Origin of the sequence: Ruminococcus sp. HUN007 (assembly GCF_000712055.1) — a bacterium.
Lineage (GTDB): Bacteria > Bacillota > Clostridia > Oscillospirales > Ruminococcaceae > HUN007.
The window spans coordinates 980,418-1,903,163 of the sequence record NZ_JOOA01000002.1; the positions used below are offsets into that span (position 1 = coordinate 980,418).

Genomic DNA, 922,746 nt, shown 5'->3' on the forward strand with positions numbered 1-922,746 from the left:
CTGCTCAATATCGCTCTCATACACATGGGTATCTGGTTTTATCTGCAAAAACTCCATGATATACGGGTCTTTTATCGCTTTTTCATATTCGGGCTTAGGTGTACTGGTCTGTATCTCTGCTGCCACCGAAGACTTGTCCTTGCTTGCAAGCAGCCGCTGATAGTACATCGTATTGATCTGCCGTTCAAGCTGACGGACGCTCCAGGCTGATTTTGCACATTCTTCTGTATAGAAGTCACGGACGATCTTATCAGTTATCTTCATAAGAATGCGGTAATGAGACCAGCTCAATTCGTGGCACAGTGTGTCACGAATCGGATAGGTCAAGTAAAACTGGCGCATTCTCCGCAAATTGCTCTCATCAAAACCCTTGCCAAACTCAGCAGTAAGTCTTTCAGAAAGGTACTTCAAAAGATTTTTACCATACTCCGCCCTGTCATTCTCACCACAAGCCTTGTATATCTGCTCGCCGATCCCCAATATGCTATAACCATTGCCGAATTGACTGCGGCATACACCTTGTTCTGCGCTGTTATTACAAAAGAACGTATGGAAGTATAGATTTCTTCCGAACTGTTCTCGGTTCTCATAATTTCATTATCCATAGGTATCGACCTCATTTCCGGTGATATACATATTATACCATACTGGAACTATTCTTTCAAGAAAATAATCCATTATTTCTGTAACGGCGTGCTGTCTAAAAAAGACATGAAGATCGCTCTTCATGTCCAAAAATATATATAGAAATTATTATTTATATGTTTATCAGTATAAATACTTTTAAATAACATAATCATATCAAAAAAAGTTGATAGATAACATGTGCTTAGCAATATCATTTATAGGTCAATTTAAAATTGCCATACTATACTTGACTATTTCACTACAAAACGCTAATCACATGACCTTGGTTAAAATTTCTAAAATTTCTTCAAATCCCTCAACTTCTGTCTCTTCGTATTCACCAAATATAACAATCTGACCTGTTTCTCTAGAAAACCCATACCATTCTTCTATATCTATGAACGACCCAATAATAATATATTCATCTGGAACATTATATGGCTTTTGATCATTATCAATCACAATATCATTTAAAGAATAAAATTTCAGTGATGAATCACACAAAATCGAACCATTTGAAAACAATAGCCAATCTATATATGATGAAGGAATATGAATATTATTATTTTTTTTCCCATTCATTGATATCTTCAATTGTCGCAGCTTGATTAAAAATAAATGAATTATCATCATCATCATAATCTTTCACTGCCAGAGTTTTACAGTTTTCAATGAATTTCTCAATATATTTTGTTGATTTGTTATTAGGAATTTCAGGTATAAAAATCATAGCATTTCTCCTTATTTACAAGCATTGTGGAATTACTCGACAAATAATAATTGCTATTTGTCTATAAAACCAACTAACAATAATTTATACAAATAAATTTCTTATCTAAAATTAAAATTCAACATAATGATTGTATCATTTTGAAGTATATTTTGTCAACGATGTTTCATTAAAAAACGAATGCAGCCGCTTCAAAAGTCACTGCACTGTCTGATTTCAAATGTGTTTTTTACTGAGAAACCGAATTAACGAGCATCTGGTCAATGAGACTTGTATTATCATTTGTATCAGCAAATGATGTGTTATTATATACATTGTTATCTCCGCCGAAACCGTTAAGATGGTGAGCTGCCGGAGGCAGCTATTTTATAGTATCAGGCATTGCGATGCCTGATACCTTTTATATGCTGAAAAGACGGTAATCTCTCATTGTGGGGTGATTACGCCTTTGGAATTATTATATCATTTTACTCGAACATTAACCAGCGGTTTTTTAGATTTAATTATATGGAGTCCACTTCACATCACATTAGTGGTGGTTTTTTGAAATCATCTAAATCGTATTTAACGGCAAAAATTAATTTGTCGCTATATCAATCATATAATTTAATAAATCTTCGAGTTTAGAATAAGAACAACATTCATCCTCTATCTCATCAAACTCTTCATATTCATATAAGATGTATGAATCCGACCTTTTGTCATAGCAAATATGACTAGAATTATAAAAGCCGATTATTAGTAACTGATTAGGTACTCTTCCTTCTGAAAAATCATAGTTTATATTAAACTCTATACTTTCATCAGGTTTATTACTTCCGACACCATAAAAAAATACATCTCCGCCAAATAACTTGGCTCCATTAGTAATTTTTAGGAACTCTTTATATGAGCTTGGAATATTTAGCTTATTCTTGTTCTCAAAATCAGAAATTAAGTCATCATGTGCTGGTGGAAAAAATGTAGATTTCATCCACGGACCATCAATACTTTTTATGATTTCTATTTCATTTTCCATACATATTATCCTTTCCATAGATTTAAAGCAAAATCTTATTCATTAGAAAATTCAGTAAGAATGTCCTCACAAAAGAATTTGTATGCTGTACCTGTCTTACAATGTTTCTTAATAACTTCTTTATGCCTACTGTCGTAAAGCACAGGACATGAAGTGTTTCCGAATTCAGATGCGCTCTGTGCATCTGAATTTTCAATTGTGCCGCAGGCACCACCTTTTAATCGGTACGCCTTCGGCGTGCTATTTTTAAAACAAAACATGAAGATCGCTCTTCATGTCTTGTTTTTCATAATATAATCGCAAATTGCACTCTGTTTAATTTTCATCAAGTTTTTGAAACTCGTCGATTCTCAACTCTCGTTTCAATTCTTCTGTATTTTCATATTCGGGCTTAGGTGTACTGGTCTGTATTTCTGCTGCCACCGAAGACTTGTCCTTGCTTGCAAGCAGCCGCTGATAGTACATCGTATTGATCTGCCGTTCAAGCTGACGGACGCTCCAGGCTGATTTTGCACATTCTTCTGTATAGAAGTCACGAACGATCTTATCAGTTATCTTCATAAGAATGCGGTAATGAGACCAGCTCAATTCGGCACACAGTGTGTGCCGATTCGGGAAACAGCTATAAAATTGACGCATTGCTCGCAGATTTCGTTCTGTATAGCCTTTGCCGAACTCAGCAGTAAGTCTGTCAGATAGGTACTTCAAAAGATTTTTACCATACTCCGCCCTGTCATTCTCACCACAAGCCTTGTATATCTGCTCGCCGATCTCCCAATATGCTAACCATTGCCGAATTGACTGCGGCGTACTATTTAAAAAAACAAAACATGAAGATCACTCTTCATGTCTTGTTTTTCATATATTGCAAATCATTTTATGATCTTTTCTATCCGGCATTCATGCTTCTTGTTTTCCTTATCATAATTGATTCCAACAAGCAAAAGCTCTCCGCTGAATGCTTTCAGTTTTTCCGTATAGTTCCTATTCTTTATCTGACTTGCGAATGGAGTTCATTACCTCTTCCCAGCCGCCGTCTTCAATACAATTTATAAATTCCTGTCTGACTTCCTTGTTTGGTATCCATGCTTCACTTGTATTCCTGTCGTAGGTAAGATAACCAAGATGAATAAGCAATGTCAGAACATCATCTGCTGAACTGAACGTTGTCATATCGTTCTGAAACTTTTCTGTGTTTATTCGAACTCTTTCCCCGGATATCATCCTTATAACCGACTGTCTCAGTCCGTCCATATCGAGTTCTATAAACACCTTCAGTGCTTCAAATGTCTCTGTTTTCGTCCAGTAGTTACTGAAGATCTTTCTGCTGCATGCAAGCACTACTGACTGCGGATTGTATATCGGCGTTTCATCTACCAGATATCCGTTGTACCAGTCTTTCATTTCATCGTATGAAAGTTCATATTTCTCACACAGTACCTGTGTTTCTTTTTCTGTAAAGCCCATAAACTCTGAATACGGTGCTGCATCATTTATCGAAAATTCGTGGTACATATTAAGCGCACTGTGTTCCCCGTATTTCTTTACGGGAAAAATTCCGGTCGCATAGTCAAGAGCAACGTATTCTTTGTCTTTAAGAAGATCACGAAGGAAATCCAGGTAATATTTCTGCCCTTCTGTATCATTTTTAAAAACTCTGAATGCGCAGTCCCATTCATCTATGATAAATACAAACGGTACTCTGTGTTCGTCATATATCTCTCCGAGCATTTCTTCAAGCGAATAGTCTTCCGGAAAATCCATATTTCCATACACTTTGAGAAGATCGCGTTTTAATGACTTTATCAGTTTTTCTGTCATTTCTTTTCCACCGGACGCTTTTGAAGCAAATCCTCTTACATCAAATTTCAGTACATTGTATTTATTCAGATGTTTTTCGAAGTTCTCAGTTTCTGTGATCTTAAGATCTTTAAAAAGATCTCTTGAATCGCATCCACGGCTGTAATAAGCTGAAAGCATATTTGCCGCCATTGATTTTCCGAATCGTCGCGGGCGGCTTATGCATATATGTTTATCAGAAGTATCAAATACAGCATTGGTAACATCAATCATCATTGATTTATCAACATATATTTGTGATTTTACAGCTTGTCTGAACAAATCGTTCCCAGGATTAAGATAGATCCCCATTACTTCACCGCCTTTTCGATCAATTGTAGTTACATTGATTATACCATAATTTATATCGAAATTCAATTTTATATTTTCGTCTGATATTCCGGCATAAGCCTTGATTTCAGAATGCTTCACTGCCTGGTACTAAAGGCATGAAGTATTTCAGAATTCAGATGCGCTCTGTGCATCTGAATTTTCAATTGTGCCGCAGGCACCACATTTTTATGCGGTGATCAACTCATTTAGCCGTGCGGATAACAAAGCATATTCCGTTTTCGGTACGCTCTGCGGTAATATTCCATCCGTGCAGATGAATGTAGTCACGGGCAATGGAAAGGCCAAGGCCGGTATTTCCGTCTGGTCCGGTGTAGAACCGCTCAAACATATGCTTTATAACATCATCTGTCAGCACTTCGCAGTCATTCCCGATACGTATCTCACCTTTTCCGCAGGATATGTGAATACCATTCTTTGCATATTTCAGTGAATTGGTGATCAGATTGGAAAGTGCGTGTTCGAGCTTGTCAGGATCAGCAGATACTGTCATCGGTTCAAGATCAAGAGTCACATTCAGTCCCTTGTTTATGACGGTTCCTTCGAAAGGCATAAGGCAGTCCTGAATGAATTCCTGCATTTCGACGGGTTCCTTTTCAAGTTTAACCGAGCCGCTTTCCAGCTTTGACATGCAGAGTATCTCTTCGATAAGCCTGCTCATTTTCTCTGTCTGTCCGGCTATTACACGACCTGTTTTTTGGTAGTCCGTGATAACGCCCTGGCTTATACCGTCCGCATAACCGCGCAGTGCTGTCAGAGGAGTCTTAAGTTCATGCGATGTGTTTTCAAAAAACTGCTTCTGTGCGATCTGATTCTGTTCAAGTTTTTTTCCGAGTATGAATCCGGTCCCCGTTCCGAATGTGCCGATAACAGCTGCTGTCAGAATGAAGATAATGATCATATGATTTATCATATCCATTTCGCCGGTAACATCAACATACGCGATCATTTCACGCACGCTGCACATTCTGGCATCACCGTCGATCTGCATACCAGCCGGATCTGAACCGTCCACAGTGATATATGAATAGATCTGAACCTTATCATCATCTGATGGGAACGGCACTTCTGCTGATATTTCCGTATCGCTTTCATTAAAATAAATAAACTGACCTGTAGTATCAGTACTTCGTATATAATAAATGCTTCCGTCTATCTCTGTTTTTATTGTCTCATCTTTCTGTTTCCCGCTGCACCAGCGAATGACCGCCTCTTCCTTTGGTGTGAAATGATTCTCATCTTCCTCATCCAGTATATAAATAAGCTCCGGCGAGTAAAGTGAATATCCGGTATCGGCGTCGTTTCCCGTGATCTGAACATCTGTATATACAAACGGATCAGAACCGGCGTTCTTAAGAGCTATATCTGCCTGTTCTGCCATTCTGTGCGTGATACTGTAATAAAACACGGTCATGATGATAAGGATCATAACCAGTACAGTTCCGCCGGTCAGAAGTGCAATGCGGTAACGTATTTTAAGATGCTTACGCATGCTGTACCTCCAGTTTGTAGCCGTAACCCCAGACTGCCGAGATCTTTACACTGCTCGAAGATGATTTCAGTTTCTGCCGGATACGTCTGACCGTTTCATCCGTTACGCGCGTTTCGACCTCATCGCTGTCAATGCCCCAGACACGATTTAACAGTGTGTCGCGGGATACCGCATTTCCGGCATTCTCCATAAGGCAGCCGAGCAGTGCGAATTCAGTTACCGTAAGTTCAAGCGGAACTTCTCCGCATAAAACTGTGTGTTTGGACTCATCAAAGGCAAGATCTCCGAAATTTCGTTTTACACTTACCGGCTGCATCATTTCCACACGCCGGAGCAGTGCCTTTATTCGTACCACAAGAAGCGAAGGCGAAAACGGCTTGATAAGATAATCGTCACCGCCGAGCATGAATCCGCGCATATGATCTGTTTCACTTTCCTTTGCCGTCAGTATTACGATGGGCACGGATGATATCTCACGGAGTTTTTTACAGATGGTAAGTCCGTCGGTCCCCGGCATCATTATATCCAGTACCGCAAGATCGCACGGTTCCTTTAGGAATGCATCATAAAGTGCATCGCCCGTTGAAAATGTACGTACTGAAAAACCTCCGTTCTGAAGGAACTCCCTCATAACGTCAAGTATATCCTGCTCATCATCTGCTGCATAGATCAGTTTTTTACCTTCTGCCATTTTTGCCTCCGCATAACTGCACCAGTTCAGTTTCCTGAACTGGTGGTTTGTCTGTATTATATTTATAACGCCTTGCAAATCAGCAAACTACGTTTGCCCGTAAGCGTAATGTATTTTTCATTCACTGCATTTTTCAGCCGCAAAAATATTTACGTTAAAGCTTCATACTTATCTTCAGTTTTCATCTGAAACGGTGATGCTGCCGTCGAAATCCTGACTGCTTTCATCCGCATTTACTGTATAGCAGCAGCCATGCCACTTTGCATCTGAGTCCGTAAACTTTATCATAAGTTCTGTCATTTCATTTATCAGATCATCAGATATCTCTCCACCGCCTGATGCTTCGATCTGACTGCTTAGTTCCTGCCATCTTGCATATTCTTCTTCAGTCAGCTTTTCCTTTGCAAGAGCATCTACGTCTTCTGACGCCAGCGTCTGACAGTTGTCGATATCCATATCATCATCAAATCCGATCACGAATGACAAACCGGTATTAACAGTGTCATCCTCGCTGTCATCGTTCGTCACATAACACTTTTCCACGTCCACGGATGTCTCGTCATCACCCGTTCCGCTCACGGCAGTTTCTGTACCGCCCTCATTTTCTGTCACAGATACGATGTCTTCTGTAACGCCCGTCGTTTCCGTAGTCTGTGCATTCACTGAAAATGCAAGCGACGTCGGGATAAGTGCTCCTAATGCGGCTATAAGTGCCACCTTTAAAATAACTGTTTTCATTTTGAAAACCTCCTTAAAATATGTTCTGACCAATGTATCAGCATATGCTGGTTTATCGGTCTGTTAGTATAATAACATATTTCAAAGAGCAAGTCCCCGCAATTGTGTAATGATAATGTCACAAAAGTGTAATTCTCATCAGTCAAGATCAAAGAGTTTCCATCCGTCTGCAGTATTCTTTAAAAACGCACAATTATGTTCCGAATGACTTTCAAGGCCAATCTGAATGAAGCTGTCATCAGCACTGATAACTGAAAAACTTGTATCAAACAGGCGGTATTTCCAATTGGATACGTCTTTATTACAGTAAAGAGAACCTCCGGACATCTTATAGACCGGATATTTACCGTTCACTCCTCTTATGTAGTCAATGCCTCTGAGCCTCAGATCAGCAACTGAAAGACTGCATATAAAGTTTTCAACCTCTGAGATATTTGAAAAGCGTTCATCGGTAACACGCTGATATACAACTGTCGTGCCGTCATATTCTTCAGTAAGCGTATCATTTTCATCTGTAGTGACTTCGCTGCAAAAAACAACTTCTTCAAGCGCCTTCAGTTCTTCAGCAGCTTTTTTTCCGATATCTTTATACTTATCATAAAGATCCTTAAAGTAAGTCGGGCCGTCCGGTATATTTGATATATGTTCATATCCGTCGATCTTCCATTTTCCGTCTTCAAGTAAAAGGCTTACATGAACCAAACTGGCTCGAGCGTCAGGGGCATTATCGTCCATCATTACATCACATCTTTTGCCGTCATAGTTATATACATTGCCAGCGGCTAATGCCATCATCCTGATATCACTCGGAGAAGTCACATAAAGTTCACCGTCAATTATTTTGAAGAGAGTATATCTCCCCGGAACCTCATCATAGTTTGAGATATAGTGCATATCAATAAATGACTCTGTAAAATAATCTTCAAGAGCAGTACGGACATCCTCTTCTGTATTATACTTATAATAAGAATCTAATTCACTGACTTTGTAATATCTCATCATATGCATAGTACCGCCATATGGTTTATAAGAATCAGCTCCTATCGATTGTATTGCATTGAAGGAATATGTAACATCCGCACCGACTACTATATCCCTGTACTCATGTTCGATATCCATAGCATAAACATGGGGGAAGAATTCAAAATTAAAACTTTCGAGTTTAGGAAGAACTGCCAGTATATCAGAATAAACAGCAATGTTTTTTGGGTTTCTGAGCGGTGAATATTTATCCGCATTTTCTGTAGTAACTGAAACTGCCGTTTCAGGAGATGTAACCGAAGTCACGGCAGTCGAGAATGCAGCCGCCTTTTCAGTTTCCTGCACAGTCGTCTCTGCCGGTGTCTCTTCTTCAGTTGTTTCTGCTGTCGTTGTGACCGTAGTTACTTCTTCTGTTGTTTCTTCCGTTTCATAAACCGGATCAGGATCCGACGTTACCGTTGTGACACTGCTATCAACTTCGGCAGTCTTTTCAGAGTTTTCTCCGTGCCTGATCTTATAAACTCCACCGCCTGTCAGAAATCCTGCTATCAAAACAACCGCCAGAACAGCAGCAGTCGTTTTCCGGCCAGCGTCTGCATTTTTATCTTTGCCTTCCGGCTGATTTATCTGTTTGTTTTCGCTATTATTCTTTTCGTTTTCCATATCATACCTCACTTAAAGCCCAATTGATGATTTCCCATTGCCGCTTTTCATTCGGTTTTTACAACCAAACCGACTGCCTTCCCGCATCAATAATTATACAGCATCATCGCAAATAAGTCAATTATATGTCAACATAAGGAAAAGAATTTTTACATTAGAAAAAAGAGGCGCTCTGTGCATCTGAATTAAAAATTGTGCCGCAGGCACCACCTTTCAATCGGTACGCCTGTGGCGTGCTATTTAAAAAAAACAAAACATGAAGATCGCTCCTCATGTCTTGTTTTTCATATATTGCAAATCATTTTATGATCTTTTCTATCAGGCATTCATGCATCTTGTTTTCCTTATCGTAATTGATACCGACAAGTAATAATTCTCCGCTGAATGCTTTCAGTTTTTCCGTATAGTTCTTGTTCTTTATCTGACTTATCGCACCTTCGGCTGTTTTGTCATACTTAAGTTCGATAACCATTGCAGGTACATTCATCCCTTTTCGCGGTATGAATGCAAGGTCGGCAAATCCGTCTCCGGAAGGGAATTCTCTGATTATCTCGTACTGCTTTCTTGCTGAATAATATGCAAGAGACAGTGTTACTGAAAGTGAGAGTTCGTTGTTATACGCTATTACCGATGAGTTCTGGCGATGGATCTCTTCTACTATGTCTGCGACCTTTCTCTCATCAAGGCTAAGTGTTGCTTTAAGCAGATCGTCGGACTTACGAATGGAGTACATTACTTCCTCCCAGCCGCCGTCTTCGATACAATTGATAAATTCCTGTCTGACTTCCTTGTTTGGTATCCATGCTTCACTTGTATTCCTGTCGTAGGTAAGATACCCAAGATGGATAAGCAGAGTAAGAACATCATCAGCAGACTTAAATGATGTCATGTCATTCTGAAACTTTTCTGTGTTTACATGTATTCGTTCTCCGGATATCATTTTTATAACAGAATCACGTAATCCATCCATATCAAGCTGTATATAATCTTTAAGAGCTTCAAATGTCTCCGTTTTAGTCCAGTAATTATCGAATGATTTTTCAGTAATTGCCTGAACAACTGAATTAGGATTATATATTTCGTTATTATCGACCTTATATCCGTCATACCATCGTTTCAGCTCTTCAAGCATGTCAGTATCTTCGCCGCAGAGCATTTGAACTTCCTTGTCAGTAAATCCTGTATATTCTGCAAAACGTTTCTGACTTGTCATGGTATACTCATGATACATATTAAGCGCACTGTGCTCCCCGTATTTCTTCACCGGGAATATACCAGTTGCATAGTCAAGGGCTACGTATTCTTTGTCTTTAAGCAGATCACGAAGGAAATCCAGGTAATATTTCTGCCCTTCTGTATCATTTTTAAAAACTCTGAATGCGCAGTCCCATTCATCTATGATAAATACAAACGGTACTCTGTGTTCGTCATATATCTCTCCGAGCATTTCTTCAAGCGAATAGTCTTCCGGAAAATCCATATTTCCATACACTTTGAGAAGATCGCGTTTTAATGACTTTATCAGTTTTTCTGTCATTTCTTTTCCGCCGGACGCTTTTGACGCAAATCCTCTTACATCAAATTTCAGTACATTGTATTTATTTAAGTATTTTTCGAAGTTCTCAGTTTCTGTGATCTTAAGATCTTTAAAAAGATCTCTTGAATCGCATCCACGGCTGTAATAAGCCGCAAGCATATTTGCCGCCATTGATTTTCCGAATCGTCTCGGTCGGCTTATGCATATGTGTTTGTTCGTCTTCCGCAGACATTTGTTTGTCAAATCTATAAGCATCGATTTATCTACATATATATCCGAATTTACTGCCTCACTGAACAATCCATTTCCTGGATTAAGATAGATTCCCATTACTTCACCGCCTTTTCGATCAATTGTAGTTACATTGATTATACCATAATTTATATCGAAATTCAATTTTATATTTTCGTCTGATATTCCGGCATAAGCCTTGATTTCAGAAAGCTTCACTGCCTGGTACTAAAGCGCAGGGCATGAAGTATTACCGAATTCAGATGCACTCTGGTAAAAAGTTCCTGTGCATTGATTTTTTTCACTTGTGTTATTGTATGTGAAAGAAGCGAAAGTCAGATGATTTTGCTTTATATCATTAAACTTCCTGATATTCATATAAGATCGTTCTGGAATCTCGACAAATGCTCAAACGGAAGGATCTGACGGCCTCGGAAAAGTCCGCATCCGTCGTTGATAAGCTGATTATTTATAGCCTTGAACATATTGACATTGATGGTTGAAAGATCAAGCTCCTGCAGTTTTATCAGACGTTCATAGGCTTCATCGAAATATCTGCACTCCCCGACAGGAATAATGTCACGTTTGCTCCGGCTTGCTTCCTGCCGCTTTTCATAGCTGAAATGATTGGCCTCTCCTATTTCCGCGATATCATCCATATCCTTAGTCCGGAGCTGTAATTCAGTAAAGCATCTTGCAAGGTTGTCATAAAACGTGATATGCAGTGAGCGATATCCCGAAGAACGCGGAGCTTTTACATAGTCCCTGTAATAGGACAGATTTTCTCTGCTTAAAGGCCCCGGATCTTCAGACGGCTTTACCCCTGAGGGTTCCGCAGTAAAGCCTCTTTCTTCAAGAAATTCAGGAAGAGTATTTGCTATCTCGTACAGATACTGTAATTCCAGTTCTTCTTTGCTTGCATCTAACGGAATATGGCACTGCGGAAGAGATATCACAATACGGTAGGCAATAAGATCCCGGAAACAGGAAAGACTGCTTTTTATTTCAGCTTCACCCGGATATCGGCCGTTCGATCTGAAATATTCGTAAATGTATTCCAGTATATATCCGTTAAACTTCTCCTCTGCTCTTATCAGAGATTTTATCCTTCCTTTAAATGTAAAAGCAAGGAACGGATATTTCTGCGTCATGTACTTATAGAATTCCTTTATTCTCTGCGATTGCGAGGTAAGGAAGTCATTATGCTCCAGCAGCTCTGTTATCTGTATAAGAAAATTGCTGTGAGCAAGATCGATTGAGTTGTGTTCTTTTATTGCTGATCTTTTTAAGTCCGATGAATACTGATGCAGTATTTTAAGCACAGTGTCACCGGAATACATATAATCGTTTAATGAAACCATAACTTTTCTCCATAAATCGAAGCTGTCGCTAAAGCATCAGCTCCGGGTATCAGACAATTTACAGGAAGTTCGTCGCTTTTGCCCTGCCGTTCCTGTCACTCCGTCCGAATTTGTTTTTCAGGTAAAAGAAGGCGCTTCTCCATCATAAGAGAAGCGCCCTTGCTTGTTTTGTTACCACTATTCTATCACATAAGCTGCTCATTGTCAACGCTTATCTTTTTTTACGTCTGATACCTTTTATATGCTGAAAAGGCGGTAATCTCTCATTGTGGGGTGATTACGCCTTTGGAATTATTATTATATCATTTTATGCTGACGGTATCATTCAGAAACCCATAAAAAAGCAGACGCCAGCTCAAAAACGAACTGACATCCGCTAAGTTTTCAACTAATTTCCGAAAAACAGTTTATGCTGTCTTATACTTGTTATAGGTCTCTTCATCAAGTTTTGCGAGCTTTAATGCTTTTTCTAAAGTACAACCATCATTAATAAGATCATTAACAAATTCAACTTTAGTCATAGTCGTTTCTTTCTCCGCATATTCTTTTGCATATTCTTTTGCATATTCTTCTACTGCACTGCACATGTCGGTTACCTCCCTGTTAAAATTTTTCTGCTTTTTTACTGCATCAGATAATGGTCCGAATCTGTTGTCTTCCGGGTCTGCTGTTTTGAAATACTGGAGCATTTCCGAAAGCTTGGAACCATCTTTTACTTCTGCGTTTAAATAGATCTCGTGAACTTTGTTATTTAGATACATTACCTTCTGTATAAGGGATTCTCGAAAGTTTGCCCCAGAAGTTCATGCTATTCCTATCCATCTCCGCAAAATACGTATCAAACGCTTCTTTCATGCTCATGGCAATCGTCTCCTATGTTGTTATTGTTCGGAATTAAAATTTGTATACATTAAATCAAACACACAACTTAATGTTTCCAGAATTCATATGCGCTCTGTGCATCTGAATTTTCAATTGTGCCGCAGGCACCACCTTCATTATCTGACTATCTCTTGCCTTTTTTCTGTTTTCAGGAAGAATTCCGCTGCTGAAATTCAGCCAGTTGATCTGTAAGCTGCTTTGCAGTTCGCCGTTCAAGCGTCCATTCGATCACATGGACGGCTGCAAACACGATAACGATACTGACTGATACACCAATGGCTGCAGTTACTGTTTCACTGTTAATTTCGCTTTCTGCAAATATCACGGCGATCACAATGACAATATCCAGTAATAGTTGTATCGCCTTGCGGAATAACAGCTGTCTGATCGTCAGCTCTTTTGATGAATATGTTATCAACGTCGGGATCAAGGTGAGAAAGCCTAATATCAGTGGCGATAAATACGCATCATAGCCGAATGTCTGCTCCGGTCGGAATATCATTCCTGTTGCAAATATCGCAGCATTTATAAGTGTAACGGATATAAAATAACTGTTCGCTATTTCCTTGATACGGTCTTTCATTTGTTTCACCCTTTCAGCCTTTCTTTGATATCAGGTACATATTTACGGGAAATGATGACTTCCTCGCCGTTTGTCAGCTTGCAGAGAAAACGTCCGTTCAGCGCAGGGCTGATCGACACGATCTTCATCAGATTGATGATGACCGCTTTTGATATCCTCACAAACCGTCTTGACGCAAGTACCTGTTCAAATTCGTAAAGCTTTTTGCGTGATTCATAACAGTCCTTCTCCAGATAAATGAACGTCCTGTCGTCAACCGACTCAATATAGAAAATGTCCACAACAGGAAGCTGATACTGCCTGTCATTTTTTGTTCCTTCAACTGCACCCTGACGGGATTTTATAAATGAAACAATTTCATTGATATTCTCATCGGTTTTGTGACAGCCGATCTCAATATAATCCTGACTGTTTTCTCCGATTTTGACAATTCTAATATCCATAATCTCCTCAATAGTGTTCCTGTACGCTGAACTCTCCCTGTCCTTTCAGATAGCAGTTGTAAAAGTCGAGTATCAGCTTGTTAAGTGTATCCGTGCATTGTTCGGGTTCGATCTCTCCTGTGCCGAGCTTTTCAGCTAAGAAGGGCGATATAAGGGGGAGATCGGTGAAATTCATGTGACCTGCTCCGGCAAAATATGTCTGATACGCATTCACTGCATTTTTCTGCACTACATTATTGGCATAAATATATCCGATTTTTTCTGCCTCGATCGCATCAAAATGGGCTTTCTCATTTTCAATTTCAAGCAGCGGAGTGGTATATGCTTCTTCGTTGATGACATACTTGCCGTCTGCAAAGTCTATTTGCTCACCGACCATTGTACCGTCAATGTCGATGACAGCAGAAATATCGTCACGCCGCCCGACTGTTACCGCAGTTGCACCGCCCAGCGAATGTCCCATCAGACCTATTTTATCAGTATTGATAAGCCGCACCACCGTTTCAAACTGTTCCGTATCGCCCTCGGTGAATGTCCAGTCTGAAAAATCATTTGCCGATACCGCCGATTTCAGTGTATCTAAGGCGAAATTCATGTCGGCAATGCGAAGTTCTATCCATTCACATTCCGTTTTGAATACTTCTTCACGTTCAGTTTCTTCCGCATCACTGCTGCCGAGAGTCAGAGCATTCTGCATAAACTGACCGTCAACCATAATAAGTTTGCCGGACGTATCATGTGTAAACAGGGAATGATAGGGGTGCTCGATGCTTGCGACCACATAGCCGTTGCTTGCAAGCTCCTGATATGCAGAAATATTACTCTGATACCAGCCGAATGCACCGTGGCTGAATATCACAAGCGGAAGCGAATGATCTGTGATACTTTCCGATTCGGCAGGATAAAAAAGATGTACGGGAACTTCACGAGCTGAACCGTCCTGCCCAAACTGTTCGGTTCTGCTGGTATCTGTCATGATAGCTGCGCAGGTCATGGGTGTATACTGTCCTGTCAGCGGTCTGCCTTTGTAGTTTTTGATAATAAAAGCAGGCATCAAAGCAAACACAAACATCATAGCACTGAGAATGAGACTTACGATTTTACCAGCTTTCGACTTTTTCTTTTCGTTCTTTCTGCTTGCGAGATACCTGATCCCTGCAAAAGCAAGTCTGAGCAGGAGAACAAAGAACAGTCCGATAAACCTGAACGTCAGGTCAATATCGGGAAACAACAGCATCACAGCAAAAGCAATAAGCTCGATCAAATCTGCAAGCAGACGTTTTTTGTTCCATTCTCTTTTTTTGGACAGCCTTGTGATTTCTGCAATCAAAAATACGATCTCCAAAATGATCAGCACCGTTAAAAGAAGTAATGTCATATCAGCACGACCTTTCATGTGTTTTACTGACATTATCTTACTACAAAAAGGAACGCTTTTCAAGCAAAAAGCGATAAGATGCAGAAATCGGGGGTAAGATGCATAATGTAACGCTAAATATGATGCTGAGAATTATCTTTGTGATTTTATCCATGCGAGACGTTTCATTCTGGTATATTTGGCGCCTCTGAAGGCTGTGTATATCACATAGAGTTCAAGTACAATAAGCGGAAAAGCATAAATAATCAGTTCAGTATAATGCCCAAGGGAACACAAGATATAACACAGGCCTAATATAATCAGATTCACCGGAACAAATGTGCAAAAGTAAAACGCTGGTCCTTTTCTGCCGGCATTCTTTTCTTCCATATCAAGAAATTCTTCGAATGAGATCTCCGGTTTTCCTTCCCGTACATTTTTTTCGTTAATATTTTTAAATTTCTTCTGTTCCAGATCATCGAAATTTTTATATGATCTGCTTCCAGGTTTACACTGCTCTTCAATAAGTGCTTCAAGCCTTTCCCTGTTTATTTTTCTCTTTTCACAGGCAAGCATAAAATACACAACAGAAGCAGCCCCACTGCAGATAAAATATATCAGTACCGTCAGGACACTGCACGTACCGTTTTCATATTCTCTGAAAAACTGACTGTATACTACCATCCACGGCAAAATACACGCTGCAATAGCGTAATATCTGAACATTCTGTATTTTTCACGGCTGACATTTATATACTTGCTTACAATAATTTTTCCGACAGCTATTATCGCCAGATATGCTCCAATCCAGCAGATGAAATACCACGGTGTTGCATTTATCTTATAAGTAAACAGATTTATTTTTTCGCCTTCCATGATTTTCATCAGAACATTAAAAAGATCCTTTGCACATCTTCCAAAGCATATAATAAGTACAGCAATGGTGTATTCAAGCACGCTGATTATCCTGCTTTTTATGCTTACTTCCGAACAGAGATCAGAACAGAACTTCATTATATCTTTTCCGATGACATTCTCGACTGTTCTTCCGTCTTTCTGAGCTGAAAGAAAAATATCTATAACATCGTTCAGTATTTCCTCCTGTCTCAGCGAATCGATAATATTCGAATTTACATAATCCTCGACCTTACCGAAAGCTTCACTGTACTCCGGTACAAGATTCTTTTTATATTTCGTATATGAGTTATACATATCCGTACCTCCTTCAAATCGTTACACATTATCTGCCGGAACATCGTCATAGAGCAGAGTCTCCGCACTCCGGCTTATTTTTCTGTATCTTTCTTTAAAATCTGACAAGGCGTCTGAACCTTCATCTGTTATGCTGTAGTACTTGCGTACAGGTCCGAGCGGTGATTTCGCCCTGCGGCATTTTTATCAGCTTATTCTTGTCAAGCCTTGTAAGCACCGGATAGAGTGTCCCCTCTCCGATATCATCAAAACCAGCTTTTTCAAGTTCACCGATTATCTCGTAGCCGTAGGTCTCACCTTTAGCGATTACCGCAAGTACGCAGCCCTCAAGGACGCCCTTCAGAAGCTGTGCATTATCCATGGTAAACATCCTTTCCGGTGTTCACTACTTTGCATTGTTTAGTAGTTTGATTATATTGTAGCATAACTACTTTGCTTTGTCAAGTAGTAACCCTGTGAAAATCCGTGGATAAGAAGAAGCGCAGGCATGTTGTTTTCGACTTCGCCTCAGAATATAGAAAACAGCCGCAGATGTTACCGTTCATAACATCTGCGGCTGTTTTATCTTTAGTAAAAAACTGAAAAATCCAGTTAATGTTCAAATTGTTCTAATACTTCAGGCGGACCATATAACGTCCCCACCGGCTGATTCCAACGTGTTGTTTCCGGAAGTGTGGTTTCCGCTTCAGTTGTAACTTCTTCAGGAGAAGTGCTTACAAAGTAACCATCAGGCACTTCTGCACTTTGCGGACCGGATGAAAGGCCGTGCAGATACTGTTCCATCATTGCGATATCTGTCTTGTCCAGCTTGCCGTCCTGGTTGAGATCCGCGATATTCTTTTTGATCAGAGATAAATATTCACCATTCTGCTCCTTGACCGCAAGATCTTTCATTTCGATAAGATCAGCAATATCTACGCTGTTATCCATATTGACATTACCAAAGCCATGAAGAGCACTCGGCGGGCCGTATAAAGGCATAGCAGATGACACAACCGGTTCGTAGGTCGTCGTTTCTTCAGGCATTGTCTCTACAGGTGTAGTTGTTACTGCAGGCGTTGTACCTGTTTCCTCTTCTGCTTCCGATTCGGCTGAAGTAAAGTAACCCGGAGGCGGACCGTACACCGCCGCCATAGCCGACACATCATCAGCATAAGAATCCGGCTGAATACGCGTTGCCACTGCACATGCAGCTGAAAGGACTGCTGCTGTGAGCATTGTTTTATTAGTCTTTTTCAATGTTTGTAACCCCCTCTTGATAATCAGTACAAACTACTTATCAAATAACATTTTATCACTTTTGAGTGGAACAATCAACACTATCCGCGAAAAACCGCAAATAATGGAAAGACACAAAAAAGCCTCGTGCCAGTAAAGGCATGAGGCTCTGCAATCTAATCGGTGAGCTGCCTGCGGCAGCTTATTATTGTATCAAAGCTTATCTATTTTCTTTGAAAGATACTGTCTGATCCTTGCAAGGTCGGCAAGTGTAACCTCGCCGTCTTTGTCGATATCTGCGTTTTTATTCGCCTGTCCTTTGAGTTCTTCCCTGTCAACGAGAGCGATAGCAAGTGCAGAAAGATCTGTTACATCGATCTTTCCGTCGCAGTTTATATCACCGCGGGTGTCTTCTGATATGATCACAGGCTCTGCTGTCTGATCAGGTGAAGCCGTTGGTACCGGTGATGTTGTTGTTTCCGGCGGAACTGTCGGTGCAGGTGATTCTATCAGTTTCGGCGAAGCTGTAGGTGCTGGTGATTCTGTTGGTTCCGGAGAAACTGTCGGTTCCGGTTCAGATCCGGATGTAAGCGCATTTTTAGCGGCACCCTGCATGAAGGATGTCATCCATGCAAGTGAAGCGTTGCCGGTCAGTGTCGTGTCATTGGTTGACCAGGACTCAGCTGAATCAACAAAGCACTGCTGTGCAGGCATATTTTTTCCGGTAACGAATCCAAGAGATTTGATAAACGGATCATTTACCCATGCATTCGGTCCACTTGAAAGAACACCGTCAGGCGCAGTCGGATAACTGTGATCTATTGATCCTGCCCAGAAAGAGTGAAGCGGATTTTTAACAGCGTAATCACCGTATCCGGTTATGTAGGAAACTGACTTCGGATTGGTACCGAGAAGGTAGTCCATAGCACCTGCCGCACCGTCAGCATATTTCTTGTCTCCGTCGATCAGATATGCATACGCCATGATGATACCATTGTTAAGAACCATGCTGTTACTGTTCTTAGTGTAACCTTCAAGAACAAACCCTGGTTTCACACTGTAGACTGTGGTACCGAAAGCCATTTGTCTGCCGCGAAGAGGTACGCCGTAACCTTCTGATTCTTCTGTATAAATATACTCATCAGCCGCAGCTGTCAGTGACTCACATATTTTATTATAAGCTTCATCACTCAGAAGATCTTTGTGAAGTGCAAGAGACATTGTTCCGACTGCTGTCATAGAACCACATTTATACGATGCTAATGCACCGTCTTCACTGTTCTCTGCAAAATTAGCCTCTTCCGGGACAGTATACGCCTCCTCAAAGCTTTCAAGTTCCTTTAAGAACTTTTCCGCATTCTCCTTATCTCCGCGCTCACTTGCTGAAATGAACAGTTCGCACGCTGCCCAATATGCTTCGTCACTTACATCTCTGTCACCGTAGGAATTCCTTTCGGAAGTCACTACGCTTCCCTTAGCATACAGTGAATCTTCACGCATCTGTTCTGCAGGTACGGTCATATCGCAATATTCTTCACCAAATATGTTTTCTACACTTACCGGAGTCATATCTGGTTCATAGTAAGCCTTCTCATAAGCCTCGAATGCTTCCAGAGCACTCTTATAATACTCATCGGCCTTATCCTCATCATACTGTTCCCACAGTCTTGCACCCTGGGCTGCACATGCAGCATAGCTCAGCGTTGCCGCAAACGTCGGAGGTTTTGCTATTCTGTTATACCAGTCATCAAGATCCAGCTCATAAGCCGGCACACTGTCAGCAATACCGTCCCACTTGTAATCACGCATTTCATGCAGATACATTCCGGCTGCTTTTTCTCCCCATGCAGGATCATTCTCCGGGACTTTCATCTGCTTCATCCAGTCGAGCTCATATGCAGCTTCGTCAAGGATATCCGGCATGCCGTTGCCGTTTTCAGGTATCACAACTGCACCTGAACCGTCAGAAAGATCAGCATTTCCGGAAAGAGCATTCACTTCAAACAGATTCTGAAGAGTCCAGACAGCCATACCGCCTGAGATCATGCTCTTATAGTGATCGCCGGATTCAAACCAGCCGCCCTTTGTTGTTATTGTCGATGATCTGTATTTATCTTTCACTTCTTTTTCTGAAGTATAGTCATCCTTCCAGAGCGTCTGTACATAAGCCTTTTCCTGGTGATATGGTGTTTTGTGTGCAAGTTCAGATTTTTCCCCTGAAGTGATATACTTCTCTTCGACATTCATATCTGAACGGCTCTGATAGAAGAAATTCAATGAATTCGTAAAAAGATCACCGGTTTCTAATGAATAAATATCATCACCTATTTCAAATTCCTGAGATCTGTAATCGCCGGATCTGATAAAATATCTGCCCGGTTCCGTAAATTCAGAAAAATCAAGTTTGCATACATTATCGCCGGAATCCTTATCCTTTACAGGGGTCGTCGATTTTCCTTTGAAAACAGCTTTTCCGCTTTCTGCATTCACCACTTCAAACTCCGCTGCTCCCGCAAGCTTTATCGCAGAAGCATCATGCAGAATATCACCGCTGTTGTCACCAAGAACTGCGACCTTTCTTCCGCCGGTATAATATCCGATCTGGTTTACTGAGATATAGTTGTTTTTAAGTCCGCTGTAGTCACGGCTTACATAACCGTAACTATTGTTTACCGGTTCAACCAGTACATCATCAGTTACATCACAAAGCGACATTTCATCGAACCAGATCTCGTCGCCGTCTACAGCATTGCCGCCGTACATACTTCCCTTTGCATAGGAGAAACTCCATTCCACAGCTTCAAGATCCTTTGTAACTGTAAACTCACCCTTGTAGGTCTTCCATTCCGTACTCAGTTCAGTCGGCTTCGTAGCCCATTCGCCGCCCATATGAGGACCGTAATGGAATTCATCACCATCAAGTACCACGTACTCTTCGTCGCCCTTTATATTGCTTATCTTAGAACAGAGCTCCATGCCATCGCGTTTTACCCTTGCCATGAAACTTACTTCATAAGTATGTCCTGCACGGAAATTAATATTTCTGTGACGAAGCTGAAGATCCCATTTCTCTCTGTCAGCCCCTGATGCAGAAAGGATCCTTATATGAAGTTCCCCGTCTCTTGTCAGCTCAAAATCCTGTTTAGCAGGAGATGCCTCGACAGTCCTCCACGGAACCATCTTGTAGTCAAAACTTGTTTCCCCGAGTAACTGTCTTTCGGAAAAAGCGTCCACCTGCATTCCGCCTGAAACCAATGCCGTCTGTGCCAGCATTGTAACTGCACAAACTGATGCTAAAACTTTTTTCATTTTATTCATTATTATCCCGCCCCTTTTTTCTATATACATTTCTGGTTTGTATTACGCAAATTTGTATTGTTAATATTGTATCACACCGTCTTCACAAAGTAAATAGTTTTTGTAAAAAAGGCATCAGGTGTAATAAAACACCCGATGCCTCGGTGAGCTGCCTACGGCAGCTTATTAAAGCTTATCTGTCTTCTTTGAAAGATACTGTCTGATCCTTGCAAGGTCGGCTAGGGTTACTTCTCCGTCGTGGTCTACGTCGGCATTCTTTTCCGGCATGTATACAAGCGGTTCGTGTTCAACAAGTGCCACAGCAAGTGTTGAAAGATCAGTAACATCGATTATTCCGTCGCATGTTACGTCACCCGGAATGTATTCTGCATTCTTAAGCGGATCATCGGACGGAGTTGCTGTCGGTTCCGGCGATTCAGTCGGCTCCGGAGATTCAGTCGGTTCCGGTGTGTTTTTCGGATCTTCAGAGTTGTAAGGATGTTTTAACTGAAGGAACGATGTCACCCATGCAAGTGATGCGTTGAGTTCAAGTGATGTCTCATTTACCGACCACGCTTCGACTGAATCAGCATAGCAGCGCTGAGGGAAATTCCCCTTCCTGCCCGGAACAAATCCTAACAGTCTTACATAAGTGTCTTCAAGTCCGGAATTCGGACCGCTGGAGATCACGCCGTCCGGAACAGAAGGCAGTGACTTGTCAAGCTCATTAGCCCAGAACTTGTGATACGGGTTATGAACTCTGTACTCGCCATAGCCGGTAATGTATGAGTACGCAAGCGGGTTTGTACCGAGAAGGTAGTCCATCGCTGAAGATACGCCGTCAATGTACCTGCTGTCGCCGGTCTTTTCATAGGCATACGCCAGTACTGCCGCATTGTTAAGTACATTCAGATTTGATTCAAATTTATAACCGAATATACGGATCGTCGGATCACCAAAGCTGTCGTAATAAGGACTTACCTCATATGCATATGGAAGACCGTAACCCTGTTTCTCCTCTGTTTCCAGAAGTTTATCAGCCGCTTCTTTTAACGACTTGTTTAATTTCTCTCTTTTTACATCTCTGAGGAGTTCGTCATGCAGTGCAAGTGACAGCGTTCCTGCAGAACCTGTATGTTCATGGTCAAACACTGTGAGGTCGGACATATTATGATCATTGTCATAAACCTTAGTTGTTATCTCATAAGCATTATCATATTTTTCAAGTTCCTTAAGTGCCTCGTCAGCATACTCATTTTTCATTTCCTTAGCCGAGATGAAAAGCTCACATGCTGCAAGATATGCGTCGTCAGCCACGTAGAAATCACCGTATGCTCCGCCTCCCTTACTCTGCCACAGCGGAGCGTAGAGAGACACTTCGTTGATCTCTTCCTTAGGACAATCGCACTTATAATCAGGATGGGTCACTCTTGTCGCGTCAGCTTCGTAATACCACTTCTGATATGCCCTGTATGCTTCAATTGCTGACGCAAGATATTTCTCAGCTTTAGCACTGTCATACGGTTTCCAGAGACGTGCCGCCTGTGCTGCACATGCTGCGTAGTTCAGAGTTGCAGCAAATGTCGGAGGCTTTACAATACGCGTTGTTCCCCATTCTGTTTCGTAATCCCAAGGTTTTACAGCAAGACCTGTCCACTTGTGATCCTGAAGTTTGTGGTAATAGAGTCCTGCAGCGGTTTCACCCCATGTCGGTTCGTCTTCAGCCACCTTCATTTCAGCCATCCAGTCAAGTTCGTATGCTGCTTCATCAAGAATGTCAGGTATTTTGTTGCCTGTTTCAGGAACGACTACAGCACCTGAAGCGTCCTCAAACTTTTTGCTTTCATCAGAGGTAACGGCCATGTCGTACATGTTCTGAAGTGTCCAGACTGCCATGCCGCCGTTTATCATACACTTTGTATGGTCACCTGAATCGTACCATCCGCCGCTTGCGGTGATCTTTGATGAAGCGTATGTTGTCGCTGGTTCGTCCTTTGATGCGTATTCATTCTTCCAGATCTTCTGAACCGAAGCTGTATCTGTCTTATGACTGCCCGGATGGGCAAGATACAACTTGTCAGCTGAGGAAATATATTTTTCTTCTATATCGGCGCCTGAACGATTCTGATAGAAGTAGTTCACAGCATTTGTAAGAAGGTCATGATCTTTTTCAGAATAGATGTCATTGCCGATCTTAAACTCCGCCGATCTGTAATCGCCGGACCTGATGTAGTAAGTACCCGGTTCTTTAACTTCCGAGAAATCAAGCCTGCATACTGTGTCGCCTGAATCAGCATCTTTCTCCGGAACAGTTGATTTACCTGTGTACACCGTTTTTTCGTTCTTTGCATCTATTACTTCAAAGGCTGCTGCTTCCGAAAGGCTGATCGTTTCTGCGCCGTGCATGAAATCACCCTTGTTATCACTTAGAACCGCGATTTTTCTTCGGTCAGGAAAATAACCGACCTGATTAACGGAAATATAATTGTTTTTTAAGTCACTGTACGAACGGCTTACAGCTCCGTAACGCTCTACAGGCCAGAAGTCATCCGCACTTTCGTCAACAAGTGACATGTCATCGAACCAGATCTCATCGCCGCTTTCTGCGTTACCTTCATATTGAGTACCCCTTGCATACTGAAAAGACCATTCACAAGCTTCGAGGTCCTTCGTAGGTGTGAAAGTACCGGTTACTTCCTGCCAGTCGGTTGTGAGCCTGAGAGCCTTGCCCCACTGTCCGCCCATGTGCGGGCCGTTGCCCATTTCCTTCTTGTCGCCGAATAATACGCAGTATTCTTCATCGCCCCTGATGTTTGAGATATTTGAGCAGAGTTCCATTCCGGCTCTCTTGCCCTTAGCCTTGAATGATACTGTGTATGTGTGGCCAGCCTTGAAGTTAAGGTTCCTGTGTCTTACCTGAAGGTCCCACTTTTCCCTCTCAGCACCCTGTGATATAAGTACCATTACGTGAAATTCACCCTCAGGTGTGATCTCAAAATTCTGTTTTGCCGGAGACGCCTCTACAGTGTGCCACGGTAAGATCTTGTAGTCAAATGATGTTTCGCCAAGCATCTGACCGGCATTTACTTCCTGCACGTCCGTCATTGCAAACGCCGGAACGATGAGTGACACAGCGCTGACCGACGCAATCATTCTTTTTAATAAACTGTTCATTTTGTTCCTCACTTTCTGCTGTGCTGCCTGCTTGCACCGGACCTCGTGTTCTGAACGAAACCCAAAAGACACGGAGTATATGCAGACTGTTGTTTAGGGAAACGCTGATTTATTCATAAATCAGCGCGGGGTCCGTGGCGAAGCCCCGCAAATCCCACCTCCGGAAATCCGGCGAAGCCGGATTTCCGGTTTAATCAGTGTTTTCTTAGTTTTTACGTATACTTATCTCACCACTTGAAATAACGCCTTCCGTTCCGTCAGGATATTCCACCACAAGTCCGCACTCATGGTCGATTCCTTTGAGAACAGCTGCCGAAGTTCCCTTCGGTGAAATTATGTTTATTTTTTCGCCCTTCCACATAAGTCTTTTTTCATAGGCGTCAAGATAGGTACTGTCGCCTATGTTTCTGTAAAGCTCTGTAAACCGGTTTACTATACCGGCGATCATCCTGTTTCTGAGATCGGGTACTCTTTCCGGAAGCAGTGCACCGGCCACGGACTTCAGTTCATCAGGAAATCCGCCTTCCGGCTCGTACACGTTTATTCCGATACCAAGCACCGCATAGTCAAAACCGCCGAATTCGACATTGAATGAAGCCTCGGTAAGTATGCCGCATACTTTTCTTCCTTCACAGTAGATGTCATTAACCCATTTTATACCGGTCTTTCTGCCTGTGAGCTGCTCGGCGACCTCAGCCACAGCAACTGCAGCAGCTGTCGTGATCCTTATTGCATCGGACGCACCCATTTCCGGCCGCAGGAGAAGACTCATGTACACACCGCTGTCCGGCGGTGACGCAAAAGTTCTTCCGAGTCTTCCGCGTCCGGCTGTCTGCTCGCCGGCAACGACAAGTGTGCCCTCCGTGGCACCTTCTGCCGCGATCTCCTTTAAACGGAGATTGGTCGAATCAGTCTGCTTTAACACCACGATTTTGTTTTTGTCACCGGAAGAAAGATATTTTTTTATTCCTTCTTCGCTTATTATATCATTTTCGGAAAGCATGCAGTAGCCCTTGTTGGTCACTGCATCGATCCTGTAACCTTCGTCTTCAAGTGAACGTACTGCTTTCCAGACTGCGCCTCTTGTGCAGCCAAGATCTGCTGCAATTTCCTCGCCGGAAAGGTACCTGCCTCTGTTTTTCTCAAAAAGTCCTTTTAGTTTTTCCTTTACTGTCATAAAAGCCTCTTAACATTTGTTTTCCTCTGAAATCAGGTGTAATATGCGTCATAATAAATGCATTCTGCTGATCGCAGTATAATAAAATTAAAAACCGCTCTCCGTCTTTGACAGACGAAGAGCGGAATTTATTAACTATTCAGTTTTAGTTCCGTCTTAAGAAAATCAGAACTTTGTGATCTTCTTTGAGAGGTACTGTCTGAGTGTTGCAAGGTCAGTAAGATCTACCTTACCATCCTTTGTAACGTCAGCGTTCTTGAATGAGTCACCCTTGAGTTCCTTCTTATCAACAAGGCTGAGTGAAAGTGTTGAAAGGTCAGTTACGTCGATTGTACCGCTGAGGTCAACGTCACCAAGGAGAAGTCCATCTGTTGTTGTTGGAGCTGATGTTGGTGTTGTTGGATCAGTTGTCTTTGTAGGTTCAACTGTTGGATCAGCTGTCTTTGTAGGCTCAGTTGTAGTTGTTGTAGGCTTTGTAGTTGGATCAGTTACATCCTTACCCTTTGCATTACCGTTATCTTCAAGGAATGAAGCAACCCATGCAAGTGGTGAGTTCCAGTTGATTGTAACTTCGTTTGTTGACCATGCTTCGATTGAGTCAACGTAGCATCTCTGTGATGGGTTGCCTTCCTTACCAGGAACGAAGCCGAGAGCTCTTACGTATGGATCCTGGAGACCAGCGTTAGGACCGCCTGAGAGAACACCGTCAGGAGCTGATGGAAGAGTCTTGTCGAGTTCCTTTGACCAGTATCTGTGGTGTGGGTTGTGGAGACGGTATGTACCGTAACCTGAAACGAATGAGAATGAGAGCGGGTTAGTACCAAGGAGGTAGTCCATTGCAGATGTTACACCGTCAACGTACTTGCCGTCGCCTGTCTGGTCATAAGCATATGCCATAACGATAGCATTGTTGATAACCATTGAGTTTGAACCCCATTCGTAACCCTTGATCATGATTGAAGGATCGAGGTTGTTAGGATCGTTGTATGCATCACCTGTGTATGCATATGGAAGTCCGTAGCCCTGAGCTCCTTCTTCCTTGATGTATGCATCAGCAGCTTCAACGATAGAATCTTCTACCTTCTTCTTGCCAGCATCTGAAAGGAGATCCTTGTGGAGAGCAAGTGAAAGTGAACCAGCTGAAGCTGTGTTGCCCCAGTTGAATGATGTAAGTGAACCACCCTTGTTTTCACCGCCTGTTACCTTTGTAGTAACTTGGTATGCACGATCGTAGCTTTCGAGTTCCTTGAGAGCTTCGTCAGCGTAAGCGTCACCCATCTGCTTTGCAGAAACGAAGAGTTCGCATGCTGCCCAGTAAGCATCGTCGAGAACGTAGTTATCACCGTAAGGACCGCCGCCCTTTGCCTGCCACATTGGTGCATAGAGTGATTCTTCGTTGATTTCTTCCTTAGGGCAGTCGCACTTAAGGTCAGGATGTGTTGTTGTTGAGAGATCTGCTTCATAGTAAGCAGCCTTGTATGCCTTATAAGCATCGATAGCGCTTGAGAGATACTTAGCAGCCTTTGTGCTGTCATATGGTTCCCAGAGACGTGCAGCCTGAGCAGCACAAGCAGCGTAGTTAAGTGTAGCTGCAAACGTTGGAGGCTTAACTATACGTACTGTCTTCCATTCCTTTTCATAGTCCCAAGGCTTTGTAGCAAGACCTGTCCACTTGTGGTCATGGAGCTTGTGGTAGTAAAGACCAGCAGCCTTCTTGCCCCATGTTGGTTCAGAAGCGTCAACCTTCATTTCAGCGATCCAGTCGAGTTCTACTGCTGCTTCGTCGAGTACGTCAGGAACCTTGTTGCCTGTTTCAGGAACTACTACTGTGCCTGAACCGTCATCGAACTTCTTGCTTTCGTCAACAAGAACAGCTCTTTCGTACATGTTCTGGAGTGTCCATACTGAGATACCGCCGTTAACAACGTACTTACCGTGGTCACCGGCATCGTACCAGCCGCCGTTAGCTGTGATCTTTGATGATGCGTATGTTGATGTAGCTTCTGATTCTGAAGCGTATTCGTTCTTCCAGATCTTCTGAACTGAAGCTGTATCTTCCTTATGACCGCCCTTGTGAGCGAGTGTTGACTTATCACCTGATGTGATGTACTTTTCTTCGATATCGATACCTGAACGGTTCTGATAGAAGTAGTTCATCGCATTTGTGAGGAGATTGTGATCTGACTCTGAGTAGATGTCATCACCGATCTTGAAATCGAATGATTTGTATTCGCCGGCCTCGATGTGGTATGTACCCGGTTCTGTTACTTCTGAGAAGTCGAGTTTGCAGATTGTATCGCCTGAGTCAGCGTCCTTTGTAGGAGCAGAAGATGTGCCCTTGAATACTGATTTGCCGCTCTTGTCAACTACTTCGAAGTCAACTGCACCTGAAAGGCTGATGCTTGAAGCACCGTGATTGATATCACCGCCGTTATCGCCGAGAACTGCGATTTTCTTACGGTTAGGGAAGTAACCAACCTGGTTTACTGAGATGTAGTTGTTCTTGAGTCCGCTGAAGTCACGGCTGATAGCACCGTAGTGGTTGTTTGGATCTGCGTCTGTATCTGAACCTGTCTCATCAATGATTGACATGTCGTCGAACCAGATTTCATCGCCGTCTTCTGCGTTACCTTCGTACTGAGTACCCTTTGCATAGTGGAATGCCCATTCACATGCTTCGAGATCCTTTGTTGGTGTGAAAGTACCGCTTACTTCCTGCCAGTCAGTTGTGAGCTTGAGAGCCTTGCCCCACTGACCGCCATTGTGAGGGCCGTTGCCCATTTCCTTCTTGTCGCCGAATAATACGCAGTATTCTTCATCGCCCTTGATGTTTGAGATCTTTGAGCAGAGTTCCATGCCGGCTCTCTTGCCCTTAGCTCTGAATGATACTGTGTATGTATGACCAGACTTGAAGTTAAGGTTTCTGTGTCTTACCTGAAGGTCCCACTTTTCCTTGTCAGCACCCTGTGCAACAAGTACCATTACGTGGAGATTACCGTCTTCAGTAAGTTCGAAGTTCTGCTTAGCAGGGCTTGATTCACATGTATGCCATGGAAGAGCCTTGTAATCGAATGTTGTTTCGCCGAGTACCTGACCAGCAGATACAACGTCAATGTCACTTACCGGGAATGCAGCAACGCCAGCAAGCATAGCAACTGCAGCAACAGCAGCTAAAGATCTCTTAAGATTTTTACTTGACATTTGATTTTCCTCCTAATTTCTTGCCTGTTTTTTCAAAAACGAGGCTTCAAAAAAATACCTGACACCGTTTCATATGCAGAACCAGGTCTGTCAGACAGACTACAACAGATGAAACGGTCTAAATAAAACAGCTCTGCACACAATATAATAAAGTATACAGCACTGTCCTATCGCTGTTAATATTATAATATTTTTTTCTCCCAAAGTAAAGTATATTTGAAAACTTTGTTAATGGTCATAGTAATTACTTTTGTTTTTTGTGCACTTCACATTAAATTGTAGCTTCTTTTTCTATATTTTCAATAAGACATAAGATTTTTTAATGCATTTGTACTTGTTTATTGTTATTTTTCAACTAAAAAAGCACATATCACCGTATTGCGATATGTGCTTTTTTTATGGAAACGCTGATTTATTCAGCGTGGGTCTCCGGGGCGAAGCCCCGCAAATCCCACCTCCGGAAATCCGGCGAAGCCGGATTTCCGGGTTAATCAGTGTTTCCTTATAAAATCTGAATTACTTTGCGATGAGTGACTTGCCTGTCATTTCTGCCGGCTGTTCAACTCCGAGGAGTTCGAGCATTGTAGGCGCGATGTCAGCGAGAACGCCGCCTTCGCGGAGCTTGCAGTCCTTACCCACTACAACGAACGGAACAGGATTTGTTGTATGAGCTGTGAACGGGCTGCCGTCAGCTTCGAACATCTTGTCAGCATTGCCGTGGTCAGCTGTAAGAAGTGCGATACCGCCCTTTGCAAGTATTGCTTCAACCATTCTGCCAACGCATGTGTCAACAGCTTCAACTGCTGCCTTCGCTGCGTCAAATACGCCTGTGTGACCTACCATGTCGCAGTTAGCGTAGTTGAGGATAATAACGTCGTACTTGTCAGAATTGATCGCATCAACAACTGCATCTGTTACTTCGTAAGCGCTCATTTCAGGCTTCATATCGAATGTCTCAACGTCAGGTGACTTGATGAGTATTCTGTCTTCGCCTTCGAACTGCTTTTCCTCACCGCCGTTGAAGAAGAATGTTACGTGAGCATACTTCTGAGTTTCAGCGATACGGAGCTGTGTCTTACCGAGCTTTGCAAGGTATTCACCGAAAGTCATCTTCAGTTCTTCCGGAGGGAATGCTACAGAAACGTTCGGCATTGCTGCGTCGTACTGTGCCATGCATACGAAGTGTACCGGGAAGTACTTTCTTTCGAAGCCCTTGAATTCAGGATCAACGAATGCTCTTGTGATCTGTCTTGCACGGTCAGGACGGAAGTTGAAGAAGATAACGCTGTCGTTTTCCTTTACCATTCCGTTTTCATCTGTTACAACAGGTACTACGAACTCGTCTGTTACGCCTGCTGCGTATGAATCCTTAACAGCCTGAACAGGATCGGAAGCCTTGTTTCCTTCGCCCTTAACCATTGCATTGTATGCCTTTTCAACTCTGTCCCATGCATTGTCACGGTCCATTGCGTAGAAACGGCCTGCAACAGTTGCCACAGAGCCAACGCCGATCTTCTTTATTTCAGCTACAGCTTCTTCCATGAATTCCGCAGCTGATGAAGGAGGAACGTCACGTCCGTCGAGGAATGTGTGAACGTATACCTTTTCAAGGCCGTTTCTCTTTGCGAGTTCGAGGAGTCCGTAGAGGTGCTCTGAATGGCTGTGTACGCCGCCAGGTGAAAGAAGGCCCATGAGGTGGAGTGCTGTGCCGTTCTTTTTGCAGTTTTCAACTGCAGCCATAAGTGCCTTGTTTTCGAAGAAGTCGCCGTCCTTTATTGACTTTGAGATCTTAACGAGCATCTGGTAAACGATACGGCCTGCGCCGATGTTTGTGTGGCCAACTTCAGAGTTACCCATCTGGCCGTCCGGAAGGCCTACGTCAAGTCCGCTTGCGCCGATTATTGTGTTCGGTCCCTTGAAGTACTTGTCGAGATTCGGTTTATTAGCTGCTGCTATAGCGTTGCCGTATGTATCCGGATTGTAGCCATAGCCGTCCATTATAATAAGTGCGACTGGTTTCTTTGCCACGCCTATCAGTTCCTTTCAGTATTTAAATTTTAAAATAGCAGTTTAACCCCACCCCCTGCTCCCTCCCGGAGGGAGGGGGTGACAGAAGAACTGGTTCTTCTGTCTTAAGGATGGGAAAACCTCAGAAAGCTGATCTGAGTGTTAAACTGCTGAATAATTACTTATATATAGATTAGCCTTCTACTGCAGCCTGAACGATTGTGTTGAAGTCGTTAGCCTTGAGTGAAGCACCGCCGATGAGACCGCCGTCGATGTCTGGCTTAGCGAGGAGTTCCTTGCAGTTGCCTGCGTTCATTGAACCGCCGTACTGGATTGTTACTGCATCAGCTGTAGCCTTGTCGAACATCTTAGCGAGTTCGCCGCGGATGAATGCGCATACTTCTTCAGCCTGTTCCGGTGTAGCTGTCTTGCCTGTACCGATAGCCCATACTGGTTCGTAAGCGATAACTACGTTCTTGATGCACTTTTCGCATGTGCCCTTGAGGCCTACCTTGATCTGTGTAGCGATAACTTCTTCAGTGATGTTAAGTTCTCTCTGTTCGAGTGTTTCACCAACGCAAACGATCGGCTTGAGGCCAGCTTCGAGAGCAGCGAGTGTTCTCTTGTTTACTGTTTCGTCTGTTTCACCGAAGTACTGTCTTCTTTCTGAGTGACCGATTACAACGTATTCAACACCGAGTTCTGTGAGCATGTCTGCTGAGATCTCGCCTGTGAAAGCGCCGCTCTTTTCGAAGTGTACGTTTTCAGCACCGATCTTAACGTTTGAACCGGCTGTTGTGTTGATAGCTGTTTCGAGGTTTGTGAACGGTACGCATGCGATTACTTCTACTTTGCCTTCAGCGTTTGCTACGAGTGGCTTGATAGCTTCAAGTAATTCCTTTGCTTCCGGTCTTGTTTTGTTCATTTTCCAGTTACCAGCAATGATTGCTTTTCTTAATGACTTGTTCATTATAATAACTCCTTTTGTGATAGTATTTTTATTCAGGCTGCTTCAGATTTTTTAGTTGAAGCAGTTTTACTTTGCAGGGCTTTGCGGTCGCCCTGCACCTTCGCTCGCCTTTGCGTCGGTTTCTATACCTTTGCGACATTCAAAAAGGCGGAGAAGAGACCCCGCCTTTAGGTTCTGAATATGGCAGCAGAATTACTTTTCTGCGATTACGTCAACGCCTGGAAGAACCTTGCCTTCGAGGTATTCGAGTGATGCACCGCCGCCTGTTGAGATGTGGCTCATCTTGTCGCCGAAGCCGAGCTGCATAACTGCTGCTGCTGAGTCGCCGCCGCCGATGATTGTTGTTGCATCTGTTTCAGCAAGTGCCTTTGCTACTGCGATTGTACCAGCTGCGAGTGTTGGGTTTTCGAAAACGCCCATAGGTCCGTTCCATACAACTGTCTTAGCTGTCTTAACTGCTTCAGCGTAGAGCTTCTGTGTTTCAGGTCCGATGTCGAGGCCTTCTCTGTCTGCAGGGATCTCACTTGACTTAACTACTGAAACTTCGATAGGAGCATCGATTGGATCAGGGAAACCTGCTGCTGTTGTTGTATCTACAGGGAGGAGGAGCTTCTTGCCGAGCTTTTCAGCCTTAGCGATCATTTCCTTGCAGTAGTCGATCTTTTCGTCGTCAACGAGTGAGAGACCTACTGAACCGCCCTGAGCCTTAATGAATGTGTATGCCATACCGCCGCCGATGATAAGTGTGTCGCACTTTTCGAGGAGGTTTGAGATAACGTTGAGCTTGTCAGCAACCTTGGCACCGCCGAGGATAGCAACAAAAGGTCTTACAGGATCTTCAACTGCATTGCCGAGGTACTGGATTTCCTTCTGCATGAGGTAACCAACTGCTGTTTCCTTAACGAACTTTGTAACACCTGCTGTTGAAGCGTGTGCACGGTGAGCTGAACCGAAAGCATCCATTACGAATACCTGGTTGTCTACGAGGTCAGCGAGTTCCTTTGAAAGGTTTTCGCCGTTCTTTGTTTCGTCATTGCCTCTGAAACGAGTGTTTTCGAGAACTACGATCTCGCCTTCCTTCATTTCAGCAACTGCCTTCTTTGCGTTTTCGCCTACTACTGTGTCGTCCTTAGCAAAAACTACCTTTGTGTCAACGAGTTCTGCGAGTCTGTCTGCAGCCGGCTTGAGTGAGAACTTGTCTTCAGGACCGTTCTTCGGCTTGCCGAGGTGTGAACAGAGTACTACCTTACCGCCGTCAGCGATAAGCTTCTTTATTGTAGGAAGAGCAGCCTGGATTCTGTTGTCGTTTGTGATAACGCCGTCCTTGAGAGGTACGTTGAAGTCAACTCTTACAAGAACCTTCTTGCCCTTAACACTGATATCATCTACTGTAACCTTGTTTAAACCTGCCATTATTAAACTTCCTTTCAAATATATAATTTTGAGAAACACTGAATCAGGTCATATATCCGGCAAGCCGGATATATGACGGGAGAGCACGGAGCTTCGCCCCGTCCCCCACGCTGATTTACATGCAAATCAGCGTTTCCTTAGTTTAGTGGCATGGGTGGCGAAAGCACACCCATATATCTATTCTATAATATTTCGGCGGTTTTTACAAGTGAAAATTCAAAAAAATTTAGGTTTTTAATATTTCACCGTTTTTTTCATATTTTTGTATAAAAATCAGTTGTAATCAAAGCATTTTCATGTTAAAATCATCTTATTAAGAATAAACGGAGGCTTTGATTTGAAAATAAGGAAAATCGCAGCGGGGCTGTTTGCTTTCGCTGCTGTTGCTGCTTTTTATACAGGTGCGGAGAGGATAAATGCTGAGACGGCCGGCGGCAACGACAATATGCTGATCACTGATGCGATCACTACACTGGCACCGGCTTTAAGTTCAGCCGAGATAAACGCTCTGCCGGAGCGGTATGACCTGCGTGAGCACGGGCTCGTGTCGGAAGTGAAAAATCAGGGTGACTTCGGTACCTGCTGGACTTTTGCCGCATCCGCCGCCCTTGAAACATCACTTATAAAGAACGAACCCTTTGTCGATCTTTCGGAATTTCATCTTGCATATTTCACATTCTTCGGAGACAATACACCGGATACTGTTGACACAACAGATATCATCGGAGGCGGTCATACATCATTTGCCGCAGCATCATATGCAAGATGGTTCGGTCCTGTAAAGGAAGAAGTACTGCCCTATGATACTGCCGGACAGATAACTCCTGATCCTGCACTTCAGAACAGACACGACTATCTCGTGACTGAAATGGACATTATCAATCCTTTCAGCTACGAGTTCGGCAAGCCTGATGAAATAATACGTTTCAGCGATGATGAGATAAAACATATGATCGCCGGAGGAAACGCGGTCAATATAAGTATGTGCTACAGTGAGGAATACTACAACCCGGGCACATACTCGTATTACGACAGAACATCCGACCAGACCAACCACGGAGTACTGATAGTCGGATATGACGATAACTTTGACCGCGAAAACTTCAACGACGCCCCTCCGGGAAACGGAGCCTGGATAGTAAAGAACAGCTGGGGTACAAACTGGGGCGACTCAGGATTCTTCTATCTTTCATACTATGATAAAAGCATATTCAACACATGCTGCCTTAAGGCTGAAAAAAGCGGACGTTTCCAGACCAATTACCAGCACGACGAGCTTTTCTATTCGGCAGGAGTATCTCCGGACAGGACAGATCCGAAAAAAGGATATATGGCGAATGTGTTTACAGCCGAAAATGATGAATACATAACCGGCGCCGGATTTTACACCACCGACAACAACGCTTCATACGAGATCTCGGTATGTACCGGTCTGCTTTATGATACGGATCCGTCCTCCGGCATACAGAGTGACATTACTGCAGGCACTGAAAAATACGCCGGCTACCACACCGTTACTCTGAACGACCCGGTAAAAGTAAAAAAAGGCGAAAAATTTGCGGTAATATGCAGACTTGAAAATCCTCAGAATTACTATCCGGTACCGCTGGAAGCCTCCGTGACCTATAAGGGCATAGAGTGCGGCAGCAGCGACATACAGATAGACAGAACCACCGTTTCCGGTGAAAGCTTCATAAGTTACAACGGCACGAACTGGCGGGATACCTTCGGACTCACCCTTACTGAACCATTTAACAGCGATCAGGTTCTTGAATATTATCTCGGCAATGTATGCTTAAAAGCCTTCGGATCTTCCGAAGCGGAATGGCAGGAGGAGCCGGTGAACAGAAAACATTCCGTACTTAGTTCACTGACTGTTGATAACGAAGCGCTGACCGTCGGAAACGACAGCGAAGATGAGCCCCTCACAGATCTCACATACAGCCTGCCGTGCTCAAAGGATCATGTCGTTCTCCGTCCTTCAGGCAGCGGAACGATCACGGTAAACGGGAAAGAATTGATCTCCGGTCATGAGAGCGAAAAAATAAGCGTCGGTTACGGCACTACCACTGTTATGATCACATCTTCCGAAGACGGGCTTAAAGACACGGAATACACACTGAAAATAAAACGCGACAGTGTTCTGCCGGACTACATTAACGAGACTATCTCGATACGTGACGACAGAAACGATACCGAAGGCCCGTCTGCAGATGGCGGGATCAGCAGTGATATCAGCGGCATCACAGAAGACGGTACAGTGATCACAGTCACGGCTCCGGACGGTCATATTTTAAAGAACGGCGAAAGCATAACCGATTATCTCGGTGAAGATCTTACTGTAACGGAAGGCGAAAATACTGTTACTCTGCATCTTGAACCGAGAAAGTCACTGTTTTACAACAAGGAGCTAAATCCTGACAATGCCTTTTCGGCGGCAAGCGAAACTATCGACGGAATGTATTCAAGCAAAAGAACGATTTTTTACAGCACCTCCCCTGACATGAGCGATGCAAAGGACGTTCATGACCGTATTGTCGGCCTTTACGGTACAAGCGAATTCAGGGTGTATCCGGGATACGACAGTGATCTTTATTTTCAGGCACAGGCAGATGAACGTTCTCCGAAAAGTGATGTAGTCTGCATACATATTCCCGAACGTCCCGTAATAACTGATGATGACATAAAAACAGAATTTACAGACGATACATCTTTTTCATTCAGTCTGCCGGAGACTGAACCTCATACAGACATCAGTTACGAAGTATGTCTGAAATCAGATGAAAAACCGGCAAGATCAGGCAGTGACTGGCTCTCAAACAGGGCAGCCAGGGAGACCATAACTGTAAAAGATCTTCTTCCGGGGCATACCTACTGCCTGTACATCAAAATACATTCCTTTATGGATAAACCGGCAAGCACTATACATGAATTCACCTTTACCATGCCGGGCGAAGCACCGGATTTTGTAATAGATTATGAACAGGAAAGACTTATATTCGATGAAACCAGATTCACTGTAAAATACGGTGAAAAAGAATTCCACTGCTATGACAGCCTGTCAGACTACACATCTGAAGACCTTATCATCTGTCCGCGTGACGGTGATCCGGAAACTGACACGAAATTAATTCACGTTCCGGAAAGAAGACCGGCACCGGAAATATATATCGACTATAAAACCGGATGTTTAAATAATATATTCGAGGATGATCTGATGTATGTGCGTGGCACCGCGAATACCGCAGACAGAAATGCAAACTCTGCTGACCGGCTGGCACCCTGCAGTGAAACAGCAGAGCTTGACAATCTTTCATCCTCATATTACAGGCCGGGAGAAACGCTGAATTTCTTTTACGCTTCATCGGAAGGTAATTTTGCGTCAGCTGTATGTCCGGTAGTCATGCCGGAACTCGAAGATATATCAGAAGATCTGATAAAGATAACCGGTATCACCAGTGATGAAATACGCCTCGAAGAACATGAAGGGCTTGAATACGCATGCTATTCAGAAAGTAAACATATATTCATCTGGCAGGACAGTCCTGTATTCTCCGGTCTTGATCCTGATACCTCATACCTGTTCGCTGTACGTTACAGGATCACGGATGACAAACTGTTCAGCAGGAACGCATGTGCCACTGCGGAAACACTGAAGGAGGACTATAAGCCCGGTGACTTAAACGGTGACGGAAAATGCAGTGTCATCGACCTGCTGATAATGAGAAGAATACTTTTCGGAACCCTTAAACCCGATCAGTCCCAGCTTCGCAGCAGTGACTATAACTCTGACGGATATATAAATATTCTTGATCAGCAGCGGCTGCTTTCAGACATACTGATACTATAACGAAAGACAACACACGGCAAACGCCGGATAAATATAAATTACGGAGGCAGATATGAACAGAAAGAAAAGATTTACAGCAGGATTAGCTGCTGCCGCATTTACAGTGACAACATTATCGTTTGCATTGCCGGGAGGCATGAACGGGACAGCATCGGCTGCCGAAGATACGGACGTCCCCGCAGCTTCATATTCGGCTGAAGATATTACCCCTGCTGTAACAGGCAGCGAAGCAGCATCACTTCCCGGTTACTTCGACTTAAGGGAACAGGGACTCGTTTCCCCGGTAAAGAATCAGGGAGCGTACGGCACCTGCTGGACATTTTCAGCTTCAGGTGCACTTGAGACCTCACTTATAAAAAATGAACCTTTTATAGACCTTTCTGAACTGCATCTTGCATACTTCAGTTTCTACGGTGACAACACTCCGGAAAGTCCGGAACACGATCCGGAAAAATTCATTTCAGGCGGTCACATTTCCTACGCGGCGGCTTCATACGCAAGATGGTTCGGTCCGGTAAAGGAATCGCTTCTCCCCTACAGCACGGCTATGGAGGATATCGATCCTCACCTGCAGGATCATCAGGACTACTTCGTAACTGATATGAGCATTCTTAATCCGTACACTCTGAAGGATACCGACGCAGATGACATGCTGCGCTTTTCGGACGACGAGATAAAGCAGATGATATACGAAGGAAATTCCGTTGCGGTAAACATCTGCTACGAAAACACCTATAACGAAGAAACATTTGCCCAGTACGACCCGTCAGGCAAAAAGACAAACCACGGTGTGCTCATAGTCGGATGGGATGACAGCTATTCCCGTGAGAATTTTCTGACCGAACCGCCCGGAGACGGAGCATGGATAGTAAAGAACAGCTGGGGAAGCAGCTGGGGCGACAACGGATATTTCTACATGTCCTACTATGACAGATCAATTTCCGACGCGTGCTGCCTGAAAGCTGAAAAAGCCGGACGTTACCAGACGAACTACCAGCACGATGAGCTTTTTCTGCACAGCTGCCGTTTCGCCGGACAAGACGAGCAGAAATTCCGGATTCATGGCAAATATTTTTACTGCCCGGAAGGATGAATTCATTTCCGGAACAGGATTTTACACCACTGACAACAATGCAGAATATGAAATAACCGTCTACACAGACCTTAAGGATATGAGCGATCCGGCATCCGGCATTCCGAACACACCGCAGAAAGGAACGGAAAAATACGCAGGATATCACACCATTTCCTTAAACGATCCGGTAAAAGTGACTGAGGGAGAAATATTTTCAGTAGTCGTATCGCTGAAGAATCCGGGAACGAACTGCCCTATACCGGTCGAAGCAGCAGTAGTACTCATGGAAAACCGCTTTGCCGTAAACGTAAGCGAAATATCTGAAGAAGAGATTGAAAACGGCTCTGAAGAATGCGAAAGTTTCATCAGCGTAAACGGTACACGCTGGACCGACACAAAGGGACTTGAAATAGAGGACGTCTACAACAACCCGAAAATGCCGGACTCCAATATAAAATACTATGTCGGAAACGTCTGCCTGAAAGCCTTCGGTTCAGACGGGATCTCCGAACCGGACACATCCGGAAAAGAATCATCGGTATTAAGCTCACTTACAGTAAACAAAAAGGAAATAGCAGTCTGCAATGAATACGAAGAACCTGTGACCGAACTTTATACCGAGCTTTCCGACGGAAGTGACACCATGGCGCTTGCTGCTTCCGGAACAGGAAAGATCTCAGTCAACGGCCGTCCTGTTGTATCGGGTCATACAAGCGAACCCTTTGAGCTTTCATACGGAAAAAACATTTTCACGATCACTTCTGAGGAAGATGGTCTGACGCCTGTGAAATACACACTTACCGTAGTAAAGAACAGGGCATACCCGGATTACCGGACTGAAACGATAATATTTGACGAGGAAAACACTAAAGTCACATCTGCCCGCGGTCATGAATTCTTTTCCGGTGAAAGCATAAGCGATTATCTCGGCACGACACTTACAGTAACGGAACCGGAACGTGAATACACCATTGATCTTGAACCGAGGCGCGATCTCGCTGCACTTATGAACGAAAGTTCTCTCTACATGGAGGGTGAAGTCATAACCGGACTTTTCGACCTTAAGGGAACCGTAAACTACAGTTACTATCCTGATATGTCAGGTGCCATGGATATTCACACACGCATGACTTCGCTGCTCGGCGAAAATGCCTTCAGAGTATATCCGGGTGAAGATACCGATCTGTATTTTCAGACAGCAGCAGATGACAACGGTCCGGCAAGCACGATATGGCATATACATATACCTTCAAGACCGACTATCACAACAAATGATATAAGGGTCTCCATTCCGTGGAATAATACCATACAGTTCACTCCCGACTACGCTGAAGATGCAGCGATACAGTACAGGCTCGTGATGAAATACAAAAACGAAACGCCTGCGGCAAGCGACCTTTTTCCGTACGAAACAGCAAAAAACGGTGATGTTGTATGGCTCGAGGACCTCATGCCCGGTCAGACCTACTCTCTGTACTTCAGACTCATTTCCAATGGCAGGAGATTCGCTTCCGATGTCAGCGAACGTGTGATCCAGCTTCCGGGCGGACAGCCTGTCTGCTCATTCCACACGGAAAAGGAATGTGTTATCTTCAACGAAAAAAAATACACTGCGACCGCGCCAGACGGAAGAGAACTGAAATGCTACGACCGTATTTCCGACTACTGCGGAAAGGATATCATTCTTACTGAAGCAGACGGAACGGAGAGTGCCGTTCTTGTACCGTTAAGGCCGGAAGCTCCCCGAATGGAGCTTGAATACAGCACCGGAAAACTGCTCGGGACCTACTACTCAGATTCAGAGAACCTCTGTTTCCTTGTAAACAGCGACAGAGTTTATGACTCGACGCCGATAAATGCAGACACACTCATGGACAAAGCGGGGTATATAACCCTCGACAAAATATTCAGCTCATCCTACCGTCCCGGAGACACGCTGTACTTTTTTTACAGGGCGAACGAGAATTATCTTGCTTCAGAAGTTTTCGCCTACACGATCCCGTCACAGCGTATTACTCCTGAAAGCATGCTGAGGATACTTAACTACACTGACCACGAGATCGAACTTGCCGCCGGTGAAGGTCTTGAATACGGTATAAGAGAAAATTTCCGCGACGAGTACAAATGGTCTGATGATCCGCACTTCACCGATCTGCTTGCAGGGCATGAGTACATTACCGCCGTAAGAACAGCTGCTACGGAAACTGAGCCGTTCGGCACAACAGTCGCAGATGTGGTTACCACGCTCCCTTATACAAACAATCCCGGAGATCTTAACGGCGACGAAAACATAAACGCCATAGATGTTATAATTTTAAAACGCATCCTCCTTATGAGTATCATCCCTGATCCGGTGCAGAAGTTCAACGCGGACATGAATTCTGACGGATCGGTCAACATATTTGATCTGCAGAGAATCAGCGAAACTGTTATCAGTGCGACAGAATGGTTCACAGATGAACAGGGTAATTACTACCGGTAATTCCGGCGATGATAGGAAATAGTCCAATTTTTTAAAAAAGCATAATATGACCTTGATATTACCTGTTTACAGATGATATAATAGTATTCAGGGAACACTGATCCGTCTCTGCCTGATTTCCAAAGGCGGGATTTGCGGACCGGGCACGTTTCCTCATAAATAAGGAGCTGATAAAATGCGGATACTGATTATTGAAGACGAAGAAGCGATAGCGGCAGCTCTTCAGAATATAATGCAGAAGAACAAATATCTTACCGACGTCTGTTACGACGGCGTGTCGGGACTTGACTCTGCAATGACCGCTATTTATGACGTGATAATACTTGATATAAATCTTCCGAAAATGAACGGATTTGACGTGCTTCGCACCATGAGGATCAACAGGATCGCCACACCGGTGCTTCTTCTCACTGCCAAGGATGAGATTGCAGACAAAGTCACCGGCCTTGACATCGGCGCTGACGACTACATGACAAAGCCGTTCAGCACAGAAGAGCTCCTGGCCCGTATACGTTCACTCGGCCGCCGGAGCACAAACACCGTCTGTGAAAATGCGCTCAGCTTTCATGACATCTCACTCAATCTTTCCACCTACGAGCTTACATGCAGAACAGAGTCAATGAAACTGGGACTCAAGGAATTCTGTATAATGGAACTGTTCATCAAAAATGGTTCGGCTGTTATAAGCAAGGAACAGCTGATCGAAAAAATATGGGGTTACGACTCCAACGCTGAATACAACAACGTGGAAGTTTACATTTCATTCATACGAAAAAAACTTCTGCACATTGGTTCCGAAGTTACAATAAAAACAGTCAGGGGCGTCGGCTACTGCCTGAGTGCGGGAAAGTGATAAAAAATGATTAAAAAACTCAAGGCCAGATTTGTTCTTGTAAACATGCTCATTCTCACCTTCGTGCTGTTTGCCACACTAAGCGCCATCTACATCATGATGGCAAATTCCGAGATCCGGCTTTCAAACGAGACCATGGACATGATCATTGAAAACCATCAGAAAGTGCTGCTCGAAAAGGAACAGAACGCTAAGGAAAGAACACACCGCAGACAGGAAATGATACCTGCCGGAATGAAAATGCAGCAGGGGGACGAAATACGGACAGACTTCCCCCTCCTTCCTGAAGTGCTTACATGGCAGCCGAGCGAGGGCATACAGCTTGTAAAGCTTGATAACATCATCATTCCTGAAGTGACTGAATCTGCTCCGCCTGCGTACAACTTCCCGTCACCATACGAATTCGGAAGGGTGTACGAGGGAGAAGATCCGTGGGCTGCCTGGTGGGGTGCAAATCCATGGGCAGCGCCGCAGGGAGACGGAAATCAGTGGTGGGGCGGAGACCAGCAGCAAAGCGGCGAAAACCAGAACGGCGGCCAGCAGTCAGGAGGTCAGCAGTCAGGAGGCCAGCAGTCAGGAGGCCAGCAGTCAGGAGGCCAGCAGTCAGGAGGCCAGCAGTCAGGAGGCCAGCAGGGTGACAGTGGCCAGCAGAGCGGCGATGCTCAGAATCCATGGGACGGCGGCTGGTGGGGATTCAACCCATGGGGCGGTGATCCGTGGGGCGGCCAGAATCCGTGGCAGAACGGTGATCCGTGGAACGGTCAGGAATCGTGGCCGAGCGGCGATCCGTGGAACGGTCAGAACCCGTGGCCGAGCGGTGACCCGTGGAACGGTCAGAACCCTTGGCCGAGCGGCGATCCGTGGAACGGTCAGAATCCGTGGCCGAGTGGTGATCCGTGGAACGGTCAGAATCCATGGGAAGGATGGCAGCCTCCGGCGGAAGTACCATCCGCGTCACCTGAAAACTCCCCTGCTCCCCCTTCCGAAGAAGCAAGGCAGCCTGAAGAACAGGCTCATCCCGATGAACATCCTTCGCCGGAGCCTTCCCGTCAGGAAGAACAGACTGAACCGGCCGTTACAGAACCTGCTGTTACCGAGGCTGACACTTCCGGAAATGCAGTGACCGACAGTGGAAAGACAATGCTTCCTCCAGCCGCACATGAACCTCCGCAGAAACCGGTGGAAGACGAGCCGCCTTATCTGTCTCCGAAATACAACGGAAACCTTGTAAGGTCACATATACTTGCTGACATAAACCGCGGCGGCGAAATAAAAGACCTTTCGCTGCAGTACTTCCTCCGCTACGAGGACGATACAATCGACGATGAAAAAGCGTTCACCGAACAGGTACGCGATCAGATACTCAAGATCGTAAACGACGAAAGCACCAGCGGAACATGCACGATCGGCACCATCTACTGCAGATACAAAATGAGCGACAACGGTCCCGGAAATGACAGAACGCTTGTACTTCTCGACCGTTCCATCGAGCTTTCGACCCTTCACCGTCTGATGATCTCATTTATAATCATCGGATGTGCAGGACTTATCATTGTATTTATATTCAGTCTTTTCCTTGCCAGCTGGGCGATCAAGCCTATCGAGGTGGCATGGAACAGACAGAAGCAGTTCATCGCCGATGCATCTCACGAGCTCAAGACTCCTCTGACTGTCATAGCAACAAATGCTGACGTTGTTCTTTCAAATCCGAACGACACGATCCGTGATCAGGAACGCTGGCTGAAATACATACGTTCCGAGACCGCAAGAATGTCGAAGCTGGTAACTGAACTGCTCTACATCGCAAAATCAGACTCAAACGAGATCCGCATGGAACGCAGTGAATTTGACATATCGAACACCGTATCAGGTGTGTGCCTTAATTTCGAAGCGCTCGCCTTTGAATCGGACCGTGAGCTCATTGCCGATATCTCACCGAAGCTTAAATATTTCGGTGATGAGGACCGCATCAAGCAGCTCATTACGATACTCGTGGACAATGCTATCAAATACTCGATAATCGGTTCACAGATCTCCGTTTCCATGTTCCGCAACAACCAGAACCGCATAAAAATATGCGTTTCAAACCGCTGCGAAGACATGACGGAAGAAAACATCTCAAAGCTTTTCGACCGTTTCTACCGTGTTGACCCGTCCCGAAACAGCGGCACCGGAGGCAACGGCCTCGGCCTCAACATAGCCCAGTCCATAGCCGAAGCACACGGCGGATCGATAAACGTAAACTATAACCACGGCATTATTTCATTTGTTGTGGTGCTGTAAGCGGCTGAGTCCGCATCATATCAGTAAAGGAAACGCTGATTTATTCATAAATCAGCGTGGGGGTTCGGGGCGAAGCCCCGTAAAATCCCACCTCCGGAAATCCGGCTTCGCCGGATTTCCGATTTAATCAGTGTTTCCTAAATACTTTCAAAGTGAACGTCAGAGTTTTACGGCGTTCACTTTTTTGTTTCCTGCCCTGGTTTTCGCAATGCTTTTCCGCAATGTTGAAAACTGCGTGAAATCCATTGCATTGATTTCCTGTACATGGTATAATAAATAACGGTCAAGAAACAGCATACTGAACTTTAAACAACGGAAAGAGGCTCGCTCTTTCTGCAGATCTTATATAAAAAAATACCGGTCAGACCGGTAAGTGAGGTTTTTTTAATGAATTACAACAAGAAAACAGCTGCATTTGCAATGGGTCTTCTTATTGCCGTGTCAGCTTTCACTCCTTCATTTACTGCTTTTGCAGAAACTGAAAATCCGGATGAAGACTTTGTCGTGGTCGATGACGACGGAAACGTTATCGGAAAGGAAACCGTCGATGAAAATGCGATCATCGAAAGCGGCGACTATAAATACTCGGTAAATACCGACGGAACCGTTACTCTTATGAGCTGCGGACAAGGCGGTGATGTTTTCACCGTTCCTGTGGAGATCGACGGAAAAAAAAGTTTCAGCTGTACACCGCGGTGCCTTCCTCGAACTAAATGCTAAAAAAATCGTTATACCTGCAGGCGCAGACTACGATCTTTCGGAAAATCCGTTTGCTTCCTGCGTCCTCGCTGAGGAATACGAAGTAGAAGAAGGAAACAAGGCTTACTGTGCAGTCGGCAAGGTTCTTTTCTCGGCAGACAGGAAAACGCTTATTGCTTATCCGGCTGCTTTAAAGAATACCGAATATACAGTTCCTGCTGAAACAGAAACCATAGGTGTTGCAGCTTTCTACGAAAGCAAACTTGAAAGCATAAAAGTTCCGGCACATGTAAAAACACTTGAACGTCACTGCTTCAGTTCAATGCAGGCGCTTAAATCCGCAGACTTAAGCGAAACAAAGATCACAGAGCTTCCGCCGATGATATTTGCCTCATCATCAGCGCTCACTGATGTAAAGCTTCCTGAAACTCTTGAAAAAATAGAACTGGGTGCTTTTATTGACTGTTCTTCACTTGAAAAAATCACACTTCCAGAATCTCTCACAAATGTCGGCCAGTCAGCTTTTCAGGGTACAGCGATGAAACAGGTCATAATCCCTGCAAAAGTTTCAAAGATCGGTTACAACGCATTCGGTTATGTGGATGAGGAAACTCCGGTAGAGGGATTTACAGTCATCGGCACACCGAATACTGAAGCACAGGTCTACTGTACAGACGGCGACTCTGAATACGATTATCAGAATAATTTCACATTCAAGTCCTACGATGATTACAAAAATCAGCTTGATTTCCAGAAACTCGATATGAAATCATACGGCGACTATATGTACGCCGTTGACGGTGATGAAACTTATCTTATTCTCTGCGACTCAGCCGAGGACACACTGGTCGTACCTGATGAGCTCGAAGGACACAAAATAACTTCGGTCTACAAAAACGCTTTTCAGGGATGTATTTCAAAAGACATCACACTTCCTGAAGGTGTAAAAAGCATCGGCGAAGATGTTTTCAGCGAACATCTTGTAAACCTTACACTTCCGGCAAGCTTTGAAGAATTCACCACTGACGAACCGTTCGTAAACTGCTCAAAACTCAAAAGCCTGACAGTTGCTGAAGGCAATGAAAAATACTCTTCGGAAAACGGCATACTCTACAACAAGGACAAATCCGTTCTTCTCATATACCCTCAGGCAAAGGAAGACGAAAAAGCTGTACTTCCTTCCTCAGTAAAAGCAATTGCGGTATCTGCATTCTGCTACAATGAGCACCTTAAGACAATTGATCTTTCATCCGCAGAAGCTGTGGGTGACTATGCATTTGACGGCTGTACAGCACTTCGTACAGTAAAGTTTTCAAAAGATCTCAAAGACGTCGGCTACTGCGCTTTTCTCGGATGCCGCTCACTTAAGAACGTCCGCGTTTACGATAACCTCGTTTCCATCGGAGAATACGCATTCGGCTACGACTATGACGATGCACTCGCCATGAAGATGAACGATGATCCTGACAAATACAAGGACGAAAACGGCAATCTCCCGAAAGCCTACTCACTTGTTCACAGCTTCAGAATGTACGTTGATGACGGATCCGTTGCAGCAAAATATGCAGAAGACTGCGGAATAGAAACAGTAACCGATTCATTTACAGTCGGCTACACAAACGTTGACAAAAGAATAATCTACCTCGGTTCCGGCATACTCGGCCTCGGTATTCTCGGTGTCATCATAAAACTCATCTCCTCTGCAGTAAAGAAGAATAAGAAAGCAAAGAAATAATAAGAAGAATATACAGCAAAACAGCACTGATCTGTGACGGATCAGTGCTGTTGATTTTTATAGTATTACGGAATCTATCATTCCTCTGCTTTCCATTCTGAAAGAATACGCTTTTCAGAATCAAATGAAACTCCGATTTTTATCAGTTTACGTCTATCTGCTGCAAAAGGAAGTGTATATCCCTTATCGTTTATCTGCTTAAGTGCATTATCCGCACTGTCATCTCTCTTGAATTCAAAAAGATAGATGTAATCTCTTGTAAGAACTCTGCAGTCGATACGGCCGTTGAATGTGTGTACTTCGCAGTCAGTAAACTGCCCCAGAAGTGTAAATAGAATATAGATAATACTCTGAAAATAATGTTCAAAAACTGCATCGGCGGAAGTATAGGAAATGCCGGCAAACAGCGCAGTCAGAACATCCATTATTTTTTCTGTTTCACCGTTTTCAATGTATTCGTCAACAGTGAAAATATCCAGGCGGTTACCTGCTGTTGCAGAAGGAACATATTCAGGCATCAGACTTTCAAGAAATGCATAACGTACTTCATTGTTAGGAAAACCAAGAGTATAGCGTTTTCTTGCTGCATCATATTCCGTTATTGTCAGATAGCCGCTCTGATAAAGAAGAGGAACGAGATCAGGCGATTCCCCTGTATAATCCCGCAGTATACGTTCATTGGCATAAATTGTTCTGTCCGAAAAACGACGAACATCAAAGTTATTGTTCCTTACCTGTTTCAGGAGGAAAGAAGGTGTACCGGACTCAAACCAGTAAGCTCCGAACTCCTTGTCGTAGAATGCATTCAGGATACTGTAAGGATTATAAATATCTGCACCATCCTGATGGAAACGGTATCCGTCATACTGTTTTTTAAGCTCCCGCATACATTCTTCTTCATCTATATGCTGATTTTCAGAGAGCATCTTTACTTCCGGAGCAAAATACTGTCTTATTTCATCTTCCGTCATACCGCAGATACTGCTGAATTTCTCATTCAGAGAAATATCCTTTAAATGATTCAGATCACTGAATATACTGACTTTATGGAACTTTGTTACTCCTGTTATAAATACAAAACGCACATAGTCATCACAGTTTTTCAGATTGCTGAAAAATCCTTTGAATACTGACTTGCTGCGTTTCTGCATTTCAGGGTTATCTGCAAGATCAAGAAGCGGCTTGTCATATTCATCAACAAGAACAACACATTTCCTGCCCGTTTTTCTGGCTGCTTCAGTAAGCAGATTTTTAAAACGCCCACCGAGTGTCATACTGTCACTTGTTATATCATACTGCTTTTCCCACTGTTTCAGATGTGCATCAAGAACGGTTTCAACAGATGTTGTATCATAATCCTCACCGTTAAAGTCAAAATAAAATACCGGATGCGGCTGCCATGCTTCTTCATTATTTTCTTCCAGTTTCTCAATGGCAAGCCCGGAAAAAAGATCTTTCCGGCCTTCCCAGTACGCACGCAGCGAAGAAAGAAACAGACTTTTGCCAAATCTTCTCGGACGGCTGAGGAAGAACTGAACATAGTCTCTTCCAAGCCGGTATATGTATTCTGTTTTATCAACGTAAACAAAATTATTTTTCCTGATCTTCTCAAAACTCTGTATGCCGACCGGCAGTCTTCTGTAAACTTCCGTCACTGATTTTGCACCTCTTTCCGGGAAACGAAATATTCATTTATTATTTTACCATAATAACGCGGAAAATTCAATGGTAAGCTGCCTCCGGCAGCCAATTATAACCGCCGACATCCTTTCAGGATGCTGACTTTACTCTTAGGTGCTGTTGGATTTTTGCCATCCCAAGGAGAATTCAGACAGGTAACAGAGTCTCATATGATGCCTATTACTCAACAAGTTCAAATCTGTATTTCTGCTTTACATCCGGATATTTCTCATGATCCACTTCTGACTGAAACATTTCATACGGTCTTATATATGTTTTATAATCACCGTAAAGTGCCTTATATACAACAAACTTTTCACCTGTTTCGGTGTGTTCAGCAATGTCGATGACATAATACAGCTTGCCTTTGAAATGTCTGTACATTTTCTGTGCTTGGATTATTCGCATTTTTTATTCTCCTTACGTGTTTTCAGATAATTGCTCAAAAATGTCTTCAACCAAATAATTTTAGACTAGTCCATGATGAGCCTACGAGAGGCGTGACCATATGCTGTTACCCATACACCACACTGATATGCATTTCTACTCACACGCCTACAAGAGGCGTGACTCGGCTTGTCTGCAAACTTTTCGAGTTCGTCCATATTTCAACTCACACGCCTACGAGAGGCGTGACAATACTTTCAATACTTGAAACAATTGAGAATGATATTTCAACTCACACGCCTACGAGAGGCGTGACTTGATCGCATATGCCATTTCGTCAACTACAAAACCATTTCAACTCACACGCCTACGAGAGGCGTGACTGAATAGTTTACTTTGCTTATGTAGTCAGGATTATTTCAACTCACACGCCTACGAGAGGCGTGACGATAACTGCCTTATAGTACGACCCCATTGCATGATTTCAACTCACACGCCTACGAGAGGCGTGACGCTGAAACTTCAGACGGCGCACCTACTCTTGTGTCATTTCAACTCACACGCCTACGAGAGGCGTGACTGTTTCTGCATTGCAACACTATTGCCTGAAGGAGATTTCAACTCACACGCCTACGAGAGGCGTGACCGGCTGTTGATCTGCGCACAATTCAGACTTACAATTTCAACTCACACGCCTACGAGAGGCGTGACGAAAGTGTTTGTGGTCCAAGGCATTCCACTATGCATTTCAACTCACACGCCTACGAGAGGCGTGACTTTCAGAACATCTCCATAATTCAATGATAAGTTCATTTCAACTCACACGCCTACGAGAGGCGTGACCCCGTGCTTGATGATGATGGACATATTATAGCTATTTCAACTCACACGCCTACGAGAGGCGTGACCTGAAACGCCAACCGTTCTTCATGCCGTATACAACATTTCAACTCACACGCCTACGAGAGGCGTGACGATAATCGGAATAATTGCAACGATGCCACTTGTATTTCAACTCACACGCCTACGAGAGGCGTGACATGATTCGCGGTGCATAATTCCCCTGGTACGTCAATTTCAACTCACACGCCTACGAGAGGCGTGACTTATTTGGACTTTATACTTATTACATCTCTACAATTTCAACTCACACGCCTACGAGAGGCGTGACATAATTCTTTGAGCGTTATAGCGTGTTCTGACGATTTCAACTCACACGCCTACGAGAGGCGTGACCAGAAGCTACTGCACTAGTTGTAACTGCATTATAATTTCAACTCACACGCCTACGAGAGGCGTGACCGGTAACAACAAAACACAGGAGTTTATGGACTTTATTTCAACTCACACGCCTACGAGAGGCGTGACGGGTACATGCCTTTGGTGCTTATGGTGCATCTATATTTCAACTCACACGCCTACGAGAGGCGTGACCCGAAACCCATGCCGCCCCCGTTGTTATACGGGTATTTCAACTCACACGCCTACGAGAGGCGTGACTTACACCCTCGTTCTCGGTCATTCTCGTAGGGCTATTTCAACTCACACGCCTACGAGAGGCGTGACTCGCCGGCTTTGTTTCCTTCTGTTCAGGAATTAATTTCAACTCACACGCCTACGAGAGGCGTGACCTGCTCGGACCGTGCGGAACGGGTAAATCATTCGATTAATTTCAACTCACACGCCTACGAGAGGCGTGACCATTCCCAACATTTAAACGTTTCCTTGCATTTCTTATTTCAACTCACACGCCTACGAGAGGCGTGACTTTAATACGAGGGCGATAAACGCGAACAACAGTATTTCAACTCACACGCCTACGAGAGGCGTGACCGTGTCGTGTGCTTCCTTCGTGAACATATCGGCCATTTCAACTCACACGCCTACGAGAGGCGTGACCATGTTTTCGCTTCCCATGTAGACGTTGCCTTATCATTTCAACTCACACGCCTACGAGAGGCGTGACTCAGTGTTGTGTTCATGGCATCGACGGTATTTGAATTTCAACTCACACGCCTACGAGAGGCGTGACCCCATATGTTGTGTATAACGGAGCCACACCATACTATAGACGGACTTTATTGTAACAAAAGCTGCGTCTTTGTTCACAACTTATTAACAAATATCAGATTTTTTCAGTCGAACCTACCGGCTTTTTTATATTGTTTTAGGTTCGCCATCAAATAATCAGAACACCTTCAGGATCATATGATTCCTTATTTCCGTAATGTTCAACTCTTCTGTGCCAGTTATTCCCCAGATAATAAAATCTAAGGCTATCCTGTGATTCATCTATAAGCTTAAGCAGCTTATCTTTCACTTTAAGAAAAGTGCCATAATCAACATCTATTTCAAAAACAGAATTCTGAACACGTTGCCCGTAGTTCTGACATTCTTTTGCTACTTTCCTTAACCTTGTTTTTCCTTTATTATCTGTTGTAGATACATCATAACTCACAAGTACCATCATTATAGATCACCTACTTCATAAGAAAACATGGATATTCCTCTATTTCACCTCTTATATATTTAGCGAGCAAAGAACTCTGAATAAAAGGTAAAATGCCAAGCTGAATTTTCTCGTTAAGATACGGATGAACTATTGTTGTCATCTTCTTTTCCTGCCAGGCAGTGAGTACTTTCTTTTTACCTTCTTTTGATAGATAAACCGCTCCACTTTCCTGCTTTTCAAAATCAGTGATATTCAGTTTTTTCAAGTTTATTAGTGTCAGTATCAATCGGTCAGCTATGCATCTTACTTCTTCTACAAGATCACATGCAAGACTGCTTCTTCCTGATCTTAGAGCATGATAAAAACCATAACAACTATCCAGTCCTACGCTTTCCAAAGCGGATGTATAAGATGAAATCATAACAGTATATAAAAATGATAATGCAGCATTTACAGGATCAAGTGGTGGTCGTTTGGTTCGTCCGTAAACAATAAAATCTTCTTTTTGAGCAAGAATCAATTTATCAAAAATATTAAAGTATGACTTAGCACAGCTTCCCTCAATACCCATTATCACTTCAGGATCTGTCATTTCATAAACTCTTTCTATCCCACTTTCAAGATATTTTATGCAGTTGCTAAGTTCTCCATCATTATCGAGTTCAGGATGATCCTTCATTGAACGCTTAATGAGATATCTTGCATTGGATAGTTTTGATGCAACTGTATTTTGCGGAAGAAGTATGTCGGGTGACGCAAACTTTTCAAACTGTGCTTTACGAAGAAAAATATTTCCTTTCGTCTTTCCCTGAATTCTTGCCTGAAAACGTCCTTGTGGTGAAATAAAGCTTATATTGATGCCAAGATCAGCACATTTGCCCATAAGAGCAGGAGAACATCCAAGATAACTGAAACAATAAATATCTTCTAAATTCGAAAATGGCAACCTAAACTTCTCTTTATCATCGCACTTACATACTATATTTTCACCGTCAAGAGAAAGTCTTGCATTCTCATCAAGAACATACAAGGAATTCAGCAGTTTTTTCACTTTGCTTCCGCTCCTTTCTGTGACATAATAATATCTCTTACGCAATACTTTTTCTCTTTTGGAAAACAAATATCAGCCATTGAGCATCCTGAACATTTTTGATTTTTCCTGCGTTGAGGAATTCTTTTTTCTTCAAGTATTTCTCTCATTTCAGAAAGAAATCTTTTAAGCATGTCATCATACTTCTGATATTCACTGTCAAACGGCAATTTCACTCGTTTTCTAATATCTGCATAATAGATATATGCTTCACTTTTACAATTCCAAACTGAATCAACACATATTTTCTGTGCAAAAACCTGTATAGCATCTGTTTCATTGAAATCATAACCTTTAGGAGCTTTGGGTTTGTATTCAATTATGCTTACTTCAAACAACCCTTCATGCCCATTGATACTGATACCACTTTCACTGCGAACAAACTCTATACAATCCGTGACACCAAATATATCATAATCCTCATCATCATTATAAACTGATATATCACTGCGCACTATTTTCTTACTGTCAGAATAACAGTGACTTCCGTCATGAACATGCTGATGCTGAAGATTTGCTTTAACAACAAATGCATTCTCCTGCCAGTCATTATTCACTTCAAGCAAAGCAAACCTTCTCGGACAGTACATATAATGCTGGATACTGCGGATATTTATAGTTCGATCATTCATATCTTTTCAATCAGTTCTACACCTGAAGGAATGCTACCAGAGTCAACCACTATTTCATAATCTTCAAATTTTCTTGGGGGGTCAATTCCTTCTTTGCGTGTAACTTTGATCTTATCAAACAGAACATGTGCTGGTGCATTTCCAAGAGCTGAATCATGCTTGAAAACGAACAGCTTTCTAAGACACATTTTACCCCTTGCGGCACTTCTGTCATTCTCAAACATATTAATTATAGAAGTCCACAACAGTTCAAGGTCTTCCTCGGAAAAACCAGTTACTTTTTGTGCAAGCATAGCTGAAACATATCCTTCTGCACGATAAAGACCATATGAAATGAAGCTCTTTTTTCCCATCTCGCTCTGCTTTTTCTCATTAAAATCCTTATCTGTAGTAACAGCCTGACGAGTTACCGTTATATCCTGAACATATACAGGATCAATACTTTTAGCAAAATTAATCTGGACAGGTCCTCTTACTATTCCACACGGATCGTCACCGGTGCTCATAACAGCTCCAAATGTTCTAACATCAAAGTAATTTGCACATATATATTCCTGTGCTTTTTTCACATCATCAGTATTTTTTCCCTTCTGTTTCTTTTCCAGATCAAGTTTATCATAAGCTTCTGTAAACTTTGAATTAAGCGAACGGTCGGCCTTTACGAGAATATTATAGCCACTTTCCCCTTCCTTGTATAATTCAACAAAATTTCTTATCTTGCGTTTCAGGCATACATCAGTAACTATACCGAAGGATGTTTCCGGATCCGTTCTCGGCATATTACCTGCATCCGGATCACCATTCGGATTACCGTTTTCAACATCAAAAAGCATTACAAATTCATATCTGTTCTTTATAGCATTGTTTTCCATAATAAATCATCCTCTCATTTCTTTTCATTCGGCGTATAGAGTTTCTTGTTCATCTGATAATATCCGACAATAAAGCGTCCCTGATCGTCCAGATTAAGCGTTGCAGGAAAGCTGCCATCAAGCTCACTCATAATGTCTCCCAGCATTTTATTATAATATATTTCAGAGCCTTCACTAAGCTTTCTCATATGATTCTGTGCCAGCTTTGCAAGCTTAGGGAATACACTTGAAGGTCTTGAACATGCAGATGAAAAATATGAATCCTTGATTGTCCGATTAAGATTTCCTCCCGATGAATCCTGCTGTATCTTTTCATATACCGCAAATAATCCTCCGCAGAGATATGCAGGACTCTTATTTTCTTCATTCCAAGCCATAGTTATTTCCTCCTTCTTGTTTTTCCTGTTGAGACAGGCTTTTATTATGCCCACTCTTGTATCATTAAGCTTAATATACGGCTTGTTTTCCTCATCACTGTCTGTTTTTACACGTCTTATCACAGTAGAAAGCAATGCGTCTGGATATTTCGTATTGTTCAGTGCTGCAAGCATTATTGCAGACATAAGTGGTGATGGAACCTTTTCATTGTTTGATTTTGGAGAGATAAGCTCTTTGGCAATACCACTGAAGAATATCGGACGGGTATTGTTTTCATTTATCAGCATATCATTCTGATGTTTTATAAGATTGCTCATCATATCTCCGAAATTTCCTTTGTACATAAATTTCTGACAGATTCTTGATGAATTAGGAGTCAGTCCTGCAATGTAAAAAACCGCTTTTTTATCAGCAATAATATCGTCTATTGACTTTTCATCAACTGTAAAACCACTTCTTGCATACTTCATTATCGCAGCAATTTTATCATTGGCTTTCTTATCGGAATCATTGCCGAAAAAACATGAAAAAAAACTGCTTTCCGCTGAATCATCACTCTTCAAAGCAAACCACACCAAAACCATATCGCCTAAAATACAATAATGCTTTTTATCCGACAGAAGTTTATTGAAAACAGTTGTATATTTCTTCATTGCCTCCTCAGAAACATTACTGTTGTATGACTGAGTTTTTCCGTAGGATTCAAATGCAGTATCATTCATGCATACAAGCTGACAGCCTGATGCCTGACCTCCGGGAAATTTGATTTTGTCGTGAAGTCTGGCAGTAACCGATTTTTCTCCAAGAATTCCGCAAACTGTTTTTACTTCATCATCTTTTTTTTCATTTTTTTTAGAAAAAACACTTCTGATATTTTCTTATAAAATCCTCATCTTCTTCAAGAAAGTTACTTTCTTCACCAATTGAAAATCCGAAATAAGCCCCTTTATATTCCTTACCCAATTCCATAAGCGCAGGATTTTCAGATTCATTTTCGGGATCCCAATTTTCAACAAATTTTCTGTATGCCTCACAAGCAACTGATTCAAGTCCATCAAAAAAATTAAGTTCATGTTCTACAAATGCAGCATGAGATTTTTTTGCTTTATTTGTTTTATCATCAGGCGAAAAAGAATCCTTATCAAAATTCAACCCGAAAATATACAACGGACGATGCTCTATGAAATTAGAATCTATTCCAGGTTTCTGAGTCCTGATTGGTAAAATTGCTTTACGTGGAATTTCTATACTTTTTTCTTTTCCTTTTTTATCTTTGATAATTTGTGTCTGCTTAAATGGTATGATACGTTTTAAGTCACCATTCTCAGAAAGAACAATGCGATAATGTATATCTTGTTCTGCAAAACCTTCGGAAATTATCTTTGAATCAGGTTCTGCTGACTGTTTATCCGCATAATCACACAAAGCCTTTATCAGCATATTATCCCCTCCCTGTACTTTGCAACATCAATAACACCATCAATCATATGCGGACGATAATACATTGGATCGGCTTTATCGGAAAATTTCGGTTCATCCCAGTTGTCGTTAACAGGCTTGCCGCCATCCACAAATTTCATGCCATAAAGCATATACCCAAGGTCTGTATCTCCCTCAAGTGAAGAATCAACTTGTGTAAGATCAAATTCATCAACAAGCTCTATTCTGCTTACTGAGAATTCTCTGCATCCAAGACACGGCTGACGGAAACACTGACCATTGCGAAGTCTTCTCAGCATGATATTGTAGTGCTTTTCTTCGCTTTCATCAGCATGCTCAGACTTGTTTCCTGTTAGTTCAAAATGAAATTCCACTCCATATTTCACATCTTTCAGCAGCATTCCTGCACGCTGACTTCTTACTTCAGAAGCATAAATATCAGAACAGCCTTTACCGTTCATTTGTGAACTCACATTTCTCTGCGGAATTTTTGTTTTGATTTCATTTCTACGGATATTGATAAACCTAATAGGATTGAACACTACTATCTTATCAATAACTATTCGAATCGCGGGTTTCCAATATACAGATTTCACTAGCCCTTCCATTGCAGAAACCGTAGGAACATCATAACTTACACGTTCCACCTTCATTTCTGGTCTCGTATAGAGTGCATACTCGCCTTCAACTATGATCTTGAAACCATAACTCATTCCCGACCACCTCCTGAATTTATTTTCTTTTTAACAAATATAACTCGGTTGATAATGGATATCCAGACCTGTTTCATTTCTATAATAATCATTATTTGCAAGAACAAAAACTCCGCATTTTTTCTCATCAATAATTCCTGTTTTCATAGCTTCATCTAATTCATGCTTTTTAAGTGAAACAGAATATCTCTGCAATTTTCGTCTGATATTTTTATCACCGTATTCAAGCTGTTGAACAAGCTTTTCGGTTTCTGAATTATTATTTATCACAACGCTTATAGTTTCATCCTTTATGAACTCAAATCCTTCTGCATATGTTCTGAAAGGTATATTATCAAATCCATTGCAATCTTTTGCAATAGTATTCTGATCTATAATATCATCCGAATATCTGAACAATCTCATATAATATTCCCTGATAGATTTCTCTGACGTAATATCAATATCTCGTTCGAGCATATCCTTTACAATACCTGCACGAATTTTCATATCTCCTCGAATACTTTCATCTATTTCAAATATAAAAACATCGCCGTATTCCATTTTTCCCTCACGATTACATCTTCCGCCTGACTGCAATATACTGTCAAGCCCCGCAAGCTGTCTGAATACAGCCTGAAAGTCAAGATCAACTCCTGCCTCCACAAGTGAAGTAGATACAGCTGTTATCTTTTCACCATTAGCTAGATCTTCACGTATCTGCTTTATTATTTTGGAACGGTCATATGGTGTCATATATGTAGACAAGTGATACTTCTTACCTGATAAAAGACGATACACTTCTCTTGCTGTTTTTCGACTGTTGACTATTATCAGACTCGAATTGTAATCATCAGCCTTTAGAACGATATTTTCAATATCAGTTTTCCCGAGATTTATGTATCTGCATTTCTGAAAATATCTGAAAACACTCTTATCCTTTATCAATTCATTGTAAGTTGCATTTCCGGTGTACCTTTCAAACAATTCTGAAAAATCGGGCATAGTTGCTGAGAGGAACAGCACTTCACTGTTTAGATATTCCGTAATAAATCCTATCGCTCTCAGGCACGGTTGCAGATACTCCTCTGGCAGCATATGGACTTCATCAAATACAATAACTGAATCAGCCAGGTTATGCAGCTTGCGCAGTCCCGAACCTTTATAATGATATAATGACTGAAAGAATTGTACGCTTGTTGTTATTATAACAGGTGCATCCCAGTTTTCAGTCGAACGTTTTAATTTTTCGGCTGTACTGTTTTCATTTTCATCATCAAAACAATGGTTTGAATGATGCTGAACTATATCAGCATAATCTCCAAACAAATTATCGAATGTTTCAGCGGTCTGCTCAATTATGCTAGTATATGGAATTACATAAATGATGCGCTTCTTTTCATTTTTTATAAGTTTTTTCAACGCTATTTTCATACTGCATAAAGTTTTTCCGCTTCCAGTTGGCATATCAAGTATATTTATCCGGGAATCACTCAGACAATTTCTAAACGCTTGTTCCTGCAGTTCTTTTCTCGCTTTTTTCAACGGAGTATCTGAATCAATTGATCTGTTTTCCAGTTCTTCATTGATTATATCAAGCATTTTCTCAAAATCTGCATTAAGTTCCCGATCTGTATCAGGTGAATAAAAAATTTCAGTATCAATATAATCTGCATCTGTTAAACACGAAAACAAGTACCTTGTAAAAAATGCGTATTTTTCAATCAACTCTGTCTTATTTTTTGACGTTTTTAAGATTTTATAAACATCTGTATAATCTGGGAGTTTAAGCTCTATCTCATCTTTATATGAACTATAATCACTTTCTCCTGTATAGTTACCTTCACGTTTAAGCTTAGAATGTAAGGTACTATCACTATCAGCACTATCTACTTCTGTTCCACCATCAGGTAAACCAGAATGATGTCCAGCAATGCAATACTGTAGCATATATGTCATAGCTTTTTCATCATTATTTTTCACCAGCTTCCCTAATTCTATTGCTCCGCATGATGAATGTTCATACTTTTTAGGATTTCCGTAAAGCCTTTTCTGAAATGAAACAGAATATTTTCCAATATCATGTGATAAACCAGTAGAATAACATTCTTGCTTTAATAATGCTATAGAATTATCAGCGGCTCTTTTCGCAACATTCTTAAGGTGTTCTTCAAGAGTTTGATTTCTACCATCAATCATATGAGCATTTTTAACATCAAAATCCAATTCTATTTCTACCTCCTCCTGTTTCCGAATCAGACCAATACTTGCAATAAGCATCTTTTACAGCATCTGCAAGTTCCTGTCTTAAACTTTCAGGAGAAACTATCTCAGCACTGTCAAGGTACTGCAGTCCCCAGTGAAACATTGCAGTTTTGCTTGCCTTTAACCGAACTAAAAGCATATCATCGTCAGTTTCTTCTATATTGATTTCTGCTCCGAACTGCTCTTTGAGAATATTATTCAAAAATGTTTTGCATCTGAGTACTATCGGAAAAGCTTCTCCTCCCCACATGTTCGGATGTTCCCTTACATAGTCAGACAGCTGCAGCCCGGATTCAAAACCTTTAAGATCCCTTATCTGTTTTGCCGGTACATCCTTTATTTCGCATTTTTTTAGCCTGTCAATGCGAAAATGAGATATAGGATCTTTATGCTCAGGATAATGACAGACCAGATACTGATGACCACTATGAAAAACAAACTGATAAGGGCTTACTACATATGGTTTATTATTATCAGTCTTAATAAAAGAAATCTGTTTTTTCTTGGCTATCGCCTCGCTGATGATCTCTAGATTAAGAAAAATTTCTGAGTTTCTAACATTTTCGTAAACATTTAAATCCACTTTGGAAACATATGAATGAAAATACTTGTCAGTTAGTGCTTCTATTCTTTTGATAAGATCTTTACGATGCTTTTTGGATAGTCCATCAGTGAAAAGAACACTATTGATCAGCAAACATAATTCACCATCAGTGAAATCATGATCATAATACAGCCCTGTTATAGACGGTTCTTCTTTCAAAGCTTCAACCGGTAATTGTGAATCAAGTAATTTCCTTAGATTTCTTTTTATAGTTTCTCTGTCAAGATTCTCACCGGTTTCAGCTTTTATATAATTTCCAATTTGTTTCTGCGTAAGCGTATGTTCTGAATCACTGTATTTTCTTAACACTTCAAGGATACTCAGGATTGGTTCATTGATGTGTGCTGCATTCATAATCAGACCTCATCTCATCTTTCTTCATTCTCATTATAGCATAAACAAATGTGGCATAAATACCGCATCGCATTTTTAGGCCGATTTTTATTTTTTTATTATATCACAGTAGATTGTTCTTGTCAATATTGATGCTTTATATTAACATATATTAAAATCAAATATGCATTGTTCACAGTTTTCGTTACGTAACGTTATCTGTAATCTTCCGATTCTTTATAATACCGCACCATTCCAATTTTCAACCTGAAAATTGGAATTTCAATCGAACCGAGGCGAAGCTTCGGTTCAACCTTTTTCGTGGGCGTGCATTCCATCTGATGTATATTTAATTGGAAGTATTTTTACTGGAATATAGTTGACATCCATAAATTTCTATAGTATAATATGTTTGTTAGAATATTCTTTAAAGTTAATTAATTGTATTATTTTCAATTATACAGTATTGAAAAAGCCGGCACTATACTGTATAATTAAAGGAGAAAAACACATGGAGCCAGAAATTAAAAAAATCACAACAAACTACGACGGCATCGCAAAATCGCTTCTCGATTCAATGAAAGATGAATCTCTTGTTGCTTTTATCAACAGTTCCTTTTCAAAAGATTTTAAAAAAGACGCGAAAGTTGTCAGACTCGCTACTGAAACTTACGACGAGGAACTTAAACAGAAACGCTGTGATTATTTCATTCGTATTGAAAATGACCTGTTCCTGATCGAGATACAGTCAAACGGCGACAGCGAAATGGCGATGCGTATTTTCGATTACGGCATCAGAGGTGCAAAAATCCACGGTTCAGTAAAGAACGATGAAATTATCGACCTTAAACTTCCTGAACCGGTCGTATTCTTTCTTAGAAAAAGAAACAATCCAAAGGAAAAGCTCTCTGTACGTATATCCGGTCCGCACGAAAATGATTCATTCACTTATGAGGCAAGAGTGATCTATCTTGACGACTACAGTTTTAAGGATATGATCGACAGATCAATGTTTCCGATGATCCCGTTCTACATGATGAGGTATGAAAAGAAACTTTTTGATCAGCACACGGTTAAAGATGAAACCGCAATCCTTACTGACCTCAGAAAATGCAGTGAACAACTGAAGGAAGCTTACAGAAATAACCGTATCGGACGCGAAATATACAAATATATCCGTGACTGGCTGGTAAGTGTATTCCGCACCATAGTCAGAAAAGCCGAAGAAAAACGAACCTTTATTGATCTGGAGGAGGCTGAGGAAATTATGCAGATGATCATGGACGAACCTATTGAAGGTTATGACATTTTCCAGACTATAAGAGAAAGTAAAATGGAAGGCAGGATGGAAGGTAGGATTGAAGGTAAGATTGAAGCCCAGACTGAAGTCGCCTTGAACATGCTCAAAAATAATATTCCAGACGATCTTATTCTTAACTGCTCCGGTATTTCAACTGAAACGCTTGAAAAGCTTAAGAAACAAATAACTGAAAAATAGAACAACAGCACTGATCACTTTCACGGATTGATCAGTGCTGTTGTTATTTTTATAGTATTAGCGTCAGTTCACTGTCTTAAAAAGGGCATGTAAACTGACGCTTTAAGATTTATTAACTTCCGTTACGCAGAACAGACTTTTCCTTTCGGGCGACCTGTTCTGTGCATTTCCTTTTTACTCTGATACATCTTTTCATCAGCGCGGTTCATTATCTGCTCGTATGACGAATCTTCATTGTGGTAGGATGAATATCCCGCCGCAATACTTAGGACAAAATCATCACGGTCTGCAAAATCACCGAAACCGGTTCGTTCCGTATTGTATTTGCTGATCTTATCCTGAAGTTTCTGCTGCAGCGCTTCAAGCAAAGCCCGGTCTGTCTCAGGCACCAGAGCGATGAATTCGTCGCCGCCGACGCGGTAAACCTTGTCGTAGACTGATGCAATGCATTCGGCAGCGCATTTTAAGAGAACATCTCCTCCGGCATGACCGAATGTATCATTGGTATATTTCAGATAATTAAGATCAAGTGACACGATGCTGATAGAATCCAGCGGGAATTTTCCTGTATCACGTTCAAGTGCATAGCGGTTTCCGAGTTCAGTGAGATTGTCGGTGTATGCTATTTTGTGAAGGAGCTCATTCTCACGTTCCCTGAAATATCCGGTAACGAGTTTCTGTATACTGTCCACCACTGCAATTGCGATATGGAAAATCAGGCCTATTTTTGTCAGGACGGACTGGTTTCCGAGTGTGGAGACAAATATAAAGAACACAACATTCAGAATAATAAAAACAAGCAGAGTGAGGAGCGAGATCTTATTAAGTGCAGACATTCCGCTGAATTTACGTGATATCATGACTGCTGCTGTCAGTGCAAATACGCCAAGGGCGCCGATAAACACCTTTATGGTCCTTGTGAACGATGATATGCCGGTGAAATGAAGCAGCAGCATTACAGCTGCAAGCATTACGAAAGCATAAAACAGAGGCTTCATTTTCATTCCCGGAACTATGTCTTCAAAATACAGTATGGTGAAAAGCGGAAGCAGATACAGTGAAAAATAATTCAGATAGTACTGTACGACTGCATTCTGGAAGATGAACTGGTTTGCATACAGCGGACAGTTTGCATACACTGTAAATGCCACGGTAAGTGCACCAAGTGAGAGTACTTCCGGAATAGGCGTGCGTTTGAAAGCACTTACTATATAAATAACGATAAGAAGCAGTCCGAATGTGAGAAGTATGATGTTAAGAGTTACTGACAGTACTTCTTTCTTAAGATATCCGAATATCAGTTCGTTCTTTGCACCGATGGCTACATCGTATTCTGTAAGGAATTTATTCCGGTATACCGTTTCGATCCTTATTTCTATTTCTCCGGTCCCTGAATCAGGAAGTGAAATAAAATGCGTATATGTTCCCGGAGAATCACCGACACGAAGTTTTTCACCGAAATGATAAATGAGTGATCTTTCACCCTTTTCGTTTGTCAGATAAGCATCAAGAAAAGAATCGTTCGTACGGAATGAAATAGTCCTGCCATGCATATCTTCAGAAAACGAATGATGCATAAACAGTACATATGACTGCCTGTCCGGCGGGTAATATGAATCTCCGGTCTTTTCACCGGGGATCTGAACTTCCCATCCGGTCAGGTATTCAAGTTTTTCAGGTGTGTTCGCAAGTCCCTCGGTAAGAATTCCCGAAACAACAAGTATGACCAGAAAAACGGTCATCATAGCTGCGAGAACAGATTTACGGAGATTAATCATAAAAAGGTTCACCCCCCATTCCCTAAATCGTCAACCTTTTATCTGATAATGCAGCGGTCAGAGCATGATAAACAGATCGTATGATACCGCCGGAACAGTCAGATTCCCCTTTACTGACAGTGCCGCTCTGCCCCCTGCCTTCGTACATTTTAGTTAACTATATTTTAACATAAAAGCGCCTGAAAGTCAATTTAAAAAGAGCACACTGCACAAAATGGTCAAAGCGCAATTTTCGGCATTTTTGCAACTGAAGCTGCTATCTCTTCATCTGTAGGAATGTAGTCAGTCATTCGGCCGTCATTGTATGCTGCATAAGCGTACATGTCGAAAAAGCCTGTACCTGTAAGGCCGAAGAGGATCGTCTTTTCCTCGCCTGTTTCCTTGCACTTAAGGGCTTCGTCGATGGCTGCACGGATCGCATGGCTGCTTTCCGGAGCAGGAAGAATACCTTCAACTCTTGCGAATGTCTGAGCTGCCTCGAATACGGAAGTCTGTTCAACTGAACGTGCTTCCATGAGACCCTGGTCGTAAAGTTCTGAAAGAATCGAGCTCATACCGTGATATCTCAGACCGCCTGCGTGGTTCGGTGATGGCATGAAGCCTGAACCGAGTGTGTACATTTTCTGGAGAGGGCATATCTTGCCGGTGTCACAGTAGTCGTAGCCGTAGGTACCTCTTGTAAGGCTCGGGCAGGATGCCGGTTCAACTGCGATAAAGCGGTAATCAGCTTCACCGCGGAGCTTTTCGCCCATGAACGGTGAAATAAGACCGCCGAGGTTTGAACCACCGCCTGCGCAGCCGATGATAATATCAGGCTTTACACCTAACTTATCCATTGCAGTCTTTGCTTCAAGACCGATGACTGTCTGGTGAAGAAGCACCTGTGAAAGCACGCTTCCGAGAACATAGCGGTACCCTTCCCTTGATGTTGCCGCTTCAACAGCTTCTGAAATGGCACAGCCGAGGCTTCCGCCGGTTTCAGGGAATTCTGCGAGTATCTTTCTTCCGACTTCGGTTGTATTTGAAGGAGAAGGTGTAACGTTTGCACCGTATGTACGCATTACCTCACGGCGGAAAGGCTTCTGCTCATAGCTTACCTTTACCATGTAGACATTGCATTCAAGTCCGAAATATGAGCACGCCATTGAAAGTGCTGTTCCCCACTGGCCTGCGCCTGTTTCTGTGGTAACACCCTTAAGGCCCTGCTTCTTTGCATAGTAGGCCTGCGCGATAGCTGAATTGAGCTTGTGGCTTCCGCTGGTATTGTTGCCTTCGAACTTGTAGTAGATCTTCGCCGGTGTTCCGAGCTTCTTTTCAAGGAAGTAAGCTCTTATAAGCGGTGAAGGACGGAACATTTTATAAAAGTCCTGTATTTCCTGAGGAATATCAATGTACGGTGTTGTTTCATCAAGTTCCTGAGCAACGAGTTCATCACAGAAAACGTGACTGAGTGCTTCCGCAGTGCACGGCTTTCCTGTAACAGGATCAACGAGCGGTGCAGGTTTCTTCTTCATATCAGCGCGTACATTGTACCACTGTGAAGGAAGATCTTTTTCCTCAAGATAGAATTTATAAGGTATATTATCCTTTGGCATAGTTTTTTCCCCTTTCCTTTATTTACGCTCAGCCCTTAAGAGCGATTCCCTTGTCCTTAAGGATAGCAATGATCTTATCAGCTATTTCCATTACCTCTTCCTTGGTAAGAGTTCTTTCAGGATGAACGAAGCTGAGTCGTACTGTGATAGCCTTGCCCTGTTCGTCGCTGTATGTACCCATGAGAGCAACGTTCTTAATAAGATCAGAATTTACTGTTTCGATAGCTTCCTTTATCGGAGCATACTTTTCTGAAACAAATGTAAGGTCGATGTCGATTGGCGGGAACTTTGAAGTTTCCTCGTAGTGGATGCCTGCGTTTTCAGCGTTTACAACTGCGTCGATTTCGAGTTCAGCAAATACAACGTTCGCCTTCTTGTCGATCTTCTTAAGAACTGTCGGATAAACAAGACCTATCTTACCGAGTTCCTTACCGTCACAGAGTATCGCATTGTAGTTTTTCGGATGGATGTATGCATGATCTGCTTCGACAGCCTTGAATGAAAGCGGCTTGTGTCTGATGTCATCGATCATTACTGAAAGAATGTTTACGAGTTTGAAGTAAAGTGCCTCGGTGTCGAGTGTCTTTGAGAAGAGTGTGATGCCGAGCATCTTCTTTTCACGGCAGAGGCCCTTTTCATCGAGTCCGTCAACTACACGGCCGATCTCGAAGATGCCGAAGTCGGTGTCGAATGAAGTGTTGCTTCTTACCTGGCAGAGCTGTGTCGGGATCATTGAACGTCTGATAGTTTCAATGTTCGGGTTTACAGCACCTGAAAGCCTGATGTTCTCCTCAACTTCAATGCCGAGCTTCTTGTATTCATCAGCGTAAGCCCAGATGTATGAGTGAACTTCGTGCATTGAGTAACGCTTAACGAGGATATCCTTGATCTGTTCCTCAACGTTCTTTTCCTCGAATACACGTACAGGATAGAGCGGAGCTGAAGCAGTGTTCACGTCGAAGTTGTCGTATCCGTAGATTCGTGTGATCTCCTCGATGATATCAGCCTTCATTGTGATATCCTTTGTTGCTCTCCATGCAGGAACGTCAACTGTGAAGTGGTCACCTTCAAGCTTTACGCCGAATCCGAGAGATGTGAGAGTCTTTACGATAGTGTCGTTTGAGATCTCAATACCTGTATATCTGTCAACAAAGCTCTTGTCGAAGTCGAGTGTAACCTTGTCGAATTTCTTGATGTATTCATCAGTAAGAGCTGAAGTTACCTTTACACCATTGTCGTACTCGGAAAGGAGCTTTACAAAACGCGCTGCAGCAACTGTTGTCATTTCAGGGTCAAGGCTCTTTTCGTAACGCATTGAAGCGTCTGTTCTGTGTGAAAGTCTTGAAGATGATTTTCTTACTGAAACTGCGTCGAAGTTTGCAGATTCGAGTGTGAGAGATGTTGTGTCATCAACGATCTCTGAATCGAGGCCGCCCATGATACCTGCGATAGCTACCGGTGTGTTACCGTTGCAGATCATGAGAGTATTTTCATCGATGTGTCTTTCAACACCGTCAAGTGTCTTGAACTCGAAAGGCTTGTCGAAGCGCTTTACGCGGATCTTTTCGACCTTGCGTGAGTCGAATGCGTGCATCGGCTGTCCCATTTCAAGCATGAGGTAGTTTGTAAGGTCAGCAAGATAGTTGATAGCTCTCATACCGCAGTAGAAAAGTCTGATACGCATATTTACCGGGCTGACTTTTCTTGTGATGTTCTCAAAGCGGATACCTGAGTAACGGCGGCAGAGTTCATCTTCTATTTTGATATCAACCTTAGGAAGGTCGTTATATACTGAAAGATCAGCTGTTTCAAGAGCCTTAAGCGGTCTGCCCGCGAGAGTTGCTATCTCACGTGCGATACCGTAGTGGCCCCAGAGGTCAGGACGGTTTGTAAGTGACTTGTTGTCCACTTCGAAAATGATATCGTCTATAGCATAGAGTTTCTTGATGTCAGTACCGTTCGGAACGTCTTCGATGATATCCATGATACCGCCGTGTTCCTCGCTTATGCCGATCTCCTTTTCAGAGCAGCACATACCGTATGATGTGTATCCTGCAAGGTCACGCGGTGTGATGTCGATCTCACCAAGCTTAGCGCCTACCTTTGCAAATGCAGTCTTCATGCCGACTCTTACGTTCGGAGCTCCGCATACTACATCTGTAAGCTTGCCGTCACCTGCGTCCACCTTTAAAAGATGAAGCTTCTTTGATTCAGGATGTTCTTCAACTGACTTTATTTCAGCTACAACAACACCGCTTAAGTCGCTGCCCTTGTAGAAGATCTCGTTTTCAACTTCGGCAGTTGAAAGAGAAAACTTGTGAATGAGTTCATCTATATTGATACCGTCAAGGTCCACGAAATCCCTGACCCAGTTAATTGAAATAAGCATTTCCTAAGACCTCCTTATTTATCGTCTGTAAACTGTGAAAGATTTGTAAGTCCGGCTGCATTGAGATCACGGATATCCTTGATACCGTACTTCATCATTGCAAGTCTTGTAAGACCAAGACCAAAAGCGAAACCTGTGTATTCATCAGGATCGATGCCGCCTTCCCTGAGAACGTTCGGATGGATCATACCGCAAGGGCAGAGTTCGAGCCAGCCGCTGTGCTTGCATGAAGGACAGCCTTCGCCGCCGCAGATAAGGCAGTTGATGTCGAGTTCAAATCCAGGTTCCACGAACGGGAAGAAACCAGGACGGAGTCTTACCTTGATGTCACGTTCGAAAACTTCTGAAAGCATTGTCTTCATAAAGAAGATGAGGTTTGAAATGGAGATGTTCTTGTCGACCATTACGCCTTCCATCTGGAAGAATGTATTTTCGTGGCACGCGTCTGTGGACTCATTTCTGAAACATCTTCCCGGGAAGATAGCTCTGATCGGCTTGCCTTCATTTATAAGCTGATCACGGTACTTTCTGTAGATGGCGTTCTGTGCTGCTGAAGTCTGTGACTTGAGAAGCTGGCCGTTTTCAAGATAGTATGTGTCCTGCATGTCTCGTGCCGGATGAAACTTAGGAATGTTCAGTGACTCGAAGCATTCGTAGTCAGTTACAACTTCGCTGTAATCCTCAACGGTAAATCCCATTGAACGGAAGATCTTTTCGCACTTTCTCTGTACAAGTGTGATCGGATGATATGAACCGCGTGCAAGTACCGGTGGAACAGCAACGTCGAATTCAGGCATTGAGTTTATCTCGCGTTCCATTTCTGCCTTTGCAAGCTCTGCCTGCTTTGCGTTTATCTTTTCTGTGCATGCATTTTTAAGTGTATTCACCTGCTGGCCGAAAGCCTTCTTTTCCTCCGGTGAAAGCTTGCCCATCTGCTTTGTAAGCGCTGTAACAGAACCGTTTTTACCTAAAAATGCAATTCGGATCTCTTCAAGATCAGCCGCCGCTGTAACTGCAGCAAGCTTTTCTTCAAATTCCTGCTGTAACTGAACTATCTGTTCGTTCATTTTTTGACCTCCTTAAATGATAAAAAAATCCGCCTCAATGAAAACTCATGAGGCGGATAAAATTTCCGTGGTACCACTCAGATTGCAGCCGTTAAACGACTGCCGCTCAGTGCTGTAACAAATGCATTCAACGATCTGTCGCTTCTCTGACAGACATGAAGTGCATACAGCTGCATCTTAATGCGATGCTCACATCCTGCTTTTCACAGGAGACTCCCGGGGCGAAATTCGGAAACAGTACTGAACGCGGACTCACACCATCTGCCCGCTCTCTGAGGTTCTTAGGTACTGATCTTACTGTACGTTATCAAACGTGACCCGATCAACGTCTTTCGACTATTTTCCCCGGCCGAGCCGGAGTGTTACACTTAATTATAGCACCGGGAGAACGTATTTGTCAATAGTATAATATTTTTTTACTTTACTGTCAGCCGGTATGCCTGCGGAAAACGCAGTTTGCGTATCTGCATTGCAATACAGTTTTATCAGTGTCCGGACGCAAGATCAAACATTATATCTTTGGCTGGTACCCATTTATAGTGATCACCGTCTTCTGAATCATAGCAGTCGTAGAACAATCCGTCTTCATTCTGAACTGCTCTCTTAACAGTTACATTCCAGCCTTTTTCCAGAGGCCAGTACTCATTGCCTTTTTTTGACGCACCGTTAAGAACATAATCGTCGTCATATGCAATATAATTTATTGCTTCACCTGCACGCTGTTCGTTAGTCTGATAGTTATAAGGACGTTCAATATGTGCCTTAAGATCTGCAGTGTCAGGGATATACATGATTTTTTCCATCCTGCCGGACTGATCAGATAAGCTCTCTGTATTCTGCAGCGCTCTGGCCATATCCCCGCTTACGTTATCAAGACTCATATACTCTGATTTTGCCTCTTCATTATCAGTATCATATCTCGCATCAGTTACTCTGAAAGTCTCCAGATATCTGCCGCCTGATACTCCGCAAAGTGCTGCGAATTTGTTACTGGTAAATGCAAATGATCCATACAGTTCTTCCACATCTGAAAAATCTCTGATATTATATGAAAACAGTTCTCCGCCGTTGCCTGAAGATTCATTAAATGATTTCTTGGCACAGAACGCATTGTCAGTTACAATAAAATGCCCTTCCCAGTAAGACGGAAGTGTAATTGCAAATCTGCCGTAGTCAAGAGTTACACGCAGCGTTCCGTCACTGTTCTTTGTTACCTTTGCATGATCTGCCTTGATATCTTCCGGATACGGATATGCCGACGGATCAGTATTCTCATTCTTCTCACTAACCGCTTCAGTTACAGATGCTGAAACATCTTCTGATACCTTTTTATCTTCCGCAGAAGTTTCCGATACGTTTGCTTTTTCTGAAGCACCCGGCATCTCAGATATCACAGTTTCAATAACTGTAACGACAGGAGCCTTTGATTTGTCTGATGAAACATCTGTAACGGAGCCGTTCGCTTCAGAAACTGCCGGTTCTGTAACTGAAATATCTGTAAGAGCCGGTGCAAACGGATCACTGCTTTTTTCAGGAATATTTTTAACTACCATCACACCCACGAAAACCGCAGCAGTTGCAGCAAATACTCCGACCCAGGAAATTCTTCTTCCACCTGTTGTTACTGCAATATCTGTATCTGCTGCTTTTTCAATGAAACTTTCATCAACTTCCCCGAAGTCACGGAGAAGCTGTGCAGCTGTTTCCATATCTGTATTTTTTCTTTCCATGTTCTCTTTATCTTTATTCATATTCTTTCCTCCGTTCACTGATCAGTACAGATCTCTTTCTTCGATGAATTTTCTGAGGTCAGCTCTTGTTCTGCAGAGAAGAGTTTTGAGCGAACCTGCGGAAATACCGTTTTCCTCTGCGATATCTTTGATCGGTTTCATGTAGAAATATCTCTGCATGAAGAGACGGCATTTCTTATCATCAAGTGTTCCGAGGAATTCATTAAGCTATAATTCCGCATGAATTTTAGACTTACACCTCAATAGTAGTAAGTGGTATTTTATAAGGCACTTTAAACTTAAAAATATCGTATATAGCATTTGCCTCTTTACGAGATTCCTGTGGTATAGCATAATCTTTATAAACCTTGCACTTTTGGTTACGAAGATAGATCATAATGCTTTCAGCATTCAGAGCCTTCGCTTTCTTAGAGCGACGCTTTAGCAGATCCTGCTGCAGTTTCTGCATAATGACTGTACCCATAAAACTTATCAGCAAATGACCAGCAAAAGCCTCTTCACTCTGCACTCGGATTGGCATAAGATCAGCGTAGTTCTTGGTTATGTCAAAAACCTGTTCTACCTGTTGCCTTGTGTAGTACATAGGCAGAAGTTTGTCTTCTGATATCTCTTCTGATGTAAGAATAGCAAAGGTGCCAAGCCTTTTAATTGCAACATCAGTTTCGTTAAAATCTTTCTTATCATCCAGTGCATTAAGAATAGTTTTTTTGTGTTGCATGAGATACATATCTTCATCAATGCAAAGATAAACATATGCATTATATCCGCAAACATCGACCTTTACTTTTTTAATGAACACCAGTCTTTCTCCATAACGATATGCGTACTTCTGGGACATCAGATCATCAAGGTTTCCGGTTGCAGCATCCTTGAAAACAGTTTTATTGGGTGCCACTCTTGTCATAAATGGAATGCCACATTCGAATAGTTCTGCTGTATTCTTTTCAGAATAATAACCGGCATCAAGTATTGCATGATTGACAGAGACGCCATACTGCTCAAGCTCGCTTACTGTAGTGATAAGTGTACTGACATCTATGATGTTTCCTGCAACATATCGAAAATAAATTGGCATTCCGTTGTTGCGATCAATCACATAAATCAGTCTGACTTCGCGATTTATGTCACCGTTATGGTTACTTATCTGAGTGATATCCATTTTTGTTGCGTTAGGCACACCAGTGCTGTCAACAAGTATTCCAGTGGCTCCGCTATCTTTATAGATACTGGACAGGTATTCCTCAAAGAAATGTCTTTGAATTTTTTCGTTGCCGAGTGCTTTCAGCACTTTGCTGATGTTCTGACTGGTCAGATTTGCTTTTGGATAGGAAAGATACGTATAGTTTCCTTCGTACCATATCTTTGCATGACAGCTGGCTCCTTTGTTCGTCAGAAGACGATAAAATATCAAAGCCAGTACGGTATCGCTTTCTTCAGGAAGAACGTTTCGGATGCTTTCGTAGAAAGGTTGTCTGGTGATGTATTCCTGAAGGAACCAAGCATCTCCAAAATCAAGAATAAGCTTTTCTGAATCAGGAATAATTGATTCTTTAGGTAATGCTGTATCAGGAACATCCCTGCGACCTTCACCCAAAACGTATTGATATGTTACACCTTTCTGGCGAAAAATGTTGTTTTCTTTGTCGATGACTCGACCAAGGTTTTCGCCGCGTCTGGTTTTTACTCTGCCTTTATCGCGGTACGACTCGTATACGCATGCATAGATTGCACCATTTGGTTTCTCATCGTAGTGAATGTAGGACATAGTAGAACACCTCTATTTGTAAGTCTAATATATTATACTTACATTATACAGCATTCTACTTACTAAATCAAGAGGAAAAACGCCGAAATATCTATTGTTTACGGACTTTGAATGTACTTATGGAACAATGTAAGTCTAAAAAATCGGCGGAACTATAGTTAAGTGCTGCGATGACTTCCTTGTGTTCTACATGTGCCTGAGTATTTTCACCGGAAGCAATACATTCCGCAAGTTCCTCGATCGTCTGACTCACCTGACCGTGATCTCTTTTCAGAGTTTTCTTTTTTTCATACATTTTCAGTGCGAGGTTTCTTGTTATCTTTGCCGCGAATGCTCTGAAAATACGCGGCACTACAGGAGGTATCGAATTCCAGAGGCTCATGAACATATCGTTCATGCACTCCTCAACTTCTCCCTTGTCACCGAGTATTCCGTCTGCTATCTTACGGCAGTAGCTGCCATATTTAAGTTCAGTTTCCGCAATAGCGGCTTCCGAACGTTCCTGATATAATCTGATTATAGCTTCATCTTCCATACTCTTTCCCCTTCTTTCGTTTTTTAGATTCTTCATCCGGATGATTTTCTCTTCATCTATACAGACCCGAAGCATTCAAAAAGGTTACATGGATTTTTTTTAAAATATTTTTACACACCTGAATTCTAAGGAAACGCTGATTTATTCATAAATCAGCGTAGGGGACCGGGGCGAAGCCCCGCAAATTCCCCTTCCGGAAATCCGTCGAAGCCGGATTTCCGGTTTAATCAGTGTATCCCTAATTATAACGTCGTTTTCCGCAGTATGTCAACTGTATTTATCTGAATAAAAACTTATACTTTCGTATTCAGACATACAAAAAACACATATTTTTATATAGAAATTTTTTAAAGTATCTGATATAATTATAAGTGAATATCCTGATCAAAGGATTTATACTTAAAATTCAAGGGGGATAAATAATGAAAAAATTTTTAAGCAGAACAGCAGCAGGTCTTGCGGCACTTACGATCTGTGCTTCATTTTCCGCTGTGCCGGCAGGAGCTGCCGAAGAAGTACTGAAGGGAGACGTTGACGGAAACGAAGTAGTTTCCACTGCAGATCTGGTTGCACTCAGTGCTCATATTCTGGGAAGCAAAACTATAGACGAAAAACTCAAAGCGAATGCTGACATGAATGATAACAATGAGATAAACGTTATCGACTTCATTCTTTTAAAGAACGTATTCATGGGTACTCCGGCAGCTGAATCGCTCAAAATATCACTTGAAGGTGACTCGGTAAAAGCTGACGAAGGCGTTACTGTTGAAGGAACAAAAGCCACTATCACAAAGAGCGGCACATATCTTATTTCCGGTAAAATGACTTCCGAGGCACAGATCATTGTAAACACAGCTGAAACGGATACTGAAAGCGTAAACATCACACTTTCTGATGTTACAATGACAAATTCTTCAGATACACCTTGTATCATGGTCGAAAATGCTGACAAGACAAAGATCACATTTAACGGAACCAACGTTCTTACCGGTACTGCAGATACAGCAGAAGCAGCAACAGCTGTTATCTACGCCAAGGATGATCTTACATTCACAAAGAATTCAGCCGGTACTCTCGAGATAAATTCAGGCGCACAGATGGGTATCTACTGCAACAACGACGTCAAGTTCAACGGCGGCACAATAAAGATCAAAACCGACGCTGCCGGAACAGGAACAGCTAAGGCCGATGCCGTAAAGGCAAAGGGCAACGTTGAAATCGGCGGTGGAGACATCGATGTAAATGCTGCCGGCGACGGAATCAAGTCTTCAAAGAACGCTGTAGTTATAAGCGACGGTAAGGCTGAGATCAAATCCGGCAAGGATGCTGTTCAGGGCGAAACCGCAGTTACCATAACAGGCGGCGAGATCGTAGCTTCCGGTGACAGAGGTATCACAGTCTCTGCCGGAAACCTTACTATCGGAGGAGGCACACTTCTTGCAACATCAACAGAAGCAGTTGATTACTCAAATGTTGTAATAGGCGAAAACTTCTCAAACAGCAATATAATTGCATTAGCTCTTAACGAACAGCACAACAAATCTGAAGTATTAACAATAGCAGGCAAAGAATTCACTGCTGCAAAGAAATATCAGTATATCTTCGCTACATATCCTGATTTAGCTGCTTCTTCTGCGAATGTTTTACTTATCGACGGCAAGAAAGCCGAATTCACTGTCGTTCCTGTCGGAAAATAAACTGTTAAAATACTGGAAATATACTAATTCAATACTTTCACAGAAACACAAATGTTTTTAATTCCAATATTCAAAGCAAAATCAGCCGTTTGCCTCATTAAATCAAGCAAGCGGCTGATTTTTGTTTATTATAACTAATATCGACGAATTATTTTCCACTTTTCTAACGAATACGTATTGCGTTTTTTTTGAAAATGTGCTATACTTAGACTATACATTTAAGAAAACAATGGTCATTCCGGGATGTGACCTGAAGGTTCTCCCCAACTGATTTATATCAGCGTTTTCTTAATCATTCACTAAAAACCGCCCTCGTCACGGGCATGAAAGGAACGCTATGAATATTGCAGTAATTTCACTCACTGAAAACGGACGCCTTTTATCAGCGGAAATTTCAGAAAAACTCAGCACTGATCTCACTGTAAAAAGGTACTGTTTCTACAAGCACAAGGATGATGACGCTGAATCATTCAGCAACATTTCCGAACTGACTTCTCAGATATTTGAAAACTATGACGCACTTGTTTTTGTTTCTGCCTGCGGTATTGCAATACGTGCTGTAGCACCTAAGATCCGTTCAAAAGCAACTGATCCGGCAGTTATTGTAATCGACGAATCCGGCAGATTTGTTGTACCGCTGCTTTCCGGACATCTCGGAAATGTAAACTCAACAGCCGAACTTCTTGCTGAACGCATTTCAGCTGTTCCGGTCATCACAACGGCAACCGATACAGGAAAGAGATTTTCTCCTGATTCATTTGCACAGGCAAACAACCTTCTTATTACAGACATGAACGCAGCACGCGAAGTAGCTGCTGCTATCCTGGAGGACGAAGAAGTTGGTTTCTTCAGCGATTATGCGTACAAGAACCTTCCGGCAGAACTTGCTGAAGGCAAAGTATGCAGAACAGGTATCGTAATAAGCAACGACTTAACCTATAAACCATTTGAAGTAACTCTTACTCTTGTTCCGAAAAACATTGTTATCGGTGCAAGCTGTCACAGCGGAACTGAATATGAAATGTTCCACGACCTTGTAAATGATGTTTTCAAGGCAGCAGGTCTTATGTCAGAGAGAATATGCGCTCTTTCAACAATTGACCAGAAATCCGAGGAACCGGCACTTACAAAGTTCTGTGTTGACCACAACATCCCGATGTACACCTACAGCGCACTCGAGCTCATGCGTGTTGAAGGACGGTTCTCATCTTCAGAATTTGTCAGAAAGATCACCGGTACTGACAACATTTGCGAACGAAGCGCAGTAAAATGCAGCGAAGGTCCGCTGATACTTCCGAAGACGGCATATGAAGGCGTAACAGTAGCCGCCTGTGAAACAGCATTTGAGATCGATTTTAACAGGAAAGCTGACTGATCAGTATTTCTTAAAACTTCAAAAGTAAACAGAATCATAATTGCCCTGCATATCAGTATACAGCGTAAGCGGATATGCAGGGCGTACTGTATTAAAAAACCGTATATCCCTCATGCAGTAATGATAAGGATATACGGTTTTTTTTATGTTGATCAGGCTGAATACTGAGCTTCGTTATTCTCCCACACAATACAGTTCTTTCCGTTTGCCTTCCCCTTGTAGAGGTAAGTGTCAGCCGTTTTTACAAGTTCATCAAAATCGGAAACTTTTCCGTGAGCGAGTCCGGCGGTTACTGTGACACCGTTGTTATCCGGCAGAACTGCATTTACTGAAATGTTCCTGCAGAGAGAAGTGATTCTTTCATATGCTTTGTCTTTTTCAAAACTTTTGTAGTAAAGAATGAATTCCTCGCCGCCCCAGCGTACAGCATAAATATCTGCACCCTTCGCCTCTTCTTTAAGACATTCTGAAACCCGGACGAGGATATCGTCACCTTCGTCGTGACCGAACCTGTCGTTGATCTTCTTGAAATTGTCTATATCGAGAAGCACTACTGAAATATAATTGTCTGCTGATTTCTTTATTTCATCGTACAGGAAACGTCTGTTGTAAAGTCCTGTAAGCGGATCGTGAGTACACTGATAATCAAGTTCTGACCGCATCATATCCGCTTCGAGCTTGTAGAAAAAACGTTACGTAGAGGATCGTAAAAAGCGTAATAAGAAGATTGATGAATCTGAAATGCTGCTCATGAAGGCTCAGTGCGCTGAATGTCTGTTTAAAGTAGCTTTCAGGAATAAAGAGCTGCATCTTGTCGATCAGTACAGCCGTTACAATACCGACTCCCTGAAATGCAAACCTTTTGTTGCCGTATGAAGGTGCGAGAAAAAATATAACCGGAATCATGCCCAGTACAAAAAAGATAAAACCGTATGTATTCCTTGATATCGTTTCTGAAAGCAGCGCAAAAATCAGTATTTCAAAATACGCTGCGACAGTTGACATTTCTGAACTTCTTTTATCTTTTGAAAATATAAGAAATGCAACGTAGAACGCTGTACTTAACAGATTGATAAACGCAAACGGATATATCTTCATTATAAAGAATACAAACATATAAAGGAAATGCACTGCAAGACACATTACAAGGAATATTACGTTCTTATACTGTGCGCACAGGCTAAGTATAAATGATACACACTTTTTCTTATCCATATAATCAACCCCTGGGTTCTCCAGAAAATCCTTAATTTCATAATTTGCAGTTATTATCGAGTAACTGATATACTTTATAATTATTATACAGTATTTTTTAGAAAATAACAATACTTAATCAATAAAAAAATCCTGACCACCATTATGATGATCAGGATCTGTATTTGTGCCGGCGTCTATCTATCTTCCCGGGTCGTCGCCAACCGAGTATTTTCGACGTAAAAGAGCTTAACTTCTGTGTTCGGAATGGGAACAGGTGGGACCTCTTTGCCATTAACACCGACTATCTTTAAACTGAATATTTCCGATTTTCTTTCTACGATTTCTCTCTACAGACTTTCCTGATACTCTAGGAAAAGCCCTCGACCGATTAGTACTCACTCGCTTAACACCTCACGATGCTTACACGTTAAGCCTATCAACCTCTTAGTCTTTGAGGGGTCTTACTCTTTCGATGGGATATCTTATCTTAAGGCCGGCTTCACGCTTAGATGCCTTCAGCGTTTATCCGATCCGCACTTAGCTGCCCAGCTGTGCCACTGGCGTGACAACTGGTGCACCAGAGGTGCGTCCATCCCGGTCCTCTCGTACTAGGGACAGCTCCTTTCAAATATCCTTCGCCCACGACAGATAGGGACCGAACTGTCTCACGACGTTCTGAACCCAGCTCGCGTACCGCTTTAATTGGCGAACAGCCAAACCCTTGGGACCGAATTCAGCCCCAGGATGCGATGAGCCGACATCGAGGTGCCAAACCTCCCCGTCGATGTGGACTCTTGGGGGAGATCAGCCTGTTATCCCCAGGGTAGCTTTTATCCGTTGAGCGACGGCATTTCCACTCACATACCGCCGGATCACTAACTCCAACTTTCGTTCCTGCTCGACCCGTCAGTCTCGCAGTCAGGCTGGCTTTTGCGTTTACACTCTCTGGTATGGTTTCCATCCATACTGAGCCAACCTTTGAGCGCCTCCGTTACCTTTTAGGAGGCGACCGCCCCAGTCAAACTGCCCACCTAACATTGTCCCCTGACCAGATTCATGGTCACAGGTTAGAATTCCAGCACTTCAAGAGTGGTATCCCAACAGCGACTCCACACAAACTGACGTCCGTGTTTCCCAGTCTCCCACCTATCCTGTACATGAAATACCGAAATCCAATATTAAGCTACAGTGAAGCTCCATGGGGTCTTTCCGTCTAGTCGCAGGTAACCGGCATCTTCACCGGTACTACAATTTCGCCGGGTAGGTTGTTGAGACAGTGCCCAAATCGTTACACCATTCGTGCGGGTCAGAACTTACCTGACAAGGAATTTCGCTACCTTAGGACCGTTATAGTTACGGCCGCCGTTTACCGGGGCTTCAATTCAGAGCTCTCACTCCTCCTCTTAACCTTCCGGCACCGGGCAGGTGTCACCCCATATACGTCATCTTTCGATTTAGCATAGAGCTGTGTTTTTGCTAAACAGTCGCTTGGGCCTATTCTCTGCGACTCATTTCTGAGTACCCCTTCTCCCGAAGTTACGGGGTCAACTTGCCGAGTTCCTTAACAACCTTTCTCCCGTTGGCCTTAGAATTCTCTTCCTGTCTACCTGTGTCGGTTTGCGGTACGGGCTCCTTGTATATTCACATGACTTTTCTCGCCTCTTTCCACTAATACTTCCCGCTATTGCAGTCCCTTACGACCGGGGCAACCAGCGCCCGGCTATTCGCTTCAAAAGTGTCCTCATGCTTAAATACTTCGGAGGCTACGGAATTTCCACCGTATGTGCATCGGCTACGCGTTTCCGCCTCACCTTAGCTCCCGGCCTTACTAGGAGCGGACGAACCTTCCTCCTAAAAACCTTAGACTTTCGGCCATTATGATTCTCACATAATTCTCGCTACTCATTCCGGCATTCTCACTCGTATCTCGTCCACCATCGCTTCCGCTATGACTTCACCCTCGATACGACGCTCCTCTACCACTGATACTTGCGTATCAATCCCAAGCTTCGGTACAGATTTTAGCCCCGTTGAATTTTCGGCGCAGGGTCACTCGACCAGTGAGCTATTACGCACTCTTTTAATGAGTGGCTGCTTCTAAGCCAACATCCTGGTTGTCTGGGCAACCCCACATCCTTTTCCACTTAAACCTGTTTGGGGACCTTAGCTGTGGGTCTGGGCTCTTTCCCTTTTGACCGTGAGACTTATCTCACACGGTCTGACTGCTGTGATCTTATTATCCGGCATTCTTAGTTTGATAGGGTTCAGTAATCTCTCGACCCCTAGCCCATTCAGTGCTTTACCTCCGGTAATCATTCACAACGCTAGCCCTAAAGCTATTTCGAGGAGAACCAGCTATATCCGAGTTCGATTGGAATTTCTCCGCTAGCCACACCTCATCCGCCACCTTTTCAACGGGGGTCGGTTCGGCCCTCCATGGAGCTTTACCTCCACTTCAGCCTGGACATGGCTAGGTCACTCGGTTTCGGGTCTATCTCACTCAACTTAACGCCCTGTTAAGACTCGCTCTCGCTTCGGCTCCGTACCTTAAGTACTTAACCTTGCTGAGTAAGATAACTCGCCGGACCATTCTACAATAGGTACCATATCACACCTTGACGTGCTCTATGTGCTTGTAAGCATATGGTTTCAGGTTCTTTTTCACTCCCCTCCCGGGGTTCTTTTCACCTTTCCTTCACAGTACTCTTCGCTATCGGTCATTGGGTAGTATTCAGGCTTGGAGGGTGGTCCCCCCGGCTTCCCACCGGATTTCACGTGTCCGGCGGTACTCTGGATCCTGCTCGCTTTCTCGTCTTTTCGCTTACATGACTGTCACATTCTCTGGTGTGCCTTCCCATGCACTTCAGCTAAAACTTAAAATGCTAAATGCAGTCCTCAACCCCGGGAGCATTGCTGTTCCCGGTTTGGCCTCTTTCGCTTTCGCTCGCCACTACTCACAAAATCTCGTTTGATTTCTCTTCCTCCCCCTACTTAGATGTTTCAGTTCAGGGGGTTCCCCTCATACAGCTATTGATTCACTGTATGATGCATGACTGTTAATCATGCGGATTGCTCCATTCGGAAATCTGCGCATCAATGCTTGCTTACAGCTCCGCGCAGCTTATCGCAGCTGACCACGTCCTTCATCGGCTCCCAATGCCAAGGCATTCTCCATACGCTCTTATTAGCTTTACCTTTTGTATCAGTTCGAAATTATGTCTGTAGAATTTTGTTACCTGACTATTAAAAAAACTTGTTTTTTAAATTGTCGTTCTTCTTCTCGTAGTTTTAATATCTTAATATTCAGTTTTCAAGATGCTATGTTAAGAATACTTTTTAAGTATCCTCAAAATTGAACAATGTCTTACCCATGAACTAACCTTAGGAATTTTGTTCTTCTTAGAAGAACGGTTCTCCTTAGAAAGGAGGTGATCCAGCCGCACCTTCCGATACGGCTACCTTGTTACGACTTCACCCCAGTCATCAATCCCACCTTCGACAGCGTCCTCCTTGCGGTTGGACTACTGGCTTCGGGTGTTACCGACTCCCATGGTGTGACGGGCGGTGTGTACAAGGCCCGGGAACGTATTCACCGCAGCATGCTGATCTGCGATTACTAGCAATTCCGACTTCATGCAGGCGGGTTGCAGCCTGCAATCCGAACTGAGACAATTTTTCGGGTTTTGCTTTACATCGCTGTATTGCTTCCCTCTGTTCGATTGCCATTGTAGTACGTGTGTAGCCCAGGTCATAAGGGGCATGATGATTTGACGTCATCCCCACCTTCCTCCGTTTTGTCAACGGCAGTCCCATTAGAGTGCTCTTGCGTAGCAACTAATGGTAAGGGTTGCGCTCGTTGCGGGACTTAACCCAACATCTCACGACACGAGCTGACGACAACCATGCACCACCTGTCTTTGTGTCCGAAGACATATCAATCTCTTGATATTTCACTCGATGTCAAGACCTGGTAAGGTTCTTCGCGTTGCTTCGAATTAAACCACATACTCCACTGCTTGTGCGGGCCCCCGTCAATTCCTTTGAGTTTCAGCCTTGCGGCCGTACTCCCCAGGTGGATTACTTATTGTGTTAACTGCGGCACGGAAGGGGTCAGTCCCCCCACACCTAGTAATCATCGTTTACAGCGTGGACTACCAGGGTATCTAATCCTGTTTGCTCCCCACGCTTTCGAGCCTCAGCGTCAGTTAAAGCCCAGTAAGCCGCCTTCGCCACTGATGTTCCTCCTAATATCTACGCATTTCACCGCTACACTAGGAATTCCGCTTACCTCTACTTCACTCAAGAACCACAGTTTCAAATGCAGTCTGCCAGTTGAGCCGGCATATTTCACATCTGACTTGCAGTCCCGCCTACACTCCCTTTACACCCAGTAATTCCGGATAACGCTTGCTCCCTACGTATTACCGCGGCTGCTGGCACGTAGTTAGCCGGAGCTTCCTTCTCGGGTACCGTCATTTTCGTCCCCGATGACAGAGGTTTACAATCCGAAAACCTTCTTCCCTCACGCGGCATCGCTGCATCAGGCTTGCGCCCATTGTGCAATATTCCCCACTGCTGCCTCCCGTAGGAGTCTGGGCCGTGTCTCAGTCCCAATGTGGCCGTTCAACCTCTCAGTCCGGCTACTGATCGTTGCCTTGGTGGGCCGTTACCTCACCAACCAGCTAATCAGACGCGAGCCCATCTTTCAGCGATAAATCTTTGATATCAATACGATGCCGTATCAATATGTTATGAGGTATTACCATCCGTTTCCAGAAGCTATCCCTCTCTGAAAGGCAGGTTGCTCACGTGTTACTCACCCGTCCGCCACTAAGTTTAAAAGAGCAAGCTCTCTTAAACTCCGTTCGACTTGCATGTGTTAGGCGTGCCGCCAGCGTTCATCCTGAGCCAGGATCAAACTCTTTATAAAAGTTCTATAATAACCTTTTCAGGTTTATTATCTTTCCTGTACTCTGTTCAGAATACTTAGCTGCAGATTTTTTTGTCTTCTGCTTGACTTCTTAAATAATTCAAGAGAATTTAATCTCAAAGAATCTTCAAGGGTATTGTTTAGTGCATTGTTCAATTTTCAAGATACTTAATGTACTGTCTGATTTCCTTTTGTTTCGTACTCTCGTCCGACAGCTTTATTATTATATCATGCTGTAAAGCCCTTGTCAACACTTTTTTCAGATTTTTTCTTTAATTTTTCGGGTTTGTTAATGTTCTACAGTTTATTTGTTCCTCGTGATTTTTTTATATTAACAAATCCGGTCATTAACTATTTATATATATTTTCTCCTGAGAAAACACTGATTCAATCGCCGATCCGGCTTCGCCGGATTGCCAGGACGAGGGAAAACAGGACTTAAGCCCCGCGCCCTGCGATGATTTTAGATTTAATCAGCGCTTCCCTAAAAAATTCATTTTAGCTATTTATTTTTTCTATACTATATGGTATAATTAATTTTAAATGAGTTTATTCGCTAAAAACCAAATAAAACCAGGAGAAGTGAAAACTAATATGGAAAAAAAGAAAAAAAGTTCTTATTATCGGATCCGGTCCTATTGTAATCGGTCAGGCATGTGAATTTGACTACTCAGGTACACAGGCCTGTAAGGCTCTCAGAAAACTCGGATATGAGATAGTTCTTGTAAACTCAAATCCGGCTACTATTATGACAGACCCGGGAATCGCTGATGTAACATATCTTGAACCGCTCAACGAAGCAAGACTTGAGGAGATCATCGCTAAAGAACGTCCTGACTGCCTCCTCCCTAACCTCGGCGGACAGTCCGGTCTTAACCTTTGTTCAGAACTTGACAAGGCTGGTATTCTTAAAAAGTACAATGTCGAAGTTATCGGTGTTCAGGTAGACGCTATCGAACGCGGCGAAGACCGTATCGAATTCAAGAAGACTATGGACAGCCTCGGTATCGGCATGGCAAAATCACAGGTTGCCTACTCAGTAGATGAAGCTCTTAAGATTGCTGAAGAGCTCGGCTACCCTGTATGTTTAAGACCAGCCTACACAATGGGCGGTACAGGCGGTGGTCTTGTATACAACACAGAAGAACTTAAGACAGTCTGCGCAAGAGGTCTTCAGGCGTCACTCGTTGGACAGGTACTCGTTGAAGAATCAGTTCTCGGCTGGGAAGAACTCGAACTTGAAGTAGTAAGAGACCGCAAGGGCAACATGATAACAGTATGTTTCATCGAAAACATCGACCCTATCGGCGTTCACACCGGTGACAGCTTCTGTTCTGCACCTATGCTCACAATTCCTGAAGATGTTCAGAAGGAACTCCAGCGTCAGGCTTACAGGATCGTTGACGCTATCCAGGTAATCGGCGGTACAAACGTTCAGTTTGCAAGGAACCCTAAGGACGGAAGAATCATCGTAATCGAGATCAACCCTCGTACTTCACGTTCATCAGCACTTGCTTCAAAGGCAACAGGCTTCCCTATCGCGCTTGTTTCAGCTATGCTCGCAACAGGTCTTACACTCGAAGACATTCCATGCGGAAAGTACGGTTCACTCGACAAGTACTATCCGGACGGTGACTATATAGTAATCAAGTTCGCACGCTGGGCATTCGAAAAGTTCAAGAATTCTGAAGACAAGCTCGGAACACAGATGAGAGCTGTCGGCGAAGTAATGAGCATCGGTAAAACATACAAGGAAGCATTCCAGAAGGCAATCAGAAGCCTTGAAAACGGTCGTTACGGTCTTGGATTTGCAAAGAATTTCAATGAAAAGACAAAGGAAGAACTCCTTGACATGCTTCACATTCCGACAAGTGAACGTCAGTTCATCATGTACGAAGCTCTCCGCAAGGGCGCAACTGTAGATGAACTCCACGATCTTACAAAGATCAAGAAGTACTTTATCGAACAGATGAAGGAACTCGTTGATGAAGAAAACGCACTTATCAGTGCAAAGGGCAGCGTTCCTTCAAAGGAAACTCTCCTTAAGGCAAAGAAAGACGGTTTCTCAGACAGATATCTTGCTAAAATACTTGAAGTTTCCGAAGACGAAGTACGTGAAAAGAGACTCGGCTACGGCATAACAGAAGCATGGGAAGGCATCCATGTAAGCGGCACACAGAATGCTGCATACTACTATTCTTCATACAACATTGAAGACAAAAGCACTGCTACAGATACAAAGAAAAAGATCATGATCTTAGGTTCCGGTCCTAACAGAATCGGTCAGGGTATCGAATTCGACTACTGCTGCGTTCACGCTGCAAAGGCTCTCAAGGAACTCGGATTTGAAACTATCATGGTAAACTGCAACCCTGAAACAGTTTCTACTGACTACGATACATCTGACAAGCTCTACTTCGATCCGCTCACACTTGAAGATGTTCTTTCAATTCACGAAAAGGAAAAGCCGATCGGTGTTATCGCTCAGTTCGGCGGCCAGACTCCGCTCAACCTCGCTGCTTCACTTAAGAAGGCAGGCGTAAACATTCTCGGTACAACACCTGAAACCATCGATTTTGCTGAAGACCGTGATCTCTTCAGAGAAATGATGGACAAGCTCGGAATCCCGATGTCTGAATCAGGCATGGCTGTTACAGTTGATGATGCTCTTCAGATCGCTGAAAAGATCGGTTACCCTGTAATGGTTCGTCCTTCATACGTTCTCGGCGGACGCGGAATGGAAGTCGTTCACGACGCTGAACAGATGAAGATCTACATGGCTGCAGCCGTAGGTGTAACTCCTGACAGACCGATCCTCATCGACAGATTCCTCAACAACGCACTCGAATGTGAAGCTGACGCAATAAGCGACGGTGAAAATGTATTCGTTCCGGCTGTTATGGAACACATCGAACTCGCAGGTATCCACTCAGGTGACTCAGCTTGTATTCTTCCTTCACTCAACATTTCTCCTGAAAACGTTGCTACTATCAAGGAATACACAAGAAAGATCGCAAAGGAAATGAACGTTAAGGGTCTCATGAACATGCAGTATGCCATCGAAAAAGGCAAGGTATATGTTCTCGAAGCTAATCCTCGTGCATCAAGAACCGTTCCGCTCGTATCAAAGGTATGCAACATTCAGATGGTTAAGCTTGCAACACAGATAATCACTTCTCCTATTACAGGAAACCCTTCACCGGTACCGGAACTCAAGGACAAGAAGTTCAACCACTACGGTGTCAAGGAAGCTGTGTTCCCGTTCAACATGTTCCCTGAAGTTGACCCGCTCCTCGGACCGGAAATGCGTTCAACAGGTGAAGTTCTCGGTATTTCAGACAACTTCGGTGAAGCTTACTACAAGGCTCAGGAAGCTACACAGACAAAGATTGCACTTTCAGGCACAGTTCTTATCAGTATCAACGACGGCGACAAGCCTGAGATCATCCAGATCGCAAAGGACTTCGAAGAACTTGGATTCAAGATCAAGGCTACAGCAGGTACATACTCACTTCTCACTGAAAACGGCATAAAGGCTGAAAAGATATTCAAACTCCAGCAGGGACGCCCGAATATCCTCGACGCTATCACAAACGGCGAGATAGACATTGTCATCAACACACCTGACAACAAGAAGGGTATGGAAGATGACTCATACATCAGAAAGAGCGCTATCCGCAAGAGAGTATTCTACGTTACAACAATTGCAGCTGCCAAGGCTACAGTTGAAGGTATCAGAGCTGTAAAGAGCAGAGGTGCTGACTCAGTCAAGTCACTCCAGCAGTTCCACAGCGAGATCCAGTAAGTAATTTCTTATATAAAACCTCAGGGCAGGCCGCACGGCCTGCCCTTTTTGCATATAATGTCCAAACCGGAAATACTGTTCCATGAAAACACTGATTAAATCAGAAATCCGGCTTCGCCGGATTCCCAAAGGTGGAACCGGCGGGGCCTAGCCACGGAACCCCACGCTGATTTATGTTCCCTTGCAGTAAAAAACACAGGAACTCCGGCGGGCAGAGTCCTGTGTTTTTTTTTCGTTTAAAGTCTGTAATTTATTTACCGATCTTTGTAATTTTCTTTGAAATGTACTGTCTGAGCTTTGCAAGGTCTGAAATATCGACTGTTCCGTCGTACTCAGTGTCAGCAGCTAAGAGCGCCTTGTCATCAAGCTTTGTGTCGCCAAGCAGATAGAGTGAAAGCTTCGAAAGATCTGTTATGTCGATTATACCGCTGCCGTCGAGATCACCGTAAAGTACAGCATCATTCTGTGCTGACGGTTCTGTCGGCTTTACTGTTTCGGTTGGCTTAACTGTCGGTGTTTCAGTTGGTTTTACGGTTTCGGTCGGCTTAACTGTAGGTGTTTCACTTGGCTTTGATGTTTCAGTAGGCTTTACTGTAGGTGCTGCAGTCGGCTTTGATGTTTCAGTAGGCTTTACTGTTGGTGTCGCAGTCGGCTTTACTGTCGGAGCTGGTTTTGCAGTCGGTGCTGCCGGCTTTGTTCCGTCAGGTTCTGTTCCCCATACAAGAGTGTCTCCGTCGTAAAGAGTGATGTTTTCAGTTATCTTCTGGTCGAGGCTGTCCTTTGTAAGGCCTTCTCTTGAATAGTCATTTGAAGAATCCCATACCTTGTTCGAGTCAGGAATTGAGATACGTACCTGGATCTCCGCCTTTTCCTGTTCCTTGCCTATAGGGGCAAGAACTGAGCCGTCCTCATACTTCACCTTGATATAGTAGATGTTTCCGTCGTACTGTGTCGGTCCCTCCACTTTTGCCTGTGCCCATTCATCATAGCCTATCTTTGCTGTGATATCATCTGCTGTCAGTCCGGCATCGAGTATTTCCGAAATATCAAAATAGTAATTGTATGAAAGATCCTTTATATATCTTGCCGGCCATGCAGAGTGATTTACTGCATTTATCTTGAGCTCGGTAAATGTGTCTGATTCCTGGTTGATATTTGCCTGTACCCAGAATTCCGGTCCGTCCGGCTCTTCAACCGGAGGGAAATCTGCAAGTGTCTTGCAGTCATAGTCGGAAACCATTTTGCACAGAAGTGCTGTAAAACCAGCGTTATAGTCATCAGCAACTTCGTTGTTTACGTAGTTGTCTACTGCATCTTCATATTTTCCGTCCTTGCCCGGTCCGCCTACAAGAGCTCCGTAGAGAACGTGTCTGTGATGCTTCAGGGCTTCTGCTTTCATATCATCCCAGGCACCGTGAGATGTTCTGTGGTGCGGATGCTCAGGAGCATTTTCACCGAAACCGATAACGTAGCTTCTCTTGTCTGCGTTGCCGCCGAGACAGTAGTTGATCTGTGTTTCGTAGAATTCCTTATACTGGCTGCTCTTTTCTGCATTGTCCTTAAAGATCGTATCGCTGGCTACAGCTGCAAGGAATCCGGCGTTGCACGCATAGCGGAGACATCCCCATGAGTCAAGCCATGCAAGGCCGTCCTTGAGGTGAAGGATGCTCTTTCCTCCGTATCCTTCAGGCAGTGACCAGTAGTCAAGATGCTTCTGCACCTGCTTTATATATTCCTCGTCGCCGGTGTTCTGTGCATAAAGAAGGAATCCGCCCTGTGTTACATCGTCCCAGCAGAATCCCCATGTATACTTGAGTTCTTCAGACTGGTTTTCCCTGCCAAGATTCGGTATGCATTCCTTTGCCTTGTCGAGATAGCCCTTGTCGCCGGTAGCGATGTAGAGCCAGTTTGCTGCAAAGAAGAGCTCATCCCAGAAACCGCTCCATGAGTCATAGAAGGTGCTTGCCGCAGTATATCCCTTGTCGCTCTTTACTTTCCACGCAAGGTCAAAATAGTGCTCTGCGCATTTAAGATATCCGTCAGTTTTGTCTGATTTTCCTTTAAGCGCTGCTGCGCCGGCTGCAAGGGCCGCTGACATTTCACCGACTACACATGAACCGTCGCCGGTATAGGATGGACGCTTGCCCATTTCAAGCTCAACAAGCTCAGCTGCACCCCACCACTTGTGGTCTGCGTTGCCTTCACCGATCTGGTAAACGACCTTGTCTTCCCTGTCGCAGGCAACAAGATAGTCAAGAACGAATTCAAGATTGTTCTGGTAATTCTGCCATTCACCGATCTTTTCAACGCCGTCTCCGTACTGGTAAAGGCCCCATGCCATAACTGCTGCTGAATAGGCCATCGGCAGATTGAACTTTACATGGTCTCCGGCATCGTACCAGCCGCCCGGAACATCATCTGACATAGTGGAATCCGCTCTCCATGTTACCCTGTTCCATTCAGGCAGCGGACCTGCCTGCTGCACTTCATAGAAGAAAAGTGATTTCTGAAGTGCTTCAGCGTAATTGAATGGAGCTTCCGCTGCGCTTACAGTATTTCCGGATGTTACTGCAGAAAACGGAAAAACACTTAATGAGCCGAACGTAAGTACTGCAGCTGTCACACCAGCCAGGGCTTTTCTGAAATTCTTCATTTGATTTACCTCCGTTATTTTTATAAGAACCATTAAACTGCACGAAAACACTGATCAGACCTGGAATCCGGATCTTCCTGATTTACGGAACGCGGAAATTACGGGGATTCGGCCCTAAACTCCGCGCTGATCTGCAAATCAGTCAGGTTTTCCTCAGTTATTCACGTTTCTGGTCAGAACCAGTATTCCTGATGAACCGGTCTCGGAATCATAAACCGTACAAACTACGCGGTCATCACCGTCAACAAATGCAGATGATATATCCTGTTCTACATTTTCAAGATTCATGATCTCATTTTCCGAACTGTCTTCGGCCCTGTATCCGTAAATCCTGTTATTTTTCATGTAGTAAAGATCATAGCTGCCCTTACCGTCAATTATTACCGCTTCATCATCAGGCTCTTTGGTAAACTGCTCTTCCATAAGTGACTTTTCGCAGTTCAGTCTGACTATTACATTTTTATTTTCCGCATTGATGCATACAGCACGCTCTCCGCTGTCATTTACCAGCAAAGCAGAAGCAACAAGCTGTTCCTTTGCTCCGTCAAACACAGCCTTAATATTTCCCTCAGTATCGAAAACATAGATATACGGAACCGGATAATCACCCTTGAATGACAGAATATATGCATAGATATTGCCGTCACTTCCGAAACGCATTCTGGAAATGCTTCCTTCGTTCATTTCCTTAAGCTTTTCCACAGAAAATGTGCTTTGTTCCTTTCCGTTTTCATCGAGTACATGGAAAAGGTATTCCGTATTCTTTCCTGTTCTGGTATCTGCGCCTGTTCCCGGATCATATGCCTCGGCATATACTATCCTGCCGTCAGGTGCGGTACAGTAACCGCACGCATATCCTCTGGCAGCTGTAAGATCAGAACTGAAAAGTATCTTTCCTTCACTGTCGGCAGCCGTTACAACACGTCCGGCTTCAACCGTCGTCATATTGTACATGAACACACGGTCACCATATGATGAACCGATATATGCTGTCTTCATGACAGGATCGAGCGTATCGCCGAACGGCAGCACGACTTCAGATTTTTTGGTTTCAAAAGAATAACCTGTGACACCGGCTGAAGTTATATATGCAATATCAAATCCAGGCAGCCGGAGTCCGCCGATAAAACCTGAGTTTTTAGGAATATCCACTGTGTGATCAGCTTTGATCTCTCCGGTCGCGGCATCTGTTACATAGGCATAGATATCAGAATAATCCTCAGTTGTGCAGAAACAGAGATCCCCTGAACCGGAAACATACATGCCGATATAGCCGCCTTTCCATTTTTCCGAATTCTTCTGCGTGAATTTCAGGTTTCCTTCTGCATCAAGGCCGCAGAGATACTGATCAGGAGTATAGCTCGTACCGTAATCAGTTGCAAAAATATATGCCGAGCCGTCACTGCCTCCTGTAACCTGATAAATATCTGCCGTTTCAGGAAGGCCCAGCTTTTCATTCAGGTTTTCACTGCGCTTAAGCTCAAGCTTTTCATTATCGTAGCTTTCAAAATAGAATTCCTTGCCGTTTTCTCCGTAAACAGTTCTGAGAAGTGTAAACTCCTTTGCACCATTATTCCCGAGAGATGAAAGTGAACTGCTTTCCTCGACGGCAGTATCTGTGATCACTTCACCTGAATCCAGCGCCATGGTACAGAAATGCTGGACGTCTTCGTTATCACTGTAGATGAGCGCGAGAGTATTTTCACTGACGGATGCAAACTGTATATAATTGTAGCCGACATTTGACAGGCTGAAATCCGCGGAGCTCTTTTCTGAAACAGATGACAGAACTGACACCTCTTTCTCGACTCCCTCGCTCATCTGCTCATAGATATAATATCTGTCATTGCAGTATTCAACCTGATCTATATTTTCATACTCATGCTCAGGGGCTATTTCAAGCACTGTGAAATCTCCGGTATCTTCTTCAGAACCTGAAGTTTCCGGATCTGAAGGTTCACTTGCTTCCGAAGCGGATCCGTTCACTGAAGACTGTCCGCTGCCGTTCTGTTTTTCACATCCGCAGAACGAAAGTGTTAAAACAGAAAAGGCAAATATCCCTGCTATGAGTTTTACTAAGTTTCTTTTCATAGATTTTTCCTTTCGACACAGGTGACGTTCTCACCTTCGGGGATTGTTCATAATAATCCTGACAGCCCTTACCTGCTGCGGCAGACCGGCCGGTCCAGAATAATCATTACATAAAATAGCATATCATATCATAACCAAAAAATCAATATGTAAAAGCCGTTCTGTTTTTGTACAGAACGGCTTCTGTTATCATATAAGCGTTAAACGCAAACGGCGTTTACTGTCTGTTTCTGCTTTTCAGATGTGCGCTGAAACCGGAATGCGATCACTTGATCTCGTTGAGGTATGTTGACACCTTGCTCTGGATCTCATCAGCTGCTTCCTGTGAAGACTTCTGGTCATTGAACACCTGATCAAGAGCCTCGTCAATGATGGTTTCGATACGTTCGTCACTGAATACACAACGGTCTGCACTTTCAACTGCTTTTCTGAACTTTTCAGATGTAGAATCATCGATCGGATTCATTTCTGCATATGTTCCGTCCGGCTTTGTAACGGAATAGTAACAGTATTCATCAGGATTCTTTGCCTTTTTAAGAAGTGCATCAAATGAATCCTTTCTTATCGGGAAGGAATTGGTATACCCCTTGTTCATTTCATCCTGATACTCTTTAGTGATGAATGACTTGATAAATTCCCATGCCGCATCCTTGTTCTTTGACTTTTCACAGATAGCAAAAGTCATTTCAGGTGAAATTATTATACCGCTGCCATTATCAGAAGGCATACCCTTGAATACAGCTTCCTCACCCAGTGCACCCTGCTGAAGATCAAGGAAATTGAAGAAATTATATGAATCCATCAGTTCAAGCTGACACATCTTATCCTTATATCTTGATACATAGGAAAGGTCATCGGAATCTTCCTTGTACGGTTTGAATGCATCAACTGGTTCATCTTTGTTCTGTGTGCTGCCTTCTTCTGCTATAAGGTCGATGATCTGCGCAAAACCGTCTTTGTCAAAACTGCAGGACTTGTTTTCAAAATCAACGTATTCGGAAAGGTTATCCTTTATGAGATAATTTATGAGTTCAGTTCTGGATGTATCCTTGAAGAAGATGCGTCCGTTTTTCTTAAGTGAAGCAAGCTGTTCATAAGTAAAAGCATGTTCCTTGCCAAGATTTGATGCAGGGCCGGCAATTGTTTTAATACTGAATCCGGCAAAGATCTGATTCAGCTTTCCTTTATAGGAACACATGTCAAGAAGGTTTTCAAAGTAATCTTCCCGTTTTATATCTGCGTCATTGTCAAAGTAGGTCGTAAGATCCGCAAGAATATTCTTTGCAGCAAATGAAGTCATGTTTACTTCATCCGTTCCGATAAGAATGTCCGGAACGTTTCCTGAAGCCATGTCATTGTTAAGCTGGAATGCGCCGGAATTATATGTATCATCCTCGTACTTGCTGAACTTGCAGTAGTCATTTACCTGAACTCTGAATTCATCACTGTTTCTGTTGAAATCAACAACTTTTTCCTTGAACAAATTGTTATACTCAAGGCCGACACAGGCAATAGTCATGATTTTCTTGTTCTGGATCTTCTTAAGTGTTTCATCGTCAGCTCTCTTAAGAATAAAGAGCTGATCTTCACCGGTTGAGTAATCATAACCCTGGCATATAATAGAATCCTCGCCGAGGAACGCAGCATTCCATACCTGAAAGATTATGTCGCTGTCGATCCAGTTTATGATTTCCGTTATCTTTTTATCAGCAAAACTATATCCGTATATACCTGAGGTATTCTGATAACAGAGATCATAGTTTCCGTCTGTTTCTATCTTTCTGAAATCTCCCGGAATATCAGTCTCGATCTCTTCCCCGACAGTATATGACGAAGTATCGACCTTACGGAAAACAGTTTTTCCTTCTTTGTTTTCAACTGAAACATAGTCTCCGCCCGGAGCAGAAATATAGAATCCGAACGCAGTATCCTTTTCTTCGATCTTTGCCTTATGATTACCTGAAGCGTCAAAGATCTCAATAAAGCTGTTGCCGTCCGGACCGTTAATATTTACTGTGGCAGCATAGTCTCCTGAACTTGTTTTTACTATACTATCCATGTAGTAATTGCCTTCTGTCTCTGTTTTAAGTTCAACAGAATTTGATAAAACGCCGTCTTCACCTGCTTCGGAAATCACACATATCTGTTTTTCCATATCATCTTCACCGTGTTCATAGTGTTCAGATATAACAGTAAACTTTCCGTCTGCATCTGCCTGCACAGAGTTTATATAGCCGTTTTTATCATCCTGAGGCAGAGAAACAGTAGAAACTATATTCCCGTCCTTATCAAGCTTATAGATAAGCGACTGGTTATCGCCGAAATTCTCACCGTAGCAGAACAGCTTATCGCCGGCAAATGTCATACGGTAAATATTTTTGTACTTTTCCGGAAGATCTGTTCCGAACATCAGCAGGGGTTCAGGCTTCGGATTTTCAACATTCACCTTCCAGATGCCCTTTTCATTGCTGTAAAGGAAATCAGCACCGTTGCCTCCTTCAGTGCATATTCCGCTGAGTTCGCCTTCTGTTGTTATGTTATATCTTTTCAGAACTTCACCTGTTTTGTTATCAAGTTCATCCATGAAGAAATTGTGTGCTTCAACGCCGTTCATGACATCATCTGTAGTAGACATAACACAGATATTTCCGTTTGCTCTTTTCAGAAGTACTGCGCCATACTCCATATCTGTAAATTCATCAGTAACATACAGTTTCTCACCGCCGGCAGTGCATTTGACAACCCTGCTGACTGAAGAAGCTGCACCGTCCATGGTATCCTGCTTTACGCTTGTCTCTGCGATGGTATAAAGATCACCGTCATTGTCAAATACACAGCCGCCGACATAGGTGTCACTGTCAAGAGACAGTACTTCGCTTAAATCAACACTGCCTTTTTCAGAAAGATCTGAAATATTATAGGTCTTGAGCGTAATTTTCTGTCCGGCAGGACCGTATTCCTGAATTACAACTGCTAATTCACTGTCACTTTTTCTGGACATTCCTGTAACATAACAGTTATTCTTGATCTCGGCACTGCATTTTACCTCAGAAGAAGAAGGGTCAACTACAGCAAGATGGGCCATGTATTCCTCATTGTCCATATATGAAACTACGATATTACTGTCGGCAAAATCCACATAATTAATAGTTGCAGCGTTCAGTACTGAAAGATCAAGATCTGTAACCTCTTTCTTCTCAAAATCGTATAAACCTGAGATCAGATCACCCGCATTGCCTGATTTGCTTCCGTAAACATAAATATTTTCGCCGCTTGTGAATACATTATTGGCATAGCCGAAATCTTCAGGCATTTTTACAGTTTCTGCAGTATAGTAATTCATGATCTGCTTAGGCTGATTTACTGCTGCGTCACCCGCATTTCTGCTGCCCGGAAGTTTGGCATTACATGAAGCAAGCGTTGCAAGCATCGCTGCTGCCAGGAATGTACTTACTGTACGCTGAATAAATCTGGTTCTTTTCATCGTTCTTTTCCTTTCTTAATTAACAAACTTTAACACTGTATCCGCGGTCCGGCACATCCGAATCCTGCGGCGGTTAGTACGCAGCAGTTCAAAGCTGCCCGTAATGATGATCTGTGAAAGGTATTTTTCTCACTGATCATACTTTCCTTCTCCGTTCTCTGACGGTGTACTGATGTAGTCTGATACTCGTTTTTTGTATGTGTACTTATACATCATATCTTCAAGGAAGTCTTTAAGATGCCATTTTCTGTGTGCGTAAAGCAGGCATATCTCTGAGATGACTGTAACAAGAAAAACTGCAGCTGCAAGGAGTGAAAATGCAAAAAGTATCTCCATTTTCACCGAAGTCATTCTTGCTGCATTCTCCCAGTACGGATATGCTATGCTCCTGTCCTGAATTGCTGTATTTCTGAACTCACGAAGCCCTTTCCACAGCTTAAGCGGAGAATATCTTCCTGTGTTCTGTACAATGACAGCAGCAAGCTTTTTTTCCGGATCTTCACTGTCTTCCTCTTCACTCATAGTGTTGATGCCGTAGTTCTCCAGAATGATGTTGCGTGCAAAATTGGTGACCGGATCAGGAATGACCGCTTCGTAGCACTGAAGAGTCGTGTCAAGTTCAGCCTTTTCAAGCGCACTGTAGTGAACATATATCATCGGTGAAGCCGGATAGGCTGTTTTTACATCCCTGTTTTCTCCCGGATCAACAACACCGGCAACTTCGAATTCGGTACCGTTGATAACGAACTTCATGCCCGTTATGTCAAAGGAACTGAAAATATCCCAGGCTGCCTGCCTGTCGAGAACTGCGCGGTCATCGTCGAGCTCGCCTTCATAGATGTAGTTTCCGCTTATAAGCCTCATAGGATGAAAATCAAAGAAATTTCCGCCTACGCCGGTAACGCTGTAATCCGAACCGGCTGTCTGAAGACTGCCCGTCTGTTCGTCATACACTGAGGCCTGTGAAACTGTTGTCACTGAACTGCGGGCGTCGATCCATATTTCTGCGCCTTCATTTTCAGGTCTGAAAGATGCTTCCTTCAGTTTGGTTTCGATAGTCGATCTTAATTTTTCCGTTTCCTGTTCCTTAAAGGAGCTGCGGCCCTGCGGAAAGAAAACTGAGATCTGAGCATATTCGGTCTCACCGCTCTTCCATCGTTCTGCCATATTCTGATCTTCAAGACTTTTCGGGACCGATGACATGGCAGCGGCCAGAACACCGAACAGCACAGCCGAAACGGCTGCGGCTGCGATTTTCTTCTTCTTCATCATATTACTCCTGCGCAAGTCTTACCTGATCTCCAGGTGAAAAAGGTTTTGATGAAGCCGTTATTATATAATCTGCAGAATCACCGAAATCTCCTGACACTGCACACTGTGTGTCATCCTCGGCAATTACTGTGACCGGTATTTTCTCTGCAAGATATCTGTTTCCGAGCGGACTGCTCTTGGATCTTACTGCATAGACATATTTTCCTGATGAATCCTGCTTTACCGCATTCTTCGGAACGACCTTGTCAAACTGTGAGGCTGCTTCTCCGAGTTCAGCCTTTATCTGCTGGTCAGCGACCACGTCGCCTTCAATAGTGAATGTAAGATCAAATTTTGAAGAATCGTTCTTGTTCTTCACAATATTCTTTACTGTAACAGTTACATCGTCATTATACGGTGTCTTTGCTTCGGTTCCTTTCTTCACAGCCTTTGCCTGATCAGAAGATACTGTAGACGATGCTGTAAAACCGTCAGAGGAAAGACTTATGACCATAAGTTCCTCACCGGCTGTAAAAGGCTGACCTGAAGTGAAATTAATGCTTTGAACAACACCTTCAACAGAAGACTTTATTTCATCTTCGGAATGTTTTTCATTGAGCTTTGCAAGCTGTTCCTCAAGCTTGTCGATTTTTTTCTTCTGTGCATCCAGATCGACCTGTGCCTGTGCGTCAGTAACCGAATCAGTTTTTCTCTTCTGTTCAAGAGCATTTATTGCAGCTTCAAGTTCGTACTGTGCTGCTCTGATATTTGCATCGTAATCTGTCGTCGATGACGAAAGCGAATCACTGCCGATGTATGATGCCGCACCTTCATCGTAAGAAGCATCACCGCCGAGTGATGCGATCTTAGCGTTGATTTCAGCTGATACCTGAGCGACCTTCTTATCCAGAGCCGTCTGAGCATTCAGGACAGCAGCTTCCTTCTTTGCAACGGCTGACTCCTTTTCTGCCTTTAAGGTCTTTGTCTTTTCAAGATTAGTGATGGCTTCTGTAACAGTCTTAAGGTCTTCCTCAGCATACTTTAAATTAAGTTCAAGGGTCGCGATCTCTTTTGCAAGATCATTTTTCACAGTTTCCTCAGAAGCAGCAGCGAGATCAGCCTTTTTCTGTGAAAGCTGGAGCTTCTGTGTTTCTACGCTGCGTTCCATGGCCTTTGTTCCGTTTTCAGCACCTGCTGCCTGAATAACAGCAAGATAACCTGCACATTTATCCTCGGCATCCCTGACTTCAGCTTTCGCAGATTCCAGTTCAGAATTTGCCTTTTCAAATGCAGCAAATTCATTTGAAAGTTTTGAAGCTGTATCGTTACTCAGCAGTTCGTATTTCTGTTCCGTAATATTGTTAAGATCGGACTGAAGAACAGCCTTTTCCGCAAGAGCGTTCTTCTTCTGTTCCGGATCTTCCGAAGGTTCTGAAGGTGCATTGTTCTTCGCATCTATTGCCTGATTCAGCTTGTCCCTTGCCACTTCAATGGCCTGGGCAAGTGCAAAGTTGTCAGGTGAAGCTGTTATAAGTGCTTTTTCATATGCAGTCTTTTCAAGATCAATTGAATCTTCCAGCTGCTTTGCCTCACTGCTTTCGCCCGGTCCTTCGAGATAGAACAGTGTCTGACCCTCCTTTACAGTCTGGCCTCTTCGGACGGCTACACGCTTTATCTCTCTGTTTTCGTCTGCAGTAACGATATAGTTTTTGTTTGCCTCAACTACAAGATCCAGTGTATAGGCTTTCGAGACCTTGCTTCTTGAAATACGTGAAACTGATACTTCAGGGAGTGAATAGTTCATGATCGTATTTGAGAAAAAGGTAAGTACAAGCAGGATAAGAAGAAAAACAATTATTATATTCTTTACCCATTCTCTTCTGTTTCCGTGCTTTTCTGCTGTTCCGGAATTTATGTTGTTATCTTTGGTTTCCATTTGTTATTGTCCTTTCAGTCTGCAGTTATCCTTTTATTCCACCCGAATAAGCGATGCCTTCAACGAGATAATCCTCACCGTAGAAAAACATCAGCAGAGTCGGTATCATGTATATAACAGCCACGGCAAAAGCCAGCCCGACGTCACCTGAATTGATCTTTGAAAGAAAAACTGACAAAGGATGATAGTCGGTATCCGAGAGCATGATAAGCGGCTGTTCCACCATATTCCAGTAATCAATAAAATTCAGAAGAACGACGGAAAAAATCGCACTTCTTGAAAGCGGAAGGCAGATCTGTGTGAAGATCTGGACTTCTCCTGCACCGTCAAGCTTGGCAGCTTCAATGTAGGATACAGGGATCCTTCTCATGACCTTGGCGAGAATGAACACGGAAAACGGAGCGAAAATACCGGGAAGTATGATCGACAATCTTGTGTCCACGATCCCGAGCATATCTGCTACAAGATAGTTAGGAACCAAAGTTACCTGATAAGGCATGAGCATGAGAACAACGTACAGGAAGAACAGTATCTCCTTGAACCTGCCCTGGTAACGTGCAAAGCTGTAAGCTGCAAGCAAAGCAACGATGGTCTGAAAGATAACTATCGGAACCACGAGAATGACCGAGTTCCAGAATTTCATAAGATAATCGGAGTTTTTAAACAGTACTGTGATGTACTGCTGAAATGAGACTCTGTCGGGTATAAGCTTCAGATTAAGCTTTTCTGATATGAAAGTCTTTCTGGAATCATTCTTGTCAAAGTTGCTTATCATCGCACCGTAATTGGCGTTTATTTCTTTCTGCGTCATAAAGGAATTGGCGATGGTGACTGCAGTAGGAAACAGGAAAAGAAGTGCGCATAAAGCAGTAAAAACCGTAAAGAATACTGAAAAGAATTTTCGCTTCAGCCTGATCTTAAGAGGCGGTTTTCTCATCATTCCACATCCTTTCCGAACCAGTACTCGACAACGAAGAGAAGCGCTATTATCACGGACATCACAAGTCCCATAACTATTGCCGATGACGAGAGCTTCTGATATTCAAGGAGCGAGAACGTGTTATTCATGAAGTGCTGAAGCATGTAGAGGGAATCCGGATAGTCTCCTGTCAGAAGATAGACCTCACGGAATATCTTGAATGAATTGATAAGTGAAAGTATTGTCACAAACAGTATTGTAGGCGACAGATAACGGAGTTTGAGATGAAAGAACCTGTAAACCGGTCCGGCACCCTCGAGCTCGGCAACTTCCATAAGATCTCCAGGAATATTGGAAAGTCCCGCAAGGAAAAGGATCATATTGTATCCGATATTCTTCCACAGGAACATGATCACGACGACGATCATTCCCGAAGGGGTCTTGAGCCAGTCCGTCGGCTGTCCGCCCATCATTTCCAGAAGCTGATTTACAGTTCCCTGCTTATGGAACATTACCTGCCATACCAGTACAACAGAAGCTGTCGGAACCATAAGCGGACACAGGAAAGATGCTCGGAGCTGGCTCCGGAAACTGATTTTTGATTCCAGTATCACCGCAAATGCAAGCGAGATCACTACCGCAAGCGGCACTGCTGATACTGAGAAAAGCAGCGTGTTCCTTGAAGCCATCCTGAACGCATCATTTGTAAGAACTTCCTTAAAATTGTCAAACAAAACAAAATTCCTGTTTATCGGATTGTCTATGAGAGAATAGTAAACAACCACGAAAAACGGCAACACAAAAAACAGAAGCACTCCGGAAAGACTTGGCGCAAGGAACCCGATTTCCGTTATGAGTTCACTTTTTCCGGAACGCCTGTATTTATGACTGTTTTTTTTCTTTATCAACTTTTGTTCCTCCGTATTTTTCTTTTGTTCTCTGAAAAAACCTGATACATAAATCATACTATAATGTCATTATGCTTGTCAAGCATTTCTTGCTATTATATTTTACCACTTAAAGAGAACGGAGGCAATAATGCAGCGGTTTATTTAAGATAATCTTAAGGAAACACTGATTAAACCGGAAATACGGCTTTGCCGTATTTCCGGATGTGGGGATTGCGGGGCTTCGCCACGTGCCCTACGCTGATTTATGAATAAATCAGCGTTTCCTTAAGGAAACGGAAACGGCCTCCGGGGTTCTGACCCCGGAGGCACGTTAAAAAGTTTTCTCTTTCTGATTCGCACAGTACTGCGGAAACAGTCAAATCACTGTACTCATTATTACGGTATGTTTCCTGCAGACCGGTCGGCAATGACCGACGATCCCTCGAGCACCTGCTTAAGCATGATATAAAGCATTTCCTTTTCAAAAGGTTTTGAAATGTACGCATTCATACCGTTCTGCATGGTAAGCTTTTCGTCATCGCCGGCTGCATTGGCTGTCAGTGCGATGATTGGTATCGAATGTGCATCTGCTTTATCGGAATTGCGTATGCATCCGGCTGCTTCGTATCCGTTCATGAGCGGCATACGGACATCCATGAGAATGACGTCGTAGGTATGACTCGGATTTGTTATGAAAGAATAGACCGCCTGCTTTCCGTTAAGGGCGAGTCTTACGTCGAATCCGACGTTTTCAAGAAGAGCCTTAGTGAATTCCGCATTGAAATCATTGTCTTCGGCAAGCAGAAGCGTTTTGCCTGAAAAATCGAAATTCTGCTGTTTAATGAAAAGATTCTCCCTGATGGAATCGGTTATTGACTTGCACTTCTTGAGTTCAAGGATAAAGTAGAATGTGGAACCGCAGTTTTCCTCACTGATAACTTCAATTGTTCCGCCCATGAGTTCAACCAGATTCCTGCATATTGAAAGACCGAGGCCTGTACCGCCGTAGGTCTTGGTAACGGCGCTGTCAGCCTGCTCAAATGATTCGAATATCTTCTTAAGGTTTTCCTTCTTGATGCCTATGCCGTTGTCCTCAACGCTGAACTTAAGCACCGATGAATCGTCCTTGTCTTCGAGCTCGTCTACCGTAATGGTTATACGTCCGCTGAAAGGAGTAAACTTCAAGGCATTTGCAGCAAGATTTACAAGTACCTGGTGTATTCTGAACTGATCACCCACAAACAGCTTGTTGGTGAAATTCTTTATGATAGTAAACTCTATCATTCTCTGTTCAGCCTGAGGCTTGATCATCATTTCCAGATCTTCAAGAAGATTCGTAATGTCAAATACTTCGTGGTTTACTACCAGTTTTCCGCTCTCTATCTTTGACATGTCGAGAATGTCATTCACCAGCGAAGTAAGATATTTCGTGGAAATAGATATTTTTTCAAGGCAGTCGTAAACCACGTAGGTGTCGATATGATCGTCATTGTCCATTACACAGATAGCCTTGTCCGCCATACCTTTAATAGCGTTGATAGGAGTACGTATCTCATGTGACATACGTGAAAGGAAGTCGGACTTTGCCTTGCTTGCAAGGTCTGCGTTTACTATTGTTATATGAGTTGCTATTACACGCGAAAGCTCCTTGAGCGTATTGATTTCCCCGGCTGTAAGCTTTTTGCTCTTGTCACGGGTCTCAAATACGAGGCATCCCTTGAATACACCTTCATTGTAGATCGCAGAAAAATAGTACTGGCTTCCGGAATTCCTTTCGAGCATTTTACGAAGCGATTTTAAAAGTTTCTGCATGATCTTGGATGTTATTCTTACGATACTGTCACGTTCGAAGTATTCAGACAGAACATTAAGATCCTTACGGTTGAAGTCATAAATTTCATTGAAGTCGATAGGTCTTCCCTTTTCACACCAGTGATAAGTGAATTTATAGTACATATTATCTTCATTGACTTCAAATATTACTATTCGTGAAAAATCGAACTGACGCGATATCTTCGGAAGAAGAAGATTTATCGCAGTCTTCAGATCCCGGCTCTTTTCGAGAAGAGAATAGGCAAAGGCCGTAATGTCACCGTTCTGATGAGGATTCGCATCAGCAATATCGGTAACACCCTTGTCAAGGATCGTCTCGTCAAGAACTTTTGAATCAACAAGATTGTATACGTCAGAGTAAAGAAGGCTGGTACCCTTGTTGGTTTTCTTGGCAAACATCAGGGTCTTGTATGCATAGTCAAAGAGATCATCGTATTTGTCTGAATAATAGGTGTTGACTATTCCGACAGTGCATGAAATGCTAATGTTCCTGTCGGTACCTGCATAAATGCTGTTTACTCGTTTGCTTATTGAGTTTCCGAATGATTTGATATATGCCTTGTTGGTATTCTTCGAGAACACCATGAATTCGTCGCCGCCCAGACGTATTACGATGTCTGTCGGGCGCATTACTGCCGTCAGTTTCTCGGCAACCTCTTCGAGCACTGAATTTCCAAATTCCCTGCCGTAGTGATTGTTTATTTCACAGAAGTTGTCTACATCGATTATACAGAGTGCGCACAGTTCACTGTCCGGCTTGAGTTTCAGATACTGTTTTATCATCTTTTCGCCGGCTTCTCGTGAATAAAGCCCTGTCAGCTTGTCTATGCCCTCACTTTCACTCTGCTCATCTTCTGTTTCTTTTTCACCTATAGTAGCTACCATACGCACTTTGCGCGTATTTACGGATTCATAGCATTCTATTTCACCGTAGCAGTTGAGATAAATGATGCTCCTGTCGTTCAGGATGATCGGAAAAACAAAGCAGAAAGGTTCATTATTGTTGATCTTTTTCCGGACTGTCACAATAAAATCCTGATAGGTCTCGCTCGGTACGATTCGACTCATGTACAGACCCCTGTCCAGATCTTCCTTAGTGAGTCCGGTAACTTCAGTAAAACCATCGTCCGCATTTACGACCCTGAAGTTGTCATCGATATCGATTTTGAACCTCATAAAGGACTTTGGTCTTAATTTATATTTATCGGTCATAATAAAGAAAACACTCCCGCGATCATTTGCACGGAATACTCCGGTCATTCCGTGTCATTTATTACGTCCTCTATATTATACCACACCGGAATCTGCATTTCAATCGTTTTATACTGTTTTGCACAATTAATCCTATAAGCAAGCTTCCCATTTGTGAAAAACAGCTATACAGTCTTATCGTATTAATAGTACATTTCAGGTTACGGAATATTCATGTTTAAAAATCTGCAAAACAGCAGAAAGTGGTCATGTTTTTTTATAAATTGTGTATTGCAAAAAATCCGTATCTGAGTTATAATTATAATCGTATGGTTTAATTTTATCTACAGATAGGAGAGTAATAATATGGTAATTCCATGGACAAAAGTCTGGGCCGTAGTTATCACCGGACTGGTAGTCGTATTCCTTGCTCTTGTTCTTCTTATCGTTTTTGTTCAGATATTCGGAAAGATATTCTCAGGTATCGCAAACAAGGAAAAGAAGGGCAGCAAGCCGGACGTTATCCCTGTACCTCAGGTGACAGTTCCTGAAAATGTTACACGTTCTGTGCCGGAACCGGCTGTTTCCGGAGATGACGACGAAGTAATAGCTGTTATTTCTGCCGCAGTCGCAATGATGGCTGCAAGGGACGGAAAGAAATACGCTGTCCGTTCGATAAACAGAACAGAAAACAGAAGACGCTCCGCAGCCTCAGTATGGGGTGCTGCCGGTCAGCGCGAGAACACTCTTCCGTTCTGATTTAAATAATATGGTAAACGGCTGGTGCTAAAGACGTTTGCCCCGACCGCCGGGCAGCAAACAAATACAGTTTTCTGCAGGGCGAAATAACAATTAAATACGAAAGGATATTATTCTATCATGAGTGAAGTAATACGAATCTTCCTTGAGACTCTTGCTGATCTCGGAAGAACGAGCGGTTTTGCCAACCTCGACTGGACGAACATCGTCATGATCCTTATCTCGTTCATTTTCATGTATCTGGCGATCGCAAAGAAATTCGAACCGCTGCTTCTGCTTCCGATCTCATTCGGTATGCTCCTTACAAACCTTCCGCTTACCGCTATGTATACTCCGGAGCTGTTCGCAGATCCGACCAACATAGACTACGACAAGATCCTTCACGAAGGCGGACTTCTCGACCTTCTTTACATGGGTGTAAAGCTTCAGCTCTTCCCGCCGCTTATCTTCCTGGGTATCGGTACAATGACTGACTTCGCACCGCTTATTTCAAATCCGAAGAGCTTCCTTCTCGGAGCTGCAGCTCAGGCAGGTATCTTCCTTACATTTATCGGTGCTGCATGTCTCGGATTCTCTGAATCAGAAGCTGCTTCGATCGCGATCATCGGCGGGGCCGACGGTCCGACAGCGATCTTCGTTTCAAGCCGTCTTTTAGGAGGCGGAGCAACCATTTCAACAGGTACCATCGCCCTTGCGGCGTACACATACATGGCTCTCGTTCCTATCATCCAGCCTCCGATCATGAAGGCACTCACAACAAAGAAGGAACGTGCCGTAGTAATGGAAACACTTCGTCCGGTAGGCAAGACAGAAAAGATCATCTTCCCTATCGCAGTTACAGTTATCATCGCACTTCTCGTTCCTTCAGCTGCTCCGCTGGTCGGCATGCTTATGCTCGGCAACCTTCTCAAGGAAAGCGGCGTCTGCGACAGACTTGTAAAGACAGCTCAGAACGAACTCATGAACATCGTTACTATATTCCTCGGTGTTTCAGTCGGCGCCACAACAACAGCTGACAAGATCATCACTGCTGAGTTTGCAAAGGTAATCATCCTCGGTGTTATCGCATTCGCGATCGGTACTGCATCAGGTGTTTTATTCGGAAAGATCATGTACAAGGTTACAGGCGGAAAGGTAAATCCGCTCATCGGTTCAGCAGGCGTTTCAGCCGTTCCGATGGCAGCCCGTGTATCACAGAAAGTCGGCGCTTCCGAAAATCCGACAAACTTCCTTCTCATGCACGCAATGGGACCAAACGTTGCAGGTGTTATCGGTTCAGCAGTTGCTGCCGGTGTACTTTTAAGCATCGTAAAATAATTCATAACTATCACGCCTCCGCGGTATAAACTGCGGAGGCATTTTAAGTTATAATACAGTGACCGGAAAATATATTTTTCGTTTACTGTAAGAATTCACATGACTGATGTTTCCGGGGCTCGGATAATTATCACACAATTTTCAGATTACTGCACTTGACAATGTTACCGATTTGTAATATAATAATATTAGTCGCAGAGATAAAATATACCGGATATCAGATTATCAGGAGTTTTTGTTTATCAGGAAAACATTTTATGAGCATATTTTCTGCGTATCAGGTTTCTGCTGTAACAACTTTGTCATCATTCTGTTACACGCCGGTTACAGCATTTTTCCCTTACACCGGACAGCCATCCGGCAGCCGGTGAACCTGCACATACAATGCAGGTTCTTCATTCACCAGAAATTAATTCAGTCTTTATATTATAAAAATTCATTTCTAAAGCAGAAACCGCCTTCTTTCACGAAGGCGGTTTCTGTTTATGACAGACATTTATCACCTGTTACTGCCTTTAAAAACCAGTAGATATTTCAAAGTATGTATGTTATAATATAAAGAACGTAAAACGAAAAAGGACGAGGAGGAAAAACATGAACACTAAAATACTTCAGAAAATAAGCTACGGACTGTTTGTTGTAACTACCAGTTTCGAAGGAAAAGATACCGGATGCATCATCAACACAGCCTGTCAGGTAGCAACTGAAATGAATGCCGTTTCAATATCTGTAAACAAAGCCAATTACACCTGCGAAATGATACAGAAGGCAAAGCGCTTCAATATTTCTGTTATTGACCAGAGCGCGACCTTTGACCTGTTTAAACATTTCGGTTTTCAGAGCGGACGCGACACTGACAAATTTGCAGGGTATAACGACTGCAAACGTACAGCCAACGGATGTATGGCTGTCACAAAAGGTACAAACGCATTTTTCTCGGTCTCAGTTATCAAAGAGATCGACCTCGGAAGCCACATTCTGTTTGTAGGTATTCCGTCTGACGGCGAATTCTTCAGTGAACTTCCGTCAGCAACATACGAATACTACTTTGAAAATATAAAACCGAAGCCTGAAGCAGTCGGAAAAACTGCTGACGGACAGACGATCTGGAGATGCGTTATCTGCGGATATGAATATGTCGGAGAGGAACTTCCGGAGGATTTTATCTGTCCGGTATGCAAGCATCCGGCAAGTGACTTTGAAAAGGTCACGAAATAGATACGGGGCTTTGGGGAAAAATGCAGAAAGGATTTTTAATTTGAATAATAAGAATTTTATGAAGATCACTGCCGCATTTTCACTGACGGCAGTAATGACACTCTCATCATTCTGTTATACTCCGGTCACAGCCTTTTCACCGGCTGAGGCTGAAAAATCAATAAGCGAACTCGAAGAACTCAAAACAGAAAACAGGGAACACATAGCAGAACTTCAGAAGGAAATTGAAGAATATCAGTCAAAATACGAAGATGTTGAGGCTGATGAAAGCGCAAAGCTTGAATACAGAAATGCGCTGACCGAGAAAATGGAACTTCAAAGTCAGAACATCGACTACGTTTCCGGTCAGATAGACAAACTCGATGACGAGATCAGCGAGAATGTCCGGAAGATAAATTTAACTGAGACAAGCATTAAAGATGCAGATCTTCAGATCGATGAAAATGTTGATGTTCTCAAGAAAAGAATACGTGCCTCATACATGGCATCAGGTGATAATATTTCATCGATACTTTCAGGCTCATCTTCATTCTACGATATGCTCGCTAAATTTGAACTTATCGCCAAGGTCGCAGATCACGACAACAAACTCATTGAAACAATACAGGAACAGATCGACAAGCTCAAAGAGCTGAAATCATCCCTTGAAGCTGAACAGGAAATGCTTGAGGGCAACCTTGAATCAGAAAAGGAAAAGAAAAGTGAATTCACTGACGCTTTGGAAGAACTCGGAAAAGACTACACTGCCACCCAGGAAGAACTGGACAAGCTTGACGGTGTAAAATCAGAGATCCACGAAAGCATAGAAGAACGTCAGAAAGCAATGGCGGAAGAAGAGGAAGAAATCAAGAAACTCGCTTCACAGGTAGAAGAATTTGAACGTATGATCGCTGAGCATCTGGTAAGCGTATCAGTATCGGTTTCAGAGTCTGAATCCATTGCTGCGTCTGAAGCGGAAAGCAGGGCCGAGGAATCAAGACGTGCGGAAGAATCAAGACGCGCCGAAGAGTCACGCCGTGCTGAAAGAGCTGCTGAAGAATCAAGACGTGCTGCTGAAGAATCAAAACGCGCAGCCGAAAACAATGAAAAACCTACAACTGAAGCCCCTGAAGCAGAGACTCCGCCTTCAACTGAACCGGCAACGGAAGCTCCGAAGCAGGAAGAGCCGGTAGCACCTTCAACTGAGGCTCAGGCTCCCGCTCCGTCATCACAGCCTACCTATTCAAGCGGATTCGGCTGGCCTGTGGCAAACGGTTACGGAAAAATCACCAGTCCTTTCGGAACAAGATGGGGAACACTTCACAAGGGTGTTGACATAACAGCTTCGGACGGTGACACCATCATGGGCAAGGCTGTTGTAGCCGCCTGCGACGGTATCGTATTCTCAGTTGAAAACAAATGTACCCACAACTACGGAAAGAGCTCAAGCTGCGGATGCGGCGGCGGATACGGAAGGTATCTTGTAATAAGACACAACGACGGAAAGTACTGTACACTGTACGCTCACTTAAGCTCAGTTTCTGTCAGCGTTGGTCAGAGTGTTTCACAGGGCGAAGTTATCGGATATGCCGGATCCACCGGATATTCAACAGGCGCTCACCTTCACTTTGAAGTACGTCACTGGCCTTTCGCATGGACTTCCGACAACGCTATCGATCCGGAACAGTTCATTTCAAATCCTTAAGTGTGATGCATTAAGCACAGTTAAGGAACAACCAACGCTTAAAAGTATTTTTACTTTAAGATACAAAACACTGACAGGTTACCTGTCACTGTTTTCATAAACCATTTTACTATAAGGAGAGTTTTAATCATGGACGGAATGTCAAAAACAAACGAAGAGATCTGCCACTGCAAGAAGGTAACAGTCAACGATATTGACCGTGCTCTTCACACAGAAAAGAAGTTCACAGACGTAACAGAGGCTTTCAAGACTGTTCAGGAAGTTACTTCATGTTCAACAGGCTGCGGCGGATGCTACGAAAAGATACTCGATACTATTTCAGATCTTATGCACTGATCACCTGTTGAAACAGGAACGGAGGTATCAATATGTTCAATGCAGGAAATGCTCAGAGTATTGCTGCAGAGATCAGCAAGCTCTACACGGCTATGGAAGACATCGGAAGCTATACACCTGAAGAATGTGCGGCGTGTGATACACTGTACAGAAAAATGGTTGAAGTATCCGTTGAACTTGCAGCCAAGAAATGCACAGACGAAGCCACTGTGATCAACGACATCGTTAAAAGAGGCTTCGGCTCAGAGGAAAGCCAGTTCAATGACTTTGAAAAGGCTTCATTCAGACTCGTGGGAAACACTGAAAAATTCAGAAACTACTGTTACTACCGCATCATCAAGCTCGAGCTTGACATGATCGCAGACGCCTTCGAGATCGAATAATTTAAAACAAAACCGCTTCCGGAGAGAATACTTTCCGGAAGCGGTTTTGTTATATCAGAATTTCTCAATTATTTTCGCAACAAACTGCTTTATCGCAGCAAGATCATCAAGACCCACATCACCGTTTTTATTTACATCCGCAGCATTTCTCTGTTCTGACGTCATGTCCTGTTTGTCAGCAAGTATAACTGCGAGGAGCGAAACATCAGTAATATCCACCTTTCCGTCTCCGCTTACATCGCCCGTGACCGCTTTTGATGCGGTACTTTCAGGTTTTATATACTCAATCTTAAGCGGAAGCTCTTTTTTCCATTTTTCTTCAAATTCTTTTATCGCCTTCGCCTCTTCAGCGTATACCGTAAGATTCGGACAGTTTTCAAAATTCTTTTCCATTATCCAGACGGAAGACGGTACCGTTACTGACTCAAGAGAATCAGAATCGGAAAATGCATTTTCCTTAAGCTGTTCCGTACCTGATGAGATTTTTACTCTTTTAAGATTTCTGCAGCCATTAAATGCAGCTTCACTCACAGACTTTATTCCTGAAGGAACAGTGTATTCCTCTCCTTCTCTGTTGTCAGGGTACTTAACAAGATCTTTTGAAACTGCTCCGCCAGCCCAGTTCGTCTGTCTGAAAAGAACACCGTCTTCGTCATAGTAATTCTTATTGTCCTCTGACACCTTTATGCGCTCAAGATCGGAACAGCTTAAAAAAGCATGATTTCCAATGGATTTTACAGAAGAAGGTATCTCAAAGGTTTTAAACGATCTGCAGTTAAAGAAAGCGAGATCTCCTATTGATGTTATCTTATCGCTCAGATCTATCTTTTCCAGATTCACACAATCAGCAAATGTTTCCTTTTCAATTTTCGTTAATCCTCCAGGCAGTGTTATATCAACAAGCCAGATGCACGATTCAAAAGCACCGAATCCTATTTCAGTTATTCCTGACGGAAGTATAACCTCATCCAGTGCAGTACCAGCAAAGGCCTGACTGCCTATCTTTCTGACCGTATCAGGAATAGTGATCTCTCCAAAATAAGTGCATCCTGTAAAACCTCCAAGTCCTGCACCAATAGCTGTAACAGGCTTTCCGTCGATGCTGGCAGGGATATTCGCTTTGTGAAGACGTTTGTCTGCTGACACAAGTGTCATTTCCCCGTTATATTCAGAATACCTGATAAGTGAAGAGGCATTTTCATATTTAATGCCAAGCGATGAAGCATATTCCGAAGCCTTCTTTTCATCATATCCGTAAAGTCTGAACTCTTCAATAGGTGATATTTCATCTGTACTTTCATCGTACATAAATCCGAACGCACAGTCGCCGATGGATTCGACAGAATCAGGAACGACAAATTCCTTAAGATTCGGGCAGTTAAGAAACGCGCCCTTGCCTATGGATTCAACCGTATCAGGAATGATGACATATCCTGTTTCCGATCCGTAAAATGCGCCTTCGCCGATCGAAGTTACAATATATACTTCGTCTTCAGCAGTAAGTACAGCCGGAACCGTGACATCGGATCTTTCATGCAGAAGATATGACATGATCTCTGCCGTTCCGTCATCATTTATCTTCACCAGAAAAGCATCATCACTTGTCTGGAAATAATCATCATCTGAATCTGATGTTTCAAAGAGAGTAGTGCCGGCATTTTCAGCATAAACTGCCGGTGCTGAAAATGCAAAAGAAAATGTTAATAATAAAGCTGCTATAAAAGATACTGATTTTTTCAAATTAATTTCTCCCCCTGTTTCGCTTCGGATCTTTTCGTAAATCACCGGATCATCCGAATGACCCTGATCTGCTTTTTTACGACCTTTTAACTTCCTGGTCAAGGAACGAAATGTCTTCTCTGTCAAGGTCGCCGGAAGCAGTCATTTTTTCGATATCTTCCCTGGAATACTTTGACCCCGGATAGAGAACGACCACGGAATGGTCACCGTAGGTAAGGAAGTTTGTTTCGCCGAATTCAGTGTATCGAGTGGCACCGACGGAAACAAGTATTCTTTCAGGACAGCCTGCTGCGTTTAAGTATGCGTTTATGTTTTCAGCCGGGCCTTCATCCTGCTGATTATTGAACTTGTCAAGCATCCATGCCATGAGCTTACCGTAGATGTAGCTGTAGTCCTTTACCGCACTGTCCTCGCCATACTGATGTATCTTTCCGTCACGGACAAGAAAGCTTGCGATACGGTAGTCGTTTAACACGCTGTTTTCGTCAAAGGAACCAAGCGGGACAGCATGAGCGGAAAATCCCTTGCTGCAGCTTCCCCAGTTCTTTTTAAGACTGATCTTCCGGGCACCTTCACGTCTTATCGAGCAGTCATTTGAAGCACCGAAGGCAACAGGCTCAAGTGAGACAAGCCTTGTTCCTTCCCATTTCGCATTAAAGATGACCGCGCATTCAGGTTCTATCTGGAGTTTTTTCTGGTCTTCAGGATAGAGTATCGTATCAGGATCAAACGGAAATACTGAAAGAAATTCAGGTACTCCATCTGCCTTTCCAGGGATGTATGTCGGGAAGATTGCCTTCGGAGCAGCCGCATCTTCAACTTTCACATTTACAAAGTCAGACGCCTCCCCCGCCTGTTCAAGATGTCCTGTAAAGTTACCTGCAACGCCGAACGCCGCTGTATTTTTAAGATCTGTATTCAATATATTTTCCTCCGTTTCCGCCACACGGTATTCGTATTCTGAAAGTGACGGGATAAATTTTTCTGTTATAAGTTCAGGCGAAGCGATAAGTTTTTCCTTGCCGGAACGACTCAGTTTCTTCAGCGCATACTCCATTTTTCTTGCGGCAGTGCTGTCATCAGTCTGCCAGAGTGCCTCAAGTTTTTTTACTCCGCGGCTGCGGGTGTATTTTGCACCGCCGGCTGTTTCGCCGCGGTGCTGTTTAAGCCGCTTTTCAATATCGACGGCGATGCCCGTATAAAGTGAGTCATCGCCGCATCTTAATATATAAATAAACATTATCTGTAAAGGAACGTCTGCAGTATTTCTGCAAGGCTCTTTCTGTCGTTCTTTCTCGCCAGGATCTTTCTTGCGAGGACCGGGTTGTCCGTTATGATGCTGTCAACGTCAAGTCCCTTCATTCTGTTGATAAGCGGCTTGGTGTTTACGGTCCAGACGTGAACCTCCTTGCCGGCATTGTGAGCAGCCTTTACAAAGTTTTCATTTACAACTGCAAATTTCACGCTGAAGAAATCGGCATATTTAAGCGAAGTAGGATCGCCGTAGAGCATATTGGAAATATATCCGGTACGGATCTCCGGACGCAGTTCCTTCACAAGCTTCAGATAAGGGTATTCCGTCGAAGTGATAACGCACTGTTCTCTCATCTCGTGGCGGTCGATAAGTTCAAGTACCTTCGTTACAAGTTCATCTCCCCTTTTCGAGCTTTTTATCTCGATATTGAGATTGATCTTACTCTTGCACGCTGTCAGTACTTCATCGAGCGTCGGAATATATGCATCGGAAAAAGAACTGTTGAAAAAGCTTCCGGCATCAAGTCTTGAAAGCTCCTCATAGGTAAGTGTATATGCAGGTTTGTTGGCACCGGTGGTTCTTTTAAGGCTGGTGTCATGGAGAAGGAAAACCTCTCCGTCTGCTGAAAGCTGAACGTCTATTTCGATATAGTCGGAACCGGATTCGATGGCATATTCAACACCGTACATCGTATTTTCCGGAACAAATTTTGCACCTCCGCGGTGCGCTGTTACAGTGGTACTAATAAAGATTTCCTCCAGTACATGTGAACCGTTTACCACATAACCCGCAGCCGAACCGATATCGGCCACGAAAACTATTATGATAAGAACGGTCACTATTTTTCTTCTTAATCCCTTAGGCTGTCTTACAAGCGGTTTTCCGCTTGTTCTGTGTTTGCTCTGGAACATGAACAGAAGCGCAATGTTGGAAATATATCCGAATGCACCTGCAAGGAAAGCAAGCACGTAGTACATGATATTTTCAGTTCTTATCAGATAGACAAGAGCAGAATTCTTTTTTCCGAAGAACCGGATCACGAGGGCCGCAATGACCACGATCGTAAGATAGATCAGAAACAGTGCAAGTCCGGTAATAAGGTTGACGGCTATCAGATGTACCGTCCTGCGGAAAAAATGCTTCATTTCTTCCCTTCGTCCGGAAATCGATCTTCCGAATTTCTGAGTGGAGAATGAAAACAGAAAAATAACCGCTACCGCCGATATCGCACCAATGTACTTTACCGGAATGCCCCTGAAAATAAACTTTACACAGCTTGCAAGTATATCAAGTCTGTCGAACAGTATGACGGTCATATGAAAACAAAGCAAAGGGAAAATTGCCGCCATCTGCAGATAGATCTTTATGCCGTATCTCCGGCTCGTCTTACTCAGATGAACAAGTCCGTCCGCAAACATGTCACTCACCGATGGCCGTATTCCCCGCGCGTATTTACGGTAACACATCCAGATACAGCAGACCTCATAGTAAGATATACATATGAGTATGAGTATCATGGACAGAGTCATTACGATCATAAGAGGGTTTTTCATAAGTCTCGCGACGTTTTTTGTCGTGATGAACATTATTCCTGCATTGTTCGTGGCTATATTCATAAGCCGGGCTATAAGCGGAACAAACAGGATGAAGGCGGATGCTTTGAATATAAATTCAAATGCCGCAAGCGAAATAAAATTGTCCTTAATAAGCCGGAAGAAATAACCGCATGTTTTCTTCACTCTTATCCACCTCTTGCAGTTTATACTATATTTTGCATCCCTAAAACATACAAATTTATTATATCACACAAAAGTCTCAAATGCAATGTATTTTCATAAGTGCCTGATCGTTTTCCTGTGAAATCCGTCCGTCAGTTATAGGAACAATATATAGAAATAATTCTTTCAAGATTGTGCGATAATGCAATTGTATTATTTTTTATAATATGCTACAATAGAAGAACAGATATTTTTACATTATCGGTACAATAACAATACAGGTATTTTTATAAGCACTGTTTTCCTGAACGCATCACTGATCAGAACGATATCCGGGTTCCGCCGGATATTCTGAAAACAGATCAGCGTTCATCGGTAATCAGTACTTACATCATAGATATTGAAAGGAATCATATATATGAAAAAAATTCTATTTGCTGCTTCAGAATGTGTTCCGTTCATAAAAACAGGCGGACTTGCCGACGTTGTCGGAACACTTCCGCAGACTCTTGACAGAACAAAATACGAAGCTGCAGTTATAATGCCGTACTATACTTTCATTCCGCAGGAGTACCGAAACAACTTCCAGTACATCCATCATTTCTACATGGACTACGGCAAAAGAAAAGGCAACTTCCATGTCGGAATCATGAAATACGAAATGAACGGAATAACATATTATTTTGTTGACAACGAATATTATTTCGGCGGTGACAGACCTTATTCCGATCCGAAGTTCGACATCGAGCGCTTTACCTTCTTCTGCAAGGCAGTTCTTGCGATAATGCCCGTAATCAACTTCAAGCCGGACATCATCCACTGCCACGACTGGCAGGCTGCTCTCATACCTGTATTTCTTCATTCGATGTATGCTGAAAATCCGTTCTACTTCGGAACAAAGACGATAATGACTATCCACAACCTGAAATTTCAGGGTATATGGGACATCAAGACTTTCGAATACAACACTGACCTTCCGGGCTACATGTTCACACCGGACAAGCTGGAATTCAAGAAGGATGCGAACATGCTCAAGGGCGGTATGGTATACGCTGACTACATTTCAACTGTCAGCGAGACATACGCAAATGAGATTCAGAACGAATACTACGGCGAGGGACTTGACGGCCTTCTCCGCGCAAGGAACAATTCTCTCTGCGGTATCATAAACGGCATCGACTACAGCATCTACAATCCGGAAACAGATGACGAGATCTACAAGAAGTACAACATCGACAATTTCCGTGAAGGAAAAGATGCAAACAAGATGGAACTTCAGCGTGAACTCGGGCTTCCTGTTGACAAGAACAAGTTCATGATCGCCATCATCTCACGTCTGACAGACCAGAAGGGCCTCGACCTTGTAAACTGGGTACTCGACAGGATCGTGGATGAAAACACTCAGCTCGTTGTTCTCGGAACCGGCGAACAGCGCTACGAAAACACATTCAGACACTACCAGGGCATCAAACCGGAAAGAATGTCAGCAAACATCTTCTTCTCGGAAAACCGCGCCCACAAGATATACGCAGCTGCCGACGCAATGCTCGTCCCTTCACGTTTCGAACCGTGCGGACTTACACAGCTCATCTCGCTCAAGTACGGTACAGTTCCGATAGTACGTGAAACAGGCGGCCTCAAGGACAGCGTCGAAGCCTACAACGAATACTACAACACCGGCACAGGCTTCTCGTTCACAAACTACAACGCCGACGAAATGCTCGGCATAATCAACTACGCAAAGCACGTTTACTACGACATGCCGAAGGGATGGGACGACATAGTAAAACGCGGAATGCAGCAGAATTTCTCGTGGGATCATTCTGCGAGAAAATACGAAGAACTTTACGACAAAGTTCTTGGATGGTAATGAAATTTTTATTGATATGTCAAAAGCCACTCATGAAAAACACATGAGTGGCTTTTTTGCGATGTATTTATTATTTCACAACTTTTTCTATCTGACAGCTATGCATCTTAGATTTCTCATCGTAACTGATGCCGACAAGCAGGATCTCACCGTTAAAAGCTTCAAGATTTTCGGTGTAATGTTTGTCTTTTATCTGACTTATAGCTCCGCCTGCTTCTTTGTTATATTTAAGTTCCGCAACTATCGCAGGTGCATCGACACCCTTGCGCGGAATAAATGCAAGGTCTGCAAATCCGTTTCCTGACGGAAATTCACGAATTATTTTATACTGTTTCCTTGCTGAATAATAAGCGAGCGCTAATGTGACCGACAGCGAAAGCTCATTGTTATATGCTATTATTGATGTATTCATGCGGTGTGTCTCTTCAATTACCGCAGCGACTTTTTTCTCATCGCAGCTAAGCGTTGCATCAAGGAGTTCATCCGACTTACGGATAGAATTCATTACTTCTTCCCATCCGCCGTCTTCAATACAGTTTATGAATTCCTGCCCCACTTCTTTGTTAGGTATCCACGCTTCACCGCTCTTATTGCTGTAAGTCAGATATCCGAGATGGATAAGAAGCGTAATAACGTCATCTGCTGACTTGAATGAAGTCATATCATTCTCAAATTTTTCTGTATTTACTTTTACTCTCTCTCCGGCAATCATTTTTATAACCGACTGACGAAGGCCATCCATATCAAGCTGAATAAATACTTTAAGTGCTTCAAACGTCTCCGTTTTAGTCCAGTAGTTGCTGAACACTTTTCTTGTACACGCAAGAACCACTGACTGAGGATTGTATATAGAGATACCGTCCACCTGATATCCGTTATACCACTCTCTCATTTTTTCAAATGAAAGATCATATTTTTCGCACAGCTCTTCTGTTTCCGCTTCTGTAAATCCCATATATTCCGAATACGGTTCTGCATCGTTAATAGAAAATTCACGATACATATTAAGTGCACTGTTTTCCCCATACTTCTTTACCGGAAAAATACCGGTTGCATAATCAAGCGCAACATAATTTTTTTCCTTCAGTAAATCACGCAGAAAATCCAGATAATACTTCTGTCCTTCCGTATCATTCTTAAAAACTCTGAAAACACAGTCCCATTCATCAAAAATAAAAACAAATGCTATTCTCTCTTCACTGTATATTTCCTTAAGCATTTCAGGAAGAGTATATTCTTCATCAAATTCAATGTTTTTATACGCTTTTAACAGATCACGTCTCATTGCCTTCACAAGCTTATCAGTCATTTCTTTTCCACCTGATGAGCCGGAAGCAAACTCCCTCACATCTATCTGAAAAACATTATACTTATTAAGATGCTTTTCAAAATTCGGAGTCTGGGAAATTGCAAGATCCTTAAATAATTCCCGTGAATCACAGCTTCTGTCATAATATGCAGCCAGCATGTTTGCCGCCATTGATTTTCCAAATCTTCGCGGTCTGCTTATACATATATGACGTCCATCCGTCCTTAAAACTGAATTGGTTAAATTAATAAGCATCGACTTATCTACATATATTTCAGAATCCACTGACATCTTAAATAAATCATTTCCCGGATTAAGATATATTCCCACTGATCTCACCGCCTTTGTTTTTTCTTAGTTATAATAATTATAACATATAATCCGTACCGATTCAATTACTACAATACTGCTACACGAACACATACCTATTTTATTCTTATCATAAACAACTAATGCTGTTCAGGATTAATTACTACGAGACAATTAAAAAATCCGTTTTCTTCATAAAAATCACATCTTCCATTATACCTGGAAGCTATATTTTTTATGATACCGATCCCCATTCCATGATTATGCATATCCTTTTTGGTGGTTTTCAGATCGGGGTTATCTGATAAAATAGAAGCATCAATTTTATTCTTTAAAATGAAGATATTTTTCTTTCCTTCATCTTTCACGATAAGTTCTATTTTAGGTGCTTTAACTGATTTAGATGCTGTTATAGCATTTTCAAGCATATTTGATAATAATCTTACCAGATCATAATCATCGATTTTCTTGATATCAGATGACGATATACAAGTGCATTCTATATTCATAGATTTAGCGACTGTAAACTTTGAATTAACTACAGCATCAAAGGTTTGGTTATTAGTTTTGATAAACACTTCTTTGCCGGATAATTCTCCGTATATATCTTCTATGTATTTCAAAGCATCATCCGAATTTCCAGTTTTAATGTAATTGTAAATTATATCATAATTTTCTTTTGTATCATGCCTTAACTCTTTCAGAATCCGGTATTCTCTTTCAGCGCTTTCGATGAAGTTTCTGTTATGTTCCTCTTTGAGTTTAAGAATTATATTTTCACTGGCGGTTTTATTCTTTTTTCCAAGTCCTATCAGACAATAAAAAGTGACGATGTTGATAAGTAAAATTCCTATAAATATCAATGCTATATTGATTTTTTCAGATTGTGACAAACCTCTTACTGCCATAGTATTTAAACGTTCAGAAATAAAAATACTGATAGCAAAAATCATTGCCATCATAAGCCATTCCATAGAAGTTAAAGCAAATACTTCTTTATTAAGTATTTTTAAAGAAAGAGAAAATATAAAGAATATCGAGATCTGAATTATTAAAACCACAAGCAGCCTGTCTGCTGATCTGCTTTGAAGCAGCTCCGTCTGAGTACTGTCCATTAAAGCGATCATCAAACTTGAAACAATAACAGTCGTGCCTAATACTACGACCATAGCATAAACTGAAGCCGCTAATTTTTTCAGAACTGCTCCTTTCAGGCAGATGACGGAATAGATAAATAAAATTGCGATATATATAAATCCATACATTCCCTCAAACAACATATAACTATTCAGTATCGTGACAGCTGTCGCAAATAACGCCGCAAAGAATACTCCTGATACTTTTATCAGCAATCCGTTCTTCGATGTTCCTAAGTATGATTTTACAAACCATACAGTTATACATCCCTGAAAAACATTGACCAGCAGCTCGAAAACATTCCATAATTTCGTTATCATATTATTGTCCTCAAATAAAGCGTGTACTTTTCATCTACAGCTTCCTTGTATTTTCTGCCTAAATGAATTGGTCTGTCGCAGTCATTCAGAAATATTTCCCTGTTATACAAATCAAGGACATCCAGATGCCTTAAGTTTATTATATAGCTTCTGTGCACTCTTATAAAGTTATAGGCTCTGTAAAACTCTTCACATTCCTGTATTGTACAGCGTTGTTTCAGAAAAGATGTTTCACCCTTTACAAAGAATTTACAGTAATGTCCCGTGCTTTCTATATAAAGAATATCCCGTATATAGACTGAATGCTTATTACCGGATTTTCCATCATTTTCAATTATGACTCTTTTATTTTGTCTGGTATGCAGAAGAAGTTTCTGTAAAATTTCGCTTATTTTATCTTCAATCGGAATAATATCGTTTTTCCTGATAAAATTAAAAGGCTGGAAATCAAGACTGTTATATACCAGCTCAGAATGAACTGTAATAAAAATAAGATAGCTTGAAGAAAACGAATCACGAAGCTTTTTGGCTATATCAAACCCATTTATAGACGGCATTTCAATATCTAAAAATAGTATATCAAAAAATGTTGATTCATGTGCTTTTAGCAGTATTTCTCCGTTGGTGAAAATTTGTATCTTAGCAGTTTCATTGTGCTTTTCCAGTTCGGATTTTACTATATTCTGAATTTTCGATAACATATAGGAATTATCATCACATATCGCAATATTTAGCATAGTTGCACTTCCTCTCTGCTGAAAGTCTAATTATAATCATCCTTGAATGATGATGTTTTTTATATGCTTACATAAATAAAACACTCAAAGAATAATATTAATTATAACTTATTCTTTGAGTGCTTTCAATATTTACTTAAAATTTATTTTTGATAACTATCAACAAATGATTCCTCTGCGTTAATCACTCTTCTTTGAGTTTTGTAATTCTTCAGAAGGTTCTTTAACTTGATAGTATCCCCAGCAAGACGCTGAACCATTAGCTAAATCAATTACAATATCGATAATATCTTTAACTACAACCGCTGGCTTGGTTACCTTTTTATCCATGTTCACCACACCTTTCTTTAAGTTTCGCTGCTATTACAGCAATAGTTACACTTGAAAGTGTATAAAGAATAAGAATCCCTATTCTGTATTTGAATACATTGAAAACAACGGCTGCAGTTCCGTATATTGTTCCAAGTATTACTGACTTCTTTTTCAACTTTATTTTTTGCTCAGGTGTTATTTTTTTATTCTCATTTTCCACTGGACAAAACAATAATATTATTGCTACACATGTAATAGACACAAAAATAAAATGCATGACATTACAGTTTGATGGCGTTAAATTATAACATACAAGTACCAGAATGTAGTTAATGCATAAAAGCAAATTACATTTTAAATAAGTATTTGCATGATAACCACCTGTATAAATTCTTAAAAGTACTAAGAGAAGCATAAACAGTACACTTTCTTTAATACTGAAAGTTAATATTCCTATCGCAACAATAGCTACAATGTTTACCAAAGACGAAATAAATATTTCTGTACCGTACTTGTATATTTTCAAATTTCTATCCGTAGCTTCTATTACTGAAGAAGATATCAAATACCTCAGTAAATACTTGCTTAACACTCTAATCATCATTTACTCACCAATAATTCTTGTTTCATCATGAGCATATTATAACGCGGTTATTTTATCAAAGCAATATTTAGGGCATATAAAGCAGTATTCTGGCACGAATGTAAATTTTCTTATTAGAAACAACAAAAATACGAATGCCCAATCTAAAACCTAGATAGTTATATATCTACATTTGTACAGTTGAATATCGTTTATCAATAATCGCAATCTAATTATTGTGAATTTCAAGACAGCCACTATCAAAAATAGTATAATCATTATTATTGAGGTGATGAAGATGAAAAGCGATGAATACAACCTAAAAAACATAATAGGTAGTGCCATTGCCGACATGAGAAAATGTGCTGGGTTTACGCAAGAAGAATTTGCTAGGATGTTTAATATTAGTTCAAGTTCAATGTCTCATTATGAACAAGGCGCAAATCAAGTACCTCTTGATTTAATAGTAGCCATATGTGATTATTTTCATGTTTCAGTAGATTATATAGTAGGTAGATCAAACAATAAAGATGAATATAAGGAAAGAAAAGAGAAAATATGCGCTGATTTAACAAGTGACGATATAAAAAATTTGTGTTCGCGCATTCCGTTGAAAAGTCAATATGTAATAAAAGATGTTATTTATGCTTTGAGCGGAAAATGAATTGTCATCAACAGATTTATTATCTAAAAAATATACGTCCATATAACAAGTAATTTGTGCCAAAATGCTCATTACTTATTATATGGGCTTTTCTTATATTACAGATTATAGACAGTGTCAATTAGCCAAAGTCATTTGTGCCTATATAAAGTTGTATGTGCCAAATGTATTGACTTATTCTTTTCATATGATAGAATAAAATCAAGGTTAATCTTAATCGAAATTAATAATGTTAGAGTACTTTAACGTGGTGTTTTGTCAAAAGAAATGAAAATAAATGTATTATCGCAATTCTATTAACATAATTTTGTTAATAGTCAGCGATAAATAGGAGGGAAAACATGAATAAATGTATTAAAAGATGTTTAACTGCACTTGTTTCCGCTTTTATATGCGCTTCAAGTATTGTAAGTGTTTCAGCGGCGGTACCGGATTTTATTCAGGGTAAGTGGAATTATAACAGTGGAAGATATGTAAGAACTAATACTTCTACAACAGGATATTTTGAGGCTGTGTACATAAATGACGGATATGTATACGGATATTTTTCTTACGACTGGTATTTACCTGATTCGGAGCATATCGATCCTAATAGTTATAACAATAATCACTATTCATATATTGTTACAATGACTACCGGGACTTATAGCGGCTATAATTTTCCACTTGAAACATATCCGTATCAGGGATATTTAAAGGTTAATTCACAAAACTATTATCTTCAGTAAATAAGTTTGAATTGTCTTATGGGAATTGTTCTCATAAGACAATTCTTGCTTAAAGAAATCAACGCTTGTTATTAATTTTTAATATGCTATAATAATGACAGAAGTCTTAAAACACAGTGTCCAAAGGAGTTCTTATGAAAAAAACAATACAGTTATTTATCGCAGTTGTTCTGTGTCTCTTACTGCCGTCGTGCGGTGGCGAAAATATAAATGTTCCGGAATCTGATTCCGAAACCAAAGAAGAATTCCTGATCAAAGACGGAAAATATTATTCTGCTGACCATGAATCGTATGTTGAAATAACAGAAGGAAAGTATTTTCAGCTTGTAAACTGGGATGAAGATGTACTTGAAAACTTAAGAAAGTTTTACGCTGAACAGGGATACAGCACTTTTGCTTCGCAGAAGGCAGATGGTCTTTTAGCTGATCAGCTTAAGGAGTTCAAAGAACGCTGTAAAAACAGTGATCAGATAAAAAAAGAACTTGTAGATAACAGAGCTGAATTTAAAGTGAACCGTGTTGATGAGGAAATTGCTCAGATGGCAATAGAAGATACCGGTACTGATACGGAGATCACGTATAAACTGACAGATTATGAATTGTGGTTTCCGTTTAACTACTGCTATATCAACAATGATTATAAACTTGTGAACAAACAGTTCGGAATGGAGTTTAACCTTGAAGAAGAATAAAATATATGCCATGCCTCTTCTTCTGGCATTGCTTATCTTTTCCGGCGGATGCACCAGAAAAGATAATACTGAAAAACCGGTAGTGGCAGAACCAGAAGATTTTTATGTTATAAAAAATGAAGTCACACTGCCTTATGAGATCTCGTGGTCAAACGATTTACGCTGTACGGAAGATATGATATATGTCGGCGGATATTCTGGTATGGCAGAAATCGATTATGTTTTTTCGGTTTACGATACCGGAACTGATACCCTTAAACATTTCGACAGCCCCGGAAACAGCAAAGGCGATGTGATGGTTGTGTACCAGGGCAAAGATGAAATTTACGCCGCATATTCAAAAGGAAACAAATCCTGGTTTGTGATCTGCGATTTGGAAACCGGAAAAGAGATAATGAAAGTTGATACGGAGCCAGGTAAAAGGATAAGTTCTTTCTTTGAAGATGAGAATGGCAGACTCATCGTGGAATTTACCGGAGATACCGGAAGGCCTGAGGTCGTTTCATACAGTGATGATTACAGTACTACGGAACCGGTACCGGTTTTTGAAAATATACCTGACGGGAATGTGATAATTTCAGATCTGCTCTTTGATTACGGATATTATTATGTGCTGACTTCTGAAAATTCAGCAGATGATCAAAAGATAAGCGTGTTTGTTGTTTCGGAGGACGGAAAACCTGTACGCTCATTTGACGATGTCATGGCTGATACTAACGGACGCTATGAAGCAGCTTACCTTAATTCACGGGGAAATCTTTGTATCTCGGTACGTGATGATACGAATATGCTGCACCGGTGCATAGATGAGATACAGCTTACTGACGGCAGCATTGTAAACCGGTATGACGATGAGTTCGGCGATGAAAATATTATAGCTCCGGACAGAGCATGTGAAACTACTGATTTTTTCTTTAATGACGGTGATATCCTTTACAGATACTCTGCAGATGAAAGCCAAAAGACAGTTTTTTCGCTGGATGAAAAAAACGGAAGGCTTGCTTATGTTTCCGGAAATGATAACAAACTCCTTCTCTGTTCTGCAGTATACAGCAGCTCTGAAACACCTGTTATATATAAGTACGACCGTGACGGAAACCAGACCGGTATCATAAATGCACCGGAGTCAGGTGACCAGATGACAGTACAGCAGGCAGATGTGCTTTCAGACGGAACGGCTGTTTTTCTTTCGGAAAATGAAAACGGCGGCTATGCTGTTGCGTGGACTGATAAAGACGGGAAGATCATAAATCAGACCGATGTTTTTGAAAACACGGAAAAAGCTGATATATGGGCAGGAAACAACTCGGAACTTTACGTTCTCGGCTGTACTGATGATGACTATTCATACATGGTCTTTGACCGTAATGCCGTAAAGATTCGTGAGGGTTCAGGCAAATGTCCTGACGGACGTATAAAAGAAATGTTCTTCATGAACGGCTCCGATTTTATACTTTACGAAAATTCCGACTGGGAGAAACGTATTATCTGTACCGATGAAAAGATCGCTTTTGATGATTTCGTTTATCCTGAGTACGGCATTGAAAAAGTATTTTCGCTGTCTGACGGAAGTGTGTGTTATTTCGATGCAGACAGCGTTTACAGAACTGATGCGAATGGATTTTCAGGGCGTAAATTTATTAACTGGAATGACTGCGGCATTATCCACCTTGTAGGTGCAATGGGTGTTATGAATGATAACTGTATCGTTTGTCTGACTTCAGGAAACGGATTTTCTTTTACGGTACTTGAACGCGCAGATGATGAACTGGCCGGAAAATTAAGAAATCAGAAGGTACTTACCGTAGGCGGTATTGGTATAGGCAGAGGAGATCTTACGGAACTTTTTGAAGAATTCAGAAATGAAAACAAGGAATACAGATTATATGTTAATGATTATCAGAAATATTCCGCCTCCGATCCGCAGGAATGCACAGACAAACTTAACCTTGACATAGCATCCGGAAAAGTACCGGATGTACTTATCGGGGATTATGAACTTGACCTTGAGTTCTATGCTGAACGCGGACTGTTCTGCGATCTTAATGAATTTATGAAGTCAGATACGGAGGTAAACCGTTCTGATTTTCTTGAAAACATTTTTGACTGCTTTGTGACTGACGGCAGTCAGATGCACGTTCCGGTAAATTTCGATATTTACGCCTTTTACGGAAAAGAGTCTGATCTTGGTTCCGGAAACGGCTGGACGATAAATGAATTCCTTGATCTTGCAGAAAAAAAGAATATGTTCTTTAACACATCCAGAAGCGTTATGCTCCGTTCACTGGTTTATGCTGATTTGAGCGGTTTTGTGGACCGTGAAAATAAAAAATGCAGCTTTAATGACGGAAGATTTGAAAAGATACTGGAATATATATATGAAAACGGCATTCCGGATGAAAACTATAAAGGATATGATTCCTATCCGCAGGGCAGTACGGAGTATAAAGATTACTACAGAAGATTTTCCGATGGTCTCTGTCTTACTGAATATGCCGGAATATCGACTTTAAGCACTCTTGCGGGATTTAAAAACGGTGATCTTAACGGCGAAAATATCGTCCTTAAGGGTGTTCCGTCCGATGATAAAAGCGGTCCGCTTGTTTATTCAAGAATAACTGCCGGAATAAGTTCATCATCAGAGAATAAGGAAGCCGCATGGAAACTTGTTAAAAAGCTGCTTTCAGAGGACTATCAGACAAAAGTGACGTCAACTGCTTCCTTACCTGTCAGAACATCAGTTTTTGAAAATGCTATGAAAAACTCACGCCGCAAAGGTTTCGGCTACAGAACAGACGGTACTTTCTACGAAACAAATCCGTTAAGTGATGAAGATGTAAATGAGTTCGTAAATATCGTAAAATCCGTAAACGAAGCATATTCATCCGACAGCAGGATTAAGTCAATAATCGATGAATCAGTCGGCGAATATTTTAACGCTTCGATGACTTCAAAGGAAGCAGCAGAACAGATACAGAATAAAGTGACGCTTTATCTGAATGAAATAAAGTGATAAATAAAATCAGCGGGAGTACCGGTAAATTGAGATCCGGTGCTCCCGTTTGCACTGTACAAAGGTAGTCTTCTCCCCTTCGTGACGAAGACTGCTATAATGAAAAGCGATGAATACAACCTAAAAAACATAATAGGTAGTACCACTGCCGACATGAGAAAATGTGCCGGGTTTACGCAAGAAGAATTTGCTAGGATGATTTCTCCATCTGATACTATCCATGAATTGATTACATTAATGTCGTTTGTGCCTAAATAGAGTTGTATACGCCGACTACATTTCAACTGTCAGCGAGACATACGCAAATGAGATCCAGAACGAATACTACGGCGAGGGACTTGACGGTCTTCTCCGTGCAAGGAACAATTCTCTCTGCGGTATCATAAACGGCATCGACTACAGCATCTACAATCCGGAAACAGATGACGAGATCTACAAGAAGTACAACATTGACAATTTCCGTGAAGGAAAAGATGCAAACAAGATGGAACTTCAGCGTGAACTCGGGCTTCCTGTTGACAAGAACAAGTTCATGATCGCCATCATCTCACGTCTGACAGACCAGAAGGGCCTCGACCTTGTAAACTGGGTACTCGACAGGATCGTGGATGAAAACACTCAGCTCGTTGTTCTCGGAACCCGCGAACAGCGCTACGAAAACACATTCAGACACTACCAGGGCATCAAGCCGGAAAGAATGTCAGCAAACATCTTCTTCTCGGAAAACCGTGCCCACAAGATATATGCAGCTGCAGACGCAATGCTCGTCCCTTCACGTTTCGAACCGTGCGGACTTACACAGCTCATCTCGCTTAAGTACGGCACCGTTCCAATCGTCCGTGAAACAGGCGGCCTCAAGGACAGCGTCGAAGCCTACAACGAATACTACAACACCGGTACAGGCTTCTCATTCACAAACTACAACGCCGACGAAATGCTCGGCATAATCAACTACGCAAAGCACGTTTACTACGACATGCCTAAGGGCTGGGACGACATAGTAAAACGCGGAATGCAGCAGAATTTCTCGTGGGATCATTCTGCGAGAAAATACGAAGAACTTTACGGCAAGGTTCTCGGATGGTAATGAAATTTTTATTGATATGTCAAAAGCCACTCATGAAAAACACATGAGTGGCTTTTTTGCGATGTATTTATAATTTTTATTTACCCTCCGGTTTCTTCACGGGAAGGAATACAGAAAACCTTGTTCCTGCGTCCGGGTAGCTTTTTATGTCGAAGTGGCCTCCGTGGCGGTCTACTATCCATTTGGCGATGGAAAGGCCGAGGCCGGTACCGCCGGTTTTGCGGTTGCGGGCATCGTCGGCGCGGTAGAAGCGTTCGAAGACTTTCGGGAGGTCTTCAGGTGCTATGCCGATTCCGGTGTCCTGAACTTCGAATACAGGAACACCCTTTTCATCGGTGTAGGCTGAAAAATAGATCTCATTGCCTTCAGGAGTGTATTTCACAGCGTTGTCGGTAAGTATACGCGCTGTCTGCTTTATCATTGCATAGTCGCCGTATGCCATTACCGGTCCGCCTTCATTTTTCATAATGAATTCGTGAGCCGGATCTACCATGAGGTATTCGTCGTAGAGTTCCTGCATCATTGCACTCAGGTCAATATCCTCCATGGTAAGCTGATTCTTTCCGTTGTCTCCCCTTGCAAGGAAGAGAAGCTGTTCAACGAGTTTGCTCATGCTTTCGGACTCGGTCTTGATAGCCGAAATGGACTCTTCAAGAACCTTTTCGTCCTCCTTGCCCCAGCGGTCAAGCATGTTGGCGTAACCCTGGATGACCGAAATCGGAGTGCGAAGCTCGTGCGAAGCGTCGGACACGAAACGTGCCTGCTGCACGTAGGACTGCTTCATGCGGTCGATGAGATTGTTGATCGCCGACTCAATACCCTGAAGTTCAGTGTTTCCGGTGGAAAGATGGCAGTCGGTCTGGCTTGCGTCTATTTTTTCAAGTGCATCCTCGAGTGCGTGGAAACTGTCACCTTCAAAATCTGCTGAACTGATGAGCTGTGCAGTTGCTGCAAGACGATTGAGAGGTGCGAGTTTTTTACGCACCCTGCTGCCACCGCGGAAAAAGCCTGTTATCACCCAGAACATTTCCAGAAAAAGCATAAGACCTGCTATACTGATGCTTTCGACTGCAATATTTGCAGCCGGCACTGTTTTCTTTATCTGCGGTACGTAATAACGGATCTTATTAAGAAATTCGACCGGATCTGACTCATGCGGAAAGACAAAGTGTCCGGCCGGTATTTTTATATCAAGGCTGGTTTTTGCAGCGTCGATAATACTCATTCCCAGAGCGTCAAGCTCAGTAAGTACCATCCAGCTGCCCACGTTCAGAAAAACAACTACAGCGTCAAGCACAAGAAAAATGATCAGCAGTCTGAAATTGAAATCAGCTGATATCTTTCTGGCTATTGAACGCATTTTTACATTCTGTTTTTTTTCTGCATCCATACGATCATTCCCTTATAACATAGCCAACGCCTCTGACTGTCTGTATCATTTTAATGCCGTAAACGTCATCTATCTTGCTTCGTATGTATCTGATGTAGACATCAACAATATTGGTCTCGCCCATGTAGTCAAACCCCCACACGTCTTCAAGAAGGGTTTCACGCGAAAGGACAATGGACTTGTTTTCAAGGAGTTTTTTGAGAAGTCCGAATTCCTTGTTGGTAAGTTCTATGTCATTTCCGTCATACGTTACCGTGTGGGCGGCAGGGTCAAGCTCCAGGGCACCGAATGAAAGTGCCGCTGATGCACCTTCCGGCTTGGCTGACCTTTTACGGAGTGCCGCCCTTATACGCGCAAGCAGTTCCTCAATGTCAAAAGGCTTTGTTATGTAGTCATCAGCCCCTGTGTCCAGTCCGGAGACCTTGTCCATTACAGAGTCCCTTGCTGTGAGAAGTATTACCGGTACATCAGAGGTTTTTCTTATTCTTCTTAAAACTTCAATGCCGTTAAGTCCCGGCAGCATTATGTCGAGCAGAATGAGGTCGAATCCGCCGCTTTCCGCCATTTCCAGTCCTGTACGGCCGTCGAAGGCCTTTTCTGTCTCGTATCCCTCGTGTTTCAGTTCAAGCTCGGTAAAGCGGGCAAGTTTTTCTTCGTCTTCTACTATTAAAATCTTCATCTGCTGTCTCCCCCGAAAAAAAGTGTTTCCCTATAATATTAACAGATTATCAGCTTTTTTTCAAGGGGCTCCGCTGCCTGCACAAACGGGGTGAAGTCACTTAAGACCCACCCCGTAAATCTGATACGTCATGAAAAGCTGATCACTTTCTGTCATTGAGATCATCAGGTGAACCGGTGCTGCCGCGGCCGAATCTGATCTTTTCCATGAAATCATTGACCTTGTCAGTACCGAGATCAGGTCCCTCGATCATGAATGAGCATCCGCAGAAGAATTCGATGGCAAGGAGGACGACCACAAGCCAGAAGGCCGGTATCATAAACAGTACGAGCAGTGTAAGAGGTATCGAAAAGTATTTCTGTTTCTTTACGTCAACGATACAGAGGCTGTTGTTCATGCCTTTTACTATTACATCTTTGATCCAGTTGAGTATGCTTTTTACGACACCGCCGAATGTTTCGAGGTTTTTGTTCTTTCTTATTGTTTCGGCTTCCTCGTTTATGTTCTGCTTTGTGGTGTAGCTTGCCGGTTCCGGGGTTTTTATTTTGCCTTCCTTTTCGAGTGCAATGAGTGCATCGAGGAGGTTCCATTTAACGCTTTCGAGTACGCCTTTGGCTTCTTCGTATGTTACGTTGGCTTTTTCCATGAGTTTTTCTATCATTTCAAGGTTATCCATAGTGATTCTCCTTTCGGGGGATTATGTTGTCTTTTTTCTTTTGTTCTTATTTATTTTCTCTTTTATCTCTGCTTTTTAAGTCAGGGGATTTTCGCCCTACCCCCCTGCCCCCCTCCCCAACGGGGAGGGGGGGGGAATCTTTCAGTGTTATCTCTGAATAATTTCACTCCCAGCGGGGAGGGGAGATATATTAATTTCTGTTCTCACAGTCGAATCTGATCTTTGATACTTCTTCGCTGAACTTTGTTCCGCTGAGGTCCGGGCCTTCGAAGGTGAAGCGGCAGCCCATGAAGAAACCGATGATGAAGAGGATCGGTACGAATTCGATAAGGAGGATCGAAAGGATCACCATTATTGTTACAGGCATTGTGAATCTCTTGCCACCCTTTGTCTCAACACAGAAGTCGTTTCTGAGGCCTCTTGTGATCTTGTCCTTTGACCAGTCTGCAAACTTTTTCAGTGCGCTCTTGAATGATTCCTTTGTGTATCTGTTTGTGTTTGTCTTTGTGTAGTCGTTGTTGTTTGTTGTTGTCATAGCTAATGTCTCCTCTCTGTAAATGCCTTCCTTTTTAAGTGCTGTCTTTGCCTCATCCAGATTCCATCCTGTACCTTCGAGTACTTCTGAAGCTGTCTTGTAGCTGATGTCTGCGTTCTTTCTGAGTTCTTCGATCATTTCAACGTTTTCCATAATGATGTTCCTTTCTTTAGGGAAACGCTGATTTATTCATAAATCAGCATGGGGCTCCGGGGCGAAGCCCCGCAAATCCCATCCCCGGAAATCCGGCGAAGCCGGATTTCCGATTTAATCAGTGTTTCCTTAGTTCTTTAAGATTTTGTTTTCTGTGGGTTTATATCGTTTTGTTTTTGTGGTTCTCTCTTTCCACTGTCTATATTGTACCTTCCCTGTTTTAAAATAAAATATAAGAAAAATTAAAAAACGATTAAAAAAGAATATGGAACTCTTAAGAAAAGCTGTGCCTTGTTCCCGAATTGTCATCAAAAATTCAGTTTATGTGCATTGACATTTAGAATCTGTTCTGATATAATAGTGAAAATTAAAAATATAAGGGGGAGGGAGATCAGTTGGATCTGCAGTCTGTAATAGTTGCAAATGCGATTGGTGTGCTTGTACTCGGGGTACTGCTTGTAAGCAGCCGGCTTGTGCGTATGCGGCGCGAGCTCGGTGATATGCTGTTCACGCTCACATGTGTGCTGACAGTATTCTCATGCGCAGCTGATTCGCTTGGTTTCGGCCTTGAAGGAATACAGGGAAAAGCAATGCATGTCATCCTGTACTTTTTCGACACGGTCACTTATCTTAATAATATTATAGTATCGGCTCTGTGGTGCCTTTACGTTGACGTCAGACTTAACGGCAGTAAAAAACATATGTTAAGAACTCTGAAGCAGATCTCGCTTCCGGGCGCAGCCGGCATTGCCGGACTTGTAATTAATCTGTTTTATCCGTTCATCTTTACAGTCGATGACAGCAATGTTTACAGCCGTCTGCCGTTTGCCAATTACTACTTCGCACTCACGTTCTTCTATCTGTTTACCGGATACATCATTTACAGGAACAGCAAAAAAGATGTGGCTAAAATGACATTCATACCTATAAAAATGTTCCTATGCCCTATCATAATATGCACAGCGGCACAGTTTCTGTTTTACGGCGTGTCACTGGCGTGGTGTTCAGTAGCGGTCGGACTTGTGTGCATGCACATCAGTCTTCAGAATGAACTTACCTATCTGGATCCGCTTACTCAGCTTTACAACAGAAATTACCTGAACAACATCATGAAGCAGTTTTCATCCACACATTCAAGTGTCCAGGGAATCATGATGGACATGGATGATTTCAAGATGATAAACGACACATTCGGTCACAGCACCGGAGACGAGGCGCTTACCGAAGCAGCACAGCTTATCAGAAATGCCGCTCCTGACGGTTCAGTGCCGATACGTTTCGCCGGCGACGAGTTCATGCTCCTTATTCCGGGAGATGACAAAGAAAAGGCGGAAAACGCCGTCAGAAACATAAGGAACAATGAAAGCCGGTTCAATTCAAGCGGTATAAAACCGTACAGGCTTTCCTTCTCACTGGGACTCAGCAGTTTTTCCGGTTATTCGGAACCTGACAGTTTCTTTAAGGAAATGGACCGGAGAATGTACGAAGAAAAACGCATCAAACACAGTGTACGTTAAAGATCAGCCAAAACAAAAAGGCCATCATATCTTACAGGAAATCCGCGTAAGATATGATGGTCTTTTCAGTTACTGCATATTCTGTCCGTTACCCGGATAGACCGGTCCCGGAAGGCATTCAAGATAAACATCGTCGTTGGTATCGATCTTTTTTACAAAACTCTTTCTGACGATGTGCCCGATAGCGAAAAAGGCAGCAGAGAGAAGTGCAGCCACCGGCCAGGCAATCTCTTTTTCATGCAGGGATTCCAGTACGACCGCCACAGGTATTGTCGTAACAGAAACTCCTGCAAAATACCCCAGTGCATCAGCAAACTTTACCTTTGAACTGTGAGTTACAAGATAAAGTCCGAAAATGAAGAGTCCCAGAAACATCTGAATGACCATGAGATCTTCCGCATCGAAACCGTCATCGAACGAAATAAGCGTACCTGCCGCAGTGACAAGTCCGCCTATGGCCATTGAAATTATACCTGCAGCCATGGCAAGTTTTCCTGTGACTTCTTTTTTCACCTCTGTCTTTATTGAATCCCATCCGTCTATTTTCAGACGCTTTTTCTTTCCGAAATGTGTCTGAGTGAACTGAACAACTCCGGTAATAAAATCTGAAAGAAATTTTGCTGCATCACCGAAGGACCCCAGATCAAGCTTATACTGTGCAGAAGGATCGGTAAAAGGATCACTTATCATAAGCACCGCCTTGTCATAATTCGAATAGGCAGTTACCTGATAATTTCCTGCAGAAACCGAAACACTGTCCCTGGTGTTGTCGTAAGCAGGCTGTAATTCCGGAAATCTTGTACACAGATCCATGTAGACATCATACATTGTATTGTATTCCATATTCAACTCCCCCCAAAAGTTTTCATTTCTTTCATAAGTGTATCATATCACCATATGAAAGTCAAATTTCATTATGCATTCGGACCTGCAAAAACACGTTTGGTCAGTCGGTTGTTTCCTGTTTATAGATCACATCCTGCTCATTCTCCCATTTATGATAGTTGTAAGTTACAGTCTCTTCATCGTGTGACAGCACAGTTTTATAGTAAAGTATTTTTTCCTTATAATCCGGAAGATACAGATATCCTTTTTCCGAGATAGAATTCCATTTTCTGTACATTTCTGTGCTCTTATCAAACACATAATAAGAATAAAACGTTTTCCAGCCTTTATTATCCGGTCGTTCCACAGAAGCACGAATGCAAAGATCATCTGTTCCGTCAAAATCAATGTCCCATTCTGCATAATCAACATGGCGTCCCGATATTTTATCTCCCGGAATAACATTTTCAAATTCATGCTCAGGTTCCATACCGAAAATATCGCTGTAACTCATCAACTGTATAATACTGCTTCCCTTCATAAGCTGAAGTGCGCTGTCAGTGAACCGCAGATATTTTTCATTACTGCCTTCTTCATAATCTTTTTTTCTGTAAACCAGAGTAATCCTTTCGGTTCCTCTGCATACTTCATATACAGTCTCTTCTGTTCCGGTAAGTATCATGTCATGATTACTGTCGTATTTATAATGACACTTCTTAGCTATAATATGGCCTTCCACTCTGCTGTACTGAATAAATACAGCGGATACCGGAACAAGTTTACCGTCTTCCCATCTTAATGTAATTGATTCTTTATCATAATCATCTCCTGGAAAATATGCTTTCAGCGTCCTGCTTTCATAATCCGGTTCCAGAAAATATCTTTCGGTACTCCCCGGTTCTCCGTAGAACTCCAGTTCTTTGCTGCGTTCAAACAAACCTGTTTCAGGATTCCGTAAATAATAATATCCATCGGTACGGTACTTATCACAGATATAAAAATCAGCATAACCATCAAAATTAAAATCGGCATAAACCAGTCTGTCCTGATCTCCGAACTTTTCATCAGTTATCGTCTGAGATGACTGCGGTGTTTTAACAATCAGTTTTCCGTCTGATATCTCATGACTGTATCCGGAAGGGATATATGTCATTTCAGCAATTGCTCCTCCGGCAGAAAAACTCTTATTATCAGATACGGACATTGTTTTCCCGTTATCTGCTGGCTTAGCCGAAAACAAACCGACTGGTTCATTATAAATCACTAAATCACCGCCGTCACCGGTAGCCATCGTAGGGCTGCTTTTGGGTCCCGGGCTGGTTCCGTCCGCAGGTGCGTTGAACATGAAATATGAATTTGCAATACTTAACGGGTTGGCTGAAACATCTGTATTATCCGGTTCAAGTTTACCGTTATTCCATACATACCAGCTTGTCTCAAGAAATTCACCGCTTCCGGTTGGAGCATAGTTATCACACGACAATTTTGAATATTCTTCTCTTGGCTTATAATTATAGTACTTATCAGCCGGCTTAAATCTGTGGGATTCTTCGGAACAGATCCATTTTCCCTCGAACACATTATTAAGTTCATCCCACTCATCAAACATGCCTGTGTTAGGATCATAATGATAGTAGATGAATTTATCAGCCATACCGTATTCATTTACACCTGAAGTAACGCAAAGATCTTTATAGCCGTCATAGTCATAATCCACGGAAAAGACAAGATCATTAAAATAAAGCGGATAATCAGAGCTTCTGAATTTTCTCATTCTGTACTGTGCGATCAGTTCCGGTGCATTTTTCAGGGGAATGTTCTGAACCACAGAATCGCCGTTCATACACTGAACAGAATCAGATGTGATACGGAAATAACGCAGATCAGCCTCATTTTCCTCCTCATTTCCACGGCCACCGCGTTTCTCAGCGTGCGTCCTGCTTTTTAATACCGGCCGGTTCTTCTGATCAAACTCATAGACCTCGTCTATTTCAAATTCGCTGTACCGTACGCCCTTTTCTGTTTTTCTGTCAGTCTGCTCGGTACAGTCAGCTGTTTTTTCGAGAGAAACAGGTATGATATTATCTTTCTCCCATTTAAATTCCGCTTTGCAGACATATGATGAAGCGTAATTATAATGCTCGGTGTAAGTCAGTTTTATTTTTTTATCAGAAAACTCAGTATCGATACCAAATCCAAACAGTCCGTCAAGTTTGTCCGTCTTTACAAACTCTCCTTTATTCCCGTCCCACAGCCAGCATTCGCCGCCGTAGTGTCTGAATTCTGACGGAGTATCGTACAGAAACAGATCTTCGTGACCGTCAAAATTAAAATCTTCATATCTTCCTTCCGGTTCACTTTCAACTTCATGTTCAGAAGTCACTTCCGCCATTTTCTGACCGTTTTTGTACACCAGAAACTTCTTTCCTTCGCCTTTAAATTCGATCGGTTTCTCTGGTTCCTTGGGGTTGGTGAAAATCACCTTGTTTTTATCTTCAGTCACTGTCGTAACCGGTGTTTCGGTTGTCACAGAAGTTACTGCAGCAGTTGTTTCGACAGGTGTCGTCTCAACAAAAGATGTCACCTCTGTTTCACTGTTATCTGTTTCTGCAGTTTTATTTGCTGCACAGCCTGCCATAACAAGACCGCAGAGAAGTACAGATATTATTTTTGATGTATTATTCATTTTTGATCACTTCCTTAGTATTAAAAGCCCACATTCATTTCTGATCCCAGTTGATGCTTTGCATCAACCGCTCCGCTAAATGGTACGCCTTCGGCGTTCTATTGAAAACGTCCGCCGTTCGGCGAACGTTGAAATTCATAATTTAAGACAGTTCAATCAATTTATCACTTTAATAAATCACTAACTATAAGATGTTTAAACTCAGCGGATTATTCATATTACAATAACACTTATAACCAGTCTTAAACATTATATTTTCACACTCATAAGTATAATATGTTCTTTCATATGTGTCAACACATATTTTGTTGCCAATATAGCTATCCCATTTCGGCGGTGCGACCTCACCGTATCTCTCAGCAATACATAATGCTTTTTATTTTCACAAACAAAACAAACATTATCGTTCAATCCGTTGACACCTTACGTTCATTATGATAAAATTATAGTAAACTCTTAAAGTTTATTGGGGATAAACCCGGAAAGGAGTTATCATGGATTTTCAGCAATTTGTTGATACCTTTTATTCTCCGACCTGCATAGTATCAGTTGAAAAGAAAGATGATGGCGGATACGGGGAGATCCGCATCGTATCGGTCAATAAAAAGTACAATGAAATGATCGATGCGAGGATAAGAAATGAATCCGGATGTTACGGACCGGTGAAGCATTCTTCCTTTATACCGGATACACTTTACAGCGACTATTTTCCGCTCAGCCGCGGTTTTGAAGATGCATGCTTCCGTTCTGCAGTACTGAAGGAGGAAATTCAGACTTACGTTCATCTCAGTGTTATGGACCTCTGGTTTGACGTACATGTTCTGCCGCTTGATATTGAAAACGGAAATATATTTTACTGTACATATACTTCGACACTTATAAAGAGAGCTGAATCAGTCTTAAGCCGCAACAGTAACATACAGGCGTCAGGAGACGTCCTTGCGGCCTGCATAAAACTCCATAAGGCTGACAACCTCAGAGATGCGATGGAAAGTGTCATCTCGGAAATACGCCAGATATGCAAAGCTGAAGGCTGTACTGTTCTGCGTATAAACGAAGCAGAAGAAAAATATTCGATCGTCGCCACTGATTTCGCTCCCGGAAGTAAGCTGAGACGTGTAACAAGCTTCCCTGATTACTACCAGATCGCGTCCTCATGGAAAGGCATGATTGGTGAAGAAGGCGACTGTATCATCATTCAGAACCAGTCCGACATGGAATATATCCGTCAGGTAAACAACCCGTGGTACCAGACGCTTGTCGAAGCAGGCGTAAAAAGCCTTGTTCTCTTCCCTCTCATTCAGGGTACTGATCTGCTCGGCTTTATCTGGGCGACCAACTTTGATACGGAAAACACGCTCAGGATCAAGGAAACTCTTGAGCTTACAACATTCTTTATTTCATCCCACATCGCACGCTACAACGTTATAGAAAACCTTGAACGTATGAGTTATACGGACATGATGACAGGACTTCCTAACAATATGGCGTGCAGGGACAATATTTCCCGTCTTATCAGAAACCAGAGAAAATTTGCCGTGGTTTCTATAGACCTTAATCATTTCAAAAGCATAAACCACACGCTTGGCGTTGAAGCCGGAAATCAGGCGATCACCGGAATAGCCGACCGCTGGAAGACGGTACGTGAAAAGCAGAGTTCCGATGTTTCTGAATTCGTAGCCCGTGTAAGCGGTGACGAGTTCATGCTCGTTATATGCGGATACCAGACCACGGAAGAACTCACAAAGATCATCACGAAATATTCCGACGCCTTAAGCGAACCGTTCATCATCGAAGGCTGTGAAATATACATAAGTGCAAGCTTCGGGTTTACCGAATATCCGGCACACGGCGGTACAGTTGACATGCTCGTTTCACGTGCAAACACGGCAATGAGCGAAATAAAGAAGGCCGCCAGCAGCGATAACATTCTCCGGTACAGCCCGGAAATTTCGCAGAATGAACGGATACTCGAAATCGAAAACAAGATAAGAACTGCACTTGAAAACGACTCGGTATTCTTCTGCCTTCAGCCGCAGTACAATATGGAACATAAACTGCGCGGATTTGAAGCCCTTGCCCGTATGAAAGACAGCGACGGCAATCTCATAAGACCTGATGAATTCATACCGGTCGCAGAAAAAGTCGGTCTTATCGACAAGGTAGACGGAATGGTTTTCAGAAAGGCGACTGCCTTTTTCAGTGACCTTGTTAAGGATACCGGTAAAAAACTCACTTTAAGTCTTAACGCATCGGTAAGACATATTATGAAAAGCGGGTTCATCGATGAAATAAACGAACTGATCGAAAAGAGCGGTCTCTCGCCGGAACAGCTGGAGATCGAGATCACGGAATCAATACTCATGGATTCAGTCAACAAGGCAATTCAGTGTATCAATGATCTCAAATCCATGGGTATAAAACTTGCTATCGACGACTTCGGAACCGGCTATTCTTCACTCAGCTATCTGAACAAGATACCGGCTGACCTTCTGAAGATCGATAAATCATTTATAGACAGAATAAACGCAAGCGAATCCTCCAGACAGTACGTTGCCGCAATGATATCAATGGGACATATCATGGGACTTGACGTAATTTCGGAGGGTGTAGAAGAAGAAGAACAGGTGGAAGCTCTGAGAAGTATCGGATGTGATCTCATTCAGGGGTTCTGCTGGGGAAAACCTCTGCCGCCGGAAGACGCAGAAAAACTTGTAAGGGAGGAAACAACAAATGATGCTAAACTGTAAAAAATGCGGTGCACCGTACACCGGAGGAGTTATCTGCGAAAAATGCGGAAACAGATTCGACGATGCTGATATAAGAAATTTCGAAAATGAAGTAAGACAGCAGCGTGAATACGAACAGTTCCGTGCCGAAAGGAACAAGGAATCTGAAAACAAGGCAATAAAGGTCATTTTAATAGTCTTTGGTATTTTCATAGGACTTGCCGTGCTGGGCGTTCTCGTCGCAATCTTTGTACCGGCATTTATCGGATACAATGCAAAGAAAAAGGCTCACGAGGAGCAGCAGCGCGCCCGCGAAGAACAGGCAAACAGTGCCTACTACGAGGATTACGACTACAGTTACGAAGACGATGCCTACAGTTACGATGAATAATCACAAATCGGGTATTCCGGAGCGATCCGGAATACCTTTTATACTTAAGGAAAACGGGGAAAATCAATGAAACCAAAACACTTACTTGTTTTTATCTGTGCCGCCGTATCACTTCTGAGTGCGACGACATATGTAAATCAGAAATTATATGCTGAGGAAGAAACCAATACAATATCCGCACTAGTGGAATCTGACGGCAGCACGATCACCACTGCTGACGGTCAGAAATGGTACCGGGTAAAAAGCTTCGATGACAATAAAAGCTATGTTATCAGCGTAAAGAAAACCGACGGTACTGAGGTATTGTTCACCGGAGGCGGTGAGGAAAATGAATATATCTGGCACTATTACAGAAGAACAATGGTTCCGAGTACCTATTCAAAGTTCTCATACCTTTCAACAACGTCGCATAATCTCTCCTGTATCGACGGTAAGATTTCATTCAGTTACAGGGAAAGCGTTGTAAGTGATCTTTTCTGGTCGACGGATGGAAATGTGCTCACCTACACGGAAAACGGAGATGCATATTACCTGAAATACGATGAAACTGCGGAATCACCGTTTTCGATGACTGCAGACCGGAATGAAGCTGCTGAAGTCAGTGTCTACACAAACGGAGATACTCTGGAACGATGCATAAAAACTGAGCCCTGCTCTGAAAATTATGTCACTGAAGGAAGCGGATATGCCGCCCCTGAGTTTTCAGTAACTCTTTCCGATGACGGGATAATCACCGACAACATAACATGGAACGTTGACGGTTCAAACTACGATACAGATACACTGACTTTCAGAGCGGATGAGCTTGCAGGAAAAGAGGCTGGTGTACACAGGGTATGCTGCTTTATCGAAGGTCATGATGAAGACGGGATAATCTACCGTGAAAAATCATCTGATGCACTTTTCGTAATTGCCAAAGGCGTTATTCCGGATTCGTTCATATCTTTCTCTGACGTACACGAGGAATATATTCTTATCGGAAATGCGATAGAGACTACGATGAATCGTACCGGCGGATATATTCCGGGCCTTATAGTATGTACCGGCGACCTTGTAAACGGACCGACACCGGACAGCGACTATATGCTGGAGAAATACTATCCGCTTATAAAACCGCAGCTCGGCGGCATCGACACAGTATTTGTTTCGGGAAACCACGATCCTGGAAAGGCGGCTTCAGAAATGTCAGTAAAGGCTGATCTGGGTGCTGCGAAGGATCTTTCAGCATCAGGCGGGCTTATTTTTGACGGCAGATCAGATGCGGTGAAAGCAAACGGAACGAGTAGTCTTGCGGACGGAAACATAAAGGTATTCAGGTGATTCGTCATTTGTAGTGGGTAAGGCCTATCTTCAGGTACGCATTTATTCCACGATCCACTTGACAATGAGCCTCTGTCAGCATGATATTCTGTCCGCCGAGGCAGGCGCCGCCTAAAGGCTGTGCTGCCTGGCAAACAGCCTATCACACTGCCTTCTCATTATCAAGTGGCTTTCGCGGCATAAAAGCTCAGTTATACCAAAGCGAATGTTTTAATAGCATTATTAACAGCAGTGTCAATATCAAGCTTTCCGCAGTTCAGATATATCATTGTTTTGAAATACTCCATATTTCTAAAACCACGTGCTCTGCACTTAACATTTTGTATTATGCAGTTTACGCCTTCAAGAATAGCATTTGTATATCTGTAATCAAAGTAGTTAAGTATTTCAGTCCAGTGACTTTTAACGAGTTTGCAGAACCCTTTAATGTCATCAAGGCGTGAATGCATCATCCAGGAACATAGCTTTTTTAGTCTTGGTTCTGCACTTTGTCTATCTATGCACTGCTCATAAATATCCTGTAGTTCCACTCTGATAGCATATGCTCTTGCAGTCTTTAAATGCTTTGCAGACTTAAGGATTTTCTGTTTCCATTCGAGTTGTTTGTCTGTCAGATTGCCTTCGTTTTTCAGCCAAAGATATTTGCTTCCTTTAAGCTCTGACTCATACTTACTCTCTTTTTTCCGTACTTTATCAACTGCTTCATTAGCGTGTTTAATTACATGAAATTTGTCAGCTACTGTTTTGCTGTTTTTAAAGTTTTCAGTTATTCCTTTCTTGAATCCAAGGGACATATCACATGTAACAATATCTATATTGTCAGGAACTCCTTTGTGTTCCTTGAAGTCAGTTACAAACTTATCTACTGTTGTATGATCTTTTCCTTCTGTTGTATAGATTACTTTGCGTTCGTCCAGATCAACCATGACACTTATGTAGTTATGTCCTTTACGGCTTGTTTCATCAATTCCTAAGTTTCTGACTGATGAATAGTCTTCAAGCTTACGTGCGTCATCAACGTAATGCTTGATTACTCGCCAAAGTCTTTTATCGTTCACTTCCAGAAGCTTAGCAATTGATGATACGGACATATGTTTTGCATATTCCATCACCATAGCTTCAAACAGCAGCGTGAATCCTGAATTCTTTCTTGCCCACGGTACACGAGCTGTTGGACAATGGCCTTCTCCGTCACTTACTTTAGGCACTCTGGCGTGTATATATGTTTTGTACTGAAAGAAATTCAGATGTTGCCATGTTCTTTTTACGGTGTCGTGGGCGCTCTTCTCAATTGGTTTTCCATCTGCATCTACCCACTGCTTTCCATCATCAAAATAGAATATGAACCTTGCTCCTCGTTCAAAGTCTACGTCTATATGAAGTTCCATTTTCGATGAACCTTCTTTTTCTGGTTTAAGTTCTACCTTGGTGACTTTCCATGGATATTCGAGCTGAAGTGCTGCTGTGAATAAAGCTGTATTATCAAACAATTGTATGTACCTTCCTTTATTTACTGGTACTTTAAATGATACTCCATTATATGAATTTTAGCAAGTGGCTTTCATGGTCTACCCACTATAAACGACGAAAGGCCGGTATTCAGCATCAACTACGAGGCTGCGATACACAGAAACACCCACGATTACCGGTACTATTCCTACGACGGTGTGATCGAAAGCACGGAAAAATTTCTTGAAAACGCATCAAAAGATTATAACGGAGAACTGATCCTTATTTCCGCTCATTCCGGACTGCACGTACTCGGTATGGAGCCTGCGTCAGTAAATCCGTCCGGCGGTCGGATCTCACAGTGGATCGGTGAAAACGCCTACAACATTGACCGTTCCTATGATCTTGCTTCGCTTATAAACAGCTATGCCGAAAAATACGACATGAATATTATATACCTTTTCGGTCACGACCATTCAAGACAGGAAACGGAACTTATTCTGACCGAAGGGAACGATATTACCAGTGCGAAAAGCTACACTGAACAGACTTACGGAACACTTCCGCTTAAGTTTACATACGCCCATTCGGGATATCTTTCAACCGTAATAGGCTCTGCTGATTCAAACTTCAGTTTTGTTTATAAAGACGACGACGGATACAGTTTTGATCTTATAAGAACCTATGACAACACCGTACGCCACACAAGTTTTGCAGACAGATACACTGCTTCCGTAAAGTCCACAGAAACAACCGCTCCCGCAGAAACTGCGCCACTGATAACTGAACAGGCGGCGACGACAGAAACCTCTGCCGCCGATACAGTAACGGAGCCCGCAGTGACCGCTCCGGCAGTTTCAGAAAACGAGACAACAGCCGCATCTTCTGATGTGCAAACTTCAGAAAGCAAAAAAGAAACCGAAGCAGTATCTTCCCAAAACAGAAGTCCTCTTCCGGAAACAGGCCGAAACTCTCCCGCAGTCCCGGCACTTACAGGCAGCGCACTTATACTTCTTTTCCTCGGCGCATCAGCCGTGAAGAAAAGCGGGAAGAAATGATTTGGTCTTCTGAACAAAATATGTACTTTGCTTCATACTAATCTGTCCGAACCAAATGGCTGCATATGGAAATATGCAGCCATTTTTCTATAGCATCATCCGGCTCGCAAGAGACGGATGATACCGAGGGCGAGGCGACCGCCCAGCATTGTGCAGCCAAGCCATTACAGTAAATAATTTTCATTGTATAACTACGCCGGATATGTTATACTAAAAAAGAAGAATGAGCGAAGTCTTCCAGTCTGTTATCAACGATTGCAGCAAGTTCGTTCTGACGTCGATCAACAAAGCTTTCGGCAAAAGATACATCATACAGAAAGGGTGAGAATTATACTAAAAACAAAACCTTACTATGCTCCTCAGAATGGTTGGAGCAGTGACGATTATTACAGTCTGCACAGGTATCTGCACAGGCTTGTTACTCACGCTGACCGCAAAAAGGACGAGATTGAACAGCTCGATGTACAACAAATGTCCGATAAGACCAGGGTTCTGCTGTACTGTATCATCAGCTATTATCACCTTGAAAAGCTGTTTGAGCTTTCTAACTTGCAGAAACTTACAGAATGCCAGCCGCTTTCAGAACCTCTTGTTCTGAGCAATCACGGGCTGAAAGAAGAAAATGTTTACTATAAAATGAATGTGATGTTCTGAGGTGGCAATGATTGGAATTGAATGTACGCTTGATGATTTCAAGGACGCACTTGAAGCACTAAATGAAAAGTTGAAAGCTCATCATATCACCATTGAGATCAGGGCTATCGGTGGTTTTGCGATGCTTTATAACAAGCTCCGAACCGGCGGCTATACAATGGATGTAGATACAGCAACAAAGGATATGACAGAAGGAGTCCAGGCACTTATCCGTGAGATTGCAGAGGAAAAGGGACTTGACGAAGACTGGATCAACAACGATTCATACGGTCTGCCTGAGGTAATGGATATTATCGGCAAGTTGGAATGGATAATAGATGACAGCTATTCAAATATCATGCTGTATATCGCAAAAATAGAAAGTCTGCTTCTGCTTAAAGTCCGCGCTGTTCACTTTGCAGGCTTAGTGTTAGCGCCCACCTATCCTGTCATCCAAAAGTGAATGTATTTTGTCAGGGCAGGGACAGTATTTTGTCAACTGAATTGGAAAAACAAACTGACACCCCCAGCACGGAGGTGTCAATTTCAATCTAGAGAGCTATGCTCTCGGCAAAATCCCACATGGCGCTCAGGTCGCTCCCCAGCGTTGCCCTATCCTCCATTGTGGGCAAAAGCCCGTTAATCAAGTTGAACCGCAACATCAGATAATCAGTGACCGGCTCCGGTTACTTCGTTTTCAAGTACAATATCTACAGATTTGCTGTCGATACAGGTCTGTTTCATCTGTGCACCATAGATAAGTGACTGACTGCAGGCACGGTTTACGAGTCGTGGATTTCCGCCTGAAAAAGTAAAAATAGATTTCATTGCATCTTCAGTGAAGACAGGATTTTCCTGTCCGGCATAATGAAGCTGTGATTCAATGTACTGCTTGGTTTCTGAAAAATCCATAGGAGTAAGAAAGCATTCAACATCTACTCTTTCAAGAATGGCTCTGTATGCGGAAAGACGGAGTTTGTCCCAGAGTTCAGTCTGACCCGAAAGTATTAGTGCCATTGGATTTTCGGAATCCATTTTGTAATTCAGAAGAAAGCGGGCCTCTTCAAGCATTTCTTTTGGCAACAGATGTGCTTCGTCAAGAATCACGACCACTTTACGTTTCTGCATATTCCTCATTATTTCAATCTGCTTATGCAAAGCGTTTCTCGCTGCATTGCGATGAAATTCGGATTTGCATCCGAGCTGGTTCAGGAGATAGTTGTAGAAGCTTCGCGGAGTCAGTTTTGAATCAGAAACGTACAGAACCATGTACTCTGATTCAGGAAGTTCATCCTTTAAACGACGAAGTGTACTTGTCTTGCCGGTACCTGGTTCACCAATCAGCAGTGCGAATGACTGTTTCTGTGCAGTGATGATCAGACGACTGAAAACTTCAGTATTCTGATGTGTTCTGTGCAGCTGATCAGATGGAATACCGCGCGTAAACGGTGTATGCTGCATACCATAAAACATTTCAAACATTTTCAGCACCCTCCAATACCTGTGAATACGAAATAATAGCTCGACGTTCCTTTTCCCCGGCGCTCTTTGTAACAGCATCAAGAAGTCTTGAAGAATCCGCTGGGATACTTTCAATTTCAGCACGTTTCGGTTTTTTAGCAACGTGTGTACCTACCTTAGCCGGTTCAGCGTAAAACGGTTCATGATTCTTTGCTTCAATCCTTACACGTGCAATATTCTGAGGATCATAAACAACATCCACCTGCTGTCCGGCATAAAGAACGCCAACATCATAATCTTTACCCATGAAGCTGATACATCCTGACTTGTTAACTTTACGGGTTTCACAGTGCAGGAAAGCAGTTGAGAGTATTGCATCATCCGGATAGCGTAATGGCATGGAATCGCATTTGAATGCCTGTTCCGGGGTTATTCCGAGTGCACTGTGTATTTTACTGTGGTAACATTCAGAGAGCCAGGCGTTAAACAGTCTGTTCAGTTCTTCTATGCTGTCAGGACGGTTCAGGTTTACCTCTTCAATGAACGAGTCAACGGTATGGTTGAAGCGTTCCTGTTTTCCTTTACCCTGAGGATTACGCGGTTTAGCATACAGCAGTTTAATACTCAGAAGACTGCATGCACGCTTCATCCATTGGGTACGATACTGTGAACCGTTGTCGAAGTAGATACGACGGGGAAGTCCAAATTTCTGAATGCCTTTCTTCAGTGTATCCTCAACAATGCTCTGCTCCATATCTCCATAAAACTCAGCATGAACAATGTAACGTGTTGCATCGTCAATCAGACACGACATGTACGTTGGCTGCGGCTTTCCGTCGATAGTCAGCGTTGGTCCGTATTTCAGGTCTCCCTGCCACAAGTCACAGCGATGAACTCTGGCAAAACGCTGTGAACCGTATCCATGATCCTGATAGGTCTTCATCATCTGAGATGAATAACCCGCCCTTGATAGTGCACGCTGAAGCGTCGTTCGTTTCAGCATGCCAACTTCGACCTTGTTTTCAAGTTCAAGTATCTGGATGATGGTAGGGACGCTTCGTGACGGAACTTCACGGCGCAGACGGATTGCCTCTTCCAGGATCTCCTTAGTGATCACGGTATTCTGTTCCGGTACTTTCCCTTTGGGTTTTAATCCGTCGATTCCATTTCCGTTATACGCATCCACATAGCGCTGGAGTGTTCTTGTTGATACTTCAAACGTATCAGCTAATTCCCAGCGCTTGCCGTAATACTCATCCTGAGACAGAGTGGTATCAAGCAGTGGCGCTATCATGATCACACGCTGTTCAGCTATCTCTTTTGCCAGTTTCTGATTTTTCATGTCCATAGAGGTACCTCCTTGTAGTTGATATCTCTATCATAGTACAGGTCAGACTGAAATGACAGGCGAACTAATGAACTTCCATTCATTGGAATTTACGACTATTCTGACAAAATAGGTGAGCGTGTCAAATGTTGATTCAAAACTGCTTCTGACGACCAGTGCAGGATGCTCAATTTTAAGTCTTCTGACAGTCGCAGAACCAAAATTCAGGAACTTTCTTACCCAGTTTCGGATGCGTATTATCGTGCTGTCATCAACATCATAGTTGTCAAGACCATCATATATTTCAGCTATTATTTCAGTACTGAGATGTTTGTAAGGAGCAACGTAATCCGGAAGCTCGCGGTGATAACGGTCCGCATTCCGGGCAGTAGAAAACTCTGAGAGACAGAGTGATTCGCTCTTCGCCGGATACGCGCAGATACCGTCTGCACCTTCCGTGTGACTTCATTGGTTTGCCGCAAATTGGACAAACAGGTGAATTTGTTCCTGTAATTTCGACGATTCCGTCCTTGACTTTTTCACGAAAAAATGATATACTTTTCATTGTTGAGGGACGATAGCTGTGTCATAATTGCGAGTTATGACGATCAAAACAGCTATCGTTTATTCCTTTCTAAAGGTTAATACAATTATTATATCATTTTTATAGATAAAAACACAGACGGCATCATCCCGAAATTCGAATCGGAACGATGCCGTTTTCTATTATTTGTTACCGCGTGCCCGAAGGATGGGTTTATCGCGTTGGTTTTCCCGTGAGCATTCCGTGTCTGGGCCGCAGTTGCAGGACTGACTTTCCAGAATCTTGTACATTTCCCTTGACAGAACTGTTGCCTGCGTGACAAGATACAGTGCCTATTGGACGACATTATGGGTGGTCGGTAACACTTAGTTCCGAGAATCACAGACCAGACCGATGTTCTTGATATTCTCGCTTTCCTTGGTATCCATACCATAGAAGAAGTCAAACAGAATCCACTGACGAAAGGCTTTGAGAAGAAGTATCCAAGGTGCTTTGCGTTTTTAAAGGAAACAGGTAAATGGTAATATAAACTATGAAAAAAGGATATGCTTTCGTTTTACAAAAAGCATATCCTTTTCTTTTGTTTAAGCAACTATACCTTACGTGTTCCTTGCATAGCTGATTCACGAGAGATCAGAGTCTATTGAATTCATCAGTAAACTCACGGTGCTTTCCGACGAAGCGGTACGCAGGACGGATTATTTTTCCGTTGTTTATCAGTTCCTCGAGGCGGTGAGCACTCCATCCTGAAATTCTTGAAACCGCAAAGATAGGAGTGAAGAGTTCACGCGGAATGCCCAGCATTGAATATACAAGTCCGCTGTAGAAATCGACGTTTGCACAGACAGGCTTGAAAAGCTTTCTTTTCTGAGCGATGCAGTCTTTGCCGATCTTTTCAACGCGGTCATAAAGCTCAAATTCCTTCTCAAGTCCCTTTTCTGCAGCCAGCTGCCCTGCAAGATTCTTAAGAATTATCTCACGCGGGTCGGAAACAGTATAGACTGCATGTCCAAGACCGTAGATAAGTCCTTTTCCGTCAAAGCTTTCACCGTCAAGTATGCTGTTGAGATAATCTCTGATCTGTTCATCGTTTTCGGTATCTGCAACGTTTTTCTTTATGTCATCGAACATTTCAAGTACCTTGAGATTGGCTCCGCCGTGACGCGGTCCCTTGAGTGATGAGATTGATGCTGCGGTCGCGGAATAAGTGTCAGTACCTGATGATGTAACAACATGATTTGTAAATGTTGAATTGTTTCCGCCGCCGTGTTCTGCGTGAAGCACAAGGGCAGTATCGAGTACCCTTGCTTCAAGGTCTGTAAAGTATCCGTCATCACGAAGCATGTACAGAATATTTTCCGCTATCGAATATCTTTTTTTCGGAGTGCGGATAAGCAGGCTTCTGCCCAGTTCCATGTGCTGATAAGCGTAGTATGCGTAAACAGCCATAAGCGGCATCTTGCAGATGAGCTGAAGTGACTGTCTTAATACATCCGCGATCTCAACTGAATCCGGATTGGTGTCGTAGGAATAAAGTGTGATGACACTTTTCTGAAGAGCGTTCATAATATTTGCCGGAGGTGCCTTGAGTATCGTGTCACGCACGAACTGGCCTGTAAGCTCTTCGAGACTGCTCATTATTGCAAGAAAGCTTTCGAACTGCTTCGGATCCGGCAGTTCACCGAAAAGCAGAAGATAAGTAATTTCCTCGAAAAGAAATCTTTTGCTTTCAGTATTTTTCAGAAGATCGCACACATTGTATCCCTGATAGTAGAGTTTTCCTTCAGCAGGGTATTTTTCTCCGTTCACAGTTTCGTACGCGCAGACATCGCTTATCTCCGTAAGTCCCGTAAGCACACCCTTCCCGTCAGAATCACGAAGTCCGCGCTTGACATCGTATATTCTGTAGTATTCAGGGTCAAATTCACGTGAAACGGCACAGCACTTTACAAGTTCATCGAATTCAGCATTCAGCTTTTCTGTCATTTCCATCATTGAGTAGTTCATAGTTTCAGGCCCTCATAATTTCCGGTTCAACATAATGAAATATATATAAAATTATTATATCATACTCACGAGTGGTTTTCAAGTATATTCTTAACGGTGCTGTTTACCGCTGAAGGATCTGCCCTGCCTTTCAGTTCTTTCATTACCCTGCCGACGAAAAAGCCGAAGACCTTTGTTTCACCGTTTCTGTACTGCTCAAAAGGCTTTGGATTATCCGCTATTATTTTCTTCACGGTCTCTGCTATCAGCTCTTCGTCGTCAAGAGTTCCAAGGCCGTTTTCCTCAGTAAACCTGCGGATGTCAAAACTGCCGTCGCTTTTAAGCATCGCACGGAAAACCTTTTTTCCGGCTTCACGCTTAAGCTCACCGGACACTACAAGTCCGGCAAATTCCGCAAACTTTTCAGGAGACAGATTTATATCTTCCGGATCAGTACCGGTCTCGTTGATAAACGAAAGCAGTCCGCCTGTAAACCAGAATCGCACTTCTCCCGGTGCTCCGCAAAGACTGACAGTGTTTTCAAAAAGATCGGCAAGATTCTTTGAAGCGGTGATAAGTGCCGCATCTTCCTCAGACAGAGACATCTCACGGACAAGACGTTCCGCCCTTTCATCTGCAAATTCGGGAATAAGATCCCTGCAGCGTCTGATCTCCTCATCGCTTATATGAAAAGCGGGCAGATCTGGTTCAGGGAAGTAGCGGTAGTCCTTGGCCTCCTCCTTGGAACGCATTGCGAAGGAACGCCCTGATGCGTTATCCCAGCGGCGTGTTTCCTGAATGATCGTTCCGCCGTTTTCCACGACCTTTATCTGTCTTGCCGATTCGTATGCTATCGCTCTTTCTATCGCACGGAAGGAATTGATGTTTTTCATCTCGGTACGGGTGCCGAATTCTTCGCTTCCTTCAGGACGAACGGAAAGATTGACATCAGCACGCATCGACCCTTCCTCCATTTTGCAGTCGGATATTCCGAGATACTTAAAAACTGACCTTAAGCGGTACAGAAAGGCATTCACTTCTTCAGCGTTCCTGAAATCAGGTTCAGTTACTATCTCAACGAGCGGAACACCGCATCTGTTGTAATCGAGGAAAGCTGTTTTACCGTCCGGGCTGTGAACGATCTTGCCTGCATCCTCTTCCATGTGCATCTCGTGAATGCGTATGACTTTTTTGTTCCCGTCAGCTGTTTTTATCTCAGTATGTCCGTTCACGGCAACGGGCGCATAAAGCTGCGAAATCTGGTATGCCTTCGGCAGATCCGGATAGAAATAATTCTTGCGGTCAAAGCGAAAATCGCGCGTGATCCCGCATCCGAGGGCAAGGCCTGCCTTTACGGCAAATTCAAGGACCTTCCTGTTGAACACAGGCAGAGTTCCCGGCATTCCGGTGCACACCGGACAGCAGTGCGTGTTCGGCTCACCGCCGAACTCAGTTGTGCACGAGCAGAAAAGCTTGCTCTTCGATGCAAGTTCAACATGGACTTCAAGTCCTATCACTGTTTCGTATTTCATAGCTTTCCTCACCTCACTTTCCTAATGTACGCTTTTCATCCGGAAGTTTCCCGCCGGCCGGAACATGACTTTGTACTGTGACGCTGTCCCGGTACGCAGACAGGCTGCTTCCGCGCATGTGCCAGTCCGTGCGGATCTGAAATGCATGCGCTGCATTCAGCACGAGTCCGTCATCTGCCGCACGTCCGGTAAACTGAGCGCCTACCGGCATGCCGTTTTCGTCAGTTCCGCACGGAAACGACACCGAAGGCAGTCCCGCAAGATTTGCAAAAACGGTAAAAACATCGGAACAGTACACCGAAACCGGATCTGCCGCTCCGCTTCCGATAAGAGGAGCTGTTCCCGGTGCGGTCGGCGTCAGCAGAAGGTCTGTACCGGTAAATATTCTGTCGAGTTCACTTCTGACTGCATTTCTGATCTTCATCGCTTTCAGATAGTATTCATCATAGTATCCGCCTGAAAGAATGGTGGTTCCGAGGAGTATCCTTTTCTTTACCTCGGTACCGAATCCTTCACTTCGCGAACGGCAGTAAAGGTCGTTAAGGTCTTCGGGGTTTTCTGCACGGTATCCGTATTTTATACCGTCAAATCTTGCGAGGTTCGAACTTGCTTCAGCCATGGCGATGGTGTAGTATGCGGAAAAAGCCTGCTTTAAATACGGGAAGCTCACTTCTTTCACCCGAGCTCCCGCCTTATCCAGTTCCTCTGCTGCATCCAGAACTTTCTGCGCCGTTCCGGCATCTGCCATCCCCGCTTCAAAGATTTCCTTCAGCACACCGATCCTCAGTCCCTTTACATCGCCTGTAAGGCCGGAAAGAAGCGAAGACGAAAACATACTTCGTGATGTGCTGTCACGTTCATCGGCACCGCAGATGACGTCGGTTACAGCTGCACAGTCCTCTGCAGTGCGGCAGACCGGACCGATCTGATCAAAGGATGAGGCGTAGGCGATAAGTCCGTACCGCGACACAGCTCCGTAAGTCGGTTTGAACCCCGTAACTCCGCAGTACGCTGAGGGCTGTCTTACTGAACCTCCGGTATCTGATCCGAGTGCCGCAGGTATGATGTCTGCTGCAACGGCAGCAGCGCATCCGCCGGATGAACCGCCTGCGGATCTTTCCGTGCCATGCGGATTCCGTACAGGTCCGAAATATGATGTTTCCGACAGGCTTCCCATTGCAAACTCATCCATGTTGAGCTTGCCGATGATGACTGCCCCTGCATTTTCAAGCTTTTCCACAGCCGCTGCACTGTAAAACGGAACAAAGTTTTCAAGCATTTTTGAAGCACATGTAGTGCGTATTCCTTCCGTACAGATATTGTCCTTTACCGCCACAGGCACACCTGCAAGCGGAGAAGTCAGCGTTCCGTCATCAATACGCTTCTGTACATCCGCCGCCCTCATCAGAGCTTTTTCCCGGCAGATGGTTATGAAAGCATTTATTCTGCCGTTTTCCCTTTCGGCTGCATCAAGTGCCGTTGAAACCGCCTCCGTAACTGAGAGCTTTCCGGAACGGATGAGCCTTCCCGTTTCAAGAGCTGTCATTACTCGTCCCCTCCCTTGTCAAATGTATCGGGAGCACAGAAATATTCCTCAGTGTGTTCCGGTGCGTTTTGTAATATTTTATCCCGTTCAGCCGACGGCTTAACTTCATCTTCACGCGGTTCAGACACCGGCTGTGCCGCTTCTGAACCGGTTTCAGGAATATCACCGATATCCAGATTTCCGATGATCTCCGCCAGTTTTCCAAGTTCAGTCACCATTTTCTCAGTCTCATCTTCAGTAAGAATCAGCTTGCTCAGTTCCGCTGCACGCAGAACTGTATTGCGGTCTGTTTTCATATATTTCAAAGCTTTCTGTATTTTCAGCCTATCTGTAAATACAGAAACTTATCCTCCGTTTCCATGTTTGTGCGGCCACTGAAACTTCCGGTCATCTTCCCGCTCCGTAAAACACACCGGTATCTCCGTTCTGATCAGTGTTCCAGTAACTATTATACACTGTGGCTCCCCTCTCTGTAAACAGGAAACTGCAGACGACTCCGTACTCTACAAGGCGGCCGATGTAGGAAACTCATATGACTGCACCTTCCAATCATCAATGAAGCTCAACAATTTTGAAGTAAAATTCGGAAAGGATGACGAGCTCAGACACATTGCCGATCTGAAGGATGCTATCAACAAGGTGACTTCAACCAACTACAAATTCATCGAAGATTTAATAGATGTTCCGAGCTGGCTCATAGCCGATTTCATGATAAAGAGAAATGAGTACATCCATTCAAAGCTCGGATTCTGATACATAAACGACAAATCAGCATAACCCGCAGGCGTTTTGATATAATCCCCTTAGAGTAAACACTCGAAATAACGAAAATCGTGTATACACTAAGGGGGTTATTTTTTACGCAGGCTGGTTATGCTGATCTTTTTAAATCCGAAATCAGATTTCACCGTATATCCGTGTTTTCTTAATCTATGACTTTAACACTGAAACTGCAGCGTGTATGCGCCTGATCATCAAATGTTACGCTTACACTGCCGCTGCCTTTTTCAATTATCCTTCTGAGTGCAGTTGACTTCAGCGTAAATCCGTTTCCGCTCAGTGACATGTATAGTTTGGATGTGAAATCCTGGTTTCCGAATTTTACTGAAGAAATGTTCTTTGCTGCCTTCGGTCCTATACCATAGCTGAACGGTATTTTGATCTCCTGTGTGTCTGCCGTGATCTCAAAATGTGTTTCTTCAAGATAAGGTGTCGAACCGTCGTCAAGAGTGATCTGTGCAGATGTTTTGTCCGGATCATCGAACACGAAGCTTAATACGCCTCCGCCGAGGTCTCTTGCATATTCCGAAAATTCCTTGCTCAGAACGATCTCGTTATCCGTAAAGTCCATGTACGAACCTGCTCCGAGGATCTGGAACTTTTCACCTGAAGGTGTGGTAAGCTCAGCAGATGTAAATCCCGTCGCTGCTGCATCGTATAATCCGAGACTGTATGGCACACGTATTTCAGCATTACGTGCTACAGTATAGTTTCCTTCATTTACATACGGTTTCGCCGATACGGCAAATCCAACATTCCAGACTATCGATGTTGAAGGAAAATCGTACTTTGCATCCGGATCCCACTCGCAGTCGCCGTTGCATTCACCTGTCAGACGAAGAGAAAATGTCTTGAAATTCACATCGGCATTTTTCATTTCCTCATCGGTCATCATTCTGTAGCTGTACTTTTTCTCGCCGTTCACATCTTCACACACGTATTTGTATGCTTCCGGACATCCGCCGACCGATGCCGTTATAACTTTTTCACGCTGTGAAAGTACGGTCTCTGAACCGTCATCGCTTCTGATCACTGAAAGGCAGACAGCCGGCTTTCCGTCTGCGCTCCAGTCACGGCTTCCGGCAAGCATAACAGGATTTTTCGCATCCTGCTCATAGTAAGCCGACACTCTTGCAACCACTGTTACAGAAGCCGAACTCTTGTTGATAACCGTAAGCGGATCACTCGTTCCTGAATAACTTTTCTTTCCGCTGTCAGAAGCGGTACCGTTGCAGAAATACACATTGGCATTATCGGCATAAACGCTGTCCGGATGCTTTTCTGCATTCGTTTTGCGTATAAGTCCCTGCGGATCAGCGACATAATCAAGAGTATCGTTCTGCACCGGCAGTGTCACCTGAAATACCTTTGTGCTGACAAGCCCCTCAATATCACCTTTCCCCGTGTTAACTGATGATGCCTGATCCTGCGGGATCTCCTCAATTGTAAGATTTACATCATCCTTATTGTTCTCACCGGCACCGCTTCGTGCTGCTTCAATGAAAGTATCTGCAGTACCGTCCTCATTTTCGTCTGTACCCTGTTCGTTCTCTTCCCTGATATCAGCATTTTCATCTTCCCGGACTTCACCTTCAGACTCACCGTCCTGATCCTCCGCCGCATTCTCTGCAGTTTCCGGTTCCTCCGTGTCCTCTGATACCTGATCTTCAGCCACCGCCGAAGCTGGTTCTCCGGCAGAAGCAATCTCATCCGCCGAAACAAGTGCGCACGTCATATTTGCCGCAAGCATTGACGATGCGATCAGAAATGCTGATAAACGCTTAATGTCATCCATGACTATACCTCCGTTTAGCTTTCCAATGAATTTATATTTACTTCCCTGAAACGCCAGGGAGCATCGCTCCGTTTCCCGCCTGAACAAGCGGAATTTTCAGCGTTTCCTTTTATATGTAAACTGTTTCTTTACGTGTACATCCGTATGCACGCAGCGAATCAGTTTCCACCGACAATTATCTTCACTGCCATCTGCAGTGTGCCAACACTCTCCTTTTCATCCTTTGAAAGAAGCGTATAGGTAAGAACAGCCTTGTATGTACCGGCCTTAAGTTCCCTGTCAAGCGTTATATTTTCAAGGTGACTTCCAGGCGGCAGAACCGGTGAGGTGTATACCGGTTCGCTGTATCCGTTTATTTTCACATCGAAATACACGCTGTTGATATTGGAAAGAGGATTTTCAACAAAAGCATCCTCAGAATAAGCTTTTCCGTTCCGGAAAGTCCACTCCGAATTCATTTTAACGTCGTAGCTGGATGCAGCATTCACCTCAGCCTCAGAAGCCGACGGCACCACCGCAGGATCAGCAAGTACAACATAGTTTCGTTTCACATTCTTTTCCGGCACATCAGACTCTGTCCCGCCTGCAAACAGCCGGAACCCGGCATAGCACCCGAACCCCAGAGTCAGAACAATTAAGATCACAAACAAGACCTTCACTGCAGCCGAACCTGTTTTTCCCATAACCTGATTACCCCTTTACAAAAACAAAAAATGCATCACATGGAGAAACACCTGTCCCATATGACACACCTGTAAAATCTGTATTCCCCCATATTTTTCATCCCTATGCATCAATTATACCATAAACAGCGAGGTAAATCAAGGGTTTTTATACGGTTTGACCGCTGCTTTTATGAATCGTGATACTAATCTTGAATCGATTTATAAAAAATGATATAATATCAATCGATACACATATGTTAAATCATATCGGGCAAATACGCTGAATAATAAAATTGGAGGAAACCTGTTTGAGTAATAAAAAAGATCATATCAATATTCGCTCCAGTGCAGCTGAATATCTGACTTACGCTGCATCTGCCGGTAATCAGCAGGACAGCATTGAAATGCGATATGAAGATGAAAATATATGGCTTACACAAAAAATGATGGCTGCATTGTATGATGTAAGTGTGGCTGCGATCAACCAACATATAAAAAGAATTTATGAGGATTCAGAACTTGAAGCGGAATCAACTATTAAGAAATACTTAATAGTTCAAAATGAAGGTTCACGTCAGGTAAACAGAGAAGTGGCTCATTACAACCTTCAGATGATCATTGCAGTCGGCTTTAAAGTAAATAACGAGCGGGCTGTACAGTTTCGTAAATGGGCAAACAGCATTGTGAAGGATTATACAATCAAAGGCTGGGTTATCGACGATGAACGCCTGAAAAACGGCGGATCCGTACTCACAAAAGAATATTTCGACCGGCTGCTGGAGCAGATTCGGGAAATCAGGTTGTCCGAACGCAGATTCTATCAAAAGATAACAGATATATATGCTACAGCACTTGATTACGACCGTACATCGAAAACGACGAAGCAGTTCTTTGCAAAGGTACAGAATAAGATGCATTATGCTGTGCACGGACATACTGCAGCAGAACTGATATATGAAAGAGCTGATGCTGCTAAGCCGAATATGGGACTGACTACATGGGAAGCAGCGCCAAATGGTAAAATTGTAAAAAGTGATGTCAGTGTTGCAAAAAATTATCTTACTGAAAAAGAAATGCGTTCACTGGAACGTATAGTTTCTGCGTACCTGGATCTGGCGGAAGACCGCGCGGAACGTCATATTCCGATGACAATGGAAGACTGGTCTAAAAGGCTTGATTTATTCCTTATGGCAGATGACAGAGAGATCCTTAAAGATGCAGGAAAAATCACAGCAGAGATAGCTAAAGCAAAGGCTGAGACAGAATTTGAAAAATACCGCGTAATTCAGGACCGATTGTTCGTGTCTGACTTTGACCGATATCTGCAGGAACTGGAGGAAAATGCAAAGGAATAACTGGTAAGTCGCGAAAGATGCTGGCGTGACTGTCGGTGAGTTTAAAGAGAAAGCGGGAATAGAATAAATTATACCACGATTTAAATTACTAAAGCACAGTGCTTTTTAAACAGCGGCCGGAATTGGTAATACGCCTTTTCCGGTCGCTGTTTTTATTTTTTCATAATAATTTAGATTTGTTTACAGTTTTATCCCTGCCCGAACAGCAAACTCCTGAACAGTCATTTGTGCTCTCTGAGCAGCAACATCTAAAGGTAAGAAGCCGTCCCTTACTAAATCAGCAAGAGTACTGACCCTTTCATCAAGCCTTTCTGAATTAACAACTGTTTTCCAGTCTATCTGCGCATCCTGTCGCATACGGATCATTTCACGTTCTGTTGGATTTGACATAATTAACTGCATAGTCTTAGCCGCCTCCTTCACTCCGGAATTATCAATATCGTTTACTTCTTCCCAGGAACTTGCACGAAACGCTTTTGCCTACTCAACAGGTACCTGTTTTTTTCAGATTACTTGATACATGAATTTACAACCGTCATCATAGCGTTCCGTCATACAATCAGGCCCTGCTTTCTCAGGTTTTCTGCTGCTTTTTGCTTTGCTGCATCAGCATCGAATTTAGTTGGAGGAGTTGTGACTATCTGTACATATGCACGAAAGCCTTCCTTCCCCTGAAAAATAGGTACTATCGGCTTACTGTAATCTCTTACAGCCAGGTTTAAATTAGCTTCGCCCATATTCACACCGTCCTTCCCCATTATTAACAATATTCGGATACTATATACACTTGTTAATTTAAGAATACCACAATTCACCGATTATTTCAAGTGTTCGGTTTCATTTCTATTGTCTAACTCCTCAAAAAATGATATAATAACTATAGAAGCAGACTTCTAAGGAAAGGGTGATTTTATGAGTACAAAGGAAATGGCTTGTTCAATGATCAATACTTGCAACCTTGACGATGAAGCTATGAGAAGTGTTATGAGATATATTCAGTTTCTTGTCAATGAATCAGAAAAGCAGACAGCGGCAGTTCAGCTCCTTAACGAGTTGGCCGAAGGCGAAAAGTCTGCTGCTGAACAGGGCTGGCTTTCACCAGAAGATGTTGAACGGGAGTTAGGGCTATTATGAAGCTTGTTATCGCACCTTCTGCAAAAGACGATTTAAAAGAGATAAAAGAATACATTTCAGTAGAACTTTCTAATCCAATTGCAGCAACGAATGTTGTAAAACGAATTATAAACAGTTATAAAGCTTTAAAAGATATACCTGAAATCGGTATCCCGCTCGACCGTAAGATAAACGTTGAAACATCTTTCCGATTTATTATCAGCGGCAATTATCTTGTCTTCTATAAGATCAGCAATGATGCGGTTGAGATTCATCGTATTCTGTATAAAGGCAGAAATTATATCCGTGTTCTTTTTCCGGAAGAGTATAATGATATTCGCGAAAATTTCGAATGACTACTTGAGTGATTTCTCACTGAATTGAAACGATAACCAATGATATCATCACTACTCTTGATTTGCACAAAAAGTATAAAAGAGTAACGAGTGAAGAATACAGACTCATACTGGAAATAACCCGTAAAATCAAAGAGCATATTTACAACAATATAGATGATTAGAGCGTCAAAACAGCGATTTTGACTTTTCAAAATTCCAATAGAATCTTGAAAATTTAATATTATTACAAATTATGGATATATCGAAACGTAAATCTCAATATTTAGTAGCTTTCCTTACTCATTTTTCAGGCTATTACCGCATTTTGGGCGCGGCATGCCGAGCCTTGCATGAATTTGCAAAACTTCTGGATGTTCATAGCAGTTACTTTTGCTCCAAAGAATAATTTCTTTCGAATCATACCTCTTGCCGGTATTTTGTCAACATGATATTTTCTTCGAAGAATGGATGGAAGTGATTCAACACCATTTCGGAATTTAGTTAAGTCACTAAATTCTTTTGTAGAACGTTTTCTCTGTTGCTGAGCTCTGTTTTTACTTTTTAATGAGACTGTTTTCTTACAAACCTTTACTCTCAAGTTAGGTTTACATTCATTAAAGTGTGGACAGTTTTCGCACTTTTCTTTATCGAAGGATGCTACGCACTGCCCTGTCTTTTTATTGTAGCTGCAGCTTATTGGTTCATGTCCTCCGGGACACTTTAAGATCTGTGTTCCGTCTTCACTGAATTCAAAATCAGCATTGATATCTGGTGTTTCTTTACCAGTAAGATTAGTGTTTACAATTTCAATGTTTTTTGATTTTGCTAATGCTTCATCAGCTGTATATGCACCGTCAGCTACTATTACTGTGCGGTCGTCTTCCGGCTGAGAATTCATTCTTTCCATTGCATCATTGATGAATTTCTTATCGCTGTAATTGTTTGTTTCAAACTGAAAATCAGTTACAAGCGTATCACCGTTTTCATTTGATGATTCTACTAAATTGGCAACGTATCCTATATGATTTTTACCTGCTTTATGGCGAAATGTTGCTTCCGGATCCGCAGGATTCTGAAGTATTGAAGAATCCATACTTGAATCGTCTGCATCTTTAAGCTGACGGATTCCGTTAGGATATATGTTAGTCTGCTCATTGAGAAAGCGTACCAGCAATTTATATGCACTGCTGTCTTCAATATCTTCATCACACAGGTTCATCAGAATTTTTGCATCTTCAAGAATAGTTACAATCTTGCTATCAACAGATTCACTACGATTATGATATACTACTTTATTTCTGTCATCTACATCAGCATAATGCATGTATTCCGAAGGCACTTCTGCATTACTGCGTTTCATCTCTTTTACAAGGTTTGAAACACATGTATAAAGCAGTTCGAGACGCGACATTTTCTTCACATTTGCAGATATCATCATGCTATCCATACGTTTAAGATGATGATCTATTCCCATAACAAGCGCCATAACATCTGTTATTTCTTTTTCCGTATTTTGTATGAGATCTATTCCTGTTTCAATTTCATACATTGCTAATCTTTCACGAAATCTTCCAAGACTTCTGTCACTAAGGGGCTGTTCATCAAATGATGTTGTGTGAAGTGCATACTGATATCTTATGTCAAACAGCAATGATTCAAGAAATTCATCATCGGACTGTCCTGTTAGCTGCTGAATGAATATTGCGCCTACGAGAACGTTTACCGGAGTATTTGGACGCGATAATTTTTCGCTGTAAAGAACCGCATACGGTGTTTCATCTATTGCAGGAAATACTTTTTCAGCAAATACTTTTGCCCATGATTTTTCTAAAAATCTGCGTTCTCTTTCTGTTAAATTCAGCGTGGAATCGAACATTGACATTTGTTCATTCCTTAAATCGTTTGCTACGAATGACATTTCTTTTTCCTCCGAAATTTGATACTTCTATTGTACCATATTTCGCGTTTTCATTTGTTGTAATAATATTAAATTTTCAAGATGCTTTTGTTGGCTCAGATTGGTCTTACCCTTTTGACGCCCGAATCATATAGATGATATTAATCAAAAGGCGTTAATCGTATGTTAAATGAAAGAATTATACTTTATACTGAGGAGGCAGAAGCTAAGGGCATAGAAGAAGGACAGGCACTTGCTTTTGCAATTCTCCAGACAATCATCTCACTCAAAGACGAAAGTGAATCTGATATTATTGCGGCTCTTACTGAACAGTATGATCTGAAAGAAAATGAAGCGAAAAAATATATTGATAAGTTCAACATGATAAGTACTTGCAGGATCAAATAAAAATATTTTCTCAGCCGGATGGCACGGGTTAAAGCTTGTGTCATCCGGCTTCCCGATTTAAATCGATAAAGTGTTTTGACTTCTAAACAGCAACTGGTTAAATGCCTTTTCCAGTCGCTGTTTTTTTATTATAATAATTTAGATTCGTTTACAGTTTTATCCCCGCACGAACAGCAAACTCCTGAGCAGTCATTTTCGCCCTCTCGGCTGCAACATCAATCGTTAAAAGGCCGTCTCTTACTAAATCAGCAAGAGTACTGATCCTTTCATCAAGCCTTTCTGAATTAACAACTGTTTTCCAGTCTATCTGCGCATCCTGTCGCATACGGATCATTTCACGTTCTGTTGGATTTGACATAATTAACTGCATAGTCTTAGCCGCCTCCTTAACACCAGAATTATCAATATCGTTTACTTCTTCCCAGGAACTTGCACGAAATGCTTTTGCCCACTCAACAAGCCACTGCTTTTTCAGATTTTTTAATCTTTACATATCACCATATCATTGGTAAATTGAAAGCTGATACTATATTTTTTCCAAATAATTCAGCGACACCAATTGCACGTGGATATTCCGCTTAGCGAGTGCACCTGTACCGGAAATTCAGAGCAGGTGATGGCGATGAATTAGAGCACCCTTTTCCGGAGCACTGAGCAAGTGAATCCGGTCAAGAGTGCAGTAGGTAAATCAACTCAGTTAAATTTCAGGATAGTCAATACCATTTTCTTTGAGAAGATTAGTAAGAACTTCAATGTAGTCATAGAGTTTATGAATTTCGATCCAGTTACCATGGCAAAGCTCATCTGCTTCTTCAAGTTCATGACGAGTAATCTGATAGTCTATCCATTTGAGGCATTTATGATTCTTGCTGAACGCACAGTAATCATTCATGTTCTGAATCCTCCTTTGCAGAAGATTTTAAACCATGACGTTCTCTCATGGATACATCTCCTTCTATCATAATTTCATATGAATTATGAACAATACGGTCAATGATAGCTTCGCAAAGGGTTGCATCACATTCATCACCGATACGGGAGTACCAGCCAGAAGGTTCAAACTGTGTACAGAAAATTACGGAACCTTTAATACTGCGGGCTTCGATGATCTCCAGCAATTCTCTTGCCTGACTTGTTGTCAAAGGGGTAAGAAGAAATTCATCAAGTATGAGCAGATCTATCTTCTGATAGTTCTTAATCACCTTAGAGTATGTTCCTTCTCCACGAGCAACTGCAAGTTCATTAAGCAAATCAGGAAGCCTGATGTATCTGACTTTAATAAAATTTCTGCAAGCAGCAATTCCTAAAGCACAGGCAATATATGTTTTTCCATTACCAGAAGCACCTTTTATGATTATGTGGTGACTGTCTGTTATGTACCTGCAAGTTGAAAGTGCAATTATCTCACCTTTGTTGAGGTTTCGGTCAGCGTGGTATTCGATATCTTCAATGCATGCATTGGGATATCTGAATTCAGCGTGGCGGACGAGTTTATCAAGCCTGGTATTTCTTCTTTTTTCCCATTCTTTATCAACTAACATTCCCAATCTGTCTTCAAACGAAAGTCCTTCAAAATGTTCCGGATTTGCGCACTGATTCTCGAAAGCCTCAGCCATTGCAGAAAGGCGAATCTCACGCAGTTTACTGATAGTAGCCTGTTTAACCATTACTTTGCACCTCCATTGTAGTAAGCGGCGCCTCTTGTAATGCCATATGAACTGCTTTCTTTTCTGGATTTAGGCTGTTCAGTTTTTACTGTATCCTGACCATTTTTAAGAATGGTTGTAATATTTTTAAGACTTGGTTTAGGCGTATATGACAAAGCTTTTGCGCATGAGCTTTCCAGTCTGTGCGTCGAATATTTGTCTGCAAGCTTCATAAGCGAAGCACATGCTTTGTAACCTTGTTTTTCTTCTTTATGCATTGTTAAGAATGTCTTAACCACAAGAAGAGTACAGGTACCGATATTTTCGGCCCACTTAATAAAGCTTTCTGAATTGTATTCAAGAAATTTACGATGATTTTCCGGCATATGTTCAGGGATATATACAGGATCTTTTTCATATCGTCTTCGAACGTGTGAAGCTATTCTGTTTCCCTGATAGAACACTTCAACACAGTTTTCAGTTGATCTGATATCGACCTTTTTCCAGATGTACTCATATGGTACTGAATACTTGCAGTTTCCTACAGTGATCAGGTAATCCGGCTGTATCTTTGCTGATGACCATACTGCTGTTTCATATGGTTCATTTGGAAGAGGGATAAGATATTCTTTTTCTTCTTCAAGAAATGCCGATAAACGACTTCCTTTTTTCTTTTGAAAATTTCTTGAATTGAATTCAGCAAGTTTTTCTCTGATAGCATAATTAAGTTCATCAAATGAAAAAAAACTTTCTGTTTCTGAGTGCTGCCAGAATCCAGGTTTCAACGACCTTTACTGAGCCTTCTGCGCTTGGTTTGTCCTTGGGCTTAACAGGACGTGCAGGGATTACAGCTGTTCCGTAATGCTCAGCCATCTCATGATATGAGCGATTCAGTATCAATTCGCTTCTTGTATTCTTGATAACTCCGGTTTTAAGGTTATCCGGAACAAGAATTCTTGTAGAACCACCGAAGAAATTGTAGGCGTGGACGTGCGCTTCTATCCAGTTATGAGATTTCATATCCGGAAATGCTTCAACATAGCTGTACATACTACAGCTCAGAGTAGCTACAAAAACATATGCGGGTACTTCAACTCCAAGTGCTGCATCCATTACAGGAATGGTGTCGCCAACCCAGTCAACCTCAAGGACTTCTCCAGGTTTATGCTTAATACGAAGAGTTGCCTTAGTTGTGACCGCGAAAGAGCGATACTTATCGCAGAACTGTGTTCTCTGGTACGGAATGCTGTGTTCTTGTTCGCATTTTTCACAGTATTCAGCCCAAAGAAGAGTAAGTGTAACTCCAGGCTTTGCAAGTTCATTGTGAATGTGTTCAAAGTCAGGGAGCTTATACCCTTCATTATGTCCACGTTCCGGATAGAACATTCTTTCAATTTTGTGATTTGAAAGATCTTCAGGAAGCGGCCAGGACAGTTCATGCGTTTCAGCAAGCTTAATGACAGCAGCTACTGTATTTCTTGAACTTCCCACGTTAACAGCTATTGCTGCGTTACTGAAATTTTCACTTTTCAGTTTGATGATTTCACGATAATTTACCATGATTATCGTCCTCCATAAAGTATTTATTTACACATTGCAATGTGTATAAATATATTATGGGGACTGCACTGGATTTCCGTCAATACATGCTCTGAATTTTCGTCATTGGCTGCTCTATTTCATCGTCACGGGGTGCTCTAAATTTCCGTCACGAGTGCACTGGGCGACCGGAATATCCAGCACGGATATTTTGAGAACTTCTGCTGGTGATATATGCATCACTATGATTGATAAGCGATTCTATTGTTACAGAGCTCTCCGTAACAATATCAATACAGCAGTCAAAATCCTCATATTTATTTAGTTCATGCATAACTGATTTTACAGATAGTTCTTTATTTGGTAAAGCATCTGGAAAAAACAATACAAGCTGCGAATCCATATTGTGAAACATATTACAGAACTGATTAATAACATAAGCATATGACGAAACAGTTGCGTCATCATCCACTATATATACATATACCTTTCCGTCATCTATAAATTTATCGAAATATGGATTTACTTCTGAACTTTTAATTAGTTCTTCCTTAGCTTCAGGATAGAATCGTTTTATAAATTCTCTTACATCACCATCAAGGTATTCCCTGTTTTTAATCAATTGGTTACTGTCCCAATTCCACCATCTTATTATCTCTAAAGCTTTAATCGTTTCATCATCAAATCTCTTTTTAATTATTTTAGCTGGATTTCCTCCTACTATTGCGTAAGGCGGAACAGTTTTGGTTACAACTGATTTTGACGCAACAACAGCTCCGTCGTGAATTGTAACACCATTCATTATCGTTGCGCCGTTTCCTATCCAGCAATCGTTTCCGATAAGAATTTCTCCTTTACGTAACTTATTATGATTTAATTTATTTTGTGAAAATTCTCTAATCACCCCTTGATAAACAGATTCGTAATCATGATCCATATCAATCAAAAATAATAATTCCTCAGCAATAGATGAATATTTTCCAATTTGTAAATTATAAAGTTTATCATTATATTCAAAATTCAACGCTGTTTCTACCGTTGCATCTACAATATATGAATCTAAACCTATATAAAGTGCAGGAAATAAATCATCATTAACATTTGTAAAAATATAAGTTGACTCTTTTATTTCACAAGGTTCAAAATGAAATTTTATATACATAACTACCTCATTCTTATTTGACTATAAGCTCATAATTACTATTGCATCAAAATATTATTTTAGTATTATATTTAGGTTTATATTTTCTCAATTTTAACAGTAAATTTATCCGCAGTAAGTCGTGCAGCCGTTTCATTCCATTCTTTCTGAACAAATGCAACTGTTCTGTTATTTACTTCATTAATGTATTCTTCCGGTACATTTGTATGATGAACAACTCCCACAACTTCTGACTTGATATCCATACCGGCAAGCTGTTCAAGGAACTGTTCAATAGTTAGATTCAAAGAATATTTTGATGATCGAACCTGTCTGTGTCCTATAACATTCAAGAAAGTATAAATATCATAATTGTTTTTAAGATATACAAACATCTGACCGCCTTTTTTCAGAAGCGAATACACATGTCGGATAATTTTGAACGGCTCAGGATATTCGTTTATATTTTCTCCGATTATGATATAATCAAATACTTCCTGCTTAAAATGGTCTGATGCGTCTGCCGGAGAACATGTGAATACGTTATCTGTACCACAGAACGTCTGAAGATCGATGAAATATTTTCCTTCAGAAGTAATTGCACAGCATGTAGCGTCAAAAATATCATACTGACGAAGATGATTCTTTATTTCAAGTATCGGAGTACCGCACCGTATATCAATACCAAGAATATTACAATTATCTTTATCAACCGGCGGTTTAATCAGCGGAAGAATTTCTGGAATGAAATTATTTACATCATCCCATGCATCTATACCGAAGTATTTTTCACGAAAGTTCTGCCGACCTATTGCAAGATCATTATTTATTTTCTGAGCCTGTTCAATTGTACAATTTCTTTTTTCGTGATCATGGTGAATCCAAGTGTCCCCTGCCAGAATAGCTTTGTAACCAGCACGACGTACTCGAAATGTAATATCATCATCGCCAAAATTATGTATAAATCCAACATCATGAAGAGGAATACCAATAGCATAAAGACATTCCTTGGTGAATAGCGTTCCAAGAGTTACGATTCTAAGTCTTTCCTGCCATTTTTGAGGATTTGAAATATTAAAACGTTTTATTATTTTATGCATTTCATCTTCATCATTGAATTCAAAATCAATTTGCTGAAAATTACTTACATTTGAACTAACCGGATTTATCATTCCTATCTTATTATCAGATTTTGCAATGGTTATCATATTTGATAACCAATTTTCAGTAAACACCAAATCACCTGCAACTATTACAACATACTTTGAAAGCATTTGAGCGCTAAAAATGTCCCATGGTAAAGTGGAGCCTCTATTTTCATTAATACGAATAATATGTTTTTTTTTCGTATTCTACATTTTTAAAATACTCTAACGTTCCATCAGTTGAACCATTATCAATCAACCACAAATCGCAATCAATTCCAGATATTGTTTTCAATATACTTTCAACACATTTTTTTGTTTTGTTTAATCCGTTATAGGTTTGAACAAGAATGGTAACTTCGCTTTCGTAGTCTTTAAGATTATAATTAGCGATTTGTTCTCTAACCTGATAAATTGAACCATCGATTTCGTTACCTATTGCTTTACTAGTATTTACTTCGATTAATTCATACATTTGAATTCTCCTCAATTTTTCTCAACAAATCTTCTCTAAACAAATCAATATTATCTGGTTGTCCTTGCTTTAACTGACCACAGTTACTGCACACTTTAATGTTTTTCCTTTGTCCCATAAGAAACTCTTTTCTATACTTTTGTATAATTTCATTGTTCCATAACTCTTTCAAAGAATGATCTTTTACATTTCCAATCAGCATATTGCGTTGCCAATCTAAAAAGCAAAGACTAGCGGTTCCATTTGAATTAATAGCAAAAGAATAGAATACATACGGACAAACCAAAACTTCGCTTATTGCCTGACCATAAATTCCTCTTTGTGAATTAACGCTAACTTTTGTTTGTTCGAATTCTGGCCAACAATCCATTATGCTTTCTATAAAGATTCCATCAGCAATATTTCCAAATATCTCTATAAACTTTGCTTTTTCTTCTTCTGAAAGTATATCTCCATTTATTTTAACGATCATTTCAAGATTTTTTTTATTTTCATAAAGATACCTAATATTTTCAACGATTTTATCAAATTCCACATTACATCCTGAAAACTCTTTATATTTTTCGTTTGTCACGCCTTCAATAGAAATATTTATTCTATCTAATCCTGCTTCGATTATACCATCGGATATATTCTTTGTAAGTAGTGACGCATTTGTAGTTGTATCTACTCTCAAACATTTTTTTGAATCTTTTGCGTATTTAACCATATCTACAAATCTAGGATTCAGCAAAGGTTCACCATCTTTATATAATCTTATTACTTTAACGGCTGATTCAAATTCATCAAGATCATTTATTATTTTTTTATAAAGTTCCCATTCCATCACTCCAAAATTTCTTCCTGGAGTGTTCCTCATTAATTCTCTATTTCCAGTCGGACAGAATTTACATTGAAAATTGCATTTATCGCAAGGATCTATAAAAATAATAAATGGTGTTTCCAAAGGAATAACTGTTTCGAGTTTTGTTCTGTTTTTTAAATCAATTCTAGGTTTCCATTCCGCATTCATCTTTATCGCTCTCCAAAATAGTTTTGATTTAGAATTCTATTTTTTATTTCACATCTATCTGCATCTATATTATCATAACAACCATACTTTATTACTTCACATGATTTGCATAGTTCATTTTTCTCTCTGATTCCATCAAGATGTGACAACTGTATTTCTTTTAGTTGTTCACCTAACCAAATATTTTTTAATGAATTCGTATTTACATCACCAATAATTTGATTATGTTTCCAATCGCCCACACAAGTATCACAAGTTCCATCTGAGTTTATAACCATAACATAAAAAATATATGGACATACTGTCCTGTTTTCCAATGGCTGGCCATAGTTTCCTATATCTTCGTAATTATAACCGCTTAATTTGATATCAAAATCTGGCCAAGCTGGTGACAGACGTTCTAAAAATATTCTATCAGCCCACTCTCCAAATAAATCCATGAAATATTTTTGTTCTTCCTCTGTTAATACATCTTTAATACTTTTTACATATACAATGCAATTTTCACTGTTTTTGCACAAATCTGTTATATTATCGCAATATTTTTTGAAATCAATTTTTCTGCAAGTATTTTTATAGATTTGTTCCTCTGAAACACCATTAACAGAAATATTAATCTGATCTATTCCTGCATCAATAAGTTTTCTATTTAACTCTTTGTTCAGGAGAATTCCATTAGTAGTTGTTTCAATTTTTTTATACGCACCTGACCTTTTAGCGATTCGCACCATATCAACGAATTTAGGATTAACAAGAGGTTCACCTTCTTTATATAACCTAAGCACATTTATTGGGGTAGCAAATTCCAATGAATCCGATACAATTTTTTCAAAAAGGCTATACTCCATAACCCCATTGTTTCTACCATATTCAGCCATAAGATTATCATAACCACTTGGACACCATTTACATCTAAGATTACACAAACTTGATGGATCTACAAGCAAAACATATGGTTTCTTTAAAGGAAGCACCTCCGATAAATTATTTCGATTATTATTGTTTAAACGTGTTTGAATATTCAAATTATCACCTCTTTTTTTAGTTTTACAATCCGTATTCGCAATAAAGCTTATCTAACATATCACTGTATCTAGATACAATTCGCTTTCTGACCGGATTTCCATCAAGCCAATCCAAAGTCATTTTTATACCATCTTCAAAATGAATTGTCGTACTTTTAGTTTTCATTAATGTTTTTATTTTTGCATTCGCCCTTATACTATGCCACATTCTGTCATACATCATATCTAAAGGCTGAAAATCTGTTAATTTTAATGCACGATCATAAGGAACATGAAAAACATTACCTTTACTTAAACCAAGTGAAGATAACAATATTTCAGATACATCATTCCATGTAAGTATCTCATCTGTTGAAATATCAAACACCTCACCTATAGCTTCAGTACAACCAATTAGACAAACGAACATTTCAGCAAATTCTTTAGAATGAGTATAATTCCAAAGATAGCTTCCTTCTCCGGCAATCAATAATGGCTTCCCTTTTAGAATTTTATCAATTGCTGTCCAACAATTATGGCCAATCGAAACCGGAATAATTGTATCATATGTATATCCAGGTCTAACAATTGTAACTGGGAACTTATTCTCATAAAATTCATTCATAAACACTTGTTCTGCAAATAATTTTCCACTTATATATTCTGAAGAATTGTATGGATCTTTTTTTTCTGAAAGCTCATTAAAAGGTATGTTTTGGATATTTCTTTTATATACCACATCAGAACTAATAACGATATACTGTTTTGTTTTACCTTCAAAAAGCTTAATAGCTGTTTGAGCCTGCTCTGCGTTATAACAAATAAAATCGCAAACAACATCAAAGCTACAGTCTTCCAATACCTTTTGAGCTTCCTGATAATTACGTATATCACACTTTATTATCTTAGCTTCAGGATGAACTTCACGTCTGGTTGCATATGTAACACCTCTGTGAAGCTCGTACACCTCATGTCCAAGTTCTATAGCTTTCTTTGTACAATGCCAGCTAATATTTCCGTTTCCACCAATAAACAATATTTTCATTTGAAAACCTCATTAAGCACTTCAAATATCTTAAATGTCATTAATCCTCTGTCACGTTCCGAACAAATGACATTATCCAAATCATCAATTCTCCAGTCTATTCCTACATCTGGATCATCAAATCTTATTCCTGTATCGCTTTCTTTATCATATCGGCCATCACACTGATACAAAACAGTTGAACCATCTTCAAGAGATAGAAATCCATGAGCAAATCCTCGTGGAACATACAGTGATAAATGATTACGGTAACTTAATTCTACTCCAGCCCATTTTCCGTAATTACTGCTTTCTTTTCTCAGATCAACAATAACGTCATAAACACTGCCATTTATAACACTGACAAGTTTAGCCTGAGGGTTGTTAAGCTGAAAATGCATTCCTCTTATCACATTTTTCGCTGATAATGAAACAAAAGTTTCATTCACATTAAAATCAATACCAATCGACTGATAAATATCTTTCTCAAAGTTCTTAAAAAAACTGCCTCGGTTATCTTCAGAACAGAATCCGCTTATAACAACTGCATCACCAAGTAATTTTTCTTGTATTTCAAACACTTGTTTCACATCTCCTTTCTGATCCATTCAGCCGTTCTTTTTATGCCTTCACTGAATGTTATCTGATTTCTGAAACCGGTATCTCTTAAAACAGCTTCTTTGTCAAATTGTTCATAATCAATTGAAACACCGTTAAAAGGTATTTCACCGATTCCGATAATTGCATCATATGCAACAATATCTTTTAATTTTATCAGAAACTCTTTCAGTTTTCGAGGTCTTTCACTTCCGATATAATATGTCCGGCCTGTTGTTCCTTTTTCACCTATCGCAGCAAAGGCTTTTACTGCATCATCAATGTAAATGAAATCATACATCTGTTCCCCAGGTGAGAATGCACAGTGTTCATTTTTCAGAAGCTTTCGTATAGTAGTGTTGACAAGCCTCGGACTGTTTTCGCCTGGACCATAAACATTAGAAATTATTCCTCTTATGTACTCTGTTTTATTTGACACCGCTAAAGCTTTCATCATGTAGTCAGAAGTCATCTTAGCAGCAGAGTAAACTGACGAAACCGGCGGATCAGTTTCTGTTTCCATTAATGCAGATATCTCATACTCCATTATGCTTGATGCATACACTATACGTCTGCATTCAAGAAGCTTACACTGTTCCGTAAGAATACATGAAGCTTTTATATTATCAATCTGCAAACTGTAATCTCCACGTGCAGACCCTGAAGTTCCTGCCCATGCAAAATGATACAGCACATCAAAACCGCGATCCGTAATAATCTCGTTAAGCTGATGATAATTATTCAAATCGCAGCAGATTATCTTATCCGCATCAACACAAACATTTTTATTTCTGACAATTGCTGTTACATCATGACCTTTGGATTTAAGTTCAGAACACAATACTTTGCCAAGGAATCCGGATGCTCCTGTTACGATCACTTTCATTTGCCATCCTCCGAACCAATGAATTTTTTCGGATGCAGTAATCTGCACAGCTTTTCAAATTTATCATTTCTGAAATAATCAATGTAATGCATCGGGGAACTCTTACTGAAACTATAATAGATTTCAGGTAAATGTACATCTGCTTCGGCAAATAATCGTAATATTTTCTCTTTGTCCTCACCAGTGAAATACAGGAAATTTCCAAAAATATCCGAACCGATTAATTTTTCAAAATCATGTCCACGTTTATCTGAAGATAATGAATTTTCAACTGCAGTTATAAATGAATCTGCATTCACATCTGCGTCATACTTATCAATAACGGATCTGCGTGCTGACATTCCGAGCGTTTTCCGCTTATCAGCATCATTGCAAAGAATAATGCACTTTTCTATAAAATCATTCACATCAGATGCAACAAATCCCGTCATATCATTTTCCACTATCTCTCGTTCAGGCGGATTATCAAGAACTATTACAGGAAGTCCTGCGGCCATTGCTTCAAGCAAAGCGTTTTCTGTTGTTGCATAATTATTTTCTGAAAGCGGATAACAGAAAGTATCAAATGACAGAAGATACTTTTCAGGATTATTTATATATCCGGTAAATTCAATACATCCCTTTAAATCAGGATATTCCGAAAAGAAATTATTTATGAAATCTTCTGAATATTTCCCGCATAAAACGAATTGCACTTTCGGAACTCTTCGTTTTATTTCAGAACAAATTCGAGGAAAATGTGAATTCAGTTTTGCAAAATCCAAAGTGCCTATATAGCCTATACGAATTTCTTTTCTTGTTTCATAGTCTGTTTTGAAAGAATAATTAAGAGGCCTGAAATCACCTGTTCCGTATACAAAAGCACTTTTCTTTAAAATCAGGTTTTTATCTGAATCTGAAAAGCAACTGTTTTTAGCTGAACACGGTGAGGTGAACAAAAGTCCTTCAAACTGCAAAAGAAATTCCGGAGTCAGAACAGGATACTGCAGTCCGTTTATATGAGACCACAAAACAAGTCTTGTTTTGGCTTTTCCAAGTTTCCTTATCAAATCCACAGTCAAAGGATGTGCCCACCAGTTAAATATGACCGCGTCAGCATCTTCTGCAAGTTTGATTATTTCTTCGCAAGAAGGTTCAGTAATTAAATCTGCACCACATGTCTGGCATACCTGACTATATTTTTCTTCAACTGGCTTTTCCAAAAGGACAATAGTATTTTTGCATTTATCTGAAGTGTTTTTAATTATTCCGCTTATAGCCTTTCCGGCGCCACCACCCATATGAGCAGTTATATACAGAAGATCAATCATATCAGTTTCCCTATAATATTCTTTAACTCATCAGACATTCTTACAAGCATCTCTTCAGTCATTCCCGGATAAACACCTACCCAAAATGTTCTGTTCATTATGATATCCGTATTAATCAAATCACCGACAACTCTATAGCCCTCACCAGATTCTCTCATACTGTTAAAACACGGATGCTTGATTATATTTCCTGAAAACAGAAGTCTTGTCTGTATATTATGATCTTCAAGATACTGAAGAACTTTTTTTCTTTCAATATTTTCAGGTAATGTCATAGCAAATCCAAACCAGCTTGGATCAGAATTAACCTCCGCTTCCGGAAGAATGATCTTGTCTTTAAGGCAGTTCAGGCTCTCTCTCAGAAACTTAAAATTCTTCTTTCGTGCTTCAGTAAATCTGTCAAGCTTTTCAAGCTGTGCCACTCCCACTGCCGCCTGCATATCGGTAACTTTCAAATTATAACCTAAATGAGAATAAACATATTTATGATCGTATCCCTGTGGCAGGTCTCCAAACTGACCATCATATCTGTGACCACAGAAATTATCTGTTCCGGAAGGACAGATACATTCACGTCCCCAGTCACGCATTGAATGGATTATCTTTGCAAGAAGCGGATCATTTGTATAGACCGCACCACCTTCACCCATAGTAATGTGATGAGGAGGGTAGAAACTTGACGTTCCTATATCACCAACTGTACCTGTAAAATATTTTTTACCATCCAGTGTATATTTTGATCCAAGCGCATCACAGTTGTCTTCAACAAGCCAAAGATTATGCTTTTCACAAAAATCTTTAACTGCTTTCAGATTGAACGGATTTCCAAGTGTATGTGCTATCATGACTGCTTTTGTTTTATCAGATAATGCATTTTCGAGCTGCGTGCAGTCAATATTGTAAGAAGGAATGGTGACATCCACAAACACCGGTACAGCACCATACTGTATGATCGGTGCAACAGTTGTCGGAAATCCGGCTGCAACTGTAATTACTTCATCACCACGTCTGATTTTTCTCTCTCCGAGAAGATCAGAAGTAAGTGTCATAAACGCAAGCAGATTTGCCGATGAACCGGAATTTACAAGAAAGCATTTCTTCACTCCGAGTTTATCAGCAAATCTCTTTTCAAATTTCTCCGAATACTTTCCGGTTGTAAGCCAGAAATCCAGAGCGCTGTCAACAAGATTCACCATCTCATCGGAATCGTAAACACGTCCGGAGTAATTTATTCTGTCGCCAGCTTTATATTCTTTTTTGTGATATGTGTTACAGTAATCCTTAACCATATCAAGGATCTGTTTTCTCATTATTTCTTCACTCATTAGTCCAGATACTCCTTTATCTGATCAATAGTTTTCTCATTCATATTTTCCTTGTTATAAAACGCTTGGTACCATTCAACAGTTTTGCTCACTGACTGTTCAATATCCCACTTAGGGTTCCAGCTGAATGTCTGCAATATTTTTGAACAGTCAAGTTTAAGAAAATTCGCTTCATGCGGAGCGTTTTCTTCTGACACATTCTTCCATGAAGCATTCCCCCATGATTTGCAGAACAAATCTGTAATCTCACCGGTAGTAATACAGCTTTTCATTTCCGGTCCGATATTGTAGCAACCGGAATATTCTTTATTACTGTACTGCTTTTCAGCGATCATCATATATGCAAAAAGCGGTTCAAGAACATGCTGATACGGTCTTATGGAATAAGGATTCCTTACTGTTATTTCTTTTCCCTGCGAAGCTGCTCTTGCGCAGTCAGGAATGATTCTGTTAGGTGCAAAATCTCCGCCGCCTATGACATTACCCGCTCTTGCTGTTGAAACAGCTGTATTGCTTTCTCCGAAGAATGAACGCACATAACTTGCCGTTACCAGTTCAGAACATGATTTACTGTTTGAATATGGATCATATCCGTCAAGTCTGTCGTTTTCTCTGTATCCCCAGCACCATTCATTGTTTTCATATACCTTATCAGTTGTCACATTTACTACAGACTTCACTGAATCAGTTTTTCTTACAGCTTCCAGAATATTTACTGTCCCCATAACATTGGTTTCATATGTATAGCGTGGTTCTGCATATGAAATTTTAACAATTGGCTGTGCAGCCAGATGAAAAACTATTTCGGGTTTATTATCCTGAATCGTCTGATACAGTTTTTCAAAATCACGTATATCACCAATAACTGAATTTATCCTTGCATCAGTTTTTAATATACTGAAAACCGATGGATCAGTAGGGGAATCAAGTGCATAGCCTGTGACTTCAGCACCGAAATAATACAGTATTTCACAAAGCCATGTTCCCTTAAAACCAGTATGTCCTGTTACAAGTACTTTTTTTTCATTCCAGAAATCTGCATCTATTAATTTCTTCATTCCCATATTTTCCACGGAGCCTTACCGCTTGCCCATATCTGTTCAAGAAATTCCTTATCTCTCATAGTATCCATGCACTGCCAGTACCCATGATGCTTATAAGCATTAAGCTTACCGTCTTTCGCAAGTTTTTCAAGTGGTTTGCGTTCAAAAACAAGCTGATCATCATCGTTCAGATAATTGAATATTTCAGGTTCAAGCACCATGAATCCGCCATTTATCCAGCCTCCATCTTCCTTGGCTTTTTCCGCGAATTTTGAGATTAAACCATTATTCTCTATCTCTAACACACCAAAACGACCACCTGGCTGAATAGCAGTCATTGTTGCAGTAGCACCAGATTTCCTGTGACTATCTAACAATGCGTTCAAATCAACATTTGATACGCCATCACCATATGTCATCATGAATGTTTCATTGCCAATATATTTTTGTATCTTCTTTATTCTTCCACCAGTCTGTGTCATAACACCGGTTTCAGCAAGTGTCACTTTCCATGGTTCAACTTCTGAATTATGAAGAGTCATAGAATTCTCATTAGTAAAATCAAATGTGACGTCTGAGTTGTACATGTAATATGCAGAAAAATATTCTTTGATAACAAAACTCTTGTATCCACAGCATATTACAAAATCATTAAACCCAAACTCAGAATAATACTTCATAATATGCCAAATTATTGGATGTTCGCCAATACCGATCATTGGCTTCGGTTTCAGATGGCTTTCTTCACTGATTCGCGTACCAAGCCCGCCAGCAAGAATTACTACTTTCATATGCTTTTCCTCATATTTCTTATATATCAAATACAGTGTAATCTAAATTAACAGAATTTACGTCAACCTCATTTTTATCTTAAACTGTTCGAGCATAAACTCGACTAAATCTTTCATTGCTTCACAAGAATTAAGCGCTTTTCTCATTTCTTTTATATAAGCTACAGCATTGCTGTTTTCAAGTTCCTGATTAGCTCTGTACATATAGTAACCGAAACGATGAAGATTAGGCAATACTTCAACATCATTTTCATCTAATAGTAATTCAGAATTATAAATATTAAGAACATAATCGCTTAAAAGCGAAATAAAGCGAATATATAATTCTTCTTTTTTATTATCATTCAAATCAAAGGTTTTTATAGCAAGCCAGTTCATACATATCAGTAATAAACCGAAATCCTTTAATTGAACTGGTAAAGCTTTCAGGAATCCCATAATCAAGAACTATCTGTGCATAATCATCATGGCAATTCAAGACAATCTGTAGATTATTTCTCAAATCAGATAAATCTATTTTATTGACAACGACGCTAATATCTACTTTGTGTTTTATGGCTAGATAGAATACTTCACTGTAATGTCCATTCCAAGATTCTATTTGTTCAATAAATTCAATTAGTTTTGAACTGAAGTCGTTATAATTTTGTATACTTACCATATACATTAATTTTGAAAAATTATCATCTAATCCACTCTCGGCTATATCGCTTGCAAACTTTTCTTTTTCTTCATCCTGTAACCAGTTATAAAATGCTTCTAAAGCATATAACATTACTGAATATTTCTCGTCATCATTTAATTCAATTATCTTTTCGTGATAATATACAATTCGACTATATTCCTTGCTTTCTGTACACAGTAATTTTATCGCTGATATAAACATCTGTGAATTTCGAACCTTCAATTGTAGAAAAATCAAGCTGATCTAATATATCAAAAGCATCGCTATATTTGCTTAGCTTTTTATAAATCATTATTAAATTGTAAGTACAAGTCTCAAAATCTGATTTTGTTAGACCAGCAATCGGATGTGTACACATTTCAAATTCATTAAGCTCGCCGTTTTTGTACTTTTCATAAAACTTAAAATAACGCTGAAATGCACTACATGCATCTTCGTACATATCAAGAGTACCCAGAATATTAGCTCTCAGGAATTCGATTGCTACAGAAACGATATTACTATTCGCATCAATAAATACATTATAATACTCTTCGCACAAATCCAATGCATGTTTCCTGTCAACAGTCTGATAATACGAAATTGCCTGCATATAAATAACTTTTGAATAAAACAACTCACTATCAAGACGTACAATATCCAATGCTTCACATATATATTTCTCTCTTTCATCAGAAACTGAAGCATCTATTAAATGGCTAAGTAGCCTTAGATTTTTGGGATTTTTTCTCATATTCCATCCTCATAAGATTCAGATTTCTTATTCTTTTTTTCTCTTTTTGGTGATTGGATTCAAAACAATAACCTGTATGATGAAAAATGGTTGAAATATTGTAAAACGGATTTCTTATGGGTATAGTTTCGTGAATTGCTCCTTCAAAGAAACATGTCTCATCTAATTTTTGCAGCCTTGCTAAGCTAGAGTCAGCATAATTATCCAGCTTTAGATTTTGATAATTACGAACAATGATGTTCACAGATCTATATTTTTGATTATCTTTATTTTTTAAGAAATTTAATAATTCTGAGCAATCATTATCCAAGTATTCATCAGCATCAATATACATATACCACTGACCTGAAGCTTTTTTTATAGTTGAATTTCTCGCTTCAGCAAAATCATTTATCCATTCAAAATGATACACATTATCAGTATATTTTCTAGCGATTTCAACTGTAGAATCTGTTGAGCCAGTATCGGCAACAATCAACTCACATGGTATTGCATTCATTAACGGCTGAAGTGATTTCAGACATCTTTCCAGCACTTTTTTCTTCATTTTTTACTATCATTCCTATGGAAAGAATAATCTGTTTTTCTTTAGGTTCAGTATGTACTTTCATTTCTCATATCTCCTATCGAAAAAATTTACAGGGCTACAGTGACGAAGCACCATAGCCCTGTATCCCTTTACCCTATATCATTTATTTAATCGTAGTTTATATTCCTTTTACTTGTCAGCTATAATCATAATGATGAATTACTGAAGAAGTGAAAGTACGTTCTGAGGCTGTGAATTAGCCTGTGCGAGCATAGACTGAGCAGCCTGAGCAATAACGTTCTTACTTGTATATTCCATCATTTCCTTAGCCATGTCTGTATCTAAGATACGTGACTTAGAAGCTGTTGTGTTTTCAGAAGCTGTAGTAAGGTTATTTACAGTGTGTTCAAGACGATTCTGCTGAGCACCGAGTTTTTCCTCTCTGGTCAGATACATAATTTGATACCTGACGGATAGCATCAGCGGCTGCAGAAGCCTTGTTCTGATCTGAAATATCAACTGTGATACCATTATCATATGTAGCAGAAGCGTTAGCCTTTGTAGCGGCAACAGCATTCGTATCTGTTTCACCAGTAGCACCTGCAGTTTTATTCTGGAAACCGTTGATACCTGCAAGAAGTGTATCTGTATGGAAACTGCCAATCTGAACATTCATCTTATCAGCTGCTGTTGAAGATTCACCAATCTGCAATTTAATTCCTTCATTTTTAGCTAAATTGCCAGATGTTGAGTAAGTAAGATTAATGTTGATTTCACTGTATCCATTAATATTATTGCTAGAAGCATATTTATCGGCGTTTACTGCACTAGACACTAAATCATCGCCTGTAATACTTCCGGTTGCACTGTAAGAGTTGACAATAATATCGCCATTCTTATTAACCGCAAGAGTTACTGAAGTCATATTTGTTGAGCCGGAAGCAGCGGCTGCTGCTTCTGCTGCTGCTTTAATCTTAGCAGTTAATTCATCCTTAGCGCTTCCACTAAGCTGATCTAATGCTGTTGAGCCACTAATTGCTGCTGATGACGCATTATATCTCGGTGCGCCATTAGGTGCTTCATCACTAACAGAATAATGGTTACCAGTAGAATCACTAGAAATAAGAACTTTTCCGTTTGATCCTAGATCTCCATTAAGAAGCTTCTTGCCATTAAAGTTTGCTGTAGTCGCCATTCTATCGATTTCACTACAGAGCTCATCCATTTCATTCTGAAGAGCCTTTCTATCTTCGCCCTCAAGAAGTCCGTTAGCAGACTTTTCAGCAAGTTCAGTCATTCTTGTAAGAATGTCATGAGTTTCCTTCATGTAACCTTCAGCTGTCTGAATCATGTTAGCACCGTCTTCGCAGTTATCCTTAGCTGTATCAAGAGCCTTGATCTGATTCTTCATCTTCTCTGTAATAGCGAGACCTGAAGCATCATCCTTAGCTGCGTTGATTCTAAAGCCGGACGCGAGTTTCTGCATGCCGCTCTGCTGAGCCTTTGAAGCGTTTGCTAATGAATTGTTGGCATTTATAGCTGCCATATTAGTTCTAACTACCATTCCCATAATAATACCTCCATGTATTTAGGTCGTGCTCCTTGCAAAAATCTCGTTCTCTGAATTCATTTTCTATCCCTGATATCGCTTTCAATCCCTGATGTTTTTAGCTGATTTACTTAAAACCCCGAAACCAGATAAATTTGAATTTGATTGGTTTCCTTTTATTGAAAACCAACACTCAAGAGCTTTCGATTTTTGAGGAACGATTTGATTTTGAAGAAACATCCATGTTCCTTCGCGTATGTTTTGGTTTGTTTGACATCCGGTTCATCGTCATCCCGTGGGCCCTACGTTCAGCCTCTGAACTGTTTGTCAGTGTGTTTTTTGCTTACATCTTATATATCGACCGTTAAAGAGAAAGTTAAAGGGTTAACATTTCATAATTAAAAATGTGTTTTTCTGTGCATGATGCACAATTAAAGACTGTTTGAACGGCTGAAAACTATAAATCCCGGAATTTCGTGAGTGATTTCTCAAAAATCCGGGATTAAGAATGTTTAAATCAAAGCATAAGTGCTTTTCCAAGTGACTGGGCCATGGATTTTAGTACGGATACATCGATTCCGGTGTATCTGATGATCTTTTCTGCGCATTCGCCGTCTTCGATCATGAGTTCTGCGATTTTCTGTTTTTCTTCTGCTTCAGCTTCCGCTCTGGCTCTTTCGTCTGAAAATAAGAATTCTTCATTAAGCATGGAATCAGCTCCTTTATTAGCTATATCATCTATTGAACTGTATATATGTTTCTCCAGATCCCGAATTATCGTGATCATCGTACTGTGTTCATCATTTGTTATTTTACCTGTTTCTTTTAGGCTGCGCAAAGTCGTGATTATATCCCTGCACATAGATGTAAACTTTTCGAGAAATTCGTTTTTCTGTTCTTCAGAAAAGCTGCTGTACTTTTTTACACTGCCGTACAGTCTCAGGATCTGGAACGGCAGGAGGATCTCCATGTCGTTTGCGATCAGTTCCTGCGGGGTGTAGCCGAGTGAACGTACTGCGTGTACTGAGTATTCGATTTCCTGCTCATCCGGCAGGATCAGTTTTATGTACAGTTTATCCTTGCTTTTATCTGTATCTTTCAGAAATACTACAGCCTGCTGCGGCATTTTGAATACTGCGTGGGAATCGTCGATTCGCTTGTATCCTTCTTCGTCACTGACAGCGTAGTTGAAAAGCCTGATGAGCATGTCATCGTAATACGCCTGGGCTTCAAGGTGGAAGCCAATTATCATGAAATTAAATCCCGAAATTACGTGAATAAGTTTCTCACAATTCCGGGATTAAGAATGTTTAAATCAGAGCATAAGTGCTTTTCCAAGTGACTGAGCCATGGATTTTAAAACCGAAAGATGAAGTCCAGTGTATTCCTCTATTTTTTCAGCTGACTCACCGTTCATGATCATCTTTTCAGCGAAATAACGATTTTTTTCATCTTCTTTTTCTTTAAGAATTCTAGCTGTTTGATCATCTTTTTCTTTAAGTAGTTTAGCTGTTTCAGCATCTTTTTCTTTAAGTAATTTGGTTGTTTCAGCGTCTTTTTCAGCTTTCATTCTTTCGCTCCAGAATAAGAATTCATCATTGATCATAGAATCAGCTCCTTTTGCTTTTATATCATTGTCAACCATACCATATATGTATTCTTCAAGATCGTGTATGATTTCTACCATTGCATAGTATTCGTCAGTTGTTACGTTCTTATCTTTCTTTAGTTTATGAAGTGTTTCAGCTATATCTTTGCACATCTGGGCAAACTTTTCGAGAAATTCGTTTTTCTGTTCTTCAGAAAAGCTGCTGTACTTTTTTACACTGCCGTACAGTCTCAGGATCTGGAACGGCAGCAGGATCTCCATGTCGTTTGCGATCAGTTCCTGCGGTGTGTAGCCGAGTGAACGCACTGCGTGTACTGAGTATTCGATTTCCTGCTCATCCGGAAGAATCAGTTTTATGTACAGTTTATCCTTGCTTTTGTCTGTATCTTTCAGAAATACTACAGCCTGCTGCGGCATTTTGAATACTGCGTGGGAATCGTCGATTCGCTTGTATCCTTCTTCGTCACTGACAGCGTAGTTGAAGAGCCTGATGAGCATGTCATCATAATATGCCTGGGCTTCAAGGTGGAAGCCAATAATCATGAAATTAAATCCCGAAATTACGTGAATAAGTTTCTCACAATTCCGGGATTCAGATGGTTTAAATCAAAGCATAAGTGCTTTTCCGAGTGACTGGGCCATGGATTTTAGTACGGATACATCGATTCCGGTGTATCTGATGATCTTTTCTGCACATTCGCCGTCTTCGATCATGAGTTCTGCGATTTTCTGTTTCTCTTCATTTTCTACTTTAGCTATCTCAGCTTGCGCCTGTGCTTTAATCTCTGCTTTTTCAGCTTCCGCTTTTGCTTCAATTTCCGCTTTTTCGGCTTTAGCTTTTGCTTCAATTTCTGCTTTTTCGGCTTTAGCTTTTGCTTCAATTTCTGCTTTTTCGGCTTCCGCTTTTGCTCTTTCTTCCGCTCTGGCTCTTTCGTCTGAAAATAAAAATTCTTCATTAAGCATAGAATCAGCTCCTTTATTAGCTATATCATCTATTGAACTGTATATATGTCTCTCCAGATCCCGAATTATCGTGATCATCGTACTGTGTTCATCATTTGTTATCTTTCCTGTTTCTTTTAAGCTGCGCAAAGTCGTGATTATATCCCTGCACATAGATGTAAACTTTTCGAGAAATTCGTTTTTCTGTTCTTCAGAAAAGCTGCTGTATTTTTTTACACTGCCGTACAGTCTCAGGATCTGGAACGGCAGCAGGATCTCCATGTCGTTTGCGATCAGTTCCTGCGGGGTGTAGCCGAGTGAACGCACTGCGTGTACTGAGTATTCGATTTCCTGCTCATCCGGCAGGATCAGTTTTATGTACAGTTTATCCTTGCTTTTGTCTGTATCTTTCAGAAATACTACAGCCTGCTGCGGCATTTTGAATACTGCGTGGGAATCGTCGATTCTCCTGTATCCTTCTTCGTCACTGACAGCGTAATTGAAGAGCCTGATGAGCATGTCATCGTAATACGCCTGGGCTTCAAGGTGGAAGCCAATAATCATGAAATTAAATCCCGAAATTACGTGAATAAGTTTCTCACAATTCCGGGATTCAGATGGTTTAAATCAAAGCATAAGTGCTTTTCCGAGTGACTGAGCCATGGATTTTAGTACGGATACATCGATTCCGGTGTATCTGATGATCTTTTCTGCGCATTCGCCGTCTTCAATCATGAGTTCTGCGATTTTCTGTTTTTCTTCTGCTTCAGCTTCCGCTCTGGCTCTTTCGTCTGAAAATAAGAATTCTTCATTAAGCATGGAATCAGCTCCTTTATTAGCTATATCATCTATTGAACTGTATATATGTTTCTCCAGATCCCGAATTATCGTGATCATCGTACTGTGTTCATCATTTGTTATCTTTCCTGTTTCTTTTAAGCTGCGCAAAGTCGTGATTATATCCCTGCACATAGATGTAAACTTTTCGAGAAATTCGTTTTTCTGTTCTTCAGAAAAAACTGCTGTACTTTTTTACACTCCCGTACAGTCTCAGGATCTGGAACGGCAGGAGGATCTCCATGTCGTTGGCGATCAGTTCCTGCGGGGTGTAGCCGAGTGAACGCACTGCATGTACTGAGTATTCGATTTCCTGCTCGTCCGGCAGGATCAGTTTTATGTACAGTTTATCCTTGCTTTTGTCTGTATCTTTCAGAAATACTACAGCCTGCTGCGGCATTTTGAATACTGCGTGGGAATCGTCGATTCGCCTGTATCCTTCTTCGTCACTGACAGCGTAATTGAAGAGCCTGATGAGCATGTCATCGTAATACGCCTGGGCTTCAAGGTGGAAGCGTTCACCGCATATTATAAAGTAGAGGTCTTTTTCATATACCTTCAGGTCTTTATTTACCGTGTTTGTATCCAGAAATGTTATTTCCGAATCCAGCGGAAAGCGCTTGCCGAATACCTTGTTTACGAATTTTACAAGCATTTTACCGGATAACCGGATCATTCTTTTGAATGACAGATCGTAGATCTTATTTGGACTATTCATAGTCATATCTCCTCAATTATGATATATCTGTAATATATTACATCTGAATTATATCATATCAAGGATACAATGTCAATAGAATCCATGTAATTTATTTCTATTATTTTTATATACAGCCATCATGTCCGGCCTTTTCTGCTTATATTATATCATCTGGAAAGGTGATTGGCAATAGGTTGTTATTGGCTAGTCCGGTTCTTCGGAGCCGTAATCTTGCTTTCAGAGCTTTATCTGTTGCCGGAAGCGAATTATTATAAAATTAAATCCCGAAATTACGTGAATAAGTTTCTCACAATTCCGGGATTAAGATGGTTTAAATCAGAGCATAAGTGCTTTTCCGAGTGACTGGGCCATGGATTTTAGTACGGATACATCGATTCCGGTGTATCTGATGATCTTTTCTGCACATTCGCCGTCTTCGATCATGAGTTCTGCGATTTTCTGTTTCTCTTCATTTTCCACTTTAGCTATCTCAGCTTGCGCCTGTGCTTTAATCTCTGCTTTTTCAGCTTCCGCTTTTGCTTCAATTTCCGCTTTTTCGGCTTTAGCTTTTGCTTCAATTTCTGCTTTTTCGGCTTCCGCTTTTGCTCTTTCTTCCGCTCTGGCTCTTTCGTCTGAAAATAAAAATTCTTCATTAAGCATGGAATCAGCTCCTTTATTAGCTATATCATCTATTGAACTGTATATATGTTTCTCCAGATCCCGAATTATCGTGATCATCGTACTGTGTTCATCATTTGTTATCTTTCCTGTTTCTTTTAAGCTGCGCAAAGTCGTGATTATATCCCTGCACATAACTGAAAACTTTTCTAGAAACTCGTTTTTCTGTTCTTCAGAAAAGCTGCTGTACTTTTTTACACTGCCGTACAGTCTCAGGATCTGGAACGGCAGGAGTATCTCCATGTCGTTTGCGATCAGTTCCTGCGGTGTGTAGCCGAGTGAACGCACTGCATGTACTGAGTATTCGATTTTCTGCTCATCCGGCAGGATCAGTTTTATGTAAAGTTAATCCTTGCTTTTGTCTGTATCTTTCAGAAATACTACAGCCTGCTGCGGCATTTTGAATACTGCGTGGGAATCATCGATTCGCCTGTATCCTTCTTCGTCGCTGACAGCGTAGTTGAAAAGCCTGATGAGCATGTCATCGTAATACGCCTGAGATTCAAGGTGGAAGCCAATTATCATGAAATTAAATCCCGAAATTACGTGAATAAGTTTCTCACAATTCTGGGATTCAGATGGTTTAAATCAAAGCATAAGTGCTTTTCCAAGTGATTGAGCCATGGATTTTAAAACCGAAAGATGAAGTCCAGTGTATTCCTCTATTTTTTCAGCAGACTCACCGTTCATGATCATCTTTTCAGCGAAATAACGATTTTTCTCATCTTCTTTTTCTTTAAGTAGCTTAGCAGTTTCGGCGTCTTTTTCAGCCTTCATTCTTTCGCTCCAGAATAAGAATTCATCATTGATCATAGAATCAGCTCCTTTTGCTTTTATATCATTGTCAACCATACCATATATGTATTCTTCAAGATCGTGTATGATTTCTACCATTGCATAGTATTCGTCAGTTGTTACGTTCTTATCTTTCTTTAGTTTATGAAGTGTTTCAGCTATATCTTTGCACATTTGGGCAAACTTTTCGAGAAATTTGTTTTTCTGTTCTTCAGAAAAGCTGCTGTATTTTTTTACACTGCCGTACAGTCTCAGAATCTGGAACGGCAGGAGGATCTCCATGTCGTTGGCGATCAGTTCCTGCGGGGTGTAGCCGAGTGAACGTACTGCGTGTACTGAGTATTCGATTTCCTGCTCGTCCGGCAGGATCAGTTTTATGTACAGTTTATCCTTGCTTTTATCTGTATCTTTCAGAAATACTACAGCCTGCTGCGGCATTTTGAATACTGCGTGGGAATCGTCGATTCGCTTGTATCCTTCTTCGTCACTGACAGCGTAATTGAAGAGCCTGATGAGCATGTCATCATAATATACCTGGGCTTCAAGGTGGAAGCCAATTATCATGAAATTAAATCCCGAAATTACGTGAATAAGTTTCTCACAATTCCGGGATTAAGAATGTTCAAATCAGAGCATAAGTGCTTTTCCAAGTGACTGAGCCATGGATTTTAAAACCGAAAGATGAAGTCCAGTGTATTCCTCTATTTTTTCAGCTGACTCACCGTTCATGATCATCTTTTCAGCGAAATAACGATTTTTTTCATCTTCTTTTTCTTTAAGAATTCTAGCTGTTTGATCATCTTTTTCTTTAAGTAACTTAGCAGTTTCGGCGTCTTTTTCAGCTTTCATTCTTTCGCTCCAGAATAAGAATTCATCATTGATCATAGAATCAGCTCCTTTTGCTTTTATATCATTGTCAACCATACCATATATGTATTCTTCAAGATCGTGTATGATTTCTACCATTGCATAGTATTCGTCAGTTGTTACGTTCTTATCTTTCTTTAGTTTATGAAGTGTTTCAGCTATATCTTTGCACATCTGGGCAAACTTTTCGAGAAATTCGTTTTTCTGTTCTTCAGAAAAACTGCTGTACTTTTTTACACTGCCGTACAGTCTCAGGATCTGGAACGGCAGGAGGATCTCCATGTCGTTTGCGATCAGTTCCTGCGGTGTATAGCCGAGTGAACGCACTGCATGTACTGAGTATTCGATTTCCTGTTCGTCCGGCAGGATCAGTTTTATGTACAGTTTATCCTTGCTTTTGTCTGTATCTTTCAGAAATACTACAGCCTGCTGCGGCATTTTGAATACTGCGTGGGAATCGTCGATTCGCTTGTATCCTTCTTCGTCACTGACAGCGTAGTTGAAGAGCCTGATGAGCATGTCATCATAATACGCCTGGGCTTCAAGGTGGAAGCGTTCACCGCATATTATAAAGTAGAGGTCTTTTTCATATACCTTCAGGTCTTTATTTACCGTGTTTGTATCCAGAAATGTTATTTCCGAATCCAGCGGAAAGCGCTTGCCGAATACCTTGTTTACGAATTTTACAAGCATTTTACCGGATAACCGGATCATTCTTTTGAATGACAGATCGTAGATCTTATTTGGACTATTCATAGTCATATCTCCTCAATTATGATATATCTGTAATATATTACATCTGAATTATATCATATCAAGGATACAATGTCAATAGAATCCATGTAATTTATTTCTATTATTTTTATATACAGCCATCAGGACTGGCCTTTTCTGCTTATATTATATCATCTGGAAAGGTGATTGGCAATAGGTTGTTATTGGCTATTCCGGTGCTTCTGAGCCGTAATCTTACTTTCAGAGTTTTGTCTGTTGCCGGAAGCGAATTATTATAAAATTAAATCCCGGAATTATGAGAGCGTTTCATCACAATTCCGGGATTCAGATGGTTTAAATCAAAGCATAAGTGCTTTTCCGAGTGACTGAGCCATGGATTTTTAGTACGGATACATCGATTCCGGTGTATCTGATGATCTTTTCTGCGCATTCGCCGTCTTCAATCATGAGTTCTGCGATTTTCTGTTTTTCTTCAGCTTCCGCTTTTGCTCTTTCTTCCGCTCTGGCTCTTTCGTCTGAAAATAAAAATTCTTCATTAAGCATAGAATCAGCTCCTTTATTAGCTATATCATCTATTGAACTGTATATATGTTTCTCCAGATCCCGAATTATCGTGATCATCGTACTGTGTTCATCATTTGTTATTTTTCCTGTTCCTTTTAAGCTGCGCAAAGTCGTGATTATATCCCTGCACATAGATGTAAACTTTTCGAGAAATTCGTTTTTCTGTTCTTCAGAAAAGCTGCTGTACTTTTTTACACTGCTGTACAGTCTCAGGATCTGGAACGGCAGGAGGATCTCCATGTCGTTTGCGATCAGTTCCTGCGGGGTGTAGCCGAGTGAACGTACTGCGTGTACTGAGTATTCGATTTCCTGCTCGTCCGGCAGGATCAGTTTTATGTACAGTTTATCCTTGCTTTTATCTGTATCTTTCAGAAATACTACAGCCTGCTGCGGCATTTTGAATACTGCGTGGGAATCGTCGATTCGCTTGTATCCTTCTTCGTCACTGACAGCGTAATTGAAGAGCCTGATGAGCATGTCATCATAATATACCTGGGCTTCAAGATGGAAGCGTTCACCGCATATTATAAAGTAGAGGTCTTTTTCGTATACTTTCAGGTCTTTATTTACCGTGTTTGTATCCAGAAATGTTATTTCCGAATCCAGCGGAAAGCGCTTGCCGAATACCTTGTTTACAAATTTTACAAGCATTTTACCAGATAACCGGATCATTCTTTTGAATGACAGATCGTAAATCTTGTTTGGACTATTCATAGTCATATCTCCTTGATTATGATATATCTGTAATATATTACACCTGAATTATATCATATCAAGGATACAATGTCAATAGAATCCATGTAATTTATTTCTATTATTTTTATATACAGCCATCATGTCCGGCCTTTTCTGCTTATATTATATCATCTGGAAAGGTGATTGGCAATAGGTTGTTCCGGATGTCGTAACAAATAGTGTAATTCAGCTTAATTCATTTTATCCAGCAGCATTGCTGTTTTTCTTTTATGTTTTCTGGTTGAATGGGCATAGATATTCATTGTGGTGCTGATGTCTGAATGACCGAGCAGTTCCTGGACATCTTTCGGTGCTGCGCCGGCAGAGAGGAGGTTGCAGGTGTAGGTGTGGCGCAGAATATGAAAATGAAAACCGCAGAGTTTATCGTCAAGTTTTCTTATTGAACGGCACATTATTGAAACTGTATCCGGACTTTCGAATTTTCCGTTGTTCCTTATACAGACAAATGACAGTTTCTGATGATCTTCCGGTACCGTTTCGCCTTTTTCAAGAGCATATATCTCATAGTGCTCACGACCGTTTTCAAAAACTCTTCTGCAGTAGTTGGCGTATTTAAGCTCACTTTCTTCAAGAGCCTTCTGTCTTGATTTTTCACGTTTAAGGATCTCAGCCAGCCTGTTTCCGAAATCAACTATACGCACTTTGTTTCTTTTAGCCGGTCCTATCTCTATCTTATGGCGCACAGTATTATAACGCATACTCCGTCTGACTGTGATACACTGTTCATCCAGATCTATATCCCGCCAGAGCAGTGCGCATACTTCACCGAGTCTTAGTCCGGTATAATAGGCGATCTGTATCGGCAGCAAAGCGGCATTTTTCTTTTCTTCAAGATACTTTATAATAGTACAGAACTGTCTGTGTGATATGATCATGTTCTCATTTCTGCGGATATTAACGGGATCCAGTACCAGTGACTGTTCCCTCGGATGACTGATGCGGACATACTGCATCGGATCTGATTCGATATATTTTTTAGGAAACACCGCAAAACGAAAAGAGCTGTGCAGAACCGCTGCAAAAATCCGCATATATCCCGTGCTAACATGAGCACATCCGTTTTTGCCGCCGTTGCAGAGTTTATCGAAATAATTCTGCAGCAGATCAGGTGCGATCTCACTTATCTTTAAATCAGCGATCTCATCCTGATTTATACGACGAATAACCGAACTGTAAGCTGTTACCGTACCGTTACTGTAATTACCCGGAAGCAGATCTTCATCCACCCACTGTTCAAGAAGCCTGCGAAGCGTGATCTCTGTTAAATCGCCGCAGCCGGATGTAATTTCTGATGTTTCATTTGCCATAATAATAGTACTCCTGTAAAGAAAAATTTAGTGAACATCAAAAGCGGATTGATGTTCACTGTGGTGAGTACTATTAATCTATTATTTCAGAAAATATATTTTGCAGTAAAGATGCATCTCCCTGAAATGCCTTGATTGTCGCTAACGTAAGTAAGTCACCATCGCATTTTTGAAAATCTATATTGTAACCAGCATTATTGGTCAGCAAAGCTAAAAACAATCTAAGTGTCCGGCCATTCCCTTCTCGAAAAGGATGCAAATAATTCATGTCGTTATAAAAATCCGTAAGTTCCTCGATGAACCGCTCTTTACTTAAACTACAAAAATAATTATTATCTTTAAGATATTTGAATTTTAGTATTCCTGCATTTTCAATATTTTTTACATTACAAAATACAGATCCCTTTTTTGAAAGATTGATTGTTCGTATTTCTCCAGCCCAGCTATAAAGATCACTGAAAATTCTTTTATGAAGTAATTTGTAAAAACTAAAATCCACATCTTTAAATTCAGTGTTTTTTTTCAGCATCCATTATTCTTGCTGTTACAATAGTCGCCTCTGCTTTATCAAGTAATTTCTGATTTCTTATATCAAACTTGTTAATAAGGACGGTAGTATGTTCATAACAATCCTGACTACATCCGTCTAACGAATAGACCGCCACAGTTTTACTCCTTGCAAATTACAGTGATCATTTTTATCAATTCATTAAAATCAATCTTTTTTTCAGCATAATCAGTAATGATTTTTAGTGTTTCATCCGTAAAATCATATCCTTCCATTCGAGTGGAAGCTATAGCATTATTTAAAGCATTTAATGTTAATGTGTCCAGTTTAAGCACCTCCAGATTCTACTGAAGCAATTCTTCTTCGCACGATTGATTGCTTCTTTCTGAAATGTTGTATATACATATTTAGTATACCATTTTTTCAATCAACAAGCAATAGAATAAAGGAAACCAATCAAATTCAAATTTATCTGGTTTCGGGGTTATAAGTAAATCAGCTAAAAACATCAGGGATTGAAAGCGATATCAGGGATAGAAAATGAATTCAGAGAACGAAATTTTTGCAAGGAGCACAACCTAAATACATGGAGGTATTATTATGGGAATGGTAGTTAGAACTAATATGGCAGCTATAAATGCCAACAATTCATTAGCAAACGCTTCAAAGGCTCAGCAGAACGGAATGCAGAAACTTGCTTCTGGTCTTAAGATCAACAAGGCTTCAGATGACGCTTCAGGTCTCGCTATTACAGAGAAGATGAAGAATCAGATCAAGGCTCTTGATACAGCTAAGGATAACTGCGAAGATGGTGCTAACCTCATTCAGACGGCTGAAGGCTACATGAAGGAAACTCATGACATCCTTACAAGAATGACTGAACTTGCTGAAAAGTCAGCTAACGGCGTTCTTAAGCAGGAAGACAGAGATGCTCTTCAGGATGAAATGAACCAGCTTTGTGCTGAAATAGACAGAGTTGCAACTACAGCGAACTTTAACGGTCATAAACTTCTTGATGGCTCACAGGGTTCAACTGCAGCTTTAACACTTTCATCTACAGCAACTGGCGGCAATTCTTATACTGCACCTACTGCCAATGCTGCATCTGGAATCAGACTTCAGATTGGTGAGACATCTACACAGGCTGATAAATTACACGTACAGATCAATAGCTTCCATACAGATACGCTGTTTTCTGGTGTTTCAGGCTTTATTAATAAGTCGAACGATAGTGATAACACAGGTATAGTTGCTACTGGTGCTACAACAGGCAATACAGGAGTTTCAACATATACTTCAGCTATTACTGTTGACATCAGCAGTCAGGATTCAGCTTCAGCAGCAGCAGATGCTATCCGTCTTGTAAGTAATTACGTTTCTGACGAAAGAGGAAAACTTGGTGCTCAGCAAAATAGACTTGAACACACGGTTAATACTCTCACAACAGCTTCTGAAAACACAACAGCAGCTAAGTCACGTATCTTAGATACAGACATGGCTAAGGAAATGATGGAATACACATCTAAGAATGTTATCGCTCAGGCTGCTCAGTCTATGCTTGCACAGGCTAATTCACAGCCACAGAACGTTCTGTCACTCCTTCAGTAATTAATAGCTGAAATAATTTGAACTTATAGTTGTTATAACTACGTAAATAGTTGATATAGGATTATGGGGACAAAGGGCTATGGTGGCTTCCACCGTAGCCCTTTACTGTTTAAGGAGAAGGAAATATGAAAGTACGTACTACAGAAAAAAAGGAAATACTTCTTTCAATAGGTATGATAGTCAAGAATGAGGAAAAGGTTCTTGAACGATGCCTTAAATCACTCCAGCCTCTTATGAATGCTATACCGAGTGAACTAATTATTGCAGATACCGGTTCGACAGATTCGACCGTTGAAATAGCAAAGAAATATACAGATAATGTATTTTACTTTGAATGGATAAATGATTTTGCAGCAGCAAGAAATTCAACACTTAAAAAGGCAAAAGGAAAATGGTATTTCTTCCTTGATGCTGATGAATATCTGGATGAAGATGTCAGTGAAATAATTAATTTTTTTAGCATACCAGAATTATATCTCAAATACAAGACACTCGAAATAATGATAAGAAATTATATGGATGTTAATAAAACTAATTATAGAGATGCTTGTTTGGCGAGATTTCAAAGAATAAATGATCCGAAAGACCCGGTGGAGTTTATAGGGAAAATACACGAAAGTATTTGGATTCGTCAGCCACTTGGTTATTTTTCAACCATCTTACATCATACTGGATACTGTTATTCTTCTGCACAGCAAAGCATGAATAAGAAAAACAGAAATATGCAGCTGATGCGTGAAGAGTATGAAAAAAATCCAAATGATCTCAGGCTGCTTTCCCATCTGATAGATGGCGCAGGTAATGATAATAATGAGAAAGAAAAATATATTTCGGAGGCATTGGTGATAGCCAAAGCAGAAAGACGACATTTGTATTCAAATGTCGTTTATATGCAGGCAGTACAGAATTTACAGAATTCTAGGCCTGAGTATTGTCTTGAGCTTTGCCGGGAATATTATGATACTCTAGATGGAGTTGAGAATTGCGTTGCAACTGTAGCGGTTGCTATGACAGAAGCTAAGATATTATCAGCATTAGCAAGATATAATGAATCATATCTTGCGTTTTGCAGATATTTTGATTTGTACGAAAGATACAAAAAAGATGAATTGATTCTTACTGATTCTTCAGCTCATCCTGTAGATGGCGTAACAGAATCAGAGTATATAAGATGCATTTGCATGGCAGCGCTTGACTTAAAAAAATCTAAGAGATATGATGAAGCATTTCAGTTGCTTAGCAAATTTGATATTGTCAGTCTTGATGGAGAAGATTTTAAAAATGTGCTTGGGTCTATAAGAGAGATTTGTCAGGATAAAAAGCAATATTCTACATTAGCGGAGTATTACGGTAAAATTATAAACTGCGATGATGACAATAAGTGTGAACTCTCTTTGTACATGATGGAAAGTACTTACTACTCGATTGTAGGTGAAGATAACAGAATGGCATTTGCGAAAGATGTTGTTAACACTGGTGTAAAAGGTAAGTACAGTGATCTTATGAAGCTTGTGCTCACTCAGAATGAAAAATCATTTGCTGATGATTTACTGACATTCATAAAAAATGTAGATGACTGGAAAGAAGGCTATTCAGAAGCAATTTATCTGGCGGTAAAACATGGTATTGATATAAGTGGCGTTGTAGATAATATGATAGCATCAGAATTTAGATCAAAGCTTGAAATGATTGCGGTTAATCACGATGATTTTGCCGGATATGTGCTTTGTTATGGCGTACCGGAAAGCTTCACGTCAAACATAAAGCGATTTCTATGGATAACTTCAATGTATGAAAAAGCTGCTTACAGAAGCTTCATGTTAGATGATAACAGAAAACATGAGATGTATTTAATGTTTACTAACTTGTTAGGTGAATATGTCTCTAATATATATAATCCGGAACTTCTTCAGGATGAGGCTGATATTCAGGTGCTTCCTTCTCTTCACAAGTTTGGATATTACATGCTTCAAGCAAATTCTGCACTTTTGAATGGTGACAGTGTCGGATATGTAAGAGGAATGAAAAAGGCTCTTCAGAATTGTGAATCAATGAAGGAAATAGTTGAATTTATGCTCGAGCGCTTTAAGCAAAAGATGGGAATAAAATAAAAAATAGCAGAGTACAAAAAATTTTTATACTCTGCATTAGTGTTTTAATTTTATGGCTGTATTAAATCAACCACCTGCGCTGTTTGGAAAAAATGTACATTATACGGAATAATCGCTATTTCTTATTGTTGCTACATCACTTTGAATACATGTATTTATTTAGGAAAGGAGCCAAATATGAGATTTTCACAGTATAAAGAAATATTGGAAATACTTGATTCTGTTATAGAAGCGACAGAATATATGAAGGAAAAAAATACAGACGAATTATGTGAGATATGCGTTCAGTCACTTAGTTCAGTATTGAACGTAGTGGATAATAACGGAACAGCAATTGGCGGGTTAGTAAATTCTATAAATAATGCGATTTTGAACTTTAATAATAGATTATATGAATCTGGTGAACTAACAGCTCTTTTAATTGAAATCAAAAAGCGTATTAATGATAGCTTACTTGAAGAGTTAGCAATATTGAAAGCGCAGATTGACTTAAAGCCTTGTTTTGAAATAGAACATTTTTATAATGAAATTATGGAGTATGAAGAAATTAAAGGAGAAGACGCTTTTGAAGATTATTGTAAAGAAAGAAATATAGATATAATCAAAGAATTAAGAAATGTATTGCCGAAATTGGACACAAAAACTAATGATTATGAATTGCTTTATGAAATCGCAGTTTTACTTGAAAAGGGTGGGGATTTAGCTTTAGCAAGTGTTTATTATGCTAAAGCAGCGTTAGAGATGAAAAAACAAAATCAAATATCAGATTATAATGATATTGTTAATTCATTTAATTCTGCACCTAAAACTTGTAAAGAGATATTTGAAACAGTTTTAAAAAACTATGAGTGTACAATTGTATTTTTATCCATATGCGGATTCGGTAAAGAAAGGCAAAGATATCAAAATCTCGCAATCTCATATGCGCAGATAGGAATTAAAGTAATTTATATTACACCAGAAGCTTATGTTGATGTTGTGAAAAGGGTAAGTGAGGATGAACTTGCGGAATATTGTGTTTCTCATTCTAATAATATTGAAGGCATAGAGGTAATAACACCTTTTTGCGCTTCTAATTATGGTGTACATTCTTATAATGCTATTGTTTCAAAAATAGCTGGCTCAGAAAACAATGCTGTTTTTATAATTTCAAATGTAAATGCATGGAAATCATTAATCCCATTAAAAGGAAAAAATAAAATAATATTTGATTGTGCCGATGATAATTCCGATTATAAAAATGCGTTTTGGTCAAATGCACAGTTATATGAAAATGAAAAATTACTTGTTGATTTTTCAGATGCTATACTTTGCACGGCTTATTCATTGTTTTTAAATAAAGCTATATTCCAAAATAAATCAAATGTTTATTTATCACATAACGCTGTGTCAGCGTTAGAAATGAAAAATTTCACTGACAATAATGAACCAGATGATTTGAAAGATATCCCTCATCCGAGAATCGGCTATGTAGGATGTATCTATCAGAGATTTGATCGTGATTTGTTCTATGAATTAGTTCGAAATAATCCGGATAAGTCATTTGTAATAGTCGGAAGTATATTGAATAACTATGTAGAGATGCTCTATCCTAATATGTATTATTTGGGATCTAAAGCTCATTCAGAATTATATAAGTATTATAGTAATATGGATATTTGCATAATACCATATTTTGATGATGCTAAAATGTCCATGTCTTGTGACCCTGTAAAAATTCATGAACATATTAGTTGCGGTACACCAACGATTACTACTTATATGCCTGATACAGGAACAGGAAGACTAATAACCTACCACGCCAATACTGTTTCTGATTTTCAGAATTGTATAGATAGAATATTAGCAGAGAAACCGAAAGTATGTAAAGAGCAATTAAACAACTATTTAGCTGATAATTCATGGATTTCAAGGGCATGTCAAGTATTACGAATATCCAACGATGATACTTATGATTATGAAAAAACTAAAAATTGTATTAATCAAATTAAAAATGAGTTTGAGTCTATAAAAGATATTCATTCAAATTTCAGTGTTATTTATGGAATAGCCTCAATTCCATATGATCGTTTTGAAGCTGAAAAATATATAAAACGAGCTTGTAAAGAATACAAAACTGAATTTAATGATGAAATACTTGAAAAGTTTGAGCGGTATGTTTCTGAACAGTCAATGTAGTTTATTAGCGCTTAAAACTACAATTATAAGACTTGAATTATATGGCACCAAGCGAGCAAATTGTTTTGGATAAAGAAAACTAAAATACTGTGAGAGGTACAATTTATGGCTTATTTATCATGTGATTTGATTTCAAATATGTATTTGAATATAAATGGTAGAATAGATAAAGGCGATAGGGTGATAACGCTTTGCTGCGAGAATATTTCATCTGCTCCGGGAGTAACTCTTACAGATAATGTTGATGAAACTCTTGAAAGATTTGTTGGGCTCAGAACAATGTTATTGGCTCAGGGATTACGAACTCCGGAAAAAAATGATTACGGATGTGCAGGATGTTCTAAATACCGAAAAGGAGACTGGAGTATTAATCCGTTTATAGGTTATGTTAATCTTTCTATGTATCCTGCTCCATGTCAATGCAAATGCTGTTACTGCAGTGTAGATAAAAAATGGATTAATAATCCAGATGTTAAATCTGCTTATGAAAAAATATTTGAACTTCTTGAAAGAGCTGAAAGCACTGGATTAATCGATCCTGATGCTTGCTGGCAGATTTCTTCAGGTGAAATTACAATTCATCCTTATAAAGATAGAATTTATAAATTGGTTAAGAATAAAACAGCATGCTTTTATACGAATGCATTTATTTACGATGAAGAAATAGCAACCAATCTTCAGAACAATTCGAAATCAGCTATTAATTTGTCGATTGATGCAGGAACACCTGCAACATGGGCTAAAGTAAAGGGCGTAGATAATTTTGATGTGGTTACAGATAATCTGGTAAAGTATTATTCACATCTTTCAAGGCCAGGACAAATTACGATGAAATACATTGTTCTTCCGGGCATTAATGATAATTTAGCTGATTATGAATCAGTTGTTGAAATAATGAAAATCCTCGGAACAAATCATTTAACAATATCCAGAGATGTGAGTAAGAAGTATTGTTCAAATGATACTGATTATAAACAACTTATATTATCTGCAGCATATCTACTGGCACTTCTCTCAAAAAACGGGATGAGTAGTGATATGTTTACTTACACAGAAGAAGAACGACACGATGTGGTTGAAGTAGCTGAAGAATTACTGAAGAACAATAAAGTATGATTACACCATAACGCTTCGCCTTGTTTTTACGCCTGATTCATGGTATACTTATTTAAGATGAAAACGAAAAGAATTCAGAAAGGAGAGCGCGGAAATGGGAAACTATATCAATCCGGGAAATCAGGCATTTAATGAGATAAACGATGAAGATTATGTTGATAAGACAATGCTTATTTCACTGGTCAATGAAAGAATACGAAAAAAGAATAAGCTTATCTGTATAAGCAGACCTCGTCGGTTCGGAAAGTCTTTTGCTGCCAAAATGCTCAGCGCCTACTACGACTGTACCTGTGATTCTCATAGTTTGTTTGATGAAATGAAAATAACTGAAACGGGGAATTATGAGAAACATCTGAATCAGTACAATGTGATCAGTCTTGATATAACCAGCTTTATTTCAGATGCTAAAAGCAATAGTTTACCTTTGAGTGAAGTACCTAAGATGATCATAGAAACGCTTAAATCTGAACTGAAATATCTTGATCCTGGTCTTTCAGCAGAACTGTCATTAAATGCTGAATTAAGCAGATACATCAATGAATTAAACGGTAAACAGTTTATCTTTATCATTGATGAATGGGACGCTTTGATCCGTGAAGCGAAGGATGAACCAAAAACACAGGAAGCGTATCTTAATTTGCTGCGCGGCTGGTTCAAAAACAGCAATTTTACTCCGAAAGTTGTAGCTGCAGCGTATATGACCGGAATCCTGCCGATAAAAAAGGACGGTTCACAGTCCGCAATTTCGGATTTCGATGAATATCCGATCCTTGAACCGGATGATTTTGCTGAATTTACAGGGTTTACTGAAGAAGAAGTACAGAAGAAATGTAAAGAGAGCGGTCTCGATTTTCATGAAGTAAAGGAATGGTATGACGGATACGATTTTCCGGATATCGGAGCGATCTATAATCCGTATTCAGTGATGAAGGCTGCTGAAAAGAAAAAATGCAAATCTTACTGGAAAAAGACCACGGCAGCCGAGTCTCTGAAAACATATATAAATATGAATTTTGACGGACTGCAGGAGAAAATCGCCTGCCTGATTGCAGGAGAAAAGATCCACGTGGAAGCCGATGAGTTTCAGAATGATTTCGAGACATTCAGTACGGCTGACGATGTGCTGACACTTCTTATACATCTTGGCTATCTGACTTATAACGAAGAAGACGGGACGGTCCGCATTCCAAATAATGAAGTACGCGGCGAGTTCAGACTGCTTCTTTCATCCGTTAATGAAGGTGAAGCATGGATGAAGCTTATCATGCGATCAAAGAAACTTCTTGATGCCACTCTGAAAGAAGACGCAGATACCGTAGCTGAAATCATGGAAGAAATACGCAATGAGCATTACGCACCGCAGTTTTATAACAACGAGCAGGCATTGAGAGCTGTCATAAAATATGCGTATATCTGTACGGAAGGAAGTTACATAAAAACAGAGGAGCTGCCGTCCGGTAAAGGTATAGCTGATGTGGTTTATATTCCGAAACCAATGTCTGATCATCCTGCACTGCTTATAGAGTTAAAATGGAATAAATCATCCGGAGGTGCAGTTGAGCAGATTAGAAAAAAGAAGTACGACACCGTGCTGAAACCTCTTAAAGATAATCTGCTCCTCGTCGGGATAAACTATGATTCGAAAACAGGAAAGCACAGCTGTACGATTGAGAGATCTTGAAAAGGGAATGTTAAGAAACTTTCTTTGAAAGCAAATCAGCATGCCCGGAATTATGAGCCGCAGAGTTTACGGTCAGTTAACCGTAAGCCCTGCGGCTAAAAATATTATTACGACAATTTTTTCATAAGTACAAGCTCTTTGTCTATATGTTTGTAAATATGATCCCTGGCTCCGCTCATCCCTGCCCGATAAGCACTTTCTTTCCCTCAAAGGCAAAACCGTACTTTATGATATTGTCATCAGTTGCCCCAAGATCAAGGAGTTCCTGCTCATATTTCTTTTCTTCAATCTGAGCAAGTGCATTTGTCAAGGCGGTTTCAAGTGTTTCTTTTTTATTTTTGTTTACTACTTTGAATTCGATGATAAATGCCCTGTCTTTCTTGTCATGTGGAACGAGCATAATGTCATATCTTCCGAATCCGCTTTCACGGTTCGATTTTACAGCATAGCGTTCTCTTAACTCAACCAGCATGCCGAGAACAAGTCCGTGATAGAATTTTTCCGGCGCAAGAAAATCATCTTCATTATATGCAGAATCAAATGTACTGATTGATGAAAATACTATTCTGTTCATATATTCGTTCATTGAATCTGTATCGCAGTTCAAGAATGACTTTATAAAATCGCTGTAATAACCGACAACTGTTTCATCAAACCATCCTTCGATCAGATTTCTTAGCAGCAGCATAGTCTCATGATTAACGATCCGAATTTCATAAAGTTTATCTCTGATCAGATTACTTTTAAGGTAACCGCTCATTACAAGCAAACTCCAGATTGCACTCTGTGATGTGCTAAGTTTATTAAACACCAGCTGCTCATCAAGTTTTTTGGTAACCGATCCGCCGTTTAGAAGATTTTCAAAATCAGATTTAATATCTTTGCTGCCTTGACGTATCAGTTTGCTTACCAGATCGTTTGAGCTGGAGTTTGCCCAGTACGAATCTATCTTTCCGGAATTTAAGAAGAACGTTACAGACATAGGATTGTAGATATCTGTAAGTCTTCCTATATTGAATCCATCGTACCAGAATTTGATCTCATCTTTGTTCGTGTATCCGTATTCATCCATTGCATCGAATACTTCCTGTTCAGTAAATCCGAAATAATCCTGATAAATTTCATTCGAAAGCGAACATATAAGAAGATTGTTCATACCTGAAAACAATGATTCCTTGCTCACTCTGGTAATACCGGTCATTACTGCCCGGTCCATGAATTTATTATCTTTGAATGTGGAAGTAAAAAGCAGGCGCATAAATGACAGTATTTCATTCCAGGAACCTTGTGTCCAGGCTTCCTGCAGCGGAGTATCATATTCATCCAGAAGAATAATTACCTTTTTACCGTATTCGATTGACAGTACTTCAGATAAGAATAAAACCGATTTGGCAACAAGATTTTCATCAAAGTCTTTCGGCTCTTTTACAGTAAAACCATTTTTTATACGGTCGTATTCTTTTTTATAGTCTTCGCTGATCTTATCGCTGCCATGGACGATCTCATTATTTCTAATATAATGAATTTTGATGATCGAAGCTATATTATTTTTCATTTCAAAAACTTTGTCGTTTTTTACCGTTGAGAAACTTAATGCGATAACCGGAATCGTTCCCTGAAATTTCATTATTTCAGGATATTCTGATATTTTTAAGCCTTCAAAAAGATCTGAACGGTTTTTATAATCAGTGCTGAAAAAACATTCGAGCATACTCATGTTCAGCGTCTTGCCAAAGCGGCGTGGACGTGTGATGAGTGTTACTTCATCTGCTTTGTTCCACCACTCTTTGATAAACAATGTCTTATCAACAAGAAAATTGTTTCGTTCTCTTATTTTGCAAAAATCAGAGGTGCCGGTTGCTATTTCCTTTAACATGTTCGGGTTCCCCCTTCAAGATCTCTCAATCGTACAGCTGCGCTTCCCTGTTTTCGAATCATAGTATAAATCGCTCCGATATCCGGAAAATCGTATCCGTCATACCATTTCTTTACTTCATGATAGCCGAGACCGCTCTCATTGCTGTTTTTGAACCAGCCACGCAGCAGATTAAGATACGCTTTCTGCGTTTGGGGTTCAGATTTAAGCATTGTCTTATCAACATAATCTTCATCGTTTATCTCATTAAATGCCTGATTTCCCGGATTGATATAGTTTCCCATTTTCGCACTCTCCTTTCTGAATTCTTTTCGTTTTCATCTTAAATTAGTATACCATGAATCAGGTGTAAAAACAAGGCGAAGCGATCTGAACTCATAAAACCCGATCAAATGTGGCTGAAAGGAACAAATGATGAATTTGAAGTTACAGATAAAAATAAAAGCACCATGACTCTGTAAAGAATCATGGTGCCTGATTTGGTTGCGGGAGCTGGATTTGAACCAACGACCTTCGGGTTATGAGCCCGACGAGCTACCGAGCTGCTCCATCCCGCGTTCTCGACCGTTATCTATTATACCACTTTCGCAGTCCTGTGTCAACAGTTTTTTCGCATACACATCTGACAGATTTCACTGTGCAAAAAAGAGGATTTTTGTATTCATTTTTCTGAAGCGGTGATCAGATGGTTTTTTACCGATTGACCGGAAGGTGTTTTTCGGGTTATAATATTGATAACGATAATTTTAATACCGTATCCGGAACAGCCTGACCGGCTGTACGGACCGGCAGTGACAGCAGTGATAAGAGGGATCAAAATGGGAATAATAAAGAATTACGCAGACGCGGATCATATAAGGATCTCGTGGTACACAAAAAAAACGGACCTGTTAGGTCCGTTTTTAAGATCTGTATTATGGGTACAGGGATGCAGCCGGAACTGTCCGGGGTGTATTGCAGCTCACACTCATTCGCCTGACGGAGGTAAAACAGTCAGAATAGCTGAGATCGCGAAGGAGTTTGCGGGGGCAGCTGAAACGGAAGGCATGACCGTTTCGGGCGGTGAGCCATTTCACCAGGCGGACAGGATCTGCCGGCTCACAGGAGAGATAAGAAAGAGCCGTCCTGATTACGGGCTGATCGTCTATACCGGATATACTTATGAGGAGCTGAGTTTCTCGGATGAGAAGCCTGTAAAGGAGCTTCTGAAACTCACCGACATACTCATCGACGGAGCTTACGTGCAGGAGCTTGATGATGACAAAGGACTGCGCGGCTCGTCAAATCAGCGTGTCATCCAGCTGACTGACAGGTATTCTGAGCATATGGAGATGTATATAAATCCTGCAGCCAGAAAGAGCAGCTATGAGATAAACGGTGAATATTTCAGGATGACAGGCATTCCGTCACAGAACTCAAAGGAGCTTATGAGGAAACTCGGGATTATTTGATCTCAAGTCTTCTCTTTTCCTGTGACTGAGTCAATTTCGGCATTGTTACCTTCAGAACGCCGTCATTGTATTCTGCGGAAATGTTATCGGAATCGATACCTGCAATGCCGAAGCTTCTGCTGTACATGCCGGAATATCTTTCTTTCCTGATGAACTTTCCGTCCTCATTCTTTTCTTCCTTTTTCTCTTCATGTTTAGCGGAGATAGTCAGAAGATCCTTTGAAATATCTATGCTTATATCTTCCTTTTTAAATCCCGGAAGATCTGCTTCAAGAACATAATCAGTATCTGACTCCTGAATATCTGTTCTGAATTCCTGTTCAGGTCTGTGCATAGGCATCATTCTGTTGCCGAAGAATTCTTTTTCGAAATCATCAAACGGATTAAAGATATCGTAACCTTTTCTTTCAAACGGTGTAAGTCCAAACATAAATTATTCCTCCTTGTAATTGTACACACTGTTCTGTCAGCAGTTTACGGAGGATATGCGTCCTCGTTAGTATCTGAAACCGCCGGCAGATTTTTCTGCTTCTTTTTCTGATATGATCTTTTTTAATGATTCCATTGGAACCGCCTCTTTCATGTTCTTTATTTCCTTTCGGTGATTATTATATTACACCCCGATTATGACAGAATTGTGAACAACAGATGAAAAATTAGCACTCTCCGTGCGAGAGCGCTAATCACAAAGAAATACTGTAATACCGTAAAAAGCAGCGTCATTCCCGAATGACGCTGCTTTCGCATTTATAAGTAAGGGAAACGCTGATTTATTCATAAATCAGCGTGGGGCTTCGGGGCGAAGCCCCGCAAATCCCATCTCCGGAAATCCGGCGAAGCCGGATTTCCGATTAAATCAGTGTTTCCTAAGTATATGATCAGCTGCTCTTTCTGAAGTTTTTATCGGTAAGAATTCTGGCAGCTATAAGTCCGAGAGGAAGTGCGGCTATTAGCATTATTGCCTTTGAAAGCCACATGATGCCTGTATTTACATCGTTGAGTCCCAGGTAGTAGATACCCTTGTAGAGGAACATTCCCGGAACCATGATAACTATCGACGGAACTGTAAGTGTGATTCGCGGATATCCGATTTTCGCCTTGATAAGTGAAGCCATTATTCCGGCTGAAAAAGCGCCGATGAAAGCCGCCGCACTTACCGGAACGGATGTGAAATCAACAAGTTCAAGACGAAGAGTGTTGGCGATCATGCCTATCATTCCGGCTGTGAGAGCCATCTTTCTTTTGCTGTTGAAAAGGAAAGAGAATCCGTACACACCCACAAAGCTTGCAGCCATCCTGAAAACGAGTTTCAGCACAGGATCAATCGAAAGCTCAGGAAAATCTGCAGGTGTAAACCTGAAAGTAAAGGCCGCCAGCCATCCGGTCAGTGTTGCCGTGATTATAATAAGGAAGGCATAGGTGAGACGTTCAAGACCCGAACGAAGATCAAGCTTTGCAAGGTCGATGCCGCCGGTGATAAGAGGAAATCCCGGTATCACAAAAAGCATCGAGCAGATGTATCCGGACTGATGTGCCTCGGAAATGCCGAAAAACATCTCGGCAAGTTTTATAAGAATAACGTAGGTACAGCACGAAGATGCCACTGCGCAGGCAACATTGGCCAGCAGGGTTATATGATGTTCAATGAGTTTCTTGCGCACGAACTGCCCTACTCCCGCTCCGAAAAACGCAAACAGCATTTCAGCAGGACCGCCGCCGAGAAGGAACGTAAACGCACAGCACGCAAACGCAGCAGCAAGTGAAAGATTCCATGCCTTATAGTTGGCCGGCATACTTTCGATCTTGTCGAGGATCCTGTGGAACTGTTTTTACCGAATACTTTCCTGCCCGCTCCGTAAAGCTGTCGGCAAAAAACTCGATGGCATTCAGCCGGTCAGTATTTACACCGGTTGTGTTTATCGATATAGCATTGGTGTAGGTTTCACCGTTTTCCACGCAGGTGTATGAAATGGAAAGCAGACCTATGTCGGCGTTGCAGACGATGCCGAGAGCACGGGATATCTTGTTCATCGACGCGCGCACTCTCCACGCTCCGGTACCGGATGCAAGCATCATAAGTCCGACACGGCCGACCAGAGTAGCCTTTTCCTTAAGCGACGCATTTTCGGCTGCCAGTTCCTCATTTTCCTCATCGAGGAGCTCGTGCCACTGGATCTTCATGTGCTGTTTTCTGAACTTACTCAATTACAGATCATCCTTTATATATATTATTATGTACGTCACGTCCAAAAGCGGACTATATAGATTTTACCACTTAACAGCGTCCCTGTCAACGTATTTTATATACTAAAACAACAAAATAATCATTGATTAATTGTATATTATATGATAAAATATTTTTAACACTTATTAAAAAGGAGTTCTGAATAAATGTATTGTGTTAAATGCGGTAAATTTCTTGATAATGACGACCGTTTCTGTCCGGCCTGCGGAAAAAGCAATCCGGATTATTTATTCTGTATGAAATGCGGCAAGCCGCTTGACAGCAAGACCCGTTTCTGCTCAGGATGCGGTTCCCAGAACCCGAATTTTGATTATGATCCGTATACTCCCGGTATAAACCCTCCTCCATCCGGTTATAACGGTGGCCAGAATTACGATCCGAATCCTATGAATAACCAGAGCTTTGCCCAGAACAAAGCACAGGGCGTGACACCTCAGAGTTACGGTCAGACTATATCACCATATGCTGATGATCCTGTCCCGAACGCACAGGCAAATGCCGCACAGAACAGTGTTCCTCCGGTATATACAGCTGAAAACGCCAATGCTGTAGGCTTTGTAAATTCAGGAACACCTGCACCGGATATGAACAGCAGCATAAATAACACTAACATTAACGGCATGAAAAATAATAAAAAGACGGGGCATATCGTAGCTGCCGGAATAGCCGTAATGATCGCAGCAATAGCCGGTATCACCATAGCTGGCGCTAAAATCGGTCAGCAAATTGGACGCGGAGCTTCTCCGCGAAACCACAGCTACAGTGATAACTATACGCCTAAGGAATACACTTTCAACCCATTGAACAACATAAAGGAACCTGAGGTCATCTGGGAAACGGACACTGTGAAGGTCTCCACTCTGAACATCATCCACGACAGCAGTTTCTCCTCCAGCGCAAAACTTCAGCTTCAGATTGAAAACAAATCCGATAACGATATTCTTGTAAGAACTGATAAAGTTCTCATAAACGGTTATGATGTTAACGCATCCGTTTATGAGTCCGTTTCCAAAAAAAGTACAGTCACTGACTCTGTTTACATTGACCTTGATATACTTGAAAAACTGAATATTGAAAACATAAACAATATTGACCTGTGGTTTAAAACAGAGAACAAACAGGACTACAACGTGGTCGAAACATCGGACAAGATCACAGTTGAAACGAAAAACACTGCTGACAACGAGCCTTTTGTACCGGATACAATATTATTCGATCATGACGGTGTAAGGATCGGCTACTACGGAACAGAATATTCAAGCCGCTACGATAACTCCATGAATGTTGAAGTTTATTTTGAAAACAATACAGATAAAATAATCGACTTTGATCTGGATTCATTTCAGATCAACGGCAAGGATATTAAACCGTACCAGCATACAGTATTATATCCGGAATCAAAAGGTATCTTTGACTTCTGGTTATCTGAAGAAAAACTGAAAACGATCAGAATTGACTCTGTCGAAGATATTGATGACATAGTATTTTCAGTGGAAGGAACACATCAGACAGAAGATGCAGAAACACACCGTGCAAAAACTGAGAAGGTTTTCAGCACAGGTGATCTGAAAGTCTCAACTCATTAACTTTCCTGTATTCAGCACATACTTCACACTGATCTGAAATAATTCATTCACAGCATAAAAAAGCTTCGCACCTTTTACGGTACGAAGCTTTTCTTTTTCAGGAAATACTGATTTATCCGGAACAAACCAGTGTTCCGGGGCGAAACCACGCAATTCCCGCCTCAGCAAATACGGCGGAGCCTGATTTCCTGTTTGATCAGTACTTACGCTTTGCTCTTATTTGCATTGCGGAGCATCTTTATTACGTCCTTTATCTTAACCGGTTCTCCGCGGTAAAGGACGAGGAGCTTGTATACTTTCGCTGCAAGGAAAACCACTGCAGCAGTGGCGATCACCATAAGCACGATGCTGATCAGTGCTGTCGGCATCGTTATATTTCCGACTATAATATCGGCAGGAACGGTAAACGGCGCTGTGAACGGAACGTAACGGAGGATCTTCAGCATATGGTCGTTACCGTTTAACTGATTGAAATACGGGAACATCCAGCAGGCAACAACTGCCATAGTATATATTCCGAAATAATTGCTTATCTCTTCAGTTTTTGACGCAAATGAACCTGTGAAGGCCGCAAGAGCGATATAGAGCAGGAAGCCTATGGCTATCGCAATAATGCCGGCCAATACAGCAGGAACTGTAAATCCTCCCTGAGCCGAGAACTTATCAAGCAGTTTGCCTATCGCCTTTCCTGCCGAAGCTGAACCGGATACTCCGGCAGCCACACCTGCAACAGCTGCTGCGATCCAGACGAAAAACTGAAGAATGGCTGCAAAATACATGCCGAGTATCTTTCCGAAGATCAGGTCATACGGCTTTGTAAATACCAGCAGTGACTCCATCATCTTCGAGTCTTTTTCAACTACGATGCATCTTGCAACACCCTGACCGTAGATACAGAGCATCATGTAGAGAATGATACCGGAAAGCAGCGGAATAACGTTCTTTATCATATGATCGGCAAACGAACTTTCATCCTCACCGACAACACTTGTTTCGATTTTTGTATCTGTAAAGTATTCTGTATTCTGCGCTTCCGTAAGACCGGCCGCATTACTCAGTACATATCCGATGTTATTATCAACAAAAGTGGCAAAGCGCTTTGCCTGCTTGTCTGAATCATCAAAGTTTTCAGGCTTTATAATTCTGGCACGGAAATCTTCTCCGTTTTCGTCATCCTTAACTTCGAGCACAAGAGTATGATCTCCGTCGGCCGCAGCTTTTTCCACTGCCTCTTCTGCCGTACAGTCAAGATTTTCAAAAACAACGTCCTTGTAAAACTCATTGTCCGACTGACAGAGTCTGTCATAGGAAGCACCCTTAAGCGCACTTGAATCGCAGACATAAACCTTTTTGACTGTAGTCGGCATATCGCTGCTCTCGTCCAGTTTATCAGCAAACATGAATCCGCAGACTCCGAGAGCAAAGAGAATAACAGCTACGATAAGAGTTGAAAGTCTGTAGGAAGCAGTCTCGGTATGACGGAGAAATGTAAATTTCATGATCTTTCCCATAATATCACACCGTTCCTTTCTGAGACTTTGATATCTCCAGAAGATTCCTGAGTTTCAGTCGTTCTCCGTTATGATAAACAAGAACATGATATATCTTTGCCGCAAAGCGGAACAGGAATACTGTAAGAAGTATAAGTTCTCCCCACAGGATCAGCACATCGCTGAAGCCTGCCTTTCCGAACATGAAATGTACCGGAACCGTGTATATTCCCGAAAACGGGAACAGATAGGACACCTCAGTAAGCACAGGATTGTTTGCCATTGCAGCGCCCATTGCAAGATAAACGCCTGCAACTGATGAAAGTGCGATAAATGAACTTGCGTTTGAAAGGTCATCCATGCTGCTGCATGACGCGCCTGTAATACCGGAAATGATCGAATAGAACACAAATGCAAGTACTGTAGTGATTATTATAATTCCGATACCGGCAATTATTCTGACAGGATCAAAGTTTAAGCTGCTGACAGCTTCTGCGTCTATCTCCACTCCGTCTCCGGAATTCTGAATGTTCATTAATCCTTCAGTTAAAACACTTGAAAACTTCTTTGCTGTTATTGCAGTGGTAATGATACCTGAGATCATACCGCAGAAAAGCATTATTGCCGCATTCAGGATAAGCACTACCATTGTTCCGACGATCTTGCCTGTAATTATCGCAAGCGGGCGGACTGTAAGAAGAAGTGTCTCAATTACCTTTGAGGATTTTTCCGTAACAAGACTTACAGCGATCTTCTGGCTGGAAACAAGAACGATCATCATTACGATCATGGAGTAGAATATTACAGCTGACATCGTAAATGCGTCAAAGTCGTCGTCCTTGTCTTCCGATATATCTTTCGCATCGATAGTCTGCGTATAAATGTCAGAATCCATCATGCTTATCTGATCTTCAGTCATTCCGCTTTTTTCAAGGCGGCTTTCAAAGAAAAAGTCTCTTACAGAGTCCGAAAGCGACTCCATTTCCATGGAACTTATCTCGCTGTCCTTTGATCTGAAAAGTGCTATTCTGTACTTTTCCTCATCTTCCCCTTCGGCCTTCTGCTTTTCGTGAATGTGCATGAAAACGTCTTTTGTAGCTTCGTTTTCCATTTTGCTGATGACCGATTCTTCATCTGTTTCAGAAGTGATGAAATTTACCTTTTCATACTGCGCATGTTCCTCTGTGAATTTCTTCTCATCAAAAGGAATGTCCGTGTCGTTGAGAACATAGAAATTCTCTATTTTACAGCTGCCCAGATCGTGGGCGACTTCTTCGATCTTGCTTCCTCCGGCAAGTGAAAGAAGCGGACCTGCCAGCAATATGAACGTGCAGACAATCACAAGTCCTATGACCGTTCCTTTGCTTTTGTAATTCTGGGCTATGGTGAAGGCACAGACCTTCTGCCATCCCGTAAGATCACTTTTCTTCATTGACGGCACCAACCTTTTCAATAAAGATCTCGTGAAGCGAAGGTTCGCGGAGTTCAAATTTCACCACAACGATCCTGTTAGCTATAATTTTCGAGAGAAGCTCATTCGCCTGATCGTCGCCTGTGACCTTAAACTGGTATTCGGTTTCCTTCTGACTTACGAGTTTTACTCCGCACTCTTCGGCAAGCGGAATAATGTCGCCCTCACACTTTACAAAAAGATTTACTCGTCCGTAGCTTTTCTTGATATCATTGAGATTGCCCTGAAGAACTGTTTTACTCCTGTTCAGGATGGTTATGTCAGTGCAGAATTCCTCAATTGTAGGCATCTGGTGACTCGACATGATAAGATATTTTTCCTTTGCGATCTGTTCGTGGATAACTGACTTGAAGAGGTCGGTATTCACAGGGTCAAGACCGCTTAAAGGTTCGTCAAGTATGAGAAGCTCAGGATCGGAAATAAGAGCTGAGATAAGCTGTATTTTCTGCTGGTTGCCCTTTGAGAGCTGTTCAGGCTTCTTCGGTGGTATCTTCTTTCCCTTGGCCGACTTTCCCGGATAGATGTATTCTTCAACTTCAAAACGTTCAGCCCAGTATTTTATTCTTTTCTGTGCTTCGCCCTTCGGCACGTTACGTAAAGAAGCAAAGTAAAGAAGCTGATCCATAAGTGAATACTTAGGATACAGTCCTCGTTCCTCGGCCAGATAGCCGACGTTGCAGGTAACTGAATCAAGCGGTTTGCCTTTCCAGAGCACCTCGCCTGTGTCGTGTGCGAGCATGCCGAGCATCATTCTGATAGATGTTGTTTTTCCGGCACCGTTTGTTCCGAGAAGCGCATATACACCCGGATCTTTCATTACAAATGACAGATTGTCAACCACTGTCTTTTCTCCGTATTTTTTAGACAGATTTTTCACTTCCAGCGACATTATTGTCTCCTCCTCTTTTCGGAAAACACCGACAGGTTTCTGTGTCCGGACAGCTTTTTAACAAGCCGCTGTGCAGTTCTTCTTCAGGAATGACATACAGATAACCCGGTGTTTCCATATTAATTGAATGAAAACCATACATACAAATTATATCATAAGCATTCATAGATTTCAACATAAAAATAATACCGTGACCAGTACCCATCTGATCACGGTATAATGACTATTTCTTCTTACACTTTAAGCGGCAGTCCTGACTGCCTTATGATTTGTCACCGAAAATTAAGGTCGGTGTTTCTGATGATGGAACTGAGCCGTCTGTTCTGATCCACCATTCTGTCGATTCTCTTCTGCATCTGCGAATAACGGAACTGTTCGTCATTCCTGATGTCGATCATATCGTCCTGCTCCTCAAGAAAATCAAGAGTAACATCTGATAAAAAATCCTTTTCCATAATTAAGTTCCCCTCCTTGATCACAAAAAACCCTTTTTACTCCTGTGCTGCCTCCGGTGCAGCTGCTTCCGGCTGCGGTTCAGGCTCCGGCTCAGGTTCCTGCTGCTGCGGCGGATCCGGTTCCTGCGGTTCAGGAACCTGAGGCTGCGGTGCAGGCTCTTCGACTGACGGCGGAACAGACGGCGGATCAGGCTCTGCCTGAGGCGACGGTGCTTCTGTTACCGGATTTACCGACGGAGCTTCTGTTACCGGTACGGCAGCCGCTTCTGTTACCTTTGCTGTTGCTGACGGTTTTGATGAAGCTTTTGCTGCTGCCGTTGTTGTTTTTGGCGCAGTCCATATCTTTTTGGTTGTAACCGCTTCAGTTTCTTCCGCTTCATCCTTTTTCCATTCCCATGACGGTGCTGCTGTCAGCCCGACTGAAGTAACAATACCTTCAGTTACGTCAGGTGATTCTGTATTTTTAGGAATGCGTGATTCCTTAACGGTTATCTGGACATTATAAGCATAGAACGTATCACCGTTCGGCTTAGGTATTGAGGCAACTATCATGACATTGCCTATACCAGGCTGTTCAAGTGTGCGCATCGTGCGTCCGTCATCGAAAACGACACTTAAATCATCAAAATTGTGAGCTTCGATCATCACTGACGCATTGTCCGGAAGTCCGGAAGACTTCGCCAGTGCTCTGCGAAGCGTATCTTTTGCTGCAAAAGGCTCTTCAGCGTATATTTCTGTATCTGTGCTGTAGGAACCCATGTAAACTGCTTCACCGATTATATCCGATACTTTCATCATCGGCTGTGAAGAATTATTACCTGTATTCTGATTATCTTTCTTGTTGTTATGCGGAAGAATAAACCATATTGCCACTGTAAAAACTGCAATGACCATAAGAACAAGAAGAGCTATTGCTATATTTCTTCTGAACATTTCTCATGTCTCCCGATCTGTTGTTTTTCTGTTTTACGAACCCTGACAGAACCTGATTCTGTCAGAGGCCCCCTCTATAAAAAATTATATCACGTATAAAATCCTTTGTCAACGTCATTTACCAAGTCTCATTGTAAGACTTATGCGTTTCTTTTTGACATCTACGCCAAGAACTCTTACCTTGACGACTTCACCTACTTTTACGGCTTCCAGCGGGTGCTTTATGTAGCGGTCACAGATCTGGGAGATGTGTACAAGACCGTCTTCGTGAACACCGATATCCACGAAAACACCGAAGTCGATAACATTTCTTACTGTACCCATGAACTCCATGCCTTCCTTAAGGTCGGTGATCTCCATTATGTCACCGCTTCTCATAAGCGGTGGCGGAAGTTCATCACGAAGGTCACGTCCCGGTTTCTGAAGTTCTGATACGATATCCTTCAGTGTAGGAACACCGATGTCAAGCTTTTTGCTTATTGCAGGAATACCTATTTTATCAGCACGTGACTTTATATCCCCTGCTTTTCCGTCCTTTATATCAGCAAGACTGAAGCCGCATTCCTCAATAAGTTTCATAGCTGCGTCGTAGCTTTCCGGATGAACAGCCGTGTTGTCAAGCGGATTTTTTCCGTTACGTACTCTTAAAAATCCGGCGCACTGCTCAAAGGCCTTCTGGCCGAGTTTCGGAACTTTAAGAAGCTGCTTTCTGTCGGTGAACTCACCGTTTTCCTCACGGTATGATACTATGTTCTTTGCGATGGATGCATTGATACCGGCAACGTATGAAAGAAGCGAGTGTGAAGATGTGTTGAGATCAACGCCGACTGAGTTTACACATGATTCAACCACGCCGCCGAGCGCTTCGTTAAGTCTTGCCTTCGGCATGTCATGCTGATACTGACCTACCCCGATAGCCTTCGGTTCGATCTTTACAAGTTCAGCAAGCGGATCCTGAAGTCTTCTTGCGATAGATACCGCACTTCTGAGTGAAACGTCGTAGTCAGGAAATTCTTCGGCTGCAAGCTTTGAAGCTGAGTAAACCGAAGCTCCTGCCTCACTTACGACCATATAGCTTACCTTCTGGTCAAGGTCCTTGATTATATCGGCAACTGCAGCTTCCGATTCTCTTGAAGCAGTACCGTTACCTATGGCAATGGTATTTACCTTCTGGTTTATGATTATTCTCTTAAGCTTCTGCTTTTCCTTTTCGATCCTGTCTGCAGAACCCATTGAGATGTGAACTACGTCTGTGTAGAGCACCTTTCCGGTATGGTCAACAACTGCCACCTTGCATCCCGTTCTGAAACCAGGGTCAAGTCCGAGTGTGACTGTGTTCTTGATCGGCGGCTGGAGAAGGAGCTGTCTTAAGTTTTCGGCAAATACCTTGATAGCCTGCTCCTGCGCATTTTCCGAAAGGACTGATCTTATTTCACGTTCGATTGACGGGAAAATAAGTCTCTTGTAACTGTCATCGGCAGCTGCTTCAACTATTGAAGCGGAAGCACTCTGGTTCTTTACATACCTGTTTGCGCACATTGCAGCAGGTGTGTCATCCGGTGCTGTTATGCTCACCTTAAGGAAATCTTCCTTTTCACCGCGGTCAAGTGCAAGTATTCTGTGGTTTGCAGTCTTTGCAACAGGTTCTGAGAAATCGTAGTAGTTTTCGTATACGCTTTCAGCATTTTCGTCAGCTGCCTTTGAAACTATGATACCGTTCTTAAGAAAATATGCACGGAGCGTCTTTCTGAGTTCAGCATCGTCTGAAATGTTTTCAGCAATGATATCTGAAGCACCTGCAAGTGCATCTTCGGCAGTTTCAACGCCCTTTTCGGCGTCAACGTATTTTGCAGCCTCGGCATTCGGGTCGGCGCCCTTGTTCTGAGCCATGATAAACTCAGCCAGAGGTTCCAGTCCCTTTTCCTTCGCAATGCCGGCTCTTGTTTTTCTCTTCGGCTTGTACGGACGGTAAAGGTCCTCGGCTTCAACGAGAGTACGCGCATTGCTGATGGTCTGACGGAGTTCGTCAGTAAGCTTGCCCTGCTCGTCGATAAGTCCGATTATCTCTTCCTTTCTCTTTTCAAGATTGCGCAGATAAGTCATGCGGTCGAAGATCTCACGAAGTATCTGGTCATCAAGTGAACCGGTAGCTTCCTTTCTGTATCGTGCAACGAACGGGATAGTTTTTCCGTCATCGAAAAGTGCAATAGTGTTGTCGATCTGTTCCCGGCGGAGCTTGAATTCCTCCGCAAGCACCTGGTTTATATCCATTGTATTTCCTCCTGTATTTCCTTGTTTATTTTAAGCCTCTCCGGAAATGTCATTTATCCCGGTCGTTTACTGCAGTGTTTCCGAAAGTTCAGCCCACTCATCAAACAGCTCATTCGAGAGTTCCTTGATCTCATTTATCCTCATGCATTTTTCATTCATCAGGTTATAATCGGCAAGAACTTTTTCATCTGTGAGTTCGGATTCAAGAGTTTCCTGCTCTTTCTGAAGTTCTTCCATCTGTTTTTCAATGTCACGTATGCGCTGTCTGTTCTTCGCGTCGATGTTACGCTGTTCCTTGGTTTTGAATGCCTTTTCCTTTTTCTCGGCATACTCTTTTCTCAGCTGCTCCTGTTTTGCAGCAGTGACAGCTTCGGCAGCAGCCTGTTCACGTGCATTCTTTGCTTTCATGTAGTCGTCGAAACCGCCGGCATAACTTTCAGTGCCGTTTGCGGTGATCTCGAGAATACGTGTGGATATCCTGTTTAAAAGATAACGGTCGTGGGAGACATATATAATGGTTCCCTCAAATCTTTCAAGAGCATCTTCAAGGACTTCCTTGGTCTGAAGGTCGAGATGGTTGGTCGGTTCGTCGAGGATAAGCACATTTCCGTGTTCCATCATCATGATGGCAAAGCAGAGCTTGCACCTCTCGCCGCCGCTTACAACGCCTGCCTGCTTGAAGACATTTTCGCCGACAAGTCTTACCCTGCCGAGAAGATTACGCACTTCAAGGTCGGAAAGAAGCGGATAGCGGCTGTGTATCTCCTCGAAGACAGTGTTCATTCTGTTTATGTTAGCTGCTTCCTGATCGAAGTAGGATATCTTTACATTTGCCGCCCATATCACCTTGCCTTTGTGGGGAAGCTTTTCCTGAATGACTTTCAGAAGCGAGGACTTTCCTATTCCGTTGTCACCTATGACGGCGAGTTTTTCACCGCGTCTTACTTCAAATGAAAGACCGTCGACCAGAGTCCTGCGGTCATCGCCGAAGCCTACTGAAACGTCGATATCCTTTACCTTTAGGACCTCCTGCGGCGGATCCATCGCAAAAGTAAATTCGAGCTTTGCTGCCTTGTGATAAGTGTTCGGCTTTTCTATTCGTTCCATCTTGTCAAGGGCTTTGACTCTGCTCTTGGCACTCTTCGAAGTTGAAGCACGTGCCATATTTCTGGCAACATAGTCCTCCATCTTCGCTATTTCCTTCTGCTGGAGCTCGTACTCCTTCTGCTGACGGGTAACAGCCTCAGCCTTGAGTTTTGTGAAATTCGTGTAATTGCCCTTGTATCTTGTAAGCACGGTGTTTTCAATCTCACAGATGGATGTTACGGTCTTGTCAAGGAAGTAACGGTCATGGGATACGATAAGCAGTGCACCCTTATAGTCCTTCAGGTAATCTTCAAGCCACATTACCGTTCTGAAATCAAGATGGTTCGTCGGCTCGTCGAGGATGAGAATATTCGGATTTTCCAGAAGGAGCTTTGCAATCGCCAGTCTTGTCTTTTCACCGCCTGAGAAGCTGGAGATCACTCTGTCAAAAAGGTCCTCGGTAAATCCCATACCGTTGAGGATGGTTTTTATTTTTACCTTTATATTGTATCCGTCATTTGCCTCATAGTAGGATGACTTCTGTGCGTACTCCCCTGAAAGCTTTTCATAGTCCACCGGATTTTCAGCCATGAGCTTTTCAAGTTCCTTCATGCGGTCGGAAACTGCGTAAAGTTCAGAAAATACACCTTTCATTTCTTCAATGACAGTGTTTTCATTGTCGAGAGCACCCATCTGTTCGAGGTAGCCTATGTTCGTCTTCGAAGCAAAAGAAATGATCCCGTCTTCTTCGGTAAATCTGTCCGGATCTTCCTTTCCGGTTATAAGGCGCAGAAGAGTAGTCTTGCCGCATCCGTTTACGCCGATAAGTCCTATGCGGTCATTTTCATCTATTGTAAGGTTTATGTCCTTAAGTATCTGATTTCCGTTGTAAAACTTATTTACATTTGTCATGCTTAAAAGCATCTGTTTACCACCATTTCTGTTCATTTAAACGAGTCTGATCAAGTATTAATTATACCACAGAAATGCTTAAATGTCCACAGATTTTTACAATGGTACAGGAGCCGCTGTCTGCACAGCAGATGATGAAAGCAAAAGTACCGGCTCACTGAAAGCCACGTTCAGGCCTTCGGTGAGCCGGTACAAAACCGCTGTTTTAGTATATTTTATGTGAGATCCGACTGATCACCGGACTTCATCTGCTTTTTTCTTTCGTACATTCTTTTATCGGCAAGCTGTTCGGCTGATTCCGGATCACTGTCATCAGGATCATATTCCGCCATACCGTATGCTATACGCAGCGGAACAGGTGCATTGCCGGACGTATTGAATTTCTGCTGTTTCCTGATCAGCCGGATCAAACCGGCATTTTCTTTCTTATGTCGTTCAGACGTTCAAGTGCATTTATCAGTGTCTCGTTTTTCTTTGCGTAGTGGAGTCTGATGTATCTGTTTTCGGGTTCCTTAAAGAAACTTGAACCCGGTACCGCTCCTACACCTACATACTCGGCGAGCTTTTCGCAGAAATCAAGGTCACTTTCGTAGCCGAATTCTGAAATGTCAAGGAGAATGTAGTAAGCACCTTCCGGAACGGTATGGCTGATACCGATGTCATCGAGCCCCTTAAGGAAAAGGTTACGTTTTTCAGTGTACTTGTCTTCGAGCCATTTATAGTAGTCATCACCGAATCGAAGTCCTGTTACCGCAGCTTCCTGAAGCGGTGCGGCTGCTCCTACTGTAAGGAAGTCGTGAACTTTCTTTACTCTGTCGATGATATGCGCAGGAGCTATTACATAGCCGAGTCTCCAGCCGGTTATCGAATATGTCTTCGAAAGTGACGAGCATGATATGGTTCTTTCCCACATACCCGGAAGGCTGGCAAAATATACGTGCTTATGCGGTGCGTAAACGATGTGTTCGTACACTTCATCTGTAATTACGAATGTATCATATTTCTCTGCAAGATCAGCTATGATCTTCAGCTCGTCGTAAGTAAACACCTTGCCGCACGGATTTGACGGATTGCAGAGTATGAGAGCTTTCGGGTGCTGTCTGAATGCATCTTCAAGCACCTCAGGATCGAAACTGAAAGCCGGCGGAACGAGCGGAACATAGATAGGTTCAGCTCCGGAAAGAATGGTGTCAGCGCCGTAGTTTTCGTAGAAAGGAGAGAAAACTATTACCCTGTCGCCAGGATCGGTAACACTCATCATTGCGGCCATCATGGCTTCTGTGCTTCCGCAGGTGACAACTATCTCACCGTTCGGGTCTATTGTTCTGCCCATGAAACGTGTCTGTTTTTCAGCGAGCGCCTCACGGAAATTCTGAGCTCCCCATGTGATCGAGTACTGGTGAAAGTCTTCCTTTGTGACCTCTGCAAGGCGGTCAAGTATAGCCTTCGGCGGTTCAAAATCCGGGAAACCCTGTGAAAGATTCACCGCACCGTATTTATTCGAGACTCTTGTCATACGTCTGATGACAGAATCGGTAAAACCAACTGTTCTTTTTGAAAGTTCTGGCATAAAAACCTCCGTCTATAAATATGGTGTATCGGAATGATCCGGTACACCAGTTATCTTTTTTACGTAATGCTTATCTGTATGCAGGGAGCAGACGTAACCTGTCTGATCCGCAGTGCATTATGAAATCAGTGCGGGGACCGGAACAAAGTCCGCATCCCCCGTCAATCACTGATATTTATTATACTGAAATCAGATATTGTAGTCAAGGTTTCTTTCGTCGATAATTCTCTTTGACTTGTGTTCTGAACGAGTGTTGAGTCCGCCGTCCGGATGAACGACTACCTTTGCAGGCTTAACACCGATACGTGCCTTGAGTGCTGCACTTACCTGTTCTGCAACTTCTTCATCGCTCTTTGCGTTGTCAGCATTCTTTTCGATTTCAACAGCATACTTGTTTGTGAAGTCCTTCTCGAAGATACGAATGAGATATTCACCTGTGATGCCGCTCTGTTCACGGATAACAGCCTCAATATCGCTCGGGAACACATTAACGGCTGAAACTATGAACATGTCGTCCTTTCTGCCGAGGATGCTGATTCTTCCGTGAGTACGTCCGCAGCGGCACTTTGTTGTATCTATGCGGCCGATGTCGCCTGTCTTGAAACGGATAAGAGGACGTGCATGCTTGCGGAGTGTTGTGAATACAAGCTCACCTGTCTGACCAGGTTCAAGTACTTCACCTGTGTGAATGTCAACTGTTTCAACGAGAATGTGGTTTTCTGCAATGTGAAGACCGTCGTGGTATTCGCACTGTGCTGCGCAGGCACCGAAAATATCTGAAAGTCCGTAGAAGTCGAATACTTCAGCTCCCCAGATCTCCTCGATAGCCTTTCTTGTTGCGTCGATCGATCCGCCGAGCTCACCTGCAACGATGATCTTCTTTATGTTAAAGTCCTTCTTCGGATCATATCCTGCCTTGAGTGCCTTTTCACCGAGCTGCCATGCATATGATGGAGATGTCCAGATTATTGTAGGCTTGTATGTCTTGAGTATGAAGAGGAGTCTTTCACTTGGAAGTGTACCACCCCAGATACATAAAGCACCGAGATTCTGTGCGCCGATTACGTCAGGACCGCCAACGTAGAGTGAGAAGTTGAGGGCGTGAACATAACGGTCATTTGGTCTCATACCGATCTGCCAGAACCAGCGGCTTTCTGTGTCCTGGAATTCATCGAAGTCCTTCTTTGTAAACGGGCTCATTGTCGGTACGCCTGTTGAACCTGATGAAGTTGAAATGAATACTACATCATCTTCCGGAACAGCAGCAAGTTCACCGAGGAATGAACCAACGCCCTGTGTGTCACGCTGTGTTTTCTTGTTGATGAACGGGAACTTCTGAATGTCCTTAAGTGTCTTTATATCTTCAGGCTTAACCCCGGCTTCATCGAATGAACGCTTGTAGTAAGGCGCATTGTCGTAAGCGAATTTTACGATCTCCTTAAGGTCTTCAAGCTGTCTTTTTTCAAGTTCTTCACGAGGGAGTGTTTCAAGTTCCTCATTCCAGAATTTATTGTTTATATCTCTGCTCATTTTTTATTCCTCCGTTTTTTTATTTATCTGAGTAATTATATCTGTTTGGTATGTTTTTATTATACACCCGTCTGCCCTGCTTGTCCAATACGCCATTCTTATTGTCAGTTATAAATTATGGCTATAGCGTTTATAAAAGAATAAGCCAGCTTTGTGTTTCTGATTTCACGACATAAAAATGTGCGACTGCGCCCATTTATGCCTTGGCTCACTTACCTAAAACAATAAATGAAATGAACTGATCCTTTTCATTTAAAAAGAATAATTCAAAACTTCAATGGTATCAACTGTATAAAAAACACAGGTGCTTTTTATCGTACGAAAACACCATCATGTTAAAGAAACGCCTTACGGCGTACTATCATAAAGCAAGCCGTATGTACGATTTTATTCATACATACGGCTTGCTAATATTTTAAATCTTAAAATCTATTATCAGTTATAGCCAGCGCCTCAACGATTCACTGCATTTATTATTTAATTCAACACTTTATCTTTAATAAGTATTAAATCAAGAATATTTATAATATTATCATCATTTAAATCTGCCAGTTTAATGTTCTTTATTTCAGAACCACTTTTTCCGTTCATATACTGTATAAGTTTTAATACGTCTAAACTGTCAATTGTACCATTCTCAATAATATCTCCTTTGATACCATCTACACCACCTGTAGAATTCAAAACCACAACATTACAGAAAATGTCAACGCCTTCAATACTAGCTCTTATAATTGCACGTCCTGACTTTACAGTAGTTACATTTCCATTATTATCAACTGATGCTATTTTATCATCTGAAGAACTCCATTTAATCCTAGTATTCTCTATCAAAGAATCATCTTCGGATGAATATACTTTTAGTTCTGCCTTTCTTTTCTCCCTTAATTCCAATTCAGTTTTGCTAAAATAAAAATTGTAAACAACTGAAATAACGCATGATTCTGTTTTTCCGTCACAATCTACTGTAATAATTGCACTTCCAGCACCTTCCGCTCTAACTTTACCACTTTCATTAACAGTAGCAACAGATTCATCACTTGATCTCCAAATGGGCTCTTTTGAACAACTAGTTGTCAGTAAAAGCGTTTGTGACTCACCATATTTTTTAAAATCAATTTTAGTTTTATTCAATAACATAAAAAAATCATTTTCACCATTTTCAAACTGAAGTTTTGGAAAATCATCTTCAACATAGTAAAATCCATCACCTAAACTTTCGGCAAAAGGCTCTTTCTTCATATTACTTATATTTTTGGCAATTCCATCATAATTAGAATCTCCCATTACTCCTCTTATATTATTTCCACTTAAATAGTATAGCTTATCAAGTATATTGTTTTTTCTTGAATCTTGTTCACCTATCAGTGCAGCTAAACTTGTCTTACCTACATTATAAGCGGAAATAAGACTTCCTGAATTATACCCCAACAGTCCTCCAGGATTTCCACTTTTCGATTGAATGGTTGCGACATTATATACATTCTTTATATTTCCAACATTACTGCCACATATACCACCCATTTGGATTGAGTAAAGTACACCTGAATTTATAACTTCATTTTCATTTTTACAATTAACAATACTTCCGCTCGATGAACTTGTTATTCCTCCAAAACATGCTGTTAAATAATTAAGATAATTATAATTCTTTTGCACGCCGCTACCATTTCTTTCCATTACCATTGACCTGCCAGTGTTTGACTGATATGACGATAAAACACCTGAATTGATACAATTTGCAATTGATGATCTAAAATCGAGTTGACCGCAGATACCTCCAAAAAACAACAATGAACTATCTTCCTTCTCATATGTCATCATCGTTCCACCTGGAACCGTCTGAACATTTGTACACTTCGCTGAAGCTTGAATAATTGACCAATCAGGAATCTGAATTTCACCACGATTAGTTATATTCGCTTTGTTCTGACAATTACATATCTTCGTTGCATTTGCTACCCCTATAACCCCAGCTAAAGTAAAATTAGATGAGATTTTCCCAGTAACTATTATACTACCTTCTACAATACAATTATTAATTTCTGAATTATTACCTACTCCAACTATTCCGCCTAAACAAGATGAATTTTCACAATTCACAAATAAATCTTGAAATTTCAAATTCATTATTTTCGCTTCAGAAACAGATTTTATAAAAGAATCAGTTGTATACATACCTATGATACAATGATTATCGCCTTCGATAGTTCCTTCGAATAATTTCATACTACTCCAGCAATGTGCAGGAGGTTTTTGGTTCCATTCTTCAAACAGTGAAACATCATTGAAAACAATATCATCTTCTAACACTATCGTCCTGCCTTTCATTGTATTGCCTGAATTAACGATTTCAGCCAATCCGAGAAGTTCACTTGCGTCAGAAATATGGAACGTGGTTTCTTCACTATCATACCAGCTTGTATCAAAGTTTCCATCCCACTCATTTATCTCTACTGCTTCTGCATTCACATGCAAAATCTTATTTTCACTCACACCTATAGAATTTCCTGTATAAACGAATCCAAGTAACAACGCTGTAAATCCGCCTATAAATCTCCTCAATGACATAAACATAACAAATCCCCCTATACATTAGCTTAATTCATCAAATATTATTATCCAATTTTAGCAAACAAAAAATCGATGTTATCACACTATTTTTCATAGTTGTTCATCACAGTTTTGTTTAATATATTATAATCATAACACATTTATCTAGCTTTTTCAATAGAAACATCATGTATTTTTTGAGTATTTTCGCCTTAATGCGCATAATAGACAATAGAGGTGATTGATAATGACTGAAGAGTATGTTCAAAACAGAATTACACAATTTCGACTTCAGAAAGGTGAATCAGAATATCAAATGAGCGCCTTCGGCGCACTATTAATAATTATGGCACCTCGAACGAGGTGCCATAACCTTTTTTATCAAAGCATTTTCGTTAAATCACGTCGATTATAGATAAACCGTCTTACTTCCATTATATCATCGATTACAACATAAAAAACTGAATAGTTTCGGATATTGATTCTATAGTAATCCAGTTCTCTGTTTCTGGATGAAGGATAGGCTTTAAATGCAAGCGGACATTCAAGGCGCTCAAGAATCACAGCTTCAACATCATTTATCAGTTTTTCAGCTGCTGCAGGATTCTGAAGATTATTTGAAATGTAACGCACACACTCCATCAAATCTTCCTGAAAGCCCGGCAGGTAACGTAAAGTGTATCTTCTATTTTCCAATTGCTTTACGTACCTCCGAAAAGACTTCATCATGAGTTAATCTTCTTTCAGTAGTCCTTGCTTCATAATCAGATTCATCAAGTTTTGATTCAATATTATCAATTAAGTCAGAGTAAGTTTCAATGCTCATGACAACCATGGTTCCATATCCGTTTTTAGTCAGATACACAGGTTTTCCCTCGTTCACAACGGCTTCAATTTCTGTATATTTATTACGTAAATCAGATACCGGACGAATATCGATCATAAATAATCACCTCTAAATTTTATCAGTTTAAGGCTTATCCTTTTATCATAATTTTATCATAATTTTATCGTCACGTCAATAAAAATATTAGCATGGTCACTATTGGAAGATGAAGCAGCTCTACTTTCAAAATTTCGCAATCTTACAGAACGAAACAAGGGTAAAACTGAACTGTTTATTGGCCAGCTTACAGAAACTCAAAATAACAAATAGCAACCAAAAGTCAACTTGTTACAACGGGCACCAAGCGGTGCTCGTTTTCAATAGTATGCCGGAGGCATACCATTTTGTATTGTGACGTATTATGGTAGAAAAGCACTTGATTTATATGGTAAAATCGGTTATAATATAACAAAGAATAATCGTTACTATTTTAGCAAAGGAGGAAAAACATATGGCTACTTCAAGCATCACAGAAACTCTCAGAGTTAATAATCCTAAATTACTTGAAGCATACGCTGAAGCGCTTGAAAAATCGGAATCTGAACCCGTTATTTTTGCTTCATCACCAATACACAAAGAAGATTCAGATCCGGATGCTATTCGTGATATTTTACTTCGAAATATTGAAAACTGGGGTAAAATAAACAAATGATAATATACAACATAAAAGAAATGATAGCAACTGGAAACGAGGAAATAGTCAGAAAAGTTATATCTTCATTTTCCTGTGCAAAAACAAACGAAGATGGAACAGCCGAAATTCTAAATTCTGACATAGAAAGCTTTCTTTATACCAATGCAATACAGTTTGCAAAAATGAGCGCCTGCGGCGCACTATTAATAATTATGGCACCTCGAACGAGGTGCCATTACCTTTTTATTTTTCTATTGCTTTACGTACCTCCGAAAAAACTTCATTATGAGTTAATCTTCTTTCAGTAGTCCTTGCTTCATAATCAGATTCATCAAGTTTTGATTCAATATTATCAATTAAGTCAGAGTAAGTTTCCATAACAAATCATCTCACTCGTAAAGTCCGGTGCTGAAATATCTGTCGCCGCGGTCGGGGAAGACTGTTACTATGTTTCCCTTTGCTCCGCTTTTTATGAGTTTCAGAACTGCTGCCATGGCGGCCCCGGATGATGAGCCGGCGAAGATGCCTTCTGTGCGGGCGAGGCGTCTTGATGTTTCGAATGCTTCGTTATCGGTTACCTTTATTACGTCGTCCACAAGGGACATGTCCATTGTGTCTGCAATAAAGTCGTTTCCTATGCCTTCAATATTGTAGTCGGCGTGCTCTCCGCCGCCCATTGTGGAACCTACCGGATCGGCAAGTATACCTTTTGCGGAAGGAACGTGTTCCTTAATATACCGCAGTATGCCGGAATATGTTCCGCCGCTGCCTGCGCCGGCAACTACATAATCTATCTTACCGTCAAGGGACTCAAAGATCTCACGGCCTGTTGTTTCGTAGTGGGCAAGAGGATTGCTCTGGTTTTTGAACTGTTCGAGTGAAATAGATCCCGGTATCTGTGCCTTGATCTCCTCCGCTTTTGCTACTGCGCCAAGCATTCCGAGTTCACGCGGAGTGTTTACAACTTCCGCACCGAGAGCACGGAGAAGAGCCTGTTTTTCTGCTGAAAACTTCGTAGGCACTACAAAAATAATGCGGTAACCGCGGTTAAGTGCGGAAAATGCAATTCCGAGTCCGGTGTTGCCGGCAGTGGCTTCAACTATCGTGCCGCCTTTTTTCAGAACTCCCCTGCGTTCAGCATCGTTTATCATGTAAAGTCCGGTACGGTCCTTGACACTTCCGGACGGGTTCCAGAGTTCAAGCTTCGCAAACACATTTACACCGTTTTCGTTTACTATATTACCAAGTCTTACAAGAGGAGTGTTACCTATCAGCGCCTGCATGGAATCATAGTAATTCATGACTCATACCTCCGCCTTTTCGATTGCCTGTGCAAGATCTGCAAGAATGTCATCTATCTTTTCAATACCGGTTGAAAGGCGGATGAGACCGTCGGTTATACCGACCTTCTTGCGTATATCTGCAGGGATGGATGCGTGTGTCATAGTTGACGGATGGCATACCAGTGACTCAACACCGCCGAGGCTTTCAGCCAGTGAGATGAGTTCAAGACTTTCGAAGAATTTGTTTATGTCATAGTTTTCGTGAAGTTCGAATGAGATCATTACACCGCCGTTCTTTGCCTGTCTGCGGTTGATGTCATAGCCCTGCGCGTTTTCAAGACCCGGATAGTAAACTTTCTTTACCGCCTTGTGTTCGAGAAGGAACTTTGCTGCCTTTTCAGCATTTTCAACGTGTCTGTCCATACGTACTGCAAGAGTTTTGATTCCGCGGATAAGAAGGAATGAGTCAAAAGGTCCGAGCACACCGCCTGTTGAGTTCTGGATAAAGGCGATCTTTTCAGCCAGCTCCTTTGAGTTTACCACTGCAAGTCCAGAAACAACGTCACTGTGTCCGCCGAGGTACTTTGTTGCACTGTGAACAACGATATCTGCTCCGAGTTCAAGCGGCTTCTGAAGGTATGGTGTCATGAATGTATTGTCCACGATAACGAGAAGATCATGCTTATGTGATACTTCTGCAACTGCCTTTATATCAGTGACTGTCATAAGCGGATTTGCCGGGCTTTCAATGATGACAGCCTTTGTGTTTTCGCTGATCTGGCTTTCATAAACTGAAAGATCTGTTGTGTCGGCAATGGTATAGCTTATGTCGAAATGATCGAACACTTTGCTTAAAAGACGGAATGTACCGCCGTATACATTACTTGAAATAAGTACGTTGTCACCGCTGTGAAGAAGGCTTAAAACTGCTGTAAGAGCAGCCATTCCTGAAGCGAACGCGAATCCCGCATAACCGCCTTCAAGATCTGCGATAAGTTTTTCAAGTGCCTCACGTGTCGGATTTCCTGTACGTGAATATTCGTAGCCTCTCATTTTTCCGAGACCGTCCTGCTTGTATGTTGATGTCTGATAGATCGGTATGTTTACCGCACCTGTTGTTTCGTCGATTGAAATTCCGCCGTGGATAACTGCTGTTTCTGCGTTTGTATATTTACTGCTCATTGTAATTTCTCCTTAAATTAAATAATTTTCTTATCGGAACTCCGGCACTGATTTACTCATAATCGTATCCGGCTGTGTATCTTGCTGAAATAAGGCTTACGTTTTCAAAAGCCTTTAACCCGTCTTCACGTCCGTCGAAATATTCGCTCTGGACCTTTTCAGGCGGCATGTATCTGTCTATCTGGAAACCCAGCGAATAGAGTGCACGGGACACTTCATTGTAGTCAAAACCTCCGCGCATTACCTCGCCGAGATCCCTTGTTATTTTTTCAAGCTTTGCCACCCTGTCAGGAAATGTTCCCGTCTTCACAGGATAGTCAAAGGCGAGTTCACTGCCTAAAGCTGAAAGCTCAGCCATCTGTTTCAGTGTATCAGTGAAAACATCCAACGTAAGATAATATGATACCCCCAGTATGCTGAAAAAAGTTTTTCTGGAAGGATCAAAACCGGAATCCAAAAGCCTGTCGCTCATCTTTTCCTTTTCGAAATCCACCGGAACGTAGTGAACGTTCTTTCTTAATATCCATCCGAGTTTCTTTATCTTCTCAAGTTTGTAACGCTGCGTGTCCGGATGATCGATTTCGAAGACCTCAATGTTGTCATTGTCGTTTCTGAAACCGAATGTATCAAGGCCGGAACCGCATATGACGTACTGGATCTTTCCGTTTTCCTCTGCAAACTCTGCAAGTCTTTTCTCCGTAAAATGTATTCTTGTAAGCGGTATCGGTGAAAAGTATTCATCAATGAATCCGCTTTTTTCTTCCCCCGTCGTCCCTTCAGGAAGACCTGCTATTTTATTTATCAGCTCTCCTGTTTTGTCATATTCATCTTTACCGAGCATGTCGTAGGCGAGATAATCATCGTAGATCTTCTCACGTGATCTGTTCGAATGCCATGCTCTGACAAAAGCGCATATCTTAGCCGTTACGCTTTCTCTTTTATCGACCATAAATACCTCCGGTTAATCTTTCTGAAGCCATAAAAATAGCGTGAAATGCATATCACATTCCACGCTTGTAAGGTCATTCGACCATATTTATTCTGTCGGCAACACGAAAGTGCAGCATCGCTTCATAAGAACACGGGGAATATGATGATCTGATTTATTCATGATACAACAACATATTCTTCTACAGCTTTTCATGTTTAGCACTCCTTGTTTTAATTTTTTATTTCCGCACCTCAGATCCGGCAAGCCGGACCTGAGGAAGAGGAATCTGCGGAGCTTCGCCCCGGTCCCCGCGCTGATTTTTAGTAAATCAGCTCTTTCTTATTAATCCTATCAGATTACTATGTTATTATAACATTACTTATATGATTTGTCAATAGGTTTTTTCTATATTTTCAATTATCTCTTCCAGCGGAGAAGATAATTCTGAAGTTTGTTGAACAGGAATGTTACTGCGATAACAACAAAACCTATAACAAGCAGTCCGGTAATGGTCCTTGTGTAGTCACCGAAGTCGGAATAGTATTTAACGTAATAGCCCATTCCGTCACGGGCGCCGATCATTTCCGCTGATGTAAGAAGGATGAATGAAACGCTGAGTCCCTGGTTGCATCCTAAGAAGATCTGTGAAAGAGCCGCCGGGAGAATAACACGGAAAAGTGTTTCGGCCTTTCCTACGTTAAGAACCTTCGCTGAATCGATTATCCTCTTGTCAACACCAAGCACACCGCTCATTGTTCCTGCAAACACAGGCCAGAACGTTGCAAGGAAAATTACAAAAACTGATACTGACCTGAAAGTCGGCAGGAGTGCAATACCGTAAGGTATGTACACTATAGGAGGTATAGAACTGAAGAACTTTGTAATGTATGTGGCTGCTCCGCCTACACGGGCACTCCATCCGATAAACAGTCCCAGAGGTACTGCGACCACAACTGCGATCAGAAATCCCTGTATAGTCGTTCCGAGTGAACTGAGAACATTTATGCCTATCTTGCTTCTGTCTTCCACGAACTGATGGATAACAGTTCCCGGAGCAGGAAAAAGAAGGTCATTAAGAATATTGAACTTCGCTGTGGCAAGTGACCAGACCGACAGAACGGCATAAACAAATCCCACAATGTCAAGGAGAAGTGCAAGTGACTTTTCCTTTTTTATTAAAGCAGATGCTGCAAGTGTAATAACTTCTATACCGACAGCGGCTGCAATAAGTGATCCAGTGTGTACTTCCTTTACTGATTTGTCAGGAAGAAGCTGTATAAGAAGAAGCACTGCAAAAAGCAGATGTGTGACGCGGAGATATCTTTTTGCGAAATTCACAGTACCACTTCCTCTCCGCCGATACGCTCAGCAATATCGTTATAGAGAAGCGCCAGAAGTCTGCTTCTGAACTTTCCATATTCATCTGTCTTAACAAGTTCCTCACGGCGGCGTGGACGTTCAAACGGAACATTTACGATCTCGTTTACCGTACCCGGATGAGCTGTCAGTACTACTATTTTGTCTGAAAGAAGTATAGCTTCATCAATGTCATGAGTTACAAAAACAACTGTCTTTCTTTTTTCAGTACCGTCGCCTTCCCAGAGCTCAAGAAGAAGCTCCTGAAGGATAACACGGTTCTTTGCATCGATAGCACTGAACGGTTCATCCATGAGAAGGATCTGTGTATCCATTGCAAGCGCTCTGGCAATAGCTGCACGCTGCTGCATACCGCCGGAAAGCTGTGAAGGATATTTTCTTCCGAATTCGCCGAGGCCTACCTTGCTTAAGAACTCGTCAGCAATTTTGCTGCGTTCGCTTCTTTTGATGTCGTGACGGGCCTGCTTGATACCGAATTCAATATTCTTCTTGGTAGTCATCCACGGGAACAGCGAGTAGTGCTGGAACACTACCCCGCGTTCGCTTCCTGTTCCGTGAAGTTCTTCGCCGTCTATTTTTACTGAACCGCCTGCAGGAGCATAAAGTCCTTCAAGCACGCTTAAAAGTGTGGATTTACCGCATCCGCTGGCACCAATAACGCTTACGAATTCACCGTCTGCCACGTTGAATGAAACGTTTGTAAGTGCGTTGAAACTGCGTTTGTTTTCTGTATAATTAACTGTAAGGTCTTTTATCTCAATCTTATTCGTAGTCATTGAAATGCTCCTCCAACGATTTGTAAATTTCATCGGAGTCTTCGGCTAAAATACTGTCAAGTGCCTTCTTGTAGATAGCAGTGTTGTATAATGGTTCGATATCGTAATCTTCTGTATATCCGAGTTCAACAATAGTATCCTTAAGTGTAAGTGTTCCCTTCTTGTCAGGGTCAGGACTTGAAACGCTGTATCCGCCGTAGACTTCTGTTTCTATGAAATCCTTGTCAATGTCGATGTATTTCTGAACATCAGCGATCGTCTTATCCTTGTCTGTCTGTGTGAAATGGTATGCCTTGATGAAAGCACGTTCAACAGCAGTGTAGGTGTTAGGATTATCATTAAGTGCTGAAGTCTTGGCAACCTGACGGCAGCATGGCTGGTTTTCAAGTGCCTTTTCATGTGCGCAGTAGTAAACTACTTTGTAGCCCTGTGACTTTGCGAGTGACGCATAAGGTGAGTAAACTGAAGCTGCGTCGATGTTATTGTTGAGGAGTGCAGCATAGGCATCCTTCTGGCTGTCGAAGTAAACAATGTTTACCTTATCTTCGCCTTCACCGATCTCAATGCCTGCATCCTTAAGAAGGATCTGTAACTCGGCATCCTGAACGCTGTTCTTAACTGAAGCTACGTTTCTGCCTTTGAGGATCTGAACACCGAGTTCATCCTTGTCAGCGAATTCTGACTTGATAACGTAACCGTGACCGTTTGACATTGCACCGCCGAAGATTGTAACATCGTGGCCCTGGCTCTGGAATGTGAGAGACGGAACTGAACCGATGAAAGCAATGTCGAGCTTGTCTGATTCAAGACCGTTCACAAGTTCAGACGCACTGGAGAACTGTGTAAGTGTTACGTTAAGACCTTCGTCCTTGAAATAACCTTCCTCAGAAGCAACGAATGCAAGAAGATGAGCTGTTGAGTTGAGGTATCCGATATTTATGTTTGTCTTTTCAGGAACTGCTGCAGCTGGTGCTTCAGCGTTGTCATCTGCCACACTTTCCTCGCTGTTTTCAGCTGTCTTGTCGTCTGCACTTTCAGTTGCAGCCGGTGACTGCTGACCTGAAGCAGGCTGTGCGTCGTTCTGGCTGTTATTTAAAGCTCCGCAGCCTGTGAATGTAAACATTGAAGCTGCTGCAAGGAATGCGATTGCTTTTACTTTACTGTCTGAAAATTTCATATAGATCACCTTTCATTTAACTGATTAATGTTTGTTATTTCTTATTGCATACTTATCATATCATCTTTATAGGTATTTGTCCAATACGTAATGACTATTGTTACCTATAGATTAAAACTATTAGAAATACTGTTATCAGACGGCAGGTGCCATTACCTTTTTGCGGCGAAGGAGGCTGGTAACGAGTCGGTTACAAACTGTAACCAACTGAAATTAAAGTCACCTAAAGACGGAAAGAGATATGCTACCGATGTCGCAAATACAGAGCAGCTTCTCCGCATAATACAGTCCGTTCCTTCAAAGAAAGCTGAACCTTTTAAAATGCCATCTCATTTCATTCTGAGATGGCATTCGTCTTTCAGCGACCAGACAGAAACGGTCCCGGACACATGTGTTTATGAGTCCGGGACTGTTTCTTTGATCTATATGATTTGCATTTATGGAAATTGCCTTGATCAGATTACGTAGTTGTCCTTGATATTATCCATCAGTCCGTATTCAAAGAGAATCTCCTCCAGGCGTTCGGCTGAAAGCGGTTTCGGAATGACAAAGCTTGTGTTTTCCTCTATTCTGCGTGCAAGTTCACGGTACTCGTCAGCCTGCTTTGCCTTCGGATTATGATCAATAACGGTCTTTCTGTGGATCTCGGCGCGCTGTACTTCGTTGTCACGCGGTACGAAGTGGATGAGCTGCGTTCCGAGTTCCTTTGCGAATGCTTCAACAAGCTCACGTTCACGGTCAACGTTACGGCTGTTGCATATGATACCGCCAAGACGTACTCCGCCCTGTGTCGCATAGCGTGCAATACCCTTTGAGATATTGTTCGCTGCATAAAGCGCCATCATCTCACCGCTGGCTACTATGTAGATCTCCTTGGCCTTGCCCTCACGGATCGGCATTGCGAAGCCTCCACAGACAACGTCACCGAGAACGTCATAGAAAACATAGTCAAGATCATCAGTGTAAGCTCCGAGGCTTTCGAGAAGTCCTATTGATGTAATGATGCCTCGTCCTGCACATCCTACACCCGGTTCCGGTCCGCCTGATTCAACGCAGAGCGTTCCGCCGTAGCCTTCCTTGATGATATCTTCAAGTTCTATGTCATCACCGTTTTCACGGAGTGTATCGAGAACCGTCTTCTGCGCAAGTCCGCCGAGAAGAAGTCGTGTGGAGTCGGCCTTCGGGTCACATCCCACCACCATTACCTTGTTGCCTCTTTCGACGAGTCCTGCTGTAAGGTTCTGTGTAGTTGTTGATTTGCCGATACCGCCTTTACCGTAGATAGCGATCTGTCTTATTTCTTTAGCCATTGTATTATTTCACCTTTCATTATTTATCGTTTCGTAAAACTGATTTTTCACGTTATCAGTGCAGGGAATTCACCGCTGACACTGTTTCCTGTCTGCTCATTAAAAAGATACTGTACCGCCGCGAGCAGAGTATGCGGCGGCACAGCTGCAGGGATCTGTCCCTGCTTAACGGAGATGACTTTATCCGTGTGAGAACGTATCCTTATGGGCTATACGTTTGAGATATATCTGGTCACCGAAATCCTTTTCGCCGGGAACGCCTATTGCATCCGCGCGGCAGCGCTGGCAGTGACGGAATACATCAATATATTTCTGTGCCTTCGTTCTTGCAGCATCTATCTGAACACAGGACGGTTCAGGATAATCCTTAAGTTCATACTGAGGAATGAGCGGGATTATATTGTAAATGGATGCTCCCGCTTCTTTCACTGTGCGGGCGATGTCTTCAATGTGTTCATCGTTTATCCCGATGACAAGCACCGTGTTTACCTTGACCGTTATGCCCGCAACACTGATTTTCCTTATGCCTTCAAGCTGATTTTTTATGAGGATCTCAGCTGCTTCCGTTCCCGTGTAGTGCCTGCCGTGCCAGAGTATTCCCCTGTTGAGTTTTGCACTGATCTCAGGATCGACCGCATTTACTGTGACTGTAAGTGAATCCACACCGGCACTTATTACGTCATCCGCTCTTTCAGAAAGCAGAAGGCCGTTTGTGCTCATGCACTTTACAAGTCCGGGAAATCTGTTTCCTATAAGTCTGAAGGTTTCAAGTGCGTAGTCTGAAGCCAGAGTATCACCCGGTCCGGCAATGCCTGCGACCTTTATTTCCGGACAGAGTTCCAGTGATTTACTTACTGCCTCCACCGCCTCATCCGGTGTGATCACCGCCGAAGCAACTCCGGGACGCTGTTCGTAGTCATTTATACGTCTGTCACAGAAACGGCATTCTATATTACATGTAGGACAGACCGGAAGATGTATTCTTCCTGTGGATCCTTTCTTTCCCCTTGCGTAGCAGGGGTGTTTTGTTGTCAGCTCTTCGTAGGGGATCGCCATCTGTCCACCTCCCACAGTCTGTCACTTAATATCTTTTCCAGAAGCGGCTCAATGAGAAACGGAGATTCATATACTGTAAATCCGCGGCTTTCCATCTGAGCTGATGCTCCCTCGCCTATCTTTGCAACAAGTATTGCCTGAACATCCTTAAGTACATCTGCCACCCTGTCAAATGAAGATTCGCGGTGGAACTGTCCTTCACATACGCGTTCTGAATTTCGCGTATCAACATAATTACAGGTGTTGTTTTCCGTATCAAGGTCAACTATGTAAAACCTGTCAGCATGACCAAAATGCTGGTTTACGACCTTGCCGTCCGATGAGGCAATTGCTAACCTGTATGTCATTATATCGCTCCTTTTTGATTGGTATGGTTTGATTATACACTAAGCCTATAGGTTTTGTCCAATACAGGTTTCCGAGATAGTGTTCTAGGAAAAGCCGATAGCTGTCTGTCTTTCTTATTTCTATACTATATTACTGCCCTCGCTGCAGACCTGTGACAGTTTGATCAGAATACCGGATCTGCCCGAAGATCATGAAGCTGTATCTGAACAGATCAGCATTTCGGGGCAAAACAGTGCTGCATCTCGGAAAAATCTATAATGCTTAATATCAATTTGGTATTGGACAAACAAAATACAAGCAGTTAAAATAGAAACATGATCCGGATCAAAAATATAAAAAGGAACTGATAAAATTGAAAATTACAGAAAAAATACTCTCCGGTGCCCTTGCACTGACAGTCGCTCTGACAGCCTTCACCGGATGTTCTTCATCTTCAGAAAATGCAGCAGAGCAGAACACGGAGAAGAAAAAGTTCAATCTGGGACATCTTAACTCCACAGCACATCTTCTCGGATTCGTCGCAAAGGAGGAAGGCTTCTTCGACGAAGAGGGACTCGACGTAACACTTACACAGCTGACAAGTTCGACAGAACTGGTAAACAGCCTTGAATCAGACAAGCTCGATGCAATACTGCTCGGTGCATTCGGCGGAATGGCCTTTCAGAGCAGCGGGCACGACATAACATACTTCGGCGGTGCCATGACAAACGGCCACGGCTACATCATCAAACCGGAAAAGGCAAAGGGATTTGAACGCGGAGACGTAAATATGCTGAAGGGCAAAAACGTTGCCGTAACAAAGAACTCCACGGACGATCTTGAACTCCAGATTCTTCTGAAGGACAAAGGAATTGAGATCGGTGAAGGTCCTGACAAGGTGAACATAATCTACTTTGATTCACAGAAAGACTCATACGCCGCACTTCTCAACGACAATATTGACGCAACACACGTTTACTCACCGTATGCATCTCTCGGACAGCGCCAGGGATATTCGCTGGTCTACTACGATGTGGACTTTGACATTTTCGAAAACATTCCGTGCTGCCGTCAGACTGCAAAAACGGAAGATCTTAAAAACGACAAGGACACTTATGTTGCGTTTGAAAGAGCTATGATAAAAGCGTATAAGTTCTATCAGGAAAACGAAGCTGAAACAATTGAAGACGTAAAGAAGTACATCAACATTGAAGAAGACGACATTAAAGTTGAAGTTTACGGCGGATTCAGTTCATCCAATCCTGACCCGGACCGCCTTGCAACGATAAACGTAAAGGACCGCGCAGTTGACGTCGGCATTTACAAGGATTTTGACATAGAATCACACATAAATACTGAAATATATGACGAAGCACTAAGCAGCATTCTGAAGGAAAATCCTGATGATGCCATTTACAAATCACTTAAGGAACATTTTGATAAATACCAGTAATGAAAAAGCAATAAAGAAAACAGGCATGCCGTTTTATTTACGAAACAGCGTGCCTGTTTTTTGTTCTGCTAAGGGAACATTGATTTAATCGCAAATCCGGCTTCGCCCCGTACCCCTGCGCTGATTTAAGAATAAATCAGCGCTTCACTAAGTACTTAGTTTTCCCTATACCCTTTACTAATAATTCAATATTGGACAAACATCAGGTAATACTATAAAATATATAAGTGTTATAGGTTAAACTAATATGAAAGGAAAATCATTATGGCTACCAAAAGAATCAACCTTGATCTCCCTTCGGTGGAAAAACCGCGAACTGAGACTTGGTACTATCATTTCATGGAACGGTACAACAGGCGACCTTCTCAAAGAATCAGACTACGAAGGAAGAAGTGAAAAGAACTCCGGAAAAGGCGGCTGCTGCGGAAAAAAGGGTGAAGGATGTAAGCTCTGCGAACTGAATCTTCCTTTTACACAGCAGACAATGTGCTGCCACGCAATAATAGAGACACAGGTTTCAAACATTACGGACTGCGTACTTGTTGAACACTCCCCTATCGGATGTTCAGCACGTCTTCCGAGAATAAACATCACCTACAACCAGACTCTTGCAAGACGAGGCAAGGAACCTCAGACAATAAGAGTTTTAAGCACAAATCTTCAGGAAAACGACATGGTTTTCGGTGCAACAGCAAAACTTAAGAAAACCATCCGTGAGGCATATGAACGCTACTCGCCGAAAGCAATCTTCGTCGCACTTGCCTGTACAACGGCGATCATCGGTGAGGACATTGTAAGTACTTCTTCCGAACTTCAGGAAGAACTCGGAATACCGGTGATCCCGCTCGAATGTGAAGGCTTCCGCAGCAAGCACTGGAGCACTGGCTTCGACATTGCACAGCATGCAGTACTCAGAAGCATTGTAAAGAAAAAGCCGGAAAAGAAGCAGAAGGATCTTATCAATATTTTCGCTCTCTACGGCTCCGATTATTTCACTCCTCTGTTAAAGCCTCTGGGACTCAGAGTCAACTACATAATCGACGGTGCAGACTATGACGGAATAGCACAGAGTTCAGAAGCAGCAGCTACAACGACATTCTGCCACACACTCGGCTCATATTTTGCAACAGTACTTGAAGAAAAATTCGGTGTTCCGCAGATCCACGCACCAATGCCGTACGGATTCAAGGGTACGGACGAATGGCTCAGGGCAGTTGCCAGAGTTACAGGCAGGGAAGACATCATCGAAGACTACATAAAATCGGAACACGAAAGAGTTCTACCGAAAATAAACGAACTCCGTGAAAAACTGAAAGGCCTCAAGGGATATGTTGCAACAGGTTCAGCTTACGCTCATGCTGTTATCTCGGTTCTGAGAGAACTCGGAATACAAATCGACGGTTCGCTTGTTTTCCATCATGACCCTGTTTACGACAGCGGTGACCCGAATGAAAACTCACTCAAACATATAAACGACACATACGGTGAAATACCGGACTACACTGTCAGCAAAACTCAGCAGTTCCAGCTTTTCGGACTTTTAAAGCGTGTGCAGCCTGACTTTATAGTTATAAGACACAACGCGATCGCACCGGTGGCTATAAGAATGGGAATTCCGTCACTTCCTGTCGGCGACGAACACATGACAGTCGGCTACGACGGAATGATAAGACTCGGTGAAGCGATCCTTGAAATTCTTTCAAGAAAGAAATTCGGTAAAGCTCTTAAGGAACACGTAAAACTTCCTTACACTGACTGGTGGCTTTCACAGGAGGATCCTTTCATAATTGCAAAGCATCCTGAAATAATCGACGAAGCACCGGACAGATTCACGGCAAAAAAGAAAAAACGGAGTGGAAAGAAAAATGGCTGAAAATAAAAAGAAGAAATCATCAAGTATAACTCATGCAAGATACGGCTGTGCCATTGGTGCAGTAAATACAGTAAACGCGATCAGGCGTGCGATACCGATCGCAAACTGCGGACCGGGATGTGCTGACAAGCAGTTTATCACACTTTCCTTCAGCAACGGATTCCAGGGCGCTGACTACGCCGGCGGCGGTGCAGTGCCGAGTGTAAACACCGGTGAAAATGAAATAGTTTTCGGCGGAAGCAAAAAACTTGAATCGACACTGAAATCCGCATTCAAAATAATGGACGGTGATCTTTTCGTAGTACTCACCGGATGTGCACCTTCACTTATCGGTGATGACGTAGGAGCAATAGTAAGAAAATACAAAAAGGAAGGCTATCCGGTCGTATTCGCCGACGCTGCCGGATTCCGCGGCAACAATCTTATAGGTCACGAATCAGTTGTAAAAGCTATCATCGAGCAGTATGTCGGGGATGTAAAAACCGAAAAAACAAAAGGACTTGTAAACCTGTGGGCCGACATTCCGTACTTCGATACGAACTGGAAAGGCAATTACAGCGAGCTTAAAAGAATACTCGAAGGTGCCGGATTAAAGGTCAACGTTCTTTTCGGAACAGATTCCGAAGGTGTAAAGAGCTGGAAGAAGATCCCGAAAGCACAGTTCAACCTGGTAGTCTCACCATGGGTAGGTTTAAGTACTGCCGAACTCCTTGAAGAAAAATACGGCCAGCCGTACCTCCACATTCCTGTAGTACCGGTCGGTGAAAAGGAAACGACTGCTTTCATAAGAAAGGTAGTTGAATTTGCGGGAATCGACAATAAAAAGGCTGAAAAATTCATTGCAAAGGAAACTGCTGATTATTACTACTACTACGAACATATTTCCGAATTCATTTCAGAATACTGGTTCGGCCTGCCGGCTCGTTTTCTCATTGCTGCAGATGCCCAGACCACACTCGGCATCTCAAAGTTCCTGACAGATCAGATAGGTCTTATTCCTGCAAAGGTGATCATTTCGGACAATACCCCTCAGAAATACCGCGAAGCGATCGCTGAGGAGTTTAGAAACATTTCCAATGACACGAGCATTGACGTTGATTTCATCGAGGACGGATACACAATAGAAAAGGAATTCGACGAAGCCGACTACGGTTTCGGCAAGCCGCTCTTCCTTGCAACAAGCTGGGACCTTGACGTGGTAAGAAAACATAACGGTCTTTTCGTTCCGGTCGGAACACCGAACAACTTTGAAGTTGTTCTCAACCGTACTTACTACGGATATCGCGGTGCTCTTACACTGCTTGAAAAAATATACTCTGAAGTTGTCAGAGGTTAATATAAATATATGCAGCTCTGCTCATTTGCAGAGCTGTTTTTTTACATCTGCTATATGATCTTTTACATAGTCTCAGGAATCAGCAGATCATGTCTGCATCCTGCATACCGGCTGATATTTATGTATAGATATCAAAGGACCGTCACCGTTTACGTTACGGTGACGGTTTATTTTTATTGATCATCTGCTGCCCATTGCCGCAGTATAGACTTTTTCGATAAGTGTCAGTGCACCACGGTAGCCGACATAGCTTCTGTTCAGTACAACTTCATTTGCTGAAGGAGCTGAGGTTTCGATAAGAGTGAGTCCCTTATCTTTAGCAAGCTGCTTCTCCCAGGAGCTTCCGAAGATCACACCTATCTCTGTTCCGAAATCAGTTTCCTTCAGCTGTTTTTCGATCCAGTAGCCGTCCGTTTCAAAATCCGGCTCGACCGACAAACCGTCTTCCGTAAGATTATGATATACATCGCGTATGCTTTCACGGTACTTTTCCGGAGGGTTATCAGTAATTATGTTCTTTAGCGGCACAAGTCCGAGCTGGTCAGAAAGGAACTTTGTAAGTGCCGTATTGTATGTACTGTCACCTACAACCGCAAACTTCGACGGAAGTCCGAACCAGTACTGCGAGAAGAAAGCTGAAAAATGTTCAATGAAATCATAATACTGCTTTGCTTCCTCTTTAATGAAGTTCTCCGACTTTGATTTTTCGATGCCGGCGAATTCCACCACCTTGCGCAGAAATTCAGTTGTTGCTTCCTCACCAATCGGGATGACCGGAATGTGCAGATATTTCTGACCGTATTTCTTTTCGAGATGTTTAACTGTTTTAAGTCCGACCCACGGAGAAATCAGCAGATTGAAAGCCGCCTTCGGGATGTTCTTCCAGCTTTCACTTCCCTTGCTGAGCGATCCGAAAAGAATATTGACTTCAAATCCTGCACCTTCAAGAACACGCTTTATCTCAGAATAATCACCTCTCCAGAACGGATCGAAATACGGTGTCTCGAACCAGAGATTAATAAGCTTTTTACGTTTCCTGCCCTTAAAGTCTCCCACAAACTGATCTATGATCGCTATCGAGATCTGTTCATGTCCGTAAAGATTATTACCCTTGAACCCTGCTGTCGAAGCATTTACGATGTTATAGCCCTTATTCCTGTATTTACGCACTACGGAATCAACATCATCGCCGACAAGTTCACCTGAACATCCGGTCAGTATTACAAACAGATCACCTTTCATGATCTTCAGCGTGGATTTTACAAGTGTGTCAAGCTTTTTAGCTCCTCCGAACACCACCTCATTTTCTCCGAGGTTCACACTTGGAATATTCCCTGCTGCGGGATACACTGATCCCTGTGAAGCGGTCGTAATGATACCGGCCTGTTTTCCGACACAGCCCGGACCGCAGTTTGCTATCGGAACTGCTCCCGGTATAGCAGCAACGGAAAATACCGCTCCTATCGCACAGCCGTAACGCGGATGTGTTATTGTGTTTGTTCTTTTGATATTGTCAGCCAACTTCTTTTTCTCCTTCTGCTTTATTTTCTGTATGGATCACTGATTTGTTTTCTTTTTCCGTATGGATCACCGCTTTATCTTCTTCATCAAGTAATTCAGGATGCCTTGCAAGGATAAAAGGATCTTCCTGACTTAACCACCAGTCTGTATATCCCAGTTCCGTATGCCGTGCAAGTATTCTGTCAAAACGTTTTCTTGCGATAATATTAAGAATGATCTTTCCGGTTCTGATGATTCCGTCATAACCGATCGGAATGCTTTCATCGCCCATAGCAAGCGACGGTATGCCGAGCTTTGCTGCTATTGTGGCCAGACCGCCGTGACGGATGATAACAAAGTCTGCCTTCGAACGCTTCAGTATGGCCGGGAGCTGGAAAGGCTGTGTCTTGCTGACGGTGAAGTAAGGAATGTCGCCGTAATTGTCGACTAAGAATTTCAGTGTGTTCTGATGTTCATTTCCGCTGTCATAAACAGGATCGTGGTGAAATACTATGGAACCGTCAACACCCACTCCGAGTTCCTTGAGAACTGAAGTAAGACCGTGTGCATAGGCTGAACCGGTCATAACGAAACCGTACAGGCCTTTCAGTTTTTCACGCAGTGCATCGAGTTCCGGCTGTATTCTCCGGTGCTCGCTTTCTATATATTCCTCAACGATGTCCTCTTTGCCGGCCACCTTTGCTATCGCACGCAGCCATTCGTCCGTTGCTGCTATCCCGTATGGCTGAGGTGCGTTTATCTGAGGAACACCGAAATGTTCTTCAAGTGCAGTCGCCATATAGGAACCAAGTGTATGGCAGAAAGTCGTTGTCGCCAGGGCTTCACTTGCCTGTTTAAGTTCATCGTAGCTTGCCATGTCAACGAGATAATTCACACGAAGTCCGAGCGGTTTTAAAATGTCGCTGAAGTAATCCGTTCCCCAGAGCTGAACTATGTTTATAAGGTCCTTCTGTTTTTTCTTCGGATTTTTCTCAACTATGCTTCGCAGGATTCCGTGCTGTGAAATATCAAATCCCGTGCTCCAGTGCTTTGAACGGAAGCCCTCACAGTGAAGAGGAATAACTTCAATTCCGAGTTCATTCTGCAGTTCATCAGCTATACTGTCGATATCTTCACCGATGATCGCAGTTGAGCACGCCATCGAAATAAATATCGCTTTCGGCGAGTATCTGTAGTAAGCGTCGCGGATAGTCTGTCTGAGTTTATTGCTTGCACCGAACACCATGTCATTTTCAAGAAGATTGGTGCTGAGAATGCTAATTGTCTGCGGCTGTTTATGTCGTCGGGCAAGTCCTATATTCATTGAAACATTGAGTCCATGCTGCTGGGCTGAACATCCTATCGGAGAATGTTCAACAAGAATACAGTCAGTGAGATTTCCTATCTGACATGCTACCATGGCATGTGCACAGGTAGTTTCCTGGCTGAAAGGCATGTTCAGTTCACACAGCTGACAGGCTCTTCCGCGCTTTCCGCAGCATTTATCTGTTTTCTTTGCGCTTCTGTCTTCATAGTCAGAAGCCTTCAGAAGTTCAGAAGCAGAACCGTCCCATGATGTTATTGTACCGAGTCTCATTTCACGGTTGCTGCATTCGGACATTGACAAATTTATTTTTCGGGTTGACATAAAACTTTAACCACCTTTTATATTTCATAATGAATTTCAGACGGGAAGACTGTGCGGTTTCAGCACAGTGCCCCTGCTGATTTATGAGCAGATCAGCCTTTTACCAGTGTCAGGTATTTCTCCACCTGAGGAAATATTTCTGCAGTCCGGCTGAAAGCACTGATATAAGGCATATGATGATGCCGAGAATTATAATTCCGAGGATAACTCTCGGGTAGTCAGCAAATTTCGCATAATACTGAACGTAGTAGCCTATTCCTGACTGACCGCCTATCATTTCAGCAGAAGTCAGCATCAGGAAAGATACGCCCAGTCCCTGTGCAGCACCTGCAAAAATGTTCGGAAGTGCAGAAGGAATAATTACATTCAGAAGCAGCGAGCCCGTTCTGACACTCAGCGACCTTGCAGTATCCAGTATTCCCTTTTCCACACTGGATACTCCTGCAATTGTACCTTTCATTATCGGCCAGTACGCCGAAAGAAAAATAATGAATTTTGATACAACATCAAATGAAGGAAGAAGCGCAATTGAATAGGGAACAAATACTATAGGAGGTATCGCTCCTGCAAAATTCACTACGTATGTGGCTGATGACCTGATATTTTTAAATGATCCGAGTATAACACCCATTGGTATTCCGAGAACAAGTGCGTAAATGTATCCCGAGAAAACTGTTTTTAAAGAGCTTGCAGCACCCTGCGAAAGTTTGTCTATGTCGGCGGTGAACTGCCACAGCACTTCACCCGGTGCCGGAAAGATCAGCGGATCGAGTATGAGTGTCTTCGGTGCGAGTATAGTCCATGCAGTAAAAACAAAAAATATGACTGAAAGAATGTTTCCGAAGTCACGGAGGAAATCCTTTTTTGAAGAAAATGCCGAGAGAACAAGAAATACAAGTTCGGCAGCCGACGCTGCAGCTATCAGATAAAACTTATGCTCATTATCTTCCGCCCGCGACGGCAGAAACTGTACCAGAATTAAAACTGCGAACAACAGGTGAGTTACCCGCAGAAATCTTTTTCTCAGTGTCATGGTACGCCACCTCCTTTTCTGCTTCATAGAATGCATTTATGATCTCGTTTCTGAAGATCTTATATTCTTCAGTATCTGTAATGTTTTCGCGGATACGCGGTCTTGAAAACGGAACACTTACCTCCTTGTAGATACGTCCCGGATTCGGCTGCATGATCACTATCCTGTCTGAAAGGAAGATGGCCTCATCAACGTCATGTGTTACAAAAATGACTGTCTTTTTCTTTTCTTCACTTCTCCAGAGAGAAAGCAGAAGATCCTGAAGCGATGCTCTTGTTTTGGTATCAAGTGCACCGAAAGGTTCATCCATAAGCAGGATAGGCGTATTCACTGCAAGCGCTCTCGCGATCGCCACACGCTGCTGCTGACCTCCTGAAAGTTTTAGCGGATATTTGTTTTTGAATTCTGAAAGTCCCACTTTTTCTACGAATTCCAGAGCAATATCATTTCTTTCCTTTTTCGATAGTTCCGGACGAAGCTGTCTCAGACCGAATTCAACATTTTTCTTTACAGTCATCCACGGGAACAGCGAGTAATTCTGAAAAACTATACTTCTGTCCTTTCCTGTTCCTGATATCGGTTCACCGTCTATGAAAATAGTTCCTCCGGACGGTCTGCGCAGACCGTCTATTGTCGAAATGAGTGTACTTTTACCGCATCCGCTCGCACCGAGAAGGCTGACAAACTCGCCTTCTTTAATGTCAAGATTTACGCGGTCAACGGCTTTGAAGCTTTTGTTTTTCGTTCCGTATTCAACGGAAAGATCTCTTATGTTTATTCTGCTCATGATTTTGCACCTCCGGTAAATTTCCAGTTATCATCATATATATCGAAATAGTCTTCACGTGTGTAATTAACATTGAATTCATCAAAATGTTTGAGAAGGTCTTTCCAGAACTGCTCGTCCGGTTCAGCTTCCGAGATCTCCTTCAGAGCCTGAAGGTAAAGATCAGTGTTTACTGATGCAGCAAGGTCAAATTCCTCAATGTATCCGCCGTTAAGCAGTGCGTCATACCAAATCCAGATCGCCTTGAGTTCAGGGTCTGGAGTGGAGCTGATGTATTTTCCGTATGTTTCGCTGCGTATCAGATCAATGTCAGTATCGCAGTATTTCGCAATGTCCTCACACGTTTCATCTTCGTTTTCCTGATAGAATTTATACGCCTTTATAAGTGCTTTCAGGTAGGCAACATACCGCTCAGGATGCTGTTCAATAAGTTCTGTCGAAGCAAGATTGCGGCAGCACGGATGATCGCCGAACGGTTCATTCTGACCTGAATAGTTTATGATCACGTAGCCCTTCTTTTCTGCCAGTGCACGGAACGGCGTGTAAACTGAAACTGCATCGATACTGTTGTTGAGAAGTGATTCAAGGCCGGCACTTTCAAGGTTTTCAAAGTAAACGTCCTTTCCTATTTCCCAGCCCATATTCTCGAAAACATTTCTGTAAACAATATCAGTAATACCGAGATTTACGTTGGCAATGGTTTTGCCTCTGAGAAGTTCAAGACTGTAGTCCTTCGGATCAACGCCTTCGACAAGTTCCGGCTTGACCACCAGTGCATGTCCTTCCTTCATGATCCCGCCTATTATCTGAAGCTTTGCACCCTGTGCAATGTAATTTATACATGAGGTACTGCCTATCGCAGCTGCATCAAGTTTTCCTGATTCCACCGACATGACGATTTCAGTGTTTCCGTCAAAATTGGAAAGTGAAACATCAAGTCCTTCCTCCTCGAAAAATCCTTCTTCCTTTGCAACAAAGTAAAGCAGATGACCTGTTGACGGAAGATAGCCGAGTTTGAAAGGTACAAGCTCACTCTTTGCTGTTTTCGCAGTTTCTTTACTGCCCGAATTAAATTTCTGTGTTTCAGTGTTTATCTCTGTTTCCCCGGAACATCCAGCCAGAAACAGAGAGCTTACAACTGCAGCAGCTAATAAAGCTGTGCTTTTTCTGAATAAATTTCTGAATTTCATTGTTTGACCTCCGGTGTGTTGTAATGTGTTTGTTTTTTTGGTATGAGCCTATTATAACCCGTGAAACGCAGACTGTCCAATACAGGTTTTCAAGAAAGTGTTATCATCATTTCCAATAATTATCAGGTTTTATTATAACCACTTATAGGTACAAAAACCGCCGGCAGTATAATACCGCCGGCGCACTGTCAGCAAAACAGCCGCTCCGGTCATGCCGGAGCGGCTGTTTATTATATAACTATGATATTCTCCTCTGAACGGTATCGCCGTGAAGCTCCCTGCTTTCACCAAGCACAGCTTCGATCTCGTCAAGAAACTGTCTTCCCATGCTGCTGAGTTCCCAGTTCTTCTTGGTTATATAACCGATAGTCATGGTACTCAGTGCGTCTTCATCTGACTTAAACGGGATGACAAGAAACTGGTCACCGCTTAGTTTTTCCGAATAAATACTGGAACAGAGCGTATAACCGTTAAGTCCCTCCATAAGGTTCATCATCGTTGCACGGTCGGTCGCCTTGACCGTCTTCTGATATGCGTGCTCGATCATGATCTCCTCGGCAAAATAGATATCGGTCTCACCGCCCTGCTCGAATGAAAGACAGGGATAAGGATCCAGCTGATCAAAGCTCAGCTCCTTTTCACCCGCAAGCGGATGTGATCTTGCAAGATAAACACTTGCAGGACATTCGATGATAGGAGTAAAATCAAGTTCATGCTCCTTTAAAAGCTTCGTTATTACTCTCTGGTTCGTCTCGCAGATGTATATTATACCTATCTCGCTTTTGAGTGTGCTTACGTCATTTATTACGTCAATGGTCTTTGTCTCGCGAAGTGCCAGATCAAACTGATTCGAGTCGTAGTGCTTTGCCATACGTATAAAAGCGTTTACAGCAAAAGAATAATGCTGCATGGAAACCGCAAATTTTCTCCGGCATTTTACTTCGTCGCCGTAGCTTTCCATGACCTCTTCGTACTGCTGGTATACTCTTCTTATACGAAGAAGAAATTCCTCCCCTTCCACAGTAGGAGTTACTCCCCTGTGGGTTCTGTGAAATACAGATATCCCTATCTCCTTTTCCACTTCCCTTACCGCACCTGTCAGAGTCGGCTGCGCGATAAAAAGCTTTTCCGCCGCCTTATTCATTGAACTGCACTCTGCAATGGTAAGCAGGTAGTTTATCTGCTGTAAAGTCATACATGCTCCTTCTCATACAAAACAACAGCTTCTCCGTTACCGTAAGAAGCTGTCATGATCTCTGGTGTATTTTTAATGGAGGTAATACACTGGTTTTTGAATGTTATTTTCTTCTATGATTCTATTATAAGCTTACTGTTAAGTGTTGTCCAATTCATAAAAACCATAGCCAGTTATTAATATTCCTTATATCCTATGTGACCTATAGGTTTATCGGTTAAATCTATAGTCTGTAATAGCTTTTATGAATTAGACAGCCTTTCAAAGTTATGATACAATAATGACTGTAATAAGAAAGCGCTGGTTTATCAGTGTTTTCAAAAAGGAAGGAGTTGTTTCACGATGAAAATATGTTGTCACTGTTGTCGCTTAATTTCAGAAAGATTTACGGATTATCGGGGAAACACTGCTTTCGCAGAATGATCGCGCCGTATACGGCTTAAACTTTAAAGATCACGGGGATGCAGAAAAATATCTGCGTCCCTTTTTAATTTTATCTGAAAGAGGTAACTTACAATGAGCAGATACATTTTCACATCAGAATCAGTAACAGAAGGACATCCGGACAAGGTAGCAGACAGGATCTCCGATTCCATCCTTGACGCTTATCTTGCAAAGGATCCGGCAGCAAGAGTTGCAGCCGAAACAGTTATCAAGAACAACACAGTAATACTCGCAGGCGAGATAAGCTCATCTGCTGAGATCGACACGGAAAAGGTAGTACGTGACGCCATTAACGACATAGGATACAACAGCGAAGAACTCGGTTTCGACGGCCATTCCGCAGAGATAATCAACCTCCTCGACCGTCAGTCACCTGACATTGCACAGGGCGTTGACTCCGCACTTGAAGTAAGAGAAGAAAACGGTGACGAGATCGGTGCCGGAGACCAGGGCATCATTTTCGGCTATGCCGTAAACGAAACACCGGAGCTTCTTCCTCTTCCGATCTCACTGGCTCACAGACTTTCATACCGTCTTGCAGAGGTAAGAAAAAACGGAACACTTCCTTATCTCCGCCCGGACGGAAAAACTCAGGTGTCAGTTATTTACGAAGACGGAAATGCGGTTGGAATAGACACTATCCTCGTTTCAACACAGCACGATGAGGACGTTTCACAGGACAAACTCCGTGCTGATCTTATAAAGAACGTTATTGTACCGGTCATCCCGAAGAAGTGGCTGACCGCTGATATTCGCATTCTTGTAAACCCAACAGGTCGTTTCGTAATAGGCGGACCTGTCGGCGACAGCGGTCTTACCGGACGCAAAATCATCGTTGACACATACGGCGGTGCCGCTCACCACGGCGGCGGTGCATTCAGCGGCAAGGATTCCACAAAGGTGGACAGAAGTGCTGCCTACGCAGCAAGATGGGCAGCAAAGAACATCGTAGCTGCCGGACTTGCAAAACGCGCCGAGATCCAGCTCGCATACGCCATCGGCGTTGCCGCTCCGGTATCAGTTTACGTAAACACATTCGGAACAGGTGTGATAACCGACGAAGAGATCCAGGCATCAGTTACTGAAATATTCGACTTTACCCCTGGCGGCATAATTCGTGCCCTTGATCTTAGAAAACCGGTATTCGCCGCAACATCAGCATACGGCCACTTCGGAAGACCGGACGCAGATTTCACCTGGGAACGCACCGACAAAGCAGAAGCACTGAAAAAAGCAGTACGCAAAGTCACAAAATACGCCGGCTGATCCCCGCTCTCCTCTACAGCATTCCCGATAGCCCGGTGAATGCTGCTCCACATATAACTAAAACCAGCAAGTCCGTTCAGTTTTCATGTTCTGAACGGACTTGCTGGTTTATTGTAAAAACAAGAAATACTGCTTATTCTCATATCCCTATAAATCAAATTAAAAAGCAATAGCGTTATTCATTAATTATCAAAATAGTTTTTCAGCTTTCTGAATTGTGACAACACTGTTGTCACAATCTCAATGCTCGTAATTAAATCTATTCATAAGCATTGAATTTCATAATCATGTTTGGACAAATCACTGTATATCTCGGATAGCAAATTACATCTTTATCAGCAGTTCGATCATCTTGTTCAGGAGCATGGAAACCTGACCGTTATTAATTCTTCTGATCAATGTTCCGCAACATTTACAGTCTTCTCTGAGTATTGCCGTGAGCAGTGCAGCACATAATTCTTACTCCTTTCGATTCTGAGTGTTTTCTCGATATTTCTTAATATCTGCTCTGAGATACTGCTGACTGCATCCCCCAGAACAGTCATTGCCTTTATGCTGTTGAATTCATACAGTCCTCTTAAGCTTTCGAGGTCAGTCAAGGCGTCTGCTTCATATCCGCATCTTGCAAGAACGGCATAGGGAACACTTGTTTTCAGCAGATTTTCAAATCTGTACTGTATGTTCATGTCGTCAAGTCCGGCAAGAAAAGTATTATCCTTTTCTTCAAGTAATCCGGGGAGATATTACTCTGAATGAATCTTAATCAGTTCTTCTGCCTTGTCCCTGACTGCTTCTCCAAGATAACCAGCATCAGGGAAGAGCCTCTTTATAACTGCATTTTCGTTCTCATGCGTTACCTTCCAGAAGAATGGCGTCCTCGAACGTTCATCCATAAGCTCCTGTACGTTTTGAAGTTTTGCAGGGATTTTCTTCTCCTTTCACATAGTATCACATTAGAGTGTTAAAGCCAATAGTTTTTTCGTTTGGGCATGAAAAAAGCAGCCTCCGGAGAGACTGCTTAAGAGCATTATATAAAGCTAAGAATTCCTGTTTTAAACAATGTATCATCCAATATTTTTTTATCCGTTACTGTGATTTTATCAGGATTTTTAATTATCTCCTGAAATGCAGCGTAATTATCTTGTATCTTGCAATATATTTCACCTATATTTTTAAAATCACTCTTTTCTGTACACGATACTATCTCTGAAACAAAGGTTGACAAGTAATCAAACAAATGTTCAGTGTATATTGTCAGATTGTTTTTGTCAATAGTTGCTGAATGAGCGATTTCATTTCTAATCCTATATAAACGTTGAATCTGCCAGGTAATATGCTGATGATAATTCGTAATTTTTTGGATTGCATATTTATAATCGGTAAATATTTTCTTTATATCTTTTACTCTGTATAACAGTAAATCAGAATAATTACATTTATCCTCAAGTTGAGAATAAAGATCATCATCTTTAAAAATGAAAATCAGATTTTCAACAACTTTAGCTTTTGATGTGTCTTTTACATCATAACTTATTCCATCTTTGAAAACCAAGTCAACATTACATCTGATCAGATCTTCAGCAAAATTTCGAATAATTCTGAAAAGATATCTTATTGATAAAGCTGCCGGAACAGTAGTTTTCACATTTGAAATTATATCATCATACATTTCTGTTCTTGAAAGTGATTCTAATGCAATCCATAATGTCATATACTTTTCCTGCTGGAAAAGAGAAGCTCTGCTTATATTAGCATAACTGAATGAAGGAAGCAGTTTATCAATGATTTCCTTTAAATTGGGGCTTTCCATTATTTTTACAGTATTCTCGAATATGAACCCCGAAGTATCAATATAATCATAGGTTTTAAATAAATCCAAACTTCTCAATGATTTTCCGTAAAAACTGCTATTGTCTACAGAAATCATTTTAATGTTTCCTATATCCCATGTATCTATAATATTGTAAAAGCTTAGCATATTTATTCGAGAAGATAATACTTGAACCGCTTTATAAGCGGCAGAATAAATATCTTTCGCTTTAATATCTATACAGATATACTCTTTGGTACTATCAAAAAAAGTAATTAATTCATTATTTTTGCCTTTATACTTTGGAAGTATATCTGATGTATTTTTTTATTATAAAATTAAGCTTTTTTAATTCATCTTTTGGATTTGAAGATGATTTGCGAGTGAAATCTGAAACACTTATATAAACACAAAAATCTTTATCATCTGATGACAAATATTCTGAAAAATTAAGCATAGAATCATAGTCAGAACTTTTTCCGTAAAAGAAACGATCGGATTGATATAAGCTTTGCGTTGACCAACCATTATGTAAATTTTGACTAATCAAAGCCTTAGTACATTTTATTATGCTTTCTTTTTCATCAGTTGATATAGCATTATTCAATTCATTATAAATCCACTCAGAATAATGATTTTTCATTTCTGATACGGCATATTCAATTTGAAACTTTAGAGCAAGTTGACGGCTTTTTCCGTTTATCGGTTTGTTCAAATTTGAAATAAGTACATTCCATAGCATCAAATTGTTCTTTTTTAATATTTCATCATTTTTTATGATTAGTGCACACTCAGCTACGCAATCCAATATATTATGCGGGCTCGTAAAAATCCCGGAAATTGTTTTATCTATAACCGTAATTAATTCACAAAGCGCAGTATATGAATTTAAAAGTTTATATTGGTATGTATCCAATGTTCGATTGTTCAAAAGTTCATGCCAAAGCTGTACAAAGAAAACATATCTGGGCTCAACTTCTTTATACAATAAATCAGCATTTAAATCCTTTTTTATCATTTTCCAGATCTCCTATTGACAAAGCAATTTATTCATAGTATAATATAAGAAAAAGGATAATACTATGAATATTAAGAGGTGTAACTTTAGTGGTGAGGCGTAGCCCCTACGAAAAGATTTAACCTCTTTTTTTAATGCCTATATTATAACACATAACGTATATAAACGCAATATGTACCGCCATGAAACAGGGCGTGAGGATCACTCCTCAAAAGTTTCATCAAAACTAATCTCGTTATATGAACATCGTAGCTACCGGACTTGCAAAACGCGCAGAGATCCAGCTTGCATACGCCATCGGCGTTGCCGCTCCGGTATCAGTTTACGTAAACACATTCGGTACAGGTGTGGTAACCGACGAAGAGATCCAGGCTGCAGTTACTGAAATATTCGACTTTACCCCTGGCGGCATAATCCGTGCCCTTGATCTCAGAAAGCCGGTATTCGCAGCAACATCAGCATACGGCCACTTCGGAAGACCAGACGCAGATTTCACCTGGGAACGCACCGACAAAGCAGAAGCACTGAAAAAAGCAGTACGCAAGGTCACAAAATACGCCGGCTGATCCCCGCTCTCCTCTACAGCATTCCCGGCAGCTCCGGGAATACAGTTTCATTAATACAAACAGCAAGTCCGTTCAGTTTTCATGTTCTGAACGGACTTGCTGGTTTTTTTCCGGTATTAAAAGATAGTATCCTTATTGCATTTGTCTTTGCTACAAATTCTTTAACACTGATTTTAAAACTGTTTAATCCTGATTGACTTTTAATTATGGCGAATTCGCCATAATTATAGTGAACGCAAAAAAGATTTTTACGTTCACTATAATTAATTTAGGTGATTCGACCAGCTGATTTGTGACAACAGTGTTGTCACAATCTTATTTAAGCATTTACATTTAATATAATTATAAATGAATATTGTAAAGCCCGAATTCAAGACATTTGGGCGATAACTCTAATCTGTAATCTGCAAAAATGCAGAAGGATATAATTGGCATGAATTGTGACAACACTGTTGTCACAATCTCAATGCTCGTAATTAAATCTATTCATAAGCATTGAATTTTTCATCAGTTACCTTCCAGAAGAAAGGCGTCCTCGAACGTTCGTCCTTTGCCGCTGTATCGGCAAAATCAAATACATATCTGAGCTTTGCTCTGCCGTTTCCCTCTTTGATAAGAGCGATTCCCTTGCTACCTCGCTTAACATATCTGTTCGTAATATCTTCACGACCCCAGGTATCATACTCCGCACAGGCAACGGCATCCGGACGCTGTGCATGAATAAGGATCTGATCTTTGAAACTGTACTTGTACAGACGAGAAGCCGTTTCAAGGAAGGAAACATAATCCTCCGGATTCTTCCAGAGCGCAGAAATACGTTCTTCCATAAGCTCCTGTACGTTTTGAAGTTTTCCAGGCATTTTTCTTCTCCTTTCACATAGTATCACATTAAAGCATTAAAGTCAATAGTTTTTTCGTTTGGGCATGAAAAAAGCAGCCTCCGGAGAGACTGCTGTGTAAACTTTTCAGTGCTTAAAAATCACAGTAAACTGTACTCAAAATCATACGGAAGTATTAATGACAAATCTTCTTTGCTCGGAGATTCTATTCGTATAACTCTACGTGCATGATTCATCACTAAATTATCAAAAACATTTCTCACTAATCTTCCATTAGCGAAATTTTCATCTTTTTTACAATTGCAATAATCTTTCAATGCATCTTTTATCTCCCGACATACTTCAGGACTTAATATATAATCATTTTTTTTGCACATCATCGTTAGTATTTCAAATAATTCATAATAATTATAGTCATCAAATTCAATAAAAGTATTGAATCGTGATTTTAATCCCGGATTGGAATTAAAGAAAGTTTTCATTGGTTCGGTATATCCCGCAACGATTACGACTAAATCTTCACGATAATCTTCAAGGGCTTTTGTTAATTCAGTTAGACATTCCCGTCCATAGGAATCGCTATTTTCATTTTCAGTAATACTATAAGCTTCATCAATAAAGAGCACACCACCTTTAGCTCTTTCAATAACTTTTTTCACTTTCAGTGCTGTCTGACCTTGGTACCCAGCAATCAAATCAGTTCTTGAGACTTCAATAAAATGCCCTTTTGATAGCAGTCCTATCTGCTTATATATTCTTCCGACTATTCTTGCTACGGTCGTTTTACCAGTGCCAGGATTACCTGTAAAAGCAAGATGCAGTGTACTTTTGCTTGTATGTAAATTTTGAGATTTTCTTAGTTGCTGAACTTGCTGATATGTAATCAGATCATTTACTTTTTTCTTAACGTTTTTTAATCCTACAAGTCCATTTAACTCTTCCAATAATTCATCTAATGTTCTTGAATCTTCATCATAATTATTAGAAGAGCATATTTCACTAATTGTTTTATATCCATAATATTCATACAAACTTTTTTTTAATGTTTCTGCCCCTAACCTGATTTCCTTTGAATAATTTGAATTCTCTGTTACGCTTTTTATCTTGTTTAAAATTTTTAATGTAGCATCTCTACTGTTATCATCTATTATTGATTGTGCATATTTTGAAATAGTACCTTTGCCATCAAGTACAGCGTCAAATTTTACTGCTGTCTTTAGCAAGGTATCGGACTGTATACTCAAACGATCACCTCATTATTATCCATAATAGTTCACCTATTACTCCTGCTAAAGCTATAGATGCAATTGAAATCGAAATCACAAGTTTTCTCGAAAAAACATTTTTATATTCGCTCAATTCTTTCTGAAGATTCTCTATTCGCTGTTCATATTCAGTCATTCTTAAGTTTTGTGAGGAAATATCGTTTTGTAATTGTGATATTACTCCGCTATTTCTTTCGATAATTTCCCATGATTCGTCAATATCATTTAAATGCTTCTGATTTGATAGTTCAGCTATAAACGCTGTTGCTTCACTGATTTCCTCGCTATGTTCATCAAGCTGCTTGTTTATGCCATTGATTGATTCTGAATTTTGATGAACGGCTTTTTTTACTTCAGTGATTTCTTTCTCGTTATTTAAAGCTTTTTCCCATGATTCATCGATATCATTTAAATGCTTCTGATTTGATAGTTCAGCTATAAATGCAGTTGCTTCACTGATTTCCTTGCTGTGTTCATCAAGCTGCTTGTTTATGCCATTGATTGATTCTGAATTTTGATGAACGGCTTTTTTTACTTCAGTGATTTCTTTCTCGTTATTTAAAGCTTTTTCCCATGATTCATCGATATCATTTAAATGCTTCTGATTTGATAGTTCAGCTATAAATGCAGTTGCTTCACTGATTTCCTTGCTGTGTTCATCAAGCTGCTTGTTTATGCCATTGATTGATTCTGAATTTTGATGAACAGCTTTTTTTACTTCAGTGGTTTCTTTCTCGTTATTTAAAGCTTTTTTCCAGGTTCCATCGATATCATTTAAATGCTTCTGATTTAATAGTTCAGCTATAAACGCTGTTGATTTACTGATTTCCTCGCTGTGTTCATCAAGCTGCTTGTTTATGCCATTGATTGATTCTGAATTTTGATGAACGGCTTTTTTTACTTCAGTGATTTCTTTCTCGTTATTTAAAGCTTTTTCCCATGATTCATCGATATCATTTAAATGCTTCTGATTTGATAGTTCAGCTATAAATGCAGTTGCTTCACTGATTTCCTCGCTGTGTTCATCAAGCTGCTTGTTTATGCCATTGATTGATTCTGAATTTTGATGAACGGCTTTTTTTACTTCAGTGATTTCTTTCTCGTTATTTAAAGCTTTTTCCCATGATTCATCGATATCATTTAAATGCTTCTGATTTGATAGTTCAGCTATAAATGCAGTTGCTTCACTGATTTCCTCGCTGTGTTCATCAAGCTGCTTGTTTATGCCATTGATTGATTCTGAATTTTGATGAACAGCTTTTTTTACTTCAGTGGTTTCTTTCTCGTTATTTAAAGCTTTTTTCCAGGTTCCATCGATATCATTTAAATGCTTCTGATTAGATAGCTCAGCTATAAACGCAGTTACTTCACTGATTTCCTTGCTGTTTTTATCAAGAGACTTAATTATCAAATCAGTATTATTACGCAATTCTTTTTTGAGCAAATCGATGTTTTTAAGATTATTATTTACCTGATTCCAGGTTTTATCAATATCATATAAATGTATCTGTTTTTTTTAGGTTATCGATAAAGCTAAAAATTTTTAATATAGACTCATTATTTTTTTTAACATCATAAACTAATGAATTTACCAGGACTGTATGTTCTTTTGCTTCTACGTCGATCAACCGAATATTTTCATTTATTATTTCTATGTCTTGAACTAATTCTTTTATATTTAACTCTAATTTCAATATATCTTCTTGAATGTTTGTCAGTTTTATTCCAAAACCGGATATTTTACCCCATGTCTCATCGATATCTTCAAGATGTACTATGTTTTCAAGTTTTTCTTTGTGTTTTTTCAAAACAGCTATTATTTTCTTTTGTTCTTCTACAGTTTTTTTCAAGCCATTTTGTGTACATTTAATCTCTTCAGCATTTTTCTCTGCAGCCTTAATTCCAAGAATAATCCCCGAAAGATATTCTTGATCTAAGTATTCAAAAGTTTGATATACATTATTAAATTCTTTTATTATAGATATATCATTACTATTGAGAAACGTTAAATATTTCTGAACTGCTTCGGTTACTTTATTCAATTCATATCCGGTTACTCGATGATTACCTAAATTTAAAAAGCCACCTTCGGTATCAACCTTTGGAAAATCAATTTTTAAATCTGTCTTTTGAGAAAAAGCCTTGAGCTGATTTTTAGCATTATCAAAATTATGTTTTGATAAATTGATATTGAAATCATATGGTGCAGGACTATTCATATTGCATATCCTCCAATAACCCAAAAAGAACAAGTGATTAATTTAACAAATTTTCAAGATCTTGATCCATACTATCAAAATCCTTTTGAATATCATTATTAGTTTCATCATTAAATATTTTATTACTTGCATCTTTTATAATTTCTGACGCATAAGCATGGTTCTGTTTAATATTATTTAAACTACGCTCTTTATTATTTACCATTTTGTATTTGTTTATCGCTATTATTTCAGTTTGATTGTTTAAAATATTATTACCTTTATTGATAATCTGTGAGTCAAGTTCATTTATTTTCTTTTTGTTAATAAGTTTTTGGATTTTCTTTATAACGATAGCGCCTATTATGCCGGCAACAACAGCACCTAAGAAAATTCCAAGAATATTAGCCAAGCTACCAAGTAAAGGAATTTCAAATGCAAAAAATGCACCCACCCCAGGTATAGCAATTAAAGCTTTTTCAATTACTTCTCCTAAAACTATAGCACCAGCTGCAGTGATTCCTGCGATAATAATTTTTCCAACTTCAAGTAATAATAGTCCTACAGACTTATTCTTATTAGCCGGATCTTTAATATAAGCAATCGCTTCCTTTAAAGATCTCCAGCCTTGTTTGATTAATGTGATAGCCTTACGAATTGTTGTGACAATTGGACCAAATATAGCTGATGCAACAGTAGTTACAGTCGCATCCAACGCTCCAATCAAACTGTTTTTTAAATTCTTCACAAAAGAAGTAATGGCTTCTTTTATGCTTGAAATTAGTGTTTTTAGTTTTTTATTGGTCGATTTAAACCATGAAACAAGTTTAGATATTATCTCTTTAACAAGATCAGCAAGCAACCGCATTAAAACAGTTCTTACAGCTTTCCCTCCTATTCTTTTAGCTTCTGCTCGCTGAGACTTTTTTCCGGCTTCTACTGATCGCTTTTCTGCCTCTTTCTTTAACCTTTCATATTCTTCACGTGCTTCGGCATCTCTTTTTCGTAATTCTTCCTCATCAATATTAAATCTTTCTGCCGGTTTTTTCCCATCTCTTTCCGAATCGAGCCAATCAGACATTTTACTATCGCCTTTAGATTGATTGGCTGCAGCATCTAATTTGCCTAAATTTTTTTCACTATTTGCAAATGCTATTTGTTCTTCAGTTGTCATATGAGCTGCTGCTTCAGGATCTCTAATTATTTCTCCAACTGGAAGAGTATGATCATTATGAACAGTAGCACTTCCGTTTTCACGATTTTTATCATATGCCTCACGAGCGTTAGGTTTAAGTACTGCTTTTTCTTCTCCTGTTATACGATCTTTTTTTGTTTTTATAGAGCCATCTTCGTTTTTTTGAAATTTATCTTGCCATTCATCATATCTTTCCTGATAATTAATCTCTGTGTTATGCGTTGCTATTTTTCCGTTGGCAAAATTTTCGGTTGTCTGAATATGGGCTTCATTTCGTAAATCTAAAGTTAGACCATTATTTTCTTTAATAAAATCAGCACCAGCAGTCGCTGCCATTTGGTTAATGAACTGTTCCCATACAACCTCTTTTACAATCTGTCCTAAACTATTTGGATCAGTAATTTTTTCTTTTTCTTTTTCAAGAAAAGAAAGTTCAGATAAATCTTCTTCTATCTGATTATTTAGTTGTTCTTCAAGGTCATCTAAATCTATTGATTCATCATCAATTTCTTCGTATTCATCATTTAATAATGCATTTTCGTTAGCCATATTCAGCACCCTTTCGAATTATGCGTTAGTGATAAAAAAACAAGAATTATTTGATATAATTATATCATAATTACTATAGAATTGCAATATGTATCCGCCCTTTTTTCAGGGCGTGAGGATTACTCCTCAAAAGTTTCATCAAAACTGATCTCGTTATAGGCCTCCTCGGTCATGCGTTCAAGCTTGCTGAGGAGGCTTTCTCCTATCTTGATCATGTCGTAGTTACCGATAAACGGGATGATCTTGCGAACATTTCTTATGCTGTCCTCCCGGCAGTCGCCTTTGAAGATACAGAGAAAGTTCATTTCTTCTACAGTAAAATCCATCATATTTCCATTTCTTTCTGCTTCTTAGCTTCCTTGTTTTCAGGTTTTTTCATATCTATGGCCTTATGGAGAAAACTGCGGATCGAACGTTTTTCGTCGGTTGCTTTTTCTGATTTCTTTTCAATCTTTGCGCTTCTGACTTCCTTTTCGGCAATATTATCTGGCGGAAGGTTGTTGATCAGACCATCGAATGAATTATCGTTCTGTTCGACCGCATCTTCGATAGCTTTCAGCGGATTGTCACGTACTATCTGACCGAACTGAGGCAGTTCCTTAAATCCGATACTGTCAACGAAATGTGCTGATATCTGTCCGTCCTTCTTTACTGCAACAACGTCACTGACACTGAGAGAATGTCCTTCAAAATCCTTCGGACAATGCATGTTGAACTTTTCAAAAACAGATTCAAGGAATGCCGGCATACTTCTGATTCCGACGAGATTTACTTTGCAGCTGTAAACAAGATCATAGTTGTTTCTGTCCACGGTTTTACCCATCTTTTCAAGATGAGAATCTCCCTGAAAGCAGCATCAACATTTGCATGCTGCCTCAGGGAGAGAAAGAACCGTTATCGGTTTTATTCATAAATTGAAATATATTTCTGATTTCTGCTATTCGGCTTATCTGGTATTGTTCTCACTATTTTTCCTTGTTCGCAAAGAGGTTTTAAATACTTACGAACTGTTTTCTTATCTTTATAGCCAAGCATATCCGCAATTTCAAGAACTGAATGCGGCTCTTTACAAAACGCTATAATTCTGCTTTCTATACTGCCACTTTCATCTTGGGGATTAACTAGGGGAATAACTGGGGGAATGGCTGAAGAAATTCCCCCAGTCGAATTCCATAAGTTAAGTCGTTCAAACGGAATCGTCACCGATATTGCGTTGTCTTTAAACTGAAACACTTCTTCGCCGTATACCGCAGTAATTCTCGGAACTCCTCGTCCGCTTTTCTCACTTATATGAAGCTGAAGCAGTATTTCCGAAAGCTTCTGATTAACCGGGATTGACACACCACTGAAGAAACCTTCTTTTGTCTGATTCGGAGGCAGTGTTCCAAGAGATACAATCTCTATGCGATCTTCGTATGCCGTAAACATAGGAGCATCACCATTCGCCCACATATTATGAACAAATGCATTGATAACCGCTTCATGGAATGCGTCTTTGTCACGTTCAAGTGTATCGTAAATAACCTTCCACTGATCAAATGTTAATATAAAATTGTGGGGGCTGGTGAAGGAAAGAGAGTGCAGAGAGAAAACCTTAGGCGGGGGAGAAACGCCGTGCTTTTGCGGGCTTTTATCGTTCTCCCCCGGCCTATGGTTGTCTCTTTGCTTAAACCTATGGAAATTCACATTATTTCGTAATGCTACCGGCTGCGATGCAGCCGGTATTTAATAGCACATCCTCTTCAGAGGATGTACCTTTTATACGCAGAAAGGCTCCCGGAATACTTTCACTCCGGGAGCTTTCTTACATGTACTGAATTACTCTTCTATACCAAGATACTTCTTCAGTTCTTCAATATAGATCTCAGCCATTTCGCTAAGGATTACGTTTTTGAGAGTTATATACCCTATCTCCATTGCCTCTTCAGTAGTTTCATCTTCAAACGGAACGGCGATATAGTCAGAGCCGTTCAGTTCCTCGCAGATGATGCCGGAGCAGAGAGTGTAGCCGTTAAGGCCGATCATCAGGTTGAGCATCGTCGCACGGTCGTTTGCCTTGATCACACGCTGATAGTCATTGGTACTTAAGATTTCCTCGGCAAAGTAGAAGGAACTGTTGTCACCCTGTTCAAATGACAGACACGGATAATCTGCAAGTTCATCAAAGGTGATCTTTTCCTGACCTGCAAGCGGATGTCCCTTCCACAGATAAACGTATGCAGCGCACTTTGTAAGCGGATGGAACACTATTCCGTTTGAATGCAGAAGTTTGGTAAGCGATTTTCTGTTGAAATCGTTGAGATAGATGATGCCTATCTCGCTGCGGAAGCCTGCAACGTCGCTTATTATCTCGGCTGTCTTGGTCTCACGTACTGCAAATTCATATTCTGCCGTATCGAACTTCTTGACCATTTCAACGAAGGCCTTTACAGCAAACGAATAGTGCTGTGTTGACACGCCGAATTTCTTCTTTACCGCACCTTTCGTGCTGTACTTTTCGGAAAGAATCTCGAACTGACCTACTACCTGGCGTGCGTACTGGATAAACTCCGAACCGTCATTGGTAAGAGTGACACCGCGGCCGGTCCTGTTGAAGATCTTGATGCCTATTTCCTTTTCGAGTTCCTGTACTGATGAAGTAAGTGAAGGCTGTGAAACATAGAGCTGTTCCGAAGCCTTGTTCATTGATCCGGTAGCCGAGATCACAAGAATATATCTAAGCTGCTGTAAAGTCATAGCGTTACCTCTTTATCATGGTGTTTTAAGGGGTGTTCCTATAGCCTAAAATTCCTATAGAAACACTATGATTATACCATCTGACGGCAATATTGTCAATAGCGGGTTTAAAGGAAACAACAGTATACCGCAGTCATTCCATGCAGGCGGAAATGCACCTTTTTCATCACTGATCTATTATAAGTTCTTCCTTATAAGCAGTGTCACCTTCTATGTGAAAGGAGTTAAGCACCGGCTCATCGTCCATAAGTGAAAGAATAAGATAACTTGCACTGCTGTCGAAGGCAAGTCTTTTGTCTTCATCGGAAGGACGTGAAGGAGAAACCGGATGTGAATGCCAGTTTCCCAGCGGAACAAGTCCTTCGGCTCTCATATCCTTTACAGCAGCAAGCTGTTCTTTCGGATCAAGAGTAAAGTGCTCTTCAGCATGATCTGTATTCGTAAGAATATAAACTTTTTTTATTATCCTGTCCTCGCCGGAGATCTCACCTGCTATAAGTCCGCAGGCTTCGACCGGAGCTTCCTTTTTAGCATGTTCAACTATTCTGTCGTAATCACTCTTTTTAAGTTTTATCATAGTCCTGTACCGTCACATTCTGCCTGTTCGTAATCGATGAGCTCAGTAATAGTCGGATGGTCTCCGCACACTGCACAGTCATGAGTGTCAGACGGCAGCTTTACCTTGCGGAACTGCATCTTAAGTGCATCATAGGTAAGGAGATAACCTGTAAGAAGATCGCCGACACCGATAATGTACTTAACTGCTTCCATCGCCTGCAGGCTTCCTATAACACCGGCCATTGCGCCGATGACACCAGCCTGTTTGCATGTAGGAACAGCGTCCTTCGGCGGTGGTTCCTTAAATACGCAGCGGTAGCACGGTCCCTTACCCGGAACATAGGTCATGAGCTGACCCTGGAAACGGATGATACCAGCATGTGAGAACGGCTTCTTCGCCATAACGCATGCGTCGTTTATAAGGAACTTTGCAGGAAAGTTATCCGTTGCATCAATAACAAAATCGTAATCCTTTATAATATCGAGAATATTTTCACTTGTAATGAACTCGTGATATGTGTTTACCTTCACGTCAGGGTTCATAGCTTCCATTGTCTCTCTTGCAGAATCTACCTTCGGTACACCTAAATCCTTTGTCTGGTGTATGATCTGTCTCTGAAGATTGGAAAGATCAACTTCATCAGCATCTGCAATACCGATAGTACCAACACCGGCTGCCGCAAGATACATTGCCACCGGAGCACCAAGACCGCCGGCACCGATTATCATGACCTTTGCGTTAAGAAGTTTCTTCTGTCCCTTTGCTCCGACTTCCTTAAGGATTATGTGTCTTGAGTAGCGTTCGATCTGCTCATTCGTAAAGCCCATTATCTGCCGCCTCCCATGAAATACAGGAATTCGACATTGTCTCCGTCCTTGAGAACAGTTTCCTCAAACTGACCGCTCTTAACAAAATCATCGTTTACAGTAACAGTAACATACTGCGGTGTTTCCACTTTTTCATCGGTTACAAGCTGTGAAACGGTAAGACCGTCGTTTACTTCCTTTTTTACTCCTGCAACAGTTATTGTCATTTATATCTGCTCCTTTTTACTTTATTTTATCTGTAAGAGATACTATCTCATCTTTGCTTACCGCACCTTTGAGACGTGATACTTCATCGCCTTTGTTCAGAAGGAGCAGTGTCGGTGTTGCTTCAATGTTATACTTTACGGCCAGTTCCTCATCAAAGTTTACGTTGACCTTTACTATTTTCAGCCTGTCAGCATATTCACTTTCAAGTTTGCTTAGTACAAGTGCGATCTTTTTGCACGGAACGCAGCTGTCAGAGAAAAAATCCACAAGTACCGGTATTTCTGATGAAAGCACTTCTGCATCAAAATTTTCTTTATTTACTCTTGCCGGCATTATCAGTCACCGACTTTCTGAATTATCAGTTCAAATGTACCGTCACCGTTGTCTGTCAGGCTAAGTACCTTATGACCTTCCTCCCTGACACTTCTCGGCACATTCTGCACCGGTTCACCGTCATTGAGTTTTACTGACAGTATATCACCGTCATCAAGTTCCTCAAGAGCGACCTTCGTCTTTACAAAGGTTATCGGGCATGTTACATCTGTAATATCAATAGAATCTGTTATATTAAAATCAGCCATTGTTAATTCCTTTCATGTTATATCCGGTCTGTTAATTTTCTGCAGCCTGTCTGAAATCTTCTATAAGGTCATCGATGTCTTCAATGCCCACGCTGATACGTATGGTGTCGTCATATACTCCTGCACTTACGCACTGTTCCTCAGTATTATGAGTATAGATAGTGCTCGCCGGATGTATCACAAGTGTGCGTACATCTCCTATGTTGGTGGCAATGGATGCAAATTTAATACTGTCCATCAGCTTAAAGGCCTTTTCCTTGCTTCCGGCTCTTATAGTCACTATAGCTCCGCCTTTACCGGAAAGCTCTTTCTGTACCAGATCATAGTAAGGAGATGAAGGAAGTCCGGGATAGTTCACTTCTATATTATACAGTGAATCGAAAAATTCGGCAAGCTTAAGTGCATTTTCACAGCTGCGTTCCATTCTTAAGCCCAGTGTATCGAGTCCCACAATATTCATAAACGCATTCATCGGTGCAAGGCAGCTTCCTGTATTACGCCATATTCCGTTTCTGAGTTTTGAAAGAAACGCAAAAGGTCCGAATTTAAGATATGACTCAAACCCCGGATATCTTTCCTTTGTCCATTTAAAGTTACCGCTGTCGACTATAATGCCGCTTATGGCATTTCCGCCGCCGTTTATGTACTTGGAAGATGAGTGAACAACTATGTCCGCACCGTGTTTTATCGGATTTACAAGATAAGGTGTTGCTGTTGTACTGTCAACTATAAGGGGGATACCGTTTTCCCTGCAGGCTTCCGAAACACGGTCAAGATCGACGATATCCAGTTTCGGATTCCCAATGAGTTCTGTAAAAACCGCTCTGGTATTTTCCGTTACCGCTTCGCTCACTGTTTCATAAGTGATAGACTCAAGAAAGCGTGCTGTTATGCCGAATGCCTTCAGATCATCAAACAGATCGATCGTTCCTCCGAAAAGTCCCGTGCTTACTATGACTTCGTCTCCTGACTTCAGAATATTAAGGAGGACCGCTGTAATAGCTGCCATTCCCGATGAACACGCTACTGCACCAAGACCGCCTTCCAGTCTGGCTATTCTGTTTTCAAAAGCACTTACAGTCGGATTTCCCACTCTTGAATAGGAAAAACCTGCAGCCCTGTTATTGAACACCTTTTCAAGCTGCTCTGCTGAATCATATGCAAAGGCACTTACCTGATAAACCGGAGGGAGAGTTGAACCCTGATCGCTGCCGTTCTGTGACGTGCCATGAAGCAGAGATGTATTAAATTTCATTTTTCCACCACGCTTTTCTGAAAGAATAATTAAAACAATGTACAGGACGGCATAGAAAAAGCCATCCTGTACAGTACATGAAATCTACTGTGAAATGATTTAGGTGCGCTTTCACCTGAAATTCCATTTACGCAAGGGTTCTTATACCCTGCACAAGTCTGTCAATGTCACCGAATGAATTGTAAAGTGCAAGTGTAGGACGTACCGTTCCTTCAAGTCCGAAATGACGCAATATAGGCTGTGCACAGTGATGACCTGTACGTACTGCTATTCCGAGTTCGTTAAGTCTCTGACCTACTGCTTCATTATCAACTCCGTCGAGTACAAATGAAAGTACACTTGCCTTGTTTGTGGCCGTACCGATAAGGTGAAGACCGTTTATCTTCTGCATTTCCTTCATTGCGTAAACAAGAAGTTCGTGCTCGTGGCGGTTTACCTCCGCCATGCCTATTGAATTGAGATATTCAAGGGCGGCACCAAGACCTACAGCATCAGCTATGCTTCCTGTTCCTGCTTCAAACTTGTTCGGAGCCGGATTGTAGATGGTGCGTTCAAAAGTAACGTCCTTTATCATGTTGCCGCCGCCGTGATACGGTCTTGCAGCTTCAAGAACGTCTGACTTTCCGTAAACCGCACCGATACCTGTCGGTGCAAAGATCTTGTGTCCCGAGAATACGAAGAAGTCTGTATCGAGTGCTGTAACGTTTACCGGAATGTGTGCCACGGACTGTGCACCGTCAATGAGTGTGCGTACTCCGTGTGCATGTGCGATCGCAACAATCTCCTCGATAGGTGTTACAGTACCGAGTGCGTTTGAAACGTGTGTTGCTGAAACGAATTTCGTTCTGTTTGTAAAGAGCTTTTCGTACTCGGAAATAATAAGCTGACCGGTCCTGTCAACAGGGACAACCTTTATAACAGCTCCTGTTTCCTCGCAGACAAGCTGCCACGGAACGATGTTTGCATGATGTTCGAGCATTGTGAGAATGATCTCATCGCCCGGCTTGAGCAGAGGCTTTACATATGCGTTAGCCACAAGGTTTATCGCCTCGGTAGTGCCTCTTACAAAAACGATATTGTCCTTTGAAGGAGCACCGAGGAAATCTGCAGTTATCTGTCTTGCATTTTCGTATGCATCAGTTGAACGTGCAGCAAGCTCGTGGGCACCTCTGTGAACATTTGAGTTTTCGTGTTCATAGTAGTAAGTAAGTCTGTCGATGACCTGCTTCGGACGCTGTGTTGTTGCGCCGTTGTCAAGCCACACAAGATCATTGCCGTTTATTTTTTCACTTAGTATAGGGAAATCATTTCTTATCTGAGCGAGTGTCTTGGTTCCGACTATGATACTGCTGTTTTCCCTTGACTGCGGCACTTCCTTTGCCACCGCACCGGAAGCCTGCTTCGGAACATAAGTATCTGCCTGGCCCTGTGAAAGAACAACAGGAGCGTATCCGCCGCCCCCACCATTATACTCGTTTGCGATCTGTTCGAATTCTGAAATACTTCCGTAACTGGAAAAAGCGTTTTCTGCATATGAGGCGTAGTTTACACCGCCACCGTATGAAGCTGCCTTTGATGCCGCATAGTTTAATATGGAAGTATCTCCTGCAGCGAGACCTTCAAGACCTGAAGCACAGACTTCAGGCTCAAAGTCAGGGAAAAGGGAACCTGCGAGATTCTCAAGCTCAGTCTCGGAAGGGATTCCGTAATTAGTCGTAGTCATAGTATTCACCTACCTCGACATCTTCAAGAACAGCGATAGCGTCGTCTGCAAGAATAGCTGCCGAGCAGTAGAGTGAAAGCAGATAGGAAGCAACACCCTTATCATCTATGCCTCTGAAACGAACTGAAAGACCTCTTGACTGTTCGTTCTTAAGATTACGCTGGAAAAGACCGATAACGCCTCTCTTTGCTTCACCTGTACGAACGAGAAGAATGTTTGTCTTGCCGCTCTTGCTCTTTGGATTCTTAAGTCCGTCAACAAGGAGCTTGTCTGTAGGAATGATCGGAATACCGCGCCATGCAATGAATGTACCGCCTGCAATGTTTACAGTAACCGGAGGAACGCCTCTCTTTGTGCATTCTCTTTCAAAAGCTGCGATAGCTCTCGGGTGAGCAAGGAAGAATGAAGGATCCTTCCATACCTTTGTGATGAGTTCGTCGAGATCATCAGGTGTAGGTGCACCGTTTCTTGTCTGGATTCTCTGTGAATCAGCAACGTTCTTTAAAAGACCGTAGTCATCGTTGTTGATGAGCTGGCTTTCCTGACGCTCACGAAGGCTTTCGATGGCAAGGTCAAGCTGTTCCTTTACCTGATCGTATGGTGAGCTGTAAACGTCAGCAATCGCTGTATTTACATTGATTATTGTTGAAATGGAAGCGAGCTGGTGTTCTCTCGGGTTTTCTTCGTATTCGATGTAACCCTGAGGGATGATGTCTGACTTCTTTTCAACGCTGCAGAGAACGTCAAGCGGAGTCTCGCCTTCCTTTACCCTGTTTATTCTGTAAATACCGGAATCAAGGCCTTTGAATTCGAGAACCTTGGTAACCCACTTAGGAGTAAGAGCACCATACTGTGGTCTTGTCTTGTTTACGTCAGCAAGATTATATGCTGCCTTTTTGCCAAGAGCAACTATTGAGTCATTTTTTACTTCTTTAGACATAACGTCTACCTCCTGATAAATAATAATTATTTATGGAAACACTGATCAGCGTTTCCTTATAATAAAGAGTTTTACCCCGTTCTCTTTACCATATCAGTAAACCGGAAAGTCCTTATCAACTTCCCTTGCCCATGCATTGGTGCCGCCTTTGAGATTATAAAGCGGACCTGTGTAGCCTGCTTCACGCAGAGTATTCACAGCAAGAATGCTGCGCTTTCCTTCCTTGCAGACAAAAACAGTATCGACCGAAGTGTCAAGTTCGTTCTGTCTTCTTTCAAGCTGACCGATCGGGATCACCTTTGCATCCGGAAACTTCGCTATGGCTCTTTCATGAGGCTCGCGCACATCGATGATAGTTATCTTTTCTCCTTCATCGATACGGCGCTTCAGTTCCTTCGGCTCAATGCCTTCAACTTCCGCTTCTTCCTCACGCTGTTTGGTGATACCGCAGAAGTCTTCGTAGTCAAATTCCTCTATTTCAGTAATGGTCTTCTTTTTGCCGCATACCGGACAGCTGTCATTTTTATGTATTTTCAGCTCACGCCATTTAAGGTTCCAGGCATCGAAGCTTACTACCCTGCCGATGAGGTTCTTTCCTCCGCCTACTATGAGCTTTATTACTTCATTTGCCTGAAGAGTGCCTATAACGCCGGGAAGCACTCCGACTACACCGCCCATAGCACATGAGGGAACAAGTCCTGCCGGAGGCGGTGCCGGATACATACATCTGAAGCAGGGACCCTCTTTTGCATAATAGACCGAGACCTGCCCTTCAAACTGATACATGGCACCGAACACATCAGGTTTTCCCAGAAGTGCACATGCATCGCTTACAAGATAACGCGTGGGATAGTTGTCCGAAGCATCTGCCACAACGTCATATTCTGAAATGATCTCCTCTGCATTTTCGGCAGTCAGACGCTTGTTGTAGATCTCAACCTTTACAAAGGGATTTATCTGCTTTATGCTGTCCTTTGCCGATGCAACCTTCGGTCTGCCTATGTCTCTTGTTCCGTGGATGACCTGACGCTGAAGATTTGATTCCTCAACTTCATCGTCATCAATTATTCCGATAGTTCCGACACCTGCTGCCGCCAGATACTGAGCAAGCGGCGTGCCGAGTCCTCCGGCTCCGACTATAAGCACCTTTGCAGCCTTAAGTCTTTTCTGGCCTTTTACTCCAATCTCCTGCAGAAGAAGATGGCGGCTGTAACGGTTTATCTCATCGTTTGTCAGCTTTTCGCCATTCCGGTCACCGAGAACACTTTCGTTTCCGGAACCGCCGGCGATCGCCGGAATGAGGATGATCTCGTCATGGTCTTTAACTTCTGTATCAAATCCGTCAAGATCTCTTATACTTTCATCATTCACAAAAATATTGACAAATGAACGGAGTTTTCCTTCTTCATCGAAAAGTGCTTTTTTTGTATCCGGATATTCTTCTGACAAAAGAGTAAGCACTTCGCCTACTGTTTTTCCTTCAAGTTCTATTTCAGACCTGTGCTCTGTAAAAAGCCTCAGAGTCGTTGGTATCACAACTGTTACAGCCATAAAATAATTCCTGCCTTTTTTAAAACCTGTCATTCAGATCTTTTTTATATATATTATATGTATAAAATTCGATGAATCCATTATAGCATATATCACAAATAGAATCAATATCAATTTAATCTCAAATTATTATTACAAGATATAGATATTCCCTATAACCGTGTCATCAATTCATTCCTGTTATAGGTTTTTCATATAATATAAAACCACGCAGCTTCATTTTCAACGTCAACACGTTCGACCGGCTTTGAAGCATCATAGTTATACCTTAGCTCCTGGTTCTTGACACTTACCTTGGCTCCTTCCGGAATTGAACGCGTTATGAAAGCGTTGCCGCCTATGACAACATCTTTTCCGATCACGGTGTCGCCTCCGAGAATAGACGCGCCGGAATATATAGTAACATTGTCTTCGATAGTCGGATGTCTTCTTTTGTTTTTCAGTGCCTGTCCGCCTCGTGTTGAGAGAGCACCGAGTGTAACACCCTGGTAGATCTTCACGTTATTTCCGATAACGGTCGTTTCACCTATGACTATACCTGTACCGTGATCAATGAAAAAGTATTTTCCGATCGTAGCACCGGGATGAATGTCGATACCGGTCACGCTGTGTGCATATTCAGTCATCATGCGCGGAATTACCGGAACACCCAGAAGGAACAGCTCGTGTGCTATCCTGTTTACAAGAACAGCGTACAGTCCCGGATAGGAATAAATGATCTCATCTTCGCTGAACGCAGCCGGGTCACCGTCATAGGCTGCCTGAACATCGGTTTCAATGTATTCTTTTATTTTCGGAAGCTTTTTAATGAACTCCAGTGCGATGTTTTCAGCTTTTTCCGTAATATCCTCATCCGTGCTTTCATCGCCGTCGAAAACTATGGTCATCTGCTTGGTAAGCTTGTAGATGACATCTTCAATAAGCATGGAAAGATTGTTCCGGAGCGTGTAGACCTTGATCGATCTGTTCCTGAAATATCCCGGAAATATGATCTTGCGAAGGCTTGTAAGAATATCAACTATGGCTTCCCTGTCCGGATGATTGAATATTTTGACTTCCTCAGACGTCCTTTTCTTTTCATAATCATCAAGCAGCAGGCCGACAATGTCATTTACACTTTCTTCAATATAGTTCAAATTTAATTCTCCTTCCGCTTAAATTATACGATGAAATTCTTTTCAATAAACTTCCACTTTTCATCCCTTGAATCAGTTATCACCTTAATATCATCTTCGGTAAGATGTCTGAAACGTCCCTGTCTCTTCAGATAAGCTTCAGCAGATGTGAATTCCTTCGGTCTGTGTGTCAGTCTGTATTCACCGTTTTCATATTCGGCAAGATACCAGAGACCGCTGTCCACAACTTCCTTTGCGATCTCAACTGTTTCATCAACAGAAATGCCCCAGCCGGTAGGACACGGAGCTATTACATGAATGTACTTTGTCCCCTGGATCTGCGATGCCTTCTGAACCTTGGCTATGAAATCACCTATATATCCCACACTTGCTGTGGCAGCGTAAGGGATGCCGTGAGCCGCAACTATCTCGAACATATTTTTCTTCGGTCTTATGTTTCCGTGAACATTTGCTCCTGCCGGAGTCGTAGTCGTCCTTGCGCCGAACGGTGTCAGACCGCTTTTCTGGATGCCGGTGTTCATGTAGGCTTCGTTGTCGTAGCAGATGTAGATAATATTGTCGTTACGGTCTATTGCTCCGGAAAGCGCCTGAATACCGATGTCGGCAGTACCGCCGTCACCTGCAAATCCTACTGCTGTAAAGTCTTTATAGCCCTTTGCACGGAGTCCCGCCTCGATACCTGTAAGCATGGAAGCAGTTCCTGCGAAGGTTGATATTATGGAATTGTTTGAGAAGCAGAGCTGCGGAAAATTGAAGCCTACTGCGGACATACAGCCTGCCGGAAGAACTGAAACTGCATTTTTGCCGAGTACCTTAAGGGCAGCCCTTACCGCAAGACTTCCCCCGCATCCGGCACATGCCTTGTGTCCGTAAAAATATTCTTCCCTTGAAATGCTGTCTGCGACCTTATTAGCCATTGTTTCCGTCTCCTATCCCGATAAAGTTTACTCTGTCCGTGCCTTTTATTATGCTTTTAAATATGGTTTCAATATCAGACGCTGAAATGTTTCTTCCGCCGAGTCCGCCGATGAAGTTATATCCTTCTGCCTTTCCGTTTTCCTTTTTAACAGCGGAATTTACGTTTGTGAAAACCGTGCCCTCGTTTCCGAAGCTGATATCCTTTTCGAGAACTGCATATGCCTTTACCCTGCTGAGAGCTTCTGCTATCTCTTCATTCGGGAAAGGTCTCATGTAGCGTATGCGCACAACACCTGCACGTATTCCCTGCTCACGGAGCCTGTCAGCTGTTTTGCGGCACAGTCCGGCTATACTTCCGAGAGTAACGATAATATAGTCTGCATCATCAGTCAGATAGTTTTCGGTAAGCCCGGTGTATCTGCGTCCGAATATTTTCTCAAATTCATCTTCAGTCTCCTTAATAACATCCGAAGCTGCAAGCATTCCCTCATGCGCCCTGTACTTGAAGATGTAGTTCGTTTCCGGACCTGCTGAAAAGGCCATATTCTTAGGGCTGTCAAAATCGATGCGGTTGTCAGTCTCGTAAGCAGGAAGGAAACGGTCAGCCTGTTCTTCCGTCGGGATATCAACCTTTTCATAGGTGTGAGTGAGAACGAATCCGTCCAGATTAGCCATGTACGGAGTAGAAACACGCTTGTCCTCAGCTATTCTGTAGCTCATAAGTGCAAGGTCAAGTGCCTCCTGTGCGTTTTCAGCGTATGACTGTATCCAGCCGCTGTCGAGCTGTGAAAGGCTGTCACGCTGGTCACCGTAGATATTCCACGGAAGCGCTGTGGAACGGTCAGCGTTCATCATAACTATCGGGAAACGTCCGCCCGAAGCGTAGTAGAGACATTCCGCCATATAGAGCAGTCCCTGTGAGGATGTAGCTGTAAATGCTCTTGCACCTGCGGCACTTGCTCCCATGGCGCATGACAGAGCTGAATGCTCCGATTCAACATGAACGTACTCTGACTTCAGGCTTCCGTTTTCCACCATCTCGGAAAGACGTTCAACAACTATGGTCTGCGGTGTTATAGGATAGGCCGAGATCACCTCCGGACGCGCAAGTCTTATGCCCTCGGCAAATGCCTCATTTCCTGAAAGAAATTTTTTCATTTACGCTCCGCCTCCGTTTCTATCGCGCCCGGTCTGCATATCTTCACACAGATACCGCAGCCCTTGCAGAAATCATAGTCGATCACTGCTTTACCATTCTGTATTGAAATAACCCCGTCCGGACAGTAAAGATAGCACTGCTCGCAGCCGACACATTTTTCAGTGTGAACAACAGGTCTTATGCTCCTCCATCCGCTGTTTACCGTAACAAGATATCCCGCTTCAAAACATGTGTTTTCCGGAACGTCGTCAAATCCGAACACCTTTTTCTCTCTGATATACGGTTTCATTCAGATACCTCCTGCAAGGCCTTCAGAAGTGCACCGGCATTGCGCTCCGCGATCTTCGCCGGCATGTATCCCCTTACTGCCTTCTCCGCTTCATCAGGTGTGACAACGCCTGAAATACCGGCAAGCAGACCGAGCATGACTGTATTTACCACAGGCAGTTTAAACTCTGCCGCAATGCTTTCAGCGTCAAATGCGTGAGCACCTTCTATGTCATTCTTTGAATTTACAATTATTTTTCCGCCCTCTTTAAGTTCATTCCTAAGTAAAGGACTGTATAATGTTTCGTCAAGCACAACTATATAATCCGCCTTTTCGGTCTGACTTCTGTCTGCCACCGGTTCACTGTCGAGCTTTGTGAACGCCCTTACGGGTGCACCTCTTCTTTCCGGACCGAAAGACGGAAAAGCGAGAGCGTATTTGTCATCATCTGATATTGTGTAAGCCGCACCGAGCAGTCTTGCTGCAGTAAATGCTCCCTCACCGCCGCGTCCGAGCCAGAGTATCTCTTTCATAAGCATATCTCTCCTATCGTATTAGTGTGTTTTAATTATACACTTATTCTCAGATGGTGTCTAATATCAATAGCCTATCATCAGTTATAGCAAATATTTATAAGCATACACGGATGTATAGACGTACGGAACCGGAGCACTGCCCTGAGCTGATGTATGATCCGCATCCGGAGAGTTACGGTATATTTCACATAATTCAGTAGACAAATAGCTGATTATGTGGTATAATTTAAATAACATGGTCGTAATAAAACAACGGAGGAATACATTTATGTTCAAGAAAAATTTCACTGAAGATGATATTAAAGAGCTTATCAACGAAAGCCTTGAAGAGACGATCAAAAAGCAGGCTGACGAGATCGCAGAGCTCAGAAGAATGGTAAAGCACCAGTCCGGAGAGATCTATGAACTCAGAAAAAAGGTATACGAAGAAGGCGCAGATATTAACCTTGATCTTACAGAAGAAAAGTTAAGCGACCTTTCAAAGAAGATCGCTCAGGAGATCCTTGCTGAGCCTGAAGAGGAAACATTCAAGCGTGCAAAGCCGTTCGTTGACGAAAACGGTGAAATGAACACACCGCTTTCAAGAATGGGTTACGTGATGAGCGAATGTACAACATTCACACAGAAATACGTTTCAAAAATGCTCCGTTTATTATTCGGAAAGAACGAAACAAACGAATGATCATTTCTGCCGGAGCAGTCTCTCCGTAAAAAAAGGAACACATTTCAGTTACGCTGAAGCTGAAATGTGTTCCTTTTTGTTTTATTATCAGTTTTTGCCTTTTACTATTATGACCGCATTGCGTTCTAGCTGCTCATAGCGCGTGCAGACAGCTCCCATGTCAAGTGTAAGAACGCCGTTCATCGGATCGTGTGTACGTACAGTACCTTCATCAGCATCGTAGCCGGTAGGACTACACAGTGTTCGTTTGACGGCCAGATCACCACTTTGCCTTCAGGTGTTCTCCATCTTGATTTGTATTCCGGCTCAACAAGTTCCATTGTTGACCAGATGATAACAGGAACGTCGTGTTCAACGTAATCAAGAAGGTCATCGAATTCAGCACCGGAAAGATTGACCGGTGAAAATGCGCCGCCGCAGTCGTCTATAAACCTCTGAGCGGTCCTGACAATACACGGAGCCATGCATCCGTAGGAAGAATCGCCTTCCGGATCACCTGCAAAAGTATTTCGGAAATCAGGTCCGAAATAGTGCTCATCCTCATCGCATCTTACATCTTCCTTGATAAGATAATTTCTTGCGACATCCACCTTGTCGGCATCCAGACCAAGGTGATTAAGCACCATGGTAAGGGAAGTTACCTCACAGCCTGTAGGAAGCTCCGGCATCTGCCAGAGAAGTTCAAAGCCGTCAATATAATGGCTTCCTGTCTTTTTAATCTTCTCTCTGTTAAGCTTGAAAAGAGTTTCACCTGTTTTGCCTTTTGCCTCAAATTCATCATCTTCAACCGCATTTGCATAGTGAGTAGGTCTGATTCCGTCGTCGGACTGTCTGCTCGAATAGATAAGAAAATATCCGGCTGCAACCGCTGCTGCTCCGCCTATGAGAATGACCGTTAAAAGTATTTTTAAGAATGTTCGCATCAAATGTTCCCCTAACAGATTATAGTTTTTTTTCGCCCATCCAGTACCACAGATTTTCTGCAAATCCAAGCTTTGCGTACCACTCATCAAGAGATGTATAGTTTACGTAAACTTCAGTACATCCCGCTGATTTCATGTATCCTGCTGCAAAGGCTACCATGCCGAGTCCTATGCCTCTGTTTCTTTCCTCAGGCACAACACCGACATATCCTAAAAGTCCGGTTCTGCTGTCTTTCCCCGTAATAATTGTTCCCGCATCAGTATCGGCCATTGCAAAGCCCACAGTCCTGCCTGACAGAACGGCTTTTATAACGGCTGACTTACTGTTGTTTTCATAAAACCTGAGCCACTTCGGCTCAACACGCATTACCGCTTCATACACATCGGAAAGGTCTCCGCCGTTTACAACTGTATAGCTTAACCCCTCCGGAAGAGGTCTGCTCCATGACGAGCTGTCAGAAGGAATGTCCGCGGCATCCAGGACCATGCTGAGCGTTCCGTTAAAGGCTGTATAACCGCGGTTTTCAAAAAAAGCGGTGTGACATGGTATCAATAACAGCGCCCCAGAAAATATCGCGCTCACTTCTCCCGAGAACCGCCCTGTCATATCCGCGGGATCTTATGATCTCCTCTGCTTCCTCAAGAAGTGAGGAACCGATACCTTTTCCCTGATGTTCCGGATGAACGCAGACAAGAAGCACTGTATTTCCGTCAACAGCTGCAAACCCTGTGATCTCACTGCCGCTTTTTCTGACAAGCAGATCAGTCCCTTCAAGTTTTTCCTCCATTACACGGCCGGCTGTTCCGAGCATCGGAAAACATTCGGAAAAAAGTGAAAAGAACTGACTGTCAAATTTCATGAAGTCGTTTTCTCCTTTAAACTTTTTTCATTTCTGTGTCTTAAAGGAGGACGGTTCATTGTTTTTTTCATTTCTGACTTAGCCTGCTTCATGGCAAGAGATTTCTCTATTTTTTCTTCCATGTAACTGAGATCTATATCAGTAGATACATCAAAAGTTTCCATTTTACTCAAACTCCGTTCCCGATAATTCGATAGTTTCAAACCGGTTATAAACTGATGAGCTACCAGATAATGCCGGTCGTTTAACTATGAGGCTACAGACATTCTACCATTTTAATTGAGTTATGTCAACACTAAGCCTGTTTTAAGACAGTGAAAAACGGTGACAGCCGAAGCATATCACCGTTTTACCTGTTATGAGAGAAACGCTGATCAGCGTTTCCTGAGGATACGAATAGCTTTACTGATTATTTTTCAAGAAGCTTTTCTGCTGAAGCAAGTTTTATGCAGATGCAGAAGAGTTCCATTGCCTTTGTGAGTTCCTCAACTGTAGGATATGAAGGAGCGATTCTGATGTTGCTGTCATCAGGATCGTTGCCGTAAGGATAAGTAGCACCGGCACCTGTGAGTACAACGCCTGCTTCCTTACAGAGAGAAACGATTCTCTTTGCACAGCCCTTCATTGCATTGAATGAGATGAAGTAACCGCCTTCAGCATTGTGCCATGAAGCGATACCGAGCGGAGCAATGTTCTTTTCGAGCTGGTCGATAACAACTGCAAACTTAGGAGCAATGATGTTCTTGTGAAGCTTCATGTGGTTCTTAAGTCCTTCAGCGTTCTTAAAGAATCTGATGTGACGGAGCTGGTTGATCTTGTCGAAACCGATAGTGGAAACTCCGAGACCCTTCTTGATGTATTCTACGTTTTCAACGCTTGCTGCTAAAACTGCAACGCCGGCACCAGGGAATGAAACCTTTGATGTTGACATGAATTCGTAAACCATGTTTTCAGTGCCGTTCTTCTTACATTCGTCGAAAATATTGAGTATGCACTTAGGTGAATCTGTGAGATGGTGGATGCAGTAAGCATTGTCCCAGAAAATTCTGAAGTCTTCTGCCTTAGGCTTTAATGCTGCAAATCTCTTTACTACTTCATCTGAGTAGCTTACACCTGTAGGATTTGAGTACTGCGGAACGCACCAGATACCCTTAATTGAAGCATCTTCTGAAACGAGCTTTTCAACCATGTCCATGTCAGGGCCGTTTTCATCTGTAGGGATGTTGATCATTTCGATACCGTAGTACTGTGTGATCCCGAAGTGTCTGTCGTAGCCAGGTACAGGACAGAGGAACTTTACCTTGTCAAGCTTTGACCAAGGTGTGCTTCCGAGAAGTCCGTGTGTCCATGCTCTTGTGATTGTATCGAACATAATTGCGAGGCTTGAGTTGCCGTAAACGATGATGTTTTCAGGCTTTACACCGAGAACATCAGCAAACATCTGCTTTGCTTCCGGAATACCGTCGAGTACGCCGTAGTTTCTGCAGTCAAGTCCCTTTTCTGTTGAAAGTGTATCGTCAGCTGAAAGGACGTTTAACATAGGCATTGTGAGATCAAGCTGTGCCGGAGCCGGCTTGCCTCTTGACATGTCAAGATGAAGATCAAGGCTCTTGAAATCAAGATACTGCTTTTCAGTCTCATTCTTAAATGCTAAAAGCTCTTCATGTGTCATTTCGCTTAATTTTTTCATTAAAGAGTCCTCCCAGACAATTATTATGTATTTTCTTCCTTTTCCTCCGGTGCAGTCCGGAGTCCTAATATATATAATATTACAAACCGGCGAAAAATGCAAGTGATTTCTTATATTCCTGCAAAAATTCTTTATGTTTCAATAATAAGGGATGCTTTTAAAGCATCTGAATTATAGATAATATATAAACGCCTCTTTAATTATCCTCTTTTCTGCAGGTTTTTGGCTTTTGAAATTTAAAAACGCATCATATTGCATAGAGATTGGTTTCCCATGCAGGAATATACGGCTGGTGTCTTATGTAGAGCTTATAGTCAGGGTGAAGGCTCAGGACTTTCAGCGGAAGATAAAAAATGTCCCTGTTTCTGTGGTAAAGCGAGATCATGAGTTTCGGTCTGAAGGTCTTTATGGTGTTCACTGCTCCGTTTATCGCTTCGTCCTCGGCTCCCTCAACGTCCATTTTGATTATATCCGCCCTGCCTCCTGCAAGAATGCTGTCAACTGAACGTGCTTCCTTCGGCTTTCCCGTCTGACTTACTGCTGACTGCCTTCCTGATTTGTCAGCAAACATAAGCACGGTGTCTCTGTCCCAGACCGCACAGTTGAAGATCTCCACATTTTCCATTCCTTCTGTTGAAAGTGAGAGTTTTTTAAAATTCCTTCTGTCCGGTTCGAGGGCATAGATCTTTTCATATTTTCCGTCCGTAAACTCAAGAAGCTCGGAAACAGTGTCACCGGTATAGGCTCCGAGATCAACGTACACTTCATTTCCGGACGGGCGGATTATACCGGTATACACTTCACTTTTCGGAGTTGTAATGCCCTTAAGGTACTCTGTCTTTCCGCTTATTCTGAAATTTATCACGTCGGCAAACACTTTGCGTGAAAGGTCATCCGCAAGGGCCTCATATACCCTTTCAAGCTCATCAGCATGTTCAAGACAGTATTCGTAAGTAAACAGTCCGCCGCCTTCTATCGGCACGTCAGGAGCATAGAGCGTGTGCTCCTCAGCCATGCCTTCTATTTTTTCAATAAGCGAATCATATCCGGCTGCGAAGGCAAGCACTATGACGAAGTCATCTTCTTCCGCACACACCTCAGAATATTTTTTTACCTTATAGCCCATAAAGGAATGGCCTCTTACAAATTCATCGCTTGCAAAGAATCCCTTTACCTCTATCCCGTATTCCGCAAACACTGCCATTATCTTTTCCGCACCGTTTCCCATGCCGTAGATATACAGCGGTCTTGTTTCCTCTTTCAGTGCCTGCCAGCAGGATCTCTTTTCTGTAATAAATGAAAGCATATATTATCCTCTTTCCATTGCTGCTTTTCCGTTCCGGAAACTATTCCTCTCCGGAATGTTCCTGAACGGATCTGCTCTTTTTCAACGCGAAAAAAAAGGGCGATAATTCTATCACCCTCTGGTTACATAAATCAGTTACTCTTTTCGTCTCAGTCGTTCAGACCGTCGTGATCCAAATCACCGTCGCCGTGGTCACAGTAGTGGCCCGGGATCATATCTCTGCCGCGGATACCGTACTTGTCACGTTCCTCGTCGATCTCCTTATCAATCATCTCAGATACTTCATACGGCTTTTTGATGTGCTTTATCTCCATTTTCGGAGTATCGGTATCACGTGAGAAAACAGTGATTGTACCGCAGCCGAATAACCTTTCGCCTAAAGAAAGCGTAAGCTTTTTATCAGTTATCTTGTAGATGTTGATTTCATCTTCAGCTATATTGAAAAAACCTGTACGGCATATTATCTTCTTGTCTGTAAGAAAATATCTTGTAAATGATATCGGAAGTCCGAGAAATGTTCTTTTCTTGTCTGTCCAGATAAAATCAATGTGTTTTTTACTCATTTTTGCTCCCCCTGTTTTACTGTTGATTCTATTTATAATTATAGAGTTTAAGAGTCCCATTGTCAACAAGAAATATTTACAAGGCTATTTTTGCAAGGGATTTTATGAAATTATTTTTCAGAAAATGGTTGACAAAATTTGTTTTATGTGTTATTATGGATTTACTGGATTTGCAAACCCATATCAATCAGTAATTTACAAGGAGATTTTAGAATGAACTGTAACATATTTACAAGTACTCTTGAGGAAAACCTGAGAGAATCAAAGGAGATCAGAGAAACACACGCTGTGCTCACCATGCACCGCAAAGGTGAAAAGGCGGCACCGGATGACACAAAAACCCGTCAGTTTATCAGGGAAACCAACATGAAATACTTCCGTATCGAATACGAAACACTGCTCGGAGACTTTGCAGTATTCGACCTGGGAAGTGAAGACCGGAACGGAACCGGTGCGATCATTCTGAAGGTGGCATCCCTCAGAAAAGTATACGAGGAAAAAGGCTGGGACGCGGTCATCAGCATCGCCGCCGAGAACATACGATACGCACAGTACATAAAAAGTTCTGCCGGCAGTATTACCGACTCGCTCTTTTCCTACGAAAAGATAAAGGACAGACTTATAATACGTCCTCTGAACCTTAAAAGCAACAGAACGAAACTTGAAGGCTGCGTCTACAGGACATTCGAGGACATTGCCCTTGTCCTGTATGCGATCGTTCTTGACGACAGTGAAAACGGTATTCTCAACACCATAAAAGTTCCGTATATCGTTTTCGAGGAGTGGGGTATCGACTTCGATGAGCTTCTGAAGATCACAATGAAAAACACAAGCAGCTATGCTTTGCCGAGACTGTACACAAACATTTTCGACATTGAACGCACTCCGGAACCGGAAAGCGCTTTCATGTCAAAGGACTTTAAAACCCGCAGGCTAAAGCCGGACAATACGGCACTTGTCACCACAAGCAGAAAGACCAACGGAGCAATTGCAATGTTCTATCCGGGTGTGAAGGAAAAACTGGCGGAAATGTTTGATGACAGCTTCTATGTTGCATTTACCAGCATACATGAAGCGATGATCCACAAAAAGGGCTCAATAGATCCTGCAAGCATAAAACGCAATGTAACTGAGACAAACAGGATCTTCGGTCCGGAGGATACTCTTTCTGACAGTGTATTTTTCTTTGACAGAAAATCCGGATCATTTGCAGCGGTCGTCTGATAAGCCTGCGGGATCATGACCTGATCAGTGTTCCCCTTATTTTACGTGAATTTTGACTTTTAGTTTGTTCGACAATATTTTTTTCACTGTGACAAGAAAAAGCCTGCGCAGCATATACTGTACGCAGGCTTGTTTTTTATTCCGGAAGTTCATAAAGAACTGTTTTTCCCGATGAAAGCGAAGCTTTTACATCGATTATTCTCTGGTTTTCCGAACCGCGGAACCGCAGTCTCAGGTTTTTCTGTTCCTCGATGAACTCACCGTCCACAAGGACGTCGATGTACGAAAGCAGCTCTGCGGTAACTTCGCATACTGCCCTGCCCTCACCTGTGAGTTCCGTGTCAAAGGTATAGCCTGAGTAAAACCAGATGTCCTTTTCAGGATAAGTCTCTCTGACCTTTTTTATAAAAGGGAGAAGCGCTCTCTGATTGACTTTTTCCATAGGCTCACCGCCGAGGACTGTAAGCCCTCTTATGTAATCAGGGGCAAGTGCTTCGGTTATCTCTCTTTCGACGGCTTCATCAAAAGGTGAACCGAAGTTAAAGTCCCAGGTCTCTTCATTGAAGCAGCCTTTACAGTGATGGGTACATCCGCTCACGAAAAGTGATACGCGGACGCCGATGCCGTCGGCAACGTCCCTTTTCTTCAGCATCGCGTAATTCATTACAGATGCAGCACTCTTTCCTTGATCTCTTTTGTCTTGCCCTGGTTCCAGAAGTTTTCACCAAGATATCCGCAGGTTCTTCTTGTAACTGTCATCAGTGCGTGATCCTTGTTGTGACACTGAGGACATTCCCACTGGTTCTCATCGTTTACGATGATCTCACCGTCATATCCGCAAACGTGGCAGAAATCTGACTTGGTATTGAACTCAGCGTACTGGATGTTGTCGTAGATAAACTTAACAAGATCCCTGAGAGCATCAAGGTTTCCTGTTATGTTCGGTATTTCAACATATGAGATACATCCGCCTGTGGATATGTTCTGGAACTGACTCTCAAATGTGAATTTGTCAAAGGCATCTATCTTTTCACGAACATCAACGTGATATGAGTTTGTGTAGTAGCCCTTGTCGGTAACGTCCTTTATTACACCGAAACGCTGTCTGTCGATCTTGGCAAAACGGTAGCACAGGCTTTCAGCCGGTGTGCCGTAGAGAGCAAAGCCGATGCCGGTCTTTTCCTTCCAGCGGTCTGTTGTTTCCTTCATGTGGTGCATTACACGGAGAGCGAATTCCGTGCCGGCAGGATCAGTGTGGCTTACACCCTTCATTAACTTAGTAAGCTCATAAAGTCCGATGTATCCGAGTGACATCGTTGAGTAGCCGCCGTGAAGAAGCTTGTCGATCTTTTCGCCCTTCTTCAGTCTTGCGATAGCGCCGTACTGCCAGTGGATAGGGCTTACGTCTGAAAGTGTACCTTCAAGTGCCTTGTGTCTGCACATGAGTGCTTCATAGCAGAGTTCAAGTCTTTCGTCGAAGATCTTCCAGAATTCTTCTTCGTTACCGCCTGAAACGATACCGATCTGCGGAAGGTTGATACTTACAACACCCTGGTTGAAGCGTCCCTCGAACTTGTAGTTTCCGTTTTCATCCTTCCACGGTGAAAGGAAGCTGCGGCATCCCATGCAGCTGAATACGTTGCCCTGATAGTTTTCACGCATCTTCTTTGCTGAAATGTAGTCAGGGTACATTCTCTTTGCTGAACATTTTACAGCGAGTTCAGTGAGATAATCATACTTTCCGCCCTTGAAGCAGTTGTTCTCGTCGAGAACGTAGATAAGTTTCGGGAATGCAGGTGTAGCATTTACGCCCGCTTCATTCTTGATGCCCTCGTATCTCTGGCGGAGGATCTCCTCGATGATCATTGCATTTTCATCTGCGTATTCATCGTTCTCGTCAACGTGAAGGAAAAGTGTTACAAACGGAGCCTGTCCGTTTGTAGTCATGAGAGTGTTGATCTGGTACTGGATAGTCTGAACACCGGACTTGAGTTCGTCGCGGAGTCTTAAGTCAACGACTTTCTTTATGGTTTCCTCATCGAGAGTGTCCTTAAATTCATTCAGCATGTCACGGAGATATTTGTCTCTGCTCTTTCTGAGGTATTTTCCGAGATGGATCATGTCAACGGACTGACCGCCGTACTGGTTACTTGCAACAGCGGAAATGATCTGTGTCATTACTGTACAGGCAACCTGAAAGCTCTTCGGTGATTCGATCATCTTTCCGTTCATGACTGTGCCGTTGTCGAGCATGTCGCCGATGTTAATAAGACAGCAGTTGAAAATCGGCTGAATGAAGTAGTCGGCATCATGGAAATGGAGGATGCCCTGGTCATGTGCCATGGAAACGCTTTCCGGAAGAAGCATTCTTCTGGTGAGATCGCGTGAAACTTCACCGGCGATATAGTCACGCTGTGTGGAAGCAAGAATAGTATTCTTGTTGGAGTTTTCCTCTGCAAGCTCCTTGTTTTCGTTCTTGATAAGCTTGAGGATAGACTCATCAGTTGTATTGGCTTTTCTCAGAAGAGCTCTCTGGTAACGGTATATGATATATTTTTTTGCAAGAGTGTACTTTCCCTGACGTACAAGTTCGCACTCGATCATATCCTGAATGTTCTCAACGTTCAGAATAGTTTTTTCTGCAAACTTTTCAATGTACTTTACAATGTCTTCGATGGAATTGCTGCCGATCTTTTCACGCTCAGGAACTTCAGCATTTGCTTTTTTAATCGCCCTTACGATCTTGCCCTGGTCGTAGTCAGTAACTCTTCCGTCTCTTTTCTGAACCTTCATAAACTGCACTGCTCCTCAATATATAGTGTCGTAATTGGTCAGTGGGTACAAGATATAGTGTACGCCTTGACCATGCGATTACTATCATACAATATCTTAAGAGTTTTGTCAAGGCCATTATGTTCCATTTGAATGCAGTATATGTCACTTTTGGTCGGAAGAAAATAGAAGGCAGAACCCTATACACATAAAAATCATAGCCTGTCATTCTGACAGGCTATGATTTTTTGGAAATATAAAATTTTAATGTCTTTTTTAGTGATTATGACGTGGAATTATATTGAACACTTATAAGAAAATTGCATTCATTACAATCCCTTAAAAGATGATCAGATTCCTTCTACTTCGGCAGCCTTTGCAAGTGCTGCAAGATCGCTCTTCCACTTTTCAGCATTGCTTCCGAGTGAAGATCCGTTTCCTGATTCATTCTTCTGGCCGTTGTTTTCCTTCTTGCCGCTGTTGGCTGACTCTACCTGTTTTGTAAGAGCCTCAAGGTCATCCATAGCCCAGTTGTTGCCGCCGGTTGCCGGCTTTTCCTGAGACTTGCCGTTACCGCTCTGTTCCCTTACTATGATCTTCGGAGCAGGATTGCTCTTGATATACTCGTCAAGTGACTTCTTGTCAAACATTGTCTTGCTGTAATCAGTGATTTTTTTGTCAGCCTCGCCGACTGTCTTGCTGAGGTTCTCTTCAGCCTTGCTGATAGCATCTGTAATGTTTTTAAGGTTTTCCTTGAGCTTGTCAAGATCATTCTTGAATGAAGATCTGATCTCTTCAGAGATCTTGTCAAGTCCTGAAGCCTTACTGCTTGCATTTACGCCGATCTCTTCAGCATCCTTTTCAGCTTTCTCAACGAGTTCCTTAGCTTTTTTGTCTGCGTCAGCGATCATTTTTTCGCTCTTTTCCTTAGCTTCCTTTTCAGCAGCTTCAGCCTTTTCCTTGGCTTCCTTTATTGTCTTGTCAGCTGTTTCTCTTGCTTCTTCAGCGAGCTTGTCAGCAGCTGTCTGAGCTTCTACTGTGATCTTCTTTGCAGTGTTCTGAGCTTCAATGAATACATTTCCGATATCAAATGAGCTCTTGAACTCAGGTTCTGCTGCAGGAGCTGATTTTGCATTCTTGAGCTTGTCATCAAGATCTGCGATCTCCTTTTCTTTCTTTGCAAGGCTTTCCTTGAGTTCTTCGATCTCTTTATCCTTTTCTGAAAGCTTTGTATTGAGTTCAGCAACTTCAGCGCTGTTGTCAGAAACAGCTGCCTTAACTGCATCGGCACTGATCGCAGGACGTCCTTCGGAACCTCTTTCAGCATCGTAAAGCATCTTTTCACTCTGACGTGCTTTCTTTTCTGACTGAAGAGCTTCTTCGAGTTTTCTAAGTGTGATTGTTGTTGAATTGAGCTTGTTGGTAAGTGTTTTTACTTCAGCTTCAAGTTCGGCTTCACGGCCGCTTCCTGATGATGAACCGCCGCTGCTCTTGGCTGCGGAAAGTGCTTCTTCAGCATCTCTTAATTTATCGTTAGCCTCTTCAAGCTGTGACTCAAGAGTCTTTACCTTTTCGTTAAGTCCTTTTATTTCTGCTGTAAGCTGGTTTGTATATTTATCAACGTCGTCTTTTACATAACCCTTCTGAAGACCGCTCGTTTCTCTTAAAATCCCTAATTCGTTCTTTTCGTCCATAATTCTTTTCCTCCTGAAATAAGACATACCAGATAGTTATCTGAACACACAATTCTTAATTTACTGATAAGTTTTTATGATACATCCGGGACATATCAATTTACTGTCAGTGTCTGTTTTAAAATCTGATTCTGGTATTTATATTATACCATATAATACGGTGATTTTACAACTACTAATTATTCCCAAGCTTTATTAATCATTATAGTTTATTTTACACAAAAAACACTTTCCAAATAATGCAAAACGCACGATTATACAATCGTGCGTCGGAGTAATGATATCAGTAATGATTATTTTTTATTGTCAAGTATCTTAAAGATAGCATCAAGGTCATCTTCATCTGAAGAAGCCTTCGGAGCCGGCTTGACTGGCTGCGGAATAACAGGAGGAACTTCCTCAGCGACCGGTGCTGCCTGTACCGGCTTGTCAGCTCTTGCGTTTATAACGCTCTTTGGTTCACCGAATCCTGCAGCAATTACTGTGATGGTCATTTCGTCCTGCATGTCTTCCTTGAATGCTGTACCAAAAATGAATTCAACATCATCAGCTGCAGTATCTGTGATCATCTTTGTAGCTGTATCAACGTCTTCTGCAAGAACATCTTCTGACATTACGATGTTGATGAGAAGTCTGTTAGCGCCTGAAATTGATGTTTCAAGAAGCGGGCTTGAGATAACTGCCTTTGCAGCATCTGTTGCCTTGTCCTTGCCTTCACCGTGGCCGATAGCCATGTGAGCATAGCCTGCACCCTTCATGATCGTTGAAACGTCAGCAAAGTCAAGGTTGATGAATCCGTCATCTGTGATGAGGTCTGAAATACTTCTTACACCTGTCTTTAATATGTCATCTGCAAGTGAGAATGATTCCTTCATTGTAAGCGGTTTGTCGAGGCCGCAGAGAAGCTTTTCGTTAGGGATAACAATAAGAGAATCAACATATTTTCTGAGCTCGGCAATGCCTCTTTCTGCCTGGAGCATTTTCTGTTCTCTTTCAAAAAGGAAAGGCTTTGTTACAACAGCAACAGTGAGTATGTCCATTTCCTTAGCGATCTGTGCAACTACCGGAGCAGCACCTGTACCTGTACCGCCGCCCATTCCGGCTGTTATGAATATCATGTCAGCATCTTTAAGTGCTGATGCGATCTCTTCCTTGTTTTCCTCAGCCGATCTTTCACCGACTTCAGGCTTGTTACCTGCACCTCTGCCGCGTGTAAGCTTTGAACCGATCTGGATCTTTGAAGTTGCCTTTGAGTTTCTGAGCGCTGCTGCATCTGTATTGACTGCAATGTACTCAATGTCTGAAATACCTGAATCAGCCATACAGTTGAGTGCGTTTCCGCCGCCGCCGCCAACGCCTATAACCTTTATGTTCACTTCCGGATCGTAAGCATCGCTTTCAAAAACAAAACCTGCCATTATAATACTCCTCTCGAATGATATCACAGTAAACACCAGAGTGTGCTTTAACTGTAATAATGATTTTTATCGCTTTACGCATCTGTAAAATACATGCGTCAAATGCGTACCGGGTTTAAGCACCCAATTAAAATTCAGTTTAAATTTCCAAGTTATAATAACCCCTGATAAACATGTACTATTAGTTTATCATATTTTCATTATGATTTCAAGTAATATTTAAAAAAAACATAGATCACCATCCGGCCTGCGGTTCCGCATCGACAGGAGGAACATCTTCAGGAACTGAAGTTACTTCTTCATCTTCCTCCTCAGAAGCTTCGTCCGCTTCCGCCTCATCCGGGATCACACCGTTACCGTCAGGATCTCCGGCTGCTTCCGTACCCGGAAGTTCCGGCCTTTTCGGGATCATGGAATTTATGCTTCCGTTCACTCTCCTGTACTCTTCGTCGGAAACATATGAATATCCGAGAGAGTTTCTGTATATCAGATAACCGCTCTTGTTTTCCCTGATTTCTTCTGTGACGATCTTGTAGGCGTACTGAAGCTTGTACTCAACGTCAACAGGTTTTTTCGATTTTTATTTTTATCCTGTTGTCGTAATTAAGAACAATATCATACTTGTCACTCAGATCGATACCGACAATATTCTTTATTCCCTGCGAACTGATTTCATCAAGAATGGTCTTTAAAGCTTCGTCCTTATCCTTGTCCTTTGACTTCATGAAGGTCTTTTCGGTGTTTTTTTTCCGGATCAAAACCTTTCACGACTATAAGATTTTCATCTTCAGTTTCTTCAGAATGACCGATTATTCTCCAGTTTTCACTGACTGTCATGTAGCCGCCCCTGCATTCAACGTATGCTGCAGGCACACTCGGAACAACTTCTATTTCAACTGTATTCGGAAAATTCTTCTTTATTTTCACATCGTCGATGCACAGGAGATCGCCGAGCATTTTTTCTCTGATCTTTTCCGTGTCCATGCGGACCAGGTTTTCACCGCCGGTAAGTCCGGAGCTTTTCATTATATCTTCTTCAGAATATATCATTGTTCCGGAGCCGCTTACATTTATAGTGATGTTATGAACGTTAAAGGCAAATGTAACTGACAGTACCGCAGCTATCATCAGTGAAAGCACTATGACCAGAATATAGTATCCGGTCATATTGTTTCTTCTTCGTCTGTCACGTTTAAAATGATTATTGGTTTCCAGATTTACTTTTTTTACGTCCTGCATTTTTCAGACCTTTCAGTCAGGGAAAAGCTGAACAGCATTCCCCGGATCATGATTTCTTTACAACACTGTCTATAGTCTGCCAGATCTTTTCTGATGTATCGTCGATCCAGAGTCCGCGTGAGCATTCTGACATTTCTCTTACACGCGCCGGATCGTTGTAAAGATCTTCAATTATTTTTATAACTTCATCGCATCTGACATTTTTCTGCTCAATAACGACTGCAGCACCGGCTTTGCCGAGAACATTGGCATTATGGAACTGATGGTTTCCGGCAACTATAGGCGATGGTATAAGAATAGCCGGCTTTCCCATGGCTTCCAGTTCTGCGAGTGTCGTTGCACCCGAACGGCAGACAACAAGATCTGCAGCTGCCATACAGGTATCCATATCGTTTATGTATTCAGTGATCCTCGTCCTGTCAGACTTCATCGGAACACCGTATTTTTTCATTGCTGCAGGAAATGTATCCTTTCCCATTCCGCCGTAACCGTGAATGTGGTTTATCTTAAGATCATTTGCCCTTGTGTACTTTATGACCTCAGCCATAGTTTCGTTGATACATCCGGCACCGAGACTGCCTCCGAAGGAAAGAACTGTAAAACTGTCGTCAAAACCGAGTTCCTTTCTTGCCTCTTCCTTCGTCTTGTCGAACAGTTCAGCACGGACCGGAAGTCCGGTAACCGTATAGTCAATATCTGTTCCCAGATAATCCAGAGCTTCCTTTACAGTAAGCATGACTTTGTCAACTTTTTTGGTAAGTATCCTTGTGGTCACTCCCGGGTATGCATTCTGCTCATGGATAACTGTCGGTATTCCGAGCTTTGCCGCCTGATGGACTACAGGACCGCTTACATATCCGCCCGTTCCTATGACAACATCCGGACGGAATTCCTTTATTATCTGTTTAGCCCTCGGCATTGCTGTAACAAGATATGCAGCTGCCTCGGCATTTCTTCTGATATTTTCAAGCGAGATCTTTCTCTGGAATCCCCTTACTTTGATAGGAGCAAAATCATAACCAGCTTCAGGTATGAGTCTTGCCTCCATTCCAAACGGAGTTCCGGCGAAAAGAAACTGTGAGTCAGGTTCATGTTCCTTTATTATTGAAGCGATGGCAAGAGCCGGGTTGATGTGCCCGCCGGTGCCGCCGCCTGTGATAAGCGCTCTCATTTACTGTACACCTTTCGTTGATTTATTTTGATGATACTCTTCCGGTGCGTTTTTTCGGCGCTTTAGGAACGCCGGCTCTCTTCACGGAAGTTTCCTCATCCGGAGAATCGGAAATATGCCGCGATATATTCAGCACGATCCCGACTTCGCCGAGAAGCATCATGAGCGAAGTTCCGCCGTAGCTGAAAAACGGAAGACTGATACCGGTATTAGGTATGAGGTTACTTACAACGGCAATATTAAGAAATGCCTGGAAACCTACCTGAAGTGTAATACCGATGCATACGAGCATTCCGAACTTGTCAGGAGACTTTGAAGCAATGTAGAAGCCTCTGAAAACAAAGAATGCAAAAAGGAGAATAACTGTAACAGCACCGACAAATCCAAGTTCCTCACATACTATTGAGAAAACGAAGTCGTTTTTTGACTCAGGCAGGTACTGAAATTTCTGTCTTGAATTACCGAGTCCCATGCCGAAAAATCCGCCTGATCCGATGGCAACAAGAGACTGATATGTCTGCCATGTAACACCGGTAATATCGGAAAACGGATCGAGCCATGCCTGAAAACGGTTGTAGAAGTAAGTGAAACCTTCAACATACATTTTCCATAAAACAGCGCCCGTGATAACAGCAGCACTGCCCGCACCGATAAGCGCGAGATGAATGTGCCTTATACCGCCTACATAAATCAGTGAAAAACAGATCAGGCATATAAGGATCGAACATGAAAGATGCGGCTGAACCATGAGAAGGATAATTACCGGCGCAAGAAGAAACAGATAAGGCAGAAGTCCTTTCAGTTTTTTCAGCCTTTTAGGATTGTTTACAATAAGCGTTGAAAAAAGAATGACCATGGCGAACTTCATGATCTCAGAAGGCTGGAACTCAAAACCGCCGATACCCAGCCATCTTCTTGCTTCATTGTGTGAACGTCCGAGAGAGGTGAATCTTACAAGAAGAAGAAGCAGAAATCCGACTCCGTATATGCCGAAGGAAAGTGCACGTTTTTTCCAGAAATGATAGTCGGTCTTGGAAAGAAAGAACATTGCCACAAGACCCATCAAAGCAAATTTCATCTGTTTTTCAGCGTAGAAAATACCTTTTTCGCCTTCGCTGATGGCCCATGCGTAGCTTGCGGAGAACATCATTATAAGTCCCATTACAAGCAGAATGGTTACAATAAAGAAAAACGGAAGATCCACAGTCCCGAGCTTTCTGTCACGGACACGCCACTGGTTTATTCTCGTGATCAGCCCTCTGAAGGAAAATGGTTCACGCTTTTTCTGAGTTGTCTTCCTGCGTCTGTCTTCATTCTCTTCAATCCTGATATTAATAGAATCATTTTCCATTCAGGTCAAACTCCTTATAAAATAACCGGATGCACCGATATGTATCCGGTTGTGAGTATTAAACAAAATTATAGCAGATAACTACGGAAAGAATACCTGCAGCAAGTGCGGCTGCCGAGAAAAGAACAACTATTTTGTATTCTGAATAGCCGCACATCTCGAAATGATGATGTATAGGTGACATTTTAAATATTCTTTTGCCCTTGCCCTTTTCACCTGTCTTTTTATAGTGCTGATGTGCTGTTATCTTGAAATAGCTCACCTGGATAACAACTGAGAGTGCTTCAAGAATATAAACAATTCCGACAAGTATCATGAGAAGGTGATTGTGTGTGATCATGCTGACAGCTACAAATGCACCTCCGAGGTACATTGAACCTGTATCGCCCATGAAGCATTTTGCGGGATGGAAGTTCCATACGAGGAAACCGAGACATCCGCCTGCTACCGCAATAGCGAAAAGAGATACCTCATACTGTGAAAGTATCATGCATATGGTGGTGAGGGCGAGCATGGTAATGACTGTTACCGATCCGCACAGTCCGTCAACACCGTCGGTAAGATTGACTGCGTTTGAAACATAGATCATGACAAGTATCATGAGAGGATAGTAGAACCATCCTGCATCGAACCTGAGAAACATGAGGTTTATTTCAGTGGATGTATCGCCGAGGAAATGCATGGCAGCCAGAAACGCTGAACACACGATGAACTGGAATATCATTTTCTGCTTTGCATTCAGTCCGAGATTCTGCTTCTTTATGGCTTTTATGTAGTCATCTGCAAAACCAATGGCTGAAAACAGCACTGAAAACAACATGCATGAAACAAGCCTGAGCATACCGTTAAGTGCTATGCTGCTGTCCACATCAAAATAGAAGTGTCTGTAGCAGGTGTAACCAACTGCCGAAGTCACAAGGCTTGCAATAATGAACATGAATCCGCCCATGATCGGAGTTCCCTGTTTATCCTTGTGCCAGGCCGGTCCGATTTCCAGAATAGTCTGTCCGAAATGAATTTTTTTTAGATATGGGATAAGGGCAAGTCCGGTAACTGCAGCAATTACAGCCGACGCAACCGAAACTCCTATCCTTAAAGATAATGGCATTTTATTATTTTCCTCCTGCTGATTAATGAACGGTTCAGCGGCTGCTCAGAAGCTTAAGCCCCTCGGCTACTACTTCCCGTTCGTCAAAATGAATATGAACATTGTTCTTGAGTATCTGATAATCCTCATGTCCCTTGCCTGCAAGAACGATTATATCTCCGCTCCGTGCAAGTTCAAGAGCTCTGCAGATCGCCTCGCGTCTGTCTTCGACAACAACGTATTCGGTATCTGTTCCTTCAAGCCCGGCAAGAATATCCCTGATAATATCACCTGGTTCTTCACTGCGCGGATTGTCTGATGTCACTATGAGCAGATCTGCATATGCCGCTGCAGCCTTTGCCATAAGAGGTCTTTTGGTACTGTCGCGGTCGCCGCCGCATCCGAACAGACAGATCAGCCTGCCCTTACAGTATTCCCTTACACTGCTTAAAATATTTTCAACAGCGTCAGGCGTATGTGCGTAATCACACAGAACTGTAAAATCACGTCCTGTAGGAATGATCTCGCATCTTCCCTTTACGCCCGGATGTCCGGCAATAACAGGCAGTATCTTTTCAGAAGGAATGCCGAAATTAATGCAGGCAGCATAGGCTTCAAGAACATTCTCAACATTGAATTTGCCTGTCATTTTCATTTTAACTTCAAAGCTTTTCCCGTTATTTTCAAGGGTAAAAGCTGTACCGTCAGCTCCGAGTGAGATCCCGTGAGCCATGAAGTCCGCTGCTCCGTTAAGGCTGCAGCTGAATTTACGGCAGTTTATTTCTGAAAAAAGTCTTTTTCCGTATTCATCATCAGTGTTTATCACAGCAGTATCGGATACATCAAAAAGCATTTTTTTTGCCTTGTAGTATTCCTCCATTGTTCCGTGATAGTCGAGATGATCCTGAGTGAGATTTGTAAAAACCGAAACATCAAAATGCGTAGGTCCTATACGGTGCTGTACCAGACCGAATGATGAGACTTCCATAACGACCGCATCACATTTTTCCTCAGCCATCTGATGAAGAAGAGACATGTAATCGTAAGTCATAGGTGTTGTGTTATCGGTATGGATCACCCTGTCACCTATCTCATTCTGTATTGTACCGATAAGTCCCGTTTTATATCCGCATTCGGTAAGGATCTTTTTTATAACATTTGTCATGGTCGTTTTTCCGTTTGTACCGGTAACACCGATGACCTTCATTTTTCTTTCCGGATGGCCAAACCATGCAGCACAGAGCTCACCGTAACACTTTCTTGAACTGTCGGCTATGATCTGCCTTTCAAGTCCGAGATCGCGCTCTGTAACTACAGCAGCAGCACCGAGTTCCAGCGCTTCCGCCGCCTTTGTATGTCCGTCAAAGGAACCTCCCTTTACGCATACAAAAACACAGCCTTTTTCTATTTTTTTCGAATTGTCAGTTACGCCTGAAACTTCACAGTCCGGAAAAGTGACTGCACCGCTGTATGACGTACTTCCGAATAATTCTGATAATTTCAACTGAAACGCTCCTTTGTTCCCGTCAGCCGTTCTGATTGTTTACACCGAAAAGTACCTGAACGATCGAACCTTCAGTTACTGATGTTCTCGCTTCAACGCTCTGGCTGAGGACAATTGCCTCATCATTCTGGGAACCGTTTGCTTTAAGATTAAGTCCGAGTGTATCAAAAAGTTCCTTGACCTCGGCAATTTTCATGTTTGAAAGATCAGGCATAACTATGATCTTCGGCTCTGCAACGTGGTCTGTATACAGGAACACCTTGCATCCCGCAGGCATACTGCTTGTAAAGGACGGTGACTGTGAAACAACATTGTCGCCTTCGCCCCTGAGCACCGGTGTGAATCCTGCATCCTTGATAAGACCGGCTGCTTCCTCGGCTGACATTTCGTCAACGTCAGGAACACGCTTGTCCATTGTAAGAACTTCTTCGTCTGTGTACTCCGGATAGTATCCGAGGTACGGCAGAGTCTTTTCCATGATCTCACGCACGCACGGGGCAGCAATAACACCGCCGTATACTGATCCCTGCTGCGGTTCGTCAACCGCTACATAAACGACTATTTCAGGATCGTCAGCAGGCGCAAACGCACAGTATGATGCAACGTGCTGAAGAGAAGGTGCCGGATAGATCTTTACTGCTTCAGGAGATTTGTCAAGAAGTTTTTCGTATTTGTAGTTTTCCGAAACCTTCTTTGATTCCTTTTCCGCAGTACCGCTCTTACCGCCTATCTTGTAGCCGTTTATCTTGGCGTTTCCTGTTTCAGTGGCATCAACGTTGTTCTGAAGTGCCTCACGTACCAGCGCTGAAGTCTGTTCTGATATTACCTGACGTCTTATCTCAGGTTCGACCCTTAGAACTTCGTTCATGTCCGAATCGACAATACTTCCAACTATGTGCGGTCTTAAAAGATAGCCGCCGTTTATTGCTGCAGTATATCCTGTAATTATCTGGATAGGAGTAAGGCAGTTTGCCTGACCGAACGCAGATTCGGCAAGGTCAAAGTCATTGTTTCTTAAAACAGTTCCGCTGAGGAAAGCACTGTCAGCTTCCCCCGGAAGGTCAATTCCGGTAGGTTCACGGAGACCGAAGGCATCAGCATAGTAGCTGAATTTTTCTCCTCCTAGTTTAAGTCCTATCTGCATGAATGCCGGGTTGCATGAATTGAGCAGGGCTTTTTTAAAGTCCTGTTCACCGTGACCGTATTCCTTGTGGCAGTTGATCCTGGAATTATTGATCATTTCAAAGCCGTTGCAGACGTATTTGTCCTCAAATGAGGCTACCTTTTCCTCGAACGCAGCAGCACTTGTAAATACTTTGAAAACAGATCCCGGTTCATTGATAACTGAAATCGCCTTGTTTTTCCATACTCTTTCAAGAAGATCCGCTTCCTTGATCTTTTCAATTTCTCCCTTTTCGTTGATCTCAGGGAGTTCGGTAGAAGTGATCATTGTACTGTCCGAATTCAGAAGAGCCTGATCAGCTTCGGAAAGAACACCCTTGTTATTTATGTCGAATCCCGGTGCTGAATACATTCCGAGAACTGCGCCGGTCTTGGCGTTCATGACAATAGCACAGCCTTTTTCTGCCGCCTGCGAACTTTCGATGTATTTGTCGAGTGAAGTTTCACAGTAATACTGGATCATGGAATCGACTGTAAGATTGACTGAATTGCCGTCCTTTGCTTCGTAAAGCTTGGAGTAACGGTAAGGCATCTGCTCATCAAAAGCATCCTGTGCAGTGATTATAACTCCGTCCACTCCGGAGAGATACTCGTCGTACTGTTTTTCGATACCGTACTGACCTTTTCCCTCATAGTCAAGAAATCCTACTACAGACGATGCGAGATTATCCTGCGGATAGTAACGTTTCGGATTAGGCGTAAGCTTCATACACGTGATCCCGTTTTCGTACATGTAATCCTGTATCTTGTCCTTGACAGGCTTTTCCGCCTTCTGTGCAAGATAAATACATCTTGAATCCTGTTCCATTGCATCACGGATCACACTTTTGTCTATATTCATAGCACCTGCCAGAAACTCGGAAAAAAGAACCTTGTTTATCTCAGGAATTTTTTTACCGTTGAATTTACTTCTGACTTCACTGAGATTATATGTTTCCGGAAGGGCATCAAGAAATTCCATGACTTTGTTTTTTCTTACTGCTTCCGCCGCATCTGCTTTCTTTACACCAAGTTTTGAACTGACGTAATATGCAATTATATTTGAATTTTCAAGATCATTTTTTCTGAAAGTTTCCGGATCGATCATGATCTGATATGCAGTAGCACTCTGAGCAAGTATTTTTCCGTCCGAGCTGTATATGGAACCGCGGCTCGCCGGAATTGACTGTGCACCAAACTGATTCTCATCAGCTATTTTCTGAAAAGTCTTTGCGTCAGCGACCATGAGTTTGAAAAGATTAAGGGTTATTATCGTCGCAAAAGCAAATGTACCAGTGAGAATAGCTATGTTTGCTCTTCTTTTCATCCGGATAGAAGGTTGATCAGACAAAACTTAATCCTCCTGTTTTCCTTAAATACCTTCATTCAAACTAAATAGTCAACCCGTTAAACGTGATTGACCATTCAGTAAGTGTATTCTGTTTCGTTAAACGCTGATTTGCCTGTATAGTGTCCTATTCAAACCTGTAGGCAAACTTCACAAGCGCCTTTTTGACTTTTACAAAAAAGTTATCATCTTTTTCCGGTATCTTTACGACGTCATCCTGCTGGATGTCAACATACCATATCTGAGCCTTGTCAAGTTTTTTCAGACCTATTTCCTCAGCATATTCTTCAATGTTTCTGAGTGATGTATAAGACTCAAGTTCCGCCTTAAGTCTTGCGTTTTCGCTTTCAGCAACTGAAAGCTCGGTTTTCTTTGCGTTTATCTGGGTGTATATATCGCTTACCTGAACTTTTCCGTAAACAACACTGAAAAGAAGTGCAAGTGCAGCAAAAGCCAGAACTATGATCTTGAGAGTGTTGCTTCTCTCGATTTTTTTCTGCTGTATGATTATCTGTTCCTGAGTTTTTATTTCAGCTGCAGCATCATCGTTGCTGAGATTACGGTATTTATTCAGGTCGTAGTTATTTTCGTTGTCATATGCAAGATTTATCCCTGACATATCGACCACCTATATCCTTTCAAGCACCCTCAGCTTTGCGCTTCGGCTGCGGTTATTCTCTTCAAGCTCTTCAGCACTGGCTTCGATAGGCTTGCGGTTTACAAGCTTTGCCTGCGGAGTCCTTCCACAGATGCACTGAGGAAGCCGCGGATCACAGATACATCCTTTGCAGAGTGCGGCAAATTTCTGTTTTACCATTCTGTCCTCGAGCGAATGAAAAGTGATAACTGCGATCCTTCCGCCCGGCTTAAGAAGTTCAAAAGCTTCATCAAGTCCTTTCGAAAGATGATCGAGCTCACCGTTCACAGCGATCCTTACAGCCTGAAAAGTTTTTTTGCATGGATTTTTTTTCACGTCTTACCTTTGCAGGAACAGACTGCTTAACGATTTCGGCAAGTTCACCGGTCGTTAAAACAGGCTTTTCCGCACGCGCACTGACAATTTTTTCAGCTATGCGCCATGCAAATTTTTCTTCTCCGTATTCAAAGAGGATCTTTGCAAGTTCGTCTTTTGAATACGTATTTACTATGTCGGCAGCACTTAGGCCTTCTTTGCTCATACGCATGTCAAGCGGTGCATCTGCGTGATATGAAAAACCGCGTTCACCGATGTCAAGCTGGTGTGATGAAACACCAAGGTCAAGAAGAATACCGTCGACTTTTTCTATATTCATTTCGTTAAGTACTTCTCTCATTCTTGAGAAATTGCTTTTTACAACAGTTGCATTGTAAGGTGCAAGTCTCTCCGTGGCTGCCTTTATCGCATCGGGATCCCTGTCAAAAGCTATAAGTCTGCCGTTTTCGCCGAGCCTTTTTGCTATCTCAGTCGAATGACCGGCACCTCCTACAGTTCCGTCAACGTAAATTCCGTCACTTTTTACAGCAAGATTTTCAATGCATTCACTAAGCATTACGGACTTATGAACAAAATCCATTATTCCCAAAGCCTCATTTCATTTCTCTTTTTTTACAGATTTTTTCAGCATGAGAATATACTCCTTGCTATAATAATTATTATACTATATATTGCAATATAAAGTCAATGCAACTTCAATCCAAATGGTTAAATCAATTTGTATACTTTTATAGTGACAATGCACTAATCAGATTAATGAAATTTTAAGCTCAATAGATTTTTGTAATAAAAAATTTCATAATTGTAACAGTCAGGTAACAGAAAAGCTCCACGTCGTAACCTTCGCGAAGCTTTTCTGTAATTATTTCGTAATTTTCAGCAAACCGCTTTTTAAACCTGTACTCATTTTATGCGGTTGTATGTACGGTTGCAAATCAGTTTAAGACCTTCAAGCAGAAGAAACTCATCGTAGTCATACTTTCCGTTACAGTACGGAAGTATTACAGGAGCAAGACCGCCGGTAACGACTATGGCTGCATCCTCTCCGACCTCTTTCCTGTATCTTTCGGCCATACCGTCTATGAAGCAGGCTGCACCGACTATCACTCCTGACTTTACCGATGAGACTGTATTCTTTCCTATCAGTTCAAAATCTTCAAATCTGTCACTGATTTCCGGAAGCTGTTCTGCTGCGCGGTGAAGAGCGTCGAAGGATGTCTTCACTCCCGGATATATTGCATGTCCGAGATAGTTTCCGTTTCTGTCTGCAGCACAAACTGTTGTGGCAGTACCAAGATCAAATACTATTACTGGTTTTTTATACCTGTCAAAAGCAGCTGCTGCACCGCATATAAGATCAGCACCTGTCTTTTCCGGAGCATCAGTACATATCTTCAGTCCTGTATCGCATTCACTGTCAAGGAATTTTACATTACACTCATACAGATATTCAAGATATTTCTTCAGACGTTCATTTACAGAAGGAACAACAGAAGATATGAACGCCATGTTTACAGGATAATATTTTTCTGTAAGTTCCTTTACCTTGTGGTCACCCGTCTTTGTTCTGACAGTGTCAATGAGGCTGTCACCGTCGTAAACCCCGAAAACTGTACTTGTATTTCCAACATCAGCAACTAAAAGCATAGTAACTCCTATCTGTCAAAAGCTCAGGGAAGCCTGACATTATTTTTTCTGAAAGCAGTGACAGTACGCACATCGCCGCGGCCCGGTATGAAGAGTCACTGCCTTCGTACTGGTTCCGTCGCGCCGGTACCTGAATGATATCTGCTGTTTTACTTATAAAAGTATACCATAAAAAAGATGAAAAAGCAAAAGAACACCGGACCTGCCAGTACGACAGATCCGGTGTTCACATTATTCAATTAATCTTCAGGAAACACTGATTAAATCGTAAATCCGGCTTCGCCGGATTTACGGTTGGGGAGATTGCGGGGCTTCGCCCCGTGCCCCACGCTGATTTATGAATAAATCAGCGTTTCCTTAGGTAAATATCAGCCGAGCTTAACGCCTGGAACTTTTGATACATACTGTCTGAGAGTAGCAAGGTCTGTAAGACGAATATCGCCGTCAGCGTTTACGTCAGCTGCTTTAAGTGATTCATTACTGAGTTTTGTATCACCGAGGAGGTAAAGGCTTAATGTTGTGATATCTGTTACATCAATAACACCACTGCCGTCTATGTCACCGATTTTATATTCCCCGGCAGGTTTATTTGTTGGTTCCTGCGAAGGTTTATTTGTTGGTTCCTGTGAAGGTTCCTTAGTCGGTTCCTTTGTAGGTTCCTTAGTCGGTTCCTTTGTAGGTTCCTTAGTTGGTTCCTTTGTAGGATCTGCCGGCTTAGTCGGATCAGCAGATACTCCTGAATCAGCCTTTACAAGCTTGATTCCCTTAAGAGTAACTTCGCTGTTTTCTACCTGATCACCTGCGCCGTTGTTTACATACCATGTCTGGAATGTGAAGTTCTTCTGATCCTTAAGAAGTTCAGCAACACCCTTGATTATATCCTCGTCCTCTGTATCCTTTTCAGTTTTAAGATCGAGCACAGCAGGATCTGTAAGGTCTATTTCAACGGTACCTGACTTCTTGATATCCCAGTTGAAATGTACCCAGTAGTCAACGCCCTTGTACTTGACACTTGTGTCTACGCAGCCGTTCGCGAAAGTATTGTTTTTAATATCGATATCAGCAATAAGCTTTCCGCCTTCAGTTTTTTCAGGAAAGGAGATATCGTAGTTGCCTGCCTTTTCCTTGTCAGCAGTTACTTTGCCTTCGACCTCTTTTGTCTTCTGTGCAGGAACTGCAGCTTCTGAAGCTTTCTTGATCTGAGCGCCCTTGAGTGTTACGAGGCTGTGATCTGTATCTTCCCATGCAGCATCAGCAACATACCATGTCTGGAAGTTTGTTGATTTTGCATTTGACTTCTTAACTGCTTCAGCTACCTTGGCGATAACTGCTTCGTCCTTGATCTCAACACCTTCTGTACCGGAAACATCCATTACGCCTGTTGGTTCATCGAGTGAAAGTTCTACCTTGCCTGATGTTTTTGCGTTCCAGTCATAGTGTACCCAGTATGGTGTGCCGTCAACCTGAACATTGAAGTCGATGCATCCCATTGCTGACTGTGTATCCTTGAGATCAATGTCAAGAACTACAGGATTGCCGGCAATAGCTTCGTCAAATGAGATACCGAAGTATCCCGGTTCTGTACCCTTTGATACTGTACCGTCAACGTATTCGAAAACAGGTTCTGTCTTCTGTGTTACCGGCTTATAGTCCTTTTCATCGTCGGAAACGATAACTTCTGCAATTGAAAGCGGAGGAACTTCAACAGTAAGCTTGTTGTCCTTGATATCGTTAAGGCTTACCTTGTGGATGATCTCCTTTGAATCGCCTGAAAGAATATAAACTGCGGCATTCTTGTATGATGTCTTTGATCCCTTGAGATCGATCTTTGCATTTTCTGTCTTTTCCTGATCCTTGTTTGTAAGGATAACGCTTACTGTACCCTGGTCATTGTCCTTGATAGAAGCATAGCAGGTTGACTTGATGTAATCCTCTGTCTCTGATTCAACAAGAGTATTACCGAATGATGATCCTTCACCGTCATAGTTTGTGAAAAGGTTGATAGCGCTGTACTGGTACGGTACGTCATCAGCCCAGAGAGTAGCAAGGTAAACGTCGTTCTTTGCAAATGTTCCGAGTGCGTCTACTTCTGCGATAGCACCGGCAATGGCATCGCCGCCGCCGAAGTCATATTCTGTAACTGCGAGTTTTGTGCCAGGATAGTACTTGGCTATGGATTCCTTCATCTTTGTAAGGATCGGAATGTTCTGCTGACAGTAATCACCTATCCAGCTGTTTTCCTTGTAATCCTTCTCGATGAGTGTTCTGTAAGACTGAGTCATTTCATCGATACCCTTCTTGTGTTCAGGGTTGCCGCACATACGTGTATCACACTCAGGACACTTTGCTTCAGTATAGTAATGAACATCGAGTACGTCGAGAAGTCTCTTGCCTGATTCTTCTTCAGCCTTCTTCATCTGTTCAAGGTAGTATGAAATGAACCAGTCGTACTTTCCGTCAGCGTTTACTGTCTTCCAGTCTGTTGAACCGTCCTTGGCGCTGAGCTGTACAAAAGCTGTATAACCGAAGAGTGCAGGTCCGAAGATCTCAGCCTTAGGGTCAACTGACTTAACTGCCTTAGCTGTGTCAACTGACTTTTTAACAAGTTCTTCCGCAGTAACTTCGTCCTTATGCATTCTTGAATGTGTGTGGTGCCATAAGCCAGGTTCGTTGTCAAGGCTCCAGCCCTGGATACCTGTTTCTGACTGTGAGTCACCGAAGTTCTTTACAACGTAGTTTACATATTCGTCCATGTAAACCTTGCCGTCTGTAAGATCAGGTGTAAGAGAAAGATCCTTGCCCTTTGCTGCGATTACTTCATTCCATCTTGCGCTCGGAGCAGCTTCGCTTTCTTCTACTGTTCCTTTTGTATCTGCTGATACATATCCGCACATCTGAACAGTAGCAAGCTTATAGTCGATGTTCCCCTTCTTCGCTTCCTTTGAAAGTGTACGTACACCGTCAGCAGGATCTGAGCTTGCTGAAATGTGTGTATCGGAAGAATGCTTCCAGTCTGAACCCGCGTTGGAAGCGTTTGTTTCCCAGTTGTAGCCTGAGAAACGGTTACCGCCCTGTCTTACAGAGTTTACCTGAAGATTCTTGTCGAGTCCGTGTTCGTTGATTCCGTAGATGTAAGGGCTGATTGCCTTGCCCTTGTCAGCGAGATTAACTGTAACACCCATATCATATGATGATGCTGAATCAGCAGCATATGTTACAGGATTAACTGCAAGCATTGTCATTAACAGTGCAGTAGTAACTGCACCAGCCTTTTTGATTGTATTCATCGGTATTCATCCTTTCAATAATTTAAGCTTGTTTAAGTTAATTATTGCTTAATTTATTTTCCTGTTTAATATTATACATCAAGAATTTTGGTTTGTAAATATCTTTTTAGAAAAAATCGTAGGATTTATGCGGTTTAAACAAATTTGATTAAACGTTTACACTCCTTTATATTTTATTGTAAAAAAAGAAACAGCAGATGCACGAATGCATCTGCTGTTATATAGTCAATGTATATTAACTATGGTAAGATTCAATTATTCGTTGATAGCTGTAACAACGCCTGAACCAACTGTACGTCCACCTTCACGGATAGCGAAACGGAGACCAGCTTCGATAGCGATTGGTGTGATGAGTTCAACGTCCATTTCAACGTTATCACCAGGCATGCACATTTCCTTGTCAGCAGGAAGTGAAACTATACCAGTAACGTCTGTTGTTCTGAAGTAGAACTGTGGTCTGTAGTTGTTGAAGAATGGAGTATGACGGCCGCCTTCTTCCTTCTTAAGAACGTAAACCTGACCGTGGAACTTCTTGTGTGGGTGGATTGAGCCTGGCTTACAAAGAACCTGACCTCTTTCGATATCTGTTCTCTGAACACCACGGAGAAGAGCACCGATGTTGTCACCAGCTTCAGCGTAGTCAAGAAGCTTTCTGAACATTTCGATACCTGTTACAACAGTCTTCATCTTTTCTTCCTTGAGACCAACGATTTCAACTTCGTCAGACATGTTGAGCTGACCTCTTTCAACTCTACCTGTAGCAACTGTACCACGACCTGTGATTGTGAATACGTCTTCTACTGGCATAAGGAATGGGAGATCTGCCTTTCTTTCAGGTGTTGGGATGTATGAGTCAACAGCATCCATGAGTTCAATGATCGGAGCGTAAGCTGGGTCATTGATATCATCCGGAGCTTCGAGAGCCTTAAGAGCTGAACCCTTGATGATCGGTGTGTCATCGCCAGGGAATTCATACTTGTCGAGTGTTTCACGAATGTCCATTTCAACGAGTTCGAGAAGTTCTTCGTCGTCAACCTGATCAGCCTTGTTCATGAATACAACGATTGCCGGAACGCCAACCTGACGAGCAAGAAGGAGATGTTCCTTTGTCTGAGCCATAGGGCCGTCTGAAGCAGCAACAACGAGGATAGCACCGTCCATCTGAGCAGCACCAGTGATCATGTTCTTAACATAGTCAGCGTGGCCTGGGCAGTCAACGTGAGCGTAGTGACGATTCTTTGTCTCGTACTCAACGTGAGCTGTGTTGATTGTGATACCTCTTTCTCTTTCTTCCGGAGCAGAGTCGATGTTAGCGTAGTCCTTCTTTTCTGCAAGGCCCTGAAGAGCGAGTGTCTTTGTGATAGCTGCTGTAAGAGTTGTCTTACCGTGGTCAACGTGACCGATAGTACCGATATTTACATGTGGTTTGTTACGTTCAAATTTTTCCTTTGCCATTGGATTTTTCCTCCTCAATAAAAATTATAGAATAGCTTTATACTATGATATCAATTTTAACAGATATCAGATATAAATTCAAGTGTTTTCGGAATATTTTTAAAATATTCCTTTAAGAAAAGCAGAATTATTCAGCCTTGCTTCTCTTGCTGATGATCTTTTCAGCGATTGACTTCGGAACTTCAATGTAGCTGTGTGGTTCCATTGAGTACTGTCCACGACCCTGTGTCTTTGAACGGAGGTCGTTTGAGTAACCGAACATTTCTGAAAGCGGAACAAGACAGTCAACCTGTACAGTACCTGGTCTTGTTTCCTGACCGAGGATCTGGCCTCTTCTTGAGTTGAGGTCGCCGATAACTGTTCCGAGGTAATCATCAGGAACAATTACTGAAACCTTCATGATAGGTTCAAGAATTACAGGGTTAGCCTTTCTCATAGCTTCCTTGAAAGCCATAGAACCAGCGATCTTGAATGCCATTTCAGATGAGTCAACTTCGTGGTATGAACCGTCGTAGAGGTCAACCTTAACGTCAACTACCTGGTAGCCTGCAAGAACACCGGACTGCATAGCGCCCTGGATACCAGCGTCAACAGCAGGAATGTATTCCTTAGGAATAGAACCGCCGACAACTGAGTTCTTGAATTCGTAGCCCTTACCTGACTCGTTAGGTTCAACCTTGATCTTAACGTGTCCGTACTGACCCTTACCACCTGACTGACGTGCATACTTCATGTCAACATCAGCAGAGTTCTTGATTGTTTCCTTATATGAAACCTGTGGAGCACCTACGTTAGCTTCAACCTTGAATTCACGGAGAAGTCTGTCAACGATGATGTCGAGGTGAAGTTCACCCATACCAGCGATGATAGTCTGGCCTGTTTCTTCATCTGTCCATGTCTTGAATGTAGGGTCTTCTTCAGCAAGCTTTGAAAGAGCGATACCCATCTTTTCCTGGCCTGCCTTAGTCTTAGGTTCGATAGCGAGGTTGATAACCGGTTCAGGGAATTCCATTGATTCGAGAATAACCGGGTGCTTTTCATCACAGAGTGTATCACCTGTTGTTGTGTTCTTGAGACCAACAGCAGCTGCGATATCACCAGCATAAACTGTTTCGATATCTTTTCTGTGGTTTGAGTGCATCTGAAGGATACGACCAATTCTTTCCTTGTTGTCCTTAGTAGCGTTGAGTACTGAAGAACCAGTTGTGATTGTACCTGAATAAACTCTGAAGAAGCAGAGCTTACCAACGAACGGGTCAGTAGCGATCTTGAATGCAAGTGCTGAGAATGGTGCGTCATCTGATGAAGGACGTTCACATTCTTCGTCTGTGTCAGGGTTGATACCCTTGATTGCAGGTACGTCAAGAGGTGAAGGCATGTAGTCAACTACTGCGTCGAGGAGTTTCTGTACACCCTTGTTCTTGTATGAAGTACCGCATACAACAGGAACCATCTGGTTAGCTATTGTAGACTTTCTGATGCACTTCTTGATTTCTTCGATAGTGAGTGTTTCACCAGCAAAGTATTTTTCCATGAGTTCTTCGTCCTGTTCAGCAACGTGCTCGAGGAGAGCTTCATGGTATTCCTGTGCCTTGTCAGCCATGTCAGCAGGAATTTCTTCTACTCTGATGTCCTTTCCGAGGTCATCATAGTAAACGTAAGCCTTCATCTCAACTAAGTCGATGATGCCCTTGAATGTTTCTTCTGCACCGATTGGAAGCTGGATCGGAACAGCATTACAGTGTAATCTGTCCTTCATCATGTCAACAACGCGGTAGAAGTCAGCACCCATAATGTCCATCTTATTTACATAAGCCATTCTAGGTACCTGATATTTATCAGCCTGACGCCATACAGTTTCAGACTGTGGTTCAACGCCGCCCTTAGCACAGAAAACTGTTACAGAACCGTCGAGAACTCGTAATGAACGCTCAACTTCAACTGTAAAGTCAACGTGACCAGGTGTGTCGATGATATTGATTCTGTGACCTGACCAGTAAGCTGTTGTAGCAGCAGAAGTAATTGTGATACCTCTTTCCTGCTCCTGCTCCATCCAGTCCATTGTTGCTGAACCTTCATGAGTTTCACCGATCTTGTGGTTTATACCAGTGTAGAAAAGGATACGCTCAGTTGTGGTTGTCTTACCAGCATCAATGTGGGCCATGATACCAATGTTTCTTGTATTCTCAAGTGAACAATCTCTTGACATTCTAAAACCTCCGTAATCTTATTTACAGAATTACCAGCGGTAATGTGCAAATGCCTTGTTTGCTTCAGCCATCTTGTGTGTGTCTTCACGCTTCTTGCAAGAACCGCCAGTACCGTTAAGAGCATCAAGGATCTCGCCTGCAAGCTTTTCCTTCATTGTCTTTTCGTTTCTGAGTCTTGAATACTTTGTGATCCATCTTAAACCTAATGTCTGACGTCTTTCAGGACGAACTTCCATTGGTACCTGGTAAGTAGCACCACCCATTCTGCGTGCCTTAACTTCGAGAACCGGCATAATGTTTTCCATTGCCTTCTCGAAAACCTCCAGAGCATTTTCACCTGTCTTTTCAGCGACGATTTCAAATGCTTCGTAAACGATCTTCTGAGCAACACCCTTTTTACCATCAAGCATTATGTTGTTGATTAAGCGTGTTACCAGCTTAGAATTGTAAAGCGGATCCTGTAATACATCACGCTTTGCGATATTACCTCTTCTTGGCATTTTCGCTTCCCTCCTTCATATAATTGTGAATGAAATCATAGGTACTCGTTTGATCTTAATTGATCACCCGTCAAGACCATGCAGAGAGGTATATATTATCTATATAATCTCCACATTAAATCTTTGTGGTAGTTGAATCCTATTTTAGTGAATGAATAACTGCGTTTTAAGTAATAAATTACTTAGCTGCGCCAGCCTTAGGTCTCTTAGCACCGTACTTTGAACGAGCCTGCATTCTCTTTGCAACGCCCTGTGCATCAAGAGTACCTCTGATGATGTGGTAACGTACACCAGGAAGGTCCTTTACACGTCCGCCTCTGATGAGAACAACGCTGTGTTCCTGAAGGTTGTGACCGATACCCGGAATGTAAGCTGTTACTTCGTATCCGTTTGTAAGTCTTACTCTGGCGATCTTTCTCATAGCTGAGTTAGGCTTCTTAGGTGTAGCTGTTCTTACTGCAGTACAAACACCGCGCTTCTGTGGTGAGCTAACGTCTGTTGTGATCTTCTTCTTAGCGTTGTAGCCCTTCTGAAGAGCAGGAGCAGTAGACTTAACCTCCAGAACATCTCTTCCCTTACGTACTAACTGGTTAAACGTAGGCATTATTTTTCCTCCTTCTTAAAATATTTAATATGTGATAGAGCATCACACTTATCCATTATACCACAAATACGCCGTTTGTCAATAGATTTTTTACCGCCTGAAATAAAATTTATCCGAAATTACAAAAGCATCCGCCGCTGAATCTGAATGCCGGTATAATATATACATTTTTTAAGGTAAAAACTGAGCATGACGGAAAACTTATCAGGATCAGAAGACAGAAATGCCGCAGCAGTTTTGTATTCTGCTGCGGCGTGTTTGTTTTTTATTTTGTGACTCAGCTGTACGCTTCGAGTTCCTCTTCGGTCATCTTTTCGGAGAAGCAGAAAGTGAATGTCGTTCCTTCACCTACTTTGCTTTCGGCGGTTATCTCTGCACCGTGGCGTGATGCTATCTCTCTGGCAATGGCGAGTCCGAGACCGGTGCCGTTACGATTCTGGCCGGTCACGGTACGGTGAAATTTTACGAAAATAAGAGGAAGTTCATCTTCCGCAATACCGCATCCGGTGTCACTTACAGTAAGGTACAGTTTTTCGTTTTCCATATGCTGTGACACAGTTACTCTGCCGCCTTTGTCTGTGAATTTTACTGCGTTGTCAAGGATGACAATGAGCATCTGCCGGAGCCTTGCGTAGTCTCCGTTCACTATGAACACCGGTGATTCATCACCCGTTTCAAGTGAAACGCCTTTTTCCTCAGCGATCTTTTTCAGACTGCGGCACACATCAGACACTACATCCGCGATGTTTACAGGCTCACGTATAATGCTGAATGACGCGCTCTGAAGTCTTGAAAATTCAAGAAGATCAGTTACAAGGCGCTGCAGGTAGATGCTTTCATTCAGCATCTGACGGTGATATTCCTTCACCTGTTCACGCTCACAGATGATGCCGTCGCAGAGCGCTTCAAGCGAACCGCGTATTACGGCAACAGGTGTCCTGAGTTCATGGGCAACAGATGAAACAAAGTTCCTGCTTGCTTCCTTTTCCGCCGCGGCCTTTGCTTCAGCCTCCGCAAGACGGCTTTCAAGAAGAGATTCTTCTTCAGCTTTCATTGTTTTCTGCCACCTCAAATTTGTACCCCATTCCCCATACTGTTTTTATATTCCACTTGTCATGAGGATATTCGTCAAGCTTTGCACGAAGGCGCTTGATATGTGAATCGACCGTGCGGCAGTCGCCATAGTAATCATATCCCCACAGGCTGTTCAAAAGATTTTCCCTTGTAAACACCTTGTCCCTGTTGTCTGCCAGTGTCCAGAGTATCTCGAGTTCCTTCTTGGTCAGCGGCACCTGTTTTTCATCTATGCAGACACGGAAATTGTCCATATCAATAATAAGATTATCGTATCTGAACTGAGTCTTGTTATCATTTCCGCTGTGTTCAAAATAGATCCTGCGGAGAAGCGCTCTCATTCTTGCAACGACTTCATTCGGTGAACACGGTTTTACAATGTAGTCATCAGCCCCGATGCCCAGACCCATTATTTTTTCGTAATCGTCACCGTGACTTGTGATCATTATTACAGGCACGTTCGAAGTCTTTCTTATTTCCCTGCACACATCGTATCCGTTCAGTACAGGCATTGTAACGTCAAGGAAGACCATGTCCAGTTCGTTTTTAGAAAAAATATCAAGCGCTTCCCTGCCGTCAGCCGCTACAAGAACATTATAGCCTTCCTTTTTTATGTATTCGGATAAGATCGAACTCATCTCGACACTGTCATCGGCGATAAGTACATTTGCCATATTGATTCTTCCCTTCAGTATTTTCGCTGAAGCCGGAAAAACTCTGACTTCCGCTTTATTTACTTTTATTATACTGCGGAAACCTTAAAATAATTTTAAAAAAAATGGACTTTCCCGCAAAAACACCTGCAGGAAGCAGCTGATTCTGTGATCTGTATGTTATCTGCTTTGTTTCCGGAAGACAAGTACGTAATAAAGCGTACAAATCTGTTCCCGCTCCAAGAAAATTTTACGCATTAGCCACATATAAAACATATGAATTCACAAACCACGTAAAACCGTGACTGTATAACTCTTATTTTTAAAATTGACAGCATAATGACAGCATAATATTAAACGGGTGTCAGTAATGGCATATCATTTATAAATAGTATCAATATAAGGAGCGAATTAACATGAACAGCAAGACAAAAGCAAACGTTAAAAGATTAGCACAAACACTTGACAGATACAGCGATGATAAACGTGTAATAGAGATCCTTGCACATTATCTCAATTATGATCCTGAACAGCTCAAACAGGATATAGCAGATTTACAGGCAGTAATCAAGGAACTTGACAAAGATTAAATGCACTTTTACAGCCGATTGATATATTTTTAAGTGCTAATATAAAGCTAATCAGTATGTATTTTTCAAATATCCGTGTAAGGAATAGCAACCAGTCCGCAACCCCTAAGACATCTTACTATTGGAGCGAGGCATATTTAAAGATACTATCGGAGCGGCAAAGTGTCGAAATAATAGCACGGCAACGCCTAAGTTATCTTAGGGCTATCGCATATACCTAAAGATAGTATCAAAACTATAGTATCAAAACCGAGGTCTGATGAAAAAGTATCAAAAGTTATTGACATTTACTTGATTTGTCGATATAATTAGAGTATAGAAATGTATAGAAATTAATGTTCATTCGTATTGATACTTATAACTTAAAAAGGGGTTGTTACTATGACATACGGATATTGCAGAATTAGCACCAAACTACAGAACATTGAAAGACAGAAGCGAAACATTAAAGCGGTTTACCCTGATGCACTCATAATTGAAGAAGCTTTCACAGGTACTAAGATCACCGGCAGAAAAGAGTTTACAAAGCTTATTAAGGCAGTAAAGAAAGGCGATACTATAGTTTTTGACAGTGTAAGCCGAATGAGCAGAAACGCAGAGGACGGAATTAAACTGTATATGCAGCTCTTTGATAATGGCATAGAATTAGTATTTCTCAAAGAACATTACATTGATACATCAGTTTACGCAGAAATGTTAAACGACAGAATACAGCTTACAGGAACGATTGAGGACGAGATCTTCAAAGGAATAAATAATTACTTCAGAAAGCTTGCTGAAAAACAAATTAGAATAGCATTTGAGCAGTCAGAAAAAGAAGTAAAAGACCTTCAGCAGCGTACTAAAGAAGGAATTGAAACAGCTCGATTAAAAGGAAAACAAATAGGCGGAGTCAGCGGAAAGAAGCTTACAACGAAGAAGTCTGTTAAAGCAAAGGAACTTATACAAAAATACTCAAATACTTTTAATGGAAAAAAGAACGATGAAGAAACAATTGCCAAGCTTGAAAAAGAAAAGTGCAAAATTGCAAGAAATACTTATTACAAATACAAAAAAGAACTTATTGCAGAACTTCAGGCAGAGCAAGACCAATAATAAATGATTACAGCCGATTGTAAATTAATACAGTCGGCTTTTTTACGTCTACACAGCACGACAGCAACCAGTATAAGCATATACACACAAGTATCATGATCAGATTAACAGGCTTGTTTATGCCTTGTGTAGTTGGTTACACAGCGGTACAGGACTGTATTTACATTTCCGGCAGCGGTTAGATTTGAAAAGGCGGTTATATGTTACCTCTATCAATCATCAGTTTAAAATCAATATCAAAGTTCTAAGCAAATTATAGAACTATGTTTACTTATTGAATGATATTACAGAAAAATATGTGTTGACATTTGAAAATGTATGTGATATAATACAGATGTTGAAATAAATAATAGAAGGCACAGGCTATAAAAGGAGTTTACCATAATAATACGGAAATCAAAGCGTTTATTTTCGCTTTTATTGGTATGCTCTTTTTTATAAGCTTGTGTTTTTTTTATTTATTTCACGCCTTCTATTTTATTTCATTAATATATTTAAGAAACGGGGGTATTTTATGGGACAAAGGAACAAAAGGCATTTTGTACCTGAAACATATAAAGTCGAAGAAAGACTTAAAGCAGAAACGGGTTTTAATTGGATTTGGTATAAAAATTCATACTATTTTAGCGATCAAGGCGGAGTATATAACCAAGACAATGACAAGTTTTTAAAACCACAATTAAATTTTGATAAAAACGGAAAGCCGGACTATTCAACTATACAATTATGCTATAACGGTAAGAGCCAAAAGAAAGATATACATTCAATCATTGCAGAGCTATTCTGCAAAAAATATCTTTATGCAGATAAGCCAAAGCTATTAGTACATCACATTAATCATAATAAAGCTGATAACAGAGCTGTAAACTTAATATGGTTGACTCACAAACAACATAGATTAGTTCATAACGCACCACCTGAAGAAGTAGACACAAAAGACAAGATAAAAACATACCTTGATATATGCGGTTTTCCGCTCAGTTTGAAAGGCGGAACAACGAGATATATTGCACAAATAGTAATTGTTGATAAGGAGTAAAACCCATGTATTACTCTGATAAGATAGAAGATGCAGACAACGAGAGATGGATTAAAAACAATGATTTTGTGTATTTAAACGGTGATACCGGCACAGGAAAAAGCACATATATATTTGAAAAGCTGATACCTCATATTTTGTGGAATACCCACAAACATATATTTATACTTAGCAATAGAAAATTATTAACCAAACAACACAGGAAAGCAGCTAAAACACTTGATATAAACTATGAATTTTACGAAATGAACGGCTATTTTGTAAGTGAACGATATAGCATAATGACTTATCAGGCGTTTCATGATATATATATCAAAAAAAGAAATATTGAAATTGACTTAGATTGTGAAGTATTTAGCGGTGATGATTTTGTATTTATCTTAGACGAATGTCATTACTTTTTAAGTGATTTTTGGAACAAAACAACGGAGCAAACACTAAACACAATTCTTAAATTCAAGGCAACAACCTTTTTTATGTCAGCTACCGGGGACAATGTAATTGATTTTGTCAATCTTATTTCTGATAAGAAGATAACGGAGCAAAACACAGTAAGTATATTTCAGGATTACAGTAATATCACGCTTAAATCAATTAAAGACAACACCAAAAAACCACAAGGAAATTGTTAAATTGATTTGTGATAAGCTCGACAATACCAGTGATAAAGTAATGTATTATCTTAATGACTCTTTAAAATTAGATGCTATAGCAAAAGAGCTGAAAGAGAGATACAAGCCCGATGATATAAGACTATGTTACAGCCCGAACAACCGTAAAAAGCCTTCTTTACCTTCAGAAGATAACCAAGCATTTACGGACGATAAACAAATGAATTGCAGATGCATTTTAACAACTAAGATAATTGATAACGGTATCGATATATTTGACGATGCATTGAAACACGTTATTATTGATTTAACCGAACCGGAAACGATAATACAGGCTATAGGCAGAAAGAGAACAAAAACACCGCTAACCGTATATATTAATGAGCCTAACCAAATAAACGTGAAAAAAATGGATCAAGGAAAAACAATATCAAGCAGCTGAAAGCAAAAGCCAATTAAATAAATATCAATATCAGACGATTGTTAAAGACCTTCAATTATTTCTTGACAAAGGAGCGACACAAACAATATACGAGCGATTAAAGCACACAAGTATTAATCTTGATGCAGACAACAAGATAAATACGCTACAGACCTATTTACAGCACTATTCAGGAAGCAATAAGTATATTGATAAGGATTATGTCAAATCCCTATTAGCTGATATAGGCAGACCAGCACGACAACTAACTAACATAAACCAAAGGCTAAAACAATTACAGATCCCGTTTATTATTTCTGAAAAACGCCAAAGAATAAACGGGAATAAAAATGCAGTTAATCTTTGGTATGTGTCAGAAGTGTAGTACAGTCCCCTTTACCAAGGAGATAAGATACATTTTTTCTTTTGTTATTTCCTTCTGAATTAATGTGTGTGTTATTTTTAGATTTATGCTTAATAGACTTTTTAAAGTTGACACACACTTAAACTAAGGAATTACACTTACTTATAATTTTGAGGAAGAAGAAAAAGAACAAGAATTATTTTTGAGCAAATTTCTCTACGAAAATTTGCGAATGATTGACGAAACACAACACAAAGGAGATTAAGAAAATATGAACTTACTTGATTATCTCACAAGGGATATAACTGACGATCAACTTATACAGGCAGTAAGCGAGTATCTTGATTTGTCGATGCCAGCACAGGATATTAAAGCTGATAAGAGATTACTAAACGCTATATTCGTTATACCGCTTATTGAGGACTGCTACACAAGCCCAAGAGCGCATACAAAGCACAGAAAGGATTGTATTATTAGCTTAGTATGTAACAGCTTATACAGGCATACAGAGCAGTACAGAAGCGTTTAAGAGTATCGGAGAGGGGGACTATCGACAGCAAACACACAGGCGATACACAACACGCACACAGACAAGCTGCAATGTAATATACGCCCCTTTGATGATTTATGAAGAAAGGATTATTTTTTAATGGAAATTTACACGATTAAGGAAATAGCCAAAGCATGGCATTGTGATGTACACATTGTTTATGATCTTATCAAGCAAGGCAGATTAAAAGCCTTTACAATTGATACAGGTACAAAGAAAACAAGCCTAAGAGTCCGAGCAAATGACTTAGACGATTTTTTAAAAAATCTACCGACAACAATTGACTGCAAAGAATGATTGTGATATACTCAGAGGCAAGAGTTATACAGTCATTCTAAAAAAAGGAGTGACTAATTAATGCCGAAAAAGCCAACAGGAGTAAGAAAGAGAGGTAACACGTGGCAATATTACTTTGACAAAGCCAGCATTGACGGCAAACGTCAAACAGTATACAGGTCAGGATTTAAAACGCAAAAAGAAGCCGAGGCAGCAAGAGCAGAAGCAATAGCAAAATATAATAATGGCGGTTTTGTACCCTTAAACAATGATATTAGTTTTGCTGATTTTTCAAAAATTTTCGTTAAGGAGCTTTCTGAAAACAGGTATACACTTGCAACAATAACAAGCTACAAAGCTGCACTTAACGCTTGTTTAATCCCTGAGTTAGGCGGATACAAACTAATTAATATCAACAGATCCATTGTTAACCAGTTTGTTAATAAACTTCACAACAGAGGCTTGTCAAAAAGCACTATCAGATTGTATATTTGTGTAGGTTCAAAGTGCTTTGAGGTAGCAAAACAACATAAGATAGCTGTTGACAATCCCTTTAAAGGCGTAACTGCACCTGATAACAGCTTAGTTAATAAAGGCAGACCACACCAAGCATACAGTGATGATTACATTAATCAATTGTTTAAAGCTTACAAAGGTGATAAATTAGAAGCAGTTCTTATGATTGGATATTATGCCGGACTTAGAATTTCAGAAACTTGTGCTCTTACATGGGACGATATTGATTTTGAAAACAAGATCATGACAGTTAATAAACAGATGGAGCACAACGAACAATTAAAAACCTTCTACTTTGCACCGCCAAAGTATAACAGTGTAAGACAGATTGAGATACCAACAATATTATGTGACTTCCTTTTTGAATTAAAGCAAGCACAAACGAAGGCACAGAAATATAAATTAAATCCTGATAGAAGTATTTCAGAGGGAAATGATTTTAGTTTTTGTTGTTACCAATTGGCACGGTAAGATTATCTGTAAGAGATATGTAATCAAAAGAGTGGAACTGCTGAAGAAAAAAGGCTATCCAGCGTTTAAACCTCATGATCTTAGACATACACATTGTACTAAGCTTATTGATAGCGGTATTAATATGCAGTATGTGCAGCAAAGGTTAGGGCATAAAAGCCTGAAAGTTACTTTGGATATATATACGCATTTGACAGCAGCACGACGTAAGACAGAGGCGTCAAAGCTTGATTCTGCGTTCTCTGCAATGACATCATTTTGACATCATAAATTTTTTCACACACTTACATCACCGCACACAAGTAAACAAAGTTCTACAATTGAGAGTCAGAATATTTTACATCAAAGCATATTTCAAAAATAAAAGTGACGTAAATATGCGGATTTTTATACCCCGAAAATTTTACGCAATAGCCACATATAAAACATAATTACATATTATAATCGTAAACAACAGAGAAAACGTTACCCGTATAAACCATAAGCGAAAGGGGGCTGTAGAAAAACACGATCCTTCATTTTTCCAGATACAAAAAAATAAATAAATAAAAATTCTATTTTCATAAAAAAATGACCGGACAGTTTACGGGGCTGTCCGGTTATTTTTTGTTTATAAGACGGATTCTGCAGAACCTCTCCGGGGCCGGATGTGTTTTCCGGGTCAGGGGAAATCTGCAGGTTCATCCGCAATGTATTTCTTACATCAGCTGTGTTTCGTTGATCATGAGCTTGAAGTCAAGGCCAAGGGTCTTCGCTGTCTTTTTACAGAGCTGCATTCTGTCGAGGAAGATCTCGAAGTAGTCCATAACAGAGCCGAACTTGGTGTCAACGGAGAGCTTGAGCTTGATGATGGTGTGTGCTTCGTTGATCTTGAGTTCCGCTTTCTTTACCGAGTAGTTTACACGGTCGTGGATATCGAATGTTGAGCTGTCAGTGTTGCGCACTCTTCCGCGGCGCACATCAGACTTGTCGGCGATTATGAGGGCTGCGGCAACGTCATTTACCGGCTGACCGGTCTTTTCGTCATGGTTGCCGATGGCAGTTGTGATGGTCGCGATCTCCTCAGGCGGGAAGCCGAGTTCGGTGAGAATGCGGAAAGCCATTATCGCGCCGCTCTGGCTGTGATCATCGCGGTTTACAAGGTTTCCTATATCATGAAGGTAGCCTGCAATTTTTACAAGCTCAACTGTTCTTTCATCATAGCCGAGTGTTTCGAGAATATATCCTGCCTTTTCTGCAACAAGCGTAACATGTTCGAAACAGTGTTCGGTATACCCCATAGCCTTGAGTGATTCATCGGCTTTCTTTATGTAGGTGTTTATAGCTTCGTTTTTTTTTGATCTCTTTATATGTAAGTTCCTTGTTATTCATTCTGATCCTCCGTTTTCCTTATTTTCATAATAACTATTATATCACACGGCCGTGATTTGTCAACGATATTCGTCCTGCTTAAAACAGCACATGTAAAATGCCGGCGTTCCGGGATACTGGGCATCTGCTTGCCGTCCGTTCCGGCATTATACATTTTCTATTCTGACACTGAATGAAATCCTGCCTATTTTCAGTACCGAACCGCTGAACAGTTCCGTCTCCTCGGTTATCTGCTCGCCGTCAACAAATGTGTGGTTGAGCGAATCAAGATCCTCGACGTATACCTTTGAATTTCTGCAGAAAATACGGCAGTGTTTCTGTGAAACGCTTCTTTCGTTGTATATGACTGCATCAGCAAGCGACTGGTTTCGACCAATGACAGACGGCTTCAGCGAAGATATTTCGATAACATGATCCTTGTCGGCGGTGTTTGTAAGAATGATCTTCTTTTCAGCACTTTCTCTGAAAAGTATCCTTGTTGACATTGAATTAAGGACCGTTCCGGCATTTCCTTCCCTTTTCCTTGCAAGAGGTACCGTATAGTTCCTTTCCGGTTCGCCCTCATCCCCTGCTGATGACGGTGCTTTTTTCCTCCGGCGTGAATTTATGAAAAAGAATGCTCCGCCGAGCAGCATCATGACAATTACTGCTACAAGAATGATTCTCGTTCTCGCAAGCGAACGTTCCGCAGCAGCATAGCGCTGGTCTCCGGTATCCACCTCGGATTCGTACGTAACCTCGTTTTCGCCGTTTCCGAAAGTCATTGCTATTTTTTTGACTCCGCCTTCGCCGACTGCCTTTCCGTCAAGCTTTGCTTTTACAAGACACATGACCTCGCTTCCGGAATCCTGCTCGTCCTCCGGAAGCATCATTTTCATGTCCTCTGCGGAAACGACTGCGGTTATTTTAAGCTTCCTTCCGTCAGCTGTTACGGATCTTATCTCCATACTTTCGTCCGGCAGTTTTACCACGGCAGAATAAATACCGTCCTCATAGCTGCCGTCCACTATCCCCTCACCGGCTGCCTTCACCGGAACAGCACAGAACAAAAGTAAAAGTGCTGACGCAAAAGCCGCAAGTTTTCTTTTCATCTTAATTCTCCTGACTGTTTCTGAAAACAAGTGCTTCAAGTGCATCACTGTGCTTAACGCTCTTTCCGCACAGAAGTGCAGACGAAACTGCTTTCTTTGACTTTTCAACAACAACGCGCCCGCTCTGTTCAAAAACTGTTTTCTTCACGAGTGCACTTATTTTTTCCTCGGCACATTCAATGTTATCAGTCATGGCTGAAAGCACTGATGCCGCATTTTCAGCTGCTTCGGCTTCGGCAGAGAAGAGCCTGCCGATCCTGTTTCCTGCCTCCTCCGGAAGATCACCTGCAAGGCAGGCAGTGCGTACAAATTCCGCGTCGTCACGAAGATTTCCGGCAAATCTGTTAAAAGCCGAAATACAGTCTTCCATGTCCGGAAGACTTACAATTATCTTTTTCATAGTATCCTTTCGAATATATCAGCATTTCCTAAAATGAAAAATCCGACAGTGCGCTTTTCTTTTCTTCCGTCTTCATTGCCGGATCGTCACGGAATTTTTCTGTCATTTTTCTTATGTAGTGAACCGAATCATCGAGCGATGAACAGAATACGGCCGAAGCATCGGAATCCCAGTTCTTTCTGAGTTCACTTCCGGTGATCTCAAGTTCACGTATCAGTCTGTCAAATTTTTCGTACTTCGTCATATATGTCTCCTGCACCTGAAACGAACTTACCGCCGGCATCTTCATACTCTTCTCCCGCTTTTTCAAGCAGCTCTGCGTATCCGGCTATTATCTTCCCGCACTCCTCAAGGAATTTTCTGCACTCACCGTTTTCCATAGTTTCGGTTTCGGCAAGCCATTCCCGGCTGTTTTTCGCAAGAACGGATGCGGCATTTTTCAGAGCTTCAGGAGATACCTTTATTCTATCCATTTATGCTTCTCCGTTCCCTGATTTTATTTCTTCACTGAGTTCCGAAAGCTTCGAATACATTCTGTCCGCACTTTTCAAAAGCAGGTCGTAGCCTTCTGCTTCACCGAAGTCAGCCAGTATCTCTCTTATATTCCGAAGCTCAGCGAGTCTGTCGTCTATCCTTTCCGACAGTTCATTAATTCTGCGTGTCATTTTTCTGCTCCTGTATCAGCATAAGTATGCTGCCGTTTGTTACTCCGTATTTTTCAAGCCTTTCCTCAGGATCAAGAGGAAGCCTTGATCCCGACGCATAGAGAAGAAGCCCTTCATCATTAAGTATGACATCCGTCTTCAGCGCTTTCCGCACTTCGCCGGCTATCTTCAGTGCTGCTTCTCCTGCGGTAAGACCGGTATCGACAACAAAATCGAACCGTCCCGAAACCACCGGGCAGACCACTTCGGTATTCACCCTTCTTTCACTCATGGCAAGGCTCCTTTAAGAATCCGGCAAGCTCATCATATACGTCTTTTCCGCCTCTTATGACCTTAAGATCATAAGCCTTAAGCTCTGTGCCGAGTTCTGTCCTTTCCTCGTCAGATGCTGCCGCGCAGAGGCTGTACTCCATCCCGAAGGCCGTATTCAGTTTAAGCATCACGATCAGATCAGCCGAACAGTAGACCCATACTCCGGAGCCAGTATCAGCAAGAGCCAGCGGTGCTGCGTAGATGTGTTTCATCATAAGTGCCATTCCGTTTTCAGGCGATACAGTATCAGTTCCTGCGTTTACAAATCCCTTTTTATGCAGTGTTTCCGCAGTCTCGTCATATTCCTCACGACTTATGAAAATGTCGCCGAATTTCTGTTCAAGACTTCCGGCATCGCCGAAAAGATCAAGCAGAAGAACAAGTTCCTTCTTTTTCAGTCTGTATGATATACTCATGAAGATTCTCCCCCGTAAAGGTTACTTACATAACACTTTTTCAAGTCCGAACTGTAGTTACGCGAGAAAAAGACCTCGCTTCCGTCGTTCATCAAAATTACTCTCTCGTGATAGTCTATCGATTTTATGAAGCGGACGTTGATAACATAGCTGCGGTGAACACGGACAAAATACTCCGGCGCCTCTTTCATTATCGCATCCAGCGAATCATAAAACTCATATGACTGTGATACAGTGTGGAAAGTTATCCTCTTGCTCTGGACCTCGATCATGTATATGTTGTCAAAGCTTTCGGTAAAGTCTTCGAACCTTATCCTGAACCGGTAGCTCGGAACAGGAGTCTGAACGGGAGTGCTGCTTACGGAAATGGAACTGATATATCTTGTATAATCCTCGTAAATGTCACGCAGCAGTGAACCGATATGTTCTTCATCTGCATTTTCAAGAAGTATGCCCGACGGTCTGAATGAAGGCCGGACTATACCGTACATATCCTCGAAGGAATCAAGTACCAGTACAGTGTAACTGTTCCCTTCGGCGTCATCGATCCGTTTTCTGATATTCTCAAATCTGTCGTCATTCTTTATCACGAAAAGAGATGATCCGTCGGCTCCGGAAATGATAACTGAAAACTGTTCCTCATCGGAACAGCAGCCGCCGTCAAATATGCTGAGACGCTTCTCTTTTATCTGACTTAAGCACCGTTTATGCAGCCGCCTTCCGTTCAGCTCATTACTGTTGTATCCGTAAAGATTCAGCATACCGCACCTCCTTTTTCAAACGCTTTTATAAATACGCTGTTCGCATATTCCGAACCGGACACATTTCCTGTGATGAAGGTCACACCGAAGCCGCTTCCGCCTTTAAGGAACTTTTCAGTGATAAGTGCCATGTCTTCGTTTCCTTCTGCATAAATGCATTTACAGAAACTGTCCGGATCTTCTGTTATGACATAAACATCTTCGCCGTCAAAGCTTCCTGATATCCTTCGCGCAGTCGCACGCTCCGAAAAAATATCCTTTAGTTTCAGAAGCAGGTCATAGGCTCCGTCACGGCCTTTGAAACATTCAGCGCCCTCTGCCCCGGAACTGTCTTCTGACCAGAAAAGCACTCTTCCTTCTGCAGAATACCTGTTTACCAGTCCGGTATATCCTGCGTGGTCAGAAACATTTTCCTTTATGCAGAAAGTGTCCTTTACAATGACCGCGCCGGCGTATGAAGCGTTGACCCTGTCGCAGAAAGCAAGCAGTGATGAATATTTCTCCCTGCCCTTTCCCGTACAGCAGACCGTTCCCTGGAATGAAAGCACCCTCCGGTCGGAAAGATAAAGTCCGCGTCCCGGACAGAAAGGAAGATTTCCTTCAGGGCGTACTCCGAGAAGATCAGTGTAATCAGATCTGTCATTCTGTTCAAAGGTTATGACCGTCTTATAATTCTGACGGGTCTTAAGTCTTATGTCCGCAGCCTGCTTAACGGTAATGACAAATATGATCCCATACCGGACGCATTCACCTGCAAGCCTTGCCGCCTGTTCCTCCGCAGCCGGATAAAGATCCTTAAGGACCCCGTAGCCGTCGATCACCACAAGTTCAAGGCACAGATCATCACTTATCTCCATGTATTCACTGTAATCGGAAACATGGAACGCGGAAAATTTTCTTTTTCTTCTCTCGACTTCCCCGCGTATCTCATCAAGAAGGCCGGTAAGTTCCCTTTCATCAGGCGATGAAATAGCTGCCGCCGAATGTCTGAGCCTGCCGAAAACTGATATTACTCCTGCAGTAAAGTCGACAGTCTTTATCACTATTCTTTCCGGCGGATAATTCTCCGCAAGGAAGCTTAATGCGGAAGCGAGGAACATGGTCTTTCCGCTTCCTGCCACGCCGGAAACCAGAATATTTCCAGTCGTGTAAAGATCGAACACTGTCGGGAAGACTGCCTGATTTTCCGGATCATCGGTAACGCCGGCTGCAAAAACGAGGCCGTCATCAAGCGGTATATTTCCGTATTTGCCGATATCTTCTGACGGAATGAGCGTTCCCGGAGCCTCGCGCCACACCTGACGTGCCGGAGCAATACCGTTTTCCGCGCAGTATCTTTCTGTTATTTCAGTAAGAACATCGAGTTCCGTAATTCCGTCTTCTTCACATTTTTCTTCACGGTCATTTACAGGAGTACCGTCATGACGGATCATAAAAGCAGTAAGCTTCTCTCCTTCCGGAGAATACCGCGCACCTGAGTAGCCTGTCTGAACAAGGGTCATGCCCTCTGAATTTCCGCACCGAACAAGAGCGCGTCCGGCGTTTTCAATGAAAGCCGCATCCGGCTTTTCGATAAGACTTATACTGTCTTCCCTGTCCCTGACCTTCAGACAGATCCTGAAACCGGAGTTACTTCGGATCTCGTCATCGACAACGCCGGAAGGACGCTGTGTTGCAAGCAGAAGGTGTATTCCGAGGCTTCGGCCCACACGTGAGATACTCACAAGCTCGCTTATAAAATCAGGCTGTTCCTTTTTTAGTTCCGCAAACTCATCGCAGATTATCACAAGATGAGGCAGAGCCTCCTCCGCCTTTCCGTTTTCATACAGCTTAAGATAGGCGTCGATATGGCTCACATCATACTTTTTAAAAATTACCTGACGTTTTCTTATTTCGCCTGAAAGCGACACGAGGATTCTTCCGGTCTCATTTCTTTTGTCAGAAAGATTTGTAAGGATACCGGCCACATGGGGAAGTCCTTCAAACACACGTGACATACCGCCGCCTTTATAATCGATAAGGACGAAAGCCACCTGGTCAGGACTGTATCCCAGAGCCAGCGAAAGAATGAGGGTCTGGATAAGCTCCGATTTTCCCGAACCGGTAGTACCGGCAATAAGGCCGTGAGGACCGTGGCCTGTTTCGTGAAGATCAAGGAAATACGGCTTTCCGGAACTGTCGGTGCCTATGAGTGCCCTGATGCTTTCGTACGATCTGTTTCTTCTGTAGTTTCCCCTGATATCATGTATATCCGCATCCGAATTTTCATACATTCCGGTAAAGGAAAGGGTGTCGGGCAGACGTTCTCCGCCTTCGTCACCGGTACCGGAACCTGCCATCAGCCTTGCATATGAAAGGGCACTTTCAGGGCTGATGCTTTCACGCCTGTCCGTTACGACTGTTTTTTCAGGTCCTGAAAAAACGGGACTCTCATCATCTGAATATCTGCAGATAATGAAAACTACCTTTCCTTCCCTGTCGGAATTAAGATATTTTTTCACTTCAGGAGATGAAAGAAGAGATTCATCCTCAGAGAAAACGATCAGATAATGACTGATGGTCTCACGCTTCAAATACGATGAGATGATCTCTTCCATGTGTCTGGCTGAAAGGTCATCAAATCCGGTGAAACGCACCTTTCTGTCAGCTGAAAAAGTGTGCGGCAGCCACTTTACAAAAGACACGCCGTCAGTGTCATCGCCCGGTAAAACGAACATCATCTTTACGTTCTCAGGATCGAATGACGCGGATATCTTCACCGCCATGCCGCGTATAAATTCCGTCAGCGCTTCACGTTTTCCGGTGACATGAAAGACCTTTCCCGTTTTAAGGTCAGCTTCTGCCGGAACACCGTCGGCATAACGGTATTTTCTTGCAAGCTCCGCGATATGCTTGTCCGGATTTCCGCCGGTCTTTATAAACCTTTCAAAAGAGGCTTTTCCCGTACCGACACGCACCTTAAGGAAATCCTCGTCAGACGGCGGAACGATCCTCCTTCTTCCTTCAGCAAACATATGAGCCGCTTCTCTTGCATCAGGAAAGTGTTCGTTCATCATCAGACGGTAGTTTTCCTGCTTTTCTGCAAGCAGCTGCTCATATTTTTTCAGTTCGTCCTGACGGTCTGAACTGTCGCGCTTAGCCGTTATCATCCCGGAAACACGTTCGGCGCCAAGCCAGATGCCTGTAACTGCTGCCGTACCGGCCGCAAAAGCCGCAAGGGTCTGCAGTACAGTCAGAGCACCCCTGAAGGCCGCCGCAGCAGAAAGGACCGCTGATGCCGGGACTGCTGTCTTCATTATTTCAGAAACGCCGTGTTTCTTTTGTCCGGTCGCCAATGCTGCAGGAAGTTCGAGTTCAGCTTCACAGTCCTTTTCAGAAAGTGAAAAACTGCGCAGACTTTCCTTCTTAACTGCAGTGCTCTTTCTTCCGGCCGAAGTTTCGTAACCGGTACCGGCCTTTACGAGTCTGTGCCCTGCGAAATAACTGTTTTTCTGTACTGCTATGGAATCTCCGGCGAAAACGATCTTTGCACCGAATATCCAGATCATATCGAAGGGATCAAGCTGGCGTTTTCCCCCGGTCTTTTTTCCGTTTACAAACACGCCGTTCTCACTGAGGTCCTTAATGCTGAACACACCGCCGTCGCAGCTTATCTCAGCATGTCTGCGGCTGATGTAATCGCCTTTTACGACAATATCGCAGTCGTCCCCGCTTCCGACTGTCAGAGATCTTTCAGGACAGAAACTTTCAAAGCAGACGGATTTTTCGTCAAGCGAAGACACAAACAGGGCACCGGTGAGTACAGTGCCTTTTATCTCTATTTCATTGCAGTGTCCGTCACGTATCACGTCATCACCTGTAACCAGGATGCTGCCGTCATTTTTTATGCGCCACTTTCCTCCGGACTTTTCAAAGGAAATCACGCAGTCTTTCTTTTTCGTCAGATCAGAAATATCTATGAAATTTTCATTCCCGTCATCAAGTGACAGAATACGCTCACAGACTCTGTCTCTGAAAATCAGCTGTATTGAATAGTACATTTTTTTCCTTAGGTTTTTACTGTTATTCCGAAAGAAACCGGTACAGCAAAATGACTGCACCGGTCCGATAGTTTATCTTTTCAAAAAGAGTTCACCGGTCTGTCCGCAGATCAGTGTTCCCCCCCGTCTGATCATAAATATGCTTTTACAGCCTTAGCGAGCTGGTCAGGACATGATGTGCCCTTGCCGTTACAGTCGATGCCTTCGAGTCTTGCGACAACATCTTCGATCTTCATGCCTTCGACGAGGCTTGCAATACCCTTGAGATTACCGTTGCATCCTCCTGTTACTTTAAGGTTTCTTATAATTCCGTCTTCAATGTCGAAGTTCATATTTCTTGAGCACACGCCCTTAGGTGTGAAATTTACGTTCATGATAATTACTCTCCTTTTGCAGGTGCAGCTGTTTTTTCTTCGGCTTTCGGTGCAGCCGGCGTCTTGTCCTCAGATGCTCTCTTGTTTGAAAGTCTTATGATCCTGTCGAAATTCTCCTTTGTCGTCAGGTTGCTTCCGAGGTATGTAGGCTGTGCGTTGTAAAGGCCGTGGAAGTCGGAACCGCCTGTTACGATCAGATCGTATTTATCGGCGATCTCCTGCATTCTGCTTCTTGCAGCTTCATCTGCTGTGTAGTGCCCTATCTCAACACCGTCGATCTTGCCGTCGGCAGCAAGCTCTTCGAGAAGTTCAATATTGTTGTACTGTACCGGATGTGCCATTACTGAAACACCGCGGGCTGCACGGATAAGTTCAAGAACGAACTTAACGTCCGGATATTCACGTTCAACAAGGCAGGTGCCGTTTTTGAGATTAAAGAGTTCATCGTTGAGTGCACCGTAGAATTCGAGTGCATAGCCGTATTCGATAAGCGCACGCATGATGTGCTGCTTGAAAATACTCTTGCTGCCTGTGGCATGCTTGAGAACACTTTCCTCGCTTATAGGATAAAGCTCTCTGACTTTTTCGATCATTTCCTTTGAACATGATTTTCTTATCTCACAGCACTTGAGGCAGAGACCTTCAAGTCTGTCCGGCTTCTTCGGCGCATAGCAGAGAATATGAACCTTCTGGTTTCTCTGTTTGTCCCATGCTGACATTTCAACGCCCTGAATTATCTTTACGCCGTATCTTTCAGCAAGTACTGCTGCTCTTGAATATGATGAAAGGGTGTCGTGGTCAGTTATTGAAAGCACGTCTATCCCTGTTTTCTTTGCCTGTGCGATTACTTCTTCGATTCCAAGCGATCCGTCAGATAAAGTCGTATGACAGTGCAGATCGATTTTCATTGGTTTACTCATTCCTTCCCGAAAAAGATGCTGTGATGGGGCATCTTTTAGTCTGTAAAAAATTGTCTTTAAAATTATACCATAAAACCGATCAGAAATCAATACTTTTTTGTGTATTTTTTTAATTGTGTAATTCCGGCAATAGAAAAACGGCACAGGATGTATGATCATGTGCCGTTTTTAATGTTATCTGAAAATATATTCTTCGTGAGTACACTTATTACCTGCTTCGGAATTGTAGAAACTTGTCAGAGCTTCATATTCGCTGTGCGGATAGGACGGATCGTTTGCTATAAATTCGTTATAGTAATCTTCCCAGACATAGTTGTCATTTGTCATGTAACCTTTGTCGAGGACTCCGTCGCCGTCAGTGTCGGCTGCACATTTTTCCCAGAACTTTGTTGCGTTGTACACGCCTACGAATCTCCAGTGCCAGCCTTCGTAGATTGTACCGGTACGCTGTCCGGTTGCGGAAGTTGTGTCTCCGTCGATCTTGTAGCGCCAGATAAATCCGTACTTGTGGGCATTATCGGCAAGCCAGGTAAATTCTTTGTTTGCCGGTGCTGTTCCCTCTCGGTTTACTGCACCTGTCGATTCAATAAACTCACTGCTGTTGTATGAGATGTTGAAGTCAACTGCCAGACCTGCACAGTGTTCGGAATAGGCACCGAGTGTACGTGCCCAGTATCCGTTCTCCTGATTTACCTGCAGACCGCCTGTTGCAACATCGTATGATGCCTGATAGAATGTTCTGTAACCCATTCCGGCACCGCCGTCGTGATCGCCGTACTCAAGACCGATAGCACCCTTCATGTCTGCTGAAAGTGCGTTAAGGAACGACTCAGGTACTTCGGATAATCTTCCGTGAGCAAGCGATGCTTCTGCCACAGGACCGCCGGCTGTTATAACATCGGCACCGTATGCCGTTGTCGGAGCCGGTGCAGGTGCATTCAGTGATGCAAGAGCCACACTGCCTATGACACTGTCAGTGCTGAGCACCTTAAGTATCGCCTCTCCCTTTTCGGCTGTATCGTAAGCCGGAAGTGCAGGACTTACAAGAAATGCTGCCCATTTGTTATCAGCGAATTCCCCGTTCTCCGAAGCAGCCCCTGCTCCGGACGGGATCTCGCGGATGTCGTTTAATGTCTCAAACCCCTCTGATGTATCTCCTTCACCGGGAGATGCAATGCTTTCCCCGTTCTGAACTATCCCGCTTCCTGTGCTGTCGTCTGATCCGTCAGACTGGCACGCTGTACCTGCAAAAGCAAGTGCAGCCGTCATCAGTACAGGAAGAAGTTTTATTCTGATCTTCATTTTTATTTGTTATTCTTTGCCTCAATATCTGCAAGAGCATCCTTTCTTGAAAGGTTGATTCTGCCCTGGCTGTCAATTTCCATTACCTTTACAACAACTTCGTCACCGATGGAAACAACGTCTTCCACCTTTTCAACTCTCTGCTTGTCGAGCTTTGAGATGTGAACGAGTCCGTCCTTGCCCGGAGCGATCTCAACGAAAGCACCGAACTGCATTATTCTTACTACCTTGCCCTTGTAGATAGCACCTACTTCAGGGTCCATAGCGATTGTTCTTACGATCTGGAGAGCCTTGTCTACCTTGTTCTTGTCGATACCTGAGATGAATACTGAACCGTCATCTGAAATGTCGATCTTAACTTCGCATTCAGCTGAGATCTTCTGGATTACCTTACCGCCCTGTCCGATTACTTCACGGATCTTGTCTACAGGGATCTTTGTCTGTACCATCTTAGGTGCGTATTCATTTACAGTCTCTCTTGGTGCAGGAATAGCCTTGAGCATGATCTCGTCGAGGATGTAGATACGTGCCTTTCTTGTCTTTTCAAATGCTTCCCTGATGATCGGCATTGTAAGACCGTCAACCTTGATATCTACCTGGATAGCTGTGATACCCTTGTGAGTACCGCCAACCTTGAAGTCCATGTCGCCGAAGAAGTCTTCGAGACCCTGGATATCAACCATTGTCATGAAGTCGTCTGAATCAGGCTTTGTGATAAGGCCGCATGAGATACCAGCTACAGGAGCCTTGATCGGAACACCTGCATCCATGAGTGCGAGTGTTGAACCACAGATAGAACCCTGTGATGTTGAACCGTTTGAAGAAAGGACTTCAGAAACGAGTCTGAATGCGTAAGGGAATTCTTCAACCGGCGGGATAACTGGTTCAAGAGCTCTTTCAGCAAGAGCGCCGTGACCGATCTCACGTCTTCCCGGACCTCTGCTTGGCTTTGTCTCACCAACTGAGTATGAAGGGAAGTTATACTGGTGCATATATCTCTTTGTATCTTCTTCGTCAAGACCGTCGATCTTCTGTGAGTCACTTACAGGACCGAGTGTTGCAACTGTGAGTACCTGTGTCTGACCTCTTGTGAAGAGACCTGAACCGTGAACTCTTGGAAGAAGTCCTACTTCAGCTGCAAGAGGTCTGATTTCATCGATGCCTCTGCCGTCAACACGCTTGCCTTCGTAGAGCCAGTTTCTTACGATCTTCTTCTGGAGTTTGTAGATACATTCGTCGATCATTGCGATCTGCTCAGGATACTGTTCATCGAACTTTTCGTGTATTTCATCCTTGATAGGCTGGAGTCTTTCTTCTCTGATGTTCTTGTCATCAGTGTCGAGAGCAACCTTAACTCTTTCTTCTGCGAGTTCAGCGATAGCGTCGAAGAGGTCATGGTCAACTTCCATTGATTCGAATTCGAACTTCTTCTTGCCGATCTGCTTCTGGATGTCGCTGATGAAAGCTACCATCTTCTTGATCTCTGCGTGACCGAATTCGATAGCTTCGAGCATCTTGTCTTCTGGTACTTCGTTTGCACCAGCTTCGATCATTACGATCTTTTCCATAGAACCTGCAACTGTAAGGTTGAGGTCGTTGTGCGCTCTCTGTTCAAGTGTAGGGTTGAGAACGAGTTCGCCGTCAACAAGACCAACGCTTACGCCGGCAACAGGTCCGTTCCACGGGATGTCTGAGATAGAGATGGCAACTGATGTTGCGATCATGCCGACGATTTCAGGGAGGTTGTCAGGTTCCACTGCGAGAACTGTCATAACAACTGAAACGTCATTTCTCATATCCTTAGGGAAAAGTGGTCTGATCGGACGGTCTACAACTCGTGAAGTAAGGATAGCCTTTTCTGAAGGCTTGCCTTCTCTCTTTGTAAATGAGCCTGGTATTCTGCCCACTGAATAAAGTCTTTCTTCGTAGTCAACTGAGAGAGGGAAGAAATCAACGCCTTCTCTTGGCTTAACGCTTGCTGTTACGTTAGCCATTACTACTGTTTCGCCGTATCTTACCCAGCATGAACCGTTGGATAAACCACATGTCTTTCCTGTTTCTACAACCAGCGGTCTGCCCGCAAATGTTGTTTCAAACTTTCTGTAATTCTCAAACATTTTTTTCGCCTCCGAAAATTATTTTTCTTAAGGCAGTAAATTCAGCAATAAACAGAAAAACCGAACCCGCGTGATTTCATCCTGCGGACGAGGGGTAAACTGCAGTACAGAGTCTGGAGAGCGCCGTACTTTATTCAATACATTCAGTTTCACTGTTTAATGCTAAATGATTACTGCCTTATTGGTGCCAGATGACAACTGTCTTAGAAAATAGTGCTAAAACGTTGAAAAGGCAGACGGATTGCTCCAGACTGCCTTTAAATTATTACTTACGTAATCCGAGCTTGCTGATAACAGCACGGTATCTTTCAACGTCCTTCTTCTGAAGGTAGTTGAGAAGGTTACGTCTGTGACCTACCATCTTGAGAAGACCTCTTCTTGAGTGGTGGTCCTTCTTGTGAACCTTAAGGTGTTCGTTAAGATCATTGATTCTCTTTGTAAGGATTGCGATCTGAACTTCCGGTGAACCGGTATCCTTTTCGTGAGTTCTGTTAGCTTCGATAACAGCTGTCTTTTCTTCTTTAAGTAACATTGTTTTTTCACCTCTTTGAAAATATTTAAGGCCGCAACATAGAACAAGGAAGGTAAAAACTCCCGTTTCGGGCAAAATCCATGTTCCAAGTACACGGTACTTGTTTATTATATCACAAGTACGTCTTCTTGTAAAGGGGTTTGCGAAAAATAATACAGCACTGCCCTGCATGCGTTTCGTTTACCGCATGCAGGGCAGCATAAAATTTATTTCGTATTCTGAAGGCGTTCGTTCTCCCACTTTTCGTAGGCTATGTTGAACTCGTCCATGCTCATTGATTTTTCGTGGATGACCATTCCCTTATAGCGTGATCTTGCAACGCCGTAAGGAGCGAACTGGCCGTCGAACTGGCTTAAACGGTCAGCGAAATATCCGTCACCGTTGCTTACACGGCTCGGACAAACGATGGCGTGATCGATCAGAAGCGCTTCTGCCTGTGCAAAAAGCTCGTATCTTTTTTCGTCATCATTAAAGGTTTTTATTGCCTTGTCGACAAGTTCCGAATACTGCTTGTAGAGAGCACGGATATTTTCATCCTCACACTGGTCCCAGAAACTGTATGTGTTTCCTTCAGTGAACGGTTCCGCATATGTTGCAGGATCGGCAAAATCGGCACCGTAATTACATAACAGGAGAGCGTAGTTTCCGCTTCTTCTTACAGCAGACAGGAATCCTGTATCCGGACCGCGTTCGATTATTACTTCAACGTAGTCACTGCCGAGAGTCTCCTCAAGCTGCTGTTTGACAAGTCCGCATTCATCGACCCAGTTGATGAGCGACGGATTATACGGCAGAAGCACCTTTACCGGGAATTTTACTCCCTCGGCTTCAAGTGCGGTACGCGCATTGTTTCTGCAGATCACAGCCTGGTTCCTGTCATAAGGATCGCGCGTCATTATATTGCTGAAAGGTTCGAAGTCGGTATAGTCCTTTCCGTTTGCCGAAACAAATGTCGCCGGTGTGATGGTCTTCTGAAGAAGAATATCAGGATTGTACGGCTCGTACACCTCAGCAAGCGACCTTCGGTCAAGCGAATACATTATCGACTTTCTGAAATCTTCATTTACTACGGCCTTTGCCCAGTTTTCCGGCTCATACTTGGATGCAAACTCCGGTTTGAAATTAAATCCGTAGAAATAACTGTAAGCTATGTCAGGACGCATACTGTGTACCTGCGATGCAGCTTCCGGATTGCTCTGCCACTTGTCCATGGCAGCCACGCTTACCGGTACCATATCAACCTCACCGGAAAGGAATTCGTCAAAGCCCACTTCGTTCACGTCTTTTTTGAACGTGGCATTTATTACATCAATATGTACGTTGTCCTTGTCCCAGTAAGTTTCATTTTTTACAAGAACACGTTTTTCCTGCGGAATAAATTCAGAAAGACGGAAAGCACCGTTGTAAAGTATGTTTTCCTTGCTTCGTCCGAACAGATCGCCGCATTTGTTAAGGAACTCCCTGTTTACCGGCATGTACGCGGAATAGGACAGGCAGCTCAGGAAGAACGGACAAGGCTGGTCAAGTTTGTATACCAGTGTGTAGTCATCGACAGCTTCAACGCCGATATCTTCAGGTTTGACCTCAGAAACCGGTTCTATCTTTTCACCGTTTTCATCGACCTTGCGCTTTCCGCCGTCAGAAACGATCATGTACTCAGTATAGTCATAGTATTTCTGTGCATTATGGACCACGCCGCCGGTATCATAAATATACTGATTTCCGGCTTCCCTGGCAGCGTCGTTTACATACTGCGCTGCAGCCACCCAGTCATCCGCCTTGACTTCAGCAACTTCCCTGCCGTCACAGTCCACCCACTTAACGCCTTTACGGATCTTAAAGGTCCATTCTGTCATGTCCTCGTTCGAAGACCAGTCTTCAGCAAGTCCCTTTACAGGCTTTCCGTATTTGTCGTAATCGACAAGGCTGTCAACCAGATTTGAACAGAGCGCATAGTCAACTTCAGTATCAGTTTCCAGATAATTAAGTGTGGAGACCTCGCCGAAATAGATCATGTCATACACATTCAGATCAGTCTGATCATTATTGTCATCATCATTCGGAGGCGGAAGTGATTTTGAGCATCCGCTCATTATAACCGCAGAAGCGAGAACTGCTGCAATCATGCGTAAAGATCTTTTCTTCATGTAATATTCCCCCTTCAAATCCTAAACCCTCATGTCTTTGCCTATCTGCTTGTAGTAGACACGCTTTGCTTCATACATCTTTGTTTCAGCATTTCTTATAAGCTGATCCATGTTCTGTCCTTCTTCACATTTTCCTATGCCCAGAGCTGCATGATAGTCATTTCTGGCAAGGGCATCGTTGAATCCTTCAAGGCTTCTTTCCAGTTCATCATCTGTCTTTCCGGACTGGAAAACAACAAATTCGTCGCCGCCTATGCGGAATATATTTTCACCGCCGAACTGCACCTTAAGCGTATCGGCTATAAATCTGAGCATCTGATCACCGGCAAAATGTCCCTTGCTGTTGTTGAGCTCGTGAAGTCCGTTTGCATCGATATAGATACAGGTAAGCTTTTCCTTTAAAGCATCAGTTTTGCCGATGTAGTTTTCGTAGCTGTTACGGTTGTGAAGTCCGGTAAGCACATCGGTATTCGCCTTTTCTTCCGCAAACGAAATGGATGCCCTGAATTCGTGAACCAGCCACGCTGTATATAAAAGAAGTATAACAAGAATAGCCGCGATCAGCATATAAAGTCTGGTTCGTACCGGTGCAACCGCCGAAAACGCAGCGCTTTCCGGAACGACAACGACCATTTCCCAGTCCTCGATGCCGATCGGATCGTATCGCATGTAAAGTGTTTCACTTACCGCTCTTGATGAAAAAACAGAATATCCCGACTTGCCGGCAAGGATCCTTTCAAGTGTTGCGTCCCTTGTATAAGCTGAGTCAACCTGCCTGAACGCAATGTCATTTATATTGTCGATCGGAGAAGGCGAAGTATCAATGATAACCTCCCCTGTCTTCCTGTCTACAACGTAAAGGTATCCTTTATCGTCATAAACGGACGGAAGCCATGCCTGTGCCACACCTGATGAACTTCCCTCACTGAAGAGAAAACCAATGCAGTATCCGTCCGGGCGTATCTGAACAAAATTACGTATTTTCGAGTTTCCGGAAGTACTCTGCTCAGGTTTTACCGCGCTTATATGGTCCTTTAGATTTACCTGCTTTTCAAAGTCAAGTTCCTTGTCAATGTTGTTTCGCCGGCCTTTTGATGATATAAGCTCATCGCCCGGAAGGAGCATGTAGATCTGAGTTACCTGACTGTTTATATCATAATTGGAGAGATATCCGTTAAGATCAAGTGATTCCATGTCTTCCGAATCTTTTATCAGGCCTGCGATAACACGCAGCATTCTGCGGTCATTCCTGAGATTTGATTCAAGAGCTGAAACAGCATCCCTGGTTTCAAGCTTAAGATCATCGTAGCAGGAACGCTGTGTTACACTGTACATCCAGTAAGCAAACCAGAGCGAAAGAACAAGCAGACTCGCCAGTACTGTCGCGGTTCCAATAAGATAGCTGAACTGTCTTGGCAGAAGAATGCTTTTCAGGCTTCTTTTTTCTTTATGTTTTTTGTCTTTATCTTTATTCTTTTTTTCTGCCATAAGCCTCACCCCCGTTTTCCAGTTGTCCCCTTATCATAATCCGTTCCTTTACAGATCAGCGCTGAATAAAGCAGTTTCTGCTTCATAAGAACCCTGCGCTGAGTATAAAGCAAGAAATAAAGTATAATTTATTTTATTTTATCATATTTTTTTAATTTTATCAAGCAGAAAATTTTCTCTTGACTTAGTAGCAATTTTATACTATACTTAGTATATAAAAGCTACTAAGAATACTGATCAGACCGGATATCCGCCGGAGAAACTGCCGGGCACCGCCCCGGAACCTCCTCGTATCTGTAAACAGATCAGCATTCTTAAGGTCATATTAAAAAAGGAGGAAATCAGAATGAACGAAAACACAAATGCAACTGCCGCAGCAAAATTTACGGAGTTTATCAGAAACGAACTTAAAGGCTGGAAAGCAGGAGAGATCTTCTGGCTGATATTCGCAAACGCTGCTCTGCTTGCCATATCGCTGTATCTCCATGACACGCCCGTCAGCATACTTGCATCACTCACCGGCGTAACATGCGTCATACTTGTCGGAAAAGGAAAAATGTCCAACTACATCTTCGGTACCGTCAACGTTCTTCTTTATGCCTGCGTCGCATGGAAAGCAAAGTACTACGGTGATGTAATGCTGAATCTTGCCTACTACTTCCCTACCAACATTCTCGGATGGTTCATGTGGAAAAAGAACATCGACACTGAAACCCAGGTAGTACAGAAAAAGCGAATGACCGTCAGACAGGACATTGCGGTCGCAGTCCTGAGCGCTGCCGGAATATTCGGATACAGCTGGGTCCTTAAGCTTTTAGGCGGCAATCTTCCGCTTGTGGACAGCATGAGCACAGTTCTTTCCGTTGTCGCACAGATACTCATGATAAAAAGATTTACCGAACAGTGGATCGTCTGGATACTCGTCGATGCTGTATCGGTCATCATGTGGGTGGTGGCCTTCATGAACGAAGGCGACAGCGTTGCCGTTCTGCTTATGTGGATAATCTTCCTGCTCAATGCCGTTATCATGTTTATCAAGTGGTACAGGGAATCGGCAGAGGAAAAGACAGAAAATCCTGTAAAGAAGACCGTACAGGAGTAACGGCAGATGAAGGAACAGATCATACATCAGAAGATTTCCGTCGCGGTTGATGTCCTGATATTTACTATAGAAGACGAAAAGCTGAAAATCGTGCTTGCAAAACGTGAAGCGCCTCCTTTTGAAGGTGTATTCGCGCTGCCGGGTGTATCGCTCCGTGAATCCGAGACACCTGAAGAGGCCGCCGAACGTTCGGTACTTGAAAGAACCGGCATAAGAAATATTTTTCTCGAGCAGCTTCACACCTTCGGAAGGGTTGACCGCGATCCGCGGAGCAGAACCATTTCGATCGCCTACTGTGCGGTCACCAGTTACCGCAGGCTGAAAGATTCCGGCATTTCCGGAAGTGCCGGGCTTTATCCTGTAAGCGGAATACTCTCGGGAGAACTGCCTCTCGCTTTTGACCACCGGGAAATGACCGCACACGGCAGGGAAATGCTGAGGGAAAAAGTGAATTCAGGAGGAATAGCATTTGAATTTGTTCCGGAAGAATTCACCCTTCCGCAGCTTCAGAAAGTCTACGAGATACTTCTCGGTGAAAAACTCTACAAGGCTAATTTCAGGAAAATGATCGCGCCGATGGTGGAGGAGACCGGGAACATGCTTACCGGTCAGGCACACAGGCCGAGCAGACTGTACAGGAAGAAGAAAGGAGAAACAAATGAGTAACGAAATAAAGGCCGGCATGAAATATCATGTCGGAATGTACGGAGGATCATTCAATCCGATGCACAACGGACACATGGAATGCATACTGAAAGCAGCCTCAATGTGCGAGCAGCTGTACGTTGTGATCTCATACAGAAACGATGATTCAGACGTGGACGTAAAGGTGAAATACCGCTGGGTATACACGCTCACCTGTCACATCGGCAACGTAAAAATAATCACGCTCGAAGACAGGACAAAAAAGAAATCTGACTACACCAGCGAATACTGGGACGAAGACTGCAGAAAAGTAAAAGCCGCCGTCGGAAAAAAGATCGATGTGGTCTTCTGCGGCAGTGACTACGATGAAAACAGTTTCTGGAACGTATGCTATCCGGAAAGTGAACTTGTGATCTTCCCGCGTGACAAATACAATTCAACAGCTGTACGCGGAAATGTTTACAGACACTGGGACTGGCTGCCTCTGTTTGTGAGACCGTACTATGTAAAGAAAGTACTTATCATCGGTTCGGAAAGCTGCGGAAAAAGTGTACTCACGATAAATCTTGCACATCACTACCATACAAACTATCTCGAAGAGGTGGGACGTGATCTTTCAGAGCTTTCAGGCACCGATCTGATGATGCTCGAAAGTGACTACACACGGATTCTTCTCGAACACAAGGCGAAGGAAATGCGTCTGGCCGAGCACAGCAACAAAGTGCTTTTTGAAGACACTGACTGCCTGATAACACGTTTTTTCATGGACTTTCTCGAAAACGGCAGTCCGGACAACTGTGTGCTCGCTGAAAGTATAGCAAAACTCAATCACTACGATCTGATACTGCATGCCGAACCGGATGTTGCATGGGTGCAGGACGGCGACCGGAGCGAGGAGATCGCGGCAAACAGACAGATGTACAGTGACAGAATAGAAGAACTGTACAGACGTTTCGGGTTCAGCTGCGTACGCATCTCAGGAAGCTATGCCGAAAGATATGAAAAAGCCATTGCACTTGTTGACAGTATACTGAACGAAGGGGAAGAAAAATGACATTCGTAAAAAACACAGAAACCGTTCCGGGAAAGTATCCTGATCATTACCGGGACGAGAAACGCATAAGGGAAAAATACACACTGCTTACAAAACTGCTTATAGAAAAAGGATTTACGGTAACAACTATGGAAAGTGCGACGGGAGGGCAGATAGCATCGCTGATAACCGACACGGAAGGATCATCGTCGGTACTTAAAGGAGCATTTGTCACCTACTGCAACGAAGCCAAGATCATGCAGGGTGTACCGGCGGAAACGATAGAAAAACACACGGTATATTCAAAGGAAACCGCAGCGGCAATGGCAAAGGCCTGTGCGAAGACATACGGCGCCGACATAGGAATAGGCGTGACCGGGACCATGGGAAACACCGATCCTGTAAATCCGGAAAATTCCGTTCCGGGGAAGGTCTTTTTCGCTGTATTCTTCAGAGGAAAAACTGAAGCCTTCTGTACGGAGATCCCACCGCAGCCGGACAGACTGATGTACAAGCTGACTGCAGCGGAGAGAATATATGACAGGCTGACCGCTATAATCGGTAAATAGAAACAAAAAAACGACTGCATTCATGGTGCAGTCGTTTTTTTATGTTATTTGATCCGGTTACGTCTGTCTTTTTCAGGATGCAGACGGTAGTATTCTTCCTTGTCTTTATACATTCTTTCGTCCGCTGTCTGCATTGCTTTGCATATATCGTACTCACCCGTAACAAAAACGGTTCCGACCGCAAAACGCACATCAGCAGTAGTATCAGTGAGAGTACGGAGCTGAGCTGCAAGGTCTGCAAGTTTTTCCTCTGTAATGTCCGGACAGAAAACAACGAATTCATCGCCGCCGGCACGGTAGACTTCATAATCACCGAAAGCGACCTTTAAAAGCGATGCTGCTCTCGAAAGAAGCCTGTCGCCTGCTTCATGCCCTTCTTTATCATTGACTGTCTTGAGTCCGTTAAGGTCCGCAAAGGCAATGCCCAGCTTTTCCGGAGCCTTCACTTCGCCGGAAACAATTTTTTCAACACGGTCGTTCATCGCATTGCGGTTGTACACCTGTGTGAGCCCGTCAACTGTGCTCTTAATCTCCAGGTTCGAAATAAGATAGTGGTTCTGAATAACAGCAGCAAGTACAAACGACGAAAGTTCAAGCACACTTTTGATCTTCATGGTTTTTGACACATCAAAGTTTGCGGCCCAGATGAAACCTACAAGCGTATGTTTGCATCGTATCTCATAAAGAACTATATTTTTGACGTCATGACTGCAGAGCGAACGGTACCAGTCGGGATCACGTTCCTCAATAACGCTGAGATCCTCAAGGATCAGACAGTCACTCATTTCAAGGATCTTTTCCCAACGTTCAACTGCTTCAAACGGAGTGCATCCCAGATCTCCGGCGATCTCTTCCAGTATTTCGTTATGAACTCCCGAATCGGTAACACATACGCACTTCCGGCTGCTTATATCTACCGGATAAACAGAACACTTATCAGCACCGCAGAACTGTTTGATCTCGGAGGTAACTGAAGTAAGCGCCTGCCAGAAATCCTGCACTTCGTGAAGCCTGATGCTTATATTAGTTACGGCTGCGGAAACATCGGCCGGATGCTGTGACATTGATTCTGTTTCCAGATCATTTTCATATTCGAGTATGTAGAGACAGTAAACCGTTTTCGTACCGTCATCAGGCTCTTTGTCAAAATTTGTTACCGGAATGTAGAATCCCTTGAGCCAGAATCCGCGGGCATTAACATACGAATAAAGCGATTTATTCGTACTGCCGCTCCTGTAAATATACCTTTCAAAGTTCAGATCCATCCAGTATTTTCTGTAAGGAATACCCGGATAGAACTCCGGCGCATCCGGACTGAAATGAAGCATACCTTCATTCTGTCTGTTTACGCCCATAAGGCGTATTTCGCTGTAGCTTCCGTCAGGAAGAATATCAAAGGAATAAAGGCTAGCCAGTCCGCTGATTCCTTCAAGCCACGACTGATAATCCATGCAGCATCCCCCTTTATCATAAATTAATAATTATCAGTAACAGTCGTAATTATATACAACTCTTGAAAAATCAAGATTTTTCAGGTTCTCACGCGGAATGAAAAATGTTCCGGTGCCTGAATCGCCCCACATAATGTCTATGCTGCTGTCGTTTCCTAATGCACTGTCAAGTTCAAATAAAAGCACACTGCAATCACCAAGACTGCTGCTTCGCGGATCTTCCTGGGTAAATGCCGGATATCCGCCGGTCAGTGTCGAGTATGTGATATTTTCATGCAGTTCTTCGAATACATCGTCATCAAGATCGTACAGGTTTTCTATTTTTTCATCTGAAACTTCATTGAAGCATTTTACAAATGCATCTTCAAAACGAAAATCCTGATACGTAACTGTCACATTCTCAGGTTTACCCGGTACAAGTCTGTACTCTCCTGAAAACGGCAGATATATCTTTTCCTCACCGCTGTAAACCGGTATTTCATCGGCTGAAAGAAGTTCTGTTTCATCAGAAATAATGTTTTCATGATATATAACACGGAAATTATTCTGAACAGCAAGAGCTTCACCAAAACACTCGGATGCCATTCCGTAAAGGTCATCTCCGGCGATAAAAAACTGAAGTATTCCCTTTTCAGGAAAATCAGGTATGTGAGGTATCTGCTCAAAATTAAGCTGTGCAAGCAGTATAAGGGGCTGATCTTTAAAAGAACCGCTTTTTCCGCACGGATATTCCATATTCTTCGGAAAATACGGTGTTCCTCCTACCTTGCTGTCAAACAGTCCTGTCTTTTCCTTAACGAAAGAAAACCTGACTGCCGGTTCCGGCGGGAGAATCTCATTTACTTTTTCAAGAATTCTGTTAATTTCCATATAAAAACTCCTTTACATAGTTTTCACCAGCAAGTTAAGGAAACACTGATCAAACCGGAATCCGGCTTTGCCGGATTTCCGAAGGTGGGATTTGCGGAGCTTCGCCCCGGAGCCCAGCGCTGATTTATGAATAAATCAGCCTTTCCTTAAAAGATCATGAGATCACTTTACCCTTTCCGCTGCCGGCTTTCGGAACAACCGCCTGTTCCTTTCCGCCCATATCTTCGAAAAGTATTTCTTCATCATCTTCAGATTCATTATATGATTTTTCCGGATTCTTTTCACCGCGTTCACTGTAGAAAGGATCGATGACATATTTCTGGATCACCGGATAGCAGCAGAAGCAGATGATGAACATAACAAGTGACGGAATGAGCAGATAGAGTGTCAGAAATATTGTATTTCCCGATATTGCCATCAGTGCGACCGGGATAAGAGGAAGAACCAGATTGAAAACAAAAGCTGTCATATTCTGTTTGAGTGCTGCAAATGCAAGCAAAACTGAATTTCTGACGATCTGTTTCATGGAAAGTTTTGTCGAAACGATCATGAGATAAATATAATAATTCATTACCGTAAACGTAACTGAAAAGCTTAGCGTCAGTCCAAGCAGTATTACGGGTATTACACTTCCGCCGGATTCCGCGCTTCTGATCATGGCCGTATAAAGAATGAAGCCGCAAATCATACCTGTATACGCAATGATATCTATTATTCCGACAGCAAAAGCCTTCAGGAAATTCTCTTTGAATGCATTTTTGAAATCAAGCCATACAAAAGCATTCCTGTCAATGGAATACTTCTGCAGGACCCTGAATACTCCGGCTGTCGCCGGCCCGATCGTAATGACCGGGATACAGGCAATTATATATATTATATTCAGAACGATAAGCTTCCAGAACCTTACTCCGAGTATTTCGAAGAAAAGCTTGAGTCCTCCTTTTGACGGCTCATCTTTTGAAATGCCCTTTCCCGCTTTTGTATAATCGCCTATTCCGAAGAATCCTGCCAAAAAAGACACCTCCCTGTTATTCAGAAAGCTCATAGGCTCTCTTTGTACAGCTGTCACATGCATTTTTTACGACCTGTACCAGATTGCCTTCGTAAAGTCTGTCAAGGCCGGCAAGAGTTGTGCCGCCCGGTGATGAAACCATCTTAATGAGTTCGTCGATAGTGTTTCCTGAATCGGTTATCATCTTTGCAGAACCAACCAGAGTCTTTGCAAAGAGCTTCTGTGCAGCTTCAGCTGAAATTCCCTGTTCAGATGCATATTCGATAAACGCCTTGGCAAACAGATAGATAAATGCCGGGCTGCTTCCGTTGATAGCAATGATCTCTTTCATCTTGTCAGCCGGAAGAACTGCATATTCACCGCAGGCACCGAAAATGCTGCATACAAGAGCAAATTCCTCATCGGATGTCGGTTCAACCTTTGAAAGTGCTGTTGCACCTTCGCCGAGAAGAAGCGGTGTGTTAGGCATTACCAGAACTGCCTTCAGATCAGGAATCGTACGTGTCTTAAGATACTCTCCTGAAATACCGGCTGCGATCGATACAACTACCTTTTCAGATGTGAGAACAGGCTTTATTGTTTCGAGAACTCCTGAAAGCACCTGTGGCTTTACTGCTAAAAAGATGTAGTCACACTTTTCAACAAGATCGCATTCATTTGTGCAGACATTAACACCGATCGATTCTGCACGCTTTCTGAGATCTTCACTTATGTCAAAGGCATAAAGTGATATATCTTTAAGAGAACTGCCTGTTATACCCTTCATGATGGCAAAGCCCATATTTCCCGCACCTAAAAATCCAACTTTTTTCATAGTTAAAAAGATCCTTTCTGATTTTCCGCACCTGCGGAACTATTATTCGCTATATTACATTATACACAAATTTTCATGTTAAATCAATAGCAGATTATAGTGAACGACAAAAAACATTTATCAATTATAGTTAAAGTGAACGAGTCCGGCATTCATGAATTTTCATTTCTCAAAATAAAAATACACCGGATCAGAGACCAGGTGTATTTTTATTGTTGCATTATTTTAATTATGAATGAAGATTTCGTACCCGGAGTCTGCAAAACTCACTGCAGGACAGCGCCTGCAGATCATTTTACAGAAAGGTGGTTTCCTTAAATTAACCACTGTGTGTTCAGGAATACAATATACCGGATTCGTTACGTTTTTATGTCCGGTAATCGTTTTCAACCCTCTGTTCAGTATTATATCACAGTATGTAATCGTTGTCAATAGAGTTTTTAATTTTTTTATGCGAAATTAATCTGTTTTAAGAGGCTGTTTAATCAGTTTCTCTCCTGAGAAGTGTCCCCTTAAATTATATCAAAACTGACTATTTTAACATGCACAGTTTTTTTGTATAATAGAGTAAACGGGAAAATTACCCGTAAGCTACAGAAGAAACCCTGACTCATTAACAGATCCGTATTTACGGGGCCGTCATCGTTTCATGTCAACAAAGAAGGTGATCATTTAGTGGCAACTGCTGCTGTTATAAACGATATTTCTGGTTTCGGACGATGTTCACTCGGCGTGGCTGTTCCGATACTATCAGTATGCGGCATTCAGGCATGTGCTGTACCTACCGCAGTACTTACAAACCAGACCGGTTTTCCGGATTACTCATGTATCGATCTTACTGAACATCTCGATAATTATATTAAAATGTGGAAATTATGCGGTGCACGGTTCGACGGTATCTACAGCGGATATATCGCTCATCCGAAGCAGGCTGATTTCATAAGCTCATTTATCGATGAATTCCGCAGTGAAAACACTCTCGTTCTTGTTGACCCGGTCATGGGTGACAACGGAGAGATATACAAGGGATACAGTGAAATAATGTGCGAAAAGATCCGTAACCTTACTCTGAAAGCAGACATTATAACTCCGAATCTCACTGAGCTGTGCATACTTTCCGGCGGAAACTTTTCCGAGATCTGTTCGCTCTCAATGGAAAAAAAAGAAAGAGAAAATAAAGGAGCTTGCTCTGAAACTCATCGGAAAGAACAGCAGACTTAAGGTTATTGTAACCGGCATCAATGCTGATAACATGATATACAATATGGTTTTTTTTAAACGACAGCGAATATTTTGCTGTTACTGAACGCCTTGGAAAAAGCTTTTCCGGCACCGGAGATATTTTTGCCTCCGTTACTTTCAGCATGCTGATAAACGGAAAGGATATTCAGACAGCTATCGACACAGCTTCCGGATTTATCGAAAAATCAATAAAGGACACTCTTGCACTGTCACCTGATCCGGATCACAACTACGGTGTCGAATTTGAAAGAAATCTCGGATCACTTGCCGATATTAAGAAAACGCTGATTTATTAATAAATCAGCTGGTCCCTTTATAAATATGAGGTGAATTAAAATGGATAATAAAAATGAAATTCTTTATACCTACAAAAACAATGTTTACTTAAATATTACAAACGCCTGTCCGTGTAAATGTGAATTCTGCATCAGAAGCACTACTGATACCGTCGGCGAATCAGGCAGCCTCTGGCTCAACCACAGTCCTGACTTTAATGAAGTGAGATCAGCCATTGACGGCTTTGATTTCACCGGATATGACGAAGCCATCTTCTGCGGATACGGCGAACCGACATGTGCTTTTGACGTACTTATCAAAACTGCGGAATATCTTCGTGAAAAAGGTATCAGAACCCGTCTTAACACAAACGGGCTCAGCGACCTTATCAACAAAAGAAGCACGGCAGAGGAGATCTGTAAAAACATCGGCTCCGTTTCCATCAGTCTCAATGCTTCCGACAAAGTAAAGTATAATGACATTGTACACCCTTCCTTCGGCATAATCTCGTTTGACGCAATGCTTAGCTTTGCAAAGGAATGCAGAAAGCACACTGAAAACGTTGCATTTACAGTCGTAGACGTTATCGGTGAGGAAGAAATTGAAAAATGCCGTAAAATCGCAGAGGAATGCGGTGTTAATTTCCGCGTGAGAGTGTATTCAGCTGATTAAATAATCTGGTTACTGTAAAAGGCTGAAACCGGTACAGCTTTTTTGCTCTCCTGCATACATCCGGTAAGATCAGTTCTCTGATCTGATTTGATATTCCTATAAATGCCAGAAGGACGGAATGCTTCCTGCATACCGTCCTTTTTTTATGCTTTTATTAATCCGGAAGTGAATACTTTTCAACATACTGAAAACGCATTTCCTGAAAATCCTTGTCGTTTTCCTTAATATTGGTTATGTATTCATGAGTGTCAAACTTATCATCCTTCAGCTGAATAAGGCACACTGCAATATTTGAACAGTGATCTGAAATTCGTTCAAGATTTGTCAGAAGATCAGAGAAAATAAATCCAAGTTCCGTTGTACATTTATCCTGCTGGAGTCTGCGGAGATGACGGTTCTTGAGTTCCATGCGAAGACCGTTTATAACTTCTTCAAGCGGTTCAACCCTGCGTGCAAGATCTGCATCATTGTTGATAAACGCATTTACAGACATTTCAAGAATATCTGCTACCGCAGTCTGAAGTATCTCGGTTTCAATTCGTGCCGCATGCGAGAAGCGGATCTTTCTCTCGTTCATTTCCCTGTATATCTTTACAAGACCTGCAGCGTGGTCGGATATCCTTTCGAAATCACCGATGCAGTGAAGCAGTCTGGATACCAGCGCAGCGTCCTCCTTGGTAAGTGAACAGCCCGAAAGTTTGATAAGATATGTTCCGAGTTTGTCCTCATAATCGTCGATAAGATCTTCAGTCTGAAGAACTTTTTCCGCTGTCTTTGCATCAAATTTTGCTGCTGCTGAAAAAGCGTCGCGGTAACTTTCAAGTGAAAGCGCCGCCATTTTTTCCGCAAAGCTTCTGCACTCTGTAAGTGCAAACGAAGGTGTTTCAAGAAGTCTTTCGTCAATAAAAAGTTTCTTTTCATCATCTGATTTTTCGTTTTCGCCCTTAATAACAAGGATAGCCAGCTTTTCGAGTTTTGACGAGAACGGTATCAGAACCAGTGACGTGATCACGTTGAAACCTGTATGGACCGCAGCTATCATCAGAGGACCTGCAGTTACCGGATCCGTGCGTTCATCAACACTGTGAGTATAAACCCAGATCCATACAGCCGCTGTTGTCAGAAGTCCGCCCGTTAAGTTGAAAAACAAATGAATAAATGAAACACGGCGGGCATTTTTATCTGCACTGTGGCTTGAAATAAATGAAGACACGCTTGTACCGATATTCTGACCTACAATAAAGAATACAGCAGACTCAAGAGGCAGAACCCCTGTAATAGAAAATGCCTGAAGCGCTGCCACTGAAACCGATGAACTCTGAAGTATCATTGTAATAAGCATACCTGCAAAAACACAAAAAACAGGATTACGCAAAAACTGCTGCAGTATCAGATATTGCTCCTGTCTTGAACTGTCCAGCGAAATCGGGGTCGGCACATACGCTACGAGAGCCATGGTCATCAGAAATATCCCGACGAACAGTATAGATGCTGAAAAAACGATAGTTCCCGTATCATTTATCTTATCTTTCGAGGAAAAGCGCTTCATTATTATACCGGCTACAGCTGCGGTACCTATAATATAGAAACCAGCCGGTTCCGTGATCGGTACAAGACCAGTTATCCAGAGAGTAAAAGTCGTACCGATATTTGAACCCATGATAAGACCCACAGTCTGACTCAGTTCCATAACTCCGGAATTTACGAGTCCTGTAAGTACACTTGCAAGCGCAGATGACGACTGCATAAGAACTGTTATACCGGTACCCAGAGCAATACTTTTTAACGGATTACGTGTTATTTTTTTCAGGATCTTTTCAATCCTGCTTCCGGTCAGTTTTTCAAGATGCTGTGACATCTCGTTCATTCCGTATATCGTAAAGGCAAGTCCGGCAATAATAATAAACAGGCCGTATACGTATAAGTCTGTATCCATTAATTATCTCCTTAAAAAAATAGTATTAATCTAATTATATCATATTTTTTCACTATTTCAATACCATATTTACCGGAAAAACAAAGCACGTTTAAGTTTCGAATTCCCTTACGACTTACGACAAAAAAGATCCCGAACCGATTCGGCTCAGGATCCTTAAAAACTATCAGGGAGTCCGCGGTAAAACGCAGACTCCCTGAAACTGTACCGGGAAACCGGTATTTAATTATTAAACGAGCTTGATGATAGCCATTTCAGCTGCGTCGCCGCGGCGTGGACCGATCTTGATGATCTGTGTGTAACCACCGTTTCTTTCAGCATACTGAGGTGCAATGTCATTGAAAAGCTTCTTAACAACTGATTCCTTAGTTACGTAAGCTAATACCTGACGCTTTGAGTGCAGGTCATTTGTCTTACCAAGAGTTATCATCTTTTCAGCAACAGCACGAACTTCCTTTGCTCTTGTAACTGTTGTTTCGATCTGGCCGTTTTCAAGAAGGTATGTAACCATAGCTCTGAGCATAGCTTTTCTATGATCAGAAGTTCTACCCAGCTTTCTTGTACCTGGCATTGAAATTCACTCCTTTTCTATAGTGACGCTGTCTTAACCAGCATGAAAATGTTTTACGATTATTCTTCTTCAGAAGAAAGGTCGAATCCAAGTGACTGGAGTTTTTCCTTAACTTCATCGAAGGATTTCTTACCGAGATTACGAACCTTCATCATTTCCTCTTCGGACTTGTTGATGAGGTCATCCACGGTATTGATACCCGCACGTTTTAAACAATTAAACGAACGTACCGACAAGTCAAGTTCCTCAATGGTCATCTCAAGGATCTTTTCTTTACCCTTTTCGTCTTTTTCGACTAATACTTCAGTTATTGTAGCCTCATCAGAGAGGTCGATGAATAACTTAAGGTGCTCGTTGAGGAGATTGGCTGCCTGAGATATAGCCTCCTTGGCGGAAATTGTACCGTCAGTCCAAACTTCTAATGTAAGCTTGTCAAAGTCAGTTACCTGACCGAGTCGAGTATCTTCTACATGATAGTTTACCTTTAAAACAGGAGTATATATACTATCAACAGCAATTACGTCGATAGGCATGTTGATGATCTGCTTATTACGTTCAGCTGAAACATAACCTCTGCCTCTGTCCAGAGTGATCTCCATGTATAACTTGGCATCTTTGCCTAATGTAGCAATATGCATGCCAGGATCAAGAATATCAACATCTGAATCAGTCTTTATGTCACCGGCAGTAACTTCGCACTCGCCTTCTGCTTCAATAAATACTGTCTTAGGACCGTCGCTGTGCAGTTTGGCTGTTAAACCCTTAATGCTGAGGATTATCTCAGTAACATCTTCTTTAACACCCGGAATTGTAGAGAGTTCATGGTGAACTCCGTCAATCTTAACTGATGTAACAGCAACACCAGGAAGTGAGGAGAGTAATACTCGTCTTAAGCTGTTACCAAGTGTAATACCATAGCCTCTTTCAAGAGGTGAAAGTACAAACTTGCCGTACTTGCCGTCACTTTTGAGATCAACTGTTTCAATTTCCGGTTTTTCTATTCTTTCAAGCATAAAAACCCTCCTATTTCGTAACTACATCAATAGTAATTAGTCGTCTGACTGTCATTATTTCTAGAAACCTTAAGAGATTACTTAGAATAAAGTTCGACGATCAGATGTTCTTCTACTTCATAGTCAAGGTCTTCCTTAACAGGCATACGAACAACCTTAGCTGAGAAATCCTCTTTGTTAGCTTCGAGCCAGAGAGGTACTACTCTGCCGTTTGTAAGTTCAACGATTTCCTTGAACTTTGTGCTCTTTCTGCTGTTTTCTCTGAGTGAGATAACATCGCCCGGCTTGATTCTGTATGATGGAATGTCGATTCTCTTGCCGTTTACGCTGAAGTGGCCGTGAGTAACAAGCTGTCTTGATTCACGTCTTGTTGTAGCGAGACCCATTCTGAATACAACGTTATCAAGTCTTGATTCAAGAATTGTGATAAGGTTTGTACCAGCCTGGCCCTGCTGCTTTTCAGCAATCTCAAAGTAGTGGTAGAACTGCTTTTCAAGAACACCGTAGATGAACTTGAGCTTCTGCTTTTCCTTGAGCTGCATTCCGTATTCAGAAAGCTTCTTTCTGTTACCCTGATCAGCTTTACGCTTTGTATCCTTTGAAACACCCATAACCATTGGGCTGATACCTAAATACTTACATTTCTTAAGAAGTGGTTCCTTATTAATAGCCATTGCTATTACCTCCGTTTTTTAAAAAATATCGAATTTGTTTATGTATTCGACGCCAAGCAAACTATAGCTCAGTTTCTATTCCTGTTACTATACACGTCTTCTCTTTGGAGGACGGCATCCGTTATGCGGGATAGGAGTAACATCCTTGATCATTTTAACTTCAAGACCTACTGTCTGGAGTGCTCTGATTGCAGCTTCACGTCCTGAACCAGGTCCCTTTACGTAAACTTCAACTGACTTGAGGCCATGTTCCATAGCAGCCTTTGCAGCAACTTCAGCAGCATTCTGTGCAGCGAATGGAGTTGACTTTCTTGAACCTCTGAAGCCTAAGCCGCCTGAGCTTGCCCATGAAAGTGCATTACCCTGTGTATCAGTGATTGTAACGATTGTGTTGTTGAAAGTGGACTGGATATGAACAGCGCCGTTTTCAACGTTCTTACGTTCTCTACGTCTCTTAACAGTAACCTTCTTCTTCTGCTGTGCCATTGTTCATTTCCCTCCTTACTTCTTCTTGTTAGCGATAGTCTTTACAGGGCCCTTACGAGTTCTTGCGTTTGTCTTTGTACGCTGACCTCTAACCGGGAGACCTCTGCGGTGACGGATACCACGGTAGCAGTTGATTTCAACAAGTCTTTTGATGTTAAGAGCGATCTCTCTTCTGAGGTCACCTTCAACATTGATGTTCTTGTCGATGTATTCACGAAGCTTGTTTTCATCATCGTCTGTAAGATCCTTAACTCTTGTGTCAGGATTTACGCCTGTTTCAGCTAAGATCTTCTTTGCAGTTGTGTTGCCGATACCGAAAATGTAAGTAAGAGCAATCTCTATTCTTTTATTCTTCGGTAAGTCAATACCAGCTATTCTTGCCATTAACTAATTGCACCTCCGTTAGCGGACTGAGTATCAGCCCTGTCTCTGTTTATGCTTTGGGTTTTCGCAAATAACCATTATTTTGCCCTTGCGCTTAATGATCTTGCATTTTTCGCACATTGGCTTTACTGAAGGTCTAACTTTCATTGAAATTACCTCCTATTTGATAGTTAGAAAAACGGGATCATTACCTGTTTATTTGCATCTCCAGGTAATCCTGCCTCTTGTCAGGTCATAAGGTGACATCTCAATGGTTACCTTATCACCAGGCACTATACGAATATAATTCATTCTTAACTTGCCTGAAATATTGGCCAGTATCTTGTGACCATTTGCTAATTCCACACGGAACATTGTATTCGGTAAAGCCTCAACGACTGTACCTTCAACTTCGATTGCGTCTTCCTTAGCCATACTCTAAACCTCACTTTCTCTTTCGGTGACCGTTAAGTCACGCAGATTCATTTTAAGCCTTTTGTCAGTAATTCCGTCAAGTTCAATCACAGTTTTTGTGACTGCAAGATGTTTTACGTTTTTTTTCTTCGGTGAAGCCAGCTTTCTGGTGTCACCGTCCGATATATAAACATAACCGCTGTCCGTAATGCCGGTAACAGCAAACAGTCTGTTTTCATCACGTCCTGCTTTTGCTCTGACTACTGTACCTTCAACTATTTTCACAATATCCTCCGTCACGGCAGTGTTAAGATAACTGCTCCCTCTGAAGTAACTGCAACTGTGTGCTCAAAATGAGCTGAAAGAGAACCGCTGGTCGTAACAACAGTCCATCCGTTATCGAGTACCTTTACTCCCGCGCCCTTTACATTGATCATAGGCTCGATCGCAATGGTCATTCCGGAAACAAGTCTTGTACCATGTCCAGCCACACCGTAATTAGGAACCTCAGGATCTTCATGAAGCTGTCTTCCTACTCCGTGACCGCAGTACTGTCTGACTACTCCGTATCCTCTTGATTCACAGTATTCCTGAACTGTATGAGAAATGTCGCCGATCCTTATACCGGCTTTTACGATATCTATCGCAGCAAAAAGACTGTTCTGAGTAACCTCAAGAAGTTTCTTTGCTTCGTCTGATATCTCCCCGACCGGGAAAGTCATGCATGTATCACTGTGGAAACCGTCTTTAATAGCTCCGACGTCAACACTGACGATGTCGCCTTCCTTCAGAACCCTTTTAGCTGTCGGTATTCCGTGAATAACTTCTTCATTGACGGAAATGCAGGCACTTGCCGGAAATCCGCCGTAATTAAGAAATGAAGGCTTTGCACCGTGTGATACTATATAGTCATGAACGATTTTATTAACCTGTAATGTAGTCATTCCAGGTCTTATTTTTTCGCCAACAAGCTTCAACGCACCGCCGGCAATTTTACCGGAAGCACGCATTTTAGCTAAATCAGCAGTGGATTTTACACTGATCATAAACTTAAGCTCCAACCGCCTTAAGTGTCAGCTTTGAAGTTTCTGAAACTTCTTCCTGGCCTATAACTGTTTCGAGCTTGCCCTGCTTGCTGTAGTAATCCTTGAGCGGAGCAGTCTGCTTATGATATACATCGAGTCTTTCAAGAACTGTTTCCGGCTGGTCATCCTTACGGATAATTGTTTCGCCGCCACACTTGTCGCACTTTCCTTCAACCTTTGAAGGCTTGAATTCTACGTGGTATGTAGCGCCGCATCCGCTGCAAACTCTTCTTCCTGAAACTCTCTGCTTGATTGTCTCATCAGGAACTGAAATTTCGATTACCTTATCGATCGTTACACCCATAGCATCAAGTGCTTCAGCCTGCGGAACTGTTCTCGGGAAACCGTCAAGGATAAATCCCTTCTTACAGTCATCAGCAGCAATTCTGTCCTTTAAGATACCGATTACGATATCGTCTGAAACAAGAGCACCGCTGTCCATAGCTTCCTTAGCCTTGAGGCCGTATTCTGTACCGTTCTTAACAGCTTCACGAAGAATGTTGCCTGTTGAGATCTGTGGTATGTTAAGTGCTTCTGAAATAACTTCAGCCTGTGTACCTTTTCCGGCACCAGGAGCACCGAGTAATATTAAATTCATAAGTATTATCCCCCTGTTTATTCAAGAAATCCTTTATGATGACGCATCATGATCTGTGATTCAAGAGTACGTACTGTTTCAAGTGCAACGCTTACTACGATAAGAATCGAAGTACCGCCAAGAGCAAGATTGCCGAGATCCGGGAAGATCCATGCAAAGATCGACGGAATAATAGCGATGATACCGAGGAAGACCGCACCTACGAGAGTGATCTTTGAAAGAACTCTCTGAATGTAGTCAGAAGTTGGCTTACCAGGTCTGATACCCGGGATACCGCCGTTTGACTGACGAAGGTTGTTTGCGATCTCAACCGGATTATACTGCATTGAAACATAGAAGTAGTTAAATCCGATTATGAGGAAAAATAATACTGCTGCATATAACGGGCTTCTGTAAGAGAATACTCTCTGGAATCCCATATAGAACTTATCCCACCAGGATGTTCCGTTATCCTTCGGAGGGAAGAAAATTGCTAATGTCATCGGAAGTGAAACAAAAGCGTTGGCGAAGATGATCGGCATTACACCGCTCATGATTACCTTGACAGGAATATGTGTGTTCTGTCCGCCGTACTGCTTTCTTCCTACGACTCTCTTTGCATACTGGATCGGAATCCTTCTTTCAGCTTCATTCATGAATACGATAAAGCCTACAACGAATACAAAGAATAAAATGATGAACAGGTCAACGAAAACGTACGGATTCGGCTTTGTCTTAGCTACTTCGATGAGGTTAAGAATACCGGACGGACCGTTTGCGATGATACCTGTAAAGATCAGTATCGAAACACCGTTTCCTATACCTTTTTCATTGATTCGGTTACCAAGCCATACAACAGCCATGGCACCTGTAATGAAAACTGTAACAATGACGATCGCAGCAAATACACCTTCGAATCCGGATCTGTATGTAACAGCGCCGTTCTTCTTCATTGTGAGATAGTATGCAAAAGCCATGAATACAGCTAATATAAGTGAAACGAAATTTGAGATCTTGTCGATCTTCTTACGTCCTTCCTCACCCTCTTTTGAGAGTCTCTCAAGAGGAGGAAGTGCATAAGTAAGTAACTGAACTATGATCGATGCGTTGATGAAAGGCTGAATTGAAAGTGCGAACACTGTAGCCTTTGACATCGATCCGCCTGAGAACATGTTGAGATATCCCAGTGCGTTGTTATCCGAGTTGGCATTCATCCATTCTGCAAGAACATTGGTATCAATGAACGGTGCAGGAACGAGTACCGAACCGATTCTGAAAATGACTATGATGAGTAATGTGTATAAAAGCTTCTTTCGGGTCTCTTCAACCTTCCAGGCGTTTCTTATTGTTTCGAGCACATTACATCACCTCAGGCTTCCTTTGGCTTAACTACCGTTCCACCGGCCTTTGTGATTTTTTCCTCAGCTGTTTTTGAGAACTTAGCAGCGTTTACTGTAACCTTAACTGTGATGTCACCGTTACCTAAAACCTTAACGCCGTCAAATTCCTTCTTGATTAAACCTGCTGCCTTTAATTCTGTTACGCCAACTACATCGCCATCGTTGAATCTGTTAAGATCAGAAACATTGATTGTTGCAAACTTAGTAGCAAAGATGTTGTTGAAGCCTCTCTTTGGAATACGTCTCATTAAAGGCATCTGTCCGCCTTCGAAACCGATACGTACGCCGCCACCTGAACGAGCCTTCTGACCCTTGTGGCCTTTACCTGCAGTCTTACCATTACCTGAACCGTGACCTCTGCCGATACGCTTACGGTCTACAGCCGGCTGAGCTGGAGATAATTCATGTAACTTCATATTCTGTGCACCTCCTTGCTTTATACTTCCTTAACCTCAACGAGGTGAGAAATTGTCTTGATTTTACCCATTGTCTGACTGTTGTCCGGCTGATTAGTAATATCGCCGATCTTTCTAAGTCCAAGTGAATGAGCTGTTTCAATCTGGTTCTTCTTACAACTAATAAGGCTCTTAACGAGCTTGATCTGCTTTGCCATTGAACTCACTCCTTAACCTAAAATTTCTTTTACTGTCTTGCCTCTCTTTTCAGCAACATCCTTTGCAGATGTGCATTCGCTTAATCCCTGGATTGTAGCTCTTACTACGTTGCATGGATTGTTTGAACGAAGAGACTTTGTTCTGATATCCTTGATACCAGCAATTTCAACAACGGCACGAACCGGGCCACCAGCGATAACACCAGTACCAGGAGCAGCCGGCTTCATGAGAACGCAGCCTGCGCCGAACTTACCGATGATTTCGTGAGGAATTGTTGTACCCTTAAGTGAGATCTTAACGAGGTTCTTCTTAGCATCTTCGATACCCTTACGGATAGCATCAGGAACTTCACCTGACTTGCCAAGACCAAAACCTACTGTACCGTTACCGTCACCTACAACTACGAGTGCAGAGAACTTCATGATACGGCCGCCCTTAACAGTCTTTGAAACTCTGTTAATAGCAACTACCTTTTCTGAAAGCTCCAGTTTTGAAGCATCTATTTTAGCCAAAGCGCTTTACCTCCTTATTAGAACTGTAATCCGTTTTCGCGAGCAGATTCAGCAAGCTCTTTGATACGGCCATGATAAACGTTACCGCCTCTGTCAAATACAACAGCTGTGATACCCTTTTCAATAGCACTCTTAGCTATCATCTGACCTACCTTGCGAGCGCCGTCCTTATTTCCGCCGTTTCCGTCAAAGTCCTTTGAAAGACTTGATGCAGAAGCAAGTGTAACACCATTTACGTCATCAATAAGCTGAGCGTAGATGTGCTTTGTGGAGCGAAAAACATTAAGACGTGGACGCTCCGGTGTGCCGGAAATCTTTTCACGAACTCTGCGATGTCTTGCTTCTCTAGCAAGTTTCTTATCAGCCTTTTTAACCATTGCGATTCACTCCTTTTATTACTTCTTGCCCTTACCGGCTTTACCCTCTTTACGGATAATTCTTTCGCCTTCGTATCTGATACCCTTGCCCTTATATGGCTCCGGTGGACGCTTTTCGCGTACTTCAGCGGCGAACTGACCTACAACCTGCTTGTCGATACCGTTGATCACTACCTTGTTAGCGTTTGGAACGTCAATAGTGATTCCGTCGATTTCAGGAATGATTACCTGATGTGAGAAACCAAGGTTCATTACGAGGTTCTTACCCTGCTTAGCAGCACGGAAACCTACGCCTTCGATCTCGAGAGTCTTTGAATAACCGTTAGTAACACCGTTTACCATGTTGGAAATGAGTGTTCTTGTGAGACCGTGGAGTGACTTGTGGTTCTTGCTTTCTGATGGACGTGTTACAGTAATAACACCGTCATTTAATTCAATGCCCAGCTCCTTAGAGAACTGCTTAGAGATTGTGCCCTTAGAGCCCTTTACAGTAACTAAATTGTTGTCGATCTTAACATCTACGCCGGCTGGGACACTGATTGGCATTCTACCTATTCTTGACATTGTGTGTCCTCCTTACCATACAAATGCGAGAACTTCGCCGCCTACGTTAAGTTCACGAGCCTTCTTGTCAGTCATGATTCCCTTTGAAGTAGAAACAACTGCAATTCCAAGACCCTTTCTTACCTTAGGCATGTCCTCACAACTTGAATATATACGCAAACCAGGCTTTGAAACCCTACGTAAGCCAGTAATAACAGGTGACTTGCTTGCACCGTACTTAAGAGTGATTCTTATGATACCCTGCTTACCATCTTCAACGATCTGAAAGCTCTTGATATAGCCTTCATCGAGAAGGATCTGTGTGATAGCCTTCTTAACGTTTGAAGCGGGAACATCAACCGTAGCGTGCTTAGCTGAATTCGCATTACGAATTCTTGTTAATAAATCTGCTATAGTATCAGTAATCTGCATGCTAATTTACCTCCTTTGTTTTATTACCAGCTAGCCTTCTTGACTCCTGGTATCTGACCGTCATGAGCTAACTCTCTGAAGCAGATACGGCAGATGCCGAACTTTCTGAGGTAAGCGTGTGGTCTGCCACAGATCTTACATCTGTTGTAAGAACGTGTTGAGAACTTAGGAGTTTTCTGCTGCTTTAAAACCATTGCCTTCTTAGCCATTTAAAAAACCTCCCGCATTACTTAGCGAACGGAGCGCCCATGAGTGTAAGGAGCTCTTTTGCTTCTTCATCAGTATTAGCTGTAGTGATAAAGTTGATATCCATACCTCTAACCTTGTCGATCTTGTCATATTCGATTTCAGGGAAGATGAGCTGTTCCTTGATACCTGTTGAGTAGTTGCCTCTTCCGTCGAATGAGTTAGGGTTGATACCTCTGAAGTCACGAACTCGAGGTAATGATACATTGAAGAACTTGTCGAGGAATTCGTACATGTTCTCGTTTCTTAATGTAACTTTAACACCGATCGGCATTCCTTCACGAAGCTTGAAGTTAGCAACTGACTTCTTAGCGCGGCAGACTACAGGCTTCTGACCTGTGATAGCAGCGAGGTCGTTCATGATAGCGTCGATAACCTTGGCATTTTCTCTTGCTTCACCGGCACCAACGTTGATTACGATCTTGTCGAGCTTTGGAATCTGCATAACGCTCTTGTAGCCAAACTTCTTCATCAAAGCAGGAGCTACAGTGCTATTATAGTAATCTTTCATTCTAGCCATGTCGTTTCTCCTTTACTCAAATGATGCTCCGCATTTTTTGCAAACGCGTAACTTCTTGTCATTGTCAAAAGTATGACCTACTCTTGTAGCCTTGCCGCACTTAGGGCAAACGAGCTGAACCTTGCAAGCGTAAATAGGAGCTTCAGCCTTAACTATTCCGCCAACCTGGCCCATTCTTGTAGGCTTAACGTGCTTGGTAACGAAGTTGATTCCTTCTACGATTACCTTGCCTTCCTTAGGGCTTACTTCGAGAACCTTACCGGTCTTTCTCTTGTTAGCGCCTTCGAACTTATCGTTATACTTACCTGTAAGTAATACAACAGTGTCACCTTTTCTTACGTGTACTTTACTCATAATAATGACACCTCCATTATAATACTTCCGGAGCAAGGCTTAAGATCTTTGTATAATCCTTGTCACGGAGTTCTCTTGCTACAGGTCCGAAAATACGAGTTCCCTTTGGATTCTTGTCTTCCTTTATAATTACAGCAGCGTTCTCATCGAAGCGGATGTAAGTACCATCCTCTCTTCTTAAGCCCTTTGCTGAACGAACGATAACTGCTTTTACAACGTCACCCTTCTTAACAACGCCACCGGGTGTTGCCTTCTTAACAGAAGCTACAACTACGTCACCGATATTTGCATATCTTCTACGTGTACCGCCTAAAACTCTGATGCACATGAGCTCCTTAGCGCCAGTGTTGTCTGCTACCTTAAGGTATGTCTGCATCTGTATCACAGTCGTTCTCCTCCTTTCAGAATTAAAGCTGATTTACAGCATAAATATCATTAGATTGTTATTAATTACTTAGCCTTTTCAATTATGTTTGTTACTCTCCATCTCTTATCCTTTGAGAGTGGGCGAGTTTCCATAATTTCTACTCTGTCGCCGATTCTGCACTCATTCTTTTCATCGTGAGCCTTCATCTTAACAGTTCTCTTGATGATCTTCTTGTAAAGTGGATGTTTAACATTGTCAACGATAGCAACAACTACAGTCTTGTCCATCTTGTCGCTAACTACTTTACCGACTCTTGTTTTTCTGAGACTTCTTTCAGACATCGCTAAATCCTCCCTTTCTTACTGCTGTACTGACTTGAGTTCCTGTTCACGGAGAACAGTCTTAATACGAGCAATATCCTTCTTTACAGCCTTTAAACGAGCTGTATTTTCGAGCTGATTTACAGCTAACTGAAAGCGGAGATTGAAGAGCTCCTGCTTAAGATCTTCCAGCTTATTGTTCATCTCATCAACAGACATTTCTTTGATATCAGTTGCCTTCATTACTGCTCGCCTCCCTCTGTTTCTTTAGCTACGAACTTGCACTTGATAGGGAGCTTGTGCATAGCGAGACGCATAGCTTCTCTTGCCTGCTCTTCTGTTACGCCGGCGATTTCGAACATTACTCTGCCTGGCTTAACTACTGCTACCCAGTATTCAGGTGCACCCTTACCAGAACCCATTCGAGTTCCAAGTGCCTTCTTTGTAACCGGCTTGTCTGGGAATAACTTGATCCAAACCTTACCGTTACGCTTTATATAACGTGTCATTGCGATACGGGCTGCTTCGATCTGGTTGGATGTGATCCAAGCTGGCTGAAGAGCCTGTAAACCGTATTCACCGTTTGATACTTTGTTTCCGCGATATGCCTTACCTGTCATACGTCCTCTGTGGACACGACGGTATTTAACTCTCTTTGGAAGTAGCATTACTGGTTACCTCCTTCATCTTTTTTGTTTCTTGGCTTACGGAATGACTTGTTGTCATCACGTCTCTTTCTTGCTGGAGCCTTGTCCTCGTTCTTGTCAGGTGATTCACCCTTGAGGATCTCGCCCTTGTAGATCCATACCTTAACGCCTAAACGTCCGTATGTTGTATGAGCTTCTGCTGTACCGTAGTCAATGTCAGCTCTGATTGTCTGAAGCGGGATTGTACCTTCGTTATAGCTTTCAGCTCTTGCGATTTCAGCACCGCCTAAACGACCTGAAACTCTTGTCTTGATACCCTTTGCACCGAGACGGATCGCACGGCCGATTGACTGCTTCATAGCACGTCTGAATGAAATTCTGTTTTCGAGGTCAAGAGCGATCTTTTCAGCAACGAGCTGAGCATTAAGATCAGGCTGCTTAACTTCAACGATATTTATTAAAACCTGTGAACCGGCTGACATCATCTTTTCAACCTGTAAACGAAGCTTTTCAATTTCAGCGCCGCCCTTACCAATTACGATACCAGGCTTTGCACAGTGGATGTGGATTCTAGTCTTGTCAGCGAAACGCTCGATCTCAACTCTTGCTACGCCTGCTGCATAAAGTCTCTTCTTGATGAAGTTACGTACGTTGTAATCTTCAACGAGAATGTCACCGAAAGCAGCCTTGTTGGCATACCAGCGAGAATCCCAATCCTTAATAACGCCAACACGGAAACCGTGTGGATTTACCTTCTGGCCCATAGTCTACCTCCTATTTGGGATTATTCCTTTTCCTTTAATACCATAGTGATGTGTGATGTTCTCTTAAGAATTCTATAAGCTCTGCCCTGTGCTCTTGGCATGATGCGCTTCATAGTTGATCCAGGAGTAACAAAGCACTCTGCAACATAGAGTTTTTCCTTATCCATGTCATGGTTGTTTTCCGCATTTGAAACTGCTGACTTTAAAAGCTTTTCAAGATCTTCACAAGCAGCCTTTGGTGTGTGCTTGATAACAGCCATAGCGTAGTCAACCGGCTTGTTTCTGATAAGGTCAAGTACGATCTTAACTTTTCTTGGAGAAATGCGAACATTTCTTAAATAAGCTCTTGCTTCCATAGTGTAGTCCTCCTTTCCTTATTTCTTACCGTTATTTGATGTTTTTGAACCAACGTGACCCTTATAAGTTCTTGTAGGAGCAAACTCACCAAGCTTGTGACCTACCATGTCCTCTGTAACATATACAGGTACATGCTTGCGTCCATCATGAACAGCAAATGTATGACCTACAAACTCCGGGAAAATTGTTGATGAACGGCTCCAGGTCTTTAAAACCTTCTTTTCGCCAGCCTTGTTCATCTCTTCTACTCTCTTAAAAAGTACTTCCTGAACGAAAGGTCCCTTCTTAATACTTCTGCTCATCTGTATTTCCTCCTTTCAAGAATTATTTACCGTTTCTGCGTCTTACGATAAACTTGTCAGAACGGTTATGCTTCTTACGAGTCTTATAGCCAAGTGTTGGCTTGCCCCAAGGAGTTACAGGACCCGGACGTCCGATTGGTGACTTACCTTCACCACCACCGTGCGGGTGATCGCAAGGGTTCATTACAGAACCACGTACTGTAGGTCTCCAGCCCATGTGACGCTTTCTGCCTGCTTTACCGTAATTAACGTTTTCGTGATCGATGTTACCTACCTGACCGATTGTAGCCTTGCACTGGTTAGGTACGTTTCTTAATTCTCCTGAAGGAAGTCTGAGGAGAGCATAGATGCCTTCCTTAGCCATGAGCTGAGCCATGTTACCAGCTGAACGAACGAGCTGAGCTCCCTTGCCAGGATAAAGTTCGATGTTGTGAATGAATGTACCTACCGGGATGTCTGCGAGTGGAAGTGCGTTACCTGGCTTGATATCAGCGTCAGATCCGCTTCTTACTGTGTCGCCTACGCTGAGGCCGTTAGGTGCGAGGATGTATCTCTTTTCGCCGTCTTCATACTGAAGAAGAGCAATGTGAGCTGAACGGTTCGGATCGTATTCGATTGTAAGAACCTTAGCGTCCATCATATCCTTATCACGCTTGAAGTCGATGATACGGTACTTTCTCTTGTTAGCGCCGCCTCTGTGGCGAACTGTGATTCTTCCGTAGCTGTTTCTACCTGATTTATTCTTTAATGGCTCAAGTAAACTCTTCTCCGGAGCAACCTTTGACAACTGTGAGTAATCAGTAACTGTCATCTGACGACGTGAAGGAGTTGTCGGTTTATATGTTTTGATTGCCATTGTATTCACTCCTTAATTAATGCATTTTCGCGGGAGCATTACTCCCATACCATACTCAGATAATTTATTCCTGAGTTCTTTCAAAGTCTGACTTATCAGATCATACCGTCGAAGAATTCAATTGTCTTTGAATCTTCCTTAAGTGTAACGATAGCCTTCTTCCAGTCAGCTGTCTTGCCTACAAATCTGCCTACGCGCTTTGTACGGCCATTGCAGTTTAATGTGTTTACCTTAGCAACCTTAACGTCGAAAAGCTTTTCAACAGCATCTGCAATTTCAATCTTGTTAGCGTTCTTATCAACCTTGAATGTGTACTTTCCTGACTGGAGAGCATCCATACTTCTCTCGGTGATGATAGGCTTGATGATGATATCCTGTGGTGCCTTCATTATGCGTACACCTCCTCGATCTTCTTCACTGCGTCTGTAACAACAATGAACTTGTCGTAGTTTAATATATCGTAAACATTCAGTGTATTAACGAGTGTTGTCTTTACGCCAGGAATGTTTGAAGCACTCTTGATGACCTTCTTGTCAACTTCAGGCATAACTATGAGAGCCTTGCCTTCTACGTTGAGAGCCTTTAACATCTGAACGATTGTCTTTGTCTTGAATTCTTCCATCTTGATTGAATCAAGAACGAGAAGATTTGAATCCTGAAGCTTAACTGATAAAGCTGACTTCATTGCGAGTCTCTTTACCTTCTTGTTAAGAGAATATCTGTAATCTCTTGGCTTAGGACCGATAGCAACACCACCATGAACCCACTGAGGAGCACGGATAGAACCCTGTCTTGCATGACCTGTTCCCTTCTGTCTCCATGGCTTTCTGCCGCCTCCGCGTACTTCTGTACGAGTAAGTGTTGACTGTGTACCCTGACGCTGGTTTGCGAGGTAGTTTACTACCATTGCGTGCATAACAGCTTCGTTTGGCTCAATTCCGAAAATAGCATCGGAAAGCTCAGTTTCTGCAACCTGCTTACCATTCATATCAAATACTGAAACTTTAGACATTATGCTTCCTCCTTTCATTAAGCCTTAACACTATCAACGATGCAAACTATTCCGCCCTTAGGACCCGGAACAGCACCCTTGAGTGCGATAAGATTATTTTCAACGTCGATCTTTACTACTTCAAGATTCTGAACTGTTACCTTTTCAGCACCCATGTGTCCCGGAAGAGCCTTGCCCTTGTAGATACGTGATGGTGATGAACAAGCACCCATAGAACCTGCTTCTCTGTGAACAGGACCTGTACCGTGTGTCATCTTGAGTCTGTGCTGATTGTGACGCTTGATAGCGCCCTGGAAGCCCTTACCTTTGCTTGTACCGCTTACGTCAACTGCGTCGCCTACTGCAAAAACGTCAGCCTTGAGTACATCGCCTACGTTGAGTGCGCTGCAGTCATCGAGTCTGAATTCCTTAAGTGTCTTCTTGCATGCAACGTCAGCCTTCTTGAAGTGACCCTGTAATGGCTTTGTTACGTTCTTGATCTTTACGTCGCCAAATCCGAGCTGAACTGATTCATAACCGTCGTTTTCAACAGTCTTCTTCTGAACAACTACGCATGGACCGGCTTCGATTACTGTTACAGGAACAACTTTTCCTGTTTCGTCGAAAATCTGTGTCATGCCGATTTTCTTACCGATCATTGATTTCTGCATTTCTAATTCCTCCTAAAGTTATTGGTTGACTTTCGTCAACATGACTTCGGCGTTTCTTCACGAAATTACTTTTCGCTCATTTCGATGAGTACGCCAGCCGGGATCTCGAGGTTACCGAGAGTCTCCATTGTTTTGTTTGTCGGTCTGATGATGTCGATAAGTCTCTTGTGAGTTCTCATTTCGAACTGCTCACGGCTATCCTTGTACTTGTGTACAGCACGAAGAATAGTAACTATCTCCTTATCAGTCGGCAGCGGGATAGGTCCTGAAACTCTTGCTCCGCTTCTCTTAGCAGCGTCAACTATCTTTGCGGCTGCTGCGTCAACTACAGCATGTTCATAACCCTTGATCTTGATTCTGATCTTTTCCTTTTCAGCCATGGTTTTCGCCTCCTTATAGAATTTACGATGGGGGCATTGCTTTCATTCGTAACACTTAGCCGTGTGTATCGTCCTTGGATTATATAAAAAAGTCTGCGAACAGTATTAGTTCCCAGACTTTGTAACACAACACACGAACAGACAGTCCTCACGCATACGCAACCCGCAGTAACACGGAGGAAAATCTTATCACACACAGTGTTCGTTATTACAATCGCCCGGTTTAAAATCGGACATACTCCACGAAAATTCCCTGTCATACCGACAGCAACCTTTCGCTTCATCGCATATCATCTGCAGTCGTTCAGACTGCTCTTCTATTATATCATAGTAACAAATTTTAATCAAGTTTTTTTACACTTTCAATTGTAAATTTTTTGTGAACAAATTTATTTTTCGATCATTTTCCAATCGTAACACCATAAATTTCCAATAGTGCCAGGCATGCTGCTTATCATGTCTGGTGTTTTCACTATTAATATAGTATCATGTAAAGATCTCTGTTTCGATATCGTAACTTATCTCATCTTTCATAAAATCGAGCATTTCTTCAGGAGATTCGTAAAAGCCATCAGCATACGCTTCGACATCCGAGTCAACCGCATTGTATATTACAGCATCATATGGCGTGATAATACCATCAACATATATTGCCGATGATACCTTATCAAAAACCTCGTACTGTTCCTGTCCTCCCAGAACCTCAGCACCTTTATGTTTTCCTGAAACGATAATGTTCTGCATTGCCTTTTTGTTTGACATAAACTCATCATTTTCAAGCGAATAGGTTTCAATGGCTTTTATATCCGCAGTAAAGAAATCAATAAACTCCTTTGCTTTTGCACGGTTATCGCATCTTCCAGCTACCGCAAGCCATGTGCCTCCCCAGTAGTAGTCAGAAGGACCAGCGACGCACTTCCACTTACCATTGGTTCCGTAATCTGAAAGAATCATGTCGATACCCCATGACGATAAAAAGAAGCCCATAACTTCATCTGTATCGGCCAGTCCGAACCAGGTATCTGTCCACTGATGATCGTGCGTTATATATTCATTGTCATAAAGCTTTTTGGCAAAGCCGGCATATTCAAGAATGAAATCATCCCCGGTAAATTCTTCGCCAAGCATCCACGGTAAGGTTCTTCCAGCTGAATAAGCATGCCATACTCCCTGAAGTGTTGCTGAAAGTGCCGGACCACCTGAAGCTTTCAGTTCTTCTGCCGTTTTTAAAAAGCTGTCCCAGTTTTTCACCTTTTCACCCATCTCAGAAGGTGATCTGACACCAAGATATTTTTTCGCAAGATCTTCCCTGTAGCAGAAAGTACCCGGACATGCCTGCCATGAAACAGCCTTAAGTTCTCCGGTTGCAGTTGAGCGTCCTGTGTCAACAGTATAACTGTAAAGATCAGAGAAATCAGAGTCGTCGTATCCCAGTTCCCTAAGAGGAACTGTCACCGAGTCATCATTTAAAAATTCGTACCCCCAGTCCGGTTCCAGAAAAATAATGTCTGCTTCGTTAGCCGGATCATTATTCAGATAATCTCTGTAGTATTCCGCTGCCTGATATCCTCCGGTGTTAAAGCTCTTAATAACTATCTGCGATGGATCAGTTCCGGTTTCCCTGCAGAAAAAGTCGGCCATCGGCCGGCTGTTATCTTCATTCCAGCACAGGATCGTTACCGGTTTACCCGTATCGGATGCAGTATTTTTTTTGTCAAGCAGTCCCATTGCACCGTATCCCGCTGCTATTCCAGCAGCAAAAACGGCAGAGATCATAAGAAATTTTTTTCCTTTATTATTCATCATATTCTCCTCCGGTCATAAGCAGTATCCTTTCGGCTGCATTTTACCCGATTATTTTATCATATTTCAGATTTAAATGCAATCTCATATTACATACAATTCACGGCATACATTAAATTCCGATGATAAAACAGACGAGGAAACCTCATAAAACAGTTCCGGCCGGATCTTCTGCAAAGCCGGATTTCCGGTCTGCAGAGCACCTTTAAAAATAATCAGTTTCAAGTCATTTTAGGTTTTCATTTTCGTTTATAATGTATAGTGCAAATTGCATTATTTCTTTTTTTCAGTTACAATATAATAGTATTACGTGAAACTTCCGGCTGCACTGCACCGGTTACTTTATCTTATTAAGCATTTAAATTCAATCCAGGATCAGCAGCGGCTCTCTGCAGTGATCCTGACCTGATGGAGCAGATCTGGTCATGCGAGAGGAAGCACCAAACTAACTACCAGTATTCACTAATCGAAGCAGATGATGTGTATATAAAAGATGAAAGTGCTGTAATAAAAAATTGCACTCTTTCAATATACAATAAAAACAACAGACTCATCGCCAGCTACGATATTGTTTCTGACGCCGTGATACCTGATGGATATGTTCATTTTCAGAGTGAAAAATCTGATAAGCATTACGATGACGCACTTACCGTAAACTGCATTGCTGCCGACTGCATCGGAACGCACAAAGGTTCATACTGTGACAGTCTCATACCGGAATTAAAAAAGAGTTTTCTGAATGGTGATATCCATATGTTTTACTGTAAAAAAGGCAATCCTTTTTCATGGTCACTTGCCTATAACGGCTTAGCTCACTCAGACACCCGCTGGAAGATCTACACCGTTTCGTATTGCAATCCGGTAAACCTGTACTTTGATGAGATCCTCACCGGCGGCGGTGTGCTGACCGTACTTGCAGTTTTATTTTCATATCTCATCGCACGTATAAGATATATGCGCTACAGAAAAGAATATGAAATGAACGAATACAGAAACGGTCTCACCGCAGCTCTGGCTCACGATCTGAAAACACCGCTGGCCGCTATTTCAGGATATGCTGAAAATCTCATTGCAAATGTTCATACAGAAAAGCGTGAGACCTACGCTGAGTCCATCCTTAAGAATACTCAGTATATCGACAGGATGATAGCCGATACCCTTGATCTTGCAAAGATAGAAAAGGCTGCGGAAGTAAGCAGCGAACAGTGTAATATCGAAAAGATCATCAAAGATTCCCTTGTTCATTTTTCTGAAGAAATACAAGCTAAGGAACTGGTCGTTAAACTCGACGGAACCGGCACGGTGAAAGCGAATCCGCAGATGATGTCACAGATGATCACAAATCTTATCGGAAACGCTGTGCGCTATACTCCTGAAAAAGGAAATATAGAGATAAATGCCGACAGCAATTCTCTACGCATTTCCAATGATGTAACGGAAAATGTCATAAATGCAAAGGAACTTGTACAAGCATTCCGAAAGGGTGATGCCACAAGGAGTTCATGTTCAGGCAGCGGTCTTGGTCTTGCGATTGCTAAACAGATAGCAGACCTTCACGGATTCAGATTTGATGTAAATTCGGAAAACAATAAATTCACGGCATACATTAAATTCCGATGATAGAACAGACGTGAACCTCGCATAAAACTGCTTCGGCCGGATCTTCTGCGAAGGCGGTTTTCCGGTTTGCATAACGCCTCTAAAAATAATCAGTTTCAAGTCATTTTACGTTTCCATTTTCGTTTATAATGTATAGTGCAAAAAATATTATTTTAAGCTATAATTATAAGTAACAAATTATTTCTCTATGCAAATAGGAATACGTAAAAAGGAGTTAGTATTATGGCAAACGAAAACAAAGTCGTGGAAGCAATCAAGTCAAAAAAGGGGATCATTGATGAATTCAAGGAATTTATCGCCAAGGGTAACGTTATGGATCTCGCAGTCGGCGTTATCATCGGTGCTGCATTCCAGAACATTGTAACTGCTCTTACAGGAAGCTTCATCAATCCTCTCATCTCACTCATCACAGGCGGATGCAAGACAGACGAAAACGGCAACCTTATCCCTGTCGGCGGTCAGTTCAAGATCAACGGCGTAGCATTCGACTACGGCGCATTCATCTCAGCAGTTATCAACTTCTTCATTATGGCTGTCATCCTTTTCGTAATCGTTAAGGCTGTAAACAAGGCTATGGAACTCGGCAAGAAGAAGAAAGAAGAAGAAGAAAAGGCTGCTCCTCCGGAACCAACAAAGGAAGAGATCCTTCTTACAGAGATCAGAGATCTTCTCAAGGAAAAATAATATTGACCGATTTGTATTGAATCTCCCGTAATAATGTGTTATAATAAACAATATTGATAATGGGGTGGGATTCAATATGAAACTAAAAGAATATTCTTATGCTGACAACAGAAAGATCATCTGTACATGCTTAAAGGCGGCGCACGCCACATCCATGTACAGACAAGCCTGACGGTGTATCTTTCTGCCCTGTCAGCTTTTTTATTTTCACTCCACCGGATATCTTTTGATCTGAGGGTAATCAGAGAAAGGAAACACTATGAGAAAAAGCGGTATACTACTACATATTTCGAGTCTGCCGTCTGAATACGGCATAGGAAAAATGGGAAAGGAAGCCTACAGATTTGCCGACTTTCTTGCTGAAACAAAAACGGGGCTGTGGCAGATACTGCCGCTCTCCCCTACAAGCTACGGTGACTCACCGTACCAAAGCTTTTCTGCTTTTGCAGGGAATCCGTATTTCATCGACTTCGAGCTTCTTGAAAAGGAAGGTCTGCTTAAGAAGGATGAATATACGAGCATAAAATGGGAGCAGGACAAGGAGAAAATAGATTATGAATTTCTCTACGAAAATGTCTACAAGGTGCTCCGGAAAGCCTATTCGCGTTTCGAAGTAACGCCTGAGTACAGGCTCTTTGAAATGATAAACCGTAAATGGCTCGGTGACTACGCACTCTTCATGAGTCTTAAATTCAGGTATGACGGAAAGCCGTGGTACAAGTGGCCTGAAGAACTCGCGATGTGTGAGAAAAATGCAGTTAAAAAGGCAAAGGAAGAACTGAAGGACGAGATCGGTTTCCACAAGTTCATCCAGTTCTGCTTCAGCAGGCAGTGGAAGGCACTCAAGGAATATGCAAACAGCAAAGGAATAAAGATCATCGGTGACATTCCGATCTACGTTTCACTTGACAGCACCGAAGTATGGATGACGCCTGAACTGTTTGAACTCGACGAAGACAAGAAACCGGTCGCAGTTGCCGGCTGTCCGCCTGACTGTTTCTCACCGACCGGTCAGCTATGGGGCAATCCGCTCTACGACTGGGACTACCACAGAAAAACGGATTTCAGCTGGTGGATAAGCAGGATACAGAATGCAGCCGAGACATACGACATCATCCGTATCGACCATTTCAGAGGATTTGCAGGCTACTACTGCATACCGTACGGAAACAAAACTGCCGAAGTCGGCATCTGGAAGAAAGGCCCGGGAGCAAAGCTCTTCAAAAAGGCCGAGGAGGAACTCGGCAAGCTTGATATCATCGCTGAAAACCTCGGATTCCTCACACCGGACGTACAGGACATGCTCGATGAAGTCGGCTATCCGGGTATGAAGGTAATTGAATTCGGATTTTCCGACAGCAAAAACGATTATCTGCCGCATAATTTCACTGATACTAATTCATATTCATATACAGGCACCCACGACAATGACACTCTTGTGGGATGGTACAAGTCGCTCGACAAGGATTCAAAGAATTTCTGTCTCGATTATCTGAATGTAAAACTCGATATACAGATACCGGAAGCAATGCTCCGTCTTGTATGGTCGGGCGTTTCAGATGCCGCGGTAGCACAGTTCCAGGATTTCATCGATGCAGATACAGACTGCAGAATGAACATTCCTTCCACCCTGTCCGGCAACTGGACATACAGAGCAAAGAAAAAGGATTTCACTGACAAACTAAAAGCAAAGATCCTTAAGCTCAACACTCTTTACAACAGATGCTCGGAACTTCCTGAGGACACGGAAGAGACGGTCACAAAAGAGTGCAAAGCAGAAGAATCACCGGACAGCTCATGCGATGAAAAGCTCAAGGCAGCAAAGAAACCGCAGAAAAAAGCTGATACAGACAAACCTGAGCCAAAGCCGCATTCATAATGCGTTTAATATACTGATACAAGAAGGCGTTCAAAACCTTAATGCAGTATCCACTAAGGAAATTTACCCATGAGAAAGGACGAAAAAAATGAACAAGCAGACATTTCTTGCAGAACTGAAAAGTAATCTTGAAGAACTTAGGAAAGAAGGCGTAACTTCTCCGCACGTACTTCACAACGTACTGAGTGAAACTGCAATGAAGAATCTTTCCGGACTCTGGAAGGACAGTAAAAAAGCTCATCTCGGCAAAAGACGTGCATGCTATTTTTCAATGGAATTCCTTATCGGACGTTCCATTTTCAATAACCTTCTCTGCCTCGGCATTTACAGCGATGTTGAAAAAGCATTCGCAGAGGCCGGTTTCTCGTTAAACGACCTCGAAGCTGCAGAAGATGCTGCCCTCGGAAACGGCGGCCTCGGAAGACTTGCTGCCTGCTTCCTTGACAGTGCAGCAACTCTGAACCTTCCGCTCGACGGATACGGTATCCGCTACAAGTACGGTCTCTTTAAGCAGAAGATTGAAAACGGATTCCAGACTGAAGAAGCTGACAACTGGACAAAGTACGGCGACGCATGGTCGGTAAGACACGATGAAGATGCAGTCGAAATCAACTACAGCGACCAGAAGGTGCTTGCTGTTCCGTACGACATCCCGATAATCGGCTACGGTGCAAAGAATATCGGCACTTTAAGGCTCTGGCAGTCAGAGGCTTTTGAGGACTTTGACTTTAAGCTCTTCAATGACCAGAAGTATCTTGAAGCAAGCCGCGAAAAGGTACTCGCTGAAGATATTTCAAGAGTTCTTTATCCGAACGACGACACACGCGAAGGCAAGAAGCTGAGACTGAAGCAGCAGTATTTCTTCTGCAGTGCCTCACTTAACGATATCATCAAGAAGCACAAGAAGAATCACGGCGACATAAAGACTCTCGCTGATTTTGTTACCATCCAGCTCAATGACACACATCCGGTCATCTCGATCCCTGAGATCATCAGACTTCTCACACAGAACGAAGGCCTTACTTTTGACGAAGCCTTTGCAATGGCAAAGAAGATATTCAACTACACGAACCACACCATCATGCCGGAAGCTCTTGAAAAGTGGGATGAAAGCCTTATCAAGGAACTCCTTCCTGAAATCTACGACATCATCTTCATGATAAATGAAGAATACCTCGCTGAGATGTACAGAAAGGATATCAAGAAAGAAAGCATCGAAGTCATGAAGATCATAAAGGGCGGTCAGGTTCATATGGCAAATATGGCTACCTACTGTTCATCATATGTAAACGGTGTTGCACAGATCCATACTGAGATCCTGAAAGCAAATACGCTCCACGACTGGTATACTGTTTATCCGGAACGTTTCCAGAACAAGACAAACGGTATCACACAGAGAAGATGGCTCGCCCTCTGCAACCGTGAACTTTCGGCACTTATCACTGAACTTCTCGGAAATGAAGACTGGGTAACTAATCTTGACGAGCTTAAGAAGCTTACAGGATATGCCGACAATGCAGATATCATAAACAGATTCCTCGCAATAAAGAAGACAAAGAAGGAACAGCTTGCAAAGTTCATCCTTGACCGCGAAGGTATAAAGATCGATCCGGACAGCATTTTCGACATCCAGATCAAGCGACTCCACGAATACAAGAGACAGCTTCTCAACGCATTCTCCATCCTCTGGCTCTACTTCGGCATAAAGGACGGAAGCATAAAGGATCTTGCTCCGGTAACATTCATCTTCGGTGCAAAGTCGGCTCCGGGATACAGACGTGCAAAGGCGATAATCAAGTTCATCAATGAGATAGCAGCAATGATCGAAAAGGACGACGAAGTAAATAAGATCATAAAGGTCGTATTCGTTTCAAACTACAACGTTTCCTATGCTGAAAAGCTCATCGCTGCAGCTGAAGTCTCCGAACAGATCTCAACAGCTGGCACGGAAGCTTCCGGTACAGGCAACATGAAGCTCATGGCAAACGGTGCTGTTACTCTCGGTACACTCGACGGTGCAAACATCGAGATCGTGGAGGAAGCCGGAAAGGAAAACAACTACATCTTCGGTGCTACAGTTAAGGAACTCGAAAAGATCATGCCGGAATACTGCTCAAGAAAGCTTGCGGCAGACAACGAAAAGATAAGAAGAGTTATAGAAACTCTCGTTGACGGCACATTCGACGACGGCGGAAGCGGTGATTTCAGAGAACTCTACACTTCCCTCCTCGACGGTGCAAGCTGGCACGAACCGGACAACTACTACCTGCTCGGCGACCTTGAAAGCTACGTTGAAGCAAAGCTTAAGTGCAACAGCGACTACAAAGACAAGGCAGCCTTCGGCAGAAAGATGTGGCTTAACATGTGTAACTGCGGCAAGTTCAGTTCCGACAGAACTATTGCAGACTACGCGGAGAACATCTGGAAGATAAAATGATTTTACTTAGCGTTTCCTTAACTCTATAATATTAAGAAACACTGATTTGCGTGAAAGCGGAGGCGAATTCACTCGTTTACCCTCAAGCAGATCAGTGTTTCCATTAGATATAGTGAAAGTCCGAATTAGAAGATTTTCACTATATTTTTGTTATTTTTAGCATGAGTCTATAATATTTCAACAATTATTTGCTTTTATAATCAGATTTCATTGACACAGATTAATAGACAGTTGTATAATAGAGATTGTAGTGAAATTTAATACATTACACTACATATTTTACGATAAGGGAGATTATAAAAAATGAAAAAAACAGGAACAGCAAAAGTATTATCAGGCATCTCAGCACTGGCTCTCGCATTTGCAGCCGCTGCAGGAACATACGCATTTAACGGTATCAGCACCGTATTTGCGGAAGACACTGCGGCAACAACTGAAACAGAAGCTGAAGTTCAAAACCTGACAGACGAACAGATCAAAGGCACATGGGAAGGATTTTACACCGGTTACTCTAACAGTACAAATATCGAAAGAACAATAAAACTCGATATTTATGACTGCACAGACGGAAAAATCAAAGGTTTTGCAACCATTACTTCCACTGAACACGAAAAGTATTATTTTACAGGATCCTATAATTCCAAAACAGGTAAAATGACTTTTAAGGGTCAGTCATGGGAAGAAAACGCAGACAACTGGGGATTTGGTTCCTTTTCAGGTACAGTTGATCCGACAGACAAATCTTACAGCGGAGTCACAGATTCATCATCAGCCAAGCCTTTCAAACTCACAAAAAAATCTGATGATTTCACTGACATGAAAATCAAAAAAGAAAACATTCACAGACAGTGGGTCGGCGAATATGACGGTAATAGCGGAGACATAGTTGTAAGAAGAAACTACAAGTTTACTATCGATGATATTTCCGATGATAATAAAATAACCGGTACAGCTTACTTTTCACCTTCTGAAAAGGCAGACCAGCAGTATGCAGAAACAGGAAGTTACAAATTCTCAGGTACAATCAGCGAAGAAAGTGGAAACATAAACATGCAGGGTTTTGAATGGATCGAACATCCGGAATCTTCTAATTTTTCTTTTGTAAAACTTAACGGCTTCTTCCACGACAATAAAATCGTAGGCGTTTCCGAAAAAGGCATCTGGTCAATGGAAGCAACTGATATCACAACCGGTGACGTCAACTATGATAACAAATTAGGTGCTGAGGATCTTATCGTAATGAAAAGATACATACTGGGTGACCTCGATTTCAGCCAGGCAATGGTAAGCCTCACCGACATGAACGGTGACGGAGTCGTAAACGTTATGGACTTCAACATCACCATCAACCGCATACTCAATTCATAATTTCTGACGAACAGGAATATATAATAATCCCCCGGAGATCATACGTTTTCCGTATGTCTCCGGGGGTTGTTTGATTTATAACAAACGGGTGCCAGTCGGCGCCCGTTTTCAATAGCATGCCGAAGGCATTCCATAGTCAGGCAGCAAAAGCCATCCCACAAGTAAATACACTTACTAATCCATAAGCTGTATTTATAATATAATAATGTATGACACGTTGTCTTAGCGGTGGTTTTCTATATAGTATTAAGCATCTTATGCGAGATCCGCTTCATAGTTGCGGAATCTTCCGGCATCTCGTCAACTGCCATTTCCACTGCAGCTTCCAGATCTGTTTCTTCTTTCTGATATCTGCTTATTTGCTATTATAGCATTTTGAAGGTTACTTTACAATACTTAAGCCCTCCCATTTTTCCAGCCACACGAAAAGGTACGCCTTCGGCGTGCTATTGAACACGGCCACCGCACGGTGGCCGTAATAATAAATTTTTTTTGGCCTTTCGTCGTTTATAGTGGGTAGACCATGAAAGCCACTTGCTAAAATTCATATAATGGAGTATCATTTAAAGTACCAGTAAATAAAGGAAGGTACATACAATTGTTTGATAATACAGCTTTATTCACAGCAGCACTTCAGCTCGAATATCCATGGAAAGTCACCAAGGTAGAACTTAAACCAGAAAAAGAAGGTTCATCGAAAATGGAACTTCATATAGACGTAGACTTTGAACGAGGAGCAAGGTTCATATTCTATTTTGATGATGGAAAGCAGTGGGTAGATGCAGATGGAAAACCAATTGAGAAGAGCGCCCACGACACCGTAAAAAGAACATGGCAACATCTGAATTTCTTTCAGTACAAAACATATATACACGCCAGAGTGCCTAAAGTAAGTGACGGAGAAGGCCATTGTCCAACAGCTCGTGTACCGTGGGCAAGAAAGAATTCAGGATTCACGCTGCTGTTTGAAGCTATGGTGATGGAATATGCAAAACATATGTCCGTATCATCAATTGCTAAGCTTCTGGAAGTGAACGATAAAAGACTTTGGCGAGTAATCAAGCATTACGTTGATGACGCACGTAAGCTTGAAGACTATTCATCAGTCAGAAACTTAGGAATTGATGAAACAAGCCGTAAAGGACATAACTACATAAGTGTCATGGTTGATCTGGACGAACGCAAAGTAATCTATACAACAGAAGGAAAAGATCATACAACAGTAGATAAGTTTGTAACTGACTTCAAGGAACACAAAGGAGTTCCTGACAATATAGATATTGTTACATGTGATATGTCCCTTGGATTCAAGAAAGGAATAACTGAAAACTTTAAAAACAGCAAAACAGTAGCTGACAAATTTCATGTAATTAAACACGCTAATGAAGCAGTTGATAAAGTACGGAAAAAAGAGAGTAAGTATGAGTCAGAGCTTAAAGGAAGCAAATATCTTTGGCTGAAAAACGAAGGCAATCTGACAGACAAACAACTCGAATGGAAACAGAAAATCCTTAAGTCTGCAAAGCATTTAAAGACTGCAAGAGCATATGCTATCAGAGTGGAACTACAGGATATTTATGAGCAGTGCATAGATAGACAAAGTGCAGAACCAAGACTAAAAAAGCTATGTTCCTGGATGATGCATTCACGCCTTGATGACATTAAAGGGTTCTGCAAACTCGTTAAAAGTCACTGGACTGAAATACTTAACTACTTTGATTACAGATATACAAATGCTATTCTTGAAGGCGTAAACTGCATAATACAAAATGTTAAGTGCAGAGCACGTGGTTTTAGAAATATGGAGTATTTCAAAACAATGATATATCTGAACTGCGGAAAGCTTGATATTGACACTGCTGTTAATAATGCTATTAAAACATTCGCTTTGGTATAACTGAGCTTTTATGCCGCGAAAGCCACTTGATAATGAGAAGGCAGTGTGATAGGCTGTTTGCCAGGCAGCACAGCCTTTAGGCGGCGCCTGCCTCGGCGGACAGAATATCATGCTGACAGAGGCTCATTGTCAAGTGGATCGTGGAATAAATGCGTACCTGAAGATAGGCCTTACCCACTACAAATGACGAATCACCTTTTTTTTAATCATGCTATAATAACTTTTGAAATCAATCAACTATAATTTAATCAAACAGTAGGAATCATATGCAGCTTGATCAGGAAATGCGCAAAACACTCTCAGAAAAAACAGATTCTTCTTCACCGTCCCAAACCATATTTTTATCTGATGACGAAGCCAAACTACTACTAAGATTTCGCCTTCTTAACAAACAAAATAAAAGTAAAGCGGAATCATTCATTGACAATCTCAACGAAACTCAGAATAAAAAATAGCAGTAAAAGATTTGCTTTTTCCAACGGGTGCCAAACGGCACCCGTATTCAATAGCATGCCGAAGGCATTCATTTTCAGTTGCGAAGGTGGTCCAAATATAGTATAATTGAATAGTAAAGCTAAACTTAAAAGCAGGGAGGAAAACAGCATGGGAATATACTTTAATCCCGGAAATGAAGGATTCAGAAAAGCCGCCGAAAGCAAAATATATATCGACAAGTCAGGACTTTTAAACTTTACGAATGAACTGTTCCGTGAAGAAAAAAACTGTGTTTCCGTTAGTCACGCACGTCGTTTCGGAAAATCACAGGCTGCTGAAATGCTCGAATCCTATTACAGCCGCGGATGTAATTCAAAAGAACTCTTTTCTCCTCTTGAAATATCAAAGTCACCTGATTTTGAGAAGCATCTCAACAAATATAACGTAATACATGTCGATGTTTCTTCGTTTGCCGATGACTACAAAAATGATATTGTCAAGGCAATAAAAGCAACGCTGTTCAAGGAAATAAAAACAGTATATCCTGATGTTGATTATAATTCTTCTACTGCATCCATCCTTGCTGGAGTATACGAAAAAACGATCACACCGGATAATCCGAACGGCATCAAATTCGTTATAATACTCGATGAATGGGACTGTGTTATAAGAAACTTTTCCGATTCTCCGGAACTGGTTCATGAATATATGCAGTTTCTCCACGCTATGTTTAAAAGCAAGGAAGCAAAAACATTTCTCGGTCTTGGATATATAACAGGTATACTCCCAATCAAGAAAATCAAAGATGAATCTGCGCTTAACAACTTTAAAGAATATACGATGATCCAGTCAGATGAACTGACACCATATTTCGGATTTACGGAAGAAGAAGTAAGAACGCTTTGCACACAGTATGACATGCCGTTTGATTCAGTTAAGGAATGGTACAACGGATATCTTATAAACGGAAAACACATGTACAATCCGAACTCTGTATCAGAAGCGATGCAAAAGAAAAAAATTGCGCCGTACTGGAAAAACACTTCTGCTTTTGAAACGATAAACACATTCATAACAATGAATTTCGACGGACTTAAAGAAGACATTATCGCTATGCTTTCCGGAGAAAAAATATATGTAAATGTCAGAAATTTCGAAAATGATTTTTCAACCATCGCTAACAAGGATGATGCACTGACAGCACTTATTCATCTGGGATATCTCGCTTTTGACGAAGAAGAACGTTCAGCATATATACCTAACTACGAAGTATCTGATGCTTATCAGTCAGCAATCAGTAAAGGAAACTGGACCGAAGTAGCAAAAACCATTTCCCGCTGTGAAGAACTTCTTCTGATGACAATTAAGAAAAAAGCTGAAAAAGTTGCCGAGCTCATCGCACTTTCACATGAAACATATACATCCATTCTTAAATACAACGATGAAAATGCCCTGAGCTGTGCGATTACAATGGCCTACTTTACCGCTCCGGCTTACTACACAGTCGTCAGAGAGTTTCCATCCGGGAAAGGATTTGCCGATATTGTAATGATACCGCGTGCAGATTCCGGTAACAAACCGGCAATGATCATCGAACTGAAATATGATAAAACCGCAGATGCCGCTATCCGTCAGATAAAGGAAAACAGATATTCCGGATTACTAAGCGGTTACGGAAGCGAAGTCCTTCTTGTAGGAATAAACTACGACAAAGATACGAAAACACATGAATGTGTGATTGAAAGTGCTTTGATTAAATAAGAAATGAAAAACGGAATGCTCTCATATCGTAGAGAAAACATTCCGTTTTTTATTATCTGCAATACTTAACCCCTTTAAGATAAAGTCTGCAGCTTAGAAAATATGAACCCCAATATGCCAGCAGTGATACCATAATTACTGATATCTTCAATACTAAAGGCGCTTCATATTCTTTGATCTTGCCAAACATTTCAGTCGGTGTGATATTACTGTTACTGATCAAAACCGCAGTAAATCCTATGATCAATAACATCTGAAAGAAAACCATAACCGTAATTGCTTTTCTTACTCCCATACGAATGGTAAGCGGCAGAACAACCGCGCAGTATAACAACTGTAAACATGAATAACCTATAAACAGCCATGGCATAACCGTAAATCCTGTATATCCTCTCGACGCTTCAATATTTCTGAACAGAGAATCAAATATCAGTGCAGTAATGAGATGCAGTATTGTCACAAGAAATATTATTGCATATTTTACGAGGAGATATCCCTTGTAACCCGATGATGTTGATGTTACAAAGTATCCCCATATTTTTTTCTCATTCATTTTCAGTAATGATGAATCCATGAATACTATACTAAATAATACGTATACTGGTGCAAAAGTACGAAATGAATCCATACCCTCAACGTTTCTAAATACATATTCCAGACTAAAGATATTCAATAAAGGATACATTCCCAGAAAAACTACAGTTAAAACAAAAACCCAGTTCTGCCGCAGTTCCTTGTAGATCCAGCCTTTCATTACACAACTCTCCTTCACCTGCTATATCTCCTATTCCCCGTAATGTTCCACGCCTTTGAGGTAAAGGCAGCATGTTATCTTGTAAGAAAGATAATAGATAAGTATCGAACACGCAATAAATACCGGCCAGGAACTCAGAGATCCAAATATTTTTAAAACCAAACGCGCTGTATCCATTATTTTTTCTGTATCATCTGTTAATATCAGCATAATAAGCGATACGAACGCCAGCAGTATCAGAGATATAACTTTAACTGTATTTCCTCTCTGTGTCCCAAACCGGTAAACAAACGGTATATCTATCGCACGTACAATTAACTGTATACATAAAATCGGTATTAAAGCTTTTCTTACACGGTTTTCAATACTCCAGCCAACAAAATAAGGATCATAAACTAAACCAGCTATAACGGTACCTATAAAAAACAAGGCCATCATAATCAGTATAAAGCGGTATTTATTAAAGAGAAAAGCCCGGAAACCATCTGGCGTTGAAACGGTAAAATACCCAAAACTTTTCGAGCTGTGCGGTTGAATTTTTTTTGATTCATCAGTAGCATCTACCAAGTGTCACGGAAATATGGTATGATATAAATATCATAATTTCAAAAGATAAGGTAGGAATCAACCATGAGTGAATCATCTTCAAATAAAAGTAAAGTAGAATTTATCGCACGTATAGTTAATCCTGACGGTCAGGTTATCGAAAAAACAGTTACATCATACAACGAGCTGCCGTCACTTGAGGATTTTGACCTTGAAACCAAAGCCGGATTTCTCAAGGATTTTGATAAACTTGAAAAAGCGCTCCTTTCAGCGCGAAATGAAATCGGCGAAGCTATAGCAGAAGAATATCTTGATAAAGCCTATAAAAAAAAATCGCCAAAAATAAGTTAACTAAGGTTGATACTGAATTAGGTCAAGTTTCAGCACAAATAATAAATTCCGTTTTGTTTCCGTTGCAGCCAAAGGAACGAATACAATCCATTGGCTGGACGATAATAGAAACTAAAATGTGCACTCAGCTCAGTTATCGCAGAGCAGCAGAAATGCTAAATCTCGTATATCATAAAAGTGAAAATGAAACTGTAAAACTTCGTACATTATCAGATAACGCAATTCGTATTGGCAAAGAAATCACAAACGAAGTAATGCGAAAATCAGAATCAGTTCTGAAAATGTATGGTTTTAATGCCGAAACGGGGTTAGTCGAAAAAGGTGTTACCCTTTCTGAAAGCGTTACTCAGGTATACAACTCAAATGAAGATGCAGAAAATCGACTTGGCGAAATACAAAATACTATAAATGCAATCAATGATATCAGGGATGAAAAAATACCGTTCAAAAGTGAAGAGATTTACCTGGAATCAAAAGATAACTGTGTCTATATATCTGTTGATGATGTAGGAGTGAAACATCAGAAAGATGTACGCAAGTCGGATGTAAACTATGAAAAAGACGGCAAATACGTCGAAAATACAGTAGCTCATATCCAAACCGGTGATGAAACATATATACTCACAGCCGTAGGAATGCGTAATCTTTTCAAGATCCTTTTAGCGTTTCTGCTAACACATGATTTTCTTAGCAAAGAAATCATATTTTTCACAGACGGTGCTAAAAACATAAAAAGCAACATAAATGAAATGTTTGCGTTTCATAGTTATAGCATCGTTCTCGATTGGTTCCATTTGAAGAAACGGTGTCAGGAATACCTTAGCATGTCGATAAAAGGAAAGGATAAAAGAAATTCCTGCCTTGAAAAAACGCTTCGCTATTTATGGGTTGGAGATGTTACATCTGCAATTTCATATCTCTCAAATATTCCTGAGGGCGATGTTAAAAAACAAAAATGGCTGGATGAACTCATTGCTTATCTTGAAAGAAAAAGAGAATGTATTGTATGCTATGCAGTGAGAGATAAACTTGATTTCAGAAAATTCAAGCAATCCAGTAGAAAAAGCAAATGATATTATTGTCGCCAAGCGTCAGAAGCATAACGGAATGGCTTGGACTCCAAAAGGTAGTTCTTCGCTTGCTGCGATAGAATTTTTATATCATAACGATCAGGCATATGAATGGTTTTTTAATCATTCTATTCCTATGTTAACTCCAAATTTAATAGCGTGCGCTTGACAGAATAGCTATGTCTTTTGACACTGGAATATTATACCTCAGCCAATTCAACCGCACAGCTCGAAACTTTTTCTTTCATCTCCATTGAACGTCATCATCTGAATGAAGCCTGTTCCGGCTATAATTGCAAAAGTCTCTGCTAAATAAAAAACACTTATACACCTGAGAATCATCAAAAGTCCATTCAAAGATCATAAGATTTATAAACGGCATAATACTCAGAAATATAATCGTTACCAAATGAAGCCATCTCTGTCTGAGTTCCTTGTAGATCCAGCCTTTCATCATCATGCCTCTCTCCTTTCATACGCCTTGCGCATGATCAGATAATAGCCAATGCATACAACAACAAAGAATGAAATCGAGAAAATCAAAGTACTGCTCCGTTCAGCCAGATCAAATACGCTGTATTCTGCTCCGGTAGATACATTTGTAATTTTTCCTGTAAATAGATTTATACCGAATACCGGGAAAATCGCAGTGAGCAGAATTATAGTGATAAGAACTGATTTTACTACGGAAGAGTTTAAACCGATCACTACAGCACCGCTTTCAATTGCATCAATGAGCCAGATTTCTGCAGACATTATCAGATACATATTCAGCATAAAACACATCACATCGTATCCTGATCCGTAACTGATTCCCAGTACAAAAACTGAAGACAGTACTCCAAACAAAAGGAAAACTACGATTTTCAGTAAAAAATCTGACATCGCTTTCTCACCTGCAGTAAGAGGTAAAGTATATGAATAGCGCTTCCATCCTGAATTAATGTCCATTTTCTGAACGTTGTTGGTTGATCCGGATGTAACAGCACCTAAAAGAGCCAGAAGTACTGCAAACATCTGAATAATACTTTTTCCGGTTTCATAAGATAACCCGCTTTTTTTATCGAAGCTTCCTTCGCCTGACAGAACTAACGGAAGCATAAATAAAAGACCCATGAGACTATACAGTACAAGATAGAGAAAATAATGCTTCCATGTAAGTTTCAGTTCGCGGTAAACAAGTGATCTGTACAGTGCCATCATGACCACTCCTTTTCATCACGGTGAACGTAGTAGACCATGATATCGTCAAGACCGGCTGCATCGATTACTGCATTTCTGTATTTTGCTGCTGCGCTCTCGCGGTCTTTCACCATGATCTCTGCACCGAAATCATTCATTCTGATACTTACAATATCCTCCGGATCAATATTCTTCACTTCGTCCTTATCACATTTAAGGATGCCATGACTTCCGAGAATATCATCCTTGTAACCGGAAAGCAGTATCTTTCCTCTGTCGATAAATGTAACCATGTCAGCGATCTTTTCAAGATCAGAAGTGATGTGAGATGACATGAGTACCGAACGTTCACCGTTCTGCATGTACTCCATGAAAATATGAAGTATCTCGTCACGTACAACCGGATCAAGACCGGCTGTTGCCTCATCCATTACAAGCAGTTCCGCATTGTGCGAAAGAGCGCAGGCTATCTGCAGTTTCATTTTCATACCCTTGGAGAACTGCCCGATTTTCTGCTTTGGCGGAAGTCCGAAACGTTCTGCATATTTCATAAACTGAGCGTCATCCCATTCCGGATAAAGTCCCTCAAATATCTTCGAAATATCTCTGATATTGAAAACATCATGGAAAGGCATTTCATCGAACACCACAGCGATGCGTTTCTTTATCTCTTTTTCGTCTTTCGCGTGGTCAAGTCCGAAAATCTTTATCTGCCCTTCGCCGGTCTTTTTTATATTCAGCATGGTGTGGATAGTTGTGGTCTTTCCTGCACCGTTCTGTCCGATAAATCCCATTATGCAGCCTTTCGGAACAGTAAAACTTATATCATCCAGCTCAAAAGTCTTATATCTCTTGCTGACATTTCTGATCTCTATCGCGTTTTCGTATGTACTCATTTTAATCTCCTCCGTTTACCAGATCAAGCAGATCATGCAGTTCTTCCATGGTAAGTCCTGCTTTGCGTGCCGCATCTCCTGCTTCCATAAGAAGCGCCTCGATACGTCTTATCTGCTCTTCGCGGTATATCTCTAAATTCTGTGCCTTTACAAACGATCCTTTACCGGTATAACTCTCTATAAATCCGTCCCGTTCAAGTTCTTCGTACGCTCGTTTTGTTGTCATAAAACTGATACGCAGTTCCGTCGCCAGAACGCGCATGGAAGGCAGCGCTTCACCTTCACTTAGTTTTCCCTCAAGTATCAGCGTTTTGATCTGATTCACTATCTGCAGATAGATCGGTTCCCCGCTTGAATTGCTGATGTTGATATTCATTCTGTCTGTCCCCCTTCTAAAGGTCCGGCTCTTTTTAACATTTGCAACTGCTAAAAGAGTCTAAATTGTATAACCTCTATGTATACAATTATAGCAGCGTTTTATACACTTGTCAAGTGAAATTTATATTGAAAGTAAAATATTTTTTCGTTTACCATTCAAAAAAGTAACCGGAAACCCCTGACAGCGTTGATCTGTCCGGAATTTCCGGTTTACGATTTTTATAAAAACAGTTCCATATCGATGCATTCCCACACACCGATCGGCATTTCACATTTTCTGCGGTTAAACTCCTTAAACCCAAGAGAGCCATAGCATCGTCGGGCATTCTCATTGTTCTCGAACACCCCGAGATCTATTCTTTTAGCAGCGGTATTTTCCTTTACATATTCCACTGCAAGACGAAGCAGCTCTTTTCCGTATCCCCTGCCTCTGAATTCCGGATCTACAACAACGAAACCAAAGCGGACATTCTCATCATCGTTTTCTTTCGGATATCGGATTATCAGATGTCCGACTGCTTTACCATTATCATCGACAGCAGTAAGCGGAATAAATCTCCCCGTTTCTATCTGCGGAGCATAATTATCATCTATATCATTGTCTCCAAGCGGATACTTATTGAATCTGTCAGCAGACCATTTATACAGTTCCGCTTCCGACCGCAGCCATTTACATATAACTGCAGAGTCTTCTTTTTTATACGCACGTAAAAGCATCGTTTATAAATTCCTTTCTTTTTATAATACAATAGTAGTATATATAAAACCGACGGATTTGTCAAATTACTCACCCCGGCTGTTTTTTTGAAAATTTACTCTTGCATGTTGCATTTAAAATTGATATAATATATACGGGTGTTTTTGCGCGGAAGAACGTGCAGAACAATCAGTGAAACCAAAAATTTTGAAATGAGGAATCAGAACATGCCAAGTAGTATAGTAATCGGAAGTCAGTGGGGCGACGAAGGAAAGGGTAAAGTAATCGACATCCTTGCGTCACAGGCTGAAGTAGTTGTACGTTCACAGGGTGGTAACAACGCTGGTCATACAGTAGTAAACAACGGTGTTACTTACAAACTCCACGTAGTTCCTTCCGGTATCCTTTATCCGGACACACTCTGCCTTATCGGTGCGGGCGTTGTTATAGATCCTAAGAACTTCCTTGAAGAGCTCCAGATGCTCAAAGACAAGAACATTTCAACAAAGAATCTTAAGATAGATCCTCGTACACACGTTGTAATGCCATGGCACATCCTCCTCGACGGACTTTCAGAACAGTTCAGAGGAAACAGTGACATCGGTACAACAAAGCGCGGTATCGGTCCTGCTTACATGGACAAGTACGAACGCTGCGGTATCAGAATGTACGACCTTGTTCATCCTGAAATATTCAGACAGAAGGCGCTTTCAACAGGCGCCCTCAAGAACAAGATAATCACAGAAGTTTACGGCGGTGAAGCATTCGACCTCGAAGCAGTTATCGCTGAATACACAGAATACGGCAAGCAGCTTGCTTCATACGTTGACGACGTTTCAGTACTCACATACGAAGCAAACAAGGCAGGCAAGACAATTCTTTTCGAAGGTGCTCAGGCTACACTTCTTGACATCGACTTCGGTACATATCCATACGTAACATCTTCACACCCTGTATCAGGCGGTGTATGCACAGGTACAGGTGTAGGTCCTAAGATGATCGACAGAATAATCGGTGTTGCCAAGGCTTACACAACAAGAGTCGGCAAGGGACCTTTCCCGTCAGAACTCAATGACGAGATCGGTGACAAGATCAGAAACATCGGCGGCGAATTCGGTACAACAACAGGTCGTCCGAGAAGAACAGGCTGGTTTGACGCAGTTATCGTTCGTCACTCAGTAAGAGTAAACGGTCTTGACGGACTCGCACTCAACAAGCTCGATACACTCTGCGGTCTCGGCGACCTCAAGGTATGCGTAGCTTATAAAAAGCCTGACGGAACAATTCTCAAAAACTTCCCTGCAGCACTCGAAGAACTCGACGGTGTTGAACCGGTTTACGAAACACTTCCTGGATTTACAGAAGACATTTCAGGATGCAGATCATTCGATGAACTTCCTGAAACATGCAAGGCATACATCAAACGTGTTGAAGAACTCATCGAATGCCCTGTATGCATGATCGGTGTTGGTCCGGACAGAACACAGACAATCGAAAGAAACTGATAAAAACAAAACCGTCAGCTTATGTAACGTATTCTCTCAGAGCCGGAACCGTTTTCCACGCTCTGAGAGACTTTAAGCTCACGGATCATAATATTAGCGAGGTGATCAGGAATGGCTGAAAACAACCACAATCTTGACGGTATCAGTGCGCCTGTTCTTGAAGAAACTACTTACGATCCTTCAAAGGCCGTAAAACGTAGTCTTGACGGAATTCAGGCTCCTGCACTTGAAGAAACATCCTATACCCCTGAAAAGAAAACAGCAGGACTCGACGATGTTGCAGCTCCTGTTCTTGCAGATACTTTCACACCAGGCGCAGCACCGCAGTATGGTGCTCCTCAGAACGCACAGGCCGCTGCCCCGAACTTCCAGCAGTACGGTGCCCAGAATCCTCAGGCTGCAGCTCCGCAGTTTCAGCAGTATGGTGCACAGGCTCCTCAGGCCTCAGCTCCGCAGTTCCAGCAGTACGGCACTCAGAATCCTCAGGCCACAGCTCCGCAGTTCCAGCAGTATGGTACTCCTGCTCCACAGGCTGCAGCTCCGGCTTTCCAGCAGTATGGTGCTCAGAATCCTCAGAACGCAGCTCCGCAGTTCCAGCAGTACGGTGCTCAGAATCCTCAGGCAACAAGTCAGCCTTTCCAGCAGTATGGTGCTCAGAATCCTCAGAACGCAGCTCCGCAGTTCCAGCAGTACGGTGCTCAGAATCCTCAGGCTACAAGTCAGCCTTTCCAGCAGTACGGCTCTCAGAACCCTCAGGCTGCGAGCCAGCCGTTCGGACAGTACGGTGCTCAGAATCCTCAGGCTGCAAGTCAGCCGTTCCAGCAGTACGGCGCTCCGAATGCGCAGGCTGCAAGTCAGCCTTTCCAGCAGTACGGCGGTGCTGGTCAGACAAGCAGAAATCTGGATGATGTTCAGAAACCTGTACTTGCAGATGAACCTCAGACCGAACAGCGTTACGTTCCTAAATTCGTTGACCCTGATCTTGAAAACGCTAAGAAAACTGCAGTTGACAGAGCAATAAAGAGTTCACTCAACTCAGTTCCTGAAAGCTTTGACAAGGAAAAGAGCCGTGAAGTCTACCGTGAATTCATGCGTGAAAAGGAAGCTGATCTTGCAAGAAAAGGCGGCATGCTGGTTATTGTTATCATGGTCATCGGCATGATCTCCGGTCTTCTCACACTTCTTTACTCATTCATGGCGCTTAAGGATGAAACACCTGCATTCCTTGAAACATGCAATATGTGCACAACGATCCTCGGCGTCATCTTCCTCGGCGGCGCAGGCGCAATGCTCGTAAAGTCAAACACAACCAGAAAGATAGCTTCAAATATATTCACATTCGGTACAGTTCTTCACGTAATTCCGGGACTGTTCGTAATGTTCTCAAAGGTACAGGGTATGGCAAAAATAATGTACCTCGCAGTACTTGTGATCAACATAATAATCTGCTTCTCATACGGTTCAAGCGAAGCGATCAAGAAGCACTACAACGGCCACGACGACGAAGCTTATTATTAATGAAACTCTGCAGTTTCATTGAAACGAAGTTATTAACCCACGATAAAAAAGTTCAGCATATCCTCACGAAAAGGATATGCTGATTTTTTATTGTACTAATTTGATACAGCTTATGATTTCTAGGGATACACTGATTAAACCGGAAATCCGGCTTCGCCGGATTTCCGGAGGTGGGATTTGCGGGGCTTCGCCCCGGACCCCGCGCTGATTTATGAATAAATCAGCGTTTTCCTAGCTTAAACACAGTCCGAGAACCGTAAAAGCGGTATGTACCGATCCGTCGGCGATCTCGATCTCGATATAATGGGTCTGATTGAGCTCAGACGCCATTATTTCCTTATACGCTGCATAGTCGCCCCATCCTCCGGAAAAGTCACCGTCAAGATCACAGCACGGCTTTCCGTCGAGTCTCACGGAATAGATGCCGCTTCTTGAATCAGCAGTCCGAAGATATACAATGCCGATGTTACGGGCTATGACTTCAAAACAGATCCTTCCCTCCTGGGTCGTTGTCCAGCTGTGAGGAAACTGCGGACTGACATCTGAAGGCCAGAAGCCGGTGCACAGTACAGGATTTATATCACGGTTGTCGAAAAACTTTGCATTATCATATTTCTCATATGATTCAATGATCTCATAATACTCCGGCTCATCGGAAAATGTTTCGGAAAACACCTTGTCCATGTATGAGTTTATGAGTTCTGCGACAAGCGCATGGCCTGCTGAGGAAGGATGTATCTCATCCGGTGAAATGTTTTCCCACTTAAGCTTCCCCGCCTGAATTTCGGGCCAGATAGCATCAGCATAGCTGATCATAGGCAGATCATAAAGCCAGCCCGTTTCGGAATGATATTTCTGAAAACTATCTCCTTTTGAATCCACCATGAAAAGAAGGATAACAGCAGGCTCTGAATCATGACAGAGTATCTTTTTCACAAGGCTTCTGTACGAATCAATATTTATGCTTTCATCGGTATCATTCACTGAAAATTCCACAATGACGATATCAGGATCATGAGTGAGAAGATCACGTCCGGCGCGATGGACCCCTATGTAGGAATCAGTCGCCCCGATACCGCAGTTTACATAGTTTACAACTGTCCACGGAAACTTATCCCTCCACCAGTCGTAGGTAAGCTCCGCATAGGACTCTCTCCGCGAATCTGCATGACAGCCATGAGTGACAGAGCCGCCTATGACTGAGAATGTAATGGTCTCTCCACGGGCGGCTCTCTTTATTGCAGAGTAAAGACGGCTTTTATTGCCTTCGCAAAGAACTGACCTTTGTTTCATGGGCTCAGTTGCAATAATTCCGTTACTCTCCATCATCTGTCTTTAACTCAATATTCTTTTCAAGCCATGACTTACGGTACTTGTAAGGAGTGGTTGACTCGATCGCCTTGAACTGCTTGTTGAAATAGCAGGTGTCATAGAATCCACAGGCAGCAGAGATCTCCTCAAGTGTCTTGTCAGAATACTTAAGCAGCCATTTCGCATTTCCGATACGCTTCTGCATTATGTACTTGGCGATCGTTATGCCGTAGGCTTTCTTGAATTCCTTGGTAAGATGGAACTTGCTGATATTGAATTTTTCACATATTGTTTCAAGATAAATATCTGTAGTGTAATTCCTGTTTATATATCTTCTTATCTCGGCCAGTTTTCTTACTATCTGTGAATTGTATATCGTATCATTCTTCTTGAATGTCATCATCAGAGTAAGAAGATCTACTATAAGCTTTGATGAACGTACTTCAGTGGATGAATCATGTCTGGTATTTATCTCGATCAGCTGACGCATAAGATCCTCGAAAGGATCAATAATATCGGGATGGATAACATTAATATACGCATTGGCAAAATATTCGTAGTATCCTCGTGCTGTCGGCCCGTTGAAATGCAGCCAGAGCAGTTTCCACGGTTCACTCAGACTGCTTTTATACGAATGCGGCTTAAGGCAGTCGATAAGGAAACAGCAGCCCTTGGTAAGTGTATACGACCTGTTGTTATACACCAGTTCGCCCTTGCCGTCAAGAACGATCACGAAGAGAAAGGAATCGAGATTATCACGGATCGTGTTATACGGTTTGATAACATCAAGATAACCGATCTCCTGCACATAGAAAAAAGTTTCCTTTACCGAAGCACTTACAGTGCTCATTATGCGGTACGAATCCTTGGTGTAGTTGCTTTTGAAACTGTCAAACAAACTATCCATTTTACGCTCACTTCCTTTTTTATCAATCATTTTCCCTGAAAGCACTGATCCGTCCGTAAACCAGTGCGAAGCCACGTGACAAATCTCCGTAAAACCGCAGACCTGATCAGCGGACTCATTATTTCTTTGTTTTTATCTTCATTGAAATATCAAAACACTTAACTGAATGAGTAAGCGCTCCGAGTGAGATAATATTCACACCCGTAAGAGCTACATCACGTATATTCTCTGCAGTAACATTTCCGGATGCTTCAAGAAGTGCTCTGCCGGCTGTTATCTCAACAGCTTTTTTCATATCATCACAGTTCATGTTATCAAGCATGATAACTTCGCATCCGCAGTCAAGAGCTTCCTTAAGTTCGTCAAGATTTCTTACTTCAACCTCGATCTTGACCATGTGACCTATCTTTTCACGGAGAGCCTTTACTGCAGGTGTGATACCGCCGTAAGCATCAAGGTGATTGTCCTTGAGCATAGCCCCGTCAGAAAGATTGTAGCGGTGGTTCTTTCCGCCGCCCACGGTAACTGCGTATTTCTGAAGCGCACGGAGTCCCGGAAGAGTCTTTCTTGTATCAGTTACCATCGCATTTGTGCCCTTAACAAGCTCTGCACATCTGTTTGTTGCAGTTGCAATGCCTGACATATGCTGAAGAATGTTGAGTGCTGTTCTTTCGCCCTTCAGCAGAGTTCTTGTCGAACCTGTCATTTCAGCTATGATATCGCCCTTTTTAACATGTTCGCCGTCTTTTATTTTTATGATGAAATCAACGTCGCCTCCGGAAAAATCAAATACGCGCTTTGCTATTTCTATACCGCAGAGAACACCGTCATCCTTGGCAACATAGTAAGCCTCACTTCTGTGAGAATCATCGAGAAGGTTGTCAGTTGTGACATCCATGTAGTTTATATCTTCAAGAAGCGCAGTCTTTATTATATCGTCAATGTACAGCTGAGAAAGCTTCATAGATAAGTTCCTTTCTTTTATCAGATTATTTCCCTGAGAATGAGATAAGCAATTGTGATCAGAGAGTTTGCCTCAACATAGTCTCTGTTTACACAGTAGTCCTCGGAATGGATGAGTTTTCTGAGTTCCTTGACTCTTTCAAATCCGCGGACTGCAGCTTCCTTGTCAGGAATAACAAAGGCACTTTCCTGCATGATCTTTCTTACCTCTGTTCTGATGCCCTTAGGGATCACCGGCTTGTCCTCGTGTGAATCAAACTTATGCTCTGCAAAATCCTTAGGAACGCTTTCGGCACATGCTGCTATATGTGCTGCCGCATGTCTTGAGAATACAAGAGCTTCAAGCAGTGAGTTGCTGGCAAGTCTGTTGTTGCCGTGTACGCCTGTGTGTGAGCACTCACCTGCTGCGTAGAGACCTCTTATCTTGGTCTGTGCATTCTTGTCAACGTTGATACCGCCCATAAGGTAGTGCTGACACGGGAATATCGGGATCCAGTCCTTTGTGAGATCGAATCCCTGGTCAAGAAGATTCTTGTAGATCATCGGGAATCGGTTTTTAAGGAATTCAGGATCCTTGTGTGTTATATCGAGATAAAACTCAGTGGAGTTCTGTTTTCTGCTTTCATGAATAATGGAGTGTGAAACGACATCACGCGGAGCAAGTTCAAGTCTGTCATCGTAATTATGCATGAATCTCTCGCCGTGATAGTTGCGGAGGTAAGCGCCCTCGCCTCGTACAGCCTCGGAAATGAGGAAACATTCACGTGTCTGTCTGTTGTTGAATGCTGTAGGATGGAACTGAACATAGCTTAAGTTCTTTATGTCAGCACCCATGTCATAGGCCATTGAAATACCGTCACCTGTTGCGATGGCTGAGTTTGTGGTAAATTCATAGACACGTCCTATACCGCCTGTAGCCATTATAAGGAAATGGCTGTTTACTGCAGTGTATCCTTCTTCGTTAAGAAGGTTTACTGAAAAACCGGTATCGGTCTTGACTGCTTCACACATCAGTGTGTTTTCGAGTATTGTAACATTAGGAAGTGACTTGGCCTTGATGATGAGCTTGTCAACGATCTCGGCACCTGTCGCATCTTTATGGTGGAATATTCTGTGTCTGCAGTGACCGCCTTCAAGAGTGCGGTGATAGGTTCCGTCAGGATTCTTGTCAAAGTCAACGCCGAACTTAATGATATTTTCTATGTCGTATGCTGCTTCGCTTACAAGAATGTGCAGTGTTTCACTGTTGTTTTTAAAGCCTCCGGCAATAAGTGTATCGTTCTGATGCAATTGGATATTGTCATTAGGAGAATTGTAAACGCCTGCGATACCGCCCTGCGCAAGTGCGGAGTTGCAAAGCTTCAGCTCCCTTTTTGCAATTACAAGTACTTTAAGATTTTCAGGGAGATTGATAGCCGCATAAAGACCGGCTGCTCCGCTTCCTGCAATAATTACATCATAATTATTCATAATTTTGTCTCCAGAACACGGCACACGAAAGATGCACTGATCTTTCCGCAGACATCCTTAAAAAGCAGGATAACGTGATTTGTCAGCGATCGTCCCGGATGTGCCGGATGATATTTTCAAAAAATTGTACATTTTTATTATACCACAGGCTATGCTTAAATTCAATAAAAAAATTCAATTTAAGCATAAATTAAATACTACATTATATAATCTAAATCACAAAAACGGACCCGTTTTTATATAAAATAATATCCATTTGAATGAAAATAAATTTTTAACCTTGAATTAATTTGACAATATCTGTGTTATGAGATAGAATTATTCTGTAGAGATTTAACCCAAAAACAAAAATACAATTATGCTTTTGAGAAACACTGAACCGTGTACATACCGCACATTGCGGACACACATCAGAATTACTGCAGAATATCGCCAAATCATCTGCAGCACCACGGCCGGTGTATTCTCCGACACAGTAAAATTATAAAGGATGAGTGTAAATTGACTGGAACTAAAAAAATAACAGCAGCCCTTCTTTCACTCTGCCTTATCTGCGCATCATTCTCTCTGAACGGCTGCAGCCAGACAGATGAGAATACATCCGTCACGGACACACGTTCTTCCGGCAGCTCTGCTGACAATGACGACAGTGAAGAGGAAGATACCTCCGATGGCGAATCATCACAGGATTCTGATGAAGAAAGCAGTTCCGATGATGATGACAGCGATAAGGAGAAAGAAACAAACAAGAACAAAGACGGTAAAGGCTCCGGCGAGGATGCTGATACCAAAAAGATCGCCTTTACTTTAAAGAACGGTAACAGCTGGCCGGAAGGAAACATTAACATTTACCAGCTCGACGGCACTGTTACAAACAACCAGTCCGCAGCGATAAGCGACTGGAAAGTAACGGTTCCTGTAAACAAGGACATCGACGTCAAGAATTCATGGGGACTTACCTGGGAGCTTGACGGAAGCACACTTATTATCAAGCCGGACAACAACACCGGCAATATTCTTCCTAACGGAAGCATAAACTTCGGCATACAGATCGCATCGCCTGAAGATATAAGTGCAAAGGAAGCCGTATTTACCGCAAAGAATACATCGGCTTCAAACAACGTACAGAACGGACAGAACAACAACAACAATAACAATAATAATAATAATAACGAAAACCAGAACCAGAACAATAATCAGAACAGCGGACAGACATCCTCACCGAATGCCAAGGATGTTCCTGCTCCTTCAACAGATGACTGGCTCAGTGTTGAAAAGAATAAGATCGTTGATTCAAACGGTAAGGAAGTATGGCTTACCGGATGCAACTGGTTCGGCTACAACACCGGTACAAACATTTTCGACGGACTCTGGAACGCTGATCTGAACACATCTGTAAACGCCATTGCAGACCACGGTTTCAATCTTATCAGAATTCCTATCTCAACCGAACTCGTAAATCAGTGGGAGGACGGTACCTATCCGCAGGCAAACTTCAACCAGGCTACAAACTCCTATCTCGTGGGAATGAACAGCCTTGAGATATTCAACTACGTTATCGGTCAGTGCCGTGCCAACGGTATGAAGATCATGATCGATTTCCACTGTGCAACAACAAACGCCGCAGGTCATAACTATCCGTTATGGTGCGACGACAAGATATCAGAAAAGGACTACATCAGAGCCCTTGAATGGATCGCTTCAACATACAAAAATGACGATACTATCATCGCCATCGACCTCGAAAATGAACCTCACGGGAAGCCTGATGAGAAGCCTCGCGCAAAGTGGGATGATTCAAAGGATTCCGACAACTGGAAGTACATTGCTGAAAAGGCCGGTCTTGCAGTTCTGAACAAGAACCCTAACCTGCTCGTCATGGTCGAAGGTATTGAGTGCTATCCTGTTGACACTAAGAAAAACGGTAATTACAAGTCCACAGACAAGTCTGACTACTACTTCAACTGGTGGGGCGGAAACCTCCGCGGCGTAGCAGACCATCCTGTAGACCTCGGCAAGTATAACAACAAGCTCGTTTATTCACCTCACGACTACGGCCCGACAGTTTACGAACAGCCGTGGTTCGAAGGCAGCTACACATTCGATTCCCTCATGGATGACTGCTGGCGCGACAACTGGTTCTACATCTACGAACAGAAAAAAGCTCCGCTCCTCATCGGTGAATGGGGCGGCTTCATGAAGGAACCAAACCTCACATGGATGACCTACTGCAGAAAACTCATCAAGGAAAACAAGCTCCACCACACATTCTGGTGCTTCAACGCAAATTCCGGAGATACAGGCGGACTTGTACTTGATGACTTCACAACATGGGACAACGACAAGTACGAATTCGTAAAGGAAGTTCTCTGGCAGACAGACGACGGCAAATTCATCGGCCTCGACCACCAGATCCCACTCGGAGAAAACGGAATTTCACTTTCAGATTATCGCTGATAATTCAAAACAAACATAAAAATGCTTCGCATCACAGAGATGCGAAGCATTTCTTTTTGTCATTACTTCAACTTGTGCAAATTTTGCACAAGTTGAAATTTGTGATAAATTATAGTCATTATTCACAGATTGAGTTAGTGTCAAAATGGCACATACTTATTTCTGTACGAAGGTTCCCGCCGTATTATTCACCGTCATTTGAAAGACTTACTATAACTTCCGGAACAAGGTTTGCAGGAAGCTGTTCGTATCTTACAAACTCGAATGTGAAGTCGCCGAGACCTCTTGTTGTCTGTCTGAGGTATGTAGCGAAGTCATGCATTTCCCTTACAGGTACATCAGCGAGGATCTCTGTCATGCCTTCCTCTTCAGCCGGGTTCATGCCAAGCATACGTCCGCGGCGCTTGTTGAGTTCACCCATAACGTCACCTGTCTTGTCGTCTGAAACACGTACTGAAAGACTTCCGATTGGTTCAAGAAGAACCGGGTCAGCCTGCTTGAGTCCTTCCTTGTATGCGATTGAAGCAGCAGTCTTGAATGCCATTTCAGATGAGTCAACCGGATGGTATGAACCGTCAACGAGAATAGCCTTGAGTCCTACCACAGGGCAGCCTGCAAGAACACCCTTCTTCATGCTTTCCTGAATACCCTTTTCAACTGCCGGGAAGTAGTTCTTAGGAACCGCACCGCCGAATACTCTTTCTTCGAACACGAGTTCGTCACCTACTGTAGGCTCGAATTCCATCCATACATGTCCGTACTGGCCGTGACCGCCGCTCTGCTTCTTGTGCTTGCCTTCAACCTTTACCTTCTTTCTGATCGTTTCCTTGTAAGGTATCTTAGGAACTGTAAGTACAACGTCGGCACCGAACTTTTCCTTGAGCTTTGAAGCTGCTATTTCAAGATGCTGGTCGCCGAGGCCGCTTAATATCTGTTCAGTTGTTGAAGGATCCTGTTCATATTTAAGTGTAGGATCTTCTTCAAGAAGCTTTGCGATACCAGCAGATATCTTGCTTTCATCGCCCTGTGCCTTAGCCTTTACAGCCATTGAGTAGCACGGAGCCGGATACTGTACAGCATCGAACTTAACTGTTCTTGAAGGATCGCAGAGAGTATCTGATGTGCTTATATCTGTCTTGACTGCTACAACAATGTCACCTGCATTAGCACTATCAACTTCTTCCTGCTTCTTGCCAACCATGTTGTAAAGCTTGCCTATCTTGACATTCTGGCCGCTTGTGGAATCAAATACTGTATCACCTGACTTAAGCACACCGGCGTAAACCTTGATGTATGACATCTTTCCTACGAAAGGATCGACTGTTGTTCTGAATACGAATGCTGCAAGCGGATCAGAAACCGTACAGTTTATTTCAACCGGATCACCGTTTTTATCTTCAGCCACCGGCTTTGCTACTTCAAGCGGAGAAGGAAGAAGAAGTGAGATCTCCTTTAAAAGCATGTCTATTCCGGCAAGTGATTCAGCAGATGTTGCGATTACCGGAGTGATCTTGCCCGCATTTACACCCTTGTGGATACCGTCTATAAGCTCCTTCTGAGTAAATGCTGTTCCTTCAAAGAACTTTTCCATAAGTTCATCATCAGTTTCAGCAACGGCCTCACTGATAGCCTGGATAAGACCGTCAAGTCTGTAGTCCATTTTGTCGGCTATATCGCCTTCAGGCATATCTGTTTCAACAGCTTCACCCTTGTCGTTGTATTTATAAGCCTTCATCTCGATAAGATTGATGTAGCTTGAAATGCTTCCGTCCCTGATGACCGGAACAACTACCGGACACACTGTAGGACCGAAAGCGGTCTTGAGCTCTGTAAGAGTATTATAGAAATTTGCATTAGGATCGTCAAGCTTTGTTACGATGAATACTCTTGACTTTCCGAGCTTTTCTGCAAATTTATAAGCTTTTTTTGTACCTACCTTAACCCCTGACTTGCCTGATACTGTTATCATGACAGAGCCGGCTGCAGTAATACCTTCACGCATTCCGCCTTCAAAATCAAAAAGGCCCGGAGTGTCGATGAGATTTACCTTTATTCCTTCTGTAACGAAGTTGGCTATTGATGTATTTATTGAAACTTTTCTCTTGATTTCTTCCGGATCAAAGTCACAAACAGTGTTTCCTTCTTCTGTCTTTCCAAGACGTTCTGTAACCCCTGCCCTGAAAAGTAATGCTTCAGCAAGCGAAGTCTTGCCTGAACCGTTATGTCCTGCAAGAGCGATGTTTTTAATAGTTTCTGCATTGTTAGTCATAATCACATTTCCCCTTTATGTAGATTTGTACAAAATATTATGTTAGTTATTATATCACTTTTGTTTTTTTAACACAATACATAATTAAAAATTTCATTCCAATAGATAAAATAATTATAATGTGTTTGTACACAACGCACAAAAAGCGGACCCGTCACGAGTCCGCTTTTGTAATTATAGTTTGTATAGTTATCAGTCTTCGTTAAGTCCGCAGCACTTCTTGTACTTCTTGCCGCTTCCGCAAGGACAAAGCTCATTGTCCTTTATTTTATTTGACTTCGCAGCTCCTGAGAAGCTGCCGTCGCCTGCGCCTGCATTAGGAGCATCAGGCTTGTTTACCTGTACACGTTCAGGAGCCTGATTGTTTGCAAGTCTTACAGTGAGAAGCATACGTACTGTATCTTCACGGATGCTTTCTACCATTGCATCGAACATTTCAAAACCTTCGTATCTGTATTCAACAACAGGGTTCTTCTGGCCGTAGGCTCTGAGTGAGATACCCTTCTTGAGTTCGTCCATGTCGTCGATGTGAGCTGTCCACTTTGAGTCAACAACTCTGAGAAGGATAACTCTTTCGAGTTCTCTGATAGCTTCCTCGCCGTACTGAGCTTCCTTGTCGGCATAGAGCTTCAGTGCTCTCTCAGTGAGCATATTGACGATATCCTTCTTTTCTGTTTCCTCAAACTTGTTTTCATCTTCTTCAAGATCCTTAAAGTCATCTTCCTTTGTTATCCAGTCGAGGAAGTATTCCCTGAGAGCAACAAGGTTCCAGTTTTCCTTGTCTTCACCGTCTTCAAGAAGATATCTGTCAACAGTAGTCTCGATGAGATCCTTTATCATCTTGATGATGCTGTCGTGGAGATCATCACCGTTAAGAACCTTTGAACGCTGATCGTAGATGATCTCACGCTGCTTGTTCATAACATCGTCGTAGTTGAGGACATTCTTTCTTATGCTGAAGTTACGTCCTTCAACCTTCTTCTGTGATGACTCGATCATCTTTGTGAGGAACTTGCTTTCGATAGGCATTGTTTCCTCAACGTTGAGAGTCTTCATGAGGTTTTCTATTCTGTCAGCTGCAAAGATTCTCATGAGGTCGTCTTCGAGTGAAAGGAAGAAACGGCTTTCGCCCTCGTCGCCCTGACGTCCTGAACGTCCGCGAAGCTGATTGTCAATACGTCTTGATTCATGACGTTCGGTACCGATAATGAAAAGACCGCCTGCCTTACGTACTTCAACTGCCTTTTCCTTAACCTCGGCACTGAACTTGTCGTAAAGTTCCCTGTAGACTTTTCTTGCCTCGATTATAGTTTCATCATCAGTTTCAGCATAGCCAACTGCTTCGTTGATGATATCTTCCTCGTAGCCCTTCTTGCGCAATTCTGCCTTAGCCTGGAATTCAGCGTTACCGCCGAGGATGATGTCAGTACCACGTCCGGCCATGTTGGTAGCGATAGTAACTGCTCCGAGCTTACCTGCCTGAGCAACGATCTCAGCTTCCTTTTCATGCTGTTTTGCGTTGAGGACGCTGTGCTTGATGCCCTTCTTCTTGAGGAGAGCAGAGAGCTTTTCTGACTTGTCGATGGATACTGTACCTACGAGTACCGGCTGTCCTTTTTCATGACACTCAACGATCTGGTTGATAACAGCTTCGAATTTTCCGCGTTCTGTTCTGTACACCTGATCTGAATGGTCTATTCTCTGTACCGGTCTGTTTGTCGGTACCTGAATAACGTCGAGTTTGTAGATCTCCTTGAATTCATCTTCTTCAGTCATAGCTGTACCGGTCATACCGGAAAGCTTTGCGTAAAGTCTGAAGTAATTCTGGAATGTGATAGTAGCAAGTGTCTTTGATTCATGAGCTACCTTAACGCCTTCCTTGGCTTCAATAGCCTGGTGGAGACCGTCGTTGAAACGACGTCCCATCATGAGACGGCCTGTGAATTCATCAACGATGATAACTTCGCCGTCCTTTACAACGTAGTCGATATCTCTCTTCATTACACCGTTAGCCTTGAGGGCCTGGTTGATATGGTGAAGAAGAGTCATGTTGTCAGGGTCCATGAGGTTTTCAACGTTAAAGTGCTTTTCAGCTTTCTTTACACCTGTTCTTGTTATAGTAGCGGATTTCGACTTTTCATCGATGATGTAGTCATATTCCTTGTTGAGTTCATCCTGGTCTTCCTTGTCGTCCATTTCAACGACTGTTACAGGAACAAGAGTCTTGGCAAACTTGTCAACTATACCATAGAGCTCTGTTGACTTTTCGCCGCGTCCTGAAATGATAAGAGGAGTTCTTGCTTCATCGATGAGGATGGAGTCAACTTCGTCGACGATAGCAAAGTTAGGTTCTCTCTGAACCATGTCCTTCTTGTAGATTACCATGTTGTCACGAAGGTAGTCAAATCCGAGTTCATTGTTTGTGGCATAAGTGATGTCACAGTTGTATGCAGCTCTTCTCTGACCGTTGTTGAGGTCATGAAGGATAACACCTATTGTAAGACCAAGATAGCGGTATACCTTACCCATTTCCTCAGACTGGAACTTGGCAAGATAGTCGTTTACTGTTACTACGTGAACGCCCTTTCCTGAAAGTGCGTTGAGATAAGCTGCAAGGCAGGCTACGAGAGTTTTACCTTCACCGGTCTTCATTTCTGCGATACGTCCCTGATGAAGAACGATAGCACCGATGATCTGTACAGGGAAAGGTTTTTTGCCGAGTACACGGAATGCAGCTTCACGGCATGTTGCAAGAGCCTCCGGAAGAATGTCATCAAGAGTTTCACCTGCAGCAAGTCTGTCCCTGAAAGCTTTTGTCTTGCCCTTGAGTTCAGCTTCGGAAAGCTTTGAATATTCTTCATCAAGGTCAAGGACAGCCTGTTTTATCGGTTCAATACGTGCAAGTTCCTTTTTGCTGTATGAACCAAAAATTTTATCTATTAAACTCATTTTACTTTAGTCCACCTTTAAAAATTTAATATTATGAATTAATGTATTACGAATACAGTTTAGTACCAGGTAATAATAAATACACATATTATATTTTATCGTAAATTTAAAAATTTGTCAATAGCGCACATTTTCCATTTTGGCTTTTTTTTCACAACACAGACTGTACCGTCAGCAGTTTTTTCAGTTATATATTGATATAAATCATAATTTATGGTATAATAAAGGAAAACAGCAGCGTTTCCATTATTATCGCCTGAAAAGGAGGACGGACGATTTGTACGCTATAGGATCAAAAAAGAATCTTCTTAACAATGAACACAGCAACGGCTACTATGAAACTGTAAAGGATCTGCTTGAAAATGACCTTGTACAGAAAATGAAGGAATTTACTCAGCACGGCAACACATCAACATTTCAGCACTGCATCAATGTTTCATACTATAACTACAAACTCTGCCGGCTTTTCCGTCTTGATGCAAGAGCCGGTGCGCGTGCCGGGCTTCTGCATGACTTTTTCCTTTATGACTGGCATACTCACACCAGGGAAACCGGAGACCATTTTCACGGTATGACCCATCCGAAGGCGGCACTGCGTAATGCATGCGAGCATTTTACGCTTACTGACAAGGAAAAGGACATCATTTTAAAGCATATGTTCCCGCTGACTATTACTCCGCCGAGTTACAAAGAAACTGTTGTTATAGTTCTGGTGGACAAATACTGCGGGCTGATAGAAACAGCAGCACACATATTTTCAAAAATAACAGGCCGGTACAGGCAGAGCGAGATCAGTACCAGGCAGTAAAAAAAGCAGCATATCACCGCTCCGTTCAGAGCCAGCATGATATGCTGCTTTTGCTTTGCCGGGAAAACACTGATCAAACCGGAAATCCGTTAATCTGATTCCTCTTCAGAGATCTCATCCGTCTCTGAATAAACGCGGGCATCTTCTGCAGTTTCCTCGATGATCTTCCGCACCTCTTCGACTCCTTCAAAAGTCTGTGATGAGAACGGTATGATGTGTATGTCCTCGTAGCACGGTATCGTTTCAGCAAACACCTTCATGGCCTTTGCACGTTCGGTCTTGTTGAGCTTGTCTGCCTTTGTAAGTATGATCACAAACGGCAGTTCATTGTCGATCAGAAAATTGATCATGTGAAGATCGTCTGCAGTAGGTGCATGACGCATGTCTATAAGAAGAAATACCAGTTCAATGTTTCTGTCAGCATTCAGGTATCCTTCTATAAGACCAGCCCAGCGCTGCTTTTCTGTCTTTGCCACCTTAGCGTAGCCATAGCCCGGAAGGTCAACAAAAAAGACATCATCAAGGCTGTAGAAATTGATAGTAGCAGTCTTGCCCGGCACGGAACTTACTCTGGCGAGAGATTTCCTGTTGAATATTTTATTTATAAGAGTCGACTTTCCTACATTTGAACGTCCGGCAAAAACTATTTCAGTACGGTCTGACTCCGGTATCTGGCTGAAAAGACCGTAGCAGGAGTGGAATTCAGCTTTATTGTAATTCATTTACATCTTCCTTTCATGGATACATCCGGTGCTGCGCTCAGGACACGGACATGTATGTTTACGGATACACCGGAGAAATCGGGACACAAAATGACTGACCCTGCCTGTTCAGAACACGGTCAGTCATTATCATTTACTGTACAAGTGCATGTTCAAGAACTGTTTCAAGATTTTCTGCGAAAACAAATTCCACATTTTCCTTTACAACGTCCTCGACATCTTCCATGTCAGGCTTGTTTCCTGCAGGAATGATGACTTTTTTTATGCCTTCCTTATAGGCGGCCATTGTTTTTTCCCTGAGTCCGCCTATCGGGAGCACCTTTCCGTGAAGAGTTATCTCGCCTGTCATGGCAACATCACATCTTACCTTTTTACCCGACAGAGCTGAAACGATAGCGGTGGTCATCGTAACACCGGCTGACGGGCCGTCCTTCGGAACAGCGCCCTCCGGAGCATGGATGTGAAGATCCCTGTTCTTTACGAACTTAGGATCTATGCCGTACTTTTTCGCAACACTTCTTGTATAGCTTACTGCGATTCCGGCACTTTCCTTCATAACGTCACCGAGTGATCCGGTAAGGGTAACTCCGCCCTTGCCTTCGAGCACGAGAACTTCAAGCGGCATAAGAACACCGCCGGCAGCTGTCCATGCAAGACCGTTTACCACGCCTACCTCGTCCTTTTCGCTCTTTACGTCCTTGATGTACTTTTCATGTCCCAGATATCTGCTTATATTATCAGCTGTAAACCTGAGCTTCTTTGCATTTTCGCTTACTATTTCCTTTGCAGTCTTGCGGCACAGTGAACCGATGTTTCTTTCAAGGGTTCGTACGCCGGCCTCTCTGGTATATGAATCGATAAGCCTGTAAATGCCGTCGTCTTCTATCTTCATCTGGGAAGCCTTAAGGCCGTGCTTTTTAAGCTGCTTAGGAATAAGATGTTCCTTTGCTATATGGAACTTTTCCTCACGTGTGTAGCTGGTTATCTCGATGATCTCCATTCGGTCGAGAAGAGGAGCAGGTATTGTCTGTGTGGTATTTGCAGTTGTAATGAACATTACCTTGCTCAGATCGAACGGAACTTCTGTATAGTGATCACGGAATTCCTTGTTCTGTTCACTGTCGAGAACCTCAAGCATAGCCGCCGACGGATCGCCTCTGAAATCGTTGCTCATCTTATCGATTTCGTCAAAAAGAATAAGAGGATTCTTCGTTCCCGCCTGAATCATTGCGTTTATGATACGGCCCGGCATTGCTCCGACATAGGTCTTGCGGTGACCTCTTATATCTGATTCGTCCCTTACGCCGCCGAGCGATACGCGGACATATTCCCTGCCGAGAGCACGTGCTATGGATTTGCCGATCGATGTTTTTCCGACACCCGGAGGGCCCACCAGACAGATTATCTGACCGGTAACATCCGGCTTTATTGCATTGACAGCAATGCTTTCAAGAACTCTTTCCTTTACCTTCTTAAGTCCGAAATGATCCTTTTCAAGCACGGCTTCTGCTTTTTTTATGTTTACCTTTATCCTGCTTTCCTTATTCCAAGGCAGTTCAAGTACAGTATCAAGATAATTCTTTATAACAAAGGTCTCCTGTGAAGATTCAGGAAGTGATCTGAGTCTGTCAACTTCACGGAGAAGCTTGTCCGTGATCTTTTCATCAAGTTTCAGATTAAGGATGCGTGTTCTGTAATCCTCATCCTCATCTTCTTCCCCGAGCTGTTCACTGATGACTCTCATCTGTTCACGAAGAATGTTTTCACGCTGGTTCTTTCCGAAGTTTTCTTTTACCTGACTGTTGATATCATTCTCGATAGCAAGCACTTCGGTTTCCTTTACCAGAACGGCAAGAAGGAATGTGAGCCTGTCCATAATATCATATTTTTCAAGGAGTTCCTGCTTGTCAGCACTCTGGAAATTCGCATTGAAAACTATATTTTCAAACAGTTCCTCAGGATCATCCTGACAGAGTATCGATTTTACGAGTTCACCTGTCATGCGCGGAAGAAGAGCTGCGTATTTTTCAAATTCTTTCTTGATGGACCGGCACATTGCCTCGACTTCGGCCTTTGAAGCCTTTGTGTAGGACGGCTGGCTGATCACTTCGACATATGCCTCATAGTAAGGATCATCTGTTTCCGACTCTGTAAAAGTCAGAAGTTCAGCCTTGTCTATTCCCTCCACAAGGACTCTCAGTTCATCGTCCGGTGTTCTGAGTACCTGTCGTATCTCGGCTACAACGCCCACACGATACAGATCATCGCGCTTCAGATCCTCTGCAAATACATCCCGCTGGGATATAACAAAGATCTTTCTGTTGGTCTTGAGGGCCTGCTTTACAGCATTGACCGACTTCGGCCGGAGCACATCAAAGTGAACGACCATTTTAGGGAACGCAACGATTCCTCTGACCGGTACTGCCGGTAAAATATCATAATCTTCTAAAATATCATAATCGGATTTTCCTGATCCGCTGCTGTCATTTTCAGTATTGTCTGTTACAGGGTTGTTTTTTTCTTCGAGTTCAGCTTTTTCGAGTTCCGGTTTTTCTTTTTTTATGATGTCCACCTTCTTAAAGATATTTACATATTATTATACTATATTTTAAGCTTTTTTTCAAGTATTAACGAACCTGACCGGAAATTCAAAGGGACACCTGCTTCAACGACAGATGTCCCGTGATAAATTATTTCTTTATTGATTTCTTAAGCTTTGCAGCATCTGTTCTGACAACAGGTTTTGCGCCTTCAGTAACACATTCCTTTGTAACTGTTACCTTCTTTATATCCTTTGAAGGTGCTTCGTACATGGTCTCCATGAGAATTCCCTCAACGATCGCTCTGAGTCCTCGTGCACCTGTCTTCTGTGCGATCGCCTTCTTTGCGATCTCCTCGAGAGCTTCAGGTTCAACTTCAAACTCTATGTTATCGTAGTCGAAAAGTTTTTCGTACTGCTTGATAAGAGCATTCTTCGGTTCAGTAAGGATCTGGATAAGAGCCTTTTCATCGAGTTCGTCAAGAACAGTGATAAGCGGAAGACGTCCTACAAGTTCAGGAACAATACCGTACTTGACAAGATCCTGCGGTATTACCTTCTTGAAAATGTTGTTCATTTCTTCCTTGTCTGAAAGAACGTCCGAGCCAAATCCGATGGACTTGTGCTTTGTTCTCTTGATGATAGCCTGTTCAAGCCCGTCGAATGCACCGCCGCAGATGAAGAGGATATTCTTTGTATCGATGTGGATGAATTCCTGGTTAGGGTGCTTTCTTCCGCCCTGAGGAGGAACGTTTGAAACCGTACCTTCGATGATTTTGAGAAGTGCCTGCTGAACACCTTCACCGCTTACGTCACGTGTGATGGAAGTGTTCTCGGACTTTCTTGCGATCTTGTCTATTTCATCGATATAGATGATGCCGCGTTCCGCAGCCTTGATATCAAAGTTTGCAGCCTGGATAAGACGGAGAAGAACATTTTCAACGTCATCACCTACGTAACCGGCTTCTGTGATAGTTGTAGCATCTGCAATAGCAAAAGGTACATCGAGAGTTCTTGCAAGTGTCTGTGCAAGAAGTGTCTTGCCGACACCAGTAGGGCCGAGAAGAAGAACATTGCTCTTCTGGATCTCGACATCATCACCTGCATCGTTGCTGAGAAGTCTCTTGTAATGGTTGTAAACTGAAACTGAAAGTGCGATCTTGGCAGAATCCTGACCGATTACGTACTGGTCGAGGACCTTCTTGATCTCCATAGGCTTCTTGAGCTTGACTGAAAAGTCATTGTTCTTCTTTGAAGTCTTGGTCTTCGGCTTTTCCTTTTCCTTGTCTCCCGGTCCTGCGATTATGTTATAGCAGTACACAACACATTCGTCACAGATGTTTGTATCTCCTGACGAGAACATGCTCTGAACACGGTTTTCTCCTTTGCCGCAGAAATTACAGGTTTTGAATCCGCTGTCTACCATAGTTCACCAACCTTATCTTTTTTCAACTACCTTGTCAATCAGGCCGTAGGCACAAGCCTCTTCAGCTGACATAAAGTTGTCACGCTCTGTGTCATTCTGGATCGTTTCAAGCGGCTGTCCTGTATTTTCAGCAAGCATACTGTTTAACTTGTCTTTCATTTTGAGGATTCGTTCAGTATGTATCTTCATGTCTGTAGCCTGAGTATGACCACCGATTCCGCCGAGTGGCTGATGGATCATTACTTCGCTGTTCGGAAGAGCATATCTTTTGCCCTTTTCACCGCATGAGAGAATAAACGCACCCATAGATGCTGCCATACCGATGCAGATAGTGGAAACATCACACTTGATGTATCTCATAGTATCAACTATTGCCATACCTGCAGTTACTGATCCGCCGGGGCTGTTGATATAGAGACTTATATCCTTTTCCGGATCCTGGCTTTCGAGATAAAGAAGCTGTGCTACAACAAGGCTGGCTGTTGTATCGTTTATCTCTTCTGAAAGCATTATGATACGGTCGTTAAGGAGACGGGAAAAGATATCGTATGAACGTTCTCCTCTGCTTGTCTGTTCTACAACGTAAGGTACAAAACTCATAATTCTATTTTCCTTTCGTCTGCTGCGGATAAATTTACCGCAGATTTCATTTGCCTTATAATGCAAACATTCTCCTGCCGCTGACTCTGCGACAGCAACAGGAGTTTGTTCAGGCTTTATTCAGTTCACTGAGGAAACTCCGATAAGGCAGTGTTCCGTAACACCGGCAGTCTCTGAGTTTCGTGAAGCATATTATTCAGCTGATTCTTCCTTCTTTTCAGCAAGTGAATTATCAACAACAGCTGATTCCTTAACAAGATCAGCAGCCTTTGATACGAGAAGATCCATCTTGTAGTCTTCAGGATTGATGAAACGCTTAACGTCTTCAACACTGATGTGGTTGTTTTCAGCAAGCTTTGCAAGACCTTCTTCAACTTCTGAATCTTCAACTGTAAGGCCTTCCTTAGCTACGATGCTTTCAAGAGCAAGTCTGAGCTTAACTTCGTTTTCAGCTCTGTCCTTGTATGTAGCCTTAAGGTCATCACGGTCCATACCTGTGTACTGGAAGTAAAGGTCAAGACTCATCTGGTTCTGAGCGAGACGAGCTTCGAATTCTGAAATTTCTCTTTCAACTCTCTGGTCGAACATGCACTGAGGGATCTCACCTTCAAGGTTCTTGATGATCTGCTCGAAGAGATAGTTTTCAAACTGTGCATCAGCCTTCTGTTCTGCATTTTCTTCAAGCTTCTTCTTAAGATCTGCCTTGTATTCGTCAACTGTATCGAATTCTGAAACATCCTTTACGAATTCATCGTCAAATTCAGGAAGTTCCTGTGCCTTGATTTCCTTGAGGTTGATCTTGAACACTGCCTTCTGGCCAGCAAGTTCCTTCATCTGGTAATCTTCAGGGAATGTTACTTCGATCTCGAATTCTTCACCTGTCTTGTGACCTGCAACCTGTTCTTCAAAACCAGGGATAAACTGACCGCTGCCAAGTGTAAGAGGATAATCTGTACCCTTGCCGCCGTCAAATGCCTTACCGTCTCTGAATCCTTCAAAATCGATAACAACTTCATCATCCATCTGAGCTGCTCTGTCTTCAACAGTTACGATTCTTGCCTGTCTCTTTCTTGCAGCTTCGATCTGTTCGTTGATAACTTCATCAGTTACAGCGTCGATAACCTTAGGAGCCTTGAGTCCCTTGTATTCTGAAACTGATACTTCAGGCTTTGTTGTGCATGTAGCCTTGAGTACAGCACCTTCAGCCTTTGATGCAGAAACGATTTCAACCTGCGGTCTGTCAACGAGCTCGAGCTTTGTTTCTTCAAGAGCAGCTGTCATTTCATCCGGAAGAATGTCGTTGAGAGCTGTATCGAAGAATACTTCTTCACCGTAATATCTTTCGATAACGGCCATAGGAGCCTTGCCCTTTCTGAAGCCCTTGATCTGGATCTGGTTCTTTTCCTTCTTGTAGGCATTTAAAAGTGCCTTGTTGAAGTCTTCTGCGCTTATTTCAATTACTAACTCAGTAGTATTTACTGCAACATTATTTGATGATTTTAAACTCATTTATATCGTCCTCCATATTTTAATAAACAACATCTAATCCATTATATCACATCAGCTGTATTAATGCTATAGAACTTTATCGTGTTCTACGTTTTTAACAAACTCACATAACGCGATATGGTGCAAAACTGAGATAATCACTGGATATCATGATATATTCGACTCCGTCACGTATTCCGGTAATGGCATTTTTCTGGCTGTATCCGTGTATGTGACCGTAAAAGCACTGCTTAATGCCGTACCTGTACAGCACATCAAGAATATCATAATTGCTGCTTGAACCATATACAGGAGGATAATGAAGAAAGACCACTGGTTCAAGGCCCTGATCAACGGCAGCCTTTATCGATACTTCGAGGCGCTGAACTTCGCGGAACTGAACTTTTTCATCTTCAGTCCTGTCGCCCATGCTTACCCAGCCGCGCGTACCGCAGATGCCGTATTTTCCATAGGTGTAACAGTTGTTGAACAGAAATGATATCGTGTCGAAGTGGTTTTCCAGGACGAATCTCTCCATTTTGGCCATTGTTGACCACCAGTAATCATGGTTTCCCTTCAGTATTATCTTTTTTCCCGGAAGAGAGTCGATAAACTTAAAGTCATTATAAACATTCGGAAGCTTCATTGCCCACGAAGTATCACCTGCAAGAACAACGGTGTCCGCTGCGGCAACAGTGTTTTTCCAGTTCTGCTCAAGTTTTTCAACATAACCGTCCCAGCCGTTGAAGATATCCATTGGCTTGAACTGGTCTCCGAGAGACAGATGAAGGTCCCCGATCGTAAACAGTGCCACTTCCGTTTTCCTCCGTCTGACTGATTCTTACCTGATTCCGAGAGTTTTCATTACGAAGTCAGACATTTCAGCACGGTCGATAGATCCTGTGAATCTTACCGGCTTGTTCTTAAGATCAGCAAGAGCATCAGGGATACTGATGTCTGAAAGTTCATTTATCTTGTCAACGAGAGCATATTCATCGTCAGCCTTGTAGTCAGGGCAGATAGCTTCAAGCACGCTTGCGCTGAACTTGTAAGGACTTGCTGTTGAAGCGATGATCGTTCTTGTCTCATCCTTTGTTTCCCTGCGGTAATCTTCGTATACCTTGACTGCAACTGCTGTGTGTGTATCACAAACATATGAGTACTTGTCATAAATGCTCTTTATTGTTTCCTTTGTGCCGTTGTCATCGCAGAATCCGGCATAGAAGTCTTCCTTTATCTTAGCCTTCACGTCAGCGCTTACTTCATACTTTCCGTCCTTTGCAAGAGCACCGAACCATTCCTTTATCTGAGCGTCGTTGTCGCCTGTAAGAATGTAGAGGAGTCTTTCAAGGTTGCTTGAGATAAGGATGTCCATTGAAGGAGAGCATGTAGCGTAGAACTTTCTGTTCCTGTCATAAACACCTGTGTTGATGAAGTCTGTGAGTACATTGTTGATGTTTGATGCGCAGATGAGCTTTGCTATCGGAAGTCCCATTCTCTTTGCGTAGTAAGCAGCAAGAATGTTACCGAAGTTTCCTGTAGGAACAACTACGTTGATCTTGTCGCCGAGCTTTATCTGTTCGTCAGAAACGAGAGTTGCGTATGCTGAAATATAGTAAACCACCTGAGGAACAAGACGGCCCCAGTTGATAGAGTTTGCACTTGAGAACATGAGCTTGTTGTCAGCAAGCGCCTTCTTTACTGTTTCATCTGTGAAGATCTTCTTGACACCGCTCTGGCAGTCGTCAAAGTTACCCTTTACTGCGCATACGCCTACATTCTGACCTTCCTGAGTTGTCATCTGACGCTTCTGCATTGAGCTTACACCGTTTTCAGGGTAGAATACCATGATCTGTGTTCCTTCAACGTCCTTAAAGCCTTCAAGTGCAGCCTTGCCTGTGTCACCTGATGTTGCAACGAGGATAACGATTTTCTTGTCTATGTTTAACTTCTTTGCTGATGTCGTCAGGAAGTACGGGAGTATCTGAAGAGCCATGTCCTTAAAAGCACATGTCGGACCGTGCCAGAGTTCAAGCATATAGGTGCCGTCGAAAAGATGTGCTATTTCAGCAATGTTTTCAGTTTCAAAGTTCTTTGTGCTGTAGGCATTGTCTGTGCAGTATCTGATCTCAGCTTCAGTAAAGTCTGTGAGGAACTTTGTGAAAACATATGCTGCTCTTTCAGAGTAGCTCATTTTACCGATCTTTTCAACTTCTTCAAGCGTAAGTGAAGGTATGCTTTCAGGTACGAAAAGACCGCCGTCTTCGGAAATACCCTGTGAAATAGCCTGCGCACTTGTAACCTTTAAATTACTGTTTCTTGTACTTTTATAAAACATTGTAACGCTCCGTTTCTCCGCAGATAAGCATAAATATTACAGTGAAAAATACTCTGCAGAAATATATTTTCACTTTTATCTGAATGAAAGCATGATCCCGGAATCAGTCATATCAAACGCACCCTTGTAGTATCTGATGGCTGCAGGGATATCATTTTTCAGTATGACTTCCGCTATATCAAATCTGGGCTGCTTTTCAAGAGGATACCTGTAGGTGTACCACGCAGCCGTTTTCAGTATTCTTCTTTTCTTGGTGTAGCCGACAGCATCAATACCCGACACAACACAGTCTTCTTTTCTGGATTTCACTTCAATGAATGCGACAGTATCAGAATTCTCAGCTACAATATCTATCTCGCCGCGCGGACAGATGTAGTTCCGGGCTATGATCTTATAGCCGTACTTTTCAACATAGGCACAGACTGCATCCTCACCCCTGTTTCCGAGGTCTCTTCTTGAAGTTTCCTCTCCGCGGGAAAGAAATGATTCTGTATTGCCGTATTCAGTTTTCTGTCTGCTGTTTGTCCTTCTTATCATAATACTTTTTCAGGAAGCTCATGCGGTGTATCTCAGAAGCACCGTGTTTGTCAAGCATTTCGTAATGAAGTTTCGTTCCGTATCCCTTATGCTTTTCAAATGCATAAGCCGGATATTTTTCAGCCATTTCGAGCATGTACCGGTCCCTCGCCACTTTGGCAAGTACTGACGCAGCCGCAATACTGGCTGAAAGAGCATCGCCCTTTATGACTGAACGTACTTCAGTACCCGGAATTTCCGGACATTTGTTTCCGTCCGCGATCACAAGTGAAGGCTTTACTCCGAGTCCTTCGACTGCCCTTCTCATCGCCAGCATTGCAGCTTTAAGAATATTGATCTTCTCGATCTCCTCAACACTCGCTGACGCTATACACCAGGCTTCCGCCTTGTCCTTTATTTCATCAAAAAGCTTTTCACGTTTCTTTTCCGTGAGCTTTTTGCTGTCGTTAATGCCGTCTATTACTACTCCCGGCTTAAGTATGACCGCCGCCGCAAAAACATCTCCGGCCAGAGGTCCCCTGCCGGCTTCATCGGTCCCGCAGAGAAATCCGCCCCCAAGTTCGGTGCGTACTGCTTCGTCAAACTCGTATAATTCAGTCTTGTTTTTATTATCAGCCATTCTGTTCATCCTCTGGTATTTCAAGGGAAATACAGCCGATCTTTCCTGCTCTGAACTCGTCAAGGAGCATTATAGCAGCACGTTCAGTATCCACTTCGCCGCCTGAAATGAGCATACCGCGCTTTCTTCCGAGAAGTTCAAGAAGCTCAGGGCCTTTCATTTCAGCGCTGGTATCCATTTTATAACGTGATTTCAGCATTTCAGGATAGTTTTCTGCCAGATATTCAAGAAGAAGCATTGCAAGCGTCTCCGTATCAAGAATATCATCCTTTATGGCTCCTGTAAATGCAAGGCGTCTGGCAACTCCCTGGTCATCGAACTTCGGCCAGAGCACGCCCGGCATATCCAGCATTTCGATCCTGTCGCCGAGTTTTACCCACTGCTTGGTACGGGTAACGCCCGGTCTGTCCTCAACCCTGGCTTTTTTGCTTCCGGACATCCTGTTGATGAAAGATGACTTTCCGACGTTCGGAATGCCGACTATCATTATTCTTGTCGGTGTGCCGGACATACCCTTTGCACGCCTGGTTTCCAGAAGATCCTTAAGGACCTGGTTTTCCAGTACTGAGGTAAAGCTTTTCATTCCCTTTCCTGTCTTGCAGTCCATGGAAACCGCAGCTATACCCTTGCTTCTGAACCAGGATATCCACCTGTCGGTAACGGTGCTGTCTGCCATATCACGCTTGTTGAGTACAAACAGTCTCGGCTTTCCGGCAGTCATTTTACCCATTTCAGGATTCTGGCTGCTTAATGGTATGCGGGCATCGATTATCTCGACTACGGCATCGACCAGTGAAAGGTTTTCCTTTATCGCTCTTCTGGTTTTCGCCATGTGACCCGGAAACCACTGTATTGATTTGATCTCAGTTTCTGACATATATTACTTCCGTTTCTTAAAGAAGCACTGATCAACTCACGGGCAGGTACCATGCAGATTTAAAGCATCTGATTAAGGCAGCGTGCCGTCCGGAAACCCCGGACTTCTGATCTGATCAGTGACTGAAATTCAATAATTAAAAATTTTGAACTCCTTAAAAGGAGAATATCTTAATACAACTTTTCCGATGACTTTTTCATCAGGTACAAAGCCTACACGGGCTCCTCTGCTGTCCTCGGAAATACCGCGGTTATCACCCATTACAAAAACATATCCTTCAGGAACTGTAACAGGATACTGGTGAACATCACGCGGCGGTGTGAGAGTGTTTACGTAGTGGCTGGCAGTAAGTGTGCTGCCTTCCTCGTATACCTGTTCATCGAGCTGTTCACCGTCAACATATACAACGCCGTCTCTTATATCAACGACCTGTCCGCCAGTGGCAACAACTCTCTTTACGATAAGGCCGAGGTTCTCGCCATGTTCATCTGATGTATCGACAATGACGATGTCATTGTCCTCCGGTGTGTATATCTTGCTGTAAATAAGTTTCTGTCCGTCTTCAAGAGTCGGCACCATGGAAGTGCCGTCAACAATAGCCTGATCAAAAATGAATGCCTTGGCAAGATAAAAGACAAGCAGGAAAATGAAGAGCGTTTCAGCAATATCGCATACATCGTTTATAAATGTTTTTGTTGTATACGGCTTTTTCTCTTCGGTGTTTCCGTCTTTCTTTTCTTCGTTTGCTGACTGAACTGCTGTTTCAGTTCCGGTAGCTTCAGTCTCTGTGCTTATTTCTTCTGTAACTTCAGCAGTTTCCTTTATTTCTTCTGTTTCATTCATTGTTTTTCACCATCTTTTCTCTGTAACCCAGGGTCAGAAAATTTTTGTGTCTGAGCTGATATGCATCCGCATTATCCGTTTTTAATCAACGGTTCCGAATTTGTTCAGAGGTGATATCCTGAAAACAACTTTTCCCGCTATCTCCTCTTCCGGAACGAAACCGAGTTCAGAATGCTTGCTGTCTTTTGAACGGTTTCTGTTGTCACCAAGGACAAAAACACATCCCTGAGGTACTGTTACCGGGTATGTATCAAAAGCACCCATGTTATAGGTAGTAAGCGTATTCACAAAATGATCCGCTTTCAGTTCAGGCTCTTCTCCGTTTTCTCCTGTTATATAAAGCTGCTCGTCAAGAGGAGTGCCGTCAACCGATACAATTCCTTTTTCAAAGTCTATATCGACCGACTGGCCTTCGAGAGCAACAACTCTTTTTACAATAAGCTTGTCAAGCTTGCTGCTGTTTACGATTATAATATCGTTCTGTTTCGGTTTATAAAACAGCGATGAAATAACCACCCTGTCCTTTTCAGTCAGTGTCGGTTCCATTGAAGGACCGGATACATCTGAAAGTCTGAAAAGATATGTAAACACAAGAAGAACAATAAAAAACCGACAGCAGGATCGATTCGACAATTTCAGCTGCATCATTCAGGAAAGAACGGCTGTCCGTTTTCCCGGCAGTTTCCGCATTTTTAACGTCCTCTTTTTCTGCGGTTTTTTTCATCTTTCATATTCATCATCTCCGTTGGATGAATTTACGCATTTAAAAGCTATTAATAGCAAAAAAGGGACTTGAACCGTCCCTTTTAACTATCAATAGATAAACCGAAGCGGCAGATTGATTATCTGATTGCTTCCTTAACCTTAGCTGCCTTACCAACTCTGTCGCGGAGGTAGTAGAGCTTAGCTCTGCGTACTTTACCCTTTCTGACAATTTCAACCTTGTCAACAACAGGTGCGTGAAGCGGGAATACTCTTTCGATTCCGCAGCCGTGAGCTACACGTCTTACAGTGAATGTTTCACTGATACCACCGTTCTTCTTAGCAATTACTGTGCCTTCGAAGATCTGGATACGGTACTTGTCGCCTTCTTTGATTCTTACGTGAACCTTAACAGTATCACCTACTGAGAATTCAGGAGCGTCTGCCTTAAGGCTGTCCTTGCTGATTAATTCGAGTGCGTTCATTTAAAATTCCTCCTAAAATTTCTGAACATTCTTACGCAGCAGGCTTGTCTTCTGCGCAGCGGACTGTTCGTTTTAATGTCATAAAATGGCATTAACTCTCGTCGGCGAGGCCGACGGACTTTAAATGCTTTATAATCATACCATATTTACGCTCTCAAATCAAGTGTTTCGGAGAAAAAACTTTACACAAATAACACCGCCGGATGTATTCTCTTATTGTTAAGAGTTACATCCGGCGTGCATATAATCATTCAATAACTGCCTTTTCTATATGACAGTAATGTTTTCTATGACCAGGCTTTTCATCCTTGTCATAGGTTATTCCGACGAGGATAATGTCACGGCCGAAACCTTTTATCTGTTCAGGATAATGGCGTTCCTTTATCTGATCAATAGCTGTATGAACATCCTTGTTCCATTTAAGTTCGATAAGAAGAATCGGATAACCGGAATCATACTTTGGCAGATAAACTATATCGGCATATCCGTCACCGGATGGAAGTTCCTCAAACTGAACATAATTGTCACGGTATGTGTAGTAAGCAAGCTTGATTACACTACGGAGACTCGCTTCACTGTTATAGTGAAGCGGAGCTGTTTCTTCCGAATGGATCTTTTCTATCTGCGCTGCAACTGATTCTTCGTTTTCTTCTACCGTATCAATGAAAAGCCTTTCACTTTCACTAAGTCTTTTAAGCGTTTCTGAATGATCAGTTACTTTTATCGTTCTTGAAAATTCGAGTTTTATTTCCTCATTAGGAATATGAACTGTCTTCTTTTCGTGATCGTATGCCAGATATCCGAGATGAACAAGGAGTGTCAGGACATCGTCTTTTCCTTTGAATGAAGTCAGATCGTTGGAAAACCCTTTTGTTTCAACAGGTACATCAATTCCCGCAATAAGCTCAGCTATCGTTCTGGCCAGCCCATTGTAATCCTTGCTTATATACTCCATCAGGCTGTCCGCTGCCGACGTTTCAGTCCAGTACGAATCAAAATCATTGTTCCTGATAGCTTTCATAACTGAATTCGGATTATAGATCGATCCTGTATTTTTTAGCGAATATCCGTCATACCAGCTTTTCATCGACTGAAAATCAATGTTTTTAATCGCACAGAGATCACGCACTTCAGTTTCTGTAAAACCTGCATATTCTCCGAACATTCCCGGTTTTATCATTGTAAACTCTTCAAAATCCGATATTGCCGACTGTGATCCGTCTTTTTTTATCGGAAGAATGCCTGTCATATACGCAGCTGCAACAACGCGGTTTGTAACTACTGAATTCTTAAAAACAGACCTCAGTAATTTCAGATAATTATCCGCTGTTTCGGCGTCTGCTTCTCTTACAGGAGCATCCCATTCGTCTATTATAAAAATGAATTTACGACCGGAAACTGATACCGCATCGACCAGAACAGAAGCAAAATCTTTTCCGCATTTAATGTCAGGATACATACTTTTGAGTTCTTCACTCAGCACCTCTGTCAGAAACGAATCGATTTTCCTGTATTTATCGGTATAAGGTCTGATACCGGTTATATCAATATAAATAACATCATACTTGTTTATATGTCCCTCATAAGTCGGATTTGAACATATAGTTTTACCATCAAAAAGCTCATGCGAATCACAGCTTCGGTCATAATACGCTGCAAGCATCTGCGCTGCATAAGATTTTCCGAATCGTCTCGGACGGCTGATACACACAAGATTACCGCCTGTTTCAATTCTCTGGTTCATAAGACCAATAAGTCCGGTTTTATCGACATAGTCGCATCGTGAAATCGCCCTGAACATTTCGTTTCCCGGATTAAGATAGGTTCCCAAAGTTTCTCACTTCCTTTAATGAGGTTCATACGTTAGATTATTATCAGTTATAATTGTATCATTTTCTGAGTAAGAATTCAAGGGGAACACGAACTGCATCGCCTTCAAAATGGTGCGCCTGCGGCGCGCTATTATAGTACTGCCGCCTCAGCGAGACGGCAGTACCTTTTTCGCCGAAAAAAGCCACATACACCAGTGAAACATTTCACTTCCGGTGTATATGGCTTTTTTCCTTACATTCCTAATAAATCTGCATGTGATCCCGTAGCGGTTGCTGTCAGAACAAGTACATCATCATGATACTGATACTCAATTTTATACAAGATAATTAATCCTCCAGCATAGACGCTGCTGCTTTTTACAGTTTAAAGATCTTATGAAATGATCCCGTATTCAATCTTGATTTTAAGTATACGCATAACGCTGTCGTTTAAGCGGTCTTCGGTAAGTCTTCCGTTTTTTACTGCTTCGGAAATACCGTTTGCTGCTTTTTCGAGGTCGTCCGGCATGAGGATGATATCGCAGCCGGCTTCGAGAGCCATTACTGCGGCTTCGTCAGGTGAATAGCGGTCTGTGATGGCTTCCATCTGGAGCGAGTCGGTTATGACAAGACCGTTAAAGCCCAGTTTTTCACGAAGAAGTCCTGTTATCAAATCCTTTGACAGTGATGCAGGAACATCGTTGTTCGTAACTGCAGGAACTGCAATGTGACCGGCCATTACCACAGGTGCTCCGGCGCTGATCCCTGCTCTGAACGGAGCGAGTTCACAGCTTTCAAGTTCATCAAGATTCTTTTTTGTTTCGGCAAATTCCTTGTGGCTGTCGGTATCAGTATCGCCGTGACCTGGGAAATGCTTTATCGTGCAGATAACGCCGCTTTCACGGAATCCGGCAACCGAGCGTTCAACCATCTGTGAAACAACTGCAGGATCGCTGCTGAAAGCACGTGTACCGATGACAGGATTCTTTTTATTGGAATTAACATCAGCCACAGGAGCAAAATCGAGATTGAATCCGAGTTTTTTCAGATCGTTACCGATCGTAAGTCCTTCTCTGTAGGCTTCTTCAGGATTTCCCGATTTACCTATTTCAGCGGTGTCCGGAAATTCCGTGGTTTCCATGTCAGGATTGTTTCCGATACGCGCGATCTCGCCGCCTTCTTCGTCAATGGAAATGAACAGACCCGTTTTAGTACGTTTCTTAACATTTTTTATCATTTCCTCGCACTGTTCCTTTGAGGAAAGATTTCTTTCAAAATAAATAAGACCGCCGACAGGATATTTCTTCAGTTCCTCTTTTGTGTTCGGATACTCGGAAAGGAATTCCTCATCCGGAGAAAGCTGCTCAGGTTTAACTATAAAAAGCTGATATACTTTTTCTTCAAGAGACATTTCAGCAAGCATATCCGCTGCTTTTTTATCATTTTCAGAAAGAGGTTCTTCAGCGGCTGTCGTCTGCTCAGTAACAGGAGCTGTTTCTTCAGGAAGAGTTTCTGCCGGAACTTCTGTTTCCGCAGGTGCTTCGGTAACTTCTCCCTCTGATATGGTGTCGGTCATAATTAAATTCTCTTCCGCCACCACAGGATTTACCGCCGGATTTACTTTGATCTGTTCGTCGCTTCTTTCAGGCATGTTGTTTTTTACAAACACAGTTCCGACGGCAGTAACCAATGCTATAGTCAGAAAAGAGGAGATATTGTCTTTCATTTTTTTCGTCATTTATCGTCTTGTCCTTTCAGAAAAATACTGATCACACTCTTTTAAGTATAACCTATTTACTTTCATTTGACAACAGCATTTTTGCGGGATTTATCTTCCCCTGATAGCATCGATCGGCTTCTTGCTTGCTGTTTTCTTTACAGGGAAGAAACTTGCAAGCGCAGCTACAACGCAGCTTATCAGAAGAATAAGGATCACCTGTCTCGGTCCGAAGTGGAGAAGAGTGATCAGAATGCCGGTACTCTTTCTTATATACCAGTTCATTATGCAGACTGCCGCAAAACAAAGCAGTGCTGTAATAACAAACTCTATCATTGCGATTATAAAACTTTCCGAGAAGAATATTCTGAAAACATCGTTCGATCTTGATCCGATGGCGCGGAGAATACCGATCTCCTGCTTTTTATAGCTTATGCTCGTTGAAATAAAGTTTGCCATAAGTATCGATGCAAACACAGCAAAGAAAAGTCCTACCCAGATAAACACACGGGCTGCCCCGTTTATAATTGAATGGAACGAATCGAGCTCATAGACGGCAGCATTATTCATCGAATAGCGTTCATTAATGCTGTCTTCGTCTCCGCCGTAGCAGTAACTTACGATTTTCTCCTTATCAGCTCTTGTTTCCGGCATACATCCGACAGCACAGCTGTATACGCCTTCATTTACTTCAGCAATTCTGTCAAGGAACTCATCTGAGATACACATTACTTCTGCTGATGAATACGAACTGTCCGGGGTAAAGCATCCGACGATCTTTATATCACTGACCTCATTCTCACCATCGAAGTCGAAATTGCTGTACTCATATATATATCCGGTCGGCTTTCCTGTGGAGGATATGAAATCATTTATATCTTCAAGAGCTTTCTTCGCTGATTCCGCGTCTTCCGCAGTGAATTCCTTTTCCATACCACCGTAATCTGCATGTAGCGAATCCAGTGAAATGATGATCTCATTATTCTTAAGGTTTTCAAGAGGTTTATCAGCCCATACAATATTCTCCTGCGGAATAAGAGAAAGCTTTGAGTAATATCGTGAATAAACACTCAGACCGCCCTGTTTGTCGAAGCTGCTGACTGAAAAATTACCCTTGCTGCTTTCATAGGCGACCGGTTCATCAGCAACGAGTTTTGCGACTGCACCCTCGCCGACCATAGCTGCACCTGTAAGACTTTTGTTTACGGCGCATTCATATTCGCTTGAAAGCACAAACTGCAGGATCTGTTCAGCATTTGTAAGCTTTTTCATATCTTTATTGAGCAGTTCATAGCGTGATGAATCAAACTTTGTATCAACGACTGCTGTTACAGTATAAAGTTCATTGTCAAGAAGAAGGCTTTTTCCGACCATGTACATAGGATCAGAAAATTTTTCAGCTTTTTTCTTCTTTTCCAGAAGAGAGTCAACTGAACTTCCGGAATTCATATCCTTTGCCTTGTCGAGCATTTCCGGATCAACATCAATGTTTAACTGTGATATCTGATCCATCAGGGCGTCTGAAGAACCCTGACCGCCTGTATAATCTTTGACCGGCTGCGCTGAAACATAACCGTATTTTATAAATGATTCTGCTGCAAGGCAGCTTATTGCGATCTCATTTTTAGAAGGATCAGGAAGTCTGCCTGCATAAACGGAGTAACCCATATTTTTAAGAGTGTCTTCAGTTACTTCAGCAAAGCCACAGAAATCCGTGAGATAGCTGCTTGTAAGTGAAAAGCCGGAATCTTCATCTTCATCAGAATTGTCCCCGAGATTCATGCCGAAGGAAAGCCCTTTCATTTTAGGTTTAAAAATTCCGGTAACTGCAATACCGGTATCCTGCTCTATGCTTTTCAGATCTTCTTCATTGATACCGTTCTGAAGCGAACTCCACCATGCTGAGGCGCCGGTCCCCTGCTTTACGTTTTTTGTGAGTGAAACATATCCTATTTCGGAATCACGCAGCGAATCCACACATGAACGAATATGATCGTAGGAACTGAAAGTATCTACAAAAGCGAAAAGCGAGAATGCAACAACTGAAAGAAGAATGGTCATTACCAGTCTGAATTTCTTATGCTTAAGGCTGCTTTTTCCGATTGTAAATGCTGATTTCATCGGAAGGACGGACTTTATCAGTGCAAAATTCTTTCCGTCCTGGACCGGTATCTTCGACTCATCTGTTTCCGTAAACCGGGCACCCTTGTCTGAAACTGAAAGTCTGATCCCGCTTTCGAGCTTATCGATATATTCATTTATACGGGTCCTGTCTTCATCAGTAAGATGATATCCTGCCGGTACTGTTATTTCCTGACCGTCAAATTCCAGATGTTTTTCATCTTCATTAACACCTCCTGCGACCTCGACATCACGGATCACCTTCCCGTCAGCAAGCTCGATTATACGGTCGGCATACTGCTCTGCATACTCACGGTCGTGTGAAACTATGACAACGAGTTTGTCTTCTGAAAGTTTTTTAAGCGTATCGAGTATCTGACGACCCGTTACTGAATCGAGAGCACCCGTAGGCTCATCTGCCATAATGATCTCAGGATTCTTTACAAGAGCACGGGCAATGGCAACTCTCTGCTTCTGGCCGCCGGAAAGCTCATTCGGATTTCTGTCACCGAAGCCTTCAAGATCGACCTCCTTCAGGATCCTGTTTATCTCCTCATCGGAAGCTTTTTTTCCCTGCAGTTCAATCGCCAGAGCAATATTTGCCCCGACGTTGAAATCCTCAAGGACGTTGTACTCCTGAAAGATAAATCCTACGTAAGTATTACGGTAACTGTCAAAGCGCTGCTGATTGAAATCCTTTGATGAGATACCTTTGATGATTATTTCGCCGTCGTCATAGCTGTCGAGTCCTCCGAGAAGATTGAGCATTGTGGATTTACCGCTTCCGGATTTACCGAGCAGAAACACCATTCCCTTCTCCGGAAAACGGAGCGAGATATGGTCGACTGCGACGACTTCCGCGCCTTTCTTAGGCTTGTACTTTTTGTACAGTTCTTTTGTTTCAAGCATGTTTTGTGTCTTCCTTCCTTTTTATTATAAGTTTTCCCCGTTCTCCTCCATAACTTTCTTATACCACAGTGCGGAATCCTTTGCCGTTCTCTCCTGTGTCACGTAATCAACATAGACAAGACCAAACCTTTTGTCATAGCCTTCAGCCCACTCGAAATTATCCATAACAGACCAGTGCATATATCCGAGAATATCAACACCCTCATCAGCTGCCTTTTTCAGATACTTCAGATAGCGGTGTGTATAGTCCGTACGCTGAGTGTCATGGACCTTTCCGTCAAGAGCGATCCAGTCATTGTTTGCCATACCGTTTTCAGTTATCATTACCGGTACTCCGTAGCGTTCGTTCAGGAATTTCGGTGTCCAGTACATGGTCTGAGGTGTGACCGGCCATCCGAAAGATGTTCTTCCTATTCCCTGAAACGAATCGGAAGGATAACCGTACTCCGGAATAATGCCGCGGCTCTCGTATACATTGACTCCGTAAAAGTCCACCGGCTGTGAAATGATCTCCATGTCGCCTTCGTTTATCTGCGGCATGTCATCACCGAAAAGCTCATACGCACGTTCGCTGTACTTTCCGAAAAAGACCGGATCTGCCCACCATCCGGCTGTAAAAATATAATTGAATGCATCAAAGTCAAAAGTATTTTTCCTTGCTTCTTCTATCGCTGCGGCATCACTGCCTGCAGGAGTGCATGCCGGTGTTGAAAAGGCAAATCCCACTACAGGTTTTGTTTTTGCATTTTCACGTATCACCTTTACTGCTTTTCCGTGAGCAAGAAGAACGTTATGTGTCATCTGCGCAATATCGCAGGAATGATATTTCATAAAAGGAGCATGAACCCCGAGATAACAGCCAAGGCCGATGAACACCTGCGGCTCGTTTACGGTTATCCAGTACTTTACTCTGTCTGAAAGAGCATCCACGACGATTTTTGTATACGCTGCAAACCAGTCCGGTGAATCCGGATTAAGCCATCCGCCACGCTGATAAAGCCTGTGCGGATAATCCCAGTGGAAAAGCGTCACAAGCGGAGTTATGCCGTTTTTCAGAAGCTCATCAACAAGATCTGAATAGAACTTAAGTCCCTTTTCGTTTACGCGTCCCGTACCCTCCGGAAGTATCCTTGTCCAGTTTATTGAAAAACGGTAATTCCTGATACCGAGTTCCTTCATAAGTGCTATGTCTTCTTTCCAGCGATGATAGTGATCGCAGGCCACGTTTCCGTTCTCGCAGTATTTTACGTATTTTTCCGTTTTCGCTGAAAGACAGTTTGTGTACACGTCCCAGATATTCATACCCTTTCCGTCATCCTTGTACCCGCCTTCAAGCTGATATGCAGCTGATGCTGCGCCCCATAAAAAATCTTTTCTGAATGCCATTATCCTCAAAACCTCCATAAGTCAGAATTACAGCAAACAAAAACTATTTTTTCGTTTGCTGGATATTCAAATTATATCATAATAATAATTATTTTTCAATATTGATCTTGTTTTCGTATAAAAACAAAAAACTCCGGAAAACTTTTGCTTTCCGGAGTTTTATTATGTGTGAATTATATTATCAGATATTCATCGGAGAAACCTGAACGTGTTCTCCTGTGAAAGATTCAGCCTTTTCAGTCTTTACGACTTCGACCTTGTTGTAAGCCTCCATACCTGTACCGGCAGGAATAAGCTTACCGATAATAACGTTCTCCTTAAGTCCCTGGAGATAGTCACTCTTGCCCTTGATAGCAGCATCAGTAAGAGCCTTTGTTGTTTCCTGGAAGGAAGCAGCTGAAAGGAAGCTTTCTGAACTTGAAGAAGCCTTTGTGATACCCTGAAGGACAGGAACTGTTGTAACAGGTACAACACCGAGTTCGCCGTTGTCGATCCTCTGCTGGAGTTCTGCGTTGATAGTATCGATCTCCTTCTTGTCAACGAGAGAACCAGGAAGCAGATAGCTTGAACCGCTGTCTTCAACCTTGATCTTTCTGAGCATCTGTCTTACGATAACTTCGATGTGCTTGTCGTTGATATCAACACCCTGGAGGCGGTAAACCTTCTGAACTTCATTGATAATGTAGTTCTGAACAGCTTCTATACCCTGAACTGCAAGGATGTCTGCCGGATAGCAGTTACCTTCAGTGATCTTTGTACCCTTTTCAATATCTTCACCGTCACGAACTCTGAGCTTGAGGTTCCACGGGATCATGTACTGTTCCTGTTCGCCTGTCTCTTCGTTTGTGAGGATAACGTTCTTTGTGGTCTTTACTTCTTCGATGCTTACATGACCGCTGATTCTTGCAATGATAGCAGCGTTCTTCGGACGACGTCCTTCGAAGAGTTCCTCAACTCGCGGAAGACCCTGTGTGATATCTTCTGCTGACGCGATACCACCGGTATGGAATGTTCTCATTGTGAGCTGTGTACCAGGTTCACCGATCGACTGAGCAGCGATAACGCCGACAGCTTCACCGACTGAAACAACATTTCCGTTTGCAAGGTTAGCACCGTAGCACTTTGCACATACGCCGTGCTTTGCCTTACAGTGGAGTACTGAACGGATCTTGATTCGTTCAACGCCCATGCTGACGATTTTGTTGGCATCAGCTTCTGTCATGAGTCTTGTCTTAGGAACAATGACTTCACCTGTAGCAGGATCGCAGAAGTTTTCAACAAGGTAACGGCCTACGAGACGTTCTGAAAGCGGCTCGATCATTTCGCTGCCGTTTCTGATCTCGAAGATCTCAAGACCGTCATCAGTATTACAGTCATCTTCACGGATGATAACGTCCTGTGAAACGTCAACGAGACGTCTTGTGAGGTAACCTGAGTCGGCAGTTCTGAGGGCTGTATCGGCAAGACCTTTACGGGCGCCTCGTGATGAAATGAAGTATTCGAGGATGTTAAGACCTTCTCGGTAGTTAGCCTTGATAGGAAGTTCGATAGTTTCACCTGATGTGTTGGCGATAAGTCCACGCATACCTGCCAGCTGTCTGATCTGGTTGATAGAACCACGGGCACCTGAGTCAGCCATCATGAAGATCGGATTGTACTTACCGAGGTTAGCCTTAAGTGCTTCTGTTACCTCGTCAGTAGCCTTGTTCCAGATGTCGATGAACTTCTTTGACTTTTCAGCTGCTGAAATATAACCGTAGTCATACTGTTCAGTGATAACGTCGATCTTGCTCTGTGCGTTAGCAAGAATGTCCTTCTTCTGCGGCGGGATAGTTGCATCACAAACGGCAACTGTGATAGCTGCTCTTGTTGAGAACTTGAAGCCGAGAGCCTTGACCTTGTCAAGAACTTCAGAAGTTGTTGTTGTACCGTGTATTCTGATGCAGCGTTCGATGATGTCTGAAAGCTGCTTTTTCTTTACGAGGAATGAAATTTCGAGATCAAACTGCTTGTCTGAGTCTGTTCTGTCTACATATCCTAAGTTCTGAGGAATGTTCTCGTTGAAGATAAGTCTTCCGACTGTACAGTCGATTATCTTGGAAACCTTTCTTCCGCCGATATCCTTTGTAACCTTTACCTTGATAGGAGCGTGGAGTGAAACTGCATGTTCATTGTATGCCATGAGAGCTTCGTTTACGTCTCTGAACACCTTGCCTTCACCGAGGTCGCCTTCCTTGAGCATTGTCAGGTAGTATGAACCGAGGACCATATCCTGTGTAGGAACTGCAACAGGACGTCCGTCTGACGGCTTGAGGAGGTTGTTGGCAGCGAGCATGAGGAATCTTGCTTCTGCCTGTGCTTCTGCTGAAAGCGGAAGATGTACGGCCATCTGGTCACCGTCGAAGTCAGCGTTGTACGCTGTACAAACGAGCGGATGAAGCTTGAGGGCACGTCCTTCTACGAGTACAGGTTCGAAAGCCTGGATACCGAGTCTGTGAAGTGTAGGAGCACGGTTGAGGAGAACAGGGTGATCCTTGATTACATTTTCAAGGGCATCCCATACTGCTGTGCCTGCTCTGTCGACGAGCTTTCTTGCGCTCTTGATATTTGCGATAACCTTTGTGTCAACGAGTCTCTTAAGTACGAACGGCTTGAAGAGTTCGAGTGCCATTTCCTTAGGGAGACCGCACTGGTACATCTTGAGTTCCGGACCTACGACGATAACTGAACGTCCTGAGTAGTCAACACGCTTACCGAGGAGGTTCTGTCTGAATCGTCCCTGCTTACCCTTGAGCATGTCGGAAAGTGACTTGAGTGCTCTGTTGTTAGGGCCTGTTACAGGTCTTCCGTGTCTGCCGTTGTCTATAAGTGCGTCTACAGCTTCCTGAAGCATACGCTTTTCGTTTCTGATGATGATATCAGGAGCTTCAAGTGTAAGCATTCTTCTGAGACGGTTGTTTCTGTTTATAACTCTTCTGTAAAGATCGTTAAGGTCTGAAGTAGCGTATCTGCCGCCGTCGAGCATAACCATAGGTCTGATGTCCGGAGGGATAACAGGTACTACGTCGAGCACCATCCACTGTGGCTTGTTGCCTGAGAGTCTGAATGCTTCGATGATCTCAAGTCTCTTTAAGAGCTTGATCTTCTTCTGACCTGAAGGGAGATCCTTGAGTTCTTCCTTGAGTTCATCAGCGAGCCATACGAGTGAGTTTACCCAGTTGTCCTTGTTTGCAAGCTCATCGTATTCGCCGTTTACGTTTGCTGCTTCAATGTTTTCATTGAAGAGTTCCTCGATGTATGCTGAACCAGTCTTTACAGTGATGCGTCTGTCGCTTTTGATTTCTTCCTGTTCTCTGTTCCAGCGCATGATCTTCTGTAAGAACACTGACTTCTTGACTACCTGTCCGATCTCGTAGTCAGGGTTTTCAGCATTGTCTGTGATAACATATATTCTCTTTGCAAGATAGTCGATGATCTCGCTTTCGCTCTTGCCTGTGATCTTTGAGAATTCATTTATATGTTCCGTGATGTACTTATCATATCTTTCAGGATCGTATTCTTCAAGGAGTTCCTTGATAGCTTCCGCACCCATGTCTGCATAGAAGTCATCGCCGTACTTTTCAAGAGCATCATGATATTCCTTTTCTGAAAGGAGCTGCTTCTTTACGAGTTCTGTGGAATTACCCGGATCAACAACGATGTACTTTGTGAAGTAAAGGATCTCTTCAAGACGCTTCTGTGAGATCTCAAGCACCTGTCCGATTCTTGAAGGTGTGCCCTTGAAGTACCAGATGTGAGAAACCGGAGCTGCAAGCTCGATGTGACCCATACGTTCACGTCTTACCTTTGCTCTTGTTACTTCAACGCCGCAGCGGTCGCAGACCTTGCCCTTGAATCTGATCTTCTTGAACTTACCGCAGTGACATTCCCAGTCCTTTGTAGGTCCAAAGATCTTTTCGCAGAAAAGACCGTCGCGTTCAGGCTTCTGTGTTCTGTAGTTGATGGTTTCAGGACGTTCTACTGCACCGTAAGACCATGCACGGATCTGTTCAGGTGAGGCAAGTCCTATTTTAATTGATTTGAATTCGTTAAATTCCAAAACACTATCCTCCTGTGTCAGATGCAGCTGGTTCTGCAGGAACGGTCCTGCAGTTCCTCTGCTTCTTGGCTCTGATTTATATTACTTATTAGGAAAACACTGATCATACAGGAAATCTGCATCTGCCGGGATCCGGCTGATCTTTGCACATTTCCTCTGCTGATTTGTGATCAAACCAGCTTTTCCTTAGAAATCATCATTATCGTCTTCTGCTGAAAGATCATCGAAACTGAAATCAGCATCTCCGTCATCAGCAAAATCATCAGGATTATCTTCTTCACCTTCAACGCTCAGTCCTGATTCGTCCGCTTCATCTGAATCGTAGTGATAATCTGCCGCCGGCATTGATGTATCATCACTATCATGAACAGCTGTGCCTGCCGGAACGATATCATCGTCGTCAAATGTCTGCTTGAGGTCGATCTCCTTCTGGTCTGCGTCAAGAACCTTAACGTCAAGGCCAAGTGACTGAAGTTCCTTGATAAGTACCTTGAATGCTTCAGGGAAGCTTGGCTTAGGAACGTTCTGTCCCTTAACGATAGCTTCGTAAGTATTAACTCGTCCTACAGTATCGTCAGACTTAACTGTAAGGATCTCCTGAAGTGTATATGCAGCACCGTAAGCTTCGAGTGCCCAAACTTCCATTTCACCGAAACGCTGACCACCGAACTGTGCCTTACCGCCGAGAGGCTGCTGTGTAACCAGTGAGTAAGGACCAACTGAACGTGCATGGATCTTATCATCAACGAGGTGGTGGAGCTTGAGGTAGTACATGTAACCAACTGTTACACGGTTGTCGAACGGTTCACCGGTACGTCCGTCGTAAAGCTGGAACTTACCGTCTTCGTTGAAGTCAACGCCGTTGAAGAGCATGTCAGGATTGTCGACCATCTTAAGATGCTTGTCTGCTTCCCTGAAGCACTCACGGATGTCTTCTTCGTGTGCGCCGTCGAATACAGGAGTCATGATCTTCCAGCCGAGAGCCTTACATGCGATACCGAGGTGTACTTCAAGTACCTGTCCGATGTTCATTCGTGAAGGAACGCCGAGAGGGTTAAGTACGATATCGAGCGGTGTACCGTCCGGGAGGAACGGCATATCTTCCTGCGGGAGGATACGTGAAACGACACCCTTGTTACCGTGACGGCCGGCCATCTTGTCTCCGACTGAGATCTTTCTCTTCTGGGCGATGTAGCAGCGAACGAGCATGTTTACTCCAGGACTGAGTTCATCGCAGTTATCTCTTGTGAATATCTTGACGTCAACAATTACACCGGCTTCACCGTGAGGTACTTTAAGTGAATTGTCACGTACTTCTCTTGCCTTTTCACCGAAAATAGCTCTTAAGAGACGTTCTTCAGCTGTGAGTTCAGTTTCACCCTTAGGAGTAACCTTACCTACAAGGATGTCACCTGCGTGAACTTCAGCACCGATTCGGATGATACCGTTTTCGTCAAGATCCTTGAGAGCGTCATCACCAACGTTAGGGATATCTCTTGTGATCTCTTCAGGTCCGAGCTTGGTGTCTCTTGCTTCTATTTCGTATTCTTCTATATGGATGGATGTGTACATATCTTCACGAACGAGTCTTTCGTTAAGAAGTACGGCATCCTCGTAGTTGTAACCTTCCCAGGTCATGAAGCCGATGAGGGCATTCTTACCGAGTGAGATCTCACCGTTGCATGTAGCAGGGCCGTCTGCGAGTACCTGGCCCTTTGTGATCTTTTCACCCTTTGAAACGATAGGTCTCTGGTTGATACATGTACCCTGGTTTGAACGCTTGAACTTTGTGAGCTTGTATCTGTGCTCGATGAGGTTTTCGTCCTGAACAACGATCTCGTCAGCAGATACTGCAAGAACTTCACCGCTGCAGTCAGCAACTATGCAGACACCTGAGTCAACGGCTGCCTTGTATTCCATACCTGTACCAACGATAGGATTCTCAGTCTTGAGAAGCGGAACGGCCTGTCTCTGCATGTTTGAACCCATGAGGGCACGGTTCGCGTCGTCGTTTTCAAGGAACGGGATCATTGCTGTAGCTACGGAAACGACCATCTTAGGTGATACATCCATGTAGTCTACAACTTCTCTGTCGAATTCACGGATCTTGTCACGGCATCTTGCATTTACCTTTGCTCTTGCAAACTTTCCGTCCTCTGTAAGAGGTTCGTTCGCCTGAGCAACTACGTAGTTGTCTTCAACGTCAGCTGTCATGTAAACAACTTCGTTCGTTACAACGCCTGTAGCCTTGTCGACCTTTCTGTAAGGTGCTTCGATAAATCCGTACTCATTGATCCTTGCGAAAGTTGCGAGGTATGAGATAAGACCGATGTTAGGACCTTCAGGAGTTTCGATAGGACACATTCTGCCGTAGTGGCTGTAGTGTACGTCTCGTACTTCGAATCCGGCTCTGTCTCGTGAAAGACCGCCAGGACCGAGGGCTGAAAGACGTCTCTTGTGTGTAAGTTCTGCGAGAGGGTTTGTCTGGTCCATGAACTGTGAAAGCGGTGATGAACCAAAGAATTCCTTGATTGCAGCAGTTATCGGACGAATGTTTACAAGTGACTGAGGTGTAATGGTATCCATTTCCTGTGACTGTGTGTTCATTCTTTCACGGATAACTCTTTCCATTCTTGCAAAACCGATTCTGAACTGGTTCTGGAGAAGCTCACCTACAGAACGGATTCTACGGTTTCCGAGATGGTCTATATCGTCAACTGTACCGATGCCTGAGCAAAGGTTGAGGAAGTAGCTGATAGTAGCGTAAATATCATCAAGAATGATGTGCTTAGGAACGAGTTCTTCAACTCTGTTCTTAACGTTTTCTTCAAGTTCCTCGTCATCAGCGGAATTCTCGAGGATCTCCTTCAGAACCTTGAAGTATACCTTTTCGTCGATACCGTATTTTGCAACATCAAATTTTACGTAGCCTGTGATGTCAACCATGCCGTTACCGATGATCTTTACCTCACGTTCAACAAGCTTTGACTTCTTTTCGCCTGTCGGTGTTGTGTAGTCTTCCTTTACTTCAACAGTAACGTAGGCTTCCATTACGCCGGCCTGTTCGATCTCAAGAGCCTTTTCGTATGAGATGGTTTCACCGTCAGACGCCATAAGTTCGCCTGTCATAGGATTTACAACAGGTCTTGAAAGAAGGTGGCCTGAAAGTCTTGAAGCAATACCGAGCTTCTTGTTGTACTTGTAACGGCCGAACTTGCAGAGATCATATCTCTTTGCGTCGAAGAAAAGATTGTTAAGGTGTGAAAGTGCGCTTTCAACCGTAGGAGGTTCGCCCGGACGGAGCTTTCTGTAAACGTCGAGAAGAGCGTCAGAATTGTTCTTTGTGCTGTCCTTCTGAAGAATTGTCTGGTTGAGTCTTTCGTCAGCGCCGAACATTTCTTCGATTTCTTCGTCTGTACCTACGCCGAGAGCTCTGATAAATGTTGTTATCGGAATTTTTCTGTTCTTGTCTATACGAACATAAACAACGTCGTTTGAGTCCATTTCGTATTCGAGCCACGCACCGCGGTTCGGAATAACTGTGGACTTGTAAAGGTTCTTACCTGTCTTGTCCTTCTCGAAGGCATAGTAAACACCAGGAGATCTGACAAGCTGTGATACGATAACTCGTTCCGCACCGTTGATAACGAAGGTACCGCTGTCTGTCATGAGCGGGAAGTCGCCCATAAAGATCTCGCTTTCCTTTACGTCACCGGTTTCCTTGTTCCAGAGGGTTGCAGTAACTCTGAGCGGAGCAGCATATGTAACGTCACGTTCCTTACATTCTGCGATGGAGTATTTCGGAGTGTCGTCGATCTTATACCCTGTAAAGTTTAAGACTAAATTTCCGTTGTAGTCAGTGATTGCTGCTACATCATGGAAAACCTCTTTAAGACCCTCCTCCTTGAACCACTTGTAGGAATTTTTCTGTACCTCGATAAGGTTTGGCATTTCAAGAGCTTCATTGATCTTGCCAAAGCTCATTCTGGTATTTTTTCCGAGCTGTTTAGGCTTGACATTCACCATTGGTGTCTGGTCCTCCTTCTTATTGATAGTCTGCATCAGTGGCCTGCCGGAGATCACTGAAGTCAGAAACAGAAAAAAAATGTGAAAACTATTGATTTCTTGATATATCTGTGATATACTAACCATAGTGTAACAGGGTATAAAACTCCCCATTTTGATACATTATACAATTATACTCCAAATACATGCGGTTGTCAACCGCATCATCAAAGATTGTGAATTTATCCGTATTTTCAATTTGAAGATACGGATTTTTTGTTTATTTTCATACGCTCGTTTCTCCCGTTCATCCATATATATGGCACTATGACAATTCAGAGTAAGATAGTCCATAAAAAATATTTATTTCCGCCTATTGATTTTTCTTCCATAATATGATATTATAATTTTCAGGGAATATGTATATTTAATGGGAGGTAAAGAAAAATATGTTTTCCAAGATCAATTCAATGGGACTTTTCGGTCTCAACGCGTTCTCAGTGGATGTCGAAACTGACATCCGTATGGGCCAGCCTGCTTTTGAAATAGTCGGTCTGCCTGATACTGTCGTAAAGGAAAGCCGCGAAAGGATAAAATCCGCCATACTTGCGGGAGGGTTAAAATTTCCGAACGCCCGTGTGATGATGAACCTTGCACCGGCTGACACGAAAAAAAGCGGCTCCGTCCACGACCTTGCCATCTTCATGGGAATACTTACTGCAATGGGTGTGATCGGCGTCGATACGGACGACTGCTGTTTCATCGGCGAGGTGTCGCTGAACGGCAACGTCCGGCATGTAAACGGTGTTCTGCCGATGACACTCACGGCAATGAAAAGCGGCATAAGAAAAATTTTTGTTCCCGCCGACAATGCTTTTGAGGCTTCAGTGGTTGACGGAATAGAGGTTTATGGTGTAAAATCTATTATAGAAATAATTGCTCACTTCACCGGCGGAAAGAAGCTCAGTGTCTGTGACAGATACTCACCTGCTCCTCTGCCGGATATGAACATACCCGATTTTTCCGACATCAAGGGACAGCATTCCGCCAAGCTCGCTCTGGAGATCGCAGCTTCAGGCGGTCACAACGTACTCCTTATAGGAAGTCCGGGAAGCGGCAAGAGCATGCTCGCCAAAAGACTTCCGGGCATTCTTCCGCTCATGACCTTTGAGGAATCCATCGAAACGACCAACATTCACTCCATTTCCGGTCTTATCGAAAAGGACACTCCCCTTGTAACGGTCCGGCCTTTCCGTGCGCCTCATCACACCATATCGGCTGCAGGACTTGCAGGCGGAGGCACAATACCTCATCCGGGCGAGATCTCACTTGCACATAACGGAACACTGTTTCTCGATGAGCTTGCCGAGTTTGACAGAAAAACTCTCGAGATCCTCAGACAGCCTCTTGAAGAGCAGAAAGTGACTATATCAAGAGCAAGCGGCACCATAACCTATCCTTCGTCGATAATGCTGGTCGCCGCTATGAACCCGTGCCCGTGCGGATTTTTCGGACATCCGAAGAAAAGATGCATATGCTCGCACAAACAGGTGGCGAACTACCTTTCAAAGATAAGCGGTCCCCTTCTCGACAGACTCGATCTGCACGTTGAAGTCGCACCGGTGGAATTTTCGCATCTCTCTTCTACAAAAAAAGAGGAAAGCTCGGCTTCAATACGAAAGCGCATTCAGGCCGCAAGAGAAATACAGAACGAACGCTTCAGAGGTACCGGTATCTCGTGCAACGCACGTATCACCTCCTCGAAGCTCCACGAGTTCTGCCCTCTCGACAACGAAGCGAATTCATTCCTGTGCGGAGTTTTCGACGTAATGGGACTTTCCGCCCGCGCCTACGACAGAATACTTAAAGTATCACGCACGATCGCCGATCTCGACGGCAGCGAAGTAATAAAAAAACGCCACATCTCCCAGGCAGTCCAGTACCGCTCACTCGACCGGAAGTACTGGAACCAGGAGGGGTAACCCACCCCTAAAAAACTTTATAAAAGGAAAATGTACATGATAAAACTTATAGCAAGCGATATGGACGGCACACTCCTCGATGACGACAAAAAACTGCCGCCTGACTTTTTCGAAATACTCGACCGGCTCGGACGGAACAACATCCAGTTTGTCGTGGCAAGCGGCCGCTCCTATCCGGCACTTACACCTATTTTCGGAAGTTACAGTGAGAACATGAGTTTTATCTGTGACAACGGGGCCTGCATAATGGAAAAAGGCAGAAATTCCTTCACCGGCGGCATCGATCCTGATACATTAAAGGAGATCATCACATTCTGCCACGAAAAACTGCCGGAGGCATACCTTGTCCTCTGCGGAAAAAAAGGACTTTACTGTACCGACAGATACAAACCGCGTTCGGAAAAGGAACTTGGTTTCTACTATAACTCACGTACTGTACTCGACGATCTCACCACAGTGGATGACGTTATCTTCAAAATAGCCATCTACGACGAGAACGACCCTCAGAAATATTCCTATCCCGTTCTGAAAAAGATCTACGGCGACAGCCTTTCACTGGTAGTGTCAGGTCATCTGTGGATGGATATTATGCGGAAAGGCATAAGCAAGGGCTCGGCAATGAAAAGCATACAGCACTCCTCAGGAGTTTCGCACGACGAGACCATGGCATTCGGCGACTTTTACAACGACGTTGATCTGCTGAATTCCGCCGGCTTCAGCTTCGTAATGAAAAACGCAAACGAGGACATGAAAAAATACGGAAAATACATCGCGGACGACAACAACAGCGGCGGTGTGACAAAAGCCATCAGAAAATATCTCGATGAAAACGGACTGGTTTAGGAAAGGGATCATAAATGAATAACGTAAAAAAAATAGCAGCCCTTGTAAAAAAATATTTTGACAACCTCGACAAGCTGCTTCTGTTTGCAGTCTGCCTGTGTACCGTACTGGGAATAGTCCTTATCTACTCCCTTGCCGACAGCGGAACGGTCGTACACTCAGTTTACAAAACACAGGTCGGGTCCATGATAATCGGGCTTATTATCTGCATTTTCATTTCATGTTTCGACTACAAGGACTTCGCAAAGCTCTGGTTCCTGTACGTACCGGTAGCACTCGTCCCCGTTCTTCTGACTTTCACGAAGCTCGGTGTCGGTGTTGAAGGTACCGACGACGTAGCCTGGCTGAAACTCGGACCGCTGACCTTCCAGCCTGCGGAACTTCTGAAAATAGCGTTTCTTCTCTCATTTTCCTATCATCTCTACAAGGTGAAGGATGACCTCAACAACCTTATAAGCATCATTCTTCTGTGTCTGCACGCGGGGATTCCTATTGCGCTTATCATGAAACAGGGTGACCACGGAACCGCACTCGTCTTCATCATGATGTTCGTTATCATGATGTATTCCGCAGGACTTTCACTCATCTATATAATTCCTGCGATACTCGCAGTTCCGGTAGTCGGGTATTTCGCATGGCAGTACGCACTCGGTGATGTTCAGAAGGAACGAATAATGATCCTCTTCAATCCGGGAACTGACCCTGAGGGCCTTGAATGGCAGCAGGATCTCGGACTTTCATCCCTTACAGCCGGAAACATCTTCGGAAACGGTCTTTTCGGAAACGGAAAAAGCAATGTTCCTGAGATCTACAACGACTTCATTTTCGCCTATGTCGGATACGTATTCGGATTTGTCGGATGCCTCGCTCTCATCGTGGTGTTCGCTTTCATCTGCATCAAACTCATAGCAGACAGTCTCGTAGCCCGCGACGAACTCGGCAGGAACATCTGCATAGGTGCTTTCTCGATAATATTCACGCACTGCGTTCTCAACATCGGCATGGTACTCAAGGTAATGCCGGTTATCGGTATCCCGCTTCCGTTCGTAAGTGCCGGAGGTACCGCGCTTGTAAGTATGTACATCGTTATCGGCATCGTCCTCAGTGCAAGGCAGCACAACCAGAAGGTCTACAGAATGTTCGCATAATAAAAGCGGCACACTCTCTATAAAATATATTTCGCACAAACACCGGTGTTCTTCACCGGTGTTTTTAGTTACTTACAATCATTGAATTATCGGCAGAAAAATGATATAATTTTTATATTACCCTGATCAGACAGGGCAAACATAATCATTCTTTTTGAACGGATACTATATTACAGTATCAGAAAGGATCTTAAATTATGGCAAATCAGCTATGTATCGTTCTTGACTTCGGCGGCCAGTATAATCAGCTGATCGCACGACGTGTACGTGAATGCGGTGTTTACTGCGAGATCAAAAGATATGACACACCGATCGAAGAGATAAAGGCTCTTGATCCGGTAGCCATCATCTTCACCGGCGGTCCTAACAGCGTTTACGACATGAGTTCACCGCATATTTCAAAAGATATATTCGATATCGGCGTTCCGGTTCTCGGCATCTGCTACGGATGTCAGCTCGTTGCCTGGACACTCGGCGGCGAAGTAAAGAGCTGCGAAAAGAGCGAATACGGTAAAATAGAAATTTCACATAACAAAGGCAGTCTCATCTTCAAAGACGTTCCGGAAAAAAGCGTTGTATGGATGAGCCATACCGACTACGTAAGCAGAGTTCCGGAAGGATTCACAGTTACTGCAGCATCTGCAGACTGTCCTGCTGCTGCATTTGAAAACGCAGAAAAGAAGTTCTACGCAGTTCAGTTCCACCCGGAAGTTACACACAGCGAATTCGGTAAAAAAATGCTCCACAACTTCCTCTACGAAGTATGCGGATGCAAGGGCGACTGGGTAATGGATGACTTCATCGAAAAGACAGTTGCAAAGCTCCGTGAACAGATCGGTGACAAGAAGGTAGTTCTCGGTCTTTCAGGCGGTGTTGACTCATCAGTTGCCGCAGGTCTTTTAAGCCGTGCTGTCGGCAAGCAGCTCACCTGCGTATTCGTTGACCAGGGTCTCATGAGAAAGGACGAAGGCGACTTCGTTGAAGAAACATTCACAAAGCTCTTCGACATGAAGTTTGTACGTGTAAACTGCCAGAAGCAGTTCCTCGAAAAATTAAAGGGCGTTTCTGATCCTGAACAGAAGAGAAAGATCATCGGCACAGAATTCTACAAGGTATTCTGGGACAAGATCCGTGAGGAAGCTGACGGCGGATTCTTCGCACAGGGCACAATCTATCCGGACAGAATAGAATCCGGCAAGGGTAATGCCGCCGGCAAGGGCAGCACTGCTACTATCAAGACACACCACAACATGGTTGAAAAGCCTGCAGATATAAAATTCGACGGAACGATCGAACCGCTCGCAGACCTCTTCAAGGATGAAGTTCGTGCAGTCGGCGAAAAGCTCGGCATCCCGCACGACCTCGTATGGAGACAGCCGTTCCCGGGTCCGGGTCTCGGTGTAAGAATCATCGGCGAGATCACCGAAGAAAAGATCAAAGTCCTCCAGGAAGCTGACGCAGTATTCCGCGACGAGATCAAGAAGAGCGGCATCGAAAGCGAACTCAAACAGTTCTTCGCAGTTCTCCCTGACGTAAAGACAGTAGGCGTAATGGGCGACCACCGCACATACGACCACCTCATCGCCATCAGAGCCATCACAACAGATGACTTCATGACAGCCGACTGGGCAAGAATCCCGTACGACGTCCTCGCAAGAGTTTCAAACAGACTCACAAATGAAGTTGAACACGTAAACAGAGTAGTCTACGACATAACTTCAAAGCCTCCGGGAACTGTTGAGTGGGAATAATACAAATCCGTCCACAAACAGCGTAAATACGTTGATTACGCCATCGCATCAATAACAGTGGCAACGTTTTGGCAACAATTCTCGATTATCGGCAACAGTAATAAATTTTCTGTCTTAAAAGATAAGAGCTATCTGATTCATTTACGAATCGGATAGCTCTTTTTGTTTTATTCAGATTAGTTATTTTTCTTTCACTGCTCTGCGTGCAGCTTCATTCCGCTCCGCCTCCGACCTCGGATATCTGTATCGCCACTGGTCGTACTCCTCGCGGGTGATTTCCCCATTGCGGTACTTCTGAGCCATCTCTTCCCACGGTTCGAGCAGACCTGTCATTTTCGCAAAGGTCGAGCCATTCTGCCTGTTGATTCGAATACATATTTCATCATCCAGGCGGTCAATCTTGAAACCGTATAAATCTTCAAGTGCAAAAAGTGTATGCATCAAACCCGTATAGCTGTCTATGTTCGGAACGTTCAGAGCCTCGGTCGATACATCAAGTGCGTCGGCAAGTTGTTCTATAAGATCAGTCTTTGGCGTTCTTGAACCTGATTCGTACTGTGCCATACGAATATCAGCTGTACGTTCCGTAAAGCCGACCTGTAAGCCTAAGAACTTCTGCGTCATACCTCTGAGGTTGCGAATAAACCTTATTCTCTCTCCTATTGCCATATTGTTGCCCTCCGTTTTCATCAAGCAGCATACAGAAATGTACTATGCTGCCATATTTCACAAATCAATTATAGCATATCTGTTTAGTATATGTCAAGTTAGTAGAAATAAAAATGTTTAGTAATTTAGATATTGACATAACGGATTTTGTTTAGTATAATAAGAATACAGCCTAACGTTTTAGAGTTAAGTCAAAGAAAGGAGCTACTCATGATGACAGACAGAAATTTTATGAGAGTTGAAGACGTTGCCAGAGAGCTTGATGTTTCCAAGTCCTATGCATATAAAATAGTACAAAAGCTCAATCAGGAGCTTGAAGCTAAGGGCTACATCACGATCTCGGGCAGAGTAAACAAGCAGTACTTCCTTGAAAGAACTTGCTACGGTGGTTCTTCCGAGGACAACGAAAGGAAGTGATACGATGTCAGTCTACAAAGACGGTAACAAATGGCGTGTGATCTATCGTTACACCGACAGCCGTGGAGAACGCAAACAGACACAGAAGCGTGGTTTCTCCACAAAGAAAGAAGCTCAGGCATGGGAACGTGAACAGATGAACCAAACGGAATCGCGCCTCGATATGACTTTTGAAAGCTTTTCTGAAATATACTTCGAGGATATGAAGAAGCGTCTGAAAGAGAACACATGGCACACAAAGAATCATATTCTCCGCACAAAGCTGATACCTTTCTTCAGGAAAAGAAAGATGTGCGATATTCTTCCAAAAGACGTGATTGCCTGGCAGAATGAAATGCTCGAAGGTTCTACAAAAACAGGTAAACCGTATTCACCTGTGTATCTGAAAACACTTCATAATCAGCTCAGTGCCATCTTCAATTATGCAGTAAAGTTCTATGGACTTCCGGACAATCCCGCAGCCAAAGCAGGAAATATGGGTAAAGCGAAAAACCGGGAGATGCTGTTCTGGACGCAAGAGGAATACAAGAAGTTCGCTGAAATCATGATGGACAAACCTGTTTCATTCTATGCGTTTGAAATGCTGTACTGGTGCGGTATCCGTGAGGGTGAACTTCTCGCCCTCACCCCAGCCGATTTCGATTTTGAAAAGCAGACAGTATCTATAACAAAGTCTTTTCAGCATATCAATGGACAGGATATAATCACCGACCCGAAAACGCCAAAGAGCAACCGTGTTGTGAAGATGCCTGATTTTCTTTCTCAGGAGATACAGGATTATATCAGTCAGCTTTACGGTATCGGTGAACATGACCGTATGTTCATGATAACCAAGAGTTATCTGCATCATGAGATGGACAGAGGGTCAAAAGAATCAGGTGTGAAGCGTATCCGCATTCATGATCTCAGACATTCGCATATCTCTCTGCTTATTGAAATGGGTTTTTCAGCTGTTGCCATCGCAGACAGAGTTGGTCACGAGAGCATTGATATTACCTATCGTTATGCACACCTGTTTCCAAGTACGCAGAATGAAATGGCAGACAGGCTCAGTGATCTCAGAACCGAAGATGAGGAAGGTGGTGAGAAAGATGTCAGCTAAGAACCTTGATAATAAAGGCAGATTCCGCAGCCGAACAATTGGCTTCCGTGTATCACCCGAAGAAGACAAGCTGATAAACTCGGCTGTTGCCCTATCAGGACTGACCAAGCAGGACTACATTATAAAACGGCTTCTCTGCCGTGATGTGATCGTGCAGGGAAACCCAAGAGTGTACAAAGCTTTGAAGAATCAGCTTGCAGAAGTCCTCGAAGAACTCAGGAGAATAGAAAACGGCTCGGCTGCGGACGATGAGCTGCTGTCAACAATACAGCTCATAACAAAAACTTTAAATGGTCTGAAAGGAGAAAGAGAATGACCGAAGAAAGAAAAATGACTGCTCTTGATGCACCTGTTGGCGCAGGTGCTGAGCAGCCATGTGAATTATCATCATTAATTATACCAGAATATGGGGAGAATTTCAACCCTTCTGACGAAGAAATGTTTGAAGCACAGATGCAGTACGAACAGGAAATGCAGGCACAGGCAAAAGCAGAACGTGAAGCTGCTCCTGATTTTATGCAGACAGTATCAATGCCGGAGCTTTACGAAATGGTCTATCCGGGCAAGCCTCCCGTAATAGATAACTTTCTCTACCCGGGCACTTATCTGTTCGTAGGTGCTCCGAAAGTGGGAAAGAGTTTCATGATGGGACAGATCGCCTATCACGTCAGCTCGGGTACACCGATGTGGAACTATGCTGTCCGCAAGGGAACCGTGCTTTATCTTGCACTGGAAGACGATTACCGCAGATTACAGGAACGACTTTACCGAATGTTCGGAACGGAAGCAACACCTGATCTTTTCTTTTCAGTTGCTTCCAGATCACTGAACGACGGACTGCTCGATCAGCTCAATGCCTTTATGAACGAACACCCCGAAACCTCGCTTGTCATCATCGACACTTTACAGAAAGTACGTGAAGCCGAGGGCGAAACTTACAGCTATGCCCGTGATTATGAAATAATAGCTGAACTGAAAGCATTTGCTGACAGAACAGGTATCTGTCTGATACTTGTTCATCACACCCGTAAACAGAAGTCCGATGACAGCTTCGACCGTATCTCGGGAACAAACGGTCTGCTCGGTGCAGCAGACGGAGCGTTCGTAATGTATAAAAACAGTCGTATCGAAGATGATGCTACTATTGAAGTATCAGGACGCGATCAGCCTGATAAAAAATACAAGCTCACCCGAAACAAAGAAACGCTGTGCTGGGACTTCAAAGGTGAAGACTCTTCCGATTTTTCCGAACCGCCTGAACCTGTTATTGAAGCAATCGGAAAATTCATCAGCGAAGACAATCCGTCATGGGAAGGAACAGCGACAGAGCTTATTGAAAAACTTGCGCTTGACATCAAGCCTAATGCGCTTTCTCTGAAGCTGAACGTCAACGCCGGAAAGCTGTATAATCTTTACTTTGTACAGTACAGCAGCAAGCGTACACACAAGGCTAAAATTATTGAGGCATCGTTAATATGTGTGGTAACTTTTCCGCCTCTGTTCTTTATCCTTTTGCTGCTATTAGAGAAACCAGCGTGTGTGGATATCAGTGTCAAGGGTTTCCGCGTAGCGGTGCTTGCACCCTTGATACTGATATTCACATATGCTACAATTTCTAATTGCAGAAGAAGGATGAACGCTAATTCCAAGGCAGTCTAACATCAATGCCTGAGCATCTCAGCATTATCATAGCTAACATGTTATCGATATTTCTGAAGCCATAGGCCATACGTATAGATAGTTTTATCTTGTTGTTAATTGCTTCAACTCTTGCGTTCGAAAGATGATATTTTATCGTGTTCAGAATCGATTTTCTATGACGATTGATTTTCTTTTGTAGCTCAACAAACTTTGGCAAACGACAATGTCTTGCCCACTTAATCCATGCATCAAGTTTTTCTTCAGCCTCCTCAGCTGTATCACTATGAAAGACGTATCTAAGCGCTTCTTTAAGTTTGTAAGCTCTGAATAGTTTAGGATCTGTTTTCGATATCCAGTCAATCTTGTCAGCTTGCCTGGACGTGAGTTTTTCCATCGACTTTCCTAATATGAGCTTGGATGTCTTTATTTCTTTAGCAACGTCAATCGTCTTCGGAGTATCCTTGGGCTTACGACCACGTTTGGCTGGTCTTTTACATAGTGCTACTTCCTTTTTGATTGAACGCCATGTATCTACGCGCATATCGTCAAGTGCTTCCATTGCCCAGCTGATTACGTGAAAAGGATCTACACAGCGCTCAGCGTTTGGACAGTATTCTTTTATACATTCATCAATCCATTTAGCTCCGTCTCCGGATACGAGTTGTATGTTTGCTCTCTGTTCTTCTGTTAGCTGATCAAAGAATGAAGAAAACACACTTTTACCATGACCTTCAGATGCCCATATCACCTTTCCGGTATCATGGTTTATCACCGTCGTTATGTATTTATGACCTTTCTTGTAGCTTGTTTCATCTACACCGATTCTAAAGAGATTATTAAATCTTTTTTCAGGGTCAGTATCAAGTGCATCGTTTACTCTTTTAACGATTGCTCCAACGGTACCCCATGAAATTCTCATGAATTCTGAAACTGCAACTTTAGAACAATTAACAGCCAGCCAGGCTGTTATCTGCTCAAAATCATAGGTGAAACCTGAGTTATGCCTTGCCCACGGAAACTGACATGTAACCACTCCGTGTTCAGGACACCTGACTCTGCATGATGGGGCTACAAGTATCACTTTGTATGTTGACCAGTCACATGCTCGCCACGTTCTTGCTCCATAGTTTCCTGCATCATATACTTTACATTTCCTGCCGCAGATTCCGCATCTGCACTGATGTCCTTTGGTTGCATGGACCTGAATGATAAACGTGTCGTCTTCAAATACAGTTTTATCTATCGCTGTATACTTGACATTTAAGATTTTTTTGATATAATTATTACAAAGCATATGGTATCTCCTGTTTTAATTTTTTCTCGTCAAAAAAATCATAACAGATATCATATGCTTTTTCAATTTTTTACGGCTTTTTCTGCGATTTTATTTCCACACATGTTAATGAAGAGCCAAATTATTCAGCTCCGTTACGATGCAGATCACCCTGTCATTGTTGCCCCTGAAGTGATGCCCGAAGCAATAAATGATGATACTCCTGCTGAGAAAAACAACTCTGATGGCGTCGCAGCTGTAAATCGTGAAATCGTCATTAACTCCAATACGGTAAGTGATATTGCGGACGAAGATTATGATACGCCTTATCAGCTCATGATTGAAAACGCTTTAGCGTGACGATGTGCGTCGATGCGTCGATGGTTTCGGAGCGGTGTAAAACATCGTCACCACCGACGCACATCGACGCAGAAGCAAAGCATTTTTTCAAAAAAGAAATACAGTTTTCCAATGTATTGCGGGTTACGATTTACAATCGGATACCCGGAAATCCGGAAGGCGAAGCCGACGGAAAAAGCCCCGCAGGGCGACATAGTTCTTCTGATAGACTTTCAAGGCTGTCGGAAGTACTATGGAGTTACAAGCGGCGCACACGCCCTTTGTAAGCGGTGCTCCGCACCGTTCAGAAGCACGCCTGTGCAAGCTATAAAAAAGAATAAAGGAAAGGAAAGGAATTTCAAAATGAAAGAGAAAAGACTGACTTTTAGCCAGGGCAAAGGATCAATCACGCATAATAATCGTGAGTTCGTTGCGAACAATGTTGATCCTGCACGTACCCCTGATAATATCACTTTTATCGCTCAGCCGATAGCCGAAGCATATGATCAGCTTTTCAGAGAATCAACCGAGCGTTACAACGCAAAGCAGACCAGGAACGATCGTAAGATCAGCGACTATTATGAACATCTTTTCGGATGTAAGCCGTGCAATACTATAAAAGTAAATGCACTCGATCAGAAAAGCTTCTATGAAGTACTGGTTCAGGTCGGCAAAAAAGAAGATACGGGTATCGGAACCGAGGATGCACAGGTCGCTGCTGATATACTGAAAGAATACATGGAAAGCTTTCAGGAACGCAACCCGAACTTCTATGTTTTTAACGCAGTTCTTCACATGGATGAAGCTACTCCCCATCTGCATTTCGACTACATTCCTGTTGGTCATTACAAGCGCGGTCAGGATACGCAGAACGGTATAGCTCAGGCACTCAAAGAAATGGGATACGGCGGTGGTAAAATGGCTATTGCCAAGTGGAGAGCCGCTCAGATAGATGTACTGAATGAAATCTGCCGTAAGCACGGTATCGAACCCCTTCCTCCCGAAGAATCCAGAGGAACACTCGAAGTTGAAGAATACAAGGAACAGCGTCGTAAAGCTGATGCTCTGGCAGTAGAAAATGCTCAGGCTGAAACAGAACTTTCAGAAACGAAAGCGGAACTTGAAAAAGCTGCAAAAGCGAAAGCCAAGCTCATGGAGATTGACAGCGTGGAAACAGGTAAAACCGTATTTGGTGGAAAAATCACTGTGTCAAAAGAAGACTGGGACAATGTTACTGCCCTCGCCAAAAAGGAAGTAGCATCGCAAAAGCAGACAAAGAAGCTACGCAAGGAACGTGATGATGCAGTACAGGAACTTGATGCACTCAAATCCAAGTTCGAGGTGATTTCCTCAGAGCTTTCAGCCTACAAAAAGAAAGAAGCTAATAAACATTACTTCTCACGTGAGAATATGGCAGCTGAAAGTAAGCGTATCAAGCGAGAAGAGCAGCTTTCCCGTGATCTGCAAAAGGCTATGACCGTCATTGATGCTCACGGTCTGCGTGATGAATACAACCACACAAAAGTAAACACAGCACACAGAAAGAATGTGCTGGAATAAATTTCTTATTTTAAAAATTATGATAAATAAGGTGTGATAATTCGGACTTTCGTGTGTATAATAAGTAAAGAAAGTTAATGAAGTGAAAGGAGGAAGTTGTACAGCAGAATAATATCGAGAAAATTACTCAATTATAATGCACATAGCATGCAAAATCACAGATTAATTCCAAAAGAAGTTCATAAATATATTGACTTTCTCAAATGATAGTGCTATTATAAGTTTAGGAAATAGTTTTCCTAATAAACAATTTTGAATAGGGGGAATTTATCATGAAGATTTTAAAAGGGATGTTATCGATGTTTACAGCATTGACAATGTTTGTTTGTGCAATGCCAAGTGTAAAAGTAAGTGCAACAACAATTTACGGAGATGTAAACAATAGCAGCACGGTGGATTTGACTGACGTTAGTTGTTGAATCTGTATTTGGAAGGCTCAGTTTCTGCTTCGAGTATCAATAAAAAATATGCTGATGTTGATCAGAATACAGTTTTAGATGTATGTGATTTAAAAACTATAAAAGCATACATTACGCACTCACTTTCATACCTGCCGTACAGTGAGAGCGGAAACACTTATAGTAATTGTAACAATTATGTATTTCCGAGTGATTCATCAAGAAACTATACAAAGTATAATTGCTCTACAGGAACAACATCAACATACACTTTAAATTCGTTATCTAATTATATGCCACGTACTGGAAACTTTGACGGAAGACAAATAGATTCTTCTGCTAACGCCAAAAGTATTGTGATGTTAGAATATAAAAAGAATGACGGGCAATGGTGGCAAGGCTCAGGCTTCATTGTAGATAAGCACACAATTGCGACATGTGCACATTGCATCTATAATGGTACATCATTTAATACAAATTATACAATTAAAATCTATGATTCTGATGGCTCAACGCTTTTAAACACACTTTACGCCAAAGAACTCCATGTTCCAAGTAATTACATTTCAAGTTCTTCTTCAAATTACGATTACGGGTTGATATATGTTGACTCCAGTTTATCAAGCTATGGTAATATTGCATTAGGAACCGCAACAGATTACTTCATGTCAACCTCTTCGGATTTATCAATAAGTGGATTTCCTCTTGAAGTTTCAGGATCACCAGTTGTAGATGTTAGATATTATGAAACCGGTGAAGTTTTGCCATCGACAAATTCTGATCTGATTCGTTGCTCGGCTTATGCCAGTAATGGTGACAGCGGTGGTCCAATGTATATACAATACTCTTTAAATGGCTCGACATTTCGCTCAGCTATTGGAATATGTGGTTATTATAACTATAATCTTGGCGTAAGATATAGTGGAGGCGTTAGAATTACGACTCCTATACTTAGATTTTATATGGATAATGACAACATCGGATAACAGGAGGAAAAAATTATGAATAAAAAAATTGTTTCTCTTCTTTCGTGTTTTATAATGTTCTTGTCTTCTAGTGCTTCAACAGTATATGCTGAAACAGAACTGATACACGAAACGCAAAAAATATATCAGTTAATGGAGAATTATATAGCTGAAAATTATCCAGGTGATGCCAAAACCGTCATATCCGATGACAACACAATCGAAATAATATTTCGTGAAGTCTCTAAAGAAGAGCATGAGTTTAATGGAGCTGCTATTTCAAAAAGTATTTCTGAGTACTTAGAGAATAACAATATTGATTCTTCAAAAGTTAATGTAGCGTTTAGAATTGAGTCTCCTGCAGCAGCATCACCTGTAATTGCAGGTGACATAGACCATAATGACTCAATTGATGTTACAGATCTTACAGAACTCTCACTTGCACTTTTAGGCGATAAGGAACTTACAGCAGATCAGCAAAAAGCAGCAGACATTGACGGTGACGGAGCAGTCACTCTTGCCGACCTTGCAAGACTTCAGCAGTATCTTTCCAAAAAGATCAATTCTCTTTAATGCTTATTAATTAAACATACTGTAAAGGTGTCAGCGTACTTCGCAGGCACCTTTATAGTTTATATAATGAACAATTTCTTGTATAATAATTTCGCTTTTAGGAATTGACAATCAAATACATATGCGCTATAATAAAAACATCTCCGGCAACACTTTGGCAACAAAAAATCAGATACTCCAAATTTGACAGACAACACAGATAATAGAGATACCACAAGCTAAATCACCTAACTGAAATTGTTTAAGATTACGGTTTAAGGAGCGAGTGGGAATGATATCATTTTTCAAACAAACCGCGCAAATACGTCGTTCGAGACGTCTCTAAAACGTCAGTGATACTATTATGATACTAAAAATTTAATACTAAAAATTTAACTTTTATGCGGTACTGGCGTTTTTGGCGGTGGTTTTTACACTAAAAATTTAATACTAAAAATTTAACCCTGACTGATTTTACATGATGAATAATTTCAGTCAGGGTTTTATTTATTTTCTTAGTCCGTCAAGAGTATCATTTATCTGTGATATCAGTTCAATAAGTTCACTTTCCATGTCCTCTCCTCTGTCAATTCGTCTAAGCTCACAGAGCACCTCTGCAAGTGCGTTTCTTAATGCTTTATAGGTCCTTGGATTTCCGGTAACACTGATTTCACGTTGAAGTGCACGCTGTATCAGATAATCCTGTTTGGTATGGCCTGACAACCTAACAAATCTGTCAAGCTGTTTGTTTTCTTCTTCTGACATTCTGAATGATACTATTTTTCCGCGAAAACGACCTTTACTGTCAAGATTTTTAGCAGACATCATCTTCATCCCTTTCAACATTTAATTTTTCGGCAATTTCCTTCTGTTTAGTCGGAAACAAATGAGCATATCTATATGTGATATCTATACTCTCATGTCCCAGACGATCAGCTATAGCCACTGCTGAAAAACCCATTTCTATAAGAAGAGACACATGGGAATGTCTCAGATCATGGATTCTGATTCGTTTCAATCCCTTTTCCTTACATCCACGATCCATTTCATGATGAAGATATGACTTGGTGAATTCAAAAATTTTGTCCGAATCTTTAACCCCATAGAGTGAACTTATGTATTCTTCCATTTCTTCGCACAGAAAATCAGGCATCGAAATAATTCTTATGCTTTTTGGCGTTTTAGGATCTGTAATAACTTCTCTGCCATTTATCTGCTGAAAAGACTTCGTAATCGAAACTGTATTTTTGCAAAAATCAAAATCTTTTTTTGTAAGTGCAAGTAACTATCATTTCTTACCGGTGTGATCCCGAAAGAATCAAGTGTTCTGTAGAGGAATTCAACACCTTTCTGTGTCCATCTGGTATGAACATATTCTCTGTAAGATCCGGTTCTGTAATCATATGATCTTCGTATATCAGTGCTTACATAACCTTTGCCCTCATACTGTTCAGTAAGGAACCAGGTGTTATGTGATCTGTACTGAATACCAAGTCTGAAAAGCAGAAGGTTGAAACCGGCAGCTGTTGTTCCGTATTCATATGCTATATCAGAAACTTTGATAAGCTTTCTGCTTTTCATTATGAAATCATAATATTCAGCTTTCGGTTCAAGTGAGGAGATCCTTTCTTCAAGCAGAGCGTTGTTTGTTCTGAGTTTCTCCTCTGTGGAATATGAACCCGTCTTTCTGATTGAAGGGAGAACTTCTGACGTCACCCAGCGCTTGAACTTCTTTGCAGAAGGAAGCTTACTTGAAAGAACAAGGCTGTAAAAACCCGATTCATTGATGATCGTCATTTCCTGTACTCCTGAAGGTGTTGCCATTTTAGCAACACCTCTGTCTTCCTTATCGACCTTTTTGGAAACAGCACTTCGCGGATCAGCGTATCCGAGTTTCTCGGCAACATCTTTGCCAACAAGCCACGGTTCACCGCCAATGGTCACTGTTCTTACAGAACCGAATTCTTCGTTTTCAAATATTTTTACTTCATTACTCATTTGTATTTCCTCCGTTCAGATCGAAACTTATTCCAACAGCTTTGTTCACCTGTTCCATTACATCATCACCGAGTGTGCAGAGCTTTTTTCTCAGTCTCGACTTATCCATTACCTGTATCTGTTCACAGAGGATAACCGAATCCTTATAAAGTCTGTCGCTCTCCACCGGAACGTGAACCGGAAGATTCCTTTTCTTCTTTGAAGAAGTGATCGGAGCTACCAGTGTAGTCGGACTGTAGTGATTGCCGACATTGTTCTGAATGATAAGCACTGGTCTTTTTCCTCGCTGTTCGCATCCTGTTCCCGTGAGTATTGCCAGATAAACCTGACCTCTCATTATGTGTTTCATTTGCATTTTCCTTTCGATAATGTATTCATAGAATGATCTATGTAAAGACAGACCGTTTTGTTCCGGTCTGTCGCTCGTATCATAGTTGTCATATTTGTTCTCAACATCCCTGACAGGGGAGACATATAAGCCGGTCATCCGCTAAGATGACCTCATAGGATTCTAACCTCTATCCATTCCTGTGGAATAGCCGTCGCCGGAAGTATCATTATACCCATTGCCTGTCGTCGCGTAACAGGAGCTGCCTGTTATGGACAGAACATTTCCCGCTCCTTCAGATATTTATCAGGTGCAGTGCCTGGCTTCTCTTTGGTCACTAAATAGTTTTGTGCCGCCTGCGGCAGCTTCTCGATCATGAGCTTGCGAAGTATCTTTTCTTCAACCGGTTCAGAAGTATCTTCCACAATACTTGTTCCGTCAAACTCATCTGTATCCAGTGCGTTTAATGAAACAAGTCCTGCACGCTGAGCTTCCTCATTTACATATCTTTCACGGCGGTATTCCTTGTAGAAGCTTCTGTATCCGGCTTCATCCGTTTCCATAAGTGCGTATCCGAGATTGATGAAATAAGCACGTTCCCCTTCCGGAAAGCTAGCTATGTAGTTTCTTAATTCTTCCTCAGATACTTCTCTGTATCCTTCGCCTGTGTTTTCACGGTTGTTCATTACAAAATAGATTTTAGACATTATAGTATCCTCCTGAAATTTCTGAATTGACTCTGTGTGTTCAAATCAGAAATTCAGGGATACCTTGCGACTGCTTCGCTGTACTTACTCTGCATCTTTCTGCTCCTTTTCAGGGCAACAAAAAAAGACCTGCAGATAAAAATCTGCAAGTCTCGATTGCTGCGGCATATTCGCCGGCAGAAAAAAAGTATAAAAAAAGCCCTGCCGCTTTAAAAGCAGCAAGGCCGATTTCTAAGGAAACGCTGATTTAATCGACGTTAGTATTGACAAATTGTCGTATATATGATATAATGTAGTTAATAAAATATATTATGCGAGGTATTTTGATATGAACGGACAGTTAAGTTTCAGCGATATGGAATATTCCCTTAGAAAGCGTCAGGGAAAAAAAGAAGCGTTTCTTAATAGAATGGAAGAGATAATTCCATGGGATTCATGGATTCAGATAATCGCTCCTTACTATCCGTCAGGTAATCATGGCAGACCTGTAAAAGGTATCGAGACCATGCTTAGAATGTATCTTCTTCAGGATTGGTTCAATCTATCAGATGAAGGTGTCGAAGATGCTATTTATGATAGCTATGCAATGAGAAAATTCATGAAAATAAATTTTATGCATGAACAAGTTCCGGATGCAACAACATTACTGAAGTTTCGACATCTTCTTGAAGAACATAATATCGGCGACGCTATTTTCAAGGACGTTAATGATCGACTTGAAAAGGCAGGACTTATCATGCATGGTGGTACAATTGTTGACGCAACAATAATTGCAGCACCAAGTTCAACAAAGAATGCCAAGGGAGAACGTGATCCTGAAATGCATCAGACTAAGAAAGGCAATCAGTGGTATCATGGAATGAAGGTACATGCTGGAGTAGATGCTGGAACAGGATATGTGCATACAATAACCGGAACAGCGGCAAATGTGCATGATTCCACTGAAGCATCTAAGCTTATTCGCAATGATGATGAAATAATGTACGGCGATTCTGGTTATCTTGGTGTTCCGGCACAGAATGCCATAAAACAGGATGAGCATCATAAAAACATGAAGTTTGAAATCAATAAAAGACCGTCAAGTTTAAAAACCTCAGATGACTATAACGGTATTAACTGGGATAAAAAGATGGAGCATGATAAGTCATCAGTAAGATGCAAAGTGGAACATGCTTTCCTCATTGTAAAGAATACATTTGGATACTCAAAAGTAGCATACAAAGGAATAAAAAAGAACATGAATAGATTCAATTTTCTATTCGCATCAGCAAATTTGCTGATGTGTTCTCGTGCAGGAAGAACTGCAGAATTTTGCAAGGGGTAAGTGTACCCTAATGCGGATTAATTCCGCAAAAAATAATAAAAAAATGAGGTAAATGCTCGAATAGCGATTCGCATTTCAATATTATTCCAATATTACAAGGATATTTTATTATATCACGACTTATTCAGCGTTTCCCTAATATTAAATTGTATCAGTGCATGAGGCTGTATTTCTGCCAGCATACACATTATAACACGCGGAAACTCCCGCGTCAGTCCCAGAAGAGTCTCAATTAAGTCTCATTATAGTCCCACTTTAGTCTCATATGATTTCCCAAACACTGTTTGGGAAATTCAAAGTTTCTCACTTCATCGTCTCCAGCACTTCATTCAGATGAACCATGTACTTTGTTTTCAGCTCCTCCGGTTCAATGATCTTTGCTTTACTGCCAAACTGGAACAGCCATGCGAAGAACGGTGCTTCTGCTTTTACTTTCACGTGAACAGTAAAGTGCTCGTTACCGTCAGGAATAAGAGATACATCTTTTCCGAAGCGGTCAATGACGGTATTGATAAGCTTGTTATCAAAACGGAGCTTAACATCTCTTGATTCTCCGCTGAACATTGAGAATGATGAGTTCATATACTCAGCTATGCTGAAATCCGAAGGCTTGGGTACGATATCTTCTTCAAGAATCTTTACACTTTCCATTCTGTCCACACGGAAATTTGATATTGAAGTATACTTCTCATAGTGTGCAATAAGGTAATAGCGTTCATCTGTCCAGCTGAGAGCATACGGTGAACAGACGCGAAGACCGTCACGGTATTTTTTCTTCTTCTGAATATCGTAGTCGAAATATTTGAAGGAGATTTTCTTTCCTTCAGATATTGCACGATGAATAGTATCAACATTTATATAGATACGTTCATTCATTGCTTTGACTCTGTTGGATACGAACACCTGACGATGAATCTGCTTTGCTTCATGTACACTTGCAAGGCCTTCGATCTTCTTAAGCAACTCATTCGATTTCCGCTCGGTAAGGAAACGTGATGATGTAACTGCATCAGCAAGAAGTTTCAGTTCCGGAAGTTCAAACTCACGGCTTGCTACATAGTAACCGGAAGTGTTTCCTTTGAGCTGCTTTATATCCAGTCCGAAAGTACATAACGCTTCAATATCCTGATAAAGAGCTTTTCTTTCAGCAGATATTCCGCAGAGTTTAAGCTGATTTATTATCTCGCTCATAGTAATCGGATGCAGTTCGTCAGTCTGTTCGAGCATTATCTTATATAGGTAGAGAATCTTTAATCTCTGTATTGAATTCTTTTCATTGTTAGCCATAATAATGCTCCTTTTCAAATTCAGCAATAATTAAAAACATCCTTCATTAATGATAACTTTTTTGATATCAGAAATGGAATTCAGAGCAAGAAGTATACCGTGAATGATTTTGTTTTCATTCTGTGGTTCAGTATTACCGAGATCAAGATAAACTGAAACTCTGTTTTTATCAGCCGTAACATTTAAATAGCCGATATAATCATCGCCTTCAAGTTGAAAATCATATGCGTTTATTGCATTTCTGACGGCTTTGGCTTTTTCTTCGTCAGCTGCATCATCGTTAAAGTAAACACTGTAATTAAAGCATTCGCCTTCAAATCCTTCGGCATGAACTGAATAGTTAAGAGAAAGTTCTTTTAAGCCCAAAGCCTGATCCCAATCTGATTCTCCATATTCATCATCTTCTTCGTTCTCATTTTTTGTGTCTTTGGAAACAGGGCTGCCATCATTGATGATTACTTTCTGAATTTCTGTGACATTATTATTTAATGCTGCGATGAGGCATTCAATAACTTCTTCATGATACTTCTTCGAAAGCTCCTCAAGACCAACACCAATTTCAATCTCATCCACACTTAGTATTAAATTTGTAAATGCTTCCTCAAATTGCTTATGAAGTTCCAGGATAGCTTTTTTTGCTTCTTCATACTGTTTTTCCTCAAACAACGTCTCAGGAAATATATAAAAAACTACTCCTTTTTTGGCTTTGCCTCTGTAATCAACGGGAAAATAAGTTTTGATTTTATCCAGTTCCATAATAGTCCTCCTGATAATGATTTAATTAGTTAATTGTGATTATATGCTATACTGTCTGTTATGCCAGAAAATCTGATTTCGGAATAAACGGAATGTTCAGTGAACATCCTCTTACGTTCATATCATTAAGCTTGATAAGCAGCATTTCATGCGGTACGCACATTGCCATTGCTGCCTGTTCTGTTGTGTATCCGTACCCCACGTTTTCCATTACATCCTCATCGCGGATGATGAAGTTTGCCGCAAAGATGTTGGCTTCTATTTCAAGTTTCGAGCTCATATCATAAAGTCCGTTTTCCTTGAAAGCAGAAACAGCATGATGCCTGTGCAGGAAGTGATGGCCGAGCTCATGAAAGAGAACTATCTTCTCCATGTGTTCGTCAAGAGATTTGTTCAGAAATATATACGGGCATCGCTGGATGACAGTGTACATGCCCTTAAGATCGGTAAAGTCTTTGTATTTTATAACAATATTACACGCTTCTGCAATTTCAAACGGATCGTCCGTTCGGAATTTCTTTTTCAGCTTCTGCACGAAACTGTTGATTTCATATGCGTACATAATTCACCAGCCTTTCCGGGTGACCCTATTATTATGTATATTATACTGCAAACCGGTGTGTCAAAATCAGTACAACGGGATTATTCACCGGAATTTTCTTCACTGTTCTGATCCTTGCGGTATTTCTTCGGAGTATATTTTTTGTTCGTGATCTTAGCTTCCCAGTATGCTTCCTGAAGAGCTTCCATAACGTTCGCCTTGTCCTCTTCTGAAATATCTCCGCCGGCAAAAAGTGCAGAAGCATTTTCGATAAGTTTCTTTGCGGCAGCTTTTCCTTTTGATCCGTATTTCTCATTTGCTTCGATTACGAAATATTCATCATCAGATGCAAGAGCTTTTTCATCAACTCCAAGGATATCTGCGATTTTAGCGAGTATATCTTTCTTCGGAGTGCGTGTTCCGCCTTCATAATTCTGAATGGCACGTGCAGATACGCCGGCCTTTTCTGCAAGATCTGCCTGTGTAAGTCCGCGCATTCTTCTGATTTTTGCGATTCGGTCTTTAAGTTCCATAAGTCCTCCTGACTGTTCGTGTTCACGAACATTTTTAAGAAAAAAGTCTTGACAACCGTTCGTCTGCCGGTTATAATATGCTTGTACCGTTCGTTCGTGTTTATTATATCACATCACGCACAACATATCAAGTATTTACTGAGAATTTTTTTCTGCAGGAGGGGATATTATTTTGAGCAGCACCAAATCAGCGTTCGGGAAAAACAAACTGAAAAACGTAAAAGCTTTGCTGAAACTTTACCGGAAGGTTCTTTATTCAGTGAACAATAATCTTTACTATCTGGATGAAGAAGTGTACGTAAACAGCCGCCGGCATCTTTCTGATCTTGTGGATTCTCTGGTCGAGTTCGAGACCAGGGAAGAGAAACGCCGTTTCGATGACAGAGTGAACAGCTGTCATAAAAGCCTGTCGCTTCTTGAACTTCTCGACAAGACTATCGTCATGGTCAGGGACTATCCGGACAAGGGACGAATCTACTACGATATTCTCTTTCGCTATTACTTCGATAATTTCAGCTACACTCATGAGGAACTTATATCTGTTCTTGAAATGTCACGTTCAAACTATTACAGATATTTTGATCAGGCGGTTGAATGCTTCTACACGGTTCTTATTCCTGTTCTGAAATCGGAAAAACTATGATACTGACGATGATCTTGTTCCGGTTGATTACGTCTGATATGTTTGTTTTTAAAGATAGATTTTCCGGGAAAACTGAAAAAGTCTGATTACGCACTGCGGTGCGGGGAGCTGAGAGCAAGCAGAAAATATATGCCCGACAGCATAGCCTGCCCGCCGTATGACGGAGCAAAGAATATGCTTCCTGTAACGATAATCGATGACAGAGAACTGCTTCAGAAAATGGTATCGGAAATGTTCGACGAGCTGCCTGAACGGAAGCCGAAAATCAAGAAATCTGCAAAAAACTAAAGGAGCCTATAATGAAAATAGAATATAAAAGACTGACTGACAGTGAACCGCTTTGTCGGTCAGACAGAGGTACTGATCAGCGGAGACACGCTCCAGCTAAAAGATTACAGCAAGACCGATTGGCCGTGGTCGATGTTTGATCCGGAAGCCAAGCAGAAACGCCACGATACTGTGTTCCCGGAGGCATGCCAGAAAGCATTTGAAATGGGCAAGACTTTAGTGAGCAGATGAAACAGCTCATCAGCCGTATTACGCTCAGATAAAAGCGTATTATGCCCGATGCATATTAATTTCATTTAATGTTAGTTCTATTGACTTTCTCACTGTATTATGATAAAATAATAAACAATGATTGTGGGATTTGTGGACTAAATTTTCATGATCACTCTATTTAAAGGGGTTGACAGGGGTGTATGTTGGTGTTACGATTCAAGCTGGCAGCATAACTGTGCCCTTTTCACAATTTTATACTGAATTAAAAGCGTACTCTACGGGATAATTATATCCTGTGGAGTGCGCTTTTGTTCGCAAAGGAGGATTTTAATGAAAAAAAGATTTGGAAGGAAAAGTCTTGCGTTGGTGCTGGCTCTGTCGATTGAGTCTGGTAGTATACCAATCAAACCCGTTGATGACCTGTTCGGGGTTATGCCTGTTAAGGCAAGGCTAATATTCGATCCTGATTATGATCCATCTATAGTCAAAGGCACATGCGGAGAGAACGCAACATGGGTACATGACCTCATTACCCACAAGCTGACTATCTCCGGCACAGGGAATATGTATGATTATGTCTATAATGAGGATTTACGGTGGCGTAAACTTTTTTCATTTAGCGATATAGAATCTGTTGAAATTGAGAATGGTATCACTTCTATCGGCGATTATGCGTTTGAATCCTGCAACTACCTTACATCAATAACGATTCCTGACAGCGTTTCAAGCATTGGCGATTATGCGTTCTATGACTGCACAGGCCTTACATCAATATCGATTCCTGACAGCGTTACAAGCATTGGCAATAATACATTCTCTTTATGCGAAAACCTTACATCAATAACGATTCCTGACAGCGTTTCAAGCATTGGCGATTATGCGTTCTTTGACTGCACTAGCCTTACATCAATATCGATTCCTGACAGTGTTACAAGTATTGGCATAAATGCGTTCCGTGGTTGTAAGAGTATCACAGATGTTTACTGCTATGCTGATCCTGCGAAGCTGACATGGAATGATGGCAACTGTGACGATTTCATAACTTCGCAGGAACATACCACCGTCTGCCATGTTCCTGCGAAGTATCTTGCCGGTTATAAGACAAAGTTTGGCGACAGTGTAAACGTCACATTTAAGGGGATGTCTGCCGTTACTGCCCCGACAGCGAATACTCTTTCCTACAACAGTAATGAGCATGAGCTTGTGTCTGCAGGTTCTACGGACTTTGGTACACTGCTTTATAGCCTTGACGGTGAAAATTACAGTACAGATATTCCGAAGAAAACAGATGCAGGAACTTATACCGTATATTATAAGATAGATGAAGATGATTATTACTTTCCACCGCAGACGGTTGAAGTAACGATTGCTGACTCTTACACGATCACCTGGAAAAACGGTGATGAAATACTTGAAACCGACAATTATGTTCCCGGTGGTGCAGCTCCTGAATACAATGGCGAAACACCTGCAAAGGATGCTACAGCACAATACACTTACTCATTCATCGGCTGGAGCGACGGCACGAACACTTATGCTCCCGATGAGCTGCCTTCTGTTTCTAGTGATGTGATCTACACGGCACAGTTTGACAGTACAGCAAGGATAATCACGGGCACATGCGGAGAGAACGCAACATGGGAACTTGACCCAAGCACCGGCAAACTGACTATCTCCGGTACAGGGGCGATGGATGATTACGATTCTTTTAGTGATAACCCGTGGATAAAATATCAGAGTTATATAACTTCTGTTGAGATCGATAAAGGCATCACCTATATCGGCAAAAAAGCGTTCCTAGTCTGCTTAGGACTTACATCAATATCGATTCCTGACAGCGTTTCAAGCATTGGCGATTATGCGTTCGATAACTGCAAAAGCCTTTCATCAGTAACAATTCCTGACAGCGTTTCAAGCATTGGCGATTATGCGTTCGAGATATGCACAAGCCTTACATCAGTAACGTTACCTGACAGCATTACAAGCATTGGCAATAATACGTTCGCTTACTGCGAAAACCTTACATCAATAACTATACCTGACAACGTTACAAGCATTGGCAATAATGCGTTCTATAACTGCAAAAGCCTTTCATCAATAACTATACCTGACAGTGTTAAAAGTATTGGAGTTCAGACGTTCGCTTTATGCGAAAGCCTTTCATCAATAACTATACCTGACAGCATTACAAACATTGACGGAGGTGCGTTTGCTGTATGCACAAGCCTTTCATCAATAACGATACCTGGCAGCGTTACAAGCATTGGCAGTAATGCGTTCGCTTACTGTACAGGTCTTACATCAATAACGATTCCTGACAGTGTTACAAGCATTGGCGATAGTGCTTTCGCTGCATGTACAGGTCTTACATCAATATCGATTTCTGACAGCATTACAAGCATTGATGATTATGCGTTCCGTGACTGCAAAGGCCTTACATCAATAACTATACCTGACAGTGTTACAAGTATTGGCATAGATGCGTTCCATGGTTGCAAGAGTATCACAGATGTTTACTGCTATGCTGATCCTGCGAAGCTGACATGGAATGATTGCAACTGTGACGATTTCATAATGACGCCGAAACATACCACCGTCTGCCATGTTCCTGCGAAGTATCTTGCCGGTTATAATACAAAGTTTGGCGACAATGTAAACGTCAACTTTAAGGGAATACCTGCACCTGCCGTTACTGCCCCGACAGCGAATACTCTTTCATACAACAGTAATGAGCAGGAGCTTGTAACAGCAGGTTCTACGGACTTTGGCACGTTGCTTTACAGCATTGACGGTACAAACTATTCCAAGGATATTCCAAAGGGAACGGATGCAGGAACTTACATCGTATATTATAAGGTAGATGAAGATGATTATTACTTTGCACCGCAGACGGTTGAAGTAACGATTGCTGACTCTTACACGATCACCTGGAAAAACGGTGATGAAATACTTGAAACTGACAATTTTGTTCCCGGCGGTGCAGCTCCTGAATACAACAGCACAACGCCTGCGAAGGATGCGACAGCAGAATACACTTACTCATTCATCGGATGGAGCGACGGCACAAACACTTATGCTCCCGATGAGCTTCCTTCTGTTTCAGGTGATGTGACCTACACAGCACAGTTCAACAGTACAGCAAGGGTAATCACTGGTAAATGCGGAGAGAACGCAACATGGGAACTTGACCCAAGCACCGGCAAACTGACTATCTCCGGTACAGGGGCGATGGATGATTACGCTTCTATTACTGATAACCCGTGGACAAAATATCAGAGGTATATAACTTCTGTTGAGATCGATAAAGGCATCACCTATATCGGCAAAAATGCGTTCCTAGTCTGCTTAGGACTTACATCAATCTCGATTCCTGACAGCGTTACAAGCATAGGAAATTCGGCATTCAGTAACTGCACAAGCCTTACATCAATATCGATTCCTGACAGTGTTACAAGCATAGGAAATTCGGCATTCAGTAACTGCACAAGTCTTACATCAATCTCGATTCCTGACAGCGTTTCAAGCATAGGAAATTCGGCATTCAGTAACTGCATAAGTCTTACATCAATATCGATTCCTGACAGTGTTACAAGCATAGGAAATTCGACATTCAGGAAATGCACAAGTCTTACATCAATCTCGATTCCTGACAGCGTTACAAGCATAGGAAATTCGGCATTCAGTAACTGCACAAGCCTTACATCAATATCGATTCCTGACAGCGTTTCAAGCATTGGCGATTATGCGTTCGATAGCTGTACAGGCCTTACATCAATCTCGATTCCTGACAGCGTTACAAGCACTGGCATTTATGTGTTCCGTGAATGCACAGGCCTTACATCGATATCGATTCCTGGCAGCTTTACAAGGATTGAAAAAGGTGCGTTCCATACCTGCACAAGTCTTACATCAATATCGATTCCTGACAACGTTTCAAGCATTGGCAGATTTGCTTTCGCTTACTGCGAAAGCCTTACATCAATAACCATACCTGACAACGTTAAAAGAATTGAATATGATGCGTTCGATAGCTGTACAGGCCTTACATCAATATCAATTCCTGACAGCGTTACAAGCATTGAAAAAGGTGCGTTCCGTAACTGCACAAGCCTTACATCAATAACCATACCTGACAGCGTTGAAAGAATTAGCAATGATGTATTCTATAATTGCAATGGTATCACAGATGTTTACTGCTATGCTGATCCTGCGAAGCTGACATGGAATGAAATAAACTGTGACGATTTCATAATGGTGCCGAAACACACCACCGTCTGCCATGTTCCTGCGAAGTATCTTGACGATTACAAGACAAAGTTCGGCGACAGTGTAAACGTCACATTTAAGGGGATGTCTGCCGTTACTGCCCCGACAGCGAATACTCTTTCATACAACAGTAATGAGCAGGAGCTTGTAACAGCAGGTTCTACGGACTTTGGCACGTTGCTTTACAGCATTGACGGTACAAACTATTCCAAGGATATTCCAAAGGGAACGGATGCAGGAACTTACATCGTATATTATAAGGTAGATGAAGATGATTATTACTTTGCACCGCAGACGGTTGAAGTAACAATTGCTGACTCTTACACGATCACCTGGAAAAACGGTGATGAAATACTTGAAACTGACAATTTTGTTCCCGGCGGTGCAGCTCCTGAATACAACGGCACAACACCTGCCAAGGATGCTACAGCAGAATATACTTACTCATTCATCGGCTGGAGCGACGGCACAAACACTTATGCTCCCGATGAGCTGCCTTCTGTTTCAGGTGATGTGACCTACACAGCACAGTTTGACAGTACAGCACGGGATTACATAATCACATACATGGTAGACGGCGAGGTTTATGATACAAAGACCGAAAGCTACGGTAATGCGATTTCTCTGCCTGATGAGCCGAGCCGTGAGGGCTATACGTTCAGCGGCTGGCAGACTTCCTACACAACTATGCCTGCACAAAACATCGAGATCACCGGCACATTTACGAAAAATCAGGATGATGATCCATATGTGGATGTCGTGCAGTACGGCGATGATGGTGATAATCATTTTAAAAGTGGTTCAGGCAGAGATCAGCTTTACGGCGGCGGCGGAAACGACGTTCTTGACGGCGGTAAAGGTGATGACTATCTTCAGGGTGATCACGGCGATGATACATACATCTTCAGAAGCGGATACGGCAATGACGTTATAAGTGAATCTTCCGGAAACAATACAGTTAAGATCTATGATTATTCAGCAGATCAGATGGTAACTACACGAAATGCTCAAAACGATCTTATTATTAAATTCAAAAATTCTGAAGATACACTTACTGTAACAAGATTCTTTGACTTCAACAGCAACAGAGACTTTAATTTTGAATTCGAAAACGGTACAGTTATCGGTCAGCATGATATGCCGGTACATAACAGCCTTATTACCGGAACCGATGAAAACAATTATCTTAACGGTACTGAGATAAATGATATCATCGACGGTGGTCTCGGCAACGACAGTCTCAACGGCTTCGGCGGAGAAGATACATACATCTTCGGCAGAGGCTACGGTGAAGATATGATAAATGAATGGGGCAGCGACCACAGCTTTGTTGATCTTAAGGACATTAATTCAGATGCGGTCACTGTATCAGATCAGTGGGGTTCAAATCTTCTTATCTCAGTAAATGATTCTGAAGATGTTCTCACAGTAAGCAACTTCAAGTGGGGTCAGGCTTCATATACATTCAGATTTGCTGATGGTGCAGAAGGCTATGTGGACAGGAACACATGGGAACTTGTACTTACAAAACAACCTGAGAACAATGTAATAGTGATCATCGAATAATTTGCTTACCTAAAAACCGCAAGGGTTAGATATTTCTAAAGGTCCCTGCACGTAATGAACGTGCAGAGACCTTTTTTAATTGTGCCGGAGGCACCACCTGTTCATCGGTACGCCTGCGGCCAATATAAGAAAAGGAACTCACATTAGAAAGGTGTGGGTTTCTTTTCTTAGCTTAATGATATTGGCCTTGAACCGTCCTTTTTACGTTATTTCTGAATTTCAGTAACAAAATTCCCCTCATGTCTCTTAACTACCTTTTCAATCCTCACAATCTCACCATCAGCAATACCTTTCTCCTTGCTCCCAGCCATCATCCTGTCCAGCAAATGTTCAATATACGCTGATTTCGTAAGCGCTTCGGTAAACCTCGGATCAACAATATCATCAGGAGAAGCAGGAGCATAATCACGTTTCCATTCCTGAAGGAGACGAAAATACGAACTGAGAACATTATAAACATGGTTTTCTTTCTCCTTCTCCTGTGAAGCTTTAATTCTACGCAGAATACTGTCCTTCCTGTATTTCGACGTATCTGTATGTTCATCACTGTCATAACATATACCAAAGTCCTGAGTCAGACGTTCAGCCGCTTCCTTTGGTGATAATGAAAACAGTTTACCGGTAAAGTCAATGACATCACCGTGTTCACCGCAGCCGAAGCAGTAAAAGTGATCATCATAGAGCTTCATGGACGGGGAATCGTCATTGTGAAACGGACAGCAGATCATATCGCTCCTGCTGATATCAAATCCGTAGTTTTCTGCCGCCTGTCTGAGCGTAACATTTTCTTTTACAGTTTCAAATAAATTCATACTTCACCTCATACAAAAATAAGCTCCTCCTGTCAGTAACGACAAGAGGAGCATTTCTTAACTTATCTCATTGGTTTTGCTTTTTACTGTGCTGAGTTCAGACTTCTTTGCCTGACATTCCTTGATATCCTTTATCCTGTCCAGTATCGAAGGCTTACGGTCACTGGCTTTATCATTGACCACCGCCTTTTTCTCCGCAGCTATATCAGCATTTTCGACACCGTTTCCGTCAATATCGAGGATAGCGTTAAGCTCCGCCAGCCTTGCAAGCTTCTCCTGAAGTTCATCCTCCTGAGGAAAAGGTTTGCCGAGTTCTGACTTTGCTGTTTCAAGCTGCTCATTCAGCGTAGCAAGCTGTTCCCTGCTGTTTTCAAGACGCTTTTCAATGCTGTCAAGAGCATTGTCGATACGAAGGATATTGCCGGTTTCGGAAGTGCCGAGGGTGACGGTATAGGTCATTTCACGCTGGAGATCAAGGTGGAATTCCTGCGTAAAGCTGTCGTATCTGAGCGACATATCGAATCCTTTATATGAACCGATATCAATGCTTTCCTTTGCCTTGACACTTTTGCAGGCGAGCAGAAGAGCTTTGCCGGCATCTTCCTTGTCGGTATACGTCATGTTCATGACTGTCATCGGGGATATGCCTTCTGATACCACAGGCTGTGCTTTCATATGGGCAAGATCGTGTTCAAGGCCTGTGATACGCTGTTCTGTCTTTGCTATCCTTTCCGGGAAATGCTTTCGCACACTGTCTTCAAGGTTGTACTGCTGTGATGTGTGGTTCGCCTTGGATACTTTCAGTTTTGTCACCGCCACATCAAGATCCATCTTTTCCTTTATAAGCGGATTACCGGCACAGAGAGCCTTTACTTCCGCATAGGAAAGAGTTGCTTCATCAACGTCCTCACATGAACGGACAGGCGATTTGCTTGACATTATCTGCGAAATGAAACGCTGCTTGTTTTCGATTGTCTGATACAGGTAAGCATCAAATGTTGATTCAGTCATATATCTGAACACCTCAACCTTGCTGTTTTCATTGCCCTGACGTATGATTCTTCCTTCGCGCTGGGCAAGATCACTTGGTCTCCAGGGGCAATCCAGATGATGCAATGCGATAAGCTTGTCCTGAATGTTTGTACCGGCACCGCATTTCGCAGTTGAGCCGATAAGCACTCTGACCTGTCCCTTGCGTATTTTCGAGAAAAGTTCCTTCTTCTTTGTTTCACTGTCGGCTTCGTGAATGAAAACGACCTCTTCCTTCGGAACGCCGTTTGCCACAAGCTTGCTTCTGATGTCATCGTAAAGATTGAAGGAACCGTATGCTCATATCATCAAGTCCGGCAAGAAAAGTATTATCCTTCTCTTCAAGCAGGCCGGAGAGATATTCCTCCGAATGAAGCCTTACCAGTTCATCAGTCTTCACTCTGACAGCTTCACCAATATAATCCGCAGCTGGTGAAAGCCTCTTTATAACTGCATCTTCATTCTCATGCGTTACCTTCCAGAAAAAAGGCGTCCTCGAACGTTCATCCTTCGCCGCGGTATCAGCAAAATCAAATACATATCTGAGCTTTGCTCTGCCGTTTTCCTCTTTGATAAGAGCGATACCCTTACTGCCACGCTTGATATACCTGTTCGTAATATCTTCACGTCCCCAGGTATCATACTCCGCACATGCTATGGCATCAGGACGCTGTGCATGAATAAGGATCTGGTCTTTGAAACTGTACTTGTACAGTCTTGAAGCTGTTTCAAGGAAAGAAACATAATCCTCCGGGTTCTTCCAGAGTAAAGAAATACGTTCTTCCATAAGCTCCTGTACGTTTTGAAGTTTTCCAGGCATTTTTCTTCTCCTTTCACATAGTATCACATTAAAGCGCTAAAGTCAATAGCTTTCTGATATTTTTATTTCATTTAATATGAACTCCTCGTGCAATGGCAATAAGAAGTTTTAATGAAATATTGCAATGACATATGGCAAGCTTCATTTATAAAAATAAGGGAGTATCTCTTGAAAAAGAAGCTCCTGTATGGTATAATATGTATATTATTCAAACGGAGCTATATCATAAACATGAGTGACATTATTAATTATTAGTCGTATCATCATAAATGCCGAAATCACTTCATTTCTGGAATATTAGGAGTAAATTTGGATGAGTAAAAAAATAACAGTACATGAAAATCTCGAAGAAAATTATGCTAATAAGCTATATATTGATATTTCAAATGTACTTAATGAAAAGCGAAAACAAGCATATATAGCTGTTAGCCAGTCAATGCTGCAGGCCTACTGGCAAATCGGTAAGATCATAATAGAAGAAGAACAGAACGGTGAATTACGCTCAGAATACGGAAAAAATGTGCTTCAAAAACTTTCTGACAAGCTAACTGCAGAGTTTGGAAAAGGTTTTTCAGTAAGAACATTACAGCAGATGAAGAAGTTTTACACGTTATTTCCAATTGCGAACGCACTGCGTTCGCAATTGACATGGACACACTATCGTTCTTTATTAAAAGTCAATAATGAAAGCGCCAGAAACTGGTATATTGAAGAGGCGATTAAAGGACAATGGTCAAGCAGACAGCTTGAAAGACAGATAAACACTCTTTATTATGAACGGCTTCTTGGTAGTCAGAGCAAAGACGGCGTTATCGCAGAAGCAAATGCAAATATGTCAAAGCTTGCACCAGAGCAGTTTATAAAAGACCCGTATGTTCTTGAATTTTTGAATTTAAAAAATTATCCCGAATTGAGGGAAACAGAGCTTGAACAGGCCCTTATTGACAATTTGCAGAATTTTCTGCTTGAACTCGGTAGAGGATTCTGCTTTGTTGCAAGGCAAAAACTGATGCGCTTCGACGATGATGATTTCTACCTTGATCTCGTCTTTTATCATAGTATACTCAAATGTTATGTACTTATTGATTTGAAAATCGGGAAACTAACGCATCAGGATGTCGGGCAAATGGACAGCTATATCCGAATGTTCGATGCTTTGCAGAAAAATGAAGATGATAATCCTACTCTTGGTATTATACTATGTTCTGAGCCTAATGAAACGATAGCGAAATATTCTGTATTAAGTGACAACAAGCAGATATTCACATCAAAATATCTTTATAATCTGCCTACTGTCGAGGAATTACAGGATTATATTCAGTCTCAAAGACGTTTAATTGAAGAAAGAGACTGCGAATAATAACTTCACATATGTATCCGCCCTGAAACAGGGCGTGAGGATTATTCCTCAAAGGTTGGATCAAAACTGATCTCGTTATAAGCCTCTTCGGTCATGCTTTCGAGCTTGCTGAGGAGGCTTTCTCCTATCTTGATCATGTCGTAGTTACCGATATACGGGATGATCCTGCGAACATTTCTTATGCTGTCCTCCCGGCAGTCGCCTTTGAAGATGCAGAGAAAGTTCATTTCTTGTCAATGCTGAGATCTTAGTTGACGGCAAGCCGCTCAAAACTTATATATGCATGTCTGAAAACTTCAGAAACAAAAACGAATCAAAGATAGCGCTGGATGCATTCTACGATATGGAAAAAGCTAAAAACGAAAGTCCGCTTGAATTCTGCATACGAAACGGATGGGAGAAATACATTTACGAAATGCTTGTCTTTGACTTTCTTATACTCAATCGTGACAGACACGGAGCGAATATTGAAGTTTTGCGTGATACGAAAAGAAAAACAATACGGCTTGCTCCTTTGTTCGATCACGGACTTTCACTGCTTTCGCTTTGCCGTGATGAAAAAATGTACTCTGAATATGATGTTATGGCCGACAGACCGGTTCAGTGTTTTGTGGGTTCTCATTCGGCACTTGAAAATCTTAAACTTATCCCGAAAAACGCTTTCCCCGCCCTGACACCTCTAAAAGAATCTGACAAAGATAAAATCATGGACGGACTGGATGAAATAATACCGAAACAATTATCAGAAAAAATATGGGAAATGATATGGAACAGGTGGTGCTATTATGAAAATATACGCAATAAGAAATGATAACTACTCCGAAGTGGCATCATATCTTATCTATTCAAAAGCAGAAAAACAATTTGCTATCGAGATAACCCAGGATGCTGATGAATGGAAAACACCTCTTCTTATCGCTTCTTTTCTAAAAAGAAATATAACTACGATCGATCCGTTTCACAGCAAAGAGTGGGTAAAGCAGCGTATTGTCCCGACTGACAGACAGAATTTAGGTCAGATACTTCGCGACAACGGTTTAAAAACATATGATGAATATGAACTTTTAATACTTGGAAACGGCCGCTGTGCTCAGGATGATCACTATATTGACGAAATAGACTTCGGCGAACTTCCGGCTGATATACAGGAGCGAATGAATAAACGCATCAAAGGTGCGGTACCCCTCGGCAACGGCCAGTACCTTGTATGTTTTCTCGACGGATGCATTAAAAAATGCAATATATCCGAATTTTCCAGAGATAACGAACGTCTTGAAGGTGTGTTTCGGCTGTACCCTTCCGAAATGGATAACGCCAGACCTCTTACAGACGGATACGGCTTCGGCTGGGGTGATGATATGTGCATTCTGTATCCGTCACTTTACAGTAAAGGGACAGATCTGCCAATAAATTATTCCGAGCTGACATCAGCTATTAAGAACAGCCTCGTAAGTTCTGCCGAGGCCGGATATATACTCGATTGTTCAAGGCAGTATATAAACGAACTGGTCAGAAAAGGCAGACTGAAACCGATAAAGTTTTCAGGCAAAAATCCTCTTTTCCTGAAGAGTGATGTTATAAATATACGATACACTCAAAAATCATAAGTACTCACTAAATCTGCACGCAACGTGCAGATTTTTCTATTGTGCCGCAGGCACCACATTTTCATCGGTACGCCTTCGGCGTGCTATTATAATAAACATTCCTGTTCATTACTAATTCCTCAAAAAAAGAAAAAGATATCCGATTCATTCACTAATCGGATATCTCTTTTTATTTTTAGAAGCAGACTTCAGCAGTCATTCAACTAATTAATCAGCAACAAGCCATTCTTCAACGGTTCTGCTCTCACTTGAAATATTAACACCTATCTTATGAAGTTTACGGGTGTCATCAAGATAAGGAAGATCATATTGCTTTTCTTCTATCTGCTTAAGTGCCTCTTCAGCGCTTCCATCAAGCTTGAATTCAAAGATAAAAACATCATTGTCCGTTTCAATTATTACATCCGCTCTTCCTTTACTGTTCTGCTTTTCTATAAGAGTAGTGTAACAGCTTAACAGTTTGAAGATTATATAGAACGTATATGAAAAATGCGTTTCAAAATCCTTCGCTCTCTCATCCTTGTTAGCCTCATAAGGTATCGATGAAAGGAAAGACGTAAATGCATCACGCACTCCGTCAAGATTGCTTTCTCTTAACATATCATCTACTTTAAAGATCCAGTTGTCATTTTCAGCCGACTGCTTATTAAAATAACTATTTGCTATAAGACTTAAAAATCCTTTTCTGACTTCAGAATTAGGAAAATCAAGTTTATACACTCTGCGGCGCCTGTCATATTCTTTTATCGTCAGATATCCGCTCTGATAAAGCATTGCCAGCGGATCCTCGGCATCAGCTCTGTAATCTACAAAATACCGGGATTCATATGCCTGTCCGGTCAGTTTCTGCATATTGATATTACGACCTTCAAGAAGCTCTGCAAGATATGTCGGTGTTCCTGTTTTATACCAGTAATCATCGATAAACATTTTTTTAAATGCATTTATTATACTGAAGGGATTATAGACTTCAGTACTAAGGTTGCTGCTGAAATGATATCCGTCATACTGTTTTTTCAGTTCCTTTTTCATTTCATCTTCAGTATATTCGTTTTTAGTCGCAAGTTCTTTTATAGGTTCAGAAAAATATGAATACAATTCCTCTTCCGTAATACCGCATATTGCATCATAGCGTGTGTCCATACTGATGTCATCCGGCTGGTTAAATCCTGAAAAAACCGACACCTGACTGAACTTTGTAACTCCAGTAAGAAAAACAAAACGAAGATAAGCATCTGCATCTTTGAATGTGCCGTAAAAGCCTTTTAAAGTATCTCTGTTTTCCTGTTCAAGATCTTTTCCGAGAACATCAAGCATAGGTTTGTCATATTCATCGATCAGGACTACTACTTTGCGTCCTGTCTTTTCCTCTGCCGTTTTTATCAAATTAAGGAATCGTCCGCTGAGTGTTTTATAGTTTTCATCTCTGCCGTACAGTTTTTCATAATCATAAAGCTGTTCCTCAATTATCTGATTCAGTTCTCCGGCTTTTTTATAATTGCCTCTGGCAAAATCGAATCTGAGTACAGGATACTCTGTCCAGTCATTTTCAAGTTTATCTATCTTAAGACCTTTGAACAGATCTTTCTTTCCTGAAAAATATGCTTCCAGAGTACTTATAAGAAGTGATTTACCAAATCGACGTGGTCTTGACAAAAAACAAACATTCTGCTGTGCCAGTCTGTATACAAGGTCTGTCTTATCCACGTACACATATTGCTCTGTTATTAACTTTTCAAAGTTCTGAACACCTACAGGGTACTTCATTCTGATTTTCCTCCGTTTCGCATCTGTTTGTTACTTTAGTATATCATAATTTCTGCGTTTATTCAACCTGAGTCAGCAATGATGAGAATGGAGATTATTTTGATTGTGCCGCAGGCACCACATTTACACTTTACATACGCTAAACATTTTCGAGCTGTGCGGTTGAATTTTTTTTGATTCATCAGTAGCATCTACCAAGTGTCACGGAAATATGGTATGATATAAATATCATAATTTCAAAAGATAAGGTAGGAATCAACCATGAGTGAATCATCTTCAAATAAAAGTAAAGTAGAATTTATCGCACGTATAGTTAATCCTGACGGTCAGGTTATCGAAAAAACAGTTACATCATACAACGAGCTGCCGTCACTTGAGGATTTTGACCTTGAAACCAAAGCCGGATTTCTCAAGGATTTTGATAAACTTGAAAAAGCGCTCCTTTCAGCGCGAAATGAAATCGGCGAAGCTATAGCAGAAGAATATCTTGATAAAGCCTATAAAAAAAATCGCCAAAAATAAGTTAACTAAGGTTGATACTGAATTAGGTCAAGTTTCAGCACAAATAATAAATTCCGTTTTGTTTCCGTTGCAGCCAAAGGAACGAATACAATCCATTGGCTGGACGATAATAGAAACTAAAATGTGCACTCAGCTCAGTTATCGCAGAGCAGCAGAAATGCTAAATCTCGTATATCATAAAAGTGAAAATGAAACTGTAAAACTTCGTACATTATCAGATAACGCAATTCGTATTGGCAAAGAAATCACAAACGAAGTAATGCGAAAATCAGAATCAGTTCTGAAAATGTATGGTTTTAATGCCGAAACGGGGTTAGTCGAAAAAGGTGTTACCCTTTCTGAAAGCGTTACTCAGGTATACAACTCAAATGAAGATGCAGAAAATCGACTTGGCGAAATACAAAATACTATAAATGCAATCAATGATATCAGGGATGAAAAAATACCGTTCAAAAGTGAAGAGATTTACCTGGAATCAAAAGATAACTGTGTCTATATATCTGTTGATGATGTAGGAGTGAAACATCAGAAAGATGTACGCAAGTCGGATGTAAACTATGAAAAAGACGGCAAATACGTCGAAAATACAGTAGCTCATATCCAAACCGGTGATGAAACATATATACTCACAGCCGTAGGAATGCGTAATCTTTTCAAGATCCTTTTAGCGTTTCTGCTAACACATGATTTTCTTAGCAAAGAAATCATATTTTTCACAGACGGTGCTAAAAACATAAAAAGCAACATAAATGAAATGTTTGCGTTTCATAGTTATAGCATCGTTCTCGATTGGTTCCATTTGAAGAAACGGTGTCAGGAATACCTTAGCATGTCGATAAAAGGAAAGGATAAAAGAAATTCCTGCCTTGAAAAAACGCTTCGCTATTTATGGGTTGGAGATGTTACATCTGCAATTTCATATCTCTCAAATATTCCTGAGGGCGATGTTAAAAAACAAAAATGGCTGGATGAACTCATTGCTTATCTTGAAAGAAAAAGAGAATGTATTGTATGCTATGCAGTGAGAGATAAACTTGATTTCAGAAATTCAAGCAATCCAGTAGAAAAAGCAAATGATATTATTGTCGCCAAGCGTCAGAAGCATAACGGAATGGCTTGGACTCCAAAAGGTAGTTCTTCGCTTGCTGCGATAGAATTTTTATATCATAACGATCAGGCATATGAATGGTTTTTTAATCATTCTATTCCTATGTTAACTCCAAATTTAATAGCGTGCGCTTGACAGAATAGCTATGTCTTTTGACACTGGAATATTATACCTCAGCCAATTCAACCGCACAGCTCGAACATTTTTCGAACCTTAACTATCAAAGATCTGCATACTCTCCAACCTTATTTCTGATTCGTCTTATAATCTTATTTAAGCAATCAGAAAAAGTATTGAAATGCTTTTCTCTGCCCTCAAACAATGAGACATATTCCCGATTTTTCTTTGTATAGCATAACATCTCACCGTCTCCGATAATTTCTCCAAGAATAATATAATCTTCAGTGAAAAGCTTTTCTTTTTCCTCCTCAAAAATATGCCTTCGGCGTGCTGTTACTCATCTTCCTCATCAACAACATCGATGACAAAATCTAATACTTCACAAAAATCATCAAAGATTACGCATTCTTCTTTTATGCATTCATATTTTTCATCTCTGTAAAGAACATAGATATCATCATGGTGATCATAACATATATGCGTATCGTTGTAATCCCCCAGTATCAATAATTCTTCCGGAACCGAGCCATCTGTAAAATCATAATTCAAATAATGATTTATATCTCCACTAACTCCGTATAAACACATATCAGAACCAAATATCCTTGCACCATTTGTCAGCATCAAAAATTCTTTATATGATTTCGGAATGATAATGTTATTGCTTTTCTCATATTCAGATATCTCACTCTCACTGGCTGGCGGAAAGAAATATGACTCCATCCATGAACCAGATAAACTCTTGATTTTTTCAATTCTACTTTTCATAACAACAATGTTTTTCCTTTCTCTTCTTTTATCATGTTTCATTAATAATTTGTGATAATATCTTACCATGAAAACAAGAAAATATCAAGTTGAAACTAACATAATTCAAAACGAAATTATCAGTTAATGTTCACTATGAAATCAGAGCAAATGTTAACTGTTACGTTGCATATTATCTGATTATATGCTATACTATTTAAAGCAACAGCCTGGAGATATATGCAGATGCTCAGTGAAACTGGCATGATAGAAAACAACGGAAACACCAATAATGTCATATATAAGAAAAAGCAATTATAAATCGAAATACAAAATAATGTCTGCACTGGTTATTGAAATAGAAATCATTATTTGTTTGCTGATATGTCTGACAGATAATATTCACAAATATGATTACTGGTCTGAAGATCAGGCAACGATTTCAGATATATCAATAGATAACTCGCCTAAGCCGCCTAAGAGCAGTCGAGGTACAGACTGCTTTATTATTGTTGATTACAATGGCGATAAAATTCTTATGCATTTTTCAGGTTATTCTCCTGAGCTTAATAAGGACGATATTATCACAATAAAATGCAATCCTGATAATAAATCTGAAATCGTATATCTTCCTTACGAGAAACACCGTATATTATTTAAGAGAATAAAAGCTTCTGTACTGTTTTTAGTTTTAATCATTGTATCTTTGTTTATTATACTCAATATAAAAGAAAAAGATCCGAATTATACTTGATGTATGGAATGTTTCAAATCAGTCGCACGCTATGTGCGGCTGATTTTTCTATTGTGCCGCAGGCACCACCATGATTACATCAGCGGAGCGATCACCTTGATTATACTTCCGAGCAGTTTGTAAAACAGTTTTTCATGTTTTATAGATTCCGCATCTACCTTCCGGCATTTCGAAAGTGTGTTCTGAAAATCTGTTTCAATATCTGAAATGCACTTTGTTTTATAAAGATAGGTTGCACATTCAAAATGTTGATACAGGCTTCTGTAATCAAGATTGATAGTTCCGACAACAGCCTTTTCATCATCGCTTACAAAGACCATTACGCGATTAAATATACGTAAATACGCTGGATCAGTGAAGCATTAGACTAGTATATTATTGACATTTCTTGTTCAGCATGGTATAATACTTATAAAGATTATTCATCTTTTTAAATTCTTATAACAAACTAAAGACAAGGAGGAGGAAATATTATGGCAACTTCAAGTATTACTCATAACTTTGTCATCACTGGCCAGGAAAAGATAGAAGCTTTTGCAGATGCGATTGAAAAATCAGCCACAAATCCTTCTTCTGAAACTTCAGAAATAAAATATACGGAAATCAAAACCATTGATGAACTTAAAGATTTACTGAGCAAAAGGAAAAAAGCATGAACAAAGATAACATCATTATATTAAATCTCAGCGAATTTGATGTTGAAAATATCGGAGATGATATAGCAGATATCATCTCCGATTTTACTTGCACATTAAATAAAGATGTCGAATCATTTCTTCATAACAACGCTATAGAATTCACAAGGAAAAAGCAGTCGGTAACTTATCTGGTATTATCAGGTGAAAGTGCACAGCTGCTCGGTTATTTTTCACTTACTATTAAACCGATAACAATTACTATCGATGTAAACACAAGCATAAGCAATACCATGCGTAAGAAAATAGAAAGAGTTAGTAAATTCGATGAAGAATCTCATTCTTACACACTTGCTGCTTACCTTATTGCACAGTTAGGAAAAAACTTCTCTGAAAATGTCGATATTCTTATTGATGGCAGTGATTTATTGAATCTTGCGGTTGAAAAAATTAAAGAAGCTCAGAATATTGTCGGTGGTCTTGCCGTTTTTCTGGAAGCAGAGGATAATGAAAAACTTCTTGAATTTTATAAATCTAAAAATGGATTTGTTGAATTTGGTTCACGTATGTCTGAATCCAGCAGCGAACCACACAAACTAATTCAAATGATCAAACTTCTCAAATAAACAAATATTAAGAGCTATCTGATTTAATTACGAATCAGATAGCTCTTATTGCTCTGTTCAGAAAGGTATCAGGCATCGCTGATGCCTGATACTATCAATAAGTTGCCTTAAGGCAGGTCTCGTTTTGTTTGAATTCCAATTTGCCCGCAATTAAACGCGCAAGCTTAATGTTTTCAGAATTCAGATGCGCTCTGTGCATCTGAATTTTCTATTGTGCCGCAGGCACCACCTTTTCATCGGTACGCCTTCGGCGTGCTATCTCAGCATATCTCTTACTTCCATAAGTGCAAATCCAAGAAGATTTTCGCCTTTCCATTTGCCCGGATCAGTTATTCCGGCTGCACTGGCTTCCATACCGATGCCCCATATTTTATCATACGGACTTGCTTCGACAAGTATCTTGTCTCCGGTAGAAATAAGAAACTCCTTAAGCTTCGGATTCTGACTGAATTTAAGCATATTCCCCTTTATCACGATACCGGATTTTACATCGTTCCACACTGCCTCATCAAAATTACGTATCTTTCGTCCGAACCCCTTGATCTCCTTCTGATCGCGTGATCCAAGTATCTTCTTTGCATATTCTTCGTCAGAAAATGCAAGTGCCTTGTGATACATCATGTACTGTTCCGCACAGCAGAAATCTATTCCGTCATCATTAAAATCACAAAGCCACCACTGGCTGAAGCACGCTTTTGTTATCTTCCCGTCTGCAGCAGGAGTGTGTCCCCAGAAGAATACAAAATCTTCTGCATTGTAGCTTCCAGTGTACATAGATCTGTTATATTTCATTTTTTGTCATTCCTTTCCCAGGTTCAAATGATCTGTAATCTCATATTCTTATTGTATTTTGCTGCCGGAAGATTGTCAAGGGATAATCACTAAAACCATGTGCCTGGCGTTTTTTATGTCTAAAAAATAAAGCTATGCATATTAACTGAAATATATTGTAAATATTTAATTTATTTCTGCGCATAAAAGCGAACAATATAAGTGGAAGACGGTGTTCTTGTAGATGCAAGTCAATGCGAAGGCGATATTGTTATTCCTGATTACGTTACCGCTATAGATCATGAGGCGTTTAAAGATAACGAAAAACTTACATCAGTGATCATACCTGATTCAGTAACCAGAATAGATTCATCTGCATTCTATGGGTGTTCAAATCTGAAATCAGTCGTAATTTTCGGTCCGATAACAAGTATAGATTACCAGACATTTCGTGAGTGTTCAGCTCTTGAATCTGTAACCCTCCCCGATTCAGTAATCAAAATTGATGAAAAAGTATTTTGGGGCTGTCCGAATCTCAAATCAATAAATCTTCCTGATTCACTGATTAGTATTGGAGCGCAGGCATTTTGGTACTGTGAAAGTCTTGAATCCTTAACAATTCCTGAATCTTTAACCAGTATAGGTACATCTGCATTTTCGGGTACGCCATGGCTGGATAAACAAATGACTGAAAAAAATCCGTTCGCAATAGTAAATGGTATACTTATAGCCGCAAACTGCAATCTGTGCAGTGAAGAGGTTATTATTCCGAATTCTGTAGAGAGTATAGCAAAGGACGCATTAATTGGTTATGGTTCTGATAAGATAAAATCAATAACAGTTCCTTCTTCAGTTACCAGCATAGGCATGTGGGCTTTTGATAGCCCAAGTTCACTGACCATTCTTAATCCTGACTGTAAAATCAGAAGAAAATTTCTCTGGACTGAAGACGTGACAGTCATCTCAGGATTTGCCGGTTCGACAGCTCAGAAATATGCCGAAAAATACAGACTTAAATTCGAAACGCTTCCTGATGATTACGGTACCGAACCTGAGCCTGATCTTACCCGTGATGTAAACGAAGACGGTGTAGTTAATATGGCAGACGTAATATGTCTCACAAAGAATCTTCTCGCATTTTCAGGATCATCCGATTTTACTGCTTATGACGTAAACGGAGACGGACAGTTTAATATAATGGATCTTTTAGCTGTAAAGAGAGCGTTTTTATAATTCGCGGGCTCAAAGCATACACCGCATCACTAGCCGAAATACCCGGCTGATGATGCGGTGTTTTGGTTTCAATATTTTTAAAAATTCTCTGTTGAAATTCCGGCGTTTAATTGCTATAATAAGAAATAACGACAGGGACTCTGTTACATTTTTTCTAAGCATACATAGAAACCCAAAAGGAGTTTATATAAATGGAAAACATCACAACTGATAAGGCATTTGAAAACCAGCTTGCCTCCATCAAAATGGAAGGTTACAAATTTTCAGCAGCCGAAATAGAAAACGTAAAGAAATGTCTGAACGGTGAGATCTCATTCATACAGTTCAAAGACACTATTCTCAAAGAGATTCGTAACGCTTAATGGCTGTATATTCAATGGATAGCTGCTCAGACAACTGCTATCCGGGAACAACTGTTCTCGTAAACAAACTGGACATTCATGAGCAGAAAGAACTTGATATCGCCGAAAAACAGATTACACTGCTCCGTGCAATTCAGGCTGAACAAAGTATGTCATTCGACAACCCGGATTTGAATTTCTACCTGTCAATACACCGGTTTCTATTTGAGGATATTTACGAATGGGCTGGAATGTTCAGAAACGTTAATATTTCAAAAAAAGGTACTGTGTTCTGCAAGGCTGACCAGATAAAAGGAAACGGCAGAACGCTTCGCCTTTTCATCACCCTTCTCGTGAGAAATACCAAAAGAAATATCAGTTTTGCAGATATAGATCCGGATATACTTATGATTGCAACAATACAAGCAGCACATGGTGATATTTCAATGCTGAAAAATGTGTTTGAAGATATCATACACTAATATATGCGTAATTTAAACAGCACCGAATTCTCGCCTTTTTTTCTTAGGTTTGAGAATGTAGTGCTTTTATTGTTTTATATACAATTAACTGATTTGCTACTCTAACCGCTTGGTACAGTCAAAGGAATCCGAGTTTTACACAGCTTTCAAGAATGTTGTCGATAAGATCGCGTTCCATTCTTTCATACCTGCCTTGACAAAATCATAAATCTCGGCTAAAATAAGATTGAATCGAATTTTAGCCGAGAGGAATGATTTTATGATTTATATAGACAGAGATCTTTCAGATAAAATTTCTTCGCTTTCAGAAGAATATTCATGTATTATTGTCACCGGACCGAGGCAGGTAGGCAAGACGACAGCTCTTAAAAAAATCATGCCGGAAAATATGTCTTATGTGACTTTAGATGATCTTGAAGAACGAAGGCTCGCCAAGAATGATCCTGCTATGTTTCTTCAGCTGCATCCTCTTCCGGTTCTGATAGATGAAGTACAGTATGCTCCGGAATTATTTTCTTATATCAAAATTGCAGTCGATAACGGTGCCGAACCGGGATCTTTCTGGCTTTCAGGATCACAGGCATTTGGTCTTATGAAACTTGCCAGAGAATCACTCGCAGGAAGAGCAGCTATACTGCATATGTCATCCATATCTCAGCATGAAGCGTATGGATCAGGAAAGACAGAACCGTTTGCTGTAGATCTTCAGAAACTTAATCTCCGAAAGAAAACAAATACCCCTGCTGATATTAATGAGATCTACCGACGAATCTGGAACGGATCGATGCCGGGACTGCTGAGCGGCAGATATAAAGATCGTGATGTTTTTTACAGCAGTTATATTCAGACCTATATCGAACGCGATGTCAGCGCTCTTGTTGATGTAAAAGATCCGCTGGTGTTTTCAGATTTTATCAGGGCGGCTGCATGCAGAGTCGGTCAGCTTCTCAATGTTCATGATATTGCATCCGATGCCGGAATATCTGATGAGACAGCAAAAAGATGGCTTTCAGTGCTTGAAAAATCGGATATCATTTTTTATCTGCATCCGTATTCAAATAATCTTCTTAAACGCAGCGTAAAAACGCCGAAGATGTATTTCTTTGATACCGGACTTGTGGCGTATCTAACACGTTACAGCTCGCCTGAAATACTGGCAAACGGTGCGATCAACGGAGCGATACTTGAAAACTATGTCGTAGCTGAAATACGTAAAACATATATCAACTGCGCCAAAGCCTGTCTTCTCTGGTATTACCGCGACCGCGATGCCCGTGAGATCGATATGGTAATAGAATCCGACGGCAAACTTCATCCGCTTGAATTAAAGCGTTCAGCAAATCCTTCTTCTGATATTGTAAAGGCATTTGAGATACTTGACAAAGGAAACGTTCCCCGCGGAACCGGCGCCGTAATTTGTATGAGAACTGAACTTTCTGCAGTTAATTCACAGAATCTTATTGTTCCGGTCTGGATGATATAACATCTAAAAATATAATCAAACACCGCATCACAAACCGTAATAACCGGCTGATGATGCGGTGGTTTTTATCTTCTGTCGCTTTACATCAGAGGCGCTATCACCTTAATAATACTGCCGAGCAGTTTGTAAAACAGTTTTTCGTGCTTTATAGATTCGCCATCCACCTTCCGGCATTTTGAAAGAGTGTTCTGAAAATCTGTTTCAATGTCCGAAATGCATTTCGTTTTATAAAGATAGGTCGCACATTCAAAATGATGATAAAGACTTCTGTAATCAAGATTGATAGTTCCGACAACTGCCTTTTCATCATCGCTTACAAATACTTTTGCATGGACAAATCCGGGAGCGTATTCATATATTCCGACTCCCGCTCCGGTAAGCGACTGGTAATGCGTTTTGGCAAGTGCATACGCTGACTTTTTATCCGGAATACCCGGTAAAATGATCTTTACATCCACTCCGCGCTGTGCAGCATATTTCAGGGCTGTTTCGAGTTCATTGTCAAGTATGAGATAAGGCGTCATAATATGCACATACGTTTTTGCACGGTAAAGAATATCAATGTACACGCTTTCTCCGACTTTTTCACCGTCAAGAGGGCAGTCACAGTAAGGCATGACAAAACCGTCATTCTTCGCCTGAACGCTGGTGTGTGCCGGTTCCCACACGGGCTCGTGTTCGGTCATATTCCACATCTGCAGGAACATAAGTGTAAAACTCTGCACCGCTTCGCCTTCAAGCATGACCGCTGTATCTTTCCAGTGTCCGAAACGGGAGCCGATGTTTATGTATTCATCGGAAAGATTGACCCCGCCGTTGAATGCGACCCGGCCGTCGATCACAAGTATCTTCCGGTGATCACGGTAATTGTAATGCGTTGAGATGAACGGAGTTATCGGAGCAACGGGTTTGCAGCTGATACCCGCCTTTTTCAGTTTTTCAGGATAGTTGTGAGGCAAGAGACTTACCTCGCACATTCCGTCATACATCAGCCTTACGTCCACACCTTCGGCTGCCTTGTCTGCCAGTATCTTAAGAATGCTTCCCCACATATGTCCTTCATTGACTATAAAATATTCAAGGAAGATGAATTTTTCCGCTTTTTTCAGTTCTTCAAGCAGTGTCACGAACATATCATCCCCGAGAGGAAAATAACGGACTTCCGTGTTCTCGTACAATGGAAAGCACCCGCTCCTGTTGAGATAGCGGCAGAGATCATCCATGGCGGAATCAACGATCTCCGGCTTTGTTATCGTCTGCTCATTCTGCTTTAAGTACTGCTTTGTTTCCGTTATCATTTCCCGGCTTCGTTCCTTTACAAGCCTGTGACCGATATTTTTCTTCGTATACCACAGAAATATTGTAGACGGAAACGGAAATATCATAATAAGAAACAGCCAGGTCAGCTTTGCTGAATAATCCATTGTATCGTTGAACAGATAGAACACCATCCCGATGGAAAACACAAGCTGAAAAGCGGAAAACCACTTGAAATAATCAGTAAACCAGTTGTAAAGCGAATAGAAGATCGCTATCTGGACAGCAACAAACAGCAGAACTATACCTGTTCTGCTGAATATAAAATGAAGGATCCCCTTTTTTCTTCGCGGGATCAGATACAGTTCTTCGTTCATAATTACCTCATCGAAAATCTGCAATCGTTATCTCAGCATATCTCTTACTTCCATGTGTCCCCAGAAGAACACAAAATCGTCCGGACTGTAGCTTCCGGTGTACATAGATCTGTTATATTTCATTCTTCATCATTCCTTTCAATCATTTATATACTCACTAAGATATCTGGTTATCAGTTCACGGCGATTTAAATAGAAATCCTTCAGAACAGCTATATTATCGTCATAGTTAAACTGCACACTATCCATGTCATCTGCGCCGCCCCAGAACCTGTATATGGTCTCTGTCGCAAAATCGTGATACTCATTTTCAAGTCTTTCTATCTCAGCTAATACACGTTCATCAGAAAAATCATTTTCCGCAACATCTGTAAATGTACTCGTAAACTCTTTCTTAAAGTTTTCATTTTTTAGAGCTGCGTTGAAAAGAACCCCGGCAAATCCTTTGCTTTTTAAAAGATATGCAAAGCTGTCCCTGTAGGCCTGAGTGTCAACATAAACAGCGGAACTGTATTCCGTATCGAACATGATAAAACGCCATCTACCGTCAGCATAAGGATTGCTCTCATCAGTTTTCTCCGCCTTCCACATCGATACGTTACTTGCTCCCCAGCTTACATTGTCAATATAGATCTCGGCACTTACATATTCCATAAAGCCCTGCATGTCAACACGTTCGCACAGCTTTTCATAGTTACTCTGATCTGAAAAATCTGTCACACTGATCCACTGTTTCAGCTCTTCCCACTCTGCAAATGTTTCTTCAGATCCTTTATCGAGTGACTCATTTTTGATTATGCAGATATACTTTTTCGGCACACCGTAATGAGCACTTACAAAATCCCTGTCAAGCTTTTCGGTTATTTCATAGTGTCCCCAGAATTCGCCGTTGAGATACACTATGCACGGCTCCATCCTTTGAGTAAGAAAACTGCGGTGACTGACAAGCGACTGAACAAGTCTGTCACGGAACCGGACAGAATCTGCGTCATTACCGCCGTTACGGAGCATGAATGTGTCAAACTTCGTGATTGCACTGCCGTCTGACTGACTTTTCACATTTCCTGAAAACAGATCATAGTCCAGTTTGGATGAACCGTATTGTTTTCGGAAATAGATATTAAAACTTTTCTGCGGATATGATCTGGTAGCACTGCCGTGTATCCTTATTCCCGCATCTTCAGCGACCGCCGGCTTTCCGTCCTCAAATATCTGTACAGAAACAGGTTTTTCCCACTCCCTGCCTTTCTGTTTGTAGTTTGCAGGAATATCCCACTCCTCTGTCATGGAATCATGATCCGGACCGTTTTTCCATTCATCATATGTCTTTCCCAGAACATATATACCATTATCATGATCGAAAAAATCATTTTCCGAAGTCACAAGTGAAATTATCTTAATTCCTTTATATTTCTCTGCACTCAGAGCATCGCCGATAAAATATGTGTCAGTGACAACATTACTCTTGTTTCCGTCTTTATCTACTGCAATTGCTCTGATAACTGTCGCTTTTTCGTTCTTAATTTCCGGAAGCACATATTTACCGTTTATATCTTCAGGAACTATTTCGGTGTGAGCACTTAATACTGCAGGTTCATCAGATCTGTCAGTGATCAGTATCGGTTCGTTATATCTGTTGCTTCCGGTATCAGGTATGCTTCCGTCAAGTGTGTAATACACGGTATTTCCTTCACCGGCGGATATTTCAAGATAAAACGGTGAGCTGTAAAATCCGCTTTTTACTGAAAAATTCATCCCTTCCGCTTCATACGGATCTCTGATATAGACGACTTCTGCCTTAACATCTTCCTCTCCGTTCTGCTTTGTATCAGAAAAAGAACTGTTTCCGGAATTCTGTCCGTTACATGAAGAAAATATACATGCCGTTCCGGATAAAAGCACTGCGAGAGCAAGTTTAACTGCAATTTGTCTGTAATATTTTTTCATATTTATATTCCTTTTCCATGTCAAAATCATTTATTCCGTCTTAACCGGATCCTCGTTCTCCATCATATTCCTGTAAGCAGCCTTTGTAAACCGGTGATATTCCAGTCCGAATACATTCTGCTCTATATGATAAATATACGGATCAACGTTATCATCGCCGAAAGAAAGCGCCCATTCATCCGGACTGTTTTTGCTGATCACTGGTGATTTCCTTTCTGTCTGAATTCTTACTAAGTGTATTCTTTTACTTACGATAACACAAGCGAAAGAAAAAGTCAAATTTATCTGTAGTTTTTTTCACAAAATTCATGCCGTTTACTTCTGAATATTTTACCGATGAAGAAATTACGGAAGCAATTTATTATTCAAAATTGTACTGCCCAAATTGCTATTGTTTTTTTAGATTTAATTATAGTGAACGCAAAAAAGATTTTTACGTTCACTATAATTAATTTATTTATATTGCCTTGCAGATCCGCAAACTACGTTTGCTCCCTGCATATCGGCTAATAGTAAACGAAAAATGAATTTTTCGTTTACTATATATGGGGTCCACTTCAATAAGTGTCCGCAAAAATATTTTAATAGAATAGTGTTGATTTTTTCTTCCGCATGTATTATAATATTGTGTAGAATAAAAAGCATACGGCATATTTCATGTCCTTTAAAAGACACATGTATCATGTAGAGTAAACGACAGAGTATTCAGCAGATATGCCCGGAGCTAACGAAGCATGCGGATGTTGGGGGAAATATTAATACTTAGGAAAGGATAATTCAAATGGTAAATCCGCGCGACAGACGTGTCAGAAAGACTGAAGAGCAGCTTGTAAAGGGACTTACAAAGCTCATGAAAAACAAGAGCATCAAAAACATCACAGTAAGGGAACTCGCTGACGAAGTCGACATCAACCGTTCGACATTCTATCTTCACTACAAGGACATTTTCGACATGGTTGAAAAAATCGAAAACGAACTCGCGGCAAATCTTATCAGCACACTCGATGAACTCAACAACAACCACATAACACAGAATATACTTCTCGATTTTCTGAACGACACATTCGAAACCATTTATCTGAATTCAGAACTCTGCGCTGTTCTGTTAAGCAGCAACGGCGACATAAGCTTCCAGAAAAAACTGCGTGACATTATTGACACCAAGACACTGGAAATCGTAAACACCTACCTTGCCGGAAAAGCTACCAAAGATGAAACACTTCTCATCACAAGCTTCATCATAAACGGTATTCTCGGTATCATCTCCACCTGGCTGCAGAATATTTCGCTCGGAACTCCTGAAAAGATGGCAGCTACTGCATGCAGTCTTATCGAAAGCGGCATCAACGACTTCTATACCAAAAATCCGTCAGTTCCAAACTGATACCATTACCTGATTGAAATGCTTCGCAGACCGGTCTCGTTTTATACCGAAATCCCGTCTGAACACAAAAACTACGCGTCACAGGCGCTGTAAGAATCAAAAAGCGTATGTATCAAAGATTTTTTTCTTTGTACATACGCTTTTGTTTTTATCAGAACGAAACGTTCGGAGTAATTCCTATATAGCACTTGCCGCGGTTTACCGTGAGCTCTTCGCCTGTCTCGCTGTCGGTGAATCTGAAGTTGCTGTTGTCGTCCGCTTTGCTCCAGTTTATAGACTTTACTTTTCCGCCTGAGAAGTAGTAGCCTTCACCGCCGTTAAGCTCAACATCCATTCTGTAGCCGTCATCACGAAGTGAAACATCCGTCTTGAGAGCAAATACATTGGTAAATGCAAGCTGTTTATCGTTTGACGCATCCATGTGAGGTGATCCTGAATGCTGCTTGAGATATGTTTTTGACTCGCCGTCATAGGTAAATGTACTGAAGTAGGAACCGGAGAAGGTTATTACCATGCTCTCGCATTCCTCATCTGAAATATCCACAGGCTCAGTACCATCCGCAAATTTCATGTAATCGGCTCCGCCGTTCTTTACCTCAGTACGGAATCCGGCGTTTTCAATATTCTCAGGAAGTTTGCTTCCGTCAAGACATCCGGTATGTTCCTTTGCATAGTACTCGAGTCTGTTTTCATCATTATAGAAAAGACCGCTGTTTGAATTGTCACCGTCAAATCTGTCAATGCCGAGACGTTCAAGTGTCTCCTTTGCTATTGTCATATCCATGCCCCAGTGACAGTAAATTGCATCAAGTCCGTTTGCAATGAGCGGGTAATAGTAGCGGCAGCTTCTTATGGAGCAGAGTGTCGGAACGTTTGTGTAGTCACCGAACACTGCCATAAGTCTTGTTATGCCGCCTTCAACAACTATCTCATAAATGTAGTCCGCTGAACTTATACCGTACTGCGGCAGTGACTGATCGATATTGTTTATCATAACAGCAACCGGTCTTTTTCCCACTGCATCAGGATTATATCCGTACTCACCTGTAAGAGGATTGTGGACAAGCGATGCCGGTTCCTCGCTGTCCGTTACTTCTGTGACAGCTGTTTCCGTTACTGCTGCCGCTTCTGTTTCGGCAGCCTTTTCAGTAGTTACTTTTGTACCGGTCTGCTCCGGTATTACCGGTGCTTTTTCCCCTGCACAAGACCCAAGCATTGCGGCAAGTATCAGAGCTGATGCCGCAGTCATGACTTTTCTCATCTTCATCTTGAATTATATTTTTCCTTTCCAATCGCTAATCATAAATTTATTCTTCAGGCGATGCCGGCTCTTCAGCCGGATCGTCAGGAACATTCTCATGCTCTGTTACCACAGGTTCTTCTGTAACTACGGCAGGTTCAGTGTGAACAGGTTCCGGAGAAGTTACCGGCACCACCGGTGACGGTGATGGTGACGGAGACGGTGAAGGACTGTGCGCTGAAGGTGACGGTGAATGGTGCTGTGAAGGTGAAGGAGACGGTGTTGTTACCGCAGCTGTTGTTTCAGCCGGGTTAAGTGAACCGATCTTTTCAAGAGCTTCCTTCATGCTGTCCTTTACCGTGTCATATTTATCAGCTGCAAAGTCTACCTTGTATTCGCCTATAACTGCATTTTCACCGGTGAATATGTTCATCAGTTCAATTCTTACTGTCTTCTTTTCAGAACCCGTAACATCGATACTGTATTCATCGAAGCCTTCGATGTTGATATCCTCGATCGCATCAGTCTGTTCATTGTCAACAAATATTCTGAACGTACATACACCGTATGCGCCTTCAGGGAATTTAAGACTGATCGTAACATCACTCTCAGGCAGTTTTCCTGTACTTACGTAAATAACGATTTTTTCATTCGGATTTACCAGCGTGTCAGGCGGGAAGTTCTGGCTGATGACTTCACCCTCAGGCGCCTTGTCATCCTTTTCCTCGATCTCAACACTGAATCCGGCGTCCTTCAGGATCTTTTCAGCTTCATCTTTCTTCTTTCCGACAACATTCGGAACTATCTGGGAATCATCCTGTGCTCCCTTGCTTACATAAAGCGTTACATCCTTGGTTACTTCCATGTTAGTGCCTGATTCAGGCGAAATACGTATTACCTTGTCATAGTCGACCTTGTCATTGAAAATAGGTTTCAGTATTACCTTGAATCCGGCATTGTTGATCTTTTCGCACGCTTCAGTTGCGTCAAGGCCGTTTACTTCGGGAACGATATTTCTGCCGTTTGCTATACCGACATAGACCTTCGCGCCTTTATCGACCTGTGCTCCCTGCTCGATGCTCTGTTCGATAATGGTATCCGCTTCGTACTGCGAAAGCTGAGGTTCTCCCTTGATCGTTATTTCAAGATCTCCGGAATACCTTTTCACCATCTCGCTGTAGTTCTTCTGTACCAGTTCCGGCATGATGAACTTGTCATCTTCCTTTTTGCCGAGAATGCCGGAAATAAAGCCGGCTATACAAGCTACTCCGAGTACCATTCCGAGAACAGTTGCAATTGTTGCAAGTTTCATGCCGATACCGCTTCCCGGAGTTTCATACTCAGGCGGCTCCTCGTTTACTGGTTCAGCCCTGCGTCTGGCAATACGTTTTCTTCTTGATTCGCTTTCATATTTCCTGTCAATGTAATAGTTCGGCGTTGCCTCTTCAGGATCATAGTCCATCGGATCCGTTTCCTCTTCCGCTTTTTCCCCGGAAGTATTCTGCACATCTTCAGTGTCCTTTTTCTCTTCTTCGGATTCCTCAAAATGTTTTTCCGGTGCGCCCTTGTATACATAGCCGAAAACATGATCAGGATCACTTCGCAGAAGTTCAATGTCCCTTATCATCTCGCGGGCATTGTGGTATCTCTCAGCAGGATCCTTTTCCATCGCTTTCAGTATTACTTCCTGCTGTCCTATGCTTATGTCCGGATTGATGCTGCGCGGCATCTTCGGATCATCATTCATCTGCATGAGTGCAACTGTCAGCGGATTATCCGTATCGAACGGCTTGATACCGGTAAGCATTTCATAAAGTATTATACCTGCCGAGTAAATATCACTTGCTCCGTCGGTCTGCTTGCCGCCTGCCTGTTCCGGACTAATATAGTGGACTGAACCGATAGTCTGTGCTGTTGCAGTTATGCCTATTTCATAAGTGAACTTGGCAATGCCGAAGTCCATGACTTTTATCGTTCCGTCCTCAAACATCATAATATTCTGAGGCTTGATGTCCCTGTGTATTATTCCCCTGTCATGAGCATGTCCGAGGGCACGGAGTATCTGGATAATAAAGTGTGATGCTTCCTTCCAGTCCAGTTTCTGCTGGGACTCCATATATTCCTTCAGAGTTATGCCGTCAATATATTCCATAACGATGAAACGCATCTCGTCATTGAATCCAACATCAAGCACCTTTACGATGTTCGGATGAGAAAGCATTGAAACAGCCTTGGATTCATTCTTGAAACGCTGCAGGAACTCATCGTTTTTTGTATATTCATTTTTAAGGATCTTTACAGCAACATCCCGGTTTTCCAGCCGGTCAAACGCTCTGTACACATCAGCCATTCCGCCGACACCGATACGTTTTTTAACTTCGTATCTGCCGTCGAGAATAACCCCGATATTCTTATCCATAAAGCTTATTTTCTCCTTCTTCTATGAAAGCTAAAGTTCCCAATCCTTAATAGCCTTAGCCTCTTCATACATCTGACAATAACTCTCATGCCTGCTTTCAGGTATCAGACCGTCTTTCACTGCCTGTATAACAGCGCACCCCTTTTCACAGGTGTGTGAGCAGTCACTGAAGCGACAGTTCCCTGAAAAGTCGGAAAACTCAGTAAAACATGAACTGAGCTCCTCCTTTTTTATTATTTCATACTTGTTTGTCTCAAAAGTCGAAAATCCCGGAGTGTCAGCAATGTAACCACCGCTCTCCAGCCTGTACAGCTGCGAATCTCTGGTGGTGTGTCTGCCTCGTCCGAGTTTTTTGCTTATCTCACCGGTCTTTATTTCAAGTGTACTGTCTATGGCATTCAGGAGAGTTGATTTTCCAACTCCGCTGTTACCTGTAAACGCACTTATTTTTCCGGCAAGCATCGATTTCAGTCTCTGTACTGTATCCGGATCGGAATAGTCTATGACAACGACATCAATTCCGACTCTGGTATAGACAGAAAAGATATTGTCAGATCTATCAAGATCTACTTTGGTTATTACCACAACAGGCTTTATATTCTTATACTCCGCAATGGCAATAAATTTATCAAGAAGTAAAAGATTCGGTGCCGGCTCACATACGCTCACTACAAAAATGAGCTGATCCATATTGGCCAGCGGCGGTCTTATAATGTGATTTCTGCGCGGCAGTATATCAGTAATGACTTTTTCATCTGAAAAAGTTACCCTGTCGCCCACACACGGGCTGCGGCCTTCTTTCCTGAATATTCCGCGCGGAACACATTCATAAATGCCATCAGGAGACTCTACGGTATAGAGTCCCCCGATGGACCTGATTATCAGTCCTGTTTTATCTGATGACATTTACTGTTCTCCGTCATTGCCGGCATCTTCTTCGCTGCCGTCAGATGGTTCCTGATTTTCCGGTTCTGAATCCTCCGGAGCAGCTGACGGTGATGGTGAAGGAGAAGGTGACGGTGATGGTGACGGTGATGGTGAAGGAGAAGGTGATGGTGATTCCTTCTGCTGATTTGCCTTGATACCGTCTACTTCCTTGAATGCCTTGTTGATATCTTCCGAAATAGTCTGTCTTGTTCTTGACTCGTCAAATGAGAACTGGTATCTTCCTATTTCAAATTCCTTGTTGTTGCCCTGGTTTACAAGATAAATTGTGATCTCCTTCTTTGCGCCTGAAGCACTGATCGCAATGTTCTTGCTTGAAGTGTACTTGGCATCAACGTCCCTGTGTTCGCTGTTGAGTGTACCGTCAACGAATACCTTGAATGCGAATGTACCGTATGCATCCTGAGGGAAGTTGATCGTGATCTCCTGAGTTGAAACTGCAGGAAGACCTGTACTTACGAAAACTGTTATCTGAGTGCCTGTTTCAACTACAGTATTTGGTGAGAAGTCCATACCTACTACTGTACCTTCAGGCATTTCTGAGTTTCTTGTTGCTGTCTTAACTACAAGGTCAAGGTCCTCGAGCATCTTCTTTGCTTCAGCTTCCTTTTTACCGTTGATATCAGGAAGCTTTACCTGTGTGGTCATCTTTCCTCGGCTGATGTAGATAAGAACTGTTGATCCTTCCTTGCATGCTGTGTTTGCTGCAGGTTCGGTCTTGATAACATAGCCTTCCTGAACTGTATCACTGTATACGAGTTTTACCTGTGATGAGAATTTCTTTTCTTCAAGAATTGCCTTCGCCTGTGATTCTGTAAATCCGTTGTCGAGAGCAGGTACATCGATCATCTTAGGTCCCTTGCTGAGAACTACGTGAATCTTGTGACCCGGCTTTACAACTGAATTCGGCTCAAGATCCTGTTCAAGGATCGTATTGACAGGCATCTGTGAGTAAACTGTATCCTTTACTTCAAAAACAAGATATTTGCTGTAAAGCTTCTTGGCATTTTCGTATTCCTGACCAACGAAGTTGTTTACTGTAAATTCCTTGAAATCTGATTCGCCGCCGAAGTAATTGAGCAGGAGACCAGCAAGGAAGATCGTCGCAATTATTATTACAACTATGACAATACCTGAAAGCATCGGTATGAAAAGTGATCTCTTTTCAACATATTCCTCCTCCACTACAGGTGTATCGGAATAGCTGTAAGGCATTTCAGCCGGTGCGTCACTGTAGAGACTGTCAGAACTTTTGTCAGATTCAAGAGACTTGAACGACCTTGTTGAATTAATATCGTTTGTCTGCTTATCTTTTTCCATAATATTACCTTTCTCCTCTTTACTGTATCCTGAACCTCGGCCCGGATTCAGTTTAAACTTTTCAATATCTGCGATCATTTCCTCGGCACTGGCGTAACGCCTGTCCGGATCCTTTTCGATCGCTTTCATTATAATATTCTCAAGCCCTTCAGGAACTTTCGGATTAACATCCGAAGGGCGCTTTGCCTTGGCCTGCATATGCATGAGCGCAACAGATATCGGGTTTTCATTGTCAAACGGCTTGATGCCGGTCAGCATTTCATAGAATACCACACCAGCCGAGTAAATGTCACTCCGCTCGTCTGTCTCGCCTCCGCGCGCCTGTTCAGGGCTTATGTAATGCACGGAACCGATAGCCTGCGCTGTAGTTGTGAGTCCTTCATCCTTTGCAAATTTTGCAATTCCGAAGTCCATGACTTTTATGTTGGCGTCTTCAAGCACCATTATATTCTGGGGCTTTATGTCCCTGTGGAAAATCCCCTTTGAATGTGCATGTCCGATCGCTCTGAGGATCTGCAGCATGAAATATGAAGCAGTCTGCCAGTCGAGCACCTTTTCGATCTCCATGTATTTTTTCAGAGTTATTCCCTCTATGTATTCCATGGCGATGTACTGGGTATCCGAATTGTTTCTGAATCCGACATCTATTATTTTCACTATGTTCGGATGAAACAGCTGGGCAATTGCAAGCGATTCATTCCTGAAACGTCTGAGGAACTCCTCATTTTCAGCATACTCTCTTTTCAGGATCTTTACTGCAACAATGGTCCCGTTATCGTCGAGTCTGTCCCTGGCTCTGTAAACGTTGGCCATGCCGCCGGATCCTATAAGTTTCTGAATCTCAAAACGTCCGTCGAGCTTTTTTCCAATATATTTATCCATGTATCAAACACTCCTGATCATATTTCTGGAAAACACTGACTGATTCCGTGATCCTGCACGGACCGGATTTTTATGTGAAGGCATTAGGAGTTTTCAGGATGCCGCCCGCACATTAACATAATCAGCGTTTACGCAGGATTTCCGTCTAATCATATTCGCTTCAGCTGTTTTCAGCCACGGCAAGCGTTATGTTATCCGGACCTCCTTTTTCAAGAGCCATATCCACAAGCTTCTTTGCTGCTTCTTCTATGTCACAGCCGGAAAGCACATTTTTTATCTCCTCGTCAGTACAGCAGCCGTGCAGGCCGTCAGTACATATGAGCAGCTTTGCTCCCTGAAGCTCTGTTTCAAAATAATCAACTTCGATCTCCCTGTCTACCCCGACTGCCCTTATGAGCATATTCTTCTTGGGGTGGTTGACCGTTTCCTCCTCAGTGATCTTTCCCTGATCCTTAAGGAGCTGTACAAATGAGTGATCCCTGGTTATCTGCTCCAGAGTATCGCCTCTGCAGAGATACGCTCTGCTGTCGCCGACATTTACAATGTGTACCGTGTCGGATTTTGCATCTATAAATGCAGCAACGCATGTTGACCCCATTCCTGATTTTTCAGGCTCTGCGTGGGATGTATTGAATATTACTGAATTAGCCACTGTAACTGTTGAGACCAGCAGATTTTTCAGGGTTTTGGACGCAAATGACCGGTCATATCCGGCAATAAACTTGCTTCTTACCACCTCTGACGCAATGGTACTGGCGTATTTTCCGTGGTTTTCCCCGCCCATACCGTCGCAGACTATTATCAGGGCCGCATCGTCGAATATTTCACAGACGACCATATCCTGATTTTTCATTTCTGCATAAGCCAATATCCGATTCACTGGCTATTTTCAATCATCTCACCCCTTGACCTTTCATATTCACGTCTGAGCTGACCGCATGCCGCCTCGATATCTGTGCCGAGCTTACGGCGCACAGTTGCGTTGACTCCGAGCTTTACCAGCTCGTTCCTGAACTTTTCAACATGTGATAAGGAAGAGGAATAGTCCCTTTCCTTAACATTGTTTACTCCGATAAGATTTATATGACTTATCATTCCGCTGAAAAGTGAAGCAAGCTTCTTTGCATCAGCGGATGAAGAGTTGACATTTTCAATGACAGCATATTCGAAGGTTATCCTTCGTCCTGTCTTTTCCGTATAGTATCTGCACGCTGACATGAGCGAAGCCAGATCATACTTTCTGTTCACAGGCATTATTCTGCTTCGTGAAACATCGTCAGGACTGTGAAGCGACACAGCAAGATTTATTGAAAGATCCTCACCGGCAAGGTCACGTATCCGCGGAACTATTCCGCAGGTCGACAGGGTAACATGTCTCATGCTGATCCCGTCGGACTCCGGTGCTGTAACAAGTCTGATGAACCGCAGAACATTGTCATAATTATCAAGCGGTTCTCCTATTCCCATAAGCACAACACGTGATATCTTTTTTCCGAGATCACGTTCGGCTTCGTACTTCTGGAGAAGTATTTCGGAAGCCGTAAGGTTTCTTACAAACCCGGCTATGGCTGAAGCACAGAAATCGCAGCCCATTTTACAGCCTATCTGCGTGGATACACATAGGGATAGTCCGAAGCTGTACTCCATCACTACAGACTCGACAATATTGCCGTCGTTAAGTCCATAAAGATATTTTACAGTATTATCTATAGCTGATTCAAGCTTTCGGACGATATTTAGGCGTTTTATACAAAACGTATCATTTAGTTTTAGTCTTAAACTGGCTGATAAGTTAGTCATTTCATCAAAACTGACCGCTTTTTTTATGTGCAGCCATTCATAGATCTGTCCGGCCCTGAATTTTTTCTCACCCAGTTCACCGGTGACTGTCTCTGTCAGCTCTGCAAGGCTCATGGAAAGTATGTCTTTTTTCTCTGCCATGATCATTTCCTTCTTATCTTTGAAATAAAGAAACCATCGCTGTCAGGACCTGAAGCACCAAGAACAGCCTTGTACCCGCCGAACGGTTCGCCGGCATCTTCAAGGAAGCTCACGCCCTCGTAGTCTTCATGCTCGCGAAGGAAACGGTCAATTATACCGTCATTTTCATTCCGGTTGAGCGTACATGTGGAATACACGAGCTCACCGCCTTTTCTGAGATAAGCTGCACCGTTGCAGAGGATCCTGTACTGAATATCATAAAGTTCCTCAAGATCACAGGTAAGCTTGTATCTTATTTCAGGCTTTTTTCCCATAACTCCGAATCCGGAGCACGGTACATCACACAGCACCTTGTCCGCCCCCTCAAGTGAAGGATCATATTCCAGTGCGTCATGAGTGAAAGCTGATATATTTCCGAGGTGAAGCCTTTCGGCACCGTCTTCAATGAGACGTACGCGGTGGCTGTACAGATCAAATGCGATCACCTTTCCCCCACCGTGCATCATTTCAGCCATGGTAAAAGACTTGCCTCCCGGTGCGGAACAGAGATCAAGGACCTTGTCTCCGGGTTCAGGTGCGAGCGCCGCACAGGCAAGCTGTGATGAAATATCCTGAACATGAAAATAGCCTTTTCTGAATGCGGGTGTATGCGTGAGCACGCCCGCTCCGACACTGTAGCAGTCAGGCAGAATATCTGACTTTACAGGATCTGTTTTCGACATCGCTTCCCTCAGCATCTTTTCATCCGCGACCGTACTGTTAAGACGTATGTAAACAGGAGGTTTTCCGGTAAGACGTTCAAGAAACGATTCGGTAAACTCTCTTCCGTAACCTGAGATCACCGCCGAGATTATATCCGGCGATACAGAGTAACGTACTGAAAGCGCCTCAAGTTCATCCCCGGGTTCCTTCACAGCAGACGGATCCCTGAGGTAGTTTCTCAGCACCGCATTGACAAATCCGGATGCGCTGGAAATACGGAAACCTCTTGTAAGTTTCACCGATTCATTAACAGCTGCATTGTCCGGCACACTGTCCATATATCTGATCTGGTATATCCCCGTCCTGAGTATATTCAGAACAGTAGGATCAAGCCTTTCCGGCCTTCTGGTGCTGAAGCACGATATTATGTGATCAAGAGTAATTTTTCTTTCAAGGACACCGTAATAAAGTGTAGTTATGAATTTTCTCTCCTGAAGCGTCATCTCGCCGGACGAGAGCACACTGTCAAGCAGAATGTTTGAGTAACTGTCTTCACTGAAAGTCTTTGAAAGAAGTTTTACCGTTTCTTTTCTGCAGTTTACCATACTATTCTCCGGTAGTGAATTTTATTCCTGCCTGAAGCTTGCTGCCTCTGAGATAATCAGCAGCCTTCATTCTTTTGCTTCCTTCAGGCTGTACTTCTGTAAATTCTATTACCCCGCCGTCTCCGCAGACCACAAGGAATTCAGAAGAAGTCCCGGTAACAGTACCCGGTTCACAGTCTGATTTTTTTCCGGTAAGCACTGAACGGAAGAACTTTATTCTCTTTCCTTCAAGAAAAGCATATCCGGTTATCGCCCTTACCGTATTGTGTATTTTACATGCCGGCTCTTTAAAATCAATAAGCGACATGTTTTTGGTTATCATAGGTGAGTATGTCGAAAGACTGTCGTCCTGAGGCGTACGTTCAAGAGTGCCGTTTTTAAGTGACGTGATGGTTTCTATAAGTGTTTCAGCACCGCATACGGCAAGTCTGTCGTGAAGTTCAGCGAATGTCTCGTTTTCGCCTACCGGTATTTCAGACTTTATGAGCATGTCTCCGGTGTCAAGTCCCCTGTCCATCATCATCGTGGTAACACCTGTCTTCTTTTCGCCGTTCAGGAGACACCACTGCATCGGAGCAGCACCTCTGTATTCCGGCAGCAGAGAACCGTGAACATTGATACATCCGTGTTTCGGAAGTGTAAGTATCGCCTCCGGAAGTATCTGGCCGTACGCTACTACAACTATAAGGTCAGGAGCGTTTTCCTTCAGTATGTTCAGCGCAGTTTCTGCATCTTCACCCTTTCTGAGTGAAAGCGGCTGATAAACAGGAATGTTCATTTCAAGAGCTGCTTCCTTGACCGGCGTAGGGATCATTTTATAGCCGCGGCCCTTCGGTTTGTCAGGCTGTGTGAAAACAGCTGTAACATTTTCACCTGCATTTACAAGAGCCTTCAGCGAAGGAACTGCAAAATCAGGCGTACCCATAAAAACTATATTCAAACTTATTCCTCCGGTTCAACAAACTCGTCAACAAGGTCAATGAATAATTTTCCGTCAAGATGATCTGTCTCGTGGCATGCACATCTGCAGAAAATGCCTTCAAGTCTCTTTTCGTAGTAGTTGCCGTTTCTGTCCTGTGCCCTGAGTGTGCAGCTGTACGGCCTTTTTACATATCCCCATACATCCGGGCAGGAAAGGCAGCCTTCAACGTCGCGCTGTTCTCCCTCAGGATCAAGTATTTCAGGATTGATAAGTTCTATGAGACCTTCGCCGACATCGATAACAGCGATTCTTCTGAGAATTCCCACCTGAGGAGCTGCAAGACCGTAGCCCTGTGCTTTGTAAAGGGTTTCTTTCATATCGTCAAGCAGTGTCCAGAGGCGTTCATCGAACTTTTCAACTGTTCTGCATTTTTTATAAAGTATATCATTTTCCTTTGTAACAATGTTTCTTAATGCCATGTTCTACCACCTTTTAAACTATGTCGCCGTTCATGTCAGCATAAATATTAACGTTCGAATATTCGCGGTATTCTGCAGTTTTCAGAAGTATCCTGCGAATAAAGCTTCTTGTTTCCTTGTTGTTTTTGCATTTAATGATCAGACGGTACCGGAACTTTCCGTTCAGTTTTGCAATGCCTGACTGAACAGGTCCCAGGACCCTGAGAGGAAATTTTATTTTTTCCTCAGCGATTATATCCTTTATTATCTTAAGTGTGACTGCTGCGGCCGCGGCTGCAGCTGCATCTGACACAGACGAAATACCGATAACGCAGATGTCACACACCGGAGGAAAGATAAGTGTTTTTCTTAATGCTATCTCTTCCTCGTAGAAACCAGTGTAATTCTGTGCGGCAGCAAGACCAAGAACATAATGATCAGGCATAAAGGTCTGAAGATAGGCCCTTCCTTTTTTTCCGCCGCGTCCGCTGCGTCCTGCCACCTGCGTGATCAGCGAAAATGTTCTTTCGTAGCTTCTGAAGTCACCTGAAAAAAGTGACTTGTCCGCAGAGACAACTCCGACAAGGGTAACGTCAGGGAAGTCGAGTCCCTTGCCTATCATTTGGGTACCTACCATTATGTCATACTTTTTCTCAGCAAAATCCTTAAAGTTTTTTTCGTATGCATAGCGTGAAAATGTGGTGTCTGCATCCATACGCAGGATACGTGCCCCAGGAAAAAGAGCTTCAAGCTGTTCTTCCATCTTCTGAGTGCCGAATCCTATCTGTCTGAACACCGTACCGCCGCATTCCGGACATTTTTCCGGAAGCTCTGCAATACTGCCGCAGTAATGACATACCAGCGAATCATTCGCTTTATGGTAAGTATACGGTATGCTGCAGTTCGGACAGTAAAGCGGTCTGCTGCATCCGGCGCATGATATTACAGTATGATAGCCCCTGCGGTTGAGTAAAAGTATCGTCTGTTCTCCTGCCTCAAGGTTATGCTTTATTTCGTGCACGAGAACTTCTGAAAACTCTCCGGTATTCCCGTTTGCCCTTTCCGCATTCATGTCGACTATTTCAACGTGCGGAAGTTCACTCTTGTTATAGCGCTCTTTGAGTTCGAGCAGTTCATACACGCCTTTGCGTGCATAGTAATAGCTCTCGACCGACGGTGTTGCCGATCCGAGCAGAAGAACTGCCCCGTGTGTTCTGCAGCGTTCCTTTGCAACGGCCGAAGTAGTGTAACGCGGAGCACTGTCTGATTTATAGGATCTTTCCCCTTCTTCGTCCATGATGATGAGTCCGATCCTTTCAAGAGGTGCAAACACTGCACTTCTTGTGCCTATAACTATTCTGGAAAGGCCTGCTTCAATACGTCTGTACTCCTCGAGACGCTGCCCGAGTGAAAGATTGCTGTGTATGACCGAAACGGTGCCGCCGAACAGCCTGCAGAAATTTTCAACTATCTGCGGTGTCAGCGAGATCTCCGGTATGAGAAGCATCGCGGTTTTACCGTCAGCAAGTGTTTTTTCTATGAGCTTTATGAACACGGATGTCTTTCCGCTGCCGGTAACACCGTGAAGCAGAAAGCAGTGCGGCTTTCCTTCATCAATAACTTCCGATACTCTTGCAAATACCCTGTTCTGTTCTTCGGAAAGGATGATCTTTCCCAGAGCATCCGGTTCGTATTTTTCTTCGCCCGGAAGACGGTAGTCAGGAACATCAAATTCCTCACACACACCGTTTTTAACAAGATTCTTTACAACCGCATCTGTAATTCCGCATATGTAGCAGACTTCCTTAACAGATGCCGAACCGTTTTCAGAAAGAAGCTTTATGACCTGTTTCTGTTTTGCAGTGGAACGAAACGCTGCCGGCTCATTTACGTAATTCTCCGTGAGTTTTATCATGCGCATGGTCCTGTCCTTTATGCGCTGACTCGCCTCACTTACACGTCTTATTACGCCCTTTGCAGCAAGAGATTCCACGACCTGCCTTTTGCCTGTATCTGAGGACACGTCAAGCAGTTCGTCAAACTCACGTTCCGATGAAGCGTTCTCCAGAAAACCTGCAAGATTACGTTCTTCATCAGTAAGATCATCAGGATCCCAGCCGCTGCACAGCTCATACTTTTCATTTACACTGACATTCATTCCTGAAGGCAGAATGGTTCTTACCGCTTCATAAAATGTACAGAAAGTATTTTCCTTAAGCCAGAGGATCATCCGCATCATTTCAGGCTTTATGACCGGTTCACGGTCAACGACTGACACAACGGACTTCAGCTTCATTGAAGGGACTTCATCAGTCACACTGAGTATAAGTCCGATACGCTTTCTGCCGCCTCTGCCGAAAGGAACAATTACCCTTACTCCGCAGACAGCCGCCCCATACATATCCTCAGGGATAAGATATGAGAACGGCCTGTCAGCTGTATATGCAATATTGTAAACAGCAATTCTTGCCGTTCGCACCGCAGAAACGGTCTGCATCAGTTTTTATCAGAGTCCGGTTCATGATATTCAACTATCCTGTACTTGCCGCTTGCAAATTCTTCAACGGCAGTCTTAACAGGCTTTTCCTTGAGGATCTCGCCCTTTTCGTAGAGCTCGTCAGCGATCTGTCTTGCTCTCTTTGCAACTCCGATAACCAGAGAATAGTAGCTTTCGTTCTTTGTAATGATCTGTGAAATTGCTGGTCTAAGCATTTTTAAGCACCTCGTCTATAATATTTTTCTGGTTTACTGATTTAAGTTCTTCAGCACGGACTACCGTTCTGAAATCTTCTATTGCATCTTCAAGTCTGTCATTTACGATAACATAATCGTACCTGTCAGCAAAGCTGATCTCATGAGCAGCCTCGGAAACTCTCTTTTCGATGACATCGGCAGTCTCTGTTCCGCGGCCTGAGAGTCTGTTTCTCAGTTCTTCCACCGAAGGAGGAGCGATGAAGATGAACACTGCATCAGGACATTTTTCCCTTATCTGCATAGCACCCTGTACCTCGATCTCGAGGATAACGTGCTTTCCTTCAGCGAGTTTCTCCATTACCTTTTCCCTTGGAGTGCCGTAGTAATTGTCGCAGTACTGTGCGTATTCGAGCATGCCGCCTGAAGCGATGAGCTCCTCGAACTGTTCCTTTTTCAGAAAATGATAATTCACTCCGTCAGTCTCGCCCGGTCTTGGTGATCTTGTTGTGGCAGAAACGGAGTAAAAGAATTTTTCGTCCTTTAATATCTCTGCAAGTATCGTTCCCTTTCCGCATCCGGAAGGAGCGGAAACAACGATAAGTATGCCCTTATCCATCATTTTCATTTCCTTTCTCGCCGCTGCATCTGAGCGCCATGGTCTCCGGCTGAACTGCCGAAAGTATTATATGCCCGCTGTCCATAACAAGAACTGCACGGGTCCTTCGTCCGCACGTCGCATCGATCAGTACACTGCTGTCACGGGAATCCTGTATCATTCTTTTCACAGGAGCCGATTCAGGACTTACTATTGCGATAAGACGGTCAGATGAGATCATGTTTCCGTAGCCGACATTTATAAGTTTCATATGAAGACCTACTCTATGTTCTGGATCTGTTCACGTATCTTTTCTATTTCAGACTTGATACTGATAACAGTCTTCGTAATATCAATATTCTGTGCCTTGGATCCTGTAGTGTTGGCTTCTCTGTTCATTTCCTGAACAAGGAAATCAAGCTTTCTTCCGACGATGTTTTCCTTTTCCATGATCGAACGGAATTCCTCTATGTGACTTCTGAGTCTTACAGTTTCTTCGTCGACTGCGATCTTTTCCGCATAGATCGCTGCCTCGGTAAGGATCCTCTGTTCATCGACAGCCTTATCGGCAAGCACTTCCGAAAGCTTTGCAAAAAGCTTTTCTCTGTAAGCTGCAACCGTTTCAGGCGCCTTCTCTTCGATCACTCCTACCATCTGTTCGATGGCATCAAGCCTTCCGAGAACATCCTCTTTCATTCTTGTGCCTTCGTTTTCGCGCATTGCAACAAATTTTGCAAGAGCGGCTGACGCAACGGTTTTCACGTCGTTCCACATCTGATCCTCGTCATCAGCAGCCTTCACTATCGTGAAAATATCCTGAAAATGTGTGATCCTTGAAAGCGAAAGATCATCCATAAGTCCGAGTTCCTCGTTTGCTCTGCGCAGAGCATCAACATATCCCTTCGCCACGGATGTGTTCACTGCAATGGACGTGTCCGGTGCGGAAATATTTGTTATGGTAACTGAGAGCTCGGCCTTTCCGCGTGAAATATATTCCTGAACAAGTTTTTTCAGCGGTTCTTCAAGGTACAGATAAGCTCTGGAAAGTCTGATGCTGAGTTCGTTGTATCTGTTATTGACCGAACGGATCTCGACAAGGATGTCACGGCCGTTCAGCACCATTCTTTCGCGTCCGAAGCCAGTCATGCTTCTTATCATGCTTTGTTCACCTCAGTTCATTTATTCATGAAAATGCTGTCCCGGCAAAAGGCGGGCAAAACAGGATATGCGGACCGGCTGTTCTCCGGCGGCAGCTTTCTGCTTTCAGCATTTTCCTTGAATGAGAGCACTGTCCTGTGACTTTTCCGTCAAATAACAATACATCTCCAATATACTCATTATTTAAGTATACCACTTTCGTCTGAATAAATCAAGGGAAACAGCGACAATTGTTTATTTACACAATTCACGTACATTTATGCATTTGCTGTCTGTCACAGTCATCGTCCATTATCAATTGACTTTATAATGCATTTATAGTATAATTTTAATGTATGTATAAAAATGAAAGGAAAATTCCAATGAAAAAAATATCCGTTAAAGCCTCAAAGCCCTATGAAGTGCTGATCGAACAGGGAATTCTTTCCCGGTGCGGAAAACTTGTGTCCGAAGTGACAAAGACAAGGTTTGCCGCTCTTGTAACAGATGACGGCACTTTAACACTTCCAAATCAATATAACCAATTCAAACCGCATAATTGCGGCTTTTTTTGTGTCAAATTTTCTGAATTTTTTCGTTGTATGGTGTTGTATTTTTATTTCAAATATGGTATAATATAAATATGAAGCTTAATTACGATAAAAAATCCAAAGATCCCACCTATTTTATCCAGATGGGAATCAGAAACGGTAAAAAGACAACAACCAAAAATGTAGCTCGTATCGGTAAGCATTCAGAACTTCTTAAGATTACAGACGATCCTCTTTCATATGCGAAAGAACAGGTCAGAATATATAACGAGGAGCATAAGAAAAATAAAACACTTGCACTTGATCTGAAAATCGACTTTAATGAGAAGATCAAAGCTACCGATGCTGTTACTTCATTATCCACAGACAAAAATATAGGCTATTTCTTTCTTCAGTATATCTACGGAAAACTTGAAATAAGTTCATTTTTCAAAAAACATCACTGAAGACAGAAAAATTGAATTCAACCCTAATCTTGTAAACAGATTTATTACGTTTTCAAGAATTATTGATCCGGATTCAAAACTCGGTTCGTTCCAGAAAATGAGTAACTATTACGAACAGCCTGATTTTGATTACATGCATATAATGCGTACCATGGATCTGATGAAAGACCATTACGACGAATATATCAGCTACCTGTATGAAAAAAGCTGCAGTATTATCAAAAGGAATACATCGGTGTGCTATTACGACTGTACAAATTATTACTTTGAAACCGAATGTGAAGACGAAGACTATGTTGATGAAGTAACAGGAGAATTCATCAAAGGGCTTCGTAAATATGGTCCTTCAAAAGAACATCGTCCAAATCCTATCTGCGAAATGGGACTGTTCATGGATGCAGAAGGTATCCCTTTATCCATGTGTATTTCATCAGGTTCTGATAATGAGCAGACTACTGCTATTCCGCTGGAAAAGAAACTTACTAAAATGCTCCAGGGGAAAAAGTTCATATACTGTGCCGATGCAGGTCTTGGATCTTTGAATATCCGTAATTTCAATTCTATGGGTGGTCGTGCGTTTATCGTTACACAGTCCGTAAAGAAACTTTCCTCAATGTTACAGGAGGCGGTTTTTAACGATTGTGATTACAAGCTGCTTTCCAGCAATAAGCATATTTCACTAAACTATATGAAGACATTCGACAGAAAAAATCCTGATAATCTGAGTCTTTACAACGATCATGCCTACAAAATAATTGACGCGGATAAAGCGTTCGATGTAGGACTTTACGAAGAAAAAATCTGCAAAAACGGAAAGGTAAAAAAAGTTAAATCCAAAGCAACGCTTAAACAGAAAATCATTATCTCATTTTCAAGAAAAATGATGGAATATCAGCGTTACATACGCAACAGGCAAATTGAAAGAGCGAAAAAGCTGCTTGAAAATATCGATCCTGAAACTTACAAAAAGGGGCCGCATGATGTTACCAGATTCATCAAAAGAATCTCTAAGTCCAAAGCTGAAGAGAACGGTTCCGACACCTACATTCTTGACAAAGAAGCAATTGAAAAAGAAGAAAAATACGATGGCTTTTATGCCGTAGCAACCAATCTTGATGATGACGCAAAATCTATTCTTGAAATCAGCATGAACCGCTACAAAATAGAGGACTGTTTTCGAATCATGAAAACCAATTTTGACGCAAGACCTGTTTACCATAGTACCCTGAACAGAATTATTGCTCATTTTATGATATGCTATACTGCGCTTTTGATTTATCGTATTCTTGAAAAACTGCTTGAAGAAAAAGGATATCATTTTTCAGTATACAATATCATTGAAACAATCCGGAATATGAACGTTTCAAATATCCAGGATATGTGCTACATGTCCAATTATACTTGCTCTCAGGTGTGTACTGCTTTGAACGAAATTACGGGACTTGAGTTAGACAAACAATACTATCTGCCAAAGACTTTGAATGGAAAAATAAAATTAATTTCCAAATAATTGCTCATACAACATTTTTGAAAAACGAAAAAAAGAGGCGTAATCAACGCATTTGCGTTAGTTACGCCTCGATTGTTTTCTTGAAGTGTTAAAGTCGGGATTATTTAAGTATACCACTTTCGTCTGAATAAATCAAGGGAAACAGCGACAATTGTTTATTTACACAATTCACGTACATTTATGCATTTGCTGTCTGTCACAGTCATCGTCCATTATCAATTGACTTTATAATGCATTTATAGTATAATTTTAATGTATGTATAAAAATGAAAGGAAAATTCCAATGAAAAAAATATCCGTTAAAGCCTCAAAGCCCTATGAAGTGCTGATCGAACAGGGAATTCTTTCCCGGTGCGGAAAACTTGTGTCCGAAGTGACAAAGACAAGGTTTGCCGCTCTTGTAACAGATGACACAGTAGACAGTCTCTACTCCGGAAAGGTCATCGGTTCACTTGAAGAAGCCGGATTCAGAGTCGTGAAATTTGTTTTTAAAAGCGGTGAAAAATCCAAATGCTCCGAAACACTTAACCGCATTTACAGCTTCCTCGCAGAAAACAGCATCACACGTTCTGACTGCCTCATAGCCCTCGGCGGCGGCGTTGTCGGCGACATTACCGGATATGCTGCGGCAACATATCTGCGCGGACTTGCCTACATCCAGATCCCTACCACACTTTTAGCGCAGATAGACAGTTCCGTAGGCGGAAAAACTGCCATCGACCTTCCGTGCGGCAAAAACCTTGTCGGCGCATTCAAGCAGCCTGAACTTGTTATCTGCGATCCGCTCACCCTTAAGACACTTTCTCCGGAGATCGTATCGGACGGAATGGCTGAGGCAATAAAATACGGCATGATAAGAAGCCGCGAACTTTTTGACATTATCGCTTCGCACACCATCGATGACTACTTCGATGATATTGATGACATCATATTCAGGTGCGTATCGATCAAACGTGACGTGGTTGAAAACGATGAATTCGACAAGGGTGAAAGAATGCTTCTCAACTTCGGACACACCATGGGACATGCGATCGAAAGCTTTTTCCACTACGAAACATACACTCACGGAAATGCTGTCGCAGCAGGCATGCACATCATAACAGAACAGGCCGTAAAGCACTCCGAATGCAAAGCGGAGGCACTGGAAGCACTCGACAGAGTCATCACTTCATACAGACTTCCGCTGAATACTGAAGCGAAGATATCTGACCTCATTCCGCTCTGTGCCAACGACAAGAAGTGTGAATCCTCATCCATCAACGCCATAATCTGCAGCGACATCGGCACCTCATCGATAAAGAAGATGCCTTTTGAAGAGTTCAGGGCCTACATGGAAGCTTAAGAGGTGGACCTATGGATATAACTTTTTTACCTTCGAAACTTAACGGCACTGTCCGCATACCATCCTCAAAAAGCGTTTCACACAGAGCCCTTATCTGCGCTGCACTCGCTGAAGGAACTTCTTATGTACGCGACATAAGCATCTCACAGGACATTCTTGCAACGATGGATACCCTTACGGAACTCGGCGCATCATTCGAAACCGAAGGAAACGTGATAAAGGTCAGCGGCATAAGCAGACCTTCCGAAAAAGCCGAACTCCGCTGCTGCGAAAGCGGTTCCACACTCAGGTTCATCATTCCTGTGGCATGCGCTCTCGGAACATTTTCAACTTATCACGGAAAAGGACGTCTTCCGGAAAGACCGATCGACATCTACACAAGGGAACTTTCGGAAAAAGGGATCACCTTCGACTACCACAACACCATGCCTTTCACAACTTCGGGAAAACTGAAGGGCGGTGTTTTCCATATTGAAGGAAACGTATCATCACAGTTTATCACGGGACTTCTGCTGGCGCTTCCGCTCTGCGAAGCTGACTCCGAGATAATACTCACGTCCCCGCTCCAGTCCGAGCCTTACGTAAACATCACGATTGAATGTATGAAGGCCTTCGGGGTAAAAGCTGAAAGAACTCCGGAAGGATACCGTGTAAAGGGAGGACAGAAATACTCTCCGGCCGACTACACATCGGAAGCGGATTTCTCACAGGCGGCCTTCTTCGTTACAGCCAACAGCATCGGAAGCAGTGTCACGATAGAAAACCTTCCTGATCCCGTTCACTCGGCCCAGGGAGACAAGAAAATAATTGAAATAGCGGAACGCTTATGCTATAATAAAAAGGCAGGCGTGTCCGGAGAATATCAGATAAACGCTTCAGACATTCCTGATCTTGTACCAACTCTTGCTGTTCTCTGCTCGCTTTCCGGAAATACAGTCCGCATTACAAACGCAGAACGTCTTAAAATAAAGGAAAGCGACCGCCTCGATACAACAGCACGAATGATCAGCGGAATAGGCGGTAAGATAGAAAAAACCGATGACGGACTTATAATCACACCGGTACCTCACTTTACCGGCGGCACGGTAGACAGTTTCAACGATCACCGCATCGCAATGGCTGCTGCCATCGCTGCGACGGCAGCAACAGGAAACGTCACTGTCAGAGGCTTTGAATCCATCAGAAAATCCTATCCTGATTTTCTGAATGACTATATAAAATTAGGAGGAAAAACAGAGAATGGCATCACTTTGGAATGATCGTATCTCGATATCAATATTCGGCGAATCTCACGGCACAGGAATAGGTGTTGTAATGGATAATCTTCCTCCGGGAGAATACATTCGCATGGAGGAAGTTCTCGCTTTCATGTCACGCCGTGCTCCGAAAAAGAACAAGACATCGACTCCGCGTGCTGAAAAGGACATACCGGAGATCATGTCCGGACTTTACAACAACAGAACCACCGGCACTCCGCTTTGTGCAGTTATAAGAAACACGGATCAGCATTCAGCTGACTACGGCAACGTACAGACTCTTGCAAGACCGGGTCATGCAGACTACACAGGAGCAAGAAGATATCAGGGATTCAACGATGTACGCGGCGGCGGACATTTCTCAGGCAGACTCACAGCTCCGCTCGTATTTGCAGGTGCTGTCTGCGCTCAGATACTTGAAAGGCGCGGCATTTACACAGGCGCTCATATCTCCGCGATACACGGAATAAAGGACAAGGAATTCAGTTTTACAGGCGTTTCACGTGAAGACATACTTGATATAAGAAAAAAAGAATTTCCTGTTATCGACGACGAAGCAGGAAAGAAAATGATTGAAGACGTCGACAAAGCAAGAAGATCACTCGACTCTCTCGGCGGTGTTATTGAGTGCGCTGCAGTAAACATCCCTGCAGGCATCGGATCACCGATGTTTGACGGCCTTGAAAACACTATTTCAAGACTCGTTTTCGGCATTCCTGCCGTAAAGGGCATTGAGTTCGGTATCGGATTCAAAGCTGCAGAACTTCTCGGCAGCCAGAACAACGACGAATTCTACGTTGATGATCACGGTCATGTTCTTACAAAAACAAACAACCACGGCGGAATACTCGGAGGAATATCATCAGGCATGCCTGTTATACTGCGTGTTGCCATCAAACCGACACCTTCGATCTCACAGCCTCAGAAGACCATCAACTACACAAGCCTTTCAAACGATGTTATAACCATAAAGGGCAGACACGACCCGTGCATTGTTCCGAGAGCAGTACCGTGCGTTGAAGCTGCTGTAAACATTGCAGTTCTCAACCACATGCTTGACTATCCCAATTTCAGATAAGAAAAAGGATCAGACAGAACAGGCCTTCCTGTGAACGCGGAAAGGAGAAGATAAGATGGATACAGCTGAATACAAACCTGATGACATAAACTCTGTCAAGATACTTCTGTGCTGTCTTATGCACAGCCTTGATTCTCCGGTTGATTCAGAAGAGCTTTATGACATCGCAGTAGATTCTGGCATAATAAACTATTTTTACTACAACGAGGCGATCGAAGAACTGCTGAAAAACGACACGATAATCTCCGCTCTTGATGACAACGGAAAAACCTGTTTTTCACTCGGAGAAAAAGGTGAACTCTTCGTTAAGGAATTTGCAAGCTACGTTGAGCTTTCGCTTCGCAAAAGACTTGTATATGAAGCTTTCAGGTACAGAGCCAAAAAAATGCAGAACGCCAGCCTTTCTCTGGATTACCGTGACTGTGATGAAGGATGCAGACTCGTATGCGGTATTTCAGACGGAGAGACCCAGGTCATGGAGCTGAGCCTGCTCACACGCAGCCGTACACAGGCGGAACTTATCGGAGAGCGCATCAGTGACAATCCATTATCCTTCTATAATGACATTATTAATTACTCGATCCAGAAAAGACTTGAACCTGATAAGGAATGATAATAAAACCAGGACGGTCCACACCGAAATTCAATAAAAATATAAACAGCGCATCAGGACTGCACTTATCTGCAGTTATGATGCGCTGTTCTGTTACCTGAGGGATCGCTGATTAATTTCGTAAATCAGCACGGGAGAGCCCGGGCGAAGCCACGCAAATTCACCGTTCCCTGGTTTTATCAGTGTTTTTCTGAAACAAAACAGACTCCGGGTCTCTGAATGCAGAGACTGCGGAGTCTGAATTTTTTTATTTAACCAACTTTTCCGGTCGTCTTAATTACTTAAGAAGGATCTTAACGAGACGAATAAGGTCAAGAGAGTTGATAACCTTGTCGCCGTTTACGTCGCCGTTAACCGGAGCTGTCTTGTCAGCTAAGAGTAAATATCTCTTGAGAGCAATGAGGTCTCTTGTGTTTACAACGCCGTTGTCATCAACGTCACCAACTGCAGCTTCTGTCGGATCTGTAGGCTTTACAGTAGGAGGTGTAGTAGGTTCAGCCTTTGTTTCTGCCGGTGTTGTTTCTGCTGGTTCAGCCTTTGTCTCTGCCGGTGTTGTTTCTGCTGGTTCAGCCTTTGTTTCTGCCGGTGTTGTCTTAGCTGGTTCAGCCTTTGTTTCTGCCGGTGTTGTTTCTGCCGGTTCAGCCTTTGTTTCTGCTGGTGTTGTTTCCGGAGCAGGTGTACCCTTGTTTACGATGATCTTACCTGCAATACCTTCAAAGTTTTCACCCTTGAGTATATTCTGCTTGTTAGTAGCCTTGTCAACCTGTGAACCTTCGAAGTTAGAGAGCTTGAATTCGTATTCGCCGTCCTTTGCATCAGCAGGGATCTCGATTTCGATCTTACCGATGACACCGTCCTTTGTGATGTTCATACCATCTGCTTCAAGGAACTGAAGTGACTTGGACTTCTTACCTACTGTCCATGAGCAGCCGAAGTCGCCCTTGATACCTCTTGATACCTTGAACTGGTCATCAAGTTCATAGTCAAACTGAAGTGCTGAGAAGCCGGCACCAATGTTCTTGGCTGAAATTTCAACCTTGATCTTTTCGCCTGGCTTACCTGAAGCTTCGCCAACCTGGATCTGGATCGCATCAGACTTTGCAGTAGGAGCTGCTGTAGGGTCAGCCTTTGTTACTGCCGGTGTTGTTTCTGCTGGTTCAGCCTTTGTCTCTGCCGGTGTTGTCTTAGCTGGTTCAGCCTTTGTCTCTGCCGGTGTTGTCTTAGCTGGTTCAGCCTTTGTCTCTGCCGGTGTTGTCTTAGCTGGTTCAGCCTTTGTTTCTGCTGGTGTTGTTTCTGCTGGTTCAGCCTTTGTTACTGCCGGTGTTGTAACTGCAGGTTCAACCTCACCTACCTGTACGATAGCACCGAGGAATGTAGGGTTGAGAACTACCGGCTTTCTGTCGCCGCCATTTTCAGTTATACGGTTGGACATTGCACCGCCGTCACCCTTTGCATCGAACGGAAGTGAATAGAAGCCATCCTTAACGCCTGCCTTAACCTTAAGAGGGATAGTTGCGATAACAGTATCACCTTCAAGGTTTTCTGTATCACTGAAGAGAGCGAGAACAGTCTCAATGTTTTCAGCTGCATCCTTCTTCTTGAATACGTTTGTTGTAGTCTTGTTGTAAGCAACGCTGTCTTCATTTTCAGGATCGTCAACGTCACCGGCTTCAAATGCCTTTTCGTCGATCTCGAAGATGTTTGTATCAACGTCGAGCCATGCATTGAGAGCGTTGAAACCGCCGTCGTTGTTGTCTGTAACCTTGATCTTGATCTTTACAGTTTCGCCGGCCTTTGAAACCTTGTATACACCAGCGTCAACCTTAGGTCCCTTGAGACCGCCTGCAATTTCAGACTTTGAAACTTCCTGTTCCTTAAGTTCAGGAGCCTTTGTAGGTGTAACTGATGTAGGAATAGTTGTAGGTTCTGTTACAGCTGCTGTAGCTGATACTGTAGGTTCTACTGTAGGAACATCGCCAACGATGATCTTACCTGTAACTGCAGCAAACTTTCCTGATTCGATCTTAACCTGCTTGCCTGTAGTCTTGTCAACTGTTGAGCCTTCGATGTTGCTGAACTTAACTTCATAAACGCCGTCCTTTGTACCTGCAGGGATCTCGATTTCGAGTCTGCCGATAACGCCGTCGCCTGTGATGTTCATACCTTCATTTTCAAGGAACTGAGCTGACTTTTCAGTTTTACCGATTGTCCATGAGCAGCCGAAGTCACCCTTGAGACCTCTGCCGATCTTCATGTTGCCTTCGATATCGTAGTCGAACTGGAGTGCTGAGAAACCGCTGCCTACGTTCTTGGCTGTTACAGGGATCTTAACCTTATCGCCGGCATTGCCTGAGATCTCGCCTGCTTCGATAATGATAGCATCAGCAGCAGGTGTAGCTGTAGGAGCTGTTGTAGGCTTGTCTGTTGCTGTTGTTACAGCCGGTGTTGAAGTAGCCTTTGTTACTTCAGGTGTTGATGTAGCCTTAGTTACTTCAGGTGTTGAAGTAGCCTTTGTTACTTCAGCTGTAGGAGCTGGAGAAGCAGCTTCTGAACCTACCTTGATAGTAAGAGACTTATAGTTAGGAGCAAGTTCAAGAGGAGTCTTTTCACCGTTTGCTTCAACTATTCTGTTCTGGTCAGCAACCTTCTTGCCATTCTGGAGAACAGGGTCGCCGCCGATCTCAATCTTGTAATCGCCTGAAGCACCGTCGAGTACCTTGAATGTTAACTTTGATAACTTCTGGTCACCCGTGAGGTTTGTGGCACTCTGGTCAACGTAGAGCTGAACAAGTGTTGAGAGATTAGCATCAGGATTCTGATACTTTGTGTTTGACTTTGTAGGATCGTTGATGTTCTGGTGAATTTGATCATCTTCATCTGTTGTTGCGTATTCCCACTTTTCAAGGCTGAGTGCCTTCTTGTTGTATGTAACATATGCATTAAGTGCTGAAAAACCATCAGCGTTGTCAGTTACATCACATGTAACACTGAATGTGTCACCAGGCTTGAAAGTAGTCTTGGACGCATCTGTTAAATTAACTGATACAGTTGCACCAGCGTCAGCAGCCTGTACTACTGATGAAAACTGTAATTCCGGCATTACGCCTACTGTACCTGCCATCATAGCAAGAGCTAATGTACTGGCAACTGTTCTTCTGAATTTTCTTGACAATTTTAACACCCTCCATGTTTAAAATTTCATGACAGCTGTTTTAAAAACACCGATCAGACCGGATATCCGGCATTGCCTGATTTCCGGTCAGCGGTCACAGGACTCTGCCCTGCAGCCGGTGCCTGTTTACTGATCCGGTATCTGTTTTTGCAGCCGTCAGATTTTCGGATAAATCTCAAAAAAATTTACTCTTAAACCTATTATACATCATCTCGCGAAAAATGTATAGCTATTTTTTAATCTTTTTTTTGAATTTTTTTTTGAAGTTGTATTGTGCACAGATTCAAAAACAGCAATTTGTAGTCTTTAACCCGCAATATTCGCCTTATTTCACACCAGAACTTATATCGTTCCGGCGTGCCGCTTCGTTTCAGACGTATATTAAAGAAACACTGATTTATGAACAGACCAGCATTTTCCTGGAAAATTAGATCAGCACACCCTCAGTTCCCATGAAAACGTGAGTTGAGGATATGCTGATCTGTTTTATCCTGAGAAAGCGCTGATCAGACCGGAAATCCGGCTTTGACGGATCTCCGGAGCACGAAGGTCACGGGATTTTGTCCCGGACCCCGCGCTGAATAATGAACTGTTCAGCGTTTCTGCAGCATTCTGGTTTCTTTATTATTTGGTTACCTTGTTCCAGATTTCTTCTGAGATATTGGTTTCACCCTTAATACCTGCTTCGAGAAGTGCTCTGAGGATGAAGGTTGCGTCTGTCTGACGGAATCCTGTACCCTTGTCAGAACCATCAACGTCACCGTTGCGGTGTGACATTTCAATGTAATTGTCAGGATACTTCTTCTTGCCTTCTTCGCTGATAAGATCTTCAAGTATCGACTTTCTTTCAACTGAGAGTGAAAGTACTTCACGGAGAAGTATTGTAGCGTCGATCTGTGTTACCTTACCGTCGAGGTTTACGTCACCTCTGAGTCCTTCAGCAGGAGTCTTTGTAGGTTCAGGTGAAACTGTCGGTGAAGGTGATACTGTTGGTGAAGGTGACGGTGTTTCTGTACCGCCTGTAACCTTGATCTTTCCTGTTACGCCTTCAAACTGGCTGCTGTCAAGCTTAACCTGCTTGCCTGTTGCCGGATCAACCTTTGAGCCTTCGAAGTTGGAGATCTTTATCTCGTATGTTCCGCTTGCATCTGCAGGAAGTTCTACTTCAAGCTTACCGATCACGCCGTCGCCTGAAATGTTCTCTCCGTCGCCTTCAAGGAACTGAGCTGACTTTTCAGTTCTGCCGATAGTCCATGAGCCGCTGAAGTCGCCCTTGATACCTCTGCCGATCCTGAGGCCGCCTGTGATGTCATAGTCGAACTGGAGTGCTGAGAAGCCTTCTCCTACGTTCTTTGCTGTTACTGGGATCTTTACCTTTTCGCCCGGCTTGCCTTCGATCTCTCCGAGTTCGATCTGGATCTTGCCTGCTGACGGTGTTACTGTCGGTGACGGTTTAACTGTAGGTGAAGGTGATACTGTAGGTGTAACTGTCGGAACAGGTGATGGTTTTACTTCTTCTCCTACTACGACGAGTGCTCCGCGGAATGTCGGATTAATAACTACAGGTGATCTGTCTCCGTCCTTGGTTACAACACGGTTTGCCATTGCGCCGCCGTCGCCGTTTGCGTCAAACGGAAGTGCGTAGCCGCCGTCCTTTGTACCGTTCTTGACCTTAAGTTCAACTGTTGCAATAACTGTGTCGCCCTTGAGGTTTTCTGTATCGCTGAACAGTGCAAGGATCGTTGTTATATTGCCAGCCGCACCTTCCTTATGGAACTCGTTGAGAGTTACTGCTGAGTATGCAACTGAATCTTCGTTATCAGGATCATCCGTGTCGCCTGCTTCCATGCTTACGATCTCAAACATGTCTGTATTTACATCGAGCCATGAGTTGAGTGCATTGAAGCCCTCGCTGTTGTCAGTAACCTTTATCTTCAGCTTGAATGTTTCTCCGGCCTTTACGTTATACTTGCCCGCATCTACTGTAGGTCCTTCAAGTCCGTTTGCCACCTGTGTCTTTGATTCAGGCTGTTCGTTTGCGGACTGTACAGGGGTGGATGTAGGAGTTACTTCTGTAGGAACAACAGTCGGCTTCGGTGATACTGTCGGTGAAGGTGACGGTGTTTCTGTACCGCCTGTAACCTTGATCTTTCCTGTTACACCTTCGAACTGGCTGCCTTCGAGTCTTACCTGCTTGCCTGTTGCGGAATCAACCTTTGAACCTTCGAAGTTGGAAATCTTTATCTCGTATGTTCCGCTTGCGTCTGCAGGAAGTTCTACTTCAAGCTTACCGATCACGCCGTCGCCTGAAATGTTCATTCCGTCGCCTTCAAGGAACTGTACTGACTTTTCTGTTCCGCCTACTGTCCATGAGCATGCAAAGTCGCCCTTGATACCTCTGCCGATCCTGAGGCCGCCTGTGATGTCATAGTCGAACTGGAGTGCTGAGAAGCCTTCTCCTACGTTCTTTGCTGTTACAGGGATCTTTACCTTTTCGCCCGGCTTGCCTTCGATCTCACCAAGTGCGATCTGGATCTTGCCTGCTGCCGGTGTTACTGTCGGTGACGGTTTAACTGTAGGCGAAGGTGATACTGTAGGTGAAGGTGATACTGTCGGCTTCGGTGATGCTGTTTCTGTACCGCCTGAAACCCTGATCTTTCCTGTTACACCTTCGAACTGGCTGCCTTCGAGTCTTACCTGCTTGCCAGTTGCAGAGTCTACCTTTGAACCTTCGAAGTTGGAGATCTTTATCTCGTATGTTCCGCTTGCGTCTGCAGGAAGTTCTACTTCAAGCTTACCGATAACACCGTCGCCTGAAATGTTCATTCCGTCGCCTTCAAGGAACTGAGCTGAATTTTCTGTTCCGCCTACTGTCCATGAGCATGCGAAGTCGCCCTTGATACCTCTGCCGATCCTGAGACCGCCTGTGATGTCATAGTCGAACTGGAGTGCTGAGAAGCCTTCTCCTACGTTCTTTGCTGTTACTGGGATCTTTACCTTTTCGCCCGGCTTGCCTTCGATCTCTCCGAGTTCGATCTGGATCTTGCCTGCTGCCGGTGTTGTAGATGTCGGCTTTACTGTTGGTGTTTCTTCTGTCGGTTTTACTGTAGGAACCGGTGATGGCTGTACTGCACCTTCACCCACCTGAACAAGTGCTCCGAGGAATGTAGGGTTAAGAACTACAGGTGATCTGTCTCCGTCCCTGGTTACTACACGGTTTGCCATTGCACCGCCGTCACCCTTTGCATCGAACGGAAGTGTATAGTTAGCGTCCTTTGTTCCGGTCTTTACCTTAAGTTCAATTGTTGCAACAACTGCGTCGCCCTTGAGGTTTTCTGTATCACTGAACAGTGCAAGGATCGTTGTTATATTTTCAGCAGCATTTTCCTTATGGAACTTGTTGAGTGTTACTGCTGAATATGCTACTGAATCTTCGTTGTCAGGATCATCAGTGTCTCCGGCTTCCATGCTTACGATCTCAAATACGTCTGTATTTACATCGAGCCATGAGTTAAGTGCGTTGAAGCCTTCGCTGTTGTTCACTGCCTTTATCTTCAGCTTGAATGTTTCTCCGGCCTTTACGTTATACTTGCCTGCATCTACTGTAGGTCCTTCAAGTCCGTTTGCTATCTGTGTCTTTGATTCAGGCTGCTCGTTTGCGGACTGTGCAGGTGAGGATGCAGATGCTGTAGGTGAAGGTGATACTGTAGGCTTCGGTGATGCTGTTTCTGTACCGCCTGAAACCCTGATCTTTCCTGTTACACCTTCGAACTGGCTGCCTTCGAGCTTGACCTGCTTGCCTGTTGCAGAATCCACCTTTGAACCTTCGAAGTTGGAGATCTTTATCTCGTATGTTCCGCTTGCGTCTGCAGGAAGTTCTACTTCAAGCTTACCGATCACGCCGTCGCCTGAAATGTTCATTCCGTCGCCTTCAAGGAACTGAGCTGACTTTTCTGTTCCGCCCACTGTCCATGAGCATGCGAAGTCGCCCTTGATACCTCTGCCGATCCTGAGGCCGCCTGTGATGTCATAGTCGAACTGGAGTGCTGAGAAGCCTTCTCCTACGTTCTTTGCTGTTACAGGGATCTTTACCTTTTCACCCGGCTTGCCTTCAATCTCTCCGAGTTCGATCTGAATCTTGCCTGCTGCCGGTGTTGTAGATGTCGGCTTTACTGTTGGTGTTTCTTCTGTCGGCTTTACTGTAGGAACCGGTGATGGCTGTACTGCACCTTCACCCACCTGAACAAGTGCTCCGAGGAATGTAGGGTTAAGAACTACAGGTGATCTGTCTCCGTCCCTGGTTACTACACGGTTTGCCATTGCACCGCCGTCACCCTTTGCATCGAACGGAAGTGTATAGTTAGCGTCCTTTGTTCCGGTCTTTACCTTAAGTTCAATTGTTGCAACAACTGCGTCGCCCTTGAGGTTTTCTGTATCACTGAACAGTGCAAGGATCGTTGTTATATTTTCAGCAGCATTTTCCTTATGGAACTTGTTGAGTGTTACTGCTGAATATGCTACTGAATCTTCGTTGTCAGGATCATCAGTGTCTCCGGCTTCCATGCTTACGATCTCAAATACGTCTGTATTTACATCGAGCCATGAGTTAAGTGCGTTGAAGCCTTCGCTGTTGTTCACTGCCTTTATCTTCAGCTTGAATGTTTCTCCGGCCTTTACGTTATACTTGCCCGCATCTACTGTAGGTCCTTCAAGTCCGTTTGCTATCTGTGTCTTTGATTCAGGCTGCTCGTTTGCGGACTGTGCAGGTGAGGATGCAGATGCTGTAGGTGAAGGTGATACTGTCGGCTTCGGTGATGCTGTTTCTGTACCGCCTGAAACCCTGATCTTTCCTGTTACACCTTCGAACTGGCTGCCTTCGAGCTTGACCTGCTTGCCTGTTGCAGAATCCACTTTTGAACCTTCGAAGTTGGAGATCTTTATCTCGTATGTTCCGCTTGCGTCTGCAGGAAGTTCTACTTCAAGCTTACCGATCACGCCGTCGCCTGAAATGTTCATTCCGTCGCCTTCAAGGAACTGAGCTGACTTTTCTGTTCCGCCTACTGTCCATGAGCATGCGAAGTCGCCCTTGATACCTCTGCCGATTCTGAGGCCGCCTGTGATGTCATAGTCGAACTGGAGTGCTGAGAAGCCTTCTCCTACGTTCTTTGCTGTTACTGGGATCTTTACCTTTTCACCCGGCTTGCCTTCGATCTCTCCGAGTTCGATCTGAATCTTGCCTGCTGCCGGTGTTGTAGATGTCGGCTTTACTGTTGGTGTTTCAGATGATCCCGGTGTAGTCGGTTCAGGTGATGCTGTGCTTCCGGATACCTTGATCTTTCCGGATACAGCCTTGAACATACTGCCGTCCATCTTGACCTGCTTGCCTGTTGAAGGATCTACAGTTGAACCTTCAAAGTTTGAGATCTTTATATCATAAGTTCCGCTTGCATCTGAAGGAAGTTCAATTTCAAGTTTGCCGATAACGCCGTCGCCTGAAATGTTCATTCCGTCGCCTTCGAGGAACTGTGCTGAATTTTCCGTTCCGCCTACAGTCCATGAACATGCAAAGTCGCCCTTGATGCCTCTGCCTACTCTGAGGCCGCCTGTGATGTCGTAGTCAAACTGGAGTGCTGAGAAACCGTTTCCTACGTTCTTGGCTGTTACAGGAACCTTTACCTTTTCGCCCGGCTTGCCTTCAACTTCACCGATGCTGATCTCGATTCCGCCTGATGAAGGAGGTGCAGATGACGGAGCAGATGTCGGAGTCTGTGATCCTCCGTTTACTGAAACTGTACCCTTTGAAATGTTACCGCTGAATTCCTTTTCAGTAGTTTTTTGATGCTGCTGTAAGAGATGAACCGGAAACATCGTAGTTACCGTTTGCAGAAGATGCAGCCTTGAATTCAAGCTTTACAGAAGCGCTTGAGAGATCCTTGTACGGATCAGCAAGACCTACGATCTTCTTTCCTTCAACATCTACTGTAAATCCGTCAGCTGATGCCTTTGTAAGTTCAAGAGCCTGGCTGTCAAAATTAAGTTCAGCAGCAAATCCTGCAAAATCTGTTCCTGAAATAGTAAGTGTTGTTGAGAAAGTTCCGCCTGCACTTGCAGAAGCATCAGCGATTTTGCCTGATAATGTACCTGACTGGGCAGGAGTCTGAGATGCAGGAGTCTGAGATGCAGGAGTCTGAGATGCAGGTGCCTGTGAAGCAGGTGTCTGTGTTGAAGGATTTCCGACAGTTACAGCAGCTCCGCGGAATGTCGGATTAAGAACGATCGGCTTTCTTTCACCGTTTTCGGTAATTATACGGTTACCCATTGCACCGTCATCACCCTTCGCATCAAACGGAAGTGAATAATTACCGTCCTTAACGCCGTCCTTCGCCTTAAGTGTTATTGTTGCAATAACAGTATCACCTGTAAGATTATTGGCATCACTGTAAAGTGCAAGTACTGTCTTGACACCTGCTGCAGCGCCGTTTTTCTGGAATGTATTTACTGTTGTATTTGAATAAGCATAGCTGTCTCCATTTTCAGGATCATCGGTATCTCCGGCTTCCATGCTTACGATCTCGAATACATTAGTATCCACGTCGAGCCATGAGTTAAGAGCATTGAAGCCTTCTCCGTTGTTTGTTACCTTAAGCTTGATCTTGAATGTTTCTCCGGCCTTTACACTGTAAACACCGGCATCAACTGTAGGGCCTGCGATACCGCCAGCGGCACTTGTCGTTGATACTACCTGTTCTGCTGAAGCAGCACTTATTGTCTGTGTGACCTGTAATGCAGGAAAACTGCCTGCAGGTCCGGTCATCATAGTGAGTGCTAAAGTACTCGCTACTACTTTTCTGAGTTTTCTTGACACTTGAACAAAACCTCCGTTTATAGATTTTCCTGCTCACGGAACCACAGATATGATATATCTGTTATTTCATGATCCCGGTCATATTTTGCAGGATTGGTCGGTTGATCTGAAAAAAAACCACGTTGTAATCTATTATACATCAAAATTTCAAAAATGTATAGTATATTTTTTTCTTCTGTGTTATGAATTATGCACTCATTTTTGCACGCATAAATCAAAAAATTGTAGTTATAGTAAATGAATCAGGCTTATTCAGAAAAAAAGACCGGAACAGCCCCTTTTAAAGTAACTATTCCGGTCTTAAAATGTTTATTTAAGATTTACCATTTTCGGATATCAGCCGAGTAACTTATTAACGAGACGGACCATATCCATTGAGTTGATAATGCCGTCACCGTTGATGTCGCCGTTTACAACCTTTGCATCCTTAACAAGGAGTAAGTACTTCTTGAGTGCGATGATATCAGCTGTATTAACTGAGCCGTCACCGTTTACATCATAAGCTGTATTTTCCGCTGTTGGTTCAGTTGTAGGTGCTTCCTTACCAACTATGATCTTGCCGGCAACAGCTGTAAACTTGTCAGCGTCAAGCTTAACCTGCTTGTTTGTAGCACTGTCAACCATTGCGCCTTCGAAGTTAGAGATCTTGATGTTGTATACTGTGCCGTCCTTAGCATCCTTAGGAATTTCGATTTCAAACTTACCGATTACACCGTCGCCTGAGATGTTCATTCCGTCTGCTTCAAGGAACTGTGCTGACTTTTCTGTCTTGCCGATCGTCCATGAGCAGCCGAAGTCGCCCTTGATACCTCTGCCGATTGTGAGATCACCGTCGATATCGTAGTCGAACTGGAGTGCTGAGAAGCCGTTTCCTACGTTCTTGGCTGTTACAGGAACCTTAACCTTTTCGCCTGCTGCGCCGTATACAGTACCGATTTCGATTGAAATAGCGTCGCTCTTTGGAGCATCTGTAGCAGGTGCTGTCGGAGATGGTTCTGTTGTCTTCTGAGTCGGTGCTGGTGATGGTGATGGTGATTCTGATGCCGGTGTAACTTCACCCACTGTGATCTTACCAGCTACGCCTTCAAACTTGCTGCTTTCAAGCTTAACCTGCTTGTTTGTAGCACTGTCAACCATTGCACCTTCGAAGTTAGAGATCTTGATGTTGTATACTGTGCCGTCCTTAGCATCCTTAGGGATCTCGATTTCGAACTTACCAATGCAGCCGTCGCCTGAAATGTTCATTCCGTCGCCTTCAAGGAACTGTGCTGACTTTTCTGTCTTGCCGATTGTCCATGAGCATGCGAAGTCGCCCTTGATACCTCTGCCGATCGTGAGACCGCCGTCGATGTCGTAGTCAAACTGGAGTGCTGAGAAACCGCCGCCTACGTTCTCTGCGTATACAGGAACCTTAACCTTTTCACCGGCATTGCCGTTTATTTCACCGATCTTGATCTTGATAGCATCACCTGCAGGTGGCTCTTCAGATGGTTTTTCTGTAGTTGCTGTCGGCTGTGCTGTTGCTGGTGTAGGCTTAACTGTTGGTACTTCAGTTGGTGTTTCCGTTGCAGGTGCAGGATCGCCAACTGTTACAAGTGCACCAACAAATGTAGGGTTAAGAACAACAGGTGATCTGTCTCCGTCCTTAACTACAACACGGTTAGCCATTGCACCGCCGTCGCCCTTTGCATCAAACGGAAGTGTATAGTAGCCGTCCTTAACTCCGGCCTTAACTGTAAGTGTGATTGTAGCGATTACCTGATCGTCTGCAGCGTTTTCTGTATCACTGAAGAGAGCAAGGATCGTTGTGATATTGTCAGGTGCACCATCCTTATGGAACTTGTTAAGAGTTACAGCTGAGTATGCAACTGAATCTTCGTTTTCAGGATCTGAAGTGTCGCCTGCTTCCATAGCTGTGATCTCGAATACGTCAGTATCAACATCGAGCCATGCATTGAGAGCGTTGAAGCCGTCCTTATTGTCTGTTACCTTGATCTGAACGTCAAATTTATCGCCAGCCTTAACCTTGTATGTACCAGCGTCAACCTTAGGACCTGCAATACCGCCCTGAACGTCAGTCTTTGATACAGGCTGTTCTGCCTTTGCAGAATTTGAAGGAGCTGTTGTAGGGATCTCTGTAGGCTTTGCTGTTTCAGTAGGCTTAACTGAAACTGTAGGTTCAACTGTCGGATCTGATGAAACCGGCTTGTCACCTACTGTAATAGTACCTGCAACACCTGCAAACTTGCTGCCGTCAAGCTTAACCTGCTTGCCTGTTGACTTGTCTACTACTGCGCCTTCAAAGTTAGAGATCTTGAATTTATATACTGTACCTTCCTTAGCGTCTGCAGGAATTTCAACTTCGAGCTTACCGATAACGCCGTCGCCTGAAATGTTCATTCCGTCGCCTTCAAGGAACTGTGCTGACTTTTCTGTCTTGCCGATTGTCCATGAGCATGCGAAGTCGCCCTTGATACCTCTGCCGACCTTGAGATCGCCGTCGATGTCATAGTCGAACTGAAGTGCTGAGAAACCGTCGCCTACGTTCTTGGCTGTTACAGGGATCTTAACCTTTTCGCCTGCCTTGCCTGCTACATTGTCAATTACGATCTGGATAGCATCGCTGTTAGGTGTCTCTGAAGGTGTAGTTGCCGGAGTCTGAGATGCAGGTGTCTGAGATGCAGGTGTCTGAGATGCAGGTGTCTGAGATGCAGGTGCCTCTGAAGGTAATTCGCCTACTGCGATATAGCCTGCTGTGCCTGCAAACTTTGCTGCTGCAAGTTTAACCTGCTTGCCTGTTGACTTGTCTACCATTGCGCCTTCAAAGTTGGAGATCTTGAAGTTATATACTGTACCTTCCTTAGCGTCTGCAGGAATTTCAACTTCGAGCTTACCGATAACGCCTTCGCCTGAAATGTTCATTCCGTCGCCTTCAAGGAACTGTGCTGACTTTTCTGTCTTACCGATTGTCCATGAGCATGCGAAGTCGCCCTTGATACCTCTGCCGATCATGAGATCGCCGTCGATAGCATAGTCAAACTGGAGAGCTGAGAAGCCGTCGCCTACGTTCTTGACTGTTACAGGAACCTTTACCTTTTCGCCTGGCTTGCCTGCTACTTTACCGATCTCGATCTGGATAGCATCGCTTGAAGGTGCCTGAGATGCAGGAGTCTGTGAAGGTGTCTGTGTAGCCGGTGTCTGTGATGTCGGATTTGATGAAGCACCGCTTACTGTTACAGTACCCTTTGTAACTGAGCCCTTGAATTCCTTTTCCTTATCCTTTGAAGCTGCTTCAAGTGATGAAGCTGATACTTCGTAGCTGCCTGCTGCTGAAGTCTTGAATTCGAGGTTTACTGTAGCTGATGAAACATCCTTGTACGGATTAGCAAGACCAACGATCTTTTTGCCCTGGATCTCAACGTCGAATCCGTCAGCTGTTGCCTTTGTAAGTTCAAGGCCGCTGAAGCTGAGTTCAGCTGCAAATCCTGCAAAATCAACGCCTGAAATTGAAAGAGTTGTCTTTACTGTTTCGCCTGCCTTGGCAGAAGCGTCAGCGATCTTGCCTGATAATGTGCCTGACTGAGCAGGAGTCTGTGAAGCTGGTGTCTGTGAAGCCGGTGTCTGTGATGCCGGTGCCTGTGATGCAGGAGCCTGTGATGCAGGTGTCTGAGCAGTCGGCTGTGATGAAGGGTTGCCTACTGTTATTGAAGCGCCCTTGAATGTCGGGTTGATTACCAGCGGTGTTCTGTCTGAGTTGATACGGTTACCCATAGCGCCGCCATCGCCCTTTGCGTCAAACGGAAGTGAATAGTAGCCGTCCTTAGCTCCGTCCTTTACCTTAAGAGTATAGGTAGCAATAACCATGTCGCCCTTTGCATTGTCTGTGTCACTGTAAAGTGCGAGAAGAGTTTCTACGCCTGCTGCAGCTCCGCTCTTCTTGAATGTGTTGACTGTAACGTTTGAGTAAGCATAGCTGTCTTCGTTTTCAGGATCATCGATGTCGCCTGCTTCCTTTCCAACGATCTCAAATACGTTTGTGTCAACGTCAAGCCATGTGTTCAGGGCATTGAAACCGTCTGTGTTTCCTGTAGCCTTGATCTTGACTTTGAATGTTTCGCCTGCCTTGACTTCATAGGTACCTGCATCGATAGTAGGACCAGCAAGTCCGCCGGCAACGTTTGAAGTGGATACTGCCTGTTCTGCTGTAGCTGCATTGAGAACTGCGAACTGTCCTGCAGGGAAGTTAGCAGCTGTACCAGTCATCATAGCAAGTGCTAAAGTACTTGCAACTACTTTTCTGATTTTTCTTGACACTTCTAAACAACCTCCATTTTAAAATTTGTTCTGACCTTCCGGGACATCCCGCAGAGAAGATCATGAGTGTTCACGTTTGTAATTTGCTGTAAAACAGCGATCGTATTATGTTGCGGATAAATCTCAACAAAAACTTATAATCAAGCTTAATAATATTATACATCATGCAACATCAAAAGTATAGTGCTATTTTAAAGTTTATAACAAAAATATTGCACAATATATTCAATGCCTCTTTTGCTATTTGACATAAATATTGTATTAATTTAATAAAAAGAAGGTATTTTTAATTGATTTCAGAGAAATCCCGTCATAAAAATACCATAATTTCGTATTATTAAAATTCAATACCGATGTCAGATATCAAGCCCTTGATCATAAACCCTGCGGAGCACAACACTGATCACAATATATCAGTTCACATCAATTATATCATATTTGTTTTTTAAAATCAATATTTCTATGCAAAATCTTCAAAACTACGGTTGAGAGATCCCAAAAATTATTTATGTTACACATACAACTTTATCTTTTTTTGTGAATAGTGCATTATTCAAATACAAATCTGCTGTTGCCTGAAACCGGATACTGTGATATAATGATAGTATAGGAAACACTGATTTAATGTCAGATCCGGCTTCGCCGGTTCTGACAGAGACGGTAGAACGGGGCTTCGCCCTGCACTGATTTGTGAATAATTCAGCGCTTCCTGTATTATTTTATCGGAGGATGACTTACAATGAGTTACAAAAACGACTTTATAAAGTTCATGACAGAATGCGGTGTTCTCACTTTCGGTGACTTCACTTTAAAGAGTGGAAGAAAGGCCCCTTATTTCGTAAACACAGGAAACTACAAGACCGGTAAGCAGCTTGCAAAGCTCGGTGAATTCTATGCTGAATGCATAAAAGATCATGGCATTTCACCTGACACTCTTTTCGGACCTGCCTACAAGGGCATCCCGCTTGCGGTAAGCTGCAGCGTTGCACTTTTCAACAAGTACGGCATGGATGTCAATTACTGCTTCGACCGCAAGGAAGCCAAGGATCACGGTGAAGGCGGCGTTATCGTCGGCAAGCAGCTCACAGACGGTGAAAAGGTAGTTATCATCGAAGATGTTATCACAGCCGGAACAGCTATCAGACAGGTCATCCCGGTCCTTAAGAATGCTGCTGATGTAAAGATCGAAGCTATGGTCATTTCCGTTGACAGAATGGAAAAGGGCAAGGAAGGCGATCTTTCAGCCGTTCAGGAAGTAAAGAGAGATTTCGGCATTGAGGTATTCTCTATCGTTACTATCGAAGATATCATAAAGGCTATTGAAGACGGTGTTATCAAAGGCAAGGAATACCTCGACAAGATGCTCGAATACAGAAAGACATACGGAATTAAATAATGTTGGGGTTTATCCCCCACCCCCAACCCCCTCCCCGTCGGGGAGGGGGCTTTCTTTTTGAGGGGGCTCCGCCCCCTCACCCCCGGAGATTAGCAGTCTACCCAATATGCTGCGCATGTTCCTCGGGCTCCGCCCCCTCACCCCCGGAGATTAGCAGTCTGCCCAATATGCTGCGCATGTTCCTCGGGCTCCGCCCCCTCACCCCCGGAGATTAGCAGTCTGCCCAATATGCTGCGCATGTTCCTCGGGCTCCGCCCCTCGCCCTCGAAGATTAGACAGACAGTGCCTGGCAGGATAAGCTTCTACGCGAAACTCCGACCCAGAACTAAACAAAAAACTCAGAGTTTTCGGACTCTGAGTTTTTTGTTTTAGTATGCTATTTTTTTGATGTTGTCATCCGAACTGAACGTCGTGCTGTTGTAGAGGAAGAGGATGTGGGTGTAGTCTTCCGGGTCGGCGTAGTCGCGGAAATTGTTTATGTAGCGCATGTCGAGTACCGTGATCTCGTTGTAGTGCTGGGTGAGGAACGGCACGAAGGAGTTTGCGTAGGAATCCTTGAAGATAAGGATCTTCTTGTCGCTCTGAAGATTTGTTTTTATTTTTATACACGGCTGATTGGTGCCGAGATAAACGCTGTACTTGTCCTTTACATCAAGGAACTCCCTGAAGTAGATGCTGTCGTAGGTTTTTTCCTCTATCGCGTTCGATACCGTACAGGAAACTACTTTTTCGCCTTCCTTGCTCGAATATATATCAATAGTATCAGGCTGAATATCGTCACAGAGCGTTTTCGAATAATAAGTTCCGCGGAAACCGCTTCCTGCATGCTCAATATCGTAGCGGCTGAACGGGACTGCCGAAAAGCCGAGCTTTGAGATAGCCGTGCTGTATGCATAATATGCGCCAAGGGAAGTCCAGTGATGATCCGTTCTGTAATAGATGTAGTCTTCCCTGGAAGCATTGAGAATATCGTAGACATTGATGGTAATGACTCTCGGATCAAGGTTTCCGTACACGTAGTCGATTATAGCGTGCTGATCAAGCTGAGGTGCATTTTCAGGGATCGAATCAGTATAGATACCTGCCGAAGTCGGCGCCAGCATAACATACACCGGCGTGCTGACAGATGCCGCCAGTTTGCTGATCGCATCTGTGGATTTGTCTATCGTTTCGTAGTCAGGTTCCGGAGTCCTTTCGATAAGTCTTCCGTCTGAAATATAAATGCCGTTTATCTCCCTGCGTCCCAGAGCAAGTTCAGTCCTGAGCTTGAGTTTCATCCATTTGTTTCTTCCGGCAAAGTGATCGGAAACATAAGCTTCAGCTTCATCCATGAAGCTTCCGTCAAACCAGCTGTCAAAGGAAAGTTCCGGCTTTTTCTGAAGAGTTCTGTTTTCAAGTTCCGAAAAGCTCTCTTTGTGTGAAAAGAGCGTAACGACTGCAAAAAAGCAAAGTACTGCAGGAAAGGCTGCCGCCTGTATCCTGTTCTTGAATTCTTTCAACTGATCCACCCCCTGTCAGAATCTGAAATAAAGAAACGGATTATATGTTGCGTCAACAAGATAGCAGGTACTGAATACAAGAAGTATGAGCTGTACAGCAGGTGAGACTGCTGCAAGCACTTTTCCGTACTTTTCGTTGTCTGAAATCCTGTCGAAGATCTTCTTCCGCCAATCTGCCGAAGCAAAAATACATACGGCAAAAATGATGCCGAATGACGTGAGCTGATAGACTGAAAGCGGATCAACAAGCTTTTTCGCTGCAAACATCGCTTTAAGATAATGCAGGAAATCTCCGGCTGTATCGAGGTCGAACATTGCCCATCCTATTACTGTCACAATGAAAGTATAAAGCGTACTCAGAATGGTAGGCATCTTTTCGAGCACTTTTGAAAATCCTGCTCTTTCAATGATTATCAGGAATCCGTAAAAGGCACCCCAGAGAATGAAATTGAAACTTGCTCCGTGCCAGAATCCTGTCAGTATCCATACTACCGCGAGATTAAAAAATGTACGTGCCGTGCCGTGACGATTGCCGCCAAGCGGTATGTAAAGATATTCACGGAACCATGAACCAAGTGTGATATGCCATCTTCTCCAGAATTCCGTAACGCTCTTTGACTGGTAAGGATGATCAAAGTTCACCGGGAATTCAAATCCGAACATTTTGCCAAGACCGCGGGCCATGTCTGAATAGCCGGAAAAATCAAAGTAGATCTGATATGTGAACGCAAGTATTCCGAGCCATGCGCTCAGAGCTGACAGTCCGGCATAATCCATACCCTTTATCTCTGTCCAGAGCGCTCCTATGTTGTTGGCTATAAGTACTTTTTTGGCAAGTCCCTTTATAAAAAGAGCTGTTCCTTCGCCGAATTTGTCAGCAGTAACTGTTCTTTCATCAATTGAATCCGCCACTTCATTGTACCGGACGATAGGGCCGGCAACAAGCTGCGGGAACAGAGAAACATAAGTCAGATAATTGATGAAATTCTTCTGAACCTTTGTCTGTCTGCGGTAAATGTCTATCGTGTACGACATACTCTGGAATGTGTAGAATGAGATGCCTATCGGAAGCGGCAGATCCGGCCGCGGAATATTCGTTCCGAAGGCTTTGTTTATAACATCCACAGCAAAGCCGCTGTACTTGAACACAAAAAGGAACCCAAGGTCAGCGACCATGGAAACAATGAGTGCCGCACGCCGTTTTCCCGTGCTTTCCGTCTTCGTCATGTAAATGCCTGCTGCGTAGTCCACAAGAGACGACACTATCATCACCCAGAAATACGCCGGCTCGCCCCAGGAATAAAACAGCAGCCCGGCTGCAAGCAGTATGATATTTTTATACTTTTTTGGCACCAGCACGTAAAGAATAAGAACTGCCGGCAGGAAAAAATATAAAAATGTTATACTTGAAAATACCATTTATCGTCTCCCCCTTTATCATCTGTCATTTCTCTGAATTCTTCCCTTGTCATCATGGTATTGAATGCCTCAAGCATACCGGTTGTCGAAAGTCTTTCCGGCAGTCCGAGCTTTTTCAGGATCTTTCTGCGTCTTTCAGCACTGTCCTGCATTCCGGTAAGCCCCGCCTCGTAGAGGTCAGTCCTCGTTATAAGATCCCTTGGCTGCTTAGTGTCACTGCCGTCATCGGTAAAACTTATTCCGGCTTTGCGGAAGGCCTCGATTATGAGTTCCTTTTTGATTCCCTCGACACCGAGTTTACCTTCACACGACGGCTTTTCCTTTCTTTTTTCCTTGCCGAAGACATCGGGAATATACACATTTGTTATCTTCCCCTCCGGTACAGATCCTTTGAGATATCCTCTTATTTTGAATCCGGCACCGTCCGGATCTGTCAGAATGATTATTCCTTTGTGCCTTGCATAGAATCTTATAAGTTCAAGTTTTTCCTTATCTTTAAAAATGCCGTATCCGTTGGTCACTATTATGGTGGCATCTATTATCGACTCCAGCTTTATCTTGTCGTACTTTCCTTCTACAATTACAGCCTGCTCTGTTTTAAGCAAACCATTCACGCTCCGTTTCCTGCTGCAAGCATCTGTGCCACAGACTGCTCGATGATTATTTTCTGGTCAAGTCTCGTGGACTTGCATTCAAGATCAGCCTTTTCAAGTATTTCAAGGCACTTTCTTAAGTGTGCAGTACTTGTTTTCGCAGCGTCACGGAAAGCATTGCGCACTACGAACCCACGTCCGTGGTATCCGAAATCTGCCTCAACTTCAGCCTCTTTCACGCCCGAAGCTCTTGCCGCCGACGCCCTGTAAAGATCCATGAAAGCGGATGCCAGGGCGGATATAATAAGCACGGCTTCAGTCTTTCCTGCTGTAAGGTCCTCAAGTATCGTAAAGGCTGCCGCTGAATTTCCTGATGTTACGGCTGATGCCATGGCAAACGCCGTGGTGTCTATGCCGACGGCTACCATTTCATCTATCATTTCTGCCGTTATCTCATCGCTCCCGGCAAATGAGGAGAGCTTGTTTATTTCGTTTGTGACCCTTAACGTATCGCCGAGACAGATAAGTGCAAGCTTTTCAGCGTTCTGCTTCGAGATTGACGAACCGTTTTCCGATGCGAGCTTCATTATCCCGCCGGCCATGTCAGCCGGTTTTCTGAGATCTGCTTCGGATACGGAACCCGCCTTTGTGCAGGCATCGATTATCTTTTTGTTTTTCGCTGTCGGTACCTTTTTTCCGCCCTTTACATCAAATCCTGTAACGGAAAACAGAAGCACGGTCTGGTCAGGCACATCCGCAATGAAAGCTGTCAGAGCCTTCAGGTCATCTGCATTCAGCGATTCACCGTTTAAGTCATTTACCTCGACGAAATTCCAGTCGGTAAACATAGGACAGATCTCAGCAGTATCAAGGAAACCGCTGATTTTCATATCATCACCGGTAAACCTGCTGTAATCTGATGCGGAATATCCCTTCCCAAGATACTTTCTCCGGACAAGCTCCGCCAGAGCCGAGACACGTCCGGCATCTTTTCCGTAAATATAATAGACTTTCCTTGTAACTGCTGACTTTAGTTCCTTTTCCAGTTCAGCCGGTGTGATAAGTGCCATTGTCCACCTCATTCAAGTCTGTAGACTTTAACCTTTCCTGATTCTGATTGTCTGACCGCAACGTTCTGTTCCGTAACCGCACCTTCACCGGTGCTGATCCCGGAATCATCTATTTTAATGATATTTCCGCAGTATTCCACTGTTACTCCGCCCTCCGGAACTGCTCTGACCGTGTATTTTCCCCTGTCGAGGAAAAGTCCCTCACTGTCAAAATGCTCCGGATCGCATCCGCATATTTCCGCACCGTACTGAGTGTAGACATCTTCCGGCACATAAACGTGGTCAACATCGTTAAGCACGAGCCTGCGCGAGTAGGAGGCCATGCTCTGGTACGGATCCTTCAGAAAGGCTACCGAGTCGATATGATGAACGCCGCGTATATCCGCAAGCTTTGAAATGTAACGGGAAGAAGTCTGCTTTCCGGTAAGATCGATAACGTCATTGTATTTTCCCATCGAGATCATCACAGCGGATGAACGTGAGGTACCGGTACGGCATACTGAAAGGATGTTTCTGTTCATCTGACCGTTTATGGCCGACGAAGCAATGAAAACCGCCGCCGATATACCCATTGCCGCAAGGGTGCTTTTTCCGCTTCTGTATCTGAACGCCGTAAAGGCAACGAAAACAGTAAGAAAAAGCGTAAGTACGGGAACAAAACCGCGTCCGAGGGCAACTGACGAAAGACCGGTATCCGAAAGGAAGGACGAGATCTTTATAACAAGCTTCGAGGCAAGTCCGCCTGCCATGAGCAGCGGATAAGCGAAAACATCCGCGCCGCCTGTCAGCGTTACTCCGAAGCCGCAGATCAGTGCGAAAGTACACAGCGGTATTATGATAATGTCCGAGACCGGCGAGATAAGCGAAGCCTCATCGAAAAACATTACCGAAAACGGAAAAACGCAGACTGAAATGCAGAACACGCCTGCCGCTTTTTTCTTAAGTCCTGCGAAGAATCCTTCGCTGCTCATGCTGTCTGTAACATACGGAACAAGAACTGATGCCCCGAATGTTCCTGCCGCTGACAGCAGAAAAGACGAGCTTCGTATAAGGCACGGAGAATGGATGAGAAGGATGAGTGCTGCAATACTCAGCGAATTGAGCGGATCAGGCTTTCTTCCGAAAAGTCCCGCGCTGCAGATAAGCGTCATCATAAGTGCCGCACGCACCACGGAGACCTGCATACCGGAAAACACCGTAAAAACTATTATGAAGGCTTCAGTAATGAAGAAACGCTTTTTTAGCGTCAGCTTTGTTTTTTCAAGAACTGCTGAAACAAGGCTTACCAGAAGTGCAAGGTGCATTCCTGAAACTGCGAACATATGTCCCGTTCCGCAGCGGTAAAGTTTCTTTTCCGTATTTTCGTCAAGACCGCTCTTTTCACCCATAAGCATTGCAGTTATAAGTGCACCGTATTCCCCGGGCAGCACCGTACTGATCTTACCTGAGATATGGTCACGGTAACGGTATACTGTCCTGCGGAAGGAAAAACGGTTTCCCGGCGTTATCTTTAAACTTTTTATTTTATCAGTCCTGAGGAAGATTCCTTCGGAAGCGTAGTGATCCTTTGCTTTGAAAAGGAAACTGTTTTCAAACTCCGAAGGCGTGCATGCAAATGAAAGCGTATCGAAGTATGTGCATTCAAGAGTGTTTACAGTACACATAAGCTTCACATGCTTTACACCGCCCGCCGATCCGTCAAGAAGATACAGAGACTTTCCGTCGGCGCGGTCAGTAATTTCTTTCACCCTGCCTTCGTAATGTATCTCCTGTCCGGCAAGGTCTCTTATTCTGTCGCATACGATACGGTCATTCAGTGTGAACGTGACCGCACCGGCAATGAAGAACAGAGCGGCAACAGCATAGTACACGAATTTTCTGACAGTTTTCCAAAAGAAAAATGCAGACACCAGCAGTGTTATCAGCATTGCCGGTATCTGCGCATCCGGTGGAAAAAAGGAAGCAAAGAACATTCCGGCTGTCCACGGGACCCCGGCATAGACCATCTTTCGCTTCATCCGATACAGATCCTCCGGATTTTATTTAAAGAACAGCGGAAGCTTTTCAAGGAAAACTATATCTGTTCTGTCTGCAGCATCGCCTTCTGCAAGGGCTGCGCATGCCTGAACGACTGTGCCTCCGGCCTTTTCGATAAGCTGTTCCATAGCTGAAAGTGATTCGCCTGTACTTATTACATCGTCAACAATGAGAACTTTCTTTCCCTTTATAAGGGCTGCCTTCTCATCGCCGAGATGAAGTGTCTGTTCGTCCTTTGTGGTTATGGATTTTACGTTTACGCTTACAGGATTGGTCATGTAAACCTTGACCGACTTTCTTGCGACAACGTAGTTCTTTCCTGACTGACGTGCCATCTCGTATGCAAGCGGGATACCCTTGGCTTCAGAAGTGAGGATGATGTCGAAGTCCGTTACCTTTTTAAGGAGCTCCTCTGCACATCTTACAGTTAGTTCAACGTCTGAAAACATAATGAACGCTGCAATGTCGAGCTTGTCGTTTACAGGATATCTTGTAAGTTCCCTTGTAAGTCCCGCAACATTAAGTGTGTACTTTTCCGCCATGCGATCAGTCTCCCTGCTCTGAGCTCCAGCCGAGCTTCTTTCCGGCAATTACGTGGAAATGGAGATGCTTAACTGTCTGGCCTGCGTCATCACCGTTGTTTGTGATAACTCTGAAGCCGCCGTCAAGGCCCATGTCCTTTGTGATCTTTGCGATAACTTCAAAGATGTGTGCCACAACTGCTGAGTTTTCAGCTGTTACAGCTGCCGCACCTGAAATGTGCTGCTTAGGGATAACAAGAAAGTGTACCGGAGCGATAGGAGCTATGTCATAAAAAGCGTATACCTGATCGTCTTCGTAAACCTTTTTGCTTGGTATTTCACCGTTTATTATTTTACAGAATAAACAATCCATTTTTCATTCACCTTTCTGTACGTGAAATGTCTTTCCGGACATTCACTGAAAATAACATAAACTTTTTATCTGCCATAAATGACACTGCCCTCCTGGGTATATCCACCCGGAGGGAAAGTGCTGCAGACCGGCTGCCGCAGGATAAAATTCCCGTCCGTGAGCACCTTACGGATCCGGTAAATCAGGAAAACTCATGCTTCTGACTTACCGGATATCCGGCCTGAAAATGTTTTACTTTATAAAATTACCGAGAACGTTCTTTATCTCTGCCATTGCTGCATCAGTCTTTGCAATGTCACCGATACCAGCCATAGCGCTGTCAGGACGTCCACCGCCCTTACCGCCTGTAAGACCTGCTATCGCGCCTGCGATCTTGCCTGCGTGAGCGCCCTTTGCAACTGCGTCCTTGCCGCATGATACTGAGAATACGCCCTTGCCGTCATTTACGCATGCGAGAACGGAGATAACATTTGCATCCTTGTCGCGGAGCTTGTCACCCATTGTTCTGAGAACGTCGTTCTTAACGCCGTCAACTCTTGCAGCAATAACGCTTACGCCGTTAAAGTCATAAGCACTGTCTGCAAAAGCACTGAGCTTCATCATAGCATTTTCTTCTCCGGCAGCCTGAAGTTCCTTTTCAAGTGCCTTGTACTCGTTCATGATCTGAGTGCACTTTGCTGTGAGTTCAGAAGCATTAGGAGCCTTGAGGATAGCAGCAGCTTCATTGATAACTGCAATGTTTTCGTTGAGGAGTGCGAGAACGCCTGAGCCTGTTACAGCTTCGATACGTCTTACACCTGATGCTACTGAGTTTTCTGAGATGATCTTGAAGAGACCGATCTTTGATGTATTGTCAACGTGAGTACCGCCGCAGAATTCAACTGAGAAATCACCGGCCCTGACTACACGTACAATGTCGCCGTACTTTTCACCGAAGAGGGCCATAGCGCCGAGCTTTCTTGCTTCCTCGATAGGAAGTTCCTTTGTTTCCACAGGAATGGATGAGAGGATGATCTCATTTACTCTGTTTTCAACCTTTGCGATCTCCTCAGGTGTCATTGCGCTGAAGTGTGAGAAGTCGAAACGGCATCTTTCAGGGCTTACGAGCTGACCGGCCTGGTGAACGTGTTCACCGAGAACTTCACGGAGAGCTGCCTGGAGAAGGTGAGCTGAAGTATGGTTCTTCATTGTAGCCTGTCTTCTTGTCACATCGATAGAAGCCTTTACCTTGTCGCCCTTCTTTACAGTGCCGCGGTCAACAGTACCGATGTGGAGGAAGTGACCGTCTTCTGTCTTCATAACTGAGTCAACTGAAACAACTGCGTTGCCTGAAATGATACCTGTATCGCTTACCTGACCGCCGCTTTCTGCGTAGAAAGGAGTTCTGTCGAGAACGATAACAACGCTTTCACCTTCAGAAGCGCTTTCCTTTTCTTCTGTGCCGTCAAAGACTGCAAGCACTTCAGAATCGTTTTCTGTTTCTGTGTATCCTGTGAATACTGTCTTTGCGACAGCGATCTTGATGCTGTTGTCAGCCCATGATGAACTTGCCTTTGCTGCATGGTCAGCCTTTGCCTTGTTTCTCTGTTCGAGAACGAGTTCCTTGTATCTGTCCATGTCGATCTTAAGACCCTTTTCCTCTGCTATTTCAAGAGTAAGGTCAATCGGGAATCCGTAAGTATCGCTGAGCTTGAATGCATCTTCACCGGAAAGAATGCCGTTCTTTGATTCTTCGATAAATTTGTTAAGGAGTTCAAGGCCGTTGTCAACTGTCTTTGCGAAGTTTTCTTCCTCGACCTGAATGATCTTCTTGATGTATTCAGCCTTTTCACGGAGTTCCGGATAAGCCTTTTCATTTTCCTGAATTACTGTTTCACATACCTTGTAAAGGAATGTGTCCCTGATTCCGAGAAGTCTTCCGTGACGCGCAGCACGGCGGAGAAGTCTTCTGAGAACGTATCCGCGTCCTTCGTTTGATGGCATTACGCCGTCGCCGACCATAAATGTTGTACTTCTGATGTGGTCAGTAATAACACGGAGTGAAACGTCAGACTTGCTGTTTGTGTGGTATTCAACACCTGCGATCTTGCAGATGTGCTTCATGATATTCTGAACTGTATCAACTTCAAAGATATTGTCAACGCCCTGCATTACGCATGCAAGTCTTTCAAGACCCATACCTGTGTCGATGTTCTTGTTCTTCATTTCTTCGTAGTGGCCGTTGCCGTCTGAATCGAACTGGCTGAAAACGAGGTTCCAGATCTCGATTATTCTGTCAGCGTCACTTGCCTGCTCGAAGTTTTCAAAAGGACCGTAAGCCTCACCGCGGTCGAAGTGGATCTCGGAGCACGGACCGCAAGGACCTGAGCCGTGTTCCCAGAAGTTATCCTTCTTGCCGAGACGAACTATCTTTTCCTTCGGGATGCCGATCTTGTTCATCCAGATCTGTTCAGCTTCGTCATCGCTTTCGAAAACTGTGATCCAGAGCTTTTCTGCAGGGATCTCGAGTACCTTTGTAAGGAACTCCCATGCCCATTCGATAGCTTCATTCTTGAAGTAATCGCCGAATGAGAAGTTACCGAGCATTTCGAAGTATGTACCGTGTCTTGAAGTCTTGCCGACACTTTCGATATCAGGTGTTCTGATACACTTCTGGCATGTTGTGACTCTCTTGTTCGGAGGAACTGCCTGTCCGAGGAAGAACTTCTTGAGAGGTGCCATGCCTGAATTTATAAGAAGAAGGCTGTTGTCACCCTGTGGTATCAGCGGTGCGCTTGCCATTCTTGTGTGCATCTTGCTTTCGAAAAATGAGAGATAGAGTTCTCTCAGTTCATTTAATCCACGCCATTCCATTATAAGAAAACGCTCCTTTGAATTTTAATATACAAAACAATGTTTGATCCGGATTCGCCGGATTTCCGAAGAGGAATGCGGGGCTTCGTCCCGGTTCCCCACGCTGATTTATAAAATCAGCTTTATAAAACTGATTTTCTTTCGAAGTCGAACATGTCGATGTTCTTTTCAACGAAAAAATTCTGAAGTGCGTCAATACCGTTTTCAGACATGTAGTCGCATTCCGCCTGCGAGATCGGAAGTGCATAAAGGAAAGTGATAATGCTCTCGTCCGCATCAGTCACACCGAATGACTTCTTCCAGAGCGGAGGAGGAAGCATGAGGAAAAGATGCTTCATATCTGAATTAGGATAGTAAAGCTCCATTATTCCCTTTAGTACGGTTCCGTATCCGTAACGGATGTTGGTATCGTATATTCCGATGCCGGCTGTTGAAAGGATCTTGCCCGCCATATCGTGTCCGCCGTATGAAGACATGATGATCTCGGCACGGATCTCCTTGCCGGTATTTGAATCACTGTATCCTGTAGTTCTGTTTACAAGGCCGAGAGTAGAAGCTGTAAGATAGTTTCCGCCCGGACTCTGCTTTGCATAAAGAATATCGAGCTTGTGCTCGGCATCCTGCTTCTGATATGAAAACGCAGCCTGCACACCACCGAGTGTTTCAGTTAAAACGCTTATCATTTTTTCTTCGTATTTATTTAAAGCCATATCGTATCTGCCTCCGATCCATATATATTTACTCAATAAAAATACACATATTATAATTATAACAGATACACAGATTTTGTCAACGATTTTAACCGTTTACTTAAATAAAAAATTCCCCGGCACGGACTAAAAAATCCACTGCCGGGGAAATATCGGTCTGTTATTTTACAGTAAACGCAAAATAAATTTTTCGTTTACTATATATCTTATCAGTAAAAGCCGCCTTCACCCTGTACCTTCAGGAAAATGATGACATTCGCAGCTAAAATGGCTACGTCAACAAGTCCTATAAGTCCGTACAGTATAACACTGAGCAAAGCCGCAATTCCGGACACCACTATAGCCGCAATACCGCGGTTACGGTCCTCTGTTTTTCTCCAGAATCGAATGCTGAAAATCAATGATAACATTTTAATATCCCCCTCTGTTGTAATCCACATTTGTTTTCAGAACTGTTGAATATCAGCTCTGTTTTTTATAGCATTAATTATAATATAAAAAACAACAGAAATCAATATCAGTTTTGTATAATATTAATAATAGTTCTTTGGGTATTGCGTCAGTTATGTATCATGATTACCCGAAAGGATTTTCATCTCACGTCCTGAATCTTTTAACCTAACAGGATTTCCTTTGCTATCTCTAAGTCGCTCTTTTCGGGATAAGTGTCCAGCAAATCACAAATACTGGAAAACTGCTCTTTGCTCAGCGAAAGTACCTTTATTAAAAAAGCATCATTTCCTTTATTTCTGCCTTCTCTGACAGCTGAAACCTTATCCTCATATTTTCCAAATTCTCTTTCTTCGTCAAGTTTCATTGCCAACGTCATATAATCCCGCCTCCACTTTTCATTTATCTTGACCTTTTTAACGGCTTTGTCAAGATTATCAGCATATGTTCCTTCTGGCGGAGCCTGACCCGCCATATACTTTAAAGCTGCTTTCAGTTCTTCATTTATTTCACCAACCGAACCGTTAATATACAGAACAACGGAAAGTGTTCCATCATCAAGATAAACACTGCTGTCTTCCTGACACTGACCTTTGAACGTATACATATACCTGTCTTTTCCGTAATAATCAAAATCGCAGATAAAGATCACAATACTATTTTTCAGTTCAGTGACTTTCCTGCCCTGCTCAAGAATATTGATGTCTATCATATCATGATAGTAACGGATACGCTTAGCCAGGTCCTTCTCATTGGCTACCTGAATCTCAATATTGTAAACCGTATTGTTATCATCCTCACAATATACATCTAAGCGAACACTTTTGTAACCATAGTTGGCACTGATTGTTTTCTGCCTTTCCGGATAAGTGATGTGCGCGATTTTGATACCAAGTATGTATTCAAGCAACGGTTTAAGATTCTTTTCCTCGCTCATAACCGCTCCGAACATAAAATCGTCCTTGATAGTGAGTTCTTCAAATGGTTTAATATTACCTGCCTTTTCTGACATAGTGTTTTTCCTCATTTCTTATAATTATTTTAGCATATCATGTTTTACATTGCAACAAGTGCTTATAAAACATTTTTGTATTATAATGCCATTATATCATAGAATCCTTAAATTGTCAACCATTATTTTCTTTGTATTCCATGTCGTATTGCTATTTCTATATTTTTGTCGTCATCGTCATACTTGGCTTTATGCGCAAGTGCTATTCATAACACCTCTGCTAAAATGGTGCGCCTCCGGCGCACTATCGATAGTACTGCCGGACGGCAGTACCTTTTTGATGTGGCCAACGAAAAAGCATCTACAGAAATGAGTGCGTAGACTCATATTCTGCAGATGCTTTTCTTATGTACTATCGGAGAATCCATTAAAGGCAGAGACGTGAGTTTTTTCATGTGCTTTACCACGAACGTATTTCCTTGTTAAGTTCCGCTTTCAGCTGTTCAAGGACATACTGCTCATTAAATGTCCCGGCTATTCTTTTATCCTTGTCACAGTTAAGCACGATCATATCTTCGTATTCATTTTTTCCGAATTCTTCAACAAGATATGTTTTACCGACCTGTCTGCCATGTCAACATTTTCAGGAACGAACTTTTACGATTTGGCACATTTTTCGGAACGAATATACAACATGCACAAATTTCACTTCTGATATTCTCTCATTATCCACTCCATGAGCACGTCTGTCACGTACTTCTGTTCTGCATCTGTGAGCACTTTTCCGGAGGAGATGTTATGCCATTTTTCGAGGCAGCTTCTGCAGCAGCAGGCTGATGCGTGCTGGGCGATGAACACCGGATGCCCGCGCATCGGTGTCTGCTTACCGTCGTTTTCGGGATTTTCCGGTGCAAGACGCTTGGCGACAAAATCTTCTGCGTGTTTTCTTATAACGTCCATGCCCTTGTCAGAAATGTATTCTTTGTCTTTTTCGGAAAGATGAAATCTGTTCCGAAAGGTGGATGCTGAAAGGCGTTCGAACAGGTGTTTTCTTTCCGGAAGGCGGTACACTATGGCATCTGCCGAACCTTCACCGGGAGTGTAGCTGTAGCCGGATTTTTTAGCCTGTGCCATCTGCAGGGCACGTTCAATATGATAGAGTTTTCCGTCCTTGATGAATTTCGCTCCGGTCTGCTTGAAATAAAAAGGAACACCGGCACGGACACATTCACGCCGGAGCTCCGTTATCCATCTGAAATCACACGGCCTTGCATTACTGCCGGATTCACCGCCGCAGGTAACGTGTTCGATCAGTCCTGTAGCGAGATATTTTTCGATGTTTATACTTTCGAGCATCGGCTCGGTAATTATCTCACGGTGCTTTATCGGAAGAGAAAGAAAAACCGGCAGTCTGCGGTCGGCCATCTCCTGATTTTCGCAGGTACAGCAGATGATGACATGATCCCATCCGTCCCCCCAGTCCGGCGGCATGCACTGTTCAAACCGTTCGATCCTCTTGGTTATTATGTGGAAAGAAAGGTCGCTTCTGAAACGGATCATCTCCCAGCAGGCCTTACGCCATTCATCGGCATCTTCCAGGAAAAAGTCAGAAGTCATGCAGGTGAAAACAACTCCGTCATCCGGTGAAAGCCTGTACTCGCCGTAGCGGTTCTTGCGCAGAGGAAGATCATAGTCACCGGTCTTTGTGACTATGCTCGCATCCTTACCGATACTATCGTCACGTCTGTACACATAGCAGTTTGCACATCCCGGACTTGTTTTATGGCACCCGTGCCATGGATTCCAAAGAGACATATCTTCCCCTCCTTAAAACTGCCGCAGATGTCTTACAGTGAACGGACTGCGCCGTAAACTTCGTGGCTTATTCTAATCATACGATTGCTTCAACAATAGTTTTATCACCGTATTCAACGGTCTTTATACCCGTTTCCTTATTTTTACTGAAACTGAAAGTAAGCATGTATCCTTTCTTCATATGCCAGGTTTCAAAGATGAAGTAAGCATATCATTGTACAGCCTTGTTTCGAATATTCTGTTTGCGATAACTATCGTATTATCGACAACTCTGACAAAGCCGAACCTTACAAGCAGATTGGCGGCTTCATTATCCGGGTTATAAGGAATTGTGTCGCCACGGATGAGTATGTTATACAGACTGCTTTTTACTTCCGGATAGTCCTCAAGCTTATTGTTCAGCGATTCAAACAGAGGATCGTTCACGGACAATATACGGTTTACTGCCACTATAACTCCGCTTTCATCCCAGGAATGTATCTCCTCGTCAATAAGTTTGCATATATGCGAAACAAGTACCGGATATCCTGAAGTATAATCGTAAATAAGATTGGCCAGAGCGCGGGTATCCATATCGGATCCGTGATCGGTTTTGTATTCTGAAAGCATGCCCTCTATACCGCCAGTACTGAGGCTCATGTCTATATTAAAATCGATGGCAATATTCCACGGACTGTTATGCTGATGATCAGCGTCACTGCGTATTCTGCTTTTAAGATTGCGTATATCGCGTACTCCGGCAAGGATAACGGAACGGAAAAAGCTCAGCCTGTTTCGTCTCAGATAGTACCCTCTGATCATACTAAGAAAATCGATGAAAATATCTGTTCCGGCAGCATTATCTATTTCGTCGATCATGAGTACAACCGCTTTTTCTGATCCATCGCATATTTCACAGAAAACATCAAACAGATCAGCAAGTACAAGATCCTTTCCGGGTGTTTTCAAGTTTTTTAAAGTATCTTTAGTCTCATTATTCAGCGATGCACGTAATGAGCTGTTTCTGTACATTTCACGTGCAAACGCCAAAACAAATCCGCTCTCCGAATCAAGGTCGGCAGCACTGAAAAACTGAAGATCCATACTGATCACAAGATATTCTGAATCGAGATAGTTTTCAAGCGCATTCAGAGTAGTGGTTTTTTCCGTACTGCCTTCCGCGGTTTATGATAAAATAGTCGCCCTGAATGATCATTGATCTGATTTTTTCAAGTCTTTCGCTGATATCAACCATATAGTGTTCATCCGGAAAACACGCACCTGTAATGTTGAATCGTTTGTTTTTCACTTCCTGCCGCCTCCTTTTTTTATACATCACTATTTATTATACTATATCTGATGTATCTTTACAAGGCATACAGTTTTAAAATGGTGAGCTGCCTTCGGCAGCTGTTTGATAGTAAAAGCATCGCGATGCCTGATAACTTTTTTGGGGCAGTGGAAAACATATAGCATCTGCAGAAAAAATCCGGTAATCAGTGAATAATGATTACCGGATTTTTTGAACTGTCAAGCCATTTCAGGATTTTTGGAATCACTCTTATAATTCAAATAATATATCTTTAACGATAAAAATACAGGAATTGTCCATCAATCCATCCATAATAATCTCCGTCATCTGTATCCCAGCATTCATACCAGTCTAATCCATACGAGAAAGTCTTTCTTTTGGCAGTAATATGCCATGTATCTTCACAGATCCACTGTACAGTCTTTTCTCCACCATAACATACATAATCCGTCGTATATCCTTCTATTTTCAAACCACCTGAAGATATCTGTCCTTTTAAATAAGGACTTAAATTATTGATAGTACTTGGTTTTACAGCCGGAGGTTCTCCTAATTTCACCCAGTCAGCACTAACAAAACCATCAACACCCTTGTACGATGTAAAATACCAGTTCGAATCACCAGAGTTATATAATTCTAGTTTTGTGTTTTTAGGTATTTTTGCAAGAACGCTAGAATCTGTAGAAGCTGATTTTCTGAGATTAAGAACATCGTTTGCATCAACATATCCTTTGCCTATGTAACTATGTGTTTCAGCTTTCTGAAAATCAGGAACATACTTTTTTACGTTTGCTTCTGAAAACGACTCAAAATTGATATTTAATTTCGGACTGCACTGATTCCAGGAATTAAACCATCTGACATAATCATAATAATCACAGGTTGATTTTTCGCCGCTTACAGAGTTGCTTATAAAATATACAACCCCAGTCATACTTACATCTATATCATCAGGAAACCCTTCACCTTTAAAACCTTTAGGGTTCGCTGATTTATCCCATGAATCCAAAGAATAAGCGAATGTATATTCATCTTTTGCCTTGTCATACTGCATTACAGTATAAGGCCATAATGTACCAAGACCCTGATTATGACTCCATGGACTTTCAACATAACCATTTTTATAGAAAGTCGAAGCATTACTCATCCCAGAACTCTGGACAACTTTATCTGAACTGTCAACTTTATAAATATAAAGCGCTTTAGATGCCATAGCGCCTGTTACAATTTTAACAAGCAGCTCAGCTTCGCCATCTGAATCTATGTCACAGATTGAAAAACTGTTTTCATCGAATTTTTCATTTCCCATAACTATGCTGCTGTCAGTACTCATGTCATTGTACACTACAGGCAGATAGTTCATAAGGATCTTTCTTGAACGATCTGAACCAGCACCGACTTCTACAAGTTCATCTGATACTTCCAAAGTCAGATTTTCAGCTTCAGAACCATTTGAATTGTCAATGGCGTCAGAATCAGTTATCTGATCATTATCCGAAATATTCTTTTGACCATTTTCACCCTGGTCAATGTTATTCTGGTTTTCATTTAAATCACTGCTTCCATTATTGGTGTTATCAGCAGAAAAAGATTCTTTTTCTAACGTTTCTTTCGAACCTTTGTTCTTTTGCTGAACCCCAAACAGTATACCAAAAGAAATGCAAAGTAAAGCTATGATTCCGGCAAGCACATATACAACGGTTTTATTCTTTTTTCCTGATTCTGAAGAAATTTCGCCCTGAACACTGACATCTTCCCTGATCACCTGCTTTTCCTGTATAGCAGGTGCGGCATTGTCATGGCCGGTTATCTTTTTGATCCCGCGAATCAGATCCTGCAGAAAACCGATTTTCGACATATCCTGTGACTGAAACAGTGAAAGTTCATTCGGAAGATCATACGGATCCATATCTCTGTATGCCGGTATCAGTATACGGTTTTTGTCTTTCTGCATGATCTGAAGATAACGGCTCCATTCATTTCTTACCCAGACTGCATTGAAGTATTCCGGTTTTGTTCCGACAACTACCATTACTTTTGCAGAATTCAGTGCTGCGAATATATACGGTTCATATTCAGTTCCAAGTTTTGACTCAAGAGTGATCCTTGAAAAGAAAACTTTAAATCCTTCCTGTACCAGACCGTAATAAAGATCCTGTGCCAGCACCGAATCTGCTGTACGTCTTCCGTTTGCATCAGTTTCCTTGTAACATATAAAAACATCAAACGGATCCTCTTTATTTGATATCTCCAGAATTCCTTTCTGAATATTATTGATTATCTTTGCTTCACGCTCATATACATTACGCTGCATAGTATCTGCGCAGTCAAGTGCAGTCAGATAATCCGGATCTTCAAGTATCGATTTATACTGTGTCCTGTGACATGTTGGTATTTTATTTTTTGTTACAGGATCATCAACATATTCTATGCCGTAACGGCACAATACAATTGACCAGAAAAGTTCAGCATCTTTTCCTGATTCAGCAGCCATTTTTTCATAGATCTCTGCTGCTTTATCGAATTCGCACTGCTGACGGAAATGGCTGGCACGATTAAATAAATTTACTTTCTGATCATCATTTATTTTCGGCAGAGTCTGTTTAGTCCCGCAGTATTCACACTCGCACACCGTAATACCATCGGATATTTCAAGTGAACCTCCGCACATTTTACATTTAAATACAGCCATTTTTTGTCCTCCGCAATAATACACTTTATCAAAATATAAATACAATAATATCTTAACGATTAATTCTGTCATCAATAAAAATCAATGAACCCCACATTAACCCAGCCATAGTAGTCTCCGTCATCAGTGTCCCAGCATTCAAGCCATAATGTTTCACTTGAATGATAAACATTTTTTACTGTTATATGCCATCCGTTTTCGAGATTTTCCCTGACGGTTCCATAAACATTGTTTTTTACAAAGTTTTCAGTATAGCCTTTCACAGTATCGCCATGTCCGTTTATTTCTCCTGTTTTTGGAGTAAATGAAGACCCTTGTACCGGATACAGAATATAAACATAATCTGAGTGAACATATCCCATACCTTCTGATGATTCAATACGAAGCCATTTGCCTTGGACTGCTTTTATATACATCATCTTGCCCTTCGTAAGTTGTGCAACGATACTTGCTGAAGTATTTGGTGCACTTCTTATATTAAGTGGTCCATCATTTACGATACCATATCCAAAATTATTACTGTCGAGAACAATGTTTGAACCATTTTTTCCATATAATTCTTCTGTTTTTTCTATGCTTCTTTTCCTGCGGTCCTGAGCCTCAGCTTCATCTTTACAAATATCTTTACACCATAAATACAGTGATGTTGAAGGAGTATCCAGATCGGCATCCAAAGGAAAATCAGCGGAAAAATCACAGTAATATCCGTTGACTGTGATATGACCTGTTGCTCTTTTACACGGTTTTATCATACTTTCTGAAAGTGTGTCATTATCAAAAAAAATATAATCTGTAAGTTCTTTGTAGCTCATTCCGGCATGAACATAGTCTGAAAGATATTCTCCGTCTGATACATAAACACCCAAAATCTTTGTATTATCATCGACAAGTATTTTATCTTTTTCAATAAATTCAAAAACTTTTTTTCCATAAATCATTGAGTTGATATATCCGCCATCAACATCGGAAAACTGTGCAGTGTGGGCCATAATATCATAATCAGGCTGACCAAGTGCTTTTTTCATATCTGGAATAGTTGTACCGATATATTTATAAATACCGTCCTGATCTAAAAATCTCACTACTTTCCTGTAAGTTGTTTCGCCTTCCGGAATACATTCTGCAGAATCAAAAACTTCAGTCATTGAATTGCTTAAAAATAAGTATTCATCCATTTCAGCCTTGTTATTAATATCAAACCTCACATCATTCGGTTTAAACCAGTAGACATATCTGTCACCTGCCTGACCAAGATAGCCAAACATCGTGTTGTGTTTAGTTTCGTCAAAACTTATTCCAAAGACTTTTCCGTCGCTTTCTTCGTTATAGAACGCTAATTTATCGTATAGAATATTGTCTCTGATTACAAATTTATCTTTCCATTCTGCCGGGAAAGTAAGTGTGCAAGGTTTTTCTGTATATTCAACCCGGAGTGTTCCATCTGAATTCTCCGTGATTTTAACACTATCGTCCACATCAAATGCTTTTTCTATTATTTTCTCCGGCTGATCTGATGGCGACGGTTCCGGTGTTGGTGATCCCATAGGAACCGAATCGGTTATTCCAAACAAGTACACCTTAAGAACATTTAAATCCATAACATCCACTATTCCGTCATTATTGACGTCATAATTGTAACCCAAAGTCGCTTTAACATCCGGAGAAGGTGAAGGCTCGGCAGCATCAGTTGGTTCAGTTGTCGGAATCACAGTTGGTTCAACAACCGGAGACGGCTCCGGTTCAATTACTTTTTCCAGTTCAACAAACTCATAATCCATTTCACCGGCAAATTGCTGTACATATGAGCCTGCATATCCTTTGATAACAGGTTTACAGCCATCAAAAGCTGTTCTGCTTATAATTTTAACAGATTCCGGAATAGTTACTGATTCTAGCTTGGTTTTCGCAAAAGCATTTGTATCAATTTTAACCGTACCATCAGGAATCTCATACGTTTTAAGTTCAGTTTTCTGAGGGCACTTTATTAATTCTGTTTTATCAGCATTATAAAGAATTCCCTGATCACTGGAATAAAAACTGTTACCAGATTCAACTTCAAAAGATTTCAGATTAGGTGTATTATTCAAAAAAATATCATGAATGCTTCTTACAGATGAAGAGATGTCTATTTTATTCACTTTGAGTTCCAAACTTTTTTGTCCGGAGCTTCTTTTAAAAATATTAGTTCTCATTTCAATTACAGCCGAATCAAACACCTCTATATTATCAGGCAACCGAATTTCAAGAGGCTCTAAAAGTATATCTGAAATAGCATCTTTACCTAAAGCAGAAACATTTTTACCCAAATCTAAATATTCCAAATTCTCGGCAGGAAAACCAATAAAAGCGTAATCACATATTTCTGTAACGTAATCCGGAATATCAATTTTTGAACTTGTATCTATTCGTTTTACTGGATAGCGCTTAATTTTTGTTCCACTTTTATCAAAAAGAATTCCGTTTATGGCTTTATAGTAAAGATTATTATCTGAAACTTCGAATTCCTCAGCAGTAATCATCGCTAATTCAGATGGGGAAAAAGCATCTCTATCTCCAACTACCGTGATATCGCTATAAGATTTTATAGATAAAGTTTGATCAGGAATCGAACTAATGTATATTCCTGAAAATAAAAGTGTGGCTGCAGTAACCACTGCTAAAGTTCTTCTTTTCATTTTTTACTCTCCCCTGTTCCTTCCTTATTATCACAAAAAAGCCTATAAATCAAACTTGTGATTTACTGAAATGCTCATCTTTTTTTAGACGATTTGCATATTTCGTTTCTTATGCTTAGTTTTTCCTGTATTGATTTTATATCATCGGCAACAGCACTTCCGTCACTAAGCATTGATGTAAGATTATCAAGATCTTTCAGAAGTTCTATTTCTGCCTGAAGTGTCTCGTCTGAAGAAACCGGATCGCTGTATTTAAAAGACTCAGCAAGTTTCTTAAGTTCTGATTTTAAAGCAGCATCATTAGTATACGCTGAAAGACTGCCGGATTTATTTCTCAGTTCGGTCATGGCAGATGTACTGACTTTAGCAGAATCATCTATTCTCTCAATTGCCTCTCTTGCAATCTCTCCGCTTATACTGAAAATCAGTGCTGTCGTCAGAACTAAAACACAGATCACTGTTGACAGCCAGAAAGGTATATAATTTCTGCCGCCTGCAATAATTATTATAAATGATACTACCGTCTGTACGAACAAGTATATATATCCTATACGGAAAACAGGCAGGCCCATAATTTTACTTTTGGCGGTATCTTTTTCTTCAAAGGCGATTTTAAATACAGGAACCTGAATAAAAACTGCAGTAAGTTCAAAAATATATGCTACCCAGAAGTTCTCATTTTTATTGAAAGGAATTAAAAATGCAATAATACTGAACGCAGCTGCTATTACTCCGATAATTATCATTGCTTTCTTATTCTTAAACATAGTTATTCTCCTTTCTTACTACCGCACATATTACAGAAAGCCCCGGTAATGCCCTTATTACCGCATGTGCAGTCCCACGTTTCAGCAACTGACGGTTTTTTCGAACCGCAGTTGCTGCAAAAATTGCCCACAATGCCTTTGCAGCCGCATACGCAGTCCCATGTTTCAGGTTTTTTAGCTCCGCATTGATTGCAAAACTTACCTGTAATATTCTTGTTCCCACATGTGCAGTCCCATGTTTTAACCGGAAAAGGCATTTTACTTCCGCACGAATTACAAAACATACCCTGTGCCGTATTTCCACAGCTGCACTGCCATGACGTCTGAACCGATGGAGTATCGGTATTGTTCTGTCTGTTTTGATACATGTTGCCGAACATATCACCTATCTTTGGAGCTATACTGCCTGCTGCAGCAAGTCCCAGACCAATTCCAAGAATATCACCGGTTGCGCCGCCGCCTGAACCGTTTATAACCATGTTTCCGATACCCTCGGCATACGCCTTCTGAACATCAGCCTGAATTACATCTCTCTGCGTATAACCTTTAGCCTGCATTATCTCAGCCTCAGTAAGTCCCTGCATTCGAAGCGCCTGAGCTTCTGCCTGAGCCCCAATTACGCGACGTTCAGCCACACTCTTAGCAATCTCGGTTTCAGTGAGCTGACGCTGCATTTCTGCTTCACGATGCGAAGCCTCAATTGCCGCCTTGCTCTTTTCCTGTTCTGTACGATATAACGTTTCCGACTGAGCTTCCATTACTTTAATATTAGCCTGTGCCTGAAGCATTTTCGCCTGAAGAGTAACTGTATGAAGATCTCGTATACGTCTGAAATTCGGGTCTTCTTCAGGAAGAACTATACTGGTAACGTAAAACTGCGAAACAGCCAAACCATACTCCTCGAACCCATCTATGATCTTATTCTTCAATGTATCAGATATAAGATCCAGTTTCTCATCTATTTCAAGAAGATCAATTTCGTTTTGTTTTATTACTGCCGGAAGATTTGTTTTTACTGCATTTGAGATCAACGGACGAAAAGCCTTCTGTAAAGACTTCGTAAACCCATTTTCTTCTGATTCCCATGCAATACCATTTGTTGTACCAACAAGCTTTAAAAGCAGTTTGCGTGAATCTTCAACCATTAAATTCATTTCACCTGATGCACCAAGCTCCAGCGGAGTTCCGGTAAGAGGATCAATAAAACGTACCTTATCAGATGTTCCCCATTTAACTCCCATCTGTACAGTCTTATTAATAAAATAAACTTCACTTTGAAAAGGCGTATCGGTATTGGTTGATATAGAATACAATTTCTGAAGAAGCGGCAGATTCTGCGTTTCAAGCGTGTATCTTCCTGCACTGAACAAATCAAGTGCCTGTCCGTCACGGAAGAAAATAGCTTCCTGTGATTCACGAACTATAAGCTGCGAGCCATAATTAAAATTTTCTACAGGATGCTTCCATACAAAAGTACTGTTATCACCCTCATACTGTATAGTGGATACCAGCCCCTTCTTTCTTTCTTCATACATTGCCTTAGCCTTAGCAGTATCTATTACCGTTTTACACATAGGACAGGTATACTGTCTGCCAAGATTCTGAAACAGTCCAAGATCGGTCATTCGACCGCAGGTTGGACATTTAATGGTATGTTTGCTCATAGCTCTCTACGCTCCTTTATTGAATATCATGTTAAAAATGTTCATATTACTCATGCCTTACCTAGCTGACCCAATCCTTCGATACAAATCCATACTTATAATTGTAATAAATATAATACCATCCATTTTCGATACCATATACATTTATAGCTGTTCCATTTGGAATTTCAGCAATTATCTCATATGACGTACCCGGTCCTTTACGCATATTTAATACATCACCATTTGTTCTGACATAAGCGGTAAATCCTTCACTATACATTTCCAGATTTTCAGATGTGTAAGCTGTTCCTGCGTTATTTCCGGATGATGTATTTGTACTGAAACTGGTATTATACATAATTGATATCCAGTTCAGATTGCTGTACTGCGATTCAGCATCGTTAAACATAGTTTCTGAGACCGGAAGATCATTTCTGAAATATCCGTCAGCATTTTTTCCAAGTTTGTCTATAGGAACTGCCCGATTTGAATCATTATATTCAAAATATGAATTCAAAGTTCCGCCTCCATAAATTGTTACAGAAAAATAATGCCTGTCAGGACATATTCTTAAATATCCCCAGCCTTTATAAGCTTCTACAAACGAACTGCCATTATAATAATATATTTCAAAAGCAGAATCAGTCAGAGGAGCATAGCTGTCGATCAGTTCCGGAACACCATCACCGTTAAGGTCATAGTCAAGTGTATAATTCAATGAACCAGGAATATAATCATCATCTGTTCCCATTTTATCGAATTTCTCCATTGCTTTTGCGGCTGCTTTTTTAAGATCATCTGCGGAATATAAATTCCCTGAAGATGTTGTTTCCGGCTTTTCTGTAACCTTAACTGTATTTTCTTTCTCCTGGATCGTTACCTCATTTCCCGAATCAGAACTTTCGGCTGATGTTGTCCGGCTTTCACTATTATGCGGCATAGTATGAGCCGGATAGTTATCTGATACTGAATCAGACGAAAGCTTACCGGAACTGCTGTTATCTTCGCCTCGGTTAAATAATAATACGCACGCTATAACTATCCCTAATCCAATAATGCAAATTGATCCTATGATCAGAGCTAAAACAGACGAATCCTTTTTTTCTGATTCATCTTTTTCCGAAGAACTCTCGTCCTGATCACTGACTTCTTCCCTGATCACCTGCTTTTCCTGTATAGCAGGTGCAGCATTGTCTTGGCCGGTTATCTTCTTGATCCCGCGGATAAGATCCTGCAGGAAACCTATTTTCGACATATCCTGCGACTGAAACAGTGAAAGCTCATTCGGAAGATCATACGGATCCATATCTCTGTACGCTGGTATCAGTATACGGTTCTTGTCTTTCTGCATGATCTGAAGATAACGGCTCCACTCATTTCTTACCCAGACTGCATTAAAGTATTCCGGTTTTGTTCCGACTACTACCATTACTTTAGCTGAATTCAGCGCTGCGAATATATACGGTTCATATTCAGTTCCGAGTTTAGACTCAAGAGTGATCCTTGAAAAGAAAACTTTAAATCCTTCCTGTGTCAGACCATAATAAAGATCCTGTGCCAGTACTGAATCAACTGTGCGCCTTCCGTTTGCATCGGTTTCCTTGTAGCAGATAAAAACATCAAACGGTTCTTCTCTGTAGGATATATTCAGAATTTTTTTCTGGATATCATTAATTACCTTTGCTTCCCGCTCATAAATATCCCGCTGCATAGTATCAGCACAGGAAAGCGCAGTCAGATAATCCGGATCTTCAAGTATAGATTTATACTGCGTTCTGTGACATGTCGGTATTTTATTTTTAGTCACCGGATCATCAACATATTCTATACCGTAACGGCATAATACTATTGACCAGAAAAGTTCTGCATCACTTCCTGATTCAGCCGCCATTTTTTCATAGATCTCTGCTGCTTTGTCAAATTCATACTGCTGACGGAAATGGCTGGCGCGATTAAACATATTTATCTTCTGCTCGTCATTGATCTTAGGCAGAGTTTGTTTCGTTCCGCAGTATTCACATTCACACACTGTAGTGCCTTCAGATATTTCCAGTGATCCTCCGCACATTTTACATTTAAAGACTGCCATTCCTATCTCCCCCAATAACACATTTTCTTTTTACAACAACTCCAGTAAGCGTTTCTATTTAAAATCAGCTTCTATAATTTATCTAAAAATATATTCTTCATGAGTTACTGCATCTTCCTGCTTATAAAAAACTGTAAAAGCTTCAAGTTCGCTGTGAGGATAGGAAGGATTATTGGCGATATATTCTGTGTAATAATCCTAATTATAATCTATGAAATTTCGAAGATAATGAATTCCGAAATTCAGTGCATACTTCCGTACAATAATTAACAAACATACAATTCGAAACTTAAATTTTAAAACAATAGACAGCAAAACAAAACACCGCAAGCATATAGAATACCTGCGGTGAAATTAATAGTCCTGTAACCCCAATAATAATTGCAGCTAATCGACCATCCCCACAGTCCTTAAGCTTTAAAAAACGTATCCCCATACGTTTTTTATTAATCTAATGTACAACATCAAAAAGTTAACATTATTCAAATTCCCTATAATTATATTATACAAAAAAATCAATTAAAGCACAATAAATTTTACGAAAATTGTAGTAATTTCGTTGAATATAAACATCAGACAGTTAACAATTTTAGTTGTTTTCGCCAACGCTATATATGTATGGAGAAAACAAAAACATAGTTTCGGGTATTAACCTTTAATAATTAAAATTCATGACGATATATATTGTGCCGTAAATTAAATTATTATCTTAAAGATTATCGATTAATACAAGGAGAAGCTAAAATGAAAAGACGAAACTATTGAAGCTTTCAAGGATGATGTTGCAGCTAATATAACAGACGGGTCTGTAATTGTTGACTGAACTCATACATTCAAGTAACCGAAAGCACCTTTCTCAATGCACAAAAATGGTGAGCTGCCTTCGGCAGCTGTTTGATAGTAAAAGCATCGCGATGCCTGATACCTTTTTTGAAACGGCGGGAAACAGAAAGCATATGCAGAAAAAATCCGGTAATCAATGAATAATGATTACCGGATTTTTTGAACTGTCAAGCCATTTCAGAATTTCAAGCATATCTTTTTCAGGAACAGCAACACACCCTGCTGTGTAACTGTCGGTCATACAGTGAAGGAAAATAGCTGATCCCTTATATTTTTCCACGGGATCCATATTATAATTGATCACAACTGAATATTTGTAAGCCGACGGATAGTCGGTCAGATGTTCCGCACTGTTCCAGCTTATTTCGTCGCTTTCAACCCACTGATTATACAGAGACGACAGCGGATCATCGACCCAGTAGCAGTTTTCATTTATCTCTCTGTATTCGATCTTCAGATCCTGCACAGGCTGAGTGCCGAATGCAAAGCCCAGATCAAATACGCCTTCCGGAGTACAGTAATCTCCTTCTGTACTGTTTGCTGAAACGCCGTTCTTTCCTACTGCTCCTGTAGTTTCGAACAGACAGATCCATGAATCATCTTCTTTTTCACAGACTGAAACATAACATGATCCGTCACTTGTATCTACAGTAATAACCTGCTCTGAATCTGCAATTACTTCCGGGTCTGTCCCGAACTTTCTAAGGTATTCATCAACATACGAAGCTGAAGCCGGATCTGCTGTATTCAGTGCGGTTACTGCGAAATCTGTTACATCGCATTCCGTTACAGGCTCTGTAACATTCTCCGACACATCGGAATGAGTTCCTGTACCTGTTACAAACAGAATTTCAGTATCATTTACAGTCTCTTTTACAGTTTCACTTACTGTCTCTTTTGCAGTTTCATTTGCAGTATCTTTTACAGTTTCAGATTCAATTACAGTTTCATTTATCGTTTCCTGCTTTTCATTCAGACCGGAACATCCTGATAATCCGGCACATAAACCTCCGGAGAGTACTAATCCGGTAAGTGAATATTTAAAAACAGACTTAACCGTCATTATAATCCTCCTCTGAAAACATCTTCTATAAGATGTTTATCATTTCTATTCAGCAACCCCAAATACGTACTTTTCTATTATAACGCAGATATCATCTTCATACAAGAATAAATTACAGTGAACATGGGCTGATTTTTCGTTTACTGTAAATTTTACCCTGAATAAACAGGGAGCAGCCGGAGGTTCTTTTATCTCCGGCTGCTCCCTTTATGTATAACTGAATTTCGTTTTATTCACTGTAGCACGATGTAAGTCCGAAATATTCTTCCATGCAAAGACCGCTTTCATAAAGGGTTTTCGCAAGATCTGTTCCTACATAACGCAGGTGCCATGGCTCGTACTTGTATCCGGTGATATCTTCCTTACTCTGCGGATAGCGGATAATAAGACCGTACTTCCAGCAGTTTTCTGCTACCCATTTGCCTTCGGCTGTGTAGGCGAAACTGCTGTCAATGGTGTTAAGGTCAAAGCATAGGCCGGTGTGATGTTCGGAATGACCAGGACGTGCGGAATATGTGTCCGCTGCGGCCTTGCCGTCGCGTGCGACATAACTGTTGTAGATCCTGTCCTGTGTGGATACGCTTCTGTATCCGGATGCACACCAGAGATTCAGCCCCTCATTTGCAGCATCTATGCACATCTGTTTAAATGCTTCGTTTGTTTCTGGAAGAAGGTATTCGCCCCTGGTTCCGTAAGCTGTCACAAGTCCGGACGGTTCATAGTCCTGCGGTACCGGATAGGACTTGTTTACGATAAGAACACCGTCAGCATACTTCAGTTCAGCATTGTTCACCACCGGAGCAGGTGCAAACTCCCGTTCCGGTTCCTGTGACGGTTCAGGCTCAGGCTCCGGTGAAGGAGACTCCTCCTGTTTCGGAGACTCATTTCCCGGAGAACTGTTGTTCTGTCCGCCGGAATTACTGTTTCCGGAATCATTACCGCCGGAAGACGAATCTCCGGATGAATTATCTGACGGTTTGTTTTCAGAAGATGAGTTTCCGCTGCCGCTTTCATTTTTATTGTCTGATGATCCCTTTTTCTCAGCCTCTGAAGTTTCTGCTTCAGTCACCGGCGCAGTCTCCGGTTCTGTCACACTTACTGAAACCTCCGTTACTGCCTGAACATCTTCTGTTTCAGAAAATGCTTCGGTCAGAACTTCATCAACTGCAGATGTCACAGGCCAGATAACATCGTCGCCCGGTCTGACACTTATCTCATCAGTCGGTCCGCACGAACAGAACGTTACCATGCCGGCAAGTGCAATAATAAAAACAACAGCTTTTCTACTCATTTTTCCTTATACCCCTAATAAAATTTTATCCTGCATTAAGAACTGCCTTAATCTTGCAAGGTCTGCAATGTCTACTTTTCCGTCTCTCTGAACATCAGCATCGTCGAGAGCCTTTTCATCTTTTATCTCGCTGTCACCGACAACATGCATCGAAAGTGTTGTAAGATCCATAAGATCAATAATGCCGTCGCCGTTTACATCGCCCGGATTTCTGTCCTCTTCGATCCATACGGCATCAAACTCCATGAAATCACCGTATTCAGCGACCTTTACCTTTACCTCTGTTTCAGGCAGGTAGTAGTCGTCGCCATGCTTCCAGCCGAGAAGTTTGTATCCTTCCTTTGTGTAGGTACATTCATTGAGCTTTGTCCAGCTGTCAAATTCAGCGATCTGGTTCGGCATCTTTCCTTCAGCACCCTCGCCGCCTCTGAACTTCATTCCTACCTTTATCGGTACCCAGACAGCCACAAATGTCTTTCCTTCTTCAGTGACCATAAAACTGTCCTTGAAATCATATTTACGGTCGTTGTCGTTCGGATCAGTAAATCCGTCAAGCTTGTAGCCGAGTCTTGAAATTCTGTCAGTACCTGCAATATCTCTTGAGAATCCCGGATAAGCCTGCACAATGTAATGAGGAGATCCGATAACACCTTCAACGTCACCGGCAAAATAGTCGATCTCGACCGGATCAAGCCAGCAGACTGAAACGTGTGTGTCTTCCTCACCGATAGTTATCGTGCTGAGTGCTTCATGGTATTCACCGTTTACATACCAGCCGTTGAATATCGCATCACCTTTATGCATCGGAATATTAGGAAGATAGATCTGTGTGCCCGGAGCTACCGTTCCGTCCTGGAAAGGTGTAGTATAACCGTAATCCTCAAGTTTTTCATAAGTTACCTTGAATGTACGTCTCCAGACTGGTTCAAGCACTATGTCATGAGCCGGCATGCTTATCGTCTCGCCGCGGCGGTATGTATGCTCTCCGTCAGTCCATGCGTAGTGTGAATATCCGTCTTTTCTGAGCGCCCATGTTGAAATGAGCATTCTGGTACCCTTGACAGCCGGCTCGTTCTCGTCGATCCTGCCGAGTCCGCCTGCTCTTTTATAGGTTATTGTGTAAAGGGTGTCCTGACTGATCTGTTCCTTTTTCGTAGTCTGGGCCGCATCTTCAGCACTGATGAGCGGAGCCTGTAATGTTCCGGCTGCAAGTGCACATATGCAGACCATTGTAAGCAGTCTGTTTGTCTTCATTTTTACGATTCCTCTCTCTTTCCTGCCTATACAGGAAACTGGCTTTTGCCTTCAATTTTTTTATCAAGAACCAAAGGAATGTCACGGTCAACAATAACCTGACCGTAAATGTCAGTCGCCCTGAATGTAAACGGACCAGGACCCATTTCCATGCTTTCGAAATAGTTGTAGCGTCTGCGTTCTATTTCAACGAATTCTCCGTCATCATTAAGGTATTCAAGCTTCGCAATAGGATAGCGGTGGTCAAGAAGCTGCACACCGCACCAGAATTCCGAGCTTCCCTCCTTGAACCTGTAACTTACCGGCACTTTGTCTGCTATATCAAGCGGTACTATCTTCCAGCTCACCGGTACACGGCCTTTTTCTACAGGTGCAATAAGCGGAAATGCGTCAACATAAAGGTCAAGATCGCCTTTCTTTCCTTCCGGAAGAAGATCTGTTACCAGCATGTTGATGGTGCCGAGCTCACCTGTTACTTCAAGATATGCTCCTGCAAGCCTTGCATCGGCATAGTCCTCAAGGTTCATGGCAACAATCCAGTAATCAGTTGAAACCGGATCAAGCATGGCACATCCGCCTACATAACCGCCGCCGTAAAACGTTCCGTCGCCGGTATGCACCGTTCCTTTAGGTTCAAGTATGCATGATTCATCGATAGGATATTCCGCAGGCAGGTCATCTTTACCGCTTACGGGCTCCGTGACATTAAGAATGATGTTCCTCAAAGCAACAAGATCAGCAGCAGTAACAGATCCGTCACCGTTCACATCAGAGCCTTCAGCTCTGTTTCCGTTATCCGCACCGGAAATAAAATGCTTTTTGAGACGTATGAAATCAACAATACTGATTTTTCCGTCACCGTTTACGTCACCTGCGATTACCTTTTCCGCGGCTTTCAGAGGTAAAACTGAAATGGCAGAAATCATAAGACAACCCAGTCCGATGCTGATCAATTTAGCTTTTTTCATATTGAACACCGTTCCTCATTCCGTACGCTGATCAGAGATCAGTACAATACAAATTAATTATAACATACCAGACAGATGAGAGTAAATTAACTGTTTAAACAAATAAAAAGTCAGTATTTCAGAATGCTTACTTTTATTGTAGATTTTTTTACACTGTGCCGAAAGCATAACAACTGCTGTTTATTTCAGAAACTTATGTAAGCGGTTTTATGAGCACAACAAGAAGAACAGCAGCTACCGCAACAGCCGCTCCGATAATAACAGCTTTGCGCACCTTTGCCGAAAGAGGAGAATCAGTCTTCTGTTCATTATTTTCTCCGACTGTGCTGTCCTCATTTTCCACCGGTACAGCATTGCCTTCCGCATCTGTTACAGCTGCGGCATTCTCCGCTGTTTTTCCATCCCCGTTTTCGCCTGATACTGACGCTTCCTTTCCGGATGGTGAGGCAAATGCCTTAGCTTCTTCTGTTACACCTTCTGCTGCTGATTCCACAGGTGCTCCGTTATCAGATGATGAACTGTTTTTATCACCTGACTGCTGTGATGCCCCGGCTGAAGGTGATGACGCCGGCGAAGCTGAAGAGCCGCTCTTTGCTGACGGCGACGCCGCTGTACCAGCTGAAGCCTTTGCTGAAGGTTTGGATTTTGAAGATGGTGATGTTTTCACTGAAGGTGAAGGCTTCACTGAAGGTGAGGAAGCCTCAGACGGTGAAGGCTGACTTTCTTTCGAAGGTGAAGGAGCTGCTTCCTGTGAAGGCTGTTCTGACGGTGAAGGCTCAGGTTCATTGTTTCCCGCTTCTCCGCTGCCTATAATTATTTTTCCGCTCACGCCGGAAAAGCTGCCTTTTTCAAGCTTCTCCTGCTTGCCGCTTTCGCCGACTCTCGAACCTTCAAAATTAAATCCGGATATTTCATAAACACCGTCCGGTGTTCCGGCAGGAATATCTATTTCCAGTCTGCCTATTTTACCCTCAGTCACGTTCATTCCGTCAGCTTCAAGAAACTGTACGGTGCGTGAGCTTGAACCGATAGTCCAGGTACATCCGAAATCGCCCTTAAGTCCTCTCGTTACTCTGAATGAACTGTCCGTATCATAATCAAACTGCAGAGCCGAAATACCGGAGCCTGCATTTTTTATGTAAACCGGAAGCTTGACTTTTGTGCCGGCCTCGCCGGAAACTTCACCGAGCTCTATAATGATCTCATCGCCGGCTTCGGCTGTATATTCAGCTGAACTGATATCTGTAATAAAAAAATCTGCGGTCTGATAAGCCGGAACTGCCAGCAGTGCTGCAGCCGTTACAAACGGTACTGTTTTTCTGATAATATTTTTCAAAAGATTTTCCCCTTTCGTCTTCACAGGCGCCGGATGATCCGGCGTTTCTATATAACAGAATTATTTTCGCTAAGGAAACGCTGATTTATTCATAAATCAGCGTGGGGGCTCCTGGGAGAAGCCCCGCAAATCCCACCTTCGGAAATCCGGCGAAGCCGGATTTCCGGTTTAATCAGTGTTTCCCTGACTATAATTATACTGCAATAACCAGTATCAGTCAACTTAAACAGATTTAATGAAAACTCCCCTTGTTTTTTTACGGATAACCAGTTATAATTAATAGTATATCATAAATCAGATAAAACTTCACAAATAAGTTCAAAAATATTTGTACGAATATACGAATCTTAATTTGTACATGTTAGAATCGACAGAAAAATTACACTAATATATAAGGAGGTGAATCATGCTGGAAGACCGGGATATAATAGATCTCTACTGGCTGCGTTCTGAGTCGGCCATTGAAGAGACTGATAAAAAATACAGAACCCGCTGCATTTACATAGCGCGCAACATACTGAATGATATTTCCGATGCCGAAGAATGTCTTAACGACACCTACATGACTGCATGGAACCGCATGCCGGATGAAAGGCCGAAGTTTCTGGGCGCATTTCTCTTCCGCATAATCAGAAATCACGCAATGAACCGTCTTCGTTATCTGGCAAGCGGCAAAAGGAAAAACGAGGGAGTGCTCGCTTTCGACGAACTGGACGAATGTATCGCCGACACTTCAGACAGCATTGAAGACACAACAGACGAATCAGAACTGTCAGAAATTCTTAACGAATTTATCGCCGGTCTTGATTACAAAAAGCGCTTTATTTTCATACGCAGATACTGGTACCTTGATTCATACGCTCAGATCAGTGCACTTTGCGAAGAAAAGGAAGAAAATATCAGCATGATACTCTCGAGAATAAGAAAGAATCTCCGGAAATATCTGAATGAAAGAGGGTTTTACTGATGAAAAAAGAAAAGCTTTTAAACGCAGTTGAAAATATAGAAGACCGTTTCATCAGTGAAGCTGAAGTATATGATCCTGAAAAAGCAAAGAAGCACCTGTCTCCGGGATTTTTCATAATTCCGGCTGCCGCTGCGGCATCCGTTGCTCTGATATTAGGCGTAAACAACATATATGACAGAAACGATCCATACGGTGATCCTGAAATAGATAATTACACTGTTTCAGAAACTTCGGCAGCAGCGTATCCTGTTTCATCAGAAAACTACGGATATTCCGGTACGGAAACAGCTGCTGCTGAAACTGAGATCTCTCTGGGAACAGGATATGACACTTCCGTCATGCCGGCCACTGAAATATCCGCCGTCGAAACAGGTACGGGTACCGAAGTTACAAAGGCCGCTGCAGTTTCTTCGGCAAAGGCAGATGAAACAGCATCTCCGAAAAAAACGGAAGCACCTGTCACCGAAAGACAGGCGGCACCTGAAACACCTGCCCAAACGGAAGCAGCCGAAGCACCACACGTAAAACCGGAACCGCCTGTTTCTACTGAAGACCACCGGAAACCTGACCCTCCTGTAACTACGGAAGAACAGAACCCTAAACCCGAACCACCGTCTGCCACAGCACCTGACGTAAATCCGGAGCCGCCTTCCACAACTGCGGAAAACGAAAAGGAAACTCCGGAACCGCCGACGACCACTGAGTTAATACAGCCCGCTCCGGGACTTAAACCGCAGCCTTTGTCTTTCGGAAACTATGATGAAGCTATACAGGCGGTGAATACTTATGACCTGAACGATTATGCCGAATACTGCAAAGATGCTTATGAAAGGATGTTTGACAGGATCATTTCCGACGGATTTGTCTACGCACCCGATGATACGGAAAACGATCTGCTGAATACAGAAAAAAGCCGTGTTACGATCCGTCCTTATTCCGCCTATGAGGATATAGCTGTCGGATGTATTGCAGAATATGACACCTCACAGTTCCAGACTACATTCTGCTGTGCCGACCGTGATGTCCTTGCTTCATGTGCAGACCAGACTGAATATTTCAGAAACAGACTGAATCAGGAGTTCGGGATCAGCTGGCAGAACAGCGGCAGAGAGATACTTGTCAAAGACATAGGTGTATGGCACTGCGCATATGCATTTATCGACGACGAACACTATTACATAATCAGAACACAGGATTCAGAAGAAGCTCTTCTCAGATTTGTGAGCAATGTTTCGTTTAAACAGATCCCGCTGTCATAAGGGAAAAAGCTTCTGTCATCTGACCGGCGTCATCCTTATGTGATTATCCACAACGAATCGTTCGCCGATTTGTACAGTATTTATAATCAACTGGCGTTAATTTGCATACCACTTTAACAAACATTCTTCGACATTCCAAAATACTATTGACATCTCCAGCAAAGTCATATATAATAAGAAACGTTCGATTAAACTGCAATTATATTTCCGGAAACGAATTGCAATGATTATTATACTGGAGGTTTTTTCTCGTGAAAAAAGTATTATTTACAGTTTGTTTTGTAGCTGCACTTTGCTTCGCAGTTACTTCATGTGGTACAACAGATAACACAAACGTTTCTGATTCTGCAGTAACAACTGCTGCTGAAACAACAGAAGCTGAAACAGAAGAAGTTACTGAAGAAGTAACAGAAGCTGAGACAGAAGCTGAAACAGAAGCTGCAACAGAAGAAACAACTGCTGCTGAAGGCGAAGAAGCTGTAACAGAAGCTGCTGAAGAAGAAGTTACTGAAGAAGTAGCAGAAGAAGCTCCTGAAGCTGAAGAAACAACTGCTGCTAAAACAACAACTGAAGAATAATCCAAATCAGCACATTCTTAAAATTACTTCATCTATATAAAAAGACATCAGCGATCCCCCCATTATGTGCTGATGTCTTTTTTATTTTCCCTGTAATCAATAGAAGAATGCATAAAACGGCGTTAAAGACGGATGTCTTTAACGCCGTTTTCAGTTATATAAGGAAAACACTGATTATATCGGAAATCCGGCTTCGCCGGATTTCCGGAGGTGGGATTTGCGGGGCTTCGCCCCGGAGCCCCACGCTGATTTATGAATAAATCAGCGTTTCCATAAGAAAAAGTTATCAGAACTTTGTGATCTTCTTTGAAATGTACTGTCTGATAGTTGCGAGGTCTGTAAGAGCAACCTTTCCGTCCTTGTCAACGTCTGCGTTCTTTGCAGCATCGCCTTTGAGTTCCTTCTTGTCAACGAGGCTGAGTGAAAGAACTGAAAGGTCTGTTACGTCGATCTTGCCGTCAAGATTTACGTCGCCGAGAGTTACAGCAAATGTTGCTCCACCTTGACTGTTATTGTTTGCTGTCGGATCTGCAGACTTTACAGGATCAGCTGTTGGCTTTGCTGTCGGAGTTGCAGCCGGTGTTTCAGTTGCCTTGGCTGTTGCAGTAGCAGTTGGCTTGACTGTTGGTGTGGCTGTTGTCTTTGCCGTTGCTGTTGCTGTAGGCTTCGGTGAAGGTGATGTCTTCTTTGTCGGCTTTGGTGAAGGTTCTGCTGAAGGGATCTCAGCAACTGTTCCGTCAGGTTCTGTACCGCCTACGAGAACACCGTCATCGTAAACGCAGATACGGTCATTTCTTACTTCGTTTCCGTTGCCGAAGAATGCGTCATCTTCCTTGAAGATCTTGAGTTCCTCGTAGCTCCAGTCGTTCTTCGGATCCCACTTGTCGCCGTAGTAGAGACCAACGATGAACTGATACTTCTTGCCTGAGTTAGCAATGTTGTAGCCGTCCCATGCAATATCTACATAGTATGTATCAGGTACCTTGTCATACTTGAACGGACCTGTAAGAATACCGTCAGCTGTTTCAACTTCAGCTGAAGACTGGTCGTAGAGTTCCTTTGCTGTATTAACTGCTTCGATACCGCCTGCTACTTCCTTTACATTAAAGTAGTAACGTACTGAGATCTTGTCAGAAGGCTTGTTTGAACCTGTCATTACCTTGAATGATACCTTTGTAACACCTGCGCCGTCAGCGTTGATGTCATCGATACCGCAGGCTTCGATCCAGTAGCCGCTTGCTGCAGGATCACCACCGTCTGCTCCGCCTCTCTTTTCATCTTCCGGCGGGAAGTCAGGTGTAACGTGCATGTCATCTGTACCGAAATATGTGTAAAGGCCAGCGCACGCACCTACGAATGCTGCGTTGTAGTCGATAGTAACTTCGTTTCCTACCCAGTCAGATGTTACGTCTGTGTGCTTGTCGCTTCCGTCAGGACCGCCGGCAAGAGCACCCCAGAGGATGTGTCTGTGTTCACGCGGATCTTCAGCTTCGAGAAGTCCTGAAGCTGCTCTGTGGTGAGGATATTTTACTGAGTTGTCGTTGTAGCCGACAATGTAGCATCTCTTAAGCGGGTTGTCACCCATGATGTAGTGCATCTGGCCTTCTGCCCACTCACTGTTTTCGCCCGGCTTGCCGTCGTTGTGATACTTGTCGATGAGCATTGCGATGAGCTGCATTGCTGTGTTGTAACGTGCTGAGCCCCATACCTGAAGGAATGCGTAGCCGCCAGGTGTTTCGAGACCCTTGTATATCTTCATGCACTTTGTAACTTCATCCCAGAAATCATCAAATACGTATTCGTTCTTGCCGAGAGCCTTTCTTACTACGTTTACGAGGTCAAGCTCAGGATGTTCCTGGTTGATAACTGCCCAGCGGAGGCCGGCACCACTCCATACGTCGTTCCAGCAGTATGCCCAGCCTGACGGTGCATAGTAGTCAAAGTAAGGAGCAGCTGTTTCAAGATATGAAGCATCTCCTGTACATTCATAGAGCCATGAAGCGCACCAGCAGAAGTCGTCTTCCCACTTGTTTGAGCTGTAGTACTGCTTAGGACCGTCACCGTTGTCTGATACTTCAAGTTCGTGTGATGTGGCAAAATCCCAGAGAGCCTTTGCGTAGTCAAGTGACTTCTTTGCGTAGTCAGGATCTGTTTCCTTGAAGTTCAAGTAGTTGATAGCAAGAGAAGCTGCTGCAGATACAACGTAGTCTGTCTGCGGCTTTTCTCCTGTAAGGAAGAATGCCGGTCTTGGCATTGAGTCAACTTCAGGTGATTCCCAGTAAGCGTGGTCGATGTCACCGTCGCCTACCTGATAGCAGTGTGCAACTACCTTGCCGTCTTCGTCAAGGAATGTACACTTCATAAGGTAGTCGTTGAAGTAACGGATAAGTTCTTCGATATGGTCATCCTGACCTGTCTTCTTGTATGCATCACGGAATTCATAGTAGCCCCAGCCGAGTGTTGCAGCTGAGTAGTTTTCAGGCATACCGAATTCAACGTGGTCACCGGCATCGTGGAAACCGCCGGCTACGTCAACGCATCCGTCACCGTCCGGATCAAGATACGGCTTTAATTTTTCTATCTGTGCAGCAGAAAGGTTTACACCGTTGCCCTTGTCATCGATAGGCTGAAGAGGTACTTTTGCATCGTATGTATGACAGTTGCCGCGCCATGGAAGTCTGTTGTGGTCTTCTACTTCAGTACCGCACATGTTTGCGTCATAGAAATACATTGAATACTGAAGAGCACGTGCGTAGTCGTATTCACAGTCTGAATAGTTTACTACTTCGCTGATAGGTGCTGCCTTTTCTTCAGTCTTTGCAGCATCGGCAGCAAGAGCCACTGATGCGCTCAGATTTGAAGCAAGGAGAAGTGCGCTTACAGAAACTGCTGTTGTCTTTGAGAATAATTTTTTCTGTTCCATTTTCTGTTCCTTTCAAAACAATATATCGTTTTCGTACAGCCGCAAAACGGCCGCATTATACCCTACATTAAAATTTTAACATGATTCTGCGTGAAAGTAAATGAATAATACTGCTTATTTTGCATAGCGTTTTATGTACAACTGATAAAAAACAGTATTTTTTTCATATGGCAATCGCATAATCAGCCCAGTTTCGTTATCTTTTTAGAGAGATACTGTCTGAGGGTGGCGAGGTCGGTGAGGTTTACTTTGCCGTCTCCGTCGACGTCGGCATTAGTTTTGGAATTGCCCTTAAGTTCGGTCTTGTCAACGAGGCTTAATGCGAGTACTGTAAGGTCTGTTATATCGACTGTTCCGTTTATGTCGACATCACCCTTGAGATCTGCAGGCGGGAATGTTCCAGGTGTAGCATCAGGTGAAGGGCTCGACTTCGGAGTTTCACTTGTTTTCGGAGTTGTTGTCGGTGACGCTGTTGCCTTTGGAGTCGTTGTCGGCTTTGGTGATGCTGTTGCCTTTGCTGTTGCTGTAGGCTTTGGTGATGCTGCCGCCTTAGGTGCATTGTCCGGAGTGGTTCCGTCCGGTTCAGTACCGCCTACAAGAACTCCGTCATCGTAAACACAGATATATTCGCACTTTTCAACTGTTCCCTTGAAAGGATCATCAACTTCCTTAAGATCCTGATGGCTCCAGTCGTCGGTCGGATCCCATGAGTTGCCCCATGCATATGTTCCGAGAACGAACTGGTACTTCTTGTTTGAGTTGGCGATTGCATAGTCATCCCAGGCCACTTCAACGTAATAGATGTTATCCTTGTACTGTATCGGTTTTGAAAGTGTCGCCGGATGGTCAGCTTCTATCTCAGCCTGGTCATAGAGCTTTCTTAAGGTAAGCTCCTTTTCGCCGATGGATGACATTCCTGTGATGTCGAAATAATATCTTACCGAGATCGACTTTGAAGGCTTGGCAGCTGTTGAACGCACGTAGAGTGTGACCTCGCTTGCCTTCGGGCCGTCGTCCTGAACAACGTCAACAACGAATGCATCGCACCAGTACCTGCTTGTAGGAGTTATTTCAGAAGGATCGGACGGTTCGTCGCTCTTTTCCTCCGGCGGAGGCGGGAAGTCCGGTGTCACCTTCATGGAATCATCACCGAAATAGTGGTAAAGACCTGCACAGGCACCTACGAAAGCTGCGTTGTAGTCGATAGTAACTTCGTTGTAGATGTAGTCGGCAGTAACGTCGATATGATTGTCATCGAGGTCAGGTCCGCCTACCAGTGCTCCGTAGAGAATGTAACGCTGTTCGTCAGTGTCCTCACACTTTGAAAGACCTGAAGATGCTCTGTGATGAGGGAAACGTGCCGATGTTTCGTTGTATCCGACAATGTAGCAGCGGTTAAGCGGATTCTCGCCGAGCAGGTAGTCCATCTGTGACTTTGCCCACTCACCGTACTTTGAAGTCTTGTCACCGTGATATTTATCATAAACAAGAGCAAGGAACTGGGTTGCTGTATTGTAACGTGCAGAACCCCACTGACTGAGGAATGAATAGCCTGCCGGGCTTACCTTCGGAGTGTTTCCTGTCATCCAGTTGTCGATGAGCTTTGCTATCTGGCTCCACCAGTCGACTTCTTCGTATGCGGTCTTGTTCTGGAGTTTCTTGTATTTTTCAACCCATTCAGTGCTTTCAAGTCCTACGCTGTTTGTTACCTTCTTTCCGTAAAGGTCGTCAGCCTGGGCAAGCATTGTAAGAACTGCTGCCCATGTGTCGTTCCAGCAGTATGTCCAGCATGAAGGAGCGTAGTAGTCAACAAGGCTTAAAACTATGTCAAGATATTTTTCATCTTTTGTTGCATGGTAAAGGCTGATAGCTGCGTAGCAGTAGTCATCCTCCCACTTTGTTGATGTGTAGTATCCCTTGCCGCCTTCCTTGTTTACGGCCTTTTCGTCGGCACGTTCAGCAAATTCGAAGAGTGCAAGCGAGTACTTGAGGCACTTCTCGGCATACTCAGGATCTGAGTCTTTAAATACGAGATATGCCATGGTGAGTGAAGCGGAAGTGATCGACAGAACGTCTGTAGAAACCAGTTCATCTGTTGCGAACCAGCCCATACGCGGCATTTCGTCAACTTCCGGTGCGTTCCAGTACTGATGGTCAATGTCACCGTCACCTACCTGATAGCAGAATGCGACAGCTTTTCCGTCCTCATCAAGATAGGTACACTTCATGTAGTAGTCGTTGAAATATCTTATAATAGTTTCAGCGTGATCGTCCTGGCCTGTTGCCTTGTAGGCATCCATGAATTCGTAGTAGCCCCAGCCGACAGCTGCACCGGAATATCCTTCAGGCATACCGAATTTTACGTGGTCACCGGCATCGTGGAAACCGCCTGCGACATCAACACATCCGTCACCGTCCGGGTCAAGGACGTCCTTGTTTTTTGCGATAAACTCCGCTGACATATTTGTGTTTTCGTCATCGAGCGGGAGCTTTGCATCGTATACGTGACAGTCATCACGCCAAGTGTATCTCGTATTCTCGCCTACTTCAGTTCCGCACATGTTTGCGTCGTAGAAATACATTGAATACTGAAGGGCTTTGGCATAGTTCTTTTCAACCTCTGCTGCATTTACTGAAGCTATGCCTGCCGGAAAATACGCTGCAGCCTGTCCAAGGAGCACGAGGCTTGTAACTGCCGCCTTGATTCTGAGCGCATTGTTTCTGTTGTCCATTGCTCTTCATCCTTTCATTTATACTATATTAATAGTATATAGTGATCTGTATATCCGAAAAAATCCCGTCACTTTTTATTTTACCACATAAATGCGTGATTGTAAATCGACTGATGATTATTTGTGTACTTTTAACATCGTACAAATTAAATCCTTTTCTTTGATATGTAAAAAAATTCCGCTGATCCGTTTACAGATCAGCGGGTGTTCAAGGAAATTCCGGTTGATTCAATCAAGCGTTTCCTTATGGAAACGCTGATTTATTCATAAATCAGCGTGGGGGTAAAGGCGAAGCCCCGTAAAATCACACCTCCGGAAATCCAGCGAAGCCGGATTTCCGGTTTAATCAGTGTTTCCTTATATTATTTCATTTTTTCAGTAAGTTCTTTATAGTAAAGAAGTATACCGTTTTCAAGCGATGTTTTCTTTATGACTGTGTCGGTGTACACACCGTTCTCAACTATATAAAGCAAGCTGTCGTCTCCGTCCTTCTTGTAGAATTCAAGAACGTAGTCCTTTCCGTCCTTAATGTCGTAGACTATTTTAGCTTCAGGCTTCTGGCTTTTCAGATTGGTAAGCGTTGTTTCGCATACCTCATCGAAGCACATACCTGTTATTGCATTTATCATATTGTTGAATGTCTCAAGAACGGATTCGTCCTCACGGTTTATTTCTTTACCGTTTACCTTGTATGAAGATGTCTGGCCTTCAGCAACAACGTAGTTGTATTCGATGTTTATCTCTGTTCCCAGTATATCCATCTCAAAATTACTGATGTTTTCAAAGCTCTCCTGATGGAGTCTTTTGTAAAGAATGTCTTCAAGCTTTGTTCCGAAGAATCCGAGTTCAGAAGTCTGGAATATAAAGATCTGGTCGATTGCTCTGTCGTATGCATAGATGTAGTTTCTGGCATCGTCATAGTAATTGCCGAAAATAACATTTACGCTTCTTTTGTCAGATGAAACTTCTATCTGGTAGGACGGATTGTCAAAACCGAATTTTTTCAGATCGGTAAGTTCCTCATTTATAAATGTAACACACTCGGCACGTATGAGCATTGATGTTATCGAGTTGACACTTGACGCATTTACTTCTCCCTGAGGGAACGGTGATTCAAGCTTCCACTCGCTGCCGCTCTTGTTTATATCATAAATGACCGTACCGTGATCGATGTACTTGAGATGGGTGATGTCATCGGTTCCTGAAGCGTCAAAAAGAAGCCGGTCCTTCATGTCATCAAGTTCAGCGCTTATGCTGTCCTTAACATCAGAAGATACTATATATATAGTATCATTTCCTGCAGTCTTAAGATACCATGAGGAATCTCCCGGTACCTGTTTTCCGATTTCGGCTATGTATTCCTTTCCGTCATTCAGTTTGAAGCCCAGTCTGACCGGATCATTCAGTCCGTAAGCCGAAAGATCATCTCCACCGTTCTCGGTTACGATTTTTGTGGCATTCAGCTGGCTCATTCCGGTTGCCATTTCAACGATCCTGTCAGCACTGAATCTGAAAGGTTCGCCTTTTGTGATCTCCCAGCCGTTTCCGGTAAGCTGGAAATAATATTCGCCGGAACTGTTTTTCACGCTCATGCTGGTTATGTCCATCGGATCAAAATCAAAGATCTTAAGCTTCTGGATCTCTTCATAAGCTTTCTTCGCGTCATTGTTCTTCTTTACAAGTACGCCGAAATAAGCGCCTGTTGCAATAACTGCTGCAATAATAAGTCCGATAAGTAATTTCATGTACCGCTTTATCATGCGTTATGCCTCCTGGCCCATACTATTACACCTGAAGCTGCAATAAGTACAGGTAATGCTATCATAATTACAAGAATAATGTTTCCTGTTTTTCTGTCAGGAATTGTTATGTAGTCTGTTGCCGATACCCTTGTAGGGAAAGCATCGCTGGAATTCACCTTGTCCATCCAGCTTATCGCTGAAAGGAAGAGATATGGTCCGAGTGAAGCCGCACCGGCATCTGCTATCTCGCTGTTGAATTCATCACGCAGGAAGTCGTATGAACCTGAAAGGAAGAGCTTGCTTCCCCTGCGGGCTGAATCTTCCGCGTTAAGTGCTATAAGGTACTGGCCGCCCGGAGATTTATAGTCTGCATCTGCTCTGTTTCCTCCGTAGATCTCATCAAATGCAGTATACTGGTACGACGTTGATTCATCGTATATCGATGATACAAGGAAATCCTGCTTAACTGAGTTTGTTCCTTCAGTTTCATCGCCGCTCTGAGTTGAATAGAAGCTGCGTGAGTTCGGCATGAAAAGTGTAGGCTGCAGACTCTTCAGAGCAGATGTGAAATCATTTTCCACGAACTGACAGAGAATTGCGTAACGGTCATCTTTCCAGCAGTTTGCCGAGCTTGTTTCATAGATCCTGTTATAGTTCATTTCTACCTGATATGTTGCAAGAACAGCTTCGATGTTTACAAAAGCTGTCTTTGCTGCTACCGGAGCAAGAAACAATGAAAGATTTCCTCCGTCCGATGCATAGTCAAGGATTATATCCTTTTCTTCAGCAGTAAGATCCTTCTGAGGTGCAGCCATTACTACGGTAAGAGCATCTTCCGGTATCTTCTTTTCTGCCGCAATATCAAGAGTTTTCACTGCATAGTTATTGCCTGTCACTGCGCCGACAAGATTGTTACATGTGTCCGGCTTCGCTTCGTCGTGTCCGGTAGTGAAGTAAACTGTCGGTGTGATACCGCTCTGCAGATAGCTTATAGCACCGAGAATTGCATTTTCTCCGTAGAACTCTACGCTTCCGGTCTGTTCGTTGGTTTTGAACAGAGTCATGAACTGGATCGAACGCTTTCTTCCGTTGCATTCAAGTACGATATCGCCTGCACTGAGATTCATAAGGTTGTCCGGATCGAGTTCCTCGACTTTTCCCGGTTCACTGACAACGTCTATTTCAGTGAGGTTTATCTTGTCGAACTTCTCCATCTGGCGCATGGTCTTAACAAACATGTCGGCCATCATGTATTCTGCTTCGCCCGGTTCAGATCCTTCGTAAAGAAGATCCATGTCATAGAGAACAGTCATGTTCACCGGCTTATCAAGCTCAGAAAGAGATTTTACAGCCGAATCACTGAGAGAATACGCACTGAACGGTGTTACATCAATCGTCTTGTCTGCTTTTGTAAAGATAAGATTAAGAGGTACTGCAACTGCAAGAACAGCAGCAGCAGCGATCCATGCGATGGTATTTATCTTCATTCCTTTTTTCATAGCCACGCTGCTCACCCCCTGCTCCAGCGTCTTTTTTCAACTGAGATCATAGTCCAGCAGAGGAAAACGCCGATGAATGTAATATAGAAAACAACGTCTGAAAGTCGGAAAATACCGGTAGCAAAGCCTTCAAACCTTGACTTTGGCGATACCGCAGCAAGCAGTGATGAAAGCACCGGCTTTTTCTGCATCCATTCAATTGTACTGAAACGGTCCATGAACCAGAGAACGAGCATTGCTGCCTCGCCGAAGATAGCAGCGATGATCTGGTTTTCAGTAAATGAGGAAACAAGCATGCCGACTGCTATACATCCCATACCCCAGAGGAAGAATCCGAGGTAGCCGCATACAAGGCTTCCCCATCTTACTTCACCGTAGATGGCTGTAAGTATCGGATAGAGGAAAGTGAAAGCCATGATCATGGCAAACACGACACCGCAGGCAAGGAATTTGCCCATTACTATTTTAAACACATTGAGCGGTGTTGACATGAGCAGAACTTCCGTGTTCATCCTTCTTTCCTCGGCAAATGTCTTCATTGTAAGCATAGGAACGAGGAAGATGAAGTAGAAGAACTGATTGTAGAAAATTGCAGGAAATGAAAACTGCAGATTGAGCTTCGTAAGCGAGGTTATCCACTGGATGAAGCTGAGAGAGTAGATAAGCACGAACAGCGCGCTTATCACATAAGCCAGCGGAGAATAGAAGTACGACTGCACTTCCTTTTTGAATAACGAAAACATATTAAAAATCCTTTCGAAAAATTACTGAAAAGTACCTTTTAAGTACGGAACAAAACCATGTACATCATCCGGACCGGTCCTGTTCCATGCCGATTTTTATTCGTCGCTGTCACCGGAAGCAAGACCCGAATAAGACTTTCCGCGGGTAACGCTTGCAAAGACATCTTCAAGTGAAACAGAGATCTTTCTGATCTCGGCAATGGAGAAGCCTGCTGCTATCATGCCTGAAACAACAGCATTTCTTGTGTCCTCACTTTCGAGTTCGATCTTGAACTCGCTTAAGTTCTCATCGAGGAAGTTGATCTCCATGATATTCTTTATGCCGCCGATCTCCTTAAGGGCCTTTTCAGCATCGGCACAGGCACCTTCCACACGAAGCACATAAACGATATCGTCTGAAGATCCCGTAAGGTGTTCCTTGGTGTCTACCGCCTTGATCTGTCCCTTGTCGATGATGACGATACGGTCACATACCGCACTTACCTCCTGGAGGATATGTGAGCTGAAAATAATAGTATGATCCTTGCGGAGCATGTTGATAAGATTACGTACCTCCATGGTCTGGTTCGGGTCAAGACCTACTGTAGGCTCGTCAAGGATGAGTACCTGCGGATCACCGATAAGGGCCTGTGCAAATCCGACACGCTGTCTGTAACCTTTGGAAAGGTTCTTGATAACACGGTTCTTCATGTCGGTTATCTTGAGTCTGGAAAGCGCCCTTGCCACCTGGTGCTCGCGTTCCGCCTTCGGGACTTCCTTTATTCCGGCTACAAAACGGAGATACTCGATGACCTTCATGTCAAGATAAAGCGGAGGAAGTTCCGGCAGGTAGCCTATCTTCTTCTTTACCTCCCTCGGGTTGTCCGCCATGCTCATGCCGTCAATAAGTATCTCGCCCGAAGTCGGAGGGAGATAGCCGACGATCATGTTCATGGTAGTTGACTTTCCGGCGCCGTTCGGTCCGAGAAAGCCTAAGATCTCATTTTTGTTGGCCGTAAAGCTTATGCCTTTAACGGCTTCGATCTGACCGTAGTTCTTGGTCAGGTTCTTAATTTCGATCATGTTATGCCATTCACGCCTTTCTGCTTTGTATCAGATAAACTGAAATATTATATAAAAACCATTTGTGTACTGCCGGTGCAACCCGCAGTACGGTTTAATATTATACCATATAAATGTGTATAATATGTGTACAAACGGCTTTCCGGCAAGAAAAATTTATGTAAAATCACAGCAAATCGTTGCCGCAGAGATCAGCCGAATATACACAGATACAATAAAGACATTCATAAAAACATATAATTTAAATCCAACTATACGCAATGTGCTCTAATACTTGCACTTATTTTGTCACATCACACAAAAGTTGCTTTTTAAGCTGACTTTTTATATTACAATATTATCCGTTTTATCTAAAATATTTTTTTGAAGTTTGTTTATTTATCGGGGGTTGACAAACAAATATTTGTGTATTACAATAATTAAAGAGAATTATGATAAATACGTGTAATTATTTACACACGGAATTATCACTATTCTGCACGGTACGCATTATTTTTATAATCCAAAATTTTGAGAGGAGAATTATGAAAATGGTTCTTAAGAAGACAAAAAAAGCAATCGCTTTCGCGCTTTCTCTTTCAATGCTCGCTGCAGTAGCTTCACCTATCACAGCTTCTGCTAAGGTAAACGGAAAAGAAGGCAGAACACTTCCTGAAAAGTTCGGCGACGATACTTACAAGAATATGTTCGACTCACTCTACGATGACGTTGTAACAAACGGTACAGCTAACGGCTACCTTTCAAAGGACGGCGTTCCTTACCACGCAGTTGAAACAGTAATCGTTGAAGCTCCTGACTACGGTCACGAAACAACTTCAGAAGCTATGTCATACCTCGTATGGATCGCTGCAATGAAGGATAACCTTTCAGGCAAGTCCGGCGAACTCGCTAAGGCATGGAAGACAATGGAGGTTATGATCCCTTCAGAGCAGACCGGCTTTATGAAGAAGACAGAACCTTCTGCTACATATTCAGACGAATGGGAACTTCCTGAAAAGTATCCTACAGACATGATGTCAGGAAACACAGGTCTTAACCCTATCCACAAGAACTTCTGCTCAGCATACGGTTCAGACAATGGTCTTTACCTCCTCCACTGGCTCGCAGACGTTGATGACTGGTACGGATTCGGCGGCAGCAGCGGCAAGTTCACTTTCATCAACACATTCCAGCGTGGTGAACAGGAATCATGCTTCGAAACAATCCCGCAGGGCTGTATCGAAGAACTCAAGTACGGTATGGAAGGCAGAGGTATCAAGGGTGCTTTCACAACTGAAGACAAGGTTGCTGAACAGTACGCTTACACAAACGCTCCTGACGCCGAAGAACGTGCTATCCAGGGCGTTTACTGGGCAAACAGATGGGGCGTTGGTGACGCTTCAGTTGAAAAGCTCGCTGGTAAGATGACAGACGAACTCCGTAACGACATGTTCGACAAGTACTACAAGAAGATCGGTGAAACAACAACAAAGAGCGATTCTTCAGCTGGTTACGAAGGTGCTCACTACCTCATGTCATGGTATACATCATGGGGCGGCGCTCTCGACGGTGCATGGACATGGCAGATCGGATGCTCACACTGCCACCAGTTCTACCAGAACGCTCTCATGGCTTACGCTGCAAACGATACAAAGCACAGCTGCATCAGCTCTAACATGAAGGCTGAAGGCGCTGCTAAGGACTGGAAGGAATCACTCGAAAGACAGCTCGAATTCTATGAATGGCTCCAGACTCCAGAGGGTCCTTTCGCAGGTGGTGCTACAAACAGCTGGAAGGGAAGATATGAAAAGTATCCTTCAGGCATCGCTACATTCTACGGAATGGCTTACGTTGCTCACCCTGTATACGCTGACCCGGGTTCAAACGGCTGGATCGGTAACCAGGTATGGTCAACACAGCGTATCGCTGAACTCTACTATGCTGCCAAGGAAGACGGCAACACAGAGATCGCTAACAGAGCTAAGGCAATGCTCGACCTCTGGGTTAAGTGGTTCACAGACAACGTTAAGTGGAACAAGGCTGACGAAGACGGCACTCAGGTACCATTCCAGATGCCATCAGTTCTCAAGTGGGGCGACAACGCACAGCCTGATACATACACACCAGGCAAGAAGCCTGCTAACTCAAACCTCACATTCACAATCGACGGCTACGGCTACTCAGACGTTGGATGCTTAAGCTCACTTTCAAACACAATGCTCTGGTATGCAGCTGCTGAAGGCGTTAAGCCAGGCACAAGCGACGGTTCTGAACTCGGTATCAAGGCTTACAACCAGGCTAAGGCTCTCATCGATGCTATGTGGGTAATGTACCGTGACGATATCGGTGTATCACACTCTGAAACAAACGGAAGCCTTTCAAGAATCTTCGAACAGGATGTATGGGTTCCTGAAACATACAACGGCAAGATGCCTAACGGCGACGCTATCAAGAACGGTATCAAGTTCATCGACATCAGAACAATGTACAGAGATGACGCTGAATTCAAGAAGCTCGAAGATTACTACAACGAGCACAAGGATACTAAGAAGTTCGAACTCAACTACCACAGATTCTGGCACATCGGTGACTACCTCATGGCAGTTGGTACAATGGCAACTCTCTTCCCTGATGCAGTTCCTGACAAGGACTACGCAATGGACAAGGAAGTTCCTGAAGATCGTTACAACAACACTAAGGAAGCTAGAAAGGGTCCAGATCCTAATCCTACAACAGCTCCTACTGAAACAGCTTCACCATCACCAGAGCCAACAGAAACAACTTCACCATCACCAGAACCAACAGAAACAACAACTCCAGATACTGGACTTCTCGGTGACGTTGACCTCAGCGGTACTATCGACGTAACTGACCTTTCAACACTTTCACTCAGCCTTGTTGACAAGAAGGAACTCACAGGTCAGTCATTCAAGAACGCTGATGTTACAAAGGACGGTAAGGTAGACCTTACAGACCTTGCAACACTCAGACAGTACCTCTCAAAGAAGATCACAAAGTTCTGATTTTCTAATCAATAAAAAACTTATAATTTAGTGTTTTACGCTGTATCTGACTCGTTCAGATACAGCGTTTTTTATTGTCATCTTTCCGAATGTACAAATCGGCTAATAGTAACCGATAAAATTTCTATATCGTTTAATATATCTGTATAGTGACTTTTAGGCGGGACTGTGATATAATATAATAGCGTAGGCAAACAACATGGTTTGCACAGTAAAGAGACTGTAAATATTATTTATTATACTTATCGCGGAGGTTTAAGATGGCGGGCAGCAGTTCGGGAAAAAAGCGTGTGGTACGAAGAATCCACAAAGGCAGAGTCTGCGGATGTTTAACAGTATTTGTTTTAATTTTTATTCTTATAAGCACACTTATAAACGGATGTACCAAAAAGCATAATCTTCAGAAACAGAAAAAAGGAAGCGAAACAAGTATATCAAGCACAGTTTCTGACACCGGTTCCTCTTCACAGAATGAACAAGTGCACAAGGATGAATACATCATTTGTGTCGATCCCGGACACGGCGGTGATGATATAGGAAGCTCAAACGGCGACCGTCTTGAAAAAGTCGACAATCTCAGATATGCTACTGTCGTTTATGAGGAACTCATGAACCGCGAAGGATTAAAGCCGATAATAACAAGACAGTCAAATGACACATTCATGTCCAACCGTGAGCGAGCTGATTTCGCCAACGAAGCCAAAGCAGACCTTTATATTGCACTGCACCGCAACATGAGCGAGGATCACACTGCCAACGGGCTGGAGATCTGGGTACAGCAGCAGGCTACTGTAGTTGACGATGTTCTCGGCTTCAAGCTTAAACAGGAGCTCACCAAAGTCGGAATCCAGTATGACCGCGGCGTTCAGCACGGTTATACCAATGACAAGCAGAACAACTTCCAGATAATCGAGTGGACTGATATGCCTGCCTGCATCATAGAACTGGGATTCATTTCAAATGACGAAGACAACAGACTGTTTGACGCACACTACAAGGATTACGCAAAAGCCATAGCCGATGCAGTGGAATCACTGTGCAGGGAAGGCTATCTTGATAAAGTCAAACAGCCGCAGTAATACACGGGAGGCATCGTGGAAAAATATTTAAAGAAATACCGGCGTATAATATTTCTGCTGATATTCACCATTGCTTCTATGATAATCGGTGTGATCGCCGGGCTGATATTTATAAAACCTGTATTCAGCTCAACAGCTGCATTTCTTGTAACGGACACATCAGGACTGCACAACGAAATAGTCCATCCTGATGAAATACGATCATTCTTTAAGCATGATCACTTTTTGAATCATCTTTCGGAAAATGAAAAGGTAAAGGAAAAATTCACTCTCCGCGAGCTGAAGCAGATGGTAAAAGTCACTGCCAGCAGGACATCCCCGACTTTCAAGGTGAAAGTTACATGCAAAAACTCCACGGACGTTTATTTCATACACAAAATCATTGAACTTGCTCCGCGGAAACTCACTGCAGAAATGTCCGACAAAACTTTTCTTGTAATAAACATAGAAAGCGCTTGTTTTCCTGAAAGCCCGAAAAGGCCGGGATTTATATCGCTGATCATTCTGTTCGCGGCAGCAGGAGCCGCAGGAGCGGTCTGGTTCATACACACCCACGAATCAATGTTCAGGCAGAATACAGCCGTGGAGTCCGTTCAGCGTTTCAAGATTCCTGTCATCGCCAGAATACCTACTCACGAAGGATACGGTTTCAGAGCTGAAACAAGTGAATTCACAAAAAACTTTCTGAAAAAGCAGACCATCGTTCCGGAATCAGCAAGAAAAACCGATACCTCGGCATATAATCCTGATCACAACACCATAATGATCAACTCTAAAACAAGTGTGGAATTCTTCGATGCTTTCAGAGATTTCTACACATCCTTAAACGAGATAAACGAACCGCAGAGCGGTATGATCATTTTCACAAGTCCGGAAATCGGCGACGGAAAAACTACAGCCGCAATAAACCTCGGCATTACAGCTGCGGCACAGGGAAAATCAGTACTGCTGATCGACTGTAACATGAGAAACCGCAGACTCACACGTGCATTCAACATGGACAGAGATACACCGGGACTCTATGACATGGTGTTTGAACATATTCCGGTCAAGGACGCGATCCTTTTCACTGAATATCATTCGCTGTTCGTACTCCCTCAGGGTAACTCGAGGAACATAAATCCCCTCACCCTTCTCACACGCCCTGAAACGCTCAGTCATCTGCGTAATATAAAGAACATGTTTGATTACGTCATAGTCGATACACCGCCTGTAAACGCCTATTCAGACGCACTGGCGCTCACTGAAGCAGCTGACCTTGTCTTCATGGTAATAAGAAGCGGCGTGACACACGATGCCGAAACTGAAAGAGCACTTAAAAGTCTCGAACTTTCAGAAGTAAAAGTAAACGGAATAGTCCTCAACGACATCCCGCTTTTCCGCGAAACCCACTCCCCGCTCCATCCGGACTTAAAAAACATAAGCAAAAACAAATTCATTTCCGGTTTCGGAATATAAAAAATCCGTCTTTCATTAGAAAGGCGGATTTTTTGTTAGCCCCCTCCCGTGGGGAGGGGGTTGGGGGTGGGGAGGGGGTTGGGGGTGGGGATAATAACCCCTTATTTTCCTGTCATAAGATCACAGATCATATTTGAGAATCCAACCGGATCATCAATTGACATGCCTTCGATAAGAAGTGACTGTGTATAAAGAAGCTCTGTATACTTCTTAAGCTTTTCCTTGTCATCATTATAAAGCTCCTTGAGCTTGCCGAAGATAGCGTGATCAGGATTGATCTCGAGGACCTTTTCTGCCTTTACCTTGTTGTCTGTAGGCATAGCATTGAGCACCTTTTCCATTTCAAGTGAAAGATCACCGTCGCTTGTAAGGCAGCAAGGATGTGACTTAAGTCTCTGTGAAAGTCTTACTTCCTTGATCTTGTCGCCGAGAGTTTCCTTCATGAAAGCAAACATTTCCTTGCTCTCTTCAGCCTTGGCCTTGATCTCTTCCTTTTCCTCAGGAGTTTCGATGTCGAGGTCACCTGCTGAAATTGACTTGAACTGCTTTTCCTTGTATGTGTTAAGCATCTTGATGGCAAATTCATCAACACCCTCTGTGAGGTAAAGGATCTCGTAGCCCTTGTCAAGAACCATTTCTGTCTGCGGGAGACTCTTTATTCTCTGGATGCTCTCGCCTGTTGCGTAGTAGATGAACTTCTGGTCTTCTCTCATTCTTGAAACGTATTCTTCAAGTGTTGTGAGTTTTTCCTCGTTTGATGAGTAGAACATGAGGAGATCACAGAGAGTATCCTTGTTCATGCCGTATGATGAGTAAACGCCTGCCTTGAGCTGGAGGCCGAATGCCTTGTAGAATTCCTCGTACTTTTCACGTTCATTCTTGAGCATCTTTGAAAGCTCGTTCTTGATAGTCTTTTCAATGCTCTTTGCTATGAGCTTGAGCTGTCTGTCGTGCTGGAGCATTTCTCTTGAAATGTTGAGTGAAAGATCTTCCGAATCAACAAGACCCTTGACGAAGCTGAAGTGGTCAGGGAGAAGATCAGCACACTTGTCCATGATAAGAACGCCGTTTGCATAAAGCTGAAGTCCCTTTTCAAACTCTCTTGTGTAGTAGTCATAAGGAGCCTTTGCCGGGATGTAGAGAAGTGCGTTGTATGTTGCAGTACCTTCTGTCTTTACGTGTACGTGCTTTATAGGATCGGTGTAGTCAAAGAACTTTTCCTTGTAGAAGCTGTTGTAGTCTTCATCCTTGAGTTCGTTCTTGTTCTTCTTCCAGATAGGAACCATGCTGTTGATGGTCTCACGCTCGATGAATGTTTCGTACTCGTCCTCAGTACCTTCCTTCTTGCGTGAATGTTCAACATCCATCTTTACAGGGAAACGGATGTAGTCGGAGTACTTCTTGATGATAGACTGGAGTCTGTACTGTTCGAGATATTCGCTGTACTTTTCCTCTTCAGTGTCATCCTTTACGCTGAGGATGATCTCAGTACCGACCTTGTCACGGTCGCATTCGTCGATAGTGTAGCCTTCAACGCCTTCGGACTTCCATTCGTAAGCCTTGTCAGCGCCGTATGCCTTTGAACGTACTGTTACTTCCTTGGCTACCATGAAAGCTGAGTAGAAGCCGACACCGAACTGACCGATAATGTCAACGTCCTCGCCGAGCTCATTGTTTGACTTAAAGTCGAGTGAGCCGCTCTTGGCGATAGTACCGAGGTTGTTTTCAAGGTCGTCGCGTGTCATACCGATACCGTTATCGGTAATTGTGATCTTTCTGTTTTCCTTGTCCACGTTTACAAGGATCTCGAAATCGTCTTTATTCAGGCCTACTGCATCGTCTGTAAGTGACTTGAAGTAGAGCTTATCAATAGCATCGCTTGCGTTGGAGATGAGTTCTCTTAAAAATATCTCTTTATGAGTGTATATAGAGTTGATCATCATCTCAAGAAGTTTTTTGGATTCTGCTTTGAACTGTTTTGTTTCCATTATTAATTCACTCCATATAAAATCAAATTAGCACTCGAACACTCCGAGTGCTAATTATTAGTATAGTACATTTTTCTGAAAAAATCAAGTGCCTTTACAAAAATTATTCTTCAAGGGCTTTGAGCGCCTTGATTTCGTCTTTGTTGACCTTGATCACTGAGTCCTTGATAATGGTAACTTCACTTCTGTCGATGATAACAGGTACTGCGCTGTCGTTTTCCGGACGAACCTTAAGTTTTCCTGTAATGATGTTAGCCTCCTCAACGTATCCCTTGACTTCATTCGGCATACGGACATAGGCACCGGTCTTAGGTGTGATCTTAAGAAGCTCCTCATATGTGTTCTGCTCGTACTTGAGGCAGCACATAAGTCTTCCGCAGGTACCGGATATCTTTGTCGGGTTGAGTGAAAGACCCTGTTCCTTAGCCATCTTGATGGAAACAGGCTGGAACTCACCTATGCAGCCCTTGCAGCAGAATTCACGTCCGCATATACCGAGTCCGCCGAGTATCTTGGCTTCATCGCGGACACCGATCTGCCTGAGTTCTATTCTTGTTCTGAACACGGCAGCCAGATCCTTTACAAGTTCACGGAAGTCAACACGTGTTTCGGCTGTGAAGTAGAACAGGATCTTGTTGTTGTCAAACGTGTACTCAACATCGATCAGATTCATGTCGAGACCGCGCTTCTTTATTTTCTGCTGGCAGATGGCAAATGCATCTTTCTCTTTCTGTTTGTTTTTCTTTACCACTTCAAGATCCTCCGGAGTGGCAATTCTGATAACTTCCTTGAGTTCGGAAGTAACAGCACTGTCTTCGAGCATCCGGTTCGGGATTACGACCTCACCGCATTCAACACCGCGGACTGTTTCGACAATGGCTTTCTGGCCGGCCTCGGCCTTTATCTTTCCCGGAGCGAAGTAATAGATCTTTCCGTTTTTCTTGAATCTTATTCCGACTATTTCTACCATGTTATTATTCCTTTACATTAAAGCTGTCTGAAAGCCGTGATCTCACCGCAGAGAACCGACGCGATCAGCTTGATATTTACATTTTTATCGATAAGCGAGTACGCTTTTCCGAGTGCGTCGTGCATCCTTTCACAGGCATTCATTGTCGTACCGGATGACAGTTCACGTGCTCCTCTGTCATAGCATCCTGTCATGCTGCCAGGATCATAACGCAGCGCAAGGGCATCACGGATTATGCAGTCGAGCATTCCTATGACGGTTTTAAACATATCCTTGTCGGCCGAAGCATCAGTAAGATTCTTCAGTATGCCGTACTCGTCCCTGTTAATTATACAGTCTGTGACCTTTTTTGTCAAATCAACAGCGGTCTTCATGGCATCTGAACTGATGTATTCCAGACACCTGCCGGCATTACCGCCGAAAACAGACGCTGCCTCTTCCGCATCCGCTCCGGAAACACCGCACGCAGCCAGTGCTTCCATAAGTTCTTCACGGCTCAACGGCGCAGCATTCAGGGTTATGACTCTTGAACGAATGGTCTCGAGGATAACGTTTCTGTCCGTCACGGTAAAGATAAAATACGCATGATCCGGCGGCTCTTCAATAAGCTTGAGCAGCGAGTTCTGCGCCTGAACGGTTATTTTGTCAGCGTCAGTGAATATATATATTTTCCTGTCGCCGTTATTCGGTTTTATATACGCATCCGAGCAGATCTCCCTGACCGTATCGACAGAAAATCCGCCCAGCTTGCCGCTATGCTCCGCATAGATAATATCCGGATGGGTGTGTTCTGAAGCAAGATGACATGACCTGCACGCAAAGCACGGCTTCTCCGCACTTTCACACACAAGCAGTGCTGCAAGCCAGTCAGCAATAGTCTTCTTTCCAAGCCCCTTCTCACCGCATATAAGGAACGAATGAGCCATTCTGTCCTTTTCGGACATATTTATTATAGTTTCTTTTATTAATTTATTTCCATAGATTTTCATTCCAGATGATTATTCCTTTATATCGTTCTTTACGACTCTCACTGTATCGATACCGAAGCTCTGCATTATTTCTGCAAGTTCCGGTGAGATGAGTTCGCCGCTTACGGCTATCGGTACGGCGGGAGGGCACGGGAGGTCGAGGGAGGTGCAGATGCGTCCGGTGGATTTGTTTACCGGTATCTCTTCGTAGTCACGGAAGGCGGCTTCACGAATTGTTAGTATCTTCTCCGGAGGCGGAAGGTGGAATTTTTCTTCCTTCGGATATTCCGGAACGAAGTCAGTCTTCATGAGCACATCTGCCACCTTAAGATATGCATCGTGATCGTCGCACGGTGAGAAGAGCATTACTATGTAGGTATCGTCTGCGTATTCGTATTCGATGCCGTTCTCACGGAGATATGCGGCAAGTACTGATCCCTTTATGCCACTCCTCGCAGCATTTACTGTAAAGTGAAGATCTTCGCGGTCGAAGGCCGGATATGAGATGACATAACGTTTTTCCACTGTCCTCCGGAGTTCATCCGTCCATTTTACTGCGTCTGCAAGCTTCCCGCGTATTTCATCAGCGATAAAGCGGTTGCACAGATCAAGTGAACAGGTTATGAGATAGGACGGACTGGTGGAGGCAAAAAGCAGCATGGCTTCCTTCTCCTTTGAAACGTAACGCTCGTTTCCAACATGCAGATAAGCCGCTCCCGTCAGTGCCGGAAGCATTTTATGTGCCGAGTCGCAGCACAGATCAGCCCCCAGATGCACCGGATGGCGGTTTTCGCTGTAAAACGGCAGCAGTCCGCCGTGGGCGTTATCAACTAGAAGTACCGCGCCGTAACGGTGGCACAGATCTGCCAGCGTCTTTATATCTGCCATTGCACCGAGATAATCCGGCGATGTCACGTAAAGGCAGGCATTCTGATTCGCCTTAAGTTTTTCTTCGACAGCGTTTAAAGGTATCTGCCCGGAAACGTAGGTGTCAATATACTCCGGCATTATCCAGTCCGGATCGATGTCAAGAAGCGTACAGGCACTAAGAAATGCACGGTGAACGTTTCGCACAGCAATGACTTTCCTGCCCTCGCGTTTTACAAGGGCGAGCATGGTCTGTATGCACTGGGTCGAACCGCCCGTGGAATAGAACGTTGCCTTCGTTCCGAAAAGCTCTGTGGCATTTCTCTCGCTTTCAGCTATTATCCCCTCGTCCGAAAACAGATTGCCGGCATCGGTTATTTCGGTCAGATCAAGTCTGAATATTTCCGACAGTTCATTGCCGGTTTTCTTCCCCTTGTGTCCCGGCATATGCATACGCAGCGTGCCGCTTTCAGCATATGAGATCAGATAATCATAAACCGGTGTGTCCATTGAATCCGCTCCTGTAAAAGCGTTTCAGGAAACGCAGACCATAAAAATGATCCGGCATTCTCCTTTAACGAATTCCAAAAAATCATATGTTTATTATAACACAACCGCGGTCTGTCTGCAAGGCAAACAAAACCGCGGTCAGTGTTACGAACCTTTTTTATTAAGCTTATAGAAATACTCCACAGCAAACTGTATTTTGGTTGCGTTGAAGCCTTCTTCAAGCGGATAGATAAAATAAGTATTGTCAACAGTCGAAAGAGTAACGCACTGACCTTTTCCACGGTAGTCGTACTCGGTATGGATCGATGTCATCGAAGATGATGAGAAGAACATCGTTTCAGGTTCCGTTTTTCCGTAGTCCTTAAAGGTAAGATAAAAGCCCTCCTTTTTATGGACAAGCCTTCCCTCGCCAAGATCAATGAAGTTTACCGCATTCGGAAGCGACTCTATTCTTACTTTCATGTCAAGGGCGTATCTGTCTGCGCCGATCTCTTCATGCACGCAGCGTCTCTCATATTCGTACCAGTCCGGGATATGCGAGAATTCATCCTCACTGCCGTCCGGCTTTACCATGCGTCCGTATTCAGTCATATGTCGCTTTGCTCCGCAGGATGTGCATTCGATGTCCGCACCGGAAGTCTTCATGCAGAACTCTTTTCCGCACTCAGGACATAAGTATAACGGCTTTTCTATTCCCTCGGCACGCTTTTCATAGGTTACCGCCATCTTCGTTTCATACTGCCAGGCGTATTCGTCATAGGCAAGGAATTCTGAAAGCTTTGCATTTATCTCCGATTCGTCTGCCTTTTCCACTTCTTCACGGGTAAATACCTGCGTAATAGTCGCATCGAGCAGGACTTCCTTACGCATGGTCAGGTTCCAGATAGGTGACTGAAGGTAATTTCCCCGCATATTCAGGACAACTACCGGAACGTCAAGATATTTTACCAGTTTAGCAACAGATTCCGGAAGTTCGGAACTGGTTCCGACGTTGGCATATCTCGCCTCAGGATAGAGGACGAGTATCCCTTTTCTGAGCATAACATTCCGTATGTTCTTTATCAGGGAAATGTCGTTTACGAACTTTCTTGTACCGAGGCATCCCACCTGACGGTAGATCCACTCGCCGTAGTTTTCGAAACCTTCAAGCTCGGAAACGTAATTGGCGCGGAACGGGAAAAGTGCCAGCGGCGAAACAAGAAAATCCATGAAGGCATGATGGGTGCCGAGAACGAGAAACGGCGGTTTCAGTCCCTTCATGCGGACTTTGTTTATACGAAGCTTTGAACTCCTTGTGGCAAACCAGCAGATTGCCCAGATAAGAGGCATCATGAAAAAGTTCTGCTTCGGCGGTATACGTTTGCGGTCAAAAGGCGTTGTGTCCGGCTGCTTCTTCATACTGTGACCTCATCTCTGTCCCTTAAAATGTATCTTCTGACAGGCGGAATGATACTCAGAACGTAGTAGAGCACACCTGTTCCAAGGAAAGAAAATCCGGTAGGTGTCAGTCGGAAAAGAGTCATGCTGTGAATCTCACCGGAAAGCGGATTGTAGATGAGCAGTGACATGGCGCATCCGGCAGCAACACAGGCAAGTCCGACAATGTTGAATCCGCCGGTATAGTCGTAGACTGTGCTTTTTCCGAGGCCGTATGCACCGCGGAGAGAGAGCTTCTGCTTTCGTACGAAGAAGAAATCCACGAACAGAAGAGCGGCAAGCGGAGCATATACACAGGCACTGACTGTGAGGAAGGAACCGAAGTACTCGATGATCTTTCCCCATACGCAGAGAATGCCGACGTAAACTGCAAGTATCATGATGAGGAGGCGGTAATCTGCTTTACGGAACGACGTCTTGAGCATTACGCCGTAGATGTACGAACCGACAGCCTGTGTTCCGATATTGGCGAAGGCAACGAGAAGGAGCGAGCTGAAGGCAAGAGCGGGAACGGAAAGAGTCGCAAGCATGAGTGTCGGGTCGTCGATCATCTCGCCTGTAACGTGGTTCATGGCAATTGCCATAACTGCGCCTACAACTACGAAAAATGAACCTGCAGCGCCCTGACCGAGCACGCCTGCCCAGAAACCGGAGCTTTCCTTTCTGGTGAGACGAGGCACTTCCGCCATACCGCCGACGAGGGTGATAACAAAGGCAAAATTCGCTTCAATGGAAATGATGTACGGTATTATACTCTTCGGATATGCTGAAGTATCAGGTTTGTAGTTCCATATCGTATCAAACGGAACGGAAGTGAATCCGACTATGACAACAACTACTCCGAGGGCAAGAAGAAGCGGAACGAGTATACGTGTTGTAAAAGTTATCGATGTGACACCGCGGTAGGCTATTATGGTTCCGGCTGCAACGCAGAGAAGCTGAAGTGCAAGATGCGTCCACCCGGGCAGCGTCACCCCGAACAGTCCCGCCAGATTCCCCATGGAAGATGCAAACAGATCCGCACAGACGGCGTACCACGGAAAATTGATAACAATTATCACGACTGTCATGAACGTAACACCCTTGTGTCCGAAAACAGATTTGAGCCATACCCAGATATCGATGCCGTACCGCACTGAAAGTATGACCGGAAGCTGGTATATCGCAAGCATGAGTACCGCGCCGAAAAACGCGCCGATAAGAAGCTGTTTAAATCCTACCTTCGGAAATACGGCTTCGCCGTATATACCCACAAAAAAACACAGCCTGTATGCGTTACAGACTGCGTTTTCTATATTGCGCACTGTTTAATTGTCTTTGCTGCGGCAGCCCCCTGCCGAGGAAATGTTTTGCTCAGAAATCTCCGTTTGCATCAGATGTCAGCATCAACCTCATCAAGATCAAGTTTCTGACTGTCCGGTCTGTCCCCTACTATTGCAGTCATAATGCACAGAAGTGCAGGAATGCAGATAAGAGCTGCATTGAATTTACTGCTGTCCTGTCCTACATACGAAACCGCTGCAAATGTAAGAATGCCAAGTACAACTGATAAAACTGTCATGAACTTTCTCATTTTAACTCCCCGCTTTCGCAATCATAAAAATATAATAAATATCTCCCTTTTTTCGGAACCGCTGAACTGCTCATCATTCATTTCAGCCAGCTTTTCCGTATCGCTTTCGATGTAAATTATATTATCACAATAACTTTAATTTGTAAACGGGTATAAAGAAATTTTGTTCACATTCACAAACGATGTATCTTTGGTTAGGTGAATATGAATAACGAGAATTAACATTATTTTCTATTTAATTGCCAATCATTAGGAGAAAAAATACCTGTTAGGGCGAAATGATTACCTGTTAGGGCGAAACTGTTTACTTCCGGTCATCAATATGGTACAATCAAGTTACTGCAGTAAATAATTTACATTGTATAACTACTCCGGATATGTTATACTAAAAAGGAGGAGAAGAATGAGCGAAGTCTATGACGGAGCCTTCCGATCTATTATTAACGAATGTTGCCAATTCGTACTGCCGTTTATCAATGAAGCTTTCGGTGAAAACTACTCCGGCAACGAACAGATAGTCTTCTACCCTAACGAGCATTTCATTATTCAGAATGAAGATGCCGATAAAAGGAGAATCACTGATACCAATTTTACTGTTATCGGTGAAGGAAAAAAGAACTATCATCTTGAATGTGAAAGCAGTCCCTATTCGGATAATATGCTCTTACGCATTTTCGAGTATGATACGCAGATTGCACTTGACAACAGCAAAGTAACAGAGGATGCAATAACAGTATCCTTACCTCACACCGCTATTCTTTATCTAAGAAGCAGCAGAAAAACGCCAAAGAAACTGAAGATAAGTATCGAAGTTCCAGGCGGAAAGCACATCAGTTACTACGTTCCGGTCGTCAGGATGAAAAGCTACACGATAGAACAGATCTTTGAAAAGAAGCTATACATGCTCATACCGTTCTATATTTTCAATTTTGAAAAAGAACTGCCTGCGTGTGAAAAGAACGAAGAAAAGCTTAAGATCCTTGAAAGCAAGTTTAAGCAGATATCTGACAGACTTATTGAACTTAGAGACAAAGGCGAGATCACAGCGCTGGAGTACAACACCATCGCTAGCCTTTCAAAGGATGTTATAAACCAGATTGCAAAGAAATACAAATCAGTCAGCAAGGGAGTTGGTAATATTATGCGCGGACCTATGATCATTACCGAAGGAATGAAAATCTATGATGAAGGTATGCAAAAGGGCGAGATTAACGGCATCCTTAAACATCAAATCGAAACTGCCAAAAATATGATTTTCGACGGTGTTTCAGATGATCTTATCATTAAGTACTCCGGGATTTCACCTGAAAAGCTTGAAGAACTCAAAGCAGAAATGGCTAAAAGCTAAACCTAACTGAATACAAAACCGACCTCAGTAAAGTTGATTTTTACTTTACTGAGGCCGTTTTTCGTAAATTATGAAAATTAAACGGGGCCTTCAAAATGCTGCGCATGAAAATGTGCAGCATTTTTTCTATAGCATCATCCGGTTCGTAAGAGGCGGATGATACCGAATGATACCATCAGCCGGCGAGGCCGGAGCGTTCTATGCCTTCTGTGAAATGCTTCTGCAGGAAAATATACATAACAAGCATCGGCGAGATGGACATAAGGCAGGCAGCCTGGGTCCAGACTACGTACTCGCGGGCGGAGACTCTGAGACTTGCATCGTTGAAGAGTGCGGCGTTGAGGACCGGCTGAATGTTTTTTATTGTGAGGGCGAGTGTGCGGTTGCTGCTGAAGAATGCGTTGCATACGTAGTAGTCGTTCCAGTACCACACCACTGCAAAAAGAAATACTGTAAGCAGCGAGGATAGTGCATTCGGCATCATGATCACCAGAAACGTCCTTAACGGACCGCATCCGTCGAGACAGGCGGCATCTTCAAGTTCACGCGGAAGGCCGCGGAAGAACTGCCTGAAGATGAATATCATGATACCGGCCCTGATACCATTTGCTGTCATGGCAGGCAGATACATAGTCCAGGCTGTATTTATCATTCCCAGAGACTTGAACAGATCATACTGCGGAAGCAGGATCACCTGCGGCGGTACGAGTATCATGAGGATCACCACGGCAAACAGTATCTTTTTCCCCTTAAACTGAAACCGTGCGAACCCATATCCTGTCACTGCCGTCGAAATGATCTGGCAGAATGAACACCCGATATTTATAAAAAGCGTATTTACAAGTGTATTTTTCAGATCCATTGCTCTTGCAGTTTCCTTAATGGCATCAAGCGTGAAATGCCTCGGTATCCACATGACCGTCGGATCATTCATGTCACCGCGTTCCCTGAAAGCACAGCTTATCATGAAAATAAGCGGATACAGGATAACAAAACAGAGTCCGGTAAGAATAAGCGTCCTGAAAACAGGCCAGACTGCATCTGTTATCCTTTTTCTTCTGAGATATGTCAGCTGTTCCTTTGACATGAGCTTCTCATGTTCTTTTTTTCTGTCGTGTCTTTTTTTCTTTTCTTCTTTATTCATCAGTCGACCTCGTAGTAAACGTGTTTTCCGATCACAAGAAAAACAAGTCCCACCATCAGGATAACTATTCCGAAATATGACCATACCATAGCTGCTGCAAGCCCGTATTTCCAGTCGCTCTGCATAGCTATTATACGTTCCATTACCTTGTTGCCTGAATCAGTGAATGAATCAATGACCGTAAACACGAGGTTTGCAAGTATCATCGGGCTTACATACGGAAAGGTGATCTTCCAGAAGTATTCCCATGCCGTGGCACCCTCGAGTTCGGCCGCCTCTCTTGCCGACGGCGGAATATTCTGAAGTGCCGCAAGAAAGATGAGTATCTGAATTCCCGAATGCCACACTATGGCGAAAATTCCGTCTATGGTATGCTTTATTGTATCTGTCAGTGTCTGACTCAGTCCGTAAATACCTGTAAACTCCAGCAGATCAGTAACCATATCTGTTTCAAATACAGTTGAGAACTGCTCGGCACCTTCAGCTCCGCTGACATTCATATCACCGGTTATAACCGCATAGACCGGCCCGGATGCAACTATTACCGGAAGGAAGAAAACCGCTCTTACAAATGTCCTTCCCCGGAATTTCTGATTTATCAGCACAGCTGAAAACATTGAAAATATAAGGATTATCGGCGTCGTCCTCAGCATCTCAGCGATCTCATCGGTAAGATATGTGCGGAAATACGGATCTTTTGTCAGCGCTGCAGAATAGTTTTTAAGCCCCGTCCACACACCGCCGGCACCGGGAGTAACATCTTCAAATGAATAGATAAACGAATTTGCCACCGGAATTATAAAAAACACAAGTGTACCGATGATCCAGAGACTCAGAAAGCCGTAACCGTACAGGCTTTTCTGCTTTTCATAGGAAAGACGTGCTTTTCTTTTTTCCTTTTTCATCAGTCGCCTGCACCTCCGTCTTCTCTAAGATAGTCGTCAAGAACCCAGGTTTTGCTGCCCGAAACAACAGTTCCGGCGGAAAGATCAGTCTTCATTACTGTACCGTCCGAATAAACCGTGGTTATGACATCCCCGTTCACCGTATAGTCTGTAATATACTCATCCTTTACATCTGACAGTATATCAGTTATGAACTTCTGGCTTCTGCATGCATAACCGCTCCAGAAACCGCTGTCAGCATAGAAATATTTATCGTACTCAGTATCCTTGAGTTCACTTGTTTCAGTGCCTGTAAGATCAAACCGTAGTCCGCTTCCTGCAGAAGCCGCCATAAGTATAAGCTTTTCGGGATCGGCATCACCGTTTACTGAAGTGGATGAATACGGGATAAGTCCGTGAAGAACAAGCTGATAAAAAGGCAGATCACCGTCAAAAATATCATATCCGCTTGAACGGAGCGGAACATCCGAAATATGATCGGTGTATCCGAACGCATAGGCGGAAGCGCCTCTTGAGTATACGAAACCGATATCTTCGTCAAATTTCTGAAGTCCGTCGCAGATGTATTTTTCCGCAACGCACCGTTCAATATGTTTCTTTCCGTAATCGCCGTAAAGGACTGTGGTTATCTCGCCCGGACATATGCCGTTCAGTGATCTTCTGCAGTAGCCCGTGGTTATATCATTGAATATGCCCGGGAAAACCGCAGGTGAAAGCAGTGACTGCGGCTTCTTCTGTCCGTCCTTCGTTCCGTAGGCGAGACTGAATTTTATCTGCTTCGAATACTGGCCCGATGCACGCATTGCCGTATCGCTGAACTCCCAGTAACCGTTTCCGGATGAAAACGTAATATTGTTCACGGCAGGGCAGAACCGTACACCCATACTCATAAACAGTGAAGTCATTTTCCTGAAGCCTTCCTCACCGCCCAGCGTGCGTGAAGGTCTCGCTGAAACATCGACCTTTCCTTTAATTCCGTCATCGGTCCAGTTTTCCAGACTTACTATCATTTCACCGGCTCCTCCGTTTCTAAGTTCAGAAACTATCTCACCGGCTTTTTCAAATGTCGTTACTGCCTTTTTTTTCGTCACGGGAACACCAAGAAACGGTTCTTTGCATGTTACTCCGCCGTAAAGATCGATGCAGAGCGGAAGTCTGTCGTTCTTCTTTTCCACTTCCTGTTCATCGATAAGATACTGCCGGTACATGGCTGCCACTTCAGCACATCCGGTGTTTCGGCCGCCTGTCGGGAAAAACTTCAGTTCAAGTGAATCAGTTCCTATGTCACTGTTTTCAAATACTGTCAGAGGTTCGCTGTTCATGTAGTAAGTGTCGCTGTTTCTGAGAACGAACCTTGATGAACACGTATTGTAGCTGCTCTTGTTAAGACCGCTGACTGATGCCTGTATAAGTACATTTGAATCGCCGCGGCTGATAACCGCAAGCATTGCGTTGCCGTTTTCCTTTACCGATGCATAGACCGGAAGATAAACCTCCTCAGTCCTGTCAGGCGCATACTGCGGAACTGCAGTGATATCTGTTCCGTACACTTTGGCGGAATATGCACGGGAGCCGGTTTTTCCGTTATTGAAATCTATTTTTGCCCCGCATCCGTCCGGAATAATGTAGTATCCTTTTTCATAGTTTCCTGCCGCCATAATGTTAGGCAGAACAGACAGTTCAAGAATTATGCTGCTCTCATCGCCGTCACGCTTTGTCTCTCTGAAAGATGCAGTATCAGCACTCGCACGCAGACATTTTTCCTCAAGTGTATACTTTACCGGAATAACAAATCCGGTCAGAGGAAAACGGTAAGTCACTTCCAGCGTGTCACCCTTGATCCTGCAGCTTCGTTTTGAATTTCTGGCAGAACGAAGAGTCGATCCCGTTCTCTGTTTCGGATCACCGTATACCACAACGAGCGATGACTCCAGTTCCTTCTTCACAGTTGCCTTAGCCGCAGGATCGCCCTCTGCATTTACAGGTGATGACCACCAGACATACCCGTTCTTTTTGTTTTCAAGCGCAATAAGATCCTCTTCCTCTGAATAAAAAAGAATAAGATTTTCATTTTCGCAGGCTCTGGTCATCGTCTTAAGGACTTCATTTTCCGTCCTCATGACATAATCTGTGTTTTCGTTATTTTCCCCGGCTTCATTTACTTCGGTTTCCGTCACTTCCGCAGCAGACTGTACAGGATCTTCCGTTACCTGTTCAGCAGATATGCAGAACGCCGGTAAAAGCATGCACAAAGCCGCTGCTGCCGCAGCAGATCTTAAATATTTTTTCTGCATTTCCGCTCACCGCCTTTAAACCTTGATCCTGTACTGGATCTCAGTATAGATAGAATAAATAAAAAGTCCCGCCTTCTGGAAAAGTGAAAGAACAAGCACCAGAAGAAACATCATTATAAACATTGAAACGATCGTAAGAAAAACCGCTGATACCGTCTTTGCCGCCGTGTACTGATGCACAGTTTTGACCGCATTGAAAAGAAGAACTCCGCTCCACAGTACTGCCGTACCGTAAACACATGAAATAAACACACCCTCGTCAGCTATGAGCACATTCGACATAAGTGTGGTGATAAACAGAGAAGCCACATACGGTATCAGTGCGTAGGCACTGAAAATACAGATACGGCGCAGCGTGCCCTCACCGTCAAGCAGAGTACAGACTGACCAGTTACCGACGACCCAGGCCGCAAACAGTACGATACTCTTTACTATGTAGGGAATTATGTTGAATATCCTGTCATAGCTGTCATGAAACTGAAAGCCGTACAGCCTGTCATGGATCACCGTTCCGGCAAAAAACAGAAAAACAATAATAAAAGCGTATTTAAGTGAACCGCTTTTCTTCCAGCGCATATCCTCAAAACCTTCGAAGGGATGGAATACCGCATGGCTCACCCACTGCTTTTCCGAAAGGTCCATCATAGAGCTTTTCCTCCTTTCTGCCGGCTGTCCGTCTTTTTCCTGAAACGCAGTACTGCGCACAGCACCACAGCCGCAGTTATAAGAAATGCAAGCAGCGGAAAATGTTCACTTATCCATTTTTCACGCGCGCCTTCAAAAGCACGGTCATAGCGCCATCCTGAATCGGCAAGCTTTGCGTATTTCATCGCTTCTTCATATCTGCCCTGATTTATATAGGCATCAGCTATTCCGATAAATGCTCTCCGGTAGCTGCCATCTCTTCCAAGCACCTCGAACCACGGTCCGAGAGCCTCGTCGTAATATCCGGCGTTGTAAAGGCGTTCGGCTTCATGCACTTTCCCGCCGAAATCAGTTTTTTCAAAAACAGTTATGGTATTTTTCTGCGAATCGGAAACGTAAACACATTTTTCCGTTGATTCAATGGCCGATACCTGTCTGAATGTCCCCGTCTGACTTCCCTTTCCGCCGAAAATAAAAAGCAGTTCGCAGTCTTCATCGTACTGGAACACTCTTCCGTTGGTGTAGTCGAGACAGTTCATATTACCGTAAGGATCAGTATCAATATCTATAAAAGAATTCTGAGGATAGTCGCTGTAGTCAGCCGTCGGTCTGTCACCGAATTCCGTGTAGATGCCCTCAAACAGATTGTAACCGGCTGCGTTTACTTTCTTGATCCTGTCAGTGTCCTGGGAAAGCGAGCTGCTGCATGTATAGATAAAGCCTTTACTATCAATGTCAAACCCTGAAACAGCCGAAGGGACTGTATTTGTCATATACTTACGCATTTCCTCACCGGCAAACAGCTTAAAAAAATGATCCTTAATGACTTTGCCGGTCTGTCCTACCCTGTTCGCACCGTAAAATCCCCTGAAACTTCCGTCAGGAGAAAACATAACAGCACCGGTATTTACATTTGAGTCAACTGCGTAGATGAATCCGGCCTTGTCACACAGCACCTTTTTCGGCATGAATGTTACCGCAGTGTACTGGTCTGAATCCGGTCGGGTGATGACAAGATCAGTCTTTCCTGTCTGGTCGCAGCGAATAATACGCGAATTATCCGTATCAGCAATGTAGATCATGCCTTCAGCGGAAACGTAAACTCCGCCGGGACTGCTTAAGACAAGCTTTTCTCCCTCATAATCAAACTCGGTCAGAACAGCAGACGCTCCTTCAAGATCACCGTCAGCTATTATGATACGGTCATTTCCGCTGTCTGCGATGTAAAATTTTCCGTCCTGCGCTATAAAAAGATCTGAGATCTCTGAAAATCCGGAAATTCCGAGATCTTTTCCGTAAACGCTTCGTACCGCTTCATAGCCGGCCTGTGACGGTATCGCATCTCCCCAGCGGTCATAGCTGTACGTGGCACTTGTCTGCTGAGCGGAAGCAGGATATGCATAAGAAAAGCAAAGCCCTGCCGCAGATAATGCTGCTGCTATTTTCTTTATCCTGTGCACATCCTCACTTCCTTTCATATTTCTTTCCTCTGGCTGCGAAATTTCTTTTACTGAAGGGGCGTGGGGGCGAAGCCCCCACATATCCTCCCCCTCCCTCAGAGAGCGTGTTACCCCAATTAAATCTTTATTTTGGTAATACGCTTCTGTGCTGCCTTCCCCCCTCCCTTGAGGGAGGGGGCAGGGGGTGGGTGATCCCGGCTTTAATCTTTAATTCCGGAGTGCGCCATAGTTTCAATTACGTTCTTCTGCGCTGCAACAAAGAATATCACCGGCGGTATCAGCATGAACACTGCCGCTGCCATTGCAACGCCCTGACGTGCTATACCGGAGGCCGCTGCCTGAGCGACTGCCGTCGGCAGAGTCTTGAGCGATTCGTCGAACACGTACGATCCGGACTGTATGTTCCACGCCGACTGGAAGGCAAATATCATAAGCGTCATAAGCGCCGGTTTCTGGTTCGGCATTACAATATTCCAGCAGGTGCGGAACATTCCGGCTCCGTCTACCTTTGCCGCTTCTATCATGGCATCCGGTATCTGGCTGATGGACTGCCTCATCAGGAATACGCCCATCGGGGTCGCAACTGACGGAAGTATCAGCGCAGCGTAGGTATCTATCATGCCAAGTTTCGCGATGACCATGTACTGGACTATGTAAATGACATTGCTCTGGTAGAGCAGTGATACGACAATAACTGAATTAAGGAATCTGCTTCCTTTGAATTTTCCCTTGGCAAGCACAAACGCCGCCATCGATGCGGTAAAGCACTGAGCCAGTGTTACTGCTGCCGTTACGAAAACGCTGTTTGCGACATATCTTGAAAAAGGCACCCACAGCTGTCCGGCCGCCCTGAACATCTCGCGGAAATTGTCGAGAGTCGGGTCCATGGCGTAGAATTTCGGCGGAAAAATGAACCATTCCTGCGACGGCTTTATCGACATTACCACTGCAAGGTATATCGGAAGGGCCATAAACAGAGCGAGAACAAACAGAAAAATGAAAATGCAGACTGTTCCGCCGTTCTTTCTGCCGGCTCTGCCGGATGAGGCCTTAAGTTTTTTTGCATCTGTCATTAAACCTGATCCTCCTCTGCCAGAACTCTGGTAATGAGCTTGTTCACACCGTACATCACAAGGAACAGCACGGTGCATATAGCTGAGGAATATCCCATCTCATAGCGGACCCAGCCGTAGTCGTAGGCATGGGTCATAACAGTATGCGCCGCATAATCCGTACTCGGAAATCCAACAAGGTTTCTTCCGACGATATCAGCGGTGAAAGCAGCGACTATCTGCATGACAGCGGCAAAAAGCATCTGAGGCTTCATTGCCGGAATGGTGATGTAGACAAGTTCCTGCCAGCGGCTCTTTATCCCTTCAACTGCGCCTGCTTCATACAGGCTTTTGTCGATATTCTGGAATCCGGCACGAAGTGCAAGAAATCCCGCGCCAAGGCTTATCCAGAGCTGAACGAGTATGACCACGAAAAGGATGTAACGTGAATCCGTGAGCCACTGTCTGGCCGATGTCAGTATACCGAGATCCATGAGAACCGAGTTGACGTATCCGTACTGGTCACCGCTGAAAATGAGCTGCCATACCGTGTAGACGCTCGCCATGGACGGTATGTAGAATATCAGCGTGAACACCGTCTTCAGACGTTTCGGAAGCTCGTTTATAAGCCATGCCAGCATAAAGCAGAGCACGTAGCTTACCGGTCCCGAAAATATCGCAAATATAAGCGTCGTCCTTATTGAGCGGATGAATATTCTGTCCGAAAGAAACAGATTTTTGAAATTGGAAAGTCCCGTAAAATGAGGCATATTGATCATATCAAAGTCCGTAAATCCCACCGGCAGTGAAATGAGCACCGGTATCACGGTAAACAGCACAAAAAACGCAAGAAACGGCGCCAGCATGAGCCAGCATTCGATGCTTTCAGATCTGTTGTAAGACCGCTTTTTTTTATTTTTTTCCGGCTTCAAGCTTTCGCCTCCTTTACACATGGTTTTAATGCGTACAAATTCACATATACTCTTTTAGTATACAATATTTCATGGGATTAATCAATAACATTTCATACTTAAATCAGATTAAAATAAAAAAAGCTTCGCACCATCACGGTATGAAGCTTTTTGGCGTAAACTGTAGTTATTCTGCAAGATCTTTAAGTTTGCGTTTTATTTCAGTATTTATGTCGCGGTTGTACCACATAATCGTGTCACGCGGGTTGCGGTGGCTGTTTACTGTTTCACGGAAGGCAGTCATGATGTTTCGGGTAACTGCGTAGGATGCCGGGATGACCGGGATCTCTTTGAGTTCACTCCGCTGGGCTTCGAGGATCTTAAGTTCCGAAGGGGTCCAGGAGAGATTTGAAAGTGCCTCCGTGTTTGCTGTGTCATAGCGTCCCATTGTTCCTAGCAGACCTTCGACCAGAGTGCCGTATTCCGACTGTACATCTGTCGATGTGAACCATTTAAGGAACTGCCATGCGTCGTCCTTGTTCTTTGTTTTCGTGAAGACAACCGCTCCGCTTCCTGCTGAGTTTGCCGCATGTGAAACTGTGCCGTCCGGGAGTTCGGTGCCCGGAACGAGAGTAAAGCCCCACAAGCCGTTGAGTTCAGGTGCAGCCGACTTCAGCTGATTGCAGAAAGTGTAGTTCTGTATCACGATCGGATAGGTTCCGTCGCGGAAACGGCTGAACGGGTCGTAGACCTGCTCGAAACGGTAGTCAGTGTACAGGTCAGTCCATTTTTCAAAGGACTGCACCGCACTTACGCTGTCGAACGTTGTGGAACTCATGTCGTCGTTATAGTAGCCGAGCCCGTTCTGTAGCATGAGAAGGGCAAATGTATGTCCCGGTTCAGTCGAAGCTGAGATATTCGAGGACGGGAGCACCAGACCTGCGTGAAGATTATTACGCTGCAGGGCAGGCATCATTTCCACAAGGTCGTCCCAGGTCTCAGGAAGCGTGGTTATTCCAGCTTCGGTGAGGATATCCTTGCGGTAGAACATAACCGGAAAGCTCTGTGAAAGCGGCATTCCGTATACTCCGCCGTCGTAGGTGTACTGGGTCATGGCTTCTTCCTGGAAGTTTTGTTTTGCATCTTCAAAGCCGTCTTTTTCGTCAAGTCTTTCAAGAAGTCCTCGTGCAGCAAGGTTTACCGGAAACTCACCGCCAAGGAACAGCGCCACGTCCGGACCTTTTCCGGCAAGAGCCGCTTCAACAACTCCGCCCTGAACTATGCTTATATTGACCGGTATGTCGTATACCGGAGTAAATTCCGATTCGACCAGCTCCTTTACCGCAAGGGCCTGATCACGTCCGAGACTCACCCAGACATCCAGTGCGTCTTTCTTCTCCGAGCCGGAAACGAGACTGTAATCCTGATCAAACGACGCAAAAAAGGCCTTTGCTCCGAACGCAAGAGACGAGAAGAAGTTTTCCTTTACCGGTGAAAACTCCGCATCTGCAGAAGCTATCTCAATATAGTCGATCTCAAGCGGCTGATCGCGGTAGTCACGTATCCACGATGAAATGGCCGCAATGTTGTCCTTTAACTGTGAAAGATACATCGGAATACGTGCCGGTTTTTCGGTACATTTATCGAGAATAACGTACATACGCTCGATGCCCGCAGCTTCGGATCCGGTAAATCCGGTAAGATTCTCTATGCTTTTCTTTATCTCCTTCAGCCTGCCGGAAATGTTCTTAAAATCGCCGGTTATTTCCGGAATTACACGGTCAACATTGTAGTCCGTGTACTTGTCAGGCGAAGGGCCCGTGATCATAAGTATTCTTCTGTAGTATTCATTAAGTTCGCCCACCACCGGTTCAAGGCGCCTCATAGGCTCACCTATATCGCCCGGAACGGCTTCCATGGTGATGGTATGTGTGTTTCCGGCAGTAAGATAAACGTAAATATCTTCGCCGCCGTCAGTCTGCGGAATGACGTTCTGCCAGTCGTTGTCATACCTGAAACGGACATTTTCAAATTCACTGCACGGAACCGTGCCGTCAATGTATATGCGCCTTGCAGAATTGAATCCGCGCATGTAGCGCTGTCTTGCTTTAATACCGAGGCGGTACCATCCGTCCGACTTTATCCCGCCGGCCGGTATTTCCCAGGTGATGGTCTGAAACGCCTTCTGCCAGTTATTGTCGCCGATCGTGTTGTAGACAAGATGTCCCGGATCAGCCGGTGAAGCAAGATAGCTTGCATTGTCCGAAGTAGGATAAAGTGTTGAATCCGACTTGAACGCCGCATCCTCGCCCTCTATACGTATCAGTGCGGATACCGTACCGTTTATTTCATCCGCAGAAGGCTTCGTTTCCTTATAGGACGGGATCTGCTTTCTGCCGTAAAATTTTATATATTCAAGAGCAATGTACGCCCTCGATGCTTCAAAAGTTATTTCGTGAGTTCCCTTTGTAAGATAAAACAGAAGCGGAGCGTTATAGAGTCCGTCCGGATCGTTAAGTGAAGTCTCACACCATCTGCTCTGCTGGACCTGTGCAGGTCTTATCTGGTTTCCGGATGAGTTTACAGTTATCTCCTTTTCATTTACCCAGACTCTGTTAAGGGTTATGCGCGAAGCAGCGTCGAACGGCACTTCACCGTCGACGGAAACCGAAAGCTCCGTAGAAGCCGCATTTCCCACCGGTGCATAGGAAAGATCCATACAGTATACCGCCGTTTCCGGTATTTCAACTTTATACGAAAGCGTTCCTTCAGCCGAGTTCCAGACAAGCGCGTCCTTAGTCACACCAGCCGCATCGGTAAATGCCTTCTTCGTAAAATCCCCGTTTTCAGCTTTCAGATGATCTTCCGCCTTTACGATAACTTCTGCGGATGCAGGTTTCTGCGATGAATACTCGCTGTAGTAATCATGATAACTGCGCTTTTCAGTGTATTCTATTTCATACGAAAGCGGATCATCAGAAGCAGAGACTACATTGAAAGTACAGAGTGATGCATTTGAAAAAGCAAACACAAAAGCAGCAGACAAAGCTGCATATCTTCTGATTTTTCTTGTTTTGTCCATCACACTGTCACCTCCGTCCGATCAGAACAATGTCAGATTTTGTCCGGATCTGCATTATTCCATATACTTAATTAGTATACAATATTTTATAGGATCAATCAATAGTTTTCGCAAGACTTTCATATATGGAAATGCTGATCAGTTATTAAAGCATAGTCATGTCCGCAGTCCGGGCTTCGCTGTCATCATTTACGTATTTCCGGCGAAAAAAAACCGGAAGCAGATTTGATTTTCTGCTTCCGGTAAATGTGTTTTATGTTATGATCACTATCCTGCTGATTTTTTTAATTCAGTTTCCCGCCGTTTTCTTATCGCTTGCAAAGCAGTTTAAATTCAGATAAAACCTTTTTTCTGTTCTTTGTAAGTCCCATAACAGCACGGTAGAAAGGAAGGAACGGTATGAGCCATTTGTGTCTGTAAAAGAACGGGTACCACGACTGGATGAACTCCATAGGGATGAAGATCCTGCTAAAAATATATTTCGCCTTTGAACCTCCGCTCTTTGTCATGAGATTTCCGATATTATTGGCGACTGTTCCGTATGATCCGGAAAAGATATGGTAATCAAGAAGCTTTGTTTCCTCTTCGGTCAGATCATCTGTTTCAAGGAACTTAAGTGCAAGCTCACGGTTGTTCTTTTCATACTCTTCAATGCCGAGTTTTTTTAATTCTTCAGCAATGTAGTCCCAGTCCATGGAATCGCTGAACTTTTTTAAGAATACATAAGTATCCACAAGCGAACGCACACCTGTTCCGCCGGCTGCAAAATGTTTGTATTCATGTGCTGTTATATAAATATAAAAATCTTCTGTTCTGAAATGATAGCCGTAATCATTGTTCTCATCTTTTATAAGGCGGTCTTTCACATCGCCATAGTATTCGTGGAGATTACCAGCATTTGCGGTATGGAAAAGTTCATTGTGCATTTCGAAATTGCAGACCGGCTCCTTGTGATAGGCATCGTCGTTGCCTTTTCCGTAGTGCTCACATTTAAAGCCCAGATCTTCCATGATCTCCTTTATACGCGCACGTTTGCTGCCGTCACATAAAATATCATTGTCGGACATCTGACGCATACCAAGTCTCGGATACCAGTCCTTTAACAGTGAGCCTTTAAGCGGCATGTACCAGATCTTTTCCTTTTCAAGGCGGTCAAGTATCTTCTTACGTTCAGTATCCATAAGAATATTCTTGCGTATCGCCTTTTCCTTTGCCTGACTGAAGTTTTCGTCTTTAATTCCTGCCGATTCAAGTGCATACGCTACACAGGCGGTAAGAGAGTGTTTCTGACACACGTAAAACAAGCCTTTGAGATCAATCTCGTAAAGTCTTTCCTGATCATGTGATGTTCCTCTCAGTACGCATGAAGTCAGCCAGATCATGTCAAGTGCGTTTTTTCTGTATTCATTCTGTTCCATGTTTTTCGATTACTCCGTTTTCTGTAAACTGCAGTATCCTGTCGCATATGTCAAGTGCCGCAGGACGGTGTGTGACTATGACAACTGTTTTGTCAGTCATTGTTTTAAGGTTTTCAAGTACTTTTCTTTCCGTCTGTTCGTCAAGCGCACTTGTTGCCTCATCAAGAAGAAGCACAGGGCAGGCTGAAAAAACTGCTCTTGCAATGGCGATTCGCTGCATCTGTCCTTCAGAAAGTCCTGCACCGCGTTCGCCGAGAAGAGTATCAGCGCCCTGTTCAAGTTCAGACACGAACTCATCGGCACAGGCGATCTTCAGTGCTTTATTCAGTCTTTCGTCATCGGTGGAAGCTTTTTTTTCGGCAAATGAGATTATCTCCCTTATTGTACCGCTGAAAAGCTGGTTTCCCTGCGGAACATAGGCAAAAAGCCGACGCCATTCCGGTGAAAGCTCCTTTTCACCTTCCGTGGATTCAATATACCTAATTCCTCCGTCAAGTCTGTAAACACTCATAAGGAGCTTTAATACTGTAGATTTTCCGCATCCGCTGTGTCCGGTAAACGCAACATATTCACCTTTTCGTATGTCAACACTGATGTTTCTGAACACAAGCGGCATTTCTTCCTTGGTAAGGTCGCTTATTCTGTCAACTACAGGATAGTAGGTAAACTCCGCGTTCCTTATTCCGAAACCCTTCATTTCTTTTTCGTAGAATGAGTTTACTTCCTCTGCCGTAAGAACAGTGTTTTCGCTGTCATCAGTGAATTTTTCTATTTCCATTATTCGTTCAGCACTTGCCGTCATTGCGTAGAACTTCGGCAGGTAGCCAGTTATATTGGCAAACGGAGACTGTATCTGGGAAATGAGCTGGGTAACGGCTGTGAGTGTACCGTAGCTTATTGTTGAAGTAAGAATACCGTAACCGCACCAGCATACTCCGAGAAGATACATTCCCTGCATTCCGGTCTGAAAGCCCATATTGCATATGTTCGAAAACCGGTTTTTCTTCATTCTTGCGGCCTTGTGCACTTCCATTTTCTCTGTTGATTCTGATTCAGTCTGATCTTCGGCTGCAAAGGAACGAATCATCATCATACTGCCGATGTGCTCCTGAAGAAAAATACGGAGTTTTCCGTCTTTCTCCTGGATCTGCCGGTGAAGGCGCTTGATATTTTTACGAAAGGCATAAGTGAAAAAGAGCATCACACATCCGGCAGGAATAAGGAGTGCCGCAAACTTTGGTTCAAGAGCAACTATCATGACAGCTGCACTCACAAGCTTTACCGTCATGCCGGCTGCTCCCGGAAGTATTTCAGTAAAATTATTAGCCACTACCATGCAGTCATTTGTCAGACGGTTCATCCATTCTCCGGAATGTACTGCACTAACAGAGGAATAGTCCTTGCAGAGCAGGTTATGAAACAGTCTGCTTTTAAACCGGTTTTCAAGCGATGAACGTGACTGTTCCTCAAGGTAACGTATCATGGCACTGAGCATTACCTGCCCGAGAACAAGAAGTGCGGTGTAAATGCAGTTTCTGAAAAATCCTTCCCGGTCATGCGCCACTGCACTGTCTACAATGTTTCTGAGAAACAGTGCGTACAGCACACCGGATCCGCCGTTCAGCGCCTGCACCAGCATAAGTGCTGCAACGTAATATTTCTTTTTACCGGTAACGTGCCAGAGCCATTTTAGTGAGTTGTTTTTCATCCTGATCGTAATTTCTTTCTTTTCATTCTTTTAAGTTTAGATACAACATGGGTGATCAGTGCTCTGACAGGGAAAAAATCACACCACAGGTGGACGTAGAGTTTGTATTTCCAGTTATCAACGGAAACTTCCTTTCCGTTGCGAATGACCGCAGAAAGCACACCTATTATGTGTCTGTCGGAAATGCCGTATTCCTTTACCCAGCGGTTATCACCGCAGATAACATAATCGTCCTTCCTGACTTTTAATATTCTGTGAAGAACGTACTGACCGCTGTCACGCCTGTAAAGCGGAACGTCATACTTCTTCAGCCTGCCGTTTACAGATTTTATTACCAGAAGATCACGGTCCTGCTTGATAAGGGGCATCATGCTGTCGCCCTTGTTGGTGTAGATGAGCTTCCCGTTCTGAGAAAGCTGCTCCTCAAAGGTGGATTTATTCATCTATCGCTCCGATTTTTCTAAGCTGGTCGATTATTTTTAAGGCATCACGTTCAAGTACATCACGCGGAGCATCGTATTCCCTGGCCATCTTTGCTACGATCTCCTCCGGTGTAGTTTCAGTTTCAAGACAGTTTATAATAAATCCCGCTGTCGGATTTCCTCTTACAAGTCCTGAAAACTTTGCTGCCCCTGTTGAAACGAGAAGCTTTTCGTTTCCGTCTTCGTGTGCTATAAACTTATTACTCAGTTTCATAATTTCAACTTCTTTCTTATACTTATAATATATTTTTCAAGCCGTTTTCTCTCTTTTTCACTTTCAAAAAGATACTTTCCGGCTGTTTTTTTCACTTTTTCAAAATTACCGTCGTGAACACCTGCCGATTCAAGTGCACAGGCAACACATACTGTAAGTCCGTGCTTCTGACATACGCCGAACAGATTGGCATCAAGGTCTTCGAGAAGTCCTTTATCGGGAATAACACCGTTCAGTGCACATAAAGCAAGAATGATCATATCGGCTTCACTTTTCCTTATTTCATTCGCGGCGCATGTGATCAGAAAATCAGGATCTTCGTTAATTTTACTTATCATTCTTTCATTGCACTGTAAGCGACTTTCGCCGCTTCGATGTCCATATTGCACGCAAGTCTGTAAAGTCTGACGCTGTCAGCCATTTCGTCGATAAGTCTGAGAGTTTTCGCCATCTGTAAAGCATCTTTCGGACGGTACACCTGCTGCAGGAGCATAGCGTAGGCATCGGATTTGCTAATACGGACTATCTCATTTTTCTCACCGCGTTCGAGAATGCAGATTGCCTTAAGCGGAACCGAAATGTTTGTACCCAGTCTGTGTTTTCCGTTGTACGGAGTGCCGTATACGGTAACGCCATCATCGGTAACTTTAATTATAGGCTTGTCGTCATTTACCATGACAGCCTTTTCTCCGAAATATTCACGCCAGAGACGTGTATGAGTAGACTTGCCTGTTCCCGATTTTGCAGTAAACAGATAACCTTCGCCGTCAACAGCAATAACTGAACCGTGGAATACGAACGAATCGTAGTCCGGCATTTTTTCAGCTATTTTACGGTAGACTGCGGTCGATTCATAGACACCGTCGGAATAAGCAGGTACGGGTTTGCCTTCGAATTCATATTCCTTTCGGGTTATTTCTTTTTCATTTTCAATGTCTTTTTCATTTGTTTCGACTGAAAAATCCGTCGCATTTTCTGATTCATAACCTGCACAGTATTTCTGCACTTTATCGTTTACTGATTTTATTTCAACAACTTTTTCTGCAAATTTATATTTTCCTTTGAACATCTTTCCTCCATAAAGCAAAGAATTAGTAACAATTTGCTTTTTTAAACAAAAAGGAATAGACACCACACCCCCGAAGGAGCATGATGTCTATTATTTTAATCTGAGTGAAAATTATTCAGCGTCACCGCCATCTTCATTAACGTCAGATGTTGTGATAACATCTTCAGCATCGAAGTTGATGATTCTGAGCTCAGCTTCTGTGTACTTCTGCATGGATTTCTCCTCCTTCCAACCTTGGGCGTTATATATTCAGGCTTTTGCCGGAATAATCAGTAAATTAAGGGGTAACAGGATTGTCTTCTACATTTGCTGTGATATTATCAGCATAAATGTACTGTTCAATTCCAGTCTTGTTATCCTTAACCTTTACAAAACCACGAACGTATACCTTGTTATTATCAACCTTCTTGATATTAAGTGAATAGGTTACGCCGTTAGTGCTGATAGCACTTCCTGCTTTCTTATTGATCTTAAATGCATCAGTAGCACTTACGTTAGCTTTTTCTACTGTAAAGTCTGTAGTATCAGGCGCACTGTCAAGACCGTTAGCATAAATGAAGCCGTACTCACTTACAGTAACATCACTCTCTGCTGCGCTTTCGTCTAACTTACGAGTGCTTTCGAATCTTGCAGCTGGCTTACCATCGTTAGCTGTTGTATTTCCATTTACACATTCATCTGTAACTGTTACAAGCTTCTTAAGCTGCTTAATGCTGATATCTGCAAAGTTGTAGTTTGCGCAAGTTACATCTGCACCATAATTTGCTGTATTATCACCAACATAGTTAATATACTTTATGAATCTTGCACCGTCTTCGTTCTCAACAACGATGAATGCACGATATCTTACACCGGCACCATTGTCAACAAACTTAACAGTATAAGAACTCATATTAGCTGTTGTCTTGGATGTCTTCTTAATGAATGTATTTGCTGTATCGTTTGCAGCTTCCAGAGTCATATCCTGCCACTTACTGATATCAGCTGCTCCTGCAGGTTCAGCAACATTAGAATAGATGTAACCAGCTTCTACTACCTTTAAGTTTTCTGAAGCATTAGCATTCTTTGTTATTGTAAACTTTGCCTGAAGCTTGTTCTTGCTGCTTTCAGTGTATGCAACCGGAGGAGTCTGTACTTCTGCAATTTCAAATGCATTTGTCATCTGAGCATTAACAGCAGATGCATAATCTGTTCTCATGATATCAGCTGCATAATCATCAGTATATACAGTCCACTCTGTGTTTGTCGCAACATTCTTAAGTGTTACAAACGCTCTTGCAGTTACGCCAAAGCCTTTGTCTGCAATTGAAAGTGAATAGTTTCCGCTGAAGCTTGGAGTTTTAGCATTGTAAACCTTGATTGTGTTGCCATTCTTCTCCTTGCCTTTATTCTCAACAGTAAGATCAGCCGCAGTTAACTGGTTATTATTCTCCTGATTAGCATAAACATAACCAAGTGCTGTTACTTCAAAACCTTCAGAGAATTCCGGTACTTCCTTTCTGTTAAATGTAAACTTAACAGCCGGATTACCACTACCATTTATCACACCTGTTGTTGGCATCCATGATAAAGCAATAGCTTTCTTAAAGCTTACCCCGTCAATTACAGACCAATCAAGCTTAAGTGTACCTGTGTAGTTATTCTTACCCTGAATCTTAGTAGTATAGTTGCCTTCCTTATTAGCACTGATAGTACCAGCTAAGTAGAAATCATATCCCTTAAAAAGTTCGGTGCCTTCTGCAGTTGTAACCGTAATATTCGGCTTTCTGTAATTGGTTCCACCAGTAGTAACCAGTACAGTTTCAGGAGCACTTGCTGTTGCAAAACCGTTAAGATTAATAGGGTCAACCTTTGCGGTAATCGTAATAGCACCATTATCAATGTTATTTAATAAAGCGTAATTAGTTCCAAGTGCCTTAACTACTTCTGCAGGTACTGCTTTAAACTCATATTTGAGGGCATTGACCATTGGCATCTTTTCTGTATCTGTGTCGCCGCCAAGTGTGATTGCTATTTTACCAAGTTCAGCATTTACTGCGTCAGCATCCTTTTCAAGAACCTCATCAGTAAAAAGCTTAAACTCTGATCTGTGATCTTTTCCATCATAAGTAACAGATTCCTTATTGAATGAAACCTTTACTTTTTTAGCTACAACGGTGATATCAGCTGTAGCAACTGTCTCTTCTGCATTTACAGCAGATACAGTATACTCATTGATGTAATCACGCAGTTCTGTAATTACTTCTAAATTGTCAGCATTCTCGTTATAGTTAATGCCTGTTAAGGTATTAATAGCCGCCAACGTACTTGTTTTATCGTTTTCTAACTTTGCCATAATACCAGCAGCATCAAATGTTTTAACATCAATTAAAAGATCTTCAGTCACATTTACAGATTCCGGAAGCGCTGTAGGAGGAACAAAATTGCCAAATACTGTTTCGTAAGCTGCTCTGAAAACAAGCTTTTGTTCCTGATCGGCAACTAAATATTTTTCAGCTAACTCTTTCTCAAAAACAGGTGTAAGCTTGTATGTAACGCCTGACTGATCGCCTTCAAATTCATCTAATGCGAAATCAAAGCTGTCACCATATTCATAGTCAAGACCATTCACCTTCACCGGATCTTCATCTTCAACTGAATCTGCGCGAATGATAGCAGATTTGAACGCAGCATCTGAATACCACTTAAATTCCTGTACTATACCATCATAATCATTGATGCCTACAATTACAAGTGTATGAATACCTCTTTCTGTTGAAGTTACTTCACCTTCGATTATATAGTCTTCATTTTCATCTAATGTTTTTTCGCCGTTCTTAACTGTAATTCCTGGTCTTACCCAAGCTCCATCCTGGTCTTTAGGTTTCTGAAGAATCTCAAGATTTGGATACGCTACATATACGCCTTCCACTGAGTTAATTGTCCAGCCATCCACAACGCTAACATTAAGATTATCGTCTATCGGTGAAATCTTAAATTCCTTCTCGATGTGGTAATCACCAATGCCTTCTGTTGAGCACGCACCCTCTTCGTCGTAGAGATAGATATCAGCTACTGCTTTATAGCTGCCAGCGTTTTCCGGCTGAGCATCAAGAACATTTCCATTCTTGTCCTTATAACTGATAACTATCTGGCATGAAAGAGTTGACCAAACTGCAGCAGCTTCACCGTTTTCAGAATTATCAGCATTGCCAATTGGTTTTACTACAAAATCATAAGGGCTTCCAGCAGTAATTGGATTACTTGTATCAAAACCGAAATGATAAACAACATCTTCATCAGTGATCTCAGTACTTGTAGCTGTGATTTCTTCGCCGTTTTCTGCTACGGCGAAATTCCAGTTCTGGTCAGCATGTGTGATGAATATATCGTTGTAAGGAGCTGTGAATGTATACTCATATTCATTTGTATTTGAATTAAGTGATCTCGGAGAAGACACTCTTAAGTCTTTGTTTTCACCTGTAAGATCAAGTACACCATTACCGTTTGTATCCTCAAACACTGCAATATCTTTTATAGTTGAACCGATCTTATAACGGTTATCCGGGTAAACCGTTGAATTAGGGAGTATTGCTGGATTTTCACTATTGGTTACATCGTATATGGATGTATTCTTATCATCTCCTGAAATTTTGATCGGTTGTGCATTAGGATCTATGCTTTGAGCAACGCTCCATTCTGTTGCCCTTTCCGCTATTATTACATCTTTTCTTCCGACAACAAATGTATAAACATACTTTGCGCCGTCAGCAGCGTTTTCTTCAGCTTTTTTAACGTAAGCGCTGAATCTGACATCGTTCTCGTTTTGTAAAACAACAGGTGTAATGTTTAAAGCCTTCTTTGATCTGATTACATACTCATAACCGGTCTTTACTTTAGTAAATTCCTGATCTATACCTGTTATGTGAACCTCACTGCCATTCTGCTTAATAGATATTATATCATCCCACACAGGTTCAAAATTAATATGAAGTCCTTCATTAACAACTGGATCTTCCCATGTGAGTGTGAGTTCCTTCTTTTCTGCATCAATAGAATCAACGTAGATGCCTAAACCTGAAGTTATATTTGTATTATCTTTATCATCATCATCTCTGAAAGTTGCGACAGGTAATGCACCATTATCATCGCTGTCAAAAATACCTGATTCGTTTATTTTAACAACACCTGTGTAGGTCTTGCTTTCAGCATTTGTTCCGTTAGTTTCATCCTTAACTGTACCAGGAAGTACGGTTACTGTCCATGTTTCACCTGGTCCGGCTGTGATTGTTTCAGGCAGCTCAGATCCTGCACTTAAATTTATCTCATCCGCATGAACAATACTTGTAACAATTCCGCTTAAATCACTCGGAAGCATTGTTGTTGTCATAGCCAGTGATGTTACAAAGGCTGCAGTTCGTTTCCAACTCTTTCTTTTCATCGTAGTTTCCTCCTAATAATCATAAATCATAAACGATTCGTATTTATAATACAAAAAAGCGTGCCGCGGCGAGGCAGTTCAGTACTGTCTGCGGGACACACTTGTATTACCGTTATTAACTTCCGAAAAGGTCAGAATCATACCGTGAAAATCATTATTATATTCTGATATAGCTAATGATACAAAATTAAAATTACCCCTCACGGTCATTCTCCCCTTTCCTCATAATCTCTGGCTGAAAGCCTGACTGAATTTCCCTGGTTTCCTGCCAGATACGCTGTACCATTTTCAATTCTTATAGACCCGAATATGGTGCAGTGGATTTCAAATTGTCATATCCATGAAATGAATATGTTCATATTGTAAATCTTTTTTTTTTTGTCAACAGTAATTTCAAAACTATTTATTATTTTGTAGCAAACTACAATCATTCGCTCATCATTTTAGTAACATTAACAAAACAATTTCATGATTTATCGCTCATATTATGTCATTTCAGTTAAAACTCACAAAAACTGATTACAATCTGAAAACGTATTTTTGTTCCGTGTTCGGACTATTTTCTGACACATATATCATATGAAGCTTATATATGGCAATAGGCTGAATTCTGTTTATCGGCATATTTGTTATAACTGTTGCGTTTGACAAAAACACTCTTTTATCATTTTTTCAGTTCGTTTTCAAGGTGAAGCTCTGATTGTATTTCATAACTCGTTCTTAACATTTGCTGCGGTAGCAGCAAATTATCAATAGCACAGGTCAGCTCGGAGAGGTGGGCTGTACCATTGTCTCGGGAAAGCAAAACAGAAAATGCCTGTGCTTACCTGCGCACTATACAGGAATTCTAGCGTGAACCTTCAAAACAATATTGCATTTTTCAAGCCTTATATGATATAATAATTCCAATACTTTCTGTGATGATAACTTCATCACATGAATCTCTAAATGAGGTATTGTTATGAATGAAATAGATGTAACAGATAGAAATGATCCTGAATATACTGCTCTGCTCAACAACGTGAGCAACGCAATAGAAAAAGGCAAAGGAAAAGCTGCTGCCGCAATCAATTCTGCAATGGTTCAAACATACTGGCAGATTGGTCAGTATATCGTTGAATTTGAACAAAGTGGTCATGAAAAAGCCGAGTATGGTTCAAACACCTTGAAAATGCTTGCCGCTGACCTCAGCATCCGTTATGGTAAAGGTTACAGTTGGAGCAATATATATCGTATGCGACAGCTATATCTCTCTTATGAAAATTTTGCGACACTGTCGCAAAAATTGAATTGGAGTCATTACGTTGAGCTTTTGAAGATTGATAACAGTGCCGAGAGAGCATTTTATGAGAGAGAATGCATCGCCGAGAACTGGGGCGTTCGTGAACTGAAACGTCAGATGAAAAGTATGCTCTATCATCGGTTAGCTCTGAGCGGTGATAAGAGTGAAGTGATGCGGCTTTCACGTGAAGGTCAGATCATAGAGAAGCCAGAGGATATTATAAAAGAGCCTTATGTACTTGAATTCACAGGACTTCCTAATCTGCCTGTTTACAAAGAGGGTGATCTTGAAGAAGCACTCGTTAATAATCTAAGCCAATTCTTTCTTGAACTCGGCAAAGGCTTTACCTATGTCGGCAGACAGCAGAAGATGGTCATTGCAGGCAGGACATACAAAGTAGATCTGGTGTTCTATCATCGTATCTTGAAATGCTTTGTACTTATTGACCTGAAAATCGGTGAAGTTCAGCACGAGGATATTGGGCAGATGAATTTTTATCTTAACTATTATAAGCAGGAAATGAACACTGAAGGTGACTCTGAACCGATAGGCTTGATACTCGGTGCTTATCAGGACAAACTGGTCATGCAATACGCTCTCCAGAATATCACCAATCAATTATTCGTAAGCCGTTATCAGTTATATCTTCCAGACAGAGAACAGCTTGAAGCTGAGTTTCGCAGATTTATGAATGATGAGGAATGAATGTTACAGAATAAATTCTTTTTATATTTTTACATTTTCTGCGGAAGCAGCAAATTATCAATAGCACAGGTCAGCTCGGAGAGATGGGCTGTACCGTTTGTGAGCTGTGAGGAACACTCTCATTTTTACAGTAACAAAAAACCGGAAGCAGATTTTGCATTTTCTGCTTCCGGTCTTGTTTTATAATTTGATCTTACCTTTACTTTATCAAAACTTCGTTATCTTCTTTGAAAGATACTGTCTGAGTCTTGCAAGGTCTGTAAGTGCTACTGTTCCGTCGCTGTCAACGTCGGCTGCCTTGAGTCCGTCTTCTGTTACCCCTTTCTTATCGAGGAGATAGATTGAAAGAAGTGAAAGGTCTGTAACGTCGATGCTTCCGTCACTGTTTACGTCGCCGATCATGAATTTGACTGCAGTCGGTGATGTTGTTGGTTTAGGTGATTCTGTCGGCTTTGGTGATGCTGTCGGCTTCGGTGATGCTGTCGGCTTCGGCGATGCTGTCGGATCTGCCTTCGGGATATTGGTATCGCCTTCTATCGGTTCACCGTAAACGAGTTTGCCATTGTAGAAGAGCGGGATCTTGTGTGTCTCGCCGAAGAAGTCGCTCTTTTCGAGGCCCTCACGGCTGTAGTCGTTTGTCGGATCCCAGTTGCTCTTGAACTCGCTGTCCTGAGCTGCGATAAGTCCGAGCTGGATGTCTCTTGTTCCGTAGAACTTGTAGTCGCCCCAGTCCATTTCGATGTAGTAGTTTTCATCATCCACCTTAAACGGACCTGTAACGTTCGACTTGTATTCGCCCTTTGTATCTGACTCGATCTGGTCGTAGTAGATCTCAACGCTTACGTCGTCAATACTCTGACCGTGTTCAAGAAGCTCGCTGATATTGAAGTAATATCTTGCCTTGAAACCGTTGATGTATGCTGGAGGTGATACCTGAGCACCTGTTACTCTTACAGTAAACTGTGTTCTTTCCTTGTTCTCCTGGTTGATGAGTGCCTCAACGAAATAGGCTGTTGTTTCTTTCTCCTTCGGAGGGAAGATTTCGTCAGCCTTCATGTCATCTGTGCCGAAGTAGTTGTAAAGGCCGGCACATGCACCGGTAAATCCGGCATTGTAGTCAACCGCAACTTCATTGTAAACGAAGTCGGCCGTGATATCTCTGTGGTAGTCACCGTCATCAGGACCGCCTACGAGAGCGCCCCAGAGTACATGTACGTCATCAACAGGATCGTCCATTGAAAGTGTTGTAGATGCATGGGCAGCTCTGTGATGCGGATGTGAAGCTGAATTGTCAGCGTATCCGACGATGTAGCAGCGGTTCATAGGGTTCTTGCCCATGATGTATTCCATCTGACCTTCAGCCCATTCAGAGAACTGTGAGTCCTCCTCACCTCTTGCTGCTGTTTCCTTCTGGTAAACGAGAGCGCAGAGCTGAGCTGCTGTGTTGTAACGTGCTGAACCGTAAGGGTTGAGCACTGCGAATCCTGCAGGTGAAGTAGGAAGCTTGTCAGTGTCGTTGCCTATCTTGCCTGTAGGCTTGTACTCAGTCTCCCAGAGATGATCGGCAAGAACGCCTGTATCAGCATGAGGAAGTCCTGACCAGTATTCAAGGTTCCATCTGAAAATGTACCAGTCACGTGCTGTGTTTGTAATAGGTGCGAGCTTTGCAAACACGCCGCCCCATACTGTATCCCAGCAGTGTACCCATATGTTCTGCCAGATGTTGCCTGTGTTTCTGATGATACGCTTCATATAGCCTGTGTATTCATAGAAGCCTTCTGCATCAGGTGTATCGGAAATACTGATGATGGAGTCAATGTAGCTCTTTTCACCTGTACATTCATAGAGCCATACTGCAGCCCATGAAAGTTCGTCCCAGGCATAGCTTGAATCGTAGAAGCTGCTGCCGTAGCCGAGGCTCTCCTTGTCGTTGAACTCCTCATCGAAGTCATCGATATAGTGATGTGTCTCGACTGCAAAGTCATAGAGTGCAAGAGCAGTCTTCAGTGATTTTTCAGCATATTCAGGATCAGTATCCTTAAAGTTTAAGTAGTTGATCGCAAGTGAAGCAGCGGCACCTGCACAGCAGTCCGATGCCGGCTTGTCAGCTGTGGCAAAATACGCCGGTCTTGCAAAATCGTCGAAATGGGCCATATCCTGAAGTTCCGGAGGATTCCAGTAGTTATGGTCGTTGTCGCCCTCTGCCACCTGATAGCAGTAAGCGATGACCTTGCCGTCCTTGTCCATGAAAGTTGCTTTCATGTAGAAGTCGTTGAACCATCTGAGAATGTCCTCAACGTGTTCCTGCTCACCGGTCTTGATGTAGGCGTCACGGAATTCATAGTAGCCCCAGCCTACTGTTGAAGCGGCATAGGAACCCGGAAGTCCGAACTTAACGTGGTCGCCGGCGTCGTGCATACCACCGCCGAGATCAACTGTTCCGTCGCCGTCCGGATCGAGAATATCCTTGTACTTGTCGATAAAATCCTGTTCAAGGTCAGTACCGATGTACATGTGCTTCTTTTCATTTACGATCTCCAGCGGCTGAAGAGGAATGTTATAGTCCTCTACGTGACAGTCACCGCGCCATTCGAGATAACCGTCAGTTATTCCCGCACCGCACTTGTTGGCGTCGTAGAATGTAAGGGAATACTGGAGCGCCTTGGCGAAGTTTACTTCAACGTCATCGTAGCTGAAGGAAGAAGGATCAGGCATGTCCTTGCTTGTTATCGGAGGCGGATCCTCACCGGCTGAAGCTCCGACTGACTGTACTGCGCATCCTGCCGTCATGGAAAGACTGAGGATGAGAGCGAGTATTCGGTCAAACTTTTTCATAAATTCATCCTTTCTGTAAAACGGGTTACTCCTGACTACAGGGGTAACCCGCCTTATGTTTACTGATTTACACAAGCTATGCTGTGAATTAATTACTTCTTGTCAGGACCAAGCTTTGTGATCTTCTTTGAGATGTACTGTCTGAGTGTTGCAAGGTCTGTAAGAGCTGTACTTCCGTCGCCGTTTACATCGGCTGCCTTGAGTCCGTCTCCCTTGATACCTGTCTTGTCGAGAAGGTAGAGTGAAAGGAGTGAAAGGTCTGTTACGTCAACTTTACCGTCAAGGTTTACGTCACCGTAAATGATCTCACCTGTAGTGTTCTTTGAAGGAGAAGATGATGGTGTGGCTGTAGCCTTTGGTGTTGATGTCGGCTTTGGTGATGCTGCAGTATTTGACGAAGCCGCCGGCCTTGATGATTTAGCTCCCTCAGGTATCGGCGGAGCATATCCTGTCTTGGCAACATCTTCAGGAGCGACTGCCTTGTCACCGAACGGTGTTGTACCGTAAACGAGAGTATCGCCGAGGTAAAGCGGAATGCATTCTGTCGGGCCGTAGTCGTCGCTTATTTCGAGTCCCTTACGGCTGAAGTCGTTTGTCGGATCCCAGTTTGAATTGTATTCAGCATCCTGAGGAGCAATGATACCGAGCTGGAGTTCCATAGCACCGCGGAACGGGATGCCGCTCCAGTCCATTTCAACGTAGTAGATGTTTCCTTCTGCCTGGATCGGCTTTGAAACTGCTACGTTCTGCTTTGCATCAGAGCTTGCGCTTACCTTGTCGTAGTAAACTTCAATCTTGAGGTCTTCTGCCTTCTGTCCGTGTTCAACGAGCTCGGAAATGTCGAAGTAGTAACGGCACTTGAGGTTGTCAACATATCTCGGAGGCTGTGATGTGTCAGCGTGTAATCTTACTGTGTACTGTGTTCTTTCCTTGTTCTCCTGATTTACAAGAGCTTCAAGCCAGAATTCCTGAGCCGGTTTTTCCTTCGGCGGGAAGTCTTCGTCAGGCTTCATGTCATCAGTTGCATAGTATTCGTAAAGACCTGCGAGAGCACCGGTAACTGCTGCGTTGTAGTCAACGGCAACTTCGTTGTAGATGTAGTCCTTTGTGATGTCTCTGTGCCAGTCTGTTGCGTCAGGACCGCCTACAAGAGCACCCCAGAGTACATGTGTCTGATCCTTCGGATCGTCCATTGAGAGTGTTGATGAGCCGTGAGCTGCACGGTGATGCGGATGTGAAGCCGCTGTCGGTGAATAACCAACGATGTAAGGACGGTTCATAGGGTTCTTACCCATGATGTATTCCATCTGACCTTCTGCCCAGTCAGAGAATCTCTTGTCCTCTTCGCCGCGTGCAGCTGTTTCCTTGCGGTAAACAAGCGCACAGAGTTCAGCTGCTGTGTTGTAACGTGCTGAACCGTACTCGTTGAGCATTGAGAATCCTTCCGGAGTCTTTGCGAGGAATGTTGTATCCTTTTCGTCGAGCTTATCAGTATATTCATACGGCATATTCCAGATCTCGTCTGCCATGCCGCCCGGATATGTGTGAGGGATTCCTGACCAGTATTCAAGATTCCATCTGAAAATGTACCAGTCACGTGCTGTGTTTGTTATAGGTGCGAGCTTTGCGAATACGCCGCCCCATACTGTATCCCAGCAGTGTACCCAGATGTTCTGCCATGTTGAGCCTGTTGTCTTGATGATACGCTTGATGTAGCCTGTGTATGTTACATGGCCCATATCATCCTTGATGGATTCATCAACTGAGATGATGTCGTCGATGTACTTCTGTTCGCCTGTACATTCATAGAGCCAAACAGCAGCCCATGCAAGTTCATCGTAGTCGTAGCTTGATGTATAGAAACCGCCGTCGTAGCCAAGACTGAGAACTGACATTCCTTCGTCTTCCTCATGTGTCTTTACAGCAAAGTTGTAAAGAGCGATGGCCTTCTTAAGGCTTTCCTCAGCATATTCAGGTTCTGTGTCCTTGAAATTGAGGTAGTTTACAGCGAGTGAAGCTGCAGTACCTGCACACATGTCTGAAGCAGGAGTATCTACTGTTGCGAAATAAGCCGGTCTTGCAAAGTCAAGAAGCATTTCAGAATTCTGAAGCTCCGGCGGATTCCAGTAGTTGTGGTCGTTGTTACCTTCACCTACCTGATAGCAGAAAGCGATAACTTCGCCGTTCTCATCAAGGTAAGTACCGTTCATGTAAAAGTCATTGAACCAGTGAAGAATATTTTCAACGTGTTCCTGCTGGCCTGACTTTTTATATGCATCTCTGAATTCGTAGTAGCCCCAGCCTACCGTTGAAGCTGCGTAAGAGCCAGGAAGTCCGAACTTTACGTGGTCTCCGGCATCATGCATACCGCCGCCGCAGTCGATGAATCCGTCACCGTCCGGATCGAGAATATCCTTGTATTCATCAATGAATTCCTGTGAAAGGTTTGTTCCGAACTTGGCATCGGCACCTTCCTTGGACATTGGTTTAAGAGGAATGTTGTAGTCTTCGGTGTGACAGTCGCCTCTCCACTCGAGCCACTTGAGACCCGGTTCTCCGTTCGCGTCAACGTCATATCCGCACTTGTTGGCGTCGTAGAAGTAAAGCACGTACTGAAGTGCCTTGGCGAAGTTTACTTCAACGTCGTCATAGCTGAAGGAACCCTTCTCAGGAAAAACTCTTTCCTCTTCAGTTACCTCCGGCGGCTTTTCACCTGCATCGGCACTTACGGAAATGCCGGTCCCTGCAAAGCTTCCGATCATCGAAATGCTTAACAGTGAAGCAAGCAGTCTTTTAAGTTTTGTTTGTTTCATACTACACTACCTTTCTTAGTATCTGCGCCTGTGCCATCCCGAACCAGCGGACGACACTCTACAGAATATATTATACCACTGTACTGAATTTCTTTCAACATCCGCACCTGCACCATTTTAGATGAATTTACACCCCTTTATATAGTCAAATACACAATGGCGTCACTCTTTTTTCACAAAATCGTCACAGTTAATCCACGTAAATACGAGCTTTGTCGATAAAGTCCATCAATGGACGAATCAGAGCCGAAAGGAAACAGATGTTTTACGGCATCATGCATACATTGCTTTTTTTACATATAGTTTATACGATTTTTACTATAGAAAACGGTCCTTTGTCACATGTAAAAAAACAACAGTGACAAAGGACCGTTATTTACAGACAATTATCTGATCATCGTATACATGAGTACCGAGAACAGTGCATAGACAGGAACGGCGCTAGCATAAAGCGTACCGATCCACTTCTTTCCGTTTTCTTCACAGTATTTACCGGCAAGAACTGCGGCCGGAGCTACTATGAATGTCATGTAGCGGAAGTCCATGCTGCATCCGTTAGGATACTTTATGTAGAAATAAACTATAGATGCCATAAACACGATCACGGAAGCTGATACAAGAAACTGATCCCTGTTCTCCTTTATTCTGAAGGCGCCTTTTAAAACACCTGTAACAGCCGGTACCGTAAGTGCTATGGCTGCCAGCATAAGGCCTATCGGAATTATCGAAGGAACATCGAATTTGAATTCACCGAAAAGTGATGACTTGACCATGTATGTCCAGAGATTGTAGTCATCGAAAACCTCCGCATACGGTTCGGTCACAAAGTTAGGAATGTCAGGAAGTATGATCCTCTGGAAGAAGGAATGATCACCTGTGTAAAGTTCGTGGTCACTCGGGATCTCGAGAACATAGCCGAAAGGCTGGTCAAATCTTCTGTAGTTTCTTACGCTGTACCAGAGGCCGAGCGGTAGGCTTATCAGAGCGAATACAATGAATTTCGGAATGTACGGACCGAATTTCTTTTCCTTTACCGATCCGAAAAACTTCCATGCAAACACACCTGCGGTAAACAGAGCAAGTGAACCAATGGACAGCTTGGTCATAACACCGCATCCGTAAGTAACGGCAAGTATTATTGTATTCTTCCAGTCAGGACTTCTGTACCATCTGAGAGTGTAAACGAGCGCTATTGTCATAAACAGCGTACAGAGCATGTCCGGCGTGATTCGTTCGCTTAAATAGAACGCCGGGCAGAAAGCGACAAATCCCACTGCTGCCGCACGGTACTTTCCCTTAAGATCAAGTTCCTTACAGAATGTATCTGTCATAAGAAGAACGATGCATGAAGCAGCGCTGCTGATTATTTTGCCGGTATCAACGATCATTTCAGGATCATGACCGCCGGTTCCGCCGAGGAATGAATTGATCGGTGCTGAAACAAGAGCACAGAGAATGTAGAAGAAAGGCTGCTGGTAATACTGCCTTGTGTTTGTCTGCGGAAGCATTTTATCTTCAATGAGAGTAAGTATATATCCGGCATGGCCGTATCCGTCCTTTTCAAACTCCCACATGTCATGTGACCTGACAGAAGCCGGTGTGTAGAGCATGTATCCTATGCGCATGACAAATCCGGCAAATATTATCGATGCGACAAGCACATCGGCAGTGAGTTTCTTCTTCTTTAACATAATGAGATCAAACACTGCTTCACCGGCTATCAGTATTCCCATAAAAATCCTTATGCCGTTTTCATTAGGAAGCATGAGTCGCCACATTACGTAGATAAATGATATAAGTACGAACACTGCTGCGTACTGTAATATCTTTTTTTCTTTAAAAAGTTTCATTCGTGTACCCCCTTATTCAAATATCCATGTAGGTACGAGCTCAAGAACATGCTTGATATACGTTCTCGGAACAGCAATACCTGTGGACTCAGGAAGGAACATGAAGAATACAGCAGCCGAAACCGCCATTGTAATTATCTCCCTTTTCCTTGCGCTGCCCTTCATGCTGCGGAGCGAATTGCATATGAGAAGGATCATGATAAGCAGGCATCCGAAATACTGATAGATAAATACAGTTCTGTGGATAAAGAGCCATGGCATGAGCATTGCGATGTACGAGATCGAAAGATACTGTGCAGCCATGCTCTTTCTTGTTCTCCAGAGAAATACGTTGTGGAAGAAAGCTGCAAGTCCTGCAAACGCAATGAAAGGATTCATAAATGTCGCAACTGAACTTACCCTGTCCCCGTCAAAGCTGTTTATTGCATCGAGAAGAGGCTTCTTGTCAGTGATCCATTCATACCATTCTGACTGGTACGGATGAGAATCGGTGACGTTCGAATGGTAAGAATACATTGACTTTGAATTCTCAATGGCATGATGGATAATATCCTTGTCGGTATATACCTGAGCGAATTCAATGTATGATAAAACATAAGTTACAGATGGAATCACAATGAATGAGATAACGCAGACCACAAAAAGTTTCAGAAGATACGGCATCGATTCCTTCAGCGTCTTCTTTTCAGCACAGTGCTTTATAAGGAAAGTGAAGAAGATGACTGCTATACCAGCTGCCGCGTAAAGGCCGGTCCACTTTGTTGCGATTGCAAGAGCGGTCGAAACTCCGCAGAGGAAGATCCAGAGTATCTGCTTTGAAAGTTTTCCCCCTCTAAGCATCTCATCGACGAAACAGTACATGAAGAAGAACATCATCACGATGAACTGTGCTACGATAATGTCGATTGTAGCGATCCTTGAAAGGGTGAGATGCATGCTTTCCGTTGCAAGAAGCACACCGCCTGTCAGCGCACTGCCTGAACGGTGGCTGATCTTCCACGCAAAAAGATACATGAGCGGTACCATTAACGTTCCGAATACTGCTACTGTAAATCTCCAGCCGAACGGATTCATGCCGAAAGCTCTTATGCCAAGGCCGATAAGTGTTTTGCCGAGCGGCGGATGTGTGTTTTCATAAATAGGAAGGTTATGAATAAACTCATATCCTGTTCTTCCGTGATAGATCTCGTCGAACATCATTCTGTAGTAGTAAGATGCTTCAGTTCCCGGGAATTCATCCTGTTCATCGAAAAGTTCAGGATATGCCGAAGTGTTCACCGGTGTGATCACACTGTCATCGCTTCCGAGAACAATTACTTCATTGAAATGAGTATCCTCATGGCTGAAAACAATGCCGATATATCTTACGCTCCATGAAAAATCAACACGGTTCCACGCAAAAGCAGTCTTGAGTTCCTCGCCTTCCTTTATTACCTTCCACTCACGTTCAACTTCATCGTAAGCAGAAACGCTTATCTTTCTTAAACTCTCAGGTCCGAGGAAGATCTGAAGGCCGGAAACGTTCTTATATTCGCCGAGATCGATAATTATTTCGGAATTGTCCGGATCATTCGAATTGAATTTTCTTGATGTTTCAGGTGAAGTGTGTGATCCGAGCTGAAAGAATACCACGGCAGCATAAAGTGCTGTAAGTATTATGATGTGGATAAAATTCTTTTTTCCGAATTTTTCAGGTGCTTCGGAAGAAATCGCCGGAACATCTTCGCCGTTGCCGGAAGTACTGCCCTGTTTACCGTAATTCCTTATTGCCGGGAAAAGCATTACAAGTCCGGCTGTTATCAGAAGCAGCCCCGCCACAAGAAAGGTAGGGAAATAGTGTTTGTTGTACAGTTCGGAAAATGAATGACGCTGCGCAAACAGTGAATAGCCTCCGAAATGAATGCCTGTACAGATCGTTACATAACTGCGCATAAACGAAGAAGGCGAAGAAAGCGGATATTTGCTGCTCATAATGCCTGTCACCACAAGTGCAGCCGCAGTCACAGCAATGTTTGCGATGATCATCTTTGTCCCGCCGACTGCAATACAGATCACCGGAAGCGGACTGAAGATATACAGAGCCGCCGCAATACTTTTGCTCCTTGTCATTCCCGACGCAGCAAAGCATACTGCTGCAAGTACCACTGCGTCCAGAATACAGGCTACGTAATTTGAAGTTCCTCTTTCCTGCATCATGAACAGCGGAACGAGCCTCATAAGCACGTAAAACGGTACGAGCTCTGCAGGTGAATATCCTTTGATCATGTTATGCCTGTCGCGGTACGAATATATGCACCAGAACAGAGCACAGGATATTATTGTGTAGATAAATACCGATGTCAAATGTGATTCCTCTTTTCTTTGTATAGTTTACTGTATATAAGGAAACACTGATTAAATCGGAAATCCGGCTTCGCCGGATTTCCGAAAGTGGGATTTGCGGGGCTTCGCCCCGGAGCCCCACGCTGATTTATGAATAAATCAGCGTTTCCATAAGAACATACAGATATATAATAACATATTTTCAGATGTAGTTCAATGATTTTATGGCGTTATTGACAAAAAAAGATCCTTAAGCGATATTTTACTGCATCGCTTAAGGATCTTATGAAGACTGATTTATCAGCTGTTCTTTTCTTCGTGGTATTCCTTCTCGGTATTGACATTCCAGATGTTGTCCTTTGAAGTTTTGCCTGAAATAATATTCTTTGCTGTTTCAAAGGCTGTGACCATGGAGTGGTCCATGTTGTTGTAGCGGTGCTGTCCGTTACGTCCGACACAGTAAAGATTGTCAAATGAATCGAGATATTTTACAAGTGTATCGATCTCGCTGTATGTATCGAAATAAGCCGGATAAGCCTTCTTTACGCGTTCCCTGTGTGAATCAAGAACTTCACCTGCATTGTTGATAACACCCATTGAAGCAAGTTCTCTGGTAGCCATTTTAATGCATTCCTCATCGGAAAGATTCCAGAAGTCGTCATTTTCATTGCAGAAGTATTCAAGACCGATCCATACTGTTTCCTCAGGCTTTTTAACCATGTAAGGTGACCAGTTGTTGAATATCTGTATTCTTCCGAGTTTAACGCCTGTATCCTGAACGTAGATCCAGCAGTCAGGAACGATGTTTCCGAGTGTCTTTATATCTGTTTCGTTCTTAAGATTGAGCTTGTTTACGAGAAGACCGACTGTAACGAAGTCTCTGTACGGAAGGCCTGCAGCGATCTTTGCAATGTCGTCCGGAACATCATTCATACCGCCGACAAGATCCTTGAGCGGCATTGATGAGATGAAAATGTCACCGTCAACAGTTGATCCGTCAGCAAGTTCAACTGAGTTTATCTTTCCGTCTGCAGTGTTTATCTTTACAACTTCAGAATTCATTCTGATCTCGCCGCCGAGCTTCTTTACTTCCTCAGCAACTGTTTCCCAGAGCTGACCCGGACCGTACTTAGGATAGATGAATTCCTCAATAAGGGAGGTTTCAACCTTTCTGTCCTTGTTTCCGCCGCCGATCTTTGAGAACATATCCTTGAGAACGGCTCTGATCGAAAGACCCTTTACACGCTGTGCACCCCAGTCTGCGGAGATGTCGCGCGGATGTCTGCCCCAGAGCTTTTCAGTGTATCCTTCAAAGAACATAGAGTAGAGCACCTTGCCGAAACGGTTGATGTAGAAGTTTTCAAGTGAATCCTCTGGCTTCTTGGAAATACATGAGCCAAGGTAGCTGCATCCTGCTGAAACAGTTGATGCAAAGCCCATGTTCTTAATGGTCTGCATCTTCATTGAAATAGGATAGTCAAAAAACTTTTTCCTGTAGTAAATTCTTGAAACACGGTTCCTTACGAGCATTACCCTGTCAGTTTCCTCAGGGTCAGGACCGCCGGCTTTGAGTTTTTTTACTCTGCCGAGCTTGATGTCATCAAATGAAGGCTTGCCCTGTGTAGGCATCATATTTTCCCACCAGTTTGTTACATCTCTGTCCTTTGAGAAAAATCTGTGTCCGCCTATATCCATACGGTTGCCGTTATGCTTAACTGTTCTTGAAATACCGCCTATTTCAGATGATCCTTCAAGAACGGTCACACTGTACTGATCATTCGCCTTGCTTAAAAGTTCATATGCAGCAGTAAGTCCGGCAGGACCTGCACCTATAATTACAATATTTTTCAATTTATTTTCCCTCTGTCTTTCGTGATGGTGTGTAGAGAATTATCTTCCTTGCGAGATAGTTATAAACGAGAACGATTATGGCAACGATGATCTTGGCTGCATAACGGTTCACTGAAAGCATCTCGGTGGCAAGATACATAAGAAGCATGTTGAGTCCGAACCCCACAAGACCGATGAGGACATATCCGATAAACTCACCGTATCCTGATTTTGCACTGGACTTCTCCTGAAATACAAATTTCTTGGAAAGTATGAAATTAGTGATGATACCTGTGACAAATCCGGCTGTTGTCGCAAGTGCTGTGATCTGCCATGATGAACCTGCCTGACAGACAAGTGTGTAGGTCGCAAAATCCACAACAAAGGCAATACCGCCGACAAACGCATATCTGAAAAACTTTATAAGTCCGTTTTCTGTCGGAGCAAAAAACAGCTCCTTAAACTTAAAAGCAAATATCAGATCAAGTAACTCTTTCATTTCATCTACCTCTTAAAAATTATTACCCACGTATTTTTTATTATACAATAAATTTCACTGAATGTATAGTATTTTTCTGAAATTTAATAAAAAAATCATGATTTAACTGCAGATTCGGCTTCACCGGATCTGCAGTTGGAGTGAAAACGGGGCTTCGCCCCGCCCCCCACGTGAATGTTAAGAAACTCTCCTTAAAAGCAGATCAGCATATCCAAACCTACGTATTTACGTAAGTACGATATGCTGATCATGTTGTATTCAGAACTTTTTTAACAGTCCATTTCTTTGATTATCGGTCTGACATTTTAGTGTATTCAATGTGATCTGCAACCGGTCGGTATGCAGGACGTATTATCTTGCCGGCACCTATAAGCTCCTCAATACGGTGTGCTGACCATCCCGATATTCTTGCAACGGCAAAAATAGGCGTGTACAGTTCAGCCGGCAGTCCGAGCATACGGTAAATGAGCCCGCTGTAGAAGTCGATGTTCGCACTTACGCCCTTGTAGATCTTTCTCTTTTCGCCGATAACGACAGGAGCAAGACGTTCAACGAGGGTGTAGAGCTCGTATTCCTTCTCCATGCCCTTTTCAACTGAAAGATCCTTTACAAACTTCTTGAGCACTCTTGCACGCGGATCTGATATAGAATAAACTGCGTGTCCCATGCCGTAGATAAGACCGGAGTTGTCGAAGCCGCGCTTTTCAAGAAGCGCAACAAGGTATTCCTTTATTTCTTCTTCGTCAGTCCAGTCCTTCACCTTTTCCATAAGATCATCGAACATACGCACCACCTTGATGTTGGCACCGCCGTGCTTAGGTCCCTTGAGTGAGGCAAGTGAAGCAGCAGTAGAAGAATATGTGTCCGTACCGGATGATGAAACGACATGTGTCGTGAAAGTCGAATTGTTTCCTCCGCCGTGTTCTGCGTGAAGAACAAGGGCAAGGTCGAGTATCTTCGCTTCGAGCTCAGTGTATTTTGAATCACTTCTTAAAGTGTAAAGAATGTTTTCAGCCGTTGAAAGATCCGGACGCGGTCTGTGAATTATAAGGCTTCCGCCCTTTTTGTAGTAATTGTATGAGTGGTAAGCGTAGACAGCCATTACCGGAAGAAGTGCTATCAGTTCAAGGCACTGTCTTAAAACATTCGGAATGCTGGTGTCATCCGGCGCATCGTCATAGGCATAGAGTGTGAGAACGCTTCTTGCAAGAATATTCATCATGTCGTTGCCCGGCGACTTCATTATAATGTCCCTTACGAACGTGGTAGGAAGCTTTCTGAAACTGCCTATAAGCCCGCTGAAATCCTTAAGTTCATTTTCTGACGGAAGCTTTCCGAAAAGAAGAAGATATGTCGTTTCCTCAAACCCGAAGCGGTTCTCGGAAATGAAGCCTTCAACAATATCCTCCACATCGATGCCCCTGTAGTACAGCTTTCCGTCACACGGAACTGACTCACCGTTCACGATCGTACTTGAGCATACTTCACTGATGTCTGTAAGTCCCGCAAGCACGCCTTTACCGTTCAGATCACGAAGGCCCCGCTTGACATCATACTTAACATAGAGTTCCGGATCAATATTGTGGCAGCTTACACATTTTTCCGCAAGCTGATCGATAGCCGGAGTAACTTTTGAAAAATTGTAGTTTGACATTTGAACCACTTCCTTTATAATGAATTGAGATAAAAACACCTGCAAACGTTCCGCGCTTTCTCTGATCCGGTGAAAGCATTTCAGCAGAAACGCTATAATGCTAAACAAGTATTTTCATAGTCTAAGTACTTTATATTATATCACATCGGCAAATGTCTATTTGTTAACAAACTGTAAACAGGTCCGTTCCTGCATCGAAATTTTATTTCTGCATTTTTCAGTTTCCGCGTTTTCACTCAGATGCCCCGCCAGTAATACGACGCTGATTTTTCACTGCGATCCGGCTTAAATTACGTATGAAGTTTTTATGGAACAAAAAATCCCTTTGGTATAAACCAAAGGGAACATTATCGTTATTTATTAAGGGTGGATAGTGGGATTCGAACCCACGGTCTTCAGGACCACAATCTGACGCGTTAACCAACTACGCTATACCCACCATTTAAATGCATCTTGCTGGATTCGAACCAGCGGCTTACTGCTTAGAAGGCAGTTACTCTATCCAACTGAGTTAAAGATGCATAGTACTTCTTAACAGAAGTCTAAGCGGGTGATGGGAATCGAACCCACGTGTTCAGCTTGGAAGGCTGACATTCTACCATTGAACTACACCCGCATTTAATTTTTGCCGCCTTTCTCAGTCGGCTTTATTATTATACTACAACGGAGATCGTTTGTCAACACTTTTTTTTAATTTTTTTAAAATTTATTTCGCCGTCGTACTGTAACGCATAAAACGGGCGTCTCATAATGAAACACCCGTTTAATATAAACATATTTATTTTTACTTGCTTAGATCGATCCCTGAAGCCGCAGCTTCCTTTTTGTCTGACAGTTTTTCGCCGGCAGATTCGAATGAAACCGTGATCTCGTTCTTTTCCTTATCGGCTGTTATGATAAGAGCTGTGATCACGCTTTCAGGATTGTCGATTATTGTACCTGCCACCTTGTCCTCAACGTTGTCACGGATAACTCTGCGGATGTCGCGGGCTCCGGATTTTCTGTCGTAGGACTTTTCTGCTATCACTTCAAGAACAGTATCGTCATACTTAAGTCCGATATCCTTTTCAGCAAGAGCTTCTCTCATCTCTTCGAGCATGAGACCTGCGATCTTTGCGTAGGAATCCTTTTCAAGAGGCGAGAATGTGATGACTTCATCGATTCTGCTCATGAATTCCGGACGGAGGAATTCACGGAGGCCCTTCATCGCTCTTTCCTTTGAAATGTCCTCGGTAGTCTTGTTGAAGCCGACACCTGTGGACTTGTCTGCAGATCCTGCATTTGATGTCATTACAACTATCGTGTTTTCAAAGTTTATGTTTCTGCCCTGTGAATCGTTGAGCTTGCCTTCGTCAAGTATCTGAAGAAGGATATTCATAACATCAGGATGTGCCTTTTCGATCTCATCGAACAGAATTACCGAGTATGGCTGTCTTCTTACCTTTTCAGTGAGCTGACCTGCCTCATCGTAGCCTACATATCCCGGAGGAGAACCGATAAGTTTTGAAACCGCATGCTTCTCCATGAATTCAGTCATGTCGAATCTGATAAGCGGTTCTGTCGAGTCAAACATTTCGGAAGCGAGTACCTTTACAAGCTCAGTCTTGCCGACACCTGTAGGTCCGACAAAGATGAATGAAGCCGGTCTGCGTCTCTTGGAAAGCTGGACTCTCTTTCTTCTTATAGCCTTTGCAAGTGTTTCAACTGCTTCGTCCTGACCGATGACTCTCTTCTTAAGAGCTTCTTCAAGATGCGCTATCTTCTGAAGTTCCGGTCCGACTACCTTGTTGGCCGGAATGCCTGTCCAGAGTTCGATGACTCTTGCAATGTTTTCTTCTGAAACCCTTGCATTATCCTTCTTCTTTGCTGCGTCGTCAAGTTCTTCCCCGACTCTGATTATATCAGCCTTTATTTTTGCAAGCTTTTCGTAGTCTACTTCATCTTCCTCTTCAATTTCACGGGCTTTTTCGACAAGATCATCGAGTTCGGCTGACTTGCTGTCGTATTCGGCAAGTTCCCTGCTTTCGATAGCCGCAAGAGCACAGCCCTCGTCGAGAAGGTCTATCGCCTTGTCCGGAAGGAATCTGTCGTTTATATAACGTTCTGAAAGAACTGCACACATTTTCAGGAGTTCATCGTTTATCCTTACACGGTGGAATTCCTCGTAGTGTCCCCTGATTCCCTTGAGTATCTCGAATGTCTCATCAACAGTCGGCTCATCTACAGTTACCGGCTGGAAACGTCTTTCAAGCGCGCTGTCCTTTTCGATGTATTTTCTGTATTCAGCAAATGTGGTGGCACCGATGACCTGTACCTCGCCTCGTGAAAGGGCAGGTTTAAGAATGTTGGCGGCGTTCATTGAACCTTCGGAATCACCTGTACCTACGAGACTGTGTACCTCGTCGATGAAAAGAATTATATTTCCCTCTGATCTGACCTCATCAACAAGTCCCTTCATACGGCTTTCAAACTGTCCGCGGAACTGTGTTCCTGCCACCAGTGATGTAAGGTCCATAAGATATACTTTCTTATCCTTAAGGCTGAACGGAACATCACCCTTGTTTATACGCTGTGCAATACCTTCGGCGATAGCTGTTTTACCTACACCCGGTTCACCGATAAGGCACGGATTGTTCTTGGTCCTTCTTGAAAGGATCTGTACGACACGGCTTATTTCCCTGTCGCGTCCGACGATATTGTCTATCTTGCCCTCTTCAGCTCTTCTGCTGAGATTCGTACAGTAGTTTTCCAGAAACTTGAGTTTCTTATCTTTTTTCTTTGATTCGCTTTTCTTCTTCGATTCTGATTTTTCGAATGCATTTCCGAAAAGCGATCCGAATCCGCCCTTTCCGTTCTTCGGATCTGACGAACCGTTGATCATGTCCTGAATAAAAGGAGGAAGAACTGTACTTGCTCCGCCCGGTTCAAACGAATCACCGTCAACAAGTTCCATCATCTGTTCTGAAAGCTGATCGATCTCGTCATCGGTAATACCGAGCTGCTCCATGTAATCCTTTATCTGCGGTATCTGAAGTTCCCTTGCACAGTACATGCAAAGCCCCTCGTTTTTCTGTGTACCGCCGTTCATCGCTGTTATAAAAACAACAGCCGGTCTCTTTTTACATCTGTTGCATAAAATCATAATTGCCTCCGAATACCATTTTTATATACCGTTTTTCTCAGGAAACACTGATTAAACCGGAAATCCGGCTTCGCCGTATTTCCGGAGGCGGGATTGCGGGGCTTCGCCCCGGACCCCACGCTGATTTATGAATTGATCAGCGTTTCCCTTACATATTACTTACCGGCATAAATTTATCAATATTATAAAGATATTTAAACACATAGGAATTATTAAGTGTTTTTTTCATCCATAATGTTTTCAATACTTATACCTGACCAGATAATTATCTTGACAAGAACTGCAAGAATAACAATTACCATAAGTCCGTTCAGGATCTCAACTACTGCACCGGCAGCTGAATCACCTGCACCCATTGCATCCTGATCCTTGTTTCTGAAAGCGATCGAGAATATGATACTTGTAAGTATCATAAGAACTGCTGAAGCTATAACGAATGACATGAGCTTTACAAAGCTGAACATAACATCACTTACACAGTTTTCAGTTATATACCTGGCAGCGCTCTTGCGGTCGCTGTATATCATGCTTATGAGCTTATAGGTTTCTTCTTCATTTGCTTCGTTGAATTTTTCAAAGAAATGTCCGGAGCACGGCGGAAGCTTCTTTGCGATTTCATTCTGAAGCGACACCCTTATTATGTTGTTAAGTCCGGTAAAGCAGGCAGATTCATTGACCTGGTTGCCCACGCCGGATGTGCTGTCGATAAGCTTCCAGAATTTCTTGTCCATATCAGTCTGTGAACTGAGCACGCGCTCTGCCTCATCTTCCGAAACTTCTTCAATAAGAGTAAGTTCCTTGTATTCCTTGTTGAAATAACCGTTCAGATCAAAGTTATCAACTGCTTCCTCAACCGACAGGCTGACAGAATCACTTATCATCGCCTCATACAGAGTTGACGCAATTATACCTGACATGAAAAAAGACAGAACAACGAACACAAGATTTACAACAAAAGGGATCAGCGTTCTCGCAGTACCCTTTCTGATACCGTGTACAAGAAACAAAACAAGCAGAACACCTGCTGCAGCATCAAAACACCAGTTAAAATTACTCATCATTTACACACTCCTGTTATATAAGAGAAAACACCGGCCGGCATTTTCTTAAAATTCTTTCTTCTCTATTGTTCTGTGGCCTTCAAGATAAATGTATTTTCCGGTTTTCTCAAAACCGCTGAAAGGCTGGTCAAGTTCCAGCGCCTTTATCGCCTTTCCGTCATACCCGTAGGATTCAAGTACCGTTTCGGAAAGCATATAGATCCTGTCGTTCCACGCAGTTACATGTCTGAACTTCTCGTTGAGCTTTGCCTCTGTGACACCGCCTGTCGAAGGATCGGTTATTATGGAAAGTGTTGTACTTCTTCTTTCCTTGTTTTCAAACATCATTACTGCTCCTGCAGATGAACAGGAAGCATCAATAAGCGCTCCCGGATAAGGATATTCCATGACCTTTGTTCCGTCTCCCGCAAAGCATACATACATCGTGTCGCCGAAAAGCACAAGTCCGTTTTCTCCGTACGGACAAGCCTTTACCGGACAGGTCTCAATGCTGCTGACTGTCCACTCTGTGTCCGGACTGCTGAAATTCACCGACATTATCTCTGAAACCAGATTTCCTTCGGAAACATTCAGCGAAACTATACAGCACCCGCTGCAGTCGGCCTTAAAGACAACGTCAGTCACTCGCTGACTGCATCCGCGGAAATATATCTCGTCACCTGAATTGTCATAAACATGAAGCTCACATACGTACTGATCAGACTGAGTTATAACTGCAGTATAGCCTCTGCTGCCAAGGCAGGCAACATAGATCGGATCATCCATCTTTTTTTCATACTGCAGGGAACGCTTTGAGTCCACCCTGAGACTTGTACCGTTCTGCTCATACATAAGTGTGCGCTCGTCACTGCTTTTGAGTATCGCATTGGAATAAGCGTGCGATTCAACTTTTTCGGTATCTCCTGATGCCGTGTAGGTGTATCTTCGCGTATCAGTCAGTACTATCAGCCTTTCACCGAGAGTACAGGCCTTGTATTTTGTTCCCACTGCGATCTTCAGCGGAAATGAACCCACCGTTATCTCGTCGTCAGTGTAACCTGAATTATCTATTTTAAAATTAGGCATCCAGCGGTCCTTGGAAACGTAAAGTCCGAGAATAACGATCACGATCGCAACAAAGCCCAGAAACTTCTGCATGCTCCGCTTTTTCTTCTTCTGTCTCCTGATCTCCGCCAGTCCCCTTGCGCTGTATTCTTCCATTGTACCTCCAGAATGATCAGTAGAAAACACGGTTAAGATAAAGTCCGTGTGCCTGTGCCGTTTTGCCGGCAAGCTTTCTGTCCGATCTCTTCATTATTTCCGGTATATCTTCCGGAGTGATCTTCCCTTCATTCACCCAGAGAAGCGTTCCTACGATTATACGCACCATATTGTAAAGAAATCCGTTGCCGCTTATCCTGATTTTCACAAGATCGCCTTCACGGGTTATACCGAGCTCGTGAACGGTTCGTATGGTACTCGCCTTTTCAGAAGCCTCTGAGCAGAAACTGCTGAAATCATGTGTGCCGACAAAATATTCCGAAGCCCTTCTCATAAGCTCCAGATCCATTTTTCTCCGGTAATGATATTTCAGATCTTCGGCAAACGGATCACGGCATTCGCTGTTATGTATCAGATAGACATACTCCTTGCCGCGGCTGGAAAAACGTGCATGGAAATCCTCCGGGACTTCCTCGCATGAAAGCAGCGTTATATCCGAAGGAAGATATCCGTTGGTGCCTCTTACAATATTGCGTACCGGTACCTGTCTGTCAGTTTTGAATGAAAAGCAGTACCCGTTTGCATGTACGCCGGCATCAGTCCTGGAACACCCGCATATATCCACCGGAGTGTCAAGGACCCGGGAAAGGCATTTCTCGACGGTTTCCTGTATGGTCACGCCATTGGCCTGCTTCTGATAACCGTGATAAGCCGTTCCCCTGTAAGCCATTAAAACTTTTAAATTTCTCAAAATAAATATCCTGCTTTACTGTTTTCTGTATTTTTCAAGTGTACGCTGCAGTTCTGCAAGCGCATCGCCTTTTTTGTTTTTCTGACCCGAACTGCCGAGCATAGCATTGACAGTCGCAAGTGCTTTTTCACGTGAAAGCCTTTTATTCTTTTCCTCTTCTGTTTCCTCAGTCTCAGCAGCCGGCTCATCTCCCGGTTTTGCAAGTGAGACCCTGCCCTGCTTTTCAGAGGTGTCTGATTCATCTTTCTCCATTACATCGACAGCGGTCACATTGCCGTATGGGTCTTCCGAGATCTTTTTCGCAAGTGCAATACGTTCATCCTCGGTAAGTGCTCTTTTCGGTTTTTCCGGAACAAGACCGTATTCTTCACGCAGTGCCTCGTAAAATCTTCTGCTTGCACCTTCATCCACTTTGTGAGTCTCAAGTCTGTGAAGAAGCTGAAACACGGCAAACACCGGTACAGCAATGAACAGCAGCAGACAAATCGTTGCCAGGGCTTTCATCCAAAACACCTCAATTCATTCTGTCAATAGCAAACACACAGGCAAGAAACACAAAAGTGATGACCAGTGCGACAGTATCAGCAGTTCTGATCTTCATCTGTTTCATTCTTGTCCTGCCCTCACCGCCGCGGTAACAGCGGCATTCCATTGCAAGTGCAAGTTCTTCGGCACGTCTGAATGCCGAAATAAAAAGCGGTACAAGCACCGGGACTACCGCACCGGCACGTTCCTTCAGCGAACCCGTTTCAAAGTCCGCTCCGCGCGCCTTCTGTGCTGAAATGATCTTATCCGTTTCCTCGATGAATGTCGGTATAAAACGGAGTGCGATAGTCATCATCATTGCAAGTTCATGCACAGGAAATTTAAAGATCCTGAGCGGTGCAAGCAGCTTTTCGATCGCGTTGGTAAGTTCTATCGGTGAGGTAGTATAGGTGAGCACCGAAGAACCCACGATAAGAGCTGTCACACGTACAAGCATGAATGCTGAATTTATAAGTCCTCCGTCAGTAACGGATATAAATCCGAGACGGAATATCTCATTGCCTTCAAAAAAGAAAATATTTATCAGTGCTGTAATGAGCAGCACCGGCACCACAGGTTTAAGGCTCTTTGTGATCAGAGACGGACTCAGTTCCGTCAGTGTATAGGCCATTATCAGGAAAATGACTCCGGCGGACAGTGAAAAAACTCCGTCTGCGGAAAAAAGCATAACAATGAACAGCATTGTTATTATCAGCTTTACCCTTGCATCAAGTCTGTGCACCGTACTTTCGCCGGGAAAATACTGACCAATGGTAATATCCTTCAGCACGGTGAATCACCGCCTTTTTTACCCAGACGCTCCATTATGCAGTTTACAGCCTGCCCGACTGTATAAATACTGTCATCTTCAGCGAGACCTATTTTCTTAAGTCCTGAAAACACTCTGGTGATCTGCGGGACATCAAGTCCCATGGCGGTCAGCTCATCAGAACGTGAAAAAACCTCATCAACAGGACAGTGGCAGAAAAGGCTTCCCTGATTCATGACAATGAGTCTGTCGGCAATGCCCGCCATATCCTCCATGCTGTGTGATACGATGATGACAGTGCATCCCGTTTCACGGCTGTATTTTTCTATAAGTTCAAAAACTGACCGGCGTCCCTTCGGATCAAGCCCGGCTGCCGGTTCATCGAAAATGATCACTTCCGGCCGCATTGCCATAACTCCGGCAATAGCAACACGCCTTTTCTGTCCGCCTGAAAGTTCAAAAGGCGACGAAGAAAGCATTTTTTCATCTATTCCGAAAAGCTCTGCAGCTTCATGCACCCTTGCATCGATTTCAGCCTGGTCAAGCTTCATGTTTCCGGGACCAAAGGCTATATCCCTGTACACGGTCTCTTCAAAAAGCTGATACTCAGGATACTGAAACACAAGTCCAACCCTGAAGCGAAGTCCGGGCATTATTTTTCCGCCTTCCCAGATATCCTTACCATCCAGCAGCACCCTGCCTGAGTAAGGTTTCATAAGGCCGTTGAAATGCTGTATGAGAGTGGATTTACCGGATCCTGTATGACCAATTATGCCGGTTATTCCGCCTTTTTCTATCGTAAGGGAAACATTATTGACTGCAGTCCTTTCGTAAGGCGTGCCCTTTCCGTATATACAGGTCAGATTTTCTGTCTTCAGTATGCTCAAATTTTTCATTCCTTTAATACAGCTGCCAGCGCACTGATGCATTCCTCTTCAGTAAGCACATCAGGATCTATGCTGACCCCGCGCTTCCGAAGCTCACAGACAAACTCAGTTACCTGCGGAACATCAAGTCCGGCTTTTTTCAGTACTTCCACCTGTGAAAATACTTTTTTCGGAACGCCGTCAAGAATTATGCGTCCCTCATCTATTACTATCACACGGTCAGCCTGTACGGCTTCATCCATGTAATGTGTTATAAGAAGCACGGTTATACCGTACTCCGTACAAAGCTTCTTTATGGTTTTCATTACATCTCTGCGTCCGGCAGGATCAAGCATCGATGTAGACTCGTCAAAAATGATGCATTCAGGCCTCATTGCGATAATACCGGCAATGGCAACTCTCTGCTTCTGACCACCCGAAAGCATTCCGGGTGAATGCTTCCTGTATTCATACATTCCGACTGTCCTGAGGGCGTCATCCACCCTCTGTCTTATCTCTTCCGGCGGAACACCGATGTTTTCAAGTCCGAATGCGACATCTTCCTCAACGACCGCAGCTACTATCTGGTTGTCAGGATTCTGAAACACCATTCCGGCTTTGCGTCTTATATCATACAGATTATTCTCGTCGGATGTGTCACTGCCGAGAACGTATATTTTCCCGGATGTGGGGAGAAGTATCGCATTTATGAGTCTGGCAAAAGTAGATTTTCCTGATCCGTTGCGGCCGAGGACCGCAGTGAACTTTCCTTTTTCTATCCCGGCGGTGATACCTTTAAGCACCTCGTTTTTTTTCATCATATGAGAAATGCACGTTCTCCGCTTCGATCATTTTTTCGGTAGGCACTGCTTTCACTCCTGCTTCTGCCAGATCGCAGTTGAACCGCACGGAAGCGGCATCCCGCTTGATTCAACGGGGAGTCCGATCTCATCCGAGGAAACCTTTCCGCCGAATTTCTTTACCAGAATACTGTCAAGAATATATGCCATTACGGCAGGGGAAAGTCCTGTGGTGTAACTGTTCAGAAGGAAAAACAGCGGTTCATCGGCAAGCACCTGCGAACAGAGTTCCACGAGATCGTAGATGCTGTCCTCAAGTTTCCATATCTCGCCGCCGGAGCCTCTTCCGTAGGACGGAGGGTCCATTACGATACCGTCATATTTTTTTCCGCGTCTTATTTCACGCTTTACGAATTTTTCACAGTCATCAACTATCCATCTTACCGGACGGTCTTCAAGTCCTGAAAGAGCCGCGTTTTCACGCGCCCAGGCTACCATTCCCTTTGAAGCATCCACATGACATACAGCTGCGCCTGCCTCTGCACACGCAAGAGTTGCTCCGCCTGTATAGGCAAAAAGGTTGAGAACATTCACCTGTCTGCCGCTTTCACGTATCTTTTCACGCATGAAGTCCCAGTTCACTGCCTGTTCAGGGAAAAGTCCGGTATGCTTGAAGCCTGTAGGCTTTATCCTGAATTTAAGGTCCCCGTAGGACATCGTCCATGAATCCTTAGGTTTGCTGTTCCTGTAATCCCAGCTTCCGCCGCCGCTGGAGGAACGATGATAGTGTCCGTCCGCACTCTTCCAGAGCGGTTCATTTTTCGGAGTTTTCCAGATTATCTGAGGATCAGGTCTTATAAGCCTTACGCCGTTCCAGTCCTCAAGCTTTTCTTCCGTTGATGTATCAAGTATTTTATACTGTTTCCATTTGTCTGCTATTCTCAAATCCAGTCCTCCGGTCAGTTGATTTTCTGAGCACCGGCATCATTCCGGTCTCTTCCTTTATCATATCTGAGATCTCATTGGCGTAGCGGTTTATCTTCTCGAAGCTTCTTCCCTCGACCATTACCCTGATAACAGGTTCATCGCCGGATTCCCTGACGAAAATGCGTCCGTCATCTCCGAGGCCGTACTGCCTTCTTTCAATGAGATCGGTAATATTGTGATTGTTTTTCCAGAGTTCCTTGTACTCCGGAAGTATGCCGACATTTATAAGCACCTGCGGATATTTCTCCATTACCACTGTAAGTTCGGACAGTTTCTTTCCGGATTTTTTCAGTGCATCAAGGAGTTCCATTGCTGTGAGCAGGCCGTCAGCTGTGGTGGACAGCTCAGGAATGATCACCTTTCCGTTCTGCTCTCCGCCGAGAGAGTAACCTCCGTCAAGGAGTTTCTCGTTTATGCATCTTTCACCGGGTCTTGAAGTTATGACTTCTATTTCATTAGCCTCGGCAAAGTGCCTGAATCCGAAGTTCGAAGTGTCGGTAATGACCACCGTGTCATCCTTCAGCTTGCCTTCGTTCTTGTAGTGCAGCGACAGAACCGCCATTATCTGATCGCCGTCGATAACATCGCCTTTTTCATCAAGTGCCAGGCATTTTCCGACATCACCGTCAAACACCAGACCTATGTCAGCGCGTCTTTCAGTTATCAGCTTGGCCATCGAAGTCGTGTTGAGAACTCCGCAGCGGCTGTTTATGTTGATGCCGTCCGGCTTGTCATTTATCATGATGCATTTGACACCCAGTGCCGAAAACAGCTTTTCCGCCGTGGATGAAGCGCATCCGTTGGCACAGTCGATCACGGCCCTTATGCCTGTAAAATCATACCGTCCTGTTTTCAGAAGGTGCCTGATATAGTCCCACTCTGCATTCTTGTAGGCTATGGCTTTTCCGACTCTCTCGTGTGACACGAGAGGAATAATCTCAGGATGACGGCATACCGTGTTCTCAAGTTCATCCTCAACGTCCTCGGATATTTTGTATCCCGCTCCGGAGAAGATCTTAAGTCCGTTTATCTCGTAACTCCTGTGTGAGGCCGTGACCATTACACCGGCATCAGCTTTGCTTGACCGTGTAAGATACGCCACTGCCGCCGACGGTATTTCGCCAAGTCTTACAACGTCAGCCCCTGCTGAACAGATACCGGCAACAAGAGCACTTTCAAGTATGCCTGATGACAGACGTGTATCCATGCCCACAAAAACCGTTACCCTGTGCTGAAGCTTTCTCGAAAGCGCGAGCACAAGTGCTCTTCCGGTGTTCATGACCATTTCACATGTTATGTCGGTTATGGCTGTGCCGACTATTCCGTCAGGTGTAAATAATCTGTCCATAGTAAGGAACTCATCCTTTCATCAGAATGATAGCTGTTTACCGTTTTCCTGCTCGTCCGGACGTGAAAATCCGAGATGTTCATAGGCAAGCTTCGTAGCACATCTTCCCCTCGGTGTCCTTGCGAGGAATCCGAGCTGCATGAGGAACGGTTCGCACATGTCCTCAAGAGTGACCGCTTCCTCGCCGATCGCGGATGCAAGCGTATCGAGACCGACAGGTCCTCCGTTGTAGCCTTTTATTATCATTGTAAGCATTCTCTTGTCGATGCTGTCGAGTCCGAGAGGATCGATCTCAAGACGGTCAAGCGCAATGGATGCAATGTCTTTTGTGATGACTCCGTTTCCGATGACATCGGCAAAATCACGCACACGTTTGAGAAGGCGGTTGGCAATACGCGGCGTTCCGCGCGCACGTCCGGCGATCTCTGCTGCTCCGTCCGGATCACACGGTATACCGAGGATCATGCTGCTTCGTCTGATAATGTCGCAGAGCTGTTCGCTGCTGTAAAGTTCAAGCCTGAGCACGACACCGAATCTGTCACGAAGCGGCGGAGTGAGCTGTCCCGCTCTTGTTGTGGCACCAACAAGGGTGAATTTAGGAAGGTCTATACGAATTGAGCGTGCAGACGGTCCCTTTCCTATCATAATATCCAGCACGTTGTCCTCAAGTGCGGGATAGAGTATTTCTTCTATTGATCTTGAAAGACGGTGTATCTCGTCTATGAAAAGTACATCGTTTTCTGAAAGGTTGGTAAGAAGCGCTGCCAGATCACCCGGCTTTTCGATCGCCGGACCGGATGTTATTCTGAGGTTCGAACCCATTTCATGAGCAATGATACCTGAAAGTGTGGTCTTTCCGAGTCCCGGAGGGCCGTAAAGAAGGACGTGGTCAAGAGGCTCGTTTCTCCTTTTTGCTGCTTCTATATAAACGGCAAGGTTTTCCTTCGCCTTGTCCTGCCCGATGTATTCGGCAAGGCATTTCGGTCTGAGGGAAACTTCAATGTCGCTGTCATCACCCGTGACTTCCGGTGTCACCACACGGTCGTCATTTTCAAAAATCTTTTCACTTGTTTCGATCAAAGCGTTACCACCTCATCAGTTCATTTTCTGAGCCATTATCTTCAGTGACTGCCTTATGAGTTCAGCAGAAGGCAGCCGCTGGTCAAGTCCCGCAAGAACAGGAGCCACCTCGGACTGTGTATAGCCGAGTACGAGCAGGGCTGAGAAAGCCTCGGAAACTGATGATCCGTCGGATGCCGGTATCGCCGGTCCGCCTGCCGCTGCAGAAAAATCTATATTGTTTTCCTTTACTATCTTGTCTTTCAGTTCCAGGACGATCCTCTGAGCTGTCTTTGCTCCGATGCCCTTGGTCTTCGTAAGAGTTTTGCTGTCCTCTGAAGCGACCAGAAGAGCAAACTGCTCGGAATTAACATCAGAAAGAATGGAAAGGGCAGCCTTTGGTCCCACGCCGGAAACAGAGATCAGCATCTTAAAACAGTTCAGTTCCTGTTTTGTGGCAAATCCGAACAGTTCCATGCAGTCTTCCCTGACATGAAGATGGGTATAAAGAGTGACCTCGGAACCTTTTTCCCCCAGAGACGCAAGCGTCTGAAGCGTAGTCCTGCAGGCATATCCCACACCGCCGCATTCTATCACCGCAAGTTCCGTTTCTCTGAGTATAAGTTTTCCTCTTACGCTATATATCATATTTTTTCCTCATTTCCGCTCCGTTTGAACAGTGTCCGTGACAAATCGCTATAGCAATGGCATCGGCGGTATCATCCGGCTTTGGTACTTCCGCAAGTTTCAGTATCCGCTTTACCATGTCCATGACCTGTTTCTTTTCAGCTTTACCGTAACCGACAACCGACTGTTTCACCTGAAGCGGCGTGTATTCGTAAACAGGCAGATCCGCAAGTGCCGCTGCAAGATTAATGACTCCTCTTGCCTGTGCAACATCGATAGCTGTTTTCTGATTAGTTGTAAAGTAAAGCTTTTCGACTGCCATGCAGTCCGGTTTGTATCTTTCAATAATGTACTGCATGTCGGTAAAAATATTTTTCAGTCTTCCGTTGAAATCTGTGTGTGCCTCAGTAAAAATAGCACCGTATTCCACAGGCGTAAACCTGAATTTATCATAATCAAGAACTCCGAATCCGACTATTGCGTAGCCCGGATCAATCCCGAGTATTCTCAAAACCTGTTACCTCTCTGTCAGTGATCATTTTTCAAAAGTGTATACACAACCAAATTAATTATAGCATATACAAAGAGAAGTTTCAATCTATTTTTTACTGCAAAAAGAAACCGGAGACTCTTTCGGGTCTCCGGACATCTTCAGTATTCTTACGGCATATATGTTACTGCAACAACGGAAATATTGTCTCTGCATCCCTTGTTCAGTGAACGTTTCACCATTTCTTCAAGTCGTTTCATCATCGGCATCGGCATTGAAAGTATTTCTTCTATCTCAGATTTTACTATATAATCTGAGAGGCCGTCTGAACATATGAGGAAAACATCACCGTGCTGTGCAGGCTCCCTGATCAGATTCACGTCAATGTTCGGCTGAGCCGTTGTGTTTCCGAGAACCGGCATGATTATGTTTCTGTGAACATGATTACGTTTTTCCTCGTAGCCGATCTTTCCCTGCTCATAAAGCATCTCAACCAGGGACTGATCCTTGGTGAGCTGTTTCAGCTTGGTGTCCCTGAACCGGTAAAGTCTTGAATCACCGACGTTCATACAGTTCATATTATTGTTTTCGTCAACTGCTATACCGCATATGGTAGTCTGCATGTTTGATGAGTTCTTGTGAAAAGTCCCGTAGCGCTGAAGCAGCTTGTGGATCCTGCTTATCTCGTTTGTCAGATTGACCTGACTGCTGTACTCCTGCTTTGCAAGCTCCGCAAGACACATCTTTGAGGCAATGTCGCCGGATTTTTCACCGGAAACACCGTCACACACCGCGGCTATAAAAGGTTTGTTGACTTCGATCTCCATTGTTCCTTCGGTCAGGACTGTGTTATCTATGAGGACTGCATCCTCGTTTCTCTCCTTAACGCCCTGCTCTGTTACTGCGCAGCAATAAAACATGGGTTTTTCTCCTTTTCTGTCTGACGGAAGCAAAGCTCCTGCAGACGCTCAGTCAAAAAGATCTGTTATTCTATATCTTCGCTGTAGTTTCCAAGGAATCTGAAATCCTTAAGTTCGTTCTGAAGCGAAACAAGAAGAGCGTTTACACGTTCGTCATCAACGCTTCCTTCAAAATCAAGATAAAAAACAACGTCAAAATTTCCCTGATGACGCGGACGGCTTTCGATTCTCAGAAGGTTCAGTCCGGCAACACGGAATTTGGTAAGCATTCTGTACAGAGAGCCCTCGTCATCGGAAAGTGACATTATAACTGAGACTCTGTTGGCATCTTTCTCGACCATAGGATCGCGGGCAATGCAGACAAATCTCGTAAAGTTCGATTCCTCGTCGGAAATATTGCTCTGAAGTACTTTAAGGCCGTAGATCCTTGCGCATTTTTCTGAACATATCGCAGCAAGTTTCCTGTCGCTCTTCGAAACATACTTAGCGGCAGTAGCCGTACTTGCATAGTGGATCGTTTTTAAATCGTTCTTACGCAGGAACTCAGAACACTGCATGATAGCCTGTGAATGCGAATATACTGCTTCAACATCACTTACAGAATCTGCATTTGCCGAAGCAAGACAGTGTCTGATATTTATTCTTACCATTCTGTTTATATATACCTTATATTTTCTCATAAGGTCATATACTGCCGTGATGGATCCCGTACTTGAATTCTGGACCGGTACAATACCGAAATCCACCGTTCCTTCCTGAACTGCGCGGAAAAGATCTTCAAACTCGCGGTAGAATTCGATCTTTTTACGGTTGCCGAATATCCACTTGGTCGCTTCCTCTGAATTTGAGCCTTTAGTACCGTAGCATCCGACTTTGCAGTCAAGCGGCGCGCTGAAATCGATATGATCGACGAATGTAACCCCCTTGTTTATCTCGCACTGCTGATAGCTCTTGCTTATATCCATAATGTTGGAGAAAAGCACAGCCGCACTGTCCTCAAACCTGTCTTCCGACATTTCCTTTATACGGTCGATGATCTGCTGTTCTCTTCCGGTCTGAAGAACAGAAACGCTGTTCTTCTTCTTGTAATCAGCGACCTGAAGGCAAAGATCCATTCTTTTCTGGAACAGCTCAAGCAGTTCACTGTCCACACTGTCGATCTGGTCTCTGAGCTCTTTTAAATCCATAAATAAAGTCCTTTCCGGGATATCATACTACAAAAATTGCTGTGAAGTCATACATACCCTATAGCTTCACAGCATCATTTCTGCTTTTAATCAAGTTTCTTCTTTTCTTCTTCAAGGATCCTGATAAGATCATCGATCGAGTCTGCATTGAGTTTCTTTGCAGGCTTTGACGGTTTCTTTTTAGCAGGAGCCTTAGCCGGTGCCGGTTTTCCTGCAGGAGCAGGTGCAGGTGCAGCTTCAGGTTCTGTCGTGTGTCTTACTTCAGCAGCTGAAGTAAGATCCTGAATCATCTGTTCGTATCTGTAGGAAGGTCTTACGCTGAGAGGTACTTCCTGGAATGCAGGAACATCTTCGTTTTTCTCTTCTTTTTCAGGTGCTTTGACAGTCTCCGGAGCTTTTTTCTCCTCAGGTTCTGCTGTAAATTCAGTGAATTCGTATTTATTGACCGTTTCAGCAGCCGGTGCATGTGGTTCCTCTTTTACAGGTGCCGGTGCCGGAGTTTCTGCCGGTACAGGAGCCGGAGCTGCAGGAACCGGAGCTGGTGCAGGTGCTGGATTTATTACCGGTTCTGCTGCAGGTAAAGGAGCCTGCTTCTGTACAGCTTCGTTAAATTCTGCGTCAGCCTTCTTTTTGTATTCTTCAAAACTGAACGGTGCCGGATCAGGATCCGAAACAGGTGCTTCAGGTACAGCGTTCTGAGCCGCTTCAGCTTCGCGTACGGCAGCTTCAACTCTTGCTCTTGCAGCCATTGCGCTTTCAGCTTCGGCAGCTGCTTTTTCAGCCATGAGTTTTCTGTGTTCTTCAGCTCTCTTTTCTTCGTTTCTCTTCTGCTTTCTCTTTTCTTCGATGAAAAGTTCAGCTTCAAGAAGATCGTCGTCATATCTGAGTTTCTTTGCACGGATAGTTGCGATTGACAGAATTATAAGAAGAAGTGCCGGAAGCACCATAAGTGCGATAATGCCCCTGAATTCTGTTGAATAAGCGAGGATCTCACCCATAAGGTCGTCCTTGTTGTATACTGTTCCGTATATTTTTGAAGCCGGTACGGAGTAAACAGTATCAAGTGAAGCCATAAGGTCTGATCTGAGGTTATATGAAAGTGAACCGTTGTCATTCTGTGTTATTGATTCAAGGCAAAGGATCCTCTTGCCTTCTTCGCCTGTGGAACAGAGAACGTATGTCGCTTCCTTCGGCTTGTCAGTGTGATCGATAAAACAGAGTGAATTCTCCGCGATGTTCTTCGCATCAGTTGAACGGTTTATAAAAAAAGTCATGTGATAATCAAGAAAATCGATCCTCGGTGCACTGTCCTTATTACGGAAAACAAGGTTAGCTCCTACAGAAACGACGAGAACAAGGAACAGAATAAATGAGATCAGTCCCCTGATAAAACCTAAAAAAACAGAGCCGAAACTTCTTCTTCTAGCCATGATTTTCTTCCTTTCATTTTGCTTATTAATTTACTATAACAAGAGTATTGTCTCTCATACTTCTCATTCACGTCAGGGCACAGAAACCCCGTCATAAAAACGTATATTCATAATTATATCATACATCTTTTTAAAAAACAATTTCTAAAACAAAAAAATAAATTTTTTTCTGCAAATTTATTAATTGTGTCAAAACCGCTTGACGATTAAAGCTGTTTATGGTACAATATCAATTGTGATTTTTTATTGCTGGTGTAGCACAGTCGGTAGTGCAGCTCATTTGCTGAACAGACGAGCGCTGCCTGCGGCAGATGAAGCGAGTCTGTGAAGGGCAGAAATAACGAGTAATGCAAGGCGAACGCCGCAGCAGTACGACTATATTTCTGATCGTATATGAGCAGGTCGCACGATTCAACTTACAATTTAATAAATGCTGGTGTAGCACAGTCGGTAGTGCAGCTCATTTGCTGAACAGACGAGCGCTGCCAGTGGCAGATGAAGCGAGTCTGTGAAGGGCAGAAATAACGAGTAATGCAAGGCGAACGCCGCAGCAGTACGACTATATTTCTGATCGTATATGAGCAGGTCGCACGATTCAACTTACAATTTAATAAATGCTGGTGTAGCACAGTCGGTAGTGCAGCTCATTCGTAATGAGCAGGTCGCAGGTTCGAATCCCGTCACCAGCTCCATAAACACAAATAACTACGTAGTCTGATAACTGCGTAGTTATTTTTTTAGTGCAGATTCAAAAAAGCCGCTCTTTCAGATAAATAACTGACAGAGCGGCTTTTTTGTTAAATATTGCAAAGGTCCGCATCTGAAATTTCCACATATTTTATGAATTATATTAATCGGTTATTTACTTTTTCACTAAACCGTGATATAATTAATATACAAGGCTGGGGTAACAGCTTTCAGATCAAGGGTCAGAAAATTACGGATCGTTGTTTCCGTAAAGTTTACAAACGGGGATGTGAAAAATATGGCATCTGTCAGGCGCAAAGATAAGCGCACTTATCTTACGAGCAAATCTACAGTTATAATACTCATAGCAGCCGCACTGTGCTTCAGTGTACTCGGCTTCTTTATATACAAAACTATCAGCGGAGGTATTCTTGACAAAAGGAAAGCCTCGGCCATGGACGTTATCGCAGTTGTTTCCGACGAGCTTAACCGGGAGTACGGCGACAAATTTGAAAAGATAACATCGGCAGGCGATCCTGAATACAGCGAGATAATGGACGTCCTTTCGAAATATGAAAAATCAAGTTCGGTAGACTACATTTATACTATGAAAATGCAGGGCGATGAACTGGTATTCGTCGTTGACGCAGACCCGTCCGAAGAGAACCGCGCTCTCTTCGGTGAAAAATATCCTATGACCGAATACATCGAGCCGGCGTTCCGCGGTGAGATCTGCTGCGACAAAAAAATATCTTCAGACAAATGGGGATCTTACATCAGCGCCTATGCTCCTGTAATGAATTCACAGGGTAAAATAGTCGGCATAGTCGGTGTCGACACCAAGACAGATAAGATATACCGTGAATTCGGTATTCTGAGGATCCAGATAATCCTTCTGGTAGCTGCATTTTTCGGCATATGTGCAGCATTCCTTTTTACCTTCTGGTCTTCATTCGCCAAAAAGGATCTGCTCACCGGGATAATGAACTACGACAGTCTGGTCGAAAAAGGCGAAAGCCTCAGACGCAAAGGCGTTCTTTCAGATTATTCAGTAGTTCAGCTCAACATTAGAAACTTCAAATTTATAAATTCAAAAATAGGCACAAGCCTCGGCGACATTCTTCTTATCCAGTACGCCGGAATAATCTCCGGACATCTTGAACCGGGTGAATACTGCGCACGTACCGGAAGCGACAACTTCATCCTTCTTGTAAAGAAAGGCCACGAGGACGATCTCATAGAAAAGCTTTCCGAGACATGGATCAATCTTAAAGCTTACGGTGTAAGCGACCTTATACAGATATCGATACGAAGCGGTATTTATGAAATCGACAGTAACGACAGCGTTCAGGACTCAATAAACTACACATCAGTCGCACTCAAGAACGCACGTCTTTCAAACAACAACTTCATAATCCGGTTTGAAAAATCAATGCTGGATTCAATGGTGGAAAACAACCGTATAATCACCGACTTCCGCCGCGCAATGAGCGAAGGCGAATTCCAGGTGTACTACCAGCCGAAAGTAAACATTTCGACCAACGAACTCTGCGGTGCGGAAGCACTTATCCGCTGGATAAAGGACGGAAGGGTGATCTCACCTGCTGAATTTGTTCCTGTCCTTGAAAACGAAGGACTTATCACAGAGATCGACTTCTTCGTGTTTGAGACCGTGTGCCAGAACATATGCGAATGGGAGATCAAGGGTATAAAACCTGTAACGATCTCATCCAATTTCTCAAAAATAAATCTTGCAAATCCTAACTTTGCCGATTCAGTTCTTGCAATTATGAGAAAATACGGTGTTGATCCTGATCTCCTCGAGGTTGAACTCACAGAATCATCAGGATACACCGACTACGAAGCGCTTATCGTCTTCGTTGAAAAGATGAATCACGCAAAAATACGTACTTCAATAGATGACTTCGGAACCGGATATTCATCACTTTCGATGCTCAAGAATATCAACGTGGACGTTGTCAAGATCGACAAGTCCTTCCTTGCAAAGACCAACTCCGACGATATTCATCAGGAAAAAATGCTTGAAAACGTCATTCAGATGATTAACGATCTGGACAGAACGGTCATCTGCGAAGGAATTGAAAAACACGGTACAGCTTGATTTTCTTAAAAAGGCTTCGTGTTCAGTTGTTCAGGGATTCCTGTTCGACAAACCTCTGACACATGATGAATTTGAACTTCGTCTGAGATCTCCGCAATACAATGTGGATGAAAACGGAAACATCACGGTGGAAAAACCGGAATACGAAGAACGCTGGGAAACAGTTGACCTCGTGGAAAAACCGAAAGATGAAACCATTATCGTCGGAAAAGCGGAAGACACAGATGACAGTGACTACTCAGAGATCGCAGAATCTGAGACAAAACCGGCACCTGAACCAGCCGGAGAGTCCGAAACGGCTGTTACAAAGCCGGAAAGGAAAACTGAGATCGATGAGTCTGCTAAAGCTGAAAGTTTTGCCATGGCAAAGGAAAAGAAAAAAGCCAACAAGCGGCAGAAAAACAAAAGCAAAAACGGCTAAACCCCTCCATTTAATAAAAGCGGCGGATATTTCTTAAAACGAAATATCCGCCGCTTATTTGTTTCCGTATGCTCACTGTGAAACGTCATGTATTTCAACATCAAGGTCAGTTACTGAAACTGCACCCTTCGTGCTGCTCCGCATAATATTCTTGAGTGTCGGAAGAACCGATATGTTTACATTTCTGCTCTTTGAAGCCACTGCCGCTTCAAAAGGAACAGTTATCTTTTCGTCCCCTATTTCAAAAGGCTTTGAAAGGCTTAAAAGTGCGATGTTTATATTATTGAGAAATTCAGTCTGACCTGCAAGGTCCTTTTTCTGCTTTCTTGCTACCAGAAACTCATCTGATCCTGTACGGTAAACATCTGCGTCCGGGAAGAAACTGTGTATGAGCTTGGCTGTAGTGATAAGGATCATGTCGCCCGCTTCCTCACCGTAGGCAATGTTCACACTGCTGAAATCCTTTATATTGAAAAGCGCAAAGTAATAGGCCTCATCTTCTGCAAGTTTAACCTTACCCTCTTCAAAATCGCTGGAAAAAGAAATACGGTTGCGTAATTCTGTAAGAAAATCATTATAAACCGCATTTGCAAGTGATTCTCTTGTTTTCTCGTGCTTTTCCACGGCGTTATCAAGGCTTATGGCAGTATCTTCACGTTTCTTGTTCAGAACGTTGAACAGAACAATGAGAATGAAACAGAAGATGCTGAAAACTATCATGTAACCGCGCATGCTGCCGGAAAGTCTGTACACGCCGGATTCCGTCGCATCGACCATAAACAGCCAGTTGAATTCACTCATGTACGAGTAAAATGACACGTACTTTTTTCCGTTTTTAGTATAGCTGAATTTGCCGCTGTGATCTTTTCCGGAAGACTTGAGCTTTGAACACAGTGAATCAAGTTCCGCCGAATCTGCCTCTGTGTTTACCTTTGATGTGTCTTCGTGGAAAATGTATTTCATGTCCGAAAGATCGAGCATAGTATAGAACGCATCGTTCATATCGCGGCTGCTTACGGACTCGAGCTGTGACGCAAGACCGTCAGTGTAAATTCCGAGACCGACAAGGCCTGACGGCTTGTTTTCTCCTGTGTAAACAGCTTTGTACATTGATACTATCTGTTTCTGTGAAGCAGGAGAGGTAATGATGCCGGTGTTGTAAACCCCGTCGCCTTTTTCAGTGAGGATCTGCTGAAGCTCCTTAAGATAGTCGCCGGTTCTTGTGGTAACGCCCGCTTTCGACCGGTCTGTATGTGCAAGGACTCTGGTGTTCCAGTCACTTACATATAACCCTTCAAGGTTTTCCACATCAGCGGAAAATTCCTCAGTATAATTCATGGCAGCTTCAGCAGCTGCTTTATCGTCTGGATTTTCAGTTACACGGCGTATTTCACCTGCGTGACTGTATGCACTCAGAATATTCTCCGCACTTTTTACATAATTTCTGATGATCCTGCTGCGTTCATCAGCTATCGTGATCATGTAGCCGTCAGAACTGCGGGCTGCACTCGAACTTATGATCTGGGTTATCCCCATCGAAAGAATAAACATAAGGACCAGCTGAAGCAGCAGAAAAAAATTGAGCGCTGAAACTGAACGCCCGGCCTTTTTTTCTGCCGCCGGACTTCGGACCTGATCTGCTCATATCTGTTTAGACTCCTCTGCATCGGTATCTTCGAATAGTGTGTTAAGCTTATTCTTAAGCAGATTATTTACTCCGCTCTGGTTCGGGCGAACAGCAGCTCTCATTGAAACAGGAGCATTGGAACGCATGTTTCCCGACATCATACCATACTGGCCTGATACATAGGACATATTTGACTGCATGGCATTCGATCTGAGATATACTGGGTTGTTACGTGACACAGGCGAACTCATGCCTGTATTCGGCATACCCTGAGGGGCCATGTAAAGAGATGCTCCCCTGTTTGATTCAGGCACAGTGGTATAAACGCTGTACCCTTTTGACATTCCCGGCATCATACGGTCCGGAACTGCTGCATAACGGCCTACATCGGTTATCGGAATGTTGCCGTTTGGTGTAACTATAAGAGCACGGGAGTTTTCCGGATTAATACCCATAATATATGAAATACATCCGTTGCACGGCAGAATAGGTATGACCGTACATGAATTGAAAACTGTAACCGCCTTTATTTTTGTGATCCCGTCAGCCTGCATTTTTTTCAGTGCGTTTATTTCTGCATGAACGTTTTCGGAAGAATCGTCCTTTACAACATATTCGTTATATGCCGTATATACATTTCCGTTTCCTGCACATATAACACAGACCGTATCTCCGGCAAGAGGATTATGCCTTTTGTCGTATCGTTTTCTTATTACGTCTATTGCTGTGTCGATCATAAATCTGTAGTTCATTGTACGCACTTCATCCTCTCCGGAAAAAATTTTTCTGATATTCCCTGAAAATTTTAATGTTATCAGCTAATTGCACATTTTCTCAGCTAATATCTTGCATAATTCTACATATATATTATATCATAGCAAAATTTTAATATCAATATGCATAACACAAAAATATCCGTTTATAATTTGTACGCAATTGCAGAAAAGCAGATAATACCGGAAATAACCGTTTCCGGATCACTTTTGAGAACGCGGCCGGCTGACACTGCGGATTTTTTTCAGAAAAAATTGATTATTCCGCCGTCATGTGCTATAATTACATAGACAGTGCACGCTTACGGCAGCAGGCCGGCAGCGGAAATAACAAACAACATTTCAAAGGAGTTTTTATCATGTCTATGTACATTACTTGTCTCGACCTTGAAGGCGTACTCGTTCCTGAGATCTGGATCGCTTTTGCTGAAGCATCAGGTATTCCGGAGCTTAAGATCACAACCCGCGAGGAGCCTGACTACGACAAGCTTATGAAATACAGGATCGGTATTCTGAAGGAACACGGTCTCGGCCTTAAGGAGATCCAGGAAACTATCGCAAAGATCGATCCGATGCCGGGCGCAAAGGAATTCCTCGACGAACTCCGTTCATTCACACAGGTCATCATCATCAGCGACACATTCTCACAGTTTGCAGGCCCGCTCATGAAGAAGCTCGGCTACCCTACTATTTTCTGCAACACTCTTGAAGTAGCAGAAAGCGGCGAGATCACAGGTTTCAAGATGAGAGTTGAAAATTCAAAGTTCACAACTGTAAAGGCTTTACAGTCCATCGGCTTTGAAACTATCGCAAGCGGCGACAGCCACAACGACCTCGGTATGATCAGAGCAAGCAAGGCAGGTTTCCTCTTCAAGAGCCCTGACAGCATCAAGGCAGAAAACCCTGATCTTCCGGCTTACGAAACATATGATGAACTCATGAATGCTATAAAGAAGGCTATGGATTAATCCTTAAACGCCAAACGTAAATCAAAACACCTCAGTAATGGTGGCGCCTGCGGCGCAATTGTGAAACGAGCTGTCTCGAAAGACAGCTCGTTTTTTCTATATTGTCAACCACCATGTCGACTAATCTCCTGCATGTATTTCGCTCCTGTAACTGTCGCAGGTATGCGGTAGGCAGGCGGAAGGTTAGAAAGCACCACCACAGCCAGCTGATTTTCAGCATCAAAAGCAAGATAACAGTTGTAGTCACCGGTGCCGCCATTGTGCCAGCAGTAGCCATTCTTTTCGTCAATCATCCATCCCATACCGATGCTGTCCATGTTTATATCCATCGACTTGTACATACCCGAAGATGCATTTATCATTTTAAGCTTCTCACGGCATCTGCCGAAATGCTCGTCATCATTCATAAGCAGCTGTGCATAGCGCATCATGTCTTCGATATCAGATGTGACCGCACCTGCCGGGATATATGCATCACCGTCAGCCCAGTCCCAGTAATTATCGAGATCACCCTTCGTTTTCGAGATGCCGGTATGACCCAAGCCGAGATCACCACTTATAAAATCGTTAAGGAGTGTGGTGTAGTCCTTTCCGTAAACACTTTCAAGCACAAGGCCGAGTGTTGCATAGCCGAAATTTGAATATTTAAAACCGTATTCTCCGTTTCCGGTGTTCAGTTTATTTAACCTGTTTAACAGCATATCCTTGCTGACACCGTAAAAATCATTGCGACCGTTAAGATGATTTGAAATCATCGGCTTTTCAAAATAATATCCCCTGAACCCGGAAGTATGGGTAAGCAGTTTCTCAATGGTCGGATAGCTGTTCGAAGGTGTAAGTTTCAGATATTTATCGACCGTATCGTTAAGATCAATAAGCCCCTCTGAACATGCCCTGTTCACAAGAGCCGCGGTCATGGTCTTGGTTAGCGACCCTACCTCATAGATGTGATTTGTGTCAGTTACCAGTTCCTCGCCGTTCTGTCCGTACACTTTGACTGTCATCTGCGATCCCTGTATCAATCCCACGGTAACGACCGCATCCGCCCTGTCCTTCGTCGTGTATTTTATGGTATCAAGTGCGGTCATTTCAGGTATTTTATCAAGTTTCGACTTCATAAAAGCAACTGCGCCTACCGCCGCTAATGCCAGTACACCAGCTGTTATGGCAACTGCCTTCTTTTTTGATTTTTTCATTCAAACCTCTCTGCTTATTAAACTGTGTTTTGTTATTTCAGAAGCATTCCCTTTAAGCTTTCAAAAAGTTCATCAGCTGTTATCATCTTAAGAACAGTCTCTTCGTCAGTGTCCTGACAGGATGTAACCGTCATGCCGCTATCAACGTCAAAGGAAACAAACCGGCATCCGGTAGAATCATCGAGAACGTCGAAGGTGTTAAGGCCTTTTGAAAGTCCGGTGCCGAGATATTTCACGTAGGCTTCCTTGGCTGTCCATATCTCTGCAAACGTTTTTTCTTTACGTGTATAGATAGCCTCATATTCATTTTCCGTAAAATGCCTGCGGGCAATGTTTTCTTTTTCACGGTCGGTGCGTTCGATATCCACTCCGACTGAACGTTTACCGCAGACAAATGCTACATATCCTCCGGCATGAGAGAAGGAAAACTGGAAGTCATCCCTTCCGTGAAGAAACGGCTTTCCGTGTTCGCCGTAGTCGAAACGGATATCTTCATTTTTCATTCCGGTATGAAGGATGATCTGAATCCTTACGGTAAGTTCCGCCAGAACGGATGTTATCCTGTCCCGCTCCGAACGCATTCTTTCCACTCTTTCACGCCGTTCCGGCGAAATATATTTTACGAATCTTCCGCAGTACGAATCAAAATCCGCCTCCGGATCCGCTTTCACCACAAGTATCTCCATCTGTCTTCTCCCTCTGCAATTGTTTTCGTTATTTTTATTATAAAGGTTTAACTGTTTTATTTCAATACTTTTCTTATATCTCAGGATCATAACGGCTGCGCCTGCGGCGCAGTTATAAAACAAGCTGCCTCAAAAAGGCAGCTCGTTTTTCTATAGCAGTCTTCGGCCGGAACGGGTGAAGACTACTTTTTCGGCATCATATACACCAGAACTCCTTTTACTATAAACAGCAGAAACATCACCGTGACCGCATAGGGCAGTCTTGCAGCTGTGAGAAACAGTACCGAAACAATGCTTAAAACAAACGAGATTACCGTCAGTGTATTCCTTCCATTTTCGATATACCTTCGGTTCATGACCAGTTTTGCCGTACCGGTGACCATCAGCAGAACGAATAAAGCAAAGCAGATACACGCCGGAGCAAATGATTTCTGTGCAAATTCAAACAGACTGACCGCTGAAAAGCTGCCGCTCACTTTTTCAGGATAAAGAGGCAGAAGCAGCGGCAGTACACACATTATATCAGCAAATCCTGCAAGCATGTCAAGCAGATCACTGATATTTTTACGGTTCTCATCCTGTGCAGCATTTATAAGCTCATCAGATGACAGCAGTTCATCTACCGAAACCGAAAAGAATTTTGAGATCTCCTTTAAGGAATCAATGTTCGGATATCCCCTGCCGGATTCCCATTTGGAAACAGCCGTCCTGGATACAAACAGCTTCGCGGCAAGTTCCTCCTGCGTAAGGCCATGCTGTTTCCTTAAGTTCTGTAGTTTTTCGCTGAAATCCATTTATTTTTCCTCCATCATGTTCACAGTACCGTGATAGATCAGATATAACCCGGCACTGAGCAGCAGCGCACCAATAATATCTGTCAGCCAGTGCACTCCGGATACTGTTCGTCCGATTACCATAAAAGCTGTAAAAACGACTGTAAATACGTACAGAGCGCATCTCAAAGCGGTATTTTTCATCCTGCGGCGAACTTCAAATGCAAGTGTCGGCATCACACTGACCACAAGAAGCGTGGTGGATGACGGATAAGAGGCTTCCATACGTCCTTCGATCAGCACCGGCCGGTAATTTAACGGTATCATCTCAAATATAAGATATCCTGCAATCACAAGTATATAGTATACGCCAAGAAGAAGGATGTCGCCGTCTACTTTAAAGAGATTTTTCCTTTTTACAAGCTGGATAAGTCCCATCACACCGAACACCATACACACTGCGATTGGAACCAGTCCAAGCCAGTCTGTTATAGTATAGATGCTCATATGCACTCCCGTCAACCTGTGAAATGCAAGATTCATCGCAGCAAATCCGATATCTGTTCCGTTCTGACCCGCAGGCCGGACATCCACGGTCTGTATAAGCATAGTCCAGATGACAAATGCCGCCATCATAATAAGTCCTGCGATAAGTAATTTCCTTCCGTCCTTTTTCATAATTCATTCTGTATCCTTTCTGTTATTGCCTTCCGGCTGATTTAAGAATAATACAGAACTGATAAACAGTAAAGAATTGCTTCGTCACATCGGTGACACGAAGCGTGTCACCGCGTAAATACGGCGTTTGCGCCCTTTAAAAGGATGCGCCTGCGGCGCAGTTATAAAACAAGCTGCCTCGAAAAAGGCAGCTTGTTTTTTTCCATAGCAGTCTTCAGCCGGCACGGGTGAAGACTGCATTTAATTCAAATAATTATCCAGATACTCCTGCGGTAATATTGCCTTGACTCTGCTGTTAGAAAAATCCTCAATATTTCGAGTAATAATGTAATCAGCATCAAATGAGAAAGCGCACTCCATCTGGAGACAGTCTTCAAAATCAATGAATTTCTCATTTTTCACAGCCAAGTACTCTCATAGATCATATTTCTCCCTAAAATAATCATCAAGAGCTTCTTCCTCATCGACTTCAAATGGAGGAATATTTTCTATAAGTTTATCAAGTCTGTTAAACGCTTCAATTGAACTGCGATTTTCCGTATCGGTTTCTGATTCATCATCCTGCTTCGGATACAGTCTTCCGAATAATGATAAAAACAGCTGCAAATCACTTTCTGTCATATGTTCTATCAATGTAAATGCCATTTCTCTTGTGCTCATAGAACCAGCTCCTTTCCATATTCATTCTGCTAATGTGTTTCTATAATTATTATACTATAATTTACAATGAAAATCTATACTGATTTTTTTCAGTCTCAGCATTGCTTTGTCACCGCAAAATCGCAAAATTTAAAAAACCGGTTTTACCGCAAAATCGCATTTTTTATAAAACTGATTATAATGCGAAATCACATTCCTGTCAATGCAAAATGGTTGAAAGGCATCCGATTTTATGGTACAATAATACAAACAATCATCGGAGGTGTTACTATGCCACTACATCAGGAAAACAGATTTACTGCCGACAAATACTTTGCCCTGACTCCTCAGTCTTCTGAACGCACAGAACTCATCGGCGGAAAAATAGTAACACAGACAGCTTCCGGAGTTATCCACCAGGATATAGCCGGCGGTATTTACGCTGAAATAAGACAGTTTATCAGAAATAAAAAAGGAAACTGCAAACCGTTCATCGCTCCGTTTGACGTTAAACTTACCGATGATACAGTTGTCCAGCCAGATGTTCTGGTTGTCTGCGATACTTCCCGCCTTGACGATAAACGCTGCTACGGCGCGCCGGATTTCATCGCCGAGATCGTTTCATCAAACCGGTTTGATGACTACAACAGAAAACTTGAACTTTACAAACTGTCCGGCGTACGCGAATACTGGGTCATCGATCCGATTGAACGTAAAACAACCGTATTCACATTTGAAGATACTGTGAATATTTCTTTCTATCCGTTTGAAACACCGGTTCCGGTAAATATCTATAAAGGTGAATTATCGATCGTTATTGCTGATCTGCTATAATTTCAGTTGCAGCATTTAAATCAGATTTCGATTTTTCAATAACAGATAAATGCCGCAGGCGTGCTATATAAAAGGTTGCGCCAAAGGCGCAATTCAATATATAAGTCTTATAACACTTTTGAGCGTTTCTTTATTCACAGCTCATACCGTATACTACACATACGCTGACAATTTTCAAAATGATTTTGCGGATTCAGTAGATTTACGATTACAGATATGGTATAATATTAACAAGAAAAAATCAAATCTGAAAGGACGTGAGCCATATGTATGCAGCAGTATCTGGATATTACGACGGTAACCATATAGTAATGAACGAAGCCATGGATCTTTCTGTTGGTCAGGAAGTGATTATAACCATTCTTGATACGAAAAAAAGCAGAAAGAAAAATATAGACCTGAACAAATATGCCGGTCGTGGCAGAAAAATGTTTGACGGCAATGCTGACGAATTTATAAAGGAGCTCAGAGACAGTGACCGGTTATAAAAAGATATTTCTCGACACTACTCCAATAATCTATTACCTTGATCAGGATCCGAACTTTGGAATGATTACGCAGAATCTTTTATCTGATTTTCTTGACGGCGGTTCTGATTTCGTAACATCATCAATAACATTCACTGAATATCTCACATATCCATACAGAACAAATAATACTGATAAAATAGATGCCTTTCTGGAATTCATTAATGACTGTGAAATACCTGTTCATAAAATTGATATCATTACAGCTCAAAAAGCTGCCAGAATACGTGCAGAATACAAACACTTTAAAACAATTGACTGTCTTCAGATTGCTTCAGCATGTATAACTGAATGCGATTTATTCCTTACAAACGATAAACAGCTTAAACAATTCAAAGAACTTCCATGTCTGACAGTTGAAGATTTAACGACCTTGTAAAACAAGCTGCCTTTTCGAGGCAGCTTGTTTTTTCTATAGCAGTCTTCGGCCGGAACGGGTGAAGACTACTTTTTCGGCATCATATTCACCAGAACGCCTTTTACTATAAAAAGCAGAAACATCACCGTGACCGCATAGGGCAGTCTTGCTGCTGTGAGAAACAGTACCGAAACAATGCTTAAAACAAACGAGTAACTGACCGGAACTTCCCTGTAATAAAAAAATCGTAATCATAACTTGTATGCGGCTGATTTTTATGATAAAATAGATAATGTACGTAAAAAAACAGTACAGGAGAGTTATAATGAAGTTTAAATTTGACATAATGAAGTCAGAAGAATATATACGCAATATCATCTGCGGACTGATGGCAGTAATACTCGGTTTTCTGTTTGTCGAAAGCTTTATGCATACAATGGTGCTGACAAACACTCAGGAAATGTTTGAAGGGATAAGCTATCACCACGACAATTTTATTTTCAACGCCGTTTACATGGCAGCTGCGCTTCTCATATTACATCTGCTGCTTCCGAAGATGGAAAAGGCGCCGGTACATCTGTACACAGCACTGCTGATGATCACAACTCTCATCGCCGGAACAGCCTGGGTAATATCGTCACAGGCCGGGCAGCAGGCGGACCAGTACATGGTATCCCACGCAGCATGGCAGGCAGCGCACGACGATCTTTCATTCATGGAAGACCGGTACTTCAGCAACTATTCGTTTCAGCTGGGCATGGTACTCTTCTACGAGATACAGCTCAGACTTTTTGCGGCCAACAGTGACACCTTGATATGTATACAGATAATCAACGTCATTTATCTCGCTGCTGCATATCTCGCACTCATTCTGATCATGGGAAAGCTTTTCGGGAGCAAAAGGATTCAGATAACTGCAGCAGTTACTATGATGTTCTCGGTACAGCCTCTTCTTTACACCACATTCGTATACGCTGTAATTCCTGGCATTGCAAATGTTCTTTTTTCTCTCCTTTTTGAAATAAAATACTTTGAAACCAAAAGCAAAAAGAAATACATCTATGCGGCACTGTCTGTGTTTTTCATGGTTTTTGCTGTCATGATCAAAACAAACAACTACATTGCTCTCATAGCACTGGCCGGCACTGCCCTTGTGAAATTCATCACAAGACGCAAATGGACCGATCTGGTTTATATCATCATCATGGTCGTATTCTCGCTCAGCATAGTTTCCTGCGCTTCTTCATATTATGAAAACAGAAGCGGAAAAAAGCTTGAACCTTCCGTACCGATGATCGGATACGTTGCAATGGGACTCGATGATCCGAAGGGTGTTCTCGGATGCAACGCTAAGGGATGGTACAGCAGCCACTACACAACATCGAACTACGCCTCCCATGATTACGACATTGAAGCCACAAAGGAATTCGCAATGGAAGGAATAAAGGATTCCGTGCACAAATTTATGACCGACTACAGCTACGCCAATGATTTCTTCTACGAGAAAAACACATCGCAGTGGAATGAGCCAAGCTTTGCTTCGCTGTGGATCAATCTGGTTGTAGGCAGATACGGCGGAAAAGAAGCCGGAAAGCTCTGTGACAAGGTACTTAACACAAACGGCGGCGACAGTCATTCGGGCCTTCTGGAATACATGAACGTATGCCATCTTTTCGTTTTCGCCGGAGCTTTTGCCGGTGTGTTCGTATGCTTCAGGAAAAAGGACCTTCTGTGTTCAGCACTGATCCTTATTGTCCTGGGAGCATTTCTCTACCACATGATATTTGAAGGCAAGTCACAGTACATCATGCCTTATTACATAATACTCACAGGTTTCTCTGCCGCAGGCATCGATCTCATATTACAGAAAATTCCGGTAAAGAAAAGCTGATGGAAAGATACATGAAAAGAGCCGTGAAACTTGCAGAACTTGCAGGTTCCACGGGTGAGATACCAGTCGGTGCGGTAGTCGTAAAGCGTGATACCGGCGAGATCATAGCAGAAGGATACAACCGCCGCGAGTCAGATAAAAACGCTCTTGCCCACGCAGAGCTCATTGCAATAAACGAAGCCTGTAAAAAACTCGGTGGCTGGCGGCTTATCGGATGCGATCTTTACGTGACACTTGAACCATGTCCGATGTGCTGCGGAGCAATAATAAACTCCCGTGTTGAACGTGTTATCTACGGTGCGGATGACAGCAAAGCGGGTTCGGTCTTCTCGGTACAGCAGATGTTTGAAATGCCGTACAATCACAAACCGGAGATAATACGCGGAGTACTGGCAGAAGAATGCGGAGAGCTTTTAAGCAGTTTTTTCAGAAGAATAAGAAAAATACAGAAATATATAGGAGCAGAAATGGTAAACTTTGAAAATGAATGGGACGAACTCCTGAAGGACGAGTTTCAGAAAGAATACTATCAGGATCTCAGAAAATTCTTAATAAATGAATACAAGACACAGACCATCTATCCGAATATGTACGACATTTTCAATGCGATGAAATACACATCGTACGAAGACGTAAAAGTTGTGATACTCGGACAGGATCCGTATCATGAGCCGAACCAGGCACACGGACTTTCATTTTCCGTAAAAAAAGGCGTTGAGCCGCCTCCGTCACTGAAAAACATCTTTAAGGAAATAAACGACGAACTCGGCATCGACAACAGCGGAAAACACGGCGAGCTGACAAACTGGGCAAAGTCGGGCGTGCTTCTGCTGAACACCGTGCTCACGGTACGCCGCGGAATGGCTAACAGTCACAAGGACAAGGGCTGGGAGCATTTCACCGACAGGGTTATCTCGCTTCTCAACGAACGTGAAAAGCCGGTCGTTTTCCTTCTCTGGGGAAACAACGCAAAAGCGAAGAGAAAACTTATTACAGGCAGACAGCATCTTGTACTTGCCTCGGCTCATCCGAGTCCGCTCTCCGCATACCACGGTTTTTTTGGCTGCGGCCACTTTGCGGAAACGAACAGATTTCTTGAAGCAAACGGAATGGAACCAGTCAACTGGTCGATAGACTGACGAAAGGCATCTGAAAATGAACAGAACACTTGCTGCAATGACAGCATTTTCACTGATCAGTCTGACAACTGCCTGCAGTACGCAGAATACCGGCAGAACTGACAATTCGACGGTCACTGAAACAGTAACATCAGCTGAGCAGGTCACTGAAAACCAGACTGAAGCTTATGAAAGTCTGACGCTGCCGGTGACAAGTCCGGTGTTTACCGCCGCGGCCGGTACAGGAACTGCTTCTTCCGTGACCTTTGTTTTTGAACCTACAAAGGAAAACATGGTAAAACCGGATGATGAAGATGACGAATCCGCCGAACTCAGTATGCTCGAAAACGCCGGAGATCCCGACTACAGCGCAGATGCTGCTATCCCCTACGTAGCGTGGACTGAGATCAACCTTGATAAATATATGTACGCTGTTTCAGTATGTACCGGATATTCCGCTGCACTTGAAGATGCCGGAAAAGCAATGATCTATGATCCGGGATATGAATTTCATATTATAGCAAGGACAAGCACCGGTTACTACCGTACAGATGAGGACCTGTACATACCGTGCAGATATCTGGACAACTATCCGCCTGACGGATATGATCCGGAAAATGCCGGAAGCTACGCTCCTGCCGAAAGGCCGGATGTAACAGAAGCACCGGCTGAAACAGACACAGACGACGGAGGTGAACAATGATCTACACCGAATCAAATGACAGCGATCTTTTTGAGAGATTTGAGACAGGCGAAGTACCGGACGAAAAGGATCCTTTCTGCAACCAGACAGAAAACAGAGATTTCAGCGAATCCTATTCACACGTCATACCGTCATTTTTCTTCAGAAACGAAAAGTGCAGAAAAAAGCCTTCCTCATACGAAAAAAGAAAGCTCAGGTATTTTTACAACATAACCGGCATACTTTTGATTTCAAAGCTTTTCATCGAAATAGCGTCACTTCTTCTCTTCAGCATTATTATGGCTCTTCTGGCCTATTTTCTTTCACCGGGACTTAATTTTTTCTATTCAGCGCTTTCAGATGAAACTATAAAATATGCATTCAGGATCATTGTAGTGATAATTTCATCCGGGTCAGTGTTCCTGGCGGGATGCCGTTTTTCTGAACTTAAACCCGCACATCTTCTGAAAGGCTGCCGGACAGTACGAACAAGTGACATAATTCTCTGCTTCATGACGGGAATGTTTGTCGCTGCCCTTTCGAATATAATCACCTTATCGTACCCGTTCCAGTCAGGTACATATATGCCTTCAGCGCTGTATATTGATCGCGATCCGATACTGGTTGCAGCAGCTGCACTGTGTAACTGCGTTGTTGTGCCTCTGGCTGACGGACTGATTTTCCGCGGTATCGCACTCAAAAATCTGTCAAGGGCATCGCAGCGTTTCGGAATAATAACATCGTCAATGCTTTGTGCATTTGCCACATGCAGTCTTCCTGCAATGCTGCCTGCATTTCTCATGTCACTGCTTCTGTGCAGCACTACAGTAAAATACAACTCGGTAATACCGTCAGTACTCATACACATGGCTGTAAATATAAGCAGCATGCTCATTTCAGTCTACAGTGTTTTCGCCTGGGATCAGGGAGAGCTTCTTGTCAGGGTATGGACGATAATAACTCTGGTACTCGGTGGCATATTCACTTTTATCAGAATGATAAAGGAACCGCTTCCGAAAAACAAACCGGAACAGCGCAGACGTTCACTTCCGATACTTCTGACATCCGTATTTGTCATTCTGCTGTTCCCGCTTTACGCACTTACATCACTGGCTAAGCTTCTGTACTTTATGTACATGTAAGCGGCCGCAGGAAAAAGAGGTCACTAATTGAAAAGAAAAAGAAATTCAAATGTCAAAAGAAGAGTAAGGACTGACAGAATATTTTTCGTTGGTTTCCTTATTATATTCATGGTCTGTTTTCTTCCTTTCGCACTGAAGAAAAAACCGGCATTAAACGAAACTGAAAAGGCCGATCCGGCAGCAGTACAGACCGATGCACCTTTCACAGTTGCCGACAAACCGGGAATACGTCTCCGCTATTCCCGCACACCGCTTCAGGGCATCGATTACACTGTAATACGTTCAGACGCAGCTGTGCTTTACGACATGACATCCGGCGAAGTTCTTTTCAGCAAGAATCCGCAGAAGCATCTTTATCCGGCAAGTATGACCAAGGTGCTCACCGCCTGTGTAGCACTCAGATATCTTGAACCTTCAGATGAACTTACAGTCGGATCTGAACTTGATATGCTGCAGCCTGAATCCAGTCTTGCATATCTTGTAAAGGACACAAAGATAACACTTGAAGATGCACTTTACGGACTGCTTCTTCCTTCGGGAAATGACGCAGCCTACACAATAGCTGTAAACACGGCAAGAAAAGTCTCAAACAATCCGAACATGCCGAACATAGATGCGGTAAAATATTTCGCCGCTCTTATGAACGATGAGGCACTCGATGCCGGAGCGGAAAATTCGCATTTTGTTGTTCCGGACGGATACTACGATCCGGACCACTACACAACTCCGGAAGATATGCTGAAGATCGCAATAAGATCAGCAAAATATCCGCTCATCGCTGAGATAGGTGCACATGCGGAATATGAAGCTGCCACCTCCACAGGTCAGAGCTACAGCTGGGAAAACGGAAATGCGCTTGTAAACCCTGAAGACGAGTTTTTCCTTCCGTTTGTAAACGGACTGAAAACAGGATTTTTTGACGAAGCCGGCTACTGCATGGTTGCCACAGCATCTGAGAACGACCATGATCTTATATCCGTAATAATGAAAGCTCCGTCAGCTGAAGTACGATACAATGATGTTTCAAAACTTTTCTGGTCAGTGATCGACCCGGGACACAGCTTAAAACCGGAAGTAACAGCAGAACCTGAAGTTACCGAAGCGGTACAGTAATACAAAAACAGAAAGGCATCACGCTGATCTTTGTGGTCAGCGTGATGCCTTTGTTTGTTTTATCAGGAAAATGCTGATTCATTCATAAATCAGTGCGTGGATCCGGGACGAAGCTCCGCAAATCCCACCTCCGGAAATCAGTGTTTCCTTAGATGATCAGAGCTTTTCGATTTTCTTTGAAAGGTACTGTCTGAGTTTTGCAAGGTCAGCGAGATCAACATCTGCGTCGCCGTCAACATCAAGCGCCTTTTCCTGTATATCGGTAAGTTTCCTGCCGTCAACGAGTGCAATTGCAAGTACGGAAATATCTGAAATATCAACAGTTCCGCTTCCGTTTCCGTCGCCGATTACAAATTCTTCCGCATTATCAGCCGGCGCTGCTGCATTATCTTCCTGCACTGTCGTATCTGCTTCCGCTGCAAGCGCCTTTTCCACTGTCACTTCTGAAGTTTTCTCTTCTTCGAGCGCTTCAAACTTAATATCACGATCCAAAGCATATTTTTCCGCAGTCGATCCCCTGTGAGCACGGATAACCATTGACCGAGGGCATAAATAAAACGCTGAATCCACTATATCGACGTTGTCGCTTAATATTGTAACAGTCTTAAGTCCACAGCTGTCAAAAGCAAATTCACCTATTTTCTCAGTTTTTTCAGGTATAACAATGCTTTCGAGTGATAAACAGCCTAAAAACGCAAATTCTTCAATGGTCTTCAGCTCTGCCGGAAGCTTTACTTCTTTAAGTTTTTCACAGTGCTCCAGCATGCCGCAATGAATAACAGTCATTTTATCCGGCAGATCAACAGATGTAAGTGCTGTACTGCTCAGTTCAGCGTTAGGGCGCATATTATTAAAGCCTTCAAAACCTTCAAAGCTTTCCGGAAACGAAATAGACTCCAGTGACTCAAAATTACATCCAAAACCATGTCCGACCGTTGTAATGCCTTCTTCTATAACAACATTCTTTACATCTGCCACCCATTCGCTGTTAAAAATCACATCATAAACATCACCAGTACCAGTTATAGTATAAGTGCCTGTATCCTCGTCATACGACCAGTATGCTGAATCACCGCATATACCCGAAGTTTCAGTACATTCCACGCCATCCACTACAAATCTGAGGCAGGCATTTCTGTAAGCATAGCTGCGTCCGTTAGCCCCGTCAGCAATTATCTTCAGATATTCATTATCCTCCGTCCAGTCAAATACATCTTCACCGTATGTGTCGATGGTTTCCGGAAGGCTGATCTTTCTGAGTTTAAGACAGTTTCTGAAAGCCTGCTTCCCGATAATGACCGTACCATACGGAATAGCTATCGATTCAAGTGAACAGCAGCCCTTGAAAGCTTCACTTTCAATAACCTTAAGATCATCAGGAAAAGTCACATTACGCAGTTCGTTACAGTTTCTGAATGCTCCGTTCTGGATCACGGTAATTTTTGACGGCAGATCTATCTCTTCAAGTGAAATACAGTTACGGAACGAACCGCGTCCAAGCTCCTTCACACTTTCCGGAATCACCACAGACTTAAGTGATGTGAATTTTTCAAATGCACCGTCTGCTATGGATTCAACACCGTCTCCGATCACAATTTTTTCGACTTCTGCAGCCCATTTATGTGCTTTGTAAAACGGCTTTGCATTTTCGTCTCCGTTCTCACTCATCATCTTACCGTTTCCGCTTACAGTGAGAGTTTTGCTTTCCGGGTCATACTCCCATTTTACATCTTTTCCGAAACTGCCTGTATAATCTGATTTTTCTGCCTCTTCCGCACTGCTCTGAGAAGCTGCGGTAAGATCGGCAGTTTCTTCAGCAAATGCAGTAACAGTTGTTCCGGCGGCCATTACAAGTGCAGCCGCTGTCGCGAAAATTCTTCTTAATTCTGCGTTTTTCATCTTTGTACCTCTTTTCATTTTACCATATATATTTCATCTTCCCGTGGAACACTGAACATATGATCTTCACGGCCACGTCCGCTTAAGGAAACGCTGATTTATTCATAAATCAGCGCGGGGTCCGGGGCGAAGCCCCGCAAATACCACCTCCGGAAATCCGGCGAAGCCGGATTTCCGATTTAATCAGTGTATCCTTAAGTTCAGTCTTCGATCTGTTCGTATTCAAGACCATTCTGCAAAGCATATTCACGTGTGTCTTCATAGCCTTTTATAACCAGCATACTGTTGTCCTCCTGAGGGTCAAAAACAAGACTTCCGAAACTTACCGAATGTCCGTAAATAACCGCTTCTCTGAGCATCAGGCAGTTCTGAAAAGCATTGTCTTCTATCTTTGCGGTACTTTCCGGTATAACTACAGTTTTCAGTGAGCAGCATCCCTTAAACGTTTCGCTCCTGATTGCATCAATACCCTCAGGTATATTTACCGACTTAAGAGAGTTACAGTTCATGAATGCACCCGTTTCTATCTCAGTTACACCTGACGGAATGATGACATTTTCAAGAGAAACACAGTTTCTGAATGAATCACTTCCGATCTTTTTCAGACTGTCCGGAAGCGAGACTGTCTTTAAAGAAACAAATTTACAGAATGTATCTGCACCTATGGATTCCACTCCTTCAGAGACCACCACATGTTCCGCATCACTGACCCAGCTAAACCGTTTCCCGTCAGTGAATATCTCATCATCTTCCGGTTCCATAAAACCGGATCCGCTTATGGTAAGAGTCCTGTTTCCGGAATCGTAATTCCAGTTCATATTTTTTCCGTATGCTCCGGAATACTGATCACTGTTTTCTGATCTGCTTTCATGTGATTCTGTTACGATATATGTTTCTTTTGGTTCATCCGGTTTTTCAGTCATCGGCTCAGTATTCTGACGTTCGTCGGCTGATATTCCATTATTCTCTTCGTTTTTCCTGATTCCCTCGTCACGAGACTCAGTAACATCTGTACTGATACTGGTTCCTGGCGTTCCTTCGACTGGAATACAGACCGTATTTTCCGTGATCACTGTCGTTTCAGAAACTCTGACCGGAGTAACAGAAGTACCTGAAGTTTCTTCCGCCATCAAACTGTCAGCAACTGTAATGCTTGTTATCACCGGTGTGAAATTGCCGTCTTCGCTTCTTTCAGGAAGATTGGCTGTAATGAGTAACAGGACCGCAGCGGCATATCCGGCACAGATAAAAAATATTCTGTTTTTATTTTTCCCTCCGCTTTTCTTTTCCGGATCAGCTTCAGCTATGTACTTTTCAGATATGTCTCCGAAACTTTTCAGGATCACATCGCTTTGTTTTGTATTATCACTCATCTTCTTACTCCTGTCAGAATAGTCCGCGTTTTTTCAAGAATTCTTTCAGTTCTGTTCTGGTCCTGCAAAGCATGGTCCTGAGAGCTGCCCCGGAAATATCGTTCCGCCCCGCAATATCATCCAGCGATTCGAGATAGAAATATCTCTGCACGAAACAGATCCTTTTTTTCTTATCAAGGGTTCCGAGAAAATCATCGAGAGCTTTCATAATTTCCTTTCGCTCTATCTCCGACACCACGTTGTCCCTGCCTTCAAGACATTCTTCAAGTTCTTCAAGTGAAAGGGCGACCTCAGAGGCGCATCTTTTGGAAGCTTTTCTTTTTTCATAGATATTGAGTGCAGTATTTCTGGTGATCCTCGCAACAAACGCCTTCAGTATCTTCGGAACCTGCGGCGGTATTGAATTCCACACTTTGAGATAACTGTCATTCATACATTCCTCAGTATCTCCCCTGTCTCCGAGAATGTTGTCCGATATCTTTCTTAAATACGTACCGTACTTGTTATCAGTCTCTCTGATCGCATTCTCAGATCTTTCATTATACAGGGATATTATCTCTTTGTCTTCCATAATGCTCTCCAGATCAAAATATTTTACCGGTGAAATATCCTTTCATCTTCAATGACAGAAAAAAACGAATATTGTTACAGGATTTTCTGAATTTTTTTTATTTTTCTTTTTTCGTTCGAAATACGCATTCAGCTTTATTCAATTATATTGTATTCAAATTCACAGTGCAAGTCAATAATTTATACGGATGAAAAAAGCTGCCTTCGGCAGCTGTTCGATAGTATCATGCATCTCGATGCATGATACATTTTTTGATGGATTGCATAATTTTCTCAGAAAATTTGGCTTGACAGCATTATATTACTGTGTTATAATATTTTCAAATAAAAGCTGTGACGAAGACGGAACCTGCGATGAATTTTTCAGAGAGCCGGTGGTGGTGCGATACCGGTAAAGGACTGCAGAGCTTCTCATCCCTTCCGAGCCGGAAACCCCAAAGGTTCACACCCAGTAGGCGTTTCACGTGTATGCTGCGTCAGTGCATAGAAGTTGTCAGACTTCGAAGAGGTGGCGGATCATCGAATCCGCAATTTGAGTGGTACCGCGAGTATTAAGAACAAATACCCGTCTCAAAGCTAATACGTGCTTTGAGGCGGTTTTATTTTTGCCTCAGAGCTTCACACAACTGCTGCATGCGGTCTGTACTGTACTGACATACAGAACAGACATGCCGTGCCGCAAACATCTGGAAGTAATGAAAGGCGGAATAATCATGCTTACACTCGACAAGGTATTCGACGCACAGACAGTGCTCAAAAACATCATCAGGGAAACAAATCTGGTAAGAGCTCACGGTATTGCACCGAAATGCGAGCTTTATCTTAAACCGGAAAACCTTCAGTTCACAGGATCGTTCAAGATCCGCGGAGCTGCATACAAGATCGCGATGCTCTCACCTGAAGAAAAAAAGAACGGCGTAATCGCGTGCTCGGCCGGAAACCATGCGCAGGGCGTTGCTCTTGCGGCAACTAAAAACGGAATAAAGTCACTCATCTGCCTGCCGGACACTGCACCTATATCTAAAATAGAAGCGACAAAAGGATTCGGTGCGGAAGTGTGCCTTGTGGAGGGATGCTACGACGACGCATACCGCAGAGCACTTGAACTCCGTGACGAAAAGGGATATACATTCGTCCATCCTTTTGACGATGAAAATGTTATCGCCGGACAGGGAACTATCGCTCTGGAGATACTTAATGATATCGACAATATCGATGCCATCGTCGTTCCGGTCGGAGGCGGCGGACTTATTTCCGGTATAGCCTACACAGTCAAACAGATAAGACCATCTGTTAAGGTGTACGGCGTACAGGTGACCGGTGCCCCGAGCATGTTCAATTCCGTAAAAAACGGTCAGATCGAATGCCTGTCATCCGTTTCAACTATCGCCGACGGCATTGCTGTAAAGCAGCCGGGTGAAAACACGTATTCCCTCGTAAGCGAATATGTTGACGAACTGGTTCTCGTAAGCGACGACGAAGTCGCCAGTGCCATCCTCGCACTCATCGAAAAGCAGAAAATGGTGGCAGAAGGCGCCGGTGCTGCCGCAGTTGCAGCAGTAATGTCCGGAAAACTCGACGTTGACGGCAAGCGTGTTGTGGCAGTAGTATCCGGCGGAAACATCGACGTTACGAGTCTTTCAAGAGTTATCGACCGCGGCCTTCTCAACTCGGGACGTTCAACAAGTCTGCTTATCGAGCTTATCGACAAACCGGGCCAGCTTAAGGAGATCTCACGTATAATCGCCGACTGCGGCGGCAACGTTACCGGCGTTCACTACGAAAAAGGTGCAACTGAAAGCGTCAACGGATGCTACCTGCGTATCAACATGGAAACAAGGGATTTCGACCACGTTGAACTTATCACACGTTCCCTCCGCGAGGCTGATTTCAAGCTTGTCTGATCTTTCGGTTGGCAATTTCGGAATGAATGCCTGATACATTTTTTAAGGCAGCGAAAACAGAAAGCATCTGCAGAGTATGCGCACATATACTCATACTCTGCAGATGCTTTTTTTGCACTCATGGGGAGTTCCTTAACGTTCCGTTTTTCTAAGGAAACACTGATTAAATCGAAAATCCGGCTTTGCCGGATGATTTCCGGAGGTGGGATTTGCGTTGCTTCGCCCCGGACCCCCACGCTGATTTATGAATAAATCAGCGTTTCCCTAAACGATCTATTATAATTCACACAGAATTTTAATATTATCAGATTCCCATTTTTCCAATAAGCGAATATACTTTTCATCACTGTTTATTATATTAATTCTGTCTCTCAGTTCACTTACCGCTTTATAAACATCATATTTTCTTAATGGCTGATTTATTCTATCCATGAATTTATTATATCTCACTAAATAATCCTCATAGTTTTGAATTAATGAATCAACTTGTTTTATCCTCGCAAGCATCAAAGATTCATTTGAAGGAAGATAATTGCCTTTTTGAAATGCATCTTCTTTAAAATACAAACACGATCCGGAATATTTTAAAAAGTATTCAACAGCCGAAAAAGTATCTGTCACTTCATTCAGTACTGGCAACATCCATTTATTTGCATATTCAAACGATTTTTCAAATCGGAATAGTAATTCACAATTGTTACAATCATTCGAAATCGTAGTATCTGTTTGTTTTTATTTTTATACGCCTCGCATTTTAATGCATAGCTATCATCCTGAACAAGCTGATCAATCTTATCCGATAATTCAGCCAGTCGTTCCGGAACATTAAAACACTCTGTCAGGTTGTTCATTATTTCCAAATAAAATTCATTTCTTCTGATTAGATATTTTTCATACTCTTTCAATAGCATATCAAGATTTTCAATTTTTAGCAAAATCAAAGTTTCATCTGAGTTGAAAATTAATCCCTTATCAAATCTTTCTTTATTAAACCTGACAAATCCGAGATTATATATCAGCATATACAAAGCAGCATCTGCAAGTGTTTTAATACGATCAAATTCTGGAAGCATCCATTTCTCAAAATAATCATATGACATTTGCATTGTATTAATGATATCCTCATTTGAAGCATCTTGTTCTACATATTGCTCACCGATTTTCCAGTCATTTTGCAAACAATAATCATCCGGAAGATTATTTAAATAGAATGTTGATGTCATATGAAGCCACGACTGAAGTGCCTGCTCTACTGTTTCATTTAAATCTATAGCTTTACGATAAACTGTAGAAATACCGCCGCACACAGAGTAAACAGTACGACCTATTTCTTTTTTAGTTCTGATAGTAACTACCTGCAATATTTCTCCGCCAATTACTCTGCCAAATACAAATTTACTGTTTTTCAGCTGAACAAAGCCTCTCGACTTTAAATTTTTCCAAAAAACTTGCTTAAACGCTGAATTGATCGATAATTTCTTTTCCAGCTTGCTGTTTGTAACAGTGATCTTCGGTCTTGCTTTCTCAAAAGCTATGCTGCAATCAGATTCAATTACTTCATTAAACATCGAGCCACTATTTAAAGCAGTTGACAGCCTTGCAAGTCCGTCCTCAACAAACACATAATCTCCATGAACAATCTCAAAGAACTGTTCCCAGCTAACACCTTTATTCAAAAGAGGCTCCCACAATGATTTTTCCGGTTCCGGTATATTGTCACCGAAATAATCATCAGCTCTGCCCATAACAAGAGTATCCGCCCTGCTTCCGTTCCTGTCATAAAGTTCAAGTATCGCACAGTCACTGTCTATAACTGTTGTATTTATGCAGAATGTTCCGAGCATATTTGAGATTCGTGCGGTGTCACGCTTCGCAGTCTGATTTCCTTCTTCGTAACTTTCTGAGTATAACGTCGCCCATCTGCATCCTTTTTCATCTGAAAACGAAAAAGAATATCTGATTTCACCTTCATCTTCATCTTCGCAGGTTTCATAACCCTCGCGTTTCATCATATCGCGGAATTTCTTAAGAAAATCTTCTTTACTTAACAGTTCGTCGTTTAATATTTGTGTGGATGTGTAGAAATTTCCCACTGTGGCATCTCCTTTCCGAAAACATATTGGCAGTACAAATCGATAAGCTCATATCAGAACTTGCAAGAATTTTTATTCGTTTGTCTTTTAAAAATATATTGATTATAACATTCTCCAAAAGCATTTGTCAAGGTGCTTAAGTGATGAAAATGAAAAGGTGAGCTGCCTTGTTACTATTCACGACCTAATTTTCCCAGTACAAAAGAAAACAACACCACTGGACCGGTTTTATTACCGGCCTGGTGGTGCTGTATTTTTTATTATTCACATTCAGCAAATATTTCTTCGACAGTATATGGGTTACCATCACATAATCTTGTTAATGCATCATATTCGTTGATTCCATTTCTTCGGCATGTTTCAATGTATGTACGAATCATTGCATAGTTATTTGCTGTTTTTGAAGATGCGAACTGACCTGACACCTTCATTTTTGTTTTCGTCCCACGTAGTGCTCGTTCTGAGAGATTATTTGTTGTAGGCAGACTGAAATCATATACCCAGGCGAAGTAATTGCTGCGATATTTTATGATTCTGCGTATCAGAGCGCGTTCCGGACCGCCTGAATATTTTGATGTATTCGCTTCTGCCAGCGTTTCTGCTCTTTGCAGAAGTTCTGTAAGCTTGCTTTCAAAATTTTCAAGATATCCATCATCAAATCGTGTTGTTCCTGCTTGTATCAGATTCTTTCGGTCTTTTATCGTTGCTGATATCAATGCTTTTATTTCAAGCAGTACTTCATGATTGGTTTCATCTGCAAGTTTCTGAAGATCGCGCTGCAAATGTGCATTACACTCAATATTTATGAACACAAAACGTTCATTGTAATTGATGCTGTTATGATCATGCATAACAGATGTTTCAGCAGAAAGATTTTCAAGTATTCCATCCAGAAGAATTCCGTTCATATCTTTGTTTTCATGGGCTGCAAAGAACGCGATTCTTTCGTCTCCGTAAAATCTCAGGCAGATTCTTTTGGTATCGGCGTAAACCACGGTATCATCCCAGTAAATGAGCAGTCTTTTAAGTAACTCCCTTCGCAAATCATTATGAAAAACTGCCAGTGCTTTGGCGGCTCTGGCCTGTACTTTAGCTACATACCCTTCACTCGGACTGATCTCTCCGTTTGTTATGCCCTGAAAGAATACAGGAACCTTATTTATTGACGAATTCATAATATTCAGCAAAACAAGTATCATTGCCTGTACGTTTGCTCCATATCTTACTTTCGTTCTTTTTTCAGGTGCCGTTCTGCTGATCACCAGGGTCCCGCAATTCTTACATTTGTAGACGTAATACTTATGCTTCACCCTCTTTACTTTAACTTCTACTTCTATTTCATAGCGATTTTCTGTTTTTCCGGTATATTCAAACTCATCTTTTTTGCATTTCGGACAACAGTCATCTTCAGTTAAACAATGTTCCGTTATATCAGTTATTGCTTCTTCTGCAGGTGGTTCAAGCTCTGATCTTTTATGCCCTGTTTGGCCTCCTTTGGAATTATCGGTTTCTTCTCTGCTGTTTGGTCTTGCTTTTGATTTCCCGATTGGTGTCTGCGATGTAGGCAGAGATGTATTGGTTCCATCTCTGTCCTGTACCGCTTTCATATGCCGGATCTCGGCTTTAAGTGTTTCTATTATGGTGTCTTTCTCGTCAAGTGCTTTTTGATATTCTTCGTCCTTCTTAGCAAGCTTTTTTTGATACTCACAGAACAAATCATAGTTTTCCTGTCTTAATTTACAGATTGTATCTATCTTTTCATCAAGCTCTTTGGTGTGATTTTCGCATTCAATTACAAGCTGTTCATACCAGATATCGCGTACTTTCTTCACTGCATTTTTTGATGACCGAACTTGTCTGCAAAGCTGTTTTATCCGCCTCTGATATCCAAGATATATGAGATGATGATTATGCTGCAGTTTTTTATATCTCTCACCATTTTCAAATTCTTTTACCAGACGTTTAAGTCTTTTATTTTCATATTGTAATGATGTATTGATAAAAAACTGCCTGTTCATAGCTTGCTTCCTGTTCTGTTTTATTTCTGTTCCAGCGCTCTTTCTGCTGATTCCTTTATGTTCAGTAAGTGATTTTTAAGAATAGCATTTTGTTTTTCAAGTTCGCTGATTCTTTTATCTTTCTGTATACTTTCTTCTTTTAGTTTTTTTATGATTTCCTTGTAATCCGGTTCTGCTGTTACCTTCGTTTCAACAGTATTGCTATTTGATTCTGATTTAGCCTTTCGTCCCGGCTTTCCTGTAGACGGTATCAGTTCTCCCGTTACCGGATCTTCCACTCCAAGATACTTGCGTATTGGTCTTGATTGTTTGGTTACAGGGTCGTAGTGTGATGTTGATTCATAAAGAACCACTCTTCCGGTTTTCTTATCTGTGTAGCGTACAATCGACATGATTTCAGCTTCCTTTCTACACTTGGTACTTATTATTATATCACATACCAACGAAAATGTCAATAGTTTTATTGGTATCTATTTAAACAAATACCACTATGCTTTTTTGTACTTTTTTTACGTAAAAAAACAGTGCTGAAAACATCGCATTTTCAATGTTTTCAGCACCATTATCATTTTTCTATTTTACATTATTTGGCCGTGAATAGTAACGCTGCCTTCGGCAGCTGTTCGATAGTATCATGCATCGCGATGCATGATACTTTTTTTATTTGTATTCAGGCAAAATTAGTGATATAATAGTAGTGTGCACATCAGGTACGGAATATCTGAATGTGACAAACATATTTTAAAAGGAGATTGTTGTTTGAACAATAATAACAGACCTGAGATAGCAGCGTAAACGGAGGTTTGCGAAACTATCTAACAGTAAGCCTCCGTAGTCCGGTCAAACTATTTCAGGAGGAAAAAACAATGAATAAATATGACTATATTATCCGCAGAGAAACAGAAAACGACTACCGCGAAACGGAAAACCTTACCCGTGAGGCTTTCTGGAATCTTAACACACCCGGCTGTTTTGAGCATTACTTCGTACACATCATGAGAAGTCACAGGGATTTCATACCGGAACTTGATTATGTCATCGAGCTTGACGGCAAAGTGATCGCCAATGTTATGTACTGCAGATCAAAGCTCGTCGATGAACAGGGTAATGAGAAAAATATCATTACTATGGGGCCGCTGTGTGTACTCCCTGAGTATCAGCGTAAAGGATTCGGAAAAGCCCTTCTTGAACATACTTTTAAAATCGCAGAGTCAATGGGATTTGACGTTGTTATAAACTTTGGAAATCCTGATAACTACGTTTCCCGCGGCTACAGAAGCTGCAGAAAGTACAATGTATGCTTCGGCGAAGGTGAAGGATTTTTCCCTGCCGCTCTTCTTGTAAAGGAACTTAAAGAAGGTGCCCTCGACGGCAGAAAGTGGTTCTATCGTCCAAGTGATGTAGATACTCCATGCGATGACGAAGCCGCAGTTACGGAATTCGACAAGCTTTTCCCGCCAAAGGAAGCCGGCTGGCAGCCAAGTCAGGAAGAATTCTATATTCACAGTCATTCGGCGATAACGTGGTAATACCAGATTACGTGTTATCTGTCTGAAAAAAGAGAACAGTCCGGTTTCACTGTAAGCCGGACTGTTCTTGTATAGTAAACATAAAAATCTGCATGCGTTCACTGTAATTCAAACGATACATCACATTTATGAAAAACACGAACAGGAGAAAAGATATGACCAAGGACAAAGCGTATATTATAAGGAAACTCAGAACTAATGAAACTGAACTGCTGAAAGATTTTCTCTATGAAGCCATATTTATTCCGGAAGGCGTGAAACCTCCGGAAAGAGATATTATTGAAAATCCCGAACTGAGAGTCTATACAGATGATTTCGGATCCCGCAGGGGTGACAACTGTCTTGTGGCCGAATTTAACGGCAAAGTTGTCGGTGCAGTCTGGACACGTATCATGGATGATTACGGCCATGTGGATGACGAAACTCCATCTTTTGCGATTTCTCTGTACAAGGAATACCGCGGACAGGGCATCGGAACGGAACTTATGAAGGAAATGCTTGATGTGCTGAAAGCACAGGGATATAAACGCGCATCACTGGCAGTGCAGAAAGCCAACTATGCGGTGAGAATGTACCGAAATGTTGGCTTTAAAACCGTGGATGAAAATGACGAGGAGTACATAATGGTATGTGATTTATAACGACCATTTACGGAAACAGCACGCAAGCATGCTGCTTTTTTAGATATATCACCTTATCAGCTCCGGCGGAATGAACGACGGATCGAAGTGTACGTGTGAATGATTGTACACGATAAGTTTATGACTGATGAGTTATCCGGTTTCCTGAGTTTACTTATTACGATATGTCTCAAACATATTATATAGTATTCAAGTGATTTTGTCAAAAAATAATTATTAAAATCGAAAACGGCAGCACACTGATCATGACGATCGATGTGCTGCCGTTGGTTTTTTTATCTTTATTTCAAATCAATTTTACATTTGAAATTCTGACAAGTCTGATTTGCGGATGTATCAGTGCCCCTTTTGATACATCTGCAGCGGCCGGATGGTTCGAGATACCACTGCGTGTTTATATTCGGCTTAATATACTGACATGCCGGATCCCACCAGTATTTACAGAAAGCGCAGTACTTTACTGCTGTTAAATTGACTAACATCGCCATTTTCTTATCCTCCGTTTTCCCTTGATCATGCCATCCGATAAGGTGCTGTTTTTATAAATCAGCGTTAAAGATCATTTGTCGGAATTAAATATTCACCATTAATATAACCCATGATTGCTTCTGCGTCTTCAGATGTTATTTCTCTATTATCAGACGGTCTGTAAGCATCTGCATTTGCAAGCGCCTGTTCAGCAAATTTAGGATCAACGTCTTTTTGTTTTTTATAAAATTCCACCCATGATGTTCCTTCAAAATAATTAACATAGTTACGTACCAGAACAGCATCTTCAATATCAATAATATTATCGCCGTTGACATCTCCGCACATAGTCGGCTGCAGAACTGGTTTTACAGTAGTAACAGGAATTGTTACAGCTTCTGTTTCAGGTTCCTGGGTAGTAACTTCAGGTTTTGAGGTAACAACTTTAGCTTCTGCTACTGTATTTTCAGGCTTTTCTTTATTATCATTTACATGTACATCAGCAACAGACTTTTGTGTAACTGACGGTTTATCTGTATCAGCATTAACGGTTTTAGCTTCGGATGCCGATTCAGATGAAGGCAAAGCAGTCAGTGTATCACTTACAGGTTCAGTCACAGAAACTTCTGATGAAACTGCTGAAGTGTCATTTACAATTACGGCTTCATTCACAATTGTTGCACTAGTTGTGGTATCTTCAGTTTCAGAAGTGGTCTCTGAAACTTTATTCTGATCATTATCACCAGAAATGAGTTCATTTGTGTATTCGATAAATTTCATGAGCCCAAGGCATAATACAATACCGGCACAAAAAGCTAGTGCAGTGTAAATATGACGGATCTTAGGTGATTTTGACTGACCCTGTTCAACTACTGATGTATCGTAGGTAATATTCTGCTTATTATCAGTTTTATCTGACTTATTAGCCTGTTCCTGACGCTGTCTGATTATTTCGTCACTTCTTTTAAGTACTCTTTCGGCTATTTTCAATGTAGTTTCATCATATTCCCTCATAACTGAACCCCTCCTTTTCTAAAATATTTCGCAGCGATTCTTTTGCGCGATACAGCAGATTTCTTATCTGCCGTTCTGTTTTTTTCATGATCGCAGCCGCTTCCGGATTACTGAATCCTTCAAAAAACACAAGATACAAGACCTGTTTATAATCATCCTTCAGTTTTTCCATTGCTCTTAGAAGATGTCTTTTTTCTTCATCTTTGATATAGTTTCGTTCAATATTTTCTTTATCAGCTATGCTGTAAAAGTCATCTATAGATTCTTCAGGATGTCTTGACTTTTTCTTCAGACTATTGAATGCAATATTCTTCCCTATCGTATAGATCCATGTTTTAAAAGAACACTTCTCCGAAAACTTCGGCCTGTCAGCACATAGTTTTACGAAAGTGTCCTCGGCAAGTTCCTCGGCAGCGCAGAAATCATCAACAATGCTGTTAATAAAGAGAACAAGGCCTTCTCTGTAATCAGCTATTATATCGATAATGGCATCTCTGTCACCTTCAAGGAAACGGCGGTAATACACTGCCCCGTTGTCCATAATAATCTCAAATCTCCTTTCAAATGTATTATAATCCCGCATTTACTCATTATAATACGTCTCTTACCTATTATATAGTATCCTGGTATCATTGTCAAAAAAATATTTTCAAAACAGGTGAGACAAATCAGCCGGAAGGTTGTCTAAGTAATGAAAGAACAATAAAGCTTTCAGAACACAGAAAACAATCTTTCAAAAAAATTTAAAAAAGGGTGAGACAAATTCACCGGAAGATTGTCTAAGTAATGAAAGATAAATAATTCTTTCAAAATTCCGGATGCGCATCTGAGAAAAACAAAAAAGAGTTAGAAAAATTATAACGATTTATTACGGAGGTTTCAATTATGAAAACTAACAGAGTTTTAGCAGGAGTATTAGCGCTTTCATTAACAGCAGGTGTACCTGCATCTTTCGGCAGATATGAGACTACTAACCACACAGTAAAGGCGGAAGAAACAGCGTCGCTTTACGGAGACGTCAACTGCGACGGCATCGTTAATATAAATGATCTGAAGTGCATCACAGATTATTTCAGGGATCCGGAAGCTAATCCGATAACTTCTCAGAGTGAAATAAACGCACACACGGACACATGGCCGGGGCTTTCCACGGGCGATATAACCGCACTGATAAAATACCTTGCCGGTACAGTCAGTGAACTCCCGACTGATGATTATAAAGTGATACGTTTTGAAAGAGACCCAGAAGAAACAGAAGACGGCGAACGTGGAGTAAAAGGAGATGCAGACCGTGACGGCGATGTTGACTTCGATGATTTCAATCTTATGCTGGAATATGCTGAAAATCCGGATATTATTCCTGATACGAGTTCCCTGACATGGTGGCAATACTACATTAACGTAGAACATACCAGCCCGGTCGGCAATGGTATGGGCGAATATCCTTTACCGTATATGCTTGATTATCTTTCAGGATTCCATGGGAAAGTATATGACTGTAAAAATCCTCTGCTCAACGTCTACACTGACCACATGAAGTTTGAGATCACAACAGAGCCGGAATACGGTGACTATAACTGTGACGGTGTGGTTGACATTTTCGATGTATCTGAAATGCAGAATCTTATCAATCAGGTCGAAGATTTTAGAATAAGAAAAGCCGATAATCCTAATGCAGTGAGAATAACCAATTATGTTACTGCCCAGGGTTTAAGAAACGCTGATGTTTTCAATCCGGGTACAGGGATTACACAGGAAGATGTAGATACAATCATGAATTATATCAACGGTAAGAACCTTCTTCCGGTTACCGAAAAAGATTATGTAAGATTCACGCCTGTCACAGGGGATTTCAACTGCAACAACCAGTTTGATATCGGCGATGCGATCCAGCTCTGGGAATACATCGCAAAAGACGTATCACGTGTAGAATATGATCCTACCGAACAAGGCATTAAGAACGCCGATCTGGTACAGGATTCGGAACTTGATTACGCTGACCTTGATCAGATGTTCAAAGACCTTAAAGCCGGCAAAACGAAGGGCACAGTAACTGAACCAAAACCATCTACTGAGCCATCCGCCAATCCTTCAGCAGAACCATCGGTCGCACCGTCATCAGAGCCTTCCGTTATTCCGTCAGTCACACCAACAGCAGCACCTTCTGCTGTTGTAACAGAGCCAGATCTGACTTTGGGCGACGTAAACTGCGACGGAAAGATCGACATTTCCGATCTTTCAAAACTTGCTATCGCACTTGTTGACAAAGAGGAACTTCCTGAGGAGTTCGTAAAGCGTGCAGACGTTGACAAGGACGGCAAGATAACTCTTACTGACCTTGCTGCTATCAGACAGTTTATTGCAAAGAAGATCACAGAGTTCTGATAAATCAGAGATTTATCAGTTCAATGCACTAAACAGTAAATTCAAACGGCAGCACGCTGATCAAAACGATCAGCATGCTGCCGTAATAAAATAAAACTATCCCCGGTCTCCGGACTGCAGATCAGCAGATAAAGAGTACTTGAAAAAGAATAATCTGAGCTTAAAAAGAAGGAAAAAGGTGATTTAATCATGAATGAAAGAGAAACATTAATACAGAATATATCCGCAGCATTACCAATTGCACAGCAGATGAGCCTGATTGAAGAAGAAGTCGGTAAACTGCACGAAGAAAGAGAAAAGAAAAAGAAGATCGGAGTTGGACTGATCATACTTCTGATAATAGCAGTTCTCTGTGTTTTATACGGATTCGCTGTTATTGTGGCGGATAAACACCTTGATGGACTTTTTAATGTTGTGCTCGGAGTAATTCCGTTCGTTGCTGTATATAAGCGTCTTCAGCGTGCAAAGGAATGCCTGATCAAAATAGAAGAACTCAAAGAAAAGTATCAGGGCATGCAGAATGATTCAAATCTTTCATGGCTTCCTATGGATTACCGTTCTTCCTTCTGTATCAGTGAAATCGCAACTTATGTGCAGAACGGACGCGCCGATACACTGAAAGAAGCGATCAATCTCTTTGAAACAGAACAGCATAATCAGCGTCTGGAAAATGCAGCAGCCTTAGGTGCATACTGGGGAGTACTTACAGGAACTGTTTTCTAAAGTAAAAGTGGCACCTGCGGTGCAATCAAAAAACGGCAGAACACTGATCATAACGATCAGTATTCTGCCGTTTTGTTGTTATACTATATACAATTTATATCGAATTTTCATCACTATCAACAACTTAAGAACCCTATAGATTGGATCTTTTGTTGTGATGATATTTAACCTTTCTTGAATTATTATTTCTTGGCGTCTTCCCGTCATCAGGACGTACAGGAACAACGGAACGTTTGATTTCGTTCATAATCCTATTTATTTTTAACGTTCTTTTGATCGGAGATGAGAAGACAGCTTCTGCAAATTCTTCACGTAAAGAGCCAATGATGGTATTTACATTTGCCAAGTGGTATTGTGTACAAACTTTAAAAAATGATTTTGTGCATTATACCATGGCTTTATATTGGATTCTTAAGTTGTTGATAGTGATAATACATCTGATACTCATTATATTATAATCAGAGCATTTTGTCAAATTTCTTTAACAGGTGAGATAAATCAGGCATTAGCTTGTCTAAGTAGTGAAAGAAAAATAATTCTTTCAGAATTCTAAATGAAAAGTCTAATAAGACATTATACCTGAAACTCCTTTCGGAACGAATAATAACTGCATTAACGACCATATACGAAACCATCTCCATGTTTTGGATTGGCAAATTAGAAATGAACTGCTGATTTTCGATTGGCAATTTCAAAATAGAACACTGTTTTTCGGTTGGCAATTTTGAAGTAAAGTGCTGTTTTCCGCTTGGCAATTTCGAAATGATGTGATATAATATAGGTAACTACTGATTTTAAGGAGAGTTTCGCCATGTATATACAACGTGATATAGACAAAACACTGCAGCAATGGAAAGAAGAAAAAAAGCATAAACCTTTGATTCTCCGTGGAGTAAGACAGTGCGGAAAAACGTCTGCGATAAGACATCTATCAGAACAGTTCGAAAACTATATTGAAATCAACTTTGAAAAACACAGTGAACTTTGCAGCCTGTTTGAAGGTAACTTTGATATAAAGGCGATCATAATCAAACTTGAACTTTTTTTCTCATCGAAAATCACCACTGGGAAAACTCTTTTGTTTATTGATGAAATACAGGAATGTCCACGAGCTGTTACTGCTCTGAGATACTTTTACGAAGATATGCCGGAACTGCATGTTATCGCCGCCGGATCCCTTCTTGAATTTGTCTTAAACGGAAAAGGCGTAAAAAAAGAAACAATAGATTTCCCTGTCGGACGTGTGAGAAGTATTTTCATGTATCCTTTTTCTTTCACGGAATATCTTCGTGGTACCAAAAAGGAAATTCTTGCAGACTATCTGAAACAACATGATGGTAACACTGACAATCCGGCTCATGAACAGCTTATAAGTGAATATAAAACTTTTCTTGTTGTAGGTGGCATGCCGGAGGCGATAGCAGAATATATTGATTCCGGAAGTCTGTTTAACTGCCAGCAGATACACAGAGATATCATAACAAACTTCATCGACGATTTTAATAAATACCGTTCAGATGTGCCTGCCGATATTATCAGAAAAGTATTTGACTATGCTGTTCACAATGTATGCGGACAGACAAAATCATCATCGGCAATAAAAGGAATAAGTGCATACTATTTTGATACCGGAATAGATCTTCTCCGAAGAGCCGGACTTGTTTATCCGGTAAAGGCATCATCGTGCGACACTATCCCGCTTGGCAGCTGTGAAAAGGAAACCAATAAAAAACTGCTGTTATTTGATACTGGTATCTATCTTACCGTATGCGGTCTTAATACATATGAACTCCTCAGCAGCGATATCTTTGATGAGATGAACAAGGGAAACGTTGTAGAAATGCAGACCGGACTTGAAATAATAAAATACACAAATCCGTACACTGAATCTTCCCTTCACTACTGGTACAGAAGTGGTGCAAATGCTGAAATAGATTATGCCATCATAAAAGAAAACACTGTCATACCTGTCGAAGTAAAAGCAGCCGGAAAAGGCAGTATGCAAAGCATGCACAGTTTTCTTGAAACTCATCCGTCAAGTAAATACGGAATAAGAGTTTCACTTGAAAACTTCAATAATTACGATAATATAAGAGTTTATCCAGTTTATGCAGTAAGTAAATTCTGCAATTAAAAATGGTAGCACCTTCGGTGCAATCGAAAAACGGCAGCACGCCGATCTTACCGATCGGTGTGCTGCCGTTTGTTATATAAAAAATGATTTGTGAATAATTAAACAATAGTAATCAAATTATAATTTTTGATATCATGCTAAAAACTGAGTTTTTAGCATAATGAAATCAAGTATGTCAACAGAGCCATTCTGATTGAAGTCAGCAGCATTAATATTAATTTCCGCACCTTCTATGTTCAGTAACCATTTTTTTAGTGCAACTATGTCAGCTGCAGATATTGTTCCGTCGTTGTTACAGTCACCTAACACTATATCTTCATCTGTCAGCTTAATAATACTGAACTCTTTATTGTCATAATAATCATCAAGTTCATATGTTGCCAGATTGTATGAGTTAAATTTTTCAAGATCAAATACAAGATCTGAACAAGCAGGTCGGAATATGAAACCATCATGGGATTCGTATATGTAGAATAACTGTGCCAGATTATTAACAGGATCTATGAGCTGTATATTCGTTCCGTTTTCAGAACCAAAGTTTAACACATCCATATTTAATGATGATGATTTATTTTTAATAAAATATCCACCATCAGAGTTTTTCGTAAAGTGCCATATTTGGTTTTCCAGATTTGATTTTTCTTCACCTGAAACATTGAACCCATTTTCAGTCAAATAACGCTTTAATTTGCGATTGTAAATATACGCATCAAACTCATCACCGAAGTCTGATAATTTATTATCACAATAGTATTTCTTTATCAGAAATTTTTTGTTTTCGAGATTTTCATCCAAAGGATATGTCGCCAGATTAAAGTTATTAAACGTTTCAAGATCAAACACTAAATTCGAACACTTAGGTTTAATGAGATATCCGTCTCCTGCGTTATAAATATAAAATTGCTGAGCTGAATTGCCGGAAAATTCACAAAGTTGAATGTTGGTTCCTCCTGATGTTCCGTAATTAGACACATCCAGACTTAATCCGCTTTTTCTATTTGTGATTGTATATCCGCCATCTGACTGCTTTACAAATTTCCAGAGATGTTCATCACCATCATTGGATTTGGCTCCATATACATTACTCTCATCAAATGATAATGCAACATCTAATGATGAATTATAAATGGAAGCATAAAATTCAGATCCAAGATCAGCTTTTGTGTAGTTATTAAAAGGAGAATCCAAATTAACATCAGGCGATTCCGCGTACCAAATCTGATCAACATTATCTATTGTAAGACCTGAATTTGCATTTTGAGCCATTTGAGTTTCAGGAAACCTTGTATAAGCAGGACCAAAACCACCTGTGTCAGCAAGGTAAAATACACCATCAGTATAGTCGGTCAGTACCATAGCATGGATGCCTGATCTGTAAATCACAATTCCTTCAGGATGTTCTTCTAAAAGACTGATTAATCCGGCTCTTCCTGAATTGAATCTTCGATTCTTAATTACAATACCTTTATATTCAAAACTGTTAAGTAAACCAGCGCCTTCGAGCCATGCTGTACTCCTGACCGCACTTTCTGTAATGGTATCCCAGTCGCTGTCGCCACGCATCATCGCGGTTCTTCTGAGAAGAATAGTTGCAGCAGCAAGAGTACAGGTATAATTAGTGTTCTGCGTTATAAAAACAGAAGACTGATTAATATCTTCAAATGTAGCCGCTTCCAGACTGCTTAAATTTGCCGTGTTAAAAAGAATACACAACATTACCAGTACACTTAATAATTTTTTTACTAACATAATAATCACCGTTCCCTTTCAGATATATTATGGAAAATAAGACACAGATTAATATTTACCACGCCATCACAACATAAACTATTAGTCGATAGATATCATTATAAAAAATGAGCTTTTAACATAATAAAGTCAAGTATGTCAACAGAGCCATTCTGATTGAAGTCAGCTGTATCAATATTAATTTCTGCACCTTCTATGTTCAGTAACCATTTTTTTAGTGCAACTATGTCAGCTGCAGATATTGTTCCGTCGTTGTTACAGTCACCTTTTAAAGAGTTCTTTTCTATTGTAAATTTAATCACATTACTCATATTATAGGTATCATCATCAAAAATAGAATCAACATAAGCTTCATAATATCCTTTAGGAAGCAAAACATCATAAGACAGTTCAGTTAAATTACTTTTTTCAAAGTAAGAATCACCATCCCATAATTTATCTTTCCAGATTTTCAAATTGAATGATTTCGCATTTGGAATACTATTCCACTCAAATGATGTTGCTTGATTCTCCGTGCCAGTTTCAACGCTCAGTTTCGAACCGTTTTTTATTTCAAATGAAATAATATTACTCATCTTTACATATTCTTCGTTTTTGGTTGTATCTAAATATGCTTCATATTTACCAGCAGGGAGAACTGTGCTGAATTCGGTACCGGTAATCCCCCATTCTATATGATATGCTTCTCCATCCCATACTTTATGATCTTTCCAGATTTTCAAATCATACGATGATGCCCCATCGACAGAATTCCATGAGAACACAGTCTCCGCAGAGGAGTTACCTTGTTCAAAATATAATAATGTTCCATCTTCAACCTTAAATTCAACTACATTAGTCATTTTATACGAATCATCAGGGTAAACTACATCTACGTATGCGAAATAGGTCCCGGAAGGAAGCTTTAAATCACATTTAGTATCTTTACAATCCCATTCTGTTTTAAAATCATCTCCTTCCCAAAGCTTGTCTTTCCATATTCTTAAGTTATAATAATCAGCGTTTTCAACCTGATTCCATGAGAATTCAGTGTTTGAAGTTGAATATCCCGCAGATACAGTTAAATCATTAGATACAATACTTACATCAGGCGATTCCACGTACCAAATCTGATCAACATTATCTATTGTAAGACCTGAATTTGCATTTTGAGCCATTTGAGTTTCAGGAAACCTTGTATAAGCAGGACCAAAACCACCTGTGTCAGCAAGATAAAAAATACCATCAGTATAGTCGGTCAATACCATAGCATGGATGCCTGATCTGTAAATCACAATTCCTTCAGGATGTTCTTCTAAAAGACTGATTAATCCAGCTCTTCCTGAATTGAATCTACGATTCTTAATTACAATACCTTTATATTCAAAACTGTTAAATAAACCAGCGCCTTCAAGCCATGCTGTACTCCTGACTGCATTTTCCGTAATGGTACCCCAGTCGCTGTCGCCACGCATCATCGCGGTTCTTCTGAGAAGAATAGTTGCAGCAGCAAGAGTACAGGTATAATTAGTGTTCTGCGTTATAAAAACAGAAGACTGATTAATATCTTCAAATGTAGCCGCTTCCAGACTGCTTAAATTTGCCGTGTTAAAAAGAATACACAACATTACCAGTACACTTAATAATTTTTTTTACTAACATAATAATCACCGTTCCCTTTCAGATATATTATGAAAAATAAAATACAGATTAATATTTACCATGTCATCACAACATAAACTATTAGCCGGTATCTATCATCCATAATATTGTATTTCTTAACTGACTCCTATTATATAGATAAAAAAATGGACCCTCAATAGGGTTACAAGACAAATTTCTAAAAAATAATGGACAGGTAAAAAAAGGAGGAAAATCAGTAATCAGTATGTAGCATTGAGGTACGATATAGCTAAATCATTGAATTCACAAAATCAATGTGATAAAATTAAATAAGAATATTAGAATATAGGATAGTATTTTTGGAGGCTTATATGGAGAAAAAAGAACAGATTAAAAATGAAAATAAAGAACCAAAAAGATTTTCATTTTCGGCTACCTATTGGTTTCTTGTCAATAAGCTTTTTAACAGACGTCAAATTAACAAGGAATTGGTTGAATGGCTTGGACTATGTTTTAACGCCCCTTTAGAAGCAATCAAAACTGAACTCACAACAGACCAGGCAAAAGAAAATATAACAGACCTTATAAACGATTTAAATTCCTTTGGCATTCCAGACAATGGAACAGATAAAAATCAGCGATTTTTTATTCTGAGAACATCAACAGTCTACCCTGAATTTCGTTACAGACTTGCAAAATTTCTGATGTCCGATGACGAAAATTCTCTTAACCAATGCTATCTGATGCGTATTCGTAACCAAATCACAGATCAGTTGAAAATCAAAATAAATGAAGCCTGTAAAACAAATAAACTATGTTCAACTGACAATAATCCTGACAAAGTGATTCATGACATTGTAGAAAAACTGTGCAGTTATGATCTTGCCTCGGCAAAACAACCTGAAAAACAGGATACAAACCATTAACAGCAAAGATCCTTACTACGCCTATACATTACTTACTATAGTCTCTCTATTCGGAGAATTACGCGGGGATGAGGTTAAACCGCATAAGAACAAATCAGAAAAGGCCATTGATCCTTCTGATGCCGCAAAAGAATTTGACAAACTCGTAACACTGCTCTCTGAAGAGGTTAAAACCGATGCAGAACTTTTACGCACAAACATCATTTCAGATTACAAAGGTGCTGAAGTTCTTTTTAACTATGAATGGGAGAATTTTATTGAATCCCGAGGCAAACGAACCGGAACACTATCTAAAATACGTCTTGAAAAAATATTGAAATATGCTTTGGCAGTACATAAGGAAAAGCAAAAATTATTCAATATAAATAATAACAGCCATGAGGCTATAGAGATATGTACTGCTTCAATAAATGCTGCTAAATATGAAAATCGGTTAGAAGATATATCTGTATGTCTTTATATTCTGCGTCTCTATAATGCAATCGCTATAGACTATTGGAAAAAGAAAGATCAAATGAACTTTAGCTATTATTTCGATGAAGGAAAAAAATATCTGGGAAAAATACTTCCTTTGGTTTCCGTTCTGGATTCAAATGATATGTCAAAAGACGCGATAAATAACAGGAATTTGCTGAAAATGCAAATAGAACAGGAAATACCTGAAACCATTAATTTCTTGCATCAGGAAGGCATATATTATTCTTTCACCCACCAATACAAAGCTTCCATCAATGTATATTACAAATATATCAACGAACTGAAAACCAGAGAAAAAAATTATTCAGGTGACTATAGAGAGCATATAAAATGGCTGATAAATTCTGCAGAGAATGACCTTGCTTTTGTAATGATGAAAGCCTATGATCTTTCATATGCTGAAAAATTTTTTGAGCATACATTAAAGAACAGAAAATCGCTTATTATTGAAAACAAAGAGCGCAAACTATCCTTAGTTTACACAAATCTTGCTCAGATAAAAAACATCATCAATGATTTTGATGAAGCTCTGGAATATATAGAAAAAGCATACGACACACGAATGAAATTATATGATGACGAAAAACTTGGGGCAAGCTCTCCTGTTCTCTCATTAACCACCTATGCACACATTTATATACGACGTGCTGTCCAAAAGATAGACACAAGAAACGAAGATTTGAAAACAGCAAAGCAAAAACTCGATTTAGCTTTAAAACTTTATGATAAAACTCCAAAAGCTGATAGATTGCTGTGCAATAAGTCATATATCAAGACACTTATACTTATAGGAGTTATAAAAAATATTGAAAACATGATTGATTCAAAAAGCGAACCGGATAACGGCATCAGTTACCTGGAGGCGGCTGCACAATTCAATAAAAAACTCTTTACAGATAACTCAGGCGAGATATTCAATATACCGTTTATCGAATACAAAATTAACATTCAGCTTCTGATTACAGAAATAAAAATCAAACAGTTTATGAATACAAAACCAACAAAAAAACACGAAGCAGAAGCTGCAGCTGATTCTGCCCTTTCTGAACTTGGAAAAGAACTTAAACCTTACTGTCGTGACTTTCTTAAAAAGCTAAAAACACTGGAAAAAGAGAACAAACCTTGCAGTTGGCAAAACATAGAATTGAACAGTTTCTCACCGTTACTTCAATGTACAATCTACATTATACTCATTATAATGCGACTTAATGAATCGAATAAGCATAAGAGCATTAACGATGACCCGGATACAGCAATGTTAATTCAAAAATTAATTGACAGAGCAAGAAAAGGTGCAGATCTACTATGCAGTCAAACACATGACGATTACGAAAACAATAACGACAAAGCTTTTAAAACTCTCAAAAAATTTACTGATAACCTTGCTCCGTTCACCAACCCACAAACCGAATTTTATTCAATATCATATCTCATGCTGCTGTAATACCTATAAACACGGTAAATTGATGGAACTTCAGTTTCAGTTATTAAAGGCAGTGCATATTTGACACATAGTTTCGGAACGAGTAAAAATTCATTAACGACCATATACGGAAACAGCACGCCGGCGGCGTGCTGTTTCTGATTATTTATTAAATTTTTCTGCTCATGCTTTCCTTACAGCGTCCTTCATTGACTTTACATATTCGCCAACATACGGAGCTGCGTCTTTTCCGTGCTTTTCGAGGAGCTTGATTATTGCTGAACCAACGATGGCGCCGTCTGAAAGGGCGGCCATTTTTTCGGCCTGCTCCGGTCTTGAAATACCGAAACCTACGGCACACGGAACGTCGGTGTTTTCGCGGATGACCTTTATTATGCCACTGAGATCAGTTGTGATCTCGCTTCTCATACCGGTAACACCAAGGCTTGAAACTACGTAAATAAATCCTGTCGCATCCTTTGCAATCATGGCAACGCGGTCGGCGGATGTCGGAGCGATGAGAGAGATGAGGTCAACATCGTATTTTGCCGCAACGTCAGCAAACTCCTCCTTTTCCTCGAACGGAAGATCAGGAAGGATGATGCCGTCGATACCGGTTTCATTGCTGCGCTTCATGAAACGTTCAGCACCGTATGAGAATACGACATTTGCATATGTCATGAACACCAGCGGGATAGTGATATCCTTACGGAGCTTAGTTACAAAATCAAAGATCTTATCAGTTGTGATACCGCCTGCAAGCGCACGTATATTCGCACCCTGGATTACCGGACCTTCAGCTGTCGGATCGGAGAACGGTATACCGAGTTCGATGAGGTCAGCGCCATTTTCAACTGCTGCACGTACTACCTTTTCAGTTGTTTCAAGGTCAGGATCACCGCATGTGATGAACGGAATGAATGCCTTTCCGTCTGCAAACGCATTTCTTATCTTACTCATGGATATCCTCCCCTCTGTAACGTGCAATGGCAGCACAGTCCTTGTCGCCTCTGCCTGAAATAGTGATGATGATGATCTTGTCCTTATCCATCGTCGGAGCAAGCTTCATTGCGTATGCAACGGCGTGGGATGATTCTATTGCAGGGATGATTCCCTCTGTTCTTGAAAGATATTCAAATGCATTTACTGCTTCGTCATCTGTTACCGGAACATATTCTGCACGGCCGATGTCGTGTAAATGTGCATGTTCAGGACCTACGCCCGGATAGTCAAGTCCGGCTGAGATGGAGTAAACAGGAGCTATCTGACCGTATTCATCCTGACAGAAGTATGACTTCATGCCGTGGAAAATACCGATGCGTCCGGTGTTTACTGTAGCTGCCGTCTCAAATGTATCGATGCCTCTTCCGGCAGCCTCGCATCCGATAAGGCGAACACCTTCATCTGGAATGAAGTTATAGAAGCTTCCGATGGCATTTGAGCCGCCGCCTACGCAGGCGATGACAGCATCAGGTAGTCTGCCTTCAGCTTCAAGTATCTGAGCGCGTGCTTCCTTTGAAATAACAGCCTGAAAATCACGGACGATAGTCGGGAAAGGATGCGGTCCCATTACGGAACCTAAGCAGTAATGCGTATCGGAAATACGCTTTGTCCATTCACGCATTGCCTCGGAAACTGCATCCTTGAGTGTTGCTGTTCCGGCTGTTACAGGGATAACTTCAGCGCCGAGAAGTCTCATACGGTAAACGTTGAGTGCCTGACGCTTTGTGTCCTCCTCGCCCATGAAAACAACGCATTCCATTCCGAGAAGTGCGGCAGCAGTTGCAGTTGCAACACCGTGCTGACCTGCACCTGTTTCAGCTATAAGACGTGTCTTGCCCATTTTCTTGGCGAGAAGTGCCTGACCGAGAACGTTGTTGATCTTGTGTGATCCTGTGTGGTTGAGGTCTTCCCTCTTAAGATAGATCTTAGCTCCGCCGAGATCCTTTGTCATCTTTTCCGCATAGTAGAGAAGTGACGGCCTTCCTGCATAGTTATTTAACAGTTCCGTGAGTTCTTTGTTGAATTCCGGATCATCCTTGTATTTGTTATATGCACTTTCGAGTTCGATAACGGCATTCATCAGTGTTTCAGGTATGTACTGACCGCCGTGAACGCCGAAACGTCCTTTTGACTGTGACATTAAAATCTTTCCTTTCTTACTGCTTCTGCAAATTTTATCATCTTGTTTTTATCCTTTACCCCATCCGTTTCAAGCCCCGAACTTACATCTACTGCGTACGGGTGAAGGTCGTTTACTGCCCGGGATACGTTTTTCGGATCAAGACCTCCGGCGAGGAAATACGGCCTTTTCGCATTTTTAAGAACGGACCAGTCGAAGGTAAGTCCGCTTCCCTTTCCGGAGTCGAGGAGGATATGATCGGCGCATGAGGTTTCGGCCTTTTTTACATCATCCTCTGATTTTATCTGAAAAGCGCGGATGACCGGAACGCCGTTTTCCTGCAGGCGTTTTACCAGTTCCACAGGCTCATTTCCATGAAGCTGAGCTATTCGGATCGATCCGAGATTTACGGTATGCATGATCTCTTCAAAGTCCGAGTCAACGAAAACTCCAACCGGTACAATACTTTTATCAAGCTTTGCTGCAAGCTCTGCCGCCTTTTCCGGTGTGACATAACGGCTGCTTTTTTTCGCAAAAACAAAACCGATGTAATCCGGTCTTACTTCATTGGCAAATGCGATATCTTCAGGTTTTGAAAGTCCGCACATTTTTATTTTCGTACTCATTTTCCACCCTTTAATTCCGCAAGCTTCGCCTTCTTGTCTTCTGCCTTCATAAGTGTTTCACCGATGAGAACGGCATTTACGCCGGATTTTCTGAGTTCTGATATATCTTCAGCTGATTTTACCCCGCTCTCGGAAACAAAGATGATGTTTTCGGGAACAAGCTCACGCATTCTGCGGCTGTTGCCTGTATCGACTGAAAAATCCTTCAGGTTGCGGTTGTTTACACCGATAAGTCTTGCACCGCAGCGGACCGCCATGGCGATCTCGTTTTCATCGTGAGTCTCAACAAGTGCGGAAATTCCGAGCTCATCGCATATGCCCATGTATTCACGTATCCGTTCTTCGGAAAGAATGGAACAGATAAGGAGCACTGCCTTCGCACCGAGGAGCTTTGCTTCGTAGATCATGTACGGATCCACTGTAAAATCCTTGCGGATACACGGAATATTCACGTTTGCCGTTATCTCGCGGAGATAATCGTCACTGCCGAGGAACCACTTCGGTTCGGTGAGAACTGAAATGCAGTCGGCACCGGCAGCCTCGTATTCCTTCGCTATTTTAAGATACGGAAAATCCTCCGCAATTACGCCCTTTGAAGGAGATGCCTTCTTGCATTCGCAGATGAATGCTATATCATCCTTCTTAAGCGCCTTTTCAAATTCAAAGTTTCCCTTCGGAAGCGAAAGAGCTTTTTCCTTCACTTCTTCGAAAGGATGTATTTTCTTTGCTTCAGCCACACGTTCTTCCGCATGGTAAGCAAGTTCGTCGAGAATAGTCATGTCCCGCTCCTTAGCTGTTTGAAATTTCCTTTACCTTTTCGAGAACTGCAAGAGCCTTGCCGGAATCGATAAGTTCGGCAGCCTTCTTTACGCCTTCTTCCATAGAAGCGGCCTTTCCGCCGATGTAGATACCAGCACCGGCATTGAGTAAAACTGCATTTCTCTTGTGTCCCTTTATCTCGCCTGAAAGGATACCGCGTGTTATAGCCGCATTTTCCGCAGGATCGCCGCCGAGAAGATCTTCCTTGCTGCAGCGTTCGAAGCCGAACTGTTCCGGTGTGATAACGTAGTTCTTCATCCAGCCGTCCTTGTATTCGCAGACCTTAGTAGGTGCACTGAGTGATATTTCATCAAGTTTTTCAGTTCCGTAAACTACCATACCGCTCTTTGAACCGAGCTTCATGAGAACTTCGGCAACAGGTTCGAGAAGAATGCTGTCGTAAACGCCGAGAAGATGATGCTTCGGGCAGGCAGGATTGGTAAGAGGTCCGAGGATGTTGAACACTGTACGGAAACCGAGTTCCTTTCTTATAGGTGCAACGTACTTCATTGATGTGTGGTACTTCTGGGCAAAGAAGAAGCAGAAACCGGCTTTGTCGAGAAGTTCACGGCACTTGTCAGTATCAAGAGCAATGTTTACTCCGAGCGCTTCGAGGCAGTCCGCAGTACCGGACTTTGATGAAGCCGCACGGTTGCCGTGCTTGGAAACGAGTACTCCTGAAGCAGCGATGACCATTGCTGAAGTAGTGGAAATGTTGAAGCTGTTTGAGTTGTCGCCGCCGGTACCTACGATCTCGAAAAGATCGTCGTCGTTTTCGAACTTTGTTGCAGCATCACGCATTGCTGCTGCACAGCCTGTGATCTCGTCGATGGTTTCAGCCTTTGTGCTCTTGGTTGAAAGAGCTGAGAGAAATGCCGCGTTCTGTGTAGGAGTAGTCTGGCCGGACATTATCTCGGAAATTACTGTATATGCCTCATCGTAGGTGAGGTCTTCTTTATTTACTATCTTTACGATTGCTTCTTTGATCATTTTTTACACCTCTATCACATATCAATAAAATTCTTTAACATTATCTTTCCGTCCGGAGTCATTATGGATTCCGGGTGGAACTGAACGCCGAATATCGGGTATTTCTTATGTCTTACTGCCATTACTTCGCCGTCGTCTGCAAGAGCTGTAACTTCGAGGCAGTCAGGCATTGTGGCAGGATCGGCTGCGAGTGAATGATAGCGGGCTACCGGAGCACCTTCATCTATTCCTTTAAAAAGCGGGCAGTCGTTCATGAAATTTATTACGCTCTGCTTGCCGTGCATGAGTTCCTTTGCGTAAGTTACCGTCGCACCGTAGGCTGCACATATCGCCTGATGGCCGAGGCACACACCGAGTGTCGGTATTTTTCTGCAGACCGTCTTTGCCGCTTCGATTATAACGCCGGCATCTTCCGGACGTCCCGGACCAGGTGAAAGGATGATGTGGTCAGGAGCGAGTTTTTCGATCTGCTCCACTGTCATTTCATCGTTTCTGATGACCTTAATATCCGGCTCGATCTCGCCGATGAGCTGATAAAGATTGTATGAAAAGCTGTCGTAGTTGTCAATGAGAAGTATCATAAGTCTGCCTCCTCTGCAAGCTTAAGTGCATTTACAACGGCTGCTGCCTTGTTTATGCTCTCCTGATATTCCTTTTCCGGTACAGAGTCGGCTACGATGCCGGCACCGCTTCTTACAAACACCTTGCCGTTTTTCTTGTACGCGATACGTATTGCAATGCACGTATCAAGATTTCCGGTGAAGTCGATATATCCGATGGCGCCGCCGTAGATGCCGCGCTTGTTGTTTTCAAGTTCTGCTATAAGTTCGCAGGCACGGATCTTCGGAGCACCTGAAAGAGTTCCGGCCGGTAAAACTGAGCTTACCGCATCGAGTCCGTCAAATTCATCACGTATCTCGCCGCGTACTGTTGAACCGATGTGCATTACGTGTGAGTAGCGTTCAATGCTGTGAAGCTTTTCAACTTCGACTGTGCCGAACCTGCTTATTCTGCCGAGGTCGTTTCTTCCGAGATCAACGAGCATGTTGTGTTCTGCGAGTTCCTTTTCATCGGCAAGAAGATCAGCTTCAAGAGCCTTGTCTTCGGCATCGGTCTTTCCTCTCGGGCGTGTGCCTGCAAGCGGGAATGTGTGGAGCACACCATTTTCAAGCTTTACAAGAGTTTCAGGTGAAGCACCTGCTATTTCAACGTCTGTTCCTGAGAAGTAAAACATGTACGGTGAAGGATTTATTGTTCTTAATACGCGGTAGGCATTTAAAAGGCTTCCTTCATATTCAGCACTTAAGCGGTTGGAAAGAACTATCTGGAAAATGTCGCCCTCAAAAATGTGGCGCTTTGCCTTTTCTACCATTTCACAGTACTGCTCCTCATTGAAAAGCGGTGTAACTTCGCTCTTAAGATGACCTGCCGGCTCATTTTTCGGTGTGCCGTTTTTAAGGATATCAGCCATCTGACGAATCTCAAGCTTTGCCTTGTTGTATCCGGCCTCGCCTTCCTCAAGACGCATGTTTGCGATGAGGATTATCTTCTGACGGAAGTTGTCAAATGCGATGACCTTGTCAAAGAGCATAAGGTCAACGTCCTTGAAGTTTTCAGTATCTTCGGTATCTATTCTCAGCGACTTTTCCCTGTAGGAAAGAAAATCGTATGAGAAATAACCGGTAAGACCGCCTGTGAATGAAGGCAGATAGTCGAGTTTCGGGCTTCTGTAGTTTGAAAGCACCTGTCTTATCTGAACAGCCGGATCATCGGTCTTCATCTTCACATCTCCGATGGTAAGATCTTCGCCGGATGCTGTGATCGTAAGCTTCGGATCAAATCCTAAAAATGTGTAGCGTCCCCACTTTTCCTTTTCCGCTACTGATTCGAGCATGTAGCAGTGAGTGGAAATACTCTTGAGCTTTTTTATCGCCTCGATAGGCGTGCAAATGTCTGAAAGGATCTCAAGGCTTACCGGAACAATGTCGTACTCTCCGCTCTGAGCATAGCCTTTCACAGTTTCAAAATCAGGTAAAAAATTCATTGAAAAGCACCTCCGAAAATCTTTTGTCTGCAAAAACAAAAACGTCCTTGACAGACTCGTTAAAAATCTGTCAAGGACGAATAAATTATCCGCGGTACCACCTTGATTCACAGCCTTATGCTGCGCACTTAACAGGATACTATCATATCCCTGATGCTTAACGCACATCGTAACGTCGCCGAATACTCTGGATCAGATGATCCATTTGACTGCGCCCTCAGCGGTCCATTTGCTAACCTGTTTTTCATCCGGCTCTCAGCTTACCCGGACTCTCTGTAGAAGCATAACTAGCTTTATCTCCGCGTCAACGGTTTTCAATGTGTTCATTATATCACCAAAGTCACAGCTTGTCAATAGGTTTTATGCAAAAAATTCCCGTCAGTCTCAGGAAGACCGACGGGATTTTTTACTGTGGATTCCGGTAAAAAACACCGGAATTCTTTTCACTGAACCGGAAAACCCTGATCAGTGATCACTTATTCTTTCTCTTTAAAGCAAAGGCCATTGAAAGTGCAGAGCCTGCCATGAATATCATAGCGATTGCTGTGCTTCTGCCGTCGCCTGTGCTTGGTGTTGAAGAAACGCTCTTTGCAGTAAGCTTTGTTACTGATGTTGTTTCAGCAGGTGTTGTTTCAGGAAGAGTTGTTGTCTCTTCTGTTGTTTCCTCTGTTGTCGCTTCAGTAGTAGCTTCTGTTGTGGCTTCAGTGGTTTCCTCTGTTGTTTCTTCTGTAGTTTCTTCAGTAGTAGCCTCTGTTGTGGCTTCAGTAGTTTCCTCTGTTGTTGTAACTGTTGTTTCAGTCAGAGTAACATCTGTTACAGGAATACCTGTATTAGCCGGACCCATTGTGAAGATAAGATCAGGGGCTGTTACTGCCGGAGTTGTTGCTTCAGTTGTAGTTACTGTTGTTGTGGCAGCTGTAGTAGTCGCCTCAGTAGTAGTAACTGTTGTAGCTTCTGTTGTTACAGTCGTAGTAACTGTTGTTGTTTCTTCAGGTGTTGTTACTGTTGTGGCAACTGTTGTTGCTTCAGGTGTAGTAACTGTTGTAGCTACTGTTGTTTCCTCAGGTGTCGTTACTGTTGTAGCCTCTGTTGTTGTTACAGTTGTAGTAACTGTTGTTGTAACTACAGGAGCAAGAGCATCTATCATTGTGATAACGCTGTCTGTTCTTCCCTTTACAACGCCGTTTTCAACAGTGAATGAGATCGATTCTGAGATCTCATATCCTTCCGGTGCCTGTGTTTCTGTAAGAACATAATCACCGTCCGGGATACCTGTAATAGTTGTTTCCTTAGCACCTGAAATGAATGAGATGCTGTCTGCGCTCTTGACAGTGTCAGTAGCGCCGCCGCTTACCTTAACTCCTGTAAGAGGTGTCTTATTGCCCTTAACTGTAAGTGTAAGCTTTGCACCCTTTATCTCTGTGCCGGCAACATCAGTCTTCTTTATAACCACTTCAGAATATTCATCCTTCATAACAACTGATGCTGCAGAAGGAATACCGTTTGTTACGGTAAATTCTGCTGATTCCGTAAGCTTGTAGCCGTCAGGAGCCTGTGTTTCCTCGATAATGTACTTACCGTCCGGAAGTCCCTTTATAACTGCAGTCTTACCAGCTTCGGAAGTCCATGAAACTGATGAACCTTCAGTCTTTATCTTAGTTGTTTCAGATGTTACTGATGTAAGATCCTTCTTGTCTGCAGATGTGATCTTAAGTTCTGCGCCTGGTATTTCCTTGCCTGTGATATCAGTCTTGCTTACAGCGATCTCTGAGAACTCGTCGAGCATGATAACTCTGTTGTTGTCAGTATCAACTCTTCCCTCGTTCGGCTTAGGAGCTGTTGCTGTATCGGCTGTGATAACACCGTCTGTGATGCTGAATCTGATCTTGCCTGTGAACTGTGTGAAACGGTCCGGAGCAACATTTTCAGCAAGTTCGTAGTCACCGTCAGGAAGTCCTTCGATCATTAACGCCTTGTTTCCTGAAGTCCATGTTACTGCTTTGTTTTCTGAACCTTCAACAAGCTTAAGACCTGTGTTGCCAGCAGCTGCCTTCTTAAGATCAGCAGCTTCATTCTTGGAGCCCTGCTTAAGTGTAAGAGTAAGTGTCGCACCCGGGATCTCTTCGCTCATTGCCATGTCCATCTTGCTTATCATGATCTTTGACTCAGTGTCAGTCATTACAACTGTATCTGCGTCTCCGACGAGTTCAGCATCCTTTACTGTAAACGAAACAGATTCTGTGCTGAGCGTATAACCGTCAGGTGAACGTGTCTCAGTAAGTTCATACTTACCATCCGGAAGTCCTGTAAGAAGTACAGGTGCCTTGCCTGAAGTAAATGATACTGAATTTTCTGTTTTTGTAAGCTTAACGTCACCGTCAGCCTGTACATTTTCAAGTGTTGCGCTGTTTGATTCCGGAGTTACGAGCTTAACTGTAAGAACAGCTCCCGGGATCTCTTCTGTTCCGTTGATATCTCTCTTGCTGATCTTCACTTCTGAAGGAGCATCCTTCATAACGATAAGGTTCTTGTCGATACCAACTGTTACGCCATCCTTAAGAGTGAACTTAATGCTGTCTGTTACCTTGAATCCGTCAGGTGCGATGCTCTCTTCAAGAGTGTAATCACCGTCAGGAAGTCCCTTGAGTACGAAAGGTGATTTGCCTGATACCCATGAAACTGCACTGCTAAGGATCTCAGCTTCCGCAGAAGCAGTTACCTTGCTTAAGTCATTCTTTTTATCTGAAGGAATGAGTCTGAGGTGTGCGCCCGGGATCTCATCCTTGCCTGTGATATCTGTTTTGCTGATTACAACTTCGCTCGGTACTTCCTCAGCATCGATCATAACGATCTTACCGTCAGGATAACCTGTAACTACGCCGTTTTCAACTGTGAATGTGATGGATTCTGCAATAGTGTATCCTTCAGGAGCCTGTGTTTCAGTGAGTTTGTACTTACCGTCAGGAAGTCCTGTAAGAACTGCCGTTTTATCTGCTTCTGATGTCCAGGATACTCCTGCAACATATGTTTCACCATCAGAACCATCGAATCCTTCAACTATTGTGTTTACGTATTTGAAAGGTGATACGTTAGCCTTTACTTTACTAAGGTCCTTTTTGTCAAGTGAAGTAAGTTCCAGCTTTGCTCCGGCAATCTCCTTGCCTGCTACTGACTGCTTGCTGATCTCAACTTCTGAAAGCGCATCACGCATTTCAACGAGGTTTTCAGCATTTTCCTTAACTACACCGTTTTCAACAACGAAGCTTATTGAATCGGTAATTGTGTAACCGTCCGGTGCTACGCTTTCTTCAAGTCTGTACTCACCGTCAGGAAGTCCCTTGAATTTTACAGGGGCATCAGCTGTTGTCCATACTGTTGCACGCTTTGAATCTTCTGAAAGTGTGATAGCACTGTTACCAGTCTTCTTTATCGCATCTTCAAGTGTTGTGTCAGTTGTCTTTGAAGCCTTTACAAGTGTAAGCATGAGCTTTGCACCCGGAACTTCATCAGCACCGCTTATTGCCTTCTTGCTGATCTCGATCTCAGACGGCTTGTCGAGCATTTCGACCTCTTTACCTGAAACGAGAACACCGTTTTCAACTTCAAAGCTGATGGTCTCATCACTTAATGTATATCCGTCAGGTGAAGTTGTTTCAGTAAGTGTGTACTTACCGTCAGGAAGTCCTGTAAGAACTGCTGCTGTCTTGCCTGAAGTAAATACTACCTTTGTTTCAGAAGAAACAGCATCTACAGCACCGCCGCCGACTTTGATATCCTTAAGACCTGCGCCTTTTTCAGCAGCTTCCTTAAGTTCAATCGTGAGCTTAGCACCCGGAAGTTCTTCAGTTCCGTTGATAGCCTTCTTGCTTACTGTTACTTCAGAAAGCTCGTCGATCATTACGATCTTGTTTCCTGCCAGGTTCTTTACATTACCGTTTTCAATAGTGAACTGAATGCTGTCAGTTACCTGATATCTGTCAGGAACAACTGTTTCGGAAAGCTTATAATCGCCGTCCGGAAGTTCTGAAAGAATTGTCGGCTTTGTACCTGATGTCCACTTTACTGCTGTCTTGGCATCATTTGCAGCCTTTACAGTATCGTTTATCTGATCTTCAAGAGTTGCCTTTTCATTCTTTGCAGGCTTTATAAGTTCAAGTGTAAGTTCTGCGCCTGGGATCTCATCGCCAGTTACGTCAGACTTGCTTATTGTAACGGAAGAAGGTTTGTCAAGCATCTTTACGATGTTGCCGCCGACTGCATTTCCGTTTACTACTTCAAATTTTACTGATTCTTCATTAACAGTATATCCGTCAGGTGAAGTGATCTCAGTAAGAGTGTACTTACCGTCAGGAAGCTTTGTTAAAACTGTTTCTGTTTCTCCGGAAACGAATGTGATCTCCTTTGCTGAAACAGTTGGATTTCCGGAAGCAGCTTCGACCTTAACGCCGAGAAGATCTGTCTTTCCTTCATCCTGCGTGATCTTAAGAGTTGCACCCGGAAGTTCCTCTGTATCGTTGATGTCTCTCTTGCTGATCTTTATCTTTGAAACTTCATCTCTCATAACGACTTTGCCGCCTTCAGCGTCAACGTTCTTGTCGTCTGACTTGAGAAGTCCGTTTTCGATCTCAAAGTCAATGCTCTCTGTTACGAGATAGCCGTCAGGAGCTGATGTTTCTGTGAGTGTGTACTTACCGTCAGGAAGTCCTGTAAGAACTACAGGCTTTGTTCCTGATGTCCACTTTACTGCTGTATTGTCAGCAGCTGCTGCCTTTACAGTGTCATTTACCTGAGCCTTGAGTGAAGCAGGCTGGTGTGCAGCTTCAACAAGTGTAAGTGTAAGTTCTGCGCCTGGGATCTCGGCCGAACCGTTTACTTCCATTTTGCTTATGCTGATCTCGGAAGGCTTGTCAAGCATTGTTACTTCATCGCCTGAAGTAAGCTTGCCGTCCTTGATGCTGAACTTTATTGTTTCGTTGTTTACTGTGTAGCCGTCAGGTGAAGTTGTTTCAGTAAGTGTGTAGTCACCGTCAGGAAGTCCTGTAATTTCAGCAGGTGTCTTGCCTGATGTGAACTTAACTGTCTTTGCACCTGAAACTGCGTCGTTTGCACCGCCGCTTACTGTAACTTCTGTAAGTGATGAATCTGCTTCATCGGCCGGCTTGACAAGTTCAATTGTAAGGCCTGCACCAGGAAGCTCTTCAGTGCCGTTGATCGCCTTCTTGCTTACGCTGATCTTTGATTCAGGCTTAGGAGGAACTTCTTCCACCTTGTCCTTCATAACAACAAAGTTTGTCTTTGAATCAACCACGCTGTCTTCAGGACTTGTTACTGTTGCCACTGATGATTCGACAACACCGTCAACGATCTTAAACTTAACGTCTGCTGTTACCTGATATCCGGCAGGTGCTGAAACTTCCTTGAGTCGGTATTCACCGTCAGGGAGTTTTCCGAAAACTGCAGGAGTATTTGTTGATACCCACTTTATAGTAGTATCATTGTCCTCAAGTTCGAACTTTGCATCGCCTGATTTTTTTACATCAGTGAGCTTGATGTTCGGAGTCTTTGATGACTTTTCAAGTGTGAGTGTGAGTTCCGCACCAGGAAGTTCCTTCTCATTTGTTACATCGACCTTGCTGATAGTAACCTCTGAAGGAGCGTCGATCATTTCGACCGGTGTTTCAACCTTGCCGTCCTTTACTGTGAACGGAACTGTTTCTGCATTTACTGTATATCCGTCAGGTGAAGTGAGCTCTGTGAGTTCGTAGTCACCGTCAGGAAGATTTTTAATAGTTGTTGATTTTTCACCTGAAGTAAATGTTACCTTGTCCTTTTCAGCCTTTTCAGTACTGTTGTTCGGAGAAGTAACTTCAGAAAGATCTGCATCCTTGTCCTTAGGTGTGATAACAAGAACTGCGCCCGGGATCTCAGGACCGCCTGTGATCTCCTTCTTGCTTACTGTTATCTCTGAAACCGGCTTTTCAGGAACCGGCTTAACTACCTTCTTAGGCGGATTGAATGTTATACTGCCGGCCTGAATACCAAAACTTTCTGCTGACTTTGATATTGTTGAACCTGAAACGTGTCCGCCGAGTTCACCTGATACATTGGCGTTCGGTGCAAGAACACTTCCCTGCATTGATCCGGTGTACTTTATGTTTTCAGCATCCGGAACATTGTAGAGGATGTGTCCGCAGAGCAGCATGTTGTCTGTGAATGAACCGTCTTCTTTTCTTGAATCCTGCTGAACGTTGAGCTTGTCAAGAACTTTTATCTGACCGCCTTCGTCAAGTACCGGATTTCCGTCGGAATCAGCTTCATACTGAACGAATTCAAGTGAGTAATGCGGCATGTCAAGATCGCCTGAGCCCGGAACATTGATGAACACATACTGATCCATGATCTTGCCCGGAACATAGATCTGAATGAAGTTGGACTTCGAGAATGCTTCCCAGTCACCTTCAGGAATGTTGAAGACATTTACTCCGTCTTCCTTACCGATAAGACTGTAGGCACCCCACTGTTCCTTAAGTTCACCTGTAGGCTCATAGCCCTTGATCTCGCTTGAGAGCTGCTCTACCTTTGCAAACTCAGCATCAAAATCAATAAGGTCATCGACAATGTAGAAATTCTTCAGATACTGCGAATAGTCATCTTTATTGATATTTGTATCGGAAGTAACGGCAAATATTCTATTTTCCGCACCGTTGGCAGCAGTCGGAAGTATCTGCTCGATATTTCCTCCGCCGGTGATAACGGTAGCACCCTTGCCGGTGTACTTGCTTCCGATATCGTAAGTACCTCTTTCATTTTCAATACCGCCGCCTGCGGCAACTCGTCCTTCGATATCAGCTGACTGCTGAGGTATCGTGAACTTGTCCTTTACGAAGATCGTAAAGTCTCCGGCCATGCCAAGGAACTTGTCTTCGGCATCCGGCACGTCAAGAAGTTCGGCTTTTTTCTGTGCATTGCCTGTCACATTTTCGATCTCACTGATCGAGTCAGCTCTGTCTGCGTAAACGCTTAATGAACTGCCAAGTGTTGTGAAAGACATGAACGCCGCGGTCAGCGCACTCAGAAAACGCTTTTTCTTCTTGTCTGCGTTTCGGATCTCTTCAATCACATTAAACACAATCAAACTCCTCCATCTCTGATTATTTGGGCTTTGACCCATAAATATCTTATCGTAACCACCCACCTGATACATAGCATTCATCAATTTTGTCTGTTTCCTGTTTCTGCCGAAGTGCAGAACAGTTAGCATCTGCACTTTACACATCTTGTCTCAGTAGAGTATTACTGTTAGATATTTTGAATGATTATCTCGGTGAAAACGCATGCTTTTTACATATTTTTGCATCACTTTCGATAATAATTGTATTTTATATCATACCACAAAGTGCGGCGTATTTCAATTAAATTTTGTACCGTTTAAGCAGTTTGAGATAATTCTGTTAAATGTACACAATAGACCGGCGTTAACATATAACTTTTTAATAAAATTATATTGACCGCAGACAAGACCTGCTTTCACCGGCAATGAAATTTGTACACAAAAATCCCCAGAACTTGTATGTTCCGGGGAGGCTGAAATTTTAAGGAAACGCTGATTTATTCATAAATCAGCGTGGGGGTTCGGGGCGAAGCCCCGTAAATCCCACCTTCGGAAATCCGGCGAAGCCGGATTTCAGATTTAATCAGTGTTCCCTTAAGTATTTTTATTTCTTTTCGCTGTCGTTTCCGAATGTATTCTTAAGCTCGTTTACGATCTCGTCCTTCATGGATTTGATGTCATTGTAAATGTCTTTTCTTACACTCTTGTTAACTTCACGCTGAACATCACGCTTTACCTGTCTGGCAAATTCGTTGAAAGCTGCAAAAGGATCGTTTGCACTGTTTTCATTTGCCTTGTTCTCAGTCTTTGTGCTGTCAAACTGGCTGAAGAAATCCTTAAAGCCGTCTGAAATATTCTTGAACGGATTCTGCTCATCAGATGTTTCAGATTCATCTGCTGTATCCTGTGCCTGCGAAGTGTTTCCGTAAACGTTCTTATCATCCTTCAGTGAAGCGTAGTTTGCTGCCTCACGTCCCGGAATTATGCTGCACTGTGCATTCTTTGCAAAGAAGCGAAGCTGTGTATATTCGTTGTCCTCTGTAACGAACGGTATCTCGAAAAGCTGCCATCCGTCAACAATCTTGGAAGGTCTTATATTTCCGTTGCTTAAAACGTACACTCTCTTGTTTTCAAAGTCGCCGTTGTACACGATCTGGAGCTGGCACACAGCCTCGTTTTTAGGGCTGCGTTCGATCTTCACCCAGAAGTAAAAAGTATACTTCGTGTTCTTGTCAAGAATGAGCTGCTTTGTACCGATCTCGGTAACGTTCTGGCTTCTGTCACCGATGCAGTACGCCTCAGAAAGTCCGCCTTCAAAGTCCGTTACAAACGTTCTTTCGCCCTTTGAGGAGGATGCATCAGAGCAGATGCTCCATTCTCTTGCGTTAAAATAGATCTTGTTTTCTGTGTATTTTGTGTCTTCCATTTTTCTGTTCCTTTCCTGCCGTTACCAGCTGTTGTTTTTCATTTACAGTGAACGGACAAATTTCTCCGTTCACTATATATTATACACGATAAAGATTAAAATTCAATTAAAATCCGTATAAAAATCTTCAGAAAAGTATTTCAGACAGGAAGGGTGTACAGTACAAGACAACGTATTACTGTCTTCGCAGTTCCGGTCAAACCGTGACTGCGTCTTATTCAGTATTTTCTCAGATCACGGTCACTTGCTGTTCGTGTCCTTTTTCGCAATTTTCTGTTTAAGTGTTGCAAGATCGACGATATCCGTTTTTCCGTCATAGTTCATATCCGCCATATCAAGCTGATACCGATCAAGTTCCCTGTCACCCACAAGATAAAGCGAAAGTTCAGTAAGATCTGTTACATCCACTTTGCCGTTTCCGTCAAGGTCACCGTCAGGTCTCATTGCAACGCCTGCGGTCGGGATCAGATTTTCCTGCACGGTCGTCACTGCCGGAGTTGTGATATCAGGCGGCATCGCTACTCCTGCTTCAGGGAGCAGCTCTTCCGGTACCGTTGTCACTGCCGGTGTGGTAAATTCAGGCGGCATTGCTTCTCCGGCTTCAGGAATGAGTTCTTCTTCGGTGTCGCTGAAATCAGGAACCGGGAATCCTCCTGCCACCGGATATGTCTCCTCTGTCTCAGTATAGTCAGGCGGCATCATGTCACCGGCCGTTCTGAACATTTCTTCGCTTGTTGTAACCGGCACCGGATCATCTGTGATCTCAGGAGTTTCAGTATCATCCGGCATCATAAAGCCCGGACTTGCAGGCATTTTTGTAACCGCCTCCGTTTCCTCAGGGTGCATTACAGCCACACCTGCGGTTCTCTGCAGTACCTCCGGTTCAGTTTTCGTAACATCCGGCATAGTCACCTGTCCGGACAACTGTATCGGCTGGTTCTCACATATAGTATCTCCGCCGCAGTTTCCGGGATCTGCCTGCGTAACTGCATTTACTGATGCACACGCCATCGTTCCCGCTGTTACTGAGGCTATGAGCATCGATATTTCTTTAGTAAACTTTCTCATTTGATTGCCCTCCCTTTAAAATCATGTTTTCTTTTTAAGTTACAGATTTGCCGGACTGCTTTACCGGCTTTTCTTCAGTTTTCTTCTTTCGCCGCTGCGATTCCGCTATCTGCTCGAGCGCAGTAAGAATGTGCACCTGTTCCTCCATGCACGCCGCCTCAGAAATATCGGTCAGCGTTCCGGTAGTGCCCATCTTCCTGCATGCGCATGAATTGCGGCAGTATTCACGTATCTCGCAGCCTTCACATCTCGCCGACATCACCGAATAATCCGGATGCGCCTTTTCAGCTTCCTTTGTCAGTATGCCGGTGTTCACGTCACCGCAGCGGAATCCGCTCAGGTTCTGGAACTGTATGCACGGATAAAAGTTCCCATCCCAGTTGATGTAGACCTTCTTTTTACATATTTCACACTTCGGTCTGATGTTCTCCTTGATAAACTTGCGTTTGGCGGTGAGTTCGTGCATTGATACACCACGCAGATGTGCGAGTTTATCCCACTGTTCACGCATGAGATCACCGAAACTGTCAGGATCGGCCGGTGAAGCAAACCCGTCAAGCGCTGCAGACACGTTCTTTACGCCAAGCCCCTGCAGATGCAGAACGTTGTCATAAAGATCCGGCAGCGTCTGTTCGGTGTAGACGAGCTGAATGAGCGTGTCCTCCTGATACTTAAGCAGCATCTTCACTTTCTCATCAAGCAGATCAGGATCGGCACCGCGGTCAGCACAGGTTTTTCCGTCATGGGACATATTTATACGGACATTTTTCCCGCTCTCTTCAAAGCACCATTTAACGAAATCTTCATCGAGAAGAGTGCCGTTCGTCGTGATGACGTATTCCCTGCCGTCATCTATTCTTTCAATGAACTGTTTCACCCTGTCACTGTAAAGAAGAGGTTCGCCGCCGAAAAGATAGACCGTTCCGGCATCGTGACGCCTGTTGATAAAATCAATGATCTTTTCAGCAGTTTCATCACTTATACAGCCGAACTCCGTGTTCAGGTGCCTTTCATAGCAGTAACTGCAGTGCAGATTGCACCGGTTCGTTATGCTGATAGTGTATTCCAGACTTACCGCCCCCTTTTGTTTACATTTTTCTCATATCCACTTTCATTATACAATGCAGCTTCTGAAAAAGCAATACATATATAAAGGTATAAACGAACGGATATGATATTTATCTCTCTATCTTAAAACTGTACGCGAGCCGTACCGTGCCGGCATTTCACGTTATATGAAAACAGAATACCTCGTTTATGCCTTCTGCCTATAGAGACAACGTTCAGAAATTTTAATTACACTTTTTTCAGAAAAAATATTGCCGCCTAATGATTTTATGCATATTCCACTATAACAGCATATAAAAATCTACTTGTAAAAACAGGATTTTTATGTTATTATTAATAAGAATGAAATCAAAAAGAAAAATCATTCCCGTAACGGCAGGGGATGATCATGAAAGGACTTTGACATAATATGAAATTAGGCATGGTCGGACTTCCTAACGTAGGAAAAAGTACACTGTTCAATGCACTTACAAATGCCGGTGCAGAATCTGCAAACTATCCGTTCTGCACTATCGATAAAAATATAGGCATCGTTTCCGTTCCTGACGAGCGTCTCGATGCTCTCGCAAAAATGTACAATCCTGACAAGTTCACACCGGCAACTCTCGAATTCGTTGACATCGCCGGTCTCGTAAAGGGCGCTTCAAAGGGTGAAGGTCTCGGAAACAAGTTCCTCGCAGACATCCGTGAAGTTGATGCTATCGTACACGTTGTAAGATGCTTTGAAAGCATGGACATCATCCACGTTGACGGCTCAATAGATCCGGCCCGTGACATAGAGACCATCAACCTTGAACTTATCTTCTCTGACGTCGAAATGGTAGACAGAAGAATTGACAAGGCAAAGAAAATGGTAAAGGCAGACAAGAAGTACCAGGCAGAAGTTGATTTCTTCGAAGGTCTCAAAAAGCATCTCGAAGACGGCAAGCCGGCACGTTCCTACGAAGCAACTGAAGACGAGGAAGAAATGCTTAAGACATGCCCTCTCCTCTCACTCAAGCCGGTCATCTACGCTGCAAACTTAAGTGAAGATGACTTCAGAAACAACATCGACACAAACGAACACTACAAAGCAGTATGCAGAATAGCTGAAGAAGAAAAAGCAGCTATTTTCCCGATCTGCGCTCAGATAGAAGCAGAGATTTCAGATATGGACGACGAAGACAAGGCAATGTTCCTCAGTGACCTCGGCCTTGAAACATCCGGTCTCAACCGTATAATCAAGGAAGGCTACTCACTTCTCGGCCTCATCTCATTCCTGACAGCAGGCCAGCCGGAAGTTCGTGCATGGACTATCAAAAAGGGTACAAAGGCTCCTCAGGCAGCCGGCAAGATCCACACAGACTTCGAAAAAGGCTTTATCCGTGCTGAAGTCGTTGCATTCGACGACCTCATGGCATGCGGCTCAATGGCAGCAGCCAAGGAAAAGGGCCTCGTAAGACTTGAAGGCAAGGAATACGTTATGAACGACGGCGACATCGTTCTCTTCCGCTTCAACGTTTAATAAGACAATTTAATTCCCCATTCAATATAAAGAAAATGCAGGTCTCTCCCCCGTAGGAGACCTGCGTTTTTTGTTTATCCGCCTTAACATAAACCGGAAAAGCCCCGTCGGTAAACTCACCGACAGGGCTCTGCCTCCACAATATTATCATTATTATTTATGTTCAGCGATCATATATATTATAGCAAAGCAATAAGGGACGAGTAATGTTAAAATAACAATAATGACGGATGATATGATCCATGTTTTTCTTTGAACGTAAGTCAATTTATTTTTTCTGCATAAGAACCTGAAGATAAATATTACGCCATATATCATAAGACTTATAATGCCGTACCTCAGCAGGATATAAATGTTGAGTAAAATCATATAAGCATCATGTTCACTCAGAAGTTTAATGTCCATTGCCGTCACCTTCTTTATTTACAGTTGCTTTTTTTTGCAGCTATCTTTTTCACTGTAAGGTGAATCAGATAATACGGAATCAAATAAGCTGCCAAAAAAGGAATTTCTCTATACGGCTGACTTTCAGCAATATATTCCATTATCCTTTCTATCATTTCCCCTACCCTCCTGATTAGCACACTTTATCAAATATACTTGTACCAATAATTAATAAATCAACGTAATTATACAAAGATTATATCATAGCAAAAGGGAAATGTCAATTATAATTCCCAAAAAGTACAGCGATTGTCGAAAAAAATTAAACAGTTTCTCTAAGCGTTTAATGTTTCATATTGTATATGAAGTAAAAGGAATATTCATTTCTGTTAGCTGTTTAAAGCAGTTCTCTGATCACAGTTTCCTTTATAAAGCTTATCATATCCATCGCCCTTATGCGGCTTATTCCGGCTTTAACTGCAACATTCAGCAGTTCTTTCTCTCCGGGATTTTTACCGTTGCCATCCACTGATGTTGTATGCTCACCAAACCACGTATCACTGTACGTCAGGTCATATGCAGGGCTGAGGCGCCATGTGTTTTCGTCTTCATTGTAAAGAAAAGTAAAATTCTTCGCATGATCATCCCTGTTATGTGCAAACACATTAAAACACGCTCTGCGGAACATGTTTTCGATATCTTCCCTATTCTCGTCTGTTATTATTCTCGTAAGTTTCATAAGAGAATTGTAATCAAGACACGGACTGTTAAAGTCTGCTTCCAGCAATGCAGCTGCCGTTGCCATATGTATCTTTCGTCCGTTTTCGCGGTCAAAGCGGACTGTACCGAAATAGCCTTCACATTTTTCAGACGGGAACAGTCGGGTTTCCGTCATTTTAATCCCGCATTTCTTCGCGCATTCAGAATATTTATACTCTTTGATTCCGATATCAGGTGAGTCAGAATGAGCCGGAAATTTGATTATCCAGTCCTTGTTTTCAAGCTTCGTCATGATCTTAGGTCTCGCACCGCCGCTGCTTCCGCCAAGTCTGTACAGACCATCGAGCTCTTCTGAATATTCTGTTTTCAGTATCTTGCGGCACTCCTCAGAAAGATAATCAAAATCCTTCAGTTCTTCGCCGCCGGAAAGATCATAATCCGGCTCATATTCAAGTGCCCCCATACCCGATCTTCCTACAAGTGCAAGTCTGTCGATAACCGTAGCCTTTCCGTCCGGATCATGCTTTTTCAGAATTCTGTCAACGAGCAGACGTCCCCATGCATCCGGAAGACTGTCTGCAAAAATACCGAACAGACCTTCAAAATGTTTCTTTTTCGGGATGAAGACCTTTTTCTCCAGAGGAAGCGAAAAAGGGCTTATGGAAAATCCGGACTCTATCCATTCATCGTCATATGAAAATGCCGTTTTTCCATTGTTTGAAAGAGCGACAGTACCGACATACCGTCCCGCATATTTCACCCTGACCGCCTTAAGTCCGAATTTTATATCATTTCCACTCATTGAGTACCTCCTCGATAGACTTGTACGGAACGTCCTCAAACAGCGCTTTTATCCCATCAACAGCATCCAGGGCGACAGCTATCTTCGTCAGTGAAAGAAAACTGATATTTCCGGTCTGCTCAAACCTTTTTAACGAGCCGAGGCTCACACCGGAACGTTTGCTAAGCTCCTGCTGCGACATCTTAAGCCTGCGCCTTATTTTCCTCGCCCTCTCAGCAACCGCAAGATCAATTTCATCCGCCGTTTCCCAGACATATTTTTTCTGCATACAACCACCTTCCCGCATTTTTACTCTAATATAATTATAGCTAATATATTAGCCAAAATCAAGTGTTTTTGAAGGTTTTGGATAATATATTAGCCGGATAGTATTATAGCAATCGGCGCATCGCAGAGGCGGCGATTACCATTTGGCGGCGATGCTGGAGCATCTGTAAATACAGCAATATTTGTATAGACAAACAGAAAAAATTTGTATATATTTAAAGCAAACAACAATACTTACGGCCGTTACAGCACACGGAACTGCGGGCTTGAACGTCCTGAATTCCGGCATTTTCAAAAAACATTCATGAACAAACTACAGGGAGGAGTTACAATGAACAGAAAATACACTACACAGATATCCGCTCTTTTAATGAGCGCTGCCGTAACTGCGGCTTCCTGCCCGCCGGCAGCACTGGTAAGGGCAGTAGATCTGAACGAAACCGGAACGGCAGGCGGATACACTTATAATTTATGGAACCAGAACGAAACCGGAGATGTGGAGTTCACACCTGACGCTGACGGAAAACTGGATCTGAAATATTCCGGCATAGAAGACATTATGCTTACCAAAGGCACCAGATTCGGATCAGAATACAAATGGAGCAGTTACGGAAAGATAACAGCAAACTATGACATTGATTATTCTATAACTGAAGTCAAACCTGAAACAGAATTCACGGCCAGCACTGCACTTTTCGGCATATACGGCTGGACAGAAAATTCCAGAGTCAAAACAAAGACAGATTATGCTCCGGAAAACACCAGAGCTGAGTATTATGTTGTGGAAGGCTGGTATAAATGGAGACCGCCGGGATCAGGTACACTGCTTGAAACTGTGGAAATAGACGGAAAACTATATGATATCTATGCTACACGCACAATTACAATGGGCGGTATAATGGGCACTGATAACGGCTGGCAGCAGTTCTGGAGCATAAGAAGAGACAGCGAAATTACGGACACTTCAGCCAATATCAGCGGTACAGTCACACTTTCCGAGCACTTCAAAGTATGGGAAAAGTACGGATTCGATCCTGACTCTGATCTCTACGACACCACAGTCAGCGCTGAAGTATACAGATGCGGCGGACAGATCACCATGAATAAAGGCTGCGAAGTTCTGACTGAATATACGAATGAACAGTTAGCGAAAACCGGACCGGCTGAAACGGTTGTCACCGATCCGAAACCGGAAATAACAGCGTCTGAAGATACGGTCACACCGGAGATCACAGATGTCCCTGAAACCGAACCTGCGGTAACTGATCTGGCCGCTCCGGAAGAAAATCCTGCAGTCACAGATCCGACTGTTCCGGAGGAAAAACCTGCAGTTACAGATCCAGTGGCATCTGAAGAACCGGAAATCACCGATCCGGACAAACCGGATCCTCCATCAGCTGAACCTGAGATCATACCTGGTGACGCTGACGGAAACGGTTCAATTAACTGTGCCGATCTTATCGCTATGAAAAAGGAACTTCTTTATTCGGACAGCAAACATGACATCACTCCGTTCGATCTGAACAAAGACCGGAAAATCAACATTGTCGATTTCATACTGTTGAAAAACGCTATCATGTCAGACGGCAGATAAAACTTAAATATAAAACTCATCCCCCTTATACGCATTATTACTAAGCGTGTAAGGGGGATGTTAGCATTATTCACGCAAACACTTGATTTGGAAGCGTATAAATGCTACAATTACAAATGAACAACTTGAAAAGAGGTGCGCCATGAAATACATTCTTATGCATAAGAACATCGAAACTGCTCTTATAGATATCGACGATGTACTCGGAGGAATTAGTGTAATTGAAGATATTTACTCGGAGAAGCATCTTCCGGTGGGTGTGATAACTTCGAAAGGGTCAAATGAAAAAGCTGTCCGTAGCTCACTTAACAGATGGTGGCGCGGCAGATGTATTCCGGCGAGCAGAGCCGGCATAAATGAAGCACTGGAAACGATCGGAGCTGACGACACCTCTCTGCTTCTCACACGCTGTCTGGGACTCAGTCTTTCGGATCATTACTGGATAAGGCCTGCGGACTCGGATCTGAAATGGGAAAACATAAACTTCTTCGAGAACGATTTTTCCGATGACATGGGCGACGTACTGTTCGGTAAAAAGATAAGCCCGTCGGACATTGAGTTTCTTTCGCCGGACAACACATCTGACGGCGACCTGAAAAAAACGATGGAAGATCATCGACGGAAAGCGCTGTCTGATAAAAGGCGGATCATACCCGTACCGCCAGCAGCCGTATAACGAAGTCATAGCCTCACTGATCGCGGAAAAGCTCGGCATAGCACATGTACACTACGACATGATAACCATAACCGGCGAACCTTTCAGCATTTGCGAGGACTTTGTGACCACACACACTGAACTGGTCAGCGCATACAGGATAATGCAGATACGCGAGCGTAAAAACCACGAAAGCGAATACATGCACTACGTAAACATATGCAGGGAACTGGGCGTAGATGTCGTTCCGGCACTCGACGGAATGATAACCCTCGACTACATTATCGCAAATGAGGACAGGCACTTCGGCAACTTCGGCCTTCTCCGCAATCCGGACACGCTGGAATGGATAGGAGCCGCTCCGGTTTTCGACAGCGGCACATCCTTATGGTACAACCGCTCCGACGACCAGATAACCACAGCGAACATCATCTGCAAGCCCTTCAGAAAAACGCACAGCGAGCAGGCAAAACTCATTTCGGACATATCAAAGCCGGATCTTTCCGCACTCGACGGCATAGGAGCTGACATTTTACGCATTCTCTCATCGCAGAAGCCGGAACGGACCGCGCTTATAGCCAAATGTGTCATGAACAGGATCGAAACGCTGAAAAAACGATGAAACTGTGGATTTAATATTGATGTTTTATTTATTCTGTGATATAATAGATGAATAATGTGGTTTTTTGAAGGCACGTTATTCTGACACAGAACTGATCTTACTGCCTTAACGGGTAAAATTTCATAAATTCAAATTATTCTTATAACAAGAGAGGTGTAATATATGGACTATCATTTTTCTGACAGAGTCTCAAAACTCAAACCTTCCGCTATACGCGAAATACTCAAGCACACTTCCGAACCGGGCGTTATCCCTTTTGCAGCCGGAAGTCCTGCTGCTGAAGCCTTTCCGACAGAAAGCATAAAGGCCATTTCAGACAGCATACTTGCATCAGATCCTATCGGTGCACTGCAGTACAGCATTACCGAGGGCTATACCCCGCTGAGAGACCGTCTTAAAAATGAACTGGCGAAGAAAAAACTGTTTCACCGAGGGACGTGACGATCTCATCATCACATCCGGTGCGCAGCAGGCAAACGAACTTGCGTGCAAGGTGCTGTGCAGCGATGGTGACACACTTATCTGCGAAGCTCCGAGCTTCATCGGTTCACTCAACGCATTCAAATCCTACAACGTAAACATCGTAGGCGTTGAAATGGAACACGACGGCATAAATATTGAAAAGCTTGAGGAAGCACTTAAGGCAAACAAAAAGGTAAAACTTCTTTATCTTATAACCAACTTCCAGAACCCGACAGGAAACACTCTGTCTCTGGAAAAGAGAAAAGCAGTCTACGAACTTGCAAAGAAATACGACTTTATCATTCTCGAAGACAACCCTTACGGTGACCTTCGCTTTGCAGGCGAGGACATTCCTTCGATCAAGTCGATGGACACTGAAGGCCGCGTTATCTACAGCAGAACATTTTCCAAAGTACTTGCACCGGGCCTCCGTGTAGGCTATGTAAGCGCCCCTGCTGAAATAATCGCAAAAATGGTAGTATGCAAGCAGGTAGCTGACGTACACACCAACATATGGGCTCAGCAGCTGTGCGACCGATTCATGGAAACGACAGATATGAATGAGCATCTGGCTTCACTCAGAAAAGTATACAGACGCAAGTTTACACTTATGGAAAACGGAATAAAGGAACACTTCGACCCTTCAGTAAAGGTAACCGAACCTGAAGGCGGACTGTTCATATGGGCTACTCTCCCTGAAAGCATCGACATGCTTGAATTCTGCAAAGTCGCTGTTGAGAAGTACAAGGTAGCTGTTGTTCCGGGCACTGCTTTCATGATAAATGAAAATGACAAAACCAACTCTTTCCGTCTTAATTTCTCAACACCTTCTGACGAGCAGATCGTCCGCGGATGCGAGATACTCGGAAAGCTTACCAAAGAAAAATTTTAACATACTGCCGTAAAAGCGGCAGAGAAACGGAGATCCATCATGGCAAATTTTGAACGTTACAATGTTTGTGAACCATATCTTCTTGCAAGAATCAAGGCACTCAGAATGCCTCCTGCAGTTATCGGCATCAAGCTCACAGACGACAAGCAGGTATACAGTGCAGTAGTTGACATCCCGATGGGCAGAGGCCTTCTCGGTACACTCGTATGCCTTGCAAACGGCGCAGTAAACATCTACTTCAACAACGGAGCTCAGATAACAGGTCTTGCAGCAAACCATCCTGCACTCGCGCAGGCATGCCGCTCATTCCTCGCAAGTGCAGGACAGTCACTCCCTGTATGCGAAAGAACATCTGTATTCGATCTTCCTACAGATCCTGCCGTACATTTCGTTCACCTTATGACAAGAAAGGGTGTTTACAAGACGATCGTAAACCCAATGACAGCAGGCTCTGAAGAGGGCAAGATGAGAGCATTCCTTCTCCACCTTTACCAGAAGGTAATGAATGAAGTGCAGAACGCTCAGACAAAGGACGCTTCTGCTAAAAAGTGATACCTGAAAGGACGTTAATAATGCCAGAAACAAGCGAAAAGAAGACCATTTTCAGCGGAATACAGCCGACAGGTGTTTTCACACTCGGAAACTATATCGGTGCTATCAGAAACTGGGGACCTCTGCAGGACGAATACAACTGCATTTATTCCATAGTTGACATGCACGCTATCACAGTAAGGCAGGAACCGGCAAAGCTGCGTCAGAACACGCTTCAGGCCTATGCACTTCTTCTTGCGTGCGGTATCGACCCGAAGAGATCAATAGCTTTCATACAGAGCCACAACCCGAACCATGCGGAACTGAGCTGGATACTTTCCTGCTCGACACAGTTCGGTGAGCTTTCACGAATGACACAGTTCAAGGCGAAGAGCCAGCAGCACGCTGACGACATCAATGCAGGTCTTTTCACATACCCGGTACTCATGGCTGCTGACATTCTTGCATATAACGCTGATCTCGTTCCTATAGGAGCTGACCAGAAGCAGCATCTTGAACTTGCAAGAAACATTGCAGGAAGATTCAATCAGAAATACGGTGACTTCTTCACTGTACCAGAGCCGTTTATTCCTAAGGCAGGTGCACGTGTAATGTCACTTCAGGATCCTGCTAAAAAGATGTCCAAGTCGGATGAAAACCCGAATGCATGCATATTCATACTTGATGACAAGGATACGATCATCAGAAAATTCAAGCGTGCCGTTACTGACTCAGATGCAGAAGTATGCTACAGGGAAGGCAAGGACGGCATCAACAACCTCATGACCATTTATTCGGTTATGACAGGAAAGTCGCTTGATGAGATCACTTCTGAGTTCTCCGGAAAAGGCTACGGCGATTTCAAACTTGCAGTCGGTGAAGCAGTAGCTGACCACCTTGAACCTGTACGTACTGAATTTTCAAAACTTGTAAAGGACAAGGATTATCTTAAGGAATGTTACACTGCCGGTGCTGAAGCTGCGGGCAGAATAACAAGAAAAACTCTTTCAAAGGTTTACAGAAAAGTCGGTTTTGTCGATGCAAGATAAGTGAAAGCACGTTTTTATCATGTGTTTTTTAACCATAATCACTTAATACTTAATGATTTATTCTATAAATATTACAAAATTGCTGAAAATGCTTGCTTTTTCAGATAGTTTGAGGTACTATAATTAAAGGCTTCACAAAGCCCGAAGTAATGACGTTCCAAGAGGTTTTTACATGTTTGAATTTAAAGATCACTATGACATAAACGATCTTATCGGGATCGTAAAAATACTCAGAAGTGAAAACGGCTGTCCGTGGGACAAAGTTCAGACCCACAGCTCGATTCGTGCAGACTTCATAGAAGAAGTTTACGAAGTCGTTGAAGCCATTGACATGAACAGCGCTGAAATGCTCCGCGAGGAACTCGGCGATGTACTTCTTCAGGTCGTTTTTCATTCCCAGATAAAAACCGAGGAAAATGTCTTCAGCTTCGAAGATGTCTGCAACGATGTCTGCCAGAAGCTTATAATCCGTCATCCTCACGTTTTCGGAGAGGTAAAGGTAGACGGATGCGAACAGGTACTGAACAACTGGGAAAAAATAAAGCAGCAGACCAAGGGACAGACCACATTCACTGAAACTCTTGAAAGCGTTCCGAAAACCTTCCCTGCTCTTATGAGAGCCCAGAAGGTAGGAAAAAGAGCTGCAAAATCCGGAATGGATTTCGCTGATCTCACTTCCGCTCTTGAAGGTCTGAAGAGCGAAATAGCCGAACTTGAAGCGGCTGTCGCTGAAAATGACCAGGAAAAGATAAAAGAAGAATTCGGTGATGTACTTTTCTCATGCACCAACGTTGCAAGAAAAGCCGGTGTCGATTCAGAAACCGCACTTTCCGAAGCAACTGAAAAGTTCATGAAGAGATTTGCAAAAACTGAGGAATTAATAAGGCTAAAGGAGATAGATATGACATCTCTTAGCATAGATGAGCTTGATGAATACTGGAAACAGGCTAAAGCTCAGAATTAAACCATAAAACGGAGGTAAATAAAAATGACAAAGGCAGATTTAATCAATGCTATAGCAGAAAAAGGCGAATACTCAAAGAAGGACGCTGACAAGGCTCTTGCTACTGTAACATCAGCTATCACAGAAGCTCTTGCAAAGGGCGAAAAGATCCAGCTCATCGGCTTTGGTACTTTTGAAGTTCGTGAAAGAGCAGCTAAGGATTCAAAGAACCCAAGAACAGGCGAAACAATCCACTGCCCAGCAAAGAAGGCTCCTGCATTCAAGGCTGGTAAGGCTCTCAAGGATGCTGTAAATACACCTGCTAAGAAGAAGTAAGATTTACACATAACAGACTTTAAAAGCACAAGGCATCAGATCAATGACCTGATACCTGTGCTTTTTTTGTTGGTAAACGCAGAACCGTTATCTGTGATTACCGTATTTTCGGAGGAAACTATGCGACTCGACAAATATCTGAAAGTAACACGTCTCATAAAACGCCGTACAGTGGCGAATGAAGCCTGTGACGCAGGCAAGGTAATGGTAAACGACAAGATAGCCAGAGCCTCCTACGACGTCAAGGTAGGCGACGTGATAACCATCACCCTTGGACAGAAACCGTTAAGTGTAAAAGTGACGAACGTCACTGAACACGTTACCAAGGACAGTGCCGCAGAAAACTATACGGTACTTAACTGATACATATTCTGTACCGGAAAAACGCAGTTACGGTTTAAAGCCAGGCAGACAGGCCGCACCGGTCCGTTCACCCTGATCACCGCGGCTGCGTTTTTTCATTTTATACAAAAATCCGACTAACAAGATAAACAAAAATCCAGTGTTAAAACACGTCAAAACGTAAATTTTTCAATACAGCACTTGTCTATTATCTATTTTTAGAGTATAATAGTAACAAGGAGATGATAACATGAATGGACCAAGCGATGCTACAATGAGGTTCTCAGTAAATGAAGACAAAGAAAAAGCTCTGAAGAAAGACCTCACTATCATCTATGATGCGCTCAAGGAAAAGGGATATAATCCGGTAAACCAGATCGTAGGTTATATTCTTTCCGAAGATCCTACATACATCACAACATATCAGAATGCAAGGAACATCATAAGACATATAGACCGTGATGAACTGCTTCAGATACTCGTAAGATCATATATTCAGAACTGATATAAAACATGGTTTCACGCCATGTTTTATTTTTTTAAACAAAAATCCGTTACGCATGATTCAGCTCATACGTAACGGATTTTTACTTATCCGGCAGCCGGAGCGCCTGGATCATTTTTAATAAAGTCTATAACGTCGTCAACGGTCGTGAAGCAGAGGCCAGTACAAGTATCGGCACATCCGTAGTAGATGGCTATACGGCCTGTGGCTGCGTCTACGATGTTAGCACACGGGAAAGTAACATTAGGCACGTCGCCGACGCACTCATAAAGCTTCTGAGGACTTATGAGATACTGCCGCGGACGCTTAATGACCTTCCACGGCTCATCCCTGTCAAGAAGAGCTGCTGAAAAGCTGTAGACAAATCCGTTGCACGAAGTAAGCACTCCGTGGTAGAACACGAGCCAGCCCTCTGAAGTCTCTACAGGCACAGGACCTGCACCCGTCTTGGTACTCTGCCATCCTTTTACCGGCGCCATAACGTGCCTGTGGCGTCCCCAGAAGGTCATGTCCGGACTTTCGCTGTAGAATATGTCTCCGAAAGGCGTATGCCCGTCGTCTGACGGACGTGAAAGCATTGCATAGTTTCCGCTAATTTTTCTCGGAAAAAGCACTCCGTTCCTGTTGAACGGCAGGAATGCGTTTTCCATCTGATGAAATGTCTTAAAGTCCTTTGTCCAGGCAATACCGATAGTCGGCTTGAATTTATATCCGTTGCACCATGTAAGATACCAGCGGTCTTCAATAAATACAACTCTCGGATCATATCCGTAACAGAACTCAGCTATTTCAGGATCATCCGATTCAAACACGATCCTTTCACTGCAGATGTCCCAGTGTATTCCGTCCTCTGAAAAACCGGCATGAAGCTCCATGTCCCTCGCCCTGTTATCAACACGGAACACCCCTGCAAATCCGCCCTCAAACGGCACAGCCGCACTGTTGAACACACTGTTTGAGCAGGGAATGATATCCCTTTCGATTATCGGATTGGCATCAAACCTCCAGACGGTGTCAATGCATCCGGCCGGTCTGTCCTGCCACGGTATGTTTTTTACTTCCTTTTCGCCGAATATCTGATACTTCATTCCCCGTACCGCCTTTCATAGCTGTCAGTTACTGAAGATCACTCCCATTCGTCTTCGTAGTACCCGTCATCGTCGTCATAATCGTCGTAGTACTCTTCATCATCGTCCTCATCATCGTCGTAATCGCCGTCATCTTCCTCAGGTACCGTCGTTACTGCCTCGGTCACTGTCACAGTAACCGCCGCCGGAGCTGTTGTCACAGGAACAGATGTTACAGGAGTTTCCTCTTTGAAAACTGACTTGTTTTTGTATTTGTCGAGGGTGATCGTCCTGTTTGAATTGTACATTTTCACAAGATCTTCCCGCGTATTGTACTTTTCCGAAAGATCACCGTTCTTGTCAAGAAGATAGTCGCCGTACCAGAGGCCGAAGAAAGACCATACTGCACGGTCACGGAAGGTAAGCTCCATATCCGGCAGTGTACCGCATTCACTGAGCGCTATAAGTTTCTGACCGCCTGTGAGCGAATAGATCCACTGATACTGCTTGTAGTAGCTTGTATTGTCTGTATTGTCGCTGTAAAGATCGACAGAAGCAATGTCAAAAGCGGCATTTCCGACGAAATAGTCCGTTCCCTGGGCACTCCATATCCAGATGAGGTTATCGAGTCTGTGGTATTCCGTCTGTCTTCTGTAAAGAAGATTCCAGAGCCACTTGTAGGAATCCGCACCGGCACTTCCCCACCAGAACCAGTCTCCGCTTGCTTCGTGAAGAGGTCTCCAGAGCACCGGAATATGCTTGTCCTTAAGACGTGCAAGCTGTGCCGATACATTGTCAATATCGTGTATCAGCAGAACAGTTTCGGCTGTCAGTGAGCCTTCCTGATAAAGCTCGTCTATCTTTTCAGGTGAAAGCAGTGCCACATCAATGTCAGTGACCGCAAGTGCCAGATCAAAGTCAGTCTTTTCGGAATAGAATTCATTCTCGTAAAGAGGAGCCTTCCAGTGCCAGATATATCCGACAATACCGCCCTTTTCAGCCCACTTTACAGCAGACTGAACGTCATCCTCCTCAGGCGGCACCGGCTTTGCAGCATTTACTGAATACGGGCTCATGTCGCCGAATCTGATTGCAGGGTAATTTAAAGTGTTTTCATATATTTTTTCAAGTTCAATATCACGCCAGTCAGAAACATACTGGCCTGTAAGTATTCTTTTACCGAAATTGGACGTCAGATACTTCATCAGTTCCTTTGCTTCTGCAGATGCATTCGGATTGATAAGCGATGGAGAAATGTCCGTCCTTGAAGAGTAGATTGACTGGTTATTCCTTATTCTCAGATAGTCAAGATCGATACCGCCCTCTATCTCGTGAACGGTAAGGGTGGTCTCTCCCGGTTCGAAAAAGACGCCGTAATAGGTCTTTACAACGAAACGTCCGACCGTTTCTTCAGTACACTCAAAATCAAATAGCTGCTCTCCGTTTAAGCATACCTCATTTCTTACGATGTCATCTGATGCAAAGCACACAGAAATATCGTAGTGCTGGGCTGCCGGAATGTCAAACCTGAAAAACAGGGAGTTTCCCGCATCCACGTCAAAGTCTGTAAGATAGCCGCTGCCTGAATATCCGGGTCTGTAGTCGGCCTCGGTAAGACACCAGTTCCCCTCTGTTTCCTCAGCTTCAATGGTCTGATCATAAGCTGTCGGGTCAATGGTCTCAGCATTGAGAACATACTCTGACACAGTTTCACGGGGTTCTTCGGTTATTTCGGTTTCCGCAGGCCCGGTAACGATCTCGTCCGGATTTGTGTCACCGTCAACAGTTTTTTTGTTAACTGAAAAGTCCTGCAGGAAATTAAGAATAAGTACAGCAGCAGCTATGAAAGCCACAAACAGAGCAAGAAACAGCACAAGTACTTTTCCGGTGACCTTTTTTTCAGCCGTAACGCTTGCAAAGATCGTTTTTATTTTTCCTTCTGTCTTTTTTTTACTCAAAACATTCCTCTTCCTTCTGAATTAATTGTACCATATAATTAACTTACATGTCAATATAATTTAATGTAATTTCCTTAATATTTAAGATTTAATTTAAGTGATTTAAGAAAGTGCTGAAACGCACACACTTTATAGTATATTATTTTTATGACTTTTTTGCAAGTCAAAATTGAAATCGCACCGGTTTTACGCTATAATTATAATGAATGCCAGAATATTTTTTTACGTTCGGAGGATTTAACCATGCAGAAAATGCTCGGATATATGAGAAAGGCTATACAGGAATACCGCATGCTCTCAGACGGCGACAGCGTGGCTGCAGGCATATCGGGAGGCAAGGACAGTCTTGTTATGCTCCTGGGTCTTAAGCTGCTCACACGCTTCATAGGCATCGATTACAGCGTACATGCTCTCGCAATCGATCCTGTATTCGGCGGAAAAGAAACTGACTACACCGCCATCCGCTCGCTGTGTGACGAATATGAAATTCCATTTACCGTGATTCCGACTCACATAGCTGAAATAGTATTCGATATACGCCGTGAACCTAATCCGTGCAGTCTGTGTTCCCGCATGAGGCGCGGAGCGCTGCTTGAAGCCACAAGAGAGATCGGATGCAGCAAGCTTGCTCTTGGCCACAACAGGGACGACGCTGTTGAGACCTTCTTCATGAATCTTTTCAACGAAGGACGCATAGACTGCTTCTCCCCCGTTTCCTATATGTCTCATCACGACGTTACCGTGATCAGGCCGCTTATAAATGCTCCGGAGCGCGAAGTAGCCGGAACCGCCCGAAAACTTGAACTTCCCGTTTTAAAGTCAGCTTGTCCTGAGGACGGTCACACAAACCGCGAAACGGTCAGACAGTTCATTCTTGAAAAGGAACGCGAAGACCGCAGATTTCAGGATAAGATAACCGGCGCCCTCAGACGTGCAGGGATCAGCAGATGGTAATCAGTCTCTGTCAGTATTTATCCGGTCTTCCGCATAACACAAAAGCAGCATATCAGAAACTGCGCTAAAATAGCGTATTCTGCTATGCTGCTGTTTTTTCGTAATACCGACCATGGAATCCGCCTGACTTCATAAATGAAGCTTCAGCCCTGATCCGGTACCCCTGCTGTGATCAGCAGGCGGAGTCAGTCTTACTTTTATTATTTGAAGAATGTTTCCCAGAAAGAATTATTTTCTATCTTGCTTCCTGTCAGAAGAGCTCTGAGAATATATGTAGCGTCTGTCTGCTTGAATGACTTGCCGCTTTCGGAACCGTCAACGTCTGCTGACGCATTTGCAAGTTCGAAGATCTTATCCTTTGATTCGTTCTTAAGATCTTCACGGATGCTGCCCTTTATCAGATCATAAAGAACTCCGGCTTTGTCATTTGAAAGTGAGCTTTCAAGCAGATATCTCAGCATGAATGTCGCATCGATCTGTGATACCTTGCCGTCAAGATTGAAGTCACCCTTCAGAATATCTGACTTGGCAGCTTCACCAACTGTAACAGTGGCTTTTGCTGACGAGTAGATCTTTTCACCTTCGCCGTTGTCAATAAGAAGTATCTTGTTATCGACCTTCCTGCCGTAGATAGATGCTATCGAAACGTCGTATGCACCTTCAGCATTTTCAGGTACATTTACAGTAACGGTAATGAATCCGTCATTTTTTCCGAACTTTGAAGAATCGATTCCTTCTATTGCATAATAGTCACCGGTCTTTGATTTGAAATCAGTTTTAGTTTCTATTGCAGCTGCTTTTAAAGCATCCATCTTGTGGACTCCAGGAGTATTGTCATTTTTTCTTAACTCTGCTACAGTGAATCCGTCCGGAAGATCAATTCCTAAAATCGCATAATCAAAAGCCTCTGTCTTTGAATCAAAATCCTTCAGATTAACTTTTAACTCAACCTGCTTTGTTCCCTTTGCTGCAGTTACAGCAGGAGCATCGATATCTATTGAAGCGCCCTCAGGAAGCTTCAGAGGGTTTGTCAGGCTTGAATAATCAATTTCCGGTGACGGAGTTGATGATGCCGGCGTTTCTGTAGGCTTGTCTGTAGGTGTCACCGTCGGGTTTACCGTCGGTTTATCAGTAGGTGTCACTGTCGGCTTGTCAGTTGGTGTATCAGTCGGTGTTACTGTCGGCTTGTCAGTTGGTGTATCAGTCGGTGTTACTGTCGGCTTGTCAGTTGGTGTATCAGTTGGTGTTACTGTCGGCTTATCAGTTGGTGTCACTGTCGGATCAGTTCCTTTTAATGTAATAGAACCGCTCTTTAAGGATACGTTCTGATTGATATCTGTCTTATCCCATGGTATAAACTTGGTCTTTTCAGAAAGTGAAACCTTATAGGACTTTCCTGTTTCCGGCTTTTCAGGCAGTGCAAAAAGAAGTGTAAAAAGTTCACCTGTTTCAGTTACATTGGACTTATCCTTAAGCGTTATAATTATTCTTTTATAATCTCCGCTGACAGCTACAGGATTGTCTTCGATAGTTTCAAAATTTGAAACTGTAGGCTTGCCGTCCTTCTGATAATTCTTGCATCCTATAAATGTAAGAGCTTCATCAAATTCAAGTCTGATCTGGCCAAGATAAAAGCCGCTGTTCTTATCGATGTTTACCTTGACTTCAGCAATATAGTTACCCTCAAGTGACGCAGCCTTTTCTACCGGCACATCGTCCCTGTATAATTCATTCTTCTGGTAGTAAGCAAGTGTCTTAAGTGATGCAATGTCATAGCTTTCATCTGAAACAGATGCTGAATAACCGTATGATGCAGCATCATCGGCATAAACTTCAGAAGATGTGAAAACATCTGCAGCAGGTAAAAATACTGCTGATGCAGAAGCGATCATAGTAAAAGCTGTTATGGCAGCTGCTGTTTTTCTGAATAATTTCATTTATAATCCTCCTTGACCATAAAAAAATAATAATTTAATGTTAATATCATATCACAATTCGTGCAATTAGTCAAATCTATTTAAAAGCAGCTGTGAACAGGCTGAACCGTAAGGCACTCTCATATTTTCAGGAGACTGCCGGAATATCCTCAGGAACACGAAAAGACGGCGCTGAAACTGCACCGTCTTTATGATTATCTTCAAAAATTCTGTTACTTCCAGAACGCGATAAGACTTTCTAGGTCATAGGCTACTTCAGGGAAAACATAATAGTACTCCTGATATCTGAAAGCCTGGTTGATAATCTGGATCCCTTCAACATATATGGTCCACACAAGCGAAACACACACAAAACATGAAACAAGCTTTTTAATTGTCTGGTTCTTTGTTGTGCATAAAATAAGGAACATGAGTATATACGCACCCAGAATAACTTCAAGTGAAAAGTCGCCCATATATCTAACCGCATATCCGCTTTCCCACACTGAAGCAATGATAATGACCGGAGCAGCAAGACAAGGTATAACGATCTTCGCGAGTGTTAATATTTTTTCACTTCGGGTCGGATAGCATCTCATCGCCCTTCTTGAAAATATGTAGAACCATGTAAGCGGAACAAGCACGAAAAGTCCCGATGTATTAAGCGTGTTGAGCACATCCACATAAAAATAACCTGTTTTGTGCAGGTGCTGAAAACTTGTCTTTACGAACGGATATTCCGTAAGGAAAGCAGGCGGATTCAGAAGATAGTTATAAATCGCCACGAATGAAAACTTTGTATGGAACTCTGACCGTGTAAAGTCATTTATCGTAAGCGAATACTGAATACCAAAATCAAAAGGCGATTCAAATCTTGCGTAGTTATATGCCATCTGGGCGATACCGAGCACTATCATAGGAACAAAAGCGCACAGTATATATTTTACTGATGAAGCATTGAAAAGCCTGTCTGACTTTGATTTTTTTCCGGCTGCAAAAGGAACTGCAAGAACCATAAGCAAGGCTGCGCATATACAGTAAACAGCAAGCGTCGGACGGCACAGTACTGCAATGGCAAAGAAAAGAGATGCAAGAGCAGTTTTTCTGTATGATATCTTTTCACGGAAAAGTAGCCCGGATTCAAAGAGAAAATATATGCCCCAGGAAATAAATGCAAGTCCGGCGGCTATAGCTATTTCATAGAAATCAGGACGTCCGATGCTGTACCAGATACCGCTTGAAAGCTGAAGAATAAAAAGGCAACCGATAACAACTCCGGCAGGAAGGTCTGAAAAACGCTTTCTCACAAGAGAAATATAAAGCATTGTTATTCCTGCGAATGCAATAAAAGCAAATACGAGAATTCCGAGCTCATCCGGACAGTAGTATCCGGTTATAAGATTATAGGGCAGGAAGAGAAGAATTACAGGGGCAATACCGTAATATGAATAATAATGTCCCTTGTAAAGAACGTGATCCCACGCATAGGATCCGCCGGCTTCACTTCTCTGGTTTTCATCGTAAGGGTTGTCTATTTCAGTCAGAAACTCTTCTACATCACGGTCAAGATAAACCTGCCCCTTCTTAAAGGCTTCTACAAGTTCCTCGGTGACCTGATTACCGGATTCCAGATGAAACTGCTTTTCCCAGGTGCTGTCTGTCATATGATAATCGACCATTATAAAAGAAGCAGCTATAAATCCGGCTGTAATAAAAAGTGCAGCAGTATGGCAGAGATATTTTCTTTCAGAATACTTTTCCGACAGAACTCCTCCGCAGGTAAGACTGTAGATAAACAGTGAAACCAGCACAATTATAATAAAACGAAGATACTGTATATTAAACGGGATAGGTTTGTTGAAAACGATTCTGCTGAGCGAAACATGTTTGCCCTCGTTAAACTTCAGATGCACCCTGATCTGACTTACTTTACCGGAAAGATCACACTGAAGATAATGAGATCCTGCTCTGTCACGTATTATCGAGCTTTTGACGATTTCATCACGAAATTCCATGGACTGTGTCTCGTCTTTTGTATCGAGAGAAAGTTCAACATGCTGTATTTTATCATCATAAAAACTCAGATCTGCAAAGACCGTACAGACCGGTATGTTTATATCCGAGATGATTCCGGAAAACTCTTCATCTTTTTCAATAAAAACAGCTCCGTCTTCAAGTGTACCGTTTTCGCGCAGTTCAAAATCAGAACAGAGCACCTCCTTAACAGGATGATAACCCACCCATGTTCGGTATGACGGAATATTAAAAAGTGTTATCTCGAGAACTGACGCAACTGCGATCACTTTTAAAAGGAAACGCTTTTCCTTAGCGTATCTGCTCATGTCCAGATATGAAACAAAGCAAGTCAGAGCGCACGAAAAAAGCCATGAAAAACCATGCATCTGCAAACTGACCCGGATCAAATATTTTCATAAATCCCAGAACGGAAAAAACAATAAGTCCGAGTGAAAGCAAAAGCGGAAGATATTTTTTTAAACGGCTCGTACTGTCAGAATCTGCGTTTTTAAGAGAAAGATAATAAACTGCGGCAGACAGTACTGCACTAATAATAAATAAAACTATGTTCATACATTACCTCTTCAGATTTTTATCAGGCATTGTATATTATACAGTATTATTCCAGTTACGTCAAGACAAAAAAGAAGCTCTGCAAAAATTTGCAGAGCTTCAGAATATGCTTTCTGAAAATTCAGATTACTTCTTGAGTGATTCAACGTAAGCGTCAAATGAACCGGCTGCTTCAGCCTTCTTAACGCTCTTGTCAAGGAGATATCTGAGGATGAATGTAGCATCAGCTGGATTTACCTTTGTATCTTCATTTGAGTCAACTGCATACTGTACAGCTGCTGTAAGCTTTTCGATACCTACTGTATCAACTGTAGCTGCTACTTCATCATTGTTTGTTAAAGTCTTGTCCTGTTCCCAGAGAGAAGGTAAGAGTGTCTTCTTGTTCATGTCAAGTTCAAGAGCTTCTCTGAGGATATATGTAGCGTCAACCTGTTCGATCTTGTTGCTGAGGTTTGTATCACCCTTAAGAACATAGATGATATCTGAAGATTCGATTTTTGCAGGTGCGATTGCTGTATATGTTGAATTTACGCCTTCGAAGAACTTAGGTACAACCTGGAAAGACTGACCTGAAACAGCGTCTTCAGGAAGTTCAATTGTAAGTTCTGCAACTACTTCGTTGTCAAACTTAGTATCAACGAGCTTGTCGCCCTGCGGTACAGGAGCGTATAAGATACCGTTTTTGTCATCTGAGATAACAAACTTGTCATTCTTTAATTCAATGCTCTTGATCTTAGCGCCGTTTGTAACACGGAATCTTGTGTTAACTGCTGCGTAAGAACCATTGAGTGTAACAGGAACCTTGATCTCACTCTTTGTTGTTGTGTTAACTGAACCAAGTGTGAATGAAGAGCCTTCTGTTGCATTCTGAGCAGAGATAAAGAGTACTGCTGTAGCATCAGCATTTTCTGCGTCTGTTGCAGCAACATCATTGATCTTAGCACTGTTAACTTTCAGAAGGAAAGATGTATTTTCAGGTATTGCTGAAGCAGCGTTACCACTCTTGTCGAAAATTTTAACTGTTACGTTAAGTAAAGTCTGTCCCTTCTTAACGTCAGCTGAACCAGTAACTGTAACTGTGTTGTCCTTAACAGAAGCTGTAAGGCCATCAACCTTAGCCTCAACGCTGTCTACTACTGCCTTATATGTACCGCCGAACTGCATCTCAGGGCTGAGCTTTAATTCAGCAGATGTAAGAGTAGTGCTCTTTGATAATGATACAGGAACTGTAAATGTTGTAATTCCCTTGATAATTGACTGATCCTTTACAACAAAGCTTGCTGCTGAAGCAGCTGCTGTATCTTCTGCTGCAGAGCAGATCATAGCAGGAACAGAGAGCATAGATAAAGTCATAGCTGCAGTTGTAGCTACTGAAATTACTTTTTTCATATTAATCCTCTTTTCTAACAAAATTTTTCATCGCGTTTTCTTCGCTTAAATAAATTATAATTAAATCCTCCTGTCACCAGGAGGATTTAATATTCAAAAGTAAGTTTATAGAAAAACTAAACTTAAATTAGTCGTTCTTCTTCTTCTTGAGAGCGATTGCTGCACCAGCTGCTGCTACCATTGTAACTGCAAGTGCTGCTACACCATTGCTGCTGCTGCCTGTTGCAGGTGAGCTTGGAGCCTTAGAAACTGAAACTGTTGTGCCTTCAGTTGCTGCAGGTGTTGTTGTTGTAGCTTCTGTTGTTGTTTCTGTTGTTGTTTCTGCTGTTGTAACAATTGTAGTAGCTTCAGTTGTTGCTTCTGTTGTTGTAGCTTCTGTTGTTACTATTGTTGTTACAGGAGCTGTTGTTTCTACGCCTGTTACAAACTTGATACCCTTTGTTGTGTAAGGCATGCTGTTTGCACTGTCAACGTGTGTGTTGATAAGGTTAAATTCATAATCCTTTGTATCAGCCCAGTCCATGATGTATTCACCTGGAGTATCAGGGAGCTTGATTGTGTATGTAGCGATTACAAAATCGTCTTCATCAACTTCCTGTTCTTCAGCATATGACTGGTTGATCTGTACGAATTCATCATTGTTAGCCTTGTTTACTTCTCTTGAAACTTTAGAGAGTGTAACGCCGCCAAGAGTGTGTCTGAACTGAATTGTATCGTACTTAGCACCCTTTGAGTTTAAAATAGCAACCTGAACTGCTACTTCATCACCCGGCTTAGCTTCATATGTGTTGTAGTCAGTTGCAGCTGTCTTTGTAAGACCTGCAGCTTCGAGTTCGAGTTCCGGCTTTTCAGCAGATGCTGAAACGCTTACTGCTGTACCAACAGCCATTAATGACATTGCTGATACGAGAGCTACTGTTTTCTTAAAAACATTCTTCATAACAATTTAATTCCTTTCAATATATTCCTAAAAATTCATTTTGACATTTTAACTCCTGGAATACGGAGCTTGATGAACTATATGCTCACCCGCGTATGTCACACGCTATATAGCTGACACTCACACAGACCCCAGTAAACTGAGATCTGTGATGAATGTTTAACTATCATAAAAGATTACTTGATTACGCCAACGCTCTTCCAGATTTCCTCTGAAATTCTCTTCTTGTCAGTTGTATTTGAGAAGTCTCTTTCGAGGATAGCACGGAGAATGAATGTAGCGTCAACCTGCTTGCCTTCGCCGTCCATATCTGTATCTCCAAGGAACTTAGCAAACTCAACTGTATATTTACCAAGCTCTTCCTTGGCAGCAGCTCTGTCAGCGAGAACTGTGTCTTCAATAATTGATTTCTTTTCAACCTGAGTTGAAAGCTGTTCTCTGAGGATAAATGTAGCATCAGTCTGAACTACACTGTGGCTCAGGTCAAAGTCACCGAGAAGACCGATCATAACCGGCATATCGATAACATTGCTTTCTGACTTTAACGCATTGATGAATGCCTGAGCTAATTCGGCATCCTTTGCCTTTCCGTCAGCACCCTTTATATCTTCAGGCTTGAGGTTATCAATTGTGAACTTAACAGGAACATTATATTTGAACTTAGTTCCGTCATATACTTTACCAGGATTTGTTTCTTCAGCTGTTGGTAAAATAACGTTGTTCTTGTCAACTTTGAAATCAAATTCTTCCTTAGCTGTCTTGCCGTCCTTACCAGTAACATCTACGCTGAGTTTTACTGTAGCGCCGAAATCTTCAGCTAACTTGTCAAACTGCTTTTCATGTTCATAGTAGAATTCAGGCTTGTAATCTTCAGGGAAGATCTGTACAGCGATATCTCCAAGAACAGCTTTTCTGACATCATTGTTGATATTTACTTCAATTGCATGTTCAGCTGTTGTAACAACCGGTGTTGTTTCTGACACTACTGGTGATGTAACAACCGGTGTTGTTTCTGATACTACTGGTGATGTAGCAACCGGTGTTGTTTCTGATACTACTGGTGATGTAGCAACCGGTGTTGTTTCTGATACTACTGGTGATGTAGCAACCGGTGTTGTTTCTGATACTACTGGTGATGTAACAACTGGTGTTGTTTCTGATACTGTTGTATCTGCCGGTGTTGGTAATGAATTAAGTATTACTGCACCGTTTGTAAGAGTATGCTTTACATCCTCATTTGCAGCATTTACTACATCGACATCACCTTTGAATACTACAGGATATTCAGTTTCTGTTTTTACTTCAGGAAGTTCTACAGTAAGAATAAAGAGCTTTATGCCTTCTTCACCAAACTTATAGTCAGTTACCCCGCCCTTGTATTCACCATTCCAAATTGCCATGCTGCCAGTTTCACTCGGCATAAAGTCACCCGGAACTGCTGCAGCCTTTATTCCTGTTATCTTTGCACCCTTCTGTGCTTCGAAATTTGCAACGAGAGCAGCTGCGCTTCCGTTCTTAGCATATACAGGAACATCAACTGTCTTGACATCAGCGTCAACCTTTACTGTATCAATTGTGAATTCAAGATCCTTATCATTTTTTTCCGGGGCATTTCCTACAATGAGGTCAACCGCTGGAAGCTTTACAGGACTGATCGCAATCTTGTCACCTGTTGATGTATCTTCGCTCTTCATTTTGAGAGTGAACTTATCGCCATCCTTGGCATCAGCCGGAATCGCTACATTAATAGTATAGAGATGTGTCTCTTCTTTAAAATCGATACCATTGAACTGACCCTTGGCTGTCCAGGTTGCTATCAGATTTGTATTTTCGCCGCCATCAACTTCACCGAACTTGCCATCTTCAAAACTCTTGATCTCAGCCTTTTCTGTAAGATCGTAGTTGAATACTATAGCACCTATTGAATATGATGGTGACTTGATTTCAAGTCCTACTTTAACATCATCGCCGGCCTTAACATAAATGGCTTCGGCTTCTTTCCACTTTCCGTCCGCATTTTCAGCAAACTTAAGTGTGTAGTCATCAGCAGCCACTGATCCAAATGCGATCTTCTCTGTAAGATCAGACTTGTCATCAAATGAATAACCGTCTGTCTGTGCAGCATCTGAAGGATCGATAGATTTAACTGTGAGTGTATAAGTTGAGTCTTCCTTTGCATCGTCAGGAATAGCGATCTCAACATTTGTAATTACAGTGTCCTTAAGCTCTGGAGCTTTGATTCCACCGTTGTTTGCCCATATAAAACTTCTTGCGCTTGACGCAACTTCGTTTGGTGTAACTGAAGCTAATTCTTCACTGAAACCTGTGATAACCGGATCAGCAGCACCTGCTTTATCAGCCTTTACTTCAACCTTAACTGTCATTGCAAGAAGATCCGTTGAAGTTACTTTTACAGGAATGCTTACCTTTTTAGTTCCTACCGGCACCTTAGTTGTTCCGGCATAAACCGCATCACCGACATTCATTACCGGTTTTGCTTCAGCTGCTGATACTATTGCTACAGTATTATATCCTATAGCCTGTGAAGCAGCTCCACCAAATACAGAAGCAGTCATCATTAAAGAAGTTACTAAAGATAAACCTCTTTTCATGAAAATATCCTTTCTGTAGCGGATCCTCTGATCAGGACCCGATCACTGTACATACATCAGCACTGCAGTCCGCTAAAGGGGGCAGTCACTGATAAGAAATGCAATCCAAGTGCCGGAGAATATCCGGTACTTGGAATGCCTTATAATTATGATTTAATTACTTCTTGATCGGTAACTTATCATCTGTATAATCCTTGTAACCGAGGATATACTTCTTGAGTGCGTCGAAGTCGCTTACATCAAGGATGTCATCAGACTTAAGATCTGTATTGCCGTCCTTCTGATCCATGTTACCATTTACAATGCCCTGCGCTGTGAGCTTAGCATCCTTAGGGCTTACTAAGAACTGCATCATAGCAACGAGGTCCTTAGCTGAAACTGCTCCGTCGTCATTTACGTCGCCCCAGAGTGGCTTAAGTTCAGTATTATTTGGATCTGTATCTGTAACAACAGTGATCTGACCCTGCTGTTCAACTGCAGATGTATATGTAACATCCTTAGTACCATCAGCGTAGCCAAATGTCATTGTCTTGATTCCTTCACGAGGAATAGCAACCATTTCTACTGGAATCTTGTCGCCTTCCTTAGCATCCTTGGAAACAGTACCTGTTACAGTAACAATAGAACCAGTATCTTTTGCCCAGTATTTGTCAGAATCAAGTCCTGTGCACCAGAGAACTGCAATTACGTTCTTGCCGTCAACTTCAGCTGTGTTGTAGTCGAAGCAGTCGTACTTGCCCTTGTTTACCATTGTAACTTCTTCTCCGATCTTCGGAGCTTTTTCTAATTCAGCTGCTGTAGCGCCTGTGTTCTTGAGAACAGCACCCTCTGCAACCTTAACGTCAGTGATCTGCTTAGGATCGTACTTGATAGCAAATTCACATCCTGAGAAACCTGTTCCGTCAAACTTGTCGAGGTTAAAGTTGAGTTCGAAAGAAGCACCAGCGGCTTTTTCGATCTGATCTCCCTTGATAATCACCTGTTCTCCAGCAGCGTTAACGAATGTTGCTGCTGATGCAGCTGTCATTGCAAGAGCACATACAGCTGAAATAAATCTTTTAGCCTTCATTTTTTCCCTCCATTTAAATTTTTATATAATCAAAAGAACGTCCGTTCCCTCAATATATAATATATTTTAATATTACCTTAGTAATATCATATCCCTTTTATGAGGATCAGAGCTTGTCGATTACCTTAGAAACGAACTGCTTGATTCTTGCAAGGTCTGTAAGAGCTACATCGCCGTCGCCGTCAACGTCTGCGTTGATTTTGCTGTCGCCTGTAAGCGGCTTCTTGTCAACGAGTGAGATAGCAAGTGTTGTGATATCTGTGATATCTACCTTACCGTCGCAGTCAACGTCACCGAGGAGCTTAGCGCCAGGAGCTGTTGTCTCAGTTGGCTTTGTTGTAGGTGATGGTTCTGTAGTAGTCTTAGGACCGATTGAAACTGTACCAGCCTTAGCTGTACCGTTTACTACTGCAAGACCTTCAACTGCGATGTCGATGCCTTCAGCATCCTTTCTTACACCCTTTGTGATATCAACCTTAGCTTCGCCGTCCTTTAAAGCCTTGCAGTTAAGTGTAAGGAGAACACCGTCGCTCTTGATCCACTTTGAGCTGTCTGATACAGAACCTGTAGCCCAGAGAACTGAAACAGCACCGTTGTTGATATTAGTAGCAAGGTTTGAAGAGAAGCCTTCAACCTGCTTGTCGTTTGTCTTTGAAACAGCACCTTCTGTAACGCCTGTTACTTCCATGAGTGATGTATCGTACTTGATAGCGAAATCAAGACCAGCGATACCTGATGAAGGTACACCAGCGAGTGAGATATCTACTGTAAATTCCTTGCCTGATTCAACAGCCTTTGATTCTGCGCCGATTGTGATCGCGTCTGCTGCAGAAACTGAAGCTACTGTGCTGAATAATGATGCTGTACATGCTGTTGCGATTAAGCAAGCTGCTGCTTTATTGAATTTCATAATAAAATTCCTCCTAAGTAAAATTTAATCTTCTTTTCAAACTTTCAAACTTTCGCATACAAAAAACATAAATATAATTCAACCATTCGTGAATACGATTCACGGTAAATTTTGTATTACAGAAAAAGCTCGTAATACGGCAAACAAATAACATAAATATTCTATTTTCATATAGATTTATTATATTTTATGTTGGGTTAGAAGTCAAGACTATCAAAAACTTTTTGTAAATTATTATAAATCATTTTTATCAAAATTGTTTATAATAATGAAACCCATAAATCAAAGACTAATTTTACTCCTGTTCACTATACAATTCAATTATATTTCAATTGCCCTCAAAAGTCAATACGTTTACTGAATATTTAGCGGTAGTTAGTAACGTATTTACCCGCGTTTTTAAAGATCGTTTTGTACGTATTCAACAACTCTATGATTTTTTTTTGAATACCAGCAGTTTGCTGAGTACATAATTGCTGATAAGTATAATAACGTTGGCGATCAGTTTGAATATCATCTCGTTGAGGCCGCGGGCATCGCCGAAAGCTGAAAACGGGGTTTTACTGTAGTCAAGTGATCCGAGATTCATGAGCTTTATAAATGTTCCGCTGAAACGGTCAGCACAGAGATACATTATAGCTACCTCCATGAAGTAGGTCGCTATTCTGGCTCCGTAGAACCTTGCAGCTTCAGCAGCTATACCTGACTTACTGTGTTCCTCACTTCTGAAAACGAATTTTCTGTTTGTAACATATGCAAATGTCACTGCGCATATCCATGATATGCTCGTACTTGCTATGACGCTTGTTCCAAGGAAGCGGGATGCCAGAAACTGTGTTACAAATGACACGGCTGTAGTCAGCACACCAAATATAATATAAAGTATAATATCCTCATATTTTCTGTAAATTTTTTTTATCATCGCTCTTTTCCTTTCCGTTTTCACTCTATAAATAATATCACATTCGTCGTATTTTTCAATCGTTTATCAGAAATTTCGTCATTATACATATTTATAGTGCAGCTTTTCATTTTTACTTCGTCTATTTATCCCTGCATTTTTACTGCGAAACTATTGAACATATTAATTTATTATGATATTATTGTAATGTATATTCTTTTCAGAGAGGTAAATATGATAAACATCATTCTAATAATCGTTCTTGTTGCCTTTTCGGCCACATTTTCCGGCTGTGAGACTGCTTTTTCGACCGTTAACCGGATGCGTCTGCGCAACAAGGCATCTCAGGGAAATGCAAGGGCAAAAAAGGCGCTTGCTATAGCAGAATCATTTGACGACTCGCTTACCGCCATTCTTATAGGCAACAACATTGTGAACATCGCTTCAGCTTCGATCAGTACAGTACTTTTTACTGATCTCTTCGGAACCAAAGGCGTCGGTATTGCTACTGTAGTCATGACAGTCGTTGTCCTCATTTTCGGTGAGATCCTTCCCAAGACATACGCCAAGGAGAATTCAGAAAAATGTTCACTTTTCTTTGCAGGGTTTCTTTCAGCCCTCATCATTATCCTGAAACCAGTCGTATGGATATTCACTACAATAAATAGTTTTGTTTCAAAGCTCTATTCAAACCCGGACAAATCTCCTTCAGTTACTGAGGATGAATTACACATTATTATAGATGAAATTGAAGAAGAAGGGGTTCTTGAGGAATCTGAAAGCGAACTTGTAAAAAGTGCTCTGGACTTTGACGAAAAGGTAGTAAGTGAGATACTCACACCACGAGTTAAAGTTGTGGGCGTTGAGATCAATACTCCTGTGGATGAGATCAAACAGGTATTTCTTACTGAAATGTATTCAAGACTTCCTGTTTATGAAAAGACGATGGATAACATAACAGGTATCATTACTCAGAAAGATTTTTTCAAAATGATATTTGAGGGAAAAAATGATATTCAGCGTATCATTCAGGATGTAGTATTTATTTCCGAATTCAAACCGATAAACGATGCGCTACATGAAATGCAGCGGTCCAAGACTCACATGTCCGTAATAATTGACCAGTACGGCGGAACAAAGGGTATTGTTACCATGGAGGACATTATTGAGGAACTTGTAGGTGAAATCTACGATGAAAACGACGAAGTTATCTCGCCGATGACCAGAACAGACGAAAACACGTTTGATATATCCGGTGAACTCCCCGTCAGCGAAATGCTCGAAACACTGGAATATCCGGAAGATTACATCCGCACCAATGCTACTACAGTCAGCGGATGGATAATGGAACTTACCGGTCATATCCCGAAGGAAGGCGAGCTCATACAGAGCGACTGCTTTGAGATAAAAATCATGGAAATGAACGAAAACAAAATTGTCAAGCTTCAGTTAAAGATCGTAAAACCGGAAATAACGGAGGAAGAAACACCTGAAGAATAAAATACAGCGAACGTAAAAATCTCATACGTTCGCTGTATTTTTTTATATGAAACAAAGCAAACCGGAAGTCCTGACTTTCACTTTGTTTTTAAATTTTTTCAATAGACATTGTCGCCACTGCATTAAGGCTTACATCTGCTGTGATGCCTGCTAGATAATTGTAGTAGCCCTGACAGGCTATCATGGCACCGTTATCGCCGCAAAGTGACAGAGGAGGCATGAAAAGTTCAAACCCGTTCTTTTCACATGCAGCTGAAAGCGTGCTTCTGACACCTGAGTTTGCAGAAACACCACCCGCAAGAACTATCTTTTTATAGCCAAGATCCTTTGCTGCTAAAATAGTTTTAGTAACCAGTATTTCAGAAATAGTCTTCTGAACAGATGCTGCCATGTCGTTTCTGTTTATTTCCGTACCCTTCTGTGAAGCATTGTGGAACATATTGATAACAGCTGTTTTAAGACCTGAAAAACTGAAGTCATATTCGCTTCCTGCAACTCTCGGAACCGGAAGCTTATATGCTTCAGGGTCACCAAGTGCCGATGCCTTGTCGATGTGAACGCCTCCCGGATACGGGAAGCCGAGTGCTCTTGCACATTTGTCAAAACATTCTCCGGCCGCGTCATCTCTTGTTTTTCCTACGACACGGAAAACCGTGCGGTCAAGAACTTCAATAATGTGGCTGTGTCCACCGCTCGCTACAAGGCAAAGGTAAGGCGGTTCCAGTTCAGGATGAGCTATATAGTTGGACGCTATGTGTCCGGCAATGTGGTGGACCGGTATAAGAGGCTTTCCCGATGCCATTGCAAGGCCCTTGGCAAAGCTTACACCTACCAGAAGCGCTCCTATAAGACCAGGAGCATATGTTACCGCAATTCCGTCCATGTCATCAAGAGTCTTTCCCGCTCTGTCCAGCGCTTCGCGTACTACGCCAAGTATATTTTCGCTGTGTCTTCTTGAAGCTATTTCAGGCACTACACCGCCGTATTTCTTATGTTCCTCGATCTGGGTCGATACCACGGATGAAAGGATGGACGTTCCGTTTTCCGAAACACTGGCCGCAGTTTCATCGCATGAGCTTTCAATACCCAATATAAACATCTGTAATCAAACCTTTCGTTTAGTCATAAGCAGTGCATCCTCTGTCGGACACCTGTAGAAATTTTTTCTTCTGCCTAATACAGTATACCCGAATTTTTCATACATTTCAATAGCGTATTTATTACTTTCACGCACTTCGAGATTGAATATGGTTACATCAGGCGATAGAAGTTCCTCTATGCAGCCAAGAAGATATGTACCGAGCCCTCTTCCGCGGAATTCCGGCGCAACTGCTATTCTGTTTATATTGCACTCATCAAGTACGTATGAAACAGCGGCATAGGCTGCAATTTCTTCAGTATCCCTGAGAACAGCCACCGTGACGATCTCCATTTTGCTGTCCACACTTGAAATGAATGCTTTTTCACTCCAGTAATCAGAAAAGATACTCCGGTCAAGTTCAGCAAGTCTGATAACGTCTTTCAGAACAGCCATTCTTACCGTAACATCATCCCTTTGCATCATACCACGTCCTGCCTTTGTTTACATCTGCGATAAGCGGTACCTTAAGATCCGCTGCACCTGTCATTTCCTCGGAAAGGATCTTTGCCGCACGTTCAGCATCTGCCTCTGATACTTCAACTATAAGTTCATCATGTACCTGAAGTATAAGGTCAGCGTCAAGGCCTTCTTCACGAAGCCTTTTATAAACTCTTACCATTGCGATCTTGATTATGTCAGCCGCAGAGCCCTGTACCGGGGTGTTCATTGCGATGCGCTTACCGGCAGCCTGTACCATTTTATTTGAAGCACGAAGTTCAGGAACAGCTCTTCTTCTGCCGAACATTGTATAGACATATCCTGTTTCCTGCGCAGTTTCCACTGTCTGATCCATAAATGTTCCTACAGCAGCATATTTTTTGAGATAGTTCCTGATATACCGGTCCGCTTCAGCAACTGTAACGCCGATATCCTTTGAAAGAGAGAACGCTCCTATTCCGTATATTATGCCGAAGTTAACCGCCTTGGCAGCGCTTCTCATCGCGCTGGTGACCATGACAGGCGGCATGTCAAACACCTGGGATGCGGTCATGGTATGTATATCCGTACCGTCCCTGAAAGCCTGCTGCATGTTTTCGTCGCCGCACATATGGGCGAGAATACGGAGTTCGATCTGACTGTAGTCGGCATCGAGCAGAACTCTGCCCTCACCGGAAGTGAAAAATTTTCTCATCTGACTCCCAAGTTCCGTTCTTACAGGAATGTTCTGCATGTTCGGTTCTGTGGAAGAAATACGTCCTGTTCTGGTTTCAGTCTGTTTAAATACACTGTGGATCCTGCCGTCTTTCCCTACAGTCTTAAGAAGGCCCTCGACATATGTCGAATTGAGCTTGGTAAGCTGTCTGTATTTCAGGATCAGTTCGATCACCGGATGTTTGTCGCGAAGCTCCTCAAGCACCTCTGCATTGGTCGAGTATCCGCTTTTTGTCTTTTTCTTAGCCGGCAGCCCGAGATCTTCAAAAAGGATCTCACCAAGCTGCTTGGGTGAAGAAATGTTGAACTCTCTGCCGCACATTTTCCAGATCTGATCACGGTAATCGTCGATTTCCTTTGAAAGCATCACACCGAATTCCCTAACACCTTCAGTATCCGTTCTTACGCCCACTGTTTCCATGGATGCAAGGACTTCAGTAAGGGGCTGTTCAATATTGCAGAGAAGATCATCCATCTTATTCTCTTTTATTAGTTTTTCCAGTACGCCGCAGAGAGATGAAAGCCTGATCACATCTGCACACTCCAGCAGATTCTCCGGTACATCAGGCACTCCGTAGGACGCACACAGATTGCCGAGGTCATAGTCAGAAGCTATGGAATCAAGCAGGTAAGCCGCTATCTCGGCGTCAAATACAATATTCTTCAGTGATGAGCCTGCGGCAAATGCATGACAGTAAACAGATTTTGCCGAAAACGTCCTTTTCTTTACGTCCGAAGCTAAAAACTCAAGTATGAGTTTTTCGTTTTCACATACATATGCCATGTCACCGCATACTATTTTCAGTTTTCCGGAATCCTTGTCAAAAAGAAAATCAGCTGTTTCAGATGCTGAAACTGATTTAAGGATCTTGTCATCAAGTTCTGAAATACTCTTTACAGCAGGCAGTTCAGTCGTTTCCGTTTCGGCGGCATCACTGTTATCTACCGCTGAAGGAGATATATGAAGCCTTTCCAGAAGTTTGAACATTTCAAGATCTGTAAGCAGTCTGCTGACGGCTTTTTCATCTGTTTCACCCGTTCTGTAGCTGTCCGTCGAGTTGTCAACCGGGGCGTTTTTAACTATAGTTGCAAGCCATTTACTGGTATCAGCAGCTTCACGGCCAGTAATCAGCTTGTTTCTGACCGATTTTGTCAATTCCGCCTCGTCAATCGAGTTGTACAACGCTTCAACTGTTTTATACTGAGTTATAAGCGAAGTTGCAGTTTTTTCGCCTATACCCGGAACACCGGAAATGTTATCGGAACTGTCACCCATAAGTGCCTTCAGATCAATAAGATGTATCGGCTCAAATCCGTACTTTTCAATAAACAGAGCCTCATCAAATTCAATCGTTTCCTTATTGGTCACAAGTCTTACGTGAACCTTGTCATTTATAAGCTGCAGACTGTCACGGTCGCCGGTAAGTATGACGCATTCATTGCCTGAGGATGAAAAGATCTCAGACACTGTTCCAAGGATATCATCGGCTTCAAAGCCTTCACATTCAACAATCTTTATGCCCAGCCCCTTAAGCAGTTCCTTCACAAGAGGAAGCTGGGAAGCTAACTCGGCAGGCATTCCTTTTCTGTTGGCTTTATAGGTATCCACCTTCTTATGTCTGAAGGTCGGTGCCTTGAGATCAAATGCAACCATCGTGCAATCAGGTTTCACAACCTCTTTTTCTTTCAGATAGATGTTCATGAAACCTGTAATAGCATTCGTAAAGATACCTTTCTTGTTTGACAGAAGCTTAATACCGTAGAAAGCACGGTTTAATATGCTGTTACCGTCTATGGCAAGTATTTTCAAAAATCTTCCTCCTTTAAACCGGTTGGTAATCAAATCTGATTCGTAATCGCTTGCTTGCAACCATTTTCAACCTGACCTCTTTAAGAAATCTATTACTATTATAGCAGATTTTCATGAAAAAGACTATCAGAATTTTAAAAAATAAAAAAACACTTTGAAAATCAGAAAAATTATGATAAAATAATTGAGGCAAAAAACTGAGAAAAAATGAATTTCCGGAAAGGAAAAAATCCGAATAAAAAAAGTATAAAGCAAAGAAAAACTCAAAAAAGGTAAAAACAAAAACGTAGAAAACGCAGAAAAAAGCAAAAGAAAAAACGAAGAAAAACTCAAAAAAAGGTAAAAACAAAAACGTAGAAAACGCAGAAAAAAGCAAAAGCAAAAACGAAGAAATACACAGAAAAAAATAAAAACAAAAAACGAAGAAAAACACAGAAAAAAAGTAAAAAGAAAAAACGGAGAAAAACACAGAAAAAAGTATAAACAAAAAACGAAGAAAACACAGAAAAAAGTATAAACAAAAAACGAAGAAAGCACAGAAAAAAGTAAAAGCAAAAACGAAGAAATACACAGAAAAAAATAAAAACAAAAGCGAGGAAATACACAGAGAAAATTAAAACAAAAACGAAGAAAAATTCAGAATAAAGCAAAAACGGAGAAAACTTATAACGAAACAGCGGTATAAGTATTACTCCAAAACAAGTAAGCAAGAAGAACCAGCATAAAAACTGAATAAAAAAATACAGATAAAAAGGTGAAAAGAATGGAATACATTAAAATAGGCAGTGTAGAAATAAAAAAGACCGCTGTACTTGCACCGATGGCAAGCGTAGCGGACAGAGCTTACAGGATACTGAACCGGGAGTTCGGAGCCTCGTATACAGTAAGCGAGCTTATTTCCTCAAAAGGACTGTGCTACAGTGACAGAAAAACCGAGGAACTTTGTAAAATAACAGAAAAAGAAAGGCCATGTGCCCTTCAGCTTTTCGGAAACGAACCTGAATTCATGGCAAAGGCCGTAAAAATAATAGAAAAATACGAGCCGGATATAATAGATATAAACATGGGCTGTCCTGTTCCGAAGGTGGCCGGAAACGGTTCCGGAGCCGCACTTATGAAGGATACTGCTCTTTCTGCAGAAATAGTACGGGCTGTAAAAGCAGAATCAAAGTTTCCTGTTACAGTAAAAATCAGAAAAGGCTGGGATGAAGATCACGTGAACGCTGTGGAATTTGCCGCTGCCATGGAAAAAGCCGGTGCTGACGCTGTTACAGTCCACGGAAGAACAAAAAATCAGATGTACTCAGGTAAATCAGATATGAACATCATAAAAGAAGTGAAAAAGGCAGTATCCATCCCTGTGATCGGCAACGGCGACATCGCTTCCCTTGACGACGCCCTCCGTATGTATGACTTCACCGGCTGTGATCTTGTTATGATAGGTCGTGCAACCTACGGAAATCCATGGATCTTTAAGGAGATCGACTCATACTTTGAAGGAAAGCCTTTCACCCCTCCTGATCTTGAAGCAAGGCTTGAAACAATGCTTTATCACCTGCGGCTTGCCATGTCTGACAAACCTGAACATATCGCTATTCAGGAGGCAAGAAAGCACTTTGCATGGTATCTTACCGGAATGTACGGTGCAGCCTCATTCCGTGCACGATGCTACAGTCTTTCAAGCTATGAAGACGCAGTAAAACTAACTGAAGATTTCAGAAAACTTCAGCTTGATCATCAATAATACAGCTGCCGGCACAAAAATAAACCAGCGAAGGTCTTTTAACTTTCACTGGTTTTGTTTTTATCTGACTGAACTTCATCTGAAATCGGTTCAGTTTTTTTGTTTCTGAGTGTCCTGTTTATAAATACAGGCATTTTTCGCGAGTACATTATCTTCTGTTCACCATAAAGACCGGTATCACCCGATACAAGATATGAAATACCGCATATCAGTGCGAAATAAGGAATTGCATCTACTCCGAAAAGTTCAATACTCATAAGCAGCGACGCCACCGGACAGTTCGTTGCTCCGCAGAAAAGTGCTATAAGACCGAGTCCCGCTCCGAACGAATAGTTTATTCCGAAAAATTCCGAAGCAAAACTTCCGAAAGTCGCTCCTACATAAAAGGCCGGTACGATTTCGCCGCCCTTGAAGCCGCATCCCAGAGTGACCGCAGTAAACAGCAGCTTCAGTATCCAGTAATAAAAAGCCATTCTGACTGAAAAGCTCTCCGTGATTATTTCGCCGCCTGCACCGTTAAAACGCTGGTCACCTACCGCAAGTGTAAGTGCAATTATGACAGCCGATCCGGTAAGAACACGTATATACGGATTCGGAATATATCCCTGCATAATATGCTTTATGCGGTGGATAATAAAACAGAAAAATCTGCTGGCAAGCGCACAGGCTACTGCAAACGGTATTATCTTAAGGATCGTAATTTCATGGAGTTCCGGAACCATTCTTATACTGAACGAAGTCGGAACAACGCCGAGTCCGACTGAGATCTCATACGCTGTTATTGCAGATATTACGCACGGTATTATCGCACTGTAGTGCATAATACCAACACTGATCACTTCTATTGAAAAGATAGCTGCTGTGACCGGTGTACCAAAAAGAGCAGAGAAACAGGCGCTCATACCGCACATGACAAACATCTTGCTCTGCTTTTTATCCTGCTTTATAAACCTGCTGCCGGATGCCGCAAGACTTCCGCCGATCTGGAGAGCCGCTCCTTCTCGTCCGGCTGAACCGCCAAGAAAGTGAGTGATGACCGTACTTACAAAAATAAGCACTGCCCGCCGGAAAGGAAGTTCCTCATTCTCACGGACCGCAAGAATAACTGCATTTGTTCCCTTGTCCTTTTCGAGACCCGCGGCTTTGTAAAGCCAGACTATCAAAAGTCCTCCAACAGGCAAAAGGAAAATAATACCGTTATACTCATTTCTTATCCCTGTCAGTGAAGCAATTGCATAATGGAATCCAACACCCACGAGTCCGACAACTGCACCCGTCACTGAGCCGGCGATAAGCCAGAAGACAAGCGTGCCGAGCGATGACCATGTGTCTTTAAAATAATTCTGAATTTTCCCTTTGTAATCGTACATTGATGTTCACCGCGCTCTCAGAGTCCGAGGATCGAAAATTCATCATATTCTTCAAATGTTTCCTTCACCCATTCATCCAGTTCGGCAACAGCCTCGTTCACGGTCTCATCGTATTGTGCTGCATGTTCTTTTACATTTTCCCACTGCTCACGCTTTACTGTGGTAGTGCCGTATTCATCAAGATCAGGTATTTCGGCAAAGAAAAAATCTTCAAGTCCGCTGTCATACCAGTCATCATCATGTATAAGAAGCGAGTCATCCTTCCAGAATGTTTCGTCAAATTCACCTTTCTGAAACTCATAGTAGCACGTACCTTTTCTGTCATCAGGTCTGCAAAAATACTTCATTGAAACCGTCCTCCGCAACACATTATTAATTGACTTGAAATGCATAATATAGTATAATTATAATCATGATATAAACCTCGGGTAACAGTGATCAGACTGAATTCCCGCCGCACCGGATCTCAGAATATGACATCAAAGTGCTTCACGCCGGTATCCTGCGCTGATTTTACAGCATCCGGATCTTACGGTGCAAATAAAATTATACTTCATAAGAATTCTTTTGTCAACGACATCAGGCGTTTCGACAAACATTATAATTATATACGAAAGGCAGATATTAAAAATGATAAGACATATCGTAATGTTCTCACTTCTCGACGAAGCAGAAGGAAAAACAAAGGCTGAAAACCTTACCGAAGCAGTAAAGCGAGCTGAAGCTTTAAGAACAAAAGTACCTTCACTCCGTAAATACAGCGTAGTAACAAATTCACCTGAAGCAGATGCCACCAACTATGACATCGCCCTTGTCTGCGACTTTGATGACATGGAAGGACTTTCAGAATACCAGAACCATCCGGACCACAAGGAATTCGGAAAATTTATCTGTGCAGTAAGAAAAAACCGTGCCTGCATCGACTTTGAAATTTGACATATTTAGCTGTTTTTGATATAATAAATCTGTGATTATTACTACTTGATAAAGTATGATCTGCTACCAGATCAGCACAGGAAACCAGAACTATCACCACGTTTAAATCCCATATGATCTGCGTTTCCGCCAGGCTATGCAATAATAAAATTTATCCAATACTATAACAAGAGGTGACAACAATTGGCTATCAATTTCTCCGGCACCAGATATGACCGCTCCCCGAAGCAGGATAAACCATCTGCTCCGCAGACAAATGCACCTGCTGCTGCAGCCACAGGTACTGCATCAGACACTTTCAACAGATATATCGGGTACGACAACGAAAAAGATTTCACAGAACTTCTCATATCTTTCTATGTCGGAACAAAAACAAACGGTCTTTTCTTCGATAAGCCAATAGCAAATCCGGCAAACCCGGAAGTAAACAAAATCAGTTCTTTAATAACTATACCAGATGAACCTGACAAAGAAACAATAAAAGGTTTCCTCGAAAAACTCAGAGCATCTTCCGTTCTTGATATCACCCGTTTCGGCACAGTAAAAACAACTGACGATGCTGCGGCAAAAATGATGGAGGTTCTTAAAGAAGTAAAAAATGATTCGCCTTCACCGTCTGCACAGAAAAATGCAATGGTGAAATTCTTCTGCTGGTTAGTCCGCTACAACACATATCCGGTAAAAAGCATTCTCTACATCGGCAGCATCACCAGACATGAAGTTTACTGGCTCTGGTACGTAAGCAAATTAGGATGCAAGGTTAATTACGTAAACTATACAGACGAAAATTCTTACCGTGAATGCGATACCGAAAGCGAGTACTCAGTCCTTCACGAAGGTTCTCTGAAAGCACCGCTTTCCCTTAATCTCGGTAAGGTAAACGTCGAACAGTATGCTGACAAGCAGCATGCAAATGAAAAAATAAACGCCATAGTGAACGCGTCTGATCCGCTGATGATAAAATATCTGCAGACAGACTGGGAATTCATTTTCAAGGAAATGCTCACAACACTGGAACTGCGTCAGGCAAAGCTTCTGTGTACCGATACAACAATACCGGTTTACTTTACTGCATGTATCGGTCTTAATGAAGAAACCACCTACAACAATTCACTGTACACCGCAAAAGAAGAAATGGCATCAAGCGGAAGACAGTTTACTCTTCTTACTGAACTCAGGAAGCCGGGATACAGTGATGCTGAAAAATACTATACCATACAGAAAACCAACGACTCTGCAATGGTCGCAAAGTTTGCTGAAAAATTTAAAATTAATGATAACCTCGGCAGAACTGTCCTTGCACAGAAAGCCTTTATCGATGCAGTAAACAGCATACAGACAAACAATCTGTTCAACACCTGCGTTATGCTTTCATGCTGGTTTGATCAGATCACATCTCAGTTTGACTTCTTCAGGAATGATATCCCGGCAGTAATGTACTACGGAAAAATAACACTTCCTGAACTGCATTTTCTCAACGTGCTTGCAAGATCAGGTATGGATGTTTTCTACTTCAATCCTGACAAGTCAATATTAAAGCTTGTAACTTCAGCAGGTTTTGCTGATCTTACAGTTCTTGAAGGAAAAGACTCAAGAAGCGATATGCCGTTTCCTGACAGAATGATCAAAACCAAGCTTGCAACAATGGCCTACGATGCTGAAAAATCACTTGACACTATCCTGTACAACGACAACACGATGTTCCGTACACATCAGTTCAGCTTCTCACGTAACCAGACTCTTACCACTACCTTCGAGGAACTCGGGCTCATGTGGCATCAGCAGGCAATGTACCGAACAGGATTCGACAGCAGAACTGAATATGTCATTGTTCCTAACCTTTTCGCAAAGGTCAGCGGAATTCCGAAGGGTGACGTACAGGAATACTACAAAGACATAGCCTTCAAGCTGGCTCCTATGTCAGTTTACTTTAATAAGGTACCGTTTTTCAAACCTTCTTCAGGTGTAAGACGTGACCAGGCACAGAAAATCAGCAACGGCAGAAAAATCGACATAGAAGCCCTCAAAAATTCGCCGCTGAACAAATACAACTATCTTACAGACAACATACAGTATCTTATTTTCAGCAAGATGCAGGAAGTAATCGACAGCGGATTTATCACTGTTCCCGATACAGATATCGTACCTCTCGTGCTGACTGTCGGTCTGAATATCCCGAACAATCTGCTGCAGATAATCCAGAAATTCGATTTCACAAAGGATATACCGAAGATAGTTATCGTATCAGCAGGGCAGAAAACATTTGAAGCTCCTGAATGTATACTTCTTGTTCTTTTCAACCTCATCGGATTTGACATAATCGTATACACACCGACAGGTTACAAGAATCTCGAATCATTTATACGTCCGGAAGCGTTCCAGGAATTTATCCACGGCGAATTCAAATATGATTTCAGACCTCAGAATCTTGCTATACCGAAAGAAATACCGCAGGAAAAGACATCATTCTTCGGAAGAATATTCAAGGGTAAGAAATGATCCGGCACATTCGGCGTAACATGATCATTTTCAACAGTCGCTCTGTAAACTGATTCCTGATCTATTCAGTAAGCAGGGCACCAGGCAAACCAATTACAGTAAACTAATTAAGTTTACTGTAACATATACAAAGCTGTACTCACCAGCCGGATACAGCTTCTCACTATTCACGGCTGAGAAACGGAGATATAAAAAAATGGCATTAAATTTTAAACCAAGTGCAGAAGCAGCAAAGGACGCTGCAACAGAGATCATACCAACAGCTGAAGCAACTCCGGTACCTGAAGTCGTACCTGAAGTTGAACAGGAATTCAACATCACAGTAGCTAAGACTGAACTCCAGGAGAAAATCATTAATTCAGATGAGATTGACAGACTCACAGCTCAGATCGATGTAAGCAATCCTAATTCAATAGTAAAATTCGGCGGTCCTGTAGCTGAAGAAATATCAAAGGCATCTGACCAGGTGCTCAATTCAATGGATATCAACCAGATAAACGACTCAGGCAAGCTTCTCCAGAACCTTGCAGAAGTTATGAATCAGTTTGACAGCAAGGAACTTGCAATGGAAGAAAAGGGCCTGAAAAAGCTCTTTTCAAATGCTAAAAAGGAACTTGACAAGATCCTCGGCAAGTATCACACAATGGGCGAAGCAGTAGACAAGATCTACATTCAGCTCAAGGGATACGAAAAAGAGATCGGTGAAACCAACGTTAAGCTTGATAAAATGTTCGAAGCTAACCTTGCATACTACGAGGAACTCCTTAAGTATATCATGGCCGGTGAACAGGGCGTAAAGGAACTTGACGCATATATCGAGGAATACCAGGCAAAGGTAAATGCAAATCCTGAAGACGGTACTATCCGTATGGATCTTAACAACCTCATACAGACACGTGATATCCTTGACCAGAGAGTTATGGACCTCAAGGTAGCTGAAAACGTTGCTCTTCAGACTATTCCTATGCTCAAGACAATGGAATATTCAAACCTCAACCTCATCAGAAAGATCAACTCTGCATTCATTATCACAATGCCTGTATTCAAGCAGTCACTCGCACAGGCTATCATGCTCAAGAGACAGCGTGTACAGGCTGAAGCTATGAGCGCTCTTGATGAGAAAACAAACGAACTCCTTATCAAGAACGCTGAAAACACAGTTGCTCAGTCCAAGATGACAGCACAGCTTGCTTCAGGCAGCTCAATTCAGGTAGAAACACTCGAAAAGACATGGAATACTATCGTAAGAGGTATCGACGAAACAAAGCAGATCCAGGAACAGGCAAGAATCAAGCGTCAGGAAGATGCAAAGAAGCTCGAAGCGCTTAAGGATGACTTCAAGAATAAAATGCACGGTGCTATCTGATCACCTGTAAAAATTATTAATAAGCAATAATAAAAGCATATCGTACATATTTTCAAAGTACGATATGCTTTTTTGTTTCTGTTATTAATCTCCGGTATACTGTTCTTAACTGATACCCGTAAAGTTCCTATGAGCGTCTTAACTTTTTCATATTCACCCGATAGCGCCAGTAAAAGTATAAAAACAAAAGATAACCGATAATCGCTCCGACAGTATTATTGAAAAGATCATCAAACTCAAAGAGTCCGCGTCCGGTAAAGTACTGAACCAGTTCTATGATCAGGGAAAAAAGCAGGCCGGACAATAAAATTTTCATAAAAGAACGAATCTTCGGATTCAGAAGAGGAATCAGGATACCAAACGGTACCGTCATAAGAATATTACATACTATCTGACCGTAATAGAAATCATTCTTTTCTACGAAAAGCAGCCTGTAGGAACGAAAAAGTTCCGTGTCAATGCGCCTTTCCTCCGGCTCTCTGCTGAAAATAGTTATGTGAAGAACTATAAGCAGATAGATCAGAAAAGCAGAAGCAGTATATATTCTGAAATGACGTCTGTTCTTCTGATACTGTTCCTCTGACATCAGCGAGCCTCCGGGAAAATATCATTGATAACTGCTGCAACACCGTCTGAATTGTTGTCAGGAGCTATTCTGTCGGCAACTTCCTTGATTTTGTCGCACCCATTACTCATAGCCACACCGATTCCGGCGTAGTCTACCATAGATACATCATTGAAACCGTCTCCGAAGGCGATAGTGTCCTCTCTCTTTATATCTGTCTTCTTTATAAGCTCAGCTATTGCAGCGGCCTTGTCAAGGCCCTCAGGCACGACTTCGATGAAGAACGGCTCGGAACGGAATACATTTGCGCCGGCACCTATCTTCTCCTTTATCTCGGCTTCAATTTTACCGAGATACTCACCGTCTCCCAGAATGAGGCACTTTACAGGCGGCTCTTCAATGGCTTCATAAACGTTTTTTTACCTTTTCAACGTCCATCTTATTTATTCTTGCTTCTATAAGAAGATACGGATTGTCGTCTGTTTCAGAAAGAATAACATCGCCCTTGTAAGTGATCATTTCAAGGCCGTATTCCTTCGCTGTTTCGTAAGCGCGCTTTACCGTATCCATTGAAAGAGTATTTGCAAAAACAACTTCCTTTGTCTGATAGTTAATAATATTGCATCCGTTGAAAGGCATGATAAAACCGCCGAACTTATCAAGTTCCAGTTCATCGGCAAACGGAACAACTCCCTTTGACGGTCTGCCGGAAGCGATAGCTACTTTAACGCCTTCCTTCTGTATTCTCATCAAGGCCGCTTTTGTGGCATGAGTGATCTTCTTTTCTGAGTTTACAAGTGTTCCGTCAATATCAAGAAATACGATCTTTCTGTTATCCATAGTTTATCAATCCTTAAATCCAAACAATTATAATGAACGGCGGTGTTTTTTATGTTCACTTTAAGAACCAGAGGTGTCTGTTTCTTCCGTTCTGCATACTACATTCTAAATTAAGCAAACAAAAAAGCTTTATGAATTACTCATAAAGCTTTGAATGGGCCAGCAGGGACTCGAACCCGGGACCTACCGGTTATGAGCCGGTTGCTCTAACCAACTGAGCTATTGGCCCTTTTGTTTTGTTTAAAAAACAAATGACCCGTACGAGATTCGAACTCGTGATGCCGCCGTGAGAGGGCGGAGTCTTAACCACTTGACCAACGGGCCGGTAATTTTCTCTGTAAAAATAAAAAAATGCACCATCGGGGGCTCGAACCCAGGACCCACTGATTAAGAGTCAGTTGCTCTACCAACTGAGCTAATGGTGCATATAAGTGCCGGCGTCTATCTATCTTCCCGGGTCGTCGCCAACCGAGTATTTTCGACGTAAAAGAGCTTAACTTCTGTGTTCGGAATGGGAACAGGTGGGACCTCTTTGCCATTAACACCGACTATCTTTAAACTGAATATTCCGATTTCTTTCTACGATTTCTCTACAGACTCTCCTGATACTCTAGGAAAAGCCCTCGACCGATTAGTACTCACTCGCTTAACACCTCACGATGCTTACACGTTAAGCCTATCAACCTCTTAGTCTTTGAGGGGTCTTACTCTTTCGATGGGATATCTTATCTTAAGGCCGGCTTCACGCTTAGATGCCTTCAGCGTTTATCCGATCCGCACTTAGCTGCCCAGCTGTGCCACTGGCGTGACAACTGGTGCACCAGAGGTGCGTCCATCCCGGTCCTCTCGTACTAGGGACAGCTCCTTTCAAATATCCTTCGCCCACGACAGATAGGGACCGAACTGTCTCACGACGTTCTGAACCCAGCTCGCGTACCGCTTTAATTGGCGAACAGCCAAACCCTTGGGACCGAATTCAGCCCCAGGATGCGATGAGCCGACATCGAGGTGCCAAACCTCCCCGTCGATGTGGACTCTTGGGGGAGATCAGCCTGTTATCCCCAGGGTAGCTTTTATCCGTTGAGCGACGGCATTTCCACTCACATACCGCCGGATCACTAACTCCAACTTTCGTTCCTGCTCGACCCGTCAGTCTCGCAGTCAGGCTGGCTTTTGCGTTTACACTCTCTGGTATGGTTTCCATCCATACTGAGCCAACCTTTGAGCGCCTCCGTTACCTTTTAGGAGGCGACCGCCCCAGTCAAACTGCCCACCTAACATTGTCCCCTGACCAGATTCATGGTCACAGGTTAGAATTCCAGCACTTCAAGAGTGGTATCCCAACAGCGACTCCACACAAACTGACGTCCGTGTTTCCCAGTCTCCCACCTATCCTGTACATGAAATACCGAAATCCAATATTAAGCTACAGTGAAGCTCCATGGGGTCTTTCCGTCTAGTCGCAGGTAACCGGCATCTTCACCGGTACTACAATTTCGCCGGGTAGGTTGTTGAGACAGTGCCCAAATCGTTACACCATTCGTGCGGGTCAGAACTTACCTGACAAGGAATTTCGCTACCTTAGGACCGTTATAGTTACGGCCGCCGTTTACCGGGGCTTCAATTCAGAGCTCTCACTCCTCCTCTTAACCTTCCGGCACCGGGCAGGTGTCACCCCATATACGTCATCTTTCGATTTAGCATAGAGCTGTGTTTTTGCTAAACAGTCGCTTGGGCCTATTCTCTGCGACTCATTTCTGAGTACCCCTTCTCCCGAAGTTACGGGGTCAACTTGCCGAGTTCCTTAACAACCTTTCTCCCGTTGGCCTTAGAATTCTCTTCCTGTCTACCTGTGTCGGTTTGCGGTACGGGCTCCTTGTATATACACATGACTTTTCTCGCCTCTCTCCACTAATACTTCCCGCTATTGCAGTCCCTTACGACCGGGGCAACCAGCGCCCGGCTATTCGCTTCAAAAGTGTCCTCATGCTTAAATACTTCGGAGGCTACGGAATTTCCACCGTATGTGCATCGGCTACGCGTTTCCGCCTCACCTTAGCTCCCGGCTTACTAGGAGCGGACGAACCTTCCTCCTAAAACCTTAGACTTTCGGCCATTATGATTCTCACATAATTCTCGCTACTCATTCCGGCATTCTCACTCGTATCTCGTCCACCATCGCTTCCGCTATGACTTCACCCTCGATACGACGCTCCTCTACCACTGATACTTGCGTATCAATCCCAAGCTTCGGTACAGATTTTAGCCCCGTTGAATTTTCGGCGCAGGGTCACTCGACCAGTGAGCTATTACGCACTCTTTTAATGAGTGGCTGCTTCTAAGCCAACATCCTGGTTGTCTGGGCAACCCCACATCCTTTTCCACTTAAACCTGTTTGGGGACCTTAGCTGTGGGTCTGGGCTCTTTCCCTTTTGACCGTGAGACTTATCTCACACGGTCTGACTGCTGTGATCTTATTATCCGGCATTCTTAGTTTGATAGGGTTCAGTAATCTCTCGACCCCTAGCCCATTCAGTGCTTTACCTCCGGTAATCATTCACAACGCTAGCCCTAAAGCTATTTCGAGGAGAACCAGCTATATCCGAGTTCGATTGGAATTTCTCCGCTAGCCACACCTCATCCGCCACCTTTTCAACGGGGGTCGGTTCGGCCCTCCATGGAGCTTTACCTCCACTTCAGCCTGGACATGGCTAGGTCACTCGGTTTCGGGTCTATCTCACTCAACTTAACGCCCTGTTAAGACTCGCTCTCGCTTCGGCTCCGTACCTTAAGTACTTAACCTTGCTGAGTAAGATAACTCGCCGGACCATTCTACAATAGGTACCATATCACACCTTGACGTGCTCTATGTGCTTGTAAGCATATGGTTTCAGGTTCTTTTTCACTCCCCTCCCGGGGTTCTTTTCACCTTTCCTTCACAGTACTCTTCGCTATCGGTCATTGGGTAGTATTCAGGCTTGGAGGGTGGTCCCCCCGGCTTCCCACCGGATTTCACGTGTCCGGCGGTACTCTGGATCCTGCTCGCTTTCTCGTCTTTTCGCTTACATGACTGTCACATTCTCTGGTGTGCCTTCCCATGCACTTCAGCTAAAACTTAAAATGCTAAATGCAGTCCACAACCCCAAAGGCATTGCTGTCTCTGGTTTGGCCTCTTTCGCTTTCGCTCGCCACTACTCACAAAATCTCGTTTGATTTCTCTTCCTCCCCCTACTTAGATGTTTCAGTTCAGGGGGTTCCCCTCATACAGCTATTGATTCACTGTATGATGCATGACTGTTAATCATGCGGATTGCTCCATTCGGAAATCTGCGCATCAATGCTTGCTTACAGCTCCGCGCAGCTTATCGCAGCTGACCACGTCCTTCATCGGCTCCCAATGCCAAGGCATTCTCCATACGCTCTTATTAGCTTTACCTTTTGTATCAGTTCGAAATTATGTCTGTAGAATTTGTTACCTGACTATTAAAAAAACTTGTTTTTTAAATTGTCGTTCTTCTTCTCGTAGTTTTAATATCTTAATATTCAGTTTTCAAGATGCTATGTAAGGAATACTTTTTAAGTATCCTCAAAATTGAACAATGTCTTACCCATGAACTAACCTTAGGAATTTTGTTCTTCTTCATGAAGAACGGTTCTCCTTAGAAAGGAGGTGATCCAGCCGCACCTTCCGATACGGCTACCTTGTTACGACTTCACCCCAGTCATCAATCCCACCTTCGACAGCGTCCTCCTTGCGGTTGGACTACTGGCTTCGGGTGTTACCGACTCCCATGGTGTGACGGGCGGTGTGTACAAGGCCCGGGAACGTATTCACCGCAGCATGCTGATCTGCGATTACTAGCAATTCCGACTTCATGCAGGCGGGTTGCAGCCTGCAATCCGAACTGAGACAATTTTTCGGGTTTTGCTTTACATCGCTGTATTGCTTCCCTCTGTTCGATTGCCATTGTAGTACGTGTGTAGCCCAGGTCATAAGGGGCATGATGATTTGACGTCATCCCCACCTTCCTCCGTTTTGTCAACGGCAGTCCCATTAGAGTGCTCTTGCGTAGCAACTAATGGTAAGGGTTGCGCTCGTTGCGGGACTTAACCCAACATCTCACGACACGAGCTGACGACAACCATGCACCACCTGTCTTTGTGTCCGAAGACGATCATATCTCTATGATCTTCACTCGATGTCAAGACCTGGTAAGGTTCTTCGCGTTGCTTCGAATTAAACCACATACTCCACTGCTTGTGCGGGCCCCCGTCAATTCCTTTGAGTTTCAGCCTTGCGGCCGTACTCCCCAGGTGGATTACTTATTGTGTTAACTGCGGCACGGAAGGGGTCAGTCCCCCCACACCTAGTAATCATCGTTTACAGCGTGGACTACCAGGGTATCTAATCCTGTTTGCTCCCCACGCTTTCGAGCCTCAGCGTCAGTTAAAGCCCAGTAAGCCGCCTTCGCCACTGATGTTCCTCCTAATATCTACGCATTTCACCGCTACACTAGGAATTCCGCTTACCTCTACTTCACTCAAGAACCACAGTTTCAAATGCAGTCTGCCAGTTGAGCCGGCATATTTCACATCTGACTTGCAGTCCCGCCTACACTCCCTTTACACCCAGTAATTCCGGATAACGCTTGCTCCCTACGTATTACCGCGGCTGCTGGCACGTAGTTAGCCGGAGCTTCCTTCTCGGGTACCGTCATTTTCGTCCCCGATGACAGAGGTTTACAATCCGAAAACCTTCTTCCCTCACGCGGCATCGCTGCATCAGGCTTGCGCCCATTGTGCAATATTCCCCACTGCTGCCTCCCGTAGGAGTCTGGGCCGTGTCTCAGTCCCAATGTGGCCGTTCAACCTCTCAGTCCGGCTACTGATCGTTGCCTTGGTGGGCCGTTACCTCACCAACCAGCTAATCAGACGCGAGCCCATCTTTCAGCGATAAATCTTTGATATCAATACGATGCCGTATCAATATGTTATGAGGTATTACCATCCGTTTCCAGAAGCTATCCCTCTCTGAAAGGCAGGTTGCTCACGTGTTACTCACCCGTCCGCCACTAAGTTTAAAAGAGCAAGCTCTCTTAAACTCCGTTCGACTTGCATGTGTTAGGCGTGCCGCCAGCGTTCATCCTGAGCCAGGATCAAACTCTTTATAAAAGTTCTATAATAACCTTTCGGTTTATTATCTTTCCTGTACTCTGTTCAGAATACTTAGCTGCAGATTTTTTCGTCTTCTGCTTGACTTCTTAAATAATTCAAGAGAATTAAATCTCAAAGAATCTTCAAGGGTATTGTTTAGTGCATTGTTCAATTTTCAAGATACTTATTATTCTGTCTTTCGGAGTGTTCCCTCGTCCGACAGCTTTATTATTATACCACGTAATCAAGCCTCTGTCAACAGTTTTTTTCGATTTTTTTCGCTTTGTTAATCTTCCACAGTTTATAAAAAGACATGACGTAATTTATGTAGACAAGTACTCTTCTGACCTGTATATGTCGTCAAACCTCATCTGCCGCTCACTTCTGTAAAAAAACGCCCTGCATGAAATACGCAATCATGCAGGGCATTTATATTTATCTTAAAAAGCAAATCCGAAACTTACGGATCTTAATGTATCGTGCTGTCTTCAGCACGATTATCGGCAGCATATTTATCCCGAAGGAGTGAATATACTTAGTCAGCCATGAGTTTGACCATAACTGCCTTCTGTGCGTGGAGACGGTTTTCTGCTTCTTCGAAGATCTCATCTGCATGAGCTTCGAATACCTTCTCAGTGATCTCTTCTTCACGGTGTGCAGGGAGACAGTGGAGAACCATAGCTTTTTCGTTTGCTGCAGCCATGATCTCGTCATTGATCTGGTATCCGGCAAATGCTTTCTTTCTCTTTTCAGCTTCGCCTTCCTGACCCATTGATGCCCATACGTCTGTGAGAAGTACGTCAGCACCCTTTGCTGCTTCAATAGGCTTGTCAGTCATTGTGAAACGTCCTGTTGAACGTGCATATTCAAGAACTGTCTCAGCCGGCTGATAATCGTTCGGGCATGCGATCGAAACGCTCATACCTACCTTAAGGAAACCTGTGATAAGTGAGTTGGCCATGTTGTTGCCGTCACCGATGTAGCACATTTTTAGGCCGTCAAAACTGCCCTTGAATTCACGTACTGTCATAAGGTCTGCGAGCACCTGGCATGGGTGACAGTAATCTGTAAGACCATTGATTATCGGGACGGAACCGTACTTTGCAAGATCTTCAACTTCCTTCTGTTCGAAAGTTCTGATCATGATACCGTCAAGATAACGTGAGAGTACTCGTGCTGTATCCTGTACAGGTTCGCCGCGGCCTATCTGAAGGTCGTTTGATGAAAGGAAAAGCGGATAACCGCCGAGCTGGTACATACCTGTTTCAAATGAAACGCGTGTACGTGTTGAAGCCTTCTGGAATATCATACCCAGAGTCTTTCCCTTGAGGTGCGGATGCGGAATTTCGTGCTTGAGTTCGTATTTGAGCTGATCTGCGAGGTTAAGAAGGTCGATTATTTCTTCCTTGCTTAACTGCATCATGGTGAGTAAATGTTTCATCTTTTAATTCTTCCTTTCTGTGTTTATTCTGCGAGTATTTCTTCAAGTATTTTAAGTCCTGCATCTATCTCCTCAAATGTGATATTGAGAGGAGGGAGAAGACGAACCTTTGTCTTGGCTGTAAGGAGAAGAAGGCCCTTGTCAAGAGCGGCCTTCACAACATCCGCCGCTTTCTTTTCCGTAAGCTCGATGCCGATCATAAGACCAAGGCCTGTAACTGATGCAACGCCTTTCATTTTTGACACCTTATCAAAAATGTATTCACTCTTCTTCTGTACTTCAGCGAGGAATTCAGGAGAAGATACACGTGAAACAACTACGTTTCCGCCTGCACATGCCAGCGGATTGCCGCCGAATGTGGAGCCATGTGTCCCCGGAGTAAGTACGGATGAACATTTTTCAGAAGCGAGACACGCACCTACCGGGATTCCGCCGGCAATGCCCTTTGCCATAGTTGTTATGTCAGGCTTTACTCCGAAATGTTCGGAAGCAAGGAACTTTCCTGTACGTCCTGCACCTGTCTGAACTTCATCGGCTATCATGAGGATATCCTTTTCATCACAGATGGCACGTACTGCCTTTACGAAGTCTTCATCAAGCTTTACAACGCCGCCTTCGCCCTGTACCATTTCGATCATGATGGCACATACTGTATCATCGGCGCATTTCTTAAGTGCTTCAATGTCATTTGCAGGTGTGTGAACGAATCCTTCGAGGAACGGGAAGAAGTAGTTATGGAAAACATCCTGTCCTGTAGCTGAAAGAGTAGCCATTGTACGGCCGTGGAATGAATTCACAAGAGTGATTATTGTATGGCGGCCTTTGCCGTACTTGTCGAAGCTGTATTTACGTGCTATCTTGATGGCACATTCATTTGCTTCGGCGCCGCTGTTTCCGAAGAACACCTTGTCATATCCGGTAACTTTGCAAAGCTTTTCAGCAAATTCAGCCTGAACCGCCGTGTAGTAGTAGTTTGATGTGTGCTGAATGCTGCGTACCTGTTTGCATACAGCGTCAGCCCATTCTTCATCGCAGTAGCCAAGAGAGTTCGTTCCGATACCGCTGCCGAAGTCGATATATTTTTTATTGTTTTCATCGGTTGCTTCACGTCCGCTGCCTGATCCCATTACTAGATCGTAACGGCCGTATGTATGCATGACGTTGTCGTTGAATTTTTCTATTGTAGTCATCTTTCTATTCCTTTCATTTTATCTGAAAGCAAAGGAAACACATATCAGGTAAACTGTGTACCGATACCTTCGTTTGTAAGAAGTTCAATAAGTATCGAGTGAGGAACTCTGCCGTCGATAATAACGGTCTTGTTCACACCTCTTCTTACTGCTTCAACACAGCATTCGATCTTAGGGATCATACCGCCTGAGATGATGCCCTGTCTCTTCAGGTAAGGAACATCACTTACATTTACTGACGGAATAAGAGTTGAAGGATCGTCCTTGTCCTTAAGAAGTCCGGCAATATCTGTCATGAGAATAAGGTTTTCAGCTCCGAGTTCTGAAGCGATCCTTGAAGCCGCTGTATCCGCATTCACATTCATTGTCTGACCGTCCGGTGTACTTGCAACTGTTGCAATGACCGGAATATATCCGTTGTCAAGAGCATCTGTGATGACCTTAGTGTTGACCTTTGTAATATCGCCTACAAATCCGAGGTCTTCTTCAGACTTCACCTTTTCGGCAACAAGCATCTGACCGTCAATACCGCAGAGTCCGACAGCCGAACCCTTGTTCGCTGTTAGAAGAGCAACAAGTTCCTTGTTTACCTTGCCGGCAAGGACCATTTTTACAACATCAACGGTTTCCCTGTCGGTATATCTGAGACCGCCGATGAAACGGCTCTCAATATTAAGTCTCTTCAGCATGTCGCTTATTTCAGGGCCGCCGCCGTGAACGAGAACTACCTTTACACCTACGAGCGAAAGAAGAACTATGTCACTCATAACGGCCTGCTTGAGGTCATCGTTTGTCATTGCATTTCCGCCGTACTTAACGACAACGATCTTGTTGTTGTACTTCTGAATGTACGGAAGAGCATCTATAAGTATCTGTGAACGAACGCTGTTTTCTATAGTTTCCAATTTCGTAACCATCTTTCGTAAAAATTATTATCGGGAGCGCAGAAGCCACGTCTGCACTTTAAAAAAATCTGTTTGCTGCCGTAGTTTATATCAGCTTCTGTAATCTGCGTTGATCTTTACGTAGTCGTATGTAAGATCGCAGCCCCAGGCAGTCGCGCTTTCTGTACCCTCATTCATATTGATGAGGATCGTTACAGCCTTTTCTGAAAGGATCTTTGTAGCTTCATCTTCTTCAAACGGAACAGGATCACCCTTGTCGAACACAAGCATTTTTCCTGCGGCACTTTCAAACCAGAGCTGAACGTCATTCTGGTCAAACTGTGCACCGGAATATCCCATTGCGCAGAGAAAACGCCCGAAGTTTGCATCGTGTCCGTATATAGCAGCCTTGGAAAGATTTGATCCGACAACGGAACGGGCCATTATCTTCGCATCTTCCTTACTCTTTGCGTTGATTATCTTTGCTTCGAAGAGCGCTGTAGCGCCTTCGCCGTCGCCCGCCATTCTCTTTGCGAGATATTCGCAGACACAGTAAAGTGCATCACGGAAAAGTTTATAGTTTTCGTCCTTTGAATTTATTTCCGGATTTCCGGCAAGACCGTTTGCAAGGACGAGAAGAGTATCGTTTGTTGATGTGTCGCCGTCAACTGTGATCATGTTGAATGTATCTTTTACAACATCCGACAGAGCTTCCTGAAGGAGCTTCTTTTCGATAGCAGCGTCTGTTGTAACGTATCCGAGCATTGTACACATGTTAGGGTGGATCATACCGGAGCCCTTGCTCATCGCACCGACTGTTACTGTTTTTCCGCCGATCTCAAAAGAAACAGCGATTTCCTTGTTGACGGTATCTGTTGTCATGATAGCTTTTGAAGCTTCTGTTCCGGATTCCTTACCGTAAGCCTTCTTTGACATGAGATCCTTTACACCGGCTGTGATCTTTTCAGGATCGATCTTCATACCGATAACACCTGTAGAGCCAACGAGAACGCTCTCTGAGGAATCACCGGTGATGTCTGTAACTGCCTGTTCCGTAATACGGCAGATATCAAGTCCCTGTTTGCCGGTACACGCATTTGCAATACCGGAATTTACTACGACCGCTCTTACCTTTTTGTCCGAGTCAGTTACAGCCTTGTCCCAGAGTACAGGAGCAGCCTTGACTACGTTTGTTGTATAGACACCGGCTGTTACGCACGGTTCATCACTGTATATGAGAGCCATATCTGTACGGCCCTTGTATTTGATCCCTGCAGCTGCCGATGCTGCCTGAAACCCCTTCGGAGCAGTAACTCCGCCTTCGAGTATTTTTATATTATCTGGCATTTTAATTACCTCTTTGTATTTTAATAACCATGAACAGTGCATAGTGTTTTCATAAAAGAAAACCTGTCATGCCGAACATATTATAAGTTAAGACCAGTTGCCTCATCAATGCCCATCATGATGTTGAGACACTGAACAGCCGCACCTGAAGCGCCCTTGCCGAGATTGTCAAGACGTGAGCAGAGGAGAACCTGATCATCGTTTCCGAATACAAATATCTGCATTCTGTCATGATTGCTGAGCGTATTGGAAGCAAGGAATCCGTCAGGAAGTTCTGCAGTACCGCCCATGGACATTACTGAAACCATTTTCTGTCCTTCATAGTGCTTTGCAAGAGCTTCATAAATGTCATTTATTCCGCACTTCTTTTCGAGAAGTCTTGTCTGTACAGGAACTGAAACTACCATACCGCTGTAGTAATCGCATACAATAGGATTGAACATCGGCTTCACTGAAAGTCCTGAGATCTTCTGCATTTCCGGAAGATGCTTGTGGCTCTGTGTAAGAGCGTACTGTCTCGGGCTGTTAAATTCATACGGCTTGTCCGCACCTTCGTAAACAGCGATAGCCTTTTTGCCGGCTCCGCTGTACCCTGAAGTAGCATATGCAAATACCGGAAAATCCTTCTGCATGATGCCTGCACTTACAAGAGGAGCTACAAGTGAAATAAATCCGCTTGCATAGCAGCCCGGAACTGCAAGGCTTTTTGTAGTCTTTATTTTTTCACGCTGTGAAGCTGAAAGTTCCGGAAAACCGTAGACCCAGCTGTCATTTGTTCTGTGAGCTGTTGAAGCATCAAGGATCCTTACGTGATCATTCTCAACAAATGAAGCGGCTTCGATGGAAGCTGCATCAGGGAGACAAAGAAAAGTAAAGTCAGAACTGTTTATAAGTCTCTTTCTTTCTTCAGGATCCTTTCTCTTGTCTTCATCTATCTTAAGAAGTTCAATATCGTTTCTTCCGCTGAATCTTTCTATTATACGAAGTCCGGTAGTACCTTCCTGACCGTCGATATATACTTTAACTGGCATCGTTTTTCACCCTTCTTATTTATCTTTTTTTTCGTCTTTTCCGCCGTCGTTTTTCATATTCTTAACAACGCTGAAGACCATGGTAGCACCGAAGGTGATAATGAGCCATACTTTGTTTACCTGCGGTGAATTTTCAAACTTAAGTATCATGATAACAAGGAATCCGACAAACCACACTGCCACTCCTGCAAGGCTTATCAGAAAAACCGAGATAATGTTTTTGCGGCTCATCATGACATTGCCTCTGCAAGTGAAGTCCTTGTCTTTTCTATCTGTACCTTTACGGCTTCAGGTGAAGGTCCGCCGTATGAATTTCTCTGGTTTACGCATGTCTCAAGGCTGATGGCAGTGTAAACATCCTTATCAAACAGATCGGTAAAGTTTCTGTATTCCTCAAGTGGAAGTGTTTCGAGTGTTTCGTTCTTTTCGATACAGAGAGCAACGAGCTGTCCTGTTATCTTGTATGCATCACGGAACGGCATGCCTTTCTTGACAAGATAATCTGCACAGTCAGTAGCATTGATAAATCCCTTTGCAGCTGCATTACGCATATTTTCTTTGTTTATCTTCATTGTACCGATCATAGGAATAAAGGTCTTAAGGCAGAGCTTTACGTTGTCAATGGCATCGAAAATTGCTTCCTTGTCTTCCTGCATATCCTTGTTGTACGCAAGCGGAAGTCCCTTTAGCATTGAAAGAAGTGTAACGAGGTCGCCTGTTACACGACCTGTCTTGCCTCTGATAAGTTCTGTAATATCCGGATTCTTCTTCTGCGGCATGATGGATGATCCTGTAGCATAGGCATCATCGAGCTCGATGAACTTGAATTCCCATGAACACCACATAATGATCTCTTCTGAAAATCTTGAAAGATGAGTCATAAGAAGAGAAAGAGCACATGCAAGTTCAACGCAGAAGTCACGGTCAGATACACCGTCAAGGCTGTTTACCATCGGCTCTCTGAAGCCAAGGAGTTCTGAAGTCATGAAACGGTCTATAGGATATGTAGTGCCTGCAAGAGCGCAGCTTCCGAGAGGATTTACGTTCATTCTCTCAGCTGTGTCAGCGAGTCTTGAAAGATCTCTTAAGAGCATCTGGCCGTACGCCATCATGTGATGAGCAAGAGTTATCGGCTGTGCTCTCTGAAGATGAGTGTATCCCGGCATGATAGTGTCTGTATTCTTTTCAGCTATTCCGCAGAGTTCCTTTACAAGTTCTGCTGTGAGCTTTCTTATTTCTTCGATCTCATCTCTGAGGTAGAGTCTTATGTCAACAGCGACCTGGTCGTTTCTTGAACGTGATGTATGAAGTCTTTTGCCGGTGTCGCCGTATCTCTTTGTAAGTTCAGCTTCAATGAACATGTGAATGTCTTCAGCTGTCATATCAAGTTCAAGCTTGCCTGATTCGATGTCATCGAGGATCTCGCGAAGTCCTTTTATGATCTTTACGCTGTCTTCCTCAGGAATGATCCCGCATTTTCCGAGCATAGTTGCATGAGCTATGCTTCCCTGTATATCATGTCTGTACATTCTTCCGTCAAAGGAAATAGATGAATTGAAAGCGTTTACTGTTTCGTCAACTTCCTTTGAAAATCTTCCGGCCCACATTTTTGCCATCGGTAGCTACACACCTTTCTTGATCAACCGTTGATAAGTTTATCTACATCGATTTTCTTTTCCTTCACAGCCTTCAGCAAAGCACCGATATCGATGCCGTCTATTTTAAGGCCGTCAGTTTCACATTCTGTTATTTCAACATCCTTGAGACTGCATTCTGTAAATCTGGATCCTGTGAGGATAATTTTTTCAAATGACGCATTCTGCATATCTGAATAGAAGAGCTGCGAGTCATCAAGCGATACCTCAGTAAATTTGGTTTCCTTGAAGTTTACGCCTTTGAACATCGCTCTGGACATATTAAGTCCTGTAAACTTGGCAGCTTCCATGTTTACGTTCTCGATAACCGCCTTGGCAAAGCTGGATGAAAGGATCGTACTGTTGTCGAGATAAGCATCCTGGAACGCACAGCTGTTAAGATCGACTTCCTTGAATACGGCACATTCCATATTAGCCTTTGAAAAAGTTACCGTAGAAAGATTAACACTGTTGAACTCTGCTCTTTCGAGATTGACTGTGACAAATTCTGCGTCCGGTATGCTGTCTTCAGAAAGTCTGAGCTTTTCCCCGACTTTATGCTGATACGTTTTGATCTCGTCCATTTCAAAAAACCTCCCTCTTAAAAATCAGGATAATATAAATATAAATAAAATAAAAGGCGGACGAACTTAACCGCCCGTCCTTTTATTATAACTGTTATAAATGACTATGTGTAAAAAATACTGATCAGTACAGGGAAAACGGACAAAATCCCGCGTATTCCCTGCATCAGTGTTTATAATTACTTGTTTCTCTTAGCGTCGAGCTTAGCCTTTACAAGTGTAGGGAGTCCGAAGAGATTAATGAATCCTTCAGCATCCTTCTGGTTGTAAACTTCGTCTTCGTCGAATGTAGCTACTTCTTCATCATAGAGTGTATATGGTGATGTTACACCGGCATTGATTATGTTGCCCTTGTAGAGCTTGAGCTTAACTTCACCTGTAACTGTCTTCTGTGTTTCTGTTACGAAAGCTGAAAGAGCTTCTCTTAAAGGTGTGAACCACTGGCCGTTGTAAACAACATCAGCGAACTTAACAGCGAGGTGCTGCTTGATTCTTGCTGTTTCCTTGTCGAGTGTGATAGTTTCAAGAACTTCGTGAGCGTGGTAAAGGATAGTACCGCCTGGTGTTTCATAAACGCCTCTTGACTTCATACCAACGAGTCTGTTTTCAACGAGGTCTGCAATACCGATACCGTTTTCGCCGCCTACCTTGTTAAGAGCTGTAACGAGTTCTGTAGCACCCATCTTCTTGCCGTCGAGAGCGACAGGAATACCCTTTTCAAAAGTAAGAGTGATGTATGTCGGCTTGTCAGGAGCCTGTTCAGGTGAAACGCCGAGTTCAAGGAAACCTGGCTTGTTGTACTGTGGTTCATTTGCAGGGCTTTCAAGATCGAGACCTTCGTGTGAAAGGTGCCAGATGTTCTTGTCCTTTGAGTAGTTTGTTTCACGATTGATCTTGAGCGGAATGTTGTGAGCTTCAGCGTAGTCAATTTCTTCGTCTCTTGACTTGATTGTCCATTCTCTCCAAGGAGCAATGATCTTCATGTCAGGAGCAAATGCCTTGATAGCAAGTTCAAAACGAACCTGGTCATTACCCTTACCTGTACATCCGTGGCAGATAGCATCTGCACCTTCCTTGACAGCTATTTCAGCAATTCTCTTTGCAATGATAGGTCTTGCAAATGAAGTACCGAGGAGGTATCTGTTTTCATAAACAGCGCCTGCCTGAACTGTTGGGAATACGTAATCAGTAAGGAATTCTTCTGTGATGTGTTCTATATAAAGCTTTGAAGCACCTGTCTTGATAGCCTTTTCCTCAAGACCGTCAAGTTCTGTTCCCTGTCCGACGTCAGCTGAAACAGCGATTACTTCGCAGTTGTTGTAGTTTTCCTTGAGCCACGGAATGATGATAGAAGTATCAAGTCCGCCTGAATATGCAAGAACGACTTTTTTGATATCTTTTGTTGCCATAATGAGAACCTCCGTTTATCGTGATAATTATGATATATTTAAATTATAACCCTTTGATCGGAAAAGTCAATAGAGACTGTATATTTATTCATTTTTCCTTAAATATTCACTGGAACAATGAATAAAAGTTCTTTTCCCGATGCGGCGGCAGGACCGGAAATCAGAAAAGAATTTATACTGCTGCATTGCAGAAAAAGCATAAAACAACAGCCGCAGACCGGAATCAGTGTGATCCGTATCTGCGGCATCGGCTTATTATATTCTGAACGACTGATTGTTTTTACGTTCATACAGAAAAAGAACGCATAACACAGCCATTACACAAATAACTGAAATATGTATCAGAACTCTGGCGTTGAACCAGGCAAGAACCATAAGCCCTCCCGTTACTGCAAAATCAATTATTGTGATCATTCTCCACTTTCTGCTTGTGCTGCTGTTAAGGTCAGCATAAAGCGAAGTGAAAAAGAGCACGAACGAGATGACAAACATAATCACCGGATCATAAAGAAATGTTCTTGCAAATGTCACGATATTCATAAGTACCGGACAAAGAAGAATAAACGACAATTTTTTCATACAAATCACTTTCTCCCCTTTTTAATTTACAGTCCCTGCTCATAAGAAGATATACCCCTTTATCTTCATTTCGGTAAAACCGTTTAATTATATTCTATCACAGTGCCTGTTTCATTTCAACAGGTTTTGGGTGAACGGTAGGCTATAGCGGGTAAACGGTCGTTTTTTGGATCAATCTGGTATTTTCCGTGTTAAGAAAACGCTGATTTATTCATAAATCAGCGTGGGGATCCGGGGCGAAGCCCCGCATATCCCACCTCCGGAAATCCGGAGAAGCCGGATTTCCGATTTAATCAGTGTTTCCTTAACACAGATGATATAAATGAAAAAAAGCTCTGACTTTTTATGTTCAGAACCTTTTTTCATTTTAATTTATTTATTTTCTTAAAGTAGATATCTGTTTAGGGACGAGCAGGAAACCCGGCCCGGTTTCCCGCCCGACGCATCTTTCCGATTACAGCTTTATTCTATCACACGCTATTTTAAAAATCAATACCTTTTGGGTGAACGGTAGGCTATAGCGGGTGAACGGTCGTTTTTTGGATTAATATGGGATGAAACCGCTGTACAGCAGAAAAAAATCCGGATCTGTTTTCAGAATCCGGAGTTATTTCCCCCAATATTATCAACAGAACTGCAGCACGGCACCGGCTTCTGCCGTACTGATATTCTGCCCATGAAAGTTTACAGAAAATTGCTTATTCCATTCGAAAGAAAGCTGAAAATATCACCTAACCCTATAGAATAGAAAATAGTAAAATCAAACATGCCCAACATTCACTTTTCACCCCTTTTTACAAGGAATACATGAGAAAAGCACTGATAAAACCAGAATGCCGGGAAATATCCCTGCATATAACTCTGATCAGTAAACCAGCACTACCGGTATTTGCATTGTATTTTCATCAAAATTCACTGATATCTGATAAAACCTGATACGCTGCAGCCTTATAAACCCGCACGTTATCATATTAATCTCCCGCAGCCGGAAAAGGGAGTCCATGAATATCAGTAAACAAAAATTCATTTTTTCTACGGAAAATATTATATTAACCGTTTCACAGTCAGTTTAACCGTTTAGCAGTAAGTTTCCTCAAAACACCTTCAGTGCATTCGGAAGTATTATCTTAACTTCAAAAACATTGTCATCAAATCTGTATTCAACCATGCCATTGTTCTTCTCTACGCATCTTTTTATATTCTGAGTTCCTATGCCATGATTGTGCTTATCATTTTTGCTTGTCACAAATTTACCGTTCTTTATGGTCACAGCTTCGCTTGCAGTATTTTTTACAGTAACTATCATGCTGTTTGTCACAGTTTCAATCGTAGCTGAGACTGTTTTTTCCTTTTGGCACTTATCTGCGTTTTCAAATGCGTTTCCAAGTACATTTGAAAACATAGTACATATATCTGTATTCGAAACAGCAAGTTCATCGGGAAACAGACCATTCCATTCAAGCGAAACTTCAGGAAATTTTGTCTTATAGTCACTTGCTATCGCGCTCACTACAGTATTCCCTGTTTTCACTTCAGGATTGGAAGATGAATACACGCCCTTTATCTGTCCGATATATTTTCTGACTTCATCGTACTTTTCTTCATTAAGAAGAGCCTCAACACTTATTATGTGATTGTTGAGATCATGACGAAATTTTCTGAGTTCATCCTGATGATCAAGAAGCTTCATATAGTAGTTTTCCTGAACATCAAGCATTTTCTGGTTTATGTGTGAAAGATTATAGTAATAATCTCTTCGGTTTACCGAATAGACTACAATGCACTCAGCTGTAAATATGAGGACTATAGTCAAAGTAAGCAGAGATTTTTTTACACCAAGTTCTGCATGATAATCCACTGCATATATATACACTATAACCTGTGCAGCAACTAGTACTATCAGATAAAAAGCATTCATTTTCCTGAGAGGATAATCAAGGCCTTTCATCTTTTTGCTCTGAATAAGATAAGCAGGCAAAGCAAGAATAATTATAGTAAGAGATGTTGTAAGCAGGTAATACTCATTGTATTCGTTGTTAAACAGTCTGCAGACCGAATAATGTATCAGTTCATCAATGCAGCACACCGTCATATAGCATATCAGTGCGATAAGAAACTTTTTCTTTCCTTCAAGAAAATGTAATACAGATGATATTACCGTTACAGGCAGTGTAACTGCATTTATACTGAAAAACAAAAAAATGATCAGCTTAAAAGGATTTGTCCTCAGCAGTTCAGTTTTATATGCATCATCGTTCATCTTTGAAAGATCAAGCTCAAAATACGCAGGAATCGCTGTAAACGCAGCAGTCAGCAGAACTGCCACACCAACGGATGTCAGTATACTTCGTTTTCCTTTTCTGATCTCAAAATTGAAAATACCGCACATCATTATGATAAGCTTGATAGATTCAATAACAAAAGCGGCTGAAAATTCCGGTACAGTAGTGTACATTGATACTCACATCATCCTTGCATTATTTTTTATAAATTCCAGATAAGCAGTCCTGAAAGGCTGTATGCTTCTGCGTGCCACCGGAAAATCACTGCTGTATCCGGTCAGTTTCACTGACGACTTTCCCAAAGAGGCAACATGCTTCATCGAAACAAGAAGAGTCTTGTGTATTCTGAAGAATACCTCACTGTTCAGCTTCTCGCTCCAGTCTTTTAATGTTGCTGAAGCCGGATAATAATTCCCCCTTATATCATGAACATAGGTTCCCTCACCGGAAGACTCTATGTAAACAATATTATCGGTATATATTTCGGAAACTACTCCGCGGAACTCTGCAACTACTTTTTCCATTGACTTGCGGTTCGACATGGAATTGCCGAACGCCTCGTTGAATTTTTCATTGTCAACAGGTTTCTGAAGAAACCTGAAAGCTCTTACCTTAAATGCGTCATAAACATATTCTATATGGCTCGTAAGAAAGATAATATCTGCATCGGAGCCTTTTTCCCTGAGTTTCTCCGCGGTCTCAATACCACTCATCCCCGGCATTTCTATATCAAGAAAAATAATATCGTAACAGTGCTCACTGGCTGCAAGATCATTCCCGCAGGTGTACTCATCAACTTCCAGTCCGGCACTGGTTTCTGATATATATTTTTTTAACTGTTCTCTGAAAAATTTTTCATCATCACATACTGCAATCTTCATATTGTCCTCCCGGATATATAGCCTATTATAACACATCACTGATAATTTTGCAACAGAAGCCCGAAAATACGTGGATTGCGACGTAGTTTTAATGACACTTTGAAGTCCATCCTGACAAAAAACAAGTCTGTTAGAACTGTAATCTGATAAAATATTAAGAGGGCAAAGAACAGAAATTTCTTTACCCTCTCTGTGTTGTTTTATTAAACTGCCGGTCATTACTGAAGCGGGCTGATTCCGGTACTCTTATTTATTTTCGTACACAGCAACGATCTCTGAAGTGTACATTCTGTGCACCGGATCATTCTCATAGAACTTAAGAAGTGAAGAGTCAGTAAACTTATCCTTTTCAAGGTCCTGCGCATAAAGCTTGCGGCACACAAGTACAAGTCTTGCTTCCCCGAATGAAACCGTACCGTCGATTTCCACAGGAGTAATGCCTGTTTCCTTCGCCTTGTCATGATCACGTCCTGATTTTGATCCGCAGAAATTCAGCATTGGTCTGTATTTGTCGCTGTCAAAGAATGAAAATGTGATAAGATCATTCTTTTCAGAGAATTCAAAAGTATATCTGTTGTGTCTTATACCGCATGTAAACACCGGTTTTCCCCACATAATACCCATGCTGCCCCATGAAGCAGTCATTGTATTGTAATCAGAAACTGATGTTCCCGATGTGATAAGGAACCAGTCACGTCCGATAAGTTCAAAAGGGTTTACCTTAAGGCTTTCGATCGATGTTTTTACTAAGCTCATAATTTATATCCTCCGTTTTTATGATAGCATTCTCAGAGAAACGCTGATTATTCATAAATCGGCGTGGGAGCTCCGGGGTGAAGCCCGGCAAATCCCGCCTCCGGAAATCCGGCGAAGCCGGATTTCCGATTTTATCAGTGTTTCCTTAAATTATGTTATCATATTTTTATACCTTAGTCAAATAAAAAAGGCGGTCCTGCCGGGAAGCAGATCCGCCTGAATATTATCTGAAAACTGAAAGAAAAATCAGCCCTGTTCGCTGAATCCGTTTGTTACGAGATCAACAAGTGCCTCAACTGCAACAACTTCATCTGCGCCGTCAGCAATTATCTTGATAGATGTACCGCCAACGATACCGAGTGAAAGGATACCTAAAAGGCTCTTTGCATTAACTCTGCGTTCTTCCTTTTCGATCCAGATTGAAGATTTGAATTCGTTAGCCTTCTGGATGAAAAATGTTGCTGGTCTTGCGTGAAGTCCTACCTGGTTCTGTACCATTACTTCTTTTACAAACATTATAAACTCTCCTCATAAATATTTTGGTTTCATTTATTATAAAAGATTATGCAAAAGCATTCTCTGAACTGTCCAAGCTTTAATGCATGGCAGTAACATATCAATTACCTTTAACCCTATTATACCGTGTAAATCCGAAGTAGTCAACGCATAAAACTGCCTAAGAACGCTTTTGAACTGAATTTTCTATGTATTGATTATGCGTAAATTATTTATCAGTCCGGTTTTTGTCGATTTTAACTAAAATTTATTAAACACTAACAACATTGGTTACAATAATATATTCACATTCACGTCTTATCTGTTATTTCATGGCTTTTAATGTAATTTTCATACATATCCGGTCTGCGGTTTTTGGTGATTTCGATGCTCATTTTCAGTCTGTAATCATCGATATTTTTGTGATGTCCCGACAAAAGCACTTCCGGAACTTTCACACCGTGCCACTCCTCCGGTCTCGTATACTGAGGGTATTCCAGAAGGCCGTTAAAATGGCTTTCATCCTGATAGCACAGCTCATCCGACAGGACACCTTCGCACATTCTTGATACAGCATCTGCAACGACCAGCGCAGGCAGTTCACCGCCAGTGAGGACATAATCGCCTATGGATATCTCCTCGTCAACTATTTCATCAAGGACACGCTGGTCAACACCTTCGTAATGGCCGCAGATTATCAGAATATTCTCAAGAGCTGCAAGCTCTATCGCTCTTTTCTGAGTAAAAACGTTTCCCTTCGGTGACATGTATATGGTATGCGGTTTTCCGCCCATTTCCTGACACACTGCCTCATAGCAGTTGAAAATAGGATCTGCCTGCATCACCATGCCCATTCCGCCGCCGTAAGGCGTATCGTCTACTCTTCGGTGCTTATCCTTCGTGTAGTCACGTATGTTGCGGCACGCAATATCCACCGCACCTTTTTTTCTGGCACGTCCGATTATACTTTCAGCAAGAACTGACTCACACATTTCCGGAAACAGTGTAGCTATCTCAATTTTCATTATCAAAAAGCCCCTCTAACGGTCTTATAGTCATTTTCTTATTTTCAATATCAGTGGTAATAACCACATCTGCGATTGCAGGAACGAGATATTCCTTTTCCCCGTCCCTGATGGCATACACGTCATTTGCTCCGGTCTGAAAAACGTCTTTTATAGTGCCGTAAACCTTGCCTGTATCAGCATCCGAGACCTCAATTCCGATAAGGTCCTTTATAAAATAAGTGTCTTCATCCAGTTCAACGTCATCACGTGAAAGATAAAGGACTTTTTCCCTGAGCTTTTCAGCTTCCTCCACAGTATTTATACCGGCAAACTTTGCAATCACCATGTTTTTGAATACTCTGGCGTTTTCGACCTCAAGTTCCTTTTTGCCCTCGCGGTCAAGATAAAGATAATCGAATTCACAGAGAAAATCGGCACTGTCGCACCACGGCATTATTTTCACATCGCCTCTCAGGCCGTGAACATTAACTATTTTTCCAGCTTCAAGAAAATTGTCTGACATGATATACCACCCGTTTCTATCAAAAAAACTGCCAGATGTCCTGAACATTGATCTGGCAGTATTGTTTTCATGTTTAATTGTATTCTCTGAAATTATTCAATTTCAAGAAGAACCTTTGAATTGTTTCTTGCTGCACCTGCGCGTAATACAGTTCTGATAGCCTTTGCTATTCTGCCCTGCTTTCCGATAACACGACCCATGTCGTCCTGAGCTACGTGAAGATGATAAACAATAACACCCTCTTCATTAGGTGCGTCTTCTGATATAGTTATTTCCTGCTTGTTTTCAACAAGGCCTTCAACTATTGCTAAAAGCAGTTCTTTCATATCTTTTCTCCTTATTATTTACCGGTACTTAAAAATTACCGTCCCTCGTAAACGATCTGATCTTTAAGATACAGACTTGTCAGTCTGTATCAGAAAGATAAAATCAATTGATTAAGCCTGAGCGTTCTTGATAAGCTTCTTAACTGTTTCAGTTGGCTGTGCACCATTCTTGATCCACTTGTCAGCCTTTTCAGTGTCAATCTTAATAACGCTTGGTGTCTTAGTTGGATCATAGTATCCGATCTCTTCGATGAATCTGCCGTCTCTTGGGTATCTTGAATCAGCAACAACAACACGGTAGAAAGGAGCCTTCTTAGCACCGATTCTCTTTAATCTGATCTTTACTGCCATTTTGATTTCACCTCCGGAATAAGATTATACTTATATATTAATGCGTGTAGCAAAAATATCATTTTTTCGGCATGCCAGGTATTTTCATATCTGCAGGCATGTCAGGCATTTTATCGAGGTTCATTCCCGCAATGCGCTTTTTCATGCGCTTTGATGAGAACGGTCCTTTTCCTCTGCCGAAGCTGCCGAACTGCTTCATTACCTTCTGCATCTGTTCAAACTGCTTGAGCAGTCTGTTTACGTCTTCGACCTTCATACCGCTTCCGGCTGCAATTCTCTTCTTTCTGGAAGGATTGATTATTGAAGGCTTTGCACGTTCTGCAGGTGTCATCGATGTGATTATCGCATCGATACGCTGGAACTGACGTTCATCCACGTCAATATCCTTTACCTTGTCGCCCATACCCGGAAGCATTCCGAGAAGGCTCTTTATCGAACCCATCTTCTGGATCTGGAGAAGATAATTTCTTAAGTCCTCCATGTCGAAGGTGTTTTCAGTGAATTTCTTTGCAAGCTTTTCAGAATCCTTAAGGTCAACTGCACTTTCCGCTTTTTCAATAAGTGTAAGCACGTCGCCCATACCGAGGATTCGTGACGCCATTCTTTCAGGATGGAACTGCTCGAAATCATCAAGCTTTTCACCCATGCCGACAAACTTGATCGGCTTGCCTGTTACTGACAGTACAGAAAGCGCTGCACCGCCTCTTGTATCTGAATCGAGTTTTGACATGAGCACGCTGTCAATTCCTATTGCTTCATCAAAAGCTCCGGCAACATTGACTGCATCCTGACCTGTCATCGCATCGACTACAAGCATTATTTCATTCGGATTTGTTTCCTTTTTGATGTTTCTGAGCTCATCCATAAGCTCAGTATCTATATGGAGACGGCCGGCGGTATCGAGTATTACGATGTCGTGACCGTAGTCCTTAGCGTATTTTACAGCTTCTTTTGCTATCTTGACCGGATCGGTCTGACCCATTTCGAAGACCTTTACTTCAGCCTTTTCGCCGACGATCTTAAGCTGGTCGATAGCTGCAGGTCTGTAAATGTCGCAGGCAACAAGCATTGGTCTGTGTCCCTGTGACTTGAAGTATTTTGCGAGCTTTGCTGAATGAGTAGTCTTACCTGAACCCTGAAGGCCGCACATCATGATGATACACGGTGGTTTCGAAGGCATGTTTATTCTCGCATTGGAGTTGCCCATGAGGTTACAGAGTTCTTCATTTACGATCTTAACAACCATCTGTGCAGGTGTAAGACTCTTGAGAACGTCCTCGCCGACAGCTCTTTCCGAAACCTTTGCCACAAAGTCTTTTACTACCTTATAGCTTACGTCCGCTTCAAGGAGAGCAAGACGTACTTCCCGCATGGCCTCTTTTACATCAGCCTCTGTAAGTTTTCCACGTGACTTCAGACGTTTAAAAACGTTATTCAGTTTGTCAGATAAACCTTCAAATGCCATTTTCCGAAGAAGCCTCCCTTTTTATATTGATCAGCCGAAGAGCTCATCGCCTTCGTCCACTATTTTAAGTATTTTACCGGTGTACTCAGAAATATTTTTCTGGTAGCTGTACTTTTCACGGTATTCGGCAGTGCAGCTTCTGATCGCATTTATCATGTCGTGCATTACCTTTGTCTTTCTGAAAAGCCCCATTTTCTCTTCGAATTCGTCGAGATACTGCTCAGCGTGCTTAATTGCGTCGTGTACGCCCTGACGTGAAATGTTCTCGTTTTCAGCTATTTCAGAAAGTGACAGATCTTCATAGTAGTAAAGCTGCATGATATCGCGCTGCTTTTCTGTAAGAAGATCACCATAATAATCCAGAAGAACCGCATAATCAAGATTTTTTGCCATCTTTTTGCCTCCTCTGAACTAGTTTGTAAAGTTTTAAGCCTTTACAATTATAACTCTTTTGTCCTTGCTTGTCAATAGAGAATAAAATTTTTTCATAAAATATTTCATTAATATGCTCAAGGCAGTCTTATTTCATTACGCTTTCGTCCTGTCTGACAATATTTTGCCATCTGAGATCTCTATTATTCTATTACACTGCTCAGCTATTTTCATATCATGAGTAACTATTATTAATGTTATCCCTTTTTGATTTAAATCAAATAACAAGCTTATAATTTCCGACGATGTAACTGTATCCAGTGCTCCTGTAGGCTCATCAGCCAATATTATTGAAGGTTCATTTACTATAGCCCTCGCAATTGCTATTCGTTGCTTTTGTCCTCCTGAAAGCTGACTTACTTTTTGTTCAGCAATCATGTCCATACCAACTGATTTCAGCGCATTCATCACTTTTTGTTTCTTTCCGGATACTATTTTTGGGGAAAAATCAAGAGGAAGAATAACATTTTCAAATCCGCTGAACTCATCAATCAACGCAAAATCCTGCATAACAACCCCGATTTTATTTCTGATTTCACATGCTATACTATCATTACAATGCTCCACTTCTTTTTCATCAAGTTTATAGATTCCAGATTCAAAATTATCAATACAGGCTATTATATTTAGCAGCGTCGTTTTTCCAGCTCCCGACTTGCCAATAATAGCTACTAATTCTCCGTCGCTAATCTTTAAATCTATATTATTAAGCACTTTATGTTCATTCGACTTTCCTAAAAAGTATGTCTTATTTATATTTTTTAATTCAATCATGTAAATAACCTCAGTATGATTTCAAATTCTGAACAGGTGAATTCTTTTTTAGTATTCTTCGAGAAACAAGGAAAGAACATATGGCATACAGAATCATATTGGTCATGCAAACTGTCAATTGCTTAAAACCTAATGTTATATAACTATAATGCAGAAGTTCGAGATAATCAATCAGCCATATAAGCGAACAACAAAATCCCATTGATATTAAAGCCGTAATCACCGATGAAAGCACGCTATATATTATACAACTATTCCACTTAAGACCACATATATAGAAAATCGAATAAGTTCTTAACTGATTCTTCATTATTAGCGCATTAGCACTTACTATAGTAGTAATTGTCAAAACAGATATACATATAACTAAAGGAAGTAAAACGACCAGCCTTTTTCTTATATTTTCAATACTGTTCTCCTTTATAGTATCATAGGATATCAATAATGATTTATTCAGTTTCATCAATGTTTTCTCATTATACTCTTTACTCTCAGTTGGAATATCAGACTTATATCTTAAAAACACTGGTCCGTTCATTTGCGTTATTACGGGTTTATCCAGCAGACTTTTCTGATTAAATATGAATAATGTTTTTTCTTCAATATCAAAATTGTAATTAACAAATAAATCCTGGGAACTTATTTCTTCTTTTTGTCTTGTCAAAGCACCAATTATCTTTGAATTCTGACTCATGACACCAACTATCTTAGCTTTGATTTCATTGCCAAAGCTGTCAAAAGTCACTTCATCTCCTGTCCTGAAGCCTGCATTGTTATCTGAAACAACAACCTGAACAAAATTCTCCTGATCTTTATTCAGGTCAAACCATTCACCATCTTTCATTTCAGGGGTGTACCAGTTAATAATATCATCATCATAGCTGATCGCATTTAAATCAGTCTCATTATAGGAGAGCCATACAGAATATGTACCAGAAATATTATCAGTATCTTTCACCAAATTCTGAAATTCTTCTTTCTGCCTTATTGTTTTTTTATCTTCAGGATTCTGACCATGATCAATAAAGGCATATGCTCCATTATTGTTTAATTCTTTTTTTAGTGGATTATACGTAGAATAAAACGAACATATAGTTGATGTCAAACTAATAAGAAGAAAAAATACGATTGCGATCTGTAATCCAACAAGAATATTAAGCTTATAATTCATTTTGAAACTTCGAACGATAATCTTCAGACTCATACAATTACACTCCGCAGCGCTTAATACTATGTTTCAGGCAATTGTGGTATATCATCATCGTAAGGCCGCACATAGATACAATTAAATAAATAAAAAACATCATTATAAAATCCTTCAACTCAAATCTATAGTAATCTAATTCGAGTAAATTTTTGTTACGCAATACAATTGATAAAAAAACAACAGAGCCAACGATATAACTAGGTATCATTACAATCATACATTCCTCCAGATAAATTTTTAAAGCCATTATTTTTTTACAACCGCACAATCTGTATATAAGAAGACTTTTTTTACGTTTGCTTAACAAATAACTGTAAATAACTGAAAAACTAATTGCAGAAAAAGTGCACAGCATAACAGCAACAATTATCAAAGTATTACTATAAGCTATGCCATCTATATCCGGAAATTCCAAGTCCGGAATATCTGCAATTTCTTCAAAACTGTTATTGATTATTTCACTTATATCATCATACATGCTTCGAGTTAAAGCACTTGAAAAATCCATTGCTATTGCATCAATTATTATATCATCATTTAAAGAATTAACAGGAACCAAAAGCGGTTCTAATTTTTCCATACCTATTAATTCGTATTTCTTCCCCATAAATTGCAAATGAGTTTCATCAATCATAAGCTTATTATAAATACTGTTTTCTCCAAAACCTCTGTCATCATGTATTAATGCGACGCATTCGCCGTTGATTTCCTGCTGGTCAGAAAAATATACTCCCGACGTGAAATTGCCCCACTTACGAAGGTTTTCTTCAAACAAGTGACATGGAACAATGCAATCATTTTTAATGCAAAAACGTACAGACACCCCGCCTCTATCATAAGGAATATCTGTACATTCAAACTGAGCATAATACATTGTAACTGAATCATTGATACGATCTGGAAATGACATAAACATTTCTTTAATACTCCCTATTGTCGCATAACAATTTTCATTATTATGCAATCTTATCATTATTTCATTTACATCTGTTTCTATATCATTTTTCATTTTACTGTAATTTTGATATACTGCTGCAGAATAATTGATAACCAGTGATGACACTACTGCACAAATAACCAGTAAAAATAAAGTGAGCTTATCCTCTTTCCAAAACGTTCTGATATTTTTTAATGCGTACTTCAATTTCTTCACCTTGTTATTACTAATAAAACCTGTTGTTTACAAATCGCATTTAGAAGAAAAGCAGGACATAGTCCTGCTTTTCAATAAAACGTTGGCTTAATCAGTATTTCTTTATCAAATTCAATTCCACATATAGCCTGTATCAAATTCCACCAGTGGTGAACCATATGGTACATTGGTCGAATACAACACTCCAAAAAAGCGATATTTCGACGCTCCGCTTATAGAACCGCTCTTTTCAACTATTTCATTGCTGGCAAGCACCTTATCAGCACCGGTACAATCAATATACTGACCAGAAGCTGTGTACCCTTCTATTCTCACCAGTCCATATTTACTTGAACTTGTTGTATTTCTTAATCCGACATATGGAGTTGAACCGTCGAATCCATATAAAAAATACGCATAATGCTGATCATCAGCATAACCGTGAATCGCAGCTTTGATTTTGGGCAAAAATACAGCTGCATTCAACATAACCAACACCAGTGATGTTCCCAAAAGCCCTTTTAAAATCTTTGTTTTCATAGCATACCTCACCTATTTTTTATTTCTAATGAAAACTTTTACAGTTTTCACTTGTTATAAAAATTATATCATTTATCGTTTTTGATGTCAATACGCTGTGCTTATAGAAAATATTTATATCATATTTCATTACCATTTCAAGCGAAACGTTTTTTGATTCCCAACTAATCCTTGAATATCAACTTATACTACTTTCAGTGAGTTTACTCTGCATCCGCTTCAAGCCAGATCTCCGTACCGTCAGAAGTTTTCAGGGGAGCTTCCGGATCAAAGATCACGTTTTCGCGTGTTTCAGCCGTTTTGCCTGTTTCTTTGTCAATAACATCGCAGTCCATTCTGTCCTCTTCAATGTTGTAATGATAAACCGCCAGCTCATCATTTTCATCAACATTTATGTAATCAACAAACGTTTCCTCGGCTGTTACATCGGCAGTATAAACGGGCTTAAGGTCCGCATCAAATTTCTGAATGTTCTTTTTTCCGTCCTGACCGTTGCAGAGAACATAAATGTTTCCTTCTTTGTCAGTCGCCATGCCCCAGCCGCCCTGGATCTCAGTTTCCGAATATGTTTTGTCGGTCCAGTTATATTTATAGAGTGTCATTCCCAGAGTCATACCCACGATCGTATTTTCAGCCTGCATCAACGGCGGATCAACGTCATTGAACTTTACCGGACAGTCCGGAAGCTCAATGATCTCACGGCTTTCCGGATCTTCCGGCGGTATAACTGCTACACTTGCTTTTCCGTCAAGGGATTCGCAGAACACGTAAATCTTATCATTATAGACATCATAATAAGGCGGAAGCGTGTCGATCTCACCGAGGTCCGTTTTATATGTCCTGTCTCCCGCATGAAGATCAAACTCAAAGCTTTTATAGCCGTAGAAAGCCGAATCCTCATTTTCTCCGTCATCCGTTGCAGACTCTTCCGCTTCCGTAACTTTCACTTCAGAAGCGCCGTTATCAGCTGCACTGTCATTTATTACAGTAGTTGTACTTCCGCTGTTTCCGCACCCGCAGAGCATAACTGCAGCAGCCGCACAGAACGATAATAATACTGAAATTCTTTTCATTATAAAAACTCCTGACTCTGAATAAGTATGGCCTTTTGTTTCACGTAACAATCCTACTCTAAAGTATAGCTTATTCCGGCGAATTTGGCAATAGTCATATAAAAACTGAATAACCGCTCCGTTTTCAACCCGCATTCGGGCAGAATGCGGGTTTTTGAGTTGGCTGCCTCCGGCAGTCCACCAGGAAAGCGCCCCTGCTTGTTTAGAGCAGGGGCGCCTCCTAAGGAAATAAATATGAGAAAAACAGTGTTGGTAAATGTCATTAAAGGAATCACATATCTTTATCTGAATTTATCGATCTTGTGTGAGATAAACTGTTTGAGTGTTGCGAGGTCTGTAAGATCCACAATACCGTCACCTGTTACATCTATACTCGAGATCTGTGCATCTGTGAGGTTTATTTCACCTAAAAGATACAGTGCAAGTGTTGTAAGATCTGAAATATCTATTGTTCCGCTGCCGTCAGCGTCTCCGATGGCATGTACAGGTACAGGCGGCGGAGTCTGTGCAGTTACTGCCGCAGTTGTTACAGGCGGTGCCGTAGTCTCAGAAACGGCTGTTGTTACAGGCGCTGCTGTCGTTGTTAAAGAAACTGCAGGCGTTGTTACTGATGCAGGTGCAGCTGTTGTTGTCTGAGGAACCGGTGTAGTTACTGATGCTGCTGTTGTTACCGGCGCTGCTGTTTCTGCAGGTGCAGTAGTTTCAGAAGGTACCGTCTGTTCAGTAACTGACGTTGTCTGAGGTGCTATGGTCGTTTCCGGAACTGTTGTCACTTCAGGAGCCTTTGTTTCTTCTGTTATGCCTGTTTCGGATACCGGAGCTGCCGGCTCTGTAACAGCTGCAGAAGCTGTTGTTTCCTGCGGAGCCTGTGTGTCCATCGGTAAATATGCATTGTTCAGAACAAGTGCATAGCATGAAGATTTGTCAAGTTCGATCTGCAGGCCGCCCTTTGAATCGACCATTGCTGTATCCATCTTGTCCATCTTTGCACCGGTGCTGTCATAGCTGTAAAGCTCTGCTATACTGTTGCTGAACTGCGAACCGAGAAGGTAGTTTATATTTGCCTTAAGTCCGAAAAGTCCTTCGTGCTGAAGATCCAGTTCAACCACTGAGCTGTTCTTTCTTGCAACCTTTGCGATCATATTCTCAGGTATCAGTCCCTGGTCTTTTCTGATCTCAAGATTAAGATCTCCTGTCTCTTCCGGTTTTACGTTCTTTCCTTTTATATCCCAGCTGTAATCGCCAAGATCAAAAGTGAGTGTTATATCGCGGTTTCTCATTGCGTTTATAGCTTCTGCAGGAAGAACTGTCTCCTCCCTGAAATCAAAGCTTCTTGAACTGCCGTCAGGCATTGAGTTTATTATATCGACGAGACTTTCGATAAATGAATACTTTTTAGTTTCATCGATCCCTGCATCTGCGATGCTCATAATTTCATAGAATGTGCCGCTGTCTTCCGGTTTCTGCTTGATCACGGCATATATTTTACCGTCATTCAGCTTAAGTCCGTAAACATATCCGTTCGTCTCGTAAGGATTGATGTAGTTTCCGACCGCCATTTTTTCCGAACCGTCAAGGTTCATCACATAAAGCTGTGTCGGGCTGTTGTAGTAGACCTTGTCGCCTGCTACCACAAGACTGATGTATTTTCCGTCCCAGTAAGCCGAATACTGTCCCCACACGTACCATTTCTCTTCGCAGAGACTTATCCATGTGTCGACCGCACCGGTGGATTCTGTATATCTGCTGTATTCACCGTTTTTGTTTACAAAATACCACTGATCACCGCGTGTGAATATTTCAGTAGTAACTGTCTGCCAGAATGCGTTGTCATACTTTTCTGAAGTTGCCTTTATACCCTTGCTGTTCCAGTCAGTATGTGCCCTGTTTCTTCCTGCTTCAGGTTTTGCCGCTGCAAAAGCCTTGTCTGAAAGGAGAAAATAACCGTGACCGGATCTGCCTATTGAATCAGGTACAGGATCATCCCATGTTACATCGGCATGATACCATTCGCCGTCTATGTTTACAAGGTTCCATGCATGGTTCATCGCATCGCTGACTACCATTATTGAAGATATGCCCACTCTTTCAAGAAGCATGTTGTATGCCTGGGAATAACCCTCGCACACGCCGTTGCCGAATACGAGTATGTCATATGCTGTATATCCCTCATATCCGTCAGGCAGGGTATTTCCGAGGTCATATGTTGTATTCAGCACAAGATAGTCATGAAGCACAAGCGCCTTCTGAAGCTCTGTCATTCCCGGAGTGATGTTTTCTTCAATTATTCTGTCTATTTTATCATACACTTCATTACGGAGAGCATCCGCTTCTTCCTTGGTATTTGTGTACTTTATCTTAATGCCGCTTACCACATACGCACCGTCATTTCCCGGAGCCAGCTGTATCTGCATTGAAGATTCATACTGAACGCTGAACATGTCAGGTACTTTTCTCAGATAGGATATCGTATCGGTTATCCTTTTTATACTGTCGGCCTTGTTCTGCTCGGTATCGACCTTAAGTCCGAATTTTTTTATGTCTATGGTTGAGCTGTAATCGCGAAGGCCCTGCTCTATCGTTTCGCTCAGACTGGAAATCGTATCATCAGATTCTGCCAGAACGACCGACACTGCAGGAGCTGCAAAATTGATTGCCATAGCAGCAGAAATAAAGCTGCTTAATAATTTTGCAAATTTTTTCATTGTAATTCCTCCTGTTCACTGTCTTTATTCTCATACTCTGTGGTCACAGATCAGAAAAGGCCGGTACTTCTGGTACCAGCCTCTGTTTCCAGTCTGAACTTCCTTCCCTCAGTAAGTTCAAAGATCGTGCAGCTGGCTGTCATACCATTCTGTCTGGTTTAGACCCGTTAGCTTTGCGTCGCTGCCTTTCGGCAGGTTTGCCAAATTATTCGGTGTACCGGCCTCCTGCCGGTATTTCCCGTTTTCTCACCGGAACGTTAACATCCGGTGTTTCCCATATATATAGTATAGCACTTCAGTCACTTGTTGTCAATATTATATATATTATTATCCGCCATTTGAAGCATTTTCGTATATATGCATACTTAAGACCATCTTCATATAAGCATTTTCACGTATAAAAATCATACACGAGCCACGTATTCTCCTGCTTCGGAAACCACGGCCGGATCAGAGCCATTCCGTTTTTTTCGTATAAAGAGAAAACGCCCCTGCTCTTGTGGAGCAGGGACGTTTCCCAAGGAAATATGAGAAAAACACTATTTGTTTGAAAATGTCTTTATAGTTTCCTTATCAGAAGCGATCGATCTTGTGTGCCAGGAACTGCTTCATTGTAGCGAGATCTGCGAGATCCACTAAGCCGTCACCTGTTACATCCGCGATCTTAAGCTGTACATCTGAGAATGAACCTTCACCTAAAAGGTAGAGTGCAAGTGTTGTAAGATCTGAAAGATCCACTTTGCCGCTGCCGTCGAGGTCGCCTGTAGCTGTTTTATTGAATTCTTCAGGTTCAGATGCAGCTGTGATCTCTGTTGTTTCAGTAACTGCAGGTACTTCAGCTGCTGTTTCCGCAGGATCTGCAACTTCAACTGCTGATGTGATCTCAGCTGTTGTCTCAGAAGCTTTTGTTTCGGAAACTGCTGTTTCGGAAACTGCTGTTTCGGAAGCTGCTGTTTTGGAAACTGCTGTTTCTGCAGGAGATGCTGTAACTTCAGAAGTCATTGCTTCTGTCAGGGCCGGAGCCTCAGCTGTTGTTTCAGCTGGTACCTCTTCCTGAGGCGGCTTAACCGGAGCCTGTATTATAGGGTCTTCAGGAGCCTGAAGGTCCCACAATACCAGTGCGTAGCTTGCAGACTGATCAAGGTCCATCTGAAGTTTGCCGTTTGAATCGACCATCGATGTATTGACCTTGTCCATTCTGGATCCAAGCCGGTCGTAACTGTAGAGAACAGCGACATTGTTTATGTACTGTGCTCCCAGTGCGTAGTTTATGCTGGCCTTCAGACCAAAGTCGCCTTCGTGCTGAAGATCCAGTTCAATAACTGATTTGCGTTTATCAGCGATTGACGATAACATTTCCTCAGGGATAGTTCCCTGGTCTTTCTTTATTTCAAGATTAAGATCATTTGCCTTTTCAGCAGTTACATCTTTACCCTTTATGTTCCAGCTATAATCGCCGAGGTCAAGGGAAATTCTGATGTTTCTGTTTCTCATTGCATCGATGGCTGCTGCCGGAAGGATGCTTTCTGTATCTCTGAAATCAAAGTTTGCTGATGAACCGTCTTCCATTTTATTTATGGAATCAACGATCGTATCGATAATGCTTACTTTCTTCTCAAAGCGTACATCAAGAGCTTCATACAGTGTTCCTTCATCTGAAGGTTCCTGCTTGATAACTGCGTATACTGTATTTCCGTCAAGTTTCAGGCCGTAAACATATCCGTTTGTATCATATGGATTTACATAGCACTGACTTTCCTTTTCGGAACCGTCAAGATTCATCTTGTAAATGTTTGTCGGCGAATTGTAGTAAACCTTGTCACCTGAAATGATCAGGCTTACATATTTGCCTTCCCAGTATGCTGAATACTGTCCCCACACGTACCAGCGCTCGTCACCGAGGCTTACGAATTTATCAACTTCGCCTGTGGATTCTGTATATCTGCTGTATTCACCTTTGTTATCGACGAAGTACCACTGGTCTCCGCGTGTGAATATCTCAGTGCCTACTGTCTGCCAGAAAGCGTGATCGTATTTTTTCGAAGTGGCTTCAATACCCTTGCTGTCCCACTTGTCATGAATATAATTTCTTCCCGCTTCCGGATTGGCTTTTCTGATCTCATCATCTGAGAGCATGAAGTATTTATGATTAACTCTGCCCTTGGCATCAGGAACCGGATCATCCCATGTAGAATCAACGTGATACCATTCATTATCAATGTTTACAAGATTCCACGCATGATTCATGTCGTAGCTTGTTACCATTATGGATGAAATTCCGACCTTGTCAAGAAGCATGTTGTATGCCTGTGCATAACCTTCGCAGACGCCGTTTTCGCATATGAGAATATCGTATGCAGATGAACCGCCGTCTCTGTCAGGCAGTGTTCCTTCAGTATCGTACACCGTATTAAGTACGAGATAATCATGAAGGTTAAGTGCTTTCTGAAGTTCGGTCATTCCCGGCGTTACTGTTTCACTGACTACAGCGTCTATCTTTGCATTCAGCTCTGTCATAAGAGCCTCTGCTTCTTCGCGTGTATTGGTATAGCTGAATTTGACCTGTCCGAGGATCAGGTTTCCGTCTGCTGCGTATACAGGCTGGATCGAAATATGATCTTCAAAGCCTATGCAGAACATTTCAGGCATCTTTCTTACATAACCGAGAACCTCGCTCAATCTCGAAAGATTGTCCTGATCCGGAGCCATTTCAAACTTACTTATGTCAATGGCCGTTTCGTAATTCTGCAGTCCCGTTTTCAGCGTTTCGCTCAGGCTCGCGATCGTGTCATCCGACGAAGCCAGAACAAAGAGCGGCGGAGCTGCAAAATTGACAGCAACGGCGGCCGACAAAAGGCCGCTCATAAATTTTGCAAATCCTTTTTTCATAGTGAATCCTCCATTTCCCTGATTCTACTCATTAAATTAACATCAAAAATTAATAAAAGGCTGATACTTATGGTATCAGCCTTTTTTTCCAACCATAAACGTCCGTTCTTAAAGGTCGTTTAAAAATTGTGCAGCTGGCTGTCATACCCTTTTTATTCGGTTTAGACCCGTTAGCTTTGCGTCCCTGCCTTTCAGCAGGTTTGCCCAATAATTAAATTTTTCTATTATATTCAGTGAGTAGTGAATTGAAAAGTCAGATCATTATGAATCATATGCGAAAATTTTAGTACGACGGAGGAGTAAGATGTTAGCAGATGTTTAGGTCAGATGAAAATAAATATGTGAGCCTTTTTGGAGGCCCGTGATTTATCTTCTGTACACAGTATAGCACTGTGGAATACCGTTGTCAATAGTTAATATAAATTTTTCGTATTCATACTTCCGATTTGTAGATATGCACACTTAAGACGAGAATTCTGTATGCAAAATACCGTCTGAATTTTTAACCTGGATTAAAAATATGATTAGAGCCCGTAAAACCGGCGTTACACTATTTATATTATAACAGATTAATTCACTTTAATTTGTGCACATAAAACTATTGAATTCAGGCTTTAATTCGTGTATAATTGTATGTATAGTGATTTTATACATATCACAGATTATAATTAACCGGTATCGCATGTTATCTATCAGATTGACTAAAACACATCAGTCTGTATTTTAGTCAGGGGGAAACAGACATAAAGGGCCGGAGAACGGAGAAAAAAGATGAAAAAGATGACCAGGGATTATATCAGACAGGAACTTGAAAAAGTCCTGAAGACTGACTACAACATCACACCGAATGATGCTTCCGACGCTCAGGTGTACAATGCACTTTCTACTATTGTAATGCATTATCTGAGTGAAAAGAGAAACAGCTTCAACAACAAGATCAACTCAGAGGGAAAGAAGCAGGTATACTACCTCTCAATGGAATTCCTTATGGGACGTTCGCTCAAGACAAGCCTTTACAATCTCGAGATCGTTGAGGATGTAAGAAGCATTCTCAAGGAATACAAGATCAACCTCGATAAAATATATGAAAACGAGCCGGATGCCGGCCTCGGAAACGGTGGCCTCGGAAGACTTGCAGCCTGCTACCTCGATGCCATGGCTACACAGTGCATTCCTGCCATGGGCTACTCGATCTGCTACGAATACGGTATTTTCAAGCAGAAGATCGACGAAGGCTGGCAGACCGAGCTTCCTGACAACTGGATGCCGGGCGGTGACGTATGGCTCGACCCTAAACCGGAAAAGGCTATCGAAGTTCACTTCGAGGGCGAACTCCACGAATACTGGGACAGCCAGTACCACCACATCTCACACCAGAACTACAGCACAGTTATCGCCGTTCCGTGTGACATGTACGTTTCAGGCTACGACAGCGAAGGCGTTTCGGTTCTGAGACTCTGGACCGCAAAGTCACCAAGCTTCGACATGGCAATGTTCAACCAGGGTGACTACGCAAAGGCACTCGGACAAAACAGCATCGCAAACGCTATCTCAAAGGTTCTTTATCCTAACGACAACCACCTCGAAGGCAAGTCCCTCCGACTCAGACAGCAGTACTTCCTCTGCGCAGCTTCGATCGGCGACATCGTTACAAACCACATGTCCGTTTACGGAACACTGGAAAACCTTCACGACAAGGTAGCCATCCACATCAACGACACACATCCTACCCTCGCAATTCCGGAACTCATGAGAATTCTCCTCGATGACTGCGGATACACCTGGGACAAGGCATGGCATATCACAAAGAACACATTTGCATACACAAACCACACTGTAATGGCTGAAGCCCTTGAAAAGTGGGATGTAAACCTCCTCAAGAGCATCGTTCCGAGAATCTTCTCCATTATAGTTGAGATCAACAACAGATACTGCGCAAAGATCGCAAGCCTTACAGAAAACAACTACGACAAGACAAGCCGTATGTCCATCATAAAGAACAACACCGTCCACACTGCTACTCTCTGCGTTGCAACAGCACACAGCGTAAACGGTGTTTCCAAGCTCCATTCCGAGATCATCAAGACAGATGTTTTTGCCGATGAGCATCAGCTTTATCCGTACAAATTCAAGAACGTTACAAACGGTATCGCGTACAGACGCTGGCTCTACCAGTCAAATCCGGGTCTTACAAAGCTTCTCCGTGACAAGATCGGTTCAAGCTTCCTTAAGGACGGCAGCGAGCTCAGCAAGTTCACACTCTTCAAGGATGACAAGTCCGTTCTCGACGAGCTTGCAAAGGTAAAACGTGAAAACAAGGAAAACTTCCTTAAGTACTGCAAGAACTACTGCAACCTCGACTTCAAGATCGATCCTGACAGCATCTTCGACGTTCAGGTAAAGAGACTCCACGAATACAAGCGTCAGCACCTCAATGCACTCAACATCATCGCTGACTACAACTATCTCCTCGAACATCCTGATGCCGACTTCACACCTAAGACATACATCTTTGCAGCGAAGGCAGCTCCTGGCTACTATCTTGCAAAGCAGATCATCAAGATGATCTGGAGCATTTCACAGGAACTCAGAAAAGATCCTAAGATATCTGAAAAGCTCAATGTATACTTCCTCGAAGACTACAAGGTAACTCTTTCCGAAATACTTATGCCGGCAAGTGATATTTCCGAACAGATCTCACTGGCAGGTACTGAGGCATCCGGTACAGGTAACATGAAGCTCATGCTCAACGGTGCGATCACACTCGGTACTCTCGACGGTGCAAACATCGAGATCAAGGAAGCTGTAGGCGATGACAACATCATCATCTTCGGTATGAACGCAGCTGAAGTTGCAGCAAAGAAGCATGAAGGATACAATCCGAAGAGCTACTTCGAGTCTGACAACACGATCAAGATGGCTGTCAACCGCCTGTACAAGGGCATAAACGGCTGTGCGTTCAACGAGATTGCAAACTCACTCGTAAACTCTGATCCGTACATGGTACTTGCTGACTTCGAATCATACCGTGAAGCTCAGAAGCGTTCAACAGAACTTTACAACGACAAGTACACATGGCTTAAGATGTCTCTCTGCAACATTGCAGGTGCAGGTATATTCTCAGCTGACAGAGCTGTTAATGAATATGCAAGAAACATCTGGGGACTTAATAAATAATTATATTTTTCAGCACAAAAAGCACCGTAAAGATGAAGAATGATCTTTACGGTGCTTTATTTTTGATTAATATGTTTTACGCATCTGCGGTACCGCCGTCACGGTGCAGAAGCTTTTTTGCTGTCTGGATAAGCGAAGGTGCATTTACTGCGCACGCTGCAAGGAACCCGATAAAGAGCCATACTTTCATGAACGGCGCATCAATGAGTATGATAACGGCCATGAAAAGAATGATTCCGGAATTGATAACAAGCTTTTCCCATTCAACCTTGTAGCCCACCAGAGCGCGGGTATCCTTAAGTCTGATAAAAAAGCAGACAACGTAAGCAGTCATGGTAGCAAAAGCCGCGCCCTGAACGCCTACTATCGGAATAAGAACAAGGTTCAGAAGAATATTTGTTATCGCAGCTATGCCGCTGGTATAAAATGATTTATCATTTCTTCCGGTTGCATTGTAAATTCCGCTTAAGAAGTTGCAGAAGCTCTGCATGAGTGACGCAATGATAAGGAACGGAGCCATTTTATATGATTCCCAGAAGCTTTCACCGGTAAGCAGTTTCGTAAGCCACTGAATGAGCATCATTATTCCGGCCGATCCCACAAACATCATCGCTGAGTACGCACTCATGACCTTGCTGTAGTACTGACGGTATTCATCCGTACCGTACTGTGTTATGGCCGACATCTGCCATGCTCTGAAGAATATTACCGAAACAAATGATATCAGTGCCGGTATTTTATAGGCACAGGCATAAAGACCGTTTATATCTTCTCCCTGAAATTTCGAAACAAAGAACAGATCTGAGGAGCTTACCACCCACCAGAGTACTGCAGTCGGAATAAGCGGTGCACTGTAGCGGCACATCTTAACCCTGAGTTCATGATCATATTCGGATAATCTGAAATCCTTTCGGATGTTTCCGAAATAAGTAAGGAATAATATCGACAGCAGGTCTGACATGACAATACTGAGTATGTATCCGGCAATATCAAGTTTGAACACCACAATGAACAGCAGCGTAAACAGTACAAGCGACACTGACGAAAGCAGACTGTCGACCGTATAAAGCTTGATGTAATCCTTGGCTTTAAGATGCTGCTGCTGGATCCACCTGAATTCCGAAGTAAACATAAAGGCCATCATAAGTCCCGTATACTGCCTGAACCCGGATATCGCCGCAACTATCGCAAGAACTATCATTCCGGCAGCCATGCTCATGAGTGAAAATGAAACAGCTGTGGTATACACTTTTTTTCTGGAAAGCGTTTTGTCAAGACCAAAGCGAAGCACACTGTCTGCCAGACTGAGCGACGCAACAGGTCCGATCAGGTTTATAAGAGTCCGTATTTTTTCTCCGACTGAGTAAGAATCTTCCGCCATATACGACGTAACAAGCTTCAGGATCAGAACGCTGAGTATCTTCGAACTGAATGAACCAAGCGAAAAGATAAATGTATCAGATACGAGTTTTTTATATCTGTCCAAATTTCTCCCCCGTTTCTTAAAAAATAAAATACACTTCTATTATATCAGACATTTTCAGAAAAATAAATACTTTTGCGCAAAATATAGCAAAAGTGATGCCGGCAGCTCGGAATTTTCATGAGGCGTACAAGGTAGTTGTCGTCCGTTGGACGACAACTGCTATTATAATTGGCAGCCAAAGGCTGCCCACCTTTTCTGAAAATGTGGTGACTGCGGCACAATTGAATAATGGCATCTGTCTATTTATAAAATCATCCGCAAAACATATAATAATGCGGATGATTTTGTTAAACTTACTTATTGACTTTTACGTGAATATGATATATAATTTAGAAAAACATCCGCAAAACTTATTAAACTGCGGATATTTTATCTAAAGTGAAAGGAGAACAGAATGAAAAGCCGTTCAGAGTGCCTTAAAGAATTGGGATCAGATTATATGATTCAAAAGAAAATAAGTTCAGGCGAACTTTTTAAAGTTGGTAAAGCTGTTTATTCCGAAGATAAATATGTACCTGAAATAGCAGTACTGTCATTTTTATATCCTAATGCAGTTATAACGATGCGAAATGCGTTTTACATTTATGGTTTAACTGATGTGATACCGGATGATTATGATCTTGCAACTGATCGAAATGCTGCCAAGATAAAAAACGAGCATGTTAAACAGTATTTTTATCCTGTGAACTTCTTTAATCAGGGAATAGTTCAGATTGAATATAAAGGATATCCGGTGCGTATTTACAGCAAAGAACGTATGCTTGTAGAATTGCTCAGATATAAAAACAAACTTCCTTACGATTATTACAAGGAAGTTCTTCTGAATTACAGAAAGTTGATTCTGCAGCTTGATATTCAGGCTGTTCAGGATTATACAATGAACGCACCGAAAAGCTCAAAAATAATGGAAACACTTCAGTCTGAAGTATTGTGATAAAGATAGCACGCCGCAGGCGTTCCTTTCCTGAAGCAGGTGGTGCCTGCGGCACTATTTACATAAACTAACCCCCGGCATCTGAAATTCACTCAGATGCCGGGGGTATCGTTATATTCTGACTTATTAGTCTTCTGACTGGGCAACTTCCTTTATGCACTGCCAGGCTTCTGTAAGGAGTTCGAGATTCCAGGAAGCGTTTGCAGGGCTTGTTGACGGAAGGCAGACTGCAGGACGGTTCGTAACCGGACGGGTATACTTAGTGTAGTACTGGAAAGCCGTTTTTCCGTTTACGTAGATCGCGTGTATATCTGACTGTGCAAGTATTATGTTAATATCATTCGGTGTGACATTTTTTATGCTGGCATCAGCTGAGCCTTCTATTTCGCAGGATGCTATAACATCCCATAAGGCTATGTGATTTCTTAAAAGGAACGCCTTCTTTTCTTCGGGCGTCTGCGGAATATCCTCTTCAAATATGGAAGAAACCACTTTCCAGAAACGGTTTCTTGGATGCCCGTAGAAAAAGCCTGCTTCCCTCGACTTTACCGACGGAAAGCTTCCGAGAATGAGTATTCTCGATGCCTTATCGTATACCGGTTCGATCGGATGAGTTATCATAATAAAATCCCCCTTGTAAGTTGTATTTTTGTTTTAGAAAAAACTGATCAGGTTGTCAATCAGCCGACAAAATAGCATGCATTGACCCAGCAGTATCCGTCTGGCGAATCAGCATCCGTAATTTTATACCACTGCTCTCCGTGTGAATAGCAGAATTCTGTTGCAGTGACTTTAATATCCTCCTCGATCATTTTAAACGGATCCTCTGCATCGAATTCCATAATAAATGAATCGTTATAACAGCCGGCTCCGCCGAACGACTTACCCATAAGTGTGAGTTCCATCGATGCCGGCATATCGGTGATCGGTATGTATTTTGAATTAAATGAATATGACGGATATGCATGGCTTAAAACTTTGTCTCTTATCCAGCCGTAATACCTGCCGTCTGCGTCCCAGCACTCGTACCACCATTCTCCGTGTGACTGACACTTTGTTCTTGCAATAAGTCTGCGGTATTCTGTTATATGATCAGTTATTTCAGTTTCCGGATTTTCTGATGTTTCTGAAATATATTCATCTGAATACACAAATATATCATCTCTGTTATAACCATACGCATACAATTCCACCGGACGTTCGTCAAGGAAAAGGAATTGATGCTTTTCATAAAACGCATACTCTTCTTCATTAAAATCCGGCTTTACATTTCCGGATGGTATCCAGCCATAATAATGATCCTCATCGCGGCATTCAAACCATAGTATTCCGTGGGAACTGCAGATGTGTGTGATCTCTACCGGTGTGTCAGCACTTACCTGCAGATAAACCTCCTCAGGACCGTAGTCTGTCACATAGTTTGCCTTGTAACTGTTTACAGCATCATCATTTCCGGCGCTGACTACAGCATTTTTCTGCCATTTGCGATCCATTACTTCTGCCTTATTCGGAATAATATACTTCATATTCAGCTTTTCAAAATCTATATCCTCCGTATAGAATTTCGCATCGTCATCATACAGGAACACTGTTCCACCGTCAAGATTTATATAAGCGATACTGTAATCGTGTCCGTCATATTTTTTAAATTTCTCTCCGAACACATCTGATTTCTCTATTGGCTCAAGCGTTTCAGGATCAAACATATAGGTAGTCAGTATATTATCAAAATCCGCCGTATCAAAGATGAATACTGTAACCGCATTTATATCTGTATCTATTACTGCTTTGCGGAATACAAGCCGTTCCTCTCCGACAGTTACATGCACATGATTTTCATCCAGTTTTCCGATTTCCGGATAATCCTTCGCATAAAGCACCTTCGTTTTTTCCAGAGCTTTTTCCTTAAGCTGTTTTATCGTACTGATTTCTTCCTGAGTATTCTTATCAAAGTACTTTGTATTCATTGTTTCAGGCATTTCACTAATAAGTAAATCCCTGCCGCTGTTTTTATCAAATATTTTCACGTAACCTTTTTTATAATCGACATTCATCAGAACGCCGGATTCATTATACTCTTCAAAGTCTTCTCCGAAAATATCGGATAACTGCAGTCTGTCCAGCGTTTCAGGATCGTACCAGTACTGGTGAGCTTTATCTATCGATGCCACATTGAGATGCAGCTCGTAAACATTCAGGCTGAACTCTGACTTAGTTTCTTCAGGTTTATGAATGGTAACAGCATTACGTCCGACCGGGTATTTCGTCTCTGCAACATACTTCTCATAGATCTGTTCCATTACCGCATTTCGTTCCTTTATTTCCTCTGCTGTATGGAAACGTGAAGTATAGTCAAAACGGAGTTCGCCGTTCTCATCATATTTATATTGTCTTTCCCATTCAGGATAAGTACCTTCGTCAATATAAACATCATACCGGTTTTCAGTATTATATTCAAGCAGTTCCCTGCAGTCGAAATATTCGCCTGTGATCATACTGTCGATCAGTTCCATATCATCATAGTACGAAATGAAAGGGACGCTCAGATCATATTCAAAATACGGACCGTCCTTTTCCACGATGAAATTATCAAAAGAGAAGTTATCCATCTTTCCCATAAGGCCTATATAATCTGTTTTTATCACATCGCTGCATTCTGTGGCCAGTATATCAGCTGTCCTGCCGCTTACCGCAGGTACGAAATCAGTATCTTTATAGAACAAATCCGAGAAGTTTTCCAGCTTTTTACCGCTTTTCAGATCGTAATTTAAATTATATACGCCTTCCAGTTTAACAGTACGATAATTATATTCTCCGCCTTTTCTGAAACATATATTCATTATACCGTTGAAAATCGTAACATCCATACGCCAGCTTCCCGGAATTACACAGGCTTTATCACCGAATACAGTTTTATGAATGTCACTGTTTATCTGTTTCTGCAGTTCCTTGTTTTTAAGCCAGAATATCTGAGACTCTCCGTCAGGCATACCATTGTTCCATGACACACTCCACGCCAGTCTGGAAAACTTTTCAGCTGGTTTGTAGTCTGCCGGCTTTTTCTTACCGGTTCCCTTCGCATAATAAGGAATGAACTCTTCCGGATATTCCATATCACATACCGGGACATAGCCGCTCGCAAGCACTGTCTTCTGACCTTCCTCAGAAACAGCCCATTCTGCAAACTCCTTCGTATTCTGTGAAGCCTTGTCTGTATAGACTATCGATGTACTGCTGAGAAGAGGATAGCTTCCGTCAGCCATAGTCTCCCTTGAAGGCTTTACACCGTCAACTGCTATAAACTTTGTATCTGATGAATTTTCGTACATCTGTGCTGCATAGGAATAAACTGAATAGCCGATGGCATCAGCAGCGTTGTCGTAGACCGCAATTCCGTCCATAAGAGATGACATCATTCCCAGAACCAGTGTTTTCGGCGGATCCATAAGGTCATAGCCCTTCATGAATTCGGTCATGTAATTCTGGCTTCCTGAATCCTTGTTTCTCTGGTAAGGAATTATCTTCGCATCATTTCCGCCGACTTCCTTCCAGTTGGTGATCTTTCCGGAATAAATATCTCTTATCTGCTCACTTGTAAGTGAATCGACCGGATTGTTCTTGTTTACAACGAAAACGAAACCTTCCTTTGCGACCGGTACGAAATTCAGCTTTACTCCTGCTTCATCCGCCATTTTCTGCTGGTCTTCCGAGATCGGCACTGTAAATATCATGTCGTTTTCACCGGAAAGCAGCATTGAAAATGATTCGTGGGTCTTATGATGTTCGACGAGAAGCTTAGCGTCACTGTATGGAACACCGAGCATCTTTGATTTGAATCCTGCTTCGAGAGGGATAGCTGAAGTGGAACCGTCCATTTTAGGCACACTTTTGTACGCCCAGATCTTTGACTGTTTTAAAATATCGCTCTTTACAGCGGTAATATCCACTCCGTCAACCAAACCGTCACCGTTGACATCGATGGCGGATTCTCCGGTACTGTAAAAGCCCTTTTCCTCAATAAGGCTGTTTTTATATCTCATAAGATCAAAAACATTTATAACACCGTCGCCGTTTATATCGCCGGGCTGCCCTCTTTCAGACAGTTTTTCCATAATAGAAACAGCTCTCTGTCCCTCTTCAGTGGAAGTATCCGGCTCAGCTGAAACCGTAACCGCTCCTCCGCATGCGATCAATGTAAAAACCATTAAGATTGTTATCTTTTTTCTCAGTGAATGTTTTTTCATATTGTTCCTCTTTTCATTATCACTCATTTATTCAAGAGTGAGATCTGATTTTTTAATCCAGCCGTAATAATCTCCATTGTCTGCATCAAAGCAGTCATATAACCAGCTTGATTTGTAACATGCCCGTTTGATCAAAACATTTCTTTTTACTTCGACCTTCCGCAGTGCTTCTTCAGCACCTTTCTTCAGAATGTAATCATTCGTGTATCCGAATACATCACCTGTTTTACTGCCGGTAACTATACCGGATAAAGGAGTCTCGTATTCTTCATAACGGAAAAAGCGGTTGTGCATGGTACAGTCTTCTTCGCTGATCCAGCCGATATATTCATCAGTGTTTCCATCCCAGCATTCATACCACAAACTGCCGTGTGACTGGCACAGAGTCTTTATACTGACGTAAAGATTCTTCTTTATCTGAGATAAGACTTTCTTCTCGCCGTAATCAACAACATAGGACTCAGGATAAACATCTACCGTTTTGTCGTCCATCAGAATTCCGTACGGAATTTTATCCTGCTTCTCCGTTTTCGCCTTTATCTGATCACTGTACAGTATACTTCTGTCGAAATTATCAGTATCAAACGTTTCCTCATGTTCCGTGTAATGATAAAACGTTTGTTCATATTCCGTGAAAGGATCAGACAGTCCGAGCAGAGTAACTGTACCGGCACCAAGATCAATTTCGTATATTAAACAGTCATCATACTTTTCAAATGATTTTCCGAAAATATCTGAAGGTTTTATCTGCTCGCCTGTATCGCCGGAGAACATATACGGAGTATTGGGCAGTCCGTCCACCTTCCCGTAATTCACACGGAAATAATTCATTTCATAATGTCTGTCAACTATGATATACGATGTATTTCCTTCCGGGCGCAGAGCTTTTGCTTTTTCGTAAACTGTATCATAGAGCTTGTTTTCTGCCTTGATTTCCTCATCAGTATGGAAACGGGAGGTGACATTCACACGCGGTTCACCGTCATCACCAGTAACAATTATAGTTCTCCATTCCGAAAACTCGCGGTCTTCCAGCGAAAAAATAAGATTATCCATGGGTCGGTTAGCTTCATCGACAATGTTTCTGCAGTCGTAATATTCACCTATTATCATACTTTCGAACAGTTCGTCAAAGACAACCTGATATGATAGTCTCGTTTCTTTATCATAATAAGGCCCATCTGCATCAAAAACTATATCTTCAAAACTGAATTTGGCTGGTTCTCCAAGAACGCCAAGAAAATCCGTTTTAATATCCTTGGCATATATAGTACGCTCGTTTAATTTTTGGTTAATAGCAGAAACAAAATCTTCATCTTTATAGAAATAATCTGAAAGCTTCTCTATTCTTACACCGTTTATCGCGTCGTAATTAAATTCAAAATTATTTGATAAGTAGTAATTACTGAAACTGATGTTTATATATCCGTTAACTGCATGAAGGCTCATGTGCCATATTCCTTCGAGCATATCCTGACCGTTAAACACCGTTTTACTGATATCATCGTTTATCATGTTCTGGAGTTCTTTGTCTGCAAGCCAGTTGATTGTACATTCTTCGCGGGACAGAGGTTTTTCGTCATATGAACTACGTCTGTAACTAAGCTCCGAATATTTCTTTGCCTGCTTGTAGTCCGCCGGCTTTTCCTTGCCAGTACCCTTGGCGGAATACGGCTTAAATTTCTCCGGATACTCCATATCTTTTAACGGAACATATCCGCATGAAAGAACAGTTTTCTGCCCTTCTTCAGATACTGCCCAGGCGGCAAAATCCTTTGTATTCTGAGATGCCTTGTCAGTATAAACTATCGATGTGCTGCTGAGAAGAGGATAGGTGCCGTCCGCCATAGTTTCTCTTGTAGGCTTTATACCGTCAACTGCAATGAATTTAGTGTCAGATGAGTTTTCGTACATCTGTGCTGCGTAGGAGTAAACTGAATAACCGATAGCATTTTCGGCATTATCGTAAACCGCAAGTCCGTCCATCAGAGATGACATTGAGCCAAGATAATATTCCTTAGGCGGATTCATAAGATCATAGCCTTCCATGAACTCTGTCATGTAATTCTGGCTTCCCGAATCCTTGTTTCTCTGGTAAGGAATGATCTTTTCGTCGTTTCCGCCGACTTCCTTCCAGTTTGTTATTTTACCTGAATAGATATCTCTGATCTGCTCCACGGTAAGGGATTCGACCGGATTGTTCCTGTTTACTACGAAAACGAATCCTTCCTTTGCGACCGGTACAAATGTAAGTTCTCTTCCCGCTTCTTCAGCAGCTTTCTTCTGATCTTCCGAGATCGGTACTGTGAATATCATGTCGTTCTCACCGGAAAGAAGCATCTGGAATGACTCGTGGGTCTTGTGATGTGATACGAGCAGTTTGGCATCAGAGTACGACACTCCGAGCATCTTCGATTTAAGTCCGGCTTCGAGCGTTATTGCCGAAGTGGATCCGTCCATCTTAGGAACGTTATCATAGGTCCATAGCTTTGACTGTTTTAAAATATCGTTCTTTACTGCACCAATGTCTTTTCCGTTCACGGCGCCGTCACCGTTAACATCGATGCGTTCGGCTTCATCAAAACTTCTTCCTTCGACAATGCTGTTCTTGTATCTCATAACATCAAACACATTGACGATACCATCGCCGTTAATATCACCGCGCTGTTCCTTTTCAGAAAGAGTTTTTATAAGTTCTTCCCGCTCCTGCTGCTCACGTTCCTCGGACCAGTCAGCGGATACTATCCCGGTACTTCCGAAGACCATTCCTGAAACAAGCGCCAGCAACACGGCTTTACGCCTTATATTCTTCAGGGCTCTTTTTCTCATATTCCTTCCCCCTTATTTGATATTTTTCATCTGTACAGGTGCAAACAGAGAAAATATCAGTTATATCCCCAAATGACCCGCACGCTCTTATACATAGTAAATTATATCATAAAGCAGAGTATAAAATCAATATATCGTGATGATTAAATACAAAATGCCCGCTCATCCGTGCGTTACGAATGAGTGGGCATCGTTTCAGTTACAGCAGTAACAATTGTTATTCTTTAGAATAAAGAAAAGATAAACTTTGCAACATCTGTAATTACATTTGTGATATCTTCAGCGATCTTCTCAACTGCCTTTTCGTAGCTGTTTTTGTGATCATTTCTGTGGTCATCATGCTTAGGAGCTGGTGCGTGATCGTGTTTATGGTCGTGTCTGTGATCAGGCTTAGGATCTGCCGGACCTGCAGGGCCGTGATGTCCTGGTCCAACTGGCTTTTCAGGTTCTTCGATAACCGGAAGTTCTTCAGCCGGAGCCGGTGTTTCTTCTTTTTCTGTTACTTCAGGCTGTTCTTTCGGAACATTTTCCTCATTTTCTGATACTTCAGTCTGTTCTTCAGGTATAGTTTCTTCTGAAGCACTGCTTACCTTGATAAGCGCCCCGCGGAACTCAGGTTCATTGTAAATAATTTCATTCGTTACATCATCGTATGCGCATGCCATTCCGCCGTATTCAAGAACAGCAAATGGAAGCTCATAATTTCCGTCTTTCACATCATCATTAACCTTAAGTTCAACAGTCGCAAACACCATATCTTCATCTACGTTCCCCAAAAGACTGCTGTAAATGAAAACAGCCATTTTACTGTTTTCAGCATTTCTGTAAACATTCAGGCTCACATCTTTGGTTATAGTGATGCCATCAGCATAATCATCATCCGGATCGTCAGCATCTCCCGGCTCAGCACTTAATACCGTGAACTTATCCTCATCAATTATGAAGTAACCTAAAGCTCCGCAGAAAGGCTGCTTTATATCAGTTGCTCTGATCTTTACTTTAATCGTATCACCTGCCTTGGCTTCATAAACACCTGCATCTACAGTAAAGCCCGTCAGACTTTCATCAGAACAAGCTGTCGTTATCGGCTGTCCTGTTTCAGAATATGTAATTTCAGGTATTATCGGATCGATAACGCCATCTTCATCCGGATTGTTGAGATGATGATCATTGTCATAATCATACTCGTAACTGTATTCTTCAGGTTCTTCCGGCTCTATTATTTCATCAGAACCGGCACCAACTGTGATCAGAGCACCGCGATAGTCAGGGTTTACTTCAAAAACGTCCCAGGTATCTTCTGTTTCGACGATCTTTGTTGCCATTGAAACGCTGCTGTCGCGAAGATAGAACGGAACAGTATAGCATCCGTCTTTAGCATCATCGTTTACCCTGAGCTCAATAGTAAGAAAAACAGCATCTTCCTTTAAACTTTCAAGTCCGCAGTAAATGAAGCCGATCTTTTCTGTATGCTCACTGCACATACTCTGTGCCGTTAATGTTTTCTGAAATATTTCGGTGTTTTCGTTATCCGGATCGTCAGTATCTCCCGGAGTAACACTTAAAACGCTGAATGCCTCAGTATTGACAAGAAGGCGTCCGCCGACTGAATTGAACGAATCCTTTATATCACACACTCTTACCTTAACTTTGATCGTATCTCCTGCATTTGCCTCATAAACACCGGCATCAACAGCCATTTCTGCTGGTTCACCGGCTTCACGTAATGCTGCCACCGGCTGTTCTGCTGCAGATACTTCGTTAAGATAAGAAGCACCGCCCATCATTCCCCCGGCTGCTAAAGCAAAGGCTAAAATAGTTGCCACTGTTTTTTTCCATGTTCTGTTCATAATAAACACCTTTCTTTTTTGCGGAAGCACTGATCAATGAATCAGTCAGTGCTTTCCTATGGTAAAACGTTAAATTCGACAGCAAAATGAATACTGCTGTTTATTCAACTATACCACAAAGTCTGTGCAAAGTCAAGTAAATAAACAAAAAAATCTGTGGAAAGTCTTTAAATCTTGCTATATTCCCTGATATTTGTACGCAGCACAAATTCCTGACGAGCAATTCAAAAAGGCATCGGAAGACAGTTTTAAACCATATTCCGATGCCTTTTATATATGTTTATTCAAGTGTAATGTTACCGGCAGCAGGCTGCCGGTATTCTATAGTACAGCCTGGCATGGCTGTACCTTTTTTCAGGCCGTTGCTCCGAGCGCCTTATTATGCCGAAGGCTTTACAGCTTTTTTATATATTCCGTTAAAAGATACAGCGGAACATTGGTCATCCATTCTTCTTTTCTATAAGCAGACATTGAAGTGCGTATAGCTTCCTCCGGAGAATATTTACTGCAGTAAGCTCTGAGACTTTTTGCTTTCAGATTTTCTTCTGCCTTTACTTCCAGAGGGATTATCTGATCACCGTTCTGTATTACAAAATCTATTTCGCCGTCTGAATTTGCCGTGGAGTAATAGTAAAGCATAAAGTCTGCTGCTCTCAGTTCCTGGGCGACAAACTGCTCTGTAAGGGCGCCCTTGTATTCTGTGAAAATACGGTTCCCGTCTATAACTGAAACTGCAGGAAGATCAGATTTTGCACCTAACAATCCGACGTCAGACATATAAATTTTAAATACCGACTGATCCATATATGCAATAAGAGGCATAAACGGTTTGCTGATACGAATACTTTTGTTTATCAGCCCGTAATCAGTCAGCCATTGTATTGCAAGTTCGAAGTATTTTGCTCTAGAACCTTTTCTGACAACACCGTAAATGAATTTTCTGTTTTCCTTTGCCAGCTGTGACGGAATCGAGTTCCAGACCATTTGTATTCTCGGGATCTGATCTTCCGGAGCATGTTTTGAAAAATCATTTTCGTAGTAAAGTAAAAGATCCTTCTGGATCTCCCTCACCTTGCTGAGATCGTCTGTATCTATAAATGTCTTAACGGCTTCAGGCATTCCGCCGACATAATAATACTTTTTAAGAAGCAGTTTGAGTTTTTCTGAAAACGGTGATACAGTACTGAAATCTTCAGCGGATATAAGTTCACGTAATCCTGAATTTCCTGAAGCTTCGAGAAATTCTGCAAATGTCATAGGGTACAGCGTCATAAACTCTGTTTTGCCGACAGGAAATGACGTACCTTTGTGCAAAGCTATTCCTAAAAGCGAACCTGCAGCCATAACGTAATATTCAGGAGCGTCTTCACAAAAATACTTAAGACTTCCAAGTGCTTTCGGACATTCCTGTATCTCGTCAAATATGATCAGCGTATTTTCCGGATCTATGTTTGTTTCTGAAAGTATTTTAAGCGAAGAGATTATTCTCGGAATATTATAATCGGGCTCAAATATTTGTTTTGCAACTGTATTGTTGTCAAAATTGATATACACAACATTCTGAAATTCATTCCTGCCAAAATCCTTCATAAGCCATGTCTTGCCAACCTGTCTGGCTCCGTTGATTATTAACGGCTTTCTGCCTGATTTTTCTTTCCATTTCAGCAGCCGGGAATATGCAGTTCTTTTCATGTACAGACCATCCTTACATTTACGTTTTTTCGTTTTCTAACAATTTTAAGGACGAAAAAATCTCTTTTTCAACATTTTTAATGATGTATTTTTCTAAATTATAACACTTTCAAGGCGAAAAGTCAATGCATGTTGAAAAGGTGAAGTTCATTTCTCGAAAACGTATATGACACATGTAATTTCGTCCTAAAACCAATAAAAGCATCTATCCGGCGCTACAGTTTTTATAACATATCAGCATTTTTAATGACGAACATTTCCGCAAAATTCACATTTTTAAGGACGAAAAATATAGCTCTCGCAACACTTTTAAGGACGAATATCCGACAGGCTCTGTTCTGCGGCGGCACAACCAGAAAACGGGACTGCACACATTTCGTGCAGTCCCGTTTGTTAATGTTACCGGCAGCTCGCTGCCGGTATTCTATAGTACAGCCGACCACGGCTGTACCTTGTTGACGTCAATTGCTGATTCTCCTGTGCTGTAAAATTCCTTTTCCTCGATAAAGCTGTTTTTGTACTTCATAAGGTCGAAAACATTGATAACGCCGTCGCCGTTATAGTCGCCCGGCTGTCCCCTTTCACTAAGATAATTTAAAAACTGACTCTTTTCCGTCTCCGTGGATTCTTCCGCAGCATACACCATTCCGCTGCTACCGCAGAAAAGTCCGGAAACGAGTGCAAGAAGCACTGCCTTTCGTCTTAATTCCCTGATCATCCTTTTTTTCATAACCTTTACTCCTTTTTTCTGATGAAACACATGAGAAATCAGTGCAAATCCGCTGAACCCCCATATATCCTTATCTCACACATCCTTGTAAACCAATGATATTATAACAATTATACCACAATGCCACACTGAAAACAATATGTAAAAATCGCATCCGGATATTTCCGGACAGGGTCAGGCATACGGATTCCAAAGCTACAAGAACAACATCTTCATCAATGTTTATAATATCGTTGATAATACCGGCGATTTTTTCTGAATTCTCATCCATCCCTGATTATAAGGCCATTGTGGTTATATATTACTGAATTCATGTTGTCCGGATCGTCAATTTGCGCACGATACAAATTCATACGACATTATCAAAAAGAAGTCCGTCACATATTGATTTTATGTTTAATAGCAAGTATAATAGATATATGTCATTTTACTGAAACTCAGTATATAGCATGAAGGAGGTATTAATAATTTGAATACAAAAAACAATCGCATTAATTTCTGCGGCCGCTCTGATATGCTCATCAGCACCATTTCATACTATATCATTAAAAAACAATATAACCGCTGCAACCAGTGAAGCTGACAAAGACATACCGGAAGAGAAAGCCAGGATCATCGGTTTCGGACACGGCGGAGGATCAACTTCATGGGAACTGACGGACGACGGAACACTGACTATCAATGGTTCCGGTGATATGTTTGATTTTACGTCTCCTTCAGTTTGTCCGTGGTTAAGAGAACGAAATTATCATCTGATCAGAAAAATCGTAATTGAAGAAGGTATAACAAGTATTTCAAGCTACGCATTCTACGGATGTGATGAAGCCGAACAGATCATTATTCCTGATTCTGTAACCAGTATAGGAAGAGAGGCTTTTTCCGGATGTTCGATGATAAAGGAACTTACCATTCCTGATTCGGTAAAAAACAATAGGTAACGAAGCTTTTGAAATGGAGAATCTCGAAGTTCTTGAGTTAGGTTCACCCGATGTCATTATCGGGAAACTTGGAAAAACTTTCAAAAGCTCTCCGTATTACACGAAACTGTTAAAGGAACAGAAAGCTGACGATAAAATAACTTTTTTAACTGCAGGAAACACCCTTATAGATATCATTGCTGCCGATACCGTTGAAGATCTTCCGGAAAAAATCACAATACCTGATAACATTTCTTCTGTTGCCGGCGGATGCTTTGAAAATAAAAAAATAAAGTCAGTCATACTTCCGGAATCACTTAAATACATATCAGATTCTTCCTTTGAAGGGAGCACGTTAGCTGAACTTGTAATACCGGAATCCGTTGAATATATAGGTGATTCTGCTTTCAGAAAATGCAAATCACTTTCTGAAGTAACTCTTCCTTCATCTCTTGAATATATCGCTGCATACGCTTTCGCAGGATGTGAAAATATAAAAGAGGTAAATATTCCGGAAAACGTAAAATCTATAAGCAATCACGTTTTTTCAGATTGTTCCGGCATTGAAAGCATAAAATTCGAAGGCAGTCCGGAAGCGATTGGAAACTACGCATTCAGATCATGCACATCACTTACTGATATCAGCTTATCAGTCAAAGACGCCGCATTGGGCGATTATGTATTTTCAGACTGCACTAATCTTAAATCAGCTAAAATATCCGGATCGTTAAAAGCACTTCCTGATAATGCTTTCCTGAAATGTACTTCACTTAGCAGTGTGATCCTTCCCGAAAATTTACAGGAAGTAGGTGCACATGCTTTTTCAGAATGCAGTTCGCTCAAAGAGGTCGAAATACCGTCATCTGTAAACTATATTGGATACGGTGCTTTCAGTGATACAGCCATCAGTTCAGTCATTCTTCCGGACAGTCTGACTCAGATCAACCCGGAAATTTTCAAAAACTGCCCGGAACTGACATTCATCCGTATTCCTTCTTCTGTAGAAAAAATAGCAGATAACTTCATCGATGAAGATCAGAAAATCACCATAAAAGGAATGAAATATTCGGCAGCCCACGAAATGGCCATACTAAAAAAATCTGAATTCATTTCAGAAGGTGAAAGCGAATATACTTCCGGTTACTGCGGTCCTGGTGACGAATGCTGGAAACTTGACGACGACGGTACTCTAACTATAACCGGAGAAGGAGCAATTACAGGTGGCATGGTTTCAGCGATGTTAGATCTTTACTCTTCCACTCCGATCAGAGATGCTGCTTCTGTTGATTTCAGCTTCCTTACGCGCTACCCTGAACTTGATCTTATGCACAGGATCAAAAGTATAGAGATAGAATCACCGATTGAAGAACTTGATACGACATCTGTATCTTTTGCCAACAGTACGCTGGAATCAGTAAAGCTTCCGGAAACTCTTAAAAAAATCAAATCTGATTCATTTAAGGACTGTAAAGCTCTGAAATCAGTCCTTCTTCCTGATTCAACAGAAGGAATTGAAGACGGCTCCTTTGACGGATGCACCTCACTTGAGAAAATAGAATTTTACAAAAGTGAAAATATTATTTCTGAAGAGAGTGAACAATTAGCCCGTCTCTGGCACATGCCTGCTGTAAAAGGCGACATCAACGGAAATAACAGCGTAGATGCGTCTGACCTCCTGCTCTTCAGCAAATGGATGCTCGGCGACAGTGAAACAAGAATGATAAACCGTTCCGGTGCAATGGTGACAAATGATAAAACCATAAACATAGCCGACTTTGTCGCTCTTAAAGATCTTATCATTTACGAAAAATAATGTTTGCTGTATATTAAGCAGCTTAACAAATTATATCGCATATAAGAATATAAAATCAATATTTTTTTATTCGCGCTATGGTATTATTACGATTAATGTGCTATAATTAATAGTGAACGCTGAAAAAATGCGTTTACTGTATATTCAGAGCATTATTCTCTGATGTTATGCAAACATGGTCACAATGTTTTTTTTAAGGAGGCAGACGTAAATGAAAAATTTCTTAAAAGCATTCATTATAACCGTTGCTGTTCTTGCTACCGTTATCGGCATTAAAACAGCTGCAGATTACATCTGCAGAAGATACAGAAAAAAATATATAAGTATCTGGGAATGACAAAATTACCAGGATGCCTCTTTTTAAAGTATTCTGAATGTCATCGGAAAGGGCACGTCCCGTTTCCGTCCGTTCTCTTCTTTAACGCATTCTGATTTTTTATAAATTAAAAATCTAAAATGAAAGGCTGATTAAAACTATGGATATTCGCGTAGAATTAACCAAAAACCCAAAGGCAAAACCAACTGACGAAAGCAACCTCGGATTTGGTCATGTATTTACTGACCATATGTTCATCATGAACTATGACAAGGGTCAGGGCTGGCATGATGCACGTATAGTACCTTATGCACCGCTCGAACTCAGCCCGGCTGCTATGTGTCTCCACTATGCTCAGGAAGTTTTTGAAGGCCTCAAGGCATACAGAACAGCTGACGGCAGCGTACAGATGTTCAGACCGGAAGAAAACTTCAAGAGACTCAACATTTCAAACCAGAGACTCGTTATTCCGGAAGTTGATGTTGACTTCTGCATCAAGGCACTCGATAAGCTCGTAAGCATCGACAAGGACTGGGTTCCTCACACAGACGGTGCTTCACTCTACATCAGACCGTTCATCATCGCAGTTGACCCGTTCCTCGGTGTTCGTCCGGCTGACAGCTACATGTTCATCATCATCCTCTCACCATCAGGTGCATACTACTCAACAGGTCTCAACCCTGTAGGCATCTACGTAGAATCAAACTACGTTCGTGCAGTACGCGGCGGTATGGGCTTTACAAAGACAGGCGGTAACTACGCTGCTTCTCTCATCGGACAGGATGAAGCTCACAAGCAGGATTACTCACAGGTTCTCTGGCTCGACGGTGTTGAAAGAAAGTACATCGAAGAAGTTGGTGCAATGAACATCTTCTTCATCATCGACGGCGAGATCGTTACACCTGAACTTCAGGGTTCTATCCTTTCAGGTATCACACGTAAGTCTGTTCTTGAACTCTGCAAGAGCTGGGGCATGAAGGTTTCCGAAAAGAGGATCTCTATCCAGGAAGTTGCAGACGCTTATGACGCAGGCAAGCTCAACGAAGTATTCGGTACAGGTACAGCAGCTGTTATCTCACCTGTAGGCAAGCTCAAGTGGGGCGACAAGGTAATGATCATCAACGACAACAAGATCGGTGAAGTATCACAGAAGATCTACGATACAATGACAGGCATGCAGTACGGCAAGCTCGAAGACAAGTTCGGCTGGATCCACAAGCTCGAAGGCTGATCACCGGTTTTAAAACCTGTCTGATAAAAAATACAACCTCAGAAACTATGATAATTCTCAAAGTTTCTGAGGTTTTTTCTTATTTCTTTAAGGAAACGCTGATTTATTCATAAATCAGCGGGGGGCCGGGGCGAAGTTCCGCAAATCCTCCCTCCGGAAATCCGGCGAAGCCGGATTTCTGATTTAACCAGTGTTTCCCTGATAATACAAAAAATAAACCTCTTCCCGACAAAGGAGAAGAGGTTATTTTTCAGCGATAAACGCAGATTAGTTCATGATTGTAGCTTCAGTTTCCTTATCAAAGAGGTGGATCTTGTATGGGTCCATAACTACCTTGATAGTATCGCCTGATCTTGCTGTTGTTGTAGGAGCAACTCTTGAAGTGAGTGAAACGCCTTCACAGTTGAGGTAGAGGTATGTCTCAGCACCCATCATTTCTGTAAGTTCAACTTCACAGTCAACAACACCTGTTGTAGCGTTCTGGAGATACATTGGTTCGTCGTGAATGCTTTCAGGACGGATACCAAGTGTGATTTCCTTATTTACATAGCTTGCAAGCTGAGGAGCGTTCTGAGCCTTTTCCGGTGGTACTACGATTGTGTACTTAACACCCTTTGACATCTTTGAATCAGCTGAACCGAATTCAACATAGTAAAGAAGGTTTGTAGGATCCTGTCTGAGTACAGCATCGATCATATTCATCTGAGGTGAACCAAGGAATCCTGCAACGAACTTGTTTGTAGGATAGAGGTAAAGGTTCTGAGGTGTATCGATCTGCTGAACGAAACCGTCCTTCATTACAACGATTCTGTCACCCATTGTCATAGCTTCTGTCTGGTCATGTGTAACATAAATGAATGTTGTACCGAGCTTCTTGTGGAGCTTTGAGATCTCTGTTCTCATCTGAGCACGGAGCTTTGCATCGAGGTTTGAAAGTGGTTCGTCGAGAAGGAATACCTGTGGCTGACGAACGATACAACGGCCGAGAGCAACTCTCTGACGCTGACCGCCTGACATAGCCTTTGGCTTTCTTTCGAGAAGGTGTGAAAGGTCGAGGATCTTAGCTGCTTCTTCAACCTTGCGTGTGATTTCTTCCTTAGGTACTTTTCTGAGCTTAAGGCCGAATGCCATGTTCTCAAAAACAGTCATGTGCGGATAAAGAGCATAGTTCTGGAATACCATTGCGATATCTCTGTCCTTTGGTGCTATATCATTGACCAGACGGTCACCGATATAGAGTTCACCTTCAGAGATTTCTTCAAGACCTGCGATCATTCTTAAGGTTGTTGACTTACCACAGCCTGACGGACCAACGAGGATGATAAACTCTTTGTCTTTGATCTCTACATTTACATTTGAAACGGCTACCTGACCGTTCGGATATTTCTTATAGATTCCACGTAACGATAAACTTGCCATGTTAGATGGGTCCTCCCTAAACAGTTTTTTTGTGCCGGTCAAATTGGCACAATACTATAATACCAAATTTCATACCTTAAATGCAAGCCTATAAATAGATAAATTTATAAATCGTTGTTTGTTAATAATAAATAAAAGCTTGTTTCAACGAATTTCAACACATCGGAAAAGTCAAATTCAGACAACATTTTTTCAATTTCATTGTCCAAGATTTCCAAACACTCTCCCGGCGCCAGATCAGGTTTTATCACGAGTCCGCCGATGCTCACCCTGAAAAGTGACACTACTTCATTGCCAAGAGCATGAAACATCCGCTTCACCTGGTGAAATTTTCCTTCATCAAGTCCTACCAGCGCAAAATGATCATCATGAGAAACTCCGCAAACTCTGGCAGGCATGCACACGTCACCGCAATCTATGGCAAGTCCCGATTCAAACGCCTTTTCATATTCCTCAGAGTATTTTTCTGCAAGCCTTACAAGATAGCACTTTGTAAGATGTTTCTTCGGCGAAAGCATACGGTGAGCCAGTCCTCCGTCGTCGGTAAGGAACACGAAACCCTTCGAATCCTTGTCAAGTCTTCCGGCAGGGAAAATGTCCTTGTTCATGAGATCTTCAGGCACAAGCGAAAGCACGGTTTCAGAACGGCCGTCTCTTGTGGAGCACACGTACCCGTCCGGCTTGTTGAGACAGATATACGTGTTCTTCCTCCAGACAAGCTCATGGCCGTCTGCCGTAACGCTGTCCTTTCCTGGGTCTATTTTCAGACCTGCATCGGATACTGTATTTCCGTTCACAGTTACTCTTCCCCTTTTAAGAAGCATTTTTACATCGTTCCTTGAAAACTCTGTTCTGCCGGCAATGAATTTATCCAGTCTTTCCATCATTCTGCCTTTCCCGGACACTGTCCGTCTTTTCGTATATATACTGAAACTGCTGCTCCGTGTTCCGAAGCAGCAGTCTGAGTTCGTTTCTTACTGAAAACCTGATACCCGGCTGACGGGATCCATACCCGCTGCAGCCCGTGAAGTTTTCATGTTATGTATCAGCCCGCAGCAGGTGCAGGTTCCTTTTTCTGTGCCCTGCCGGCAGTTCTGAATGTTTTTTTTCTTATCCATGAGAATAAATACTATCACAATGCCTATACCGGCAACAGCAAGAAGTATTCCCGGTGCAAGTCCTGCAGGGAAGAACGAAAGGCTTACCGTGTGTTCGCCCGGCATAAGTTCAGCGCCGATAAATCCTCCTGCAACGCTTCTTATATCTGTCTTCTTTCCGTCAACTTTCAGTGTCCAGCCCGGTTCATACGGGATAGATGTAAAGAAGACCTGATTTGCAGAAGCAGTAACTGTACCTTCGATCTTTGTATCGGACCAGTTATCGTTTATGTTCCATGTATTCTGATGGAGAAGTTCGATATCCTTCTTGAATTCCTCCTCATCGAAGTAGTAGAAGAACTGGTCTGCCATGTAGGTATAATCGTTGGCTACTGTCACACGTATGCTGAATTCCTTGCCGGCTTCGTATCTGCCGAGTTTTGTGATGCAGTAGTATTCATTTTCGAAGAAATAGTTGATGAAGTTACCGCGGTAATCGTAATCCGAGATGCTTTCATCCCATTTACCGTTCCAGAGATTTACCTTCTTTTCGTATGTTGCCGGGAAGTACACGTAAACCGTGTCACCTGTCTTTGCACGGACAAAGTAGTCAATAGTCCAGTCATTTGTTGTCTTGTCGGCAACGTACTTTGTCTGGTCACCGGCACTTTCAAGGTTTATGCCTGTGTAGCGCGGCTCCTTTGTGAAGTCAAGGCGCTTGAAATACTGTTTGTCCTGACCGGTCATTGCGCTGAGAAGTCTGTTCTGGTTCTCGAACGGGTTGTTGCTGTCGATGGAAGCATTAAGAATATCAGAGCTTACCATGTATCCGATCGGGAGTGCATAAGGGTTTATGTAACGGTCGATCTGTGTTGTCTTTCCGTCAGGATGGGTGGTCACAGTTGATTCCTGGTACTGGTAAAGATCCGATACGGCAGTGTTGTTTGTATCGAGAACATACTTGATACCGAGAAGCGAGTCTGTAAGAGGTGTATTACCCTCATATCTTGTATAGTGTCCGCGGCTTACATAGCCGAGATTTCCGATCGTCTTGATCATTTTCGCATTCATTACCGAGCTTGAGTGAGTGATACCCTTAAGTCCGAATGCAATATCATCGTTTACGGTTCTCTGAAGAGGTGCTGACTTTGCCACCTTTTCAGAACGGTAAAGTCCCGGATCCTTTGCTTCCATGTCTTCCACGGCTGCACGTCCTGCTTCAATGTAATTGTAGTATGAGGAACGCATACTGTAGAGAACATCCTTGTCGATATCCTTGAGAGTATCGAACGTACTCATGAGAAGTTCACCTGAAAGCATAACGCATATGGCGATCGGGATAGCTTTTGAATTTTGGCTTTCCCTGTACGCTGAAATGAGGATCGAGAAGCAGAGAACGCATCCTGCTGTGAACCAGAGGCCGTTGAGAACTTCGATGTTTTCGTACTTGAACACTTTTTCCGCAACAAGCAGATAGAGAAGAATTCCGAAGAATGTACCGCCAACGGTTTCATTCTTTAAGCCGTCGAGCTTTTCAAAGCATTCGGCACCCATGCAGAGGATCACCCATGACATGATGAACGAGTAACGGTAAGGGAGCCAGTTAGGTACCTGACCGCCGTGCCACATCATATCGATCGGCTTTACATACATGCTGAAGAAAAGAACTGCAAGAAGAAGTGCATAACCTGTCTTGCGTCTTTTGCTTATATTCTGGTTCATAAAGAAAAGCGGAAGAAGAAGGATAGCGATCGTACCGCAGTATATTTCAGGCAGGCCTTCGTTTCTTACTGTATCGTAGCTTGAAGGCAGAAGCTTTGAAAGAATGTCGATGGAATCGAACTGAAGGCGAACGGAATAGTCAGGAGTTGAGAACTCAAACTTTCCGAGGCTGAGAGCCTTGTAGACCGGAAGGATCATGAAAGCGGCACACATTCCGGCAACAGCTGAACAGTAACCGAATCTTACTGCTGTGTTTACGTGTTCCTTTACAGTGATGTTTTCCTTTTCGGTACCGAGGAAATTGTAGTAAAGGAAATAGATAACGCTGAATATTGCAAGCATAAATCCGATGTAGAAGTTTGCGACAAACATAAGCGCAAGCGGAATGATGTAGTTTGCTCTTGCTTTTCTGTCAACAAGATATTCGATGCCGAGAGCTATCATCGGAAGAAGAATAAGTCCGTCAAGCCACATCGGATCCATGAGCTGGATAACTGCATATGCGCAGAGTGCAAAGGCAGTTGAGAAGATGAGCGAATTGAGAGGCTTCATCTTTTTGGAATGCTGCAGGTAATAGCTGAATGTAACGCCTATTGAACCCAGCTTGCAGAGCTGCATGAGAAGCAGACTTTCGAGAATCATTGTTCTCGGCAGCAGCATTACTATAAGTGTATAAGGACTGGCAAGATAATAGCCGATGATGCCCATGAATTCACCGGACAGGTTTCTTGACCAGTTGTAGAAAATGCTGCCCTTGCCCCAGAGAGCGTCCCTCAGGGCTTCAAAATAGTAAACGTACTGACCGTTTAAGTCGAGTACAAGAACCGCACCGTCGTGCGCGATCTTTCGTCTCGGAACGTTTTCAAAGTTGGTACCCATCCATTTTCCGATCGGGTACACGTCAAACAGTCCGTATGCAAGTGCCATGATGATAAAAGGTATGAAAAAAGCGTATATATAGTATCTGTTGTTATACAGCCATTTCGTCACTTTATCCCAGACACCGGACTTTGCCTGCGGCGCAGGCTTAGCTGTCTTTTCCATCTGTAACCTCCTGATTATCAACTTGATATGAATGAACACATATAAATTAATTATACCTCATTTATTGTGCTTTTACAAGTATTTTTTATACGTACCCCGCGTTCCGCCCGCTTCAGCACAAACAGCCTTTTCCTTATTTATAAGGAAACACTGATTAAATCGGAAATCCGGCTTTACCGGATTTGCGAAGGCGGGATTTGCGGGGCTTCTCCCCGGACCCCACGCTGATTTATGAATAAATCAGCCTTTCCATAATAATAAAAAAATCTATTGACGCGGCCGCAATTTTGGGTTATTATTAATATATGTTCTTTTAAGGGACATGAGAAAACCAGATTCATCATTTTATGACGGATTTAAATTTGAAGGGAGATTTAAGTTTTATGGGACTTTTACAGGTAGCAATCGGAGCAACAATGAGCACATTAGGCGATGCCTACAAGGAGTTTTTCTACTGTGACTCATTACCGAATGATGTTCTCGTTGTAAGAGGAAGAAAGCACAGCGACAAGGGTGCACACAACAACGGCAATGACAACGTTATTTCAAGAGGCAGCAAGATCGCCGTAAACGACGGTCAGTGCATGATCATCACAGACCAGGGCCACATCGTTGACGTTGTAGCAACACCGGGTGAATATGAATTCACTCAGTCCTCATCACCAAGCATTTTTGCAAGCGATGAAAAGTTAGGCGCAAAGCTCAAGGCCACACTTGCACAGATCGGAAGTGCTATTTCAATGGGCGGCGACTCAGGCAAGGAACAGCGCGTTTACTATATTAACATGAAGGAGATCATGGACAACAGATTCGGTACACAGAATCCTGTTCCGTTCAGAGTAGTTGACAACAAGATCGGTCTTGATATCGACACAGCTATCCGCTGCAACGGTACATACACATACAAGATCACTGATCCTCTTCTCTTCTTTACAAATGTATGCGGCAACATTCAGCAGCAGTTCGACCGTTCACAGATCGACGCACAGCTCAAGTCTGAGTTCCTCGATGCTCTCCAGCCTGGATTCGCACAGATCTCAGCAATGGGCATCAGATACAGCGAAGTACCGGGCAAGACACAGGTACTCAAGGATGCCATGAACGAAGCTCTTGCAGCAGAATGGGCTGAAAGACGCGGCATCTCACTCGAAAGGATCTCGATCAACTCAGTAACTCTTCCTAAGGAAGACGAAGACATGATCAAGCAGGCTCAGAGAACAGGCATGATGCAGAATGCCAACTACGCTGCAGCTACAATGGTAAATGCACAGGCTGAAGCAATGCAGGCAGCTGCAAAGAACTCAGGCGGTGCAATGAACGGATTCATGGGAATGAACATGGCAATGAACGCAGGCGGCATGAACGCTCAGAACCTCTTCGCCATGGGACAGCAGCAGCAGGCTCAGGCTGCACAGGCAGCTCCTGCAGCAGATTCATGGACATGCTCATGCGGTGCTGTAAACACAGGCAAGTTCTGTTCTGAATGCGCTTCTCCTAAGCCGGCTCCGGCAGGTTCATGGACATGCTCATGCGGTACAGTAAACACTGGTAAGTTCTGTTCTGAATGCGCTTCTCCTAAGCCGGCAGACCAGGGCTCATGGACATGCTCATGCGGCGCAGTAAACACAGGCAAGTTCTGCTCTGAATGCGCTTCACCAAGACCATAACAGCACTGACAATAACAGAAATGTTTTTCGGGGGACAGAATTCTGCTCTGTCCCCCGTGTTTTGTCTTTGAAATCAGACCGGCACAGTAAAAAGATCATCCCGCTGTAAATGCAGGCGCGAAGCAGCTGCTTTTTCAGCGGGATGTTTCTTTTGTTATGAAGGCAGTTTTTTCTATGTCAAAGGGGAAGATCGCTTAACAGGCTGCAGAATTCTTTTCCGTTCTGCAGTATAAATTTTATATTCCTGATTCCTTTACGAGCTTCTTAAACTCGGTCTTGTACTGATCGTCCTTAAGATCGGTTTCATCAAGCATTTCAAGTACTGATTCTCTGGTCGCAGTTCCCTTGTTTTCACTGTCACGGAGGATCATTCCGAACTCAGCTACTGCTGCTGCGAAACGCATGTCATCGTCCATCTTTTCGGAATATGCTCCGAAGGTCACAGGGTAAGTCAGAAGTCTGCTTTCATCCTCATCAGGTTCCTTGTAGCGTACTGAAACAGTCAGGTATTCGCCGTTGTCCTTTCCTTCATCGGCGCTGCTGTACTTCAGATCCGATGAGTCGAACTTCATTTCACTGTCGGCAAAGGCAACTTCATAAAGCGCCGTTACTGAATGTCCTGCGCCTACTTCACCGGCATCTTTGCTGTCATCGGCAAAATCTTCTGATGACAGTGCGCGGTTTTCGTAACCGATAAGTCTGTACCCCTTTATATAAGCCGGGTTGAATTCGACCTGTATCTTTACGTCCTTCGCAACAGTGACAAGTGTTCCTCCCATTTCATCAACCAGCACTTTCTTTGCTTCTTTTATGCTGTCGATGTATGAGTAGTTTCCGTTACCGTTATCAGCAAGGGTCTCCATTTTGTTGTCCTTGATGTTTCCGGTACCGAAGCCAAGAACAGAAAGATACACACCGCTCTTACACTTTTTCTCAACCAGTCTCTTAAGTTCGCTTTCGCTGGATATGCCTACATTAAGGTCGCCGTCAGTGGCAAGGATTATACGGTTGTTTCCGCCTTCTATAAAATGCTTTTCAGCTATCTCGTATGCAGTACTGATACCTGCAGCTCCTGCCGTTGATCCGCCGGCTTCCAGTGAGTCTATGGCTGAAAGTATTTTATCCCTGCTTTCACCGCTTACTCCGTCAAGTACCACACTGTCAGTACCTGCATAGGTCACGATCGATATTCTGTCTCTCTCGTCAAGCTCATCTGCCAGGACCGAGAATGATTTCTGCACCAGCGGAAGCTTGTCTGCATCGTACATTGAACCGCTTACATCTATAAGGAACACAAGGTTCATCGGTTCACGCTCTGTAAAATCGATATCCTTTGCATGAAGTCCGACACGCATAAGCTTTGTGTCAGCGTTCCACGGACAGTCGGTTATCTGAGTGTTCACTGAGAAAGGTTCGCCTGACTTCGGCTGCGGATAATCGTAGTGGAAATAATTAAGCATCTCTTCTATTCTGACCGCATCAGGATTTACCTTATTACCGCTCTGTATTATTCTGCGGACATTTGCGTATGAAGCAGTATCCACATCCACTGAGAAAGTTGACAGCGGATCCGCCTTTACGCTCTTAAAACCGCTTTCATTTATTACACTGTATTCTTCATTATCCGATACCGTAATATCCTGATCATAAATATAATCCGGTTTATAGTCTTCGGCAGCATTATCTGCCTGATATTCATAATATGTATCATTTCTGCCGCCTGAACTGCCTGTATATGATGTAGATGAAGGTGCTCCGGACGGATGCGCTCCGCATCCGGTAAACAGCATTGATGCTGACATTAATAATGCAAATACAGATATTGTTTTCCTGTTAATACTCATAAAAACGCTCCTTTTCGTTTTTGATTTCCTTTTGATCCAGGGGGATATGCGGAGCTTTCGCTCCGCACCCTGAACATCTTCATTCTAAAATTCTTCTATTCTGATTTTTCCTTATCGCACAATACAAGAGCTTTGTTTTCCGCTTTTATTGTTTGATTTGATTAGATTATACCATCTGCAGAGGTATATCTCAACAACAGGGCACTTACAGTCCGGTGAGAATTGAGTTACATTTATTTAAAAACCGGAATCATTTTTTAAGAATCAGAGTCAAAACCGTCAGTGCTTTTCTTTTTTCTGTAATATTATTCTGTAAGGACAAGGCGGGAAAACCGGAAAAACGGAATTTTAAGAATGTTTACAAAAAGGTTGCATTTTTTGTATTGCAACAGAATGTATTTTGCTGTATGATAAAGATGTTGGTTTTTGAACGTAAGGAAATTACTGATCGGCGGAGCCGGAACACGGACGAAATATCAGTTCCCGGCGTTCTCATTTCCTGCATGGCGGAAATGAAGCTTACCGGTATTTCTTAAGATTTAAGGAGATGAAAGTATGATATTCAGGCATATTCCACGGCTTGCGGCAGCTGCAGTGATCACTGCGTCGCTCTTTTTAAGCAGCGTATCTGCCGCTGAATCAGCTGTAAAATTCAGCACAGGAAACAGAAAGATCATCACTGATCTTATTCTGTTAAAATCAATGGTGAACGGAGAAACAGCATCTGACACGGAAGCGGACATAAACAGTGACGGTACTGTTAATTCCGGCGATGCAGTCATTCTGGCGGACTACCTGCTCGGAAAATCGGAACTGCCGGAAAAGAAACCGGTCACTCCTCCGTCATCTGATCCGGGTGAAAAAGCGACTACATCTGTCATTGCTTCGGAAGATATATGCATACGCGGCGACGGAACCGTTGACGAAGAGGAAGGTATCATTAATGTTGCCGGATTCAACGCAGCGAAGCGCAGAAATGTCTACGTCAAATTCAAAGCTGATGAACTTAATTTAAAAAACGTAAACAAGGCTGAGATCGAACTGCGCCTTGACAGGACTGCAAACGGAAACACTGAAGTAAAGATCGCTGCATGCGGCAGCAGCTGGAGCGAATCCGCTCCGCCGGAATACAAGTCCGTACCTGATTCATACGGTCTGTGTGACGTGGTGGTAACAAACCACAACACCGACGCAGGAAAGACGATAAAGTTTGACGTTACCGACGTTGTAAGGGAGAATCCTGAAGCTAAGGAATTCAACTTCGTCCTCTGGTGCGACCACGAAAACAACTCCGATGCAGTGAGCAATCTCGCACTGTTCAACTCCAGAGAATCACAGAATCCGCCGAAGCTCACAGTTTACAGCGGCCCGTCGGAAGCAGCCGATGCGCCTGCACTGAAGGCGGATGGTACATTTGTAAGATTTGAGATACCTGCAAAAGCCGGAAGCTTTTTAAGAGTTTCGAAAGGCGCACTTACCTCATCACGAAACGTTTCACCGCTCTCGGACGCACGCTTCACGGAAGTTACCGGATTCAAGGGTGAAAACACTGTAAGCTTTGAATCCCAGAGCGAAAAGGGATCGTATCTGTGCAGGAAAAACGGCGGCAGCGAAATAATCCTTGCCAAAGACGACGGCAGCGAAGAGTTCAAAAACAACGCCTCATTTATAAAAACAAAGGGACTTGCCAAGGGAACGAGCTATCAGGCATACGGTCTGCCGGGACGCTATCTTTCATGCACCGGAAACAGTTTCTACGTGACCGGCGCTGATACGGACGAACGAAAGAGCAATGCCTCATTCCTCATGCGCAGCCACAGCAATGTTATAATGTCCGATGAATTCGAGGGCGACTCACTTGATACAAACGTATGGGCATACAGCTATCCGTGGGCTGACCACCACAACTACAGCGCTGTTGTAAGAAAATCACAGGTAGCTGTACGTGACGGAAAACTGGTACTTACCGCTACAAGAGTTGCCGACGACAACTGGATCAAGGACGACAAGGGCGAAACAGGATACACCGACAACATCGGCGAAAAGAAATGGAGAAAGTACTCGCACCTCACAGGCGTTGTACATCTTCCGTTCAAAAACTATCCGTTAAACGGAAACCTGTACATGGAAGGCCGCTTCAGAATGCCGGACAAGAGCGGATTCTGGCCTGCTTTCTGGCTCAACGGAAACAACAGCTGGCCGCCGGAAATAGATATTTTCGAATATTTAAGCAACACTCCGGAAAAGATCTACGTTGGTATCCATCGTCAGGACAAGTCAAGGGACAACGGCGACGGCGGCGCAGGCTGGTGGATCGAAAGAAACGCGACCTTCTTCCAGAAGGAATTCCACACCTACGCACTTGACTGGAGCGACACCTACATAAACTACTACATCGACGACATTCTCGTAAAGTCCATCGAAGACAAGGCGTACATCGACAACCAGAAGAACATGTACCTCATCATCAATCTCGGCGTAGGCGGCTGGGCCGAAGAGCCGAAGGACAACGTAGATGACAACACGACCTACGAATGTGACTACGTGCATATTTATGGGTATTGATAACCGCTCCGCAGATCTGCATTGAAAATTCAAAAACATCAGGCAGCAAGTAATAGATCAGCTCGCTGCCTTGTTTTATTATTAAATACCACTTTACGCTTCCTTCTACACAAATGATCGATGTTGTTTCAATACATCTTTTATCAAAAAGTATTGATACACCTTATCGAAAAATGGTATAATAAAGATTGTCAGATAAATTAATCGGATCAAGATCATAAAGAAAGTGAGGATCGTGCAGATGGGAACTTATATCAATCCGGGAAAAGAAAATTTCGAAATGGCTGTCAATTCGGAAATATTTGTAGACAAGACAGAAATGATACGGTATTTAAATTCTGTAGTAAACACTCAGAAGCGTTTTATAAGTGTATCCCGCCCGCGCAGATTCGGTAAAACTATGGCTGCTGATATGATCTGTGCCTATTACGACAGAGAAGCTGACAGCAGAGAACTGTTTTCTGAACTGAAAATATCAGCGACCGATTCAATCCAAACAGAAAAAAGCACTCTGAACTGGGATGCATATCTCGGACATTTCGATGTTATCAGAATCGTTATGACCAAGTTTTTTAAAAACGGCATTACCGCAGATAACGCTCTGGAAAAGATGCAGAAGCTGATCGTCCGTGATTTAAAAAAAGTATATCCTGATGTTGATTACTTCGACGACTGCGATTTGATACAGTCAATGGAGGATGTTTGCTCAGAAACACATACGCAATTCGTAATAGTTATCGATGAATGGGATGCAGTATTCAGAGCATGCAAAGAAGATGAAAAAGGTCAGACCAAATATCTTGACTTCCTTCGCGATCTGCTCAAAGACAAACCGTATGTTGCTCTTGCATATATGACCGGCATACTTCCTATTAAGAAATACGGTCAGCACTCAGCACTGAATATGTTCACTGAGTATTCCATGATGTTCCCGAGACAGCTTGCTAAATACACCGGATTTACAGAAGATGAAGTAGCAAATGAATGCTACCGTTACGGAAGAGATTTTGAATCAGTAAAGCACTGGTATAACGGATATGTAGTAAGCGACGTTATCCCTCCGGATCCGGGACATAAGGAACAGACAGAAACCGGCAGACCTTTGAAAGCAGTCAGATATTCGCTGTACAGTCCTTTGTCCGTGGTGGAAGCAATGACCACAGGCGTTATAAAAAATTACTGGAACAAAACCGAGACCTACGAAGCTCTTGCCGACTATATCCGCAGGGATTATGACGGTCTGAAAGATGCTGTCGCACTGCTTATGGACGGCGGACGACTCGTTATCGATACATCAACCTACCAGAATGACATGACGACTTTCAACGGACGTGATGATATCCTGTCTCTTCTTATCCACCTTGGTTATCTCGGCTTCGATGACGAGACCAGCGAGGTCTTTATTCCGAACAGAGAAATACTTGATGAATTCAAAACATCTACCAAATCGAAAGAATGGACCGACACCTTCGAATCCTTCCGCCTGTCACAGGAACTGCTGAAAGCTACGTGGAACAGAGACGCTGAAAGGATCGCTGAGATCATCGAAAAAATGCATGACAAAGCAGATAACAAAACCTATAACGATGAAGCGGCTCTGGACTATGCAATACGAATGGCATATTACTCAGCTCAGAAGTATTACACTATTCTCCCTGAAACAGATACCGGAAAAGGATATGCTGATCTTATCCTCATTCCTTCAATGAATTATCCGGACAAACCGGCACTTGTCATTGAACTGAAATACAACAAAAACGCAGACGGAGCAATTGCACAGATAAAGCAGAAAAATTATCCGGACAGACTCGAACACTACAAGGGAAACATCCTTCTTGTCGGTATCAATTATGACAGGAATATTCCAAGTGACGATCCGGATTTCAAGCATCACACATGTGTTATGGAATATGCGTAACAATATTATTTTAAACCTATCATTAACAGACAAGCGGTACACCCGGTTTTTGATCCGGATGTACCGCTTGTTCTGTTGTTTTATATCATTCCTATTAATATACAATCACGTTTCTGTATCAAAAACAAAGAGTTTGTTTTCTCGTGAAACCAAAATATATTTCATTAAACTCTTTTGCCTATATTGAATGATACGCTACCATTATTGTTGTCAACGCCTATTAATTCAAATCCTATATAATCAGGATACTCATCATTAACAGGAACTGACACAAACTGGATTTTGTATTTTTGACCATCATTTGTTACCACATCATTAATAGTAACGTCATAACTTAATCTTGTTATTTTTCCATTCTTTGTATATTGTTCTTCCCCGCCACCTGTTATTTCACCATACGAGTCAATCTTACCTCCAAAAACAGCTATTAACTCACTAATTTGTTCATCAATATTCTCGCAATTGCAAATCGTTCTTTCGCAAAACATCGATTTCACAGACTCGGAATCAGATGCTTTTAAATACTCTATCAATTTCTCGCTTTCACTCAGCTGAAGCTTATGAACATTTACATATATTCCGCTTAAGTTTACATATACTATGAACCCAATCATAAATGCCGCTATAGTTCCAAATATTATAAATAACTTTTTCATGTCTTTCACCGCTTTAACTTGAAAGAGGATATCTCTTGTTATCCCACCATACTATCCACAGCTTATATCAAAACGATATTCAGGAACAAACCATTGTATACCACGAGTTACCAGTGTAACCTCTGTTGCTTCATTATATATCCCTATCTCCTCTCCGGTACCAATATTAAGATAATCTCCTTTTAAATTTAAGTCTGTATAATTGTTTTTTGACCAATTTACGATTAAATTATACAATAATTCAAATTTAATTGTCAATAGAATTTTGATTTTTTATGCATAATAATAATTATATCACTAAACTCAACTATTTTCCCGATATTTTCCGGTTAAAAAAATCCATATAAACACAATAACAATTGGAGCACTAATTACAGTAAACTGAATCTTCTCTTTCTCATTGTATAAACCACATAATTATGCTCTGGAATATACGTAACATCCGTAATCGGTCAGCTGCCTCCGGCAGCTTATCAATAGCAAAAACAGCAGAGCTGATTTTACCTTTTTGATGCAGAACTGATGACGACCACATACATGGTAAACGTATTATTTAACGTCGCACTTTAAACTGAATATAAAACACCAAGCGGTACACCCGGTTTTGATTCGGATGTACCGCTTATATTATGAGTGTTTATTTATGAGCAAATAATCGAAATTACTTACCCACATAAAAATCTTTACTGCTATCCTCAAAATGCACTCCTATTAATTCAATGCCTTTATAATCAGGATAATCATCGTTAATAGGATCAGATAAAAAAGTTATATCACACTTTTGACCATTTTTTAAAACTACATCTTTTATTGTAGCATTATAATCCAAACGCGTTATTTTTCCATTTTGTGAATGTTGACTTTCTCCTCCACCTACAATTTCTCCTGTTTCTTCGATGTTCTTGCCGATATTTTGTATTAATAAATCTATTTGTTTATCTATATTCTCACAGTTATCGATTGTTGATGTGCAAAACATTTCTTTGATTGATTTAGCATCCGCGTTTTTTAAATGCATGATTAATATTTTGCTTTCCTTAACTTGAAGTTTATGAACATTTATATATGCCCCGCTTAAATTCACATAAATAATGAAAGAAACGATACACGTTATAATCGTTCCAAATATTATAAGTGTTTTTTTCATATCATTTACCTCTTAAACGTGGCAAAGTTAATATCCCACCAAACTATCCACAATTTATTGCTTTCATCATCAAATGTTACAAAATCATACCAATCACTATCAGGAAATGTACTTTCCTTTATAGAATTATACATATCTATTTCTTCAGCAAAATCTATTGAACCAACAAGAATTGTATCGTGGACATTCGGATCACCAAAGCCAGTTTTTGCCGTCTCTCTCATTTCTGGATTAAAACCCGTTATCCACCACTGCTTCTCATAAGGATGCCAGCAAACAACATTCTGAATATCTTTTTCCCCATGATAATTATAGATTTCAAGTGTCATGTCAAAACGATATTTAGGAACAAACCACTGTATACCACGAGTTATCAGCGCAACCTCTGTTGGCTCATTATATATCCCTATCTCCCCTCCAGTACCAATATTAAGATAATCTCCTCTCCAAAGCCATAATATATGCTCCTTTTCTTCTCCGTCTCCGCTATATTTCGCTTTATAAGGTATTTTCAACCTATCCATATTATCATTTGTAAATGTTCTGAATACGACATCATAACCATCATTGAAACCAGCATATTTCTGCCACTGTTTTTCTTTTGAATGTATGGCTATTTCTTTTTCATCCATTAAAAAATCAAGTCCAAAAGATCCAAAAGCTGTATTAAATCCATCATAAAGATCATGCCCAGTCAATGTATGTGTCATCCGTGTACCTTCTTTAATTTGTCTGACATGCTCATCCCATATACCTGCAGGAGCATTTGCACCTACCGGATCAGGATCTTTAGGAGCAACTTTAATATATTCATAGTTTCCTGAACCGTTATCAGCCCATACATATCTTGCTTCACTATCAAACAATCCATCATTATCTGTATCTTTAGAATTAGGGTCAGATTTCAAAGGGATTACTACAGTTTTATTCATGGATTTGAATTTCGTCAGTACTTTTCGTGTTTCGGGATATAATTGACAAATATCTTCAAGCGTAGGGAAAATAAGATTTCCTTCACTGTCGATTTTTACAAGTGACCAGTCTATCTCTTCAAAATCGTATAACCCATCATTATCCGAATCAGCTAACAGCATTTCTTTAAGCTGTTCAGCAGTATAATTTCCATTTGCTGCTTTAAAACAATTTAAATCAGGTAATTTTTTGAATATTGACTTTTTCAAAGCACCTGTATTAGTGTCAACAGTAAAGCCAAATTGTTCTGGAATAACGATTTCTGACACAATCTGTTCTACCGTATTGTAAGTCCAATAATAATATTTTTTTCCCGAATCCATACTGTCATAATATTCATAATTCTTATTTCCGCTATTAGTTATAAATGTGAAGTCCACATTGTTGTTTTCTTTGAAATTTCCAATCATTTCATATGCAGTCTGTACAGAATTTTTACCATAATTCAATACAGGTTCAAAACCATAATCAACGACGATACAATATTTGTTTCTGCTTCTATTTTCTGATAAATTCACTATTTCAGAAAATGAATCTACTGCGTCATCAATTTTATTATAATTAAATTTACTTATCACAGCTTCATCCACATAAACAAACGGATTAGGTTTACCATCCGGATTTTTATTAACGCTAAGCACAGATGAATCAATTTCTATAAATGTATTAAAGAAAGCGTAATTTTCATTTGAAATATTAATATTCAAAGCGCCTGATCGTGAAATCATATTATCAACTATTTCTGAATTTTCTTCATAGTCGGAATAATCAATATAGTATTTATCCTTTCCTATAACCGGAACAGCCGTTCCTAAATATGTTATATAATACAGCCTAACATCATCATTTCCGTTTTTATGAGCATTAGTCAAAACTGCTTTTGATGCAGATATAATATCTTCTCTTACTGTATCTTTATACTCATTTGTTGTAAATATCACAAAATACAAATCTATTTTATTATTGATTGAGCTTCCAACTTTGCCGTAATCATATACATCTGAATTATCTATAATTTCATAACTATATCCTTGTGTTGCTCTGTCAACAGGTATTACATTGTCAGATTGGTCCATATCAGCAAGCCATTGATTATACTTTACAATACAATATGTTCCTACACCGGTATCTTTAAAATAAGCCTTGCCATTATCATATTCTGTTTCAACTGGCAACAACATATTTGAATCCGGATAATACTTAAAAATCCAATATAATTTCTCATCAGTAATTTCGAATGATATTGTTTTCTCTTTTATTTCAAACAATGAATTATAATTTATATCTATTATCTCACCTTCAATAAAATCACTTGAAAGAAATTCTGAATACTTACTAATCGTTACTGACAAATTCTTTTCAATATCTCCTGTTGCCTTAATATCAAGAGTTATCTTGTACGAACTATCTTCAGTATTCACATTTTCAAATACACTACTGGTGGATTTAAAACTCTTGTTGAATACTCTTTCTGTATCCTTAATATTATCTGTAGTATCCTTAAGTGGATCAAGTCCAAGTGCTACTTCAGAACCGTCACACAAACCATCTCCATCTGTATCGTCTTTAAGAGGATCTGTCTTATACTTGATTACCTCATCATAATCTCCCAAACCATCTTCATCAGTATCTGCAAGTGCAGGAGATGTTCCAAGTTTGATTTCTTCACTGTTTGTAAATTTATCACCGTCAGCGTCCTTCAGAGAATCCTTTGTTCCTGTTTCACCTGTATCAGTAAGTAACGGATCTGTATCACAGAAATATACCTCTGAATAATCATCTAAGCCATCGCCATCTGTATCTTTCTTTGTATGATCTGTCTTAAGAATTTCCTTCTCAACATAATCGCTAAGGCCATCACCGTCTGTATCAATATTAAGTTCGTTTGAAAAAGATCCGATACTATTGAGCAGATACATCGACAGTTCCACTGCATCCTTTGCCGACACTTCACCGTCTTCATCAAGGTCAGCTGCCTTTAATGAAAATCCTTTTTCATTCTTCTCAGTAAGATATGACTTAAGTGCTATCATATCAAGTATAGTGATTTTCCCGTCACTGTTTACATCACCATAAACAGTATCTTTCTGTGTTACAGCAGCTTCTACTTCAGAAATTTCATTATGAGTAAATTCGCTGTGCGGTAAAAACGGCAGTGTCATCGCTGCGGAAAGCACTAATGCAAGACATCGCTTAACTTTGCACCGAATATTTACCTTTTTTTGGGATAGAGGTCATGATTTTTCTTTCTCCTTTTAAATTTAAGTCTGTATAATTGTTTTTTGACCAATTTACGATTAAATTATACAACAATTCAAATTTAATTGTCAATAGAATTTTGATTTTTTATACATTATAGTATCATATCACTAAACTCAACTATTTTTCCGATGTTTTCCGGTTAAAACAATCCATATAAACACAATAACAATTGGAGCACTAATTACAGTAAACTGAATCTTCTTTTTCTCATTGTATAGACCACATAATTATGCTCTGGAATATACGTAACATCCGTAATCGGTCAGCTGCCTCCGGCAGCTTATCAATAGCAAAATCAGCGGAGCTGATTTTACCTTTTCGGTGCAGAGCCGGTGGCAGTAATGTCATCGGTTCATGATTTTTCATTTTACTATTGCAGTTTCAGCATAAAAAAATTATAATAATATAGATAGTAGAACAATAAAAACGCATGAGCTATGTCACCGGAGGATAACAAATGAAAAAACTGATCATAGGCATAATAATATTTCTGCTTGCAGTAACTGCAGGGCTTTCCATACTGTCCGTAGGTATCTACAATCAGAATTTCAACAAAAGATTTGAAGCATCGGAGCCAATCGCCGGACCGGATGATTTTGACGGACTTAAAGCCGAACGTGTGGAATTTGAATCTGACAAAGGGCAGAAGCTCACCGGATATTTTTACAGCAAAGAGACCGGAAACGATAAAGAGGCACTGGTCATAATGTCCCACGGAATAGGAGCAGGCCATAATTACTACATGCCGGTTGCCGATTACTTTGCTTCAAAAGGATATCTGACATTTGCATTTGACGATACCGGATGTGACGAAAGTGAAGGAAAAGGACTCGGCGGTCTTGAGCAGGCAGTTATCGACCTTGATCACGCCATAACTTTTGCAGAAGAAAAATATCCTGAAAAACCGATAGTGCTTTTCGGACACAGCATGGGTGGATACAGCGCAATGGATGTTTTAAAGTATCACCCTGAAGTAAAAGCAGTCGCAGAATGTTCAGGATTCGTCAAGGCAACTGACATGTTTGAAAGCGAAGGCAAAAATCAGGTCGGTTCGCTTATTTACGCACTGCTTCCTTTTGTTAAACTCTACGACAGATACCTGTTCGGAGAGTATGCAACGGCCGATGTTTTTGATGCTTTTGAAGCAAGTGAAACTCCGGTTCTTGTGATCCACAGCGCAGATGATGAGATCGTTCCGATAGAATACGGCCTTGACAAAATACAGTCAAAATACGGAAACGACCCGCGATTTGAGTTTATCCGTTACGAAGGCCGCGGTCACAACAACATTTTTACTGACTTGACTAATCAGGATGAGATCAATGAAGAATTCAGAGAGTGGATAAGTTCCAGAGGTTACGATACAGAAGCATCAGAAAACGCCGAACGTCTGAAAACTGACAAACTTGATTTTATCCACAACGTTATGGACCGGAAAAAATGGTTTGACGTTATCGACGAGGAATTTTTTGAACCGGTAATACGTTTCTACGATGAGAATACAGGACAGTAAAAAGCATATAAACACAAGGCGGTACACCCGGTTTTGATTCGGATGTACCGCATTTTCATTATTTTACGCTGATCCTGTTAAGCAGTTCTCCCGTTTCGGTATTGAAAACAAATATATAATCACCACAGGAATCAAAGGTATAAGCTCCGCCTTCTTTTATTTCTTTTGCCGGAATTTCAGAAGTAATACTCCAGTCATCGAGCGAACGGAAGTAATATTTCCCTTTGTAATATGTTGCTGCTTTTTCAGAATCTGAATATATTATTCTCTCATGACGACGTGTTTTATACTCAGCTGCTATTTTTCTTTTTTCAATATCATATTTACACAGTGTATCAAATCTATGGCCTGTTATTTCTTCTATACTTTGCATCGGATGAGAATACGTACCTGTAACATTTATAAGATTTGATTTATCACGGTAAAAAAACAAATTATATGAACCATAAGAGTCTTTAGTTTCTATAGCTGATATCTCATTTTCGGCATCACCATTCACATGCAGGACATTATAAGTAAGATATTCTTTTTTATTTAAATACTGAACAATTGCATTTTCATCATCAAATACAAACTTTAATGTCGAATATGTGTAGATCCATTCATCAGTTTTCTGGTCATGGACTGCATATGATACATACTCTGGTGACTTATTTTCTATCCTGTAAAATGTGACGGAATCAATACTATGCTTTGCAATTATAACATCTTCAGTTTCAACTATGCTCTGAAAATTCATTTCAGGTAAATTATCTGTATCATCATTAATTGCTAAACAAGCAGCTTCATCCGTTCCGGTAAAACAAATAAAATCATCTTCAGCCAGAAAATCATTTATCTGATACGGAACAGAGTATTCATTTACAAGTTTACCATTTTCATCGATAACCAGTAATGACGAGTCACCACTATAAACGCTCGCCCAGATTTTATTACCATACTGCTTAATAAACACATTGTAAGCATCATCCTGAAACTCATAAATTAAGCTATAATTCCGCATGAATTTTAGACTTACACCTCAATAGTAGTAAGTGGTATTTTATAAGGCACTTTAAACTTAAAAATATCGTATATAGCATTTGCCTCTTTACGAGATTCCTGTGGTATAGCATAATCTTTATAAACCTTGCACTTTTGGTTACGAAGATAGATCATAATGCTTTCAGCATTCAGAGCCTTCGCTTTCTTAGAGCGACGCTTTAGCAGATCCTGCTGCAGTTTCTGCATAATGACTGTACCCATAAAACTTATCAGCAAATGACCAGCAAAAGCCTCTTCACTCTGCACTCGGATTGGCATAAGATCAGCGTAGTTCTTGGTTATGTCAAAAACCTGTTCTACCTGTTGCCTTGTGTAGTACATAGGCAGAAGTTTGTCTTCTGATATCTCTTCTGATGTAAGAATAGCAAAGGTGCCAAGCCTTTTAATTGCAACATCAGTTTCGTTAAAATCTTTCTTATCATCCAGTGCATTAAGAATAGTTTTTTTGTGTTGCATGAGATACATATCTTCATCAATGCAAAGATAAACATATGCATTATATCCGCAAACATCGACCTTTACTTTTTTAATGAACACCAGTCTTTCTCCATAACGATATGCGTACTTCTGGGACATCAGATCATCAAGGTTTCCGGTTGCAGCATCCTTGAAAACAGTTTTATTGGGTGCCACTCTTGTCATAAATGGAATGCCACATTCGAATAGTTCTGCTGTATTCTTTTCAGAATAATAACCGGCATCAAGTATTGCATGATTGACAGAGACGCCATACTGCTCAAGCTCGCTTACTGTAGTGATAAGTGTACTGACATCTATGATGTTTCCTGCAACATATCGAAAATAAATTGGCATTCCGTTGTTGCGATCAATCACATAAATCAGTCTGACTTCGCGATTTATGTCACCGTTATGGTTACTTATCTGAGTGATATCCATTTTTGTTGCGTTAGGCACACCAGTGCTGTCAACAAGTATTCCAGTGGCTCCGCTATCTTTATAGATACTGGACAGGTATTCCTCAAAGAAATGTCTTTGAATTTTTTCGTTGCCGAGTGCTTTCAGCACTTTGCTGATGTTCTGACTGGTCAGATTTGCTTTTGGATAGGAAAGATACGTATAGTTTCCTTCGTACCATATCTTTGCATGACAGCTGGCTCCTTTGTTCGTCAGAAGACGATAAAATATCAAAGCCAGTACGGTATCGCTTTCTTCAGGAAGAACGTTTCGGATGCTTTCGTAGAAAGGTTGTCTGGTGATGTATTCCTGAAGGAACCAAGCATCTCCAAAATCAAGAATAAGCTTTTCTGAATCAGGAATAATTGATTCTTTAGGTAATGCTGTATCAGGAACATCCCTGCGACCTTCACCCAAAACGTATTGATATGTTACACCTTTCTGGCGAAAAATGTTGTTTTCTTTGTCGATGACTCGACCAAGGTTTTCGCCGCGTCTGGTTTTTACTCTGCCTTTATCGCGGTACGACTCGTATACGCATGCATAGATTGCACCATTTGGTTTCTCATCGTAGTGAATGTAGGACATAGTAGAACACCTCTATTTGTAAGTCTAATATATTATACTTACATTATACAGCATTCTACTTACTAAATCAAGAGGAAAAACGCCGAAATATCTATTGTTTACGGACTTTGAATGTACTTATGGAACAATGTAAGTCTAAAAAATCGGCGGAACTATAGTTAAGTCTTCAGAATAATCAGAATTTAGTCTGTACAGTTTCAAATCTCTTAAATAATAATACTGATCGCTAATACAAACTAAATCAGATTCTCTAAAATAGTAATTGGAAATGTGCATCGTAAGCCCAGTATTTCGGATACTCAAAAGCAGTCCGACTATTATTACGATTATTATCGTAATTAAGGTTATTATCTTCTTCATTTCAATAAATATCCTGTTAATAAGTAAAATCCTTTTTAAGTATTATAGCACACCTTGTATGAAAATCACAACTATTTTCGTAAAATTGTCTTTAAATGATCACTGCGTACATATTGAAATGATTAATTTTCTTCGCAGGGATTTGAAAGACGCGTGACATCCCCAATCGGTCAGCTGCCTCCGGCAGCTTATCTATAGCGAAATCAGCGGAGCTGATTTTACCTTTTTGATGCAGAACTGATGACGACCACATATATGGCAAACGTATTATTTAACGTCGCACTTTAAACTGAATATAAAACGCCAAGCGGTACACCCGGTTTTGATTCGGATGTACCGCTTGTTTCATATGTGATTCTTTTGCTATAACTCGATACCTTTCATGGCATCTACTACCTTCTGTTGTATATTTTTCTGCAAATAATTCGGATTGATCTTACTTTTGGAATACTGAAGATATGTCCCCTGTGTTGTATCAGTTAATAACCTTGTAAAAAATCTCTCCCAGCTGAAAAACTCTGAACTCTCAATGTATTCCGAAGGGTTTTCAATAATAGCTTCGGTTTCACTGTTTTTGATAATATCAGAGATAAGCAGCAGCCATTCAAATGATTCAGGCAGAAACAGCTTGATATTACTGTTACTCCTGATAAAAGATGATACTCTGTTCATTTGTGAAGCAAATGCAGCGCCATCTGCTATTACAAGTACACTTTCATCCGCATCATTAAGTGATATCAGTTTTTCATAAATATTCGATTTGCCTTCTGCGGACTCACAGATGATACTGTTCTTACTGGCAACATCAGAAAAAAATTCGTATCCGGAATTACTGTCCTCGACAATTATCCTCTGTGGTTTTATCAGCTGATCCGTTTTCATATCATCAGCATTATAAATCCTATACATCTCATGATAAACCGGCTGAAGTGTTCCGTATTTTCCGGAACTGCGAATACCATACACCTCTTCAACGCTGACCGGAAGCATTTCAAGATTAGCTCTTGTAACAATCACAAAATAATTACTGCTGTTTTTGGCCGCAGAAGCAAATTCTTCAGTTTCGACAAATGAAGAACCTTCATCTATAAACAGAATAGTGTCATTTATATAACCAATCTGTTCCTTCCATAAATCGCCTTCAAGGACACGACAGGGCCTTTGGCATGAAATATTTATACCGCTCTTTTTGTCAATATGAAATTCACGGATAAGATCAATAAGCGTAGTTTTACCAGTAGCACTGTCTCCCTGAATAAGTGTAATATTACGTCTGATATCAAATTCATATTTGACAGAACGATTTGATACCTCAACGTGATAAGCACCCTTCATTATACGAACCTCCCTGCTGTTATGACAAGCTGTTTCATATCATGAACGATCTCATCCGTATTTACTATGTGTATATCAAATGTGCCATCTCCGAAATTCATTATATGCCGGAGATTCACAGTTACATCTTTTCTTTCTCCTATTTTCAGGAGCCACTGAGCACAGTTATCACCACAGTTTGAGGCATTAAAAAGTTCATCCTGTATCTCATTTATAAGTATCAGTGCTTTTACCCCGCCTGAAAGCGATGTCGGAGGAATAATACCTAAAACCGGACTGTCAATTGCATGACTGCTGAGAACTTCTGATTTATCTATATCCTTTATCATCTGCTTCACATCAGCTTCTTCAAGCCATCTGCTGTCAAAAACATTTTTAAAGTAAAGTGAAGTGTTGTAAACAACATCATCAATCTTTCCGAAAATAATATTCAGCAAAGCAATTCCTCCTGTCTGATTGTTTATAATACTTATTATATCACCTGCAGGAATTATTGTAAACGAAAAATTTACATTGAAATACGAAACGGTACACCCGATTTTGAATTCGGATGTACCGCTTGCTTAATTTACGATTAGTTTTCTACATTTTTAGCTTAAACTCTACTATACGCTCAATAATAAATCAAATATTTCTTTGATGGTTCTCATATGTACAAAAACAGAAAAGAGTGATAAAATCAAATTCAATACAGATTTTTTATCCAGCGAAGCAAAGAAATTACGTTCTCCTTTGCTCTTTGTGTATTTTATAACATATCTTATATCAAGTATAGTTATTAAAACCAACACTAACGGTGCAAGGCCATGACTTCTATATAAACTCTCAAGATGGCCAAGAATACGGTTCTCGTAAATCATGACTGCAACTTCTGAATTTGTGTAAGGAAGCCAATATAAAGAAGCCCAAAGGATTCCGACAAATAAAACCAACGTTAATATTACTAAATTAATAGTATGATGTTTGATATGCTTTTCCATTTACTTGTATTTCCTTTTCTTTGTGATTAGATATTGCAACAGGATCTTCAAGAAACTTTTGCTTATTTCCTTCAATTTTTGACGAATCCACCGGTTCGCCTGGAGTATTATAGTATCCCATTCCATACCAACTATCTGCAAACGGAACAACATCATAGAATCCGTGCATTATTTTAGAAGGCCAATTAGGACTCGCATAATTATATGTTCCCATATTTTTAGGATCATAAAGATGCCCTTCTGATTCATTGCTTTCCCTATCGTCAAGCAACATATTGTTATAATTATAAACAGCTTCGAATTTACCATCTTTAGATACAAATTTTAGGTTATATCTACCCTTACCTTTATTATTTTCATCAGTACATGCCTCACTGTCATACATATGAAAAACCGAATCCTCCATTTTTAGTAAGGTCCAATTCTCTTTTTCTTTAAGTAAATCATCAAGAGTATTCGGTGCTCTGTTTAGTTTCAATCTGAAATAATGTAATTCTTTATTTATCGGTACATCAAGAACCACACTATTAAAATAATCACAAAAATCATTCCAGTATTCAAATGGAATCAAATTATAATATTCCGCTGAGTTTACCTGATTCATAATGTAATTAACTTTGTCTACAGGATTGAAAGGAGATACCTTTTTTACTTCATCTAAATAGATTTTTGTTCCAAAACCAATAAATTTATTCATCTAAGATTTATTCCCAAAATGCTGATGAAACTTTAATATTAACTTCAGTAAAGAATAAAATAGAGCAATTCTAATAAAACACAGTGCAGTTTGCTGGTAGTCACGATCTGCATACTGCACTGTTGTTTTTAGTATTTATATCACTATATTTTTATCAATCACTCATGGAGTCAGTTTAAATCCGACTGTTTCCCACTCATCACTCTTATGATTTTCCTCGCACAGCTCCTTATAGCCGTCATAATCGACGATGCAATCTTTAGGTACATAGTTCGGATAAGCACCTGTATAACCGTATGTTGCTGTAGTGCATGCTCCGACAACTTCGTTATTCTTGACTTTTACAGCCCAGTCACCAACTCTTGGTGGAAGGTCACGCTTTATGCTCTGAACGAAATCTGATGAAATATCTGAACTGTTGAAAATTCCGTCAATAACTTCTCCTTTAGCCTCACATTCCATTGCGACTACCATTGCTGTAGTAAACACTGATTTTGCATTTGCATTGGCTGAATCCACTGATGATTTTCTTACAAGATAACGTATGTTCGGAGTATAAGCATTTACGATCTCAGCAGAAAAAGTTTTGAAATCCATTAATGCATCAGGATATAACGCAAACCAGTCTGTATCCGGTCTTAATGCGATATCAGCAAGATTATTATCAAAAGGTACATTCAGAAGCTGCGGAACACTTGCAGGATAAGCACCTGAACGTTTCTCACATCCGGCTGCTGCACCGCGGACTTCATAACTTTCTATTTTCACTGAGAATTCATACTCATCAGAAGCAAGTTCTCTGAAAAGTTCGCTTTCGGAAGTATAAATACCATTCGGAACTTCCTTTCCGGAAATTTCATATTCCTGAAGCATGGTCTGAACATTAGTGAAGATATTTTTAGCGGCATCGTTGAAGAATGATACAGAAGAAACCAGATTATCCGGTGTTCCAGTCGCCGATACATAATCAGGGAACATGATCTTCCAGTCAGGTTTAAAATCATCTGCATCGGGCGGCATTTTTTCTTTCAGCACATCAAAAGGAATATCCATATTCTGCGGAATACCAGCAGGATAAGCGCCGCTCCTTGTAAGCTCACCGCTCGATGCCAGACAGTAAATTACCATTCCATTTTTAACGAAAATAAAGTATTTCCCTTTAGCCCCACCAATATTTGCAAACAGTTCGTTTTCTTCAGTGTAAAATCCGTTCGGAACTGTTTCACCTAAAGTTTCTTTTTCCTGAATAATAGTCTGCGCATTTGTGAAAACTGTCTTTGCAAAATCATTATACTGAGCAACTGTTTTTTCAGGATAATCAGGCAGAGAACTCTGAGCAGGATCATCTGAAATATACTGAGGATAAGTCTGCTTCCAGTCAAAACTTATATCTCCGGAAATTTTTGCATTATCGAATTTATATGGGATATTCATAGTCTGTGGTACTGTGTTCGGATATGCACCGGTCACTTTTCCGTATGAATCAGTACAAATACAGCCAACTAACTCACCGTCAGAGAACGAAAGTGCAAAGGTCGTATTCTGCGGGCTCAGATTTGTAAGAGCAAAAATCTTATCACGGTACTGCTTTTCAATTTCTTCGTCTGCAGTAATTCCGGTATAGTTAAGCGGAGCTATTTCCGGCTTCCCTGCTGTTTCTGCCTCCTGCTGCATAGTTTTGATCACAGTAAACAGTGTCTCTGCAGTACTGTTAAGCTCGTTAGTGGTCTTCGGAACATAGTCCTTTATAGTTTCATCTGCCGAAACCCATTCCGGATATGCATCTTTCCAGTTTATATTAACATTAGAATAATACTGCACATTAGCTTCAAGTATCTTGTCATAGTCAACATTTACTGACATAGGTATCTCATTCGGATACGCACCGGTAACACCGCCGGAAGTACAGATACAGCCTCTTACGTCACAATCAGATATCGCTATACTCCATCTTGTTCCGTCCGGAAGTTCAAGTTCCTGTTTCATAAGGTCTGTAAGTTCATTGCTGTCTTCATTATTAAAAACATTAAACCTTGCCACTTTTTGTTCAGGATTAAGATAACTAAGGTATAACTGGGCCCTTACCGCTGTCTCATAAATATCCTTTGCTGTTTTATTCATTTCTGAAATAGCAGCAGTATCAGTCTTGTCCTTGTTTTCTTCCGGATCCTTCTGTTCCGCAGGATCCTTTGGTTCTTTAGGATTTTCCGGTTCCGGATCTTTTGGTTCTGCAGGATCCTGCGGCGGCTGAACAGCTTCTGTCAGTATTCCTGTCAGATAAATCATATCCGCAACATTTATCTTCTGGTCGCCGTTCATATCCGCACCATCAGCGTCGATATCTGTCGCCTCACCAAGAAGATACTTTTTCATCAATACTATGTCCTTGGTATTAAGGACTCCGTCCCCGTTCACATCTCCTTTGACCGTATCAGGTGCAGCCATTACTGACTCCGCCATCATCGTCGAAACCATGCATAAAGCAAGAATACCTGTAACAACTTTTCTCATTTCTTAAAACCCCTTTTTCATTATTGTCTTTCACTTTTAATAAGTAAAATCCTTTTTAAGTATTATAGCACACCTTGTCTGAAAAGTGCAACTATTTTTGCAAAATTGTCTTTAAATAATCAATGCGTACATATTGAAATGAATAATTTTCTTCGCAGAGATTTGAAAGACGCGTGACATCCCCAATCGGTCAGCTGCCTTCGGCAGCTCATCAATAGCAAAATCAGCGGAGCTGATTTTACATTTTTTCCGCAGAGCCGGTGGTCAAACGTCACCGGCTCTTGCTTTTGCATTTTTCAATTATTAGTTGACAAAAGATTATGTTTGTTGTAAAATTTTAATCAAATGATAAAACATGCATCAACTATTCATGGAAACCGGATACACTCCAGTGGTGGGTTTGCGGCTGGAACCCGGAATATGCCTGGGATGTTGATGTTCACAAACTCGCTGTTGTTAGCAAGGTGGATATGTCGGAGTTCAAAGAATTGTATAATGTATTTGCCCGAAATTATAAAACCGATGAAGACTATACACCATATTTAGAATTTGATGATGAGCACAATCTTTTCTGGTTAATGTGGGGAGATGATTCTTTATATGAACTACCTTAAAATTACCCTCATAAAAAAGATGTTTAGTAATATCCTTGTTGTATTAACATGCATCATAATATTCTGCGGTTGCGGCTTTGAAAAAGTTCAGGAAGAAACTCAGCTTTGCAAAGAAGCCAAAGAAGAGGCCAAACAAGTTTTTGAATACCTAAAAGAAGAAGATACTTCATCACTTTCAAATTTTTTTAGTCAAAAAGCTTTATCTGACTGTAATCTGGAAGAGGAATGGAAAATATTTCTTGAACAGATTAACGGTAAAATAATTGATTATGAAACAATTGAAACTTTTGAGAACAGACGTACTTTTTCTGATGGTAATCTCACCTATTTACTGTTACGAATAGAATTTAAAAACGTAAAAACTGACACCGGACAAGTTTATGAAAAAATGAGATACTCAAAAACCGCTAAATGTGATTCTGATCCCGATAAAGAGGGAATCAACTGGTTAGAATTAATGATTGACGGAAACGAAAAAAACTATCAAATTTCCCACTAAGAAAGAGTAACGCAAGGATTGCCACAACAACAAGTCAAAAAATCCCGAGTCAAAATGAAAGCAGAAGCTAAATTACAATTTATGTTAGATAGCATTAATTAATTGATTGTTGTGTTTTGGAACTGATTGTTTACTGTAATCTGTTCTATCATATCTGTTATAGTAAATATATCAAAATCAGCGAAGCTGATTTTACCTTTTATCCGCAGAGCCGGTGGTCAAACGTCATCGGCTCTTGCTTTTGTATTTTTTTCAATTATTAGTTGACAAAAGATTATGTTTGTTGTAAAATTTTAATCAAATGATAAAACATGCATCAACTATTCATGGAAACTGGAATATGCCTGGGATGTTGATGTTCACAAGCTTGCTGTTGTTAGTAAGGTTGATATGTCGGATTTCGAAGACTTGTACAAAGTGTTCACATTGTACAAATCTGATATCAGATACAGAAAATATCTGGAATTTGACGATGACAATAATACTTTCTGGCTTATGTGGGGAGATGATTCTACTTATGAATGATAACCGAATTACAAGAACGTCATTTTGCAGTTTTATCACAACAATTGCGCTTATATTCATCAGTATATTTATCTTGTCAGGATGTGGCGTAAAAAAAATAATGGAAGAAACCAGGCTCAGTAAAGAAGTAAAAAAAGAAAGTACACAAGTATTCGATTATCTTAAAAATGAGGATATCAAAAGTCTTTCTGATCTTTTTTGTCAAAACCAAAAAGACAATTCTGACATAAAAGAAAAATGGAAAAACTTTTATGAAAGTATCGACGGGAAAATACTCGCCTATGATAAATTATCCTGTACTGAAACTATGAGAACATTTTCGGATGGAAAACTAACGTATTTAGTTTTCCGTATTGAATATTCTGATGTTAAAAACTGACACAGGTAGGATTTATGAAAAACTAATATACTCCACTACCGCCAAAGATATTGATGATAGTAATGAAGAAGGAATAAGCAATTTTATTCTTCTTCAAGGTAAAGATGAGAATGGATATCCAATTGCAATTACAGTTGATTAGTTATCAAATGTAATATGAACAACCATGGGCTTCGTAGGATTTATTTTTGCACCATTTCTTATCGCAGGAATTTTTGCTGTAATCGGTTCTGTTATCGCTGTTATAGTCATTCCGATATTACTCGCAGTAATACTTACCATAATCGGTCTGATTCTACACAAAAAGCACAGAACAGCCTCAAAAGTACTTTTTATACTTGCAGTAATCTGTATATGCTTTTTAATAACTGTAATTTCCATCATGCTGATTGCTGTTATGCTGCTTTTCAGCCATTCTTTAACTCACGCAGGATTGATGTTGTGTACATCCCCAATCGGTCAGCTGCCTCCGGCAGCTTATCTATAGCAAAATCAGCGAAGCTGATTTTACCTTTTATCCGCAGAGCCGGTGGCAGCCAGCCACCGGCTCTTTTTTATTAAAAAGTGTTGATGTACCTTATTTAAAAATGGTATAATAAAAAATGACACAAATACAGAACGGAAAACACTACTGAGAAAGCGAGGAGCGTCAATGGGAACATATCTGAATCCGGGGAAAGAATCATATGAAGAAGCTGTAAATTCCGAAATTTTTATAGATAAAACTGAAATGATACAGTATTTAAATTCTTTAGTTAATACTAAACAGAAATACGTCAGTGTATCCCGTCCGCGCAGATTCGGAAAGTCAATGGCTGCTGATATGATCTGTGCTTATTACGACAGAAAAGCTGATAGCTATGAATTATTTTCAAAGAGAAAACTATCAGAAACATCACCAGTAAAAAAGGGCGATAACGAAATCGCATGGGACGGATATCTTGGCAGGTTTGATGTTATTAGACTTGTTATGACAGACTTTTTGGACGGCAGCGATACAGTGCCGGATATGCTGAATTATCTGACCGAAGAAGTTGTTGAAGATCTCAGAGATGAATTTCCTGATGTTAATTTCGGAAGCAGAATTTCCCTGCGTACAGTTCTTAATAAGATCTACGGAAAAACCGGGCATCAGTTTGTAATAGTTATAGATGAATGGGATGCGATCTTCAGGTCGTGTAAAGATGATAAAGAAGGACAGACAAAATATCTTGACTTCCTTCGTGATCTGCTCAAAGACAAACCGTATGTTGCCCTTGCATATATGACCGGCATACTTCCTATCAAGAAATATGGTGAGCATTCAGCTTTGAATATGTTTACTGAATATTCCATGATGGCACCGAGACAGCTGGCGGAATATACCGGATTTACTGAAGATGAAGTATCCAATCTTTGTATTGACTATAAAATGAACTATAACGATGTATCCAGCTGGTATGACGGATACATCGTCAGTGATAATATTCCGAAAGAAAAGAGAGAAGAATACAGAGAAGGAATATACTCCGGTCACAAAACTGCAATATACAGTCCGTTGTCCGTTGTTGAAGCAATGACAACAGGCGTTATAAAAAATTACTGGAACAAAACCGAGACTTACGAAGCTCTTGCCGACTATATCCGCAGGGATTATGACGGTCTGAAAGATGCTGTCGCACTGCTTATGGACGGCGGAAAGCTTGTTATTGATACTTCAACCTACCAGAATGACATGACGACTTTCAACGGACGTGATGATATCCTGTCACTTCTTATCCACCTTGGTTATCTTGGCTTCGATGACGAGACCAGCGAGGTCTTTATTCCGAACAAAGAAATACTTGATGAATTCAAAACATCTACCAAATCGAAAGAATGGAATGAAACCTTCGAATCCTTCCGCCTGTCACAGGAACTGCTGAAAGCTACGTGGAACAGGGACGCTGAAAAGGTCGCTGAGATCATCGAAAAAACGCATGACAAAGCAGATAACAAAACCTATAACGATGAAGCGGCACTTAGCTATGCAATAAGAATGGCATATTACTCAGCTCAGAAGTATTACACTATCCTTCCGGAAACAGACACCGGAAAAGGATATGCTGATCTTATCCTTATTCCGTCACCGAAATATCCGGACAAACCGGCACTTGTCATTGAACTGAAATACAACAAGGATGCCGAAGGTGCCATCGCGCAGATAAAGCGAAGAGATTATCCGGAAAGGCTTGAACACTACAAGGGAAACATCATTCTTGTTGGCATCAATTACGATAAGGATATTCCGAACGACGATCCGGCTTTCAAGCATCATACCTGCGTTCTGGAAGACGCGTAACATCCGTAATCGGTCAGCTGCCTACGGCAGCTTATCTATAGCAAAATCAGCGAAGCTGATTTTACCTTTTATCCGCAGTTTGGTGTTAATCACGCAGTTACTGATGTTTTCCCATATAGTAATGAGTGGTACTTTCAATTAGGTTCATATATTTTTGCCGAAAATTATAACACAGGATTAGGAAATGTTCCCGGTGTATATGTTAATTGTTCAGAAGCTGCAAAAAATCTGGATGCATACGACGAAGACAACGAAGCACAGATATGGCATAATGCTCATGCTGCTGCTTCATAGTAGCAATGGTGATTATTATGGTAAAAAACTATAAAAAAGTCATTAATTTTATATGTATTATATCAACATTGTTGTGGGGAAGCATTTTCATATTCTCTAAGATAAATTGGGAAACAGCTCAGCTTATTAATAACAGCACCATATTTCATTACTTAAAATACAGTTATTATAATTTTGGCACACTATTTATTGTAAACATCTTTTGCTTTTTCAACCTGTTATTCGAAGTGGTTAACTTTTTTAAAAGAAAAAAAGAAAAGCAAGTGAATCAAAGCAGTAAACTGTTTAGTATTTCGTATTTTATTGTTTCAGTAATTGCGTATACAATTCACTTTCTTGTGTTTAAATATTTTTTAGAAGGTGCATTTGCAGGATAAACAAATGAAGAGCTATTAAAATCATAATAAAACAATTAGATCAGGCAATTATTTTAGCAGAGCCGGTGGTCAAACGTCATCGGCTCTTGCTTTTGCATTTTTTTAATTATTAGTTGACAAAAGATTATGTTTGTTGTAAAATTTTAATCAAATGATAAAACATGCATCAACTATTCATGGAAACCGGATACACTCCAGTGGTGGGTTTGCGGCTGGAATCCTGAATACGCATGGAATGTTGATGTTCACAAGCTTGCTGTTGTTAGTAAGGTGGATATGTCGGAGTTCAAGGAATTGTATAAAGCTTTCCGCGAATCAATGATAAAACTCCCGCAAAATCTAATGTACTTAGAATTTGACGATGAAAACAATATGTTCTGGCTTGTATGGGGAGATGAATTATCATATGTATATTATTAATCCATCACTTACGTTTACAAAATCGCAAATTCGTAAAATACTAAAAACTATTTCGTTTGTTTTTATAATCATGCTTCTCCTAACAAGTTGCGATGATAAAGTTAAAGAAGAGTCTCTACTTTGTAAAGAAGCAAAAGAAGAAGCTAATCAGGTATTTGAATACTTAAAAGAAGAAGACATTCAGAGTCTTTCCGAGTTATTTTCTCCAAACAAACAGACAACATACAATCTTGAAGCTGAATGGAAAAGCTTCTTTGAAAGTCTGGATGGAAAAATAAAAGATTATGACTGTTTGAAATTTGATGAAGCACAGCGAACTTTTTCTGACGGTAAGTTGTACTATTTAACCGTAAATGTAGAATTCACCAATATAGAAACTGAAACAGGTCATATTTATGAAGAGTTGTCATATTCCAAAATATTAAAAAGCGATTCAAACAATGACGAAGAAGGTATTTGGGGTGTAAGTTTCGTAAACGGCAGAGATGAAAAAGGCAATCTCAACATGACATATATAGGATGTTCAAAAGAGATAAAGATTAAATAGCATTAAATTCATGTTTGATAAACAATAAATAGAATTCACAGAAAATAAGATTAGCCTTCTGCGCAAAAATCATAGTAATATGAAAGGAAACCAACTATGGGCTTCGTAGGATTTATTTTTGCACCATTTCTTATCGCGGGATTTTTTGCTGTAATCGGTTCTATTATCGCTGTTATAGTCATTCCGATATTACTCGCAGTAATACTTACCATAATCGGTCTGATTCTACACAAAAAGCACAGAACAGCCTCAAAAGTACTTTTTATACTTGCAGTAATCTGTATATGCTTTTTAATAACTGTAATTTCCATCATGCTGATTGCTGTTATGCTGCTTTTCAGCCATTCTTTAACTCACGCAGGATTGATGTTGTGTACATCCCCAATCGGTCAGCTGCCTCCGGCAGCTTATCTATAGCAAAATCAGCAGAGCTGATTTTACCTTTTCGCGGCAGGCGGATTATTAAGCCTTCGCAGCAAAACGAATATAACGCAGACAAGCGGTACACCCGGTTTCAAATCCGGATGTACCGCCGTCTTTTTATCCTGTCATTCATCCACCAGAACTATTCCGATATCGACATTGGTAAGCTCTTTTATGTATTTCTTCGCAGATTCCGTTACCAGTCCGTTTTTGATAAAGCCGATGGAAACGGTGAGGTCCGAGTGTACAGCAGTTACGGCTTCACCGGTATCGCCGTTCATTCCGCTGTTGATATCCACGCTGATAACATAAGCGCCGGATCTGTTTATTGCATCTATTGCAGTTTTAGCATTTCCCCTCACCTCACCGGAGAATCCGGTTCCGAGAATGCAGTCTACGATAACGTCGTAGCCGGAAAGATCTGTTTCCGGAGCAAACATTTGACTTCTGACGCCAAGCTCATTTGCGATTCCGCTGTAGTATTTTCCGTCCTCGCTCATCTTTTCAGATACCTTTATGATAACGGAATCAATACCGTCCTTCTTAAGTATTCCGGCAAGTGCATATCCGTCACCGCCGTTGTTTCCGCCGCCGACGACTATAGCGATATTTTTCCCTTTCCAGCCGTCATATGAATTATACACTTCCATGGCAGCACGGTACATAAGTTCCCTGCTCTCCACAAAATTAGCTATCGTATAGGCGTCGCTTTTACGCATCTGCTCCACGCTTATCGTCCTGTTTTCCATGTGATCATCTCCAGTCTTTTTATTGTTCTTATTATATCACCTGCCGGGAGCATTGTAAACGGAAAATATGCTGCGGATTTCAGAAAAACAAATGAGCTTCGCGTTCGCATGGAATGTAAAGTTCGTTTAATAAGCAGCATGCCCGGATTCTTTCTTTTCTCATTGCCTGTACCTGATAATTATGCTATACTTATAGCTGTAACGGCCGGATCCCGGTCAGTAAACAGATCAAGAAGGAGAACACAGAATGATAATTAAAATAATTGTTGCAGCGCTTGAAATACTGCTGTTTATGGCGTTTGCAGTATCCTACCCTGTAATAAACATCGGTACCTGGACAGGCATGGGAGTTACTGCAGTACTTTTTATAATAACATTACGCTTTGAAAGCTTTGTAAAACTCATCTGTAACCTGTGGCAGCACACCAGCGGAAAGGCCGTGCTTGGTATTACCGGATTTATCGTCATCGCATCGGTCGGATTTGCAGTATTCTGCACGGTGAACATGTTATCTGCGCGGAATATAAAGCCGGAGGATCCGTCGGCGGTGGTGGTGCTCGGATGTCAGGTAAGAAACGGCGTGCCGTCGCGTATGCTTAAGAGGCGTCTGGATGCCGCACTCACCTATCTGGAAACTGACACTGATGTACCGGTGGTGGTTTCAGGAGGCCAAGGACCGGATGAGGCGATTTCCGAGGCTGAATGCATGAAACGATATCTTGCGGAACACGGCATTCCGGAAAGCAGGATCATCATGGAAGACAAATCTGCAAACACTGACGAGAACCTGGTATTTTCATTTGAAAAACTCGACGAGCGGGGAATAAGCCGTGACATAGTACTTGTCTCCGACGGATATCATCAGTACCGGGCTCAGCACATGGCAAAGCGTCACGGTGCAGTGAAGGTCAGTGCCGTTTCAGCAGCCACCGAGCCGAAGTTCATTGCGACCTATTACGTCAGGGAATGGCTTGCGATTGCAAAAGAGCTTTTTCTCAGTTAAGGAAGCGCTGATTTAAAGTATAATTGCCAAATACATTAGACATTTACAGCTAAACTTTAGACACTAAATACCGCCTGATATTATTGACTTATCGTAAAAAAAAGAATATAATAAAATAGGTGCGCATTATATCTGTAACACACTTATTGATATAATCAGATTTCGTATTATACTATAATATATATTCATATGGAGGTTATTTAACAATGAACAGAGTTTACAACTTCAGTGCAGGTCCTGCTGTTCTCCCAGAGGAAGTCCTCAAGGAATGCGCAGATGAAATGTTTGATTACAAGGGCAGCGGCATGTCCGTTATGGAAATGTCACACCGTTCAAAGGTTTATGATGAAATAATCAAGGACGCAGAAAAGGATCTCCGCGATCTTATGAACATCCCTGACAACTACAAGGTTATCTTCCTTCAGGGCGGCGCTTCACTCCTCTTCGCAGGTGTTCCTATGAACCTCATGAAGAACGGAAAGGCTGCTTACATCATCACAGGACAGTGGGCTAAGAAGGCATATCAGGAAGCTCAGATGTACGGTGAAGCTGTTGCAGTTGCTTCATCAGCTGACAAGACATTCTCATACATTCCTGACTGTTCAGACCTCGACATTCCTGAAGACGCAGACTACGTTTACATCTGCGAAAACAACACAATTTACGGAACAAAGTTCCCTGAACTTCCGAACACAAAGGGCAAAATACTCGTTGCTGACGTAAGCTCATGCTTCCTCTCAGAACCAGTTGACGTAACAAAGTACGGCGTTATCTACGGCGGTGTTCAGAAGAACATTGGTCCTTCAGGCGTACAGATCGTTATCGTTCGTGAAGACCTCATCGCTGACGGTCCTGCATTCAAGCAGACTCCTACAATGATGAACTGGAAGATCCAGGCTGACAACGGCTCACTCTACAACACACCTCCATGCTACGGCATCTACGTTTGCGGCAAGGTATTCAAGTGGATCAAGAAGATGGGCGGCCTCGAAGCTATGAAGAAGCACAACGAAAAGAAGGCAGCTATCCTTTACAACTTCCTCGACCAGAGCAAACTCTTCAAGGCTACAGTACAGGGTAAGGACAGATCACTCATGAACGTTCCTTTCATCACAGGCAACGAAGAACTCGATGCTAAGTTCGTTAAGGAATCAAAGGCTGCAGGCTTCGAAAACCTCAAGGGTCACCGTACAGTAGGCGGTATGCGTGCTTCTATCTACAATGCAATGCCGATCGAAGGCGTAGAAAAGCTCGTTGAATTCATGAAGAAGTTCGAAGCAGAAAATGCTTGATTTACGGAGGCAGTCATGTATAATATTCAGACATTAAACAAGATCGCAGCATGCGGTACAGATGTTTTCAATAAGGCAAACTACAACATTTCAGATACAGTTGAAAAGCCGGACGCTATCATGGTTCGTTCAGCAGCAATGCACGACATGGTATTCGCTCCGAACCTCCTTGCTATCGCAAGAGCAGGCGCAGGCGTAAACAACATTCCTGTTGACAGATGCGCTGAAGAAGGTATCTGCGTATTCAACACACCGGGCGCAAACGCAAATGCAGTTAAGGAACTCGTTATTGCAGGTCTTCTCCTCGCTTCAAGAAAGGTAGCAGACGCTCTTGCATGGGTACCTTCACTCAAGAACGAAGGCGACGAAGTAGGCAAGCTCGTTGAAAAAGGCAAGTCACAGTTTGCAGGTCCTGAAATCCAGGGCAAGACACTTGGTATCATCGGTCTCGGCGCTATCGGTATCCTCGTTGCCAATGCAGCAGTAGCTCTCGGCATGAAGGTTGTCGGCACTGACCCGTTCCTTTCAGTAAACGCAGCTCTCAAGCTTTCAAACAAGGTTTCAGTAGTTCCGACTCAGAAGGACGTTTTCGAAGCTGCTGACTACCTCACGATCCACGTTCCGTACAACAACGAAACAAAGGGATTCATCGGCAAGGACGCTATCGCTTCAATGAAGGACGGCGTTCGCATCCTCAACTTTGCAAGAGGCGAACTCGTTGACACAGACGCTCTCCTCGAAGCTCTCGAAAGCGACAAGGTTGCAGCTTACGTAACAGACTTCCCTAATGCTAAGGTTATCGGTGCAAAGAACGTTACAGCTCTTCCGCACCTCGGCGCTTCAACACCTGAAAGTGAAGACAACTGTGCTGTTATGGCCGCTGGAGAACTCATCGACTACATCGAAAACGGCAACATCAGAAACTCAGTAAATCTTCCTAACGCTGAAATGGCTGCTACAGGTGAAAAGATCTGCATCATCCACAAGAACGTTCCTGATACAATCTCAAAGATCACATCTATTCTCGGCAATGCCGGTGTAAACATCGAAAACATGTTAAGCAACAGCAAGAAGGATTATGCTTACACAATGATCGATGCTACAGGCAAGGACATTGATGATGATACAGTAAAGAAGATCTCTGCTGTTGACAATGTTATCAGAGTAAGAGTTATTAAGTAATTTCAGGTGGTTTTATCCCCACCCCCTGCCCCCTCCCCACGGGAGGGGGTGTTTTATTGAGGGGCTTCGCCCCCTCCCCCTGTAAATAGCGGGTTTATCCCCGCACGGGTTTTATCGGGCATGAAAAACGGCGCCGCTCACGGAAATTATTCTGTAAGCTGCGCCGTTTGTGTAATAGGATTAATATTAAAGCTTGTCTATTTTCTTTGAAAGGTACTGACGGAGCTTTGCGAGGTCAGTAAGCTGGATCTTGCCGTCGCCGTCAACGTCGGATGCTTTTTCCTGCTCTGCAGTGAACTTTACGTCACCTAAAAGGTAAAGACTTAAGTTTGTAAGGTCTGTTACGTCTATTTTTCCGCTTCCGTCGAGATCGCCCTTAAGGAACTCTCCGGTTTTTGCTGTGGCACTCTGTGCCGGCTCTGCTGTTTCCTTCGGTGATGCTGTCGGTACAGGTTCTGTAACTGCCGGTGTTTCCGTTACCTTCGGTTCCTGTGATGCGGGTGTCGCAGATGTTTTCGCGGTAGGCTTCGGTGAACTACTGGCACTTTCGCCGCTTATCGGATAAGTCTTGAGGTCAGGAAGCTCGTCAAGAGTGATGCAGTATTCGCTCTGGTAGATCTCCTTAAGGTTTTCCACCGGATTGTTCTGTTCACTTGTAAGGTAGTTCATGTACCACGGGCAGAAGTAAAGCCATGCTGCCTTGTCGTTTACAAGGTTTTCAAGTGACGGAATGGAGTCGTTTTCCGTCATTGCAACCATCTTCTCACCGTCTGTGCTCTGTACGAGGCTGTAGAATGTCGATGCGATTGAGCTTAGGTTCGGCTCGCCGTCAGCCGCATTGTACTTGTCGTAGCCGACTAAATCAACTACGTCATCACCCGGATACCACTTTTCTGCATCCGGCGATGTTGAACCTGTCCATGTCCAGATAAGATTGTGTATGCCGTACTTGTTTGTGAGTTCATCGTACATGAGTCTGTAAAGTGCCTTGCAGGCTTCAGGACCTTCAGCACCCCACCAGAACCACGCACCTTCGGCTTCGTGAAGAGGTCTCCAGATTATTGCTACGTCTGCATCCTGTAATTTCTTCAGTTCACCGGCAATAAGTTCAAGGTCGGCAAGAACCTTTTCATTTTCCCATGTGCCCTCAGTAACTGCGTTCTTACAGCTGAAAGTTGTGAATTTCGGGTTAGCCGATTCAACGTAGAAGGCAATGTCATCGCTTCCCTTTTCACACGGTACATTCCAGTGCCATGTACATGTTGCTATGCCGTGGTACTTGTTTGTCCATTCTATTGCACGTTCCGGAGCATGGTCTCTCCAGTCGGAAGATGTGTTGTATGCAAGGAAGTCGATACCGCGGATCGCAGGCTGCTTGCCTGTTTCCTTTTCAATGTATTCAAACTCTGCTTCGTTATCCTTGATGAATACGTCCGGGCTGTTCCAGAGATTATAGTTGTGGTCTCCGCAGTATTCCTGCTGACCGGAAATGATGTGCTTGCCGTATGTGTCACAGAGATAGTTGTAGAGTCTCTTCGCCTGATCAGTTGCCTTCGGGTCGGAAAGAGTTCTTGTCGGTGAAAGATTTGTAAGCTTTTCACTTGCCGGCTTGAGCTTAATATAGTCAAAGAATGTGTAGCCCCAGTAAGCCTTGAGCTCGATAGTGTTCTTACCCTTTTTAAGATTTACTATACCGCCTGAAGTCTCAGCAAATTTCAGTGTGTACGGACAGGTAAGCTCGCCCTGGTTCACACCGTTTATCTGAAGGTACTGCACCTTCTTTCTCGGATCGCTCGGCTCTGCGTAGCATACGGTCATCTCATAAAGGCCTGCCTCCGGCATATCCACTTCAACACTCAGTGTAGTGTTTTTCTGGTCAAGATAGGCAAAGCCCTTTCCTGAAAATCCGGTAAGGTCTGTTCCCTCCGGCCAGTCGCTCATGTCAACGTCACCGGCACCGTTTGCGTAGATCTTTCCGCCTTCGGTCTTTCCATCCTCAAATTCGTACTTTACGCTGTTGTCCTCAGCTGCAGCCTTATCCATCAGAGATGTCGCAGGTGATACGGCAGCTGCTGCAAGAACGAGTGCTGCGGCTGCACTAAAGACCTTTTTAACTTTCATCGAATACATCCTTTCATATAGTTGCACTTAAATCTCATCTGATTTAAGTAATCGTTTACTTTAAATTAATTATAGCATATAAACTTAATTAATTCAACACTTCATAAAAAACAACTTGAACAAATTTAGCATATCAGATATAATAATATTATACGTATTTTGGAGAAAAATAAGCGGGCGCATATTTATTCATAAATATGCGCAGAGATACGGGGCGAAGCCCCCTTTTCCCTCATCCCGCAGATCCGGCGAAGCCAGATCTGCAGTTACTCAATGTTTTCATAAAGGAATCAGTATCATATGAGCAGTTTAAAGGAAGTTAAAATATTTACAGACGGAGCGTGCAGCGGAAATCCGGGGCCGGGCGGATGGGGAGCCATTCTCCGCTACGGCGAGCACGAAAAGGAGCTTTCCGGCGGCGAGGCGCAGACTACCAACAACCGCATGGAACTGACAGCAGTGATAAGTGCACTGGCTGCACTGAAAGAACCGTGCAGTGTCACTGTCACCACCGACAGTCAGTACGTTTACAACAGTGTGACCAAAGGCTGGGTCTACGGCTGGCAGAAGAAAAACTGGATAAAGGAAAAGAACACTCCGGTTCCGAACACCGACCTGTGGAAACAGCTTCTCCCGCTTTTGAAAAAACATAAAGTTGAATTCAACTGGGTACGCGGTCACAACGGTCATCCGGAAAATGAACGCTGCGACGAACTTGCTGTAATACAGCGTGACAGATACAGAGGATAATAAAATGGAAAAGAAATTCGTTTACGCCGATAACGCAGCAACAACAAGGATATCGCAGAGCGTTCTCGATGCCATGATGCCGTACCTCACAGATCAGTTCGGCAACCCTTCCGGAGTATACAGCATCGGCCGCAGGGCCAGAAGAGCGGTCGAGACTGCCAGACAGAAAGCCGCTCAGGCACTGGGATGTGAACCGTCGGAGATCTGTTTCACAAGCGGCGGCACTGAGTCGGACAACTGGGCGCTTGCCGGAACGTACAGAGCTCTTGCTCCTGAAGGAAAGAAGCGCATCATTTCCACTGTCATCGAACATCCGGCAGTGCTCAATACGCTTGAATATCTGAAAAAACAGGGTGCGGACATCGTGCTCCTTCCGGTCGCGGAAAACGGACGTATCGATCCGGAAGAAGTAAGAAAAGCGATCACTCCGGACACTGCACTCGTTTCAGTGATGGCCGCAAACAACGAGACCGGCGTTATACAGCCTGTTGATGAGATAAGCAGAATATGCGAGGAGCATGAAGTCCTGTTCCACACCGACGCAGTTCAGGCAGTCCCGCACCTGCGCTTCGACCTTGCGCACAGCGGCATCAGTCTGCTTTCCCTTTCCGGTCACAAGCTGCACGCACCAAAAGGTACCGGAATACTGTACATTAAAAACGGTCTTTCCGTTTCGCAGATCCTTTTCGGCGGTTCACAGGAAAGCGGTCTTCGTCCCGGCACTGAAAACACGGCAGCCATAGCCGGGCTCGGAAAAGCTCTCGAAGACCTGTTTCCGGATCACGAAGACAGAAATGCACGTATCAGCGCTCTTCGCGACAAACTGGCTGACGGCCTTCTGAAAAACGAGGGCGTGATAATGAACGGAGACCGGGAAAATATGCTTCCGGGACACTGCAGTATTTCCGTAAAGGGAGCTGACGGAGAAAAGCTTCTTCTCATGCTCGACCTCAAAGGAATATGTGCATCTGCCGGATCAGCCTGCACATCCGGTGACGCAGAACCTTCCCATGTACTGAAAGCAATGGGCGTAAAAAATGATTACATTAACGGCTCGGTACGTTTCACCCTCGACGAATACAACACTGAAGAAGACGTAGACTACATAACGGAAACTTTTGCAGAAATACTGAAAAAAGCTCTTTAAAAAAAGCTGCATGATCAGTATTTCGGACAGGCAGGGACCCGATTAAATCTGCACGAAACAGAAAAAGCATATCCCTCCCGCGTAAACATTGATGCGGGTAAGGATATGCTTTTTTATGTCACGGGATCTCATGAATTCCCGCGTCTGCAGTTATATTCACTTGTCAGCGAGCACCTTTGTGGTGTACTGACGTACATAAAGATCACGTCTGGTCGTAAAATCAGTTTCGGCATCGCCTGCAAAGGTATCAGGTTCTGTCTCGTACGTTTTTCTGCAGCTTCTCACTGCTGCAGAACAGACGAGAAACGCTGCTGCTGCACCGAGCAGCGAACCTATTCCTATACTTTTGGCCAGCACACTGCCCTGACCTCCGGATCCGGTAAAGCCTGTAACTGTTGTAAGAACACAGGTCAGAAGCACTACGGTCACAAAGACAAGCAGCGCCCAGAGCGAGATCTTAAGCGAAGACACCGGCATCCTGCCGGCAAATTTTCCGGTCTGCCCGTTTACTGCGAAGCGATAGGTCTTCCTGCCGCTGGTGTAGGTCAGAAGCCACATCGGTACAAGCACATAGTTCCAGCTTGCTCCGAGAATATCGATATCCTCATTCTGCGGTATGAACTCGTTGTACTTTGAGACAGACTTTCTGACAGTTTTTTTAGCGTCAGCTATTACCTTTTCCTTTATACATCTGAAGGCTTCTCCCTTGTTCACGGAACAGTACTCCGCCGGATAGCGGTATATATCCGAAGGATCAAAACGCTGAAGCTTTGTAAAATCATAGTTTCCTGCCATGTCGAGCAGTTCTTTGTCCAGTTTTCCGACTGCATCCGAAGGAACTGAAAAATACTCGGCTCCGCCGTGTCTTTCAATTGAATAGTCTCTCGTCTCAGTGTAAAGATCCCTGCCGTATATCCACGACTTGATTATTTTTCCTGTACCGATAACGTTTATTCCGACATTGCAGTCAGCCATCCACACCGGCAGATATACTCCTTTCAGACCTGAAAGCACCTCGTCCGAAGAAAAGAACGAAGGAGAGAGTCTGCCGTAGGCAAGGTTTTCCCTGAATATTTCGACCGCCTTGTCAGATCCGATCTCAAACGGAAGTATTCCTTCCGGACGATAGCCGGCAGGAAGGCTGCCTTTTTTCTGCAGTCCTCCGCCGCAGCAGAAGCACCACCCGATCTTAAGATCGGCTTCCGCCATTATTTCAGCTCCGCATACGGTGCATTTATAAAGCTCGCCCTGACAGAACTCATCATCATCTCCTGCTGGTTTTTCTGCAGGAGATGAGCCTTTTCCCTTGAACAGCTTTTTTACCTGTTCATCAGTAAAAAAACTTCCGCAGCTTCTGCAGCCGAATTTCCGGTGATCAGCTCTGTATTCCAGAGTACCGTCGCAGTTCGGACACTTACTCTGTCCCATTTTCACCACCTGTATTTTCTGCCGCTTCAGTTACTTCTTCCTCTGCCTCTGTTACTTCGGCATCTGAAGTATCGCTTTCACCTTCCGCATCAGCTGCCCCTTCACCGCTCTTATAAACCAGCGGGATCGATTTTCCTTCTTCATCATAGAAAGTAAGGTTATCGATATAAACATCTGCCTGATTCGGTATGCTCCATCTCATGAAAACAAGAGTTGAATCAGTTGTTCCGTCAACATATCCCTTTAACAGCCATTTGCCGTCAACGTGAAGATGTACCCAGCTGCACTGCCACTCAGCCGCTGCATATTCACTTGATGAGCCGTTCGGAACATACCAGTCGGAACAGTCTTCGCCGATGTTTGAGCCGAATGTGCCCATAAAATTGCCCGGCACATGAAGCATGGTTCCGTCATCCGTCCTGAAATCGCCTGCTGCAGCCTGGGTGAGGTCACAGCTGAAACTCTTTACCTTGCTTAAATTTTCCGAACCTACAAGTTCATCCATATCGAAAACGATCTTCGGAGTCTTGTATTTGCCTTTTTCATTGTCGAAGTCAAGAACTTCTATCTTCAGCTGCTTTGTACCCTTGAAATCAGCTACTGAAAGACGGCAGTTACTCTCGTCATTTTCAAAGTTGTTTTCATTCATGCAGTGCGCGGTGTAAAGATCACCGTCGTCAAATGTGATCGAGTTCTCATCTGCCACAAGCTCCGGATAATCCGGTTCCACGTATTCTTCTTCAGTTTCTTCCGGGATGCTTTCCTCTCCGTCCTGCACTGTTTCAGCCTCAGTGATCTGTGCAGCACTGTCAGTCTGATCAGGTGTGCTTCCTGCCGGTTCTGAACTGCATGAAGCTGCAGCAGCAGACAAAACAAATGCAGCAAGAATCAATGATATATTCTTTTTCATATTGAATCCTTATCCTTTCGTAGTTTCAGGGACGCCGACTGATTCACTCATTATGTCAATTACCTCTTCCATAAGCTTTGCCGGTTTGTCCGTTTTTGCAAGCTTTACGCTTATGTACGGTTTCGCAAGGCTGTTGAACATCACCCTCGCCCTGTAATGTGCCGACAGAGCCTTGATCTGGGACATCTGCGGAGACGCGGTATAGAAGAGCATGTATCCGTTTCGCTGTGTTATCTCCGTGATTCCGAGGCGGGCCGCTCTGTTTCTGAGGAGTGATACGCTTATCAGGCCGAGTATAGCCTTCGGCGGCTCTCCGAAACGGTCAGTAAACTCTTCGGTAAGCTCTTCGCTGTCCTCTTTCGTGCTTATTATTGCGATCTTCTTGTATGCATCTATCCTCTGAGCCAGACTCTCAATGTAGTCTTCAGGAATATGAGCATCTATCTGAACGTCAACGACGCACTCGCTCGCCTTTTCAGGTACTTCGCCCTTTTCTTCGGCTATCGCTTCGGAAAGAAGCTTTATGTACATTTCATATCCGACTGTTTCGATGTGTCCGTGCTGCTTTCCGCTGAGAATACTTCCGGCACCTCTTATCTCCAGATCACGCAGAGCGATCCTGAATCCGCTTCCGAACTGCGTGAATTCTCTGATCGCTTCAAGACGCTTTGTCGAAACCTCGTTCAATACCTTGCCGCGCCTGAATGTAAAATAGGCATAGGCCCTTCTGTTCGAACGTCCGACACGTCCGCGGAGCTGATAAAGCTGTGCAAGTCCGAAACGGTCCGCATCCTCAATGACAAGAGTATTGACGTTCGGCACATCCACACCCGTTTCGATTATTGTCGTGGAAACGAGAATGTCCACCTCGTGGTCAAGAAGCTGACGCCATCTCTCCGACATCATTTCCTCGGTCATCTGTCCGTGAGCATAGGTGATTCTTGCATCCGGAAGCATTTCGTGGAGCTTTGCAGCACAGGCTGCGATGGTTTCCACGCGGTTGTGAATGTAGTAGACCTGACCGCCTCGCTTGAGTTCCTTCGCGATCGCCTGCGCGATGACCGCTTCGTTGTGTTCGATAACATATGTCTGAACAGGATGACGGTCCTGCGGAGGTTCCTCGATGACCGACATGTCACGTATACCGCTCATGGCCATGTTCAGCGTTCTCGGTATCGGAGTAGCCGACAGCGTAAGAACGTCAACACCGATAAAGTTCTCCTTGAACTTTTCCTTGTGCTTTATTCCGAAACGCTGTTCCTCATCTATGATCGCAAGTCCCAGGTCACGGAACTTAACATCTTTCTGTACAAGGCGGTGCGTACCGATAATCATGTCTATCTTTCCGGCTGCAAGATCCTTGAGGATCTCTTTCTGCTGTTTCGGTGTTCTGAAACGTGAGAGAAGTTCGATCTTTACCGGGAAATGCTCGAATCTTTTCAGTGCGGTCTGATAATGCTGCCACGCAAGCACCGTTGTCGGCGCAAGAAGTGCGCACTGCTTGCCGTCGAATATACATTTGAAAGCCGCACGGAACGCTACCTCCGTCTTTCCGAATCCGACGTCACCGCACAGAAGTCTGTCCATAGGACTGCCCTTCTCCATATCGTGCTTGATCTCTTCGATACAGGTGAGCTGGTCATTGGTCTCAACATACGGGAAACGGTTTTCAAAATCACGCTGGAGCTCGTTGTCCGGTGAAAAAGCAAATCCCTGTGTTTTTTCACGCTTTGCGTAGAGTGCGATAAGTTCTGCAGCCATATCCTTTACTGCACGTTTTACGTTATTGCGCGTCTTCTGCCACTCGTTCGACGAAAGCTTGTTGAGCTTTACTCCTGCGTCATCGCGTCCGCCTATATATTTTGATACCATATCGAGCTGGGTGACAGGAACGTAGAGAACGTCCTTGCCGGCATACTGAATGGTGATGTAGTCCTTGGTAACTCCTTCAAGTTCCAGCTTTCTTATTCCGACAAAACGGCCTATGCCGTGAAGGGCGTGAACTATAAGGTCGCCCGGTACAATGTCGGAAAGTCCGCGTATCTCCTTGCCGAGCTTGTTGTTCTTAAGCTTTTTCCTGCGTGAGCTGATGGCACGTGCCTGCGAGATAAGAGCGTACTTTGTTTCCGGATAGTCAAATCCGGATGAAAGGCTTCCGTTCATGAGCAGAACTGTGCCCGGTTCAGGCACGGTGTTCTCTCCGGCAGTAACTACCGTAAATCCGTCGTCTTCAAGATCCTTCGCGATAATCGGAAGTGTTTTTTCACTTCCGGCCATAAGTATCACCCTGTAGCCGCTGTCGCAGTAGGAACGAAGATCTTCATTCAGCTGACGCATCTCGCCGCCCCAGGTGGAAGTCTGGACTGCTTCAAAGCTGATTATATGGTGATAAGGCACTCTGTCCGCACCGCTGAAGAACGTCGTCAGAAAAAAGCATGTCCTGTCATTCAGGCTGTCAGCAAGCTTCTGAAAGTTCATATACTGGGAACAGAGCGAACGTATCATTTCTCCGTCCTCAAGCATTATGCGGACGTCTTCGGTGTACTGTCCCTCGATTCCCTTTACACGGTTCATTATCTGGCTGTATTCGTTGAAGAACACGGCGCCGCTGCAGTAATCGAAAAACTGAGGAGTATTCCGGAAAGATCAGGTTGATGTACTTGTCCGAGTTTTCAATAAATATGCCCTGACGAAGTTTTTCTATGTCAGCTGCGGCCTTTTCACGGAACTTTCCGGCATTTGCCGCACGCGACTGTCCGGCAGTCTTTTCTATAAGATCCGCAAGTGCTGACGGTTCATAGATGAGCTCACGCGAAGGGATTATCATTACCTCTTCAACGCTGTCAGTTCTTCTCTGGCTTTCAGGATCGAAGTAATTTATACTGTCGACCTCGTCGCCCCAGAACTCGATTCTGTACGGAGCCGGAGCCTGCGGCGAATAGATATCAACGATCGAGCCTCTTATCGAAAACTGTGAAGGTCCTTCAATGCTTTCGCACTTTGTGTATCCGCAGCGGACAAGCCTCTTTGCAAGGTCTGATGTATCGAATTCGCTGCCTTTTTTTATAACGAACGAGTTTTCACGGAGAGCTTCCGACGGAGGCACGTACTGCATTACTGCCTCGGCGCCGGCTGCGACTATGCGGCATCTGCCTTCGAGTATTTTTGAAAGCACGCCAAGACGGGCATGTTCATATTCATGAGACACGCCCTCTGCTGAATGTATAGTGTATTCCCTCGACGGAAAACAGACCGCAATCTCCTCAGAAGCCATTTCATTTATGTCTTCCGCCAGCCTGCGGGCTGTATTGTCATCGTCCGTGATAACCAGTGCAGTATGCTGCTCCGAAACCGTGAGCAGAAGCTGCGCCTTGTGTATCTGAGCAAGTCCGGTCACGCATACTGGTGAAACACTGTCACGCAGACAGCGTTCAACATCACCGTACCCTGAAAGTTCCCGGAAACTCTGTTGAAAAATGTTCAATTTGATTCCTCTAATCAGTTAAATTTATTCATGGCTTCATTTATCTTTCCTGCCACCATAAGTTCTGCTGCCTCAGCCGCATGTCCGCATGCTTCCTTCATTTTCGGAATGTCGTCTGCGCTGAAGTTTGAAAGCACCCAGTCTGCAAGATTGTAGTCCGGATGCGGCTTTTTGCCGACGCCAAGCTTTATGCGCGGAAAAGTGTCCTTTCCGGTCAGATAAATGATGCTCTTGATACCGTTGTGTCCGCCGTCGCTGCCCTTGCGTCTTATGCGCATCTTCGACGGTTCAAGTGAGATGTCGTCATAGATAACGATAAGATGATCGGTATCGAGCTTGTAGAAATTCAGTGCTTCAACTACCGCCTCACCGCTGTTGTTCATATAGGTGGACGGCTTCATGAGAAGACATTTCTTCCCTGCGATCGTACATTCCCCGCAGAGCGACTTGAATTTTATACGCTTCACATCGGCACCGAGCTTTTCTGCAAGCGTATCAACTGCCATGAAACCGGCGTTGTGCCTTGTGTCCTGATACTGTATTCCCGGATTTCCAAGACCGACTATTATATATTCCACCGGCCCTGTACTGGTCTGTCCGGAAGATATCTGATTAAACAGATCCATTATGCCCATTTTTATCTCTCCGTTATCTTTATAACCCCGCGCTGATCACTGCAGGTTTTCTTTTCCCGCGCCTCACCGGAGAGGCTGCAGGATGATCACTTCTTCTTTCTGTTTTTAAGCTTTCTTGGTGCGTAGCCCTCGATGATCCTTGCCTCGCCGCGTTCGATAACGAGCGCATCAGCAGGAACATCCTTTGTAACTGTTGAGCCGGCAGCTGTGTATGCGCCCTTTCCTATCTTAACAGGAGCAACAAGGTTCGTGTTGCATCCGATGAACGCATTGTCCTCGATCGTACATCTGCTCTTCTTTTCGCCGTCGTAGTTTACAGTTACGACACCGCAGCCGAAGTTTACGCATCCGCCGACATCACTGTCGCCTACGTATGTAAGGTGTGCAACTGCTGTGCATTCGCCGATCGTGGAGTTCTTTATTTCAACGAAGTCACCGATCTTTGCGCCGTCAAGGATGTGGCTTCCCGGTCTTACCTGAACGAAAGGTCCTATCTTGACATTGTTTTCGATCTTTGAATCGTAGCACTGAACGTAGTTGAGCTTTGTGCCGTTTCCTACTGAACTGTTTTCGATTATGCAGTCAGGTCCGATCACACAGTCTGAACCGATAACTGTCTTTCCTGAAAGAACAGTTCCTGAAAGGATCTGTGTGCCTGCACCGATGACAACGTCACGTCCGATCGTTATACCGTCAGTACATGTAAATTCAACGCCGTTTTCAAGATGACGGCTGATAATGTCCTCACGGGCTGTCTTATTGAGCATGAGAAGACCCTTACGGTCATTTGCACCGAGAACAACGTTCGGATTTTCCGATCTGAATGCGTCGGCTCTCTTACCCTGCTCAAGAAGAACGTATATTGTATCTGTCAGGTAGTATTCGCCCTGCGAATTGTCTGTTGTAAGATGTCCGAGTGACTCGATAAGGTCAGCTGTTCTGAACCAGTATGCACCGGAGTTTATTTCCTTTATCTTCTTCTGTTCAGGAGTTGCATCCTTTTCCTCAACGATGGATGAGATACCGTCTGCTGTACGGATTATTCTTCCGTACCCCTTAGGTTCGTCGAGTTCTGAAGTGATCACCGTTACCGCATTTCCGTTTGCCTTGTGCTGTTCGAGTGATTTTTTAATAGTTTCACTGTCTATGAAAGGCGCGTCACCGCAGAGGATGAGTGTGTTTCCGTCTGTATTTTTCTTTAAGAAAGGAACTGCCTGCATTACTGCATGTCCTGTTCCGAGTCTTTCAGCCTGAAGTACTGTTTCGTACCTTCCGTCAAGATATTCATCTATCATCTCTGCTCTGTATCCCTTTACGATGCAGAGATCTGAAATACCTGCACCTTCACAGGCACCTATTACCCATTCGAGCATAGGTTCACCGAGAACCTTAAAAAGCGGCTTCGGCATATCTGCCTTCATTCTTTTTCCCTGTCCGCCTGCAAGTATTACTGCATTATCCATAATAGCACTCCCTGTTCTTTATAACGGCTGTCTTAAAGCAGCCTTATTTTTATTATACTCATATTTTCAGAGAAACACTGATCAGACCTGTCCGGCATTTCAAAAACAAATCAGCATTTCCATAGTTTAAATCTATAGGTATCACAAGATAATACCTTTTTCTATTATGCCAAATCTGAGATGAAATTTCAAGAGCTTTTGCGAAAAACAGGGCATCCGGCTTCATATTTTTATGCAATATTAATGTATATGGCATTTTAAAGACGTAAAACTTAAAAAAATACGATAATTTTTTTTAAAACTATGGTATTTTCGTTTTCATTATGGTATAATTATTATTAACTCCAGCCGCGTTACGTTATTTTCGGTATTTTATATAAGCGGCATGGAATATTCAGTTAATAAATAGGTAATCGGAGGTAATTACAAATGGCAAACAAATGGGTTTATACCTTTAAAGAAGGTAACATGTCAATGCGTAACCTTCTCGGTGGTAAGGGTGCTAACCTCGCTGAGATGACAGAAATCGGTCTTCCAGTACCACAGGGCTTCACAATCACAACAGAAGCCTGCACACAGTACTATGAAGACGGACGCAAGATCAACGACGAGATCATGGCTCAGGCTATGGAAGGCGTTGCATGGATGGAAAAAGAGAACGGCAAGAAGTTCGGCGATCTCAAGAATCCACTCCTCGTTTCAGTTCGTTCAGGTGCAAGAGCATCAATGCCTGGTATGATGGATACAATCCTCAACCTCGGTCTTAACGATGACGTTGTAGCTGCAATGATCGCAGGCAACCCGGACCCTGCTTTTGAACGTTTCGTATACGACTCATACAGACGTTTCATCCAGATGTTCTCAGACGTAGTTATGGAAGTTGGTAAGAAGTACTTCGAACAGCTCATCGACAAGATGAAGGAAGAAAAGGGCGTTCAGTTCGACGTTGATCTTACAGCTGCTGACCTCAAGAAGCTCGCTGAACAGTTCAAGGCTGAATACAAGAAGCAGCTCGGCAAGGACTTCCCTTCAGATCCTGTAGAACAGCTCAAGCTCGCTATCGAAGCAGTATTCCGTTCATGGGACAACCCAAGAGCTAACGTATACAGAAGAGACAACGATATCCCTTACTCATGGGGTACAGCCGTTAACGTAATGCCAATGGTATTCGGTAACCTCAACAACCAGTCAGGTACAGGTGTTGCATTCACACGTGACCCTGGTACAGGTGAAAACAAGCTCATGGGCGAATTCCTTATCAACGCTCAGGGTGAAGACGTTGTTGCCGGCGTACGTACACCAATGCCTATCGCTCAGATGGAAAAAGAATTCCCTGAAGCATACTCAGAATTCATCAAGGTTTGCGAAACACTCGAAAACCACTACCATGACATGCAGGACATGGAATTCACAGTAGAAAACAAGAAGCTTTACATGCTCCAGTGCCGTAACGGTAAGAGAACAGCTCAGGCTGCTCTTCAGATCGCTGTTGATCTCGTTAAGGAAGGTCACAAGACAGAGCAGGAAGCTGTTGCAATGATCGATCCAAGAAACCTCGATACACTTCTCCACCCACAGTTCGACGTTAAGGCTCTCAAGGCTGCTACACCACTCGGCAAGGGTCTCGGCGCTTCACCAGGTGCTGCTTGCGGTAAGGTTGTATTCACAGCTGACGACGCTGAAGCATGGGATGCTAAGGGTGAAAAGGTTATCCTCGTTCGTCTCGAAACATCACCTGAAGATATCACAGGTATGAAGGTTGCTCAGGGTATCCTCACAGTTCGCGGCGGTATGACATCACACGCTGCCGTTGTTGCACGTGGTATGGGTACATGCTGCGTATCAGGCTGCGGCGACATCAAGATGGATGAAGAAAACAAGAAGTTTGAACTCGGCGGCAAGACATTCAAGGAAGGCGACTACATCTCAATCGACGGTTCAACAGGTAACATCTACGAAGGCGTTATCCCGACAGTTGATGCTAAGATCGACGGTAACTTCGGTACAGTTATGGCATGGGCTGACAAGTACAGAAAGCTCAAGGTAAGAACAAACGCTGATACACCTGCTGACGCTAAGAAGGCAAGAGAACTCGGCGCTGAAGGTATCGGTCTCTGCCGTACAGAACACATGTTCTTCGAACCATCAAGAATCGCAGCATTCAGAGAAATGATCTGCTCAGATACAGTTGAAGAAAGAGAAGCTGCTCTCGCTAAGATTGAACCAATGCAGCAGGCTGACTTCGAAGCTCTCTACGAAGCACTTGAAGGCTGCCCGGTTTGCATCCGTTTCCTCGATCCTCCGCTCCACGAATTCGTTCCAACTGAAGAAGCTGACATCGCTGCTCTTGCAAAGGCTCAGAACAAGTCTGTTGAAGCTATCAAGAACATCATTTCAGGTCTCCACGAATTCAACCCAATGATGGGTCACAGAGGCTGCCGTCTTGCAGTTACATATCCTGAAATCGCTAAGATGCAGACAAAGGCTGTTATCAAGGCTGCTATCAACGTTAAGAAGGCTCACCCAGACTGGGCAGTTAAGCCTGAAATCATGATCCCACTCGTTGGCGACGTTAAGGAACTTCAGTTCGTTAAGAAGGTAGTAGTTGAAACAGCTGACGCTGAAATCGCTGCTGCTAAGTCAGACCTCCAGTACGAAGTTGGTACAATGATCGAAATCCCAAGAGCTGCTCTTACAGCTGACGAAATCGCTAAGAACGCTGACTTCTTCTGCTTCGGTACAAACGACCTCACACAGATGACATACGGCTTCTCAAGAGACGACGCTGGTAAGTTCCTCGATGCTTACTACGACAAGAAGATCTTCGAAAACGATCCATTTGCTAAGCTCGACCAGACAGGTGTTGGTAAGCTCATGAAGATGGCTATCGAACTCGGCAGACCTGCAAACAAAAACCTCCACATCGGTATCTGCGGCGAACACGGCGGTGACCCAACATCAGTTGAATTCTGCCACAAGATTGGCCTCGACTATGTATCTTGCTCACCATTCAGAGTACCTATAGCTCGTTTGGCCGCTGCGCAGGCTGCAATTGCCGAATCTAAGTAATTATTAGTATTTAATAATTATTACCTTATAAAAAATTACACCCCGTATTCTTCGGAATTACGGGGTGTTTTTTATAGCAGGATTTTTCATAAAGCATTCTGCTTAACGCTTGACTTTATTTGCTTTCATAATATCAAGACATCTCAGGAATGTATTTACCGAAGGCGAACTTGAAAGAAATTCAGTTGTCGCAAATTTTGCGACAACTGCCGCAGTAATGTGTTTAATGTCAGGTGCCGCACCGGCTATGACCGCTTTCGCTGAAAACTTCCCGGAAGAGGACAAGAACGGCAGCAAAAAGAATGCTGAGATAGCTGCTTCATCAGGAAACAAAAACGGCACCACTCCGAACCTCAGGAGGATGCCGCATCAGAAGATCCTGCCAGTGAACCGTCAGTAAGACCGTCCACTTCAGGAACCAATCTTCTCTTACCAGCAGTTATCATACTCGCCATTATTGGCGGAACTGCGTTCTACTTCTTCAGAGTCAAAGGTGCTGCTTCAAACAAAAGCAAGAAGCGTGGATTTGATGAAGAAGACGATGATTTCGACGACGGTGATAGCGTAGACGAATAATCATTCCGTCCTGTTTCGGGGCGAATACATATTTGGCACCTATTGAATAACTATTGTGACTATCGTAACTGTGTGAGAAATGGCAATAATTGAACTTGACATGCAATTTGTTAAATGATATAATTACAATGATTAAAAAAATCAATCTTATTCAAAGAAGGAGATACAACATGAATTCAAACAAAAATACGAGCAGAATATTAAAATTTGTACTTTCTCTCGCCATCATCGGAACCACCGCAATGCCTTCTGCACAGACAATGCCCGCATTATTTGACAACACAGCGATTTCCGTTAGTGCGGCAACGTCCTGCTGTTCCTTTGATTCTTCCACCGGAATCCTGACACTGAGCGGTATAGTATCCAAAGATGAGGTTATGAAATACAGAAACGCAAAGTCAGTTGTTTGTGAAGAAGGCACTCTTTTCCCACAAGACTGTAGTGGTTTGTTTATGGTATTTAAAGCTACCAGCATCAGTTTGAAGGGTGCCAACACCACCAATGTTAAAGATATGCACAATATGTTCGATAACTGCAACAACCTGACTTCACTGGATTTAAGCGGATTTAATACGAGTGAGGTCACAAATATGCACAATATGTTCCATTACTGTTCCAGCCTGACTTCGCTGGACGTAAGTGGATTTGATACGAGCAAGGTCGGAAATATGGAATCTATGTTCTGCGGCTGTTCCAGCCTGACTTCACTGGATGTAAGTAGATTTGATACAAGAGAGGTCAGATATATGAACTCTATGTTCTACGACTGTAAAAGCCTGACTTCACTGGATTTAAGCGGATTTGATACAAGTAATGTCACAAATATGACTGAAATGTTCTTCGACTGTTCCAGCCTTAAAGAACTGAAATTAAGTGAATCTTTTAAAACAAGCAATGTCACAAATATGGGTGATATGTTCCATTGCTGTTCCAGCCTGACTTCACTGGATGTAAGTGGATTTAATACAGAAAAGGTCACATATATGCATGGAATGTTCCACGAATGTTCCAGCCTAACTTCACTGGATGTAAGCAGATTTAATACGAGCAATGTTTATTCAATGAGTTATATGTTCTATAAATGTTCCAAACTGGAATCTCTTGATTTAAGCCAATTTGATACAACACATTGTTCGGCTGTTATGTATCAGATGTTCTATGCATGTAATAACCTGAAAATGCTCAAGCTCGGTGAGAAATTAAAAGGAATATCAAATGCGTCTTCTCTTCCGAACGGCAATGGCTGGGTTAATGTCAACGATTCAAAAACGATTGTAAGCGGCAACGGTGAGTATGCTGCTATCACAAACAACGGCACTAATACCTACAAGCAGTTTACGAATGAGTCGCTCACATATCCTACAAACATTAAGGTAAAATACAATGAGAAAAACCACCAGGTAAGATTTACATGGGACGAGGTAGAAGGTGCTGACAGATACAGTATCGCTGTTTATAAGTCAGGAAAGTGGAGAATCCAGGCTGATGACATCACTGACACAGTTTACACCTCACCTAAAAATCTTACTCCTGGCAAGACCTATAAAGTTGCTATTGCAGCAAGAGTTAATGGTGAATGGGATACTGAAAACGCCATCAAAAATGCTGTGTCTGTTACCATCAAGTGATAAACTGAGATTAATCAGCATTCAGAGCAAATCATAAATATATTTGTTTACAAGCATCATATACATAAGAGCTTCTCACTCCGAGGAGCTCTTTTATTTTGCCCTGAAAGGAATGATTCAATGAAGTTAGTAATCGCAGAAAAAACCGAGTGTTGGCATGGCACTGGCTAAGGCGCTCGGTGTTACAGGTAATAAGCACTGCTAAGATGATTTCGACGAATATGAAACTGTAGATGAAGACGACTGATCTTCTCGCCCTGTGAAGGGCGGTTACATATTTTGCTGCTATTGATTAGCCATCGTAACTGAGTGAAGAATAGCATGGTGGATACATACTTGCGACTAACATTCAGTCATGATATAATATCTTTATAAATTATCTATGATATGAGCTCGAAGTTTGAAATAGAAGCAAACATTTTTGCGGCAAGCTTCATCATAAGTGATGAGGAAGTCATGGAAAATGTGCGATACGGCTACACAACAGAACAGGCAGCATAGTCAATGTGCGTGCCGCATGAAATGCTGCTTGTTAAACTTAACGACATGAATTCAAGAGGATGCAAACTGAACATTCCGTATATTCCTCGTTCAGATATGCTCTTATAGAAGAAAGTACTTTCAAATACAAACAATGGAAGCAATTTGTCAGACATGTCTGACAAATTGGGAAGGTATAAAATGAATGACGTCAAAACTGTAACTAACCGATTAAAAATTCTTTATCTTTATAAGATCCTTCTTGAAAAGACGGACAATAACCATTATATATCGATGCCAGAGATAATCAGTCAGCTCAGTCTTTACGGAATATCAGCTGCACGAAAAGCTCTTTATGACGATATTGAAGCTTTGAAGACTTATGGCCTTGATGTTCAGCAGCTCAAAGGAAACACTTCCGGTTACTACGTAGCAAGCCGTGAATTTGAACTTCCGGAGTTAAAACTTCTTGCAGATGCAGTTACCTCTTCCCGCTTCCTGACCGAAAAGAAATCGAATGAACTGCTCAAGAAGATCGAAGGCCTTGCAAGTGTACACGAAGCAAAGCAGATCCATCGTCAGGTGTTCGTATCCAACAGAGCCAAAGCAATGAATGAACGTATCTATATTAATGTTGATACTATTCATCGTGCAATAGCTGAAGGAAAGAAAATCTCCTTCAAATATTTTGACTACGATCTTGAAAAGAAGAAAAAATACCGTGACGGACTTCGCGTCTGTTCCCCGTATGCTCTCAGCTGGACAGATGAACGCTACTATCTTATCGCACACTATGAGAAGTATACTTCAATATCAAATTTCCGTGTGGACAGAATGGAAAGTGTAAAGATTCTTGAAGAAGATATCGTACCTAAGCCTTCGGATTTCAGCATAGCTGAATATATGAACTCTTCCTTCTCAATGTTCAGCGGAGAATCAAGAGATGTTAAGCTCCGTTTTGACAACAAGCTTATCAATACAGTCATCGACCGCTTCGGGAAAGATGTATCTCTTATTCCTGACGGTAACGAGCACTTTACTGTTCATGTGAAAGTAAAAGCAGAAGCACCGTTCTTCGCATGGCTGTTCCAGTTCGGAAGTAAAGCAAAGATCGTTGAACCGGCATCACTAAAAGAAAAGTACAGAATACAGATTGAAGATGTTCTGAATACATTATAATCAGGAGAAGAATATGATAAAAGGAATACATCACGTTTCGCTTAAATGCAGCAAAGGAAGACAGTACAATGAAGTTTTAAATTTTTATTCTGAAGTTCTCGGTATGAGCTATCGTACCTGGGGAGATGAAGCAGATCCGGACGGAGTTTTATTCGATACAGGTAACGGACTTATCGAGATTTTCACTAACAAGGATGATGAAGCTGAATACGGAATTATCCGTCACTTTGCGCTTGAAACTGATGACGTTGATTCAATGATCTCAAAAGTACGTTCCGCCGGATATGAAGTTTTCATATCACCAAAGGACATTTCAGTTCCGTTTAACGCAAGAGTGGCATTCTGCTTTGGTCCTCTTGGCGAGCAGGTGGAACTGATTCAGGTAAAGGGATGATAATACACTATGGACAGTGCAAAGAAAATAGAAATACTCAAAGATCTTCTTAATGAGAATTCTGATCGTGAAAGTATTTATTATACTGCCCTTGAAGAAATGGGAGATCTTAAAAAAGATTATTATGATTACATGACTACAGAACCGATTAGTCTTGATAAGGAACTACTCAGAATACCTGATGCAGATTATGAATTATGTGCTGCACTGCTCACGGCAATACTCAGAGAAGACTGTAAGTGCTGCGGTACATTGATCAGAAGAATTAATAACGGTCAGGTTTCCATGCTCCTGAACAAGATGATCGAACTGCTGATAAAGATGTAATTTGCTATCCGAGATATACAGTGATTTGTCCAAACATGATTATGAAATTCAATGCTTATGAATAGATTTAATTACGAGCATTGAGATTGTGACAACAGTGTTGTCACAATTCATGCCAATTATATCCTTCTGCATTTTTGCAGATTACAGATTAGATTTATCGCCCAAACGTCTTGAATTCGGGCTTTACAATATTCATTTATAATTATATAATTATATTAAATGTGAATGCTTAACTAAGATTGTGACAACAGTGTTGTCACAATTCAGAAAGGTGAACGTATTATGGATGAGTTAGTAATTGCAAATCATTTGATTCAAATAATTAACAATTCTAAACAGAAAGCTATGAAAAAGGTCAATGAGGAATTGATACATATGTACTGGGAAATTGGCGAGTATCTTTATAATGAATCGCAGGATTCTTCCTATGGAGATTCCTATATTGATAACGTAGCTAAAAAAATCCAGGCTGCACTTCCTGGAATTAAAGGGTTCAACAAGCGTGGATTATACAGAATGAAGAAATTTTACGAAACTTACAGAGACGATAAAAATGTGACAACACTGTTGCCACAAATCAGCTGGTCGAATCATCTTACTATACTTTCACAGTCGCGTACTGCCGAAGAACGTCTTTTTTACATGGCACTGTGTGTAAAAGAAAACTACTCTGCAAGAGAGCTGTCACGGCAGATGGAAAGTGGTTACTACGAAAGATACATGCTTTCAAAAGAAAAGATTTTACCTGAACCGATAAAAGGCTTAAAAGAAAATCCATTCCTTGACTCGTATGTAATCGAGTTTTTGAATTTGCCATCGAATTTCAAAGAATCCGATTTAAGAGACGGCCTGATACAAAATATGAAAGATTTCATACTTGAAGTTGGTAAGGATTTTACGTTTATTGGTAAAGAAGTTAGAGTTCAGGTTGGCGGGGAAGATTATAAAATAGATCTTCTTTTTTTTCATCGTGGATTACAGTGCCTTGTTGCATTTGAATTAAAAATAGGAAAATTTAAACCTGAGTACATATCTAAAATGGATTTTTACCTGGAGGCACTTGATCGCCAAAAGAAAAAGTCAAATGAAAATCCAAGTGTTGGAATGATATTATGTGCTGCAAAAGATGACGAAGTAGTTGAATATGCTATGAGCAGAACAATGTCTCCGATGATGGTTGCAGAATATCAGCTTCAGTTACCTGATAAAAATGTTCTTCAGAGAAAACTCCAGGAATTAATCAATATTCCTTTAATTGAAGATGATGAATGACACTGATTATTAATAATGCTTTGAAAGAAGAATTATCAAGTGATAATTCAACTGTCGCAAAATTTGCGACAGTTCAAACGGAAGGTGATCGTGAGGTAAAACGTGACATTGAATACTATAACCTTGATGTTATAATATCAGTTGGATACCGTGTAAAATCTCAGCGTGGCGTGGAATTCCGTAAGTGGGCAAACAAAGGGGCTGTTAAAAGTGATTCCCTCGAAAGTATCAGTAAGAAAAGAATTATTGACTGCGATATTGTTCGGATTGAAAAGGCAGTGAAGAAGCATGAGAAAAAAGCTGTGCTGGTTCAAAAAGTAGCTTAAATGCGTTCGGATCAGTGCAGTTTTTCCTATTTGGTTTTCTGAAACTAAATTTACAGCCCCAAATACGTGGAGCAACTGTTGCAAAATTTGCAACAGATCAAACTTAAGGTGGCTGCTGCGCAGCAATTATAATAGCACGCCGCAGGCGTACTATTTCATTTGAAGATTTCCTGTTCACTCTAATTTTAAACAGAGACAATTATGAGAAAGACGTTTTCATGGGCATTCCGGTTTGGAAGAAAAGCAAAAATAGTTGAACCTGAAAAATTTAAAGTGAAGTATGAAGTACATGGTTCAGCTGAATGAAGTGCTGTCGGGGATGAATTAAAACAAGGAGTAAAGAAAGCAATGAATAAAATTATAAAAGACACTATTCATGCCAATGGAATAGATATTGGCATATATACATCTGACTTTGAAAATGAATATATTTCACTAACCGATATTGCTCGGTATAAAAGTGATTCACCAGATGATGTAATAAAAAACTGGCTAAGAAATAAGGATATTATAGAATTTTTAGGGCTGTGGGAATCACTAAATAATCCCGGTTTTAAACCCGTCGAATTCGACGGGTTTAAAAAGCAAGCTGGTTCAAATGCATTTACTTTATCTCCAAAGAAGTGGATTGAATCAACCAGCGCTATTGGAATTGTAAGCAAATCAGGAAGATATGGCGGCACATATGCACATTCAGACATTGCTTTTGAGTTTGCTTCATGGATCTCACCTGAATTCAAGCTGTATATAATACAGGATTATAAGAGATTAAAAACAGAAGAAACAAGTAAACTCTCACTTAACTGGAATCTAAACAGAGAAATATCAAAACTGAATTATAAAATTCATACTGATGCTATTAAAGCAAATCTTATCCCACCTGAACTTACACCTATTCAGATTTCCTATACTTACGCAAATGAAGCCGATCTTCTTAATACTGTTTTATTCGGTAGGACGGCAAAACAATGGCGTGATGAAAATCCTGAAGCAAAAGGGAACATAAGAGATCATGCAACGATTTATCAGCTTCTTGTTTTGGCTAACATGGAAAGTTATAATGCAGTCCTTATCAATCAGGGAAAATCGCAGGCTGAAAGAATGTCACTTCTTCATGAACTTGCAGTTCAGCAGCTGTCTACATTAGACAGACTTGAACTTAATAGTTTACCTGGAATTGAAAAAAAGAACAATGACTGATTGGGGACTATAATGATACCTCAGTATCGACTCGACGAAACGATGACTCGATATTATTTTGTCGAGTCACTCGATAAAATTTCGTCGAGTCACTTGACAAAATTGTTTTGCTGAGATATATCAAGAAAGTTATCATCAAGGATAAAACAAAGGCTGAAGCGTTAACAATATTCAATTATTCTTACGCTGCGATAGAGGAGATACTTTCCAACGCAGTCTATCACCGTTCTTATCAGGTGAGTGAACCGATAACCGTAAGAATTACGCCTGAAAATATCGAAATAACCAGTTTTCCCGGATTCGACAGAAGTATATCTGATGAAAGCATTGCAAATTACTCAATCCGCGCAAGAGTATACCGCAACCGAAGAATAGGTGATTTTCTCAAAGAGCTTCACCTTATTGAGGGGCGAAATACAGGCTTTCCGAATGCTATAAAAGCTCTCCGTGAAAATGGTTCGGAGCTGCTTACTTTTGATATGGATGAAAACAGATCCTATCTCTCGGTAACGATTCCTGTCCACAGCTATTTTCTCAAAAAAAATGAACAAACAGATAAAAAAGCCGCCTATGAAAAAAAGATCACGGACGCACTGAAAGACAAGCCGCTCACCCTAACTGAGCTTGCAGCAGCTATGAACTATAAAGGCATAACTAAAAAACTGACAAATACAGTTAATAATATGCTGGCTAGAAATATCCTCGAAAAAACTGCAGGCGAAGGCAGTGTCAACAAGCTGAAAATAAAATAATTTTCTCCTGCGAGATTTACGATTAAATGGATGCGCCTTTGGCGCAATAGAAAAAAGCTGAAAAAATCTGAGGTTTTTTCAGCTTTTTCTTATTATTTGGCAGAAGCATATCGGGTTTATGGTCAAATACTTTTTTCAGGAACGTATGTGTGTCATACTGTTGACTGGACCAAACGTCAAAGCTATCGTTTTGTATCGGCGTCATCATAATTGTTATCTGTCATACATAAGACAGTCTTTTTCAAATTATCACGTTCCTTATCGATAATCAATTCCTTCAACTCTATTCATAGTTTATACTATTTAAAATCGCAGAAAACATATTTGCCTTTATATTCATAAACTGTACAGGTCCTTAAATTCTGCCTTTCGATTTCATTATCCAAATAATTCTGTGTAAATACTACACTATCATTTTCAAGTTTGACTTTATACTTGTAATGTAATGTGCTTCGTCTGCTGATTTGAGCCAAACTTGATACTGTCTCTATAATTTTGCCTGAATGCTTTACTCCATATTTCATTACTGTTTTTCTCCATATGATATATATTATATGGACTATAACAAATATCACGATTAATATTCCAAATCCATATAAATATAAATGATCTTCTTTTTCTGTGAAAATATCGATGAAAAGCTCTGATAATCTCCTCTTATTTTTGATACTGGAAATTAACTCAGGAGAGAATAGTATGAATTGAAATATCAGTAAAATTATTATGTATAACGGCATGCTTTCAATTGTACTTTTAGGTTGTTTATTCATTTCTTATTTCACCTGTATTCTATTGTAACACTATGCCCTTCAAACCATGGATTGCAAGTGAATTGGTTATATTTTTGAGATATATTCCATATGGATTGAACATTTGAAGCACTTGACTCTAACGACATAGATTTTATATTGGTAATAAAATCATATAAGGCTGAATTGCTTTGATGGTTGAGAGTGTGCAAAGTGATTATCTAAAGTCTGTTATAAAAACCATGTTGTGCCATTTAATTATCGTACACATTGATTCTGGAAAACATTCATGAAACTTGGTTAGGTTTATATAATAACAAAAACTCTTTCCTATAAAGCCATCTGGTGTTCTAACCACTATTCTGTGTTTTATTGAACGTGGATCAAGTAGACTTCTTTTGTTTTCGAAAGATATAATTTCAGCTGTGCATCTGACACCATATATCGTACTAATAATAAATAACAAAAGATAAATAATGTTTAAAACCAAAAACCAAAACACCGGAAGAAAAAACAAAATATTAAACGGAGACACAAACAAATTATAAGTAATTATTTCAGTCAATTTGTACTCGGGTGTGTTTTGTGCCATTTTTATTGTGAAGGCTATTGTAATAACTATGTATATTATCAATGATACTAATAAACCTTTTAATGCATCTCTAATATATACATTGATTTTCATATTAATCTCCATTCTGTCGCTTTGCGACAGTTCAAACTTAAGGTGGCTGCTGCGCAGCAATTATAATAGCACGCCGCAGGCGTACTATTTCATTTGAAGATTTCCTGTTCACTCTAATTTTAAACAGAGATAATTATGAGAAAGACGTTTTCATGGGCATTCCGGTTTGGAAGAAAAGAAAAAATAGTTGAATCTGAAAAATTTAAAGTGAAGTATGAAGTACATGGTTCAGCTGAATGAAGTGCTGGCGGGGATGAATTAAAACAAGGAGTAAAGAAAGCAATGAATAAAATTATAAAAGACACTATTCATGCCAATGGAATAGATATTGGCATATATACATCTGACTTTGAAAATGAATATATTTCACTAACTGATATTGCTCGGTATAAAAGTGAACTGGGCCCCGTTTTTTTACCATCAAAACCTACGGGTCTTATTTCTTACTGAACTTTACCTACTTTTTAAAACATAAAATAACTGTTCACGATCTTCATCAGATTTATAATGACTGCTTTCGATAATCTCGCAAAGCGCCGTGATATATTCGTTCTTATGAAAGAGTGTGGCTGCAGACAAAAGCTCTCACAGTTTCGGCTGAGAGAGCTTTTTAAACAGCATAGCAGTTATTTCAATTTATTGTAATCATTATCGGATACAGCCTCGCACCATTCCGTGCCTGCTTCCTCGCCCTGTATCTCTATTGCAAGATGAGCAAACCAGCTGTCCCCTGCTGCACCGTGCCAGTGCTTAACGCCTGCCGGGATATTTACTATATCGCCTGCGTGAAGTTCTCTTGCTTCCTTCCCGTACTCCTGATACCAGCCGCGTCCGCCGATACAGATAAGCATCTGTCCGCCGCCGCTTTTTGCGCGATGGATATGCCAGTTGTTCCTGCAGGCAGGCTCAAATGTTACATTATAAACAGGTATCTGCTCCGTGGAAACCGGTGCAAGATAGCTTTGTCCCTTAAAGTAAGCGCCGTAAGGATTCGGCTCTCCAATTGGGAACATGATCTCACTCTGGAACCGGTCCTTTTCCGAAACTAAAGAAGAGTTATCTGCGTAAACTTCTTTCGCGATGCTGAACACTGCCCAGGCGTGCGGCCATCCTGCATAGAATGCTGTGTGGGTGATGACTGCCGCCATTTCTTTCTGCGATACGCCGTGATTTTTCGCATTCTGAATATGGTAGCGGATAGAATTATCCGTCACGCCCTGCGACATAAGTGCGACCACAGTGATCATGCTGCGCGTTTTCAGATCAATATCAGTATTGTTCCAGTTCTCACCGAAAAGAATATCATCATTAAAATGTGCAAAGTCCGGAGCAAACTCTCCGAGCTGCGCTCTGCCTGCTGTCTGTACGATCTTTTCAGCCATAATTATACCTCCGTAAAAAAAGAGTACAGGTTTATGTCCTGTACTCATTATAGCATGATTTATTTAGTATGTAAAATGCTTATTTTGTATAGCTTTGTATGCTCAGACTGTATACATTTGATGTACTCCAGAAATTATCCGGCCGCTCCGACTGAGATCATACCGTTTACTTTCTCCTGTTCATGGAATCCGCTGTCTGTTTTGTTCATCAGCGACACAACTTCCACAGCTTACGTTGTTTATTCATTTTTACGCGCCTCAGTATTCCGGGATTTTTATGTTTGATATGTCCTTTTTAAACTGCTCTAAGAATATACCGGCTGCCTTCGTGAAAACAGAGTATCGTTTCCAGATAAAAGAACATACTGCCTCCATAGGAGGTTCAAAAGGCCGGAAGCAGAGCTTGCTGTCACCGCTGACGTTGATAAGCCGGTCGAGAGCAATTGCACATCCTATGCCTTCACCGACCATTACTGATGCATTGTAGATAAGATTGTACTCTGCGACTATATTTGCATCAGGCGCCTGTTCTGCTATCATTTCAGACAGCATGGTGCTGTGATTGGGCTGTCTTGGAATTATGAGGTCAAGTCCTGATACATCAGATATCGTCAGAGTAGATTTCTTAGCCAGCGGTTCATCCTGACGCATCAGTACTCCCCATGTGTCGTGCAGAGGTATTTCAATGGCTTCATATCTGGTTCTGTCGATATTTCCGAATATCAGCCCGAAATCCATCAGTCCGCGATCGAGTTTCTCCATTACATCGGTGCCGTTGCCGCTGAAAAAGCTGTAATGAATACCGGGGTAATCAGCTTTAAGATGATGTGCCGTATCTGCGATCAGCTTTATTGCGTAAGTCTCTCCCGCACCGATATATACAGTGCCGGAGACGCTGTCATTGCTTTGCCTTACTTCCTGCTCCGTCTTGTCCATAAGGTCAATGATCTCCTCAGCGCGTTTTCGGAGTATAATACCCTCCTCTGTCAGCGTGACGCCCTTGTTTGAGCGGACAAGCAGAGTTTTTCCGAGCTCGTCCTCAAGTTCCTTTAACTGACGGGAAAGCGTTGGCTGCGATAAAAACAGTCTCTCTGCTGCCGTTGAAAAACTCTGTTCCCTTGCAACAGCTAGGAAATATTTCAGTACACGAATATCCATTCATTAAGCCCCCTTTTTCAACATCATAACACATCAGACTATAGCTGTCAAGCATATCGCCGTATTCAATATAGGTATTTGCTATCTTAAAAGTACCGTGTTATAATTAAATCAACAAAAGATACCTGACTACCTTGTATTTATGGTGAAGAAAGAGGGATTGAAATGAAAAAGATGATAAGAACAATTCTGACTGCTGCAACAATTATACTTACAGCAGCAGGCTGTGGAAAATACGCTGATTCCGGCAGTGTACAGACGACAGGTAATATTCCGCTTCAGACAGATCTGTCTGCTCATGTAAAAGCATCTGCTGTTCCCGATTATAAATACACGGTACATGATATTATAAATTTACAGAAATATCTGCTGACAGGATTGGCAGAAGACGATCTGACTGAAAAGCCATATGACCTGAACGAGAACGAACACTGGGACGTGATCGATCTGTGTCTTATGAAAAGCGAGATAATCGGTCAGATGAACGACACAAACGATACCCTTGTCGTTTACTTCTCCCGCACGGGAAATACTGAGAAGATCGCTGAACATCTGATCGAGCTTACCGATGCTGACATGTATGTGATCGAAGCTGCTGTTCCGTACACAGATGCCGATATCAGATATCAGGATGACGGCTGCCGTGCCAACAATGAGCAGAATGATAAAACTGTCCGTCCGGGAATAGCTGACCCCGTTTCTTCTATCGACAGCTATGACACGATATTCTTAGGTTATCCGATATGGTGGGGACAGGAACCGCGTATCATTGACACTTTCCTTGAAAGCTATGACTTCTCTGATAAAACAGTTATTCCGTTCTGCACATCCGGCAGCAGCGGTATTTCCGCAAGCGAGAAGAATATCGCAGAGCTTGTGCCGATAGGCAGGCAGCTTGAAGGCAGACGTTTTTCTGCAGGTGCCACAAAGGACGATGTAAAGAAGTGGGTAGATACGCTTCCGCTGAACAGTGAAAAATCTGAATCAGAACTTCTGATCTCCGTGAACGGTCATGAGCTTACTGCTTCTTTTGCCGACAGCACCGCGGCTGCCGAACTTGCCGAAAAGCTGAAAGCAGAACCTGTTACCGTCTCACTTAATGAGTACGGCGGATTTGAAAAAGTCGGCAAACTTCCCTGGGCACTGACAAAAACGGACGAAAAAATCGATACGGAGCCATGCGACATCATGCTCTATCAGGGCAATCAGATGACGATCTTCTATAACTCCAATTCATGGAGTTACACAAAACTCGGACATATCAGCAATATCACACAAGAGGAATTAAAGGATATATTCGGTGATGGTGATGTTTCTGTCACGCTCTCACTGAAATAAATACGAAAAAACCTGAAAAATTCTTAGTTTTTCAGGTTTTTTCTTTCGGTTTAATCAAGCGAATCGATCTTCTTTGAAAGATACTGTCTGAGCTTGGCAAGGTCAGCAAGGCTGAGAGATCCGTCGCCGTCAACGTCGGCTGCCTTCTGCTGTTCGTCAGTTAAATCCCTGTCGCCTAAAAGTGCAAGTGAGACTTCGGTAAGATCGGTAACATCAATTGTTCCGCTTCCGTCTATATCTCCGCTGACATAAGCAGGATCTTCCGGCTTTTCTTCTTCTGAAGTTTTTTCTTCTTCGGAAGGCTTTTCATCTTCGGCTGGTTTTTCATCTTCGGTAACCGATTCATCGTAAACGAGTCTTACTATGGAATAATCCGCGTCGTTTGAAAGCAGATAGCTTCTCAGGTTTTCCATAAGTATGTTGCCCTGCTGTGTCGGGTTAAGGAATGATGTCTTATAAAACCTTACTATGACTTCCGTATCTGTAGTTTCGACCTTCGCCTTGCCCGGAATTTTCTGATCGATATATTTCTGTACAAAAACCGCTACTTCCTCCGGCTCAGTTGCAAATCCGAAATCTGCATAAACGGCCGGTGTCACTGACATGATCACCGATAATCCAGTCATAACTGCTATCGCTTTTTTCATTTTACATTTTCTCCTTGAATACGTGTATTTTAACAAAATCTATATTATTATTATCTGTATTTTAATGAAAGATTTCAATGCATATTTTACACAAAGATAGTTATGAATTATTGTGACAGGCATATTTACGTTGCTTTACTGTAATCAGTGATTTTGATCGTGTCTTTATCTATGTTTTTTAGCAATATAAAGACACGATTGAATTTTATATACAAAACGCAGCATACAGCGGAACAACTTTTTGATTATCTTCAAATGCAAAGTTTTTCGCTGAGAGCTTGATCGCATACTCAGGTTTATACGTTTCCATATAAATGCGAAGGCTCTTCGCTCTGGTATTGTCGGCACTCTTTACTTCAACAGGTATAAGCTTTCCGTCACGCTGAATGATAAAATCAACTTCCGCTCCGCGGTCAGATTCCCAGTAATATGTGCGGTATCCGTTCATTACAAACTGATTATTGACGTAATTCTCAGTCATGCCACCCTTGAAATCATTTATTTCATCCGACATATACAGTATGTCACCGGCATTAAGATCCTTCTTCGCACAAAGCAGTCCTGTATCAGAAACATATATCTTGAAGGAGTCAATATCCTTATAGTTTTCAAGCGGCTTCTTTATCTGTGCGGCTCTGTACACCTGAGAAACGATACCTGAAAGTTGAAGCCACTCTACAGCATTCTCAAATTCAGACGCTCTTGCGCCTTTCTTTATCAGCTTATACTGAAAACGCGTATTCTTTTTGGAAAGCTGAACTGTGATATTATAATAGCAAAGACGAGTTTTCTTGATTTCGTTCGTGGTGTTGTATTTACTCATATCATCAAGATAACCAAGCAGGATAGTATCCTGTATATGACGCACAAGCAGATAATCCTTTGTAACAGCAAACTTTTCCACACACTCCGGCATTCCGCCGACTATAAGATACTGACGGTATAACTGCATAGCAGAATCATGCAATGCCGCAGGCATCGGACTGTCATCTTCAAAGTGCCTGCGTATCTCTTTTACAAGAGACTCCTCGCCTAAAGCAAAAAGAAATTCCTCCATATCCATCGGGTACATATTCTTTATATCCACCTTGCCGACAGGAAATGAAAACTGCCTCCGGTTCACAGCAACTCCAAGCAGGCTTCCGGCTACTGCGATGTGATACTCCGGAGCTTCCTCACAGAAATATTTGAGAGATGTCAGAGCACGTTCGCACAGCTGGACTTCATCAAATATTATAAGCGTTTTCTCCGAAACAATAGTTGTACCGGATATATGCGAGAGGATCGGCAGCAGATATGCCGGACTTATATTTTCAGCAAATGTATCTGCCAGCTTCGGATCAGTTTCAAAATTAAAATATGCTACGTTATCGTAGTTATTACGCCCAAATTCAAGCAGAGCATAAGTCTTGCCGACCTGTCTTGCACCCTGAAGGATCAGCGGTTTACGGTTCGGGCTTTTCTTCCATTCGATAAGATATTCTGATATTTTTCTGTACATTCGAGCACCTCCCATGTAGTTTTCAGCTTTATTATAATATATATTCGTGTAAAAATCAATGGATTTTTCAGAAAAATTCGCGTAATTTTACACGAACTTTTTCGGAAAATCTGCAATTTTAGGCACGAATCATTTATAACCCACGTAAAAAACGAAAGTTCCCGCTTTTTTTACGGGAACTTTTTCTTTATTTATTGCTTTCTTCGCTTGCTTTCTCACGAAAAGGTATGCCTTCGGCATACTATCTATAAATGGAACTTATTCGCCATACAAATTAACTGAAGATATTCCATTTGACACTACAGTTGTTCCAGATTGTCCTGTTGCATGAAACCTGTACAAGACAAATTGACCGCCTCTTAACATCCACTTCATGTCCAGTTTCTCTAATGTCGATATCAATAGTATCATAATTAAAATATGCACGTTCAATTTCCACACCAGATTCCCAGCCTGTCTCCTTGAATATCGAATTCAACATAAGTACATTTTCATCGAAAAAAGCAGCATCATATTTCTGACGATATTTTTCTATAATATCTTCTTTGTATATCTGAGAAAGATATGATAGCATCTCGTCAGTACTTGTAACAACGGCCGCCATTCCTGATTTACCGTCAAAAGCACCTGATACAAGTTCCGAGTCTTCGTCATGATACCAATCTACTGAAGACGACATGTTAGATAAATGTATCTGCTCCTCTTTTCTTTCTTCTGTTATAGTATCAGCAGATAATGTTGTTACAGAAGAGGAAGTTTCTGTGAATGATGAACCCAATGTTTCTTCAGTTTTCGACATTTCTGAAGCAGATGTGTTATCTTCAACATTCATAACTATTTCACTTTTCGGAATTAATCTAGCCGTTATACCCGCAACACCTGCAAAAATCAGAATCACTGCTGCCGACACTGCAAAAACTGCTGATCTTTTTCTGCGGTAATTTTCAATTTTAACTTCATATTCTTCTTTACCCTGATCAGATGCATATTTCTCCGTATTTTCACAAATTTCATCAACTTCATATTTCTTTCGGCTGATCTTATACATCCTCTCCTTTTCATCCGAAGTTAGTTTATCATGTTCCGATAAAATTTCTGTAATTTCTTTATCAGCATTTTCAAGTATGCTGAAATCTGTTTTTTTTCATTTTCATAAATATCACTGCTCCTGAAACGATATTCCTGATTTTTCAAGTGCCTTTCTGAGTTTTTTTAAAGCACGGCTACTTCTAACTCTGACCGACTGAGGAGAAATATTCATTATTTCTGATATCTCTGTCGATGTACGATTATAGTAATATTTGTGAATAAGTATTGAACAGTCCGGTTCGCCAAGTTCATTGATTTTTTCAATAAGAAGCTTCTGAATTTCAGTATCAGACACTTCATTTTCGACATCATCAGATGATCTTATCTGTTCAAATTCATTATCATCAGTACTGAATATGTTTTTTCCAGATGAAAGCTTCTTTAAATATCTCAGAGCTTTTCTTCTTGCAATCGTTGCAATGAATCCTTTGATATCACCTTCACGTTCACTGTCAGAATTAAAATATCTGTATACATCTGCAAAAACATCTCCTACGCACTCTTCAATATCTTCCCTTTCAGCACTGCTTCTGAGAATATTGAATACGATAGTATGTACATAGCCACAGTATTCATCAAATATTTTTCTGTAAATATAATCGTCAGAATTATTTTTTCCGCACTGAAATTCTTCGTGTGTCATTGCTTCACCACCTGCAGGTATCATTAAATGCATTTATCAGATCCTTCACTATTCATATTGACATCATAACATTAAAGTGTTACATAATTTTTAAAATTTTTGAGGATCAAATCAGAAGCCGGAAAAGGAATTTAATAATCACTGAATATTATCTGTCACAAAACAAAAGTTCTCACAGTGATCGCTGTGAGAACTTTTATCAGATAAATTCACAATTGCTCTTTTAATCTATATTTTCTATTAGTATTCGTCCCCTCATATTCAACATCAGGCATTTCTTTTAAAATAACTCTTGTACGAGACGAACTTAAACCTATTGCTTCTGCTATTTCATTTGTTTTTGACAATCCGTTCTTTCGTAAGTACTCCCTTATCGCTTTATAGTTATCTTCTGTTTTTCTTCGCTTGTTTTCTTCGCTTGTTTTCTTCGCTTGTTTTCTTCGTTTGTTTTCTTCGCTTGTTTTCTCTGCTTTATTTATCCGCTTATTTTCGTCGTTTGCAGTCTTTGCTTGTTTTCTTCGCTTGCTTTCTTCGCTTGCTTTCTTCGCTTCATTCTCCACAAATTCAAGCAGCAAAATGGTCCTGTCCGGATTATATCTTTCCTCTACAACAGGTAATTTCCACCCTTCATTTTCCCAGACCTGATAAATATCCGGGATACCACTTCCCGCTCTTTCGCCTATACCAATCATATTAAACATCTTCATCAGTGTTTTATTTCTAGGATCTGATATACCGCCATGCAACATCTGCTGCGGGAACTTTTTTTCAATTTGCGCCGTAGGCGCTACCATTTCCGAAAAGGTATGCCTTCGGCATGCTATTTATAAATATCGTCTTTCAGATTTAATCATCGTTTTTCAGCAGATACTTATTACTTACTACCTTCATACTTAATGCAGCACTAATTGTAGTACTGAACACTGGTTCCACCGGACGAATAACAATGCCTTCCTTTTTACCGCCGTTAGGATAATCACCGTCGGCACGTTCAAGCAAAGCCTCTACTGTAGGATATTTAGCAGGAAGATCAGTATCGATCTCTTCTATCGGAACGACGTCAAACTCCAGTTCTTTGCATATCTCCAGCATCCGGTCAAGTCCGACACGCTTGCCATTCTCCATTACAGTAAAGACATACCACTCAGGCTTTTTGAGTTTCAGACGATTCTTCTGGATACCCGGAGCACAGAATTCCCCCTGAACTGTAAGTGAAGCCAGATTCTCTTTTAACTTGAATGCTTCAAGCTTTTCCTTATATCCCCGCTCGTTTACGAGATTATAGAAATCACTTTTGCCGTCATCTTTATACTCATAATTATGACCAGTAACATGAAATCCATCCTCATCTATGCTGACAGAATGAGAACTACCATCCATTTTAGTGCTGATATAGTATTTCAGTCCTGCAAACTCTTTTATAAGCTCCGGTTCAGCTTGTACCCTTGTTTCATCAGTATGAGGAATACTTCCCGGCAGATCTCCGGTGATTGTACCACCGGAAGTTGCGCGCACCTCCATTTCCCACTTGCGGACATTCAGTAGTTCAGTAACATCAGAACCCACTTCAATATCAGCTGGGATTTCAGGAAATTTACTTAACGGAAGCAGCAGTCCCTGTGATACCTGACCGCGGAACTTCTGAGTTTTCAGACGGAAACCTTCGCCCATAATATCGGTCTTCCTGTAGCTTGATGCTCTCAGAAACTCAAACTCGCTGCATACAGGAAGAAAACTGTCGATTTCAAAATACACAGCAAGATCCGTAGGTGCGAACTGATTTTTATTCACCACGCACTGCCATCCAAGGACATATGCCAGTTCTATTCTGTCAGCGCCTTCTATCGGCTCTATTTTCCATATTCTTTGTACGCTTGCTAATTTTCTGCTCATGATCAACATCCTTTCTTATTTATCAATATCTTTTCCTTTATCCTGAAGAATATTCCGGATATAATACGTACTTCTTCCAACTCCGGATTTCACAATAACCTGTTCTTCCGTGAGTTTTTTCAATGCTGACAATACAGATGACCTGCCGAATAACGGACAGTTACTGATCACATCACTGCCGGTGAATTTTCCTGTTTTGCTGTCAACATATACTTTTACAACATCATACGCTGAACTTTTCACTCCGATATCGTTCATAAGTCCTACACGCTTTTCAAATTCATTGTATGAGACAAGTATGATCTTAAGCATGTATTTTATAAACGGTCTGTAATCATTGCGGTTTTCATACCAGTCATAATTCGACTGCTCAAGGACTTCATAATATGTTTCCTTAGTTTTCTCGATTTCTTTTTCGATACTGATATATTTTCCGACTGTAAATCCTGATTTGTAAAGCAGTAAAAGAGTCATAAGTCTGCTCATCCTTCCGTTACCGTCATTAAACGGATGGATACAAAGAAAATCGCATATAAAAACCGGTATCAGTATAAGAGGATCGACATATTCCAGCGCCATAGCCCTGCTGAAACTCTCACACAAATCTTCAACTGACTGCGGAGTTTCAAACGGTTCAACAGGAGTAAATCTCACTTTCCTTGTACCGTCGGCCAGCGTTTCAGCTATATAATTCTGAACATTCTTAAACCTTCCGCCGAATTCAAGTCCGGCTGGTTCCAGCAGATCTCTGTGAAGCTGAAGAATATACGACGACCTTACCGGAATGTATTCATAATTCTCATGTATTGTTTTAAGAACATTACGATAACCAAGTATCTCCTGCTCACCCCTGTTTCGCGGCTGAGTTTTTTCATTTATAAGCTGATGCATTCTTGTGCTGGTCGTTACGATACCCTCAATTTTATTTGAAGCTTCTGTACTCTGAATTCTCGCTATTTCAACGAGTCTGTCCAGTTCAGCTGGTTTTTGTCTTATAAAAAACTCCTGACGGCCTTTGCATTCATGAATTTTTGCAACAAGGCGAAGTATTTCGCTGTCCCAGCATTCTTCCGCAAATCTGCTGTAATCAAATACTCTCATGATATTCCTTTCGTCCGGCATTTTCAGTTTTCGTCCATATTATATCATGAATTGGACGAAAAAGCAATAGTCCGGACGAAAATTTCTTTCAGTTACACTGTTGACCTGCCGTTTCATATATGATATCATACAGAGTATAAAAATCTCCCTTGACCTTCCCCTTACGGCATGGTTTATACTATAAACATAAACCTGCGCAAAGGAGAATGAACAATGGATAAGACGAAGATCAGAGGAATGGAAAATGCCGTTGCCGGAGATTACAGCAACACTGCAGGCATCGCCGTAATGAAAGACGGAAAACTGGTTTATGAAAAATATTTCAGCGGATGTACGGAAGAAAGCCGTATCCATGTGTTTTCAGTCACCAAAAGTATTGTTTCCGTATTGTTCGGCATCGCACTGGATAAAGGACTTTTAGACAGCATCGACCGGAAAGTTCTTGATTTTTATCCGGACTACACGGTGAAAAAGGGCGAAAAGACGATACAGAACATTACCATACGTGATATTCTCACCATGACTGCACCGTATAAATTCCGTTTCAATCCGTATGTAAAATATTTCACAAGTCCCGACTGGGTGAAATTTTCACTTGATACGCTCGGCGGAAAGCGGCATACAGGTGAGTTCCGATATGCACCGATAATCGGTCCGGATATTCTGTCCGGCATTCTTGTAAAAGCTACCGGCATGTCCGTACTGGATTTTGCAAAGGAAAATCTGTTTGAACCGCTCGGCATAAACGTCGGTGAAAGTATCATTTTCCGGAACAAGGATGAGCAGATGGCATTTTACAAAGCTACCGATATAAGCGGATGGGTCGCAGATCCTAAAGGCATAAATACTACCGGATGGGGCCTTACTCTTTCGCCGGTGGATATGGCGAAGATCGGACAGATGCTTTTAAACGGCGGAACCTGGAACGGTAAACGCATCGTATCGGAAAAATGGATATCCGAAAGCACATCTGAACACAGCCGATGGAAAAAGCTCAATATCCCGTACGGATATCTGTGGTGGCTTGGCCGTGACTGTGACGGATTTGCCGCAATGGGCGACGGTGGTAACATCATCCGGGTTAGTACGAAGAAAAAACTTGTTGTCGCGATCACCTGTCTTTTCGTGCCGCGTGCAAAGGACAGAATCGATTTTATCAAAGAATACATCGAACCGGCATTTGACGAATAACAGATCACCATTTTAGCCGGTAAACAGGAGAATAAACTTATGCTTTCTATCGGAGAATTCTCAAAGATCTGCAGTGTATCAGCAAAAACGCTGCGATACTACGCCGAAATAGGCCTGCTCGAACCGGAAAAGGTAGATCCCGAAAACGGATACCGCTACTATTCCGTAGATCAGCTTGAAACGATGCTGTTTATAAACCGCCTTAAGTCGTATTCATTTTCACTGGATGAGATAAAGAATATCATCCGCTCGGAGGAAATGAACGGAGACGGACTTTATCAGGCATTTGCCCGGAAGAAAAATGAGATCGAAGAGCAGATAAATGACCGGAACCGAATTTTAGCGCAGCTGGAAAATGATATTTCGATGATCCGCGAAGGCAGATCTGTCATGTCATATCTGAATGATATTGATATCCAGCTTGCTGATGTTCCGAAAATGTATCTTATGTCGGTCAGAAAAATGGTAGGTCCAGATGACTATCCCCTCGAATACAGCCGCTGCTATGAACATATCTTCAAGCGGATAGCAACTGACAAACTCACCCTGAGTGGTCCGCCGATGGTGCTTTTTCACAGTTCCGAATACACACCGGAGGGTCTGGATACTGAATTCGCCGTACCGGTAAAGGAATACGCCACCGGCACACGGGATTTCTGTCCGGGGCTGTGTCTGAAAACCATCCTTCACGGCCCGTACTCCGGCCTTCCTTCAGTCTACGCAAAGCAAACAGAATGGGCGGAGAAAAACGGATACATCTGTACAGGAGCACTTTTTGAAGTTTATGTAACAGATCCGTCGCAGGTCACAGACGAAAGCGAATATATCACCGAGGTTTACTATCCGGTGAGGAAGAATGCATAAATTTACGGTCGTCAACTTAAGACGGCCGTTTTGAGTATATTCAAATTTTGATTATGTCTTTATCTATGATTTTTTACGAGATAAAGACACAATTGAAAGAAACTGCTCAATCGGCGTATTTACGAGGATTAGATAATCTTTCTGATTTTGATCTTGTCTTTATCTATGTTTTTTTATGAGATAAAGACACGATTGAATTGACCTCCGTAATATAATGTTATCCTCATATTCGGTACCGATATCGAAAAAATCAAAAAATCATCCGACACTTCACCGTGTTCGATTGTATTATAAGTGAAAGGGGGCGATGCAGTATGTCAGAAGCTTTGTTACGTACGGACAAAGAAATAACCGATATTTACATGCGTCACGTTAAAACCGTTTACCGTGTGTGCTTCGCATACATGAAAAACAAGTCCGACACTGAAGATGCTGTTGAAGAAACATTTTACCGGATGATACGAAAAGGTCCGCAGTTTGAAAACGAAGAACACGAGAAGGCCTGGCTTATCAGGACGGCAACAAACATCTGTCTGAATATGCTGAACCACTGGCAGAGGAACAATGAAAACATCGAAGATCATACCGATCTGAAAAGTCCTGAAAAAGCTAATACCGATGAGATACTGCAAATCGTGCTTGACCTTCCTGAAAAATACAAAACCGTGGTCTATCTTTACTACTACGAAGGATATACAAGTCCGGAGATTGCGGAGATCCTGCAGAAGCCGAATTCGACTGTCCGGAATCATCTTCATGAAGCACGTACAATTCTGAAAGAAAGGTTAGGCGATGATTTTTATGAAAAATAAAAAGATCATTGATTCATGGAACAGTATCGCACCTGATGAATCTGCTGAAAAGCGTATGCTTAAAGCGATACTCGATAAAAATCATAATGCTGAATATGAAGGCTGTCCGGATGAAGGCAGTGATATTATTACGAATGAATACACTGTAAGCAGAGGAAAAACCGCTAAACAGATACTTCGTACGGCTCTTCCTGCCGCAGCCTGCATTGCACTGATATTCGGTGTGGTAAAGTTCACATCTGATCATTTGCCGGCTGGCGATAATAATGATAATGAAATAAACATTTCGGCCGGTGAAACAAGCGGTACTGTCATATCTGAGATGACCGGAAGTGAAAAAAGCACAGACTCATCATTTTCATCCGTTTCAGAGATGACCGCAGTTACTGATATTCCTGCAAATTCAGATACTGATGCATCAGCTGCATCGTCCGCAGTAAGTTCCGATGAAAACCAAAAGAGTTCCGAAACAGCCGGCACCACCCCGACAGAATCTCAAAAGGTTGAGAAAAAAGAAACCGAAAGAACCGTCCCTGCAAATACTGAACCGGAAACCGCCGATAAGGAAGAAAATCCGAAAACACAGAAAGTCACTGACCCGAAATATATAACTACGACAGTAACCACAGAATCAAAACCTCGTGAAACTCTTCCGGAAGTTACGACTGTTCCGGCGGTGAAACGGCTTATCACCAAAGATGAACTGATTGGACTTTCAAAGAAGGGAGATTCACTTAAACTAAATGACCTTAAGAGTTTTGAATTTGAAGATATCGGTTCCGGAATATATATTTTACGTTATCCTGTCGAAAACACCGACTATGCGCTTTGCCTGTTCTATCAGCGTTCATGGGTAGATGATTCCCAGACACCGGACAAAACGGCACTCGTTCGTATGAATTCAAATGACCTCAGAGGTATCGACATAAGAGAAAGCACACCGGAACAGATACTTGCAGTATTAAACGGCGAGACAGAAGAAAAGAAGAATATCCCTCTTGATTTCATACTTGCGCAGTTTTCAAGAAACGCACATCTGACATGGACTGATCTTGAAAAATACAAAGCTTCTGACGGAAGCACCGAATACCAAAAACAGTACAGGATCGAAAACAGCTTCTGCTCACTCTACGCCAGAGGTAACGACAACGGATATGTAACTTCTGCAGTTCTTGTTTTACCTGAAAGCGCCTGGGCTGAAACAGCTGATATCTACCGCAATTCACCGGAACAGCTTCTTGCATTTGAAGGCGGAGTAACCACCGGCCTTTCTGCTGAAAATATAAAGCAGATCACATTTACTGAATATAATTCCGGCAAAACTATTGTCCTTGACAATTCAGAAGCATTTCTGTTCTCAGCAAAAATACGCAGATTTCATATTGGCCGGCAGGTAAGCGGCTGGCGCGAAAATAACGGCAGCCTGATAAGCTACACTGTTGAATATAGCGACGGTACAACAAGAAATATCAGCGTTATGCATCCTTACATCATTGTCGACGGAACCGCATATTATTCAACGACTGAAGATATATCCGTATTCACTGATTATGCAGAGCATCTGAAAAGCAAGCAGTAAACTTATCATACCGTGTTTCATACAAAATAAGGCATGACTTCGCATTTACGCAGGTCATGCCTTGTTTTGTTATTCAAATCTGTACTCGCTGACTGAGCAGTTCTTGACCCCGAATGATGCGTATTCGTCATTGGTCATCTCGTTGAAATACGAATGAACCACCCTTGCGATTCCGTTATGTGCAACGAGGATATAGTCGCCTCCGTTTTCCTTCAGTTCATCGAGAAGATTGTAGATACGCTGTGCCATCTGAAACATCGACTCACCGCCGTCGTAACGGTTCAGAAACTGCTTTTTCGCCTCATGAAATTCCTTCCCGTCACGGGGCGTGGATTCATATTTTCCGAACCGCTGCTCGATAAGACGTATTTCTTCGCGCATCGGAATGCCGCATATTTCAGAAATATGTGCCGCCGTATCCTTCGCACGCGAAAGCGGTGAATACAGTATAGCATCCGCTTTTATCCCCATCTTCTTTATCATCTCACCGGTCTCGACAGCCTGTGCATGCCCCCGCTCAGTAAGCGGACTGTCCGTCGCCCCGCATATCTTGTTTTCAACATTCCAGACGGTCTCACCGTGTCTTACAAACCAAATCATTTTCTGCCTCGCTTTTCTTCGGTTATTTTCTTCGCTTGTTTTCTTCGCTTGCTTTCTTCGCTTGTTTTCTTCGCTTGCTTTCTTCGCTTGTTTTCTTCGCTTGTTTTCTTCGCTTGTTTTCTTCGCTTGTTTTCTTCGCTTGTTTTCTTCGCTTGTTTTCTTCGCTTGTTTTCTTCGCTTGTTTTCTTCGCTTGCTTTCTTCGCTTGTTTTCTTCGCTTGTTTTCTTCGCTTGTTTTCTTCGCTTGTTTTCTTCGCTTGTTTTCTTCGCTTGTTTTCTTCGCTTGTTTTCTTCGCTTGTTTTCTTCGCTTGTTTTCTTCGCTTGTTTCCTTCGCTTGTTTCCTTCGTGAATATATTTCAATTATAACATTTCATCGGCAATATAACAATGTAATTTTCTGACTGTCACATTGTCATTATCATATATAAGTTCGCGCCAATTCTTTCAGAAAATGAGTTACCCCCTCGAACGAGGGGGTAAAATTATAATTGCACAGGTTCCGGAACGGAACCTGTGCAACCTTTTATTCGCAGCCTACTGCCGGTCGTAATAAGTTTTTCCGCTTACTGAACCAAAAGCTTCGAATTCTCCACTATCTCTTTCAGCGTTCTCGGAGTATAATCCATGTACGGCAGCATGCATCCGACGTTGTAGCACTCATACGGAAGATCCCTTGCTTTCATTTTTTCGGCATACTCCTTATAAGGATCATAGTCTCTGCCTGTATGTATATGGCCATACAGATGTATATATCCGTAATCTGCATTTTTCCAGTGAGCGATCGGATAATGGCAGAGAACAACGTGGTTTTCTCCGTCTTTTACTGTTTCCATTTCTTTTACCCAGACAAACTGTTTTTCCAGTTCGGCGTTCATTCTGTCATGATTTCCGAGAATAAGATATTTCCGGCCTTTGAGCTTTTTCAGCACTTCAAGTCCGACATCATTCTTCCATGCGAAGTCTCCGAGTATATAGACCTCATCACCGTTTCCTACTACGCTGTTCCAGTTGCTTATGATCGTTTCGTGCATCTCATCGAGTGATGAAAACGGTCTTGCGTCAAATCTCAGTGCGTTCGGATGGCCTATATGGTAATCACTTATATATCGCTTCATTTCTGCCTCTTTTCTTATTATCGTTCTGAAATAATACACTTCAATTATAACATCTTACCGGCCGATCCACAATACAAATTTTCACCTGATTCCTGATGGTATACATTCACATCCTGATCACTACTGTTTTCCGGAAAAAATGCATTAAAATATTTTTTTCAAAGGGGTCTTCTCCAAAACGGTCAACGGTGTTATAATAACATTGACCGGAACGGTCACCGGAGGTGAGAAACAGTATGAATGAAAAGTTTTTTAATTTAAGCGAGGAAAAAAGAGTATGCATTATCAATGCCGGTTATCGTATTTTTGCGGAAAACAGCTACAGAAAAAGTCCGGTAAGCGAGATAGCTGCGGAGGCCGGAATAAGCAAGTCACTGCTTTTCCATTATTTCAGAAACAAGAAGGAACTGTACCTTTACCTGCTTAAATATGCAGCCGAGATCACGTTTACCTATCTTAATGATTACAGATGCTACGAGGAAGAAGATATTTTTGAGATCATGCTCCGCGGTCTGACTGCCAAGATCAACATGATGAAAAAATATCCCGACATCACAAGATTCACACTGAGGGCGTACTACGAGACCGATGCGGAAGTTGCAGATGAGATCAAGGCACTTATAGGCAGGACTGCATCGTACGGGGCAAACAGTTCAAAACTGAAGCTCGATCCGGCGCAGTTCAAGGACGGACTCGATCTGGAAATGATGTACAACGACATGTATTTTGCTTCGGAAGGATATCTGTGGGAGAACACACGAAGCGGGATCATTGACGTTGACAAGGCGGAACGGGATTTCAGAAAGATGATAAATTTCTGGAAATTGCTTTATCTGAAGCAGGAATAACCTAAGGAAACGCTGATTTATTCATAAATCAGCGTGGGGGTTCGGGGCGAAGCCCCGTAAAATCCCACCTTCGGAAATCCGGCTTCGCCGGATTTCCGATTTAATCAGTGTTTCCCTAAGAGACAACACAAAGACAGTAACAAAAGAAATGAGGGAGAAAAATGAGTGTAATTAATACAGATAAACTCACAAAACGCTATGGTAAATACCGCGGAATAACCGAACTGGACCTGAGAGTTGAAGAAGGCGAATTCTTCGGCTTTATAGGTCCTAACGGTGCCGGAAAATCAACTACCATAAGGACACTTCTCGGACTTATCAAACCAACCTCCGGCAGCGCACAGATATTCGGAAAAGACATTGTTGCCGGACACAGAGAGATCCTTTCGGACATCGGATACATGCCGTCCGAAGCAAATTTCTACAGTTCCATGACAGCAGACGAAATAATAAAGCTTTCCGCACGTTTAAGAAAAAAAGACTGCACTGCCGAGGCTTCACGCTTATGTGACCGGCTGGGCGTTGACAGAAAAAAGAAGGTCGAAGAGCTGTCACTCGGAAACAGGAAAAAGATATCTGTAGTCTGTGCCCTACAGCACAAACCGCGTCTCTGCATACTCGATGAACCTACCAGCGGACTTGATCCGCTCATGCAGAAGGAATTTTTCGATATTCTGAAAGAAAGAAATGCCGAAGGAAGCACGATAATGCTTTCCTCACACATCCTTTCAGAAATACAGAAAAACTGCACACGGGCTGCGATCATCAAGGAAGGCAGACTCATCGCTCTTGACAGCGTGGAGAATCTTTCGAAAACAGCTGCAAAACGTGTCACACTGCACGGCGTTACAGCCATTCCGGAAGAACTTGAAACTGCAGATGCAAACGTCACCGGCAATTCGGTAAGCTTCCTCTACAACGGCGATATAAAAAAGCTTCTGTCAGTGCTCGGCACACTGCCGCTGACAGACATGACGATGACCGAACCGGATCTTGACGAGATCTTCATGCACTACTATCAGAAAGGCGGCGAATAACATGACAGTTTACGCATGCGACATGAAAAGGAATTTACGATCACTTATAATCTGGAGCCTGGCGGTAGGCGGCATGATAATGATATGCATACTGATGTTTCCGGGAATGAAAAACGAAACTGAAAAAATGGGAGCTATGTTCTCCAACATGGGAAGCTTTACTGCAGCCTTCGGAATGGATAAGCTTGATTTCGGTCAGCTTATGGGATTCTACGGCATCGAATGCGGAAACACTCTCGGTATCGGCGGCGGAATGTTTGCCGCTCTTGCAGGAATTTCCGCACTTGCAAATGAAGAAAAGGAACACACGGCAGAATTTCTTCTCACCCACCCTGTAAGCCGCGGATCAGTAATTATACAGAAACTCATTGCCGCACTTACTGAAGTTCTGGTACTGAATATATTCGTCACTGCAGTAAGTCTCGTTACCGCAGCGGCTGCAGGCGAAAGCTTTGACATGAAGAGCTTCACGCTGATCCACATCGCCTTCTTTGTTCTGCAGGCTGAAATATGCTGTATCGCGTTCGGTATTTCCGCATTCATAAAACGCGGAAGTCTCGGCATCGGTCTGGGACTTGCACTGGCAATGTACTTCCTCAATCTGCTGTGCAACATGAGTGAAGACGCAGAATTTCTGAAATTCATAACACCGTATGCCTATGCCGAACCGAGCAGCATAATAGCTGACAAAGAGATCGACTGCGTACTTATGGCTGCCGGTTTATGCATAGCTGCAGCCGGTGCTGTAACAGCATTCATAAAGTACAGCAGAAAGGACATAGCTTCATAAATATAAAAAAACGGCTCATACTGAACCGGAAAAAGAAGCAGGGCATGACCTCACTTTACGCAGGTCATGCCCTGTTTATCATTTTTCTCCACGCTGATATCGTCAGGCTGTTTTTCCGCCGAACTTATTCTTTATCTTATTACGTTCACTGTAATTGCAGCTGAAACCGATATGAGATCAGCGCATTTTTTTAAGATAATCCTTGGTTTCCGAGGAAACCACTCCCGAAAGGAGTATGAGAGCTATGACGTTCGGAACTGCCATGAGTCCGTTGAAAATGTCTGCAATATTCCATACAGCTTCAACTGTCAGATACGGACCGATAAAAACTGCAAGTACATAGACCACACGGTAGATCATTGTGATCCTTTTGTCTGAACCGGTAAGATAGGAAAGGCATCGTTCAGAGTAGTAATTCCATCCGAGAATAGTTGTAAATGCGAATACTGCAAGACATGCCATAAGCATGAAGGATGACACCTTTGCCGGAAACGGAAGGCCGTAGTTAAAAGCATCGGTAGTGACCGCAACCCCTTCAAGCCCTTTGTTCCAGCTGCCTGCCATTACTATTGACAAACCGGTCATGGTACATACAATAATGGTATCGATAAATGTTCCGGTCATTGTAACAAGACCCTGACGGACAGGTTCATTTGTCTTTGCCGCAGCTGCAGCGATAGGTGCGGAACCGAGGCCGGCTTCGTTTGAAAAAATACCGCGGGCAACACCGTTACGCATGGAAAGCATCATGACTGAAAATCCGGCAGCACCGCCAAGTGCAGGACGCAGACCGAATGCACTTTTCACGATCTCTGCGACAGCAGCCGGTATTTCTGTTACATGAGTAAAAACAATAATGAGACAGCTGAGAACATAAGTAACGATCATTACAGGAACGACTACCTCAGTTACCGATGCTATTCTCTTTAATCCGCCTATGGTAATAAGTGCGACAGCCAGTGTTATAACCAGTCCGGCAATAATAGTCGTAAGTGTGTAATCACGGCCGAAAATATTCAGACTGCATGCTGCATCAGGATCAAAAAAGTTGTTTGCAGCAGATGTTATACCGTTTATCTGGGTTATAGTTCCTATACCCATAAGTCCGGCGCACAGGCCGAATACTGCAAAGCATTTTCCAAGCCAGCGGAACTTTTTTTCCCAGACCGTTTTCGATGTAGTAGAAAGGACCGCCGAGATAGTTTGAATTGCCGTCAACTGTACGGTATTTTATAGCCAGCAGACCCTCGGCATACTTTGTTGCCATACCGAAAAAGGCCGCGATCTCCATCCAGAAAAGCGCTCCCGGTCCGCCGGCAGCTATGGCAGTGGCAACCCCGACAATGTTTCCCGTTCCAACGGTTGCGGACAGCGCAGTACAAAGTGCGGCAAAGCTTGAAACCTCACCTTTTCCCTCTTCCTCATCCTTCACCATGTACTTCAGTGCAAGACCGAGCTTACGGACCTGAAGGAAACCCGTACGAACTGAAAGAAGAATTCCGCAGAAAATTATGAGCAGTATGAGAGGCAATCCCCAGACGTAACCGTCTATTTCAGATATGATATTGTTTATAGTTTCCATTTAATACTCCTGTCACAGTTATTTCCGGCAGCACTGAAAAAAGTCAGCGTTCTGCACACGTACACTTTACTATTATAACCCGAAACCGCTTCACTATTCAAGTAGTTTTATACGGAACACTGATCAAATCGAAATCCGGATACATATTGCATTCTGTAGATCTTTGAGGTATAATAAATGTGTATATACTGAACGGTAAAACAGCACAAACAGCATTACTGTCTGTTTGTACGCTGATACAGAGGGGGATTATTTATGGGGAACAGATACAGGATTGTCAAAAGAGCATTTATCTGTTTTCTGGCTGCCGGAGCACTGAGTCTGTGCGGCTGCAAAGGAACGGAACCGGGCAGTGCGGACAGCATTGCGGTCACTGAAGAAGAAACAGAAAAGATATCATTTCCCATAATGATAGAAGTCGGATATTCAACTGACAGAAGTGACCCGCGCGGTGTTTCACTTGAAGATTTCAAGAAAAACGTTGAAAGGGAATCAAACAGCAATATACGCATAAACATTCATCCGTGCGGTGACGCCGGAAGTGATTCCGAACTTATCGGAAAAATGATCACCGGCGACATTGACATGACCGTTTCAAGTGCCGGCAACTACGCCACATACGCAACTCGTCTTGGAGTAACGGCTCTTCCGTTTCTGTTTGAGGATTTTGAATCAGCGTGGGCATTTGTTGACAGCGACACGATGGAGGACATCGGCAAGGATCTCGAAGTCTACAACATGCATATTCTCAGCTGGTTCGACAACGGTTTCCGCTGCGTTACGACCTCTGAAAAGAAAGGTCCGGTACGAAACTGTGAGGATATGAAATCCCTTCACATACGCACTCCGGACAATCACATCGTTATCGAAGCCATGAAAGCTCTCGGCGCTGATCCGGAAGTTTATCCTTTCGCGGAACTGAAACAGGCACTTAAGGAAGACAAGTTCGAAGCACAGGAAAATCCGATACCTGTTATTTACACAAACCATCTGTACGAAGTGCAGAAATACCTGTCTGTAACAAATCACAGTTACGATGCTATGCCGCTGACTATAAGAAGTGATCTCTGGAAGCAGATACCGGAGGAATATAAGAAAATACTGAACGAGCAGGCTGCCGCCGCACAGAAACAGGACCGTGAACTCGTAAAGCAGCAGACAAAAGATCTCGTAGCAGCTCTTCAGAATAAAGGAATGGAAATAGTATATCCGGAACTCAGGCCGTTCAAGGAAGCTACATCAGATGTCATCGACAAATTCAGCGTTTCCTACGGCTCGGAACTACTTGATATGATCGGGGATTACAGGAATGAACACTAATCGGGGAAAAATAAGATCAGCTTTTGCTGTCAGTGCAGTTCTTTCTGTACTTGCAGTTCTGACCCTACTGATCAGCACGACACTTTCTTCATCACTGTCTTTTGCAGATACCCCTGCCGGAGACAGTGATACGCATTTACACGGAGGTACTGCTGCCGTAACGGGAAAGTTACAGGATCACGGTTTTTCCGCCAGACTTTACAATTCAGAAAACGGTCTTCCGACTTCGGATGCAAACACCGTATTTACCTCAGATGACGGATTCATCTGGATCGGCGGATACAGCGGCCTCATACGCTATGACGGCACATCGTTCGTCAGACAGGATTCCACTGACGGCATAACAAGTGTAAACGTCATCTTCGAGGACAGCAAAGGCCGAATGTGGATCGGCACAAACGACAACGGTATCGTCATGACCGAAGGAAGCAGCTCGGTACACTACACTTACAAAGAGGGTCTGCGCTCATCATCAATACGCTGTATCACAGAGGATGCTGAGGGCAATATTCTCATCGGCTCAACATACGGCATCTATTACATAGACAGCGAAATGAAGCTCCATGATCTGAAGGAGCCGCAGATCTACACGACTTATATAAACCAGATCTTTTCAGATGAAAACGGCACGATTTACGGTGCAGCCAAAAACGGCTCGGTATTCTGTATAGAAGATCTTCACCTGAAAGAATTCTACAGCGGAAACGCCCTGGAATCAGGCGATATTTCAGCCGTTTATCCCGTTCCGGACAGTCCGGGAAAAATTTATCTTGCCTCGAACGCCGGATACATTTACGAGGGAGACTTTACAAACGGACTGAAAAACCTCCGCACGATACTTGACCCGCACGGTGACGGGCCGCACATACGCGGAAACATCAACCGCATTACATATGTAGGCGGATATCTGTGGGTGCTTACAGAAAACGAGATCGGTTACTTTGATGAAAGCGAACAGATATGCGTTCCCGATAACCTTCCTATGACAAGCGGCATAACCAGTCTTGTCGAAGACTACGAAGGCAATCTCTGGGTTGCCTCCACACGTCAGGGTGTAATGAAGATCGTTTCCAACCAGTACACTGACATTACCGAGGAGGCAGGCCTCGATCATCTCGTTGTGAATGCTTCCTGCTTCCGTAACGGCGTGATGTACATAGGAACTGACCTCGGACTGCAGATAATCGGTTCAGACAACCGAAAGACCGAAAACGAGCTTACCGAATATATCGGCAATGCACGTATTCGCTGCATTATGACCGACAAAAAGAACGATCTCTGGATATCAACATATTCAAACGATCTCGGACTGATATGCTGCACCTCGGCGGGAAAGATCATTTCCTTCACCGAAAATGACAATCTTGCATCCAACCGTGTCCGCTGCACCGCTTTCACACCGGACGGCTCCGTACTTGCCGGAACGGATGACGGCCTGTCGGTAATAAAGGACGGAAAAGTAATACGAAACATAAGTTCTGATTCAGGAATAAGCACGCCTGTCATACTCACGGCTCTTTGCGGAAGTGACGGATGCTGGTATCTCGGAACAGACGGCGGCGGCATTTTTGTCATCGACGGAAACCGTATCTCAAAACTGGGACGTGAGAACGGGCTCACAAGCGACGTTATAATGCGTATCCGTGAAGACAAGGAGCGCGGACTTTACTGGATCGTCACCTCAAACTCCATCCAGTACCTGAAAGACGGCGTCATAAAATCAGTGGAGAACTTTCCTTACAGCAACAACTACGATCTGTTCTTCGACAGCAACGGAAAAATGTGGACACTTTCATCCAACGGCATATATGTAGCCGATGCAGAGGACGTACTGTCAGGAAATAAATTTGAATATCTTTTCTACGATACTTCAAACGGTCTGCCAAGCGTTCCGACCGGAAATTCGTACAGCAGCACTGACAGCCGGGGAAACCTGTTCATATCATGCAGAACAGGAGTTACGCGAGTGAACATGGACCACTATTTTGAACAGTCCGGCACAGTAAAATTCTCTGTTCCGTACATTGAAGCCGACGGCATAAAATACTATCCTGACCAGTCGGGTACAATAAAACTTCCGTCAGCTGCCAATACAGTTACCGTGTACTGCCACGTTCTCACCTACACTCTTCAGAATCCGAAAATCCAGTATTTTCTCGACGGAATGGATAATGAACCGACCACTGTAAGGAAATCGGAAATGGAGCCGGTCAGATACACCAATCTTAAAGGGAAACCGTACGTCTTCGACCTTTCACTGCTGGACAACACAAACCAGATACAGCAGAAATTCAGCATAAATGTCGTCAAGGAGAAAAAGATACATGAGCATATCTGGTTCCCGTGGGTATGCGTTATACTTGGTCTGGTCGCACTTGAGGAAATATCGCGTCTGTACGTAAAGAGAAGAACTTCCTACTACCGTAAACGTGACAGAGAAAGCAAGACCTTCGTCCGTGAGATGATAGAAGCGTTCGCAAAAACGATCGATATGAAGGACAAGTACACAAACGGTCATTCCAAACGCGTCGCAAACTACACTGCAATGCTGACACGCGAACTCGGCTGCGATGAAGACACCGTCGAAAAGTACTACAACATTGCTCTCCTTCATGATATAGGAAAAATCGGCATACCGGCTGAAGTTCTGAACAAACCGGGCAAACTCACAGACAAGGAATACTCTGTCATACAGTCACACTCCACACTCGGATACAGTGTACTGAAAGACATAAGCATCATGCCGGAACTGGCCACCGGTGCACATTCCCATCATGAACGTCCGGATGGAAAGGGTTATCCGCAGCATCTGAAAGGCGGTGAAATACCACGTGTTGCGCAGATAATCGCAGTCGCCGACTGCTTTGACGCCATGTACTCCAACAGACCGTACCGTGACCGCATGAATTTTGATAAAGCCGTTTCCATTATAAAGGAAGTATCCGGCACACAGCTCACAACAGACGTTGTCGAAGCATTCCTGCGACTGGTGGAAAAAGGTGAATTCCGCGACCCGAACGACAAGGGCGGAGGTTCCACTGAAAACATTGACAACATACACGAAAAATACGGAATGAGCAAATAAAAACAAGGGCGTATACGGATGTGTTCCGTGTACGCCCTTGTTTTATCTCAGTATTTCATCAATTGTCGAGACCGTACTGAAGGTTCCCTTGTTTCTCGAAATGATCTCTCTTAAAGCCTGAAGCTCGAAATAGCTTATGTAGCAGATGAGTGTCGTATTTTCACCGGCTATAGCACCGCGCGAATCCATGATGGTGCATGTTTTGTTCAGCTTTTCCTTGATCTCGTTTACTATTGCATCAGCATCCTTGGTGATAATAGTAACCTGCTTTATCGATTCAAAATGATCAGTAAAATGATCGATCACCGCTGTCGCAACGATATACACAAGCAGACTTAAAAGTGCTGCATTTCTGTTCAGTTTAAGGAACACTACGGAATAGACGCACACATTGAATCCTATCAGTATCGGACTCATGCTGTAGTTTCGTCCCGTTTTGTTGTAAAGTCTGCTCACTATGATATTGGCGAGTATCTCTGAACCGTCGATGCAGCCTCCGCTGCGCAGTATCATCGACAGGCCCGCTCCGAGAATTGCTCCTCCGAAGGCCACCGCCAGAAAATGCTCGGTATTAAGTTCAAACGGGATCTTTTCAAAAAATTCAAGTGACACGGTATATACCACCGAACCGGCGAGCGCCTTGACCATAAACGATTTTCCCAGAAAAACAAAGCCTGCCAGAAGAAACGGTATAAACACTCCGATAACGCAGAGTGAAAGACTATAGCCTGTAAACTTGTTTATCAGTATTCCTATTCCGGCTGTTCCGTAATCTATAGCGTCATTGGGAATGAGTATGCAGGCAACAGAAAAACCTGCAAGCAGTGCTCCTGTAGCTATAAGTACATAATCCATTATCAGCCTGAAATTTTTTTTCATGTTTCCGTCAGCCTTCCTGTACATTTTCGGCGAATCTGCCTGTTATTTATATTAATTATATTATGTTTTGATTTTTATGTCAACTCTGAGAAACACCGGACGATCACGCATTTTCACATGGAAGGCAGAGAATCTTCTGTAAATTATTGAAGTCTGTCAGTAAAAATGTTAAAATATATTCATTAGGGGAACGCTGATTTATTCATAAATCAGCGTGTGGCTCCGGGGCGAAGCCACGCAAATCCCACCTCCGGAAATCCGGCAAATCCTGATTTCCGGTTTAATCAGTGTTTCCTTAAGTATTTTCAGAAACTTATGGAGGGATTATAAATGATCATAGACATTTCACAGGAAGTGTTCACCTGTAATGTATTTCCGGGAGATCCGCAGCCGGTAAGAAATCAGGTAATGAAAATTTCAGACGGCGAAATATGTAATCTGACCGAAATACAGATGTGTGCACACAACGGAACACACGTCGATGCACCGTACCACTTTATCGACAGCGGAAGAACAATTGATCAGATGGGGCTGGATCCGTACGTTGGCAGGTGCTACGTTGCCAGACACACCGGTGACGTTACTGCCGCAGATGCCGGCAGCATAATGGAAAAAGCAAATGCCGCTGATGCTGCCGAACGAATACTCATTGCCGGAAAGGCAACTGTAACAGCAGATGCCGCAAAGGTGTTTGCCGAAGCGGGCGTAAAACTGCTCGGAAATGAAAGCCAGACGGTAGGCCCGGAAGATGCGCCGAAGGAAGTGCATCTCATTCTTCTCGGATCAGAAGTCGTGCTTCTTGAAGGAGTTGTACTGAAAAGCGTGGAGGAAGGCAGTTATTTTCTGAGTGCCGCTCCGCTTAATCTCGGAGGCAGCGACGGTGCACCATGCAGAGCTTATCTTATAAAATAAACACTTTATAACACCGAAAACTTTACCGTAAAGACGAAAAACCCCTTAAGCAGACGTATACTGACCGTTCTGCTTAAGGGGTCATTTGTTTTATCATTCCCAGTCCTTTACTGCTTCGTTGTAATACTGAATAAGAACCGGCTTTGTAAGATGATTGACTTCTATGCTTTCCGACTTTTCATCCTTGCCGAAAATGAACATTGCTTCAATGTTTTCTTCAGACAGATACCGTGTGTCTTCCGGTACCGGATGCTTTTTCCGAAGTTCTGACACCGATGCCATGTGAAATCCCCAGTCGCCGAAGGCAGGTACTTCAAGATGATAGGACCGTACTGAAAGGCCTTCACTTTCCATGGTCTTCCCTATGCACCAGTAGGCTTTTTTCGCATAGTAGGGTGAAGTTGACTGAACGTTCATAACGCCGCCTTCGTTCAGATGTGCCGCACACAGGCGGTAGAACACATTGGTGTAAAGCTTGTTGAGTGCCTCGTTGTTCGGGTCCGGAAGATCGACTATTATAACGTCGAAACGTTCATCGGACTCTTCGAGATATTTATACGCATCATCATTGATCACGGTAAGTCTTTCGTCAGACAGAGAACCGCAGTTTACCTTCGCTATCACGGGATCGGTACTGCACAGTTCCGTCATGCCCGGATCAAGGTCAACAAGAGTTATCCTCGTTTCCGGATATTTTAAAAGCTCTCTCGCTGCCATTCCGTCGCCGCCGCCGAGAACAAGAACACTGTCACGGTTTTCCGCATAACTCATCGGTACGTGAACCAGTGCTTCGTGGTAACGGTATTCATCCGAAGTTGAAAACTGAACGTTGCCGTCTATGTAAAGGCGGAGATCATCCTTATGCTTTGTGACAACGATCTTCTGATAGGCTGTCTGTTCGGAAAGGATCACCCGGTCCCGGTAAAGACCGCCTTCGATAAGCTGACCGATGTTTTCCGAACCGAACATTCCGCAGAGCATACATCCAAGCAGAAATGCCGCTGCGATCTTGTATACTGATGAATGTTTCAGCTTTTTCTGATATTTGAAAATGATAAGTGCTGCAGCTGTCAGGTTAAGTGCTCCTGACAGAAAACAGGTTGCAAAGTAACCGAGATGCGGAAGCAGGATCATCGGAAATGCTACTGATCCTACCAGTCCGCCGATATAGTCAAATGAAAATATAGACGAAAGCGTAAGCCTTAACTCCTGCCTGTCCTCCTCGATAAGTCTGGTAAGCAGCGGTATTTCAAGTCCGGCGAGAGTTCCTATAGCCAGTATCTCGGCATACATGACCAGAACGTATGATTCGAGGTACAGATTCGAAAGAAAGAGCGTAAGCGAACAGGTACCGCCGGTAACACCGATCAGTATTTCCACCTTTGCAAAAGCTCCCCACAGATCCTTTTTTATGTACTTCGAAAGAAATGAACCTATGCCGAGTGCAAACATGTAAAGTCCGATGGTAACGGAGTACTGCAAAGTGGAATCGCCCACCAGATAGGAACTCACCGCACTGATGATAAGCTCGTAGACCATGGAACAGCCCGAAATGAGCAGCGTGGTCAGCATGAGCAGACGGTATTCACTTCTGACCGTCTCTTTAATATCAGCTTTAGCTTCTTTCTGTGTGTTTTCCTGCATCAGATGATCACTCCGCTTATAACAGCAGAAAGTCCGATGAAGATACCGGCCACCATTATGCCGGCTGCAGTATTGCCTTTTCCGATTTCCTCACTTAGTCTGTACTGCCTGTTTATTTTATCGATAACGATGTAACCTAGCATGAAGAAGAGAATTCCTGCCGCAAAGTAGAGAAGACTGCTCACTATTCCCGTAGCAAGTGCCGCGTCCAGAGCATCTTCCGCTTCCGGCGACGCAACTGCCGCTCTCAGGATTATTCCCACACTGATGTTCGTACCGGCTGAAACAAAACCGACCGCCTTGTTTCCTTTCTTTATTTCCTCCGGAAATGAACACGGAATGATCAGGTCAATAAGAAAATTGCCGAGTGCCATAAGAACTATACCTATGCATGAATAAAGCGCTGCTTCTGCGAGATCAATAACCAAACTCATAATGTCCCTCCTGTTACTTTCCGTTGCTTAAGCCGCCGCCGTCAGACCGGCGTGCATTTATACTGTCCTGACGTACAGTGCCGGAATACGTGTTCAATGAATTGCTGTCTGAATAACTGATGGAAGTGTCATCAAACGAACTGTACGGAGACGAGTATTTTCTGTATGACGATGAGTCAGAACTGTATCCTGTTGAATAGTAAAAACGTCTGTAGTACCGTCTGGCATGTCTGTTGCTCCGGTACGGTGATTCGTCCGTGGTGTAGGTGAACTTTCGTTTTGAAACCTGAACGAGCACCTCATTGTTATCCTCGGAAGGATAAACAAGGCAGTACTCCTTTTTCGTAAGGATAGCCACTGAACCTTCCTCACCTTCTCCGGCTTCATCATCCTTCTGAACATACTCGGTCTCGCCCTCGATCGCCGTGATTATGTCTTCAGCAATAAAATCGATACTGTATGCCGAACCGGCACTGTAAACATCAGCCTTCTGTTTTGCCTCACCTGTTACGGATGTCACGTATGAATAGCGCGGAGCCGCAGTTTTGCTTTGCCTGCTCAGATAGTGTGATATGGTCTGCGGACTGTAAAAAAGCGAACTGAAAAATTCAAATATCCCGGCAAGCAGTGGAATGCAGAAGACCAGTAACGCCAGTGCCGTGATCAGATAAGCACGCCTGCGTGTCAAAGCCTCAGCTTTTCCGAGTGCCGCTTTATCATGACGGCTAAGGAAAATATCTTCGGGATCGAGATAATGACCGGCGGAATACTCGGCTCCGTCCGACCAGAGTTCCTCTGATATGATTTTTTCCTCTGTATCGTCTTCGTATTCGTTAAAATCAGCCTGATCGCCCGGCACGACATCGACTGATCCGCTTGCGGCAATAACGACCTCGTGACCGTGATCGACTATGTGATAGCCTCTTAATGACGGACAGCGTTCCCCGACAACATGTGTGACCGAGTATTCACTGAATACATCATCGATACTCAGCCATGCCTCTGCACATCCCTCGGTTCTCTGCATCCGGTATTCATCCCAGCAGTTACCGTCGGCTGTGTTCCGGTAAGTCACCGACCCCAGAACAACATACTCGACTCCGTCAACAAGCAGCACATCTCCTCTTGAAAACTTCATTGTTTTTCCGTTTCTCCTTTCCGGTTACAAATACACATTATTTATTATACCGCAGCATCTGTCATGCAGTCAACAGCCAGTTACGCGGAAACACCGGTTTATCCATAAACAAGCTCCGCCCTGTCAAAAATTTGACAAAAACACCTCATTGTTTTATAATTTACTAAGGAAACACTGATTAAGCCGGACAAATGTTATGAAAAAGGAGAAATATCTATGCCACCAGGAGGAGGAAGGCTCGGACCGGGATTTCTGACAGAAGAAGAAAAGCAGAACAAGCCCAGAGTAACCAGAGGACTTTTAAAGAGGATCTTCTCATACCTTAAGCCGTACAGAATACAGATGTTATTTGTACTTGCAGCAATACTCTGCTCCGCCGTGCTGACCCTTATGCCGTCGGTACTCACCGGCCGCATAATCGACGACGGACTTATCGCAAAAAATCTTAACAAGCTCATTTTCTACATAGTTCTTTCCTTCGGCGTTACCCTGCTTGCCAATCTTATCGGCATTCTGGAAAGCTACTTAAACACATGGATAGCACAGCACATTACCTACGACATGAGAAATTCCATGTACTCGCATCTGCAGAAAATGTCGCAGCGGTTCTTTACGAACAATAATCAGGGCGACATAATCACACGAATGACAAGCGACATTTCCGGAGTACAGCAGATAATCACGAACACGCTCACAAGCATTATCTCAAACTCCATCACACTGACCGTTGCACTGGTCCTCATGTTCCGTGAAAACTGGAAGCTTGCGCTGGTCGGCATAGCTGTAGTACCGCTGTTTGTCATTCCGACAAGAAGTGCCGGAAAACGCCGGTTCGAGATTACCCGCGAATCCCAGGCATGCAGTGACGAGATAAACGGCATTCTCAACGAAACACTTTCCGTAAGCGGTCAGCTTCTCGTAAAACTCTTCGGAATGGAAAAGACGGAGTACGACCGCTACGAAACTGCCAACAGAAAAATGATCGGCCTCAACATCAGGGAAAGCATGGCCGGACGCTGGTTCCGTATGGCTCTCGGAACTTTTACAAACATCGGGCCTATGCTCATCTACCTTGTAGGCGGTATAATAATGATGTGCTTCGACCCGACAGTTACCGTCGGTCAGATAAGCGTGCTCGTGGCTCTTCTCAGCAAGATGTACATGCCGGTAAACCAGCTTTTGAACATTCAGGTCGACTGGATCCGTTCCATGGCCATGTTCACGCGTATTTTCGAGTACTACGACATGAAGCCTGAGATCGAAAACGCACCGGATGCAGTTACACCTGACCACGCCGACGGTGAAGTTGAATTCCGCGGTGTGCGTTTTTACTACGAACCGGAGCGCGAGATACTTCACGACATAAGCTTCAGACTCGACAAGGGCAACTGTATCGCTATCGTAGGTCCTTCCGGCTCCGGAAAGAGTACCCTTATAAACCTGATACCACGACTCTATGACGTTATCGAAGGAAGCGTGCTTTTTGACGGCAGAGACGTAAAAACTCTCGACCTTGGATTCCTCAGAGAAAATATCGGCATAGTAAGTCAGGAGACCTATCTTTTCAACGGAACCATACGTGACAATCTCCTTTACGCAAAACCGGATGCCACTGAGGAGGAACTCATCGAAGCGTGTAAACGTGCGAACATCTACGACTTCATTGAAAAACAGGAAACAGGGCTTGATACAATAGTCGGCAACCGAGGTCTCAAGCTTTCCGGCGGCGAAAAGCAGAGAATTTCTATTGCACGAATACTTCTTAAAGATCCGGCACTCATGATATTCGACGAAGCAACATCGGCACTCGATTCCATTTCTGAACAGAAGATACAGGACGCAATAGAACCGCTCATCGAATCGCGTACAAGCATTCTCATTGCACACCGTCTGTCAACTATACTTGCCGCCGACGAGATACTCGTTATCAAGGACGGTGAGATCGCCGAACGCGGCACACACGAGGAACTGGTAGGTGCCGGCGGCGTTTACACCCAGCTCTACGAAACACAGTTCTCAAAGGCTGCCGAAAAACCTCAGACCGACTTCAGCTACTCCGAAGGTGAAAATGCAGAGGAACATTGATGTGTTCATATCAGAATCATGGGTAAAGGGGCGAAGCCCCTCTCTAATTAGCCCCCTCCCTCCGGGAGGGGGTTGGGGGTGGGGATAATTACAACAAAGGTTCTTATAAAGAGGAAAATTAAAATGGACAGTATTAAAAAAAGAAGAATATTAATGTCAGTTCTCGGTGTACTGACCGGAGCAGTCAGCGTTGCCATATTCAAAATGGCAGCATTCGGCGTTGATCCGTTCCAGTCATTCATGAGCGGAGCCGACAACCTTATACCGATAAATTTCGGAACGCTGTACGTAATTGTAAATGCCGTACTGCTTCTCTTCAGTCTTGTGTTCGACCGTCACTACATCGGAATAGCAACATTCATCAACCTGTTTCTGCTTGGCTACGTAACGGAATTCTCATACAAGCTTTTCCGCATGCTCATGCCGGATCCGCCGTTTGCACTCCGGATCGTATTCCTTATAGTCGGTATCGTGATAATCTGCATCGGATCATCACTCTACATAACAGCCGACCTCGGCGTTTCCACCTATGACGCAGTGGCACTTATCATGTCGGAAAAATGGAAGATAGGAAAGTTCAAATTCATCCGTGTCTGCACAGACCTCTGCTGTGTAATTCTCGGTGTTATCATGTTCATGATCGCCGGCGGCGAACTTAAAGCAGTCCCGACGATTGCAGGTGTGGGAACGATAATAACTGCATTTTTCATGGGGCCGCTCATTGAATTCTTCAACGAACACATAGCACGTAAAATACTTGCAGGGGCCGGAAAAGCCGACTGAAACAGCGCCATTCATAGAATTCATGCCTGATATAATAACACTGGCACTTAAGGAATCTATTGAATCTGCATCCGGATAAAATGCATATCATATACCAAAAGAAGCAGACCTCAGATTACGGTCTGCTTCTTTTTTTATCGTATTTCTGTCACAAGGTACTGTACAGACAGATAATCACATATCTTCAGTCATTCCGGCAGCATCGTCTTATACGCCGGATGCTCATTTTCCTCCGCACAGAGGACATCTGCCCTCAGATACGTGATAAACATATCCGCATGATGAACAGGTCGTACATCCCAGAGGGACCGGCTGCGGGCGTGATGGCTCAGCAGCTGTACCGTTTCCGCCTGAAACGCTGCTGCCATAATTCAGTGACTGCTGTGCGGTATCAGCACCGTAAAAGCCGCCTGTGCTCTGCGGATGACTGTATCCCGCATTATTATTCTGAACACCTACTCCCGGCATATATCCGCTGTTATTCTGTACTCCGTTATTCTGCACACTGCCTGACAGATTCACTCCAGGCATATATCCGGCTTCGCTGTCCTGTGCCCCATAGGTCTGTCCGTATACAGGGCCGTTGTTCTGAAGGCTGATTCCGGGCATATCTGCCTGATTCCCGTAGTTCTGAGCACTGCTTTGTCCGTAAGCCTGATTCTGATAACCATTACCGGCAGAAGCATAGCTGTTTCCGTATGAACCATAATTCTGTACGGACTGCGGATTCGCTCTGCTCATATCAGCGCTGGTGCCGTAATTCTGTGCAATCCCTGCAGCCGCTGCACCTGCAGCACCGTTACCGAGCTGTCTTGCTTCGTCCGGATCCGGATCGTATACGGCTCTTTTATATTTCAGGTCATAAAGTCCGGCCATGAAGAATGCGTGGAATCCTACAAACAGGAAAAGGAAAATTGCAGGGCCGAGGCTTGCCAGCCGGTCAAACAGACCTGGTTTGCTTATCATTGGCATTATGCTTTCAAAGGCATTGCTTACCGAAGCGCCGACCCCGGTATTTTTATCGTTAAGATTTGTTCTCAGACGGTTTTTGAATATATCGCCTACGTCCTCAGTAAGTACAGCATCAGTATTGTTTCCCTGCATCGCTTCAAAAGAAGCTGACGGATCGGAATAAACGATCAGCCAGTGCATCTCGTCAGTAAATTCCGAGAGATAACGGGTATAGGCATAGTTTTCAATGTCGCCCTGCCATTTTGTATCTTCAACCGTAACAACTGACGGAACAACACCGCTCTTTTTGTAAAAATCTCTTAATACCGAACGAAGCTCCGACTCATCCTGTGATGTGATGACATCGGCTTCATCCTTTATAATGATCTCTGTCGAATCCGGCTTTTTAAGTGAAGGCGTACTGGAGGTCTTAACCATGAATATTCCGCCGAAAATAAACGGAATGTAGAACAGAAGCACGAGCAGACGGGCCGGATGAAATCTTTTGGACGGGTCGCTCTGACTGTAAATGTACTTCAGCTTTCCGTGGCTTAGATAGCTGTACCGTTTAGCCCCCGGAAAGAATACACTGCTTATACGGGTTGAATTTCTTCTGTCGGAATAACCATAACCGGAGTAGCTTCCGCTGTGATAGCGCGAAGAACTGCGATGATGGTAATGGTGTGAGCTGCTGCGGTGATGCGAGCTGCTCCTGTGTGAACTGTGATGATGTCCTGATGAATGTGGCATAATTATCTCCTCCTCAAAAATGTTTTTCTCTGTGTGTCTGAGCGACTTATCCGCCGCCCTCTTTTGTTCTTTTCAGATCTCAGGAAATACTGATTTCTCCATATCAGCGATCCTTTTTCTGTAATGAATCTATTATACTACAACTCCGTCAGAAAATCTATATTTTTCAGATGATTTTTCCGAAACATATATTCCCCCGATATATCAGCGCAAAAGCACCGGTTTACGGATAAACCGATGCTTTTACTTACAGATATTATAAGAATCACTGCTTTGGCTTGTTTTCTTCACTTAAAATAAGCGAACCATCCTTACCGCTGACACTCAGTGTATATGAACGCATTACACCGGTGCTGTCGATAAATGAAATATCGTATGCCGAAAGATCCCCTGCGAACGGAAATCCGGCTGCGAGTGTTTTGCCTGCCTTCAGTTCATCAAGTATGTAAAGTCGTTTATAGGTCGAAGAAGTTTCCTGATTTAAAGTAATACTGTTTATTCTCAGCATCCTTATATCCTCTGCAGCCGTAAACAAGATGTTTTCTCCTGCAGTTTCACTGAGATTAAAGGTTTCATCAGCTTTTGAGTCTGCTTTCATTTCTGAAGCCTTAAGCGGAACGCACTGGTCAGCCCGAACACAAGAGCAGCCGTTGCCGCAGATGATGAAACAGCCGCCATAACTAAATTCTTCTTAGTATACTTTTTCATTTTACTCCTCTTTCCCTGTAGATTCTTTTGTTTCAAAGGAAACAAAAATGCCTCTTTTTAATATGTGTCGGCATTTCATATTCTCTGTTAAATATCTTAAATGATTTTTCGTATATAAGCACAACCTCCGTTCAGTTTTGCATTTAAAAAGCATCAGATTTTACACAGCATTTTTAAGTCGCGCACACGTTATTATTCACGAGTTAGCCAGAAATCTCTGACATACATCTCGCACGAAATGGTAATCAGAGTCTCTTCGAGACTCTAATTGCTATTTAAAATGGGCTGTTGAAAACAGCACATTTTTTCTATCGCGCCAAAGGCGCAACCATTTTATACGAAACGCCTTAGCGGCGTGCTGTTGTAAAACAAAATTTTAAACCAAGTATCGAACACACTTTAAGACAATTGAATGATTTCGTTGTTATGGACTTTTATCAAAGGATATAGTATAATTAACATATCAAACACTGGATTTATACATTCACATGCTATCCCATTAATTGAAAGGAACAATTCATATGGAAAATTCGGTATATCTTGTTGATTACGAAAATGTCTCATATAAAGGTTTATACGGAATTGGCGAAATAAATCCTAAAGACGAAGTAGTTATCTTCCACTCAGATGATATATCTATAATCAAGGATATCTTAAGCATATATAACAAATCAGATATACTAATCAATTATTTTGAATTAAACAACACTGGAAAAAACGCTCTTGATTTTATGATAACAACATACGCTGGATATGCAGCATCAAAAGATAATATAAATAAAATCGTAATTTTATCGAATGACAAAGGCTTCTCTTCTATTACAAACGTAATCGCCAAGCTAAATCCAAAAATCGATTTAGTATTCGAAAATTGCATCTACAACGCAAATCATCCCGAAAATATTAAATGCATATCATCTTCTGAGCAATCAAGTGAAAAAACAAACACTTTTCCTATAGAAGATGGCCAAGAAAGAAGTAAATTAAATACATATATGCAACACGAACTTCGTGCTTTAGGATATCCTGCAAACATCATAAATAACGTTTGTAAAATTGTAATCTTGCATTGTAAAGAAGAAAGAATGCTAAGCAGTATACACAACGATCTAAAAACAATTGACTTCTCAGACCATCAAAAACTATATCAAGATGTAAAATCATTGCTTAACAATTACAAAAACAACATACAAATTTGTAACAGCACTAATGAAATACCGTCTCTTATTTCAAGCAATCCACAAGAAGAACGTTGGAACAAAATTGAATCAGAGTTAAACAAAACGCTATCAAACGAAATCCAAAACCTTCATTTATATGGTCTTATTCAAACAGTGAAAAGATATTACGAAAATAAAAACTCTATGAAACTGATTGAAGCTGAAATAAGATCAAATTATGACAATTCAGATTATATATGTTCTAAAATCAACGATGTTTTAAATAGTATTAAAGCAAATAAATAACTTCCAAAGCACAACAAAATCCCACAGAATTTCACAGTAAAATTGACAGTCTTCAGCATTTCAGTTATAATGATAACAGCTCATCTGCCAGGTGTAGAAAGAGTTTTCGAAGACGTCTTGTGATATGCAAGGCGTTTTTTTGCTATCAGGCAAAAGGAGATTAAAAATGATAATCTATCACGGAAGCAATATAAAAGTAGAGCATCCGAAGATTCTTGTTAACGGGTTTTATAAAGACTTCGGATACGGTTTCTACTGCACGAATATAGAATTACAGGCCAGACGCTGGGCGCTTACAAAACGTGGTCCTTCCGTCATCAGCCTGTTTGAATACACACCATCAGATACACTGAAAAAGCTTACTTTTGAGAAAATGACTGAAGAATGGCTTGATTTCGTTGTGGACTGTCGGCGTGGGATTGAACATGACTACGACATTGTTGAAGGTCCGATGGCTGATGATCAGATATGGGATTACGTTGAAGAATTCGTAAGCGGGCGTATTTCCCGCGAAGCTTTCTGGGAACTGGTTAAATTCAGACATCCTACTCATCAGATCGTTTTCTGTACAGCCAAAGCACTGAAAACAATACGCTATGAAAGAAGTGAAACTCTATGAAAAACATTTACTTTCCGGACGAGGAGATCACCGAAAATGACCTGTATTTCGTCTGCTATATGATAGAACGTGTTGCAAGAACACTTCATCAGCATAATATTTATGTGGCTGAAACTTTAGGCACTGACGGACTTCGTCACGAACTCAGCGTTGCAAATGTGAATCATTCCGCCAATCCCCTTCAAATAGTTCAGGACTGGATAGACGCATACGACCTGAAAACAGGCGATTTTGATATCGCAGACGTTAACAGCGAACTTGCCACAGTGATTCCTACCGAACTTCAGATGGGTAAGGTCTACACAAGGCTGATCACCGCAACACTCTCTTCAGATGAAGATTATGCTGAAGCTATACTTCGCATATACAGTAACGAAATATGCGAGACCATCGACAACTACAACTGCAGTGCCTTTTACGAGCCGTCATACGTCATCGCACGGGCATATTATAACAGCGGATTTTAGAAAGTTAACACAGCCGTTAACGATTGTACATCCCTCAGAGCATTTCAGGAACGCTCTGAGGGATGTTTTTATGTCCTCTGATTCCCTTTAAAATTAGTGTTTATGCACATTACAGGATTAAGTTTAACCTTTATCGATATATATATTACCAATATGCCGAAAATCTATTGCACATTCAAAACAAAGGTGATATAATTAAAATAAATATGTTAAAGTAGGAGAGGTGTTTTCTATGAATAAAATATCTATTATCGGAGCCGGTTCTGTCGGCTCTACAATCGCGTACACACTCACAATTCAGGGAATCGCATCAGAGATCGTTCTGATCGACATCAACACTGACAAGGCTGAGGGTGAAGCACTCGACATCATCCAGGGCACACCGTTCAGCAGTCCTTGCAACATCTATCAGGGCAGCTACGATGACGCCAAGGATTCAGACATTGTTATCCTTACTTCAGGTATCGCAAGAAAGCCGGGCCAGTCAAGACTCGAACTTGCACAGACTAACGTAAACATTACAAAGTCTATCATTCCTGAAATCGTAAAGAGCGCTCCGAATGCATTCTACATCATCGTAAGCAATCCGATCGACGTTCTTACCTACACATTCTGCAAGCTTTCAGGTCTTCCTGAAAACCGTATTATCGGTTCAGGCACAACGATCGACAGCTCACGTCTCCGTGCAAAGCTCAGCGACTGCTACGATGTAAGCCAGAACAACATTCACGCTTACGTATTCGGTGAACACGGTGACTCTTCATTCGTTCCGTGGTCTCTTGCAAACATCGCAGGCGTTCCGATGAACGAATGTGCAAAGTTCTTCGGCAAGGACGAGATCGTTTACGACGAAGTTGAAGAATTCGTAAGAACATCAGGCGCTCAGGTAATCAAGCGCAAGGGTGCTACATTCTATGCTATCGCTGTTTCAGTATGTCACATCTGTGAGAGAATCCTCCACGGCATCGACACAGTACTTCCTGTTTCAACAATGATGAACGGTGAATACGGTGTAAGCGACGTATGCTTAAGCACACTCAACCTCGTAGGCAAGGAAGGCGTACGCAAGGTAAATGTTCCTCTTACAGACGAAGAACAGGCTAAACTCCAGAAGAGTGCAGAAGCTCTCAAGGAAGTTATCAAAAATCTTGACATCTGATTAAGGAGTAAAATCAATATGGAATATCGTATAGAACATGATTCTATGGGCGAAATGAAAGTTCCTGCAGACCGTCTCTGGGCAGCTCAGACACAGAGAAGCCACGAGAATTTTGAGATCGGCGTTGACATTGAAACAATGCCTCGTGAGATCACTCACGCTTTCGGTATACTCAAAAAGGCTGCAGCACTTGCCAACCACGAACTCAAGAGCGAAAAGATGACAGATGAAAAGCTCGCAGCCATCACACAGGCATGTGACGAAGTTATCTCAGGTTCACTCAACGACCACTTCCCTCTCGTAGTATGGCAGACAGGCTCAGGCACACAGTCAAACATGAACACAAACGAAGTTATCGCCAACCGTGCAAACCAGATCGCAGGCAAGAAACTCGTTCATCCTAACGACGACATCAACATGAGCCAGTCATCAAACGACACATTCCCGACTGCTATGCACATTTCAGCAGTTATCGCTATCGAAGACAAGCTCATTCCAGCGATCGAAACACTCATAGCTACATTTAAAAAGCTCGAAGCTGAAAACGAAGGAATCGTTAAGTCCGGACGTACACACCTTCAGGACGCAACACCTATCAAGTTCAGCCAGGAGATCAGCGGATGGCGTTCAAGCCTCGAAAGAGATGTCGAGCTTCTTAAAATGTCAGTAAAGCCTCTCTCAGAGCTTGCACTCGGCGGTACAGCAGTTGGTACAGGCCTTAACGCTCCTAAGGGATTCGATACACTCGTTGCAGCAAAGGTTTCAGAACTTACAGGCAAGTCTTTCTCAACAGCGCCGAACAAATTCCATTCACTTACTTCAAAGGACGAATTCGTATTCGCACACGGTGCTATCAAGGCAGCAGCATGCGACATGATGAAGATCGCCAACGACGTAAGATGGCTCGCTTCAGGTCCGCGTGACGGTCTCGGTGAGATCCACATTCCTGAAAACGAACCTGGTTCATCCATCATGCCGGGCAAGGTAAACCCTACACAGTGTGAAGCTGTAACAATGGTAGCCGTTCAGGTAATGGGCAACGACACAGCTGTTTCAATCGCTGCTTCACAGGGCAACTTTGAACTCAACGTATTCATGCCTGTAGCTGCATACAACTTCCTTCAGTCTGCACGTCTTCTCGCTGAAGCGATCCTTTCATTCAACAAGAACTGTGCGGTAGGCATCACAGCAAACAAGGAAAAGATGCACCACAATCTTCACAACTCACTCATGCTCGTTACAGCTCTCAACCCGTACATCGGATACGAGAATGCTGCAAAGACAGCTAAAAAAGCTTATAAAGACAATATTTCTCTCAAAGAAGCCTGCGTAGAACTCGGCTTCCTTACAGAGGAAAAATTTGATGAGGTATTCCATCCTGAACAGATGGTCTGATCCTTACAGTATTGGAGGTAAACAATGAAAGTCAGTTATTTCCCTGGCTGTACACTCCGTACAAAGGCAAAAGATCTTGATTTCTATGCCCGCAGATGCGCCGAGATCCTCGGCGTTGAGCTCTGTGAGATCGAGAACTGGCAGTGCTGCGGTGCTTCCTTCATTTCCGCCAAGGATGAAGTAGCATCAAAGCTCTCAAGTGTCCGCGCTCTTGCTGCTGCAAGAGACGCAGAACAGCCTCTTGTTACGGTATGTTCAGCATGCCACAACGTTATCAAGCAGACTAACCACGCAATGCAGACAGATGCAGATTTTGCCGCAAAGGCAAACCTCTACATGTCACAGGACAAGGAGCCGACAGCAGCTTACAACGGTGAAACAACAGTTTATCACTATCTTGAACTTCTCCGTGACGTAGTTGGTTTCGACAAGCTCAAGGAAGCAGTAAAGAATCCTCTTACAGGAAAGAAGATCGCTGCTTACTACGGCTGCATGCTTCTCCGTCCGGGCAAGGTACTCGGTTTCGATGATCCGGAAAACCCGACAATAATCGAAAACTTCATCAGAGCACTCGGCGCTGAACCGGTCATCTATTCATACAGAAATGAATGCTGCGGAAGCTACGCTGTACTCGAAGATGCAGACGCTGCAAAGAAGAAGAGCAACAAGGTATCAGAAAATGCTGCAGACAACGGCGCAGAAATGATCGTTACTGCCTGTCCACTCTGTAAGTATAACCTTGAAAAGAGCGGAAGCTCAATCCCTGTTGTTTACTTTACTGAACTTCTTGCCACTGCACTCGGCGTAAAGGAGGATACAGATGCTGAATAAGACAGAACGTCAGAAGGAACAGATCCTTCGCATGAGCGGTGTAAACCCACTCAAGTGCATGCGCTGCGGCAAATGCTCTGGTACATGTCCTTCATACGATGAGATGGAATATCATCCGCATCAGTTCGTATACATGGTTGAAACAGGCGACATTGAAACTCTCATGAAGTCTGATTCAATTTACAAGTGTCTTTCATGCTTCGCATGTGTTGACAGATGTCCTCGCGGCGTTGAACCGGCAAAGATCGTTGAAGCAGTAAGACTCATGGCTATCCGTCAGAAGGATGCCAACCACCTCACTCCAAATGACATTCCGGCACTCCTCGATGATGAAACTCCTCAGCAGCTTCTCATGAGTGCTATGAGAAAATATTCTAAGTAAGAAAGGAGAACAATTATCCCATGCAGAGAATCGGAGTATTTGTCTGTCACTGCGGCACAAACATCGCTGCAACGGTAGACGTTAAAGCAGTAGCTGAAGCACTGAAGAGCGAACCGGGTGTTGTTTTCTCCACAGACTATCAGTACATGTGTTCACAGGCAGGTCAGGATATCATCAAGAATGCCATTGCAGAACACAAGCTTACAGGTATAGTAGTTTGTTCATGTTCACCTCGTATGCATGAGAATACATTCCGTAAGACAGCAGCTGCTGCAGGACTTAACTCATACATGGTCGAGATCGCAAACATCCGTGAACAGTGTTCATGGGTACACAAGGATATGCCTACAGGTACAGAAAAGGCTATCATCCTCGGTAAGGCAGCTGTTGCTAAGGTAAGCCTCAACGCTCCTCTTACACCAGGCGAAAGCCCTGTTACAAAGCGTGCCCTCGTTATCGGCGGCGGTATCGCAGGTATCCAGACAGCTCTCGACATCGCAGATGCAGGCTTCCCTGTTGACATCGTTGAAACAAAGCCTACTATCGGCGGTAAGATGGCTCAGCTCGACAAGACATTCCCTACACTCGACTGTGCAGCATGTATCCTCACTCCTAAGATGGTTGAAGTTGCACAGAACGAAAATATCAGAATCTTCTCATACAGCGAAGTAACAGATATCAAGGGCTTTGTTGGTAACTTCGACGTTACTATCAAGAGACGTGCACGTTACGTTAAGGAAGACCTCTGTACAGGATGCGGCGCATGTACTGAAAAATGTCCTCAGAAGAAGGTTCCTAACGAGTTCAACCTCGGAATGGACAACCGCCGCGCTATTTACATTCCGTTTGCACAGGCAGTTCCTAAGGTAGCAACTATCGACCCGAACTACTGCACAATGCTCAAGACAGGCAAGTGCGGTGTATGTTCAAAGGTTTGTACAGCAGGTGCTATCGACTACCAGGCAAAGGACGAATTTGTTGAAGAAAAGTACGGTGCTATCGTAGCAGCTACAGGCTTCAACCCAATCTCAATGGATAAGTTCGATGAATTTGCTTACTCACAGTCACCTGACGTAGTAACTTCACTCGAATTCGAAAGACTTATGAACGCAGCCGGTCCTACAGCCGGTACTCTCCTCCGTCCTTCAGACCACGAACATCCGCACACTATCGTATTCGTACAGTGCGTAGGTTCAAGATGTTCTTCATGTGCTGAAAAAGGCAAGGAATACTGCTCAAAGATCTGCTGTATGTACACAGCTAAACACGCAATGCTTACTCGCGACAAGTATCCTGATACTGACGTTTATGTATTCTACATCGACGTTCGTACACCTGGTAAGGCTTTCGACGAGTTCTATCGCCGTGCCGTTGAAGACTACGGTGTTCACTACATCAAGGGTATGGTCGGCAAGGTAGTTCCTGAAGGCAAGAAACTCAAGGTTCAGGCTTCAGACCTCCTCGCAAACAAGCAGCTCCACATAGATGCAGACCTCGTAGTTCTCGCTGCTGCGATCGAACCAGACAAGTCTGCACGTCCTCTCGCTACAATGCTCACAGCTAGTATGGATACAAACGACTTCTTCACAGAAGCTCATCCGAAGCTCCGTCCTGTAGAAAGCCCGACAGCCGGCGTATTCCTCTCAGGTACATGCCAGGGTCCTAAGGACATTCCGGAAACAGTATCACAGGCTGGCGCAGCAGCATCAAAGGTAATCGGTCTCCTTTCAAAGGACAAGCTCACCGGTAACCCATGTGTTGCTCATTCAGATGAAAACATGTGTAACGGCTGTTCAACATGTGCAAACGTATGCCCTTACGGTGCTATCACATATCAGGACAAGGAATTCAGAATGCCGGACAGAACAACAAAGATGCGTCGTATCGCTGTTGTCAACGAAGCTGTTTGTCAGGGCTGCGGCTGCTGTACAGTTGCTTGTATGTCAGGCGCTATGGATCTTAAGGGCTTCATGAATAAACAGATCATGGCGGAGGTAGACGCAATATGCAAGTAAACGAATTTAAGCCGCTCATCGTGGCATTCTGCTGCAACTGGTGTTCCTACGCAGGTGCTGACCTTGCAGGTAACAACCGACTCAACTATCCGGCAGAAGTTAAGATCGTACGTGTTCCATGCTCATGCAGAGTAAATCCTATGTTCATTCTCCGCGCTTTCCAGAAGGGCGCTGACGGCGTTATCCTCTGCGGATGTCATCCGGGAGACTGTCACTACACATCAGGTAACTATTATACACGCCGCCGTATGGCTCTCCTTTTCTCAATGCTCGATTACCTCGGCATCGAAAAGGAACGTACACGTGTTGAATGGGTATCAGCAGCTGAAGGTGCAAAGTTCGCTGCTACAATGAATGATTTCGTTGAGAAGGTTATCTCACTCGGCGAAAACAAGAGACTGGAGGATCTGCGATGCAAGAAATAAAACGCGAAGACCTCATAGCAAAGGCAGCCCAGTTACTTGCTGACGGTACTGTTGACCGCGTTATCGGCTGGAAAAAGGGTGAATTTGATTATGACGTAACACCTGCAGTATTCACAACAAAGGAAGAACTCGAAAACGAATTCGTATGGAATGATTTCTGCGGTGCAAACTTCTCAAAATACATCAAAAAGGAAGCTGAAAAGAGCGAAAGCAAGGTAATGGCATTCCTCAAGCCTTGTGACACATACAGCTTCAATCAGCTCCTTACAGAATATAAATTTGACCGTGAAAAGGTTTATGTTGTCGGTGTTCCGTGTAACGGCATGATCGATGACAGCAAAATAAAGGAAAGCGCAAGCGGAATTTCTTCAGTAACAGAAGAAAACGGCAAGGTAGTTGTGGATACACTCTATGACGGAAAGATCACACTCGAAAGAGCTGACGTACTTGCTGAACGCTGTGCAAACTGCAAGTCAAAGAAGCACGCTGCGTACGACGAACTCCTCGGCACAGAAGGAGAAGTTCTCGACAGCAAGCGTTTCGATGAAGTTGAAAAGCTTGAAAAGATGACTCCTGATGAACGTTTTGCATTCTGGCAGAACGAACTTTCACGCTGCATCAGATGTAATGCATGCCGCAATATCTGCCCTGCATGTACATGTGAAAAGTGTGTGTTCGACAACCCGGCATCAGGCGTTGAAAACAAGGCTATCTCAGATTCATTCGAAGAAAAGATGTTCCACATCATCCGTGCATTCCACGTAGTGGGCAGATGTACAGACTGCGGCGAATGTTCAAGAGTATGTCCTCAGAACATCCCTCTCCACCTTCTCAACCGTAAGTTCATCAAGGACATCAACGGTTTCTACGGTGAATATCAGGCCGGTGCTGAAGTCGGCAGCCGTGCTCCGATAGTTGACTATACCAAGGAGGACCTTGAGCCTTCAGAAGCAGTAGAAAGAGGTGAAGAGAATGCGTAAAATTTCACTCGATAAATTAGATCAGCTTTTCGCGAAGATCTCTTCAAAGTCTGCACTCTACATACCTGTTGACACAGAAGCAGGTGCAAAGTTTGAGAAGTATGACGGCACAAAGAAAATGTCAGAGGCTCTCAACACAGTAAGAAGTGCCAAGGACTTCTTCTTCCCTCAGACAGAAAACCTTGTTGACTTCAAGGTTGAAGGAAAGAATATCGAAATAAAGGAAACAGTTAAGGAAGACGAAGACTTCGTTGTTTTCGGCGTTCGCGCATGTGACGTAAAGAGCTTCGACATCCTCGACAGAGTATTCCTCGCTGATCCTGTTGATAACTTCTACAAGAACAGACGTGACCACGGCATCATCGTTTCCATGGCCTGCACAAGACCTGCTGAAACATGCTTCTGCCAGACATTCGGCATTGACGCCACAGCTCCTGCAGGCGACATCGAATGCCACAGAACAGCTGATGCAGTTTACCTCGAAGCAAAGACAGACAAGGGCGCAAAGCTCCTCGAAAGCCTCAACGCTCTCACAGAAGACGCTGATGCTTCTGCAGTTGAAGCTCAGAAGGCTCAGACAAAGGAAGTATTCAAGAAGCTTCCTCTCGCAGGTCTCGACGCTTCAGCATTCGGCGACGGCAAGACAAACGAATTCTTCAACGCACCTGAGTGGAAGACACTTTCAGAATCATGTCTCGGATGCGGTACATGTACATTCGTATGCCCTACATGCCAGTGCTACGACATCAAGGACTTCAACACAGGTCACGAAGTAAAGCGTTTCAGATGCTGGGACTCATGCATGTACTCAGACTTCACAAGAATGGCTCACGGCAACCCGCGTCTTACACAGGTTGAACGTTTCCGCCAGAGATTCATGCACAAGCTCGTTTACTATCCGACAAACAACGAAGGCATTTTCGGATGCGTTGGCTGCGGCCGCTGCATGGCAAAGTGCCCGATCAACATGAATATAGTAAAGGTAATGAAGAAGTTAGGAGGTAACAAGTAATGTCTATTATCAACGATTCACTCATCCCTGTAATCGGTGTTGTAACAGATATCAGAATAGATACTCCTGACGTTAAGACATTCCGCGTTGTTACACCTGACGGAAAGAAAGCTTTCGACCACAAGCCTGGTCAGTGCGCTATGCTCTCGATCCCTGGTGTAGGCGAAGCAATGTTCTCTATCACATCATCACCTACAAACACAGAATTCATGGAATTCTCCATCAAGAAGTGCGGATGCCTCACACAGTGGCTCCACGCTATGGAAGTAGGCCAGCAGATCACTATCCGCGGACCTTACGGAAATGCTTTCCCTGTTGACACAGAATTTGTCGGCAAGGATATGCTCTTCATCGCCGGCGGTATCGGCCTTGCACCTCTCCGTTCCGTAATCAACTACTGCCGTCACTACCGCGACAGATACGGCAAGATCGACATCGTTTACGGTTCAAGAAGTATGGAAGACCTCGTTGACTACAAGGAGATCATCGACGAATGGGTAAAGGATGACGGTATCGACGTACATCTTACCATCGACCGTGAACAGCCTGAATGGACAGGTCACGTAGGTTTCGTTCCTAACTACGTTAAGGAACTCGGCTTCGACACAAACAAGACAGCCATCCTCTGCGGACCTCCGATCATGATCAAGTTCACACTTGCAGGTCTTCAGGAGATCGGCTTTGACAAGACTCAGGTATACACAACAATGGAACTTCGTATGAAGTGCGGTATCGGCAAGTGCGGACGCTGCAACATTGGTTCAAAGTATGTCTGCAAGGACGGTCCTGTATTCAGATGCGATCAGGTTGATGAACTTCCTGATGAATATTAATAATCAAAAGTAACCGAGAGGAGTTTAAATATTATGGAAAACATGGTAAACATTTACCTGTTCGGCAAACAGTATTCTGTTCCGGATCATCTCACAATCATGCGTGCTATGGAATATGCCGGCTACCAGCTCATTCGCGGCTGCGGATGCCGTAACGGTTTCTGCGGTGCATGTGCTACTATCTACCGTATCAAGGGTGATGCACAGCTCAGAACATGTCTCGCATGTCAGACAAAGGTTGAAGAAGGCATGTACATTGCTACACTTCCTTTCTTCCCGCTCGTAAAGCAGGTTTACGACATTGAAAAGGTAAAGACTACTGAACAGGTAATGATGCAGCTTTACCCTGAAATATATGCATGTGTAGGATGTAACGCATGTACAAAGAGCTGTACACAGTCTCTCAACGTTATGCAGTACATCGCTTACGCTCAGAGAGGCGAATTCGAACTCTGTGCTGAAGAATCATTCGACTGCGTAATGTGCGGCGTATGTTCATCACGCTGTCCTGCAGGTATCTCACATCCACAGGTAGCTATGCTTGCAAGAAGAATCAACGGTAAGTACCTCGCACCAAAGAGCGAACACCTTGAAAACAGAGTTAAAGAGATCGAAAACGGCGACTTCAAGGAACTCCTTGAAAACCTCATGGGCAAGCCGGTAGAAGAACTCAAGGAACTCTACAACAACAGAGAAATCGAAAAGTAAGGAGGCTACCACTAATGTATTCAGCAGAATTTCAGGAATCATTAAAGAAGGTCGAAGCTAACAGAGCTGCCAATACAGCTATGGAACCAAGACGTATGACAGCTCAGGAAAAGGATGATCTCCTTGCAGCTTACCATCCTGACTACAAGAAGAGCGAATTCGCAGAACTCAAGTTCGGTCCTAACAAGGGCGAATCAGTTCCTCACGAACTCGTTGAAATACTCCAGGCTCACAGCCGTATCAAGGCTTCAGACATCGATCTTTCAGATGTAAAGTATGACGTTGACGTTCTCATCATCGGCGGCGGCGGTGCAGGTACATCAGCTGCTATCGAAGCTCACAACGCAGGCGCCAAGACAATGATCGTTACAAAGCTCCGTATGGGCGATGCCAACACAATGATGGCAGAAGGCGGCATCCAGGCTGCTGACAAGGAAAACGACTCACCTGCACAGCACTTCATCGATGCATTCGGCGGCGGTCACTTCATGGCTAAGCGTGAACTTCTCGAAAAGCTCGTTTGTGACGCTCCTGGCGCTATCAAGTGGCTCAACGAACTCGGCGTTGAATTCGACAAGGACGAAACAGGACGTATGATCACAACTCACGGCGGCGGTACATCACGCAAGAGAATGCACGCAGCAAAAGACTACTCAGGTGCTGAGATCATGCGTACACTCCGTGACGAAGTTATCAACCTCGGTATCGAAGTAGTTGACTTCACATCTGCTATCGAACTCATCCTCGATGAAAACGGTCATGCAGCAGGTGCTGTTCTTATGAACATGGAAACAAAGGAACTCATGGTTGCACGTGCAAAGACAGTTATCATCGCTACAGGCGGTGCAGGACGTATGCACTACCAGGGCTTCCCTACATCAAACCACTACGGTGCAACAGCTGACGGCCTCGTACTCGGCTACAGAGCAGGCGCTAAGCTTCTCTATGCACACACACTTCAGTATCATCCGACAGGTGCTGCTTTCCCACAGCAGATTTTCGGCGCTCTCGTAACAGAAAAGGTACGTTCACTCGGCGCCAAGCTCGTAAACGTAAACGGTGAAGTATTCATGCACCCGCTCGAGACACGTGACGTTTCTGCAGCTTCCATCATCCGTGAATGCTCAGACAGAAACAACGGCGTAAACACAGGCAGCGGCAAGGCTGTATGGCTCGACACTCCAATGATCGAACTCATCGGGGGTGAAGGTACTATCGAAAAGCGTATCCCTGCTATGATGCGTATGTTCGGCAGCTACGGAATCGATATCCGCAAGGAACCTATCCTCGTTTACCCTACACTCCACTACCAGAACGGCGGTCTCGACATCACTCCTGACGGTCAGACAACAAACGTTGAAAACCTCTTCGTTGCCGGCGAAGCTGTTGGCGGTATCCACGGTACAAACCGTCTTATGGGTAACTCACTCCTCGACGTTATCGTATTCGGCCGTAATGCCGGCGTACATGCAGCTGCAAAGGCAAAGAACGTAAACGTAGGCAAGCTCACACTTGACCACATCGCTAAGTTCGATGCAGAACGTGAAGCAGCAGGTGTCAAGACAGACGCTGTATCACCTAAGTTACTCCCTGACTACCGCGGAAACAAGCAGGGAATGTAATCTCCCTTTAAAACAACGGAAGATCACCTGACAGGATCTCTGCGGATCAAAACGGGTTCCGTCCCGTTTTCTGCACCGATCATTAAAACCAGTGATTTTCACAGACACTTAACCAGCAAACCCCTGCTTTTGCAGGGGTTTGCCGTGTGTTATGTCATATTGACATAATGCTCAATATCCAGCGCATCTGCGATCTTATTTCGTACAAAGTGCGTATCAGTAATTTTACTGTACACTCAGCATGAGATTTAAGGGGTACAGTTTCATGCTGCAATATTTACACGTTTTATTTTTTGGAGGTTTTATAATGAACTTTTTTGATGGAATAATATCCATTACCGGTATCGGATTCCTGATGCTCGTTGTTTTCATTGTAGCAGGACTCGGATATCTTCTCGGACGAGTAACAGTCAAGGGCGTATCCCTCGGCACAGCCGGTGTATTTATCGTGGCACTTCTTATCGGTGCTATGGTTTTCACTGTAGACGGAACAAATCTTGTTACTGAAAACTTCGGTACAAGAGCAGAACTTGCAAAGAACTATTTCAAGATAATTGAAAATCTCGGACTCATCCTCTTCGTTACATCAGTCGGATTCATTGCAGGTCCTAACTTCTTCTCAAGCCTTAAGAAAAACTTCAAGTCCTATGCCCTTCTCTCACTTCTCATCATCATTCTCGGCGGACTTACAACTATCTTCTGCATCAAGGTATTCGGATGCGACACTGCAATGGCAGTCGGTCTCCTTTCCGGTGCGCTTACATCTACTCCTGCATTCTCAGCTGCCAAGGATACTCTCAGCTCAGTATATGAAGGAAACGCTGACAAGATCTCAGAAATGGAAGACATCGTTACAGTTGGTCACGGTATCGCTTATCTCTTCGGCGTTGTAGGTGTTGTACTCTTCGTACAGGTAATTCCTAAGATTCTCAGAGCAAACCTTGATGAAGAACGCAAGAAGATCGCTTCAGTTGACACAGGCGCTTCAAAGGATGAAAGCAGAAAGTTCTTTAACATCGACAACTTCGGTCTTGCTGCATTCGCTATCGCAGTTGTTATCGGTATGCTCGTAGGCGGCATCAAGATCCCTATGGGTAAGTCATCATTCTCACTCGGCACAACAGGCGGATGCCTCCTCGCTTCCCTCGTTGTTGCTCACTTCGGACACTTCGGTGCTCTCAGCATGAAGCCTGAAAAGAAAATGCTTGAACTCTTCCGCGAATTCGGTCTCATGGCATTCCTTATCGGTGCCGGTATCCCTGGCGGCGCTTCATTCGTAAAGTACTTCAAGCCGGAATTATTCCTCTACGGTGTGATCATGACACTCGTTCCTATGATCGTAGGTTTCTTAATCGCCAAGTACATCATCAAGCTTCCGCTCTTCAACAACCTCGGCGGTATCACAGGCGGTATGACATCAACACCGGCTCTTGGTACACTCATCAATGTTGCCAAGACAGATGACGTAGCTTCTGCTTATGCAGCTGCTTATCCGATCGCACTTATCTCTATCGTACTCGTATCACAGTTCATTATAACAAAATTCAGCTGATAAAACAGATCGGCGGGTGGTAATTATGAAACAAATTGAGGTATCAAGGGCTACAATGGGCCGTCTTCCGGTCTATTTAAAGTATCTGAAAAATACAGATCCCAGTACTGAAAACATTTCTGCTACTGCCCTTGCAAAGGAACTCGGTCTGGGTGAAGTTCAGGTCAGAAAGGATCTCGGCGCTGTAAGCGGTGCCGGCAGGCCTAAGACCGGCTACAGGATATCAGAACTTATTGAAGTCCTTGAAAACTTTCTCGGACACAACGAAAACGGCAATGTCGTTATCGTCGGAGCCGGTAAACTGGGACGCGCCCTGCTTGACTACGGCGGTTTCAGAGATTACGGCCTTGACATAATGGCCGCTTTCGACAAAGCTGTTACTGAACCTGAAACAAGCAATCTCGGAAAACCTGTTTACTCGATGGATATGCTTGACGGTTTCTGCCGGGAAAACAACATACGCATAGGCGTTATCGCAGTACCTGCGCACAGCGCTCAGGAAGTATGTGACCGTTTCATAAAAAACGGTATCAGAGCCATCTGGTGCTTTGCACCATGTACTCTCACGGTACCTGATGACATTCCGGTACAGTACGAAAACATGGCGCTCTCACTGGCCTACCTGAACAAGAAGATCTGACAGCACGCTGGCTTTAATCTTACCAGACAGTAAATAATAACAAACACCCTGCGAATGAATTTTCGCAGGGTGTTTTTTTTACAAATATGCGGAATATATTTTTATATCAATCGAGCATTTTTTGATTGAAATATTCTTAATTTTATGGTATAATAACTAAAATGAGTTTATTATCTTGCAAGGGAGGGGATAATGATGCCAAGGCCGCAGAAACAATGTCTGTACCGGAATGCCTTCATAACATATGATTATGATAAAGATATATTTAATTATTCACGTGAAGTAACGGAAATATTCGGAGATCATTTTGACAAAAGACCACTCTGGGATATACTTGACGAAACAGGGATCGCAGCAGCTGGAACCGGAAAAATCTTCAGAAAAGCGCTGAATGCACTGATAGCTGACGACTCACGTACTGTGGCTAATGAAGAGCTCAGCATGAGAGCAGATTCCGACTATAAAAAAGTCAATACTATATTTCTTAAAAATCCGTTCAACAGGACAGTAACGATCTCAATGAGTATTGTGAACCGTTATCCCCTGAGCGACAAGGATGAACTGACCGGTCTGCTTACCAAGAACGCATTTATTGAAGAACTCAACGATCTTATGACAGTCCGTTCGGAAAATGAAATAAAGCAGCACATTGTAGTTTATCTTGACGTTATACGTTTCAAGATGATAAACGATATATTCGGAGCCAAAAAAGGTGACGAGCTTTTAAAACATGTCGCCGAAGTTATAAATAAAACAATTGGAAATTCCGGATTCGGATGCCGTATAGAATCTGACCGTTTCATGTTCTATACCCGATGCTCAAGAGATATGGTCAACGACTTCATAACTGAGTTTCTTGAGCGTGTTTCCAATTTTGATCTTTCCCTTGAGGTAATGTGCAACGCCGGAATCTATGTAATGGACAAATGCGTAAACGCAGAAGGCGCCGTGGACCGTGCCATAATAGCCCAGAAATCAATTAAAGGCAGCTACACCCGCAAATTCACAGTATATCAGGAAACACTGAGAAACGATCTGCTTACAGAGCAGGAGATCTCAGGACTTATGAAAACAGCTCTCAGGGAAGAGCAGTTCGTGGTCTACTACCAGCCGCAGTACAATCACACTACCGGCCTTATAGTCGGAGCTGAAGCACTTGTGCGCTGGCGTCATCCGGAACGTGGTCTTATCTCGCCGGGTGTTTTCATCCCTATTTATGAGAAAAACGGCTTTATTACCAAGCTCGATATGTACGTGTTTGAAAAGGTCTGTCAGTTCCTGAGCAGATGTATTGAAAATAAAGTACACATGGTACCGGTATCGATCAATCTCACACGTTACGATATTTTCAGTCCGGACTTTATAGAAAAGCTTGAAGATATACGCAGACAGTACGCTGTCCCTTCAAAATACATACGTGTCGAGATCACAGAATCCGCTACTCTCGGAAACAGCGAATTCATCAATGAAGCAGTACGCAAGCTTCACAGCTACGGCTATATAGTTGAAATGGATGACTTCGGCAGCGGCTACTCATCTCTGAACATTCTGAAGGATATCGACTTTGACATAATAAAGCTCGACATGAAATTCCTTGACGAGGATAAAAGCAGCAACAAGCGCGGAGCAACTATACTAAGCTCTGTAGTCCGTATGGTGAACTGGCTTAATCTGCCGGTTATCGCTGAAGGCGTTGAAACAGCGGAACAGGCCGATTTTCTTGAAAGCATCGGCTGTTACTACATTCAGGGATTCTATTATTCAAAACCGCTTTCAGAGCTTGATTACATGGGACTTCTTCAGAACAGCGCCACAGGAATAGCCCTTACGCATATGCGTTCAACGGAAGAAAACGCTGAAGTAGCATTTGATTTTCTTACAAACGATGCTGCCGAATCCTTCATATTCAACAATTTCGTCGGAGGCGCCGCTGTTTTTGAATACAAGAACGGTAACGCAGACATAATCCGCGTGAACAAAAAATTTCTCCAGGAAATAGGCATGAATATGACCGAACACGATCTGATGACAGCAGAATCCTGGCGCTATTTTGACGAGACCGCCAAAGACGTCTATATCGGTACTCTTGAGCGTATAATCGAAACCGGTCAGGAAGAGGAATGCATTACATGGCGCACTTTAAAGTCTAAATGCTGCGGTGAAGAACGTCTCCTGATAAGAAGCACAATCCAGCTGCTCGGAAAAAGCGGAGACAACTATCTGTTCTATTCAAGAATAAAAAACATTACGACACAGGAAAAGAAATACCGCGAACTTCTGCATGAAGAAGAAAATTTCAAACGTGCTTTTGAACAGATAGATGTTTACATGTGGGAGTACAATATACTAACGAAAGAAATGCTTCCGTGCTACCGCTGCCGGAAAAATCTCGGTCTTCCTTCTGTAGTGAAGAATTATCCTGAGCCTGTATTTGAATCGGGACTGTTCCCTTCCGACTATAAAGATATGTACTATGACTGGATGAAGCAGCTTGAATCAGGTGCCCGGCATATTGAAGGTGTTATACCTCTTACCAGCCAGCGGATACCATTTATGATAAGGTACACAACAGAATTCGACGAGACAGGCAGACCATTCAAGGCATACGGTTCTGCTACCAGAATTAAAGAATAAGAAACCCTGATCAAAAAAATCAGCATATCACTATGATATAATCCCCTTAGAGTAGACACTTTAGAAAACAAAAGTGTTAATCACTAAGGGGGTTATTTTATGTGATATGCTGATTTATATTTATACGTATGAAACAAATGAAATTTGCTGACCTGCAGGATATCAAAGATCATTTCAGGTATTCACCGTGATCAACCGAAAAGCTGTACCCAGTAATGCTGATATTCGCTGTCCGGCTTATTAAAGTATCCTATTCCTATATATTTATAGTTTCCGTTTATCATATTGGCATAATGCTGCGGCGAATCACACCACTGATTAAACACATCTTCAGGTGTTGAGCTGCCTGCAGCTATATTTTCTCCCATATATCCTGCCGGTATTCCGAGATCAGTAAAAATCGTATACCATTCGCGTTCTTCCCCGCCCGGACGTATATGATCAAATTTTTCCGTTATTTCTGATGCTCTGATACTCGCTCCTGAATTATATAATTCAGTACACTGCAGCAGACCTACACCCACTTCACTTCTTCTCTGATTGACAAGTCTGAAAAGCTCACGCTGAAATTCACTTGCTGAATCAGGGATCGATGGCGCAGGTTCCGGCTCGGGTTCCGGCTGAGGTTCAGGTTCCGGTTCCGGTTCAGGCTGAGGCTGCGGTTCAGGCTCAGGCCTGCGCGGAGGTTCTGTTTCCACAGGCTTTTCTGCTTCCGTAACAGGCGGTTCTGTTATATGCTGTTCAGTTTCCGCTGCCGTCTCCACTGCAGTTGTATGTGAAACTTCTGTAGTTGTTATATCTGAGACATCAGTCACTGACACTGAGGTAACAAATGTCTGAGACGTATATAAATCTGATGAAACAGCTGAAGTTACCACGGAAGTAACCGCTTCAGTATAAGATGATGTTTCCGTTAGCGTCTGTGAAACGCAGACTTCCCTGTTATCAGCTGCAACGGACCGTTCTGCAGATTCCTTCTGATTTACCCAGCGCTGTGTACAGAAACCCAGTACCGAGTATCCTGCGACAATTACAGCTGCAGCGATCCCTGTTACTGTATCTTTTTTCACTTCAATTCCTCCCTGAATTTTTTGAAATAAACTATTGACAAGCGCTTTCAAATGTGGTATAATAATTATCGTTGAAAACACTTAATACATAGGGGTGTGGTTCAATGGTAGAATAGGGGTCTCCAAAACCTTTGACGTGAGTTCGATTCTTACCACCCCTGCTTCAGGCTTTCGGTTAATCCGGAAGCCTTTTTTGTTTATGCGGTAAACGTAAAACTGACAGAACATTCAGCACTGAAATACTGTTACCAGATCAGAACCACTGATCCGAGATCTCATAATAATACCCCTGCATATAATCATACATACAGGGGATCATTTCAGTATCTGTCAGCTTGATAACATACGTGCAGTAATACTGCCTGTATATCCGGACGTATTTATATTATACCTTCCACTTATCAAACAATCCGTTGTCAGTACAGTTTATAAACCTGAGTTCAAACTCACCGTTTGCCATTATTGAAGCAATACCAAGCGTGCTTTTCGCATCAACATTAGTTTCACCCTGAACTGCTCTGGCTGCTCCGCCAAGCTTATGTACAGACGCCATAAAACCTTTAAGATCCCTGTTTGAATTTAATTTGATATTCATAATAATTACCTTTCAGTTATAAGGTCAGTGTCCGCTTAAAGCGAACAGCAATAAGAAATTTATTCATTATCGGCCTTCCGGTCTGCTGTCATTTCCTACATATATTATTATAACCTATTTATTTCATCATTTCAATATCGTTTCTATCTAAATTCAACTGTGGGATAACTATTTATTGCTCCGTTTTTTGTACAAAAATAACAAAACAGGTTTATACTTTATAATAATAAAAAAATCCGTACACCAAACGATGTACGGATCATTTCTGGCTCCCCCGACTGGACTTGAACCAGTGACACCCTGATTAACAGTCAGGTGCTACTACCGACTGAGCTACGGAGGAATATTTGTGCCGGCGTCTATCTATCTTCCCGGGTCGTCGCCAACCGAGTATTTTCGACGTAAAAGAGCTTAACTTCTGTGTTCGGAATGGGAACAGGTGGGACCTCTTTGCCATTAACACCGACTATCTTTAAACTGAATATTTCCGATTTTCTTTCTACGATTTCTCTACAGACTTTCCTGATACTCTAGGAAAAGCCCTCGACCGATTAGTACTCACTCGCTTAACACCTCACGATGCTTACACGTTAAGCCTATCAACCTCTTAGTCTTTGAGGGGTCTTACTCTTTCGATGGGATATCTTATCTTAAGGCCGGCTTCACGCTTAGATGCCTTCAGCGTTTATCCGATCCGCACTTAGCTGCCCAGCTGTGCCACTGGCGTGACAACTGGTGCACCAGAGGTGCGTCCATCCCGGTCCTCTCGTACTAGGGACAGCTCCTTTCAAATATCCTTCGCCCACGACAGATAGGGACCGAACTGTCTCACGACGTTCTGAACCCAGCTCGCGTACCGCTTTAATTGGCGAACAGCCAAACCCTTGGGACCGAATTCAGCCCCAGGATGCGATGAGCCGACATCGAGGTGCCAAACCTCCCCGTCGATGTGGACTCTTGGGGGAGATCAGCCTGTTATCCCCAGGGTAGCTTTTATCCGTTGAGCGACGGCATTTCCACTCACATACCGCCGGATCACTAACTCCAACTTTCGTTCCTGCTCGACCCGTCAGTCTCGCAGTCAGGCTGGCTTTTGCGTTTACACTCTCTGGTATGGTTTCCATCCATACTGAGCCAACCTTTGAGCGCCTCCGTTACCTTTTAGGAGGCGACCGCCCCAGTCAAACTGCCCACCTAACATTGTCCCCTGACCAGATTCATGGTCACAGGTTAGAATTCCAGCACTTCAAGAGTGGTATCCCAACAGCGACTCCACACAAACTGACGTCCGTGTTTCCCAGTCTCCCACCTATCCTGTACATGAAATACCGAAATCCAATATTAAGCTACAGTGAAGCTCCATGGGGTCTTTCCGTCTAGTCGCAGGTAACCGGCATCTTCACCGGTACTACAATTTCGCCGGGTAGGTTGTTGAGACAGTGCCCAAATCGTTACACCATTCGTGCGGGTCAGAACTTACCTGACAAGGAATTTCGCTACCTTAGGACCGTTATAGTTACGGCCGCCGTTTACCGGGGCTTCAATTCAGAGCTCTCACTCCTCCTCTTAACCTTCCGGCACCGGGCAGGTGTCACCCCATATACGTCATCTTTCGATTTAGCATAGAGCTGTGTTTTTGCTAAACAGTCGCTTGGGCCTATTCTCTGCGACTCATTTCTGAGTACCCCTTCTCCCGAAGTTACGGGGTCAACTTGCCGAGTTCCTTAACAACCTTTCTCCCGTTGGCCTTAGAATTCTCTTCCTGTCTACCTGTGTCGGTTTGCGGTACGGGCTCCTTGTATATACACATGACTTTTCTCGCCTCTTTCCACTAATACTTCCCGCTATTGCAGTCCCTTACGACCGGGGCAACCAGCGCCCGGCTATTCGCTTCAAAAGTGTCCTCATGCTTAAATACTTCGGAGGCTACGGAATTTCCACCGTATGTGCATCGGCTACGCGTTTCCGCCTCACCTTAGCTCCCGGCTTACTAGGAGCGGACGAACCTTCCTCCTAAAACCTTAGACTTTCGGCCATTATGATTCTCACATAATTCTCGCTACTCATTCCGGCATTCTCACTCGTATCTCGTCCACCATCGCTTCCGCTATGACTTCACCCTCGATACGACGCTCCTCTACCACTGATACTTACGTATCAATCCCAAGCTTCGGTACAGATTTTAGCCCCGTTGAATTTTCGGCGCAGGGTCACTCGACCAGTGAGCTATTACGCACTCTTTTAATGAGTGGCTGCTTCTAAGCCAACATCCTGGTTGTCTGGGCAACCCCACATCCTTTTCCACTTAAACCTGTTTGGGGACCTTAGCTGTGGGTCTGGGCTCTTTCCCTTTTGACCGTGAGACTTATCTCACACGGTCTGACTGCTGTGATCTTATTATCCGGCATTCTTAGTTTGATAGGGTTCAGTAATCTCTCGACCCCTAGCCCATTCAGTGCTTTACCTCCGGTAATCATTCACAACGCTAGCCCTAAAGCTATTTCGAGGAGAACCAGCTATATCCGAGTTCGATTGGAATTTCTCCGCTAGCCACACCTCATCCGCCACCTTTTCAACGGGGGTCGGTTCGGCCCTCCATGGAGCTTTACCTCCACTTCAGCCTGGACATGGCTAGGTCACTCGGTTTCGGGTCTATCTCACTCAACTTAACGCCCTGTTAAGACTCGCTCTCGCTTCGGCTCCGTACCTTAAGTACTTAACCTTGCTGAGTAAGATAACTCGCCGGACCATTCTACAATAGGTACCATATCACACCTTGACGTGCTCTATGTGCTTGTAAGCATATGGTTTCAGGTTCTTTTTCACTCCCCTCCCGGGGTTCTTTTCACCTTTCCTTCACAGTACTCTTCGCTATCGGTCATTGGGTAGTATTCAGGCTTGGAGGGTGGTCCCCCCGGCTTCCCACCGGATTTCACGTGTCCGGCGGTACTCTGGATCCTGCTCGCTTTCTCGTCTTTTCGCTTACATGACTGTCACATTCTCTGGTGTGCCTTCCCATGCACTTCAGCTAAAACTTAAAATGCTAAATGCAGTCCTCAACCCCGGGAGCATTGCTGTTCCCGGTTTGGCCTCTTTCGCTTTCGCTCGCCACTACTCACAAAATCTCGTTTGATTTCTCTTCCTCCCCCTACTTAGATGTTTCAGTTCAGGGGGTTCCCCTCATACAGCTATTGATTCACTGTATGATGCATGACTGTTAATCATGCGGATTGCTCCATTCGGAAATCTGCGCATCAATGCTTGCTTACAGCTCCGCGCAGCTTATCGCAGCTGACCACGTCCTTCATCGGCTCCCAATGCCAAGGCATTCTCCATACGCTCTTATTAGCTTTACCTTTTGTATCAGTTCGAAATTATGTCTGTAGAATTTTGTTACCTGACTATTAAAAAAACTTGTTTTTTAAATTGTCGTTCTTCTTCTCGTAGTTTTAATATCTTAATATTCAGTTTTCAAGATGCTTTGGTTTGTATTCATTAAGAATACATATCAGAGGATAACTTTTTATCATCTGATATCTGTTCTTAATGAGTGGGCACAAATGGATTCGAACCATCGACCTCACGCTTATCAGGCGTGCGCTCTAACCACCTGAGCTATGCGCCCAATTAAGAATGGAGATAAGGAGGATCGAACTCCTGACCCCCTGCTTGCAAAGCAGGTGCTCTCCCAGCTGAGCTATACCCCCATTTTAAGGATAAGTATCCTCAAAGCTGAACAATGCCTAACCCATGAACTAACCTTAGGAATTTTGTTCTTCTTCATGAAGAACGGTTCTCCTTAGAAAGGAGGTGATCCAGCCGCACCTTCCGATACGGCTACCTTGTTACGACTTCACCCCAGTCATCAATCCCACCTTCGACAGCGTCCTCCTTGCGGTTGGACTACTGGCTTCGGGTGTTACCGACTCCCATGGTGTGACGGGCGGTGTGTACAAGGCCCGGGAACGTATTCACCGCAGCATGCTGATCTGCGATTACTAGCAATTCCGACTTCATGCAGGCGGGTTGCAGCCTGCAATCCGAACTGAGACAATTTTTCGGGTTTTGCTTTACATCGCTGTATTGCTTCCCTCTGTTCGATTGCCATTGTAGTACGTGTGTAGCCCAGGTCATAAGGGGCATGATGATTTGACGTCATCCCCACCTTCCTCCGTTTTGTCAACGGCAGTCCCATTAGAGTGCTCTTGCGTAGCAACTAATGGTAAGGGTTGCGCTCGTTGCGGGACTTAACCCAACATCTCACGACACGAGCTGACGACAACCATGCACCACCTGTCTTTGTGTCCGAAGACGATCATATCTCTATGATCTTCACTCGATGTCAAGACCTGGTAAGGTTCTTCGCGTTGCTTCGAATTAAACCACATACTCCACTGCTTGTGCGGGCCCCCGTCAATTCCTTTGAGTTTCAGCCTTGCGGCCGTACTCCCCAGGTGGATTACTTATTGTGTTAACTGCGGCACGGAAGGGGTCAGTCCCCCCACACCTAGTAATCATCGTTTACAGCGTGGACTACCAGGGTATCTAATCCTGTTTGCTCCCCACGCTTTCGAGCCTCAGCGTCAGTTAAAGCCCAGTAAGCCGCCTTCGCCACTGATGTTCCTCCTAATATCTACGCATTTCACCGCTACACTAGGAATTCCGCTTACCTCTACTTCACTCAAGAACCACAGTTTCAAATGCAGTCTGCCAGTTGAGCCGGCATATTTCACATCTGACTTGCAGTCCCGCCTACACTCCCTTTACACCCAGTAATTCCGGATAACGCTTGCTCCCTACGTATTACCGCGGCTGCTGGCACGTAGTTAGCCGGAGCTTCCTTCTCGGGTACCGTCATTTTCGTCCCCGATGACAGAGGTTTACAATCCGAAAACCTTCTTCCCTCACGCGGCATCGCTGCATCAGGCTTGCGCCCATTGTGCAATATTCCCCACTGCTGCCTCCCGTAGGAGTCTGGGCCGTGTCTCAGTCCCAATGTGGCCGTTCAACCTCTCAGTCCGGCTACTGATCGTTGCCTTGGTGGGCCGTTACCTCACCAACCAGCTAATCAGACGCGAGCCCATCTTTCAGCGATAAATCTTTGATATCAATACGATGCCGTATCAATATGTTATGAGGTATTACCATCCGTTTCCAGAAGCTATCCCTCTCTGAAAGGCAGGTTGCTCACGTGTTACTCACCCGTCCGCCACTAAGTTTAAAAGAGCAAGCTCTCTTAAACTCCGTTCGACTTGCATGTGTTAGGCGTGCCGCCAGCGTTCATCCTGAGCCAGGATCAAACTCTTTATAAAAGTTCTATAATAACCTTCCGGTTTATTATCTTTCCTGTACTCTGTTCAGAATACTTAGCTGCAGATTTTATTATGTCTTCTGCTTGACTTCTTAAATAATTCTTTCGAGAAATCTCAAAGAATCTTCAAGGGTATTGTTTAGTGCATTGTTCAATTTTCAAGATACTTATTGTTCTGTCTTTCGGAGTGTTCTCTCGTCCGACAGCTTTTTAATTATACCACAGTGAAATTTATTTGTCAATACTTTTTTTAAATTTTTTCTGAATTCTGTTTCTTAGTAATATCCGGGCACGTCAAAGCAAAAACACGGTTTTCATTCGTCCTCTGTCCCGTTCGGTTTTTCTCAAATGCAAAAAGAGGACTGGCCATCAGTCCTCTTCTTCATCTTTGTCTTTTTCTTTATCTTTCGTTTCCAGCACAACGGCCTTGATCTTTGATACCCAGTTGTCTTCCATGACCATGACTGTAAACTCGATATTTTCATAGATAACGGACGGTGCTTCCTTTTCCGTCGGGATCCTGCCGAGAAGATCGACTACCATTGCATTCATGGTATCGTATTCCCTTGATTCCGGAAGTTTCACATGAAGAACAGACATCACATCTTCAGGATCTGCAGCACCGGATATCATGTAAACACCTTCCGAAATGTTTGTTATCTCCTGCTCTTCCTCGTCGTATTCATCCTGAATATTTCCGACTATCTCTTCAAGAATGTCTTCCATAGTTACGATTCCGGCTGTACCGCCGTATTCATCAACAAGAATCGCCATCTGCATTTTTTTCTTCGTCATGATCTCGAACACTTCATCGCATTTGTTCGAGGCAGGAATGTACAGAGCCTCATGCATAAAATCGCGAATCGTCAGTTCATCAGTATCTTCATGGCCGACCAGGCACAGAAAATCCTTGACGTAGATAATACCTATTATTTTGTCGATCGAACCGTCGTAAACCGGAAGCCTTGAAAAGCCTTTGTTTATTGCAAGATATACTATATCGCGTATCTTGTCATTCACTTCGAGTCCGACAATATCAGTTCTGTGAGTCATGATCTCAGACACCTTAACGTCGCCGAATTCGAATATATTATTGATCATTTCCTTCTGGCTCTCTTCGATAACGCCCGTTTCATTTCCGGCATCGACCATCATGAGGATCTCTTCTTCAGTGACTGTTTCGACTTTTGAACGGGCCGATACACCGAAAAGCTTTCCGGCGACAAACGAAAGGCCGTTTATCAGAAGTGTAAAAGGTCTCATAATGATCATGAGTGCTCTTACAAAAGGATATGCCTTCAGAGCTGTTTTTTCCGACGCATATTTTTCAGCAAGTCTTCTTGGTATCTCATCAGCAAGTGCCGATACCACTACCGACGCACCAATCACAGACAGAATGGTCCACAGAATCTCCATATAGCCTTCTGCTTTGAGCAGATCGCTCATCATAAAAACGAGGACTGCCCCGATACACATTCCGGAAAGCGTACGGTGTACTATAAATGAGCCAAGCATAGTATCCGGCGCAGCAAGAAAATCGCGAAGCTTCCGGTATCCCGGCTCCGTTTCAGCAAGTTCCTTTATTTTCGAATCATTTGCTTCAATAACTGCATGCTCCAGAAATGCGTAAAAAGCTCTTAACACTATAAAAAAACATAACAGAACAGGCAGACTACTCCCGTCAGGTGACATATTTTTCTCCTTTACAAACTTATAAATAACAAAAAAAGGTCTGAAACAGACCTTTGAACCTTCTCAATATAAAAAAAGAAAGCGGATTACGAGGCTCGAACTCGCTACCTCCACCTTGGCAAGGTGGCGCTCTACCAGATGAGCTAAATCCGCATTTTTATGATGCCTCCGGACGGAATCGAACCATCGACACGGGGATTTTCAGTCCCCTGCTCTACCGACTGAGCTACAGAGGCATTTTACGTCCTATTCAGACGAGCGACCCGGATGAGGTTCGAACTCACGACCTCCGCCGTGACAGGGCGGCGTTCTAACCAGCTGAACTACCGGGCCAGTTTGGTGGGAACAATAGGGCTCGAACCTATGACCCTCTGCTTGTAAGGCAGATGCTCTCCCAGCTGAGCTATGCTCCCAAACTTTCATCTTTGAGGTTTCGTTTCCGTTTCCTCTCTGACGACGATATTTATTTTACCACATTGCAAGGCTCTTGTCAACACTTTTTTTGAAAAAATTTTTATAAATTCTTTGTTTGTGAATATTGCATTATTTTTGTTCAGAACCGGAAAGATTTGTGGAGTAATAGCAAACAAAGTTTACGAATCCGGACGTTTCACCTGTCCCGCCTTTTGTTTCTGTAAAGACTGCGGTCCGAACCGCAAAAAACAGTGAACGCTTTTTTCACGTTCACTGTCTGCATTTCGTATATCATCCGCCGGACGATGAAGCAAAGAGTCTCATCACTTCACCGCGGAGGCCGTTGTTTTCCGGTGATGTAAGTTCCGGATCAGCTTCGATTATCTTTTCCGCAGCCGCCGATGTAAGTGCAAGCATATGCGTGTCTGCCGCCAGGTCAGCTATTTTAAGTTCAGGAAGGCCGTGCTGTCTGTTGCCGAAAAAGTCTCCGGGTCCGCGAAGCTTCAGGTCCTCTTCCGATATCTTAAAACCGTCCGTGAGCGAACTGATTATCTTCAGACGTTTCTTCGCTTCCTCGCTGCGGCTGTCAGTCACAAGAATGCAGTAACTCTTTTCCTTTCCGCGTCCGACACGTCCCCTGAGCTGATGAAGCTGTGAAAGACCGAAACGGTCGGCATTCTCTATCATCATAACTACGGCATTAGGTACATCCACGCCAACTTCCACTACAGTCGTGGACACAAGTATATCAGTTCGTCCCTCCTTGAAGTCATTCATCACTTCATCTTTTTCCGCCGGAGTCATTTTTCCGTGGAGAAGTCCCACGCGGAATTCCGGGAAATATTTAAGCTCGATGTTTTCCTTGTATTCGACTGCGGACTTAAGTTCCGTTTCGCTCTGTTCGATGACCGGACATACTATGTAGGCCTGTCTTCCCTCGTTTACATGCTTCCTGATAAATTCGTAAGCACGTTCACGGTATCCGCCAGTAACAGCATAGGTCTCAACAGGCATTCTTCCGGCCGGAAGTTCGTTTATTATGCTTATGTCCAGATCGCCGTAGATCATCATGGCAAGTGTTCTCGGAATTGGCGTTGCAGACATTACAAGTCTGTGCGGATTTTCCCCCTTCATTGCAAGAGCGTTTCTCTGTCCCACTCCGAAACGGTGCTGCTCATCAGTTATTACAAGAGCAAGCTTTTTAAACACAACATCTTTCTGGATAACTGCGTGCGTGCCGACCACTACATCATATTCGCCGGCTTCTATAGCTGCCTTAACAGTATTTTTCTGACGCGCTGTCATGGATCCGGTAAGTTCGCAGACTCTTATGCCGAAAGGTGTGAGGAAACCGCTCAGTGTTCTGAAGTGCTGGGAAGCAAGTATCTCGGTAGGCGCCATAAGAGCACACTGGCATGAATTTTTCACTGCAAAAAAGCATGCCGCAGCCGCAACGGCAGTTTTACCGCTTCCCACGTCGCCCTGAAGCAGGCGGTTCATAGGACGTTTTCCGCACATATCTTTTACTATATCGTCCACGGAAGCAGACTGAGCTCCGGTCATGGTAAACGGAAGTCCGTCCTTAAATTCATCCACGGATATATCAGCTGACATAACGCATCCGGCGGCTGCATCAGAGTTGCGGTGGCGGAGCATGCGCATGCCGAGCTGAAGGTTCAGCAGCTCATCAAAGGCGAGTCTGTACCGCGAACGCTTCATGGCATCCATGTTTTCAGGAACGTGGATATTCTTAAGCGCGTAGTCAAGATCGCAGAGACCGTTTTCCTTTTTTATGCTCTCCGGAAGGAATTCAAGCGGCTCGGCAGCGAGCATTTTGAGCGACTCAGCCACGTTTGTGCGGACCATGGTATTCGTAAGACCTGCTGTAAGCGGATAAACCGCACGCAGGGTATCGGAAGCTCCTGCCGGAATGTATTTCGGGGAATTCATCTCACGCGAAACGAGATTTCCTGTGACCTTTCCGTAAAAAACATAGTCTTCGTCTTCATTAAGCCCGTCAAATGTATAGACGTTATTGTAGAACACAACTGTAAAAGGAACACCATCACATGAAACGACCGCTTTGAATATTGAAAGTCCCTTTCTTATTTTCTGTTCCGGAAACTTCTTGAGCACAGTACCGGCAACTACATTGTTCTCATTGAGCTGCGCTTCATTAATGCGGACAGGCGAGCTGTAGTCGATGTAGTTTCGCGGTATGTGGTAAAGAAGATCAAAAGGCGTGCATATACCAAGCTTTGCATAAAGTTCTGCACGCCTGGCAGCCACGCCTTTCAGTACGGTCACTGGTTTAAGAAGGCCCGTCATTCTACTGAAATAATGTAGTAGTATACCGGCTGACCGCCGTTGACCAGCATTACTTCTACCTTGTCGCCGAGTTTCTGTGAAATAAGTCTGTGCATTTTTTCAGCACTTTCATCTGTAACATCAGCACCGTAAATAAGTGTAACATAGGAAGTTTCACTGTTTACAAGCTTCTTTACAAGTCTGACCATTACTCTGGTAACATCTTTGTCGGTGAATGCAAGCTTGTTGTTGTCAAGTGCAATTATCTCACCCTTTTTGATCTGTTTCCCGTCAAACTCTGTATTGCGGGCAGCAAATGTAACAAGACCTGTCGAAACCTTTTCAAAAGCTTTTGTCATCGCTGTCCTGTTGTCGGAAACATCCGCTGATTCATCAAACGCAAGCATTGCGGCAATACCCTGAGGTATGGTCCTTGTCTGAAGAACACATACACCGCGGTCGGCAAATCTTACTGCCTGCTCAGCTGCCATAATTATATTCTTGTTGTTAGGCAGAATGAATACTGTTTCAGCAGGAGTGCTGTAAACAGCATTTATGATATCTTCGGTAGAAGGATTCATCGTCTGTCCGCCTGTTACTATGCAGTCAGCACCGAGGTCGCGGAAAAGCGCCTCAACACCGTGTCCGGCAGCAACTGCAACAAAGCCGTATTTTTTCTCCGGTCTTGTACGGCGCACCTTGTTCTTCTGTGCCTTTTCCTTTACTTTTCCGTCATGCTGGAGCTTCATGTTCTCTATTTTAGGAAGATTGATATATCCGTATTCAAGAGCTTTCTGAAGAACGTTACCAGGTTCATTCGTATGAACGTGAACCTTGATGATCTCTTCGTCATCGACTACAAGAACACAGTCACCTATCGTTTCAAGATAAGCCCTGAGCGAAGCGGCATCCCTGCAGCCTGCGGACTTGGTGATTATACACTCGGTACAGTATGTGAATCTGATATCTGCCTCATCTGCGCCGTCACTTTCCGCAGCGGTATCTCCTGAAGAAACCGTTTCCTTAACTGACGAAACAGATCTGCCTTCGAACACATCAAGCATGGCTCTGAATATGATGACAAGGCCCTGTCCGCCGGCATCAACCACGCCTGACTTTTTCAGTATAGGAAGCATTTCCGGTGTTTTTGCGAGAGCTTCTGATGCTGCATCATATACCGTTTTCCAGAAAACCGGCACTTCATTTGTTGCTCTGGAAGATTTCTGAGCAGTCTGGGAAGCAAGCCGGGCTACAGTAAGAATAGTTCCCTCAGTAGGTTTCATTACTGCCTTGTATGCTGCATCGACCCCGTGTTCAAGTGCGTTTGAAAAATGAACACAACCGGCCGATTCCAGATCCTTGAACGCCTTTGAAAATCCACGGAACAGAATTGAAAGGATAACGCCTGAATTTCCCCTTGCTCCGCGGAGCATAGCTGAGGCAGCAGTATCTGCCACCTTTGATACGGAAACGTCATCACTTAACAGTTCGAGTTCCTTTCTTGCAGCGTTTATTGTCATTGACATGTTTGTACCGGTATCACCGTCCGGCACAGGATAAACATTGAGTTCATCCACCTTCTGGCGGTCATTTTCGAGGCAGACCGCACCGTTTATAATTGCATCTCTGAAAAGTTTTCCGCTTATCACGTGTATATTCTCCTTTATTCTGTAATGCTGTCAACAAAGACATTTATTCCGGCTACATCCATTCCTGTAGCCTGCTCAACGGCATATCTGACACGGTGTTTAAGACTTCCCGTTACGGCCGATATGTTGGTTCCGATCGTCACTGAAACGTGAAGGCTGATAAATATCCTGTTTTTCTTCACCTTGATACTGACACCGTTCCGGTTGGCCCTGTTCAGTCTGAGTGCAGATTTAATGTCGCCCAGCACAGATACTGTATTCATATCGGCAACGCCAAAGCAGCCTGTAACAGTATTCCAGATAAGATCTGTAAGATATTTTTCTGAAACATTGATTTTTCCAATGTGATTCTCTATAGTAAGCATGTTCATCGTTCTCCCCCTGATACACAGATGTATCCTGAAATATGTTCCTCACCCGCCGCAAAGCGGAAATTTCCAATGTGTATTCTTTTATTATACCACAAACCACGCACAAGTACAACACTCCGTGAGATTGACAAAAATTACTCAACTGTGTTATTATTAGTACGGCAAACAAAAGACTGTCGGATCAAACGACCAGTTTACGAATGGAGAATCACATACATTAAATGAATCTGCTTTTTATCGGTGATGTAGTCGGACGTTCCGGCTGCGACTTTATCAGGTCAAATCTTTACAGGATCAAAAAAGAATACAGCATAGACTTTACGATCGCAAACGGAGAGAATTCAGCTCCCGGAAACGGAATCACAAGTGCGTCAGCGCAGGAGCTTCTGGAATACGGCATCGATGTTATAACTACCGGAAATCACGCTTTCAGGAGAAAGGAAACCGGAAACATCTTCGAACAAAGCAATATTCTGCGTCCGGCCAACTATCCTGACGGATGCGTCGGAAACGGATACGGCATTTACGACTTCGGAAAATACAGCATTGCCGTTGTAAACCTCATGGGAACTGCTTTCATGGAGGCTCTTGACAATCCGTTTTCATGTATAGACCGGATACTGAGTGAGACAGATACACCAAATATAATAGTTGACTTCCATGCTGAAGCAACATCTGAGAAAAAAGCCATGGGGCATTATCTTACCGGAAAAGTAAGTGCCGTACTCGGCACGCACACCCATGTTCAGACTGCTGACGAGATCATTTTAGGAGGACACACAGGATACATAACCGACGCCGGAATGACCGGTCCTGAGCTTTCCGTTCTCGGCGTAAATTCCGAAGATGCAATAAACAAGCAGAAATACAAAACTCCTGTTTGTTTCAGGGAATCTGAAAACCCTGCCTTTTTAAATGCAGTAGTCCTTGAAATTGATACTAAACTCGGCATATGCACTAAAATCAACCGGTTGGTTATAAGGTAACTTTACTAAAAATTTACGTGAAGTGTTGCAAATTCCATGCAGTTAATGTATAATGTACTTGCAGCCAGGCGAGATGTTTACACAATAATTAACGTAATCTAACTCAGGAGGTTTTCATTTTGGAAATTTTAAAAGTTTCTTCGCACTCTTCGCCAAATTCCGTAGCCGGTGCAATTGCAGGCGTCATCAGAGAAAAGAAAGCTGTTGAAGTTCAGGCTATCGGTGCAGGTGCAGCCAACCAGGCAATCAAGGCTATAGCTATAGCACGCGGCTATCTTGCTCCTATCGGGGTAGATCTTATCTGCGTTCCGGCATTTACAAACATTGTAATTGACGGCGAAGAAAGAACAGCTATCAAGCTTATCTGCGAACAGAGATAATTACAGTTGAGGATAATATAATGGGGGCGATCTATTGTCGTCCCCTTTTTTGTGCCTTGACAATCATCAAAAGCATATGTTATACTTAAGGAAATGCTGACCGGATTTTCACAAGGCAGATCTGTATCGGTTCTGGCCCGGAGATCAGCGGTTAGTCAGCAATTATTCACAGGGGAGTCTGTTGACAGTCTGAGAGGGAGATGTGATCTCCGACCCTTGACCTGATGCGGATAATGCCGCCGTAGGAAGTCACAGTGATTTTTTCCGGAGAGTTGTGCCGCGGTACAGCTCTCCGGTTTTCATTTTCACCCACCACCGCGAAATGCTGATCAGTTCCCGCACAGTGAGCTGTAAATCATACAGCATTTCCCTATTACAATGAAAGCAGGCAGATAAATGACACAGATGGAAGCAGCCAGAAAAGGCATACTGACAGAAGAGATGAAGGCCGTTGCGGCAAAGGAGTACATGGATGAAGAAAAGCTCATGAAGCTTATTGCAGAGGGTAAGGTAATTATCCCATGCAACAAACTCCATAAGTGTATAACTCCTAACGGTGTAGGCTCAGCGCTTACAACCAAGATAAATGTAAATCTCGGAACTTCAAGAGATATGGCAAGCCTTGAAGAAGAGCTTAAGAAGGTACAGGAAGCCGTTGATCTGGGCGCAGAGGCAATCATGGACTTAAGCTCATACGGCGACACAAGAAAGTTCAGAAAAATGCTCACTTCCGAGTGCCCGGCCATGATCGGTACAGTACCTATCTATGATGCCGTTGTTTACTACCACAAGGCGCTTAAGACCATAACAACTGACGAGTGGATTGACATCGTAAGAATGCATGCCGAGGACGGCGTTGACTTCATGACCATCCACTGCGGTATAAACAGGAATACTATAGATAAATTCAAGAAGAACAAACGTCTTATGAACATCGTCTCACGAGGCGGATCGATCATTTTCGCATGGATGGAGATGACCGGAAACGAGAATCCGTTCTACGAAAGATTTGATGAGATACTTGAGATATGCCGCGAATATGACGTGACACTCAGTCTCGGCGACGCATGCAGACCGGGATGCATTTTCGACGGAACTGATCCGGCTCAGATAGAAGAGCTTATCACTCTCGGTGAGCTTACAAAGAGAGCGTGGGAAAAGGACGTTCAGGTAATGATCGAAGGTCCGGGACACATGCCGATGAACCAGATTGCTGCCAACATGGAAATACAGAAGACACTGTGCCACGGTGCTCCTTTCTACGTACTCGGACCGATAGTAACAGACATTGCTCCGGGTTACGACCACATCACATCTGCCATCGGCGGTGCGATCGCTGCACAGAACGGTGCGGCTTTCCTCTGCTATGTAACACCGGCGGAACACTTAAGACTGCCTGATGCCAAGGACGTTAAGGAAGGTATAATCGCAGCAAGAATAGCCGCTCATTCAGCCGATATTGCAAAGGGTCTTCCTCATGTGACTGACTGGGATATGAAGATGGACAAGGCACGTCACGCACTGGACTGGGAAGGCATGTTTGACGCTGCCATCGATCCGGAAAAGGCAAGAGCATACCGTGAATCATCAAAGCCGCAGAAAGAGGACACATGCAGCATGTGCGGCAATTTCTGTGCGGTAAAGAACGTAAACAGAATCCTCGACGGCGAGATCGTAACTATATTCGACGAGTGATGAGTATGAATGATGTCAGAAAAATGATGAAGCTGTACGCCGTCACCGACCGTGCGTGGACGGGAAAGCAGACACTTTTCGAGCAGGCGGAAGCCGCCATGCGCGGAGGCATAACCTGTCTTCAGCTTCGTGAAAAGAACATGGATAAAGACAGCTTTCTGAAAGAAGCCCTTGAAATGAAGGAACTGTGCAGAAGCTACAACGTTCCGCTCATTATAAATGATGATCCTTATATTGCTGTAAAGTCCGGTGCTGACGGAGTCCACATCGGCCAGAAGGACATGAGCCTTAAGGAAGCAAGAGAGATAGCAGGAAAAGGCATGATAATAGGCGTTACAGCCGCTCTTCCTGAGCTTGCGGTAAAGGCTGAAAAAGAAGGTGCTGACTACATCGGCTCAGGTGCTGTTTTCGGAAGCACTACAAAAACGGATGCAAAGCCGCTTTCCCATGATGTTCTGCGCGGGATCACCGCATCAGTAAAGATCCCGGTAGTGGCCATAGGCGGAATAACCCGTGACAACATGATAAAGCTTGCCGGTACGGGTATTGCAGGTGCGGCACTTGTTTCAGCGATATTCTCTGCCGATGACATTGAAGCGGAATGCCGTTATCTGATGACGCTTTCAGAACAGATCATATCGAAAAATTAAGTAAGCCCTGATTTACGAGTAAGGGAGAAACGGGGCTTCGCCCCGAATCCCATGTCCTGATTTAGATTTATGAACAAATCAGCGTTTCCTTAAACCTAAACAAAGCCCCTCTGTACAGAAGGGGCTTTTTCACAAGAGGATGATAAAAATGAAAAAAGTACTGACAATAGCCGGTTCCGACTGCAGCGGCGGTGCGGGAATACAGGCTGATATAAAGACCATTTCGGCACACGGCATGTATGCGATGAGTGCGATAACCGCACTGACAGCACAGAACACAACCGGAGTAAGCGGCATTTTCAACGTTACTCCGGAATTTGTTGAAAGTCAGCTTGAAAGCATATTTACAGATATTTTCCCGGACAGTGTAAAGACGGGAATGATGTCAGAAGCAGAGATAATCGAAGCCGCTGCATCCGTTCTGAAAAAGTACAAGGCACCGAATATCGTGGTGGATCCGGTAATGGTATCAACAAGCGGAAGCAGACTCCTTTCCGACAGTGCACTTGATGCAATGACCGGTCATCTCTTCCCTCTTGCACGCGTGATAACACCGAACATTCCGGAGGCGGAAGTTTTAAGCGGCATAAGCATTTCGGATATCGCAGACATGGAAAAAGCCGCACGGATAATAAGTGAAAAAACGCCTGCCGCCGTTCTCGTAAAAGGCGGACACAGCGTTTCGGACGCAACAGATCTGCTGCTTGCAGACGGAAAAGTATTCACATTTTCCGGAAAGCGAATAGACAATCCGAACACCCACGGTACCGGATGCACACTCTCATCCGCCATCGCCTGCGGACTCGCAGACGGACTTTCCGTATCTGAAAGCATAGAACGTGCAAAGGAATATCTCACCGGAGCAATAGCCGCAGGACTCGACCTCGGCAAAGGTTCAGGACCGGTGGATCATCTTTACAGGATAAGGGGATAAAAAATAACAGACACTCATGTTTACGATCAAACACGGGTGTCTGCTTTTTTATTATTCTTCAATTTTATGTTCTTTGCCGTTGTAGTAACACATTCCGTCTTCTCTTTCAAGTGTTTCATAACCCATATCATCAGTATATACCTGTATCTGATGATATAATTCTCCGTTTTCATCGTACATGGCATATGCATAATAATCCCTTCCGCCGTTTGTTCCATTCCATGTACCGGTCGGCGCATCTGAACCGTATTCGGGATCTGTATTAAGCGGCATAGGCACAGGTATCGCTTCCCATGTTCCGTCTTCGTAGAATGTGAAACCTATATAGCTCAAATTCACGTAGCTTCGCACTGTCCAGCTTCCGAGAATAGCCTTGTGTGCTCTGTCTGAGTATGATTCAGTCTGAACCTGCTCTTCAGTTTCCGCTTCTGTTTCTTCAGCTTTGGTTTCAGCTTCCGTTGCCTGAGTGGTAACTTCTTCAGTCGTGACCTCAGTTGTAACAGTGGTCTGTTCAGTAGTAGTTACCGTCTCTGAAACAGTAGTTGTAAGCGCCGTGGTTTCTGCTGTAGTTTCCGCAGCCGTCGTAACTTCTGATGAAGTCTGTACATTTGTAACTTCCGGTTCTGAAGTACCTGTATTTCCCTTTTCGCATCCTGCAAGAGATACCGCAAATACAAATGCTGCAAGTGCAGCTGAAATATACTTTGATTTGTTTTTCATTTTCTAATCCCCCTGTATCTTTTTGATGTATATAATTTTATCACTTACTTGTCTTATCGTCAATACATAAAACCGGTCATATGCGCAAACCATCAGACAGTCTGCGTATATGACCGGTTAATCTTTATTATCATTCTTTTATATTCAGAAGTACATTGCAGCAGAATAAATCGTCTTCCTCGTAGAAATCACATACTCCGTCGTATTTTTCAGCTATTTCCCGTATTATGCGAATCCCCATGCCATGACCTTCAGACGTTTTTGTAGTTTTCAGCAAAGGATTATCAGTAAGAACAGAACTGTCAATGGAATTTCTGACGTTAAACATATAGCTCCATTCATTTGCTGATATATTTATCCGCATTATCTTTTTCTCACTTGCCGCTGCAGCGGTTATGGCATTATCAAGCATATTGGAAAGAAGACTGCACAGATCATGATCATCAATCCCGGCAAAATCCGCTATCGATGAATAAGCACAGTCTATTCCAAGTGCCTTCGCCGCAGAAAGTTTAAGATTTACTACAGCATTTACAATATCATTTCCCGTCTGTATAAAAACAAGCATCTCATCAGACTTACAACTGACATCTTCAAGATACTGCGATACCTTATCTGTTTTACCTTCCTTAAGGATAGCATTCACTGCTGCTATATGATTTTTATAATCATGGCGTATCTTTCTTATTGTCTCATACTGCAAAGATGCATTTTCAACGAACCGGTTATTGTATTCATTTTTAATTTTCAAAAGCTCATTTTCACGCGCTATATTATTTTTCCGGTTTATATCTATAATAAGGTAACAGGTTATTATATTAATAACAAGCATACTGAAAAGAACTATTACTGAAACAAGCTGAACTTTTCGTTCTTCCTTATATGCAAGTGAGATCATATTAAGCAGGATGCAGACGACTGAGCTCAAAACAAGTTCAAGAATAATTAAAAGCAGTTCTCTGCCTGACATCATATTTTTATTTCTGAATTCCTGCTTCAGGATTCTCATGGAGAGTACAAGCAGATACAAAATAAAGAGCTGTGCAAAGGCCATTGTAATATACCGCTCGGAACTTCTTGAAGACAGAATGTACTCCAGCGGAATGTTCAGGACATAGGAAAATAAATTAGTTGAAAATGCGCTCGCCAGCGCAGTTACCAGCAAGGCAAACACACTCACAAAGCCTTTGAACAGATTTGTTCCATGCAGTTCCCTGAACGCATAAACAAAAATCATCAGCGCATAAACTATTACAAAAAAGCTTTCAAAAGCAACAGTATAGTTGGCTATGGTTATGAGAAAAGCGAGGATAATACCGTAGATAAGTCCCCTGCTCTGAACATACGACGCATTCTTCTTTGAGCCAAGAACTGAATAGGCATAATAGGTAAGCATAAGTCCCTGAAAAACATTTACTGCAATTTCAATCGTTTCAGTCAGTATCATTACACCTTACTCCTTAAATACAGCGTATACTTTTCATCAAGTGCTTTTCTGCAGCTTCTGCTAACCGGAAGCTTCTGATTGTCAGGTGCCAGCATTACCTCGCTTTTCTGACTGTCTATTCTCTTAAGGAAGCCAAGATTGACCATATATGATTTATGGATCTTTACAAAATTCCGGCCTTCAAAAAGTAATTCACATTCAGCCATCGTTCCTCTGACTCTTATAGGATTATCCTTTTTCAAAACATGATATTTAAGGTAATGGCGGTCGCATTCAATATATATGATCTCATCCGGATATACCGCACACCTTCCGGAAATATCGTCTTCAAGTATAAGTTTCTTTTTATACTCTATTTGTTTCAGAGCCTTTTCCGTTACGGTTTCAATACCTTCTTCAAGAGAGATACTGCAGTTCTTTCTTATGAAATTAAACGGCTGAAAATTCAGACTGTCATAAACAAGCTCCGAATGACTGGTTATAAATATTATCAGACAATCTGATTTTCCGTTTCTCAGTTCAGACGCTATTTCAAAGCCTGACATTTCAGGCATATCTATATCCAGAAACATAATATCATATTTCTGCGTGTGATGCTCATTCAGCAAGGTGATACCATTAAGATGCCTGGATATGCTAACTTCCACTGACTGCCTGTCAAAAAAGTTCTGCAGTATTTCAGAAATCATACAGCATATATTATTGTCATTATCACACACAGCAACCCGAAGCATATCTATCACCGCCTTATAATATTCATACTGCTTACATCGATCAGACAGCAGTAATTCAGTTTACTATATTTTATCATTAATTCACCGGCTGGTCAACGATAATATCATAACCAGCAAAAAATTTCCGGACTTATTTTATTTAATAAGTCCGGGATTTTTCATTAATTTATCGGATTTCGTTGTGCTACAGAATGGAAACTGTAGATAGTATAAATAATCACACGGAATTACCATCATCGTCATTCGACTAAATAATAATTCGGTTTTTGCTCGGTATATTCATCCAATATACCATCCGGAAGAACCTCAACTGGTTCACTTTCTTCTTCAAATTTAATGTTATCTGTATGCATAAAATCACATAATTCGCCGTTCTCGTTATATCCATCATAACGCATGAGTACACCAGTATTTGCATCTACTATAAATTCAAAAGTATCAACTCTCATTTGTGCACCGTATTCAGGCGTTGTATTACCATTTATGATATAGCACTTTCTACCCTGATAATTGGTGATTTCTGCAATATCCCAGAGTGACTGATCCTGCAGGAAGCCGAATGCATATTCCTGCGGGAAAAGGCACGAATTTGACATTATAACATTGATTGGATTTGTTTTGTAGGCATAGCCAGGCATTCCTTCTTTGGTAAACATTCTTTCCTGATCCGGAATATCCATAACTTTATCCATTGAAATGATACTGTTACTTATATCTTCCCAGTTTTTAGTTTTCGGGAAAACACTTATAAAGCTGCTTCCGTCACAATATTGTGCATATTCCTGTTCAGTCTCAACTGTTCCGGAACTTATCTTTTCTTCATCTGTATCTTCAGTGGCATAATAGCTTCTGTAAACTGAAAATGCATTTGTGTCTGACAGACAAGTCTGAAATACTACTTCATCATAATACTCGCTTCTTGCTGATTTGTGAACAAACCTTCCTGATACTTTATCATAGTAATCGATACTGTTTAACATCATATAAAAAATATCATCTTTAGTCGCTTTTTCCGGTTCAGCTGCCTTTTTCAGTACTCTTACTTCTGCTTCAGCTATCTCTGGCTCAGTTTCCAAAGGTGTCGTTTCTGCAGCAGGCACAATATCCATTAAGCTTTCTGCAGAAAGACTGTTATCTTCTTTTTCAATGATTTTATTAACACTGTTTATTATCCAAAATGCCGAGCAAACTCCTAAAGCTGTCATTATCGTAACCGGTATCAACTTGATTTTCATGAGTAAATTTACTCCTTCCCTGATAGTATATGTATCTTTAAATTCATTATATCAAAATCAATTATTATTTCAATAGTTTTGGCACGAGTTGCAGTTTTCTGGCACGAACTAACTATAAAGATAGAGACTCTGATTATTCTTGCCGATTACTTTGGTGTGAACATCGAATATCTTTTAGGTCGATCAGCTAAGTTTAAAGATAATCTCTCAACACTTACTGAGTATTATTATGAAGACATTACGTATCTTGATTTAATCGCTACTATAAAACAATTTAACAAGCATGATAAAGCACTTTTGTATGAAATAATAAAGCTCATCAAAAACAAAACCGAGAACTAAAAAACAGCACCGAGAACACTTACGTTTATGACAACAAAAAACAAAATCGATTTTTCTTAAAATCGCCATACTTTATCCGTCTGAATGAAAATGTGGCACCTCCGGTGCAATTTCTAAACCGAGCTGATCAGCTCGGTTTTTCTATAGCAGTCTTCGGCCAGCAGGGGTGAAGACTACCATTTATACAGAGCAAACGGGAGCACCGAATTTTGATTATCGGTACTCCCGTTGATTTTATTTTATGCGGTTAGCTGCCTCTGACAGCTTATTATAGTATCATGCAGCGTCGCTGCATGATACCTTTTACTTCCTTAACTTAACAGCAAATTGTAAAGTGCAAGAGCATCAACTTTAGTAACAATTTTATTATTGTTAAGATCAAACTTTTCAAGTTGAGTTGCACTTACTTCGAGGTTTCCTCCAAGAAAATTATTCATGCATATCATATCTGCTGAATTAACTACCCCATCATTATTTACGTCTCCATATACTGATGTAACTGCACTTACCCCAGTAATACCACTCATTGAAAGTGCTGATACCAATAAAGAAACTGTAACAACTCTTTTTAGTAATTTCATTTACATATCATCTCCTCAAATAATCACTATTTTACAACACCAGACAGGAACTGTTTAAATCTTGCAAGATCTGCAAGTGTAACTGCTCCGTCACCGTCAACATCTGAAGCTTTAAGCTGAGTGTCAGTCAGTGTCAGGTCACCTATAAGATATAGTGAAAGCATTGAAAGATCAGTTACATCTCTCTTTCCGTCACTGTTAATATCAAAATTACTATCAGAACTACAAGCCTGATAAATATTTTTGCTATACTCCTTGCTGTCATTGATTTCTGCATTAAACGCAAAATCAATCCGGATATCGCTGTCATCCAAAAGCTCATTCAAATTCTTCTGGTATTCCAGATCTGATATTCCTTTTCCTATAAACTGTTTGAACTTAAAATAGTAAATATACTTCGTATCGTCAGCAGTGTTCTCTTTAACATGACTAATCTCGAGTCCGTATTTTGAGTATTTCTCAATTATCTGATCTTTTTCAAGATCACTTTCTGTGTAAATATAGGCCACGAAACCTTCAGACACAACAGATACTTCTGACAATTCCTCTATTCCTGTAACATGATCAGCTTTAGCAAGCTGTTCGGAAATTTCCTTTTTAAGTTTAAGATCATGGATATCATTAGTTTCATAAACATTCTCAGATGTGTCTGACTGCGATAATTCTATACTATACTTCGCCAGTGCCTCGTTTATTTTATTTACCTGAACAGGTGAATCGTAATATACTTTATACTTATAACCAAGTTCTGTAATCTGTTTTAAATCTGTTTCAGTTATCACAACGGATGTATTGGATGCAGGATAAATATCCTTTGTATCAGGATTAAGTCTCGAAGCAGGAATCAGCATATAACTTTCGCCCAATCCGTCCAATACTTCAGAAATACTTGTTTCTGAAGCGTATACTTCATACCACGGAATAACTCTCTCTGTTTCTGCAGCTATTAACACGTTACCGGTTCCAGACACTGCAAGTCCAAAAGCTAATGTTAAAACAACACTTTTCATTTTTACATTATTCTTCATAGTATCACCTCTTGAATTAATTGGTAAAGTTATTGTTCAGATAAAAATGAAGAAGATCTTCATTAATTTTTACGCTTCCGTTATTTGAACCTCCGGATACAACATTTATTCCTACGACTGATATAGAATAATCTGTATTTTGGTTTATAGAATTATTAGTATCATCAGAATCAGCGTAATTAGTACTTATCGTTCCGTCACTTACAGATTCTCTGATAAATAAAGGTCCGCCACTATCTCCGCCAAATATATCTGCTGTGTGCCATAAACTTAAACCTGAAGAATCATTATTGGTAGCCGGCCAGTCTATATATCCAACTGATTTATAACGATATCCATATTCACTCGGGGCATTACTTGGGTGGCTCTGTGGAAACCCTGATGCATATACAACATTGTAATAGTCATCTCTCATAACACCCAAGTTCATTACATAATTACTGAGATCATTTTCTACATAAATCAATGCATAATCATATCTGTATGGTTCAGAATCTGTTATATAATCTTTACTTATATGAATATATCTAGGATACATAGTCATTATAGGAGTGTTACCACTTCCCATCATATAAATCGGAGGATAATAAAATTCGCCACTGTTCTTACTATAAACGCAGTGAGCTGCTGTTGCAATAATATGATTTCCAACAACAAAACCTGTTCCATTCAGTCCTATACTTACAATACTTTGATTAGCATCTCGTTTCAAGTCATTCGGATTGCCGTATCTTGGTACATTGTAATTATTCAAACCAGACAAAGTAAAAAGCGCATACTGATCATAAGACGTTGGATCAGAATCAGTACAGTCATGTCGTCTGTACATTCTAAAACTAGAAGAAGCATTAACTTCTATTCCAAAAACTGTACTCAAAAGAGCAATTATCAATAAAGCAAATGCGATAACAAAGCATCGTTTTCTTTTTATAGTTGACATAAAAAACACCCTTCCCATCTTTCATCATCTTATCCTATTTTCATGTTACAAACAAAAAACTTCAAATAATATGTATAACCATTACTTAACTGGAATCATCCCTTTTCCTATTTAAAACATCAACTAATCCAAATCACATTTGATGTATTTGGTACACTTTGTATTGTTTCTGCACCATTTCAGCATAATGATTCAGGCAGGCTCTGTAATAACAAATCGGTTAGCCGCCTCTGGCAGCTTATTATAGTATCAAGTAGTGCTCCATTATGCCTTTTACTGTCTTAACTTAACAGCAAATTGTAGAGTGCATAAAACATTCAAATAATAATCATTTCATGAGTAAATTTACTCCTTTCTATTTTAATAACAATTGAAGTAAACTCCTCTAAGAACTGTACGTGCGATTTTAGCCGGTAGACCGAGGGAATTTCACCCTCAGCCCCCTTCAGAACCGTACGTGAAACTCTCGCTTCATACGGCTCCCCACTTCTGAAAACTTACTCATGTGTTTCTTTGCCGAATTTCGCTCCAGTCGTTATTGTGTCTCCAGTACACAACGGCAAATATCATTTCAGTAATCAGAAGCCTTCCACCCTTTGCTCCAATTGTTTTCACAAGCTTCTTCGCTACTACGGCTTCTTCTGCCCCTGTTTATATCATCTCTACTTTCAGCCTCGCAACCTTTCGGTACTTGTGCTTTTCGATTAACATACATAAACAGGTTCCCCAGTTTTGCGATGAGAGCCCATGCCAGATTCCTGCCGTCTATACACCGACCACTCCGTAGCCAATAAACAGGTTTCCGCTACGGTTATCAGAACCTATGCAGGAAAGATTCCTTTTAGCGATAAAGCAGCCTAACGATGCTTAATAAAGACGGTTCAGTTGTTCAGCTCTCTGGCAAATGTCTCGCCGTATTTATTACGACTTTTCTGTGACGCTCAGTACCATGCCTTTTGGACACAGCACCTCACAGATGACTTGGTACCTTCTCCTGTAAGACGATACCGATGGTACTAATCCCATCATCTCTCACCCAACTTGTCTGGGCACACCCCGCATACAGCTCCCCACGTCTACTTCGAATATCATCAGATGTATTTTACTTTGCCTACTGCCCATATATTCACATGAACTTTAGGCTTTCTTATCATTTCATTCCATACTGGCTGAAATTTCTCCCAAGTAAAGCTTTTTCGCTGGCTTCTCCGGTTCAACCATTTAAACGTTACAAACTTTGCATGATTATAAAGACTTCGGACTTCGTTGTATGCTCCGCTAATGCAGTAATAGTTATTAGTACCTATCAGTTTCCTGTTCAACGCTGTCATAAAAATCTTTATGTCTACATTTCGGTTGTCCTTTATCCACTTCTTGAGCTTTGCTTTGAATATTTTCTTCTTTTTCCTGCTTATTTTGTGTCCAACTGTATATTTTCCATATCTCGTTTTGCCATTGTAGTGAGTAAATCCGAGAAAGTCAAACGTATCAGTTGTATTGCTGTTTCTGCCGAACGGCAGAATTCTCGTTTTATCTTCCGCTAGTTCCAGTCCAAACTGTGCAAGTCTTTTCTTTATGAACTCATATACTGCTTTAGCTTCCTCTTCATATTCAAACATGATAATGAAGTCATCTGCAAATCTTACGAAATATGCTTCACCTTGAAGCTTCTTTTTGACTCCTCTTTCAAACCAGATATCAAGAACATAATGCAAATACACATTGGCAAGTATTGGTGAAATCAGGCCGCCTTATGCAAAGAAAGTTGTTATGCTAAGTAACACATCATAGAGCACGAATTTTCGTAATTTGCTATTGCACAACTTTGCATAATATCCGAGAATATATAATGAGTTCACAACTCAAAAATATATTTTCGGAGGTAAACTATGAATCAAAAGCTATTATCTGACTTGGTTTCAGATTTGGAACAGGAACTTTTACGTCTTGGTTATACGGAAGGCAGCATGTGCTTCTATCGAAGAAGATGGA

Annotated in this window: 768 protein-coding genes, 16 tRNA genes, 9 rRNA genes, 13 pseudogenes, 1 CRISPR repeat array and 3 riboswitches (2 of these 810 running past the window's edge); of the genes and pseudogenes, 232 read left to right on the forward strand and 574 right to left on the reverse strand. The window is 42.6% G+C overall.

What is annotated here, in order from left to right; translation table 11 throughout:
* The 28 genes from CC97_RS08390 to CC97_RS08515 all read right to left on the reverse strand — a co-directional run.
* Positions 1-480, reverse strand: the 5' portion of a protein-coding gene (locus tag CC97_RS08390) for a PDDEXK nuclease domain-containing protein (RefSeq protein WP_347493555.1). The gene continues 417 nt to the left of window position 1, outside the view; 480 of the gene's 897 nt are visible here — the first part of the coding sequence; its start codon is at positions 478-480; its stop codon lies off the left edge, out of view.
* Complete coding sequence (locus CC97_RS21570; RefSeq protein WP_347493886.1) at positions 408-605, reverse strand: hypothetical protein; 198 nt, start codon at positions 603-605, stop codon at positions 408-410. The genes CC97_RS08390 and CC97_RS21570 overlap by 73 nt, the downstream gene beginning before the upstream one ends.
* A 295-nt stretch (positions 606-900) precedes the next feature.
* Entirely contained in the window at positions 901-1,209 is a 309-nt protein-coding gene (locus CC97_RS08395; protein WP_044974590.1) for an SMI1/KNR4 family protein, read from the reverse strand.
* A complete protein-coding gene (locus tag CC97_RS20110) occupies positions 1,190-1,357 on the reverse strand; it encodes a hypothetical protein (protein WP_156036836.1) in 168 nt (55 codons plus the stop codon). The genes CC97_RS08395 and CC97_RS20110 overlap by 20 nt, the downstream gene beginning before the upstream one ends.
* 577 nt (positions 1,358-1,934) lie before the next feature.
* A complete protein-coding gene (locus CC97_RS08400) occupies positions 1,935-2,375 on the reverse strand; it encodes an SMI1/KNR4 family protein (RefSeq protein ID WP_044974591.1) in 441 nt (146 codons plus the stop codon).
* Between the two features lie 35 nt (positions 2,376-2,410).
* Positions 2,411-2,635 (reverse strand): hypothetical protein, encoded by a 225-nt coding sequence (locus CC97_RS08405; protein WP_044974592.1) that lies wholly within the window; start codon positions 2,633-2,635, stop codon positions 2,411-2,413.
* A gap of 55 nt (positions 2,636-2,690) precedes the next feature.
* On the reverse strand, positions 2,691-3,173 hold the full coding sequence (locus CC97_RS08410; RefSeq protein ID WP_081850040.1) for a DUF1016 N-terminal domain-containing protein: 483 nt from the start codon (positions 3,171-3,173) through the stop codon (positions 2,691-2,693).
* A 186-nt stretch (positions 3,174-3,359) separates the two neighbouring features.
* Positions 3,360-4,526 (reverse strand): AAA family ATPase, encoded by a 1,167-nt coding sequence (locus CC97_RS08415; RefSeq protein ID WP_044976907.1) that lies wholly within the window; start codon positions 4,524-4,526, stop codon positions 3,360-3,362.
* Positions 4,527-4,749: 223 nt separating this feature from the next.
* Positions 4,750-6,057: a HAMP domain-containing sensor histidine kinase gene (locus CC97_RS08420; RefSeq protein WP_044974593.1), complete on the reverse strand. Its 1,308-nt coding sequence runs from the start codon at positions 6,055-6,057 to the stop codon at positions 4,750-4,752.
* On the reverse strand, positions 6,050-6,748 hold the full coding sequence (locus CC97_RS08425) for a response regulator transcription factor (protein WP_044974594.1): 699 nt from the start codon (positions 6,746-6,748) through the stop codon (positions 6,050-6,052). Before CC97_RS08425 ends, CC97_RS08420 begins: the two co-directional genes overlap by 8 nt.
* 174 nt (positions 6,749-6,922) lie before the next feature.
* Positions 6,923-7,486 (reverse strand): hypothetical protein, encoded by a 564-nt coding sequence (locus CC97_RS08430; protein ID WP_044974595.1) that lies wholly within the window; start codon positions 7,484-7,486, stop codon positions 6,923-6,925.
* A gap of 138 nt (positions 7,487-7,624) precedes the next feature.
* Positions 7,625-9,130, reverse strand: coding sequence for a hypothetical protein (locus tag CC97_RS08435; RefSeq protein ID WP_044974596.1), 1,506 nt, complete (start codon positions 9,128-9,130; stop codon positions 7,625-7,627).
* A 298-nt stretch (positions 9,131-9,428) separates the two neighbouring features.
* Positions 9,429-10,997 carry an AAA family ATPase gene (locus CC97_RS08440; protein WP_044976908.1) on the reverse strand — a complete coding sequence of 523 codons (1,569 nt, stop codon included), beginning with the start codon at positions 10,995-10,997 and terminating at the stop codon, positions 9,429-9,431.
* 275 nt (positions 10,998-11,272) lie between these two features.
* On the reverse strand, positions 11,273-12,259 hold the full coding sequence (locus tag CC97_RS08445; protein ID WP_044974597.1) for a guanosine polyphosphate pyrophosphohydrolase: 987 nt from the start codon (positions 12,257-12,259) through the stop codon (positions 11,273-11,275).
* Between the two features lie 407 nt (positions 12,260-12,666).
* Positions 12,667-13,020 (reverse strand): hypothetical protein, encoded by a 354-nt coding sequence (locus tag CC97_RS08450; protein WP_044974598.1) that lies wholly within the window; start codon positions 13,018-13,020, stop codon positions 12,667-12,669.
* Positions 13,021-13,289: 269 nt separating this feature from the next.
* Positions 13,290-13,724 (reverse strand): hypothetical protein, encoded by a 435-nt coding sequence (locus CC97_RS08455; protein WP_044974599.1) that lies wholly within the window; start codon positions 13,722-13,724, stop codon positions 13,290-13,292.
* A gap of 5 nt (positions 13,725-13,729) precedes the next feature.
* Entirely contained in the window at positions 13,730-14,167 is a 438-nt protein-coding gene (locus CC97_RS08460) for a LytTR family DNA-binding domain-containing protein (protein ID WP_044974600.1), read from the reverse strand.
* 7 nt (positions 14,168-14,174) lie between these two features.
* A complete protein-coding gene (locus tag CC97_RS08465; protein WP_044974601.1) occupies positions 14,175-15,497 on the reverse strand; it encodes a hypothetical protein in 1,323 nt (440 codons plus the stop codon).
* A 180-nt stretch (positions 15,498-15,677) separates the two neighbouring features.
* Complete coding sequence (locus CC97_RS08470) at positions 15,678-16,736, reverse strand: DUF1048 domain-containing protein (protein WP_044974602.1); 1,059 nt, start codon at positions 16,734-16,736, stop codon at positions 15,678-15,680.
* 121 nt (positions 16,737-16,857) lie between these two features.
* Entirely contained in the window at positions 16,858-17,097 is a 240-nt protein-coding gene (locus CC97_RS08475; protein ID WP_347493559.1) for a PadR family transcriptional regulator, read from the reverse strand.
* A 230-nt stretch (positions 17,098-17,327) separates the two neighbouring features.
* Positions 17,328-17,975, reverse strand: a complete 648-nt coding sequence (locus tag CC97_RS08480) for a dockerin type I repeat-containing protein (RefSeq protein ID WP_044974603.1) — start codon at positions 17,973-17,975, stop codon at positions 17,328-17,330.
* A gap of 192 nt (positions 17,976-18,167) precedes the next feature.
* A complete protein-coding gene (locus CC97_RS08485; protein ID WP_044974604.1) occupies positions 18,168-21,272 on the reverse strand; it encodes a glycoside hydrolase family 9 protein in 3,105 nt (1,034 codons plus the stop codon).
* Between the two features lie 165 nt (positions 21,273-21,437).
* Complete coding sequence (locus CC97_RS08490) at positions 21,438-24,425, reverse strand: glycoside hydrolase family 9 protein (RefSeq protein ID WP_049962788.1); 2,988 nt, start codon at positions 24,423-24,425, stop codon at positions 21,438-21,440.
* Positions 24,426-24,630: 205 nt separating this feature from the next.
* Entirely contained in the window at positions 24,631-25,602 is a 972-nt protein-coding gene (locus CC97_RS08495; protein ID WP_044974605.1) for a biotin--[acetyl-CoA-carboxylase] ligase, read from the reverse strand.
* Positions 25,603-25,767: 165 nt separating this feature from the next.
* A complete protein-coding gene (locus CC97_RS08500; protein ID WP_049962789.1) occupies positions 25,768-28,803 on the reverse strand; it encodes a glycoside hydrolase family 9 protein in 3,036 nt (1,011 codons plus the stop codon).
* Positions 28,804-29,319: 516 nt separating this feature from the next.
* Positions 29,320-30,831, reverse strand: a complete 1,512-nt coding sequence (gpmI, locus tag CC97_RS08505; RefSeq protein WP_081850043.1) for a 2,3-bisphosphoglycerate-independent phosphoglycerate mutase — start codon at positions 30,829-30,831, stop codon at positions 29,320-29,322.
* A 172-nt stretch (positions 30,832-31,003) separates the two neighbouring features.
* Positions 31,004-31,780 (reverse strand): triose-phosphate isomerase, encoded by a 777-nt coding sequence (tpiA, locus tag CC97_RS08510; RefSeq protein ID WP_044974606.1) that lies wholly within the window; start codon positions 31,778-31,780, stop codon positions 31,004-31,006.
* 192 nt (positions 31,781-31,972) lie between these two features.
* On the reverse strand, positions 31,973-33,193 hold the full coding sequence (locus CC97_RS08515; protein WP_044974607.1) for a phosphoglycerate kinase: 1,221 nt from the start codon (positions 33,191-33,193) through the stop codon (positions 31,973-31,975).
* Between the two features lie 337 nt (positions 33,194-33,530).
* Between CC97_RS08515 and CC97_RS08520 the strand changes: the two genes are divergently transcribed.
* From CC97_RS08520 to CC97_RS08550, 7 genes are all read left to right on the forward strand, one after another.
* Entirely contained in the window at positions 33,531-37,043 is a 3,513-nt protein-coding gene (locus CC97_RS08520) for a lectin like domain-containing protein (protein ID WP_044974608.1), read from the forward strand.
* A gap of 52 nt (positions 37,044-37,095) precedes the next feature.
* Positions 37,096-38,136, forward strand: a complete 1,041-nt coding sequence (locus CC97_RS08525; protein ID WP_044974609.1) for a C1 family peptidase — start codon at positions 37,096-37,098, stop codon at positions 38,134-38,136.
* A complete protein-coding gene (locus CC97_RS08530) occupies positions 38,105-40,600 on the forward strand; it encodes a lectin like domain-containing protein (RefSeq protein WP_044974610.1) in 2,496 nt (831 codons plus the stop codon). The genes CC97_RS08525 and CC97_RS08530 overlap by 32 nt, the downstream gene beginning before the upstream one ends.
* 175 nt (positions 40,601-40,775) lie before the next feature.
* Positions 40,776-41,453, forward strand: a complete 678-nt coding sequence (locus tag CC97_RS08535) for a response regulator transcription factor (RefSeq protein WP_044974611.1) — start codon at positions 40,776-40,778, stop codon at positions 41,451-41,453.
* A 6-nt stretch (positions 41,454-41,459) separates the two neighbouring features.
* On the forward strand, positions 41,460-43,736 hold the full coding sequence (locus CC97_RS18785; RefSeq protein ID WP_049962790.1) for a HAMP domain-containing sensor histidine kinase: 2,277 nt from the start codon (positions 41,460-41,462) through the stop codon (positions 43,734-43,736).
* A gap of 387 nt (positions 43,737-44,123) precedes the next feature.
* Positions 44,124-44,456, forward strand: a complete 333-nt coding sequence (locus CC97_RS08545; RefSeq protein WP_044974612.1) for a hypothetical protein — start codon at positions 44,124-44,126, stop codon at positions 44,454-44,456.
* Positions 44,374-46,170, forward strand: a complete 1,797-nt coding sequence (locus CC97_RS08550; RefSeq protein ID WP_044974613.1) for a leucine-rich repeat domain-containing protein — start codon at positions 44,374-44,376, stop codon at positions 46,168-46,170. Before CC97_RS08545 ends, CC97_RS08550 begins: the two co-directional genes overlap by 83 nt.
* A gap of 77 nt (positions 46,171-46,247) precedes the next feature.
* Here CC97_RS08550 and CC97_RS08555 read toward each other — a convergent pair whose 3' ends face one another.
* From CC97_RS08555 to CC97_RS08605, 11 genes are all read right to left on the reverse strand, one after another.
* On the reverse strand, positions 46,248-47,825 hold the full coding sequence (locus tag CC97_RS08555) for an ATP-binding protein (RefSeq protein WP_044974614.1): 1,578 nt from the start codon (positions 47,823-47,825) through the stop codon (positions 46,248-46,250).
* Positions 47,826-48,030: 205 nt separating this feature from the next.
* Positions 48,031-48,258: a DUF1653 domain-containing protein gene (locus CC97_RS08560; protein ID WP_044974615.1), complete on the reverse strand. Its 228-nt coding sequence runs from the start codon at positions 48,256-48,258 to the stop codon at positions 48,031-48,033.
* Between the two features lie 65 nt (positions 48,259-48,323).
* Positions 48,324-50,269: a CRISPR direct-repeat array (repeat unit 32 nt; unit sequence ATTTCAACTCACACGCCTACGAGAGGCGTGAC).
* Between the two features lie 147 nt (positions 50,270-50,416).
* Positions 50,417-50,707 (reverse strand): CRISPR-associated endonuclease Cas2, encoded by a 291-nt coding sequence (gene cas2 / locus CC97_RS08565; RefSeq protein WP_044974616.1) that lies wholly within the window; start codon positions 50,705-50,707, stop codon positions 50,417-50,419.
* A 10-nt stretch (positions 50,708-50,717) separates the two neighbouring features.
* Positions 50,718-51,740 (reverse strand): type I-C CRISPR-associated endonuclease Cas1c, encoded by a 1,023-nt coding sequence (gene cas1c, locus CC97_RS08570; protein ID WP_044974617.1) that lies wholly within the window; start codon positions 51,738-51,740, stop codon positions 50,718-50,720.
* The gene (gene cas4 / locus CC97_RS08575) at positions 51,737-52,411 is read right to left on the reverse strand and encodes a CRISPR-associated protein Cas4 (protein ID WP_044974618.1); all 675 of its coding nucleotides are present in this window, start codon (positions 52,409-52,411) and stop codon (positions 51,737-51,739) included. Before cas4 ends, cas1c begins: the two co-directional genes overlap by 4 nt.
* Complete coding sequence (cas7c, locus tag CC97_RS08580) at positions 52,408-53,283, reverse strand: type I-C CRISPR-associated protein Cas7/Csd2 (protein WP_044974619.1); 876 nt, start codon at positions 53,281-53,283, stop codon at positions 52,408-52,410. The genes cas4 and cas7c overlap by 4 nt, the downstream gene beginning before the upstream one ends.
* A 14-nt stretch (positions 53,284-53,297) precedes the next feature.
* Positions 53,298-54,533: a type I-C CRISPR-associated protein Cas8c/Csd1 gene (gene cas8c / locus CC97_RS08585; RefSeq protein WP_081850044.1), complete on the reverse strand. Its 1,236-nt coding sequence runs from the start codon at positions 54,531-54,533 to the stop codon at positions 53,298-53,300.
* The gene (locus CC97_RS08590) at positions 54,514-55,101 is read right to left on the reverse strand and encodes a type I-C CRISPR-associated protein Cas8c/Csd1 (protein ID WP_044974621.1); all 588 of its coding nucleotides are present in this window, start codon (positions 55,099-55,101) and stop codon (positions 54,514-54,516) included. Before CC97_RS08590 ends, cas8c begins: the two co-directional genes overlap by 20 nt.
* Positions 55,095-55,814, reverse strand: coding sequence for a type I-C CRISPR-associated protein Cas5c (gene cas5c, locus CC97_RS08595; RefSeq protein WP_044974622.1), 720 nt, complete (start codon positions 55,812-55,814; stop codon positions 55,095-55,097). The genes CC97_RS08590 and cas5c overlap by 7 nt, the downstream gene beginning before the upstream one ends.
* A 30-nt stretch (positions 55,815-55,844) precedes the next feature.
* Positions 55,845-58,019 carry a CRISPR-associated helicase/endonuclease Cas3 gene (locus CC97_RS08600; protein WP_049962791.1) on the reverse strand — a complete coding sequence of 725 codons (2,175 nt, stop codon included), beginning with the start codon at positions 58,017-58,019 and terminating at the stop codon, positions 55,845-55,847.
* Positions 58,009-59,016, reverse strand: coding sequence for a WYL domain-containing protein (locus tag CC97_RS08605; protein ID WP_044974623.1), 1,008 nt, complete (start codon positions 59,014-59,016; stop codon positions 58,009-58,011). The genes CC97_RS08600 and CC97_RS08605 overlap by 11 nt, the downstream gene beginning before the upstream one ends.
* Positions 59,017-59,506: 490 nt before the next feature.
* Here CC97_RS08605 and CC97_RS08610 point away from each other — a divergent pair, with 490 nt between their 5' ends.
* Complete coding sequence (locus tag CC97_RS08610) at positions 59,507-60,493, forward strand: hypothetical protein (RefSeq protein ID WP_044974624.1); 987 nt, start codon at positions 59,507-59,509, stop codon at positions 60,491-60,493.
* A 122-nt stretch (positions 60,494-60,615) separates the two neighbouring features.
* Here CC97_RS08610 and CC97_RS08615 read toward each other — a convergent pair whose 3' ends face one another.
* The 8 genes and pseudogenes from CC97_RS08615 to CC97_RS08645 all read right to left on the reverse strand — a co-directional run bounded on the left by CC97_RS08615 (position 60,616) and on the right by CC97_RS08645 (position 71,373).
* The gene (locus tag CC97_RS08615; RefSeq protein WP_044974625.1) at positions 60,616-62,271 is read right to left on the reverse strand and encodes a GGDEF domain-containing protein; all 1,656 of its coding nucleotides are present in this window, start codon (positions 62,269-62,271) and stop codon (positions 60,616-60,618) included.
* A 218-nt stretch (positions 62,272-62,489) separates the two neighbouring features.
* Positions 62,490-63,866 (reverse strand): TrpB-like pyridoxal phosphate-dependent enzyme, encoded by a 1,377-nt coding sequence (locus CC97_RS08620; RefSeq protein ID WP_044974626.1) that lies wholly within the window; start codon positions 63,864-63,866, stop codon positions 62,490-62,492.
* Positions 63,867-63,894: 28 nt separating this feature from the next.
* The gene (pheT, locus tag CC97_RS08625; RefSeq protein ID WP_044974627.1) at positions 63,895-66,255 is read right to left on the reverse strand and encodes a phenylalanine--tRNA ligase subunit beta; all 2,361 of its coding nucleotides are present in this window, start codon (positions 66,253-66,255) and stop codon (positions 63,895-63,897) included.
* A 14-nt stretch (positions 66,256-66,269) separates the two neighbouring features.
* Positions 66,270-67,322 (reverse strand): phenylalanine--tRNA ligase subunit alpha, encoded by a 1,053-nt coding sequence (gene pheS, locus CC97_RS08630; RefSeq protein ID WP_044974628.1) that lies wholly within the window; start codon positions 67,320-67,322, stop codon positions 66,270-66,272.
* Positions 67,323-67,807: 485 nt separating this feature from the next.
* Positions 67,808-69,073 carry a hypothetical protein gene (locus CC97_RS08635; RefSeq protein WP_044974629.1) on the reverse strand — a complete coding sequence of 422 codons (1,266 nt, stop codon included), beginning with the start codon at positions 69,071-69,073 and terminating at the stop codon, positions 67,808-67,810.
* Between the two features lie 21 nt (positions 69,074-69,094).
* Positions 69,095-69,256 (reverse strand): annotated as a pseudogene (locus tag CC97_RS21575) (hypothetical protein); the annotation flags it as partial.
* Between the two features lie 49 nt (positions 69,257-69,305).
* Positions 69,306-70,838, reverse strand: coding sequence for a transposase (locus CC97_RS08640; RefSeq protein WP_044974630.1), 1,533 nt, complete (start codon positions 70,836-70,838; stop codon positions 69,306-69,308).
* A 91-nt stretch (positions 70,839-70,929) separates the two neighbouring features.
* Positions 70,930-71,373 carry a sigma factor gene (locus tag CC97_RS08645; RefSeq protein ID WP_049962792.1) on the reverse strand — a complete coding sequence of 148 codons (444 nt, stop codon included), beginning with the start codon at positions 71,371-71,373 and terminating at the stop codon, positions 70,930-70,932.
* A gap of 422 nt (positions 71,374-71,795) precedes the next feature.
* On the opposite strand from CC97_RS08645, the gene CC97_RS08650 reads away from it, so the two are divergent.
* Entirely contained in the window at positions 71,796-73,070 is a 1,275-nt protein-coding gene (locus CC97_RS08650; RefSeq protein ID WP_044974631.1) for a carbohydrate-binding domain-containing protein, read from the forward strand.
* A 337-nt stretch (positions 73,071-73,407) separates the two neighbouring features.
* Entirely contained in the window at positions 73,408-74,445 is a 1,038-nt protein-coding gene (locus tag CC97_RS08655) for a cobalt-precorrin 5A hydrolase (protein ID WP_044974632.1), read from the forward strand.
* Positions 74,446-74,597: 152 nt separating this feature from the next.
* Here CC97_RS08655 and CC97_RS08660 read toward each other — a convergent pair whose 3' ends face one another.
* From CC97_RS08660 to CC97_RS08680, 5 genes are all read right to left on the reverse strand, one after another.
* Positions 74,598-75,110, reverse strand: a complete 513-nt coding sequence (locus CC97_RS08660; protein ID WP_081850047.1) for a GGDEF domain-containing protein — start codon at positions 75,108-75,110, stop codon at positions 74,598-74,600.
* Positions 75,091-75,660 (reverse strand): hypothetical protein, encoded by a 570-nt coding sequence (locus CC97_RS08665; protein WP_044974634.1) that lies wholly within the window; start codon positions 75,658-75,660, stop codon positions 75,091-75,093. Before CC97_RS08665 ends, CC97_RS08660 begins: the two co-directional genes overlap by 20 nt.
* Positions 75,661-75,827: 167 nt before the next feature.
* Positions 75,828-75,944 (reverse strand): 5S ribosomal RNA (rrf, locus tag CC97_RS08670).
* Positions 75,945-76,010: 66 nt separating this feature from the next.
* Positions 76,011-78,837 (reverse strand): 23S ribosomal RNA (locus CC97_RS08675).
* Positions 78,838-79,063: 226 nt separating this feature from the next.
* Positions 79,064-80,572: ribosomal RNA gene (locus CC97_RS08680) — 16S ribosomal RNA — on the reverse strand.
* The 16S, 23S and 5S rRNA genes sit together here, the layout of an rRNA operon.
* 592 nt (positions 80,573-81,164) lie before the next feature.
* Between CC97_RS08680 and carB the strand changes: the two genes are divergently transcribed.
* A complete protein-coding gene (carB, locus tag CC97_RS08685) occupies positions 81,165-84,377 on the forward strand; it encodes a carbamoyl-phosphate synthase large subunit (protein ID WP_044974635.1) in 3,213 nt (1,070 codons plus the stop codon).
* A 250-nt stretch (positions 84,378-84,627) separates the two neighbouring features.
* On the opposite strand, the gene CC97_RS08690 is transcribed toward carB, so the two are convergent.
* From CC97_RS08690 to CC97_RS08725, 8 genes are all read right to left on the reverse strand, one after another.
* Positions 84,628-87,030, reverse strand: coding sequence for a glycoside hydrolase family 9 protein (locus tag CC97_RS08690; RefSeq protein ID WP_049962793.1), 2,403 nt, complete (start codon positions 87,028-87,030; stop codon positions 84,628-84,630).
* Positions 87,031-87,183: 153 nt separating this feature from the next.
* Positions 87,184-89,121: a hypothetical protein gene (locus CC97_RS08695; protein ID WP_044974636.1), complete on the reverse strand. Its 1,938-nt coding sequence runs from the start codon at positions 89,119-89,121 to the stop codon at positions 87,184-87,186.
* A gap of 265 nt (positions 89,122-89,386) precedes the next feature.
* Positions 89,387-92,605, reverse strand: coding sequence for an extracellular solute-binding protein (locus CC97_RS08700; protein WP_044974637.1), 3,219 nt, complete (start codon positions 92,603-92,605; stop codon positions 89,387-89,389).
* A 129-nt stretch (positions 92,606-92,734) separates the two neighbouring features.
* On the reverse strand, positions 92,735-93,874 hold the full coding sequence (locus CC97_RS08705) for an ABC transporter permease (protein ID WP_044974638.1): 1,140 nt from the start codon (positions 93,872-93,874) through the stop codon (positions 92,735-92,737).
* Positions 93,875-93,878: 4 nt separating this feature from the next.
* Entirely contained in the window at positions 93,879-95,792 is a 1,914-nt protein-coding gene (locus CC97_RS08710) for an HlyD family efflux transporter periplasmic adaptor subunit (RefSeq protein WP_044974639.1), read from the reverse strand.
* Positions 95,793-95,817: 25 nt separating this feature from the next.
* On the reverse strand, positions 95,818-96,729 hold the full coding sequence (locus tag CC97_RS08715) for a carbohydrate ABC transporter permease (protein WP_081850050.1): 912 nt from the start codon (positions 96,727-96,729) through the stop codon (positions 95,818-95,820).
* Positions 96,729-97,619: a sugar ABC transporter permease gene (locus CC97_RS08720; RefSeq protein ID WP_242848159.1), complete on the reverse strand. Its 891-nt coding sequence runs from the start codon at positions 97,617-97,619 to the stop codon at positions 96,729-96,731. The genes CC97_RS08715 and CC97_RS08720 overlap by 1 nt, the downstream gene beginning before the upstream one ends.
* A 378-nt stretch (positions 97,620-97,997) precedes the next feature.
* Entirely contained in the window at positions 97,998-100,646 is a 2,649-nt protein-coding gene (locus tag CC97_RS08725) for an ATP-binding protein (protein WP_197021847.1), read from the reverse strand.
* 345 nt (positions 100,647-100,991) lie between these two features.
* Between CC97_RS08725 and CC97_RS08730 the strand changes: the two genes are divergently transcribed.
* From CC97_RS08730 to CC97_RS08755, 6 genes are all read left to right on the forward strand, one after another.
* Positions 100,992-101,384 carry an OadG family protein gene (locus tag CC97_RS08730; RefSeq protein WP_044974642.1) on the forward strand — a complete coding sequence of 131 codons (393 nt, stop codon included), beginning with the start codon at positions 100,992-100,994 and terminating at the stop codon, positions 101,382-101,384.
* A 120-nt stretch (positions 101,385-101,504) separates the two neighbouring features.
* Positions 101,505-102,701, forward strand: coding sequence for a sodium ion-translocating decarboxylase subunit beta (locus CC97_RS08735; RefSeq protein WP_044974643.1), 1,197 nt, complete (start codon positions 101,505-101,507; stop codon positions 102,699-102,701).
* A 594-nt stretch (positions 102,702-103,295) separates the two neighbouring features.
* Positions 103,296-103,919 carry a flavin reductase gene (locus CC97_RS08740; protein WP_044974644.1) on the forward strand — a complete coding sequence of 208 codons (624 nt, stop codon included), beginning with the start codon at positions 103,296-103,298 and terminating at the stop codon, positions 103,917-103,919.
* A gap of 40 nt (positions 103,920-103,959) precedes the next feature.
* Complete coding sequence (locus tag CC97_RS18790) at positions 103,960-105,603, forward strand: M23 family metallopeptidase (RefSeq protein ID WP_049962794.1); 1,644 nt, start codon at positions 103,960-103,962, stop codon at positions 105,601-105,603.
* Between the two features lie 129 nt (positions 105,604-105,732).
* A complete protein-coding gene (locus tag CC97_RS08750) occupies positions 105,733-105,939 on the forward strand; it encodes a (2Fe-2S)-binding protein (protein WP_044974645.1) in 207 nt (68 codons plus the stop codon).
* A 32-nt stretch (positions 105,940-105,971) separates the two neighbouring features.
* Positions 105,972-106,322: a hypothetical protein gene (locus tag CC97_RS08755; protein ID WP_044974646.1), complete on the forward strand. Its 351-nt coding sequence runs from the start codon at positions 105,972-105,974 to the stop codon at positions 106,320-106,322.
* Positions 106,323-106,376: 54 nt separating this feature from the next.
* Here CC97_RS08755 and CC97_RS08760 read toward each other — a convergent pair whose 3' ends face one another.
* From CC97_RS08760 to CC97_RS18795, 3 genes are all read right to left on the reverse strand, one after another.
* Entirely contained in the window at positions 106,377-108,062 is a 1,686-nt protein-coding gene (locus CC97_RS08760; RefSeq protein ID WP_156036839.1) for a leucine-rich repeat protein, read from the reverse strand.
* Positions 108,063-108,138: 76 nt separating this feature from the next.
* On the reverse strand, positions 108,139-109,302 hold the full coding sequence (locus CC97_RS08765) for a DUF5718 family protein (RefSeq protein ID WP_081850053.1): 1,164 nt from the start codon (positions 109,300-109,302) through the stop codon (positions 108,139-108,141).
* Positions 109,302-111,056: a glycerophosphodiester phosphodiesterase family protein gene (locus CC97_RS18795; RefSeq protein WP_049962795.1), complete on the reverse strand. Its 1,755-nt coding sequence runs from the start codon at positions 111,054-111,056 to the stop codon at positions 109,302-109,304. The genes CC97_RS08765 and CC97_RS18795 overlap by 1 nt, the downstream gene beginning before the upstream one ends.
* 397 nt (positions 111,057-111,453) lie before the next feature.
* Here CC97_RS18795 and glgA point away from each other — a divergent pair, with 397 nt between their 5' ends.
* Positions 111,454-112,905, forward strand: coding sequence for a glycogen synthase GlgA (gene glgA / locus CC97_RS08775; protein WP_044974648.1), 1,452 nt, complete (start codon positions 111,454-111,456; stop codon positions 112,903-112,905).
* A gap of 70 nt (positions 112,906-112,975) precedes the next feature.
* Here glgA and CC97_RS08780 read toward each other — a convergent pair whose 3' ends face one another.
* The 5 genes from CC97_RS08780 to CC97_RS08795 all read right to left on the reverse strand — a co-directional run bounded on the left by CC97_RS08780 (position 112,976) and on the right by CC97_RS08795 (position 117,621).
* Positions 112,976-114,544 carry an AAA family ATPase gene (locus CC97_RS08780; RefSeq protein ID WP_044974649.1) on the reverse strand — a complete coding sequence of 523 codons (1,569 nt, stop codon included), beginning with the start codon at positions 114,542-114,544 and terminating at the stop codon, positions 112,976-112,978.
* 119 nt (positions 114,545-114,663) lie between these two features.
* Entirely contained in the window at positions 114,664-115,980 is a 1,317-nt protein-coding gene (locus tag CC97_RS08785) for a GHKL domain-containing protein (RefSeq protein ID WP_044974650.1), read from the reverse strand.
* Entirely contained in the window at positions 115,977-116,717 is a 741-nt protein-coding gene (locus CC97_RS08790) for a LytTR family DNA-binding domain-containing protein (RefSeq protein ID WP_044974651.1), read from the reverse strand. The genes CC97_RS08785 and CC97_RS08790 overlap by 4 nt, the downstream gene beginning before the upstream one ends.
* A gap of 180 nt (positions 116,718-116,897) precedes the next feature.
* The gene (locus tag CC97_RS20115) at positions 116,898-117,047 is read right to left on the reverse strand and encodes a hypothetical protein (RefSeq protein WP_156036841.1); all 150 of its coding nucleotides are present in this window, start codon (positions 117,045-117,047) and stop codon (positions 116,898-116,900) included.
* Positions 117,040-117,621, reverse strand: a complete 582-nt coding sequence (locus tag CC97_RS08795) for an accessory gene regulator B family protein (protein ID WP_197021848.1) — start codon at positions 117,619-117,621, stop codon at positions 117,040-117,042. The genes CC97_RS20115 and CC97_RS08795 overlap by 8 nt, the downstream gene beginning before the upstream one ends.
* Positions 117,622-117,910: 289 nt before the next feature.
* On the opposite strand from CC97_RS08795, the gene CC97_RS18800 reads away from it, so the two are divergent.
* The 5 genes and pseudogenes from CC97_RS18800 to CC97_RS08825 form a co-directional block, all read left to right on the forward strand.
* Entirely contained in the window at positions 117,911-118,276 is a 366-nt protein-coding gene (locus tag CC97_RS18800) for a helix-turn-helix transcriptional regulator (protein ID WP_049962796.1), read from the forward strand.
* Between the two features lie 341 nt (positions 118,277-118,617).
* Entirely contained in the window at positions 118,618-119,004 is a 387-nt protein-coding gene (locus CC97_RS08805) for a hypothetical protein (RefSeq protein WP_044974653.1), read from the forward strand.
* 134 nt (positions 119,005-119,138) lie between these two features.
* Positions 119,139-119,696 (forward strand): hypothetical protein, encoded by a 558-nt coding sequence (locus CC97_RS08810; protein WP_044974654.1) that lies wholly within the window; start codon positions 119,139-119,141, stop codon positions 119,694-119,696.
* Complete coding sequence (locus CC97_RS08815; RefSeq protein ID WP_044974655.1) at positions 119,683-122,709, forward strand: extracellular solute-binding protein; 3,027 nt, start codon at positions 119,683-119,685, stop codon at positions 122,707-122,709. Before CC97_RS08810 ends, CC97_RS08815 begins: the two co-directional genes overlap by 14 nt.
* 259 nt (positions 122,710-122,968) lie before the next feature.
* A pseudogene (locus CC97_RS08825) lies at positions 122,969-123,796 on the forward strand (glycosyltransferase); the annotation flags it as partial.
* A gap of 76 nt (positions 123,797-123,872) precedes the next feature.
* Here CC97_RS08825 and CC97_RS08830 read toward each other — a convergent pair.
* The 4 genes from CC97_RS08830 to CC97_RS08845 all read right to left on the reverse strand — a co-directional run bounded on the left by CC97_RS08830 (position 123,873) and on the right by CC97_RS08845 (position 127,229).
* A complete protein-coding gene (locus tag CC97_RS08830) occupies positions 123,873-125,186 on the reverse strand; it encodes an ATP-binding protein (RefSeq protein WP_044974657.1) in 1,314 nt (437 codons plus the stop codon).
* Positions 125,187-125,190: 4 nt separating this feature from the next.
* Complete coding sequence (locus CC97_RS08835) at positions 125,191-125,865, reverse strand: response regulator transcription factor (protein ID WP_044974658.1); 675 nt, start codon at positions 125,863-125,865, stop codon at positions 125,191-125,193.
* Positions 125,866-126,007: 142 nt separating this feature from the next.
* On the reverse strand, positions 126,008-126,541 hold the full coding sequence (locus CC97_RS08840; protein ID WP_049962798.1) for a DUF4342 domain-containing protein: 534 nt from the start codon (positions 126,539-126,541) through the stop codon (positions 126,008-126,010).
* 190 nt (positions 126,542-126,731) lie between these two features.
* Positions 126,732-127,229: a DUF4342 domain-containing protein gene (locus tag CC97_RS08845; protein ID WP_044974659.1), complete on the reverse strand. Its 498-nt coding sequence runs from the start codon at positions 127,227-127,229 to the stop codon at positions 126,732-126,734.
* A 395-nt stretch (positions 127,230-127,624) separates the two neighbouring features.
* Here CC97_RS08845 and CC97_RS08850 point away from each other — a divergent pair, with 395 nt between their 5' ends.
* Positions 127,625-128,746: a GGDEF domain-containing protein gene (locus CC97_RS08850; protein ID WP_044974660.1), complete on the forward strand. Its 1,122-nt coding sequence runs from the start codon at positions 127,625-127,627 to the stop codon at positions 128,744-128,746.
* A gap of 69 nt (positions 128,747-128,815) precedes the next feature.
* On the opposite strand, the gene CC97_RS08855 is transcribed toward CC97_RS08850, so the two are convergent.
* Together CC97_RS08855 and CC97_RS08860 are read right to left on the reverse strand one after the other, a co-directional pair.
* Positions 128,816-129,589, reverse strand: a complete 774-nt coding sequence (locus CC97_RS08855; RefSeq protein WP_044974661.1) for a hypothetical protein — start codon at positions 129,587-129,589, stop codon at positions 128,816-128,818.
* 103 nt (positions 129,590-129,692) lie between these two features.
* On the reverse strand, positions 129,693-132,257 hold the full coding sequence (locus tag CC97_RS08860) for a hypothetical protein (RefSeq protein ID WP_044974662.1): 2,565 nt from the start codon (positions 132,255-132,257) through the stop codon (positions 129,693-129,695).
* A gap of 494 nt (positions 132,258-132,751) precedes the next feature.
* Here CC97_RS08860 and CC97_RS18805 point away from each other — a divergent pair, with 494 nt between their 5' ends.
* The 3 genes from CC97_RS18805 (at position 132,752) to CC97_RS08875 (ending at position 136,697) form a co-directional block, all read left to right on the forward strand.
* Entirely contained in the window at positions 132,752-135,007 is a 2,256-nt protein-coding gene (locus tag CC97_RS18805; RefSeq protein WP_049962799.1) for a bifunctional diguanylate cyclase/phosphodiesterase, read from the forward strand.
* Entirely contained in the window at positions 134,991-135,377 is a 387-nt protein-coding gene (locus CC97_RS08870) for a hypothetical protein (RefSeq protein ID WP_044974663.1), read from the forward strand. The genes CC97_RS18805 and CC97_RS08870 overlap by 17 nt, the downstream gene beginning before the upstream one ends.
* Positions 135,378-135,443: 66 nt before the next feature.
* The gene (locus tag CC97_RS08875; RefSeq protein WP_044974664.1) at positions 135,444-136,697 is read left to right on the forward strand and encodes a metallophosphoesterase family protein; all 1,254 of its coding nucleotides are present in this window, start codon (positions 135,444-135,446) and stop codon (positions 136,695-136,697) included.
* Positions 136,698-136,888: 191 nt separating this feature from the next.
* Here the strand turns inward: CC97_RS08875 and CC97_RS08880 are convergent, their stop codons facing one another.
* Positions 136,889-138,187 carry an ISL3 family transposase gene (locus CC97_RS08880; RefSeq protein WP_081850056.1) on the reverse strand — a complete coding sequence of 433 codons (1,299 nt, stop codon included), beginning with the start codon at positions 138,185-138,187 and terminating at the stop codon, positions 136,889-136,891.
* 177 nt (positions 138,188-138,364) lie between these two features.
* Here CC97_RS08880 and CC97_RS08885 point away from each other — a divergent pair, with 177 nt between their 5' ends.
* From CC97_RS08885 to CC97_RS08895, 3 genes are all read left to right on the forward strand, one after another.
* A complete protein-coding gene (locus tag CC97_RS08885) occupies positions 138,365-139,204 on the forward strand; it encodes a hypothetical protein (RefSeq protein ID WP_044974666.1) in 840 nt (279 codons plus the stop codon).
* A gap of 321 nt (positions 139,205-139,525) precedes the next feature.
* Entirely contained in the window at positions 139,526-139,858 is a 333-nt protein-coding gene (locus CC97_RS20120) for a hypothetical protein (protein ID WP_156036843.1), read from the forward strand.
* Between the two features lie 7 nt (positions 139,859-139,865).
* A complete protein-coding gene (locus CC97_RS08895; protein ID WP_044974668.1) occupies positions 139,866-140,300 on the forward strand; it encodes a hypothetical protein in 435 nt (144 codons plus the stop codon).
* 206 nt (positions 140,301-140,506) lie between these two features.
* Here the strand turns inward: CC97_RS08895 and CC97_RS08900 are convergent, their stop codons facing one another.
* The 6 genes from CC97_RS08900 to gatC form a co-directional block, all read right to left on the reverse strand.
* Positions 140,507-141,319, reverse strand: a complete 813-nt coding sequence (locus CC97_RS08900) for an AAA family ATPase (protein WP_044974499.1) — start codon at positions 141,317-141,319, stop codon at positions 140,507-140,509.
* Positions 141,312-142,646 (reverse strand): DDE-type integrase/transposase/recombinase, encoded by a 1,335-nt coding sequence (locus CC97_RS08905; RefSeq protein ID WP_049962786.1) that lies wholly within the window; start codon positions 142,644-142,646, stop codon positions 141,312-141,314. Before CC97_RS08905 ends, CC97_RS08900 begins: the two co-directional genes overlap by 8 nt.
* Before the next feature lie 1,156 nt (positions 142,647-143,802).
* Entirely contained in the window at positions 143,803-145,176 is a 1,374-nt protein-coding gene (locus CC97_RS08910) for a citrate synthase (protein WP_044974669.1), read from the reverse strand.
* A gap of 65 nt (positions 145,177-145,241) precedes the next feature.
* Positions 145,242-146,687 (reverse strand): Asp-tRNA(Asn)/Glu-tRNA(Gln) amidotransferase subunit GatB, encoded by a 1,446-nt coding sequence (gatB, locus tag CC97_RS08915; RefSeq protein WP_044974670.1) that lies wholly within the window; start codon positions 146,685-146,687, stop codon positions 145,242-145,244.
* Positions 146,688-146,700: 13 nt separating this feature from the next.
* Entirely contained in the window at positions 146,701-148,233 is a 1,533-nt protein-coding gene (gene gatA / locus CC97_RS08920; protein ID WP_081850057.1) for an Asp-tRNA(Asn)/Glu-tRNA(Gln) amidotransferase subunit GatA, read from the reverse strand.
* Entirely contained in the window at positions 148,233-148,529 is a 297-nt protein-coding gene (gatC, locus tag CC97_RS08925) for an Asp-tRNA(Asn)/Glu-tRNA(Gln) amidotransferase subunit GatC (RefSeq protein WP_044974671.1), read from the reverse strand. The genes gatA and gatC overlap by 1 nt, the downstream gene beginning before the upstream one ends.
* 259 nt (positions 148,530-148,788) lie before the next feature.
* On the opposite strand from gatC, the gene CC97_RS08930 reads away from it, so the two are divergent.
* A complete protein-coding gene (locus tag CC97_RS08930; protein ID WP_044974672.1) occupies positions 148,789-148,986 on the forward strand; it encodes a hypothetical protein in 198 nt (65 codons plus the stop codon).
* Positions 148,987-149,158: 172 nt separating this feature from the next.
* On the opposite strand, the gene CC97_RS08935 is transcribed toward CC97_RS08930, so the two are convergent.
* Both CC97_RS08935 and CC97_RS08940 read right to left on the reverse strand, forming a co-directional pair.
* Complete coding sequence (locus tag CC97_RS08935; protein WP_044974673.1) at positions 149,159-150,808, reverse strand: hypothetical protein; 1,650 nt, start codon at positions 150,806-150,808, stop codon at positions 149,159-149,161.
* 158 nt (positions 150,809-150,966) lie between these two features.
* Positions 150,967-151,491 (reverse strand): hypothetical protein, encoded by a 525-nt coding sequence (locus CC97_RS08940; protein ID WP_044974674.1) that lies wholly within the window; start codon positions 151,489-151,491, stop codon positions 150,967-150,969.
* Positions 151,492-151,781: 290 nt separating this feature from the next.
* Here CC97_RS08940 and CC97_RS08945 point away from each other — a divergent pair, with 290 nt between their 5' ends.
* Complete coding sequence (locus CC97_RS08945; protein ID WP_044974675.1) at positions 151,782-152,828, forward strand: virulence RhuM family protein; 1,047 nt, start codon at positions 151,782-151,784, stop codon at positions 152,826-152,828.
* Positions 152,829-153,008: 180 nt separating this feature from the next.
* On the opposite strand, the gene CC97_RS08950 is transcribed toward CC97_RS08945, so the two are convergent.
* The gene (locus tag CC97_RS08950; protein WP_044974676.1) at positions 153,009-153,230 is read right to left on the reverse strand and encodes a hypothetical protein; all 222 of its coding nucleotides are present in this window, start codon (positions 153,228-153,230) and stop codon (positions 153,009-153,011) included.
* Positions 153,231-153,379: 149 nt separating this feature from the next.
* The gene (locus CC97_RS08955) at positions 153,380-153,565 is read right to left on the reverse strand and encodes a hypothetical protein (protein ID WP_044974677.1); all 186 of its coding nucleotides are present in this window, start codon (positions 153,563-153,565) and stop codon (positions 153,380-153,382) included.
* Positions 153,566-153,740: 175 nt separating this feature from the next.
* On the opposite strand from CC97_RS08955, the gene CC97_RS08960 reads away from it, so the two are divergent.
* Positions 153,741-153,962, forward strand: coding sequence for a hypothetical protein (locus CC97_RS08960; protein WP_044974678.1), 222 nt, complete (start codon positions 153,741-153,743; stop codon positions 153,960-153,962).
* On the forward strand, positions 153,959-154,297 hold the full coding sequence (locus CC97_RS08965; protein WP_049962800.1) for a type II toxin-antitoxin system RelE/ParE family toxin: 339 nt from the start codon (positions 153,959-153,961) through the stop codon (positions 154,295-154,297). Before CC97_RS08960 ends, CC97_RS08965 begins: the two co-directional genes overlap by 4 nt.
* A gap of 289 nt (positions 154,298-154,586) precedes the next feature.
* Here the strand turns inward: CC97_RS08965 and CC97_RS08970 are convergent, their stop codons facing one another.
* A complete protein-coding gene (locus CC97_RS08970) occupies positions 154,587-156,197 on the reverse strand; it encodes a transposase (RefSeq protein WP_044974680.1) in 1,611 nt (536 codons plus the stop codon).
* A 162-nt stretch (positions 156,198-156,359) separates the two neighbouring features.
* Between CC97_RS08970 and CC97_RS08975 the strand changes: the two genes are divergently transcribed.
* On the forward strand, positions 156,360-156,584 hold the full coding sequence (locus CC97_RS08975) for a hypothetical protein (RefSeq protein ID WP_044974681.1): 225 nt from the start codon (positions 156,360-156,362) through the stop codon (positions 156,582-156,584).
* A gap of 148 nt (positions 156,585-156,732) precedes the next feature.
* On the opposite strand, the gene CC97_RS08980 is transcribed toward CC97_RS08975, so the two are convergent.
* The 36 genes from CC97_RS08980 to CC97_RS20135 form a co-directional block, all read right to left on the reverse strand.
* Positions 156,733-156,954: a hypothetical protein gene (locus tag CC97_RS08980; RefSeq protein WP_044974682.1), complete on the reverse strand. Its 222-nt coding sequence runs from the start codon at positions 156,952-156,954 to the stop codon at positions 156,733-156,735.
* A gap of 327 nt (positions 156,955-157,281) precedes the next feature.
* Positions 157,282-157,476 (reverse strand): mobility-associated LCxxNW protein, encoded by a 195-nt coding sequence (locus CC97_RS08985; RefSeq protein WP_044974683.1) that lies wholly within the window; start codon positions 157,474-157,476, stop codon positions 157,282-157,284.
* Positions 157,469-158,251, reverse strand: a complete 783-nt coding sequence (gene istB / locus CC97_RS08990; protein ID WP_044974684.1) for an IS21-like element helper ATPase IstB — start codon at positions 158,249-158,251, stop codon at positions 157,469-157,471. The genes CC97_RS08985 and istB overlap by 8 nt, the downstream gene beginning before the upstream one ends.
* Positions 158,251-159,015: a hypothetical protein gene (locus CC97_RS20965; RefSeq protein WP_242848160.1), complete on the reverse strand. Its 765-nt coding sequence runs from the start codon at positions 159,013-159,015 to the stop codon at positions 158,251-158,253. Before CC97_RS20965 ends, istB begins: the two co-directional genes overlap by 1 nt.
* The gene (istA, locus tag CC97_RS20970) at positions 158,963-159,790 is read right to left on the reverse strand and encodes an IS21 family transposase (protein WP_242848161.1); all 828 of its coding nucleotides are present in this window, start codon (positions 159,788-159,790) and stop codon (positions 158,963-158,965) included. Before istA ends, CC97_RS20965 begins: the two co-directional genes overlap by 53 nt.
* A 148-nt stretch (positions 159,791-159,938) precedes the next feature.
* Positions 159,939-160,931 (reverse strand): CatB-related O-acetyltransferase, encoded by a 993-nt coding sequence (locus CC97_RS21310; RefSeq protein WP_049962801.1) that lies wholly within the window; start codon positions 160,929-160,931, stop codon positions 159,939-159,941.
* 77 nt (positions 160,932-161,008) lie between these two features.
* The gene (locus tag CC97_RS09005; protein WP_044974685.1) at positions 161,009-162,184 is read right to left on the reverse strand and encodes an SAM-dependent methyltransferase; all 1,176 of its coding nucleotides are present in this window, start codon (positions 162,182-162,184) and stop codon (positions 161,009-161,011) included.
* A gap of 46 nt (positions 162,185-162,230) precedes the next feature.
* Positions 162,231-162,530, reverse strand: a complete 300-nt coding sequence (locus tag CC97_RS09010; RefSeq protein WP_044974686.1) for a glycosyltransferase — start codon at positions 162,528-162,530, stop codon at positions 162,231-162,233.
* Positions 162,523-163,542 (reverse strand): radical SAM/SPASM domain-containing protein, encoded by a 1,020-nt coding sequence (locus tag CC97_RS09015; protein ID WP_044974687.1) that lies wholly within the window; start codon positions 163,540-163,542, stop codon positions 162,523-162,525. Before CC97_RS09015 ends, CC97_RS09010 begins: the two co-directional genes overlap by 8 nt.
* A 2-nt stretch (positions 163,543-163,544) precedes the next feature.
* The gene (locus tag CC97_RS09020) at positions 163,545-164,567 is read right to left on the reverse strand and encodes a radical SAM/SPASM domain-containing protein (protein ID WP_044974688.1); all 1,023 of its coding nucleotides are present in this window, start codon (positions 164,565-164,567) and stop codon (positions 163,545-163,547) included.
* A gap of 22 nt (positions 164,568-164,589) precedes the next feature.
* Positions 164,590-165,591, reverse strand: coding sequence for an NAD-dependent epimerase/dehydratase family protein (locus tag CC97_RS09025; RefSeq protein WP_044974689.1), 1,002 nt, complete (start codon positions 165,589-165,591; stop codon positions 164,590-164,592).
* On the reverse strand, positions 165,588-166,178 hold the full coding sequence (rfbC, locus tag CC97_RS09030) for a dTDP-4-dehydrorhamnose 3,5-epimerase (RefSeq protein WP_044974690.1): 591 nt from the start codon (positions 166,176-166,178) through the stop codon (positions 165,588-165,590). Before rfbC ends, CC97_RS09025 begins: the two co-directional genes overlap by 4 nt.
* On the reverse strand, positions 166,157-167,053 hold the full coding sequence (locus CC97_RS09035; protein WP_044974691.1) for an NAD(P)-dependent oxidoreductase: 897 nt from the start codon (positions 167,051-167,053) through the stop codon (positions 166,157-166,159). The genes rfbC and CC97_RS09035 overlap by 22 nt, the downstream gene beginning before the upstream one ends.
* On the reverse strand, positions 167,050-168,363 hold the full coding sequence (locus CC97_RS09040) for a glycosyltransferase family 4 protein (RefSeq protein ID WP_044974692.1): 1,314 nt from the start codon (positions 168,361-168,363) through the stop codon (positions 167,050-167,052). The genes CC97_RS09035 and CC97_RS09040 overlap by 4 nt, the downstream gene beginning before the upstream one ends.
* Entirely contained in the window at positions 168,360-169,688 is a 1,329-nt protein-coding gene (rfbH, locus tag CC97_RS09045; protein WP_044974693.1) for a lipopolysaccharide biosynthesis protein RfbH, read from the reverse strand. The genes CC97_RS09040 and rfbH overlap by 4 nt, the downstream gene beginning before the upstream one ends.
* Positions 169,688-170,746, reverse strand: coding sequence for a CDP-glucose 4,6-dehydratase (gene rfbG / locus CC97_RS09050; RefSeq protein WP_156036846.1), 1,059 nt, complete (start codon positions 170,744-170,746; stop codon positions 169,688-169,690). The genes rfbH and rfbG overlap by 1 nt, the downstream gene beginning before the upstream one ends.
* Positions 170,743-171,522, reverse strand: coding sequence for a glucose-1-phosphate cytidylyltransferase (rfbF, locus tag CC97_RS09055; RefSeq protein ID WP_044974694.1), 780 nt, complete (start codon positions 171,520-171,522; stop codon positions 170,743-170,745). Before rfbF ends, rfbG begins: the two co-directional genes overlap by 4 nt.
* Before the next feature lie 57 nt (positions 171,523-171,579).
* Positions 171,580-171,900, reverse strand: a complete 321-nt coding sequence (locus tag CC97_RS09060) for a hypothetical protein (protein ID WP_044974695.1) — start codon at positions 171,898-171,900, stop codon at positions 171,580-171,582.
* Entirely contained in the window at positions 171,872-172,297 is a 426-nt protein-coding gene (locus CC97_RS09065) for a hypothetical protein (RefSeq protein ID WP_044974696.1), read from the reverse strand. The genes CC97_RS09060 and CC97_RS09065 overlap by 29 nt, the downstream gene beginning before the upstream one ends.
* A 61-nt stretch (positions 172,298-172,358) precedes the next feature.
* Positions 172,359-172,940, reverse strand: coding sequence for a hypothetical protein (locus tag CC97_RS09070; protein WP_044974697.1), 582 nt, complete (start codon positions 172,938-172,940; stop codon positions 172,359-172,361).
* On the reverse strand, positions 172,906-173,487 hold the full coding sequence (locus CC97_RS09075) for a glycosyltransferase (protein WP_081850058.1): 582 nt from the start codon (positions 173,485-173,487) through the stop codon (positions 172,906-172,908). Before CC97_RS09075 ends, CC97_RS09070 begins: the two co-directional genes overlap by 35 nt.
* A 201-nt stretch (positions 173,488-173,688) precedes the next feature.
* Complete coding sequence (locus tag CC97_RS20980) at positions 173,689-173,925, reverse strand: flagellin (protein ID WP_044974699.1); 237 nt, start codon at positions 173,923-173,925, stop codon at positions 173,689-173,691.
* Positions 173,876-175,039 carry a hypothetical protein gene (locus tag CC97_RS20985; RefSeq protein ID WP_044974700.1) on the reverse strand — a complete coding sequence of 388 codons (1,164 nt, stop codon included), beginning with the start codon at positions 175,037-175,039 and terminating at the stop codon, positions 173,876-173,878. The genes CC97_RS20980 and CC97_RS20985 overlap by 50 nt, the downstream gene beginning before the upstream one ends.
* Before the next feature lie 496 nt (positions 175,040-175,535).
* Positions 175,536-176,270 carry a hypothetical protein gene (locus CC97_RS09090; RefSeq protein WP_044974701.1) on the reverse strand — a complete coding sequence of 245 codons (735 nt, stop codon included), beginning with the start codon at positions 176,268-176,270 and terminating at the stop codon, positions 175,536-175,538.
* Positions 176,271-176,333: 63 nt separating this feature from the next.
* The gene (locus CC97_RS09095; protein WP_044974702.1) at positions 176,334-177,170 is read right to left on the reverse strand and encodes a hypothetical protein; all 837 of its coding nucleotides are present in this window, start codon (positions 177,168-177,170) and stop codon (positions 176,334-176,336) included.
* A gap of 63 nt (positions 177,171-177,233) precedes the next feature.
* Positions 177,234-178,133, reverse strand: a complete 900-nt coding sequence (locus tag CC97_RS20525; protein WP_049962802.1) for a hypothetical protein — start codon at positions 178,131-178,133, stop codon at positions 177,234-177,236.
* A gap of 63 nt (positions 178,134-178,196) precedes the next feature.
* On the reverse strand, positions 178,197-178,517 hold the full coding sequence (locus CC97_RS09105) for a hypothetical protein (RefSeq protein ID WP_044974704.1): 321 nt from the start codon (positions 178,515-178,517) through the stop codon (positions 178,197-178,199).
* 61 nt (positions 178,518-178,578) lie between these two features.
* On the reverse strand, positions 178,579-179,124 hold the full coding sequence (locus tag CC97_RS09110; protein ID WP_044974705.1) for a hypothetical protein: 546 nt from the start codon (positions 179,122-179,124) through the stop codon (positions 178,579-178,581).
* Positions 179,125-179,442: 318 nt separating this feature from the next.
* On the reverse strand, positions 179,443-180,072 hold the full coding sequence (locus CC97_RS20530) for a hypothetical protein (protein WP_044974706.1): 630 nt from the start codon (positions 180,070-180,072) through the stop codon (positions 179,443-179,445).
* Positions 180,073-180,129: 57 nt separating this feature from the next.
* Entirely contained in the window at positions 180,130-180,309 is a 180-nt protein-coding gene (locus CC97_RS09120; RefSeq protein WP_044974707.1) for a hypothetical protein, read from the reverse strand.
* A 63-nt stretch (positions 180,310-180,372) separates the two neighbouring features.
* Positions 180,373-181,143: a hypothetical protein gene (locus tag CC97_RS09125; protein ID WP_044974708.1), complete on the reverse strand. Its 771-nt coding sequence runs from the start codon at positions 181,141-181,143 to the stop codon at positions 180,373-180,375.
* A gap of 63 nt (positions 181,144-181,206) precedes the next feature.
* Positions 181,207-182,202 carry a hypothetical protein gene (locus tag CC97_RS09130; RefSeq protein WP_044974709.1) on the reverse strand — a complete coding sequence of 332 codons (996 nt, stop codon included), beginning with the start codon at positions 182,200-182,202 and terminating at the stop codon, positions 181,207-181,209.
* Between the two features lie 312 nt (positions 182,203-182,514).
* The gene (locus tag CC97_RS09135) at positions 182,515-183,459 is read right to left on the reverse strand and encodes a hypothetical protein (protein WP_044974710.1); all 945 of its coding nucleotides are present in this window, start codon (positions 183,457-183,459) and stop codon (positions 182,515-182,517) included.
* 212 nt (positions 183,460-183,671) lie between these two features.
* Complete coding sequence (locus tag CC97_RS09140) at positions 183,672-184,808, reverse strand: tyrosine-type recombinase/integrase (RefSeq protein ID WP_044974711.1); 1,137 nt, start codon at positions 184,806-184,808, stop codon at positions 183,672-183,674.
* Positions 184,809-184,881: 73 nt separating this feature from the next.
* Positions 184,882-185,337, reverse strand: coding sequence for a Fic family protein (locus CC97_RS09145; RefSeq protein WP_049962803.1), 456 nt, complete (start codon positions 185,335-185,337; stop codon positions 184,882-184,884).
* On the reverse strand, positions 185,318-185,473 hold the full coding sequence (locus tag CC97_RS20135) for a hypothetical protein (RefSeq protein ID WP_156036848.1): 156 nt from the start codon (positions 185,471-185,473) through the stop codon (positions 185,318-185,320). The genes CC97_RS09145 and CC97_RS20135 overlap by 20 nt, the downstream gene beginning before the upstream one ends.
* A 443-nt stretch (positions 185,474-185,916) precedes the next feature.
* Between CC97_RS20135 and CC97_RS09150 the strand changes: the two genes are divergently transcribed.
* The 5 genes from CC97_RS09150 to CC97_RS09170 all read left to right on the forward strand — a co-directional run bounded on the left by CC97_RS09150 (position 185,917) and on the right by CC97_RS09170 (position 194,010).
* Entirely contained in the window at positions 185,917-186,924 is a 1,008-nt protein-coding gene (locus CC97_RS09150; protein WP_049962804.1) for a flagellin, read from the forward strand.
* Positions 186,925-187,049: 125 nt separating this feature from the next.
* Positions 187,050-189,035, forward strand: a complete 1,986-nt coding sequence (locus CC97_RS09155) for a glycosyltransferase family 2 protein (protein ID WP_044974712.1) — start codon at positions 187,050-187,052, stop codon at positions 189,033-189,035.
* 177 nt (positions 189,036-189,212) lie between these two features.
* The gene (locus CC97_RS09160) at positions 189,213-191,213 is read left to right on the forward strand and encodes a glycosyltransferase (RefSeq protein ID WP_044974713.1); all 2,001 of its coding nucleotides are present in this window, start codon (positions 189,213-189,215) and stop codon (positions 191,211-191,213) included.
* Positions 191,214-191,318: 105 nt separating this feature from the next.
* On the forward strand, positions 191,319-192,329 hold the full coding sequence (locus CC97_RS09165) for a radical SAM protein (protein WP_156036850.1): 1,011 nt from the start codon (positions 191,319-191,321) through the stop codon (positions 192,327-192,329).
* 94 nt (positions 192,330-192,423) lie between these two features.
* The gene (locus tag CC97_RS09170; RefSeq protein WP_044974715.1) at positions 192,424-194,010 is read left to right on the forward strand and encodes an AAA family ATPase; all 1,587 of its coding nucleotides are present in this window, start codon (positions 192,424-192,426) and stop codon (positions 194,008-194,010) included.
* A 175-nt stretch (positions 194,011-194,185) separates the two neighbouring features.
* Here the strand turns inward: CC97_RS09170 and CC97_RS09175 are convergent, their stop codons facing one another.
* The 3 genes from CC97_RS09175 to CC97_RS09185 form a co-directional block, all read right to left on the reverse strand.
* A complete protein-coding gene (locus CC97_RS09175) occupies positions 194,186-195,886 on the reverse strand; it encodes an AAA family ATPase (protein WP_044974716.1) in 1,701 nt (566 codons plus the stop codon).
* Positions 195,880-196,170, reverse strand: a complete 291-nt coding sequence (locus CC97_RS09180; RefSeq protein ID WP_044974717.1) for a hypothetical protein — start codon at positions 196,168-196,170, stop codon at positions 195,880-195,882. Before CC97_RS09180 ends, CC97_RS09175 begins: the two co-directional genes overlap by 7 nt.
* A gap of 196 nt (positions 196,171-196,366) precedes the next feature.
* Positions 196,367-196,443: transfer RNA gene (locus tag CC97_RS09185), tRNA-Met, on the reverse strand.
* A 261-nt stretch (positions 196,444-196,704) separates the two neighbouring features.
* On the opposite strand from CC97_RS09185, the gene CC97_RS18820 reads away from it, so the two are divergent.
* On the forward strand, positions 196,705-197,337 hold the full coding sequence (locus tag CC97_RS18820; protein WP_156036852.1) for a 4Fe-4S single cluster domain-containing protein: 633 nt from the start codon (positions 196,705-196,707) through the stop codon (positions 197,335-197,337).
* Here the strand turns inward: CC97_RS18820 and CC97_RS09195 are convergent.
* From CC97_RS09195 to CC97_RS21580, 3 genes are all read right to left on the reverse strand, one after another.
* The gene (locus CC97_RS09195; RefSeq protein WP_044974718.1) at positions 197,330-197,767 is read right to left on the reverse strand and encodes an Hsp20/alpha crystallin family protein; all 438 of its coding nucleotides are present in this window, start codon (positions 197,765-197,767) and stop codon (positions 197,330-197,332) included. The genes CC97_RS18820 and CC97_RS09195 overlap by 8 nt on opposite strands.
* Before the next feature lie 448 nt (positions 197,768-198,215).
* On the reverse strand, positions 198,216-199,130 hold the full coding sequence (locus tag CC97_RS09200; RefSeq protein ID WP_347493575.1) for a threonine/serine exporter family protein: 915 nt from the start codon (positions 199,128-199,130) through the stop codon (positions 198,216-198,218).
* Positions 199,114-199,542 (reverse strand): threonine/serine exporter family protein, encoded by a 429-nt coding sequence (locus CC97_RS21580; protein WP_347493576.1) that lies wholly within the window; start codon positions 199,540-199,542, stop codon positions 199,114-199,116. The genes CC97_RS09200 and CC97_RS21580 overlap by 17 nt, the downstream gene beginning before the upstream one ends.
* Positions 199,543-199,728: 186 nt before the next feature.
* Between CC97_RS21580 and CC97_RS09205 the strand changes: the two genes are divergently transcribed.
* Entirely contained in the window at positions 199,729-201,168 is a 1,440-nt protein-coding gene (locus tag CC97_RS09205) for a zinc ribbon domain-containing protein (protein ID WP_044974719.1), read from the forward strand.
* A 203-nt stretch (positions 201,169-201,371) separates the two neighbouring features.
* On the opposite strand, the gene CC97_RS09210 is transcribed toward CC97_RS09205, so the two are convergent.
* From CC97_RS09210 to CC97_RS09270, 13 genes are all read right to left on the reverse strand, one after another.
* On the reverse strand, positions 201,372-202,679 hold the full coding sequence (locus tag CC97_RS09210; protein ID WP_044974720.1) for an ABC transporter permease: 1,308 nt from the start codon (positions 202,677-202,679) through the stop codon (positions 201,372-201,374).
* 4 nt (positions 202,680-202,683) lie between these two features.
* Positions 202,684-204,090, reverse strand: coding sequence for an ABC transporter permease (locus CC97_RS09215; RefSeq protein ID WP_044974721.1), 1,407 nt, complete (start codon positions 204,088-204,090; stop codon positions 202,684-202,686).
* Positions 204,077-205,018 (reverse strand): ATP-binding cassette domain-containing protein, encoded by a 942-nt coding sequence (locus CC97_RS09220; RefSeq protein ID WP_044974722.1) that lies wholly within the window; start codon positions 205,016-205,018, stop codon positions 204,077-204,079. Before CC97_RS09220 ends, CC97_RS09215 begins: the two co-directional genes overlap by 14 nt.
* Before the next feature lie 272 nt (positions 205,019-205,290).
* The gene (locus CC97_RS09225) at positions 205,291-205,473 is read right to left on the reverse strand and encodes a hypothetical protein (protein ID WP_044974723.1); all 183 of its coding nucleotides are present in this window, start codon (positions 205,471-205,473) and stop codon (positions 205,291-205,293) included.
* Positions 205,474-205,509: 36 nt separating this feature from the next.
* The gene (locus CC97_RS09230) at positions 205,510-206,406 is read right to left on the reverse strand and encodes a hypothetical protein (RefSeq protein ID WP_044974724.1); all 897 of its coding nucleotides are present in this window, start codon (positions 206,404-206,406) and stop codon (positions 205,510-205,512) included.
* Positions 206,407-206,520: 114 nt separating this feature from the next.
* Positions 206,521-208,677 (reverse strand): Tex family protein, encoded by a 2,157-nt coding sequence (locus CC97_RS09235; RefSeq protein WP_044974725.1) that lies wholly within the window; start codon positions 208,675-208,677, stop codon positions 206,521-206,523.
* Positions 208,678-208,743: 66 nt separating this feature from the next.
* On the reverse strand, positions 208,744-210,711 hold the full coding sequence (locus CC97_RS09240) for an ABC-F family ATP-binding cassette domain-containing protein (protein ID WP_242848162.1): 1,968 nt from the start codon (positions 210,709-210,711) through the stop codon (positions 208,744-208,746).
* Positions 210,712-210,890: 179 nt separating this feature from the next.
* A complete protein-coding gene (locus CC97_RS09245) occupies positions 210,891-211,085 on the reverse strand; it encodes a diguanylate cyclase (protein ID WP_044974727.1) in 195 nt (64 codons plus the stop codon).
* Positions 211,082-212,245: a pyridoxal phosphate-dependent aminotransferase gene (locus CC97_RS09250; protein ID WP_044974728.1), complete on the reverse strand. Its 1,164-nt coding sequence runs from the start codon at positions 212,243-212,245 to the stop codon at positions 211,082-211,084. The genes CC97_RS09245 and CC97_RS09250 overlap by 4 nt, the downstream gene beginning before the upstream one ends.
* Positions 212,246-212,434: 189 nt before the next feature.
* Positions 212,435-213,775, reverse strand: a complete 1,341-nt coding sequence (locus CC97_RS09255) for an AMP-binding protein (protein ID WP_044974729.1) — start codon at positions 213,773-213,775, stop codon at positions 212,435-212,437.
* A 477-nt stretch (positions 213,776-214,252) separates the two neighbouring features.
* Entirely contained in the window at positions 214,253-216,352 is a 2,100-nt protein-coding gene (locus CC97_RS09260) for an Ig-like domain-containing protein (RefSeq protein ID WP_044974730.1), read from the reverse strand.
* Positions 216,353-216,709: 357 nt separating this feature from the next.
* Positions 216,710-217,024, reverse strand: a complete 315-nt coding sequence (locus CC97_RS09265; protein WP_197021851.1) for a type II toxin-antitoxin system RelE/ParE family toxin — start codon at positions 217,022-217,024, stop codon at positions 216,710-216,712.
* Entirely contained in the window at positions 217,014-217,271 is a 258-nt protein-coding gene (locus CC97_RS09270; RefSeq protein WP_044974731.1) for a type II toxin-antitoxin system Phd/YefM family antitoxin, read from the reverse strand. The genes CC97_RS09265 and CC97_RS09270 overlap by 11 nt, the downstream gene beginning before the upstream one ends.
* 394 nt (positions 217,272-217,665) lie before the next feature.
* Between CC97_RS09270 and CC97_RS09275 the strand changes: the two genes are divergently transcribed.
* The gene (locus CC97_RS09275; RefSeq protein WP_044974732.1) at positions 217,666-217,866 is read left to right on the forward strand and encodes a hypothetical protein; all 201 of its coding nucleotides are present in this window, start codon (positions 217,666-217,668) and stop codon (positions 217,864-217,866) included.
* Between the two features lie 225 nt (positions 217,867-218,091).
* Here the strand turns inward: CC97_RS09275 and CC97_RS21315 are convergent, their stop codons facing one another.
* The 7 genes from CC97_RS21315 to CC97_RS09310 form a co-directional block, all read right to left on the reverse strand.
* Entirely contained in the window at positions 218,092-218,226 is a 135-nt protein-coding gene (locus CC97_RS21315) for a hypothetical protein (protein ID WP_278245329.1), read from the reverse strand.
* An 11-nt stretch (positions 218,227-218,237) separates the two neighbouring features.
* Positions 218,238-219,149 carry a cysteine synthase family protein gene (locus CC97_RS09285; protein ID WP_044974734.1) on the reverse strand — a complete coding sequence of 304 codons (912 nt, stop codon included), beginning with the start codon at positions 219,147-219,149 and terminating at the stop codon, positions 218,238-218,240.
* Between the two features lie 3 nt (positions 219,150-219,152).
* Positions 219,153-220,313, reverse strand: a complete 1,161-nt coding sequence (locus CC97_RS09290; protein ID WP_044974735.1) for an aminotransferase class V-fold PLP-dependent enzyme — start codon at positions 220,311-220,313, stop codon at positions 219,153-219,155.
* Positions 220,314-220,365: 52 nt separating this feature from the next.
* A complete protein-coding gene (locus CC97_RS09295) occupies positions 220,366-221,262 on the reverse strand; it encodes a class I SAM-dependent methyltransferase (RefSeq protein WP_044974736.1) in 897 nt (298 codons plus the stop codon).
* Between the two features lie 399 nt (positions 221,263-221,661).
* Positions 221,662-222,582, reverse strand: a complete 921-nt coding sequence (locus CC97_RS09300; RefSeq protein ID WP_044974737.1) for an ABC transporter permease subunit — start codon at positions 222,580-222,582, stop codon at positions 221,662-221,664.
* Positions 222,579-223,397 (reverse strand): ABC transporter ATP-binding protein, encoded by an 819-nt coding sequence (locus CC97_RS09305; protein WP_044974738.1) that lies wholly within the window; start codon positions 223,395-223,397, stop codon positions 222,579-222,581. The genes CC97_RS09300 and CC97_RS09305 overlap by 4 nt, the downstream gene beginning before the upstream one ends.
* A complete protein-coding gene (locus CC97_RS09310; protein ID WP_044974739.1) occupies positions 223,384-224,574 on the reverse strand; it encodes an ABC transporter substrate-binding protein in 1,191 nt (396 codons plus the stop codon). Before CC97_RS09310 ends, CC97_RS09305 begins: the two co-directional genes overlap by 14 nt.
* 171 nt (positions 224,575-224,745) lie before the next feature.
* Here CC97_RS09310 and CC97_RS20990 point away from each other — a divergent pair.
* Positions 224,746-224,895 (forward strand): annotated as a pseudogene (locus CC97_RS20990) (phage antirepressor protein); the annotation flags it as partial.
* 134 nt (positions 224,896-225,029) lie between these two features.
* Here the strand turns inward: CC97_RS20990 and nifH are convergent.
* The 3 genes from nifH to CC97_RS09330 form a co-directional block, all read right to left on the reverse strand.
* Positions 225,030-225,884: a nitrogenase iron protein gene (gene nifH / locus CC97_RS09320; RefSeq protein WP_044974741.1), complete on the reverse strand. Its 855-nt coding sequence runs from the start codon at positions 225,882-225,884 to the stop codon at positions 225,030-225,032.
* A 180-nt stretch (positions 225,885-226,064) separates the two neighbouring features.
* On the reverse strand, positions 226,065-226,940 hold the full coding sequence (locus CC97_RS09325) for a radical SAM protein (protein WP_044974742.1): 876 nt from the start codon (positions 226,938-226,940) through the stop codon (positions 226,065-226,067).
* Complete coding sequence (locus CC97_RS09330) at positions 226,916-227,287, reverse strand: NifB/NifX family molybdenum-iron cluster-binding protein (protein ID WP_044974743.1); 372 nt, start codon at positions 227,285-227,287, stop codon at positions 226,916-226,918. Before CC97_RS09330 ends, CC97_RS09325 begins: the two co-directional genes overlap by 25 nt.
* Positions 227,288-227,640: 353 nt before the next feature.
* On the opposite strand from CC97_RS09330, the gene CC97_RS09335 reads away from it, so the two are divergent.
* The 3 genes and pseudogenes from CC97_RS09335 (at position 227,641) to CC97_RS09345 (ending at position 231,929) form a co-directional block, all read left to right on the forward strand.
* Positions 227,641-228,720, forward strand: coding sequence for an ABC transporter substrate-binding protein (locus CC97_RS09335; protein WP_044974744.1), 1,080 nt, complete (start codon positions 227,641-227,643; stop codon positions 228,718-228,720).
* Positions 228,721-228,984: 264 nt separating this feature from the next.
* Positions 228,985-230,593: pseudogene (locus CC97_RS09340) on the forward strand (nitrogenase component 1).
* The gene (locus tag CC97_RS09345) at positions 230,586-231,929 is read left to right on the forward strand and encodes a nitrogenase component 1 (RefSeq protein WP_044974745.1); all 1,344 of its coding nucleotides are present in this window, start codon (positions 230,586-230,588) and stop codon (positions 231,927-231,929) included. The pseudogene CC97_RS09340 and the gene CC97_RS09345 overlap by 8 nt, the downstream one beginning before the upstream one ends.
* Before the next feature lie 180 nt (positions 231,930-232,109).
* Here the strand turns inward: CC97_RS09345 and CC97_RS09350 are convergent, their stop codons facing one another.
* From CC97_RS09350 to CC97_RS09375, 6 genes are all read right to left on the reverse strand, one after another.
* Positions 232,110-233,450 (reverse strand): nitrogenase component 1, encoded by a 1,341-nt coding sequence (locus tag CC97_RS09350; RefSeq protein ID WP_044974746.1) that lies wholly within the window; start codon positions 233,448-233,450, stop codon positions 232,110-232,112.
* On the reverse strand, positions 233,443-235,077 hold the full coding sequence (locus CC97_RS09355) for a nitrogenase component 1 (protein ID WP_044974747.1): 1,635 nt from the start codon (positions 235,075-235,077) through the stop codon (positions 233,443-233,445). The genes CC97_RS09350 and CC97_RS09355 overlap by 8 nt, the downstream gene beginning before the upstream one ends.
* Positions 235,078-235,186: 109 nt before the next feature.
* A complete protein-coding gene (locus tag CC97_RS09360) occupies positions 235,187-236,110 on the reverse strand; it encodes an ABC transporter permease subunit (RefSeq protein WP_197021852.1) in 924 nt (307 codons plus the stop codon).
* On the reverse strand, positions 236,019-236,897 hold the full coding sequence (locus CC97_RS09365) for an ABC transporter ATP-binding protein (protein ID WP_081850061.1): 879 nt from the start codon (positions 236,895-236,897) through the stop codon (positions 236,019-236,021). Before CC97_RS09365 ends, CC97_RS09360 begins: the two co-directional genes overlap by 92 nt.
* Positions 236,894-238,087: an ABC transporter substrate-binding protein gene (locus tag CC97_RS09370; protein WP_044974748.1), complete on the reverse strand. Its 1,194-nt coding sequence runs from the start codon at positions 238,085-238,087 to the stop codon at positions 236,894-236,896. Before CC97_RS09370 ends, CC97_RS09365 begins: the two co-directional genes overlap by 4 nt.
* Positions 238,088-238,325: 238 nt before the next feature.
* A complete protein-coding gene (locus tag CC97_RS09375) occupies positions 238,326-239,282 on the reverse strand; it encodes a LysR family transcriptional regulator (RefSeq protein ID WP_044974749.1) in 957 nt (318 codons plus the stop codon).
* Between the two features lie 516 nt (positions 239,283-239,798).
* On the opposite strand from CC97_RS09375, the gene metK reads away from it, so the two are divergent.
* Positions 239,799-240,992 (forward strand): methionine adenosyltransferase, encoded by a 1,194-nt coding sequence (gene metK / locus CC97_RS09380; RefSeq protein ID WP_044974750.1) that lies wholly within the window; start codon positions 239,799-239,801, stop codon positions 240,990-240,992.
* Between the two features lie 395 nt (positions 240,993-241,387).
* Here metK and CC97_RS09385 read toward each other — a convergent pair whose 3' ends face one another.
* The 4 genes from CC97_RS09385 to CC97_RS09395 form a co-directional block, all read right to left on the reverse strand.
* Positions 241,388-241,678: a hypothetical protein gene (locus tag CC97_RS09385; protein WP_044974751.1), complete on the reverse strand. Its 291-nt coding sequence runs from the start codon at positions 241,676-241,678 to the stop codon at positions 241,388-241,390.
* A gap of 57 nt (positions 241,679-241,735) precedes the next feature.
* Complete coding sequence (locus tag CC97_RS20140; RefSeq protein ID WP_156036854.1) at positions 241,736-241,885, reverse strand: hypothetical protein; 150 nt, start codon at positions 241,883-241,885, stop codon at positions 241,736-241,738.
* Between the two features lie 134 nt (positions 241,886-242,019).
* Positions 242,020-242,919, reverse strand: a complete 900-nt coding sequence (locus CC97_RS09390) for a hypothetical protein (RefSeq protein ID WP_044974752.1) — start codon at positions 242,917-242,919, stop codon at positions 242,020-242,022.
* 178 nt (positions 242,920-243,097) lie between these two features.
* Positions 243,098-243,820 carry a hypothetical protein gene (locus tag CC97_RS09395; RefSeq protein ID WP_044974753.1) on the reverse strand — a complete coding sequence of 241 codons (723 nt, stop codon included), beginning with the start codon at positions 243,818-243,820 and terminating at the stop codon, positions 243,098-243,100.
* Positions 243,821-244,059: 239 nt separating this feature from the next.
* Here CC97_RS09395 and CC97_RS09400 point away from each other — a divergent pair, with 239 nt between their 5' ends.
* Positions 244,060-244,386 carry a methionine adenosyltransferase domain-containing protein gene (locus CC97_RS09400; protein WP_044974754.1) on the forward strand — a complete coding sequence of 109 codons (327 nt, stop codon included), beginning with the start codon at positions 244,060-244,062 and terminating at the stop codon, positions 244,384-244,386.
* Positions 244,387-244,868: 482 nt separating this feature from the next.
* Here CC97_RS09400 and CC97_RS09405 read toward each other — a convergent pair whose 3' ends face one another.
* The 24 genes and pseudogenes from CC97_RS09405 to CC97_RS09515 all read right to left on the reverse strand — a co-directional run bounded on the left by CC97_RS09405 (position 244,869) and on the right by CC97_RS09515 (position 264,825).
* Complete coding sequence (locus tag CC97_RS09405) at positions 244,869-245,246, reverse strand: hypothetical protein (RefSeq protein WP_044974755.1); 378 nt, start codon at positions 245,244-245,246, stop codon at positions 244,869-244,871.
* 119 nt (positions 245,247-245,365) lie between these two features.
* Positions 245,366-246,469 carry an AAA family ATPase gene (locus CC97_RS09410; RefSeq protein WP_044974756.1) on the reverse strand — a complete coding sequence of 368 codons (1,104 nt, stop codon included), beginning with the start codon at positions 246,467-246,469 and terminating at the stop codon, positions 245,366-245,368.
* A 4-nt stretch (positions 246,470-246,473) separates the two neighbouring features.
* The gene (locus CC97_RS09415) at positions 246,474-247,934 is read right to left on the reverse strand and encodes a hypothetical protein (protein WP_156036856.1); all 1,461 of its coding nucleotides are present in this window, start codon (positions 247,932-247,934) and stop codon (positions 246,474-246,476) included.
* A 49-nt stretch (positions 247,935-247,983) separates the two neighbouring features.
* The gene (locus CC97_RS09420) at positions 247,984-248,709 is read right to left on the reverse strand and encodes a hypothetical protein (protein WP_049962807.1); all 726 of its coding nucleotides are present in this window, start codon (positions 248,707-248,709) and stop codon (positions 247,984-247,986) included.
* A gap of 37 nt (positions 248,710-248,746) precedes the next feature.
* Positions 248,747-250,432, reverse strand: coding sequence for a cation diffusion facilitator transporter (locus CC97_RS09425; RefSeq protein ID WP_044974758.1), 1,686 nt, complete (start codon positions 250,430-250,432; stop codon positions 248,747-248,749).
* 119 nt (positions 250,433-250,551) lie between these two features.
* Positions 250,552-250,761, reverse strand: a complete 210-nt coding sequence (locus CC97_RS09430) for a transposon-transfer assisting family protein (protein ID WP_044974759.1) — start codon at positions 250,759-250,761, stop codon at positions 250,552-250,554.
* Positions 250,758-251,042, reverse strand: a complete 285-nt coding sequence (locus tag CC97_RS21320) for a DUF4316 domain-containing protein (protein ID WP_278245354.1) — start codon at positions 251,040-251,042, stop codon at positions 250,758-250,760. Before CC97_RS21320 ends, CC97_RS09430 begins: the two co-directional genes overlap by 4 nt.
* Positions 251,028-251,270 (reverse strand): annotated as a pseudogene (locus CC97_RS21325) (YodL domain-containing protein); the annotation flags it as partial. The gene CC97_RS21320 and the pseudogene CC97_RS21325, both read right to left, overlap by 15 nt.
* A 65-nt stretch (positions 251,271-251,335) precedes the next feature.
* Complete coding sequence (locus CC97_RS18825) at positions 251,336-251,860, reverse strand: Fic family protein (protein ID WP_242848163.1); 525 nt, start codon at positions 251,858-251,860, stop codon at positions 251,336-251,338.
* A 390-nt stretch (positions 251,861-252,250) separates the two neighbouring features.
* A complete protein-coding gene (locus CC97_RS09445; RefSeq protein WP_044974761.1) occupies positions 252,251-253,168 on the reverse strand; it encodes a LysR family transcriptional regulator in 918 nt (305 codons plus the stop codon).
* A 166-nt stretch (positions 253,169-253,334) separates the two neighbouring features.
* Positions 253,335-253,745, reverse strand: coding sequence for a M67 family metallopeptidase (locus CC97_RS09450; protein ID WP_044974762.1), 411 nt, complete (start codon positions 253,743-253,745; stop codon positions 253,335-253,337).
* Positions 253,742-254,554, reverse strand: coding sequence for a molybdopterin-synthase adenylyltransferase MoeB (gene moeB / locus CC97_RS09455; RefSeq protein WP_044974763.1), 813 nt, complete (start codon positions 254,552-254,554; stop codon positions 253,742-253,744). The genes CC97_RS09450 and moeB (CC97_RS09455) overlap by 4 nt, the downstream gene beginning before the upstream one ends.
* Complete coding sequence (gene thiS / locus CC97_RS09460) at positions 254,554-254,760, reverse strand: sulfur carrier protein ThiS (RefSeq protein WP_044974764.1); 207 nt, start codon at positions 254,758-254,760, stop codon at positions 254,554-254,556. Before thiS ends, moeB (CC97_RS09455) begins: the two co-directional genes overlap by 1 nt.
* Positions 254,761-254,776: 16 nt before the next feature.
* The gene (locus CC97_RS09465; protein WP_044974765.1) at positions 254,777-255,094 is read right to left on the reverse strand and encodes a thioredoxin domain-containing protein; all 318 of its coding nucleotides are present in this window, start codon (positions 255,092-255,094) and stop codon (positions 254,777-254,779) included.
* A gap of 2 nt (positions 255,095-255,096) precedes the next feature.
* Positions 255,097-255,342, reverse strand: a complete 246-nt coding sequence (locus CC97_RS09470) for a sulfurtransferase TusA family protein (protein WP_044974766.1) — start codon at positions 255,340-255,342, stop codon at positions 255,097-255,099.
* Between the two features lie 31 nt (positions 255,343-255,373).
* Positions 255,374-256,597: an aminotransferase class I/II-fold pyridoxal phosphate-dependent enzyme gene (locus CC97_RS09475; RefSeq protein ID WP_044974767.1), complete on the reverse strand. Its 1,224-nt coding sequence runs from the start codon at positions 256,595-256,597 to the stop codon at positions 255,374-255,376.
* Positions 256,598-256,724: 127 nt separating this feature from the next.
* Complete coding sequence (locus CC97_RS09480; RefSeq protein WP_044974768.1) at positions 256,725-258,320, reverse strand: cysteine desulfurase; 1,596 nt, start codon at positions 258,318-258,320, stop codon at positions 256,725-256,727.
* Positions 258,307-259,260 carry a family 2A encapsulin nanocompartment shell protein gene (locus CC97_RS09485; RefSeq protein ID WP_044974769.1) on the reverse strand — a complete coding sequence of 318 codons (954 nt, stop codon included), beginning with the start codon at positions 259,258-259,260 and terminating at the stop codon, positions 258,307-258,309. Before CC97_RS09485 ends, CC97_RS09480 begins: the two co-directional genes overlap by 14 nt.
* Positions 259,261-259,353: 93 nt before the next feature.
* On the reverse strand, positions 259,354-260,811 hold the full coding sequence (moeB, locus tag CC97_RS21330; protein WP_081850062.1) for a molybdopterin-synthase adenylyltransferase MoeB: 1,458 nt from the start codon (positions 260,809-260,811) through the stop codon (positions 259,354-259,356).
* Positions 260,812-261,002: 191 nt separating this feature from the next.
* On the reverse strand, positions 261,003-261,947 hold the full coding sequence (locus tag CC97_RS09495) for a serine acetyltransferase (RefSeq protein ID WP_044974770.1): 945 nt from the start codon (positions 261,945-261,947) through the stop codon (positions 261,003-261,005).
* A 23-nt stretch (positions 261,948-261,970) separates the two neighbouring features.
* Positions 261,971-262,864 carry a thiamine pyrophosphate-dependent enzyme gene (locus tag CC97_RS09500; RefSeq protein WP_044974771.1) on the reverse strand — a complete coding sequence of 298 codons (894 nt, stop codon included), beginning with the start codon at positions 262,862-262,864 and terminating at the stop codon, positions 261,971-261,973.
* The gene (locus CC97_RS09505) at positions 262,857-264,023 is read right to left on the reverse strand and encodes a transketolase C-terminal domain-containing protein (protein ID WP_044974772.1); all 1,167 of its coding nucleotides are present in this window, start codon (positions 264,021-264,023) and stop codon (positions 262,857-262,859) included. The genes CC97_RS09500 and CC97_RS09505 overlap by 8 nt, the downstream gene beginning before the upstream one ends.
* Positions 264,020-264,313 (reverse strand): 4Fe-4S binding protein, encoded by a 294-nt coding sequence (locus CC97_RS09510; RefSeq protein ID WP_044974773.1) that lies wholly within the window; start codon positions 264,311-264,313, stop codon positions 264,020-264,022. Before CC97_RS09510 ends, CC97_RS09505 begins: the two co-directional genes overlap by 4 nt.
* A complete protein-coding gene (locus CC97_RS09515; protein ID WP_044974774.1) occupies positions 264,310-264,825 on the reverse strand; it encodes a 2-oxoacid:acceptor oxidoreductase family protein in 516 nt (171 codons plus the stop codon). Before CC97_RS09515 ends, CC97_RS09510 begins: the two co-directional genes overlap by 4 nt.
* A gap of 271 nt (positions 264,826-265,096) precedes the next feature.
* On the opposite strand from CC97_RS09515, the gene CC97_RS09520 reads away from it, so the two are divergent.
* Complete coding sequence (locus CC97_RS09520; RefSeq protein WP_044974775.1) at positions 265,097-265,510, forward strand: hypothetical protein; 414 nt, start codon at positions 265,097-265,099, stop codon at positions 265,508-265,510.
* A gap of 179 nt (positions 265,511-265,689) precedes the next feature.
* Here the strand turns inward: CC97_RS09520 and CC97_RS09525 are convergent, their stop codons facing one another.
* From CC97_RS09525 to CC97_RS09550, 7 genes are all read right to left on the reverse strand, one after another.
* Positions 265,690-266,433, reverse strand: coding sequence for a C39 family peptidase (locus CC97_RS09525; RefSeq protein ID WP_044974776.1), 744 nt, complete (start codon positions 266,431-266,433; stop codon positions 265,690-265,692).
* A gap of 19 nt (positions 266,434-266,452) precedes the next feature.
* Entirely contained in the window at positions 266,453-266,920 is a 468-nt protein-coding gene (locus tag CC97_RS09530; protein WP_044974777.1) for a GNAT family N-acetyltransferase, read from the reverse strand.
* 37 nt (positions 266,921-266,957) lie between these two features.
* Positions 266,958-267,293: a GNAT family N-acetyltransferase gene (locus tag CC97_RS09535; protein WP_044974778.1), complete on the reverse strand. Its 336-nt coding sequence runs from the start codon at positions 267,291-267,293 to the stop codon at positions 266,958-266,960.
* Complete coding sequence (locus tag CC97_RS20145) at positions 267,290-267,457, reverse strand: hypothetical protein (RefSeq protein ID WP_156036858.1); 168 nt, start codon at positions 267,455-267,457, stop codon at positions 267,290-267,292. The genes CC97_RS09535 and CC97_RS20145 overlap by 4 nt, the downstream gene beginning before the upstream one ends.
* 245 nt (positions 267,458-267,702) lie before the next feature.
* The gene (locus tag CC97_RS09540) at positions 267,703-268,983 is read right to left on the reverse strand and encodes an aminotransferase class I/II-fold pyridoxal phosphate-dependent enzyme (protein ID WP_044974779.1); all 1,281 of its coding nucleotides are present in this window, start codon (positions 268,981-268,983) and stop codon (positions 267,703-267,705) included.
* A gap of 247 nt (positions 268,984-269,230) precedes the next feature.
* Entirely contained in the window at positions 269,231-270,289 is a 1,059-nt protein-coding gene (locus CC97_RS09545) for an FkbM family methyltransferase (protein WP_044974780.1), read from the reverse strand.
* Positions 270,290-270,438: 149 nt separating this feature from the next.
* Complete coding sequence (locus tag CC97_RS09550) at positions 270,439-270,852, reverse strand: PH domain-containing protein (RefSeq protein ID WP_044974781.1); 414 nt, start codon at positions 270,850-270,852, stop codon at positions 270,439-270,441.
* Between the two features lie 213 nt (positions 270,853-271,065).
* Here CC97_RS09550 and CC97_RS09560 point away from each other — a divergent pair, with 213 nt between their 5' ends.
* On the forward strand, positions 271,066-272,076 hold the full coding sequence (locus CC97_RS09560; protein ID WP_044974783.1) for a DUF5688 family protein: 1,011 nt from the start codon (positions 271,066-271,068) through the stop codon (positions 272,074-272,076).
* Positions 272,077-272,212: 136 nt separating this feature from the next.
* Here the strand turns inward: CC97_RS09560 and nrdG are convergent, their stop codons facing one another.
* The 22 genes and pseudogenes from nrdG to CC97_RS09660 all read right to left on the reverse strand — a co-directional run bounded on the left by nrdG (position 272,213) and on the right by CC97_RS09660 (position 299,245).
* A complete protein-coding gene (gene nrdG / locus CC97_RS09565; RefSeq protein ID WP_044974784.1) occupies positions 272,213-272,740 on the reverse strand; it encodes an anaerobic ribonucleoside-triphosphate reductase activating protein in 528 nt (175 codons plus the stop codon).
* Positions 272,740-274,869, reverse strand: a complete 2,130-nt coding sequence (gene nrdD, locus CC97_RS09570) for an anaerobic ribonucleoside-triphosphate reductase (RefSeq protein ID WP_044974785.1) — start codon at positions 274,867-274,869, stop codon at positions 272,740-272,742. The genes nrdG and nrdD overlap by 1 nt, the downstream gene beginning before the upstream one ends.
* A gap of 329 nt (positions 274,870-275,198) precedes the next feature.
* Positions 275,199-276,542, reverse strand: coding sequence for a hypothetical protein (locus CC97_RS09575; RefSeq protein WP_044974786.1), 1,344 nt, complete (start codon positions 276,540-276,542; stop codon positions 275,199-275,201).
* A gap of 293 nt (positions 276,543-276,835) precedes the next feature.
* Positions 276,836-277,960, reverse strand: coding sequence for a cell division protein FtsZ (gene ftsZ / locus CC97_RS09580; protein WP_044974787.1), 1,125 nt, complete (start codon positions 277,958-277,960; stop codon positions 276,836-276,838).
* 235 nt (positions 277,961-278,195) lie between these two features.
* Positions 278,196-278,393, reverse strand: coding sequence for a hypothetical protein (locus CC97_RS20150; RefSeq protein ID WP_156036860.1), 198 nt, complete (start codon positions 278,391-278,393; stop codon positions 278,196-278,198).
* 127 nt (positions 278,394-278,520) lie between these two features.
* Positions 278,521-278,685, reverse strand: coding sequence for a hypothetical protein (locus tag CC97_RS20155; protein WP_156036862.1), 165 nt, complete (start codon positions 278,683-278,685; stop codon positions 278,521-278,523).
* Positions 278,663-279,199, reverse strand: coding sequence for an FtsQ-type POTRA domain-containing protein (locus CC97_RS09585; protein ID WP_044974788.1), 537 nt, complete (start codon positions 279,197-279,199; stop codon positions 278,663-278,665). The genes CC97_RS20155 and CC97_RS09585 overlap by 23 nt, the downstream gene beginning before the upstream one ends.
* 46 nt (positions 279,200-279,245) lie before the next feature.
* A complete protein-coding gene (gene murG, locus CC97_RS09590; protein ID WP_044974789.1) occupies positions 279,246-280,370 on the reverse strand; it encodes an undecaprenyldiphospho-muramoylpentapeptide beta-N-acetylglucosaminyltransferase in 1,125 nt (374 codons plus the stop codon).
* Between the two features lie 22 nt (positions 280,371-280,392).
* A complete protein-coding gene (gene ftsW, locus CC97_RS09595; protein ID WP_081850065.1) occupies positions 280,393-281,721 on the reverse strand; it encodes a putative lipid II flippase FtsW in 1,329 nt (442 codons plus the stop codon).
* 58 nt (positions 281,722-281,779) lie between these two features.
* Entirely contained in the window at positions 281,780-282,829 is a 1,050-nt protein-coding gene (gene mraY, locus CC97_RS09600) for a phospho-N-acetylmuramoyl-pentapeptide-transferase (RefSeq protein WP_044974790.1), read from the reverse strand.
* 34 nt (positions 282,830-282,863) lie between these two features.
* Complete coding sequence (locus CC97_RS09605) at positions 282,864-284,312, reverse strand: UDP-N-acetylmuramoyl-L-alanyl-D-glutamate--2,6-diaminopimelate ligase (protein WP_044974791.1); 1,449 nt, start codon at positions 284,310-284,312, stop codon at positions 282,864-282,866.
* Between the two features lie 22 nt (positions 284,313-284,334).
* Positions 284,335-286,824, reverse strand: a complete 2,490-nt coding sequence (locus CC97_RS09610) for a penicillin-binding transpeptidase domain-containing protein (protein ID WP_156036864.1) — start codon at positions 286,822-286,824, stop codon at positions 284,335-284,337.
* Between the two features lie 124 nt (positions 286,825-286,948).
* A complete protein-coding gene (locus CC97_RS09615; RefSeq protein WP_049962809.1) occupies positions 286,949-287,440 on the reverse strand; it encodes a hypothetical protein in 492 nt (163 codons plus the stop codon).
* A 9-nt stretch (positions 287,441-287,449) separates the two neighbouring features.
* A pseudogene (rsmH, locus tag CC97_RS09620) lies at positions 287,450-288,374 on the reverse strand (16S rRNA (cytosine(1402)-N(4))-methyltransferase RsmH).
* 323 nt (positions 288,375-288,697) lie between these two features.
* Positions 288,698-289,441, reverse strand: coding sequence for a type III pantothenate kinase (locus CC97_RS09625; protein WP_049962810.1), 744 nt, complete (start codon positions 289,439-289,441; stop codon positions 288,698-288,700).
* A gap of 368 nt (positions 289,442-289,809) precedes the next feature.
* Entirely contained in the window at positions 289,810-292,728 is a 2,919-nt protein-coding gene (locus CC97_RS18830) for a glycoside hydrolase family 44 protein (protein WP_049962811.1), read from the reverse strand.
* A gap of 255 nt (positions 292,729-292,983) precedes the next feature.
* On the reverse strand, positions 292,984-294,183 hold the full coding sequence (tuf, locus tag CC97_RS09635) for an elongation factor Tu (protein ID WP_044974793.1): 1,200 nt from the start codon (positions 294,181-294,183) through the stop codon (positions 292,984-292,986).
* 127 nt (positions 294,184-294,310) lie between these two features.
* Positions 294,311-296,392, reverse strand: a complete 2,082-nt coding sequence (gene fusA / locus CC97_RS09640) for an elongation factor G (protein WP_044974794.1) — start codon at positions 296,390-296,392, stop codon at positions 294,311-294,313.
* Positions 296,393-296,422: 30 nt separating this feature from the next.
* Positions 296,423-296,893 (reverse strand): 30S ribosomal protein S7, encoded by a 471-nt coding sequence (rpsG, locus tag CC97_RS09645; RefSeq protein ID WP_044974795.1) that lies wholly within the window; start codon positions 296,891-296,893, stop codon positions 296,423-296,425.
* A 178-nt stretch (positions 296,894-297,071) separates the two neighbouring features.
* On the reverse strand, positions 297,072-297,497 hold the full coding sequence (rpsL, locus tag CC97_RS09650) for a 30S ribosomal protein S12 (protein ID WP_044974796.1): 426 nt from the start codon (positions 297,495-297,497) through the stop codon (positions 297,072-297,074).
* Between the two features lie 277 nt (positions 297,498-297,774).
* Positions 297,775-298,551 carry an ATP-binding protein gene (locus CC97_RS09655; RefSeq protein ID WP_049962812.1) on the reverse strand — a complete coding sequence of 259 codons (777 nt, stop codon included), beginning with the start codon at positions 298,549-298,551 and terminating at the stop codon, positions 297,775-297,777.
* The gene (locus CC97_RS09660; RefSeq protein ID WP_044974797.1) at positions 298,541-299,245 is read right to left on the reverse strand and encodes a response regulator transcription factor; all 705 of its coding nucleotides are present in this window, start codon (positions 299,243-299,245) and stop codon (positions 298,541-298,543) included. Before CC97_RS09660 ends, CC97_RS09655 begins: the two co-directional genes overlap by 11 nt.
* Before the next feature lie 395 nt (positions 299,246-299,640).
* Here CC97_RS09660 and CC97_RS20160 point away from each other — a divergent pair, with 395 nt between their 5' ends.
* The 9 genes from CC97_RS20160 to CC97_RS09700 all read left to right on the forward strand — a co-directional run bounded on the left by CC97_RS20160 (position 299,641) and on the right by CC97_RS09700 (position 305,419).
* Positions 299,641-299,814, forward strand: coding sequence for a hypothetical protein (locus CC97_RS20160; protein ID WP_156036866.1), 174 nt, complete (start codon positions 299,641-299,643; stop codon positions 299,812-299,814).
* Between the two features lie 381 nt (positions 299,815-300,195).
* Positions 300,196-300,909 carry a recombinase family protein gene (locus tag CC97_RS09665; protein WP_044974798.1) on the forward strand — a complete coding sequence of 238 codons (714 nt, stop codon included), beginning with the start codon at positions 300,196-300,198 and terminating at the stop codon, positions 300,907-300,909.
* Between the two features lie 514 nt (positions 300,910-301,423).
* On the forward strand, positions 301,424-301,948 hold the full coding sequence (locus tag CC97_RS09670) for an HNH endonuclease (RefSeq protein WP_044974799.1): 525 nt from the start codon (positions 301,424-301,426) through the stop codon (positions 301,946-301,948).
* Positions 301,949-301,953: 5 nt separating this feature from the next.
* Positions 301,954-302,580: a DEAD/DEAH box helicase family protein gene (locus CC97_RS09675; RefSeq protein ID WP_044974800.1), complete on the forward strand. Its 627-nt coding sequence runs from the start codon at positions 301,954-301,956 to the stop codon at positions 302,578-302,580.
* Between the two features lies 1 nt (position 302,581).
* A complete protein-coding gene (locus tag CC97_RS09680; protein ID WP_044974801.1) occupies positions 302,582-303,001 on the forward strand; it encodes a hypothetical protein in 420 nt (139 codons plus the stop codon).
* A gap of 614 nt (positions 303,002-303,615) precedes the next feature.
* Positions 303,616-303,873 (forward strand): hypothetical protein, encoded by a 258-nt coding sequence (locus CC97_RS09685; RefSeq protein ID WP_044974802.1) that lies wholly within the window; start codon positions 303,616-303,618, stop codon positions 303,871-303,873.
* A 120-nt stretch (positions 303,874-303,993) separates the two neighbouring features.
* Complete coding sequence (locus tag CC97_RS09690) at positions 303,994-304,191, forward strand: helix-turn-helix domain-containing protein (protein ID WP_044974803.1); 198 nt, start codon at positions 303,994-303,996, stop codon at positions 304,189-304,191.
* Between the two features lie 60 nt (positions 304,192-304,251).
* On the forward strand, positions 304,252-305,157 hold the full coding sequence (locus CC97_RS09695; RefSeq protein WP_044974804.1) for an Arm DNA-binding domain-containing protein: 906 nt from the start codon (positions 304,252-304,254) through the stop codon (positions 305,155-305,157).
* Entirely contained in the window at positions 305,120-305,419 is a 300-nt protein-coding gene (locus CC97_RS09700) for a tyrosine-type recombinase/integrase (RefSeq protein ID WP_044974805.1), read from the forward strand. Before CC97_RS09695 ends, CC97_RS09700 begins: the two co-directional genes overlap by 38 nt.
* A gap of 436 nt (positions 305,420-305,855) precedes the next feature.
* Here the strand turns inward: CC97_RS09700 and CC97_RS09710 are convergent, their stop codons facing one another.
* The 17 genes from CC97_RS09710 to CC97_RS18840 form a co-directional block, all read right to left on the reverse strand.
* Positions 305,856-306,437: an HD domain-containing protein gene (locus tag CC97_RS09710; RefSeq protein WP_081850066.1), complete on the reverse strand. Its 582-nt coding sequence runs from the start codon at positions 306,435-306,437 to the stop codon at positions 305,856-305,858.
* Positions 306,438-306,674: 237 nt separating this feature from the next.
* Complete coding sequence (locus tag CC97_RS18835; protein WP_049962813.1) at positions 306,675-307,619, reverse strand: FHA domain-containing protein; 945 nt, start codon at positions 307,617-307,619, stop codon at positions 306,675-306,677.
* A gap of 1 nt (position 307,620) precedes the next feature.
* Complete coding sequence (locus CC97_RS09720) at positions 307,621-308,019, reverse strand: hypothetical protein (protein WP_044974808.1); 399 nt, start codon at positions 308,017-308,019, stop codon at positions 307,621-307,623.
* Between the two features lie 28 nt (positions 308,020-308,047).
* Complete coding sequence (locus CC97_RS09725; RefSeq protein WP_044974809.1) at positions 308,048-308,263, reverse strand: hypothetical protein; 216 nt, start codon at positions 308,261-308,263, stop codon at positions 308,048-308,050.
* On the reverse strand, positions 308,241-308,492 hold the full coding sequence (locus CC97_RS09730) for a hypothetical protein (protein WP_044974810.1): 252 nt from the start codon (positions 308,490-308,492) through the stop codon (positions 308,241-308,243). Before CC97_RS09730 ends, CC97_RS09725 begins: the two co-directional genes overlap by 23 nt.
* A complete protein-coding gene (locus CC97_RS09735; protein ID WP_044974811.1) occupies positions 308,493-308,684 on the reverse strand; it encodes a hypothetical protein in 192 nt (63 codons plus the stop codon). It abuts the gene before it with no gap.
* Positions 308,668-308,955: a hypothetical protein gene (locus tag CC97_RS09740; RefSeq protein ID WP_044974812.1), complete on the reverse strand. Its 288-nt coding sequence runs from the start codon at positions 308,953-308,955 to the stop codon at positions 308,668-308,670. The genes CC97_RS09735 and CC97_RS09740 overlap by 17 nt, the downstream gene beginning before the upstream one ends.
* Positions 308,948-309,412: a hypothetical protein gene (locus CC97_RS09745; protein WP_044974813.1), complete on the reverse strand. Its 465-nt coding sequence runs from the start codon at positions 309,410-309,412 to the stop codon at positions 308,948-308,950. The genes CC97_RS09740 and CC97_RS09745 overlap by 8 nt, the downstream gene beginning before the upstream one ends.
* Positions 309,409-310,173 carry a LytTR family DNA-binding domain-containing protein gene (locus tag CC97_RS09750; RefSeq protein WP_044974814.1) on the reverse strand — a complete coding sequence of 255 codons (765 nt, stop codon included), beginning with the start codon at positions 310,171-310,173 and terminating at the stop codon, positions 309,409-309,411. The genes CC97_RS09745 and CC97_RS09750 overlap by 4 nt, the downstream gene beginning before the upstream one ends.
* Positions 310,167-314,213: an FtsK/SpoIIIE domain-containing protein gene (locus tag CC97_RS09755; protein WP_044974815.1), complete on the reverse strand. Its 4,047-nt coding sequence runs from the start codon at positions 314,211-314,213 to the stop codon at positions 310,167-310,169. The genes CC97_RS09750 and CC97_RS09755 overlap by 7 nt, the downstream gene beginning before the upstream one ends.
* Before the next feature lie 131 nt (positions 314,214-314,344).
* Positions 314,345-314,587 carry a TIGR03905 family TSCPD domain-containing protein gene (locus CC97_RS09760; RefSeq protein WP_044974816.1) on the reverse strand — a complete coding sequence of 81 codons (243 nt, stop codon included), beginning with the start codon at positions 314,585-314,587 and terminating at the stop codon, positions 314,345-314,347.
* A gap of 5 nt (positions 314,588-314,592) precedes the next feature.
* Positions 314,593-315,495 carry a PHP domain-containing protein gene (locus CC97_RS09765; RefSeq protein WP_044974817.1) on the reverse strand — a complete coding sequence of 301 codons (903 nt, stop codon included), beginning with the start codon at positions 315,493-315,495 and terminating at the stop codon, positions 314,593-314,595.
* 186 nt (positions 315,496-315,681) lie between these two features.
* Complete coding sequence (locus CC97_RS21010) at positions 315,682-316,809, reverse strand: D-alanyl-D-alanine carboxypeptidase family protein (RefSeq protein ID WP_044974818.1); 1,128 nt, start codon at positions 316,807-316,809, stop codon at positions 315,682-315,684.
* 2 nt (positions 316,810-316,811) lie between these two features.
* Positions 316,812-318,926, reverse strand: a complete 2,115-nt coding sequence (locus CC97_RS09775) for a polyribonucleotide nucleotidyltransferase (RefSeq protein ID WP_044974819.1) — start codon at positions 318,924-318,926, stop codon at positions 316,812-316,814.
* Positions 318,927-319,191: 265 nt separating this feature from the next.
* Complete coding sequence (gene rpsO / locus CC97_RS09780) at positions 319,192-319,458, reverse strand: 30S ribosomal protein S15 (protein ID WP_044974820.1); 267 nt, start codon at positions 319,456-319,458, stop codon at positions 319,192-319,194.
* Positions 319,459-319,664: 206 nt separating this feature from the next.
* A complete protein-coding gene (locus tag CC97_RS09785; protein WP_044974821.1) occupies positions 319,665-321,605 on the reverse strand; it encodes a peptide ABC transporter substrate-binding protein in 1,941 nt (646 codons plus the stop codon).
* A 21-nt stretch (positions 321,606-321,626) separates the two neighbouring features.
* Positions 321,627-323,093, reverse strand: coding sequence for a diguanylate cyclase (locus CC97_RS18840; protein WP_049962814.1), 1,467 nt, complete (start codon positions 323,091-323,093; stop codon positions 321,627-321,629).
* 346 nt (positions 323,094-323,439) lie between these two features.
* Between CC97_RS18840 and pnuC the strand changes: the two genes are divergently transcribed.
* The 4 genes from pnuC to CC97_RS09810 are packed head-to-tail and all read left to right on the forward strand — an operon-like array spanning position 323,440 to position 326,442.
* Positions 323,440-324,195, forward strand: a complete 756-nt coding sequence (gene pnuC / locus CC97_RS09795; RefSeq protein ID WP_044974822.1) for a nicotinamide riboside transporter PnuC — start codon at positions 323,440-323,442, stop codon at positions 324,193-324,195.
* A gap of 6 nt (positions 324,196-324,201) precedes the next feature.
* On the forward strand, positions 324,202-324,861 hold the full coding sequence (locus CC97_RS09800) for an NUDIX domain-containing protein (RefSeq protein WP_044974823.1): 660 nt from the start codon (positions 324,202-324,204) through the stop codon (positions 324,859-324,861).
* Positions 324,854-325,894, forward strand: a complete 1,041-nt coding sequence (locus CC97_RS09805; RefSeq protein ID WP_242848164.1) for an AAA family ATPase — start codon at positions 324,854-324,856, stop codon at positions 325,892-325,894. Before CC97_RS09800 ends, CC97_RS09805 begins: the two co-directional genes overlap by 8 nt.
* The gene (locus CC97_RS09810; protein WP_081850068.1) at positions 325,891-326,442 is read left to right on the forward strand and encodes a CinA family protein; all 552 of its coding nucleotides are present in this window, start codon (positions 325,891-325,893) and stop codon (positions 326,440-326,442) included. Before CC97_RS09805 ends, CC97_RS09810 begins: the two co-directional genes overlap by 4 nt.
* A 44-nt stretch (positions 326,443-326,486) precedes the next feature.
* Here CC97_RS09810 and CC97_RS09815 read toward each other — a convergent pair whose 3' ends face one another.
* The 4 genes from CC97_RS09815 to proC form a co-directional block, all read right to left on the reverse strand.
* Positions 326,487-327,893 carry a GGDEF domain-containing protein gene (locus CC97_RS09815; protein WP_044974824.1) on the reverse strand — a complete coding sequence of 469 codons (1,407 nt, stop codon included), beginning with the start codon at positions 327,891-327,893 and terminating at the stop codon, positions 326,487-326,489.
* Positions 327,894-327,926: 33 nt separating this feature from the next.
* Positions 327,927-328,763, reverse strand: a complete 837-nt coding sequence (locus CC97_RS09820) for a YwqG family protein (RefSeq protein WP_044974825.1) — start codon at positions 328,761-328,763, stop codon at positions 327,927-327,929.
* Positions 328,764-328,917: 154 nt separating this feature from the next.
* Positions 328,918-329,775 (reverse strand): YesL family protein, encoded by an 858-nt coding sequence (locus tag CC97_RS09825; RefSeq protein ID WP_044974826.1) that lies wholly within the window; start codon positions 329,773-329,775, stop codon positions 328,918-328,920.
* A 16-nt stretch (positions 329,776-329,791) separates the two neighbouring features.
* Entirely contained in the window at positions 329,792-330,589 is a 798-nt protein-coding gene (gene proC, locus CC97_RS09830; protein ID WP_044974827.1) for a pyrroline-5-carboxylate reductase, read from the reverse strand.
* A gap of 675 nt (positions 330,590-331,264) precedes the next feature.
* Here proC and CC97_RS21335 point away from each other — a divergent pair.
* From CC97_RS21335 to CC97_RS09840, 3 genes are read left to right on the forward strand one after another with little or no spacing between them, the layout of a single operon-like run.
* Entirely contained in the window at positions 331,265-331,810 is a 546-nt protein-coding gene (locus tag CC97_RS21335) for a bifunctional hydroxymethylpyrimidine kinase/phosphomethylpyrimidine kinase (RefSeq protein WP_049962815.1), read from the forward strand.
* 41 nt (positions 331,811-331,851) lie between these two features.
* Positions 331,852-332,127 (forward strand): bifunctional hydroxymethylpyrimidine kinase/phosphomethylpyrimidine kinase, encoded by a 276-nt coding sequence (locus CC97_RS21340; protein ID WP_156036871.1) that lies wholly within the window; start codon positions 331,852-331,854, stop codon positions 332,125-332,127.
* A gap of 40 nt (positions 332,128-332,167) precedes the next feature.
* Positions 332,168-332,779: a TIGR04100 family radical SAM protein gene (locus tag CC97_RS09840; protein ID WP_044974828.1), complete on the forward strand. Its 612-nt coding sequence runs from the start codon at positions 332,168-332,170 to the stop codon at positions 332,777-332,779.
* A gap of 154 nt (positions 332,780-332,933) precedes the next feature.
* On the opposite strand, the gene CC97_RS09845 is transcribed toward CC97_RS09840, so the two are convergent.
* From CC97_RS09845 to CC97_RS10010, 34 genes are all read right to left on the reverse strand, one after another.
* Positions 332,934-334,715, reverse strand: coding sequence for a Na/Pi cotransporter family protein (locus CC97_RS09845; protein ID WP_044974829.1), 1,782 nt, complete (start codon positions 334,713-334,715; stop codon positions 332,934-332,936).
* A 229-nt stretch (positions 334,716-334,944) separates the two neighbouring features.
* Positions 334,945-335,286 carry a 50S ribosomal protein L17 gene (rplQ, locus tag CC97_RS09850; protein WP_044974830.1) on the reverse strand — a complete coding sequence of 114 codons (342 nt, stop codon included), beginning with the start codon at positions 335,284-335,286 and terminating at the stop codon, positions 334,945-334,947.
* A gap of 59 nt (positions 335,287-335,345) precedes the next feature.
* Positions 335,346-336,299, reverse strand: a complete 954-nt coding sequence (locus CC97_RS09855; protein ID WP_044974831.1) for a DNA-directed RNA polymerase subunit alpha — start codon at positions 336,297-336,299, stop codon at positions 335,346-335,348.
* 77 nt (positions 336,300-336,376) lie between these two features.
* Complete coding sequence (gene rpsD / locus CC97_RS09860) at positions 336,377-336,973, reverse strand: 30S ribosomal protein S4 (RefSeq protein WP_044974832.1); 597 nt, start codon at positions 336,971-336,973, stop codon at positions 336,377-336,379.
* A gap of 87 nt (positions 336,974-337,060) precedes the next feature.
* The gene (rpsK, locus tag CC97_RS09865) at positions 337,061-337,459 is read right to left on the reverse strand and encodes a 30S ribosomal protein S11 (protein ID WP_044974833.1); all 399 of its coding nucleotides are present in this window, start codon (positions 337,457-337,459) and stop codon (positions 337,061-337,063) included.
* A 15-nt stretch (positions 337,460-337,474) separates the two neighbouring features.
* Positions 337,475-337,843: a 30S ribosomal protein S13 gene (gene rpsM, locus CC97_RS09870; protein WP_044974834.1), complete on the reverse strand. Its 369-nt coding sequence runs from the start codon at positions 337,841-337,843 to the stop codon at positions 337,475-337,477.
* A 33-nt stretch (positions 337,844-337,876) separates the two neighbouring features.
* On the reverse strand, positions 337,877-337,990 hold the full coding sequence (gene rpmJ / locus CC97_RS09875) for a 50S ribosomal protein L36 (protein WP_044974835.1): 114 nt from the start codon (positions 337,988-337,990) through the stop codon (positions 337,877-337,879).
* A gap of 48 nt (positions 337,991-338,038) precedes the next feature.
* Positions 338,039-338,257, reverse strand: coding sequence for a translation initiation factor IF-1 (gene infA / locus CC97_RS09880; protein ID WP_044974836.1), 219 nt, complete (start codon positions 338,255-338,257; stop codon positions 338,039-338,041).
* Positions 338,258-338,260: 3 nt separating this feature from the next.
* The gene (locus CC97_RS09885; protein WP_044974837.1) at positions 338,261-338,521 is read right to left on the reverse strand and encodes a KOW domain-containing RNA-binding protein; all 261 of its coding nucleotides are present in this window, start codon (positions 338,519-338,521) and stop codon (positions 338,261-338,263) included.
* A gap of 11 nt (positions 338,522-338,532) precedes the next feature.
* Complete coding sequence (gene map / locus CC97_RS09890; protein WP_044974838.1) at positions 338,533-339,282, reverse strand: type I methionyl aminopeptidase; 750 nt, start codon at positions 339,280-339,282, stop codon at positions 338,533-338,535.
* 4 nt (positions 339,283-339,286) lie between these two features.
* Positions 339,287-339,919 (reverse strand): adenylate kinase, encoded by a 633-nt coding sequence (locus CC97_RS09895; protein ID WP_044974839.1) that lies wholly within the window; start codon positions 339,917-339,919, stop codon positions 339,287-339,289.
* 17 nt (positions 339,920-339,936) lie between these two features.
* Positions 339,937-341,256 carry a preprotein translocase subunit SecY gene (gene secY / locus CC97_RS09900; protein ID WP_044974840.1) on the reverse strand — a complete coding sequence of 440 codons (1,320 nt, stop codon included), beginning with the start codon at positions 341,254-341,256 and terminating at the stop codon, positions 339,937-339,939.
* An 11-nt stretch (positions 341,257-341,267) separates the two neighbouring features.
* A complete protein-coding gene (gene rplO / locus CC97_RS09905) occupies positions 341,268-341,714 on the reverse strand; it encodes a 50S ribosomal protein L15 (RefSeq protein ID WP_044974841.1) in 447 nt (148 codons plus the stop codon).
* A gap of 20 nt (positions 341,715-341,734) precedes the next feature.
* On the reverse strand, positions 341,735-341,911 hold the full coding sequence (gene rpmD / locus CC97_RS09910; RefSeq protein WP_044974842.1) for a 50S ribosomal protein L30: 177 nt from the start codon (positions 341,909-341,911) through the stop codon (positions 341,735-341,737).
* 12 nt (positions 341,912-341,923) lie between these two features.
* Entirely contained in the window at positions 341,924-342,424 is a 501-nt protein-coding gene (gene rpsE / locus CC97_RS09915) for a 30S ribosomal protein S5 (RefSeq protein ID WP_044974843.1), read from the reverse strand.
* Between the two features lie 17 nt (positions 342,425-342,441).
* Positions 342,442-342,801, reverse strand: a complete 360-nt coding sequence (gene rplR / locus CC97_RS09920) for a 50S ribosomal protein L18 (protein WP_044974844.1) — start codon at positions 342,799-342,801, stop codon at positions 342,442-342,444.
* Positions 342,802-342,819: 18 nt separating this feature from the next.
* The gene (rplF, locus tag CC97_RS09925; protein WP_044974845.1) at positions 342,820-343,365 is read right to left on the reverse strand and encodes a 50S ribosomal protein L6; all 546 of its coding nucleotides are present in this window, start codon (positions 343,363-343,365) and stop codon (positions 342,820-342,822) included.
* A 12-nt stretch (positions 343,366-343,377) separates the two neighbouring features.
* On the reverse strand, positions 343,378-343,776 hold the full coding sequence (rpsH, locus tag CC97_RS09930) for a 30S ribosomal protein S8 (protein WP_044974846.1): 399 nt from the start codon (positions 343,774-343,776) through the stop codon (positions 343,378-343,380).
* Positions 343,777-343,799: 23 nt separating this feature from the next.
* On the reverse strand, positions 343,800-343,985 hold the full coding sequence (locus CC97_RS09935) for a type Z 30S ribosomal protein S14 (RefSeq protein WP_044974847.1): 186 nt from the start codon (positions 343,983-343,985) through the stop codon (positions 343,800-343,802).
* Between the two features lie 17 nt (positions 343,986-344,002).
* Positions 344,003-344,542, reverse strand: a complete 540-nt coding sequence (rplE, locus tag CC97_RS09940; RefSeq protein ID WP_044974848.1) for a 50S ribosomal protein L5 — start codon at positions 344,540-344,542, stop codon at positions 344,003-344,005.
* Positions 344,543-344,554: 12 nt separating this feature from the next.
* Positions 344,555-344,896 (reverse strand): 50S ribosomal protein L24, encoded by a 342-nt coding sequence (gene rplX / locus CC97_RS09945; RefSeq protein ID WP_044974849.1) that lies wholly within the window; start codon positions 344,894-344,896, stop codon positions 344,555-344,557.
* A gap of 16 nt (positions 344,897-344,912) precedes the next feature.
* Complete coding sequence (gene rplN, locus CC97_RS09950; protein WP_044974850.1) at positions 344,913-345,281, reverse strand: 50S ribosomal protein L14; 369 nt, start codon at positions 345,279-345,281, stop codon at positions 344,913-344,915.
* Between the two features lie 65 nt (positions 345,282-345,346).
* On the reverse strand, positions 345,347-345,604 hold the full coding sequence (gene rpsQ / locus CC97_RS09955; protein ID WP_044974851.1) for a 30S ribosomal protein S17: 258 nt from the start codon (positions 345,602-345,604) through the stop codon (positions 345,347-345,349).
* Between the two features lie 18 nt (positions 345,605-345,622).
* A complete protein-coding gene (rpmC, locus tag CC97_RS09960; RefSeq protein ID WP_044974852.1) occupies positions 345,623-345,826 on the reverse strand; it encodes a 50S ribosomal protein L29 in 204 nt (67 codons plus the stop codon).
* A complete protein-coding gene (rplP, locus tag CC97_RS09965; RefSeq protein ID WP_044974853.1) occupies positions 345,826-346,251 on the reverse strand; it encodes a 50S ribosomal protein L16 in 426 nt (141 codons plus the stop codon). Before rplP ends, rpmC begins: the two co-directional genes overlap by 1 nt.
* Positions 346,251-346,994 carry a 30S ribosomal protein S3 gene (rpsC, locus tag CC97_RS09970; protein ID WP_044974854.1) on the reverse strand — a complete coding sequence of 248 codons (744 nt, stop codon included), beginning with the start codon at positions 346,992-346,994 and terminating at the stop codon, positions 346,251-346,253. Before rpsC ends, rplP begins: the two co-directional genes overlap by 1 nt.
* Before the next feature lie 20 nt (positions 346,995-347,014).
* Positions 347,015-347,350 (reverse strand): 50S ribosomal protein L22, encoded by a 336-nt coding sequence (gene rplV / locus CC97_RS09975; protein WP_044974855.1) that lies wholly within the window; start codon positions 347,348-347,350, stop codon positions 347,015-347,017.
* Between the two features lie 18 nt (positions 347,351-347,368).
* The gene (gene rpsS, locus CC97_RS09980; RefSeq protein ID WP_044974856.1) at positions 347,369-347,653 is read right to left on the reverse strand and encodes a 30S ribosomal protein S19; all 285 of its coding nucleotides are present in this window, start codon (positions 347,651-347,653) and stop codon (positions 347,369-347,371) included.
* A gap of 22 nt (positions 347,654-347,675) precedes the next feature.
* Complete coding sequence (rplB, locus tag CC97_RS09985; RefSeq protein ID WP_044974857.1) at positions 347,676-348,509, reverse strand: 50S ribosomal protein L2; 834 nt, start codon at positions 348,507-348,509, stop codon at positions 347,676-347,678.
* 95 nt (positions 348,510-348,604) lie between these two features.
* Positions 348,605-348,898: a 50S ribosomal protein L23 gene (rplW, locus tag CC97_RS09990; RefSeq protein WP_044974858.1), complete on the reverse strand. Its 294-nt coding sequence runs from the start codon at positions 348,896-348,898 to the stop codon at positions 348,605-348,607.
* Complete coding sequence (rplD, locus tag CC97_RS09995) at positions 348,898-349,521, reverse strand: 50S ribosomal protein L4 (RefSeq protein WP_044974859.1); 624 nt, start codon at positions 349,519-349,521, stop codon at positions 348,898-348,900. The genes rplW and rplD overlap by 1 nt, the downstream gene beginning before the upstream one ends.
* A 17-nt stretch (positions 349,522-349,538) precedes the next feature.
* The gene (gene rplC / locus CC97_RS10000) at positions 349,539-350,171 is read right to left on the reverse strand and encodes a 50S ribosomal protein L3 (protein ID WP_044974860.1); all 633 of its coding nucleotides are present in this window, start codon (positions 350,169-350,171) and stop codon (positions 349,539-349,541) included.
* Between the two features lie 65 nt (positions 350,172-350,236).
* The gene (gene rpsJ, locus CC97_RS10005; RefSeq protein WP_044974861.1) at positions 350,237-350,551 is read right to left on the reverse strand and encodes a 30S ribosomal protein S10; all 315 of its coding nucleotides are present in this window, start codon (positions 350,549-350,551) and stop codon (positions 350,237-350,239) included.
* 486 nt (positions 350,552-351,037) lie between these two features.
* Positions 351,038-352,357: an ABC transporter substrate-binding protein gene (locus CC97_RS10010; protein WP_156036873.1), complete on the reverse strand. Its 1,320-nt coding sequence runs from the start codon at positions 352,355-352,357 to the stop codon at positions 351,038-351,040.
* Positions 352,358-352,762: 405 nt separating this feature from the next.
* On the opposite strand from CC97_RS10010, the gene CC97_RS10015 reads away from it, so the two are divergent.
* The 7 genes from CC97_RS10015 (at position 352,763) to CC97_RS10050 (ending at position 364,435) form a co-directional block, all read left to right on the forward strand.
* Complete coding sequence (locus tag CC97_RS10015) at positions 352,763-353,974, forward strand: HAMP domain-containing sensor histidine kinase (RefSeq protein ID WP_044974863.1); 1,212 nt, start codon at positions 352,763-352,765, stop codon at positions 353,972-353,974.
* Positions 353,975-354,196: 222 nt separating this feature from the next.
* Positions 354,197-354,658: a large conductance mechanosensitive channel protein MscL gene (gene mscL / locus CC97_RS10020; RefSeq protein ID WP_044974864.1), complete on the forward strand. Its 462-nt coding sequence runs from the start codon at positions 354,197-354,199 to the stop codon at positions 354,656-354,658.
* Positions 354,659-354,917: 259 nt separating this feature from the next.
* Positions 354,918-356,537, forward strand: coding sequence for a 4-alpha-glucanotransferase (gene malQ / locus CC97_RS10025; RefSeq protein WP_081850070.1), 1,620 nt, complete (start codon positions 354,918-354,920; stop codon positions 356,535-356,537).
* An 88-nt stretch (positions 356,538-356,625) separates the two neighbouring features.
* On the forward strand, positions 356,626-358,974 hold the full coding sequence (locus CC97_RS10030) for a glycogen/starch/alpha-glucan phosphorylase (protein WP_044974865.1): 2,349 nt from the start codon (positions 356,626-356,628) through the stop codon (positions 358,972-358,974).
* A gap of 303 nt (positions 358,975-359,277) precedes the next feature.
* Complete coding sequence (locus CC97_RS10035) at positions 359,278-360,342, forward strand: dockerin type I domain-containing protein (protein ID WP_044974866.1); 1,065 nt, start codon at positions 359,278-359,280, stop codon at positions 360,340-360,342.
* A gap of 598 nt (positions 360,343-360,940) precedes the next feature.
* Complete coding sequence (locus CC97_RS10040) at positions 360,941-362,239, forward strand: ISL3 family transposase (RefSeq protein WP_081850056.1); 1,299 nt, start codon at positions 360,941-360,943, stop codon at positions 362,237-362,239.
* A 603-nt stretch (positions 362,240-362,842) separates the two neighbouring features.
* Complete coding sequence (locus CC97_RS10050) at positions 362,843-364,435, forward strand: AAA family ATPase (RefSeq protein ID WP_044974868.1); 1,593 nt, start codon at positions 362,843-362,845, stop codon at positions 364,433-364,435.
* A 52-nt stretch (positions 364,436-364,487) separates the two neighbouring features.
* Here the strand turns inward: CC97_RS10050 and CC97_RS10055 are convergent, their stop codons facing one another.
* On the reverse strand, positions 364,488-365,189 hold the full coding sequence (locus CC97_RS10055; protein ID WP_044974869.1) for an ABC-2 transporter permease: 702 nt from the start codon (positions 365,187-365,189) through the stop codon (positions 364,488-364,490).
* 630 nt (positions 365,190-365,819) lie between these two features.
* Between CC97_RS10055 and CC97_RS10065 the strand changes: the two genes are divergently transcribed.
* Both CC97_RS10065 and CC97_RS10070 read left to right on the forward strand, forming a co-directional pair.
* On the forward strand, positions 365,820-366,086 hold the full coding sequence (locus tag CC97_RS10065) for a hypothetical protein (protein WP_044974871.1): 267 nt from the start codon (positions 365,820-365,822) through the stop codon (positions 366,084-366,086).
* 152 nt (positions 366,087-366,238) lie between these two features.
* A complete protein-coding gene (locus CC97_RS10070; protein ID WP_156036875.1) occupies positions 366,239-367,159 on the forward strand; it encodes a hypothetical protein in 921 nt (306 codons plus the stop codon).
* Positions 367,160-367,612: 453 nt separating this feature from the next.
* On the opposite strand, the gene CC97_RS10080 is transcribed toward CC97_RS10070, so the two are convergent.
* The 4 genes from CC97_RS10080 to CC97_RS10095 form a co-directional block, all read right to left on the reverse strand.
* Positions 367,613-368,356, reverse strand: coding sequence for a hypothetical protein (locus tag CC97_RS10080; protein ID WP_044974874.1), 744 nt, complete (start codon positions 368,354-368,356; stop codon positions 367,613-367,615).
* Positions 368,356-369,234 (reverse strand): ABC transporter ATP-binding protein, encoded by an 879-nt coding sequence (locus CC97_RS10085; protein ID WP_044974875.1) that lies wholly within the window; start codon positions 369,232-369,234, stop codon positions 368,356-368,358. Before CC97_RS10085 ends, CC97_RS10080 begins: the two co-directional genes overlap by 1 nt.
* A 1-nt stretch (position 369,235) precedes the next feature.
* Positions 369,236-369,610, reverse strand: coding sequence for a GntR family transcriptional regulator (locus tag CC97_RS10090; RefSeq protein WP_044974876.1), 375 nt, complete (start codon positions 369,608-369,610; stop codon positions 369,236-369,238).
* A gap of 221 nt (positions 369,611-369,831) precedes the next feature.
* The gene (locus tag CC97_RS10095) at positions 369,832-370,329 is read right to left on the reverse strand and encodes a GNAT family N-acetyltransferase (RefSeq protein WP_044974877.1); all 498 of its coding nucleotides are present in this window, start codon (positions 370,327-370,329) and stop codon (positions 369,832-369,834) included.
* A gap of 207 nt (positions 370,330-370,536) precedes the next feature.
* On the opposite strand from CC97_RS10095, the gene CC97_RS10100 reads away from it, so the two are divergent.
* Both CC97_RS10100 and CC97_RS18845 read left to right on the forward strand, forming a co-directional pair.
* Entirely contained in the window at positions 370,537-371,814 is a 1,278-nt protein-coding gene (locus CC97_RS10100) for an adenylosuccinate synthase (protein ID WP_044976945.1), read from the forward strand.
* 111 nt (positions 371,815-371,925) lie between these two features.
* The gene (locus CC97_RS18845; protein WP_049962816.1) at positions 371,926-373,332 is read left to right on the forward strand and encodes a hypothetical protein; all 1,407 of its coding nucleotides are present in this window, start codon (positions 371,926-371,928) and stop codon (positions 373,330-373,332) included.
* Positions 373,333-373,563: 231 nt separating this feature from the next.
* On the opposite strand, the gene CC97_RS10110 is transcribed toward CC97_RS18845, so the two are convergent.
* The 4 genes from CC97_RS10110 to CC97_RS10125 all read right to left on the reverse strand — a co-directional run bounded on the left by CC97_RS10110 (position 373,564) and on the right by CC97_RS10125 (position 377,983).
* Entirely contained in the window at positions 373,564-374,625 is a 1,062-nt protein-coding gene (locus CC97_RS10110; protein WP_197021854.1) for an SGNH/GDSL hydrolase family protein, read from the reverse strand.
* A gap of 22 nt (positions 374,626-374,647) precedes the next feature.
* Positions 374,648-375,550, reverse strand: a complete 903-nt coding sequence (locus CC97_RS10115; RefSeq protein WP_044976947.1) for an AraC family transcriptional regulator — start codon at positions 375,548-375,550, stop codon at positions 374,648-374,650.
* Between the two features lie 118 nt (positions 375,551-375,668).
* Positions 375,669-376,514, reverse strand: coding sequence for a carboxylating nicotinate-nucleotide diphosphorylase (gene nadC, locus CC97_RS10120; protein ID WP_044974879.1), 846 nt, complete (start codon positions 376,512-376,514; stop codon positions 375,669-375,671).
* A 20-nt stretch (positions 376,515-376,534) separates the two neighbouring features.
* Entirely contained in the window at positions 376,535-377,983 is a 1,449-nt protein-coding gene (locus CC97_RS10125; RefSeq protein WP_044974880.1) for an FAD-binding protein, read from the reverse strand.
* Between the two features lie 501 nt (positions 377,984-378,484).
* Between CC97_RS10125 and CC97_RS10130 the strand changes: the two genes are divergently transcribed.
* Positions 378,485-380,440, forward strand: a complete 1,956-nt coding sequence (locus tag CC97_RS10130; RefSeq protein ID WP_044974881.1) for a cellulase family glycosylhydrolase — start codon at positions 378,485-378,487, stop codon at positions 380,438-380,440.
* Between the two features lie 184 nt (positions 380,441-380,624).
* Here CC97_RS10130 and CC97_RS10135 read toward each other — a convergent pair whose 3' ends face one another.
* Together CC97_RS10135 and secA are read right to left on the reverse strand one after the other, a co-directional pair.
* Positions 380,625-382,709, reverse strand: a complete 2,085-nt coding sequence (locus CC97_RS10135; RefSeq protein WP_044974882.1) for an elongation factor G — start codon at positions 382,707-382,709, stop codon at positions 380,625-380,627.
* 192 nt (positions 382,710-382,901) lie between these two features.
* Positions 382,902-385,658: a preprotein translocase subunit SecA gene (gene secA, locus CC97_RS10140; protein WP_044974883.1), complete on the reverse strand. Its 2,757-nt coding sequence runs from the start codon at positions 385,656-385,658 to the stop codon at positions 382,902-382,904.
* A gap of 277 nt (positions 385,659-385,935) precedes the next feature.
* Here secA and CC97_RS10145 point away from each other — a divergent pair, with 277 nt between their 5' ends.
* The gene (locus CC97_RS10145) at positions 385,936-386,466 is read left to right on the forward strand and encodes a hypothetical protein (protein WP_049962818.1); all 531 of its coding nucleotides are present in this window, start codon (positions 385,936-385,938) and stop codon (positions 386,464-386,466) included.
* 89 nt (positions 386,467-386,555) lie between these two features.
* Here CC97_RS10145 and yihA read toward each other — a convergent pair whose 3' ends face one another.
* From yihA to rpoB, 19 genes are all read right to left on the reverse strand, one after another.
* Complete coding sequence (gene yihA / locus CC97_RS10150) at positions 386,556-387,188, reverse strand: ribosome biogenesis GTP-binding protein YihA/YsxC (protein WP_044974884.1); 633 nt, start codon at positions 387,186-387,188, stop codon at positions 386,556-386,558.
* Between the two features lie 133 nt (positions 387,189-387,321).
* Complete coding sequence (gene lon / locus CC97_RS10155) at positions 387,322-389,760, reverse strand: endopeptidase La (RefSeq protein WP_242848165.1); 2,439 nt, start codon at positions 389,758-389,760, stop codon at positions 387,322-387,324.
* A gap of 118 nt (positions 389,761-389,878) precedes the next feature.
* On the reverse strand, positions 389,879-391,153 hold the full coding sequence (clpX, locus tag CC97_RS10160) for an ATP-dependent Clp protease ATP-binding subunit ClpX (RefSeq protein WP_044974885.1): 1,275 nt from the start codon (positions 391,151-391,153) through the stop codon (positions 389,879-389,881).
* A 12-nt stretch (positions 391,154-391,165) separates the two neighbouring features.
* On the reverse strand, positions 391,166-391,756 hold the full coding sequence (gene clpP / locus CC97_RS10165; RefSeq protein WP_278245355.1) for an ATP-dependent Clp endopeptidase proteolytic subunit ClpP: 591 nt from the start codon (positions 391,754-391,756) through the stop codon (positions 391,166-391,168).
* Positions 391,757-391,945: 189 nt separating this feature from the next.
* Entirely contained in the window at positions 391,946-393,262 is a 1,317-nt protein-coding gene (tig, locus tag CC97_RS10170; protein ID WP_044974886.1) for a trigger factor, read from the reverse strand.
* 103 nt (positions 393,263-393,365) lie between these two features.
* A complete protein-coding gene (locus CC97_RS10175; protein WP_044974887.1) occupies positions 393,366-394,055 on the reverse strand; it encodes a metallophosphoesterase in 690 nt (229 codons plus the stop codon).
* A gap of 27 nt (positions 394,056-394,082) precedes the next feature.
* Positions 394,083-395,579: a threonine synthase gene (gene thrC / locus CC97_RS10180; protein ID WP_044974888.1), complete on the reverse strand. Its 1,497-nt coding sequence runs from the start codon at positions 395,577-395,579 to the stop codon at positions 394,083-394,085.
* Positions 395,580-395,654: 75 nt separating this feature from the next.
* The gene (locus CC97_RS10185; protein ID WP_049962819.1) at positions 395,655-396,116 is read right to left on the reverse strand and encodes a YraN family protein; all 462 of its coding nucleotides are present in this window, start codon (positions 396,114-396,116) and stop codon (positions 395,655-395,657) included.
* Positions 396,082-396,744, reverse strand: a complete 663-nt coding sequence (rnhB, locus tag CC97_RS10190; RefSeq protein ID WP_081850071.1) for a ribonuclease HII — start codon at positions 396,742-396,744, stop codon at positions 396,082-396,084. The genes CC97_RS10185 and rnhB overlap by 35 nt, the downstream gene beginning before the upstream one ends.
* Positions 396,728-397,612, reverse strand: a complete 885-nt coding sequence (ylqF, locus tag CC97_RS10195) for a ribosome biogenesis GTPase YlqF (protein WP_044974890.1) — start codon at positions 397,610-397,612, stop codon at positions 396,728-396,730. The genes rnhB and ylqF overlap by 17 nt, the downstream gene beginning before the upstream one ends.
* A 129-nt stretch (positions 397,613-397,741) precedes the next feature.
* Complete coding sequence (gene lepB, locus CC97_RS10200; RefSeq protein WP_049962820.1) at positions 397,742-398,455, reverse strand: signal peptidase I; 714 nt, start codon at positions 398,453-398,455, stop codon at positions 397,742-397,744.
* Positions 398,456-398,536: 81 nt separating this feature from the next.
* Positions 398,537-399,088, reverse strand: coding sequence for a signal peptidase I (lepB, locus tag CC97_RS10205; protein ID WP_197021855.1), 552 nt, complete (start codon positions 399,086-399,088; stop codon positions 398,537-398,539).
* 209 nt (positions 399,089-399,297) lie between these two features.
* Positions 399,298-399,642 (reverse strand): 50S ribosomal protein L19, encoded by a 345-nt coding sequence (rplS, locus tag CC97_RS10210; RefSeq protein ID WP_044974891.1) that lies wholly within the window; start codon positions 399,640-399,642, stop codon positions 399,298-399,300.
* A 247-nt stretch (positions 399,643-399,889) separates the two neighbouring features.
* On the reverse strand, positions 399,890-401,473 hold the full coding sequence (locus CC97_RS10215; protein ID WP_044974892.1) for an AAA family ATPase: 1,584 nt from the start codon (positions 401,471-401,473) through the stop codon (positions 399,890-399,892).
* A gap of 374 nt (positions 401,474-401,847) precedes the next feature.
* Positions 401,848-403,191 (reverse strand): glycoside hydrolase family 3 N-terminal domain-containing protein, encoded by a 1,344-nt coding sequence (locus CC97_RS10220; protein ID WP_049962822.1) that lies wholly within the window; start codon positions 403,189-403,191, stop codon positions 401,848-401,850.
* A 90-nt stretch (positions 403,192-403,281) separates the two neighbouring features.
* Positions 403,282-406,200 carry an ATP-binding cassette domain-containing protein gene (locus tag CC97_RS18850; RefSeq protein WP_049962823.1) on the reverse strand — a complete coding sequence of 973 codons (2,919 nt, stop codon included), beginning with the start codon at positions 406,198-406,200 and terminating at the stop codon, positions 403,282-403,284.
* Positions 406,201-406,224: 24 nt separating this feature from the next.
* Positions 406,225-407,586 (reverse strand): GH1 family beta-glucosidase, encoded by a 1,362-nt coding sequence (locus CC97_RS10230; protein ID WP_044974893.1) that lies wholly within the window; start codon positions 407,584-407,586, stop codon positions 406,225-406,227.
* Between the two features lie 181 nt (positions 407,587-407,767).
* Positions 407,768-411,685, reverse strand: coding sequence for a DNA-directed RNA polymerase subunit beta' (gene rpoC, locus CC97_RS10235; protein ID WP_044974894.1), 3,918 nt, complete (start codon positions 411,683-411,685; stop codon positions 407,768-407,770).
* Between the two features lie 186 nt (positions 411,686-411,871).
* Positions 411,872-415,711 (reverse strand): DNA-directed RNA polymerase subunit beta, encoded by a 3,840-nt coding sequence (gene rpoB / locus CC97_RS10240; RefSeq protein ID WP_044974895.1) that lies wholly within the window; start codon positions 415,709-415,711, stop codon positions 411,872-411,874.
* 428 nt (positions 415,712-416,139) lie between these two features.
* On the opposite strand from rpoB, the gene CC97_RS10245 reads away from it, so the two are divergent.
* The 4 genes from CC97_RS10245 to guaA all read left to right on the forward strand — a co-directional run bounded on the left by CC97_RS10245 (position 416,140) and on the right by guaA (position 421,414).
* A complete protein-coding gene (locus CC97_RS10245) occupies positions 416,140-417,672 on the forward strand; it encodes a YifB family Mg chelatase-like AAA ATPase (protein WP_044974896.1) in 1,533 nt (510 codons plus the stop codon).
* A 36-nt stretch (positions 417,673-417,708) separates the two neighbouring features.
* Positions 417,709-418,515 (forward strand): HAD family hydrolase, encoded by an 807-nt coding sequence (locus CC97_RS10250; RefSeq protein ID WP_044974897.1) that lies wholly within the window; start codon positions 417,709-417,711, stop codon positions 418,513-418,515.
* A gap of 14 nt (positions 418,516-418,529) precedes the next feature.
* A complete protein-coding gene (locus CC97_RS10255; RefSeq protein ID WP_044974898.1) occupies positions 418,530-419,663 on the forward strand; it encodes an FtsW/RodA/SpoVE family cell cycle protein in 1,134 nt (377 codons plus the stop codon).
* 197 nt (positions 419,664-419,860) lie between these two features.
* Positions 419,861-421,414, forward strand: coding sequence for a glutamine-hydrolyzing GMP synthase (guaA, locus tag CC97_RS10260; protein WP_044974899.1), 1,554 nt, complete (start codon positions 419,861-419,863; stop codon positions 421,412-421,414).
* A 180-nt stretch (positions 421,415-421,594) separates the two neighbouring features.
* On the opposite strand, the gene CC97_RS10265 is transcribed toward guaA, so the two are convergent.
* Complete coding sequence (locus tag CC97_RS10265) at positions 421,595-422,083, reverse strand: helix-turn-helix transcriptional regulator (protein WP_044974900.1); 489 nt, start codon at positions 422,081-422,083, stop codon at positions 421,595-421,597.
* A gap of 213 nt (positions 422,084-422,296) precedes the next feature.
* On the opposite strand from CC97_RS10265, the gene CC97_RS10270 reads away from it, so the two are divergent.
* Genes CC97_RS10270 through CC97_RS10285 form a run of 4 tightly spaced genes read left to right on the forward strand, consistent with a single transcriptional unit; the run spans position 422,297 to position 425,261 of the window.
* The gene (locus CC97_RS10270) at positions 422,297-422,500 is read left to right on the forward strand and encodes a MarR family transcriptional regulator (RefSeq protein WP_044974901.1); all 204 of its coding nucleotides are present in this window, start codon (positions 422,297-422,299) and stop codon (positions 422,498-422,500) included.
* 4 nt (positions 422,501-422,504) lie between these two features.
* Positions 422,505-423,602 (forward strand): site-specific integrase, encoded by a 1,098-nt coding sequence (locus CC97_RS10275; RefSeq protein ID WP_044974902.1) that lies wholly within the window; start codon positions 422,505-422,507, stop codon positions 423,600-423,602.
* Positions 423,592-423,918 carry a hypothetical protein gene (locus CC97_RS10280; RefSeq protein ID WP_044974903.1) on the forward strand — a complete coding sequence of 109 codons (327 nt, stop codon included), beginning with the start codon at positions 423,592-423,594 and terminating at the stop codon, positions 423,916-423,918. The genes CC97_RS10275 and CC97_RS10280 overlap by 11 nt, the downstream gene beginning before the upstream one ends.
* Positions 423,915-425,261 (forward strand): helicase RepA family protein, encoded by a 1,347-nt coding sequence (locus CC97_RS10285; protein ID WP_081850073.1) that lies wholly within the window; start codon positions 423,915-423,917, stop codon positions 425,259-425,261. The genes CC97_RS10280 and CC97_RS10285 overlap by 4 nt, the downstream gene beginning before the upstream one ends.
* Here the strand turns inward: CC97_RS10285 and CC97_RS10290 are convergent.
* Complete coding sequence (locus CC97_RS10290) at positions 425,242-426,537, reverse strand: ISL3 family transposase (protein WP_044974904.1); 1,296 nt, start codon at positions 426,535-426,537, stop codon at positions 425,242-425,244. The genes CC97_RS10285 and CC97_RS10290 overlap by 20 nt on opposite strands.
* Before the next feature lie 54 nt (positions 426,538-426,591).
* Here CC97_RS10290 and CC97_RS10295 point away from each other — a divergent pair, with 54 nt between their 5' ends.
* From CC97_RS10295 to CC97_RS10305, 5 genes are all read left to right on the forward strand, one after another.
* The gene (locus CC97_RS10295) at positions 426,592-426,876 is read left to right on the forward strand and encodes a hypothetical protein (RefSeq protein WP_044974905.1); all 285 of its coding nucleotides are present in this window, start codon (positions 426,592-426,594) and stop codon (positions 426,874-426,876) included.
* Positions 426,877-427,218: 342 nt separating this feature from the next.
* Positions 427,219-428,415, forward strand: coding sequence for a plasmid recombination protein (locus CC97_RS10300; RefSeq protein WP_044974906.1), 1,197 nt, complete (start codon positions 427,219-427,221; stop codon positions 428,413-428,415).
* A gap of 272 nt (positions 428,416-428,687) precedes the next feature.
* The gene (locus CC97_RS20170) at positions 428,688-428,834 is read left to right on the forward strand and encodes a hypothetical protein (RefSeq protein WP_156036876.1); all 147 of its coding nucleotides are present in this window, start codon (positions 428,688-428,690) and stop codon (positions 428,832-428,834) included.
* Between the two features lie 8 nt (positions 428,835-428,842).
* Positions 428,843-429,799: a serine protease gene (locus CC97_RS19610; RefSeq protein ID WP_156036878.1), complete on the forward strand. Its 957-nt coding sequence runs from the start codon at positions 428,843-428,845 to the stop codon at positions 429,797-429,799.
* 15 nt (positions 429,800-429,814) lie between these two features.
* The gene (locus tag CC97_RS10305; protein ID WP_044974907.1) at positions 429,815-430,351 is read left to right on the forward strand and encodes a dockerin type I repeat-containing protein; all 537 of its coding nucleotides are present in this window, start codon (positions 429,815-429,817) and stop codon (positions 430,349-430,351) included.
* 486 nt (positions 430,352-430,837) lie between these two features.
* On the opposite strand, the gene CC97_RS10310 is transcribed toward CC97_RS10305, so the two are convergent.
* From CC97_RS10310 to CC97_RS10330, 5 genes and pseudogenes are all read right to left on the reverse strand, one after another.
* Positions 430,838-431,155 (reverse strand): hypothetical protein, encoded by a 318-nt coding sequence (locus tag CC97_RS10310; protein WP_044974908.1) that lies wholly within the window; start codon positions 431,153-431,155, stop codon positions 430,838-430,840.
* A pseudogene (locus tag CC97_RS10315) lies at positions 431,145-431,615 on the reverse strand (site-specific integrase); the annotation flags it as partial. The gene CC97_RS10310 and the pseudogene CC97_RS10315, both read right to left, overlap by 11 nt.
* The gene (locus CC97_RS10320; RefSeq protein ID WP_049962824.1) at positions 431,540-432,328 is read right to left on the reverse strand and encodes a phage antirepressor KilAC domain-containing protein; all 789 of its coding nucleotides are present in this window, start codon (positions 432,326-432,328) and stop codon (positions 431,540-431,542) included. The gene CC97_RS10320 and the pseudogene CC97_RS10315, both read right to left, overlap by 76 nt.
* A complete protein-coding gene (locus tag CC97_RS10325) occupies positions 432,321-432,677 on the reverse strand; it encodes a type II toxin-antitoxin system PemK/MazF family toxin (protein WP_044976957.1) in 357 nt (118 codons plus the stop codon). Before CC97_RS10325 ends, CC97_RS10320 begins: the two co-directional genes overlap by 8 nt.
* Before the next feature lie 248 nt (positions 432,678-432,925).
* Positions 432,926-433,363: a hypothetical protein gene (locus CC97_RS10330; RefSeq protein WP_044974909.1), complete on the reverse strand. Its 438-nt coding sequence runs from the start codon at positions 433,361-433,363 to the stop codon at positions 432,926-432,928.
* A 328-nt stretch (positions 433,364-433,691) separates the two neighbouring features.
* On the opposite strand from CC97_RS10330, the gene CC97_RS10340 reads away from it, so the two are divergent.
* On the forward strand, positions 433,692-434,687 hold the full coding sequence (locus tag CC97_RS10340; RefSeq protein ID WP_044973980.1) for an IS5 family transposase: 996 nt from the start codon (positions 433,692-433,694) through the stop codon (positions 434,685-434,687).
* Between the two features lie 303 nt (positions 434,688-434,990).
* Here CC97_RS10340 and CC97_RS10345 read toward each other — a convergent pair whose 3' ends face one another.
* From CC97_RS10345 to CC97_RS10360, 4 genes are all read right to left on the reverse strand, one after another.
* Positions 434,991-435,974: a WYL domain-containing protein gene (locus CC97_RS10345; protein WP_044974911.1), complete on the reverse strand. Its 984-nt coding sequence runs from the start codon at positions 435,972-435,974 to the stop codon at positions 434,991-434,993.
* 30 nt (positions 435,975-436,004) lie between these two features.
* Positions 436,005-436,730: a hypothetical protein gene (locus tag CC97_RS10350; protein WP_044974912.1), complete on the reverse strand. Its 726-nt coding sequence runs from the start codon at positions 436,728-436,730 to the stop codon at positions 436,005-436,007.
* Between the two features lie 58 nt (positions 436,731-436,788).
* On the reverse strand, positions 436,789-437,292 hold the full coding sequence (locus tag CC97_RS10355) for an ImmA/IrrE family metallo-endopeptidase (RefSeq protein WP_044974913.1): 504 nt from the start codon (positions 437,290-437,292) through the stop codon (positions 436,789-436,791).
* A gap of 80 nt (positions 437,293-437,372) precedes the next feature.
* Complete coding sequence (locus CC97_RS10360) at positions 437,373-437,804, reverse strand: helix-turn-helix transcriptional regulator (protein ID WP_044974914.1); 432 nt, start codon at positions 437,802-437,804, stop codon at positions 437,373-437,375.
* 172 nt (positions 437,805-437,976) lie between these two features.
* Between CC97_RS10360 and CC97_RS10365 the strand changes: the two genes are divergently transcribed.
* The 4 genes from CC97_RS10365 to CC97_RS21020 all read left to right on the forward strand — a co-directional run bounded on the left by CC97_RS10365 (position 437,977) and on the right by CC97_RS21020 (position 444,780).
* Complete coding sequence (locus CC97_RS10365) at positions 437,977-438,447, forward strand: hypothetical protein (RefSeq protein WP_044974915.1); 471 nt, start codon at positions 437,977-437,979, stop codon at positions 438,445-438,447.
* A gap of 129 nt (positions 438,448-438,576) precedes the next feature.
* Complete coding sequence (locus CC97_RS10370) at positions 438,577-438,735, forward strand: transcriptional regulator (protein WP_197021856.1); 159 nt, start codon at positions 438,577-438,579, stop codon at positions 438,733-438,735.
* A gap of 42 nt (positions 438,736-438,777) precedes the next feature.
* Positions 438,778-438,966 carry a hypothetical protein gene (locus CC97_RS10375; protein WP_044974917.1) on the forward strand — a complete coding sequence of 63 codons (189 nt, stop codon included), beginning with the start codon at positions 438,778-438,780 and terminating at the stop codon, positions 438,964-438,966.
* A gap of 312 nt (positions 438,967-439,278) precedes the next feature.
* On the forward strand, positions 439,279-444,780 hold the full coding sequence (locus CC97_RS21020; RefSeq protein WP_049962825.1) for a leucine-rich repeat protein: 5,502 nt from the start codon (positions 439,279-439,281) through the stop codon (positions 444,778-444,780).
* A 206-nt stretch (positions 444,781-444,986) separates the two neighbouring features.
* Here the strand turns inward: CC97_RS21020 and CC97_RS10385 are convergent, their stop codons facing one another.
* Genes CC97_RS10385 through CC97_RS10395 form a run of 3 tightly spaced genes read right to left on the reverse strand, consistent with a single transcriptional unit; the run spans position 444,987 to position 447,441 of the window.
* Positions 444,987-445,592: a CHC2 zinc finger domain-containing protein gene (locus tag CC97_RS10385; protein WP_044974918.1), complete on the reverse strand. Its 606-nt coding sequence runs from the start codon at positions 445,590-445,592 to the stop codon at positions 444,987-444,989.
* 57 nt (positions 445,593-445,649) lie between these two features.
* Positions 445,650-446,876, reverse strand: a complete 1,227-nt coding sequence (locus CC97_RS10390) for a helicase C-terminal domain-containing protein (protein WP_049962826.1) — start codon at positions 446,874-446,876, stop codon at positions 445,650-445,652.
* 16 nt (positions 446,877-446,892) lie between these two features.
* Positions 446,893-447,441: a hypothetical protein gene (locus CC97_RS10395; RefSeq protein ID WP_044974919.1), complete on the reverse strand. Its 549-nt coding sequence runs from the start codon at positions 447,439-447,441 to the stop codon at positions 446,893-446,895.
* Between the two features lie 313 nt (positions 447,442-447,754).
* On the opposite strand from CC97_RS10395, the gene CC97_RS10400 reads away from it, so the two are divergent.
* Positions 447,755-448,801 carry a PDDEXK nuclease domain-containing protein gene (locus CC97_RS10400; RefSeq protein ID WP_044974920.1) on the forward strand — a complete coding sequence of 349 codons (1,047 nt, stop codon included), beginning with the start codon at positions 447,755-447,757 and terminating at the stop codon, positions 448,799-448,801.
* Positions 448,802-448,842: 41 nt separating this feature from the next.
* Here CC97_RS10400 and CC97_RS10405 read toward each other — a convergent pair whose 3' ends face one another.
* On the reverse strand, positions 448,843-449,028 hold the full coding sequence (locus tag CC97_RS10405) for a transposon-transfer assisting family protein (protein ID WP_044974921.1): 186 nt from the start codon (positions 449,026-449,028) through the stop codon (positions 448,843-448,845).
* Between the two features lie 56 nt (positions 449,029-449,084).
* Between CC97_RS10405 and CC97_RS10410 the strand changes: the two genes are divergently transcribed.
* On the forward strand, positions 449,085-449,612 hold the full coding sequence (locus tag CC97_RS10410; RefSeq protein WP_049962827.1) for a hypothetical protein: 528 nt from the start codon (positions 449,085-449,087) through the stop codon (positions 449,610-449,612).
* Positions 449,587-450,408, forward strand: coding sequence for a helix-turn-helix domain-containing protein (locus CC97_RS18860; protein ID WP_049962828.1), 822 nt, complete (start codon positions 449,587-449,589; stop codon positions 450,406-450,408). Before CC97_RS10410 ends, CC97_RS18860 begins: the two co-directional genes overlap by 26 nt.
* Before the next feature lie 207 nt (positions 450,409-450,615).
* Here CC97_RS18860 and CC97_RS10420 read toward each other — a convergent pair whose 3' ends face one another.
* Positions 450,616-452,175 carry an ATP-binding protein gene (locus CC97_RS10420; protein WP_044974922.1) on the reverse strand — a complete coding sequence of 520 codons (1,560 nt, stop codon included), beginning with the start codon at positions 452,173-452,175 and terminating at the stop codon, positions 450,616-450,618.
* 261 nt (positions 452,176-452,436) lie between these two features.
* On the opposite strand from CC97_RS10420, the gene CC97_RS10425 reads away from it, so the two are divergent.
* On the forward strand, positions 452,437-452,697 hold the full coding sequence (locus CC97_RS10425) for a hypothetical protein (protein ID WP_044973949.1): 261 nt from the start codon (positions 452,437-452,439) through the stop codon (positions 452,695-452,697).
* A complete protein-coding gene (locus CC97_RS10430; protein WP_044974923.1) occupies positions 452,663-453,940 on the forward strand; it encodes a hypothetical protein in 1,278 nt (425 codons plus the stop codon). The genes CC97_RS10425 and CC97_RS10430 overlap by 35 nt, the downstream gene beginning before the upstream one ends.
* Positions 453,941-454,258: 318 nt before the next feature.
* On the opposite strand, the gene CC97_RS10435 is transcribed toward CC97_RS10430, so the two are convergent.
* A complete protein-coding gene (locus CC97_RS10435) occupies positions 454,259-454,693 on the reverse strand; it encodes an SMI1/KNR4 family protein (RefSeq protein ID WP_044974924.1) in 435 nt (144 codons plus the stop codon).
* A gap of 271 nt (positions 454,694-454,964) precedes the next feature.
* Here CC97_RS10435 and CC97_RS10440 point away from each other — a divergent pair, with 271 nt between their 5' ends.
* Entirely contained in the window at positions 454,965-455,426 is a 462-nt protein-coding gene (locus CC97_RS10440) for a hypothetical protein (protein WP_044974925.1), read from the forward strand.
* A 74-nt stretch (positions 455,427-455,500) separates the two neighbouring features.
* On the opposite strand, the gene CC97_RS10445 is transcribed toward CC97_RS10440, so the two are convergent.
* Positions 455,501-455,746, reverse strand: coding sequence for a hypothetical protein (locus CC97_RS10445; RefSeq protein WP_044974926.1), 246 nt, complete (start codon positions 455,744-455,746; stop codon positions 455,501-455,503).
* Positions 455,747-455,899: 153 nt separating this feature from the next.
* On the opposite strand from CC97_RS10445, the gene CC97_RS10450 reads away from it, so the two are divergent.
* A complete protein-coding gene (locus CC97_RS10450; RefSeq protein WP_044974927.1) occupies positions 455,900-456,082 on the forward strand; it encodes a hypothetical protein in 183 nt (60 codons plus the stop codon).
* Complete coding sequence (locus CC97_RS10455) at positions 456,079-456,687, forward strand: hypothetical protein (protein WP_044974928.1); 609 nt, start codon at positions 456,079-456,081, stop codon at positions 456,685-456,687. Before CC97_RS10450 ends, CC97_RS10455 begins: the two co-directional genes overlap by 4 nt.
* 255 nt (positions 456,688-456,942) lie before the next feature.
* On the opposite strand, the gene CC97_RS10460 is transcribed toward CC97_RS10455, so the two are convergent.
* Positions 456,943-457,479, reverse strand: a complete 537-nt coding sequence (locus CC97_RS10460) for an NADAR family protein (RefSeq protein WP_044974929.1) — start codon at positions 457,477-457,479, stop codon at positions 456,943-456,945.
* A gap of 201 nt (positions 457,480-457,680) precedes the next feature.
* On the opposite strand from CC97_RS10460, the gene CC97_RS10465 reads away from it, so the two are divergent.
* The 4 genes from CC97_RS10465 (at position 457,681) to CC97_RS10475 (ending at position 460,997) form a co-directional block, all read left to right on the forward strand.
* On the forward strand, positions 457,681-458,691 hold the full coding sequence (locus CC97_RS10465) for a leucine-rich repeat protein (protein ID WP_049962829.1): 1,011 nt from the start codon (positions 457,681-457,683) through the stop codon (positions 458,689-458,691).
* A 191-nt stretch (positions 458,692-458,882) separates the two neighbouring features.
* The gene (locus CC97_RS20185; protein WP_156036880.1) at positions 458,883-459,053 is read left to right on the forward strand and encodes an antitoxin VbhA family protein; all 171 of its coding nucleotides are present in this window, start codon (positions 458,883-458,885) and stop codon (positions 459,051-459,053) included.
* Complete coding sequence (locus tag CC97_RS18865) at positions 459,053-459,514, forward strand: hypothetical protein (protein WP_049962830.1); 462 nt, start codon at positions 459,053-459,055, stop codon at positions 459,512-459,514. The genes CC97_RS20185 and CC97_RS18865 overlap by 1 nt, the downstream gene beginning before the upstream one ends.
* Positions 459,515-459,773: 259 nt before the next feature.
* Positions 459,774-460,997: an ATP-binding protein gene (locus CC97_RS10475; protein ID WP_044974930.1), complete on the forward strand. Its 1,224-nt coding sequence runs from the start codon at positions 459,774-459,776 to the stop codon at positions 460,995-460,997.
* A gap of 80 nt (positions 460,998-461,077) precedes the next feature.
* Here CC97_RS10475 and cls read toward each other — a convergent pair whose 3' ends face one another.
* The 3 genes from cls to CC97_RS20190 form a co-directional block, all read right to left on the reverse strand.
* A complete protein-coding gene (gene cls / locus CC97_RS10480; protein WP_081850078.1) occupies positions 461,078-462,631 on the reverse strand; it encodes a cardiolipin synthase in 1,554 nt (517 codons plus the stop codon).
* A 138-nt stretch (positions 462,632-462,769) separates the two neighbouring features.
* Positions 462,770-464,578: a CotH kinase family protein gene (locus CC97_RS10485; protein ID WP_049962831.1), complete on the reverse strand. Its 1,809-nt coding sequence runs from the start codon at positions 464,576-464,578 to the stop codon at positions 462,770-462,772.
* 30 nt (positions 464,579-464,608) lie between these two features.
* A complete protein-coding gene (locus CC97_RS20190) occupies positions 464,609-464,779 on the reverse strand; it encodes a DUF3877 family protein (RefSeq protein ID WP_197021857.1) in 171 nt (56 codons plus the stop codon).
* Between the two features lie 580 nt (positions 464,780-465,359).
* Here CC97_RS20190 and CC97_RS10495 point away from each other — a divergent pair.
* The gene (locus tag CC97_RS10495; RefSeq protein ID WP_044974932.1) at positions 465,360-465,962 is read left to right on the forward strand and encodes a TetR-like C-terminal domain-containing protein; all 603 of its coding nucleotides are present in this window, start codon (positions 465,360-465,362) and stop codon (positions 465,960-465,962) included.
* Positions 465,963-466,113: 151 nt separating this feature from the next.
* Here the strand turns inward: CC97_RS10495 and CC97_RS10500 are convergent, their stop codons facing one another.
* The 14 genes from CC97_RS10500 to CC97_RS10565 all read right to left on the reverse strand — a co-directional run bounded on the left by CC97_RS10500 (position 466,114) and on the right by CC97_RS10565 (position 481,843).
* The gene (locus CC97_RS10500) at positions 466,114-467,229 is read right to left on the reverse strand and encodes a DUF3048 domain-containing protein (protein ID WP_044974933.1); all 1,116 of its coding nucleotides are present in this window, start codon (positions 467,227-467,229) and stop codon (positions 466,114-466,116) included.
* 40 nt (positions 467,230-467,269) lie between these two features.
* Positions 467,270-469,621 carry a Stk1 family PASTA domain-containing Ser/Thr kinase gene (gene pknB, locus CC97_RS10505; protein WP_049962832.1) on the reverse strand — a complete coding sequence of 784 codons (2,352 nt, stop codon included), beginning with the start codon at positions 469,619-469,621 and terminating at the stop codon, positions 467,270-467,272.
* A 30-nt stretch (positions 469,622-469,651) separates the two neighbouring features.
* Entirely contained in the window at positions 469,652-470,527 is an 876-nt protein-coding gene (rsgA, locus tag CC97_RS10510; protein ID WP_044974934.1) for a ribosome small subunit-dependent GTPase A, read from the reverse strand.
* Positions 470,528-472,768, reverse strand: a complete 2,241-nt coding sequence (pknB, locus tag CC97_RS10515) for a Stk1 family PASTA domain-containing Ser/Thr kinase (protein WP_049962833.1) — start codon at positions 472,766-472,768, stop codon at positions 470,528-470,530.
* Between the two features lie 160 nt (positions 472,769-472,928).
* Complete coding sequence (locus tag CC97_RS10520; protein ID WP_049962834.1) at positions 472,929-473,636, reverse strand: Stp1/IreP family PP2C-type Ser/Thr phosphatase; 708 nt, start codon at positions 473,634-473,636, stop codon at positions 472,929-472,931.
* A gap of 8 nt (positions 473,637-473,644) precedes the next feature.
* A complete protein-coding gene (gene rlmN, locus CC97_RS10525) occupies positions 473,645-474,709 on the reverse strand; it encodes a 23S rRNA (adenine(2503)-C(2))-methyltransferase RlmN (RefSeq protein ID WP_044974935.1) in 1,065 nt (354 codons plus the stop codon).
* A 2-nt stretch (positions 474,710-474,711) separates the two neighbouring features.
* Complete coding sequence (gene rsmB / locus CC97_RS10530) at positions 474,712-476,016, reverse strand: 16S rRNA (cytosine(967)-C(5))-methyltransferase RsmB (protein WP_044974936.1); 1,305 nt, start codon at positions 476,014-476,016, stop codon at positions 474,712-474,714.
* A 1-nt stretch (position 476,017) separates the two neighbouring features.
* Complete coding sequence (gene fmt, locus CC97_RS10535) at positions 476,018-476,956, reverse strand: methionyl-tRNA formyltransferase (RefSeq protein ID WP_242848166.1); 939 nt, start codon at positions 476,954-476,956, stop codon at positions 476,018-476,020.
* Positions 476,957-476,958: 2 nt separating this feature from the next.
* Positions 476,959-477,417, reverse strand: coding sequence for a peptide deformylase (gene def, locus CC97_RS10540; protein WP_044974937.1), 459 nt, complete (start codon positions 477,415-477,417; stop codon positions 476,959-476,961).
* 13 nt (positions 477,418-477,430) lie between these two features.
* Positions 477,431-479,893, reverse strand: a complete 2,463-nt coding sequence (gene priA / locus CC97_RS10545) for a primosomal protein N' (RefSeq protein ID WP_044974938.1) — start codon at positions 479,891-479,893, stop codon at positions 477,431-477,433.
* The gene (rpoZ, locus tag CC97_RS10550) at positions 479,893-480,108 is read right to left on the reverse strand and encodes a DNA-directed RNA polymerase subunit omega (protein WP_044974939.1); all 216 of its coding nucleotides are present in this window, start codon (positions 480,106-480,108) and stop codon (positions 479,893-479,895) included. The genes priA and rpoZ overlap by 1 nt, the downstream gene beginning before the upstream one ends.
* Complete coding sequence (gene gmk, locus CC97_RS10555; RefSeq protein WP_347493604.1) at positions 480,101-480,715, reverse strand: guanylate kinase; 615 nt, start codon at positions 480,713-480,715, stop codon at positions 480,101-480,103. The genes rpoZ and gmk overlap by 8 nt, the downstream gene beginning before the upstream one ends.
* Positions 480,699-480,956: a DUF370 domain-containing protein gene (locus tag CC97_RS10560; protein WP_044974941.1), complete on the reverse strand. Its 258-nt coding sequence runs from the start codon at positions 480,954-480,956 to the stop codon at positions 480,699-480,701. Before CC97_RS10560 ends, gmk begins: the two co-directional genes overlap by 17 nt.
* Before the next feature lie 8 nt (positions 480,957-480,964).
* Entirely contained in the window at positions 480,965-481,843 is an 879-nt protein-coding gene (locus CC97_RS10565; RefSeq protein ID WP_044974942.1) for a YicC/YloC family endoribonuclease, read from the reverse strand.
* 622 nt (positions 481,844-482,465) lie between these two features.
* Between CC97_RS10565 and CC97_RS21585 the strand changes: the two genes are divergently transcribed.
* The 6 genes from CC97_RS21585 to CC97_RS10595 all read left to right on the forward strand — a co-directional run bounded on the left by CC97_RS21585 (position 482,466) and on the right by CC97_RS10595 (position 488,618).
* Entirely contained in the window at positions 482,466-482,819 is a 354-nt protein-coding gene (locus CC97_RS21585) for a hypothetical protein (RefSeq protein WP_347493605.1), read from the forward strand.
* A gap of 97 nt (positions 482,820-482,916) precedes the next feature.
* Entirely contained in the window at positions 482,917-484,329 is a 1,413-nt protein-coding gene (locus CC97_RS10575) for an IS1634 family transposase (RefSeq protein ID WP_347493606.1), read from the forward strand.
* A 283-nt stretch (positions 484,330-484,612) separates the two neighbouring features.
* Entirely contained in the window at positions 484,613-485,671 is a 1,059-nt protein-coding gene (gene aroB / locus CC97_RS10580) for a 3-dehydroquinate synthase (protein WP_044974944.1), read from the forward strand.
* Positions 485,672-485,682: 11 nt separating this feature from the next.
* Entirely contained in the window at positions 485,683-486,930 is a 1,248-nt protein-coding gene (gene aroA / locus CC97_RS10585) for a 3-phosphoshikimate 1-carboxyvinyltransferase (RefSeq protein ID WP_044974945.1), read from the forward strand.
* Positions 486,911-488,005: a chorismate synthase gene (gene aroC, locus CC97_RS10590; protein ID WP_044974946.1), complete on the forward strand. Its 1,095-nt coding sequence runs from the start codon at positions 486,911-486,913 to the stop codon at positions 488,003-488,005. Before aroA ends, aroC begins: the two co-directional genes overlap by 20 nt.
* Positions 488,006-488,060: 55 nt before the next feature.
* Positions 488,061-488,618, forward strand: coding sequence for a DUF4364 family protein (locus CC97_RS10595; RefSeq protein ID WP_044974947.1), 558 nt, complete (start codon positions 488,061-488,063; stop codon positions 488,616-488,618).
* Positions 488,619-488,895: 277 nt separating this feature from the next.
* Here CC97_RS10595 and CC97_RS20195 read toward each other — a convergent pair whose 3' ends face one another.
* From CC97_RS20195 to CC97_RS21345, 4 genes are all read right to left on the reverse strand, one after another.
* Complete coding sequence (locus CC97_RS20195; protein ID WP_044974948.1) at positions 488,896-491,790, reverse strand: cohesin domain-containing protein; 2,895 nt, start codon at positions 491,788-491,790, stop codon at positions 488,896-488,898.
* 624 nt (positions 491,791-492,414) lie between these two features.
* Entirely contained in the window at positions 492,415-497,658 is a 5,244-nt protein-coding gene (locus CC97_RS10605; RefSeq protein WP_044974949.1) for a cohesin domain-containing protein, read from the reverse strand.
* Entirely contained in the window at positions 497,615-498,655 is a 1,041-nt protein-coding gene (locus tag CC97_RS10610; protein WP_044974950.1) for a cohesin domain-containing protein, read from the reverse strand. Before CC97_RS10610 ends, CC97_RS10605 begins: the two co-directional genes overlap by 44 nt.
* A 336-nt stretch (positions 498,656-498,991) precedes the next feature.
* The gene (locus CC97_RS21345; RefSeq protein WP_044974951.1) at positions 498,992-502,969 is read right to left on the reverse strand and encodes a cohesin domain-containing protein; all 3,978 of its coding nucleotides are present in this window, start codon (positions 502,967-502,969) and stop codon (positions 498,992-498,994) included.
* A 739-nt stretch (positions 502,970-503,708) separates the two neighbouring features.
* Here CC97_RS21345 and pyrE point away from each other — a divergent pair.
* The gene (pyrE, locus tag CC97_RS10620; protein WP_044974952.1) at positions 503,709-504,365 is read left to right on the forward strand and encodes an orotate phosphoribosyltransferase; all 657 of its coding nucleotides are present in this window, start codon (positions 503,709-503,711) and stop codon (positions 504,363-504,365) included.
* 368 nt (positions 504,366-504,733) lie between these two features.
* Here pyrE and CC97_RS10625 read toward each other — a convergent pair whose 3' ends face one another.
* The 25 genes and pseudogenes from CC97_RS10625 to CC97_RS10735 form a co-directional block, all read right to left on the reverse strand.
* Complete coding sequence (locus tag CC97_RS10625; RefSeq protein ID WP_049962835.1) at positions 504,734-505,864, reverse strand: DHHW family protein; 1,131 nt, start codon at positions 505,862-505,864, stop codon at positions 504,734-504,736.
* Positions 505,865-505,879: 15 nt separating this feature from the next.
* Entirely contained in the window at positions 505,880-507,283 is a 1,404-nt protein-coding gene (locus CC97_RS10630) for an MBOAT family O-acyltransferase (RefSeq protein WP_044974953.1), read from the reverse strand.
* Positions 507,265-507,888 carry a DUF4093 domain-containing protein gene (locus CC97_RS10635; RefSeq protein ID WP_044974954.1) on the reverse strand — a complete coding sequence of 208 codons (624 nt, stop codon included), beginning with the start codon at positions 507,886-507,888 and terminating at the stop codon, positions 507,265-507,267. Before CC97_RS10635 ends, CC97_RS10630 begins: the two co-directional genes overlap by 19 nt.
* Positions 507,889-507,893: 5 nt before the next feature.
* Positions 507,894-508,946, reverse strand: a complete 1,053-nt coding sequence (gene holA / locus CC97_RS10640; RefSeq protein ID WP_044974955.1) for a DNA polymerase III subunit delta — start codon at positions 508,944-508,946, stop codon at positions 507,894-507,896.
* Positions 508,947-508,954: 8 nt separating this feature from the next.
* Positions 508,955-510,964 (reverse strand): ComEC/Rec2 family competence protein, encoded by a 2,010-nt coding sequence (locus CC97_RS10645; protein WP_044974956.1) that lies wholly within the window; start codon positions 510,962-510,964, stop codon positions 508,955-508,957.
* Between the two features lie 21 nt (positions 510,965-510,985).
* Positions 510,986-511,525, reverse strand: a complete 540-nt coding sequence (locus tag CC97_RS10650) for a phosphoribosyltransferase family protein (RefSeq protein ID WP_044974957.1) — start codon at positions 511,523-511,525, stop codon at positions 510,986-510,988.
* Positions 511,526-511,529: 4 nt separating this feature from the next.
* Positions 511,530-511,877: a histidine triad nucleotide-binding protein gene (locus CC97_RS10655; protein ID WP_044974958.1), complete on the reverse strand. Its 348-nt coding sequence runs from the start codon at positions 511,875-511,877 to the stop codon at positions 511,530-511,532.
* A 231-nt stretch (positions 511,878-512,108) separates the two neighbouring features.
* Positions 512,109-514,730, reverse strand: a complete 2,622-nt coding sequence (gene alaS, locus CC97_RS10660) for an alanine--tRNA ligase (protein WP_044974959.1) — start codon at positions 514,728-514,730, stop codon at positions 512,109-512,111.
* 122 nt (positions 514,731-514,852) lie between these two features.
* Entirely contained in the window at positions 514,853-515,440 is a 588-nt protein-coding gene (locus tag CC97_RS18870; RefSeq protein WP_049962836.1) for a suppressor of fused domain protein, read from the reverse strand.
* A gap of 209 nt (positions 515,441-515,649) precedes the next feature.
* Complete coding sequence (locus CC97_RS10670) at positions 515,650-515,850, reverse strand: hypothetical protein (protein WP_044974960.1); 201 nt, start codon at positions 515,848-515,850, stop codon at positions 515,650-515,652.
* A 203-nt stretch (positions 515,851-516,053) separates the two neighbouring features.
* Positions 516,054-516,902 (reverse strand): Rpn family recombination-promoting nuclease/putative transposase, encoded by an 849-nt coding sequence (locus tag CC97_RS10675; RefSeq protein ID WP_044974961.1) that lies wholly within the window; start codon positions 516,900-516,902, stop codon positions 516,054-516,056.
* Between the two features lie 400 nt (positions 516,903-517,302).
* Positions 517,303-517,458 (reverse strand): annotated as a pseudogene (locus tag CC97_RS20200) (hypothetical protein); the annotation flags it as partial.
* Between the two features lie 89 nt (positions 517,459-517,547).
* Positions 517,548-518,657 (reverse strand): DUF5131 family protein, encoded by a 1,110-nt coding sequence (locus tag CC97_RS21590; RefSeq protein WP_081850083.1) that lies wholly within the window; start codon positions 518,655-518,657, stop codon positions 517,548-517,550.
* A 177-nt stretch (positions 518,658-518,834) separates the two neighbouring features.
* A complete protein-coding gene (locus CC97_RS10685; protein WP_049962837.1) occupies positions 518,835-519,740 on the reverse strand; it encodes a hypothetical protein in 906 nt (301 codons plus the stop codon).
* A 34-nt stretch (positions 519,741-519,774) separates the two neighbouring features.
* Positions 519,775-519,945, reverse strand: coding sequence for a hypothetical protein (locus CC97_RS21040; RefSeq protein WP_242848167.1), 171 nt, complete (start codon positions 519,943-519,945; stop codon positions 519,775-519,777).
* Positions 519,946-520,219: 274 nt separating this feature from the next.
* Positions 520,220-522,640 carry a TIR domain-containing protein gene (locus CC97_RS10690; protein WP_044974962.1) on the reverse strand — a complete coding sequence of 807 codons (2,421 nt, stop codon included), beginning with the start codon at positions 522,638-522,640 and terminating at the stop codon, positions 520,220-520,222.
* A 71-nt stretch (positions 522,641-522,711) separates the two neighbouring features.
* Positions 522,712-525,315, reverse strand: coding sequence for a leucine-rich repeat protein (locus CC97_RS10695; RefSeq protein WP_081850085.1), 2,604 nt, complete (start codon positions 525,313-525,315; stop codon positions 522,712-522,714).
* Between the two features lie 74 nt (positions 525,316-525,389).
* The gene (locus tag CC97_RS10700; RefSeq protein WP_044974964.1) at positions 525,390-526,082 is read right to left on the reverse strand and encodes a hypothetical protein; all 693 of its coding nucleotides are present in this window, start codon (positions 526,080-526,082) and stop codon (positions 525,390-525,392) included.
* Positions 526,083-526,084: 2 nt separating this feature from the next.
* A complete protein-coding gene (locus CC97_RS18875) occupies positions 526,085-527,746 on the reverse strand; it encodes an SPFH domain-containing protein (RefSeq protein WP_049962838.1) in 1,662 nt (553 codons plus the stop codon).
* A 61-nt stretch (positions 527,747-527,807) separates the two neighbouring features.
* On the reverse strand, positions 527,808-529,817 hold the full coding sequence (locus CC97_RS18880) for an SH3 domain-containing protein (RefSeq protein ID WP_049962839.1): 2,010 nt from the start codon (positions 529,815-529,817) through the stop codon (positions 527,808-527,810).
* A gap of 976 nt (positions 529,818-530,793) precedes the next feature.
* Positions 530,794-531,723 (reverse strand): L,D-transpeptidase family protein, encoded by a 930-nt coding sequence (locus CC97_RS18885; protein ID WP_049962840.1) that lies wholly within the window; start codon positions 531,721-531,723, stop codon positions 530,794-530,796.
* 229 nt (positions 531,724-531,952) lie between these two features.
* Positions 531,953-533,014 carry a M15 family metallopeptidase gene (locus CC97_RS10720; protein WP_049962841.1) on the reverse strand — a complete coding sequence of 354 codons (1,062 nt, stop codon included), beginning with the start codon at positions 533,012-533,014 and terminating at the stop codon, positions 531,953-531,955.
* 6 nt (positions 533,015-533,020) lie between these two features.
* Positions 533,021-534,268: a dockerin type I repeat-containing protein gene (locus tag CC97_RS10725; protein WP_044974965.1), complete on the reverse strand. Its 1,248-nt coding sequence runs from the start codon at positions 534,266-534,268 to the stop codon at positions 533,021-533,023.
* Positions 534,269-534,294: 26 nt separating this feature from the next.
* Complete coding sequence (locus tag CC97_RS10730) at positions 534,295-535,236, reverse strand: expansin EXLX1 family cellulose-binding protein (protein ID WP_197021858.1); 942 nt, start codon at positions 535,234-535,236, stop codon at positions 534,295-534,297.
* Between the two features lie 193 nt (positions 535,237-535,429).
* A complete protein-coding gene (locus CC97_RS10735) occupies positions 535,430-536,572 on the reverse strand; it encodes a hypothetical protein (protein WP_044974966.1) in 1,143 nt (380 codons plus the stop codon).
* A 406-nt stretch (positions 536,573-536,978) separates the two neighbouring features.
* Between CC97_RS10735 and CC97_RS10740 the strand changes: the two genes are divergently transcribed.
* The 3 genes from CC97_RS10740 to CC97_RS10750 all read left to right on the forward strand — a co-directional run bounded on the left by CC97_RS10740 (position 536,979) and on the right by CC97_RS10750 (position 539,376).
* Positions 536,979-537,539, forward strand: a complete 561-nt coding sequence (locus tag CC97_RS10740; protein WP_049962842.1) for a sigma-70 family RNA polymerase sigma factor — start codon at positions 536,979-536,981, stop codon at positions 537,537-537,539.
* The gene (locus tag CC97_RS18890; RefSeq protein ID WP_049962843.1) at positions 537,539-538,798 is read left to right on the forward strand and encodes a hypothetical protein; all 1,260 of its coding nucleotides are present in this window, start codon (positions 537,539-537,541) and stop codon (positions 538,796-538,798) included. The genes CC97_RS10740 and CC97_RS18890 overlap by 1 nt, the downstream gene beginning before the upstream one ends.
* 251 nt (positions 538,799-539,049) lie before the next feature.
* On the forward strand, positions 539,050-539,376 hold the full coding sequence (locus tag CC97_RS10750; protein WP_044974967.1) for a hypothetical protein: 327 nt from the start codon (positions 539,050-539,052) through the stop codon (positions 539,374-539,376).
* A gap of 286 nt (positions 539,377-539,662) precedes the next feature.
* Here CC97_RS10750 and CC97_RS10755 read toward each other — a convergent pair whose 3' ends face one another.
* The 6 genes from CC97_RS10755 to CC97_RS10780 form a co-directional block, all read right to left on the reverse strand.
* Positions 539,663-542,299, reverse strand: coding sequence for a glycoside hydrolase family 9 protein (locus tag CC97_RS10755; protein WP_049962844.1), 2,637 nt, complete (start codon positions 542,297-542,299; stop codon positions 539,663-539,665).
* Between the two features lie 182 nt (positions 542,300-542,481).
* Positions 542,482-545,031: a glycoside hydrolase family 9 protein gene (locus CC97_RS10760; RefSeq protein ID WP_044974968.1), complete on the reverse strand. Its 2,550-nt coding sequence runs from the start codon at positions 545,029-545,031 to the stop codon at positions 542,482-542,484.
* Between the two features lie 362 nt (positions 545,032-545,393).
* Complete coding sequence (locus CC97_RS10765; RefSeq protein ID WP_044974969.1) at positions 545,394-546,791, reverse strand: DUF4340 domain-containing protein; 1,398 nt, start codon at positions 546,789-546,791, stop codon at positions 545,394-545,396.
* A complete protein-coding gene (locus CC97_RS10770) occupies positions 546,788-548,272 on the reverse strand; it encodes a GldG family protein (RefSeq protein ID WP_242848214.1) in 1,485 nt (494 codons plus the stop codon). Before CC97_RS10770 ends, CC97_RS10765 begins: the two co-directional genes overlap by 4 nt.
* A gap of 11 nt (positions 548,273-548,283) precedes the next feature.
* Positions 548,284-549,015, reverse strand: a complete 732-nt coding sequence (locus CC97_RS10775) for an ABC transporter permease (RefSeq protein WP_044974971.1) — start codon at positions 549,013-549,015, stop codon at positions 548,284-548,286.
* Positions 549,016-549,111: 96 nt separating this feature from the next.
* Positions 549,112-550,077 carry an ATP-binding cassette domain-containing protein gene (locus CC97_RS10780; protein ID WP_044974972.1) on the reverse strand — a complete coding sequence of 322 codons (966 nt, stop codon included), beginning with the start codon at positions 550,075-550,077 and terminating at the stop codon, positions 549,112-549,114.
* Positions 550,078-550,601: 524 nt separating this feature from the next.
* On the opposite strand from CC97_RS10780, the gene CC97_RS10785 reads away from it, so the two are divergent.
* From CC97_RS10785 to CC97_RS10795, 3 genes are all read left to right on the forward strand, one after another.
* On the forward strand, positions 550,602-553,079 hold the full coding sequence (locus CC97_RS10785) for a glycoside hydrolase family 48 protein (RefSeq protein ID WP_044974973.1): 2,478 nt from the start codon (positions 550,602-550,604) through the stop codon (positions 553,077-553,079).
* A 260-nt stretch (positions 553,080-553,339) separates the two neighbouring features.
* Entirely contained in the window at positions 553,340-554,158 is an 819-nt protein-coding gene (locus tag CC97_RS10790) for an N-acetylmuramoyl-L-alanine amidase (protein WP_049962846.1), read from the forward strand.
* A 15-nt stretch (positions 554,159-554,173) separates the two neighbouring features.
* Positions 554,174-555,616, forward strand: coding sequence for a tyrosine-protein kinase family protein (locus tag CC97_RS10795; protein WP_044974974.1), 1,443 nt, complete (start codon positions 554,174-554,176; stop codon positions 555,614-555,616).
* Between the two features lie 101 nt (positions 555,617-555,717).
* Here the strand turns inward: CC97_RS10795 and htpG are convergent, their stop codons facing one another.
* The 7 genes from htpG to CC97_RS10830 form a co-directional block, all read right to left on the reverse strand.
* A complete protein-coding gene (gene htpG / locus CC97_RS10800) occupies positions 555,718-557,604 on the reverse strand; it encodes a molecular chaperone HtpG (protein WP_044974975.1) in 1,887 nt (628 codons plus the stop codon).
* Positions 557,605-557,707: 103 nt separating this feature from the next.
* Positions 557,708-558,574 (reverse strand): stage 0 sporulation family protein, encoded by an 867-nt coding sequence (locus CC97_RS10805; protein WP_044974976.1) that lies wholly within the window; start codon positions 558,572-558,574, stop codon positions 557,708-557,710.
* A gap of 17 nt (positions 558,575-558,591) precedes the next feature.
* Positions 558,592-559,563 (reverse strand): DNA polymerase III subunit, encoded by a 972-nt coding sequence (locus CC97_RS10810; RefSeq protein WP_044974977.1) that lies wholly within the window; start codon positions 559,561-559,563, stop codon positions 558,592-558,594.
* A 9-nt stretch (positions 559,564-559,572) separates the two neighbouring features.
* Positions 559,573-560,919, reverse strand: coding sequence for an aminotransferase class I/II-fold pyridoxal phosphate-dependent enzyme (locus CC97_RS10815; protein ID WP_044974978.1), 1,347 nt, complete (start codon positions 560,917-560,919; stop codon positions 559,573-559,575).
* A gap of 144 nt (positions 560,920-561,063) precedes the next feature.
* On the reverse strand, positions 561,064-562,317 hold the full coding sequence (locus CC97_RS10820; RefSeq protein WP_044974979.1) for a hypothetical protein: 1,254 nt from the start codon (positions 562,315-562,317) through the stop codon (positions 561,064-561,066).
* Positions 562,314-563,609 (reverse strand): cytosine permease, encoded by a 1,296-nt coding sequence (locus CC97_RS10825; protein WP_156036886.1) that lies wholly within the window; start codon positions 563,607-563,609, stop codon positions 562,314-562,316. Before CC97_RS10825 ends, CC97_RS10820 begins: the two co-directional genes overlap by 4 nt.
* Positions 563,610-563,728: 119 nt before the next feature.
* Positions 563,729-563,929 (reverse strand): hypothetical protein, encoded by a 201-nt coding sequence (locus tag CC97_RS10830; RefSeq protein ID WP_044974980.1) that lies wholly within the window; start codon positions 563,927-563,929, stop codon positions 563,729-563,731.
* Positions 563,930-564,332: 403 nt separating this feature from the next.
* Here CC97_RS10830 and CC97_RS10835 point away from each other — a divergent pair, with 403 nt between their 5' ends.
* Positions 564,333-565,277 carry a hypothetical protein gene (locus tag CC97_RS10835; protein WP_044974981.1) on the forward strand — a complete coding sequence of 315 codons (945 nt, stop codon included), beginning with the start codon at positions 564,333-564,335 and terminating at the stop codon, positions 565,275-565,277.
* 175 nt (positions 565,278-565,452) lie between these two features.
* Here the strand turns inward: CC97_RS10835 and CC97_RS10840 are convergent, their stop codons facing one another.
* The 15 genes from CC97_RS10840 to CC97_RS10910 all read right to left on the reverse strand — a co-directional run bounded on the left by CC97_RS10840 (position 565,453) and on the right by CC97_RS10910 (position 586,081).
* On the reverse strand, positions 565,453-566,421 hold the full coding sequence (locus CC97_RS10840) for a carbohydrate ABC transporter permease (RefSeq protein WP_049962848.1): 969 nt from the start codon (positions 566,419-566,421) through the stop codon (positions 565,453-565,455).
* Positions 566,421-567,326 (reverse strand): sugar ABC transporter permease, encoded by a 906-nt coding sequence (locus tag CC97_RS10845; protein ID WP_044974982.1) that lies wholly within the window; start codon positions 567,324-567,326, stop codon positions 566,421-566,423. The genes CC97_RS10840 and CC97_RS10845 overlap by 1 nt, the downstream gene beginning before the upstream one ends.
* Positions 567,326-569,620, reverse strand: coding sequence for a DUF5696 domain-containing protein (locus tag CC97_RS10850; RefSeq protein ID WP_044974983.1), 2,295 nt, complete (start codon positions 569,618-569,620; stop codon positions 567,326-567,328). The genes CC97_RS10845 and CC97_RS10850 overlap by 1 nt, the downstream gene beginning before the upstream one ends.
* Positions 569,621-569,635: 15 nt before the next feature.
* A complete protein-coding gene (locus CC97_RS10855; RefSeq protein WP_044974984.1) occupies positions 569,636-570,265 on the reverse strand; it encodes a Yip1 family protein in 630 nt (209 codons plus the stop codon).
* Positions 570,262-571,743 (reverse strand): SMP-30/gluconolactonase/LRE family protein, encoded by a 1,482-nt coding sequence (locus CC97_RS10860; protein ID WP_049962849.1) that lies wholly within the window; start codon positions 571,741-571,743, stop codon positions 570,262-570,264. Before CC97_RS10860 ends, CC97_RS10855 begins: the two co-directional genes overlap by 4 nt.
* Before the next feature lie 182 nt (positions 571,744-571,925).
* Complete coding sequence (locus tag CC97_RS10865) at positions 571,926-572,798, reverse strand: carbohydrate ABC transporter permease (RefSeq protein ID WP_044974985.1); 873 nt, start codon at positions 572,796-572,798, stop codon at positions 571,926-571,928.
* Positions 572,798-573,709, reverse strand: a complete 912-nt coding sequence (locus CC97_RS10870) for a sugar ABC transporter permease (protein ID WP_242848168.1) — start codon at positions 573,707-573,709, stop codon at positions 572,798-572,800. The genes CC97_RS10865 and CC97_RS10870 overlap by 1 nt, the downstream gene beginning before the upstream one ends.
* Positions 573,710-573,875: 166 nt before the next feature.
* Positions 573,876-576,770 (reverse strand): extracellular solute-binding protein, encoded by a 2,895-nt coding sequence (locus CC97_RS10875; RefSeq protein WP_044974987.1) that lies wholly within the window; start codon positions 576,768-576,770, stop codon positions 573,876-573,878.
* 308 nt (positions 576,771-577,078) lie between these two features.
* The gene (locus CC97_RS10880; protein WP_044974988.1) at positions 577,079-578,188 is read right to left on the reverse strand and encodes a nucleotidyltransferase family protein; all 1,110 of its coding nucleotides are present in this window, start codon (positions 578,186-578,188) and stop codon (positions 577,079-577,081) included.
* Positions 578,175-579,896 (reverse strand): ABC transporter ATP-binding protein, encoded by a 1,722-nt coding sequence (locus CC97_RS10885; protein WP_044974989.1) that lies wholly within the window; start codon positions 579,894-579,896, stop codon positions 578,175-578,177. Before CC97_RS10885 ends, CC97_RS10880 begins: the two co-directional genes overlap by 14 nt.
* On the reverse strand, positions 579,893-580,339 hold the full coding sequence (locus tag CC97_RS10890) for a S24/S26 family peptidase (protein WP_044974990.1): 447 nt from the start codon (positions 580,337-580,339) through the stop codon (positions 579,893-579,895). The genes CC97_RS10885 and CC97_RS10890 overlap by 4 nt, the downstream gene beginning before the upstream one ends.
* Positions 580,332-580,592 carry a PqqD family protein gene (locus CC97_RS10895; protein ID WP_044974991.1) on the reverse strand — a complete coding sequence of 87 codons (261 nt, stop codon included), beginning with the start codon at positions 580,590-580,592 and terminating at the stop codon, positions 580,332-580,334. The genes CC97_RS10890 and CC97_RS10895 overlap by 8 nt, the downstream gene beginning before the upstream one ends.
* Positions 580,589-580,930, reverse strand: a complete 342-nt coding sequence (locus tag CC97_RS10900) for a hypothetical protein (RefSeq protein ID WP_044974992.1) — start codon at positions 580,928-580,930, stop codon at positions 580,589-580,591. The genes CC97_RS10895 and CC97_RS10900 overlap by 4 nt, the downstream gene beginning before the upstream one ends.
* Complete coding sequence (locus tag CC97_RS10905; RefSeq protein ID WP_044974993.1) at positions 580,927-581,661, reverse strand: hypothetical protein; 735 nt, start codon at positions 581,659-581,661, stop codon at positions 580,927-580,929. Before CC97_RS10905 ends, CC97_RS10900 begins: the two co-directional genes overlap by 4 nt.
* Before the next feature lie 277 nt (positions 581,662-581,938).
* Entirely contained in the window at positions 581,939-586,081 is a 4,143-nt protein-coding gene (locus CC97_RS10910) for a hypothetical protein (RefSeq protein ID WP_044974994.1), read from the reverse strand.
* A 961-nt stretch (positions 586,082-587,042) separates the two neighbouring features.
* On the opposite strand from CC97_RS10910, the gene CC97_RS10915 reads away from it, so the two are divergent.
* Positions 587,043-588,068: a PDDEXK nuclease domain-containing protein gene (locus CC97_RS10915; protein WP_044974995.1), complete on the forward strand. Its 1,026-nt coding sequence runs from the start codon at positions 587,043-587,045 to the stop codon at positions 588,066-588,068.
* 207 nt (positions 588,069-588,275) lie between these two features.
* Here CC97_RS10915 and CC97_RS10925 read toward each other — a convergent pair whose 3' ends face one another.
* The 26 genes and pseudogenes from CC97_RS10925 to CC97_RS11050 all read right to left on the reverse strand — a co-directional run bounded on the left by CC97_RS10925 (position 588,276) and on the right by CC97_RS11050 (position 619,033).
* Positions 588,276-590,783: a glycoside hydrolase family 9 protein gene (locus CC97_RS10925; RefSeq protein ID WP_242848215.1), complete on the reverse strand. Its 2,508-nt coding sequence runs from the start codon at positions 590,781-590,783 to the stop codon at positions 588,276-588,278.
* Between the two features lie 212 nt (positions 590,784-590,995).
* Entirely contained in the window at positions 590,996-593,716 is a 2,721-nt protein-coding gene (locus CC97_RS10930; protein WP_044974997.1) for a glycoside hydrolase family 9 protein, read from the reverse strand.
* Between the two features lie 386 nt (positions 593,717-594,102).
* Positions 594,103-595,566 carry a glycosyltransferase family 39 protein gene (locus tag CC97_RS10935; protein WP_044974998.1) on the reverse strand — a complete coding sequence of 488 codons (1,464 nt, stop codon included), beginning with the start codon at positions 595,564-595,566 and terminating at the stop codon, positions 594,103-594,105.
* A gap of 12 nt (positions 595,567-595,578) precedes the next feature.
* Positions 595,579-597,909, reverse strand: coding sequence for a phospholipid carrier-dependent glycosyltransferase (locus CC97_RS10940; protein WP_044974999.1), 2,331 nt, complete (start codon positions 597,907-597,909; stop codon positions 595,579-595,581).
* A gap of 279 nt (positions 597,910-598,188) precedes the next feature.
* A complete protein-coding gene (locus tag CC97_RS10945; RefSeq protein ID WP_044975000.1) occupies positions 598,189-599,739 on the reverse strand; it encodes an NAD(P)/FAD-dependent oxidoreductase in 1,551 nt (516 codons plus the stop codon).
* 1 nt (position 599,740) lies between these two features.
* On the reverse strand, positions 599,741-600,217 hold the full coding sequence (locus CC97_RS10950; protein WP_049962851.1) for a GtrA family protein: 477 nt from the start codon (positions 600,215-600,217) through the stop codon (positions 599,741-599,743).
* Between the two features lie 289 nt (positions 600,218-600,506).
* Complete coding sequence (locus CC97_RS10955) at positions 600,507-601,871, reverse strand: citrate/2-methylcitrate synthase (RefSeq protein ID WP_044975001.1); 1,365 nt, start codon at positions 601,869-601,871, stop codon at positions 600,507-600,509.
* 365 nt (positions 601,872-602,236) lie between these two features.
* Positions 602,237-602,310, reverse strand: a tRNA-His gene (locus CC97_RS10960).
* 8 nt (positions 602,311-602,318) lie between these two features.
* Positions 602,319-602,392: transfer RNA gene (locus CC97_RS10965), tRNA-Arg, on the reverse strand.
* Between the two features lie 24 nt (positions 602,393-602,416).
* Positions 602,417-602,487, reverse strand: a tRNA-Gly gene (locus tag CC97_RS10970).
* A 168-nt stretch (positions 602,488-602,655) separates the two neighbouring features.
* A complete protein-coding gene (locus tag CC97_RS10975; protein WP_049962852.1) occupies positions 602,656-605,013 on the reverse strand; it encodes an ATP-dependent Clp protease ATP-binding subunit in 2,358 nt (785 codons plus the stop codon).
* Between the two features lie 212 nt (positions 605,014-605,225).
* Positions 605,226-606,074 (reverse strand): hypothetical protein, encoded by an 849-nt coding sequence (locus CC97_RS10980; RefSeq protein ID WP_044975002.1) that lies wholly within the window; start codon positions 606,072-606,074, stop codon positions 605,226-605,228.
* Positions 606,075-606,119: 45 nt separating this feature from the next.
* Positions 606,120-607,274, reverse strand: coding sequence for a DUF5711 family protein (locus CC97_RS10985; RefSeq protein ID WP_044975003.1), 1,155 nt, complete (start codon positions 607,272-607,274; stop codon positions 606,120-606,122).
* A gap of 16 nt (positions 607,275-607,290) precedes the next feature.
* A complete protein-coding gene (truA, locus tag CC97_RS10990; RefSeq protein ID WP_044975004.1) occupies positions 607,291-608,025 on the reverse strand; it encodes a tRNA pseudouridine(38-40) synthase TruA in 735 nt (244 codons plus the stop codon).
* A gap of 15 nt (positions 608,026-608,040) precedes the next feature.
* Complete coding sequence (locus tag CC97_RS10995) at positions 608,041-608,529, reverse strand: hypothetical protein (protein ID WP_044975005.1); 489 nt, start codon at positions 608,527-608,529, stop codon at positions 608,041-608,043.
* A 10-nt stretch (positions 608,530-608,539) separates the two neighbouring features.
* Complete coding sequence (locus tag CC97_RS11000; protein WP_044975006.1) at positions 608,540-609,340, reverse strand: energy-coupling factor transporter transmembrane component T; 801 nt, start codon at positions 609,338-609,340, stop codon at positions 608,540-608,542.
* Entirely contained in the window at positions 609,334-610,206 is an 873-nt protein-coding gene (locus CC97_RS11005) for an energy-coupling factor transporter ATPase (RefSeq protein WP_044975007.1), read from the reverse strand. The genes CC97_RS11000 and CC97_RS11005 overlap by 7 nt, the downstream gene beginning before the upstream one ends.
* A gap of 5 nt (positions 610,207-610,211) precedes the next feature.
* A pseudogene (locus tag CC97_RS11010) lies at positions 610,212-611,037 on the reverse strand (energy-coupling factor transporter ATPase).
* 20 nt (positions 611,038-611,057) lie between these two features.
* Positions 611,058-611,930, reverse strand: coding sequence for a class I SAM-dependent methyltransferase (locus tag CC97_RS11015; RefSeq protein ID WP_044975008.1), 873 nt, complete (start codon positions 611,928-611,930; stop codon positions 611,058-611,060).
* Positions 611,899-613,320 (reverse strand): phosphoglucosamine mutase, encoded by a 1,422-nt coding sequence (locus CC97_RS11020; RefSeq protein WP_081850087.1) that lies wholly within the window; start codon positions 613,318-613,320, stop codon positions 611,899-611,901. Before CC97_RS11020 ends, CC97_RS11015 begins: the two co-directional genes overlap by 32 nt.
* A gap of 21 nt (positions 613,321-613,341) precedes the next feature.
* Positions 613,342-614,400 (reverse strand): Holliday junction branch migration DNA helicase RuvB, encoded by a 1,059-nt coding sequence (ruvB, locus tag CC97_RS11025; RefSeq protein ID WP_044975009.1) that lies wholly within the window; start codon positions 614,398-614,400, stop codon positions 613,342-613,344.
* Positions 614,401-614,415: 15 nt separating this feature from the next.
* Positions 614,416-615,027: a Holliday junction branch migration protein RuvA gene (gene ruvA, locus CC97_RS11030; protein ID WP_044975010.1), complete on the reverse strand. Its 612-nt coding sequence runs from the start codon at positions 615,025-615,027 to the stop codon at positions 614,416-614,418.
* Positions 615,017-615,517 (reverse strand): crossover junction endodeoxyribonuclease RuvC, encoded by a 501-nt coding sequence (ruvC, locus tag CC97_RS11035; RefSeq protein WP_044975011.1) that lies wholly within the window; start codon positions 615,515-615,517, stop codon positions 615,017-615,019. The genes ruvA and ruvC overlap by 11 nt, the downstream gene beginning before the upstream one ends.
* 149 nt (positions 615,518-615,666) lie before the next feature.
* Positions 615,667-616,416, reverse strand: a complete 750-nt coding sequence (locus CC97_RS11040; protein WP_044975012.1) for a PP2C family serine/threonine-protein phosphatase — start codon at positions 616,414-616,416, stop codon at positions 615,667-615,669.
* Positions 616,417-616,481: 65 nt separating this feature from the next.
* The gene (locus CC97_RS11045; RefSeq protein ID WP_044975013.1) at positions 616,482-617,603 is read right to left on the reverse strand and encodes a chorismate mutase; all 1,122 of its coding nucleotides are present in this window, start codon (positions 617,601-617,603) and stop codon (positions 616,482-616,484) included.
* A gap of 86 nt (positions 617,604-617,689) precedes the next feature.
* Entirely contained in the window at positions 617,690-619,033 is a 1,344-nt protein-coding gene (locus tag CC97_RS11050; RefSeq protein WP_044975014.1) for a hypothetical protein, read from the reverse strand.
* A 616-nt stretch (positions 619,034-619,649) separates the two neighbouring features.
* Here CC97_RS11050 and CC97_RS11055 point away from each other — a divergent pair.
* The 3 genes from CC97_RS11055 to CC97_RS11065 all read left to right on the forward strand — a co-directional run bounded on the left by CC97_RS11055 (position 619,650) and on the right by CC97_RS11065 (position 622,263).
* Positions 619,650-619,725, forward strand: a tRNA-Thr gene (locus tag CC97_RS11055).
* A gap of 293 nt (positions 619,726-620,018) precedes the next feature.
* Entirely contained in the window at positions 620,019-621,842 is a 1,824-nt protein-coding gene (locus tag CC97_RS11060) for an EAL domain-containing protein (RefSeq protein ID WP_044975015.1), read from the forward strand.
* Positions 621,820-622,263, forward strand: a complete 444-nt coding sequence (locus CC97_RS11065) for a hypothetical protein (protein WP_044975016.1) — start codon at positions 621,820-621,822, stop codon at positions 622,261-622,263. The genes CC97_RS11060 and CC97_RS11065 overlap by 23 nt, the downstream gene beginning before the upstream one ends.
* Positions 622,264-622,335: 72 nt before the next feature.
* On the opposite strand, the gene CC97_RS11070 is transcribed toward CC97_RS11065, so the two are convergent.
* Both CC97_RS11070 and CC97_RS11075 read right to left on the reverse strand, forming a co-directional pair.
* Positions 622,336-623,814 carry a diguanylate cyclase gene (locus tag CC97_RS11070; RefSeq protein WP_081850088.1) on the reverse strand — a complete coding sequence of 493 codons (1,479 nt, stop codon included), beginning with the start codon at positions 623,812-623,814 and terminating at the stop codon, positions 622,336-622,338.
* A 90-nt stretch (positions 623,815-623,904) separates the two neighbouring features.
* The gene (locus CC97_RS11075) at positions 623,905-624,642 is read right to left on the reverse strand and encodes a hypothetical protein (protein WP_156036887.1); all 738 of its coding nucleotides are present in this window, start codon (positions 624,640-624,642) and stop codon (positions 623,905-623,907) included.
* A 386-nt stretch (positions 624,643-625,028) separates the two neighbouring features.
* Here CC97_RS11075 and thrH point away from each other — a divergent pair, with 386 nt between their 5' ends.
* Positions 625,029-625,631 (forward strand): bifunctional phosphoserine phosphatase/homoserine phosphotransferase ThrH, encoded by a 603-nt coding sequence (gene thrH, locus CC97_RS11080; protein ID WP_044976988.1) that lies wholly within the window; start codon positions 625,029-625,031, stop codon positions 625,629-625,631.
* A 104-nt stretch (positions 625,632-625,735) separates the two neighbouring features.
* Here thrH and CC97_RS11085 read toward each other — a convergent pair whose 3' ends face one another.
* From CC97_RS11085 to CC97_RS11110, 5 genes are all read right to left on the reverse strand, one after another.
* Positions 625,736-626,827, reverse strand: coding sequence for a serine hydrolase domain-containing protein (locus CC97_RS11085; RefSeq protein WP_044975019.1), 1,092 nt, complete (start codon positions 626,825-626,827; stop codon positions 625,736-625,738).
* A 32-nt stretch (positions 626,828-626,859) separates the two neighbouring features.
* Complete coding sequence (locus CC97_RS11090) at positions 626,860-627,513, reverse strand: 4'-phosphopantetheinyl transferase superfamily protein (RefSeq protein ID WP_197021860.1); 654 nt, start codon at positions 627,511-627,513, stop codon at positions 626,860-626,862.
* Between the two features lie 182 nt (positions 627,514-627,695).
* Positions 627,696-628,307 (reverse strand): helix-turn-helix transcriptional regulator, encoded by a 612-nt coding sequence (locus CC97_RS11095; protein ID WP_044975021.1) that lies wholly within the window; start codon positions 628,305-628,307, stop codon positions 627,696-627,698.
* The gene (locus tag CC97_RS11100) at positions 628,308-628,964 is read right to left on the reverse strand and encodes a phosphatase PAP2 family protein (RefSeq protein WP_044975022.1); all 657 of its coding nucleotides are present in this window, start codon (positions 628,962-628,964) and stop codon (positions 628,308-628,310) included.
* 414 nt (positions 628,965-629,378) lie between these two features.
* Positions 629,379-629,624: a hypothetical protein gene (locus CC97_RS11110; RefSeq protein WP_044975023.1), complete on the reverse strand. Its 246-nt coding sequence runs from the start codon at positions 629,622-629,624 to the stop codon at positions 629,379-629,381.
* Positions 629,625-629,894: 270 nt separating this feature from the next.
* Between CC97_RS11110 and CC97_RS11115 the strand changes: the two genes are divergently transcribed.
* From CC97_RS11115 to CC97_RS11150, 9 genes and pseudogenes are all read left to right on the forward strand, one after another.
* A complete protein-coding gene (locus CC97_RS11115; protein WP_044975024.1) occupies positions 629,895-630,437 on the forward strand; it encodes a Uma2 family endonuclease in 543 nt (180 codons plus the stop codon).
* Positions 630,438-630,703: 266 nt separating this feature from the next.
* Positions 630,704-630,925 (forward strand): hypothetical protein, encoded by a 222-nt coding sequence (locus CC97_RS11120; protein ID WP_044975025.1) that lies wholly within the window; start codon positions 630,704-630,706, stop codon positions 630,923-630,925.
* Complete coding sequence (locus tag CC97_RS11125) at positions 630,912-631,343, forward strand: type II toxin-antitoxin system VapC family toxin (protein ID WP_044975026.1); 432 nt, start codon at positions 630,912-630,914, stop codon at positions 631,341-631,343. Before CC97_RS11120 ends, CC97_RS11125 begins: the two co-directional genes overlap by 14 nt.
* A 304-nt stretch (positions 631,344-631,647) precedes the next feature.
* Positions 631,648-633,213, forward strand: coding sequence for a hypothetical protein (locus CC97_RS11130; RefSeq protein WP_044975027.1), 1,566 nt, complete (start codon positions 631,648-631,650; stop codon positions 633,211-633,213).
* A gap of 11 nt (positions 633,214-633,224) precedes the next feature.
* Positions 633,225-633,656, forward strand: a pseudogene (locus tag CC97_RS21045) (nucleoside deaminase); the annotation flags it as partial.
* A gap of 24 nt (positions 633,657-633,680) precedes the next feature.
* On the forward strand, positions 633,681-634,352 hold the full coding sequence (locus CC97_RS21050; RefSeq protein ID WP_044976990.1) for a uracil-DNA glycosylase: 672 nt from the start codon (positions 633,681-633,683) through the stop codon (positions 634,350-634,352).
* Between the two features lie 16 nt (positions 634,353-634,368).
* On the forward strand, positions 634,369-635,034 hold the full coding sequence (locus CC97_RS11140; RefSeq protein ID WP_044975028.1) for a hypothetical protein: 666 nt from the start codon (positions 634,369-634,371) through the stop codon (positions 635,032-635,034).
* Positions 635,031-636,155 (forward strand): CPBP family intramembrane glutamic endopeptidase, encoded by a 1,125-nt coding sequence (locus tag CC97_RS11145; protein WP_044975029.1) that lies wholly within the window; start codon positions 635,031-635,033, stop codon positions 636,153-636,155. The genes CC97_RS11140 and CC97_RS11145 overlap by 4 nt, the downstream gene beginning before the upstream one ends.
* Positions 636,156-636,182: 27 nt before the next feature.
* A complete protein-coding gene (locus CC97_RS11150; RefSeq protein ID WP_049962853.1) occupies positions 636,183-637,268 on the forward strand; it encodes a D-alanyl-D-alanine carboxypeptidase in 1,086 nt (361 codons plus the stop codon).
* 156 nt (positions 637,269-637,424) lie between these two features.
* Here the strand turns inward: CC97_RS11150 and CC97_RS11155 are convergent, their stop codons facing one another.
* The 3 genes from CC97_RS11155 to CC97_RS11165 all read right to left on the reverse strand — a co-directional run bounded on the left by CC97_RS11155 (position 637,425) and on the right by CC97_RS11165 (position 641,111).
* A complete protein-coding gene (locus CC97_RS11155; protein ID WP_044975030.1) occupies positions 637,425-639,167 on the reverse strand; it encodes a leucine-rich repeat protein in 1,743 nt (580 codons plus the stop codon).
* Between the two features lie 200 nt (positions 639,168-639,367).
* Positions 639,368-640,540: a leucine-rich repeat domain-containing protein gene (locus CC97_RS11160; protein ID WP_044975031.1), complete on the reverse strand. Its 1,173-nt coding sequence runs from the start codon at positions 640,538-640,540 to the stop codon at positions 639,368-639,370.
* Between the two features lie 13 nt (positions 640,541-640,553).
* Positions 640,554-641,111 (reverse strand): sigma-70 family RNA polymerase sigma factor, encoded by a 558-nt coding sequence (locus CC97_RS11165; RefSeq protein ID WP_044975032.1) that lies wholly within the window; start codon positions 641,109-641,111, stop codon positions 640,554-640,556.
* A gap of 712 nt (positions 641,112-641,823) precedes the next feature.
* Between CC97_RS11165 and ilvA the strand changes: the two genes are divergently transcribed.
* Positions 641,824-643,014: a threonine ammonia-lyase gene (ilvA, locus tag CC97_RS11170; RefSeq protein ID WP_044976992.1), complete on the forward strand. Its 1,191-nt coding sequence runs from the start codon at positions 641,824-641,826 to the stop codon at positions 643,012-643,014.
* Positions 643,015-643,290: 276 nt separating this feature from the next.
* Here ilvA and CC97_RS11175 read toward each other — a convergent pair whose 3' ends face one another.
* The 4 genes from CC97_RS11175 to CC97_RS11190 all read right to left on the reverse strand — a co-directional run bounded on the left by CC97_RS11175 (position 643,291) and on the right by CC97_RS11190 (position 647,517).
* Positions 643,291-643,581, reverse strand: a complete 291-nt coding sequence (locus CC97_RS11175) for a hypothetical protein (protein WP_156036888.1) — start codon at positions 643,579-643,581, stop codon at positions 643,291-643,293.
* A gap of 59 nt (positions 643,582-643,640) precedes the next feature.
* On the reverse strand, positions 643,641-644,759 hold the full coding sequence (locus tag CC97_RS11180; protein WP_156036889.1) for a hypothetical protein: 1,119 nt from the start codon (positions 644,757-644,759) through the stop codon (positions 643,641-643,643).
* 608 nt (positions 644,760-645,367) lie between these two features.
* Entirely contained in the window at positions 645,368-647,125 is a 1,758-nt protein-coding gene (locus tag CC97_RS11185; protein WP_044973470.1) for a transposase, read from the reverse strand.
* Between the two features lie 20 nt (positions 647,126-647,145).
* The gene (locus tag CC97_RS11190) at positions 647,146-647,517 is read right to left on the reverse strand and encodes a hypothetical protein (RefSeq protein WP_044973469.1); all 372 of its coding nucleotides are present in this window, start codon (positions 647,515-647,517) and stop codon (positions 647,146-647,148) included.
* A 474-nt stretch (positions 647,518-647,991) separates the two neighbouring features.
* Here CC97_RS11190 and CC97_RS11195 point away from each other — a divergent pair, with 474 nt between their 5' ends.
* Entirely contained in the window at positions 647,992-648,654 is a 663-nt protein-coding gene (locus CC97_RS11195) for an N-acetyltransferase (protein WP_044975035.1), read from the forward strand.
* A gap of 155 nt (positions 648,655-648,809) precedes the next feature.
* Complete coding sequence (locus CC97_RS11200) at positions 648,810-649,295, forward strand: GNAT family N-acetyltransferase (protein WP_044975036.1); 486 nt, start codon at positions 648,810-648,812, stop codon at positions 649,293-649,295.
* A 552-nt stretch (positions 649,296-649,847) separates the two neighbouring features.
* On the opposite strand, the gene CC97_RS11210 is transcribed toward CC97_RS11200, so the two are convergent.
* On the reverse strand, positions 649,848-650,777 hold the full coding sequence (locus CC97_RS11210; RefSeq protein WP_044975038.1) for a dockerin type I domain-containing protein: 930 nt from the start codon (positions 650,775-650,777) through the stop codon (positions 649,848-649,850).
* Positions 650,764-651,318 (reverse strand): RNA polymerase sigma factor, encoded by a 555-nt coding sequence (locus tag CC97_RS11215; RefSeq protein WP_044975039.1) that lies wholly within the window; start codon positions 651,316-651,318, stop codon positions 650,764-650,766. The genes CC97_RS11210 and CC97_RS11215 overlap by 14 nt, the downstream gene beginning before the upstream one ends.
* Before the next feature lie 344 nt (positions 651,319-651,662).
* On the opposite strand from CC97_RS11215, the gene CC97_RS11220 reads away from it, so the two are divergent.
* The 3 genes from CC97_RS11220 (at position 651,663) to CC97_RS11240 (ending at position 656,019) form a co-directional block, all read left to right on the forward strand.
* On the forward strand, positions 651,663-653,162 hold the full coding sequence (locus tag CC97_RS11220) for a dockerin type I domain-containing protein (protein ID WP_044975040.1): 1,500 nt from the start codon (positions 651,663-651,665) through the stop codon (positions 653,160-653,162).
* Between the two features lie 189 nt (positions 653,163-653,351).
* Complete coding sequence (locus CC97_RS11225) at positions 653,352-653,885, forward strand: hypothetical protein (protein WP_044975041.1); 534 nt, start codon at positions 653,352-653,354, stop codon at positions 653,883-653,885.
* An 811-nt stretch (positions 653,886-654,696) separates the two neighbouring features.
* A complete protein-coding gene (locus tag CC97_RS11240; RefSeq protein WP_044975044.1) occupies positions 654,697-656,019 on the forward strand; it encodes an AAA family ATPase in 1,323 nt (440 codons plus the stop codon).
* A 132-nt stretch (positions 656,020-656,151) separates the two neighbouring features.
* On the opposite strand, the gene CC97_RS18895 is transcribed toward CC97_RS11240, so the two are convergent.
* Complete coding sequence (locus CC97_RS18895; protein ID WP_081850094.1) at positions 656,152-657,768, reverse strand: RICIN domain-containing protein; 1,617 nt, start codon at positions 657,766-657,768, stop codon at positions 656,152-656,154.
* Between the two features lie 98 nt (positions 657,769-657,866).
* Entirely contained in the window at positions 657,867-659,225 is a 1,359-nt protein-coding gene (locus CC97_RS18900) for a dockerin type I repeat-containing protein (RefSeq protein WP_156036890.1), read from the reverse strand.
* A gap of 516 nt (positions 659,226-659,741) precedes the next feature.
* Between CC97_RS18900 and CC97_RS11255 the strand changes: the two genes are divergently transcribed.
* The gene (locus CC97_RS11255) at positions 659,742-660,296 is read left to right on the forward strand and encodes a hypothetical protein (RefSeq protein ID WP_044975045.1); all 555 of its coding nucleotides are present in this window, start codon (positions 659,742-659,744) and stop codon (positions 660,294-660,296) included.
* Positions 660,253-662,217, forward strand: coding sequence for a hypothetical protein (locus CC97_RS11260; protein ID WP_156036891.1), 1,965 nt, complete (start codon positions 660,253-660,255; stop codon positions 662,215-662,217). The genes CC97_RS11255 and CC97_RS11260 overlap by 44 nt, the downstream gene beginning before the upstream one ends.
* 162 nt (positions 662,218-662,379) lie before the next feature.
* Here CC97_RS11260 and trpA read toward each other — a convergent pair whose 3' ends face one another.
* From trpA to CC97_RS11315, 11 genes are all read right to left on the reverse strand, one after another.
* Entirely contained in the window at positions 662,380-663,156 is a 777-nt protein-coding gene (trpA, locus tag CC97_RS11265) for a tryptophan synthase subunit alpha (RefSeq protein ID WP_044975047.1), read from the reverse strand.
* Positions 663,149-664,339: a tryptophan synthase subunit beta gene (trpB, locus tag CC97_RS11270; RefSeq protein WP_044975048.1), complete on the reverse strand. Its 1,191-nt coding sequence runs from the start codon at positions 664,337-664,339 to the stop codon at positions 663,149-663,151. The genes trpA and trpB overlap by 8 nt, the downstream gene beginning before the upstream one ends.
* A complete protein-coding gene (locus CC97_RS11275; protein ID WP_044975049.1) occupies positions 664,339-664,944 on the reverse strand; it encodes a phosphoribosylanthranilate isomerase in 606 nt (201 codons plus the stop codon). The genes trpB and CC97_RS11275 overlap by 1 nt, the downstream gene beginning before the upstream one ends.
* Entirely contained in the window at positions 664,941-665,723 is a 783-nt protein-coding gene (gene trpC / locus CC97_RS11280) for an indole-3-glycerol phosphate synthase TrpC (protein ID WP_044975050.1), read from the reverse strand. The genes CC97_RS11275 and trpC overlap by 4 nt, the downstream gene beginning before the upstream one ends.
* A 10-nt stretch (positions 665,724-665,733) precedes the next feature.
* Positions 665,734-666,753, reverse strand: coding sequence for an anthranilate phosphoribosyltransferase (gene trpD, locus CC97_RS11285; protein ID WP_044975051.1), 1,020 nt, complete (start codon positions 666,751-666,753; stop codon positions 665,734-665,736).
* A 14-nt stretch (positions 666,754-666,767) separates the two neighbouring features.
* Positions 666,768-667,334 carry an aminodeoxychorismate/anthranilate synthase component II gene (locus CC97_RS11290; RefSeq protein WP_044975052.1) on the reverse strand — a complete coding sequence of 189 codons (567 nt, stop codon included), beginning with the start codon at positions 667,332-667,334 and terminating at the stop codon, positions 666,768-666,770.
* On the reverse strand, positions 667,331-668,797 hold the full coding sequence (trpE, locus tag CC97_RS11295; protein ID WP_044975053.1) for an anthranilate synthase component I: 1,467 nt from the start codon (positions 668,795-668,797) through the stop codon (positions 667,331-667,333). The genes CC97_RS11290 and trpE overlap by 4 nt, the downstream gene beginning before the upstream one ends.
* 472 nt (positions 668,798-669,269) lie before the next feature.
* Positions 669,270-675,926 (reverse strand): SpaA isopeptide-forming pilin-related protein, encoded by a 6,657-nt coding sequence (locus tag CC97_RS11300; RefSeq protein WP_044975054.1) that lies wholly within the window; start codon positions 675,924-675,926, stop codon positions 669,270-669,272.
* Positions 675,927-676,512: 586 nt separating this feature from the next.
* Positions 676,513-677,334, reverse strand: a complete 822-nt coding sequence (locus CC97_RS11305) for a hypothetical protein (protein WP_044975055.1) — start codon at positions 677,332-677,334, stop codon at positions 676,513-676,515.
* Between the two features lie 240 nt (positions 677,335-677,574).
* Positions 677,575-678,402: a dockerin type I repeat-containing protein gene (locus CC97_RS11310; RefSeq protein WP_044975056.1), complete on the reverse strand. Its 828-nt coding sequence runs from the start codon at positions 678,400-678,402 to the stop codon at positions 677,575-677,577.
* Between the two features lie 34 nt (positions 678,403-678,436).
* The gene (locus tag CC97_RS11315; protein ID WP_347493870.1) at positions 678,437-679,471 is read right to left on the reverse strand and encodes a radical SAM protein; all 1,035 of its coding nucleotides are present in this window, start codon (positions 679,469-679,471) and stop codon (positions 678,437-678,439) included.
* 408 nt (positions 679,472-679,879) lie between these two features.
* Here CC97_RS11315 and ychF point away from each other — a divergent pair, with 408 nt between their 5' ends.
* The gene (ychF, locus tag CC97_RS11325; RefSeq protein WP_044975059.1) at positions 679,880-680,974 is read left to right on the forward strand and encodes a redox-regulated ATPase YchF; all 1,095 of its coding nucleotides are present in this window, start codon (positions 679,880-679,882) and stop codon (positions 680,972-680,974) included.
* Between the two features lie 419 nt (positions 680,975-681,393).
* Here ychF and CC97_RS20205 read toward each other — a convergent pair whose 3' ends face one another.
* The 3 genes from CC97_RS20205 to CC97_RS11340 form a co-directional block, all read right to left on the reverse strand.
* Positions 681,394-681,534 carry a hypothetical protein gene (locus tag CC97_RS20205; protein ID WP_156036892.1) on the reverse strand — a complete coding sequence of 47 codons (141 nt, stop codon included), beginning with the start codon at positions 681,532-681,534 and terminating at the stop codon, positions 681,394-681,396.
* A 221-nt stretch (positions 681,535-681,755) separates the two neighbouring features.
* Entirely contained in the window at positions 681,756-682,880 is a 1,125-nt protein-coding gene (locus CC97_RS11335) for a type II toxin-antitoxin system HipA family toxin (protein ID WP_044975061.1), read from the reverse strand.
* The gene (locus CC97_RS11340; RefSeq protein WP_044975062.1) at positions 682,867-683,148 is read right to left on the reverse strand and encodes a helix-turn-helix domain-containing protein; all 282 of its coding nucleotides are present in this window, start codon (positions 683,146-683,148) and stop codon (positions 682,867-682,869) included. Before CC97_RS11340 ends, CC97_RS11335 begins: the two co-directional genes overlap by 14 nt.
* A gap of 330 nt (positions 683,149-683,478) precedes the next feature.
* Between CC97_RS11340 and CC97_RS18905 the strand changes: the two genes are divergently transcribed.
* From CC97_RS18905 to CC97_RS11385, 10 genes and pseudogenes are all read left to right on the forward strand, one after another.
* Entirely contained in the window at positions 683,479-684,741 is a 1,263-nt protein-coding gene (locus CC97_RS18905) for a glycoside hydrolase family 11 protein (protein ID WP_049962856.1), read from the forward strand.
* 142 nt (positions 684,742-684,883) lie between these two features.
* Positions 684,884-685,417: a hypothetical protein gene (locus tag CC97_RS18910; RefSeq protein WP_049962857.1), complete on the forward strand. Its 534-nt coding sequence runs from the start codon at positions 684,884-684,886 to the stop codon at positions 685,415-685,417.
* Positions 685,377-686,018, forward strand: coding sequence for a HipA domain-containing protein (locus tag CC97_RS18915; protein WP_242848217.1), 642 nt, complete (start codon positions 685,377-685,379; stop codon positions 686,016-686,018). The genes CC97_RS18910 and CC97_RS18915 overlap by 41 nt, the downstream gene beginning before the upstream one ends.
* A 162-nt stretch (positions 686,019-686,180) precedes the next feature.
* Positions 686,181-687,372 (forward strand): annotated as a pseudogene (locus tag CC97_RS11355) (PLP-dependent aminotransferase family protein).
* A gap of 39 nt (positions 687,373-687,411) precedes the next feature.
* Positions 687,412-687,924 (forward strand): hypothetical protein, encoded by a 513-nt coding sequence (locus CC97_RS11360; protein ID WP_044975063.1) that lies wholly within the window; start codon positions 687,412-687,414, stop codon positions 687,922-687,924.
* Positions 687,925-687,944: 20 nt separating this feature from the next.
* Complete coding sequence (gene trpS / locus CC97_RS11365) at positions 687,945-688,952, forward strand: tryptophan--tRNA ligase (RefSeq protein WP_044975064.1); 1,008 nt, start codon at positions 687,945-687,947, stop codon at positions 688,950-688,952.
* A 172-nt stretch (positions 688,953-689,124) separates the two neighbouring features.
* Entirely contained in the window at positions 689,125-689,916 is a 792-nt protein-coding gene (gene mazG, locus CC97_RS11370; RefSeq protein WP_044975065.1) for a nucleoside triphosphate pyrophosphohydrolase, read from the forward strand.
* A 24-nt stretch (positions 689,917-689,940) separates the two neighbouring features.
* The gene (locus tag CC97_RS11375) at positions 689,941-690,231 is read left to right on the forward strand and encodes an HU family DNA-binding protein (protein ID WP_044975066.1); all 291 of its coding nucleotides are present in this window, start codon (positions 689,941-689,943) and stop codon (positions 690,229-690,231) included.
* 120 nt (positions 690,232-690,351) lie between these two features.
* A complete protein-coding gene (locus tag CC97_RS11380; RefSeq protein WP_044975067.1) occupies positions 690,352-690,594 on the forward strand; it encodes an RNA-binding S4 domain-containing protein in 243 nt (80 codons plus the stop codon).
* Positions 690,595-690,823: 229 nt separating this feature from the next.
* Positions 690,824-691,078, forward strand: a complete 255-nt coding sequence (locus tag CC97_RS11385) for an IreB family regulatory phosphoprotein (protein ID WP_044975068.1) — start codon at positions 690,824-690,826, stop codon at positions 691,076-691,078.
* An 86-nt stretch (positions 691,079-691,164) separates the two neighbouring features.
* On the opposite strand, the gene CC97_RS11390 is transcribed toward CC97_RS11385, so the two are convergent.
* The gene (locus CC97_RS11390) at positions 691,165-692,166 is read right to left on the reverse strand and encodes a glycoside hydrolase family 130 protein (RefSeq protein ID WP_044975069.1); all 1,002 of its coding nucleotides are present in this window, start codon (positions 692,164-692,166) and stop codon (positions 691,165-691,167) included.
* Positions 692,167-692,204: 38 nt separating this feature from the next.
* A complete protein-coding gene (locus CC97_RS11395) occupies positions 692,205-694,103 on the reverse strand; it encodes a glycosyl hydrolase (RefSeq protein WP_049962859.1) in 1,899 nt (632 codons plus the stop codon).
* Positions 694,104-694,346: 243 nt separating this feature from the next.
* Between CC97_RS11395 and CC97_RS11400 the strand changes: the two genes are divergently transcribed.
* Positions 694,347-695,057 carry a tRNA 2-thiocytidine biosynthesis TtcA family protein gene (locus CC97_RS11400; RefSeq protein ID WP_044975070.1) on the forward strand — a complete coding sequence of 237 codons (711 nt, stop codon included), beginning with the start codon at positions 694,347-694,349 and terminating at the stop codon, positions 695,055-695,057.
* Between the two features lie 200 nt (positions 695,058-695,257).
* On the opposite strand, the gene CC97_RS21055 is transcribed toward CC97_RS11400, so the two are convergent.
* The 9 genes from CC97_RS21055 to CC97_RS11445 all read right to left on the reverse strand — a co-directional run bounded on the left by CC97_RS21055 (position 695,258) and on the right by CC97_RS11445 (position 707,404).
* On the reverse strand, positions 695,258-696,994 hold the full coding sequence (locus tag CC97_RS21055; RefSeq protein ID WP_044975071.1) for a hypothetical protein: 1,737 nt from the start codon (positions 696,992-696,994) through the stop codon (positions 695,258-695,260).
* 212 nt (positions 696,995-697,206) lie between these two features.
* Positions 697,207-699,315, reverse strand: a complete 2,109-nt coding sequence (locus CC97_RS11410) for a hypothetical protein (RefSeq protein WP_156036894.1) — start codon at positions 699,313-699,315, stop codon at positions 697,207-697,209.
* Positions 699,299-699,562: a hypothetical protein gene (locus CC97_RS11415; protein ID WP_044975072.1), complete on the reverse strand. Its 264-nt coding sequence runs from the start codon at positions 699,560-699,562 to the stop codon at positions 699,299-699,301. Before CC97_RS11415 ends, CC97_RS11410 begins: the two co-directional genes overlap by 17 nt.
* 126 nt (positions 699,563-699,688) lie before the next feature.
* Positions 699,689-700,951: a hypothetical protein gene (locus CC97_RS11420; RefSeq protein ID WP_044975073.1), complete on the reverse strand. Its 1,263-nt coding sequence runs from the start codon at positions 700,949-700,951 to the stop codon at positions 699,689-699,691.
* A gap of 127 nt (positions 700,952-701,078) precedes the next feature.
* A complete protein-coding gene (locus tag CC97_RS11425) occupies positions 701,079-701,891 on the reverse strand; it encodes an LPXTG cell wall anchor domain-containing protein (RefSeq protein WP_044975074.1) in 813 nt (270 codons plus the stop codon).
* A 176-nt stretch (positions 701,892-702,067) separates the two neighbouring features.
* Complete coding sequence (locus CC97_RS11430; protein ID WP_156036895.1) at positions 702,068-704,503, reverse strand: hypothetical protein; 2,436 nt, start codon at positions 704,501-704,503, stop codon at positions 702,068-702,070.
* A 157-nt stretch (positions 704,504-704,660) separates the two neighbouring features.
* A complete protein-coding gene (locus CC97_RS11435; RefSeq protein ID WP_044975076.1) occupies positions 704,661-705,572 on the reverse strand; it encodes a cohesin domain-containing protein in 912 nt (303 codons plus the stop codon).
* A 106-nt stretch (positions 705,573-705,678) separates the two neighbouring features.
* The gene (locus tag CC97_RS11440; protein WP_044975077.1) at positions 705,679-706,482 is read right to left on the reverse strand and encodes a cohesin domain-containing protein; all 804 of its coding nucleotides are present in this window, start codon (positions 706,480-706,482) and stop codon (positions 705,679-705,681) included.
* Between the two features lie 430 nt (positions 706,483-706,912).
* On the reverse strand, positions 706,913-707,404 hold the full coding sequence (locus CC97_RS11445) for a GtrA family protein (protein ID WP_044975078.1): 492 nt from the start codon (positions 707,402-707,404) through the stop codon (positions 706,913-706,915).
* A 213-nt stretch (positions 707,405-707,617) separates the two neighbouring features.
* On the opposite strand from CC97_RS11445, the gene CC97_RS11450 reads away from it, so the two are divergent.
* Positions 707,618-708,883, forward strand: coding sequence for a hemolysin family protein (locus CC97_RS11450; RefSeq protein ID WP_049963046.1), 1,266 nt, complete (start codon positions 707,618-707,620; stop codon positions 708,881-708,883).
* 88 nt (positions 708,884-708,971) lie between these two features.
* On the opposite strand, the gene tsaD is transcribed toward CC97_RS11450, so the two are convergent.
* Genes tsaD through polA form a run of 3 tightly spaced genes read right to left on the reverse strand, consistent with a single transcriptional unit; the run spans position 708,972 to position 712,986 of the window.
* Entirely contained in the window at positions 708,972-709,982 is a 1,011-nt protein-coding gene (gene tsaD / locus CC97_RS11455; protein ID WP_044975080.1) for a tRNA (adenosine(37)-N6)-threonylcarbamoyltransferase complex transferase subunit TsaD, read from the reverse strand.
* Between the two features lie 6 nt (positions 709,983-709,988).
* Complete coding sequence (gene rimI, locus CC97_RS20215) at positions 709,989-710,447, reverse strand: ribosomal protein S18-alanine N-acetyltransferase (protein ID WP_044975081.1); 459 nt, start codon at positions 710,445-710,447, stop codon at positions 709,989-709,991.
* Positions 710,431-712,986 carry a DNA polymerase I gene (gene polA / locus CC97_RS11465; protein ID WP_044975082.1) on the reverse strand — a complete coding sequence of 852 codons (2,556 nt, stop codon included), beginning with the start codon at positions 712,984-712,986 and terminating at the stop codon, positions 710,431-710,433. Before polA ends, rimI begins: the two co-directional genes overlap by 17 nt.
* Before the next feature lie 763 nt (positions 712,987-713,749).
* Here polA and dusB point away from each other — a divergent pair.
* Entirely contained in the window at positions 713,750-714,730 is a 981-nt protein-coding gene (dusB, locus tag CC97_RS11470; RefSeq protein WP_044975083.1) for a tRNA dihydrouridine synthase DusB, read from the forward strand.
* Positions 714,731-714,768: 38 nt separating this feature from the next.
* Here the strand turns inward: dusB and CC97_RS11475 are convergent, their stop codons facing one another.
* Both CC97_RS11475 and CC97_RS11480 read right to left on the reverse strand, forming a co-directional pair.
* Positions 714,769-716,100 (reverse strand): chloride channel protein, encoded by a 1,332-nt coding sequence (locus tag CC97_RS11475; RefSeq protein ID WP_081850099.1) that lies wholly within the window; start codon positions 716,098-716,100, stop codon positions 714,769-714,771.
* A gap of 17 nt (positions 716,101-716,117) precedes the next feature.
* The gene (locus CC97_RS11480) at positions 716,118-716,447 is read right to left on the reverse strand and encodes a hypothetical protein (RefSeq protein WP_044975084.1); all 330 of its coding nucleotides are present in this window, start codon (positions 716,445-716,447) and stop codon (positions 716,118-716,120) included.
* A 283-nt stretch (positions 716,448-716,730) separates the two neighbouring features.
* Here CC97_RS11480 and CC97_RS11485 point away from each other — a divergent pair, with 283 nt between their 5' ends.
* The 3 genes from CC97_RS11485 (at position 716,731) to CC97_RS11495 (ending at position 720,901) form a co-directional block, all read left to right on the forward strand.
* Complete coding sequence (locus CC97_RS11485) at positions 716,731-717,036, forward strand: Dabb family protein (protein WP_044975085.1); 306 nt, start codon at positions 716,731-716,733, stop codon at positions 717,034-717,036.
* A 183-nt stretch (positions 717,037-717,219) separates the two neighbouring features.
* Positions 717,220-719,535 (forward strand): YceG family protein, encoded by a 2,316-nt coding sequence (locus tag CC97_RS11490; protein WP_044975086.1) that lies wholly within the window; start codon positions 717,220-717,222, stop codon positions 719,533-719,535.
* A 196-nt stretch (positions 719,536-719,731) separates the two neighbouring features.
* Positions 719,732-720,901 (forward strand): toxic anion resistance protein, encoded by a 1,170-nt coding sequence (locus tag CC97_RS11495; protein WP_044975087.1) that lies wholly within the window; start codon positions 719,732-719,734, stop codon positions 720,899-720,901.
* Positions 720,902-721,028: 127 nt separating this feature from the next.
* Here CC97_RS11495 and CC97_RS11500 read toward each other — a convergent pair whose 3' ends face one another.
* From CC97_RS11500 to CC97_RS18935, 36 genes are all read right to left on the reverse strand, one after another.
* Positions 721,029-721,487 (reverse strand): VanZ family protein, encoded by a 459-nt coding sequence (locus CC97_RS11500; protein WP_049962861.1) that lies wholly within the window; start codon positions 721,485-721,487, stop codon positions 721,029-721,031.
* Entirely contained in the window at positions 721,487-721,867 is a 381-nt protein-coding gene (locus CC97_RS21350; RefSeq protein ID WP_081850100.1) for an HAD-IIB family hydrolase, read from the reverse strand. The genes CC97_RS11500 and CC97_RS21350 overlap by 1 nt, the downstream gene beginning before the upstream one ends.
* Before the next feature lie 4 nt (positions 721,868-721,871).
* Positions 721,872-722,306, reverse strand: a complete 435-nt coding sequence (locus CC97_RS21355) for an HAD hydrolase family protein (RefSeq protein ID WP_049962863.1) — start codon at positions 722,304-722,306, stop codon at positions 721,872-721,874.
* Positions 722,307-722,461: 155 nt separating this feature from the next.
* Positions 722,462-722,535: transfer RNA gene (locus tag CC97_RS11510), tRNA-Met, on the reverse strand.
* 23 nt (positions 722,536-722,558) lie between these two features.
* A tRNA-Glu gene (locus tag CC97_RS11515) sits at positions 722,559-722,630 on the reverse strand.
* Positions 722,631-722,658: 28 nt separating this feature from the next.
* Positions 722,659-722,731, reverse strand: a tRNA-Lys gene (locus CC97_RS11520).
* A 7-nt stretch (positions 722,732-722,738) separates the two neighbouring features.
* Positions 722,739-722,855: ribosomal RNA gene (gene rrf / locus CC97_RS11525) — 5S ribosomal RNA — on the reverse strand.
* A 62-nt stretch (positions 722,856-722,917) separates the two neighbouring features.
* A 23S ribosomal RNA gene (locus CC97_RS11530) occupies positions 722,918-725,742 on the reverse strand.
* Positions 725,743-725,969: 227 nt separating this feature from the next.
* Positions 725,970-727,478: ribosomal RNA gene (locus CC97_RS11535) — 16S ribosomal RNA — on the reverse strand.
* A gap of 517 nt (positions 727,479-727,995) precedes the next feature.
* The gene (gene argF, locus CC97_RS11540) at positions 727,996-728,901 is read right to left on the reverse strand and encodes an ornithine carbamoyltransferase (RefSeq protein ID WP_044975088.1); all 906 of its coding nucleotides are present in this window, start codon (positions 728,899-728,901) and stop codon (positions 727,996-727,998) included.
* Between the two features lie 23 nt (positions 728,902-728,924).
* The gene (locus CC97_RS11545) at positions 728,925-730,091 is read right to left on the reverse strand and encodes an aspartate aminotransferase family protein (RefSeq protein WP_044975089.1); all 1,167 of its coding nucleotides are present in this window, start codon (positions 730,089-730,091) and stop codon (positions 728,925-728,927) included.
* Between the two features lie 44 nt (positions 730,092-730,135).
* Entirely contained in the window at positions 730,136-730,996 is an 861-nt protein-coding gene (gene argB, locus CC97_RS11550; RefSeq protein ID WP_242848169.1) for an acetylglutamate kinase, read from the reverse strand.
* Between the two features lie 90 nt (positions 730,997-731,086).
* Complete coding sequence (gene argJ, locus CC97_RS11555; protein ID WP_197021861.1) at positions 731,087-732,322, reverse strand: bifunctional ornithine acetyltransferase/N-acetylglutamate synthase; 1,236 nt, start codon at positions 732,320-732,322, stop codon at positions 731,087-731,089.
* An 80-nt stretch (positions 732,323-732,402) separates the two neighbouring features.
* Positions 732,403-733,353, reverse strand: a complete 951-nt coding sequence (gene argC / locus CC97_RS11560) for an N-acetyl-gamma-glutamyl-phosphate reductase (protein WP_044975091.1) — start codon at positions 733,351-733,353, stop codon at positions 732,403-732,405.
* A 15-nt stretch (positions 733,354-733,368) separates the two neighbouring features.
* Complete coding sequence (locus tag CC97_RS11565) at positions 733,369-733,587, reverse strand: hypothetical protein (protein WP_044975092.1); 219 nt, start codon at positions 733,585-733,587, stop codon at positions 733,369-733,371.
* Positions 733,584-734,969: an argininosuccinate lyase gene (argH, locus tag CC97_RS11570; protein ID WP_044975093.1), complete on the reverse strand. Its 1,386-nt coding sequence runs from the start codon at positions 734,967-734,969 to the stop codon at positions 733,584-733,586. The genes CC97_RS11565 and argH overlap by 4 nt, the downstream gene beginning before the upstream one ends.
* A 23-nt stretch (positions 734,970-734,992) precedes the next feature.
* On the reverse strand, positions 734,993-735,571 hold the full coding sequence (locus CC97_RS11575; protein WP_044975094.1) for a pentapeptide repeat-containing protein: 579 nt from the start codon (positions 735,569-735,571) through the stop codon (positions 734,993-734,995).
* A gap of 179 nt (positions 735,572-735,750) precedes the next feature.
* Positions 735,751-736,980: an argininosuccinate synthase gene (locus CC97_RS11580; protein ID WP_044975095.1), complete on the reverse strand. Its 1,230-nt coding sequence runs from the start codon at positions 736,978-736,980 to the stop codon at positions 735,751-735,753.
* Between the two features lie 255 nt (positions 736,981-737,235).
* Positions 737,236-737,559: a hypothetical protein gene (locus CC97_RS11585; RefSeq protein WP_044975096.1), complete on the reverse strand. Its 324-nt coding sequence runs from the start codon at positions 737,557-737,559 to the stop codon at positions 737,236-737,238.
* Between the two features lie 1,093 nt (positions 737,560-738,652).
* Positions 738,653-740,014, reverse strand: coding sequence for an ATP-binding protein (locus CC97_RS11590; RefSeq protein WP_044975097.1), 1,362 nt, complete (start codon positions 740,012-740,014; stop codon positions 738,653-738,655).
* Positions 740,015-740,020: 6 nt separating this feature from the next.
* Complete coding sequence (locus CC97_RS11595; RefSeq protein ID WP_044975098.1) at positions 740,021-740,722, reverse strand: LytTR family DNA-binding domain-containing protein; 702 nt, start codon at positions 740,720-740,722, stop codon at positions 740,021-740,023.
* A gap of 246 nt (positions 740,723-740,968) precedes the next feature.
* On the reverse strand, positions 740,969-741,478 hold the full coding sequence (locus CC97_RS11600; protein ID WP_044975099.1) for a flavin reductase family protein: 510 nt from the start codon (positions 741,476-741,478) through the stop codon (positions 740,969-740,971).
* 246 nt (positions 741,479-741,724) lie between these two features.
* Entirely contained in the window at positions 741,725-741,994 is a 270-nt protein-coding gene (locus CC97_RS11605; protein WP_044975100.1) for an HPr family phosphocarrier protein, read from the reverse strand.
* Positions 741,995-742,284: 290 nt separating this feature from the next.
* Positions 742,285-742,998, reverse strand: a complete 714-nt coding sequence (gene trmD, locus CC97_RS11610; protein WP_044975101.1) for a tRNA (guanosine(37)-N1)-methyltransferase TrmD — start codon at positions 742,996-742,998, stop codon at positions 742,285-742,287.
* Positions 742,988-743,503, reverse strand: coding sequence for a ribosome maturation factor RimM (rimM, locus tag CC97_RS11615; RefSeq protein ID WP_044975102.1), 516 nt, complete (start codon positions 743,501-743,503; stop codon positions 742,988-742,990). The genes trmD and rimM overlap by 11 nt, the downstream gene beginning before the upstream one ends.
* Positions 743,504-743,595: 92 nt before the next feature.
* On the reverse strand, positions 743,596-743,829 hold the full coding sequence (locus CC97_RS11620) for a KH domain-containing protein (RefSeq protein ID WP_044975103.1): 234 nt from the start codon (positions 743,827-743,829) through the stop codon (positions 743,596-743,598).
* A 111-nt stretch (positions 743,830-743,940) separates the two neighbouring features.
* Positions 743,941-744,180 carry a 30S ribosomal protein S16 gene (gene rpsP / locus CC97_RS11625; protein WP_044975104.1) on the reverse strand — a complete coding sequence of 80 codons (240 nt, stop codon included), beginning with the start codon at positions 744,178-744,180 and terminating at the stop codon, positions 743,941-743,943.
* Positions 744,181-744,238: 58 nt separating this feature from the next.
* A complete protein-coding gene (gene ffh / locus CC97_RS11630; RefSeq protein ID WP_044975105.1) occupies positions 744,239-745,645 on the reverse strand; it encodes a signal recognition particle protein in 1,407 nt (468 codons plus the stop codon).
* A 30-nt stretch (positions 745,646-745,675) separates the two neighbouring features.
* Positions 745,676-746,038 carry a YlxM family DNA-binding protein gene (gene ylxM, locus CC97_RS11635; RefSeq protein ID WP_044975106.1) on the reverse strand — a complete coding sequence of 121 codons (363 nt, stop codon included), beginning with the start codon at positions 746,036-746,038 and terminating at the stop codon, positions 745,676-745,678.
* Between the two features lie 135 nt (positions 746,039-746,173).
* Positions 746,174-746,851 (reverse strand): ABC transporter ATP-binding protein, encoded by a 678-nt coding sequence (locus CC97_RS11640; RefSeq protein ID WP_044975107.1) that lies wholly within the window; start codon positions 746,849-746,851, stop codon positions 746,174-746,176.
* A gap of 10 nt (positions 746,852-746,861) precedes the next feature.
* Positions 746,862-748,055, reverse strand: coding sequence for a hypothetical protein (locus CC97_RS11645; RefSeq protein WP_044975108.1), 1,194 nt, complete (start codon positions 748,053-748,055; stop codon positions 746,862-746,864).
* A gap of 4 nt (positions 748,056-748,059) precedes the next feature.
* Complete coding sequence (locus tag CC97_RS11650) at positions 748,060-749,202, reverse strand: FtsX-like permease family protein (protein ID WP_044975109.1); 1,143 nt, start codon at positions 749,200-749,202, stop codon at positions 748,060-748,062.
* Between the two features lie 120 nt (positions 749,203-749,322).
* Positions 749,323-749,730, reverse strand: coding sequence for a hypothetical protein (locus CC97_RS11655; RefSeq protein WP_044975110.1), 408 nt, complete (start codon positions 749,728-749,730; stop codon positions 749,323-749,325).
* A 203-nt stretch (positions 749,731-749,933) separates the two neighbouring features.
* Positions 749,934-750,803 (reverse strand): hypothetical protein, encoded by an 870-nt coding sequence (locus CC97_RS11660; protein WP_044975111.1) that lies wholly within the window; start codon positions 750,801-750,803, stop codon positions 749,934-749,936.
* A gap of 281 nt (positions 750,804-751,084) precedes the next feature.
* Positions 751,085-753,508: a dockerin type I repeat-containing protein gene (locus CC97_RS18930; protein WP_049962865.1), complete on the reverse strand. Its 2,424-nt coding sequence runs from the start codon at positions 753,506-753,508 to the stop codon at positions 751,085-751,087.
* 124 nt (positions 753,509-753,632) lie between these two features.
* Positions 753,633-753,720, reverse strand: a riboswitch (cyclic di-GMP riboswitch).
* Positions 753,721-754,081: 361 nt separating this feature from the next.
* On the reverse strand, positions 754,082-756,397 hold the full coding sequence (locus CC97_RS18935) for a transglutaminase domain-containing protein (protein WP_049962866.1): 2,316 nt from the start codon (positions 756,395-756,397) through the stop codon (positions 754,082-754,084).
* Positions 756,398-756,523: 126 nt separating this feature from the next.
* A riboswitch (cyclic di-GMP riboswitch) is annotated at positions 756,524-756,612 on the reverse strand.
* Between the two features lie 556 nt (positions 756,613-757,168).
* Between CC97_RS18935 and CC97_RS11680 the strand changes: the two genes are divergently transcribed.
* The gene (locus tag CC97_RS11680; RefSeq protein ID WP_156036896.1) at positions 757,169-759,574 is read left to right on the forward strand and encodes a glycogen/starch/alpha-glucan phosphorylase; all 2,406 of its coding nucleotides are present in this window, start codon (positions 757,169-757,171) and stop codon (positions 759,572-759,574) included.
* Between the two features lie 76 nt (positions 759,575-759,650).
* On the opposite strand, the gene CC97_RS11685 is transcribed toward CC97_RS11680, so the two are convergent.
* A complete protein-coding gene (locus CC97_RS11685; protein ID WP_044975113.1) occupies positions 759,651-761,060 on the reverse strand; it encodes a polysaccharide biosynthesis C-terminal domain-containing protein in 1,410 nt (469 codons plus the stop codon).
* 394 nt (positions 761,061-761,454) lie between these two features.
* Here CC97_RS11685 and CC97_RS11690 point away from each other — a divergent pair, with 394 nt between their 5' ends.
* Complete coding sequence (locus CC97_RS11690) at positions 761,455-761,994, forward strand: hypothetical protein (RefSeq protein WP_044975114.1); 540 nt, start codon at positions 761,455-761,457, stop codon at positions 761,992-761,994.
* Positions 761,995-762,120: 126 nt separating this feature from the next.
* On the opposite strand, the gene CC97_RS11695 is transcribed toward CC97_RS11690, so the two are convergent.
* The 6 genes from CC97_RS11695 to CC97_RS11720 form a co-directional block, all read right to left on the reverse strand.
* A complete protein-coding gene (locus CC97_RS11695; RefSeq protein WP_044975115.1) occupies positions 762,121-762,615 on the reverse strand; it encodes a DNA-deoxyinosine glycosylase in 495 nt (164 codons plus the stop codon).
* A gap of 59 nt (positions 762,616-762,674) precedes the next feature.
* Positions 762,675-766,238, reverse strand: a complete 3,564-nt coding sequence (locus tag CC97_RS18940) for a substrate-binding domain-containing protein (protein ID WP_049962867.1) — start codon at positions 766,236-766,238, stop codon at positions 762,675-762,677.
* A 27-nt stretch (positions 766,239-766,265) separates the two neighbouring features.
* Positions 766,266-769,067, reverse strand: a complete 2,802-nt coding sequence (locus CC97_RS18945; RefSeq protein ID WP_049962868.1) for a substrate-binding domain-containing protein — start codon at positions 769,065-769,067, stop codon at positions 766,266-766,268.
* Positions 769,068-769,291: 224 nt separating this feature from the next.
* Positions 769,292-770,917, reverse strand: a complete 1,626-nt coding sequence (locus CC97_RS11710; RefSeq protein ID WP_044975116.1) for a cohesin domain-containing protein — start codon at positions 770,915-770,917, stop codon at positions 769,292-769,294.
* A gap of 393 nt (positions 770,918-771,310) precedes the next feature.
* The gene (locus CC97_RS11715; RefSeq protein WP_044975117.1) at positions 771,311-772,609 is read right to left on the reverse strand and encodes an ATP-binding protein; all 1,299 of its coding nucleotides are present in this window, start codon (positions 772,607-772,609) and stop codon (positions 771,311-771,313) included.
* Positions 772,610-773,033: 424 nt separating this feature from the next.
* Positions 773,034-773,339 carry a dockerin type I domain-containing protein gene (locus tag CC97_RS11720; RefSeq protein ID WP_044975118.1) on the reverse strand — a complete coding sequence of 102 codons (306 nt, stop codon included), beginning with the start codon at positions 773,337-773,339 and terminating at the stop codon, positions 773,034-773,036.
* Positions 773,340-774,034: 695 nt separating this feature from the next.
* On the opposite strand from CC97_RS11720, the gene CC97_RS11725 reads away from it, so the two are divergent.
* The 4 genes from CC97_RS11725 to CC97_RS11735 all read left to right on the forward strand — a co-directional run bounded on the left by CC97_RS11725 (position 774,035) and on the right by CC97_RS11735 (position 777,616).
* Positions 774,035-774,277 carry a leucine-rich repeat domain-containing protein gene (locus CC97_RS11725; protein WP_044975119.1) on the forward strand — a complete coding sequence of 81 codons (243 nt, stop codon included), beginning with the start codon at positions 774,035-774,037 and terminating at the stop codon, positions 774,275-774,277.
* 13 nt (positions 774,278-774,290) lie between these two features.
* Positions 774,291-776,069: a leucine-rich repeat protein gene (locus CC97_RS11730; protein ID WP_044975120.1), complete on the forward strand. Its 1,779-nt coding sequence runs from the start codon at positions 774,291-774,293 to the stop codon at positions 776,067-776,069.
* Positions 776,070-776,280: 211 nt separating this feature from the next.
* On the forward strand, positions 776,281-776,406 hold the full coding sequence (locus CC97_RS21360) for a hypothetical protein (protein WP_278245330.1): 126 nt from the start codon (positions 776,281-776,283) through the stop codon (positions 776,404-776,406).
* Positions 776,407-776,545: 139 nt separating this feature from the next.
* Positions 776,546-777,616, forward strand: a complete 1,071-nt coding sequence (locus CC97_RS11735) for a branched-chain amino acid aminotransferase (RefSeq protein WP_044975121.1) — start codon at positions 776,546-776,548, stop codon at positions 777,614-777,616.
* A 267-nt stretch (positions 777,617-777,883) separates the two neighbouring features.
* On the opposite strand, the gene ugpC is transcribed toward CC97_RS11735, so the two are convergent.
* The 3 genes from ugpC to CC97_RS11750 form a co-directional block, all read right to left on the reverse strand.
* Positions 777,884-779,035 (reverse strand): sn-glycerol-3-phosphate ABC transporter ATP-binding protein UgpC, encoded by a 1,152-nt coding sequence (ugpC, locus tag CC97_RS11740; RefSeq protein WP_044975122.1) that lies wholly within the window; start codon positions 779,033-779,035, stop codon positions 777,884-777,886.
* Between the two features lie 104 nt (positions 779,036-779,139).
* Positions 779,140-779,922: a pseudouridine synthase gene (locus CC97_RS11745; RefSeq protein WP_049962869.1), complete on the reverse strand. Its 783-nt coding sequence runs from the start codon at positions 779,920-779,922 to the stop codon at positions 779,140-779,142.
* Positions 779,923-780,009: 87 nt separating this feature from the next.
* A complete protein-coding gene (locus CC97_RS11750; protein ID WP_049962870.1) occupies positions 780,010-782,898 on the reverse strand; it encodes a YfhO family protein in 2,889 nt (962 codons plus the stop codon).
* A 383-nt stretch (positions 782,899-783,281) separates the two neighbouring features.
* On the opposite strand from CC97_RS11750, the gene CC97_RS11755 reads away from it, so the two are divergent.
* Positions 783,282-784,565: an SPFH domain-containing protein gene (locus tag CC97_RS11755; protein WP_044975123.1), complete on the forward strand. Its 1,284-nt coding sequence runs from the start codon at positions 783,282-783,284 to the stop codon at positions 784,563-784,565.
* Between the two features lie 236 nt (positions 784,566-784,801).
* On the opposite strand, the gene CC97_RS11760 is transcribed toward CC97_RS11755, so the two are convergent.
* Positions 784,802-786,409 (reverse strand): VWA domain-containing protein, encoded by a 1,608-nt coding sequence (locus CC97_RS11760; RefSeq protein WP_044975124.1) that lies wholly within the window; start codon positions 786,407-786,409, stop codon positions 784,802-784,804.
* Positions 786,410-786,964: 555 nt separating this feature from the next.
* Between CC97_RS11760 and CC97_RS11770 the strand changes: the two genes are divergently transcribed.
* Positions 786,965-788,974: an AbfB domain-containing protein gene (locus tag CC97_RS11770; protein ID WP_044975126.1), complete on the forward strand. Its 2,010-nt coding sequence runs from the start codon at positions 786,965-786,967 to the stop codon at positions 788,972-788,974.
* A 241-nt stretch (positions 788,975-789,215) separates the two neighbouring features.
* Complete coding sequence (locus tag CC97_RS11775; RefSeq protein ID WP_044975127.1) at positions 789,216-790,892, forward strand: AAA family ATPase; 1,677 nt, start codon at positions 789,216-789,218, stop codon at positions 790,890-790,892.
* Positions 790,893-791,056: 164 nt separating this feature from the next.
* Here CC97_RS11775 and CC97_RS11780 read toward each other — a convergent pair whose 3' ends face one another.
* The 3 genes from CC97_RS11780 to CC97_RS18950 all read right to left on the reverse strand — a co-directional run bounded on the left by CC97_RS11780 (position 791,057) and on the right by CC97_RS18950 (position 795,829).
* Positions 791,057-791,548: a DUF5104 domain-containing protein gene (locus CC97_RS11780; RefSeq protein WP_044975128.1), complete on the reverse strand. Its 492-nt coding sequence runs from the start codon at positions 791,546-791,548 to the stop codon at positions 791,057-791,059.
* A gap of 661 nt (positions 791,549-792,209) precedes the next feature.
* Complete coding sequence (locus tag CC97_RS11785) at positions 792,210-792,695, reverse strand: DUF5104 domain-containing protein (RefSeq protein ID WP_044975129.1); 486 nt, start codon at positions 792,693-792,695, stop codon at positions 792,210-792,212.
* Between the two features lie 5 nt (positions 792,696-792,700).
* Positions 792,701-795,829, reverse strand: a complete 3,129-nt coding sequence (locus CC97_RS18950) for a dockerin type I repeat-containing protein (RefSeq protein ID WP_049962871.1) — start codon at positions 795,827-795,829, stop codon at positions 792,701-792,703.
* 557 nt (positions 795,830-796,386) lie between these two features.
* On the opposite strand from CC97_RS18950, the gene CC97_RS11795 reads away from it, so the two are divergent.
* Entirely contained in the window at positions 796,387-797,442 is a 1,056-nt protein-coding gene (locus CC97_RS11795) for an alpha/beta fold hydrolase (protein WP_044975130.1), read from the forward strand.
* Between the two features lie 58 nt (positions 797,443-797,500).
* On the opposite strand, the gene CC97_RS11800 is transcribed toward CC97_RS11795, so the two are convergent.
* The 7 genes from CC97_RS11800 to CC97_RS11830 all read right to left on the reverse strand — a co-directional run bounded on the left by CC97_RS11800 (position 797,501) and on the right by CC97_RS11830 (position 805,872).
* Positions 797,501-798,397, reverse strand: coding sequence for a hypothetical protein (locus CC97_RS11800; protein WP_044975131.1), 897 nt, complete (start codon positions 798,395-798,397; stop codon positions 797,501-797,503).
* Between the two features lie 59 nt (positions 798,398-798,456).
* On the reverse strand, positions 798,457-799,989 hold the full coding sequence (locus tag CC97_RS11805) for a transposase (RefSeq protein ID WP_044974630.1): 1,533 nt from the start codon (positions 799,987-799,989) through the stop codon (positions 798,457-798,459).
* A gap of 723 nt (positions 799,990-800,712) precedes the next feature.
* Positions 800,713-801,684 carry a translation initiation factor 2 gene (locus CC97_RS11810; protein ID WP_044975132.1) on the reverse strand — a complete coding sequence of 324 codons (972 nt, stop codon included), beginning with the start codon at positions 801,682-801,684 and terminating at the stop codon, positions 800,713-800,715.
* The gene (locus CC97_RS11815; RefSeq protein WP_044975133.1) at positions 801,684-802,121 is read right to left on the reverse strand and encodes a DUF4869 domain-containing protein; all 438 of its coding nucleotides are present in this window, start codon (positions 802,119-802,121) and stop codon (positions 801,684-801,686) included. Before CC97_RS11815 ends, CC97_RS11810 begins: the two co-directional genes overlap by 1 nt.
* A gap of 168 nt (positions 802,122-802,289) precedes the next feature.
* Complete coding sequence (locus tag CC97_RS11820; protein ID WP_044975134.1) at positions 802,290-802,664, reverse strand: hypothetical protein; 375 nt, start codon at positions 802,662-802,664, stop codon at positions 802,290-802,292.
* A complete protein-coding gene (locus CC97_RS11825) occupies positions 802,633-803,361 on the reverse strand; it encodes a hypothetical protein (RefSeq protein WP_044975135.1) in 729 nt (242 codons plus the stop codon). Before CC97_RS11825 ends, CC97_RS11820 begins: the two co-directional genes overlap by 32 nt.
* Positions 803,362-803,523: 162 nt before the next feature.
* Positions 803,524-805,872 (reverse strand): dockerin type I repeat-containing protein, encoded by a 2,349-nt coding sequence (locus tag CC97_RS11830; RefSeq protein ID WP_044975136.1) that lies wholly within the window; start codon positions 805,870-805,872, stop codon positions 803,524-803,526.
* A 600-nt stretch (positions 805,873-806,472) separates the two neighbouring features.
* On the opposite strand from CC97_RS11830, the gene CC97_RS11835 reads away from it, so the two are divergent.
* The 5 genes from CC97_RS11835 (at position 806,473) to CC97_RS11865 (ending at position 812,264) form a co-directional block, all read left to right on the forward strand.
* A complete protein-coding gene (locus tag CC97_RS11835) occupies positions 806,473-806,985 on the forward strand; it encodes a DUF5104 domain-containing protein (protein ID WP_044975137.1) in 513 nt (170 codons plus the stop codon).
* Between the two features lie 517 nt (positions 806,986-807,502).
* Complete coding sequence (locus tag CC97_RS20570; protein WP_044975138.1) at positions 807,503-807,889, forward strand: DUF5104 domain-containing protein; 387 nt, start codon at positions 807,503-807,505, stop codon at positions 807,887-807,889.
* A 652-nt stretch (positions 807,890-808,541) separates the two neighbouring features.
* On the forward strand, positions 808,542-810,209 hold the full coding sequence (locus CC97_RS11850; RefSeq protein WP_044975140.1) for an AAA family ATPase: 1,668 nt from the start codon (positions 808,542-808,544) through the stop codon (positions 810,207-810,209).
* A gap of 1,077 nt (positions 810,210-811,286) precedes the next feature.
* Positions 811,287-811,847: a DUF5104 domain-containing protein gene (locus CC97_RS11860; RefSeq protein WP_044975142.1), complete on the forward strand. Its 561-nt coding sequence runs from the start codon at positions 811,287-811,289 to the stop codon at positions 811,845-811,847.
* Between the two features lie 96 nt (positions 811,848-811,943).
* The gene (locus tag CC97_RS11865) at positions 811,944-812,264 is read left to right on the forward strand and encodes a hypothetical protein (RefSeq protein ID WP_044975143.1); all 321 of its coding nucleotides are present in this window, start codon (positions 811,944-811,946) and stop codon (positions 812,262-812,264) included.
* Positions 812,265-812,395: 131 nt separating this feature from the next.
* Here the strand turns inward: CC97_RS11865 and CC97_RS11870 are convergent, their stop codons facing one another.
* On the reverse strand, positions 812,396-813,019 hold the full coding sequence (locus CC97_RS11870) for an NAD(P)H-hydrate epimerase (RefSeq protein ID WP_049962872.1): 624 nt from the start codon (positions 813,017-813,019) through the stop codon (positions 812,396-812,398).
* Positions 813,020-813,266: 247 nt separating this feature from the next.
* On the opposite strand from CC97_RS11870, the gene CC97_RS11880 reads away from it, so the two are divergent.
* The 3 genes from CC97_RS11880 (at position 813,267) to CC97_RS11890 (ending at position 816,496) form a co-directional block, all read left to right on the forward strand.
* Positions 813,267-814,022 carry a YdcF family protein gene (locus CC97_RS11880; RefSeq protein ID WP_049962873.1) on the forward strand — a complete coding sequence of 252 codons (756 nt, stop codon included), beginning with the start codon at positions 813,267-813,269 and terminating at the stop codon, positions 814,020-814,022.
* 206 nt (positions 814,023-814,228) lie between these two features.
* Positions 814,229-815,314, forward strand: a complete 1,086-nt coding sequence (gene serC / locus CC97_RS11885) for a 3-phosphoserine/phosphohydroxythreonine transaminase (protein ID WP_044975145.1) — start codon at positions 814,229-814,231, stop codon at positions 815,312-815,314.
* 15 nt (positions 815,315-815,329) lie between these two features.
* The gene (locus CC97_RS11890; protein ID WP_044975146.1) at positions 815,330-816,496 is read left to right on the forward strand and encodes a 3-phosphoglycerate dehydrogenase family protein; all 1,167 of its coding nucleotides are present in this window, start codon (positions 815,330-815,332) and stop codon (positions 816,494-816,496) included.
* Positions 816,497-816,682: 186 nt separating this feature from the next.
* Here CC97_RS11890 and CC97_RS11895 read toward each other — a convergent pair whose 3' ends face one another.
* Positions 816,683-818,617: a glycosyl hydrolase gene (locus CC97_RS11895; protein WP_049962874.1), complete on the reverse strand. Its 1,935-nt coding sequence runs from the start codon at positions 818,615-818,617 to the stop codon at positions 816,683-816,685.
* Positions 818,618-818,917: 300 nt separating this feature from the next.
* Between CC97_RS11895 and rnhA the strand changes: the two genes are divergently transcribed.
* Together rnhA and CC97_RS11905 are read left to right on the forward strand one after the other, a co-directional pair.
* Positions 818,918-819,367: a ribonuclease HI gene (gene rnhA, locus CC97_RS11900; protein ID WP_044975148.1), complete on the forward strand. Its 450-nt coding sequence runs from the start codon at positions 818,918-818,920 to the stop codon at positions 819,365-819,367.
* 4 nt (positions 819,368-819,371) lie between these two features.
* Complete coding sequence (locus tag CC97_RS11905; protein ID WP_044975149.1) at positions 819,372-820,514, forward strand: cysteine desulfurase family protein; 1,143 nt, start codon at positions 819,372-819,374, stop codon at positions 820,512-820,514.
* A gap of 156 nt (positions 820,515-820,670) precedes the next feature.
* On the opposite strand, the gene CC97_RS11910 is transcribed toward CC97_RS11905, so the two are convergent.
* From CC97_RS11910 to glmU, 6 genes are all read right to left on the reverse strand, one after another.
* Positions 820,671-821,942, reverse strand: a complete 1,272-nt coding sequence (locus tag CC97_RS11910; RefSeq protein WP_044975150.1) for a hypothetical protein — start codon at positions 821,940-821,942, stop codon at positions 820,671-820,673.
* Complete coding sequence (locus CC97_RS11915) at positions 821,929-822,852, reverse strand: hypothetical protein (RefSeq protein WP_044975151.1); 924 nt, start codon at positions 822,850-822,852, stop codon at positions 821,929-821,931. Before CC97_RS11915 ends, CC97_RS11910 begins: the two co-directional genes overlap by 14 nt.
* 9 nt (positions 822,853-822,861) lie before the next feature.
* Positions 822,862-825,453: a transcription-repair coupling factor gene (mfd, locus tag CC97_RS11920; RefSeq protein ID WP_242848170.1), complete on the reverse strand. Its 2,592-nt coding sequence runs from the start codon at positions 825,451-825,453 to the stop codon at positions 822,862-822,864.
* Positions 825,368-826,336: a hypothetical protein gene (locus CC97_RS21065; protein ID WP_242848171.1), complete on the reverse strand. Its 969-nt coding sequence runs from the start codon at positions 826,334-826,336 to the stop codon at positions 825,368-825,370. Before CC97_RS21065 ends, mfd begins: the two co-directional genes overlap by 86 nt.
* Positions 826,337-826,350: 14 nt before the next feature.
* The gene (pth, locus tag CC97_RS11925) at positions 826,351-826,971 is read right to left on the reverse strand and encodes an aminoacyl-tRNA hydrolase (RefSeq protein WP_044975152.1); all 621 of its coding nucleotides are present in this window, start codon (positions 826,969-826,971) and stop codon (positions 826,351-826,353) included.
* Between the two features lie 86 nt (positions 826,972-827,057).
* Positions 827,058-828,434, reverse strand: a complete 1,377-nt coding sequence (gene glmU / locus CC97_RS11930) for a bifunctional UDP-N-acetylglucosamine diphosphorylase/glucosamine-1-phosphate N-acetyltransferase GlmU (protein WP_044975153.1) — start codon at positions 828,432-828,434, stop codon at positions 827,058-827,060.
* A gap of 429 nt (positions 828,435-828,863) precedes the next feature.
* Here glmU and ppdK point away from each other — a divergent pair, with 429 nt between their 5' ends.
* The 10 genes from ppdK (at position 828,864) to CC97_RS11980 (ending at position 839,640) form a co-directional block, all read left to right on the forward strand.
* Positions 828,864-831,503 (forward strand): pyruvate, phosphate dikinase, encoded by a 2,640-nt coding sequence (gene ppdK / locus CC97_RS11935; RefSeq protein ID WP_044975154.1) that lies wholly within the window; start codon positions 828,864-828,866, stop codon positions 831,501-831,503.
* Positions 831,504-831,612: 109 nt separating this feature from the next.
* The gene (locus CC97_RS21595) at positions 831,613-831,903 is read left to right on the forward strand and encodes a hypothetical protein (RefSeq protein ID WP_044975155.1); all 291 of its coding nucleotides are present in this window, start codon (positions 831,613-831,615) and stop codon (positions 831,901-831,903) included.
* Between the two features lie 346 nt (positions 831,904-832,249).
* Positions 832,250-833,707: a BspA family leucine-rich repeat surface protein gene (locus CC97_RS18955; RefSeq protein ID WP_049962875.1), complete on the forward strand. Its 1,458-nt coding sequence runs from the start codon at positions 832,250-832,252 to the stop codon at positions 833,705-833,707.
* Between the two features lie 681 nt (positions 833,708-834,388).
* Complete coding sequence (locus CC97_RS11950) at positions 834,389-835,366, forward strand: WYL domain-containing protein (RefSeq protein ID WP_044975156.1); 978 nt, start codon at positions 834,389-834,391, stop codon at positions 835,364-835,366.
* 13 nt (positions 835,367-835,379) lie between these two features.
* On the forward strand, positions 835,380-835,760 hold the full coding sequence (locus tag CC97_RS11955) for a VOC family protein (protein WP_044975157.1): 381 nt from the start codon (positions 835,380-835,382) through the stop codon (positions 835,758-835,760).
* 9 nt (positions 835,761-835,769) lie between these two features.
* The gene (locus tag CC97_RS11960) at positions 835,770-836,087 is read left to right on the forward strand and encodes a DUF6508 domain-containing protein (protein ID WP_044975158.1); all 318 of its coding nucleotides are present in this window, start codon (positions 835,770-835,772) and stop codon (positions 836,085-836,087) included.
* 285 nt (positions 836,088-836,372) lie between these two features.
* Positions 836,373-837,362 carry a PDDEXK nuclease domain-containing protein gene (locus tag CC97_RS11965; protein ID WP_044975159.1) on the forward strand — a complete coding sequence of 330 codons (990 nt, stop codon included), beginning with the start codon at positions 836,373-836,375 and terminating at the stop codon, positions 837,360-837,362.
* Positions 837,359-837,688, forward strand: coding sequence for a RhuM family protein (rhuM, locus tag CC97_RS21600; RefSeq protein WP_049962876.1), 330 nt, complete (start codon positions 837,359-837,361; stop codon positions 837,686-837,688). The genes CC97_RS11965 and rhuM overlap by 4 nt, the downstream gene beginning before the upstream one ends.
* A gap of 348 nt (positions 837,689-838,036) precedes the next feature.
* Positions 838,037-838,888 carry a KilA-N domain-containing protein gene (locus tag CC97_RS11975; RefSeq protein WP_044975160.1) on the forward strand — a complete coding sequence of 284 codons (852 nt, stop codon included), beginning with the start codon at positions 838,037-838,039 and terminating at the stop codon, positions 838,886-838,888.
* Between the two features lie 107 nt (positions 838,889-838,995).
* Positions 838,996-839,640, forward strand: a complete 645-nt coding sequence (locus CC97_RS11980; RefSeq protein ID WP_049962877.1) for an ATP-binding protein — start codon at positions 838,996-838,998, stop codon at positions 839,638-839,640.
* 299 nt (positions 839,641-839,939) lie between these two features.
* On the opposite strand, the gene CC97_RS11990 is transcribed toward CC97_RS11980, so the two are convergent.
* Complete coding sequence (locus tag CC97_RS11990) at positions 839,940-840,410, reverse strand: hypothetical protein (RefSeq protein WP_044975162.1); 471 nt, start codon at positions 840,408-840,410, stop codon at positions 839,940-839,942.
* A gap of 946 nt (positions 840,411-841,356) precedes the next feature.
* On the opposite strand from CC97_RS11990, the pseudogene CC97_RS20580 reads away from it, so the two are divergent.
* Positions 841,357-841,470: pseudogene (locus CC97_RS20580) on the forward strand (KilA-N domain-containing protein); the annotation flags it as partial.
* Between the two features lie 230 nt (positions 841,471-841,700).
* Here the strand turns inward: CC97_RS20580 and CC97_RS12000 are convergent.
* Both CC97_RS12000 and CC97_RS12005 read right to left on the reverse strand, forming a co-directional pair.
* Positions 841,701-842,456 carry a carboxymuconolactone decarboxylase family protein gene (locus CC97_RS12000; RefSeq protein ID WP_044975164.1) on the reverse strand — a complete coding sequence of 252 codons (756 nt, stop codon included), beginning with the start codon at positions 842,454-842,456 and terminating at the stop codon, positions 841,701-841,703.
* A gap of 258 nt (positions 842,457-842,714) precedes the next feature.
* Positions 842,715-843,614, reverse strand: a complete 900-nt coding sequence (locus CC97_RS12005) for a LysR family transcriptional regulator (RefSeq protein ID WP_044975165.1) — start codon at positions 843,612-843,614, stop codon at positions 842,715-842,717.
* Between the two features lie 165 nt (positions 843,615-843,779).
* Between CC97_RS12005 and CC97_RS18960 the strand changes: the two genes are divergently transcribed.
* Positions 843,780-844,952: a flavodoxin gene (locus tag CC97_RS18960; protein WP_049962878.1), complete on the forward strand. Its 1,173-nt coding sequence runs from the start codon at positions 843,780-843,782 to the stop codon at positions 844,950-844,952.
* Between the two features lie 50 nt (positions 844,953-845,002).
* Here CC97_RS18960 and CC97_RS12015 read toward each other — a convergent pair whose 3' ends face one another.
* From CC97_RS12015 to CC97_RS12045, 7 genes are all read right to left on the reverse strand, one after another.
* On the reverse strand, positions 845,003-845,599 hold the full coding sequence (locus tag CC97_RS12015; RefSeq protein WP_044975166.1) for a dockerin type I repeat-containing protein: 597 nt from the start codon (positions 845,597-845,599) through the stop codon (positions 845,003-845,005).
* Between the two features lie 205 nt (positions 845,600-845,804).
* Positions 845,805-847,100, reverse strand: coding sequence for an ATP-binding protein (locus CC97_RS12020; RefSeq protein ID WP_044975167.1), 1,296 nt, complete (start codon positions 847,098-847,100; stop codon positions 845,805-845,807).
* A gap of 274 nt (positions 847,101-847,374) precedes the next feature.
* Entirely contained in the window at positions 847,375-848,148 is a 774-nt protein-coding gene (locus tag CC97_RS12025; protein WP_044975168.1) for a hypothetical protein, read from the reverse strand.
* Positions 848,149-848,259: 111 nt separating this feature from the next.
* Positions 848,260-848,865, reverse strand: coding sequence for a sigma-70 family RNA polymerase sigma factor (locus CC97_RS12030; RefSeq protein ID WP_081850107.1), 606 nt, complete (start codon positions 848,863-848,865; stop codon positions 848,260-848,262).
* A gap of 176 nt (positions 848,866-849,041) precedes the next feature.
* Entirely contained in the window at positions 849,042-849,626 is a 585-nt protein-coding gene (locus CC97_RS21075) for an ATP-binding protein (protein WP_044975170.1), read from the reverse strand.
* A gap of 52 nt (positions 849,627-849,678) precedes the next feature.
* Positions 849,679-850,725, reverse strand: a complete 1,047-nt coding sequence (locus CC97_RS12040) for an RNA ligase family protein (RefSeq protein ID WP_044975171.1) — start codon at positions 850,723-850,725, stop codon at positions 849,679-849,681.
* Between the two features lie 15 nt (positions 850,726-850,740).
* Positions 850,741-851,826 carry a Fic family protein gene (locus CC97_RS12045; RefSeq protein ID WP_044977015.1) on the reverse strand — a complete coding sequence of 362 codons (1,086 nt, stop codon included), beginning with the start codon at positions 851,824-851,826 and terminating at the stop codon, positions 850,741-850,743.
* Between the two features lie 213 nt (positions 851,827-852,039).
* Here CC97_RS12045 and CC97_RS12050 point away from each other — a divergent pair, with 213 nt between their 5' ends.
* The 4 genes from CC97_RS12050 to CC97_RS12065 all read left to right on the forward strand — a co-directional run bounded on the left by CC97_RS12050 (position 852,040) and on the right by CC97_RS12065 (position 856,272).
* Positions 852,040-853,017 carry a serine hydrolase gene (locus CC97_RS12050; RefSeq protein ID WP_044975172.1) on the forward strand — a complete coding sequence of 326 codons (978 nt, stop codon included), beginning with the start codon at positions 852,040-852,042 and terminating at the stop codon, positions 853,015-853,017.
* Positions 853,018-853,056: 39 nt separating this feature from the next.
* On the forward strand, positions 853,057-853,881 hold the full coding sequence (locus tag CC97_RS12055; RefSeq protein WP_044975173.1) for a MerR family transcriptional regulator: 825 nt from the start codon (positions 853,057-853,059) through the stop codon (positions 853,879-853,881).
* A 314-nt stretch (positions 853,882-854,195) separates the two neighbouring features.
* Complete coding sequence (locus CC97_RS12060; RefSeq protein WP_044975174.1) at positions 854,196-854,693, forward strand: RNA polymerase sigma factor; 498 nt, start codon at positions 854,196-854,198, stop codon at positions 854,691-854,693.
* Positions 854,683-856,272 carry a hypothetical protein gene (locus CC97_RS12065; protein ID WP_044975175.1) on the forward strand — a complete coding sequence of 530 codons (1,590 nt, stop codon included), beginning with the start codon at positions 854,683-854,685 and terminating at the stop codon, positions 856,270-856,272. The genes CC97_RS12060 and CC97_RS12065 overlap by 11 nt, the downstream gene beginning before the upstream one ends.
* Before the next feature lie 69 nt (positions 856,273-856,341).
* Here the strand turns inward: CC97_RS12065 and CC97_RS12070 are convergent, their stop codons facing one another.
* Entirely contained in the window at positions 856,342-856,872 is a 531-nt protein-coding gene (locus CC97_RS12070; protein WP_044977016.1) for a histidine phosphatase family protein, read from the reverse strand.
* A gap of 563 nt (positions 856,873-857,435) precedes the next feature.
* Positions 857,436-857,987, reverse strand: coding sequence for a metallophosphoesterase family protein (locus CC97_RS12075; protein ID WP_044975176.1), 552 nt, complete (start codon positions 857,985-857,987; stop codon positions 857,436-857,438).
* Between the two features lie 236 nt (positions 857,988-858,223).
* Between CC97_RS12075 and CC97_RS12080 the strand changes: the two genes are divergently transcribed.
* From CC97_RS12080 to CC97_RS12090, 3 genes are all read left to right on the forward strand, one after another.
* Positions 858,224-858,835: a TetR/AcrR family transcriptional regulator gene (locus CC97_RS12080; RefSeq protein ID WP_044975177.1), complete on the forward strand. Its 612-nt coding sequence runs from the start codon at positions 858,224-858,226 to the stop codon at positions 858,833-858,835.
* A gap of 161 nt (positions 858,836-858,996) precedes the next feature.
* Complete coding sequence (locus tag CC97_RS12085) at positions 858,997-859,872, forward strand: ABC transporter ATP-binding protein (RefSeq protein ID WP_044975178.1); 876 nt, start codon at positions 858,997-858,999, stop codon at positions 859,870-859,872.
* Between the two features lies 1 nt (position 859,873).
* On the forward strand, positions 859,874-860,662 hold the full coding sequence (locus tag CC97_RS12090) for an ABC transporter permease subunit (RefSeq protein WP_044975179.1): 789 nt from the start codon (positions 859,874-859,876) through the stop codon (positions 860,660-860,662).
* Positions 860,663-860,839: 177 nt separating this feature from the next.
* Here CC97_RS12090 and CC97_RS12095 read toward each other — a convergent pair.
* Positions 860,840-862,244 (reverse strand): annotated as a pseudogene (locus CC97_RS12095) (sodium:alanine symporter family protein).
* Between the two features lie 255 nt (positions 862,245-862,499).
* On the opposite strand from CC97_RS12095, the gene CC97_RS12100 reads away from it, so the two are divergent.
* Together CC97_RS12100 and CC97_RS12105 are read left to right on the forward strand one after the other, a co-directional pair.
* Positions 862,500-863,564: a TRAP transporter substrate-binding protein gene (locus tag CC97_RS12100; protein WP_049962879.1), complete on the forward strand. Its 1,065-nt coding sequence runs from the start codon at positions 862,500-862,502 to the stop codon at positions 863,562-863,564.
* The gene (locus CC97_RS12105) at positions 863,554-866,649 is read left to right on the forward strand and encodes an HD domain-containing phosphohydrolase (RefSeq protein ID WP_049962880.1); all 3,096 of its coding nucleotides are present in this window, start codon (positions 863,554-863,556) and stop codon (positions 866,647-866,649) included. The genes CC97_RS12100 and CC97_RS12105 overlap by 11 nt, the downstream gene beginning before the upstream one ends.
* A 42-nt stretch (positions 866,650-866,691) precedes the next feature.
* Here the strand turns inward: CC97_RS12105 and CC97_RS12110 are convergent, their stop codons facing one another.
* Positions 866,692-867,528: a YitT family protein gene (locus CC97_RS12110; protein WP_044977019.1), complete on the reverse strand. Its 837-nt coding sequence runs from the start codon at positions 867,526-867,528 to the stop codon at positions 866,692-866,694.
* Positions 867,529-867,858: 330 nt separating this feature from the next.
* Here CC97_RS12110 and CC97_RS12115 point away from each other — a divergent pair, with 330 nt between their 5' ends.
* The gene (locus tag CC97_RS12115) at positions 867,859-868,440 is read left to right on the forward strand and encodes a cyclase family protein (RefSeq protein WP_044975180.1); all 582 of its coding nucleotides are present in this window, start codon (positions 867,859-867,861) and stop codon (positions 868,438-868,440) included.
* Positions 868,441-868,533: 93 nt separating this feature from the next.
* Here the strand turns inward: CC97_RS12115 and CC97_RS12120 are convergent, their stop codons facing one another.
* The 3 genes from CC97_RS12120 to CC97_RS12130 are packed head-to-tail and all read right to left on the reverse strand — an operon-like array spanning position 868,534 to position 871,656.
* Positions 868,534-870,084, reverse strand: a complete 1,551-nt coding sequence (locus tag CC97_RS12120; protein ID WP_044975181.1) for a polyamine aminopropyltransferase — start codon at positions 870,082-870,084, stop codon at positions 868,534-868,536.
* The gene (locus CC97_RS12125; protein ID WP_044975182.1) at positions 870,084-870,518 is read right to left on the reverse strand and encodes a DUF350 domain-containing protein; all 435 of its coding nucleotides are present in this window, start codon (positions 870,516-870,518) and stop codon (positions 870,084-870,086) included. The genes CC97_RS12120 and CC97_RS12125 overlap by 1 nt, the downstream gene beginning before the upstream one ends.
* A gap of 13 nt (positions 870,519-870,531) precedes the next feature.
* Positions 870,532-871,656, reverse strand: coding sequence for a DUF4178 domain-containing protein (locus CC97_RS12130; protein ID WP_044975183.1), 1,125 nt, complete (start codon positions 871,654-871,656; stop codon positions 870,532-870,534).
* A gap of 216 nt (positions 871,657-871,872) precedes the next feature.
* Between CC97_RS12130 and CC97_RS12135 the strand changes: the two genes are divergently transcribed.
* On the forward strand, positions 871,873-873,741 hold the full coding sequence (locus CC97_RS12135) for an ABC transporter ATP-binding protein (RefSeq protein WP_044975184.1): 1,869 nt from the start codon (positions 871,873-871,875) through the stop codon (positions 873,739-873,741).
* A gap of 123 nt (positions 873,742-873,864) precedes the next feature.
* A complete protein-coding gene (locus CC97_RS12140) occupies positions 873,865-874,524 on the forward strand; it encodes a membrane protein (protein ID WP_044977020.1) in 660 nt (219 codons plus the stop codon).
* A 222-nt stretch (positions 874,525-874,746) separates the two neighbouring features.
* Here CC97_RS12140 and CC97_RS18965 read toward each other — a convergent pair whose 3' ends face one another.
* Positions 874,747-876,225: a TPM domain-containing protein gene (locus CC97_RS18965; protein ID WP_049962881.1), complete on the reverse strand. Its 1,479-nt coding sequence runs from the start codon at positions 876,223-876,225 to the stop codon at positions 874,747-874,749.
* Positions 876,226-876,490: 265 nt separating this feature from the next.
* Positions 876,491-876,760 (reverse strand): hypothetical protein, encoded by a 270-nt coding sequence (locus CC97_RS12150; protein ID WP_156036897.1) that lies wholly within the window; start codon positions 876,758-876,760, stop codon positions 876,491-876,493.
* 694 nt (positions 876,761-877,454) lie between these two features.
* Here CC97_RS12150 and CC97_RS12155 point away from each other — a divergent pair.
* The 17 genes from CC97_RS12155 to CC97_RS12235 all read left to right on the forward strand — a co-directional run bounded on the left by CC97_RS12155 (position 877,455) and on the right by CC97_RS12235 (position 895,673).
* A complete protein-coding gene (locus CC97_RS12155; RefSeq protein WP_044975186.1) occupies positions 877,455-878,399 on the forward strand; it encodes a PIN domain-containing protein in 945 nt (314 codons plus the stop codon).
* A 166-nt stretch (positions 878,400-878,565) separates the two neighbouring features.
* Positions 878,566-879,018, forward strand: coding sequence for a DUF3990 domain-containing protein (locus tag CC97_RS12160; protein WP_044975187.1), 453 nt, complete (start codon positions 878,566-878,568; stop codon positions 879,016-879,018).
* Positions 879,015-879,485 carry a hypothetical protein gene (locus CC97_RS12165; protein ID WP_044975188.1) on the forward strand — a complete coding sequence of 157 codons (471 nt, stop codon included), beginning with the start codon at positions 879,015-879,017 and terminating at the stop codon, positions 879,483-879,485. The genes CC97_RS12160 and CC97_RS12165 overlap by 4 nt, the downstream gene beginning before the upstream one ends.
* A gap of 232 nt (positions 879,486-879,717) precedes the next feature.
* Positions 879,718-880,644, forward strand: a complete 927-nt coding sequence (locus CC97_RS12170; protein WP_044975189.1) for an L-lactate dehydrogenase — start codon at positions 879,718-879,720, stop codon at positions 880,642-880,644.
* A gap of 18 nt (positions 880,645-880,662) precedes the next feature.
* Positions 880,663-882,039, forward strand: a complete 1,377-nt coding sequence (fumC, locus tag CC97_RS12175; RefSeq protein ID WP_044975190.1) for a class II fumarate hydratase — start codon at positions 880,663-880,665, stop codon at positions 882,037-882,039.
* Between the two features lie 24 nt (positions 882,040-882,063).
* Positions 882,064-882,870, forward strand: coding sequence for a CoB--CoM heterodisulfide reductase iron-sulfur subunit B family protein (locus CC97_RS12180; protein WP_044975191.1), 807 nt, complete (start codon positions 882,064-882,066; stop codon positions 882,868-882,870).
* Positions 882,860-883,252, forward strand: coding sequence for a 4Fe-4S dicluster domain-containing protein (locus tag CC97_RS12185; RefSeq protein WP_197021864.1), 393 nt, complete (start codon positions 882,860-882,862; stop codon positions 883,250-883,252). Before CC97_RS12180 ends, CC97_RS12185 begins: the two co-directional genes overlap by 11 nt.
* Before the next feature lie 20 nt (positions 883,253-883,272).
* The gene (locus CC97_RS12190; RefSeq protein ID WP_044975192.1) at positions 883,273-885,267 is read left to right on the forward strand and encodes a CoB--CoM heterodisulfide reductase iron-sulfur subunit A family protein; all 1,995 of its coding nucleotides are present in this window, start codon (positions 883,273-883,275) and stop codon (positions 885,265-885,267) included.
* Positions 885,258-885,692, forward strand: coding sequence for a hydrogenase iron-sulfur subunit (locus CC97_RS12195; protein WP_044975197.1), 435 nt, complete (start codon positions 885,258-885,260; stop codon positions 885,690-885,692). The genes CC97_RS12190 and CC97_RS12195 overlap by 10 nt, the downstream gene beginning before the upstream one ends.
* Positions 885,680-886,672 carry a 4Fe-4S dicluster domain-containing protein gene (locus tag CC97_RS12200; protein ID WP_044975199.1) on the forward strand — a complete coding sequence of 331 codons (993 nt, stop codon included), beginning with the start codon at positions 885,680-885,682 and terminating at the stop codon, positions 886,670-886,672. Before CC97_RS12195 ends, CC97_RS12200 begins: the two co-directional genes overlap by 13 nt.
* Positions 886,665-887,684: a 4Fe-4S dicluster domain-containing protein gene (locus tag CC97_RS12205; RefSeq protein ID WP_044975200.1), complete on the forward strand. Its 1,020-nt coding sequence runs from the start codon at positions 886,665-886,667 to the stop codon at positions 887,682-887,684. Before CC97_RS12200 ends, CC97_RS12205 begins: the two co-directional genes overlap by 8 nt.
* On the forward strand, positions 887,684-888,517 hold the full coding sequence (locus CC97_RS12210) for an FAD/NAD(P)-binding protein (protein WP_044975201.1): 834 nt from the start codon (positions 887,684-887,686) through the stop codon (positions 888,515-888,517). The genes CC97_RS12205 and CC97_RS12210 overlap by 1 nt, the downstream gene beginning before the upstream one ends.
* A gap of 33 nt (positions 888,518-888,550) precedes the next feature.
* On the forward strand, positions 888,551-889,225 hold the full coding sequence (locus CC97_RS12215; RefSeq protein ID WP_044975203.1) for a 4Fe-4S dicluster domain-containing protein: 675 nt from the start codon (positions 888,551-888,553) through the stop codon (positions 889,223-889,225).
* A gap of 14 nt (positions 889,226-889,239) precedes the next feature.
* Positions 889,240-890,847: an FAD-binding protein gene (locus tag CC97_RS12220; RefSeq protein ID WP_044975204.1), complete on the forward strand. Its 1,608-nt coding sequence runs from the start codon at positions 889,240-889,242 to the stop codon at positions 890,845-890,847.
* A 307-nt stretch (positions 890,848-891,154) separates the two neighbouring features.
* Positions 891,155-892,399 (forward strand): permease, encoded by a 1,245-nt coding sequence (locus tag CC97_RS12225; RefSeq protein ID WP_044975206.1) that lies wholly within the window; start codon positions 891,155-891,157, stop codon positions 892,397-892,399.
* A gap of 25 nt (positions 892,400-892,424) precedes the next feature.
* Positions 892,425-893,039 carry a redox-sensing transcriptional repressor Rex gene (locus CC97_RS12230; RefSeq protein ID WP_044975208.1) on the forward strand — a complete coding sequence of 205 codons (615 nt, stop codon included), beginning with the start codon at positions 892,425-892,427 and terminating at the stop codon, positions 893,037-893,039.
* Between the two features lie 192 nt (positions 893,040-893,231).
* Entirely contained in the window at positions 893,232-895,673 is a 2,442-nt protein-coding gene (locus tag CC97_RS12235; protein WP_081850108.1) for a bifunctional diguanylate cyclase/phosphodiesterase, read from the forward strand.
* 191 nt (positions 895,674-895,864) lie between these two features.
* Here the strand turns inward: CC97_RS12235 and CC97_RS18970 are convergent, their stop codons facing one another.
* Positions 895,865-896,743: a CAP domain-containing protein gene (locus CC97_RS18970; protein WP_049962882.1), complete on the reverse strand. Its 879-nt coding sequence runs from the start codon at positions 896,741-896,743 to the stop codon at positions 895,865-895,867.
* Positions 896,744-896,833: 90 nt separating this feature from the next.
* Between CC97_RS18970 and CC97_RS12245 the strand changes: the two genes are divergently transcribed.
* Positions 896,834-896,904: transfer RNA gene (locus CC97_RS12245), tRNA-Trp, on the forward strand.
* Between the two features lie 224 nt (positions 896,905-897,128).
* On the opposite strand, the gene CC97_RS12255 is transcribed toward CC97_RS12245, so the two are convergent.
* The 15 genes from CC97_RS12255 to CC97_RS18975 form a co-directional block, all read right to left on the reverse strand.
* The gene (locus CC97_RS12255; protein WP_044975212.1) at positions 897,129-897,338 is read right to left on the reverse strand and encodes a hypothetical protein; all 210 of its coding nucleotides are present in this window, start codon (positions 897,336-897,338) and stop codon (positions 897,129-897,131) included.
* Between the two features lie 266 nt (positions 897,339-897,604).
* A tRNA-Asn gene (locus tag CC97_RS12260) sits at positions 897,605-897,681 on the reverse strand.
* 7 nt (positions 897,682-897,688) lie between these two features.
* Positions 897,689-897,805, reverse strand: a 5S ribosomal RNA gene (rrf, locus tag CC97_RS12265).
* A gap of 64 nt (positions 897,806-897,869) precedes the next feature.
* Positions 897,870-900,694: ribosomal RNA gene (locus CC97_RS12270) — 23S ribosomal RNA — on the reverse strand.
* Between the two features lie 195 nt (positions 900,695-900,889).
* Positions 900,890-900,963, reverse strand: a tRNA-Ile gene (locus CC97_RS12275).
* 9 nt (positions 900,964-900,972) lie between these two features.
* Positions 900,973-901,045 (reverse strand) — tRNA-Ala (locus CC97_RS12280).
* A gap of 96 nt (positions 901,046-901,141) precedes the next feature.
* Positions 901,142-902,650 (reverse strand): 16S ribosomal RNA (locus CC97_RS12285).
* Between the two features lie 368 nt (positions 902,651-903,018).
* Complete coding sequence (locus tag CC97_RS12290) at positions 903,019-904,341, reverse strand: hemolysin family protein (protein ID WP_081850109.1); 1,323 nt, start codon at positions 904,339-904,341, stop codon at positions 903,019-903,021.
* Positions 904,342-904,421: 80 nt separating this feature from the next.
* Positions 904,422-904,494: transfer RNA gene (locus CC97_RS12295), tRNA-Gly, on the reverse strand.
* 10 nt (positions 904,495-904,504) lie between these two features.
* Positions 904,505-904,577: transfer RNA gene (locus CC97_RS12300), tRNA-Phe, on the reverse strand.
* Positions 904,578-904,600: 23 nt separating this feature from the next.
* A tRNA-Asp gene (locus tag CC97_RS12305) sits at positions 904,601-904,674 on the reverse strand.
* A 4-nt stretch (positions 904,675-904,678) separates the two neighbouring features.
* Positions 904,679-904,754 (reverse strand) — tRNA-Val (locus CC97_RS12310).
* A 292-nt stretch (positions 904,755-905,046) separates the two neighbouring features.
* Complete coding sequence (gene recG, locus CC97_RS12315; RefSeq protein ID WP_044975214.1) at positions 905,047-907,083, reverse strand: ATP-dependent DNA helicase RecG; 2,037 nt, start codon at positions 907,081-907,083, stop codon at positions 905,047-905,049.
* Positions 907,080-908,711 (reverse strand): DAK2 domain-containing protein, encoded by a 1,632-nt coding sequence (locus tag CC97_RS12320; protein WP_044975216.1) that lies wholly within the window; start codon positions 908,709-908,711, stop codon positions 907,080-907,082. Before CC97_RS12320 ends, recG begins: the two co-directional genes overlap by 4 nt.
* Before the next feature lie 14 nt (positions 908,712-908,725).
* A complete protein-coding gene (locus tag CC97_RS18975) occupies positions 908,726-909,082 on the reverse strand; it encodes an Asp23/Gls24 family envelope stress response protein (RefSeq protein ID WP_049962883.1) in 357 nt (118 codons plus the stop codon).
* Positions 909,083-909,303: 221 nt separating this feature from the next.
* Between CC97_RS18975 and CC97_RS12330 the strand changes: the two genes are divergently transcribed.
* The 5 genes from CC97_RS12330 to thiD all read left to right on the forward strand — a co-directional run bounded on the left by CC97_RS12330 (position 909,304) and on the right by thiD (position 913,727).
* The gene (locus tag CC97_RS12330) at positions 909,304-910,068 is read left to right on the forward strand and encodes a TIGR00282 family metallophosphoesterase (RefSeq protein ID WP_044975217.1); all 765 of its coding nucleotides are present in this window, start codon (positions 909,304-909,306) and stop codon (positions 910,066-910,068) included.
* 119 nt (positions 910,069-910,187) lie between these two features.
* On the forward strand, positions 910,188-910,448 hold the full coding sequence (locus tag CC97_RS12335) for a stage V sporulation protein S (protein WP_044975219.1): 261 nt from the start codon (positions 910,188-910,190) through the stop codon (positions 910,446-910,448).
* Positions 910,449-910,608: 160 nt separating this feature from the next.
* Positions 910,609-910,713: riboswitch (TPP riboswitch) on the forward strand.
* 131 nt (positions 910,714-910,844) lie between these two features.
* Entirely contained in the window at positions 910,845-912,143 is a 1,299-nt protein-coding gene (thiC, locus tag CC97_RS12340; protein WP_044975220.1) for a phosphomethylpyrimidine synthase ThiC, read from the forward strand.
* A 5-nt stretch (positions 912,144-912,148) separates the two neighbouring features.
* On the forward strand, positions 912,149-912,793 hold the full coding sequence (thiE, locus tag CC97_RS12345) for a thiamine phosphate synthase (RefSeq protein ID WP_044977027.1): 645 nt from the start codon (positions 912,149-912,151) through the stop codon (positions 912,791-912,793).
* A gap of 148 nt (positions 912,794-912,941) precedes the next feature.
* Entirely contained in the window at positions 912,942-913,727 is a 786-nt protein-coding gene (gene thiD, locus CC97_RS12350) for a bifunctional hydroxymethylpyrimidine kinase/phosphomethylpyrimidine kinase (RefSeq protein ID WP_044975222.1), read from the forward strand.
* A gap of 51 nt (positions 913,728-913,778) precedes the next feature.
* Here the strand turns inward: thiD and CC97_RS12355 are convergent, their stop codons facing one another.
* From CC97_RS12355 to CC97_RS12395, 8 genes are all read right to left on the reverse strand, one after another.
* Complete coding sequence (locus CC97_RS12355) at positions 913,779-914,447, reverse strand: hypothetical protein (RefSeq protein WP_044975224.1); 669 nt, start codon at positions 914,445-914,447, stop codon at positions 913,779-913,781.
* A gap of 130 nt (positions 914,448-914,577) precedes the next feature.
* Positions 914,578-915,894, reverse strand: coding sequence for a GHKL domain-containing protein (locus CC97_RS12360; protein WP_044975226.1), 1,317 nt, complete (start codon positions 915,892-915,894; stop codon positions 914,578-914,580).
* Positions 915,894-916,628, reverse strand: coding sequence for a LytTR family DNA-binding domain-containing protein (locus CC97_RS12365; RefSeq protein WP_044975227.1), 735 nt, complete (start codon positions 916,626-916,628; stop codon positions 915,894-915,896). The genes CC97_RS12360 and CC97_RS12365 overlap by 1 nt, the downstream gene beginning before the upstream one ends.
* Positions 916,629-916,867: 239 nt before the next feature.
* Entirely contained in the window at positions 916,868-917,863 is a 996-nt protein-coding gene (locus CC97_RS12370; RefSeq protein ID WP_044975229.1) for a hypothetical protein, read from the reverse strand.
* A 653-nt stretch (positions 917,864-918,516) separates the two neighbouring features.
* The gene (locus tag CC97_RS12380) at positions 918,517-918,786 is read right to left on the reverse strand and encodes a dockerin type I repeat-containing protein (RefSeq protein WP_044975232.1); all 270 of its coding nucleotides are present in this window, start codon (positions 918,784-918,786) and stop codon (positions 918,517-918,519) included.
* A gap of 26 nt (positions 918,787-918,812) precedes the next feature.
* The gene (locus tag CC97_RS12385; RefSeq protein ID WP_044975234.1) at positions 918,813-919,814 is read right to left on the reverse strand and encodes a dockerin type I repeat-containing protein; all 1,002 of its coding nucleotides are present in this window, start codon (positions 919,812-919,814) and stop codon (positions 918,813-918,815) included.
* Positions 919,815-919,830: 16 nt separating this feature from the next.
* Entirely contained in the window at positions 919,831-920,754 is a 924-nt protein-coding gene (locus tag CC97_RS12390) for a serine protease (protein ID WP_197021865.1), read from the reverse strand.
* A 1,091-nt stretch (positions 920,755-921,845) separates the two neighbouring features.
* Positions 921,846-922,499, reverse strand: a complete 654-nt coding sequence (locus CC97_RS12395) for a reverse transcriptase domain-containing protein (RefSeq protein WP_347493873.1) — start codon at positions 922,497-922,499, stop codon at positions 921,846-921,848.
* A 144-nt stretch (positions 922,500-922,643) separates the two neighbouring features.
* Here CC97_RS12395 and CC97_RS12400 point away from each other — a divergent pair, with 144 nt between their 5' ends.
* Positions 922,644-922,746: the beginning of a site-specific integrase gene (locus CC97_RS12400; protein WP_044974455.1), read on the forward strand. Its footprint extends 1,133 nt past the window's final position; 103 of the gene's 1,236 nt are visible here — the first part of the coding sequence; its start codon is at positions 922,644-922,646; its stop codon lies beyond the right edge, outside the window.

Excerpts from the sequence above, each read along its gene's own strand:
- CC97_RS08830 (WP_044974657.1), bottom strand. The coding sequence starts at position 125,186 with ATGGATGCAGAAAAAAAACAGAATGTAAAAATGCGTTCAATAGCCAGA.
- CC97_RS21355 (WP_049962863.1), bottom strand. The coding sequence starts at position 722,306 with ATGGATAACAGAAAGATCGTATTTCTTGATATTGACGGAACACTTGTA.
- CC97_RS12140 (WP_044977020.1), top strand. The coding sequence starts at position 873,865 with ATGGACAGTATTAAAAAAAGAAGAATATTAATGTCAGTTCTCGGTGTA.
- CC97_RS20160 (WP_156036866.1), top strand. The coding sequence starts at position 299,641 with ATGAACAGCAAGACAAAAGCAAACGTTAAAAGATTAGCACAAACACTT.
- CC97_RS21020 (WP_049962825.1), top strand. The coding sequence starts at position 439,279 with ATGAAAAAAAGATTTGGAAGGAAAAGTCTTGCGTTGGTGCTGGCTCTG.
- CC97_RS09210 (WP_044974720.1), bottom strand. The coding sequence starts at position 202,679 with ATGGGAAAGATCATGAAATTTACATTTCTCCGTCATACCGAGACTGCT.
- CC97_RS09785 (WP_044974821.1), bottom strand. The coding sequence starts at position 321,605 with ATGAAGAAAAGATCTTTACGCATGATTGCAGCAGTTCTCGCTTCTGCG.
- CC97_RS11155 (WP_044975030.1), bottom strand. The coding sequence starts at position 639,167 with ATGAAAAACGCAGAATTAAGAAGAATTTTCGCGACAGCGGCTGCACTT.
- tig (WP_044974886.1), bottom strand. The coding sequence starts at position 393,262 with ATGAGTTTAAAATCATCAAATAATGTTGCAGTAAATACTACTGAGTTA.
- CC97_RS10115 (WP_044976947.1), bottom strand. The coding sequence starts at position 375,550 with ATGGATAGTTTGTTTGACAGTTTCAAAAGCAACTACACCAAGGATTCG.
- CC97_RS18890 (WP_049962843.1), top strand. The coding sequence starts at position 537,539 with ATGAAAAAAGAAAAGCTTTTAAACGCAGTTGAAAATATAGAAGACCGT.
- rpsO (WP_044974820.1), bottom strand. The coding sequence starts at position 319,458 with ATGTTACTTAAAGAAGAAAAGACAGCTGTTATCGAAGCTAACAGAACT.
- CC97_RS10420 (WP_044974922.1), bottom strand. The coding sequence starts at position 452,175 with ATGAAGTACCCTGTAGGTGTTCAGAACTTTGAAAAGTTAATAACAGAG.
- CC97_RS09365 (WP_081850061.1), bottom strand. The coding sequence starts at position 236,897 with ATGAGCAGAATAAACATAAGAGATCTTTCCGTTGAATACGGAACGAAA.
- CC97_RS08835 (WP_044974658.1), bottom strand. The coding sequence starts at position 125,865 with ATGAAGATTTTAATAGTAGAAGACGAAGAAAAACTTGCCCGCTTTACC.
- CC97_RS09220 (WP_044974722.1), bottom strand. The coding sequence starts at position 205,018 with ATGTCGCTGGAAGTGAAAAATCTGTCTAAAAAATACGGAGAAAAGACA.
- CC97_RS10645 (WP_044974956.1), bottom strand. The coding sequence starts at position 510,964 with ATGAAGCGAAAGATGGTCTATGCCGGGGTCCCGTGGACAGCCGGAATG.
- CC97_RS10500 (WP_044974933.1), bottom strand. The coding sequence starts at position 467,229 with ATGAAGATGAGAAAAGTCATGACTGCGGCATCAGCTCTGATACTTGCC.
- CC97_RS12190 (WP_044975192.1), top strand. The coding sequence starts at position 883,273 with ATGCAGAGAATCGGAGTATTTGTCTGTCACTGCGGCACAAACATCGCT.
- CC97_RS11575 (WP_044975094.1), bottom strand. The coding sequence starts at position 735,571 with ATGGACGAGATCAAAACGTATCAGCATAAAGTCGGGGAAAAGCTCAGA.
- CC97_RS10910 (WP_044974994.1), bottom strand. The coding sequence starts at position 586,081 with ATGAAAAGAAAGAGTTGGAAACGAACTGCAGCCTTTGTAACATCACTG.
- CC97_RS10820 (WP_044974979.1), bottom strand. The coding sequence starts at position 562,317 with ATGAAGAAGCAGCCGGACACAACGCCTTTTGACCGCAAACGTATACCG.
- priA (WP_044974938.1), bottom strand. The coding sequence starts at position 479,893 with ATGCAGACCGTTTCTGCGGTGCGAACGGCAAGAATTGCTGTTTACAAT.
- CC97_RS10230 (WP_044974893.1), bottom strand. The coding sequence starts at position 407,586 with ATGGCATTCAGAAAAGATTTTTTATGGGGCGCAGCATCAGCTGCATAT.
- CC97_RS12180 (WP_044975191.1), top strand. The coding sequence starts at position 882,064 with ATGAAAGTCAGTTATTTCCCTGGCTGTACACTCCGTACAAAGGCAAAA.
- CC97_RS11710 (WP_044975116.1), bottom strand. The coding sequence starts at position 770,917 with ATGAACAGAACATGGAAAAAAACAGTGGCAACTATTTTAGCCTTTGCT.
- CC97_RS09520 (WP_044974775.1), top strand. The coding sequence starts at position 265,097 with ATGTTCAAGAAAAATTTCACTGAAGATGATATTAAAGAGCTTATCAAC.
- CC97_RS11480 (WP_044975084.1), bottom strand. The coding sequence starts at position 716,447 with ATGAAGTATTTTTGCAGACCTGATGACAGAAAAGGTACGTGCTACTAT.
- CC97_RS10385 (WP_044974918.1), bottom strand. The coding sequence starts at position 445,592 with ATGAATTTATTTGAAACTGTAAAAGAAAATGTTACGCTCAGACAGGCG.
- CC97_RS11975 (WP_044975160.1), top strand. The coding sequence starts at position 838,037 with ATGAATAAAATTATAAAAGACACTATTCATGCCAATGGAATAGATATT.
- CC97_RS10310 (WP_044974908.1), bottom strand. The coding sequence starts at position 431,155 with ATGTCTGCTAAAAATCTTGACAGTAAAGGTCGTTTTCGCGGAAAAATA.
- CC97_RS08930 (WP_044974672.1), top strand. The coding sequence starts at position 148,789 with ATGAAGCTCAACAATTTTGAAGTAAAATTCGGAAAGGATGACGAGCTC.
- CC97_RS12120 (WP_044975181.1), bottom strand. The coding sequence starts at position 870,084 with ATGCAGGAAAACACACAGAAAGAAGCTAAAGCTGATATTAAAGAGACG.
- CC97_RS20980 (WP_044974699.1), bottom strand. The coding sequence starts at position 173,925 with ATGTATCTGACCAGAGAGGAAAAACTCGGTGCTCAGCAGAATCGTCTT.
- CC97_RS10770 (WP_242848214.1), bottom strand. The coding sequence starts at position 548,272 with ATGAAAAAAGGAATGAAGATAAATACCATCGCATGGATCGCTGCTGCT.
- CC97_RS09575 (WP_044974786.1), bottom strand. The coding sequence starts at position 276,542 with ATGGACGAAAAGAACGAATTAGGGATTTTAAGAGAAACGAGCGGTCTT.
- CC97_RS11595 (WP_044975098.1), bottom strand. The coding sequence starts at position 740,722 with ATGAAGATTGCAGTATGTGATGATGAAAAATTTTTCAGAGAACAGTTA.
- CC97_RS11755 (WP_044975123.1), top strand. The coding sequence starts at position 783,282 with ATGGGACTTTTACAGGTAGCAATCGGAGCAACAATGAGCACATTAGGC.
- CC97_RS11770 (WP_044975126.1), top strand. The coding sequence starts at position 786,965 with ATGATATTCAGGCATATTCCACGGCTTGCGGCAGCTGCAGTGATCACT.
- CC97_RS09685 (WP_044974802.1), top strand. The coding sequence starts at position 303,616 with ATGAACTTACTTGATTATCTCACAAGGGATATAACTGACGATCAACTT.
- CC97_RS18905 (WP_049962856.1), top strand. The coding sequence starts at position 683,479 with ATGAACAGAAAATACACTACACAGATATCCGCTCTTTTAATGAGCGCT.
- CC97_RS10095 (WP_044974877.1), bottom strand. The coding sequence starts at position 370,329 with ATGCTTTTACGTGCGTATAAAAAAGAAGACTCTGCAGTTATATGTAAA.
- malQ (WP_081850070.1), top strand. The coding sequence starts at position 354,918 with ATGAGAAAAAGCGGTATACTACTACATATTTCGAGTCTGCCGTCTGAA.
- CC97_RS09060 (WP_044974695.1), bottom strand. The coding sequence starts at position 171,900 with ATGAACTGGCTTGCTATAAAAACCTTTGATTTGAATGATAATAAAAAA.
- rsmB (WP_044974936.1), bottom strand. The coding sequence starts at position 476,016 with ATGGTAAACTGCAGAAAAGAAACGGTAAAACTTCTTTCAAAGACTTTC.
- CC97_RS09425 (WP_044974758.1), bottom strand. The coding sequence starts at position 250,432 with ATGGCTAACGAAAATGCATTATTAAATGATGAATACGAAGAAATTGAT.
- CC97_RS10805 (WP_044974976.1), bottom strand. The coding sequence starts at position 558,574 with ATGGTAGAAATAGTCGGAATAAGATTCAAGAAAAACGGAAAGATCTAT.
- cas5c (WP_044974622.1), bottom strand. The coding sequence starts at position 55,814 with ATGAGTTATGGTTTCAAGATCATAGTTGAAGGCGAGTATGCACTCTAT.
- CC97_RS09500 (WP_044974771.1), bottom strand. The coding sequence starts at position 262,864 with ATGGCTAATAAGGTCGCAGACAGCATTTCAAGGGAAGAATATTTTTAC.
- CC97_RS09840 (WP_044974828.1), top strand. The coding sequence starts at position 332,168 with ATGGATAATAAAAATGAAATTCTTTATACCTACAAAAACAATGTTTAC.
- CC97_RS10730 (WP_197021858.1), bottom strand. The coding sequence starts at position 535,236 with ATGAAAAAAGCTAAATTGATCAGCATCGGACTGGGTTGTCTTATGATT.
- CC97_RS11690 (WP_044975114.1), top strand. The coding sequence starts at position 761,455 with ATGAAAAGCCGTTCAGAGTGCCTTAAAGAATTGGGATCAGATTATATG.
- rimI (WP_044975081.1), bottom strand. The coding sequence starts at position 710,447 with ATGATGCAAAGGGATGATGTTACGGTAAGAATGGCTGTTCTGAAAGAC.
- CC97_RS09530 (WP_044974777.1), bottom strand. The coding sequence starts at position 266,920 with ATGGTCCTGGATGCCGCGGACATTCCTTCTGACAGCTCGTCATGGAGC.
- CC97_RS10320 (WP_049962824.1), bottom strand. The coding sequence starts at position 432,328 with ATGAGTAATGAAGTAAAAATATTTGAAAACGAAGAATTCGGTTCTGTA.
- CC97_RS12160 (WP_044975187.1), top strand. The coding sequence starts at position 878,566 with ATGATAATCTATCACGGAAGCAATATAAAAGTAGAGCATCCGAAGATT.
- CC97_RS08730 (WP_044974642.1), top strand. The coding sequence starts at position 100,992 with ATGGTAATTCCATGGACAAAAGTCTGGGCCGTAGTTATCACCGGACTG.
- CC97_RS09170 (WP_044974715.1), top strand. The coding sequence starts at position 192,424 with ATGGGAAACTATATCAATCCGGGAAATCAGGCATTTAATGAGATAAAC.
- CC97_RS11735 (WP_044975121.1), top strand. The coding sequence starts at position 776,546 with ATGGATATTCGCGTAGAATTAACCAAAAACCCAAAGGCAAAACCAACT.
- CC97_RS09150 (WP_049962804.1), top strand. The coding sequence starts at position 185,917 with ATGGGAATGGTAGTTAGAACTAATATGGCAGCTATAAATGCCAACAAT.
- murG (WP_044974789.1), bottom strand. The coding sequence starts at position 280,370 with ATGAGAGCGCTTATCACAGGCGGCGGCACCGGCGGGCACATCAACCCG.
- CC97_RS10100 (WP_044976945.1), top strand. The coding sequence starts at position 370,537 with ATGCCAAGTAGTATAGTAATCGGAAGTCAGTGGGGCGACGAAGGAAAG.
- CC97_RS08875 (WP_044974664.1), top strand. The coding sequence starts at position 135,444 with ATGAAACCAAAACACTTACTTGTTTTTATCTGTGCCGCCGTATCACTT.
- CC97_RS09535 (WP_044974778.1), bottom strand. The coding sequence starts at position 267,293 with ATGAAATTTGACAGTCAGTTCTTTTCACTTTTTTCCGAATGTTTTCCG.
- CC97_RS08500 (WP_049962789.1), bottom strand. The coding sequence starts at position 28,803 with ATGTCAAGTAAAAATCTTAAGAGATCTTTAGCTGCTGTTGCTGCAGTT.
- CC97_RS12055 (WP_044975173.1), top strand. The coding sequence starts at position 853,057 with ATGCTTTCTATCGGAGAATTCTCAAAGATCTGCAGTGTATCAGCAAAA.
- CC97_RS08935 (WP_044974673.1), bottom strand. The coding sequence starts at position 150,808 with ATGGATGACATTAAGCGTTTATCAGCATTTCTGATCGCATCGTCAATG.
- CC97_RS10325 (WP_044976957.1), bottom strand. The coding sequence starts at position 432,677 with ATGAAACACATAATGAGAGGTCAGGTTTATCTGGCAATACTCACGGGA.
- CC97_RS12155 (WP_044975186.1), top strand. The coding sequence starts at position 877,455 with ATGGAAAATTCGGTATATCTTGTTGATTACGAAAATGTCTCATATAAA.
- CC97_RS11435 (WP_044975076.1), bottom strand. The coding sequence starts at position 705,572 with ATGAAGGCTAAAAGATTTATTTCAGCTGTATGTGCTCTTGCAATGACA.
- CC97_RS20985 (WP_044974700.1), bottom strand. The coding sequence starts at position 175,039 with ATGGGAATGGTAGTTAGAACTAATATGGCAGCTATAAATGCCAACAAT.
- CC97_RS11680 (WP_156036896.1), top strand. The coding sequence starts at position 757,169 with ATGAAAAAGATGACCAGGGATTATATCAGACAGGAACTTGAAAAAGTC.
- CC97_RS12370 (WP_044975229.1), bottom strand. The coding sequence starts at position 917,863 with ATGAAAATCAAGTTGATACCGGTTACGATAATGACAGCTTTAGGAGTT.
- CC97_RS11990 (WP_044975162.1), bottom strand. The coding sequence starts at position 840,410 with ATGAATAAACAACCTAAAAGTACAATTGAAAGCATGCCGTTATACATA.
- CC97_RS09070 (WP_044974697.1), bottom strand. The coding sequence starts at position 172,940 with ATGAGAAAAAATCCCAAAAATCTAAGGCTACTTAGCCATTTAATAGAT.
- CC97_RS08785 (WP_044974650.1), bottom strand. The coding sequence starts at position 115,980 with ATGATAACGAAATTATGGAATGTTTTCGAGCTGCTGGTCAATGTTTTT.
- CC97_RS08690 (WP_049962793.1), bottom strand. The coding sequence starts at position 87,030 with ATGAAGAATTTCAGAAAAGCCCTGGCTGGTGTGACAGCTGCAGTACTT.
- CC97_RS10760 (WP_044974968.1), bottom strand. The coding sequence starts at position 545,031 with ATGGACAACAGAAACAATGCGCTCAGAATCAAGGCGGCAGTTACAAGC.
- CC97_RS12170 (WP_044975189.1), top strand. The coding sequence starts at position 879,718 with ATGAATAAAATATCTATTATCGGAGCCGGTTCTGTCGGCTCTACAATC.
- CC97_RS09110 (WP_044974705.1), bottom strand. The coding sequence starts at position 179,124 with ATGAATAGTCCAAATAAGATCTACGATCTGTCATTCAAAAGAATGATC.
- mscL (WP_044974864.1), top strand. The coding sequence starts at position 354,197 with ATGGCAAACGAAAACAAAGTCGTGGAAGCAATCAAGTCAAAAAAGGGG.
- cls (WP_081850078.1), bottom strand. The coding sequence starts at position 462,631 with ATGAACGAAGAACTGTATCTGATCCCGCGAAGAAAAAAGGGGATCCTT.
- CC97_RS11960 (WP_044975158.1), top strand. The coding sequence starts at position 835,770 with ATGGACAGTGCAAAGAAAATAGAAATACTCAAAGATCTTCTTAATGAG.
- CC97_RS10125 (WP_044974880.1), bottom strand. The coding sequence starts at position 377,983 with ATGAATAATTATGATGTAATTATTGCAGGAAGCGGAGCAGCCGGTCTT.
- CC97_RS20115 (WP_156036841.1), bottom strand. The coding sequence starts at position 117,047 with ATGGATAAAAAGGTAACCAAGCCAGCGGTTGTAGTTAAAGATATTATC.
- CC97_RS08965 (WP_049962800.1), top strand. The coding sequence starts at position 153,959 with ATGAAGCTTGTTATCGCACCTTCTGCAAAAGACGATTTAAAAGAGATA.
- nrdG (WP_044974784.1), bottom strand. The coding sequence starts at position 272,740 with ATGAATTACGCGATGCTGAAGAAAAGGGACGTTGCCGACGGCATCGGC.
- CC97_RS12230 (WP_044975208.1), top strand. The coding sequence starts at position 892,425 with ATGAAACAAATTGAGGTATCAAGGGCTACAATGGGCCGTCTTCCGGTC.
- CC97_RS10295 (WP_044974905.1), top strand. The coding sequence starts at position 426,592 with ATGCTTTTTCAATTTTTTACGGCTTTTTCTGCGATTTTATTTCCACAC.
- CC97_RS10690 (WP_044974962.1), bottom strand. The coding sequence starts at position 522,640 with ATGGCTGTATTTAAATGTAAAATGTGCGGAGGTTCACTTGAAATATCC.
- CC97_RS10695 (WP_081850085.1), bottom strand. The coding sequence starts at position 525,315 with ATGAAAAGAAGAACTTTAGCAGTGGTTACTGCAGCCACACTTTTATTT.
- CC97_RS18820 (WP_156036852.1), top strand. The coding sequence starts at position 196,705 with ATGGGAATAATAAAGAATTACGCAGACGCGGATCATATAAGGATCTCG.
- thrH (WP_044976988.1), top strand. The coding sequence starts at position 625,029 with ATGTACATTACTTGTCTCGACCTTGAAGGCGTACTCGTTCCTGAGATC.
- CC97_RS09405 (WP_044974755.1), bottom strand. The coding sequence starts at position 245,246 with ATGCCTGGAAAACTTCAAAACGTACAGGAGCTTATGGAAGAACGTATT.
- CC97_RS08430 (WP_044974595.1), bottom strand. The coding sequence starts at position 7,486 with ATGAAAACAGTTATTTTAAAGGTGGCACTTATAGCCGCATTAGGAGCA.
- CC97_RS10650 (WP_044974957.1), bottom strand. The coding sequence starts at position 511,525 with ATGGCGGAAAAGTACACACTTAATGTTGCGGGACTTACAAGGGAACTT.
- CC97_RS10790 (WP_049962846.1), top strand. The coding sequence starts at position 553,340 with ATGGCGGGCAGCAGTTCGGGAAAAAAGCGTGTGGTACGAAGAATCCAC.
- CC97_RS10980 (WP_044975002.1), bottom strand. The coding sequence starts at position 606,074 with ATGATGAGTAATTTTAACTGGTGTTTTGATGCTGCAGCAGGTGTTCTG.
- CC97_RS11830 (WP_044975136.1), bottom strand. The coding sequence starts at position 805,872 with ATGAGAAAAGTTGTTACAGGTATTCTTGCTTTATGCATGGTTTCGACG.
- CC97_RS11420 (WP_044975073.1), bottom strand. The coding sequence starts at position 700,951 with ATGAAAAAAGTAATTTCAGTAGCTACAACTGCAGCTATGACTTTATCT.
- CC97_RS10405 (WP_044974921.1), bottom strand. The coding sequence starts at position 449,028 with ATGAACTTTCTCTGCATCTTCAAAGGCGACTGCCGGGAGGACAGCATA.
- CC97_RS09470 (WP_044974766.1), bottom strand. The coding sequence starts at position 255,342 with ATGGCTGATTTTAATATAACAGATTCTATTGATATTACAGATGTAACA.
- CC97_RS11590 (WP_044975097.1), bottom strand. The coding sequence starts at position 740,014 with ATGTACACTACTGTACCGGAATTTTCAGCCGCTTTTGTTATTGAATCT.
- CC97_RS09255 (WP_044974729.1), bottom strand. The coding sequence starts at position 213,775 with ATGAGCAGAGATATAAACAATAAATTCTGGAATGAGGAACTTGAAACA.
- CC97_RS10030 (WP_044974865.1), top strand. The coding sequence starts at position 356,626 with ATGAACAAGCAGACATTTCTTGCAGAACTGAAAAGTAATCTTGAAGAA.
- CC97_RS18935 (WP_049962866.1), bottom strand. The coding sequence starts at position 756,397 with ATGAAAAAAGGATTTGCAAAATTTATGAGCGGCCTTTTGTCGGCCGCC.
- lepB (WP_049962820.1), bottom strand. The coding sequence starts at position 398,455 with ATGAATGAAACAGAAGAAATAAAGGAAACTGCTGAAGTTACAGAAGAA.
- CC97_RS12215 (WP_044975203.1), top strand. The coding sequence starts at position 888,551 with ATGGAAAACATGGTAAACATTTACCTGTTCGGCAAACAGTATTCTGTT.
- CC97_RS10880 (WP_044974988.1), bottom strand. The coding sequence starts at position 578,188 with ATGGAACAGAATGAATACAGAAAAAACGCACTTGACATGATCTGGCTG.
- CC97_RS11805 (WP_044974630.1), bottom strand. The coding sequence starts at position 799,989 with ATGTCCTACATTCACTACGATGAGAAACCAAATGGTGCAATCTATGCA.
- CC97_RS11310 (WP_044975056.1), bottom strand. The coding sequence starts at position 678,402 with ATGAGAAAGTTTACTAAAGAAATATCGATGCTCATAGCCTCAGTAACA.
- CC97_RS09025 (WP_044974689.1), bottom strand. The coding sequence starts at position 165,591 with ATGAAAATATTGTTTATTGGTGGAAACGGAAATATTAGCTGGCATTGT.
- CC97_RS09305 (WP_044974738.1), bottom strand. The coding sequence starts at position 223,397 with ATGACTACGAATAAGATTGAGATAAAAGACCTTACAGTTAATTATACA.
- CC97_RS11715 (WP_044975117.1), bottom strand. The coding sequence starts at position 772,609 with ATGAAAAGAACTGCATATTCCCGGCTGCTGAAATGGAAAGAAAAATCA.
- CC97_RS11695 (WP_044975115.1), bottom strand. The coding sequence starts at position 762,615 with ATGATAACTCATCCGATCGAACCGGTATACGATAAGGCATCGAGAATA.
- CC97_RS21310 (WP_049962801.1), bottom strand. The coding sequence starts at position 160,931 with ATGTATATAAAATTTCATTTTGAACCTTGTGAAATAAAAGAGTCAACT.
- CC97_RS10370 (WP_197021856.1), top strand. The coding sequence starts at position 438,577 with ATGCCCGACAGCATAGCCTGCCCGCCGTATGACGGAGCAAAGAATATG.
- CC97_RS09855 (WP_044974831.1), bottom strand. The coding sequence starts at position 336,299 with ATGCTTGAAAGAATAGAAAAACCGGAAATTGAAACAGTTGATCTCAAA.
- CC97_RS10845 (WP_044974982.1), bottom strand. The coding sequence starts at position 567,326 with ATGAAAAAGGAAAAAAGAAAAGCACGTCTTTCCTATGAAAAGCAGAAA.
- CC97_RS12330 (WP_044975217.1), top strand. The coding sequence starts at position 909,304 with ATGAATCTGCTTTTTATCGGTGATGTAGTCGGACGTTCCGGCTGCGAC.
- CC97_RS11865 (WP_044975143.1), top strand. The coding sequence starts at position 811,944 with ATGGGCTTCGTAGGATTTATTTTTGCACCATTTCTTATCGCGGGATTT.
- CC97_RS11095 (WP_044975021.1), bottom strand. The coding sequence starts at position 628,307 with ATGGATTTCAGCGAAAAACTACAGAACTTAAGGAAACAGCATGGCCTT.
- CC97_RS18860 (WP_049962828.1), top strand. The coding sequence starts at position 449,587 with ATGAAAATATACGCAATAAGAAATGATAACTACTCCGAAGTGGCATCA.
- CC97_RS08725 (WP_197021847.1), bottom strand. The coding sequence starts at position 100,646 with ATGACCGATAAATATAAATTAAGACCAAAGTCCTTTATGAGGTTCAAA.
- CC97_RS08610 (WP_044974624.1), top strand. The coding sequence starts at position 59,507 with ATGGAGCCAGAAATTAAAAAAATCACAACAAACTACGACGGCATCGCA.
- CC97_RS08910 (WP_044974669.1), bottom strand. The coding sequence starts at position 145,176 with ATGAACTACTCAATGATGGAAATGACAGAAAAGCTGAATGCTGAATTC.
- CC97_RS10440 (WP_044974925.1), top strand. The coding sequence starts at position 454,965 with ATGTCATATATAAGAAAAAGCAATTATAAATCGAAATACAAAATAATG.
- CC97_RS11425 (WP_044975074.1), bottom strand. The coding sequence starts at position 701,891 with ATGAAGAATGTTTTTAAGAAAACAGTAGCTCTCGTATCAGCAATGTCA.
- CC97_RS08960 (WP_044974678.1), top strand. The coding sequence starts at position 153,741 with ATGAGTACAAAGGAAATGGCTTGTTCAATGATCAATACTTGCAACCTT.
- CC97_RS09820 (WP_044974825.1), bottom strand. The coding sequence starts at position 328,763 with ATGGAAATTAACAGAATTCTTGAAAAAGTAAATGAGATTCTCCCGCCG.
- CC97_RS09845 (WP_044974829.1), bottom strand. The coding sequence starts at position 334,715 with ATGGATACAGACTTATACGTATACGGCCTGTTTATTATTATTGCCGGA.
- CC97_RS08535 (WP_044974611.1), top strand. The coding sequence starts at position 40,776 with ATGCGGATACTGATTATTGAAGACGAAGAAGCGATAGCGGCAGCTCTT.
- rpmD (WP_044974842.1), bottom strand. The coding sequence starts at position 341,911 with ATGGCAAAGCAGATCAAGCTCGTTAAGAGCCTTATTAGTTGTAAGAAG.
- CC97_RS09390 (WP_044974752.1), bottom strand. The coding sequence starts at position 242,919 with ATGATTTCTGTAGACAATAGCAGTTTTTACGGAAAATCATTGAGAAGT.
- CC97_RS08515 (WP_044974607.1), bottom strand. The coding sequence starts at position 33,193 with ATGGCAGGTTTAAACAAGGTTACAGTAGATGATATCAGTGTTAAGGGC.
- CC97_RS18955 (WP_049962875.1), top strand. The coding sequence starts at position 832,250 with ATGAATTCAAACAAAAATACGAGCAGAATATTAAAATTTGTACTTTCT.
- CC97_RS08615 (WP_044974625.1), bottom strand. The coding sequence starts at position 62,271 with ATGATTAATCTCCGTAAATCTGTTCTCGCAGCTATGATGACCGTTTTT.
- CC97_RS08940 (WP_044974674.1), bottom strand. The coding sequence starts at position 151,491 with ATGGGAAAAACAGGTTCGGCTGCAGTGAAGGTCTTGTTTGTGATCTTA.
- CC97_RS09700 (WP_044974805.1), top strand. The coding sequence starts at position 305,120 with ATGATTTTAGTTTTTGTTGTTACCAATTGGCACGGTAAGATTATCTGT.
- CC97_RS08855 (WP_044974661.1), bottom strand. The coding sequence starts at position 129,589 with ATGGAATACAATACAATGTATGATGTCTACATGGATCTGTGTACAAGA.
- trpB (WP_044975048.1), bottom strand. The coding sequence starts at position 664,339 with ATGTCACAGTCAAAAGGACGTTTCGGCGTTCACGGCGGTCAGTACATA.
- CC97_RS10360 (WP_044974914.1), bottom strand. The coding sequence starts at position 437,804 with ATGGAACTTAAAGACCGAATCGCAAAAATCAGAAGAATGCGCGGACTT.
- CC97_RS08645 (WP_049962792.1), bottom strand. The coding sequence starts at position 71,373 with ATGGAAGATGAAGCTATAATCAGATTATATCAGGAACGTTCGGAAGCC.
- rnhA (WP_044975148.1), top strand. The coding sequence starts at position 818,918 with ATGAGCAGTTTAAAGGAAGTTAAAATATTTACAGACGGAGCGTGCAGC.
- CC97_RS10400 (WP_044974920.1), top strand. The coding sequence starts at position 447,755 with ATGAGTAAAAAAATAACAGTACATGAAAATCTCGAAGAAAATTATGCT.
- def (WP_044974937.1), bottom strand. The coding sequence starts at position 477,417 with ATGGCATTAAGAAACATTGTTACAAAGGAAAATGATATACTTTATAAA.
- CC97_RS10010 (WP_156036873.1), bottom strand. The coding sequence starts at position 352,357 with ATGATGAATAATAAAGGAAAAAAATTTCTTATGATCTCTGCCGTTTTT.
- CC97_RS09370 (WP_044974748.1), bottom strand. The coding sequence starts at position 238,087 with ATGAAATTCAGAAATTTATTCAGAAAAAGCACAGCTTTATTAGCTGCT.
- CC97_RS11495 (WP_044975087.1), top strand. The coding sequence starts at position 719,732 with ATGGCATTAAATTTTAAACCAAGTGCAGAAGCAGCAAAGGACGCTGCA.
- rpsH (WP_044974846.1), bottom strand. The coding sequence starts at position 343,776 with ATGCAGATTACTGATACTATAGCAGATTTATTAACAAGAATTCGTAAT.
- CC97_RS09805 (WP_242848164.1), top strand. The coding sequence starts at position 324,854 with ATGAGTAACGAAATAAAGGCCGGCATGAAATATCATGTCGGAATGTAC.
- CC97_RS09750 (WP_044974814.1), bottom strand. The coding sequence starts at position 310,173 with ATGCTGAATCTTTACGGATACAACAGTAATGAGCTGAACGGAAGGCGG.
- CC97_RS09665 (WP_044974798.1), top strand. The coding sequence starts at position 300,196 with ATGACATACGGATATTGCAGAATTAGCACCAAACTACAGAACATTGAA.
- pheS (WP_044974628.1), bottom strand. The coding sequence starts at position 67,322 with ATGAACGAACAGATAGTTCAGTTACAGCAGGAATTTGAAGAAAAGCTT.
- CC97_RS11145 (WP_044975029.1), top strand. The coding sequence starts at position 635,031 with ATGATCTACACCGAATCAAATGACAGCGATCTTTTTGAGAGATTTGAG.
- pknB (WP_049962833.1), bottom strand. The coding sequence starts at position 472,768 with ATGGATAAATATATTGGAAAAAAGCTCGACGGACGTTTTGAGATTCAG.
- CC97_RS21315 (WP_278245329.1), bottom strand. The coding sequence starts at position 218,226 with ATGGAAACTTACTCTGACTTAATTGATAATATTGAATCAAAACTTGAT.
- CC97_RS11890 (WP_044975146.1), top strand. The coding sequence starts at position 815,330 with ATGTATAATATTCAGACATTAAACAAGATCGCAGCATGCGGTACAGAT.
- trpD (WP_044975051.1), bottom strand. The coding sequence starts at position 666,753 with ATGATCAAAGAAGCAATCGTAAAGATAGTAAATAAAGAAGACCTCACC.
- CC97_RS12080 (WP_044975177.1), top strand. The coding sequence starts at position 858,224 with ATGAATGAAAAGTTTTTTAATTTAAGCGAGGAAAAAAGAGTATGCATT.
- CC97_RS18865 (WP_049962830.1), top strand. The coding sequence starts at position 459,053 with ATGGCTGTATATTCAATGGATAGCTGCTCAGACAACTGCTATCCGGGA.
- CC97_RS08955 (WP_044974677.1), bottom strand. The coding sequence starts at position 153,565 with ATGGGCGAAGCTAATTTAAACCTGGCTGTAAGAGATTACAGTAAGCCG.
- CC97_RS09230 (WP_044974724.1), bottom strand. The coding sequence starts at position 206,406 with ATGTTCAGAAGAAATATAGCAATAGCTCTTCTTGTTCTTATGGTCATT.
- CC97_RS10565 (WP_044974942.1), bottom strand. The coding sequence starts at position 481,843 with ATGATAAGAAGCATGACTGGCTTCGGACGCGAAAGAATGGTGCTGAAC.
- CC97_RS08545 (WP_044974612.1), top strand. The coding sequence starts at position 44,124 with ATGAATTACAACAAGAAAACAGCTGCATTTGCAATGGGTCTTCTTATT.
- CC97_RS09445 (WP_044974761.1), bottom strand. The coding sequence starts at position 253,168 with ATGACTTTACAGCAGCTTAGATATATTCTTGTGATCTCGGCTACCGGA.
- ftsW (WP_081850065.1), bottom strand. The coding sequence starts at position 281,721 with ATGGAAAATGATTCTATTAATATCAGGATTGAAGAGAATGAAGACAGA.
- CC97_RS11660 (WP_044975111.1), bottom strand. The coding sequence starts at position 750,803 with ATGAAAAGAATTTCAGTATTATTATCGTTCTGTGCGGCTGCTGCAGTT.
- holA (WP_044974955.1), bottom strand. The coding sequence starts at position 508,946 with ATGGCACTTATCACACCGGCTGAACTGGAAAAGGAACTAAAGTCAGCA.
- ffh (WP_044975105.1), bottom strand. The coding sequence starts at position 745,645 with ATGGCATTTGAAGGTTTATCTGACAAACTGAATAACGTTTTTAAACGT.
- CC97_RS10015 (WP_044974863.1), top strand. The coding sequence starts at position 352,763 with ATGGAGCAGATCTGGTCATGCGAGAGGAAGCACCAAACTAACTACCAG.
- CC97_RS11140 (WP_044975028.1), top strand. The coding sequence starts at position 634,369 with ATGAACAGAACACTTGCTGCAATGACAGCATTTTCACTGATCAGTCTG.
- CC97_RS20155 (WP_156036862.1), bottom strand. The coding sequence starts at position 278,685 with ATGAAGTCAAAGGACAAGGATAAGGACGAAGCTTTAAAGACCATTCTT.
- CC97_RS10670 (WP_044974960.1), bottom strand. The coding sequence starts at position 515,850 with ATGTTATCATTGATTTTCAGCATTCGATTCTGGAGAAAAACAGAGGAC.
- CC97_RS21010 (WP_044974818.1), bottom strand. The coding sequence starts at position 316,809 with ATGAAGATCAGAATAAAACTTCTTCCTGTACTGATGACGGCTGCACTT.
- CC97_RS09725 (WP_044974809.1), bottom strand. The coding sequence starts at position 308,263 with ATGACGAAGTACGAAAAATTTGACAGACTGATACGTGAACTTGAGATC.
- rpsM (WP_044974834.1), bottom strand. The coding sequence starts at position 337,843 with ATGGCAAGAATAGCTGGTATTGACTTACCGAAGAATAAAAGAATAGAG.
- CC97_RS18950 (WP_049962871.1), bottom strand. The coding sequence starts at position 795,829 with ATGACACTGCCGTTTTTACCGCACAGCGAATTTACTCATAATGAAATT.
- CC97_RS08755 (WP_044974646.1), top strand. The coding sequence starts at position 105,972 with ATGTTCAATGCAGGAAATGCTCAGAGTATTGCTGCAGAGATCAGCAAG.
- CC97_RS12200 (WP_044975199.1), top strand. The coding sequence starts at position 885,680 with ATGCAAGAAATAAAACGCGAAGACCTCATAGCAAAGGCAGCCCAGTTA.
- tuf (WP_044974793.1), bottom strand. The coding sequence starts at position 294,183 with ATGGCAAAGGAAAAATTTGAACGTAACAAACCACATGTAAATATCGGT.
- CC97_RS11775 (WP_044975127.1), top strand. The coding sequence starts at position 789,216 with ATGGGAACTTATATCAATCCGGGAAAAGAAAATTTCGAAATGGCTGTC.
- CC97_RS10055 (WP_044974869.1), bottom strand. The coding sequence starts at position 365,189 with ATGAAAGGCTGGATCTACAAGGAACTGCGGCAGAACTGGGTTTTTGTT.
- CC97_RS09760 (WP_044974816.1), bottom strand. The coding sequence starts at position 314,587 with ATGAACGTAAATTTCACACCTAAGGGCGTGTGCTCAAGAAATATGAAC.
- CC97_RS21075 (WP_044975170.1), bottom strand. The coding sequence starts at position 849,626 with ATGGTAGCGCCTACGGCGCAAATTGAAAAAAAGTTCCCGCAGCAGATG.
- mraY (WP_044974790.1), bottom strand. The coding sequence starts at position 282,829 with ATGCCATTATCTTTAAGGATAGGAGTTTCGGTTGCGTCGGCTGTAATT.
- CC97_RS09810 (WP_081850068.1), top strand. The coding sequence starts at position 325,891 with ATGACATTCGTAAAAAACACAGAAACCGTTCCGGGAAAGTATCCTGAT.
- CC97_RS09075 (WP_081850058.1), bottom strand. The coding sequence starts at position 173,487 with ATGAAGAAAAAAGTGCTGGAAAGATGTCTGAAATCACTTCAGCCGTTA.
- CC97_RS08415 (WP_044976907.1), bottom strand. The coding sequence starts at position 4,526 with ATGGGGATCTATCTTAATCCTGGGAACGATTTGTTCAGACAAGCTGTA.
- CC97_RS20170 (WP_156036876.1), top strand. The coding sequence starts at position 428,688 with ATGAAGATTTTAAAAGGGATGTTATCGATGTTTACAGCATTGACAATG.
- CC97_RS10775 (WP_044974971.1), bottom strand. The coding sequence starts at position 549,015 with ATGTTTTCGTTATTCAAAAAGGAAGTGCAGTCGTACTTCTATTCTCCG.
- CC97_RS11965 (WP_044975159.1), top strand. The coding sequence starts at position 836,373 with ATGGATGAGTTAGTAATTGCAAATCATTTGATTCAAATAATTAACAAT.
- map (WP_044974838.1), bottom strand. The coding sequence starts at position 339,282 with ATGATCAGTGTAAAATCCACTGCTGATTTAGCTAAAATGCGTGCTTCC.
- CC97_RS08550 (WP_044974613.1), top strand. The coding sequence starts at position 44,374 with ATGTTTTCACCGTTCCTGTGGAGATCGACGGAAAAAAAAGTTTCAGCT.
- CC97_RS10840 (WP_049962848.1), bottom strand. The coding sequence starts at position 566,421 with ATGAATAAAGAAGAAAAGAAAAAAAGACACGACAGAAAAAAAGAACAT.
- CC97_RS08975 (WP_044974681.1), top strand. The coding sequence starts at position 156,360 with ATGTTAAATGAAAGAATTATACTTTATACTGAGGAGGCAGAAGCTAAG.
- CC97_RS12125 (WP_044975182.1), bottom strand. The coding sequence starts at position 870,518 with ATGAGTTTGGTTATTGATCTCGCAGAAGCAGCGCTTTATTCATGCATA.
- CC97_RS08845 (WP_044974659.1), bottom strand. The coding sequence starts at position 127,229 with ATGGAAAACGTTGAAATGATCGAAGAACTCAGAAAGAACGCAGACATC.
- CC97_RS20145 (WP_156036858.1), bottom strand. The coding sequence starts at position 267,457 with ATGGAAACTTTTGATGTATCTACTGATATAGATCTCAGTTACATGGAA.
- CC97_RS11600 (WP_044975099.1), bottom strand. The coding sequence starts at position 741,478 with ATGAGCTTAGTAAAAACATCGATCGAAAGCCTTAAGGTAAACCCTTTT.
- CC97_RS08455 (WP_044974599.1), bottom strand. The coding sequence starts at position 13,724 with ATGAAAGACCGTATCAAGGAAATAGCGAACAGTTATTTTATATCCGTT.
- CC97_RS09205 (WP_044974719.1), top strand. The coding sequence starts at position 199,729 with ATGTATTGTGTTAAATGCGGTAAATTTCTTGATAATGACGACCGTTTC.
- CC97_RS11290 (WP_044975052.1), bottom strand. The coding sequence starts at position 667,334 with ATGATACTTCTCATTGACAACTACGACAGCTTTTCATACAATCTTTAT.
- CC97_RS09010 (WP_044974686.1), bottom strand. The coding sequence starts at position 162,530 with ATGTATGAATTAATCGAAGTAAATACTAGTAAAGCAATAGGTAACGAA.
- CC97_RS09740 (WP_044974812.1), bottom strand. The coding sequence starts at position 308,955 with ATGAGTGAAAGAAGGGTGAATACCGAAGTGGTCTGCCCGGTGGTTTCG.
- CC97_RS10495 (WP_044974932.1), top strand. The coding sequence starts at position 465,360 with ATGGTAAATCCGCGCGACAGACGTGTCAGAAAGACTGAAGAGCAGCTT.
- CC97_RS08450 (WP_044974598.1), bottom strand. The coding sequence starts at position 13,020 with ATGTATCTAAATAACAAAGTTCACGAGATCTATTTAAACGCAGAAGTA.
- CC97_RS09745 (WP_044974813.1), bottom strand. The coding sequence starts at position 309,412 with ATGAGTATATCATACAGACTGAAAAAGAAGGAACTTGTTCTTCTGCTT.
- CC97_RS18840 (WP_049962814.1), bottom strand. The coding sequence starts at position 323,093 with ATGGCAGAAAAAAAGAATAAAGATAAAGACAAAAAACATAAAGAAAAA.
- CC97_RS11335 (WP_044975061.1), bottom strand. The coding sequence starts at position 682,880 with ATGAGTGGAAATGATATAAAATTCGGACTTAAGGCGGTCAGGGTGAAA.
- CC97_RS11415 (WP_044975072.1), bottom strand. The coding sequence starts at position 699,562 with ATGAACATAGTTTTATTTATTATTAGTGCAGTACTGTCTGCCGCAGTT.
- CC97_RS12290 (WP_081850109.1), bottom strand. The coding sequence starts at position 904,341 with ATGTCACCTGACGGGAGTAGTCTGCCTGTTCTGTTATGTTTTTTTATA.
- CC97_RS09135 (WP_044974710.1), bottom strand. The coding sequence starts at position 183,459 with ATGAATAGTCCAAACAAGATTTACGATCTGTCATTCAAAAGAATGATC.
- CC97_RS09260 (WP_044974730.1), bottom strand. The coding sequence starts at position 216,352 with ATGTTTATGTCATTGAGGAGATTTATAGGCGGATTTACAGCGTTGTTA.
- CC97_RS11085 (WP_044975019.1), bottom strand. The coding sequence starts at position 626,827 with ATGAAAAAATCAAAAAAGAAGGCAGTTGCCATAACAGCTGGTGTACTG.
- rplS (WP_044974891.1), bottom strand. The coding sequence starts at position 399,642 with ATGAACGCACTCGAATTAATCAGCAAGGACAGCCTTAAGGCAGACGCT.
- CC97_RS10475 (WP_044974930.1), top strand. The coding sequence starts at position 459,774 with ATGATTTATATAGACAGAGATCTTTCAGATAAAATTTCTTCGCTTTCA.
- CC97_RS10900 (WP_044974992.1), bottom strand. The coding sequence starts at position 580,930 with ATGATAAGTAAAATTAACGAAGATCCTGATTTTCTGATCACATGCGCC.
- CC97_RS09765 (WP_044974817.1), bottom strand. The coding sequence starts at position 315,495 with ATGAAAATCGATCTGCACTGTCATACGACTTTATCTGACGGATCGCTT.
- trpS (WP_044975064.1), top strand. The coding sequence starts at position 687,945 with ATGCCAGAAACAAGCGAAAAGAAGACCATTTTCAGCGGAATACAGCCG.
- CC97_RS11585 (WP_044975096.1), bottom strand. The coding sequence starts at position 737,559 with ATGAAAAAATTGTCGTTTATTCTTCTTTGTCCGGTACTTATGAATATC.
- CC97_RS12115 (WP_044975180.1), top strand. The coding sequence starts at position 867,859 with ATGATCATAGACATTTCACAGGAAGTGTTCACCTGTAATGTATTTCCG.
- CC97_RS12075 (WP_044975176.1), bottom strand. The coding sequence starts at position 857,987 with ATGAAGCGATATATAAGTGATTACCATATAGGCCATCCGAACGCACTG.
- CC97_RS10300 (WP_044974906.1), top strand. The coding sequence starts at position 427,219 with ATGAAAGAGAAAAGACTGACTTTTAGCCAGGGCAAAGGATCAATCACG.
- CC97_RS12040 (WP_044975171.1), bottom strand. The coding sequence starts at position 850,725 with ATGAGCAGAAAATTAGCAAGCGTACAAAGAATATGGAAAATAGAGCCG.
- CC97_RS12360 (WP_044975226.1), bottom strand. The coding sequence starts at position 915,894 with ATGATACTGACTGAAACGATTGAAATTGCAGTAAATGTTTTTCAGGGA.
- CC97_RS08840 (WP_049962798.1), bottom strand. The coding sequence starts at position 126,541 with ATGGATAACCTTGAAATGATAGAAAAACTCATGGAAAAAGCCAACGTA.
- CC97_RS10685 (WP_049962837.1), bottom strand. The coding sequence starts at position 519,740 with ATGGATCTTCAGTTTTTCAGTGCTGCCGACCTTGATTCGGAGAGCGGA.
- CC97_RS12000 (WP_044975164.1), bottom strand. The coding sequence starts at position 842,456 with ATGGCTGAAAAGATCGTACAGACAGCAGGCAGAGCGCAGCTCGGAGAG.
- CC97_RS08590 (WP_044974621.1), bottom strand. The coding sequence starts at position 55,101 with ATGCTGATAAAGGCTTTGTGTGATTATGCGGATAAACAGTCAGCAGAA.
- CC97_RS08605 (WP_044974623.1), bottom strand. The coding sequence starts at position 59,016 with ATGAATGCAGCACACATCAATGAACCAATCCTGAGTATCCTTGAAGTG.
- CC97_RS10930 (WP_044974997.1), bottom strand. The coding sequence starts at position 593,716 with ATGAAACAAACAAAACTTAAAAGACTGCTTGCTTCACTGTTAAGCATT.
- CC97_RS09375 (WP_044974749.1), bottom strand. The coding sequence starts at position 239,282 with ATGACTTTACAGCAGATAAACTACCTGCTTACCATTGCAGAGTGCAGT.
- CC97_RS08870 (WP_044974663.1), top strand. The coding sequence starts at position 134,991 with ATGATGCTAAACTGTAAAAAATGCGGTGCACCGTACACCGGAGGAGTT.
- CC97_RS12135 (WP_044975184.1), top strand. The coding sequence starts at position 871,873 with ATGCCACCAGGAGGAGGAAGGCTCGGACCGGGATTTCTGACAGAAGAA.
- rplQ (WP_044974830.1), bottom strand. The coding sequence starts at position 335,286 with ATGCCAGGTACAAGAAAGCTGGGTAGAACTTCTGATCATAGAAAAGCT.
- tpiA (WP_044974606.1), bottom strand. The coding sequence starts at position 31,780 with ATGAACAAGTCATTAAGAAAAGCAATCATTGCTGGTAACTGGAAAATG.
- CC97_RS09360 (WP_197021852.1), bottom strand. The coding sequence starts at position 236,110 with ATGACACTGAGAAAAAGATTTCTGCGGGTAACTCACCTGTTGTTCGCA.
- CC97_RS12210 (WP_044975201.1), top strand. The coding sequence starts at position 887,684 with ATGTCTATTATCAACGATTCACTCATCCCTGTAATCGGTGTTGTAACA.
- CC97_RS18805 (WP_049962799.1), top strand. The coding sequence starts at position 132,752 with ATGGATTTTCAGCAATTTGTTGATACCTTTTATTCTCCGACCTGCATA.
- CC97_RS21360 (WP_278245330.1), top strand. The coding sequence starts at position 776,281 with ATGAAAAATTTCTTAAAAGCATTCATTATAACCGTTGCTGTTCTTGCT.
- CC97_RS18960 (WP_049962878.1), top strand. The coding sequence starts at position 843,780 with ATGAAAAAGATGATAAGAACAATTCTGACTGCTGCAACAATTATACTT.
- CC97_RS10675 (WP_044974961.1), bottom strand. The coding sequence starts at position 516,902 with ATGTCAGAAAAGGCAGGTAATATTAAACCATTTGAAGAACTCACTATC.
- CC97_RS09935 (WP_044974847.1), bottom strand. The coding sequence starts at position 343,985 with ATGGCTAAGAAGGCAATGGTTTTAAAGCAGCAGAAAACTCCTAAGTTC.
- CC97_RS08765 (WP_081850053.1), bottom strand. The coding sequence starts at position 109,302 with ATGTTTATTTATATATTAAGATGCGGCGATGACTCACTTTATACGGGC.
- ilvA (WP_044976992.1), top strand. The coding sequence starts at position 641,824 with ATGCTTACACTCGACAAGGTATTCGACGCACAGACAGTGCTCAAAAAC.
- CC97_RS11360 (WP_044975063.1), top strand. The coding sequence starts at position 687,412 with ATGGCAAATTTTGAACGTTACAATGTTTGTGAACCATATCTTCTTGCA.
- rpsC (WP_044974854.1), bottom strand. The coding sequence starts at position 346,994 with ATGGGCCAGAAGGTAAATCCACACGGTTTCCGTGTTGGCGTTATTAAG.
- CC97_RS12205 (WP_044975200.1), top strand. The coding sequence starts at position 886,665 with ATGCGTAAAATTTCACTCGATAAATTAGATCAGCTTTTCGCGAAGATC.
- moeB (WP_081850062.1), bottom strand. The coding sequence starts at position 260,811 with ATGGCTGTAACAGTTGTGATACCAACGACTCTGAGGCTTTTTACAGAG.
- CC97_RS18845 (WP_049962816.1), top strand. The coding sequence starts at position 371,926 with ATGGCTGAAAACAACCACAATCTTGACGGTATCAGTGCGCCTGTTCTT.
- rfbF (WP_044974694.1), bottom strand. The coding sequence starts at position 171,522 with ATGAAAGTAGTAATTCTTGCTGGCGGGCTTGGTACGCGAATCAGTGAA.
- CC97_RS20140 (WP_156036854.1), bottom strand. The coding sequence starts at position 241,885 with ATGGATGAACGTTCGAGGACGCCATTCTTCTGGAAGGTAACGCATGAG.
- rpoB (WP_044974895.1), bottom strand. The coding sequence starts at position 415,711 with ATGGTGAATGTCAAGCCTAAACAGCTCGGAAAAAATACCAGAATGAGC.
- rpsD (WP_044974832.1), bottom strand. The coding sequence starts at position 336,973 with ATGGCTATTAATAAGGAACCACTTCTTAAGAAATGTAAGTATTTAGGT.
- rpsK (WP_044974833.1), bottom strand. The coding sequence starts at position 337,459 with ATGGCACAGCAGAAGAAGAAGGTTACTGTTAAGAGACGTAGAGAACGT.
- CC97_RS10340 (WP_044973980.1), top strand. The coding sequence starts at position 433,692 with ATGAACGGACAGTTAAGTTTCAGCGATATGGAATATTCCCTTAGAAAG.
- CC97_RS11820 (WP_044975134.1), bottom strand. The coding sequence starts at position 802,664 with ATGGAAAAGCATATCAAACATCATACTATTAATTTAGTAATATTAACG.
- aroC (WP_044974946.1), top strand. The coding sequence starts at position 486,911 with ATGGCATCACTTTGGAATGATCGTATCTCGATATCAATATTCGGCGAA.
- nifH (WP_044974741.1), bottom strand. The coding sequence starts at position 225,884 with ATGGCTAAAGAAATAAGACAGATCGCTATCTACGGTAAAGGCGGTATC.
- recG (WP_044975214.1), bottom strand. The coding sequence starts at position 907,083 with ATGACGGGCCTTCTTAAACCAGTGACCGTACTGAAAGGCGTGGCTGCC.
- CC97_RS09385 (WP_044974751.1), bottom strand. The coding sequence starts at position 241,678 with ATGAACATACAGTACAGATTTGAAAATCTGCTGAAAACAAGTGTTCCC.
- CC97_RS11120 (WP_044975025.1), top strand. The coding sequence starts at position 630,704 with ATGTATGCAGCAGTATCTGGATATTACGACGGTAACCATATAGTAATG.
- CC97_RS10330 (WP_044974909.1), bottom strand. The coding sequence starts at position 433,363 with ATGTCTAAAATCTATTTTGTAATGAACAACCGTGAAAACACAGGCGAA.
- CC97_RS08525 (WP_044974609.1), top strand. The coding sequence starts at position 37,096 with ATGAACAGAAAGAAAAGATTTACAGCAGGATTAGCTGCTGCCGCATTT.
- trpA (WP_044975047.1), bottom strand. The coding sequence starts at position 663,156 with ATGAGTAAGATAAGAAATGCGTTTGCAGACGGAAAGGCATTCATTCCG.
- CC97_RS11835 (WP_044975137.1), top strand. The coding sequence starts at position 806,473 with ATGAACTACCTTAAAATTACCCTCATAAAAAAGATGTTTAGTAATATC.
- CC97_RS10410 (WP_049962827.1), top strand. The coding sequence starts at position 449,085 with ATGTCTGAAAACTTCAGAAACAAAAACGAATCAAAGATAGCGCTGGAT.
- CC97_RS09145 (WP_049962803.1), bottom strand. The coding sequence starts at position 185,337 with ATGCTGAAAAAAAACACTGAATTTAAAGATGTGGATTTTAGTTTTTAC.
- CC97_RS08860 (WP_044974662.1), bottom strand. The coding sequence starts at position 132,257 with ATGAATAATACATCAAAAATAATATCTGTACTTCTCTGCGGTCTTGTT.
- CC97_RS10835 (WP_044974981.1), top strand. The coding sequence starts at position 564,333 with ATGAGCGAAGTCTATGACGGAGCCTTCCGATCTATTATTAACGAATGT.
- CC97_RS10070 (WP_156036875.1), top strand. The coding sequence starts at position 366,239 with ATGCTAAATCTCGTATATCATAAAAGTGAAAATGAAACTGTAAAACTT.
- rplW (WP_044974858.1), bottom strand. The coding sequence starts at position 348,898 with ATGAAGGCACCACAGGATATCATCATCAAGCCTATCATCACCGAGAGA.
- CC97_RS09310 (WP_044974739.1), bottom strand. The coding sequence starts at position 224,574 with ATGAAATTTTCAGACAGTAAAGTAAAAGCAATCGCATTCCTTGCAGCA.
- aroB (WP_044974944.1), top strand. The coding sequence starts at position 484,613 with ATGAAAAAAATATCCGTTAAAGCCTCAAAGCCCTATGAAGTGCTGATC.
- argC (WP_044975091.1), bottom strand. The coding sequence starts at position 733,353 with ATGCCAGTTAAAGTATATATCGACGGTCAGGAAGGTACTACCGGACTT.
- thiE (WP_044977027.1), top strand. The coding sequence starts at position 912,149 with ATGAATGATGTCAGAAAAATGATGAAGCTGTACGCCGTCACCGACCGT.
- mazG (WP_044975065.1), top strand. The coding sequence starts at position 689,125 with ATGTTTGAATTTAAAGATCACTATGACATAAACGATCTTATCGGGATC.
- glgA (WP_044974648.1), top strand. The coding sequence starts at position 111,454 with ATGAAAAAAATTCTATTTGCTGCTTCAGAATGTGTTCCGTTCATAAAA.
- CC97_RS11400 (WP_044975070.1), top strand. The coding sequence starts at position 694,347 with ATGCAGAAAATGCTCGGATATATGAGAAAGGCTATACAGGAATACCGC.
- CC97_RS11565 (WP_044975092.1), bottom strand. The coding sequence starts at position 733,587 with ATGATGAGCCGCAAAAACATTATCTCGGTTTTTCTGATAAGCCTTGCA.
- CC97_RS10460 (WP_044974929.1), bottom strand. The coding sequence starts at position 457,479 with ATGAAATATAACAGATCTATGTACACTGGAAGCTACAATGCAGAAGAT.
- ppdK (WP_044975154.1), top strand. The coding sequence starts at position 828,864 with ATGGCAAACAAATGGGTTTATACCTTTAAAGAAGGTAACATGTCAATG.
- CC97_RS18875 (WP_049962838.1), bottom strand. The coding sequence starts at position 527,746 with ATGAGCAAACATACCATTAAATGTCCAACCTGCGGTCGAATGACCGAT.
- CC97_RS09625 (WP_049962810.1), bottom strand. The coding sequence starts at position 289,441 with ATGCTTTTAGTTGCTGATGTTGGAAATACAAGTACAGTTTTCGGGGTT.
- CC97_RS09195 (WP_044974718.1), bottom strand. The coding sequence starts at position 197,767 with ATGTTTGGACTTACACCGTTTGAAAGAAAAGGTTACGATATCTTTAAT.
- thrC (WP_044974888.1), bottom strand. The coding sequence starts at position 395,579 with ATGTTTTATAAAAGTACAAGAAACAGTAATTTAAAGGTTACAAGTGCG.
- ychF (WP_044975059.1), top strand. The coding sequence starts at position 679,880 with ATGAAATTAGGCATGGTCGGACTTCCTAACGTAGGAAAAAGTACACTG.
- CC97_RS12185 (WP_197021864.1), top strand. The coding sequence starts at position 882,860 with ATGCTGAATAAGACAGAACGTCAGAAGGAACAGATCCTTCGCATGAGC.
- rpmC (WP_044974852.1), bottom strand. The coding sequence starts at position 345,826 with ATGAAGGCAACTGATATCAAAGAAATGTCTGTTGATGAGATGAACAAT.
- CC97_RS09130 (WP_044974709.1), bottom strand. The coding sequence starts at position 182,202 with ATGAATAGTCCAAATAAGATCTACGATCTGTCATTCAAAAGAATGATC.
- CC97_RS18835 (WP_049962813.1), bottom strand. The coding sequence starts at position 307,619 with ATGAAAAGAAAACTTGCGGCTTTTGCGTCAGCACTTTTACTTTTGTTC.
- CC97_RS10220 (WP_049962822.1), bottom strand. The coding sequence starts at position 403,191 with ATGACGAAAAAAATGAAAGACAATATCTCCTCTTTTCTGACTATAGCA.
- CC97_RS11160 (WP_044975031.1), bottom strand. The coding sequence starts at position 640,540 with ATGAGTGATAATACAAAACAAAGCGATGTGATCCTGAAAAGTTTCGGA.
- CC97_RS09015 (WP_044974687.1), bottom strand. The coding sequence starts at position 163,542 with ATGAATGCGGAATGGAAACCTAGAATTGATTTAAAAAACAGAACAAAA.
- CC97_RS09690 (WP_044974803.1), top strand. The coding sequence starts at position 303,994 with ATGGAAATTTACACGATTAAGGAAATAGCCAAAGCATGGCATTGTGAT.
- CC97_RS21050 (WP_044976990.1), top strand. The coding sequence starts at position 633,681 with ATGGTAAACTTTGAAAATGAATGGGACGAACTCCTGAAGGACGAGTTT.
- CC97_RS11870 (WP_049962872.1), bottom strand. The coding sequence starts at position 813,019 with ATGGAAAACAGGACGATAAGCGTGGAGCAGATGCGTAAAAGCGACGCC.
- CC97_RS10905 (WP_044974993.1), bottom strand. The coding sequence starts at position 581,661 with ATGTTCAAAGGAAAATATAAATTTGCAGAAAAAGTTGTTGAAATAAAA.
- CC97_RS09215 (WP_044974721.1), bottom strand. The coding sequence starts at position 204,090 with ATGAAGAAAAGTGATCTTACGGGATGGCAGAAGGTCTGTGCCTTCACC.
- CC97_RS18895 (WP_081850094.1), bottom strand. The coding sequence starts at position 657,768 with ATGTTAGTAAAAAAATTATTAAGTGTACTGGTAATGTTGTGTATTCTT.
- CC97_RS09475 (WP_044974767.1), bottom strand. The coding sequence starts at position 256,597 with ATGAAATTTAATACATCTCTGCTTCATGGCACGTCACAGAACGGCAGC.
- CC97_RS11620 (WP_044975103.1), bottom strand. The coding sequence starts at position 743,829 with ATGAAAGAACTGCTTTTAGCAATAGTTGAAGGCCTTGTTGAAAACAAG.
- rpmJ (WP_044974835.1), bottom strand. The coding sequence starts at position 337,990 with ATGAAAGTTAGACCTTCAGTAAAGCCAATGTGCGAAAAATGCAAGATC.
- CC97_RS09285 (WP_044974734.1), bottom strand. The coding sequence starts at position 219,149 with ATGAATTACTATGATTCCATGCAGGCGCTGATAGGTAACACTCCTCTT.
- CC97_RS10280 (WP_044974903.1), top strand. The coding sequence starts at position 423,592 with ATGTCAGCTAAGAACCTTGATAATAAAGGCAGATTCCGCAGCCGAACA.
- CC97_RS09270 (WP_044974731.1), bottom strand. The coding sequence starts at position 217,271 with ATGATCGATATTCGTCCGGTATCTGATTTACGTAATAAATATACAGAA.
- CC97_RS11045 (WP_044975013.1), bottom strand. The coding sequence starts at position 617,603 with ATGGATTTAAAAGAGCTCAGAGACCAGATCGACAGTGTGGACAGTGAA.
- CC97_RS08420 (WP_044974593.1), bottom strand. The coding sequence starts at position 6,057 with ATGCGTAAGCATCTTAAAATACGTTACCGCATTGCACTTCTGACCGGC.
- CC97_RS11195 (WP_044975035.1), top strand. The coding sequence starts at position 647,992 with ATGAATAAATATGACTATATTATCCGCAGAGAAACAGAAAACGACTAC.
- fumC (WP_044975190.1), top strand. The coding sequence starts at position 880,663 with ATGGAATATCGTATAGAACATGATTCTATGGGCGAAATGAAAGTTCCT.
- rplE (WP_044974848.1), bottom strand. The coding sequence starts at position 344,542 with ATGGCTAGAATGAAAGATTACTATAATAGCACTGTAGCTCCTGCTTTG.
- CC97_RS08395 (WP_044974590.1), bottom strand. The coding sequence starts at position 1,209 with ATGAATGGGAAAAAAAATAATAATATTCATATTCCTTCATCATATATA.
- moeB (WP_044974763.1), bottom strand. The coding sequence starts at position 254,554 with ATGGGCTTTACGAATGAGCAGATCGAACGCTACTCAAGACACATAATC.
- CC97_RS09540 (WP_044974779.1), bottom strand. The coding sequence starts at position 268,983 with ATGAAAAAATTAAGCGAAATGACACATGAAGAGCTTTTAGCATTTAAG.
- CC97_RS18785 (WP_049962790.1), top strand. The coding sequence starts at position 41,460 with ATGATTAAAAAACTCAAGGCCAGATTTGTTCTTGTAAACATGCTCATT.
- CC97_RS09395 (WP_044974753.1), bottom strand. The coding sequence starts at position 243,820 with ATGATAAAAAAGGATTTAAATGCTGATTTATTGTATAAAGAAGTTGAG.
- thiD (WP_044975222.1), top strand. The coding sequence starts at position 912,942 with ATGAAAAAAGTACTGACAATAGCCGGTTCCGACTGCAGCGGCGGTGCG.
- CC97_RS11905 (WP_044975149.1), top strand. The coding sequence starts at position 819,372 with ATGGAAAAGAAATTCGTTTACGCCGATAACGCAGCAACAACAAGGATA.
- CC97_RS11185 (WP_044973470.1), bottom strand. The coding sequence starts at position 647,125 with ATGAACAGGCAGTTTTTTATCAATACATCATTACAATATGAAAATAAA.
- CC97_RS11450 (WP_049963046.1), top strand. The coding sequence starts at position 707,618 with ATGATAAACATCATTCTAATAATCGTTCTTGTTGCCTTTTCGGCCACA.
- CC97_RS09035 (WP_044974691.1), bottom strand. The coding sequence starts at position 167,053 with ATGAAAGTGATCGTAACAGGAGCATCCGGATTCCTTGGCAAAGTATTG.
- CC97_RS08490 (WP_049962788.1), bottom strand. The coding sequence starts at position 24,425 with ATGAACAGTTTATTAAAAAGAATGATTGCGTCGGTCAGCGCTGTGTCA.
- CC97_RS11880 (WP_049962873.1), top strand. The coding sequence starts at position 813,267 with ATGATAATTAAAATAATTGTTGCAGCGCTTGAAATACTGCTGTTTATG.
- CC97_RS10950 (WP_049962851.1), bottom strand. The coding sequence starts at position 600,217 with ATGAAAGAGTTACTTGATCTGATATTTGCTTTTAAGTTTAAGGAGCTG.
- CC97_RS09155 (WP_044974712.1), top strand. The coding sequence starts at position 187,050 with ATGAAAGTACGTACTACAGAAAAAAAGGAAATACTTCTTTCAATAGGT.
- CC97_RS08900 (WP_044974499.1), bottom strand. The coding sequence starts at position 141,319 with ATGTTTGAAATGTTTTATGGTATGCAGCATACACCGTTTACGCGCGGT.
- CC97_RS10985 (WP_044975003.1), bottom strand. The coding sequence starts at position 607,274 with ATGGAAGAATACAGCGCAAGGGGACTGGCGGAGATCAGGAGACAGAAG.
- nrdD (WP_044974785.1), bottom strand. The coding sequence starts at position 274,869 with ATGAAGGTTCAGAAAAGAGACGGAAGAGTTACTGACTACGACCAGGGC.
- CC97_RS12065 (WP_044975175.1), top strand. The coding sequence starts at position 854,683 with ATGAAAAATAAAAAGATCATTGATTCATGGAACAGTATCGCACCTGAT.
- CC97_RS12235 (WP_081850108.1), top strand. The coding sequence starts at position 893,232 with ATGATGCCAAGGCCGCAGAAACAATGTCTGTACCGGAATGCCTTCATA.
- CC97_RS08655 (WP_044974632.1), top strand. The coding sequence starts at position 73,408 with ATGAATATTGCAGTAATTTCACTCACTGAAAACGGACGCCTTTTATCA.
- rplD (WP_044974859.1), bottom strand. The coding sequence starts at position 349,521 with ATGTCTAAAGTTTCAGTATTTGATATGAATGGTAAGCAGGTTGCAGAA.
- pheT (WP_044974627.1), bottom strand. The coding sequence starts at position 66,255 with ATGCTTATTTCAATTAACTGGGTCAGGGATTTCGTGGACCTTGACGGT.
- CC97_RS08905 (WP_049962786.1), bottom strand. The coding sequence starts at position 142,646 with ATGGACATGAAAAATCAGAAACTGGCAAAAGAGATAGCTGAACAGCGT.
- CC97_RS09695 (WP_044974804.1), top strand. The coding sequence starts at position 304,252 with ATGCCGAAAAAGCCAACAGGAGTAAGAAAGAGAGGTAACACGTGGCAA.
- trpE (WP_044975053.1), bottom strand. The coding sequence starts at position 668,797 with ATGAATTTTTTACCTGATTTTGAAACTGTGAAAGGCTATGCTCAGAGC.
- CC97_RS10630 (WP_044974953.1), bottom strand. The coding sequence starts at position 507,283 with ATGGTATTTTCAAGTATAACATTTTTATATTTTTTCCTGCCGGCAGTT.
- CC97_RS09485 (WP_044974769.1), bottom strand. The coding sequence starts at position 259,260 with ATGTCTAAAGAAGTAAAAAATGACTCAATAGTTGCTCTTGGCAAAAAG.
- CC97_RS11780 (WP_044975128.1), bottom strand. The coding sequence starts at position 791,548 with ATGAAAAAGTTATTTATAATATTTGGAACTATAGCGGCATTTATGATT.
- CC97_RS08620 (WP_044974626.1), bottom strand. The coding sequence starts at position 63,866 with ATGCCAAAGGATAATATACCTTATAAATTCTATCTTGAGGAAAAAGAT.
- CC97_RS09235 (WP_044974725.1), bottom strand. The coding sequence starts at position 208,677 with ATGGATATAAACCAGGTGCTTGCGGAGGAATTCAAGCTCCGCCGGGAA.
- CC97_RS11850 (WP_044975140.1), top strand. The coding sequence starts at position 808,542 with ATGGGAACATATCTGAATCCGGGGAAAGAATCATATGAAGAAGCTGTA.
- CC97_RS11645 (WP_044975108.1), bottom strand. The coding sequence starts at position 748,055 with ATGAGTCTGAAGATTATCGTTCGAAGTTTCAAAATGAATTATAAGCTT.
- CC97_RS11390 (WP_044975069.1), bottom strand. The coding sequence starts at position 692,166 with ATGAAGTATCAGATATTCGGCGAAAAGGAAGTAAAAAACATACCGTGG.
- CC97_RS11020 (WP_081850087.1), bottom strand. The coding sequence starts at position 613,320 with ATGGACAGATTATTTACACCTGACGGAATAGTCGGCACAGCCATAACC.
- CC97_RS18870 (WP_049962836.1), bottom strand. The coding sequence starts at position 515,440 with ATGGCTTTAAATAAATACGAAGAAAAAATGATAAGCGTTTTAACTGAA.
- CC97_RS08445 (WP_044974597.1), bottom strand. The coding sequence starts at position 12,259 with ATGGTTTCATTAAACGATTATATGTATTCCGGTGACACTGTGCTTAAA.
- CC97_RS12385 (WP_044975234.1), bottom strand. The coding sequence starts at position 919,814 with ATGAAGAATAATGTAAAAATGAAAAGTGTTGTTTTAACATTAGCTTTT.
- guaA (WP_044974899.1), top strand. The coding sequence starts at position 419,861 with ATGGCAAATCAGCTATGTATCGTTCTTGACTTCGGCGGCCAGTATAAT.
- CC97_RS10755 (WP_049962844.1), bottom strand. The coding sequence starts at position 542,299 with ATGGAACAGAAAAAATTATTCTCAAAGACAACAGCAGTTTCTGTAAGC.
- rpsG (WP_044974795.1), bottom strand. The coding sequence starts at position 296,893 with ATGCCAAGAAGAGGTAATATCGCAAAGCGTGATGTATTACAGGATCCG.
- rfbC (WP_044974690.1), bottom strand. The coding sequence starts at position 166,178 with ATGGATCAGAAAGGAGATGTGAAACAAGTGTTTGAAATACAAGAAAAA.
- CC97_RS11430 (WP_156036895.1), bottom strand. The coding sequence starts at position 704,503 with ATGAAAAGAGGTTTATCTTTAGTAACTTCTTTAATGATGACTGCTTCT.
- CC97_RS09895 (WP_044974839.1), bottom strand. The coding sequence starts at position 339,919 with ATGAATTTAATATTACTCGGTGCTCCTGGTGCCGGAAAAGGTACACAG.
- CC97_RS10090 (WP_044974876.1), bottom strand. The coding sequence starts at position 369,610 with ATGAATATCAACATCAGCAATTCAAGCGGGGAACCGATCTATCTGCAG.
- CC97_RS08985 (WP_044974683.1), bottom strand. The coding sequence starts at position 157,476 with ATGAATGATTACTGTGCGTTCAGCAAGAATCATAAATGCCTCAAATGG.
- CC97_RS09675 (WP_044974800.1), top strand. The coding sequence starts at position 301,954 with ATGTATTACTCTGATAAGATAGAAGATGCAGACAACGAGAGATGGATT.
- CC97_RS11720 (WP_044975118.1), bottom strand. The coding sequence starts at position 773,339 with ATGAAAAAAAGGATGATCAGGGAATTAAGACGAAAGGCAGTGCTTCTT.
- CC97_RS11100 (WP_044975022.1), bottom strand. The coding sequence starts at position 628,964 with ATGAAAAAGGACGGAAGGAAATTACTTATCGCAGGACTTATTATGATG.
- CC97_RS10895 (WP_044974991.1), bottom strand. The coding sequence starts at position 580,592 with ATGAAACTGAGTAATAAGTTTATAGCACACGAAGACGGAAACGAAAAG.
- CC97_RS10925 (WP_242848215.1), bottom strand. The coding sequence starts at position 590,783 with ATGCCTGATCCTTCTTCCTTCAGCTACGATGACGTTGAAGTAAACTTC.
- CC97_RS09465 (WP_044974765.1), bottom strand. The coding sequence starts at position 255,094 with ATGCCGGCAAGAGTAAATAAAGAAAATTTTGATGCAGAAGTGCTTTCA.
- CC97_RS08435 (WP_044974596.1), bottom strand. The coding sequence starts at position 9,130 with ATGGAAAACGAAAAGAATAATAGCGAAAACAAACAGATAAATCAGCCG.
- CC97_RS09480 (WP_044974768.1), bottom strand. The coding sequence starts at position 258,320 with ATGACTACGACTAATTACGGAATCCCTTCCGAGACTGAGCTTGAGAAT.
- CC97_RS09355 (WP_044974747.1), bottom strand. The coding sequence starts at position 235,077 with ATGTCAACCCGAAAAATAAATTTGTCAATGTCCGAATGCAGCAACCGT.
- CC97_RS10445 (WP_044974926.1), bottom strand. The coding sequence starts at position 455,746 with ATGGTCTTTGTAAGCGATGATGAAAAGGCTGTTGTCGGAACTATCAAT.
- rimM (WP_044975102.1), bottom strand. The coding sequence starts at position 743,503 with ATGTCAGACAATTTTCTTGAAGCTGGAAAAATAGTTAATGTTCACGGC.
- CC97_RS12060 (WP_044975174.1), top strand. The coding sequence starts at position 854,196 with ATGTCAGAAGCTTTGTTACGTACGGACAAAGAAATAACCGATATTTAC.
- CC97_RS10765 (WP_044974969.1), bottom strand. The coding sequence starts at position 546,791 with ATGATAAAGCGGTACATGAAATTACTTATCGGACTTATTATTGCAGCA.
- CC97_RS08715 (WP_081850050.1), bottom strand. The coding sequence starts at position 96,729 with ATGAGAAAACCGCCTCTTAAGATCAGGCTGAAGCGAAAATTCTTTTCA.
- CC97_RS10290 (WP_044974904.1), bottom strand. The coding sequence starts at position 426,537 with ATGCTTTGTAATAATTATATCAAAAAAATCTTAAATGTCAAGTATACA.
- CC97_RS11795 (WP_044975130.1), top strand. The coding sequence starts at position 796,387 with ATGAAAAAACTGATCATAGGCATAATAATATTTCTGCTTGCAGTAACT.
- secA (WP_044974883.1), bottom strand. The coding sequence starts at position 385,658 with ATGAGTTTAATAGATAAAATTTTTGGTTCATACAGCAAAAAGGAACTT.
- CC97_RS12365 (WP_044975227.1), bottom strand. The coding sequence starts at position 916,628 with ATGCTTCGGGTTGCTGTGTGTGATAATGACAATAATATATGCTGTATG.
- CC97_RS11090 (WP_197021860.1), bottom strand. The coding sequence starts at position 627,513 with ATGGAGATACTTGTGGTGAAAGCGGATCCGGAGGCGGATTTTGATTCG.
- CC97_RS10875 (WP_044974987.1), bottom strand. The coding sequence starts at position 576,770 with ATGGACAAAACAAGAAAAATCAGAAGATATGCAGCTTTGTCTGCTGCT.
- CC97_RS11640 (WP_044975107.1), bottom strand. The coding sequence starts at position 746,851 with ATGATTGAATTAAAAAATATAAATAAGACATACTTTTTAGGAAAGTCG.
- CC97_RS10865 (WP_044974985.1), bottom strand. The coding sequence starts at position 572,798 with ATGACAGATGCAAAAAAACTTAAGGCCTCATCCGGCAGAGCCGGCAGA.
- CC97_RS10345 (WP_044974911.1), bottom strand. The coding sequence starts at position 435,974 with ATGGCTAACAATGAAAAGAATTCAATACAGAGATTAAAGATTCTCTAC.
- CC97_RS18975 (WP_049962883.1), bottom strand. The coding sequence starts at position 909,082 with ATGAACATGCTTACTATAGAGAATCACATTGGAAAAATCAATGTTTCA.
- CC97_RS12090 (WP_044975179.1), top strand. The coding sequence starts at position 859,874 with ATGACAGTTTACGCATGCGACATGAAAAGGAATTTACGATCACTTATA.
- CC97_RS09515 (WP_044974774.1), bottom strand. The coding sequence starts at position 264,825 with ATGAAAGAGATACTCTGGCTCGGACGCGGCGGTGAGGGAGCATTTACT.
- CC97_RS11580 (WP_044975095.1), bottom strand. The coding sequence starts at position 736,980 with ATGGCAACAAAAGATATCAAAAAAGTCGTTCTTGCATATTCAGGCGGA.
- CC97_RS11825 (WP_044975135.1), bottom strand. The coding sequence starts at position 803,361 with ATGAATAAATTTATTGGTTTTGGAACAAAAATCTATTTAGATGAAGTA.
- CC97_RS21570 (WP_347493886.1), bottom strand. The coding sequence starts at position 605 with ATGGATAATGAAATTATGAGAACCGAGAACAGTTCGGAAGAAATCTAT.
- CC97_RS11165 (WP_044975032.1), bottom strand. The coding sequence starts at position 641,111 with ATGGAAGACAAAGAGATAATATCCCTGTATAATGAAAGATCTGAGAAT.
- htpG (WP_044974975.1), bottom strand. The coding sequence starts at position 557,604 with ATGGAAACAAAACAGTTCAAAGCAGAATCCAAAAAACTTCTTGAGATG.
- CC97_RS20185 (WP_156036880.1), top strand. The coding sequence starts at position 458,883 with ATGGAAAACATCACAACTGATAAGGCATTTGAAAACCAGCTTGCCTCC.
- CC97_RS11215 (WP_044975039.1), bottom strand. The coding sequence starts at position 651,318 with ATGGACAACGGGGCAGTGTATTACCGCCGTTTCCTTGAAGGTGACAGA.
- CC97_RS09140 (WP_044974711.1), bottom strand. The coding sequence starts at position 184,808 with ATGGCAAATGAAACATCAGAAATTACATCCGGCTGCGGCGATTTAACA.
- CC97_RS11115 (WP_044975024.1), top strand. The coding sequence starts at position 629,895 with ATGCCACTACATCAGGAAAACAGATTTACTGCCGACAAATACTTTGCC.
- CC97_RS20110 (WP_156036836.1), bottom strand. The coding sequence starts at position 1,357 with ATGATTTTTATACCTGAAATTCCTAATAACAAATCAACAAAATATATT.
- CC97_RS09510 (WP_044974773.1), bottom strand. The coding sequence starts at position 264,313 with ATGAAACCGTATATCAGAGAGAAAAAGGTGTTCGGATTTGACGACGTT.
- rplC (WP_044974860.1), bottom strand. The coding sequence starts at position 350,171 with ATGCAGAAATCAATGATCGGTAAGAAAATCGGCATGACACAGATTTTC.
- CC97_RS11860 (WP_044975142.1), top strand. The coding sequence starts at position 811,287 with ATGTATATTATTAATCCATCACTTACGTTTACAAAATCGCAAATTCGT.
- serC (WP_044975145.1), top strand. The coding sequence starts at position 814,229 with ATGAACAGAGTTTACAACTTCAGTGCAGGTCCTGCTGTTCTCCCAGAG.
- CC97_RS12355 (WP_044975224.1), bottom strand. The coding sequence starts at position 914,447 with ATGAAAAACAAATCAAAGTATATTTCAGCTGCACTTGCAGCATTTGTA.
- rplO (WP_044974841.1), bottom strand. The coding sequence starts at position 341,714 with ATGAAGTTACATGAATTATCTCCAGCTCAGCCGGCTGTAGACCGTAAG.
- CC97_RS08750 (WP_044974645.1), top strand. The coding sequence starts at position 105,733 with ATGGACGGAATGTCAAAAACAAACGAAGAGATCTGCCACTGCAAGAAG.
- CC97_RS12100 (WP_049962879.1), top strand. The coding sequence starts at position 862,500 with ATGGGGAACAGATACAGGATTGTCAAAAGAGCATTTATCTGTTTTCTG.
- CC97_RS09505 (WP_044974772.1), bottom strand. The coding sequence starts at position 264,023 with ATGAAAAAATTTCTTTCAGGAAATGAGGCATTTGCCGAGGGCATAAGA.
- CC97_RS18830 (WP_049962811.1), bottom strand. The coding sequence starts at position 292,728 with ATGAATACAATCAAAAAGGCTGGTGCAGTTACTACTGCACTGTTAATG.
- CC97_RS09275 (WP_044974732.1), top strand. The coding sequence starts at position 217,666 with ATGGCTACTTCAAGCATCACAGAAACTCTCAGAGTTAATAATCCTAAA.
- rplF (WP_044974845.1), bottom strand. The coding sequence starts at position 343,365 with ATGTCAAGAATAGGTAGAATGCCAATCAGTGTCCCAGCCGGCGTAGAT.
- CC97_RS09160 (WP_044974713.1), top strand. The coding sequence starts at position 189,213 with ATGAGATTTTCACAGTATAAAGAAATATTGGAAATACTTGATTCTGTT.
- CC97_RS10355 (WP_044974913.1), bottom strand. The coding sequence starts at position 437,292 with ATGTACGCATATGAAATCAACAGTTTCGTGCAGAAGCTGAAAAAGAAA.
- yihA (WP_044974884.1), bottom strand. The coding sequence starts at position 387,188 with ATGAATTACAATAAAGCTGAATTCCACTCCTGCTACGGTCTTTTCAGC.
- CC97_RS18885 (WP_049962840.1), bottom strand. The coding sequence starts at position 531,723 with ATGACGGTTAAGTCTGTTTTTAAATATTCACTTACCGGATTAGTACTC.
- CC97_RS09560 (WP_044974783.1), top strand. The coding sequence starts at position 271,066 with ATGAACTGTAACATATTTACAAGTACTCTTGAGGAAAACCTGAGAGAA.
- CC97_RS12050 (WP_044975172.1), top strand. The coding sequence starts at position 852,040 with ATGGATAAGACGAAGATCAGAGGAATGGAAAATGCCGTTGCCGGAGAT.
- CC97_RS09735 (WP_044974811.1), bottom strand. The coding sequence starts at position 308,684 with ATGACACGCAGAATTAATGAACTGTCGGAAAGGATAGACGACAGACTC.
- CC97_RS09720 (WP_044974808.1), bottom strand. The coding sequence starts at position 308,019 with ATGAAAAAGATAATTGTAAGTCTTCCGGACATGGAAGACTGTATTTCG.
- CC97_RS18800 (WP_049962796.1), top strand. The coding sequence starts at position 117,911 with ATGAAAAGCGATGAATACAACCTAAAAAACATAATAGGTAGTGCCATT.
- CC97_RS10245 (WP_044974896.1), top strand. The coding sequence starts at position 416,140 with ATGTTTTCCAAGATCAATTCAATGGGACTTTTCGGTCTCAACGCGTTC.
- CC97_RS08805 (WP_044974653.1), top strand. The coding sequence starts at position 118,618 with ATGAATAAATGTATTAAAAGATGTTTAACTGCACTTGTTTCCGCTTTT.
- pknB (WP_049962832.1), bottom strand. The coding sequence starts at position 469,621 with ATGGATAAGAATATCGGGGTTATTCTCGACGGCAGATACGAAGTTAAA.
- CC97_RS10915 (WP_044974995.1), top strand. The coding sequence starts at position 587,043 with ATGAATGAAATAGATGTAACAGATAGAAATGATCCTGAATATACTGCT.
- CC97_RS09175 (WP_044974716.1), bottom strand. The coding sequence starts at position 195,886 with ATGTTAAAGGAAATAGCAACCGGCACCTCTGATTTTTGCAAAATAAGA.
- argJ (WP_197021861.1), bottom strand. The coding sequence starts at position 732,322 with ATGCCAGATAATATAAAAATACTCGAAGGCGGAGTTACTGCTCCGAAG.
- CC97_RS08650 (WP_044974631.1), top strand. The coding sequence starts at position 71,796 with ATGAAAAAATTTTTAAGCAGAACAGCAGCAGGTCTTGCGGCACTTACG.
- rpsJ (WP_044974861.1), bottom strand. The coding sequence starts at position 350,551 with ATGGCTGAAAAGGAAAAGATCAGAATCAAGATCAAGGGTTATGAACAT.
- CC97_RS08400 (WP_044974591.1), bottom strand. The coding sequence starts at position 2,375 with ATGGAAAATGAAATAGAAATCATAAAAAGTATTGATGGTCCGTGGATG.
- CC97_RS09550 (WP_044974781.1), bottom strand. The coding sequence starts at position 270,852 with ATGAGTAAAAAACACATTGATTTTATCTGGACAGACAAGAAAAGAACA.
- CC97_RS08660 (WP_081850047.1), bottom strand. The coding sequence starts at position 75,110 with ATGATGCGGTCAGAACTTGATTATCAGTGTACTCACGATCCGCTTACA.
- CC97_RS11240 (WP_044975044.1), top strand. The coding sequence starts at position 654,697 with ATGTATATACAACGTGATATAGACAAAACACTGCAGCAATGGAAAGAA.
- CC97_RS09450 (WP_044974762.1), bottom strand. The coding sequence starts at position 253,745 with ATGATAAAACTTAAAAAGAGTGATTACGACAGAATAGTTGAACATGCT.
- rpoZ (WP_044974939.1), bottom strand. The coding sequence starts at position 480,108 with ATGCTTAGACCAGCAATTTCACAGATCATTACAAAGAACGAAAGCTAC.
- thiC (WP_044975220.1), top strand. The coding sequence starts at position 910,845 with ATGACACAGATGGAAGCAGCCAGAAAAGGCATACTGACAGAAGAGATG.
- CC97_RS08560 (WP_044974615.1), bottom strand. The coding sequence starts at position 48,258 with ATGCGAATAATCCAAGCACAGAAAATGTACAGACATTTCAAAGGCAAG.
- CC97_RS12070 (WP_044977016.1), bottom strand. The coding sequence starts at position 856,872 with ATGATTTGGTTTGTAAGACACGGTGAGACCGTCTGGAATGTTGAAAAC.
- CC97_RS09430 (WP_044974759.1), bottom strand. The coding sequence starts at position 250,761 with ATGATGGATTTTACTGTAGAAGAAATGAACTTTCTCTGTATCTTCAAA.
- CC97_RS18850 (WP_049962823.1), bottom strand. The coding sequence starts at position 406,200 with ATGCTTGAAACAAAAGAACTGTACAAAAAGTACAAGCCTAAGAAAGGC.
- CC97_RS10830 (WP_044974980.1), bottom strand. The coding sequence starts at position 563,929 with ATGAGAAAGTTCATGACAGTTTTATCAGTTGTACTTGGCATTCTTACA.
- CC97_RS10595 (WP_044974947.1), top strand. The coding sequence starts at position 488,061 with ATGGATACAGCTGAATACAAACCTGATGACATAAACTCTGTCAAGATA.
- CC97_RS12005 (WP_044975165.1), bottom strand. The coding sequence starts at position 843,614 with ATGGATATTCGTGTACTGAAATATTTCCTAGCTGTTGCAAGGGAACAG.
- CC97_RS09040 (WP_044974692.1), bottom strand. The coding sequence starts at position 168,363 with ATGATTGATCTTCTGTATATAACTGCTCATATGGGTGGTGGCGCCGGA.
- CC97_RS20205 (WP_156036892.1), bottom strand. The coding sequence starts at position 681,534 with ATGATAGAAAGGATAATGGAATATATTGCTGAAAGTCAGCCGTATAGA.
- CC97_RS11060 (WP_044975015.1), top strand. The coding sequence starts at position 620,019 with ATGGCATCTGTCAGGCGCAAAGATAAGCGCACTTATCTTACGAGCAAA.
- CC97_RS12255 (WP_044975212.1), bottom strand. The coding sequence starts at position 897,338 with ATGAATATCAAATTAAATTCAAACAGGGATCTTAAAGGTTTTATGGCG.
- CC97_RS08790 (WP_044974651.1), bottom strand. The coding sequence starts at position 116,717 with ATGCTAAATATTGCGATATGTGATGATAATTCCTATATGTTATCGAAA.
- proC (WP_044974827.1), bottom strand. The coding sequence starts at position 330,589 with ATGAAAAAAGTTGGATTTTTAGGTGCGGGAAATATGGGCTTTGCCATC.
- CC97_RS08810 (WP_044974654.1), top strand. The coding sequence starts at position 119,139 with ATGAAAAAAACAATACAGTTATTTATCGCAGTTGTTCTGTGTCTCTTA.
- CC97_RS12030 (WP_081850107.1), bottom strand. The coding sequence starts at position 848,865 with ATGCATTTAATGATACCTGCAGGTGGTGAAGCAATGACACACGAAGAA.
- CC97_RS10080 (WP_044974874.1), bottom strand. The coding sequence starts at position 368,356 with ATGGCACTGTACAGATCACTTGTTTACCGCGAACTGAAACTTACATGG.
- CC97_RS10855 (WP_044974984.1), bottom strand. The coding sequence starts at position 570,265 with ATGATGGACCTTTCGGAAAAGCAGTGGGTGAGCCATGCGGTATTCCAT.
- CC97_RS21055 (WP_044975071.1), bottom strand. The coding sequence starts at position 696,994 with ATGAAATTATTCAGAAAAACAGCAGCTGCCATAACAGCTTTTACTATG.
- CC97_RS11410 (WP_156036894.1), bottom strand. The coding sequence starts at position 699,315 with ATGAGCAGATACGCTAAGGAAAAGCGTTTCCTTTTAAAAGTGATCGCA.
- CC97_RS12045 (WP_044977015.1), bottom strand. The coding sequence starts at position 851,826 with ATGAGAGTATTTGATTACAGCAGATTTGCGGAAGAATGCTGGGACAGC.
- pyrE (WP_044974952.1), top strand. The coding sequence starts at position 503,709 with ATGAGTTACAAAAACGACTTTATAAAGTTCATGACAGAATGCGGTGTT.
- rplP (WP_044974853.1), bottom strand. The coding sequence starts at position 346,251 with ATGCTACTTCCAAAGAGAGTTAAATACCGTCGTGTCCACAGAGGACGT.
- CC97_RS09345 (WP_044974745.1), top strand. The coding sequence starts at position 230,586 with ATGGCTGAAAATAAAAAGAAGAAATCATCAAGTATAACTCATGCAAGA.
- rpsQ (WP_044974851.1), bottom strand. The coding sequence starts at position 345,604 with ATGTCTGAAAGAAGTCTCAGAAAAACAAGAGTCGGTAAAGTAGTTAGC.
- dusB (WP_044975083.1), top strand. The coding sequence starts at position 713,750 with ATGGAATACATTAAAATAGGCAGTGTAGAAATAAAAAAGACCGCTGTA.
- CC97_RS11130 (WP_044975027.1), top strand. The coding sequence starts at position 631,648 with ATGAAGTTTAAATTTGACATAATGAAGTCAGAAGAATATATACGCAAT.
- CC97_RS09800 (WP_044974823.1), top strand. The coding sequence starts at position 324,202 with ATGAAGGAACAGATCATACATCAGAAGATTTCCGTCGCGGTTGATGTC.
- CC97_RS11190 (WP_044973469.1), bottom strand. The coding sequence starts at position 647,517 with ATGTCGATTGTACGCTACACAGATAAGAAAACCGGAAGAGTGGTTCTT.
- CC97_RS11785 (WP_044975129.1), bottom strand. The coding sequence starts at position 792,695 with ATGAAAAAAACACTTATAATATTTGGAACGATTATAACGTGTATCGTT.
- CC97_RS09730 (WP_044974810.1), bottom strand. The coding sequence starts at position 308,492 with ATGGATAGAATAAAGGTATCTCCTGAAGCTCTGAAAAATGCCGCATCC.
- CC97_RS20525 (WP_049962802.1), bottom strand. The coding sequence starts at position 178,133 with ATGATTATTGGCTTCCACCTTGAAGCCCAGGCGTATTACGATGACATG.
- rplB (WP_044974857.1), bottom strand. The coding sequence starts at position 348,509 with ATGGCAATCAAAACATATAAACCGACAACTCCTTCACGTCGTCAGATG.
- CC97_RS10885 (WP_044974989.1), bottom strand. The coding sequence starts at position 579,896 with ATGAAAAACAACTCACTAAAATGGCTCTGGCACGTTACCGGTAAAAAG.
- CC97_RS09655 (WP_049962812.1), bottom strand. The coding sequence starts at position 298,551 with ATGAAAGCTGAAGAAGAATCTCTTCTTGAAAGCCGTCTTGCGGAGGCT.
- CC97_RS09420 (WP_049962807.1), bottom strand. The coding sequence starts at position 248,709 with ATGAATAGTCCTGCACCATATGATTTCAATATCAATTTATCAAAACAT.
- CC97_RS10810 (WP_044974977.1), bottom strand. The coding sequence starts at position 559,563 with ATGAAAATCTATGGAAATAAATTAATAAAAGAAACTATAATAAATATG.
- CC97_RS10740 (WP_049962842.1), top strand. The coding sequence starts at position 536,979 with ATGCTGGAAGACCGGGATATAATAGATCTCTACTGGCTGCGTTCTGAG.
- CC97_RS10185 (WP_049962819.1), bottom strand. The coding sequence starts at position 396,116 with ATGATAAGAAGGACAAACAGCAGACAGAAAACTGAATACGGCAATACA.
- CC97_RS09325 (WP_044974742.1), bottom strand. The coding sequence starts at position 226,940 with ATGGCGATCCCCTACGAAGAGCTGACAACAAAACACCCCTGCTACGCA.
- CC97_RS10890 (WP_044974990.1), bottom strand. The coding sequence starts at position 580,339 with ATGAATAAATCCACCTTTGAGGAGCAGCTTTCTCAGAACGGGAAGCTC.
- ftsZ (WP_044974787.1), bottom strand. The coding sequence starts at position 277,960 with ATGGCAGGTTTTGTTTTTGAAAGCGATGCTTACGATCCGGAAGTGAAC.
- CC97_RS12105 (WP_049962880.1), top strand. The coding sequence starts at position 863,554 with ATGAACACTAATCGGGGAAAAATAAGATCAGCTTTTGCTGTCAGTGCA.
- CC97_RS09250 (WP_044974728.1), bottom strand. The coding sequence starts at position 212,245 with ATGCCAGAACTTTCAAAAAGAACAGTTGGTTTTACCGATTCTGTCATC.
- CC97_RS10455 (WP_044974928.1), top strand. The coding sequence starts at position 456,079 with ATGAACAAAGATAACATCATTATATTAAATCTCAGCGAATTTGATGTT.
- CC97_RS11380 (WP_044975067.1), top strand. The coding sequence starts at position 690,352 with ATGCGACTCGACAAATATCTGAAAGTAACACGTCTCATAAAACGCCGT.
- CC97_RS09400 (WP_044974754.1), top strand. The coding sequence starts at position 244,060 with ATGAACATCGTAGCTACCGGACTTGCAAAACGCGCAGAGATCCAGCTT.
- CC97_RS08470 (WP_044974602.1), bottom strand. The coding sequence starts at position 16,736 with ATGTATAACTCATATACGAAATATAAAAAGAATCTTGTACCGGAGTAC.
- CC97_RS11955 (WP_044975157.1), top strand. The coding sequence starts at position 835,380 with ATGATAAAAGGAATACATCACGTTTCGCTTAAATGCAGCAAAGGAAGA.
- CC97_RS11485 (WP_044975085.1), top strand. The coding sequence starts at position 716,731 with ATGATAAGACATATCGTAATGTTCTCACTTCTCGACGAAGCAGAAGGA.
- CC97_RS09125 (WP_044974708.1), bottom strand. The coding sequence starts at position 181,143 with ATGATAATTGGCTTCCACCTTGAAGCCCAGGTATATTATGATGACATG.
- CC97_RS10575 (WP_347493606.1), top strand. The coding sequence starts at position 482,917 with ATGAGTAACTATTACGAACAGCCTGATTTTGATTACATGCATATAATG.
- CC97_RS08740 (WP_044974644.1), top strand. The coding sequence starts at position 103,296 with ATGAACACTAAAATACTTCAGAAAATAAGCTACGGACTGTTTGTTGTA.
- CC97_RS11210 (WP_044975038.1), bottom strand. The coding sequence starts at position 650,777 with ATGAGGGAATATGATGAAACTACATTGAAAATAGCCGAAAGAGTACTT.
- rplV (WP_044974855.1), bottom strand. The coding sequence starts at position 347,350 with ATGGAAGCAAGAGCTTATTTAAGAAATGTTCGCATTTCTCCAAGAAAA.
- CC97_RS08425 (WP_044974594.1), bottom strand. The coding sequence starts at position 6,748 with ATGGCAGAAGGTAAAAAACTGATCTATGCAGCAGATGATGAGCAGGAT.
- CC97_RS11500 (WP_049962861.1), bottom strand. The coding sequence starts at position 721,487 with ATGTCAGAGGAACAGTATCAGAAGAACAGACGTCATTTCAGAATATAT.
- CC97_RS08485 (WP_044974604.1), bottom strand. The coding sequence starts at position 21,272 with ATGAATAAAATGAAAAAAGTTTTAGCATCAGTTTGTGCAGTTACAATG.
- CC97_RS12085 (WP_044975178.1), top strand. The coding sequence starts at position 858,997 with ATGAGTGTAATTAATACAGATAAACTCACAAAACGCTATGGTAAATAC.
- CC97_RS10485 (WP_049962831.1), bottom strand. The coding sequence starts at position 464,578 with ATGAAAAAATATTACAGACAAATTGCAGTTAAACTTGCTCTCGCAGTG.
- CC97_RS18940 (WP_049962867.1), bottom strand. The coding sequence starts at position 766,238 with ATGAAAAAACATTCACTGAGAAAAAAGATAACAATCTTAATGGTTTTT.
- CC97_RS08665 (WP_044974634.1), bottom strand. The coding sequence starts at position 75,660 with ATGGATAAGAAAAAGTGTGTATCATTTATACTTAGCCTGTGCGCACAG.
- CC97_RS08405 (WP_044974592.1), bottom strand. The coding sequence starts at position 2,635 with ATGTTTTGTTTTAAAAATAGCACGCCGAAGGCGTACCGATTAAAAGGT.
- fusA (WP_044974794.1), bottom strand. The coding sequence starts at position 296,392 with ATGTCAAGAGATTGTTCACTTGAGAATACAAGAAACATTGGTATCATG.
- CC97_RS11725 (WP_044975119.1), top strand. The coding sequence starts at position 774,035 with ATGTTTGATTTTACGTCTCCTTCAGTTTGTCCGTGGTTAAGAGAACGA.
- rpsL (WP_044974796.1), bottom strand. The coding sequence starts at position 297,497 with ATGCCTACGTTTAACCAGTTAGTACGTAAGGGAAGAGATGTTCTGGAG.
- CC97_RS09525 (WP_044974776.1), bottom strand. The coding sequence starts at position 266,433 with ATGCGAACATTCTTAAAAATACTTTTAACGGTCATTCTCATAGGCGGA.
- rfbH (WP_044974693.1), bottom strand. The coding sequence starts at position 169,688 with ATGAGTGAAGAAATAATGAGAAAACAGATCCTTGATATGGTTAAGGAT.
- CC97_RS10850 (WP_044974983.1), bottom strand. The coding sequence starts at position 569,620 with ATGCAGAAAAAATATTTAAGATCTGCTGCGGCAGCAGCGGCTTTGTGC.
- CC97_RS08895 (WP_044974668.1), top strand. The coding sequence starts at position 139,866 with ATGATTGGAATTGAATGTACGCTTGATGATTTCAAGGACGCACTTGAA.
- glmU (WP_044975153.1), bottom strand. The coding sequence starts at position 828,434 with ATGGATAATGCAGTAATACTTGCAGGCGGACAGGGAAAAAGAATGAAG.
- CC97_RS10700 (WP_044974964.1), bottom strand. The coding sequence starts at position 526,082 with ATGTTTAAGAATAAGAAAGCAATGATAATTATCGGAGTAATAGCAGCT.
- trpC (WP_044975050.1), bottom strand. The coding sequence starts at position 665,723 with ATGACTATTCTCGACGAACTTGCTTACCATGCGGAAGAACGTGTGGCT.
- ylxM (WP_044975106.1), bottom strand. The coding sequence starts at position 746,038 with ATGGCAAAAAATCTTGATTATGCGGTTCTTCTGGATTATTATGGTGAT.
- CC97_RS09775 (WP_044974819.1), bottom strand. The coding sequence starts at position 318,926 with ATGTTTGAGAATTACAGAAAGTTTGAAACAACATTTGCGGGCAGACCG.
- CC97_RS21590 (WP_081850083.1), bottom strand. The coding sequence starts at position 518,657 with ATGTCTCTTTGGAATCCATGGCACGGGTGCCATAAAACAAGTCCGGGA.
- thiS (WP_044974764.1), bottom strand. The coding sequence starts at position 254,760 with ATGACAATAACTGTTGCAGGAGTAAAAAAGGAAGTAAACGACGGTCTT.
- ugpC (WP_044975122.1), bottom strand. The coding sequence starts at position 779,035 with ATGGCAAGTTTATCGTTACGTGGAATCTATAAGAAATATCCGAACGGT.
- CC97_RS18900 (WP_156036890.1), bottom strand. The coding sequence starts at position 659,225 with ATGATGCGTGGCGACAGCGACTGGGGTACCATTACGGAAAATGCAGTC.
- CC97_RS12025 (WP_044975168.1), bottom strand. The coding sequence starts at position 848,148 with ATGTATAAGATCAGCCGAAAGAAATATGAAGTTGATGAAATTTGTGAA.
- CC97_RS11440 (WP_044975077.1), bottom strand. The coding sequence starts at position 706,482 with ATGAAATTCAATAAAGCAGCAGCTTGCTTAATCGCAACAGCATGTACA.
- CC97_RS12380 (WP_044975232.1), bottom strand. The coding sequence starts at position 918,786 with ATGAAATTACTAAAAAGAGTTGTTACAGTTTCTTTATTGGTATCAGCA.
- CC97_RS10605 (WP_044974949.1), bottom strand. The coding sequence starts at position 497,658 with ATGTTTCCGGTTCATCTCTTACAGCAGCATCAAAAAACTACTGAAAAG.
- CC97_RS08705 (WP_044974638.1), bottom strand. The coding sequence starts at position 93,874 with ATGAAGAAGAAGAAAATCGCAGCCGCAGCCGTTTCGGCTGTGCTGTTC.
- CC97_RS08635 (WP_044974629.1), bottom strand. The coding sequence starts at position 69,073 with ATGAATAAAGATAAAGAGAACATGGAAAGAAAAAATACAGATATGGAA.
- CC97_RS10110 (WP_197021854.1), bottom strand. The coding sequence starts at position 374,625 with ATGAAACAAAGGTCAGTTCTTTGCGAAGGCAATAAAAGCCGTCTTTAC.
- CC97_RS11375 (WP_044975066.1), top strand. The coding sequence starts at position 689,941 with ATGACAAAGGCAGATTTAATCAATGCTATAGCAGAAAAAGGCGAATAC.
- CC97_RS10350 (WP_044974912.1), bottom strand. The coding sequence starts at position 436,730 with ATGGAACTGGATAAAATCAAAACTTATTTTCCCGTTGATTACAGAGGC.
- gatA (WP_081850057.1), bottom strand. The coding sequence starts at position 148,233 with ATGACAGCTCTTGAAACGGGAAGGCTCATCCGTTCCGGAAAGCTCTCA.
- CC97_RS10395 (WP_044974919.1), bottom strand. The coding sequence starts at position 447,441 with ATGCCTGGAAAACTTCAAAACGTACAGGAGCTTATGGAAGAACGTATT.
- CC97_RS10275 (WP_044974902.1), top strand. The coding sequence starts at position 422,505 with ATGTCAGTCTACAAAGACGGTAACAAATGGCGTGTGATCTATCGTTAC.
- CC97_RS09120 (WP_044974707.1), bottom strand. The coding sequence starts at position 180,309 with ATGATAATTGGCTTCCACCTTGAATCTCAGGCGTATTACGATGACATG.
- CC97_RS09165 (WP_156036850.1), top strand. The coding sequence starts at position 191,319 with ATGGCTTATTTATCATGTGATTTGATTTCAAATATGTATTTGAATATA.
- CC97_RS11605 (WP_044975100.1), bottom strand. The coding sequence starts at position 741,994 with ATGTTTGTAAAAGAAGTAATGGTACAGAACCAGGTAGGACTTCACGCA.
- CC97_RS10085 (WP_044974875.1), bottom strand. The coding sequence starts at position 369,234 with ATGAGTACATACGAAAACGCGATAGAGATCAGAAATGTCAGCAAGAGA.
- CC97_RS10435 (WP_044974924.1), bottom strand. The coding sequence starts at position 454,693 with ATGAAAAGTAGAATTGAAAAAATCAAGAGTTTATCTGGTTCATGGATG.
- CC97_RS18930 (WP_049962865.1), bottom strand. The coding sequence starts at position 753,508 with ATGAAAAAATTTGCAAAATTATTAAGCAGCTTTATTTCTGCTGCTATG.
- CC97_RS10815 (WP_044974978.1), bottom strand. The coding sequence starts at position 560,919 with ATGGACACACCGGTTTATGATTATCTGATCTCATATGCTGAAAGCGGC.
- CC97_RS11810 (WP_044975132.1), bottom strand. The coding sequence starts at position 801,684 with ATGAAGGGTGCTTATCACGTTGAGGTATCAAATCGTTCTGTCAAATAT.
- CC97_RS10560 (WP_044974941.1), bottom strand. The coding sequence starts at position 480,956 with ATGAAACTTATAAATGTCGGCTACGGAAACATGATCTCATCTGACCGT.
- CC97_RS10270 (WP_044974901.1), top strand. The coding sequence starts at position 422,297 with ATGACAGACAGAAATTTTATGAGAGTTGAAGACGTTGCCAGAGAGCTT.
- cas7c (WP_044974619.1), bottom strand. The coding sequence starts at position 53,283 with ATGGAAAACAATGCTATAAAGAACAGATATGAATTTGTAATGCTTTTT.
- CC97_RS09815 (WP_044974824.1), bottom strand. The coding sequence starts at position 327,893 with ATGGATTATCAGTCGTGGCTTGAAGGAATCAGCGGACTGGCTAGCCTT.
- ruvA (WP_044975010.1), bottom strand. The coding sequence starts at position 615,027 with ATGATATATAGCGTAAGAGGAAAACTTATACTCAGAGAAACGGAACTT.
- CC97_RS10250 (WP_044974897.1), top strand. The coding sequence starts at position 417,709 with ATGATAAAACTTATAGCAAGCGATATGGACGGCACACTCCTCGATGAC.
- CC97_RS18825 (WP_242848163.1), bottom strand. The coding sequence starts at position 251,860 with ATGTTTACGGCATACGAAGATCGCATAGAGATTGTATCTCTTGGAACA.
- CC97_RS09755 (WP_044974815.1), bottom strand. The coding sequence starts at position 314,213 with ATGTACTATTCAATACAGCTGATTTTCAGAGACAGAGTCTGTGAGCGT.
- tsaD (WP_044975080.1), bottom strand. The coding sequence starts at position 709,982 with ATGTTTATATTGGGTATTGAAAGCTCATGCGATGAAACTGCGGCCAGT.
- CC97_RS09090 (WP_044974701.1), bottom strand. The coding sequence starts at position 176,270 with ATGATAATTGGCTTCCACCTTGAAGCCCAGGCGTATTACGATGACATG.
- CC97_RS09545 (WP_044974780.1), bottom strand. The coding sequence starts at position 270,289 with ATGCTTTCATTTATTACAGAAAAGAGATCCTGCTGGCAGGCACTGAAA.
- CC97_RS12130 (WP_044975183.1), bottom strand. The coding sequence starts at position 871,656 with ATGAAGTTTTCAAGAGGAGATGTGCTGCTTGTTGACGGAGTCGAGTAT.
- argF (WP_044975088.1), bottom strand. The coding sequence starts at position 728,901 with ATGAAACATTTACTCACCATGATGCAGTTAAGCAAGGAAGAAATAATC.
- CC97_RS11075 (WP_156036887.1), bottom strand. The coding sequence starts at position 624,642 with ATGAACTACAGATTTATGATCGACACAGCAATAGACGTAATAAGAAAA.
- aroA (WP_044974945.1), top strand. The coding sequence starts at position 485,683 with ATGGATATAACTTTTTTACCTTCGAAACTTAACGGCACTGTCCGCATA.
- CC97_RS10425 (WP_044973949.1), top strand. The coding sequence starts at position 452,437 with ATGAGTGAATCATCTTCAAATAAAAGTAAAGTAGAATTTATCGCACGT.
- CC97_RS11225 (WP_044975041.1), top strand. The coding sequence starts at position 653,352 with ATGAATGAAAGAGAAACATTAATACAGAATATATCCGCAGCATTACCA.
- CC97_RS10450 (WP_044974927.1), top strand. The coding sequence starts at position 455,900 with ATGGCAACTTCAAGTATTACTCATAACTTTGTCATCACTGGCCAGGAA.
- nadC (WP_044974879.1), bottom strand. The coding sequence starts at position 376,514 with ATGAAGCTTTCTCAGCTGTACATTGACGATATAATAAAGACTGCGCTT.
- CC97_RS11655 (WP_044975110.1), bottom strand. The coding sequence starts at position 749,730 with ATGAAAACAAAGATTTTAAAAGGGCTTTTGGGAACATCACTGGTGTTG.
- CC97_RS10725 (WP_044974965.1), bottom strand. The coding sequence starts at position 534,268 with ATGAAGACAAACAGACTGCTTACAATGGTCTGCATATGTGCACTTGCA.
- gatC (WP_044974671.1), bottom strand. The coding sequence starts at position 148,529 with ATGAAAACAGACCGCAATACAGTTCTGCGTGCAGCGGAACTGAGCAAG.
- cas4 (WP_044974618.1), bottom strand. The coding sequence starts at position 52,411 with ATGAATGATCGAACTATAAATATCCGCAGTATCCAGCATTATATGTAC.
- rplR (WP_044974844.1), bottom strand. The coding sequence starts at position 342,801 with ATGGTTAAAAAGGCTGATAAGAAACTTGCTAGAGAAGCAAGACATCGC.
- rnhB (WP_081850071.1), bottom strand. The coding sequence starts at position 396,744 with ATGAACAGAATGGCTGATAATAAAAACAAGACTGAATTATACGAGTTT.
- CC97_RS09295 (WP_044974736.1), bottom strand. The coding sequence starts at position 221,262 with ATGGTCGATAAAAGAGAAAGCGTAACGGCTAAGATATGCGCTTTTGTC.
- CC97_RS09065 (WP_044974696.1), bottom strand. The coding sequence starts at position 172,297 with ATGTTATATGCTTTAGAAGCATTTTATAACTGGTTACAGGATGAAGAA.
- CC97_RS09615 (WP_049962809.1), bottom strand. The coding sequence starts at position 287,440 with ATGTCAGGGATAAATCTTGCATATGACAACGAAAATAACTACGACCTG.
- CC97_RS11180 (WP_156036889.1), bottom strand. The coding sequence starts at position 644,759 with ATGGGCAGAGCTGATGATTATTTCGGTGACAATATACCGGAACCGGAA.
- pth (WP_044975152.1), bottom strand. The coding sequence starts at position 826,971 with ATGGGCATAATGGATCTGTTTAATCAGATATCTTCCGGACAGACCAGT.
- CC97_RS11110 (WP_044975023.1), bottom strand. The coding sequence starts at position 629,624 with ATGAGCACAAGAGAAATGGCATTTACATTGATAGAACATATGACAGAA.
- CC97_RS08530 (WP_044974610.1), top strand. The coding sequence starts at position 38,105 with ATGGCAAATATTTTTACTGCCCGGAAGGATGAATTCATTTCCGGAACA.
- istB (WP_044974684.1), bottom strand. The coding sequence starts at position 158,251 with ATGGTTAAACAGGCTACTATCAGTAAACTGCGTGAGATTCGCCTTTCT.
- CC97_RS10135 (WP_044974882.1), bottom strand. The coding sequence starts at position 382,709 with ATGACTAACAATGCAGAAACTATTAAAAACATCGCTCTTGCAGGACAT.
- CC97_RS10065 (WP_044974871.1), top strand. The coding sequence starts at position 365,820 with ATGAGTGAATCATCTTCAAATAAAAGTAAAGTAGAATTTATCGCACGT.
- CC97_RS10935 (WP_044974998.1), bottom strand. The coding sequence starts at position 595,566 with ATGAAACTTTTTAAAGAAAAAAAGATATTACAGTACGCAGCAGTGTTC.
- rsgA (WP_044974934.1), bottom strand. The coding sequence starts at position 470,527 with ATGTCATCAGATAAAACAGGACTGATAATCAGGTCCATCGGGGGACTC.
- CC97_RS10780 (WP_044974972.1), bottom strand. The coding sequence starts at position 550,077 with ATGATCGAAATTAAGAACCTGACCAAGAACTACGGTCAGATCGAAGCC.
- CC97_RS11475 (WP_081850099.1), bottom strand. The coding sequence starts at position 716,100 with ATGTACGATTACAAAGGGAAAATTCAGAATTATTTTAAAGACACATGG.
- CC97_RS21585 (WP_347493605.1), top strand. The coding sequence starts at position 482,466 with ATGAAGCTTAATTACGATAAAAAATCCAAAGATCCCACCTATTTTATC.
- rplX (WP_044974849.1), bottom strand. The coding sequence starts at position 344,896 with ATGAGTAAAGTACACGTAAGAAAAGGTGACACTGTTGTATTACTTACA.
- CC97_RS10785 (WP_044974973.1), top strand. The coding sequence starts at position 550,602 with ATGAAAATGGTTCTTAAGAAGACAAAAAAAGCAATCGCTTTCGCGCTT.
- CC97_RS08970 (WP_044974680.1), bottom strand. The coding sequence starts at position 156,197 with ATGTCATTCGTAGCAAACGATTTAAGGAATGAACAAATGTCAATGTTC.
- rfbG (WP_156036846.1), bottom strand. The coding sequence starts at position 170,746 with ATGAAGAAATTAATAGATGCAGATTTCTGGAATGAAAAAAAAGTACTT.
- CC97_RS10860 (WP_049962849.1), bottom strand. The coding sequence starts at position 571,743 with ATGAAAGGAAGTGAGGATGTGCACAGGATAAAGAAAATAGCAGCAGCA.
- rhuM (WP_049962876.1), top strand. The coding sequence starts at position 837,359 with ATGACACTGATTATTAATAATGCTTTGAAAGAAGAATTATCAAGTGAT.
- alaS (WP_044974959.1), bottom strand. The coding sequence starts at position 514,730 with ATGGAATGGCGTGGATTAAATGAACTGAGAGAACTCTATCTCTCATTT.
- CC97_RS08695 (WP_044974636.1), bottom strand. The coding sequence starts at position 89,121 with ATGAAAAGAAACTTAGTAAAACTCATAGCAGGGATATTTGCCTTTTCT.
- CC97_RS09660 (WP_044974797.1), bottom strand. The coding sequence starts at position 299,245 with ATGGCAAATGTACTTATCGCCGATGACAGTGTCGAGATGAGTTCGATC.
- trmD (WP_044975101.1), bottom strand. The coding sequence starts at position 742,998 with ATGAAAATTGAGATAGCTACACTGTTTCCGGAAATGTGTGAGTCAGTT.
- gmk (WP_347493604.1), bottom strand. The coding sequence starts at position 480,715 with ATGAAAATGATGGATAAGGGCATACTTATCGTTGTTTCCGCTCCTTCC.
- rpsS (WP_044974856.1), bottom strand. The coding sequence starts at position 347,653 with ATGAGCAGAAGTATTAAGAAGGGACCTTTCGTTCAGGAAGTACTTTTT.
- CC97_RS11305 (WP_044975055.1), bottom strand. The coding sequence starts at position 677,334 with ATGGAAGACACAAAATACACAGAAAACAAGATCTATTTTAACGCAAGA.
- rlmN (WP_044974935.1), bottom strand. The coding sequence starts at position 474,709 with ATGGCAGAGAAAAAAGACATACTTTCCATGAGCCTTGCAGAGCTGACA.
- CC97_RS11255 (WP_044975045.1), top strand. The coding sequence starts at position 659,742 with ATGGAGAAAAAAGAACAGATTAAAAATGAAAATAAAGAACCAAAAAGA.
- CC97_RS11200 (WP_044975036.1), top strand. The coding sequence starts at position 648,810 with ATGACCAAGGACAAAGCGTATATTATAAGGAAACTCAGAACTAATGAA.
- CC97_RS09710 (WP_081850066.1), bottom strand. The coding sequence starts at position 306,437 with ATGGGGTATACCGAACACTGTTTCGAACATGTTACGCTTGTTGCAGAA.
- CC97_RS10305 (WP_044974907.1), top strand. The coding sequence starts at position 429,815 with ATGAATAAAAAAATTGTTTCTCTTCTTTCGTGTTTTATAATGTTCTTG.
- CC97_RS11070 (WP_081850088.1), bottom strand. The coding sequence starts at position 623,814 with ATGTTTATTCTTTCGATGGGGATAACCCAGATCATAAGTTCGAGTGCA.
- CC97_RS11340 (WP_044975062.1), bottom strand. The coding sequence starts at position 683,148 with ATGCAGAAAAAATATGTCTGGGAAACGGCGGATGAAATTGATCTTGCG.
- CC97_RS11275 (WP_044975049.1), bottom strand. The coding sequence starts at position 664,944 with ATGAGTACGAAAATAAAAATGTGCGGACTTTCAAAACCTGAAGATATC.
- metK (WP_044974750.1), top strand. The coding sequence starts at position 239,799 with ATGAGCAGATACATTTTCACATCAGAATCAGTAACAGAAGGACATCCG.
- CC97_RS18910 (WP_049962857.1), top strand. The coding sequence starts at position 684,884 with ATGAAATACATTCTTATGCATAAGAACATCGAAACTGCTCTTATAGAT.
- CC97_RS08460 (WP_044974600.1), bottom strand. The coding sequence starts at position 14,167 with ATGGATATTAGAATTGTCAAAATCGGAGAAAACAGTCAGGATTATATT.
- CC97_RS11730 (WP_044975120.1), top strand. The coding sequence starts at position 774,291 with ATGGAGAATCTCGAAGTTCTTGAGTTAGGTTCACCCGATGTCATTATC.
- argH (WP_044975093.1), bottom strand. The coding sequence starts at position 734,969 with ATGGCAAAAATGTGGGCCGGAAGATTTTCAAAGGAAGTTGACGAAACA.
- CC97_RS10285 (WP_081850073.1), top strand. The coding sequence starts at position 423,915 with ATGACCGAAGAAAGAAAAATGACTGCTCTTGATGCACCTGTTGGCGCA.
- CC97_RS11760 (WP_044975124.1), bottom strand. The coding sequence starts at position 786,409 with ATGAGTATTAACAGGAAAACAATATCTGTATTTGCATTATTAATGTCA.
- infA (WP_044974836.1), bottom strand. The coding sequence starts at position 338,257 with ATGGCTAAGGAAGACGCAATCGAAGTTGAAGGTACAGTCGTTGAGGCT.
- CC97_RS11385 (WP_044975068.1), top strand. The coding sequence starts at position 690,824 with ATGAATGGACCAAGCGATGCTACAATGAGGTTCTCAGTAAATGAAGAC.
- CC97_RS12110 (WP_044977019.1), bottom strand. The coding sequence starts at position 867,528 with ATGAAAAAAAATTTCAGGCTGATAATGGATTATGTACTTATAGCTACA.
- CC97_RS11040 (WP_044975012.1), bottom strand. The coding sequence starts at position 616,416 with ATGTTTTATTGCTGCGCAGTAACAGAGCAGGGCGTTAAGGAGAGAAAC.
- CC97_RS12390 (WP_197021865.1), bottom strand. The coding sequence starts at position 920,754 with ATGTCAACTATAAAAAGAAAACGATGCTTTGTTATCGCATTTGCTTTA.
- ylqF (WP_044974890.1), bottom strand. The coding sequence starts at position 397,612 with ATGTCAGAAACTGAGATCAAATCAATACAGTGGTTTCCGGGTCACATG.
- CC97_RS11445 (WP_044975078.1), bottom strand. The coding sequence starts at position 707,404 with ATGATAAAAAAAATTTACAGAAAATATGAGGATATTATACTTTATATT.
- CC97_RS08950 (WP_044974676.1), bottom strand. The coding sequence starts at position 153,230 with ATGCAGTTAATTATGTCAAATCCAACAGAACGTGAAATGATCCGTATG.
- CC97_RS09670 (WP_044974799.1), top strand. The coding sequence starts at position 301,424 with ATGGGACAAAGGAACAAAAGGCATTTTGTACCTGAAACATATAAAGTC.
- CC97_RS11545 (WP_044975089.1), bottom strand. The coding sequence starts at position 730,091 with ATGACTACAATAGAAAAATTCAACGACAACGTCATGCATACATACGGC.
- istA (WP_242848161.1), bottom strand. The coding sequence starts at position 159,790 with ATGGTAAATTATCGTGAAATCATCAAACTGAAAAGTGAAAATTTCAGT.
- CC97_RS08710 (WP_044974639.1), bottom strand. The coding sequence starts at position 95,792 with ATGGAAACCAAAGATAACAACATAAATTCCGGAACAGCAGAAAAGCAC.
- CC97_RS08700 (WP_044974637.1), bottom strand. The coding sequence starts at position 92,605 with ATGAAAAGAACCAGATTTATTCAGCGTACAGTAAGTACATTCCTGGCA.
- CC97_RS09330 (WP_044974743.1), bottom strand. The coding sequence starts at position 227,287 with ATGACATACAGGTTAGCAATTGCCTCATCGGACGGCAAGGTCGTAAAC.
- CC97_RS11050 (WP_044975014.1), bottom strand. The coding sequence starts at position 619,033 with ATGGCTAGAAGAAGAAGTTTCGGCTCTGTTTTTTTAGGTTTTATCAGG.
- CC97_RS10265 (WP_044974900.1), bottom strand. The coding sequence starts at position 422,083 with ATGGCAATAGGAGAGAGAATAAGGTTTATTCGCAACCTCAGAGGTATG.
- gatB (WP_044974670.1), bottom strand. The coding sequence starts at position 146,687 with ATGAAATACGAAACAGTGATAGGACTTGAAGTCCATGTTGAACTTGCA.
- CC97_RS12165 (WP_044975188.1), top strand. The coding sequence starts at position 879,015 with ATGAAAAACATTTACTTTCCGGACGAGGAGATCACCGAAAATGACCTG.
- pnuC (WP_044974822.1), top strand. The coding sequence starts at position 323,440 with ATGAACGAAAACACAAATGCAACTGCCGCAGCAAAATTTACGGAGTTT.
- CC97_RS11220 (WP_044975040.1), top strand. The coding sequence starts at position 651,663 with ATGAAAACTAACAGAGTTTTAGCAGGAGTATTAGCGCTTTCATTAACA.
- CC97_RS11745 (WP_049962869.1), bottom strand. The coding sequence starts at position 779,922 with ATGATGGAAAGACTGGATAAATTCATTGCCGGCAGAACAGAGTTTTCA.
- CC97_RS08640 (WP_044974630.1), bottom strand. The coding sequence starts at position 70,838 with ATGTCCTACATTCACTACGATGAGAAACCAAATGGTGCAATCTATGCA.
- CC97_RS09240 (WP_242848162.1), bottom strand. The coding sequence starts at position 210,711 with ATGAACAGAAATGGTGGTAAACAGATGCTTTTAAGCATGACAAATGTA.
- CC97_RS10050 (WP_044974868.1), top strand. The coding sequence starts at position 362,843 with ATGGGAATATACTTTAATCCCGGAAATGAAGGATTCAGAAAAGCCGCC.
- clpX (WP_044974885.1), bottom strand. The coding sequence starts at position 391,153 with ATGGTAGACAGCGGATTCAAAACCTGTAATTTCTGCGGCAAAGGAGAA.
- CC97_RS09005 (WP_044974685.1), bottom strand. The coding sequence starts at position 162,184 with ATGCTTTCAAAGTATGTTGTAATAGTTGCAGGTGATTTGGTGTTTACT.
- CC97_RS18965 (WP_049962881.1), bottom strand. The coding sequence starts at position 876,225 with ATGCCACATTCATCAGGACATCATCACAGTTCACACAGGAGCAGCTCG.
- CC97_RS18880 (WP_049962839.1), bottom strand. The coding sequence starts at position 529,817 with ATGGCAGTCTTTAAATGTAAAATGTGCGGAGGATCACTGGAAATATCT.
- CC97_RS12195 (WP_044975197.1), top strand. The coding sequence starts at position 885,258 with ATGCAAGTAAACGAATTTAAGCCGCTCATCGTGGCATTCTGCTGCAAC.
- CC97_RS18945 (WP_049962868.1), bottom strand. The coding sequence starts at position 769,067 with ATGAGAAAAAGAGCCCTGAAGAATATAAGGCGTAAAGCCGTGTTGCTG.
- rpsP (WP_044975104.1), bottom strand. The coding sequence starts at position 744,180 with ATGGCAGTAAAGATCAGATTAAAGAGAATCGGTGCTAAGAAGGCTCCT.
- CC97_RS20570 (WP_044975138.1), top strand. The coding sequence starts at position 807,503 with ATGAATGATAACCGAATTACAAGAACGTCATTTTGCAGTTTTATCACA.
- CC97_RS09200 (WP_347493575.1), bottom strand. The coding sequence starts at position 199,130 with ATGCCGGCCAACTATAAGGCATGGAATCTTTCACTTGCTGCTGCGTTT.
- CC97_RS09095 (WP_044974702.1), bottom strand. The coding sequence starts at position 177,170 with ATGATTATTGGCTTCCACCTTGAAGCCCAGGCATATTATGATGACATG.
- CC97_RS12015 (WP_044975166.1), bottom strand. The coding sequence starts at position 845,599 with ATGAAAAAAGCGATAGCAGTTATGACTGGATTATCGGTGATCATGTCA.
- CC97_RS10035 (WP_044974866.1), top strand. The coding sequence starts at position 359,278 with ATGAAAAAAACAGGAACAGCAAAAGTATTATCAGGCATCTCAGCACTG.
- CC97_RS08440 (WP_044976908.1), bottom strand. The coding sequence starts at position 10,997 with ATGGGAATCTATCTTAATCCAGGAAATGGATTGTTCAGTGAGGCAGTA.
- CC97_RS11750 (WP_049962870.1), bottom strand. The coding sequence starts at position 782,898 with ATGGAAAAGACAGCTAAGCCTGCGCCGCAGGCAAAGTCCGGTGTCTGG.
- CC97_RS10720 (WP_049962841.1), bottom strand. The coding sequence starts at position 533,014 with ATGAGTAGAAAAGCTGTTGTTTTTATTATTGCACTTGCCGGCATGGTA.
- CC97_RS12220 (WP_044975204.1), top strand. The coding sequence starts at position 889,240 with ATGTATTCAGCAGAATTTCAGGAATCATTAAAGAAGGTCGAAGCTAAC.
- CC97_RS12020 (WP_044975167.1), bottom strand. The coding sequence starts at position 847,100 with ATGTACAGAAAAATATCAGAATATCTTATCGAATGGAAGAAAAGCCCG.
- CC97_RS12225 (WP_044975206.1), top strand. The coding sequence starts at position 891,155 with ATGAACTTTTTTGATGGAATAATATCCATTACCGGTATCGGATTCCTG.
- cas2 (WP_044974616.1), bottom strand. The coding sequence starts at position 50,707 with ATGATGGTACTTGTGAGTTATGATGTATCTACAACAGATAATAAAGGA.
- CC97_RS09180 (WP_044974717.1), bottom strand. The coding sequence starts at position 196,170 with ATGGGAAACTATATCAATCCGGGAAATCAGGCATTTAATGAGATAAAC.
- CC97_RS09290 (WP_044974735.1), bottom strand. The coding sequence starts at position 220,313 with ATGAGCAGTAAATATACAAACGCAGAAACAGCAGTTATCCACGGCGGA.
- CC97_RS08495 (WP_044974605.1), bottom strand. The coding sequence starts at position 25,602 with ATGACAGTAAAGGAAAAACTAAAAGGACTTTTTGAGAAAAACAGAGGC.
- CC97_RS11915 (WP_044975151.1), bottom strand. The coding sequence starts at position 822,852 with ATGAAAAAGAATATATCATTGATTCTTGCTGCATTTGTTTTGTCTGCT.
- CC97_RS10995 (WP_044975005.1), bottom strand. The coding sequence starts at position 608,529 with ATGAAAGCCCTGGCAACGATTTGTCTGCTGCTGTTCATTGCTGTACCG.
- CC97_RS08475 (WP_347493559.1), bottom strand. The coding sequence starts at position 17,097 with ATGGATAATGCACAGCTTCTGAAGGGCGTCCTTGAGGGCTGCGTACTT.
- CC97_RS10655 (WP_044974958.1), bottom strand. The coding sequence starts at position 511,877 with ATGGATTGTTTATTCTGTAAAATAATAAACGGTGAAATACCAAGCAAA.
- CC97_RS10255 (WP_044974898.1), top strand. The coding sequence starts at position 418,530 with ATGAATAACGTAAAAAAAATAGCAGCCCTTGTAAAAAAATATTTTGAC.
- CC97_RS09225 (WP_044974723.1), bottom strand. The coding sequence starts at position 205,473 with ATGGAAAAGGATTTTTTATCAGATGTTACTCTTGATTTTCTTGAGGAG.
- CC97_RS11950 (WP_044975156.1), top strand. The coding sequence starts at position 834,389 with ATGAATGACGTCAAAACTGTAACTAACCGATTAAAAATTCTTTATCTT.
- CC97_RS10955 (WP_044975001.1), bottom strand. The coding sequence starts at position 601,871 with ATGTCAAACTACAATTTTTCAAAAGTTACTCCGGCTATCGATCAGCTT.
- CC97_RS08735 (WP_044974643.1), top strand. The coding sequence starts at position 101,505 with ATGAGTGAAGTAATACGAATCTTCCTTGAGACTCTTGCTGATCTCGGA.
- CC97_RS10975 (WP_049962852.1), bottom strand. The coding sequence starts at position 605,013 with ATGATTTTATGCAACAGATGTAAAAAGAGACCGGCTGTTGTTTTTATA.
- CC97_RS11895 (WP_049962874.1), bottom strand. The coding sequence starts at position 818,617 with ATGAAAGTTAAAAAGGTCTTTAGTGCAGCCGCAGCACTCGTTCTTGCA.
- CC97_RS08980 (WP_044974682.1), bottom strand. The coding sequence starts at position 156,954 with ATGCAGTTAATTATGTCAAATCCAACAGAACGTGAAATGATCCGTATG.
- CC97_RS11910 (WP_044975150.1), bottom strand. The coding sequence starts at position 821,942 with ATGGGACAGAGTAAGTGTCCGAACTGCGACGGTACTCTGGAATACAGA.
- CC97_RS09585 (WP_044974788.1), bottom strand. The coding sequence starts at position 279,199 with ATGCAGGACGTAAAAAAAGTAAATCTGGAAACCAATAATCATTTTAAA.